The 910,169-nt window shown below is 61.6% G+C and carries 823 protein-coding genes, 8 tRNA genes, 15 pseudogenes and 1 riboswitch (1 of these 847 running past the window's edge); of the genes and pseudogenes, 449 read left to right on the forward strand and 397 right to left on the reverse strand.

Translation table 11 applies throughout. The annotated features are described in order from the left end of the window. Position 1 precedes the first annotated feature (1 nt). From ccoP to ccoN, 4 genes are read right to left on the reverse strand one after another with little or no spacing between them, the layout of a single operon-like run. Complete coding sequence (gene ccoP / locus DM813_RS16425; RefSeq protein ID WP_128324445.1) at positions 2-949, reverse strand: cytochrome-c oxidase, cbb3-type subunit III; 948 nt, start codon at positions 947-949, stop codon at positions 2-4. Next, positions 946-1,143, reverse strand: coding sequence for a cbb3-type cytochrome oxidase subunit 3 (locus DM813_RS16430; RefSeq protein ID WP_128324446.1), 198 nt, complete (start codon positions 1,141-1,143; stop codon positions 946-948). The genes ccoP and DM813_RS16430 overlap by 4 nt, the downstream gene beginning before the upstream one ends. Positions 1,144-1,148: 5 nt before the next feature. Then, positions 1,149-1,757 carry a cytochrome-c oxidase, cbb3-type subunit II gene (gene ccoO, locus DM813_RS16435; RefSeq protein WP_128324447.1) on the reverse strand — a complete coding sequence of 203 codons (609 nt, stop codon included), beginning with the start codon at positions 1,755-1,757 and terminating at the stop codon, positions 1,149-1,151. Between the two features lie 10 nt (positions 1,758-1,767). Beyond that, positions 1,768-3,192, reverse strand: coding sequence for a cytochrome-c oxidase, cbb3-type subunit I (gene ccoN / locus DM813_RS16440; RefSeq protein WP_128324448.1), 1,425 nt, complete (start codon positions 3,190-3,192; stop codon positions 1,768-1,770). 49 nt (positions 3,193-3,241) lie between these two features. On the opposite strand from ccoN, the gene DM813_RS16445 reads away from it, so the two are divergent. Continuing rightward, positions 3,242-3,934 carry an alpha/beta family hydrolase gene (locus tag DM813_RS16445; protein WP_128324449.1) on the forward strand — a complete coding sequence of 231 codons (693 nt, stop codon included), beginning with the start codon at positions 3,242-3,244 and terminating at the stop codon, positions 3,932-3,934. A gap of 106 nt (positions 3,935-4,040) precedes the next feature. Here the strand turns inward: DM813_RS16445 and DM813_RS16450 are convergent, their stop codons facing one another. Then, positions 4,041-4,325 (reverse strand): pyrimidine/purine nucleoside phosphorylase, encoded by a 285-nt coding sequence (locus DM813_RS16450; RefSeq protein WP_010225980.1) that lies wholly within the window; start codon positions 4,323-4,325, stop codon positions 4,041-4,043. Between the two features lie 70 nt (positions 4,326-4,395). Continuing rightward, the gene (locus DM813_RS16455; RefSeq protein WP_128324450.1) at positions 4,396-4,947 is read right to left on the reverse strand and encodes an exonuclease domain-containing protein; all 552 of its coding nucleotides are present in this window, start codon (positions 4,945-4,947) and stop codon (positions 4,396-4,398) included. Positions 4,948-5,159: 212 nt separating this feature from the next. Between DM813_RS16455 and DM813_RS16460 the strand changes: the two genes are divergently transcribed. Then, on the forward strand, positions 5,160-5,921 hold the full coding sequence (locus DM813_RS16460; RefSeq protein WP_128325245.1) for a substrate-binding periplasmic protein: 762 nt from the start codon (positions 5,160-5,162) through the stop codon (positions 5,919-5,921). A gap of 59 nt (positions 5,922-5,980) precedes the next feature. Beyond that, positions 5,981-6,994 carry a GNAT family N-acetyltransferase gene (locus DM813_RS16465; RefSeq protein WP_128324451.1) on the forward strand — a complete coding sequence of 338 codons (1,014 nt, stop codon included), beginning with the start codon at positions 5,981-5,983 and terminating at the stop codon, positions 6,992-6,994. Between the two features lie 74 nt (positions 6,995-7,068). On the opposite strand, the gene DM813_RS16470 is transcribed toward DM813_RS16465, so the two are convergent. Next, entirely contained in the window at positions 7,069-7,599 is a 531-nt protein-coding gene (locus tag DM813_RS16470; RefSeq protein ID WP_128324452.1) for an RNA polymerase factor sigma-70, read from the reverse strand. 337 nt (positions 7,600-7,936) lie between these two features. On the opposite strand from DM813_RS16470, the gene DM813_RS16475 reads away from it, so the two are divergent. Continuing rightward, complete coding sequence (locus tag DM813_RS16475) at positions 7,937-20,899, forward strand: non-ribosomal peptide synthetase (RefSeq protein ID WP_128324453.1); 12,963 nt, start codon at positions 7,937-7,939, stop codon at positions 20,897-20,899. Between the two features lie 66 nt (positions 20,900-20,965). On the opposite strand, the gene dsbG is transcribed toward DM813_RS16475, so the two are convergent. Genes dsbG through dsbD form a run of 3 tightly spaced genes read right to left on the reverse strand, consistent with a single transcriptional unit; the run spans position 20,966 to position 24,275 of the window. Next, positions 20,966-21,730, reverse strand: a complete 765-nt coding sequence (gene dsbG, locus DM813_RS16480) for a thiol:disulfide interchange protein DsbG (protein ID WP_128324454.1) — start codon at positions 21,728-21,730, stop codon at positions 20,966-20,968. Next, a complete protein-coding gene (locus DM813_RS16485) occupies positions 21,715-22,572 on the reverse strand; it encodes a TlpA family protein disulfide reductase (protein WP_128324455.1) in 858 nt (285 codons plus the stop codon). Before DM813_RS16485 ends, dsbG begins: the two co-directional genes overlap by 16 nt. Further along, positions 22,572-24,275 (reverse strand): protein-disulfide reductase DsbD, encoded by a 1,704-nt coding sequence (dsbD, locus tag DM813_RS16490; RefSeq protein ID WP_128324456.1) that lies wholly within the window; start codon positions 24,273-24,275, stop codon positions 22,572-22,574. Before dsbD ends, DM813_RS16485 begins: the two co-directional genes overlap by 1 nt. A gap of 173 nt (positions 24,276-24,448) precedes the next feature. Here dsbD and DM813_RS16495 point away from each other — a divergent pair, with 173 nt between their 5' ends. The 3 genes from DM813_RS16495 (at position 24,449) to DM813_RS16505 (ending at position 28,020) form a co-directional block, all read left to right on the forward strand. Continuing rightward, positions 24,449-25,132, forward strand: coding sequence for a response regulator (locus tag DM813_RS16495; protein ID WP_128324457.1), 684 nt, complete (start codon positions 24,449-24,451; stop codon positions 25,130-25,132). Continuing rightward, a complete protein-coding gene (locus tag DM813_RS16500) occupies positions 25,129-26,466 on the forward strand; it encodes an ATP-binding protein (RefSeq protein WP_128324458.1) in 1,338 nt (445 codons plus the stop codon). Before DM813_RS16495 ends, DM813_RS16500 begins: the two co-directional genes overlap by 4 nt. Positions 26,467-26,607: 141 nt before the next feature. Continuing rightward, positions 26,608-28,020 carry an aspartate aminotransferase family protein gene (locus tag DM813_RS16505; RefSeq protein WP_128324459.1) on the forward strand — a complete coding sequence of 471 codons (1,413 nt, stop codon included), beginning with the start codon at positions 26,608-26,610 and terminating at the stop codon, positions 28,018-28,020. Between the two features lie 53 nt (positions 28,021-28,073). Here DM813_RS16505 and DM813_RS16510 read toward each other — a convergent pair whose 3' ends face one another. Continuing rightward, positions 28,074-29,045 carry a siderophore-interacting protein gene (locus DM813_RS16510; protein WP_128324460.1) on the reverse strand — a complete coding sequence of 324 codons (972 nt, stop codon included), beginning with the start codon at positions 29,043-29,045 and terminating at the stop codon, positions 28,074-28,076. 143 nt (positions 29,046-29,188) lie between these two features. On the opposite strand from DM813_RS16510, the gene DM813_RS16515 reads away from it, so the two are divergent. After that, a complete protein-coding gene (locus DM813_RS16515) occupies positions 29,189-30,811 on the forward strand; it encodes a twin-arginine translocation signal domain-containing protein (protein ID WP_128324461.1) in 1,623 nt (540 codons plus the stop codon). On the opposite strand, the gene DM813_RS16520 is transcribed toward DM813_RS16515, so the two are convergent. Genes DM813_RS16520 through DM813_RS16530 form a run of 3 tightly spaced genes read right to left on the reverse strand, consistent with a single transcriptional unit; the run spans position 30,788 to position 35,371 of the window. Continuing rightward, positions 30,788-32,224 carry an efflux transporter outer membrane subunit gene (locus tag DM813_RS16520; protein ID WP_128324462.1) on the reverse strand — a complete coding sequence of 479 codons (1,437 nt, stop codon included), beginning with the start codon at positions 32,222-32,224 and terminating at the stop codon, positions 30,788-30,790. The two genes, DM813_RS16515 and DM813_RS16520, sit on opposite strands and share 24 nt — an antisense overlap. Before the next feature lie 3 nt (positions 32,225-32,227). Then, a complete protein-coding gene (locus tag DM813_RS16525) occupies positions 32,228-34,195 on the reverse strand; it encodes a MacB family efflux pump subunit (RefSeq protein WP_128324463.1) in 1,968 nt (655 codons plus the stop codon). Further along, complete coding sequence (locus DM813_RS16530) at positions 34,196-35,371, reverse strand: efflux RND transporter periplasmic adaptor subunit (protein ID WP_128324464.1); 1,176 nt, start codon at positions 35,369-35,371, stop codon at positions 34,196-34,198. A 257-nt stretch (positions 35,372-35,628) separates the two neighbouring features. Between DM813_RS16530 and DM813_RS16535 the strand changes: the two genes are divergently transcribed. The 3 genes from DM813_RS16535 to DM813_RS16545 all read left to right on the forward strand — a co-directional run bounded on the left by DM813_RS16535 (position 35,629) and on the right by DM813_RS16545 (position 38,191). Beyond that, positions 35,629-36,105: a sigma-70 family RNA polymerase sigma factor gene (locus DM813_RS16535; RefSeq protein ID WP_128324465.1), complete on the forward strand. Its 477-nt coding sequence runs from the start codon at positions 35,629-35,631 to the stop codon at positions 36,103-36,105. A gap of 178 nt (positions 36,106-36,283) precedes the next feature. Further along, entirely contained in the window at positions 36,284-36,760 is a 477-nt protein-coding gene (locus tag DM813_RS16540) for a histidine kinase (RefSeq protein ID WP_128324466.1), read from the forward strand. Positions 36,761-36,865: 105 nt separating this feature from the next. Then, positions 36,866-38,191: an MFS transporter gene (locus DM813_RS16545; RefSeq protein ID WP_128324467.1), complete on the forward strand. Its 1,326-nt coding sequence runs from the start codon at positions 36,866-36,868 to the stop codon at positions 38,189-38,191. 168 nt (positions 38,192-38,359) lie between these two features. Here the strand turns inward: DM813_RS16545 and DM813_RS16550 are convergent, their stop codons facing one another. Further along, complete coding sequence (locus tag DM813_RS16550) at positions 38,360-40,024, reverse strand: electron transfer flavoprotein-ubiquinone oxidoreductase (protein ID WP_128324468.1); 1,665 nt, start codon at positions 40,022-40,024, stop codon at positions 38,360-38,362. A gap of 543 nt (positions 40,025-40,567) precedes the next feature. Between DM813_RS16550 and DM813_RS16555 the strand changes: the two genes are divergently transcribed. From DM813_RS16555 to DM813_RS16595, 9 genes are all read left to right on the forward strand, one after another. Continuing rightward, positions 40,568-41,317: an electron transfer flavoprotein subunit beta/FixA family protein gene (locus DM813_RS16555; RefSeq protein WP_128324469.1), complete on the forward strand. Its 750-nt coding sequence runs from the start codon at positions 40,568-40,570 to the stop codon at positions 41,315-41,317. Further along, the gene (locus DM813_RS16560; protein ID WP_128324470.1) at positions 41,318-42,247 is read left to right on the forward strand and encodes an electron transfer flavoprotein subunit alpha/FixB family protein; all 930 of its coding nucleotides are present in this window, start codon (positions 41,318-41,320) and stop codon (positions 42,245-42,247) included. 130 nt (positions 42,248-42,377) lie between these two features. Continuing rightward, a complete protein-coding gene (locus DM813_RS16565) occupies positions 42,378-43,184 on the forward strand; it encodes a substrate-binding periplasmic protein (RefSeq protein WP_241653185.1) in 807 nt (268 codons plus the stop codon). A 9-nt stretch (positions 43,185-43,193) separates the two neighbouring features. Beyond that, on the forward strand, positions 43,194-43,547 hold the full coding sequence (locus DM813_RS16570; protein WP_128324471.1) for a DUF4398 domain-containing protein: 354 nt from the start codon (positions 43,194-43,196) through the stop codon (positions 43,545-43,547). Continuing rightward, positions 43,544-44,353, forward strand: a complete 810-nt coding sequence (locus tag DM813_RS16575; RefSeq protein WP_128324472.1) for an OmpA family protein — start codon at positions 43,544-43,546, stop codon at positions 44,351-44,353. The genes DM813_RS16570 and DM813_RS16575 overlap by 4 nt, the downstream gene beginning before the upstream one ends. Positions 44,354-44,563: 210 nt before the next feature. After that, positions 44,564-46,009: a PLP-dependent aminotransferase family protein gene (locus DM813_RS16580; protein ID WP_128324473.1), complete on the forward strand. Its 1,446-nt coding sequence runs from the start codon at positions 44,564-44,566 to the stop codon at positions 46,007-46,009. Between the two features lie 129 nt (positions 46,010-46,138). Then, positions 46,139-46,540, forward strand: coding sequence for a translation initiation factor 2 (locus DM813_RS16585; protein WP_241653186.1), 402 nt, complete (start codon positions 46,139-46,141; stop codon positions 46,538-46,540). Positions 46,541-46,668: 128 nt separating this feature from the next. Next, positions 46,669-46,923 (forward strand): YkgJ family cysteine cluster protein, encoded by a 255-nt coding sequence (locus tag DM813_RS16590; RefSeq protein ID WP_128324475.1) that lies wholly within the window; start codon positions 46,669-46,671, stop codon positions 46,921-46,923. Positions 46,924-46,955: 32 nt separating this feature from the next. Further along, positions 46,956-47,558 carry an START domain-containing protein gene (locus DM813_RS16595; RefSeq protein WP_128324476.1) on the forward strand — a complete coding sequence of 201 codons (603 nt, stop codon included), beginning with the start codon at positions 46,956-46,958 and terminating at the stop codon, positions 47,556-47,558. 99 nt (positions 47,559-47,657) lie between these two features. On the opposite strand, the gene gltA is transcribed toward DM813_RS16595, so the two are convergent. Next, entirely contained in the window at positions 47,658-48,947 is a 1,290-nt protein-coding gene (gene gltA, locus DM813_RS16600; protein WP_128324477.1) for a citrate synthase, read from the reverse strand. A gap of 350 nt (positions 48,948-49,297) precedes the next feature. Between gltA and sdhC the strand changes: the two genes are divergently transcribed. The 11 genes from sdhC (at position 49,298) to DM813_RS16655 (ending at position 63,179) form a co-directional block, all read left to right on the forward strand. Then, positions 49,298-49,684: a succinate dehydrogenase, cytochrome b556 subunit gene (sdhC, locus tag DM813_RS16605; RefSeq protein WP_197876969.1), complete on the forward strand. Its 387-nt coding sequence runs from the start codon at positions 49,298-49,300 to the stop codon at positions 49,682-49,684. Then, positions 49,678-50,046, forward strand: coding sequence for a succinate dehydrogenase, hydrophobic membrane anchor protein (gene sdhD / locus DM813_RS16610; RefSeq protein ID WP_128324478.1), 369 nt, complete (start codon positions 49,678-49,680; stop codon positions 50,044-50,046). The genes sdhC and sdhD overlap by 7 nt, the downstream gene beginning before the upstream one ends. A 3-nt stretch (positions 50,047-50,049) precedes the next feature. Next, a complete protein-coding gene (gene sdhA / locus DM813_RS16615) occupies positions 50,050-51,822 on the forward strand; it encodes a succinate dehydrogenase flavoprotein subunit (protein WP_045188782.1) in 1,773 nt (590 codons plus the stop codon). Between the two features lie 12 nt (positions 51,823-51,834). After that, on the forward strand, positions 51,835-52,539 hold the full coding sequence (locus tag DM813_RS16620; RefSeq protein ID WP_045188779.1) for a succinate dehydrogenase iron-sulfur subunit: 705 nt from the start codon (positions 51,835-51,837) through the stop codon (positions 52,537-52,539). Between the two features lie 244 nt (positions 52,540-52,783). Further along, entirely contained in the window at positions 52,784-55,615 is a 2,832-nt protein-coding gene (locus DM813_RS16625; protein WP_128324479.1) for a 2-oxoglutarate dehydrogenase E1 component, read from the forward strand. Between the two features lie 42 nt (positions 55,616-55,657). Further along, positions 55,658-56,878 carry a 2-oxoglutarate dehydrogenase complex dihydrolipoyllysine-residue succinyltransferase gene (odhB, locus tag DM813_RS16630; protein WP_128324480.1) on the forward strand — a complete coding sequence of 407 codons (1,221 nt, stop codon included), beginning with the start codon at positions 55,658-55,660 and terminating at the stop codon, positions 56,876-56,878. A 94-nt stretch (positions 56,879-56,972) separates the two neighbouring features. Continuing rightward, positions 56,973-58,409, forward strand: coding sequence for a dihydrolipoyl dehydrogenase (gene lpdA / locus DM813_RS16635; protein ID WP_128324481.1), 1,437 nt, complete (start codon positions 56,973-56,975; stop codon positions 58,407-58,409). Positions 58,410-58,584: 175 nt separating this feature from the next. Continuing rightward, a complete protein-coding gene (sucC, locus tag DM813_RS16640) occupies positions 58,585-59,751 on the forward strand; it encodes an ADP-forming succinate--CoA ligase subunit beta (protein WP_038613110.1) in 1,167 nt (388 codons plus the stop codon). Further along, positions 59,751-60,635 (forward strand): succinate--CoA ligase subunit alpha, encoded by an 885-nt coding sequence (sucD, locus tag DM813_RS16645; RefSeq protein ID WP_038613108.1) that lies wholly within the window; start codon positions 59,751-59,753, stop codon positions 60,633-60,635. The genes sucC and sucD overlap by 1 nt, the downstream gene beginning before the upstream one ends. Positions 60,636-60,932: 297 nt before the next feature. Further along, positions 60,933-62,246 (forward strand): branched-chain amino acid transport system II carrier protein, encoded by a 1,314-nt coding sequence (gene brnQ / locus DM813_RS16650; protein WP_128324482.1) that lies wholly within the window; start codon positions 60,933-60,935, stop codon positions 62,244-62,246. A gap of 189 nt (positions 62,247-62,435) precedes the next feature. After that, positions 62,436-63,179 carry a DUF599 domain-containing protein gene (locus DM813_RS16655; protein ID WP_128324483.1) on the forward strand — a complete coding sequence of 248 codons (744 nt, stop codon included), beginning with the start codon at positions 62,436-62,438 and terminating at the stop codon, positions 63,177-63,179. Positions 63,180-63,252: 73 nt separating this feature from the next. Here the strand turns inward: DM813_RS16655 and DM813_RS16660 are convergent, their stop codons facing one another. Further along, the gene (locus DM813_RS16660; protein WP_128324484.1) at positions 63,253-63,537 is read right to left on the reverse strand and encodes a hypothetical protein; all 285 of its coding nucleotides are present in this window, start codon (positions 63,535-63,537) and stop codon (positions 63,253-63,255) included. Between the two features lie 155 nt (positions 63,538-63,692). Between DM813_RS16660 and DM813_RS16665 the strand changes: the two genes are divergently transcribed. From DM813_RS16665 to DM813_RS16680, 4 genes are all read left to right on the forward strand, one after another. Then, positions 63,693-64,169 (forward strand): PaaI family thioesterase, encoded by a 477-nt coding sequence (locus tag DM813_RS16665; protein ID WP_128324485.1) that lies wholly within the window; start codon positions 63,693-63,695, stop codon positions 64,167-64,169. Further along, positions 64,166-64,627 carry a PaaI family thioesterase gene (locus DM813_RS16670; protein WP_128324486.1) on the forward strand — a complete coding sequence of 154 codons (462 nt, stop codon included), beginning with the start codon at positions 64,166-64,168 and terminating at the stop codon, positions 64,625-64,627. Before DM813_RS16665 ends, DM813_RS16670 begins: the two co-directional genes overlap by 4 nt. 103 nt (positions 64,628-64,730) lie before the next feature. Continuing rightward, entirely contained in the window at positions 64,731-66,635 is a 1,905-nt protein-coding gene (gene htpG, locus DM813_RS16675) for a molecular chaperone HtpG (protein ID WP_128324487.1), read from the forward strand. Between the two features lie 58 nt (positions 66,636-66,693). Beyond that, positions 66,694-67,419 (forward strand): dienelactone hydrolase family protein, encoded by a 726-nt coding sequence (locus tag DM813_RS16680; protein ID WP_128324488.1) that lies wholly within the window; start codon positions 66,694-66,696, stop codon positions 67,417-67,419. A 33-nt stretch (positions 67,420-67,452) separates the two neighbouring features. On the opposite strand, the gene DM813_RS16685 is transcribed toward DM813_RS16680, so the two are convergent. Beyond that, positions 67,453-68,313 carry a pirin family protein gene (locus DM813_RS16685; protein ID WP_128324489.1) on the reverse strand — a complete coding sequence of 287 codons (861 nt, stop codon included), beginning with the start codon at positions 68,311-68,313 and terminating at the stop codon, positions 67,453-67,455. Positions 68,314-68,428: 115 nt separating this feature from the next. On the opposite strand from DM813_RS16685, the gene DM813_RS16690 reads away from it, so the two are divergent. Continuing rightward, positions 68,429-69,436 (forward strand): amidohydrolase family protein, encoded by a 1,008-nt coding sequence (locus tag DM813_RS16690; protein ID WP_128324490.1) that lies wholly within the window; start codon positions 68,429-68,431, stop codon positions 69,434-69,436. A gap of 67 nt (positions 69,437-69,503) precedes the next feature. Continuing rightward, positions 69,504-69,968 (forward strand): DUF3859 domain-containing protein, encoded by a 465-nt coding sequence (locus DM813_RS16695; RefSeq protein WP_128324491.1) that lies wholly within the window; start codon positions 69,504-69,506, stop codon positions 69,966-69,968. A 71-nt stretch (positions 69,969-70,039) separates the two neighbouring features. Here the strand turns inward: DM813_RS16695 and fabB are convergent, their stop codons facing one another. From fabB to DM813_RS16720, 5 genes are all read right to left on the reverse strand, one after another. Continuing rightward, positions 70,040-71,260: a beta-ketoacyl-ACP synthase I gene (fabB, locus tag DM813_RS16700; protein WP_128324492.1), complete on the reverse strand. Its 1,221-nt coding sequence runs from the start codon at positions 71,258-71,260 to the stop codon at positions 70,040-70,042. Between the two features lie 11 nt (positions 71,261-71,271). Then, positions 71,272-71,787: a 3-hydroxyacyl-[acyl-carrier-protein] dehydratase FabA gene (gene fabA / locus DM813_RS16705; protein ID WP_128324493.1), complete on the reverse strand. Its 516-nt coding sequence runs from the start codon at positions 71,785-71,787 to the stop codon at positions 71,272-71,274. A gap of 210 nt (positions 71,788-71,997) precedes the next feature. Beyond that, the gene (locus tag DM813_RS16710) at positions 71,998-73,923 is read right to left on the reverse strand and encodes an ATP-binding protein (protein WP_128324494.1); all 1,926 of its coding nucleotides are present in this window, start codon (positions 73,921-73,923) and stop codon (positions 71,998-72,000) included. Then, positions 73,920-74,813, reverse strand: a complete 894-nt coding sequence (locus DM813_RS16715) for an ABC transporter substrate-binding protein (protein ID WP_128324495.1) — start codon at positions 74,811-74,813, stop codon at positions 73,920-73,922. Before DM813_RS16715 ends, DM813_RS16710 begins: the two co-directional genes overlap by 4 nt. Then, on the reverse strand, positions 74,813-76,921 hold the full coding sequence (locus DM813_RS16720; RefSeq protein WP_128324496.1) for a TonB-dependent receptor plug domain-containing protein: 2,109 nt from the start codon (positions 76,919-76,921) through the stop codon (positions 74,813-74,815). Before DM813_RS16720 ends, DM813_RS16715 begins: the two co-directional genes overlap by 1 nt. 181 nt (positions 76,922-77,102) lie before the next feature. Here DM813_RS16720 and DM813_RS16725 point away from each other — a divergent pair, with 181 nt between their 5' ends. The 8 genes from DM813_RS16725 to DM813_RS16760 all read left to right on the forward strand — a co-directional run bounded on the left by DM813_RS16725 (position 77,103) and on the right by DM813_RS16760 (position 83,140). Next, positions 77,103-78,128, forward strand: a complete 1,026-nt coding sequence (locus tag DM813_RS16725; RefSeq protein ID WP_128324497.1) for an NAD(P)H-dependent glycerol-3-phosphate dehydrogenase — start codon at positions 77,103-77,105, stop codon at positions 78,126-78,128. 15 nt (positions 78,129-78,143) lie between these two features. Beyond that, complete coding sequence (locus DM813_RS16730) at positions 78,144-78,491, forward strand: DUF4389 domain-containing protein (RefSeq protein ID WP_128324498.1); 348 nt, start codon at positions 78,144-78,146, stop codon at positions 78,489-78,491. Continuing rightward, positions 78,488-78,940 carry a phosphohistidine phosphatase SixA gene (gene sixA / locus DM813_RS16735; RefSeq protein ID WP_128324499.1) on the forward strand — a complete coding sequence of 151 codons (453 nt, stop codon included), beginning with the start codon at positions 78,488-78,490 and terminating at the stop codon, positions 78,938-78,940. Before DM813_RS16730 ends, sixA begins: the two co-directional genes overlap by 4 nt. 124 nt (positions 78,941-79,064) lie before the next feature. After that, positions 79,065-79,412 carry a hypothetical protein gene (locus DM813_RS16740; protein ID WP_128324500.1) on the forward strand — a complete coding sequence of 116 codons (348 nt, stop codon included), beginning with the start codon at positions 79,065-79,067 and terminating at the stop codon, positions 79,410-79,412. Between the two features lie 92 nt (positions 79,413-79,504). After that, complete coding sequence (locus DM813_RS16745; RefSeq protein WP_128324501.1) at positions 79,505-80,296, forward strand: alpha/beta fold hydrolase; 792 nt, start codon at positions 79,505-79,507, stop codon at positions 80,294-80,296. Further along, positions 80,296-81,150 carry an alpha/beta hydrolase gene (locus tag DM813_RS16750; protein ID WP_128324502.1) on the forward strand — a complete coding sequence of 285 codons (855 nt, stop codon included), beginning with the start codon at positions 80,296-80,298 and terminating at the stop codon, positions 81,148-81,150. Before DM813_RS16745 ends, DM813_RS16750 begins: the two co-directional genes overlap by 1 nt. A 115-nt stretch (positions 81,151-81,265) precedes the next feature. Beyond that, positions 81,266-82,063 (forward strand): DUF4892 domain-containing protein, encoded by a 798-nt coding sequence (locus DM813_RS16755; protein ID WP_128324503.1) that lies wholly within the window; start codon positions 81,266-81,268, stop codon positions 82,061-82,063. 12 nt (positions 82,064-82,075) lie between these two features. Continuing rightward, positions 82,076-83,140, forward strand: a complete 1,065-nt coding sequence (locus DM813_RS16760; protein WP_128324504.1) for an AI-2E family transporter — start codon at positions 82,076-82,078, stop codon at positions 83,138-83,140. 1 nt (position 83,141) lies between these two features. Here the strand turns inward: DM813_RS16760 and DM813_RS16765 are convergent, their stop codons facing one another. From DM813_RS16765 to DM813_RS16775, 3 genes are all read right to left on the reverse strand, one after another. Continuing rightward, positions 83,142-83,636, reverse strand: coding sequence for an Lrp/AsnC family transcriptional regulator (locus DM813_RS16765; protein WP_128324505.1), 495 nt, complete (start codon positions 83,634-83,636; stop codon positions 83,142-83,144). 182 nt (positions 83,637-83,818) lie between these two features. After that, the gene (locus DM813_RS16770; RefSeq protein WP_128324506.1) at positions 83,819-84,865 is read right to left on the reverse strand and encodes an ornithine cyclodeaminase; all 1,047 of its coding nucleotides are present in this window, start codon (positions 84,863-84,865) and stop codon (positions 83,819-83,821) included. A 167-nt stretch (positions 84,866-85,032) separates the two neighbouring features. Further along, the gene (locus DM813_RS16775) at positions 85,033-86,817 is read right to left on the reverse strand and encodes a sigma-54-dependent Fis family transcriptional regulator (RefSeq protein ID WP_128324507.1); all 1,785 of its coding nucleotides are present in this window, start codon (positions 86,815-86,817) and stop codon (positions 85,033-85,035) included. A gap of 248 nt (positions 86,818-87,065) precedes the next feature. Between DM813_RS16775 and DM813_RS16780 the strand changes: the two genes are divergently transcribed. From DM813_RS16780 to DM813_RS16805, 6 genes are read left to right on the forward strand one after another with little or no spacing between them, the layout of a single operon-like run. Further along, a complete protein-coding gene (locus tag DM813_RS16780; protein WP_128324508.1) occupies positions 87,066-88,160 on the forward strand; it encodes an ABC transporter ATP-binding protein in 1,095 nt (364 codons plus the stop codon). Next, positions 88,160-89,257: an ABC transporter ATP-binding protein gene (locus tag DM813_RS16785; RefSeq protein ID WP_128324509.1), complete on the forward strand. Its 1,098-nt coding sequence runs from the start codon at positions 88,160-88,162 to the stop codon at positions 89,255-89,257. The genes DM813_RS16780 and DM813_RS16785 overlap by 1 nt, the downstream gene beginning before the upstream one ends. After that, positions 89,254-90,117 carry a carbohydrate ABC transporter permease gene (locus DM813_RS16790; RefSeq protein WP_128324510.1) on the forward strand — a complete coding sequence of 288 codons (864 nt, stop codon included), beginning with the start codon at positions 89,254-89,256 and terminating at the stop codon, positions 90,115-90,117. Before DM813_RS16785 ends, DM813_RS16790 begins: the two co-directional genes overlap by 4 nt. Before the next feature lie 10 nt (positions 90,118-90,127). Beyond that, positions 90,128-90,928, forward strand: a complete 801-nt coding sequence (locus DM813_RS16795) for a carbohydrate ABC transporter permease (protein WP_128324511.1) — start codon at positions 90,128-90,130, stop codon at positions 90,926-90,928. An 11-nt stretch (positions 90,929-90,939) separates the two neighbouring features. Next, positions 90,940-91,212 (forward strand): DUF2160 domain-containing protein, encoded by a 273-nt coding sequence (locus DM813_RS16800; protein WP_128324512.1) that lies wholly within the window; start codon positions 90,940-90,942, stop codon positions 91,210-91,212. 50 nt (positions 91,213-91,262) lie between these two features. Next, complete coding sequence (locus DM813_RS16805) at positions 91,263-93,002, forward strand: ABC transporter substrate-binding protein (RefSeq protein WP_128324513.1); 1,740 nt, start codon at positions 91,263-91,265, stop codon at positions 93,000-93,002. A gap of 111 nt (positions 93,003-93,113) precedes the next feature. On the opposite strand, the gene folD is transcribed toward DM813_RS16805, so the two are convergent. Beyond that, on the reverse strand, positions 93,114-93,968 hold the full coding sequence (gene folD / locus DM813_RS16810; RefSeq protein ID WP_128324514.1) for a bifunctional methylenetetrahydrofolate dehydrogenase/methenyltetrahydrofolate cyclohydrolase FolD: 855 nt from the start codon (positions 93,966-93,968) through the stop codon (positions 93,114-93,116). A 285-nt stretch (positions 93,969-94,253) separates the two neighbouring features. Between folD and DM813_RS16815 the strand changes: the two genes are divergently transcribed. The 3 genes from DM813_RS16815 to DM813_RS16825 all read left to right on the forward strand — a co-directional run bounded on the left by DM813_RS16815 (position 94,254) and on the right by DM813_RS16825 (position 94,585). Further along, positions 94,254-94,330: transfer RNA gene (locus DM813_RS16815), tRNA-Arg, on the forward strand. Positions 94,331-94,371: 41 nt separating this feature from the next. After that, positions 94,372-94,447 (forward strand) — tRNA-His (locus tag DM813_RS16820). Between the two features lie 53 nt (positions 94,448-94,500). Continuing rightward, positions 94,501-94,585 (forward strand) — tRNA-Leu (locus DM813_RS16825). Between the two features lie 226 nt (positions 94,586-94,811). Here the strand turns inward: DM813_RS16825 and DM813_RS16830 are convergent. The 6 genes from DM813_RS16830 to DM813_RS16855 all read right to left on the reverse strand — a co-directional run bounded on the left by DM813_RS16830 (position 94,812) and on the right by DM813_RS16855 (position 100,902). Further along, on the reverse strand, positions 94,812-95,114 hold the full coding sequence (locus DM813_RS16830) for a hypothetical protein (protein ID WP_128324515.1): 303 nt from the start codon (positions 95,112-95,114) through the stop codon (positions 94,812-94,814). A 91-nt stretch (positions 95,115-95,205) separates the two neighbouring features. Next, positions 95,206-95,526, reverse strand: a complete 321-nt coding sequence (locus DM813_RS16835; protein WP_128324516.1) for a YceK/YidQ family lipoprotein — start codon at positions 95,524-95,526, stop codon at positions 95,206-95,208. 69 nt (positions 95,527-95,595) lie between these two features. After that, entirely contained in the window at positions 95,596-96,489 is an 894-nt protein-coding gene (locus tag DM813_RS16840; protein ID WP_128324517.1) for an alpha/beta hydrolase, read from the reverse strand. A gap of 67 nt (positions 96,490-96,556) precedes the next feature. Beyond that, the gene (locus DM813_RS16845; RefSeq protein WP_128324518.1) at positions 96,557-98,788 is read right to left on the reverse strand and encodes a TonB-dependent siderophore receptor; all 2,232 of its coding nucleotides are present in this window, start codon (positions 98,786-98,788) and stop codon (positions 96,557-96,559) included. Positions 98,789-98,863: 75 nt separating this feature from the next. Further along, on the reverse strand, positions 98,864-100,210 hold the full coding sequence (locus DM813_RS16850; protein WP_128324519.1) for a HAMP domain-containing sensor histidine kinase: 1,347 nt from the start codon (positions 100,208-100,210) through the stop codon (positions 98,864-98,866). Continuing rightward, entirely contained in the window at positions 100,210-100,902 is a 693-nt protein-coding gene (locus DM813_RS16855; protein WP_128324520.1) for a response regulator transcription factor, read from the reverse strand. The genes DM813_RS16850 and DM813_RS16855 overlap by 1 nt, the downstream gene beginning before the upstream one ends. 234 nt (positions 100,903-101,136) lie before the next feature. On the opposite strand from DM813_RS16855, the gene DM813_RS16860 reads away from it, so the two are divergent. The 7 genes from DM813_RS16860 to DM813_RS16890 all read left to right on the forward strand — a co-directional run bounded on the left by DM813_RS16860 (position 101,137) and on the right by DM813_RS16890 (position 110,182). Then, positions 101,137-101,439 carry a DUF6388 family protein gene (locus DM813_RS16860; protein ID WP_128324521.1) on the forward strand — a complete coding sequence of 101 codons (303 nt, stop codon included), beginning with the start codon at positions 101,137-101,139 and terminating at the stop codon, positions 101,437-101,439. 273 nt (positions 101,440-101,712) lie between these two features. Next, complete coding sequence (gene tig, locus DM813_RS16865; protein ID WP_128324522.1) at positions 101,713-103,023, forward strand: trigger factor; 1,311 nt, start codon at positions 101,713-101,715, stop codon at positions 103,021-103,023. 91 nt (positions 103,024-103,114) lie between these two features. Further along, entirely contained in the window at positions 103,115-103,756 is a 642-nt protein-coding gene (clpP, locus tag DM813_RS16870) for an ATP-dependent Clp endopeptidase proteolytic subunit ClpP (RefSeq protein WP_128324523.1), read from the forward strand. Positions 103,757-103,863: 107 nt separating this feature from the next. Further along, positions 103,864-105,147: an ATP-dependent Clp protease ATP-binding subunit ClpX gene (gene clpX, locus DM813_RS16875; protein WP_128324524.1), complete on the forward strand. Its 1,284-nt coding sequence runs from the start codon at positions 103,864-103,866 to the stop codon at positions 105,145-105,147. Between the two features lie 150 nt (positions 105,148-105,297). Next, entirely contained in the window at positions 105,298-107,694 is a 2,397-nt protein-coding gene (gene lon, locus DM813_RS16880) for an endopeptidase La (RefSeq protein ID WP_128324525.1), read from the forward strand. Positions 107,695-107,842: 148 nt separating this feature from the next. Continuing rightward, positions 107,843-108,115: an HU family DNA-binding protein gene (locus DM813_RS16885; RefSeq protein ID WP_128324526.1), complete on the forward strand. Its 273-nt coding sequence runs from the start codon at positions 107,843-107,845 to the stop codon at positions 108,113-108,115. Between the two features lie 195 nt (positions 108,116-108,310). Then, entirely contained in the window at positions 108,311-110,182 is a 1,872-nt protein-coding gene (locus tag DM813_RS16890) for a SurA N-terminal domain-containing protein (RefSeq protein ID WP_128324527.1), read from the forward strand. 67 nt (positions 110,183-110,249) lie between these two features. On the opposite strand, the gene DM813_RS16895 is transcribed toward DM813_RS16890, so the two are convergent. From DM813_RS16895 to DM813_RS16910, 4 genes are all read right to left on the reverse strand, one after another. Continuing rightward, positions 110,250-110,936 carry a GntR family transcriptional regulator gene (locus DM813_RS16895; protein ID WP_128324528.1) on the reverse strand — a complete coding sequence of 229 codons (687 nt, stop codon included), beginning with the start codon at positions 110,934-110,936 and terminating at the stop codon, positions 110,250-110,252. Between the two features lie 15 nt (positions 110,937-110,951). After that, on the reverse strand, positions 110,952-111,656 hold the full coding sequence (locus tag DM813_RS16900) for a FadR/GntR family transcriptional regulator (RefSeq protein ID WP_128324529.1): 705 nt from the start codon (positions 111,654-111,656) through the stop codon (positions 110,952-110,954). A 69-nt stretch (positions 111,657-111,725) separates the two neighbouring features. After that, positions 111,726-113,036 (reverse strand): C4-dicarboxylate transporter DctA, encoded by a 1,311-nt coding sequence (locus tag DM813_RS16905; protein ID WP_128324530.1) that lies wholly within the window; start codon positions 113,034-113,036, stop codon positions 111,726-111,728. A 377-nt stretch (positions 113,037-113,413) separates the two neighbouring features. Beyond that, the gene (locus tag DM813_RS16910; protein ID WP_128324531.1) at positions 113,414-114,289 is read right to left on the reverse strand and encodes a universal stress protein; all 876 of its coding nucleotides are present in this window, start codon (positions 114,287-114,289) and stop codon (positions 113,414-113,416) included. A gap of 199 nt (positions 114,290-114,488) precedes the next feature. On the opposite strand from DM813_RS16910, the gene DM813_RS16915 reads away from it, so the two are divergent. The 11 genes and pseudogenes from DM813_RS16915 (at position 114,489) to DM813_RS16960 (ending at position 127,775) form a co-directional block, all read left to right on the forward strand. After that, the gene (locus DM813_RS16915) at positions 114,489-115,262 is read left to right on the forward strand and encodes an ABC transporter ATP-binding protein (protein ID WP_128324532.1); all 774 of its coding nucleotides are present in this window, start codon (positions 114,489-114,491) and stop codon (positions 115,260-115,262) included. Positions 115,263-115,300: 38 nt separating this feature from the next. Next, the gene (locus DM813_RS16920) at positions 115,301-116,260 is read left to right on the forward strand and encodes a quinone oxidoreductase family protein (RefSeq protein WP_128324533.1); all 960 of its coding nucleotides are present in this window, start codon (positions 115,301-115,303) and stop codon (positions 116,258-116,260) included. Positions 116,261-116,700: 440 nt separating this feature from the next. Then, positions 116,701-116,865 (forward strand): annotated as a pseudogene (locus DM813_RS29035) (PAS domain-containing protein); the annotation flags it as partial. A gap of 249 nt (positions 116,866-117,114) precedes the next feature. Then, positions 117,115-118,149 carry a methyl-accepting chemotaxis protein gene (locus DM813_RS16925; RefSeq protein ID WP_431311995.1) on the forward strand — a complete coding sequence of 345 codons (1,035 nt, stop codon included), beginning with the start codon at positions 117,115-117,117 and terminating at the stop codon, positions 118,147-118,149. A 21-nt stretch (positions 118,150-118,170) separates the two neighbouring features. After that, positions 118,171-119,865 (forward strand): putative bifunctional diguanylate cyclase/phosphodiesterase, encoded by a 1,695-nt coding sequence (locus DM813_RS16930; RefSeq protein WP_128324535.1) that lies wholly within the window; start codon positions 118,171-118,173, stop codon positions 119,863-119,865. A gap of 116 nt (positions 119,866-119,981) precedes the next feature. After that, positions 119,982-120,071: a K(+)-transporting ATPase subunit F gene (kdpF, locus tag DM813_RS16935; RefSeq protein ID WP_105642480.1), complete on the forward strand. Its 90-nt coding sequence runs from the start codon at positions 119,982-119,984 to the stop codon at positions 120,069-120,071. An 8-nt stretch (positions 120,072-120,079) separates the two neighbouring features. Continuing rightward, positions 120,080-121,774: a potassium-transporting ATPase subunit KdpA gene (gene kdpA, locus DM813_RS16940; RefSeq protein ID WP_128324536.1), complete on the forward strand. Its 1,695-nt coding sequence runs from the start codon at positions 120,080-120,082 to the stop codon at positions 121,772-121,774. A 10-nt stretch (positions 121,775-121,784) separates the two neighbouring features. Further along, positions 121,785-123,839: a potassium-transporting ATPase subunit KdpB gene (kdpB, locus tag DM813_RS16945; protein WP_128324537.1), complete on the forward strand. Its 2,055-nt coding sequence runs from the start codon at positions 121,785-121,787 to the stop codon at positions 123,837-123,839. A gap of 16 nt (positions 123,840-123,855) precedes the next feature. Beyond that, positions 123,856-124,416 (forward strand): potassium-transporting ATPase subunit KdpC, encoded by a 561-nt coding sequence (gene kdpC / locus DM813_RS16950; RefSeq protein ID WP_128324538.1) that lies wholly within the window; start codon positions 123,856-123,858, stop codon positions 124,414-124,416. Between the two features lie 9 nt (positions 124,417-124,425). Then, on the forward strand, positions 124,426-127,086 hold the full coding sequence (locus tag DM813_RS16955) for a sensor histidine kinase (RefSeq protein WP_128324539.1): 2,661 nt from the start codon (positions 124,426-124,428) through the stop codon (positions 127,084-127,086). Beyond that, positions 127,083-127,775, forward strand: a complete 693-nt coding sequence (locus tag DM813_RS16960) for a response regulator (RefSeq protein ID WP_128324540.1) — start codon at positions 127,083-127,085, stop codon at positions 127,773-127,775. Before DM813_RS16955 ends, DM813_RS16960 begins: the two co-directional genes overlap by 4 nt. Positions 127,776-127,862: 87 nt before the next feature. Here the strand turns inward: DM813_RS16960 and DM813_RS16965 are convergent, their stop codons facing one another. Beyond that, positions 127,863-128,903, reverse strand: a complete 1,041-nt coding sequence (locus DM813_RS16965) for a patatin-like phospholipase family protein (RefSeq protein WP_128324541.1) — start codon at positions 128,901-128,903, stop codon at positions 127,863-127,865. A 156-nt stretch (positions 128,904-129,059) separates the two neighbouring features. On the opposite strand from DM813_RS16965, the gene DM813_RS16970 reads away from it, so the two are divergent. The 3 genes from DM813_RS16970 to DM813_RS16980 all read left to right on the forward strand — a co-directional run bounded on the left by DM813_RS16970 (position 129,060) and on the right by DM813_RS16980 (position 131,002). Then, on the forward strand, positions 129,060-129,338 hold the full coding sequence (locus tag DM813_RS16970) for a hypothetical protein (protein ID WP_128324542.1): 279 nt from the start codon (positions 129,060-129,062) through the stop codon (positions 129,336-129,338). 14 nt (positions 129,339-129,352) lie between these two features. Then, positions 129,353-130,120, forward strand: a complete 768-nt coding sequence (locus DM813_RS16975; RefSeq protein WP_128324543.1) for a CHAD domain-containing protein — start codon at positions 129,353-129,355, stop codon at positions 130,118-130,120. Between the two features lie 81 nt (positions 130,121-130,201). Then, positions 130,202-131,002: an acyl-CoA thioesterase gene (locus DM813_RS16980; protein WP_128324544.1), complete on the forward strand. Its 801-nt coding sequence runs from the start codon at positions 130,202-130,204 to the stop codon at positions 131,000-131,002. Here the strand turns inward: DM813_RS16980 and DM813_RS16985 are convergent. The 3 genes from DM813_RS16985 to DM813_RS16995 form a co-directional block, all read right to left on the reverse strand. Beyond that, positions 130,999-131,361, reverse strand: a complete 363-nt coding sequence (locus DM813_RS16985) for an Mpo1-like protein (RefSeq protein WP_128324545.1) — start codon at positions 131,359-131,361, stop codon at positions 130,999-131,001. The genes DM813_RS16980 and DM813_RS16985 overlap by 4 nt on opposite strands. A gap of 75 nt (positions 131,362-131,436) precedes the next feature. After that, positions 131,437-132,915 carry a methyl-accepting chemotaxis protein gene (locus DM813_RS16990; protein WP_128324546.1) on the reverse strand — a complete coding sequence of 493 codons (1,479 nt, stop codon included), beginning with the start codon at positions 132,913-132,915 and terminating at the stop codon, positions 131,437-131,439. An 86-nt stretch (positions 132,916-133,001) separates the two neighbouring features. Further along, positions 133,002-133,808, reverse strand: coding sequence for a TatD family hydrolase (locus tag DM813_RS16995; RefSeq protein WP_128324547.1), 807 nt, complete (start codon positions 133,806-133,808; stop codon positions 133,002-133,004). Between the two features lie 158 nt (positions 133,809-133,966). Here DM813_RS16995 and DM813_RS17000 point away from each other — a divergent pair, with 158 nt between their 5' ends. The 3 genes from DM813_RS17000 to DM813_RS17010 all read left to right on the forward strand — a co-directional run bounded on the left by DM813_RS17000 (position 133,967) and on the right by DM813_RS17010 (position 136,464). After that, on the forward strand, positions 133,967-135,391 hold the full coding sequence (locus DM813_RS17000; RefSeq protein WP_128324548.1) for a transglycosylase SLT domain-containing protein: 1,425 nt from the start codon (positions 133,967-133,969) through the stop codon (positions 135,389-135,391). A gap of 101 nt (positions 135,392-135,492) precedes the next feature. Beyond that, the gene (locus tag DM813_RS17005) at positions 135,493-135,930 is read left to right on the forward strand and encodes a DoxX family protein (RefSeq protein ID WP_128324549.1); all 438 of its coding nucleotides are present in this window, start codon (positions 135,493-135,495) and stop codon (positions 135,928-135,930) included. Positions 135,931-136,155: 225 nt separating this feature from the next. Continuing rightward, positions 136,156-136,464 (forward strand): hypothetical protein, encoded by a 309-nt coding sequence (locus tag DM813_RS17010; protein ID WP_128324550.1) that lies wholly within the window; start codon positions 136,156-136,158, stop codon positions 136,462-136,464. 22 nt (positions 136,465-136,486) lie between these two features. Here DM813_RS17010 and greB read toward each other — a convergent pair whose 3' ends face one another. From greB to DM813_RS17025, 3 genes are all read right to left on the reverse strand, one after another. Further along, a complete protein-coding gene (gene greB, locus DM813_RS17015; RefSeq protein WP_128324551.1) occupies positions 136,487-136,981 on the reverse strand; it encodes a transcription elongation factor GreB in 495 nt (164 codons plus the stop codon). A gap of 72 nt (positions 136,982-137,053) precedes the next feature. Further along, complete coding sequence (locus DM813_RS17020) at positions 137,054-139,564, reverse strand: ABC transporter permease (RefSeq protein ID WP_128324552.1); 2,511 nt, start codon at positions 139,562-139,564, stop codon at positions 137,054-137,056. Then, complete coding sequence (locus DM813_RS17025) at positions 139,564-140,247, reverse strand: ABC transporter ATP-binding protein (RefSeq protein WP_128324553.1); 684 nt, start codon at positions 140,245-140,247, stop codon at positions 139,564-139,566. Before DM813_RS17025 ends, DM813_RS17020 begins: the two co-directional genes overlap by 1 nt. Before the next feature lie 10 nt (positions 140,248-140,257). Between DM813_RS17025 and DM813_RS17030 the strand changes: the two genes are divergently transcribed. The 3 genes from DM813_RS17030 (at position 140,258) to DM813_RS17040 (ending at position 142,294) form a co-directional block, all read left to right on the forward strand. Next, positions 140,258-140,863, forward strand: coding sequence for an arylesterase (locus tag DM813_RS17030; protein ID WP_128324554.1), 606 nt, complete (start codon positions 140,258-140,260; stop codon positions 140,861-140,863). Positions 140,864-140,919: 56 nt separating this feature from the next. Continuing rightward, entirely contained in the window at positions 140,920-141,201 is a 282-nt protein-coding gene (locus tag DM813_RS17035) for a hypothetical protein (protein WP_128324555.1), read from the forward strand. Between the two features lie 121 nt (positions 141,202-141,322). Further along, on the forward strand, positions 141,323-142,294 hold the full coding sequence (locus DM813_RS17040; protein WP_128324556.1) for a L,D-transpeptidase family protein: 972 nt from the start codon (positions 141,323-141,325) through the stop codon (positions 142,292-142,294). A 135-nt stretch (positions 142,295-142,429) separates the two neighbouring features. On the opposite strand, the gene oprI is transcribed toward DM813_RS17040, so the two are convergent. Continuing rightward, positions 142,430-142,681 (reverse strand): outer membrane lipoprotei OprI, encoded by a 252-nt coding sequence (oprI, locus tag DM813_RS17045; RefSeq protein WP_003259780.1) that lies wholly within the window; start codon positions 142,679-142,681, stop codon positions 142,430-142,432. Between the two features lie 507 nt (positions 142,682-143,188). Between oprI and DM813_RS17050 the strand changes: the two genes are divergently transcribed. Next, positions 143,189-143,470, forward strand: a complete 282-nt coding sequence (locus tag DM813_RS17050) for a GNAT family N-acetyltransferase (protein WP_028941432.1) — start codon at positions 143,189-143,191, stop codon at positions 143,468-143,470. A gap of 86 nt (positions 143,471-143,556) precedes the next feature. Here DM813_RS17050 and DM813_RS17055 read toward each other — a convergent pair whose 3' ends face one another. Then, entirely contained in the window at positions 143,557-144,633 is a 1,077-nt protein-coding gene (locus DM813_RS17055; RefSeq protein WP_128324557.1) for a 3-deoxy-7-phosphoheptulonate synthase, read from the reverse strand. Between the two features lie 169 nt (positions 144,634-144,802). Continuing rightward, positions 144,803-145,249, reverse strand: a complete 447-nt coding sequence (locus DM813_RS17060) for a PilZ domain-containing protein (RefSeq protein WP_128324558.1) — start codon at positions 145,247-145,249, stop codon at positions 144,803-144,805. A gap of 116 nt (positions 145,250-145,365) precedes the next feature. Here DM813_RS17060 and DM813_RS17065 point away from each other — a divergent pair, with 116 nt between their 5' ends. From DM813_RS17065 to cysB, 4 genes are all read left to right on the forward strand, one after another. Next, positions 145,366-146,325: a putative 2-dehydropantoate 2-reductase gene (locus DM813_RS17065; protein ID WP_128324559.1), complete on the forward strand. Its 960-nt coding sequence runs from the start codon at positions 145,366-145,368 to the stop codon at positions 146,323-146,325. 46 nt (positions 146,326-146,371) lie between these two features. After that, the gene (locus DM813_RS17070) at positions 146,372-147,280 is read left to right on the forward strand and encodes a 5'-nucleotidase (protein ID WP_128324560.1); all 909 of its coding nucleotides are present in this window, start codon (positions 146,372-146,374) and stop codon (positions 147,278-147,280) included. A gap of 94 nt (positions 147,281-147,374) precedes the next feature. Next, on the forward strand, positions 147,375-147,872 hold the full coding sequence (locus tag DM813_RS17075; protein WP_128324561.1) for a universal stress protein: 498 nt from the start codon (positions 147,375-147,377) through the stop codon (positions 147,870-147,872). 124 nt (positions 147,873-147,996) lie between these two features. Further along, a complete protein-coding gene (cysB, locus tag DM813_RS17080; RefSeq protein ID WP_128324562.1) occupies positions 147,997-148,971 on the forward strand; it encodes an HTH-type transcriptional regulator CysB in 975 nt (324 codons plus the stop codon). 62 nt (positions 148,972-149,033) lie between these two features. Here cysB and DM813_RS17085 read toward each other — a convergent pair whose 3' ends face one another. Both DM813_RS17085 and DM813_RS17090 read right to left on the reverse strand, forming a co-directional pair. Further along, positions 149,034-149,633, reverse strand: coding sequence for a hypothetical protein (locus tag DM813_RS17085; protein ID WP_128324563.1), 600 nt, complete (start codon positions 149,631-149,633; stop codon positions 149,034-149,036). 60 nt (positions 149,634-149,693) lie between these two features. Further along, positions 149,694-150,428, reverse strand: a complete 735-nt coding sequence (locus tag DM813_RS17090; RefSeq protein WP_128324564.1) for a phosphoadenylyl-sulfate reductase — start codon at positions 150,426-150,428, stop codon at positions 149,694-149,696. Positions 150,429-150,555: 127 nt separating this feature from the next. Between DM813_RS17090 and thrH the strand changes: the two genes are divergently transcribed. Beyond that, a complete protein-coding gene (thrH, locus tag DM813_RS17095; protein WP_128324565.1) occupies positions 150,556-151,173 on the forward strand; it encodes a bifunctional phosphoserine phosphatase/homoserine phosphotransferase ThrH in 618 nt (205 codons plus the stop codon). 75 nt (positions 151,174-151,248) lie between these two features. Here thrH and pabB read toward each other — a convergent pair whose 3' ends face one another. The 4 genes from pabB to DM813_RS17115 all read right to left on the reverse strand — a co-directional run bounded on the left by pabB (position 151,249) and on the right by DM813_RS17115 (position 155,774). After that, positions 151,249-152,592, reverse strand: coding sequence for an aminodeoxychorismate synthase component I (gene pabB, locus DM813_RS17100; protein WP_128324566.1), 1,344 nt, complete (start codon positions 152,590-152,592; stop codon positions 151,249-151,251). A 127-nt stretch (positions 152,593-152,719) separates the two neighbouring features. Further along, complete coding sequence (locus tag DM813_RS17105) at positions 152,720-153,700, reverse strand: alpha-L-glutamate ligase-like protein (RefSeq protein WP_128324567.1); 981 nt, start codon at positions 153,698-153,700, stop codon at positions 152,720-152,722. Beyond that, positions 153,700-155,232: an inactive transglutaminase family protein gene (locus tag DM813_RS17110; protein WP_128324568.1), complete on the reverse strand. Its 1,533-nt coding sequence runs from the start codon at positions 155,230-155,232 to the stop codon at positions 153,700-153,702. The genes DM813_RS17105 and DM813_RS17110 overlap by 1 nt, the downstream gene beginning before the upstream one ends. A 5-nt stretch (positions 155,233-155,237) precedes the next feature. After that, positions 155,238-155,774, reverse strand: coding sequence for an ATP-dependent zinc protease family protein (locus DM813_RS17115; protein WP_128324569.1), 537 nt, complete (start codon positions 155,772-155,774; stop codon positions 155,238-155,240). A 294-nt stretch (positions 155,775-156,068) separates the two neighbouring features. Between DM813_RS17115 and DM813_RS17120 the strand changes: the two genes are divergently transcribed. From DM813_RS17120 to DM813_RS17145, 6 genes are all read left to right on the forward strand, one after another. Further along, positions 156,069-156,779, forward strand: coding sequence for a GntR family transcriptional regulator (locus DM813_RS17120; protein ID WP_128324570.1), 711 nt, complete (start codon positions 156,069-156,071; stop codon positions 156,777-156,779). Continuing rightward, positions 156,776-157,663: a methylisocitrate lyase gene (gene prpB, locus DM813_RS17125; RefSeq protein ID WP_128324571.1), complete on the forward strand. Its 888-nt coding sequence runs from the start codon at positions 156,776-156,778 to the stop codon at positions 157,661-157,663. Before DM813_RS17120 ends, prpB begins: the two co-directional genes overlap by 4 nt. 63 nt (positions 157,664-157,726) lie before the next feature. Continuing rightward, positions 157,727-158,854: a bifunctional 2-methylcitrate synthase/citrate synthase gene (gene prpC / locus DM813_RS17130; protein WP_128324572.1), complete on the forward strand. Its 1,128-nt coding sequence runs from the start codon at positions 157,727-157,729 to the stop codon at positions 158,852-158,854. A gap of 79 nt (positions 158,855-158,933) precedes the next feature. Beyond that, positions 158,934-161,522: a Fe/S-dependent 2-methylisocitrate dehydratase AcnD gene (acnD, locus tag DM813_RS17135; RefSeq protein WP_128324573.1), complete on the forward strand. Its 2,589-nt coding sequence runs from the start codon at positions 158,934-158,936 to the stop codon at positions 161,520-161,522. Positions 161,523-161,619: 97 nt separating this feature from the next. Beyond that, on the forward strand, positions 161,620-162,810 hold the full coding sequence (gene prpF / locus DM813_RS17140) for a 2-methylaconitate cis-trans isomerase PrpF (protein ID WP_128324574.1): 1,191 nt from the start codon (positions 161,620-161,622) through the stop codon (positions 162,808-162,810). Positions 162,811-163,072: 262 nt separating this feature from the next. Beyond that, positions 163,073-163,906, forward strand: coding sequence for a lipid II-degrading bacteriocin (locus DM813_RS17145; RefSeq protein ID WP_128324575.1), 834 nt, complete (start codon positions 163,073-163,075; stop codon positions 163,904-163,906). Between the two features lie 219 nt (positions 163,907-164,125). Here the strand turns inward: DM813_RS17145 and acnB are convergent, their stop codons facing one another. Then, positions 164,126-166,735: a bifunctional aconitate hydratase 2/2-methylisocitrate dehydratase gene (gene acnB / locus DM813_RS17150; RefSeq protein ID WP_128325248.1), complete on the reverse strand. Its 2,610-nt coding sequence runs from the start codon at positions 166,733-166,735 to the stop codon at positions 164,126-164,128. Between the two features lie 407 nt (positions 166,736-167,142). On the opposite strand from acnB, the gene DM813_RS17155 reads away from it, so the two are divergent. Beyond that, complete coding sequence (locus tag DM813_RS17155; RefSeq protein ID WP_128324576.1) at positions 167,143-167,610, forward strand: DUF1289 domain-containing protein; 468 nt, start codon at positions 167,143-167,145, stop codon at positions 167,608-167,610. A gap of 90 nt (positions 167,611-167,700) precedes the next feature. Here DM813_RS17155 and DM813_RS17160 read toward each other — a convergent pair whose 3' ends face one another. Next, positions 167,701-168,564, reverse strand: coding sequence for a universal stress protein (locus DM813_RS17160; protein WP_128324577.1), 864 nt, complete (start codon positions 168,562-168,564; stop codon positions 167,701-167,703). 158 nt (positions 168,565-168,722) lie between these two features. Between DM813_RS17160 and DM813_RS17165 the strand changes: the two genes are divergently transcribed. The 4 genes from DM813_RS17165 (at position 168,723) to DM813_RS17180 (ending at position 172,727) form a co-directional block, all read left to right on the forward strand. After that, positions 168,723-169,328, forward strand: a complete 606-nt coding sequence (locus tag DM813_RS17165) for a tRNA-(ms[2]io[6]A)-hydroxylase (protein WP_128324578.1) — start codon at positions 168,723-168,725, stop codon at positions 169,326-169,328. 136 nt (positions 169,329-169,464) lie between these two features. Beyond that, positions 169,465-169,983: a MarR family winged helix-turn-helix transcriptional regulator gene (locus tag DM813_RS17170; RefSeq protein WP_128324579.1), complete on the forward strand. Its 519-nt coding sequence runs from the start codon at positions 169,465-169,467 to the stop codon at positions 169,981-169,983. Between the two features lie 15 nt (positions 169,984-169,998). Further along, complete coding sequence (locus DM813_RS17175) at positions 169,999-171,201, forward strand: HlyD family efflux transporter periplasmic adaptor subunit (RefSeq protein ID WP_128324580.1); 1,203 nt, start codon at positions 169,999-170,001, stop codon at positions 171,199-171,201. Beyond that, positions 171,198-172,727 carry a DHA2 family efflux MFS transporter permease subunit gene (locus DM813_RS17180; RefSeq protein WP_128324581.1) on the forward strand — a complete coding sequence of 510 codons (1,530 nt, stop codon included), beginning with the start codon at positions 171,198-171,200 and terminating at the stop codon, positions 172,725-172,727. The genes DM813_RS17175 and DM813_RS17180 overlap by 4 nt, the downstream gene beginning before the upstream one ends. Before the next feature lie 86 nt (positions 172,728-172,813). On the opposite strand, the gene DM813_RS17185 is transcribed toward DM813_RS17180, so the two are convergent. Together DM813_RS17185 and DM813_RS17190 are read right to left on the reverse strand one after the other, a co-directional pair. Continuing rightward, positions 172,814-173,536 carry a UDP-2,3-diacylglucosamine diphosphatase gene (locus DM813_RS17185; RefSeq protein WP_128324582.1) on the reverse strand — a complete coding sequence of 241 codons (723 nt, stop codon included), beginning with the start codon at positions 173,534-173,536 and terminating at the stop codon, positions 172,814-172,816. Next, on the reverse strand, positions 173,533-174,036 hold the full coding sequence (locus DM813_RS17190) for a peptidylprolyl isomerase (RefSeq protein WP_128324583.1): 504 nt from the start codon (positions 174,034-174,036) through the stop codon (positions 173,533-173,535). Before DM813_RS17190 ends, DM813_RS17185 begins: the two co-directional genes overlap by 4 nt. A 236-nt stretch (positions 174,037-174,272) precedes the next feature. On the opposite strand from DM813_RS17190, the gene DM813_RS17195 reads away from it, so the two are divergent. Together DM813_RS17195 and cysS are read left to right on the forward strand one after the other, a co-directional pair. Then, positions 174,273-175,976 (forward strand): glutamine--tRNA ligase/YqeY domain fusion protein, encoded by a 1,704-nt coding sequence (locus DM813_RS17195; protein WP_128324584.1) that lies wholly within the window; start codon positions 174,273-174,275, stop codon positions 175,974-175,976. Positions 175,977-175,985: 9 nt separating this feature from the next. Beyond that, positions 175,986-177,368, forward strand: a complete 1,383-nt coding sequence (gene cysS / locus DM813_RS17200; RefSeq protein WP_128324585.1) for a cysteine--tRNA ligase — start codon at positions 175,986-175,988, stop codon at positions 177,366-177,368. A gap of 85 nt (positions 177,369-177,453) precedes the next feature. Here the strand turns inward: cysS and DM813_RS17205 are convergent, their stop codons facing one another. Beyond that, a complete protein-coding gene (locus tag DM813_RS17205; protein WP_128324586.1) occupies positions 177,454-178,842 on the reverse strand; it encodes a sensor histidine kinase in 1,389 nt (462 codons plus the stop codon). Continuing rightward, a complete protein-coding gene (locus DM813_RS17210; protein ID WP_128324587.1) occupies positions 178,820-179,500 on the reverse strand; it encodes a response regulator transcription factor in 681 nt (226 codons plus the stop codon). The genes DM813_RS17205 and DM813_RS17210 overlap by 23 nt, the downstream gene beginning before the upstream one ends. A gap of 343 nt (positions 179,501-179,843) precedes the next feature. On the opposite strand from DM813_RS17210, the gene DM813_RS17215 reads away from it, so the two are divergent. Both DM813_RS17215 and DM813_RS17220 read left to right on the forward strand, forming a co-directional pair. Beyond that, on the forward strand, positions 179,844-180,821 hold the full coding sequence (locus DM813_RS17215; RefSeq protein ID WP_241653187.1) for a hypothetical protein: 978 nt from the start codon (positions 179,844-179,846) through the stop codon (positions 180,819-180,821). Positions 180,822-180,883: 62 nt separating this feature from the next. Further along, complete coding sequence (locus DM813_RS17220; RefSeq protein ID WP_128324588.1) at positions 180,884-181,651, forward strand: sulfite exporter TauE/SafE family protein; 768 nt, start codon at positions 180,884-180,886, stop codon at positions 181,649-181,651. A gap of 51 nt (positions 181,652-181,702) precedes the next feature. On the opposite strand, the gene DM813_RS17225 is transcribed toward DM813_RS17220, so the two are convergent. From DM813_RS17225 to DM813_RS17240, 4 genes are all read right to left on the reverse strand, one after another. Further along, positions 181,703-182,719, reverse strand: a complete 1,017-nt coding sequence (locus DM813_RS17225) for a branched-chain amino acid aminotransferase (RefSeq protein WP_128324589.1) — start codon at positions 182,717-182,719, stop codon at positions 181,703-181,705. A gap of 383 nt (positions 182,720-183,102) precedes the next feature. Next, on the reverse strand, positions 183,103-183,468 hold the full coding sequence (locus DM813_RS17230) for a glyoxalase superfamily protein (protein ID WP_128324590.1): 366 nt from the start codon (positions 183,466-183,468) through the stop codon (positions 183,103-183,105). 173 nt (positions 183,469-183,641) lie between these two features. Further along, positions 183,642-184,940, reverse strand: coding sequence for a carbohydrate porin (locus tag DM813_RS17235; protein WP_128324591.1), 1,299 nt, complete (start codon positions 184,938-184,940; stop codon positions 183,642-183,644). Between the two features lie 87 nt (positions 184,941-185,027). After that, complete coding sequence (locus DM813_RS17240; RefSeq protein ID WP_128324592.1) at positions 185,028-187,445, reverse strand: glucose/quinate/shikimate family membrane-bound PQQ-dependent dehydrogenase; 2,418 nt, start codon at positions 187,443-187,445, stop codon at positions 185,028-185,030. Positions 187,446-187,621: 176 nt separating this feature from the next. Between DM813_RS17240 and DM813_RS17245 the strand changes: the two genes are divergently transcribed. Beyond that, a complete protein-coding gene (locus DM813_RS17245; protein ID WP_128324593.1) occupies positions 187,622-189,334 on the forward strand; it encodes an amidase in 1,713 nt (570 codons plus the stop codon). Positions 189,335-189,465: 131 nt separating this feature from the next. On the opposite strand, the gene DM813_RS17250 is transcribed toward DM813_RS17245, so the two are convergent. Beyond that, a tRNA-Gln gene (locus DM813_RS17250) sits at positions 189,466-189,540 on the reverse strand. A 217-nt stretch (positions 189,541-189,757) separates the two neighbouring features. Between DM813_RS17250 and DM813_RS17255 the strand changes: the two genes are divergently transcribed. After that, positions 189,758-190,138, forward strand: coding sequence for a RidA family protein (locus tag DM813_RS17255; RefSeq protein WP_128324594.1), 381 nt, complete (start codon positions 189,758-189,760; stop codon positions 190,136-190,138). Positions 190,139-190,262: 124 nt separating this feature from the next. Then, positions 190,263-192,266: a peptidase U32 family protein gene (locus DM813_RS17260; protein ID WP_128324595.1), complete on the forward strand. Its 2,004-nt coding sequence runs from the start codon at positions 190,263-190,265 to the stop codon at positions 192,264-192,266. Between the two features lie 38 nt (positions 192,267-192,304). Here DM813_RS17260 and DM813_RS17265 read toward each other — a convergent pair whose 3' ends face one another. Continuing rightward, entirely contained in the window at positions 192,305-193,207 is a 903-nt protein-coding gene (locus tag DM813_RS17265) for a LysR substrate-binding domain-containing protein (protein ID WP_128324596.1), read from the reverse strand. A 153-nt stretch (positions 193,208-193,360) separates the two neighbouring features. On the opposite strand from DM813_RS17265, the gene ydiJ reads away from it, so the two are divergent. Beyond that, a complete protein-coding gene (ydiJ, locus tag DM813_RS17270; protein ID WP_128324597.1) occupies positions 193,361-196,381 on the forward strand; it encodes a D-2-hydroxyglutarate dehydrogenase YdiJ in 3,021 nt (1,006 codons plus the stop codon). 298 nt (positions 196,382-196,679) lie between these two features. Further along, positions 196,680-205,580 carry an autotransporter-associated beta strand repeat-containing protein gene (locus DM813_RS17275; protein ID WP_164897260.1) on the forward strand — a complete coding sequence of 2,967 codons (8,901 nt, stop codon included), beginning with the start codon at positions 196,680-196,682 and terminating at the stop codon, positions 205,578-205,580. A gap of 57 nt (positions 205,581-205,637) precedes the next feature. On the opposite strand, the gene DM813_RS17280 is transcribed toward DM813_RS17275, so the two are convergent. Together DM813_RS17280 and DM813_RS17285 are read right to left on the reverse strand one after the other, a co-directional pair. Then, positions 205,638-206,627, reverse strand: coding sequence for an aldo/keto reductase (locus DM813_RS17280; protein WP_128324599.1), 990 nt, complete (start codon positions 206,625-206,627; stop codon positions 205,638-205,640). 91 nt (positions 206,628-206,718) lie between these two features. Next, positions 206,719-207,399, reverse strand: coding sequence for a class I SAM-dependent methyltransferase (locus DM813_RS17285; RefSeq protein WP_128324600.1), 681 nt, complete (start codon positions 207,397-207,399; stop codon positions 206,719-206,721). A 93-nt stretch (positions 207,400-207,492) separates the two neighbouring features. On the opposite strand from DM813_RS17285, the gene zapE reads away from it, so the two are divergent. Both zapE and DM813_RS17295 read left to right on the forward strand, forming a co-directional pair. Continuing rightward, positions 207,493-208,611 (forward strand): cell division protein ZapE, encoded by a 1,119-nt coding sequence (gene zapE / locus DM813_RS17290; protein ID WP_128324601.1) that lies wholly within the window; start codon positions 207,493-207,495, stop codon positions 208,609-208,611. An 11-nt stretch (positions 208,612-208,622) separates the two neighbouring features. Then, positions 208,623-209,204 (forward strand): DinB family protein, encoded by a 582-nt coding sequence (locus DM813_RS17295; protein WP_128324602.1) that lies wholly within the window; start codon positions 208,623-208,625, stop codon positions 209,202-209,204. Here the strand turns inward: DM813_RS17295 and DM813_RS17300 are convergent. The 5 genes from DM813_RS17300 to DM813_RS17320 are packed head-to-tail and all read right to left on the reverse strand — an operon-like array spanning position 209,201 to position 213,732. Beyond that, a complete protein-coding gene (locus tag DM813_RS17300; protein WP_128324603.1) occupies positions 209,201-210,199 on the reverse strand; it encodes an alpha/beta fold hydrolase in 999 nt (332 codons plus the stop codon). The genes DM813_RS17295 and DM813_RS17300 overlap by 4 nt on opposite strands. Before the next feature lie 58 nt (positions 210,200-210,257). After that, positions 210,258-210,692 (reverse strand): YqaA family protein, encoded by a 435-nt coding sequence (locus DM813_RS17305; protein WP_128324604.1) that lies wholly within the window; start codon positions 210,690-210,692, stop codon positions 210,258-210,260. Between the two features lie 10 nt (positions 210,693-210,702). After that, on the reverse strand, positions 210,703-211,131 hold the full coding sequence (locus DM813_RS17310; RefSeq protein ID WP_128324605.1) for a DUF411 domain-containing protein: 429 nt from the start codon (positions 211,129-211,131) through the stop codon (positions 210,703-210,705). A 14-nt stretch (positions 211,132-211,145) separates the two neighbouring features. Further along, on the reverse strand, positions 211,146-212,012 hold the full coding sequence (locus DM813_RS17315) for a copper resistance protein B (protein ID WP_128324606.1): 867 nt from the start codon (positions 212,010-212,012) through the stop codon (positions 211,146-211,148). Then, positions 212,005-213,732: a copper resistance system multicopper oxidase gene (locus DM813_RS17320; RefSeq protein WP_128324607.1), complete on the reverse strand. Its 1,728-nt coding sequence runs from the start codon at positions 213,730-213,732 to the stop codon at positions 212,005-212,007. The genes DM813_RS17315 and DM813_RS17320 overlap by 8 nt, the downstream gene beginning before the upstream one ends. Before the next feature lie 172 nt (positions 213,733-213,904). Here DM813_RS17320 and DM813_RS17325 point away from each other — a divergent pair, with 172 nt between their 5' ends. Continuing rightward, positions 213,905-214,651 (forward strand): SDR family oxidoreductase, encoded by a 747-nt coding sequence (locus tag DM813_RS17325; protein WP_128324608.1) that lies wholly within the window; start codon positions 213,905-213,907, stop codon positions 214,649-214,651. 19 nt (positions 214,652-214,670) lie between these two features. On the opposite strand, the gene DM813_RS17330 is transcribed toward DM813_RS17325, so the two are convergent. From DM813_RS17330 to ccoG, 3 genes are all read right to left on the reverse strand, one after another. Beyond that, positions 214,671-216,767 carry a hybrid sensor histidine kinase/response regulator gene (locus DM813_RS17330; protein ID WP_128324609.1) on the reverse strand — a complete coding sequence of 699 codons (2,097 nt, stop codon included), beginning with the start codon at positions 216,765-216,767 and terminating at the stop codon, positions 214,671-214,673. Positions 216,768-216,835: 68 nt separating this feature from the next. Then, the gene (mapR, locus tag DM813_RS17335) at positions 216,836-218,245 is read right to left on the reverse strand and encodes a GntR family transcriptional regulator MpaR (RefSeq protein ID WP_128324610.1); all 1,410 of its coding nucleotides are present in this window, start codon (positions 218,243-218,245) and stop codon (positions 216,836-216,838) included. A gap of 40 nt (positions 218,246-218,285) precedes the next feature. Further along, on the reverse strand, positions 218,286-219,698 hold the full coding sequence (ccoG, locus tag DM813_RS17340; RefSeq protein ID WP_128324611.1) for a cytochrome c oxidase accessory protein CcoG: 1,413 nt from the start codon (positions 219,696-219,698) through the stop codon (positions 218,286-218,288). A gap of 296 nt (positions 219,699-219,994) precedes the next feature. On the opposite strand from ccoG, the gene DM813_RS17345 reads away from it, so the two are divergent. Beyond that, entirely contained in the window at positions 219,995-220,519 is a 525-nt protein-coding gene (locus DM813_RS17345; protein WP_128324612.1) for an MgtC/SapB family protein, read from the forward strand. Between the two features lie 539 nt (positions 220,520-221,058). Here DM813_RS17345 and DM813_RS17350 read toward each other — a convergent pair. From DM813_RS17350 to DM813_RS17360, 3 genes are all read right to left on the reverse strand, one after another. Next, complete coding sequence (locus DM813_RS17350) at positions 221,059-221,958, reverse strand: hydroxymethylglutaryl-CoA lyase (RefSeq protein ID WP_128324613.1); 900 nt, start codon at positions 221,956-221,958, stop codon at positions 221,059-221,061. A gap of 18 nt (positions 221,959-221,976) precedes the next feature. After that, positions 221,977-222,378: a MerR family transcriptional regulator gene (locus DM813_RS17355; RefSeq protein ID WP_128324614.1), complete on the reverse strand. Its 402-nt coding sequence runs from the start codon at positions 222,376-222,378 to the stop codon at positions 221,977-221,979. Between the two features lie 113 nt (positions 222,379-222,491). After that, the gene (locus tag DM813_RS17360; RefSeq protein ID WP_128324615.1) at positions 222,492-223,424 is read right to left on the reverse strand and encodes a LysR family transcriptional regulator; all 933 of its coding nucleotides are present in this window, start codon (positions 223,422-223,424) and stop codon (positions 222,492-222,494) included. A gap of 138 nt (positions 223,425-223,562) precedes the next feature. Here DM813_RS17360 and DM813_RS17365 point away from each other — a divergent pair, with 138 nt between their 5' ends. Beyond that, positions 223,563-224,792 carry an acyl-CoA dehydrogenase gene (locus DM813_RS17365; RefSeq protein ID WP_128324616.1) on the forward strand — a complete coding sequence of 410 codons (1,230 nt, stop codon included), beginning with the start codon at positions 223,563-223,565 and terminating at the stop codon, positions 224,790-224,792. A gap of 42 nt (positions 224,793-224,834) precedes the next feature. Here the strand turns inward: DM813_RS17365 and DM813_RS17370 are convergent, their stop codons facing one another. The 3 genes from DM813_RS17370 to xthA form a co-directional block, all read right to left on the reverse strand. Further along, positions 224,835-225,842, reverse strand: a complete 1,008-nt coding sequence (locus tag DM813_RS17370; protein WP_128324617.1) for a TerC family protein — start codon at positions 225,840-225,842, stop codon at positions 224,835-224,837. Positions 225,843-225,995: 153 nt separating this feature from the next. Continuing rightward, on the reverse strand, positions 225,996-227,318 hold the full coding sequence (locus DM813_RS17375) for a substrate-binding domain-containing protein (RefSeq protein ID WP_128324618.1): 1,323 nt from the start codon (positions 227,316-227,318) through the stop codon (positions 225,996-225,998). 102 nt (positions 227,319-227,420) lie between these two features. After that, positions 227,421-228,233: an exodeoxyribonuclease III gene (gene xthA / locus DM813_RS17380; RefSeq protein ID WP_128324619.1), complete on the reverse strand. Its 813-nt coding sequence runs from the start codon at positions 228,231-228,233 to the stop codon at positions 227,421-227,423. 161 nt (positions 228,234-228,394) lie between these two features. Here xthA and DM813_RS17385 point away from each other — a divergent pair, with 161 nt between their 5' ends. The 3 genes from DM813_RS17385 to DM813_RS17395 are packed head-to-tail and all read left to right on the forward strand — an operon-like array spanning position 228,395 to position 234,522. After that, positions 228,395-229,054, forward strand: a complete 660-nt coding sequence (locus DM813_RS17385) for a GNAT family N-acetyltransferase (protein ID WP_128324620.1) — start codon at positions 228,395-228,397, stop codon at positions 229,052-229,054. A 57-nt stretch (positions 229,055-229,111) separates the two neighbouring features. Continuing rightward, on the forward strand, positions 229,112-230,851 hold the full coding sequence (locus DM813_RS17390) for an autotransporter assembly complex protein TamA (RefSeq protein ID WP_128324621.1): 1,740 nt from the start codon (positions 229,112-229,114) through the stop codon (positions 230,849-230,851). Beyond that, entirely contained in the window at positions 230,848-234,522 is a 3,675-nt protein-coding gene (locus DM813_RS17395) for a translocation/assembly module TamB domain-containing protein (RefSeq protein WP_128324622.1), read from the forward strand. The genes DM813_RS17390 and DM813_RS17395 overlap by 4 nt, the downstream gene beginning before the upstream one ends. A gap of 133 nt (positions 234,523-234,655) precedes the next feature. Here DM813_RS17395 and DM813_RS17400 read toward each other — a convergent pair whose 3' ends face one another. Further along, positions 234,656-235,054: a Mor transcription activator family protein gene (locus DM813_RS17400; RefSeq protein ID WP_128324623.1), complete on the reverse strand. Its 399-nt coding sequence runs from the start codon at positions 235,052-235,054 to the stop codon at positions 234,656-234,658. A gap of 469 nt (positions 235,055-235,523) precedes the next feature. Here DM813_RS17400 and DM813_RS17405 point away from each other — a divergent pair, with 469 nt between their 5' ends. Next, positions 235,524-235,712: a hypothetical protein gene (locus DM813_RS17405; RefSeq protein ID WP_128324624.1), complete on the forward strand. Its 189-nt coding sequence runs from the start codon at positions 235,524-235,526 to the stop codon at positions 235,710-235,712. Between the two features lie 36 nt (positions 235,713-235,748). On the opposite strand, the gene DM813_RS17410 is transcribed toward DM813_RS17405, so the two are convergent. After that, complete coding sequence (locus DM813_RS17410) at positions 235,749-236,135, reverse strand: fe2+ zn2+ uptake regulation protein (protein WP_164897261.1); 387 nt, start codon at positions 236,133-236,135, stop codon at positions 235,749-235,751. A 209-nt stretch (positions 236,136-236,344) separates the two neighbouring features. Between DM813_RS17410 and DM813_RS17415 the strand changes: the two genes are divergently transcribed. Next, positions 236,345-238,654 (forward strand): acylase, encoded by a 2,310-nt coding sequence (locus DM813_RS17415; protein ID WP_128324625.1) that lies wholly within the window; start codon positions 236,345-236,347, stop codon positions 238,652-238,654. Between the two features lie 35 nt (positions 238,655-238,689). Here the strand turns inward: DM813_RS17415 and yegQ are convergent, their stop codons facing one another. Further along, complete coding sequence (gene yegQ / locus DM813_RS17420) at positions 238,690-240,009, reverse strand: tRNA 5-hydroxyuridine modification protein YegQ (protein ID WP_128324626.1); 1,320 nt, start codon at positions 240,007-240,009, stop codon at positions 238,690-238,692. 271 nt (positions 240,010-240,280) lie between these two features. On the opposite strand from yegQ, the gene DM813_RS17425 reads away from it, so the two are divergent. From DM813_RS17425 to DM813_RS17435, 3 genes are all read left to right on the forward strand, one after another. Next, positions 240,281-241,024 carry a helix-turn-helix domain-containing protein gene (locus DM813_RS17425; protein WP_128324627.1) on the forward strand — a complete coding sequence of 248 codons (744 nt, stop codon included), beginning with the start codon at positions 240,281-240,283 and terminating at the stop codon, positions 241,022-241,024. Positions 241,025-241,033: 9 nt separating this feature from the next. Continuing rightward, positions 241,034-241,420 (forward strand): hypothetical protein, encoded by a 387-nt coding sequence (locus DM813_RS17430; protein ID WP_128324628.1) that lies wholly within the window; start codon positions 241,034-241,036, stop codon positions 241,418-241,420. A gap of 85 nt (positions 241,421-241,505) precedes the next feature. Next, complete coding sequence (locus DM813_RS17435; RefSeq protein WP_128324629.1) at positions 241,506-242,570, forward strand: AI-2E family transporter; 1,065 nt, start codon at positions 241,506-241,508, stop codon at positions 242,568-242,570. Here DM813_RS17435 and DM813_RS17440 read toward each other — a convergent pair. Next, positions 242,567-244,630 carry a TonB-dependent receptor family protein gene (locus tag DM813_RS17440; RefSeq protein ID WP_128324630.1) on the reverse strand — a complete coding sequence of 688 codons (2,064 nt, stop codon included), beginning with the start codon at positions 244,628-244,630 and terminating at the stop codon, positions 242,567-242,569. The two genes, DM813_RS17435 and DM813_RS17440, sit on opposite strands and share 4 nt — an antisense overlap. 225 nt (positions 244,631-244,855) lie before the next feature. On the opposite strand from DM813_RS17440, the gene DM813_RS17445 reads away from it, so the two are divergent. Genes DM813_RS17445 through DM813_RS17455 form a run of 3 tightly spaced genes read left to right on the forward strand, consistent with a single transcriptional unit; the run spans position 244,856 to position 245,869 of the window. Further along, positions 244,856-245,119: a helix-turn-helix domain-containing protein gene (locus tag DM813_RS17445; protein WP_128324631.1), complete on the forward strand. Its 264-nt coding sequence runs from the start codon at positions 244,856-244,858 to the stop codon at positions 245,117-245,119. 35 nt (positions 245,120-245,154) lie between these two features. Then, positions 245,155-245,523: a head completion/stabilization protein gene (locus tag DM813_RS17450; protein WP_128324632.1), complete on the forward strand. Its 369-nt coding sequence runs from the start codon at positions 245,155-245,157 to the stop codon at positions 245,521-245,523. After that, positions 245,516-245,869 (forward strand): putative holin, encoded by a 354-nt coding sequence (locus DM813_RS17455; RefSeq protein WP_128324633.1) that lies wholly within the window; start codon positions 245,516-245,518, stop codon positions 245,867-245,869. Before DM813_RS17450 ends, DM813_RS17455 begins: the two co-directional genes overlap by 8 nt. A 12-nt stretch (positions 245,870-245,881) precedes the next feature. Here the strand turns inward: DM813_RS17455 and DM813_RS17460 are convergent, their stop codons facing one another. Further along, positions 245,882-246,295: a helix-turn-helix domain-containing protein gene (locus tag DM813_RS17460; protein WP_128324634.1), complete on the reverse strand. Its 414-nt coding sequence runs from the start codon at positions 246,293-246,295 to the stop codon at positions 245,882-245,884. A 269-nt stretch (positions 246,296-246,564) separates the two neighbouring features. Here DM813_RS17460 and DM813_RS17465 point away from each other — a divergent pair, with 269 nt between their 5' ends. Next, positions 246,565-246,900 carry an ogr/Delta-like zinc finger family protein gene (locus DM813_RS17465; protein WP_128324635.1) on the forward strand — a complete coding sequence of 112 codons (336 nt, stop codon included), beginning with the start codon at positions 246,565-246,567 and terminating at the stop codon, positions 246,898-246,900. Between the two features lie 61 nt (positions 246,901-246,961). Here the strand turns inward: DM813_RS17465 and nuoN are convergent, their stop codons facing one another. The 23 genes from nuoN to DM813_RS17580 form a co-directional block, all read right to left on the reverse strand. Continuing rightward, positions 246,962-248,431 (reverse strand): NADH-quinone oxidoreductase subunit NuoN, encoded by a 1,470-nt coding sequence (nuoN, locus tag DM813_RS17470; RefSeq protein WP_128324636.1) that lies wholly within the window; start codon positions 248,429-248,431, stop codon positions 246,962-246,964. Between the two features lie 7 nt (positions 248,432-248,438). Next, positions 248,439-249,971 (reverse strand): NADH-quinone oxidoreductase subunit M, encoded by a 1,533-nt coding sequence (gene nuoM, locus DM813_RS17475; protein ID WP_128324637.1) that lies wholly within the window; start codon positions 249,969-249,971, stop codon positions 248,439-248,441. Positions 249,972-250,010: 39 nt separating this feature from the next. After that, on the reverse strand, positions 250,011-251,864 hold the full coding sequence (gene nuoL / locus DM813_RS17480) for an NADH-quinone oxidoreductase subunit L (protein WP_128324638.1): 1,854 nt from the start codon (positions 251,862-251,864) through the stop codon (positions 250,011-250,013). After that, the gene (gene nuoK, locus DM813_RS17485) at positions 251,861-252,169 is read right to left on the reverse strand and encodes an NADH-quinone oxidoreductase subunit NuoK (RefSeq protein ID WP_028944232.1); all 309 of its coding nucleotides are present in this window, start codon (positions 252,167-252,169) and stop codon (positions 251,861-251,863) included. Before nuoK ends, nuoL begins: the two co-directional genes overlap by 4 nt. Before the next feature lie 4 nt (positions 252,170-252,173). After that, the gene (gene nuoJ / locus DM813_RS17490; RefSeq protein ID WP_128324639.1) at positions 252,174-252,674 is read right to left on the reverse strand and encodes an NADH-quinone oxidoreductase subunit J; all 501 of its coding nucleotides are present in this window, start codon (positions 252,672-252,674) and stop codon (positions 252,174-252,176) included. A 9-nt stretch (positions 252,675-252,683) separates the two neighbouring features. Then, positions 252,684-253,232 (reverse strand): NADH-quinone oxidoreductase subunit NuoI, encoded by a 549-nt coding sequence (nuoI, locus tag DM813_RS17495; protein WP_009400993.1) that lies wholly within the window; start codon positions 253,230-253,232, stop codon positions 252,684-252,686. 11 nt (positions 253,233-253,243) lie between these two features. Then, positions 253,244-254,251 (reverse strand): NADH-quinone oxidoreductase subunit NuoH, encoded by a 1,008-nt coding sequence (gene nuoH, locus DM813_RS17500; RefSeq protein ID WP_128324640.1) that lies wholly within the window; start codon positions 254,249-254,251, stop codon positions 253,244-253,246. Beyond that, positions 254,248-256,962, reverse strand: a complete 2,715-nt coding sequence (gene nuoG / locus DM813_RS17505; RefSeq protein ID WP_128324641.1) for an NADH-quinone oxidoreductase subunit NuoG — start codon at positions 256,960-256,962, stop codon at positions 254,248-254,250. Before nuoG ends, nuoH begins: the two co-directional genes overlap by 4 nt. Before the next feature lie 130 nt (positions 256,963-257,092). Continuing rightward, entirely contained in the window at positions 257,093-258,457 is a 1,365-nt protein-coding gene (gene nuoF / locus DM813_RS17510) for an NADH-quinone oxidoreductase subunit NuoF (protein WP_128324642.1), read from the reverse strand. Continuing rightward, positions 258,454-258,951 carry an NADH-quinone oxidoreductase subunit NuoE gene (nuoE, locus tag DM813_RS17515; protein ID WP_012313767.1) on the reverse strand — a complete coding sequence of 166 codons (498 nt, stop codon included), beginning with the start codon at positions 258,949-258,951 and terminating at the stop codon, positions 258,454-258,456. Before nuoE ends, nuoF begins: the two co-directional genes overlap by 4 nt. A 2-nt stretch (positions 258,952-258,953) precedes the next feature. Further along, on the reverse strand, positions 258,954-260,735 hold the full coding sequence (gene nuoC, locus DM813_RS17520) for an NADH-quinone oxidoreductase subunit C/D (RefSeq protein WP_128324643.1): 1,782 nt from the start codon (positions 260,733-260,735) through the stop codon (positions 258,954-258,956). Between the two features lie 78 nt (positions 260,736-260,813). Next, positions 260,814-261,491 carry an NADH-quinone oxidoreductase subunit B gene (locus tag DM813_RS17525; RefSeq protein ID WP_010220398.1) on the reverse strand — a complete coding sequence of 226 codons (678 nt, stop codon included), beginning with the start codon at positions 261,489-261,491 and terminating at the stop codon, positions 260,814-260,816. A gap of 10 nt (positions 261,492-261,501) precedes the next feature. After that, a complete protein-coding gene (locus tag DM813_RS17530) occupies positions 261,502-261,915 on the reverse strand; it encodes an NADH-quinone oxidoreductase subunit A (RefSeq protein WP_128324644.1) in 414 nt (137 codons plus the stop codon). A gap of 358 nt (positions 261,916-262,273) precedes the next feature. Continuing rightward, complete coding sequence (locus DM813_RS17535; RefSeq protein ID WP_128324645.1) at positions 262,274-262,936, reverse strand: lysoplasmalogenase; 663 nt, start codon at positions 262,934-262,936, stop codon at positions 262,274-262,276. A gap of 178 nt (positions 262,937-263,114) precedes the next feature. Continuing rightward, positions 263,115-264,440 (reverse strand): isocitrate lyase, encoded by a 1,326-nt coding sequence (gene aceA / locus DM813_RS17540; protein WP_128324647.1) that lies wholly within the window; start codon positions 264,438-264,440, stop codon positions 263,115-263,117. 487 nt (positions 264,441-264,927) lie between these two features. Continuing rightward, entirely contained in the window at positions 264,928-265,662 is a 735-nt protein-coding gene (locus DM813_RS17545) for a secretin N-terminal domain-containing protein (protein WP_241653188.1), read from the reverse strand. A 92-nt stretch (positions 265,663-265,754) separates the two neighbouring features. Further along, positions 265,755-266,189, reverse strand: coding sequence for a GNAT family N-acetyltransferase (locus DM813_RS17550; protein ID WP_128324648.1), 435 nt, complete (start codon positions 266,187-266,189; stop codon positions 265,755-265,757). Beyond that, the gene (locus DM813_RS17555) at positions 266,182-267,348 is read right to left on the reverse strand and encodes a cupin domain-containing protein (protein ID WP_128324649.1); all 1,167 of its coding nucleotides are present in this window, start codon (positions 267,346-267,348) and stop codon (positions 266,182-266,184) included. The genes DM813_RS17550 and DM813_RS17555 overlap by 8 nt, the downstream gene beginning before the upstream one ends. Before the next feature lie 82 nt (positions 267,349-267,430). Next, positions 267,431-268,801 carry an adenylosuccinate lyase gene (gene purB / locus DM813_RS17560; RefSeq protein WP_128324650.1) on the reverse strand — a complete coding sequence of 457 codons (1,371 nt, stop codon included), beginning with the start codon at positions 268,799-268,801 and terminating at the stop codon, positions 267,431-267,433. Positions 268,802-268,980: 179 nt separating this feature from the next. Beyond that, complete coding sequence (gene hflD, locus DM813_RS17565; protein ID WP_128324651.1) at positions 268,981-269,601, reverse strand: high frequency lysogenization protein HflD; 621 nt, start codon at positions 269,599-269,601, stop codon at positions 268,981-268,983. After that, positions 269,601-270,722: a tRNA 2-thiouridine(34) synthase MnmA gene (mnmA, locus tag DM813_RS17570; protein ID WP_128324652.1), complete on the reverse strand. Its 1,122-nt coding sequence runs from the start codon at positions 270,720-270,722 to the stop codon at positions 269,601-269,603. The genes hflD and mnmA overlap by 1 nt, the downstream gene beginning before the upstream one ends. A gap of 70 nt (positions 270,723-270,792) precedes the next feature. Beyond that, positions 270,793-271,233 carry an NUDIX hydrolase gene (locus DM813_RS17575; RefSeq protein WP_128324653.1) on the reverse strand — a complete coding sequence of 147 codons (441 nt, stop codon included), beginning with the start codon at positions 271,231-271,233 and terminating at the stop codon, positions 270,793-270,795. A gap of 76 nt (positions 271,234-271,309) precedes the next feature. Further along, entirely contained in the window at positions 271,310-273,535 is a 2,226-nt protein-coding gene (locus DM813_RS17580) for an NADP-dependent isocitrate dehydrogenase (protein WP_128324654.1), read from the reverse strand. Positions 273,536-273,941: 406 nt separating this feature from the next. Between DM813_RS17580 and icd the strand changes: the two genes are divergently transcribed. Beyond that, a complete protein-coding gene (gene icd / locus DM813_RS17585) occupies positions 273,942-275,198 on the forward strand; it encodes an NADP-dependent isocitrate dehydrogenase (protein ID WP_128324655.1) in 1,257 nt (418 codons plus the stop codon). Between the two features lie 79 nt (positions 275,199-275,277). On the opposite strand, the gene cspD is transcribed toward icd, so the two are convergent. Then, entirely contained in the window at positions 275,278-275,535 is a 258-nt protein-coding gene (gene cspD / locus DM813_RS17590; protein ID WP_128324656.1) for a cold shock domain-containing protein CspD, read from the reverse strand. A gap of 224 nt (positions 275,536-275,759) precedes the next feature. On the opposite strand from cspD, the gene clpS reads away from it, so the two are divergent. Together clpS and clpA are read left to right on the forward strand one after the other, a co-directional pair. Further along, complete coding sequence (gene clpS / locus DM813_RS17595) at positions 275,760-276,122, forward strand: ATP-dependent Clp protease adapter ClpS (protein ID WP_009400967.1); 363 nt, start codon at positions 275,760-275,762, stop codon at positions 276,120-276,122. Positions 276,123-276,152: 30 nt separating this feature from the next. Next, the gene (gene clpA / locus DM813_RS17600; protein ID WP_128324657.1) at positions 276,153-278,423 is read left to right on the forward strand and encodes an ATP-dependent Clp protease ATP-binding subunit ClpA; all 2,271 of its coding nucleotides are present in this window, start codon (positions 276,153-276,155) and stop codon (positions 278,421-278,423) included. A gap of 95 nt (positions 278,424-278,518) precedes the next feature. Here clpA and infA read toward each other — a convergent pair whose 3' ends face one another. The 3 genes from infA to aat all read right to left on the reverse strand — a co-directional run bounded on the left by infA (position 278,519) and on the right by aat (position 280,287). Next, complete coding sequence (gene infA, locus DM813_RS17605; protein WP_002553999.1) at positions 278,519-278,737, reverse strand: translation initiation factor IF-1; 219 nt, start codon at positions 278,735-278,737, stop codon at positions 278,519-278,521. 104 nt (positions 278,738-278,841) lie between these two features. Continuing rightward, complete coding sequence (locus DM813_RS17610; protein WP_128324659.1) at positions 278,842-279,549, reverse strand: arginyltransferase; 708 nt, start codon at positions 279,547-279,549, stop codon at positions 278,842-278,844. Positions 279,550-279,606: 57 nt separating this feature from the next. Continuing rightward, complete coding sequence (gene aat / locus DM813_RS17615) at positions 279,607-280,287, reverse strand: leucyl/phenylalanyl-tRNA--protein transferase (protein ID WP_128324661.1); 681 nt, start codon at positions 280,285-280,287, stop codon at positions 279,607-279,609. A gap of 268 nt (positions 280,288-280,555) precedes the next feature. Here aat and ftsK point away from each other — a divergent pair, with 268 nt between their 5' ends. The 6 genes from ftsK (at position 280,556) to cysG (ending at position 288,080) form a co-directional block, all read left to right on the forward strand. Further along, positions 280,556-282,991, forward strand: a complete 2,436-nt coding sequence (gene ftsK / locus DM813_RS17620) for a DNA translocase FtsK (RefSeq protein WP_431311996.1) — start codon at positions 280,556-280,558, stop codon at positions 282,989-282,991. 63 nt (positions 282,992-283,054) lie between these two features. After that, complete coding sequence (gene lolA / locus DM813_RS17625) at positions 283,055-283,678, forward strand: outer membrane lipoprotein chaperone LolA (RefSeq protein WP_128324663.1); 624 nt, start codon at positions 283,055-283,057, stop codon at positions 283,676-283,678. 18 nt (positions 283,679-283,696) lie between these two features. Beyond that, the gene (locus DM813_RS17630; protein WP_128324664.1) at positions 283,697-285,022 is read left to right on the forward strand and encodes a replication-associated recombination protein A; all 1,326 of its coding nucleotides are present in this window, start codon (positions 283,697-283,699) and stop codon (positions 285,020-285,022) included. Next, positions 285,019-285,393, forward strand: a complete 375-nt coding sequence (crcB, locus tag DM813_RS17635) for a fluoride efflux transporter CrcB (protein WP_038612780.1) — start codon at positions 285,019-285,021, stop codon at positions 285,391-285,393. Before DM813_RS17630 ends, crcB begins: the two co-directional genes overlap by 4 nt. Positions 285,394-285,410: 17 nt before the next feature. Next, positions 285,411-286,691, forward strand: coding sequence for a serine--tRNA ligase (gene serS / locus DM813_RS17640; protein WP_128324665.1), 1,281 nt, complete (start codon positions 285,411-285,413; stop codon positions 286,689-286,691). Beyond that, a complete protein-coding gene (gene cysG / locus DM813_RS17645; protein ID WP_128324666.1) occupies positions 286,692-288,080 on the forward strand; it encodes a siroheme synthase CysG in 1,389 nt (462 codons plus the stop codon). Between the two features lie 98 nt (positions 288,081-288,178). Here the strand turns inward: cysG and DM813_RS17650 are convergent, their stop codons facing one another. The 8 genes from DM813_RS17650 to DM813_RS17685 form a co-directional block, all read right to left on the reverse strand. Further along, positions 288,179-289,147, reverse strand: a complete 969-nt coding sequence (locus DM813_RS17650) for a glutathione S-transferase family protein (protein WP_128324667.1) — start codon at positions 289,145-289,147, stop codon at positions 288,179-288,181. Positions 289,148-289,257: 110 nt separating this feature from the next. Continuing rightward, complete coding sequence (locus tag DM813_RS17655; protein ID WP_128324668.1) at positions 289,258-290,253, reverse strand: glycosyl transferase family protein; 996 nt, start codon at positions 290,251-290,253, stop codon at positions 289,258-289,260. Further along, positions 290,250-290,585 carry a TusE/DsrC/DsvC family sulfur relay protein gene (locus DM813_RS17660; protein WP_128324669.1) on the reverse strand — a complete coding sequence of 112 codons (336 nt, stop codon included), beginning with the start codon at positions 290,583-290,585 and terminating at the stop codon, positions 290,250-290,252. The genes DM813_RS17655 and DM813_RS17660 overlap by 4 nt, the downstream gene beginning before the upstream one ends. After that, entirely contained in the window at positions 290,582-290,881 is a 300-nt protein-coding gene (gene tusB / locus DM813_RS17665; RefSeq protein WP_128324671.1) for a sulfurtransferase complex subunit TusB, read from the reverse strand. Before tusB ends, DM813_RS17660 begins: the two co-directional genes overlap by 4 nt. Then, complete coding sequence (gene tusC / locus DM813_RS17670; RefSeq protein WP_128324672.1) at positions 290,881-291,240, reverse strand: sulfurtransferase complex subunit TusC; 360 nt, start codon at positions 291,238-291,240, stop codon at positions 290,881-290,883. Before tusC ends, tusB begins: the two co-directional genes overlap by 1 nt. Position 291,241: 1 nt before the next feature. Then, a complete protein-coding gene (gene tusD, locus DM813_RS17675; protein ID WP_128324673.1) occupies positions 291,242-291,634 on the reverse strand; it encodes a sulfurtransferase complex subunit TusD in 393 nt (130 codons plus the stop codon). A 139-nt stretch (positions 291,635-291,773) separates the two neighbouring features. After that, positions 291,774-293,150, reverse strand: coding sequence for a nucleobase:cation symporter-2 family protein (locus tag DM813_RS17680; RefSeq protein WP_128324674.1), 1,377 nt, complete (start codon positions 293,148-293,150; stop codon positions 291,774-291,776). 258 nt (positions 293,151-293,408) lie between these two features. Then, on the reverse strand, positions 293,409-294,080 hold the full coding sequence (locus tag DM813_RS17685) for a Bax inhibitor-1/YccA family protein (protein ID WP_107025601.1): 672 nt from the start codon (positions 294,078-294,080) through the stop codon (positions 293,409-293,411). Between the two features lie 121 nt (positions 294,081-294,201). Between DM813_RS17685 and DM813_RS17690 the strand changes: the two genes are divergently transcribed. Further along, positions 294,202-294,289 (forward strand) — tRNA-Ser (locus DM813_RS17690). A 111-nt stretch (positions 294,290-294,400) separates the two neighbouring features. Here the strand turns inward: DM813_RS17690 and DM813_RS17695 are convergent. Continuing rightward, a pseudogene (locus DM813_RS17695) lies at positions 294,401-295,462 on the reverse strand (tyrosine-type recombinase/integrase). 1 nt (position 295,463) lies between these two features. Further along, positions 295,464-295,705: pseudogene (locus DM813_RS17700) on the reverse strand (DUF4224 domain-containing protein). Positions 295,706-296,167: 462 nt separating this feature from the next. Between DM813_RS17700 and DM813_RS17705 the strand changes: the two are divergent. Then, the gene (locus DM813_RS17705) at positions 296,168-296,461 is read left to right on the forward strand and encodes a hypothetical protein (protein ID WP_128324676.1); all 294 of its coding nucleotides are present in this window, start codon (positions 296,168-296,170) and stop codon (positions 296,459-296,461) included. 175 nt (positions 296,462-296,636) lie between these two features. Here DM813_RS17705 and DM813_RS17710 read toward each other — a convergent pair whose 3' ends face one another. Both DM813_RS17710 and DM813_RS17715 read right to left on the reverse strand, forming a co-directional pair. After that, positions 296,637-296,957 carry a hypothetical protein gene (locus tag DM813_RS17710; protein WP_241653189.1) on the reverse strand — a complete coding sequence of 107 codons (321 nt, stop codon included), beginning with the start codon at positions 296,955-296,957 and terminating at the stop codon, positions 296,637-296,639. Between the two features lie 74 nt (positions 296,958-297,031). Next, complete coding sequence (locus DM813_RS17715) at positions 297,032-297,598, reverse strand: hypothetical protein (RefSeq protein ID WP_206617398.1); 567 nt, start codon at positions 297,596-297,598, stop codon at positions 297,032-297,034. A 223-nt stretch (positions 297,599-297,821) separates the two neighbouring features. On the opposite strand from DM813_RS17715, the gene DM813_RS17720 reads away from it, so the two are divergent. Further along, positions 297,822-298,856, forward strand: a complete 1,035-nt coding sequence (locus DM813_RS17720; RefSeq protein WP_128324679.1) for a hypothetical protein — start codon at positions 297,822-297,824, stop codon at positions 298,854-298,856. Positions 298,857-298,943: 87 nt separating this feature from the next. Here DM813_RS17720 and DM813_RS17725 read toward each other — a convergent pair. After that, positions 298,944-299,102: pseudogene (locus tag DM813_RS17725) on the reverse strand (DNA cytosine methyltransferase); the annotation flags it as partial. Between the two features lie 319 nt (positions 299,103-299,421). Between DM813_RS17725 and DM813_RS17730 the strand changes: the two are divergent. Next, positions 299,422-299,682 (forward strand): hypothetical protein, encoded by a 261-nt coding sequence (locus tag DM813_RS17730; protein ID WP_128324680.1) that lies wholly within the window; start codon positions 299,422-299,424, stop codon positions 299,680-299,682. 30 nt (positions 299,683-299,712) lie between these two features. Here the strand turns inward: DM813_RS17730 and DM813_RS17735 are convergent, their stop codons facing one another. Beyond that, positions 299,713-300,309, reverse strand: coding sequence for a hypothetical protein (locus DM813_RS17735; RefSeq protein WP_128324681.1), 597 nt, complete (start codon positions 300,307-300,309; stop codon positions 299,713-299,715). A 103-nt stretch (positions 300,310-300,412) separates the two neighbouring features. On the opposite strand from DM813_RS17735, the gene DM813_RS17740 reads away from it, so the two are divergent. Next, positions 300,413-300,790: a hypothetical protein gene (locus DM813_RS17740; protein WP_128324682.1), complete on the forward strand. Its 378-nt coding sequence runs from the start codon at positions 300,413-300,415 to the stop codon at positions 300,788-300,790. Between the two features lie 111 nt (positions 300,791-300,901). Here DM813_RS17740 and DM813_RS17745 read toward each other — a convergent pair whose 3' ends face one another. The 6 genes and pseudogenes from DM813_RS17745 to DM813_RS28675 form a co-directional block, all read right to left on the reverse strand. Continuing rightward, positions 300,902-301,342: a single-stranded DNA-binding protein gene (locus DM813_RS17745; protein WP_128324683.1), complete on the reverse strand. Its 441-nt coding sequence runs from the start codon at positions 301,340-301,342 to the stop codon at positions 300,902-300,904. Positions 301,343-301,355: 13 nt separating this feature from the next. Beyond that, positions 301,356-301,973 carry a lambda exonuclease family protein gene (locus tag DM813_RS17750; RefSeq protein ID WP_128324684.1) on the reverse strand — a complete coding sequence of 206 codons (618 nt, stop codon included), beginning with the start codon at positions 301,971-301,973 and terminating at the stop codon, positions 301,356-301,358. Next, positions 301,957-302,148, reverse strand: a complete 192-nt coding sequence (locus DM813_RS28660) for a hypothetical protein (protein WP_241653190.1) — start codon at positions 302,146-302,148, stop codon at positions 301,957-301,959. The genes DM813_RS17750 and DM813_RS28660 overlap by 17 nt, the downstream gene beginning before the upstream one ends. Beyond that, on the reverse strand, positions 302,149-302,445 hold the full coding sequence (locus DM813_RS28665; RefSeq protein WP_347233029.1) for an ERF family protein: 297 nt from the start codon (positions 302,443-302,445) through the stop codon (positions 302,149-302,151). A gap of 6 nt (positions 302,446-302,451) precedes the next feature. Further along, the gene (locus DM813_RS28670; RefSeq protein ID WP_241653192.1) at positions 302,452-302,730 is read right to left on the reverse strand and encodes a hypothetical protein; all 279 of its coding nucleotides are present in this window, start codon (positions 302,728-302,730) and stop codon (positions 302,452-302,454) included. 7 nt (positions 302,731-302,737) lie between these two features. Continuing rightward, positions 302,738-302,962, reverse strand: a pseudogene (locus tag DM813_RS28675) (hypothetical protein); the annotation flags it as partial. Between the two features lie 62 nt (positions 302,963-303,024). Here DM813_RS28675 and DM813_RS17765 point away from each other — a divergent pair. From DM813_RS17765 to DM813_RS17780, 4 genes and pseudogenes are all read left to right on the forward strand, one after another. Continuing rightward, positions 303,025-303,462 (forward strand): annotated as a pseudogene (locus DM813_RS17765) (5'-nucleotidase). 31 nt (positions 303,463-303,493) lie between these two features. Beyond that, positions 303,494-305,290: a GmrSD restriction endonuclease domain-containing protein gene (locus DM813_RS17770; RefSeq protein WP_128324685.1), complete on the forward strand. Its 1,797-nt coding sequence runs from the start codon at positions 303,494-303,496 to the stop codon at positions 305,288-305,290. A 104-nt stretch (positions 305,291-305,394) separates the two neighbouring features. Continuing rightward, the gene (locus DM813_RS17775) at positions 305,395-308,730 is read left to right on the forward strand and encodes an STY4851/ECs_5259 family protein (protein WP_128324686.1); all 3,336 of its coding nucleotides are present in this window, start codon (positions 305,395-305,397) and stop codon (positions 308,728-308,730) included. Beyond that, positions 308,723-315,058 carry a DEAD/DEAH box helicase gene (locus DM813_RS17780; protein WP_128324687.1) on the forward strand — a complete coding sequence of 2,112 codons (6,336 nt, stop codon included), beginning with the start codon at positions 308,723-308,725 and terminating at the stop codon, positions 315,056-315,058. The genes DM813_RS17775 and DM813_RS17780 overlap by 8 nt, the downstream gene beginning before the upstream one ends. A 305-nt stretch (positions 315,059-315,363) precedes the next feature. Here the strand turns inward: DM813_RS17780 and DM813_RS28680 are convergent, their stop codons facing one another. Next, the gene (locus tag DM813_RS28680; protein ID WP_241653212.1) at positions 315,364-315,444 is read right to left on the reverse strand and encodes a hypothetical protein; all 81 of its coding nucleotides are present in this window, start codon (positions 315,442-315,444) and stop codon (positions 315,364-315,366) included. Between the two features lie 133 nt (positions 315,445-315,577). Further along, positions 315,578-315,868 (reverse strand): annotated as a pseudogene (locus tag DM813_RS17795) (murein L,D-transpeptidase catalytic domain-containing protein); the annotation flags it as partial. Between DM813_RS17795 and DM813_RS17800 the strand changes: the two are divergent. From DM813_RS17800 to DM813_RS28470, 8 genes are all read left to right on the forward strand, one after another. Further along, on the forward strand, positions 315,853-317,604 hold the full coding sequence (locus tag DM813_RS17800) for a L,D-transpeptidase family protein (RefSeq protein WP_128324689.1): 1,752 nt from the start codon (positions 315,853-315,855) through the stop codon (positions 317,602-317,604). The pseudogene DM813_RS17795 and the gene DM813_RS17800 overlap by 16 nt on opposite strands. Before the next feature lie 295 nt (positions 317,605-317,899). Further along, complete coding sequence (locus DM813_RS17805) at positions 317,900-318,127, forward strand: hypothetical protein (RefSeq protein ID WP_128324690.1); 228 nt, start codon at positions 317,900-317,902, stop codon at positions 318,125-318,127. A 68-nt stretch (positions 318,128-318,195) separates the two neighbouring features. Beyond that, positions 318,196-318,417: a hypothetical protein gene (locus DM813_RS17810; RefSeq protein WP_128324691.1), complete on the forward strand. Its 222-nt coding sequence runs from the start codon at positions 318,196-318,198 to the stop codon at positions 318,415-318,417. 379 nt (positions 318,418-318,796) lie between these two features. Further along, positions 318,797-319,540, forward strand: a complete 744-nt coding sequence (locus DM813_RS17815) for an IclR family transcriptional regulator (RefSeq protein ID WP_128324692.1) — start codon at positions 318,797-318,799, stop codon at positions 319,538-319,540. Between the two features lie 135 nt (positions 319,541-319,675). Next, entirely contained in the window at positions 319,676-321,001 is a 1,326-nt protein-coding gene (locus DM813_RS17820; protein ID WP_128324694.1) for a short-chain fatty acid transporter, read from the forward strand. Between the two features lie 27 nt (positions 321,002-321,028). Next, positions 321,029-321,313, forward strand: coding sequence for a muconolactone Delta-isomerase (catC, locus tag DM813_RS17825; protein WP_128324695.1), 285 nt, complete (start codon positions 321,029-321,031; stop codon positions 321,311-321,313). 12 nt (positions 321,314-321,325) lie between these two features. Continuing rightward, positions 321,326-321,628: a YciI family protein gene (locus tag DM813_RS17830; protein ID WP_128324697.1), complete on the forward strand. Its 303-nt coding sequence runs from the start codon at positions 321,326-321,328 to the stop codon at positions 321,626-321,628. 122 nt (positions 321,629-321,750) lie between these two features. After that, on the forward strand, positions 321,751-321,891 hold the full coding sequence (locus DM813_RS28470) for a hypothetical protein (RefSeq protein ID WP_164897262.1): 141 nt from the start codon (positions 321,751-321,753) through the stop codon (positions 321,889-321,891). A gap of 21 nt (positions 321,892-321,912) precedes the next feature. Here the strand turns inward: DM813_RS28470 and DM813_RS17835 are convergent, their stop codons facing one another. The 3 genes from DM813_RS17835 to DM813_RS17845 all read right to left on the reverse strand — a co-directional run bounded on the left by DM813_RS17835 (position 321,913) and on the right by DM813_RS17845 (position 324,818). Further along, positions 321,913-322,296 (reverse strand): hypothetical protein, encoded by a 384-nt coding sequence (locus DM813_RS17835; protein ID WP_128324698.1) that lies wholly within the window; start codon positions 322,294-322,296, stop codon positions 321,913-321,915. A gap of 72 nt (positions 322,297-322,368) precedes the next feature. Beyond that, positions 322,369-323,346 carry a carbon-nitrogen hydrolase family protein gene (locus DM813_RS17840; protein ID WP_128324700.1) on the reverse strand — a complete coding sequence of 326 codons (978 nt, stop codon included), beginning with the start codon at positions 323,344-323,346 and terminating at the stop codon, positions 322,369-322,371. Between the two features lie 35 nt (positions 323,347-323,381). After that, positions 323,382-324,818 carry a purine-cytosine permease family protein gene (locus tag DM813_RS17845; protein WP_128324701.1) on the reverse strand — a complete coding sequence of 479 codons (1,437 nt, stop codon included), beginning with the start codon at positions 324,816-324,818 and terminating at the stop codon, positions 323,382-323,384. 186 nt (positions 324,819-325,004) lie between these two features. Here DM813_RS17845 and DM813_RS17850 point away from each other — a divergent pair, with 186 nt between their 5' ends. Next, entirely contained in the window at positions 325,005-325,925 is a 921-nt protein-coding gene (locus DM813_RS17850) for a LysR family transcriptional regulator (RefSeq protein WP_128324703.1), read from the forward strand. Positions 325,926-326,018: 93 nt separating this feature from the next. Further along, positions 326,019-326,330, forward strand: coding sequence for a DUF2513 domain-containing protein (locus tag DM813_RS17855; protein ID WP_128324704.1), 312 nt, complete (start codon positions 326,019-326,021; stop codon positions 326,328-326,330). 94 nt (positions 326,331-326,424) lie between these two features. On the opposite strand, the gene DM813_RS17860 is transcribed toward DM813_RS17855, so the two are convergent. Continuing rightward, positions 326,425-328,047 (reverse strand): methyl-accepting chemotaxis protein, encoded by a 1,623-nt coding sequence (locus DM813_RS17860; RefSeq protein ID WP_128324705.1) that lies wholly within the window; start codon positions 328,045-328,047, stop codon positions 326,425-326,427. Positions 328,048-328,279: 232 nt separating this feature from the next. Here DM813_RS17860 and DM813_RS17865 point away from each other — a divergent pair, with 232 nt between their 5' ends. Next, the gene (locus DM813_RS17865) at positions 328,280-328,471 is read left to right on the forward strand and encodes a hypothetical protein (protein ID WP_128324706.1); all 192 of its coding nucleotides are present in this window, start codon (positions 328,280-328,282) and stop codon (positions 328,469-328,471) included. Positions 328,472-328,498: 27 nt separating this feature from the next. Here the strand turns inward: DM813_RS17865 and DM813_RS17870 are convergent, their stop codons facing one another. Genes DM813_RS17870 through DM813_RS17885 form a run of 4 tightly spaced genes read right to left on the reverse strand, consistent with a single transcriptional unit; the run spans position 328,499 to position 332,740 of the window. Then, positions 328,499-329,095, reverse strand: coding sequence for a TetR/AcrR family transcriptional regulator (locus DM813_RS17870; RefSeq protein WP_128324707.1), 597 nt, complete (start codon positions 329,093-329,095; stop codon positions 328,499-328,501). After that, on the reverse strand, positions 329,088-330,407 hold the full coding sequence (locus tag DM813_RS17875) for a spinster family MFS transporter (RefSeq protein WP_128324708.1): 1,320 nt from the start codon (positions 330,405-330,407) through the stop codon (positions 329,088-329,090). The genes DM813_RS17870 and DM813_RS17875 overlap by 8 nt, the downstream gene beginning before the upstream one ends. Before the next feature lie 12 nt (positions 330,408-330,419). Next, positions 330,420-331,760, reverse strand: coding sequence for a spinster family MFS transporter (locus DM813_RS17880; protein ID WP_206617399.1), 1,341 nt, complete (start codon positions 331,758-331,760; stop codon positions 330,420-330,422). Then, a complete protein-coding gene (locus tag DM813_RS17885; RefSeq protein ID WP_128324709.1) occupies positions 331,757-332,740 on the reverse strand; it encodes a flavin reductase family protein in 984 nt (327 codons plus the stop codon). Before DM813_RS17885 ends, DM813_RS17880 begins: the two co-directional genes overlap by 4 nt. 198 nt (positions 332,741-332,938) lie before the next feature. Between DM813_RS17885 and DM813_RS17890 the strand changes: the two genes are divergently transcribed. The 5 genes from DM813_RS17890 to DM813_RS17910 all read left to right on the forward strand — a co-directional run bounded on the left by DM813_RS17890 (position 332,939) and on the right by DM813_RS17910 (position 340,554). Then, positions 332,939-334,375, forward strand: a complete 1,437-nt coding sequence (locus DM813_RS17890; protein ID WP_128324710.1) for a coniferyl aldehyde dehydrogenase — start codon at positions 332,939-332,941, stop codon at positions 334,373-334,375. 55 nt (positions 334,376-334,430) lie between these two features. Then, the gene (locus tag DM813_RS17895) at positions 334,431-336,083 is read left to right on the forward strand and encodes a methyl-accepting chemotaxis protein (RefSeq protein ID WP_128324711.1); all 1,653 of its coding nucleotides are present in this window, start codon (positions 334,431-334,433) and stop codon (positions 336,081-336,083) included. 108 nt (positions 336,084-336,191) lie between these two features. Continuing rightward, a complete protein-coding gene (locus DM813_RS17900) occupies positions 336,192-337,763 on the forward strand; it encodes an amidase (RefSeq protein ID WP_128325253.1) in 1,572 nt (523 codons plus the stop codon). Between the two features lie 186 nt (positions 337,764-337,949). Further along, entirely contained in the window at positions 337,950-339,659 is a 1,710-nt protein-coding gene (locus DM813_RS17905) for an FAD-dependent oxidoreductase (RefSeq protein ID WP_128324712.1), read from the forward strand. Positions 339,660-339,780: 121 nt separating this feature from the next. Then, entirely contained in the window at positions 339,781-340,554 is a 774-nt protein-coding gene (locus DM813_RS17910; protein ID WP_128324713.1) for an SDR family oxidoreductase, read from the forward strand. Positions 340,555-340,773: 219 nt separating this feature from the next. On the opposite strand, the gene DM813_RS17915 is transcribed toward DM813_RS17910, so the two are convergent. Further along, entirely contained in the window at positions 340,774-341,559 is a 786-nt protein-coding gene (locus DM813_RS17915; protein ID WP_128324714.1) for an enoyl-CoA hydratase, read from the reverse strand. 141 nt (positions 341,560-341,700) lie between these two features. Here DM813_RS17915 and DM813_RS17920 point away from each other — a divergent pair, with 141 nt between their 5' ends. The 10 genes from DM813_RS17920 (at position 341,701) to DM813_RS17965 (ending at position 353,136) form a co-directional block, all read left to right on the forward strand. Then, positions 341,701-342,489 (forward strand): SDR family oxidoreductase, encoded by a 789-nt coding sequence (locus DM813_RS17920; protein WP_128324715.1) that lies wholly within the window; start codon positions 341,701-341,703, stop codon positions 342,487-342,489. A gap of 56 nt (positions 342,490-342,545) precedes the next feature. Next, entirely contained in the window at positions 342,546-343,514 is a 969-nt protein-coding gene (locus DM813_RS17925) for a bifunctional MaoC family dehydratase N-terminal/OB-fold nucleic acid binding domain-containing protein (RefSeq protein WP_128324716.1), read from the forward strand. A gap of 12 nt (positions 343,515-343,526) precedes the next feature. Then, the gene (locus DM813_RS17930) at positions 343,527-344,660 is read left to right on the forward strand and encodes an acyl-CoA dehydrogenase family protein (RefSeq protein WP_128324717.1); all 1,134 of its coding nucleotides are present in this window, start codon (positions 343,527-343,529) and stop codon (positions 344,658-344,660) included. Then, entirely contained in the window at positions 344,632-345,051 is a 420-nt protein-coding gene (locus DM813_RS17935) for a MaoC family dehydratase (RefSeq protein WP_128324718.1), read from the forward strand. The genes DM813_RS17930 and DM813_RS17935 overlap by 29 nt, the downstream gene beginning before the upstream one ends. A 17-nt stretch (positions 345,052-345,068) precedes the next feature. After that, entirely contained in the window at positions 345,069-346,247 is a 1,179-nt protein-coding gene (locus DM813_RS17940; RefSeq protein ID WP_128324719.1) for a lipid-transfer protein, read from the forward strand. 10 nt (positions 346,248-346,257) lie between these two features. Further along, positions 346,258-347,427: an acyl-CoA dehydrogenase family protein gene (locus tag DM813_RS17945; RefSeq protein WP_128324720.1), complete on the forward strand. Its 1,170-nt coding sequence runs from the start codon at positions 346,258-346,260 to the stop codon at positions 347,425-347,427. A gap of 65 nt (positions 347,428-347,492) precedes the next feature. Continuing rightward, positions 347,493-348,713, forward strand: a complete 1,221-nt coding sequence (locus tag DM813_RS17950; protein ID WP_128324721.1) for an acyl-CoA dehydrogenase family protein — start codon at positions 347,493-347,495, stop codon at positions 348,711-348,713. Then, positions 348,710-349,852, forward strand: a complete 1,143-nt coding sequence (locus DM813_RS17955; protein WP_128324722.1) for an acyl-CoA dehydrogenase family protein — start codon at positions 348,710-348,712, stop codon at positions 349,850-349,852. The genes DM813_RS17950 and DM813_RS17955 overlap by 4 nt, the downstream gene beginning before the upstream one ends. Positions 349,853-349,980: 128 nt before the next feature. Next, positions 349,981-351,660 carry a class I adenylate-forming enzyme family protein gene (locus tag DM813_RS17960; protein WP_128324723.1) on the forward strand — a complete coding sequence of 560 codons (1,680 nt, stop codon included), beginning with the start codon at positions 349,981-349,983 and terminating at the stop codon, positions 351,658-351,660. A 117-nt stretch (positions 351,661-351,777) separates the two neighbouring features. After that, on the forward strand, positions 351,778-353,136 hold the full coding sequence (locus DM813_RS17965) for a DUF1329 domain-containing protein (RefSeq protein WP_128324724.1): 1,359 nt from the start codon (positions 351,778-351,780) through the stop codon (positions 353,134-353,136). A gap of 74 nt (positions 353,137-353,210) precedes the next feature. On the opposite strand, the gene DM813_RS17970 is transcribed toward DM813_RS17965, so the two are convergent. The 4 genes from DM813_RS17970 to DM813_RS17985 all read right to left on the reverse strand — a co-directional run bounded on the left by DM813_RS17970 (position 353,211) and on the right by DM813_RS17985 (position 356,625). Continuing rightward, the gene (locus DM813_RS17970; protein ID WP_128324725.1) at positions 353,211-354,488 is read right to left on the reverse strand and encodes a flavohemoglobin expression-modulating QEGLA motif protein; all 1,278 of its coding nucleotides are present in this window, start codon (positions 354,486-354,488) and stop codon (positions 353,211-353,213) included. A gap of 108 nt (positions 354,489-354,596) precedes the next feature. Beyond that, on the reverse strand, positions 354,597-355,502 hold the full coding sequence (locus tag DM813_RS17975; protein WP_128324726.1) for a hypothetical protein: 906 nt from the start codon (positions 355,500-355,502) through the stop codon (positions 354,597-354,599). Between the two features lie 59 nt (positions 355,503-355,561). Beyond that, entirely contained in the window at positions 355,562-355,828 is a 267-nt protein-coding gene (locus DM813_RS17980) for a hypothetical protein (RefSeq protein ID WP_128324727.1), read from the reverse strand. A 23-nt stretch (positions 355,829-355,851) separates the two neighbouring features. Then, positions 355,852-356,625: a hypothetical protein gene (locus DM813_RS17985; RefSeq protein ID WP_128324728.1), complete on the reverse strand. Its 774-nt coding sequence runs from the start codon at positions 356,623-356,625 to the stop codon at positions 355,852-355,854. Positions 356,626-357,083: 458 nt separating this feature from the next. On the opposite strand from DM813_RS17985, the gene DM813_RS17990 reads away from it, so the two are divergent. Beyond that, on the forward strand, positions 357,084-357,485 hold the full coding sequence (locus DM813_RS17990) for a hypothetical protein (RefSeq protein WP_128324729.1): 402 nt from the start codon (positions 357,084-357,086) through the stop codon (positions 357,483-357,485). A 57-nt stretch (positions 357,486-357,542) separates the two neighbouring features. On the opposite strand, the gene DM813_RS17995 is transcribed toward DM813_RS17990, so the two are convergent. Both DM813_RS17995 and DM813_RS18000 read right to left on the reverse strand, forming a co-directional pair. Then, positions 357,543-357,962: a glycine zipper domain-containing protein gene (locus DM813_RS17995; RefSeq protein WP_128324730.1), complete on the reverse strand. Its 420-nt coding sequence runs from the start codon at positions 357,960-357,962 to the stop codon at positions 357,543-357,545. 171 nt (positions 357,963-358,133) lie between these two features. Next, positions 358,134-359,111: a LysR family transcriptional regulator gene (locus tag DM813_RS18000; RefSeq protein ID WP_128324731.1), complete on the reverse strand. Its 978-nt coding sequence runs from the start codon at positions 359,109-359,111 to the stop codon at positions 358,134-358,136. Between the two features lie 157 nt (positions 359,112-359,268). Here DM813_RS18000 and DM813_RS18005 point away from each other — a divergent pair, with 157 nt between their 5' ends. The 5 genes from DM813_RS18005 to DM813_RS18025 all read left to right on the forward strand — a co-directional run bounded on the left by DM813_RS18005 (position 359,269) and on the right by DM813_RS18025 (position 364,924). Next, entirely contained in the window at positions 359,269-360,582 is a 1,314-nt protein-coding gene (locus tag DM813_RS18005; RefSeq protein WP_128324732.1) for an MFS transporter, read from the forward strand. Next, positions 360,579-361,334 carry a class II aldolase/adducin family protein gene (locus DM813_RS18010; protein ID WP_128324733.1) on the forward strand — a complete coding sequence of 252 codons (756 nt, stop codon included), beginning with the start codon at positions 360,579-360,581 and terminating at the stop codon, positions 361,332-361,334. Before DM813_RS18005 ends, DM813_RS18010 begins: the two co-directional genes overlap by 4 nt. Positions 361,335-361,336: 2 nt before the next feature. Beyond that, positions 361,337-362,269, forward strand: a complete 933-nt coding sequence (locus DM813_RS18015; RefSeq protein ID WP_128324734.1) for a 2-hydroxyacid dehydrogenase — start codon at positions 361,337-361,339, stop codon at positions 362,267-362,269. An 85-nt stretch (positions 362,270-362,354) separates the two neighbouring features. Next, a complete protein-coding gene (locus tag DM813_RS18020) occupies positions 362,355-363,371 on the forward strand; it encodes a histone deacetylase family protein (protein ID WP_128324735.1) in 1,017 nt (338 codons plus the stop codon). A 206-nt stretch (positions 363,372-363,577) separates the two neighbouring features. Continuing rightward, positions 363,578-364,924, forward strand: a complete 1,347-nt coding sequence (locus DM813_RS18025) for an OprD family porin (protein ID WP_128324736.1) — start codon at positions 363,578-363,580, stop codon at positions 364,922-364,924. A gap of 60 nt (positions 364,925-364,984) precedes the next feature. Here DM813_RS18025 and DM813_RS18030 read toward each other — a convergent pair whose 3' ends face one another. Next, positions 364,985-365,203 carry a YMGG-like glycine zipper-containing protein gene (locus DM813_RS18030; protein WP_128324737.1) on the reverse strand — a complete coding sequence of 73 codons (219 nt, stop codon included), beginning with the start codon at positions 365,201-365,203 and terminating at the stop codon, positions 364,985-364,987. Between the two features lie 11 nt (positions 365,204-365,214). After that, positions 365,215-365,601, reverse strand: a complete 387-nt coding sequence (locus DM813_RS18035) for a hypothetical protein (protein WP_206617401.1) — start codon at positions 365,599-365,601, stop codon at positions 365,215-365,217. 245 nt (positions 365,602-365,846) lie between these two features. On the opposite strand from DM813_RS18035, the gene DM813_RS18040 reads away from it, so the two are divergent. Both DM813_RS18040 and DM813_RS18045 read left to right on the forward strand, forming a co-directional pair. Then, positions 365,847-366,200: a DUF1428 domain-containing protein gene (locus DM813_RS18040; protein WP_128324738.1), complete on the forward strand. Its 354-nt coding sequence runs from the start codon at positions 365,847-365,849 to the stop codon at positions 366,198-366,200. Between the two features lie 155 nt (positions 366,201-366,355). Further along, the gene (locus tag DM813_RS18045; protein WP_128324739.1) at positions 366,356-367,168 is read left to right on the forward strand and encodes a class I SAM-dependent methyltransferase; all 813 of its coding nucleotides are present in this window, start codon (positions 366,356-366,358) and stop codon (positions 367,166-367,168) included. A 28-nt stretch (positions 367,169-367,196) separates the two neighbouring features. Here DM813_RS18045 and DM813_RS18050 read toward each other — a convergent pair whose 3' ends face one another. Beyond that, complete coding sequence (locus tag DM813_RS18050) at positions 367,197-368,123, reverse strand: LysR substrate-binding domain-containing protein (RefSeq protein WP_128324740.1); 927 nt, start codon at positions 368,121-368,123, stop codon at positions 367,197-367,199. Positions 368,124-368,296: 173 nt separating this feature from the next. Between DM813_RS18050 and DM813_RS18055 the strand changes: the two genes are divergently transcribed. From DM813_RS18055 to DM813_RS18075, 5 genes are all read left to right on the forward strand, one after another. Further along, a complete protein-coding gene (locus tag DM813_RS18055; protein WP_241653193.1) occupies positions 368,297-369,628 on the forward strand; it encodes a dicarboxylate/amino acid:cation symporter in 1,332 nt (443 codons plus the stop codon). 19 nt (positions 369,629-369,647) lie between these two features. Continuing rightward, complete coding sequence (gene ttdA, locus DM813_RS18060) at positions 369,648-370,547, forward strand: L(+)-tartrate dehydratase subunit alpha (RefSeq protein WP_206617402.1); 900 nt, start codon at positions 369,648-369,650, stop codon at positions 370,545-370,547. Continuing rightward, complete coding sequence (gene ttdB, locus DM813_RS18065) at positions 370,544-371,152, forward strand: L(+)-tartrate dehydratase subunit beta (protein WP_128324742.1); 609 nt, start codon at positions 370,544-370,546, stop codon at positions 371,150-371,152. Before ttdA ends, ttdB begins: the two co-directional genes overlap by 4 nt. A 60-nt stretch (positions 371,153-371,212) precedes the next feature. Continuing rightward, positions 371,213-372,079 (forward strand): isocitrate lyase/PEP mutase family protein, encoded by an 867-nt coding sequence (locus DM813_RS18070; RefSeq protein ID WP_128324743.1) that lies wholly within the window; start codon positions 371,213-371,215, stop codon positions 372,077-372,079. 149 nt (positions 372,080-372,228) lie between these two features. Continuing rightward, on the forward strand, positions 372,229-374,472 hold the full coding sequence (locus DM813_RS18075) for a TonB-dependent siderophore receptor (RefSeq protein WP_128324744.1): 2,244 nt from the start codon (positions 372,229-372,231) through the stop codon (positions 374,470-374,472). Between the two features lie 9 nt (positions 374,473-374,481). Here the strand turns inward: DM813_RS18075 and DM813_RS18080 are convergent, their stop codons facing one another. The 5 genes from DM813_RS18080 to DM813_RS18100 form a co-directional block, all read right to left on the reverse strand. Next, entirely contained in the window at positions 374,482-374,769 is a 288-nt protein-coding gene (locus DM813_RS18080) for a hypothetical protein (protein WP_128324745.1), read from the reverse strand. Next, positions 374,769-376,373 (reverse strand): MFS transporter, encoded by a 1,605-nt coding sequence (locus DM813_RS18085; protein WP_128324746.1) that lies wholly within the window; start codon positions 376,371-376,373, stop codon positions 374,769-374,771. Before DM813_RS18085 ends, DM813_RS18080 begins: the two co-directional genes overlap by 1 nt. Further along, positions 376,370-377,467: an HlyD family secretion protein gene (locus DM813_RS18090; RefSeq protein ID WP_128324747.1), complete on the reverse strand. Its 1,098-nt coding sequence runs from the start codon at positions 377,465-377,467 to the stop codon at positions 376,370-376,372. The genes DM813_RS18085 and DM813_RS18090 overlap by 4 nt, the downstream gene beginning before the upstream one ends. 78 nt (positions 377,468-377,545) lie before the next feature. Beyond that, positions 377,546-377,959 carry a cupin domain-containing protein gene (locus tag DM813_RS18095; RefSeq protein WP_128324748.1) on the reverse strand — a complete coding sequence of 138 codons (414 nt, stop codon included), beginning with the start codon at positions 377,957-377,959 and terminating at the stop codon, positions 377,546-377,548. Positions 377,960-377,987: 28 nt separating this feature from the next. Beyond that, the gene (locus DM813_RS18100; protein ID WP_128324749.1) at positions 377,988-378,737 is read right to left on the reverse strand and encodes an SDR family oxidoreductase; all 750 of its coding nucleotides are present in this window, start codon (positions 378,735-378,737) and stop codon (positions 377,988-377,990) included. A gap of 203 nt (positions 378,738-378,940) precedes the next feature. On the opposite strand from DM813_RS18100, the gene DM813_RS18105 reads away from it, so the two are divergent. Continuing rightward, positions 378,941-380,521: a winged helix-turn-helix domain-containing protein gene (locus tag DM813_RS18105; RefSeq protein WP_128324750.1), complete on the forward strand. Its 1,581-nt coding sequence runs from the start codon at positions 378,941-378,943 to the stop codon at positions 380,519-380,521. Between the two features lie 30 nt (positions 380,522-380,551). Here the strand turns inward: DM813_RS18105 and DM813_RS18110 are convergent, their stop codons facing one another. From DM813_RS18110 to DM813_RS18155, 10 genes are all read right to left on the reverse strand, one after another. Further along, entirely contained in the window at positions 380,552-381,487 is a 936-nt protein-coding gene (locus tag DM813_RS18110; RefSeq protein ID WP_128324751.1) for a universal stress protein, read from the reverse strand. 369 nt (positions 381,488-381,856) lie between these two features. Further along, positions 381,857-383,500, reverse strand: coding sequence for a BCCT family transporter (locus DM813_RS18115; RefSeq protein WP_128324752.1), 1,644 nt, complete (start codon positions 383,498-383,500; stop codon positions 381,857-381,859). Positions 383,501-383,621: 121 nt separating this feature from the next. Next, positions 383,622-384,758: a M20 family metallopeptidase gene (locus DM813_RS18120; protein WP_128324753.1), complete on the reverse strand. Its 1,137-nt coding sequence runs from the start codon at positions 384,756-384,758 to the stop codon at positions 383,622-383,624. Continuing rightward, the gene (locus DM813_RS18125) at positions 384,755-385,972 is read right to left on the reverse strand and encodes a RidA family protein (protein WP_128324754.1); all 1,218 of its coding nucleotides are present in this window, start codon (positions 385,970-385,972) and stop codon (positions 384,755-384,757) included. The genes DM813_RS18120 and DM813_RS18125 overlap by 4 nt, the downstream gene beginning before the upstream one ends. A 170-nt stretch (positions 385,973-386,142) precedes the next feature. Further along, positions 386,143-387,048, reverse strand: coding sequence for a LysR family transcriptional regulator (locus DM813_RS18130; protein WP_128324755.1), 906 nt, complete (start codon positions 387,046-387,048; stop codon positions 386,143-386,145). Positions 387,049-387,130: 82 nt separating this feature from the next. Continuing rightward, a complete protein-coding gene (locus DM813_RS18135; RefSeq protein ID WP_128324756.1) occupies positions 387,131-387,460 on the reverse strand; it encodes a DUF202 domain-containing protein in 330 nt (109 codons plus the stop codon). Continuing rightward, a complete protein-coding gene (locus tag DM813_RS18140) occupies positions 387,457-387,813 on the reverse strand; it encodes a YidH family protein (protein WP_128324757.1) in 357 nt (118 codons plus the stop codon). The genes DM813_RS18135 and DM813_RS18140 overlap by 4 nt, the downstream gene beginning before the upstream one ends. A 56-nt stretch (positions 387,814-387,869) precedes the next feature. Beyond that, complete coding sequence (locus tag DM813_RS18145; RefSeq protein WP_128324758.1) at positions 387,870-389,186, reverse strand: MFS transporter; 1,317 nt, start codon at positions 389,184-389,186, stop codon at positions 387,870-387,872. An 84-nt stretch (positions 389,187-389,270) separates the two neighbouring features. Beyond that, the gene (locus tag DM813_RS18150; RefSeq protein WP_128324759.1) at positions 389,271-391,436 is read right to left on the reverse strand and encodes an acetate--CoA ligase family protein; all 2,166 of its coding nucleotides are present in this window, start codon (positions 391,434-391,436) and stop codon (positions 389,271-389,273) included. 42 nt (positions 391,437-391,478) lie between these two features. Then, positions 391,479-392,633, reverse strand: a complete 1,155-nt coding sequence (locus tag DM813_RS18155; protein ID WP_128324760.1) for an acyl-CoA dehydrogenase family protein — start codon at positions 392,631-392,633, stop codon at positions 391,479-391,481. Positions 392,634-392,788: 155 nt separating this feature from the next. Here DM813_RS18155 and DM813_RS18160 point away from each other — a divergent pair, with 155 nt between their 5' ends. Then, entirely contained in the window at positions 392,789-393,631 is an 843-nt protein-coding gene (locus tag DM813_RS18160; protein ID WP_128324761.1) for an IclR family transcriptional regulator, read from the forward strand. 63 nt (positions 393,632-393,694) lie between these two features. On the opposite strand, the gene DM813_RS18165 is transcribed toward DM813_RS18160, so the two are convergent. Together DM813_RS18165 and DM813_RS18170 are read right to left on the reverse strand one after the other, a co-directional pair. Next, positions 393,695-395,320 carry a methyl-accepting chemotaxis protein gene (locus DM813_RS18165; protein ID WP_128324762.1) on the reverse strand — a complete coding sequence of 542 codons (1,626 nt, stop codon included), beginning with the start codon at positions 395,318-395,320 and terminating at the stop codon, positions 393,695-393,697. A gap of 138 nt (positions 395,321-395,458) precedes the next feature. Further along, positions 395,459-396,370, reverse strand: a complete 912-nt coding sequence (locus tag DM813_RS18170; RefSeq protein ID WP_128324763.1) for an AraC family transcriptional regulator — start codon at positions 396,368-396,370, stop codon at positions 395,459-395,461. A gap of 105 nt (positions 396,371-396,475) precedes the next feature. Between DM813_RS18170 and DM813_RS18175 the strand changes: the two genes are divergently transcribed. From DM813_RS18175 to DM813_RS18205, 7 genes are all read left to right on the forward strand, one after another. Next, on the forward strand, positions 396,476-397,033 hold the full coding sequence (locus DM813_RS18175) for a carboxymuconolactone decarboxylase family protein (protein WP_128324764.1): 558 nt from the start codon (positions 396,476-396,478) through the stop codon (positions 397,031-397,033). A 50-nt stretch (positions 397,034-397,083) separates the two neighbouring features. Beyond that, entirely contained in the window at positions 397,084-398,145 is a 1,062-nt protein-coding gene (locus DM813_RS18180; RefSeq protein ID WP_128324765.1) for an acyl-CoA dehydrogenase family protein, read from the forward strand. After that, on the forward strand, positions 398,142-398,990 hold the full coding sequence (locus DM813_RS18185) for an ABC transporter ATP-binding protein (RefSeq protein WP_128324766.1): 849 nt from the start codon (positions 398,142-398,144) through the stop codon (positions 398,988-398,990). The genes DM813_RS18180 and DM813_RS18185 overlap by 4 nt, the downstream gene beginning before the upstream one ends. After that, positions 398,956-400,155, forward strand: a complete 1,200-nt coding sequence (locus DM813_RS18190) for an ABC transporter substrate-binding protein (protein WP_128324767.1) — start codon at positions 398,956-398,958, stop codon at positions 400,153-400,155. The genes DM813_RS18185 and DM813_RS18190 overlap by 35 nt, the downstream gene beginning before the upstream one ends. Further along, entirely contained in the window at positions 400,155-400,910 is a 756-nt protein-coding gene (locus DM813_RS18195) for an ABC transporter permease (RefSeq protein ID WP_128324768.1), read from the forward strand. The genes DM813_RS18190 and DM813_RS18195 overlap by 1 nt, the downstream gene beginning before the upstream one ends. 122 nt (positions 400,911-401,032) lie before the next feature. Then, on the forward strand, positions 401,033-403,126 hold the full coding sequence (locus tag DM813_RS18200) for a TonB-dependent siderophore receptor (RefSeq protein WP_128324769.1): 2,094 nt from the start codon (positions 401,033-401,035) through the stop codon (positions 403,124-403,126). A 45-nt stretch (positions 403,127-403,171) separates the two neighbouring features. Further along, entirely contained in the window at positions 403,172-403,996 is an 825-nt protein-coding gene (locus tag DM813_RS18205) for a class I SAM-dependent methyltransferase (RefSeq protein WP_128324770.1), read from the forward strand. A gap of 18 nt (positions 403,997-404,014) precedes the next feature. Here DM813_RS18205 and DM813_RS18210 read toward each other — a convergent pair whose 3' ends face one another. The 4 genes from DM813_RS18210 to DM813_RS18225 form a co-directional block, all read right to left on the reverse strand. Continuing rightward, positions 404,015-404,578 carry a nucleotidyltransferase family protein gene (locus DM813_RS18210; RefSeq protein ID WP_128325255.1) on the reverse strand — a complete coding sequence of 188 codons (564 nt, stop codon included), beginning with the start codon at positions 404,576-404,578 and terminating at the stop codon, positions 404,015-404,017. Positions 404,579-404,674: 96 nt separating this feature from the next. After that, positions 404,675-405,154 (reverse strand): VOC family protein, encoded by a 480-nt coding sequence (locus DM813_RS18215; RefSeq protein WP_128324771.1) that lies wholly within the window; start codon positions 405,152-405,154, stop codon positions 404,675-404,677. Between the two features lie 74 nt (positions 405,155-405,228). Then, entirely contained in the window at positions 405,229-405,981 is a 753-nt protein-coding gene (locus DM813_RS18220; protein ID WP_128324772.1) for a carbonic anhydrase, read from the reverse strand. 95 nt (positions 405,982-406,076) lie between these two features. Then, a complete protein-coding gene (locus DM813_RS18225) occupies positions 406,077-407,048 on the reverse strand; it encodes a DMT family transporter (RefSeq protein ID WP_128324773.1) in 972 nt (323 codons plus the stop codon). 104 nt (positions 407,049-407,152) lie between these two features. Between DM813_RS18225 and DM813_RS18230 the strand changes: the two genes are divergently transcribed. The 4 genes from DM813_RS18230 (at position 407,153) to DM813_RS18245 (ending at position 411,659) form a co-directional block, all read left to right on the forward strand. Next, a complete protein-coding gene (locus tag DM813_RS18230) occupies positions 407,153-408,043 on the forward strand; it encodes a LysR family transcriptional regulator (protein ID WP_128324774.1) in 891 nt (296 codons plus the stop codon). Positions 408,044-408,207: 164 nt separating this feature from the next. Further along, the gene (locus tag DM813_RS18235; protein ID WP_128324775.1) at positions 408,208-409,725 is read left to right on the forward strand and encodes an amino acid permease; all 1,518 of its coding nucleotides are present in this window, start codon (positions 408,208-408,210) and stop codon (positions 409,723-409,725) included. A gap of 64 nt (positions 409,726-409,789) precedes the next feature. After that, on the forward strand, positions 409,790-410,566 hold the full coding sequence (locus DM813_RS18240; RefSeq protein WP_128324776.1) for an SDR family NAD(P)-dependent oxidoreductase: 777 nt from the start codon (positions 409,790-409,792) through the stop codon (positions 410,564-410,566). 181 nt (positions 410,567-410,747) lie between these two features. Further along, the gene (locus DM813_RS18245; RefSeq protein ID WP_128324777.1) at positions 410,748-411,659 is read left to right on the forward strand and encodes a helix-turn-helix transcriptional regulator; all 912 of its coding nucleotides are present in this window, start codon (positions 410,748-410,750) and stop codon (positions 411,657-411,659) included. Between the two features lie 15 nt (positions 411,660-411,674). Here the strand turns inward: DM813_RS18245 and hpaI are convergent, their stop codons facing one another. The 7 genes from hpaI to DM813_RS18280 all read right to left on the reverse strand — a co-directional run bounded on the left by hpaI (position 411,675) and on the right by DM813_RS18280 (position 417,739). Continuing rightward, positions 411,675-412,478 (reverse strand): 4-hydroxy-2-oxoheptanedioate aldolase, encoded by an 804-nt coding sequence (gene hpaI, locus DM813_RS18250; RefSeq protein ID WP_128324778.1) that lies wholly within the window; start codon positions 412,476-412,478, stop codon positions 411,675-411,677. An 11-nt stretch (positions 412,479-412,489) separates the two neighbouring features. Beyond that, positions 412,490-413,293 carry a 2-oxo-hept-4-ene-1,7-dioate hydratase gene (gene hpaH / locus DM813_RS18255; protein WP_128324779.1) on the reverse strand — a complete coding sequence of 268 codons (804 nt, stop codon included), beginning with the start codon at positions 413,291-413,293 and terminating at the stop codon, positions 412,490-412,492. 8 nt (positions 413,294-413,301) lie between these two features. Next, positions 413,302-413,712, reverse strand: a complete 411-nt coding sequence (locus DM813_RS18260; RefSeq protein WP_128324780.1) for a 5-carboxymethyl-2-hydroxymuconate Delta-isomerase — start codon at positions 413,710-413,712, stop codon at positions 413,302-413,304. Positions 413,713-413,785: 73 nt separating this feature from the next. Continuing rightward, positions 413,786-414,709 carry a 3,4-dihydroxyphenylacetate 2,3-dioxygenase gene (gene hpaD / locus DM813_RS18265; RefSeq protein ID WP_128324781.1) on the reverse strand — a complete coding sequence of 308 codons (924 nt, stop codon included), beginning with the start codon at positions 414,707-414,709 and terminating at the stop codon, positions 413,786-413,788. Positions 414,710-414,826: 117 nt separating this feature from the next. Then, on the reverse strand, positions 414,827-416,287 hold the full coding sequence (hpaE, locus tag DM813_RS18270; protein ID WP_128324782.1) for a 5-carboxymethyl-2-hydroxymuconate semialdehyde dehydrogenase: 1,461 nt from the start codon (positions 416,285-416,287) through the stop codon (positions 414,827-414,829). Between the two features lie 20 nt (positions 416,288-416,307). Next, entirely contained in the window at positions 416,308-417,072 is a 765-nt protein-coding gene (locus DM813_RS18275) for a fumarylacetoacetate hydrolase family protein (RefSeq protein ID WP_128324783.1), read from the reverse strand. Between the two features lie 10 nt (positions 417,073-417,082). Continuing rightward, a complete protein-coding gene (locus DM813_RS18280; protein ID WP_128324784.1) occupies positions 417,083-417,739 on the reverse strand; it encodes a fumarylacetoacetate hydrolase family protein in 657 nt (218 codons plus the stop codon). A gap of 234 nt (positions 417,740-417,973) precedes the next feature. On the opposite strand from DM813_RS18280, the gene hpaR reads away from it, so the two are divergent. Both hpaR and hpaA read left to right on the forward strand, forming a co-directional pair. After that, positions 417,974-418,396: a homoprotocatechuate degradation operon regulator HpaR gene (gene hpaR / locus DM813_RS18285; protein ID WP_128324785.1), complete on the forward strand. Its 423-nt coding sequence runs from the start codon at positions 417,974-417,976 to the stop codon at positions 418,394-418,396. 46 nt (positions 418,397-418,442) lie between these two features. Further along, the gene (gene hpaA / locus DM813_RS18290; RefSeq protein ID WP_128324786.1) at positions 418,443-419,354 is read left to right on the forward strand and encodes a 4-hydroxyphenylacetate catabolism regulatory protein HpaA; all 912 of its coding nucleotides are present in this window, start codon (positions 418,443-418,445) and stop codon (positions 419,352-419,354) included. A gap of 30 nt (positions 419,355-419,384) precedes the next feature. Here the strand turns inward: hpaA and DM813_RS18295 are convergent, their stop codons facing one another. Then, positions 419,385-420,650 (reverse strand): OprD family porin, encoded by a 1,266-nt coding sequence (locus tag DM813_RS18295; protein ID WP_128324787.1) that lies wholly within the window; start codon positions 420,648-420,650, stop codon positions 419,385-419,387. Positions 420,651-420,986: 336 nt separating this feature from the next. On the opposite strand from DM813_RS18295, the gene DM813_RS18300 reads away from it, so the two are divergent. From DM813_RS18300 to DM813_RS18310, 3 genes are read left to right on the forward strand one after another with little or no spacing between them, the layout of a single operon-like run. Further along, on the forward strand, positions 420,987-422,006 hold the full coding sequence (locus DM813_RS18300; RefSeq protein ID WP_128324788.1) for a TRAP transporter substrate-binding protein: 1,020 nt from the start codon (positions 420,987-420,989) through the stop codon (positions 422,004-422,006). Positions 422,007-422,011: 5 nt separating this feature from the next. Continuing rightward, complete coding sequence (locus tag DM813_RS18305; RefSeq protein ID WP_128324789.1) at positions 422,012-422,545, forward strand: TRAP transporter small permease; 534 nt, start codon at positions 422,012-422,014, stop codon at positions 422,543-422,545. Further along, positions 422,542-423,864: a TRAP transporter large permease gene (locus DM813_RS18310; RefSeq protein WP_128324790.1), complete on the forward strand. Its 1,323-nt coding sequence runs from the start codon at positions 422,542-422,544 to the stop codon at positions 423,862-423,864. The genes DM813_RS18305 and DM813_RS18310 overlap by 4 nt, the downstream gene beginning before the upstream one ends. A gap of 58 nt (positions 423,865-423,922) precedes the next feature. Here DM813_RS18310 and DM813_RS18315 read toward each other — a convergent pair whose 3' ends face one another. From DM813_RS18315 to pvdM, 7 genes are all read right to left on the reverse strand, one after another. Then, entirely contained in the window at positions 423,923-425,131 is a 1,209-nt protein-coding gene (locus tag DM813_RS18315) for an MFS transporter (protein WP_128324791.1), read from the reverse strand. A gap of 192 nt (positions 425,132-425,323) precedes the next feature. Beyond that, positions 425,324-427,819 (reverse strand): TonB-dependent siderophore receptor, encoded by a 2,496-nt coding sequence (locus tag DM813_RS18320; protein WP_241653194.1) that lies wholly within the window; start codon positions 427,817-427,819, stop codon positions 425,324-425,326. A gap of 123 nt (positions 427,820-427,942) precedes the next feature. Further along, complete coding sequence (locus DM813_RS18325) at positions 427,943-429,592, reverse strand: cyclic peptide export ABC transporter (protein ID WP_128324792.1); 1,650 nt, start codon at positions 429,590-429,592, stop codon at positions 427,943-427,945. Positions 429,593-429,606: 14 nt separating this feature from the next. After that, the gene (locus DM813_RS18330) at positions 429,607-430,947 is read right to left on the reverse strand and encodes a lysine N(6)-hydroxylase/L-ornithine N(5)-oxygenase family protein (protein WP_128324793.1); all 1,341 of its coding nucleotides are present in this window, start codon (positions 430,945-430,947) and stop codon (positions 429,607-429,609) included. Between the two features lie 150 nt (positions 430,948-431,097). After that, positions 431,098-431,967 (reverse strand): formylglycine-generating enzyme family protein, encoded by an 870-nt coding sequence (locus DM813_RS18335; protein WP_128324794.1) that lies wholly within the window; start codon positions 431,965-431,967, stop codon positions 431,098-431,100. 12 nt (positions 431,968-431,979) lie between these two features. After that, positions 431,980-433,251 (reverse strand): aminotransferase class V-fold PLP-dependent enzyme, encoded by a 1,272-nt coding sequence (locus DM813_RS18340; protein WP_128324795.1) that lies wholly within the window; start codon positions 433,249-433,251, stop codon positions 431,980-431,982. Positions 433,252-433,267: 16 nt separating this feature from the next. Continuing rightward, positions 433,268-434,623, reverse strand: a complete 1,356-nt coding sequence (gene pvdM, locus DM813_RS18345) for a pyoverdine-tailoring dipeptidase-like protein PvdM (RefSeq protein ID WP_128324796.1) — start codon at positions 434,621-434,623, stop codon at positions 433,268-433,270. A gap of 184 nt (positions 434,624-434,807) precedes the next feature. Here pvdM and DM813_RS18350 point away from each other — a divergent pair, with 184 nt between their 5' ends. After that, the gene (locus DM813_RS18350; protein ID WP_128324797.1) at positions 434,808-435,257 is read left to right on the forward strand and encodes a hypothetical protein; all 450 of its coding nucleotides are present in this window, start codon (positions 434,808-434,810) and stop codon (positions 435,255-435,257) included. 44 nt (positions 435,258-435,301) lie between these two features. Here the strand turns inward: DM813_RS18350 and pbpG are convergent, their stop codons facing one another. The 3 genes from pbpG to DM813_RS18365 form a co-directional block, all read right to left on the reverse strand. After that, entirely contained in the window at positions 435,302-436,222 is a 921-nt protein-coding gene (gene pbpG / locus DM813_RS18355) for a D-alanyl-D-alanine endopeptidase (RefSeq protein ID WP_128324798.1), read from the reverse strand. A gap of 227 nt (positions 436,223-436,449) precedes the next feature. After that, positions 436,450-436,632, reverse strand: coding sequence for a hypothetical protein (locus DM813_RS18360; RefSeq protein ID WP_128324799.1), 183 nt, complete (start codon positions 436,630-436,632; stop codon positions 436,450-436,452). 92 nt (positions 436,633-436,724) lie between these two features. After that, the gene (locus DM813_RS18365) at positions 436,725-437,093 is read right to left on the reverse strand and encodes a hypothetical protein (protein ID WP_128324800.1); all 369 of its coding nucleotides are present in this window, start codon (positions 437,091-437,093) and stop codon (positions 436,725-436,727) included. A gap of 159 nt (positions 437,094-437,252) precedes the next feature. Here DM813_RS18365 and DM813_RS18370 point away from each other — a divergent pair, with 159 nt between their 5' ends. Then, complete coding sequence (locus tag DM813_RS18370; protein WP_128324801.1) at positions 437,253-438,113, forward strand: shikimate 5-dehydrogenase; 861 nt, start codon at positions 437,253-437,255, stop codon at positions 438,111-438,113. Positions 438,114-438,141: 28 nt separating this feature from the next. On the opposite strand, the gene DM813_RS18375 is transcribed toward DM813_RS18370, so the two are convergent. Together DM813_RS18375 and sstT are read right to left on the reverse strand one after the other, a co-directional pair. Beyond that, a complete protein-coding gene (locus DM813_RS18375; RefSeq protein WP_128324802.1) occupies positions 438,142-438,783 on the reverse strand; it encodes a YceH family protein in 642 nt (213 codons plus the stop codon). Positions 438,784-438,878: 95 nt separating this feature from the next. Further along, the gene (gene sstT / locus DM813_RS18380) at positions 438,879-440,090 is read right to left on the reverse strand and encodes a serine/threonine transporter SstT (RefSeq protein WP_128324803.1); all 1,212 of its coding nucleotides are present in this window, start codon (positions 440,088-440,090) and stop codon (positions 438,879-438,881) included. Positions 440,091-440,303: 213 nt separating this feature from the next. Between sstT and DM813_RS18385 the strand changes: the two genes are divergently transcribed. Continuing rightward, complete coding sequence (locus tag DM813_RS18385) at positions 440,304-441,458, forward strand: MFS transporter (protein ID WP_128324804.1); 1,155 nt, start codon at positions 440,304-440,306, stop codon at positions 441,456-441,458. Here the strand turns inward: DM813_RS18385 and nhaR are convergent. Further along, positions 441,448-442,344: a transcriptional activator NhaR gene (gene nhaR, locus DM813_RS18390; RefSeq protein WP_128324805.1), complete on the reverse strand. Its 897-nt coding sequence runs from the start codon at positions 442,342-442,344 to the stop codon at positions 441,448-441,450. The genes DM813_RS18385 and nhaR overlap by 11 nt on opposite strands. A 134-nt stretch (positions 442,345-442,478) precedes the next feature. Here nhaR and DM813_RS18395 point away from each other — a divergent pair, with 134 nt between their 5' ends. Both DM813_RS18395 and DM813_RS18400 read left to right on the forward strand, forming a co-directional pair. Next, entirely contained in the window at positions 442,479-442,718 is a 240-nt protein-coding gene (locus DM813_RS18395) for a hypothetical protein (RefSeq protein WP_128324806.1), read from the forward strand. A gap of 31 nt (positions 442,719-442,749) precedes the next feature. Beyond that, positions 442,750-443,499, forward strand: a complete 750-nt coding sequence (locus DM813_RS18400) for a TerC family protein (protein WP_128324807.1) — start codon at positions 442,750-442,752, stop codon at positions 443,497-443,499. 47 nt (positions 443,500-443,546) lie between these two features. Here the strand turns inward: DM813_RS18400 and DM813_RS28475 are convergent, their stop codons facing one another. Next, on the reverse strand, positions 443,547-443,723 hold the full coding sequence (locus tag DM813_RS28475; protein ID WP_164897263.1) for a hypothetical protein: 177 nt from the start codon (positions 443,721-443,723) through the stop codon (positions 443,547-443,549). 162 nt (positions 443,724-443,885) lie between these two features. On the opposite strand from DM813_RS28475, the gene DM813_RS18405 reads away from it, so the two are divergent. Further along, positions 443,886-444,629: a PA2778 family cysteine peptidase gene (locus tag DM813_RS18405; RefSeq protein WP_128324808.1), complete on the forward strand. Its 744-nt coding sequence runs from the start codon at positions 443,886-443,888 to the stop codon at positions 444,627-444,629. A gap of 21 nt (positions 444,630-444,650) precedes the next feature. On the opposite strand, the gene DM813_RS18410 is transcribed toward DM813_RS18405, so the two are convergent. Beyond that, positions 444,651-445,934, reverse strand: coding sequence for an NAD(P)/FAD-dependent oxidoreductase (locus DM813_RS18410; RefSeq protein WP_128324809.1), 1,284 nt, complete (start codon positions 445,932-445,934; stop codon positions 444,651-444,653). A 187-nt stretch (positions 445,935-446,121) separates the two neighbouring features. Between DM813_RS18410 and DM813_RS18415 the strand changes: the two genes are divergently transcribed. The 3 genes from DM813_RS18415 to DM813_RS18420 all read left to right on the forward strand — a co-directional run bounded on the left by DM813_RS18415 (position 446,122) and on the right by DM813_RS18420 (position 446,805). Continuing rightward, positions 446,122-446,198 (forward strand) — tRNA-Val (locus DM813_RS18415). 178 nt (positions 446,199-446,376) lie between these two features. Beyond that, positions 446,377-446,514 carry a YgdI/YgdR family lipoprotein gene (locus tag DM813_RS28685; RefSeq protein ID WP_241653195.1) on the forward strand — a complete coding sequence of 46 codons (138 nt, stop codon included), beginning with the start codon at positions 446,377-446,379 and terminating at the stop codon, positions 446,512-446,514. Then, the gene (locus DM813_RS18420) at positions 446,515-446,805 is read left to right on the forward strand and encodes a hypothetical protein (protein ID WP_241653196.1); all 291 of its coding nucleotides are present in this window, start codon (positions 446,515-446,517) and stop codon (positions 446,803-446,805) included. It begins immediately after the preceding gene. 227 nt (positions 446,806-447,032) lie between these two features. Here the strand turns inward: DM813_RS18420 and paaZ are convergent, their stop codons facing one another. From paaZ to paaF, 15 genes are all read right to left on the reverse strand, one after another. Further along, positions 447,033-449,087, reverse strand: coding sequence for a phenylacetic acid degradation bifunctional protein PaaZ (gene paaZ / locus DM813_RS18425; RefSeq protein WP_128324810.1), 2,055 nt, complete (start codon positions 449,085-449,087; stop codon positions 447,033-447,035). Between the two features lie 56 nt (positions 449,088-449,143). Then, complete coding sequence (locus tag DM813_RS18430) at positions 449,144-450,379, reverse strand: OprD family porin (RefSeq protein ID WP_128324811.1); 1,236 nt, start codon at positions 450,377-450,379, stop codon at positions 449,144-449,146. 21 nt (positions 450,380-450,400) lie between these two features. Next, on the reverse strand, positions 450,401-452,047 hold the full coding sequence (locus DM813_RS18435; protein WP_128324812.1) for a cation acetate symporter: 1,647 nt from the start codon (positions 452,045-452,047) through the stop codon (positions 450,401-450,403). Next, the gene (locus DM813_RS18440) at positions 452,044-452,352 is read right to left on the reverse strand and encodes a DUF485 domain-containing protein (RefSeq protein ID WP_128324813.1); all 309 of its coding nucleotides are present in this window, start codon (positions 452,350-452,352) and stop codon (positions 452,044-452,046) included. Before DM813_RS18440 ends, DM813_RS18435 begins: the two co-directional genes overlap by 4 nt. A gap of 115 nt (positions 452,353-452,467) precedes the next feature. Next, a complete protein-coding gene (gene paaE / locus DM813_RS18445) occupies positions 452,468-453,544 on the reverse strand; it encodes a 1,2-phenylacetyl-CoA epoxidase subunit PaaE (protein ID WP_128324814.1) in 1,077 nt (358 codons plus the stop codon). A 26-nt stretch (positions 453,545-453,570) separates the two neighbouring features. Next, positions 453,571-454,104: a 1,2-phenylacetyl-CoA epoxidase subunit PaaD gene (gene paaD / locus DM813_RS18450; RefSeq protein ID WP_128324815.1), complete on the reverse strand. Its 534-nt coding sequence runs from the start codon at positions 454,102-454,104 to the stop codon at positions 453,571-453,573. Next, positions 454,091-454,852: a 1,2-phenylacetyl-CoA epoxidase subunit PaaC gene (paaC, locus tag DM813_RS18455; RefSeq protein WP_128324816.1), complete on the reverse strand. Its 762-nt coding sequence runs from the start codon at positions 454,850-454,852 to the stop codon at positions 454,091-454,093. Before paaC ends, paaD begins: the two co-directional genes overlap by 14 nt. 10 nt (positions 454,853-454,862) lie before the next feature. Then, a complete protein-coding gene (gene paaB / locus DM813_RS18460) occupies positions 454,863-455,144 on the reverse strand; it encodes a 1,2-phenylacetyl-CoA epoxidase subunit PaaB (RefSeq protein WP_128324817.1) in 282 nt (93 codons plus the stop codon). 27 nt (positions 455,145-455,171) lie between these two features. Then, entirely contained in the window at positions 455,172-456,164 is a 993-nt protein-coding gene (gene paaA, locus DM813_RS18465; protein ID WP_128324818.1) for a 1,2-phenylacetyl-CoA epoxidase subunit PaaA, read from the reverse strand. Between the two features lie 221 nt (positions 456,165-456,385). Continuing rightward, the gene (gene paaK, locus DM813_RS18470) at positions 456,386-457,699 is read right to left on the reverse strand and encodes a phenylacetate--CoA ligase PaaK (RefSeq protein ID WP_128324819.1); all 1,314 of its coding nucleotides are present in this window, start codon (positions 457,697-457,699) and stop codon (positions 456,386-456,388) included. Between the two features lie 86 nt (positions 457,700-457,785). Continuing rightward, positions 457,786-458,991, reverse strand: a complete 1,206-nt coding sequence (pcaF, locus tag DM813_RS18475) for a 3-oxoadipyl-CoA thiolase (RefSeq protein WP_128324820.1) — start codon at positions 458,989-458,991, stop codon at positions 457,786-457,788. Further along, a complete protein-coding gene (gene paaI, locus DM813_RS18480) occupies positions 458,984-459,433 on the reverse strand; it encodes a hydroxyphenylacetyl-CoA thioesterase PaaI (protein ID WP_128324821.1) in 450 nt (149 codons plus the stop codon). Before paaI ends, pcaF begins: the two co-directional genes overlap by 8 nt. Next, entirely contained in the window at positions 459,426-460,943 is a 1,518-nt protein-coding gene (gene paaH / locus DM813_RS18485; RefSeq protein WP_128324822.1) for a 3-hydroxyacyl-CoA dehydrogenase PaaH, read from the reverse strand. Before paaH ends, paaI begins: the two co-directional genes overlap by 8 nt. A gap of 3 nt (positions 460,944-460,946) precedes the next feature. Next, positions 460,947-461,738 (reverse strand): 2-(1,2-epoxy-1,2-dihydrophenyl)acetyl-CoA isomerase PaaG, encoded by a 792-nt coding sequence (gene paaG / locus DM813_RS18490; protein WP_128324823.1) that lies wholly within the window; start codon positions 461,736-461,738, stop codon positions 460,947-460,949. Between the two features lie 43 nt (positions 461,739-461,781). Further along, complete coding sequence (gene paaF, locus DM813_RS18495; protein ID WP_128324824.1) at positions 461,782-462,555, reverse strand: 2,3-dehydroadipyl-CoA hydratase PaaF; 774 nt, start codon at positions 462,553-462,555, stop codon at positions 461,782-461,784. A 394-nt stretch (positions 462,556-462,949) separates the two neighbouring features. Here paaF and paaN point away from each other — a divergent pair, with 394 nt between their 5' ends. From paaN to DM813_RS18525, 6 genes are all read left to right on the forward strand, one after another. Beyond that, a complete protein-coding gene (gene paaN / locus DM813_RS18500; protein ID WP_128324825.1) occupies positions 462,950-464,635 on the forward strand; it encodes a phenylacetic acid degradation protein PaaN in 1,686 nt (561 codons plus the stop codon). A gap of 10 nt (positions 464,636-464,645) precedes the next feature. Continuing rightward, positions 464,646-465,242, forward strand: coding sequence for a phenylacetic acid degradation protein PaaY (paaY, locus tag DM813_RS18505; protein WP_128324826.1), 597 nt, complete (start codon positions 464,646-464,648; stop codon positions 465,240-465,242). 83 nt (positions 465,243-465,325) lie between these two features. Then, a complete protein-coding gene (paaX, locus tag DM813_RS18510; protein ID WP_128324827.1) occupies positions 465,326-466,249 on the forward strand; it encodes a phenylacetic acid degradation operon negative regulatory protein PaaX in 924 nt (307 codons plus the stop codon). 102 nt (positions 466,250-466,351) lie between these two features. Beyond that, positions 466,352-467,269: a transcriptional regulator FeaR gene (gene feaR, locus DM813_RS18515; protein WP_128324828.1), complete on the forward strand. Its 918-nt coding sequence runs from the start codon at positions 466,352-466,354 to the stop codon at positions 467,267-467,269. 250 nt (positions 467,270-467,519) lie between these two features. Then, positions 467,520-467,921: a c-type cytochrome gene (locus tag DM813_RS18520; protein ID WP_128324829.1), complete on the forward strand. Its 402-nt coding sequence runs from the start codon at positions 467,520-467,522 to the stop codon at positions 467,919-467,921. 35 nt (positions 467,922-467,956) lie between these two features. Continuing rightward, positions 467,957-469,444, forward strand: coding sequence for an aldehyde dehydrogenase family protein (locus DM813_RS18525; RefSeq protein WP_128324830.1), 1,488 nt, complete (start codon positions 467,957-467,959; stop codon positions 469,442-469,444). 255 nt (positions 469,445-469,699) lie between these two features. Here the strand turns inward: DM813_RS18525 and leuS are convergent. From leuS to DM813_RS18570, 8 genes and pseudogenes are all read right to left on the reverse strand, one after another. Then, positions 469,700-472,293 (reverse strand): annotated as a pseudogene (gene leuS / locus DM813_RS18530) (leucine--tRNA ligase). 898 nt (positions 472,294-473,191) lie between these two features. Further along, positions 473,192-473,713 (reverse strand): cytochrome C, encoded by a 522-nt coding sequence (locus DM813_RS18540; protein WP_128324831.1) that lies wholly within the window; start codon positions 473,711-473,713, stop codon positions 473,192-473,194. Positions 473,714-473,726: 13 nt separating this feature from the next. Continuing rightward, the gene (locus DM813_RS18545; RefSeq protein WP_128324832.1) at positions 473,727-474,248 is read right to left on the reverse strand and encodes a methylamine dehydrogenase light chain; all 522 of its coding nucleotides are present in this window, start codon (positions 474,246-474,248) and stop codon (positions 473,727-473,729) included. Between the two features lie 21 nt (positions 474,249-474,269). Further along, on the reverse strand, positions 474,270-474,905 hold the full coding sequence (gene mauD / locus DM813_RS18550) for a methylamine dehydrogenase accessory protein MauD (RefSeq protein WP_128324833.1): 636 nt from the start codon (positions 474,903-474,905) through the stop codon (positions 474,270-474,272). A 3-nt stretch (positions 474,906-474,908) separates the two neighbouring features. Further along, the gene (locus DM813_RS18555; RefSeq protein ID WP_128324834.1) at positions 474,909-475,448 is read right to left on the reverse strand and encodes a MauE/DoxX family redox-associated membrane protein; all 540 of its coding nucleotides are present in this window, start codon (positions 475,446-475,448) and stop codon (positions 474,909-474,911) included. Positions 475,449-475,461: 13 nt separating this feature from the next. Then, positions 475,462-476,616, reverse strand: coding sequence for an amine dehydrogenase large subunit (locus DM813_RS18560; protein ID WP_128324835.1), 1,155 nt, complete (start codon positions 476,614-476,616; stop codon positions 475,462-475,464). Between the two features lie 207 nt (positions 476,617-476,823). After that, the gene (locus DM813_RS18565) at positions 476,824-478,968 is read right to left on the reverse strand and encodes a methyl-accepting chemotaxis protein (protein ID WP_128324836.1); all 2,145 of its coding nucleotides are present in this window, start codon (positions 478,966-478,968) and stop codon (positions 476,824-476,826) included. 63 nt (positions 478,969-479,031) lie between these two features. Then, positions 479,032-480,357 (reverse strand): hypothetical protein, encoded by a 1,326-nt coding sequence (locus DM813_RS18570; RefSeq protein WP_128324837.1) that lies wholly within the window; start codon positions 480,355-480,357, stop codon positions 479,032-479,034. A gap of 265 nt (positions 480,358-480,622) precedes the next feature. Here DM813_RS18570 and DM813_RS18575 point away from each other — a divergent pair. The 4 genes from DM813_RS18575 to DM813_RS18590 all read left to right on the forward strand — a co-directional run bounded on the left by DM813_RS18575 (position 480,623) and on the right by DM813_RS18590 (position 482,088). After that, positions 480,623-480,699, forward strand: a tRNA-Val gene (locus DM813_RS18575). A gap of 129 nt (positions 480,700-480,828) precedes the next feature. Beyond that, the gene (locus tag DM813_RS18580) at positions 480,829-481,398 is read left to right on the forward strand and encodes an SPOR domain-containing protein (RefSeq protein ID WP_128324838.1); all 570 of its coding nucleotides are present in this window, start codon (positions 480,829-480,831) and stop codon (positions 481,396-481,398) included. 53 nt (positions 481,399-481,451) lie between these two features. Then, positions 481,452-481,649, forward strand: coding sequence for a hypothetical protein (locus DM813_RS18585; RefSeq protein WP_128324839.1), 198 nt, complete (start codon positions 481,452-481,454; stop codon positions 481,647-481,649). A 13-nt stretch (positions 481,650-481,662) separates the two neighbouring features. Then, positions 481,663-482,088: a bifunctional (p)ppGpp synthetase/guanosine-3',5'-bis(diphosphate) 3'-pyrophosphohydrolase gene (locus tag DM813_RS18590; RefSeq protein ID WP_128324840.1), complete on the forward strand. Its 426-nt coding sequence runs from the start codon at positions 481,663-481,665 to the stop codon at positions 482,086-482,088. Between the two features lie 58 nt (positions 482,089-482,146). Here DM813_RS18590 and DM813_RS18595 read toward each other — a convergent pair whose 3' ends face one another. Beyond that, positions 482,147-483,175 (reverse strand): ABC transporter substrate-binding protein, encoded by a 1,029-nt coding sequence (locus DM813_RS18595; RefSeq protein ID WP_128324841.1) that lies wholly within the window; start codon positions 483,173-483,175, stop codon positions 482,147-482,149. A 91-nt stretch (positions 483,176-483,266) separates the two neighbouring features. Further along, on the reverse strand, positions 483,267-484,229 hold the full coding sequence (gene speB / locus DM813_RS18600; RefSeq protein ID WP_431311997.1) for an agmatinase: 963 nt from the start codon (positions 484,227-484,229) through the stop codon (positions 483,267-483,269). A 245-nt stretch (positions 484,230-484,474) separates the two neighbouring features. Between speB and DM813_RS18605 the strand changes: the two genes are divergently transcribed. After that, a complete protein-coding gene (locus DM813_RS18605; RefSeq protein ID WP_128324843.1) occupies positions 484,475-485,386 on the forward strand; it encodes a LysR family transcriptional regulator in 912 nt (303 codons plus the stop codon). Between the two features lie 3 nt (positions 485,387-485,389). Here DM813_RS18605 and DM813_RS18610 read toward each other — a convergent pair whose 3' ends face one another. From DM813_RS18610 to DM813_RS18620, 3 genes are all read right to left on the reverse strand, one after another. Then, complete coding sequence (locus DM813_RS18610) at positions 485,390-486,079, reverse strand: endonuclease (protein ID WP_128324844.1); 690 nt, start codon at positions 486,077-486,079, stop codon at positions 485,390-485,392. Positions 486,080-486,085: 6 nt separating this feature from the next. Further along, a complete protein-coding gene (locus DM813_RS18615; protein WP_128324845.1) occupies positions 486,086-486,355 on the reverse strand; it encodes a DUF1654 domain-containing protein in 270 nt (89 codons plus the stop codon). 73 nt (positions 486,356-486,428) lie between these two features. After that, positions 486,429-487,517, reverse strand: coding sequence for an asparaginase (locus DM813_RS18620; protein ID WP_128324846.1), 1,089 nt, complete (start codon positions 487,515-487,517; stop codon positions 486,429-486,431). Between the two features lie 328 nt (positions 487,518-487,845). On the opposite strand from DM813_RS18620, the gene DM813_RS18625 reads away from it, so the two are divergent. From DM813_RS18625 to DM813_RS18655, 7 genes are read left to right on the forward strand one after another with little or no spacing between them, the layout of a single operon-like run. Further along, a complete protein-coding gene (locus DM813_RS18625) occupies positions 487,846-488,802 on the forward strand; it encodes a sugar ABC transporter substrate-binding protein (protein ID WP_128324847.1) in 957 nt (318 codons plus the stop codon). Between the two features lie 26 nt (positions 488,803-488,828). Then, a complete protein-coding gene (locus DM813_RS18630) occupies positions 488,829-490,379 on the forward strand; it encodes a sugar ABC transporter ATP-binding protein (RefSeq protein WP_128324848.1) in 1,551 nt (516 codons plus the stop codon). After that, positions 490,376-491,368, forward strand: coding sequence for an ABC transporter permease (locus tag DM813_RS18635; protein WP_128324849.1), 993 nt, complete (start codon positions 490,376-490,378; stop codon positions 491,366-491,368). The genes DM813_RS18630 and DM813_RS18635 overlap by 4 nt, the downstream gene beginning before the upstream one ends. Positions 491,369-491,371: 3 nt before the next feature. After that, positions 491,372-492,394 (forward strand): LacI family DNA-binding transcriptional regulator, encoded by a 1,023-nt coding sequence (locus DM813_RS18640; protein WP_128324850.1) that lies wholly within the window; start codon positions 491,372-491,374, stop codon positions 492,392-492,394. A 12-nt stretch (positions 492,395-492,406) separates the two neighbouring features. Next, complete coding sequence (gene rbsK / locus DM813_RS18645; RefSeq protein ID WP_128324851.1) at positions 492,407-493,315, forward strand: ribokinase; 909 nt, start codon at positions 492,407-492,409, stop codon at positions 493,313-493,315. Further along, positions 493,312-493,716, forward strand: coding sequence for a D-ribose pyranase (gene rbsD / locus DM813_RS18650; RefSeq protein WP_128324852.1), 405 nt, complete (start codon positions 493,312-493,314; stop codon positions 493,714-493,716). The genes rbsK and rbsD overlap by 4 nt, the downstream gene beginning before the upstream one ends. Further along, positions 493,716-494,666, forward strand: a complete 951-nt coding sequence (locus DM813_RS18655; RefSeq protein ID WP_241653197.1) for a nucleoside hydrolase — start codon at positions 493,716-493,718, stop codon at positions 494,664-494,666. The genes rbsD and DM813_RS18655 overlap by 1 nt, the downstream gene beginning before the upstream one ends. Here the strand turns inward: DM813_RS18655 and DM813_RS18660 are convergent. Further along, positions 494,638-494,844: a hypothetical protein gene (locus DM813_RS18660; RefSeq protein ID WP_128324854.1), complete on the reverse strand. Its 207-nt coding sequence runs from the start codon at positions 494,842-494,844 to the stop codon at positions 494,638-494,640. The genes DM813_RS18655 and DM813_RS18660 overlap by 29 nt on opposite strands. A 191-nt stretch (positions 494,845-495,035) precedes the next feature. On the opposite strand from DM813_RS18660, the gene DM813_RS18665 reads away from it, so the two are divergent. Together DM813_RS18665 and DM813_RS18670 are read left to right on the forward strand one after the other, a co-directional pair. After that, positions 495,036-495,338 carry a hypothetical protein gene (locus DM813_RS18665; RefSeq protein ID WP_128324855.1) on the forward strand — a complete coding sequence of 101 codons (303 nt, stop codon included), beginning with the start codon at positions 495,036-495,038 and terminating at the stop codon, positions 495,336-495,338. Positions 495,339-495,483: 145 nt separating this feature from the next. After that, on the forward strand, positions 495,484-495,795 hold the full coding sequence (locus DM813_RS18670; RefSeq protein ID WP_128324856.1) for an I78 family peptidase inhibitor: 312 nt from the start codon (positions 495,484-495,486) through the stop codon (positions 495,793-495,795). A gap of 132 nt (positions 495,796-495,927) precedes the next feature. Here DM813_RS18670 and DM813_RS18675 read toward each other — a convergent pair whose 3' ends face one another. Then, positions 495,928-496,140 (reverse strand): cold-shock protein, encoded by a 213-nt coding sequence (locus DM813_RS18675; RefSeq protein ID WP_007956027.1) that lies wholly within the window; start codon positions 496,138-496,140, stop codon positions 495,928-495,930. Positions 496,141-496,300: 160 nt separating this feature from the next. Next, on the reverse strand, positions 496,301-496,597 hold the full coding sequence (locus tag DM813_RS18680; protein WP_128324857.1) for a hypothetical protein: 297 nt from the start codon (positions 496,595-496,597) through the stop codon (positions 496,301-496,303). Between the two features lie 339 nt (positions 496,598-496,936). On the opposite strand from DM813_RS18680, the gene thrS reads away from it, so the two are divergent. From thrS to DM813_RS18730, 9 genes are all read left to right on the forward strand, one after another. After that, a complete protein-coding gene (gene thrS, locus DM813_RS18690) occupies positions 496,937-498,859 on the forward strand; it encodes a threonine--tRNA ligase (RefSeq protein ID WP_128324858.1) in 1,923 nt (640 codons plus the stop codon). Next, positions 498,859-499,410, forward strand: a complete 552-nt coding sequence (gene infC / locus DM813_RS18695) for a translation initiation factor IF-3 (protein ID WP_197875203.1) — start codon at positions 498,859-498,861, stop codon at positions 499,408-499,410. The genes thrS and infC overlap by 1 nt, the downstream gene beginning before the upstream one ends. 60 nt (positions 499,411-499,470) lie before the next feature. Next, positions 499,471-499,665: a 50S ribosomal protein L35 gene (gene rpmI / locus DM813_RS18700; protein ID WP_027620572.1), complete on the forward strand. Its 195-nt coding sequence runs from the start codon at positions 499,471-499,473 to the stop codon at positions 499,663-499,665. Between the two features lie 29 nt (positions 499,666-499,694). Beyond that, the gene (gene rplT / locus DM813_RS18705) at positions 499,695-500,051 is read left to right on the forward strand and encodes a 50S ribosomal protein L20 (protein ID WP_010222414.1); all 357 of its coding nucleotides are present in this window, start codon (positions 499,695-499,697) and stop codon (positions 500,049-500,051) included. A 102-nt stretch (positions 500,052-500,153) separates the two neighbouring features. Further along, positions 500,154-501,170, forward strand: coding sequence for a phenylalanine--tRNA ligase subunit alpha (gene pheS, locus DM813_RS18710; RefSeq protein WP_128324860.1), 1,017 nt, complete (start codon positions 500,154-500,156; stop codon positions 501,168-501,170). Between the two features lie 36 nt (positions 501,171-501,206). Next, a complete protein-coding gene (gene pheT / locus DM813_RS18715) occupies positions 501,207-503,582 on the forward strand; it encodes a phenylalanine--tRNA ligase subunit beta (protein WP_128324861.1) in 2,376 nt (791 codons plus the stop codon). A gap of 3 nt (positions 503,583-503,585) precedes the next feature. Further along, on the forward strand, positions 503,586-503,888 hold the full coding sequence (ihfA, locus tag DM813_RS18720) for an integration host factor subunit alpha (RefSeq protein ID WP_002553164.1): 303 nt from the start codon (positions 503,586-503,588) through the stop codon (positions 503,886-503,888). Next, complete coding sequence (locus tag DM813_RS18725) at positions 503,869-504,225, forward strand: MerR family transcriptional regulator (protein WP_010222411.1); 357 nt, start codon at positions 503,869-503,871, stop codon at positions 504,223-504,225. Before ihfA ends, DM813_RS18725 begins: the two co-directional genes overlap by 20 nt. A gap of 106 nt (positions 504,226-504,331) precedes the next feature. After that, positions 504,332-504,408 (forward strand) — tRNA-Pro (locus DM813_RS18730). Positions 504,409-504,477: 69 nt separating this feature from the next. On the opposite strand, the gene DM813_RS18735 is transcribed toward DM813_RS18730, so the two are convergent. The 3 genes from DM813_RS18735 to DM813_RS18745 are packed head-to-tail and all read right to left on the reverse strand — an operon-like array spanning position 504,478 to position 506,492. Further along, positions 504,478-505,632, reverse strand: coding sequence for a tyrosine-type recombinase/integrase (locus DM813_RS18735; protein ID WP_241653213.1), 1,155 nt, complete (start codon positions 505,630-505,632; stop codon positions 504,478-504,480). Further along, entirely contained in the window at positions 505,545-505,946 is a 402-nt protein-coding gene (locus tag DM813_RS18740; protein ID WP_241653198.1) for a hypothetical protein, read from the reverse strand. The genes DM813_RS18735 and DM813_RS18740 overlap by 88 nt, the downstream gene beginning before the upstream one ends. A gap of 42 nt (positions 505,947-505,988) precedes the next feature. Next, positions 505,989-506,492 (reverse strand): hypothetical protein, encoded by a 504-nt coding sequence (locus DM813_RS18745; protein ID WP_128324863.1) that lies wholly within the window; start codon positions 506,490-506,492, stop codon positions 505,989-505,991. 90 nt (positions 506,493-506,582) lie between these two features. Here DM813_RS18745 and DM813_RS18750 point away from each other — a divergent pair, with 90 nt between their 5' ends. Then, complete coding sequence (locus DM813_RS18750; RefSeq protein ID WP_128324864.1) at positions 506,583-506,780, forward strand: hypothetical protein; 198 nt, start codon at positions 506,583-506,585, stop codon at positions 506,778-506,780. 32 nt (positions 506,781-506,812) lie between these two features. On the opposite strand, the gene DM813_RS18755 is transcribed toward DM813_RS18750, so the two are convergent. From DM813_RS18755 to DM813_RS18775, 5 genes are all read right to left on the reverse strand, one after another. Next, on the reverse strand, positions 506,813-507,196 hold the full coding sequence (locus DM813_RS18755; RefSeq protein ID WP_128324865.1) for a phage protein NinX family protein: 384 nt from the start codon (positions 507,194-507,196) through the stop codon (positions 506,813-506,815). Then, positions 507,193-507,432: a hypothetical protein gene (locus tag DM813_RS18760; protein WP_128324866.1), complete on the reverse strand. Its 240-nt coding sequence runs from the start codon at positions 507,430-507,432 to the stop codon at positions 507,193-507,195. Before DM813_RS18760 ends, DM813_RS18755 begins: the two co-directional genes overlap by 4 nt. After that, entirely contained in the window at positions 507,429-507,695 is a 267-nt protein-coding gene (locus tag DM813_RS18765; RefSeq protein ID WP_128324867.1) for a hypothetical protein, read from the reverse strand. The genes DM813_RS18760 and DM813_RS18765 overlap by 4 nt, the downstream gene beginning before the upstream one ends. Further along, on the reverse strand, positions 507,692-508,201 hold the full coding sequence (locus DM813_RS28690) for a hypothetical protein (RefSeq protein ID WP_241653199.1): 510 nt from the start codon (positions 508,199-508,201) through the stop codon (positions 507,692-507,694). The genes DM813_RS18765 and DM813_RS28690 overlap by 4 nt, the downstream gene beginning before the upstream one ends. An 81-nt stretch (positions 508,202-508,282) precedes the next feature. Then, positions 508,283-508,993 carry a hypothetical protein gene (locus DM813_RS18775; protein ID WP_128324868.1) on the reverse strand — a complete coding sequence of 237 codons (711 nt, stop codon included), beginning with the start codon at positions 508,991-508,993 and terminating at the stop codon, positions 508,283-508,285. A 45-nt stretch (positions 508,994-509,038) separates the two neighbouring features. On the opposite strand from DM813_RS18775, the gene DM813_RS18780 reads away from it, so the two are divergent. Further along, positions 509,039-509,299, forward strand: a complete 261-nt coding sequence (locus DM813_RS18780) for a C2HC-type zinc finger protein (protein WP_128324869.1) — start codon at positions 509,039-509,041, stop codon at positions 509,297-509,299. Here the strand turns inward: DM813_RS18780 and DM813_RS18785 are convergent. After that, positions 509,296-510,219, reverse strand: coding sequence for a DNA cytosine methyltransferase (locus DM813_RS18785; protein WP_128324870.1), 924 nt, complete (start codon positions 510,217-510,219; stop codon positions 509,296-509,298). The two genes, DM813_RS18780 and DM813_RS18785, sit on opposite strands and share 4 nt — an antisense overlap. Positions 510,220-510,260: 41 nt before the next feature. Between DM813_RS18785 and DM813_RS18790 the strand changes: the two genes are divergently transcribed. Next, positions 510,261-510,824, forward strand: coding sequence for a hypothetical protein (locus DM813_RS18790; RefSeq protein ID WP_128324871.1), 564 nt, complete (start codon positions 510,261-510,263; stop codon positions 510,822-510,824). 28 nt (positions 510,825-510,852) lie between these two features. Here the strand turns inward: DM813_RS18790 and DM813_RS18795 are convergent, their stop codons facing one another. After that, the gene (locus DM813_RS18795; RefSeq protein ID WP_128324872.1) at positions 510,853-511,476 is read right to left on the reverse strand and encodes a hypothetical protein; all 624 of its coding nucleotides are present in this window, start codon (positions 511,474-511,476) and stop codon (positions 510,853-510,855) included. Positions 511,477-511,590: 114 nt separating this feature from the next. Here DM813_RS18795 and DM813_RS18800 point away from each other — a divergent pair, with 114 nt between their 5' ends. Beyond that, entirely contained in the window at positions 511,591-512,139 is a 549-nt protein-coding gene (locus tag DM813_RS18800) for a hypothetical protein (protein ID WP_128324873.1), read from the forward strand. Between the two features lie 78 nt (positions 512,140-512,217). Next, on the forward strand, positions 512,218-512,505 hold the full coding sequence (locus DM813_RS18805) for a hypothetical protein (protein ID WP_128324874.1): 288 nt from the start codon (positions 512,218-512,220) through the stop codon (positions 512,503-512,505). Between the two features lie 8 nt (positions 512,506-512,513). Here the strand turns inward: DM813_RS18805 and DM813_RS18810 are convergent, their stop codons facing one another. From DM813_RS18810 to DM813_RS28805, 15 genes are all read right to left on the reverse strand, one after another. Continuing rightward, on the reverse strand, positions 512,514-512,825 hold the full coding sequence (locus DM813_RS18810; protein ID WP_128324875.1) for a hypothetical protein: 312 nt from the start codon (positions 512,823-512,825) through the stop codon (positions 512,514-512,516). 20 nt (positions 512,826-512,845) lie between these two features. Beyond that, positions 512,846-513,064, reverse strand: coding sequence for a hypothetical protein (locus DM813_RS18815; protein WP_128324876.1), 219 nt, complete (start codon positions 513,062-513,064; stop codon positions 512,846-512,848). Positions 513,065-513,073: 9 nt separating this feature from the next. Beyond that, a complete protein-coding gene (locus DM813_RS18820) occupies positions 513,074-513,613 on the reverse strand; it encodes a hypothetical protein (RefSeq protein WP_128324877.1) in 540 nt (179 codons plus the stop codon). After that, positions 513,610-514,227 carry a lambda exonuclease family protein gene (locus DM813_RS18825; protein ID WP_128324878.1) on the reverse strand — a complete coding sequence of 206 codons (618 nt, stop codon included), beginning with the start codon at positions 514,225-514,227 and terminating at the stop codon, positions 513,610-513,612. The genes DM813_RS18820 and DM813_RS18825 overlap by 4 nt, the downstream gene beginning before the upstream one ends. After that, positions 514,211-514,972, reverse strand: a complete 762-nt coding sequence (locus DM813_RS18830) for an ERF family protein (protein WP_128324879.1) — start codon at positions 514,970-514,972, stop codon at positions 514,211-514,213. Before DM813_RS18830 ends, DM813_RS18825 begins: the two co-directional genes overlap by 17 nt. Before the next feature lie 10 nt (positions 514,973-514,982). Further along, positions 514,983-516,107: a hypothetical protein gene (locus DM813_RS18835; protein WP_128324880.1), complete on the reverse strand. Its 1,125-nt coding sequence runs from the start codon at positions 516,105-516,107 to the stop codon at positions 514,983-514,985. A 157-nt stretch (positions 516,108-516,264) separates the two neighbouring features. Beyond that, positions 516,265-516,591, reverse strand: a complete 327-nt coding sequence (locus DM813_RS18840) for a hypothetical protein (protein WP_128324881.1) — start codon at positions 516,589-516,591, stop codon at positions 516,265-516,267. Further along, positions 516,588-516,809 (reverse strand): hypothetical protein, encoded by a 222-nt coding sequence (locus tag DM813_RS18845; protein ID WP_128324882.1) that lies wholly within the window; start codon positions 516,807-516,809, stop codon positions 516,588-516,590. Before DM813_RS18845 ends, DM813_RS18840 begins: the two co-directional genes overlap by 4 nt. Continuing rightward, positions 516,806-516,997 (reverse strand): hypothetical protein, encoded by a 192-nt coding sequence (locus DM813_RS18850; RefSeq protein ID WP_128324883.1) that lies wholly within the window; start codon positions 516,995-516,997, stop codon positions 516,806-516,808. The genes DM813_RS18845 and DM813_RS18850 overlap by 4 nt, the downstream gene beginning before the upstream one ends. Then, positions 516,994-517,410, reverse strand: a complete 417-nt coding sequence (locus tag DM813_RS18855; protein WP_128324884.1) for a hypothetical protein — start codon at positions 517,408-517,410, stop codon at positions 516,994-516,996. The genes DM813_RS18850 and DM813_RS18855 overlap by 4 nt, the downstream gene beginning before the upstream one ends. A 281-nt stretch (positions 517,411-517,691) precedes the next feature. After that, a complete protein-coding gene (locus DM813_RS18865; protein WP_128324886.1) occupies positions 517,692-517,961 on the reverse strand; it encodes a DUF551 domain-containing protein in 270 nt (89 codons plus the stop codon). Further along, positions 517,958-518,308, reverse strand: a complete 351-nt coding sequence (locus tag DM813_RS18870) for a hypothetical protein (RefSeq protein WP_128324887.1) — start codon at positions 518,306-518,308, stop codon at positions 517,958-517,960. Before DM813_RS18870 ends, DM813_RS18865 begins: the two co-directional genes overlap by 4 nt. Before the next feature lie 301 nt (positions 518,309-518,609). Further along, the gene (locus DM813_RS18875) at positions 518,610-518,813 is read right to left on the reverse strand and encodes a hypothetical protein (protein WP_128324888.1); all 204 of its coding nucleotides are present in this window, start codon (positions 518,811-518,813) and stop codon (positions 518,610-518,612) included. Next, positions 518,810-519,247 carry a tellurite resistance TerB family protein gene (locus DM813_RS18880; RefSeq protein WP_128324889.1) on the reverse strand — a complete coding sequence of 146 codons (438 nt, stop codon included), beginning with the start codon at positions 519,245-519,247 and terminating at the stop codon, positions 518,810-518,812. The genes DM813_RS18875 and DM813_RS18880 overlap by 4 nt, the downstream gene beginning before the upstream one ends. Positions 519,248-519,308: 61 nt before the next feature. Then, positions 519,309-519,440: a hypothetical protein gene (locus tag DM813_RS28805; protein ID WP_277750113.1), complete on the reverse strand. Its 132-nt coding sequence runs from the start codon at positions 519,438-519,440 to the stop codon at positions 519,309-519,311. A gap of 421 nt (positions 519,441-519,861) precedes the next feature. On the opposite strand from DM813_RS28805, the gene DM813_RS18885 reads away from it, so the two are divergent. Beyond that, a complete protein-coding gene (locus tag DM813_RS18885) occupies positions 519,862-520,182 on the forward strand; it encodes a DUF1654 domain-containing protein (protein WP_128324890.1) in 321 nt (106 codons plus the stop codon). Between the two features lie 49 nt (positions 520,183-520,231). Here the strand turns inward: DM813_RS18885 and DM813_RS18890 are convergent, their stop codons facing one another. Together DM813_RS18890 and DM813_RS18895 are read right to left on the reverse strand one after the other, a co-directional pair. Then, positions 520,232-520,633 carry a hypothetical protein gene (locus DM813_RS18890; protein WP_241653200.1) on the reverse strand — a complete coding sequence of 134 codons (402 nt, stop codon included), beginning with the start codon at positions 520,631-520,633 and terminating at the stop codon, positions 520,232-520,234. Positions 520,634-520,670: 37 nt separating this feature from the next. Further along, complete coding sequence (locus DM813_RS18895; protein WP_128324891.1) at positions 520,671-521,492, reverse strand: S24 family peptidase; 822 nt, start codon at positions 521,490-521,492, stop codon at positions 520,671-520,673. Between the two features lie 89 nt (positions 521,493-521,581). On the opposite strand from DM813_RS18895, the gene DM813_RS18900 reads away from it, so the two are divergent. The 13 genes from DM813_RS18900 to DM813_RS18955 all read left to right on the forward strand — a co-directional run bounded on the left by DM813_RS18900 (position 521,582) and on the right by DM813_RS18955 (position 527,097). Next, positions 521,582-521,791 carry a hypothetical protein gene (locus DM813_RS18900; RefSeq protein ID WP_128324892.1) on the forward strand — a complete coding sequence of 70 codons (210 nt, stop codon included), beginning with the start codon at positions 521,582-521,584 and terminating at the stop codon, positions 521,789-521,791. 32 nt (positions 521,792-521,823) lie between these two features. Then, positions 521,824-522,024 (forward strand): hypothetical protein, encoded by a 201-nt coding sequence (locus DM813_RS18905; RefSeq protein ID WP_039012569.1) that lies wholly within the window; start codon positions 521,824-521,826, stop codon positions 522,022-522,024. A gap of 19 nt (positions 522,025-522,043) precedes the next feature. Further along, positions 522,044-522,256 carry a hypothetical protein gene (locus DM813_RS18910; RefSeq protein WP_128324893.1) on the forward strand — a complete coding sequence of 71 codons (213 nt, stop codon included), beginning with the start codon at positions 522,044-522,046 and terminating at the stop codon, positions 522,254-522,256. A 168-nt stretch (positions 522,257-522,424) separates the two neighbouring features. Beyond that, positions 522,425-523,099 (forward strand): phage antirepressor KilAC domain-containing protein, encoded by a 675-nt coding sequence (locus DM813_RS18915; protein ID WP_128324894.1) that lies wholly within the window; start codon positions 522,425-522,427, stop codon positions 523,097-523,099. Beyond that, positions 523,096-523,878, forward strand: a complete 783-nt coding sequence (locus tag DM813_RS18920) for a DnaT-like ssDNA-binding domain-containing protein (RefSeq protein ID WP_128324895.1) — start codon at positions 523,096-523,098, stop codon at positions 523,876-523,878. Before DM813_RS18915 ends, DM813_RS18920 begins: the two co-directional genes overlap by 4 nt. Positions 523,879-523,913: 35 nt before the next feature. Then, positions 523,914-524,639 carry a replication protein P gene (locus tag DM813_RS18925; RefSeq protein ID WP_128325258.1) on the forward strand — a complete coding sequence of 242 codons (726 nt, stop codon included), beginning with the start codon at positions 523,914-523,916 and terminating at the stop codon, positions 524,637-524,639. Beyond that, positions 524,636-524,821, forward strand: a complete 186-nt coding sequence (locus DM813_RS18930) for a DUF1382 family protein (RefSeq protein ID WP_128324896.1) — start codon at positions 524,636-524,638, stop codon at positions 524,819-524,821. The genes DM813_RS18925 and DM813_RS18930 overlap by 4 nt, the downstream gene beginning before the upstream one ends. Then, positions 524,821-525,036 carry a hypothetical protein gene (locus DM813_RS18935; protein ID WP_128324897.1) on the forward strand — a complete coding sequence of 72 codons (216 nt, stop codon included), beginning with the start codon at positions 524,821-524,823 and terminating at the stop codon, positions 525,034-525,036. The genes DM813_RS18930 and DM813_RS18935 overlap by 1 nt, the downstream gene beginning before the upstream one ends. Further along, complete coding sequence (locus tag DM813_RS18940; protein ID WP_128324898.1) at positions 525,033-525,329, forward strand: ead/Ea22-like family protein; 297 nt, start codon at positions 525,033-525,035, stop codon at positions 525,327-525,329. Before DM813_RS18935 ends, DM813_RS18940 begins: the two co-directional genes overlap by 4 nt. Next, on the forward strand, positions 525,322-525,768 hold the full coding sequence (locus DM813_RS18945; protein WP_128324899.1) for a recombination protein NinB: 447 nt from the start codon (positions 525,322-525,324) through the stop codon (positions 525,766-525,768). The genes DM813_RS18940 and DM813_RS18945 overlap by 8 nt, the downstream gene beginning before the upstream one ends. After that, positions 525,765-526,388 carry a recombination protein NinG gene (locus DM813_RS18950; RefSeq protein WP_128324900.1) on the forward strand — a complete coding sequence of 208 codons (624 nt, stop codon included), beginning with the start codon at positions 525,765-525,767 and terminating at the stop codon, positions 526,386-526,388. The genes DM813_RS18945 and DM813_RS18950 overlap by 4 nt, the downstream gene beginning before the upstream one ends. Further along, positions 526,385-526,516 carry a hypothetical protein gene (locus DM813_RS28810; protein WP_277750114.1) on the forward strand — a complete coding sequence of 44 codons (132 nt, stop codon included), beginning with the start codon at positions 526,385-526,387 and terminating at the stop codon, positions 526,514-526,516. Before DM813_RS18950 ends, DM813_RS28810 begins: the two co-directional genes overlap by 4 nt. Beyond that, entirely contained in the window at positions 526,507-527,097 is a 591-nt protein-coding gene (locus DM813_RS18955; RefSeq protein ID WP_128324901.1) for a hypothetical protein, read from the forward strand. The genes DM813_RS28810 and DM813_RS18955 overlap by 10 nt, the downstream gene beginning before the upstream one ends. 348 nt (positions 527,098-527,445) lie before the next feature. Here the strand turns inward: DM813_RS18955 and DM813_RS18960 are convergent, their stop codons facing one another. Continuing rightward, positions 527,446-527,907, reverse strand: a complete 462-nt coding sequence (locus DM813_RS18960) for a type II toxin-antitoxin system HicB family antitoxin (protein ID WP_128324902.1) — start codon at positions 527,905-527,907, stop codon at positions 527,446-527,448. 50 nt (positions 527,908-527,957) lie between these two features. Next, positions 527,958-528,140: a type II toxin-antitoxin system HicA family toxin gene (locus DM813_RS18965; protein ID WP_128324903.1), complete on the reverse strand. Its 183-nt coding sequence runs from the start codon at positions 528,138-528,140 to the stop codon at positions 527,958-527,960. 191 nt (positions 528,141-528,331) lie between these two features. Here DM813_RS18965 and DM813_RS18970 point away from each other — a divergent pair, with 191 nt between their 5' ends. Both DM813_RS18970 and DM813_RS18975 read left to right on the forward strand, forming a co-directional pair. Next, positions 528,332-528,667 carry a phage holin, lambda family gene (locus tag DM813_RS18970; protein ID WP_128324904.1) on the forward strand — a complete coding sequence of 112 codons (336 nt, stop codon included), beginning with the start codon at positions 528,332-528,334 and terminating at the stop codon, positions 528,665-528,667. Between the two features lie 48 nt (positions 528,668-528,715). Next, positions 528,716-529,141: a proteasome subunit beta gene (locus tag DM813_RS18975; protein WP_128324905.1), complete on the forward strand. Its 426-nt coding sequence runs from the start codon at positions 528,716-528,718 to the stop codon at positions 529,139-529,141. On the opposite strand, the gene DM813_RS18980 is transcribed toward DM813_RS18975, so the two are convergent. Further along, positions 529,128-529,943: a toll/interleukin-1 receptor domain-containing protein gene (locus DM813_RS18980; RefSeq protein ID WP_128324906.1), complete on the reverse strand. Its 816-nt coding sequence runs from the start codon at positions 529,941-529,943 to the stop codon at positions 529,128-529,130. The genes DM813_RS18975 and DM813_RS18980 overlap by 14 nt on opposite strands. An 86-nt stretch (positions 529,944-530,029) precedes the next feature. On the opposite strand from DM813_RS18980, the gene DM813_RS18985 reads away from it, so the two are divergent. The 27 genes from DM813_RS18985 to DM813_RS19120 all read left to right on the forward strand — a co-directional run bounded on the left by DM813_RS18985 (position 530,030) and on the right by DM813_RS19120 (position 554,276). Beyond that, entirely contained in the window at positions 530,030-530,629 is a 600-nt protein-coding gene (locus tag DM813_RS18985) for a hypothetical protein (RefSeq protein WP_128324907.1), read from the forward strand. Between the two features lie 2 nt (positions 530,630-530,631). Next, positions 530,632-532,119 (forward strand): terminase, encoded by a 1,488-nt coding sequence (locus DM813_RS18990; protein WP_128324908.1) that lies wholly within the window; start codon positions 530,632-530,634, stop codon positions 532,117-532,119. Between the two features lie 8 nt (positions 532,120-532,127). Beyond that, complete coding sequence (locus DM813_RS18995) at positions 532,128-533,534, forward strand: DUF4055 domain-containing protein (RefSeq protein ID WP_128324909.1); 1,407 nt, start codon at positions 532,128-532,130, stop codon at positions 533,532-533,534. After that, positions 533,524-534,573, forward strand: a complete 1,050-nt coding sequence (locus DM813_RS19000; RefSeq protein WP_128324910.1) for a phage head morphogenesis protein — start codon at positions 533,524-533,526, stop codon at positions 534,571-534,573. The genes DM813_RS18995 and DM813_RS19000 overlap by 11 nt, the downstream gene beginning before the upstream one ends. Positions 534,574-534,611: 38 nt before the next feature. Next, positions 534,612-534,926 carry a hypothetical protein gene (locus DM813_RS19005; protein WP_128324911.1) on the forward strand — a complete coding sequence of 105 codons (315 nt, stop codon included), beginning with the start codon at positions 534,612-534,614 and terminating at the stop codon, positions 534,924-534,926. An 84-nt stretch (positions 534,927-535,010) separates the two neighbouring features. Next, the gene (locus tag DM813_RS19010; RefSeq protein WP_128324912.1) at positions 535,011-535,721 is read left to right on the forward strand and encodes a hypothetical protein; all 711 of its coding nucleotides are present in this window, start codon (positions 535,011-535,013) and stop codon (positions 535,719-535,721) included. A gap of 12 nt (positions 535,722-535,733) precedes the next feature. Further along, entirely contained in the window at positions 535,734-536,702 is a 969-nt protein-coding gene (locus DM813_RS19015; RefSeq protein ID WP_128324913.1) for a major capsid protein, read from the forward strand. Between the two features lie 48 nt (positions 536,703-536,750). Next, positions 536,751-537,332, forward strand: a complete 582-nt coding sequence (locus DM813_RS19020) for a hypothetical protein (protein WP_128324914.1) — start codon at positions 536,751-536,753, stop codon at positions 537,330-537,332. Positions 537,333-537,371: 39 nt separating this feature from the next. Continuing rightward, positions 537,372-537,764, forward strand: a complete 393-nt coding sequence (locus DM813_RS19025) for a protein singed (protein ID WP_128324915.1) — start codon at positions 537,372-537,374, stop codon at positions 537,762-537,764. Positions 537,765-537,766: 2 nt separating this feature from the next. Further along, entirely contained in the window at positions 537,767-538,147 is a 381-nt protein-coding gene (locus tag DM813_RS19030; protein ID WP_128324916.1) for a glutamate 5-kinase, read from the forward strand. 2 nt (positions 538,148-538,149) lie between these two features. After that, the gene (locus tag DM813_RS19035) at positions 538,150-538,581 is read left to right on the forward strand and encodes an HK97 gp10 family phage protein (protein WP_128324917.1); all 432 of its coding nucleotides are present in this window, start codon (positions 538,150-538,152) and stop codon (positions 538,579-538,581) included. Next, positions 538,578-538,982 carry a phage tail terminator-like protein gene (locus DM813_RS19040; RefSeq protein ID WP_128324918.1) on the forward strand — a complete coding sequence of 135 codons (405 nt, stop codon included), beginning with the start codon at positions 538,578-538,580 and terminating at the stop codon, positions 538,980-538,982. The genes DM813_RS19035 and DM813_RS19040 overlap by 4 nt, the downstream gene beginning before the upstream one ends. 183 nt (positions 538,983-539,165) lie before the next feature. Continuing rightward, a complete protein-coding gene (locus DM813_RS19045; RefSeq protein ID WP_128324919.1) occupies positions 539,166-539,366 on the forward strand; it encodes a hypothetical protein in 201 nt (66 codons plus the stop codon). A gap of 94 nt (positions 539,367-539,460) precedes the next feature. Then, positions 539,461-540,630, forward strand: coding sequence for a phage tail tube protein (locus tag DM813_RS19050; RefSeq protein ID WP_128324920.1), 1,170 nt, complete (start codon positions 539,461-539,463; stop codon positions 540,628-540,630). A 57-nt stretch (positions 540,631-540,687) separates the two neighbouring features. Then, positions 540,688-541,200 carry a hypothetical protein gene (locus DM813_RS19055; protein ID WP_241653201.1) on the forward strand — a complete coding sequence of 171 codons (513 nt, stop codon included), beginning with the start codon at positions 540,688-540,690 and terminating at the stop codon, positions 541,198-541,200. A gap of 366 nt (positions 541,201-541,566) precedes the next feature. Beyond that, positions 541,567-541,893 (forward strand): outer membrane protein assembly factor BamE domain-containing protein, encoded by a 327-nt coding sequence (gene bamE / locus DM813_RS19065; RefSeq protein WP_128324922.1) that lies wholly within the window; start codon positions 541,567-541,569, stop codon positions 541,891-541,893. 56 nt (positions 541,894-541,949) lie between these two features. Then, positions 541,950-544,712 carry a tape measure protein gene (locus DM813_RS19070; protein WP_128324923.1) on the forward strand — a complete coding sequence of 921 codons (2,763 nt, stop codon included), beginning with the start codon at positions 541,950-541,952 and terminating at the stop codon, positions 544,710-544,712. After that, positions 544,709-545,386: a hypothetical protein gene (locus DM813_RS19075; protein WP_206617403.1), complete on the forward strand. Its 678-nt coding sequence runs from the start codon at positions 544,709-544,711 to the stop codon at positions 545,384-545,386. The genes DM813_RS19070 and DM813_RS19075 overlap by 4 nt, the downstream gene beginning before the upstream one ends. Then, positions 545,376-546,536: a phage head spike fiber domain-containing protein gene (locus tag DM813_RS19080; RefSeq protein WP_128324924.1), complete on the forward strand. Its 1,161-nt coding sequence runs from the start codon at positions 545,376-545,378 to the stop codon at positions 546,534-546,536. The genes DM813_RS19075 and DM813_RS19080 overlap by 11 nt, the downstream gene beginning before the upstream one ends. Further along, a complete protein-coding gene (locus DM813_RS19085; protein WP_128324925.1) occupies positions 546,533-547,030 on the forward strand; it encodes a DUF1833 family protein in 498 nt (165 codons plus the stop codon). Before DM813_RS19080 ends, DM813_RS19085 begins: the two co-directional genes overlap by 4 nt. A gap of 115 nt (positions 547,031-547,145) precedes the next feature. After that, positions 547,146-547,436, forward strand: a complete 291-nt coding sequence (locus tag DM813_RS19090) for a hypothetical protein (RefSeq protein WP_347233027.1) — start codon at positions 547,146-547,148, stop codon at positions 547,434-547,436. Further along, positions 547,433-550,144, forward strand: a complete 2,712-nt coding sequence (locus tag DM813_RS19095; protein ID WP_128324927.1) for a host specificity factor TipJ family phage tail protein — start codon at positions 547,433-547,435, stop codon at positions 550,142-550,144. Before DM813_RS19090 ends, DM813_RS19095 begins: the two co-directional genes overlap by 4 nt. 57 nt (positions 550,145-550,201) lie before the next feature. Then, positions 550,202-552,166, forward strand: coding sequence for a hypothetical protein (locus tag DM813_RS19100; protein WP_128324928.1), 1,965 nt, complete (start codon positions 550,202-550,204; stop codon positions 552,164-552,166). A gap of 47 nt (positions 552,167-552,213) precedes the next feature. Continuing rightward, positions 552,214-552,957, forward strand: a complete 744-nt coding sequence (locus tag DM813_RS19105; RefSeq protein ID WP_128324929.1) for an SGNH/GDSL hydrolase family protein — start codon at positions 552,214-552,216, stop codon at positions 552,955-552,957. A 58-nt stretch (positions 552,958-553,015) separates the two neighbouring features. Then, positions 553,016-553,639: a glycoside hydrolase family 19 protein gene (locus tag DM813_RS19110; RefSeq protein WP_128324930.1), complete on the forward strand. Its 624-nt coding sequence runs from the start codon at positions 553,016-553,018 to the stop codon at positions 553,637-553,639. A 65-nt stretch (positions 553,640-553,704) separates the two neighbouring features. After that, complete coding sequence (locus DM813_RS19115) at positions 553,705-554,019, forward strand: hypothetical protein (RefSeq protein WP_128325259.1); 315 nt, start codon at positions 553,705-553,707, stop codon at positions 554,017-554,019. Then, a complete protein-coding gene (locus DM813_RS19120; protein WP_128324931.1) occupies positions 554,016-554,276 on the forward strand; it encodes a hypothetical protein in 261 nt (86 codons plus the stop codon). Before DM813_RS19115 ends, DM813_RS19120 begins: the two co-directional genes overlap by 4 nt. Positions 554,277-554,313: 37 nt before the next feature. Here the strand turns inward: DM813_RS19120 and DM813_RS19125 are convergent, their stop codons facing one another. After that, positions 554,314-554,637, reverse strand: a complete 324-nt coding sequence (locus DM813_RS19125; protein ID WP_128324932.1) for a hypothetical protein — start codon at positions 554,635-554,637, stop codon at positions 554,314-554,316. Between the two features lie 464 nt (positions 554,638-555,101). On the opposite strand from DM813_RS19125, the gene DM813_RS19130 reads away from it, so the two are divergent. Both DM813_RS19130 and umuC read left to right on the forward strand, forming a co-directional pair. Then, positions 555,102-555,527: a LexA family protein gene (locus DM813_RS19130; protein ID WP_128324933.1), complete on the forward strand. Its 426-nt coding sequence runs from the start codon at positions 555,102-555,104 to the stop codon at positions 555,525-555,527. After that, positions 555,520-556,794, forward strand: coding sequence for a translesion error-prone DNA polymerase V subunit UmuC (gene umuC, locus DM813_RS19135; RefSeq protein WP_128324934.1), 1,275 nt, complete (start codon positions 555,520-555,522; stop codon positions 556,792-556,794). The genes DM813_RS19130 and umuC overlap by 8 nt, the downstream gene beginning before the upstream one ends. Positions 556,795-557,551: 757 nt before the next feature. On the opposite strand, the gene DM813_RS19140 is transcribed toward umuC, so the two are convergent. Then, complete coding sequence (locus DM813_RS19140; RefSeq protein WP_128324935.1) at positions 557,552-558,355, reverse strand: HNH endonuclease; 804 nt, start codon at positions 558,353-558,355, stop codon at positions 557,552-557,554. A 505-nt stretch (positions 558,356-558,860) separates the two neighbouring features. On the opposite strand from DM813_RS19140, the gene DM813_RS19145 reads away from it, so the two are divergent. Next, complete coding sequence (locus DM813_RS19145) at positions 558,861-559,088, forward strand: hypothetical protein (protein WP_128324936.1); 228 nt, start codon at positions 558,861-558,863, stop codon at positions 559,086-559,088. A 129-nt stretch (positions 559,089-559,217) separates the two neighbouring features. Continuing rightward, positions 559,218-559,511, forward strand: a complete 294-nt coding sequence (locus tag DM813_RS19150; protein ID WP_128324937.1) for a DUF3077 domain-containing protein — start codon at positions 559,218-559,220, stop codon at positions 559,509-559,511. Between the two features lie 36 nt (positions 559,512-559,547). Here the strand turns inward: DM813_RS19150 and DM813_RS19155 are convergent, their stop codons facing one another. Then, positions 559,548-560,048, reverse strand: coding sequence for a hypothetical protein (locus tag DM813_RS19155; RefSeq protein WP_128324938.1), 501 nt, complete (start codon positions 560,046-560,048; stop codon positions 559,548-559,550). A 369-nt stretch (positions 560,049-560,417) separates the two neighbouring features. Here DM813_RS19155 and DM813_RS19160 point away from each other — a divergent pair, with 369 nt between their 5' ends. The 5 genes from DM813_RS19160 to DM813_RS19180 all read left to right on the forward strand — a co-directional run bounded on the left by DM813_RS19160 (position 560,418) and on the right by DM813_RS19180 (position 563,342). Continuing rightward, positions 560,418-560,708: a hypothetical protein gene (locus tag DM813_RS19160; RefSeq protein ID WP_128324939.1), complete on the forward strand. Its 291-nt coding sequence runs from the start codon at positions 560,418-560,420 to the stop codon at positions 560,706-560,708. Positions 560,709-560,797: 89 nt separating this feature from the next. Continuing rightward, entirely contained in the window at positions 560,798-561,598 is an 801-nt protein-coding gene (locus DM813_RS19165; RefSeq protein WP_128324940.1) for a hypothetical protein, read from the forward strand. A gap of 63 nt (positions 561,599-561,661) precedes the next feature. Then, complete coding sequence (locus DM813_RS19170) at positions 561,662-562,039, forward strand: hypothetical protein (RefSeq protein WP_431311998.1); 378 nt, start codon at positions 561,662-561,664, stop codon at positions 562,037-562,039. 302 nt (positions 562,040-562,341) lie between these two features. Continuing rightward, positions 562,342-562,839, forward strand: coding sequence for a hypothetical protein (locus DM813_RS19175; protein WP_206617404.1), 498 nt, complete (start codon positions 562,342-562,344; stop codon positions 562,837-562,839). A gap of 278 nt (positions 562,840-563,117) precedes the next feature. Then, complete coding sequence (locus tag DM813_RS19180) at positions 563,118-563,342, forward strand: hypothetical protein (RefSeq protein WP_128324941.1); 225 nt, start codon at positions 563,118-563,120, stop codon at positions 563,340-563,342. An 81-nt stretch (positions 563,343-563,423) separates the two neighbouring features. Here DM813_RS19180 and DM813_RS19185 read toward each other — a convergent pair whose 3' ends face one another. Then, complete coding sequence (locus DM813_RS19185) at positions 563,424-564,722, reverse strand: OprD family porin (RefSeq protein WP_128324942.1); 1,299 nt, start codon at positions 564,720-564,722, stop codon at positions 563,424-563,426. A gap of 351 nt (positions 564,723-565,073) precedes the next feature. On the opposite strand from DM813_RS19185, the gene DM813_RS19190 reads away from it, so the two are divergent. Genes DM813_RS19190 through DM813_RS19220 form a run of 7 tightly spaced genes read left to right on the forward strand, consistent with a single transcriptional unit; the run spans position 565,074 to position 571,863 of the window. After that, positions 565,074-566,324 carry an ABC transporter substrate-binding protein gene (locus DM813_RS19190; RefSeq protein ID WP_206617405.1) on the forward strand — a complete coding sequence of 417 codons (1,251 nt, stop codon included), beginning with the start codon at positions 565,074-565,076 and terminating at the stop codon, positions 566,322-566,324. After that, positions 566,321-567,223, forward strand: coding sequence for a branched-chain amino acid ABC transporter permease (locus DM813_RS19195; RefSeq protein WP_128324944.1), 903 nt, complete (start codon positions 566,321-566,323; stop codon positions 567,221-567,223). Before DM813_RS19190 ends, DM813_RS19195 begins: the two co-directional genes overlap by 4 nt. Next, entirely contained in the window at positions 567,223-568,164 is a 942-nt protein-coding gene (locus DM813_RS19200; protein WP_128324945.1) for a branched-chain amino acid ABC transporter permease, read from the forward strand. Before DM813_RS19195 ends, DM813_RS19200 begins: the two co-directional genes overlap by 1 nt. After that, positions 568,161-568,901, forward strand: coding sequence for an ABC transporter ATP-binding protein (locus DM813_RS19205; RefSeq protein WP_128324946.1), 741 nt, complete (start codon positions 568,161-568,163; stop codon positions 568,899-568,901). Before DM813_RS19200 ends, DM813_RS19205 begins: the two co-directional genes overlap by 4 nt. Further along, positions 568,898-569,632 carry an ABC transporter ATP-binding protein gene (locus tag DM813_RS19210; protein ID WP_206617406.1) on the forward strand — a complete coding sequence of 245 codons (735 nt, stop codon included), beginning with the start codon at positions 568,898-568,900 and terminating at the stop codon, positions 569,630-569,632. The genes DM813_RS19205 and DM813_RS19210 overlap by 4 nt, the downstream gene beginning before the upstream one ends. Beyond that, a complete protein-coding gene (locus tag DM813_RS19215) occupies positions 569,629-571,062 on the forward strand; it encodes an aldehyde dehydrogenase family protein (RefSeq protein ID WP_128324947.1) in 1,434 nt (477 codons plus the stop codon). The genes DM813_RS19210 and DM813_RS19215 overlap by 4 nt, the downstream gene beginning before the upstream one ends. A 48-nt stretch (positions 571,063-571,110) precedes the next feature. Then, complete coding sequence (locus tag DM813_RS19220) at positions 571,111-571,863, forward strand: SDR family oxidoreductase (RefSeq protein ID WP_128324948.1); 753 nt, start codon at positions 571,111-571,113, stop codon at positions 571,861-571,863. Between the two features lie 54 nt (positions 571,864-571,917). On the opposite strand, the gene DM813_RS19225 is transcribed toward DM813_RS19220, so the two are convergent. Further along, entirely contained in the window at positions 571,918-572,808 is an 891-nt protein-coding gene (locus tag DM813_RS19225; RefSeq protein WP_128324949.1) for a LysR family transcriptional regulator, read from the reverse strand. A 126-nt stretch (positions 572,809-572,934) separates the two neighbouring features. Here DM813_RS19225 and DM813_RS19230 point away from each other — a divergent pair, with 126 nt between their 5' ends. From DM813_RS19230 to DM813_RS19255, 6 genes are all read left to right on the forward strand, one after another. Further along, positions 572,935-573,762, forward strand: a complete 828-nt coding sequence (locus tag DM813_RS19230) for an FAS1-like dehydratase domain-containing protein (RefSeq protein WP_128324950.1) — start codon at positions 572,935-572,937, stop codon at positions 573,760-573,762. Positions 573,763-573,800: 38 nt separating this feature from the next. Beyond that, entirely contained in the window at positions 573,801-574,964 is a 1,164-nt protein-coding gene (locus DM813_RS19235; RefSeq protein ID WP_128325263.1) for an acyl-CoA dehydrogenase family protein, read from the forward strand. Positions 574,965-574,974: 10 nt separating this feature from the next. Continuing rightward, positions 574,975-576,339: an MmgE/PrpD family protein gene (locus DM813_RS19240; protein WP_128324951.1), complete on the forward strand. Its 1,365-nt coding sequence runs from the start codon at positions 574,975-574,977 to the stop codon at positions 576,337-576,339. Next, positions 576,332-577,537, forward strand: coding sequence for a CaiB/BaiF CoA transferase family protein (locus DM813_RS19245; RefSeq protein WP_128324952.1), 1,206 nt, complete (start codon positions 576,332-576,334; stop codon positions 577,535-577,537). The genes DM813_RS19240 and DM813_RS19245 overlap by 8 nt, the downstream gene beginning before the upstream one ends. After that, the gene (locus tag DM813_RS19250; protein WP_206617407.1) at positions 577,534-578,355 is read left to right on the forward strand and encodes an HpcH/HpaI aldolase/citrate lyase family protein; all 822 of its coding nucleotides are present in this window, start codon (positions 577,534-577,536) and stop codon (positions 578,353-578,355) included. Before DM813_RS19245 ends, DM813_RS19250 begins: the two co-directional genes overlap by 4 nt. A gap of 124 nt (positions 578,356-578,479) precedes the next feature. Next, a complete protein-coding gene (locus DM813_RS19255) occupies positions 578,480-578,869 on the forward strand; it encodes a hypothetical protein (RefSeq protein WP_128324953.1) in 390 nt (129 codons plus the stop codon). 9 nt (positions 578,870-578,878) lie between these two features. Here DM813_RS19255 and DM813_RS19260 read toward each other — a convergent pair whose 3' ends face one another. The 4 genes from DM813_RS19260 to DM813_RS19275 form a co-directional block, all read right to left on the reverse strand. Continuing rightward, the gene (locus tag DM813_RS19260) at positions 578,879-580,219 is read right to left on the reverse strand and encodes an OprD family outer membrane porin (protein ID WP_128324954.1); all 1,341 of its coding nucleotides are present in this window, start codon (positions 580,217-580,219) and stop codon (positions 578,879-578,881) included. 144 nt (positions 580,220-580,363) lie between these two features. After that, complete coding sequence (locus DM813_RS19265; RefSeq protein ID WP_128324955.1) at positions 580,364-581,686, reverse strand: MFS transporter; 1,323 nt, start codon at positions 581,684-581,686, stop codon at positions 580,364-580,366. Between the two features lie 63 nt (positions 581,687-581,749). Then, the gene (locus tag DM813_RS19270; protein WP_128324956.1) at positions 581,750-582,823 is read right to left on the reverse strand and encodes a M14 family metallopeptidase; all 1,074 of its coding nucleotides are present in this window, start codon (positions 582,821-582,823) and stop codon (positions 581,750-581,752) included. Next, positions 582,820-583,644: a gamma-glutamyl-gamma-aminobutyrate hydrolase family protein gene (locus DM813_RS19275; protein ID WP_128324957.1), complete on the reverse strand. Its 825-nt coding sequence runs from the start codon at positions 583,642-583,644 to the stop codon at positions 582,820-582,822. The genes DM813_RS19270 and DM813_RS19275 overlap by 4 nt, the downstream gene beginning before the upstream one ends. A 109-nt stretch (positions 583,645-583,753) precedes the next feature. Between DM813_RS19275 and DM813_RS19280 the strand changes: the two genes are divergently transcribed. Beyond that, positions 583,754-584,683 carry a LysR family transcriptional regulator gene (locus DM813_RS19280; RefSeq protein WP_164897264.1) on the forward strand — a complete coding sequence of 310 codons (930 nt, stop codon included), beginning with the start codon at positions 583,754-583,756 and terminating at the stop codon, positions 584,681-584,683. Between the two features lie 135 nt (positions 584,684-584,818). Then, positions 584,819-585,067: a DUF2790 domain-containing protein gene (locus DM813_RS19285; RefSeq protein WP_128324959.1), complete on the forward strand. Its 249-nt coding sequence runs from the start codon at positions 584,819-584,821 to the stop codon at positions 585,065-585,067. Positions 585,068-585,117: 50 nt separating this feature from the next. On the opposite strand, the pseudogene DM813_RS19290 reads toward DM813_RS19285, so the two are convergent. After that, positions 585,118-585,531: pseudogene (locus DM813_RS19290) on the reverse strand (tetratricopeptide repeat protein); the annotation flags it as partial. Positions 585,532-585,663: 132 nt separating this feature from the next. Continuing rightward, positions 585,664-586,236: a LuxR C-terminal-related transcriptional regulator gene (locus DM813_RS19295; RefSeq protein WP_128324961.1), complete on the reverse strand. Its 573-nt coding sequence runs from the start codon at positions 586,234-586,236 to the stop codon at positions 585,664-585,666. A 149-nt stretch (positions 586,237-586,385) separates the two neighbouring features. Here DM813_RS19295 and DM813_RS19300 point away from each other — a divergent pair, with 149 nt between their 5' ends. From DM813_RS19300 to DM813_RS19315, 4 genes are all read left to right on the forward strand, one after another. Then, entirely contained in the window at positions 586,386-587,564 is a 1,179-nt protein-coding gene (locus DM813_RS19300) for an acetyl-CoA acetyltransferase (RefSeq protein ID WP_128324962.1), read from the forward strand. A gap of 2 nt (positions 587,565-587,566) precedes the next feature. Further along, positions 587,567-589,102 carry a class I adenylate-forming enzyme family protein gene (locus DM813_RS19305; protein ID WP_128324963.1) on the forward strand — a complete coding sequence of 512 codons (1,536 nt, stop codon included), beginning with the start codon at positions 587,567-587,569 and terminating at the stop codon, positions 589,100-589,102. A 53-nt stretch (positions 589,103-589,155) separates the two neighbouring features. Then, positions 589,156-590,496, forward strand: a complete 1,341-nt coding sequence (locus tag DM813_RS19310; protein ID WP_128324964.1) for an MFS transporter — start codon at positions 589,156-589,158, stop codon at positions 590,494-590,496. Between the two features lie 155 nt (positions 590,497-590,651). Further along, complete coding sequence (locus tag DM813_RS19315) at positions 590,652-591,116, forward strand: anti-virulence regulator CigR family protein (protein WP_128324965.1); 465 nt, start codon at positions 590,652-590,654, stop codon at positions 591,114-591,116. Between the two features lie 33 nt (positions 591,117-591,149). Here the strand turns inward: DM813_RS19315 and DM813_RS28480 are convergent, their stop codons facing one another. From DM813_RS28480 to DM813_RS19325, 3 genes are all read right to left on the reverse strand, one after another. Then, the gene (locus DM813_RS28480) at positions 591,150-591,323 is read right to left on the reverse strand and encodes a hypothetical protein (protein WP_164897265.1); all 174 of its coding nucleotides are present in this window, start codon (positions 591,321-591,323) and stop codon (positions 591,150-591,152) included. A gap of 81 nt (positions 591,324-591,404) precedes the next feature. Beyond that, positions 591,405-591,932, reverse strand: coding sequence for a GNAT family N-acetyltransferase (locus DM813_RS19320; protein WP_241653203.1), 528 nt, complete (start codon positions 591,930-591,932; stop codon positions 591,405-591,407). 172 nt (positions 591,933-592,104) lie between these two features. After that, the gene (locus DM813_RS19325; RefSeq protein ID WP_128324966.1) at positions 592,105-592,599 is read right to left on the reverse strand and encodes an SGNH hydrolase domain-containing protein; all 495 of its coding nucleotides are present in this window, start codon (positions 592,597-592,599) and stop codon (positions 592,105-592,107) included. Between the two features lie 118 nt (positions 592,600-592,717). Here DM813_RS19325 and DM813_RS19330 point away from each other — a divergent pair, with 118 nt between their 5' ends. From DM813_RS19330 to DM813_RS19360, 7 genes are all read left to right on the forward strand, one after another. Beyond that, on the forward strand, positions 592,718-594,154 hold the full coding sequence (locus DM813_RS19330) for an APC family permease (protein WP_128324967.1): 1,437 nt from the start codon (positions 592,718-592,720) through the stop codon (positions 594,152-594,154). A gap of 17 nt (positions 594,155-594,171) precedes the next feature. After that, positions 594,172-594,759 (forward strand): hypothetical protein, encoded by a 588-nt coding sequence (locus DM813_RS19335; protein WP_128324968.1) that lies wholly within the window; start codon positions 594,172-594,174, stop codon positions 594,757-594,759. 91 nt (positions 594,760-594,850) lie between these two features. Further along, entirely contained in the window at positions 594,851-595,894 is a 1,044-nt protein-coding gene (locus DM813_RS19340; RefSeq protein WP_206617408.1) for an alcohol dehydrogenase catalytic domain-containing protein, read from the forward strand. A 55-nt stretch (positions 595,895-595,949) separates the two neighbouring features. Next, positions 595,950-597,431, forward strand: coding sequence for an aldehyde dehydrogenase family protein (locus tag DM813_RS19345; RefSeq protein ID WP_128324969.1), 1,482 nt, complete (start codon positions 595,950-595,952; stop codon positions 597,429-597,431). Between the two features lie 28 nt (positions 597,432-597,459). Next, complete coding sequence (locus tag DM813_RS19350) at positions 597,460-598,296, forward strand: helix-turn-helix transcriptional regulator (protein ID WP_128324970.1); 837 nt, start codon at positions 597,460-597,462, stop codon at positions 598,294-598,296. Between the two features lie 23 nt (positions 598,297-598,319). Next, entirely contained in the window at positions 598,320-599,690 is a 1,371-nt protein-coding gene (locus DM813_RS19355) for an oligosaccharide flippase family protein (RefSeq protein ID WP_128324971.1), read from the forward strand. A 33-nt stretch (positions 599,691-599,723) separates the two neighbouring features. Further along, complete coding sequence (locus DM813_RS19360) at positions 599,724-600,440, forward strand: glycosyltransferase family 25 protein (protein ID WP_128324972.1); 717 nt, start codon at positions 599,724-599,726, stop codon at positions 600,438-600,440. A 75-nt stretch (positions 600,441-600,515) separates the two neighbouring features. On the opposite strand, the gene DM813_RS19365 is transcribed toward DM813_RS19360, so the two are convergent. The 6 genes from DM813_RS19365 to DM813_RS19390 form a co-directional block, all read right to left on the reverse strand. Next, a complete protein-coding gene (locus DM813_RS19365; RefSeq protein ID WP_128324973.1) occupies positions 600,516-601,307 on the reverse strand; it encodes an outer membrane protein OmpK in 792 nt (263 codons plus the stop codon). 92 nt (positions 601,308-601,399) lie between these two features. Further along, positions 601,400-602,365 (reverse strand): 2-oxoglutarate and iron-dependent oxygenase domain-containing protein, encoded by a 966-nt coding sequence (locus DM813_RS19370; protein ID WP_128324974.1) that lies wholly within the window; start codon positions 602,363-602,365, stop codon positions 601,400-601,402. 88 nt (positions 602,366-602,453) lie between these two features. Next, on the reverse strand, positions 602,454-603,536 hold the full coding sequence (locus DM813_RS19375) for a BMP family ABC transporter substrate-binding protein (RefSeq protein WP_128324975.1): 1,083 nt from the start codon (positions 603,534-603,536) through the stop codon (positions 602,454-602,456). A 203-nt stretch (positions 603,537-603,739) separates the two neighbouring features. After that, on the reverse strand, positions 603,740-604,666 hold the full coding sequence (locus tag DM813_RS19380; RefSeq protein ID WP_128324976.1) for an ABC transporter permease: 927 nt from the start codon (positions 604,664-604,666) through the stop codon (positions 603,740-603,742). A 28-nt stretch (positions 604,667-604,694) separates the two neighbouring features. Then, positions 604,695-605,798: an ABC transporter permease gene (locus DM813_RS19385; RefSeq protein WP_128325267.1), complete on the reverse strand. Its 1,104-nt coding sequence runs from the start codon at positions 605,796-605,798 to the stop codon at positions 604,695-604,697. A 10-nt stretch (positions 605,799-605,808) separates the two neighbouring features. After that, a complete protein-coding gene (locus DM813_RS19390; protein WP_128324977.1) occupies positions 605,809-607,347 on the reverse strand; it encodes an ABC transporter ATP-binding protein in 1,539 nt (512 codons plus the stop codon). A 365-nt stretch (positions 607,348-607,712) separates the two neighbouring features. On the opposite strand from DM813_RS19390, the gene DM813_RS19395 reads away from it, so the two are divergent. The 5 genes from DM813_RS19395 (at position 607,713) to DM813_RS19415 (ending at position 612,892) form a co-directional block, all read left to right on the forward strand. Then, the gene (locus DM813_RS19395) at positions 607,713-608,936 is read left to right on the forward strand and encodes an SfnB family sulfur acquisition oxidoreductase (protein ID WP_128324978.1); all 1,224 of its coding nucleotides are present in this window, start codon (positions 607,713-607,715) and stop codon (positions 608,934-608,936) included. Between the two features lie 9 nt (positions 608,937-608,945). Next, positions 608,946-610,319 carry an LLM class flavin-dependent oxidoreductase gene (locus tag DM813_RS19400; RefSeq protein WP_128324979.1) on the forward strand — a complete coding sequence of 458 codons (1,374 nt, stop codon included), beginning with the start codon at positions 608,946-608,948 and terminating at the stop codon, positions 610,317-610,319. After that, complete coding sequence (locus DM813_RS19405; protein WP_128324980.1) at positions 610,316-610,981, forward strand: methionine ABC transporter permease; 666 nt, start codon at positions 610,316-610,318, stop codon at positions 610,979-610,981. Before DM813_RS19400 ends, DM813_RS19405 begins: the two co-directional genes overlap by 4 nt. A 94-nt stretch (positions 610,982-611,075) precedes the next feature. Next, positions 611,076-611,852: a MetQ/NlpA family ABC transporter substrate-binding protein gene (locus DM813_RS19410; protein WP_128324981.1), complete on the forward strand. Its 777-nt coding sequence runs from the start codon at positions 611,076-611,078 to the stop codon at positions 611,850-611,852. Between the two features lie 35 nt (positions 611,853-611,887). Continuing rightward, positions 611,888-612,892, forward strand: coding sequence for a methionine ABC transporter ATP-binding protein (locus DM813_RS19415; RefSeq protein ID WP_128324982.1), 1,005 nt, complete (start codon positions 611,888-611,890; stop codon positions 612,890-612,892). 129 nt (positions 612,893-613,021) lie between these two features. Here DM813_RS19415 and DM813_RS19420 read toward each other — a convergent pair whose 3' ends face one another. From DM813_RS19420 to DM813_RS29045, 7 genes and pseudogenes are all read right to left on the reverse strand, one after another. Further along, a complete protein-coding gene (locus DM813_RS19420) occupies positions 613,022-613,870 on the reverse strand; it encodes an amidohydrolase family protein (protein ID WP_128324983.1) in 849 nt (282 codons plus the stop codon). Next, the gene (gene ssuD / locus DM813_RS19425) at positions 613,867-615,003 is read right to left on the reverse strand and encodes an FMNH2-dependent alkanesulfonate monooxygenase (protein ID WP_128324984.1); all 1,137 of its coding nucleotides are present in this window, start codon (positions 615,001-615,003) and stop codon (positions 613,867-613,869) included. Before ssuD ends, DM813_RS19420 begins: the two co-directional genes overlap by 4 nt. A 59-nt stretch (positions 615,004-615,062) precedes the next feature. Beyond that, complete coding sequence (locus DM813_RS19430) at positions 615,063-616,163, reverse strand: sigma-54 interaction domain-containing protein (RefSeq protein ID WP_128324985.1); 1,101 nt, start codon at positions 616,161-616,163, stop codon at positions 615,063-615,065. Positions 616,164-616,172: 9 nt separating this feature from the next. After that, positions 616,173-617,360 carry an acyl-CoA dehydrogenase family protein gene (locus DM813_RS19435; protein ID WP_128325268.1) on the reverse strand — a complete coding sequence of 396 codons (1,188 nt, stop codon included), beginning with the start codon at positions 617,358-617,360 and terminating at the stop codon, positions 616,173-616,175. 14 nt (positions 617,361-617,374) lie between these two features. Beyond that, positions 617,375-617,944: an FMN reductase gene (msuE, locus tag DM813_RS19440; RefSeq protein WP_128324986.1), complete on the reverse strand. Its 570-nt coding sequence runs from the start codon at positions 617,942-617,944 to the stop codon at positions 617,375-617,377. Between the two features lie 479 nt (positions 617,945-618,423). After that, entirely contained in the window at positions 618,424-619,179 is a 756-nt protein-coding gene (locus DM813_RS29040) for a methyl-accepting chemotaxis protein (protein WP_431311999.1), read from the reverse strand. Between the two features lie 102 nt (positions 619,180-619,281). After that, positions 619,282-620,565 (reverse strand): annotated as a pseudogene (locus DM813_RS29045) (HAMP domain-containing protein); the annotation flags it as partial. A gap of 306 nt (positions 620,566-620,871) precedes the next feature. Between DM813_RS29045 and DM813_RS19450 the strand changes: the two are divergent. Then, the gene (locus DM813_RS19450) at positions 620,872-622,371 is read left to right on the forward strand and encodes a DUF726 domain-containing protein (protein WP_128324988.1); all 1,500 of its coding nucleotides are present in this window, start codon (positions 620,872-620,874) and stop codon (positions 622,369-622,371) included. Positions 622,372-622,486: 115 nt separating this feature from the next. Further along, positions 622,487-623,233 carry a sulfite exporter TauE/SafE family protein gene (locus tag DM813_RS19455; RefSeq protein ID WP_128324989.1) on the forward strand — a complete coding sequence of 249 codons (747 nt, stop codon included), beginning with the start codon at positions 622,487-622,489 and terminating at the stop codon, positions 623,231-623,233. Positions 623,234-623,324: 91 nt separating this feature from the next. On the opposite strand, the gene DM813_RS19460 is transcribed toward DM813_RS19455, so the two are convergent. After that, positions 623,325-623,528, reverse strand: coding sequence for a hypothetical protein (locus DM813_RS19460; RefSeq protein WP_128324990.1), 204 nt, complete (start codon positions 623,526-623,528; stop codon positions 623,325-623,327). Between the two features lie 431 nt (positions 623,529-623,959). Between DM813_RS19460 and DM813_RS19465 the strand changes: the two genes are divergently transcribed. The 7 genes from DM813_RS19465 to DM813_RS19490 all read left to right on the forward strand — a co-directional run bounded on the left by DM813_RS19465 (position 623,960) and on the right by DM813_RS19490 (position 631,456). Continuing rightward, positions 623,960-625,126, forward strand: a complete 1,167-nt coding sequence (locus DM813_RS19465) for a hypothetical protein (protein ID WP_128324991.1) — start codon at positions 623,960-623,962, stop codon at positions 625,124-625,126. A gap of 75 nt (positions 625,127-625,201) precedes the next feature. Then, complete coding sequence (locus DM813_RS19470; protein ID WP_128324992.1) at positions 625,202-626,320, forward strand: glycosyltransferase 61 family protein; 1,119 nt, start codon at positions 625,202-625,204, stop codon at positions 626,318-626,320. 508 nt (positions 626,321-626,828) lie between these two features. Beyond that, positions 626,829-627,005: an EPS-associated small membrane protein EppA gene (gene eppA, locus DM813_RS28485; RefSeq protein ID WP_164897266.1), complete on the forward strand. Its 177-nt coding sequence runs from the start codon at positions 626,829-626,831 to the stop codon at positions 627,003-627,005. Between the two features lie 348 nt (positions 627,006-627,353). Beyond that, a complete protein-coding gene (locus DM813_RS19475) occupies positions 627,354-627,911 on the forward strand; it encodes a polysaccharide biosynthesis/export family protein (RefSeq protein ID WP_128324993.1) in 558 nt (185 codons plus the stop codon). 26 nt (positions 627,912-627,937) lie between these two features. Continuing rightward, positions 627,938-629,053 carry a hypothetical protein gene (locus DM813_RS19480; RefSeq protein WP_128324994.1) on the forward strand — a complete coding sequence of 372 codons (1,116 nt, stop codon included), beginning with the start codon at positions 627,938-627,940 and terminating at the stop codon, positions 629,051-629,053. A 19-nt stretch (positions 629,054-629,072) separates the two neighbouring features. After that, a complete protein-coding gene (locus tag DM813_RS19485) occupies positions 629,073-630,638 on the forward strand; it encodes a GumC family protein (protein ID WP_128324995.1) in 1,566 nt (521 codons plus the stop codon). Between the two features lie 11 nt (positions 630,639-630,649). Next, positions 630,650-631,456, forward strand: a complete 807-nt coding sequence (locus DM813_RS19490; RefSeq protein WP_128324996.1) for a CpsD/CapB family tyrosine-protein kinase — start codon at positions 630,650-630,652, stop codon at positions 631,454-631,456. A 43-nt stretch (positions 631,457-631,499) separates the two neighbouring features. Here the strand turns inward: DM813_RS19490 and galE are convergent, their stop codons facing one another. The 3 genes from galE to DM813_RS19505 form a co-directional block, all read right to left on the reverse strand. Then, the gene (gene galE, locus DM813_RS19495; RefSeq protein ID WP_128324997.1) at positions 631,500-632,462 is read right to left on the reverse strand and encodes a UDP-glucose 4-epimerase GalE; all 963 of its coding nucleotides are present in this window, start codon (positions 632,460-632,462) and stop codon (positions 631,500-631,502) included. 136 nt (positions 632,463-632,598) lie between these two features. Then, the gene (locus DM813_RS19500; RefSeq protein WP_128324998.1) at positions 632,599-635,205 is read right to left on the reverse strand and encodes a glycosyl hydrolase family 5; all 2,607 of its coding nucleotides are present in this window, start codon (positions 635,203-635,205) and stop codon (positions 632,599-632,601) included. Beyond that, positions 635,205-636,731 (reverse strand): O-antigen ligase family protein, encoded by a 1,527-nt coding sequence (locus DM813_RS19505; RefSeq protein WP_128324999.1) that lies wholly within the window; start codon positions 636,729-636,731, stop codon positions 635,205-635,207. The genes DM813_RS19500 and DM813_RS19505 overlap by 1 nt, the downstream gene beginning before the upstream one ends. 482 nt (positions 636,732-637,213) lie before the next feature. On the opposite strand from DM813_RS19505, the gene DM813_RS19515 reads away from it, so the two are divergent. The 10 genes from DM813_RS19515 to DM813_RS19560 all read left to right on the forward strand — a co-directional run bounded on the left by DM813_RS19515 (position 637,214) and on the right by DM813_RS19560 (position 648,110). Continuing rightward, positions 637,214-638,680 (forward strand): FAD-dependent oxidoreductase, encoded by a 1,467-nt coding sequence (locus DM813_RS19515; RefSeq protein ID WP_128325001.1) that lies wholly within the window; start codon positions 637,214-637,216, stop codon positions 638,678-638,680. Between the two features lie 143 nt (positions 638,681-638,823). Next, complete coding sequence (locus DM813_RS19520) at positions 638,824-639,441, forward strand: acyltransferase (protein ID WP_128325002.1); 618 nt, start codon at positions 638,824-638,826, stop codon at positions 639,439-639,441. Beyond that, on the forward strand, positions 639,434-640,390 hold the full coding sequence (locus DM813_RS19525) for a glycosyltransferase family 2 protein (RefSeq protein WP_128325003.1): 957 nt from the start codon (positions 639,434-639,436) through the stop codon (positions 640,388-640,390). Before DM813_RS19520 ends, DM813_RS19525 begins: the two co-directional genes overlap by 8 nt. A gap of 8 nt (positions 640,391-640,398) precedes the next feature. Continuing rightward, a complete protein-coding gene (locus tag DM813_RS19530; RefSeq protein ID WP_128325004.1) occupies positions 640,399-640,932 on the forward strand; it encodes a serine O-acetyltransferase in 534 nt (177 codons plus the stop codon). Positions 640,933-640,983: 51 nt separating this feature from the next. Beyond that, entirely contained in the window at positions 640,984-641,961 is a 978-nt protein-coding gene (locus DM813_RS19535; RefSeq protein WP_128325005.1) for a glycosyltransferase, read from the forward strand. A 7-nt stretch (positions 641,962-641,968) separates the two neighbouring features. Next, complete coding sequence (locus DM813_RS19540) at positions 641,969-642,955, forward strand: VirK/YbjX family protein (RefSeq protein WP_128325006.1); 987 nt, start codon at positions 641,969-641,971, stop codon at positions 642,953-642,955. Between the two features lie 47 nt (positions 642,956-643,002). Further along, positions 643,003-644,205: a glycosyltransferase gene (locus DM813_RS19545; RefSeq protein WP_128325007.1), complete on the forward strand. Its 1,203-nt coding sequence runs from the start codon at positions 643,003-643,005 to the stop codon at positions 644,203-644,205. Then, positions 644,202-645,389, forward strand: coding sequence for a glycosyltransferase family 2 protein (locus DM813_RS19550; RefSeq protein ID WP_128325008.1), 1,188 nt, complete (start codon positions 644,202-644,204; stop codon positions 645,387-645,389). Before DM813_RS19545 ends, DM813_RS19550 begins: the two co-directional genes overlap by 4 nt. Further along, a complete protein-coding gene (locus DM813_RS19555) occupies positions 645,389-646,159 on the forward strand; it encodes a WecB/TagA/CpsF family glycosyltransferase (protein ID WP_128325009.1) in 771 nt (256 codons plus the stop codon). The genes DM813_RS19550 and DM813_RS19555 overlap by 1 nt, the downstream gene beginning before the upstream one ends. 526 nt (positions 646,160-646,685) lie before the next feature. Next, positions 646,686-648,110, forward strand: a complete 1,425-nt coding sequence (locus DM813_RS19560; RefSeq protein WP_128325010.1) for an undecaprenyl-phosphate glucose phosphotransferase — start codon at positions 646,686-646,688, stop codon at positions 648,108-648,110. A 66-nt stretch (positions 648,111-648,176) separates the two neighbouring features. On the opposite strand, the gene DM813_RS19565 is transcribed toward DM813_RS19560, so the two are convergent. Next, complete coding sequence (locus DM813_RS19565) at positions 648,177-649,448, reverse strand: Rid family hydrolase (protein WP_128325011.1); 1,272 nt, start codon at positions 649,446-649,448, stop codon at positions 648,177-648,179. A gap of 296 nt (positions 649,449-649,744) precedes the next feature. Here DM813_RS19565 and DM813_RS19570 point away from each other — a divergent pair, with 296 nt between their 5' ends. From DM813_RS19570 to DM813_RS19580, 3 genes are all read left to right on the forward strand, one after another. Further along, positions 649,745-650,440 (forward strand): tRNA (adenine(22)-N(1))-methyltransferase, encoded by a 696-nt coding sequence (locus tag DM813_RS19570; RefSeq protein WP_347233028.1) that lies wholly within the window; start codon positions 649,745-649,747, stop codon positions 650,438-650,440. Positions 650,441-650,578: 138 nt separating this feature from the next. Further along, a complete protein-coding gene (locus tag DM813_RS19575; RefSeq protein WP_128325012.1) occupies positions 650,579-651,553 on the forward strand; it encodes a quinone oxidoreductase family protein in 975 nt (324 codons plus the stop codon). Next, entirely contained in the window at positions 651,550-652,485 is a 936-nt protein-coding gene (locus DM813_RS19580; RefSeq protein ID WP_128325013.1) for a LysR family transcriptional regulator, read from the forward strand. The genes DM813_RS19575 and DM813_RS19580 overlap by 4 nt, the downstream gene beginning before the upstream one ends. A gap of 33 nt (positions 652,486-652,518) precedes the next feature. Here DM813_RS19580 and DM813_RS19585 read toward each other — a convergent pair whose 3' ends face one another. Both DM813_RS19585 and DM813_RS19590 read right to left on the reverse strand, forming a co-directional pair. Continuing rightward, positions 652,519-652,908, reverse strand: coding sequence for a hypothetical protein (locus DM813_RS19585; RefSeq protein ID WP_128325014.1), 390 nt, complete (start codon positions 652,906-652,908; stop codon positions 652,519-652,521). 157 nt (positions 652,909-653,065) lie between these two features. Beyond that, positions 653,066-653,620, reverse strand: a complete 555-nt coding sequence (locus tag DM813_RS19590; protein WP_128325015.1) for a UPF0149 family protein — start codon at positions 653,618-653,620, stop codon at positions 653,066-653,068. Between the two features lie 137 nt (positions 653,621-653,757). Between DM813_RS19590 and DM813_RS19595 the strand changes: the two genes are divergently transcribed. The 4 genes from DM813_RS19595 to DM813_RS19610 all read left to right on the forward strand — a co-directional run bounded on the left by DM813_RS19595 (position 653,758) and on the right by DM813_RS19610 (position 656,445). Then, positions 653,758-653,982, forward strand: coding sequence for an MbtH family protein (locus tag DM813_RS19595; protein WP_128325016.1), 225 nt, complete (start codon positions 653,758-653,760; stop codon positions 653,980-653,982). Positions 653,983-653,985: 3 nt separating this feature from the next. Beyond that, complete coding sequence (locus DM813_RS19600; RefSeq protein ID WP_128325017.1) at positions 653,986-654,705, forward strand: thioesterase II family protein; 720 nt, start codon at positions 653,986-653,988, stop codon at positions 654,703-654,705. A 69-nt stretch (positions 654,706-654,774) separates the two neighbouring features. Continuing rightward, the gene (locus tag DM813_RS19605) at positions 654,775-655,326 is read left to right on the forward strand and encodes a hydrolase (protein WP_128325018.1); all 552 of its coding nucleotides are present in this window, start codon (positions 654,775-654,777) and stop codon (positions 655,324-655,326) included. 36 nt (positions 655,327-655,362) lie between these two features. Further along, complete coding sequence (locus DM813_RS19610) at positions 655,363-656,445, forward strand: DUF1615 family protein (RefSeq protein ID WP_128325019.1); 1,083 nt, start codon at positions 655,363-655,365, stop codon at positions 656,443-656,445. A 73-nt stretch (positions 656,446-656,518) separates the two neighbouring features. Here the strand turns inward: DM813_RS19610 and DM813_RS19615 are convergent, their stop codons facing one another. The 8 genes from DM813_RS19615 to DM813_RS19650 are packed head-to-tail and all read right to left on the reverse strand — an operon-like array spanning position 656,519 to position 662,619. Beyond that, on the reverse strand, positions 656,519-657,433 hold the full coding sequence (locus tag DM813_RS19615) for a metal ABC transporter substrate-binding protein (protein ID WP_128325020.1): 915 nt from the start codon (positions 657,431-657,433) through the stop codon (positions 656,519-656,521). Further along, on the reverse strand, positions 657,430-658,329 hold the full coding sequence (locus DM813_RS19620; RefSeq protein WP_128325021.1) for a metal ABC transporter permease: 900 nt from the start codon (positions 658,327-658,329) through the stop codon (positions 657,430-657,432). Before DM813_RS19620 ends, DM813_RS19615 begins: the two co-directional genes overlap by 4 nt. Next, positions 658,329-659,078 carry a metal ABC transporter ATP-binding protein gene (locus DM813_RS19625; protein ID WP_128325022.1) on the reverse strand — a complete coding sequence of 250 codons (750 nt, stop codon included), beginning with the start codon at positions 659,076-659,078 and terminating at the stop codon, positions 658,329-658,331. Before DM813_RS19625 ends, DM813_RS19620 begins: the two co-directional genes overlap by 1 nt. Further along, on the reverse strand, positions 659,075-659,995 hold the full coding sequence (locus DM813_RS19630; protein ID WP_128325023.1) for a metal ABC transporter substrate-binding protein: 921 nt from the start codon (positions 659,993-659,995) through the stop codon (positions 659,075-659,077). Before DM813_RS19630 ends, DM813_RS19625 begins: the two co-directional genes overlap by 4 nt. Before the next feature lie 14 nt (positions 659,996-660,009). Next, positions 660,010-660,579: a DUF6162 family protein gene (locus tag DM813_RS19635; protein WP_128325024.1), complete on the reverse strand. Its 570-nt coding sequence runs from the start codon at positions 660,577-660,579 to the stop codon at positions 660,010-660,012. Next, a complete protein-coding gene (locus DM813_RS19640; protein ID WP_128325025.1) occupies positions 660,576-660,899 on the reverse strand; it encodes a hypothetical protein in 324 nt (107 codons plus the stop codon). The genes DM813_RS19635 and DM813_RS19640 overlap by 4 nt, the downstream gene beginning before the upstream one ends. Next, positions 660,899-661,435 carry a thiamine pyrophosphate-binding protein gene (locus DM813_RS19645; RefSeq protein WP_128325026.1) on the reverse strand — a complete coding sequence of 179 codons (537 nt, stop codon included), beginning with the start codon at positions 661,433-661,435 and terminating at the stop codon, positions 660,899-660,901. Before DM813_RS19645 ends, DM813_RS19640 begins: the two co-directional genes overlap by 1 nt. Beyond that, positions 661,432-662,619: a PepSY-associated TM helix domain-containing protein gene (locus DM813_RS19650; protein ID WP_128325027.1), complete on the reverse strand. Its 1,188-nt coding sequence runs from the start codon at positions 662,617-662,619 to the stop codon at positions 661,432-661,434. Before DM813_RS19650 ends, DM813_RS19645 begins: the two co-directional genes overlap by 4 nt. Before the next feature lie 477 nt (positions 662,620-663,096). Here DM813_RS19650 and DM813_RS19655 point away from each other — a divergent pair, with 477 nt between their 5' ends. The 6 genes from DM813_RS19655 (at position 663,097) to DM813_RS19680 (ending at position 692,315) form a co-directional block, all read left to right on the forward strand. Then, positions 663,097-663,339: a hypothetical protein gene (locus DM813_RS19655; protein ID WP_128325028.1), complete on the forward strand. Its 243-nt coding sequence runs from the start codon at positions 663,097-663,099 to the stop codon at positions 663,337-663,339. A gap of 82 nt (positions 663,340-663,421) precedes the next feature. Beyond that, positions 663,422-663,685 carry a DUF3077 domain-containing protein gene (locus tag DM813_RS19660; protein WP_128325029.1) on the forward strand — a complete coding sequence of 88 codons (264 nt, stop codon included), beginning with the start codon at positions 663,422-663,424 and terminating at the stop codon, positions 663,683-663,685. 140 nt (positions 663,686-663,825) lie between these two features. Then, entirely contained in the window at positions 663,826-674,874 is an 11,049-nt protein-coding gene (locus DM813_RS19665) for a non-ribosomal peptide synthetase (RefSeq protein WP_128325030.1), read from the forward strand. Between the two features lies 1 nt (position 674,875). After that, positions 674,876-682,738 (forward strand): non-ribosomal peptide synthetase, encoded by a 7,863-nt coding sequence (locus DM813_RS19670; RefSeq protein WP_128325031.1) that lies wholly within the window; start codon positions 674,876-674,878, stop codon positions 682,736-682,738. A gap of 14 nt (positions 682,739-682,752) precedes the next feature. Further along, complete coding sequence (locus DM813_RS19675; RefSeq protein WP_128325032.1) at positions 682,753-691,305, forward strand: non-ribosomal peptide synthetase; 8,553 nt, start codon at positions 682,753-682,755, stop codon at positions 691,303-691,305. A 56-nt stretch (positions 691,306-691,361) separates the two neighbouring features. Beyond that, a complete protein-coding gene (locus DM813_RS19680) occupies positions 691,362-692,315 on the forward strand; it encodes an alpha/beta hydrolase (protein ID WP_128325033.1) in 954 nt (317 codons plus the stop codon). A 53-nt stretch (positions 692,316-692,368) separates the two neighbouring features. Here the strand turns inward: DM813_RS19680 and DM813_RS19685 are convergent, their stop codons facing one another. The 4 genes from DM813_RS19685 to DM813_RS19700 form a co-directional block, all read right to left on the reverse strand. Beyond that, on the reverse strand, positions 692,369-695,773 hold the full coding sequence (locus DM813_RS19685) for an Ig-like domain-containing protein (RefSeq protein WP_128325034.1): 3,405 nt from the start codon (positions 695,771-695,773) through the stop codon (positions 692,369-692,371). A 305-nt stretch (positions 695,774-696,078) separates the two neighbouring features. Beyond that, on the reverse strand, positions 696,079-698,280 hold the full coding sequence (locus tag DM813_RS19690) for an OsmC domain/YcaO domain-containing protein (protein ID WP_128325035.1): 2,202 nt from the start codon (positions 698,278-698,280) through the stop codon (positions 696,079-696,081). A gap of 145 nt (positions 698,281-698,425) precedes the next feature. Then, positions 698,426-698,641, reverse strand: coding sequence for a tautomerase family protein (locus tag DM813_RS19695; protein WP_128325036.1), 216 nt, complete (start codon positions 698,639-698,641; stop codon positions 698,426-698,428). 18 nt (positions 698,642-698,659) lie between these two features. Continuing rightward, on the reverse strand, positions 698,660-699,400 hold the full coding sequence (locus DM813_RS19700) for an SDR family NAD(P)-dependent oxidoreductase (protein WP_128325037.1): 741 nt from the start codon (positions 699,398-699,400) through the stop codon (positions 698,660-698,662). A 127-nt stretch (positions 699,401-699,527) separates the two neighbouring features. On the opposite strand from DM813_RS19700, the gene DM813_RS19705 reads away from it, so the two are divergent. Further along, complete coding sequence (locus DM813_RS19705) at positions 699,528-700,460, forward strand: LysR family transcriptional regulator (protein ID WP_128325038.1); 933 nt, start codon at positions 699,528-699,530, stop codon at positions 700,458-700,460. On the opposite strand, the gene DM813_RS19710 is transcribed toward DM813_RS19705, so the two are convergent. Further along, the gene (locus DM813_RS19710; protein ID WP_241653205.1) at positions 700,432-700,896 is read right to left on the reverse strand and encodes a GNAT family N-acetyltransferase; all 465 of its coding nucleotides are present in this window, start codon (positions 700,894-700,896) and stop codon (positions 700,432-700,434) included. The two genes, DM813_RS19705 and DM813_RS19710, sit on opposite strands and share 29 nt — an antisense overlap. 182 nt (positions 700,897-701,078) lie before the next feature. On the opposite strand from DM813_RS19710, the gene DM813_RS19715 reads away from it, so the two are divergent. Beyond that, complete coding sequence (locus DM813_RS19715; protein WP_128325039.1) at positions 701,079-703,883, forward strand: amino acid adenylation domain-containing protein; 2,805 nt, start codon at positions 701,079-701,081, stop codon at positions 703,881-703,883. A 209-nt stretch (positions 703,884-704,092) separates the two neighbouring features. Further along, the gene (locus tag DM813_RS19720) at positions 704,093-704,593 is read left to right on the forward strand and encodes a DUF4405 domain-containing protein (protein ID WP_128325040.1); all 501 of its coding nucleotides are present in this window, start codon (positions 704,093-704,095) and stop codon (positions 704,591-704,593) included. Positions 704,594-704,602: 9 nt separating this feature from the next. Here the strand turns inward: DM813_RS19720 and DM813_RS19725 are convergent, their stop codons facing one another. Next, positions 704,603-705,592, reverse strand: a complete 990-nt coding sequence (locus DM813_RS19725) for a zinc-dependent alcohol dehydrogenase family protein (RefSeq protein ID WP_128325041.1) — start codon at positions 705,590-705,592, stop codon at positions 704,603-704,605. Positions 705,593-705,700: 108 nt separating this feature from the next. On the opposite strand from DM813_RS19725, the gene DM813_RS19730 reads away from it, so the two are divergent. The 4 genes from DM813_RS19730 (at position 705,701) to DM813_RS19745 (ending at position 707,539) form a co-directional block, all read left to right on the forward strand. Further along, positions 705,701-706,591, forward strand: a complete 891-nt coding sequence (locus DM813_RS19730) for a LysR family transcriptional regulator (protein WP_128325042.1) — start codon at positions 705,701-705,703, stop codon at positions 706,589-706,591. 65 nt (positions 706,592-706,656) lie between these two features. Further along, complete coding sequence (locus DM813_RS19735) at positions 706,657-707,037, forward strand: hypothetical protein (RefSeq protein WP_431311993.1); 381 nt, start codon at positions 706,657-706,659, stop codon at positions 707,035-707,037. Continuing rightward, entirely contained in the window at positions 707,021-707,206 is a 186-nt protein-coding gene (locus DM813_RS19740; RefSeq protein WP_128325044.1) for a DUF1289 domain-containing protein, read from the forward strand. Before DM813_RS19735 ends, DM813_RS19740 begins: the two co-directional genes overlap by 17 nt. 171 nt (positions 707,207-707,377) lie before the next feature. Continuing rightward, the gene (locus DM813_RS19745; protein WP_128325045.1) at positions 707,378-707,539 is read left to right on the forward strand and encodes a DUF2986 domain-containing protein; all 162 of its coding nucleotides are present in this window, start codon (positions 707,378-707,380) and stop codon (positions 707,537-707,539) included. A 1-nt stretch (position 707,540) separates the two neighbouring features. Here DM813_RS19745 and DM813_RS19750 read toward each other — a convergent pair whose 3' ends face one another. Then, entirely contained in the window at positions 707,541-708,947 is a 1,407-nt protein-coding gene (locus DM813_RS19750) for a DUF2252 domain-containing protein (protein ID WP_128325046.1), read from the reverse strand. A gap of 236 nt (positions 708,948-709,183) precedes the next feature. Here DM813_RS19750 and DM813_RS28815 point away from each other — a divergent pair, with 236 nt between their 5' ends. Further along, positions 709,184-710,047 (forward strand): sensor domain-containing diguanylate cyclase, encoded by an 864-nt coding sequence (locus tag DM813_RS28815; protein ID WP_128325047.1) that lies wholly within the window; start codon positions 709,184-709,186, stop codon positions 710,045-710,047. A 30-nt stretch (positions 710,048-710,077) separates the two neighbouring features. Here DM813_RS28815 and DM813_RS19760 read toward each other — a convergent pair whose 3' ends face one another. Next, entirely contained in the window at positions 710,078-710,848 is a 771-nt protein-coding gene (locus DM813_RS19760; protein ID WP_128325048.1) for a FecR family protein, read from the reverse strand. A gap of 121 nt (positions 710,849-710,969) precedes the next feature. Here DM813_RS19760 and DM813_RS19765 point away from each other — a divergent pair, with 121 nt between their 5' ends. Beyond that, positions 710,970-711,188 carry a DUF4287 domain-containing protein gene (locus DM813_RS19765; protein ID WP_128325049.1) on the forward strand — a complete coding sequence of 73 codons (219 nt, stop codon included), beginning with the start codon at positions 710,970-710,972 and terminating at the stop codon, positions 711,186-711,188. Between the two features lie 28 nt (positions 711,189-711,216). Here DM813_RS19765 and DM813_RS19770 read toward each other — a convergent pair whose 3' ends face one another. Further along, positions 711,217-713,196, reverse strand: a complete 1,980-nt coding sequence (locus DM813_RS19770) for an alkyl/aryl-sulfatase (RefSeq protein WP_128325050.1) — start codon at positions 713,194-713,196, stop codon at positions 711,217-711,219. Positions 713,197-713,485: 289 nt separating this feature from the next. On the opposite strand from DM813_RS19770, the gene DM813_RS19775 reads away from it, so the two are divergent. The 4 genes and pseudogenes from DM813_RS19775 to DM813_RS29050 form a co-directional block, all read left to right on the forward strand. Next, entirely contained in the window at positions 713,486-715,402 is a 1,917-nt protein-coding gene (locus DM813_RS19775) for a DUF1302 domain-containing protein (RefSeq protein ID WP_128325051.1), read from the forward strand. A 28-nt stretch (positions 715,403-715,430) separates the two neighbouring features. After that, on the forward strand, positions 715,431-716,804 hold the full coding sequence (locus DM813_RS19780; protein ID WP_128325052.1) for a DUF1329 domain-containing protein: 1,374 nt from the start codon (positions 715,431-715,433) through the stop codon (positions 716,802-716,804). A 395-nt stretch (positions 716,805-717,199) separates the two neighbouring features. Then, positions 717,200-719,443, forward strand: a pseudogene (locus tag DM813_RS19785) (AAA family ATPase); the annotation flags it as partial. 102 nt (positions 719,444-719,545) lie between these two features. After that, positions 719,546-719,731: pseudogene (locus DM813_RS29050) on the forward strand (response regulator transcription factor); the annotation flags it as partial. Here DM813_RS29050 and DM813_RS19790 read toward each other — a convergent pair. Beyond that, complete coding sequence (locus DM813_RS19790; protein ID WP_128325054.1) at positions 719,732-720,748, reverse strand: AraC family transcriptional regulator; 1,017 nt, start codon at positions 720,746-720,748, stop codon at positions 719,732-719,734. A gap of 97 nt (positions 720,749-720,845) precedes the next feature. On the opposite strand from DM813_RS19790, the gene DM813_RS19795 reads away from it, so the two are divergent. From DM813_RS19795 to DM813_RS19810, 4 genes are all read left to right on the forward strand, one after another. Then, entirely contained in the window at positions 720,846-722,438 is a 1,593-nt protein-coding gene (locus tag DM813_RS19795) for a GMC family oxidoreductase (RefSeq protein WP_128325055.1), read from the forward strand. 97 nt (positions 722,439-722,535) lie between these two features. Then, a complete protein-coding gene (locus DM813_RS19800) occupies positions 722,536-723,090 on the forward strand; it encodes a hypothetical protein (protein WP_128325056.1) in 555 nt (184 codons plus the stop codon). Between the two features lie 134 nt (positions 723,091-723,224). After that, on the forward strand, positions 723,225-724,322 hold the full coding sequence (gene nspC, locus DM813_RS19805) for a carboxynorspermidine decarboxylase (RefSeq protein ID WP_128325271.1): 1,098 nt from the start codon (positions 723,225-723,227) through the stop codon (positions 724,320-724,322). A 27-nt stretch (positions 724,323-724,349) separates the two neighbouring features. After that, entirely contained in the window at positions 724,350-725,585 is a 1,236-nt protein-coding gene (locus DM813_RS19810) for a saccharopine dehydrogenase family protein (RefSeq protein WP_128325057.1), read from the forward strand. Between the two features lie 78 nt (positions 725,586-725,663). Here the strand turns inward: DM813_RS19810 and DM813_RS19815 are convergent, their stop codons facing one another. The 5 genes from DM813_RS19815 to lpxO form a co-directional block, all read right to left on the reverse strand. Beyond that, positions 725,664-727,340 carry an MFS transporter gene (locus DM813_RS19815; RefSeq protein WP_128325058.1) on the reverse strand — a complete coding sequence of 559 codons (1,677 nt, stop codon included), beginning with the start codon at positions 727,338-727,340 and terminating at the stop codon, positions 725,664-725,666. 242 nt (positions 727,341-727,582) lie between these two features. Beyond that, entirely contained in the window at positions 727,583-729,718 is a 2,136-nt protein-coding gene (locus tag DM813_RS19820; RefSeq protein WP_128325059.1) for a TonB-dependent receptor, read from the reverse strand. 106 nt (positions 729,719-729,824) lie between these two features. After that, a riboswitch (cobalamin riboswitch) is annotated at positions 729,825-730,031 on the reverse strand. Between the two features lie 56 nt (positions 730,032-730,087). Continuing rightward, complete coding sequence (locus tag DM813_RS19825; protein WP_128325060.1) at positions 730,088-730,645, reverse strand: GNAT family N-acetyltransferase; 558 nt, start codon at positions 730,643-730,645, stop codon at positions 730,088-730,090. Positions 730,646-730,737: 92 nt separating this feature from the next. Further along, positions 730,738-731,082: a carboxymuconolactone decarboxylase family protein gene (locus DM813_RS19830; RefSeq protein WP_128325061.1), complete on the reverse strand. Its 345-nt coding sequence runs from the start codon at positions 731,080-731,082 to the stop codon at positions 730,738-730,740. Between the two features lie 143 nt (positions 731,083-731,225). Further along, positions 731,226-732,125, reverse strand: a complete 900-nt coding sequence (gene lpxO, locus DM813_RS19835; RefSeq protein WP_128325062.1) for a lipid A hydroxylase LpxO — start codon at positions 732,123-732,125, stop codon at positions 731,226-731,228. 215 nt (positions 732,126-732,340) lie between these two features. On the opposite strand from lpxO, the gene thpR reads away from it, so the two are divergent. Continuing rightward, on the forward strand, positions 732,341-732,895 hold the full coding sequence (gene thpR, locus DM813_RS19840) for an RNA 2',3'-cyclic phosphodiesterase (RefSeq protein WP_128325063.1): 555 nt from the start codon (positions 732,341-732,343) through the stop codon (positions 732,893-732,895). Here thpR and DM813_RS19845 read toward each other — a convergent pair. Further along, positions 732,882-733,379, reverse strand: a complete 498-nt coding sequence (locus tag DM813_RS19845; RefSeq protein WP_128325064.1) for a DUF1772 domain-containing protein — start codon at positions 733,377-733,379, stop codon at positions 732,882-732,884. The genes thpR and DM813_RS19845 overlap by 14 nt on opposite strands. A 221-nt stretch (positions 733,380-733,600) precedes the next feature. Between DM813_RS19845 and DM813_RS19850 the strand changes: the two genes are divergently transcribed. Then, positions 733,601-734,176: a DUF4174 domain-containing protein gene (locus tag DM813_RS19850; protein WP_128325065.1), complete on the forward strand. Its 576-nt coding sequence runs from the start codon at positions 733,601-733,603 to the stop codon at positions 734,174-734,176. 1 nt (position 734,177) lies between these two features. Here DM813_RS19850 and DM813_RS19855 read toward each other — a convergent pair whose 3' ends face one another. Genes DM813_RS19855 through DM813_RS19870 form a run of 4 tightly spaced genes read right to left on the reverse strand, consistent with a single transcriptional unit; the run spans position 734,178 to position 738,275 of the window. Then, positions 734,178-735,344 carry a Gfo/Idh/MocA family protein gene (locus tag DM813_RS19855; RefSeq protein ID WP_206617409.1) on the reverse strand — a complete coding sequence of 389 codons (1,167 nt, stop codon included), beginning with the start codon at positions 735,342-735,344 and terminating at the stop codon, positions 734,178-734,180. Continuing rightward, the gene (gene aroQ / locus DM813_RS19860) at positions 735,344-735,787 is read right to left on the reverse strand and encodes a type II 3-dehydroquinate dehydratase (protein ID WP_128325067.1); all 444 of its coding nucleotides are present in this window, start codon (positions 735,785-735,787) and stop codon (positions 735,344-735,346) included. Before aroQ ends, DM813_RS19855 begins: the two co-directional genes overlap by 1 nt. Further along, the gene (locus tag DM813_RS19865; RefSeq protein WP_128325068.1) at positions 735,784-737,178 is read right to left on the reverse strand and encodes an MFS transporter; all 1,395 of its coding nucleotides are present in this window, start codon (positions 737,176-737,178) and stop codon (positions 735,784-735,786) included. The genes aroQ and DM813_RS19865 overlap by 4 nt, the downstream gene beginning before the upstream one ends. Before the next feature lie 44 nt (positions 737,179-737,222). Continuing rightward, the gene (locus DM813_RS19870) at positions 737,223-738,275 is read right to left on the reverse strand and encodes a Gfo/Idh/MocA family protein (protein ID WP_128325069.1); all 1,053 of its coding nucleotides are present in this window, start codon (positions 738,273-738,275) and stop codon (positions 737,223-737,225) included. Positions 738,276-738,365: 90 nt separating this feature from the next. On the opposite strand from DM813_RS19870, the gene DM813_RS19875 reads away from it, so the two are divergent. Next, positions 738,366-739,310, forward strand: coding sequence for a LysR family transcriptional regulator (locus DM813_RS19875; protein WP_128325070.1), 945 nt, complete (start codon positions 738,366-738,368; stop codon positions 739,308-739,310). A 26-nt stretch (positions 739,311-739,336) separates the two neighbouring features. Here DM813_RS19875 and DM813_RS19880 read toward each other — a convergent pair whose 3' ends face one another. Further along, positions 739,337-739,768 (reverse strand): hypothetical protein, encoded by a 432-nt coding sequence (locus DM813_RS19880; protein ID WP_128325071.1) that lies wholly within the window; start codon positions 739,766-739,768, stop codon positions 739,337-739,339. A 155-nt stretch (positions 739,769-739,923) separates the two neighbouring features. Between DM813_RS19880 and DM813_RS19885 the strand changes: the two genes are divergently transcribed. From DM813_RS19885 to DM813_RS19900, 4 genes are all read left to right on the forward strand, one after another. Beyond that, on the forward strand, positions 739,924-740,211 hold the full coding sequence (locus tag DM813_RS19885; protein WP_128325072.1) for a hypothetical protein: 288 nt from the start codon (positions 739,924-739,926) through the stop codon (positions 740,209-740,211). Positions 740,212-740,366: 155 nt separating this feature from the next. Beyond that, positions 740,367-740,849, forward strand: coding sequence for a DUF3455 domain-containing protein (locus DM813_RS19890; protein WP_128325272.1), 483 nt, complete (start codon positions 740,367-740,369; stop codon positions 740,847-740,849). Positions 740,850-740,932: 83 nt separating this feature from the next. Further along, positions 740,933-741,475, forward strand: coding sequence for a sigma-70 family RNA polymerase sigma factor (locus DM813_RS19895; protein ID WP_128325073.1), 543 nt, complete (start codon positions 740,933-740,935; stop codon positions 741,473-741,475). Beyond that, entirely contained in the window at positions 741,472-742,176 is a 705-nt protein-coding gene (locus DM813_RS19900) for an anti-sigma factor (protein ID WP_128325074.1), read from the forward strand. The genes DM813_RS19895 and DM813_RS19900 overlap by 4 nt, the downstream gene beginning before the upstream one ends. 1 nt (position 742,177) lies before the next feature. Here DM813_RS19900 and DM813_RS19905 read toward each other — a convergent pair whose 3' ends face one another. Beyond that, the gene (locus tag DM813_RS19905; RefSeq protein WP_128325075.1) at positions 742,178-743,428 is read right to left on the reverse strand and encodes a 2-aminoadipate transaminase; all 1,251 of its coding nucleotides are present in this window, start codon (positions 743,426-743,428) and stop codon (positions 742,178-742,180) included. A 92-nt stretch (positions 743,429-743,520) separates the two neighbouring features. Next, a complete protein-coding gene (locus tag DM813_RS19910; protein ID WP_128325076.1) occupies positions 743,521-744,426 on the reverse strand; it encodes a LysR substrate-binding domain-containing protein in 906 nt (301 codons plus the stop codon). A 333-nt stretch (positions 744,427-744,759) separates the two neighbouring features. On the opposite strand from DM813_RS19910, the gene DM813_RS19915 reads away from it, so the two are divergent. Both DM813_RS19915 and DM813_RS19920 read left to right on the forward strand, forming a co-directional pair. Continuing rightward, a complete protein-coding gene (locus tag DM813_RS19915) occupies positions 744,760-746,172 on the forward strand; it encodes an amino acid permease (RefSeq protein WP_128325077.1) in 1,413 nt (470 codons plus the stop codon). Between the two features lie 109 nt (positions 746,173-746,281). Continuing rightward, on the forward strand, positions 746,282-746,779 hold the full coding sequence (locus tag DM813_RS19920; protein ID WP_128325078.1) for a PaaI family thioesterase: 498 nt from the start codon (positions 746,282-746,284) through the stop codon (positions 746,777-746,779). Between the two features lie 25 nt (positions 746,780-746,804). Here DM813_RS19920 and DM813_RS19925 read toward each other — a convergent pair whose 3' ends face one another. From DM813_RS19925 to DM813_RS19935, 3 genes are all read right to left on the reverse strand, one after another. Continuing rightward, positions 746,805-747,953 (reverse strand): M14 family metallopeptidase, encoded by a 1,149-nt coding sequence (locus DM813_RS19925; RefSeq protein ID WP_128325079.1) that lies wholly within the window; start codon positions 747,951-747,953, stop codon positions 746,805-746,807. Positions 747,954-748,001: 48 nt separating this feature from the next. Next, on the reverse strand, positions 748,002-748,514 hold the full coding sequence (locus DM813_RS19930; RefSeq protein ID WP_128325080.1) for a DUF4880 domain-containing protein: 513 nt from the start codon (positions 748,512-748,514) through the stop codon (positions 748,002-748,004). 452 nt (positions 748,515-748,966) lie between these two features. Then, entirely contained in the window at positions 748,967-749,296 is a 330-nt protein-coding gene (locus DM813_RS19935; RefSeq protein WP_128325081.1) for a DUF6124 family protein, read from the reverse strand. 164 nt (positions 749,297-749,460) lie between these two features. Here DM813_RS19935 and DM813_RS19940 point away from each other — a divergent pair, with 164 nt between their 5' ends. Beyond that, on the forward strand, positions 749,461-750,087 hold the full coding sequence (locus tag DM813_RS19940) for a LexA family protein (protein ID WP_241653206.1): 627 nt from the start codon (positions 749,461-749,463) through the stop codon (positions 750,085-750,087). Between the two features lie 66 nt (positions 750,088-750,153). On the opposite strand, the gene DM813_RS19945 is transcribed toward DM813_RS19940, so the two are convergent. From DM813_RS19945 to DM813_RS19960, 4 genes are read right to left on the reverse strand one after another with little or no spacing between them, the layout of a single operon-like run. Next, complete coding sequence (locus DM813_RS19945) at positions 750,154-752,109, reverse strand: acetyl/propionyl/methylcrotonyl-CoA carboxylase subunit alpha (RefSeq protein ID WP_128325083.1); 1,956 nt, start codon at positions 752,107-752,109, stop codon at positions 750,154-750,156. Then, entirely contained in the window at positions 752,106-752,924 is an 819-nt protein-coding gene (locus DM813_RS19950) for a gamma-carboxygeranoyl-CoA hydratase (RefSeq protein ID WP_128325084.1), read from the reverse strand. Before DM813_RS19950 ends, DM813_RS19945 begins: the two co-directional genes overlap by 4 nt. Before the next feature lie 2 nt (positions 752,925-752,926). Beyond that, the gene (locus tag DM813_RS19955) at positions 752,927-754,534 is read right to left on the reverse strand and encodes a carboxyl transferase domain-containing protein (RefSeq protein WP_128325085.1); all 1,608 of its coding nucleotides are present in this window, start codon (positions 754,532-754,534) and stop codon (positions 752,927-752,929) included. A gap of 17 nt (positions 754,535-754,551) precedes the next feature. After that, entirely contained in the window at positions 754,552-755,715 is a 1,164-nt protein-coding gene (locus DM813_RS19960) for an isovaleryl-CoA dehydrogenase (protein WP_128325086.1), read from the reverse strand. Positions 755,716-755,895: 180 nt separating this feature from the next. On the opposite strand from DM813_RS19960, the gene DM813_RS19965 reads away from it, so the two are divergent. Beyond that, complete coding sequence (locus DM813_RS19965) at positions 755,896-757,569, forward strand: AMP-binding protein (RefSeq protein WP_128325087.1); 1,674 nt, start codon at positions 755,896-755,898, stop codon at positions 757,567-757,569. Positions 757,570-757,638: 69 nt separating this feature from the next. Here the strand turns inward: DM813_RS19965 and DM813_RS28490 are convergent, their stop codons facing one another. Continuing rightward, on the reverse strand, positions 757,639-757,800 hold the full coding sequence (locus tag DM813_RS28490) for a hypothetical protein (RefSeq protein WP_164897269.1): 162 nt from the start codon (positions 757,798-757,800) through the stop codon (positions 757,639-757,641). Positions 757,801-757,941: 141 nt separating this feature from the next. Here DM813_RS28490 and DM813_RS19970 point away from each other — a divergent pair, with 141 nt between their 5' ends. The 3 genes from DM813_RS19970 to glgB all read left to right on the forward strand — a co-directional run bounded on the left by DM813_RS19970 (position 757,942) and on the right by glgB (position 765,546). Continuing rightward, a complete protein-coding gene (locus DM813_RS19970) occupies positions 757,942-759,966 on the forward strand; it encodes an alpha-1,4-glucan--maltose-1-phosphate maltosyltransferase (RefSeq protein ID WP_128325088.1) in 2,025 nt (674 codons plus the stop codon). A 63-nt stretch (positions 759,967-760,029) separates the two neighbouring features. Then, positions 760,030-763,335 carry a maltose alpha-D-glucosyltransferase gene (gene treS, locus DM813_RS19975; protein ID WP_128325089.1) on the forward strand — a complete coding sequence of 1,102 codons (3,306 nt, stop codon included), beginning with the start codon at positions 760,030-760,032 and terminating at the stop codon, positions 763,333-763,335. Next, positions 763,336-765,546, forward strand: a complete 2,211-nt coding sequence (glgB, locus tag DM813_RS19980; protein WP_128325090.1) for a 1,4-alpha-glucan branching protein GlgB — start codon at positions 763,336-763,338, stop codon at positions 765,544-765,546. It begins immediately after the preceding gene. Between the two features lie 42 nt (positions 765,547-765,588). Here glgB and DM813_RS19985 read toward each other — a convergent pair whose 3' ends face one another. Then, positions 765,589-766,506 (reverse strand): LysR family transcriptional regulator, encoded by a 918-nt coding sequence (locus DM813_RS19985; protein ID WP_128325091.1) that lies wholly within the window; start codon positions 766,504-766,506, stop codon positions 765,589-765,591. A gap of 165 nt (positions 766,507-766,671) precedes the next feature. Between DM813_RS19985 and DM813_RS19990 the strand changes: the two genes are divergently transcribed. The 7 genes from DM813_RS19990 (at position 766,672) to DM813_RS20020 (ending at position 774,806) form a co-directional block, all read left to right on the forward strand. After that, on the forward strand, positions 766,672-767,976 hold the full coding sequence (locus DM813_RS19990) for an MFS transporter (RefSeq protein WP_128325092.1): 1,305 nt from the start codon (positions 766,672-766,674) through the stop codon (positions 767,974-767,976). Positions 767,977-768,003: 27 nt separating this feature from the next. After that, positions 768,004-769,233 (forward strand): Zn-dependent hydrolase, encoded by a 1,230-nt coding sequence (locus DM813_RS19995; RefSeq protein ID WP_128325093.1) that lies wholly within the window; start codon positions 768,004-768,006, stop codon positions 769,231-769,233. A gap of 253 nt (positions 769,234-769,486) precedes the next feature. Beyond that, on the forward strand, positions 769,487-771,694 hold the full coding sequence (locus tag DM813_RS20000) for a TonB-dependent siderophore receptor (protein WP_128325094.1): 2,208 nt from the start codon (positions 769,487-769,489) through the stop codon (positions 771,692-771,694). 110 nt (positions 771,695-771,804) lie between these two features. Further along, a complete protein-coding gene (locus tag DM813_RS20005; RefSeq protein WP_128325095.1) occupies positions 771,805-772,089 on the forward strand; it encodes an iron transporter in 285 nt (94 codons plus the stop codon). Position 772,090: 1 nt separating this feature from the next. Next, the gene (locus DM813_RS20010; protein WP_128325096.1) at positions 772,091-773,623 is read left to right on the forward strand and encodes a PepSY-associated TM helix domain-containing protein; all 1,533 of its coding nucleotides are present in this window, start codon (positions 772,091-772,093) and stop codon (positions 773,621-773,623) included. Position 773,624: 1 nt separating this feature from the next. Beyond that, positions 773,625-773,954 carry a DUF3325 domain-containing protein gene (locus DM813_RS20015; protein WP_206617410.1) on the forward strand — a complete coding sequence of 110 codons (330 nt, stop codon included), beginning with the start codon at positions 773,625-773,627 and terminating at the stop codon, positions 773,952-773,954. A gap of 156 nt (positions 773,955-774,110) precedes the next feature. Next, complete coding sequence (locus tag DM813_RS20020; protein WP_128325097.1) at positions 774,111-774,806, forward strand: TraX family protein; 696 nt, start codon at positions 774,111-774,113, stop codon at positions 774,804-774,806. A gap of 5 nt (positions 774,807-774,811) precedes the next feature. On the opposite strand, the gene DM813_RS20025 is transcribed toward DM813_RS20020, so the two are convergent. The 5 genes from DM813_RS20025 to DM813_RS20045 all read right to left on the reverse strand — a co-directional run bounded on the left by DM813_RS20025 (position 774,812) and on the right by DM813_RS20045 (position 780,762). Then, a complete protein-coding gene (locus tag DM813_RS20025; RefSeq protein ID WP_128325098.1) occupies positions 774,812-776,515 on the reverse strand; it encodes a diguanylate cyclase in 1,704 nt (567 codons plus the stop codon). 116 nt (positions 776,516-776,631) lie between these two features. Next, a complete protein-coding gene (locus tag DM813_RS20030; RefSeq protein WP_128325099.1) occupies positions 776,632-778,200 on the reverse strand; it encodes an FAD-binding oxidoreductase in 1,569 nt (522 codons plus the stop codon). Positions 778,201-778,211: 11 nt separating this feature from the next. Beyond that, a complete protein-coding gene (locus DM813_RS20035; RefSeq protein ID WP_128325100.1) occupies positions 778,212-778,901 on the reverse strand; it encodes a hypothetical protein in 690 nt (229 codons plus the stop codon). 13 nt (positions 778,902-778,914) lie between these two features. Beyond that, positions 778,915-779,250 carry a c-type cytochrome gene (locus tag DM813_RS20040; RefSeq protein WP_128325101.1) on the reverse strand — a complete coding sequence of 112 codons (336 nt, stop codon included), beginning with the start codon at positions 779,248-779,250 and terminating at the stop codon, positions 778,915-778,917. A 36-nt stretch (positions 779,251-779,286) separates the two neighbouring features. Then, positions 779,287-780,762: an aldehyde dehydrogenase family protein gene (locus DM813_RS20045; RefSeq protein ID WP_128325102.1), complete on the reverse strand. Its 1,476-nt coding sequence runs from the start codon at positions 780,760-780,762 to the stop codon at positions 779,287-779,289. A 125-nt stretch (positions 780,763-780,887) separates the two neighbouring features. Here DM813_RS20045 and DM813_RS20050 point away from each other — a divergent pair, with 125 nt between their 5' ends. Together DM813_RS20050 and DM813_RS20055 are read left to right on the forward strand one after the other, a co-directional pair. After that, entirely contained in the window at positions 780,888-781,136 is a 249-nt protein-coding gene (locus DM813_RS20050) for a hypothetical protein (RefSeq protein WP_128325103.1), read from the forward strand. Next, on the forward strand, positions 781,093-782,922 hold the full coding sequence (locus DM813_RS20055; protein WP_128325104.1) for a sigma-54-dependent Fis family transcriptional regulator: 1,830 nt from the start codon (positions 781,093-781,095) through the stop codon (positions 782,920-782,922). The genes DM813_RS20050 and DM813_RS20055 overlap by 44 nt, the downstream gene beginning before the upstream one ends. A 17-nt stretch (positions 782,923-782,939) precedes the next feature. On the opposite strand, the gene DM813_RS20060 is transcribed toward DM813_RS20055, so the two are convergent. After that, entirely contained in the window at positions 782,940-783,863 is a 924-nt protein-coding gene (locus DM813_RS20060; protein ID WP_128325105.1) for a SphA family protein, read from the reverse strand. Between the two features lie 185 nt (positions 783,864-784,048). Continuing rightward, positions 784,049-784,927 (reverse strand): helix-turn-helix domain-containing protein, encoded by an 879-nt coding sequence (locus tag DM813_RS20065; protein ID WP_128325106.1) that lies wholly within the window; start codon positions 784,925-784,927, stop codon positions 784,049-784,051. Positions 784,928-785,093: 166 nt separating this feature from the next. On the opposite strand from DM813_RS20065, the gene pobA reads away from it, so the two are divergent. Together pobA and tatA are read left to right on the forward strand one after the other, a co-directional pair. Further along, positions 785,094-786,281 (forward strand): 4-hydroxybenzoate 3-monooxygenase, encoded by a 1,188-nt coding sequence (gene pobA / locus DM813_RS20070; protein WP_128325107.1) that lies wholly within the window; start codon positions 785,094-785,096, stop codon positions 786,279-786,281. 17 nt (positions 786,282-786,298) lie between these two features. Then, positions 786,299-786,439, forward strand: a pseudogene (gene tatA, locus DM813_RS20075) (twin-arginine translocase TatA/TatE family subunit); the annotation flags it as partial. Between the two features lie 85 nt (positions 786,440-786,524). Here tatA and DM813_RS20080 read toward each other — a convergent pair. Continuing rightward, entirely contained in the window at positions 786,525-787,193 is a 669-nt protein-coding gene (locus tag DM813_RS20080; protein WP_128325109.1) for an ankyrin repeat domain-containing protein, read from the reverse strand. Positions 787,194-787,271: 78 nt separating this feature from the next. On the opposite strand from DM813_RS20080, the gene DM813_RS20085 reads away from it, so the two are divergent. Further along, complete coding sequence (locus DM813_RS20085; protein ID WP_128325110.1) at positions 787,272-788,153, forward strand: LysR substrate-binding domain-containing protein; 882 nt, start codon at positions 787,272-787,274, stop codon at positions 788,151-788,153. Between the two features lies 1 nt (position 788,154). Here DM813_RS20085 and DM813_RS20090 read toward each other — a convergent pair whose 3' ends face one another. From DM813_RS20090 to DM813_RS20100, 3 genes are all read right to left on the reverse strand, one after another. Then, positions 788,155-788,790: an START domain-containing protein gene (locus DM813_RS20090; RefSeq protein ID WP_128325111.1), complete on the reverse strand. Its 636-nt coding sequence runs from the start codon at positions 788,788-788,790 to the stop codon at positions 788,155-788,157. Positions 788,791-788,896: 106 nt separating this feature from the next. After that, positions 788,897-789,733, reverse strand: a complete 837-nt coding sequence (locus tag DM813_RS20095) for a bifunctional allantoicase/(S)-ureidoglycine aminohydrolase (RefSeq protein ID WP_128325112.1) — start codon at positions 789,731-789,733, stop codon at positions 788,897-788,899. Between the two features lie 183 nt (positions 789,734-789,916). Further along, a complete protein-coding gene (locus tag DM813_RS20100; protein ID WP_128325113.1) occupies positions 789,917-790,897 on the reverse strand; it encodes an aliphatic sulfonate ABC transporter substrate-binding protein in 981 nt (326 codons plus the stop codon). A gap of 187 nt (positions 790,898-791,084) precedes the next feature. On the opposite strand from DM813_RS20100, the gene DM813_RS20105 reads away from it, so the two are divergent. Then, entirely contained in the window at positions 791,085-791,558 is a 474-nt protein-coding gene (locus DM813_RS20105; RefSeq protein WP_206617411.1) for an FAD/FMN-containing dehydrogenase, read from the forward strand. A gap of 10 nt (positions 791,559-791,568) precedes the next feature. Here the strand turns inward: DM813_RS20105 and DM813_RS20110 are convergent, their stop codons facing one another. Beyond that, a complete protein-coding gene (locus DM813_RS20110; protein WP_128325115.1) occupies positions 791,569-792,039 on the reverse strand; it encodes an Lrp/AsnC family transcriptional regulator in 471 nt (156 codons plus the stop codon). A 100-nt stretch (positions 792,040-792,139) separates the two neighbouring features. Here DM813_RS20110 and rarD point away from each other — a divergent pair, with 100 nt between their 5' ends. Next, entirely contained in the window at positions 792,140-793,078 is a 939-nt protein-coding gene (rarD, locus tag DM813_RS20115; protein WP_128325116.1) for an EamA family transporter RarD, read from the forward strand. Here the strand turns inward: rarD and DM813_RS20120 are convergent. The 12 genes from DM813_RS20120 to DM813_RS20175 all read right to left on the reverse strand — a co-directional run bounded on the left by DM813_RS20120 (position 793,042) and on the right by DM813_RS20175 (position 810,506). Then, complete coding sequence (locus DM813_RS20120; RefSeq protein WP_128325117.1) at positions 793,042-794,049, reverse strand: GlxA family transcriptional regulator; 1,008 nt, start codon at positions 794,047-794,049, stop codon at positions 793,042-793,044. The genes rarD and DM813_RS20120 overlap by 37 nt on opposite strands. 73 nt (positions 794,050-794,122) lie before the next feature. After that, positions 794,123-795,187 carry an MBL fold metallo-hydrolase gene (locus DM813_RS20125; RefSeq protein ID WP_128325118.1) on the reverse strand — a complete coding sequence of 355 codons (1,065 nt, stop codon included), beginning with the start codon at positions 795,185-795,187 and terminating at the stop codon, positions 794,123-794,125. Beyond that, positions 795,187-796,515: an alkaline phosphatase D family protein gene (locus DM813_RS20130; protein ID WP_128325119.1), complete on the reverse strand. Its 1,329-nt coding sequence runs from the start codon at positions 796,513-796,515 to the stop codon at positions 795,187-795,189. The genes DM813_RS20125 and DM813_RS20130 overlap by 1 nt, the downstream gene beginning before the upstream one ends. A gap of 130 nt (positions 796,516-796,645) precedes the next feature. Beyond that, positions 796,646-797,749, reverse strand: a complete 1,104-nt coding sequence (locus DM813_RS20135) for an autotransporter domain-containing protein (protein ID WP_128325120.1) — start codon at positions 797,747-797,749, stop codon at positions 796,646-796,648. 373 nt (positions 797,750-798,122) lie between these two features. Further along, entirely contained in the window at positions 798,123-798,917 is a 795-nt protein-coding gene (locus DM813_RS20140) for an endonuclease/exonuclease/phosphatase family protein (RefSeq protein WP_128325121.1), read from the reverse strand. 63 nt (positions 798,918-798,980) lie between these two features. Continuing rightward, entirely contained in the window at positions 798,981-801,125 is a 2,145-nt protein-coding gene (glgX, locus tag DM813_RS20145) for a glycogen debranching protein GlgX (protein WP_128325122.1), read from the reverse strand. A gap of 91 nt (positions 801,126-801,216) precedes the next feature. Beyond that, positions 801,217-801,468, reverse strand: coding sequence for a DUF2934 domain-containing protein (locus DM813_RS20150; protein WP_128325123.1), 252 nt, complete (start codon positions 801,466-801,468; stop codon positions 801,217-801,219). Positions 801,469-801,486: 18 nt separating this feature from the next. Further along, positions 801,487-804,255 carry a malto-oligosyltrehalose synthase gene (locus DM813_RS20155; protein WP_128325124.1) on the reverse strand — a complete coding sequence of 923 codons (2,769 nt, stop codon included), beginning with the start codon at positions 804,253-804,255 and terminating at the stop codon, positions 801,487-801,489. Then, entirely contained in the window at positions 804,252-806,321 is a 2,070-nt protein-coding gene (malQ, locus tag DM813_RS20160) for a 4-alpha-glucanotransferase (RefSeq protein ID WP_128325125.1), read from the reverse strand. The genes DM813_RS20155 and malQ overlap by 4 nt, the downstream gene beginning before the upstream one ends. After that, complete coding sequence (gene treZ / locus DM813_RS20165) at positions 806,314-808,092, reverse strand: malto-oligosyltrehalose trehalohydrolase (protein WP_241653207.1); 1,779 nt, start codon at positions 808,090-808,092, stop codon at positions 806,314-806,316. Before treZ ends, malQ begins: the two co-directional genes overlap by 8 nt. Positions 808,093-808,107: 15 nt before the next feature. Continuing rightward, the gene (glgA, locus tag DM813_RS20170; RefSeq protein ID WP_128325126.1) at positions 808,108-809,667 is read right to left on the reverse strand and encodes a glycogen synthase GlgA; all 1,560 of its coding nucleotides are present in this window, start codon (positions 809,665-809,667) and stop codon (positions 808,108-808,110) included. A 386-nt stretch (positions 809,668-810,053) separates the two neighbouring features. Further along, complete coding sequence (locus DM813_RS20175; protein ID WP_128325127.1) at positions 810,054-810,506, reverse strand: Lrp/AsnC family transcriptional regulator; 453 nt, start codon at positions 810,504-810,506, stop codon at positions 810,054-810,056. Between the two features lie 111 nt (positions 810,507-810,617). On the opposite strand from DM813_RS20175, the gene DM813_RS20180 reads away from it, so the two are divergent. Then, a complete protein-coding gene (locus tag DM813_RS20180) occupies positions 810,618-811,232 on the forward strand; it encodes a LysE family translocator (RefSeq protein ID WP_128325128.1) in 615 nt (204 codons plus the stop codon). A 95-nt stretch (positions 811,233-811,327) separates the two neighbouring features. On the opposite strand, the gene DM813_RS28495 is transcribed toward DM813_RS20180, so the two are convergent. Next, positions 811,328-811,495, reverse strand: coding sequence for a DUF6026 family protein (locus DM813_RS28495; RefSeq protein ID WP_164897270.1), 168 nt, complete (start codon positions 811,493-811,495; stop codon positions 811,328-811,330). Positions 811,496-811,692: 197 nt separating this feature from the next. On the opposite strand from DM813_RS28495, the gene gnd reads away from it, so the two are divergent. Further along, positions 811,693-812,676: a phosphogluconate dehydrogenase (NAD(+)-dependent, decarboxylating) gene (gene gnd, locus DM813_RS20185; protein WP_128325129.1), complete on the forward strand. Its 984-nt coding sequence runs from the start codon at positions 811,693-811,695 to the stop codon at positions 812,674-812,676. Next, positions 812,673-814,172, forward strand: a complete 1,500-nt coding sequence (gene zwf / locus DM813_RS20190; protein ID WP_128325130.1) for a glucose-6-phosphate dehydrogenase — start codon at positions 812,673-812,675, stop codon at positions 814,170-814,172. Before gnd ends, zwf begins: the two co-directional genes overlap by 4 nt. Before the next feature lie 90 nt (positions 814,173-814,262). Here the strand turns inward: zwf and nhaB are convergent, their stop codons facing one another. Then, positions 814,263-815,765: a sodium/proton antiporter NhaB gene (nhaB, locus tag DM813_RS20195; RefSeq protein ID WP_128325131.1), complete on the reverse strand. Its 1,503-nt coding sequence runs from the start codon at positions 815,763-815,765 to the stop codon at positions 814,263-814,265. Between the two features lie 186 nt (positions 815,766-815,951). Between nhaB and DM813_RS20200 the strand changes: the two genes are divergently transcribed. Both DM813_RS20200 and nudC read left to right on the forward strand, forming a co-directional pair. Continuing rightward, a complete protein-coding gene (locus DM813_RS20200) occupies positions 815,952-816,764 on the forward strand; it encodes a crotonase/enoyl-CoA hydratase family protein (RefSeq protein ID WP_128325275.1) in 813 nt (270 codons plus the stop codon). A 33-nt stretch (positions 816,765-816,797) separates the two neighbouring features. Next, positions 816,798-817,628, forward strand: a complete 831-nt coding sequence (gene nudC, locus DM813_RS20205; RefSeq protein WP_128325132.1) for an NAD(+) diphosphatase — start codon at positions 816,798-816,800, stop codon at positions 817,626-817,628. On the opposite strand, the gene DM813_RS20210 is transcribed toward nudC, so the two are convergent. Further along, positions 817,596-818,375: a TSUP family transporter gene (locus DM813_RS20210; RefSeq protein ID WP_128325133.1), complete on the reverse strand. Its 780-nt coding sequence runs from the start codon at positions 818,373-818,375 to the stop codon at positions 817,596-817,598. The two genes, nudC and DM813_RS20210, sit on opposite strands and share 33 nt — an antisense overlap. Positions 818,376-818,464: 89 nt before the next feature. Next, entirely contained in the window at positions 818,465-819,151 is a 687-nt protein-coding gene (locus tag DM813_RS20215; RefSeq protein ID WP_128325134.1) for a TetR/AcrR family transcriptional regulator, read from the reverse strand. A gap of 268 nt (positions 819,152-819,419) precedes the next feature. Between DM813_RS20215 and DM813_RS20220 the strand changes: the two genes are divergently transcribed. From DM813_RS20220 to DM813_RS20230, 3 genes are all read left to right on the forward strand, one after another. Further along, on the forward strand, positions 819,420-820,031 hold the full coding sequence (locus tag DM813_RS20220) for an SCO family protein (RefSeq protein ID WP_128325135.1): 612 nt from the start codon (positions 819,420-819,422) through the stop codon (positions 820,029-820,031). Next, positions 820,031-820,513 (forward strand): copper chaperone PCu(A)C, encoded by a 483-nt coding sequence (locus tag DM813_RS20225; protein ID WP_241653208.1) that lies wholly within the window; start codon positions 820,031-820,033, stop codon positions 820,511-820,513. The genes DM813_RS20220 and DM813_RS20225 overlap by 1 nt, the downstream gene beginning before the upstream one ends. Positions 820,514-820,668: 155 nt before the next feature. After that, positions 820,669-822,783: a TonB-dependent receptor gene (locus tag DM813_RS20230; RefSeq protein ID WP_128325137.1), complete on the forward strand. Its 2,115-nt coding sequence runs from the start codon at positions 820,669-820,671 to the stop codon at positions 822,781-822,783. Here DM813_RS20230 and DM813_RS20235 read toward each other — a convergent pair. From DM813_RS20235 to DM813_RS20260, 6 genes are all read right to left on the reverse strand, one after another. Next, entirely contained in the window at positions 822,780-823,307 is a 528-nt protein-coding gene (locus DM813_RS20235; RefSeq protein WP_128325138.1) for a cytochrome b/b6 domain-containing protein, read from the reverse strand. The genes DM813_RS20230 and DM813_RS20235 overlap by 4 nt on opposite strands. 1 nt (position 823,308) lies before the next feature. Continuing rightward, a complete protein-coding gene (locus tag DM813_RS20240) occupies positions 823,309-823,575 on the reverse strand; it encodes a PepSY domain-containing protein (RefSeq protein ID WP_128325139.1) in 267 nt (88 codons plus the stop codon). 58 nt (positions 823,576-823,633) lie between these two features. Then, positions 823,634-824,869 carry a glycolate oxidase subunit GlcF gene (glcF, locus tag DM813_RS20245; RefSeq protein ID WP_128325140.1) on the reverse strand — a complete coding sequence of 412 codons (1,236 nt, stop codon included), beginning with the start codon at positions 824,867-824,869 and terminating at the stop codon, positions 823,634-823,636. Between the two features lie 3 nt (positions 824,870-824,872). Then, the gene (gene glcE / locus DM813_RS20250; protein ID WP_128325141.1) at positions 824,873-825,934 is read right to left on the reverse strand and encodes a glycolate oxidase subunit GlcE; all 1,062 of its coding nucleotides are present in this window, start codon (positions 825,932-825,934) and stop codon (positions 824,873-824,875) included. Continuing rightward, on the reverse strand, positions 825,934-827,433 hold the full coding sequence (gene glcD, locus DM813_RS20255) for a glycolate oxidase subunit GlcD (protein ID WP_128325142.1): 1,500 nt from the start codon (positions 827,431-827,433) through the stop codon (positions 825,934-825,936). The genes glcE and glcD overlap by 1 nt, the downstream gene beginning before the upstream one ends. A 99-nt stretch (positions 827,434-827,532) precedes the next feature. Continuing rightward, a complete protein-coding gene (locus DM813_RS20260) occupies positions 827,533-827,757 on the reverse strand; it encodes a hypothetical protein (RefSeq protein ID WP_128325143.1) in 225 nt (74 codons plus the stop codon). Positions 827,758-827,996: 239 nt separating this feature from the next. Here DM813_RS20260 and DM813_RS20265 point away from each other — a divergent pair, with 239 nt between their 5' ends. Further along, the gene (locus DM813_RS20265; protein WP_128325144.1) at positions 827,997-829,172 is read left to right on the forward strand and encodes a sugar transporter; all 1,176 of its coding nucleotides are present in this window, start codon (positions 827,997-827,999) and stop codon (positions 829,170-829,172) included. A gap of 10 nt (positions 829,173-829,182) precedes the next feature. On the opposite strand, the gene DM813_RS20270 is transcribed toward DM813_RS20265, so the two are convergent. Continuing rightward, positions 829,183-830,709 carry an FAD-dependent monooxygenase gene (locus DM813_RS20270; RefSeq protein ID WP_128325145.1) on the reverse strand — a complete coding sequence of 509 codons (1,527 nt, stop codon included), beginning with the start codon at positions 830,707-830,709 and terminating at the stop codon, positions 829,183-829,185. Between the two features lie 83 nt (positions 830,710-830,792). Then, positions 830,793-831,020, reverse strand: coding sequence for a hypothetical protein (locus DM813_RS20275; protein WP_128325146.1), 228 nt, complete (start codon positions 831,018-831,020; stop codon positions 830,793-830,795). 233 nt (positions 831,021-831,253) lie between these two features. Between DM813_RS20275 and DM813_RS20280 the strand changes: the two genes are divergently transcribed. Beyond that, complete coding sequence (locus tag DM813_RS20280) at positions 831,254-831,469, forward strand: TOBE domain-containing protein (protein WP_010227092.1); 216 nt, start codon at positions 831,254-831,256, stop codon at positions 831,467-831,469. Here the strand turns inward: DM813_RS20280 and DM813_RS20285 are convergent. After that, positions 831,464-832,081 carry a helix-turn-helix transcriptional regulator gene (locus DM813_RS20285; RefSeq protein ID WP_128325147.1) on the reverse strand — a complete coding sequence of 206 codons (618 nt, stop codon included), beginning with the start codon at positions 832,079-832,081 and terminating at the stop codon, positions 831,464-831,466. The genes DM813_RS20280 and DM813_RS20285 overlap by 6 nt on opposite strands. A 13-nt stretch (positions 832,082-832,094) precedes the next feature. Further along, positions 832,095-832,727: a hypothetical protein gene (locus DM813_RS20290; RefSeq protein ID WP_128325148.1), complete on the reverse strand. Its 633-nt coding sequence runs from the start codon at positions 832,725-832,727 to the stop codon at positions 832,095-832,097. A 186-nt stretch (positions 832,728-832,913) separates the two neighbouring features. Here DM813_RS20290 and DM813_RS20295 point away from each other — a divergent pair, with 186 nt between their 5' ends. From DM813_RS20295 to DM813_RS20310, 4 genes are all read left to right on the forward strand, one after another. Beyond that, the gene (locus DM813_RS20295; protein ID WP_128325149.1) at positions 832,914-833,813 is read left to right on the forward strand and encodes an EamA family transporter; all 900 of its coding nucleotides are present in this window, start codon (positions 832,914-832,916) and stop codon (positions 833,811-833,813) included. 69 nt (positions 833,814-833,882) lie between these two features. Beyond that, on the forward strand, positions 833,883-834,203 hold the full coding sequence (locus DM813_RS20300; protein ID WP_128325150.1) for a YbjQ family protein: 321 nt from the start codon (positions 833,883-833,885) through the stop codon (positions 834,201-834,203). Positions 834,204-834,365: 162 nt separating this feature from the next. Continuing rightward, positions 834,366-834,554, forward strand: a complete 189-nt coding sequence (locus DM813_RS20305) for a hypothetical protein (protein WP_128325151.1) — start codon at positions 834,366-834,368, stop codon at positions 834,552-834,554. 141 nt (positions 834,555-834,695) lie between these two features. Beyond that, complete coding sequence (locus DM813_RS20310) at positions 834,696-834,998, forward strand: hypothetical protein (RefSeq protein WP_128325152.1); 303 nt, start codon at positions 834,696-834,698, stop codon at positions 834,996-834,998. Here DM813_RS20310 and DM813_RS20315 read toward each other — a convergent pair. Together DM813_RS20315 and DM813_RS20320 are read right to left on the reverse strand one after the other, a co-directional pair. Beyond that, positions 834,989-835,411, reverse strand: coding sequence for a group II truncated hemoglobin (locus DM813_RS20315; protein WP_128325153.1), 423 nt, complete (start codon positions 835,409-835,411; stop codon positions 834,989-834,991). The two genes, DM813_RS20310 and DM813_RS20315, sit on opposite strands and share 10 nt — an antisense overlap. A 114-nt stretch (positions 835,412-835,525) precedes the next feature. Further along, entirely contained in the window at positions 835,526-835,858 is a 333-nt protein-coding gene (locus tag DM813_RS20320) for a hypothetical protein (protein WP_128325154.1), read from the reverse strand. A 361-nt stretch (positions 835,859-836,219) separates the two neighbouring features. Between DM813_RS20320 and DM813_RS20325 the strand changes: the two genes are divergently transcribed. Further along, the gene (locus tag DM813_RS20325; protein WP_128325155.1) at positions 836,220-837,710 is read left to right on the forward strand and encodes a DASS family sodium-coupled anion symporter; all 1,491 of its coding nucleotides are present in this window, start codon (positions 836,220-836,222) and stop codon (positions 837,708-837,710) included. Between the two features lie 69 nt (positions 837,711-837,779). Here DM813_RS20325 and DM813_RS20330 read toward each other — a convergent pair whose 3' ends face one another. From DM813_RS20330 to DM813_RS20340, 3 genes are all read right to left on the reverse strand, one after another. After that, complete coding sequence (locus DM813_RS20330; RefSeq protein WP_128325156.1) at positions 837,780-838,328, reverse strand: cupin domain-containing protein; 549 nt, start codon at positions 838,326-838,328, stop codon at positions 837,780-837,782. 70 nt (positions 838,329-838,398) lie between these two features. Then, positions 838,399-838,953 (reverse strand): cytochrome b, encoded by a 555-nt coding sequence (locus tag DM813_RS20335; protein ID WP_128325157.1) that lies wholly within the window; start codon positions 838,951-838,953, stop codon positions 838,399-838,401. Beyond that, a complete protein-coding gene (locus tag DM813_RS20340) occupies positions 838,950-839,996 on the reverse strand; it encodes a catalase family peroxidase (RefSeq protein WP_128325158.1) in 1,047 nt (348 codons plus the stop codon). The genes DM813_RS20335 and DM813_RS20340 overlap by 4 nt, the downstream gene beginning before the upstream one ends. A gap of 131 nt (positions 839,997-840,127) precedes the next feature. Here DM813_RS20340 and DM813_RS20345 point away from each other — a divergent pair, with 131 nt between their 5' ends. From DM813_RS20345 to DM813_RS20380, 8 genes are all read left to right on the forward strand, one after another. Beyond that, positions 840,128-840,637 (forward strand): sigma-70 family RNA polymerase sigma factor, encoded by a 510-nt coding sequence (locus DM813_RS20345; protein ID WP_128325159.1) that lies wholly within the window; start codon positions 840,128-840,130, stop codon positions 840,635-840,637. Next, positions 840,634-841,386, forward strand: a complete 753-nt coding sequence (locus tag DM813_RS20350; protein ID WP_128325160.1) for an anti-sigma factor family protein — start codon at positions 840,634-840,636, stop codon at positions 841,384-841,386. Before DM813_RS20345 ends, DM813_RS20350 begins: the two co-directional genes overlap by 4 nt. 64 nt (positions 841,387-841,450) lie before the next feature. After that, positions 841,451-841,786 carry a DUF2790 domain-containing protein gene (locus DM813_RS20355; protein WP_128325161.1) on the forward strand — a complete coding sequence of 112 codons (336 nt, stop codon included), beginning with the start codon at positions 841,451-841,453 and terminating at the stop codon, positions 841,784-841,786. 126 nt (positions 841,787-841,912) lie between these two features. Continuing rightward, positions 841,913-842,653, forward strand: a complete 741-nt coding sequence (locus tag DM813_RS20360; protein WP_128325162.1) for a FecR domain-containing protein — start codon at positions 841,913-841,915, stop codon at positions 842,651-842,653. Positions 842,654-843,026: 373 nt separating this feature from the next. Further along, on the forward strand, positions 843,027-844,628 hold the full coding sequence (gene lysA / locus DM813_RS20365) for a diaminopimelate decarboxylase (RefSeq protein WP_128325163.1): 1,602 nt from the start codon (positions 843,027-843,029) through the stop codon (positions 844,626-844,628). Further along, positions 844,615-846,192, forward strand: coding sequence for a class I adenylate-forming enzyme family protein (locus DM813_RS20370; protein ID WP_128325164.1), 1,578 nt, complete (start codon positions 844,615-844,617; stop codon positions 846,190-846,192). Before lysA ends, DM813_RS20370 begins: the two co-directional genes overlap by 14 nt. 43 nt (positions 846,193-846,235) lie before the next feature. After that, the gene (locus DM813_RS20375) at positions 846,236-847,174 is read left to right on the forward strand and encodes an alpha/beta fold hydrolase (protein WP_128325165.1); all 939 of its coding nucleotides are present in this window, start codon (positions 846,236-846,238) and stop codon (positions 847,172-847,174) included. Positions 847,175-847,459: 285 nt separating this feature from the next. Continuing rightward, positions 847,460-847,888: a MarR family winged helix-turn-helix transcriptional regulator gene (locus DM813_RS20380; protein ID WP_128325166.1), complete on the forward strand. Its 429-nt coding sequence runs from the start codon at positions 847,460-847,462 to the stop codon at positions 847,886-847,888. Between the two features lie 18 nt (positions 847,889-847,906). Here the strand turns inward: DM813_RS20380 and mobA are convergent, their stop codons facing one another. The 3 genes from mobA to DM813_RS20395 are packed head-to-tail and all read right to left on the reverse strand — an operon-like array spanning position 847,907 to position 852,856. Further along, a complete protein-coding gene (gene mobA, locus DM813_RS20385) occupies positions 847,907-848,494 on the reverse strand; it encodes a molybdenum cofactor guanylyltransferase MobA (RefSeq protein ID WP_431312000.1) in 588 nt (195 codons plus the stop codon). A gap of 43 nt (positions 848,495-848,537) precedes the next feature. Then, positions 848,538-851,666: an efflux RND transporter permease subunit gene (locus DM813_RS20390; RefSeq protein WP_128325168.1), complete on the reverse strand. Its 3,129-nt coding sequence runs from the start codon at positions 851,664-851,666 to the stop codon at positions 848,538-848,540. Between the two features lie 11 nt (positions 851,667-851,677). Beyond that, the gene (locus tag DM813_RS20395) at positions 851,678-852,856 is read right to left on the reverse strand and encodes an efflux RND transporter periplasmic adaptor subunit (RefSeq protein ID WP_128325169.1); all 1,179 of its coding nucleotides are present in this window, start codon (positions 852,854-852,856) and stop codon (positions 851,678-851,680) included. A 157-nt stretch (positions 852,857-853,013) separates the two neighbouring features. On the opposite strand from DM813_RS20395, the gene DM813_RS20400 reads away from it, so the two are divergent. Then, positions 853,014-853,715, forward strand: a complete 702-nt coding sequence (locus tag DM813_RS20400) for a response regulator transcription factor (RefSeq protein ID WP_128325170.1) — start codon at positions 853,014-853,016, stop codon at positions 853,713-853,715. 7 nt (positions 853,716-853,722) lie between these two features. Beyond that, complete coding sequence (locus DM813_RS20405) at positions 853,723-855,021, forward strand: ATP-binding protein (protein ID WP_128325171.1); 1,299 nt, start codon at positions 853,723-853,725, stop codon at positions 855,019-855,021. Between the two features lie 3 nt (positions 855,022-855,024). Here DM813_RS20405 and DM813_RS20410 read toward each other — a convergent pair whose 3' ends face one another. The 3 genes from DM813_RS20410 to DM813_RS20420 all read right to left on the reverse strand — a co-directional run bounded on the left by DM813_RS20410 (position 855,025) and on the right by DM813_RS20420 (position 858,394). Further along, positions 855,025-856,113 (reverse strand): GGDEF domain-containing protein, encoded by a 1,089-nt coding sequence (locus DM813_RS20410; protein WP_128325172.1) that lies wholly within the window; start codon positions 856,111-856,113, stop codon positions 855,025-855,027. Between the two features lie 85 nt (positions 856,114-856,198). After that, the gene (gene wecB, locus DM813_RS20415) at positions 856,199-857,353 is read right to left on the reverse strand and encodes a non-hydrolyzing UDP-N-acetylglucosamine 2-epimerase (RefSeq protein ID WP_128325173.1); all 1,155 of its coding nucleotides are present in this window, start codon (positions 857,351-857,353) and stop codon (positions 856,199-856,201) included. 150 nt (positions 857,354-857,503) lie between these two features. Further along, positions 857,504-858,394 (reverse strand): LysR substrate-binding domain-containing protein, encoded by an 891-nt coding sequence (locus DM813_RS20420; RefSeq protein ID WP_128325174.1) that lies wholly within the window; start codon positions 858,392-858,394, stop codon positions 857,504-857,506. A gap of 97 nt (positions 858,395-858,491) precedes the next feature. Between DM813_RS20420 and DM813_RS20425 the strand changes: the two genes are divergently transcribed. Beyond that, positions 858,492-858,920: a PACE efflux transporter gene (locus tag DM813_RS20425; protein ID WP_128325175.1), complete on the forward strand. Its 429-nt coding sequence runs from the start codon at positions 858,492-858,494 to the stop codon at positions 858,918-858,920. 179 nt (positions 858,921-859,099) lie between these two features. Continuing rightward, on the forward strand, positions 859,100-860,662 hold the full coding sequence (gene ilvA, locus DM813_RS20430) for a threonine ammonia-lyase, biosynthetic (protein ID WP_128325176.1): 1,563 nt from the start codon (positions 859,100-859,102) through the stop codon (positions 860,660-860,662). 93 nt (positions 860,663-860,755) lie between these two features. Here ilvA and DM813_RS20435 read toward each other — a convergent pair whose 3' ends face one another. After that, a complete protein-coding gene (locus DM813_RS20435) occupies positions 860,756-862,108 on the reverse strand; it encodes a GntP family permease (RefSeq protein WP_128325177.1) in 1,353 nt (450 codons plus the stop codon). 97 nt (positions 862,109-862,205) lie between these two features. After that, positions 862,206-862,745: a gluconokinase gene (locus DM813_RS20440; RefSeq protein WP_128325178.1), complete on the reverse strand. Its 540-nt coding sequence runs from the start codon at positions 862,743-862,745 to the stop codon at positions 862,206-862,208. 206 nt (positions 862,746-862,951) lie between these two features. On the opposite strand from DM813_RS20440, the gene DM813_RS20445 reads away from it, so the two are divergent. From DM813_RS20445 to DM813_RS29060, 3 genes and pseudogenes are all read left to right on the forward strand, one after another. Further along, positions 862,952-863,971, forward strand: coding sequence for a LacI family DNA-binding transcriptional regulator (locus tag DM813_RS20445; protein WP_128325179.1), 1,020 nt, complete (start codon positions 862,952-862,954; stop codon positions 863,969-863,971). Between the two features lie 204 nt (positions 863,972-864,175). Next, positions 864,176-864,853, forward strand: a pseudogene (locus tag DM813_RS29055) (PAS domain-containing protein); the annotation flags it as partial. 108 nt (positions 864,854-864,961) lie between these two features. Further along, a pseudogene (locus DM813_RS29060) lies at positions 864,962-865,390 on the forward strand (methyl-accepting chemotaxis protein); the annotation flags it as partial. A gap of 7 nt (positions 865,391-865,397) precedes the next feature. On the opposite strand, the gene DM813_RS20455 reads toward DM813_RS29060, so the two are convergent. The 6 genes from DM813_RS20455 to DM813_RS20480 all read right to left on the reverse strand — a co-directional run bounded on the left by DM813_RS20455 (position 865,398) and on the right by DM813_RS20480 (position 875,280). Next, positions 865,398-868,682, reverse strand: coding sequence for a transporter substrate-binding domain-containing protein (locus DM813_RS20455; RefSeq protein WP_128325181.1), 3,285 nt, complete (start codon positions 868,680-868,682; stop codon positions 865,398-865,400). 7 nt (positions 868,683-868,689) lie between these two features. Next, positions 868,690-869,307 carry a response regulator transcription factor gene (locus tag DM813_RS20460; RefSeq protein WP_128325182.1) on the reverse strand — a complete coding sequence of 206 codons (618 nt, stop codon included), beginning with the start codon at positions 869,305-869,307 and terminating at the stop codon, positions 868,690-868,692. Positions 869,308-869,709: 402 nt separating this feature from the next. Next, the gene (locus DM813_RS20465; RefSeq protein ID WP_128325183.1) at positions 869,710-871,155 is read right to left on the reverse strand and encodes a curlin; all 1,446 of its coding nucleotides are present in this window, start codon (positions 871,153-871,155) and stop codon (positions 869,710-869,712) included. Positions 871,156-871,172: 17 nt separating this feature from the next. Next, a complete protein-coding gene (locus DM813_RS20470) occupies positions 871,173-871,640 on the reverse strand; it encodes a curlin (protein ID WP_128325184.1) in 468 nt (155 codons plus the stop codon). A gap of 17 nt (positions 871,641-871,657) precedes the next feature. Next, positions 871,658-873,898, reverse strand: coding sequence for an Ig-like domain-containing protein (locus tag DM813_RS20475; RefSeq protein ID WP_128325185.1), 2,241 nt, complete (start codon positions 873,896-873,898; stop codon positions 871,658-871,660). 35 nt (positions 873,899-873,933) lie between these two features. Continuing rightward, positions 873,934-875,280 (reverse strand): hypothetical protein, encoded by a 1,347-nt coding sequence (locus tag DM813_RS20480; protein WP_128325186.1) that lies wholly within the window; start codon positions 875,278-875,280, stop codon positions 873,934-873,936. 236 nt (positions 875,281-875,516) lie between these two features. Between DM813_RS20480 and DM813_RS20485 the strand changes: the two genes are divergently transcribed. The 5 genes from DM813_RS20485 (at position 875,517) to DM813_RS20505 (ending at position 883,941) form a co-directional block, all read left to right on the forward strand. Continuing rightward, positions 875,517-876,986, forward strand: a complete 1,470-nt coding sequence (locus DM813_RS20485) for a sensor histidine kinase (RefSeq protein WP_128325187.1) — start codon at positions 875,517-875,519, stop codon at positions 876,984-876,986. Positions 876,987-877,162: 176 nt separating this feature from the next. Next, positions 877,163-879,943 (forward strand): multicopper oxidase domain-containing protein, encoded by a 2,781-nt coding sequence (locus DM813_RS20490; protein WP_128325188.1) that lies wholly within the window; start codon positions 877,163-877,165, stop codon positions 879,941-879,943. A gap of 17 nt (positions 879,944-879,960) precedes the next feature. Further along, complete coding sequence (locus tag DM813_RS20495) at positions 879,961-880,941, forward strand: SCO family protein (protein ID WP_241653209.1); 981 nt, start codon at positions 879,961-879,963, stop codon at positions 880,939-880,941. Between the two features lie 107 nt (positions 880,942-881,048). Then, positions 881,049-882,545, forward strand: a complete 1,497-nt coding sequence (locus DM813_RS20500; protein WP_128325190.1) for a sensor histidine kinase — start codon at positions 881,049-881,051, stop codon at positions 882,543-882,545. Then, positions 882,514-883,941 carry a sigma-54-dependent transcriptional regulator gene (locus DM813_RS20505; RefSeq protein ID WP_128325191.1) on the forward strand — a complete coding sequence of 476 codons (1,428 nt, stop codon included), beginning with the start codon at positions 882,514-882,516 and terminating at the stop codon, positions 883,939-883,941. The genes DM813_RS20500 and DM813_RS20505 overlap by 32 nt, the downstream gene beginning before the upstream one ends. Before the next feature lie 40 nt (positions 883,942-883,981). On the opposite strand, the gene DM813_RS20510 is transcribed toward DM813_RS20505, so the two are convergent. The 3 genes from DM813_RS20510 to DM813_RS20520 all read right to left on the reverse strand — a co-directional run bounded on the left by DM813_RS20510 (position 883,982) and on the right by DM813_RS20520 (position 887,484). Continuing rightward, positions 883,982-885,196, reverse strand: coding sequence for a hypothetical protein (locus DM813_RS20510; RefSeq protein ID WP_128325192.1), 1,215 nt, complete (start codon positions 885,194-885,196; stop codon positions 883,982-883,984). Between the two features lie 95 nt (positions 885,197-885,291). After that, on the reverse strand, positions 885,292-885,756 hold the full coding sequence (locus tag DM813_RS20515; RefSeq protein ID WP_128325193.1) for a VOC family protein: 465 nt from the start codon (positions 885,754-885,756) through the stop codon (positions 885,292-885,294). Positions 885,757-885,864: 108 nt separating this feature from the next. After that, positions 885,865-887,484 (reverse strand): NADP-dependent glyceraldehyde-3-phosphate dehydrogenase, encoded by a 1,620-nt coding sequence (locus DM813_RS20520; RefSeq protein ID WP_128325194.1) that lies wholly within the window; start codon positions 887,482-887,484, stop codon positions 885,865-885,867. A gap of 140 nt (positions 887,485-887,624) precedes the next feature. Between DM813_RS20520 and DM813_RS20525 the strand changes: the two genes are divergently transcribed. Continuing rightward, a complete protein-coding gene (locus DM813_RS20525) occupies positions 887,625-889,880 on the forward strand; it encodes a putative bifunctional diguanylate cyclase/phosphodiesterase (RefSeq protein ID WP_128325195.1) in 2,256 nt (751 codons plus the stop codon). Positions 889,881-889,886: 6 nt separating this feature from the next. Here the strand turns inward: DM813_RS20525 and DM813_RS20530 are convergent, their stop codons facing one another. Both DM813_RS20530 and DM813_RS20535 read right to left on the reverse strand, forming a co-directional pair. Next, the gene (locus DM813_RS20530; RefSeq protein WP_128325196.1) at positions 889,887-893,681 is read right to left on the reverse strand and encodes a dermonecrotic toxin domain-containing protein; all 3,795 of its coding nucleotides are present in this window, start codon (positions 893,679-893,681) and stop codon (positions 889,887-889,889) included. 74 nt (positions 893,682-893,755) lie between these two features. After that, on the reverse strand, positions 893,756-894,691 hold the full coding sequence (locus DM813_RS20535) for a LysR substrate-binding domain-containing protein (RefSeq protein ID WP_128325197.1): 936 nt from the start codon (positions 894,689-894,691) through the stop codon (positions 893,756-893,758). 146 nt (positions 894,692-894,837) lie between these two features. Between DM813_RS20535 and DM813_RS20540 the strand changes: the two genes are divergently transcribed. From DM813_RS20540 to DM813_RS20550, 3 genes are all read left to right on the forward strand, one after another. Then, positions 894,838-896,214, forward strand: a complete 1,377-nt coding sequence (locus tag DM813_RS20540) for an L-serine ammonia-lyase (RefSeq protein ID WP_128325198.1) — start codon at positions 894,838-894,840, stop codon at positions 896,212-896,214. A gap of 131 nt (positions 896,215-896,345) precedes the next feature. Further along, the gene (locus DM813_RS20545) at positions 896,346-897,644 is read left to right on the forward strand and encodes a serine/threonine transporter (protein ID WP_128325199.1); all 1,299 of its coding nucleotides are present in this window, start codon (positions 896,346-896,348) and stop codon (positions 897,642-897,644) included. A 90-nt stretch (positions 897,645-897,734) separates the two neighbouring features. Beyond that, positions 897,735-898,142 (forward strand): OsmC family protein, encoded by a 408-nt coding sequence (locus DM813_RS20550; RefSeq protein WP_128325200.1) that lies wholly within the window; start codon positions 897,735-897,737, stop codon positions 898,140-898,142. Positions 898,143-898,161: 19 nt separating this feature from the next. On the opposite strand, the gene DM813_RS20555 is transcribed toward DM813_RS20550, so the two are convergent. The 3 genes from DM813_RS20555 to DM813_RS20565 are packed head-to-tail and all read right to left on the reverse strand — an operon-like array spanning position 898,162 to position 901,551. Then, entirely contained in the window at positions 898,162-898,908 is a 747-nt protein-coding gene (locus DM813_RS20555) for an enoyl-CoA hydratase (protein WP_128325201.1), read from the reverse strand. Positions 898,909-898,937: 29 nt separating this feature from the next. Next, a complete protein-coding gene (locus tag DM813_RS20560; RefSeq protein ID WP_128325202.1) occupies positions 898,938-899,552 on the reverse strand; it encodes a cupin domain-containing protein in 615 nt (204 codons plus the stop codon). A 49-nt stretch (positions 899,553-899,601) separates the two neighbouring features. Continuing rightward, the gene (locus DM813_RS20565; RefSeq protein ID WP_128325203.1) at positions 899,602-901,551 is read right to left on the reverse strand and encodes an FAD-dependent oxidoreductase; all 1,950 of its coding nucleotides are present in this window, start codon (positions 901,549-901,551) and stop codon (positions 899,602-899,604) included. A 184-nt stretch (positions 901,552-901,735) separates the two neighbouring features. Here DM813_RS20565 and DM813_RS20570 point away from each other — a divergent pair, with 184 nt between their 5' ends. The 8 genes from DM813_RS20570 to DM813_RS20605 form a co-directional block, all read left to right on the forward strand. After that, the gene (locus DM813_RS20570; protein ID WP_128325204.1) at positions 901,736-902,773 is read left to right on the forward strand and encodes an ABC transporter substrate-binding protein; all 1,038 of its coding nucleotides are present in this window, start codon (positions 901,736-901,738) and stop codon (positions 902,771-902,773) included. Between the two features lie 72 nt (positions 902,774-902,845). After that, positions 902,846-903,607, forward strand: coding sequence for a class II aldolase/adducin family protein (locus DM813_RS20575; RefSeq protein WP_128325205.1), 762 nt, complete (start codon positions 902,846-902,848; stop codon positions 903,605-903,607). Positions 903,608-903,682: 75 nt separating this feature from the next. Further along, positions 903,683-904,327: a TetR family transcriptional regulator C-terminal domain-containing protein gene (locus DM813_RS20580; protein ID WP_128325206.1), complete on the forward strand. Its 645-nt coding sequence runs from the start codon at positions 903,683-903,685 to the stop codon at positions 904,325-904,327. A 69-nt stretch (positions 904,328-904,396) separates the two neighbouring features. Continuing rightward, the gene (locus tag DM813_RS20585) at positions 904,397-905,113 is read left to right on the forward strand and encodes a response regulator (protein WP_128325207.1); all 717 of its coding nucleotides are present in this window, start codon (positions 904,397-904,399) and stop codon (positions 905,111-905,113) included. Between the two features lie 5 nt (positions 905,114-905,118). Continuing rightward, positions 905,119-905,895, forward strand: a complete 777-nt coding sequence (locus tag DM813_RS20590) for a substrate-binding periplasmic protein (RefSeq protein WP_128325208.1) — start codon at positions 905,119-905,121, stop codon at positions 905,893-905,895. Continuing rightward, on the forward strand, positions 905,892-908,147 hold the full coding sequence (locus DM813_RS20595; RefSeq protein ID WP_128325209.1) for an ATP-binding protein: 2,256 nt from the start codon (positions 905,892-905,894) through the stop codon (positions 908,145-908,147). Before DM813_RS20590 ends, DM813_RS20595 begins: the two co-directional genes overlap by 4 nt. Before the next feature lie 204 nt (positions 908,148-908,351). Further along, positions 908,352-909,755, forward strand: coding sequence for an amino acid permease (locus tag DM813_RS20600; protein ID WP_128325210.1), 1,404 nt, complete (start codon positions 908,352-908,354; stop codon positions 909,753-909,755). Between the two features lie 279 nt (positions 909,756-910,034). Further along, positions 910,035-910,169, forward strand: partial view of an enoyl-CoA hydratase/isomerase family protein gene (locus DM813_RS20605; RefSeq protein ID WP_128325211.1) — the 5' end (the start) only. It continues 657 nt past the right edge of the window; only the first 135 of its 792 coding nucleotides appear in the window; it begins with the start codon at positions 910,035-910,037; the stop codon falls past the right edge of the window.

Raw genomic sequence — 910,169 nt, forward strand, 5'->3', positions numbered from 1 at the left:
TTTACTGGGCAGAAACGGTTTCGCCTTGCGCCGGTTCCGCCTGGGACAGGCTGTAGACGTAAGCGGCCAGCAGGTGGACCTTGTCGTTACCCTGAATGGCATCCTGCGCCGGCATCTGGCCCTGGCGACCATAACGAATGGTCTGTTGCAATTGGGCAAAGCTTGAACCGTAGATGAACGCCTGCGGGTGCGTCAGGTCCGGTGCGCCCATCGCCGGGGTGCCTTTGCCTTGCGGGCCGTGGCAGGCCACGCAGTTGGTTGCGAAGAGCTTTTCGCCATTGGCGACATCGGCCTTGGTGCCTTCCGGCAGTTTGCGGCCATCGAGGTTGGTCAGGACAAACCCGGCCACGTCGGCGACACCTTGCTCGCCAATGACTTCGGCCCAGGCGGGCATGACGCCGTGACGGCCGTTCATGATCGACTGTTTGATAGTCTCGGGCTCGCCACCCCAGCGCCAGTCCTTGTCGGTGAGGTTGGGGAAGCCGTAAGCACCTTTGGCGTCGGAACCGTGGCACACCGCGCAGTTGGAGGCGAACAGGCGGCCGCCCATTTTCAGCGCCTGTGGATCCTTGGCAACTTCTTCGACCGGCATGGCGGCGAATTTGGCAAAGATCGGACCGAATTTGGCGTCTGCCTTGTCCATCTCTTTTTGCCATTCGTTAACCTGGGTCCAGCCGTTCTGATAACCCGGCAAGATGCCTTTCCAGTTGCCCAGGCCGGGGTAGAGGATCAGGTAGCCGACGCCGAATGCCAGGGTGCACACGAACAGCCAGAACCACCACTTGGGCAGCGGGTTGTCATACTCCTCGATGCCGTCGAAGCTGTGGCCCATGGTCTGGTCGCTGGTCCCCGGCTTTTCGCCCTTGCGCGTGGCCAGCAGCAGCCAGGTCAGGCCGATCAGGCTGCCGATGGTCAGTACGCTGATGTACGTACTCCAGAAGGTGGTCATTGCCCGTTACTCCTCGATTCGGGTTCTTTGGCGGCGGGTGCCAGGCGGTCATCGGCGAACGGCAGCAGGCTTGCTTCGGCAAACTCGCGGTCACGCCGACCGTTGAACACCCACAGGGAGAGGCCGATGAACGCGATGGCCACCAGCAAGGTGCCGAGGCCGCGCAGTTGACCGATATCCAGTGTGAAATCCATGGCCCTTACCTCTTGTTCTTGATGGCGGTGCCCAGCACCTGCAGGTAGGCAACCAGCGCATCCATTTCGGTCTTGCCCTTGATCGAGGCCACTGCACCGCTGATGTCGTCGTCGGTGTAGGGCACGCCGAGGGTGCGCATGGTGCGCAGCTTGTTCTCGGTGTGGCTGCTATCTACCGGGCTGGCGACCAGCCAGGGGTAGGCGGGCATCTTCGACTCGGGTACGACGTTGCGCGGGTTGTACAGGTGGGCGCGATGCCAGTCATCGGAGTAGCGGCCACCGACACGGGCCAGGTCCGGACCGGTACGCTTGGAGCCCCACAGGAACGGGTGATCCCAGACGCTTTCACCGGCAACCGAATAGTGGCCGTAGCGTTCGGTTTCGGCACGGAACGGACGGATCATCTGCGAGTGGCACTGCACGCAGCCTTCGCGGATGTAGATGTCGCGGCCTTCCAGTTGCAGCGCGGTGTAGGGCTTCATGCCTTCGACCGGCTTATTGGTTACGTCCTGGAAGAACAGCGGGACGATCTGGGTCAGGCCGCCGATGCTGACGGCAAAGACCATCAACAGCACCAGCAGAAAGACGTTCTTCTCGATCACTTCATGTTTCATCTCGATCTCCTCAGGCCAGCTGCGCAGTGGCAGGGGCGGTCGCGACCACCGGGCCGCGCACGGTGCGCCAGGTGTTCCATGCCATCAGCAGCATACCGGTGAGGAAAATCGCCCCGCCGACGAAGCGCACGATGAAGCCTGGGTGGCTGGCCACCAAGGTTTCGACGAAGGAGTAGGTCAGGGTGCCGTCGGTGTTGACTGCACGCCACATCAGGCCCTGGGCAATGCCGTTGACCCACATCGAAGCGATGTAGAGCACGGTGCCGATGGTGGCCAGCCAGAAGTGCGCGTTGATCAGGCCGATGCTGTGCATCTGCTCGCGACCGAAGACTTTCGGGATCATGTGGTACAGGGCGCCGATCGAGATCATCGCTACCCAGCCCAGGGCACCGGCGTGTACGTGGCCGATGGTCCAGTCGGTGTAGTGCGACAGGGCGTTGACCGTCTTGATCGCCATCATCGGCCCTTCGAAGGTCGACATGCCGTAGAACGCCAGGGACACCACGAGGAAGCGCAGGATCGGGTCGCTGCGCAGCTTATGCCAGGCGCCCGAGAGGGTCATCATGCCGTTGATCATGCCGCCCCAGCTTGGCGCCAGGAGGATCAGCGACATGATCATGCCCAGCGACTGCGCCCAGTCGGGCAGGGCGGTGTAGTGCAGGTGGTGCGGACCGGCCCAGATGTACAGGGTGATCAGCGCCCAGAAGTGCACGATCGACAGGCGATAGGAATACACCGGACGCTCGGCCTGCTTGGGCACGAAGTAGTACATCATGCCAAGGAAGCCTGCGGTCAGGAAAAAGCCCACGGCGTTGTGGCCGTACCACCACTGCACCATGGCGTCGGTGGCGCCGCTGTACAGCGAGTAGGACTTGGTCAGGCTGACCGGTACTTCCAGGTTGTTGACGATATGCAGGATCGCCACGGTGATAATGAACGCACCAAAAAACCAGTTGCCCACGTAGATGTGCTTGGTGGTGCGCTTGAGCAGCGTACCGAAGAACACCACGGCATAGGCGACCCAGACAATGGTGATCAGGATGTCGATCGGCCATTCCAGTTCGGCGTATTCCTTGGAACTGGTATAACCCAGCGGCAAGGTGATGGCGGCCAGCACGATCACCAGTTGCCAGGCCCAGAAGGTAAAGGCGGCAAGGCGTGGTGAGAACAGGGTGGTCTGGCAGGTTCGCTGGACCGAATAGTAGGAGGCGGCGAACAGCGCGCAACCGCCGAAGGCGAAGATCACCGCGTTGGTGTGCAGCGGGCGCAGGCGTCCGAAGCTGGTCCAGGGGAGATCAAAGTTGAGTGAAGGCCAGACAAGTTGCGCGGCGAGAAAAACGCCGAGCCCCATCCCGACGATTCCCCACACCACCGTCATAATGGCGAATTGGCGGACCACCTTGTAGTTGTAGGCGGTACTGCTGGTTGTGTTCATGTATGGGTTCCCATCCACGGTTATAGGCAGACTAATTAGCGAGGCAAGCATGAGTAATGGGCAGACGACCGGTATTGACGGGGATCAATGGGCGCAGCTGGTCGAAAGCCACGGCTGGCTATGGAATGCCCCGCAAAATCAGGGGGATGGCGCACCTTCTGGATGTTTGATCTTGGCCCATGGTGCCGGTGCTCCCATGGACAGTCCGTTCATGGAGGACATGGCGCAAAGGCTGGCCGCACAAGGGCTGGGCGTGTTGCGTTTCGAGTTTGAGTACATGGCGCGGCGGCGCATCGACGGTGGCAAAAGGCCGCCAAATCCTCAAGCGAGGCTTCTGGAATGCTGGCGCGAGGTGTACCGGCAGGTGCGACCATTGGTCACTGGGACGCTAGCCATTGGCGGCAAGTCCATGGGCGGGCGTATGGCCAGCCTGCTGGCCGACGAGTTGGGCGCCGATGCGCTGGTGTGCCTGGGGTATCCGTTCTATGCCGCTGGCAAGCCGGAAAAGCCGCGGGTGGCGCACCTGGCCGAATTGAACACGCCGACCTTGATCATTCAGGGCGAGCGCGATGCGCTGGGCGATAGGCAGACGGTAGAGGGCTATGCATTGTCGCCGGCAATTGAACTGTGCTGGTTGCAGGCGGGGGATCATGACCTGAAGCCGCTGAAGGCGTCAGGGTTCACGCATGCCGATCATCTGGCGACGGCGGCGCAACGCATTGTGGCGTTCTTGCGTGTGTAGGAGGGATTCAGCAGATTCTTCGCGGGTAAACCCGCTCCCACAGTTATCGGGTATACCACTACCTGTGGGAGCGGGTTTACCCGCGAAGCTTACTGCAGTACCGGACTTAGCCGCGGTATTCGCACAGGTAGGCAGTGTCGACGGCGACTTTCAGCTGGAACTTGCTGTTGGCCGGTACGTTGAACTGGCTGCCGGCGCTGAAGGTTTCCCAGTTGTCGCTGTCAGGCAGTTTGACGGTCAGGGCGCCCGATACCACGTGCATGATTTCACGTTGGGCGGTGCCGAACTCGTACTCACCGGGGGCCATAACGCCGACAGTGGCCGGGCCTTCGGCGGTGCCGAACGCAATCGACTTGACCGTGCCATCAAAGTACTCGTTGACTTTAAACATGGGCGACTCCTGAAAAGGGGCTTAAAAGGCTGGCCAGTATGCCCAAGGCGTCTGGCGCCGTCATCCGCTTTCAGGTGCCGTTGGCCGGGAGCGACAGGGGCAGAAGCCGCGCAGTATTGCGCGCGTCTTCAAGGGCCCGGTGCTGCATGCCGTTGAACTGCAGGCCAGCCAGTTGCAACGCACTGTTCAGGCCCAGTGGGCGCTGCAAGTGGCGGGCTTTGGCGAAACGCTGCTTGAGGTTGATGTGCGGCAGGTCGGCCAGCAGGCTGTGCAGCTGATGCTGCTGCCATTCCTGCAGCAGTTGCTGGCGGTCATAGTCGCCCCAGCTGACCCAGGCGTTAAGGTGCGTCTGGTGATGTCCGAGCCAGCGCTCGAACTGGCCCCAGACCTCGCTGAACGGCGCAGCAGTGTCGACGCTGGCCTGGCTGATATGCGTCAGTTCACGGCAGAAGCTCGTCAGTTGCGGGCGTCGCCGCGGTTTGACGAAGCGCTGGAAGTGGTCGACTTCCCGGCCTTGACGATTGACCAGCGTTGCACCAATTTCGATGACTTCCATTTCTGTCACCGGCCAACCACCGTCGTCGGTGGTTGCTTCCAGGTCGATCACCAGCCAATGCCCCATAGTAGGCTCCCTTGCAAGACTGGCTAGAGCGTAGCCAAACTTGGACGCTTGGGGTATCCCTATGGCTTTTTGCCTTCAGCTGGCATTTTGCACAATCGCCAGTTGTGCGGCGCCAGGAAAACGCCTAGTTTAAGCAAATTCCGGTTAAAGCCCGTAAAGAGTGTGTTGCTTTGATTCCTACGCCCATGTCGCAGGTCGTGTCGTTCCTGTTCATGCTCGCAAGCCTGGGGTTTGCTTCGTCCGCCCTGGCGCTCGAGGAAATCGAGGTTAAAGTCGGCGCCACGCATTTTCCTCCTTATATAGTGCGACCCGAGCGGGGGGCCGACACCGGGCTGTTGCCGCAGTTGATCGAGGCACTGAACAATGCCCAGGCGCATTACCGTTTTGTGCTGGTGCCGACGTCGATCCCACGCCGCTTCGGCGACTTCAGGCAAGGCCGCACCGACATTGCGATTTTCGAGAACCCGCAGTGGGGCTGGCAAGAGATTGAACACGTTGCCGTCGACATGGGCCTGGAAGATGCCGAGGTGTTCGTTACCCACCTGCAACCCGACCGCGATGAAGGCTACTTTGCCGACCTCAGTAGCAAACGATTGGCGTTGTATAGCGGCTATCACTATGCGTTTGCCGACTTCAACCCGGATCCCAAATACCTCGCCGAGCGCTACAACGCGACCCTGACCTATTCGCACGACAGTAACTTGCTGATGGTCCAGCGGGGGCGTGCCGATATCGCGCTGGTGACCCGTTCCTACCTCAGCGATTTTCTCGTGCGCAACCCGAAGAGCAATGGCCAGTTGCTGACCTCTGAGCGGGTCGACCAGATCTATCACCATTACGCCCTGCTGCGCCCCGGCGCGCCGATCACTGGCCCGGCCTTTGCCCGGCTGATGCAGCAGTTGCGTGATTCAGGGGAGCTGCTGAGGATTTTTCAGCCGTATCGCATCAGCGTCAGCACGCCCCAGGAAGACTAAATTTCGCCAGATCGTTCACGTTCACCCAGGTGAGTACCTTTCCTTCGTGAGCCGATAACATGTCCTTCGACCCTGCTTCGCAAACACTGAGTTCGCCCCGCTGGCGTAGCCTTGACGCTGTAGAAAACGGCTGTCACCTGAGCCTTGTGCTGGAAGGCAAGCCGCTGATCCGGGTGCGCCTGGTACAGAGTGGGTCACTTGATGTTCACCTCGAGGACATCGCCCGCGACCGGCCGCATGAGGCGTTATGGGCCGCCTGTTACTGGCTGTTTTCCCGCGATCCGGCGTGTCAGCAGTTGATCTGGCACCTCGATTCGTTGCCCGTCGAAGCCTTGCGCAGCGGCCTGCTGCTTACTCACATGCAAGCGGGTGTGTACCGCTGTGAAAGAACCCAGTTCTGGCAGTTGCCGCAACCCTGGCTCGGTCAGGCAATGGGCGGTGTGTACCCGCAGCAAATGCACATCACCGACGGCAAGCGTCACCCACGTCGCGCGCCGAAGCCCCGTGGTGAGGTGTACCGTCGCTTTGATGTGCGTCTGGGGGCCTGGGTGTCGCTGCGCACGCTGGAAATCGACAGCGACCTCGAGCGTTTCAACCGCTGGCAGAACAACCCGCGGGTACTGAACTTCTGGCAGGAGGGCGGCAGCCTTGAACAGCACCGTGAGTACCTGAACAAACTGCAGGCCGACCCGCACAGCCTGACCTTGATTGGCAGCTTTGATGATCAGCCCTTCGCTTATTTCGAAGCCTATTGGGCCAAGGAAGACCGCATCGCGCCGTTTTATCCGGCCGATGACTATGATCGCGGCATTCACATGCTGGTCGGCGAAGAGCAGCACCGCGGGCCGCACAAGGTTGCCAGCTGGCTTTCGGCGCTGGTGCACTACCTGTTTCTCGATGACCCGCGAACCCAGCGGGTGGTGGCTGAACCACGGGCGGACAACAGCAAGATGATCGGCTACATGCACGACCAGTGCTTTCATTGCGAGAAGGAGTTCGACTTCCCGCACAAGCGGGCGGCCTTGATGATTCTGGGACGGGAGCGTTTTTTCGAGCGCTGCAGGCTCGCTTGACGCTCAAGCGGCAAGTCTCAAGCTGCAAGCTTCAAGTTGGGTGCGTGCCGCTTGCCGCTTGCAGCTTGCAACTCTCAAGCCTTCTGGCTTGAGACTTTCCGACAATGCACCAGGGCATCGCGAATCATGAAGTTGACCAGGGTCGGTGAGACGCCCAGTTCCTTGGCGATGTCTTTTTGCGGGACCCCGTGCAGGCGATACATCTCGAACGCATAGCGCGTGCGCTGGGGCAGTTCGTTCAAGGCGTCGGCAATGTGTTCAAGGGTGGCGAAGTTGATGTGCGTGGCTTCGGGCGAGGCGCCCTGGATGACCACATTAAGGCCTTCTTCTTCGCTGCCGGAGTACCTGAGCTCCATGGACTGCTTGCGATAGTGGTCGATCGCCAGGTTACGCACGATCTGAAACAGGTAGCTGAGCTGGGCCTTGAACGAGGAGGTGATTTGCGGCGCGGAATTGAGCCGGAAGAAGGCGTCCTGCACCACATCTTCAGCGCGGGAACGACAGCCGGTAATGCGTGCAGCGATTTTCACGAGAATGTTGCGGTTGTCGACGAACGCCTGGAGCAACGGTGAATCGCACTTACTTGTGGATGTTTGTTCCGCCATGGAAATCACCTTATCTCTAAGAGGGAAGGGGAGCGCTCCGGGGTAGGAGGCTGCCTGCGACGTGCGACAAACTATGCGTAATGATAATTATTGTCAAATGAGAAAGTTAATACGTTACTGGGTATTTGCGTTATAAGCCCCCGGTCTGTGACCGGATTCAAAAAACCGGCGAGAGGCCTGCTGCTCAGGCGTAGGGCGGCGCTTAATTATTTTCCCGGTCCATCCGTTCCTCTCTGTACATCCTCGGGCGCTCGACAGTCGCAACGTGCAGCCGCACCCCGGCATGCGCCGCTGTCGAGCCCTGACTTCACGTACAGACTCTGGCAGGAACCCTCCCATGACGGACGCCTTCGAACTCCCGGCTACGCTGGTCCAGGCACTGGTGCAACGTGCTGCGCACTCCCCGGATCGGGTGGCCTTGCGCTTTCTGGCCGATGATCCGCTTGACGAGGCCGTGCTGACCTACCAGGACCTGGATACCCGTGCTCGCGCCATCGCTGCAGCGTTGCAGGCGCGCACGCAAGTCGGTGACCGCGCCATCCTGTTGTTTCAGAGCGGCCCGGATTATGTGGCAGCGTTTTTTGCCTGTTTGTACGCCGGCGTCATTGCCGTGCCGGCCTATCCGCCGGAGTCGTCGCGTCGCCACCATCAGCAGCGCTTGCTGTCGATCATCGACGACGCCGAACCACGGTTGTTGCTGACCACCGGTGCCCTGCGTGCCAGCTTGCAGGCGCTGGAGGTGCTGGCCGAAGACGGGGCACCCGCGTTGCTGGCGGTCGATGAGCTGGAGGCATCATTGGCCGCAACCTGGCAGATGCCGACGTTGCAGGCAGACGACATCGCATTCCTGCAGTACACCTCAGGCTCCACGGCCTTGCCCAAAGGCGTGCAGGTCAGCCACGACAATCTGGTGGCCAACGAGGTGTTGATCCGCCATGGCTTCGGTATCGACCTGAACCCGGACGACGTGATCGTCAGCTGGTTGCCGCTGTACCACGACATGGGCCTGATCGGCGGCTTGCTGCAACCGATCTTCAGCGGCGTACCGTGCGTGTTGATGGCGCCGGCCTATTTCCTCGCCCGTCCGCAGCGCTGGCTGCAGGCGATCAGCGATCACGGCGGGACCATCAGCGGCGGTCCGGACTTTGCCTACCGGCTGTGCAGCGAGCGGGTCAGCAGCGCAGCGCTGGCCACCCTCGACCTGAGCCGCTGGCGCGTGGCCTACTCCGGCTCCGAGCCCATCCGCCAGGACAGCCTGCGCGCCTTTGCCGAAAAATTTTCCGGCTGCGGGTTCAGTGCCGAGAGTTTTTTCGCCAGTTACGGTCTGGCCGAAGCGACCCTGTTTGTCAGCGGCAGCAGCCGTGGCCAGGGCATTGGCGCCCTGACCCTGGATGCCGCTGCGCTGGCGCGCAACAGCGCCGAGCCCGGTGAAGATTCGGTGCAAATGAGTTGTGGCCGCAGCCAGCCAGGGCACGCCGTGCAGATCGTCGAGCCGCAGCAACTGACGGTGCTGGCCGACAATCAGGTCGGTGAAATATGGGCCTGTGGTCCGAGCATTGCCAAGGGCTACTGGCGCAATCCTCAAGCCAGTGCGCAGACCTTTGTCGAGCTTGGCGGGCAGACCTGGCTGCGCACCGGTGATCTGGGTTTTCTGCGTGACGGAGAGTTGTTCGTCACTGGCCGCCTCAAGGACCTGCTGATTGTGCGTGGCCACAACCTGTACCCGCAGGATCTGGAAAAGACCCTGGAGCGCGAAGTCGATGCCTTGCGCAAGGGCCGGGTGGCGGTCTTCGCTGTTGACGATCACGGCGAAGAGGGCATTGGCGTCGCCGTGGAAATCAGCCGCGCGGTGCAGAAAAACATCCCGGCGCCACAGCTGATCAAGACCGTGCGCCAGGTGATCGCCGAGGCCTGTCAGCAAGCGCCTGCGGTGGTGCTGTTGCTCAATCCCGGCGGGTTGCCGAAGACTTCCAGTGGCAAACTGCAGCGCTCCGCCTGTCGCTCGCGCATGCGTGACGGCACGCTGGATTGTTACGCGCGCTTCCCGGATGAGCAGGTTACCCACGGTGTGGAGCCAGCGCTTCAAGACGAGGTATTACACCCCCAGATTACGCGCCTGTGGTGTGAGCTATTGGAGCTTGAGCAGGTTGCTGACGACGACCATTTTTTCCTGCTGGGGGGCAACTCCATTGCCGCTACCCAGCTCGCTGCGCGCCTGAGCGATGCGCTGAACCTGCACGTGAGTATGCAGGTGCTGTTCGAGGCGCCCCTGCTGGCTGACTTCTGTGCTGCCGTGGCCGCATTGCAGCAACAGGGCGGTGCCAGCCGCAGTGCAATCGTGCGCCTGAGCCGTACCCAGGCCATGCCGCAGTCGTTGGCGCAGAATCGTTTGTGGTTGCTCTGGCAACTGGAGCCGTACAGTGCTGCGTACAACATTCCCGGCGCGCTGCGCCTGCGCGGTGAACTGGACAAGGACGCTCTGCATTCCAGCTTCCAGGCCCTGATCGAGCGCCATGAATCACTGCGCACTGTGTTTACCGAGGTCGAAAGCCAGGCGTTGCAGCAGGTGTTGCCTTCATTGCTGCTCGATGTCCAGCACCTTGACCTGAGCGCAGCTGATGCTGAAGAGGTACAGGCGCAGCGTGAAGCCGAAGCCCGGCAACCCTTCGATTTGCGCAGCGGCCCGTTGCTGCGGGTGACGCTGGTACGGCTTGCCGATGAAGAGCACCAGCTCTGGGTGACGGTGCATCACATCATCGCCGACGGCTGGTCGATGAACATTCTGATCGATGAGTTTTCACGCCTCTACGCCGGCCATTGCCAAGGGCTGCAGGTCGATCTGCCGGCCCTGGCACTGGACTACTGCGACTATGGCGATTGGCAGCGGCAGTGGCTGGCCGAGGGCGAAGCGGCGCGACAACTGGCTTACTGGAAAGCCCGTCTGGAGGATGAGCAGCCTGTCCTCGACCTGGCCACTGACCACCCGCGCTCCAGCCTGCGCCGCAAGTCGGCCGCGCGCTTCAATCTGCGCGTGCCGGCTGCATTGGGCGATGCCCTGCGCCGCACCGCCCACCAGCACGACAGCACCTTGTTCATGCTGTTGCTGGCCGGTTTCCAGAGCCTGTTGCATCGCTACACGGGGCAAAGCGATATCCGTGTCGGCGTGCCCGCTGCCAACCGCCCGCGCCTGGAGGCGCAGGGTGTGGTGGGCTTTTTCATCAACACCCAAGTGCTGCGCGCCCAGCTGCATGCGCGCCTGCCGTTTGCCGATTTGCTGGTACAGGTAAGGCAGGCCACTCTGGAGGCTCAGGCGAATCAGGACCTGCCGTTCGAGCAGTTGCTTGCCGCGTTGCCGCAGGCGCGTGAGCACGGCTTGTTCCAGGTCATGTTCAACCATCAGCAACGCGATCTGAGTGCCTTGCGCCGCCTGCCCGGGCTGCTTGCCGAAGAGTTGCCGTGGCACAGCCGCGAGGCCAAGTTCGACCTGCAGCTGCACAGTGAAGAGGATCATCAAGGGCGCCTTAGCCTGTCGTTCGACTACGCCAGCGAGCTGTTCGACGCCAGCAGTATCGAGCGCATGGCGGCGCAGTTGCTCAGTGTGCTGGAGCAGGTCTGTGCCGCACCGGCACTGGCCCTGGGTGACCTGCAATTGCTGGACGCCAAGAGCCACGAGCAACTGCTGCAGTGGGGGCAGGCGCCAGCCGCCGAGGCGCAACGCTGGGTGGTCGAACAGCTCAACGAACAGGCGCGGACAACCCCGCTGCGCACGGCGCTGGTATGGGACGGTGGCAGCTTCGATTATGCCACCCTGCACCAACACGCCAACCGCCTGGCCCATTACCTGCGCGACAAGGGGGTGGGGCCGGATGTGTGTGTGGCGATTGCTGCAGAGCGTTCGCCGCAGTTGTTGATCGGTGTGTTGGCAATTCTCAAGGCCGGGGGTGCCTACGTACCGCTGGATGTCGATTACCCGGCCGAGCGCCTGGCCTACATGCTGTCGGACTGTGGTGCGAGCCTGCTGCTCAGTCACAGCGATGTCGTGGAGCGCCTGCCACAGGTAAACGGCGTCAGCGTCATTGCCATGGACCGGCTCAAACTCGAGCGCTGGCCGTGCCAGCCGCCGGGCCTGCACCTGCACGGCGACAATCTGGCCTACGTGATTTACACCTCCGGTTCCACCGGGCAACCGAAAGGTGTGGGCAACACGCATGCCGCACTGGCCGAGCGCCTGCAGTGGATGCAGTCACGTTATGCCCTGGATGAGCACGATGTGCTGATGCAAAAGGCGCCGATCAGTTTCGATGTGTCGGTGTGGGAGTGCTTCTGGCCGTTGGTTACGGGCAGTCGCCTGGTACTTGCCGGCCCGGGTGAGCACCGTGACCCGCAACGTATCGCCGCCCTGGTCCGTGAACACGGGGTGACCACCTTGCACTTTGTACCGGCGTTGTTGCAGGTGTTCATTCAGGAGCCGCTGGCGGCGGGTTGCAGCAGCCTGCGTCGTTTGTTCTCCGGTGGCGAGGCGTTGTCTGCGGCGTTGCGGGACCGGGTGCTGCAGGTGTTGCCGCAGGTGGCGCTGCACAACCGTTACGGTCCGACTGAAACGGCGATCAACGTCACCCATTGGCAGTGCAGTGAGGCGGACGGCTCGCGCTCGCCGATCGGTAGGCCGCTGGCCAACGTGGTGTGCCAGGTACTGGATGACGAGCTGAACTTTTGTGCGCCGGGTGTTCCCGGTGAACTGTACCTGGGCGGGGCGGGCCTCGCGCGGGGTTACCTGGGGCGCCCGGGGCTGACTGCCGAGCGTTTCGTACCGCACCCGCAAGGGGTTGGCCAGCGCTTTTATCGCAGCGGCGACCGCGCGCGCTGGGCCGCCTCGATCCAGGCGCTGGAGTTTCTCGGGCGTGTTGACCAGCAAGTGAAAGTACGCGGTTTTCGTGTCGAGCCTGAAGAGGTCGAGGCTTGCCTGTTGGCTCAAGCGGGAGTCCGGCAGGCGGTGGTGTTGATTCGTCAGACGCCCACCGGGGCGCAGTTGGTGGGGTATTACAGTGGCGTTGAAAACAACACCGGCTTGCTCGCTGTGTTGACCGAACAGCTCCCGCCCTACATGGTACCCGCTCTGTTGATGCAGGTTGCGCAGATGCCGCTGGGCCCGAGCGGCAAGGTCGACCGCAAGGCGCTGCCCGAGCCGGTGTGGACCAGCGCTGAACATGTCGAACCGCAAACCGCGCTGCAGCGGAAGATCGCGGCGATCTGGCGCGAAGTCCTGGGGTTGCAACGGGTGGGCTTGCAGGACGACTTTTTCGCGCTGGGTGGGCACTCGCTGCTGGCCACCCAGATCATTGCCCGCACGCGGCAAGCCTGCGATGTCGAGCTGGCGCTGCGGGTGATATTCGACGCCAGCGACCTGGGCAGCTTTACCGCTGAAATCGAACGTATCCAACTCAGCGGTGCGCAAAACCTGCAAGGCACGATTGCCCGCGTTGACCGGCGCCAGGCCGTACCGTTGTCGTACTCGCAGCAGCGCATGTGGTTCCTCTGGCACATGGAGCCGGACAGCCCCGCCTACAACGTTGGCGGCATGGCGCGCTTGAGTGGGGTGCTGGATATCAGCCGTTTCGAACAGGCCCTGCAGGCGCTGATCGTACGCCATGAAACCTTGCGCACCACCTTCCCCAGTATCGACGGTGTGCCGTACCAGTGCGTACACAGCGACAGCACCGTGCATATGCGCTGGCTGGATTTTTCTGCCGACGATGCGGCTCAATGCGAGCAGCGTCTGCAAGCGCTCGCCGATGAACAGGCTCATGAACCGTTCGACCTTGAGCGCGGTCCGTTGCTGCGTGCGTGCCTGGTCAAGGCCGGCGAGCAGGAGCACTACTTTGTCCTGACCCTGCACCATATCGTCACCGAAGGCTGGGCCATGGACATCTTCGCTCGCGAGCTGGGCGAACTCTACGAAGCCTTTATCGATGAGCGCGAGTCGCCGCTGCCGGCGTTGCCGGTGCAATACCTCGACTACAGCGTGTGGCAGCGTCAGTGGCTGGAAGGCGGCGAAGGCCAGCGTCAACTGGACTACTGGAAAGCCCGGCTGGGGGGCGAGCACCCGGTGCTCGAACTGCCCACCGATCGCCCGCGGCCTGCACTGCAAAGCCACCGTGGCGAGCTCTACCGGTTCGACCTCAACCCGGCGCTGGCGGCGCAGGTGCGCGCCTTCAATGCCCGGCACGGCCTGACCCTGTTCATGACCATGACCGCAACCCTGGCCGTGCTGCTCTATCGCTACAGCGGCCAGCACGACCTGCGCATCGGTGCGCCGGTTGCCAACCGCATCCGTCCGGAAAGCGAAGGGCTGATCGGTGCCTTCCTCAACACCCAGGTGCTGCGTTGTCAGCTCGATGGGCAGATGCGCGTCGGTGAACTGATCGACCAGGTGCGCCAGCGCGTGATCGAAGGCCAGTCCCACCAGGACCTGCCGTTCGATCAACTGGTCGAAGCCCTGCAGCCGCCGCGCAGCACGGCCTACAACCCGTTGTTCCAGGTGATGTGCAACGTACAGCGCTGGGAGTTCCAGCAGCGTCGGCAACTGGCGGGCATGCAGGTGGACTACCTGGTCAACGATGCCCGGGCGACCAAGTTCGACCTCAACCTGGAAGTCACCGACCTGGACCGGCGCCTGGGTTGCTGCCTGACCTACAGCTGCGACCTGTTCGACGAGCCGCGCATCGCGCAAATGGCCGCGCACTGGCAGAACCTGCTGGCGGCCATGATCGACAACCCCGAGCAGCGGCTGTGTGAGCTGCCGATGCTGACCGGCGACGAACAGCAGCAACTGCGCAACAGCCTTGAAGGTGATGGTCAGGCGGACCTGAGCCAGACCATCGAAGGGTTGTTCAGCGCCCAGGCGGCGCGACAGCCGCAGGCACTGGCCTTGACCTTCGACGGCGAGCACCTGAGCTATGCCGAGCTGGAGGCCCGTGCCAACCAGTTGGCACGGGTGCTACGCCAGCGTGGTGTCGGCCCGCAGGTGCGCGTGGGCCTGGCGCTGCAGCGCTCGCTGGACATGGTGGTTGCCCTGCTGGCGATTCTCAAGGCAGGTGGTGCTTATGTGCCACTGGATCCGGAGTACCCGCTGGAGCGCTTGCACTACATGATCGAAGACAGCGGCATCAGCCTGTTGCTCGCCCAGCACAGCCTGTTCGAGGCGCTTGGTGAACTTCCAGCCCAGGTTGCCCGCTGGTGCCTGGAAAGCGATGGCCCAGCATTGGCCGAGGTCAGCCGCGAGGCGCTGCCAGTGTTGAGCGAGGCAGGCCACCAGGCCTATGTGATCTACACCTCGGGCTCCACCGGAAAGCCCAAGGGTGTGGTGGTCAGCCGCGGTGAAATCGCCATGCACTGCCAGGCCGTCATCGAACGGTTCGGCATGCGCAGCGATGACTGCGAGCTGCACTTCTATTCGATTAATTTCGACGCCGCGACCGAGCGTCTGCTGACGCCGCTGTTGTGCGGTGCGCGGGTGGTGTTGCGGGCCCAGGGTCAGTGGGATGCCGAGGCGATCTGCACGCTGATTCGCGAACAGAACGTGTCGATCCTTGGCTTTACCCCAAGCTACGGCAGCCAGTTGGCCCAATGGCTGGCGAGCCGCAACGAAAGCTTGCCGGTGCGCCTGTGCATTACCGGTGGCGAAGCGCTGACCGGCGAGCACCTGCAGCGCATTCGCCAGGCGTTTGCGCCCCGGCAGTTTTTCAATGCCTACGGGCCGACCGAAACCGTGGTCATGCCGCTGGCGTGCCTGGCGCCCGAGCAGTGGGACGTTGGCACTGGCAGTGTACCGATTGGCAGGGTGGTCGGCGCGCGCGTGGCGTACATCCTCGATGCCGATCTGGCGCTGTTGCCGCGCGGCGGCGTCGGTGAGTTGTACGTCGGTGGCGCGGGGCTGGCCCAGGGTTACCACGGGCGTCCGGGGCTCAGCGCCGAACGCTTTGTTGCCGACCCGTTCAGTGCTGAGGGCGGGCGCCTGTACCGCACCGGTGACCTGGTGCGTCAGCGTGCCGACGGGCTGGTCGAATACGTTGGCCGTATTGACCATCAGGTGAAGATTCGCGGTTTCCGGATCGAGCTCGGCGAGATCGAAGCCCGCCTGCTGGAGCATCCGGCGGTGCGCGAGGCGGTGGTGCTGGCCGTGGACATGCCCGGTGGCAAGCAGCTGGCGGCCTACCTGGTGTGCGCGCAAGCCCAGGCCGGTGCTGCCGAGCAAGCGGCGTTGCGCGATACGTTGAAAGCGCACTTGCGCCTGCACCTTCCGGACTACATGGTACCGACGCACCTGGTGCTGCTTGAGCTGATGCCCCTGACCGGCAACGGCAAGCTTGACCGTCATGCCTTGCCGGCACCCGATCCGGTGCAGGGGCATGAGCAGTATGAGGCACCGCGCTGCGCACTGGAGCAGCAGTTGGCTGACCTGTGGCGAGATGTGCTGAATGTGTCGCGGGTCGGCCTGCAGGACAACTTCTTTGAACTGGGTGGTGACTCGATCCTGTCGATCCAGCTGGTCAGCCGTGCCCGTCAGGCCGGGCTGCATTTCACCCCGCGTGACCTGTTCCAGCACCAGACCATCCAGACCTTGGCCAGCGTGGTTAGCCGCAGCGCCGACAGCCAGGTTGATCAAGGTCCGTTGCACGGTGCCGCTGCGCTGACACCGATCCAGCACTGGTTCTTCGACAGTGAAGTGCCGCAGCCGCAGCACTGGAACCAGGCGGTATTGCTGGCACCTGCGCAGCGTCTGAATGCAGCTACCCTGGAGCAGGCCCTGCAGCAACTGGTGGTGCACCACGATGCCTTGCGTTTGCGCTTCAGTACTCAGGCAGGCCAATGGCAGGGCGAGTATGTGCAGGGAGACGAGCGCGAACTGCTCTGGCAGGCATCGGTTGCCCGCTTTGCCGACTGCCAGCCCCTGTACAGCGATGTGCAGCGCAGCCTCGATCTGCGCAACGGCCCGTTGTTGCGGGCGCTGCTGGTTGACGACAGCGAAGGGCAACAACGCCTGCTGCTGGCGATCCACCACCTGGTGGTCGACGGTGTCTCCTGGCGGGTACTGCTTGAAGACCTGCAGGCGCTGTATCGAGGACAGGCGCTGGGCGCCAAAACCCGCGCCGCGAGTGATTGGGCCGCCCGCCTGCAGGCCTACGCCGGCAGTGACTCGCTGCGTGATGAACAGCACTGGTGGCAGCGTCAGTTGGCTGAGGCCCATCGCGAACTGCCGTGTGATCACCCGCAGGGCGCGAACCTGCACAAACAGGCGCACACCTTGAGCGTACGTCTGGATGCGCAACAGACCCGACAATTGCTCAAGGACGCCTCCGCGGCCTATCACACGCAAGTCAACGACCTGCTGCTGACCGCGCTGGCGCGGGTGCTGTGCCGCTGGAGCGGCGACAGCGCAGTGCTGGTGCAACTGGAAGGCCACGGCCGCGAAAACCTGTTCGACGAGATGGACCTGACCCGCAGTGTCGGCTGGTTCACCAGTGCCTATCCGCTATGCCTGCGCCCCTCGGCGGACCACGGTGAGGCCGGGCAGGGAGCATCGATCAAGGCCATCAAGGAACAGTTGCGTCAGGTGCCGCACAAAGGGCTGGGGTACGGGGTGCTGCGCTACCTTGCTGAGGCGCCGGTGCGTGAAGCCATGGCAGCGTTGCCGCAGGCGCGGATCACCTTCAACTACCTGGGCCAGTTCGACCAGCAGTTCCAGGACGATGCCCTGTTCCAGCCGGTGGATGAGCCCGCTGGCCTGGCCCATGACCTGGAGGCGCCACTGCCGAACTGGCTGAGTGTCGACGGGCAGGTGTATGGCGGTGAACTGCAGTTGCGCTGGACCTTCAGCCGTGAACGTTTTGACCTGCGTACCATTGAGCAACTGGCCCAGGCGTACCAGGCTGAACTGCTGGGCCTGCTCGAGCATTGCCTGCGCCCCGGCAGCGGCAGCTTCACGCCGTCGGACTTCCCGTTGGCGCAACTGAGCCAGGCGCAGATCGACACCTTGCCAGTGCCGGCGGCCGAGATCGAGGACGTTTACCCGCTAACGCCCATGCAGGAAGGGTTACTGCTGCATACCTTGCTCGAGCCTGGCACCGGCATCTACTACATGCAGGACCGTTACCGGATCAACAGCGCCCTGGACCCGCAGCGCTTCGCCCAGGCCTGGCAGTTGGTGATCGCGCGCCACGAGGCGCTGCGCGCATCGTTCAGCTGGAACGCAGGCGAAGCCATGCTGCAGATCATTCATAAGCCGGGTACTACGCCGCTCGATTTCCAGGACTGGTCCGACCTTGCTGAAGACGCGCAGGAAGCCCGTCTGCAGGCCTTGCATAAAGAGGAACGTGAAGCCGGTTTCGATCTGCTACAGCAGGCACCGTTTCACCTGCGCCTGATTCGCGTGGGGGCGGAGCGTTACTGGTTCATGATGAGCAACCATCACATCCTCATCGACGCCTGGTGCCGGTCGTTGCTGATGAATGATTTCTTCGAGCTGTACATGGCCCTGGGCGACGGCCGAGAGGCGCGGCTGCCGGTGCCGCCGCGCTACCGCGACTACATCGGCTGGTTGCAGCACCAGGACCTGGACGCCGCGCGTCAGTGGTGGCGCGATAACCTGCAGGGCTTTGAGCGCAGTACACCGGTGCCGAGTGACCGGCCGTTGCTGCGAGATCATGCTGCACAGAACGCCGGGATGATCGTCGGCGACTGCTACACCCGACTTGCGGTGAGTGAAGGTGCCCGCTTGCGTGAACTGGCCCAGGCCCACCAGTTGACCGTCAACACCTTCGCCCAGGCGGCCTGGGCCCTGGTGTTGAGCCGCTATAGCGGCGAGCGCGATGTGCTGTTCGGCGTGACCGTGGCCGGCCGTCCGGTGAGCATGCCGCAGATGCAGCGTACGGTCGGGCTGTTCATCAACAGCATCGCCTTGCGGGTGAAACTGCCGGCAGCCGGGGAGCGCTGCAGTGTCCGCCAGTGGCTCAAAGGCCTGTTCGAACGCAACATGGAGTTGCGTGAGTACGAGTACCTGCCACTGGTGGGCATTCAGGCGTGCAGCGAACTGCCCAAGGGACAGCCGCTGTTCGACAGCCTGTTCGTGTTCGAGAACGCCCCGGTGGACGTGTCGGTGCTGGACCGCGCGCAAACCCTGAACGCCAGCTCCGACTCGGGGCGTACCCACACCAACTTCCCGCTGACGGCGGTCTGCTACCCGGGCGATGACCTCGGGCTGCACCTGTCATTCGACCAGCGCTATTTCGACGCGCCTACCGTCGAGCGACTGCTGGCCGAATTCAAACGTCTGTTACTGGCGCTGGCCGATGGCTTTCAGGGCGACATGAGCGAGCTGCCCTTGCTGGGTGAGCAGGAGCGCCGCTTCCTGCTGGAGGACTGCAACCTTAGTGAACGCGATTACCCGCTGGAGCAGAGTTATCTGCAGTTGTTCGAAGCGCGCGTCGCTGCCCACCCGCAACGCATTGTCGCGCGCTGTCTCGAACAGTCGCTCAGCTATACAGCACTGAATCAACAGGCCAACCGCCTGGGCCATGCGTTGATCGCTGCGGGTGTGGCGGTGGACCAACCGGTGGCCCTGCTGGCCGAACGCGAGCTGTCGTTACTCGGCATGATCGTCGGCAGTTTCAAGGCCGGAGCGGGTTACCTGCCGCTTGATCCGGGCCTCCCGACTGCGCGCCTGCAGCGTATTGTCGAGCTCAGTCGTACGCCGGTGCTGGTGTGCAGCCAGGCATGCGCCGAGCAGGCGCGCGCACTGCTCGATGAGCTGGCCTGTGCAGGTAGGCCCAAGCTGCTGGTCTGGGAGCAGGTTCAGCAGGCCGGGCTGGCAGATTGCAACCCGGAGATCTACAGTGCCCCCGACAACCTTGCCTACGTGATCTATACCTCCGGCTCTACCGGCCTGCCGAAGGGGGTAATGGTCGAGCAGCGCGGCATGCTCAACAACCAGTTGAGCAAGGTGCCGTACCTGCAGCTCGATGAGCACGACGTTATTGCCCAGACCGCTTCGCAGAGCTTCGATATTTCGGTGTGGCAGTTCCTCGCCGCGCCGCTGTTCGGGGCGCAGGTGGCCATCGTGCCCAACGCCATCGCCCACGACCCGCAGGGCCTGCTGGAGCACGTTCAAGCCTGCGGCATCACCGTGCTGGAAAGCGTGCCGTCGCTGATCCAGGGCATGCTTGCCAACGAACACCAGCAACTGGACGGTCTGCGCTGGATGCTGCCTACCGGTGAGGCGATGCCGCCTGAACTGGCGTCGCAGTGGTTGCAGCGTTATCCACAGGTCGGCCTGGTGAATGCCTATGGCCCGGCGGAGTGTTCCGACGACGTGGCGTTCTTCCGCGTCGATTCTGCCTCGACCCGTGGCAGCTACCTGCCGATCGGCACGCCGACCGACAATAACCGCCTGTACTTGCTGGGCGACGACCTGACGCTGGTTCCGCTCGGCGCCATTGGCGAGCTGTGCGTGGCCGGCACTGGCGTCGGGCGCGGCTATGTCGGCGATCCGCTGCGCACGGCACAGGCGTTCATTGCCCATCCTTTCGGTGCGCCGGGTGAGCGCCTGTACCGCACGGGGGATCTGGCACGGCGACGTGCCGATGGTGTGCTCGAATATGTGGGCCGTATCGATCATCAGGTGAAGATCCGTGGCTACCGCATCGAGTTGGGCGAAATCGAATCGCGCCTGCATGAGCAGGGTGAGGTGCGCGATGCTGCCGTCGGCGTTCAGGAGGGCGCCAATGGCAAGCACCTGGTGGGCTACCTGGTGGCCCGCGATACTGCGGCAGACACCGCGCCATTGCTCGAGCTGATCAAGCAACGCCTGCGTGCGCAACTGCCGGAGTACATGGTGCCGTTGCACTGGGCCTGGCTCCAGCAGCTGCCACTCAATGCCAATGGCAAGCTCGACCGCAAGGCCCTGCCGCGCATCGACTTCGCCGCTGCGCAGCGCCAGGACTACCTCGCACCGCGCAGCGAACTGGAGCAGACCCTGGCCGCTATCTGGGCCGAGGTGCTCAAGGTTGGACAGGTGGGGGTGCACGACAACTTCTTCGAGTTGGGCGGGCACTCGTTGCTGGCCACCCAGATTGCCTCGCGGGTGCAGAAGGCGCTGCAACTGAACGTGCCGTTGCGGGCCATGTTCGAGTGCAGCACCGTCGAGGCGCTGGCGAGCTATGTGGAGGGCCTCAAGGCCAGTGAGCTGAGCGATGACAAGGTCGACCGGCTCAGTGACCTGATGGCCGAGCTCGAAGCGTTGTAGCGGTCAGGCGGGTGCCGTGCTGCTGCCAGCAGCACGGTGTCCTGGATCAGGCGCGGTGTAACTGCTTCAGCGTTTGCCGAGGATTTTCCCGAGCATTTCCGGTTGCGGAGCGCCTTGTTGCGATTGCAGTTGCTGATCGTCGTCCAGGTAGAAAATCGCCGGTGTCGCCTGCAGCCCCAGCTCTTCGAGCAAGGCCTGGTTGGCGTCGAGCTTGGCCTGAACATTGGCGGGAATGTTGTCCAGCGCTTTCAGCTTGCTGGCCTTGCCGGCTTGCTCGTGGGTTTGCAGGGCCTTGACCGGATCGCTGCTGCCCAGCAGGGCGGCCGATTTGCCCGGGCTGTCCTCACGGATGATGCCGACCATGATATGGCGCAATTGCACTTTGCCGGCCTCTACCCAGGGCCGGGCCTGTTGCCAGAACATGTTGCAGTAGGGGCAATTGGGGTCACTGAACAGGTAGACGATGCGCGGTGCATCGGCCTTGCCGTCAGCGATCCAGTTGCTCTTTTCCATCTTCGCCCAGACCTCTTTGGCCATCGGCGCGTAAACCAGCTTTTGCAGCGGGGCTTCGCTGAGGTCCTGGCCCTGTTCATCGAACAGGCTGCCGACCAGTACATGTTTGCCGTCCGGGGTCAGGTACAGGGCCATGCCGCGGCTCTGGTATTCGGCGGCGTAACCGCGCAGGCCATCGGGGGCATCGAAACTGCCTTTGATTTTCACGCCCTTGGCTTCAATTTGCTGCACCGCCTTGGGCAGCGTTTCGGCCATGGCGGCCTGGCTGGCGAGCAGGCCGAGGGTGAGGGTCAGGGGCAGTTTTAACAAAGCGTGCATGCGTCGTTCCTTGATGAGTCGGTGACAGCGGGCGCGGGTGTGCGCTCGAACGATTCCAGCGCGTGGCTGAGGCTTGCCCGTGAAAGCTCGCCCAGGTGGCTGGTGACCAGGCGGCCTTCAGCGTTGTAGAACAGGGTAGTAGGGAGGGCCATGGAGCCCACTTGTTGCGCCAGTTGCCCACCGCTGTCGAACAGTACGTGGGACAGCTCCAGGCCGGTGGTGGCAAGGAAGGTGGTGACGGTTTGCGGGGCTTCACCCTGGTTGACGAACAGGAAGGTGATGCCCGGGTAGTCATGCTGGGCCTGTTGCAGCACCGGCATCTCGCGGCGGCAAGGCGGGCACCAGGTGGCCCAGAGGTTGATCACCAGTGGCCGCCCGCGGTAAGACGTGAGTTGCACCGGCTGGCCGTTGGCTTTTTGCAGGCTCATCTCCGGCAGTTGCGTGCCTTGGTCATACAGGTGGCTGGCGAGGCTGCCGAGCAGCCACAGCAGCGCGCCACTGAACAGGCCCCAGCCCAGCGGGCGCCGTAGGGTGGTGCGGCGCCAGCCCTGCCAGAGGGCACCGACGGCGACGACCACCAGGCCCGGCCAGAGCAAGAAGCCGCCGTCGCGCAGATCGACGATCTGCATCGGGTCTTCGCGGTACATGGGCCAGTAGCTCAGTACAAACCCCACGCGTGCCCCCAGCAGCCCCAGGAGAAACAAGGTAAACAACACCGACTCGGGGTTATCGCCACCGCGCTTGGCTACCCGCCAGCCGACCAGGGTGGCCACCGTCAGGGCACTGATTAACAGCAGGTGATCGACGGCCATCGTCAGCGGCCCGAGGTTTACGGTCAGCATCAGCCTTGACTCCGGGTCTGGGCCCACTGTTCGAGGAAGTTCTTCGCATCGATTTCACCGGTAATACGCCGAGCACGACGCTCGTTACCTTCCGGGCCTATCCAGATCAGGCTGGGTGGGCCCGGCACCTGATAGCGCTGTAGCAGCTCGCGGCTCGAGGGCGCATCGGCAGTGACATCCAGGCGGATCAAGCGTACGTCGTTCAGTGCAGCCAGCACATCGGCGCGGGCGAACACCTGCTTTTCCATGACCTTGCACGACACACACCAATCGGCATAGTAGTCGAGCATGACCCACTGCCCCTGGGATTTGGCGGTGTCCAGTTCGCGCTGCAGGTCGGCGGGTTGGCTGACCGTCACGAAGGCATCGCTGTGGGCAACCGTGGCCAGCGTACCGCTCGCGGCGCGCAAAGGCTGCAAGGGTTGCCAGGGATCGTCGCCGCCCGCTGCCGCACCGATCACCAGCAGGCTGCCCCAGAACCCGAACAGCAACGGTACGGCGCGTAGCGGCCGCAGTGCATGCAAGGCCGGCCAGGCTGCCCAGGCCAGGGCAATCAGCCACGCACCGGCCAGCCCCAGCCACAGCGACGGTGCCAGCACCGCTCGCAAGGTGTACAGGGCCATGGCCAGGAAGACGAAACCGAACAGGCCTTTAATCAGATTCATCCAGGCGCCGGGGCGTGGCAGGTAGCGATTGCCCAGGGTCACCAGCAACAACAGTGGGAGCCCCATGCCGATGCCCAGGCTGAACAGCACCAGGCCACCGTGCACTGCGTTACCGCTCTGGGCGATATACAGCAGGGCACCGGCCAGCGGCGCGGTCATGCAGGGGCCCATCAGCAAGCCCGACAAACCACCCAGTAAGGCTGCACCATAAAGATTGCCGCCGCGGGTACCGTGGCCGGCGCGCTCCAGGCGATCGCGCAGCCAGACAGGTAGTTGCAGCGCGAACACGCCAAACATCGGCAGCGCCAGCAGGATAAACAGGCCCGCCAAGGTACCGAGCAACCACGGCTGTTGCAGCCAGGCTTGCAGGCTGCCGCCGAGCAATGCGGCGATCACGCCAAGGGCGGCGTACACCAGCGCCATGCTCAGCACATAGACACTGGCCAGTGCCCAACCACGACGGCCGCTTACGCCGTTGCCCATGACCAGGCCGGCGAGAATCGGCAGCATGGGCAGCGAGCACGGGGTAAAAGCCAGTAGCACGCCAAGCCCGAGAAAGGCCAGCAGGCTCCAGGCCAGGTTCGACTGTTGCAGGCCTCCGGCCAAGGCCTGATCGCTGGCTTGTTCATCGACCGTCTGGGTGCTCAGGGCGACCAGGCTGGTTTGCGGTGGATAACACAAGCCGGCATCGGCGCAACCTTGCCAACCCATGCGCAACTGGCCAGTGGCGGCGGCAGGCACGATCAGGTTCAGCTCGCCGCGGTACACCAGGGTTTCACCGAAGTACTCGTCGTGGTGGGGCAGGGCTTGCGGCAGGGCAGGTTGCTGGTCGACGGGCAAGCCGTCGAACTTCAGGCGCTTCTGGTACAGGTAGTAACCGTCGGTGATTTTCCAGTGCAGGCGCATCTCGCCGCCTTCCAGCCGTTCGCTGCTGAAGACGAAGGCCTTGTCCACCGGCAGAAAGTCGCTCTGGGCAAAGGGGTTGGCCTGGGTCAGGCCGCTGAACAGGAGCATCAGGGCAATGAGTAATGTGCGCATCGTGAAGCCTTGGCAGTGCGATTAAGGGCCCGATCCTGGCCGAGCGCGATTAACCGAGTGTTAACCCGAATGCGTCGATTGTCGCCCCGACCGCGACGATCAGGCCCTGGCGCGGCATAATCCTGGCTTAATCCGTTTGCGCTTCACTGCCTCTTTTCGTAGCGAGACCCACCATGCACGTACTGCTCTGCGAGGATGACGACCTGATTGCCAGCGGCATCGCCGCGGGGCTGACGGCCCAGGGCATGACCGTGGACAGGGTCGCCACTGCGGCGGCTGCCCAGGCGATGCTCCAGGCCGCTACCTTCGACGTGATGGTGCTGGACCTGGGCCTGCCCGACGAGGACGGGCTCAAGCTGCTGCAACGCTTGCGCCAGCAGGGTGAGAACTTGCCGGTGCTGGTGTTGACGGCGCGCGATGCGGTCACCGACCGGGTCGACGGTTTGCAGGCCGGCGCCGACGATTACCTGCTCAAACCCTTCGATTTGCGCGAGCTGGCTGCGCGGTTGCATACCCTGCTGCGCCGCTCGGCCGGGCGCGCGGTCAACATCATCGAGCACGGTCCGCTCAGCTACGACCCCAGCAGTCGCGAAACCTGCCTGGGCGGCGTGCCGGTGGACCTGTCGCGACGCGAACAGGCGCTGTTGCAGGCACTGCTGCACAACCGTGGCCGGGTTCTTTCCAGCGAGCAGCTCAAGGACAGCGTCTACGGCTTCGGCGACGAGGTGGAAAGCAACGCCCTGAACGTGCACATCCATCACCTGCGCCGCAAACTGGGCAACGGCATTGTCGAAACGGTTCGCGGTCTGGGCTATCGCCTTGGTCCTGCGCAGTTGCCTGAGGGATCGCAGTCATGAGCCTGCGCGTACGCCTGACCCTGATCCTGGGCTCGGCCTTCGTGCTGATCTGGGCGCTGGCGGCGGCCTGGATGCTGCGCGACCTGCGTTATCAGATGATGTTTTCCCTCGATCAGCGCCTGGTCGCCTCGGCCCGCATGGTCGCCGGCCTGATCGATCAGTTGCCACAACCGCTGGTGGCCCGGGGCGAAGGCACGCAACTGAGCGCCGACCAGCTCAGCGTGCCGGATGGCATGGCCTGCCAGGTCAGCTCGTTACGCGGGGAGATCATTGCCCGTAACCATAACCAGGAGCACACCCTCGAAGACGACCGCAGCGGTTTTCGCGACCAGACCATTGAAGGTGCGCGTTGGCGCACCTTCACCTATTACCGCGGTGATGTGCGTATCACCACGGCCGACCGCCACCAGGAACGGGAAGCACTGAACCGCTCGATTCTGCTGGCCGCCTCGGCACCGGTGCTGGTGGCGCTGCTGGGCAGCCTGGGGCTGTTGTGGATTGGTATTGGCAAGGGCCTGGCACCACTCAACCGTATGCGCGATGCCTTGCGCCGGCGTAGCCCCGACGCGGTCGAACCGTTGCAGGTGCGCGCCTTGCCCAGCGAGTTGCAGCCGTTGCTGGATACCCAGAACCAACTGTTTTTGCGCATAGCGCAAACTATCGAACGCGAACGCCGGCTGACCGACGACGCCGCCCATGAACTGCGTACCCCGCTCACCGCGATCAAGACCCACCTGCAAGTGGCCCAAATGACCGACGGAGTTGCCCGCGAACAGGCCCTGGCGCACGCCGAGCAGGGCGCTGACCGCATGCACCGGACCCTTGAACAGCTGCTGTTGTTGGCGCGGGTCGAAGGCAGCCTGTCGTTCGAAGACGGTGTGCAATGCAGCGCCGAGCAGGTGGCACGCCAGGCCATTCAGGACACCGGGCTCGGCAACTCGCAACGTGTCGACCTGCAGGTGGCACCGGAGGCTGCTCAGGCGTACCTGGGCATGCCTTCGCCATTGGCGGTGACCGCCTTGCGCAATCTGCTGGACAACGCCTTGCGTCATAACCAGGGCACAGCACCGGTCGAGTTGCTGGTGAAGCTGGAAAAAGGCCGTGTGGCGTTCACTGTCCGCGACCACGGGCCGGGGATTGCCGAGGAGGACCTCGAACACCTCACCGAGCGATTCTGGCGTACGGGCCAGAGCGGTGGCTGCGGATTGGGGCTGGCTATTGTCCAGGCCATCGTCCAGCGCTGCGCCGGCACGCTGCGTTTCGACAGTCGCGCCGATGGGTTGCGCGTGCTGCTGCAGATTCCTGTGCGCAGTACCTCGACTCAGTTGGGGTAATTGTGGAAAAACCACGGCCTGGTCGTTGAATCGGCTAAATCCTCGCAACGCTGAAGCGTTTTTCAAGCGATAACAACCCGTCACTCATCTGCTTGCAGGCGCGTGCCGGGCACATCCGCTTGCTTGCGAGGGTTCTCCCCGATGTCAGTCGCTATCAGCCTTGCCCAGCCGTTGCCGGCGTCTTCGGACGCGGCCGCCGCCGAAACGCTTTACCACTTTGAACAGTCGCCTTTGCTGGCCCGGCAGGCGCAGCAGGAATCGAATGCGCGCAGTTATCCGCGACGCATTCCGCTGGCACTGAAAAAAGCCCGCGGCCTGTATGTCGAAGATGTCGAAGGCCGGCAGTTCATTGACTGCCTGGCCGGGGCCGGGACCTTGGCGCTCGGGCACAATCACCCGGTGGTGATCGAGGCTATCCAGCAAGTGCTGGCCGATGAACTGCCGCTGCACACCCTCGACCTCACCACCCCGGTCAAGGACCAGTTCGTTCAGGACCTGTTCGGGATACTGCCAGCTGCCTTGCGTAACGACGCGAAGATCCAGTTTTGCGGGCCGACCGGCACCGATGCGGTGGAAGCTGCCTTGAAACTGGTGCGTACAGCCACCGGTCGCTCAACAGTGTTGTCATTCCAGGGCGGCTATCACGGCATGTCCCAGGGGGCGCTTAGCCTGATGGGCAGCCTGGCACCGAAGAAGCCGTTGGCCGCGTTGCTGGGCAATGGCGTGCAGTTTCTGCCGTACCCCTATGACTACCGCTGCCCGTTTGGGCTGGGCGGCGCGGCGGGCGTCAAGGTCAACCTGCATTACCTGGAGAACCTGCTGAATGACCCGGAAGGCGGCGTGCAACTGCCGGCGGCAGTCATCGTCGAGGCCGTGCAGGGCGAGGGCGGGGTGATTCCGGCTGATGTCGAATGGTTGCGCGGCGTGCGACGGATTACCGAGAAGGCCGGGGTGGCGTTGATTGTCGATGAGATCCAGAGCGGGTTCGCCCGCACCGGCAAAATGTTCGCCTTCGAACACGCTGGCATCGCTCCCGATGTGGTGGTGATGTCCAAGGCCATTGGCGGCAGCCTGCCGCTGGCGGTGGTGGTGTATCGGCAGTGGCTCGATAGCTGGCAGCCCGGCGCGCATGCCGGGACCTTCCGCGGCAACCAGATGGCCATGGCGGCAGGGTCGGCGGTGATCCGCTATCTGGTCGAGCACGATCTGTGCACCCATGCCCAGGCCATGGGCGAGCGTTTGAGTGACCATCTGCGCCGTTTGCAAAAGGATTTCCCGCAGTTGGGCGATATCCGTGGGCGTGGCCTGATGCTGGGTGTCGAACTGGTTGATCCGCACAGTGCCCGGGATGCTCAAGGTCATCCGGCTGCGTGCCCGCACCTGGCACCACGGGTGCAACGCGAATGCCTCAAGCGTGGTTTGATCCTGGAACTGGGCGGGCGTCAGGGGGCGGTGGTGCGCTTCCTGCCGCCGTTGGTCATCACGGCGCATCAGGTTGATGAAGTAGCGGAGCGCTTTGCCCGGGCGCTGGCGGCGGCGGTGGCAAACCGTTAAAGGCGTGACACGTTGATGCGTGAGCCCGGTGCAATGCATCGGGCCCAGCTCAGTCAGTCGAAAGTGCGTCCGGCGCGCCAATAGCCCATCAGTGTCAGCGCCTTGCGATCCAGGCCGCAGTCGCTGATCAGGTAGCGGCGAATACGCATCACCGCAGCGGATTCACCGGCAATCCAGGCATGAAACTCACCGCTGTCGGGCGCGGCGCGCTCCCAGAGAATCTGCCGCTCGATATCCACTTCCTCTAGCCCTGCGGCACTCCCCGCGTTGTGCTGAATGTGCGGTAGCCGCGCCAGTTCGCGCACGGCATGCAGCATCGCCTCGCCGTGATCGCCGTTGAGCAGATCACGGGGTAGCCAGTTCAGCTCGGTCGCTGCGCTGCAGGTCATGTCGATGCAGTCCTGTTCATCGGGCACTTCAATGAAGGCTTGAACAGGCACGTCGACATGCTCCAGTGCCATCTGTTCGAGGATGCCGGCGATGGCCGGCAGTGCCGTTTCGTCCCCCACCAGCAGCAGCGAGCGCAGGTCTTTGGGCGGTCGCCATTCGTAACCGCCGGGGTCGCCCTTGAAGGCGAGGTTGGGTGCGACGATCTGCAGGCGATCACCGATGCAGGCGCGTGTCGCCCAGGCCGAAGCCGGGCCATTGACGCCGTGCAGGACAAAGTCGACATCCACTTCCCGCGCGTCACGGCGCAGGTTGCGAAGGGTGTAGGTACGCATCGGCGGGCAGTGCTGGTCATCCAGCTCGCGCCTGGCCTGTTGCCAGGCACCGTCCTTGGGCAGGCGCGGTGGCCGGCCATCGGCACTGGGGAAAAAAATCTTGATGCGCTGGTCGGCTGCCAGGGTGTGCATCTGCGCGACATCTTCACCGGTAAACACGTAACGGGCGAGCGACGGGCTCAAGGCAATGATCGCCTTGAGCTGGACATCGAACAGGCGATAGGCGCTGGGTTTGGCCGGTTTGCCAACCAGCTTGCGCAGGCCGTGGCCCAGGGCATTGGCCAGGGAAGCGGGGGAGGACATGGGGAGACCCTTTCAAGGAATACAGCTGAGAAACGAATCCCGACGTCGCTGAATTAACCCCGCTTGCGCCGCCTTAAATTTCCCGACTCAGGATACGTCCTTGCTTGGATAAAGCCTGCTTCATGGCGGACACGGGTAGAACAATGACGATATCGCGACGAGGATTCATGGCAGGTCTGGCAGTGGCGGGTGCCGCAGTGCCGGCGGTCTATTACGCGCATAAAGAACTGACCCATGATCCTGAAGACGACATCGTCACACCGGGCGAGGCCAGTGTTGAACTGGCCGATGCCGCAGGGCAGCACCTGGCCGATCAACTGCGTGGCGTCTGGGACCTGCAGTTCAGCGGCGACCAGGGCGGGCTTGGCGGTTTGCCTGCGGCTGGCGTTCAGATGTACCTGGACGTGGCCGGCAAGGGGCGAGGGCTGCGTGGTTTCGTCGATGAGAAAAGCCGCCTCGAAGGGCCGGGGCCGGTGGCCTATCAAGTGCTCGGCGATCTGGTGGGGGCATCTACCGCCCAGGTGCGCTGGCGCTTGTTGAATACCGGGGGCGGAACCGATTACGAGTGCGTCGCCAGCCTGGATGAAGTCTGGGGCAGTTTTGGCAATGCTGGCAGCGGTACCTTGAGCGGTCGCCTGCAACCGTTGGATCGTTCGATGGCCTTGCCGCTGCTCGACAGCCACTTTGTTGCGGTCAAGCGCCTGTTCCCCGAAGCCCGCGAGCGCTTGCCCTATACGCCGCAATTGCAGGCCTGGCTGATCAGTGCCGAGCATCGCCTGTTTCACCAGCTCTGGCATGCCAGTCGTGACAAGTGGTACCGCTTGCCGGAAGCGAAGCAGGGCGCCTTGCGCGGGCTGGGCTGGCAACCCGGCCCGCGTGACCATGAGCGCGATGCCCGTGGCCCGCGCAAACACAGGAACGGCTCCGGCGAGGACTTTCTGTTCATGCACCGGCACATGCTCGGCACCGCCCGCACGATGCAGGACTTGCCCTCCTGGCGGCACTTCCCGTTGCCCAAGCCTGATGTCGACCAGGATCGCCAGGGTTTTGCGCGCTACTTCGACAATCACAGCGGCTACTGTGTACCACCGACCTGGCAGGCGCCGGGCGATGAGGCCTATGGCCTGTGGGTGTCGGCGATCAAGGCGCGGGAAACCTTCTGCAGCAACTTTCAGGTGTGGGAATCCCAGTACCGGGACCCGTTGTACCTGTCGAAGCTGACCCTTGGCGCGTTCGGCTCGGAGCTGGAGATGAACCTGCATGACTGGCTGCACATGACCTGGGCGTCGGTACCCCGCGATCCCATGAATGGCGCGCCGCTACCCTTTGCGCGCGATCCGGCTGATTTTGCGGCGCGCTGGTTCGGTGCCGAGAACGACTTTCTTGGCGATCCGTTTTCATCGCATGTGAACCCGGTGTTCTGGGGCTTCCATGGCTGGATCGACGACCGGATCGAAGACTGGTACCGCGCCCATGAACGGCACAACCCGGGGCAGGTTCGCAGGCGTGAGGTCAGCGGCGTGCAGTGGTTTGCTCCGGGGCGTTGGGTCGAGGTCGACGACCCCTGGCTGGGGCCGGTGACCCATGGCTGCAGTACGCTCCCCGGTGCCTTCCCCGGCAAGTCGGTGGAGATGGATGTCGAGACCATGAAGCTCGCGCTGCGCATTACCTTTGGCGAAGATGACAAGATCGGTGACCTGGTCCGGCGTGTGCCGCAGCGCCCGTGGTATGCGCGACACCTGTCATTGCGGGGGATCGTTTCCTGACAGCGGTGGTGCCGGCACCTGCCAACCCCCGCCCAACGCCTTGTACAACGCCACACTGCCTTGCAAGCGCGCCAGGCGCAGTTGAACCTGCTGATCCTGAGCCTGGTACAGCGTGCGTTGGGTTTCCAGCACGGTCAGCAAGGTCTCCGCACCGGCGCGGTAGCGGCTTTCGGAGAGCGTGAACGCGGTACGCGCCTGCTCGACTTCCTCATCCTGCCATTGCCGTTGATGGTCGACGCCACTGATGCTGTTGAGGGCTTTCTCGACGTCGGCAAAGCCGGCAACGATGCTGCTGCGATAGTTCTGCAACAGCTCGTCTTGCCTGCCTTGGGCCTTGTCCCGCTCGGCACTCAAGCGGCCATTGTTGAATACCGGGGCGGCCAGGCCTGCGGTCAGGGTGTAGTAGGGGCTACGCAGGATCTGCGCGAAGGTGTCGGCCCCTGATCCCAGGTCTGCACCCAGGGTCAGGCTCGGCAGCATTGCTGCGCGCGCCACTTGTACGTTGGCCTGGGCGGCGGCGAGGCGCGCCTCGGCTGCGGCGATGTCCGGGCGGCGGCTGAGCAGGTCGCTCGGCACGCCATTGCCAATCTCCGGCCAGCGCACCTGGCCTATCGATTCGCGGGTCGGTGGCAACTGCTGCACGGGTTCGCCGAGCAGGGCTGCCAAGGTAACCCGGGCTTCCTGCAGTTGCTGTTCGAACAACGGCACCTGGCGCGCCTGACCGGCTACCAGGCTGCGTTGCTGGGCCAGTTCCAGCGCGGTGGCCGACCCCGAGTCGTAACGGGTCTGCACCAGGCGCAGCACATCTTGCGCATTGGCCAGGTTGAGCCGGGCGATGCGCACTTGCTCGGCCAGCGCCAGGCTTTGCAGGTAGCTGTTGGCGACTCCGCTGAGCAGCGTCAGCGCGACGGTCTGGCGATCGTAGCGGCTGGCGCCAAGCTCTTGCTCGGCGCTGTCACGGGCGGCGGCGTTGCCACCCCAGAAGTCGATCTCGTACTTGGCGCTCAGGCGCGTGTTGAACGAGGTGCTGGTGCGCTCGCTGCTGCTCGCATCCAGCTGCTCGAAGCCGTCGCCACGCAACAGTCGTTGGCGGCTGGCATCGAGGCCGAAGGTGACCTCAGGCAGCAACGGCGCACCGGCGATCACCGCCGAGGCTTGTGCCTGACGCACCCTGGCCGTGGCGGCGGCAAGGTCGAAACTGTTGCGCTGGGCGCGCTCGATCAGCTGGTTGAGCTGAACGCTGGAAAACTGCTGCCACCAGTCCTGTTGTGGCAGTGGCTGCTGCACCGGGGCAGCCTGGCCCTGCCAGGCGCCAGGCGCCTGCAGGCCACTTTGCACGGGTGGAAGTTTGTGGCTGCAGGCGGCGATGAACAGGCTGATGGACAACACACTGAGACGGCTGGGCAAGGTCATGGATTATTCGCTGGTAAGGGCTTTGACCGGGTCGAGGCGGGCAGCTTTGCGTGCGGGCATGAAGCCGAACACCACCCCTGTAATCACTGCACAGGCAAAGGCACCGAGCACGGCCGTCAAGGAAAAGGCCACGGCGATGTTGCCGAGCAGCAAGGCACCGCCGATCAGCATCGCCAGGGCGATACCGGTCAGGCCGCCGACCATCGACAGCAGCACCGCCTCACTGAGGAACTGACGCATGATGTCGCGCTGGCGGGCACCGGTGGCCATGCGGATGCCAATTTCCCGGGTACGTTCACGCACGGTCATCAGCATGATGTTCATCACGCCGATCCCCCCGACGAGCAACGAAATCGCCGCGATGGCGCCGAGCATGAGTGACAGGGTGTTCTGCGTGCGGGCCTCGGCCTGGATCAGTGCAGCATCGTTGGTCAGCTCGAAGTCATGTTTGCCGTTGTGCAGCTTGCGCATCAGCGCATCGATGGCCGCTTCGGCTTCCGCCACCCTGCCCGAGTCGGCGGCAGCAATGGTTACGTACGCCGGGTCGTGGCTGCCGAACAGGCGAATGGCCGCAGCGGCGTAAGGCACGACGACACGTTCGTCACTGTCTTGGTCGCCGGAACTGGCACCTTTGCCTTGAAGCACGCCGACCACCTGGAACGGCACGTTCTCCACCAGGATGTACTGACCGATGGGGTCGACGTGAGGGCCCATCAGTTTTTCCCGGACTTTCTGGCCGATCACGGCGACGGCGGCAGCGCTCTGTTCGTCGGCTTCGGTGAAGAAGCTTCCCTGGACCACCGGCCAATTGAAGATCTCGCTGAAATAGGTGTTGTTGCCGCCGACATAGAATTCCTGGTTGTTGTTGCCATAGCGCACCATCAATTTGTTGCCGATCACCGGCATGATCATTTTCACCTGGGGCAGGGTGCCCACGGCGGCAACATCGTCCAGGGTGATGACCCCGGCAGGCTCGCGCAGGGTTGGCATGCTGCCATTGAGGTAGAGGACGTTGGAGCCGAAGGAGGCCAGTTGGGCCATGACCTGGCGTTTGCTACCTTCGCCGACGGCGAGCATGACTACTACCGATGCCACCCCTATGACGATGCCGAGCAAGGTCAGTGCGGTACGAAAGCGGTTGATCCACATGATTCGCCAGGCGGCCTGCAGGGCCTCGATCATTTCGCCTTTCCAGGCGCCGCGTTGCGTGGCGCCCTGGTCCAGACGCTGGCGCAGGTCGGCGGCTTGCAGGCCTGGATCGCCGGTGTGTTCAGGGGCGTGTTCACTGGCCGAGTCGCTGAGGATCAGGCCGTCGCGGATCTCGATCACCCGCTTGGCCCGTGCGGCGACTTCGCGGTCGTGAGTAATCAGGATCACTACGTGGCCCTGGCTTGCCAGCTCATCGAGCAAGGCCATGACTTCGGCGCCGCTCTGGCTGTCGAGAGCACCAGTGGGTTCATCGGCGAGGATAATGTGGCCGCCGTTCATCAGCGCCCGGGCGATCGACACCCGCTGCTGCTGACCGCCGGACAACTGGTGCGGACGGTTGCCGGTGCGGCTGGCCAAACCCAGGCGATCGAGCAGGGCGGTGGCGCGGGCGTGGCGATCGGTCGCGGGTGTGCCGGCATAGATGGCCGGCATCTCGACGTTCTCCTGGGCTGTGCCCGAGGCAATCAGGTGATAGCCCTGGAAGACGAAGCCGAACGCTTCACGGCGTAGCCAGGCCAGCTCGTCGCTGTCCAGCTCGGCGACGTTTTTTCCGGCAAACAGATAGTCGCCTGACGTCGGTCGGTCCAGGCAACCGAGAATGTTCATCAGCGTCGACTTGCCGGAGCCAGAAGCCCCTACGACAGCGACGAATTCCCCCGGGTGGATCGACAGGCTGATGCCGCGTACGACCTCGACCTTGGGCGTGTCGATGCCCCCGTAGGATTTGCGGACCTCGCGCAGTTCAATCAGCGGCGTAATCATTCAACCTCCGCTGCCTGCAGGTGCACCGATCAACAATCGTTCGCCCTCGTCCAGGCCATCAAGCACCTGCACCCGCAGGCGATCACTCAGCCCGGTGCGCACCTGGCGTTGCTCGACTTTGCCCTGGGTAGTGAGCACCTGGGCTATGCGCAGGTTGTCGCCACCACCCTCGTTCAGTGCGGCCACCGGCACGGTCAGCACCTTGCTGGCGCGGCCGGCGACGAAAAATACCTGGGTGGTCATCTCTGCCATCAAGGCGTTATCGGGGTTGTCCACATCCAGCAGCACGGTGTACAGCACTACTTTGCTGCTGGCGCTACTGCCGCTGGTGCTGGCCGGGCTCCCGCTTCCCTGGCTCGATTGGTCAAGAGGCTTGGGAGGTACCGGCAGAATCTGGCGTACAGTGCTGGTCCAGCGCCGCTTGCCGCCTGCCAGGGTGGTGAAGTACGCCGACATGCCGGGTTTGACATGACTGATATCGGCTTCCGATACCTGCGCCCAGACGGTCATCGGCGACAGTTTGGCGATGCGCAGGATCAACGGTGTCTGTTGCTGGGCATTGAGGGTCTGGCCTTCGCGGGCATCCACGGCGACGACGGTGCCGGCCATCGGTGCATAGATTCGGGTGTAACCGAGCTCGGCCTCATCGCTGCGCAGGTTGGCCTGGGCCTGGCGGATCTGGGCGCGGTACATGTCGATGCGGGCCTGGGTGACCTTGAGTTCGGCCTGGGCGCTTTGCACGTCTTCCTCGCGGGTGGCGCCACCGGCAGCCAGGTTGCGCTGACGTTTGTACTTGTGTTCGGCCAGCTGATATTGAGCCTGCTGCTCGGCGAGCTGGGCCTTGAGGTTGTCGATCGAGAAACGCCCCGCGTCGAGTTTGGCCTGCTGCGTTGATGGATCGATTTCGACCAGCAGCTGGCCTTCCTTGACCTGGTCGCCAACTTCTACATGCAGTTTGCGGATCTGCCCCGACGCCTGGGCACCGACGTCGACGTAGCGCCTGGGCTGCAGGGTGCCCAGTGCGGTGACGCTGCTCTCGATATCGTGGCGAGTGACGCTCACGGTGTTCAGCGAGTCATCGCCGGCGGGCAGGGCTTTCCAGGCGATCAGCGTGCCCAGGGTCAGCAGGCCGAAGCCGCAAAGCACTACGCGGCGAGTAAGTGAAGAACGTCTCATCTAGGGTTCCAGCCAGTGGATGGGGCCTTGCAGGCAGGACAGGCATGGGAGGCTCCCAGGTAAACGAGGGCCTTGCTGAAGAATTTACCCATACCACTGTTGGCTGGCAGTCATCTTGTTCCGAGGGTCAGGCAGGAAGGCTCCGATAAGCCCAGCTTGCTGAGAATACTTATAATTTGTATTATCGAAAACTGCCATCATCCAGACCCACTCGGCAAACTTCAGGCATGCTCCGCGTGTCGCGGCCAGGTACTGTGTTGGAAAACTACTATCGCGAACTGGTGAGTTTCCTTTGTGCCCGCCTGGGTAACCGGCAGGCCGCCGAAGACGTCGCCCATGATGCCTACACCCGGGTGCTGGAACGGTCGGGTGGGAGTGATATCGAGCATCCGCGGGCGTTTCTCTACCGTACCGCCTTGAACCTGGTGATCGATGGTCATCGCCGCGGACTGTTGCGGCAGGTCGAGCCGCTGGAGGTACTGGACACAGATGAGCGCTTCTTTTCCCCCGCGCCATCCCAGGACGTGGACCTGCGTCAGCGCCTGGCCTTGATGCAGCGCGCCCTTGATGAATTGAGCGGGCCGTGCCGCGAGAGTTTTCTGCTGCGCAAGCTTGAAGGCCTGTCCCACCAGGACATTTCCGAACGCCTGGGCATTTCCAGCAGCCTGGTGGAAAAGCACATCGTCAACGCAATGAAGCACTGCCGCACCCGCATGCGGCAATGGGAGTCATAGTGCCATCACCGGCTACATGAAAATTCTGTCATGTGGATCCTTGATTTATGCGGGTTTCCCAACAACTATCAGTAAAGACCCTGAAGCTGGCGAAGTGTCCGCCACAAGCCCGTAGTCGAGTTGTTGGCGCAGTCTGGTCGAGGAACGTCGCTAACGCTCTCTGCCCTGGTCACTGATGATGCCTAACAAATCAATGCGCATCCTGATTGCCGATGAACATCCGATGCAGTTGCTGCAACTGGAAAAAATGCTCAATGGCATGGGGTACTTCCGCATTGCCCCGGTCGAGTCGTTCGAAGACCTGCAGCGTCTGGTGCAAAGTGCGTTGCAACCGTTCAACCTGCTGGTAGGCAACATCGACCTGGCCAGCCATGTCGGCGTCGACCTGGACCGATTCTGCCGGGTCAATCCACAGATCCAGCACGCCTTGCTGTACGAGTCCCAGCACCTGAAAGTACCCACCATCCCCAGCGGCCAGCGCGAGGCGGTGAATGTCAGCCTGCCCAAGGTCCCGGACAACGAAACCCTGCAGGGCTTCATGGCAATCATCGACATGCCCAAGGTGATCGGGCAATTGCCGGACGTGTCGCGGCGCACCAGCTTTGGTGGTTACCCGCGTCGGTTGGGGTTCGCACCCACCATTTTCTCCCGTTAATACTCAAACGTGGCATCAGCCAGCAACGCCGGGACGGGTTTGCTATCCTCTTGCGCTTGTTCGCGCGCCTGCTGCGCTGCTGCCCAATGATCAACGGATGCCCCTATGACAGCCACCCTGCCGACGCCAGCCCTGCGCCTGACGCGCAGTGACCACAAGACCTTGAGCCTGGCGGCTTTGGGCGGCGCACTGGAAATCTACGATTTCATCATTTTCGTGTTCTTCGCCCTGACGCTCAGCCAGCTGTTCTTTCCGCCACAGATGCCCGAGTGGCTGCGCCTGCTGCAGAGTTTCGGGATCTTTGTCACCGGTTACCTGGCGCGGCCGCTGGGTGGCATCCTCATGGCGCATTTCGCCGATCATCTGGGGCGCAAGAAAGTCTTCAGCCTGAGCATCCTGATGATGGCCTTGCCATGCCTGCTGATCGGCATCATGCCCACGTACGCCGAGATCGGCTATTTTGCGCCGCTGATCCTGTTGGCACTGCGTATCTTCCAGGGCGCGGCAGTCGGTGGTGAAGTGCCCAGCGCCTGGGTGTTCGTTGCCGAGCATGCGCCAGCCGGTCGGCGCGGCTACGCACTGGGCTTCTTGCAGGCGGGCCTGACCTTCGGTTACCTGCTGGGCGCCTTGACGGCCACGGCGCTGGCGCAACTGTTTACGCCGCAAGAGATCCTCGATTATGCGTGGCGCTTCCCGTTCCTGCTGGGCGGCGTGTTCGGGGTGTTCGGGGTGTGGCTGCGCCGCTGGTTGAGCGAAACCCCGGTGTTTCTGGCTTTGCGTGAGCGCCGCGAACAGCCGGTGGCTTTCCCGTTGCGCACGGTGCTGACCGAGCACCGCCGGGCGTTGCTGCCGGCGGCGCTGCTGACTTGTGTGCTGACCTCGGCGGTGGTGGTGCTGGTGGTGATCACGCCGACGGTGATGCAGCAGCGCTTTGGCATGAGCGCGGGTCACACCTTCGCGTTGAGCAGCGTCGGCATTGTCTTTCTCAATATCGGCTGCGTGCTCGCCGGCCTGCTGGTCGACCGGGTGGGTGCCTGGCGTGCACTGATGCTCTACAGCCTGCTGCTGCCGCTGGGTGTTGGCGCTTTGTACGCCAGCCTGGTCTCGGGCTGGGAATGGCCCGGCTTGGCCTATGCGTTGGCCGGCCTTGCCTGCGGTGTCGTGGGGGTGGTGCCGTCGGTGATGGTCGGCTTGTTCCCGGCGCCTATCCGCGTCTCGGGCATCTCCTTTACCTACAACATCGCCTATGCGTTGTGGGCCAGTACCACGCCGTTGATGCTGATTGCACTGATGCCCTGGAGCCCGTGGGTGTGCGTGGGGTTCAGTTTCATCATGGGCGCTGTGGGGCTGTTGACGGCTGTGTATTTTGCGGCGACGGAACCTGAACACTGCGAGGATGAGGCGCCGCAGCCATCGCTTAATGTGTTGTGACATTGCACCGGAGCGCTGTTATGGACTGCGTAGCAGCCCCTTTTGGGGCTTGTGCAGTGGGCCTTCGCGGATAAATCCGCCCCTGCAAAGACAGTTGTTCCTACAGATTTCCGAGCAAAAAAAAGCCCCCTGGCCGCAAGGCGAGGGGGCTTTTTATCGGGTGCTGACTTACATGTTCGGGTAAGTCGGGCCGCCGGCACCTTCCGGAGTGACCCAGGTGATGTTCTGCGAAGGGTCCTTGATGTCACAGGTCTTGCAGTGCACGCAGTTCTGGGCGTTGATCTGGAAGCGCTTGTTGCCGTCTTCCTGGGTCACCACCTCGTACACGCCGGCCGGGCAGTAGCGCTGCGCCGGTTCGTCGTACAGCGGCAAGTTGGTACCGATCGGAATGCCGGCATCGGCCAGCTTCAAGTGGCACGGTTGCTCTTCTTCATGGTTGGTGCTGGAGAGGAACACCGAGCTGAGCTTGTCGAAGCTCAACTTGCCATCCGGCTTCGGATAATCGATTTTCTTCGAGTCGGCGGCCAGTTTCAGGCAGGCGTAATCCGGCTTGGTGTCGTGCAGGGTGAACGGCAGTTTGCCGCCGAACCAGTTCTGGTCGACATAGTTGAACGCCGCGCCGAGCATCGGGCCGAACTTGTGCATGGCCGGGCCGAAGTTACGGCTGGAGAACAGCTCTTCATACAGCCAGCTGGCTTTGAATGCGTCGACGTAGCTGTTGAGCTGATCGCCACCTTCACCACCGGCGAGCAGGGCTTCTGCCACCGCGTCGGCTGCGAGCATGCCGGACTTCATGGCGGTGTGGCTGCCCTTGATCTTGGCCACGTTCATGGTGCCCAAGTCGCAGCCAATCAGGGCGCCACCGGCGAAGACCATTTTCGGCAGCGAGTTCAGGCCGCCTTTGGCCAGGGCGCGAGCGCCGTAGCTGATGCGCTTGCCGCCTTCGAGGTACTGGCTGATCACCGGGTGGTGCTTGAGGCGCTGGAACTCGTCGAACGGCGACAGGAACGGGTTGCTGTAGGACAGGTCGACGATCAGGCCAACCACCACCTGGTTGTTCTCCAGGTGATAGAGGAACGAACCACCGGTGTTTTCCTTGGCCATGACATCCAGCGGCCAGCCAGCGGTGTGCACCACCAGGCCTTGCTCATGCTTGGCCGGATCGATTTCCCAGATTTCTTTCAGGCCGATGCCGTAATGCTGGACGTCGGATTCGCTGTCGAGGTTGAAGCGCTTGATCAGCTGCTTGCCGATGTGACCACGGCAGCCTTCGGCGAACAGGGTGTACTTGCCGCGCAGTTCCATGCCCGGGGTGTACAGGCCGTCCTTCGGGTTACCTTCACGGTCGACACCGAGGTCGCCGGTGATGATCCCGCGGACCACGCCATTTTCGTCGAACAGGGCTTCCTGGGCAGCGAAGCCCGGGTAGATTTCCACGCCCAGGTTTTCCGCTTGCTGGGCCAGCCAGCGGCACAGGTTACCCAGGGAGATGATGTAGTTGCCTTCGTTGTGCATGGTCTTGGGCACGAACAGGTCCGGGACCTTGACCGAGCTGCCAGCATCCTTGAGCACATAGATGTCGTCGCGTTTGACTGCGGTGTTGAGCGGGGCGCCCAGCTCTTTCCAGTCCGGGAACAGTTCGTTCAGGGCGCGCGGTTCGAACACCGCACCGGAGAGGATATGGGCACCGACTTCGGAGCCTTTCTCGACCACGCAGACGCTGATTTCATTACCGGCTTCGGCGGCCTTCTGCTTCAATCGGCAGGCGGCGGACAGGCCAGCCGGGCCAGCGCCGACAATGACCACGTCGAATTCCATGTATTCGCGTTCCACAGGTTCTCTCCTACTCAAGGCTCATCGGTTTTCTTTTGTTGGCGGGTGTCAGGCGGTCATTTACTGAGGCTCAAGCTGTAGCTCGAGCGATGACGGACTACACCGCTTTCTCTTGGCCGCGCATTATATCTACACCACTCGCGGGGTCCAATACAAACGTTTGTTTGAATTTGCCGCAGCCCAGTAAAATCAAAGACGCACGGCATGAATCTGGCCGGTTTGCCGTATTGACCGGATTGGGCGTTACGGTCAAGATACGAGCGGTTTTGCGCTCGCCGTAGGCTGACCGCCGGATGCAGGTGCACCCCTAAAAACCAGGCGAAAAGCAGTGCAGCAGGGCCGCAACCCGCTTTGTAGTGGAGTTTACACACCACGACAGAAAATGACTCACGGGTTTTGCTGCTGTGAGGTCGAATCGAGACTGCTGGGTCAGGGTTGAATTCTGCCGACTGCCATCGTTTTTAGAGGTGCCCTTGTACCCACGCGCAATCGCCGGGTTTGCCCCAGGCGACATTCTTTTCACCGGAGAGTAACGAGGAATCCATGAAGGTTCTTGTAGCTGTCAAACGAGTGGTCGACTATAACGTCAAGGTTCGCGTCAAGGCGGACAACTCCGGCGTCGACCTTGCTAACGTCAAGATGTCCATGAACCCCTTCTGCGAAATCGCCGTAGAAGAGGCCGTACGCCTGAAAGAAAAAGGCGTGGCGACCGAGATCGTCGTCGTTACCGTCGGCCCGGCCACTGCTCAGGAACAGTTGCGTACTGCCCTGGCACTGGGTGCTGACCGTGCCATCCTGGTCGAGTCGGCTGAAGAGCTGACCTCGCTGGCCGTGGCCAAGCTGCTCAAGGCTGTTGTCGACAAGGAACAGCCTCAGCTGGTGATCCTTGGCAAACAGGCCATCGACAGCGACAACAACCAGACTGGCCAGATGCTGGCTGCGCTGACCGGCTTCGCCCAAGGCACCTTCGCCTCCAAGGTCGAAGTGGCTGGCGACAAGGTCAATGTCACCCGTGAAATCGATGGCGGCCTGCAGACTGTAGCGCTGAACCTGCCAGCGATCGTCACCACCGACCTGCGTCTGAACGAGCCACGCTATGCGTCGCTGCCGAACATCATGAAGGCCAAGAAAAAGCCGCTGGAAACTGTTACTCCAGACGCGCTGGGCGTTTCCACCGCCTCCACCAACAAGACCCTGAAAGTCGAAGCGCCAGCTGCTCGCAGCGCGGGTATCAAGGTCAAGTCGGTTGCTGAACTGGTCGAGAAACTGAAGAACGAGGCGAAGGTAATCTAAATGACTATCCTGGTTATCGCTGAACACGAAAACGGTGCCGTTGCCCCGGCCACCCTGAACACTGTTGCTGCTGCCGCCAAGATCGGTGGTGACATCGCCGTGCTGGTCGCTGGCCAGAATGTCGGCGGTGTTGCTGAAGCTGCCGCCAAGATTGCTGGCGTTGCCAAGGTACTGGTTGCCGACAACGCCGCTTACGCGCACCAGCTGCCGGAAAACGTCGCGCCGCTGGTTGCCGAGCTGGGCAAGGGTTACAGCCACGTGCTGGCACCGGCCACCTCCAACGGCAAGAACATCCTGCCACGCGTTGCCGCGCTGCTGGACGTCGACCAGATCTCCGAGATCATCTCGGTAGAGTCGGCTGACACCTTCAAGCGTCCGATCTACGCCGGTAACGCCATTGCCACCGTGCAATCGAACGCTGCCGTCAAAGTCATCACTGTTCGTGCCACCGGCTTTGACGCCGTTGCCGCCGAAGGTGGCAGCGCTTCGGTTGAAACCGTGGCTGCTGCGCACGACGCTGGCAAGTCGTCCTTCGTCGGTGAAGAACTGGCCAAGTCCGACCGTCCTGAGCTGACCGCTGCCAAAATCGTCGTTTCCGGCGGTCGCGGCATGCAGAACGGTGACAACTTCAAGCACCTGTACGCCCTGGCCGACAAGCTCGGCGCTGCCGTCGGCGCTTCGCGCGCTGCGGTCGACGCAGGTTTCGTACCGAACGACATGCAGGTCGGTCAGACCGGCAAGATCGTTGCGCCACAACTGTACATCGCCGTCGGTATCTCCGGCGCGATCCAGCACCTGGCCGGCATGAAAGACTCCAAAGTGATCGTAGCGATCAACAAGGACGAAGAAGCGCCGATCTTCCAGGTTGCCGATTACGGTCTGGTTGCTGATCTGTTCGAAGCCGTACCTGAGCTGGAGAAGCTGGTTTAATCCCGCTGCTTCACTTATAAAGGGCCCGGTCCATGCGGGCTGTGCAAGCGAGTCTTGCACAGCCCCGGGACCGGGCTTTTTTATGTTCTGAAGAAAGGTGGGAGTGGTTTGCATGGGATGGCGGGGTCGGATGAGTGTGGCGCTGATGGCGGCTGCAGTGCTGTTGCCGTTGCAGGCCATGGCGATAGGCAAGTGCGAGCGGCTGGTGGTCACCGGCAGTCCCGACGCGCCCCCCTACCTGTGGCGTGATCCGAAAGATCCCCGGCACCTGGTTGGCGCCAATGCCGATCTGCTGCAGCAGGTTGCGGCCGAAATCGGGGTGAAAATCGAGGTGCTCTACAGCGGCAAGCGCAGTGATGCGCGGGCAGAAGTACGAAGCGGGCGCGTGGATATGCTTATTGATGCGCCGCTGCTGGTCAGCGAACTGACCAGCATGGACTATGTTCACCCGCCGCTGATGCAGAACGAGTACCTAGTGTGGACCCGCCATGATTCGCCGCTGATCTATGAAGGGCTGGCCGATCTGCACGGGCATCAGGGCAGCCTGTCGCAAAAAGCCCGCCTGACCCCGCACTTTGAAGCCTTGGCCAAGGCGCAGCTGAAGCTTTCCGAGGCGCAGAACCTGACTCAGGCATTTCAGCAATTGTTGCTGGGACAGGTGGACTATGTGCTGGCCGGGCGTTACTCCGGCATGGCCATGGTCCAGTCCCTGGGTATGGCGGATGTACTGGTGCCCCGCGGGCTGCCGCTGGATCGGCCGGGCCTGTACCTGGCGTTATCGCATAATTCAGCCTGCAATGACGCCTGGATACGCGGACAACTGGCTAAAAAGCTGACAGAATTGCCGACCTCCGGCGTGTCTCAGGCGGTGCTGCAACGCAATATAGAGCGCTGGAAAGCGCAAACGCAGGCACCGCAGGATGCCCCCAAACAGTAGGAAGATTGCGTGAGAATCCAACCTTTTTTTGCCGCGCTGGCGCTGCTGGCGTTGGCCGGATGTGCCAATGACCCGGCACCCAACGAGCAGTTCCGCCTGTCTGAACAGGCGCTGGAGCAAGCCAAGGCTGTCGGGGCGACCGATGAGGTGGCCGAGCTGAAGATGGCTGAAGACAAGATGGCGCGTGCTCAGGTCAACATGGCCAATGAGTCCTATCGCGATGCACGCATGCGCGCCGAACAGGCCGAGCTCGATGCACGCCTGGCCGAGGCGCTGGTGCTGACCAGCAAAAGCAATGAACAGCTTGACCAGCTGCAGTCGCGGGTCAATCGCCTGCGCAAACAGTTGGGGGCGCAGCCATGAGTCCGATCAAACCTATGGCGGCCTTGCTGTTGATCGGCCTCGTTGGGCTGCAGGGCTGTGCCAGCCAGCGTAGTGAGTCGGCACTGGATGAGGCAACGGCCAAGTTCCAGACCGTCAAGGATGACTCCAACGTGCTGCGCAGTGCGCCGCGGGATGTTATTCGAGCCGGCGAATCGCTCGCGCGGGCGGAGCGGCTGTCCAGCTACTTCGGTACCGGGGCAGATGTGCGCCACTATGCCTACCTGAGCCAGCGCTACAGCGACATTGCCCGCGAGCACAGCAACCTGGTGCTCAACCAGGAGCGTCTGGCCAAGCTTGAGCTGGAGCGCCAACGCCTGCAGCTGGCGCTGCGCGAGGCCAAGCTCGCCAGTGTGCAGCAGCAGGGCAAATGGCTCGAAGCGCAGATCGTCAGCCTGGCCACGACACAGAGTGATCGTGGGCTGGTCATGACCCTGGGTGACGTACTCTTCGACACCGGCCGCGCAGAGCTGAAAAATTCGGCGAGCCGTACCGTGCTCAAGCTTGTGCAGTTCCTGCAGCTCAACCCCAAGCGTGTGGTACGCATCGAAGGTTATACCGACAGCACCGGCGCCTCGGACGACAACCTGAAGTTGTCGCGCGATCGGGCTCAGTCAGTTGCCGACATGCTGGTCGACCTGGGGGTCGACGAAAAGCGAATCCAGGTTGAGGGCTACGGTGATCAGTACCCGGTCGAAGCCAACGCCTCGGAGCGGGGCAGGGCGCAGAACCGCCGCGTCGAGATTGTGTTCTCCGACGCCAAAGGCAAACTCGGCGCGGCGCGCTAAGGCGTGAAGTGCTGAAAAAAACCCGGTGAGCATCGCTCATCGGGTTTTTTTATGGGCAGTGTAGATGGCTGACAAGGGGTGCTGTCACACAACTGTATTGTCGACTATTCTGCAATCTGTCCCAGTACACTTTGCAACTGTTCCGGTATTCTGGCTCCATTATCGAGTCGTACAACAACAATTACATTGCCTGCGTGTCGAGAACCGATCATGACCAACCTGTTGCTCTACCAGCGTATCGCCCAGCAGCTGGCCGAAGACATCCGTAGGGGTGTCTATCAGCCGGGTGAGCGGGTGCCGTCGGTGCGCAAAATGAGCTCGCAGCTCAACGTAAGCCACGCCACGGTGTTGCAGGCTTATGCCAATCTGGAAGACCAGGGGCTGATCCGTGCGCGACCGCAGTCTGGCTATTATGTGCACCAGACGCCGGCATTGACCGCGCAGACCCCGGATATCGCCAGGGTAGAGCGTCCAGGTCTGGTCACCCGCAGCAGCATCATCCAGCAAGTACTCACCGAGGCCCGACGCGACGGGGTGTTTCCTTTCGGGGCTGCAGTACCGCATGTCGATTACTTGCCGGTGCGGGCGCTGCATCAGCAACTGGCCAAGGTCACCCGGTTCCATAGCCCGCGGGCCTTCAGCTATATGTTCAGCCCGGGTTTTGAGCCCTTGCGCCGGCAGATTGCCATTCGCATGCGTGATGCCGGGGTGGTGGTAGACCCCAGTGAGGTGGTGGTCACCCATGGCTGTGTGGATGCGCTGCAAATGTCGCTGCGGGTGTTGACCAAGCCGGGTGACCTGATCGCGGCCGAGTCGCCGACTTATTATGGGTTGCTGCAACTGGCCGATTTGTTGGGGCTCAAAGTCATCGAAATCCCGAGTGATCCGTCTACCGGCATCAGCCTGGAAGCCTTGCAGCTTGCGGCTAATCAGTGGCCGATCAAGGCGCTGGTACTGACTGCGCGCCTGAGCAATCCGCTGGGCGGCACCATTCCTGAAGAGCGGCAAAAGCAGTTGTTGCGCCTGGCTTCGGATTTCGACATTCAGATCGTCGAGGACGATATCTACGGCGAGTTGATGTTCGAGCAGGGTAAAACCAAGGCGCTGAAGGCGTTTGACCGCCTGGGGCGGGTAATCTACTGCTCGAGTTTTTCCAAGACCCTGTCGCCCGGGGTGCGTATCGGCTGGATGATTGCGGGTAAGTACCAGGCGGAAATCCAGCGGCTGCAGACGTTTACCACGCATTCGGCCTGCAGCGTCACGCAGATGGGCGTCGCTTCTTATCTTGAGAATGGTGGCTACGATCGGCATCTGCGTTACATCCGACAGGAGTACCGGAAAAATCTGAGTGCATATCAACTGGCCGTGCAGCAACATTTCCCTGAGGGGACGCAAATGACGCGTCCGACAGGCGGCTTCATTCTCTGGGTGAGCTTGCCTGGCCGGGTCAACACCCAGGAGCTGCACGTGCGCGCACTGCAGCAGGGCATCAGTATCGCCCCGGGGCTTATTTTCAGTAATACAGAGCAGTTCAACCACTGCATACGCCTGAACTGCGGTATTCCATGGAATCGTGAGGCGGAAAGGGCGGTGGTGACGCTGGGCATGTTGGCCAGTCAGTTATGCCAGGAGTCTGGCGCGGCCAACTTTTTTTAGGTTTTCCAGGCTTCCCGGGTACGGGGAGTCTATGTATTTTTGCGGGTGATTTTGGTGTCTATGAAAGCCATGTCTCGGGTTGGCGTGTTTCTGTGCTTGCTGGGTTTTCTGGCTGGTAGCGGGAATCTGATGGCCCAGACACCCACAGCTACACCGAGCAAGCCCGCCAGTGCCACCTCAAAAGCCAAGCCCGCGGTCCAGCAAAAGCAGGTCAAGAAGGCGCCGGTCAATAAAAAGCCGGCCGCCAAGGCGAAAAAGACCACCAAGAGTGCCCCGGCAGCGTTGCCTTCAGCCAAGCTGGATTTGCGTCTGCCGGTCGAAATGGTCAAAGACCTCAAGCCGGCCACTCAAGATCCGGTGCCTACGCCCAAGCCGCTATTGCCTTACCTGTTTGGTGAAAAACCGCCTTCGGATAGCCCATTTCAGCTTAACGGTCGCCTGCTGAGCAACGAAATGCAGCTGCAGTTGCGCAATGATGCCCGGCAAACGGATATCGAAGGCGCGGCGATCGAGTTCGAGTTCAAGCAATAGCAACTGGGCTGACTCATGGGTCACGGCGGTTGGCGTGATTTTTCATCTTTCCGGCAATTTCAAACGACCGTTTAAACGGTTACTATCCGGGTTCATTCATCATTTGCTGTGCCGAGGGTTCTGTTGTCATGAATTGCCGTGAAGGATGTGGCGCTTGCTGCATCGCGCCTTCCATAAGTTCGCCGATTCCTGGCATGCCCAATGGCAAGCCGGCGGGCGAGCGCTGTTTGCACCTGTCGGTGGTCAATCTGTGCGGCTTGTTTGGCAAGCCCGAGCGGCCTGCGGTGTGCGGTGGCTTCAAGGCTGACGTGGACGTGTGTGGCAGCAGCAGTGACGAGGCAATCAGAATTCTGGGCTGGCTGGAGCAAATGACGGCGGCTTGAAAGCTGGATCTTCAATAATAAGGAACAAGAGCATGGGATCGTTTAAGCAAGTAGCACTGGTGATGGGGTTGAGCGCGCTGGCTTGCGTAGCACACGCCGAAGAGTGGGAAGTGGCCAAGGACGAGCAGGGCGTCAAGGTGTCGCTGGCGAGCATTGCCGGTTCGGATTACAAGGCGTATCGCGGCGTAACCTTTATCAAGGCGCCGTTGGCCAAGGTGCGGGCGCTGCAGGAAGATGTTGCCGGTGCGTGTGCCTGGATTCACGAGTGCAAGTCGCAAAAGCTGCTCAAGGCCGAAGGTGATCAGAGCTGGACCTACACCCAGTTCAGTACGCCGTGGCCGGTTACCCCGCGCGACTCGATCCTGCATATCACCACCTCCCAGGATGCCGATGGCAGTGTCACCCGCAAGCTGGAGGGTGTGCCGAAGTACCTGCCCGAGGAAAAAGGCTTTGTGCGTGTGGCCCAGGTCGAAGGTTTCTGGAAGTTGCAGCCAAAGGACGGTGGCACTGAAGTGACCTATCAGGTCCATACCGAGCCAGGGGGCAGCGTGCCGTCGATGGTTGCCAACAAGTTTGTGGTGGATGCGCCGTTCAATACATTGAAGGCGTTGAAGGCGAAAGCCGAGCGACCATAAGTACAGTTGAGCAGGGGTAGAGAAAAACAGTAACTGTTCTATTTCCAATCAATAAAAAAGGCTGCCCGAGGGCAGCCTTTTTCGTGTTCAGCGCAAGGCTTACTTACGGTCTTCCAGCTTGACGATGTCGCGTGCTTCGTAGCCGGTGTACAGCTGGCGCGGACGGCCAATCTTGTACGGGCTGGAGAGCATTTCTTTCCAGTGCGAGATCCAGCCGACGGTCCGCGCCAGGGCGAAGATCACGGTGAACATGCTGGTTGGAATGCCGATCGCCTTGAGGATGATCCCCGAGTAGAAGTCGACGTTCGGGTACAGCGAGCGCTCGATGAAGTAGGGATCGGTCAGGGCGATCTCTTCCAGGCGCATGGCCAGTTCCAGCTGCGGGTCGTTCTTGATGCCCAGCTCGCGCAGGACTTCGTCGCAGGTCTGCTTCATCACGGTGGCGCGTGGGTCGCGGTTCTTGTAAACGCGGTGACCGAAGCCCATCAGCTTGAACGGATCGTTCTTGTCCTTGGCCTTGGCGATGAACTTGTCGATGTTCGAGACATCGCCGATTTCATCGAGCATGGTCAGAACGGCTTCGTTGGCGCCGCCGTGAGCCGGGCCCCACAGTGCAGCGATACCGGCAGCGATACAGGCGAACGGGTTGGCACCCGAGGAGCCTGCCAGGCGCACGGTGGAGGTCGACGCATTCTGTTCGTGGTCGGCGTGGAGGATGAAGATCCGGTCCATTGCCTTGGCCAGCGTCGGGCTGATCGGTTTGATCTCGCACGGCGTGTTGAACATCATGTGCAGGAAGTTTTCTGCGTACGACAGGTCGTTGCGCGGGTACATCATGGGTTGACCCATGGAGTACTTGTAGACCATCGCGGCCAGGGTCGGCATTTTGGCGACCAGGCGAACTGCAGAAATTTCGCGGTGTTGCGGGTTATTGATGTCCAGCGAGTCGTGATAGAACGCCGACAGGGCGCCAACCACGCCGCACATGACGGCCATCGGGTGGGCGTCGCGGCGGAAGCCGTTGAAGAAGGACTTCAACTGCTCGTGCACCATGGTGTGATTCTTCACGGTGCTGACGAACTGGGCCTTCTGCTCGGCATTCGGCAGTTCGCCGTTGAGCAGCAGGTAGCAGGTCTCGAGGTAATCGGATTTTTCAGCGAGCTGTTCGATCGGATAACCGCGGTGCAGCAGGATACCCTTGTCGCCGTCGATATAAGTGATCTTCGACTCGCAGGATGCGGTCGCCATGAAACCAGGGTCGAAAGTGAAGTGACCCGTGGCCCCCAACCCTCTAACGTCGATAACATCGGGACCAACGGTGCCGGTTAAAATGGGCAGCTCGACGGGGGCTGCGCCCTCGATGACCAACTGCGCTTTTTTGTCAGCCATGTGGCCTCCTATTAATGCTTGAAATCATCAGACAGACCCCCCACGCAGGGCCCGCACCACTATAGTGAGATAAATTCGAATGTCAATTTGCCTAAAGCACGGTTGTAAAGGGCTTTGGGCGCCGTTTTTCCTCGAAATTGCCGCCCGTTTACGCCTTTTATGCGCTAAAGGCAATGCGCTATTTGGGCTAGGGGCTTGCGTTGTCATTAGTGACCTAACTGTCTATAATCGGCACCCGACCGCCAGGGGCTTGCAAGCCCGTGTTGCTGGGGTCGTCACTCCCTGGGTGGTGGGTACCTGACCAGTACACTTACCAACAACTTTGCCCTGCTTGCTAGGGGCTCTTCAGTGTGAAAAAAGCCGTGAAAAGCCAACGACCTGTAAACCTAGACCTAAGGACCATCAAACTCCCCATTACCGGCGTTACGTCATTTCTTCACCGTGTATCCGGCATCATCCTCTTCCTGGGCCTTGGCTTCATGCTTTATGCATTGGGCAAATCCCTGGGTTCGGAGGAAGGTTTCGCCGAGGTGAAGGCATGCTTGACCAGTCCGCTGGCCAAGTTCGTGGCATGGGGCCTCCTGTCCGCCTTGCTGTATCACTTGGTAGCCGGTGTGCGCCACTTGATCATGGACATGGGCATCGGTGAGACGCTGGAAGGCGGAAGACTGGGCTCGAAAATCATCATCGCCGCTTCCGTGGTGCTGATCGTGCTGGCAGGAGTTTGGATATGGTAACTAACGTCACGAACCTCTCGCGTTCGGGCCTCTATGACTGGATGGCGCAGCGTGTTTCTGCGGTCGTTCTCGCGGCTTATTTCATTTTCCTGATCGGATACCTCGCCGCGCACCCGGGCATTGATTATGCCCAGTGGCACGGTCTGTTCTCCAACAACGCGATGCGTATCTTCAGTCTGCTGGCACTGGTTGCCCTGGGCGCTCACGCCTGGGTCGGCATGTGGACCATCGCAACTGACTACCTGACGCCAATGGCGCTGGGCAAGTCGGCGACTGCTGTACGTTTCCTGTTCCAGGCGGTATGCGGTGTTGCGATGTTCGCGTACTTCGTCTGGGGTGTGCAGATTCTCTGGGGTATCTGATTCATGGCTAACATTCCTACGATTTCATTCGACGCCATCATTGTTGGTGGTGGCGGTGCCGGCATGCGCGCTGCGCTGCAGCTGGCTCAAGGTGGTCACAAGACTGCCGTGATCACCAAGGTCTTCCCGACCCGTTCGCACACTGTATCGGCCCAGGGTGGCATCACCTGCGCCATCGCTTCGGCTGACCCGAACGATGACTGGCGCTGGCACATGTACGATACCGTCAAGGGTTCCGACTACATCGGTGACCAGGACGCTATCGAGTACATGTGTCAGGAAGGTCCTGCTGCAGTTTTCGAACTGGACCACATGGGCCTGCCGTTCTCGCGTACCGAAACCGGCCGTATCTACCAGCGTCCGTTCGGTGGTCAGTCCAAGGACTTCGGTAAAGGTGGCCAGGCCGCCCGTACCTGTGCTGCTTCCGACCGTACCGGTCACGCGCTGCTGCACACCCTGTACCAGGGCAACCTGAAGGCAGGTACCACGTTCCTGAACGAGTACTACGCTGTTGACCTGGTGAAGAACCAGGAAGGCGCGTTCGTCGGTGTGATCGCGATCTGCATCGAAACCGGCGAAACCCTGTACATCAAAGCCAAGGCCACTGTATTGGCCACTGGTGGTGCAGGTCGTATCTACTCGTCGACCACCAACGCCCTGATCAACACCGGTGACGGTATCGGCATGGCGCTGCGTGCCGGTGTTCCGGTTCAGGACATCGAAATGTGGCAGTTCCACCCGACCGGTATCGCCGGCGCCGGTGTACTGGTTACCGAAGGCTGCCGTGGTGAAGGTGGTTACCTCATCAACAAGCACGGCGAGCGTTTCATGGAGCGCTATGCGCCTAACGCCAAAGACCTTGCCGGTCGTGACGTTGTGGCCCGTTCCATGGTTAAAGAGATCATCGCCGGTAACGGCTGTGGCCCTAACGGCGACCACGTGATGCTCAAGCTTGACCACCTGGGTGAAGAAGTACTGCACAGCCGCCTGCCAGGCATCTGTGAACTGTCCAAGACCTTCGCCCACGTTGACCCTGTTGTTGCTCCGGTACCTGTTGTTCCGACCTGCCACTACATGATGGGCGGCGTTGCCACCAACATTCATGGTCAGGCGATGACTCAAGACGCCGACGGCGTTGACCAGATCATCCCGGGTCTGTTCGCTGTGGGCGAAGTCGCCTGCGTATCGGTTCACGGTGCCAACCGTCTGGGCGGCAACTCGCTGCTCGACCTGGTCGTGTTCGGCCGCGCTGCTGGCCTGCACCTGGAAAAAGCGCTGACCGACGGTATCGAATACCTCGACGCCAGCGACACCGACATCGACGTTGCCCTGAGCCGCCTGAACAAGCTCAACGAGCGCAACACCGGTGAAGACGTGGCTACCCTGCGTCGCGAGCTGCAAAGCTGCATGCAGAACTACTTCGGTGTGTTCCGTACCGGCGAATACATGCAGAAGGGTATCGAGCAACTGGCTCAGCTGCGCGAGCGTATTGCCAACGTCAAGATCAACGACAAGTCCCAGGCCTTCAACACCGCGCGTATCGAAGCGCTGGAGCTGCAGAACCTGCTGGAAGTCGCTGAAGCTACCGCAATCGCTGCAGAAGTACGTAAAGAGTCCCGCGGTGCGCACGCCCGTGAAGACTTCGAAGATCGTGACGACGAAAACTGGCTGTGCCACACCCTGTACTTCCCGGGCGAAAAGCGCGTTGCCAAGCGCGCCGTCAACTTCGCGCCGAAAACCGTACCGGCGTTCGAGCCAAAAGTCCGGACTTACTAAGGGGTGGTCGCTATGTTGCAAGTCGAAGTCTATCGTTACAACCCCGATACCGACTCTGCGCCGAAAATGCAGACGTTCCAGGTCGATACCGGTGGCAAAGACCTGATGGTGCTGGATGTATTGGCACTGATCAAAGAACAGGATGAAGGTTTCTCGTATCGTCGTTCCTGCCGTGAAGGTGTATGCGGTTCCGACGGTATGAACATCAACGGCAAAAACGGCCTGGCGTGCATCACGCCACTGTCGGCGGTGGTCAAGCGTAACAAGCTGATCATCCGTCCTTTGCCTGGGCTGCCGGTCATTCGTGACCTGGTCGTCGATATGAGCATCTTCTACAAGCAGTACGAGAAGGTGAAGCCATTCCTGCAGAACGACACGCCGGCTCCGGCCATCGAGCGTCTGCAGTCGCCGGAAGAGCGTGAAAAGCTGGACGGTCTGTACGAGTGCATCCTGTGCGCTTGCTGCTCGACTTCCTGCCCGTCGTTCTGGTGGAACCCTGACAAGTTCCTCGGTCCAGCTGCGCTGCTGCAGGCCTATCGTTTTCTGGCCGACAGCCGTGACACCAAGACCCAGGAGCGTCTGGCTTCGCTGGACGACCCGTTCAGTGTATTCCGCTGCCGCGGGATCATGAACTGCGTAAACGTTTGCCCTAAAGGTCTGAACCCGACCAAGGCAATCGGTCACGTACGTAACATGCTGCTGCAAAGCGGTACCTGATTTTAAAAGTGTTGTACCCGTAGCACGCCGAAGTGCGGGCCCTTGCCCGCACCGAGGTGAAACCAAGCGAGGGCTTACAAGGCCCGAGCTTTACCTATGAAGATATGAGACCAGCAGGGGCTTCCGGGCTGGTACCCGGAAAATCTGTGGGATCCTTGGTGGCTTGGTTCGGTCGCTGCATTAGGACTTTTCCAGGCTTGCTGTGGCTCTCGCCGATCCGTCCCCTAACCGAGGGTGACCAAGCATGCAAGAAAGCGTGATGCAGCGCATGTGGGAAAGCGCCCACCTTTCAGGTGGTAACGCTGCATATGTGGAAGAGCTCTACGAACTCTACCTGCACGACCCTAACGCTGTGCCAGAAGAGTGGCGCACTTACTTCCAGAAGTTGCCCGCCGAAGGCAGCACCGCTACCGATGTATCGCACTCGACGATCCGCGACCATTTCGTATTGCTGGCAAAGAACCAGCGCCGCGCCCAACCGGTATCTGCCGGGAGCGTGAGCAGTGAACACGAGAAGAAGCAGGTTGAAGTACTGCGACTGATCCAGGCCTACCGTATGCGCGGCCACCAAGCCGCTAAGCTCGACCCCCTGGGGTTGTGGCAGCGCCCTGCGCCAGTAGACCTGTCGATCAATCATTACGGCTTGACCAATGCCGATCTAGATACGACCTTCCGTGCCGGCGACCTGTTCATCGGCAAAGAGGAAGCGAGCCTACGCGAAATCTTCGACGCTTTGCAGCAGACATATTGCCGCACCATTGGCGCCGAGTTTACCCATATCGTCGACTCCGAGCAGCGCAGCTGGTTCCAGCAGCGTCTGGAGAGCGTTCGTGGTCGCCCGGCTTTCTCTGCGGATGTCCAGAGCCACCTGCTCGAGCGTGTGACCGCAGCAGAAGGTCTGGAAAAGTACCTGGGCACCAAGTACCCGGGCACCAAGCGTTTCGGCCTGGAAGGCGGCGAAAGCCTGATTCCTATGCTGGACGAGCTGATTCAGCGTTCCGGTTCTTACGGTACCAAGGAAGTCGTGATCGGTATGGCCCACCGTGGTCGTCTGAACGTACTGGTCAACACCTTTGGCAAGAACCCGCGCGATCTGTTCGACGAGTTCGAAGGCAAGAAGAAGGTCGAGCTGGGTTCCGGTGACGTTAAATACCACCAGGGCTTCTCGTCCAACGTGATGACCGCTGGCGGCGAAGTCCACCTGGCCATGGCGTTCAACCCTTCCCACCTGGAAATCGTCTCGCCAGTGGTAGAAGGTTCGGTGCGCGCCCGTCAGGATCGTCGCAACGACACCGTGGGTGACAAGGTTCTGCCAATTTCCATCCACGGCGACGCGGCATTTGCCGGTCAGGGCGTGGTCATGGAAACCTTCCAGATGTCGCAAACCCGCGGTTTCAAAACCGGCGGTACCGTGCACATCGTGATCAACAACCAGGTTGGTTTCACCATCAGCAACCCGCTGGACTCGCGTTCCACCGAGTACGCTACAGACGTCGCCAAGATGATTCAGGCGCCGATCCTGCACGTCAACGGTGATGACCCTGAGGCAGTGCTGTTCGTGACCCAGCTGGCCGTCGACTACCGCATGCAGTTCAAGCGTGACGTGGTTATCGACATGGTCTGCTACCGTCGTCGCGGCCACAACGAGGCCGACGAGCCGAACGGCACCCAGCCGCTGATGTACCAGCAGATCGCCAAGCAGCGCACCACCCGTGAGCTGTACGCCGAAGCGCTGACCAAGTCGGGAAGCCTCGATGCCGAGCGCGTCCAGGCCAAGGTCGACGAGTACCGCAACGCGCTGGACAACGGTCTGCACGTAGTAAAAAGCCTGGTCAAAGAGCCGAACAAAGAGCTGTTCGTTGACTGGCGTCCGTACCTGGGTCACACCTGGACCGCGCGTCACGACACGCGTTTCGACCTCAAGACCCTGCAGGAACTGTCGGCCAAACTGCTGGAACTGCCAGAAGGTTTCGTGGTTCAGCGTCAGGTTTCGAAGATCTACGAAGATCGCCAGAAGATGCAGGCCGGTGGCTTGCCGATCAACTGGGGCTACGCCGAAACCATGGCCTACGCGACCCTGCTGTTCGAAGGTCATCCTATCCGCATGACGGGTCAGGATATCGGTCGCGGCACTTTCTCGCACCGCCACGCGGTATTGCACAACCAGAAAGATGCCAGCACCTACCTGCCACTGCAGAACCTGTTCGGCGGCCAGCCGAAGTTCGACCTGTACGACTCCTTCCTCTCGGAAGAAGCGGTACTGGCTTTCGAATACGGCTACTCCACCACCACGCCAAACGCGCTGGTGATCTGGGAAGCGCAGTTCGGTGACTTCGCCAACGGTGCCCAGGTGGTTGTCGACCAGTTCATCACCAGTGGTGAGCACAAGTGGGGCCGTCTGTGCGGTCTGACCATGCTGCTGCCGCACGGTTATGAAGGGCAGGGGCCTGAGCACTCCTCGGCACGTCTGGAGCGTTACCTGCAGCTGTGCGCCGAGCACAATGTCCAGGTTTGCGTACCGACCACGCCGGCTCAGATCTACCACCTGTTGCGTCGTCAGGTCATCCGTCCGCTGCGTAAGCCGCTGATCGTACTGACGCCAAAGTCGCTGCTGCGCCACAAGCTGGCCATCTCGACCCTGGAAGAACTGGCCGAAGGCTCGTTCCAGACCGTGATCCCGGAAATCGATACCCTCGATCCGAAAAAGGTCACTCGCCTGGTCCTGTGCAGCGGCAAGGTCTACTACGATCTGCTGGAAAAACGCCGTGCCGAAGGCCGCGAAGACATCGCTGTCGTTCGTATCGAGCAACTGTATCCATTCCCTGAGGACGATCTGGTCGAGATCCTCGCGCCGTACACCAATCTCAAGGATGTGGTGTGGTGCCAGGAAGAGCCGATGAACCAGGGTGCCTGGTACAGCAGCCAACACCACATGCGTCGTATCCTGACCCGCCACAATAAAGAGCTGGTTCTGGAATACGCTGGTCGTGATGCTTCGGCAGCACCCGCTTGTGGCTACGCTTCGATGCACGCCGAGCAGCAGGAAAAACTGCTGCAAGATGCCTTCACCGTTTAATGCCATCGCGCACTAGAAACCGAATTTAAGGAACCACTGATAATGGCTATCGAGATCAAAGCCCCTACTTTCCCGGAATCGGTTGCCGATGGCACCGTTGCCACCTGGCACAAGAAACCGGGCGAAGCCGTCAAGCGTGACGAGCTGATCGTCGACATCGAGACCGACAAAGTCGTTCTGGAAGTACTGGCGACTGCCGACGGCGTACTGGGCGCTATCGTCAAGGGCGAGGGCGAAACCGTCCTGTCCGACGAAGTCCTGGGTTCGATCGAAGCCGGTGGCGTTGCTGCCGCCGCGCCTGCTGCTGCCGCTGCTGCTCCGGCTGCTGCTGCCGCGCCTGCTGCTGCCTCGGACGAAGACGCCATCGGCGCTCCGGCTGCTCGCAAGCTGGCAGAAGAGAACGGCATCGCGCTGAACAGCATCAAGGGCACCGGTAAAGACGGTCGCATCACCAAGGAAGACGTTGTAGCTGCCATCGAAGCGAAGAAATCCGCTCCGGCTGCCGCTCCAGCTGCCAAGCCTGCCGCTGCTGCCGCTGCGCCGATCGTTGCTGCCGGCGACCGCACCGAGAAGCGTGTACCGATGACTCGCGTACGTGCCACCGTTGCCAAGCGTCTGGTCGAAGCACAGTCGAACATGGCCATGCTGACCACCTTCAACGAAGTCGACATGACCGAAGTCATGGCCCTGCGTTCGAAGTACAAGGACCTGTTCGAGAAGTCCCACAACGGCGTTCGCCTGGGCTTCATGTCGTTCTTCGTCAAGGCCGCCACCGAAGCACTGAAGCGCTTCCCGGCTGTCAACGCCTCGATCGACGGTTCCGACATCGTCTACCACGGCTATGCGGACGTCGGCGTTGCCGTCTCCAGCGACCGTGGTCTGGTCGTACCGGTTCTGCGTAACGCCGAGCAAATGAGCCTGGCTGAAATCGAAAACGGCATTGCCACTTTCGGTAAAAAAGCGCGCGACGGTAAGCTGTCGATCGACGAAATGACCGGCGGTACCTTCACCATCACCAATGGTGGTACCTTCGGTTCGATGATGTCGACGCCGATCGTCAACCCACCTCAGGCCGCAATCCTGGGCATGCACAACATCATCCAGCGTCCTATGGCCGTCAATGGTCAGGTCGTGATCCGTCCGATGATGTACCTGGCGCTGTCCTACGATCACCGCCTGATCGATGGTAAAGAAGCCGTGACCTTCCTGGTGACCATCAAGAACCTGCTGGAAGACCCGGCTCGTCTGTTGCTGGACATCTAAAAAAACAGCTGCAAGGTGCAAGCGACAAGCTTCAGGTAGAAGCGGGTCGTCTTGCAGCTTGCAGCTTGTGGCTTGAAGCTAAAAGGAATCTTTTATGACCCAGAAATTCGACGTGGTAGTGATTGGCGCAGGCCCTGGCGGTTATGTAGCTGCTATTAAGGCTGCGCAACTCGGTCTGAGCACTGCCTGTATCGAGAAGTACACTGACGGCGAAGGCAAATTGGCCCTCGGCGGTACCTGCCTGAACGTGGGTTGCATTCCTTCCAAGGCACTGCTGGACAGCTCCTGGAAGTACAAGGAAGCCAAAGAAAGCTTTAACGTCCACGGTATCTCGACCGGCGAAGTCAAAATGGACGTCGCTGCGATGGTTGGCCGCAAGGCCGGCATCGTCAAGAACCTGACTGGCGGTGTTGCCACCCTGTTCAAGGCCAACGGCGTTACTTCGATCCAGGGCCACGGCAAACTGCTGGCTGGCAAGAAAGTCGAAGTCACCAAGGCTGACGGCACCACCGAAATCATCGAAGCCGAAAACGTGATCCTGGCGTCCGGTTCGCGTCCGATCGACATTCCGCCGGCTCCGGTCGACCAGAACGTCATCGTTGACTCCACCGGCGCCCTGGAATTCCAGGCCGTACCTAAGCGCCTGGGCGTTATCGGTGCTGGCGTCATCGGTCTGGAACTGGGTTCGGTCTGGGCTCGCCTGGGCGCAGAAGTGACTGTCCTGGAAGCCCTGGACACCTTCCTGATGGCTGCTGACGCTGCCGTCTCCAAGGAAGCCCTGAAGACCCTGACCAAGCAAGGTCTGGACATCAAGCTGGGCGCTCGCGTGACCGGCTCCAAGGTCAACGGCGCTGAAGTCGAAGTGACCTACACCGATGCCAACGGCGAGCAGAAGATCACCTTCGACAAGCTGATCGTTGCCGTCGGCCGTCGTCCAGTGACCACTGACCTGCTGGCTGCCGATAGCGGCGTGACCATCGACGAGCGTGGTTTCATCTTCGTCGATGATCATTGCGCGACCAGCGTTCCGGGCGTTTACGCCATTGGTGACGTGGTTCGTGGCATGATGCTGGCGCACAAAGCCTCGGAAGAGGGCATCATGGTTGTCGAGCGCATCAAAGGCCACAAAGCCCAGATGAACTACGACCTGATCCCGTCGGTTATCTACACCCATCCGGAAATTGCATGGGTCGGTAAAACCGAACAGACCTTGAAGGCTGAAGGCGTTGAGGTTAACGTGGGCACCTTCCCGTTCGCGGCCAGCGGCCGTGCGATGGCGGCCAACGACACCGGTGGTTTCGTCAAAGTCATCGCCGATGCCAAAACCGACCGCGTTCTGGGTGTACACGTGATTGGCCCATCGGCTGCCGAACTGGTGCAGCAGGGTGCAATCGCAATGGAATTCGGCACCAGCGCTGAAGACCTGGGCATGATGGTTTTCTCCCATCCGACCCTGTCCGAAGCGCTGCATGAAGCCGCACTGGCTGTGAATGGCGGTGCCATTCACGTAGCCAACCGTAAGAAGCGTTAAACAATAAGAAACCACGGCGGGTGGCCCGTCGTGAGTCTTGCGTGCATGACTCACCGCGGAAAGTCCGCCGGACTCGTACTCCCGGAGCATACCGGGGGAAAGCAGTCACAGGTGGCGCGGCACTCCCAGCGAGCGCAGCGCCGAAGCGCAGTACCTAACGAAGACGGTAAAAAGCATGAATCTTCACGAGTATCAGGGTAAGCAGCTGTTCGCTGAATACGGCCTGCCAGTTTCCAAGGGTTTCGCAGTCGACACCCCTGAAGCTGCAGCAGAAGCCTGCGAAAAAATCGGTGGCACCGAGTGGGTTGTAAAAGCTCAGGTTCACGCCGGTGGTCGCGGTAAAGCGGGCGGCGTCAAGCTGGTTCGCAGCAAAGAAGACGCCAAGGCGTTCGCTGCGCAGTGGTTGGGCAAGCGTCTGGTGACTTACCAGACTGACGCCAACGGTCAGCCAGTGACCAAGATCCTGGTCGAATCCTGCACTGACATCGCCAAAGAGCTTTACCTGGGCGCTGTAGTCGACCGTTCGAGCCGTCGTATCGTGTTCATGGCCTCCACCGAAGGTGGCGTGGACATCGAGAAAGTCGCTCACGACACTCCTGAGAAGATCATCAAGGCTACTATCGATCCACTGGTTGGCGCTCAGCCATTCCAAGGTCGTGAACTGGCGTTCCAGCTGGGTCTGGAAGGCAAGCAAGTTGCACAGTTCGCCAAGATTTTCGTCGGCCTGGCCAAGCTGTTCAAAGAACACGACCTGGCCCTGCTGGAAGTAAACCCGCTGGTCATCAAGGCCGACGGCGACCTGCACTGCCTCGATGCGAAAATCAACATCGACGCTAACGCCATGTACCGTCAGCCTAAGCTGAAAACCTTCCACGACCCGTCGCAGGACGATCCTCGTGAAGCCCACGCTGCCAGCTTCGAGCTGAACTACGTGGCCCTGGAAGGCAACATCGGCTGCATGGTCAACGGTGCTGGCCTGGCCATGGGTACCATGGACATCGTCAACCTGCACGGCGGCAAGCCAGCCAACTTCCTCGACGTAGGTGGTGGTGCTACCAAAGAGCGCGTTACCGAAGCCTTCAAGATCATTCTGTCCGACAGCAATGTCGCGGCCGTTCTGGTCAACATCTTCGGCGGCATCGTTCGCTGCGACATGATTGCCGAAGGCATCATCGGCGCTGTGAAAGAAGTCGGCGTGAAAGTGCCGGTTGTTGTTCGCCTGGAAGGTAACAACGCTGAACTGGGTGCTAAAGTTCTGGCAGAAAGCGGTTTGAACATCATTGCGGCAACCAGCCTGACCGACGCTGCTCAACAAGTTGTCAAAGCTGCGGAGGGCAAGTAATGAGCGTCCTGATCAATAAAGACACCAAAGTCATCTGCCAGGGCTTCACCGGCTCGCAAGGTACTTTCCACTCCGAACAAGCCATCGCCTACGGCACCAAGATGGTTGGCGGCGTGACTCCAGGCAAAGGCGGCACCACTCACCTGGGCCTGCCAGTGTTCAACACCGTTAAAGAAGCCGTTGCGGCTACCGGTGCTGACGCTTCGGTCATCTACGTTCCGGCTCCTTTCTGCAAAGACTCGATCCTGGAAGCTGCTTTCGGCGGCATCAAGCTGATCGTCTGCATCACCGAAGGCATTCCTACCCTGGACATGCTGGATGCCAAGGTCAAGTGCGACGAGCTGGGTGTTACCCTGATCGGCCCTAACTGCCCAGGCGTCATCACTCCGGGCGAGTGCAAGATCGGCATCATGCCAGGTCACATCCACTTGCCAGGCAAGGTCGGTATCGTTTCCCGTTCCGGCACCCTGACCTACGAAGCGGTCAAGCAGACCACTGACGCCGGTTTCGGTCAGTCCACCTGCGTTGGTATCGGCGGTGACCCGATCCCTGGCTCGAACTTCATCGACATCCTGAAGCTGTTCCAGGAAGACCCGAAGACCGAAGCGATCGTCATGATCGGTGAGATCGGCGGTTCCGCTGAAGAAGAAGCTGCTGCCTACATCAAGGCAAACGTGACCAAACCAGTTGTTTCCTACATCGCTGGTGTTACCGCTCCTGCGGGCAAGCGTATGGGTCACGCTGGCGCGATCATCTCCGGCGGCAAAGGCACTGCAGACGAGAAATTTGCTGCGCTGCAAGACGCCGGCGTGAAAACCGTGCGTTCGCTGGCAGACATCGGCAAGGCCCTGGCCGAGCTGACTGGCTGGGAAGTCAAGAAGTAATCAGCTGCCCAGTTAAAAAGAGGCCACCTTCGGGTGGCCTTTTTTTTTGCCTCGCAACAGCCAGTCGCCAATAGGTGTCACCCAGGCGACAAACTTATTTGCCGATAGGACACCTCGTCAGTCAATTGTGCGTAGCAGGTGCAACTTGGTTACACTGTGAGCACTTTTATGTCGGTGCCCCAAAAGGGCACGGGCATGCTTTAAAGGGTCTGTCTCATCCGGACGGGCTACATTTTCCCTCACCCCAGGGGAAATCCCTCTCTAAATCCCGATTTCAGAAGTGTGGTATTTCCTTAAATGAAAGTCTTGAAAGGCCAGGATGTCCTGGCGCTTGGTTTTATGACGTTCGCGTTATTCGTCGGTGCGGGCAACATTATTTTCCCGCCGATCGTCGGCCTGCAGTCCGGCCCCCACGTGTGGATGGCTGCACTGGGCTTTCTGATCACGGCCGTCGGCCTGCCGGTAATCACCGTCATCGCACTGGCCAAGGTCGGTGGTGGCATGGATGCGCTCAGCAGTCCGATCGGCAAGATTGCCGGTGGCTTGCTTGCGGCTGTCTGCTACCTGTCGGTAGGCCCGCTGTTCGCCACCCCGCGTACCGCGACGGTGTCCTTCGAAGTGGGCGTAGCGCCGCTGACCGGCGAAAGCCCGACTGCGCTGTTCATCTACAGTCTTGTGTACTTCGTGATCGTCCTGGCTGTGTCCATGTACCCGGGCAAGCTGCTGGACACCGTGGGTCGCTTCCTGGCGCCGCTGAAGATCATTGCCCTGGCGGCTTTGGGCATTGCTGCCTTCATGCTGCCAGCCGGCACCATCGGTGAAGCGCAGCCGGCCTATCAGGCTTCGGCGTTCTCGCAGGGCTTTATCAACGGTTACCTGACCATGGATACCCTGGGCGCACTGGTGTTCGGTATCGTTATCGTCAATGCGATCCGTTCCCGTGGCGTCGAGTCTCCGCGGCTGATTACCCGTTACGCCATCATTGCCGGCCTGATCGCCGGTGTGGGCCTGGCGCTGGTGTACATCAGCCTGTTCCGCCTGGGAGCGGGCAGCCATGACATCGCTGCAGGTGCAACCAATGGTGCGGCCGTTCTGCACGCTTACGTGCAGCACACCTTCGGTTCGCTGGGCAGTGGCTTCCTCGCCGTGCTCATCGCGCTGGCGTGCCTGGTGACTGCGGTGGGCCTGACCTGCGCCTGTGCCGAGTACTTCAGCCAGGTGTTGCCGTTGTCGTACCGTACCCTGGTGGTGATCCTCTGCGGTTTCTCGCTGCTGATCTCCAACCTGGGCCTGACCAAGCTGATCATGTTCTCGATTCCGGTGCTGACGGCCATCTATCCGCCGTGCATCGTGGTGGTGGGCCTGAGCTTCTGCAAAGACCTGTGGAACTCGCAGGTGCGCATCCTCGCGCCGGTCATGCTGGTATCGCTTCTGTTTGGCATGGTTGACGCCATCAAGGGCACCACCCTGGGCCACATGCTGCCAGGCTTCATGGCGCACCTGCCGCTGAGCGAGCAGGGCCTGGCGTGGCTGGTACCTTCGGTGGTCACCCTGGTCGCGGCGGTAATCTGTGACCGCATGCTGGGCAAGCCGCGCGAAGCGCTGGCGTAAGAATCAGCCCGGCACCCGGCGTCGGCCACAAGCCATAGCACGTCAGGCAGGGTAGATTCCAGGCCCCGTGTCCGAAAGGATGCGGGGCTTTTTCGTTTCTGCGGTGGCGACGTGTCTTTTTCTTCGGCAGAGCGTCGAAAGCCGGAATGCACAGGTTACTGTGCGCGAAACTCCCTATCAGGATCTTGCATGAGCTTCATTCAAAGTAATCTGATCCACCTGCTGGCGGTCTGCTGGTTTGTTATCTGCTGGGGCGGCTACACCCGCTACGCAACCTGGAAGGCACGGGACACCGCTTGCCTGGCCAGCGTGCTGCACCTGTACCGTGAAGACTGGATGCGCCGCCTGCTGATGCGCGACAACCGCATTGCCGATGCCAGCGTGGTCGGCAATCTTGAGCGCAACGCGTCGTTTTTCGCCTCCAGCACCCTGATTATCCTGGCCGGTATCCTTACGGTGCTGGGGGCGTCTGACCGTGCGGTGTCGCTGCTGGCGGACCTGCCGCTGGTTCAGCAGGCCACTCAGGGCATGTCGGAAATCAAGCTGCTGTGCCTGGCCACCGTATTTGTATATGCCTTTTTCACCTTCAGCTGGTGTATGCGCCAGTACAACTTTGCCGCCGTGCTGGTCGGTTCGGCGCCGATGGTCGGCGAGCGGCAAGTCAGTGAGCAGGAGCGCAAGGCCTTTGCCCAGCGTGCCGCGCGGGTGATTTCCATGGCCGCCAACCAGTTCAACTTCGGCTTGCGCTCTTATTACTTCGGCATGGCCATGCTGAGCTGGTTTATCAGCCCCTGGCTGTTCATGCTCATGAGTGCAGGTGTTGTCCTGGTGCTCTATCGCCGGGAGTTTCACTCCGATGTGCTGGATGTCATGGTGTATACCCAGACGGAGTCGTCGGCCGTGGATGCAAACAAAGAGACGGTTATTAACTGAATCGTTAAATCTTAAAGTTGTACGCATAAAAAAACCCGACATGTGTCGGGTTTTTTTATGCCAGTGTGCGTGCTTATTTAGCAGGCTCAGCTGGAGCGGTTTCTGGCGCCGGGGTGGCCGGTGCAGCTTCTTTAGCGGCCTCTTCAGCAGCTTTCTGTTGCGCTTCAGCACTGTCTTTGGCGGCTTCAGCGTTTTCTTTTGCAGCCTCGTTCACTTTATCCTGAGCTTCGTCCATTTTTTGTTGGGCGTTCTCGGTGTGTTGCGCGGCATCCTGAGCTTTGTCTTCGCTGGCTTTATCGCAAGCAGCGAGACCCAGGGCGGCGGCCAGCATTACGGCAAAAGCAAAAGGTTTACGCATGGGGTGTTTCTCCTTGTGGAAATAAGTTACTTGTTCCTTTGAGCTCAAGTAACGGACAGAAGTTCCGCCTACATTACAGATATATAACTGCCGGATCTATATAGACTTTTTTCTAGGCTTGTGCCTTGCCTGAACACCACAAGGGCGTTAGTGATATGAGTGAGAGTCCAATGCTGGCCATGGCCGAGCGATTTCTTGGCGCATTGCCTCATTGCCAGCTATTGCAAATGCGCGTTCATCATGCTGATGCCAAGGGTATGACCCTGGTATTGCCTTATTCGACGCAGATCATTGGTAATCCGCATACCGGTGCCATACATGGCGGCGCACTTACCACGTTGATGGACACCACCTGCGGCATGGCCACACTGTGCGCGTTGGCGGAGTTTGAAGTCTGCCCGACACTCGATCTGCGTATCGATTACATGCATTCGGCCAAGGCCGGGCTGGATATTTTTGGTTATGCCCAGTGCTACCGGGTTACCCGGGATGTGATCTTTACCCGTGGCATGGCCTATCAGGATGATCGCGAACAGCCGATTGCCCAGGTGGTCGGCACCTTCATGCGCCTGGGTAAAGGGGTCAAGGGCGGTCTGAATTTTGGCAATAGCCTCAAGGAGCGTAACCAATGATTCCGCCCGAAGTGCACCGGCAACTGCGCCAGGCCCATGCCGAAGGCAACTATCAGCCGCTCCTGCAGCTTATTCCCTATGCCGGGCTGATCGGGATTGAGTGCAAGCGTGACGGTGATGACCTGCTGTTCTCTCTCCCGGCCAGCAAGCACAATATTGGCAACCCGTTGCTGCCGGCCATACATGGCGGGGTGATTGCCGGGTTCATGGAGTTGTCGGCAGCGCTGTACCTGATGATTTTCAGTGAAAGTGCGACGGTTCCGAAAATCATCGACTTCTCCATCGATTACCTGCGTGCCGGGCACTTTCGCGACACCCATGCGCGCTGCCAGCTCTGGCGCCAGGGGCGGCGGGTGACCAACGTGGCGATTACCGCCTGGCAGGGCAGTGAGCAAGAGCCGATTGCCACGGCTCGCGCGCATTTCAAGATCGAAGAACTGCCGGTGCCCTTGAAATAGCCTCTCAAGCCCCCATCTGCTAGTCATCCCGCCGTGAAAGCAGGCTGCGTCGTAGACCCACCTGCCGAGCGAAAACTGCCATCAGATCGGAGTGTTGAAGACCATGAGTGTGGAAACTCAAAAAGAAACCCTGGGCTTCCAGACCGAGGTAAAGCAACTGCTGCACCTCATGATCCATTCCCTGTACTCGAACAAGGAAATCTTCCTTCGTGAACTGATTTCCAACGCTTCCGACGCTGTCGACAAGCTGCGTTTCGAGGCCCTGGCCAAACCTGAGTTGCTTGAAGGTGGCGCCGAGCTGAAAATTCGCGTCAGCTTCGATAAAGACGCCAACACCGTCACCCTCGAAGACAACGGCATCGGTATGAGCCGTGAGGACGTCATTACTCACCTGGGGACCATCGCCAAGTCCGGCACTGCCGACTTCATGAAGAACCTCACCGGTGACCAGAAGAAAGATTCGCACCTGATCGGCCAGTTCGGCGTGGGCTTCTACTCGGCTTTTATCGTCGCCGACAAGGTCGACGTATTCAGCCGTCGTGCCGGCGCTCCGGCTGCCGAAGGCGTGCACTGGTCGTCCAAGGGCGAAGGCGATTTCGAAGTCGCGACCGTCGACAAGGCAGACCGCGGTACCCGCATCGTTCTGCACCTGAAAAAGGGTGAAGAAGAATTTGCTGACGGTTGGCGCCTGCGCAACATCATCAAGAAATACTCCGACCATATTGCCCTGCCGATCGAGCTGCCAAAACAGGTCGAAGCTGCTGAAGGCGAAGAGAAGCCGGCCGAAGAATGGGAAACCGTCAACCGTGCCAGCGCGCTGTGGACCCGTCCGCGTACCGAAATCAAGGACGAGGAATACCAGGAGTTCTACAAGCACATCGGTCACGACTTCGAAAACCCGCTGGCCTGGAGCCACAACAAGGTCGAAGGCAAGCTTGAGTACAACTCGCTGCTGTACGTACCGGCACGTGCGCCATTCGACCTGTATCAGCGTGAAGCGCCGCGCGGCCTGAAGCTCTATGTTCAGCGCGTGTTCGTCATGGACCAGGCCGAGTCGTTCCTGCCGCTGTACCTGCGCTTTATCAAGGGTGTAGTCGACTCCAACGACCTGTCCTTGAACGTCTCTCGCGAAATTCTGCAGAAAGACCCGATCATCGATTCGATGAAGTCGGCGCTGACCAAGCGCGTACTGGACATGCTCGAGAAGCTGGCCAAGAACGAGCCTGAGCAGTACAAGGGCTTTTGGAAAAACTTCGGTCAGGTAATGAAGGAAGGCCCAGCCGAAGACTTCGCCAACAAAGAGAAGATTGCCGGTCTGCTGCGCTTTGCTTCCACCAGCGACGAAAGTGGTGAGCAGAGTGTATCCCTGGCCGACTACCTGGCGCGCGCCAAGGAAGGTCAGGACAAGATCTACTTCCTCACCGGCGAGTCGTACGCACAGGTCAAGAACAGCCCGCACCTGGAAGTCTTCCGCAAGAAAGGCATCGAAGTGCTGCTGCTGACCGACCGTATCGACGAGTGGCTGATGAGCTACCTGAGCGAATTCGACGGCAAGAACTTCGTCGACGTCGCCCGTGGTGACCTGGACCTGGGCAAGCTGGACTCTGAAGAGGACAAAAAGGCCCAGGAAGAAGTCGCCAAGGAAAAAGAAGGCCTGGTAGAGCGCCTGAAGGCCGCACTGGGTGAAAGCGTCAGCGAAGTGCGGGTATCGCACCGCCTGACCGACTCGCCAGCGATCCTCGCCATTGGTGAGCAGGACCTGGGCTTGCAGATGCGCCAGATCCTCGAAGCCAGCGGGCAGAAGGTGCCGGATTCCAAGCCGATCTTCGAGTTCAACCCTGGCCACCCACTGATCGAGAAACTGGACAACGAGCAGAGCGAAGACCGTTTCGCCGACTTCTCGCACATCCTCTTCGATCAGGCTGCACTGGCGGCAGGCGACAGCTTGAAAGACCCGGCGGCGTACGTTCGTCGCCTGAACAAGCTGCTGGTCGAATTGTCGGCTTAAGTAGAGTCAGGAAAGCCCGCTTCGGCGGGCTTTTTTCATGGTGCAAGGAGAGGACTGCATGAGCAAGGTTACCGTTGAGTCGCTGGTCTATCATGTTGCCGGCAAAGCCTATGAGAGTCGTTTGTTCTACACCCAGGGTGCCAAGGAGCAGCCAGGCTTGCTGATGGCGCCCAACTGGATGGGGGTCGGCGAAGGCGCCGAGCGTATTGCCAAGGATGTGGCCGCCCAGGGTTATGTGGTGCTGTTGGCCGATATTTACGGACAGACCCTGCGACCGTCCAACATGGACGAAGCAGGGGCTGCGATGATGCCGCTGAAGGATGACCGGGTTGAACTGCGCAAGCGCATGAAAGCTGCGCTGGACCAGTTGCTGGGGCAGTCGAAGGCAGTACTGGAGCCGGGCAAGCTGGGTGCGTTCGGCTTCTGCTTTGGTGGCTGCTGCGCCCTGGAGCTGGCGCGTGAGGACACTCGCCTGCAGGCGGCAGTGTCGTTCCACGGCACCCTTGATTCGCCGCTACCTGCCCAGGAAGGCAAGACCAAGGCGTCGATGCTGGTGTTGCATGGCGCGGCTGACCCGTTGGTGCCCAAGGAACAACTGCCGGCCTTCGAAGCCGAGATGGATGCCGCCAAGGTTGATTGGCAGTTGATCAGCTATGGCGGCGCGGTGCATTCGTTCACCGACACCGCAGCCAATATTCCCGGCAAGATGAAGTACGACGCAAAGACCGCCAAGCGCGCATTCCGGGCGATGTACAACTTGCTGGATGAAGTGTTCCAGCGCTAATCGGGCCCTATTGTAGGAGCGGAAAATCCGCTCCTACGGCAACTCGATCCGCTCGTTTTCCCCCGGTACCGTTGGCCAATCTCCAGCCGCCCAGCGCGCTCGCGCCTGGTCGATCAACGCCGGATCACTGGCAACGAAATTCCAGTTCATCCGCCGTGGCCCATCCAGTGGCGCGCCACCGAACAGTACCAGCTGGCACTCGCTGTCGGCATACAGGCTCAATTCCTCCCCGGCAGGCAGCACGACCAGGCTGTGGGGCTCGACAGCTTCGTTGTTGAGGCTGACTTCACCGTCCAGTACATAGAGCGCACGCTCGGCATGTTCGTTGGGGACGTTCAGCGTGGTGGCCGCCTGCATCCGCACCAAGGCATAAAGCGTCGGTGACAGCACCGGTACCGGCGATTGCAGGCAAAAGCCGTTGCCGGCGATCAGGCGGATGCTTACGCCGAGGTTATCGCTCACCGGCAGGCTGTCAGCCGGGTGATGGCTGTAGTGGCTGTCGCCTTGTTCGGCGTCCTTGGGTGAAGCCAGCCAGACTTGCAGCCCATGCAGCCGCGAGCCGCTGGCCAACAGGTCGGCTGGGGTTCGTTCGACATGCGCGACACCGCGTCCGGCGGTCATCCAGCTGACGTCTCCAGGCTTTACCCGTTGATCGGAACCCAGGCTGTCCTTGTGCAACAGCTCACCTTCAAGCAGGTAGGTGAGGGTGGACAGGCCGATGTGCGGGTGCTGGCGAATATTCACGCCGTTGCCGGCGGCATAGTCGGTTTCCAGCATGTGATCGAAGAACACGAATGGTCCGACACTGCGGCATTGTGCTGAGGGCAGCGGGCGCAGTATCGGTTGGCCCTCGACAGATTCTGCGCGAGGGCGGATGACCAGTGGATTGCTCACGGTGGGCTCCAGGCCTGGGATGAATGCCTTGAGCATAACCTGTTACAGGTTTGGCCTGAACTGCGTCGCCCCCTGGCCGGTCTACCCTGTCTGAATCGCCAGGAAGGAGTATCCCATGTTGGCCAGGCAGCTGGGCTGGATCGTGTTGATGGGCCTGACCCTGCAAAGCGTGCAGGCGCGTGAGTACCGCTACAGCGATGCACACCTGCACTATGTGGACTTCTTTCAGGAAAGCGAGGGCATGCAGGCGCTACTCAAGGCGATGGATGCAGCGCGCATTGACCAGTCGATGATTTCCGGCATCCCGGTCGCGAAGAAGTGGCACGAGGACGAACCCAAGCGCCCACGCTACTACGCCGGCGATGACGCCGACGCGTATTGGTACAGCGCCACTGATGTGTACATCGCGGCGGCCCTGGAAAAGCTCGAGCCTGCGCAACGCCAGCGCTTTCACCCGTTCCTGACCGGCTTCAACCCGGTCGACAAGAATGCCGTGAGCCATATCGAGCGCATGCTCGAACTGTATCCCGGGCTCTGGCAGGGCATTGGCGAGGTGTTCACCCGGCATGACGACCTCACGGCCCTGACCACTGGCGACACGCCACGGGCCAATAACGAAGCCATGACCCGCATCTATCACCTGGCTGCCGAGCAAGACCTGCCAGTGCTGATCCACTCCAACATCACCTCCAAGCGCGAGCGCAATCCGTTGTACCTGGCTGAAATCGAAACACCGCTGCGCAACCATCCGCATACGCGTTTCATCTGGGCCCATGCCGGGACCAGCATGGAAATCCACCGGCACCAGGTTCAACTGGATTTCTTGCTGCCAACGCTGACGCGCCTGCTTGAGGATTATCCCAACCTGTACATCGACCTGTCCTGGAGCGTGCTGCAGCCGTACCTGACGGACGAGCAGGGCAAACCCAGGGCGCAGTGGCTGGCCCTGATCGAACGCTTCCCCACGCGCTTCATGCTCGGTTCTGATGTGGTCGGTCGTTTCGACAATCTGGGCGAGCAGTTGCAGGGGTTCGATGCGTTTCTTGATGCCTTGCCGGCGGATGTTGCGCAGCAGGTTGCCCGCGACAACTTCCTGGCCGTTCTGCCCAAGGTGCGGCAATGACAGGACTGTCATCAGCCTGTCATGCCAACGTCATAGCCTGCCGCCATCAATCGAGATGGAGTGCGCCATGTTTTTCAGTCGTTTCAGTGCAGTGTGCGGGCTTGTGCTGGTCAGTGGCCTGGCCGGTGCCGAGGTTCGGGTCGACGGCCCGGTCGAGTACGGTCTGTTCGAGACGCGTCACGAGAACTTCCAGCCGGGCGAGCGGGTGCTGACCCAAAGCAACCAGACCCTCAAGCACACCGAGGAGATCCCGGCACGCCTGGGCAGCAAGTTCGGTATGCGCTATCGCCTGCAAGGCAAGGTGGCGGAAGACACGCCACTGACCCTGCTGTACCTCACGCCGGGCGTGCAGACGCCGGATGGCAAGCGTCATGACAAGTTCGAAGTAGTGCAGAAGCTGGTGCCTGGCGCGGCACAAGACGTGATGGCGTTCGAGTTCACCGAAAACCACGAAGTGGTGCCGGGGCAATGGCACTTCATGGTATTCCAGGGCGATCGTTTGCTCGCCGAGCAGCGCTTTACGGTGCGCTGAGCCGGGCGCATTTGCCGCATACAAAAACGCCCCGAACCAGTCGGGGCGTTTTTATTGCAAGGGCCTAGCCCTTACTTGCCAGCCCAGCGCTTGAGCACCAGGGTGGCGTTGGTGCCGCCGAAACCGAAGCTGTTGCTCATCACGGTATCGATCTTGGCGTTTTCGCGGGTTTGCAGCAGAACTGGCAGGTCGGCCACTTCCGGGTCCAGCTCGTCGATGTTGGCGGAACCGGCAATGAAGTTGCCTTCCATCATCAGCATGCAGTAGATCGCTTCGTGAACGCCGGCAGCGCCCAGGGAGTGACCCGACAGGCTCTTGGTCGAGCTGATGGCAGGTGCCTTGTCGCCGAACACTTCACGTACACCTTTCATCTCGGCAACGTCGCCGACCGGAGTCGAAGTGCCGTGGGTGTTCAGGTAGTCGATCGGGGTGTCGACGGTGGACAGCGCCTGCTGCATGCAGCGGATGGCACCTTCGCCACTTGGGGCAACCATGTCGTAGCCGTCGGAGGTCGCGCCGTAGCCGACGATTTCAGCGTAGATTTTCGCGCCACGGGCCAGAGCGTGCTCCAGCTCTTCGACCACGACCATGCCACCACCGCCAGCGATGACGAAACCGTCACGGTCGGCGTCGTAGGCACGGGAGGCTTTTTCCGGGGTGTCGTTGCGCTTGCTGGACAGGGCGCCCATGGCGTCGAACAGGAACGACTGGCTCCAGTGCTCTTCTTCACCGCCACCGGCGAAGACGATGTCCTGCTTGCCCATCTGGATCTGTTCCATCGCGGTGCCGATGCAGTGTGCGCTGGTGGCACAGGCGGAGGCGATGGAGTAGTTCAGGCCCTTGATCTTGAACGGCGTGGCCAGGCATGCAGAAACGGTGCTGCTCATGGTCCGGGTAACGCGGTACGGGCCGACGCGCTTGACGCCTTTTTCGCGCAGGATGTCCAGCGCTTCCATCTGGTTCAGGGTCGATGCGCCGCCGGAACCTGCAATCAGGCCGGTGCGCGGGTTCGACACTTGCTCTTCGGTCAGGCCCGAGTCCTTGATCGCGTCGGCCATTGCCAGGTAGGCGTAGGCAGCTGCGTGACCAACGAAACGGTAGATCTTGCGATCGATCAGTTCTTCAAGGTTGAGGTCAATGGAGCCGGAAACCTGGCTACGCAGACCCATTTCGGCATATTCCGGGTTGAATCGGATGCCAGGGCGGCTTGCACGCAGGTTGGCGGAGACGGTCTCTTTGTCATTGCCCAGGCACGAAACGATGCCCAGACCAGTGATAACGACGCGGCGCATGCGGATAACCCTTAGAAATTGTCAGTGGAGGTGAATACGCCGACCCGGAGGCCTTCGGCGGTGTAGATCTCGCGACCGTCGACACTGACCGAACCATCGGCGATAGCCATGTTCAGCTTGCCCTTCAGGACGCGCTTGATATGGATGTTGTAGGTAACTTTCTTGGCGGTCGGCAGTACCTGGCCAAAGAATTTGACCTCGCCCGAACCCAGGGCGCGACCGCGACCTGGCAGGCCTTGCCAGCCCAGGAAGAAGCCAACCAGTTGCCACATGGCGTCAAGGCCCAGGCAGCCCGGCATCACCGGATCACCCTCGAAGTGGCAAGCGAAGAACCACAGGTCCGGGGTGATATCCAGCTCGGCGACCAATTCACCTTTGCCGTACTTGCCACCCTCGGCGCTGATATGGGTGATGCGATCCACCATCAGCATGTTCGGGGCGGGCAGTTGCGCGTTACCTGGGCCGAACAGCTCACCGCGACTGCAGCGCAGCAGGTCTTCCCGAGTAAAGGCGTTTTGTTTGGTCATGCGAGCTCCTCAATAGTCCCCGTGTGGCAGGGGGCAAACTTCCCGGCCGACCCAGAGCGCGTGTGCTTGGGGCGGCAGCCTACACATAGACTATTGCGTTGTAGTGAAAGTCACAGCGCACGGGGCAAAGAAGTACACTTGTGCACTGAAATTTTATTTTCAGGCCTTTCGAGCGACCTGTCCAGCCTCTTAGACTGCCGCAATTTCAGATTAATCGCCAGTCGCAGTGGACTGATCGGGCAGCCAACGCTGCAGAATTTGCTGCAGGTCAGTGCGTTTGAACGGCTTGGCGAGGTAATCATCCATTCCGGCGTTCAGGCAGCGCTCGCGATCGCCCTGCAGGGCATTGGCCGTGAGCGCGATGATCGGCATGGCTTCGGCCTGGGGCAGTTGGCGGATACGCCGGGTGGCTTCGTAGCCGTCGATGATCGGTAAGCGGCAATCCATCAACGTGACCGCAAAGCGCTGGCGGGCGACCTGCGCGATGGCCTGGGCACCGTCCACGGCGATCTGCACTTCAAAGCCCAGGCTGCGCAGCATGGCTTCGATCACGGTCTGGTTTACCGGGTTGTCTTCGACCAGCAGGATCCGCCGGCCCTGGCCCTCTTCCTCGCGCTCGATGTGCTGGCTGGGGAGCCGGGGCGTTTGCTGCAGTGACAGCGCCAAGGGCATTTCCAGGGTGAAGGTCGAACCTTCGCCTTCACGGCTTTCGCCACGCAATGTGCCGCCCATCCGTTCCGCCAGGTTACGAGCGATCGACAGGCCCAGGCCAGTACCGCCGTAGCGCCGGGAAATGGAACTGTCCGCCTGCTGGAAGGCCACGAACATCATTTCCAGGCGCTCGTTGTCGATACCGATCCCGGTGTCGTGCACCGCACAGGTAAACCACAGCAATTGGCGATCGAGCACCTGCCAGCGCGGCTCGATACGCACGCTGCCCTGTTCGGTGAACTTCAAGGCATTGCCGACCAGGTTGAGGAGGATCTGCCGGATGCGTGTCGGGTCGCCGACCACCTGCAACTGCTCCATGCCCGGTGGCAACTGCAGCAGCAGGCTCAAGCCGCGTTGCGTAGCCAGGTGCTGGAAGGACTGTACGCAACTGCCGATCAGTTCGCCCAGGTTAAAGTCGATATGTTCCAGTTCAAGCTGGGTGCGCTCGATGCGGGAGAAGTCGAGAATGTCGTTGATGACCTTGAGCAGGTGACCGGTCGACTCGCTGGCGACCTCGGTGTATTCGGCCTGTTCCTCGCTCAAGGGTGTGGTTTCCAAAAGCTGCAGCATTCCCAGTACGCCGTTCATGGGCGTACGCAGCTCGTGGCTCATCATGGCTAGGAAGTCGGATTTGGCCCGGTTGGCCTGCTCGGCCTCTTCACGGGCCTGGATCAATTGCGACATGGCCTGTTGCTGCTCATGGCTGGCCTGGGCCAGGGCACGAGCAAGGTTGTTGATGTGGCGGGCCAGGTGCCCCAGCTCACTGTCGTCGACCACCGGTAGCGGAGCATTGAAATCCCCTTGCTGGATCGCCTTGACCGCATGGCCCATGTCACTGATCGGCTTGGCCAGGCTGCGGGCCAGGCGTCGCGCCAGTAGAAAGGTGAAGATCAGCGCGAACAGCGCGAGTATCGCCGCCTTGATCACAATTTCCTGCTGACGCTCGCTGAAGGCATCGTTGGACATGCCGACGATGACCCGACCCAGGTAATCGTCGCCGATGTTCTTCAAGGATTGGCCGCCGCTGTGCAGAAAGTCGTTGTCCAGGCGAATCTGCTGCAGGCGGATGGGCGCCTGGAAGACTTCTACCTGTTGTGCGCGGTTGTCGTGTTCATCCGGTTGTTCGACGTACACCAGAATGTGGTTGCTGCTGTCCTGAACCTCGAGAAAGCGCACATGGGGAATGCTCAAGGTAGCGCGCATCAGGCTTTCGAGTACTTCGTCGTTGCCAGCGATGACGCCGTATTCCGATGCCGGTGCCAACTGGTTGGCGATCAGTTGGCCGGTGTGATTGAGCTCCTGGCGCAGGTCCTGGATCCGCACGAAGGTAAAGAAGCTGATCAGCAGCAGCGTCAGCAGCAGGGCCGGTCCCAGGCTGATGATCTGCGTGCGGGTGTGGATGTCCCAGCTCAGACGACGCCTCATGGTCTGCGTTCTCCTTCGGCCAAGGCCAGGGCGGCGCCTTCGGTGTCGATGGCGTCGATACCCAGCGCACGGGCAACCTGCTGGTTGCCGACAACACTGAAATGCTCCGGGTACAGGGCGCGCGGCCATCTGCCGGGTGGTTGGTCAAGTAGCCGGTCGAGTACCGCCAGCCAATCCTCCTGGTTGCTCAGGGTGCTGGCCAGGGCGCCGGCACGGACAAAGCCTGCGGTGGGGCCAATCAGCGCTATCTGTTGACCATAGCTGCTGAGCAGAAGGTTTTTGGCTGTTTTGGCGTTGAACAGCTGTGGGTCGTCGAGGCCCAGCAGCACGTCGCTGTTTTGCAGCAGGGTTTGCAAGGGGCGGTTGTCGCGTAGGTCAGGCCAGGCCGCGGCAACGATTTCGAGGCCCATGGGCTTGGCGGCGCGGCGCAGGTCCTCAAGGAGAAAATGGCTGTGTTCGGCATAGAGCACGCCAACCCGGCGAGCCTCGGGCAGCAGGTAGCGGGTCAGGCGCAACTGGCGATCCAGCGGCGGATCGCTCCACAACAGGCTCAAATAGGCCGGACGCAATTTGCCCAGACGTTTTTCGGCCTGGACCCGGCTGATGCGCATCGCCAGCGCCGGGGGGCCTGCCGTTTCGCTCAGGCGCCATTCCAGGCTGCTGCTGTCGAGCAGGATCAGGCGCACAGCCGGATTCAACCGGGACGGGCGGGCCAGCTCGCTGACGGGGACGAAGTGCACCTTGTCGGCTGGCCGGCGTTCACGCAGGGCCTGGACGAACTGTTCGACGCCCGGGCTGGCGCGCTGGCCGGTGAGCAGGATCTCACTGGCCGACAGCACGCCCAGTGGCCATAAACAGACCAGCAACAACCAGCGCCGCAGCCCGCGCATCAGAATTCCAGCTCCGCACTGACGTACATGACATGACGGCTGTCGTAATTGTTGTTGGCGAAGGTGGTGGGCTCGTCGTCCAGGCGTTGCTGCACGGTGCCGGCCACTTCAAGTTGCGTGCTGTCCCAGCGAAAGCGCTTGGCCACTCGCAGGTCGACTCGCTCGAAGCGGTACTGGTTGAGCTCATCGTCGCCGTAATAGAAGAGGGCGCTTGACCAGCCGTGCCCCCAATCGCGCAGCCAGCCGGCGGAACCGCTGTTGTGTGCACTCATGCGGCGGTCATCGGGATTGCTGGCCCAGGCATTGACCAGTGCATAGGTCAGGCGCAGGCGATCGGCAGGGGTGACCCGCCAGTCCAGTTGCGCTTCGCTGCCGCTGAAGCGGGCCTTGTTGCTGTTGCTGGCGATGTACTGGTTGTTGCGCAGCGGCTCGCTGACCATGCCGGTGATTTCGTCGTAGAACAACTTGAGGTCGACGCTGAGGTCGGCGTCGGCGAAGTAACCGTTATAGCCCAGTTCGCGCGAACGCATCCGTTCTTGTTCGAGGTTGCCCGGTCCACGGGTCTTGACGAAATACTGAGCGCTGCGCTTGCCGAAAGCGCCTGGGGTCAGGTTGTTGACCCGGTAACTCCAGTTGACGTTGTTTTCAAACATGTCCGGTGAGCGCACCGCTTCAGAATACACGGCGCGCAGGCCGTGGCGCGGGGTGATCAGGTAGTTCACTGCCAGGCGTGGCGTGAGGGAGCTGCCCGAGAGGCTGGCGTCTTCGTACATCGCGCCACCCTGGACGATCCAGTGCTCGTCCACACGCCACTCAAGATGACCGAAAAGGCGCCAGGTGCTGTCGTCCAGGCTGCCGTTGAAAAATGTCTGCGAGTCGGCGCGGTCATAACGGTAGTTGGCACCGCTGACCAGGCGCAGGTTGTCGGACAGGCTCAGGGTGTCCTGTAGCTCCAGGTCGTAGCGGGTTTCCCGGGTGCTCTGGTCGATGTCGCCACAGACCTGGCGCGAGGCGCCATTGCGCCATTGCAACTGGGCCTGGCGGCCCAGTGCCTGCTCTTGGGCAGACCCCGGGGGCAGCGGCGAGAGAATGTGACGCGCGACTTGCTCGGCGTAATTCGGATTGAGCTGCCAGAGTTGCGTGAGCTCGGGGCTGAACGACAAGGCGGCGTCGCAGGCGCGCCACACTTGCTGGCGATCCCAGTGTTGGGCCGAGCCTTGCAGGTACAGTCGGTGTTCCGGGCTCAAGTCGATGTTCCAGCGCACAGAGCCTGCGTAATCCTTGGCGTTGGCGTCGGAGTTGTCGCCATTGGCGGTCACCCCATAGAACACCGGTTTGTAGGTGTAGGGGCGCTGGTCACTGCCTTCTTTGGCGGCGAACTGCCAATCCAGGCTCTGGTTGCTTGCCAGGGTGTGGCTGGCACTGAGATTCAGGCGGTTGAGGCGGCGGCTGTCGCGGTAGTCCTGGCCCAGACGGTCCTCATCGAAGCCATCATCCGCCATGCCCGAGAGCGACAGGCGCAGGTCGCCACCCTCCCAGTGACTGCTCTGGCTGGCATACCAGTCATTGATGCCGCGCTGGCCGCGGGTGAGCTTCAGGCGGGTGCCGTTGCTGTCGGCCGGCTTGCGGGTGAGGATGTTGACTACGGCCATCAGCGCGTTGGCACCGTAACTGACGGTGTTGGGGCCGCGGAACACCTCGATGCGTTCGATGTCCTCCATCGCCAGTGGAACATCGCTCCAGTCCACCGTGGCCAGCCCGGCGCGGTATATCGAGCGTCCGTCGATCAGCACTTGCATGCGCCTGGCGTCGTTGACGTTGCTGCCGTGGTAGTTGACCGAAGGCTGGTTGCCGGCGCCGTAGCCAATCATCATCCCGGGCACCAGGCGTAACAGTTCGGGGATGTCGCGGGCGCCGCTGGCGCGAATCAGTGCGCTGTCGAGCACGGTCATGCTGCCAGGCACAGCCGCAGGCGACTGCTTGAGACGGGTTGCGGTGAGCACCTGGGGCACGTCCTGGCTGTCGACGAACAGATCGTCGGCCAGCACTGGGCCGCCCAACAGGGCAGTCAATAGAACGAGAGGTCGAGGAGGAGGGCCAAATGACACGGCGCGGCCTTGGTGTGAAGTTCAATTGGGTTCAAGCCGCGCATGTTAACCGAGTGGCCAGCATTTTTCAGTCGAAGGCAACCTGACGCCCGGGTTAATTCGGTCATCTGGCGCTGGCTCTGGCACTGGCGCTCCGTATAATGCGGGAGTCGCCACTTTTATTGGTTTTAACGGATTGGATATGACTGAACAGCAGCCTGTTGCAGTGCTTGGAGGCGGAAGTTTCGGCACCGCCGTGGCGAATCTGCTGGCGGAAAATGGCGTCGGGGTCCAGCAATGGATGCGTGATCCCGAGCAGGCCGAGGCCATGCGTACCAACCGCGAAAACCCGCGTTACCTGAAAGGGGTGAAAATTCACCCCGGGGTCGACCCGGTCAATGATTTACTGGCCACGCTGCAAGCGTGCGAGCTGATCTTCGTCGCCCTGCCGTCCAGCGCCCTGCGCAGCGTGTTGGCACCCCATGCGCAATTGCTGCGAGGCAAGATGCTGGTCAGCCTGACCAAGGGCATCGAGGCGCAAAGCTTCAAGCTGATGAGCCAGATTCTTGAGGAAATCGCACCAGAGGCGCGTATTGGCGTGTTGTCGGGGCCGAACCTGGCCCGTGAAGTGGCCGAGCATGCGCTGACGGCCACGGTGGTTGCCAGCGAAGACGAAGCGCTCTGCCAGCGTGTGCAGGCCGTGTTGCACGGGCGTACCTTCCGTGTTTACGCCAGCAACGACCGCTTTGGTGTCGAGTTGGGCGGGGCGCTGAAAAACGTCTATGCAATCATTGCCGGCATGGCCGTGGCGCTAGGCATGGGCGAGAACACCAAAAGCATGTTGATCACCCGCGCACTGGCGGAGATGACTCGCTTTGCAGTCAGCCAGGGCGCCAACCCGATGACCTTTCTCGGGCTGGCCGGCGTCGGTGACCTGATCGTCACCTGCTCCTCGCCCAAGAGCCGCAACTACCAGGTCGGTCATGCCCTGGGCCAGGGGTTGAGCCTGGACGAGGCCGTCAACCGTCTGGGCGAAGTGGCCGAAGGCGTCAATACGCTCAAGGTGCTCAAGGTCAAGGCGCAGGAAGTGCAGGTTTACATGCCGTTGGTTGCCGGCTTGCATGCAATTTTGTTCGAAGGCCGGACCTTGACCCAGGTGATCGAACTGCTGATGCGCGCGGAACCGAAGACCGATGTCGATTTCATCTCCACCAGCGGTTTCAACTAACTACAGGAGTAAGACATGAACCCATCCCCGAACCCGTCCCAGCGCGAATCAATCATTTTGCGTGCGCTGTGGATGCTGGTGTTCCTGGTGGTCTGGCAACTGGCCGAGCTGCTGCTTGGCGGCCTGGTGCTGGTGCAACTGATCTATCGCCTGATCTATGGGGCGCCGAGCGCCAGCCTGATGAATTTCGGTGACAGCCTCAGCCAGTATCTTGCGCAGATCGGCCGTTTCGGCAGCTTTCACAGCGACCAGAAGCCCTGGCCGTTCGCCGACTGGCCGGCCCCGCGTGAGCCTGAAGGCGAAGCCGCGCACAGCGTGCCGCCCGCGCCGCACCCGGTGCGCGACGAAGAGCCCAAGCTGTGAAGCTCTGGGTGCTACGCCATGGCGAGGCTGAACCGCACGCCGCAAGCGATGCAGAACGTCGCCTGACTGCGCATGGCCGTGAGCAGGCTTTGCGCAGTGCCGCGGTATTGCTGGGCCAGCCCTTGCAGATGATCGTTGCCAGCCCGTACGTGCGCGCCCAGCAAACCGCCGGGCTGGTGCACGAAGCACTGGGCTTCGATAAACCGCTGCACACCGTGCCTTGGCTGACCCCGGACACCGACCCGCAGCACGTCATCGCCGAGCTCGACCGCCTGGGCCTGGACAATGTCTTGCTGGTCAGCCATCAGCCGCTGGTGAGTTGCCTGGTGGGGATGCTCGAGAAGGGGCGTCCGCAAGGGCCGCCGATGTCCACGGCCAGCCTGGCAGAGCTCGAAGGTGACTGGCCACTGGCGGGGCTGATGTCCCTGCGCTCGCTCTTCCACCCTTGAGCGGGGCTTGAACCCGGCGCCGACTGTCCGCTGATCGACCTGATGCTTATATCGGTTGTCGATCAGTGGCGAGCTTGTTAGCGTTCGCCCCTGTCGTGGGCAAGGTGGCCCTGGGGATCGAGCAATGAGCAGTAGTTGTCCGCAATTGGCCTATTCGGCGAATCTTCAACCCGCGCTAGATAAGGTGCAAGGCGGCCAGGCCCTGGATTTTGCCGAGTACCGGGTGCTCCAGGACAGTGCCGACGCCAAGCTGGATTACCTGCTACGCAAGTTTGAAGGCCAGTACGAGCTCGAGCAGCTTCGCCAGGCCAGTGTGCGCATGGCGCATTTACTGCAGTCCAGCTGCCTGGCACTGGGTCGACTTGAGCTTGACCCTGAAGACAGGCGCCGAGCCCGTGAGGCTCTGGAACAACAACTGGCCTCCATGCAGGCGTGTTTGCGCCGTTCCATGGCCAGTTTTGGCGAGTATTGACCTGATTGCCATCGGCGATGGCTTTTACGAACATTGCCGGTTCCCGGCCGCTTGCAGACAATGGCCCATCACTCCCCTCTGGACAGGCGGTCATGTCGCAGCAAATCTTCTTTGCCCATGCCAACGGATTCCCTTCGGGAACCTATGGCAAGCTGTTTGCCGCGCTGGCGCCTGATTACCAGGTGTTTCATTTGCCGCAGCATGCCCACGATCCGCGCTTTCCCGTCGATGCCAACTGGCAGAACCTGGTGGATGAGCTGATTCATCACCTGCAACAGCAACCAGAACCGGTGTGGGGCGTGGGGCATTCGCTCGGTGGCGTGTTGCACCTGCATGCGGCGCTGCGCTGTCCGCAGTACTACCGGGGTGTGGTCATGCTGGATTCACCTGTGCTGACCCGGGTTGATCAGTGGGTGCTGCAAGCGGCCAAGCGTCTGGGCTTTATCGACCGCATTACCCCGGCCGGGCGTACCTTGGGGCGTCGTGAAGCGTTCACTGACCGTGACAGTGCCCGGGCCTATTTCGCCAGCAAGTCGCTGTTCCGCCATTTTGACCCGGAATGCCTCGATGCCTACCTGGAGCATGGCCTGCAGGCGACCGAGGAAGGCTTGCGCCTGCGTTTTGATCCGGCCACCGAAATTAGCATCTACCGCAACATACCGCACACCCGGCCGGCACCGGCCAAGCGCCTTCAGCTACCGTTGGCCATGGTGCGAGGCAGCAGCAGCCGGATCGTCCGCCAGCATCACGCCCTGGCAGTACGCAGCATGCCCCGGGGGGAGTACTACAGCCTGCCGGGTGGGCATATGTTTCCGCTGGAGCGGCCAACCGATACCGCGAGCCTGATCAAGGGGTTGTTTGACCGATGGCAGCAGGAGCCGTAATGAGCGCTGAAATGGAAGAGATTCGCTTGAACCTGGGCCACATCGAGCTGGCTGCACACCTGTTCGGCCCTGCCGATGGCGAGCCGGTGATTGCCTTGCACGGCTGGCTGGACAATGCCAACAGTTTTGCCCGTCTGGCGCCGAAGTTACCGGGGCTGCGCATTCTGGCCCTGGACCTGGCCGGCCATGGCCACTCGCAACATCGTCCCGCCGGTGCCGGCTATGCCCTGTGGGACTATGCCCATGATGTGCTGCGGGTCGCCGAGCAAATGGGCTGGCAGCGTTTTGCCCTGCTGGGCCATTCATTGGGCGCGATCATCTCGGTGGTGATAGCCGGTTCACTGCCCGATCGTATTACCCGCCTGGCACTGATCGACGGCGTGATTCCACCCACCAGTGGCCCGCAGGATGCCGCCGAGCGCATGGGCATGGCCCTGCAGGCCCAACTGGACCTGGGCAACAAACAGAAGGCTGTACACCCCAGCCTCGACCAAGCGGTAACGGCGCGGATGCGAGGGCTGGTGGCGGTCAGTCGCGAAGCGGCCGAGTTGCTTGCCCAGCGCGGCCTGATGCCGGTGCCGGGTGGCTATACCTGGCGAAGCGACAGCCGTTTGACCTTGCCGTCACCGACCCGCTTGAGTGAAGCGCAGGCATTGAGCTTCGTTAAGCGCATTGCCTGCCCGGCCAAACTGATCGTCGCCGCCGACGGTATGCTGGCCCGTCACACCGGGCTGCTTGAGCAGCTACCCTTTAGCTATGAACTGTTGCCCGGCGGCCATCACTTGCATGTAAATGACGAGCAGGGCGCAACCCTTGTTGCAGACTGTTTCAATCGCTTCTTTGGCATTTCTTGACTTGCGGCGGGCAACTGTCGAGGCTTGGCGGGTTGAACAGGGAGACAACCATGAACAAGCAAGACACCGCAGCACTCGCTCACCAACCTGGCGCCTGCGATTGCGTGGCGCGCCTATGAACCTTACCTATTGCATCCGCACGCTGATTGCCGGGCTTGGCTTACTGCTCAGCGCGTCGTCGCTGGCCGAAGGATTACCGGTGCCTGTCGATGCCAAAGTCGTCGATGAGCGCCCGGCACAGGTGCAGGAGCGCGTCTATCCGTTGGGCGGCCTGCGCAAAATCAGCAACCAGCTACGGGTAGAAGGCAAGATTGAAAGCCGCGGCCAGGTCAGCTCCGTTACTTACGAGCTGCCGCGTGAGCGTAGCGCCAACGAAGCCTTCACCGCTGCGCGTGAAGCGCTGCAGAAAGACGGCGGCTATCCGCTGTTCTGGTGCCAGGCACGTGATTGCGGCGAAAACAGCCTGTGGGCCAATGAGGTGTTCAAGAACCGCCAGCTCTCGGGCTCGGACGAACAGCAGGCGTTCATTCTGTTGCGCCGCTCCGCCGAGCAAAGCAACACCCTGGTTTCGCTGTACAGCATTACCCGCGGCAACAAGCGGGCTTACCTGCATGTCGAGGAATTTGTTGCTGACGCGCCGCTCGGCGAGTTGTTGCCTACACCTGCTACGGTACTGCGCGAACTGCGGGATACCGGCAAGCTCGACTACCCTGATCTCGTAGGTGAACCGTTGCCGGCCTGGGTAACCTTGCTTGGGCGCAGCCTGAACCTGGACAGCACGTTGCGCGTGAGCCTGAGCGGTGCCCAGGCTGAGGCCTGGCGCGAGCAGCTGGGCAAAGCCGGCGTGCGCCTGGCGCGGCTTGAAGTGGGCGATGCCGAGACCGACGGTTTCCACGTCGAACTGATACGTTGATCGAGAGACATGATGCCCAACAATGACCGCCTGCTGGTTCAGATTATCCTGCTGGCGCTTCTCGGTGCCGGCCTTTGGGTGATGGCACCGTTCATGTCGGCGCTGCTCTGGGGCGCAATTCTGGCGTATGCCAGCTGGCCGTTGATGCGCCTGCTGACGCGAGTGCTGGGCGGCCGTGAAACCCTGGCTGCCGGGCTGCTGACCACCTTGTGGATACTGCTGGTGGCCTTGCCGCTGGTATGGCTGGGCTTCAACCTGGCCGATCACATTCGTGATGCAACGGCCTTCGTCCGCGACGTTCAGGTCGATGGCCTGCCAGATGCGCCGGACTGGCTGGCAGGGGTGCCGCTGGTAGGTGAACGCCTGGTGCGCATGTGGAACACCCTGGATCAGCAAGGGGCGGCAATGCTGACAACGATCAAGCCCTATCTGGGCCAGGTCGGCAACTGGTTCCTGGCCCGCAGTGCACAGATCGGCAGCGGCATGCTCGAGCTGACCTTGAGCCTGGTCTTCGTGTTCTTCTTCTACCGTGACGGCCCGCGCCTGTCGGCGTTTGTCCTGCGTTTGCTCGATCGGCTGATTGGCGAGCGCGGCGAGTATTACCTGGGGTTGGTCGCCGGTACCGTTCAGCGTGTGGTCAACGGTGTAATCGGGACAGCCGCAGCGCAAGCGATACTGGCGGTAATCGGCTTCCTGATCGCCGGTGTTCCGGGGGCCCTGGTGCTGGGTATCGTCACCTTCATGCTCAGCCTGATTCCGATGGGCCCACCGCTGGCCTGGATACCGGCCACGGCGTGGCTGGCCTGGCAGGGCGAGTACGGCATGGCGGTGTTTCTCGGCATATGGGGCACGTTCATCATCAGCGGCGTCGACAACGTGCTTAAACCCTACCTGATCAGTCGGGGCGGCAACCTGCCGCTGGTGATTGTGCTGCTGGGGGTGTTTGGTGGCTTGCTGGCCTTTGGCTTCATCGGCTTGTTCATCGGCCCGACCTTGTTGGCCGTGGCGTACAGCTTGTTGCTGGATTGGTCACGCAGCGAGCCGATGGCACCGCCGCGAACCGATTCGCGACCCTGATTCAGCGTTGCGGGGCAGCGTGCTTGACCACCGCCAGTTCCGGGTGGGCGACCAGCTTGTCGATGTGCAACTCGTCGTTGTTCATCCAGGTTTCGGTCAACACCCGGTAGTGCTCCATGTCGCGGCAACGCATGCGCAGGCTGTAGTCGAAATGCCCGCTGATCAGCTGGCAGTCCAGCACCTGCGGGCAATCGCGCACGCAGGCTTCAAAAGCCTTTTGCGATGCCCGCCCACTCTGGTTGGATAACGCCACCAGCACCAGCAGTGACAATCCTGGCGACACCCGCTGTTCGTCGATGATTGCGCTGTAGCCACGAATGATGCCGTTGCGTTCCAGCTTGCGCACCCGCTCAAGGCAGGGGCGAGGGGTGAGGTGTACCAGTGACGAGAGCTTCTCGTAGGTGATGCGGCCATCATGGCGCAGCACTTCGATGATTGCTTCGTCGATCCGGTCCAGGTGAGGCGCGGCGTGTGGGCTGTTGAACTTGGTATCCATGCAGGTTCGGCTTCACTTTGAGCGTATTCAAGGGAGACCTTGAACATGGTACGACCTTCCACGGTCAACGTCTGTATTGCCGTGAGTGCTCAGTCGGCAACCGGGCGCTGCATGATCGCCTGGCAGGGTGCGTGGGAGAGGGCTGAGGCCGCCGCGCCGAGGCGCGGCGGAGCAGGGGCTGACTAGGCGCTTTTTTTCTGGGCCTGGGCCAGCGGCTGGCGCAGCAGGGAGAACAGGTCTTTGGGGTTGTCGAGGTCTGGCACCAGGGCAGCCTCATGACCGATGTCCAGCGCCTTGGCCACGTCGAGCACGTAGCGCAGTGCCGAGTAGTCTTCCAGGGCAAAGCCGACCGAGTCGAACAGGGTGACCTGCTCAATGCTTTCACGGCCTGGCGCCTGGCCGCTGAGTACTTGCCAGAACTCGGTAGTCGGCGAGTCGGCAGGCATTTGCTGAATCTCACCTTCGATTCGGCTTTGTGGCTCGTACTCGACGATCACGCGAGCGCGCTCGACCACCTCGCGGTGCAGTTCCGTCTTGCCCGGGCAGTCACCACCGACGGCGTTGAGGTGCATGCCGGGTTCGATCATGTCTGGCGTCAGAATGGTTGCGTAGGCCTTGTCGGCCGTCACTGTGGTGACAATATCGGCGCCGCGCACGGCCTCGGCCACGGAGTGTGCGATGGTCACCTGCAACTGCGGGAACGCACTGAGGTTGGCCACAAGCTTGGCGCTGGCCCTGGGGTCCAGGTCGTACAGGCAGATTTCGTTGATGCCCAGCAGGGTGTGGAAGGCCAGGGCCTGAAACTCGCTTTGCGAGCCATTGCCAATCAGCGCCATGCGTCGGCTGTCCGGCCGGGCCAGGTAACGGGCGGCCAGGGCTGAGGTGGCAGCGGTGCGGATTGCGGTGGTCAGGGTCATTTCGCTGAGCAGTACCGGCGCGCCGGTATCCACGTCACCGAGGGCGCCGAAAGCCATCACCGTCAGCATTCCGCGCTGGGTGTTCTTCGGGTGGCCGTTGACGTACTTGAAAGCGTACAGGTTGGCGTCGGAGACCGGCATCAACTCGATCACGCCATCGGGCGAATGGTTGGCCAGGCGCGGGCATTTCTCGAAGTCGTTCCAGCGCAGGTAGTCCTCACGGATGTACTCGGCCATTTCGCTGATGCAGGTGCTTAACCCTTTGAGCGCAACCAGGCGGCTGAGGTCGGTCACATCGATATAGCGGGTCATGATGAACTCCTTTGTTATTGGCATCGAGGTAGCCTGCATCCAGTTGCAGTGTCTTTATTGTCGATGAAAGTCAGGAGCCGTCTGGGCTGAAGTAAGGTGGGATCACAGCCGGTTAAGCTGAAAAGGGCGCTATAACAGCAGAATCGGCTGTCTGGCGCGGCGATTGTTCAGCCGTTTACCGGCCCTTGCGTCTGCAGGCGTTTGTAGAGGGTGGTACGGCTGATGCCAAGGTCGCGGGCGAGGGCCGAAACGTTGCCTTTGAGCGCTTGCAGGCGCAGGTTGAGGTCCCCGGTTTCAGGTACTGCAGGTGATGTGTCCGGTGCGGGTGCCGGCAGTTCAACGAAGAAGCTTTCCGGCAAGTGCTCCAGTGCAATGGCCTGCTTTCCAGCCAGCGCCAAGGCCACCTGCAGGGTGTTGGACAGTTGGCGCAGGTTCCCCGGCCACGGATGTTGCAGCAGCTGCAGCAGTACCTTGCTGTCCAGGTGGGGTGGTGAATCGGCGTCGCGATAGTGCTGGTGGATTTGCTCGATCAGCGCGAGGCGATCATTGCGTTCGCGCAGCGGCGGCAAGTTCAGGCTGAGCCCGGCAATGCGGTAGTAAAGGTCTTCGCGAAAACGGCCCTGACGTACCAGGTCGGGCAGGTTCTGGTGGGTGGCGGAAAGCACGCGGATGTCCACCGGCACCGGCTCGGCGCTACCCAGTGGCTGGATGCTGCGTTCCTGAAGAAAGCGCAGCAGGCGTGCCTGGGTCGAGAGTGGCATGTCGCCGATCTCGTCGAGAAATAGAATGCCCTGGTCTGCCTTGCGGATCAGGCCGGGATTGCCCTTGTGGTGGGCGCCGGTGAACGCACCTTTCTCGTAGCCGAACAGCTCCGATTCCACCAGCTCGGCAGGAATCGATGCGCAGTTCACCGCAATCATCGGCTGGCTGCGACGACTGCTGGCGTCGTGCAGGGCCTTGACGAAAACCTCTTTGCCAACCCCGGTTTCACCCTGGATCAACACCGGGATGTTCTTTTCCAGCAGCAGCCCGGCCTGGCGCAGGGCCTTGGTTATCCGTGGGTCGCAGTCAGCGGACGTTCGGTTGCTCGCTGTCGATGGGCTGGTCAGCGGTTCATGCAACAAGCAGTGAAAGCGGTTGCGCCCGGTCACCTGGACGGGAAAAGGATGCCCCACGGCATGTTGCAATAACGCCGACAGCGGCATCTGGAACAGCTGCTCAAGAGTGTGGTGCAGGGCGGGCTCACCGAGCAGGCTGTCCGCCCGTCGATTGGCGGCGAGGATGCGGCCGCGGTCATCGAACATCAACAATCCAGCCCACTGGCTGTCGAGGTTGTTTGAACCGGTATTGAAACTCAATTGACGGTGTTGCCCGGCGTACCGCGCGATGATCAGGCGGTTCTCCAGGCTCTGGCTCATCATCCGCACCATGCCCAGGGTTTGCGAGGCGGGCAGGTAGCTGTCGCTGGACACGTCCAGCACGCCGATCAGGCGGCGTTCTGCGTCAAACAGTGGCGCAGCGGCGCTGGCCATGTAGCGGTTACGCTTGAGGAAGTGCTCATCCTGACCCACATGCACCGCCTCGCTACAGGCCAGGGCGGTGCCGATCGCATTAGTGCCTACTCCGTGCTCAAGCCAGCGGGCACCGGCGACGAAGCCGTGTTGCTGGCGTGGGTCGATGAAGCGGCGGGTGCCCCAGGTTTGCAGAAGCTGGCCCTGGTCATCGCTGAGCATGATCAGGAAACTGGAATTGCCCAGCAGGTGATTGAACTGCGGGATCACCTCATCACCCGTGGTGCGCATGAGTGCGTGCTGGCGCTCGAGCAGTTCACTGAGGCGGGTAGCAGGCAGCTCACCGAAGTCGGGTGCGGACTGGTGCTCGAGACCGTAGTCCCGACAGCGCGCCCAGGAGTCCTGGATCAGTTGGGCATGGGATGCAATGGAGACGGCCATGGGCGTTTCCTCTGCCAGCGTTGTCGTTTTTGTGTGATCCAGTGTTGTTCAGTCCTGTTCATTGTCAATGCCGGGGCTGTTCAGGTGTTCAGCAGTGACTGTTCATTTGTGTTCAGCAATGAACCGCTACTTGCTGCAGTAAAAGAAAAAACAGCGCTGCGACAAGCACTTGTCGATTGCGTTCAGCACTGGCACGAATCTGGCTCTACAGCGAAGGCCTGTCCGATAACAACAATCAGGGCCGCCCTATGTCGCTTACGCTGGAGCATGTCAGCCGCACCGTCGACAACCAGCGCTGGATTGTCGATGCCAGTCTCAGTTTCGAGCCGGGCTCGTTCAATGTCCTGCTCGGTCGGACCTTGTCCGGCAAAACCAGCCTGATGCGCCTGATGGCCGGGCTGGATCGTCCTGATCAAGGGCGTGTGCTGATGAACGGTGTCGATGTCACAGGCAGGCCGGTGCGACAGCGCAACGTGTCGATGGTCTATCAGCAGTTCATCAACTACCCGACGCTCAGTGTCTACGAGAACATCGCCTCACCGCTTCGTCAGGCGCGCATGGGCGAACAGGAAATTCGACACAAGGTGCATCAGACGGCGCAAATGCTCCGCATCGAGCCCTTTCTGCAGCGCCTGCCGCTGGAGCTGTCCGGCGGCCAGCAGCAGCGCACGGCCATGGCCCGGGCGCTGGTCAAGGACGCCGAACTGATCCTTTTTGATGAGCCGCTGGTCAACCTTGACTACAAGCTGCGCGAAGAACTGCGCCAGGAGATGCGCGAGCTGTTCGCGTCCCGGCATTGCATTGCCGTCTACGCCACCACCGAGCCGAACGAGGCCCTGGCGCTGGGCGGTACCACCACCATTGTTCATGAAGGCTGCATTGTGCAAAGCGGTGCGACCGCCCAGGTCTATCACCAGCCGCGCACGGTGCTGGCTGCCGAGCTGTTTTCCGAACCGCCGATCAACCTGATTGCCGGGCGTATCAGCGGTAATGAAGTGAGTTTTGCCGGGGCGGTGCACTTTGCCATGAACGCCGACCTGCGTCGCATCGGCGACGGCGAGTACCGCTTTGGCGTGCGGCCCAGCCATATCAGCCTGGTACCGTCCAACGACGATGACCTTGAGCTGGCGGTGCTGGTGGAACTCGCGGAAATCAGCGGTTCGGAAACCTTCCTGCATGTGCGCAACGAGCATTTTCGCATCATCCTGCACTTGTCCGGCGTGCACGAGTATCACGTCGATGCAGCGATCCGTGTGTTTATTCCGACCCACAAGCTGTTTGTCTTCGACAGTGCCGGCGTGCTGGTGCAGGCGCCGAGCGCGCGTGAAGCGAGGGTCGCCTGATGGCCGAGATTCGACTGCAGCAGCTGGCCCACAGTTACAGCCGCAGTCCTGGCAGCGCGGACGACTATGCCTTGCATGAGCTGGAGCATGTCTGGGCCCAGGGTGGCGCCTATGCCTTGCTCGGGCCCTCGGGGTGCGGCAAGTCGACGTTACTCAACATCATTTCCGGGCTGCTCAGCCCGTCGCAAGGCCAGGTGTTGTTCGATGGCAAGGTGGTCAACGAACTGTCGCCGCAGGCACGCAATATCGCCCAGGTTTTCCAGTTCCCGGTGGTCTACGACACCATGACGGTGTTCGACAACCTGGCCTTTCCCCTGCGCAATCAGGGAATGGACGAGACGCGGGTACGCAGCAAGGTGGAAGAGATCGCCGAGGTACTCGAGCTTGGCCCGGCGTTGAAAAAAAAGGCGCGCAATCTCAGCGCCGATGAAAAGCAGAAAGTCTCCATGGGCCGTGGACTGGTGCGCGACGACGTCTCGGCGATCCTCTTCGACGAACCGCTGACGGTGATCGACCCGCATCTGAAGTGGAAGCTGCGGCGCAAGCTCAAGCAGATTCATGAGCAGTTCAACATCACCATGATCTACGTGACTCACGATCAGTTGGAGGCCTCGACCTTCGCCGACAAGATTGCAGTGATGTACGGCGGGCAGATCGTCCAGTTCGGCACACCGCGGGAGTTGTTCGAGCGGCCGCGGCACACCTTTGTCGGCTATTTCATCGGCAGCCCGGGAATGAACCTGATCGATGTACAGCAGCAACCAGGGGGCGTCGGTTTCGGCGGGGTTCACCTGCCGCTGCCAGAGGCGCTGCAGCTGCGTGTGGCCCAGACACCGGCTGCGCGCTTGCAGGTCGGTATCCGCCCCGAGTTCGTGCAACTGCGCGAGTCGTCGTTCGATGATGCCTTCAGTGCCCGGGTGGTGGACGTCGAGGATCTCGGTACCTACCGGATCCTGACCCTGGAACTGGACGGTGTGGCCCTCAAGGTGCGCCTCGGAGAGGATCGCGTCGTCCCGCAAGGCCAGGCCTGGATCAGTTTTCCGGCGCAGTGGCTGATGCTGTATGCCGACGACGTTCTGCTGGAGGCAGCACCATGAACAAAGTGCCCAACAACAAGGCGTGGTGGCTGGTGCTGCCGGTGTTCCTGCTGGTGGCGTTCAGTGCGGTGATACCGATGATGACCGTGGTCAACTATTCGGTGCAGGACATTTTCGACCAGTCCAGCCGCTACTTCGTCGGTGCCGACTGGTATCGCCAGGTGCTGCAGGATCCTCGTCTGCATGACTCGTTGCTACGCCAGTTCGTGTATTCGGGTTGTGTGTTGCTGATCGAGATTCCGTTGGGCATTGCCATTGCCCTGACCATGCCGACCAAGGGGCGCTGGTCGTCGCTGTGCCTGATCGTCATGGCCATCCCGCTGCTGATTCCGTGGAACGTGGTCGGCACCATCTGGCAGATTTTCGGCCGTGCCGACATTGGCCTGCTCGGGGCATCGTTGAACCGGCTGGGGATCAGCTACAACTATGCGGCCAACACCATGGATGCCTGGGTCACGGTGCTGGTGATGGATGTCTGGCACTGGACTTCACTGGTGGCGCTGCTGTGTTACTCGGGTTTACGGGCGATCCCGGATGTCTATTACCAGGCTGCGCGTATCGATCGTGCTTCGGCCTGGGCGGTGTTCCGGCACATCCAGTTGCCGAAGATGAAGAATGTGCTGCTGATTGCCGTGATGTTGCGCTTCATGGACAGCTTCATGATCTACACCGAGCCCTTTGTGCTGACGGGCGGCGGGCCGGGTAACGCCACCACCTTTCTCAGTCAGACCCTGACCCAGATGGCGGTAGGGCAGTTCGACCTGGGCCCGGCCGCAGCGTTTTCGCTGGTGTATTTCCTCATCATCCTGCTGGTGTCGTGGCTGTTCTATACCGCCATGACCCATGCCGACAAAGACTAGGAGGGCAGCCATGAATCCGCGCAAAACGCTGCCCCTTTTGCTGTACATCCTGTTTTTGCTGGTGCCGATCTACTGGCTGCTGAACATGTCGTTCAAGAGCAACACGGAAATTCTCGGCGGCTTGACTCTGTGGCCGCAGAATTTCACTTTCGACAACTACCGGGTGATTTTCACCGACCCCAGCTGGTACACCGGCTATATCAACTCGTTGTATTACGTCTGCCTGAACACGGTGATTTCCCTCAGCGTGGCGCTGCCCGCGGCCTATGCGTTTTCGCGCTACCGCTTTCTGGGCGACAAGCACCTGTTCTTCTGGCTGCTGACCAACCGCATGGCGCCGCCGGCGGTGTTCCTGTTGCCGTTCTTCCAGCTGTATTCATCCATCGGCCTGTTCGACACCCACATCGCCGTGGCACTGGCGCACTGCCTGTTCAACGTGCCGTTGGCGGTGTGGATTCTGGAGGGCTTCATGTCCGGGGTGCCGAAGGAAATTGATGAAACTGCCTACATCGATGGTTACAGCTTCCCACGGTTCTTCGTGAAGATTTTTGTGCCGCTGATTGGCTCGGGCATCGGCGTCACGGCGTTTTTCTGCTTCATGTTTTCCTGGGTCGAGCTGCTGCTGGCGCGCACCCTGACCTCGGTCAATGCCAAACCCATCGCGGCGGTGATGACCCGCACGGTGTCAGCCTCGGGTATCGACTGGGGCGTGCTGGCAGCTGCCGGCGTGCTGACCATCCTGCCGGGCATGCTGGTGATCTGGTTTGTCCGTAACCATGTGGCCAAGGGCTTTGCCCTCGGCCGGGTCTGAGGAGGCGCGCAATGGACTGGATGGCCTGGACCTTGCCGACGGCCGTGTTCTTCAGCGCGATCGGCTTGCTACTGGTGGGCATGACGCTGTTCGAATTGCGCCGGCCGTGCGTGGAGCGCCGTGGCTTTCTGCCCATTGCCGCGACGCGCGGCGATCGGCTGTTCATCGGGCTTCTGGTCAGTGCCTATCTGCACCTGCTGGTGATCGGGGTCAGCGACTGGAATCTCTGGGTGGCCTCGCTGCTGTCGGTGGTGTGGCTGTTGGTGGTGATGCGCTGGGGTTAGCCGAACAGGTTCGGTCAGGCTCCATGGGAATACTCAATCGGGAGATCACGATGTTCGACAACAACAAAAACCGGCGACATTTGACCCTGGCCGCCTTGCTCGTGCTCGGCAGTTTCCACGCCAGCGCCTGGGCCGATGCCTATGAAGACGCGGCGAAGAAATGGATTGGCAGCGAGTTCAAGCCCTCAACCCTGACGCCGGAGCAGCAACTCGAAGAAATGAAGTGGTTCATCAAGGCGTCCGAGCCGTTTCGCGGGATGAAGATCAACGTGGTGTCGGAAACCATCGCCACTCACGAGTATGAATCCAAGGTGCTGGCCAAGGCCTTCAGCGAAATCACCGGGATCAAGCTGACCCACGACCTGCTGCAGGAAGGCGACGTGGTGGAGAAGCTGCAGACCCAGATGCAGTCGGACAAGAACATCTATGACGGGTGGGTCAATGACTCGGACCTGATCGGCACGCACTTTCGCTATGGCAAGACCGAGTCGATCACCGACCTGATGGCCAATGAGGGCAAGGACTACACCTCGCCGACGCTGGATATCAAGGACTTCATCGGTATCTCCTTCACCACTGCGCCAGACGGCAAGATCTACCAGTTGCCCGACCAGCAGTTCGCCAACCTGTACTGGTTCCGGGCCGACTGGTTCGACAGGCCGGAGCTGAAGGCCAAGTTCAAGGAAAAGTACGGCTACGAGCTCGGTGTGCCGGTGAACTGGTCGGCGTATGAGGACATTGCCAAATTCTTCAGTGAGGACGTCAAGGAGATCGACGGCAAGCGCGTGTACGGGCACATGGATTACGGCAAGAAAGACCCATCGCTGGGCTGGCGCTTCACCGATGCCTGGTTCTCCATGGCCGGTGGCGGCGACAAGGGTCTGCCCAACGGCTTGCCGGTGGATGAGTGGGGGATTCGTGTCGAGGACTGCCATCCGGTGGGCTCCAGCGTTACCCGTGGCGGCGACACCAACGGCCCGGCCGCTGTATTCGCCACGCAGAAATACGTGGACTGGATGAAAGCCTACGCACCGCCGGAAGCGGCGGGCATGACCTTCTCCGAATCCGGTCCGGTGCCTTCCCAGGGCAACATCGCTCAGCAGATTTTCTGGTACACCGCGTTTACCGCTGACATGACCAAGCCGGGCTTGCCAGTAATGAACGCCGATGGCACGCCGAAGTGGCGGATGGCGCCGTCGCCGAAAGGCCCGTACTGGGAGGAGGGCATGAAACTGGGGTATCAGGATGCCGGTTCCTGGACCTTCCTCAAGTCGACCCCGGAGAAACAGCGCCTGGCGGCCTGGCTGTACGCCCAGTTCGTCACGTCCAAGACGGTTTCACTGAAAAAAACCATCGTTGGCCTGACCCCGATCCGCGAGTCCGACATCAACTCCCAGGCCATGACCGATCTTGCGCCCAAGCTCGGCGGCCTGGTGGAGTTCTACCGCAGCCCGGCGCGGGTGCAATGGACGCCGACCGGTACCAACGTACCGGACTATCCGCGCCTGGCACAGTTGTGGTGGAGCCATATTGCCGAAGCGGCAAGCGGCGAGAAGACCCCCCAAGAGGCCCTGGATGGCCTGGCGCGCGACCAGGACAAGATCCTCGAGCGGCTGGAGCGTTCCAAGGCGCAGGCGACCTGTGCACCCAAGCTCAATCCGGAGCGAGATGCCCAGTACTGGTACGACCAGCCGGGGGCGCCGAAGCCGAAATTGGCCAACGAGAAGCCCAAGGGCGAGACCGTCAGCTACAGCGAGCTGCTCAAGTCCTGGGAGGCCGCACGTAAATAGAGGTGAACACAAAACCTTGTAGGAGCTGGCGTGGCCAGCGATGAGGTCCTTCAGCCGGGCACAAAAAAACGGCACCTTCGCAGGTGCCGTTTTTGATCCCGCCATCACACCTTACTTATGCAGTTCTTCCGCCGCATACAAAGTGTTTTCCAGCAGGCAAGCCCGGGTCATCGGGCCGACGCCGCCTGGCACCGGGGTGATCCAGCCGGCGCGGGGCAGGGCGGTCTCGTAGACCACGTCACCGACCAGCTTGCCATCGTCCTGACGGTTGATGCCGACGTCGATGACGATGGCGCCTTCCTTGATCCACTCGCCTTTGATCAGGCCTGGCTTGCCAGCGGCAACCACAACCAGGTCGGCGCGGCCGACATGGCCGGCCAGGTCTTTGGTGAAGCGGTGGGTGACGGTGACGGTGCAGCCGGCCAGCAGCAGTTCCATGGCCATCGGGCGACCGACGATGTTCGAGGCGCCAACCACCACGGCGTTCATGCCGTACAGGTCCTGACCGGTGCTTTCCAGCAGGGTCATGATGCCTTTGGGCGTACACGGGCGCAGCAGCGGAATACGCTGGGCCAGGCGACCGACGTTATAAGGGTGGAAACCGTCGACGTCTTTGTCCGGGCGAATGCGCTCGAGCAGCAGCGAGGCATCCAGGTGTGCCGGCAGCGGCAACTGCAGCAGGATACCGTCGATGTTCGCATCATCATTGAGGCGGTCGATCAGGTCGGTCAGGGTCTGTTGAGTGGTCTCGCTGGGCAGGTCGAAGGCCTGGGAGATAAAGCCGACCTCTTCACAGTCTTTACGCTTGTGCGAGACATAGACTTGAGACGCGGGGTCGGTGCCGACCAGGATCACCGCCAGGCCTGGAGTACGCAGGCCTTGCTGGCGACGCTCCACGACACGTTGGGCGATCTGCTGGCGCAGGCTGGCGGCGATCGCCTTGCCGTCAATAAGGTGTGCAGTCATGACGCGTGATTAACCATCGAGAGGGAATAAAAAGAGCGCGCATTCTCGCATGAAGGGGGCCGAGGGCAAAGGCGCTTGGTCCGGGTATTCCCCTAACCCCTTAAATAAAATGAATTTTTTTCAAAAAAGAGTTGACGACCTTTCCACTCGTCTATAACATTCGTCGCACTTGTCGGGCAGAGCCTAGCACTGGTTAGCAAGGTCAGGCAGAATGAGCGGATTTGTTAGCTTGTTCGGTACGGCTAAAAGTTAATTTGTAATCGTAACAGAAAGCAGATTAAATATGCGCCCGTAGCTCAGCTGGATAGAGCATCCGCCTTCTAAGCGGATGGTCGCAGGTTCGAGTCCTGCCGGGTGCGCCAATAGGCAGCTTAGGCACAAGTAAAGCGGTAAATGCAATATGGTGGGCGTAGCTCAGTTGGTAGAGCACAGGATTGTGACTCCTGTTGTCGTGGGTTCGATCCCCATCGTCCACCCCATATTCTAAAAGGCGCCCGATGAAAATCCGGCGCCTTTGCTTTAAAAGCTTCATGCGGACGTGGTGAAATTGGTAGACACACTGGATTTAGGTTCCAGCGGCGCAAGCTGTAAGAGTTCGAGTCTCTTCGTCCGCACCATCCAAGCTTTCACGGTACTTCGCTGAAGTGCATGAAAGCCTCGAAAAAGCCGCCTTGTGCGGCTTTTTTCGTTTCTGCGGTAATGGTCTTGAATTGCGAGTAGTCGAAGCCCGCAAGGCGGGATGGTGGGCGTTATGCTGGACGATCATCACGCCAGCAACGGCAGTTGTCGGCTGCGGGCTTCGACACTCAGGCAATAATCTCAACTGCTCCGAGCAGCAGGTGGTTATTCATCTCCCGTTTGCATTACTCCCTTTGCGCCATCGTCAGCGAATTGCTCGACGGGTACCGGGGCATTGGGATGCATCGAGTGTGAACCATTTCTTCCGACTGCCTGGATGTATCCAGATGCACTGTCGGCAGCGTCGTTGCCTTCCGTTGCTGAAACCGATGTCGTCATGGCCTGGAAGTCGCCAGATTCACCCGTGGTGCTGATCCGGTTTAGCTGTTCAGATGAGTCTGCAAGCGCCGACAGGCTGGCTGCGGTTAGCAGTGCTGCAGTCATCGCGCTCAGTAGGGTGGTACTCATTGTCGTACGCCTCCGTTTAGAGTCGCACGTCAAGTTTGAACCTCGGAGCAAAAAGCGTGGCTGCAGGTGACCAGCGGCCGGTAATCAGGCTTCAGTATTCCAGGCGCCGCACCGGTACATTGCCATGCTGAAACTGCTGATAGCCGGTATAAGGAATAAGGAGGGTATCGGCTATGCCCGAGGCGGCCATATCCACAAGGATCGCCCCTGAGGACCAATGGCTACCCGATCGGGGCGGTCCGTCGAAGTTGCAGAACTGATAGGCGACGCCACTGTAGGCGCGTGGTATCGAATGACAGTTCGATTCCCATCTGGCCAGATCATCCACGGCGCCCGCTTCGTTGGTCACGGTTTTGATGGTGCCGCATCCCGTCAATCCAGCCAGCAGCAGTGCTGCAATCCATGGCTTCATATATAACGCTCTCCTTTGAATGCGACGATCATAGCGCGTCGAACGCATCAATGGGTAGAGACGGCCCGGCTACCTGGACATCCCCTCGATCACCCAGTTCAGCGATGCGGGCAGCATGGGGCCATGGCCAAGCCCGTCGAAGCGTTTGAACGTGACCTGCAGCCCCGGTACCTTCGCCAGGTCCGCGGTCAGCTCGCGGGCAGGGCGCTCGGCATCGCCTTTGCTCGGCTCGCGCGGGCGTGAAGGTTCATCGCCGCCGCGCATTACCAGTAACTGGGGTCGACTGTTGCCCAGGCGTTGCTGCAATCCGGCGGCTTCGCGCACGACTGCGCCGTCATGCCACCACAGCGATGGGCTGGCGGCGGCGTAGTCGCTGAATTCTCCCGGGCGGGTGAACAGCGCGTGCAGCACGGCCAGCCCGCCGTAGGAGTGGCCCCAGAGGGTCTGTCGGCTGTTGTCGATGGGGGCGACATTGGCAACCATCGGGCGCATGCGTTGGTTGAGCAGGTCGAAGAAGGCATCTACGCCACCACTGGGTTGCCCGGTCAGCGGGTCAAGCTGCTCGCGCTGTCCGGGCAGGTTCGGGGTGTAGTCGTAAGTCCGGGCGCTGCGTTCGATGCGCTGATCGGTCTGGTAGCCGACAGCCACCAGCAGCGGCGCCTGACCCTCGGCAAGGGTGTGCAACTGGTCGTCATTCAAGGCGCTGATGGCGGCATTGCCATCGAGCATCCAGAGCACCGGATAGCCTGCGGCAGGGGCTGGCCGGTCAGGCTTGCCGACCCACAGTTGATAGTGGCGTTTGCCATCGGCAGAACTCAGCTGGAGTGTGGTAAAGAAGTAAGCCAGGTCCTGGCGCTGCAGCAGGCTGGCGTCCATCTGCTGTGCCGGTGCCGGTTGCGCCAGGGTGATGCCTGGAACTGCCAGGGCCAGTATCCACGCTAACGCTAAGGTGCAGTTTTTCATCAGGTGTTCTCTGTAGGGGTTCCGGGCATGACCGCCGCCGGCTACGAAACCGGGCGGCGGTTTGCGGTCAGAAGGACGCGGTCAGGCTGGTGTAGAGGGTGCGACCCGGTTCGTTGTACGTGGCAGCGCCAGCCCCTTCGATGCCGGCAACGCCCTGAGCGTTGCCTGCCCGGAACAGGCGCTTGTCAAACAGATTGTCCATCCCGGTGGTGAGGCTCAAATTTTTGGTTATGGTGTAGGTACCACTTATGCCGACCAAAGCATAGGGTGAAAGTTGATCGTTTGCGCTGCCCGTCACGCGATCGCCGTGGTAATCGTATTTTTTCGGCGTTTGCTTTCCGTACCAGGCAACGCTCAGTTGCAGCGAAAGATCGTCCCTGGCCTGCCAGTCGAGCATTGAGTTGAGGGTGTAGTCCGGAGTCACTGAGAGTGTTTCGCCGGTGGTCTTGTTCTTTGACTCAAGCATGTAGGTCAGGTTGTTGTTCCAGGTCAGCTGGTCGCTCAGCGGGATGGTCAGCGTTCCTTCCAGGCCTTCTACCAGCGCCTTGGGAATGTTCTCCCATTGGTAGACCGATGAGTTGACATAGCTGCCGGTGCCACCTGAAGCGTTGCCGATGGGGCTCAGGCCAGAGTCGATCTTGTTCTTGTAGTCATTGCGAAAGTACGTAATGCCTGCGACCCAGCCATTGTTCTTGAATTCGATGCCCAGCTCTTTATTGACGCTGGTCTCGGCGTCGAGGTTTTCATTGCCTTGCAGGTAACAGCTGGTGCTCTGGCCATAACAGCCCTGGCCGCGGCTGTAGAGCAGGTAGTCTGGGTTGAGTTGATACAGGTTGGGCGCTTTGTAGGCGCGGGCGATACCGGCCTTGAGAGTGATCGTGTTGCTCAGCGCATGTGACAGGTTGAGCGATGGGCTCCAGTTGTCTCCGACAATGCTGTGATGATCGAAGCGCAAGGCTGGCGTAAGCATGGTGCCGGGCAGCAGTTCGATGTTGTCTTCGGCGAACAGCGAGACGATCTGAGCCTGCGAAGTGGTGTCGCGGCCGCTGCTGCTCAGCCCGTCGACGGCACCGCCCTCGCTGGTGCTCTGGGTGTTGGCGCTGGGGTCATCGAGCTTTTGCTGGCTCCACTCGGCGCCCAGGGTCAGAGTCTGGTCACGCCAGGCGTGCAGCGGCAGGTTGAGTTCACCATGCGCGGTGAGGTCACGCAAGGTCGAGGTATAGAAGTCGACGCTGCTGAAAATACCTTCGGTGCCGCCGGCCAAGCCTTCATTGATCCGCGAGTTGCGGGTCTTTTCATATTGCAGATAGGCCATGGAGCTGCCGAAGTCCCAGTCGCCGTTGTGGGTGAGCGCATAAGTCTCGCGGTACAGGCGGTTGGTCTCTTTGCCGAGCATGCTTTTTACGTTGGCATTGGAGTTGGTGTTCTGGGTGTCGCCGGTATAGATGTTGCCCTGGCGGCTGAAGCCGGCTTCAAGCGACAGGGTCTGCTCCGGGCTCAGGCGCCAGGTCAGTTGGCCATTGAGGTCTTTGTTGCGTACGCCTTCGCGACCGGCGGGAAGGGTGCCGGCCTGGTTGCCGGTGCGCACCGACTCATGGCCCTGGTTGATATCCCAGTCGTCGGCGTCGGTCTTGGCCACATTGCCGTAGGCGCGGAAGCTGAGGGTGTCGGTAAGCGCGCCGCTGAGGCCGAAGGTCATGCGTTTGCTAGCGCCTTCGTCGCCGTGCTGGGGAAAGTTCTGGTAAACCGTAACGTTGCCGTGGGTCTCGGGGCTGGCCTGCTTGGTGATGATGTTCACCACCCCGCCCATGGCGCCCGAGCCGTAGCGCGCTGCTGCCGGGCCGCGAATGACTTCGATGCGCTCGACCTGATCGGCCGGTACCCAGTTGGTATCGCCGCGTGAGTCACGTTCGCCGCGCCAGCCGTAGCGCACCGAACTGCGGCTGCTGACGGGCTTGCCGTCGACCAGGATCAGGGTGTTCTCCGGGCCCATGCCACGAATATCGATTTGCCGATTGTTGCCGCGTTGGCCGCTGGTCGAGTTCCCCGTCAGGTTCACCCCTGGCATGGTCCGGATGATCTGCGACAGGTCGTTGGCCGGAGGGCGCTTCTTGATGTCTTCAGCGGTGATCACCGAGACGCCAGGTGCCTGTTTGGTCTCCTCCAGCGCCGTGGCTACTACCGACTGGCTTTCCAGTTCGATGGGCTCTGGTTGGGTAGTGGCAGCCTGCACGGCGCTGGCCAGCAAGCAGCTGGACAGCAGCAGGTAAGGGGCGAGGGACAGCGGGCGGGGCGACATCTTCGGTCTCCGAAACAGCGTGCGGAAGGTAAGAGGTCGTAGATGATAAGTACTCTTAATTGAGAGTAAAGCTCATTAACTTTCTAAACATTCCTCGGCCATTGGCAGCACGATATGCAGGCACAACCCTGGCTGGGCGTTGCTGGCCCACAGTCGACCTCCTTGCAGTTCGACGGCGCGACGGGCGATGGCCAGCCCCAGGCCGAAACCGGCGCCGCTTTCGGGTAAACGCTGGTAAGGCTTGAAGATGCGTTCGAGGTCGGCCTCGGGCACGCCTGGGCCCTGGTCGTGCAGGCGCAGGTGCCAGTAATCACCCTCGCGCTGCCCGTCCAGGGTTATCACGCCACCGCTTGGCGAATGGCGGATAGCGTTGCGCAGCAGGTTTTCCAGGGCTTGGGCCAGGCTGTCGAGGTGCGCGCGTACCTCGCAGTGGGTGCCTAGCAAACAGGGCAGCTGTGTCGGCGCCCAGCCGCTTTCAAAGCAAGCGTCTTCGCACAGCGCTTCCCAGACGGACAGCACCAGGACCGGTTCGGTGGGCAACTGCGGTTGCTCGGTGTCCATCCAGGCCAGGTCGAGGGTATCTACCAGCAGCTTTTGCATGTCGTCCACCTCCCGCCCCAGGCGTTCGCGCAGTTGCTCGGGTGCAAGATTGCTGTCATGGGCGATGCGCAGCCGTGCCAGCGGCGTGCGCAATTCGTGAGACAAGGTGCGCAGCAGCAGGCGCTGCTGCTCCAGGCTTTGGCGCAGGCGTCCGGCCATGTGTTCGAAAGCCTGGGCCAGCTCACCCAGTTCGTCACGTCGTTCCTGCAGGGGTAGGCCGGGGCTGTCGAGGTTGTCGGCGCGCAGGGCGTCGGCGCGGTCGCGCAAGCGGTTGAGCGGGACCACCAGCTGCCGATAGAGGGCCAGGCCCAGTGCCAAGGCAAGCAGGGTGGGGGCTACACCGTGGGTGATGATGTGGGTCCAGGGTGTCAGGCCGGTGGGCAGCAGGTGTTCGGGTAACTGCATGACAAGGCGCCCGTCCTCCGGGTGCTCGGGAAAGGCAATGCTGACGTACGGCAGCTCATCCTGCAGGCGGCGACTCATGGGCCAGTCGAGCTTGCGCATGAACGTCAGGTGGCTGGCTTCTTCGGCGCTTAGCGGTGTGCTGCCGAGGCTCTCCAGGCGCGGGCCGATCAGGGCGATCCAGGTGCTTTCGTCCGCTGCCAGCTGGCGTCGATACGCCTCGGCGCCAGCTGCGCCGCCCTTGCGCCAGGCCGCTTCAGCTTGTTGCGCGTAGCGCGCCAGGTGCAGTTGTTCGGCCTGGCTGAGGAAGTAGGTGCTGCGTTCAACGGACAGGCCCCAGGTCCAGATCAGCCAGGTCAGCAGCAGGCAAAAGCCAACTTGCAGCGCGGCCAGCTTCCACAGCAGCGGGTGACGGCGCATCAAGGGGTTTCCGTGTCGACCAGGATGTAGCCCTGGCCGCGCACAGCCTGGATCTGCAAGTGCTGCGCGCCAATGTTGGCAAGTTTGCGGCGCAAGTTGCATACATGCACGTCCAGGCCGCGATCAAGGCGGGTGAAGGCACGGTGCAGCACGGTCTGATAAAGGAAAGCCTTGCTCAGGGCTTCGCCCGGGTGAGCGCGCAAGGTGGCGAACAAGCGGTATTCGGAGCCGGTAAGGCCGGCATTGCGGCCCTGGTGAACAACATCCTGGGCATACTCGTCGAGGGTCAGGTCGTCTTCGCTGCGGGCATCGGCGTGGCGCCGGTCCAGCGCCACGCGGCGCAGCAGTGCATCGACCCGCGCATCGAGCTCGGCCAGGCTGAACGGTTTGGGTAAATAGTCGTCAGCGCCGCGGGTGAACCCGCTGATGCGGTCCTGCTCCGCACCCAGGGCCGACATCAGCATCACCGGGGCCGTTTGGTGGCGGCGCAGCGCGTCCAGCAGGCTGAGGCCGTCTACGCCTGGCAGCATGATGTCCAGCAGCAACAGGTCAAAACGGCTCTGGTGCAGGGCGCTCAGGGCTTGAGTGCCGCTTTCACAGGCTGTGACGCTGAATCCGCGGTGCTGGAAGTGGCGTTGCAGATCCTGACGCAGGTGCGGATCGTCTTCGGCGAGGAGGAGGGTGGAGGACACGGAATGGCCTTTAATGAGAATTCGTTGCAATTACGAATCATCCCATTTCCGGCGTCGAAGCAGCAATGCCTAATGCTCAAAAGCGCGTACCCCATATAATGAACGGCATTTTCCAGTACAAGTCCGGTGTTCATCGTTGACTTGCTTGCGGTGCACTGGTGACAACTACATAAAAGCTGATAGATTTCAGCCGGTTGAGGCCGTGGCCAACGGCAAGGTAGTGAGGACCGCTTGATGATTTCAAAAGAACGCCAGGCCAGCGCGTTGCAGCGCTTTGCCGCCGCCAATCCGCAGCTACTGGAAGAAATTGCCGGGCTCAGCGCCCATGAGCAGCAGCAACAGATCGAATGGGCGTTCGAGGATGCGGCGCAGGAGCAGGGGCTTGAACCTTGGGAATTGACCCTGCAACTGATTGCCAGCTCCGACGCGGAACTCCAGGCCATGCGACTTGAAGTGCATCGGCAGGTCGCTGAAGCACTGGGCATGGAATGGGAAGAATATTGCAGCATCAACGAGATCGACGGCACGGCCCCCTGAGGCTGACCTTGGGTTTTGTAGTGTTTTGACAAGTATTTCTGGCTGCCTGAGGCCGGGTTCGCCATCTTGATCGGAGGTGGCGTCCAGGCCCTGGGTGGCGGGTCTTGAGCACCCCCGGACAGGGTTTTGGCCGGGGGTTATAAATGAAATGGACCGGCGTGCTTTCCCGTCGTCTTGAACGGGGTGACTTCTGGCCTTTGAGCCACTAGAATGCTTGCCCTTGATTCTGGAGTCGGGTATCGCCGGCTAACGTCTGTGCAACGAGGAATATCCATGCAAGTTTCTGTTGAAAATACTTCTGCTCTCGAGCGTCGCATGACCATCGCCGTTCCGGCAGAGCGCGTCGAGACCGAAGTCAACAAGCGTCTGCAACAGACTGCCCGTCGCGCCAAGGTTCCAGGCTTCCGTCCTGGCAAAGTGCCGATGAGCGTGATCCGTCAGCGTTACGAAGATGCAGCCCGCCAGGAAGCCTTCGGCGATCTGGTTCAGGCTTCCTTCTACGAAGCTGTGGTTGAGCAGAAGCTGAACCCGGCTGGCGCTCCTGCCGTCGAGCCAAAGTCGTTCGAAAAAGGCAAGGACCTGGAATACGTTGCCACCTTCGAAGTATTCCCTGAGTTCACCGTTGCCGGTTTCGACTCGATCGCTGTCGAGCGCCTGAGCGCCGAAGTGGCTGATGCCGACCTGGACAACATGCTGGAAGTACTGCGCAAGCAGAACGTCCGCTTTGAAGCCGTTGAGCGCGCTGCCCAGAACGAAGACCAGCTGAACATCGATTTCGTCGGCAAGGTCGACGGTGAAGTGTTCGCCGGCGGTTCGGCCAAAGGCACCCAGCTGGTACTGGGTTCCGGCCGCATGATCCCGGGCTTCGAAGAAGGCCTGGTTGGCGCCAAAGCCGGTGAAGAGCGCGTTCTGAACCTGTCCTTCCCTGAGGACTACCAGAACCTGGACCTGGCTGGCAAAGCCGCCGAGTTCACCGTTACCGTCAACAGCGTTTCCGAGCCTAAGCTGCCTGAGCTGACCGAAGAGTTCTTCGCCCAGTTCGGCATCAAGGAAGCTTCGCTGGAAGGTTTCCGCACCGAAGTTCGCAAGAACATGGAGCGTGAACTGCGTCAGGCCATCAAGACCAAGGTCAAGAACCAGGTAATGGACGGCCTGCTGGCTGCCAACCCGATCGAAGTGCCTAAAGCACTGCTGGAAAACGAAGTGAACCGCCTGCGCGTTCAAGCTGTTCAGCAGTTCGGTGGCAACATCAAGCCTGAGCAACTGCCGGCTGAGCTGTTCGAAGAACAAGCCAAGCGCCGCGTAGTGCTGGGTCTGATCGTTGCTGAAGTGGTCAAGCAAAACGACCTGAAGCCAGACGAAGATCGCGTTCGCGAAATGATCCAGGAAATGGCTTCGGCCTACCAGGAGCCAGAGCAAGTCGTGGCTTGGTACTACAAGAACGACCAACAGCTGAACGAAGTACGTTCGGTTGTGCTGGAAGAACAAGTTGTGGATACTGTTCTGCAGAAAGCGACTGTGACCGATAAATCGGTCTCGTACGAAGAAGCCATCAAGCCAGTGCAGGCTCCTGCCGCTGACTGATTGTTTCTCTCGTAGGAAAAACACCACAAGCCAGCCTTCGAGCTGGCTTGTGCGTATTCAAGACATGACTATTTGGGAGTGAGTGCAGGACATGTCCCGCAATTCTTATTATCAGCAGAGCTCTGACATCCAGGCCGCAGGCGGCCTGGTCCCGATGGTTATCGAGCAATCCGCTCGTGGCGAACGTGCCTACGACATCTACTCGCGCCTTTTGAAGGAGCGGGTGATCTTTCTGGTCGGCCCGGTAGAGGACTACATGGCCAACCTGATCGCGGCGCAGTTGCTGTTCCTTGAAGCGGAAAACCCGGACAAGGATATCCATCTCTACATCAACTCGCCGGGTGGTTCGGTGACTGCAGGTATGTCGATCTACGACACCATGCAGTTCATCAAGCCAGACGTGTCCACCACCTGCATCGGTCAGGCGTGCTCCATGGGTGCATTCCTGCTGGCTGCCGGTGCCAAGGGCAAGCGTCACTGCCTGCCAAACTCGCGCGTGATGATTCACCAGCCGCTGGGTGGTTTCCAGGGCCAGGCGACGGACATCGAAATCCACGCCAAGGAAATTCTCTCCATCAAGTCGCGGTTGAACGAGCTGCTGGCCTACCACACTGGCCAGGACCTCGAAACCATCAAGCGCGACACCGAGCGCGACAACTTCATGAGCGCCCAGCGTGCTGCCGAGTACGGTCTGATCGACTCGGTACACGAAAAGCGTCAAATGGCTGTCTGATCAAGGTGTCAAAGCAGGTGGCGGGTTTTTCCCGCCACCTGTGGACTTGAAAAAGCCCGCATTTGCCTTCATCTTGTGTTGCAAGCCTACCGGATTGGATCGATCGAATGACTGACACCCGTAACGGCGAGGACAACGGCAAATTGCTCTATTGCTCCTTCTGCGGCAAAAGCCAGCATGAAGTGCGCAAGTTGATTGCCGGCCCCTCGGTATTTATCTGCGACGAGTGCGTCGACCTGTGCAACGACATCATCCGTGAGGAGGTGCAGGAAGCCCAGGCCGAAAGCAGCGCGCATAAACTGCCTTCGCCGAAAGAAATCAGCACCATCCTGGACCAGTATGTCATCGGTCAGGAGCGTGCGAAAAAGGTACTGGCGGTAGCGGTGTACAACCACTACAAGCGCCTGAACCAACGCGACAAGAAGAACGACGACGTCGAGCTCGGCAAGAGTAACATCCTGCTGATCGGTCCGACGGGCTCGGGTAAAACCCTGCTCGCCGAAACCCTCGCGCGTCTGTTGAATGTCCCGTTCACCATCGCCGATGCCACCACCCTGACCGAAGCCGGTTATGTGGGTGAAGACGTCGAGAACATCATTCAGAAGCTGCTGCAAAAGTGCGACTACGACGTGGAAAAGGCCCAGATGGGCATTGTCTACATCGACGAAATCGACAAGATCTCGCGCAAGTCGGACAACCCGTCCATTACCCGTGACGTTTCGGGTGAGGGCGTGCAGCAGGCGTTGCTCAAGCTGATCGAAGGCACGGTTGCCTCGGTTCCGCCGCAAGGTGGCCGCAAGCATCCGCAGCAGGAATTCCTGCAGGTCGATACGCGCAACATCCTGTTTATCTGTGGCGGTGCGTTCTCTGGCCTGGAAAAGGTCATCCAGAACCGTTCCACCCGCGGCGGCATCGGCTTTGGTGCCGAAGTACGCAGCAAGCAGGAAGGCAAGAAAGTTGGCGAATCGCTGCGTGAGGTTGAACCTGACGATCTGGTCAAGTTCGGTCTGATTCCAGAATTCGTCGGTCGTTTGCCGGTGCTCGCCACCCTCGACGAGCTCGATGAAGCTGCCTTGATGCAGATTCTCACCGAGCCGAAGAACGCGCTCACCAAGCAGTATGCCAAGCTGTTCGAAATGGAAGGCGTCGACCTCGAGTTCCGTAGCGATGCGCTCAAGTCCGTGGCCCGCAAGGCCCTGGAGCGTAAAACCGGAGCACGTGGCCTGCGTTCGATCCTCGAGGGCATCCTGCTCGACACCATGTACGAGATTCCTTCGCAGAAGGATGTCAGCAAGGTGGTGATCGACGAGAGCGTCATCGATGGCACTTCGCAGCCGCTGTTGATCTACGAAAACAGCGAGCCGCAAGCCAAAGCTGCACCTGACGTCTGAGCCTCCAAACGGCTCGAATCAGCAAGGGGCCTTCGGGCCCCTTTGCTTTTCCTGTCGTAGAGCTTGTTTTTTTGCGGGGCTGCCCCCACATTAAACCCACGCTCAAATTCCACCGGTTTCCGGCCACAAGGCCGCTGTAGAGGCGAAATCATGAAGACCACCCTCGACTTGCCTCTTTTGCCATTGCGCGATGTCGTCGTCTATCCGCACATGGTTATCCCACTGTTCGTGGGGCGCGAGAAGTCCATCGAAGCCCTCGAGGCCGCAATGACGGGCGAGAAGCAGATCCTTCTGCTTGCCCAGAAGAACCCCGCTGACGACGATCCAGGCGAAGATGCCCTGTACCGCGTCGGTACCATTGCCACTGTGCTGCAACTGCTCAAACTGCCTGATGGCACCGTCAAGGTGCTGGTCGAGGGTGAGCAACGCGGTGCGGTAGAGCGTTTCAACGAAGTCGACGGCCATATTCGCGCCGAAGTATCGTTGATCGACGAGTCGCAGACCGCCGAGCGCGAGTCTGAAGTCTTCGTTCGTAGCTTGCTGTCACAATTTGAGCAGTATGTTCAGCTGGGCAAGAAAGTCCCAGCTGAAGTCCTGTCGTCGCTCAACAGCATCGATGAGCCGGGGCGCCTGGTCGACACCATGGCCGCGCACATGGCCCTGAAGATCGAGCAGAAACAGGAAATCCTCGAGATTCTCGACCTGGCCACCCGTGTCGAGCATGTCATGGCACTGCTGGACGCCGAAATCGACCTGTTGCAGGTCGAGAAGCGCATCCGTGGTCGCGTCAAAAAACAGATGGAGCGCAGTCAGCGCGAGTACTACCTGAATGAGCAGATGAAGGCCATTCAGAAAGAGCTCGGCGACAGCGAAGAAGGTCACAACGAAGTCGAAGAGCTGAAAAAGCGTCTCGACGCCGCGGGCCTGCCCAAAGATGCCTATGCCAAGGCCCAGGCTGAGCTGAACAAGCTCAAACAGATGTCGCCGATGTCGGCTGAAGCCACTGTCGTGCGTTCTTACCTGGACTGGCTGGTGCAGGTGCCGTGGAAGGCCCAGAGCAAAGTGCGTCTGGATCTGGCCAAGGCCGAGGAAATCCTCGACGCCGACCATTACGGTCTGGAAGAGGTCAAGGAACGCATCCTCGAGTACCTCGCCGTGCAGAAGCGGGTAAAGAAAATCCGTGGCCCTGTGCTGTGCCTGGTCGGGCCTCCGGGCGTGGGTAAAACCTCCCTGGCCGAATCGATTGCCAGCGCGACCAACCGCAAGTTCGTGCGCATGGCGCTGGGTGGCGTGCGTGACGAAGCCGAGATTCGTGGTCACCGGCGTACCTACATCGGCTCGATGCCGGGTCGCCTGATTCAGAAAATGACCAAGGTGGGCGTACGCAACCCGCTGTTCCTGCTCGATGAAATCGACAAGATGGGCAGCGATATGCGTGGCGATCCGGCCTCGGCGTTGCTCGAGGTGCTCGATCCCGAGCAGAACCACAACTTCAACGATCACTATCTGGAAGTCGACTACGACCTGTCCGATGTGATGTTCCTCTGCACCTCCAACTCGATGAACATCCCGCCAGCACTGCTGGACCGGATGGAAGTCATTCGTCTGCCGGGTTACACCGAAGATGAAAAAATCAACATTGCGGTCAAGTACCTGACACCCAAGCAAATCAAGGCCAACGGCCTGAAGAAGGGTGAGCTGGACGTCGATGTCACGGCAATTCGCGACATCATCCGCTACTACACCCGCGAAGCCGGTGTACGGGGCCTGGAACGTCAGATCGCGAAGATCTGCCGCAAGGTGGTCAAGGAGCATGCCGGGCTCAAGCAGGTGGCCGTCAAGGTCACTGGCGAGCAGCTGGAGCACTTCCTCGGGGTGCGCAAGTTCCGTTACGGCCTGGCCGAGCAGCAGGATCAGGTAGGCCAGGTAACCGGCCTGGCCTGGACCCAGGTCGGTGGCGAGTTGCTGACCATCGAAGCCGCAGTGATTCCGGGCAAGGGCCAGTTGATCAAGACCGGTTCCCTGGGTGATGTGATGGTCGAGTCGATCACCGCTGCACAGACCGTCGTTCGCAGCCGTGCTAAAAGCCTGGGTATTCCGGCCGATTTCCACGAGAAACGCGACACCCACATTCACATGCCGGAAGGTGCTACGCCCAAGGATGGTCCAAGTGCCGGTATCGGCATGTGCACCGCCCTGGTGTCGGCGCTGACGCAGATTCCGGTGCGTGCCGATGTGGCCATGACGGGTGAAATTACCCTGCGTGGGCAGGTGCTGGCGATTGGTGGTTTGAAAGAGAAATTGCTCGCAGCGCACCGTGGTGGAATCAAGACGGTGATCATTCCTGAAGAGAATGTTCGCGATTTGAAGGAAATTCCTGAGAATATTAAGCAGGATCTTCAGATTAAACCGGTTAAATGGATTGACGAAGTCCTCCAAATTGCGCTGCAATACGCCCCGGAGCCCTTACCAGATGTGGCTCCAGAGATTGTCGCCAAGGATGAAAAGCGCGACAGCGATTCCAAGGAAAGAATTAGCACGCATTAGTACGTATTTGGCTGGGGGGCTTTCTTGACAGTATTTTCAGGCCCTTGTTATAAAGCGGCACTTAAGTGTCAACAGGCCACCCAGCGCTCGTTAAGCTTTTCATTACATACTTAGATACAAACTCAATAGAGATATAAGGGGACTTAGAGTGAACAAGTCGGAACTGATTGACGCTATCGCCGCATCTGCTGATATTTCGAAAGCCACCGCCGGCAAGGCGCTGGACGCAGTTATCGAGTCCGTCACCGGTGCCCTGAAGGCAGGTGATTCCGTGGTACTGGTTGGTTTCGGTACCTTCTCCGTTACCGATCGTCCTGCTCGTACCGGCCGCAACCCGCAAACCGGCAAGACTCTGGAAATCCCTGCTGCCAAGAAGCCTGGCTTCAAGGCTGGCAAGGCACTGAAAGAAGCCGTCAACTAAGTCACTTCCTTCAGGCTTACGCCTAACCGAGCCGGCTCATGCCAGGCTTGGCTACCGAAGGTCAGGGCGCGCTGAAAGGCTCCTGACCTTTGGTCGGTTACGAGAAGGCGCATCTTCGGATGCGCCTTTCTTCTATCAGGAATCTACCCACGCTCCACGGTTGGTTCATTCAGTACAACCGTTTCTGGGGGACGCATGCTGCAGAATATCAGGGACAATTCACAAGGTTGGATTGCCAAGACCATCATCGGTGTCATCGTAGCCTTGATGGCACTGACCGGCTTCGATGCCATCTTCCAGGCCACCACCCACAGCCAGGACGCTGCCAAGGTCAATGGTGAAACCATTAGCCAGAACGAGCTGAGCCAGGCCGTCGACATGCAACGTCGTCAGCTGATGCAACAGCTGGGCAAGGATTTCGATCCGTCGTTGCTCAACGAAAACATGCTGCGTGAGGCCGCACTCAAGGGCCTGATCGACCGCAAGCTGTTGCTTCAGGGCGCTGAAGACGCCAAGTTCTCCTTCTCCGAAGCCGCGCTTGACCAGGTAATCTTGCAGACGCCTGAATTCCAGCAGGATGGCAAGTTCAGCTCTGAGCGTTTCGATCAGGTGATTCGCCAGATGGGCTACAGCCGCATGCAGTTCCGCCAGATGCTGGCTCAGGAAATGCTGATCGGCCAACTGCGCGCGGGCCTCGCCGGCAGTGGTTTTGTCACCGATGACCAGGTCAATGCATTTGCCCGTCTGGAAAAGCAGACCCGTGATTTCGCTTCGCTGACTTTCAAGGCCGACCCGGCTGCGGTGAAGGTGACCGATGAGCAGATCAAGGCGCATTACGACGAGCACGCCAAAGAGTTCATGAGCCCGGAGCAGGTCGTTATCGACTACATCGAGCTGAAGAAGTCGTCGTTCTTTGACCAGGTCACTGTCAACGAAGACGAACTCAAGGCGCTGTACGAAAAAGAAATCGCCAACCTCGCCGAGCAGCGTCACGCCGCTCACATCCTCATCGAAGTCAACGACAAGGTGAACGAGGCTCAGGCCAAGGCCAAGATCGAAGAGATTTCGCAGCGTCTGGCCAAAGGTGAAGACTTTGCCGCACTGGCCAAAGAGTTCTCCCAGGACCCGGGTTCGGCCAACAATGGCGGTGACCTCGGCTTTGCCGGCCAGGGCGTCTATGACCCTACCTTCGAAGAGGCGCTGTATGCGCTGAACAAGGACCAGGTCTCGGCTCCGGTACGCACCGAATACGGTTTCCACCTGATCAAGCTGCTGGGTGTGCAGGCGCCAGAAGTGCCGAGCTTTGCCAGCCTGAAAGACAAGCTGACCCGTGAACTCAAGACCCAGCAGGTCGAGCAGCGCTTTGTCGAGGTGACCAAGCAGCTGGAAGACTCTGCGTTCGAAGCCTCCGACCTGGCCCAGCCAGCCCAGGAGCTGGGCTTGAAGGTTCAGACTGCGCCGGCATTCGGTCGTGAAGGCGGCGAAGGCATTACCGCCAACCGCGCCGTGATTCAGGCCGCGTACAGCCCTGAAGTGCTGGAAGAAGGTTCCAACAGCAGCGGTATCGAGCTGGACCCGGAAACCGTCGTTGTGTTGCGTGTGAAACAGCACCTCAAGCCTGAGCAGCTGGCGCTGGACGTGGTGTCGGACAGCATCCGCAAGCACCTGGCCCAGGAGCAGGCGACCGCCGCACTGAAAACCAAGGCCGACGCGCTGATCGCTGGCCTGCGTGACGGCAGCATCCCGCTGGCGGCTACCCAGGAAGGTCAAAGCTGGAAGGTCCAGGAAGCGGTCTCGCGCAGCCAGGAAGGCATTGATCCGGTCGAGCTGCAGGCCCTGTTCCGCATGAACAAGCCTGAAGCCAAGGACAAGCCTGTGTACAGCAGCGTTGCGCTGAACGATGGCAGCCTGGTTGTACTGCGTCTGAACGGCGTCAACGAAGGCTCGGCGGCCACCGAAGAAGAGAAAGCGGCGTACCGTCGTTTCCTCGCTTCGCGTGCCGGCCAGCAAGACTTTGCGGCCTACCGCAAACAGCTGGAAGCCAAGGCGGACATCACTCGTTACTGAGTGCCTGTCGCTGAAAACAGAAAAGGCCGCTTATGCGGCCTTTTCTGTTTTCAGGGGTGTGATTACTTCAAACATCCAACTCCAGCTTGGCTTCGATATGGTCCAGGTGCTGGTGCATCAGCGCCAGGGCAGTCTGCGCATCGCCCAGCTCCAGTGCATCGATGATCGCAGCGTGCTCCTGCCAGGCGCAGTGGCTGCAGGGGCGGGTTTCGTACTGGGCGATGATCAACGAAGTTTGCGGTACCAGGCCATTGAGAAAGCGCGTCAGCGGTGCATTGTCGGCAATCTCCGCGAGCTTGAGGTGGAACTCGCCCCCCAGGCGGATCGCGGTGCAACGCTGGCCTTGTTCGTGGTGCTGGCGCTCGCGAGCGACCAGGTCACGCAACTGCCGGATTTTGGCTGGGCGTGAGCGCTGGGCGGCCAGGGTGATCAGAGTGGTTTCTGCCAGACGCCGGGCGCTGAGGATCTGCCGTGCCTGTTGCGGGTCGGGCGCGGCCAGGCGCGCGGTGTGGCTGGGCCGCTGGACAATCACTTGCTGGTCGCACAGGCGCCCCAGCACGCGTCGGATCACCGTGCGGCTGACACCAAAAGCTTCACCCAGCGCCTGCTCGGGCAGGGCGCTGCCGGGGGCCAGGCGCTGTTCCAGAATGGCATCGAACAGGCGCGGGTAGATCTGCTCGGCGGACAAGCGTACTTCGCCGTGGACGAGCAGCGGGGGCAGGGTGGTCGCCGGGGCTTGGGCGCTGGTGTTCATCTCTGCTCTCCTGGGTCAGGCGACCGGGTGGTCGTCCGGTATGTTCAGTTCGATACCCATGCGCCGGCCTTCCTGGAGGATATGGTGGCGCATCTGGGTGCTGGCCTGGGCGCTGTTCTTGTTGCGGATGGCGCGCACCACGGCCTCGTTTTCTTCCAGGCGTGCGGCCAGGTGCTCGGGCGAGTTGCGCAGCACCGCAGCGCTTTGCTTGAGGGCGTTGCTGGTTTGTTGCACCACGCTCTGGAAGATCGGGTTGGCGGTCAGGGTGAACAGCTCTTCGTGGAAGGCGATGTAGGCGTTGACCCCGGCTTCGCTGTCCTGCGCCTCAAGGGCTTCGCGCATGTCCATCAGCGTCAGGCGTAGCTGGCCGATTTCCTTGCTGCTGATCGACTGGGCCACCAGGCCGACGATAAACGGCTCGAGGGTGTAGCGCAGCTGCAGCACGTCCTCCAGGCTGGCGTCGGCCACGCCGGTTTGCAGCGGCGTTTGCTCGGCGAGGTCGGCGTCCAGTACCAGTACCCCTTTGCCCGGCATCGAACGCACCAGGCCGAGGGTCTCCAGCACGGTCACGGCTTCGCGCAGGCTCGGGCGGCTGATGCCCAGTTGCTCGGCCAGCTCGCGCTGCCCCGGGAGCATTTCGCCGGTGCGCCACTGGCCACGGGCCAGGGCCTGGCGGAGTTTTTCCACCACTGAGTTCACTACGGTCGATGAAGTAATCACAGTTCACTCCATGAGAACACTTGCATGGTTTGCTCCTGTGGCCGGCAGGGGGGCTGCCGGCCGCATTGCTCAGAACTCTTGTTGATGGGCGGTCGGGGTTTTGCGCTGGGCAAAGCCGAAGCCCTGTTTGCCGGCCAGTACATTGTTGGCCCGCTCCATGTCGATATCGCCTTCCCAGCGGCCGATGGCGACAGTGGCCACGCAGTTGCCGATCAGGTTGGTCAGCGCCCGGCCAATGCCCATGAACCAGTCCACCGCCAGTACCAGCACCAGGCCGACCACCGGGATTGCCGGAATGGCAGTCAGGGTTGCGGCCAGAATGACCAGTGCCGATCCGGGAATACCGTGAGCCCCCTTGGAGGTGATCAACGACACCAGCAGGATGGTCAGCAGGTCGGTCATCGCCAGCGGGGTACCGGTAGCGTTGGCGATGAACACAATGGCCAGGGTCAGGTAGATCGAGAAACCGTCAAGGTTAAAGGAGTAACCGGTGGGAATCACCAGGCCAACGGTGGAATTGCCGATGCCCAGGTGCTCCAGTTTGCGCATGATCTGTGGCAGTACGGCATCGGAAGACGCGGTGCCGAGTACGATGGTCAGCTCTTCGCGCAGGTACTTGATGAACGGCAGGATGCGCAGGCCCGAGAGGCGCATGACGGTACCCAGGATCAGCAGCACGAAACCGGTGCAAGTCAGGTAGAACAGGGCGACCAGACCACCCAGGTGCTGCAGCGACTCCAGGCCGTACTTGCTGGTGGTGAAGGCGATGGCACCGAATACGCCCAGCGGTGCCAGGCGCACGATCATGCCCATGATGCGGAAGATGACGTGGCTCAGTTCGTTGATCAGTCTTGAAATGCCCGAAGCCGCTTCGCCGACCAGGTTCAGCGCGCTGCCGAACAGCACCGAGAACAGCAGCACTTGCAGGATGTTGTTGTCGGCAAAGGCACCGATGACCGAGGTCGGAATCAGATCCATGAGAAACGCGGCGGTACTGTGCATATGCTGGCCGCGTTCTGCCAGGTTGCCGGCCTCGGCACTGGCCAGTTGGTCGAGGTGAATGTTGGCGCCGCTGCCAATCCCTGAGGTAAAGGCAAACACCAGGCCGATGACCAGGGCGATGGTGGTGAGGATCTCGAAATAGATCACGGACTTGAGGCCGATCCGTCCGACCTTCTTCAGGTCACCTGCGCCGGAAATACCGCTGACCACGACGCAAAACACAATCAGCCCGATGAGCATCTTGATCAGTTTGATAAAGCCGTCGCCCAGGGGCTTTAGCTGCAGGGAAACTTCGGGAAAGCTGAGGCCGCAGGCGATGCCAAGCATCAGGCCGAGCACGACTTGGAGAAAGATCGAACGCGAGCACCATTTGAGCATGGGAGGGATCTCTGATCGGTGTCCTTGCTTCGATGCCCGGGGGCGAAAGAGCGGAGGACTTAATTATTGTGGTCTTACCGGTATGTCCAGTGCGTGCTGAGTGTAGGCGCGGGTTTTCGGCGTTGGCAAGGAATTCTTGGGACTTGACTGAGTGCGACAGGGAGGGTTTTTTAAAATCAGTGGCTTACAGCGAATAGGTCTGACGGGCGGCGTTGCGACGAGCAGCCGAGACAGCGTTCAAGCGACGTGTGAACGGCGCTTGATACTTGAAAGGGTAGGGGTGAATTTTAACTGGTCAGACCGGTTCGGCAGCGCAATTGCCGGGCGGGAAAGCGTGATGGGGGCGCGGAGTACGCCCCCTGTTGAATCAGCGCAGCTTACAGAGACACCAGCACATCACACCGGGATTCGTTAAGGACATGCTTGGTGATGCTCCCTATCAGCAGTTCTTCCAGGGCGCTTTCGCCCTGCTTGCCGATCACGATCAGGTCGCAGTCCAGTTCCAGCTCCTGCTCGACAATCCGCCAGGCGGGGTCGCCGTGTACCACGACCTGACGGGCACCGGACACCCCGGCGGCATCGCTCAATGCTGCCAGTTGTTCAATGGCGTCCTTGCGGATCACATTGCGGTAGTGGGTGAGGGTGTCCTGGTCAACATGGGCAAAGCGCATGCTGCCTTCGAAGGGCGCTTCGTACACGTGCAGGAGAATGATCTCGGCCTCTGGCGCAACCGCCTTGGCGATCTTGATCGCGCGCAGCGAAGACGGCGAAAAGTCGACCGGAACCAGCAAGCGGCGGTAGGCATCGCGGGGTGCGCTCTTGACCACCAGCATCGGGCAGAGCATGCGGCTGAGCATGCGTTGCACGGTAGAACCGAGCAGCAGGTGGCGGACCAGGCTCTGGCCCTTGGCCCCGCAGACCAGCAGGTCGCTGCGCCTGTCTTGCACGACGCGGGTGATTTCACTGACAACCGAGCCGGACGTAGCTTGAATGCCCGAGGCGATGTCGTAGCGCTGGAACAGCATGTCTGCCAGTTCGTGGGTTTTTTCCTTGGCGGTGTCCAGTGCGCGTTTGAGCAAGTCTTCATCCGGCACGACGATCTGTTTGAGGCGCTCAAAGGGTGCCGGATTGGCCACATAGAGCAGATCCAGCGATGCATCCCGCGCCTTGCTCAGCAGTGCAGCCCGCTCTGCTGCGTTGCGGGCGGGGGTGGACAGGTCGGTGGCGACCAGTACGTGGTTCAACGAGGTCATATGGGTCTCCCTATGCGGTGCTTGCACCTGAATCTATGGCGGTGCCTTGGGGCTCAAGGCGGTGGCCAGCTGTCGATCCGTTCCCTACGTTCAGTCATCGTCTCGCGTACTGAGCTTAGCGTGTTGATCTGTATCAAGGGTGTGGGGAGCGCCTTGCGGGTGCTACCTTCTGCATTTGCCCGCCGTTGACGAGTAAACCATGATCGAATTTCACAACATTACCGCCTACCAGCAAGAGACCCGGGTACTCGATGGGTTTTCCCTGCACATTGGCGCTGGCGAGAAAGTCGCCATCCTCGGCCCCAATGGTGCCGGCAAGAGCACCTTGCTCAAGCTGATCACCCGCGAGCTGTATCCGGTTGAGCGGGCAGGCAGCCACCTGAAGCTGTTCGGCAGCGACACCGTCAACCTCTGGCAATTGCGCAGCCGCCTGGGCTTTGTCTCCCAGGACCTGCAGGAAGACTACACGCCCTATACCCAGGCGCTGGATGTGGTGGTCTCCGGCTTCTTTGGCGCTATCGGCGCCCACGGTCATCTGCAGCCCAGCGACGAGCAACTGGAGCAGGCGCGGGCGCTGCTTGGCGTAGTGGAAATGGCGGGCCATGAACAGACGATGTTCCAGCGCCTGTCCACCGGCCAGAAACGACGCCTGCTGCTGGCCCGTGCACTGGTCCACCAGCCCCGCGCCCTGATCCTCGACGAGCCGGCCAATGGCCTGGACATGGGCGCGAGCCTGGGCATGCTCAAGTTGCTGCGCAGTTTCTGTGGTGACGACCATGCAATGATCATCACCACCCACCATATCGACGAGATCATCCCGGAGATCGATCGTGTGGTGCTGCTGAACCAGGGCCGTATTGTTGCCGATGGCCCCAAGGCCGACGTGCTCGACAGTGCCGCCCTGTCCGATCTCTACCAGACCAACCTGCGCATCAGCGAGCAGGATGGCTGGTACCGCTGCTGGCATGCCTGAAACACGCCGCCCCTCATACAGATCTATGGAGTAAACCCATGAAAGCCGCCATCGTTCACGACTTCGACCAGCCGCCACGCTACGGCGAGCTGGATGCACCGCAGGCGTTGCCAGGCGAAGTGCTGGTGCGCGTTCGCGCGGCGGCGCTCAGTCAGCTGGTCCGTGCCCAGGCCAGCGGCAAGCATTACAGCAGCGGCAAGACGCTACCAGTAGTGCCGGGTGCCGACGGCGTCGGTCTGCTTGCAGACGGCACCCGGGTCTACTTCGCCTTTCCCCGTGCCCCGATTGGCGCCATGGCCGAGGTGGTCGCTGTGGATGCGCGCAACGTTGTGGCCGTGCCGGATGACATCGACGACATCACGGCCGCCGCCATCGCCAACCCGGGCATGTCGTCCTGGGCGGCCTTGCAGGAGCGCGCGCACTTCAAGCCAGGCGAGCGGGTACTGATCAACGGCGCGGCCGGCACTTCCGGGCGTCTGGCGATTCAGGTGGCCAAGCACCTGGGCGCTTCACGGGTAGTGGCCACTGCCCGTAACCCCGCGGTGGAGGCGGAACTGCGTGCGTTGGGTGCGGATGACTTCATTCGTCTGGACCAGCCCGCCGAGCAGTTGACCGCTGCACTGCGCGAGGAAATTCAGGGGAGGGGAATCGACGTTGTCCTCGACTATCTGTGGGGCCAGCCGGCGGCGTGCATTCTCGATGCGCTGGTCAGCCACGGTAGCGGCAATGCCGCGCCACGCGTGCGTTTCGTCAACATCGGCGCATTGGCCGGGGCAACCCTGCCGCTCAGCCCCGGGGTGCTGCGCAGCTCCGGCCTGGAAATGCTGGGCAGCGGTCTGGGCAGCGTTTCCAACGAGGGACTGGTCAAGGTAGTGGGGCAATTACTGCAGGCAATCAAGCCGGCCAATCTCAAGGTAGAAGCCGAGGCCGTGCCGTTGAGTGAAGTCGAAGCGAGCTGGCAGCGCAGTGCAGCGGAGCGCATCGTCTTCGTGCTGTAAGCGGCTGTGAGTAGCTGAGTTCGCCCTGACGATTTTCCCTTCTCTGCTTTCGATTGAATCGATGCGGCCTTTTTCGCGGCCGCATCATTCCCCTTCCTCGGATAGTCCTTCCAACACCCATTGACGAACCGGTCAGTTAATTTTCTTTATAAATCAAATATTTATTTTAATAAATCGACATTTGGTCGCAGCGAAATAGGTCACGGCTGGTTACAAAATGTGATGTAATTCGTAGGGTTATTTGAACGACCAATCAAATCGTATTGCGCTTTCGCCAGAAACTCGCCGCTCGATTTTCAGAACGCAGTAAAGGGAGTTTCATCGTGCGTTTCAACCTGCCGGTCACCGCCATCGAGCAAACGTTTGGCGCGGATCAACGGCTCATTTCTGCCACCGATATCGCCAGTAACATCACTTATTGCAACGCCGAATTTGCCGCCATGAGTGGCTTTAGCCAGGCAGAACTGATCGGCAGCCCACACAATCTGGTACGCCACCCGGACATGCCGGCTGCGGTGTTCGAGCAAATGTGGCACTACCTCAAGGCCGGCCAGAGCTGGATGGGGATCGTCAAGAACCGCTGCAAGAACGGCAACTTCTATTGGGTCAGCGCCTATGTCACCCCGATTCTGGAAAACGGCCGGGTGGTTGGTTATGAATCGGTCCGGGTCAAGCCGACCCGTGAACAGGTGCGCCGCGCCGAAGCGTTGTATGCACGTTTGCGCGAAGGCAAAGCGCCGGTGGCTACCGGGCGGTACATGACGCAGTTCGCCCGGGCCCTGAGCGTGCCGCTGGTGGCGGGCGCTACTGCCGTCGGCGCCCAGTTTCTGCTGCCAGGCTGGCAGGGGTACGGCATGACGTTGGCGCTGTTCGGCCTGGTCGGTCTTTGGGCGCATCGGCGTCTGGGGCAGCAACTGGCACAGATCGTCGCGTGTTCGGGCAATACCTTTGCCGATCCGGTGGTGGCGCTGACCTACAGTGATGCCTTGGGCCCGGCGGCACAATTGCAGTTGATGCTGATCAGCGAAGAGGCCCGGCTGAAAACGGCACTGACGCGCCTGAGCGACCTGGCGGTGCAAATGAGTGAAGCGGCGGGTGACTCCAGTCGCCTGTCCCGGCACACCGAATCATCGTTGCTTGAACAGCGTGCCGAAACCGACATGACTGCAACAGCCATGACTGAAATGGCCGCCTCGATCACCGAGGTGGCGCGTCACGTGCAGGACACTGCGGGCGAAGCGCACACGGCCAGTCAGCTGGCCGGGCAGGGGGGCGCAGTGGTCGGTACGACCCGCGAGGCCATTCAGCTGTTGGCCAGCACTGTCAGTCAGATCAACCAGGCGGTCACCCACCTGGCAGGCCAGACCCAGGATATTTCCCTGGCCGCCGAAGTGATTCAGTCGATTGCCGACCAGACCAACCTACTGGCCCTCAATGCGGCCATCGAAGCCGCCCGCGCCGGTGAGCAGGGTCGGGGGTTTGCCGTGGTCGCCGACGAGGTGCGGGCTTTGGCCGGCAAGACCCGGCAATCGACGGTGCAGATCCAGGGCATCATCCACAGTTTGCGCGCCGGTGCCGATGAGGCGGTGAGCATCGCCAGCCTGGGAATTGACGAGGCGGAGCACGGCGTTGCCCGGGTGCTTGAGGCGCAACAGGCGCTGCAGGGTATCCGAGTGGCGGTGGAGCGCATCAGCGACATGAGCCAGCAAATGGCGGCGGCGTCCCAGGAGCAATCATGCGTGGCGGAGGAGGTCTGCGCGCAAATAAACCGCGTCGCCGGTACGGTGCAGCATACCGCGCAGAATGCCAATGCCGCGGCCAGTCGCGGGGCGGAACTGGAACACATTGCGTTGGGCCTGCGTGCCCTGGTCGAGCGCTTCAACCGCTGACCCGAAAGGTACTCAAGCTTCATGGATGATAATTACCGCGCGGCCGTCGATGCGGCCGCGATCTTTTCCGAGACCGACCTGAGTGGCCGGATCACGTACGTCAACGAACAGTTCTGCAGCATCTCCGGGTACAGCCGCGAAGAGTTGCTGGGCGCCAATCACCGCATTCTCAATTCCGGCCTGCACGATTCGGCGTTTTTCTACGGTATGTGGTGTGCGCTGGTGGCGGGCAAGGTGTGGAAAGGGGAGATCTGCAACCGCGCCAAAGACGGCTCGCTGTACTGGGTCGACAGCACCATGGTGCCACTGATCGACCCGGCCAGTGGCCGGGTGCGCAAGTACGTATCGATCCGCTTCGATGTCACCGAGAAGCGCCAGCTGTTGCACACCCTGCAATGGCGGGTGGGGCACGATGTGCTGACCGGGCTGCCCAACCGCGCCTACCTCTCCGACCTGCTGCAGCAGGCGCTGGAATTCTCGCGCAGCGAAGACAAGCCCTTGGCGGTGTGCATGCTCGACCTGGACGGCTTCAAGGCCGTCAACGATGGCTACGGTCATGCCAGCGGTGACCTGTTGCTGGTGGAGGTGGCCGCGCGCCTGAAGGGCATCTTGCGCGGTGGCGATGCCGTGGCGCGGCTCTCGGGCGACGAGTTCGTGCTGATCCTGCGTCATGTGCAGGCACCGCAAGCGTTGCACGCCGCCCTGGAGCGAGTGCTCAATGCGATCGCTGCGCCTTATGTGATCCGGGAGCGGGAGGTCAGTGTCAGTGCCAGTATCGGCGTGACCCTGTTCCCGGTCGACAACGAAGATGCCGACACTCTGGTGCGCCACGCCGATCAGGCGCTGTACGTCGCCAAGCAGAGCGGACGCAATCGTTATCACCTGTTCGACGTATCGCTGGACCGCGAAGTGAAGGCCACCCACCAGACCGTAGCGCGCGTACGCCAGGCGCTGATCAGTGGCGAGTTGTGCCTGCATTATCAGCCCAAGGTCAATATGCGCACCGGTCAGGTGCTTGGCTTTGAGGCCCTTTTGCGCTGGCAGCATCCGCTCAAGGGCCTGGTGACGCCCGCCGACTTCCTGCCGCTGGTGGAACGCACCGACCTGATCGTCGACATCGGTGAGTGGGTGATTGCCCAGGCGATGGCCCAGATGCAGCAGTGGCAGGTGGCAGGGCACGCCTGGCCGGTGAGTGTGAACATCGCCGCACGGCATTTTCAGCGGGGCGACTTTGTCGAGCGCCTTGAACGCTTGCTGGCCCGCCACCCGGCCGTGGCGCCGCACATGCTCGATCTGGAAATCGTCGAGTCGGTGGCCATCGAGAATATCCAGCGGGTCAGCCAGTGCCTGGAGGCCTGCCAGGCGTTGGGGGTGCAGTTCTCCCTGGACGATTTTGGTACTGGCTACTCGTCCCTGAGCTACCTCAAGCGTCTGCGCACGCGGACGATCAAGATCGACAAGTCGTTCGTGCGCGACATCCTCCATGACCATGACGACCTGGCGTTGACCCAGGCAGTGATCAGCCTCGCCCAGGCCTTCGGGCGCCAGGTGGTCGCCGAGGGGCTGGAGACCGTCGAGCATGGCCTGGTGATGATGGACCTGGGGTGTGACATTGCCCAAGGCTACGGAATTGCCCGGCCAATGCCGCCTGAGGCGGTCATCGAGTGGGAGGCCAACTACGTACAACCGCCGCAATGGCGAGCGGTGGCCGGGTAGGGAAGGGTCTTTACGCATTCTTTATGCCCTGGCCAGGGTCTGCGTCTCGCACCTTTACGGGCATGCTCCGGACAATAACCGTCAGCGGCAAACAGCCGTAAGGACGGAGAGTTTCGATGAGCATTCTGGACGGGGTGTCACTGCTGCTGGCAGTGGCGTTGATGATCTACCTGATGGTCGCGCTGCTGCGCGCCGACCGGGGTTAGGAGCGACCATGCACAGTTACGATTATGCGGTGCTGCTGGCGTTCTTCGCCCTGGTGTTGATCCCGGCGCCCTGGCTCGGGCGCTTCTATTACAAGGTCATGGAAGGCCAGCGCACCTGGCTGTCGCCCGTGCTGGGGCCGGTGGAGCGTGGCTGCTACCGCCTGTCCGGGGTCAATGCCGAGACCGAACAGAACTGGAAGCAGTACACCCTGGCCCTGCTGGCCTTCAACCTCGCCGGCTTCGTGCTGGTGTTTGCTGTGCTCTTGCTGCAGGGCTATCTACCGCTCAACCCGACGCACCTGCCGGGGCAGGAGTGGTCGTTGGCGCTCAATACCGCGGTGAGCTTCGTCACCAACACCAACTGGCAGGCCTACAGCGGCGAAGCGTCGGTAAGCTACCTCAGCCAGATGATCGGCTTGACGGTGCAGAACTTCGTCAGTGCTGCCACCGGCCTTGCCGTGCTGGTTGCGCTGTGCCGGGGCATTGCCCGGCGCTCGGCCAGCACGCTGGGTAACTTCTGGGTCGACATGACTCGCGCGACCCTGTACGGCCTGCTGCCGCTGTGCGTGCTGCTGGCCTTGTTCCTGGTCTGGCAGGGCGTGCCACAAACCTTTGGTGACTACGTCCATGCCGTGACCCTGCAGGGCGTCGACCAGACCCTCCCGCTGGGCCCGGCGGCCAGCCAGATCGCGATCAAGCAACTGGGTACCAATGGCGGCGGCTTCTTCGGTGTCAACTCGGCGCACCCGTTCGAGAACCCGACGGCGTGGAGCAACCTGTTCGAAATGGCCTCGATCATCCTGATTCCGGCGGCCCTGGTGTTCACCTTCGGTCACTACGTCAAGGACCTGCGTCAGAGCCGGTCGATCATTGCCTGCATGCTCGCGCTGTTCCTGATCGGTGGCGGCGCTGCGCTGTGGTCGGAGTACCAGGCCAACCCGGGCCTGAACAACCCGCAGGTCGAGCAGACCGCGCCGCTGGAAGGCAAGGAGAGCCGCTTTGGCACCACCGCCAGCGTGCTCTGGACGGTGACCACCACTGCAGCCTCGAACGGCTCGGTCAACAACATGCATGACAGCCTCAACCCCATTACCGGCATGGTTGCGCTGGTCAACATGATGGTTGGCGAGGTGATTTTCGGCGGCGTCGGGGCCGGTCTCTACGGCATGCTGCTCAACGTGCTGATTGCGGTGTTCCTGGCTGGGCTGATGATTGGCCGCACGCCGGAGTACCTGGGCAAGAAACTGCAAGCGCGGGAAGTGCAGTTGCTGGTGGCGACCCTGCTGGTGATGCCGGTAGGCGTACTGGTTCTGGGAGCCCTGGCAGCCAGCCTGCCGGGCCCGGTGGCCTCGGTTACAAACCCCGGTGCCCATGGCTTCAGTCAGGTGCTGTACGCCTATACCTCGGCCAGTGCCAATAACGGTTCGGCCTTTGCCGGCTTCGGCGCCAACACCACCTTCCACAACCTGATGCTGGGCCTGGGCATGTTGATCGGCCGCTTCGGCTACATCCTGCCGGTGCTGGCCCTGGCGGGCAGTCTGGCAATGAAGAAAAGTGCCCCGCTGGGCGAGAACAGTTTCCCCACCCACGGCCCGCTGTTCGCGACGTTGCTGGTGGTCACCATTCTGTTGATCGGTGGCTTGACCTTCCTGCCGGCCCTGGCTCTGGGCCCGATCACCGAACACCTGAGCCTGGGTTTCTGAGGAGCGAATCATGAACATGCCGATTCCTGAAGTGAAAGCAGTTCCGGCCCCGGCGGCACGGACCACCTTTGCCGCGCTCTGGCGCCCGGCGCTGGTGCAGGCTTTCGTCAAGCTCGACCCGCGTCAGCTCAAACGTTCACCGGTGATGCTGGTGGTAGAGCTGACGGCGATCTTCACCACCGTGTTGTGCTTTGTGCCCGACACTGCCGTACCCACCACAGTGGCCATGCAGATTGCCTTGTGGTTGTGGTTCACGGTGTTGTTCGCCAACTTTGCCGAAGCCCTGGCAGAAGGGCGCGGCAAGGCCCGCGCCGACAGCCTCAAGGCCGGTAGCCAGGGCCTGAGTGCGCGGCGTCGCAACGCCTCGGGTAGCTTCGAGATCGTGCCGGCGACCAACCTGCGCAAAGATGATGTGGTCAAGGTGCTGGCCGGCGAGATGATCCCCAGCGACGGTGAAGTGCTTGAAGGCATTGCTGCCGTCAACGAGGCGGCGATCACCGGTGAGTCCGCGCCGGTGATCCGTGAGTCCGGTGGTGACCGCTCGGCGGTGACCGGTAACACCCGGCTGGTTTCCGACTGGTTGCTGATCCGCATCACCAGCAACCCGGGCGAGTCGACTCTGGACCGCATGATCGCTCTGGTCGAAGGCGCCAAGCGCCAGAAGACGCCCAACGAGATCGCTCTGGACATCCTGCTGATCGGCCTGACCATGATCTTTCTGGTGGTCGTGGTGACCCTGCAACCGTTCGCGCACTTTGCCGGTGGCAGCATCCCGCTGGTGTTCCTGGTGGCGCTGCTGGTGACCTTGATTCCCACCACCATCGGTGGCCTGCTGTCGGCCATCGGCATTGCCGGCATGGATCGCCTGGTACGCCTGAACGTGATTGCCCGCTCTGGTCGCGCCGTGGAAGCGGCCGGTGATGTACATGTGCTGATGCTCGACAAGACCGGCACCATCACCTTTGGTAACCGCCGCTGCAGCGCCTTGCACGCCGCTCCCGGTATCACCTCCAAAGAACTGGGCGAGGGCGCCTTGCTGGCCTCGCTGGCCGACGACACCGCCGAGGGCAAGTCGATTGTCGAGTACCTGCGTCAATTGCACGACTTCGACGAGCCGGCGGCTGATCAACTGACCCCTGTGGCCTTCAGTGCCGAGACGCGCCTGTCCGGCGTTGATTACCAGCAACGTCGATTCCGCAAGGGCGCGGTGGATTCGGTGCTGGCATTTGTCGGTATGCAGCGGCTGGAGCTGCCGGCGCCATTGTCCCGTGAGGTGGACAAGATCGCCCAGAGCGGCGGCACCCCGTTGCTGGTCTGTGTCGACAAGCGCCTGTTGGGGGTGATTCACCTCAAGGACGTGGTCAAGCCGGGAATCCGCGAGCGCTTTGCCGAGCTGCGCAAGCTGGGCATCCGCACCGTGATGGTCACCGGTGACAACCCGCTGACCGCTGCCGCGATTGCCGCCGAAGCCGGGGTCGACGATGTGCTGGCCGAAGCCACCCCGGAGAAGAAGCTCGCGCGCATTCGTCAGGAGCAGAACGATGGGCGTCTGGTCGCCATGTGCGGCGACGGCGCCAACGATGCTCCGGCGCTGGCCCAGGCGGATGTCGGCATGGCCATGAACGACGGCACCCAGGCAGCCCGCGAGGCCGCCAACATGGTCGACCTGGACAGCGACCCGACCAAACTGCTGGACGTGGTACAGGTCGGCAAAGAGCTGCTGGTGACCCGCGGCGCCTTGACCACTTTCTCGATTGCCAACGACGTGGCCAAGTACTTCGCGATCCTGCCGGCACTGTTTGCGGCGATCTATCCACAGCTGGGTGTGCTCAACCTGATGCGCCTGAACAGTCCGCAGAGCGCGATCCTTTCGGCCATCGTCTTCAACGCGCTGATCATCGTCGTGCTGATTCCGCTGGCCCTGCGCGGCGTGCGCGTGCAGGCCGCGAGTGCTGCCCACCTATTGCGCCGCAACCTGCTGATCTACGGCGTGGGCGGGCTGCTGGTGCCGTTCGCCGGGATCAAGCTGATCGACATGTTGCTCACCGCTTTGCACCTGGTCTGATACCAAGGAGATGACCATGACAACTTATCTACGTCCGGCCACAAGCCTGATCCTGCTGATGACCCTGATCACTGGTGCGGTGTACCCGCTGGTGGTCACCGGGGTGGCGCAGGTGGCGTTCCCCGAACAGGCCAACGGCAGCTTGCTGCGCGATGACCAGGGCCAGGTACGCGGCTCGCTGCTGATCGCCCAGGCGTTCAAGGGCGATGCCTGGTTCCATTCGCGGCCCTCGGCGGCAGACTTTGCCACCGTCGCCAGTGGTGCCAGCAACCTGGCACCGAGCAACCCGGCGCTGGCCCAGCGCATCAACGACAGCGCCGCACAGCAGTACCTCGAGGCACAGGGCGCGGTGCCGCTGGACCTGCTGACCACCTCCGGCAGTGGCCTGGACCCGCACCTGTCACCTGCAGCCATTGCCTATCAGCTGCCACGCGTGGCGGCAGCGCGACAGCTTGCCACAGAGGCCTTGCAAGCGCTGGTCGAGCAGTCCACCCTGCAGCCATTGATCGGCCCGCCGGTGGTCAACGTGCTGGCTTTGAACGCCGCGCTCGAGCGGCTGGCCCCGGCTTCGAAATAAGGACACACGGTGAGCGATAGCAACTCCGAACGCGCTGATGCGTTGTTGGCCGGCCTGCCGCGCGAAGGGCGCGGCAGGCTCAAGGTGTTTCTCGGGGCAGCGCCGGGGGTGGGCAAGACCTACGCCATGCTCCAGGCTGCCCACGCCCAGGTGCGCCAGGGCGTGCAGGTACTGGCGGCGGTGGTCGAGACCCATGGCCGGGCCGAAACCGAATCGCTGCTCGGTGGCCTTGCGCAACAACCCCTGGTGCGCTCGGAATACCGGGGTGTGCAGCTCGAAGAAATGGACCTGGACGGCCTGCTCAAGGCTTCGCCGCAACTGGCCCTGGTCGACGAGCTGGCCCACAGCAATGCGCCCGGCAGTCGTCACGCCAAACGCTGGCAGGATGTGCAGGAACTGCTGGCGGCGGGTATCGATATCTACACCACGGTCAACGTCCAGCACCTGGAAAGTCTCAACGACCAGGTACGCGGCATCACCGGTGTGCAGGTACGGGAAACGCTGCCGGACTGGGTGCTGCAGGAAGCCTTCGAGCTGGTCCTGATCGACCTGCCTCCGCGTGAATTGCTGGAGCGTTTGCGTGAAGGCAAGGTGTATGTACCCGAACAGGCGCGGGCAGCAATCGATGCCTTTTTCAGCCAGACCAATCTCACCGCCTTGCGCGAGCTGGCCATGCAGACGGCGGCGGCCCGGGTTGATGCCGACCTGGCGCACGGTTACCGTCAGCTCGGCCAGGACGCCCCTTCGTTACGTGGACGGTTGCTGGTCGGGGTCGATGGCGATGCCCAGGCCGAGCGCCTGGTGCGTCACGCCAGCCGGGTGGCGCAACGCCGTCATCTGCCCTGGAGCCTGGTGCATGTGGACAACGGCAAGTTGCGCGACGAAGCCGCCCGCCAGCGTCTGCAGGCGGCTCAGCAACTGGCTGAGCGCCTGGGCGGGGAGGTGGTTGTGCTGCGTGCCGGCGAGGTGGCCAAGACGTTGATCCAGCACGCGCTGGAGCGTCGCGCCAACCTGGTACTGGTCGGCCAGTCCCGTGACCGTCTGCGTCGGCGGCTGTTTGGTGCCGGTGTGGCCACGCGCTTGTTGCGCGAGGCCCATGGCCTGGAAGTCAACGTACTTGACCGTGACGATCGGCCTGAGCCGCCGAGTGCTGCAGTGAAGAAGGTCTGGGTCTGGAGGCATTACCTGCTGGCACTCGCCGCTACCGTGCTGGCAGCGGGCATTTCCTGGGGGGTTTCCGGTGTCCTGGCGTTGCCGAACATCTCGCTGGTGTTTCTTGCCGCGGTGTTGCTGGTCGCCGTGCGCAGTAGTCTTGGCCCGGCCCTGGCTTGTGCGGCGATGTCGTTCCTGACCTATGACTTTTTGTTCATTCCGCCGAACTTCTCCTTCGCCATCCAGCGCGAGGAAGATGTGCTTACGTCATTGTTCTTCCTGTTGATGGCGGCGCTCACCGGTAACCTGGCGGCGCGCCAGCGTCGGCAATTGCAGGCACTGCGCGAAACCCAGGAACAGACCAACCAGTTGCTCGAGCTGTCGCGCAAGCTGACCGCCGCCACCGATCGCCAGGCTGTGTTCAACGCCGCCGGGCAACACCTCGATGGCTGGAATGATTTGCAGGTGTGCCTGCTTGAGCGCGATGTGGAAGGCCGCCTGCAAGTTGCCAGTGCGGGCAGCGTACAGTTCAGTGACAACGAGCGGGCTGCCGCCGACTGGGCCTGGCAGCACGGCCAGGAAGCAGGCCTTGGCAGTGATACGTTGCCCAATGGCCGTTGGTGGTGGTGGCCGTTATCAGTAGAAGAGCAACCCCTGGCGTTGTTGGGCGTGCGCCCACGTCAGGGGCAGAATCTCAGCCCGCAGCGCCGCCGCTTGCTCAAGTCCTTGAGCCAGCCACTGGCTCAGGCATTGGCCCGGGCGCGTCTGGCCGAGCAACTGGAGGCCGCGCGCCTGCATGGTGAAACCGAGCAACTGCGCAGCGCGTTGCTCGCGTCGGTGTCGCATGACCTGCGCACGCCGCTGACGGCCATGCGCGGCAGTATCGACAGCCTGTTGGCGCTGGGCGAGGCTATTCCCCAGGCGGACCGTCAGGAGCTGCTCGAAGGCACGCGCAACGAAGCCGAGCGCCTGGACCGTTACATCCAGAACCTGCTGGACATGACGCGCCTGGGCCATGGCGGGCTGAAGCTGGCCCGCGACTGGGTGGCACCCACCGATATCGTTGGCAGCGCACTCAACCGCTTGCGCGTGGTGCTGGCGCCGTTGCAGGTCACCACCGAGGTGCCCGCTGATCTGCCGCTGCTGTTCGTGCATGCCGCCTTGATCGAGCAGGCGCTGGTCAATGTACTGGAAAACGCGGCGCGCTTTTCGCCCGCCAATGGCCGCCTGCAACTACAGGTGTCGACAGGCGATGGCCAGTTGCGTTTTGCCGTCAGCGACGAGGGACCGGGTATTCCGGCGGCCGATCGCGAGAAAATCTTCGACATGTTCTACACCGCTGCGCGTGGCGATCGAGGCGGGCAGGGCACGGGCCTTGGCCTGGCGATCTGCCAGGGCATGATCGGTGCACATGGCGGGCATATTCTGGTGGACGAGGGTATCGATGGTCAGGGTACGTGCATCACATTATGCTTGCCGCTCCCGACCCAGCCCGAACCCGAAAGCGAAGCCCCATGAGCCAGATCGCAACCCTGCTGGTCATCGATGATGAACCCCAGATCCGCAAGTTCCTGCGTATCAGCCTGAGCTCCCAGGGCTACAAGGTCGTGGAGGCCGCCACGGGCGCCGAAGGCCTGGCGCAGGCCGCGCTGGCCCGGCCTGACCTGGTGGTGCTCGACCTGGGCCTGCCGGACATGGACGGGCAACAGGTGCTGCGCGAGTTGCGTGAATGGAGTGCGGTGCCGGTGCTGGTGCTGTCGGTGCGCGCCAGTGAAGTCCAGAAGGTCGAGGCGCTGGACAGTGGTGCCAACGACTACGTGACCAAGCCGTTCGGCATTCAGGAGTTTCTTGCGCGGGTGCGGGCCCTGCTGCGTCAGGCGCCTCAGGCCGCCGCCACGGATGTTGCACCGAGCTTTGGGCCGTTGACGGTCGACCTGGCCTTTCGCAAGGTCACCCTCGACGGTGTCGAGGTTGCCTTGACCCGCAAGGAGTACGCCCTGTTGGCACAGCTGGCGACGTACCCCGGGCGGGTAATCACCCAGCAGCAGTTGCTCAAGGACATCTGGGGGCCGACCCATGTCGATGACAGCCATTACCTGCGGATTGTCGTGGCGCATGTGCGCCAGAAACTGGGCGATGACCCCACGGCCCCGCGCTTCATCATCACTGAGCCCGGAGTAGGGTATCGGTTGGTAGCGCCGGAATAGGGCCCCACAATCTGTGTAGGAGCTGGCGAAGCCTGCGATCGGGCGCGAAGCGGTCGCAGGCCCATGCAACCAACACCGGGCCTGGCGTCAGCGCCGTTCCGCCTCATAGTTATCCAGCGTATCCCGGGCAATCTCCCGCCCAAGGGCGATCAGCTCCGGCGCTTTGTAAAACTCGAAGAACCGGCACACACGCTTGGGCACGTTGATCAGGATATCCGGCGGGTAACCGGCGATCTTGTACTGGGCCAGTGACGTCTGCATCACTTCAAAGCTCTGGTTGATCAGGTCGAGCAACGAGGCCGGGCCGACGTTGTCGATGATGAAGGAGCCCGCGGCCGACTTCGGTGCGCCGGCGCTTTCCGGCGCTGCGGCCGGTTGTTGTGCTTCCGGGTCGGCCGCATCGCTGAGCCAGGGGTTGGGGATCTGCGCCGCCTCCGGTTTAAGCACTTGTTCGATACGCATCAGTTGTTCGGCCTGCTTGCGCCTGAACGGCAGGTGCGAGCCAAGTGAGCTGATCAGGTTGTCAAAGCGCAACTTGAACGCGGGCGGTCGCTCGATTACCGGGAGCTGGTACTGCTTCTGGTTGGTCGAGTTGAGGTTGACTGCAATGATCAGGTCGCAGTGGCTGGACACTACCGGGATGATGGGCAAGGGGTTGAGGATGCCGCCGTCGACCAGCATGCGGTTGCCTTGCACCACGGGGGTGAACAGGCTGGGGATGGCGGCCGAGGCGCGCATGGCCTGGTGCAGGCAGCCTTCCTGAAACCAGATCTCCTGCTGGTTGGTCAGGTCGGCAGCGACAGCGGTGTACGGAATGCGCAGGGACTCGATGTTGACCTCTCCGACGATTTTACGGATCTGCCCGAAAACCTTTTCGCCGCGAATCGCGCCCAGGCGAAAACTGACATCCACCAGCCGCAACACATCGAGGTAGTCCAGGCTCTCAATCCAGTTGCGGTACTCATCCAGCTTGCCGGCGGCATAGATGCCGCCGATGACGGCCCCCATGGAACACCCGGCAACACAGGCGATGTCATAGCCACGGCGCTCAAGTTCTTCGATCACCCCGATGTGCGCATACCCTCGGGCCCCGCCCGAGCCCAGCACTAATGCCACGCGTTTGCTCATGATGGCTCCTGGTCGTTGTGCTGCATTGGTCTAACAATGCGCTCATTCAGGTCTGTGCTTCAATCGTCATGCGCACTGCGCTACGCTCTTGAGGGCACTTTTATTCTTTGTTGCCGTCGAACGCGCCACTTCGAACTTTTTTTTAAGGAATCTGTGATGAAAGCCTGGATCTGCCTGCCCTTGATTGCCTTGGCCCTGACCGGTTGTGCGGGCAAGACTGCGTTTCGCGACAGTTGCGCCAATCAACTGGATTCGGCCTGGAAAGAGCTTGACCTCGCCAAGGCTGAAGGTTTCGCCGGTACGGTAAGCTACTCCAAGGCCTTGTCGTTGCTGACCGGTGCCAAAACCCAGCAACAGTTCGAAGCTTTCGAAGGTTGCAGCAACAAGGCTGAAAAAGCCCGGTTCTACATCCGTGAATCCCGCGCCGGTCGTTGATACAGGAGACCACCATGTCGGCCATGCTCGACCATGTAATTGCGCAGGTGCTGGCCCTGCAGGTTCGCCTGCTGGCCTGTCAGGCACGCCTGGCGGCTGACACCGACAGCGAGGCCCTGCATGACTTGCGCATTGCCACACGGCGCTTGCGTAGCGTGCTGCGGCCACTGCGGGAACTGCCGGGAGTCGAGCAACTTGAACGTGCGGCACAAGCGTTGGGCAACTTGACCACCCCCCTGCGGGATCGCGAGGTGCTGGCAGCTCAATTGCTCAAGCGTAATCAGCCGCAAGCCGCGCAGGTGCGCCTGGCGAATCGTCGCCAGACCTTCGCCAGCGTCGCCGAGAGCGCGGAACTGGCTCGCCTGCTGGCGATTGTCGATGCCTTTCCGGTGTTTTTGCGTGCAGCTGAACGCGAGGGCCTGACTCGCAACTTGCACAAACGCATCGACAAGCGCCTGGAAAAACAGTGGAAGCAACTGCGTGTAGCGCTGGCTGATCCTGCCCATGATCGCCATCGCCTGCGTTTACTGATCAAGCGTGTGCGTTACGCGGCCGAGGCCTATCCGCAGCTGGAGCATGCCAGCAAGCGGCTGCAGCGTGTCCTTAAAAGCGCCCAGAGCGATCTCGGCAGCTGGCATGACCTGTTGCAATGGCTGCTGCAGGCCGAGCAACAGCCGGACCTGGCGCCTTGTGTCGAGCATTGGCAGGCGCAACTGCGTGGAGCGGAGCAACTGGCGGATGTCACCCTGGAGCGCCTGCAAGCGTTACTGGCGCAACGATAAGCCGCTGATATGGCCGAAATGCGGGCTGTCGCTTCAGGATTGGCTGGTTAAGATCAGACTTTTCCCACGGATGAAGCCGGCATGAATTTTTCGCAATTACTCAAGGAAGTCCGCCTGCATCCCCAGGCGGTGTCCATTCCTGCCAGCTGGGCCCAGGGGCGTGCCTGTTTCGGTGGCGTGATGGCTGCCCTGTTGTACGAAACCATGCGTGCCAAAACCTCGCCCGGCCGCCCGGTGCGCTCCCTGGCAATTACCTTTGTCGGGCCGGCCGAGCCGGATGTGCCGATCAGTTTTGAAGTGGAACTGCTGCGTGAAGGCAAAGCGGTCAGTTCACTATTGGGCCGCGCGGTACAAAACGGCCAGGTGGTGACGCTGATGCAGGGCAGCTTTGGTGGCGGGCGCAGCTCGGAGATCGATGTTCCGGCACTGCCTGCGCTGGAAATGAGCAGCCTGGAAGCGGCTTCGCCCGCGCTCCCGTACATCAAAGGCATCACCCCGGACTTTATGCAGCATGTGTCGCTGCGCTGGGCAATTGGCGGCATTCCGTTCAGCAACACCCCCTCGCGCAACATGGGCGGCTGGGTGCGCCTGCGTGACGAGGGCGGTGATGAAACACTGAGTGAAGCGCACTTGCTGGCACTGGTAGACGCCTGGCCATCGACATTGCTGTCGCACCTGAAAAAGCCAGCTGCGGCCAGCACCCTGACCTGGACCGTCGAGTTCATTCAGCCGGTACCCAGCCTGACTACCCTGGACTGGTGCCGGTACTGCGCGCAGACCGAGCATGCCCGCGATGGTTACGGGCATGCGGCAGCGGCCCTGTGGACCGCACAGGGCGAGTTGCTGGCGATCAGCAGGCAGACGGTGACGGTCTTTGCCTAGTGGCGATGACGGTCCCGCCAGGCGCGCCACCAGGCACCGCTGAGGACAAAGCGCGGGAAGGTAATGAACTGCTCCACCAGTAACCGGCCGATGGCGTCCTTGCGGTCGCTGAACGGTTCCGGTTGCTGCGCTTCCAGCCGGTGGCCCTGGCGCTGCATGCCCAGGCCTGCGATCAGGGCGATAACGCCGACGGCCAGTTGCCCCAGATCCAGTGAGAACAGTCCGGACAGCACCAGTAACACGCCGAGAATGAACAGCGGCACGGCGATCAGGTGCAGCACCAGGTTGGTCGGGTTGCGGTGGTTATGGTGGTAGCCACGCCATTGCCAGGCGTGCAGGTTGGGTAAGCGTTTGTTCATGAGCTGTTCCTCAGGCTACTGTCTGAAGAATAGTGCGGCCCCCGGCAGGGGGCCAATGAGCGCCAGCTATCGGGATTATAGTTTGAGCTGACCAATGGCTTTGCTCAGTTCGCCTGCCAGGGTCGCCAGTTCGCTACTGGTGGTCGCCGAGTCGACGGTCTGCTGCACAGTTTCTTCGGTGACGTCACGAATGCTCACCACGGCCCGGTTCATTTCTTCTGCCACCTGGCTTTGTTGTTCGGCGGCCACGGCGATCTGCGTATTGCTTTCACGCATCTGCGCCACGGCGCTGGTGATCTCTGCCAGGGCAGCCCCGGCTTCCTGCGCCTGCTGAACGCAATCGTCGGCCTTGAACGAGCTTTCCTGCATGAAGTCCACGGCGTCACGGGTGCCGGCTTGCAGGGCCGAGACCATGGTGGTGATCTCATCTGTCGAAGCCTGCACGCGTTTAGCCAGGTTGCGCACCTCATCGGCGACCACGGCAAAGCCGCGGCCCAGGTCGCCGGCGCGGGCGGCTTCGATGGCTGCGTTGAGGGCCAGCAGGTTGGTCTGTTCGGCAATGCTGTGAATGACGCCGACCACGCCGTTGATCTTCTGGCTGTCTTCGGCCAGCTGCCGAATCATCTCGGCGGTCTGCTGAACGCCGCTGGACAGGCCGGAAATCGAGGTCTGTACCCGGCTGACCACCGCCTGGCCGCTGCCAGCCAGGGTGTCGGCGGACTGCGACAAATCGCGTGTGGCGCCCGCATGCTGGGCGATGTGATAGACCGTGGCCGACATCTCGTTGATGGCGGTGGCGGCCTGATCGGTTTCGCTTTGCTGGCCGAGCATGCCATGGCGCACTTCGCTCATGCTCGCGGCCAGGCGGGCGGCACCGGAGTCCAGTTGCGCAGCGGTGCGGGCCACGGTGGTGACCACGCGATGGTAGGTGGTCTGCATGGCGTTGAAGGCACTGGCCATCTGGCCGACCTCGTCGCCGCAGGCCAGGGGCACTCTGGCCGACAAGTCGCCGGTCTTCTCCACATGCAGCATCACATCCTTGAGGGTGTTGAGCTGGCTGAGCAGAAAGCGGATGAGCAACTGCGAGGCACAGAGCATGGCAAGCATCAGGATCAGCACGCACACCGCGTAGTTGGTGAAGCGGTCGGTAAACACCTGGAGCAGGCTGGGGGAGGGCGCCAGCACCGCGATCTGCAGGCCGTCGCGGCTGATCACCTGAGCGCCGCTGACGGGGTCGGTGCCCGTCAGTGCCAGGCCTTGTAGCTCGACCCAGCCTTGGGCTTTAGCCAATGCCTGGAGCGAGTCGCCCGCATAAACAGGCGCCTGTCCGGCAGGGTATTTCAGCCACAAGGGATTGTTCGGCAGCGGTTGCCCGGCGGGCCAGGCTGCCAGCAGTTGCGCCTCGGCCCTGGCTTTGGCCTGCGCATCCTGTGCGCGGGCCTGTTGCTCAAGGTGCACGGCATACAGCACCAGGAACAGGGTGGTAACGAAGGCCACCGCATTGACGGCCCAAAACTTGTATTTCAGGGAGATATTGCTAAGCCAGGCACCCATAGAAGGTCTTCTCTGATTGAGCTAACGCATTGTTGGCAAGGTGCCATCATTGTGCCGGGCCGTGCAGAGAAGCTTGTTGATATGCGTCAAATAATCGCGGGCAGGTTAAAGAACGTGCGTGCGCAGGCCGTCGTATGGGCTGCCAGCTCTTCAATGCTTTCGCCCCGGTGCAGGGCGACTTCGCGCAGCACTTCCGTGAGAAATGCCGGTTCGTTGCGGCCACTTTTCGGTTTGGGTCGCAGGGTGCGTGGCAGCAGGTAAGGCGCATCGCTTTCCAGCATCAGGCGACCGCGGGGAATGCTGGCAACCAGTGGGTGCAGGTGTGTACCGCGGCGCTCGTCGCAGATCCAGCCGGTGATGCCAATGTGCAGGTCGAGGTCGAGGTAGCCGAACAGCGCCTCGCGCTCACCGGTAAAACAGTGCACCACGGCTGCGGGCAAGTGGTCACGATAATCCTTGAGGATCGCCAACAGTCGCTCGCTGGCATCGCGCTCATGCAGAAACACCGGCATTTGTAGTTCGACCGCCAGGGCCAGTTGTGCTTCCAGGGCTTTTTCCTGTAGCGGGCGCGGGGAAAAGTCACGGTTGAAATCCAGGCCGCATTCGCCCACCGCCCGCACCCGGGGCTGCTCCAGCAGCGCACGCATGTGCCGGCTGCTGTCGGCGTTCCAGTGGCTGGCGTCGTGGGGGTGTACACCCGCGGTGCTGAACAGTCGCTGGGCACTTTCATCCAGCTGAATGCACAGCTCCAGCGCCTCCTCGCTGCCCTGCAAGCTGGTGCCGGTGACCATCATTTGCAGGACGCCGGCAGCCTCGGCGCGCTCGATAATGGCCTGGTGCTTTTCGGCAAAACTTGGGTTGGTCAGATTGACGCCGATGTCGATGAGTTGCATGGTGCTACCTCAGGCCGGGGGCCGGCCAGCATAACAAAGCTCGACGAAATTCGATAAATCCAAGAACTTCAACGAGTTGTCGTGGTCTTTTGCGGTCTTTTGTCATGTATTGACTGCAAACTATGACGTCAACCACACACGCGCGGACCTTGAAACGGATGACCCGAGCGCTGTTTTTGTTGATTGTGCTGAGCCTGGGGCTGCTGTCGGCAGGGCCGGTCAGCGCGCGCCTGCCCGGGCCGCAACAGACCGTGTCCAAGACCCAGGTCCGCGACCTGGCGCAGATCCGCAGTAGCCGGGTGCTCAAGGTGCTGGTCAACCAGAGCCGTAACAGCTCCGGTGAAGTCAAGGGCGAGCCGGTGGGCGTTGAGTACCATCGCCTGCGTGCCTTTGAACACTACCTCAATGGTCGCGCCCGCGACGGCGAGGAAATCCGCCTTAAAATCATTCCCCGCGCCAAGGACCAGCTTCTGGCCGCCTTGCAGCGCGGCGAAGCCGATCTGGTCGCGCCAGGCGAGCTGCTGGACCCGACCTCCACCCGCGGCCTGGTGGCCAGCGATCCGGTGGTCGACAACGTGCCGATGGTGCTGGTGGGGCGCAAGGGTGAGCGCAGTTATCAGCGGGTGGAACAGTTGTCCGGCCGCACCCTGGCGCTGACCAGCGCCAGTGCCGCAGGCGACACCCTGCATGAAATCAACCAGAAGCTGGCCCTGCGCAAATTGCCGCCGATCAAGGTGGAATGGGTCGATCCGACGCTGGCGGTGGAAGATGTACTGGAAATGGTCCAGGCCGGTATCTTCCATTTGACCGTCGTCGAGCAGCCGATTGCCGAGCGCTGGGCGCGGGTGATGCCCAAGCTGCGGGTCGAACGCAAGGTGCAGGTGGCGGCGCCTGAGGCGATGCGCTGGTATGTGCGGCGCGATGCGGTGATGCTGCATGCCACGGTCGATCGCTTCCTGCAGGGTTATCGGCCGCCGGAAAACCAGGATGCAGCTTTCGAACGTATCTATCGACGTCTGTACCGGGTGCACAATCCGTTGGCCCGCACCGACCGTAAACGCCTGGAGGCCCTGCGTCCGGTGTTGCAACGCCATGCCGCCGAACAGAACATCGACTGGCTGAACCTGGCCGCGGTGGCCTTCAAGGAATCCTCGCTCAACCCTTCGGCCCGCGGCGCCGGGGGCACCCACGGGTTGATGCAGATTACCCCTAGCGCGGCGCAGCGGGTGGGGGTGAGCAATATCAGCAATGTCGACGGTAACGTCCAGGCCAGTGCCCGTTACATGGCGCTGATCCGGCGCAAATTCTTTTCCAGCAACCAGCTCAACGAGCGTGAGCGCATGGCCTTTACCCTGGCCGCCTACAACCTGGGCCCGGAGCGCGTCCAGGCGATGCGCGCCGAAGCCCGGCGCCGCGGCCTCAATGGCAATCAATGGTTCTTCCAGACCGAACGCATTGCCATGGAGCAGGTGGGCATGGGGCCGGTCAGCTACGTCAACAGTGTGAACAAATACTTCCTGGCCTTTGACCGCGAACGCGCGTCACTGGAGCCGCAAGGGCGTAAGGTGGCGGGTCGTAAATAATCTAATTTATTGATTGTTATCTCGCAAAAATTGCGATTTTAACATTTGTGGATTTGATTAATATGGCGCCCATACCTACTCAACACCCCTAAGGAAGCGTCATGAACACCCATTACCTGAACATCGTATTCGCCAGCCGTGCCAGCTGGGGCCTAAGCGTCATTCGGATCATCGTCGGCATCATTTTCATGGCCCATGGCGCGCAAAAGCTCTTTGGCCTGTTTGGCGGTGGCGGGCTTGCCGGAACTGCGCAGTTCATGGAGAGCCTGGGCCTGGCACCGGGACTGCTGATGGCACTGTTGTCGGGCAGTGCGGAGTTTTTTGGTGGCCTGGCACTGGTGATTGGCCTGCTGGTGCGTCCAGCCGCATTGGCCCTGACCGTGACGCTGGTGGTGGCGATCTTTTCTGCCCACATCGGTAATGGTCTTTTCATGGCCAACAATGGCTACGAGTTTGCCCTGGCGCTTATGGCGGGCACGGTGGCAGTGATGATTGAAGGTGCAGGTAAAGCCTCGCTGGATCGGCTAATCGCACGCTGAGTTCATACCCCCGACTAAAGGCGGCCTGCAGGGCCGCCTTTTTTGTATCCGCTTATGTTGACATCCGCCCCGCAGCTTCTCTAGGATGCTGACTTGCGCCGATTTAAACAGCTACTTGCGGGGCGCAGGAGAACCTCCCCCGGTTCACCGAATACCGCTAAAGCGCTGGTTCGGTGACGCCTCCCACCGCAGCCCAGCGGGATCTGCGAGGCGGAGAAATACTCCATGAGTTGTCCACGTACCAGTGTCTGTCTGACTCCCTTGCCTGCAAGCCAGGCCACTCGTGTGCCGCGCATCCTGCTGGGTGGTAGCCACCAACCTACACTCCTGCGATACCTGGATGGCTGGCCGCGCCGCAAGGGCAGCGCCACTGCATTCCTGATCCAGTTTGCCGACAACCGCACTCCGCTTGGCCAGTTCGCCAACGACCGGTTTGATCTGGCGGTGATCCAGTCCCCCAGCGCCGAAGACGCCATCGAAGTGATCGGCCACCTGACCCGGGTTGCCCGGCAAGGTCTGATTACCCGCGGCTGAGCAAAACGTCGTCGCGTTACCTTCAGGCGCCTTCCGGTTTGTCCGGCTGGCCGTAGGTAACGCTGTTGATGTACCAGGTGGCCTCGCCGCCAGGCGTCTGTACTACCACTTCGTCATCCTTGCCTTTTTTCAGCAGTGCGCGGGCCATCGGCGAATCGATCGAGATGTAGTCGTTGCGCCCGTAGATCTCGTCGTAGCCCACGATCCTGAATTTCTTCAGCTCGCCCTCGTCATTTTCGATTTCCACCCAGGCACCAAAGAACACCTTGCCTTCCTGCTCGGGGGAGTAGTCGACGACTTTCGCGTCTTCCAGGCGTTTACGCAGGTAGCGTACCCGCCTGTCGATCTCGCGAAGCAGCTTCTTGTTGTACTGGTAGTCGGCGTTTTCGCTACGGTCTCCGAGCGAAGCGGCCCAGGCGACCTTGGCGGTGATCTCCGGGCGGTAGGTACGCCACAGATGATCCAGCTCGCTTTTCAGTGCCTCGTAGCCTTCTCGGGTGATGATGTTGGTAGCCAAGCGTTGTCCTTAATAGAGCGGTGGCGAGGGCATGCTCAGGGGTGTCCACGATAGCTCATCGCGGGCAACTGTTCAGCTCTCGCGCAGCACTTTCAGCGGGCTGGCATTGAGCGCCCGGCGGGTGCCAAAGACCCCGGCACCGCCAATCAGCAGCGCACCGATTACCGGTAACAACAGCAGCCACGGGTGCGGGCTCCAGCTCAGGTCGAAGGCGTACCGGTACAGCAGCAGGGTAATCAGCTCACAACCAATGGCAGCAAGCAGGCCGCTGGCAGCACCCAGCAAGCCGAACTCGATGCGTCGGGCTTTGATCAGCAGGCTGCGCCCGGCGCCCAGGGCGCGTAGCAGGGCACCTTGGCGAATGCGTTCGTCGAGGGTGGCCTGCAAACCGGCAAACAGCACGGCCAGCCCGGCAGCCAGGACAAACAGCAGCACATACTCCACCGCCAGGGTGACCTGGGCGAGGATGCTGCGCAGTTGTGCCAGCAGTGCGTCGACCTGCAGCAGGGTCACTGCCGGGAATGCACGAGACAGCGCGACGACCTGCTGGTCGTGCCCGGGGGCGAGGAAGAAGCTGGTCAGGTAGGTGGTGGGCAGGCCCTGCAGGGTGCCCGGCTGGAAGATCATGTAGAAATTGGGCTGGAAGCTGTCCCAGTTGACGGTACGCAGGCTGCTGACCACGGCCTTGCGTTGCTCGCCGCCGATGCTGAAGGTCAGCTGATCGCCCAGCTTGAGCTTGAGGCTCTGGGCCAGCTCGGTTTCGACCGAAACGCCGGGCAGGTGGGTGTCTGCAGCCGGTTCGCGCAGCCACCACTGGCCCTCGGTCAAGGCATTGCCCTGGGGCAGGTCGGCCGCCCAGGTCAGGCTCAGGTCGCGCTGTACAGCACGGTCGCCGGTGGATTCCTTGCTGACGATCTGTTGCACCGCCTGGCCGTTGATTTCCGTCAGGCGCCCCGGGATCACCGGATACAGCGGTGCTGCTTCGGCGGAGAACTCGTTCAGGCGCTCGGCGAAGGTGTTCTTGTCGTCGGGCAGGATGTTCAGGGCGAAGTAGTTCGGCGCGTCCTTGGGCAGCTGGTTTTGCCAGGTGTCGAGCAGCTCGGCCCGCAACAGGGCGATCAGGGCCATGGCCAGCAGGATCAGGCCGAAGGCGAGGGATTGTCCGGCAGCGGCCAGCGGGTGGCGTAGCAATTGCCCCAGGCCCAGGCGCCAGGCCAGTGGCGAACCGGCCAGCAGCCGCCGCAGGCTGCGCAGGCCAAGCAGCAACAGGCCGCCGAGCAGTACCGCCGCCACCAGGCCGCCGCCGAGCAGGGCAAAGGTCAGCAGCAGATCCAGGCTCAACCGCCACATGATCAGGCCCAGCGCCAGCAGTGCGGCACCGTAGACCAGCCAACTGCTGGGCGGCACGGGTAACAGGTCGCGGCGCAGTACCCGCAAGGGGGGTACCCGGCCCAGCGCCGCCAGCGGTGGCAGGGCGAAACCGGCCAGAGCCACCAGACCGGTGGCGATGCCGGCCAGGGCCGGTGCCAAGCCGCCGGCAGGAATTTGGGTGGGCATCAGGCCTTGCAGCAGCTTGAACAAGCCAAGCTGGGCCAGCCAGCCGAGCAGGGCGCCGCCGAGTGCGGCCAGGCTGCCGAGTATGGCCAGCTGCAGGCAGAACAGGCCCAGCGCCTGACGGCGGGAAAGGCCCAGGCAACGCAACAGGGCGCTGGCATCGAAGCGGCGGGTGGCGAACCGGCTGGCTGACAGGGCCACGGCCACACCGGCCAGCAACACAGCGACAAGGCTGGCCATGTTCAGGTAGCGCTCGGCCTTGCCCAGCGCGCCGCCGATCTGCCGGTTGCCGTCACGGGAGTCCTGCAGGCGCTGATTGGGGGCCAGGTGCGTGCTGACACTGTCCCGGTAGCTGGCCAGTGCATCGGGTTCGCCCCGCCAGAGGTCACGGTAGGTCACCCGGCTTCCGGGTTGCACGACACCGGTCGCCTCAAGGTCGGCGAGGTTGATCAGCACGCGTGGCGTCAGGCTGTAGAAGTTGCCGGCACGATCGGGCTCGTAGGTCAGCACGCGACTCAGGCGCACGGTCTTCATGCCAACATCGATACTGTCGCCGATCTTCAGGTCCAGGGCGGCCAGCAGACGCGGCTCGACCCAGGCCTCGCCCGGTGCCGGCCCGCCACCGCTGGTCTCGCTGGCATAGGGTTCGGCAGCACTGCGCAGCGCTCCACGCAGCGGGTAGGCACTGTCGGCAGCCTTGATGCTCGACAACTGGATACCGTTGTCGGTGGCGATCACGCTGGAGAATTCGACCACCTGAGCGTGGACCAACCCGGCAGCCGTGCCCTTGGCAATCTGCTCGGGCTGGGCGGGAGAGCTGCCCTGCAACACCAGGTCGGCACCCAGGAACTCGGTGGCCCGCAGCAGCATCGCGCCATTGAGGCGTGCGCCGAAGTAACCGATGGCAGTACTGGCCGCCACTGCTACCAGCAGGGCGAAAAACAGCACGCGTAACTCACCGGCGCGGGCATCGCGCAGGAGCTGGCGTAACGCCAGGGCCAGCAAGCGGATAAACGGCAGACGGGCCATCAAGGCTCCAGCGGCGCGACCAGGTGGCCGGCGTCCAGGCGAATGAGACGACGGCAGCGTTGAGCCAGGCGTTCGTCATGGGTAACCAGCACCAGGGTGGTGCCGCGTTCCTTGTTCAGATCAAATAGCAGGTCGCTGATGCGTTCGCCGGTGTGGCTGTCGAGGTTTCCGGTAGGTTCATCGGCGAACAGCACCGCGGGTTCGGCGGCGAAGGCGCGGGCGATCGCTACCCGTTGCTGCTCGCCGCCGGAAAGCTGGCGCGGTGAGTGGCTCAGGCGCTGGCCCAGGCCGACGCGCTCAAGCAGGGAGCGGGCATGCTCGCGGGCATCGCGGCGACCGTCCAGCTCCAGAGGCAACATGACATTTTCGAGGGCATTGAGGCTGTCGAGCAGCTGGAACGACTGAAAGACAAAGCCGACATGCTCGGCGCGTATCCGCGCTCGCTGGTCTTCATCCAGCTGGCCGAGGTCGTGACCGGAGAGGGTCACCGAGCCGGCACTGGGCAGATCGAGGCCGGCGAGCAAACCGAGCAGGGTGGATTTCCCCGAACCCGAGGCACCGACAATGGCCAGGCTGTCACCCTGTTTCAATTCCAGCGAGAGTTCGTGCAGGATGGTCAGGTCGCCTTCCGCGCTGGGAACCACTTTGCTAAGGTTGCGCGCACTGAGAATGCTGGGGCCCATGGAGAATCCGATGCGAGTGTGGTTATTGAGTGCTGGCTTGGCCTTGATGTGCATGGCCCAGGGCGCAGCGGCAGGTACCGTGCTGATTGTTGGCGATAGTATCAGTGCCGCTTTCGGCCTGGATACCCGCCAAGGCTGGGTTGCATTGCTTGAGCAACGCCTGAAAACCGAGGGAATTGACGCCCGGGTGGTCAATGCGTCGATCAGCGGCGACACCAGTGCAGGGGGCCAGGCGCGGCTACCGGCGCTGCTTGCAGAGCATAAGCCGGCACTGGTGGTGCTGGAGCTGGGCGGCAATGACGGGCTGCGTGGGCAGCAACCCAATCAATTGCAACAAAACCTTGCGGCGATGATCGACCGCGCGCGCGAGTCAGGGGCCAAGGTGCTGTTGCTGGGCATGCGTTTGCCGCCCAATTACGGCAAGCGTTACACCGACGCTTTTGCCCAGGTCTATGCCAACCTCGAACGCGAGAAACAGGTACCGTTGGTGCCGTTTTTTCTCGAGGGGGTAGGTGGAGTGCCCGAGTTGATGCAGGCTGATGGCATTCATCCGGGGCCGGGGGCTCAGGGGCGTTTGCTGGAAAATGCCTGGCCGCAACTAAAACCGCTGCTTTGACGCTTTTATACTGACCGGCTTTCGGCTAATGTGGCGCCCCCGATTTGGAGCCCCCGATGCCGCGTCCCGCCTGGTCCCTGTATGCCTATCAATTGATCGAGCCTGACGAACAGCTTGACCTGTTCGCCTGCCAGGAGATCCGCGTCCACCTGGTAGCCCGTCAACTCGAACTGGGCGGCTCGGCCGACCGCACCCTGTGCGGCACGTTGCTGCCGGCACAGCCGCGTTGGTCCCTGGTCGAGCGTGGCATCTACCGCGATCGCCGGCTGTGCACCCTGTGCCGGGCCATTCTCGACGCCCAGCGCCGTGGAACTCGCCCGGTATGGCCGCAGCTCTGAGCGCCCGATAGCGCCTTTCATCCCCTGTAACGCCTTCGGCACCCCGGATTACTCCCGATTGTGCCGGGGGCGGTGTACAATCGTCGTCTTGACCTTACTGAATTAGCGAAGGATTTCCCGGATGTTGCCGCGCTTTCCCGCCGTCACCCGTTGCCTGTCCCTGGCCGCCCTGCTGGCGGCAGGCCCTGCTGCTGCGCTGGAGTTTCCCCTGCCACCGCCCGGCGAAGACGTCATTGGCCAGGTCCAGGTGATCAAGGCCAAGTACGAAGACACGTTTGCCGACATCGGTACGGCCAACGACCTGGGGTACCTGGAAATGATTGCCGCCAACCCCGGTGTAGACCCATGGCTGCCGGGCGCAGGTACCGAGATCGTCCTGCCGACCCGTTTCATCCTGCCGCCAGGCCCGCGTGAAGGCATTGTCATCAACCTGGCCGAGTACCGCATGTACTACTACCCGAAAGGGCAGAACGTCGTGCATACCTACCCGCTGGGTATCGGGCGTGAAGGCTGGGGTTCGCCGATCGCCAACACCAAGGTAACGGCCAAGACGCCGAATCCTACCTGGACACCGCCTGCGTCGATCCGTAAAGAGCACGCCGCAGACGGCGACATTCTGCCAGCCGTGGTGCCTGCCGGCCCGGACAACCCGCTGGGGCCGTTCAAGTTCACCCTCGGTGTGCCCGGCTATCTGATCCACGGTTCCAACAAGAAGTTCGGCATTGGCATGCGTACCAGTCACGGCTGTTTCCGCATGTTCAACAATAACGTGCTGGAGCTGGCCAAGATGGCGCCGGTGGGTGTTGCGGTACGCATCATCAACGAACCGTACAAGTTGGGTGTGAGCGCTGGCAAGGTCTACCTCGAGGCCCACACACCGCTGGACGACAAAGGTGACCCGTCAGTGGTCGATAAACACACTGCGGTCATCAATGCCTTGCTCAAGCGTGAAGACCTGGTCAACAACATGCGCATGAACTGGGACATGGTTCGCGATGTGGTGGCTGCCGAAGACGGCATGCCAGTGGAAATCGCGACGCCAACCACCGCTCAGCAACCTATGGTTTCCAGCGTTCCATTCGACATGCAGTAACGCCTGAACTGTTGCACCCGAGGCCTGCCATTGCGCAGGCCTCGTCGTTTTTGCGAGTTACCGTTACTTTCCGTCGGGCAATAAAAAAGCCGACCCACAAGTGGGTCGGCTCCAAATAAAAATCCCGAGGGATAATTACTTACGGCTGGCTTTGTCCAGCATACGCAGAGCGCGCTCGTTAGCTTCGTCAGCGGTCTGTTGTGCTTTTTGAGCAGCAGCCAGAGCGTCGTCAGCTTTGCGGTAGGCTTCGTCAGCGCGAGCTTGTGCACGAGCAGCTGCGTCTTCAGTAGCGGTCAGACGAGCTTCAGTTTCTTTGGATACGCTGCTGCAACCGGTAGCCAGAACTGCGGCCAGAGCCAGAGCAGAAAATTTCAGAACGTTGTTCATCGTGTTCCCCTTCAAGGACTTTCTATTAAATAGCCATCTCTCAGCAAAGAGAAACTAGCCGGTGTACATAGTACCCATTACTTGTAGTAAGTAAACTGACAGAGCGCAAGAACTGCAAAAAAATACGCCTGTCCCGGGACCTTCACAGCCTGTGTAGAAAAATTGTGAAGGCGCCGCCATGGCGGCTGTATTCAAGTGTAGCAAGTGTGTATTTTTGTTGAACTAATGGTGACTTAAAGTGTCATCCAACGTCTTAACACTACAACATCCGGCAACTGTTCAGGGCACTGCCCGCGGCCAGGCCCGCTGGCTGCAAGTGCGCGATTTTGCGACCAGACGCCTTGAGTATCCGGGCCCTGGGCGCCTACTATTTGTACGTGCTCTTTTGCCAGAGAACGACCATGCTGTTCTTGCTGTCCAAATGGGCACGGGGTGGCGTAGAGGTTCCTTCGCCGGACAAACATCGGTAAGGTAGGGGTCTAATCAAAAGACCCGCAAGGAGTAGTGATGAGCGAGGCGTTGTCCATCCACCATGACCAGGCCGGTCATCAATTCGAGACCAGTGTGGACGGTCATCGTGCTTACCTGACCTACATGGACCTGGGTAAACAGACCCTGGATATCTACCGCACCTTTGTTCCCAATGCGTTGCGGGGCCGGGGTATTGCTGCGGCGCTGACCGAAAAGGCGCTGCAGTATGCAGAAGACATGGGTTACACCGTGATTCCGTCATGCTCGTACGTGGAACGTTACATGGAGCGCCAGCAGCGGCACTCCACCAAGGCCTGAGAATCGCGAAGGGCAGCCAGGCGGCTGTCATTCACAGTGCAGACACAAAAACGCCGGGCAATGCCCGGCGTTTTTGTGTCTGCGTGTCAGGCGCGGTTGCGCTTGGGCAGCACGTCCTTGAGCTTGGCGTGCATGCTGCGCAGGGTTTTTTCAGTAGCGTCCCAGTCGATGCAGGCATCGGTGATCGAGACGCCGTACTGCAGGTCTTCGAGGTTTTTCGGAATCGCCTGGCAGCCCCAGTTAAGGTGGCTTTCGACCATCAGGCCGATGATCGACTGGTTGCCTTCGAGAATCTGGTTGGCGACGTTCTCCATCACCAGCGGCTGAAGGGCCGGGTCCTTGTTGGAGTTGGCGTGGCTGCAATCGACCATGATGTTTGGTTTGATCTTGGCCTTGGCCAACGCTTGTTCGCACAGTGCAACGCTGACCGAGTCATAGTTCGGCTTGCCGTTGCCGCCACGCAGTACCACGTGACCGTAGGCATTGCCTTTGGTGGTGACGATGGATACGCCACCTTCCTGGTTGATACCCAGGAAGCGGTGCGGGCTGGATACCGACTGCAGGGCATTGATGGCTACGGTCAGGCCGCCATCGGTGCCGTTCTTGAAGCCTACCGCCGACGACAGGCCGGAGGCCATTTCGCGGTGGGTCTGGGATTCGGTGGTACGTGCGCCGATGGCCGACCAGCTGATCAGGTCCTGCAGGTACTGCGGGGAGATCGGGTCGAGCGCTTCGGTGGCGGTCGGCAGGCCCATTTCCGCCAGGTCCAGCAATAGCTGACGGCCAATGTGCAGGCCGTCCTGGATCTTGAACGAGTCATCCAGGTACGGGTCGTTGATCAGGCCTTTCCAGCCCACGGTGGTGCGTGGCTTTTCGAAGTACACACGCATGACCAGGTACAGGGTGTCGGAGACTTCGGCAGCGAGGGCCTTGAGGCGCTTGGCGTATTCATGGGCCGCTTTGATGTCGTGGATCGAGCAGGGACCGATCACCACAAACAGGCGGTGATCCTTGCCATCGAGGATATTGCGCACCACTTCACGGCCCGCAGTCACGGTCTTGAGCGCGGTGGCGCTAAGGGGAATTTCCTTCTTGAGCTGATCGGGGGTGATCAAGGTCTCGTTGGAGGCAACGTTTAGGTCATCGATCGGTAAATCAGCCATCGTGTTACTCGTCAGGTCACGGGTGCCGGCCGCCAGCGATCCCCGTGCGGCGGAGCAGCAAGATTGTACGCAGCGGGGAGCCGAACCTTAGCGCGTTACACCGTGGCTCGACAATGGGTAGAGGCCGCTTTCCTGCGTCTGAAAGCCCACTGGCGCAGGGTTTTTGTCCTTAAATGAGAATCTGTCGGCTATGGCTGGCTTCAAGACTCGCCTCGGAGAATTCGCCAGCGTGCTGTTTGACCCACTGCTGGGCCAGGGCGTCGAGATCGATCAGCGGGCTTTGCTCCCGCATGTGCTGCTGGTAGAGGTGCTGGATCTGGCACACCTGCTCGCTCATCCGTGCGCCGAACAGCGCCTGTGCATCGATGAAGGCAATACCGACCCGATAGCCGTCCTGCTGTTTCTGGCACCAGGCTACATAGCCCGGGTAGCGGGCGTTTTCGCCCAGGGAGGGGATGATCATCTCCACCGCCATACCACGGCGATATGCACGGGGATGGTTGCAGGCAATTCCGCCCAGGCTGATGGTGTGCAGCCGCTGGCGGAACAGGCTGGGCGACGGGCGCAACGCCAGTTCGACCGGAACATCGTCCGGGTGAGGCAGGAAACCGCGCATTCTCGACTCCGTGTCGACTTTTTGACCTTGTTCGCCTGAGTATAGTGATGGATCGTAAGGCTGTTGATTTGCGTGTGAAAAAATTGAACAAAAATTGAACGTTCGGGGGAAGCAGTATGACGAGCAAGCGTCCGCGTATCGGCATTATTGGAACAGGCGCCATTGGTGGCTTCTATGGCGTGATGCTGGCCAGGGCCGGATTTGATGTGCATTTTCTTCTGCGTACCGAGTTTGATGCAGTCAACGCCAACGGCATAAGGATCGACAGCGCGGTGCACGGGCCGCTGCAGATGGCGGTGCAGGCCTACGCCTCTGTTGCCGACATGCCACCCTGTGACTGGCTGCTGGTGGGCGCCAAGGCTACCAGTAATGCTGAGCTGGCTTCGGTCATTGCCCAGGCTGCAGCGGCGGATGGCAAGGTCGTATTGCTGCAGAATGGCCTCGGAGTAGAAGAGCAACTGCGACCATTGCTGCCGACCAACCTGCATTTGCTCGGCGGGCTGTGCTACATCTGCGTCAACCGCGAGGCGCCGGGCGTGATTCGTCACCAGGCCTTGGGCGCGGTGAACCTGGGATACCACAGTGGGCCGACTGGCGACGCCGCCGCACGCCAGACAATTACCCAAGAGGGCGCTGAACTGTTTCGCGCTGCCGGTATCGACTCGCAAGCGATGAGCGACCTGGCCTGTGCGCGCTGGCAGAAGCTGGTCTGGAATGTGCCTTATAACGGCCTGTCGGTATTGCTTCGGGCCAGTACTACGCCATTGATGGCGGATTCGCACAGCCGGACGTTGATCCAGGCATTGATGGCTGAAGTGGTTGAAGGTGCCCGTGCCTGTGGTCATGAAATGCCGCCGGGCTATGCCGAGCAGTTATTCGCCGGCACCGAGAAAATGTCTGACTACTGGCCAAGCATGTACTACGACTTTACCCACAACCGCCCGCTTGAGCTCGAGGGGATCTACGCCGAGCCGCTGGCCAGGGCGCGTGCGACCGGTTGCAACCTGCCGCGCATGGAAGCCCTCTATCAGGCGCTGGCGTTCATCGACCGGCGTAACCAGCAGGCGGCACAGTAGCCGTCAGCGGCTACAGTGGATATTCCCGGCACAAGAGGAAGCGTGCATGAGCAAGAACCTGGGCGACAAACTGGTCGTCGCCATCTCGTCAAGGGCGTTGTTTGACCTGAGTGAAAGCCATCGGATCTACCTGGCGCAAGGCGTCGAGGCTTACCGCCAGTACCAGATCGAACACGAGGACGAAGTGCTCAAGCCCGGGGATGCGTTTTTGCTGGTGCAAAAACTGCTGGGTCTCAATGCTCACCTTGGGCATCCTCGGGTCGAGGTGGTGCTGGTGTCGCGCAACAGTGCCGACACCGGCCTGCGCGTGTTCAACTCCATCGAGCACCACGGCCTGGGTATCTATCGGGCGGCGTTTGTCGGAGGGCGCAGCCCTTATCCTTATCTCGCAGCGTTTGGTTGTCACCTGTTCCTGTCTACCGATGCCGATGATGTGCGCAGCGCGCTCGAAGCCGGTTTTGCGGCGGCGACCATTCTCTCCGGCGGTGCGCAGCGTGCGGCCAGCGACGAGCTGCGAATCGCGTTTGATGGCGACGCGGTGCTGTTTTCCGATGAGTCCGAGCGGGTGTATCAGCTGGGTGGCCTGGAGGCGTTTCAGGCCAGTGAGCGCGAGTCTGCCCGTGAGCCATTGCGGGGTGGGCCGTTCAAGCCGTTTCTGGCTGCTCTGAATCAATTGCAGAGTGAGTTTCCCGACGGTGCATGCCCCATCCGTACCGCGTTGGTCACTGCACGGTCGGCGCCTGCCCATGAGCGGGTGATTCGTACCCTGCGCGAATGGGATATCCGCCTGGACGAGTCGCTGTTCCTCGGCGGCCTGGACAAATCGGCGTTCCTCGAAGCGTTCGCCGCCGATGTGTTTTTCGACGACCAGGCGGGCCATTGCGAACGGGCGCGCAGCGTCGTCGCAACCGGCCATGTGCCGCATGGCATCAGCAATGAACCGACCCTTGGCTAGGCGCGCCAGGCCGGAGCGCCGGACGGAACGGCGCGTGATTCGGGCGCTGCTAAGCTGAAGCTTGCTCTGCCCTAGTGGCAGTCGAGGAGGTCGAATGATCCGTTCCATGCTCTATGCCACCGACCTCGGTGTGTACGCGCCTTTTGTCATGCAGCATGCGCTGGCACTGGCGCGCACATTCAATGCAGAGCTCTATGTGATTCATGCCGTGGAACCGATGGGGCAGTTCGCCGAGTCGCTGTTGCAGAGCTACCTGGATGAACAAACGCTGGACCAGTTGCACCGCCAGGGGGTCAACAACGTCATGGCCAACATCGAGCAGCGGGTGCTGGAAAATTTTCGGGACGAATTGGGCGAAGAGGCTGACCTGGCGCTGATCAAGGCAGTCCGCGTTCGCCAGGGGGATCCGGCCCAGGTGATCCTCGAGCAGGCCCAGCGTCTGAGTGTCGACCTGCTGATCTTCGGCAGCCACAGCCAGGGGGCGGGTGTCGACATTCCCCTTGGGCGTACGGCCGTGCGCCTGTTGCAGCTGTCGCCGGTGCCGGTCTACATGGTGCCGTTGGCGCAACACCTTGGGCGTCGGAAGACTTAACGCTGCGTTGTCGGGGGTTTCCTACTAGACTGCTAAAATAGTTCTAGATTTATTCTTCAAACCACTAATATAGTTATAAATCGTCACTGCTGCCGGTGACGCCCAGCTGATTTGAGGGATACCTATGAAGCTTCAACAATTGCGCTACATCTGGGAAGTGGCGCACCACGACCTCAATGTCTCTGCGACAGCGCAGAGTCTGTACACCTCCCAGCCGGGCATCAGCAAGCAGATCCGCCTGCTCGAAGACGAACTGGGCGTTGAAGTGTTCGCCCGTAGTGGCAAACACCTGACTCGTGTGACCCCGGCCGGTGAGCGAATCATCACCACCGCAGGTGAAATCCTGCGCAAGGTCGAGAGCATCAAGCAGATTGCGCAAGAGTTCTCCAACGAGAAAAAAGGCACCCTGTCGATTGCCACCACCCATACCCAGGCACGCTATGCGCTGCCGCCGGTGATCAGCAACTTCATCAAGCAGTACCCGGAAGTGGCCCTGCATATGCATCAGGGCTCGCCGATGCAGATCGCCGAGATGGCTGCGGACGGCACCGTGGATTTTGCCATTGCCACTGAAGCCCTCGAGCTGTTCGGTGACCTGGTGATGATGCCGTGCTATCGCTGGAACCGCTGCGTGGTGGTTCCACAGGGGCACCCGCTGACCAAGCTGCCGAAGCTGACGCTCGAAGCCCTGGCTGAATACCCGATTGTTACCTATGTGTTCGGTTTTACCGGTCGTTCCAAGCTCGACGAGGCTTTCAGCCATCGCGGCCTGACCCCGAAAGTGGTGTTCACCGCCGCCGACGCCGACGTCATCAAGACGTACGTACGTCTGGGTCTGGGCGTGGGTATCGTGGCCAAGATGGCCGTCGACACCAAGCTCGACAATGACCTGGTCGTTCTGGATGCCAGCGAGCTGTTTGAATCGAGCATCACCAAGATCGGTTTCCGTCGCGGCACCTTCCTGCGGGGGTTCATGTGCGACTTCATCGAGAAGTTCGCCCCGCACCTGACCCGCGAAGTGATGGCCAAGGCGATTCAGTGCCATAACAAGCAAGAGCTTGAAGAGCTGTTTGCCGACGTCGAGTTGCCTGTGCACTGACAGCGGCGGCAGGCATGAAAAAACCGGCCATCGTGCCGGTTTTTTCATGCCTTGGTTCTGGCTCAGGCGATGTTCAGCGCAGCGGTGCCAATAAACACTGAAAGCATTGCGGTGATGGTGCCGGCGCCCAGTTGGCGGTGGCTCAATACGCCGCGCCAGGCCAGTTTGGCCAAGCCCAGGCTGACCACGACCATCACGCCGCTAAAGGCAATCGCGGGCAACGGCTGGTGAAGCCCGGGGGCTTCGTTCAGCGCGCCCATCGCAATGATGATCAGCGTCATCAATACTTGCTTCTCCAGCAGGCTGTTGCGCAATTGGCGCATCACCGAAGCCTGTAACTGATCGTGTGTGGGCCGGCCCGGGATCAGCAACAGTTCGTCCAGGGTTGCCCGACCCTGGTCGCGCAGGTCAATGAGGCGGCCTATGGAACGCAGTGGCATCCAGATAAGCAGAACGGCGACCCACATGGAGAGGAACGGTCCGCCGTATTGCGGTTGCAGTGCAAAGGCCACCAGGACGAAACCCATCACGGCCAGATAGCTCAAGTACTGGCGCCGCACGCCATGTGCCTGCCGGAGGGTCTGGTAGCCAAGGAGGGTGGCGATGCGGTCCTGATACAGGCTGTCCGCAAGGGCGTTGGGCGAGGCGTCCGTGTTACTCATTGCGTTCCTTCGTGTGGCGTGAAAAAAAACCGGCCGAAGCCGGTTTTTCAAACGGCTTGATCAGCCCTTGGTGATCAGGTTGCCGGCATGCAGGCCGCATTCCTTCTGGGTCGACTCTTCCCACCACCAGCGACCTTCGCGCTCGTGCTGGTTCGGCAGCACGGGGCGGGTGCAGGGCTCGCAGCCGATGCTGATGAAGCCGCGCTCGTGCAGGCTGTTGTACGGCAGTTCGAGCATGCGGATGTAGCCCCAGACTTCTTCGCTGCTCATCTGCGCCAGCGGGTTGAATTTGTACAGGGTGCGCTCGGGGGTGGAGAAGGCGCTGTCGATTTCCAGTGCGGCTACCTGGCTGCGGGTGCCCGGGCTCTGGTCGCGGCGCTGGCCTGTGGCCCAGGCGCTGACGGTACTCAGCTTGCGGCGCAGCGGTTCGATCTTGCGGATGCCGCAGCACTCGCCGTGGCCGTCCTTGTAGAAGCTGAACAGGCCTTTTTCTTTGACAAAGGGGTCAAGCTTGCTGCGGTCAGGGGAAAGGATTTCGATAGGCAGGTTGTACTGCTCGCGCACCTGGTCGATGAAGCGATAAGTCTCGGGGTGCAAACGGCCGGTGTCGAGGCTGAACACCTTGACGTTCTTGTTCAGTTTCCAGGCCATGTCCACCAGCACCACGTCTTCGGCGCCGCTGAAGGAAATCCACAGGTCATCGCCGAAGTGCTCGAAGGCGAGTTTGAGGATGTCTTGCGGGGACTTGTTGGCGTAGGTCGCGGCCAGGGCGGCGACGTCGAAGGGTTGGCTCATCAGGCGGCTTCCGATCATTGAATGGCGCTTGGCGCTCGTAATGCGTTGATGTTACCAAAAATTGCCCGGGCAGACGCCGCCCATGTAGAGTGCGGCTTCCCATTTTTTGTCGTTCGAGGAGTGTGCTGTGGAAATTGCCTGTCTCGACCTGGAAGGCGTGCTGGTCCCTGAGATCTGGATCGCCTTTGCGGAAAAAACCGGAATCGAATCGTTGCGGGCCACCACCCGTGATGTGCCCGATTACGATGTACTGATGAAGCAGCGCCTGCGCATTCTCGATGAGCATGGCCTGAAGCTTTCCGATATCCAGGCGGTGATCGCCACGCTCAAGCCATTGGACGGCGCCATCGAATTTGTTGACTGGCTGCGTGAGCGCTTTCAGGTGGTGATTCTCTCCGACACGTTCTACGAATTTTCACAGCCGCTGATGCGACAGCTAGGTTTCCCGACCTTGCTTTGCCATCGCCTGATCACCGATGAGACCGATCGGGTGACGGGCTACCAGCTGCGCCAGAAAGACCCCAAGCGCCAGTCGGTGCTGGCTTTCAAGAGCCTGTACTACCGGGTGATTGCGGCCGGTGACTCGTACAACGACACCACTATGCTGGGCGAAGCCGATGTAGGCATTCTGTTCCATGCGCCGGAGAATGTGATTCGCGAGTTTCCACAGTTCCCGGCCGTGCATGATTTCGACGCGCTGAAGCAAGAGTTCATCAAGGCTTCCAATCGATCGTTGAGCCTCTAAGGCTTCTGTAGGAGCGGATTTATCCGCGATGGGCTGCACGCGAGGTCCATCGCGGATAAATCCGCTCCTGCGGTTTCAAAGACTCTGCAGGGTGTCGAGCAGCACCTTGACCTTGGTGATCGACTCTTCGTACTCCGCGCGCCACTCCGAGTCTGCCACCACGGCGCCTCCGCCCCAGCAGCACACCTGGCCATCCTTGACCAGCAAACTGCGGATCGCGATGGAGCTGTCCATCTCGCCGCGCACGTCCACATACAGCAAAGAGCCGCAATACAGCGCCCGCCGGCTGGGTTCCAGTTCGTCGATGATCTGCATCGCGCGAATCTTCGGCGCGCCGGTGATCGAACCGCCGGGGAAACTGCCTGCGATCAGGTCCAGGGCGTCATTGCCCTCGGCCAGTTGACCGGTGACACTGCTCACGAGGTGATGCACGTTCGGGTAGCTTTCCAGGCTGAACAGCTCCGGTACCTTGACCGAACCCGTCTTGCAGGTTCGCCCCAGGTCGTTGCGCAGCAAATCGACGATCATCAGATTTTCCGAGCGATCTTTGCTGCTTTCCAGCAGTTCTGCAGCGTTGCGTGCATCTTGGGCTGCATCGGCGCTGCGCGGGCGGGTACCTTTGATCGGTCGGGTTTCGACCTGGCCGCCACTGGCCCGGATGAATCGCTCCGGCGAGAAGCTCAGCAGTGCGCTGCCATCGTCGAGTACCTGGAAGCCCGAGAAGGGTGTTGGGCACACCTGGCGAATGGCTTGGTAAGCCTGCCAGGGGTCACCCTGGCACGGCGCGCGAAACCGTTGCGTGAGGTTGATCTGGTAACAGTCGCCGGCGTGGATGTACGCCTGCACCCGGTCAAAGGCCTGGTGGTAGTCGTCGGCGCTGATGTCGCCGCGCATCGGTGCCAGCAGGGAAAACTGCGCAGTGCAGGCGGGCGCGGGTGCCTCGAACAGGTTGATCAGGCGTTGGCGCTCGGCATCGGCAAGGCTTGGGTGAAACAGCAACTGGCTGCGTTCAAGCTGATGGTCGCTGATCAATGCCCAGGCATACAGGCCCAGGCTGGCGTCGGCCATCCCCAGATCGTTGGCAGCCAGGCTGGGTAGCGGCTCCAGGCGGCGGCCGAAATCGTAGCTGAGGTAACCGATCAGCCCGCCGGCAAAGGGCAGTTCGACGCCCTTGGGCAGCTCTGCCCGGCCCAGTTCGTCAAGGCTCGCACGCAGACGTTGCAGATAGGTTTCACCGAGTTCAGCGGCCTGGGGCGTCAAGGTCTGCAGTGGCCATGCGCTGAGCAGGTCAAAGCGGCCGCGCTCGGCGGTCGGGCGCGCGCTGTCGAGCATGACGGCGCCAGGTGCCAGGCGGATACGGGCGAAATAGGCCGCAGGGTCGGCCAGGTAGGGCAGGGGGTGAAGCGTACAGGTCGGCATGCAAGTAACAGCTATGAATGCGGGGAGGCGATTGTAGTCCTGTGTAGGAAATGCGCCTAGCGTTGGCTGCGACCTTGAGTATGCCCGGCTGCGCCAATCGGGGTGGATGGCGCAGTCGGGCGGGTGCTCACTCGGATGGCACGTGGCCGAACAGCTCCTGAGCGAAGCGCACACGTTCTTCCGGGGTTTCCTGGATGCCGTCTTTGGCGAGCTTTTCCAGGTGCGCCTCAACGGCGTGGGTGCGCAGGGTCAGGCCGCAGTCGTTGGCGATCTGGATGTTCAGGCCAGGGCGGGCGTTGAGTTCGAGGATCAACGGTCCCTTGTCCTGGTCCAGCACCATGTCGACACCGATATAGCCCAGCCCGCACAACTCATAGCAGCCGGCGGCGAGCTTCATGAAGCCGTCCCAGTTCGGCAATTGCACACCGTCCACCGCGTTGGTGGTGTCCGGGTGCTTGCTGATGATGTTGTTCAGCCAGGTGCCGCGCAGGGTCACGCCTGTCGCCAGGTCGACACCGACGCCGATGGCGCCCTGGTGCAGGTTGGCCTTGCCGCCCGACTGGCGGGTCGGCAGGCGTAGCATGGCCATCACCGGGTAGCCCATCAGCACGATGATGCGGATGTCCGGCACACCTTCATAGCTGATGCTTTTGAAGATCTGGTCGGGGGTGACCCGGTACTCGATCAGGGCGCGGTCGCGGTGACCGCCCAGTGAGTACAGGCCGGTGAGGATGCTGGAGATCTGGTGCTCGATTTCCTCGTGGCTGATGATCTTTCCCGAGACCGTGCGATAACGGTCTTCGAAACGATCGGCCACCACCAGGATGCCGTCACCGCCAGCACCCTGTGCCGGTTTGATGACGAAGTCGTTGCGCTCACCAATGATCTCGCCGAGTTTTTCGATTTCCTTCTCGGTGGAGATGATCCCGTACATCTCCGGCACATGGATGCCGGCCTGGATCGCGCGCTCCTTGGTGATGATCTTGTCATCGACGATCGGGTACAGGTGGCGCTTGTTGTACTTGAGGACATAGTCCGCATTGCGCCGGTTGATACCCATGATGCCCCGGGCCTCCAGGGCTTTCCAGGTTTTCCAGAGACCGAACATCAGGCGTCAGCCTTCACGAAAGCTTTGAAACGTACCAGCTCCGTCAGGCGGTAGCCGCGGTAGCGACCCATTGCCAGCATGAAGCCCACCAGAATCAGCAGTACTGCCGGGAAGGTGAAGACAAAGTACACCAGCTCCGGCACGCTCATCAGCAGGTGCGCAAGGGAGGCGGCGAACAGGGTGCCGATAGCGACTTTCATCGCATGGCCACCGCCACGCTCTTCCCAGGTGATCGACAGGCGTTCGATGGTCATGGTCAGAATCACCATCGGGAACAGCGCCACCGACAGGCCGCGTTCCAGGCCCAGCTTGTGGCTGAACAGGCTGATGGCGGCAATCAGTACCACGACGAAGGTCAGTACCACCGACAGGCGCGGCAACATCTGCAGCTTCAGGTGTTCAAGGTAGGAGCGCAGCGACAGGCCCAGGGCCGTGATGACCGTGAACAGCACGATGCCGAAGCCCAGCTGGGTTTCACGGAAGGCCAGGGCGATCAGCACCGGAGTGAAGGTACCCAGGGTCTGCAGGCCGATCAGGTTACGCAGCACCAGGATCACCAGTACGCCGATCGGGATCATCACCATGATCATGAAGGTTTGCTGGGTCTGCAGCGGCAGGCCGTAGAGCGAATACTCGAGGAAGTCGGCGTCGGTGTTCTCGTCCGTCAGCTTGGCCAGGCGGATGGCGTTCATTTCGCTGTTGTTCAGGCTGAAGCTGACGTTGGCTTTCTTGCCGCCATCGACGGTGATCAGGTTGTCATCGCCGGTCCACCACAGCAGGCGGTCGGCAGGCAGCCCTTGTTCGCCGGTGTCCGGGTTGAAGTACAACCAGTCGGTACCGTTGAAGCTGCGCAGCCACAGCTCAGGGGTTTGTGGCTGGTCGGCAATCAGGCGGATGGTGTGGACTTTTTCCACCGGGACATGGGCGATGGACAACAGCAGGTCAATGATCTTGGCCTTGTTCAGCGACGAGGTATCACCAGCCAGCAGCAGCTTGACGTTGTCGTCGTTGAGGTTGTTGACGCGCTTGATGGTCTCGCTGACAAAGGTCTCGACGTCGGCCGAGTGCTGGCGAATCGGGGCCATCAACGCTTCGGCGGCGATTTTTTCCGGGCCTTCCACGGCCAGGCTGTCGCGGAAGGTCGGGCCCTTGATCTTGGCTTTTTCAGTGCTGTAGCGCTTGGTCAGCACCAGGCGGTAGTAAAGCGTCTGGTTGCCGCTGGCGCGGCGGGCCGACCAGGTCACCTTGCGGTTGCCATCGACGCGGTTGACGCTGACCCCGTAGTTGTTGGAGATGAAGCTCTCGTTGAGGCTGACGTAGTCACGGCTCAGCGGTGGCACGAACATCTGGACCTTGATCGGGTCCTTGGGGTTGGCGACGAACTCGACCTTGGCGTCAATGTTCCACAGGTCATCGGTCTCGTCTTCGGTCACCGGGATGCCGAGAAAGAAGATCTGATAGGCCGTGACGATGATGCCCAGTAGCACCAGTACGGTGATCAGGACTTTCAGGTGAAGGGTAAGAGAGCGCATCGGGATTACTCTGCGGTGTGAGCGTCAGGGGCGCAGGCAGGTTTGCCGGCCGCGTATTTAAGGCTTGGGTCGACCAGGGCGTCGAAGTGCTTGAGCGCCTCGGAGCCGATCAGCAGCGGGTACTGGAATGCGCTGCGGTCTGTCAGGTTCACTTCGATCACGCGTTGGGCCGTCCCCATGCAGATGTTCAATTCGATCACCGGGCGGGCGGTGTAGGCCTTGCCTTCGTCCGGGTTGTAATCGCCGGCGCGCCGCTTGATCTTGCTGACGCGGGCCAAGGGGCGTTCTATCGGATGCGCGTGGGCGGCGTCAATTGCCAGGTAGAAGCGTACCCATGATTCGCCGTTGCGCTTGAAGCGCTTGATATCGCGGGCGCTGAGCGAGGCGGTCTTGGCGCCGGTGTCGAGCTTGGCGGCAACCTCCAGGTCGATATCGGCAAGGCGGGCGTATTCATTAAGGCCGTACACGGTCTTTTCCGCGGCCTGACCCAGGGCAGGCAACAAAAACAGGCTGAGCAACAGTGGAAGGGGTGTAAGTCTCATAAATCCTGGCGCGGTGCTGTGCGATGTTCGGGTAAAGGCCACTGGCAACTACTGCGCAAGCTTCCTCGATTTGCTGTCATCACCACAAAAGGATGACAAACACACTATTCGTGCCCTGTGTGAGGGCGCGGCATTCTATCACGCTGGTGTGATGGCGCCAGCGGCTGCACTCAGACAACACCCGCACTGATGAAGTTCGTTCTTAGACGATTGTCGACAATATTTATTTTGTCTTTGACTCTGCTTGCCAATTTGGCTAGTTTTGGCCTCATTGATTTGTGAGGTGTCGACAATATGTTGGACGCAGCCTTGGTTCCCGGTGCCATCGCGGAGGATTCCGAAACGCTTTCGGAAAACGTCTTCCGCCGCATCCAGGCCGCTATCGTCAAGGGCGAAATCGCTCCTGGCAGCAAAATCTCCGAGCCGGAGCTGGCACGCACCTACGGTATCAGCCGCGGGCCGCTGCGCGAGGCCATCCATCGCCTTGAGGGCCAGCGCCTGTTGGTGCGCGTGCCCCACGTCGGTGCGCGGGTGGTGTCGCTTAGCCATGCCGAACTGATCGAGCTGTATGAGATTCGCGAGTCGCTGGAAGGCATGGCCTGTCGCCTGGCTGCCGAGCGTATGAGCGTAGCCGAAATCGACGAGCTGCGCCGGGTGCTCGATACCCATGAGCGCGACGCTACGTTCCAGGCCGGCCTGGGTTACTACCAGCAGGAAGGTGACTACGACTTCCACTACCGGATCATTCAGGGCAGTGGCAACCGCACCCTGGTGCAGATGCTGTGTGGCGAGTTGTATCAACTGGTGCGCATGTACCGCATCCAGTTCTCCGCCACGCCCAACCGTCCACACCAGGCGTTTGCCGAACACCACCGAATTCTCGATGCCATCGCCGACCGTGACGGTGAACTGGCCGAGCTCTTGATGCGCCGTCACATCGGCGCCTCCAAACGCAACATTGAGCGTCACTATCAGGACGCGTCTAGCCCACGAGGTGATTCATGAGTCAGAAAAGTCCCGGCCAGCGTTTTCGTGATGCCGTCGCCGCCGAGCACCCGCTGCAGGTTGTCGGTGCGATCAATGCCAACCATGCACTGTTGGCCAAGCGTGCCGGCTTCAAGGCGATCTACCTGTCCGGTGGCGGTGTAGCAGCCGGCTCGCTGGGCCTGCCTGACCTGGGTATTACCGGCCTTGATGACGTACTCACCGATGTACGCCGTATCACCGACGTGTGCGACCTGCCATTGCTGGTGGACGTGGACACCGGTTTCGGCTCCTCGGCTTTCAACGTCGCCCGTACCATCAAGTCGATGATCAAGTTCGGCGCTGCCGCCATTCATATCGAAGACCAGGTCGGCGCCAAGCGTTGCGGCCACCGCCCGAACAAGGAAATCGTCTCCCAGCAGGAGATGGTCGACCGCATCAAGGCCGCAGTAGATGCCCGTACCGATGACAGCTTCGTGATCATGGCGCGTACCGATGCCCTGGCCGTAGAAGGCCTGAACGCTGCCCTGGACCGCGCTGCCGCCTGCATCGAAGCCGGTGCCGACATGATCTTCCCGGAAGCGATCACTGAACTGGCGATGTACAAGACCTTCGCAGACCGGGTGAAAGCCCCGATCCTGGCCAACATCACCGAGTTCGGCGCCACCCCGCTGTACACCACCGAAGAGCTGGCCTCGGTCGATGTGTCGCTGGCGCTGTACCCGCTGTCGGCCTTCCGCGCCATGAACAAGGCAGCCGACAACGTCTACAACGCGCTGCGCCGCGACGGTACCCAGAAGAATGTCATCGACACCATGCAGACCCGCATGGAGCTGTATGACGCCATCAACTACCACGCGTTCGAGCAAAGCCTCGATGCGCTGTTTGCCCAGAAAAAGGGCTGAAGCGCGGTTTGAACCCGTGATGCATTGCCGTTTCCCATAACAAATTCAAGAGTGGAGAAAAACATGGCCGAAGCAAAAGTACTCAGTGGTGCCGGCCTGCGTGGTCAAGTGGCCGGGCAAACCGCACTGTCGACAGTCGGACAAGCCGGTGCCGGCCTGACCTACCGTGGTTACGACGTCCGCGACCTGGCCGCGGGTGCCGAGTTCGAAGAAGTGGCCTACCTGCTGCTGTACGGCGACTTGCCGAGCGCGGCCCAGCTGGCCGAGTACAAGGGCAAGCTGAAGACCCTGCGTGACCTGCCTCAGGCGTTGAAGGAAGTGCTCGAGCGCATTCCGGCAGACGCCCACCCGATGGACGTGATGCGTACCGGTTGCTCCGTATTGGGCACCCTGGAGCCCGAGCTGACGTTCGAGCAGCAACGCGACAAGACCGACCGCCTGCTGGCACTGTTCCCGGCGGTGATGTGCTACTGGTACCGCTTCACTCACCATGGTGTGCGCATCGAGTGCACCAGCGATGAAGACACCATTGGCGGTCACTTCCTGCACCTGCTGCATGGCAAGAAGCCGAGCGAGCTGCACGTCAAAGTGATGAACGTCTCGCTGATCCTCTACGCAGAGCACGAATTCAACGCCTCGACCTTCACCGCCCGCGTGTGCGCCTCGACGCTGTCGGACCTGTACTCGTGCATCACCGCGGCCATCGGCTCGCTGCGCGGCCCGCTGCATGGCGGCGCCAACGAGGCGGCGATGGAGCTGATCGAGCGCTTCCAGAGCCCGCAGGACGCGGTGACCGAGCTGCTGCAGATGCTTGAGCGCAAAGACAAGATCATGGGCTTTGGCCATGCGATCTACAAAGAGTCCGACCCGCGTAACGAAGTGATCAAGGGCTGGTCGAAGCAGCTTGCTGACGAAGTAGGCGATACCGTGCTGTATCCGGTGTCCGAAGCCATCGACAAGACCATGTGGGAGCAGAAGAAGCTGTTCCCGAACGCCGACTTCTACCATGCCTCGGCGTACCACTTCATGGGCATTCCGACCAAGCTGTTCACGCCGATCTTTGTCTGCTCGCGCCTGACCGGCTGGGCCGCTCACGTGTTCGAGCAGCGCGCCAACAACCGCATCATCCGTCCAAGCGCCGAATACACCGGCGTTGAGCAGCGCAAGTTCGTGCCAATCGAGCAACGCTGAGACCGGCTTTGGGTGGCCAGCACTGGCCTCAGTGCTGGCCCCCACGCCACCGAACTTACCGTGATTGAGTCCCTGTGCCATGAATACTGAATTTCGCAAGAACCTGCCGGGCACCGGCCTGGATTATTTCGACGCCCGTGCGGCGGTCGACGCGATCAAGCCCGGCGCCTACGACACGCTTCCCTACACCTCGCGCGTACTGGCAGAAAACCTGGTGCGCCGTTGCGATCCGGCCAGCCTCAATGCCTCGCTGAGCCAGCTGATCGAGCGCAAGCGCGATCTCGACTTCCCCTGGTTCCCGGCCCGCGTCGTGTGCCATGACATTCTCGGCCAGACTGCGCTGGTGGACCTTGCCGGTCTGCGCGACGCCATCGCCGACAAAGGCGGCGATCCTGCCCAGGTCAACCCGGTGGTACCGGTGCAGTTGATTGTCGACCACTCGCTGGCCGTGGAGTGCGGTGGCTTTGATCCGCAGGCGTTCGAGAAGAACCGCGCCATCGAAGACCGTCGCAATGAAGACCGCTTCCATTTCATCAACTGGACCAAGAAGGCATTCAAGAATGTCGACGTGATCCAGCCCGGCAACGGCATCATGCACCAGATCAACCTGGAGAAGATGTCGCCGGTCATCCACGCCGAGCGCGGCGTGGCCTATCCGGATACCTGTGTCGGTACTGACAGCCACACGCCGCACGTTGATGCCCTGGGTGTGATCGCCATCGGTGTCGGCGGCCTGGAAGCCGAGAACGTCATGCTCGGCCGCGCTTCGTGGATGCGCCTGCCGGAAATCGTCGGCGTCGAGCTGTCCGGCAAACCGCAGCCTGGCATCACCGCCACTGACGTGGTATTGGCCCTGACCGAGTTCCTGCGCAAGGAAAAAGTCGTCGGTGCCTACCTTGAGTTCTACGGCGAAGGTGCCCGTGCGCTGACCCTGGGCGATCGTGCGACCATCTCCAACATGGCTCCGGAATACGGCGCCACTGCGGCAATGTTCTCCATCGACCAGCAGACCATCGACTACCTCAAGCTCACCGGTCGTGACGACGAGCAGGTCAAACTGGTGGAAACCTACGCCAAGGTTGCCGGCTTGTGGTCTGACAGCCTGGCCAATGCCGAGTACGAGCGTGTGCTGCGTTTCGACCTGTCCAGTGTCGTGCGCAACATGGCCGGCCCGTCGAACCCGCATGCCCGCGTTGCAACCAGTGACCTGGCCAGCAAAGGTATCGCCGGCCAGTGGGAAGAGGTGCCGGGGCAGATGCCGGATGGCGCCGTGATCATTGCTGCCATCACCAGCTGCACCAACACCAGCAACCCGCGCAACGTGATTGCCGCCGGCCTGCTGGCGCGCAACGCCAACAAGCTTGGCCTGGTCCGCAAACCATGGGTCAAGTCGTCCCTGGCGCCGGGCTCGAAGACGGTTGCCCTGTACCTGAAAGAAGCGGGCCTCGATGACGAGCTGGAGCAGCTTGGATTCGGTATCGTGGCGTTTGCCTGCACCACCTGCAACGGTATGTCCGGTGCACTGGATCCGGTCATCCAGCAGGAAATCATCGACCGTGACCTGTACGCCACTGCCGTGCTCTCGGGTAACCGCAACTTCGACGGGCGTATCCACCCGTACGCCAAGCAGGCGTTCCTGGCGTCGCCGCCGCTGGTAGTGGCTTACGCGATTGCCGGTACCATCCGCTTCGACATCGAGAAGGATGTGCTGGCGGTGGTCGACGGCAAGGAAATCCGCCTCAAGGATATCTGGCCGAGCGACGAAGAGATCGACGCCGTGGTCAAGGCAGCGGTCAAGCCGGAGCAGTTCCGCCAGGTCTACATCCCGATGTTCACCATCGAGGAAGATACCGGTCCCAAGGTGCCGCCGCTGTACGACTGGCGCGAAATGAGCACCTACATCCGCCGTCCGCCGTACTGGGAAGGCGCGCTGGCCGGGGAGCGTACGCTCAGGGGCATGCGCCCGCTGGCGGTGCTGCCGGACAACATCACCACAGACCACCTGTCGCCGTCGAACGCCATCATGCTCGACAGCGCCGCCGGTGAGTACCTGGCGAAAATGGGCCTGCCGGAGGAAGACTTCAACTCCTACGCAACGCACCGTGGTGACCACCTCACCGCGCAGCGTGCGACCTTCGCCAACCCGAAACTGTTCAACGAAATGGTTCAGGAAGGCGGCAAGGTCAAGCAGGGTTCGCTGGCGCGGATCGAGCCGGAAGGCAAGGTCACCCGTATGTGGGAAGCCATCGAGACCTATATGGACCGCAAGCAGCCGCTGATCATCGTGGCCGGTGCCGACTACGGTCAGGGCTCGTCCCGTGACTGGGCTGCCAAGGGCGTGCGTCTGGCGGGTGTCGAGGCCATCGTTGCCGAAGGCTTCGAGCGTATCCACCGCACCAACCTGGTGGGCATGGGCGTGTTGCCGCTGGAGTTCAAGCCAGGCGTCAACCGCAAGACCCTGGACATCGACGGCACCGAAACCTTCGACGTGGTCGGCCAGCGTACCCCGCGGGCAACCTTGACCCTGGTGATCACCCGTCACAACGGCGAGCGCGTCGAAGTGCCGGTTACCTGCCGCCTGGACACCGCCGAAGAAGTCTCGATCTACGAAGCGGGCGGCGTGCTGCAGCGCTTTGCCCAGGACTTCCTCGAGTCGGCGACGGTTTGATTCACTGAGGCACACGTAACACACCCCTGTGGGAGCCGGTCATGCCGGCTCCCACAATTGTTTGCAGACTGCTGAACAATTACAGGACACGCTCAATATGGCTCACGTACCCCAGATCAAAGTCCCCGCCACCTATATTCGTGGTGGCACCAGTAAAGGCGTTTTTTTCCGTCTGCAGGATCTGCCTGAGCGCGCACAGGTTCCGGGTCCGGCCCGCGATGCCCTGCTGCTGCGGGTGATCGGCAGCCCCGACCCGTATGGCAAGCAGATCGACGGCATGGGGGGCGCAACCTCCAGTACCAGCAAGACCGTGATCCTCTCGCACAGCAGCAAGGCCGATCACGACGTCGATTACCTGTTTGGCCAGGTGTCCATCGACAAAGCCTTCGTCGACTGGAGTGGCAACTGCGGCAATCTTTCGGCAGCCGTTGGCTCCTTTGCCATCAGTGCCGGCCTGGTCGACAGCAGCCGTATCCCGCAGGATGGCGTTGCCACGGTGCGTATCTGGCAGGCCAACATCGGCAAGACCATCATCGCCCATGTGCCGATCACCAATGGTGAAGTGCAGGAAACCGGCGATTTCGAACTGGATGGCGTGACCTTCCCGGCGGCCGAAGTGCAACTGGAATTCATGGACCCGGCTGCCGACGAAGACGGCGAGGGCGGTTCGATGTTCCCGACCGGCAACCTGATCGATGACCTTGAGGTGCCCGGTGTCGGCACCCTCAAGGCGACGCTGATCAACGCCGGCATCCCGACCATCTTCATTCAGGCCGAAGCCATCGGTTACACCGGTACCGAGTTGCAGGACGCGATCAACAGCGATCCTCAAGCCTTGGCCAGGTTCGAGACCATCCGTGCCTATGGCGCGGTGCGCATGGGCTTGATCGCGCACATCGATGAAGCGGCCAAGCGTCAGCACACGCCGAAAGTCGCCTTTGTTGCGCCGCCGACGGCCTACCAGTCGTCCAGCGGCAAAGCGGTGGCGGCGTCAGACGTTGACCTGCTGGTGCGTGCGCTGTCGATGGGCAAGCTGCACCACGCCATGATGGGTACCGCTGCGGTGGCCATCGGCACGGCGGCGGCAGTCCCGGGCACGCTGGTCAACCTTGCGGCCGGTGGCGGCGAGCGCAGCGCGGTGCGTTTCGGTCACCCGTCGGGCACGTTGCGCGTAGGTGCCGAGGCGCGTCAGGTGAATGGCGAGTGGACGGTTACCAAGGCCATCATGAGTCGCAGTGCGCGGATTCTGATGGAAGGCTGGGTGCGCGTGCCTGGCGACGGGTTCTGAGTCGCATGCAAACCGAGCCCGCGTAAGCGGGCTTTTGCATTTCCAGCTCTGGTTGCGCCTCAATTTTCGTTCTGGAGCACTCGGGCATGCATCAGAATAGTGCCCTGAATGCGTAAAAAAAATCGGGATTACTTTAACTATAGGTAATGTCCTTCTTGCGATGAGGCTGATTCTTTCATGCACATCGGAAGCGAACGGCTTTTGTTGCGGATGTTGTCACGTAATTTCTTCGTTCCATTTAAAGTTGTAAAAGGAACGCAGCATGGCCGGTACGGTAACACCTCCTCCAATTAATGTTAGTGCTGCAGCCCCTGGTTACGCACCTGTTAGTCCCAGTTCCCAACTCCCAGCTCCTGCTCCGGGGCTGGTCGTGAGGGCTCAACTTGAGCAGCGGTTGCAGCAATATGCGGAAGGGTACTGGCGGGAAATGCTTGTAAAGCTGATGAGAGAGCAGTCCGCGTACATGGAGGGCGGGGAGGTGAAACTCCTCAATCCTGCAGTTGGTATGGATTTTCTGGTGGTTTCACATGCAGATCAATACATGTGTCTTAATCCAGAAGTTTCCATGCAGCATGCGCTTTTTCACGCGCTGCGGAATTTGCAACCCTATGCCAAAGTTAGTGATGTAACTGAACTGTCAGCAGGGCCGCTCACCGCTGTAGCGGCGCTTTCCCACTTTCTCTTTGGTAAAGGAGAGGCTGTAGCGACAGACATCAATCGACTCTCGATAAATCTCGCCACGAAAAATATTCCAGCGTTGGAACAAGCTTTTACTTCGGCGCTTGTTGGCTCTTCTCCTATATGTGTTGGAATGTTTTCCTATGATACGGCGCAGGATTCATGGTTGACGGGCGCCTGGTTGGGGAGTATTCCCCTGCGTTTAGAAGGCATGCTGCATAAGCGGAAAGATAATGGTTTCACATTCTCTGGGGTGGTGCGTGCTTATGATAATACCTATGATGCCAATCGGAGTACTCATAGGGAGTTGATTGGTGAGGAAGCTGCTCGCGTTTTGGTCGCTATTCAAAGTTATTTGGGGGCGGTGCCATATACAATTGCCATTAAGGGTGAGATGCCGATTGTAATTGAACGATAGTGTGAGTTGCTGGCGGAAAATCGGGGCTTTATGAAAAATAACGTCTGTTCAGCTACAGGGTGTACGGTACGCCGTTCGTGCTTTCTTCTGAGGCGCTGTGGTTTTGTATTCATCGAAATGGCTGGGGCAGGTGGCTGATGTTGAATTATTTCCCAACTCATTTTAATGAGTATAAAAAGCCCCGCCAATTGGCGGGGCTTTTTTTCACGCTAAGTCAACTTACGCTTGAACGACCGGGATGTTGGCGCTCGCAGCAGCTTCACGGAACTCGGCGATCTGGTCGAAGCTCAGGTAGCGGTAAACGTCGGCAGCCATGCTGTCGATGTTTTTCGCGTATTCCATGTACTCTTCGACGGTTGGCAGCTTGCCCAGAATCGAGGCAACAGCAGCCAGCTCGGCCGAGGCCAGGTAGACGTTAGTGGCGTCGCCCAGGCGGTTCGGGAAGTTACGGGTCGAGGTGGAAACCACGGTCGAACCGGTCTGTACGCGTGCCTGGTTACCCATGCACAGCGAGCAGCCTGGCATTTCCATGCGTGCACCGGCTTTGCCGTAGATGCCGTAGTAGCCTTCTTCGGTCAGCTGGTGAGCGTCCATCTTGGTTGGCGGTGCCAGCCACAGACGGGTAGGAATGCCACCCTTGACCTTCTCCAGCAGTTTACCGGCTGCGCGGAAGTGACCGATGTTGGTCATGCACGAACCGATGAACACTTCGTCGATCTTCTCGCCCTGAACGGTCGACAGCAGACGGGCGTCGTCCGGGTCGTTCGGCGCGCAGAGCACAGGCTCTTTGACGTCGGCCAGGTCGATCTCGATGATCTCGGCGTATTCGGCGTCCTTGTCGGCTTCCAGCAGCACCGGGTTGGCCAGCCAGGCTTCCATCGCTTGCGCGCGGCGTTCCAGGGTGCGCGGGTCACCGTAGCCTTCGCTGATCATCCAGCGCAGCAGGGTGATGTTCGACTGCAGGTATTCGGCGATGGCCTTTTCTGGCAGCTTGATCGAGCAGCCGGCAGCGGAACGTTCAGCCGAGGCGTCCGACAGTTCGAACGCTTGCTCGACGGTCAGTTCGTCCAGGCCTTCGATTTCCAGGATGCGGCCGGAGAAGGCGTTGATCTTGCCTTTCTTCTCGACGGTCAGCAGGCCTTTCTGGATGGCGTAGTAAGGGATCGCATGAACCAGGTCGCGCAGGGTGATGCCCGGTTGCAGTTTGCCCTTGAAGCGCACCAGTACCGACTCCGGCATGTCCAGCGGCATGACGCCGGTGGCAGCGGCGAAGGCGACCAGGCCGGAACCGGCCGGGAACGAGATGCCGATCGGGAAGCGGGTGTGCGAGTCACCACCGGTACCGACGGTGTCCGGCAGCAGCATGCGGTTCAGCCAGCTGTGGATGATGCCGTCGCCTGGACGCAGGGACACGCCGCCACGGGTGCGGATGAAATCCGGCAGGGTGTGGTGGGTGGTGACGTCGATTGGCTTCGGATAGGCCGCGGTGTGGCAGAACGACTGCATGACCAGGTCAGCAGAGAAGCCCAGGCACGCCAGGTCTTTCAGCTCGTCACGGGTCATCGGGCCAGTGGTGTCCTGGGAGCCGACGGTGGTCATCTTCGGTTCGCAGTAGGTGCCAGGACGTACGCCTTTGCCTTCTGGCAGGCCGCACGCCTTGCCGACCATTTTCTGCGCCAGGCTGTAGCCTTTGCCGGTGTCGACCGGGGCTTCAGGCAGCTTGAACAGGTCGGTTGCGCCCAGGCCCAGTTCGGCACGGGCTTTTTCGGTCAGGCCACGGCCGACGATCAGCGGGATACGGCCACCAGCGCGGACTTCGTCGAGCAGCACCGGGGTCTTCAGTTCGAAGGTGGTGATGACGTCGTCGGTGCCGTGCTTGCAGACTTTACCGGCGTACGGGTACACGTCGATGACGTCGCCCATGCCCAGGTTGGTGCAGTCGAATTCGATCGGCAGGGCACCGGCGTCTTCCATGGTGTTGTAGAAGATCGGGGCGATCTTGGTGCCGAAGCAGAAACCGCCAGCGCGCTTGTTCGGCACGTACGGGATGTCGTCGCCGAAGAACCACAGCACCGAGTTGGTGGCGGATTTACGCGAGGAGCCGGTACCGACCACGTCACCGACGTAGGCGACCGGGAAACCTTTGGCTTTGACTTCTTCGATCTGCTTGAGCGGGCCGACAGCGCCTGGTTGCTCAGGCACGATGCCGTCACGGGCCATTTTCAGCATGGCCAGGGCGTGCAGCGGGATGTCAGGGCGCGACCAGGCGTCCGGAGCAGGGGACAGGTCGTCGGTGTTGGTTTCGCCAGGGACCTTGAAGACGGTCAGGCTGTACTTCTCTTCGATCGCAGGGCGGGCGGTGAACCACTCGCCAGCGGCCCAGGATTCCAGTACGGCTTTGGCGTGAGCATTGCCAGCCTTGGCTTTTTCGGCAACGTCGTGGAACGCATCGAACATCAGCAGGGTGTGCTTCAGTTGCTCGGCAGCAACGGCAGCCAGCTCGGCGTCGTCCAGCAGTTCAACCATGGTGGCGATGTTGTAGCCGCCCTGCATGGTGCCCAGCAGCTCTACAGCGCGCTTTTTGTCGATCAGCGGAGAAGTGGCTTCGCCCTTGGCGACAGCAGAGAGGAAACCGGCCTTGACGTAGGCGGCTTCGTCCACTCCTGGTGGAACGCGGTTGGTGATCAGGTCGACGAGGACTGCTTCTTCGCCAGCAGGGGGATTCTTCAGCAGCTCGACCAGGCCTGCGGTTTGTTCGGCGTTAAGCGGCTGGGGCACGATGCCCAGGGCGGCACGCTCTTCGATGTGTTTGCGGTAGGCTTCAAGCACAGTTATTACCCTCATCAGTGGTCCCAAATGGGTGTCCGGGACGCTCATCCAGAAAATCCGGCACCCATGCGCAATACGGCTTCTTGGGCCGCGTAGCCAGGGTTGCAGGAGATCCTCACAGAAGCTGCTTTCAAAGTTTTACGCCTGTAGAACGGAGGCTGATGAGGGCTGGCGCGGGATATGCGATGAGGCGTATATCCCGGGCCAACGCCGTTCTACCGGATCAACTGTGCTCGTGACGCTTTGAAAACAGCTTCTAACGGACATTGGCGCCTTAAAAAGGCCGGATGATTCTACGGTAAAAACTCGATAAAGGTAAGGCGCGCACGATGACTTTAACGGGTGACCCCCGTTAGACAAAGGGCTAACATGGCAGGCTGATCCACCGTTCGGTTGTTGGTTTTTTCATGTCCAATCAGTCAATTAAAACGCCTTGTGTCGGCCTCTGTTCCACGGTTTACGGGGACTTGGTGTGCCGTGGCTGCAAGCGTTTTCATCATGAAGTGATCAACTGGAACGGCTATAACGAAGACGAAAAACGTGCGGTCTGGCTGCGCCTCGAGCAATTGCTGGTGCAGGTCATGGTGGCCAAACTTGAGGTCTTTGATGCCGCGCGGCTGCGTTCGCAACTTGAGCTGCGCAAGATCCGCTTCGTGCCGCACCAGTCCGAATATTGCTGGGCGTACCAGCTGATCGCCCGTGGCGCACGGGTTATCCGTGAGATAGAGGCGTATGGCATGGTGCTGTTGCCGGAGTTTCGCGACTGGGAACTGCCCGAGTTGCGTGATGCCATTGATCGGGAGTTCTTCTTGCTGTCCGAGGCCCACTACCAGCGTTATATCGCGCCGGGGTTTCTCAAGGACGCTCTGGGCTGAGGGCCGGAGCTGCCTTGCCGCCCATCGCCGGCAAGGCCGGCTCCCACAAGTAGAGGGTATGCCACTGCTTGTGGGAGCCCGCTGGGAAAATCAGCCTTGGGCCAGTTCTGTCAGGTGCACCCGCGCTTCTTCACTTTTAAGCACCAGCACATCGCACTCCAGCGAATCGAGCACGACCTCTGCCGTATTGCCGATCAGGGCTCCGGAAATCCCGGTGCGGGCCACGGTGCCGATGACAGTGACCACCGCATCGAATTTTTTTGCCGTGTACGGGATCAGTACATCAGCGGGGCCTTCGGCAACGTGCAGGCGATCATCGCTGACATCGAATTCGGCCTGGAACGCGGCGCATTCCTCGCGGTAGCGCTGTTCGATGGTCTCCTTGAGCTGATACACCGGATCGGCGGCCGACAGCATCGGTGATGGGTGGGCGCTGATCACGTGCAGGTTGCCCTTGGCCAGGTTGGCGATCTCGTAGCCGTGGTCGATGATGTTCTTGTGCAGCAGGCGGTGCGCGTCGTCATGGTTGCCGACATCCACGGCGGCAAGGATCACGCCACCGGTCCAGGGCCGTTCGGTCTTGACCATCAGTACCGCACAAGGGCACTGGCGCAACAGTTTCCAATCAGTCGGGGTGAGCAAGGCCCGTTTCAGCGGGTTGTCCGGACGGTGCTCCTTGATCACCAGGTCGCAGCCTTCTGCCTGCTGCACATCGACAATCGACTCGTGCAGGGTGTCGTGCCAGGCCTGTTCATGGGTGACGTTGTTGTAGCCGTCATCATGCAGCTGGCTGGCGAGCAGGCTGAGCAGGGCGCTGTGGTCCTGTTTTTTGTCGCACATCAAAAGGTGCAGGCGCGCACCCGTGGCGCCTGCGATCAGTTTGGCCCGCTTGAGTGCGCGGCTGTGAGCGTGTTCAGGGTCGAGTACCACCAGGATGCTGCGTACTTCTTGCATGAGCGTGAACTCCCTTCAGAAATGGCGACCGATGCCTGACTATAGTCGGCGCCAAGTGCAATGGGCGTTGATATGTATCAAGCATAGTTCACTGGTGATCGCCGCCGCTGCCGGTATAATCGCCGGTCTTGCCGTTTGCCCTGCCAGTTTGTGAGCCTATGCACCTTATTCCCGAAATTGATGCGTTTCTTGGTTGCCGTACTCCCGATGCCTGGGTCCAGGCGGCACTTGCCGACCAGGAAACCCTGTTGATCGACCACAAGAATTGCGAGTTCAAGGCTGCCAGCACCGCGTTGAGCCTGATGGCCAAGTACAACACGCACCTGGACCTGATCAACATGATGTCGCGCCTTGCCCGTGAAGAGCTGGTGCACCACGAGCAGGTGCTGCGCTTGATGAAGCGCCGCAAGATCGCCCTGCGTCCGCTGTCCGCCGGCCGTTATGCCTCGGGCTTGCGCCGTGTGGTGCGCACTCATGAGCCGGTGAAGCTGGTCGACACGCTGGTGGTTGGCGCCTTTATCGAAGCCCGTAGCTGCGAGCGATTTGCCGCGCTGGTGCCGCACCTGGACGAAGAGCTCGGCAAGTTCTACCACGGCCTGCTCAACAGCGAGGCCCGTCACTACCAGGGTTACCTGAAGCTGGCTCATCAATATGGCGAGGCGGCGGATATCGAGCGGGTGGTGGAGAAGGTCAGGGCGGTCGAGGCCGAGCTGATCAGCACCCCGGATGAAGAGTTTCGCTTTCACAGCGGCATTCCCGCCTGAGGCCTTTCGGTTGAACAAGGGCTGCCTCGGCAGCCCTTTTTATTGGCCAAATAGAAAGCAAGCTAATTAATGCCTTGACGATAACTGTCTAAGCAGTAACATTATGTTACTAGCTGCCTAAGCAGGGATCTCGTTCATGCCGCATTACACTCCGGAAAACTTTCAGACCTGCACCCTGGGCATGCTCCTGGGGCGTGCGGCGTTGGTTAAAGACCGCATTCTCGACAGCCACCTGCAAGCGTTCGGCGTTACTGCGGCGCAATTCAAGGTGCTGATCATCGTCGCCCAGTTCGGGGTCGACACCCCGGCCGAGCTGTGCCGCTACCTGGCGCTGGACAGCGGCTCGATGACGCGCATGCTCGACCGCCTGGAACAGAAAGACCTGCTGGTTCGCCGGCGCTGCCCCGATGACCGTCGTCAGGTGCGCCTGGCGCTGAGTGAAGACGGGAACAAGCTCGCCGACCAATTGCCGCATATCGGCGCGGCGGCAATGAACGAACTGCTCGGGGCATTGGCCCCGGATGAACTGGTCAGCCTGGAACACCTGCTGACCAAAGTGCTGCTGGCCGCGGGTGACAGCCTTACGGCGTTGCGCGTGGGTGCGGCAAACGAGCACAAGGCTGCTGTGCAGCCCTGTGCGGCTGATTCTGAGTAAGACAAGGTATTCGACATGGCCACTGCCACCCCCCAAGACACTGCCGACTCCGTGCAGGCACTCGATAACACGCGCAAACGCAAGACCTGGCTGCTCGCCCTGGCCTTGCTGGTCGTGCTTGGCGCCGCTGCGGTATGGGCCTGGCATGAGCTGTACGGGCGCTGGAATGAAGAGACCGACGATGCCTATGTCAACGGCAACGTCGTGGAAATCACCCCGCTGGTGACCGGTACGGTAGTCAGTATCGGCGCCGACGACGGCGATCTGGTGCATGAAGGCCAGGTGCTGCTGGAATTTGACCCCAGCGATGCCCAGGTCGGACTGCAGGCGGCTCAGGCCCAGCTGGCCCGCGCCGTGCGTCAAGTGCGCGGCCTGTACAGCGATGTCGATGGCAAGAAAGCCCAGGTGCAGGCGCGTCAGGCCGAGCTGAGCAAAGCCCAGGAAAATTACACCCGGCGCAAAACCCTGGCGGCCGGCGGGGCGATTTCCCTGGAGGAGCTGTCCCATTCGCGCGATGACCTGACCTCGGCCCAAGGCGCTTTCGACACCGCCAAGCAGCAACTCAACACCACTTCGGCACTGGTCGATGACACCGTGGTGTCGTCCCATCCTCAAGTGATGGCTGCGGCTGCCGACTTGCGCCAGGCGTACCTGAACGCTGCACGCACCACCTTGGTGGCGCCGGTTACCGGCTACGTGGCCAAGCGCACCGTACAACTGGGTCAGCGGTTGCAGCCGGGCACCGCGACCATGGCGGTGATCCCCCTGGATCAGCTGTGGATCGACGCCAACTTCAAGGAAACACAGCTGCGCCACATGCGCATCGGTCAGCCAGTGGATATCGTCGCCGACCTGTACGGCAGCGAAATCAAATACAGCGGCACCATCGACAGCCTCGGCGCTGGTACCGGCAGCGCCTTTGCCTTGTTGCCGGCACAGAATGCCACCGGCAACTGGATCAAGATTGTCCAGCGCGTGCCGGTGCGTGTCCATATCAACCCTGAGCAACTGGCGGCGCACCCGCTGCGTATTGGGCTGTCGACGCAGGTTACGGTCGACCTGCACGACCAGAGCGGCCCGGTATTGGCCCAGTTGCCGCCGCAAAAGGCGTCGTTTGCTACCCGTGTCTACGACAGTCAGCTGGTCGAGGCCGACGCTTTGATCGCGCGGCTCATCCATGACAACAGCGCAGGCACCAGCAAGACGGCGCTGCGATGAGCAATACGGCTTCATTCAGCCCGCCGAGCCTGCTGCTGACAACCATCGGGCTGTCGCTGGCGACGTTCATGCAGGTGCTCGACACCACCATCGCCAACGTAGCCTTGCCGACCATCTCCGGCAACCTGGGGGTCAGTTCGGAGCAGGGCACCTGGGTGATCACCTCGTTTGCGGTGAGCAACGCCATTGCCTTGCCGCTGACCGGCTGGCTGAGCCGGCGCTTCGGCGAGGTCAAGCTGTTTCTCTGGGCCACGCTATTGTTCGTGCTGGCCTCGTTTCTCTGTGGCATTGCGCGGTCGATGCCCGAGCTGGTCGGTTTCCGGGTGCTGCAAGGCATTGTCGCCGGTCCGTTGTACCCGATGACCCAGACCTTGCTGATAGCCGTCTACCCGCCGGCCAAGCGCGGTATGGCGCTCGCCTTGCTGGCGATGGTCACGGTGGTGGCGCCGATTGCCGGCCCCATTCTGGGCGGCTGGATTACTGACAGCTACAGCTGGCCGTGGATCTTCTTCATCAACGTACCCATCGGCCTGTTTGCCGCCGCCGTCGTGCGTCAACAGATGCGCTCGCGGCCGGTGAGTACGCAGCGTCAGCCCATGGACTACATTGGCTTGCTGAGCCTGATCATCGGCGTCGGGGCCTTGCAGATCGTATTGGACAAGGGCAATGACCTGGACTGGTTCGAGTCCGGGTTTATCGTGATAGGCAGCCTGATTTCGGTGGTGTTCATCGCTGTGTTCATCATCTGGGAGCTGACCGACAAGCACCCGGTGGTCAACCTGCGGCTGTTCGTGCACCGTAACTTTCGCATCGGCACGATCGTGCTGGTGGGCGGCTACGCGGGCTTTTTCGGTATCAACCTGATCCTGCCGCAGTGGCTGCAAACGCAGATGGGCTACACCGCTACCTGGGCCGGCCTTGCCGTGGCGCCGATCGGTTTGCTGCCGGTGCTGATGTCGCCCTTTGTCGGCAAATATGCACACAAATTCGACCTGCGCGCGTTGGCGGGGGTGGCGTTTCTGGCCATCGGCACCAGTTGTTTCATGCGTGCCGGCTTCACCAACGAGGTGGATTTCCAGCACATCGCCCTGGTGCAGTTGTTCATGGGCATCGGCGTGGCGCTGTTCTTCATGCCCACCTTGAGCATCCTGCTGTCGGACCTGCCACCGCACCAGATCGCCGACGGCTCAGGGCTGGCTACCTTCCTGCGCACCCTGGGGGGGAGTTTCGCCGCCTCGTTGACCACCTGGATCTGGATTCGCCGCGCGGACCAGCACCATGCCTACCTGAGTGAAAGCATCAGCACCTACGAACCGGCCACCCGCGAAGCGCTGAATCACCTGGGCGGGGCGAACGGGCAGTCGTATGCGCAACTGGAGCGGATGCTCAGCAGCCAGGCCTACATGATGTCGACGGTGGATTACTTCACCCTGATGGGCTGGGTGTTTGCCGGGTTGATACTGCTGGTGTGGCTGGCCAAGCCACCGTTTGCAGCCAAAGCCGGGCCGGCGTCGGCAGGGCATTGAGCGCAAGCATCGCCGGCAAGCCGACGTCTACAAAGCAGCGAGTGTAGAAGCCGGCTTGCTGGCGAAAAGGCCCGGAGGGCCTTCATTCAGGGAAACGCAAAAGGCTGCAGCTGAAACCCTTGCTCATCCACTTCCAGCGCCCAGCCCTGGCGGTCCCAATCGCCCAGCACGATACGTCGCGCCGGCTGATCGTTGACCATCAGCTTGTGAATCGCCGGGCGGTGCGTGTGGCCGTGCACCAGCGTGAGCACGCCATGTTCGGCCATGACCCGCGGCACTTCTTCCGGGGTCACATCGACGATGTCGTTGGCCTTCATCCGTACCTGGGTGCGGCTTTCATTGCGTAGTTTGCGTGCCAGCTTCTGGCGGGTGCCGAGCGGCAGGTGCCGCAGGATCCACAAGCTCACAGGGTTGCGCAGGTAACGACGCATTTTCATGTAGCCCAGGTCCAGGGTGCACAGACTGTCGCCGTGCATCAGCAGGACCGGTTCGCCGCCCAGTGTCACCACGCTCGGATCGCGCAGCAAGGTGCAGCCCGCGGCTTTGCAAAAGGCCTCGCCGATCATGAAGTCGCGGTTGCCATGCATCAGGTAGACCTGCGTGCCGCTGTCGCTCAGGGCGCGCAGGGCTTGGCAGATCGTGGTCTGGAAGGGCGTCATGGCGTCGTCGCCGATCCATACCTCGAAAAAGTCGCCGAGGATATACAGCGCCTCGGCGTGGCGGGCACGACCGTCGAGCAGATCAAGAAACGCCCGGGTAATGTCCGGGCGTTCTTCTTGCAGGTGCAGATCAGAGATCAGCAGTATCACTCAACGATCTCGGCTTTCTCGATGATCACGTCATCAACCGGAACGTCCTGGTGGCCGGACTTGGAGCCGGTGGCAACGGCTTTGATCTTGTCGACAACGTCGGTGCCTTCGGTGACTTTACCAAATACCGCGTAGCCCCAGCCCTGGACGTTCTTGCCGCTGTGGTTGAGGAAGCTGTTGTCGGTGACGTTGATGAAGAACTGTGCCGATGCCGAATGCGGCTCCATGGTGCGAGCCATGGCGATGGTGTACTTGTCGTTGCTCAGGCCGTTGTCGGCTTCGTTCTGAATGCTTGGACGCTTGTCTTTCTTTTCTTTCATGCCTGGCTCGAAACCGCCGCCCTGGATCATGAAGTTACCGATGACGCGGTGGAACACGGTGTTGCTGTAGTGGCCAGCATTTACGTATTCGATGAAGTTGGCCGCGGTGATCGGGGCTTTTTCAGCGTTCAGTTCGATGACGATGTCGCCGAAGTTGGTGCTCAGTTTGACTTTGGACATGCTGGAATTCGCTCTTTCAAGGCATTTGAAATAGGGCCGCGCCGGGGCGCGATACACACTTGACGCACAGTCTACAGCCCGCGATACGTGATTTGCGGCAGTTTTTTCGCAATGCCTGCCGAATATCGCGGCTGTTTGTCGGCCCGACGCTGTCGGCAGCTCGACCGCTTCGGCTATGATAAGCGCTTTGATTCAGTCGGCCTACCCAGGCCGTGCACCCCGTATTCAAGGATCCTATGAGCAAGCCCACTGCCGACACCGCTCCCAACGCCGCTGCCAAAGGCGCCCCAGCCGTCCCTGCAAACTTCCTGCGCCCGATCGTGCAGGCTGACCTGGACGCGGGCAAGCACAGCAGCATCGTCACCCGTTTCCCGCCAGAGCCCAACGGTTACCTGCACATCGGTCATGCCAAGTCGATCTGTGTGAACTTCGGTCTGGCCCAGGAGTTCGGTGGAGCCTGTCACCTGCGTTTCGATGACACCAACCCGGCCAAAGAGGACCAGGAGTACATCGACGCCATCCAGAGCGATGTGAAGTGGCTGGGCTTTGAGTGGACCGGCCCGGTGCGCTACGCCTCGGAATACTTCGACCAGTTGCACCTGTGGGCGATCGACCTGATCAAGGCCGGCAAGGCCTATGTCTGCGACCTGACCCCGGAACAAGCCAAGGAATACCGCGGCAACCTGACCGAGCCAGGCAAGAACAGCCCGTTCCGCGAGCGCAGCGTCGAAGAAAACCTCGACCTGTTCGCGCGCATGAAGGCCGGCGAGTTCAAGGATGGCCAGTGCGTGCTGCGTGCCAAGATCGACATGGCATCGCCGAACATGAACATGCGCGACCCGATCCTGTACCGCATCCGTCATGCCCACCACCACCAGACCGGCGACAAGTGGTGCATCTACCCGAACTACGACTTCACCCATGGTCAGTCGGACGCCATCGAAGGTATCACTCACTCGATCTGCACCCTGGAGTTCGAAGGGCACCGTCCGCTGTACGAGTGGTTCCTGGACAACCTGCCGGTGCCGGCCAAGCCGCGTCAGTACGAGTTCAGCCGCCTGAACCTGAACTACACCATCACCAGCAAGCGCAAGCTCAAGCAGCTGGTCGACGAGCAGCACGTCAACGGCTGGGACGACCCGCGCATGTCGACCCTGTCCGGTTTCCGTCGCCGCGGCTACACCCCGGCGTCGATTCGCAACTTCTGCGAAATGATCGGCACCAACCGTTCCGACGGCGTGGTCGACATGTCGATGCTCGAGTTCAGCATCCGTGACGACCTCGACCGTACCGCGCCACGCGCCATGTGCGTGCTGCGCCCGTTGAAGGTAGTGATCACCAACTACCCGGAAGGCCAGGTCGAAAACCTTGAGCTGCCACGCCATCCGAAAGAAGACATGGGCGTGCGTGCGCTGCCGTTTGCGCGCGAGATCTACATCGATCGCGACGACTTCATGGAAGAGCCGCCAAAAGGCTACAAGCGTCTGGAGCCAGCCGGTGAAGTGCGCCTGCGTGGCAGCTATGTGATCCGCGCCGACGAGGCCATCAAGGACGCCGGCGGCAACATCGTCGAGCTGCGTTGCTCCTACGACCCGGACACCCTGGGCAAAAACCCAGAGGGCCGTAAAGTCAAGGGCGTGATCCACTGGGTGCCGGCTGCGGCCAGCGTCGAGTGCGAAGTGCGTCTGTACGACCGCCTGTTCCGCTCGGCCAACCCCGAGAAGACTGAAGACGGCGGCAGCTTCCTCGATAACATCAATCCCGATTCGCTGCAGGTACTCACCGGTTGTCGTGCGGAACCTTCGCTGGGCCAGGCCCAGGCAGAAGACCGCTTCCAGTTCGAGCGCGAAGGCTACTTCTGCGCCGACCTGAAAGACTCCCAGCCGGGTCGCCCGGTATTCAACCGGACTGTGACCCTGCGCGATTCGTGGGGCAGCTGAGGAACGCTCGTGCTTACCATCTACAACACGCTTAGCAAGACCAAAGAAGTTTTCAAACCGCTGGATGGCAACAACGTGCGGATGTACGTCTGCGGCATGACCGTGTACGACTTCTGCCACCTGGGCCACGGCCGCAGCATGGTTGCTTTCGACCTGGTCACCCGCTGGCTGCGTTACAGCGGCTACAACCTGACCTATGTGCGCAACATCACCGACATCGATGACAAGATCATCAACCGGGCCAACGAAAACGGCGAGTCGTTTGACGCGCTGACCGCCCGCATGATCGATGCGATGCACGAAGACGAGCGCCGTCTGAACATCTTGCCGCCCGATCTGGAGCCGCGTGCCACCGACCATATCCCGGGCATGCACGCGATGATCCAGACCCTGATCGACAAGGGCTACGCCTACGCGCCGGGTAACGGCGACGTGTACTACCGGGTCGGCAAGTTCGTCGGTTACGGCAAGCTGTCGCGCAAGAAGATCGAAGACCTGCGCATTGGCGCACGTATCGAGGTCGACGAGGCCAAGCAGGACCCGCTGGACTTCGTTCTATGGAAGGGCGTAAAGCCGGGTGAGCCGAGCTGGGAATCGCCGTGGGGCGCCGGTCGTCCAGGCTGGCACATCGAGTGCTCGGTGATGTCCACCTGCTGCCTGGGTGAAAGTTTCGACATCCATGGCGGCGGCAACGACCTGGAGTTCCCGCACCACGAGAACGAAATCGCCCAGAGCGAGGCCGCGACCGGCAAGCAGTACGCCAATTCGTGGATGCATTGCGGCATGATCCGCATCAATGGCGAGAAAATGTCCAAATCCTTGAACAACTTCTTCACCATTCGCGATGTGCTCGACAAGTATCACCCGGAGGTTGTTCGCTACCTGCTGGTGTCGAGTCACTACCGCAGCTCGATCAACTACTCGGAAGACAGCCTGCGCGAGTCCAAGGGGGCGCTGGAGCGTTTCTATCATGCGCTGCGTGGCTTGCCACGGGTCGAGGCCAAGGGCGGCGACAGCTATGTCGAGCGCTTTACCCTGGCGATGAACGACGACTTCGGTACTCCGGAAGCCTGCGCCGTGCTGTTTGACCTGGTGCGTGAAATCAATCGCCTGCGCGAAAGCGAGCCTGAGGTTGCTGCGGGCCTGGCGGGTCGTTTGCGTGAACTGGGCGGCCTGCTGGGTGTGCTGCAACTGGACGCGGATGACTTCCTGCGTGCCGGTGCCGAAGGCAAGGTCGATGCGGCCGAAGTCGAAGCCTTGATTCAGGCGCGCCTGCAGGCGCGTGCTGACAAGAACTGGGCAGAGTCGGACCGCATTCGCGACCAGATCACCGCCATGGGTGTGGTGCTGGAAGACAGCAAAGGCGCTACCACCTGGCGTCTGGCTGACTGATCGGCAGTGAATTCATCGCGGGTAAACCCGCTCCCACAGGTACGAATGCACGACCCTGTGGGAGCGGTTTACCCGCGATGAGGCCTTAACTGGCAACGCCAGTACGGCAATGCAGCACCAGTTTCGCCCCACCCAGCTCACTCGCTCCGACCTCAAGCGCATAGCCATGCAGGTCGACAATCGCCGCAACAACCGACAGCCCCAGCCCGAACCCCGGGTGGCGATGGCCTTCCTCGCTGCGATAAAAGCGCTTTAACACTGCCTCACGTTCATCCTCGGGAATCCCCGGTCCGCTGTCTTCCAACGCAATCCGTAACGTACTGGCCTCGCTGCTGGCGCGCATGCGCACCTGGCCGCCGGGTGGTGTGAATTTGATGGCGTTCCCCAGCAGGTTGGCCAGCGCCTCGAACAGCAGTTCGCGATCACCATGCAGTGGCGGTAGCTGCGCAGGCAGTTCAAGGCTCAGGCTGATTTCGCCGTCCTCGGCCAGCGGCAGGTAGAAGTCGTGCATCTCGATCAGCAATGTGCGTGGGTCCAGTTCGACGAAGCCGGCCCGGCGCTGGCGATCTTCCAGCTCACTGATACGCAGCAAGCCGCGAAAGCGCGCCATCAAGGTGTCGGTTTCGCCAATTGCCTGCTCAAGGGCCTCGGCCTGGGGCGACGTGTCGCCGGCTTGCTGGCGAATGCGGTAGAGCTGGGCGCGCAGACGTGTCAGCGGGGTGCGCAGGTCGTGGGCGATGTTGTCGCAGACCCCTTTGACTTCGTGCATCAGGCGCTCGATGCGGTCGAGCATGGCGTTGACGATGGCGGCGAGCATGTCCAGTTCATCGCGGCGTGGTGACAGTGGCAGGCGCCGGGTCAGGTCGCCGGCGACTATCTGTTCGGCGGTGGCCTGAATGGCGCGGATACGTTTGAGCGGCCGGCGTCGTAGCAGGTACCAGCCGGCAATTCCGGGAATGATGGTCAGCGACAGGCCCCAGAGCAGGGCATGCAGGATGATGCGGGTGACCACGAACAGCGAGCCGTTGTCGCGCACCAGTACCAGCCAGCGGCCGTCACGTACTTTCAGGGCTACCGCATCACAGCTGTCGCGGGGCAGGTGGGGATCATCGGCGTCCAGGCAGCGGCTCAGTTCATGAATCTTGCCGTCCAGGCCCAGGTCAGTCGGCAGTTGGCGGATCTGCCCGCCGAGCGGATTGAACTGCGCATCGAACAGGCCGTAGGCATCAAAGCTGCGTTCTTCGAAGGCCTGGCTGGCAATCAGCGCATCATCCAGCTGCTTGCCGCTCATGTGCGCGAACAGGTGCTGGCGCTGCATGAGTGAGTGGCGTGTCAGCTTGTTCAGGTAGCCCGAGACCTCGAAATACAGTACCCCCATGAGGATGCTGCTCCAGGCCACAAACAGAAAGCTGTACAGCGCCAACAAGCGGCTGGTGGACGAACTCCAACCCTTAGACGGGTTCGGCAATGGCATAGCCCGAGCCCCGCACGGTCCGAATCAGCGGGGTCTGGCCAGCGGCGTCGATCTTTTTGCGCAAGCGTCCGATATGCACATCGATCAGGTTGGTGCCGGGGTCGAAGTGATAGCCCCAGACCTCTTCGAAAATCATCATGCGGGTGATCACCTGGCCGGCGTGGCGCATCAGGAACTCAAGCAACTTGTACTCGGTGGGCAACAGGTTGAGGGTGTGTTCGCCACGCTTGGCTTCGTGGCTGATCAGGTCCAGCTCCAGGTCGCCCACCTGCAGGCGGGTTTGCGCCATCGGTACGCTGTTGCGGCGCAACAGCACTTCGACCCGGGCGGCCATTTCGTCGGAGGCAAAGGGCTTGGTCAGGTAGTCGTCGCCACCTGCACGCAGGCCGCGCACCCGTTCGTCGACATCGGAGAGGGCGCTGATCATCAGGATCGGCGTCGCGATCTTCAGGTTGCGCAGGGTGGTGACGATCGTCAGGCCGTCGAGCTCCGGGAGCATGCGGTCCAGGGTGATCAGGTCGTAGCCGCCGGCAATGGCTTTGGAAAGGCCTTCCCGGCCATTGTCCGCCCAGTCCACTTCCAGGCCATGGCTGGAAAGCTCGGCGACGATCTCCTGGGCGGTGACGGCGTCATCTTCAATGGTCAGTACGCGGGGCATGCTATTACCTGGGCGGCGAGTAGATAACTGATTGTGCCAAAGAATAGGCGGTGCCCGGGTTAAAGAAAAATTCATCTGCGCAGTGTTTTTTCCGCCCTGACGGGTTGCAGGGGCGTTGGGCGGGGCTGCGTACGGCAAAAAAATAAGCCTTTGGACCAAGCCTACTCGATGCCCGGATGGTTCCTACATCTTTGCACTCGGTGTTGTTGTTAGATTGCGGTTTTTACCACTTTACAAAACCTCATGAGGGTGATTTCAACATGTTTGTAAGTTTCTCGATACCTTGTGTGGTGTAGGTGGTCGACGGAGAAGCTCGCAACTAACCAATGTTGTAGGTGAAACTATGAATGAAGTTTTTTTTTGGCATAATTCAAAAGACCTGGCGAGACCGAAATCGATGCAGGAGTTTGGTGAAGCGTTCGTTGGGATGCTTCCTCGGCATCTGGATAACTTGAAAGTGCCCGGTCGATTGATGGGCGACGGTTCAAGAAATTTACCTTTGCATACCAAAGTTGAGCATGTGGCTGAACTCCAGATTGCAATGCGTGACGTGCTTTCTCACTCGATTACACGTAATGCGCAGTCATTTGCTGAAGATGCGTTTAGAGCTTTGCTTGAGCGGGATAGTGTGGACGCTGGTGTTCTGAAATTTTTCAATGGTTGGAATGAAACTCATAAAACAACCAGTCTCGTGTCTGCAAAGGTCATTATGCGGTTGTCCGCAGATTCGCGTTTTATATCAGTTGGAGGGCAAGAGGGCCATAATCGTGTTATGGCGCATATGCATGAGGTTGCAAAAGATGATTTTGGTCTGGGGCATGAAGGGCATGATGGAATGTACGCACATATGACGGCAGCCTTTGATGCCTCAGACTGGGTGAGAAATTCATATGAGGTTAATGAGTGTTGCGAATTCTCTCGGTTTTTGTATGAGGTTGGTGTGGCGCATCATAATTCTGCGGTCAATTCCCTTGAAAGTAAAAACTCCATAATGAACGCGATGATGATATCCGTTGCGTCGGAGCTCTGGAATGGAAGTGAGTACAACTTTCTTGCTCAATTCATCGAAAAAAAGTTGATTTCCATTAATGCGTCGCTGAGTAGCGATATTAAAAGTCTTCGCGATGCAAAGGGTTATGTGTTGGGGCACTCTGGCGATGTGGAAAACAAGCACGGGATGCATGCATTAGCTGCAACGCAAGCATATGGTCGCACCGTAGGTCTTGGGTTTGAGGTGAGTCGGCTCAAAGAGGTGATGCTTGACTATAATGCGCGTGTCGGAAAGGCCTTTAGCTCTTTATGTCGAGCGTTGAATGAGTGAGAAGTCGGTATTGGTAAAATTGCCTCGGGTGTAAGTTTGCTTGCCTTTACTGGGTTATTCTGATGGGCTATGAATATACACTGATCGCACTAGGTTTTTTTGCGTTTTGCGGTGGTTTAATAGATGCGGCGGTGGGTGGGGGCGGGCTAGTTCAACTGCCGGCGCTTCTGCATGCGTTACCACAATGTAGTTTGGCTACCGTCTTTGGAACCAACAAGCTTGCAGTGCTGGCCGGAAATCTCTCCTCTATTTTCAGCTATACAAAGAGAATAGAGATTGTATGGAAACTTTTGCTGCCTACGCTGATTTCAGCATTTGCATTTGCATTGTTGGGTGCTTTTTCCATCTCCCTGGTCCCGAAAGCGCTGATGGAACCGGTTGTCTTTATCGTTTTGATCGTGATGGCAGCCTATACCTTTGTAAAAAAGGACCTGGGTCGCGTTCATGCGAATATACAGTGCGGAACAAAGGAAGTGCTGCTGGGGGTGTTTTTTGGAGGGCTGATTGGTTTCTATGATGGGGTCTTTGGTCCGGGGAGTGGGAGCTTATTGCTGTTTTTGTTTGTGAGGTTTTTTGGCTTCGATTTCTTGAATGCATCGGCCTCGGCAAAATTGGTTAATTTAGGGACCTTCAGCGCGGCGTTGCTGTTTTTTATCCCTTCCGGGCATGTGTTATGGGCAATCGGTGGCGTGGTGGCCATCTGTAATATCGCAGGCTCTGTTACAGGCGTTTTCTTGGCGTTGCGATATGGCAGTGGTTTTATTCGGGTGTTCTTTTTGATTCTGCTGTTGTTTCTTATCGGTCGAATGGGCATATCCATGTTGATATGAAAAAGGGCATGCCATCTCTGGCATGCCCTTTGTGCGTTACGTAGTTGCGTTTCAGGCGACCTTGACGATCCAGCCTGCTGGCGCTTCCACATCGCCGCTCTGGATGCCGGTCAGCTCGTTGTAGAGCTTCTGGGTGACCGGGCCGACTTCGGTTTCGCTGTGGAAGACGTGCAGCTCGCCGTTGTACTGGATGCCGCCGATCGGGGTAATGACCGCTGCGGTGCCGCACGCCCCGGCTTCTTTGAAGCGCTTCAGGTCGTTGATCAGTACGTCGCCTTCGATCACTTTCAGGCCCAGGCGCGATTCGGCCAGTTCCATCAGCGACAGACGGGTGATGCCCGGCAGTACCGAGATGGATTTTGGCGTGACGAATTCGTCGTTGTTGGTGATGCCAAAGAAGTTCGCCGAACCGACTTCTTCGATCTTGGTGTGGGTCAGCGGATCGAGGTAGATGCAATCGGCAAAGCCGGCTTTCTTGGCTTCGTAGCCTGGCTGCAGGCTGGCCGCATAGTTGCCGCCAACTTTGGCGGCGCCGGTGCCCTGAGGCGCGGCACGGTCGTAATCGGAGATCAGGAACTTGTGCGGGGTCATGCCGCCCTTGAAGTACGAGCCGACCGGAATGGCGAAGATCGAGAAGATGAACTCCGGCGCGGTGCGCACGCCGATGTTGTCACCCACGCCGATGACGAAGGGACGCAGGTACAGGGCGCCCTTGCCGTACGGCGGAATGAAGCGCTCGTTGGCCTTGACCACCTGTTTGCAGGCTTCGACGAATACGTCGGTCGGTACTCGCGGCATCAGCAGGCGATCGCAGCTGCGCTGCATGCGTTCGGCGTTCTTGTCCGGGCGGAACAGGTTGATCGAGCCGTCCTTGCAGCGGTAGGCCTTCATGCCTTCGAAGCATTGCTGGCCATAATGCAGCGCGGTCGAGCCTTCGCTGATGTGCAGTACGTTGTCGTCAGTCAGGGTGCCCTGGTCCCACTCGCCATTACGGAAGTTGGACAGGTAGCGCTTGTCGGTCTTGATGTAGTCGAAGCCCAGCTTGTCCCAGTTAATTTCGTTACTCATGGCACCCTCGAATCGGTTTGCATTTGCCTGATGTTTCAGGCGTTTGTTATCGCGCACGCAGCCACGATAATACATCCCGTGCGGATCGGAAACGCCCAGTCATAGGATTGGACCATGGTCGCAGTGAAAATCTTTGAAAATTGCCCCGGCAACGCTCAGCAACGGGCTGTTGAGGCTGTTTTACGACCCGACGAAGGGCTACCTCAAAGGCGTTGACCAGTTGCAGAAGCAGGCGCACTATCAAACCATCAAGCTTTGCCTGCTGACCTCGTTCGTACTACGACCATCGCCAAACGCGAGGCGGGTACGCAAGATTCACGCCTAAGGCAGCAGGTAATCCAAGGCCCCGCCAGCAATGACGGGGCCTTGTCTTTTCTGGCTGTTCAGTCTTCGATCTGCTGACAGAACCGCAGGCGGTTACCGAACGGGTCGGCGATCTCCATCTGCAGGCCCCAACCGACGCGCACCGCTTCTGGGCGGGAGTAGCCGTAGCGCTTTTCCACCAGCTCGTGCTGCAGGGCGAGGATGTCCTCGACACGGGCAAATACCGTCGAGCCGGGGGTGGCGTCGCCGTGATGTTCGCTCAGGTGCAGTATCAGCCCGTCGCGGTGCACTTGGGCGTACAGGGGCAGGTCGGGCTCGAAGCGGTGTTCCCAGTCCAGGCTGAAACCGAGGAAGTCCAGGTAGAATTCTTTGGCTTTCTCGACACAAAAGATGCGCAGGACCGGGATGGCGGGAGCAAGGTGCATAACAAGGGCTCGTCAATTGTCAGTCGGCGGAGTTGGGCAAACCGTATCGTTACTTCACGGTCTGCAGGCGCAGATCACTGTAGTAGAAGTCGTTCCTGTCGGTCGATGCTTCAGCGAAAAAAACCGTCGTTCAGCGAAGTCGAAGCCATCGCCGCGCTGACGGGTCAGGATGCTTAGAAAGTGGCTTTGACCTGCAGGCCCAGCACCAGCGCATTGTCGATGTCCTGACCGGAGAAGGCCCCGGGCTCGATGATGTACTGCACATCCGGGCGCAGAGTCAGCCAGGGTGTAGCCTGGTAGCCGTAGCTGAGTTCCAGCAGCTGTTCGGCGCTGTCCAGGTCGGGATAGGCGATGCCTGCAGCGAGCGCGGCATCCTGCTGCACGTCGCGGCTGCGCGGGTTGGGTACCGCACGGCCATAACCCAGGGCTAGGGTGTCACGCGGGCGTCCTTCGAAGGGTTTGTACAGGACCATCCCGGCGCCGTACCACTTGCTGAAGGGCGACGCGGCACTACTGGCAGCCGAGTACTGGCCGAAGGCATGCAGGCTGCGCCCGGCTGAAACCGGGGAGTTCCACAGCGCCTGGTCGATCAGCAGGTAGTGGCCCGAGCGGCCGGCCACCTCCCTGTCGCTGCCGATGCGTTGGGCGTCGGAGCTGTCGTAGTAGTAACCCAGCTTGTACTCGCCCGGCAGTTCAGCCTGATGCTTGTAGACCAGCTCGATCGGCACCACGGTGCCGGTGGTGTGCTTGGGCCCCAGGTGCCAGGCACGGCTGGAGTTGCCGTTGCTTTGCGGGTCGACATTGAAGGCAGCCACACGCAGTTGCCAGGCCGCTGACAGGTCGTACTTCACGCGCACACCAAGGTGGGCATTGGGGTAGTTGGTCCAGCCGCTGCCGCCCGACATGTTCAACGGATGACCGCAGAAGCCGGCGTTCATAAAATTGCACAGTATGCCGCTGTCAAGGCCACCAAGGTCGTTGCCCATGGCCATGTAGCCGAGCTTGACGTTCAGTGCCGGGGTAAGCAGGGTGCGTTCGTAGCTCAACTCGGTCAGGCGGGTGTACAGGCCGCCGTAGTTTTCCTGGATGGGCAGGCGGTTGCCGACCAGGTCTTCCGAGGCGCTGTTGCCGCGGCGGTCGTTGATCGTGAGCTGGATTTTGCCGGCGTTTTCCATGCCGTAGAGCTTGCTCAGGTCGAACTGTATGCCGAGCTTGAGGTTCTGCGAATAACGCGCCGAGCGGTGCAGGCCGCCGTCGGCGTTGTAGGCCGTTTCGCCGCTGTAGTCACCGGTGAATTTGACGCCTTGTTCATCCAGCTGGTGGCGCAAGCCGCCCCAGTCACCGGTGAGGGTGCTACGGGTCAACAGGTCCGGGCTTTCATTGGCCAGCGCGGGGAGGCTGGCGCTGCAGGTCAGGCCGAGCAGCAGGCAGCTGACCAGGCGGGGAGGGGAAAAGCAAAAAACGGAAGACATGCGCAACCTTTCAAACGAATTCGCGAGCGACAGATAAAAAGAGGAGTGCGCGGTGCAAAGGCACCGCGCAGGTAGAGCGATGGTGGGTTACGGCAGCGCGTAGGCGATGACGTAGTCACCCCGGTCGGTCGACTGGCGAGCACCGCCAGCGGTAATGACGACGTACTGCTTGCCGGTTTTCGGTGACACATAGGTCATCGGGCCACCCTGGCTGCCCACGGGCAGGCGGGCTTTCCAGGCTTCTTCACCGTTGCCGCTGTTGAAGGCGCGCAGGTAGAAATCCTGGGTGCCGGCAATGAACACCAGGCCGCCCTGGGTCGACAGGGTGCCACCGAGGGTCGGCAGGCCGACCTTGATCGGCAGGTGCATGCGGATGCCCAGCGGCCCGGTATCTTCCACGGTACCGACCGGTACCTGCCAGGCGACCTTTTGGGTTTTCATGTCGATCGCAGTCAGGGTGCCGAATGGTGGTGCCTGGCAGGGAATGCCGGCCACCGACAGGAAGCGGTTCTTGTTCACCGCGTACGGGGTGCCCTTGAGCGGAACCGCGCCCATGCCGGTATTCAGCGCTTCGCCACCCGAGGCGGCCTGGGCCTTGTTTTGCGAGGGGATCATCTGGATCCACAGGCCCAGGCGCATGTCGTTGACGAAGATGAAGCCATGCACCGGGTCGGTGGACAGGCTGCCCCAGTTCATGCCGCCCAGCGAGCCCGGGAAGCTCAGCGACAGGTCAGTGCCTGGTGCCGTGTACAGGCCGTCGTAGCGCATTTTCTTGAAGTCGATGCGGCACAGCAACTGGTCGTATGGCGTGGCGCCCCACATGTCCGACTCGGTCAGCTGCTGGGCACCGATCTGCGGCATGCCGACCGACTTGGGCTGGGTAGGCGAATAGGGTTCGTTGGGGATGTTGCCCGGTTTGACCGGCACTTCATCGACCTGGGTCAGCGGTTGGCCGGTGGCGCGGTCGAGCACAAAGATCTGCCCGGCCTTGGTGCCGATCACCACCGCAGGCACTGACTGGCCGTCTGCCTTGGTGAAGTCGATCAGGCTTGGCTGCATCGGCAAGTCGAAGTCCCAGAGGTCGTTGTGCACGGTCTGGTATACCCACTTTTCGGCACCGCTGGTGGCGTCCAGCGCCAGTACCGATGCGCCGTATTTGTGGTTCAGTGCCGTACGTTCGACGCCATAGATGTCGGTGGACGAACTGCCCATGGGCAGGAACAGAGTGTTCATGGTCGGGTCATACGACATCGGCGCCCAGCTGTTGGGGGTGCTGCGTACGTAGGTGCTGTCGCCGGTCGGGGCGCTCTTGTCTTCGGGGTTGCCCGGGTCGAAGGCCCAGCGCATCTGGCCGCTGATCACATCGAAACCACGGATCACGCCGCCTGGCATGTCGGTCTGGACGTTGTCGGCAACGCGGCCACCGACGACGACGGTGGTACCGGCCATCAGCGGCGCCGAGGACAACTGGTAGTAGCTGTCCGGGACGTTGCCCAGGCCTGCCTTCAGGTCAACCTGGCCATTGTTGCCAAAGCCTTTGCAGAAGGCGCCGGTGTCGGCATCGACGGCGATCAGGCGGGCATCGATAGTGTTGGTCAGCAGGCGGCGCTGGCAGTTGGCGCCGGCCGGTACGCTGGCGGCAATGATCGCCGAACTGTTGGGTTGGGTCGGCTGCACGATGGGCGCAGTGGCGTCGAAGTAGGCCATGCCGCGGCAGCGTTGCCAGACACCCGACTTGGCGTTGATTTCGTTCTTCCACAGCTCTTTGCCGGTGTCGGCATCAAGTGCGATCAGGTTGTTGTGCGGGGTGCAGATGAACACCTTGTTGCCAACCTGCAGCGGCGTCAGCTGGTCTTCGGCGCCGTTGCCATCGCTGATGGCGACATCGCCGGTGTGATAGGTCCAGGCCACTTTCAACTGGTTGACGTTGTCGCGATTGATCTGGTCCAGCGCGGCGAAACGGCTACCACCCTCGGTGTTGCCGTAATGCGCCCAGTCTTTTTGCGCCTTGGCCGGGTCGACCGCAGTCAGTCCCGGGCCGGTGCCAGTGGGGGCTACGCTTGGGTGTGCGACAAACATGTTGCCGGCGGCAATCACCACGGCAATCGCCAGCACGCCGGCTACACCATAGGCGCCGCGACCGGGTTTGGCACCGGCGGTGCGGGCCAGCATCGGGTACACCAGTGCCAGCGCCAGGCCGATGACGGCGAACATGAACAGGCGCGAGAACAGCGGCCAGAACACCAGGCCGACATCGGCCAGGGCCCACAGCGCGGTACCGATGAGGAACGCGGCGTACAACCAGGCACCAGCGGGCTTGCGACGGGCGACCAGCAGGCCGGAAATGGCCATCACCAGGCCGCCGATCAGGAAGTACCAGGAACCACCCAGACTGACCAGTTTCACGCCACCGGCGGCCAGTGCCAGGCCGAGCAGGGCGATAATGATGCCCAGGCCTGTCAGGATGAAAGTTGAGGCGCCAGAGGTGCGCGGTGTTTGCTTCATATCGAAAAAAACTCGAAGAGGAGGGTGGCGGAATTATACCCTTAGCAAGCTAATTAACAAGTTAGTCCATTTTTCGGTGTTTAAAAAAATTGACGCCTCTGTTGCTTTAAATGCGCCGTCAGGGTTTTATGATGCGCATCGAATTGCATCAACCTTCAGCAGCAGGCAGTAACAGTATGATTGAAGTCACCGAAGTCTCCATTGCCGAACTGCGCGCGGCGCTCGAATCGGGTCAGACCACTGCGGTCGAGCTGGTTCAGGCTTATCTGGCGCGTATCGAGGCCTATGACGGTCCCAACACGGCCACCGCGCTCAATGCCGTTGTGGTCCGTAACCCCGAAGCGCTGAACGAAGCCCGGGCGTCCGACGCCCGTCGGGCCAAGGGTGAATTGTTGGGCCCACTGGATGGTATTCCTTACACCGCCAAGGACAGCTATCTGGTGAAGGGACTCACCGCTGCTTCCGGCAGCCCGGCGTTTGCCGATCTGGTTGCCTACCGTGATGCGTTCACCATCGAGCGCTTGCGCGCTGCGGGCGCCATTTGCCTGGGTAAAACCAACATGCCGCCGATGGCTAACGGTGGCATGCAGCGTGGCGTGTATGGCCGGGCCGAAAGCCCGTACAACGCCGACTACCTCACCGCACCGTTTGCGTCGGGCTCCTCCAATGGTGCCGGTACGGCCACGGCTGCCAGCTTCTCGGCATTCGGCCTGGCGGAAGAAACCTGGTCGAGCGGGCGCGGGCCTGCAACCAACAACGGCCTGTGCGCCTACACGCCTTCGCGCGGGGTGATTTCGGTGCGTGGTAACTGGCCGCTGACGCCGACCATGGACGTCGTCGTGCCGTTTGCCCGGACCATGGCCGACCTGCTGGAAGTGCTCGACGTGGTGGTTGCCGAAGACCCCGATACCCGCGGCGACTTGTGGCGCATGCAGCCCTGGGTGCCGATCCCGAGCGTTGCCGAGGTGCGCCCGGCGTCCTATCTGGACCTGGCTGCCGACCCTACGGCGCTGGCCGGCAAACGCCTGGGCGTGCCGCGTATGTACATCAATGCCGATCCTGAGGCCGGTACCAGCGAAGCGCCGGGTATCGGCGGCCCGACCGGGCAGCGCATCAACACCCGGCCATCGGTCATCAGCTTGTGGGAAGCGGCGCGCAAAGCCCTGGAAGCTGCAGGTGCCGAAGTGATCGAGGTGGATTTCCCGCTGGTGTCCAATTGCGAAGGTGACCGCCCTGGCGCGCCAACCGTGTTCAATCGCGGCCTGGTCTCCAAAGAATTCCTGCACCATGAGCTGTGGGACCTGACGGCCTGGGCTTTCGATGATTTCCTGCAGGCCAACGGTGACCCCAAGTTGAACCGCCTGGTCGACGTGGATGGCCCGAAAATCTTCCCGCACGACCCGGGCACGCTGCCTAACCGCGAAGGTGACCTGGCGGCGGGCATGGACGAGTACGTGCGCATGGCCGAGCGCGGCATTACCCCGTGGGACCAGATCAGCACCGTACCGGACGGGCTGCGCGGGCTGGAACACACCCGTCGTATCGATCTGGAAGACTGGATGGATGGCTTGCGGCTCGATGCCGTGCTGTTCCCGACCGTGGCCGACGTGGGCCCGGCCGATGCGGATGTCAATCCGGCGTCGGCGGACATTGCCTGGAGCAATGGCGTGTGGGTTGCCAACGGTAACCTCGCCATCCGTCATCTGGGTGTGCCGACCGTCACCGTACCGATGGGGATCATGGCTGACATCGGTATGCCAATCGGCTTGACCTTTGCCGGGCGCGCGTATGACGACTCGTCGTTGCTGCGCCTGGCGTCGGCCTATGAGTCGACCGGCTCCAAGCGCCAGGTGCCGCCACGCACGCCACCGCTGGTGTCGGGCAAGTAACAGAGGGTCGGGGTTGGAGCAGCGATGCTCCAATCCTGGCTGTTCAAGGCCGAGACGGGCTAAATGTTGGGTGCGTGCGAGTGCCGGGCTGTAATTGCCGGTTGGGAGAGGTTTGATACGGAAGAAGAAAATGGCAGGGGCGGCTGGATTCGAACCAACGCATGGCAGGATCAAAACCTGCTGCCTTACCGCTTGGCGACGCCCCTGTAGGTGTTGCGACGAGTGCCTGGCACCCGCTGGATGATATTCGCTGCTGTGCCGTGAGTGGCTCGTTGCAGGAATGCGCGGAAATTTACCAACTTTTTTCCCGTCTGGGAAGAGCCTGTACAGATAAATTGTTTTTAAAACAGCTGGTTAGTGTTGAGCGAGGGCAGGCGTCATAATGCCTGCGATGCGTTACCCCTCTATTTTCAGGAAATCCTCATGGCAAACCACGACCTGACCTTCACCCCTGATCCGGACCCGGAATCCATCTCCAGCGACGTCGTCGGCTTTGGTGGCGTGCTGGTTTCGACCCAGATCCCGACCCGTGCCGACGGCAGCCTGGAGCTGGGTGACATCACCCTGCAAAGCGAGTGCACCCTGCAGGCGCTGAAGGTGGCCTTGGAGCGGGCTGGCAGCTCGATGGACCGGGTGATGCACCTGACCATCTACCTGACCGACATGGCTGATCGCGCCGCGTTCAACGAGGTATACCAGCGTTTCTTCGCCAAACCCTGGCCTGTGCGCGCCGCCGTTGGCGTGGCCTCGCTGGCCGTTGAAGGCATGCGCGTGGAAGTGACGGCGATGGCGGCCAAGGCCTAGTGCAGCCATAGATCCCTTTAGGGGGGCTTGCTATCTGGCATGCAGCTCGGCAGCCGACGGGTGCCTGTCACGCGTTTCGCGCTACAATGCGCGCCTTGACCGTGACAAGCCTGACTAAAAAAACATGTCCTTACCCAAGCATCACCTGGAATTGCTGAGCCCTGCCCGCGATGTAGCCATTGCCCGCGAGGCCATCCTGCATGGCGCCGACGCTATCTACATCGGCGGCCCAAGCTTTGGCGCCCGCCACAACGCCTGCAACGAGGTGGGTGAAATCGCCCAGTTGGTGGAGTTCGCCCGTCGCTACCATGCCCGGGTGTTCACCACCATCAACACCATCCTGCACGACAACGAGCTGGAGCCGGCGCGCAAGCTGATCCACCAGCTCTACGATGCCGGTGTCGACGCGCTGATCGTCCAGGACCTGGGGGTGATGGAGCTGGACATCCCGCCGATCGAGCTGCACGCCAGTACCCAGACCGACATTCGCACCCTGGCACGGGCAAAGTTCCTCGATCAGGCCGGTTTCTCGCAGCTGGTGCTGGCCCGTGAGCTGAACCTGAAGGAAATCCGCGCCATCGCCGATGAAACCGATGCTGCCATCGAGTTTTTCATTCACGGTGCGTTGTGCGTGGCGTTTTCCGGTCAGTGCAACATTTCCCACGCCCAGACCGGCCGCAGCGCCAACCGCGGTGACTGCTCCCAGGCCTGCCGCCTGCCCTACACCCTCAAAGATGAGAAGGGTGGGGTGATCGCTTACGAAAAACACCTGTTGTCGATGAAGGACAACAACCAGAGCGCCAACATCCGCGCACTGGTCGAAGCAGGTGTGCGCTCGTTCAAGATCGAAGGGCGCTACAAGGACATGGGCTATGTGAAGAACATCACCGCCTACTACCGCCAGCGTCTGGATGCCGTGCTGGAAGACCGCCCGGACCTCGCGCGCGCCTCCAGCGGCCGCACCGCGCACTTCTTCCTGCCCGACCCGGACAAGACCTTTCACCGCGGCAGCACCGACTATTTTGTCAGTGAGCGCAAGATCGACATCGGCGCGTTTGACTCACCCACTTTCACCGGCCTGCCGGTCGGCGTAGTGGAAAAAGTCGGTAAGCGCGACATGCAGGTGGTCACCCACGAGCCGCTGTCCAACGGTGATGGCCTCAACGTGCTGGTCAAGCGTGAAGTCGTGGGTTTCCGCGCCAACATCGCCGAGCCTAAAGGCGAGTTCGAGGAAGACGGCGAGAAGCGCTACCGCTACCGCGTCGAGCCCAACGAAATGCCTGCCGGGATGTATCAGTTGCGGCCTAACCACCCGTTGAGCCGCAACCTGGACCACAACTGGCAGCAAGCCCTGCAAAAGACCTCCGCCGAGCGCCGTATCGGTCTGGGCTGGGTCGCACGCTTGCGTGAAGAACGTCTGGAACTGACTGCCACCAGCGAAGAAGGTATCAGTGCCAGCGTTGGCCTGGACGGCCCGTTCGGTGCGGCCAACAAGCCGGAGCAGGCCCTGGAGCAACTGCACGACCTGCTCGGCCAGCTGGGTACCACCCAGTACCATGCCACCACCATCAAGCTGGATGCGCCACAGGCGTTTTTCATTCCCAATTCGCAGCTCAAGGCCCTGCGCCGCGAGGTGATCGAAGCGCTGACCGCCGCACGGGTTGCCGCGCACCCACGTGGCGCGCGCAAGGCCGAGACTACGCCACCGCCGGTGTACCCCGAGTCGCACCTGTCGTTTTTGGCCAACGTCTACAACCAGAAGGCCCGTGATTTTTACCACCGTCACGGGGTCAAGCTGATCGACGCTGCCTACGAGGCGCATGAAGAGAAGGGTGAAGTGCCGGTGATGATCACCAAGCACTGCCTGCGCTTCTCCTTCAACCTGTGCCCCAAACAGGCCAAGGGCGTCACCGGTGTGCGCACCAAGGTTGCACCGATGCAGCTGATTCACGGCGATGAAGTGCTGACCCTGAAATTCGACTGCAAACCGTGCGAAATGCATGTAATCGGCAAGATGAAGGGCCATATCTTCGATCTGCCGCAACCGGGCAGCGTCGTGCAGCAACAGGTCGTTGGCCATATCAGCCCGGAAGACCTGCTCAAGACCATCCCCCGCGCTCCCCACTGAGTGCCAGCGAGCGTGACGTTGCTGCGTCGCGCTCGCCCTCAGTCACCCAGTTCCGTTCCCGCCTTGTCCAGCAGCCAGCCGCGAAACGCCTGCAGCGCCGGTAGCGCCTGGTTGCGCGGTGGATACACCAGGTAGTAACTGCGTGCGCTGGCATAGGGCAGGGCGGGGCAGCTCAGCTCGCCGCTGGCCAGTTCGTCGGCGATCAGTATGCGTGGCACCAGGCCAATGCCGATGTCGGCACGCACGGCCTGGATCAAATGCGAAGTCAATTCGAAGCTTGGCCCCAGGCGCATGACCTGATGGGGCAGGCCGTGGTGGGTGAACCATTCGCCCCAGGCATTGGCATTGTTGGCGACACTGAGCAGTACCTGCTGGCTGATGTCTTTTGCGCTCCAGGTGGTGCGGCTGGCAGCCAATGTCGGCGAGAGGATCACCATCAATTCTTCGGCATGCAGGCGATGGCAGATCAGCCCCGGCAACTCGCCGGTGGCGACGACAATGGCGGCGTCGATGCCGCTGGTAGCAAAGTCGACGGGCTCGATGCGTGAATTGATATGCACCAGCACATCCGGGTGACTGCGGTAGAACGCATGCAGGCGTGGCAGCAACCATTTCGAGCCGAAGGTCGGCAACGTCGCCAGGCGCAGGTTGCCGCCACCGGCCTGGTGGGCCACTGCATGCAAGGTGGCGCTGCGCACCCGTCCCAAGGCCTCGCTGATTTCGCGCTGATACAGGCGGCCGACGTCGGTCAGCTTGACCGTGCGCCCTTCACGCCGGAACAAGGTCACCCCCAGTTGTTGCTCCAGGGCTTGCACCTGGCGGCTGACGGCGCTCTGGGTCAACGACAGCTCGACCGCCGCGCGGGTGTAGCTTTCATGGCGCGCTGCGGCTTCAAATGCCAGCAGCAGGGACATGGACGGGGTGAGGTTGCGGTAATTCATTCGTAAAAGTCATCAAAGGCTGCGGGATTATCCGTTTGTGCCTGGCTCAAGGCTGCGGGATCATTGGCATCATCCACTACCTGGCGGTGTACTGACCATACCGTTTCAGCAAGTATTCATGATTAGCCTGACATAAATGAGGCCATCCCCCCGATGATCGCCCGACTGACCGGCACTGCACCGGCCACGTTGTACCCTGATTTCCTTGAAGCCCTGCGCACTGCCGGTTTCCGTGGCCAGCTCAGTGCCGACTACGCCACGCGTACGGTGCTGGCCACCGATAACTCGATTTACCAGCGCCTGCCCCAGGCGGCGGTGTTCCCGCAGGATGCCGACGACGTTGCACGTATTGCGGCGCTGATGGCCGAGCCGCGTTTCAAAGACGTCAAGCTGACCCCGCGCGGTGGAGGCACCGGCACTAACGGCCAGTCGCTGACCGACGGCATTGTTGTCGACCTGTCGCGGCACATGAACAGCATCCTTGAGATCAACGTCGAAGAGCGTTGGGTGCGGGTTCAGGCTGGTGTCGTCAAGGACCAGCTCAACGCTGCGCTCAAGCCTCACGGGCTGTTTTTTGCCCCGGAGCTGTCGACCTCCAACCGCGCCACTGTCGGCGGCATGATCAACACCGACGCCAGCGGTCAGGGCAGTTGCACCTACGGCAAGACCCGTGACCACGTGCTGGAGTTGCATAGCGTGCTGCTGGGTGGTCAACGCCTGCACACCCGGCCCTTGAGCAACGCCGAACTGGAGCAGGCCTGTGCCGAGCCAGGCCGTGCCGGGGAGGTATACCGTACCGCCCGGCAGATCCAGGAAACCCAGGCCGAGCTGATCGAACAGACCTTCCCCAAGCTCAACCGCTGCCTGACCGGCTACGACCTCGCGCACCTGCGTGACGAGCAGGGGCGCTTCAACCTCAACAGTGTGCTGTGCGGCGCTGAAGGTTCGCTGGGCTATGTGGTCGAAGCCAAGCTCAACGTGTTGCCGATTCCCAAGTACGCAGTGCTGGTCAACGTCCGCTACACCAGCTTCATGGACGCCTTGCGCGACGCCAACGCGCTGATGGCACACAAGCCACTGTCGATCGAAACCGTCGACTCCAAGGTGCTGATGCTGGCGATGAAAGATATCGTCTGGCATAGCGTCGCCGAGTATTTCCCTGCCGACGCCGAGCGCCCGACCCTGGGTATCAACCTGGTGGAGTTCTGCGGTGACGACCCGGCCGAGGTCAATGCGCGGGTCCAGGCTTTTGTCGGCCACCTGCAGGCTGATACCAGCGTCGAACGCCTGGGCCATACCCTGGCCGAAGGCGCCGAGGCCGTGACGCGGGTGTACACCATGCGCAAGCGCTCGGTGGGTTTGCTTGGCAACGTCGAGGGCGAAGTGCGTCCGCAGCCGTTTGTCGAAGACACCGCGGTGCCGCCGGAGCAACTGGCGGACTACATTGCCGATTTTCGTGCTTTGCTCGACAGCTACGGGCTGGCGTATGGCATGTTCGGTCACGTCGATGCCGGTGTGCTTCACGTGCGTCCGGCCCTGGACATGAAAGACCCGGCCCAGGCCGCACTGGTCAAGCCGATTTCCGATGCAGTGGCGGCCTTGACCCTGCGCTATGGCGGCCTGTTGTGGGGTGAGCACGGCAAGGGCCTGCGCTCGGAATACGTACCGGAATACTTCGGCGAACTGTACCCGTCTCTGCAAGCGCTCAAAGGCGCTTTCGACCCGCACAACCAGCTCAACCCCGGCAAGATCTGCACCCCGCCCGACAGTGCCCAGGGCCTGATCAAAGTCAACGAAGCGCCCATGCGCGGTGACTTTGACCGGCAGATCGATGAGCGCGTATGGCAAAGCTTTGGCAGCGCCGTGCACTGCAACGGCAACGGTGCCTGCTACAACTACGACCCTAACGACGCCATGTGCCCGTCGTGGAAAGCCACGCGCGAGCGCCAGCATTCGCCCAAGGGGCGCGCCTCGCTGATCCGCGAATGGCTGCGCCTGCAGGGGGCTGCCAACATCGACGTGCTGGCTGCGGCAAAAGGCAAGACCGCCTGGCTCAAGGGCCTGCCGGCGCGCCTGCGCAACAACCTCTCGCGCAGCAAGGGCGAGGCCGACTTCTCCCATGAGGTCTACGACGCCATGGCCGGTTGCCTGGCCTGTAAATCCTGTGCGGGGCAGTGCCCGATCAAGGTCAACGTGCCGGAGTTTCGCTCGCGCTTCCTTGAGCTTTATCACGGGCGCTATCAGCGGCCGCTGCGCGACTACCTGATCGGTTCGCTGGAATTCACCATCCCGTACCTGGCGCATGCGCCGGGCCTGTACAACGCGGTGATGGGCTCGAAATGGGTGAGCAAGCTGCTTGAGCGCCACGTCGGCATGCTCGACAGCCCGTTGATCAGCCGTTACAACTTCCAGGCCACCCTGACCCGTTGCAATGTACGCGTGGCCAGTATCCCGGCCCTGCGCGAACTTACCCCGGCCCAGCGTGAGCGCAGCATCGTGCTGGTTCAGGATGCGTTCACCCGCTACTTTGAAACCCCGGTGCTGGCGGCGTTTATCGACCTGGTGCATCGCCTCGGCCACCGTATCTACCTGGCGCCTTACAGTGCCAACGGCAAGCCACTGCACGTTCAGGGCTTCCTCGGGGCCTTCAACAAGGCGGCGATCCGCAACGCCCGGCAACTCAGCGCCCTGGCCGATTGCGGGGTGCCGTTGGTGGGGCTGGACCCGGCCATGACGCTGGTGTACCGCCAGGAGTATCAAAAGGTGCCGGGCCTGGGCGACTGCCCGAAAGTGGCGCTGCCTCAGGAATGGCTGATGGACGTGCTGCCCGAGCAGCCTGGCAAAGCCACTGGCACTTTCCGCCTGATGGCCCACTGCACCGAGAAAACCAACGTGCCCGCCAGCACGCGCCAGTGGGAACAGGTGTTTGCCCGCCTGGGCCTGAAGCTGGTCACCGAAGCCACCGGCTGCTGCGGCATGTCCGGCACTTACGGTCACGAAGCGCGTAACCAGGAAACCTCGAAGACCATCTTCGAACAGTCCTGGGGAACCAAGCTGGACAAAGAGGGCGAGGCCCTGGCTACTGGCTATTCTTGCCGCAGCCAAGTCAAGCGCATGGCCGACCGCAGTTTGCGCCATCCTCTGGAAGTGGTGCTGCAACAGTTGAGCCGCTGACGATCAGGCAGCGTTGTTCAGGGTTCGCCTTGGTCAACGCTGCTGTTTACGTGCTCTTGGCCGTCGCGCAGGTCAGCCGATAACTGAAATTATCAAGCGCTTTCCAACCGTCAAAAATTCAGATCGCTCTATTTCAGGGTTTTTCAGATAGCGTCAAAAAAATGGGAAAAATGCCATAAAAAATATGGCGAATTGCTATCAAATTTTCCTTTGTCTTGTTGTATCGTTCGCCGGTTTGGCTCCGTGCCCTGTGCTGTACCACCGGGAATTTCTCTTCCAAGACAAGGAAGTTACTGCAATGAATCATGTGTTTGCGTTGGTATGGAATGCGTCACAGGGCGCCTGGACTGTCACCCATGAGTACAGCAAGCGTTGCGGCAAAGGCACTCGACGCCTGAGCAAGCTTGTGCTGGCTTCACTCTTGCTGAGTACGGGTTTCAGTTCGTCGGCGTTCGCCGCTTGTGCCGTGACCAATCTGGTTGTGGACTGCTCCGGTATCGCTCATCCACTCATCGCCAACAACTTTTCCAGCCCGCTTGATGGCCTGACGGTCAATGTAATTCCGGGTTCGTTGATGACCGCGCCGATTGGCGGCACGGCGATGAACCTCACCGGTAACAACATCACCCTCAACAACTGGGGGGCCATCGACCCGTCGGCTGTTGGCCTGGTTAGCCTGCTCAGCAACGGCGCAGTGATCGGTAATGGCCTCTCGGGGGCAGTGCTAATCAACAATGAAATGACGGGAAGCCTCGTCGGCACTGTCGGCTTGATGGGCCTGGACCTCTACACCCTCCAGGGCATGGCGCTCAACGTTAACAATGGTGCTTCTGGCTCCACCACTATTGTCAATAACGGCACCATCAGCTCCAGGGCCCTGCTGGGGCTCTCCGTGTTGGGCGCCGACGCACCGGTGGTGGCCGTTCATGGCGGCTCCCAGGTCAACATGACCAATAACGGAACCGTCATTGGCCGGATCGCCTTCGAGGCCTCGCCTGACGGCAACACCTTCGTCAATGCCGGCTCCATCCAGGGCAGTGTGTCGCTCGGTGCTTACAGTACCGGCACCAACCGTTTTACAGCCATCACCGGCTCCAGCGTGTCAGCGGGTGGAGGCATTGGTTTGAGTCTGGGTGGTCCGCCAGGGAGCGACTTGACCTTCGCTGCTACCGGACAGGTCGACGGCGGTGCTGGCGGCAACGCCGAACTGATCCTGCAAAACAACCCGCTCGGTGTTGGTGGTGGTCTCGGGGGCAGCGGCACGGCGTCCAGCGCTAACTACGTCAACTTCAACCAGTTGACCGTCAACAGCGGCACCTGGATGTTGCAGGGGCCCTTGACGAGTGGCTCTACAAGACTCAATGGAGGTTTAGCCCGATTCGACAACAATGGCGCATTCGGTAGCGGGGTGTTGACCTCCAATGGCGGAGCCATCGAAGCGGTTACCAACGGCCTGACTCTTTACAATCCGATTGATGTAGGGCCGTTTGGCGGTCTGACCGTGGCCGGTGATAATTCCCTGGCGCTGGCCGGCGGGATCTATGGGGTGGGTGGCCTGACTAAAGTCGGCACGGGCAACTTGACACTAGCGGGTACTAACGCACTCTCAGGCCCGTTGAACATTCAAGCGGGTAGTGTCACGACGCTCTTCAACAACTCATGGGCATACACCCCCAGCGTCAACGTAAGCGCTGGCGCCAGCCTCAACCTCTACAGCGATTTCACTATCGGCTCCTTGGCCGGTAGTGGCAGCGTACGGACCGCTGTCGGCACCTTGACCGTGGGCGGTGACAACACGACTACCACCTTTTCCGGTGACCTCAGTGGTACCGGCAATCTGAGCAAAACCGGCTCGGGAGCCCTGAGCCTGACTGGAACCAATACCTACACCGGTACCACCTCGATCAATGCAGGCACCCTGTACCTCAGCGGTTCACTGGCCAGCTCGCAAGTCAACGTGAACTATGGCGCTGCCCTCATAGGGAATGGCACGTTGTCGGGTGCGCTGAGCATCAACAATGGCGGTTATCTGGCGCTGTCCTCGGGTAGCACCCTGACAGCCGGTTCACTGACCCTTAACGCCAACAGCAGTCTGGGAGCCATGCTGGGTGCGCCTTCGACCACTCCGCTGCTCAATGTCGGTGACCTCACGCTGGACGGTAACCTCAATGTCACTGACACCTTTGGCTTCGGCGCTGGTGTGTATCGTCTGATCAACTACACCGGTAGCCTGGTCGATAACGGCCTCGAGCTGGCCGGCCTGCCAAATGGCTTTGGTCTGAGTGATCTTGTGGTCCAGACGGCAATCGGCAACCAGGTCAACTTGCTGGTGGCGGCGCCCGACCAACACATTCGTTTCTGGGACGGCAGCCAGACTATCCCCAATGGTGTGATCGACGGTGGCAGCGGAACCTGGAATGCGCTCGGTACCAACTGGACCGACGTCAACGGCATAGTCAACCAGACCTGGGCGGGCGACTTCGCGGTGTTCCAGGGCACCGCCGGTACCGTGACCGTGAATGGCACCCAACTGCTGACCGGCATGCAATTTGTCACTGATGGCTACAACCTGGTCAGCGGTGCGGCGGGGCAGCTGACAGCGGTCAACGGCACCACGGCAGTGCGGGTCGATTCGGATGTGACTGCGACGGTTGGCGTCGCTATCAACGGTAGCGGCACCCTCAACAAAATCGACAGCGGTACCCTGGTACTCAGCGGCGCCAATACCTATACCGGCGGTACCCTGCTCAGTGGCGGTACGCTGGTGGTGGGCAGCAATAATGCGCTTGGCTCGGGACAGTTGACTGCTGCAGACGGTACGCAACTGAACAGCAGCACGAGCGTGGTTCTGGGTAACGCCCTGACCCTCGCCGGCGATCTCAACGTCAGCGGCAGCAATGCGCTGACCCTCAACGGGGTGATTGGTGGTGTCGGCAGCCTGACCAAAAACGGGGCCAGCCTGCTTACCTTGGGTGCCAACAACACCTTTGTTGGCCCGGTACTATTGAATGGCGGCGGGCTGGTGCTGGGCGCCGACTCGGCATTGAGCACGGGCATACTGTCTACGGCCGATGGCACCACGCTGGACGCCAGCACGGCGGTCGCCCTGAGCAACACGGTCCTTGTGACGGGCAACCTGGGCATTGGCGGCACTGCCGACCTGACGCTGAATGGCTTCGTTCTCGGTAATGGCGGCCTGATCAAGTATGGCGCGGCTGGCTTGACCCTGAGCAATTACAACGCTTACATCGGTGGTACCACGCTCACTGCTGGCACGCTGACTGTCGGCAGCAACGGTGCGCTGGGGATGGGCAACCTGAGGGTAGCGGGTGCGTCTAACCTGGACAGCAGCACAGCTGTCAGCTTGAACAATTATCTGGAACTCGACGCAACCCTGACTAACACCGCCAGCAATGACCTGACCCTGGGCGGTGTCATCAGTGGCGCCGGCGCCTTGAGCAAAAGCGGTAACGCCAACCTGACGCTCAACGGCCTCAATACCTACCAAGGTGGCACCACGTTGAATGCCGGTACCCTGACGCTAGGCACCGCCAGCGCACTGGGCAGCGGCGCACTGACCGCCACCGGCAATGCGACCCTGGACACCAGCGCTGCGCTGCTGCTGGCCAACAACGTCAATGTCAACGCCAACCTGAATGTGGCAGGTAGCAACCATCTGACCTTGGCCGGTGTAGTCGCCGGCGCTGGTACCTTGAGCAAAAGCGGGCAGGCCGACCTTACCCTGACAGGTAACAACACCTTCAGCGGTATGTTCGATGTAACAAGTGGCCGGCTCTTGACGCTAGGCAACAATGCACTGGGCAACGACTCCAGTGCCAACGTCGACGCCTCTGCCAGCCTCAATCTTGGCGGCAACGCCAGTCTTGTGGCGTTGACCGGGAATGGTTCAGTGCAGACCCTTGCCGGTAATACCCTGACGCTTGGCGGGATAAACCATACCGGTACCTTCGATGGTTCCATCGTTGGTGGTGGCAACTTGAGCAAAGTCGGCAGTGGCACACTGACCTTGAGCGGTATTAACGGCATTACCGGCACCACCCAGGTCAATGGCGGTACGCTGAACCTCAGCGGTTCTCTGGCCAGCACGCAGCTCACCGTTACCAGTGGCAGCACCCTTACCGGTGACGGAACGGTGCTCGGTGCGGTCAGTGTCAACAATGGCGGGCACCTGGCGCTGTCTTCGGGCAGCACCCTGGCGACCGGCTCGTTGATTCTCGGCGCCAACAGCAACTTCGATGCAACGCTGGGCGCGCCTACGCTCACGCCACTGCTCACGGTCGACGGCAACCTCTTGCTGGACGGCAACCTGAACGTCACTGATGCAGGAGGCTTTGGTGTCGGCGTGTACCGTTTGATCGACTACACCGGTGCCCTGATCGACAACGGCCTCGAGTTTGCCGGCCTGCCGAACGGTTATGGCCTGGGCGACCTCGTGCTTCAGACGGCAATCGGCAGTCAGGTCAATCTGCTGGTTTCGGCGCCTAACTACGACATTCGTTTCTGGGACGGCAGCCAGAGCATTGCCAACGGCTCGGTAGAGGGTGGCAGCGGTACCTGGGATGCGGGCGGCACCAACTGGACCAGCGTCAATGGCACGATCAACCAGACATGGGCCGGCGACTTCGCGGTGTTCCAGGGTGCCGCCGGTACAGTGACGGTGAACGGCACTCAGCTGCTGACCGGCATGCAATTTGTCACTGATGGCTACGACCTCGTCAGCGGCACGGCGGGGCAGCTGACGGCGGTCAACGGCACCAATGGCACCACGGCGGTGCGGGTCGATCCGGGCGTGACTGCGACGGTTGACGTCGCTATCAACGGTAGCGGCATCCTCAACAAACTCGACAGCGGCGCCCTGGTGCTCAACGGCGCCAACACCTATACCGGCGGTACCCTGCTCAATGGCGGCACGCTGGTAGTGGGCAGCAATAATGCGCTTGGCTCGGGACAGTTGACCGCTGCAGGCGGTACGCAACTGGACAGCAACACCGCCGTCGTTCTGGGCAACGGTGTGACCCTTGACGGCAACCTCAACGTCAGCGGCAGCAATGCGCTGTCGCTCAACGGTGTGATCGATGGTGTCGGTGGCCTGACCAAAAACGGGGTCAGCCTGCTCACCTTGGGGGCCAATAACACCTTTGTTGGCCCGGTGCTATTGAATGGCGGCGGGCTGGTGCTGGGTGCCGACTCGGCGTTGGGTTCAGGCACATTGGCTGTGGCCAACGGCACTACGCTGGACGCCAGCACGGCGGTCGCCCTGAGCAATGCAGTCAACCTGACGGGCAGCCTGGGCATTGGCGGCACTGCCGACCTGACCTTGAACGGGAACGTCAGCGGCAATGGCAGCCTGATCAAGTACGGTGTGGCGGGCTTGACCCTGACCGCTAACAACGCCTACTCCGGTGGCACCACGCTCTTTGCCGGCGCGCTGACCGTCGGTAGCAACAGCGCGTTGGGGCTGGGTAACCTCACTGTTGGCGGTGCATCGACCCTGGGCAGCAGTACGGCCGTCACCCTGGGCAATGACGTGCTGCTCAATGCCAGCCTGACGAACGTGGGTAGCCATGACCTGACCCTGGGCGGTGTCATCAGTGGCAGCGGTGGCCTGAACAAAAATGGCAACGCCAACCTGACACTCAATGGCGCCAATCTCTTCCAGGGTGGCACGCTGTTGAACGCTGGCACCCTGACGCTCGGCACTGCCAGTGCACTGGGTAGCGGCGCAATGACCGTTGCCGGCAATGCGACCCTCGCAACCGGTGCACCGCTGGTGCTGGCCAACAACGTCAACGTCAACGCCGACCTGAACATCGCCGGGGTCAACAACCTGACCCTCGGTGGCGTAATCGCCGGCGCCGGTACCTTGAGCAAAAGCGGCCTGGCTGACCTGACCCTGTCGGGTAACAACACCTTCAGCGGTACCTTCGACGTCTTGAGCGGCAGCCTCTCCACACTGGGCAACTCGGCGCTGGGCAACGACGCCAGCGTCAACCTCGGCTCGGGTGCCGCGCTGAACCTTGGCGGCTCAGCAAACATTGCCAGCCTGAGCGGCGGCGGTACTGCAAACGTTGGTGCAGGCAACACACTGAGCCTCGGCGCCAGCAACCTGAGCAACACCTTCGTGGGTACCCTTAGCGGTAGTGGTGCGCTGGCCAAGCTTGGCACGGGCACCCTGACCCTGAGCGGGAGCAACACCCTGACAGGCGGAACCACGATCGATGCCGGTACCCTGAAGGTCGACGGTTCGCTGGACAGTGCCCATGTGCAGGTCAATAGCGGTGCCACCCTTACCGGCAGTGGCGCCCTGGGAGGGGCTGTTACTGTGGCCGACGGCGGGCACCTGGCGGTGTCCAGCGGTAGCACCCTGGCGATGAACGCGCTGGTGCTGGAAAACAACGCCAACCTTGATGTCGACCTCAGCGCCCCGGTGACCGGGGGCGGCAACGGCCTGCTGGATGTGGCGGGCAACCTGACCCTCGACGGCACCCTGAATGTCAGCGACCTCGGCGGCTTCGGGACCGGTGTGTACCGCCTGATCAACTACACCGGCACCCTGACTGACAACGGTCTGGCGATCGGCAGTGTGCCGGGCAACGTGACGCTGGCTGACCTGCAGTTGCAGACCGTCATCGCCAACCAGCTCAATCTGCTGGTCGCTGCGCCTGATGTCACCGTGCAGTTCTGGGATGGTGCTCAGCAGCTGAGCAACGGCGCTGTGGACGGCGGCAGTGGCAGCTGGGGAGCTGGCAACGCCAACTGGACGTCGGTTGACGGGACCTCGAACCACGCCTGGGCCCAGAACTTTGCAGTGTTCCAAGGCACACCGGGCACGGTCACGGTAAACGGCACGCATGGCCTCACGGGCATGCAGTTTGTCTCCGATGGTTACCATCTGGTTGCCGGCACTGGCGCCGAGTTGACGTTGAACAATGGCAGCCTGGGCACGGCGTCGGTACGAGTCGACCCTGGCGCTACGGCGACAATTGATGTCGCGATCAACGGTGCCGCCACACTGGGTAAATACGACAGCGGAACCCTGGTCCTCAATGGCAGCAACGGCTACACAGGCGGCACCGCTCTGAACGGCGGTACGCTGGTAGTTGGCAATAACAATGCCCTCGGTGCTGGCGGCCTGACAGTGGCGGATGGCACCACGCTGGACAGCAACACTGCCGTGACCCTGGGCAATGCGGTGGGGCTCAACGGCAGCTTGACCCTGGCCGGTAGCCATGACCTGACCCTCAGTGGTGTGATCAGCGGTAGCGGCACCTTGAACAAGCAGGGCGGCAGTGAGTTGACCCTGAGCGGCAACAACACCTTCAGCGGAGCGCTCAATGTACTGAATGGCACCCTGAACCTGATCGGCAACACCGCGTTGGGCAACGCCAACCTGAATGTCGCTGACGCGGCATCGGTCAGCGTCGGCGGCCTCAACATTCTCAATGCACTCGGCGGCACCGGTGCGCTCGCGCTATCGGCGGGCAGCACCCTGCAGGTCGGGGCTAGCGGTGCCAGCAGTGTCTATGACGGCACCATTAACGGTTCAGGCCGTCTGGTAAAAGTGGGCGATGGCAAGCAAGTACTCAATAACAGCGTGACGCTGGGCGGCGGCACCTTGGTCGCCGACGGCAGCCTGATCGTCGGCGGTGCGGCCGGCTCCAGTGCGCTCCTGGGCAGCAATGTCGATGTCACCCAAGGGGCCATGCTTGGTGGCCACGGCCGCATTGTCGGTGATGTCGAACTGCGCAGCGGAGCAACCCTGAACCCAGGCAACTCCATCGGTACCCTGACAGTCAATGGCGACATCAGCTTCGACAGTGGCTCTACCCTGGTCATCGAGGCCGATCCTGACGGCCGTTCCGACCGGGTGGTTTCCACCGGAACCGTCTCGCTGGGCGGCTCGAACCTGAGCGTTCTGGCCGGCACCGGTAGCTGGGCGCCAAGCACGCAGTACAACATTATCCAGGCCGGCAGCTTGAACGGTACCTTCGGCAGCGTCAGCAGCAACCTGGCGTTCCTGACGCCGCAGCTGACTTACGCCAGCAATGGGGTGACGCTGAACCTGGCGCGCAACGACGTCGCCTTCACGTCGGTTGCGCAGACTTACAACCAGCGCGCCGTATCCGGTGCGCTGGATGCCGCCGATGCCGGTGGCGTGTATGACGCCATCGCTGTGCTCAGTGCCGATGAGGCGCGTGCGGCTTACGACAGCCTGTCCGGCGAAATTCACGCCAGCACCCGCGGCGCGCTATTCGACGACAGCCGTTACGTGCGTGATGCAATCGGCACGCGCTTGCGCAGTGCCCAGGGCCAGGCCCCCGGCGAAGGTATTCTGCACGTCGACGCCGACAGCGGCATGACCTTCTGGGTACAGGGCTACGGCGGCTGGGGTGACAGCAACGGCAACCACAACGTTGCCGATCTGGACCACAACAGCCAGGGCATGTTGCTGGGTGTCGACATCCCGTTGAACGACACCTGGCGTGCAGGGCTGGCGGCCGGCTATGGCAGCAGCGACCTCGACGTCGATGGCCGCAACTCGTCCGCACAGGTCGACAGCACATCGCTGACGGCCTACCTGGGCGGCCAGTGGGAGGCGCTGCATGTGCGCCTGGGCGCCTCTTATGCCTGGAATGAGGTCGACAGCAGCCGTCACGTCAAGGCCGGCAGCCTGCAGGAGCACGTCAAGGCGAACTACGACGCCAGCACCCGTCAGGTGTTTGGCGAGTTGGGCTATGCCGTACAGGCCGGTGATCTGACCCTGGAGCCGTTCGTGGGCCTGGCCCATGTTGAAGTGAGCACTGACAGCTTCAGCGAAAAAGGCGGCAGTACCGCGCTGAAAGGTGATAGCGAGAAAGACCGTGCCACCTACACCAGCCTCGGGGTGCGCGCTAGCACTCCGGCAGCCGACGTGGCCGGTGTGCCGGTCAGCGTACAGAGCAGCCTGGCCTGGCAGCGAGTGCTGGATGAGCCCGGCGAAAGCAGCCGCATGACCCTGGCGGGCTATGACAGCTTCACCGTCAAGGGTGTGCCGGTTGCTCAGGACACCGCTCTGGTACAGCTCGGGGTCAGCGCTAAAATCGCGCCGCAAGCGAGTGTCGACCTGGGCTATTCCGGGCAGCTCGGCGATGGCTATAGCGATCACGGCGTACGCCTGGGGCTCAACATCGCGTTCTAGGTACAGGAGCCTGCGCGGTGCACTACCGCGCAGGCTTTACTGCCGGCCGGCAGCCCTTTACAGGCCCGTGGTGGCGAGCAGCTGTTCGGGATAACGTTCGCCTTCAATCTGGATCGCTGCGGCGGCCTGCTCGATGCCGGCCAGTTCCTCAGTGCTCAGTTGCACGTTGGCGGCGCCGAGGTTTTCTTCCAGGCGATGCAGTTTGGTGGTGCCGGGAATCGGCACTATCCAGGGCTTTTGCATCAGCAGCCAGGCCAGCGCTATTTGCGCGGGGGTGGCGTCTTTCTCGCTGGCGATGCGCTTGAGCAGATCAATCAGGGCCTGGTTCTTGGCCATGGCCTCTGGTGTGAAGCGCGGAAGCAACTGACGGAAATCGCCTTCTCCCAGGGGGGTATCCTTGCTCATGGCGCCGGTCAGGAAGCCTTTGCCCAGCGGGCTGTACGGTACCAGGCCGATGCTCAGGTCCTCGCAGGTCTGCAGGATGCCGTTGCTTTCCACACCGCGGGTCCACAGCGAGTACTCGTTTTGCAGAACGCTGACCGGTTGCACGGCATGGGCACGGCGAACCGTATTCGCCCCTGGCTCTGACAGCCCGAAATACTTGACCTTGCCTTCGGCGATCAGGTCTTTGACCGCTCCGGCTGCTTCCTCGATTGGCACGTTGGGGTCGACGCGGTGCTGGTAGAACAGGTCGATCTGTTCAATGCCCAGGCGTTTGAGCGAGGCTTCGGCCACTTCGCGAATGTGCTCGGGACGGCTGTTCATTCCGGCCAGTTTGCCATCGACAATGTTGAAGCCGAATTTGGTCGCGATCACCACCTGGTCGCGTACCGGGCGCAGTGCTTCGCCGACCATTTCCTCATTGGTGAACGGGCCATAGGCCTCGGCGGTGTCGAAGAGGGTAACGCCGCGCTCTACGGCCTGGTGGATCAGGGTAACCCCTTGCTGTTTGCTGACAGTGTTGGCGTAGCCGAAGTCCAGCCCCATGCAGCCGTAGCCAAGGGCTGAGACGAGCGGGCCGTTGCTGCCGAGTTTTCGCAGTTGCATAAGGGGATCTCCGATAGGTGAGCCCGTCAGCGTAGGCGTGGTGGATTACCTTGATAAGTAGCTGAATGCCGATTGCAGTTATACCGGGATTTTATAAATGCCCTGAGGCGCGTTCGGCCACCAGCAGCAAGGACTGCGGCACCGGGCTTTGCGGGTGTTGCGGTTCCTGCAGCGAGACCAGCCGTAAGCCTGCCATGTCCAGCGCATTGAGCCAGCTTGAGAGGGTGCGAAAGTACCACGGCATCGGCCGCCACTGCCCTGCAAGCCCGGCGAAGGTTTCCTCGCGCCAGCCATCCTGGTAGCTGTTCTGCGCCACGCTCCAGGGATGCAGGGTCTGGATAACCAGCGCGCCGCCGGGGGCGAGCAAGGTGTTCATGGCGGCGAGCAGCGGAATGATGTCCTGGTGCAGCAAGGAGAAATTTGCGCAGATCAGGTCATAGCCGCTGCCAATGTAGACCTGGCCTTCGACCAGTGCCTCGTAGCTCGCGCAGTGCACTGGCGCATCGCCTGCGGCGCGCGCGGCAGCGGTCAAGCTGGCATCGCCGTCAACACCGACGGCCTCGATGCCCCGTTCGCTGAGCGCACGCAACAGCCAGCCTTCACCGCAGCCCAGGTCGAGCACGCGCCCGGGTTGGCGGCCCAGCACCGCCAAGAGGATCGCCTGGTTGGTGACTTGCTGACGGCTTTCAATGCTGCCCGAGCGTATGGCCTCGATCCAGGCATCGGCATTGTGCTGCCAGCTTTGCAGGAGAGCGGTTTCATCGGTAGGCATGGGCGTACCCCGGCGTGAGGGAGGGATACACAGCATAGGACAGCCGCCCAGAGTATTTGCGCGTAGAATGGCGGTTTTTTCACGGGCGTTGCCATGTCCTGCTTCACAGAGCAGTCTCCGCTTCGGCGCTACCAGCAGGCCATCGAGCGTGACGGGTTTGTCAGCGACCCCGCGCAGCTGCAGGCCGCCAACGCGCTGAATGCGTGTTTTCTCGCGCTACAGCAAGGTGAAACGCCGCAGGGCGTTTACCTCTGGGGCCCGGTCGGGCGTGGCAAGACCTGGCTGATGGACCAGTTTCATGGCTGCCTCACTGTGCCTGCCCGGCGTCAGCATTTTCACCACTTCATGCGTTGGGTTCACCAGCGCCTGTTCCAGCTCAATGGCACAGCCGACCCGTTGCATGCGTTGGCCTTGTCGTTGGCCGAAGAGATCCGGGTGCTGTGTTTCGACGAATTGTTCGTCAACGATATCGGCGACGCGATCATCCTCGGGCGGCTGTTCCAGGTACTGTTTGAAGCGGGTGTGGTGATCGTTGCCACCTCCAACCAACCGCCTGACCAGCTCTATTTCGACGGCTTCAACCGTGAGCGCTTCATGCCGGCGATTGCCGCCATCGAGCGGCACATGCAGGTGGTGGCAGTGGCCGGCGAGCAGGATCATCGCCTGCATCCGGGCGCTGCCCAGCAGCGTTACTGGGTGCGGGACACGGCGCAGCCGCAGGTGCTTGGCGAAGTCTTTGCGCGCTTGAGCGAAGACCTGCCTTGCACCGATCAGCCGTTGCAGATCGGCGCACGACAGCTGATGGTGGTGCAGCGCAGTGCCACCGTGCTCTGGTGCCGTTACGCCGACCTGTGTGAACAGCCGTTCGCCGCCATGGACTTCATGGTGCTGTGCGATCACTTCAAGGCCATTCTTGTCGGTGAAGTACCCGCCCTGGGTGCCCGTCAGCGCGAGGCCAGAATTGCCCGGGGCACCGAAGACGGTGCCAGTCGCGTAGTGGCTGGCGACCGGGAGCTGCCGCAGTTGTCGGTGCATGATGACAGCGTGCGGCGCTTCATCGCGTTGGTCGATGAATGCTACGACCGTCGGATCGCCCTGTACCTGGAAGCCGAGGTGGCGCTGGATGCGCTCTACACTCAAGGGTATCTGGAGTTCCCGTTCCGGCGCACCCTGAGCCGCCTGCGGGAGATGCAACTGCAACGCTTCTGTTGAAGGAGTCGATCATGCAGCCACTTTCGCATCATTTGCTGACCATGGCCTACCAGAACGGCTGGGCCAACCACAGGCTGTACAAGGCCTGCCTGCAATTGAGCCAGGACGAGTTCGTGGAGCCGCGCTGCAGTTTCTTTGGCTCGATCAAGGCGACCCTCAACCACATCCTGACGGTCGATTGGTTCTACCTCAATGCCCTGGAGTCCGAACAACGCGGCGAGGCACCGGAAGCCGACAGCGAACGCTTTTTCCAGCCGCAAGAACCCTATGCCACCAGTGAAGAACTGTATGCCGAGCAGGCCCAGGCCGATCACCGTCTGATTGCCTATTGCAGCCAGCTGCGCGATGACCAGCTGCAACGTTACGTGAGCGTCGTGCGCCCCGACTGGGTCCAGCGCGAACAGCGCCTGCGCCTGTTGTCACACCTGTTCGAGCACCAGATCCATCACCGTGGGCAGGTGCATACCCTGCTCAGTGAGACGTCGGTGCGGCCCCCGCAGCTGGATGAATTTTTCTGCGAGGACGAAGCACACCTGCGTGCCCAGGACTTTGCCGAGCTGGGCTGGACCGAAGCGCAGATCTGGGGGCGTTAGCGGCCCAGCCAGTCCAGCAGCGCCTTATGGAAGCGCTCCGGCTGTTCGATCTGTGGGGCATGGCCGAGACCGGGAAATTCCACCAGGCTGCCTTGGGGAATGGTCTTGGCCACCTGCTGGCCCAGTTGCTTGTAGTGGCCCAACCTGGCTTTTACTTCAGGCGCAGCGATGTCGCTGCCTATCGCAGTGGTATCGGCATCGCCAATCAACAGCAGGGTCGGCATCTGCAGGTGCTTGAACTCGTAGACCACCGGCTGGGTGAAAATCATGTCGTAGATCAGCGCCGAGTTCCATGCCACCGCCTCGTGCCCTGGGCCCTGGTTCAGGCCCACGAGCATTTGCACCCAACGCTCGTACTCGGGCTTCCAGCGCCCGTCGTAGTAGGTCTTGCGCTCGTAATTGCGCACCCCTTCGGCATCGAGCTTCAGCTCGCGCTGGTACCACTGATCCACCGTGCGGTAGGGCACACCGAGCGCTTTCCAGTCTTCCAGGCCGATCGGGTTGACCATCGCCAGGCGCTCGACCTGTTGCGGGTAAAGCAGGGCATAGCGGGTGGCAAGCATGCCGCCGGTGGAGTGGCCGAGCAGGCTGCTCTTGTTCACGCCCAGTTGCGCCAGCAGGGCATGGGTGTTGTCGGCCAGTTGCTGGAAGCTGTACTGATAATGGACGGGTTTACTGGAGGTGCAAAAGCCGATCTGGTCGGGGGCGATCACCCGGTATCCGGCCTGGCTCAAGGCGTAGATAGTGGTTTCCCAGGTCGCGGCGCAGAAGTTCTTGCCGTGCATCAGCACCACGGTCCGGCCATTGGCATTGCCACGGGCGGCAACGTCCATGTAACCCATTTGCAGGGTCTGGCCCTGGGATTGGAAGCTGAAGTGCTTGAGCGGGTGAGGGTAGTCGAAGCCTTCGAGTTGCTGGCCGTAGGTCGGGGCTTGGGCGGCAAACGAGCTGCTGGCGAACAGGCAGCTCAGGGCCAGGGCGGGCAAGCGCAGCATGGGCACACTCCGTGTCGGGCTATGGATTTGACCTCGGACTGTACCCGTTTGTGCCGGGTCAGTGGGCAATCCAGCCCAGGGTCAGCAGGGCGAGCACCGCATAACGCCCGGCTTTGGCGATGGTGACCAGGATGACGAAGCGCCAGAAGGGTTCGCGCATGATCCCGGCAATCAGGGTCAGCGGGTCGCCGATCACCGGCATCCAGCTCAGCAGCAACGACCACTGGCCATAGCGCTGGTAGCGTTGCTGGGCTTTGTCCAGTTGCGCCTGCTTGAAGGGAAACCAGCGGCGGTCACGCAAGTGTTCGATGCCTCGGCCTAGCAGCCAATTGACGATCGAGCCCAGCACATTGCCCAGTGTGGCAATCAGCAGCAGGCTGGCAACAGCTTGCGGTTCGCGCACCAGCAGGCCGACCAGCACCGCCTCCGATTGCAGCGGCAACAGGGTCGCGGCGCCAAAGGCGCTGAAGAACAGCGCCCATTCACTCAACATGCCGAGCGGATCAGTAACTGGCGACCACTTCGTCCTTGCCATCCTGGGTCAGGCCGATGACCTTGTAGGCGTCCTTGTGATCACCCATTTCCATGCCTGGCGAGCCCATCGGCATGCCCGGTACGGCCAGGCCACGCAGGTCCGGGCGCTTGGCCAACAGCTTGATCTGTTCGGCCGGTACGTGGCCTTCGACAAACTTGCCGTCGATCACCCCGGTGTGGCACGAAGCCAGGCGAGGGGCGACACCCAGGCGCTGCTTGACCGCGCTCATGTTGGCTTCTTCATGGTCGTTGACGGTGAAGCCGTTGTCGCGCAAGTGGCTGATCCAGGCCTTGCAGCAGCCACAGTTCGGGTCACGGTATACGTCGATGGTTTGCCCGGCCTGGGCCAGGGTGCTCAGGGCCAGCAGGCCAAAGGCGATGATTTTCTTGCTCAGCATGGTGATTCTCCAATTCAGAAACGCAGCCGCACACCCGCGAGCACGCGGGTCTGGCTGATATCGCCGTCATCATCTCGCAGCTGTTCGGCGGTATTGCCGTAAGTGCGGTTGAAGCTGACGCCCAGGTAGGGGGCGAAGCCGCGGGTGATCTCGTAACGCAGGCGCAGGCCGATTTCACTGTCTGCTAGACCCGCACCCTGATCGCGCGAGGCATCGTTGCGACCGTAGAGGTTAGCTTCCAGCGAGGGTTCGAGTATCCAGCGATTGGTCAGCAGGATAGCGTAACTGCTCTCCAGGCGCAGCGCGGTCTGTTGCCGCTCTCCGACATAGGCTGTGGCTTCCAGTTCCAGGCCATACAGCGGCGTACCCTGAATGCCGAACGCTGCCCAGGCCTGGCCGCTGGCCGGCTTGAAATCCTGGCGCAGGCCGCCGACCAGTTCCCACCAGGGGCTGATGGCATGACCCCAGAGCGCTTGCAGTTCGGCTTTATGGGTGACGCCCTGCTCGCGCTCGCCTTCGGTGCGCAGCCAGAGTCGGTCGATATCGCCACCGATCCAGGCATTGGCGTTCCAGTTCAGAGCGCTGCTGCTCTCGAAGTTTTGATACTCAAGCTGCTCGACGATCACCGCCCAGTTGACCTGCCGATCATGCACCTGATGACCGGGCAGGGGCGGGAAGGCGGCGCGGCGGTCGGCGTCGCTGATCGGCCGCAACGGCGTGCGCGGGGCTTCCTGCATTTGCCCGTGGCCCATGGTGCTGTGATCCATGGCACCGTGGTTCATCGCGCCATGATCCATCTCCTGCGCCCGTACGTCTTCACTGACCAGCAGGGCGAGCAGTGCCAGGCTGCCGAGCAGGGGGCGGTTGAGTGCTTCATTCATCGACGCGTACCTCGCGGAACATGCCCATTTCCATGTGGTAGAGCAGGTGGCAGTGGTAGGCCCAGCGGCCCAGGGCGTCGGCACTGACGCGGTAACTGCGTCGGCTGCCGGGTGGAATGTCGAGGGTGTGTTTGCGCACCTGAAAGCGCCCGTGCTCATCCTCAAGGTCGCTCCACAGCCCGTGCAGGTGGATCGGGTGGGCCATCATCGTGTCGTTGACCAGGGTGATGCGCAGGCGTTCGCCATAACGCAGGCGCAACGGTTCGGCGTCGGAGAATTTGATGCCATTGAACGACCAGGCAAAGCGTTCCATATGACCGGTCAGGTGCAGTTCGATCTCGCGTGAGGGTTCGCGGCCGTCGGGGTCGGCGAAGGTGCTTTTCAGGTCGGCGTAGGTCAGCACCCGGCGGCCGTTGTTGCGCAGGCCAATGCCAGGGTCGGCGAGGTTCGGTTTGGGCGACATGGTCTGCATGTCGACCAGTGGATTGCCGGTTTCACTGGCCGGGTGTTGTTGCATGCGACCCATGCCACCCATCCCGGCCATCCCGGCGTGGTCCATTGCGCCCATCTGGCTATGGTCCATGCCACCCATGGCATCCATGCCGCCGTGGCCCATATCGGCCATGGTCAGCACTGGTCGCGGGTCGGGTTGCGGCACGGGGGCTTCAAGGCCAGGGCGGCGTGCCAGGGTGCCGCGGGCGTAACCGGTGCGGTCCATGCTTTGCGCATACAGGGTGTAGGCGGGCAGATCGCCCACCTGCACCAGCACGTCGTAGGTTTCGGCCACGGCGATGCGCAGTTCATCAACGTTGACCGGCTTTACCGGCTGGCCGTCAGCGGCGATCACGGTCAGCTTCAAACCAGGAATGCGAAAATCGAAATAGCTCATGGCCGAGCCGTTGATCAGGCGCAAACGCACGGTTTCATCTGGCTGAAACAGACAAGTGAAATTGCCATCGGGTGGCTGGCCGTTGAGCAGGTAGGTGTAGGTGGCCGCGCTGATGTCGGCGAGGTCGGTAGGGCTCATGCGCATGGCGGCCCAGGCCTTGCGTTCGGCCAGGGTCTTCGACCAGCCGTGTTCGGCAACGTCGTTGATGAAGTCGCCGACGGTGCGCTTGTGGAAGTTGTAGGCGTCGGACTGCTTTTTCAGTGTGGCCATAAGCGCTTCTGGCGCCTGATCACTCCAGTCACTGAACAGCAACACATAGTCACGCTGGTAGTGATGTGGCTCGGGGGTTTTCGGATCGATGACAATCGCCCCGTACACCCCCGCCTGCTCCTGCAGGCCGGAATGACTGTGGTACCAGTAGGTGCCGCTTTGCTCGAGAGTGAAGCGATAGAGGTAGTCGCCACCGGGCTCGATGCCGGCAAAGCTCAATCCCGGTACGCCGTCCATGTTGGCCGGCAGGATAATGCCATGCCAGTGCAACGATGTCGGTTCGTCCAGGCGATTGCGCACGCGCAGCGTCACGGTATCGCCTTCGCGCCAGCGCAGCACCGGGCCGGGCAGGCTGTTGTTGATGGTCAATGCCGTGCGCGGTCGGCCGGTGATATTGACCGGGGTCTGTCCGATGAACAGTTCGAAGTCGCGCCCACTGAGTTCATGGCCCAGTGGTGACTCGGCAGCAAAGGCGGGCAGGCGCCAGAGGCCAAGGCCGGCCAGGGCGCTGCCAGCGGCAAAGCCTTTGACGAAGGTGCGGCGGGTCGGGTGTGCAAGCATGTCGGTGCCAATCCATCAGCGAGAATGGCACGACCTTAGCGAGTGCAGACTGTCAGTTATCTGAGTGCCAGATTACAGATTTGTCAGTGACCCTGATGGTTGTATGGCTTTGCGCAGCCGTTGTCCTGCGTTAGCCTTGAATGGCAATCATCACTGGGGGCAAGGAGTATCCATGGATAACGTCATCGTCATCACCGGCGCCAGCCGCGGTATTGGTGCAGCAACCGCACGGCTGGCCGCGCGTGAAGGCTATCGGATCTGTATCAACTACGTGAGCGATGATCAGGCTGCCCAACGGGTGCTGGCCGAGGTGCGTGAGCTGGGGGCCGAGGCCATCGCGGTCAAGGCCGATGTCAGTGTCGAAGACGAGATCATCCAGTTGTTCCAGCGCGTCGATGCCGAGCTGGGGCCGGTCACCGCGCTGGTCAACAATGCCGGCACCATTGGCCAGAAGAGCCCGCTCGAGCAGATGTCGGAATTTCGCCTGCTCAAGTTGATGAAAACCAATGTGGTCGGGCCGATGCTGTGCAGCAAGCATGCATTGCTGCGCATGTCGACACGCCACGGTGGCCAGGGTGGCAGCATCGTCAACGTGTCGTCGGTGGCTGCCCGGTTGGGCTCGCCCAACGAGTATGTCGACTACGCAGCGTCCAAAGGAGCATTGGACACCTTCACGTTGGGACTGGCCAAGGAGGTCGCCGATCAGGGGGTGCGTGTCAACGGCGTACGCCCCGGCTACATCTTTACCGATTTCCATGCGCTCAGCGGTGACCCGCACCGTGTCAGCAAACTTGAGTCGAGCATTCCCATGGGGCGGGGTGGTCAAGCCGAAGAGGTGGCCGAAGCCATTATCTGGCTGTTGTCCGACAAGGCTTCGTATTCCACCGGCAGCTTTATCGATCTCGGCGGAGGGCGCTGACCCGGCCCAGGCATGCCGCTCAGTCGAGCATCTGTGCGATGCGTTGGGTCAGGGTGTCGAAGCCGAAGGGTTTGGTCAGTACCCGCGTGGAGTGATCGAACAGGTTATCGCCGAACACCGAGTGTTCCGAGTACCCGGTAATGAACAGCACTTTAAGCCCGGGGCGCAGCTTGCGGGCGGCGTTGACCAACTGATGGCCATTGATGCCCGGCATGCCGACGTCGCTTATCAACAGGTCAATGACCGTTTCACTTTCAAGGACCTGCAGGGCACTGTGGCCATCGCTGAACGTCAGGACGGTATGCCCCAGGTCGCCAAGCACTTCGCTAACCAAAAGGCGCACGGCGGCCTCGTCGTCCACCAGCATCACCGTTTTGCGGCGTTGCCCGTTCGCCGGCTCGGTTACAGGTTCCAGGGGCGTTGCGTCCAGCGCCGCAGTGTGGATGCGTGGCAGATACAGATGAACATGCGTGCCATGCCCGGGGGCGGACTGCAGGCGCACCTGACCGCCGGATTGCCGTACAAACCCATACACCATCGATAAGCCGAGCCCGGTTCCCTGACCTGGCGGTTTGGTGGTGAAGAAAGGGTCGAACGCGCGGGTTTGTACGCTGGCCGACATGCCTGTGCCGGTATCGCTGACCGTCAGCCTGAGGTACTGCCCCGCTGGCAGTTCGAGGACGGCAGCCGCCTTTTCATCCAGGTCCATCGTGCTGGTTTCGACAATCATCTGCCCACCCTCTTGCAAGGCGTCGCGGGCGTTGATGCACAGGTTGAGCAGGGCGCTTTCCAGTTGCGGTGGATCAATGTTGCTCAGCCAGCGCGCCGTGCTGCCGATGACCTTGACCTCAATGTGCGGCCCGACACTGCGCCGGATCAGGTCTTCCATGCCTGTCACCAGGCGATTGATATCGGTAGGGCGTGGCTCCAGGGCCTGGCGTCGTGAAAATGCCAGCAACCGCTGGATCAATGAGGCCGCGCGAAGTGAGCTTTCTTCGGCTGCCATCAGCATTCTGCCGATTTCTGCGTGTCGACCTTTAGCGAGCAACTTTTGTGATATCTCCAGGGCGCCAAGGATACCGGTCAGCAAGTTGTTGAAGTCATGGGCGATGCCGCCGGTGAGTTGTCCTACCGCCTCCATTTTCTGTGATTGGCGCAAGGCTTCTTCAGCCTTGCGCAACCGCTGTTGCTCGCTGACGCGTTCGCTGATGTCATAGGCAAACAGATAGGCGCCGATCAGGAGCCCCTCGCTGTCATGCAGCGCACTGAAGCGAAGTTCATAGTGGTGCGGCTGATCTCCTACGTTGAAGGTGTCGATTTCGGTGAAGGTTTGGCCTTGCAGGGCACGATTCCACAACGCCATGCCGCGAGCGCTGTCTTCGGGGCGATGGCGCATGCACGCAAGAAGATCATCACCGACCTTTGGTGCCACGCCGAATATGCGCTGGAACTCGTCGCGCGCGGCGCTGTTGATTGCCATCCAGCGTCCGTCACTACCCACCACCTGAATCTGTGCCAGTGTGGCTTCCACCACATCGGTAAGCACTTTACGCTCGGCCACGGCCTTGGCGACGCGTATTTCCAGGTTTTCATTGAGCCGGTTGAGTGCTGCTTCGGCGCGTTTGCGCGCGGTGACATCCTGGAACAATACAGCGACCTGATTATGCCCGGCCGGCTCCATGCGAAACGCACAGATACTCAAAAAGTGGCCGGTGGCCACAAGCTCCTGTTCAAAGCGAACCGGCTCTCCTGTGATCAACACCGGACGGTAGCGGGCAATCCAGTCATCGGCCTCTACCGGCACCATTTTGCGCAGCGTTTGCCCCACGACATTTTCGATGCCGGCATGTTTGGCGTAGGCGGCATTGGCTTCGGTATGGATGTAATCGCTCAGCGGGCCATGGGGGCCATCGAAGAACTCGATGATGCAGAAGCCCTCGTCCATGGTGTCGAACAGAAAACGGTAGCGCTGCTGCGCTTCGAACAGCGCCTGTTCGGTATGTGCATGCAGCTGTGCCGACCCTTGCTGTTGTGCAAGCTGGGACAGGAGTTGGGTATTTTCCTGCTGCAGCAGGTCAAGTCGCTGGCGCAGGGACTGAAGTTCACTCGGCGGCATATCGGGGCGTTCCGGCCTGGGTTACGGACCAATATAGCGCTCGTGCGAAACAGAACAATGTCAGCGGGTTAAAACGAGCGCACAATCCGGCCCAGGGTTTCCATGGCTTTTTCCGATTGCTCGGTCCACGGGCTGCCGTAGTTCAGGCGGATGCAGTTGCGAAAGCGTTGGGTCGGCGAAAAGATCGGCCCGGGGGCGATGCTGATTCCTTGTGCCAGGGCCATCTGGAACAGCTTGAGCGAGTCCATCTGCTCGGGCAGTTCCAGCCACAGGAAGTAACCACCGGAGGGGTGGCTGACCCGGGTCTGCGCCGGAAAGTGCCGGGCAATCGCGGCCAGCATGGCGTTCTGTTGCTCTTCCAGGGCATAGCGCAGTTTGCGCAGATGCCGATCGTAGCCACCGTGCTGCAAGTAGTCGGCGATGGCCGCCTGCGCAGGCATCGAGGCACACAGCGAGGTCATCAGTTTCAGTCGTTCGATTTTCTGCGCATAGCGCCCGGCCGCGACCCAGCCTATGCGGTAACCCGGTGCCAGGCTCTTGGAAAACGAACCGCAGTGCATCACCAGGCCATCGGTATCGAAGGCCTTGGCCGGCTTTGGCGCCTGCGCGGCGTAGTACAGTTCGGCATAGACGTCATCTTCGATCAGCGGCACCTGATACTGGCGCAGCAGTTCGACCAGTTGCTGCTTTTTTTCCTCCGGCATGCTGGCGCCCACCGGGTTCTGGAAGTTGGTCATGCACCAGACGGCCTTGACCGGGTGCTTGGCCAGCGTTTGCCCCAGAACGCCAAGGTCGATGCCTTCACGTGGGTGCACGGGGATCTCCACCGCTTTGAGCTTGAGCCGTTCGAGCACTTGCAGGCAGGCGTAGAAGGCCGGGGCTTCGATCGCCACCAGATCACCGGGTTCGGTCACCGCCTGCAGGCACAGGTTGAGCGCCTCCAGCGCACCGTTGGTGATCAGCAATTCTTCCATCGGCAGCATCAAACCACCGACCACGTAACGCAGGGCAATCTGACGACGCAAGTGCGGGTTACCCGGCGACAGGTCGGTGACCACCATACGCGGGTCCATCTCGCGGCTGGCGCTGGCGATGGAGCGGGCCAGACGTGGCAGTGGGAACAGGTGGGGGCTGGGGAAGGCAGAGCCAAAGGCGACGGTTTGCGGGTCCTTGATCGAGTCGAGAATCGAGAACACCAGTTCGCTGACATCCACTTCAGTGGACTCGCTGGCCTGTTCGATGATCTGCGGTTCGCTGAACGGCCTGGGTACGTGGGCATTGACGAAATAGCCCGAGCGCGGTCGTGCCCGAATGAGCCCGCGGCGCTCCAGCAGGTAGTAGGCCTGGAACACCGTGGATGGGCTGACGCCGTGGGTCTGGCTGGCGTAGCGCACCGACGGTACGCGCTGGCCGGGGCCCAGGACCCCAGAGCGAATCAGTTCGGCAATGTCGTCGGCGAATTTTTCGTAGCGTTTCATCATGGCTCAAAAGGTTTCGACTGCTGCAGAGTGTATGTGATCAGCGGTTCATCGGCGCGACAAAACGGCTGTGGGCGACGCTGGAAATGCCCGGCTGGTCGCTGTCGGTGATCTCGAAGCCAATTGGCTGGGCGCTGCTTTTCGCGCGTTCCGCCAGCATCGCTACCGATACCGGGATCTCGCCCATCTCGCCGGCGGCCAGGGTAAATGACGTGTTGCCATGCAGTTCGAAGCCCTCGGCGTCCACCAGGCGCAGGCGGTAATGCTGCGCTTGCTGGGTCTTGTTGATGACTTTGAGGGTGTAGATGTTTTCGATTTGCCCCAGGTTGTTTTCGCGGAACAGGCCGCGGTCCTTGATGACGTCCATCGACACCATCGGTCGCTGCTGCAGGGCAATGACCAGGGCGCCGATCATCACCACCAGCACAGTGACGTAGCCGAGAAGGCGTGGGCGCAGCCAGTTGGTCTTGCCACCCTGCAGGTTGTGTTCGGACTTGTAGCCCACCAGGCCGCGGGCATAGCCCATTTTGTCCATGATCGAGTCGCAGGCATCGATACAGGCCGCGCAGCCAATGCATTCCATCTGCAGGCCATCGCGAATATCGATACCGGTCGGGCATACCTGCACGCACATCTGGCAGTCAATGCAGTCGCCCAAGCCGTTGGCCTGGTAGTCGCTGCCTTTTTTGCGCGGGCCGCGGGATTCGCCGCGTGCCGGGTCGTAGGCAATGGCCAGGGTGTCCTTGTCGAACATCACGCTCTGAAAGCGCGCATAGGGGCACATGTGCATGCACACCGCCTCACGCAGCCAGCCGGCATTGATGTAGGTGGCCCCGGTGAAGAACAGGATCCAGAACAGGCTGATGCCGCCCAGTTGCAAGGTGAACAGCGCTTCGGCCAGCGGCCGGATCGGGGTGAAGTAACCGACGAAGGTCAGGCCGGTGAGCACGCTGATGGCCAGCCACAGCGTGTGCTTGGCCGAACGCCGCGCCAGCTTGTTGAGGGACCAGGGCGCCGCGTCGAGTTTGATGCGCTGGTTGCGGTCACCTTCGGTGACCTTCTCGCACCACATGAAGATCCAGGTCCAGGAGCTTTGCGGGCAGGTGTAGCCGCACCACACCCGGCCGGCAAACACGGTGATGGCGAACAGGCCGAAGGCGCAGATGATCAACAGCGCTGACAGGAGAATGAAGTCCTGAGGCCAGAAGGTCGCCCCGAAAATGTGGAACTTGCTTTCAGCCAGGTCCCAGAGCACTGCCTGGCGGCCATTCCAGTCCAGCCAGACGGTGCCGAAGAACAGCAGGAACAAAAAGCCTGCGCCACCCAGGCGCAGGTTGCGAAACAACCCGGTAAAGCTGCGGGTGTGGATGTGTTTGTCACTGCTGGCGTTCTTCTTCTTGGCGTGAGAAGGCTCGGCAATTTCGACAATCTGGACAGGAATTCGATCGCTCATGGTTCGTCGCTCATCAGGCCTCGATCAGGCCAGAGCACTATGGCGTCGCATCTGTTTGCATAACAGGTTCAGGTATTTCTATAAAAACCGTATCAGATTTCACTCGATAGCGCTGAAGGCCCGGGTTTGCGGTGCTTTGCCCACGGCTATCGAGGTGGCTGCGACCATCCACCGCACCTGCTACAGCCGCTGGCACCGAGAGGCGGGCAAGCAGGTCGTCGCCGTCTGGTGCGCAATGTCGCACTTGCACCCAGGCGGGTGGTCCATCGAGAAAGGGCCGATCCTGGAGCACGTTGATGGATGCCTGGTGGCAACAAATCTGGACGACATTGATCGCCGAGTTCGCCGACCTCAAGGATATAAAACAACTGACCCAGGTCACCGTGCGCCTGCTGATGGCGGCGCTGCTGGGTGGCATCCTGGGCTTCGAACGTGAGCTCAAGGGCAAGGCCGCGGGGGTGCGTACGCACATGCTGGTGGCCATGGGGGCAGCGCTGTTCGTGCTGGTGCCGCGCATGGCCGGGGTAGACGATGCAGCGTTGAGCCGGGTGGTGCAGGGCATTGTTGCCGGTATCGGCTTTCTCGGCGCGGGCACCATTTTAAAAGGGCATCACCAGCAACTGGATCACGTCAAAGGCCTGACCACGGCTGCAGGTTTGTGGATGACGGCGGCCATCGGTATTGCCGCGGGCATGGGGCGTGAAGCCACTGCGGTGATCAGCACGCTGCTGGCATTGCTGGTGCTGGGGCTGATGCCGTGGGTGGTAAACCGGTTCGAGAAGGACGATGAGGACGAAAACGAGGAGGGCAGGAAGCACTGAGGGGAGCCTAAGCTCCCCTCAAAGATTGTTGCGTGCTCTTTTTTTGTTATTGGAGGGCGGCCTGTTGTTGTTTTTGGTGACCGTTGCCTCTGTACCACTGGCGATCCCTATCCGGGATCAAGAGCAAACGTATTTTTTTGAGCGCTGATCTACTCTTATCATTGCTGATCCAACCGTGACCTTCGCTACCTTGGGGTAGTTTTATTGTTTTTTGTCAGGTTGCGGGGGCGAACCCCGGAAAAGCACATCTTCTCCAAAAAAATCTGTTAGCTGCGTCTCTGCCGTGTTGTTCTTGTTATGTCAGAGTCGTTACGTCTTGTTTTTATTGTGTGTCGCACTTTTTATTGTTCTTGTACCAAAGATATAGCAGATGCCGTGCCAACTTTTTAAAACCTAGTAAAATCAATGGGTTGAGATTTTCAGCAGGAAAGAGGGGCGGGGATTTCTGTCGAATTGTTTCCGTGTTACCCGGTTTTTTCCGGTAAAGCGTGGGGGCGGTAACACTCAGCCGTGCAGACTGCTGTTACCGCCACCCTTTATCAGGCTGCGCTGCGGGCGCGGGCCACGCGCGAGCCGTTGGCACGCCCCAGTATGCTGCTGATGCGCTGGCCGGCCAGGATCAATTGCTCCAGGTCGATACCGGTGTTGATACCCAGGCCCTGCAGCATGTAGAGCACGTCTTCGCTGGCAACGTTGCCGCTGGCACCCTTGGCGTAAGGGCAGCCGCCCAGCCCTGCGACCGAGCTGTCGAACACGCTGATGCCCTCAAGCAAGCTGGCATAGACGTTGGCCAGGGCCTGGCCGTAGGTGTCATGGAAGTGCCCGGCCAACTGCGCCCGCGGTACATGCGCCGCCACCACCTCGAACAGGCGGCGGGTAGCGCCAGGGGTACCGGTGCCGATGGTGTCGCCCAGGGATACCTCGTAGCAGCCCATTTCGTACAGTTCGCGGGCCACCGGTGCGACCTGCTCGGCAGTCACCAGCCCTTCATACGGGCAGCCCAGTACACAGGACACGTAACCGCGCACGCGCACACCGTGCTCGCGGGCCGCCTCCATGATGGGGACGAAGCGCTGCAGGCTGTCGCTGATCGAGCAGTTGATGTTGCGCTGGGAGAAGGCTTCGGATGCCGCGGCAAATACCGCCACCTCTTTCACGCCGGCGGCCAGGGCATCCTCGAAACCGCGCAGGTTCGGTGACAGGGCCGCATAGGTGACCCCGGCTTTTTGCTGGATACGCGAGAACACCTCGGCAGATCCCGCCATCTGGGGTACCCACTTGGGTGACACGAAGCTGCCTACCTCTATATAGGACAGGCCGGCTGCCGTCAGGTCGTCGACCAGGCGAACCTTGTCCTCCACGCTGATGGGCTGGGCTTCGTTCTGCAGACCGTCGCGCGGGCCAACTTCGACCAGGCGAACGTTTTCAGGCAATGACATGGCAGGGGTCCTCAGGGCTCAGTGGCTGTTTTTCTGGTTGTTCAGGGTGGCTGCCAGGGCTTGCTCGCAACGCTCCTGGGCGGTATCCAGTTCCAGCTGCATCTGCTGGATATCGAGCAACTGCTGTTCGAGCTGGCTGCGCCGGTTGGCGATCTTGGCCAGCATGCTGTGCAATTGCTTGAGGTTACCGCTGGTAGGGTCGTAGAGCTCGATCAGCTCGCGGCATTCGGCCAGTGAAAAGCCGATGCGCTTGCCACGCAAAATCAGCTTCAGGCTGACTTTGTCGCGGGCCGAATAGACCCGCTCAAGGCCCCGACGCTCGGGGCTGAGCAAGCCTTGTTCCTCATAGAAACGGATGGCCCGGGTGGTGATGTCGAGCTCGCGGGACAGGTCGGAAATGCTGTAGGTCTGGGCGCTCATGGTCAGGCTCGGGAAAAGGGCATGAGCTAACCTACTGGCAGGTTGACGTATACGTCAAGCAAGGATTGGCCATCATAGCGCGGGCCGCCATCGGTCATCCCTCGGCAAGGCCTTTAGGCCGTGGCTTTGCTCGTGCGTTCGTCGTGCGCCACCACGGCCTGGCACAATTCGATGATTTGCTCACGCATCCAGCGGTTGGCCGGGTCCTGGTCGGTGCTTTCGTGCCAGTACAGATGGGTTTCCAGTGGCGGTACGTCGTTGACCGGCAGGTTCAGGTAGTTGAGTTGATGGCGGCGGGCGAATCGCTCCGGCACGGTCATGACCATATCGGTCTGTTGCAGCACTTGCGAGGCCATCAGGTAATGTTGCGAGCGCAGGGCGATCTTGCGTTGCACGCCCATCTTGCCCAGCGCCAGGTCGACATAGCCCAGGCCGTTGCGTCGGCTGGAGATATGGATGTGGGTCAGGCCCAGGTAGTCGTCGAGGCTGAGTTTGTCTTTGCCCAGCGGATGGCCCTGACGCATGGCACACACGTACTGGTCCCGCATCAATTTGACGTGGCGCACCTGCGGGTCGGTGTTCAGCGGTGCGTCCACGGCAAAATCCAGGCGCCCGGCCGCCAGCTCCTTGGTGGTCTCGCGGCGTTTGCACAGGAAGCTTTCGATGATCACCGCCGGTGCCAGTCGCCGCAGGCGTTGAAACAGAGGCGGGAGAATCACTGCCTCGGTGAGGTCGGTCATGCTGATGCGGAAGGTCTTGTTTGCCTGCAGCGGGTTGAAAATGCGGCTTTCCTGGACCGATACCCGTAACAGTGACAGGGCGTTGCGCACCGGGCCGATGATGTTCTGCGCCATCGGTGTTGGCACCATGCCTTGGGCGGTCCGCACGAACAGCGGGTCGTTGAAGGTTTCACGCAGCCGCGCCAGGGCGTTGGACACCGCTGGCTGGGTAATGCCGACGATCTGCCCGGCGCGCGTCAGGTTGGCTTCGGTGTAGATGGCATCGAAGACGATGAACAGATTCAGGTCGACCTTGCTCAGGTTCATGGGCGCTGCTCTTGTTGGTGTTATGGGTGGATCATATATTGGTTATGAATGTTTATACACGCCGAGAATAGACTAGGTGGATTTTGCTGGCTGATCTAGGCTCTTCATCAGATCCCCTTTCCACTGAAGGTACTGCCCATGGATTTCGCCTATTCACCCAAGGTCCAGGCGTTGCGCGAACGTGTCACGGCGTTCATGGACGCTTATGTCTACCCCGCCGAAGCGGTGTTCGAGCAGCAGGTTGCCGAGGGCGACCGTTGGCAGCCGACTGCGATCATGGAAGAGCTCAAGGCCAAGGCCAAAGCCGAAGGGCTGTGGAACCTGTTCCTGCCCGAGTCGGAGCTGGGGGCCGGGCTGAGCAACCTCGAATATGCGCCGTTGGCCGAAATCATGGGCCGTTCGCTGTTGGGCCCCGAGCCCTTCAACTGCTCGGCTCCGGACACCGGCAATATGGAAGTGCTGGTGCGCTATGGCAGCGAGGCGCAAAAGCGTCAGTGGCTGGAGCCATTGCTGCGCGGCGACATACGTTCGGCGTTTGCCATGACCGAGCCGGACGTGGCCTCTTCCGATGCAACCAACATGGCGGCCCGCGCGGTGCGCGACGGTGATGAGTGGGTGATCAACGGTCGCAAGTGGTGGACCTCCGGCGCCTGCGATCCCCGCTGCAAGATCATGATCTTCATGGGCCTGAGCAATCCGGACGGCCCGCGTCACCAGCAGCATTCGATGATCCTCGTGCCCACCGACACCCCGGGGGTGAAAATTGTTCGGCCGCTGCCGGTGTTCGGTTACGACGATGCGCCGCATGGCCATGCCGAAGTGCTGTTCGAAAACGTGCGGGTGCCCTACGAAAACGTGCTGCTTGGCGAAGGGCGTGGTTTCGAGATCGCTCAGGGACGGCTTGGCCCGGGTCGGATTCACCATTGCATGCGTTCGATCGGCATGGCTGAGCGCGCCCTGGAGCTGATGTGCAAGCGCTCGGTGGAGCGCACCGCGTTTGGTCGGCCGCTGGCGCGCCTGGGCGGGAACGTCGACAAGATCGCCGACTCGCGCATGGAAATCGACATGGCCCGACTGTTGACGCTCAAGGCGGCCTACATGATGGATACCGTGGGCAACAAGGTCGCGCGCAGCGAGATCGCGCAGATCAAGGTCGTGGCGCCGAACGTGGCGTTGAAAGTCATCGACCGGGCGATCCAGATCCATGGCGGCGCCGGCGTCAGTGGCGACTTCCCGTTGGCCTACATGTATGCCATGCAGCGGACCCTGCGCCTGGCCGACGGCCCGGACGAAGTGCACCGGGCGGCGATCGGCAAATATGAAATCGGCAAGTACGTCCCCAAGGAAATGCTGCGTAGCGGTCATTGACCGGCGCGCTTCACCGTTCAGGCCCGCTTGTGCGGGCCTGAATCATTTGTGGCTGTTGGAGTTGACCGGCTGGGGCGGCTGGTCGCGAGTCTTGAGCAGCGACAACACCACGCCGCCTGACAGCAATGCCACGGTCACGCCCAGCGACAGCAGGGCAGGCACCGCACCGATAAGGCCGTGGTAGAAGATTTTGCAGCCGATGAAAATCAGCACCAGCGCCAGTGCGTACTTGAGATAGACAAAGCGGTGCATCAGCGCCGCGAGGGCAAAATACAGCGCGCGCAGGCCAAGGATGGCAAAGATGTTCGAGGTGTAGACGATGAACGGGTCCTGGGTGATGGCGAAGATGGCCGGGACGCTGTCGACGGCGAACACCAGGTCGGCCAGCTCGATCAGCACCAGCGCCAGAAACAGCGGGGTGGCGTACAGCACCGCCTTGTGTTGCCCGGCAGCCTTGAGCCGCACAAAAAAATGCGGGCCGTGCAAATCGTCGGTAACGCGCATATGGCGGCGCACGAACTTCAGTACCGGGTTGTTGCCAAGGTCCGGATGGGCCTCTTCTCGGCTAAACAGCATCTTGATCCCGGTAACCAGCAGGAAGGCGCCGAAAACATAGAGGATCCAGGCGAACTCCTGGACCAGTGTGCTGCCGATGCCGATCATGATTGCGCGCAGTACCACCACGCCGAGGATGCCCCAGAACAGCACCCGGTGCTGGTACAGGCGGGGGATGGAGAAGTAGCTGAAGATCATTGCCATCACGAAGACGTTGTCCATGGACAACGACTGCTCGACCAGAAAGCCGGTGTAGAACTCCAGGGCGCGTTGCGTCCCCAGCTCCAGCCAGACCCAGCCGCCGAACAGGACCCCGACACTGAAGTAGCCGGCGTAAAGCAGCAGGCTTTCGCGCATTTCAATTTCGTGGGCCTTGCGGTGCAGCACACCCAGGTCCAGAAACAGCAGGAACAGGACAATGCCAATGAACGCCAGCCAGAACCAGGCGCTGGTGCCAAGAAAATCGTTTTCGAGAAATGCCTCTAGAGTCGCCATGCGCCCCTCCGTAATTGTCGTCGTTGCTGTAGCAACAGTGACTCCGACATGGCGGCTTGGCAGCCGTCAGAGGGGCCCGGCGTCACGTAAGAAAGCTTAGTTGCGATCCGGGTTGGTGTACGGACGGGGCTGTAACAAATGGTTGCGTAGCCCTCAATAGACCCAGACTTCGACCCGCCGGTTGCGGATGCGGCCTTCTTCAGCAAGATTGGTGGCCACCGGCAGTTCATCGCCCAGGCCGATGACCTCGCGCAATGTAACTCCTTCTTTAGCCAGCTCCCGGCGCACCGCCATGGCGCGCAGGCGCGAGAGCAGGGCGGCGCGCTCCTGGTCATGCTTGGCATCACCAAAGCCGACCAGCACGACACCGTGCTCAAGCTTGTCGTTGCGTCGCAGAAAGTCCGCTACGCGCTGCACATCGCGCAGCGCTTTGTTGTCCAGGCTGGCGTTGCCCTCCTGAAAGCGGAAGTTCACCGACAGGCGCTGGGCATCGCGGACCAGCGCCCGGTAAGGCTTGGGCATGCCTTCTGTCGGGGGGACTTTGAGGGCGTGTACCTGCTGCCCGACAAAGCCGCTGCCAGTCACGATTGCCTGACCCTTGGCGCTCTGGGCAAACTCCATCAGGGCGCGGGCCCACGGATTGTTCTGGCTGGGGGGCAGATAGAAGTACAAACGCCGTGACAAGGGGTAGTCTTCGCTGGCGACCAGGGCCGGGCTGGGCAGCATCGGTCGCGAGGCACCGTCGGCGATGGCCAGGACCTTGGTGCCATGCACCGAAGCCAGGCTGCTGAAACCGATGGCCTGACGGTCTGCGCGCACCTGTGCGGCCAGTTGCTCACCCGACTCGAAACGCTGCGCCGAGGTGGCCAGGTGCTGACCGGCAGCATCCAGCACCAACGCCTTGAAAGTTTCAAAGGTGCCCGAGCGATCATCCCGAGCATAGAGGTGAATGGGGCCGCTGCCCAGGCCCAGGGTTTCCCAGGTGGTTATCTGACCGGCAAAGATCTGCGCCAGCTGCTGGGTGCTCAGTTGTGGTAGCGGGTTGTCGGGGTGGACGATGACGGCGACGCCATCGAGGCCGATGATGTGTTCGGCTGCGGCACTGTTGAGGTCGCCCGATGTCCGCAGTTCGCTCAACTCACTGGCTTTGATCGGTCGTGAAGCCGCTGCCAGATCTGCCTGGCCGGACTTGAGCGCGGCAAAGCCCGTGCTCGAACCGTGAGCCGCGATGTCGACACGCAACGGGTGGCCGTCGGGGGATAGGGCGCGCACCTGGATTTCGTTGGCTGTCGCGGTGGCTTCAATCGAGATCTGGCGAGCGCCCTGGGACTCCAGCAGGCCTTTGACCAGCGCTGGCGCCAGGGCCGCACCGATGGTGTTCGAGCCCTGGATGCGCAGTTGCGCCTGATCATCAGGTGCTGCACGGGCAAGGAGGGGAAACAGGCACAGCAGGAGCAGACTGAGGGGGCGGAACATGCCGGCAGACACTCTTCAGGCAAAGGATGTGCCGCAGATTAAGACAGTTAGATGACTGCACGATGACAGTCATCCGGGGGCCGCCCTCAGTGTTATCAAGCGTTACGACAACTCCAGCCAGATCGGTGCGTGATCCGACGGTTTCTCCATGCTGCGCAGGTCATAATCGACACCCGCCGCCTTGATGCGTGGCAGCAGGGCCTGGGAAGCCATGATCAGGTCGATGCGCAGGCCACGCTTGGGCTCGTCTTCAAAGCCACGGCTGCGATAGTCGAACCAGCTGAAACGATCGGCGACCTCAGGGTGCAGGTGGCGGAAGCTGTCGACCAGGCCCCAGCTTTTAAGGCGGGCCATCCACTCGCGCTCTTCGGGCAGGAAGCTGCACTTGCCGGTCTTCAGCCAGCGTTTGGCGTTGTCGGCGCCGATGCCAATATCGCAATCTTCTGGCGAAATGTTGACATCGCCCATCACCAGCAGTGGCTGGTCGTTCTTGAACTGGGTTTCCAGCAAGGCCTGCAGATCGCTGTAGAAACGTTGCTTGGCGGGAAACTTGGTCGGGTGGTCGCGGCTTTCGCCTTGGGGGAAGTAGCCGTTCATGATGGTGATCGGGGTGCCGTTGGCATCGGCGAAGGTGCCCCAGATAAAGCGGCGCTGTGCGTCTTCTTCATCGGTGGCAAAGCCTTTGTGCAGGCTCAGCGGCGCCTGGCGCGACAGCAGGGCTACCCCATAGTGACCTTTCTGGCCATGAAAATGCACGTGATAGCCCAGGGCCTGAACTTCGGCCAGCGGAAACTGGTCGTCGCTGACTTTGGTTTCCTGCAGGCCGATGACATCCGGCTGATGCTTGTCGATCAACGCCGCCAACTGATGGGGCCGGGCGCGCAGGCCATTGATGTTGAACGAGACGATCTTCATGAGAAACACAGTCCTGGTAAAACCCAGGATGCTAGCCGACAACGGCGGCGGCGGCCAGCGTGGCGCTGCAACCGATAGGCTGCTAACGTGGTGCTCGGGGTGAACGTCGGCGCAACGTACACTTCAAAGGCAATGAATGCCCTTTTGCGGAGGTCTGCCCGATGACCGAATCACCAGCTGCTGTGGCTCAGATCCGTCTGCTCGATGGGGGGTACAGCCGCGAAGCACGCTCCCTGCTGTACCACGCCTACCGTCACGAACCTACCTATGCCTTTCTGTTCGAGGCGCAGCGCCCGGGCTTTGACCAGCGCATTCGCGCGACCGTGCGCGAGCGGGTCAAGCAGCACTTCTTCCAGGAATTGCCGGCATTGGGTCTGTTGCTCGACGACCGACTGATCGGCATCGCTCTGATCGCACCGCCGCAACGTCGCCTGGGCGTGACTGAAAGCTGGGCCTGGCGCATGCGCATGGTGCTCAGCACCGGTTTTCGCTGCACCCGGCGCTACCTCGATTACCAGGCGGCACTGATGGCCTGCCTGCCAGGTGATGCGGTGCACATCCTGCCGCTGCTGGGGGTTCACCCGCAGTTTCAGGGCAAACACTACGGGGAGCAATTGTTACAAGCTGTTCACGACTGGTGCGCTGAAGACGAGCATTCGCAAGGCGTCGTGCTCGATACCGGCAATGAACACTACCTGGCCTTCTATCAGCGCCAGGGCTACCAGGAAATTGGTGAAATTGCAGTAGGGCCTGTGCGTGAGCACGTGTTTTTTCATCCTAATCCCCAGTCTTCTCAACGTGCATCGGCCGTGCCTGCATAGCAGGCGGGAGAGCCTCGGACTCCATGCTGGCGCAAAGCTCTGGTAGCATCCGCGCCTATGACGTATTCAGGACGATTCACCTGCGGTTTGATTCTGTTGTTTGCCAGCGTTGCCGCGTATGCGCAAAGCGAGCTGGTGGTGCGGATCAAACCTGCCAATAAAGAACTCAAGGCCAATGTCGAAGGCTACATCGGCAGCCTTGGAAAACGCGATGAAGAGGCCCTGCTGCGCTTTAGCCGCGGCGCCATGGAGCAGGCGCGCAAAGCCGCCCAGGCGTTGGGTTATTACCAGGCGCAGATCGACAGCGAGGTCAAGCCGGCCAACGGCGACAAAGAGCCGCAACTGGTGCTCAGCATTGACCCTGGCGAGCCGGTGCATTTACGCGACGTGACCATTCGCATCGACGGCCCGGCCAGCGAGATGAAGGCATTTCGCCTGCCCGATAGCAAGGCGCTGCGCTCAGGGGAAGTGCTCAATCACGGTCATTACGAAGACGCCAAACGCCTGATCCAGAACCAGGCCGCGCGTTACGGCTTTTTCAGCGGACGTTTTGTGCGTCAGCGCCTGGCCGTTGATCCGCAGGCCGGTGTGGCCGACATCGAACTCGTCTATGACAGTGGCCCACGTTATCGCCTGGGCGCGGTCAGCTTTGCCGGCGATACGCCGTTCGACGAAACCCTGCTGCATCGCATGGTGCCCTTCAAGGCCGACACCCCCTACGACTCCGAACTGATCGCCGAACTCAACAACGCCCTGCAGTCCAGTGGCTACTTCGAAGGTGTACGGGTCGATGCCGCACCAACCGCTGCGGTCGATCAGCGCATTCCCGTTGCCGTGCAACTGAGCACCCGCAAACCCCGGACCATGGGCCTGGGCCTTGGCTTTTCGACCGACGTCGGCCCCCGTGGCAAGGCCAACTGGACGCGTCACTGGGTCAACCCGCAAGGCCATAGCTATGGCTGGGAAACCGAGTTGTCGGCGCCGCGCCAGAACGTCGGGCTGTGGTACGACATCCCCCTCGATCCGCCGCTGACCGACAAATTGCGCTTTGCCGGTGGCTACCAGAACGAAGAAATCGCCGGCACCGATACCTTGAGCAAGTTGCTCACCGTCGGCCCGGAGTGGCACAGCAAACTGCCCAGCGGCTGGCAGCGGGTGATTTCACTCAAGTACCAGCGAGAGGAATACCGCCTGGGTGACGACTCCGGCCTGAGCAACCTGTTGATGCCGGGTGTCAGCTACTCGTACCTGCGCAGTGATAACCGCATCGACCCGCACAACGGCTACCGTCTGCAGTTCGACGTTCAGGCGGCCAAGGAAGGGCTGGTATCGGATACCAACCTGTTGCACGGCAATGTCGTGCTCAAGGGCTTGACCACGCTGGCGCACAACCACCGCTTTCTGGGGCGAATTCAATTTGGCGGAAGCGCCACCAACGATTATCAAAGCTCCCTGCCGCCTTCGCTGCGCTTCTTTGCCGGTGGCGACCAGAGTGTGCGGGGATACGACTACCAGAGCCTGTCGCCGAAAAACTCCGACGGTGACCGCATCGGCGGCCGCTACCTGGTGGCGGGCAGTGTCGAGTATCAGTACCAGGTTGTAGACAAGTGGCGGGTGGCGACCTTTGTCGACCAAGGTAACTCGTTCAACAATCTGGAACTGCCCAGCCTCAAGACCGGTGTCGGTATTGGTGTGCGCTGGGTCTCTCCCGTAGGGCCGCTACGACTGGATCTGGCCCATGCGCTGGACGACGACGGCGGTTTCCGTTTGCACTTCTCCATGGGGCCGGAACTGTGAGTCGCGTTTTCAGAAACATCCTGCTCGGTCTGCTGGCACTGCTGCTGTTGGTACTGCTTGCGCTGGGTCTGGTGCTCGGAACCCAGGCGGGCAGTCGCTGGGCCCTGGGGCTGGTGCCAGGTTTGCAGCTTGAGCAATTTCAGGGGCGGCTGGCGGGCCAGTGGCAGGCCGAACGTGTGTTGTGGGAACAGGGCGGCGATCGGCTAGAGCTGGTCAAGCCGGTGTTTGCCTGGTCACCCGCCTGTCTGCTGGGCATGACGCTGTGTATCGACCGTTTGCAGGCCGAGCAGGTCAATCTCGCGTTTGCCTCGAGTGAGCCCACGCCTGACGCCGGCCCCTTGCAATTGCCGACATTGAACCTGCCCGTGGCGATCAAGCTGGGTGACATTCAAATCGGTCACCTGCGCCTGGATGGCAACGAGCAGCTGAGTCAGTTGCAGCTGTCGGCGCACTGGACTGCTGCGGGCATGCAAATCGACCGTCTCGCGTTGCAGCGTGATGACCTGCAGGTGAACCTGCACGGGTTGCTGCAACCACAGGGCGACTGGCCGTTGCAGGCTCAGGGGCACATACAACTGCCGAAGGTGGATGGGCAGGAGTGGCAATTGGCGCTGAAGGTCGATGGACAACTGCAGAAAAGCCTCACGCTCAGTGCCGACAGCAGCGGATACCTGAACGCCCGGCTGAACGGGGAAGTGCAAGCCTTGGCCGAACAGCTGCCGGCCACCCTGCAGATCAGTTCCAAGGCGTTCAAACCCGGTTCCGACCTGCCCGATACCCTGCAATTGAATGACCTTGAACTCAGTGCCAAGGGCGACTTGAACAACGGTTATCGAGTGCTGGGTACGGCCAGTCTGCCGGCAGAACAAGGGCCGGTAGCCCTTAACCTGCAAGGCAAGGTTGACGCCAAGGGCGCCCAGGTGAGCGCGCTTGATCTCGCGGCCGGTGCCGATCAGCACCTCAAACTGACGGCCAACGCTGATTGGCAACAAGGCTTGAGTGCCGATGCGACCCTGGACTGGCTGGATTTCCCGTGGCTGCGGCTGTACCCGCTGGAGCAAGCGCCTCAGGTGACCTTGCGCCGTTTCAATGCTCAGGTGCAGTACCGTGACGGCAGCTACAGCGGCGAATTCAAGGGCGGCCTGGATGGGCCCGCCGGCGCCTTCAGTCTGAGCAGCCCGTTCATGGGGGATTTGCAACAGGTTACCTTGCCGCAACTGTCGCTCGCAGCTGGCCAGGGCAAGCTTGCCGGCCGTGTCGGTGTGCAGTTTGCCGAAGGCGTGGCCTGGGATGCCGCGCTTGAACTGTCGGCGCTGAACCCGGCTTACTGGCTGGCCGAACTGCCGGGCACTCTGGCGGGGCCGCTGCGCAGCACGGGGCAGATGAAAAACGGCGAACTGCGCCTGGATGCCGACCTGGACCTCAAAGGACGCTTGCGTGGACAGAGTGCGGTGTTCAAGGCGGTCGCCGAGGGCGCCGGCCAGAACTGGACGCTGGGTACCCTGGATATCCGCCTCGGAGACAATCGCATCCAGGGTAGCGGCAGCGTGCAGCAACGCCTGGCGGGCAAGCTCGAACTCAATTTGCCGCGCCTGGGTCAGCTCTGGCCGCAGTTGCGTGGGCAACTCGGCGGCACGCTGGACGTTGCCGGCACCTTGAGCGCGCCGCAAGGCACGCTGATCTTGAACGGTCAGCAACTGGCCCAGGCAGACAATCACCTACAACGTCTGTCGCTGGACGCCAAGCTGGACAGTGCCCAGCGCGCCGTGATCGATCTGCAGGCAAGCGGTATTCGCCTGGGCGACACCCATCTCGGTGTGCTCAGCGCCAAGGGTCGAGGTGACATTCGTCAGCAACAGCTGGAGCTGGCGCTGGATGGACCGCAGCTCAAGCTTGACCTCGGCCTGGATGGACAGCTGGAGAAAGGCAATTGGCGTGGGCGCCTGGCCACGGGTCAGGTCCAGGCGGGCGGCCAGGACTGGCGCTTGCAGGCACCGGCCAAACTGCAGCGCCTGGCCAGCGGCCAACTGGATTTCGGCGCGCATTGCTGGCGTTCCGGCGAGGCCAGCCTGTGCGGTGAGGATCAGCGCCTGGCCCCGGAACCGCGCTTGCGTTATCACCTCAAACAGTTCCCGTTACAAAGCCTGGCCCAGTGGCTACCCAAAGACTTTGCCTGGCAAGGGTTGCTCAATGCCGATATCAATCTCGATGTGCCCGCCAGCGGCCCCAAAGGCACCATCGTGGTTGATGCCAGCGGTGGTACGTTGCGCCTGCGTGAGAAGGATCAATGGCTCGACTTCCCGTACCAGACCCTGCGCCTTGAAAGTAACCTGGCGCCACGCCGGATTGATACCCGCCTGGATTTTCGTGGCACCCGCCTGGGCGAGCTGGCGCTGGTTACCCGGCTCGATCCGGTGGCGCGCAACAAACCGCTCAGTGGTGACTTCCGCCTGAGTGGTCTGGACATCGGTATTGCCCGTCCATTTGCACCGATGGTGGAGCGCCTGTCCGGTCAATTGAACGGTAGCGGAACGTTGTCGGGTACCTTGCTGGCGCCGCAAGTCAACGGCAGCCTGAACCTCAGCGCAGGCGAAGTCGCTGGTGCGGAACTGCCGATCAGTCTTGAGGCGCTGAATGTTCAGGCGTTGATCGCCGGTGAGCACGTGCAGCTCAATGGCGCCTGGAAAAGCGGTGAAGCCGGTCAAGGTAGCTTGCGCGGCCAGATCGGCTGGGGACAGGCACTGGCGGTCGATTTGCAGTTGCAAGGGCAGCAACTCCCGGTCACGGTCGAGCCCTATGCAAACCTTGAGGTGGCGCCTGACCTGAAGATTACCCTTGAGAATGACAAGCTGGCGGTTTCGGGCAAGGTGCTGGTGCCACGGGGCAAGATCACCGTGCGTGAGTTACCGCCCTCAACGGTCAAGGTGTCGGATGACACTGTCATCGTCGGTCATCAAACCGAAGAGGGTAAGGCGCCGATGGCAATTGCCATGGACATCGATGTGGAGGTGGGGAAAGACAAGCTCTCGTTCAGCGGCTTCGGGCTGACGGCCAATTTGCTTGGGCATGTGCACATTGGCGACAACCTTGATACGCGTGGGGAGCTGAGCCTGGCCGATGGCCGATACCGGGCCTACGGTCAGCGCCTGACCATCCGCCGCGCGCGGTTGCTGTTCGCGGGGCCCATTGATCAGCCCTATCTGGATATCGAGGCCATCCGCCAGACCGACGATGTGATTGCCGGTATCCGCCTCAGCGGCAGCGCAGAGCAGCCGACCACCCAGGTGTTCTCGGAGCCGGCCATGAGCCAGGAACAGGCGCTCTCGTATTTGGTGCTGGGGCGCCCGCTGGGTACAACCGGTGAAGATAACAACATGCTCGCCGAAGCGGCCTTGGGGCTTGGCCTGGCCACCAGTGCGGGGGTAACCGGCAGCCTGGCGTCGAGCTTGGGTATCGAAGATTTCCAGCTGGATACCCAGGGCAGCGGCAACAGTACCAGCGTGGTTGCCAGCGGCAACCTGACCGAGCGGCTGAGCCTGCGCTACGGGGTTGGCGTGTTCGAGCCGGTCAATACCGTCGCACTGCGCTACAAACTGAGCAAGAAGGTCTACCTGGAGGCCGCCAGCGGTCTGGCAAGTTCGCTGGATATTTTTTACAAGCGCGATTTCTGATCGTTACAGTCCGCGCGATATCGCCGCTTCGCGGGTCTCGACTCAGGTGGGGGAGGCGAGCCAGAGGCCTCTCGTGTGCGAGAGGCCGGGTGTCTGGCAGTGCACGAAAGCGCTTGCCCGCGGTGACTGTGATTCAAACACCTGAAGCGCTTGGGCGAGCGCATGACTCCTGCCGACGGATATTGCCGATCTGGCGCAGGCTCAATCCGTATTTGTTGGCGAGCATGCTGCGCGACAGGCCCTCTGCACTTTCCTGCTGTATTTGCTGATTGCGCAGTTGGCGCAGAAAGTGATCGACCTTGGGGATCTCCAGGGCCATGCCGGCAAAGCGCTTGATCAGCGCGTCGAGGGCTGATGGTGGGAGCACGTTGGCCAGCGCGGTACGTTCACGGTGCTTGGGGATGTACTTGGGGCGCCCGCCAAAGGCGCAGGTCAGGAGGTAAGCGTTCTCAATACCCAGGCATTCGATCAACATCTGCAGCGAATGGGGCAACTGGTGAATATCGATACGGTCGAGCTCATGCAATTCCATGGAGACTTCCTTGTAGGTGTTGGCTTGACAACGTCATGGTTGAACATTCAGACCGGTTCCGACAGGCAGCAAGCGCAGCACGGATGGTGGGCATCGGGCACTCGGCGTGTAGGCTGGGCACTTTGTACAGATAGGACCGTTAGGGCTGATTCGACTTAACTCGTTGATTTTGTGTGCAAGGTGCAGGGGTAAAGGTGGGCAGGTTCGACCACCCATGTTCATTGGCAGCACGCGCCCAAAAGGGGGTGTTTCGTTCGAGAGGGGACGGTCGGTTCACCGCTTGTTCTGGCAGGGAGCGCCACGCGTCAGCATGGCGTTGGTCCTTTCGTCGGAGGGATTGCCCGGGACATCATGGTTTCAGGAGGCGGGGGGCTGCAAAAGGAGGAAATTGTCCGCCCGCGGCCAGGCAGCGTTGTATGATACGCCCGGGCTGTTGTAGCCCTTACCCCGATGTTGCAAGGAACTATCAATGACTCAAGGTCAACGCCTGAAATATTCCATTCTGATCTCCCTGCTGGTGCTGGGGATCATGCTCGGCCTGTCGTACCTGCAAAAACAGGGCATGATCAGTGAGCAAGTGTTCCAGTACGTCGCCATTGGCGTCGCCATCGTTGTCGTCGTGATCAACGGCATCATGCGTCGCAAGGTCAAGGTCTGAGTTCATCCGCACGGCCGGCTTGTGCCGGCCTGCTGCCTAGCGTGGGCAGTTGTGCGCGAGGATGCTGCGGGCCTCGGGGTTGAGGCTATAGCATTTATCACTGCCCAGGCTGATCACACCTTCAGCGCACAAGCGCTTGAGCACTTCGCGAACACTCAGGAACGATAGCGGTATGTCCAGCTGCTCAAGCTGGCTATGGACGCCGCGTACGCCGATGGTGCGGCCGTTTTTGTCGGCTGTGTGCAAGGCATCGATGACTTTCAGGCGTATCAGGCTGGTACGCAGCCCGTATGACTTGAGCAGCTCGCGAATGTGCTCGTTACCTGGGCGATCGTTGTCGACATTGTCGCTTTTCACCACCGGTGCCGACTGAGCCTTGCGCACGGGCCTGTTGATGATTGCCGTGTGTTGCTGGTTAAACATGTGAACACTCCCTTTCGTGGTCAGTCCAGATACCGATTTTTGCTGCCTACACCCTATAAGACGAATGAGCGGGTCAAAACTGCAGTACCTGGTGAAAAAAAATCCTGCCACTCAGGTAAAGACGTATTGGCGCGGTAGATTCCGTAAATTTATTCCCCGGGCTTCGTTCAATCAGGATCAACCGTTCCCTGATCAGAGCAGGAGTGTCCGTGATCAAATCCCGTCCATTGGCAAGTGTCTGTCTGGCTGGACTCCTCGTCGGCCTGAGCGGTAGCGCCCAGGCCCGCGTTGCGCCTGGCGATGCCAGTGCTGAAATCCGTCGTACCAGCTTTGGCGTTCCGCATATTCTGGCTCGTGATGAGCAAGGGCTGGGCTACGGCATTGGTTACGCCTATGGCCAGGACAACCTGTGCCTGCTGGCCAATGAAGTGGTCACGGTCAACGCCGAGCGGTCACGGTACTTCGGTCCTGATCAGCTGACGCTCGAGCAGCGCAAGAACATCGCCAGCGATCTGTTCTTCAGTTGGCTCAATACGCCCTCCGACGTCTTCGGATTCTGGCAGGCACAGCCTGAAGAGGTACGTGCATTGCTTGAGGGCTATGCCAAGGGGTTTAACCGCGCACTGGCTGAACGCACGGCACAAGGGCAAGGGGCGCAATGCCTGCAGGCGCAATGGTTGAGGCCGATTACGGCGCTTGACCTGGTCAAGCTGACCCGGCGCCTGCTGGTCGAAGGCGGTGTGGGGCAGTTTGCCGACGCGCTGGCGGCGGCCGCGCCGCCCTCAGCCGTCGCCACGCTTGAGTTCGACAGGGGCGTGGCCCAGGCACAGCAGGACAGTTTTTCCCTTGAGCGTGGCAGCAATGCGGTTGCCATTGGCCGTGATCGCTCGGCCAGCGGGCGTGGCATGTTGCTGGCAAACCCGCACTTCCCCTGGGCGGGAGGAATGCGCTTTTACCAGATGCAACTGACACTGCCAGGCAAGCTGGACGTGATGGGCGCCGCGTTGCCAGGCTTGCCGTTGATCAATATAGGTTTCAACCGCCATCTGGCCTGGACGCATACCGTGGATACCTCCAGGCATTTCACCTTGTACCGGCTTGAACTCGACCCCAAGGATCCGACCCGTTACCTGCTCGACGGAAAGTCGGTGCCGTTGACCCGTCAGCAGCTGACTGTGAAGGCCAAAGGTGAGGACGGCACACTCAAGACGGTTACCCGAGATGTATACAGCTCGGTATTCGGGCCCGTGGTGCAATGGCCGGGGCGTCTGGACTGGGACGGGCAGCATGCCTTCAGCCTGCGCGATGCCAACCTGGGCAACACCCGGGTGCTGCAGCAGTGGTACACCATGAACCGGGCCGACAGCCTGAAAGCCTTGCAGGATTCGGTTCAGCGCCTTCAGGGTATTCCCTGGGTCAATACCCTGGCCGTGGATGAGCAGGGGCAAACCCTGTACCTGAACCAGTCGGTGGTGCCCTACGTGGATGCCGCGATGCTGGCCCACTGCAGCGATCCGGCAGCAGGGCAGGAGATGGTGGTGCTCGACGGATCCCGCACCGCCTGCAACTGGAAGGTTGATAGCCGCGCCGCACAGCCGGGGATCTTCCCGACACAGTTGCAACCAAGCCTGCGCCGCAAGGACTTTGTTCAGCACTCCAACGACTCGGCGTGGATGGTGAATCCGGCGCAGCCCCTGCGCGGTTACTCGCCGCTGATCAGCCGCGAGGACCAGCCCTTGGGCGTGCGCAGCCGTTTTGCCCTGCAACGTCTTGCTGGCGGTGACAAACTGACGGGCGCTGATCTGCAGCAAATGGTCATGGGCAACCAGGTCTACCTGGCTGAGCTGCTGATGCCCGATGTGTTGCAGTGGTGCGGTGTGCAGGCACAAGACGCCTCATTGGCCGGGCTGTGCAGCAGCCTCAAGGCGTGGAACCTGCGTGCCGACCTGGACAGCGGCATCGGCTGGGTGCATTTCCAGAACATCCTGCAGAGCCTGCTCAAGCGCAGCGATATCTGGCGCGTTGCCTTTGACCCGGCCGATCCACAGCACACCCCGCGTGGGCTGGCAATCGAACGCGCCGAGGTCGCAGCTGCGTTGAACCAGGCGGCCCAGGCATCGCTGGTGGCGGTGAAACAGGCCGGGCTGGCCGACGATGTGCGCTGGGGGCAGATCCAGCAAGCATCGGATGGAACGCCCATCCATGGCGGGCCGGCAAGCCTTGGTGTCTACAACGCAATCCAGAGTGTGCCGGGCGGTGCCGGCAAGCGCCAGGTGGTCAGCGGTACCAGTTACCTGCAAGTGGTGACGTTTGATGCCAACGGGCCTCAAGCCCGCGGTCTGCTGGCGTTCTCGGAGTCCAGTGAGGCGCAGTCACCGCACGGCGGTGACCAGACGCGAGCGTTTTCAGCCAAGCAATGGCACCTGATGCCCTTCACCGAGGCGCAGATCAAGGCGGATCCGCAGTACCGCGTGCAGCTGATTCGCGAGACCGCATCGGTGGCCGACGCGGCACGATGAGGCAAAGGGGCCTGTTGCTGACAGGCCCCGCTCAGTCAGCCAACCAGTTCTCTGAGCAACAGCCCGAACGCCAGGTCTACCTGCTCAGGAATGGGCAGGTAGACCGTATGCCCATCCCCGGGCGCCACTTCGATGGCTGCACCTTGGCGATCACGCAGTTGGTGCAGGTCGAAGTGGTAGTTGCCACGCGGCGTCATCAGTTCCAGGTGATCGCCCAGGGCAAAGCGATTTTTTACCAGTACTTCGGCCAGCCCGTCGACGCGATTGCCGGTAAGTTCACCGACGAACTGCTGACGGTCCGATACCGAGTTGCCGCGTTGGTAGTTCTGATACTCATCATGCACATGTCGCCGCAAGAAACCCTCGGTGTAACCGCGTTGGGCCAGTGACTCCAGGTTGAGCATCAGGCTGCGGTCGAATTCACGGCCAGCCACGGCATCATCAATGGCCTGGCGATAGGCCTGGGTGGTGCGCGCGCAGTAGAAGTGAGATTTGGTCCGGCCTTCGATCTTCAGCGAGTGCACGCCCATTCGGGTCAGCCGTTCGACATGTTGCACCGCGCGCAGGTCCTTGGCGTTCATGATGTAGGTGCCGTGTTCATCCTCGAACGCCGGCATGTCTTCATCGGGGCGATTGCTTTCCTGCAGCAGGAACACCTGATCAGTGGGTGCGCCGATGCCCAGGGTTGGCTGCACTTCACGCACGATGTCACCGCTGGCGTCTTCAGTGGCCGGTGTGGCGCTGTACTTCCAGCGGCAGGCATTGGTGCAGCTGCCCTGGTTGGCATCGCGGCGGTTGAGGTAACCGGACAGCAGGCAGCGACCGGAATAGGCCATGCACAGCGCCCCGTGCACGAAAACTTCCAGTTCCATTGCCGGCACTTGCTGACGGATTTCCTCGATCTCTTCCAGCGACAGTTCGCGCGACAGGATCACCCGTGTCAGCCCCTGGCTGCGCCAGAACTCGACGCTGGCCCAGTTCACGGTATTGGCCTGGACGGAGAGGTGGATAGGCATCTGCGGGAAGTGCTGGCGCACCAGCATGATCAGGCCCGGGTCCGACATGATCAGGGCGTCCGGGGCCATCTCGATGACCGGGGCGAGGTCTTTGAGGAACGTCTTGAGCTTGGCGTTGTGCGGGGCGATGTTGACCACCACGTAAAAGCGTTTGCCTTGGCGTTGGGCTTCCTTGATCCCCAGCGCAAGATTGGCGTGGTCGAACTCGTTGTTGCGTACCCGCAGGCTGTAGCGTGGTTGCCCGGCATAAACGGCGTCGGCGCCATAGGCGAAGGCATAACGCATGTTCTTCAAAGTACCGGCTGGGGCAAGTAATTCAGGTTTGGCAAGCGAGGTCATGATCGGGTCGCGGCTAAAGGCGCGGATGCTATCGACAACGTACAGCGGGCTTGTTGATCTGCGTCAACTTCACGCTCCGCTGCTGGCTTTTGCGTGGAGCACCGGGCGTTCGGAGTTACTTATTTATTCAGCTAAATCAATGCTTTGATATGAAATGACGATTGTTGAGGGGTGTTGCAAGGTGGCTCGCGGGACACTGATCGGGTTGGTAAAGCGCGCCTGATTGGAACTGGTTCAGGCACATGGGGGTTATTCCATAAGGACCTGATAAATGTCGGAGCCCGTTAGATTGCACGCTCACCGCCAGACGCAATGCAAGACTTGCCGCCTGGCGCCAGTATGTTTGCCCGGCTCAGTGAGCCACGAAGAAATCGACGTACTCGATGGTCTGGTTAAACACACCCGCCCACTGAAAAAGGGTGAATTCCTGTTTCGCCAGGGCGACAGCTTCCACGCTATTTATTCGATTCGCTCCGGCGTGTTGAAGTCCGTAAGCCTGAGTGCAAATGGTGAAGAAAAGATCATCGCCCTGCATTTCCCGGGTGAACTGATCGGCTTGTCGGGCATGGATTCTGACGCCTATCTGGTAACGGTCCAGGCACTGGAGGTCACCGATGTGTGCGAGTTGCCTTTCGGTCCGCTTGATGAGCGCTTGATTCGCTTGCCGCAAGTGCGCCGACACCTGATGCGGACGATGAGCCGGGAGATTCGTAATACCCAGCAAATGTCCCGGGTACTGTCGCACAAGGCTGCTGATACTCGGGTCATCAGCTTGCTGGTCAATCTTTCGGCACGCTTTCGCAGCCTGGGCTACGCGGCCAATCAGTTAAACCTGAGCATTTCACGCAACGAGATTGGCAATTACCTGGGGCTGGCCTCGGAAACGGTCTCCCGTGTACTCACCCGTCTTCAAGAAAACGGCTTGATCGAAGTGGAGGGCAAGGAGGTCCGCATTCTTGATGTGCTACCCGGTAACAGCGGGTGCAACGCCGACAGCAGGCTGAGCCTGCATTAAGGAACCTCGATGACCTTGACTCTATCGCATGGCACCTGGTCTGTCACAATCGCCAGGCCAACCGGTCCAGCCGTTCACACGCAGTACATCCTCACTGAACATACCCACGTGGACACCACCTACCAGTGGAACCTGAAAGAGCAACGCCTGAGTGCCGTGAGCAACTGCACGTTCTCCTTTGCCAATCACAACGTGCCCAGTCCGTTTACCTGGAAACCCTCACTTGCTCAGAGCGCTTGGGAAGAAGCTGTCAGCACGCAGGCAACCGAAAGTCTCCAGGATGCGCCCGAGAATCATGGCGGTCAGCGCCATGTGCAGATTGAACTGGCCGCGCAATTCTGTTGGGAAAGTGACTTGGCAATAGGGCAAGCCAGGCCGAACTGGCACGCGGGGTAAATGCCCCCGCGGAGGAATGTGCTGTGTCGGTGGCACTTTTACCCCGGTGCTGTGCACTAATGTTGATAACGACAATGGTGCGCACATGAACGAAACCGCCCTGCAGCACAAGGCCTTGCTTCTGTTACTGGCCCTGGTGACCATCGCCTTCATCTGGATACTGTTACCGTTCTACGGTGCGGTGTTCTGGGCGGTGATCCTCGGGATCGTATTTGCACCCTTGCAACGGCGCTTGTTGTTGCGCCTGGGCTGGCGGCGCAATCTGGCGGCCGGGGTGACCCTGCTGGTGTGCCTGGTGATTGCCATCTTCCCGGTGATTGTCATCAGCACCTTGCTGGTCCAGGAAGGGGCAGCGCTGTACAGCAACATCGAAAGTGGTCAGCTGGACATTGCCAGCTACCTGGAGCGCTTCAAGGACCTGCTACCGACCTTTGCCCAGACGGGTCTGGAGCGGATGGGCATGAGCGATCTGGAAGGTCTGCGTGACAAGATCGCCAAGGGCCTGATGCAGGGCAGCCAGTTCTTTGCGACTCAGGTGTTCAGCTTCGGCCAGGGCACGTTCGAGTTTGTGGTGAGCTTCGGCATCATGCTCTATCTGCTGTTCTTCTTTCTGCGCGACGGTGCCGAGCTTGCCCGCAAGGTGCGCGCTGCAGTACCGCTGGCCGAGCACCAGAAACGTCGCCTGCAATTGAAGTTCAACCGGGTGGTGCGCGCCACGGTCAAGGGCAACCTGGTGGTGGCCGTGACCCAGGGCACGCTGGGCGGGATCATCTTCTGGGTACTCGACATCCCCAGTGCGCTGGTGTGGGGCGTCCTGATGGCGTTTCTTTCGTTGCTACCGGCCGTGGGTGCCGGCATCGTCTGGGCGCCGGTAGCGGCCTACTTCCTGCTGGCTGGGGCTTTCTGGCAGGGAATAGTGCTGACTGCATTCGGCGTACTGGTCATCGGCCTGGTGGACAACCTCCTGCGCCCAATCCTGGTGGGCAAGGACACAAAGATGCCCGACTACCTGATCCTGATCTCGACGCTTGGTGGCCTGGCGGTGTTCGGTTTGAACGGCTTCGTGATCGGGCCGTTGATCGCCGCGCTGTTCATGTCCAGCTGGGCGATCTTCGTCTCGACCAAACCCCAAGTGCAGTTGCCCGGTTAACGGAAACTGTAGGACACCCCGGCATACACCCCGAAGCCTTCGCCTGGTGTCGAGTGGGCAACATCCTTGCCGTTATCGTTGTAGCCGGGTGTGACCGTGGCGGCATAGCGCTTGTTGGTCAGGTTGCGCAGGTCAAGCCAGGTCTGCCAGTCCTGCTTCGCCGAGTTGTAGCCCAGCGTTGCACCGAGCAGGGCGTAGGCGTCGGTCGGGTAGCTATTGGCGTAGTCAACCTGAACCTTGGACGCCATCTGCGTATTGATTCCGGCGTAAAGGCCACTTGGCAAGTCGAAACGCAACTCGGCCTGGTAGTAGTGCATCGGGATACCCGGCAGGCGGTTGTCGCCGAAGGTATCGTCGTCGCGGTAGTGGAAGTCGCTGAAGGTATAGGCCTGACGCAGGGACAGTTTGCCCACATCGGCCTGTTCCCAGAGCAAGCTGTCCAGCCCGGCTTCGATGCCCTGGTGCACGGTGGGACTGGCGTTGAACTCTTTGGCCGGCAACCCCTGCACGATCTCCACCGCCAGCAGCTCATGGCGCACGTCCGAGTAGTACCAGGCCAGGTCCCAGCGACCAATGGCCGATTCGCCGCGAGCACCCAGCTCCAGGGTGGTGGCGGTCTGGTTCTGCATCTCTATCGGCTGCGTGGAGCTGGTCGAGCTCCAGATCAGCGACCAGGGGTGCGGCGGCTCAACCGAGCGGCTGAGGTTGCCATAGACCTGCAACTGAGGGTTGATGTCGTAGCGCAGGCCCAGGCGCGGGGCGTAGTCCCAGTCGTGCTGGCTGACCTTGCCACCATTGGCCGGATAGCTCACGTCGCTTTCGCGGCGGGTATAGATCATTGCCAGGCCGCTGGTCAGCCACAGGTCCGGTATCAGCTCGAGGTCGTTACCGACGTGTACCACGGTGTCCGAGCCCTGGTAGCTGAAATCACGGGTCCGGGCGCCGGTGATGTCGTTGGTACGGGCAAATTGTGAAGCACCGCTGTTGGGCAGGTGCTTGGTGGTTCGCCAGCCCACGGTTGTCTTGCTTTGGTGCCCGAACAGGGTGTCTGTCCGGAAATAATTCAGCGTTCCGCTGACGTCGGTATAGGCAACCTTGAGGCGCATAGGGCCTTCGCGCAGGTCCATCGGGTAGTCGTGATAGACCAGCCCGGTTTCCAGGCGGGAGTCGTCGTCCAGATAGAACGTGGTCTTGTTGCCCACCCAGGTACTGCCCGGTTGCGGGCGGCTGTCATCGCGGGCGACGTACGCCGGGTTGGCGTCGCGTGGGTGGTGCTTGATCTGATCCTTGGTAAGACGCCCGGCCAGGTCATTCTCGGTTTCCCGATACCGCAGGTAGAAACGGGTTTCCAGGTTCGGGTTGAAACGGTAACCGACATTGGCCGCAATGCCCTTGCTGCTGCCGCTGCTGTGGTCCTGGTACCCATCGTACTCTGAGTCGGTCAGGGCCACGTAGTAGTCCAGATCGCCCAACACCTGACCCGAACTGATCTGGCGCTTGGCATAACCGCGGCTGCCGGCCTCATAGCGTATCTGCAGGGGCGCCGCATCGTAGCCGGTGTGGGTGATGTAATCGATGGCGCCACCCAGGGCCAGCGCGCCTTTATCGAAACCATTGGCGCCGCGCAGCACTTCCGCGCGGCTCAGCCACAACGGCTCGAACAGCTCGTAGGGCGTGCCGCCGGGGCCGGTGAGCGGCAGGCCGTCGAACATCGTATAGACGCCAGAACCATGCGCGCCGGGTGCGCGGTTGATACCCGAGCCCCTGATCGACAACTTGATGCCGTCGTTGCCTGCCGATTGGGCAAATACACCTGGCTGGTAGGCGAGTACGTCCTGATTGCTGGCCACCCGACCTTGTTCTACCCGCTGCATGTCCACCAGGTTGGTGGCGCCCGGCACCTGCCGCAAGCGCTCCCGGGCTACGTCCACTTCAGATTCCTGGCGGTCTTCGATCAGCAGCTGGCCCAGCTCCAGCGGCGCAACCGTTTGTGCCTGGCTCACGGGAATGAACAACCCGAGGAAGCCAAGGGAGGAGTGGAAGAGTAAAGCGGGGCGCATCGCGGGACTCCAACGACAAAGGGACAGCAGGGATAGTGGGTCAGACGCCGGAAGGGCGGGGCAAAGCACGCGCCCGGGGCTAAAAAACGACTCAGCCGTTATTGCACTGAGTTGTCGCAGGACGCCGTACAAATCGCCTGGCTGGCGGTAGCACAGACGCTGTTCGTATCGTGGAAGCAACTCCTGAGCGGGAAACGTCCGCCGGAGAACTTCTGGAGATCAACCATGACATCGAACCCAACTGATACCCGCCCGGCTGACGCGTGTACCGACAGCAGCGAGATTCCCATCAAGCTGACAGCACGCGAACAAGAAGTGTTGTTGTGGTGCGCCCACGCGAAAAGCTCCTGGGAGATCGGGCGAATCCTTGACTGCAAGGAGTCCACGGTGAACTTCCATATCGCCAACATTCTACGCAAATTCAACGTGAGCAGCCGTATCGCCGCGGTGATCAAGGCTTTGCGCTACGGAATGCTACAGCACCTGTGACCAGAGGCGGTACAAATGAACGAGAGGAGCGTTTCATGTCTAGCACAAACGATACGGCCGAGCTGATCCATCGTCGTGACTTACTGGCGAGCGATGACCCCTTCTGGCCCAGTATCAGCCTGCTGGAATTGCGCCGGCACCTGCTACTTCCTCCTTCGGTCAGCGATGCGCGACTGGAGGTCGCCGCTCAGATGGCGACGCGTAAGGCTGCCGGGGATTTCGCCCAATGGCGTCGTGTGCTGCGGGCGCGTGGCTACAAGCGATTGCGGGACCTCTGCGCGCATGGCCGGTTGTCTTATTGCTACACACAAGCCGTTGAGGCGTACGCGTATAAAGCGCTGCAGCACAACGTGCGGGTTGTCTTGCACCAACGTGGGTTCGCGGGGAAACGTATCGATGAGTGAGCCAACCAGTACCAGTTCATTAAGCCTGCTTGTTGGTTTGGGGCTCGCTACATCCGTGCCGACGGTTGAAGGGGATGTAGTGTTCGGTGCATTGCTGGGGGCCTGGCTGGTCACCAGTACGCGAAGTTTGCTCAAGGCCTGGCAACGAATTGGAACGCTTGCTCTCTCGGCAGGTGTCGGGTACCTGTTCACGCCGCTGGTGGTGCAGATGGCGCCTTTTTTGTCGAATGGCGTCGCGGCATTCATTGCTGCAGTGGTGGTGATTCCGATCAGCATCAAGGTCATGGTCTGGCTCGATACGGCGGACCTGCGCGAGATTCTGCGGCGCCTGCGTAACGGTTCATGAAGTTGCCAGTGATCACGGATTAATGTGTAACTTTTTGCTCAACGCCTCGACTTGGCGCTCCAGTTGACGAATGTGTTGTTTTTCTTTGACTGCAATTGCAATCGCTTGTCGATCCAGCGGGCCTAATGTGCGGAGTTGGTTGAGGAGTTGAGTTTCCCAGTCTTCTGCCTGTTCGTCCGTGGCAGTAGCGTCGGGGATGCAAGTAAGCCAACACCGTGGGCCATTGCCGAGCAATAACCAGTCCAGCGACACTTCGTAGCGAACGGCAAGGTCTATGCATAACGAGTAGGGCGTGCTGTTGCGTCCTTTCCAACTGCTCAAGGTTTGCGGGCTAATCTTCAGCGCGTAAGACAATTCAGCATCCGTTGTAGTGCCAGTGATGAGTTTCATCCGACTCAGTACAGCAGCAAATCCCTTTGTACTCATTTTGAGTAATCCATTGCGATAGTCTTATAATGCCCGACAAAATAATATTCGTTTTGAGTACTCGATATTCGGAACATTCAATGCAACTCATAAGGAAGATAGCGACGCATGGCAAATTCCGGGAGAAAAAGTAAAAGGTACTCTTTTCATTTCCACTTGAGCTTACATCACGGCATGGAATGTATGAATTATTACCGAGTGATGAGTTTTTTTGCTGAGGAAAACGTGGGGCTTTTTCAATTGCTGATGTACTTCAGCGGGAGGCGGTCGTGAGCACTTACAAGTTGGTGTGCCCTCATTGCAAAAGCCGTATGCGCATTCGTACAAGTGAGGGGCGGCATATCTTCCTGCGGGTGGCCTACCTGCAATGCACGACCGAGGCATGCGGTTGGTCGGTGCGCGCCGAGTTCGAAATGACCCACGAATTGTCTCCCAGTGGCATGCCTGATCCTACTGTTCGCCTGCCCTGTGCCGGGGGCGAGTTGCGCCAGGCAGCACTGCGTGCGGAGCCTGGTCAAAGCAAAGCGCCGAGCGAAAAACGCGGTGTTCACCGCAAGGGCAAGGCGGCCTCGGTTCCGTTTGCGCCGCAACTCAGTAAGGCGTAGCCCCAAAAACAGAACACCCCGCCGAAGCGGGGTGTTCTGTATGGCACAGCTGATCAGGCAATCAGCCGATCAGTTGCAGGCCGGCATGTTGAACCATGTCCAGCAACGGCTGCGGGTAGACACCCAGGACGAAGGCCAGAATGGCAATCGCCAGCAGCATGACGCCACCGGTGCGTTGCTCCCAGTTCAACGGAGCATCGTGACGGCGCAGGTTCGGCTCGATCAGGTACAGGGTGACCATGACGCGCAGGTAGTAGAACACGCCGATGGCGCTACCGATGACCAGCGCACCGACCAACCACCACAGTTGCGACTCAACGCCGGTGGCGATGATGTAGAACTTGCCGATGAAGCCAGCGGTCAGCGGGATACCGGCCAGCGACAGCATCATCACGGTCAGTACGGCGGTCAGGTACGGACGGCGCCAGAACAGGCCGCGGTATTCGTACAGGGCGTCAGCGTCGCGGCCGTTGTATGGCGAGGACATCAGGGTGATCACACCGAACGCGCCGAGGCTGGTGATCACGTAGGTGACCAGGTAAACACCAATGGCTTCGACGGCCAGACCCTTGCTCGCCACCAGGGCAATCAGCAGGTAACCGAAGTGGGCGATGGACGAGTAACCGAGCAGGCGCTTGAGGTTGCTCTGGGTCAGCGCCAGCAGGTTACCGATCAGGATCGAGGCAACCGCAATCACCGACAGCACGGTGGTCAGCACGCCGCTGCTGGCAGCAGGGGAGAGCATGAACAGGCGTACCACGACGGCGAACACGGCGACCTTGCTGGCGGTGGCCAGGAAAGCGGCGACAGGTGCCGGAGCACCTTCGTACACGTCCGGGGTCCACAGGTGGAAGGGCACCAGCGACAGTTTGAACGCCAGGCCGACCAGCATCATGCCCAGGCCCAGTTGTGCCAGCAGGCTTGGCATGTTGGTGGCGGCCAGGGCCTTGCCGATACCGTCGAAGCTCAGGCTGCCAGCGTCAGCGTACAGCAGGGCCATACCGAACAGCAGGAAGGCGGAACCGGCAGCCGACAGCACCATGTACTTGATGCCGGCTTCCAGCGAGCGCTTGTTGAAGAAGGCATAGGCGACCAGGCCGTACACCGGTACCGAGAGCAGCTCCAGGCCGATGAACAGGCCCGCCAGGTGCTGTGCGCTGACCAGTACCAGGCCACCCAGGGCAGCCATCAGGATCAGCAGGTACAGCTCTTCGCGGTTGCCCGGGTAGCCCTTGCCGCCTTCACCCAGGTAGGCGTGGGCGAGGGTAACGCAGGCCAGCGTGGCGACCAGGATCAGTGCCATGTACAGGCAGGCGAACTTGTCGATGGTCAGCAGCGGGGTAACCGCCAGTGGTACGACTTTCAGTACCGGCAGAATCGACAGCAGGGCCAGGTTCAGGCCTACGGTCGACAGCAGGAAGGTTTGCGAGTGGTTGCGGCGCCAGGCGATTGCCAGCATCACCACGACAACGGTGATGGTGGTAATCAGCAGCGGCGCAAGCGCGATAAAGTGTTGAATCGTCAGGTCCATAGCGCTCTTACCGGGCCGAAGCGAGTTGAGTGAAAGCGGAGCCGAGCCACTGCTGCACACCACTCATGGTGGCGGCGGAAGTGTCCAGGAACGGCTGCGGGTAGACGCCCAGCAGGATCAGCAGGCCGGCCAGGCCCAGTACCATGATCATTTCGCGGGAATCCATGCCAGCCAGGACTTCGTCCGACTTCGCCGGGCCAAAGTAGGCACGGTGAATCATGATCAGCGAGTAGACCGAACCGAACACCAGACCGGTGGTGGCGATCACGGTGACCCATGGCGAGGCCACGAAGCTGCCGATCAGGATCAGGAATTCGCCGACGAAGTTACCGGTGCCCGGCAGGCCCAGCGACGCGGCGGCGAAGAACAGGCTGATGGCTGGCAGGTAGGCGATGCGATGCCACAGGCCGCCCATCTGACGCATGTCACGGGTGTGCAGGCGCTCGTACAGTTGGCCGCTAAGGATAAACAGTGCCGCTGCCGAGAGGCCGTGAGCCAGCATCTGGATCACCGCACCTTGCAGGGCTTGCTGGCTGCCGGAGTAAATGCCGATCAGCACGAAGCCCATGTGCGAAACGCTGGAGAAGGCGATCAGGCGCTTGATGTCGGTCTGCGCGAAGGCCAGGAACGCACCGTAGAAAATCCCGATCAGACCCAGGGTCATGGCGATCGGCGCGAACTCGGCCGAGGCATTCGGGAACAGCGGCAGGGCAAAGCGCAGCAAGCCGTAGGCGGCGGTTTTCAGCAAGATACCGGCCAGGTCCACAGAACCTGCGGTCGGTGCCTGGGCGTGCGCGTCAGGCAGCCAGGAATGGAACGGTACCACCGGCAGCTTGACCGCGAAGGCGATGAAGAAGCCGAGCATCAGCACGTATTCGGTGCCGGCTGGCAGTTCGGCCTTGAGCAACTGGGTGTAGTCGAAGGTGATCACACCGGTATTGCTGTAGTTGACCAGTACCAGCCCCAGGATCGCCACCAACATGATCAGGCCGCTGGCCTGGGTGAAGATGAAGAACTTGGTGGCGGCATAGATCCGGGTCTTCTTGCCGTCGGAGGAGCTGTGACCCCAGAGCGCGATGAGGAAATACATCGGCACCAGCATCATTTCCCAGAAGAAGAAGAACAGGAACAGGTCCAGGGCCAGGAACACACCGACCACGCCGCCCAGGATCCACATCAGGTTGAGGTGGAAGAAGCCGACGTGACGCTGGATCTCTTTCCAGGAGCACAGTACCGAGAGCACACCGAGCAGGCCGGTGAGCAGGATCATCAACAGCGACAGGCCGTCGAGGGCCAGGTGCAGGCTGATGCCGAAGCGCTCGATCCACAGCACTTTGAATTCGACCGCCCACTCAGGCGCAGCGCCTGGAGCAGGGGCGAGGGTGTAGTCCCCGTTGGCCCACAGCCAGAGGCCGATACCAAGCAGCAGGGACATGGTCAGCAGCGCAATCCAGCGTGGCAAGGTGGCGCCGAAGCGCTCACCCAGCCAGCACAGCAGGCCGCCGATAAAGGGGATCAGGATCAGCCAAGGCAAAATCATGACGGGCTCAATTCCTTTCGCAAAGTCGCAAGGTTCATATCAGACCGCAGCCATTACAACGGCGCCGAGTACAAGCACGGCACCTACGGCGATCGAAGCGGTGTACCAGCGCAGCTGACCGGTTTCGGTTTTGCTCATGGCGGCATGACCGCCTTTCGCCATACGCGGAATCAGGCCAATAGTGCGGTCAACCGGATCCTTGCGCAGGATGTGGGCGATCAGCAGGTAAGGTTTGACGAACAGCTTGTCGTAGATCCAGTCGAAGCCCCAGGCGGCGAACCACCAGGCCGACAGCACACGACCGATACCGCTGTTGGCAATCGCAGTCACCAGGCGACGCTTGCCGAGGAACAGCACGGCGGCGAGCAGGATGCCGGCGATGGCGATGGCGCCCGAGGCGATTTCCAGGCTGTGCTTGGCTTCACCGCCGGCATGGCCGACGCTCTGCGGCAGCACGCCTGCCAGTGGTGGATGAATCCAGGCACCGACGAAGGTCGACAGCACGATCAGCACGCCCAGTGGCAGCCAGTGAGAAATCCCGTGGCCGGCATGGGCTTCGGTCTTGGCTTCGCCGTGGAAGGCGATGAAGATCAGGCGGAAGGTGTACAGCGAGGTCATGAAGGCACCGACCAGGCCGGCGTACAGCAGACCGTTGTTGCCGCTGGCGAAGGCTTCCCAGAGGATCTCGTCCTTGGAGTAGAAGCCTGCGGTCAGCAGCGGCAGGGCAGCCAGAGCGGCACCGCCGACGATGAAGCTGGCGTAGGCCAGTGGCAGTTTCTTCCACAGACCGCCCATCTTGAAGATGTTCTGCTCGTGGTGGCAGGCAACGATCACCGCACCGGAGGCAAGGAACAGCAGGGCCTTGAAGAAGGCGTGGGTCATCAGGTGGAAGATCGCGCCTTCCCAGGCACCCACGCCCAGGGCCAGGAACATATAGCCGATCTGGCTCATGGTCGAGTAGGCGAGGATACGCTTGATGTCGGTCTGTACCAGGGCGGCGAAGCCGGCCAGTACCAGGGTCACACCGCCGACCACACCGACTAGGTGCAGCACGTCAGGGGCCAGGGCGAACAGGCCGTGGGTACGGGCGATCAGGTAGACACCGGCGGTCACCATGGTTGCGGCGTGGATCAGTGCCGAAACCGGGGTAGGGCCGGCCATCGCGTCTGCAAGCCAGGTCTGCAGCGGCAGCTGGGCGGATTTACCGACCGCGCCACCGAGCAGCATCAGGGTTGCCAGAACCATCCAGAAATCACCGGCCTGGAACTTCTGCGGCGCCAGTACCAGCAGCTCTTGCACATTGAGGGTGCCAAGCTGGGCGAACAGGATGAACAGGCCGATGGCCATGAACACGTCGCCGATACGGGTGACGATGAAGGCTTTGAGTGCGGCGTTACCGTTGTTGCGGTTGCTGTAGTAGAAACCGATCAACAGGTACGAGCACAGGCCTACGCCTTCCCAACCGAAGTAGATGAACAGCAGGTTGTCGCCCAGTACCAGGAACAGCATGCTGGCGATGAACAGGTTGGTGTAGGCGAAGAAACGCGAGTAACCGGTTTCACCGCGCATGTACCACGAAGCGAACAGGTGGATCAGGAAGCCGACACCGGTGACCACACCGAGCATGGTGACCGACAGGCCATCCACGTACAGGGTGAAGTTCGGCGCAAAGCCGTCCACCGACATCCACTGCCACAGCAGCTGGCTGTACGCACCGCCTTCAGGCGGTGCGACGTTAAACTGCCAGATCACGTAGGCAGCGGTGGCGGCCGAAAGGCCTACCGAGCCGACGCCGACCAGTGCCGACAGGTTCTCGGACCAGCGGCCGCGCGAAAACGACAGCAGCAGGAAGCCGATCAGGGGGAATACGAACGTCAGGAAGATAAGGTTCATCCGCGCATCTCACTGGCAGCATCGATGTCGAGAGTGTGGAAGCGGCGATACAGCTGCAGCAGGATCGCCAGGCCGATACTGGCCTCGGCGGCTGCCAGGCTGATCACCAGGATGAACATGATCTGTCCATCCGGCTGCGCCCAACGGCTGCCCGCGACAATGAACGCCAGAGCCGAGGCGTTCATCATGATTTCCAGGCTCATCAACACGAAAAGAATGTTGCGGCGCACCATCAGGCCGACGAGGCCGAGGCAGAACAGGATGCCGGCGACTGCCAGGCCATGCTCGAGAGGAATTGCAGGCATGTGATTACTCCTTCGCCTCGTTGCGGCCGAGGTGGAAAGCCGTCACCGCTGCAGCGAGCAGCAGCATCGAGGCCAGTTCCACCACCAGCAGGTAAGGACCATACAGGCTGATACCGACTGCCTTGGCGTCGACCGTGGTGTGGCCGATGCCAGCACCGCTTTCATTGCTGAACAACACGTACAGCAACTCGAGCAGCAGCAGCGCGGCGAGCACCACAGGACCCAGCCAGATACCCGGCTTGAGCCAGCCTCGTTCCTGGGCGACCGACGCCGGACCGAGGTTGAGCATCATCACCACGAAGACGAACAGCACCATGATGGCGCCAGCGTAGGCGATCACTTCGAGGACACCGGCGAACGGCGCGCCGAGGGCGAAGAACGTCATCGCCACGGAGATCAGCGAAATGATCAGGTAGAGCAGGGCGTGCACGGGGTTGGTGTTGGTGATCACCCGAAGGGTGGACACCACAGCGACACCGGATGCGAAATAGAAAGCGAATTCCATCTTTCTTCCTTAAGGGAGCAAGCTCTTCACGTTGATCGGCTCGGCTTCGTTCTGCGCAGCGCCTTTCGGCTTGCCGGCAACCGCCATACCTGCAACACGGTAGAAGTTGTAGTCAGGGTTCTTGCCGGGACCGGAGATCAGCAGATCTTCTTTCTCGTACACCAGATCCTGACGTTTGAACTCGGCCATTTCGAAATCCGGTGTCAGCTGGATTGCGGTGGTCGGGCAGGCTTCCTCGCAGAGGCCGCAGAAAATGCAACGGGAGAAGTTGATGCGGAAGAACTCCGGGTACCAACGACCGTCTTCTGTCTCGGCTTTCTGCAGCGAGATGCAACCGACCGGGCAGGCCACGGCACACAGGTTGCACGCTACACAGCGCTCTTCGCCATCCGGGTCACGGGTCAGGACAATGCGGCCACGGTAGCGTGGCGGCAGGTAGACCGGCTCTTCGGGGTACTGCAGGGTGTCACGTTTGCGAAACCCGTGGGAGAACACCATCACCAGGCTGCGCAGCTGGGTGCCGGTGCCTTTAACGATGTCGCCAATATACTTGAACATGGGTCAAATCCTCACTGGGCCGCAACAGCTGGCGTGTTGAGCAACACGAGCGCAGCGGTCACCAGCAAATTGATCAGGGTCAGCGGCAGGCAGAACTTCCAGCTGAAGTCCATCACCTGGTCATAGCGTGGGCGCGGAATCGAGGCGCGCAGCAAAATGAACAGCATGATGAAGAACGCGGTCTTCAGGGCGAACCACAGGAACGGTACTTGCGGCAGGATGCCGAACGGACCGTGCCAGCCACCGAAGAACAGGGTGACCAGCAGTGCCGAGATCAGGATTATGCCGATGTACTCACCGACGAAGAACATGCCCCATTTCATGCCGGCATATTCAATGTGGTAACCGTCGGCCAGTTCCTGTTCCGCTTCCGGCTGGTCGAACGGGTGACGGTGAGTCACGGCGACGCCAGCGATGAAGAAGGTGCAGAAACCGAAGAACTGCGGAATGATGAACCACAGGTTCTGGGCCTGATAGTCAACGATATCGCGCATGTTGAACGAGCCGACCTGCGCCACGATGCCCATCAGTGCCAGGCCCATGAACACTTCGTACGAGACGGTCTGCGCCGAAGCCCGCAGGCTGCCGAGCAGGGCGTACTTGTTGTTCGACGACCAGCCGGCGAACAGTACGGCGTACACCGACAGACCAGCCATGGCGAAGAAGAACAGCAGGCCGATGTTCAGGTCCGCGACACCCCAGGTCGGGGTGATCGGGATGATGGCGAAAGCGATCAGCAAGGCACTCATGGCCACGACCGGCGCCAGGGTGAAGATCATCTTGTCGACAAACGGCGGGTTCCAGTCTTCTTTGAAGAACATTTTCAGCATGTCTGCTGCGATCTGGAACATACCGAACGGGCCGACGCGGTTCGGACCGTAACGGTCCTGCCACCAGCCCAGCAGGCGCCGCTCGACGAAGCTGAGCAGCGCGCCGCAGACCACCACCGCCAGCAAGACCACGATGGCCTTGACGACAGTGATGATCACATCGATCACTTCAGGGGTGAACCAGGTCATTGTGCTGCCTCCTGCAGGCCTTCGACGGATGCACCGAAGATGGCAGGCGGGATGCCGGCCAGGCCTTTGGGCAGGGCAACCAGGCCAGCGCCCAGTTCTTCATTGATGCGCAGCGGCAGACGCAGGGTCTGGCCCGCCACGTTCAGGCTGAGCATTGCACCGTCGTTGACGCCCAGGCGATCTGCTTCGGACTTGGCCAGGCCAACGTAAGCCTGCGGAATGCGTTCTTGTACCGGTGCGGCGCGCGAGGAGTTTTCTTCGCTGCCGAACAGGTGATAGAACGGCACAACCTGCCAGGTGCCACGCGCCGGAGAGAACGCAGCCGGTACGCTGGCGAACCAGTTCAGCTTGTCGCCCTGGGTTTCGATCAGGCGGGTGCCCGGGTCGCCCGCACGCAGGTGACCGCCGACCTCGTCCTGGAACTTGTTCCAGGCTTGCGGCGAGTTCCAGCCCGGAGACCAGGCGAATGGCACTTGCGAGCGCGGTTCGGCCGAACCCGAGTAACCTTCCATGGAGAAGGCAAAGGCGGTGTCTTTGTCTTGCGGGGTACGCGGCTCGTGCACGCTGATGTTGGCGCGCATGGCGGTACGACCGGAGTAGCGCAGCGGCTCACGCGCGATCTTCATGCCCTTGATGCGGAACGAAGCGGACGGCGCGGCGTTGACGATACCGGTCAGTTGCGGTGCGGCAGTGGCGCATGCGCTCGTGACGTGGTCCAGTTGGGTCCAGTCCACCGGCTTGTTGAGCAGGGTTGCACGCAGGGCGTGCATCCAGCGCCAGCCTTCGTGAACCAGGATGCTGCTGTCCAGGTAGGTCGGATCGAATACCTGGAAGAAGCGCTGGGCTCGGCCTTCCTGGCTGACCAGGGTGCCATCGCCTTCGGCGAAGGTGGCCGCTGGCAGGACCAGGTGCGCGCGCTCGACAGTTGCGGTGCTCTGGTGATCGGCAACGATTACCACTTTGGCGGCGGCCAGGGCAGCGTCGACCTTGGCTGCAGGTACGCGGCTGTACAGGTCGTTTTCGAGCACGACGATGGCGTCGGCCTTGCCGGAAATCACGGCGTCCAGGGCGGCGTCGACGGACTCGCCACCGAGCATGGCCAGGCCGAGGCTGTTGGCCTCAGGAACGACCAGGCTCAGGGAGCCGTTTTTCTCGCGCAGCTTCAGGGCCTTGGCGATGTTGGCAGCAGCTTCGATCAGCGCGCTGGAAGCCAGCGAGGTACCGGCGACGACCAGCGGACGGTTGGCGGCAACCAGGGCGTCGGCGATGCGCTTGGCCAGGGCCAGGGCTTCGGCATCCAGGCCTTCTACGGCCGGTGCGCTCGGGTCAATGGCGTGGGCAACGGCGAAGCCGATGCGGGCCAGGTCGTCCGGTGCTGCGTGTACGCACTCTTCGGCAACGTCGTCGAGCTTGGTTTCAGCCAGGCTGGCGATGAACAGCGGGTACATGGCGTGCTGGCCGATGTTCTTCACCGCGGCATCGAGCCACGGTTGAACGCGCATGGCATCAGCCATGGCTTCGGCCTTGCCCTTGACCGACTGGCGCAGGGCCAGGGCGACGCGGGCAGCCGTCTGGGTCAGGTCTTCGCCGAGGACGAACACGGCGTCGTGGTCTTCCATCTCGCGCAGGGTCGGAACCGGCAGCGGGCTGTCGTTCAGCACTTGCAGCGCCAGGCGTACACGGGCCAGTTCACCGGCTTCCATGCCCGAGTAGAAGTGCTCGGCACCGACCAGCTCGCGCAGGCCGTAGTTGCTTTCGAGGCTGGCGCGTGGCGAACCGATACCGACGATGTTGCGACCGCGCAGCATGTCGGCGGCTTTGTCCAGGGCAGCATCCAGGCTCAGCTTGGTGCCATCGGCCAGCAACGGCTGACGTGGACGGTCGGTACGGTTGACGTAGCCATAGCCAAAACGGCCACGGTCACACAGGAAGTACTGGTTGACCGAACCGTTGAAGCGGTTTTCGATACGGCGCAGCTCGCCATAACGCTCACCCGGGCTGATGTTGCAACCGCTGGAGCAACCATGGCAGATGCTCGGGGCGAACTGCATGTCCCACTTACGGTTGTAACGCTCGGAGTGGGTCTTGTCGGTGAACACACCGGTCGGGCAGACCTCGGTGAGGTTGCCGGAGAACTCGCTTTCCAGCACGCCGTCTTCAACGCGACCGAAGTAGACGTTGTCGTGGGCGCCGTATACGCCCAGGTCGGTACCGCCGGCGTAGTCCTTGTAGTAACGCACGCAGCGGTAACAGGCGATGCAGCGGTTCATCTCGTGGGCGATGAACGGGCCGAGTTCCTGGTTCTGGTGGGTACGCTTGGTGAAACGGTAGCGGCGCTCGTTGTGGCCAGTCATTACCGTCATGTCTTGCAGGTGGCAGTGACCGCCTTCCTCGCAGACCGGGCAGTCGTGCGGGTGGTTGGTCATCAGCCATTCGACGACGCTGGCGCGAAACGCCTTGGACTCGTCGTCGTCGATGGAAATCCAGGTGCCATCGGTGGCTGGGGTCATGCAGGACATGACGATACGACCACGGGTGTCGTTCTCGTCGGTGTACTGCTTGACCGCGCACTGGCGGCAGGCGCCGACGCTACCGAGCGCCGGGTGCCAGCAAAAATAGGGGATGTCGAGGCCTAGCGACAGACACGCCTGTAACAGGTTGTCTGCACCGTTGACTTCGAGCGCTTTGCCGTCTACGTGGATAGTGGCCATGGTTCAAAGTTCTTCGTTGGCCCGCGTCTGCGGGCGTGGCTAATGGAAATCTGTGTGCCTGCGGCCCGCACAGGGACTACCTGGCGAGCTGCGTGGCAGCGGGTGGCACGGACCACCCGCATTTCATTTTTTATGCGCCGACTACGATCGGCTTGGCCAGGTTCGGGCGCAGGGCTTCGCTGCCTGTAACAGGGGCGACGCCGGCCTCGAACTCCGGACGGAAATACTTGATGGCACTGCCCAGCGGCTCGACGGCGCCCGGTGCGTGGGCGCAGAAGGTGCGGCCAGGGCCGAGGAAGTTGACCAGGCCCAGCAGGGTCTCGATGTCTTCCGCCTTGCCTTGACCTTTCTCCAGGGCGCGCAGCATCTTCACGCTCCACGGCAAGCCATCGCGACACGGGGTGCACCAGCCGCAAGATTCGCGGGCGAAGAACTCCTCCATGTTGCGCAGCAGCGAGACCATGCTGATGCTGTCGTCTACGGCCATCGCCAGGCCGGTACCCATACGGGTGCCGACCTTGGCAATGCCGCCGGCATACATCTGGGCATCCAGGTGCTCGGGCAGCAGGAAACCGGTACCGGCGCCGCCAGGCTGCCAGCACTTGAGCTTGAAGCCGTCGCGCATGCCGCCGGCGTAGTCTTCGAACAGCTCACGCGCGGTAACGCCGAATGGCAGTTCCCACAGGCCCGGGTTCTTGACCTTGCCGGAGAAGCCCATCAGCTTGGTGCCGTGGTCTTCGGAGCCTTCGCGGGCCAGGGATTTGTACCAGTCCACACCGTTGCCGACGATGGCCGGTACGTTGCACAGGGTTTCGACGTTGTTCACGCAGGTCGGCTTGCCCCAGACGCCAACGGCGGCAGGGAAGGGCGGCTTGGAGCGCGGGTTGGCGCGGCGGCCTTCGAGGGAGTTGATCAGTGCGGTTTCTTCACCGCAGATGTAACGCCCGGCGCCGGTGTGCACGAACAGTTCGAAGTCGAAGCCGCTGCCCAGGATATTCTTGCCCAGCAGGCCAGCAGCCTTGGCTTCGTCGATGGCGCGGTTGAGGTTCTTCGCTGCCGTGGTGTATTCACCGCGCAGGAAGATGTAACCGCGGTAGGCTTTCAGTGCGCGGGCACTGATCAGCATGCCTTCGACCAGCAGATGGGGCTGTTGCTCCATCAACATGCGGTCTTTCCAGGTGTTGGGTTCCATTTCGTCCGCGTTGCACAGCAGGTAGCGGATGTTCATGGATTCGTCTTTGGGCATCAGGCCCCATTTGACGCCGGTGGGGAAGCCCGCACCGCCACGGCCCTTGAGGCCGGAATCTTTAACGGTCTGGACGATATCGTCCTGGGACATCTGCGCAAAGGCCTTGCGGGCGGCAGCGTAGCCGTCCTTGGCCTGGTACTCGTCGAACCACACCGGCTCGCCGTCGTCACGCAGGCGCCAGGTCAGCGGATGGGTCTCGGCCGAACGGGCGATGCGGTTGGCAGGGCCGAAGGAAGTGATGGTCATACGTAACCCTCCAGCAACTTGGAGACGCCAGCAGGCTGGACATCGCCAAAGGTGTCGTCGTCGATCATCAGTGCCGGGGCCTTGTCGCAGTTACCCAGGCAGCACACCGGCAGCAGCGTGAAGCGGCCGTCGGCGGTGGTCTGGCCGAGGCCAATGCCCAGCTCGCTCTGAATCTGGCTGACCACGGACTCGTGGCCGCCGATGTAGCAGACCATGCTGTCGCAGACGCGGATGATGTGCCGGCCAACCGGCTGACGGAAGATCTGACTATAGAAGGTGGCCACGCCTTCGACGTCGCTGGCAGGGATGCCGAGCACTTCGCCAATGGCGTAGATGGCGCCGTCCGGCACCCAGCCACGTTCCTTCTGAACGATCTTCAGGGCTTCGATGGACGCCGCGCGCGGGTCCTCGTAGTGATGCATCTCGTGCTCGATGGCCGAGCGCTCGGTTTCGCTCAGGGCGAAACGGTCGGTTTGGATAAGCGTGCTGTTCATGCTTAGCGGTCCACGTCAGCCATAACGAAGTCGATACTGCCCAGGTACGCAATGAGGTCCGCGACCATGCTGCCGCGGATCACCGAAGGGATCTGCTGCAGGTGCGGGTAGCTCGGGGTACGAATCCGGGTGCGGTAGCTCATGGTGCCGCCGTCGCTCGTCAGGTAGTAACTGTTGATGCCCTTGGTCGCTTCAATCATCTGGAAGGATTCGTTGGCCGGCATGACCGGGCCCCACGACACTTGCAGGAAGTGAGTGATCAGGGTTTCGATGTGCTGCAGGGTGCGCTCTTTCGGTGGCGGCGTAGTCAGCGGGTGATCCGCCTTGTACGGGCCTTCCGGCATGTTGCGCAGGCACTGGTCGATGATGCGGATACTCTGGCGCATCTCTTCGACACGGACCATGCAGCGATCGTAGGCATCGCCGTTGTGGGCCAGCGGTACTTCGAACTCGAAGTTCTCGTAGCCGGAGTAAGGGCGCGCTTTGCGCAGGTCGAAGTCCAGACCGGTGGAGCGCAGGCCAGCACCGGTGACGCCCCATTCCAGGGCCTCTTTGGTGTTGTACTGGGCAACGCCGATGGTCCGGCCCTTGAGGATACTGTTCTGCAGGGCTGCCTTGGTGTACTCGTCGAGGCGCTTTGGCAGCCATTCGACGAAGTCTTTCACCAGTTTGTCCCAGCCGCGCGGCAGGTCGTGGGCAACGCCACCGATGCGGTACCAGGCCGGGTGCAGACGGAAGCCGGTGATGGCTTCGATCACGGTGTAGGCGCGCTGACGGTCGGTGAAGGTGAAGAACACCGGGGTCATGGCGCCGACGTCCTGGATGTAGGTACCCAGGAACAGCAGGTGGCTGGTAATACGGAAGAACTCGGCCAGCATGATGCGGATCACGTCGACCTTTTGCGGCACCTGGATGCCGGCCAGCTTCTCGACCGCGAGCACGTACGGCAGGTTGTTCATTACCCCGCCGAGGTAGTCGATACGGTCGGTGTAGGGAATGAAGCTGTGCCAGGACTGACGCTCGGCCATCTTCTCGGCACCACGGTGGTGGTAACCGATGTCCGGGACGCAGTCGACGATCTCTTCACCGTCCAGCTGCAGCACGATACGGAAGGCACCGTGAGCCGAAGGGTGGTTCGGGCCGAGGTTGAGGAACATGTAGTCCTCGTTGGCGCCGTGACGCTTCATGCCCCAGGCTTCCGGGTTGAAGCGCGCGGCTTCTTCCTCGAGCTGCTGCTTGGCCAGGGTCAGGCTGTACGGATCGAACTCGGTGGCGCGGGCAGGGTAGTCCTTGCGCAGCGGGTGACCTTCCCAGGTGGGCGGCATCATGATCCGGGTCAGGTGCGGGTGGCCGGCAAAGTCGATGCCGAACATGTCCCAGACTTCGCGCTCGTACCAGTTGGCGTTCGGCCAGATACCGGTCACGGTCGGCAGGTTCAGGTCGCCTTCGCTCAAGGCTACCTTGATCATCACGTCGCTGTTCCGCTCCACCGACAGCAGGTGGTAGAACACGCTGAAGTCGGCGCCTGGCAAGCCACGGCGCTGGGTACGCAGACGCTCGTCCACACCGTGCAGGTCGTAGAGCATGCTGTACGGCTTGGCGACGTTGCGCAGGAAGGTCAGCACGTCTTTGAGTTTGGCGCGGGTAACCCAAAGCACCGGCATGCCGGTGCGGGTTTCCTGGGCGACGAACGCCTCGGGGCCAAACTTGTTGTTCAGTTCGACAACCACATCCTGGTCGTCAGCCTTGTAAGGCGGGATATAAATAGCGGTGTCCGCTGTCATGGTCTCGGTCGCTTTCGGTCAACGTAGAGAATGAAGCCAGGCTGCCTGTCGCGCATGCGCAGGCAACAGGTCGCTGGATCAGACTTCGTCGGGGCTGCGCAGGTTGGTGACCTGGATGCGCTGTTCACGGCGTTGCTCTTTCTGCGACGGCATCTCGGCACGGTAAATGCCTTGATCACCGACAACCCAGGAAAGAGGACGACGCTCCTGGCCAATCGACTCCTGCAACAGCATCAGGCCTTGCAGGAAGGCTTCAGGGCGAGGCGGGCAGCCGGGTACATAGACATCCACGGGGAGGAACTTGTCGACCCCCTGAACGACCGAGTAAATGTCGTACATGCCGCCGGAGTTGGCGCACGAACCCATGGAGATGACCCACTTCGGTTCAAGCATCTGCTCATACAGGCGCTGGATGATCGGCGCCATCTTGATGAAGCAGGTGCCGGCGATGACCATGAAGTCGGCTTGACGCGGCGATGCCCGGATGACTTCGGCGCCGAAGCGGGCGATGTCGTGGGGCGCCGTGAACGCCGTGGTCATTTCCACGTAGCAGCAAGAGAGGCCGAAGTTGTACGGCCACAGGGAGTTTTTACGCCCCCAGTTGACCGCACCACTGAGCACATCTTCAAGTTTGCCCATGAAGATGTTCTTGTGGACCTGGTCCTCTAGCAGCGAATCGGAGACGGTTTCCCGCTCTCCGATTGGATATTGCTCGTTAGGCGCATCCGGGTCGATTCTGGTGAGATTGTATTGCATTGCCAAAGCCTCATTGTTTCAGCTTCGCTTGCCGCTTACGGCGGGATTCCGGCGCCCAATCAAGAGCCCCCACCCGATAAAGGTAGACAAGACCTGCCAACAGAATTGCTATGAAAACGAGAGCTTCGACGAATCCGGTCCAGCCGCTTTCGCGGACGGACACAGACCATGCAAAGAGAAAGAGGGCTTCGATATCGAAGATCACGAACAGCATCGCGACCAGATAGAATTTGGCTGACAGGCGCAAGCGGGCGCCGCCAGTAGGCAGCATGCCGGATTCGAACGGTTCGTTTTTGCTGCGGCCCCAGGCCTTGCTACCGAGCAGGGCAGACAGACCGAGCATGAAGGCACACAGGCCAACGACACCGAAAAGGAAAATGGCAAAGCCCCAGTTGTGGGCGATGAGTCCTGTCGAATCGGGCATGCTGAAAATCCTTATACAGAGACCAGTCTCTGCGGCTTGGAAAGTAGTGGAGCAGTGACGATATGTCGCAGCGGAATCTATCGTGCTGATTTTATGGGTAAACCCGGTGCAAGTAAAATTTCTGCAGCAAATTTATTCGTAGCATTAAGAACAAAAATCTTTCGTAACACGCTGCAGGCCGCATGGGACGGGCATTGTCCCGGGTTTTGTTAATTATGTTTCTTGCACGGTGTAATGAAGTTGTAAATTCGTAATGATAATTAATATCATTTGGTTCAATGCAATTCGTCCCACTGTTACGGTCAACTACAAAGTTGTGCGGCATGGGTATCTCCCGCAAGTTTCGATGCCGGGTGTTTTAACCGAATTTATCCTGGCGTGCCGCGGTCTGGGTCAAGGTTTTTGCTGATCGTTGGGTATGCGCCGAGGTGGCAATGGCCCACTGTCCCAGCCAGTAGGCGAGGATGATCAGGTAAGGCGCGGCGTGAAATTGGCCGACAAAGCGGTCGATGCCGATCAGGCTGTCGGAAAACACAAAGGCGATGGCGCCCAGCGCGGCCAGGCCGCCGCACGCCAGGGCGCGCCAAAGCATGGCGCTGATGGCCAGGGCGTATACCGTCACCGGGATCAGCAAATCACCCAGGCCATGACTGATCAGTACGCTCAGCAATACACCGCCAACCACTGCCGACACCCCCAGCGCCCAGACGGCCAAGCGGCGCGTTTCGCTCAGGTAGGCACGCAAGTAGGCCAGGTGGGCGCAGAGAAACGCCGCCAGGCCAAATACGAACAGGTCGCCTGGAACGGCCAAGAGGATGTCGCCGAGGAGTGAAAAGCCCAGGCCTACGGCAATCCAGCGTCGGTAAGCGCAAGGTGCTGCGGTCCGGAGCCAGACGATAAGGCCGATGACAGGAATCGGTTTGACGGCAAGGCCGAGCAGCGCGTTGTGGCTCGCCAGTGCATATATATAGATGGCTGCAGCTGCCAGGGCCAGGCTGAGCAGCGTAACGGGGCGGGGCATGGCCAGTCCTTGGTGTTGTTGTGCACCTAGCATAGCCACTGGGGATTTATAGGGAAGTGGTGAATCGGCCGAATCACGCGGCACTGTGGAATCCTGTGGCCACCAAAAACAAAACCCGGAGCCCCATCACAGGCCCCGGGTTTTGTCTGTTACCCGAATTTCAGCAACCGATCGATGATCAGTGGAACTGCTCTTCTTCAGTCGAACCGGTCAGTGCGGTTACCGAAGACTTGCCACCCTGAATAACGGTGGTCATGTCGTCGAAGTAGCCGGTGCCGACTTCCTGCTGGTGAGCAACGAAGGTGTAGCCTTTCGAAGCGTCAGCGAACTCTTGCTCTTGCAGTTTCACGTAGGCGGTCATGTCGTTGCGGGCGTAGTCGTGCGCCAGGTTGAACATGCCGTGCCACATGTTGTGGATACCGGCCAGGGTGATGAACTGGTGCTTGTAACCCATGGCCGACAGTTCGCGCTGGAACTTGGCAATGGTGGCGTCGTCCAGGTTCTTCTTCCAGTTGAAGGAAGGCGAGCAGTTGTACGACAGGATCTGGTCCGGGTATTCCTTTTTGATCGCTTCGGCGAAGCGACGGGCCTCTTCCAGGTCCGGCTTGGCGGTTTCGCACCAGATCAGGTCGGCGTAAGGGGCGTAGGCCAGGCCACGGGCAATGGCTTGGTCCAGGCCGGCACGCACTTTGTAGAAACCTTCCTGGGTACGCTCACCGATCACGAACGGCTGGTCGTACGGGTCGCAGTCGCTGGTCAGCAGGTCAGCGGCGTTGGCGTCGGTACGGGCCAGGATGATGGTCGGTACGCCGGCAACGTCGGCTGCCAGACGGGCAGCGGTCAGCTTCTGTACGGCTTCCTGGGTCGGTACCAGTACTTTGCCGCCCATGTGGCCGCATTTCTTCACCGAAGCCAGCTGGTCTTCGAAGTGAACGCCGGCGGCGCCTGCTTCGATCATGTTCTTCATCAGCTCGTAGGCGTTCAGTACGCCGCCGAAACCGGCTTCGGCATCAGCCACGATTGGTGCGAAGTAGTCGACGTAGCCTTCGTCACCTGGGTTCTTGCCCGCTTTCCACTGGATCTGGTCGGCGCGACGGAACGAGTTGTTGATGCGCTTGACCACGGTTGGAACCGAATCCACCGGGTACAGCGACTGGTCTGGGTACATGGACTCGGCCGAGTTGTTGTCGGCAGCCACTTGCCAGCCGGACAGGTAGATGGCCTGGATACCGGCTTTAACCTGTTGAACAGCCTGGCCGCCGGTCAGGGCGCCCATGCAGTTGACGAAATCTTTTTCCGGGCGGAAGGATGGGTGTGCACCCTGGGTGACCAGCTTCCACAGCTTCTCGGCACCCATGCGGGCCAGGGTGTGCTCAGGCTGGACCGAGCCACGCAGACGTACGACATCAGCGGCGGTGTAGGTACGGGTCACGCCTTTCCAGCGCGGGTTTTCGGCCCAGTCTTTTTCGAGGGCTGCAATTTGCTGTTCGCGTGTCAGTGCCATGGAAATAAACCTCGTCGCATCGGTCTTGGAAAAATTCTCGCTCACACAGCGCAGATCAGAAGCCTGGCGTCAGTCATGTTCAGCGATTTTGCGACGGTCGAACGATGGAGCTCGACGGGGGGAAGTGAGCAGGGGCGGGCGAGATTTTCGCTGCAGGGTGGCTCGTGGTTGCCGAACTGCAGTGAACAGTGCTGCCGGGTGCCTCTTGATGCGCTTCCGTCCCTCGGGACAACTTCGTTCCAGTCGCAATCTCGTCAAACTGCCTTGTGGGCTGTACAGACACGAGTCGGCTCAGGTGGGTAGGTTAGAGCGCGGCTCGAAGGCCCTTGCCAGGGCCTCTGATTAGCGGGAGCGGGGCCATCATGCCTTTACCCAATGTGGTCGTCAAATGTTTTGTAGTGCTTTTTTATCACCACTACATCTTTTGTCTAATACGACCCGTCAGTCAGTTCCGAGGCCGTTGGTCGAGGCCTTGATTTACCTGGGTTCAGTCCAGTGCGTCGACTTTTACACGTAGTGTCACGTTTTCACCGCGCTGGGTACTGTAATTGAGGGTTGACGCGTTGCGATCAGACTGACTCTGCTGGTTGACACCGGCGAGGGTGATCCATTCGCCCAGCTTGCCACTGACGGTTGTGTCGGTACTTTGAACCTTCACTACATCGGGACGTTCCTGGCTCATCCGGTCATTATTGGTGCTGATGCTCAGGTTGACGGTGTCGCCATTGACCCGCGCGGTGACATAAAAGCCCTGGGTGACATTGCGGTATTCGGTGTCGCTTTGCAGCCGGCCATAACCGTCGGTGCTTGTGCTGGTGATCGGAATGCTCTGGCCGGTCTGGATCAGTGCCGGGCTGCCTTCGGTGGCCTGGATCTGCTGCATGCCGCCTTCGCGGTTGGCGGTACCGTAGTGAATGATGCGGGCGTTGCCGCGGTTGTCCTGGAAATTGCTGTCGTTGTTGTCGACGCTGATCAGCAGGCGGCGCTGGGCGGTGTCGAGCTGTTGCAGCAGTGTGCGCAGGTCATCGATCCGTTCAGGGGCTGCGTTGACGATCAGTTTGTTTTCGAAGGCGCTGACGGTGCCGTCCTTGCCGAGAAAGGACTGTGCGGTGGGGAGCAGTTCGGCGCTGGTGCGGTGGTTCAGCGGCAGGACTTCGGTGGCAGCCAGGGTGCTGAGGCTGAACGACAGAAGCAGGGAGGCAAGCAGGGGGCGTAGCGGCATGTCCGTAATCTCCGCGGGTAGAGCGGACATGATGGCAAATTTGTCGGGGTTTTGCTCAAGAGCAGGAGCCGGCATGCCGGCTCCTGCATTCTTCAGGCCAGCTCGCGGGACTCGCGAACCATGTCCACGTGCGGAATTCCTGCTTCGAGGAACTCCTCGCTGACCACCTTGAAGCCAAGGCGCTCGTAGAACGGCGTGGCATGCACCTGGGCGCTGAGCATCTGCTGCTTGAGGTCGCGGTTTTGCGCTTCGACGATAACCGCCTGCATCAGTGCGTCACCGACTTTCAGGCCGCGCCAGTCCTTGAGTACCGATACACGACCGATCTGGCCGTCAGGCAGCAGGCGGGCGGTGCCGATCGGGTAATCACCCTCAAGGGCCAGAAAGTGTACGGCGCTGTCATCGTCGGCATCCCACTCCAGTTCTGGTGGTACGCTTTGCTCGGCGATGAAAACAGCTTCGCGAATGCGGCGGATGTCGGCGTTGTCTTTGTGCCAGTCGGCGAGGCGGACCCGGATCTTATTCATTGGCAAATCCCAAACTTCCCTGTTTGACCAGTTCGCAGATCAATGTAATGCCTTGATCGTTTTCAAGCCACTGTTCCAGGTTTTCGATATGCAACGCGTCGGCAGCGCAGATCAGTTTCAGCAGCTCGCGCAGGTCGCCCGGCAGCAGACGGCTCTGGCCGCTGGCGAACAGCAGCAGGTTGTCGTCGACTTCAGACCAGGCCAGGCGCGCGCTCGGGTTGCGGATCAGGATCGCGCCCTGGGCCAGGCTTTCGATCAGCTCGACTTCATCCAGCGGCTCGCCGCTGACCAGTTCCGGGTAGCGTGGCTCGGTCATGAACTGGCCGAACCAGGTCAGCAGCAGGCGCTCGTCGCCCATGTGCTCGGTGAGCAGGCTTTTCAGGCGGTCCAGCGCGTCGTGCTGGATCTGGTGCGGGTCGCTGACCGGCTGGGCATCGGCATCGCTGTAGCGCTCTTCGTCAGGCAGGAACTGGCTGAGGAAGTCAGTGAAGTGGGTCAGTACTTCTGCGGCGCTCGGGGCGCGGAAGCCTACCGAATAGGTCAGGCAGTCGTCTTCGGCGACGCCGAAGTGAGCCAGGCGTGGCGGCAGGTAGAGCATGTCGCCAGGCTCAAGGGTCCACTCGTCGCTTTGCTCGAATTCGGCGAGGATGCGCAGGTCGGCGTGCTCAAGCAGCGGGCTGTCGCTGTTGCACATCTGGCCGATCTTCCAGTTGCGTTTGCCCTGGCCTTGCAGCAGGAACACATCGTAGTTGTCGAAGTGCGGGCCAACACTGCCACCCGGGGCGGCAAAGCTGATCATCACGTCATCGACACGCCAGCTCGGCAGGAAGCGGAAATGTTCCAGCAGCTCGCCGACTTCCGGCACAAACTGGTCGACCGCCTGCACCAGCAGGGTCCAGTCACGCTCGGGCAGGGTGCTGAACGCGTCTTCCTCGAACGGGCCGCGACGCAGCTCCCACGGGCGCTCGCCGTGCTCGATGACCAGGCGCGATTCGACTTCTTCTTCCAGGGCCAGGCCGGCCAGTTCGTCGGCATCGATCGGGCTTTCGAAGTCCGGGAAGGCCTGGCGTACCAGCAGGGGTTTCTTCTGCCAGTAGTCGCGCATGAATTCACGGGCGGTGAGGCCGCCCAGCAGCTGCAGTGGAGTATCAGGATTCATGTGTAACCTATTGAAAAAAAGTAATTTTCTTTCGGTAATAAAAACGCCCGGCTAAGCCGGGCGTTTACGCGCAGGGCGTCGATCAGATGCGTTTGGCTTGAGCCGCAGCGTTACCGATGTAATTGGCTGGGGTCAGCTTCTTCAGTTCTTCACGCGCTTCGGCCGGCATATCCAGGCCGTCGATGAAAGTCTGCAGCGCTTCAGGGCTGATGCCCTTGCCACGGGTCAGCTCTTTGAGCTTCTCGTAGGGGTTTTCGATGTCGTAGCGACGCATGACCGTCTGGATCGGCTCGGCCAGTACTTCCCAGCACGCGTCCAGGTCTTCAGCGATGCGCTGGGTGTTGATTTCCAGCTTGCTGATGCCCTTGAGGCTGGCTTCGTAGGCGATCACGCTGTGAGCAAAACCAACGCCCAGGTTACGCAGGACGGTGGAGTCGGTCAGGTCACGCTGCCAGCGCGAGATCGGCAGCTTGCTGGCCAGGTGCTGGAACAGTGCGTTGGCGATACCCAGGTTGCCTTCGGAGTTTTCGAAGTCGATCGGGTTGACCTTGTGCGGCATGGTCGACGAACCGATTTCGCCAGCGATGGTGCGCTGTTTGAAGTAACCCAGGGAAATGTAGCCCCAGATATCGCGGTCGAAGTCGATCAGGATGGTGTTGAAGCGGGCGATCGCGTCGAACAGCTCGGCGATGTAGTCGTGCGGTTCGATCTGTGTGGTGTACGGGTTGAACACCAGGCCCAGCTCGTCTTCGATGAAGGCGCGGGCATTGGCTTCCCAGTCGATCTGCGGGTAGGCCGACAGGTGGGCGTTGTAGTTGCCTACGGCGCCGTTGATCTTGCCCAGCAGCGGTACGGCGGCAACCTGTGCGATCTGGCGCTCGAGGCGATAGACAACGTTGGCCAACTCTTTACCCAGGGTGGTCGGCGAAGCCGGTTGGCCGTGGGTGCGCGACAGCATCGGCACGTCGGCGAAGCGGTGGGCCAGCTCACGGATCGCCTGGGCGATCTGGCGCATCAGTGGCAGCAGTACGTCGTCACGGCCGGCGCGCAGCATCAGGGCGTGGGACAGGTTGTTGATGTCTTCACTGGTGCAGGCGAAGTGGATGAATTCACTTACCTTGGCCAGTTCCGGCAGCTTGGCAGCCTGCTCTTTGAGCAGGTACTCGATGGCCTTGACGTCATGGTTGGTGGTGCGCTCGATTTCTTTCACGCGCTCGGCGTGCTCGAGGGCGAACTCATCGGCCAGGCCATTGAGCAGGGCGTTGGCTTCGGCAGAAAACGCTGGAACTTCAGCGACTTGCGGATGAGCGGCGAGGCGTTGCAACCAACGCACCTCGACCAGGGCGCGGAAACGGATCAGGCCGTATTCGCTGAAAATAGGGCGCAGGGCCTGGGTTTTGCCGGCATAACGGCCGTCAACAGGGGAAACCGCAGTGAGCGAGGAAAGCTGCATGGGGTGTTCTCGGACAGTCAGGCTTTGAAGAGGGCGCATATCATACATGAAAAACGCGCCCGAGTCGGGTGGCTGACAAAAGGTAATGCCAGCAGATCAATCAAACAGTGGATCGGCATACACCGGGTCTAGTGGGAGCTGGTGTAGCCGGCGATGGGCTGCGCTGCAGCCCCTGAAAATCAGCCGCGCAACATCGGATACAGTTCTTTGAGCAGCTTGCGCCGGCTGACCACCAGTTGCCAGCGGTGGCCGCCCAGCTGTCGCCACAGGCGCGCGGCGCGAATGCCGGCAAGCAGCAAGGCGCGAATCTTCGAAGCGTTGCTCGGCTGCTGCAGGTGGCGCATGTCGCCATGCACCTGGATGCGCTGACGCAAGGTGCTCAAGGTGTCTTGATACAGCGCGCCACTGGAGGCGATGACATTTTCATGGACCAGGCCAAAGTGATCGGCCTGGGACTGGATCTGCGGAAGGCGGTTGCCGATCACATCGAGCATGTCGCCGCGTTTGGCCAGCTGGCGCTCAAGACCGAGCATCGACAGCGCATAGCGCAGCGGCTCGCGCTGCAGGCTGCCTGGGTCGCGCTCCAGGGCGCTGGCCAGTGCGCGGTAACCATCGCGCAGGTTGAGGTCGTCGCCACCGAACACCTCCAGGGTGTTCTGCGGGTCGCGCACCAGCAGGCTGCCCAGCATACAGCCGAGGTTGGCCTCGCTGGCCTGGCCGGTGCGGGCGATGCGATCGACCAGCACCGCCGCCTGGAACACGCCACCGAGGGCGATCAGTTGCTCCTGGATCGAGCTCATCAGCGTGCGCTCCACGGCTCGGCCGTTTCGATCACGCCACCGCCCAGGCAGATTTCGCCGTCATAGAACACCACCGACTGGCCGGGGGTCACTGCCCGTTGCGGCTCATCGAACACGGCGCGGTAGCCGTGTTCGGTACGCTCCAGGGTGCAGGTCTGGTCGCTTTGGCGATAGCGCACTTTGGCGGTCAGCTGGCGCGGGCTGGACAGGTCGATCGGGTTGACCCAGAAAATCTCCGATGCCAGCAGGGCGCGGGAGAACAGCCATGGGTGCTCGTTGCCCTGGCCGACGACCAGCACGTTGCGGCCGAGGTCTTTTTCCAGCACGTACCACGGCTCGTCACTGGCGTCCTTGAGGCCGCCGATGCCCAGGCCCTGGCGCTGGCCGATGGTGTGGTACATCAGGCCGTGATGGCGACCGATGACTTCGCCGTCGGTGGTCTGGATTTCACCAGGTTGCGCTGGCAGGTACTGCTTGAGGAAGTCGCTGAAGCGGCGTTCGCCAATAAAGCAGATGCCGGTAGAGTCTTTTTTCTTTGCCGTGGCCAGGCCGTGCTTCTCGGCGATGGCGCGAACTTCGGGCTTTTCCAGTTCGCCTACGGGGAACAGGGTGCGGGCAATTTCCTTGCCGCCGACGGCGTGCAGGAAGTAGCTCTGGTCCTTGTTCGGGTCCAGGCCCTTGAGCAGTTCGGTGCGGCCGTCGGTGTCGCGTCGGCGCACGTAGTGGCCGGTGGCGATCAGGTCGGCGCCGAGCATCATGGCGTAGTCGAGGAACGCCTTGAACTTGATTTCGCGGTTGCAGAGGATGTCCGGGTTCGGCGTGCGTCCGGCCTTGTACTCTTCCAGGAAGTGTTCGAAGACGTGGTCCCAGTACTCGGCGGCAAAGTTGGCGGTGTGCAGCTTGATGCCGATGCGGTCGCACACGGCCTGGGCGTCGGCCAGGTCTTCGCGGGCGGTGCAGTATTCGGTGCCGTCGTCTTCTTCCCAGTTCTTCATGAACAGGCCTTCCACCTGGTAGCCCTGCTCCATGAGCAGGAGGGCGGAGACGGAAGAGTCCACGCCGCCGGACATGCCGACAATAACGCGTGTCTTTTCGGGTTCGTAAAGTGCTGGACTGGTCATAGGTACCGGCTGTGTATCTGGAAAAAGACAACGATTCTATCAGGCTGCGGCCTTCTCGGCATCGTCACTGTCAGTCGCGGATCAGTGCCAGGCTGTGCAGCGGCCCGGCCAGGTAGTCGTCGATGCAGCGCGGCACCAGCTCGCTGCGCCAGCGTTCGGGGTCGGTCAGCAGCTCGTCACGGGTCAGCCACACGGCGCGCACGATGTCGCTGTCCAGCGCGCGCCCGGCGTGGTGCTTGAGCGGGCGGGCGGCGAAGCAGATGCGCTGGTAAGTCACGCCATTGCTTGGGGCGGTATACAGGTAGATGCCGACGATGCCGGTCAGCTCGACGTCCCAGCCGGTTTCTTCGAGGGTTTCGCGTCGGGCGGCGTCCAGCAGGCTCTCGTTGGCCTCCAGGTGGCCGGCGGGCTGGTTGAACACGTGTTTGCCGGCCTTGAATTCCTCGACCATGAGAAAGCGGCCCTGGTCTTCGATGATGGTGGCGACGGTAATGTGCGGTTGCCAGGTCATGCAGTGATTCCTTGAGTCCGGAAAAGCGAAAGCCCCGGTGCGTGGCCGGGGCTTTCGATGTTACGTCAAGCGAACCTTACAGGGCGGCAATCGCGCTGTTGAGGGTCTGGCTTGGGCGCATCACCTTGCTGGTCAGCTCGGCATCCGGGTAGTAGTAACCACCGATTTCTGCCGGCTTGCCCTGAACGGCGTTGAGCTCGGCGACGATGGTCGCTTCGTTCTCGGCCAAGGCTTTTGCCAGTGGGGCGAAGCGCGCTTGCAGGGCAGCGTCGTCGCTCTGGGCAGCCAGGGCCTGGGCCCAGTACAGGGTCAGGTAGAAGTGGCTACCGCGGTTGTCGATGCCGCCAACCTTACGGGCAGGGGACTTGTTGGTGTCCAGGAACTGGCCGGTGGCCTGATCCAGGGTCGCCGCCAGTACCTTGGCCTTGGGGTTTGCGTAAGCGTTGCCCAGGTGCTCCAGCGAGGCGGCCAGGGCGAGGAACTCGCCCAGCGAATCCCAGCGCAGGAAGTTTTCTTCGACCAGTTGCTGTACGTGCTTCGGTGCCGAGCCGCCGGCGCCGGTTTCGAACAGGCCGCCGTTGTTCATCAGCGGTACGATCGACAGCATCTTGGCGCTGGTGCCCAGCTCCATGATCGGGAACAGGTCGGTCAGGTAGTCGCGCAGTACGTTACCGGTGACCGAGATGGTGTCCTGGCCAGCGCGGATGCGCTGCAGGGAAACCTTCATGGCCTCGACAGGCGACAGGACACGGATGTCCAGGCCGGCGGTGTCGTGGTCTTTCAGGTACTTCTGGACCTTCTCGATCAGCACGCCGTCGTGGGCGCGTTGCGGGTCGAGCCAGAACAGCGCCGGGGTGTTGCTGGCGCGGGCGCGGTTGACGGCCAGTTTGACCCAGTCCTGGATCGGCGCGTCTTTGGTCTGGCACATGCGGAAGATGTCGCCGGCTTCGACTTCCTGCGACAGCACCAGGTTGCCTTTGCCGTCAACGATGCGAATCACGCCGTCGGCCTTGGCCTGGAAGGTCTTGTCGTGCGAGCCGTACTCTTCGGCTTTCTGCGCCATCAGGCCAACGTTCGGTACGCTGCCCATGGTGGTCGGATCGAAGGCGCCGTGTTGCTTGCAGTCTTCGATGACAGCCTGGTAGATGGTTGCGTAGCAACGATCCGGGATCACGGCCTTGGTGTCTTGCAGCTGGCCTTCGGTGTTCCACATCTTGCCCGAGTCACGGATCATCGCCGGCATCGAGGCGTCAACGATCACGTCGCTTGGTACGTGCAGGTTGGTGATGCCTTTGTCGGAGTTGACCATGGCCAGCGCTGGGCGCACGTCGTAGACGGCTTTGACGTCGGCTTCGATCTGCGCTTGCTGCTCGGCCGGCAGGGCTTTGATGCGGGCGTACAGGTCGCCGATGCCGTTGTTCAGGTTGAAACCGATTTCTGCCAGTACGTCAGCGTGCTTGTTCAGCGCGTCCTGGTAGTACTCGGCAACGATCTGGCCAAACATGATCGGGTCGGAGACTTTCATCATGGTGGCTTTGAGGTGTACCGAGAACAGTACGCCCTTGGCCTTGGCATCTTCGATTTCGGCGGCGACGAAGGCGCGCAGGGCCTTGGTGCTCATGACGGCGCAGTCGATGATCTCGCCGGCCTTGACCGCGGTCTTTTCTTTCAGAACGGTGGTGTTGCCGTTCTTGTCCAGCAGCTCGATGCGCAGGCTGTCATCGGCTTCGATCAGCGCGGCTTTTTCGCTGCCGTAGAAGTCGCCCTGGCTCATGTGAGCAACGTGGGACTTGGAGTCTGCAGCCCAGGCGCCCATTTTGTGCGGGTGCTTGCGCGCGTAGTTCTTGACCGACAGCGGGGCGCGGCGGTCGGAGTTGCCTTCACGCAGTACCGGGTTTACAGCGCTGCCCTTGATGCGGTCGTAGCGAGCCTTGGCTTCTTTCTCGGCATCGGTGCTGGCAGCTTCAGGGTAGTCAGGAACATTGAAGCCCTTGGCTTGCAGTTCCTTGATCGCGGCCTTGAGCTGCGGTACCGAGGCGCTGATGTTCGGCAGCTTGATGATGTTGGCTTCTGGCGTGGTAGCCAGTTGGCCCAGTTCTGCCAGGTGGTCGGCCACTTGCTTGTCGGCGCCGAGCTGTTCAGGGAAGGCAGAAAGGATGCGGCCGGCCAGAGAGATGTCCCGGGTTTCTACGGCGATGTCGGCGCAAGCGGTAAAGGCTTCGACGATAGGGAGCAGTGAATAGGTGGCGAGGGCAGGGGCTTCGTCGGTGAAGGTGTAGATGATCTTGGATCGGGTGGGCATATTCGGGTTAACTCTCTGTTTTGCTGAGCGTGCGCAGAATCTCGAAGTGCGCAGGGTAGGCGCTTCGCTCAGACACATCTATGAGCAGAAGGTCGAGGGTTCTGTGCGGTGATGGTGGATTGCATCAGTCGAGTGTCAAACGGCTGAACTGCGGTAACAGCCCAGTCAGGTCGGGGTCGCGTTTCAGACGGTTTGCCCCAGTGACCCTTTGGTCACCGGCGGAGTATACCAAATCCTTGGTCGGAATCATCAATCTCAACGTGCATCTGCGGGTTTTTTAGACCAAAGATGTAGGCGCAATGGCCCCAAAATGGTGCATTGGCCACCATGGTTCCCGTTGCCGTGCAACTGGGGTACGCTCTGGGGATCCAGATGACGTACCACACCAAAAAAAACGGAGTGCAGCATGGGATACCAGAAAATCAAGGTTCCGGCAGTCGGCGACAAAATCACCGTCAATGCGGACCATTCTCTCAATGTTCCTGATAATCCGATCATCCCGTTCATCGAAGGCGACGGCATTGGCGTAGACGTCAGTCCCGTCATGATCAAAGTGGTCGATGCTGCTGTAGAAAAAGCCTATGGGGGCAAGCGCAAGATTTCCTGGATGGAAGTCTATGCCGGTGAAAAAGCCACCCAGGTGTATGACCAGGATACCTGGCTGCCCCAGGAGACCCTGGATGCGGTCAAGGATTACGTCGTCTCCATCAAAGGCCCGCTGACCACGCCGGTCGGTGGCGGGATCCGCTCACTCAACGTCGCCCTGCGCCAGCAACTGGACCTGTACGTGTGCCTGCGTCCGGTGGTGTGGTTCGATGGCGTACCGAGCCCGGTGAAAAAACCGGGTGATGTCGACATGGTGATCTTCCGCGAAAACTCCGAAGACATTTATGCCGGTATCGAATGGAAAGCCGGCTCGCCTGAAGCCAACAAGGTCATCAAGTTCCTTAAGGAAGAAATGGGTGTCACCAAGATCCGTTTCGACCAGGATTGCGGCATCGGCATCAAGCCGGTTTCCAAGGAAGGCACCCAGCGCCTGGTGCGCAAGGCCCTGCAATATGTCGTGGACAACGACCGCAAGTCGCTGACCATTGTGCACAAAGGCAACATCATGAAGTTCACCGAAGGTGCCTTCAAGGACTGGGGTTACGAGGTCGCGAAGAACGAATTCGGCGCCGAGCTGCTCGACGGCGGCCCGTGGATGAAGTTCAAGAACCCGAAAACCGGTCGCGAGGTCATCGTCAAGGATGCCATTGCCGATGCCATGCTCCAGCAAATCCTGCTGCGCCCGGCCGAATACGATGTGATCGCTACCCTTAACCTCAACGGTGACTACCTCTCTGATGCCCTGGCGGCAGAAGTGGGCGGCATCGGTATTGCGCCAGGTGCCAACCTGTCCGACACCGTGGCGATGTTCGAGGCTACCCACGGCACCGCGCCTAAGTACGCGGGTAAAGACCAGGTCAACCCGGGCTCGGTGATTCTTTCGGCCGAAATGATGCTGCGTCACCTGGGCTGGACCGAGGCGGCGGACCTGATCATCAAGGGCACCAACGGCGCCATCAAGGCCAAGACCGTGACCTATGACTTCGAGCGCCTGATGGACGGCGCCACCCTGGTCAGCAGCTCCGGTTTCGGTGAGGCCCTGATCAAGCACATGTAAGCCAGGCAAACAAAAGCCGGTCCGTTCGCAAGAACGGGCCGGCTTTTTTATGTACTGTGTTGCTGTTGAGTTGCAGTGTTTAGGCGGTAGTAGTGGCGGTAGTGGATGGTGCGGCTACCGGATCGGTGGCTGCTTTGGCGCCGGTGATCTTCACCGCATGCAGTCCCTTTGGCCCCTGGATGATCTCAAAGCTGACGGCCTGTCCGGCCTTCAGGGTTTTATAACCGTCCATCTCGATAGCCGAGTAATGGGCGAAGAGGTCTTCGCTTTTCCCCTCTTCATTGATGAATCCATAGCCCTTGGCATTGTTGAACCACTTGACTTTACCGCTTGCCATCCTCATATCCCTCTGCAAAGGACTCCATCACTGGAGTATCATCCACTCCATCCGCATATGAACCTGCGAAAATTTGGTTGACTGCGCGGATCTTTATCGACCACGGTGGGTTCTTATTGGTTGTAACACCGTTTTGCCGATAGTCAAGGTGAGGTGACGGCAGTCCCGCGTCGCCTGTGCAGTCAATCCATAATCCAACCTGTCGAAATGATGAAATTCTTTCCATGCATGCACATAGCCAGATTCGACTAACATTCAATCAGGATCGCCCGCAATCGCATGAGGACGATGGTTCTGGCCTGGCGGTACAGGAGGCCAAACCGGCCCTGCAGGCACCACCGATGTACAAGGTGGTTTTGTTCAACGATGACTACACACCGATGGATTTCGTCGTCGAAGTGCTCGAGGTGTTTTTTAACCTGAATCGCGAGCTGGCGACCAAGGTCATGCTGGCCGTTCATACAGAAGGACGGGCAGTGTGCGGATTGTTTACCCGCGACATCGCCGAAACAAAGGCCATGCAGGTCAATCAATACGCGAGAGAAAGCCAGCATCCGCTACTCTGTGAAATCGAGAAGGACGGTTAATCGCCGACCACTTGGGTATGAGGTGAAGCTATGTTAAACCGCGAGCTCGAAGTCACCCTCAATCTGGCCTTCAAGGAGGCGCGCTCGAAACGTCATGAGTTCATGACCGTCGAGCACCTGCTGCTGGCACTATTGGATAATGAGGCCGCCGCGACCGTTTTGCGCGCCTGCGGCGCGAACCTCGACAAACTCAAACACGACCTGCAGGAGTTCATTGACTCCACCACGCCGTTGATCCCCGTGCACGACGAGGATCGCGAAACCCAGCCGACCCTGGGCTTTCAGCGGGTGTTGCAGCGCGCAGTATTCCATGTCCAGAGCTCGGGCAAACGTGAAGTCACCGGCGCCAATGTACTGGTAGCGATTTTCAGCGAACAGGAAAGCCAGGCTGTGTTTCTGCTCAAGCAGCAGAGCGTGGCACGTATCGATGTGGTCAATTACATCGCCCATGGCATTTCCAAGGTGCCGGGTCATGGTGAGCACTCCGACGGTGAGCAGGACATGCAGGACGAAGAGGGTGGTGAAACCTCATCCTCGGGCAATCCGCTGGATGCCTATGCCAGCAACCTCAATGAGCAGGCCCGTCAGGGGCGCATTGATCCGCTGGTCGGGCGTGAGCTTGAGGTGGAGCGCGTAGCGCAGATCCTCGCGCGTCGGCGCAAGAACAACCCGTTGCTGGTCGGTGAGGCCGGTGTCGGTAAAACTGCCATTGCCGAAGGCTTGGCCAAGCGCATCGTCGATGGTCAGGTGCCGGACCTGCTGGCACAAAGCGTGGTCTACTCCCTGGACCTGGGCGCCTTGCTGGCCGGTACCAAGTACCGTGGTGACTTCGAGAAGCGCTTCAAGGCGTTGCTCGGCGAGCTGAAAAAACGTCCGCAGGCGATTCTGTTCATTGACGAGATTCACACCATTATCGGTGCCGGTGCTGCATCCGGCGGGGTGATGGATGCGTCCAACCTGCTCAAGCCGCTGCTGTCTTCGGGTGATATCCGTTGCATCGGCTCAACCACGTTCCAGGAATTTCGCGGGATCTTCGAGAAAGACCGTGCCCTGGCGCGACGTTTCCAGAAGGTTGATGTCAGCGAGCCGTCGGTGGAAGACACCGTGGGCATCCTGCGTGGGCTCAAGGGGCGTTTCGAGTCGCATCACAACATCGAATACAGTGATGAAGCGCTGCGTGCAGCCGCTGAGCTTGCTGCGCGCTACATCAACGATCGCCACATGCCCGACAAGGCCATCGATGTGATCGACGAGGCGGGTGCCTACCAGCGCCTGCAACCGGTCGAAATGCGCGTCAAGCGTATCGACGTGCCGCAAGTCGAAGACATTGTCGCCAAAATCGCGAGGATTCCGCCGAAGCACGTCACCAGCTCCGACAAAGAGCTGCTGCGTAACCTTGAGCGTGACCTGAAGCTGACGGTGTTTGGTCAGGATGCGGCGATCGATTCGCTGGCGACCGCCATCAAGCTGTCGCGTGCAGGGCTGAAGTCGCCCGACAAGCCGGTCGGTTCGTTCCTGTTCGCAGGGCCTACCGGTGTCGGTAAAACCGAAGCGGCACGGCAACTGGCCAAGGCGCTGGGCGTCGAACTGGTGCGTTTCGACATGTCCGAGTACATGGAGCGTCATACCGTTTCGCGTCTGATCGGTGCGCCTCCGGGCTACGTCGGTTTCGACCAGGGCGGCCTGCTCACCGAAGCGATCACCAAGCAGCCGCACTGCGTACTGCTGCTCGATGAAATCGAGAAGGCGCATCCGGAAGTCTTCAACCTGCTGCTGCAGGTGATGGACCACGGCACCCTGACCGACAACAACGGGCGCAAGGCGGACTTCCGCAACGTCATCGTCATCATGACCACCAACGCCGGTGCTGAAACCGCTGCGCGAGCCTCGATCGGCTTCACCCAGCAGGATCACTCTTCCGACGCCATGGAAGTGATCAAGAAGAGCTTCACGCCAGAGTTCCGCAATCGTCTGGACACCATTATCCAGTTTGGCCGCCTCAGTCACGAGACGATCAAGAGCGTGGTGGACAAGTTCCTCATCGAACTGCAGGCGCAACTGGAAGACAAGCGCGTGTTGCTTGAGGTGAGCGATGCGGCGCGTAGCTGGCTGGCAGCTGGCGGTTATGACGCAATGATGGGCGCGCGACCTATGGCGCGGTTGATCCAGGACAAGATCAAGCGGCCTCTGGCTGAAGAGATCCTGTTTGGTGAGTTGGCCGAGCACGGCGGTGTGGTGCACATCGACATCCGCGATGGCGAGCTGGTATTCGAGTTCGAGACCACCGCTGAAATGGCCTGACGTCCTGAGGGGGCGGATAACTCCGCCCCTGACAGGTGTCTGGATGAAGCAACAAAAACGCCCGGCATATAGCCGGGCGTTTTTGTTGGTGTCGCTTAGCGGGCGCGGTAGGTGATGCGCCCCTTGCTCAGGTCATAAGGCGTCAGTTCGACGCGGACCTTGTCACCGGTCAGAATACGAATGTAGTTCTTGCGCATTTTTCCAGAGATATGCGCGGTAACGACGTGCCCATTTTCCAACTCCACACGGAACATGGTGTTGGGCAGGGTGTCGACGACAGTGCCTTCCATTTCGAAGCTGTCTTCTTTCGACATGCAGTAAAGCCCTCGGTGTCCAGTTAATGGCCCGGTGCACGACTGCGCCAGGCAAAAAAAGTGGCGTGCATTGTGCCCGAAAAATGGGCTTTAAGCCAATGATTTCAATTGAGTGTTACCCAGCGCTGATTGATCAGGAGCTCGATCGGGCGGTACTGGGTCTTGTAGTTCATTTTTTTGCAGTTTTTGATCCAGTAGCCGAGGTACACCGCGTCCAGGCCCTGGCGCAAGGCTTCGGTGATCTGCCAAAGGATGGCAAAGCGCCCGAGGCTGCGCCGCTCTTCGTCGGGGTCGTAGAAGGTATAAACCGCCGAAAGGCCATTGGGCAGCAGATCGGTGACCGCCACGGCGACCAGGCGCTCGCCCAGGCGGAACTCGTAGAAGCGTGAAAACGGCAGGTCGCGAACCAGAAAGGTGGCGAACTGGTCGCGACTCGGGGGGTACATGTCGCCATCGGCATGGCGCTGCTCGATGTAGCGCCGGTACAGGTCGAAGTATTCTTCCTTGAAGCTCGGGCGCGCAGCGCTGACCGTCAGGTCGGCATTGCGTTTGAGAATACGTTTTTGCTGGCGGTTGGGTAGAAAGCGCGCAGCCGGTATCCGCGCCGGCACGCAGGCATTGCAGTTCTGGCAGTGCGGGCGATACAGGTGGTCACCGCTACGCCGAAAACCCATCTCCGACAGGTCTGCATAGACATTCACATCCATCGGCTGGCTCGGATCGAGAAACAGCGTGGTGGCCTGTTCGTCTGGCAGGTAGCTGCAGGAATGGGGTTGAGTGGCATAAAACTTCAACCGCGCCAACTCTGTCATGATCAACCCCTCGGGAGGTGCTTTAGATTTAAGTGTAAGCCAGCTGGAAAAACTCGCCTAGCAAACCCAGGTGGCGCTATTGGGTTGATCCAGGTAACGCTGCAGATAATCAGCAAAGGTGGCCCGGGCAATCGCCCGGGCCCCGAGGCTGTGCAGGTGATCGGTCGGCATTTGGCAGTCGATCAGCACGAACCCGGCCTGCTGCAGGTGCTCAACCAGCGCCACAAAGCCGACCTTGGAGGCATTGTCGGCGCGGCTGAACATCGATTCGCCGAAAAACAACCGGCCCATGGCTAGCCCGTAGAGGCCGCCGACCAGTTCGTCGTTCTGGCGCACCTCGACTGAATGGGCAAAGCCCTGCTGGTGCAGCTTGAGGTAGGCGGCCTGCATGCTGTCGGTGATCCAGGTGCCGTCGGCGTAGTCACGGGGTGCGGCGCAGGCCTGGATCACGGCGGCAAAGTCCTGGTCGAAGCTGACCTGGTAATGGCCCTGGCGGATGAACTTGCGCAGCGAACGCGACACATGCAGCTCATCGGGAAACAGCACGGTGCGCGGGTCGGGCGACCACCAGAGGATCGGCTGGCCGTCCTGATACCAGGGGAAGCAGCCGTGGCGGTAGGCCTGCACCAGGCGCTCGGCGCTCAGGTCGCCGCCTGCGGCAAGCAGGCCGTTGGGATCGCGCATGGCTTTGTCCAGCGCAGGGAACGTCAGGGAGTCGCGGCTCAACCAGGTCAGCATTGTCATTCTGTGATGGAGAAGGGCAGGGCACCCAGCATCGCTCCATTCCAGGGCCTTAGCAACTTGCTTGGGGCTTTGTTGTCACACTTGCGTAAAAACCCCGCATAAGCCTTTGTCACAAAAGAGAATGCGTGCTCAAATTGCGATATAGGAAATTGGCCCCCGTTTACGCGTGTTTCTGGCGTGCCGCCATGGCGGTAGGCGGGCAGTAATGTTAAAAGTAATGGTTTGTTGACTGTTCAAATAGGTCAATCACTGTTGGACGCGCATTGAGCGCAGGAATAGACGCGTTTTGAAGAAATCCACCGCTACACCGAATCCCTTGCCTGTGCCGCAGTGGCGCCAGCAGCTGCATTATCGCCTCAAGGAAGGCGCGCTGATCGCCATGGGGGCGCTGTGCCTGTACTTGTGGATGGCCCTGCTGACCTATGACCAGGCCGACCCGGGCTTCAGCCACACCAGCAACGTCGAACAGGTGCAGAATGCGGCCGGGCGTGCCGGTGCCTATTTCGCCGATGTGCTGTTCATGGTGCTGGGCTACTTCGCCTACATCTTCCCGCTGTTGCTGGCGATCAAGACCTGGCAGATCTTCCGCGAGCGTCACCAGCCGTGGCAGTGGAGCGGCTGGTTGTTCTCCTGGCGCCTGATCGGCCTGGTGTTCCTGGTGCTATCCGGTGCCGCGCTGGCCCATATCCATTTCCATTCCGCCTCCAGCCTGCCGGCGTCGGCGGGCGGTGCGCTGGGCGAAAGCCTGGGCGACCTGGCCAAGAACGCGCTGAACGTGCAGGGCAGTACCCTGATGTTCATTGCCCTGTTCCTGTTTGGCCTGACGGTGTTTACCGACCTGTCGTGGTTCAAGGTCATGGATGTGACGGGCAAGATCACCCTCGACCTGTTCGAGCTGTTCCAGGGCGCGGCCAATCGCTGGTGGGCGGCGCGCAACGAGCGCAAGCGCCTGGTGGCGCAACTTCGCGAGGTCGATGACCAGGTCCAGGAGGTCGTCGCACCGGTGGTGTCCGATCGCCGCGAGCAGGCCAAGGCCAAGGAACGCATCATCGAGCGTGACCAGGCCCTGACCAAGCATGTGGCCGAGCGCGCGCAGCAGCCTGCGCCGGTGATCATGCCGGCCCCGGCCAAAGCACCTGAGCCGAGCAAGCGCGTACAGAAGGAAAAGCAGGCACCGCTGTTTGTCGACAGTGCCATCGAAGGCACCCTGCCGCCGATCTCGATCCTCGACCCTGCCGAGAAAAAGCAGGTCAATTACTCGCCCGAGTCGTTGGCCGGTGTCGGTCACCTGCTGGAAATCAAGCTCAAGGAGTTTGGTGTTGAAGTCTCGGTAGACTCCATCCACCCGGGCCCGGTGATCACCCGTTACGAAATCCAGCCGGCCGCAGGCGTCAAGGTCAGCCGCATCGCCAACCTGGCCAAGGACCTTGCCCGTTCGCTGGCAGTGACCAGCGTGCGCGTGGTTGAAGTGATTCCCGGCAAGACTACCGTCGGTATCGAGATTCCCAACGAAGACCGGCAGATCGTGCGCTTCTCCGAAGTGCTGTCGTCGCCGCAATACGACGAAGCCAAGTCGCCAGTCACCATGGCCCTGGGGCACGACATCGGCGGCAAGCCGGTGATCACCGACCTGGCGAAGATGCCGCACCTGCTGGTAGCCGGTACCACCGGTTCCGGTAAGTCGGTGGGCGTTAACGCCATGATCCTCTCGATCCTGTTCAAGTCGGGCCCGGAAGACGCCAAGCTGATCATGATCGACCCGAAAATGCTTGAACTGTCGATCTACGAAGGCATTCCGCACCTGCTTTGCCCGGTGGTCACCGACATGAAGGACGCCGCCAACGCCCTGCGCTGGAGCGTGGCCGAGATGGAGCGGCGCTACAAGCTGATGGCGGCCATGGGTGTGCGTAACCTGGCGGGCTTCAACCGCAAGGTCAAAGACGCCGAGGAAGCGGGCGAGCCGATCTACGACCCGATGTTCAAGCGCGAAAGCATGGACGACGTGCCGCCGCTGCTGAAAACCCTGCCGACCATCGTGGTGGTGGTCGACGAATTCGCCGACATGATGATGATCGTCGGCAAGAAGGTCGAAGAGCTGATCGCCCGTATTGCCCAGAAGGCCCGTGCCGCCGGTATCCACCTGATTCTCGCCACCCAGCGGCCTTCGGTGGACGTCATCACCGGCCTGATCAAGGCCAACATCCCGACCCGGATGGCCTTCCAGGTATCGAGCAAGATCGACTCGCGGACCATCATCGACCAGGGTGGCGCCGAACAGTTGCTCGGCCACGGTGACATGCTCTACATGCCGCCAGGTACCAGCCTGCCGATTCGTGTTCACGGTGCCTTCGTTTCCGATGACGAGGTTCACCGTGTGGTCGAGGCGTGGAAGCAGCGTGGCGCGCCGGACTACAACGACGACATCCTCAACGGCGTCGAAGAAGCCGGTAGCGGCTTTGAAGGCGGTGGCGGCGGTGGTGACGGCGATGATGCCGAAACCGACGCGCTGTACGATGAAGCCGTACAATTCGTTCTGGAAAGCCGCCGTGCTTCCATCTCTGCCGTGCAGCGCAAGCTGAAAATCGGCTACAACCGCGCCGCGCGGATGATCGAGGCGATGGAGATGGCCGGTGTGGTCACCGCCATGAACACCAACGGCTCGCGCGAAGTGATTGCCCCCGGGCCGTCCCGCGACTGATGAACCACCCAGCCTGTGGCCCCTGACGGCCACAGGCCCATTCATACTGCAACGAGGATTGCCATGCGCCTGATTCGCATGATGTTGGTTTCCGCTTTGGCCCTGTCCAGCGCGTCGGTATTCGCTGGCGAGCAGGATGTGGCGCGCTTGACCCAGTTGCTGGAAAAGTCCCGGACCATCGAAGCGCGCTTCTCGCAGCTGACCCTGGACGCCAGCGGCACCAGCCTGCAGGAAACCGCAGGGCAGATGTCGGTACAGCGCCCGGGCCTGTTCTACTGGCACACTGATGCGCCGCAAGAGCAGGTGGTGGTGTCGGACGGCAAGACGGTCACCCTGTGGGACCCGGACCTGGAACAGGCGACCATCAAGAAGCTCGACCAGCGCCTGACCGAAACCCCGGCACTGCTGCTGTCCGGTGACGTATCGAAGATCAGCCAGAGCTTCGACATCACCTCCAAGGAGCAGGGCGATGTCATGGACTTCACCCTCAAGCCGAAAACCAAAGACACGCTGTTCGACTCGTTGCGTCTATCGTTCCGTAAAGGTCTGGTCAATGACATGCAACTGATCGATAGCGTCGGTCAGCGTACTAACATTCTGTTCACCGGGGTGAAAGCCAACGAGGCCATTCCGGCGAGCAAATTCAAGTTTGATATCCCCAAAGGCGCGGATGTCATTTCCGAGTAAGAGGTTGTAACGCCGTCCATGGACCTGTTTCGTAGTGACCCCGTAGCCCAGCCCCTGGCCGCGCGTCTGCGCCCGGCCAACCTGGACGAGTACGTTGGCCAGGAGCACCTGCTGGCCCGCGGCAAGCCGCTGCGCGAGGCACTGGAAGCGGGCGCACTGCACTCGATGATCTTCTGGGGCCCGCCCGGGGTTGGCAAGACCACCTTGGCGCGGCTGCTGGCGCAGTTCTGTGATGCCCACTTCGAGACCGTTTCGGCGGTGCTGGCCGGGGTCAAGGAAATCCGCCACGCGGTGGAGATCGCCAAGCAACAGGCCGGTCAATACGGGCGGCGCACCATCCTGTTCGTCGACGAAGTGCACCGCTTCAACAAGTCGCAACAGGACGCCTTCCTGCCATACGTCGAGGACGGCACGCTGATCTTCATCGGTGCCACCACTGAAAACCCCTCGTTCGAGCTGAACAACGCGCTGCTGTCGCGGGCGCGGGTGTATGTGCTGAAAAGCCTCGACGAAGCGGCGCTGCGCAAGCTGGTCAACCGCGCCCTCACCGAAGAGCGCGGCCTGGGCAAGCGCCAGCTGCGCGTCGGCGACGAAGCCTTCCAGATGCTTATGGCCGCCGCTGACGGCGATGGCCGGCGTATGCTCAACTTCCTCGAAAACGCCTCGGATCTGGCTGAAGACGGCGGCGAGATCGCTGTCGAGCTGCTGCAGAGCCTGCTCGGGGACAGCCGTCGCCGCTTCGACAAGGGCGGCGAAGCCTTCTACGACCAGATCTCGGCACTGCACAAGTCGGTGCGCGGTTCCAATCCCGATGGTGCGCTGTACTGGTTTGCGCGCATGCTCGACGGCGGCTGTGACCCGTTGTACATCGCCCGGCGCGTAGTGCGCATGGCCAGCGAAGACATCGGTAACGCCGACCCGCGCGCCCTCAGCCTGTGCCTGGCGGCGTGGGACGTGCAGGAGCGCCTGGGCAGCCCCGAAGGCGAGCTGGCGGTGGCCCAGGCCATTACCTACCTGGCCTGCGCACCGAAAAGCAACGCGGTGTACATGGGCTTCAAGACTGCCCTGCGCGAAGCCGGCGAGCACGGTTCGCTGGAAGTCCCGCTGCACCTGCGCAACGCCCCGACCAAGCTGATGAAGCAACTGGGGTATGGCGACGAATACCGCTACGCTCATGATGAGCCGGATGCCTATGCTGCCGGCGAAGATTACTTCCCCGACAACCTTGAGCCGCGCCACTACTATCAACCGGTGCCGCGCGGCCTGGAGCTGAAGATCGGCGAGAAGCTCAAGCACCTGGCCGAACTCGACCGCAACAGCCCGCGGCAACGGAGAAAACCATGATTGCCGTGATCGCCGCCGTCAGCGCGGGAGGCATTGCCGGCACCTTGTTGCGCTTTGCCACGGCCAATTGGGTCAACGCCCACTGGCCACGCCACTTCTATCTCGGTACGCTGGCGGTCAATCTGATTGGCTGCCTGCTGATCGGCCTGCTCTACGGGTTGTTTCTGCATCGCCCGCTGGTGCCGGTCGAGCTGCGCGCGGGCCTGATCGTCGGGTTTCTCGGCGGTCTGACGACATTTTCATCCTTTTCACTGGATACCGTGCGCCTGCTCGAAAGCGGGCAGGCGCCGCTGGCGTTCGGCTATGCCGGCATCAGCGTATTTGGCGGGCTGCTCGCAACCTGGGCCGGCCTGTCTTTGACCAAATTCTGAACCAACGAGAGAACGACATGCTCGATTCCAAACTGTTACGCGGCCAACTTCAGGAAGTGGCGGACCGCCTGGCCTCCCGTGGCTTCAGCCTGGATGTCGCGCGCATCGAGGCACTGGAAGAACGCCGCAAGGTGGTGCAGACCCGTACCGAACAACTGCAGGCCGAGCGTAATGCCCGTTCCAAGTCCATTGGCCAGGCCAAGGCCCGCGGCGAAGACATCGCGCCGCTGATGGCCGACGTCGAGCGCATGGCCAACGAACTGGCCAGCGGTAAAGTCGAGCTGGACGGCATTCAGGCCGAGCTGGATTCGATCTTGCTGGGCATTCCGAACCTTCCGGACGAAAGCGTACCGGTCGGTGCCGACGAAGACCACAACGTTGAAGTGCGTCGCTGGGGCACCCCGCGCAGCTTCGATTTCGAAATCAAAGACCACGTCGCTCTGGGCGAGATCAGCGGTGGCCTGGACTTCGAAACCGCTGCCAAGCTGTCGGGCGCCCGTTTTGCCCTGCTGCGCGGCCCGATCGCACGCCTGCACCGCGCCCTGGCGCAGTTCATGATCAACCTGCACACCAGCGAGCACGGTTACGAAGAAGCCTACACTCCGTACTTGGTTCAGGCGCCGGCGCTGCAAGGCACCGGCCAGTTGCCCAAGTTCGAGGAAGACCTGTTCAAGATCAGCCGCGAAGGCGAAGCTGACTTCTACCTGATCCCGACTGCCGAAGTGTCGCTGACCAACATCGTTGCCGGCGAGATCCTCGATGCCAAGCAGCTGCCGATCAAGTTCGTCGCCCATACCCCGTGCTTCCGCAGTGAAGCCGGCGCATCGGGTCGTGACACCCGCGGCATGATCCGTCAGCACCAGTTCGACAAGGTCGAGATGGTCCAGATAGTCGAGCCGGGCAAGTCCATGGAAGCCCTGGAAGGCCTGACTGCCAACGCCGAGCGCGTGCTGCAGGCACTGGAGCTGCCGTACCGCGTACTGGCGCTGTGCACCGGCGACATGGGCTTCAGCGCGGTCAAAACCTACGACCTGGAAGTCTGGGTGCCGAGCCAGGACAAATACCGCGAGATTTCCTCGTGCTCCAACTGCGGTGATTTCCAGGCCCGTCGCATGCAGGCGCGCTGGCGCAACCCGGAAACCGGCAAGCCGGAGCTGGTCCACACCCTCAACGGTTCGGGCCTGGCAGTCGGGCGTACGCTGGTAGCGGTGCTGGAAAACTACCAGCAGGCCGACGGCTCGATCCGTGTACCGGAGGTGCTCAAGCCGTACATGGGTGGCCTGGAGGTCATCGCTTAAATGGAGTTTCTGCCGCTGTTTCACAAACTGCGCGGCAGCCGTGTGCTGGTCGTCGGTGGAGGCGAAATTGCCCTGCGCAAATCGCGTCTGCTGGCCGATGCCGGCGCGGTGCTGCGGGTGGTCGCGCCCGAAATTGAAGCGCAACTGGCCGAGTTGGTCCGGCACAGCGGTGGTGAAATGCTCTGCCGTGGTTATCAGCCGGGCGACCTTGACGGTTGCCAGCTGATCATTGCCGCAACCGATGACCAGGCGCTTAACGCTCAGGTCTCGGCGGATGCTCACCAGCGCTGCGTGCCGGTCAATGTGGTGGATGCGCCTGCGCTGTGCTCGGTGATCTTCCCGGCCATTGTCGACCGCTCACCATTGGTGGTGGCGGTGTCCAGCGGCGGCGATGCGCCGGTGCTGGCGCGGCTGATCCGGGCCAAGCTGGAAACCTGGATTCCGGCGGCCTATGGCGAACTGGCCGGGCTCGGTGCGCGCTTTCGCGACAAGGTCAAGGCACTCTATCCGGACGTCAATCAGCGTCGTGGCTTCTGGGAAGATGTGTTCCAGGGCCCGATTGCCGAGCGGCAACTGGCCGGGCAGGGGGCTGAAGCCGAGCGTTTGCTGCAGGCCAAGATCGACGGCGCAACCTATCAGGCACCCGGTGAGGTGTACCTGGTGGGGGCGGGCCCCGGTGATCCGGATCTGCTGACCTTCCGCGCCTTGCGCTTGATGCAGCAGGCCGATGTGGTGCTGTACGACCGTCTGGTGGCTCCGGCCATCATCGAGTTGTGCCGCCGTGATGCCGAGCGCATCTACGTCGGCAAGCGCCGCGCCGACCATGCCGTGCCGCAGGATCAGATCAACCAGCTGCTGGTGGACCTGGCACGCCAGGGCAAGCGGGTGTTGCGCCTCAAGGGCGGTGATCCGTTCATTTTCGGCCGTGGTGGCGAAGAGATCGAAGAACTGGCCGAGCAGGGCATTCCGTTCCAGGTGGTGCCGGGTATCACGGCTGCCAGTGGTTGCTCGGCGTATGCCGGGATTCCGCTGACCCATCGTGACTACGCGCAGTCTGTGCGCTTTGTCACCGGGCACCTCAAGGACGGAACCAGCAACCTGCCATGGAACGACCTGGTCGCCCCGGCGCAGACTCTGGTGTTCTACATGGGCCTGGTCGGCTTGCCGACCATCTGCGCCGAGCTGATTCGTCACGGTCGTGCTGCTGATACGCCAGCGGCGCTGGTTCAGCAGGGCACCACGCCGAACCAGCGGGTGTTCACCGGTACGCTGGCTGACCTGCCTACCTTGGTGGCTGAGCATGAAGTCCATGCACCGACGCTGGTTATCGTCGGCGAAGTGGTCCAGCTGCGTGACAAGCTGGCCTGGTTCGAAGGCTCTCAAGGCTGAAGCCAATCACCGGCTATGTCGGATCCCACAAAGGTCGTGTATCACCTTGATCATTGTGGGAGCCGGCATAGCTGGCGATGAGGCCACCGAGCACACCCTCAAACCCCAGCCTTGCTCCAGATCCCTTTCCCCGCCAGCCTTTCCCGATCATGTCCCCGCGTAAAATCCTGCAACGGCCCTTTAGGCACAATCCCGTTCGGGTTGATGGTCTTGTGGCTCATGTAATAGTGCTTCTGGATATGCTCGACGTTCACCGTCTCGGCCACTCCCGGCCACTGGTACAGCTCGCGTAGCCAGTTCGACAGGTTCGAATAATCGGCCAGGCGCCGCAGGTTGCACTTGAAGTGCCCGTGGTACACCGCGTCAAAACGAATCAGCGTGGTGAACAGTCGCCAGTCAGCCTCGGTCAGGTATTCGCCGGCCAGGTAGCGGTGCTCGCCCAGATGCTTTTCCAGGCAGTCCAGCTCGGCAAACACCTCATCAAACGCCTGCTCGTACGCCTGTTGCGAGGTGGCAAAGCCTGCGCGGTACACGCCGTTGTTGATGGCTGGGTAGATCCGCTCGTTGAGCGCATCAATCTTGCCCTGCAGGGACTCCGGATAGAGGTCCAGGCGGTTGCCGGTCAAGTCATCGAAGGCATGGTTGAAGATGCGGATGATCTCTGCCGACTCGTTGTTGACGATGCGCTGCTCCTGCTTGTCCCACAGCACCGGCACGGTGACCCGGCCGGTGTAATGCGGGTCGTCACGGGTATAGCGCTGATGGAGGAAATCCAGGTGCTCGACCTTGTCGCCGGTAGAACCCAGGTGGGTGTCGAAGGTCCAGCCGTTTTCGCCCATCAGCCAGCTGACCACCGAGACATCAATCAGGCTTTCCAGCCCTTTGAGCTTGCGAAAGATCAGGGTGCGGTGGGCCCAGGGGCAGGCCAGGGACACATACAGGTGGTAGCGCCCGGCTTCGGCCGCGGGCAATTGGTTGCGTCGCTGCGCATTTTCGCGCTGGAACGCACCGTCTTTGCTGCTTTGATACCACTGGTCATGCCAGCGTCCGTCGATCAACAGGCCCATGGTGAGCTCCTTGGCGATTCGTTCGAATATAGAACCTAGTCTACGGCGTCAGGTTCGAACGAATAGCGCAAAGTCTGCGCCTGTATGATCGACTTTATTGATGCATTGCCTTAACGCGTGCGGCTATCCCAGTAGGCTTGCGCCTGAGCAAAGGCGTCATCGCGAGCCTGACCCAGGCCACGCAAGGCCAGGGCCATGGTCGCCACCACAGCGAGTTCGCCGTAGCTGTCGCGTGCTTCGCCGCGCCACACCGTCAACAGGTGCTCGGGCTCAAGGCTTGCCGGTTTGACATGGCGCTGAGCGGCCAGGGCCGGCCATTCTTCGTCCCAGTCGATGCCGTGCGCGGTGCCGTACAGATGGCTGCTGGTGTCCGGGTTGATCTCGATCTCGCCACCGTCGCCCTTGACCACAATGGCGGTGTCGCCGAGCAGGCGGCTGGCTTCGCGGTGCACGGCCTGGTAGCCCGGGTGGAAAATGCTTTGCAGGCCGCAGCGGGCGCCCAGCGGGTTGAGTACACGGGCCAGCGAGTGGATCGGTGAGCGCAGGCCCAAGGTGTTGCGCAGGTCGATCATCCGCTGCAGGCGCGGTGCCCAGTCCTGCAAAGGAATAAAGGCCAGTTGCTGGCTGTCGAGGGCCTCGGCAACCGCGTTCCAGTCGCGACACAGCGGGATCTGCAGCAGATCGAGCACCTGCTCGGTGTACAGGCGCCCGGCGGTGTGCGCACCGCCGCCGTGCAGCAGGATGCGCACGCCGTTGGCAGCCAGGCATTTGGCCGCCAGCAGGTACCAGGGCAGGTGACGCTTCTTGCCGGCATAGGTCGGCCAGTCGATGTCCACCGCAATCGACGGCGCGTCCAGGCGCTGGCGCAGCGCCTCGGTGAAGCCGGCGAGTTCCTCCGGGCTTTCTTCCTTGTGCCGCAGCAGCATCAGGAAGGCGCCCAGCTGGGTTTCCTCGACCTTGCCGTCGAGCAGCATGCCCATGGCCTCACGGGCCTCTTCACGGCTCAGGCCGCGGGCGCCGCGCTTGCCCTTGCCAAGGATGCGTACGAACTGGGCAAAGGGGTGTTCGGCCGGGGTTTCGGTGACTAGCGGGCGAGGATCGGTCATATGCAATTGGTCGGCTTCGGCAGGCCCGCAAGCTTTGCGGCGAGTTTGGCGGGAGTGCCTTTGAACAGGCGGTTGAGGTGCATGCTGTTGCCTTTTTCCGGGCCCAGCTTGAGCGCGGTGTATTTGATCAGCGGGCGGGTGGCCGGCGACAGCTCGAACTCCTGGTAGAACGCGCGCAGCAGCGTCAGCACTTCCCAGTGTTCTGGGGTCAGCTCCAGCTCTTCGTGGGCGGCCAGGGCAGCGGCAACCTCGTCAGACCAGTCGCTGAGCTCAACCAGGTAGCCATCCTTGTCCAGAGCGATGCTGCGCTCGCCTACGGTCAGCGTATTCATAGCCAGCTGTTGACCTTGTCGTAGTTCAGCGACAGCGCGACAAAGCCCGGGTAGTCGATGGCTCGGGTGGTCTCGCCAGCGCTGATGGCGCGGGCATTCAGGTCCTCTTCAAGGGCGAACAGGCGGCCCTGCAGGTTGCTCGCCTGCAGGCTGGCCAGCGGCGCGCTACCGGGCTGCAGGGCATACACCGCATCGCCGCAGAGCAACAGGCCATCGTCGCTGCCCAGCAGGCGCAGGCAGCTGCTCAGGCGATTGTCGCCGAACGGCGAGTGGGAAATTACGTGCAAGGTGCTCATCAGAGGGTAATCACCTGGTCAAAACGGTCGATCAACGCGGCCAGGGCGGTGTCATCCAGTGCTTGAACCGGCAGGCTCAGGGTCGCTGCGCTCAGGCCGCGTTCCTGCAGGCTGCTGCTGGCGACAAACAGCTCTTCGACGCCGAACATCGGCAAGGCCTGCAGGTTGGCGGCGAGGTTCTTTTGCTGCAGCTGGGCCGGTTGCTGGTCGGGCGCAAGCTGGAACACGCCGTCATCGAGAAAGAGCATGCCCAGCGGCAGGTCAAAGGCGCCACCGGCCAGGGCAATGTCCAGCGCCTCACGGGCGGACGGCCCGGCCCAGGGGGCCTGACGGCTGATAATCAGCAAGGACTTGGCCATCTCAGTCGCCTCCAAAGCACATCAAGCGGTCGGCGCTTTGTGCGCCCTCGTGCAGCTGACCCAGGCCAGACAGCTCCCACGGCGCCGGCAGGTTGACCGCCGGGCGCTGATAGCGTTGCGCTTCTTCGGCGTTGAGCACGCCACGGCGCAGGGCGGCGGCAATGCACACCACCGCATCGAGCTGATGCTCCGTGATGAAGGATCGCCATTGGCCGGCTACATCCAGCTCATCCTGTGGTGCAACCACGTTGGCCGAGGCGCTGTGCACGCCGTCCTGATAGAAAAACAGCCGGACAATTTCGTGTCCGCCGGCCAGCGCGGCCTGGGCAAACAGCAGGGCGCGGCGCGAGGAGGGCGCGTGGGCTGGAGAAAAAACCGCGATGGCGAACTTCATGGAAGGCTCATTCAGCAAAACTGCGCCAATAATAAAGCAAAAAGCCCGCAGCAACATGCCACGGGCTCTAGAACCAACCGCTCCCTATCTGTAGGAGCTGGCGTAGCCTGCGATTGGGCCGCAACTCGGCCCCAGCACCTCAAGCCTTCTCTTTAGGCTCCGGCAAGAACCAGTTCAGCACCAGGGCACAAATGCCCCCGGTCGCCACACCCGATTCCAGCACATTGCGCAGCGCCGACGGCATATGCGCGAGGAACTCCGGCACCTGCGCAACGCCCAGCCCCAGGGCCAGCGACACCGCGATGATCAGCAGCGCACGACGGTCCAGGCTGATGCTGGCAAGAATATTGATCCCCGAAGCAGCCACTGCACCGAACATCACCATCGCCGCGCCGCCGAGCACTGGCTCAGGCACCGCCTGAATCACCCCGGCAACGCTTGGGAACAGGCCGAGAATCACCAGCATCGCGGCAATCCACACACCGATATGACGGCTGGCGATACCGGTCAGCTGAATCACGCCGTTGTTCTGGGCAAAGATCGAGCTGGGGAACGTGTTGAACACCCCGGCCAGCAGCGAGTTGGCGCCGTTCACCAGTACGCCGCCCTTGATGCGCTGCATCCACAGCGGGCCTTCGACCGGCTGGCGCGACACCTTGCTGGTAGCGGTAACGTCACCGATGGCTTCCAGCGAAGTCACCAGATAGATCACCAGCATCGGAATGAACAGTGCCCAGGAGAAGCCCAGGCCGAAATGCAGCGGCATCGGCACCTGGAACAGCTCGGCTTCGTGCATGCCGGTGAAGTCCAGACGGCCCAGGTAACCGGCCAGTGCGTAACCCACAGCCAGGGCAATGACGATGGCGCAGCTGCGCATCCACACCACCGGAATACGGTTGAGCACCACGATAATGGCCAGCACCACGCCCGACAGCAGCAGGTTTTCGCCGTTGGCGAAGGTGCCGTTGCTCATGGCGCCGAAGCCACCGCCCATGCTGATCAGGCCGACCTTGATCAAGGTCAGGCCGATCATTAGCACCACGATACCGGTCACCAGGGGAGTAATCAGGCGCTTAACAAACGGCAAAATCCGCGAAATACCCATTTCAACGAACGAGCCGGCGATCACCACGCCGAAAATCGCCGCCATCACCGCTTCAACCGGCGTGCCTTGCTTGACCATCAGCGCGCCACCGGCGATCAACGGTCCGACAAAGTTGAAACTGGTGCCCTGAACAATCAGCAACCCGGCGCCGAACGGCCCGAAGCGGCGGCACTGAACAAAGGTCGCGATCCCGGAAATCACCAGCGACATCGACACGATCAGGTTGGTATCCCGCGGCGACACCCCCAGTGCCTGGCAGATCAACAGGCCTGGCGTCACGATCGGCACGATGATCGCCAGCAGATGCTGCAGTGCGGCCAGCATCGCGATCAGCGGCCGTGGCCGGTCTTCAAGGCCAAGAACCAGCTCATTGGCCTGCGCGGGTGCGCCAGGTTGCTCGATTGAACTCATGGGAGTGCTGCCCCGGAAGAAAAAAGGAGCGCATTCTACGGGGCATTGGCCATTAGGGGTAGCCATAGATATCACCCCTACACCGTCCCCTGTAGGAGCGGATTTATCCGCGAAGGCCGCAAGCGCGACGCAGAAACGGGCCTGCTACGCAGTCCAACGCGGCGATCCGGCATCCCGATAAGCGCGCGCACGAGCCAATCGTCCTTCATAAAAAAAGCCCGCCGAAGCGGGCTTTCCTACAATCAACCAACCCTGTGATCAGTCATCCCGACCCATCAGGCCGAACAGCTGCAGCAGGCTGACGAACAGGTTGTAGATCGATACATACAGGCTGATGGTCGCCATGATGTAGTTACGCTCGCCACCGTGAATGATCGCGCTGGTCTGGAACAGGATGCACACCGACGAGAACAGCACGAAGCCGGCGCTGATTGCCAGTTGCAGGCCGCTGATCTGGAAGAACAGGCTGGCCAGCACCGCGCCCATCAGCACGAAGAAACCGGCGGTGATGAAGCCACCGAGGAAGCTCATGTCCTTGCGGGTGATCAGCACATAGGCCGACAGGCCGCCGAACACCAGTGCGGTCATGGCGAAGGCCGAGCTGACCACTTCAGCGCCACCGGCCATGCCCAGGTAACGGTTAAGGATAGGGCCGAGGATAAAGCCCATGAAACCGGTTAGGGCGAATGTAGACACCAGGCCCCAGGCCGAATCACGCAGCTTGTTGGTGAGGAAGAACAGGCCATAGAAGCCGATCAGCACCACAAAGATGTTCGGGTAGCCCACACGCATCTGCTGCGCGATGAAAGCCATGACGCCACTGAAGGCGAGGGTGATGGCCAGCAGCCCGTACGTATTGCGCAGGACCCGGCTGACCTCCTGTTGCTCGACCTGCTGGCCGTGATTGACGGCGTAATCCTGTTCGCGCATGGCGACACTCCTGTGGGTTTGTAACGTTCAGATGCAAAGATCATAACAGAGCCACGCAAACCAGCTACACAGAGAGTTTGACAGCTTGTTTCATTTCGGTATTATGGCGCCCGCAATACGAGGAAGCGTGGCCGAGTGGTTTAAGGCAACGGTCTTGAAAACCGTCGATGGGCAACTATCCTAGAGTTCGAATCTCTACGCTTCCGCCATCTTCAAAGCCCTGATTATTCAGGGCTTTTTGCGTTTCTGGGCCATGGAAAAACTACCCATGGGAACACCCTTGGGAATGGCTTATTTTGTCAGCGCTGGCAAAACTTCGGCTACTTGGTGGGTTTCGCCAGGGCTCCTACGCGCCGGTAAACCCGTTCAGTGATGTCGCTTTTAGTGTGTCCAAGCAGCAGGCTTACGTGTTCCACATCAGTGATTTCCGATGCAGCTTTGGGGCGTATGTCGCGGAACTGGAACTGACTGATGCGGCCGGCCAGGGCCGGGTCGCCAGAGGCTGTCGCTTCCTTCACCGCCTCCTCCCGAGCATCATCCCAGCGGCGCCGAAGCATCGACGCGGTCACCCGCTGGCCACCGTCCGTCAAGATCAGGTACGGTGACGAGTGCGCTTCGTTTCTCTTCAGGATCTCTTTGATGAGGACGCCAAGGCCGCTTTCCGCTCCGTCCACTTCAAGCATGATCCGCAGTTTTTTGTGGGTCTTCTTCTGCGTCACACCGAGAGCGTTGTCCTCGATGTCGTCCTTCCTCATCACCAGTACGTCCGCAGGACGCTAGCCCGTCAGATACGCCAAATCCATGGCCACCCTCAGTTCATCCACCGCTTTGGCGTACACGGCTTTCCAGACCGAATCATTTGCATAAAAGTCGCGTGGCTTCTCCTTGTTCTTCCGTACACCCTGGCACGGGTTTTCCTTGGTAGATAGGCCCCACTCGCGCGCCATGTTGTAGATGTGAGATAGGAGAGCGATTTCCCTGTTCGCCCGGACAGGGGCCGAGCGCGCATCTCTGTACTGAGCGACAAGTGACGGCGTGATGGCGTCTATGGGGGCGCCGTCGAAGAACGGCCGAAGCTGTCGAAGCTCCGCCAGGTTGTCCTTTTGCGTGCGTGGCGCCTTCTTGGGGATGATGTCTCGTTCATATCGATCGAAGACTGACTTTATTTGGAGGAGATCGCGCGGCTTCTCCTTGGCTTCCAGCTCGGCCCACTTCAGCCTGGCCAGGTTCAGATCAGTGCCGAGAGGGATTAGCTTGCCTGATTTGTCCAGGTAGATATAACTAATCCACTCCTTTTTCGGGTTCTTCTTACTTTTACTACTGCGTATGCGCCGGTACATCCCCGGCGGCAAGTCCCTGTTTTCGTAATTCCGGGGGCGCATATCACCTAACCTTAGAAATATCAGGCGTCCATGCCGGTACCGGCAGAGGCGGGGGAGTTACAGACATCACTTGAATAGTGATACCCAGTTTCATACGGGCGTACTTCCGACCAACCATGGTCGCCCACCGCGGCTTTCGACAAAGTGCCATTGACGTTCTTCAAGCCAGCTGCGCTGGTAGCCCCTGGCCTTGTAGCCGGTCAGTTCGGCCAGTTCTTTCTCCGAGAGAATTTCGGTTTCCATGGGATAGGCTCCACGCCACGCATGGCGGCAGAGGTGGGGAGGGAGTTCTTTCCGGTAATCACGTTCGCGTTAGCGTCTAGATTGACGTTCTTGCTCTACGTCGTCTGGCAGCTCCTGTTGGCAAGCTGCAGCAAAATTACGGGTGGTTGACTGGTAGATCTAACGGTGTTCACTGCATCGCAGTGCTACCATAACGTTGGCGAATTGCTTGGGGGCGTGACTTGGCTACTGCAATAGATATGAGCAACTCCACCGACTGTCACGTATTTGATGTCTGTGTCGCTGGGTTCGACGTGGCTATAAATGTGACCGGCTCAACTGGGGCTAAAGTCAATAATGTTAATGTTGAGGGGGCAGTAGCTGTTAAAGGGGCGCGCGCTACAAATCTACGTATTTCAAACATTACCCATACGTTTGTTCCAACGTATTCGTTACTGGCGTTTGCCATATGGAGGGTAGTTAATGGCTATGTTTGAATTGGAAGACTCCGACGATGTTAAGATTGTAAAATGTAGAACTGATTCGGCCGCCTTAATTAAAGGTAAAGGACTAAATGGGCTTGAGGTTGAAGAGTGTGAGGCTGATTACAATTCGGTAGATAAAGATCAGAAAAGTCAGAAGGTTGAAAATTCTGAACTACCCCCTGCTCCAAAGAATGGGCCTCGCGCCATAGGTCGCAGCACTTTTAATTGGATAATGGCGATCATAGGGGGAGTAGTTGTGGCAGGCATTGCCAGGTGGCTGGGGTTTAGTTGAGTCGGTATTTCTCTATGGCACTCTGTGCATTTAGACTCCTCTCAGGAGCCAAGCCCCGGCGGGCGGGCCGTGATTTTGAGGGTGTGGCAGGTGGCGACAGCTCGGTGCGGTGCGGCACGTCGATGACGTTCTTGGTGGCCCTGGCACCGACAGCCTGCAGGAGGCAGAGGGCGGGTCATGGCTTGTACTCGACTGCAGGTGTGATCTTGCGGGCGTAGTCCAAAAGGTCCCGCGACCAGTTCTGGCCAGAGCCATCATCGAAGGCGAACAGCATGCCTCCCAGGGCCTTCCGAAGGTCCATCAGCTCAGTCATGATTGCTGCGATCACCGCAGGGTCAGCAAGTGTCACGTATCGCTCATCAGTTCGGAGCAGGTCGGCGTCTTCGACCATTCCTTTCCAGTCGTGAGAGCGGATCACGTCATCGGCAGCGGCTTTGGCGGCGACGTGTAGGGCATCCAGGTCGGTTGAGTCGAGGGCAATCTTTTCAACAGGCACGATTGTTCCTTGGCCGCCATATAGCGGCTATTCAATAGAGGGGAGAGGAGCGGAGTACAAATGTACTCCTTTGGTCATTCGGAAGCTTTGCTGCCGGTCAGCACGCTGCAAACTGCGTCGTACAGGTCGCAAGGGTCATCGCGGAGGAACATGGCTTTCATCCGCTCCAGCAGCTCATTTTGGCGAGCAACCTGGCCGCGCAGCTGTTCGACTTCCGGGTCACGCGCAGCAAACGCCTTGGCTCCTTGGTCGGCCATATCGCCGGCGCTGAATCCGTCGGCTGCCGGAGGGTGGAGATAGACTTCAGCGCTGCCGTCTTCTTCGCACAGGTCGTTGGCATCTGGCAGCGCGAATAGCACCATGCCTGGAAATTCCATTTCAGAGATCCCGCCCTCAAGCAGCCATTCAAGGCGCAGGCCTTCATCATCGTCTTCACGGGTTACCGCCACTGCTTGAATCAACACAGGCTTACCCTGGTGCTGGGCGGTTGGCTGGGAGAACAGGGCATCGATGTCCTTGAGCGAATCCTGTGCATCCTTGCAGTAGGCCGGATCGAACCCTCCGCGTAACCAGATCACCTTCTGACAGGCGTCCAAGTCACGATGGATCTTTTTCAGCTTGCTGGCCGGCACGCTGACCATCTGTTCGGTGTTGCTGGATCGGTTTTCTGTGGGCATGGGGATACCTCGCCGCCATATCGCGGCAATGAATAGAGGGAAAGAGGGGTTACAGCAGAAAGAGTACAGATGTACTCATCAAGCTCAGTAGACAAACAGGTCATAACGAGGTTGTTATTTTCAGGGGTGATACAAAAATTTAATTGATTAAAGTAAGCTATGCGGCTATCAAAATATAGGGGCTGTCATGAATCAAAATAAAGCGCTACGGAAATATGCTGAGAGTTTGATTCTTCGCAATCCTGATTTGAATGTTGTTTCGGATAATGACAGCTATCCTTGGTTTGTTCGTGAGTTTCAACGACATTTGCAAGCAAGCGAGGGTAGAAAGGAACTTTTGCTACCTAATCTTCAGGATCGCAATGAAACTATTGCGATTTTTAGTGATTATGGTGGGGAGCATTCGGCAAGTAAATATAACACTTACAGTTTTTTGATTGTTGCTTATAGTCAATTGCAGAGATTTCAAGACAAGATGCTGGAGCTTAGGCGGCAGTTTGGCTTGGATTCGCCATTTAAAGAAATTGCATATAAGAGACTTGATCATGGCCCTACAAGAAGGATTCTTGAGCCGTATTTGGTGATGGCGCAAAACTTGATAAATGGATTGGTTTTAACGGTGGTGGTTGAAAAAGATATAGAGTCATTATTTGTTGAAGGAAAGCTGAGCCACTCGCAGGTAATGAGTGACGCGCTGGCCCAGATAGGGATGTCCTATTTGAAACCTGCTGTTGCGGAAAAGCTTTTTCGAGTCATCCATTATCTATCCTTCCTTGTCACGCTGCTTTCAAAAGAAGATCAGAAAGTATTTTGGATGACTGATCATGACTCGATTGCAGCAAATCCAGAGCGATTCGCTGATGCCTTATCGTACTTTTGTCGGGTGCTTGGACATTATTCGGATAAGAGGTATGCCTTGGTCGGAGGGGCCGTTCCTTTTGAAGAAAAGGATAGTAGCTTTCTCGATTTGCTTAGTATTCCCGACCTGGTGGGTGGGGCTATTGAAAACTATTTTACGTCTAAGTCACGATCGCTAGATGACCAATTCCTCGTAAAGTCGGGTTCGGATGTTATTTTGAAATGGCTCGTGCATCAAGGTGTTGGTTTGAAGAAGCATACTATGATGATCTGCAGGGATGATGTTGGCGTAAGGGCTTCAACTTTAAAGTTTGATCTTATGGAGCCATTGACAGATGCCAAATTTATTCCTGTATATGTGTGATTTTTACGAGTTGTTAACCGTGACGGGTGCCTCCCCACTATCTGGCCGTAGAGTAGATGCGCGGGGTAGCTAACGGAGGTAGGTACCCAGGTCCTGGAATACATGCTCAGCATGAGGATGGTTGGCTGAATACCATTTCACGGCTTCAGGCCAGTGGTTTGCCGCCCAGAGAACCTGGACGCCTGCGGCGCGTGCGCCTGTGCTCCATCCGCCGAGGTCGGCGAACAGGTCGATTGCTGTGGTCATGAGTGATCCTTCGTGGTCGATGTTGGCGAGTAGATCCGCTCGCGATTTATAGGTGTGCGTTACGCATCTCCAAGAGGGAAATTCCCCAAGACCAATGGAGATGCCGATAGTAAGACTGACTAACTGGCTGGAACTGATCGCCGCGATCACCGAGTTGATCAACCAACTACTCCAGCTCTACCAACTCCTTAGCTAACAAGGAGGGCGGAAGACGAAGGTGGCAATGGGCTCTCTGCGAAGTGTGAGGGCCCATTCCTCGCCGGGGTGGCGTGATTCGTTGAAGTGGGGTATTCCTGGCGCGCAAATGAAGGAGCGCGATATGAATTTGGTGATGCTTGCTGATTACGGGTCGGTCGCTTTTGGTGCCATCTCGGCGTTCTGCTGGCTGGCCGCTGCGATTGTGAAGGTCGACCCACCGGAAAACCTGAGGGGGAAACCGGACGGCGACTACTGGGACGGAATAGTCGTAAATGGAGCTGATCTCATTAAGACATTGCGAGCTCAAGCTCGATGGAATAGTGCTGCTGCAATTGCTGCGGCGATAGGTGCCATCCTTCTTATCGTTTCGAAAACGGCATGAGGGAAGGCGCTGGCGGGCAGCGCCGGAGGGTCAGGCAGTGACTCGCTCGCCGATCACCTTGGTACTGTAGGTGACCTCGTAGTTCAGGGTCAGCTCGAAGCCGCCGCCGCATACGTCGCACTCCATCTCCTGGTCCTTGTGGTCTTCCGACTCCAGGTGGGTGGTGGTTGCACAGTGGGGGCACTTGCACTCGTCCTGATACTCGAAGTCCGAGCCGTCGAATTCTGCTTCGGCAAACTTGGCCAGGGCCTCAGCCTTGGCGGCGGCGTCGATGCGGTCTTGGCAAGGCTTACAGGTAAAGCCTTCGGAGTGCCCCCAGGGCGTCTCGGTAAGCTTCGAACCATGGGTTCCGCAGTGGTGACAGGCGTTGTGCTTGTCGCAGACGATGTAGCTCCACTTTCCCGTTGTGCCGTTGCACTTGTTGCAGCCCGAAACCCAGTACCAGGCGCCGTCGATACGCTCGGCGTACAGGCCCTTTTCCGGCGGTTCAAGTTTCACTTCCGGAAGGCCGTTTCGGTGCGGCCGGTCGTGATTCTTGCCGTTCCAGATGTTGGTGTGGCCGGAGCGGGTGCGTTCGATCCATTCGCCAGGTATCTCAGCGATGAGGATCTTGGTGTGCTTGTCCATGGCTTTCTCCGTGCATGCGCCGCCCTCCGTTGCCGGATGCGGCATGGTGGCAATTTGGCTTTAGATCAGCTATTGATATTGGTTTTGCTAAGGATGAAGCGAATTGTCGGAAGAGTTAAACCTCGATATTTATGAGCGTCCGTTACGCAGGGCTAGGCTTGGCTTCTTAATTTGTGGGTGCCTGGCTGTCATCACCCCTATCGCCGCTATTGCCATATGTTTTTGGTACGGCACACCAGTCTCTTGGATTTCTCGATCAGGAGCAGTAAGCACTGGTTTTGCTTTCTTGGCTCTTTTTGCTACGCAGGTGATGAGCGATGTCTTCCAGCCAAACGGATACGTAGGTCAAACCTTTGGAGATTTGCTAGAAAGGTATGGAAATCAAATCAGTTTGTTCAAGAAGTTAGCGGTGCTACTAGGGCTGGTCGCGACAGGTATATGGGGCTTCGGAGATCTGATGCCTATTGGCCTGGAGGTCTGAAACCTTAATTGCCGGAACTGATTCTTAGGCTCTCTCGGACCCTGAAGTTTTCAAGCTTCCGCGCCACGACCGGTGACACCGTGATTTCGTGGCGCGGCGGTTCAAGCAGCGTTAGCGCGCCGCCCGGGCCCAGCCCATGCACGTTTGGTTCTGTTGTGGGGCCGGCCGCTGCTGCTGGGAACGTTGTTGCTGTCGTGGCTGTTGAGTTTGCTGGTTGCCTTGCGACTGCTGTGGCGGGCTGCCGGCAAACTTGATGATGATCACGCGGCCAGTGAGTTTCACGCCCTGCGAGTTGTCGCCCCTGGTGTAGGTTTCGACGTGGGCGTCGTCGATGGTGAAGTGCACTTGCTGGCCCTTGACCAGGTACTGGGCCATGGCCTCAGCCTGCTTGCCCCAGAGCGTGGCATCGACCCACTGGGTTGGGCGCTTGCCGTCCTGGCCTTTGCGGCCGTATTCGCAAGCAATTGCGAGGTTGCAGACTGCGTCGCCGTTGGGAGTGTAGCGAAGTTCAGCGTCGCGGCCAATGCGGCCGATATCGGTAAGAGTAGGCATCGTGATTCCTTGGTTAAGTGGCCAGGCCGAGCACCTTGTTCATGCGCTCGTCGAGGATTTCGTAGACGGTCTTCACCCGTTCGGTGAGCTTTCGGATCATGGCTTCGTCGCGGTAAACCCGCTTGACGAAAAGAGGCATGCCGGGCCAGTAGCTGATGAAGTCCAGCCACTCGCGCTCCGAAACCCACAGGCCACCCTGGCACTGGGCGACGTGCTCTTTCGGAACATCCCCGGCCAAGATCACGCCGACCTGAAACTTGGGCAGCTTGGTCTTGATCTCGGTGAGGCCGTCGTCGCCGACCAGTGCGTCGGGCGAGTAGCCGATGCCGTGGTTCAGGATGATCCCGACTGAACGAGTCTTGAGGCTTTCACGGTCCTCATAGAGCCCGCGTGCGACACCCTCAAGCTCATGGCCACGGATGGTTGCCTTGGTCTGGAATGGAATCTCAGCAGCCTCTTCGGTGATGCGTTCACCGATTAACAGATCGATGTAGGTGAAGGCGGCCACGCCGAAACCCGCTTCACCTTTGCCGCTGACCAGCAGGCAATCCAGCTCCGAGCAGGTGATGATGCCCAGGCGCAGGGCCAGCCACTCAGGCGTGCCTTGCTCGATGTCAGTGATGATCTGCATTGGAAGTCTCCTGGCCTGCGGCAGAGTTTTGGGTGGCTGACTTGGTGAGCATGCCGAGCACCTGGTCGAATGCGGCTTTCACAACAGCCGATGGGGTGCCGTGAATGCTGGCGAATGCGGCCTTTGCCTTCTCGCTGCAGCGCTCCAGCAGCATGGCCAGCTGGGTGGCCTGCACTTAGGTCACCCGAGGTGTTACGACTGCACCGTTGCCGTCGTCATCCTCGCCGGTGGTGGTGAAGTTGAGCAGGGCGCCGGCGGTGTACCGCTTGCCGTAGCTCACGCTGGAGGCCACGGCCTGGACACCGTTCTTGCTGCCGGAGGTATCGGCCGGCAGGACCAGGGAGGTGGTTTCTCGGTACCCGGTGCGGTGGCTCAGCACGCCCTCCACTTCAATGCCTCGCTCGTTGCGTGGCGTGCGAAAGGAGAGGGCGAATCCGTGGCGGGCGAGCACCGGCTTGATCATCTCGTTGATGTCCTCTCAGAGCGCATAGGTGCTCTGGATGCGGCCGTTCTTGTCCTTGATGCCGCCACGCTCACCAATTACCGGCAGCTCTTCTTGCATGGCGGCCAGGGCCTCGTCGAACTGCTGCTTGGTCTGCAGCGCCTGGATGTTTTGGTGCGTGACCATCAAGCGTTCCATCTTGTCGATGTCTGCGTTGGGTGTCAGGGCGACCTGCTGGATGATCTGCAGGATAGTCACCGACTCGGCGGCGATCACCGGCGCATTGGTCTGTTCGACCCGGGCTACTTGGCTCATGGCGACCTCAGTAGGAAATGGAAACGTTGGGGATCTTGCGCTGCACGATCATGGTGACCGCATGTTTGGCGCAGGCCTCAGGCATGCCGCCGGCGATGAAGGCTTTCAGCGCTGCGCGGTTGATGCTCCGGCGATGGGCCTCGTCGCGCTCGCGCTCTTGCTGCTGGCGGAGTATCTCGGCTGCAGCGACGTCCGCCCGGCGGCGTTCATCAATGCGAGCCTGTTCAGCCGCCAGCTAATGCCCCGCAAATCTCAGCGGGCCAGGTACGCATTGCCTTTGACGGTGACGCCGTACTGTTCTCCGACGCCAGCGAGCTGGTCTATAAAACGCAGGGCCTGGATGCCTTTCAGGCTCGGGAAGATGCGTTGTAACATACGCCTATGGAAGAGGGCCCCTATGCCAGCCTGCTGATAAAGCTTGCCAAGTTACAGGAGCGTCTGCCCACCGGCGGAAAGGATTCACCGATCAGAATTGCTATCGTTACCGCACGGAATTCTCCGTCGGAAATGCGAGTAATCAATACCTTGCGTGCTTGGGGCGTGTACGTTGACGAAGCTTTCTTTCTCGGCGGCGTCGGCAAACCCAAAGTGCTCACGGCTTTCAATCCGCATATCTTCTTCGATGACCAGGATGTGCACTTGGAAGCAGCAGCCAATCTGGTACCCTCAGGCAAAGTGCCATATCTCACCAGGTGCGACTCGGTAGGTCTGCTACCTGTTCCGGCTGAGTAGATTCACCGTTTATACATGCAAAGGAATGCCAATGTCAGCGCAGAAATACTCCGTTAATCAGCACCTGATCGAAACTCTGCTGAGCTGGGTCAAGTCTGGCGAGATTGCCATTCCGGAAATCCAACGCCCTTTCGTGTGGGATGCCACTAAGGTGCGTGACCTGATGGACAGTCTGTACCAGGGCTTCCCAGTCGGTTACATCATCGCGTGGCGCAATCCCACGGTTAAGCTGAAAGACGGCTCGTTGGCCGAAGGCAAGAAGGTGCTGATCGACGGCCAGCAACGCGTTACGGCATTGACAGCGGCCGTAGCCGGCCAGCAGGTGATCAACCAGGATTATCAACAGATACGGATTCGAATTGCCTTCCACCCCATCGAGCAGCGCTTCGAGGTCAGCAACCCAGCTATTGAGAAAGATAAGGCTTGGTTCGCTGATATCGCGCCCATCGTCAGCGGCGAACTGAAGTCACACAAAGCCGCCAAGGATTATCTGGCCGCAAACCCTGAGTTAAATGAGGACCTGGTATACGAGCGCTTGGACAGGCTATGCGATATCACCAAGAAGCAGATCGGCCTGATTGAGCTAGCGGCAGATCTGGACATCGAGACTGTGACCGAGATCTTCATCCGCATCAACTCAAAAGGAGTTGTTCTCAGTCAGGCGGACTTCGTGATGTCGAAGATCGCCGCCAACGAAGAGTTCGACGGTAACACCCTGCGCAAGGCCATCGACTATTTCTGCCACCTCTCCATCGCACCTGAGTTCTACGCCCATATCGAAAACAACGATAAGGCCTTCGTCCAGACTGACTACTTCAAAGCTATGCGTTGGCTGAAGGGCGAAATCGATGATCTGTACGATCCTAGCTACTCTGACATGCTACGTGTGGCCTTCACTACCAAATTCAATCGAGGTCGCCTATCGGATCTGGTCGGGCTGCTCTCGGGCCGTAACTTCGAAACCCGAAGCTACGAGAAGGAAATCGAAGAGGAATCTTTCAAGACCCTGAGCGAAGGGGTCAAGGAGTTCATTAACGAAACGCACTTCAAGCGCTTCTTGATGATAATCCGATCGGCCGGATTCGTGGACAGCTCCATGATCGGTTCGGTCAACGCGCTGAACTTCGCCTACGTCTTATACCTCAAGCTTAAACGCGACTTGGGCAACAACCCCAATATCGAAAGTTGGGTTCGCCGCTGGTTTGTGATGTCGCTGTTGACTGGGCGTTACTCGGGCTCGCCAGAGTCGCGTTTCGACAAGGACATTAAGGCAATTCATGAACGGCAGTTCGTGGATGTGCTGGGCGAGATCGAGGCTGCTGAGCTTTCCGACGCCTTCTGGGACTTCGGCCTGCCGCAGGCGTTGACTACATCTTCCGTTAACGCCCCGGCCATCAAGGTGTTCTGGGCTGCGCAGGCCAATCGAGGTGAGAAGGGCTTCCTGTCTAAAGACATCACCGTGCGGGACATGCTCACGCATCATGGTGATATCCACCACATCTTTCCGAAGAGCTTTTTGAAGCAGCAGGGCCTCCTCCGAAGCAAGTACAACCAAGTGGCCAATTACGTGTACGTACAACAGGAAGTAAATATCAAGATTGGCCACACTGCTCCAGCGACCTACATGGCCGACGTATTTGCTCAATGTGAAAGCGGCGTGGCGCGCTATGGCGCTATTACACGCCTGGATGATCTCAAAACTAACCTGGCCGTCAACTGCCTCCCGGAGAATCTTGCGGCCTATCAGTCCGAGCAATTTGAAGCCTTCCTGGTTGAACGCCGTCGGCTAATGGCCCAGAAAATTAAGCAATATTACTGGGGGTTGTGAGAGCCGACGGCAGGGTATCGCGTCCTGTCCGCCTGTACAGGGGTAAGGCAAGCGGCAAGTTTCAAAGCTTTTGTTAGGTCATGGCTCAATCAAGGAAGTAGCTAATGCCTCAATCGGTATTCAAATTCTCTAGCTGGCTCGGCACATTTCTTCTGCGCCGAGGTATTCAGGCCCCTGACTATCGTGGCTTGTACGCATATCACTGCAGTCATGAAGAGTACCTGGACCTGTTGCATCAGCTCAGGGAGTTAGAGACCTTCGACCAGGCAGTAAATGACACAGCTGCCAGCGCCTGCTTGGTTCTCTTTTGTTCAGAATGGTACCGTCGTGAATATCAGCGCGATCATGGCTGGAGCTGGGAGCCGATATGGAAGACGCTGGGGTTTAGTCTATCGCCGGGCGATCTCGGCAAAGCGATTCCAAAAGGGCTGGAGCATTACTGGAAGCGCCCGATGCACTTCTACGAATCTGAGCGTAGGAATTTTCTTGGCTCATTGTTCAGTGAAGGCGGGCTTCCCTTTCAAGTATTACGTGAAGGTGGGAGCCGTTTTCAGACGCTATTTGATCGGGTCCTCAAGCAATATGACCAGTGGCATATTCTGGGCTACAGCACTGCACAGCAAGTAGAGCAGCAGCTGGAAAAAGCGAACTTACCCCAAGTATTTACCTCGCAGACTTCAGTGGAACTGATTGCGCATATGGCCGATCAGCTGGTGTCCTTGGTGCGTGATTATGGCCTGGTGCAGGCGAACGAGCCAATTGCTCGTTTGGATGCCATGAACCCCAAATGGCGAGAGCTGTTTCCGTTACCGCTTGATAACCAAACTGGCAGTGAGTTGCTTAACGGGTTGCTGAAAACTGCCACGGTCGAGGGTGGAAAGCGTCGCAAAGGATCTGGCGGTTGGGCCTGTCGACACTTTTGGCACGAAGCAGAACCCAATGTGCTAAAGGTGCAGGTATCGCTGCCGGCAGAGGTGGTTTTTCAACTAGCAACGCAGCCCTCTACTACGCGCTTCGAGCTTACGATTTTGGAAGGCGGTGAGGCTATCGCTAACCTTGGCCCCGGTTACGCTGTTGTAGACAACGGTATCGCCCAGATCAAGTTGAGGCAGCGTGAGGTAATAGGGCGCCGTAGTGACTACTCTCTGTCACTGAGGTTGGTGGCTATGGCGGGGGGCGTGGCTATCGCTTCATTACCCATTGAGAACAGCACCGTAGCGCTAGGCGAGGTTCCTGTGGGCTTTGAACCGGTGAATGACCGCTGGCAGCTATGTGGTCAGGCTTCATTCAATACCCTAAGTGAAGAACTATTGCTCGTGCTGCCGCCCGACAGCGCATTGGTCCAGGTAGACGACACGGGCGATGTCCGCACCACCGAGATACCTTCGGTACTTGCTCTGCGTGCATTCAAAGTACAGGGTAAAGCGGAGCTCAAAGTTGATTGCGAAGGGCTCTACAGAATTCGGACAGGGCAAACAGCCGGTACGGGCCTCGGACTGGAGCTGGCGGGTAGCCAGTTAGGTTGGGTCACAAATCCCGCACTTACTTTTTTAGGTCTGCCCAGAGTGCAATGGCTTGGCGCTTCAGACGAGCTGAAAAAACAAGGTGGTGACCTGTACGTTGGAGGCAAGCAGCCAGGCAGCGGAGTTCTGCAGGAAATGCTGGGCGCCCAAAATGTGGCCGTTCGTAACCGCGGTGGCGACATCTTGTTGCGTCGCAAAATCGGTATCTTGCCAGCTGACTTCCGTCTTGAACTGCGTAGTGGTGAAAGACCAGGGCAGGGCAAAATTCTGGTGCATACCCAGCAGCGTTGCCTGCTGAAGGTTATAGCCGACGGTGTTCAAACTCAGCAGATCAAGCGGGAGGATCATATTGAGTTAAAGCTCTCTACAGAGGGTTTGCCGCCGATAACGCTGTGTCTCTCAGTCACGCCAAGCCTGTTGTCGGATCCGATTGAAGTTGAGTTACCGTTCCCCAACTCTGGCTGCCTGGCCATTGATCATAGTGGCAAGCAGCTCAAGCGTGATATCAGTATTAATGATCTGTTGGGCGCACGTATTTATTTGTTTGCCCGTCAAGGCGCACCAACCAAGTTCGGGCTTGAATTGACCCTAAAGGGGCATGCCGCCAAGAATGCTTCTTACAATTGGTCCTATACGGCTACTGGAAAGCCAATTGAAATCAGCCTGTTTAACATTAGTGAGCAGATTATTGATTTGCTTTCTTTGCAGTCTGGCATCGATCAGGTAGTGGAATTACGAGTGTTTGGTAACGGTCAAAACGCCAATTTTCGAATTCGCAAGTACGCAACGGAGATGTTGCTGGATAGTGATCGTCGGGTGCTGCACGCCTCCAATCTTCAGGATGGTGGTACCGTCTTGCCTGAGCCGATTTTGATGTTGCTGCATGAACCGATGCGCGGTGCCGTTCAACTCAGTTCACGTACTAGCGAAGGCGTCCCCACCGGTGAGTTTGAGCTGCCGGCATTAGTTGAAAAAAATGGCCCTTGGCTTGTGCTGCCCAAGCAAGGATCAGCTGTTTCATTCAGACCTCTGTTTATTGTCGGTGGATGGGAACCGATACCGCAAAGTGATGACGCTCAGAGTTTGCAGAAAGCGGTACTGACCTTTGACCATGCTTCTCCTGTCAGCTCATTTGTGCCTGTTCTGGATTCCATGGCAGTGAATCCTATGCACAGCGGATGGCAGTTCCTGAGAGCCCTATACGAAGACTACGGTTATCTGCCTTTAGCCACGTTTGAGGTCTGGAGGGCGCTTGTGGGCCATACCCGTGCGTTGTCGATGGCGCTTTTTAAATTTGAGATGGACCCAAAATTTCTGAACCGAATTGAGGCCGAATTTCCAATTTTCTGGGAGTTTATTCCTGTTACTGAAATTCAACTAGCCGCCAAGCGGTTCGGCGCTTTTCTTAAGGTCAAGGGTGTTGCTGATGAAGCCATCTCAGCGCTGATTGGCAGAATGTTCAGCAGGTTAGGTAAGGCCTTCCCAACCTACGGAGAGAGTGTACAGCACTACCTCTCTGGTAAACCTTTAGGGCCTGAACACCACATGCCTCTCGAGATATTCAGGACTGTTGTTCACAGCTGGTATCTCCAACTAATGCGAGATCGTAGTGAAGCTACATGGCCTGAATATGCTGGCAAGAGGTTGGAGCTCTGGCACAACAAGAAGAGTGATTCGGTAATTTCTTTCCGGTTGGAAATGGATTACCGCAATGCGGTGGTCTACCTTCCTGTTTTCGCTGCTGCTGTTGCCAGCGGTAAAGCACAGTTTTCAGATGTTTTTGAGAACAGTGTCGAGGCGATATTTTTCCTTCGACAAGTTCGCGATTTCGATTCGAGTTGGTTCAGCAGCATCTACCAATACTGTCTGTTGAACAACGTCATGGGCATGCATAAGGCAGTACCAGTCAATGGATAAGTATTTCTCTGCGCTTGTCGATCAAGCACTGTCTCGCACCACAGAATCAACCTTGAGTGTTTTGAGCATTACGGATCCGGGCTTGCGTGAGCACCTTGGAGGGCTCATGCGCGCCGAGTGTGGCAAGGAGGGCTCATTCCTGGCGCCGCCCTTATTTGAGCAGACCTTCGGCTGGGAGGAGTCGCCTTTTACAATGGCGCAGTTGGCGGCTCAGGAGCAGCTACTTAGCAAAGAGATCGTGGCGTCGCTTGATGGTAAAGCCAACGGGCGCTACCGCTTTGGGTCGAGCTGGAGGCCTTTCACGCACCAATTGGCCAGTTGGCGTTCCCTGCTAGATAAGAAGCATTCAGTAGTGGTCACCAGCGGTACTGGCTCGGGTAAGACAGAGTGCTTTATGGTTCCGGTGCTAGATGACCTCTACCGGGAGTACCGCGATGCCGGCAGTAAGCCGCTGGTGGGTGTGCGAGCACTCTTTCTCTATCCGCTTAACGCTCTGATCAACTCGCAGCGTGAGCGTCTGAATGCCTGGACACAGAGCTTTGGTTCCGGCATTCGCTACTGCTTATATAACGGCAATACTGAAGAGTTACAGGCCAAAAAGCGCACAGAACAAAGGGAGCGGCCAAACGAAATTCTGTCGCGTGAGCTGATGCGCGAGCAGCCGGCCCCGATTCTGGTTACCAACGGCACCATGCTTGAATACATGATGGTGCGTCAGGTCGATGCACCTATAGTGCGCAAATCGAGAGAGCAGAAGTCGCTCCGCTGGATTGTCCTAGATGAAGCTCACACCTATGTAGGCTCGCAGGCTGCTGAGCTGGCACTGCAGTTACGACGCGTAATGACATCATTCGGCGTCACACCTAAGGATGTCCGCTTTGTTGCGACCTCTGCAACTATTGCCGGCGATGATGCTGCTGAGCAACTGAAACAGTTTCTCTCTGATCTGTCAGGGGTTCCGGTCACTCAGATTGATGTCTGGGGTGGTAAGCGTGTCATTCCTGAGCTTGCATCGTGCCAGCAGCAGCCGGTCACTTTACAGACGCTTGAGTTGATGTCACCTGTAAACCAAGACGATCCGGAAATTCACCCCGACCGTTATGAAGCGCTTGTGCATTCGCCTATAGCTCACGAATTGAGAAACGTTCTGGTGAACGCTCCTAAACCGTTGAAGCTGACCGAGATGGCCAGTCATATGAGTCGAGATCAGGGGCGGTCGTTAACGCAGGACGAGATTTTGCGATGGTTGGATCTGTGCTCTGGCACTCGCCCCAATGAGTCTGAGCCTGCGTTCTTGAAACTGCGTGCCCACTTCTTCCAGCGTACTACCCACGGTCTTTGGGCTTGCTTCGATAAGCACTGTTCAGCCAAAAATGGTACGCCGTTGAAGGAGAAGTGGCCCTTTGGTTATGTGTATGTGAACCAGCGACAAGCGTGCTCGTGTGGCAGCCCTGTTTTCGAGTTGGTCTTCTGCAATGACTGCAATGAGCCCCATCTACTGGCGCGTGATCATGGCGGAAAGCTAATCCAGTGGGAGAGTTCAGCGGGGGATGAGTTTTCGCTCCAGGCTGAGACATCTGTTGAGGACGATGCAGATAGTCCTGATGGGAAACTGCTAGCTAGGACTCCTTTAGTGCTCGGTACTGTGGACGGTGACGGTCCGTCGTATATCCCTGTCGAGTTCGATAAGTATGCAGGGTCTTTTATGGATGTCTCCGGCGAGCGTGTGCCGCTGCGCATAAACGACCTCGATGTGGTTTGTAGCCGCAAGGACTGTAGCTACAGCGGATATCAAGGTGCTTTTCCGTTTCGTCGTGCTATGTTGGGTGGCCCCTTCTATGTAGCGAACGCTGTACCAACGGTTCTTGAGTATTGCCAAGACTATCAAGATGATGAGCAAAAATCGGAATTTGGCCCGCAGTCTTTGCCAGGGCGAGGACGGAGACTAATTACCTTTACAGATAGCCGTCAAGGTACGGCGCGTATGGCAGTGCGCATGCAGCAAGAGGCCGAGCGCAGTAGGTTGCGTGGGCTCGTTGTAGAGATTTTGAACTGGCATCAGAAAAGCCAAGGCAATGCTCAGGTACTATCAAGTAGTGTTGACCCAGAGGTTCTGCAGCAACTAATTGCTAAAGCGCAGGAAGATGTGGCGCTTTACCGCAGCCTAGGTATCAAGGAGGAGATCAGGGTCGCTGAGGACAAGGTCGCACGCTTTACGGCGCTGCTTGCTGCGGCTAGTGGGGTTAAGGTTAGGCCGGCGCTAGTGTCCTTAGCTTGGTCAGAGCTTGTAAATGAGCTCAAAAAACGGGCCGATCTACAAGAGAAAGGCCCTATGCTGCTTGCGAACAAGTATCAGAAGCCAGAGATATTTAAAGAAACGGATGGACCACAAAAGCTGGCTGAGATGCTGCTTTTTCGTGAGTTTATGCGTAGGCCTAAGCGTCAAAACAGTTTAGAAACTCAAGGGCTGGTGAAGGTCAGTTATCTTGGGTTGGAAAAGATTCAAGAAGCCCCAGCCTATTGGGAGCTGAAGGGCCTGACGCTGGACGATTGGCGTGACTTCTTGAAGGTCGCGCTGGATTTTTATGTGCGCGAAAGCAGCTTTATCCAGATGACTGAGGAGTGGAAGGACTGGATTGGTAGCCGTTTTTCTTCCAAAACCTTACGCAACCCCGAGTCTAAAGAAGCTGACGAAAATCGAGTAAAACGCTGGCCGCAGATTCGTAATGGCAACCACTCACACCGCCTGACTAAGCTGCTGCTGTTGGGCGCAGGTTTGACTCCCTCAAGCTCATCTGATGTTGACTTGGTCAACGCTTGGTTACGAGCCGCCTGGCAGCAATTAACAAGGCCTGGCGCGGCATTGAAATCTGATGAGAATCGGTACTATTTACCCAGGGAACACATGCTTTTTTTGTTGGTTGATCAGGCGCTCGTTTGTCCAATTACCAACAAGCTGCTGGATACGACCTTCAAAGGATTTACGCCTTACCTACCAGCGCATTTGGATTTCTCCAAGCTTACCGATGAGAAACGTAAGAGTTTTATGTGTGAGCCGGTAGAGCTACCTAGTGTTTGGGAATTTGATCGCTCACAAGAAGACTATGCTCCGGGCCTTGCGAAAATCAGAGCTCAGGTCGCGGCAGATGTTCACATCACCGACTTGCGTGCGCGTAATCTTTGGACAGATATCAATGACAGATCGGTTGAAGGCGGCTTCTATTACCGCACTGCTGAGCATTCGGCGCAGCAGTCTTCCGAGCGCCTTGGCTCATATGAAGATATGTTCAAAAAGGGCCAGATCAACGTCCTGAATTGCTCCACTACCATGGAGATGGGTGTCGATATTGGCGGTATCTCCGCCGTGGTGATGAACAACGTGCCGCCACATCCGGCCAACTATCTTCAGCGTGCTGGCCGAGCAGGCCGCAGCAAAGAGTCCCGAGCACTGGCTTATACACTTTGCAAAAACAATCCTCATGACCAGCAGGTCTTTGCCAACCCTAGCTGGCCATTTGAAACAAAAATACCTGCACCGGCTGTAGCGCTGAACTCTGCTCGGCTTGTACAGCGGCATGTGAATTCGTTGGTGCTGTCTGATTTCCTCTGCAATGTCGTTGGCCCAACTCAAACTGAGAAAACCAGTCTTAACGCGCAGTGGTTCTATGACGATACGAATGGTAGCTCGCAGTGTGACCGCTTTTTTGAACGTTTGGGGCTCGCTGTTTGCGACGTCGATGAGGCGCTGTCGCTATTGGTAAAGGGAACCGCCCTGGCAGGTATCACGCCTGATCAGCTGCGCAGGCGCTCAATGGATCAGTTGAAGGCGTTACAAGGCCGCTGGTTGGGGAGTTACCGCTATCTGCTGTCAGAAGAGCAGCAGGCAAAGCCTAACAGCCCTTACCTAAAGCGCATTCAGGTCGAGAAAGCCCGTCACTGCAATGAGTACCTGTTGCGTGATCTATCTGCTCGCACTTTCTTACCGGGCTATGGATTTCCTACTGATGTAGTCAACTTCGATAATTTCACGATTGAGGACTATATCCGCGAGGGGGGAACTGAGAGGAAGGTAAAGCACGACCGTGAGGATAATGTGTCCCGGTATAAGGGGCTTCCTTCTCGCAACCTGGCGATTGCCATTCGGGAGTATGCGCCGGGAGCCGAGATTGTTTTGGATGGACGAGTCTTCAGATCAGCTGGTGTTTCGTTGCATTGGCACAATCTCAACGCGGATACCAAAGAAGCTCAGAAGATGGACATCGCGTGGCGTTGTGACGTTTGCGGCGAGCTCGGCTATGAAGAGGGCTTGGTCAAAAGTGATGAGCTGACGTGCACCAACAATGAATGCCTCGCCATCATTAAGTCGGCAAATATCCGCAAGGTGCTGCAGCCATCTGGTTTTGTTACTGATGCCTATCAGTCAGCCTCGAACGATATTCAGCATCAAAAATTTGTACCTGTTGAAACTGCATGGGTCTTTGTGAGGGCGGCCAAAACCCCATTACCAAATCCGGCGGTAGGAGCAATGGCCTATGGCACGGAAGGCCAGGTTTTTCATCACAGCTCCGGCGAGAACGGTGCTGGTTTTGCACTATGCATGAGTTGTGGTCGTGCGGTATCAATGCTGTCAGCAGACGAGTTCCCGCCAGGCCTCTCCCCATCCGGCGAACACTTTCCACCCCGGCCTAGCAAAGCCGATAAAGACCAGAACAATAAAAGGCTGCCTTGCCAAGGCAGCGGCAGTATTGTGCCCAATGTCAGCTTGGGTGTTACCTCCTTTACTGACGTGTTCGAGTTGACGCTGCATCATCCAGTAAGTGGGGAGTACATCGCAGATAACGACCAAGGGCGTTGTATCGCCATGACCTTGGCTGTGGCCATGCGTTCAGCGCTTGCCGAGATACTAGGGATTTCGGCCTCTGAACTTGGTTACGCAACACGACCAAGCAAGCTGGAAAACGGCCAGCCCATCAGGATTTTGCAGCTTTATGACGTGATCAGTGGTGGTGCAGGCTTCGCTTCAAGTGCTCCCCTGCATGTCGAAAATCTGTTGAGCAAGATGGTTAAAACTCTGCAATGTGCTCATTGTGAGAGCGGTTGCAGTGAATGCCTATTGGACTCTCAGACGCGACATGATCATGACAAACTTGATCGAAAACAGGCCAAGGACTGGTTGGGCGATGACTTCGTCCACTACGTCGGCCTTTCCTTGGAAGACAAGCTGTCCTTGCCAGATGGGAAATATGCGCCTGGCAGTATCGAAAGCGTTTTGCGTCGTTTGATCAATGAAGGCGTAGAGAAAGTTACGCTGGTAGCTGCAGGAGATCCGAGTGAATGGGATCTACTTGCCCCGCAATTCCGTAAGGCAATCCAGCGCTATTTGAATATTGATGAAGTGGCCGTCGAGCTTCTTGTGCCAGATGACATCACCGATGAAGATCTTTTGCAGGATCTGCAGCGCCTTTCGCTCCTTGGTGTAAGCGTCGGCTGCTATTCGTCTGATTGCGAAAAGCATGTCGTCGCACAGGCAAGCAGGGCGGGCGAGATAATTACGCTCGCCTCGCGCTCTGAGCTGGCAGCTGTTCCAGGTCGTTGGTGGCATCAGAGTGATTCACTGGTGGTGACTTCCCGGTCTCAACCTGCACTCTGTTGGCGTGCACTTGACCTTGCAAGTGCAGGGAGCAAGCCAGCCGACAGTAGCGTGATAATAGACTTGCCAATTCACCAGGAACTCAACGGCCCGTTGCTGACGTTTGGCGATCGCTTCTGGTCGCTTCTCGCAGAAAACGCGCAAATTGCGGATGTACTGAAAACTGCAAATATTTGCAGAATCAGGTACTCGGATCGATATATCCAAAACCCATCCGCGATCACGATTTTGGGTACATTGTTCAGTTTTCTAAAAGGGCGTATTGCTGCCGATGCTGACGTTCGGGTTTCTACGCTGTTCAAGCCTGGAAAGCTGCAAGGCCGCAAGGCTTTTGATGATTGGTCCAGAAAGGACGACTTTGAGTTTTTCGTCAGCAAATGGTTGTCAGCTATGGCCAGCCATACCGTGCATCTCGCTGTTGAGACCTCAAATCGTGACATCCCCCATCGTCGCCGACTTGATTTGGAATTTGAGGATGGCAGAAGCCTGAAAGTCAGGTTCGATCAAGGAATTGCGTACTGGCAGGTTCGTTTTCGCTCTCATGCAGACATGTGGTTTGACTTTGATCTTGAGGCCCGGGATCAGGTGATGCACATGGCTAAAGTGGTTGAAACAGCTCAGGTGCAGAATTCAGAGCAGAAATGGTCGACGGATGTGCTCGTGGAACTCAACGACTAACTCATATTGTTCTGGCCTCCGGCGGTTGCTCCAATGACGATCGGCAGGGGCCTTTTGCTCGCCTAATCAATGGCGAGCACTCCTCCAAAGCCACCCGCTTTGCGATGTATTGGTGAGTGATGGTTGGGAGCGCTGTCAGGTGTGCAGTGAGATGCGCTCATTTGTTTTGCTGTCGCAGCGGGAACACGCATATCCATTAGCTCGCCATCAACGGCCATTTCAAGGTTGTCCGGTACTTCACAGACAATTACAGGAGTAGCGGGAACAGACCTTCCGAACTCCAGCATTGAGGGCGAGCTTAGGAGCTATATGTAACCTCGTTTGGAAAATGACACGCAACCTTCATGGCCCAGCACCACATGATCGAACATTCGGATGTTGACCATGTTCAGAGCGTTCTTGAGGGTGGTGGTGAGTATGCGATCGGCTTGGTTAGCTCCAAGTCGCCTGTGGGATGATTGTGAGCCATTATCCCGCCTGCGGCGTTGTGGACTGACCAGTGGCTGGTGGTTGGCCTGGGCCAGTGCGGTGCCAGCCAGTGACGAGTTCGTGGAACAGCAATTTGCCCTGTTTCAGATCAAATACCCACAATCGTTGTTCGGTCGAGGGCAGGGAATAATCGATCACGGCTAGCCTCTGTGCCGGAGCAGTGCCTTGAGCGCGGATACATTGGCTGGCACGAACCGCCAGGGCAATGACCTTGGCATTGGCATTCGGAGCCGCTTTGGCTAGCGCGACTTCAAGCAAATCGGCGTAGGCTGGGGGTATGAAGGCCGAGAGATTAAGGATTATCCATGGTGCAATTAACAAGGTTAATCGTCATAAGCAGTGCTTTTGTAATGGTCTTTCTGATCAACTGCACTGCGCTGGGTGAAACGTCGCAGATCGAGTCGGTATCTCCTCAAGTCAGTCCGGCCACTGCAGCGCCTGACGATATCGTTGGTCAAGCGATCCAGGCCGCGTTTGAACCCCTGGAGTCGTCATTTCCTCCCTTGATTACCTCTCGCAAGCATCAGCGTGCGGACATCAATCGCGTTGTTCTCGATTTCTATTCCCATCGTAACTATCGCGCCGCCTGGACAGACGGGCGCGATGTCACCCAGTTGCTCAAGAGCCTGAATGACACACACGCCGACGGCCTGAACCCGGCGGACTTCCGGGGCGGCGAGTTGGCCGAGGCTCAATTGTTGTTGCAGGCCTCCGCGCCGACGCCAGCGCAAACGGCGGCTTTTGATATCGCGCTGACCCGCACCTACATCACCGCGCTTCTGCAATTGCGGCGCGGCAAGGTCAACCCGTCGCGGCTGGATTTTCATTGGAACTTCGACCCGGTCGGTGTGGATCCCCGTGAAGATGTGAACAGTTTCTTTGCTGCCCTGGATGCTCACGATGTGGCCGGTGCGTTCGTCCAGGCGCCGCCGCAAGAGCCGGTTTATAGCAACATGCGTGATGCATTGGCGCAGTTGCGTCAGGTTCGTGATGCCGGCGGTTGGCCGAAAGTCGCCGAAGGACAGTCACTCAAGCCGGGGATGGACGGCGCTGTGGTCGCACAGTTGCGTGCCCGTCTGGTGGCCGGTGGTTATCTGGAACCACATAAGGGCAAGCGCAGCAATTACGACGATAAAGTCATTGCTGCGGTGAAGAAGTATCAGGCCGATCAGTATCTTGGCGTGGATGGCGTAGCTGGGGCGGCGACCCTGGCGGCGCTGAATGTGCCTGTCGAGGCACGGATTGATCAGGTCCGGGTGAACATGGAACGGGCGCGCTGGCTGCTCTACAAACTCCATGGCACTTTTGTCGTTGTCGATATCGCCGGCTACAAAGTGGCGTTTTACCGCGACGGCAAACCCATCTGGCGTTCCCGGGTGCAGGTCGGCAAGCCTGTGCGCAGCACCCCGGTGTTTCAGTCCGAGATCACCTACATTACCTTCAACCCCACCTGGACTGTGCCGCCGACGATTCTGGTCAAGGATATGCTGCCCAAGATTCAGCAGAATCCAGGTTACCTGGCGGCCAGCCGGATCAGGGTCCTTGATCGGGCTGGCAATGAACTCGATCCGGCGAACGTCGACTGGTACAACGCGCGCGGCCTCACGCTGCGCCAGGATGCCGGCCCTACCAACTCGTTAGGGCGGGTGGTCATTCGTTTCCCCAACGACTATGCGATTTTCCTGCACGACACGCCGCATCGCGAGTTGTTCGCCAAGTCCGTGCGCACCACCAGCTCCGGATGTATTCGGGTGGAGAATCCACTGCAGTTGGTCGAACTGTTGTTCAACGACCCGGTGCGCTGGAACAGCGAGGGGATTCAAAAGCAGTTGGCCAATGGCAGGACCGAGAACATCAAGCTTCCGGTCAAGATACCGGTGTTGTTGGCCTATTGGACGGTCGATTTGAGCCCCGAGGGGCGGGTGACGTTCAAGCCCGACATTTATGGCTACGACACGCCGCTATTGCGGCAGTTGAATTCGCCTTCAAAACTGCCCGCCTTGGCGTTGCCGCAGGCAGAAACGACTATGGTGGTCACAGGGCAAACCCAGTTGTAGACAGCGCGTGAGCAACCAGGAATTGCGGCGCCCAACGATTGGAGCATGTCTTGTGGGCCTTCTTCTGCGTCACGCTCAATGTCGTCCTTCCTCATCACCAGTACGTCCGCTGGACGCTGGCCCGTCAGATACGCCAAATCCATGGCTACGGTCGTCTGAAATCGGACATGGCTCATCTCGCCCGCCTACCGGCAGGCTGAAATATGTGTAGGAAATGTCGGTAACTGCCGGAACGACCGGCGAATCTGGGCTTCACGTGCTTTCCTCAAGGTTCGCCTACAGAGGAACGGACTCCATGAAAGCGCTTGAGGGGATATCGAGGGTAATGAAGCTGGTGACAATGAGGGTGCTACTGGTTGTGGCCTGCGCCAACTGGCTGCTGGAAGAGCGTGGCGTGCCATGGCACCGGGCAGTGTGGGTTGTTGTCGAGTTTGCCCTTGTGGTGCTGACGGCTGCGATCATTGCCGACCTGGTGCGGTGGTGTGCGGCGAGCAAAAAACGGCAGGCTCGAGGGGAGGCTTGAGAGACTGCCAGTACGAGTGGAACCCCACAGGGTTTCAAATTCTCACTTAACGTTAGAAGGAAACTTGGATGGCAACTCCATTTGAATCAATTCAGCAACTGATCAAAACCATGAATGGGTCTTCGTCGATCTCGACTGAGATGAAGGCCGCAGCCGCAGAAGGTCTTGGCTACGCAGGGGGAGCGGACGCAAGGGCAGCGCTGATCAGAGTAATCAATGGAAGCTCTTCAATAGCGGTTGAAGTGAAGACCGCAGCCGCCAAGGCGCTGGGGCATGCGGCTAGTCGCTGAAAAGGATTCGGCTTGATAACGTTCTGGTGAACGCCGATGGGGCCAGGGTGTTACTTACCCTGGCCCTGGTGATTACTGGTTGGCGTCGTATGGGCCATCTCCGGACGTCAATCGCCATGGCGTCGCCAAAGCACTTACCGGAATGGCAACTGCCTCGAGTCCGTCACCAGCACGGGTTGAACAAAACCTTCGATATCACCCTCCAGCCACGCCTCTGAGTCGTTTAGCTTTTTGTATTTCAACCGCATGTTGACGGATTTGGACACGTCTATGAAGGCCGCATTTCGCTCCGGCCCATACGCTCTCACCTACACCGATTCCGTGCGATTATCGGTCACCGTCCCTTCTCTTAAATTATCGATATGGTGATAATTCTGTCATGGATGTGAAAACAGCAGCCCGTGTATTCGAAGTGATCAACTTGTTTGCCGAAGTCCGGCAGCCGATGACCTACAGCGAAATTGCACGCCGAACCGAGATTCCCCTGTCCAGTTGCCATGCGCTGCTGCAGACCATGGTGGCCAAGGGTTTCCTTTATGCCCCGGGGGTCAAGGCTGGCTATTACCCGACTCAGCGCCTGTTACATGTTGCCCGCGATATCTGCAGCCAGGACCCGCTGGCCCTGGTGTTCCAGCCGCTGCTGGCGGGCCTGCGCGATGCCACTGGCGAGACCGCCGCACTGGCGACGCTGGCGGGCAATCGGGTGGTGTACCTGGAGGTGGTCGAGTCACGGCAGAAGATCCGCTACAGCGACGAGCCGGGTGGCTTTATGTACGTACACGTCAGCGCCGCTGGCAAGGCGCTGCTGGGGGCGTTGAGCGTCAAGGCGCGCCGGCGCCTGCTCGACAGCTGTGAACCCCTGCCGTTGTCGACCGACGGTTCGGCCACCGAACGTAACGCTCTGGAACAGGAGATCGAGCAGGGCCTCGAGGACGGCTGGCACCGTTCTACGGGGGAGAACGTGGAGGATGTGGCGGCAGTAGCCCGCGGCTTCCTGATCAATGGCGAGCCTTTCGCGTTGGTCATCGCCGGCCCCAAGGCCCGGCTGCTGAAACATGAACACAGCACCGTCGAGGCACTGCTGGAAACCTATAAGCAAATCCCCGCATCACTGCTTGGCTGAACGTCCCTGGTGGATGTAGGCGGGTGGAGCGGGGTTTAAAAGCAGCGTGCCTGAAGGCGCCGGTAACACCGGCGCAAAGGGTTCAATTGCAAGCATCTCGTATCCAACACCTACTACAACAACAGAGATTCATCCATGCAAAAGATCACCAACTTCTTCACCGAGCTGATGCGTCGGTATCTGCCCGATCCTTTTGTCTTTGCCATTGGCCTGACCCTGCTCACCATGCTCCTGGCTGTCGTCGTACAGAACCAGGCGATTACAGCGTTGACCACCAGTTGGGGCTCGGGATTCTGGGCATTGCTGGCGTTCACTACGCAGATGGCGGTGATTCTCGCGATGGGTTACGTGTTGGCAACTGCACCGCTGACCGAGCGCTTGCTCGATCGCCTGGTGGTGCGCGTCAGCGATCCGCGCATGGCGATCATCGTCGCCACCCTGGTAGGCGGCATCGGTAGCTACCTGAACTGGGGTTTTGGCCTGGTGGTGGGCGGCGTCGTCGCGCGCAAACTCGCGCTGCATGTCAAAGGCGTGCATTACCCGCTGATCATCGCTTCGGCCTACAGTGGCTTCACCCTGTATGGCCTGGGGCTGTCGGCAAGTATCCCGGTGCTGATCTCCACCAAGGGCCATCCGATGCAAGATCAGATGGGGGTGATTCCACTGTCGGAAACCATCTTCTCGCCGGCCATGCTGCTGACCAGCCTGGTGGTCATCGTCACCCTGCCGCTGCTCAATGCGTGGCTGCACCCCAAGGCAGGCCAGCCGGTCAAGGAACTCGAACGCAACGAATCGGTGGAGAAGCAACCCGCGCCGGTGTTGGACATCGATGAAGACAACACCTTTGCCAGCCGTTTGAACAACAGCCGTCTGCTGAGCTACCTGATCGGCCTGATCGGCATGGGTTACGTGGGGTTGCACTTCTATGAGGGCGGCTCGGTCGACCTTAACCTGATCAACTTCTTCATCCTGTTCCTGGGCATCATCCTGCTCGGCACGCCGATCCAGTACGTCGAGAAGCTCAACGAAGGTATTCGCACCATCGGCGGCATCATCCTGCAGTACCCTTTCTATGCCGGAATCATGGCGATCATGGCCGGCTCGGGACTGGTGAATACGTTCTCCCATGCGTTCACCCAGGTGGCCACGCCTGAGACCTTGCCGTTCTGGGGGCTACTGAGTTCCTTTGTAATCAACTTCTTCGCGCCCTCCGGTGGTGGCCACTGGATGGTGCAGGGGCCCTTCATGGTCGAGGCAGCCAAGACCCTGGGTGCCTCCGTCAGCCACACCTCAATGGCGGTCATGCTTGGCAACGCCTGGAACGACCTGGTCCAGCCATTCTGGATCCTGCCGGCGTTGGCGCTTTCCAAGCTCAAGCTCAAGGACATCATGGGCTACACCGTGATCATGATGATCTGGGTCGGCCTGGTTTATGCGATCGCCATTCTTGCCTGGGCCTGAGCCCGGCTTTCTTCCAAGGAGAAACTCATGCTGTTTCTGGTTCACATGCAAGTGCGGATTCCGCCTGACGCCGACAAGGCTTTCACCGATGCGCTCAAGGCCGAGGAGAAAGCGTTCTCGCAGCAGCTCCAGCGCGACGGCAAATGGCGGCACCTGTGGCGGGTGGCCGGTGAGTATGCGAACTACAGCGTGTTCGACGTCGGCTCCAACGACGAACTGCATGAGGTGCTCAGCGCGTTGCCGCTGTTCCCGTACATGCAGATCAGCGTGACGCCCCTGGCTCAGCACCCATCCGCCATCGCGACCAATTGAGGCACAGTTGTCATGCCCTTTCTGATCGAGACCTTCGACAAGCCCGGTCATGCTCAGGTGCGCGCGCGGGAGCGCGACGTGCACCTGGCGTTCCTTGAGCGGCACAAAACGTTGTTGCTGGCCTGTGGCGCCAAGCTGAGCGACGACGGCGGCGATGCTGGCGGTGGCGTGTACATCCTTGATGTGGACAGCCGCGAAGCGGCCGAACGCTTCATCTCCCTTGACCCGTTCAGCCTGGCCGGGCTGTTCGAACGCGTGACCATCATCCGCTGGCGTAAAGCCTATCTGGATGGCCAGTGCCGCCTCGGCGGTTGATGCCACCGGCGACTGCCACCCTCGATGTTGCTGATTTTCAGGCGCCATCCATCGGTTGGGGTGGCGGACTGAGGCGTGGTTCGGTAAGGTCCGCGCTTTTTTTTGATGGGCAGGAGCGCCAGATGAGCAGCAGAACACTTTCGGTAATTTTCGGTCTGGCCTTGACAGCCGCATCCACCGCCGCCGCGTACTGCGCGTACGAAACCAGCCAGATCGTGCTGAAGACGTACTACATCGGTTTTGAAGCGCCGCAGCAGATCTGATTGCAGCCGCAGGGCAGATGATCAATCACCAATAAAGACTACAGCCGCCGCAATCAACCCCGTGGTCAACGAAACAAACGAGACAAACGAAACCAGCTGAAACCCCTTGGTGCTATGCACCTTGTTGGAAAACGCCATCGGCACGAAAGTCAGTGGGTTGATCACGCCACCGAACATCACCAGCGCTGCAACCCAGCCCGGTAGCTGCGGAACGGCCAGTGCGGTGACAGCCATCATCGTCCCCATGATGATCCAGTCCAGATGCGCCTGGCGCAGCCGCATGGGGTTGATAACGCCTATGGCGCGAAGCATCGCAGGATAGTCAACAGCGGCGAGCACTGCGAAGCCGGAGAGTGCACCCAGTGCAATGGACAGCAAAGCGGTAGCCAAAAGTACATGCGTCATGCGCTAAACCTAGGTAATGCCCGGGTGGCGCCGTGCAGCGTCATCCGGCAATAGCGATTGAAAAAGGTGGGTTCAAGCGTCGCAAAGGCTCAGGCCGGTGCGCGGGCGCCGATCAACCGATAGCTCGAAGATGTCCGGGCGCAAGTAGTGCCCGGCGACATCAAGGTCATGGCGCTGGGCGTCGATCTGCGTCAGGTCGATTTTCGCCAGCACAATGCCCGGCTCACCGAATAGCGGGCCGGCTATCCAGGCACCGTCAGGCCCGATCACGCCGGAGCCACCATTGAACAGCAGCCCCGCTTCAGGCACCTCGCGCCCGACACCACGGCTGTAGGCGTGCAACAACTCAGCAGGCACATCGTCGGTTGCAAGGTACTGGCCGGCACAGAGCACAAAACAGCGGCCTTCAAAAGCGTATGAGCGGGCGGCGATATGGTGCATTTCCGGCATGTCTGGCCAGGCGGCCACGTGAATCTGCTCGTCTTGAGCGTGCAATGCCTGGCGTGCCAGTGGATGCCAGTGCTCCCAGCACACCAGTCCCCCCACGCGGCCAACGTCGGTGTCGACCACCCTCAACCCGGCGGCATCACCGCTGGCCCAGACCGTACGCTCGGTATGAGTGGGGGTGAGCTTGCGATGCACATTCAGGATGACCCCATCGGGGCCGATGGTCACCAGCGAGTTGTATAACGAGCCCGCATGCGGTCGGGCGCGTTCGTTCATGCCCATTACTACCGTAACTTCGTTGCTGCGTGCAGCTTCGCGCAACACTGCCAGGTCATCGTCCATGGCATCGGGTCGTCCGATCGCCGGGCTGTCTGCCAGCAGCTTCGCATACCAGCTTTTTGCCTGGGCATCGTCCCACCCTGCCATGCCAAATACCCAGGCGGGGTAGCAGCTGAGCCAGGTCTCAGGAAACACCACCAGTTGTGCTCCCATAAGCGCGGCGTCGCGAATGTGCTCGGCTGCGCGACGCAGTGATTCGGCACAATCGAGAACGGCCGGAGGCATTTGCACGATGGCGACAGTTTTTTCGCTATTGCTGGTCATTCCAGTACCCTGTTTTTTATGATTGTTTGATGTTGTTAGCCAGAAACTTTTTCCAGCACCCTCTGGCTTTGGCCTTGCGCGGACATTTCCGCCGAGCGCTCAAGGTTGCGTGCCAGCAGGTAGTACAAGCCGCCGGAAATCAGCAGCCCGGGAATGAATGCGATATCTGCGCCGCCGAGGGCCTCGGCCGCGGGTCCGACAAAAAACGGGATGGAGAAGAATGGAATCATCGCAACAAAACCGACGATATAAGCGAGCACGCCACGCCAGGCCCAACGGCCATACACGCCGTGCGGATTGAAAATATCGGCGATGGCGTACTCGCCCTTGCGGACCGCATAAAAGTCGACGAGGTTGACGGCTGTCCACGGGATCAGGAAGTACAGCATCAGCAGTACAAAGCCATTGAAGCTGGCCATGTAGGCAGCGGGTAATGCCAGGGCAATGCACAGCGACACTACACCGACAATGGCCAGTCCTGTCACCCGCAGGCGGATGGTTGGGCGCACTGGACGGAAGCCATCCACTGCACTGATGCCGGTCAGCATCGCGCCATAGCTATTGATCCCGGTCACCGACAGTTGCGCGATCGCCCCTACCAGTACGACAAAGGTGCCAAAGCCTTCGAACAGGTAGTTGCCGGTCTGTACCAGTGAAACAATGCCATCGGCGCCCGGTATGTAGCTGGCAAGCACCGCTCCGAGCGACATCAGCCAGGCCGCGGAGACCGCAGCGCCCAGGTAGGTCCAGCCGATCAGCTTGGCACTGGAAGCGTTCTCGGGCAGGTAGCGCGAGTAATCGGAAACATAGACGGAGTAACTGATGTTGTAGCCCGCCGCCAGCGATAGCTGCACCAGAAACGCGGTAGTACTCCAACCCGCCTCAACAGGAGTCGAGGCCGCCGCAGGCAGTGCCGTGACGGCTAGAACGCTGACGACGCCGAAGACTGCAATCAGCAGGTAAGTCAGCCAGCGCTGAACGAAGTGCAGCAGGTCATAGCCAAACACCGCGATAACGATACTTACCGTGATCAGCGTGGGGTACCAGAACCACTTCGAACCGGGCAACACCAGCTGCAGGGCCTGGGTCACCAGTATGACGCCGAAGACGATAAAGCCGACGTAAACAAAGATGGTTGCCGCAAAGGGCACAATGGCCCCACGGCTACCGAACTGTGCCCGCGACTGGATCATCTGTGGCAAGCCCATCTTCGGCCCTTGATTGGCATGCAACGCCATGAACAAAGTGCCAAATCCCGCGCCGGCGACAACGGCCAGTACACTCCACGCGATACTCAGGCTCATGCTCGGGCCGACAAAGCCGACCATCATGGTGAGAAACACAAAGTTGCCGCTGAACCAGAACGGGCCCTGGTGCCAGACCTTGCCGTGTCGTTCCTCCCGAGGCACATAGTCGATCGAGCGGGCTTCTATTGTTGGCCTGCTTGATCCGCTGCTTTCTTGAGATGCCATGCCGCACTCCGTCGAAGTTTTATTCTTTTTGTTGATGCTGCGCCGCGAGTATCGGATCAAGGAAATAGCCGGTAAATCCTCAAAGGTAGAAGCTGAGTTGCTCGAAAACGAAACTGAAACGCGTCGTTGTATTGCTGATATAAGTGCTGCCCATACAGGGGTCGTGAATGAGTATCGGAGTTCGTCATGCTGACCAATCTCGCAGAGCTGGATCTGCGCAAACTGCGCATCTTCTGTTCGATCGTCGAAGCGGGCGGCTTTACCGCCGCGCAGGTGCGCTTGAATACCAGCCTGCCACGCTTGAGCACGTTGGTCCGTGACCTGGAAATACGACTTGGCTACTCCCTGTGCCGACGCGGCAAGGGCGGCTTTCACCTCACTGAGCAAGGCACGCAGACTTACGCAGCAGCGCAAGAGCTGTTTGCCGATATCGAGCGCTTTCACCAGCGCGTGGTGATGCTTAATGAGCAGTACCCGGAGTTCTTGCAGATTGGCACGGCAGATAACCTGCTTTCACACCCTCAGGCACCCTTGCCACTTACGCTCAACAGGTTCCGCAAAGCCTCGCCCCGCACCCGGATAGACCTGCAAGTAATGCGCGCTGATGAACTTGAGCAGGCGGTGCTTGAAGGCCGTCTGCACCTGGCAATCGGTTGCTTCAACCATCACTTGTCAGGCTTGCACTACCAACCGTTGTTCGAGGAGGAACAGAACCTGTACTGCGGGCAAGGACACCCATTCTTCGAGCGTTGTGACGAGCGACTCGGCAATGAGGAAATCGCTACGGCAGATTATGTGGATCGCGGTTACATGCTCGAAAGTCGCCGGCCGCACAACTTGCGTTTTGGCAACGCCGTGAGCGCATTTTCCATGGAAGCAATTGCCACCTTGATCGCTTCCGGCACGTGTATTGGTTATCTTCCAACACACTACGCCAACATCTGGGTCGAGCGTGGAGTATTGCGCTCGATTGCGCCTCAGCGGCTCGCGTACAGCGCGGCGTTCCATTGCATCACCCGACAAGGGCAAGCGCCAACCGTTGCGCTGGCGAAGCTGCTGGAAGCTCTTGACGCTGCGCAGCGTACGCTGCTCTTGCGCACATCTTGAGCCCGAGCGAATCCAAAGCCCCTGTGGCGGTTTTTGTTGAGCGCCTGCTGGCGTAGACTCCCCCATCCTCTACTGCACAGGCTGGGACTGCCCATGAAGCGTGACAACAAACTGGTGTTTGATGTTTTGGCGTTCATCGAATCTACGGACACAACCTATGGACCTACGCTTTCAGAGGTCCTGCAAGCGATCTGTTCGCAGCGAGGCGTGCGCGAAGGCGGCGATGCGGAAGAAGTGCTGATTGACCGTATCATCTACCACCTGGACATCCTTGAAACGGGCAATCTGGTCACGCAAAGCGCCGACGACATGTGCGACAACGATCCTGAGCAGATTTACTACCAACTGACCTGGACAGGCCACGACCAACTCGATGCACTGCGCATGGCGGGCGGCTTCCGTTGAAGGATGGTTCTCGGACATCCGAGACCGTCCTCACCCTCTCATCAGGGTCAGAGAGGGTGAGCCAAGCCAGCCACATCAGTTGTGATCGTCTGCGTTAAACCACAAACCTCATCACCAGACCGTTAAGCGAAACCGCCAGGCGAGACAGGTCCTGGCTGGCCGCGCTGGTTTGTTTCGCACCGGTAGCAGTCTGCGCCGCGAGGTCGCGGATGTTGGCGAGGTTGCCATCCACTTCCCGGGCGACCTGGGCCTGCTGCTCGGCAGCGCTGGCGATCACCAGGTTGCGCTCATTGATCTGGGTGAACGACGAAGCCATCTGGTCCAGCGCCTGGCCTGCGGCGTGGGCCACTTCGAGTGTGTCGCGCGCGTGGGTGTTGCTGCCTTTCATGGCATTCACCGCCGCCACGGTGCCTTCTTCGATGGCCATGACCAGTTGCTCGATTTCCTGGGTCGAGCGCTGGGTCCGGTGGGCAAGGCTGCGCACTTCATCGGCGACCACGGCAAAGCCACGGCCTGCCTCGCCGGCCCTGGCCGCTTCGATGGCGGCGTTGAGTGCGAGCAAGTTGGTCTGCTCGGCCACCGTGCGAATGACGTCGACGACCTGACTGATGTCGCGTACCCGGTCCGCCAGGCTTTCTACTTCACCGGCCGTTGCGGTTACGCCACTGGCCAGTTCGGCAATGGCGTCGACGGTACGCAAGACCTGCTGGCGGCCTTGCTGCGCAGTCAGGTCCGAGGTGCGGGTGGCGTCGGCAGTGGAGCTCGCGTTGCGGGCGACGTCTTCGGCGGCGCTGGTCATTTCGTTGATCGCGGTGGCCGCTTGCTCGATCTCGCCATTTTGCTGGTGTAGCCCGCGGCTGGCATCTTCGGTCACGGCACTCAACTCTTCGGCTGCCGATGCCAGCTGGTTGGACGATTCGGCGATGGCCATGATGGTGCTGCGCAGGTTGCTCTGCATGGTCGCCAAGGCGTTCATCAAGCGTGCAGGCTCATCGTTGCCAATAGCCACGACAGGGGTGGTGAGGTTGCCGGTGGCCACAGTCTCGGCCAGTTGCACCGATTGGCGCAGCGGCAGGACGATGCTGCGTATCAAGCTGACCGCTACAACGCATGACGCCAGTGCGACGAGCAACAACGCGGCGATAACGCCGCTGCGCGCACTGTTGAACACGTCGACGCTGTTGGCGGCTGCCTGATTGGCGCCACGGTTGTTCAGCTCGATCAGCTCGGCGAGTGCCTTGCTCAATTCATCTGCGCGCGGGTTCATCTCGCCGTTGATAAGGTTGCGGGCTTCATCGAGCTGATTCTTGCGCGACAAGTCGATGACGTTGACTTGCAGCGCCATATAGGCAGCTTCGGCCGCCTTGAAGCGCTCGTACAGCACCCGGTCTTCATCGAGGATGATGGTTTTCTCGTACTCCGCCATCGCCTTTCGGGTGTCGGCCTTGAGCACGTCGATCTTGCTGTAGTTCTGCTCAAGGGTTGCCGGGTCACGGCTGATCATGATGCGCAGGGTCAGGGCACGGATACGTTGTACGTTCTGCGCGCCCTGGCTCAAGACCATGACGCCGGGTAGCCAGTCATCACTTATCTGTCGCGTGCTCTCTCGCATGTCCTCCAGTTTTATCAGCGCGAATATTCCCAAGACTGCGGTTAGTGCAGTAACCAGACTGAAACCAATGGATGCACGCCAGGCGATATTGATAGTTCTGAACATATTATTCTTCTTGTGGGCGAGCGGAGGTCGTTTATAGGGTTGCCTTCGATGTGGCTGGCGACTGATTTATCTACGCGTTTTTTCTGAAATCGACTTTTCTTTCGACGTCATTTGCTTTTCTTTCCGTGACAAATCGTCGCCAGCACACAGGTTGCCGACTATCCCCGCCCACACGGAACCCCCCCGATAGAGGGGTAAAATAGGCGTGCTACCTCATCAGAAGGAGCCGCACATGGACACCGCCCCGCTGAATCAACCGTTGTCGGCGCAAGCCGTCTGGGATCAGTATTTCTGCGCTGCGTTGATTGCCGAAAGCAATCTGACCGCGCCGGTGGTAGGAGGCGCCACGCATGAAGACCGGCAGAATCTGCTGATAGAGCGGGCCAAGGCGCTCGCCGACAAGATGATGGAAAACAGAAAGTAGCCTTCGCCCAGCCTTCGTGCTGGGCGTTTACGCTTTTACATCAAGCACACGCAGGCTCATCTGCAAAAAGTGCGCTTCAAGGCGGGACGCGGTCCAGCTTGGCGAGCTGCCGCGCAACGCATCGGCGGTGCCGAGCAAGGCCATGATTGCCAGGGCGGCCGACTCGACGTCGATGTTGCCCAGGGTGCTTTTTTGTTGCCCGCGGTGCAGCAGGTTGTGCAGGCGAGACTCCAGGCTGTTGGTGCGCTGGGCCAGCCAGCCTTGTTGCTGGGCGTCGAGGTGACGGTGCTCATGTTCCAGCACTTTGGCGTCATTGGGGTGCGCCACCTGCCAGGCCAGCACAAAGCGAATCAGACCCTGCAGTTCGCCAAGAAAGGTTTTCTTGCGCGGGAGCTGCCGCCAGGCACTGTCGCGCTCCTCCAGCAGGTCCTGCAGCACCAGCAACAGCAGGTCCTGCTTGCTTGCCACATGGTGGTAGAGGCTGCCTGGGAGGATCCCCGCGCGGCTGGCCAGTTGGCGCATGGACATGGCGCCATAGCCGACCTCGGCCAGCAGCTCCTTGGCGGCGGCGATGATGAACTGTGCGCTTTCGGTGTTGTGCGCCAGGGCGCCGGCTTTAGGCATAGGCAGAGCGTCTCGAGGGGGTGGTGAGGTGCTGGTAGGTGCGCCAGAGCAAAACGATCGGGATGACGATGGTCAGGTTGATCAGTAGCAGGGCGTAACGCAGCGACTCGTCGGCCAGCATCGGCATCAGCGCATCGCTGAGCAGCCCGGTCGCCAGCGGGCCGATGCCGACCCCGAGCAAGGTCGAGACGATGGTCTGCAAGGCGACGGCGGTTGCCCGGCGGTGCGCGGGCACCAGCTGGGTCAGCAACGAAAAGCACGGCCCTACCCACCACACCGAGAAGAAGCTACCCAGCGCGCACCAGAGCATCGCGCTGGGCACCGGAACGGCGCCGACATACACGAGGATGTCGCGGGGCCAGAGCAGGTAAACGATGAGCGCGCAGTTGCCGAGCACATGGCCGATCAGCGGAATACCGATCTGCCACTGCTGGCTGCGGATTGCCAGGCGGTCGGTCAGCCAGCCGCTGAACAGGGTGCCGAGCCCGGCGCAGGTGCCACCGACCAATCCGGCAAGGATGCCGGCGTATTGCAGCGGCATGGCATGCGAGCGCACCAGGAAGCTGGCATTCCACATGGCAAAGGCGTAGGCGCTGAAGGTGGTGATGCCGCAGGCCAGCACCAGGCACCGGTAGGCCGGTTGCGCCATGAGCGCGCGCGCGCTGCCCAGCAGGCTTTGCATGGGCGGTGCAGCATGGCTGGCGGGGGGCAGGTCGAAGCGCCCGCGTACCGGGTCGCGCATGACAAAGGCGAACACCGCGCTGATCAGCAGCGAGGGCAGGGCGACGGCAAAAAACGCGCTGCGCCAGCCATACTGGTCGACCACCCAGGCGCCGACACACAGGGCAATGATGGTCGAAAAGGTCGGCGCGGCGGTGTAGCAACTGATGGCAAAGGAGCGCCGGTGCGGCGGGTAGATGTCGGCGATGATCGACATCGAGGTCGAGGTGCTCGGCGACTCGAATACGGCCACCGCCATGCGCGCGATCACCAGCATCGTGAAGCTGGTGGCCAGGCCGCAGAGCACTGTGGCCAGCGCCCATAACAGGCAGGTGACAGCGAGCAGGCGTGTGCGCGGCAGGCGGTCGGCCATACGCCCGGCCGGCAGGCCCAGCAGCACATAGACCGCCGCGAAGGCCAGGCCCGAAACCAGACCCATGGCGCTATCGCTGGCACCGAACTCGCGTTTCAGCGGTTCGATCATCACCGCGATGATCTGCCGGCCGACAAAGTTGTCGGCGTACATCATCGCCAGCACAAACAGCAGGCCATGGCTGCGCCAGCCAGTAGGTTGAGGGGGCGTACTGCGCATGGGGGCTCCCGGTCAAACGGCAGAGGGGGGCAATACAATCGCCGCGTGACGGTAGTCGGTTCTGGATGCGTGGCGCGCGGTGCGTACCAGCAACAGCATTGCACCGAGCACCGGCAGGCTCATCATCATCAATGCGTAGCGCAGCGACTCCTGGCCGTAGACCGGCACCAGCAGGTCGCTGCACAGGCCGACAACCAGCGGCCCGACACCGACGCCGAGCAACGTGCTGACGATGGTCTGCAAGGCCATGGCGCTACCCCGACGACCAGGGGCCACCAGTTGGCTGACCAGGTTGTAGGACGGTGCTACCCACCACACGGTAAAAAACGCATACAGCGCGCACCAGAGCATCGCCGTGGGGATCGGCACCGCGCCGATGCGTATTAGCACCGCGTCGGACCACAGCAGGTAAGGCACCAGCGCGCAGAGTGCGGTCACATGGCCAAGCACCGGGATGGAAACCTGCCAGTGCGGGTTACGCCGGGTCAGGCGGTCGCTCAACCAGCCGCTGAACAGCCCGCCGAATCCCGCCGAGATACCGCAGATCACGCCGACCAGCAACCCGGCGTGTTGCAGCGACAAACCATGGGAGCGCACCAGAAAGCTGGTGTTCCACATGCCGATGGCATAGGAGCTGAGCGTGGTCAGCCCGCCCGCGAGGATCAGGCAGCGATAAGCCGGCTGCGCCCAGAGTTCGCCTGCCTCGGCACGCATGCCCAGCAACGGGGAGGGCGCCTGGGCGTGAGGGGTGAGGTCCCAGCGGCCGCGTTGCGGGTCGCGCACGACAAAAGCCAGCAGGGCGCTGAACAACAAAGCAGGTGCGCCCAGGGCGATAAAGCCGCTGCGCCAGCCATAGTGCTCCACCACCCAGGCGCCGATACTCAGGCCGACGATCGAGGAAAAGGTCGGTGCACTGGTGAAGCAACTGATCGCGAATGAGCGGCGCTGTGGCGGATACAGGTCAGCGATCATCGACAGCGAAGCCGAGGTGGTCGGCGATTCACTCACCGCTACCAGCATGCGCGCAATGGCCAGCGTCAGGAAGCCGCCCGCCAGGCCGCAGGCCATGGTCGCCACGGCCCAGAGCAGGCAGGCCATGGCCAGCAGCCGGGTGCGCGGCATGCGGTCCACCAGCCGACCGGCCGGCAGGCCCATGACGGCGTATACGGCAGCGAACGCCAGGCCGGAGATCAAGCCCATGGCGGTGTCGCTGACGCCGAACTCGGATTTGATCGGCTCGATCATCACCGCGAGTATCTGCCGGCCGACAAAGTTGTCGGCGAACACCGCAGCCAGCAACAACAGCACACCGTGGCTGCGCCAACCGACGCTGGCCGCTGGCAAGGTGCTCATCGTGGGGCCCAGAGGTCCGGCAGGCCTGGGTCGCTGACCACAATCAGGCGCTTGAGCAACACTTTGAGCGCCTGGGCATCGGCGGGGCCGAGCTTGGCCGTAAGGTCTTCTTCCACGGCCTTGGCCAGCGCCAGCTGATGCAGCGACACTTCCCGGCCCTGGGCCGTGAGCACAAAGCGCAGCGCGTCGGCCGAACCTTCAATCGCCACCAGGCGCTGGTGCTCGAGGAAACGCATGCTCGCCAAGGTCACTTCGCGACCGGTGTAGGTCACGAAGGTATTGATCTCTTCAAGGCTCAGGTTGTCGCGGATGCACAGGATCGACAGGATGAAGAACGCCATTTCATCCAGTTGCTGGTTACTCAGCAGCTGCTGCAGGGCGTTCAGCACCTGATAGTGGCCGCGCCCCAACAGGTAGCCGAGCAAGTCTTCGGTGTAGCTGCACTCCGGTGGCGGCGGCGTGGTGGCCAGGCGCAGTTCGCTGCGTGGCTTGCGGGTTGCCAGGGCGTATTGGCCGCTCTGGAATGCCAGCGGTGCGCGGTCGCTGTGATCGAAGGCAAGCACTTCGCCGACAAAAATCACATGGTCGCCGCCTTCGTACTGGAACGCCGTGCGGCATTGAAAGCGTGCGGTGCAGTCCTGCAGCAGCGGCGCTTCACTGACGCCGTTGTCCAGTTGCACTTCAGAGAACTTGTCTTCGCCCTGGGTGGCGAAACGCCCCGACAGGGTTTCCTGCTCGGTGGACAGCACATGCACGTTCCAGTGCTTGCCACTGGTGAACACCGGCAGGCTGCGCGCCTTCTTCGACAGGCTCCAGAGCACCAGCGGCGGGTTGAGCGAAACCGAATTGAAACTGTTGGCCGTGATCCCCACGGGCGAGCCGTCTTCAGACTGGGTGGTAATGATCGTGACCCCGGTGGTAAAGGTGCCGAGTGCGGCACGAAAAGCCTGGGGATCGAAACTGACGTTTGGCGTTGCCATGATTGGCCTCATGGAGTGGGATTTTCGTAAGGCCAGTATTGGTCGCAACACGCCGTTAAACATCGTCTCAACGGACTAACAGATTTGGCCGAACCTCGTCCGATCGGACGAGGCGACACGGGGGGTGCAGGGCTAGTGTGGCGGCAAGCGCATCGGGCGCTTCCCGGCCATGGGGCCAGTACCTGCAAGGGGCCACGAATGAGTTCTGTCACATCATCCGTCCAAGGGCTTTCCAGCCTGCTATCCCGGCAAAAAAGCGCGTTCGCCAGCGCCGGTGCGGTAAGTGCCGATACCCGCCGCCGCCGACTCCAGCAAGTGATCGACCTGCTGGTTCGTCACCATGGCGCGTTGACCGATGCCATCGACGAGGATTTTGGCGGTCGGCCTGCCGGTTTCTCGCTGATGAATGATGTGGTGGGCGCCCTGGGCTCGCTCAAGTATGCGCGGGACCATGTGCAGGGCTGGATGCAGGACGAGCAGCGCGAACCGTTCTCGCCTTACGACCAGCTTGGCGCCAAAGCGTGGGTGATGCACCAGCCCAAGGGCACGGTGGGCATTCTCGGTACCTGGAACGCGCCACTGTTTACCCTGTTCAGCCCCTTGGCCTCGGTGCTGGCGGCGGGCAACCGGGCCATTCTCAGGCCCTCGGACGTAGTACCGCGTACCGCCGAGCTGGTGGCGCAGTTGTTTGCTGAACACATCGATCCACTGGAAATTGCCGTGGTCACCGGCGACGTCGAACTGGCCGAGGCCTTCAGCGCGCAGCCGTTCGATCACCTGGTGTACACCGGCAGTACTTCGACCGGCCGCCTGGTGATGCGCAACGCTGCACTGAACCTGGTGCCGGTAACGCTGGAGCTGGGCGGCAAGTCGCCGGTCATCGTCACTGCCAGCGCCGACCTGAAAAAGGCCGCCTTCAGTATCGCTGCGGGCAAAGCCTGCAACGGCGGGCAGATCTGCATCAACCCGGATCTGGTGTATGTGCCCAAGGCACAGCTCGAAGCGTTCCTGGACGCTCTGCGCAGCAGCTACGCCGAACTCAATCCAACGGTCGCCGGCAACCCGGATGTGGTGGCGGTGGTCAACCAGCGTCACCTTGACCGTGTCGAAGGTTACGTGCTGGATGCCCAGAATCGCGGTGCACGGGTCGAGAGCGTGCCAGAGCCGCTGGCGGTGAACGCCCAGGACCGTCGTCGTCCGTTGCGCGTGGTGGTCGACCCGGCGCCGGACAGCGTGATCATGCACGAAGAAATTTTCGGCCCGGCCGTGGTGGTGCTGACCTACGAAGACCTTGACTACGTCATCGACGACATCAATGCGCGGCCACGGCCGTTGGCCCTGTACTACTTCGGCGAAGACCTGCAACAGCAGCAGTACGTTCTCGAGCGCACGCTGTCCGGCGGGGTGACCATCAACGACGTGATGATGCACCCGGCGATGCACAACGCGCCGTTCGGCGGCATCGGCGCCTCGGGCATGGGCCATTACCACGGCCGCGAGGGGTTCCTCGAATTCAGCCACCAGCGCACCGTGTTCAAGGCACCGGCGCATGACCCGCGTCGTGAATGGGGGCTGTTGCCGCCGTATGGCGAGCATTTCCTGGCGGCCATGCTGGCCAGCGTGACAGCCGACTGACCGAGCGCGGCGCGCCTCCTGCGCGCCGCCTGCCGTACGGGACAAGCCATTGTTTATGTTCAAGACAATCACTATCGCCCAGCGCCTGTGGCTGTGGGCGCTGCTGGCCACATTGCTGTTTGTGCTGGCAGTCGGTTTTGGTGCCCACGGGTTGCAGCAGGCGCGCGATAGCCTGCGTGCCATCAACGATGACAACCTGGCGACGCTGCTGATGTTTGGCGAAGTCCAGCACCGTCTCGACGAGAGCCGGCGCCAGGTGTTGCTGGCCATCCAGCAGGATCCCGAAGGGCCGTTGGTGGCAGCGTTCGATCGCCCCGTGGAAGCCACCCTCAGCGCCATCGAAGCCAACAACCAGGCGCTGGACCAGATCTGGGGCGAGTACCGTCAACGCGCTCTGAACGGTGACGAACAGCAGGCGGCCGAGGCCTTTGACGAGCACTACCGGGCCTGGCGGGAGGAGCTGCAGATCCTGTTGGAAACCTTTCGCGCCGGCGATTTTCGACTGCCGGGAATTCTTTCATTCCTGCGCATGGCCGAACCGCAAGGCAATGCCGCAGTGCTTGAGCTGGGCAAGTTGCAGGCGATCCAGCAGGCGGCGGCCGAACACGCTTATGAGGCCGCCAAGCAACGCTATCAATCGACCTTGCTGGCGTACCTGGCCCTGGCCGTAGTCGGCGTGCTGGCAGGCAGCCTTACCGCGTTTTCCACTCTGACCCGGCTCAAGCGCGCCTTTGCCCAGGCCGGCGCCAGTGTTCGTGCGATCGCCGGCGGTGACTTGTCGCAAACCATCGCGGTCAAGGGCCACGACGAGTTTGCGCAGATGCTCAGGGACATCGCGGCGATGCGTGACAGCCTGCACGGGCTGATCTCGCAAATGCGCGTGCTGGTAACTCGGGTGAGTTCCGAGGCCGCGCACATGGCCGAATCAGCTGAGCTGGCCTCGCAGGCCACTCAGCAGCAGGCCGATGCGGTGCGCGGCATTTCCAGTGCGGTCGAGCACCTGTCGGGGTCGATCGGCGAAGTCGAAAACCACGTCGGCGTGTCACGCAGCATCACCCAGCACTCGGCGGGGCGCTCGGGCAAAAGCGAAGGCTTTATCCGCGACATGGCCCAGGAAATGAACCGCATCAGCGATGTGATCAGCGATACCGCCGTGCACATTCGCGAACTGGAAGGCTTTTCCGGCGAGATCAGCCACGTACTCAAGGTGATCCGCAACATTGCCGAGCAAACCAACCTGCTGGCCCTGAACGCCGCCATCGAGGCGGCGCGGGCCGGCGAACAGGGGCGTGGCTTTGCTGTGGTTGCCGATGAAGTGCGGATGCTTGCGCAGCGCACCGCAAGCTCGATTGGCGAAATCGACCTCACGGTGCAACGCATTCAGCAAGGCACCCTGGCGGTGGTCGACGGCATGGGCCGTGTGGTCAGCCGCGTGCGCGACGGGGTTAGCCTGGCGCATGAGGCCGGCGATTCGGTGGCGCAGATCCGCAGTGGCACCGACGACGTGATCCGCAGTGTCGATACCATCGCCACGGTGATCACCGAGCAGGTTCGGGTGACCCGCGAAATGGTTGCGCGGGTCGACAGTGTCTCGGCGGGCACCGGTGCGCTTTCGGCCAGCGCTGGGCGAAGCGCGGTTGCAGCGTCGGATCTGGAACAACTGGCGCGGGCGCTGGACCAGCTGTCGGCGCGATTCAATGTGGTTTGAAGGCCCGCTCGCGATTGCGGGCATCTGCTGAGCGACAACGCTATTCCATCACGTTCATAACAATAACTGACAGGACGCGAAACCATGCCAAGCAACGAAACCTCATTGATGACCGACGCTACTCCCGCGTCTACCAGCGCTTCGCAAACCGATTGGCCGCGGCGCAGTGTGCTCAAGGCTGGCGCCGTGGCCGTGGGGGGTGGCCTGCTCGGGCGCTTTGCCGATGCTCGCGCGGCAGGGCTGTCGGACAGCGACTATCAGGGGCTTGATGCCTGGGCCATGAGCGAGGCCATTCGCAGCGGTGAATTGCAGGCGGCCGACCTGCTGGCGGCGGCGCTGGCGCGCTGCCAGGCGGTAAACCCCAAGGTCAAAGCGGTGAACATGCTGCATGAGGACTACGCCCGCGCACTGCTGGCCCAGCGCCGCGTCGCCGGCACTGAAACCCAGGGCACATTGGCCGGCGTGCCGGTGTTGATCAAAGACCTCAACACCTACCTGCAAGGCACCTCGACCAGCAACGGTTGTCGGCTGTTCAAGGACGCTCCGCCCGCAGAGCGCACCAGCACCCTGATCAGCCGCTACGAGCGTGCCGGGGCCATCCCATTCGGCAAGACCACCAGCCCCGAGTTCGGCTTGACCACCACCACCGAATCCATGCTCTGGGGGCAGACGTGCAACCCGTGGAACCTGGCCATGAGTGCCGGCGGCTCCTCCGGTGGCTCGGCAGCGGCAGTGGCGGCCGGGATCGTCCCCGTGGCCCATGCCACCGACGGCGGCGGCTCGATCCGCATTCCCGCCTCCTATTGCGGCTTGGTCGGCCTCAAGCCCAGCCGCTACCGCACGCCGAGCGGGCCGGGGCATTTCGAGGGCAGTTTTGGTGCCAGCGTCGCCAACGTCGTCTCGCGTTCGCTGCGCGATACCGCGCTGTTTCTCGATGCGGGCCAGGGCCGTGAGCTGGGCAGTGCCTATTGGAGCCCGCCGCTGCTGCGTTCGTATGTCGAAGAACTGCAGCGCGAGCCGGGGAAGTTACGCGTCGCCGTGGTCCGCCAGTCGTTGACCGGCGCGCCACTGGAGCCGGCGATTGCCGCCACCCTGGAGCAAACCATCAAGCAATTGCTGGCGCTGGGACATGAGGTCGAAGAGCTGAAGCTGAACATCGATCCGCGCCAGCTGTTTGGCGCCCACGGCACCGTGCTCGGCACCGCCTTGCGCACTGCGATTCGCGATCGCGAGCAGGTGTTGGGCCGGGCCGCCACCGCGCAGGACCTGGAAAAAGTAACCCTGGTCAACCTGCAGCGCGCCCAGGCCACCACCGGTGAGGAGTTGTACCGCGCCCGACAGTCGTTCGAAACCGTTGGCGCGACCATGGAGCAGCAATTTGAACGCTTCGACGTGATCCTCTCGCCGGTCACCGCCAGCCTGACCCCGCAGTTGGGCCTGCTGACGCTCGACCAGCCGTGGGACAGCTATGCCCACCACGCCATGGGCAGCGCCGGCTTTACCGTGCTGGCCAACGTCAGCGGGCAACCGGCGATTTCCCTGCCGCTGGGCCAGAGCGACAACGGCTTGCCGGTGGGCATGATGTTCACCGCCCGCCTGGGCGGCGAGGACGGCCTGCTGCGCCTGGCCAGCCAACTGGAACAGGATCGCCCCTGGGTCGCCCGCCGCGCGGTGCTCTGACAGCACTTCGCTGGCTTGTTCAGCCGGTTGTTCTCGCACTGTGAACAACCGGCTTCAGGCCGCCAACCTAGTCCACTTTGACGATGAGCACCGCCAGTGCAGCCCCGATCATGGGTTGCACTCCGCCGCCGTTCCCGCAGCGTCGTCGGCGGTATTTTTCTGACCTCAGCTAATGGCATAACAACAATGACGGCTCAAGTTCAGTCTCAGACCCACTACGACGTGATCGTCGTTGGTTCGGGCGCAGGTGCAATGACCTCGGCAGTGTTCCTCGCCGACCAGGGTTTCAGCGTGCTGGTCGTGGAAAAAAGCGACAAGTACGGCGGCACCTCGGCGATTTCCGGTGGCGGTATCTGGATCCCCAACAACCACTATTTCGCCCGCCTGAACGGCAACGACGACTACGACACGGCCCTGCGTTATCTGAAGGCCGCAGCAGGCGAGCATGTCGATGAAACCCGGCTGCGCACCTACCTGGACAACGCCCCGAAGATGATCGAGGAACTGGCCCGCACCAGTCGTGTGCGCTACGCAGTGGCGGCCAAGTACCCCGACTACTACCCGCACCTGCCGGGTGCCTTGCCGGGCGGCCGAACCCTGGACCCGGAGTTCTTCGACACCAGCCTGCTGGGTGACGAACTGGACAACCTGCGCAAGCCGTCGCCCTCGACCTTGCTGATGGGCTGCATTGCCTGGACCGCCCGTGATGCGCACAAGGTCATGGCGCGCAACTTTGGCTGGCGCCTGCTGATCATGGGCCTGATGCTGCGCTACAAGCTGGACTTCAAATGGCGGCGTAAAAGCAAGATCGACCGCCGCGCCTCGCTGGGCAGTTCGCTGGTGGCCTCGCTGCGCCGCTCGTTGATGGACCGCAACGTGCCGCTGTGGCTCAACACCGATTTCTCCGGGTTGCTCAGCGAAGGCGGGCGGGTCAACGGCGTCACCGTCCGCCGTGGCGGCACCGAGATGCAATTGCATGCACGCCACGGGGTGATTCTGGCCTCCGGTGGTTTTGAACAGAACCAGGCGCTGCGGGAAAAGTACCTGCCGCAACCCACCCGCATGGGCTGGAGCGCAACGCCGCCGGGGAACAACACCGGCGCGGCACTGGAAGCCGGGTTGGCGCAGGGCGCCGCCACCGCCTTGATGGATTGGGCCTGGTGGGCACCGACCATCGCCGTACCGGGCGAGGACAAACCTCGTGGGATCTTCGCCGAGCGCGCGTTCCCGGGTGCCATCGTGGTCAACAGCCTCGGTCAGCGCTTTGTCAACGAGGCAGCACCGTACCTGGAATTCGTCGATGCCATGTACCGCGACAACGGCCTCACCGCGGGCAAGTCGGTGCCGGCCTGGGTGATTTTCGACGGGCACTTTCGCTTCAACTACGCCATGGGGCCGTTGATGCCGGCGCAGATCATGCCGGACAGCCGCTTGCGCAAGGAGTGGTTGAACAGCCTGTACTGGAAGGATGACAGCCTGGCGGGGCTGGCCAAGCAGATTGGCGTCGATGCCGCCGGCCTCGAAGCTACCGTGGTCAAGGTCAACGAATATGCGCGCACCGGTGAGGATGTCGATTTCGGCCGCGGTGGCAACGTCTTCGACCGTTACTACGGCGACAGCAACATCAAGCCCAACCCGTGCCTGGCACCGTTGCGCAAGGGCCCGTACTACGCCATGCGCCTGGATGCCGGCGACATCGGCACCAAGGGCGGCTTGCTCACCAACGAACATGCGCAGGTGGTCCGTGATGACGGTGCGCCGATCGATGGCCTGTACGCGATCGGCAACTGTTCGGCCTCGGTGATGGGCACCAGCTACCCGGGCGCGGGCGGTACCTTGGGGCCGGCGATGACCTTCGGCTACATCGCCGCCAAACACCTGGGCAGCCAGCGGTAGCAGCTGCGCCCTGATGTGGGACGAACACTGCGACGTGTTGATCATCGGCAAGCGGCGGGTTTCTACGACACCCCCGCAGCCCGGTGCAACAGATGCAACTGACCTTTGCACAAGAGGCAACATGATGACGAACAATAAGAACGGCCGTGTTCATGGCAAGGTGGCGCTGGTAACGGGCGGGGCCAAGGGCATCGGGCGTGCCAGCGTCCGCTTGCTGGCGGCCGAAGGTGCCCAGGTGCTGATCAGCGATGTGGATGTCGCGGCTGGCGAGGCATTGGCCGCTGAAATCGGCCCGGCGGTGAGTTTTATCCGCCATGACGTCAGCAGTGAAAGCGAGTGGCGTCAGGTCATCGCCCACCTGCGCGAACAGCATGGCCGCCTGGATATCCTGCTGAACAACGCCGGTATCCTGTTGCCTGGTAGCATCGAGGAAGCGACCCTGGAGGACTGGCACAAGGTCATGCGGGTGAACGCCGACAGCGTGTTCATCGGTTGTCGCGAAGGCATTGCACTGATGAAGCAGACCGGTGGCTCGATCATCAACCTGTCATCGGTCGCCGCCCTTGCCGGGCGTGACGACTACATGGCCTACAGTGCCTCCAAGGGCGCGGTGGCGGCGTTGTCGCGTTCGGTGGCAGCGTTCTGCCGGCGTCGAAAGTACCGGATTCGCTGCAACACCCTGCACCCGGATGGCGTGCTTACCGACATGACCAGCGGCGGCTTCCCCAAGGGCCTCGACCCGACGCGGTTGACCATCGACAGCGACCCGATGAACCGCATGTGCCTGCCTGAGGATGTTGCCGGCAGCGTGCTGTTTCTGGCCAGTGATGAATCGCGGGCAATCAACGGTGTGGAGTTGCGCATCGACAGTGGGCAGATGGTCATGAGTATCTAGCGCACAGGCATGAAACTGTAGGAACGAGCGGGCGGCGCTCCGACTTGCTCGCGAAGAACGCTGACGTGTTGTGACTGATGCACCGTGGCGCCTGGTTCGCCGGCTAGCCGGGCTCCTGCAGATTTCGCGCGGACCTGTAGGAGCGTGGCTTGCCCGCGAAAAACGCTGACGCGTTGTGACGGATGCACCACAGCGCCCGGCTCGCAGGCAGGCCGGCGCCTATTCCCCGTTGAAGTGCGCCGGGCGCTTCTCGATGAAGGCCTGCATGCCTTCCTTCTGATCGCGTGAGGCAAACAACAGGGCATTGGCCTTGCGCTCCAGCGCCAGGCCGGCCTCAAGCGGCGCGTCCATACCGGCCAGAATCACCTCCTTGATCTGCTCGGCCGCCAACGCTGGCATCGCGGCAATCACCCGTGCCAGTTCCAGGGCATGGGCCTGCACCTGGTCATCGTCCACCAGGTCGCTGACTAGGCCGGCCACCCAGGCTTCTTCGGCGCTGATCGGCTGGCCGGTGAGCGCCATGCGCATGGCCTTGACCTTGCCCACCGCGCGCACCAGCCGCTGGGTGCCACCAATGCCGGGCATGATGCCGATGCGGATCTCCGGCTGGCAGAAGCGCGCGCTGCGCCCGGCCACGATCAGGTCGGCATGCATGGCTAGTTCGCAACCACCGCCATAGGCATAACCGCACACCGCAGCGATCACCGGCTTGGGGCAATGCTGGATTGGCCCCCAGACGCGCTCGGTGTGACGTTTGTAGATATCAATGGCGCCCACCCCGGCCATGCTGTTGATGTCGCCACCGGCAGCAAACACTTTGTCGCCGCCGGTGAGCACGATGCAGCGCACCTCGGGATCGACCGCCAGCTCACTGAAATAGCGCGACAGCAGCGCCTGCAGTTCCAGGCTCAGGGCGTTGGTTGCCTGCGGCCGGTTGAGCCGCAATACGGCCACGCCCGGCAGCGGGCGTTCGAGCAGAACCGGGGCAACGGATGAATCGGACATGGGCATCCTCAAGGACCAGACGACGGGTGAATAAGCGTCAGTGTCCTGTCCGCAAGGTTTGATTTTCATCGTCCGTTCAGACGTAGTTTGGCCCCGGGTTCGTCCCTAGAGTGATCCTTGTCAGTAGAAAAGGAGCACATGATGGAGCTGCATTCGGGTCTTGATTACAGCGGCAAGGTGGTGCTGGTCACCGGTGGCACCAAAGGCATCGGCGCCGGCATCGCACTGGGGTTTCTGGCCGCGAATGCGCGGGTGATCGTCTGTGCTCGCCGCGAGCCTGAACAGGTACCGACGCTGGGTGGCAAGCACGCGACGTTCATCGCCGCCGACGTGCGTGACCACGATTCCCTGCAACGACTGTTTGCCACCATCGAGCGCGACTTCGGCCGCCTCGATGTGGTGATCAACAACGCCGGTGGCAGCCCTGCCGCCGAAGCCGCCACGGCCTCGCCGAGGTTTCACGAAAGCATCATCGGCCTGAACCTGATCGCGCCGCTCAACGTTGCCCAGCACGCCAACCGGCTGATGCAGGCACAGGCGCAGGGCGGCTGCATCGTCTTCATCGGCAGCATCAGCGCCTTGCGCTCTTCGCCAGGTACCGCAGCTTACGGCGCAGCCAAGGCCGGGGTATTGGCGCTGGTGCAATCGCTGGCCGTGGAGTGGGGCCCGAAGGTCCGCGTGGTCACCGTCAGCCCGGGCCTGGTGCTGACCGAGCAGGCCCATCTGCATTACGGCTCCGAAGCCGGTATCGCCGCCGTTGCCGCAGGCATTCCGGCGGCACGCATGGCGGTGGCCGAAGACATTGCCAACGCCTGCCTGTACATCGCATCGCCGCTGGCCAGCTACGCCAGCGGCTGCAACCTGTTGCTGCATGGCGGTGGTGAGCGTCCGGCCTTTCTCGGGGCGGCCGCGCAGGTTCTGCCCACCTGATCGACCCGTGGCGGCGGCCGGGTTCGGCTGCTGCCTTCAATTAGAAGGAGACGACTTTGGCTGATCCACAATTGCTATCCGATGCGCGCGCCCTGGTGGGGCGCCAATACGGCCGTGTGTATGCCTGGGATGAGGTCAACGCACCGATGGTCCGCCAATGGTGCGAGATCATGGGCGTGGACAACCCCGTGTACACCGACCCCGCGTTTGCCCTCGGCACCCGTCATGAAGGGCTGATTGCCCCGCCGGGCATGTTGCAGGTGTGGACCATGGAAGGCCTGCACGCCAACAACTATCCGCCAGGCTCCACCGACGAGAACCCGTACGAGGTGCTCAAGATCATGGAGGCCCACGGTTACCTGTCGACCGTGGCGGTCAACTCCGAACTGACCTTCACCCGCCCGGTGCGCATGGGCGAAAAGCTCTACTACACGACGCGCCTGGATTCGGTCAGCGATGAAAAAGCCACGGCCCTGGGCACCGGCTTTTTTGTCACCCTGGTCATGAGTCACTTCGCTGAAAAAGCCAGCGGCGACGAGCCGGTCGGCGAGTTGTTGTTTCGCGTCTTCAAGTTCCGCCCGGCCAATGCCCAGGCCCCCGCCAAAGTCGAAGCTGCACCGGCCAAACCCAAGCGCCCGCTGCCGGGTGTGAGTGACGACACACGGTTCTTCTGGGAAGGCTGCGAGAAGGGCCAGTTACTGATCCAGCGCTGCACCGCGTGCCAGACCTTGCGTCATCCACCGGCCCCGGTGTGTATCGAATGCCACAGCTTCGACTGGGACACCGTGCAGGCCAGCGGCCGCGCCGCGCTGTATTCGTTCGTGGTCATGCATTACCCCGAGGTCCCGCCGTTCGATTACCCCAACCCGATCGGGCTGATCGAGTTGGAGGAGGGCGTGCGCCTGATCGCCGGGCTGGTTGGCGTCGACCGCGAGCAACTCCAGATCGGCCAGCGCCTGCAGGTCGAGTTCCAGACCTTCGATGACCAGCAGACCCTGCCCATGTTCCGGCCGGTGGATGCCTAGGAGCCCGACACTATGGATTTCGAATTGACCGAAGACCAGCGCGCCATTGCGCAGATGGCTGACAGCCTGTTTGTCGACCATTGCCATGACGACTACATGCGCCAGTGGGACACCAGCGGCGAGCCGATGATGGCGCCGCTGTGGTCGCTGTGCATCGAGACCGGCCTGCAAGCGCTGGCCATTCCCGAGGAGCACGGCGGCAGCGGCCTGGGCATGACCGAGCTGATGCTGGTGCTGCAGGCCCAGGGCAAAGCCCTGGCCCAGGTGCCGTTGTGGCGCCACCAGCTGGCAGCCGCGACCCTGGCGCACTTCGCTGCCGACGGCAATGCCCACTGGGTCCGCCGGGCAGCCAGCGGCGAGTCGCTGTTGAGCTTGTCGCTGGACGGTTTGAGCAGCGCCCTGGGGATCGAACTGCAGGCCAGCGCCTGCGCGGATGGCTGGTCGATCGACGGCCGGGTTGCGGGGCTGTCGCTGGGCGATCAGGCCCACGCTGCCTTGGTGGTGGTGCAGGCAGAAGGTAAACCGCGTTTGCTCCTGCTCGACCTGGCAGCGCCCGAGATCCGCAAGGTATCGGCAGTGTTGACCCACGGCGAGGCGGTGGCCGACCTGCACATCCAGGGCTTGATCGTGAACGCTGCGGCGCTGTTGCCAGCCGAAGCGGTTGACTGGCTGGAGCTGCGCAGCGTGGCGGCACTGGCGGCGTTGCAGGTGGGTGTCAGCGAAGAGCAGATCCGCCGCACCGTGGCCTATGTCAGCGAGCGCCGGCAGTTCGAGCGCGTCATCGGCAGCTTCCAGGCCGTACAGATGAGCATGGCCGACAACCACATTGCCGTCGAAGCCTTGCGCACTGCGCTGTGGCAACTGGCCTACCGCATCGATGCCGGTTTGCCGGCGCCGTCCGAAGCCCTGGCCACGGCCTGGCTGGCCTGTGAAGCGGGCCACCGTATCGGCCATGTCGCGCAGCACGTACATGGCGGGATTGGTGTCGACCTGACGTACCCGATCCACCGTTTTCTCTATTGGAGCCGTGGCCTGACCGTAGCCCTCGGCGGTTCGGCGGCAAGCCTGGAACGCCTGGGCGACTGGCTCAACGATAACGACAAGCTGGGATGGAAATATGACCTCGAAGAACACCAAGCGCTTTGAAGACGTGCGCCCCGGCGAAGCACTGCCGGAACTGGCGGTGCCGGTCACGGTGACCCTGATCAACGGCGGCGCGATTGCCACCCGCGACTATTTTCCTGGCCACCACGACGCCGACGCGGCGCGTGCCCTGGGGTCGCCCCATGTGTTCATGAACATCCTCACCACCAACGGGCTGGTGCAGCGGTTCGTCGAACAGTGGGCCGGGCCGGAGGCGGTGTTCCGCTCGCTGAAGATCAAGCTCGGTGCACCGAACTATCCCGGTGACTGCATGACCTTCAGCGGCAGCGTCACGCAACTGGACGCCGACACCCGTACGGTGGAAATCACCCTCGGCGGCAAAAATTCCATGGGCAACCACGTGACCGGCACGGTCGCGGTGGTCCTGCCCTGACAGCCGGAGAGACACAGATGACTGATTCATCGATTTCCGGGCGCGCCGCGATCGTTGGCCTGGGCGCAACCGAATTTTCCAAGAACTCCGGACGCACCGAACTGCGCCTGGCCATGGAAGCCACCTTGAGTGCACTCAAGGACGCTGGCATCGACCCGAGCGAGGTCGAGGGGTTCAGTTCGTACTCCGTGGACAAGGTTCCGGAATACGAAATTGCCCGCTTGCTCGGCTGCAAAGACGTGAAGTTTTTTTCGCAGGTACCTCACGGTGGCGGCGCGGCCTGCGGACCGGTGATGCATGCGGCCATGGCCGTGGCGACCGGGGTGGCGAAAGTGGTGGTGGTGTACCGCGCCATGAACGAACGCTCCTGGTACCGCTTCGGCACCGGCAGCTACGGGTTTGCCTCGACGCCGACCTTCGACAACGTCAACTACGGCTGGTACATGCCCCATGGCTTCCATACGCCAGCCGCCTGGGTCGGGATGTTCGCCCAGCGCTACATGCACACCTATGGCGCGACCTCCGAAGACTTCGGCCGGGTTGCGGTGGCCGCACGGGATTTTGCCGCGACCAACCCGCAGGCGTTTTTCCATGGCAAGCCGATCACCCTGGAAGAGCATCAGGCCTCGCGCTGGATCTGCGAGCCGTTGCACCTGCTCGACTGCTGCCAGGAATCCGATGGCGCCGTCGCTATGGTCATCACCTCGGCAGAGCGTGCCCGAGACTTGCGGCAGAAGCCGGTGACGATCAAGGCCGGCTCCCAGGGCATCAGCCACGGCCAGCAAAGCATGACCTCGTTCTACCGCGACGACATCACCGGGCTGCCGGAAATGGGCGTGGTGGCGCGTGAGCTGTATCGCCAGTCGGGTCTGGGCCCGGACGCGTTCCAGACCGCCATTATCTACGACCACTTCACCCCGTTCGTGTTGCCGCAGCTGGAAGAGTTCGGTTTTGTCGAGCGCGGGCAGGCCAAGGAATTCATCCGCGCCGGGCACCACGCACGTGGCGGCAAACTGCCGATCAACACCCACGGCGGGCAACTGGGCGAGGCCTACATCCATGGCATGAACGGCATTGCCGAAGCGGTGCGCCAGGTGCGCGGTACCGCGGTCAACCAGGTGGCGGATGTAGAGCACGTGCTGGTCACGGCCGGCACTGGCGTACCCACCAGCGGCCTGATTCTCGGCGCAGCCTAAGGAGCAGCACATGTTCGTCGACCTCACTCCCGAACAACATGCCCTGCGCCACAAGGTGCGGGACTATTTCCAGGCCCTGATGACCCCGGACATGCGCGACCAGTTGCGCGGCAAGGAAGGCGGCGAGCTGTTTCGCCAGACCATCCGCCAGATGGGCCGTGACGGCTGGCTGGCGGTCGGCTGGCCCAAGGCCCACGGTGGCCAGGGCTACGCCGCCACCGAACAGTTGATCTTCTTTGAAGAAGCCAACATCGCCGGTGCGCCGCTGCCGTTCGTGACCATCAGCACCGTCGGCCCGGCCTTGATGACCCACGGCAGCGCGCTGCAGAAAGAGCGCTTTCTGCCCGGTATCGCCGCGGGTGAAATCATGTTCGCCATCGGCTACTCCGAGCCCGGTGCCGGCAGCGACCTGGCGGTGCTGAAAACCAGTGCGCGTCAGGACGATGAGGGCTTCGTGGTCAACGGCAACAAGCTGTGGACCTCGGGTGCCGAGTCGGCCGACTTTGTCTGGCTGGCCGCGCGTACCGATCCTGCCGAGGCACGGCACAAAGGCATTTCGCTGCTGATCGTCGACACCACGACACCGGGCTTCTCCCACACCCTGATTCCGACCACCAGTATCCCGACCACGGCCACCTACTACGACAACGTGCGGGTGCCCAAAGAGATGCTGGTCGGCGAGTTGAACGGCGGCTGGAAGCTGATCACCTCGCAGCTCAATCACGAGCGCCTGGGCCTGGGCACCTGGTCGGACAAGGTGGTGGCGTTGTTCCGCCGCGTCTACCTGTGGGCGCGGGCTCGCGACGAGCAGGGCCGCCGGGCGATGGACAAGGCCTGGGTACGCAGCTCGCTGGCCGAGTGTTATGCGCGCCTGGAGGCCATGCGCCTGATCAACATGCGCATCGCCGCCGACCTGGAGCACGAGCGCATGAGCGTGGCACTGAGTTCGACCACCAAGGTGTTTGGTTCGGAGTCGGCCATCGAAATCCTTCGCAAGCTGGCGGCGATTGTCGGCGCCAACGGTTCGATGCGCAGTGGCTCGGCGGCAACCCTGCTGCAGGGCGAACTGGAATTCGAATTGCGTTGCGTGACGACCCTGACCTTCGGCGGTGGCACCAATGAAATCCAGCGTGAGCTGATCGCCCAGTTCGGCCTCGGCATGCCACGCACCCAACGCTGACGCTCGTCCATCAAAAACAAAAACCGTACTCGCCCCGCAACCGGGGCGGGGCGAAGGGGACTTTCATGAGCACTATCGAGCAATTCCGGCACGACACCCGTGCCTGGCTGGAGGCCAACTGTCCGCTGTCGATGCGCACGGGCATGGCCGAAGGCGATGTGGTGTGGGGCAGCCAGAATCCGCAGTTTCCCTGCGAAGACGCGCGCCTGTGGTTCGAACGCATGCGCGACAAGCGCTGGTTCTGCCCGGAGTGGCCGGTGGAGTATGGCGGCGCAGGCCTGAGCGACGAAGAACTGGCGGTGCTGGAAAGCGAAATGCGCCGGATCAAGTGTCGGCCGCCGCAAATCAACCTGGGCATCTGGATGCTCGGCCCGGTGTTGCTGGCCTTCGGCAGCGAAGAACAGAAACGCGACCTGTTGCCGCCGATTGCCCGCGGTGAAGTGCGCTGGTGCCAGGGCTTCTCCGAGCCGAACGCCGGCTCCGACCTGGCCAGCCTGAAAATGGCCGCGGTGGATGCCGGTGACCATTTCGTGGTCAACGGCAGCAAGATCTGGACCTCCTACGGCGACAAGTCCGACTGGATGTATGCGCTGGTGCGCACCGACTTCAGCGCGCCCAAGCACGAGGGCATCAGCCTGATCGTGCTGGACATGCGTAGCCCCGGAGTGAAGCCGCAACCGATTGATCTGATCAGCGGCAAGTCGGCGTTCTGCCAGGTGTTTTTCGATAGCGTGAAGGTGCCCAAGAGCCAGTTGATCGGCCCGTTGAACGGCGGCTGGAACCTGGCCAAGTACCTGTTGCAGCACGAGCGCAAGGCGATGTCGAAGTTCGGCGAGTTCAGCTTGCCGTCACACTTCGACCTGCTGGCCCTGATGCGTGAATACGTGCCCGCGCCACAGAGCCAGAGTGAGCACGCACTGCAGGCCCGCGCCGCCGCCTGTGCGATGAACGAGCAGGCCTACAACCTGACCGTGCAGCGCATGGGTGAAGAGGCGCGGGCCGGTGAAGACATCAGCGGCCTGATGTCGATCATGAAGCTGGTGCACACCGAGCAGGAACGCGACAAGTTCGAGGTGTTGCTCGATGCCATGGGCGGGCATGCCTTCGGTTGGGAATGCCCGGCGTTCAGCGAGCAGCAACTGGCGGTCACCCGCGCCTGGCTTAGCAGCTATGCGCTGACCATCTCTGGCGGCGCCTCGGAAATCCAGCTCAATGTCATCGCCAAGCGCGTGCTTGGTTTGCCTGAAGCGAAGAAGCCAGCCGTGAAAACAGGAGCACCGTCATGAGCCTGCGTTATAGCGATGAACAGCGTTTGCTGGCCGACAGCGCGCGGGACTTTCTCGCCGCCCGCAGCCCGGTCAGTGCCCAGCGCCGACTGCGTGATGAAGCGTTGGCACCAGGCTTCGATACACAGCTATGGCGCGATGCCGTCGAACTGGGCTGGAGTGCGATTCCGTTTCCGGAAGACCTCGGCGGCCTGGATTTCGGCTGCAAGGGCCTCGGGCCGATCTTCGAATCCATGGGGCGCAACCTGTCTGCCACACCGTTGCTCTCAAGCGTAGTGCTGGGTGGCTCGTTGCTGCACCTGGCGGGTAATTCGACGCAGCAGGCGCAGTGGTTGCAGGCAGTGATCGGAGGCGAGCAGCGCCTGGCCCTGGCCGTCGACGAAGGCTCGCGTCATGCACCGAGCCGCATTGCCCTTGAGGCGAAGGCAGAGGGGCAGGGCTATCGCCTGCACGGCGACAAGTTCTGGGTCGTTGATGGTCTGGGTGCCGATGCCTATGTGGTGGCGGCGCGTACCGCCGGTCAACCGGGCGAGACCCAAGGCATCAGCCTGTTCCTGGTGCCCGCCACTACGCCGGGCCTGACGGTGAGTGCCTTGTCGCTGATCGACTCGCGCAACAGCGCACGCCTGCAACTGAACGGTGTGCAACTGGGCAGCGAGGCGCTGCTGGGTACCTTGAGCCAAGGTTGGGATGCGCTGGAAATCGCGCTGGACCGAGGTCGCACTTGCCTGGCGGCGGAGCTGCTGGGCATGGCCGAGCAGCTGTTCGAGACCACGCTGGAATACATCAAGACCCGGGTGCAGTTCGACACCGCGATTGGCACTTTCCAGGTTCTGCAACATCGCGCCGCGCAAATGTACGTCGACCTGGCGCTGACTCGCAGTGCCCTGATGGCGGCACTGGCGACGCTGGATGACGCCAGCGTGGATGCCCGGGCCCGCGCCCGACTGGTCAGCCTGGCGAAATGGAAAGCGGGCGACACCGCGATCAAGGTCGCCAACGAAGCGGTGCAGATGCACGGCGGGATTGGCGTCACCGATGAACTGGATGTCGGCCTGTACCTCAAGCACGTGCGCGTTGCGCAGAGCTGCCTGGGTGACCGCGACTTCCATTGCGAGCGCTATTCGGCCCACGCGTAACTCCTCCTTGTGGGAGCGGGTTTACCCGCGAAGGCGGCATGTCTGCTCATGCAGATGGCGGATCTTGCCGCCTCTTCGCGGGCAAGCCCGCTCCCACAGGTTATTCGGCTGTTCTGGAGAACACACAGATGAGCATTGAACGTTGGCAAACCGCGTGGCGCCAACTGATCGCCCCCGGTGCGCCCTTTGAAGTGGTGACGCCGGATGACGGCACACCACGCTATTTCCGTCACGCCGCGCACGACATGTTGCAGGTGATCGACGCCGGCCGGGTGCACGGCGACCGCGAGTTTCTGGTCTGGCAATCGCAACGCCTGACCTTCAATCAGTATTACGACCAGGTTGACCGCCTCGCCGGGCAGATGATCGCCCGTTTCGGCCTGCAACCAGGCGAGCGCGTGGCAATTGCCATGCGCAACCAGCCGGCGTGGCTGGTGGCCTTCGCGGCGATCCTGCGCTGTGGTGCGGTGTGTGTGCCGCTCAACAGTTGGGGCCTGCGCAACGAGCTGCAGTACGCCCTGCAGGACAGCGGCTCGCGCCTGCTGCTGTGCGACCAGGCGCGCCTCGATACCCTGCGTGATGACCTGGGTCGTGAGCAGCTGGCAACGATCGTTGTCGACGGCCAGGGTGAGCTGCCCGAATACTGCCTGAGCTACGAAGCGTTGCTCAGCGAGTCGGCGATGTCGGTGCCGGTCCTGGACATCGACCCCGATGCCCCGGCGATGATTCTCTACACCTCCGGCACCACCAGCCGCGCCAAGGGGGCGGTGTCCAGCCATCGGGCAATCTGCCAGGCGGTGACCGCGCTGGATTTCCAGAGCGCGTTTTGCGCGATGAGTTCGCCCGAGCGCATCGGTGTTGTGATCAACAGTGGCTTTGCGCCCACGACGCTCGCGGCGGTGCCGCTGTTTCATGTCAGCGGCTTGCATGCGCAGTTCCTCTCGGCGTTACGCGGCGGTCGCCGCCTGATGCTGATGTACAAGTGGGACGTCGAGCGCGCCATCGACCTGATTCGCGATGAACGTTGCACCCAGTTCAACGGTGCGCCGGTGATGATGCAGCAGCTGCTCGCTTCGCCGCGGTTTGGCACCGAACAAACCGCCAGCCTGTTCGGGCTGGGCCTGGGCGGTAGCGCATCCTCCGCCAGCGTGCTCGACGACATGCTCAGGATCAAACCGGATGTCATCGGTGGTGCCGGTTACGGCCTGACAGAAAGCAACGGCATTGGCGCAGCGATTGGTGGCGACCAGTTTGTCTACAAACCGGCGACGGCGGGGTGGGCGTTGCCCATCGTCGACATTCGCATCGGCGACAGCCCCGAACAGCCGCAACCGGCGGGCACGAGCGGGGTGATCTGGCTGCGTTCGCCAACCTTGATGAGCGCCTACTGGAACCTGCCGCAGGCCTCGGCACAAAGCCTGCGCGACGGCTGGCTGGACACCGGTGATATCGGTTATCTCGACGATGAGGGCTTCCTCAGCATCACCGGCCGGGTCAAAGAGTTGATCAACCGCGGTGGCGAGAAGATTTCTGCCGCTGAAGTCGAGACCTGCGTCCTCGATATGCCTGGCGTTCTTGAAGCGGCGGCGTTCGCCATTGCCGACCCGGTGTTGGGTGAGGCGGTGGGCCTGGCGGTGCACGGCCAGGCCGGCAGGCTGCCTCAGGAAACACAGATCTGCGCGTTCATCGCCGAGCGTCTGGCCGCCTACAAAGTGCCGGCGCAGGTCTTCCGGGTACTCGAACCCTTGCCGCGCAATGCCACCGGCAAGGTGCTCAAGGCGCAACTGCAAGAAAGTTTGGGCGCATGACGCCTGCTTAGTCTTTCCGGACGATGTCGGGGCCGGCAGATCAGGAACAAATGGGTGCATACCAAACAGCCTTATCAGCGAAGGAGGCAACACATGAAAATAACAAGAACAGGTCTCATGCTCGCGGTCGCAGTCACAGCCAATAGCGGGCTGCTGGGTTCCGCGTTCGCCGAGGTGTCGCCGCAGGAAGCCGCCAAACTGGGCAAGGAGCTGACGTGTGTCGGTGCCGAGCAAGCCGGGAACGCCGAGGGCACCATTCCGCCGTTTACCGGTAAATACCTGGGCGAAGTGCCCAGCTGGAATCACGTCAAGTTCTCCGGCGATCAACCGGTCGATCCCTACGCTGCCGAGAAGCCGATCCTGGTGATTACCGCGCAGAACATGGGCCAGTACGAGGCGCACCTGACCGAAGGGCAGAAGGCCCTGCTGAAGAAGTACCCGACCACCTACAAGATGAACATCTACCCGGGGCACCGGGATTTCCGCTACCCCGATTATGTCTGCCGCCGGGCGATGGACAACGCACTGAACGCCAAGCTGGTCAACGACGGCGAAGGCTTCACCGGGATTGGCCAGGTGCCGTTCCCGATTCCCAAATCCGGCACTGAAGTGGTGTGGAACCACCAGTTGCCGGCGCGTGCCTACACCGAAGAAAAGACCACCGACCTGGCCTCTGTCCTGCCTAACGGCAGCATTGGCTGGGGGCGTGCCTACGCCCGTAACCTGTCGATGGCCAACTCGCCTACCACCGACCCGCGCACCGAAGACAAACTGTCGGCGATGAGCAACAACATGACCCTCAAGCCTGCCCGTGACAACGGCACGCTCAGCATTGCCCATGAACCCTACAACTACGGCACCGATGCACGTCAGGCCTGGTCCTACAGCCCATCGACCCGACGCGTACGGCAACTGCCGGGGTATGGTTTCGACCAGCCGATGATCGGTACCAACGGCACCATGACCGTGGACGAAGACCGCCTGTTCAACGGCTCGCCCGAACGCTACACCTGGAAGCTGATCGGCAAGCGCGAAATCTACAGCCCGGCCAACGCCTTCAAGGCCAACACCGGCACCGTCAAGTACGCCGACATTCTCACGCCCAACCACCCCAACCCGGAGTTCATGCGGTATGAGTTGCGCCGCGTGTGGGTTGTGGAAGCGGACCTGAAGGAAGGCTTCCGTCACGTCTATGGCAAGCGGGTGCTGTTCATTGACGAGGACACCTGGCATGCAGTGATGGCCGACAACTACGATGCCCGCGGTCAGCTGTGGAAGCACGCCATGATCAACTACTACTACCACCCGGACATGAGCGCCTGGCAGGCCGGTTCGCAGTTCTTCATGGACCTGAACTCCGGCCAGTACACCGGCTACGGCATGACCAACGAATCGAAGAAGGGCCCGATCCTCAACGAAGGTAAATTCACCACGGACCAGTACACCGCAGATGCGGCGCGGGCTATCGGGCGGTAATCAACCGGTAACACCTGCAGTACAAAGCCCTGCCGGTTACCGGTGGGGCTTTTTTATGCTTCATGGGCGCGCCTTCACAAGGTACGGCTATCGACTTCGTGCTCGTCCTCAAAGGCCATGAACTGTTGCAGATCGAGCAGGTCCAGCTTGACCCTGGCAATAAAAGCCGAGAACGCGAGAGTGGCGGCGAGCCGCCGCAGGTCGCTGGCCCAGGCCGGTATATAGGCTGGCCCCTGCAACCAGCCCGAGTCGAACAGCGGCGCCAGGTGCAACGTGTCGCCGAGGGTCAGGCGCCCGGCAAACAGATGCCCGACCAGCTCCGGACGGTTGTCGCGGATTGCCACGCGCAGCAGGGTGTGCACGCCGAGCAACCCGGTCAGGTACGCGGCGTCCTTGGTAAACGCCGAGCCACCACGCACGTCGGCGCCGCGAAAGATCCGCTGGGTTGAGCGAAAGGATTCTTCCGGCGACTGCCCGGCCTTGAGAAAGCCTTCGAACACCTGGATGAAGTCGGCGCCATCGAGCGCTTGCTGCACCGCGAGCACGCGCAAGGCGAGGCGCCGCAGGCGGTTGATGTCCATGCTGCCGGTGAGCAGCTCGGCCAATGTGGCAATGCCTTCCTGCGTCTGAGTCGTGCGTGGCGCGCCCAGGGCCAGGCACTTGAGGTTGGGCTGGCGTGCACCGTTCTGCGCGGTGGCCACATGCACAAAGGCTTCATGCTGCAGCAACTGCTGTTTGTCCAGTTCGGTGAACAAGGCGCTGGCGCGCAGGCGAATGCGGCTGACCCCGGCAATGGCCTTGGCGGCCAGGTCCGGGTCAAGCTGAATGCTGATCTGGCCTTCACCAAAAAATCGGTCCAGTTCCGGTTGCAACCAGGCGGCAAACACCTCGGCGGGAATCTCGGCGGGGCTCGGGGGAATGCAGTCGCCGCCGAGCAGGGCGTCGGTGGTCTTGAGAAAGAAGTGTGCGGCGTCAAGCATGCTCAGCTTTTGCCTGGGGTAGTAAAAGTCCGGTCGCCGATACAGCAGCGAGGAGTAGCGGGTAAACGCAGGCGTACCCATGGCTCCGAGCATGCGCCCGGCCGTGGCATAGCTGTGCGCGGTCCTGGCGAGAAAGCGGCCCGCGGGATGGCCTTGGTCACAGCGGTCGACAAAGTTGTCGAGCGCGGAAATCTCGGCGCCATGCTCGCGCGGGGTGAAGGTGACTGTGGGCAATTGTGCTTTACCGCTGCGCCATTGACCGAGGAAAACCTCCTCGACGCCATCGGGCCACGCCAGTGCATCGAGCACCCGGATTTTACGGGTTAACGCCGGTAATGCGGCATCGAGTTCAGACAGCGACATGGCACTCATGGCCTTCACCTTGAGGGACGATGATCCATGTTTTGAGCTTAGTCGTTGCCAAGGCAATGCAGCGAAGCAGGCCGAGTTGGCCTGCTTCGCCTTCACGCTACCAGCCTGTTACTGAATGGACATGATGTTCACGGTTTTGTTGGGGCCGGCAACGGCGACTACGCGCGCGGTCACTGTCAGTCCGGTGGTGACATCGTGGGTGTTATGGTTGGTGTTGAGCGCCCAGCCGGCTGCGGAACCCGTCACCCAGTTGTTGGTGTGATTGATCACGAAGGTCTGCCCGGCGGGCGTCAGGTGCAACGCATGCAGTTGCTGCAACGCGTGCGGGGTCCAGGCGACGTGGGGGAACATGAGGTTCTCTGCCGTCTGGTAATGCTCTACAGCCGCCGCGGTGCCGAACGCCAGCACCAGCACATGGACGAACGAGGCCGTTACGCCTTTTTCACGGCAGCGGGCAATCAGCTGGCCCAGGCGCTGATCAATCCCGGCATCCCCGGTGAAGGCCAGGAAACCGGCATTGTGCAGACCGTTCTGGCCTGTACTGATACCGTCCAACAGCACATCGAGGTTGCGCGGGTCGTTGTTGACCAGCAGATCGACCAGACGGAACTCGATGCCGTCCAGCTCACCGAACGCCCATTCCACTTCCGCTGTGCTCAAGCCGCTGCTGCGCAGCGACTGGCTCAAGCGATCGCGCAAATCACCCGGCTGACGGGCCTGGGCGAGAAAGTCATCGAGTGGTGTACCCAGTGTTGGCAGCAAGTCGTGGACGACGAAGCGCAGGCTGGCGACAAGGTTTTTCACCGTCGCCGCCGCCTTGGTGGCGGCCTCGGCCTCGATGGCGGCCTGGCCGGATTGAGGAGGGTGACGCAAGGCCATGATGCTGGCGACACCCTTGCCAATGGTATCGAGCCGGGTGCTGAGGTTGGCCGCATCGAGTGTGGCCGCCTGGCTGCCGAACGGCATGAGAATGGCGTGTGCCAGGTGTTCCTGGCTACTGACAGTTGCGTTCATGTCGACTTCCTTGAATGAGAGTGAAGTAGCAACGTGATGCATAAACGCGTGGGCCGGGTTCAATAGTCGGTCCAGACGGTGACGGGATTGAAGCCGATATTCGATACCGTCATTAATGCGCCGGCGCCTTCCGATACATCAATCGTCGTGGGCTGGCCCGCCTCAAGCGCAACATCATGATTGCTCTGGCAACACAACTCGATATGCCAACTTATTTTCGAATCTCCAGCATCGCTGCACTTCGCCGATAGTTGCGTGCGCAGGCCCACCGGGCGAGTAGAGTAAACAACCGAACCGCCGGGGTTTAGTGTGGTTTGTTGAGTCATGACGAATGCTCCTTGCGTTAGCGTTACAGTGAGGGCGGCGTAGCCGGTTTCATGAGTATCCGGTCGTTGTAGGTCGTGGTGGTGTTGGCGGGAACCGAACTCACAAGTTCCTTGTCATTACCGCTGGCCGATGGCACGCGATATATTTCAATGGCTTCGCAAACCTGCCAGTTCAGGTACTGGTAGTCCGCCAGAAATTCCGTCGTGGTCATCACCTCGTGCCGGTAGTCGTAGGAACTGGTGTCCTCCTGGCGGTACTCCAGGGTGCGGGACAACTCGGCGCTGAGGTTGAAGGTCGAGGCACCAAGGGGCGCGGTCTGCGCCAGGGCGCCTTGCGTGGCCATTACCGGCGGTATCGGTGGTACTTCGCCGCCGGCAAACAGGTCGCCGCCCGACAGGTCAAGGCCCAGGTCCATGCCGATGCGCGTGGTGATCGAGCGGGTCTGGCCCTCAGAATGGGTGTAGGTGGCGCCGACGACGTTGGTCACCTGTTCGGTAACGTTGTTGGCATAGGTCTTACGGCTGACGCGGTGCCAGTAGCGGGTCCTCAACACCTGGTAGTGGTCGACATTGGCCAGTTTGTCGGCCTTGGTCTGCTTCCACTTTTCCCACTCGGACGGTGAATTGTGGTTCATCGTTTGCCAGGGGTAGCGTGGGTCTGTGACCAGATCGAAGTGATCCTTGGTTATCGAATAACTGCCCACAACAAGCGCACCGGAGTTTTCGGGTGGCAAGTTATCAGGATCGGTCATCAAAGGAGGGTGCGCCGGGTTGAAGGCGCTGTCATTATCATTCATTGATAGTGATTCCTTTAACGTACGGTAAATGAGTGAGCGGCTGTTTAAGTCGTTCATAAGGTTGTTGATCGGCGCGCACAACAACAGCCTGCCTGTGGCACGCGCTAACAAGTTTTGGTGAGGTGATTCGCGAGTAGGTTAGTCTGCTTGTTGTTAGTCTCCTTAGTGTGTTTACTTGCGTTTTCCGGAGGAGATAATAAGTCAGCAGTCACCCGTTAGTTATATTCTTTTGAAGCTAAAGGGCAGGGCGTTACCGCCGATAGAGTGACGGTTTATAAAATAGTTTTGTTTATCCGCAGGGTGGTGGGTGGAGGCCATAGTGCAGATCGGCTTGTCAATTTTTTGGCTGAGGCCTTAGAACTTTTCTCTATTTCGAGGTCTATCTGGGTAGGCACATCGACCTGACAGGGACGATGGTCAGACAGATACCCATTGCCAACCAGAGGTTGACTTCGCTCATGAAATTCCATGTCCCACGGATGGTGCTCTTTAGCCTGTTCGCGTTCGCGGCGATGGGCTCGGCATCAGCAACACAAATGAAACCTTCAACCTCGATGGTTGCCACCGAAGTCGCCGCCGTTCAGGCGCCACAGCGGGCCGTGAGCAACCCGTGGCCGAGCGTGGCCAGCATTGCCGACAAGCAGGCCGGGCCGTTGCTGGCCCACGATGACGACCGCTACTGGCACGACGGTCGTTGGCATGATCGCAGAGACGATTGGCGTCGGGAGAACTGGCGCCGCGACAACTGGCGCAGGGAACAGGCCCGCCGGGAAGCGGAACGCCGCCGGGATTGGGAGCGTCGTCACGATCGGGCCATGCAGCACCGCTACGACAACGATCACCGCTACTACCGCCGCTAAGGTGGCAGCACAGCGCGCGCGGCCATCGCAGATGAGATGGCCGCACTAACACCCGGCTTAGTGTTTGTGCTTGTTTTTGTGCTTATGCTTGTGGCTGGACTTGTGGTTGTCGTGATGGTCGTCGTCCGCCAGGCTGTTGCCGACAGCGCCACCGGCCGCACCGCCCAGGCCGGCGCCGATGGTACCGCCCGTCGTGCCGCCGATACTGCGCCCGACCACCTGACCGCCTGCAGCGCCAAGGCCACCGCCAATGGCGGCTTCGGTTTTTTTGCCATCCTTCGCGCTTACCGCACCACCTGCAGCGCCACCGACGCCGGCGCCGATTGCAGCGCCGGTGCTGCCGCCAACGGCTTGCCCCACCACGCTACCGAGCGCGCCACCGAGGCCGCCGCCGACGGCGGTATTCGCCGATTCCCCGGCATAGGCCCCTTGTGCTGCAACGACAGAGAGTGCCAATACAGAGAGTATCTTTCGCATTTCGTTAACCTCATACGGTGTACAGGGTTTGAGTCTGTCAGATGCGAAAAGTGCGGACAACGCGTGTTCCGGGGTTCCTAGACATGGGTCAAGGTCCAGACCCGAAAAGCGACCGCCTGTCGCGCATCAGGGGTAATTCGTTCGCGGGTGAACCCGCTCCCACAGAGATGTCTAAAACCGCTCGGCCGGATCGGTGGTCATCAGCATCTGCTGAAAGCGCTCGAGAAACACCGACTCGGCCTGGTTCATTTTCTGCTCACGGTGCCACAGCAGGTAGACATTCACATCGATCACGCCCTCCCAGGGCGGCAGGCGCCAGACCTCTTCGGCCTGCACATCGGCAGCGACGATGTGTTCCGGCAAACAACCGATGCCGTAGCCGGCGCCCACCAACCGGCGGATTTCATCCAGGCTCGGCGAAGAGGCGACAATGCGCCCTGTGAAACCCTGCTGGTCACGAAACACTGTGAGTGGCGAGAGGTTGCCGCCAATCTGGTCGCTGGTGAAACTCACGAAGTTTTCGTCCAGCAAATCGCTCAGGCCGAGGTTCTTGCGGCCAAACAGGCGGTGGCGTTTGCCACAGAAAAACGCGTAGCGCTGCTGCAGCAACACCCGCTGTTCGAGTTTGGGCTGCGGTGTGCGGCACAGCCCCAGGCCGAACGACGCGGTTTTTTGCAACAAGGCGCTGATCACATCCGAGCTGCGCAACACATCGACTTCCAGTTCTACCTGCGGGTAGTCGAGGTGAAACTGCGCGAGGAACTCGTCGTAAGCACGGGACTGGATGCGGCTGATGGTCAGCAGGCGGACCTTGCCCACCACCGTTTCGGCCGGCTTGTCCAGGGCCGGGCCCAGGCGTGACACGGTGCCGTAAAGTTCGGCGGCAATCTGAATGACTTCCTCGCCGGTCCGGGTCAGGCTGATACGCGGCCCGCGGCGTACCACCAGGGCACAGTCCAGTTGCTCTTCGAGCCGTTTGAGGGCCTGGCTGATGGCCGGCTGACTCAGGTACAGGCGCGCTGCAGCCCGGCTGATGCTGCCTTCCTGACCGATCACCAGGAAGGTGCGCAACAGGTTCCAGTCCAGGCGATCGTTGAGGAAGCGCCTGGCTTCCGGGTTGCGCAGCGGGGAAGCCGTGGGTGTAGTCATTATTGTTAATACTTATACTTGAGTATTGAGATTAGAAGCTTTTCCTAGCATAGGTGTTGCCGCACCATCTAGCAATGCACCGCCAGAGTGCAATGGCCTTGCGCAGCGCATGACAGACCTTTCTCCTGCCTATAACAATGATTCCCAGGAGCTTCAGATGACGAGCACTACCTCCACCCCGCGGCGTGCCGCGGCGGCCGCCTTTATCGGCACGACCATCGAGTTCTACGACTTCTACATCTACGCCTTTGCCGCGGCACTGGTGCTTGGTCAACTGTTCTTTCCCAGCGAAAACCCGATGCTCAGCACCATGGCGGCCTTTGGCAGCTTTGCCGTCGGCTTTATCGCCCGGCCTTTCGCCGGCATGGTTTTCGGCCACCTGGGCGATCGCCTCGGCCGCAAGAAAATGCTGGTGGTCACCATCGTGCTGATGGGCCTGGCGACCATGTGCATCGGCCTCTTGCCGACCTATGCCCAGGCGGGCATCTGGGCACCTATCGGCCTGGTGTTCCTGCGCCTGCTGCAAGGCATCTCGGTCGGCGGCGAGTGGGGTGGGGCGGTGCTGATGGCCAGTGAGCACGCGCCCAAGCACCGTAAAGTGTTTTTTGCCTCGTTCGCCCAGTGGGGCAGCCCGGCGGGCTTGCTGCTGGCGTTGATTGCGTTTCGCTGCATCAGCGCGATGGAACAAGAGGCACTGATGACCTGGGGCTGGCGTATCCCGTTCCTGCTCAGCGGGGTGCTGATGATCGTCGGCCTGGTGATCCGTTTCGGCGTGCCGGAGTCGCCGGAGTTTGCCGAGGTCAAGGACAACGACCAGACCTCTGACAACCCGGTGCTGGAAGTCATCCGCAAGGGCTGGAAGAACATCCTTTTCGCTGCGCTGGCGGTCACCATCGGCTCGGGTGGTTTCTTCTTCACCAACACCTTCATGATCACCTACGTTACCCAGTACCAGGGCATTGCCAAGACCACGATCCTCGACTGTCTGTTCGTGGTCACCATCCTGCAATTCCTTTCGCAACCCTGTTCGGCGCTGTTGGCCGAACGCCTGGGCGAGGGGCGTTTCCTTAAGTGGGTGGCATCGCTGTGCATCCTGGTGCCGTACCCGATGTTCCTGCTGGTGCAGACCGGCAACATCTACTACATGACCGCTGGCATCGCCATGGCCGTCCTGCTGCTCGCTGCCCTGTACGCGGTAATCGCCGGCTACATGGCCGAGGCCTTTCCGGCGCGGGTACGCTATTCGGGCATCTCGATTGCCTATCAACTGGGCAGCGGCCTGACAGGGGGGCTGACGCCGATGCTGGGTACCTTCCTGGCCGGTCACTTCGCCGGGCAATGGCTGCCGCTGGCGGTGTTCTTCAGCGTGCTGGCGCTGATGTCACTGACCGGCGTGCTGGGCCTGTCGCACCTGCGTAGCAGCAACGCCCGGCCAGTCGTGCTGTCCTCATCACAAGGAGTCGTTTCATGAGCAAACCCACCGCCATGTCGGCGATCGAGTGGCAGTCACGCTGTGACCTGGCCGCGCTGTATCGCCTGATTGCCTACTACCGCATGACCGACCTGATCGACACGCACATCACCCTGCGTGTGCCGGGGCCGCAACGCCATTTTCTGATCAACCGCTACGGCGTGGCGTTCGAGAAGATGCGCGCCAGCGACCTGGTGCTGATCGACCTGGAAGGCAAACTGGTCGACAGCAGTTACAACGGTGGGCAGGTGAATACGGCCGGCTTTGTCATCCATTCGGCCATCCACGACGCGCGCCCGGACCTGCACTGCATCATTCACACCCATACGGCCGCCGGCATGGCGGTGGCAGCTCAGCGCGATGGCTTGTTGCCGCTGACCCAGCATGCCTTGAAGTTCTACGGCAACCTGGCGTATCACACCTATGAAGGTATCGCGCTGTCGCTGGAAGAGCGCGAGCGGCTGGTCGCCGACCTGGGTTCACACAAGGCGATGATCCTGCGCAACCATGGCTTGCTCGCAGCCGGTGGCAGCGTGGCGGCAGCATTCCACGAGATCTACTTCCTGGAGCGTGCCTGCCAGGCGCAGATCCAGGCGATGTCCGCCGGAGTGGCACTGAACTTCCCGAGCGAAGAAGTGTGCCTGCACACGGCTGCGCAGTTTGGCCGTGATGGCATCGACGGGATCATTGATCTGGCCTGGACGGCCGCGCTGAGTCTGATCGACGAGCAGCGCGCCGATTGGTGCAGCTGACCATGACCCGTCTCATTTTGCTGTGTCAGGACCCTGCGTTGACGGATTGGCTGGCCGCGCTGTTCGCCCGCCATACCCCGCATCTTGCCGTGCTGCGCCCTGGTGATGACGGTGCGCAGCAGGCCGAAGTCGCGGTCTGCTGGTTCCCGCCCGCGGGTAGCCTGGGCGCTTTGGCGAACCTGCGCCTGGTGTACTCGATTGGCTCGGGCGTCGACCACCTGGCGCAAGATACTTCGCGCGATACGTCGGTGCCGGTGTGCCGGGTGGTCGACCCGGATCACACCCAGGGCATGAGCGAATACGTGCACTGGGGCGTGTTGCACTTTCACCGTGGCTTCGACCAGGTGATCGCCGGTAACGCCACACAGCGCTGGCAGCGCCCGTTGCAGCGGCGGGCACAGGCATTCAAGGTCGGGGTGATGGGCCTGGGTGCGATTGGTGCACCGGTGGCCATACGGCTGGCGCAGGCCGGCTACGACGTGCGCGGTTGGGCCCGCACGCCGCGGGAGATCGACGGGGTGACGACCTTCAACGGGGCGTCTTCGCTGCCGGACTTTCTGCAGGGGCTGGACGTGCTGGTCAACCTGCTGCCGCTGACGCCTGCTACCCAGGGCGTTTTGGGCCGCGAGGTGTTCCAGCACCTGGCGCCAGGCGCTGCGCTGATCAATTGCGGTCGGGGCCAGCACCTCAACCCTGCAGACCTGAGCCAGGCCCTGGCGGACGGACAATTGCGCGGCGCCTTGCTCGATGTGTTCGAGCGCGAACCGTTGCCTGCCGATTCGCCACTGTGGCGCACGCCCGGAGTATGGGTGACGCCGCACATGGCGTCCGCTGCCTCGGATTCGTGTATTGCCCAGCAGGTGGCCGAAAACGTCTCGCGCCTGACAGCAGGGCTGGCATTGAACAACCTGGTCGATCCCGAACTGGGCTATTGAGCGGACAGCGAACTAATCACTGGGCGCCGCGATCCCCTTGGGCGGTGGCGCACAGAACATGCATTACCTTTGAACGAGGTCATCAATGAAAACGTTTTTCCACCCGGCGCAGCGCCTGCACCATCCACGTTCCTACCTGTCACGGGGGCAAATGCGCGAGCCGCAGGAAGTACCGGACCGTATCGACCCGCTGCTGGCAGTGGCCGGGAAACTGGGTTACCCGGTACTTGAACCGGCCGACCATGGCGAGACACCGCTGGCCGCCGTGCACAGTCCGGCCTACCTGGAGTACCTGCGCACCGCGTACCAGCAATGGCACGAAGTGCCGGAGGACTGGGGCGATGAGGTGATGTCCAACATCTACATTCGCGAAGGCAACCCGCTGCGCGGGGTCCTCGGCAAGACCGCCCGTTACCTGGCAGACGGCAGCTGCCCGATCGGCGCGCATACCTGGCAGGCCGCGTACTGGTCGGCGCAAAGCGCGGTGGCCGCGGCGCATGCGGTGATCGAAGGCGACAGCGCCGCCTACGCCTTGAGCCGGCCACCGGGGCACCATGCCCGCGCTGAAGCGGCCGGCGGGTTCTGCTTTCTCAACAACGCTGCGATTGCCGCCCAGGTATTGCGCGGCAAGTTCGCCAAGGTCGCCGTGCTGGATACCGACATGCACCACGGCCAGGGCATCCAGGAAATCTTCTACGACCGCGACGACGTGCTCTACGTGTCGATTCATGGCGACCCCACCAACTTCTACCCGGTGGTCGCCGGGTTCGACGATGAAACCGGCTCCGGCATCGGTGAGGGCTATAACCTGAACCTGCCGATGGCGCATGGCGCCAGCGAAGCGGATTTCTTCGCCTGCATGGACCAGGCAGAAGCAGCCCTGCGTGCCTTTGCCCCCGACGTGCTGGTGCTGTCGCTGGGTTTCGACATCTACGAAAACGACCCGCAATCCAAGGTTGCCGTCAGCCATGAAGGCTTCCGCCTGCTGGGGCAGCGCATCAAGGCGCTGGGGCTGCCGTGCGTGGTGGTGCAGGAGGGCGGCTATGACATCGCCACCCTGGATGAAAACGCCACACGGTTCTTCGACGGTATGACCGCCTAACACCGAGTTTCATCTTCCCGGGCCGGGTAGTGCGCCGTCGCACCCGGCCCGGGTATATCGATCCATACATAAAACAATAACAGTGCCACGTGCGCCCATGCGCAAGTTAGTGGTCGGGTTGAGTGCTGCCCGATCCATAGCAACCTGGTTAATAACAATAAATCTTCACGCTGCCGTTCTGATAGCTGGCAATAAGGGAGTGTATTATGTGGCTTAAATTTTTTACCTTGGGGATGGCCGGCGCAAGTGTCTGCTTGAGCAGTGCAGTGGTGTGCGCAGCAGACGCAAATAACGGTTTTATCGAAGACAGTACGACGACTGTAGGTTTCAGAAACTTTTACTGGAACGCAGATAACCGTAACGGCAGTTACACCAACTTCGATGGCGAACGGCAAAGTTACCGTCAGGAGTGGTCGCAAGGGGTACTGGCCAAGTTCAATTCCGGCTTTACCCAGGGGCTGGTCGGTTTTGGCCTTGACCTGCATTACATGGGAGCGGTCAAACTCGACGGTGGCAAAGGCCGGGTCGGCGATGGCATCGGCAATGGCGGCATCGTCTCGCGTGATAACGACGGCGACCCGAAAAGCGAGTATTCCAAGGCCGGCGGGGCCCTGAAAATGCGCATTGCCAGCACTGAGTTGGCCTATGGCGACCTGTTTCCGGATTCGCCGGTGCTCAAATACGGCGATATCCGCTTGTTGCCGCAAACCCTCAGAGGCTGGAATGTCACCGACCGTTCTTTCGCCGGCCTGACACTCAATGCCGGGCGCTTCGTCTCCAGTAGCGACCGGGCACAACCCAATCATGGCGGGCATCTGGGCACGGCCTATGGTGGGCGTCAGGCAGACAGCGACTTTGTCAGTTATTACGGTGGTGTTTACACCGGCATCAACAATGTAAAAGTCAAACTGTTCGGCTCTGAACTGGACGATATCTGGAACCAGCAATTTGCTTCCATAGAGTACCGAGTGCCATTAGCCGTAGGCGGCACGTTCAATACCGGCATCAACTATTACCGCACCCGCGATACCGGTGCGGCGCTGTTGGGTTCCATTCGCAACGATGCCTGGAGCACCCGCGCAGGTTATGCGCTGGGCGGGCATAAAGTTGAACTGGCGTTTACCCAGATTGATGGCGACCAACCGTTCGATTATGTCTGGAACAGTTTTGACATCGAACTGGATGCGGCGTCACAGGGCAGCGACTTCAACAGCCCCAACGAAAAGGCCTGGAGTGCCCGTTACGATCTGGATGCAGTGGTCTTCGGTGTGCCGGGCCTGACCTTTACTGCGCGCTACATTCGCGGTACCGACATCGACGGCCGCAATGCCTCGGGTGCTTACTCACGGTTCCAGGCGGTGCACGATGGCTCGCAGTGGGAGCGGGACCTGTGGGTCAAGTACGTGGTGCAATCGGGTCCGGCGAAGAACCTTTCGCTGCGTTTGTTGCACGCTTCCATGCGCACCGGTGGCGACTATGGCGCGATTGCCAACGACCTGGACCAGACCCGTATCATCCTTGATTACCCGTTGGACCTGAACTTCCTGAAATAACGTCCGCACCCAGGGTCGCGTGCAGCGTCGGCTTCACGCGACCCGATGTGCCTGATGGTGCTACTTACCGCCTCGGATATGCCCGACAACCCCGCCCGCAGCAGCGCCAAGTGCCGCGCCAGTCCAGCCACTGCCACCGGAAATTGCCGCAATACCGGCGCCTGCTGCGGCACCAATAGCCGCGCCGCTGAGCGTGCCTTGCTGCTGCGAGCTCATGTTGGTGCAGCCGACCAGGCTGGCGACCGTGAGGGCAGCGGTAAACGCTAGAAACCGCTTCATGTTCATCTCCGCTATGGGTTCTGCTTCAGCCCTGGTACTACCATTTCGAACCAGATGGTTTCAATGACCGGCCGTTTCAGCTGATCAGGGTGGGCGGCATACCAGGTATCGATGCCCTGGCGCACCGTATCGAGCGTCTGGCCCTTCAGGCCTCTGCCAAAACGAGGAATCAGGCTCTGCTCATCAGTCGGCTTTTTGTCGCCATGGTAGGCCGCTTCCACTTCAAAGGCATTGGCAATGCCGATCAGGTAAACCTTCTTGAACTCCGCCGTTGACTGCGTCCACTGCTCGCCAGTGACCAGCGGAACCGGCAGTTCTTTGGCCCGGGCAATGCCCGTTGCCATCACCAGGGTCATGCAGATCGCCAGTGTCAGCGAACCTGTTCGCAACGCGCTCATTTCTCGTCTCCTCGCAAGACCGAACCGCAACGGCATGGCCCGCACCGACAGCCTGGGCGCGGCTACCTTCAAGGATAGTCGGCCCGCTGCAAGCCGGGGCGATCGGCCGTCTGGAAGGGACGATTTTCGCCGCTTGAGCCGACCGCCTGTCAGCCGTTGGCAGCGCCTGTCGAATCCTTCGCCAGCCATTCGACTACTGCACAGATCACCCCGATCAGCTCAACCCTTCTGCAGGAGTCAAGGTCATGTCCTATGTCGATGGTTTTGTGCTCGCCGTACCAACGGCCAACCGCGAAAAGTTCAAGCAGCATGCCGACGCGGCGGCGGTGGTATTCAAAGAGTGTGGCGCCGAGCGTGTGGTCGAATGCTGGGGCGATGATGTGCCCGAAGGCAAGGTCACCTCGTTCCCGCTGGCGGTGAAATGCAAGCCCGATGAGACGGTGGTGTTTTCATTCATTCTCTGGCCCTCGCGGGAGGTGAGGGACGCCGGGATGAAGAAGATGATGGAAGACCCGCGCCTGCAGCCTGACCAGAACCCGATGCCGTTTGATGGGCAGCGCCTGATTTATGGTGGGTTCAGGATTTTGGTGGATGTCTAGGGGTTAATGCCCAAGCGCGCTAAGCATGTATCCAACCGGTCTGACGCCCGGCCCGGTAGCCCTTGCCGGTTTTCGGGCCTGGCGTTTAGCTATTGGTTCACGCTGGCGTTGACCGCCAGCAGATGATGACCGCGCGGATAAATCAGGTGCAGAAGATGAGCACTCCCCTGGATTTGAAAGCGTTGAAGGCCCGCCAGCAGGCGGCCTGGGCCAGCGGCGACTACGCCGTGATCGGCACCACCCTGCAATTGGTTGGCGAGCGACTGGCCGAGGCCTGCGACTTGCGCTGGGATGAAAAAGTCCTGGATGTCGCCGCCGGCAACGGCAATGCCACCCTGGCCGCGGCACGCCGCGGCTGTCAGGTCCGATCAACTGATTATGTCGCCGAGCTGTTGAAACGCGGCGAGGAACGGGCGCAGGCGGAACGGTTGAAGGTGGTGTTCGAGGTGGCCGATGTCGAGGCGTTGCCGTATGCCGACGGCGCTTACGATGCGGTGATTTCCACCTTTGGCGTGATGTTCGCCCCCGATCAGGCGCAAGCCGCTCGCGAGCTTGCCCGGGTGTGTCGCCCGGGTGGCCGGATCGGCCTGGCCAACTGGACCCCGCAAGGCTTTATCGGGCAATTGTTCAAGACCCTGGGGGGACATGTACCGCCACCCGCCGGTGCGCTGCCGCCTTCGCGCTGGGGTGACGAAGAACAATTGCGCAGCTTGTTCGCCGACAGCATCGGAGCCCTGAATGCAAGCCGCCAGCAGTTCAATTTCCGCTACCGCTCGGCGGCGCATTTCATCGAGGTGTTCCGCACCTGGTACGGGCCGGTGCACAAGGCCTTTGCCTCTCTGGACAGTGAGGCTGCCAGCGCCCTGGAACGCGACCTGACCCAGTTGATCAACGACAACAACGTGGCCGGTCCGTCGTCGTTGGTGGTGCCCAGCGAATACCTGGAAGCGGTTATCACCCGCCGCTGATGACCCCGGTGGTTCTCCGGGCGGCGGCTTACTGCCAGCCTGCCAGGCTGTCGTCCGGACCGTCGGCATTGCGGCGGAAAAACTCGCGCAGGTGCTCGATAAAAAAGGCCACTTTGGCCGACAGGTTAAGGCGCTCCAGGTACACCGCGTAAATGTCGGCCGGGGGCGTGTGATAGTCGCTGAGCACCTCGACCAGGCGACCACTGCGCAGGTGGTCGGCGAGGTTCCATTCGGCGCGCATGAGGATGCCCTGGCCATCCAGCGCCCAGTTCAATGCCACCTCGCCATCGTTGGTACTCAGGGTGCCGCGCACTTTCACCGACTCGCTCTGTTTGCCCCGGCTCAGCCGCCAGCTGCCGAACGCGGCATCGTTCTGGCGCAGCACGATGCAGTTGTGCTGCAGCAGCTCGCGGGGCGTTTGCGGGCAGCCGAAGGCCTGCAGGTACGCCGGTGCCGCACACAGGCGGCGGCGGTTGGCGGCGATTTTGCGGGCGATCAGGCGTGAATCGGGCAGCTCGCCAAAGCGGATGGCCACGTCGATGGCGTCGTCCGGCAGGTTGATCGGTCGGTCGGTGAGCTGCAGTTGCACCTCGACCTCCGGGTAGCGCCGGGCGAATGACGATATTGCCGGCCCCACATGGGTACGCCCGAACCCCAGCGGCGCGTTCACCCGCAACAGGCCCTTGGGCGCGGCCCGGCTACTGGACACCTGCTGCTCCATCTCCTCGATTTCACCCAGGATCCGCTGCGCATTGATCAGGTAAGTCTCGCCCTCGGCGGTCAGGCTGATGCTGCGCGTGGTGCGGTTGAGCAGGCGCACGCCAAGCCGTTGTTCCAGCTGTGCCAGGCGCTTGGAAACCGCCGGCGGCGTCAGGTTCAGCTCGCGGGCGGTGGCGGCGAGGCTGCCGACCTTGACCAGCTGGGTAAAAAAGGCCAGTTCCGAGACCGGGTTCATAATTAACCTGAAGTAAATAATGAAGTGAATTTCATTGTATTACAGCATTTTTGAAAAGCCATTACCTTTAGCTCCCGTGATTAACCACAAAAAACCTGGGCTATTGATTTGCCACTGCCAGTGGCCCAGCCGCCAGAAAGAATCCGACTCACAACAATAATGCGGAGCAGATAATGGCCAAACGATTGATAGGCAAGCTGTATGTCCAGGTGCTGATAGGCGTGGCCCTGGGCATCGTACTGGGGGTGTTCTGGCCCCACGTCGGTGTCGACCTCAAGCCCATTGGCGATGCCTTTATCAAACTGATCAAGATGGTCTTCGCACCGATCATTTTCGCCACCGTGGTGCTTGGCATCGCCAAGATGGAGAACATGAAGGAGCTGGGCCGGGTGGGGGTGCGCGCACTCATTTACTTTGAAGTGCTGTCGACCTTCGCCCTGGTGCTGGGCCTGATCGTGGTCAACCTGGTGCAGCCCGGCCAGGGCATGAACGTCGACCCGGCCACCCTCGATGCCAAGAGCATCGCCACCTACACCTCGGCGGCGGCGAGCGGCTCTGGCAGCTTCAGCGACTTTCTCCTGCATGTGATCCCGGCGAGTGTCACCGACGCGTTTGCCAAGAACGAGATCCTGCAGATCCTGCTGTTTTCAACCCTGTTCGGCATTGCCCTGTCGCACCTGGGGCCTCGCGGCAAACCCTTCGTCGATGTGCTCGAAGCCTTCTCCCACGGCATGTTCCATATCGTCGGCATGATCATGCGCGTTGCGCCGCTGGCTGCCTGCGGGGCGATGGCGTTCACCGTCGGCAAGTACGGCCTGGGCTCGATCGTGTCGCTCGGCAAGCTGATGGCGACCATGTACCTGACCTGCTTTCTGTTCGTGGTGGTCATCCTCGGCTCCATCGCGCGGCTGTCGGGTTTCAGCCTGTGGAAGTTCCTCAAGTATCTCAAGGAGGAGCTGTTCACCGTGCTCGGCACCAGCTCTTCGGAATCGGTGGTGCCGCAGCTGATGACCAAGCTGGAGAAGGTCGGTGTGTCCAAACCGGTGGTCGGTCTGGTGATCCCCTCGGGCCTGACCTTCAACCCGGACGGCCAGTGCATCTACTACACCATGGCCGCGATTTTCATCGCCCAGGCCACCAACACGCCGTTGACCCTGATGGATCAGCTGATCGTGCTCGGCGTACTGCTGCTGACCTCCAAAGGCTCGGCGGGGGTGACCGGCTCGGGCTTCATCACCCTGGCCGCGACCCTGGCGACCATGGACAACATTCCGGTGGCCGGCATGGTGCTGCTGCTTGGCGTCGACCGCTTCATGTCGGAGGCGCGGGCCATCACCAACACCATTGGCAATGCCGTCGGCACCATGGCCATCGCCAAGTGGGTCGGTGCGCTCGACAAACAACAAATGGACCAGGTGCTCGAAGGCGGCCCCGTGCTGGAGCAAACCCCGGCGCAGCAGGCCGCACCGCTCGCCGTGCAACGTCCTGTGAAACCTGTCTTGTGATGCAATGAGGAGAACAACCGTGGATAAAGAAGCAGCCGTATCAACATTGACCGACGTGATGGCCAAGTTCACTGCCTACATCGGCAAACGCTTGCCCAAGGACGTAAAAGAGAAGACCGCGAAATTGCGCGCAGCGGAAACCAATCCGCTGGCCATCGCTGTCTACGACTCGATGGCCGAGAACCAGGACTACGCCGACAAGCTCGACCGTCCCAGCTGCCAGGACACCGGGGTGATCCAGTATTTCATCTCGGCCGGCGCGCGCTTCCCGTTGCTCAGCGAGCTCGAAGGCATCCTCGAAAACGCCACCAGGGAGGCGACCATCAAAGGTCCGCTGCGCCATAACGCGGTGGAAACCTTCGTCGAGAAAAATACCGGCACCAACACCGGTTCGAAGATTCCCTGGCTGGACTGGGAAATCATCCCCGATGCCGATCATGCCATCGTCGATGTGTACATGGCCGGTGGTGGCTGCACTTTGCCCGGCTCGGCCAAGGTGCTGATGCCCGGCCAGGGCTACGAGGGCGTGACCGAGTTCGTCTTCGACGTGATCACCTCGCGCGGGGTCAACGCCTGTCCGCCGCTGCTGGTGGGCGTGGGCGTATCGACCTCGGTGGAGACCGCTGCGCGTCTGTCGAAACGGGCCATCCTGCGCCCGGTGGACTCCAGCCACCCCAACGAAAACGCGGCAATGATGGAGCGTCTGCTGGAAGACGGCCTCAACGAGATCGGTATCGGACCGCAAGGCTTGACCGGCAACAGCAGTGTGATGGGCGTGAACATCGAATCGTCGGCGCGCCACCCCTCAACCATCGGCGTGGCGGTGTCCACCGGCTGCTGGGCCCACCGGCGCGGCAAGATCCGCATCAATGCCGACCTGACCTACGACATCCTCTCCCACGAAGGAGTAGTACTGTGAAAAAGATCCTCAGCACCCCGATCAAGGACGAGGACCTGGCCGGCCTCAACGTTGGTGATGTGGTTTACCTGACCGGCCAGCTGGTGACCTGCCGCGACGTGGCACACCGCCGCCTGATCGAACTCAAGCGCGAACTGCCGGTGGACCTGCGTGGCGGGGCGATCTTTCACGCCGGGCCCATTGTGCGCAAGAAAGACGATGGCAGCTTCGAGATGGTTTCGATAGGGCCGACCACCAGCATGCGCATGGAAAAGTTCGAGAAGCAGTTCATTGAAGAAACCGGGGTCAAACTGATTGTCGGCAAAGGCGGCATGGGCCCGGAGACCACTACCGGCTGCCTCGAAAACAAAGCTGTGCATGCCGTGTTCCCGGGCGGCTGCGCAGTGCTTGCGGCGACCAAGGTCGAGGCGATCGAGCGCGCCGAGTGGCAGGACCTGGGCATGCCCGAAACCTTGTGGGTCAACCGCGTGCGCGAGTTTGGTCCGCTGATCATTTCCATCGATACCAAGGGCAATAACCTGTTCGAACAGAACAAGGCGCGCTTCAACGAGCGCAAGGGCTCGATCATAGAGAAGATCAACAGCCAGGTCCGCTTCATCAAGTGACACAACCGGGGCCTGCGGCAAGGACGCCGTGCGCGCCCGGTTCACCTCAAAGAGATCACCATGCCCAAAGCCACTCATGTTGAGCTGCGCAGCGCCTTGCGCGCGCAGCTTGCCAGCCCTGTCTGCCTGCGCGCCGCGTCGGTTTTTGATCCCTTGTCGGCGCGGATCGCCGCCGACCTCGGTTTTGAAGTCGGCATTCTTGGCGGCTCGGTTGTTTCCCTGCAAGTACTGGGCGCCCCCGATATCGCCCTGGTCACCCTCAGCGAGTTTGTCGAACAGGCCACCCGCATTGGCCGAGTGGCACGTCTGCCGGTAATCGCCGATGCCGATCACGGCTACGGTAATGCCCTCAACGTCATGCGCACGGTGGCTGAACTGGAGCGCGCCGGGGTCGCTGCACTGACCCTCGAAGACACCCAGTTGCCGGCCCGTTTCGACGGCCAGCCAACCGAACTGATCAGTGTCGAGGAGGGCATCGGCAAACTGTGCGCCGCGCGCCAGGCGCGTGAAGACACGGGCTTGGTTCTCATCGCTCGTACGCATGCCGGGGCGCAGCCGCTACCCGAGGTCATTCAGCGCACCCGTGCTTATCAGGACGCTGGCGCAGATGGCATTTGTCTGGTCGGCGTGCAAGACATCGATCAACTTGCCGCAATCGCCGAAGGCCTGAACGTACCCTTGATGCTGGTGACCTACGGCAACCCGGCGCTGGGTAATGAAGGTTGTCTGCCCGAGCTGGGCGTACGCATCGTGGTTGAGGGCCATGGCGCGTACTTTGCAGCCGTCAATGCCACGTACCACAGCCTGCGAGAACAGCGCGGCCGCACCTGCGCCGAGGGTTTGAGCCCGACACAGCGGGTAGCGCGTTTCAGTGCGGTTGAGGATTACCGAGGTTGGGCCAGGGATTACCTGCGGGTGCAAACATGAGGTTGTCGAATTGAAGTGATCCTTGTGTTTCGGCGATTCGCTGAAGACCGGTCAGGCATGCGCAAAATATTTTGTAAGAAATCTCTTGAAAATTATTCGCGGATATAAATAATTCGCAAACGAAAATAATTACCATTTGGATCTTGCGCATGCTCCCCCGTCATCTCTCCCGGCTTAAACCGCTGCCGCTTCACCTGTGCCTAGGATTTACCGCTGTTTTCCTGCCGGACCCGGCGAGGGCTGAAACCCTTGAGGTCGCGGCCAAAGAGTCGGTGGCCGAGGAGACGGCCGAGCAATCGCACGGCCTTGAACTGTCGGCCACCAGCGTTGAAGGCGAATTTCTTGCCGAAAACACCGAAAGCTCCGGCAGCTATGCGCCGGGGATGACCGCGATCGGTGGCAAGGGCCCGCAGAAGCTGCGCGAGATAGCCCAGTCGGTCACCGTCATCACCAACAAGCGTCTGGAGGACCAGCAACTCAAGACCATGGACCAGGTGATGAACCAGATGACCGGGGTCACCCGCAAGGAAGCCTGGGCCAAGAACACCTATGTGTCCCGTGGTTTCGAGATCACCAACGTGCGCTACGAGGGCGGCGCAACCTCGACCATTCTCGACAGCAGCCGTTACGAAGACCTGGCCCAGTTCGACAGTGTCGGCCTGTTGCGCGGTGCCGACGGGCTTTACGGTGCTGGCGAGCCGGGCGGGGTAATCAACCTGATGTACAAGCGGCCGATGGCCGAAACCCAGGTCAAGACCCTGACCTCGGCCGGCAGTTGGGACAACTACCGCGGCGAGTTCGATGTCACCGGCACGCTGGGCCTGGACGGACGCCTGCGTGGTCGCTACGTTGGCGTGCTCGAAGACAAGCATTCCTTCGTCGACTACGACCACAAGAAGCGCAACCTGAACTACGCCTCGTTCGAATTCGATGCGACCGAAGACACCTTGCTGTTCTTTGGCGTCAGCCACCAGCGCGACGACCTCAATGGTGTGCGCAACACCCTCGGGCGCTACTCGGATGGCAGCGACCTCGGCCTGCCGCGCAGCACCAACCTGACCACGCCCTGGAGCTGGAACGACATCGAGAGCACCACGGTGTTCGCGCGCCTGGATCAACAGCTCAACGACTCCTGGAAAGCCGTGGCCAACGTCCGCCACAACATCAATGAGAACGCGCAGAACGTCGTTGAGCTGGAGAACCCCATCGACCCGGTGACCGGCGAGGGCGGAGTGTGGTGGAACAACCAGCACGACTTCCGCACCACGGAAACCACCCTCGACCTGAACCTGCAGGGTGCCTTCGAACTGTTTGGCCATGTGCACGACCTGACGGTCGGCGTCGATGCCAGCAAGAAGGAAGGCAAGGGCGGTAGCTACTGGAACGAGCTGTATGCAGACTCGGTGTTCTCGCCAACCCTGCCACCCTATTACCCGACGGCGGAGAACTTCCCGGACACCTCTACCGACGTGAAGAAAGTCGGCTCGTACACTTCGTTGCGCATTCGGCCGATGGATGACCTTTCGTTGATCGTGGGCGGCCGCTACACCCTCAAGGAGGATACCGAGTACGTCGGGGCAACGGGCGAGAAGCTGTCGTCGGTCGAGGAAGACCCGCAGTTCGTGCCGTACTACGGCATCGTTTATGACCTGACGCCCACCACCAGCCTGTACGCCAGCCACGCCGAGATCTACAAGTCCCAGGCCACGTTGCTGCAGGGCCCACCACCGGGCAGCAAGGCGCTGGAGCCGTTGACCGGCACCAACTACGAGATCGGTGTAAAAAGCGAACTGGCTGACGGCAGGTTACTGGCCAGCTTTGCCCTGTACCGTATCGAGAAGAAGGGCGAGGGTCAGACCGATCCGAACTATCCGCGCGAATGGGGCGCGGTGACGTCCTGCTGCTACGTCGGTAATGGTTACCAGTTGAGTGAGGGCTTTGAACTGGAGCTCAACGGCGAAGTGTTGCCGGGCTTGCAGGTGGCACTGGGGTACACCTTCAACTCGAACGAAAACAAGCGTGACGGTGATGCCCGGTTCAGCACCCACACCCCGCGTCACCTGTTCAAACTGTGGAGTGACTACCGCTTCCAGCGCCTGCCCGCCTTGAGTCTCGGCGCCGGTGTGGTGGCCCAGAGTGAACACAGCGAATCGGGCACGGTGGTGCCGATGGGCGCGGGCGCTGGCGACTCGCTGGACTACTCGTTCGTCGAAAGCGGCTATGCGATTTACTCCGCGCGCGCAGCATACGATCTGGATGAGCACTGGACGGTCGCCCTCAACGGCAACAACCTGTTCGACAAGACGTACTACAGCACGGTCTCCTCAACCGGGTATGGCAACCTTTACGGTGAGCCGCGCAGCTTCCTGGTCAGTTTGAGTGGGCGATTCTGAAGCAGGTGATCACTTCGGTGGTTTCTGACGCCGCTCGGGCTTGTTTGCCCCGGGCGGCGTCATCAATTGCACGGTCAGGATGAAGCGTGCCGGCACCAGCGACAGCAACCCCAGCATGCCGAGCACGGCAATCAGCACGACCCCGCGTAGATCCTGGTGAAGGTCGGTGAACAGTGCCAGGCCCAGCGCCAGCAGGAACAGCGCGATGCCTATCCATTGCAGCAGCGTCGCCCAGCGAAACAGCGAGGAGCGGCGGATCTGTTGCAGGTGTCGGGTCGATTCGGTGGGTTCGTTCATCACATCCCTCGCGTGTCAGGAAGGTTGAGCCTGTGCTTGGCATGTCGCGCAAAGCCGATCTTGATCGCCACCAGCAGCGGCGCCGCCACTGCGAATAGCAGGGTCACGGCGAGGAACGCGGTGTCGAAGGCAATCACCAACGCCTGGCCCGACAGCGCCCGCGCCAGCAGGGTGGTCGCTGCGCGGCCGGCGGCCACCGCATCCATGCCTTTGTCGGCCAGTTGTGCAGTCACGGCCGACAGGCGTTCGATAACCGCGCCAGTGCCCGGGGTGAGGTGACTGCCAAGCACCACGGTACTGGCGGCTACCTGGTGCTCGATCAGGGTCTGCAAGGCCGCTACGCCCATCAGCCCGCCCAACTGGCGACCGGTGTTGAACAGGCCGATGCCACCGGCCAGGTCGCGCGGGTGCAAGTGGCTGAAGGCGATCAGGGTGATCGACAGGAACAGAAAGCCCAGGCCCAGCCCACGCAGCAGTACGCCCGCCAGCATGTCGTCTACGCCACTGTCGGCGCTGGAACCGGACAACATCCCCATCGTTACCATGATCATCAGGATGCCGAAGGGCACGGTAGCAAAGGGCGCGACGCGCCGGGCCTGCATGAGCCAGGCCGCGATCAGCAGCGCAACGATAAAGCAGCCACCACTGGGCAAGAGTAGCAGCCCGGCATCGGTCGGCCGCAAGCCGAGCACCGACAGGGCAAATGCCGGAATCAGGAAGGCACTGCCAAACAGCGCGGCACCGGCGACAAAGCTGACGATCAATGCAAAGGAAAAGTCGCTGGACTGGAACAGGCTGAAGTCCAGAAGACCTGCGCCTTTGGCCACACGTTGATGGCCAATGAAAGCGAGCAGGGTTGCACTGCCGATCAGGGTCAGCCAGACGATGCGCGGCGCGTCGAACCAGTCCCAGCGGCTGCCCTGGCTCAACACATAGGTAAAGCACATCAGGCTGGCCGCCATCAGCAGCCAGCCGACCCGGTCAAAGGGGTGGTGTGCCGTGAGGGTGGGGGCTGATGCATCGGCGATCAGCAGCAGGCCGCCGGCGGCCAGTGCCAGTGGCACCACGCAAAAGAAGATCCAGCCCCAGGAGTGGCGGTCGATCAACCAGCCTTGCAGGGCCGGGGCGAGGGTCGCCGACGCGACGACGGCGCCCATGGCGAACAGCGCTTGAATCAGCGGTTGGTGAGCGCGGGCGAAGCTGCGAAAAAGAATCGCCTGGCCGCCGACCAGCAGGGTGCCGCCGGCAAAGCCCTGGGCAATACGCAGGGTTACCAGCAGGCCGAGGCGGGCGGTAAGGGCGGTCACGGCGCAGGCCAGGCCCATGACCAGGGTGGCGACGATGACCACATGGTGTGGTTGCCAGCGGCTCAGCAGCCAGGACGCGGTCATGAAACCGATCAACTTGAAGGCGGTGTAGCCGACGTCCAACCAGGCAAACTCGTCGGGGGTGGCAGCGGTGTCGCCGAGGATGTCACTGCGCCCCAGCGCCAATACGGTGCTGGCGATAGCTTCGGTCAAGGTCGCCAGGACAACGCCGATGATCAGCAGCACGGCGCTGCTGCGCGAGAATTGTTGATGCCCGGCCAGGCTGGCGGTGTTCATGAGCCACCTCCGAGCGCCACTTCGACGCGGGCCGACAGACCGGGCACGATGCGCCCCGGCAGCGGGTTGTGGGCCAGACGGATCTTCACCGGCACCCGTTGCACCACGCGCACGAAGTTGCCCGTGGCGTTGTCGCTGGGCAGCAGGCTGAAGGCCGAGCCGCTGCCCGGGGCAAAGCTGTCGATCACCCCTTCGAGGGCGTCGTCGGGGTAGCCGTCGACGCGGATACTCACGGTCTGACCGGGGCGCAGGTGCTCAAGCTGGGTTTCCTTGAAGTTCGCCACTACCCAGACATCGTCGACAGGAACGATATCGAGAAGGGCGGCACCCGGTGTGACGAAGCGACCGACACGCACCTGACGGTTGCCGACCACACCGTCTACCGGGGCACGCACGCGGGTGCTGTCCAGGTCGATTTGTGCCAGTTCGCGCGCAGCCTGAGCCTGGGCGACGGCGGCCATGGCGGCTTCGCGCTGGGCCAGCAATACGGCAATACGTTGTTGTTGCGCCTCGACCGTGGCCGAGGCGGCCTCGACCGTGGCCTCGGCGTTCGAGCGTGCGGCGCCGGTTTCGTCGACCAGGGCCTGGCTTACGGCCTGGCTGACGATCAGCTTGCGGCTGCGTTCATGGGTTTTGGCGGCGAGGTTCATCTCGGCGCCAGCCGAGCGTTGTTGGGCTTGCGCTTGGCGTATCAGTGCGTGTTGCAGGCGCGATTCGGCATCGACATTGCTCAGGCGGGCTTCGGCCGCCTTGAGATTGGCGTCGGCCTGGGCAAGGTGGGCACGGTAATCATCATCGTGGATGCGAAACAGCACGTCGCCCGCGCGTACACGCTGGTTGTCCTGGACGTCCACGGCGGTGACATAACCGGCCACCTTGGCGGCAAGCGAGGTCACATCGCCGCGGACATAGGCATTGTCGGTGCTGGTGGTGCCGCTGGTGTAGGCCACGGCCCAACCACCGGCCAACACGACCAGGGCGCTGGCGCACAGCAGTACGCCGAGCCATTTTTTCTTGCTGCGCAACGGCTGTTCGGCACCGGTCCCGGTGCCTGCACCGCTGGCCTGGGTGGCAGTGTCCTCGAGCGCGTTCATGGCAGTTGTCCTGTACTGGGCCGTTGCCCCTTGCCAGCCGCAGGCGGCCGGCGAGGAGCGATCAGCCGGTTTGGCGAGTTATTTTTTTACCGGGGTCACCAGGTCTTTTTCGCTGCTGTCGAGCACGAACACCGCCAGCAGCCGGGCAGGCTGGGTGTCGCTGGCATTGGCGCTGACGGCGTGGAAAGAGCCGGGCTCTTCGACGAAGTTTTCCCCGGCCTTGTAGAGCTTTTCCGGCTCGTTGTTGACCTGGATGCGCACCGCGCCTTCCAGCACCGTGGCATAGATGAAGGCGGTTTTGGGGTGGGTGTGGGCTGGCGACGCGGCGCCTGGCCCGTACTCCACCAGCACACCGCGCATGCTCTTGCCGGGTACGTTCGGCAGGACGCGGTCGAACACCAGGGTGACTTTGCCGGGAACCGGGTCGGCGGCCGAAGCAGTGCCGATCGACAGCGCTGCGAAGGCAGCGGCCATCAGGATTCGAGTGAACATTGCAGTACTCCTTCGTGGAGGTTGGGGATCAGCGCGCCGAGCGGGCGAGCCAGTCTTCAAAGTGGATCGCACCCAGGCGCGGGTTATGGCCCGGGGTCAGGGACTGGTCATCGAGCACGTCACCGAAGTAGCGCGCGTGCACATCGGCCACCACTTTGCGGGTGTCGCCGGTGGCGCGGAAATAGCGCCGCACCAGTTCGTCCAGCGGCATGGCCTCTGGGCCGGCGATTTCCAGCGTGGCGTTGACCGGTGCTGCCAGTGCCACCTCGGTGAGCGCCGCGGCAACATCGTCGGAGGCCATGGGCTGGATCAGTGCTGGCGACAGGTGCACTTCGTCACCGACGCTGGCCGACTCGGCGATGCCGCCGACAAACTCGAAGAACTGTGTGGCGCGCACCAGGGTGAACGGCCGGCCCGAGGCCTTGATCAGGTTTTCCTGGGCGACCTTGGCGCGGAAGTAACCGTTGTCGGGCAGGCGCTCGCAGCCGACGATCGACAGGGCGATGTGATGACCGACACCGGCGGCGGCTTCGGCAGCAAGCAGGTTGCGGGTCGAGGTTTCAAAGAAGTCGAGTACGGCCTGGTCTTCCCACGACGGTGCGTTGGCGACATCGACCAGCACATCGGCGCCGTCCAGCGCCGCGGCCAGGCCCTCGCGGGTAATGCTGTTGACGCCGGTGTTGGGCGAGGCGGCGAACGCGTGGTGGCCGCGTTCGGTGAGGTTTTTGACAAGCTTCGAACCAATGAGGCCGGTGCCTCCGATGACGACGATCTTCATGGCATCTCTCCGCTTTGCTGACGGCAGGCATTGCCGTCGGGGTAGCTTCAGAGTGCCGTTGCGCGGGCGGGAAGTCCTTGCAGGGACCTTGGGTTTACCTCCACGCATGCCTGCTTTTTCGTCCAAAGCTGCCGTATCATCAAGGGCTCAGCACACTGCCCAGTCGCACGCAGCCCAGGGCGCTCATCCAGGGGACACTGACGGTGCCATACGCGTTTGAAGACTATGTGCTGGACCAGGAACGCCGGGAGTTGACCTGGCGCGGGCAGGTCGTGGCCATCGGGCCGCAGGTGTTCGACCTGCTGTTGCTGCTGGTCGACCAGCGTGATCGGGTGGTCAGCAAGGACGAGTTGCTCGACGCGGTATGGAGCGGCCGGGTCGTTTCCGAATCGACCATCACCAGCCATATCAATGCCGTGCGCAAGGCGGTTGGCGATACCGGTGAGGCGCAGCGCCTGGTACGCACCGTGGCGCGCAAGGGCTACCGGTTTGTCGGCCAGCTCAAAGTCAGTGACAGCCTGCAGGACCAGGCCGTTGAAGCGGACATCATCGCCCCGGTGCCAGGCGCTGCTGCGCTGGAGCTGCCCGACAAGCCGTCGATCACCGTCCTGCCGTTCCAGAACCTCAGCGGCGATGCCGGGCAGGACTACTTCGCAGACGGTATTGTCGAAGACATCATCACCGCTTTGTCGCGCATCCGCTGGCTGTTCGTCATCGCCCGCAACTCCAGTTTCACTTACAAGGGCAGGGCGGTGGACGTGCAGGGTGTCGGCCAGGAATTGGGCGTGCGCTACGTACTCGAAGGCAGCGTGCGCAAGAGTGGCAACAAGGTGCGCATCACCGGCCAGTTGATTGATGCCAGCCGGGGCACGCACCTCTGGGCGGAGCGCTTCGAAGGCCAGCTGGATGACATTTTCGATCTGCAGGACCGCATCGCCGAAAGCGTCGTGGGCGCCATCGCCCCGCAGCTGGAGCGGGCAGAGATCGAGCGGGCCAAACGCAAACCCACCGACAGTCTCGACGCCTACGACTACTACCTGCGCGGCACGGCGAAGCTGCATCAGGGCACCCAGGTTGCCATCGATGAAGCACTGGCATTGTTCTACCAGGCCATCGCACTCGACCCCGAGTATGCCTCGGCCTATGGCATGGCTGCCTGGTGCCACTTCTGGCGCAAGATCAACGGCTGGATGCGCGATCGCCAAGGCGAGATCGCCGAGGGCGCGCGCCTGGCACGGCTGGCGGTGGAACTGGGCCGTGACGATGCTGTGGCGCTGACCCGAGGCGGCCACGCCCTGGCCCATCTGGTGGGGGATGTCGACAGCGGTATTGCCTTGCTGGACCGCGCCCGCCTGCTTAATCCCAACCTGGCCCCGGCCTGGTTTCTGGGCGGCATTCTGCGTGCGCTGCGTGGTGAAACCGATGCCGCTGTCGACAACCTCAACCATGCCGTGCGCCTGAGCCCGCTGGACCCGGAGATGTTCCGCATGCAGATTGGCATGGCCCTGGCGCACTTCTTCGCGAGGCGCTTCGACACCGCCTCGGCGTGGGCGGAGAAAGCCTTGGGCAATCTGCCCCACCTGTTACCGGCAATCGCCGTGCTGACTGCCAGCTATGCCCTGGGCGGGCAGCTGCAAAGGGCCCGGCAGATGATGCAGCGCCTGCAGGCGATGGACCCCACCTTACGCGTCGGCAATCTGCAGCAATGGCTACCGCTGCAGCGCAGCGAGGACCTTGCGCTGTTCGCCGAAGGCCTGAGCCTGGCGGGCCTGCCGGCGTCCTGACTGGCGGCCCGCTGTCATCAGGCGCAATGCCTAGGCACGCTCGCGATGGCGTTGCTGATGATGGCTGTACGGCCAGGCGACAGCGTCAACCTGGGTGGCAGGGAGCGGCGGCGCGGCCAACGCTTCCAGGTGTAGGAGGATGTCCTGCGGTTTAAGCACCAGGATGTCGCTGTCCAGGGCATCGAGAATCATCTCGGCGGTGTTGCCGATCAAGGCGCCGCTCAATCCCGTACGGGCCACGCTGCCGATCACCGTCAGCGCCGCTTCGAGCTTGTGCGCCAGGTACGGAATCATCACGTCGGGTGGGCCTTCTTCGATGTGCAGGCGGTCGTCGCTGATGAGAAATTCCTGCTGCAGCCGCAGGCACTGTTCGCGGTAATACGCCTGGATGCTCTCCTTGAGCTGGAGCATGGTGTCGCTTGCCGAGAGCATGGGGTACGGGTGGGCGCTCATCATGTGCAGTGTGGCGCCGGCCAGTTGGGCGATGTCGTAGCCATGGCCGACGATGCCCGAATGCAGCACGCGATGTTCGACGTCTTCGCTGCCCACATCCACCGCCGCAAGTATGGTGCCGCCGGTCCAGGGCCGGGCGCTTTTCACCATCAGCACCGGGCAGGGGCAGTAGCGCAGCAGCTTCCAGTCCTCTGGCGCGAGCAGCGCTTTCATCAGCGGGTTGTCGGTGACGTGCTGCTTGATCACCAGGCTGCAGTCCTGCGCCTGCTGGGTGGCGATGATGGTCTTGTGCGTGCTGGCGTACCAGGCCTGCTCGGTGCTGACACTGAAACCTTGTTGTTCCAGATCGTTTCTCAGGTTGTGCAGAAAGGGTGTGTGGTGGTTGCCCTTGTTGCACACCAGCAGGTGCAAATGGGATTGCGTTATGCGGGCGATCATTGTTGCTCTGTGCAGGATCAGATCCATTGACTGCTGCGAGTTCACGACCACTAACGTGTTGCGAACAGTATGCATGAGTCTCTTCCTGTGCCTGGGTACAGTGTATTTTCAGGGCGGCACACGAGCGCAGCAGAATGTTTTATGCGCACGATGACGCCACAGCGCGAAGGCTGTTGTTTTTATGCTGTTACCTGGAGCGGGAGCAGTTGATTTGCGGCACGTTGTGCGCTCAATTCAACGGTCGGCCATTATAGGGCGGCAGGGCCCGGAACGACGGCAGTTGGTCGGCCGGGTTAGTTGATTTTCAGCTAAGTAAATTCGGCGAAAACAGCATTTCATCTGATGACCTGTTGTAGGCCCTGTAATACCCGCGATAAGTACCCTGTTTCATTCACCTTCTCTGCAGCGGGTAACTGCAGAGAAGGTGAGGAACGTTGACGGAACTTACAGCGCTGTGGCTTCTGTCAGGCGTGTGCTGTGGGCCGGCGTCAGGGGCTCTTGCTCGAACAGGCGGGATTCGGCCTCGATGTCCTGCGCACTGCGGTGGCGGTAGTCGCGGTACACCCATTTGGCGAAACCAACGGCCATCACCACCAACAGGAAGAAGAACGGGATAGAGGTGAGGATCACCGAGGTTTTCACCGTTTTCAGCGACAGGTGATTGGCGATCATGGTCAGCGGCACCAAGGCCAGCATCACGCACCAGAACAGGCGCAGGAAGGGCGACGGGTCGCGGCCTTCAGGCAGGTTGCGGGTGGTCGCGGCGGCTACGGTGTAGGCCGAGGCGTCGACGTGGGAGGCGAGGAAAATGACCATCACGAACAGGTAGAACGCGGTGGCCAGGCCCGACATCGGAAAACCGTTCAACAGCTGTGTGATTGCCACTTCGCCACCCTGGCTGGCGACGATGGCGGGAACATCCAGGGTGCCCGTGAGCAGTTGCTCGATACCATAGCCGCTGAGGCTGCCAAAAATTGCCCAGCAACTCACGCTGCCACCGAGCAGCAGCGCTGCGGCGACCTCTTTCAGCGTCCGGCCACGCGACACGCGGGCCACGAAGATCGACACCGCCGGTGTGTACGAGATCGCCCAGAACCAGTAGAACACTGTCCAGTTGCGGGTAAAGTCACCGTCGCCTGCGGGGTCGGTGAACAGGCTCATGTGCAGGAAGTTGGAGAGCATCAGGCCAACGCCGTTGACCGTGTTCTTGACGATGAACCCGGTCGGCCCCACCACCAGCACGGCCAGCGCGCAGAACAGCGCACCCCAGCAGACCATGGTGGCCAGGCGCTGCATGCCGCCTTCAAGGCCGATGTAGGAACTCAGGGAGAAGATGCTGGTGATCACCAGGACGATGCCCGCCTGCATGGCAAAGGTGTTGGGCAGGCCGGTGAGGTTGGACAGCGCGTTGGAGAAGGTCTGGGTGGTCACCACCATGGTCACCGTCAGCCCGCCGAAGGTACCGATGAGGAAGATGATATCGATCAGCCGACCGACCGGTCCGTTGGCCCTGAACCCGGTGATCGCTTCGATGATGCCGGCCAGGCTCAGCTTGTCGTGCTTGCGCACGTGGTAGTAGTAGGCCATGGCCATGCCGCCGACGGCGTAGCAGGCCCAGGTGCCAAAGCCCCAGTGGAAAAACGCGTAGGCGATGCTCATGTCCAGCGCTTCAGGGCTGCGTGGGGCAATGTTCAGCCCCGGGGTGTTGTAGTAGAAGGCCCACTCCACCAGGCCCCAGTACAGGGTCGCCGAACTGAGCCCGGCGCAGATGAACATGAACACCCACGGCAGGGTCTTGAACGCCGGCTTGCCGCTGCCCAGGCGAATGTTGCCGTACTTGCTGAAGATGATGAACAGAGACCCGGCGACGAAGGCCAGGAAGATTACCAGCACCGGCGCTGCGAGCAGGTCGGTGGCGCTCTGGAACAGCTGGCTGGCCACTTGCTCGGAGCGTGCCGGGAAAGCGGCCAGGGCAAACACGGTGAGGAAGATGGAAATCACGCTGACGACGATCAGCAGCGTGTCCTTGCTGGCCCGCACCGAGGGTGCATCCGCAGTGGCCGGCTGGGCGGTTGTGGTTATTTTCATGGCGTACCTTTCTATGTTCGGCTGTTTTGATTTTGTTGTTGTTCCGGGCGCAGGCAGCCACCCGGAACAGCCATAGAAGTGCTTGTGTAGGCGCACCGGGCCTGTGGGGGAACCGTGGGTATCAGGTGCCGGGTGTGCACCAGTCGGTGATCAAACGCCGGTACAGGCGCACCGCTTCGTCGATGCGCGCGACCTCGCAGTATTCGTCGGTCTGGTGCGCCATTTCCGGAGTTCCCGGCCCGAGGATCACGATGGGCACACCGGGGTGGGCGTGTTGCAGTGCGCAGGCATCGGTGAAATAGCTGGCGCCCCGGGGTTCGGGACGGATGCCGGTTTCTGCTTCGGTCATGTGGTACACCGCCGCGATCCACGGGTCGGCGCTGTCGCTGAATACGGCGGGCAGGTCGAGCACGGTGTGCGCTTCGCAGATGTCGGGTTGCAATGCGCTCAGCAGGGCCTCGCGGGCTTCGCTGTGAGACATGCCTGGCAAGCTGCGGATATCGACCCCCAGCTCGGCCAGGTCCGGCACGACATTGATGCTGCTGCCAGCGTGCAGGGTACCGGCACTGATGCTGGTGTTACCCAGTACCGGATGAGGCTGCGCCGTAACCCGGTAGTGCTCGATCTTGCCCAGCGCACGCGCGGCCTTGTAGAGCGCATTGTCGCCGCGCTCGGGCATGGAACCGTGGGCGCTTTTGCCGCGCGCGCTGAGTGACAGCCAGAGCGCGCCCTTGTGGCCGATCAGGGGATAGTTGGCGGTCATCTCGCCGACGATGATCGCCCCGGCACGGTGCTGGTCGACGCCATCGCGAAGCAGCGCAGCGGCGCCCTGGCAGCCGGTTTCCTCACTGGCGGTCAGCACCAGCACCACGCCCGGGCCGTCGGCAATCAGGCTGCGCACCTGCAGCGCCGCGCTGATGAAGGCTGCAATCCCGGCCTTCATGTCGCTGCTGCCCCGGCCGTACAGGCGGCCATCGCGGATCTCGCCGGCGAACGGGTCAACCGACCAGGGCGCCTTGCCGAGCGGCACGGTGTCCAGGTGGCCGGTGAAGCACAGCGGCCGCCCCTCGCCGTTGCCCAGATAGGCCACCAGGCTGGCGCGTCCCGGCGCCAGTTCGTGCAGGGTGGTGGTGAATCCGGCCTCGGCCAGCAGCGTGGCAAGAAACGCTGCGCAGGGCTGTTCGTTGCCGGGCGGGTTGGTGGTGTCGAACCGCAACAGGCGGCGGGTCAGCTCGATGGCGTGCTCGGTGGGGTTCATGCGCGGCGCGCCTCCTGCGCATCAACGGCAAGCGCATCGACCTGGACCGAGGCGCCATCCGGCAAACCGATCACCCGGACCAGGGTGAAGGGTGGCAGGTTGTCGCCGCAATAGCGCTGCAGGGCACGGGTGAACAAGGTCAGGGCCTGAAGCGGGGCGTGATCCGCCTCGGTGCCTGCGACCAGTACATGCAGATGGGCGAGCGCCTCGGGACCACAGCCGACGCTGCGCAACTGGCCGACAAGGCGTAGCAGCACGGCGTTGAACGCCGGCTCCAGTGCTGTGGTTGCAACGCTCTGGCCGGCAACATGCACGCGCGATCCGCTGCGCCGCACTTGAACATCGGTGGCCGCGTTACGGTTGCCAGCCTCAGTCACGCCATCCTCATGGGCGGCCCCGCGCTGGGCGCTGGCGTCGATCTCCAGCAGCAGCCCTTCGTACAGCAGGTTGACGCCAAAGGCGGTAACCGGCGGCAGCGGTTCGCCACAGGTCGCACGGACCACTTGCATGATGTCTTGCAGGCGCGATTCGGCCGCCTGCGCATCACCGTCGTGCAGGTAGCAGACCTTCAGCTGGGTGAGGTCGCTGAACTGCGCGCCGGCGTCCTGCAGCACATGGCGGATGTGCTCCAGCACGTTATGGGTTTGCCCCGACAAGTCACCCAGGCTGACCGCCTTGCCTGCTCTGTCGGCCGATACCTGGCCGCCCACCCAGATCTGCTCCTGCACCTGCCAGCCCTGGGACAAAGGCACCGGAATACTCCAGTCCCAGCTGTGTGCCGGCATGATCCGTTGCCGCTGTGCGCAAGGTACGGACAGCGCTTCGGCTTCCAGCTGGATCAGCGCTCCCGGGCAACCGGTGCCGTGCACGCGAACCGCCGTGGCGGCGGGGCCGGGGTCCGGGAAGTACTGCAGGCGTACCCGGGTCATCTTCTCCCAGTACACGGTGGCCTGGGCTTCTTCGCCCTCGTAGACGTAATAGGTATTGAGGCGCACCAGATCGGCCATTTCCAGGCCGGCGGCTTCCAGCGCCGCTTTCAGATTGCGGAATACGGCATGGGTCTGGGCCTCGATATCGCCAGCGCCGATCAGTTGGCCATCAGCGTCAACGGGCAGCACGCCGCCAACGAATAACTGCTGTCCAAGGCGTCGACAACGCCAGGGTTGAACCGGCAAGGATGAGGCAAGGGCAATGGCAGGGGTGAGGTCGGACATGGCGTTGCTCCCGTTGCTCGACCAGGGCCCCTGCAACAGCGGACCGGCAGAGCAATCGTCAGGTTGGCTTTATTGTCTCGACCCAGACTTTAGTTAACCCGATAGTTCGGAAGAATAGCCGGTTCATGAAGTTGACTTCGGCAATTGCCGAAGCAAACCGTGCTATGTGCTCAAACCTGCGAATGTGCGCAATCGAGCAACTGCTGGTGGAATGCCGCGACCGTGCGCGGCGGGCTGACACCGCGGTGGCGGATGATCGAGGTGAAATCCAGGGTAGGGGCATACTGCTCCGGGCACACCCTGCGCAGTTCGCCCTTGTCGACCCAGGGCTGGGCATAGTGCAGCGGCAGAAAGCCGATGTACTGGCCGGAGACGATCATCATCGCCCGCGCCTCGACGTTGTCGACGCTGCCTGCTGCCCGCTCGGCCTGCAGCTGGTCAAGGTCAAAGCGCCCGAGCCAGGTGCGGGCGGCCACCCGCGTCCGGCTCAGCAACTGCGGGGTGATGTCTGCGTCTGGCTGGCTGAACAACGGATTGCTGCGTGAACAGAACAGGCCATGGGCCTCTTCATACAGCGAGGTGTAGTCCAGGCCGGGCAACTGCACGGGAAACGGGCCGACGGCCAGGTGCAGGCGGCCATCCATGACCCGTTGTTCCAGCGCACTGGGCGTGTCGATGTGGATCTGCAGATGCACCTGCGGGGCCATTTCGCCGAAGCGGCGGATGGCCAGGGTCAACGGGCTGCCCGGGTCGGTCAGGGTGGCGTCGATGACACCGACGCGCAGCACGCCACTCAACTCCCGGCGCAGGGTGGCTGCTTCCATGGAAAAGGTCTCGACGGCGGCCAGCATGCGTTGTGCGGCTTCGTACAGCACCTCGCCCTCATCGGTCAGGCGGAACCCCGAGCGCCCGCGTTCGCACAGCCTGACACCGAGGCGGGTTTCCAGCAGGCTCATCTGCTCGCTGATGGCCGAGGCGCTGATGTTCAGGGCCGACTGCGCGGCCGAAAAGCCGCCGCATTGCACGATCGTCTCGAAGATTCGCAGTGCCTTGAGGTCTGCATCCTGTATCCGCATCGATAGAACTCCCTGTTGCCGGGGGCGCCGCGCTTGGCACCGACAGATTGGCCGCGCTGTTATTTACCACAGCGTATGGGGTTCACAAAAGTCGCGCAGCCACTACTCCCAGGTGTACCACCACAGCGCCGCAAGCCATCAGCGAGATGATGCTTGCCGTCGCGATCGCCTGGGCCGACACCGCCACTGGCGTTTTGCAGTTCAATAGTTGCTGCCGACGCCAGGCGCCATAAAACACGGCAGCGGCAGCGGCCACCAGCATGACACAGGCCAGTACGCTGACCGTCCCGTGCTGGCCGTGCCAGCCTTCGCGCAAAGCCAGTAGCGCATTGCCCAGCACCGCCAACCCGGTGCGATTCCAGGACAATGCGGTGCGTTCGGCCTGCAAGCCAGGATCACGTGGCAGGTTCATGCCCGGACCACTAACAGCAGCGCGATGGCCGCGGCTATGCCCAAGGTTGCACTGGCCAGCAAAGCGATGCCTGCTGCGCCTGGCAATCGGTGTGCATGGCGCATAGCAATCTCGTTGGCGCGCCAGCGCAGGTAGGCCATCGCGCACAGCGTGGCAGCCAAAATGCCAAACGCGATAGCGAGGCCTTCGATTATCACCGGCGGACCAAGCTTGCTGGCGAACTGATCGAGCAACAGGCCAGCGGCCAGCAGGCCAAGTGCAGTGCGAATCCAGGCCAGGAACGTGCGTTCATTGGCCAGGGAAAAACGGTAATCCGGCTCTTCACCCTTGAGCCGCCATTGCGGTTCGCGCATGGTCTGTTCCTGTACGAAGTGGCCGTAACCTCTCGGTTACGGCGGGTCGATGGAGGTTACTTGCGTGCAGGCAGGGCGATCAGTACAACCACCGCACCCAGCAAGGTGATCAGCCCCAGAATGGTCAGGCCTGCGTATATGCTGCCGGTGCTGGCTTTCATCCAGCCGACCAGGGTCGGGCTGACGAAGGCACCAATACCGCCCAGGCTGGTGATAAGGGCAATGCCACTGGCCTTGCTACTGCTGGTCAGGAAGGTTTGCGGGATGGTCCAGAACACTACAAAGCTGCCGTAGGACGCCGCTGCGGCCAGCGAGAGCAGGACGATCGCCAGTGTTACGTCGTGGGCCACCAGTGGCAGCAAGACAAAGCACGCGGCGATGACGCCACTGCAAGCCAGCAGGTGCCAGCGGCGCTCCATCCGCAGGTCCGAACTGTAGCCGACGACATAGGTACCGACCGCACCCGCCAGGAACACCGCGCTGGACAACATCCCGACCTGCAACAGGTCGCTCACCCCGACGTCGCGGATGATGGTCGGCGCCCAGAAGCCAATGGCGTTGAACGACACCAGTACGCAGAAATAGCCCAGCATCCCGATGTACAGCTTGCGGTTGCACAGTGCTTCACGCAGGCCGTGACCTGAGCCATGTTGCGCGCTGGTCTGCTCGGCGGCCAGGTCGCCCCGCAAGATCGACTTCTCCCGTTCACTGAGCCAGTTGGCATCCTCGGGGCGATCGCACAAGTAGTAGAAGGCGACAACGCCAAGACCTACCGCAGGCAGCCCTTCGAGCAGGAACAACCACTGCCAGCCATGCAGACCTTGCAGGCCAGCCATGTGGACCATGATCCAGGTAGAAACCGGCCCACCAATGATGCCGGCGGTGGCCGCACCCATCATGAAGAAACCGGTGACGCGCCCGCGGCGTGCGGCGGGAAACCAGTAAGTCAGGTAGAGGATGACCCCCGGAAAGAACCCGGCTTCGGCAGCGCCGAGCAGGAATCGCATGACGTAGAACTGTGTCGGTGTGTTGACGAACATCATGGCGCTGGAGATCAGGCCCCAGAGAATCATGATGCGCAGCAAGGTACGGCGTGCGCCGATGCGCTGCATCCACAGGTTGCTGGGTACCTCGAACAGCACGTAGCCGACGAAAAACAAGCCGGCACCCAGCCCGTAGGCCGCTTCGGAAAAGCCCAGGTCGCTCATGAACTGCAGCTTGGCGTAGCTGATGTTGGCGCGGTCCAGATAGGAAACGATGTAGCAGATAATCAGGAACGGCATGAGGCGAAGCGCGATCTTGCGGTAGGTTTGCTCAACTTCGTGAGCGGCAAACGTATCCGGGAAAGCGTTGGTCTGGTGAGAAATGTTCATAGGACCCTCGTTAACTGCAACTATAAAGTCGTTTCAAAGGTCGGCTGCCGTCAGCAGCCATCAGGGTGGCTGAAACGGCCAGCGTCATGAACCGACGAGGGCATCCTTGAGTGCAAGGTGAGGCTGTATGTTAGCGGCCCGGGGCTTGATCAGCGCATCGCCGGCCTTCACACCCTGGCCGGCACTCATCACGAACAGCGGGTTGATATCCAGCTCCTGCACGGTGTCTTTCAAGTCGACGGCCAGCGCCGACAGGCGCATCAGGGTGTCGACCAGCGCGGTCAGGTCGGCCTTGGGGCGGCCGCGGGCACCATCGAGGATCGCAAAAGCGCGTAGTTCGCGCACCATCGATTCGGCTTCCGAGCGGGTAATCGGTGCCAGGCGGAAGCTCACGTCTTTCCACACCTCAGCGAAAATACCACCAAACCCGACCATTACTGCCGGGCCGAACAGGGGGTCGTTGTTGATACCCAGGATCATCTCGATACCGCCACCGACCATTTCCTGAACCAGTACACCGTCGACAGCAGCCTGGGCATTGTGGCCTTCGGCATTGACGATGATCTGACGGTAGGCCGCAGTGATGTCCGCAGCACCTTCAACACCCACGCGCACGCCGCCAGCTTCGGTCTTGTGCGGGATATCGGCTGATTGAATTTTCAGCACCACCGGGCCGTGCAAGGCAGCGGCGATACGCACAGCCTCTTCAGCGCTGGTGGCAAGGCCTTCGCGGGTGACGCCGATGCCATAGGCGGCGAGTACTTTTTTGGCTTCGAATTCGGTCAGGTCGTTTCGGCGACCGTGCAGCGCCGCCCGTACTTCAGACCGATCAAGCACCAGCGGGTGCTCGTCCAGCACCTTGGCGATCTGCCCTCGTGCCTGTGCGAAGGCCCACAGTGCGCTGGCACCACGGGCGCAGCGAACCGGCGACTGATAGCGTGGGATGCCGGCCTTGTCGAGGATCTCGTACGCCTCTGCGACGCTGGCGGGGTCGGCGTTCCAGGCCACCAGGATGGGAACCTCGCGGGCCTTGGAGATGCGTACGATTTCCTTGGCCAGCTCGACGGCCAGCTTGCCACTGGCAGCGGCCAGTGCGAGGCCGATCATGTCGACATTCGGGTCGTCCGCCAACGTCTCCAGGGTGACCCGCAGCAGGTTCGCGTCGTTGAGCAGACTGGCGGTGACATCGAGCGGGTTGGCAATGGCGGCAAAGGACGGCAGTACCTCTTTGAGGGCAGCAACTGTATGCGTCGACAGGGCAGGCAGTTGCAGGTGACCGTCGGCAGCACCATCGGCCATGGCAATGCCGGCACCGCCTGAAATGGTGACGACGGCCAGGCGATTGCCCGCGGGTAGACGTCCTGGCAGCAAGGCTTTGCTGCAGTCGGCCAGGTCGCCGACGTCCGAGACTTCGATGATGCCACTCTGGCGGAAGGCGGCTCGATACAGCGCCATGGAACCACCGAGGTTGGCGGTATGGGAGGCGGCGGCTTTGGCCCCGGCTTCAGAGGTGCCGACTTTCCAGATTAGCAGTGGTTTACCGGCCATCAGTGCCCGACGGCCAATCGATAGCAAGCGCCCGGCGTCCTGGAAACCTTCGACGTAACCGGCGATCACGTGAGTGTCGGGGTCGTCGATCATCGCGTCCATGAAATCCAGCGAGGTAGTCACGGATTCGTTGCCGGTGGACACATAGTGACGAAAACCGATGCCTTCCTGGCTGGCCAGCATCACGATTGAATTACCAAATGCGCCGCTTTGCGAGGTGAGGCTCAGGTGGCCTTTGGGGTAGGTGAGGCCATACGGAGCGCCGAAGCCGACATGGATGCCTTCGCTGATATTCATGTAGCCCTGGCAGTTGGGGCCGGTCACCTGCATGCCATGGCAGTGGGCGATGGCGGTGATTTCCCGCTGGGCGCGAGCACCGGCTTCACCGGCTTCGGCAAAGCCTGAAGAGAGGATGACCGCAAAGCGACAACCTGCTTTCCCCAGCTCGCTGAGCACGCCAGCCACCCGTTGGGCGCCGACGGCGATTACCGCCACATCAGGGCACTCGGGGAGCGACGCTACATCGGGGTAGCACGGGTAACCCGCGACGTCTGTGTAGCGAGGGTTGACGGGCAGAATCTGTCCGCAAAAACCTTTCGCCAGCAGATGGGCGATGGGCTGCCCGCTGATCGAGGACAGGTCCTGGGAGGCACCGATCACGGCGATGGAACGAGGATTGAAAAAGGGCTCGAAACGGGACATGGGGCAATTCCTGTAGCAGAGAAAAGTAGGCGCGTACCCGACTCAGCGGTGGGCAGCGAGCACCTGCTTGGCAATGTTCAACTGGTGGATCTGGCTGGTGCCCTCGTAGAGGCGGAACAGCCTGACATCTCGATACCAGCGCTCTATTGCGCCATGGTCGGCGATATACCCGGCACCGCCGAACATCTGCACACAGCGGTCGGCGACCCGTCCGCACATTTCCGTGGCGAAGTACTTGCACATTGAGGCTTCGAGCACCACGTCCTCGCCGCGATCACGCTTGCGGGCGGTTTCGAGGATCATCGAGCGGGCCGCAAAGATCTCTGTCTGGCAGTCGGCAATCATTGCCTGGACCAACTGCATGTTCGCGACGGGCTGGCCAAACTGCACACGGGCACTGGTGTGCTCTATAGCCATCTGCAGCATGCGTATGGCGGGGCCGGTCGACAGCGCGGCGAGGTGTATCCGCTGCTTGTTCAGGGTCTTCATCACGGTCTTGAAGCCTTGGCCCTCAACGCCTCCGATCAGATTGGCCGCTGGCACCCGGCAATTGTCGAAGTAGACCGCACTAACGGGCGACCCAGCCTGGCCCATCTTGCGGTAGGGCGCGCCGGTGGTCAGGCCAGGCGTGTTACGTTCGACAATGAACGCCGAAACACCTTTTGCGCCCTGGCTGCCTGGTTCAGTGCGGGCGGTGACGGTGAACACATCGGCGAGGGGGGCGTTGGTGATGTAGCACTTCTCACCATTGAGGATGTAGCTGTCACCGTCGCGTTGCGCATGGGTGAGTACGTTGGTGGCTTCCGAACCGGCCTCGGGCTCGGTTACCGCCAGGCAGCCTGTCCATTCGCCGCTGGCAAGGCGTGGCAGAAACTGCTGCCTCTGCGCATCAGTGCCGTCGACCACGATGCCTTCCGAGCCGATGCCGGTGTTGGTGCCAACACGAGCGCGAAACGCCACAGCACATTGCGACAGTTCGAATGCCGCCAGTACCAGCTCCTCGGTGGTCAGCCCGGCCCCTCCATAGGCTTGGGGAATGCTCCAGCCAAAAAATCCGTTGTCGCGCATGCGCTGCACCAGCGCGGGAGGGATTTCATCGTGCTGCTCGACGTGGGCCTCCATCGGTATGGCCTCGGTCGTCACGAAACGGCGGATGGTGTTCAAGAACACGTCCAGCGCCTGCTGATCGCGGATCATTGTTGCCTCCAGTCTTGTTTTTATTGGGTTGCAGGAACATATGGCGCTTCATCCGATCATCAAACAAGCATCGTTCTGCTCTGCAGAACACTGTTTGAATAGTCGGAACATTGCTGGCACGCTTGCGTTGGATTGCACAGCGCTGGAGGTGGACAATGGCGACACACGACATACCGCAAAACGGCTCTGAGGATTGGCATTCACCCGAGCGGCACTACCTCGCGGAAGAGTTTGCCGATGACCGGCAATTTGCTATGACGCTGGCCCGTGGGTTGGAGATTCTGCATTGCTTCACCGCGCGCGATACCCAACTCGGCAATGCCGAATTGTCTGTGCGTACCGGGATGCCCAAAGCGACGATTTCGCGCTTCACCTACACCCTGGTGCGCATGGGTTACTTGCGTATCAACCGCCTGAACAACAAATACCAGTTGGGCGCGGCGGTGCTTTCCCTGGGTTATCCGTTGCTGGCCAGCCTCAATATCCGGCAGATTGCCCGGCCGTTCATGAAAGAGCTGGCTGATCACATCCGTGGCTCGGTGTCGCTGGGCATGCGCGACCGACTCAATGTGGTGTACCTGGAAAGCAGCCGCAGCTCTGCTCCCATGAGCCACCCACCGGATGTCGGGCTGAGCTACCCGGTGGCACGCACGGCGATGGGCCGGGCGTTCCTGGCGGCAGCCTCGCGTGAAGAACGCACGGCGTTGCTGAACCAGATCAAAGTGCGGACTCCCGAGGACTGGACGGCCTTTCAGGGGCGTATCGAAGAGAGCATCCAGGATGTTCACGCACGTGGTTTTTGTCTGTCGTACGGTGATCTGCGTCGCGAGATTCACGCCGTCGCGGTGCCGATGCGGCCCATGGCCGATGGCGAGATTCTGGTGTTCAACTGTGGTGTATCTGCATTTTTGCTGAATGAGGGGCAACTGAAAAACGATATCGGCCCGCGGCTGGTATCCATGGTGCGCAGCATTGAAGGCATGATGGGAATCTTTTAAGGGATACCTGCGCACAACCCGCGCAGGTATATACACCACGGTGCACTGTACGCGCCCCAGCGCTTACACCTTGAAGCGGGCCACCAGCGCGGTCAGCTCGCCGGCCAGCCCTGACAACGCCTGGCTGGCCTGTTGCGTCTGCTGCGCGCCGCTTGCCGAGCGGGTCGACAGCTCGCGGATGTTCAACAGGTTGCGGTCGACCTCACGGGCCACCTGGGCCTGTTCTTCGGCGGCGCTGGCAATCACCAGGTTGCGTTCGTTGATCTGGCCAATCGCGCTGTAGATGCCTTCGAGCACCTGGCCGGAAGCCTGGGTGATGCTCAGGGTCGATTGCGCACGCTGGGTGCTGGCCTGCATCGAGGCCACGGCCGATTCGGTGCCCTGTTGTACCGCAGCGATCATCTGTTCGATTTCCTGGGTTGACTGCTGGGTGCGGTAGGCGAGGGTGCGCACTTCGTCCGCCACCACCGCAAAGCCACGACCTGCCTCGCCGGCCCGTGCCGCTTCGATGGCCGCGTTGAGCGCCAGCAGGTTGGTTTGTTCAGACACCGAGCGGATCACATCCAGCACCTGGCCGATGTCGCGAATCTGCCCGGCCAGTTGTTGCAGGCGCTCGCTGCTGGTGTGCACTTCGCTGGCCATGGCACGGGTGCCGTCGAGGTTTTCACCGACCTGCCTGCGGCTTTGTTCAGCCAGTTGGTTGGAGGCGCTGGCCGCTTGCGAAGTGGTGACGGCGTTGCGCGCCACTTCTTCGACGGCAGTGGTCATTTCGGTGACGGCGGTGGCGGCCTGTTCCAGCTCCTGGTCCTGTTGGCGCAAGCTGCTGGCGCTTTGTTCGGTGACCTCATCGAGGGCGCTCGCGGCACTGGCCAGCTGACTGGCGCAGCCGGCGATCTGCCCGAGGGTGTCACGCTGGCTGTGCTGCATGCGCTGCAGCTCGCTGAACAGCTGGCCGATTTCGTTACGGCTGTGCACGGCTACCGGTACGCTCAGGTCGCCGCTGGCGATGCGCTGAAAATGCTGGCCTGCCTCACGCAGCGGGCGCAGCACGCGCTGGGCGATGAAGCTCCAGCACAAGGCGGCCAGCAGCAAGGTGACAATGCCCAGCACCGTGCTCAGTAGCTGGGCGTTGCTCAGGCGCCGGTCGGACTCGAGCATGATCTGCTGGCTGCGCTCGTTCAGCGCTGCCACCAGTTGCTGACGCAAGGCTTGCAGGCGGGCCATGGCATTGCCGGCGTCAGTGTTGACCGTGAAGTAGCGCTGCAGGTCGTTCTGGCCAGTGGCCTCGCGCTGCCCGGCCACGGCCCGGGCGTAGTCACCGAAGGTTTTTTGCAGGTCCACGGCCAAGGCTTTGAGGGCCGGATCCTGGGCATTGGCGACCAGCTCGCCGATCAAGGTGCGGCTGTTTTCAAGCAACTGTTGCGACAAGGCCAGGCGCTTGTTGGCGCTGTCGCTGTGGCCGCCGGTCTGTTCAATAAACCCGGAGGAGACATTGGCGCTGGCACGGATGGCCATCAGCAGGGCGTTGTTGAGGCGGTCGGACTGATGGGCGGTCTGGTCCAGTTCGGTGATCTGCCCGTCGCTGCCGACGGCTGCGCGCCAGGCGCTGACGGTGGAGAACAGCAGGGTCAGGCTGAACAGCGACAATACCCAGAACATCCCGGTGCGGATTTTCAGGTCGGCGAACATGCGGGCAGTACTCCTTGGTTTTTTATTAGCGCCACGCCGCGTCGAAGACTCGGCGGTGAGTGGACTGCTATCGGAGTGTGCCCGCGCAGACTTGAGGGCCCGGATGCGCTTGTGTTCGATTACCGCCCGCAGTTTGTTTCAGCGTCCTTCATGCTGGCGCCGGTAAGCCCCCGGCTGCACGCCCATGGCCTTGCTGAAGGCGCGGGTGAAGGCGGCTATGGACTGGTAGCCCACGGCCGCGCACACCTGTTCGACGGTGTTGTGCGCCTTGAGCAACTGGCAGGCATGGCGCATGCGCAGGGCCAGCAGCACTTGCCCCGGCGACTGGCCGGCCAGCTCGCTGAAACGCTTGAAAAAGGCCGAGCGCGACAGCCCGGTGCAGGCCGCCATGCTTTCCAAAGGCCAGGGCTGTTCAGGGTGCTCGATCAGTTGTTCGACCAGGGTAGCGAACTGCGGGTGGCGGGCCAGCGATACCAGGCCGCCCATGGGCAGGTCTGCCTGCACCTGCTGGCGCAGCACGTAGAGAAACAGCAGATGGCTCAGGCGCTCAAGCAAGGCCGAGGAGGGCGCAGGCTGGCGCTGGCATTCGGCGAGGATCAGTTCGAACAGCGCGGTGGCGGCACTCAGGGCCGGGTCGCCAGCCCGCAGGATCAACCAGTCAGGCAGGCCTTCGATGATCAGCGACGACAGGCCGGGCTGAAAGTGAAAGAACCCGCACACCAGGCCGACGCCGTCATTGGCGTCATGGTCCAGCGGCAACATCGCCATGCGCGGTTGCTGGCGTGCCAGTTCGCAGTCGGCGCTGCCAGACAACCGGTACTCAAGGTCACGCAGCAGGAACACCGCATCACCCGCTTCCAGGGCGACGGCCAGGGGCTGCCCAGCGATGTGCAGCCAGCAATGACCCTGCACCACCAGGTGAAAACTGGCCCGTGCCAGGCCCTGGGTACTGGCGTGCCAGCCACCGCAATAACGCCCGACATGGAACAGGCTGGCGTCTAGCTCAAGGCTTTCTAATAACCAATCGACAAGGGGGCTGGAGGAAATCATCTAATGGAAAGACTCAGGAGCAAGTAATAACGACTCTAGAATATGGAAGGTATTTCTTATAACCAACAGACTTGTGCGACACCCTAGTATGCAGGAGTCCACTCCATGTCGCGCGTTACTCTACACACGCTGCAAAGCGCCCCTGAAGCCGCTCGTCCTTTCCTGGAAAACGCCCAGAAGAACTCGGGCTTCATCCCCAACCTGCTCGGCGTGTTGGCCAATGCCCCGGCCGCGCTGGAAACCTATGTGACCGTTTCAGCCCTCAACGGCAAGGCCGACCTGAGCCTGGCCGAGCGCGAAGTGGTGCAACTGGTGGCGGCCACCAATCACGGCTGTGATTTCTGCGTGGCGGGCCACACCGCCGTGGCGCTGAACAAGGCCAAGCTGCCGCAAGAGGTGGTCGACGCCCTGCGTGCCCGTGGCGAACTGCCGCAGGAAAAGCTCGAAGCCCTGGCCGCGTTCACCCGTGAAGTGATCGCCACCCGTGGCAATGTCAGCGATGCTGGCTACAGCGCTTTCCGTGACGCCGGCTATGGCGAAGGTCACGCCCTGGAAGTGATTCTCGGGGTGAGCCTCGCCACCCTGTGCAACTTTGCTAATGTGTTCGCCCAGACGCCGCTCAATGACGAGCTGAGCAAGTACCGCTGGCAACCTTCGGCATAAGAACCCTTGGCGCCGGCGCAGGCTGGCGCTTTTTTAAAGGAGTAAACGCTATGCTTGATCCTGCATTGGTCACCTGGCTGGATGCCGAGGCTGAAGCCCTCGATCTGGGCCACTGCGACCCGCAGGCAGTGTTGGGGCAGTTGGCTGCGGCGCAGGTGTTGCGCGTCGGTATCGACGAAACCCTGGGCGGCAGTGGCGGTACAGTCGCCGACGCGGTGGAAACCGTGGCCAACGTCGCCAGTCATTCCCTGGCCGCTGCCTTCGTATTCTGGGGCCAGCGTGCCTTTATCGAATACCTGCTGCACAGTCCCAATAGCGCCTTGCGCGAGCGCTTGTTGCCGAAACTGCTCAGTGGTGAGCTGGCCGGCGCCACCGGGCTGTCCAACGCCATGAAATACCTGTCTGGCATCGAAGCGTTGCAAGTCAGAGGCCTTGCCGATGCACAGGGCTGGACCCTCGACGGACGCCTGTTCTGGGTCACCAACCTGCGCAAGGGTGGTTTTGTCGTGGCGGCAGCGATTGAAGAAGAGGGCGCTTCACCGTTCGTGCTGGCGATCCCGGATAACGCTGCCGGGCTCACCCGTTCGGACGACCTGCAACTGATGGGGCTGCAATCGAGCAACACGGCAGCGCTGAATTTCGAGCAGGTCGCACTCAGTCGTGACTGGCTGCTGCACGAGAACGCCAAGCAGTTCCTGCCGGCGGTTCGCCCTTCGTTTCTGGGGTTGCAATGTGGCATGGCCATCGGCCTGGCGCGGCGCTCGCTGGATGAAGTTGAAGGCCATCTGCAAGGCATGCGCTCGTTCCTCGGCGAGGCCTTGAGCGTGTTGCGCGAGCGCCTGGAAAACACCGTCGCCGAATTGAAAAAGGGCCTGCTTGAGGGGCGCTTTCTGACCCAGCCAGCGGCGTTGTTCAAGTTGCGCATCACCTTGGCCGAGACGGCAGCCGATGCCGTGCAACTGGAGCTACAGGCCAGCGGGGGTAAGGCCTACCTGAGCGCCTATGGCGCTGGTTTCGCGCGGCGCTGGCGCGAGTCGGCATTCGTGCCGATCGTTACCCCAAGCCTGGTGCAGTTGCGCGCCGAGCTGCAGCGCCAGGCGTCGTCAGCATGACCCAGGTGTTGCTCGAAGCCCGTGGGATCAGCCTCGGTTACCCACGGGAACAAGGGTGGCAGAGTGTGCTGGAAGACTTCGACCTGCAACTGGCTCCCGGCGAGGTGATTACCATCCTCGGACCCAGCGGCGTCGGCAAGTCGAGCCTGTTGCGGGTGTTGGCCGGCTTGCAGCAGGCGCGCAGCGGGTCTGTCAGCCTGCTCGGTGAGCCACTGCAGGGGCCGCATCCACGCCTGGCGGTGGCCTTCCAGGACCCCAGTCTGTTGCCCTGGCTGAGCCTGGAGAAAAACGTCGCCTTTGGCCTGGACTTCGCCCGTCAGCCGAAGCTTGCCGCCAGTGAGCGCCGTGCGCGGATCGACCACGCCATCGAGGCGGTCGGCTTGCAGCACGCCCGTGAGCAGTACCCGGCGCAGCTCTCCGGCGGCATGGCGCAGCGTACCGCGCTGGCCCGCTGCCTGGCGCGGCAGCCGCAGGTGCTGCTGCTTGATGAACCCTTTGGCGCCCTGGACGAAGTGACCCGCGCCGACATGCAGCAACTGCTGCTGCAACTGATCGCCCGCCACAACACGGCGGCGGTGCTGATTACCCACGATATCGACGAAGCCCTGCTGTTGTCTGATCGGGTACTGCTACTGGGCAACCACCCGGCGCGCACCCTCGGCCAATGGCACATCGACCTGCCGCAGCCTCGCGAGCAGCGGGTCGAGGAGCTGGGCGCGCTGCGTATCGACATTCTCAAAACCCTTCGGCGGGCCAGCCGCGCTTCTGAACCTGATTCTGAACCCTTGCCGCTAGCGTCGGAGACTGCCCATGTGCCTGGACGACTTCACCCACACTCGTCGTGACTTCATCAAACTCAGTGCTCTGCTGACGGCCGGTGGCGCCATGCCGCTGCTGAACAGCCTGCAGGCGCGTGCCGCCAGCGATCCGGATGCCCCGGTGCGCATCGGTTACCTGCCGATTACCGACGCCACCCCCTTGCTGGTGGCCCACAACAACGGCCTGTTCGAGGCCGAAGGCATCAAGGCCGAACGGCCGGTGCTGCTGCGCAGTTGGGCGCAGGTGATCGAGGCGTTCATCTCCGGCCAGGTCAACGTCATTCACCTGCTTTCACCGATGACGGTCTGGGCGCGCTATGGCAGCAAGGTGCCGGCCAAAGTGGTGGCGTGGAACCATGTCGGCGGTTCCGGCCTGACCGTGGCCCCGGGCATTTCCGAGGTCAAACAGCTGGGTGGCCAGAGCGTGGCGATTCCGTTCTGGTATTCGATTCACAACGTGGTGGTGCAGCAACTGTTCCGCGACCACGGCCTGACCCCGGTGTCGAAACCGACCACGGCGGCCCTGGCCGCCAACGAGGTCAACCTGGTGGTGCTACCGCCTTCGGACATGCCACCGGCGCTGGCCAGCAAGCGCATTGCCGGGTACATCGTTGCCGAGCCTTTCAATGCCCTGGCAGAAGACCTCAAGGTTGGCCGCGTGCAACGCTTTACCGGCGATATCTGGCGCAACCATGCCTGCTGCGTAGTGTTCATGCACGAGCATGACCTGAACAACCGCCCGGAGTGGTCGCAGAAGGTGGTCAATGCCATCGTCAAGGCCCAGCTGTGGACCCGCGATCACCGCGCCGAAGCGGCGGCACTGCTGTCCAAGGCCGGCCCCAACCGCTACACCCCGCATACCCCGCAAGTGCTGAGCAAAGTGTTGGCGCCTTCTGCCGAAGACCGTGCGGCTTACCTGGCCAGTGGCGCGATCCAGCATGCGCAGTGGGACGAAAAGCGCATCGACTTTCAGCCGTATCCCTTCCCTAGCTACACCGAAGAGCTGGTGCGCCGCTTGCAGAACACCCTGATCGAAGGCGACAAGGGCTTTCTCGCCGGCCTCGATCCGCAACAGACCGCGCGCGACCTGGTCGACGACCGCTTTGTACGCAACAGCATTGAAGCCGTGGGTGGGCTCAAGGCCTTCGGCTTGCCGGACAGTTTCGAGCGCAGCGAGGAGTTCGCCATCTGATGGGTAAGCATGTACTGCACGGCGCCTTGGGTATTGCCGGTTTGCTCGGGTTGTTGTTGCTGTGGTGGCTGGGCGTGCAGGTGTTTGGCGAGGCCGATGGCTTGTCGGCGCGGTTTTCGCCGCAAGCCACGCTGAGCAGCCTGGTCGAGTTGCTGGGGCAGGGCGAGGTCTATGAGCATGTGTGGGTGAGCCTCAAACGCATCCTGATCGGCTTGCTCCTGGCGTTGCTGATCGGCGTGCCACTGGGGTTGCTGGTGGGCAGCTACCGTCACCTTGAGGCGGCGACCACGCCTGCGTTCCAGTTCTTGCGGATGATTTCGCCGCTGTCGTGGATGCCGGTGGTGGTGATGCTGATGGGCGTGGGCGACCAGCCGATCTACTTCCTCCTGGCTTTTGCCGCGTTGTGGCCGATTCTGCTCAACACCGCGGCCGGCGTACGCCAGCTCGACCCGCGCTGGCTGCAGTTGAGCCGCAGCCTCAGCGCGACCCGCAGGGAAACCCTGTGCAAGGTGATCGTCCCCGGGGTGATCGGCCACGTGCTGACCGGGGTGCGCCTGGCCATCGGCATCCTCTGGATCGTGCTGGTGCCGTGCGAAATGCTCGGGGTCAGCGCCGGTCTGGGCTACTTCATCCTCGATACCCGCGATCGCCTGGCGTACTCGGAACTGATGGCCATGGTGCTGTTGATCGGGGTGCTGGGGTTCATGCTCGACGCCCTGGCGCGCGGCCTGCACCGACGCTGGGTGCACGCCTGAGGCCTGGCTCCGGCAAGCCCGTTTCTGCCTTGCAGAGCGGGCGTGCCGGCTTTTGAGGTGATCTGTCGTTTCAAAGCGCTCTATTAATTGTTATGTTATTACATATTGATTAAGGAGCTTTCATGAATTACGCCCCCGGACGCTTGTCCCTCGGTCTGTCCGCTTCGTTGTTCGCCTTGCCCGCTGCTGCCGCCGAGCCGGTGTTGCTGGAGGCGCTGAGCGTCACCGAGCGCCAGTTTGAAGAAACCGCCACCGGTCCGGTGCAGGGCTACCGCGCTACGCGCTCAAGCACCGCGACCAAAACTGATACCGACATCCGCGACACCCCGCAAAGCATTGCCGTGGTGCCCAGCCAGGTACTCGAAGACCTGAACAGCACGCGCATCGACCGCGCCCTGGACTTTGCCGGCGGGGTGAGCCGGCAGAACAATTTCGGCGGCCTGACATTCCTCAATTACAGTGTGCGCGGCTTTACCACCGGCGAGCTGTACAAGAACGGCTTTGCCGTCAATCGCGGCAGCTACAGCGCCCCGGACACGTCCAGCATCGAACGCATCGAAGTGCTCAAAGGGCCGGCCGCCAGCCTGTACGGGCGTGGCGATCCGGGTGGCCTGGTCAACATCGTCACCAAGCGCCCCGAGGCGTACGCGTTCAGCCAGTTCAAGGTCAGTGCCGGCAGCTGGGACCGTTACCGCAGCAGCCTGGACGTCAACACGCCGCTGAGCGACGACGCCAGCGTGCTGTCGCGGGTCAACATGGCGGTGGAAGACAACGGCAGTTTCCGTGATTACGTCGGCAGCGAGCGGCGCATCGTCAGCCCGTCGCTGAGCTGGCAATTGAGCCCTGAAACGCGGTTGTCGATCGACAGCGAGTTTTCCCGCACCGAATCGGTGTTCGATCGCGGCATTGCCGCCGTGAGCAACGAGTTGGGCCCGGTAAGCCGCTCGAGCTTTTTCGGTGAACCCAACGATGGGCGCATCCGCAATGACAACCAGACCCTCGATCTGACCCTGGAGCACAGCCTCAACGACAGCTGGACCCTGCGCCTGGCCAACCATTACACCCAGGGCCGCCTCAAGGGCAACAGCTCCGAGCCTCAGCAGGTGGTGGGCAGCACCCTCAGCCGTTTCTATCGCGAGCGCGATTTCGAGTGGAACGACAGCATCACCCAGGCCGAATTGCATGGCCAGTTCGACTTCGCCGGCTGGCAGCACCAGACCCTGGCGGGCCTGGAGTACGAAAACTACCGCAATAGCCAAAAGTACCCGCAGAGCGCGACGTCGCCGGACTATGGCCTGGACCTCTACAACCCGGTGTACGGCAAGCCGAAACCGGCCCTGGTCAAAGCCAACGACTTCTTCGAGCGCACAGAGAGCTATGCGCTCAACCTGCAAGACCAGATCACCTTCACCGAGCGCCTGCGCGGCTTGATCGGGGTGCGCCTGGAGCACATCGAACAGACGGCCCAGAATCGCACCAGCCAGGTCAGCAACCGTCAGGAAAAGGACGTCGCCACCCCACGTGTCGGACTGCTGTATCAGCTCACGCCTGAAGTCGGCGTGTTCGCCAACGCCTCGACCTCGTTCAAGCCCAACAGTATCGGCACCCAGGGCCAGGTGTATAAACCGGAAAAGGGCCTGGGCTATGAAACCGGGCTAAAGCTCGACCTGCTCGACAGCCGCCTGGGAGCGACCATTGCCTTGTTCCACATCGACAAGGAAAACGTCATCACCACTGACGCTTTCGGTGACAGCGTTGCCGCTGGCAAGGCACGCAGCCAGGGTGTGGACTTGCAGTTCAGCGGCCAGCTCAGCGACGCCGTGCGCCTGATCGGGGCCTACGCCTACATCGATGCCGAAGTCACCCAAGGCGACGCCAGCCTGCCCAAGGGCAGCGATCTATTGGGCATACCGCAGCACAGCGGCAGCCTGATGGCGGTGTACACCTTCCAGAATGGCCTGCTGCAAGGTTCGGATATCGGTGCGGCGGCCAACTATGTGGGCGAGCGTTCCGGCCAGGCGGGCAGCAGCTTTCGCTTGCCGGGCTATAGCACGCTCGACCTGCTCGGCCATTACCGGCTCAATGAACAGGTCACGCTCGGCCTGAACCTCAACAACCTGTTCGACCGCAAGTACTACGAGCGCGGTTACAACACCGTGTGGAACATGCCGGGCGAGCCGCGCAACCTGATGGTCAGCCTGAGTCTTGCGCATTGAGTGCGCTATAGTCGAATGCTTTAACGTATGGCAGGGAGGCCTTCCATGAGCGATTCGATGGAACTCAACCGGCGCAACTGGGATGAACGCGCGGCGCTGCATGCCGCGTCCGGTGATTATGAAGTGGAGCGGTTCGTTGCCGACCCCCGACACTTGTCTGAAGTGGTGCGTTTCGACCTGCCGCGCCTGGGCGATATTAGCGGCCTGCAGGCCGTGCACCTGCAATGCCATATCGGCACCGATACCTTGTCACTGGCGCGCCTGGGTGCGCAGGTGTGCGGGCTGGATTTTTCCGCGCAATCGCTGGCCCAGGCGCGGGCCTTGGCCGAACGCTGCGCGGCGCCGATCGAGTATCTCGAGGCGGATGTTTATCGTGCGGACCAGGTGCTGACTCCGGGTCGCTTTGATCTGGTTTACACCGGTATCGGCGCCTTGATCTGGTTGCCGGAAATCGAGCCGTGGGCGCGAACAGTGGCCGCGTTGCTCAAGCCCGGAGGCCGCCTGTTCCTGCGCGAGGGGCACCCGATGTTGCTGGCAGTGAATGAGGACTATCAGGACCGGCTGGTGATCGAGTACCCCTATTTCGAACGGCAGGCACCGACGGTGTGGGACAGCGACCAGACCTACGTGCAGACCGGCACCGCGCTTACTCAGACCATTACCCATGAATGGAACCACGGCCTGGGTGAGGTGATTGGCGCCTTGCTTGCGCATGGCTTGCAGATTACCGCGCTGACGGAGCACGACAGCATCCCCTGGGAAGCGCTGCCGGGGCAGATGAGCAAAGACGCGACGGGGGAGTGGTCGTTGAACAAGGAGCGCTGGCGCTTGCCGTTGAGTTACACCTTGCAGGCGGTGAAGCCTGGCTGAGCCAATGGCGCTATCCGCCTATGCCGGCTCGATGATCTTCAACCAGGGCCAGCGTGCCTGGTAGCTCTTCGCCTTCTGTTCGAACAGATCGGGTTGCGCATTGTTCGGATTGATTCGCAGCAGGCCTTGCTCCACATCGCTCAGGCCATAAGGGGCATAGAGTGCTGCGCTGTCGATATCCAGCCCGATGCAGGTCCCGGCAATCAGGTAACGGTCGATGCCGTCTCTGGCCGATAGCAACTGCGGATAGTGCCTGCCAAAACGCTCCTGGTACCAGAGATGAACGCGCGCCTGGTTCTTGACTTCGATATTCACCTCCAGGTCCTGAAACAGACGCTGCGCAGCTTGAATCACATCATTCTCGGCCGCCCAGGACAGGTCGTCGTCGAAGTAGAACACGTCGTAGTCCTTGATACCCCATGCGGCCGGTCGCTGCGCCTGCTGATTCCATACCGCCTGGAACAGGCAGCCGGCGGTGAGCATGCACTGTTTGAGCCCCAGTAGCGGCAGGCGTTCGGCGATCCGGGCGTTGACCGGGTTGCCCATGGCGAGGGCGATCAGGCCGTCGGCCGTCAGGTTCATGGGCGCGTGGCCCTGGAGTTCCTGTACATCCATGTGCAAGCTGTCCTTGTCGGTGAGAGGGCAACGCCCATGCTACCCGGGGTGACGCCGCGCAGGTCAACCTTTCAGTGCCGCTTCAATGCCGGCAATGTCGATCTTGACCATATTCATCATGGCTTCAAAGGCACGTTTGGCCGCGGCCGGGTCGGGATGGGTGATCGCCGCGGTCAGCGCCCGCGGCGTGATCTGCCAGGAAATGCCCCATTTGTCCTTGCACCAGCCACAGACACTTTCCTGGCCAGCATTACCGACAATCGCCTGCCAGTAGCGATCGGTTTCGGCCTGGTCGTCAGTGGCCACCTGAAAGGAGAAGGCTTCGCAGTGCTTGAACGCCGGGCCACCGTTCAGGCCCAGGCAGGGGATGCCCATTACCGTGAACTCAACCGTCAGCACATCGCCTTGCTTGCCCGAAGGGTAATCGCCAGGCGCCTTGTGTACGGCGACTACTGCACTGTCTGGAAAGGTGTTGGCATAGAAGGTGGCGGCGTCCAGCGCGTCGCCTTCAAACCACAGGCAGATCGTATTTTTGCGGGTCATGGCGGGTCTCCGAAACCGGGACTGGGACAAACAGTGTAGTCGCAGTCAACCGGGCTTCCCTGCCCGCTGGGGCGTCAGGCAATCATCTCGACTTTGCCGGTCGCCAGGCGGTAGACACCGCCGACTATTTTCAGCTTGCCCTTGGCGATTGCATCGGTGAGCAAGGGCGTGGCGCCTTTAAGGCGCTGGACCGAGTCTTTGACATTTTGTGCCGTGGCATTTTCCATCAGGTTGCCGGGTTGCTTGAGCACCTTCTCGACGGCGGGTTGCAGGGCTTGTGTCAGGGTCGGGATCTGCCCGGGGAACACGGTTTTGTCCTTCACTGCTTTGATCCCGGCCTCGATGGCGCCACAACTTTCATGGCCCAGTACCAGGATCAATGGAGCGCCCAACACGGCAACGGCGTATTCAAGGCTGCCCAAGCCTTCGCCAGTAACGAAATTGCCGGCCACGCGTACCGCGAACAGGTCACCGCGTGCGGTATCAAAGGCATATTCGGGGGCGATACGCGAGTCGGAACAACTCAGCACGGCCACGAACGGGTTCTGGCCGGACACCAGGGCTTCGCGCTCGTCCTTGAAGTCGTGTGTTTGTGAATCTCCGTTGACATAGCGGTCATTGCCGGCGATCAGGCGTTGCAGCGCCTGGTCAGGGTTTATTGCGTTCTGTGGTTTAGGGGGCGTTGAGGTTTTCTCGGCGGCCTGCAGCAACCGGGCGGGTAGCGAGCTGCCAAGCAGCAGCGCGCCGGCGCCGAGCCCGGCTATACGAAGAAAACGACGACGATCGGGCGGGTTTGCTGTTGAGGTTGAATCACATGATTTACACATGATGGTGAGCACTCGGTGGCGGTAGCTACAGGCGGGGAAGGTGGTTCGAAGAGCCTGCAGCACCAGGACCATCAAGTCTAGTTGACACTGTCACGCTATGTTTTTTCCGCCACCGCAGCGGTCGGCAATACCACCGGCGAGGTGCCTTTGGGCGGTGCCGGTTTCAACCGTGATACGCCGAACAGTACCAGCGCCAAACCGATCATCTGGTACACCGACACCTCTTCGCTGAGCACCGCCCACGACGCCAGCACGGTCAACACCGGTCCCAGGTTGCCGACTGCAGCGGTATGGGTCGCGCCCATGCGCTGGATCGCCAGTGCCACCCAATAGATCGGCAGCACCGTGGAAATCACCGCCATCAGTGCGGCATACACCCACACCGACGATGGCAGTTGCCACAGCAGCCGGGTATCGGCTGCCAGCAGGTAGTGCGCCAGCACCATCAACGACGACGCCCCGCCTGCCAGCCCGGCCAGGCGCATCGAACTCATGCGTTTGAGCATCACGCCGGTACCCGAGTAGTACAGGGCATAGGTCACCGCACTGGCGAACACCCACGCCGCGCCGAGCATCACTTGCCCACCCATGCCAGCGACGCTGACGTCATGTACGAAGGCGACGCCCAGGCCCAGGTAGCACAGGCCCATGGCCGCCAGCGTTCGCAGGGTAGGGCGCTCGCGCAGGGCGATAGCCTGAAACACCAGCACCAGCGTCGGGTAGGTGAACAGGATCAGGCGTTCAAGCCCGGCGCTGATGTATTGCAAGCCATAGAAGTCGAACAGGCTAGCCAGGTAGTAACCGAACAGCCCCAGCAACATCACCCGCACGCCGTCGCCCAGGCTCAGGCGTGTGCTCGTCGGGCCGCGGCTGGCCCACACCAGCCAGGCGAACAGCGGCAACGACAAGCCCATGCGCATTGCCAACAGGGTAATGGCATCCACCTGGCTGGCGGCATACGACAGCTTGACGAAAATCGCCTTGAGGCTGAAACCCAAGGCCGACAGCACCGCAAACAGGCTGCCGTTCTGGACGCAACGTTGGCAGAACGCACGTAATGTATTCATCGACGGCTCAAACTGGGGAAGGTGTAGGCGTTATTCTAAAGTGAAGGCAAACTCTGCAGAATCGCATTTTTCCGAAACGAGCCTTCGCCAAAAGAGAAACCCTGATGCATTTTGATCTTTCTGACCTGCGTCTGCTCAGCGCCATTACCGCCTCGGGCAGCCTGAGCAAGGCGGCGGCCAGCATCCCGGTGGCAGTTTCGGCGGCCAGCACGCGCTTGCGCCTGTTTGAAGAGCGCTGCGGCGTTAACCTGTTTATCCGCAAGGCTGACGGCATGCAGCTTACCCCGGCAGGCCGGCTGGTGCTGGATGCGGCCAGCAGCGTGCTGGGCGAGGCGCAAAAACTCCAGGACACCCTCAAGGAGCTTGCCGGCCAACGGCGCATTACCCTGCGCCTGGCGGCTACCACGGTGACTACCAGCAGCCTGTTGCCAGCGGTGCTGGGTTCGTTTCTGGCGGACTATCCGGAAGTTGACCTGCAGCTGGCCGAGTACCGCAGCGCCGATGTCATGCGTGCAGTGCTGACCGGTGAGTGCGAGATCGGTGTGTATGACGGCAGTGTCATCAGCGACGGAGTGATGTCCTTGCCCTTTCGCCGCGAGCGCCTGGTGATGCTGGTGCCGGCCGGCCACCCACTGGCCGAGCTTGATCAGACGCGCCTGCGCGATGCCCTGGGTTATCCCTTCATCGGCATGGCGGCCGAACGGGCCATGCAGCGCTTCATCGAAGAGCGTGCGCTGAAGCTGGCCATGCCCTTGCAGATCCGCGTACGCGCACCGAGCTTTGAAGCCATCGCCCAGCTGGTTGCCCAGCGTGCCGGCGTCGCCATGCTGCCGGAAACCACGGCGCGGCGAATGGAGCAGGAGCTGCCGGTACGCACGGTGTTGCTTGAAGAGGCCTGGGCGACCCTCGAGTTGCGCTTGTGCATCAAAGGCTGGGAATCGCTCAGCAGCCATGGCCGGCAACTGGTCAGCTTTCTGTCCGGACAGAGTGAGTAATTGCACTCCCGTGTGTGCGGGCTTACCCGCTAAGGGCTGCGAAGCTGCCAGCGATTTGCTGTTCAGCAGGCACCTATGTCCCTTTGGGGACATACCGTTTTTTGCCGTGAACCCGGACTATCGCAACTGGAGCACTTCATCCAGTTGATCAAGGGGCGGGCACAATGAACAAGACCACCACGCTGAACACGTCTTCATCAGGGAGTGGCGGGGTCAGCTATCAGAGCGTCACCAGCGGCTACTTCGAACAACGCACACTGCAGCGTCATGCCGGGTTCTTCACCTTGTTGGTGCTGGGCGTGGGGGCGGTGATCGCCGGACAGTACTCGGGCTGGAACCTGGGGCTGGCCCAGGGGTTTGGCAGCATGCTGCTGGCCACCGTGATCATCGCGGTGATGTACTTGCTGCTATGTTCGTCCATCGGTGAAATGTCGGCAGCCTTGCCGCACACCGGTGGCGCGTATTCGTTCGCGCGCACCACGCTCGGCCCCTGGGGCGGTTTCAGTACCGGACTGGCAGAGAACATCGAGTTCATCCTGGCGCCTGCGGGCAACATGTTCTTCATGGGTGCCTACCTCTCGGCGATCTTCGATACCGGGCCGCAATGGCAACCGCTGTGGTGGCTGGTGGGCTACGCCTGCATGCTGCTGCTCTCGGTGCGCGGCCTGGGCGTGTCGATGCGCGTGGTGGTGTGCATCACCCTGGCCGCCATCGGCGTGTTGCTGTTCTTCTTCATCACTGCCATTCCCCATGTCGACTTCGCCGGCAATGCCCTGAACCTTGCGGCAGGTGCCGACGGCGCGCCAGTTGAGGTCACTGACGGCAGTGGCCCGTGGTTGCCCTTCGGCCTGACCGGGGTGATGCTGGCATTGCCGTTTGGCGTGTACATGTTCCTCGCCATCGAGCAGTTGCCGCTCACCGCTGAAGAATGCCACGACCCCAGCCGTCATGTGCCTCGGGCGCTGGTCGCCGGCATCCTGATCCTTGCCGCGCTGGCCATGGGGGTGCTGTTTTTCAGTGCCTCGATCGGTGGCGGCAGCTTTGCCATGAGCACCTCCGGCGAACCGCTGCTGGACGGCTTTCGCGAGATCTTTGGCCACACCGCCAGCAAGGTTCTGGCCGCAGTAGCCGTACTGGGCCTGGCAGCGTCGTTCCTGGCCGGTAGCTTCGCGGCCGGGCGCAACATCTACTCGTTGTCGCGTGCCGGCTACCTGCCAACGGCGCTGTCGGTCACTCACCCCAAGCACAAGACCCCCAACCTCGCACTGCTGGCCGGTTCGATGCTGGCGCTGACCATTCTGCTGGTGTTCTGGTTCAGCTTCGGCCGTGAAAACAATGCGCTGATGGGCGGCATTATGGTCAGCATGATCGTGTTCGCCGGGATGATCTCCTACATCCTGCAGTGCATCGCCTTCATTCGCCTGCGCCGTCTGCACCCGGACCTGCCACGGCCTTATCGCAGCCCCTATGGCGTGTTCGGCGCGCTGCTGGTGATCGGCATTTCGGCGATCACCCTGATCTACCAGTTCCTCGATCCGCTGTACAAATGGGCCGCCCTCGGCGCGGCGGCCTGGTACCTGATCGGCATGGCGTACTTCGCCTTTTATCGCCGCCACCGTCTGGTGCTGTCGCCCGAAGAGGCCTTCGCGGTCAGCGGTGGCCGTGACGGTCATCCGCGCTGATTGCACAGCGGGCTCAAGGCAGAGCCCGCGCTGTTTCCTTTTTACCCGTATCCAGGAGTTACCCATGCATTCCAATCAACCACGTCTGTACGGCAAGGTGGCGATCATCAGCGGTGGTGCTGGCGGTTGCGGGGAGGCGGCCAGCCGTTTGTTTGCCCGCGAAGGTGCGCACGTGGCGATCATTGATCGCAACGTCGAGGCCGCCCAGGCACTGGCCACGCAAATTGAACGCGAAGGGGGGCGGGCTATCGGCCTGGGGGCGGATGTGTCGCAGGCTGACGAGGTGGAGGCTGCGGTGGCCGCCAGCCTTGCCGCGCTGGGCCCGACCGATGTGCTGTTCAACCATGCCGGCACGCTGATTGTTAAACCCTTTCTGGAGGTGCAGGAAGCGGAGTGGGACTGGTTGATGGCCGTCAACGTCAAGAGCATGTTCCTGATGACGCGTGCGGTGTTGCCGCAGATGCTGGCCAAGGGGAAGGGCAGCATCGTCTGTACCTCGTCGATTTCTGCGCAGTACGCCACGCCTGGCGAGGTGGTGTACAACGCCAGCAAGGGGGCCTGCCAGATGTTCGCGCGGGCCATTGCGGTGGAGTTCCGCGACCGCGGCATCCGCTGCAACGCGGTGGCCCCCGGGTTCATTCGCACCGACCACGGGATGCGTGAACTGCGCGACCTGCAGGCGATGGGCGTGAATGCCAGCGAGGCGGACATTGCTCAACAGCAAGGGCGCCTGTGCGAGCCGGAAGAGGTCGCGCGGGCCGCGTTGTTCCTGGCATCGGATGAGGCTTCGTTCGTCAGCGGCGCCCACCTGTTCGTGGACAACGGCTTCTCCTCCGTTTAAGTGATGCGCAGTTGACCAGGCCCGGTGCATACAGATGCACCGGGCTTTTTCATGGCGGTCAGCCAGAGTGTTACTGAATGTTTGGCAAGCAAAATGCTTGTATATCGGCTTTGGCGATTAGCACCCGCAGCCGATGATTTTTGCACCGGCACAGGGCCCATGAGCAAGCAGAAGGTGAAGCATGGCGCACGTAACAGGACTCTCCCATTCCCGGAGCTGGAAGGTACTTGAAACCTGGCACCTGCATACCCCGTCATTGCTCACTGCGCTTGAGACCCCCACCTTTGTCCGTTGCCTGGACGAGGTATTGCAGGCAATCGCAGGGTTCGACCAGAGCTGCATTTTTCTGTACCCGGCAAGCGGTCGGCCGATCCTGTTGCACGACAACCTTCAAGGCATTCCTGAAACGGGCGCGATGCAGCGCTACATCAACGGCGCCTACCTGCTAGACCCGGTGTACACCGCCTGTGCCCATGGGCGTGAGGCGGGCTTGTACCGCATGGCGGAGCTGGCGCCCGACGCGTTCTTCGAGGGTGAATACTTCAACTCGCCGGATGTGCACCCGTGCATTTCGCTGGCTTCGGGCAGCCTGGCGGAGGAAATCGTTTTCCTCTCGCCATTGCCTGGCGGCATGTACGCGGCCTATTCGTTGATGCGCTGCAATGGCTCGGCGGCCTTCAGCGATGAGGAAGTGGCGGCGCTACGTTTGTGCCAGCCGGCGCTGGAGGCGTTGTTTCAGCGTCACCACGGTGCGGTGGCGAAGGCGTCCACCGCAACCCGACCTGCGAGGAGCATCGCCGAACAGCTTGAAGCGGCATTTTCCGGCTTTGCCACCGAGCGCCTGACCGCGCGTGAACAGGCGATTGTCGGCCTGATCCTGCGCGGGCATTCCAGCCTGTCGATTGCGTTGCACCTGGAAATTGCCGAAGGCACGGTTAAAAACCACCGCAAGCACCTCTACAGCAAACTGGGGATCTCCAGTCAGTCCGAGCTGTTCCACTTGTTCGTCAATCACCTGCTCGGCACCGAACCTGCCGAGCCATTCGCCCGGGCGCCCGTTGCGCCGGCGCCGGGCGAGTCGATCGGGCGTTAACCTGCTGCAACCCACTCAGTAAACGCCACCACCGGCCGTGGGCGGTGGCGGTGCATCCTTGAAGTCGCTGGCCAGGCCTTGCAAGCCACGCATCAGTACGGTGGTGTCGACACCGACGGCGACGAAGCGGGCGCCCAGCTCGATGTAGCGCCGCGCCAGGGCCTGGTCGGCACTGAGGATGCCGGCGGCTTTCCCTGCCTTGTGAATGCGCACGATGGCATCTTCAATCGCCGCCTGTACGTCCGGATGGCCGGGGTTGCCGCGATGGCCCATGGACGCACTGAGGTCTGCCGGGCCAATGAATACGCCATCGACGCCTTCGACCGCAACGATCTCATCCAGCCGGGCCAGGCCGTCGAGGTTTTCGATCTGCACCAGCAGGCACATCTGCGCGTCGGCCTGGTCGAGGTAGCCGGGAATGCTGTTCCAGCGCGAGGCACGGGCCAGGGCACTGCCCACACCGCGCACGCCACTGGGCGGGTAGCGCATGGCCCGCACTAGCGCCTGCGCCTGCTGCGCGCTTTCGACCATAGGCACCAGCAAGGTCTGGGCGCCGATATCGAGCATCTGCTTGATCAGGGCGGTATCGCCGATCACCGGGCGGATCACCGGCTGCGCCGCATAGGCCGCCACCGCCTGCAATTGGCCCAGTAACCCACGCAGATCGTTAGGTGCGTGTTCACCGTCGAGCAGCAGCCAGTCGAACCCGGCGTTGGCCGCCAGTTCTGCGCAGTAGGGATCGGCCAGGCCGAGCCACAGGCCGATCTGAACCTCACCCGATTGCAGCCGTTGTTTGAAGGTGTTGACGGGCATCTTCATGGTCAGTCTCCTCAGACAAAGCGGCAGGCAATGCTGCCGAGCATGTCGTAGTCGACGTGGAAGGTATCGCCGGGGTTGGCAGCAACCGGGCGGGTGAACGAGCCGCCGAGGATGATCTGCCCGGGCTCCAGGGTCACGTCGTACGGCGCGAGTTTGTTCGCCAGCCAGGCCACGCCCTTGGCCGGGTGATTGAGCACGGCGGCGGAGACCCCGGACTCCTCGATAACGCCATTGCGATAGAGCACCGCAGGCACTTTGCGCAGGTCGATCTCGGTCGGCCGCACGGCACGGCCACCCATGACCACTCCGGCATTGGCGGCGTTGTCGGAGATGGTGTCGAACACCTTGCGGGTGGCCTTGGTGTGCGGGTCGATCTGCTGGATGCGTGCGTCGATGATTTCCAGCGCCGGGATCACCCATTCGGTGGCATCGAGCACATCGAACACCGTCACGTTCGGGCCCTTGAGCGGTTTGCCGAGGATGAACGCCAGCTCGACTTCTACCCGCGGCACGATGAAACGTTCAAACGGAATATCAGTGCCTTCGTCGAACAGCATGTCGTCGAGCAGGGCGCCGTAGTCGGGCTCGGTGATGTTCGACGACACCTGCATGGCGCGCGAAGTCAGGCCGATCTTGTGGCCGACCAGTTTGCGTCCACGCTTGATCTTCTGCGCCACCCAGGCGCGCTGAATGGCGTAGGCGTCTTCGATGGTGATCTCGGGGTGATCGAGGGAGAACTGGCGCACCTGTTCACGCGAACGTTCGGCAGCGTCGAGGCGCTCGGCGGCCTGTTGGATGAGTGTGGCGTCTAGCATGGAGAACCTCAGGAATGCTTGTTGAACAGGGGGTGCAGGCTGCTGAATTTGCCGTCGTAGACCTGGCCCGGGCTTTCATCGATCTGCAAGGTGATGCCGACCGGACGCTGCGCGAGGATCGCCTCGAAGCGCGTGCGCACTACCGCGAGCAGGTTGTCACCCACGGCTTTGTGCACCGCCGGGCTACGGCCTGCGCCCATGCGCAGGTTGGCGTAGAGGAAGCCATAGTCGCCGCGGCCGTCGGCCACCGCACAATGCGCCGCCGGGTAGGCCAGCACCCGCGTGCCGCCGGTGGGGAACACGGCTTTGCCGGTCTCGTCCTGTTGCTGCAGCATGGTGTCGGCCAGGGCCCGGCACAGGCCGGGGATGTCGGCCTGTTGTTCAAGGTCGGGGGTGTAGAGCAGTACCAGATGAGGCATGGTGGTTGTCCTGCGTAGTTACCGGCGTACGGGCCGCCCCCGCGCAGCGGCGCGGCCCGTGTGCAGGCGTTGATCAGAGTCGGCTGCTGGTGGCAACGGCGGCCGGATTGGAGGCCTGCGCTGCGGGAATGCTGGTGCCGGTTTGCGGTGTCACCGGGAAGACTGCGTTGATCTGCCCGGTGCCGGAAGCGGCGAAGTACGGAGTCAGCACTTCGACCTGGGCGTCATACTCCGACCAGCCCAAAGCCCCCAGCAGCATGGCGGTGTCATGCATGAAACCTTCACCATGACCCTTGGCCGCGTACTCTGGCAGCATGCCGCAAAAGGCCGGCCACTCGGCGTTCTGCCACATGTCGATGACGCGCTCATCAAGCTGCTCGAGGAACGGGCTCCAGATCCTGGTGGCAAACTCTGGCGCCTGGCCGTTCTGGGCGAAGCGGTGCGACAGCGAGCCGCTGGCGAGGAAGGCAACGGTGCCGTCGTAGTGTTCCTCCACGGCCTTGCGCATCGCCCAGCCGAGGCGGGCGCTGTCGTGAAGAAAGTGTGAGGTGCACAGTGAGGAGACCGAGATCACCTTGAAGTGCTGATCGGCGTTCATGTAGCGCATCGGCACCAGGGTGCCGTACTCCGGCGCCAGGGTGGTGGCATCGTGGGCCATGGTCTCGACGCCGAAACGGTTGCAGCTCTCGGCGAGGATCTTGCCCAGTAGCGGGTTGCCAGGGAACGCGTACTCCATGTTGCTGATGAAGTGCGGCAGTTCGTTACTGGTATACAGCCCCTTGAAGTGCGGGCCGCAGTTGATGTGGTAGTTGGCATTGACCAGCCAGTGGGTGTCGAACACGACAATGGTGTCCACGCCCAGCTCGCGGCAGCGCCGGCTGATCTCGATATGGCCGTCGATGGCGGCCTTGCGAAAACCCTGACGTGGGCCAGGCAGTTCGGACAGGTACATCGATGGCACGTGGGTGACTTTGGCAGCCAGGGCGAGTTTGCCCATGATCTTTCTCCTAGCGCGGCCTCAAGGGCCTGGTTCTTGTGATTGGTCTGCACGCAGGAAGCTGGCAACCCTGACCGGGTTTATAAACCCGGTCGAGTCACGCTTGCGAGCGGATTGTCACACGCCCCAACGCGGGATGTGGTGATTGCCCATGGAAATGCACACGTTCTTGATCTCGGCGAACACCTCGAAGCTGTACTCGCCGCCTTCGCGACCGGTACCCGAGCCTTTCACCCCGCCGAACGGCTGGCGCAGGTCGCGCACGTTCTGGCTGTTGATGAAGACCATGCCGGCTTCGATGCCACGGGCCAGGCGATGGGCCTTGCCGATGTCCTGGGTCCAGATGTAGGAGGCCAGACCGTAGTCGGTTTCGTTGGCCAGGCGCAGCGCTTCGGCTTCGTCCTTGAACTTGATCAGGCACACCACCGGGCCGAAGATTTCCTCCTGGGCGATGCGCATGCGGTTGTCGACGTCGGCAAATACCGTCGGTTGAATGAATTGGCCTTTGGCCAGGTGCGCCGGCAGGTTGGCCGGGCGCTCCAGGCCGCCGGCAAGCAGGTTGGCGCCTTCCTCGATGCCGATCTTGATGTAGCCGGTGACCTTGTCGTAGTGAGCCTGGGTAATCATCGAACCGACCTGGGTTTTCGGGTCGGTCGGATCGCCGACGATCAGGCGCTTGGCGCGGGCGGCAAATTCGGCGACGAACTGGTCGTAGACGGTCTCCTGGATGAAGATGCGGCTACCGGCGGTGCAGCGCTCGCCGTTGAGCGAGAAGATCGTGAACAACGCCGCATCCAGGGCGCGATCGAGATCGGCATCGTCGAAAATCAGCACCGGCGACTTGCCGCCCAGTTCCATCGAGTACTTCTTCAGGCCTGCCGTCTGCATGATCTTGCGGCCGGTGGCGGTGCCGCCGGTGAAAGAGATGGCGCGTACGTCCGGGTGGCGCACCAGGGCATCGCCAGCGGTGGCGCCGTAACCCTGCACCACGTTGAGAACACCCGGTGGAATGCCGGCTTCCAGCGCCAGGCGGCCGAGTTCGTTGGCGGTCAGCGGCGACAGCTCGCTCATCTTCAGCACCGCGGTGTTGCCCAGTGCCAGGCAGGGTGCGGTTTTCCAGGTGGCGGTCATGAACGGTACGTTCCACGGCGACACCAGGCCGCACACGCCGACCGGCTGGTACAGGGTGTAGTTGAGCATCTGGTCGTCGACCGGATAGCTGTGGCCATCCATGCGCGTGCAGACTTCGGCGAAGAAGTCGAAGTTGTGCGACGCGCGCGGTATCAGCACGTTGCGGGTCTGGTGGATCGGCAAGCCGGTATCGAGGGTTTCCAGCTCGGCCAGCTGCGGCACGTTCTGGTCGATCAGTTCGCCCAGCTTGCGCATCAGCTTGGCGCGCTCTTTGGCCGGGGTGTTGGCCCATTTCGGGAAGGCTTCCCGGGCCGCGGCGACGGCCAGGTTGATTTCATCGGCGCCGCCGCTGGCGACTTCACCGATGGCTTCGCCGGTGGCCGGGTTGTAGTTGGTGAAGGTGTCGTGGCTTTCGACTTCCTGACCGTTGATCCAGTGCTTGATCATGCTGTGTGCTCTGTTCCGGGTTAGCCGCGGGCGGCAAAGAATGCGTGTTCGCTGACGATGCGGTTGACCAGGCGGCCAACGCCTTCCACTTCCACCACCACTTCATCGCCGGGTACGACATCGGCCAGGCCCTCGGGCGTGCCGGTGGCGATCATGTCGCCCGGTTGCAGGGTCATGAAGCTGGAGAAGTATTCGATCAGGTAGGGGATGTCGAAGATCATGTCGGCGGTGCTGCCTTCCTGTTTCAACTCGCCGTTGATCCAGGTGCGCAGTGTGAGTTTCGACGGGTCGGGGACATCGGCGGCATCGACGATCCACGGACCGACCGGGGTGGTGCAGTCGCGGTTCTTCACCCGCAGGTTGGGGCGGTAGTAGTTTTCCAGGTAGTCGCGAATGGCGTAGTCGTTGCACACGGTGTAACCGGCCAGGTAGCTCAGGGCATCCTCGCGCTTGACGTTGCGTGCAGGCTTGCCGATCACCGCCACCAGCTCGCACTCGTAGTGCATGTACTTGACGTTGTCCGGGCGCCAGGTCACCTGGTTATGGCCGGTGTAGGTGCCGGGCGACTTGATGAACGCCAGTGGTTCGGTCGGGGCCTTGAAGGCCAGCTCGGCGGCATGGTCGGCGTAGTTCAGGCCAAGGGCGAACATGCTGCCTTCGGCGGGCGGCAACCATTGCACGGCGCTTTCGGCGAGCAGGCGGCCGTCTTGCAGGCGCACGGCATTGTCGGCTTCAACGGTGACGGCATGCACCTGGTCTTCATAGCGGATGCGGGCGTGTTTCATGTGGGTCTCCTTATTCCGCCACAACGGTGTTGGTCAGGCGGCCCAGGCCGCTGATTTCGACGACTACCTGGTCGCCTGGCTGAACGTCGACCCGACCTTCCGGGGTGCCGGTGATCAGGACGTCGCCGGCGTGCAGGGTCATGAACTCGCTGAGTTCGGCGATCAGCTGGCCAATGCTGCGCACGAAGTTGGCCGTGGTGTTTTCCTGGCGGACCTGGCCGTTGACCGACAAGCTCAGGGTCAGGTTGTGGGGATCGGCCACTTCCTCGACCGGCACCACTTCGCTGCTCAGCGAGCAAAAACCGTCACGGCATTTGGCCTTGACCGCCGGACGGTAGTAGCTGTCTTCCGGCAGGCTGAACTCGTTGACGATCACGTAGCCGGCAACGTGCGCGAATGCCTGTTCGGCGCTGACCCGGCTGGCGTCCTTGGCAATCACCACGCCCAATGCCGGGCCGGGTTGCAGACGCTCGCCGGTGGGGGCAACCACCGGTTGACCGTCGCCGTTACGGGTGTTCGGGGTCTTGATGAACAGCACCGGCTTGACCGGTGGCTGCTGATAGGGCGGCTGGTTGAACTCGGGCAGACGGCTGTGCAGCAAGCCGGTGTAGTTCAGGGCGATGCCGAACAGGTTGCCTGTGGCGATTTCGCTAGCGGCGCGACGCATTGCTTCACTCCTGGATCGGGCTGGGGATTCCCAGTGGATAGCGTTTGGTTGATGCCCTGAGGGGAGGGCTGTCACCGGTAAATTGTTAACATGCTAATGTTATAATTAATATGTTAACGATGGTCAAGCCGTGGTGATTCTATGCGGGGCGAAACCTGCAACAATTGCCGGTTTGCGTCGGCTCCAAGTTATTGTTTAAATCGACATTGTTTCCCTTATCTGGCCGATCCCTTTATGTCCGCACCTCGTCCTTCACTGACCCTGACCCTGCTGCAAGCGCGCGAAGCGGCCATGGGCTTTTTTCGCCCGTCGCTCAATCAGCACGGCCTGACCGAGCAGCAATGGCGGATCATCCGCATCCTGCGCCAGAGCGGTGAGCTGGAGAGTTATCAGCTGGCCGAACAGGCCTGCATCCTCAAGCCGAGCATGACCGGCGTGCTGTCGCGCATGGAGCGTGACGGCCTGGTGCGTCGCTGGCGCTCTGCGCAAGACCAGCGCCGCGTGCACGTCGGGCTGACCGAAAAAGGCCAGCAATGCTTCGTGTCCATGAGCGAGGACATGGAGCACAACTACCAGCGCATCCTCGAGCAGTTCGGTGAAGAAAAACTCCAGCAGTTGCTGGCGCTGCTCGAAGAGCTGAAGCAGATCAAGCTCTGATCCCGGGCCGGCGTCGCCCTCCTGTTTTGCTGAGTGAGACCTGCTGATGGCGATGCGGCCCCCGATTCCCAACATCCACATTGGCCAGACCTACGATCAGCGCTATGCCGATGCCCAGGTGCATTACGAGGCGCTCGGCAAGCTGGCGGATTTTTTCGGGCGCAACATGCCCGTGCACCGGCACGACCGGTTTTTCCAGGTGCACTACGTCAAGAGTGGTACCGTGCGGGTGTACCTCGACGACCAGTTGTACCTGCAGCAAGGGCCGATGTTCTTCCTCACGCCACCCACCGTTCCCCATGCGTTTGTCACCGATGCGCACAGTGACGGCCATGTGCTGACGGTCAGCCAGCAACTGGTGTGGCCGCTGCTGGAAGAAAGCGTCGGCCTGGCCGGCGGTGCGCGCATCGCGCCGATCTGTGTGGCCGTGGGTGAGGGGGATGATGTCGACGCTTGCGAAGTGGCGCGGCTTAACCTGCTGTTCGACCAGTTGCGGGGTGAGTTCGCCGGCAACCAGGCCGGACGGGCCATGAGCCTGGAAGCCCTGACCCGGCTGATTTTCATCAGCCTGTTGCGGCTGTCGGCGCGCGCCTTGACGGCGCAGCCGTCACGCAGCGAAGACCTGCACATCTTTCAGGGGTTTAACCTGCAGATTGAGGCGCACTACCTGCAGCATCTGCCGCTGAGCCGGTATGCGCAGCTGTTGGGGGTGACCGAGGCGCGGCTCAATGACGTGTGCCGGCGTATTGCCGACATGCCGTCAAAGCGCCTGGTGTTTGAGCGTTTGATGCAGGAAGCCAAGCGGCTGCTGTTGTTTACCGGCAGTACGGTGAACGAAATCTGCTACCAGCTTGGCTTCAAGGACCCGGCGTATTTCAGCCGCTTCTTCACCCGTCACGCCGGGCAGACGCCCGGCGAATACCGGGCGCGCAGCCGCGCGGGTGATGACGCGCGCTAGCGTCGGGTGCGAATCGCCAGCCAAGACGCCTCACATCAACGGTAAGGTGTAACCGATGATGATGCGGTTTTCGTCGATATCCGACGTCAAGCCTGCGCTGGAACGGAAGGTGGCATTGCGTAGCCGAACGTTAAAACCTTTGAAGGTACCCGACTGGAAGACATACACCAGGTCGGTGTCACGCTCCCATTCCTTGCCGCCGCTGACCCGCGCCGTTTCGATGTTGCGGCCGTTCACATAGCGGGTCATGAAGGCCAGGCCCGGCACGCCAAGGGCGGCAAAATCGTAGTCGTAGCGGGCTTGCCAGGCATCGGTCTCGGCCTTGGTGAAGGTGTTCACCGTCACCAGGTTGACCGAGTACGGGTCCAGGCCCGGGAAGGCGAAATCACCCTCACCGGACAGGTTCTGGTAGCCGACCCCGAACTTGTGCGCGCCGACCCCCAGCGTCAGCATGCCGTTGAAGAAGCGGTTGTCGATCCGTCCGCCGTCGACCCGGGCGGCGCTGCGAAATCGCTGGTCGCCTTGCTCGCCGGTGTCGAAATAGCGCAGGTCGGTCTTGAGTGTTACACCCTCGGCCAAGGTGGCGTTGTGGACCAGCCCGGCATAGTGCTGCTGGTAGATGTTGTCCATCTGCGCGTAGTAGTAACTCAGCGCTAGCGTCGGGCTCAACGCATAGCTGCCACCCACCAGGTCGAGGTGGGCGCTGTCGACACCGCTGTAGTTCATTTCGTCGTTGCTCGACGAATCGCGTTGGTTGATCTTTTCCAGGCGCCCGGCATTGATGGTCAGGCCGGCGATCTCCTGCGACGTCAGCAAGCTGCCGGCATAGGTGGAGGAGAGCAGGCGCGTGTCGTTGTAGGCGGCCACCGGCAGCTGCGGCTGCAACGTACCAACCTTCAGCACGGTTTTCGACAGCCGCACTTTGGCAGCCAGGCCCAGTTCGCTGTAGGTGTCTTCCGGCTCCAGGCTGTCAGCGCCATAGGCCAGCAGGCCGGTGCCGCGCCGGTCGCGGCTGGAGTCGAGCTTGATGGCGGTTTCGGCAATGGCATCCAGGCCAAAACCCAGGGTGCCCTCGGTGAACCCCGACTCGATACGTGCCGTGAAGCCTTGCGCCCATTCTTCGGCCTTGGCCTGTGGCGCGTTGCTTTGGCGAAAATCACGGTTCATGTACATGTTGCGGGCTTCGATGCTGGCTTTGGTGTCGCCGAGAAAGTCGGCGTGTGCCATGTGGCTGAAGCCACAGGCGGTTCCGAACAGGCAGGCCAGTGCCGGGGCAGTGCGTGTAATCCTGGTCATTGTTGTTGTCTCTAGGATTGCTGTTGGCGTGTTGGCACGGCGTTGGGTCCTTGCGCCGCACGTAAATCATGTAGCCATATTGTTAAGTTATTAACAATAGTCTTTTTCACTAAAAGAAAAGATTACGGGCCACCAATGGCAGCCGTTCGCTCTGTTAATTCATTGAAATAAAACGACAAAAACTCGTTTTTCAACCTGCATAAATCACCTGCGTCGACACATGATGGCGCGCGCGGTGGTTGACAATTGCTGGTAAAAAATTAACTTATTAACGTATTGCGCTTCCTTAGAGCCTTCGCGCCAGCGTGGCCACAACAACAAAACGGAGCTAACACCATGAAAATAATGACAATTACTGCCTTGTGCCTGGCCATGGCGGGCGCCGCGTCGGCACAGGCCGAAACCGTCACGCTCAAGGTTGCGCACTTCCTGCCTTCTACCTCGAACGCTCAGGTCAACATCATCGAGCCGTGGTGCGAGCAACTGCGTCAGGAATCCAACGATCGCATCAAGTGCCAGCTGTACCCGTCGATGCAATTGGGGGGAACGCCAGCCAAGCTTGCCGACATGGCGCGTAATGGTGTGGCCGACATTGTCTGGACCGCGCCGGCGTATTCGGCCGGCAAATTTCCACGGGTCGAGGCGCTGGAGTTGCCGTTCGTACTGCCCTACGGCGGCAAGGCCGGCAACGAGATCATCTGGAATTTCTACGAGCAGTACGCCAAGGACGACTTCAAGGGCTACAAGGTGCTGGTGGTGCACGGTGACGGTGGCATGAACCTGCACACCCGCGGCAAGGCCGTACAGACCCTGGCTGACCTCAAGGGCCTGAAGTTGCGGGCGTCGAGCCGCACCGCGGCGAAAACCGTCGAAGGCCTGGGCGCGACCCCGGTGAGCATGCCTCCGGCGCAGATGACCGAAGCCATATCCAAGGGCGTGGTCGACGGGGCGTTGGCGGCCTGGGAAGTGGTACCCGCGACCAAACTGGATGAAGTCACCCAGTACCACAGCGTGACCCCGGTCGGGCAGCCCGCGTTCGGTTACACGGTGCTGGCGATGTTGATGAACCAGCGCAAGTTCGACAGCCTGCCGGCAGACCTGCAGGCCATCATCGAGCGCAACAGCGGCAAGGCCCTCTCCGAACGTTTCGCCACGGCCTGGGACAAGGCCAGCGATGCCGCCTATGTCGCCACACCGGCGGCAGGCCGGGTAACCATCGAGGCGAAAGACTACAGCCTGATGCAAGCCTCAACCGCCGAAGCCGTGCAGCAGTGGATCAAAGAGGCCGATGAAAAGGGCCTGGATGGCAAGGCGCTGGTGCAGGACGTGCGTAGCCTCTCCGGCCTGGCGCAGTAACCGCCATGCAGGAATCTCTGACTATCGAGTTCGATGCCGAGCAGCATCGTGGGTGGGTGCGCCGCACCTTGTTGGCCCTTACCCAGAGTTTTGCATTGGCCGGCGGCGTGTTGCTGATCGGCCTGGTCGCCATGTCGATGGTGTCCATCGTCGGGCGCAAACTGTTTTCCATGCCGATACGCGGCGACATGGAGCTGGTGGAAGTCGGCGCCGCCATTGCCATTGCGGCGTTCCTGCCGCTGTGCGAGTTGCGCGGTACGCACATCAAGGTCGATGCGCTGACCTCGTGGTTGCCGGCGTTGGCGCGTGACACGCTGGATGGCATCGGTCATCTGCTGTGCTGTGCGGCGGCCTGGATCCTGGCCTGGCGCACCTGGTTGCAGATGCTCGACAGCCGCGAGTTTGGTGAAACCACCACGCTGCTCGCATTCCCCCTGTGGATCCCGCTGTTGTTGATTGTCCCCAGCCTGGTGCTGCTGGGGCTTTGCGCGTTGGCGCGTGTTCAGGATATCTGTCGTAAAGCCGGGAGGCGCGCATGAGCGGTTTGGCATTGGGGCTGACCGCCCTGGGTATCACCACGTTGCTGTTGCTGTTGCGGGTGCACATTGGCGTCACGATGCTGGTGGGCGGCGCCGCGTGCTTTTGGGCGATCAACGATGGCGACTTGTCTAGCCTGTTGTTCACGCTCAACTCGCTGGCCTACTCGCGGCTGTCCAACTACGACCTGGCGGTAATTCCGCTGTTCGTGATGATGGGCCAGTTCGCCACCCATGGCGGCTTGTCGAAGGCGATCTTCCGCTGCGCCGCGGCTTTCATCGGGCACTGGAAAGGCGGCATGGGGCTTTCGGCCATTGGCGCTTGCGCCGGTTTTGGCGCGATCTGCGGGTCATCGTTGGCAACGGCCGCCACCATGAGCCATGTGGCACTGCCAGAGTTGCGCCGGCACAAGTACTCGGGACGCCTGGCCACGGCCACCGTGGCGGCGGGCGGTACCCTGGGCATTCTGATTCCGCCGTCGGTGCCGTTGATCATCTATGCGGTGCTGACCCAGGAATCGATCGCCAAGCTGTTCGTCGCGGCCATCGTTCCCGGCGTACTGGCGATCATCGGCTACATGATCGTGCTGCGTGTCATGGTTGCCCGTGACGAGAGCCAGGCCACCGTATCGGAGAAGGCGTCGCCGGCCGAGCGGGCCAAGGCACTGATCAACGTCTCGCCGGTAATTGGCGTGTTCCTGGTGGTGATCGTCGGTATCTACGGCGGCTGGGCCAACCCGACCGAAGCGGCGTCCATCGGTGCTGCCGCGTGCGGCGTGCTGGCGCTGTGGCAGGGCGGCATGCGCTGGAGCGGCTTTCGCGCGAGCATGCTGGGTACCGCCGAAACCACGGCAATGATCTTTCTCGTGCTGCTCGGTGCCGACCTGCTCAACTCAGGTCTGGCGCTGACCCAGATGCCGGGTGAACTGGCGGCCTGGGTGATCGGCAGCGGCATGGCACCGATGCTGGTACTGCTGGTGATTCTTGGCCTGTACCTGCTGCTGGGCTGTGTGATGGATTCGTTGGCGATGATCCTGCTGACCATTCCGATTTTCTACCCAATGATCATGGGCCTGGATTTCTTCGGCATGAGCGAAACCGACAAGTCGATCTGGTTCGGCATCCTCGCCCTGATGGTGGTGGAGATCGGATTGATCCACCCACCGCTGGGCATGAACCTGTTCATCGTCCAGCGCAGTGCCGGCGATGTTCCCTATGGCGAAACCGCCAAGGGCATTGTGCCGTTCCTGTGTTCGGACCTGGTGCGCATTGCCTTGCTGGTCGCCTTCCCGGGGCTGAGCTTGTGGTTGCTCACCTTCTGATTACTGCGTGCTCCTTTGGGCCGCCTTCGGGCGGCCTTTTTCGTTGCGGCGTGCCGATTCAGCCGTGTTTGAGCTTCAGCTGCCGTGTCGCCCAGGCACAGTAAAGCAACAGCAGGGCACCGGCTCCCAGCTGCACGGCGGGCGCCCCCAGGTGGGCGGCGAGCATCCCGGCGAGCAAGCCGCCGATGGCATCGAAGCCGAAGCGCGTCGAGGTGTACAGCGAAACGACCCGCCCCCGCAGCGCCTCCGGTGCATCGCTTTGCAGCAGAATGTTGGTGCCGACATTGCACACGGTGATACCGAACCCGAGCAGGGCCATGGCACCCAGCGACAAGCCGATCTGCGTGCTGGCGGCGAACAGCAGCATGGCCAATGCACTGGCAACAGCGCAGGCCAGGATCAAACGCTGCAGGGCCACGGCGCTGCGATTGCCGGCCAGCATCACGCTGGCGCTCAGCGAACCCAGCCCGGCAGCGCCCCACAACCAGCCCAGGGTGGTGGCATCACCGCCGAAGATATCGCGGGCAAATACCGGCAACAGCACCACGTAACTCGATGCAGTGAGGTTGACCACCATGACGCTGAGCATCATCTGCTTGATTTGCGGGGTGTCCAGGGCATAGCGCAGCCCTTCGCCGAGGATATTGCGAAACGAACCGCTGGCCCGCAGAGAAGGTGCCAGGCGTATGCATGCAAGGCCAATGACCAGCGCCAGGTACGACACCGCGTTCAAGGTAAAGCACACCGCTTCGCTGACCACCGCCAGCAACAGGCCGGCCAGGGGCGGGCCGATGAAGCGCGACAGGGTAAACAGCATGGCGTTGAGTGCCAGGGCGTTGGCCAGGTCCTGGCGGTCGTCGACGAACTGGCTGAGCAGCGATTGGCGCAGCGGCGTGTCCACGGCATTCAGCACGCCCAGCAGGGCAGCCATGGCCACGATCAGGGTCGGGCCGATCTGCTCGCTGGCGGTCAGCCCGGCGAGAACCAGGGCCTGCAGGGCCAGTGCCGATTCGACCACTATCAACAGCCGGCGTTTGTCATGGCGATCGATCCAGGCGCCGGCAAAGGGCCCTACCAGCAGTTGCGGTATCAGTGCGGCGAACGTGGTCAGGCCGAGGAGGGCCACGGAATCGGTCAGCCGGTAGATCAACCATGACAAGGCGACTTGCTGGATCCAGGTACCCAGCGTGGAAATCGAGTGGCCGATGAAGTACAGGCGGAAATTGCGATGGCGCAGGGCGCGCAGGGAACTGGGCCAGTGGCGCATGACTGAGTACGGCTCCGGTACCGGGTGGGGGCGCCATGTTAAAGGTTTCGTTGCGTTGTTAACAATTTTTTCGGCAAACAAACCTGCCGGAAATTCGACCCGCTCGCACTTCCGCACATAAAAAAGCCGACCCGGCAAAGACCACACTCCATCACGTGGCCTGCACCGGGTCGGCATTCACTCGTCGTGCAATCAGAACTCGTACTTGGTGCTCAGCAGAAAGCTGCGAGGCTCACCGTAGGAGCCGCTGTAAAAGTTGTCATCCAGGGAGCTGATGTACTTCTCGTCGAACAGGTTGTTCACCGTGGCAGTCGTCGACCATTGCGGTGTCAGCTGATAGCGCGCCATCAGGTTGACCGTCGCGTAGTCACCCTGTTTGGCCTTGGCCGGTGCGTTCAACTGCCACGAGTCCACGGTGAAGTGAATACCGCTCTGCCAGTTCACCCCACCGCCAATGGTCAGGCGGTCCAGCTCGCCAGGCAGGCGATAGGTGGTCCAGAACTTGACCATGTCAGCCGGGATGATGGTCTTTACCCGTTCGCCGTCATGGTCCTTGACCACCGCATGGGTGTAGCTGGCCGCGACGTTCCAGTCCGGCATGAGCTCGCCGTTGACTTCCATGTCGATGCCTTTGGTTTTGGTTTTCTCCGCTTTATAGGCAGTGATGAGGTCGTTGCCCTCCACCGTGCCGTCGGCGACGGCATCGTTGTCCTGCTTGACCTCGAACAAGGCGATGGCGCTGTTCATGCGACCGCCAAAGTACTCACTCTTCAGGCCGATTTCGTAGTTGTCGCCTTCACGCGGGTCGAGCAGCTTGCCGTCGCGAGCACGATAGGGCTGCGGCTTGAAGATGCTGGTGTAACTGGCATAGACCGAGTGCACGTCGTTGAGGTCGTAGACGATGCCGGCATAGGGGGTGACTTCGCCGCTGACCTTGACCGAGTCGTCGGTGTTGAAGCGCACCATGCTCGGTACGTTGTAGTGCAGCGAGGCATCGTATTTGTAGTTGCTGACCCGCGCGCCGAGGATCACCGACACGTCGTCGGTGGGCTTTAGGCGGGTGGCCAGGTAGGCGCCGTTCTGCCACTGGTTGATGTCATCGTCTTCACGGTTCATGGTGTAAACCGGCGTCGGGCCATAGTTGTCCCAGGTCCAGATGTTCACCGGCTTGCCGCTGACGCCGTTGTCGCTGCCGCCACTGGCGGTCAGGTTGCCGAAGCCGTTGCGGCGGTTTTCGTAGTCCTGGTAGTTGAAACCGACCACCAGCTCGTGGGTGCGACCGCCCAGTTCGAACGGCCCCGACAGCATGATGTCGACGCCGCGCTGTTCCTGGGTGTTGTCACCCTTGGTGGCGGTGTAGCGCAGGCCGGTGCCGGTCGCGGGATTGACGAAACCGGTAGTGGTACCAACGATCACCGAGTCGTAGTCACGGGTGCCATACAGCGAGTTGGCGGCCACTTTCAGGGTCCAGTCGTGGGCCAGTTTCTGCTCGATCGAGGCAAAGGCGTTGACCGACTCCTGACGGTTGGTGCTGTCGCGGCTGGCGCCGTTATCGGAGCGTTTCATCTGCACGCGGTTGCCTTTGTTGTCGATGATCGGCAGGCCGGTGGTGGAAAATCCGCGTGGGTCGCTGTTGAGGTATTCGACGCCAACGCTGAGCAGGGTGGTGTCGGTCAGGTCGGCTTCGACGATGCCGTAGAGCACCGTTTTTTCCTGCTGCAGATGATCGGTGAAGCTGTTGCCTTGCTGATACGCGGCCACCGCGCGACCGCGCAGGTTGCCGGTTTCGGTCAACGGCCCGGACACATCGACTTCGCCGCGGTACAGGTCCCATGAACCCAGGCCGCCACTGACGTAGCCCTTGAAGTTGTCGGTGGGGCGCTTGCGCACCAGGTTGATGGTGCCGGAGGGATCGCCCGCGCCCGACATCAGGCCGGTGGCGCCACGCACCACTTCGACCCGGTCGTAGATGGCCATGTCCGACAGCGCTTGCGGCAGGGCCTGGCTGAAGGCGAAGGAGGTGGAAGGCACGCCATCGTACTGGTAGTTGTCGATCGCCAGGCCACGGGAAAACACATACAGGCGGTCGCTGCCCGGGCTCTGCACGTTGATGCCGGGGGTTTGCTCCAGTACCTGGCCGATGCTGCGCAGGTTCTGGTCGTCGATGCGCTGGCGGGTCACGACACTGACCGATTGCGGCGTTTCGCGCAGGCTCAGGTTGAGCTTGGTAGCGGTGTTGGTGGAACCGGTGGTGTACGAACCCGTGCCTTCGGTGGTGCTCCCCAGCCCCGACGCGGCAATGGTGGTAGTGCCCAGTTCGACCGAGCTGGATGAACGGCGACCGGTCACCGTCAGGGTATCGCCCTGCAGGCTGTACGCCAGGCCCGTGCTCCCGAGCAGGATGCGGATTGCGGCCTCTGGTTGCAGGCGCCCGCGCACTGCTGTAGCGCGCAGGTTCATGACGTCGTCAGGGCTGAACAGCAGCTGCACGTCGGCTTGCTGGCCGAAGCTCTGCAGGGCACTGGACAGCGGCTGCGCCGGAATGTCGAAGACCACTTCGCGTGCTTGAACCTGGGCGCTCAATGGCAGGGCCAGGGCAATGCCCAGGGTCGTGGATAAAACGCGAGGCTTGAGCAGACCGCGCATCATCAGCGCTTTTGCTAGGGGTGAAAGGGCGTGTGCTGACATGTTGTGCTCTTGGAATATTGGCTATTTATTGATAATGATTTTGATTACTGATGATGAGACGTTTGCAGGCCCGCATTCCGGAAAAAAAACTTCGCGGCGGGCCATTTTTTTAAAAGAGAAGGTTCAGGCGGGATGTAACTGGGTGACCACGTTGCCGGCTTTCATGCGCAGCAACTGATCGGCGGCATCGAAGTAGCGATCGTCGTGGGAGATGACGATGATGGTTTTGCCCAGGCGCTTGAGGTCGGGCAACAGCTCTGTGTAGAAGATGCGCCGGAAGGTCGGGTCCTGGTCGGCGGCCCATTCGTCGAATACCAGTACCGGGCGCTCTTCCAGCCAGGCGTTGAGCAGTGCCAGGCGTTTGCGTTGGCCGGTCGACAGGTCGGTGGTGCTGAATACACCGTTTTGCACGCGGACTTTGTGGTCGATCTCCAGGCGTCGCAGGTAGCGGTCGGCATCGGCCGGGATCTGCGTGTCGCCCTGAACCACATCGTCGAACAGGTAGTAGTCGGCAAAAATGGTGGTGAACAACTGTCGGTAGTCGTCGCGGTTCTCGGCGCTGACCGCTGCGCCGTTGAGGGTGATGCTGCCCCCCTGAGGCGCATAGAGGCCGAGCAACAGCTTGATCAGCGTGGTTTTGCCACAGCCGTTTTCACCGACGATGAAAATGATCTCGCCTTGCTCGATGCGCACATTGACCGGGCCCAGGCAAAACGGTTCGACACCTTCTACCCGCGGGAAGCTGTAGGTGACATCGACAAGCTCCAGGCTGTGCACCTGCGCCGGTGCTTTTTTGCTGTCGCTGAGCAGCAAATGCGGCTCGGGCGAAGAGAACTGCTGCGACAGTTCGGCGATGCGGCGAAAGGCGATCTGCGCCCGGCTCACAATCGGCAAAGTGCTGATCAGGTGATCGAGCGGGCCTTTCATGTACAGCAGCACCAGTACAAAGCCGCTCATCGCGGTTTTGTTGTCGCTGGGCCACAGCGATTGCATGGCCAGGGCCAGGCCGATCACTACGAAGAACAGCATCGAGCCAAAGCTCTTGGCAATCACGAAGGTGTTGATCGAACGGATCTGCGTGCTGCAGATGCGCTCGGCCGTGGCCTGGATACCTTGCTGGAACATGCGCTGGCGCCGAGGCCGGTGAATGCGCAGTTCCTTGGCGCCTTCGGCAATCGCGTGGTAGTGCTTTTGCAGTTCGTCTTCCGCTTCACGAGCGGCTTCAAAACCTTGCAGGCCACGGGAACGGGCGATGAACTGCACGGCAGTACCGAGGGCGATCGCCACCAGTATCAGCAGGAACATCGGCCACGACAGCATCGCCAGGTAGCCCAGACAGCCGAGTACCACGGTCAGCGAAATCGCCAGGGGGGCAAAGGCGAAGGCGAAGTCGCTGATGGTATCGACGTCGTGGGTCAGTACCGGGATCAGGCGGTGGCTGCGGTAGCGTTCGATCTGCTCGATGGGTGCCGACAGCACTTTTTCGCCGAGCTGTTTGCGCAGGGTGGCGATGATGTGCTGGCCGACGTGGTTGGTGCCGATGTCAGAGCCGATCGAACTGAGCAAGGCCAGCACGCACAAGCCGGCAAAGCCCAGGACAACGCCCTGGGTCAGGCCGCTGTCGTTGTGCAAGGCGCCGTTGATGGTGGCCAGCAGCGTGGTCACGCTGAGGCCACCGATCATGCCCAAAGCGATAGACAGCGCCACCAGCGGCCAGAACGGTTTGAGCAGGCCGAACAGGTCACGCACAGCGCTGCGGGATGGACGGGTCATGGACGTCACTCGCTTCAGGCGTTGATCAGGTCGGCAGCCAGGGCGCGTGTGCGCGTGGCCAGTGGAGTGTTCAGGGCGCGGTACAGCGACTGGCTGATTTCATCGGCGCGCGCCGGCAGCACTGACAGCAGGGTGTCGCTCAGGCCGTGAGAGGCTTCGCAGAAACCCTGCAGGTAAACACTGGCGGTGAGGCGTTCATCGCTCAGGGCGCGGTAGTGGCGGTCTACCTGGTAGTCCTGCAGGTAGTCCTGCAGCGGCGCCAGCAATTCGCGGTGCGAACGCCGCTCGTAGCCGGTGGCGAGGATCACCGCGTCATAGCGATGGGTCTGGTCTTTGCCGGTGGCATGGTCGCGCAAGGTCAATTCGATCCCCTGATCGCGGGCGCTGACGGCTTCCACTTCGCGGCGGCACAGCACCGAGTGGCGGAACTGATGGGCAACCTTCTGGCGGTAGAGGATGCCGTAGATGCGCTCGATCAGGTCGATGTCGACCACCGAGTAGTTGGTGTTGTGGTACTGCTCGATCAGCTTCTCGCGGTCCTGGGGTTGCTGGTCGAATACCAGGTCGGTGTAGGCCGGGGCGAAGATTTCGTTGACGAAGGGGCTGTCGTCGGCGGGTTTCAGCGCCGATGAGCGCAGGATCATGTCGACCTTCACCGACGGGAAGCTGTCGTTGAGGTCGATGAAGGCTTCGGCCGCACTCTGGCCGGAGCCGATAATGGCGATGCGCATGGCCTGGCCTTGAGCACACGGCAGCTGTTCCAGAGCAGCCAGGTAACGGGAGTGGTGGAACACGCGTTTGTCGTGCTTGAACGGTGCAAAGGCCGCCGGAATGCGCGGCGAGCCGCCGCTGCCGACCACCACCGAGCGGGTCAGGCGCGTGTGTTCGCGGCCCTGGCTGTCGCGCGATACCAGCTTGAGCAGGTCAACGGTATCGCCGCCCAGGTGCGGTTCGATACGCACCACTTCTTCACCGTAAACGGCCTGGTCGCTGAAGTGCTCGGCCACCCAGCGCAGGTAGTCGTTGAACTCCAGGCGGCACGGGTAAAAGGTGCCCAGGTTGATGAAGTCGACCAGGCGGCCTTGCTTGTGCAGGTAGTTGACGAAGCTGTAGGGGCTGGTGGGGTTGCGCAGTGAGACCAGGTCTTTGAGAAACGAAATCTGCAGCTCGCTCTGGGTCGCCAGGGTGTTGCCGTGCCAGCGGTAGTCCTGCTGTTTGTCGATGAACAGCGACTTCAGCGACTGGCCGCTGCTTTGTGCGCGTTCTTGCAGGGCAATGGCCAATGCCAGGTTGGAAGGGCCGAAGCCCACGCTGATCATGTCGTGGAGCGTGTCGTGCGAAGTCGTCTGGCTCATGGGCGTGAATTCCTTGAATGAAGGCTGGGCGAGTGCATGAGAAAGCAGGCCCTGCGGCGGCGAGTCGCAGCAGGGGATCTAGCTTGAAAACGAGTGGGCAGTGGGGGAATTTAGCGCGCGGCCCGGATTTGCCCGGCCGTGCGCCGGGCGTCAGAGTTCGCGCACTACGCGCAGGCCGAGCCAGTCGCCACGGGTGTCGGCAGGGCGGTCGTTACGGTTGCCGGAGCGTGAAAAGATCGGTGCTTCGCCCCAGTCGTTGCCACGGATATGCCGCGTGGTACAGCCCGGTTCGACCCAGGCACTGCCATCGGTGGGAGCGCCGACATAGTTCTCGTGCCAGCAGTCGGCGACCCATTCGTAGACGTTGCCATGCATGTCGTAAACGCCGAAGGCATTCGCCGGGTAACTGCCTACCGGCGAGCTGAAGCTGTAGCCGTCCCGCGGGCCGTAGGTGTTGGCATTGCGGGTGATCTGGTAGTCGCCGTCGGGGTCCATGGCGAACGGGAAGGGGCCAGTACTGCCCGCGCGGGCGGCGTATTCGCGCTGCGCCTCGCTGACCATGCGGTAGTGCTTGCCGGTCTTCTTCGACAGCCACTGGGTGTAGGCCTGGACATCGTGGTAACTCATGCACACGGCGGGCTGGCGCGGGTCCTGTTTGTAACGTGGCTTGCTGGCTTTGCATTCGCGGCCGGGACGGGTATCGCCATCGGCAATGGTCACACCCGCTTCGCGCAGGTAGGCATCCCATTCACCGGCGGTGACCTGGAAGCGGCTGATCGCAAACGGCCTGGCAAAGGTCACTGTGTGCAGGGGGCCTTCGTCGGGCTGGCGACCGACTTCGTCATCCGGGGTGCCCATCGGGTAGCTGCCGGCAGGCAGCACGACCATTTCCGGGCAGGCCGCGGTGCAGTCACGGAACACGCTGCCGGGTGCGCCGGGGGTAGCGGCCTGGGCGCTGGACAGTCCCAGGAGGGCCACCGCAGCGGCCAGCGAACGGTAGAAGGGGAGCGATAAAGACATGAGTGCGCCTATTCAGGTTTTTTTGATCAGGAGGTCCACTGCCCGGTCGATTTCCTGCTCGTTGTTGAGCAGGCCGGGCGCCATGCGCAGCACCGGGCCGACGTCGCGGTCCACGGCATCGACGACGATGCGGTGGTGGTTGAGGTAGGCGGCCAGCGCGTCGGAGTCCTGGTCCTTGACGCGCATGAAGGTGAAGCCCGCCGAGTACTCGGCGCTCAGCGGTGTCACCAGTTCGATGGCCCGGTGTTCGAGCAGGCGTTGTTTGAGGTAGTTGTTGAGCTGGTGAATGCGTGCCTGGACATCGGCCTTGCCCAGTTGCAGGTGCAGCTCGAACGCCTTGCCCAATGCCCAGCGGTGCTCGAAGGCGTGGTAGCCACCGGGGGTCATGATGGTGGCGAAGTCCTTGTCTTCGGAGAAGGTGGCAAAGGTCGGTACCAGGTTGCGCATCGACTCGCTGGCAGCGCAGATGATCCCGGTGCCGCGCGGGCCGAACATCCACTTGTGCGTTCCGGAGATGAAATAGTCGCAGTTGAAGTCGGCAAAGTTGGCATTCTCGACGCCAAAGCCATGCACGCCGTCGACCACGTAGAGAATGCGTTGGTCTTCGTCACGGTCGCGGTTGTGCGCGCGCACCAGTTCGCCGATCTCGCCGATGGGCAGCTTGACCCCGCTGCCTGAATGCACCCAGGTCATGCCCAGTACCCGGGTGTTGGCGTTAATGGCCTTGTCGAGCGTGCTCAGTACCTGATCGCTGGAGATCTCTCGCGGGTGCTGGAACAGGCGCAGCTTGCGCACCGTCGTGCCTTCGTTGCGCTGGCGGAATTCGAGGGTTTTGCGCGTGGCGTAATGCTCGTGTTCGGTGGTGAGAATTTCCTGCCCGGGGGCGACCTTGAGGCGGCCATAGATCATGCCCAGGCCCTCGGTGGTGCTACCGGTCAGGGCAATCTGCCGCGGGCGCACGGCCAGGTAGCGGGCGGCCCAGCCGCGCACCTCGCCCTCGCGCTGCCATTCGATTTCGCTTTCCCAGTCGACCCAGCGCGCCGGGTGGCGGTCGATCTGGGCGCGGTAGTAATCGATGGCGTCCTGTACCGGCTCAGGATGAGCGGTGACCAGGAAGTTGGCGAAATGCGCGTAGTTCGGGTCCAGGGGAAACAGCTGGCGCAACTGCTGCCATTTGTCTTTGCCGCTCAATGCCGGTGCCGCGCCGGCCAGCGCCTCGGGCAGCAGCGGCAGGCTGGCGGCGAGCAGGCCTGCCTGCTTGAGGAAGGTTCGACGGTCAGTCATCTCGAAGGCTGCCTGTTCAAGGAGTGGAGAGGCTGGCGACAGGGCGTGCGGCCTTTTGCACATCGGCCCACACGCGCAGGAAGTTGCCGCCCCACAGCTTGGCAATATCGGCCTCCGAATAGCCGCGGCTGAGCAGCTCGGCGGTGACGTTGCGGATCTCGCTGACATCCTTCCAGCCTTCAAGGCCGCCCCCGTCGTTGAAGTCCGAGCTGATGCCAACGTGGTCGATGCCCATCTTCTTCACGGCATAGTCGATGGCGTCGCCATAGGCCTTGAGGTCGGCCTTGGGCTCTTGCTCGACGATGTCGTAGAGCGTGCCGGCGTACTCGCCAAAGCGCTTTTCCGGCCAGATGGCGATCACCGCATCACCCGGTATCAGGGCGTTGGCCAGGCCTTGCAGCGGTTGCAGGTCGAAGCGCGCACGCAGGGCTTCGAGTTTCTCCAGGCTCGGCTTGCTCAACGGTTTGAGGTAGGTGCCGAAGGCCACCACCTGCAGCACGCCGCCGCTGTTTTTGATCAGCTGCATTTCCTTGTCGCTGAGGTTGCGCGGGATATCCACCAGGGCCCGTGGCGCCGAGTGCGATGCCACCATCGGCGTGCGGCTCAGGCGGGCGACGTCTTCCAGGGCCAGGGTCGACATCTGCGACACATCGATGATCACCCCCAGGTCATTCAAGCGCGCCACCGCCTGTTCACCCAATGGCGAAAGGCCCCCCAGCGCGTCCGGGGTGTCGTTGAAAAACGGCAGCGGGCGTGACGAGTCGGCCCAGTCATTGTTGGCCACATAGCTGAAACCGAACATGCGCATGCCGCGTGCGGCCCACAGGTCCAGCTGGGACAGGTCACGCCCTAGCGGGTAGGCATTGAGCATGCTGATGAAGATGGCGAACTTGCCTTCGCCATTCAGGCGCCGAAAGTCTTCCGGGGTGTAGGCAATGCCGACCTGGTTGGGAAACTCGCGCACCATGTTGCTGATGATCTTGTAGCGTACTTCCTGCTGGTGCCTGGCCTCGTCGACAAAACCCGGAGTAGGGCGATGCGGGGCATTGGGGCCGTTCCACAGTTCGGGCCAGCCGAATATGGTCAGCGCCGCACCCGACAGGCGGCCTTTGCCTGCCTTGATCAGGTCGAACTGGCCACGCCCGTCCTTGTCCGCCTCGTTGCCTTCGGCGCCAAACGTCAATGGCACGGTGATATGGCTGTCGAACGACAGCATGTGCTCATGCAGGGCATTGGCCTGTTCGACGATCTTGCGCGGGTAGCCAGCGCTTTGCTGCAGGTAGAAGTAACCGGCAGCACTAGCGCCCAAGGCCACCACCAGGGCAAGGGGCAGGCCGATGTACAGAGCTTTGCGGGAGCGGGTCGTGGTCATTGCCATCTCGTTGCTGGGCTGATCGGAACGCCTTGCCCTGGCACGCAGGCGGGCCACGGGGCAAAACGCGGGTATCAGGAGGGACGAGCGGCAGGAGGGTAAATTTATGCCTGGCGGCTGTGCTCAAGTTTCTCGGCTAACGGCCGATACCCAAGTCAACCCAAACACCATCAGGATGATAAGCATGATTGGCATCAATGCCGTATCGATCAGCCAGAGCCCGTCGAGCAGCGCAGCCGTTGGCGTGGGCAGTGTCGACGCTGGTACCCAGGCGACGGCGGCCAAGGCAGAAGAGGGCACGCTGAAAGTCGACCTCTCCGGCGCTACCCAAAGCGCTGCTGCAGACAAGAGCAGCAAGGCCGAATCCAGCGAAAGCAGCGAACCGGCGCACATCAAACAGCTGCGCGAAATGATCAAGCAACTGCAAAAGCAGTTGGCCGAAGCGCAGAAGCAGCTGCAACAGGTGATGGCCAGCAATATGGAAGAGACCGCCAAGGCCTCGGCGGTTGCCGGTGCTCAGGCGGCGGTGAGTACCATTTCCGGCTCAATCCAGTCGGCCACCGCGCAGTTGCTCAAAGCCTTGCTGGACAGTGGCGGCAGCACCTCCGGCACCATGGTCAGTACCACCGCCTGAATAAAACAACGGGCCTGGCGCGCAAGGCGCACAGGCCCGGTGGGTCAGTCCGCCGGACGGTTCTGGCTGCGGTCTGACTTGTAGCGCATGGCCACAGCCGGAGCCGGTTTGGTGCTGCCAGTCTCCAGCCACTGGCGCATGCGGCTGGCGTCGGCGAAATGGGTGTACTTGCCAAAGGCGTCAAGAATCACCATCGCCACCGGTCGGTTGTCCATCTTGGTCAACAGCACCAGGCAGTGGCCGGCATCGTTGGTGAAGCCGGTCTTGGTCAGGTTGATGTCCCAGTTGCTCTTGTTGACCAGGTGGTCGGTGTTGCGAAAGCCCAGGGTGTAGTTGGGCTTGCTGAACGCCACGGTCTTCTCGCGGGTGGTGCTCAACTGGCTCAGCATCGGGTAGTTGCGCGCCGCCAGCAGCAGCTTGCCCAGGTCGCGGGCGGTCGACACGTTGCTAGGCGATAACCCGGTGGGTTCTACGTAGCGCGTTTTGGTCATGCCCAACGCCTTGGCCTTGGCGTTCATGGCTTTGATAAACGCGTTGTAGCCGCCTGGATAGTTGTGAGCCAGGGTCGAAGCCGCACGGTTCTCCGATGACATCAGGGTAATCAGCAGCGTCTCCCGACGGCTGAGCTGGCTGCCCAGGCGCACGCGCGAATAGACCCCTTTCATCTCCTTGTTCTGGGCGATGGTCATGGTGAGCATCTCGTCCATGTTCTGCTTGGCATCAAGCACCACCATGCCGGTCATCAGCTTGGTCACCGAGGCGATAGGCACCACCCGGTCTGCGTTGTTGGCGTATAGCACCTTGTTGGTCTGCAGATCGATCAGCAGAGCGGCGCCGGAAGCCAGGTGCAGCTTGGAAGGATCGCGTTGTTCCTGGACAGGGGGTTGCGCAGCGGCGACCGGAGTGACAGTCGCGGTACCCGTGAGCAACAGCAGCAGGCTTAGGATGGATAGGGAGGTTTTCACGTCGAGGCTCACTAATAGTTGGTATGTTGTTGGCTGTGCAAGGGTTTTCCCCCAAAAAACCGCTGCATTTTGGAGTATGGCTCAATTGCTGTCGATTGCCTGTGCGACGTTAGGGTGCAGATGAAAAAAACTTAATCCAAGTCCCGTTCGTCCGCCCATAAAAAGCCCCGCCATAAGGCGGGGCAAGGGGGTGTGCGGAGCAACGCACGATAAAAGGATCCAACGTTTCAGGCTTGCCAGCGAGTACTCTCGAGCTGGCTGGCCAGGGCCTGGGCGGCAGGCAGCGAGGTCATTGGCCCGGAGACTGCTTCGCCATCGCGAACCAGGTACCAGCACGCCAGCAGGCCCAGCTTCCTGAGCGGGGCGGGGACGGCGCTGCCGATGACAGACATGATACTGATGCGGGCCATGGGGGTTCTCCTGCGAAACATGACCCTACCTTACGTGGCGTGAGCAGCCGGTTGAAATCAACCGGCTTGATAGTGCTCATCATCGGCATCGCTTACCAGCGCGGCGGCCCGTAATAGACAGGGGGTGGACCGTAGTAGCGCTCCTGGTAATAGGGCGGCGGCGGGTAGCGCTCGATCACCACCGGATACGGCCGGGGCTGGTAAAACACGTGCGGTGGTGACTGGTAATACACCGGTGGCGGGCCGTAGTAGACCGGTTGGGGCTGGACATACACCGTGCGGTCACGTGCGCCATAGAGTGCCGAGCCGACAACTGCGCCGACCACCGCAGCACCTACCACTGCGCCCGGGCCGTACCAGCCATGGTCGCCGTGGCCCCCGTGGCCGCCACCGGCGGCTGCCTGCCCGCTGGCAGCCAGAGCGCCGACCAGCAGGGTGATTGTTGCAACATGACGGTTCATGGTGACGCCTCACAGTGCGACCCTGATGCCAGGGATACTCTATGAGACAGCGGGAACCGGGCGTTGCACAGGGGGTCTGAGTAAAGGTTTTGTAAGCGCCGATCAGCGGTAGGGGTGGTCGCTGTGCATAATGTCCACTTGATTCCAAAGGAGCGGCAAATGGCCCATATTCCCGGTAAAGATACAGTGCTGTGCATCTCGCTGGCGGGGCGTCCCGGCACCTTTGGCGTGCGCTTTCACAATCACCTGTATGAGCTGCTGGGCCTCGACTACTACTACAAGGCGATGACCACCCAGGACCTGCCTGCGGCAGTGGGCGGCATTCGCGCGCTGGGCATTCGCGGTTGCGGGGTATCGATGCCCTACAAAGAAGCCTGCATGGCCCTGGTCGACGAAATCGACCCCTCGGCGGCGGCCATCGAGTCGATCAACACCCTGGTCAACGACGGTGGGCGACTCAAGGCGTACAACACCGATTACCTGGCCGTGCGCCAGCTGCTTGAGCAGCATAATGTCGACCCGGACACCGCTTTTGCCTTGCGCGGCAGCGGCGGCATGGCCAAGGCCGTGGCCAGCGCCCTGCGCGATGCCGGATTCGAGCAAGGCATCATCGTTGCCCGTAATGAGCAGGCCGGGCGACAGTTGGCGGACAGCTGTGGTTACCGCTGGCAGAGGGAGCTGGGCGATCTGTGCCCGCCGATGCTGGTCAATGTCACGCCGGTCGGTATGGCCGGTGGTGTCGAGGCTGACCAGCTGGCGTTCAGTCGTGACGCGATTGCTGCGGCGCAACGGGTCTTTGATGTAGTGGCGATGCCGGCGCGCACGCCGTTGATTATCGAAGCCGAACGCCAGGGCAAGGCGGTGATTACCGGGTTGGAGGTGATTGCCTTGCAGGCGCTGGAGCAGTTTGTGCTGTACACCGGCGTGCGGCCAACAGCGGAGCAGGTGGCGCAGGCCGTAGCCTACGCACAGACCCCTGCGATACCTGTGGGAGCGGGGCTTGCCCGCGAAGAACGATGACGCGGTAGGGCAGGCGCACCGCAGAGGGTTACTCCAGCGCCGCCAGCCGCTCTTCCAGCGCGGCAATCCGCGCCTCCAGCGCCTCGATGCGCTCCAGCGACACCGCGCCGCCGCTGCGCTCCGGCCCTTGCTGGCGGGCAGCAAGAATGGCCTCGATCTCCGCCGGGTCGCCCAGTGCATGGGTGTAACGGTCTTCACGCTGGCCGGCCTGGCGCGGCAGGTGCAAGGCAAAGCCACGGGCAATCAGGCGTTCAAGCTGATGCACGACCTGCTCGCTGTCCTCGAAATCATGCATGCGGTTGCTGCGGGTCAGCAGTTCGTTGACCGTCTGCGGGCCGCGCAAAAACATCAGGCCCAGCAGAGTGACCTGCGCCGGCACCAGTTCCAGTGCTTTGTCGACGCGCTGTTCCCAGCGGTCGGCGCGGCTACCCATCTGCAGGCGGGTCAGGCCCTGGCCTTCAAGGGCACGCAAGGCCTGGCCAACCTGGCCCTGGCTGAGGTTCATCACCGGCTCGCGGCTGGTCTTCTGGTTGCAGGCCAGTACCAGGGCATTCAAGGTCAGTGGGTAGGTTTCCGGGCTGGTGGCCTGCTTTTCGATCAGCGAACCGAGCACACGGACCTCGATGGGGGTGAAGCGGGCTTCGGAAGGGGAGTGGAGTTCGTCGGACATGGCCCTGTCTCTGTGCGAAGTAAGGCCACTAGCCTAGGTGCGGGACAGGGTAAAACACAAGCTGCCGGTGCAGTGCGCACCGGCAGCGGTCGGGCTCAGGAGGCGCGACGTTCTTCGGCCATGCACGCCGCAGCGGTGAACAGCACGTCGGTGGAGGAGTTCAGCGCGGTTTCCGCCGAGTCTTGCAAAACCCCGATAATGAAGCCTACAGCCACTACCTGCATGGCGATCTCGCTGGGAATGCCGAACAGGCTGCAGGCCAGCGGGATCAGCAGCAGCGAGCCACCGGCGACACCCGAAGCGCCACAGGCGCAGACGGCGGCGACAACGCTGAGCAGGATGGCCGTAGGAATGTCGACCGCGATGCCCAGGGTGTGCACGGCGGCCAGGGTCAGCACGGTAATGGTGATGGCGGCACCGGCCATGTTGATGGTCGCGCCCAGCGGGATCGACACCGAGTAGGTGTCTTCATGCAGCCCCAGGCGCTCGCTCAAGGCCAGGTTGACCGGGATGTTGGCGGCCGAGCTGCGGGTGAAGAAGGCCGTAATGCCGCTTTCACGCAGGCACAGCAGTACCAGTGGGTAAGGGTTGCGACGGATTTTCCAGAACACGATCAGCGGGTTCATCACCAGTGCGACAAACAGCATGCAGCCAATCAGCACGGCCAGCAGGTGCAGGTAGCCGAGCAGTGCATTCAGGCCCGACTGCGCCAGGGTCGAGGCCACCAGGCCGAAAATGCCCAGCGGGGCAAAGCGAATGACCACACGAACGATCAGGGTAACGCCGTTGGACAGGTCTTCAACCACGGTGCGGGTGGTCTGGCCGGCATGACGAATCGCCACGCCGAGGCCGATGGCCCAGGCCAGGATGCCGATGAAGTTGGCGTTCATCAGTGCGCTCACCGGGTTGTCGACCACGCTCAGCAGCAGGCTTTGCAGCACTTCAGTGATGCCGCCCGGGGCGCTCAGGGCCACCTCGGAGGTGCTCAGGGCCAGGTGTGACGGGAAGGCCATGCTGGCGACCACCGCAACCACCGCTGCGGCAAAGGTACCGAACAGGTACAGCACCAGGATCGGGCGGATGTGGGTTTCGGTACCGTGTTTGTGGTTGGCGATGGAGGCCATCACCAGAATGAACACCAGCACCGGCGCCACGGCCTTCAGGGCGGAGACGAACACCTTGCCGATGAAGCCGAGGTTCATCGCAACCTCAGGCGCGATCAGGGCCAGGGCAATGCCGGCCACCAGGCCGATCATGATCTGCACTACCAGGCTGGTACGGTTCAACAGCTTTAGAACGGGTGTCATGTCGGGTGTTTCTCAGCGGTAAAGAGGGGCAGCCAGCCCGGGGTGACGCCGGAAAGGAGGTGGCGTCGGGCAATCGGGCCACGAAAGGGGCGCGACTTTAGCACAGCGCGCCAGAAGGGTGATTGCCCTGTGTCAGTCAGCTGGGCTGGGGTGTAGTATGCGCGCCCCTCAAAACGCCACAGCGCCGTGGATGTTTAAACCGCTGGAGTGTAGATGTTATTGCCGATTCTGTTGCTGGCTGCGGCCGGTTTCACTGTGTTGACCACCGAGTTCGTAATTGTCGGCCTGTTGCCGGGGATCGCCCGCGACCTGGCGGTCAGCGTGCCCCAGGCCGGGCTGCTGGTGACCCTGTTTGCCTTTACCGTGGCCTGCTTTGGGCCGTTTCTGACGGCCTGGTGCGCCCGCTTTGATCGCAAGCGCCTGTTTGTCGGCACCTTGCTGTTGTTTGCCGCCTGCAATGCCTTGGCGGCGCTGGCCCCGAATATCTACGTCATGGGCCTGGCGCGACTGTTGCCGGCCTTGGGCTTGCCAGTGTTCTGGGCGTTGGCCAGTGAAACGGCGGTAGACATTGTCGGGCCGGCCTATGCCGGGCGGGCGATTTCCAAGATCAGCTTTGGCGTAGTCTGCGCCACGGTGTTCGGTATTCCGGTCGGCACCCTGGTGGGCGACGCGCTGGGCTGGCGGGCGGCGTTTGCCATGCTGGCCGGGCTGGCGCTGGTAAAGGCGCTGCTGCTTCACCTGTATCTGCCGCGTACGCCCCGGCACAACCAGGCCACTTCGTTGCGTGGTCAGTTCGGCATTTTGCGCAGCCGCTTGCTGCAGGGCCATGTGCTGCTGTCGGTGCTGGTGTTCAGCGGTATGTTCACCGCCTACACCTACCTCGCCGATATCCTCGAACGCCTGGCCGGGTTTGATGGCGCGCGGGTGGGCTGGTACCTGATGGGCTTCGGTGCGGTGGGGCTGATCGGCAACAGCCTCGGCGGACGCGCAGTGGATCGCCATCCGCTGCTGGCCTCCGGCGGCTTTTGCGCGTTGATGCTGGTGGGCCTGATTGCCCTGGTGCCAAGCATTCACTCCACCTACGGCCTGATCGCTGCCCTGGCCATCTGGGGCGCGACCCAGGCGGCGCTGTTTCTGGTCAGCCATGTGCGCTTGATCAAGGCCGCGCCCCAGGCACCTGCTTTTGCCGCATCGTTGAACATTGCCGGCGGCAACCTGGGGATTGGCCTGGGGGCGATCATTGGTGGTCGGGTGATCGACAGCGTCGGGCTGGCCAGCCTCGGCTATGCCGCTGCCGTGCTGATCGGCCTCTCCGTGCTGCTGGCCCTGGGGCTGATGCGCATGGACGCCACCCGCACTACCAGTTGAACAACTGGCGGCGTGCGCCCTCGGTGATGGCAACGATGCCGGGGTGCTTGACCTTGCGTTCCACCGAAATGGCATAGAACGATTCGATGACCGCGTCGGTCTGGCCAATCAGCTCGACGCCGTATTGCCGGCAGACCTCGTCGGCAATCACGCTGGGGCCGATGAAAATCCCGCTGCCGGACTGACCGAAGGCCTGCATCAAGGCGCTGTCGTCGAACTCACCGACAATGCGCGGTTGAATCTGCTGCTCGGCCAGCCAGCGCAGCAAGCGGCTGCGCACCACGGTTTCCTGGCCGGGGATCAGCATCGGCGCGTGCTGCAGGCAAGCCGGAAAATCCGTGCCCACCTGAGCGGCCAGGGCCGGGGTGGCGAAAAAGCTGATGCCGCATTCCCCCAGGCGCTGGCTCACGCCCTTGATGTCCAGGTGGCTGGGCATGGGGCTGTCGGAGATCACCAGGTCCAGGCGCTGGATCGCAAGGTCGGCCAGCAAGCGTTCCAGTTTGTCTTCCCGGCAACTCAGGCGCAGGGCGTCTTCCATCTCCATGGTGGGCGCCAACAGGCGGTAGACGATGGACTTGGGCACCACATCGGCAACCCCGACCCGGAACAGGATCTGCTGTTCGTCCGGGCGGGTGCGCAGCATGGCCTCCAGCTCACCGCCAATCTGGAACATCTGCTCGGCGTAGGTCAGGGCCTGGCGGCCGCTTTCGGTCAGTTCCAGTTGCCGCCCGACCCGTCGAAACAGCTCGATACCATAGGTTTGCTCGAGCAGGCTGATCTGCCCGCTGATGGTCTGCGGGGTCAGGTTCAGCTGCTCGCCGGCCCGCACAATGCTGCCGGTGCGGGCCACCACCCAGAAGTAATGCAGCTGTCGGTAGTTGAGCATGGATGTTCCCGATTCGTAAAAACCGAAGTATAACCGCTGAAAATACGAATTTTCCTGATGTATTAAGGTATTTAGAATTCCCGCCATTACGGTGCCACCGAGTGGGCGCTGATCATCGACACGGAGAACCACAGATGTTGAACCTCAAATCCATCGGAACACCCCTGGTGTTGCTGCTGGCCCTGTTTGCCATGAGCGGTTGCGAGCAGGCCGAGAAATCCGCCCAGCAAATGCTCAACCAGGCCGCGGAATCAGCCAAGGAAGCCATCGACAAGACCAACGAAGCCGCGCAACAGGCCCTCAGCGAAGCCACCGGCTCCGAGGGCGCGAAGGCTGAAAAAATTGAGCGCGACGACAGCGCCAAAGAAATCTGAACCACCCCTAACCTCGATGCAGGAATGATTCATGGAATACTTGTTGGAACTCGCTGCAAGCCCGACCGCCTGGGTAGCCCTGGCCACCCTGGTGGCCATGGAGATCGTGCTGGGCATCGACAACCTGATTTTCATCTCCATCCTTACCAACAAGTTGCCTGAGGAATTCCGTTCCAAGGCGCGCCGTATCGGTATCAGCATGGCGCTGGTGATGCGCCTGGGCCTGCTCAGTACCATTGCCTGGATCGTGCAGCTGACCGAGCCTGTCATTGACGTGTTCGGCCATACCTTCTCCTGGAAGGACATGATCCTCATCGCCGGTGGTCTGTTCCTGCTGTGGAAGGCGACCACCGAGATCCATGAGAGCGTCGATCCGCGGGCCAAGGAAGAAAGCAAAGCGTCTTCGACCATCACTCTGGGCTTTGCCGCCGCTATCGGTCAGATCCTGCTGCTGGACATCGTCTTCTCGATCGACAGCATCATCACCGCCGTGGGCATGACCGAGCACCTGCCGATCATGATCATCGCCGTGATCAGTGCCGTGATCGTGATGTTGGTGGCTGCCGATCCGCTGGCCAAGTTCATCAACGACAACCCGACCGTGGTGATGCTGGCCCTGGGCTTCCTGATCATGATCGGTATGACCCTGATCGCCGAAGGCTTTGGCGCCCACGTACCGAAAGGCTATGTGTATGCAGCGATGGCGTTCTCTACCGCGATCGAAGCGCTGAACATCCTGTCGCGTCGGGCACGCCTCAAGCGTGAAGCCGCCGAGGGCTGATCGCAGTAGTAAAAGTAAGGGCCAGCATCTGCTGGCCCTTTTTGTTTTCAGTGCGCGTTGGCGTGCCGGCGGCTGCGCCGGGTGGGGATCGGTTCGCCGGTCTGTTTTGGCAAGGTGTGGTGCGGGTGATGGCGGCGGGCAATGCGCAGCACGCCCCAGAGCATCGCCGCAGCTACGCTCAACCAGGCGCCAACCAGCAGGAAGATTGCCATCGTCAGGCTCATGTGTGCCTCCTCAGGTCCCTGGCCAGCCCATGATGCTTGCCACGAGGACACGACTACAGTCTAGCCCAGGCCATGTTGCAGGCTATTGACCGATGGTCTAGCGCCTTGGGCCACTTTGTTCTAAGCCACCGTCGGACTATACCCGCGCGGCCCGCCGGCCTTATGATCGCTCCCCAAGGCCGGGCGCTGTCTGCCGGGCATCAGCACAAGCGAGTGTTCATGCTGCCACTGTCTGCTTCATCCTTTTGCGTCGCCCCGCGTCGTTTGCTGGCCACTTGTGCGCTGGCCCTGGCTTTGGTCGGCTGTGCCAGCCAGCCGCCGGCGCCGATCAAGGGCCTGCCGCAGCGGGTAGAAATCGGATCGGTACCGTTCTACCGCGGCAATGCCAACCAGAGTGCGCCGATGGCGCTGGCGGCGATCCTGTCGCAACAGGGCGTGCGCATTACCCCGGGGCTGCTGGAGCAACCGCTGGGCTTGCCGCAAGGCATCGACAAGCTGCAGGAGTCGATGCAGACCGTGGCCCGTCAATACGGCATGGTGGTTTATCCGCTGGAGCCGAAACTGGACGCGCTGTTGACGCAGGTGGCCGCCGGTAATCCGGTGCTGCTGCACTATGAGGAAGGCTCGGCGTTCTGGGGCGAGCGGCGCTACGCCTTGCTGGTCGGCTACGACCGCTACAAGCAGCGGGTGCTGCTGCGTACCGGCATGCACCGGCGCATGCTGATGGACTTCGACGATTTCACGTCGGCCTGGAACAAGGAGGGGAGTTGGGCGGTGCTGGTCCAGCAACCGAATCAGTTGCCGGCTCAGGTTGACCGTCAGCGCTGGCTGAAAGCGGCCAATGACCTGGCCCAGGCGGGCCAGGAACAAGCGGCGCGCCAGGCCGTCAGCACCCTGGGGCAGTGACGGCACTGGCCGGGCCCGGGCTTAGAAGCCCAGGCGGTCGCGCAGGCTGTAGTACCAGGCGCCGAGGGCGCTGAACGGTACGCGCAGCAACTGGCCACCCGGGAACGGGTAGTGCGGCAGCTCGGCGAAGGCATCGAAACGCTCGGCCTGACCACGCAGGGCTTCGGCCAGTACCTTGCCCGCCAGGTGGGTGTAGGTGACGCCGTGGCCACTGCAACCCTGGGAGTAGTAGATGTTGTCGCCCAGGCGGCCAACCTGTGGCAGGCGCGACAGGGTCAGCAGGAAGTTACCGGTCCAGGCGTAGTCGATCTTCACGTCTTTGAGTTGCGGGAAGGCCTTGAGCATCTTCGGACGAATGATCGCCTCGATGTTGGCCGGGTCGCGTGCACCATAAACCACGCCACCGCCGAAGATCAGGCGCTTGTCGCCGGTCAGCCGGTAGTAGTCGAGCAGGTAGTTGCAGTCTTCGACGCAGTAGTCTTGCGGCAGCAGGCTGCGCGCCAGGTCTTCGCCCAGTGGCTCGGTGGTGATCACCTGAGTGCCGCATGGCATGGACTTGGCCGCCAGTTCCGGCACCAGGTTGCCCAGGTAGGCGTTACCGGCAACGATGACGAACTTGGCGCGTACTTTACCCTGCGGGGTATGGATGACCGGGTTGGCGCCACGCTCGATGCGTACAGCCGGGGACTGCTCGTAGATCTTGCCGCCCAGCGACTCGACTGCGGCAGCTTCGCCCAGGGCCAGGTTCAGCGGGTGGATGTGGCCGCCGCTCATGTCGAGCATGCCGCCCAGGTATTGGTCGCAGTCGACCACTTCACGAATGCGCTTCTGGTCCATCAGTTCCAGCTGGGTATGGCCGAAGCGTTCCCACAGGCGCTTTTGCGATTCCAGGTGACCCATTTGCTTGGCGGTCAGGGCAGCGAATACACCGCCGTCTTTCAGGTCGCACTGGATGTTGTACTTGGCCACGCGCTCACGGATGATGCGCCCGCCTTCGAATGCCATGTGCCCGAGCAGTTGCGCCTGCTTGGGGCCAACGGTGCGCTCGATGACGTCGATGTCACGGCTGTAGCTGTTGACGATCTGGCCGCCGTTGCGGCCCGATGCGCCGAAACCGACCTTGGCGGCTTCCAGCACGGTCACACTGAAGCCCGCCTCCAGCAGGAACAAGGCGCTGGACAAACCGGTATAGCCGGCGCCGATCACGCAGACATCGGTCTGTACCTCTTCCTGCAGCGCCGGGCGCGGCGGAACCGGATTGGCCGATGCGGCGTAGTAGGACTGTGGGTAGGGGGTGTTGGCCATGCTGCGAAACCTCTGTGTTATATTTTTTACGACTGTACCGATGCTATCAATAATAATAAACACCCGCTAGTCGTGTGTTGAAAATCCTTTACTCGGGGTTTTCACAAATACTTTTGTTATTCAGTGGTTTAGCTAGAAAAAAAGAGTTGACACGGTCGTCCGATTCCGTAGAATGCCGCCTCACAGCAGGCACATAGCTCAGTTGGTTAGAGCACCACCTTGACATGGTGGGGGTCGTTGGTTCGAGTCCAATTGTGCCTACCAAATCAAATCCGCCCCTGCTGGCGGTACAGAAAAGGCGATCCGAAAGGGTCGCCTTTTTTGGTTTCTGCACCTGCGTCTCCCCGCAGACCGGTCATCTGAAGAACAGCTCGCACAGGCAGCCCCGCTAGAATTAACAGGGGGATAACTTTCATGCGTACTGCTTGTAAGGAGTCCTACGATGAAGATTCTATCTTCGCTAGCACTGCTGATGGCGGCCGGATGGCTGTCAGGGTGTGCTGATCATCAGGTCGTCAACGTCCCGCTGAATGCAACCCAGGACAACGCCGGGCATATCGCCCTGGCCAGCCTGGTATGAATGGGCAGCGAGACGCAAATCCGCATCGCTGTCAGTGGTGTGCCGGATTCAACCAGCCTTCCTGCGCGGCTCTACACCTACCTCTATGCAGGTGGGTGCGGCGCCCTGAGTGGCAAGCCGGCTTACTCGATGAATGACACCGTGCGTTCAGACCTGCATGGCCCGGGTATGGAGCTGGTGAAGGTCGCCCCCTTGCCGCTCGACAACCTGCGCTCGGGCAACTATGCCCTGGTGGTGCGCAGCAGTGCTGCAGACGGCAATCAGGACCTGTTCTGCGCCAAGGTCATCTAGCCAAGTCGGGGCTGCCGCCTGCTCCTACAGGTCCTGCGGGAATTCTGAAACCTGCGATGTACCTGTTGGAGCGGGCTTGCCCGCGAAGAGGCCGGTACAGGCAGCGCAGATGTCAGGAAGATCGAACAAAGGTCACTGCCGGCAAGACCTCTGCATCGCGTTGAATGCTTCGCGGGTAAACCCGCTCCCACTGCGATGGGGCTGCATGGCAGCCCCTCTGGGCTACATCAGGCGTTGCGCTTCACCACCAGGGTGAGGATGTCGTAGCTGGCGCACAGCTCGCCGTTCTGGTTGGTCACCTCGACGTCCCACGCCACTACACCTTGCGGCTCGCCTTTCGGGCTGACCTTGCCCTGGTCGATCTTGCGCTTGCAGGTCAGGCGCGCCTGGATGGTGTCGCCGATGCCCACCGGCGTAATGAAGCGCAGGGTGTCCAGGCCGTAGTTGGCCAGTACCGGGCCCACACCTGGGGAGACGAACAGGCCGGCGGCAGCCGACAGCACGAAGTAGCCGTGGGCGATGCGCTTGCCGAACTGCGAGTCCTTGGCGGCGATGTCGTCGAAGTGCATGTAGAAGTGATCGCCCGACAGGCAGCCGAAGTTGACCAGATCCGACTCGGTGACGGTGCGGCGGTGAGTCAGCAGCGACTCGCCGATCTGCAGGTCTTCGAAGTGGCGACGGAACGGGTGCACTTCGGTCTCGTAGACCTTGGCGCCACGGACGTACTCACCGGTGACCGCCATGAGCATGCTCGGCGAGCCTTGTACCGCGGTGCGTTGCAGGTAGTGCTTGACCGCGCGCAGGCCGCCGAGCTCTTCGCCACCACCGGCGCGACCCGGGCCACCGTGCTTGAGTTGCGGCAGCGGCGAGCCGTGGCCGGTGGATTCGGCCGCCGATTCGCGGTCGAGGATGTGCAGGCGACCGTGCAGCGCAGCGGCAGCAGGTACCACCTTGGCGGCCACGCGTGGGTCCTTGGTGATCAGGCTGGCGACCAGGCTGCCTTTGCCGCGGGCGGCCAGGGCAATGGCTTCGTCGAGATCGTCGTAGGCCATCAGGGTGCTGACCGGGCCGAACGCCTCGATGTCGTGGGCGCCGCCTTCGGCATGCGGGTCGCGGCTGCGCAGCAGGGTCGGGGCGAAGAAGGCACCTTCGTTGACGCCCTCGCCACGCGGGGCAAAGCCGTCTTTGGCGCCGAACAGCAGGTCGCTCGACTCCAGCAGTGCGGCAACGCGCTCGGCAACGTCGGCCTGTTGGGCGTGCGACGCCAGTGCGCCCATTTTCACGCCTTCTACCGACGGGTCACCGACCACTACCTTGGCCAGGCGCTCACGCAGGCGCTCGGCCACCGCGTCGATGTGCTTGGCCGGAACGATGGCACGGCGAATCGCGGTGCACTTCTGGCCGGCCTTGGTGGTCATCTCGCGGGCGATTTCCCTGACGAACAGGTCGAACTCTTCGTCGTCCGGGGTGACTTCCGGGGCGAGGATCGCGCAGTTCAGCGAGTCGGCCTCGGCGTTGAACGGAATCGAATTGCGCACCAGATTGGCGTTGACGCGCAGCTTGGCGGCGGTGTCGGCGGAGCCGGTGAAGGTCACCACGTCCTGGCCCTGCAGGCGGTCGAGCAGGTCGCCGGTGCCGCCGACGATCAGCTGCAGGCTGCCGGCTGGCAGCAGGCCGGACTCATCCATCAGGCGCACGGTGGCTTCGGTCAGGTAGCTGGTGGCGGTGGCCGGCTTGACGATGCACGGCATGCCGGCGAGGAAGCTTGGGGCGAACTTTTCGAGCATGCCCCAGATCGGGAAGTTGAAGGCGTTGATGTGCACGGCGACGCCGCCGCGCGGTACCAGAATGTGGCTGCCGGCGAAGGTGTTGTTCTTGCCCAGCGGGATGACCGGGCCTTCATGCACTACATTGCCGGACGGCAGCTCGCGGCTGCCCATGCTGGCGTAGGCGAACAGGGTGCCGGCGCCGCCTTCGATGTCGATCCAGCTGTCGGCGCGGGTCGCACCGCTGTGGTGAGACAGCGCGTACAACTGCTCTTTACGCTCGAGCAAGAACTTGCCGAGGGCCTTGAGGCGTGCGGCGCGCTGCTGGAAATCCATCGCCATCAGTTCGGCGATGCCGCGCTGGCGGGCATGGGCGACGGCTTCAGCGAAGTCCAGCACCTCTTCATGGGTGCACGCCAGTGGCTGGCCATTGATCGCGCTACGCAGGGTCTGGGCGCCGTGCTGGCCGATCCAGCGGCCGCCGATGAAACTCTGCAGGGTAGGGTTGTTGCTCATCAAACATTCTCCAGGGTGTCGGGGGCGGCCGGCGCCCGTGGGGCCGGCCGCAAGTCTTACCAGAGGGCCAGGGTGTAGCCGAGGATCAGGCGGTTCTCATCGACGTCGGTGGTCAGGCCGTTACCGGAGCGGAAGGTCACGTTGCGCCAGCGCAGGCTCAGGTTCTTCAGTGGGCCGCTTTGCACCACGTAGACGAGGTCGCTGTCGCGTTCCCACTCTTCACCGTGGTCACCGGTGGCGGTGCGGGCGTTGCGGCCATCCACGTAGCGGGTCATGAAACTCAGGCCGGGGATGCCGAGGGCGACGAAGTCGTAGTCGTAGCGCAGTTGCCAGGCGTCTTCCTCGGCGCGGGTGAAGGTGTTGAAGGTCACCAGGTTCACCGAGTAAGGGTCACCACCGTTGAGGAAGGGAAAGGCGCTGTCGCCAGACATGCTCTGCCAGCCCGTGCTGAGCCGGTGGCCGCCATGGCTGAGGCTGAGCATGCCGTTGAAGTTGCGGTTGTCGATCACCCCCGCGCGGCGCTGGCCGTCTTCGCGGCTGTCGAAGTAGCGCAGGTCGCTGCGCAGGCTGAAGCCACCACCCAGCGGCAGGCTGTGCACCAGGCCGACGAACTGCTGGCGGTAGATGTCTTCCAGCTTGCCGTAGTAGTAGCTGACGGCCAGTTGCGGGTTGATCGCGTAGCTGCCGCCGGCGAAGTCGAAGGCGTCGCTGGTGGCTGCGCTGTAACCGATATCGTCGCGGCTGGACGAATCGCGCAGGTTGGCGCGGGTCAGGCGGCCGCCGTTGAAGGTCAGGCCGTCGATCTCCTGGGAGGTCAGCATGCCACCCTGAAAGGTCGCCGACAGCAGGCGGGTGTCGTTATAGGTGACTACCGGCAGCGTCGGCTGCAGGGTGCCCAGGCGCAGGGTGCTTTTCGAAGCGCGCAGCTTGGCGGTCAGGCCCAGTTCGCTGTAGTCGTCCACCGGTTCGTGACTGGTCGGGCCAAACGGCAGCAGGCCGGTGCCGCGCCGGTCGCGGCTGGAGTCGAGCTTGATACCCAGCTCGCCGATGGCGTCGAGGCCAACGCCGACAGTGCCTTCGGTGAAACCTGATTCCAGGCGCGCGGTAAAGCCCTGGCCCCATTCCTCGGCCTTGGCCTGCGGCGCGCCGCTCTGGCGGAAGTCGCGGTTGAGGTAGTGGTTGCGCAGCTCCAGGCTGCCTTTGCTGTCTTCAATGAAGCCCGCCATGGCCACCGGGGAGATGGCCAGGCCGAGCGCCGCCAGCAGCGGCGCGTTAGAACGGAAATAAGTCATTGTTATTATGCTTCCGTTGAGTCAGTGGCGATTGGCGGCGGCTGCGCCGATGCCGGTCATGGAGCGGATGAATTGGGCCAGGTAACGGCCACGCTCGGTTTGCGCACGCTCCGAGCGATCGGTTACCGAGAACACCCAGGCACCGAGGAACGCCAGCGTCATCGAGAACAGCGCCGGGTTCGAGTAAGGGAACAGCGCCTTCTCGTGGTGCAGCACGCCGACCCAGACCACCGGGCTCAGCACCAGCAGGATGACGGCGGAAGCCAGGCCGACCAGGCTGCCGGCGACGGCGCCACGGGTGGTCAGGCCTTTCCAGAACATCGAGAGGAACAGCACCGGGAAGTTGACCGAGGCGGCAATGGCCAGCACCAGGCCCGACAGGAAGGCAATGTTCTGCGACTCGAACAGCAGGCCGAGAATCACCGCCAGTGCGCCGATTACCAGCGTCGCCAGGCGCGACATGCGCATTTCTTCGCGTTCGCTGGCCTGGCCCTTGCGGATCACGCAGGCATACAGGTCGTGGGCCACTGCCGAGGCGCCGGACAACGCCAGGCCAGCGACCACTGCCAGGATGGTGGCGAAAGCCACGGCCGAGATGAAGCCGAGGAACAGGCTGCCACCGACTGCCTGAGCCAGGTGTACCGCAACCATGTTGCCGCCGCCGACAATCGCGCCGCTGGCATCGCGGAACGAGGCGTCAGTGCCGACGATAACGATGGCGCCGAAGCCGATGGCAATCAGCAGCACATAGAAGTAGCCGATGAAACCGGTGGCATAGAGCACGCTCTTGCGCGCTTCGCGGGCGTCCTTGACGGTGAAGAAGCGCATCAGGATATGCGGCAGGCCGGCGGTGCCGAACATCATGCCGACGGCGAGCGACAGGGTGTCGATGGGGTTGCTCAGCAAGCCGCCCGGCGACATGATCGCCTGGCCCTTGGCATGCACGGCGGCTGCGCCGGCGAACATTTCCTCGGTGCTGAAGTTGAAGTGCTTGAGCACTGCGTACGCCATGAAGGTGGCGCCGCACAGCAGCATCACCGCCTTGATGATCTGTACCCAGGTGGTGGCGAGCATGCCGCCGAAGGTCACGTAGAACACGATCAGCACGCCCACCAGCAGCACTGCCTGCAGGTAGCTGATGCCGAACAGCAGTTCGATCAGCTTGCCGGCGCCGACCATCTGCGCCATCAGGTACATCAGTGCCACGATCAGGGTGCCCACGGCCGCGACGATGCGGATCGGGGTTTGCTCCAGACGGTACGAGACCACGTCGGCGAAGGTGTACTTGCCGAGGTTGCGCAGGCGTTCGGCGATCAGGAACAGGATGATCGGCCAGGCGGCTACTACGCCCAGGGAGTACAACAGGCCGTCGTAACCGGCCATGAAGATCATCGCCGAGATGCCCAGGAATGAAGCGGCGCTGATCATGTCGCCGGCAATTGCCAGGCCGTTCTGCAGGCCGCTGATGCCGCCGCCGGCGGTGTAGAAGTCGCTGGCCGAACGGGTACGCAATGCGGCCCAGCGGGTGATGCCGAGGGTGAACAGCACGAACACCAGGAACATGCCGATGGCGTGCCAGTTCAGTGGCCGCGCGGCGGTTTCACCGGCGATGGCTGCGCCACTCGCCAGCAGGCCTGCACCGAGCAACAGCAAATGCGAGGCTTTCATTGCTGAGCCTCCTGCTGCAGTTTTGCCACGAGCGGGTCGAGCACCTGGTTGGTCTGGCGCACATAGAAAGCGGTAAGAAGGAACGAGAGCAGAATGACCGTTACCGCCACAGGAATGCCGATACTGGTGGCGCCGCCGTTGAGCGGCTGGCCAAGCAGCCCGGGGGCGAATGCCATCGTCAGCACGAAGCCGTAGTAAATCGCCAGCATCGTCAGGGTCAGCGACCAGGTCAGGCGCTGCTTGCGGCGCACCAGCTGGATGAAGTCCGGGTGCTGCCGGAGACGTTCGGGGTCTTGTGGGGTCATGGTTTCACGCTCTCTTGTTGTGATTGTCGAGTCAGTGTTTTCGCGGTACGGCAAAACCCGGGCGTTGCCGGAGCCACTGCGCTAACGCGGTGGCTCTGGCAGCGGACCGGGCGGGTCAGAGCTGGTCGAAGTCGAGTACGACCTTGTCGCTGATCGGGAAGGCCTGGCACGACAGCACGTAGCCGGCCGCGACCTCGTAGTCTTCAAGGGCGAAGTTGCTGTCCATTTCCACTTCGCCTTCGATCACCTTGCACTTGCAGGTCGAGCACACCCCGGCCTTGCACGAGTAGGGCAGTTCGGCGCCGTGTTCGTTGCCGGCGTCCAGCACGCTGGCGCTGTTGCGTGCCAGCTCGAACGACAGCTCGCGACCGTCGCTGATCACGGTGATCTGGCTCTTGGCGCTGTCGGCCTGGGCCGCGGCCTGGCGTGCTTCGCGCTTCTGCGTGCTGCCGACGGCGGCGAACAGTTCGAAGTGGATGCGCTCGGCCGGCATGCCGTTGGCCTTGAGCTGGTCGCGCACGGTTTCGGTCATGGCCTGCGGGCCACAGATAAAGGCGGCGTCCAGGGCCTTGACGTCGAGCCAGCGGCTGAACAGCTGGGCGCATTTTTCGGCATCGATGCGGCCGTTGTAGAGGTCGACGTCCTGTTGCTCGCGGCTGAACACGAAGATCAGGTTGAGGCGCTGCAGGTAGCGGTTTTTCAGGTCTTCGAGCTGTTCGCGAAACAGTGCGGAGTTGCTCGAACGGTTGCCGTAGAGCAAGGTGAAACTGCTGTGCGGTTCGCGTTCCAGGGTGGTCTTGATGATCGACAGGATCGGCGTGATGCCGCTGCCGGCGGCCACGGCCAGGTAGTGGCCGTGGCGCGTGGCGTCGAGCGGCACGTAGAAGTGCCCGGACGGCGGCATCACTTCCAGTTGCTGGCCGGCCTTGAGGCTGTCGTTGGCGTAGGCGGAGAACAGCCCGCCGGGTACGCGCTTGATCGCCACGCGCAGCTCACCGTCGTTGACCCCGGTGCAGATCGAGTAGGAACGGCGCACTTCCTGACCTTCAAGGTGCGTGCGCATCACCAGGTGCTGGCCCTGGGTGAAGGTGAAATCGTTGGCCAGCTCGGCCGGTACGTCGAAGGCGATCGACACCGCGTCGCGGGTCTCCGGGCGCACTTCTTTAATCTTCAGGCTGTGGAACTTGCTCATTTTTTTTGTCTCCGGCAGCGCGCTGCTCAGATGCACTTGAAGTAGTCGAAAGGCTCACGGCACTCGATGCAGCGGTACAGCGCCTTGCAGGCGGTCGAACCGAACTCGCTGAGGCGCTCGGTGTGGGCGCTGCCGCATTGCGGACAGCACACCTCGTCACCCTCGCCGAGCAGGCTGCGCTTGCTGGTGCTGCCAGCAGGCGGGGCGATGCCGTAGGTGCGCAGGCGCTCGCGGCCGCTGTCGCTGATCCAGTCGGTGGTCCACGCCGGGGTCAGCCGGCGCTCCAGTTGCGGTGCGGCGAAGCCGGCCTGTTGCAGGGCGTCGGCGATGTCCTGCTCGATCACCTCGGTGGCCGGGCAGCCCGAATAGGTCGGGGTGACCACCACGTGCAGGTGGCCCCCTTGCCAGTCGAGGCCGCGGACGATACCCAGATCAACCACGCTGACCACCGGGACCTCCGGGTCCATCACCTCGCCGAGCACGGCCCAGGCCTGTTCCAGGTCATTGGCCTGGAGCGGGCGGGCGCCGCGGTCGCTGGCGATCAGCTCACCAGGTCGCATCGGGATAGGCTCGCGGCAGGAACTGCATTTCGGCCAGCAGCGCACCCAGGTGCTCGCTGTGTACGCCACGGCGCCCGCTCAGGTAGAAGTAGCTGGCTGCTGCCGGTACCGGCAGGGTGGCGCGGGTGAACACTTCGTCTACCTTGGCACGCCAGGCGCTGGCGATTGCCTCTGGCTGGGCGATCACGCCGGCGTCGGCCAGGCGTTGCTCGACCTCGTCGCCATCGGCCAGCTCGACGGTGAAGCGCCAAACCTGCTCGATCGCCGCCAGCATGCGCCGGTGGCTTTCCTCGGTGCCGTCGCCAAGGCGCTCGACCCACTCGCCGGAGCGGCGCAGGTGGTAGGTGACTTCTTTCAGGGCCTTGGCGGCGATGCCGGCGACACGCTCATCGCTGGAGCTGCTCAGGGCGCTCAACACCTGGAAGTGCCAGGCGTCGAAGAGAAACTGTTTGACGATGGTGACCGCGTAATCGCCGTTGGGCTGTTCGACCAGCAGCAGGTTGCGGTAGGCACGCTCGTCGCGGCGGAACGCCAGGTGGTCGGCGTCACGGCCGTCGGCCAGCAGCTCGGCGGCGTAGTCCAGCCAGTTGCGTGCCTGGCCGACCAGGTCGAGGCCGACGTTCATCAGCGCCAGCTCTTCTTCCAGTGCCGGGGCCTTGCCGCACCATTCGCACAGGCGCTGGCCCTGGATCAGGGCGCTGTCGCCGAGGCGCAGCAGGTATTGGATGAGGTCTTGTTGTTGGGTCATGGCAGTGGCCTCACATGTGACCGACTTCGGCCGGCAGCTCGTAGAAGCTGGCATGGCGATAAACCTTGTCTTCCGACGGCACGAACAGCGGGTCTTTCTCGTCTGGCGAGGAGGCAGTGATCAGCGCCGATGGCACGACCCACAGGCTCACGCCCTCGTTGCGGCGGGTGTACAGCTCGCGGGCGTTCTCGATCGCCATGGCGGCGTCGGCGGCATGCACGCTGCCGACGTGCTTGTGGTTGAGGCCGTGCTTGCTGCGTACGAAAACTTCGAACAGGGTCCATTCGGACATGGCGGGGTTCTCCAGATCAGGGGCTTGTCAGGCGGCGTTGCGCTTGGCTTGTTGTTTTTTGGCGTGGGCGACCGCGGCCTGGCGCACCCAGGCGCCGTCCTCGATGGCCTTGCGGCGGGTGGCGACGCGTTCGGTGTTGCACGGGCCGTTGCCCTTGAGCACGTCGTAGAACTCGTCCCACTGGATGTCGCCGAAGTCGTAGTGGCCGCGTTCTTCGTTCCACTTCAGGTCCGGGTCCGGCACGGTGCAGCCGAGCAGCTCCAGTTGCGGAATGGTCTGGTCGACGAAGCGCTGGCGCAGCTCGTCGTTACCCTGGCGCTTGATCTTCCAGGCCATCGACTGGGCGCTGTTCGGCGAATGCTCGTCGCTTGGGCCGAACATCATCAGGGCTGGCCACCACAGGCGGTTGATTGCGTCCTGGACCATGTCCTTCTGCGCCTGGGTGCCTTCTTTCATCATGGTCAGCAGCAGTTGGTAGCCCTGGCGCTGGTGGAAGCTCTCTTCCTTGCAGATACGGATCATCGCCCGCGAATAAGGGCCGTAGGAGGTGCGCTGCAGCACCACCTGGTTGACGATTGCCGCGCCGTCGACCAGCCAGCCCACTGCGCCCATGTCGGCCCAGCTCAGGGTCGGGTAGTTGAAGATGCTCGAGTACTTGGCCTTGCCGCTGTGCAGCTTGGCGATTTCTTCGTCGCGGTCGGCGCCCAGGGTTTCCATCGCGCTGTACAGGTACAGGCCGTGACCGGCTTCGTCCTGGATCTTGGCCATCAGCTGCAGCTTGCGCTTGAGGGTCGGTGCGCGGGTTACCCAGTTGCCTTCGGGCAGCATGCCGACGATTTCCGAGTGCGCGTGCTGGGAGATCTGGCGGATCAGGGTCTGCCGGTAGGCGTCGGGCATCCAGTTCTTGGCTTCGATCTTGATCTCGGCGTCGATCTTCTCTTGGAAGGCGCGCTCTTCCGGGGACATTTCGTCCAGCGCCTTGACCCGCTTAACGCCGGTCTCAACCAGTTGTGCGTACATGCTGCGTCTCCAGCCTTGTAATTGTTTGTCGGGAGGCCTTGGCCATGGGTGTATTTTTAAATGATACAAAAATAAATATCAAACATTAATTTGTGTGTCGCATGCGATTATTGTATCACTTCGTCGGATCGCGGCAGGGGTGGTTTGTGCCGGTGTGGGCTGCGGGGCTTTTCGCGGGCAAAAAAAAGCCCCGCCGAAGCGGGGCTGGGGGCAGGCTGCAATCAGCTCTGGCTACGTTTGTCGTAAACGTGGCAGGCCTTGCCTTCAGAGCGTTTCAGACTATGCGAAGGCTGGATCAGCACACGTGCGCTGATGCCGATGTAGGTCTTGATCTGCTTGCTCAGTTCGTTGCCGATCAGTTTCTGCTGGTCGGCGTCCAGGCCCTGCAGTTCATGCTTGAGCTCCACGTGCACATCCATGCCGTCGAGGTTGCCGTTGCGATACAGATGTATCTCGTAGCACTCGGAAAGTTGTTTTATTTTCAGTACCTGCTCTTCGATCTGCGTCGGGAACACGTTGACCCCGCGGATGATCAGCATGTCGTCGCTGCGCCCGGTGATCTTGTCGATGCGTCGCATCGGCCGTGCGGTGCCCGGCAGCAGGCGCGTGAGGTCGCGGGTACGGTAGCGGATCATCGGCAGCGCTTCTTTGCTCAGCGAGGTGAACACCAGCTCGCCGTATTCGCCGTCGGGCAGCACCGCGCCGGTCACCGGGTCGATGATTTCCGGGTAGAAGTGGTCTTCCCAGACGGTCGGGCCGTCCTTGGTCTCGGCGCATTCCATGGCCACGCCCGGGCCCATGATTTCCGACAGGCCGTAGATGTCCAGAGCGGTGATGCCCATGCGCTCCTCGACCGCGCGGCGCAGCTCGGCGGTCCAGGGTTCGGCGCCAAAGATGCCCAGGCGCAGCGCCAGCTTGTGCGGGTCGAGGCCCTGGCGTTCGATCTCGTCAGCGATGTTGAGCATGTACGAGGGGGTGACCATGATGATGTCCGGCTGGAAATCACGGATCAGCTGCACCTGCTTCTCGGTCTGCCCGCCCGACATCGGAATCACCGTGCAGCCCAGGCGCTCGGCACCGTAGTGGGCGCCCAGGCCGCCGGTGAACAGGCCGTAGCCGTAGGAAATCTGCACCTTGTCGCCACGACGGCCACCGGCTGCGCGGATCGAGCGGGCGACGACGTTGGCCCAGGTGTTGATGTCGTTTTGCGTGTAACCGACCACGGTCGGCTTGCCGGTGGTGCCGCTGGAGGCGTGCAGGCGCACGACGTCATGCATCGGCACGGCGAACATGCCGTAAGGGTAGTTGTCGCGCAGGTCGTTCTTGCCGGTGAACGGGAATTTGGCCAGGTCGTCCAGCGACTTCAGGTCGTCCGGGTGCACGCCCAGGCTGTCGAAGCGCTGCTTGTACAGCGGCACGTTCTGGTAGGCGTGGTTCAGGCTCCAGCGCAGGCGGTCCAGCTGGTGCTGACGCAATTGATCGATGCTGGCGGTTTCCATCGGATCAAGCGGGGATGTGTTTACAGACATATTCATGGCTTCACTCGAATTGTTTTTGTGCATTGGCCCGCACGCGGGCCTTTGAGTGCTGTTGATCAGAATAACCTTCGGCGGCCGGCGTGTCAGAGCCGCTCGATGATCAGTGCGATGCCCTGGCCGACGCCGATGCACATGGTGCAAAGGGCGTAGCGACCCTGGCGCGCTTCCAGTTCGTGCAGGGCAGTGGTGACCAGGCGTGCGCCGCTCATGCCCAGCGGGTGGCCGAGGGCGATGGCACCGCCGTTCGGGTTGACCCGCGCGTCGTCGTCATCCAGGCCGAGCTCGCGCAGTACCGCCAGGCCCTGAGCGGCGAAGGCTTCGTTGAGTTCGATGACGTCCATATCAGCCAGGCTCAGGCCGGCCAGGTCCAGAACTTTACGGGTGGCCGGCACCGGGCCGATGCCCATCAGGCGCGGCTCGACGCCGGCGGTGGCCATCGCCACCACCCGGCCACGGGCTTTAAGGCCGTGACGTGCGGCGGCTTGTGGGCTGGCCAGCAGCAGCGCACAGGCGCCATCGTTGACGCCCGAGGCGTTGCCGGCGGTGACGCTGCCGCCTTGGCGGAACGGCGTACCGAGCCTGGCCAGTTGCTCCAGAGTGGTGTCGCCGCGTGGGTGTTCGTCGTGCTCGACGCGCTTGGCCGGGCCTTTGCGCTGCGGGATCTCCACCGCGACGATTTCCTGGGCCAGGCGGCCGTTGGCCTGGGCGGCGGCGGCTTTATGCTGGCTGCGCAGGGCGAAGGCGTCCTGGTCGGCGCGCGAGACATTGAAGTGGGCGGCGACGTTTTCAGCGGTTTCCGGCATCGAGTCGGTGCCGAACTGTTCCTGCATCAGCGGGTTGATGAAGCGCCAGCCGATGGTGGTGTCGAAGATTTCCGCGCTACGGCCGAAGGCCTGCTCGGACTTGCCCATGACGAACGGCGCGCGCGACATCGACTCGACGCCGCCGGCAATCATCAGCCCGGCTTCGCCGCAGCGGATCGCGCGGGCGGCGCTGCCGATGGCGTCCAGGCCGGAACCGCACAGACGGTTGAGCGTGGTGCCTGGCACGCTGACCGGCAGGCCGGCGAGCAGCGAGGCCATGTGCGCGACGTTGCGGTTGTCTTCGCCGGCCTGGTTGGCGCAGCCGTAGATCACATCGTCAATGGCGCTCCAGTCCAGTTGCGGGTGGCGCGCTTGCAGGGCCTTCAGCGGAACCGCACCGAGGTCGTCGGCGCGCACGCTGGAAAGAGCGCCGGCGTAACGGCCGATAGGGGTGCGGATGGCGTCGATAATCAGGGCGTCATTCATTCGGGGTCTCCTGCGCCAGCACGGTGCCGCGCACTTTATAGGACTTGCCACGGAACAGGGCGATCAGCTGGCCGTGCTGGTTTTCGATGCGCACGTCATAGTTGCCGGTACGGCCACTGCGGCTCAGCTCGCTGGCGTGTGCGGTGAGGGTGTCGCCCAGGTGTGCCGGGGCGACGTAGTCAATGCTGCAGCCGATCGCCACGCAGGCATCGTTGTAGCTGTTGCAGGCGAACGCGAACGCCGAGTCGGCGAGGGCGAACAGGTAGCCGCCATGGCAGGTGCCATGGCCCTGGATCATGTCTTCGCGCACGCTCATGCCGATCATGGTGCGGCCCGGGGCGACCGACAGCAGGCGCATGCCCAGGCGCTGGCTGGCGTTATCGCGTTCGAACATGGTCTCGGCGCAGCGGGTGGCCAGTGACAAGGCTTCGTGGTTAGTCATGAAAGCGCCTCCCTTCGGCGACCAGGCGGCGCAGCAGCAGGGATGGGCGATAGCGCTCTTCGCCGTAGCTGGTCTGCAGATTTTCCAGAATGCGCAGCACGCCTGGCAGGCCGATGGCGTCGGCCCAGGCCAGCGGGCCTTGCGGGTAATTCACCCCGGCGCGCATCGCCAGGTCGATATCGGCGGCACTGCCGACACCCTGCAGCACCGCGTCGGCACCTTCGTTGGCAAGCATCGCCACGCTGCGCAGCACGGCCAGGCCGGGCAGGTCGGCCAGCTGGCTAACCTTGATCCCGGCACGTTGCAGCAGGGCCACGGCCTGGTCGCGGGCATCGATGGTGGTATCGGCGGCGCAGGCGATCGCCACGCGGCCGGCCTTGGCGTAGTCCAGTGCCAGGTCGATCAGTACCAGGTTGCGCAGGCCGTCTTCCTGGGCGCGCTGGCTGGCCAGGCGCCCGTCGGACAGGGCCAACAGCGCATCACCGACGCGCAGCAGGCCGCTGCCGTCGCGGCGTACCACCTGCACACCAGCGTCCTGCAGGCGCTGGACCAGTGGCTCGGCCACACCCAGGTGACCTTCCACCACGCAGCAGTCGACGCTGGCAGCGCTGGTCAGTTCGACCGGCTGCGCGCGCTCGACACCGTCGGCGTAGTTATAGAAGCCGTGGCCGCTTTTGCGTCCGAGGCGGCCGGCGTCAACCAGCTCTTTCTGGATCAGCGACGGCTGGAAGCGCATGTCGTTGTAATAGGCGGCGAACACCGAGCAGGTCACGGCGTAGTTGACGTCGTGGCCGATCAGGTCGGTGAGTTCGAAGGCGCCCATGCGAAAGCCACCGGCGTCACGCAGCAGGGCGTCGAGGGTGGCGCAATCGGCGGCGCCTTCCTGCAGCAGGCGCAGGCTTTCGGCATAGAACGGCCGGGCCACGCGGTTGACGATGAAGCCGGGGGTGGATTTGGTGTGTACCGGCTGTTTGCCCCAGGCGCGTGCGGTGGCGTACAGCTGTTCGGCCAGGGCGCGTGGTGTGGCCAGGCCGGAGACGATCTCGACCAGCGCCATCAGCGGAGCCGGGTTGAAAAAGTGCATGCCGATCACCCGCTCAGGGTGGGCGAGACCAGCGGCCAGGCTGGTGATCGACAGCGACGACGTGTTGCTGGCGAAGATGCACTCGGCACTGCACAGCGCTTCCAGCTGACGCAGCAGGCCGCGTTTGACCTCAAGGTTCTCGACGATCGCCTCGATCACCAGGCCGGCATCGGCCAGGGCTTCGATGGCGTCGGCCGGCTGCAGGCGGGCCACGGTGGCGGCGCGTGCCTCGGCGCTGAGGCGGCCTTTTTCCACCAGCTTGCCGAGCTGCCGGTCGATGCCGTCGATGGCCTGGGCGGCAGCGCCGGGGCGGGCGTCATGGAGCTTCACCGGGTGACCGGCCTGCGCTGCCACCTGGGCGATACCGGCGCCCATGGCGCCAGCGCCGATCACGGCAACGACAGTGCTGTTATCAAGTGCGCTCATCGCTTAGCGTCCCTGGAAGGTTGGGGTGCGTTTGGCCATGAAGGCGCTGACGCCTTCGCGGTAATCCTCGCTGCGCCCGGCCAGGCGTTGCAGGTCGCGTTCGAGCTCGAGCTGTTCGTCGAAGCTGTTGTTCAGGCTGGCGTTCAGGCTGCGCTTGATCAGTGCCAGGCCATAGGTCGGCTGGGTGGCCAGGTGGCGCGCCAGCTTGAGCGCTTCGCTGCGCAGTTCGGCGTCGTCGACCACGCGGTAGATCAACCCCCACTGCTCGGCCTGTTCGGCGCTCAGGCGATCGCCGAGCAGCATCAAGGCCTTGGCACGGGCGGTGCCGACCAGGCGTGGCAAGGTCCAGGTGCCACCGGAGTCGGGGATCAGGCCGATCTTGCAGAAGGCCTGGATGAAGCTGGCCGAGCGCGCCGCCAGCACCAGGTCGCAGGCCAGCGGAATGTTTGCCCCGGCACCGGCGGCGACGCCGTTGACCGCGCAGATCACCGGCAACGGCAGGTCGCGCAGGGCGCGGATCAACGGGTTGTAGAACTGCTCGATGGACTCGCCCAGATCCGGCGCGGCGGCACCCGGGGCAACGTTGCGGTCGCCCAGGTCCTGGCCGGCACAGAAACCACGGCCTTCGCCGCTGAGCAACAGCACGCGCACTTCGGGGTTCTGCCGCACCTGTTTGAGGGCTTCGCGCACTTCAGCGTGCATCTGCGCGTTGAAGCTGTTGAGTTGCTCCGGGCGATTGAGACTGAGGGTGGCAACGCCTTCCTCGATGGCAAACAGGATGTGCTGGAAATTCATGGCAGGGGGGCTCTAGGGATAACCAGGGAAGGGGCGGCCAGGCTTACTGACCGGTGAATTCGGGGCGGCGCTTGGCCTGGAAGGCGGCGATACCTTCATTGCGGTCGGCCGTACCGGCCAGCACGGTGAAAGCATGGCGCTCGAAGCGCAGGCCGCTGGCCAGGTCCGTGTCCTGGGCCTTGAGCAGAGCTTCCTTGGCCAGGCGTACCGCCAGCGGTGCTTTCTGCGCGATCACGCGGGCGATGGCGATGGCGCGATCGACGGTGAACTCGGGCTGGGTCACTTCGCTGATCAGGCCGGCGCGCTGGGCGAAGCGCGCATCGATGGCTTCGCCGGTGAGCACCATCTGCATGGCCAGCGACTTGCCGACCGCGCGCAGCAGGCGTTGGGTACCGCCGGCGCCGGGCATGATGCCGAGATTGATTTCCGGTTGGCCGAAGCGTGCGTCTTCGCCGGCAACAAGAATGTCGGCGTGCATGGCCAGCTCGCAGCCGCCGCCCAGGCAGAAGCCGTTGACTGCGGCGATCAGTGGTTTGGAGAACGCGGCAATGCGCTGCCAGTAGCCGACACGTGGGTCGTTGAGGATGCCGACCAGATCGCGCTCGGCCATTTCCTTGATGTCGGCACCGGCGGCGAAGGCCTTGCGGCTGCCGGTGATGACCACGGCGCGGGTCTCGGGATCACGTTCGGCGAGTTCCAGTTCGGCCGCCAGCTCACCGAGCAGCTCGGTGTTCAGGGCGTTCAGCGCTTCCGGGCGCTGCAGGGTGATCAGGCGTACGCCCGCTTCGGGGGCAAGAACGGCAAGGGTGCGAGGCATCAAACGCTCCTCAGGCTGCGCGCGCGGCTTGGTTAGCCGGCTAGTTATTGGGTGTTGCGGCCATGTGGTGAGTACCTGCGAGGGCACCTGCCGGGCCGGCTTTTTTCGAGTATACGCACAAAGCGATACAAAACAACAACGCAAAAATACAATTTCGTGTCCTATGTTTGGGTGCTGGAGTGCTGGCGGATAGTGGGTTGGTGCGGCTTACAGCTGCATGAATGCGGGTTTTAGCAGCACTGAAGGGCATGAAACATCGCGACGAACGGATAATATTCCGATACAGATGTCTTTACTTATCTGTCAAAAAGCGTTGTGATACAGAAAATCTCATCAAGCGCATCGCTTTCTGTAGCTTTGTGCTGAAGCCGCCAGTTTTTCGAGGATTTACGCGATGCCGTCCACTGCCACCCGTGCTGCCCTGGAACTGTTCGACCATCACCGCCCCATGCTTGACCGCGCGCTGCAGGCCATTGCCGAGCGCAGCTACTGGTCGCCCTACAGCGAACAGCTCAAGCAGTATCCGCAAGCGGCGGTAGAGGGCGCGCAAGCAGCATTCGAGGCGCTGCTCAACCAGTCGTTCGCTTTGCACGGCCCGGCAGCCGTGGCGCAAGTGGGGGCCGAGCGTTCGCCTTACGGCTTCGAGCTTGGCGTTCATTACGATCAATATGACGCCGAGCAGCTGCTGGCGCGCCAGCAGCAGGCACTGCCGGCCTGGCGCGATGCCGGCCCGCAGGCGCGGGTCGGTGCATGCCTGGAAATCCTCCAGCGCCTCAACGCGCTGAGCCCGACCCTGGCCCATGCGGTAATGCACACCACCGGGCAGGGCTTCATGATGGCCTTCCAGGCCGGCGGCGCACATGCCCAGGACCGTGGCCTGGAAGCGCTGGCCTACGCCTGGCGGGCGATGGCCGAGGTACCGCAGGCGGCGCAGTGGATCAAGCCGCAGGGCAAATTCGACCCGCTGCAACTGGACAAGCGCTGGCACATCGTGCCGCGCGGCCTGTCGCTGGTAGTCGCCTGTTCAACCTTCCCGACCTGGAACACTTACCCGGGCCTGTTCGCTAGCCTGGCCACCGGTAACCCGGTGCTGGTCAAGGCGCACCCGGGGGCGATCCTGCCGGTGGCGATGAGCGTCAAGGTGGCCCAGGACGCGCTCGCCGAGCTGGGCTTCGACCCGGCGCTGGTCAGCCTGGTGGTCGACACCCCGGAAGCACCGGTGGCGCAGCAGCTGGCGCTCGACCCACGGGTCAAGCTGGTCGACTTCACCGGCTCCAATGCCTTCGGCGAGTGGCTGGAACACAACGCACTGCAGGCCCAGGTGTTCACCGAAAAGGCCGGCATCAACAGCGTGATCATCGACAGCACCCACGACCTCAAGGCGGTGGCGAAGAACCTGGCGTTCTCCCTGAGCCTGTACTCCGGGCAGATGTGCACCACCACCCAGGCTATCTATGTGCCACGCGGCGGTATCCGCAATGGTGACGAGCAGCTCAGCTTCGATCAGGTCGCCGAGGCACTGGCCGCTGCCGTCAAAGGATTTCTTGCCGACAACGACCGCGCGTGTGCGGTGCTTGGCGCCATTCAGTCGCCGGCCACCGTGGCGCGCATCGACGCCTGCCGCGAACTCGGCGAGGTACTGCTCGACAGCGAAGTGCGCGAGCATCCGCAGTTCCCCGGCGCGCGGGTACACACGCCACTGCTGCTCAAGGTCGACGCCGCGCAGCGCGATGCCTACACGCAAGAGCGCTTCGGCCCGATCGCCTTCATCATTGCCACGGACGACAGCGCCCACAGCCTGCAGGTCGCCCGCGAAGTGATCGCCGCCAAAGGCGCCATGACCCTGGGCGTGTATTCCACTGACGAGGCGTTCCTCGAGCAGGCTGAAGCCTTGGCCCAGGATGTTGCCGTGGCGCTGTCGGTGAACCTCGACGGCGGTGTGTTCGTCAACCAGTCGGCGGCCTTCAGTGACTTCCATGCCACTGGCGGCAACCCGGCAGCGAATGCCTCGATCAGTGACGGCGCCTTCGTCAGCCGACGCTTTGTCATCGTCCAGAGCCGCCGCCACGCGGCCCAATGAGGACATCGTCATGACCTGCTACAGCCTTGACGGCCTGACTCCGGTGGTTCACCCCAGCGCCTATGTGCACCCCACGGCGGTGCTGATCGGTGACGTGATCATCGGTGCCGGCTGCTATGTCGGCCCGTTGGCCAGCCTGCGCGGCGACTTCGGGCGCATCGTCCTGGAGGAGGGCGCCAATATCCAGGACACCTGCGTGATGCACGGCTTCCCTGAAAGCGACACAGTGGTCGGGCGCAACGGCCACATCGGCCATGGCGCCGTGCTGCACGGCTGCCGCATCGGCGAAGACGTACTGGTCGGCATGAATGCAGTGGTGATGGACAACGCCGAGATTGGCCCGCGTTCGTTTGTGGCGGCGACCACTTTCGTGAAGGCGGGCTTTCGTTGCGACGAGCAGTCGCTGGTGCTCGGAGCACCGGCGCAGGTCAAGCGCCGCCTCAGTGACGAGGAAGTGGCCTGGAAGCGGGCAGGCACCGAGGAATACCAGCGCCTTGCCCAGCGCTGCCTGCAGGGCATGGTCGCCTGCGAGCCGCTGCGCGAGGTCGAGACGGACCGTCCGCGAATCTCTGCCAGCACCTTGCGGCCCAAAGGGGAGGGGCAATGAGCAGTGCGGCGAAGGTCAGTGGCAATGGCCAGGACTGGCGTGCAGCGGGTATATTTCGCAGTACTTTAATGCCCGGTTCTCCCATGACGTCCCTTGCCCCCTTAAATCAGTTGATTACCCGTTTCCAGCAGCAGACGCCGCTGCGTGCCAGTTCGCTGATCATCACCCTCTACGGTGATGCCATCGAACCGCACGGTGGAACGGTGTGGCTCGGTAGCCTGATCCAGTTGCTCGAACCCATCGGCATCAACGAACGGCTGATCCGTACCTCGATCTTCCGCCTGACCAAGGAAGGCTGGTTGAGCGCCGAGAAAGTCGGGCGGCGCAGCTACTACAGCCTGACCGGAACCGGTCGGCGGCGATTCGAGAAGGCGTTCAAGCGGGTCTACAGTTCGGCGCTGCCGGCCTGGGACGGTTCGTGGACCCTGGCGCTGCTGTCGCAATTGCCGCAGGACAAGCGCAAACAGGTGCGCGAAGAGCTGGAGTGGCAAGGTTTTGGTGCGATTTCGCCGGTGATGCTGGCCTGCCCGCGCTGCGAGCGTTCCGACGTCGTCGCGACCCTGCAGGACCTTGAGGTGCTCGAAGACACCATTCTGTTCGAGACCACTGCGCAAGACGTGCTGGCCTCCAAGGCCCTGCGCATGCAGGTGCGCGAGAGCTGGAACATCGAGGCCCTGGCCGCGCAGTACAGCGAGTTCATCCAGTTGTTCCGCCCCTTGTGGCAGGCGCTGCGCGAGCAGGACCAATTGCAGCCGATGGACTGCTTTCTGGCGCGAACCTTGCTCATTCACGAATACCGCAAATTGCTGCTGCGTGATCCGCAGCTGCCTGACGAGTTGCTCCCCGGTGACTGGGAAGGGCGTGCGGCGCGGCAGCTGTGTCGCAACATCTACCGCCTGGTCCAGGCCAAAGGTGAGGAGTTCCTGAGCAGCGCGCTGGAAACCGCCGACGGCCCGTTGCCGGAAGTGGGCGAAAGTTTTTATCTGCGTTTCGGTGGGCTTAAATAAGCGCGCCGGAGCGTGCGAGCGTTGCCAGATGATGAGGTAACCCAGGCGCGATGAGGTCGGCGCCTGGCCAATAATAAAAATATCAGCGAGGCCTGTAACATCATGATGACTGCAAGTGCACTCAGGGCAGACCGTTTTGATGAATGGCTGCAAAAAATCAACCAGGCCTGTGGTCGTTTTTGCGCGACCACCCTGGGGCCCGAATTTTCCGGCTCGGTCAAGGAGCACAAGGTCGGCGCGATCAAGCTGAGCCTGGTGGATGTGGCCCAGGCCCGTCTGTATCGCACCGGGCGCGAGGTGGAACAAAGCGAGGGCAAGCACTTTTTCGCCGCGTTTCAGCTGCAGGGCCAGGCCGGCATGGAGCAGGACGGCAAGCGTGTAACGCTGCGTCCTGGCGACATCACCCTGATCGATGCCACCTTGCCCAGCGACTTCACCTACAGCGACAACTCACGTCAGTTGTCGTTGATTCTGCCGCGACACCTGGTCGAGCACAGCCAGCGCTTCAGCAGCATTCGCTGCGCCCAGCGTATCGATGCCAGCTCGCCGATTGCGTTACTGGCCAACCGGCTGGTGCTGGAGGCGAGCAACATGGACACGCTCAGCCTGCAGGAGAGCGAAGCCACCCTGGAGGCGATCATCAGTTTGCTGCGCCCGGTCATCGGCAGCAACGAGGCGGATCCGGATGCCCATGAGCGGCTGTTCCGCAAAACCATCGCCTTCATCGATGAGCACATTCGCAGCGAAGAACTGTGCCCGGAGCTGCTTGCACGCGAGGTCGGGGTGTCGGTACGCGGTTTGTACCGGATGTTCTCGAAGAAGGGCCTGGTGGTTGCCCAGTACATCAAGAGCCGGCGCCTGGACTTCTGCGCCGAGTCGCTGCGCCACGGCGGCGCGGAACAGAAGCTGTCGGCCTTGGGTTATTCCTGGGGCTTTTCCGACGCCAGCTATTTCTCCACCGCTTTCAAAGCCCGCTTTGGCGTATCGCCGGGTGAATACCGCAAGCGTTACCAGCACTGATCTCCCGCCTACCGCAACCCTGCACCGACGTGCAGGGTTGCGTCCCCTGAGCCGCTATTGGCGCGCTGTCCTCATCACCGTCAGGTTGGCACTGCAGCCAATACGACTGGCATGCAGAAAAAAACCTTGTTTGGCCACTGCGGTTTAAATCGACAGGTCAAAGACCATCGTCCGCCTGAACGGCCGATGGCTTCCCCATGGCAGGAGTTTTAACGGGCAGTCGGATGCTCAGGTCAGAGGTTTCAGATTCATGCATAACAACAAGATTCGCCGGTGCCTGGCCGGCCTCACCGTGCTGGCGCTGTTTCAGGTTTCTCAAGTGCAGGCGGCTGCTGCCTGCGCACCCGCCGCGGTGCAGAAGGGTAGCCAGCTGTTCGCCCAGGAGTGCTCGGTGTGCCACGCCGTGCAAAAGGGCGTGACCGGCATGATGGGGGTCAACCTCAATGGCGTCGCTGGCCGCACCTCGGGCACGTTCCCGGGCTTCAGCTATTCCCAGGCGATGAAAGACAAGGCCGTGGACTGGAAAGCCGAGAGCCTGCAGGCCTTCATTACCCAGCCGCAGGCCTTCGTGCCTGGCACCTACATGCCCTACACGGGGATGGCGGCTGCAGAAGACAGCGCCGCGGTTGCCTGTTTCCTGACCCAGCAGTGAGCCTGGGTCGACTCGATCAATGATGAGGAATGCGAATGAGCAAGGTTGATGTACTGCCACAGGTAGCCGCTTTTCTGCAGCGTCGGCACGGCTGCTTCATCGATGGCCAGTGGGTGGTGCCGGAAGGCGCTGCGTCGCCGGTGTTGAACCCGGCCACCGGTGAAACCATTGCCGAGGTGGCGGACGCCAGCCTGGAGCTGGTCGAGCGTGCCGTACTTTCGTCGCGCAAGGCGCACGAAGCGCGGGTGTGGTCGGGGCTGCGCCCGGCCGATCGCGAGCGCATCCTGCTGCGCTTTACTGCGCTGGTAGAAGAGCACGGCGAAGAACTGGCGCAGTTGGAAACCCTGTGCCAGGGCAAGTCGATCAACATGGCGCGGATGCTTGATGTCAACGCCACGGTCGAGTTCATGCGCTACATGTCCGGCTGGGCGACGAAGATTGAAGGGCAGGCCCTCGACGTCTCCATCCCGCTGCCGGAAGGCGCGCGTTACACCGCGTTTGCCCGCCGCGAGCCGGTGGGTGTGGTGGCCGGTATCGTGCCGTGGAACTTCCCGCTGATGATCACCACCTGGAAGGTGATGCCGGCACTGGCCACCGGTTGCACGGTGGTGATCAAACCGTCGCCGGAAACCCCGCTGACGGCCCTGCGCCTGGCCGAGCTGGCGATCGAGGCGGGCATTCCTGCTGGCGTCTTCAACCTGGTGACTGGCGGCGGCAATGTCGGCCAGGCGCTGGCCTCGCACCAGAAGATCGACAAGGTGTCGTTCACCGGCTCGACCGCCGTCGGCAAGATCGTCGGCAGCGTCGCCGTGCAGAACATGACCCGCTTCGCGCTGGAGCTGGGCGGCAAGAACCCGATGATCATCCTCGCCGATGCCGACATCGACAAAGCCGTGCAGGGCGCGCTGCTGGGCGGCCTGCTCAACAACGGCCAGGTGTGTGCCGCGGCCTCGCGCTTCTATGTGCACCGCTCGCGCTACGACGACTTCGTTGCCGGCCTGGCGGCAGCGGTATCCGGCATGCCGATCGGTGCCGGCATGGACACTACCGCCGCGGTCAACCCGCTGGTGTCGCGCAAGCAGCAGCAGAGCGTGCTCCAGCACATCGAGACGGCCAAGCAGGAAGGTGCCCGCGTGGTCACCGGTGGCGAGCTGATCGACAGCGCTGGCTTCTACGTGCAGCCGACCGTGCTTGCCGACGTCAACCATGAGATGGCGGTGGCCCGCGCTGAAGTGTTCGGCCCGGTGCTGTCGGTGATTCCGTTCGACGACGAAGAGCAGGCCATTGCCATGGCCAACGACAGTGTTTACGGCCTTGCGGCGAGCTTGTGGACCAATGACCTGACCAAGGCGATGAACCTGGTGCCGCGCATCGAGGCCGGTACCGTGTGGGTCAACGCCCACGTGTTGCTCGACCCGAACATGCCGTTTGGTGGGCTCAAGCAATCGGGCATGGGCCGTGAGTTTGGCCGTGCGGTGGTTGAGGCCTATACCGAGATCAAATCGGTGTGCATCGCACACTGATCGTTTCGTGCTCCTTTCAGGTAGGCCTCAGGCCTGCCTTTTTTTTGGGGGTTCTTCACAAGGTCTTGGGTTGGGTGATGCGACTGTGGCATGTCCATTACCTATGGGGTTGCTGCTGGCCGCTTCCGCCCTTACGGCGGCACCCTGTTGTCTTGGTGTATGGACAGGAAACTTAGTGGGCACCTTCGGCGCGATCTCCAGCCGGTATTTCGTGAGAACGCCGGTTTTCTGGTGTTCAGAGCTCAACCTGAATGGTCAGACGATGAAGTTCACCAATCGATTAGGCACCACGATCATCCTTCCAGTGCCCACCAGATATTTGCTCAACTCCGAATCGGACAGCGCCTGGGCTCGAATTGTGTCCTGATCGGCATCAGCCGGCACCATTATTTCTCCGCGCAATCTGCCATTGATCTGCACCATCAACTTCACTTCGTCCTGCCTCAAAGCGTCGCAGTCTGGGGTCGGCCAGGGACTGTCGTAGATCTCGCCGGGGAACTCCAATGCCTCCCAGAGTATCTGGGAGATATGCGGTGTCACAGGATGCAGCACCTGCAAGAGAATGGACATGCTTTCCCGGCAAACCTGGCGACCAGCGCTGTGGGCACTCTCCAGCACTTTGAGCAGCTTCATCGCACCCGATACGACGGTGTTGTACCGCAGCCGATCATAATCGTTATTGATTTGCTTCAACACGTTATGGGTCATGAAACGCACACGGCTGGCTTCTGCGGCGTCTATCGCCTGGTCCTCACTTTCGCTCCAGCGTTTCTGCTCATTAGCGGCAAAACTCCAGAGACGGCGCAGGAAGCGAGAAGCGCCTTCCACACCGCTGTCGCTCCAGATCGTGCTCTGATCAGGTGGGCCGGCAAAAATGGTGAATAGCCGAGCGGTATCCGCTCCATACCGGTTGATGATGTCCTTGGGCTCGACGACGTTGTTCTTCGACTTGGACATCTTCTCCACTCCTCCCAGGGTGACGGGCAAGCCATCTTCGATCGCTGTGGCGCTGATCGGGCGGCCTTTTTCATCGTATTGAACCGATACTTCGGAGGGGTAGAACCACCGTCGGCTGCCGTCCTGTGCCTTGCGGTAATAGCTTTCCCGCAGCAGCATGCCCTGAGTGAACAGGTTCTTGAATGGTTCACTAAAGTCCACCAACTCTTCGTCGCGCATCGCTCTGGTCCAGAATCTGGCGTAGAGCAAGTGCAGCACCGCATGCTCGATGCCGCCGATGTACTGGTCGATGGGCATCCAGTATCGGTTGCCATGCCCTACCATTGAGGTGTGGCAGTCGGGATCGCAGTAGCGCATGAAATACCAGCTCGAGTCGACAAAGGTGTCCATTGTGTCCGTTTCCCGCAGCGCGGGTGCGGCACAACGAGGGCACGCGACATGGCGGAACGATTCATGCTGCTGCAAAGGATTGCCGCTTCCGTCGGGAATGCAATCGGTCGGCAGGATTACTGGCAGATCTGCGTAAGGCACCGGCATCTCACCACAGTGTTTGCAGTGAATGATCGGAATCGGAGTTCCCCAGTATCGTTGTCGGGAGATTCCCCAGTCTCGCAGTCGCCACGTGGTGGCTTGCTCGCCACGCCCACACTCGGTCAGGGCATCGACGATTGCTTGGGTCGCCTGCTCCACCGTGAGACCGTCGTAGGCGCCCGAGTTGATCAAGTGACCTTCCCGGCTGCCATATCGATCTGACCAGGTTGTAGGGTCATGAGAAACGCCATCGAACGCGATTACGGGCTTTATGGGCAAGTCGTACTGACAGGCAAAATCGAAGTCGCGTTCATCGTGGGCCGGTACTCCATCAGGGCGCCTTCCCCATGCTCACCCACCACATGGTTGGTGATCCACACGGGGACTGGCTCACCAGTCAACGGGTGCTCTACGTGCAAGCCGCCCGGGACGCCGAGTTTCGCCTGGGCGTCGGCGGCGGGGCCGGCCAGCGTCGCCTGTCGACATGCCTGCACCAGTGGTTCGAGCCCAGGATTGAGCTCCGTGGCACGCTTGGCCAGTGGATGGTCAGGAGAAACGGCGCAGAACGTCACGCCCATCAGCGTATCGACGCGTGAGGTGAACACCCACAGCTTGCCTGCGCCTATCAGCTGGCCGTTGGCGTCTTCGATTGTGTGGGTAAAGGCCAGGCGAACCCCATTGGCCTTGCCGATCCAGTTGCGCTGCATGCTGCGGACCATGTCCGGCCAACCCTCCAGGGTATCGATGGCCGACAGCAGCTCCTCGCCATACTGGGTGATGCGTAGGTAGTAGCCAGGAATTTCGCGTTTCTCTACGAGCGCTCCGGATCGCCAGCCCCGACCGTCCACCACTTGCTCGTTGGCCAGCACGGTCTGGTCGAGGGGGTCCCAGTTGACGATTTGGGTCTTCTTGTAGGCCAAGCCCTTTTCCAGCAACTTCAAGAAGAACCACTGGTTCCATTTGTAGTACTCGGGATCGCAGGTGGCGATTTCCCGTGACCAGTCGAACGCCAGTCCCAATGGCTGCATCTGCGACTTCATGTCGGCAATGTTCATCCGTGTCCAATGAGCGGGCGACACGCCTGACTGCATCGCGGCGTTCTCTGCCGGTAGGCCGAACGCATCCCACCCCATCGGCATCAGAACGTTGTAGCCCTTCATTCGCAAGTGGCGGGCCAACATGTCGTTGATCGTATAGTTGCGCACATGCCCCATGTGCAACTTTCCGGAAGGGTAGGGCAGCATCGAACAGGCATAGAATTTAGGCCGGCTTTCGTCTTCGATAGCCTTGAATGCTTCATCGCGAAGCCATTTGGCCTGAGCCGTACTTTCAACCCAGGCAGGATCATATTGCTGTCGCATAGGGGGCCTCAATGTTACAGGAGCTGAATGACGATCAATCGCCCGGCGCGTACGTTATTGTTAGTCGGACACAATCCTTCCATTTGCTTGGATCAAGCTTGATAAAAGATGTCTTTACGAGTGGGTAGATCGTTGTCGAATGCCCGTGTAGAGGCACGGTGAAGAAGTTGCCGAAAGTTTAATTCGTTGACCGAATTTGCAGTAGGTAAGAGCTCTGCTGGTCAGTGCGATAAAATATGGTTGCCACCTGGCGTCGGTGTCAAGCGGTTATTTAAAATAATTAAGTCGGACTGTAGGTAGCCACACAGGAGGTGGCGAAACAACGTGTTTAATAGTGTCGAGTGATTTGCAGGAAATGTCTCTGGGGTGTGTTGATTATCTTGGCGGAATGTTTATTGGATATCTTGTGTGCAGTATTCCTGTGTTGAGCATCTCAAGATGTAAATGATGGATATTCTTTAGTTCGTGTGGCTATTTAATAGATATTCGCCAGCTTCCTACATGTAGTTCAGTAATGTCTGTCATTGATGTGACTTGCTTTCAGGAATGACTAGTTCTGTGGTTGTTGTTATTGGAATTCCAGCTTAAATCTGAAGCGGCCACCTAAAAAGTAGGGGGGTGGCTGGCAGCGGTCGAGATCGAGTCCAGGGCCGGAAGAAGCAAGGCGAAAATTCCACCGGCGCGTGCCGAAGGCTCCATGCAAGCGGAACGTACTCGGCGAAGATGCACAGGGCAGAGAAGTTGAATAGGTCGCCGAGGTCGAGCAATTGCTGCTGAATGGGTTTAAAAAATCCGATACCAAGGGGTTGGTATCGGATTCACTAGAAACCCTGGCTTTGACTCGAATGCATTAGTGAAAAGCATTAAGCCACTAGGCGGGCTCGGGCTGATCGCATACTCAATAACTCATGCCATCTTCTATCGCGATGCCCTTGTCCCGCATCTGGCTGATCAACCCGGCACGGGCATTCGGTACATTGAGCACCGACCTGTGCCTGACCGCCGACACTTCCTCGCCGGTATAGGGCTGGTAGTGCTCCGGCAGACTGGTACCGGCAATGCCGTCCTTGCGCATCAGCCAGTTGATCAGGTCGGCCAGTTGCTCGTCGTTGAGCGCCGACTGGGCCATGCCCGGTACCCGCACGAGGAACTCGCGGCCACCCTCGACCTTGAGGAAGTTGCCGACGAAGTCCTTCATGCGCGGTACGTCGTTGGCCTTGGAGCCACTGCCGTCGCCAAGGTGGCAACCCGCGCACTGCAACTGGTAATTCACCGCGGTGCTGTAGCCGGCCTGGGCGATCGGGGTTTGCACCGCCTCGTTGCCGGGGGCGTGTTTCTGGTGCGGGTCGGGGATGGCCCGCGCCATGGCCAGCGGAGCGGCCAGGGCGCAGGTCAGGCCGATGATCAGCAGAGGGCGCATGATCGTGGCCACCTCAGATCGCGACGCCGCGGATGACCGACACGGTGCAGTGGTAGATGTGCGATTTCGCCGCCAGGCACCAGTTCACGTCGTTGTTGTTGAACGGACGATACGCGGGTTCCTCGCTGTCGTTACGGGTACAGGCGCACTGGTTGCAGCTGTGCTTACCGCAGCAGTCGTTGTAGGAAATGATGTAGTCCTTGCCGTCGGCCGGGTTGCGGCAGGTGCCGATCCAGGTGACCTGCGAGGCCTCGGTGCCGGGTGGGCAGGCATTCACGCTACCGCCGCAGCACGAGCAGAGGAAGCCGTCGACCGAGCAGTAGCGCCAGTAGTCGCAGCTGTTCGGGTCACCCGGGTCGCCAGCCATTGGCTTGTCGGCGGCCAGCGCCTTGCTGGTGCGGTCGATCGGCAGCAGTACAGGCAGCGCCGCGCCGGCGATCATCAGCGAACCGAGACGGCCGAGTAGCTTGCGTCGCGAGGTGGTGTCGGCGACGTGGCGGGCGGAGCGCTCGAACAGGAGGTCGAGGAGTTTCATGGGCCTGTCCTTTCGTTTTTGTTAGGCGTGGGAGTGTGGGGTGCTGTGGTCGTGCGCATGCTCATGCGCAGCGCTGTTGCCGTGCAGGTACTGCTGCAGGGTGGCGCTGCCCAGGTGCTCGGCTTCGAACAGGCTGTCGAGGTGTTCGCGCGAGTTGACCAGGCCCTTGGCACGCAACACGCCGTTCTGGTCGATCAGCGCGGCGTAGGGCAGCTTGCCGATCTGGTAGGTCATGCCGACTTGCGGGCCGACCACGTAGGTGGCGTCTTCGAGCTTGTGCTCCTGGATCAGCTTCTGCTGGGCGTCCATGTCGCCGTCGCTGACGAACACCACGTCGAGGCGGTTGGCCTGTTCCTTGGCGATCGACTTGATCGCCGGCAGCAGCGATTTGCAGATCGGGCAGGTCGGCGAGAGAAAGAACAGCAGCTGGGCTTTTTCACCGGCATAGCCGAAGCTGACCGGGCGGCCGTTGCGGTCGGCAGCGGTGACTTGTGGCGCCGGCTCGTTGACCGCAACGCCTTTGTCGACCATCAGGGCACCGGCAGGAGCCAGGCGCGAATGCAGTACGCCGATCTGGCGAACCAGACCCATCACGGCGAAGGCGAGGGCGATCAGCAGCGCCCAGAGCAGGATGTTGGAGACGATCAAGCCTTCCATAATTTACCTTCCAATCAGTTTGAACAGACGAGGACCGTTGGCCAGCAGGCCTTCGGCAGCGGCGTAGATGAGCAGCGCAACGGCGCTCGCGGCGATCACCACGAAACCGTCGAAAAAGCCGAGTTCGCGTGCCTGCGGGGCAATGCCGGCGGCCAGCGCCAGCGCCACCAGCACGCCGTTGCGGGCAAGCAGTACCGGGCGCAGCGGTTGCGCCTGGTCGGGGCCCGAGCAGCCGCAGTCGATGTCGGCGCGGCCGCGCCACAGGTTGATGCCGATGGCCGCCGCGTACAGCGCCAGCAGGGCCGCAGCCAGCAGCGCTGCGGTCGGCCGGCTGGCGGGTACCAGCAGGGCGAAGGCCACGCCGATTTCCAGCCACGGCAGGCCGCGGGCAACCAGTTTCAGCAGCGCCTGTGGCAGCAGCTGATAATCCTCCAGCTGCTTGGTGAAGCGTGCCGGCGCGCGAAGCTTGTGCGTCGCGGCGCTGGCGAGGATCACCGCAATGGTGATCGCGCCGGCAATGATGAAGATCGGATCGGTATGCATGAACTCACCTCGCTCAGTGGCTGAGAATCTGCGTGGCGGTTTTATGCAGCTTTTCCATGGTGCCGGTGTACTTGCCGCTCTTCAGGTCGAAGATGTCCATGCCGCCGCCAACGTTGATGCCGAGCAGCAGCGGGTTGTCGTCGCTGGTGGCCTGCAGGCTCCAGATCGGCGCGCCTTCGGTGCTCAGGGTGCCGACCTTCTTCTGGGTCTTCAGGTCGAACGCCCAGATGGTGTTGCTAGGGTCTTCCCACTTCATCGCTTCGTGGGCGTCGTGCATCAGCACGTACAGGCGGTTGAGCTTCGGTGCCACAGCCAGCAGCTGCCAGCCGCCCGGTGCCCAGCCGGCCTTTTTCTCTTCGTCGTTGACCAGCGACCAGGTCGGCAGGATCTTCGCTTCCTTCCCGGACAGGTCCAGGGTGTACACGGTGCCGGTGGTGGTGGTGAAGTAGAAGGTGTCGCCGACGTTTACGCCGCGCTCAACCAGCTTCTCTGCGTTGGGGTCGAAGAACTTGGTCTGGGTGCGCGCGGTTTCCTTGCCGTCGTCGCCCAGGGTCAGCAGCTGGATGCTGCCATCACCGCACAGCGAGGCGATGCGGCGCTTGCCCACCGGGTAACTGAGCACGCAGCCGGGAATGGCGATTTCGCTGGTGACAGCCTTGGCCTGGGTATCGACCACGGTGATCGAGGTCGACGGGGTGAAGTTGTAGACGTAGACAAAACGGTCGTCGGCGCTGGTGGACAGGCCAAAGCGCTGGGTCAGCGACTCGGCACGCTTGGAAGGAATGACCACTTCCCACTCGGGCGCGAGCTTGGAGGTGTCCCAGGCGGTCAGCACGTCGGTACGGGTGCCGCGGGTGCCGCGCGAATAAAACAGGTCGGCGGTGTACAGCAGCTTGCCGTCACGGCTCAGGGTCGAAGGCGCGGCGAAGCCGGTGCTGACCATGCCGAGGAAGCGCTTCTGGTCCGGGTCGACCACGACCACGCGGCCGGTGACAAAGTTGTCGAATTCCACATCAACCATATAGGCGCGGTGCGGCGAAGGCGGGAACGGCAACACCGTCTGGCCGATACCGGTGTCGGCGGGCAGCTCGGCGAGGGCGGAGTGCGCGCCGGCTAGCGACACGCCAAGTGCCAGGGTGGTTTGAGCAAGGATCCTGGTTATTCGCATCAGGGGGGCTCCCTTAATTATTGGATTTAGCGGATCGCGAAGGCATCGGCAGGGTTGTGCAGGTCTAGTCTGCCTTGAGGGCGGCGCGGGAATATTGTTGTGCCTGCCAACCCGTTGTGTACCTGTGCCAGTCCGCGCCTCTGCCAGGCCCCCGCGGTTCGACAGGGCCTGGCAAGGCGCTTTTACTGAGGTGGTTGGCGCGGTGAATCAGATGCGGAAGCTGTCCACCAGTTGTTTCAGGCGGGCCGCTTGCTGCTCCAGGTCACCGCAGGCGCGCAGGGTGGCGTTAAGGTTCTCCACGCCCTGCTGGTTGAGGGTGTTGATCTCGGTGATGTCCATGTTCAGCGCTTCGATCACCGAGGTCTGTTCTTCAGTGGCGGTGGCCACCGACTGGTTCATGCCGTCGATTTCGCCGATACGCTGGGTGACGCTGCCCAGGCGCTGGCCGGCCTGATTGGCGATGGTCACGCTTTCTGCGCTGTGGCACTGGCTTTCGCTCATGGTCGTGACCGAGTCGCGGGCGTCCACTTGCAGGCCTTCGATCATGCGCTGGATCTCTTGCGCCGAGACCTGGGTGCGGTGGGCCAGGTTGCGTACCTCGTCGGCGACCACGGCAAAGCCGCGCCCGGCTTCCCCGGCGCGCGCCGCTTCGATGGCAGCGTTAAGCGCCAGCAGGTTGGTCTGCTCGGAGATGCTTTTGATCACTTCGAGGATCTGGCCGATATCCACCGTTTTGCTGTTGAGCGTCTCGATGTTGCTGCTCGAAGCACTGATCTTGCCCGATAGCTGGTGCATCGCGGCGATGGTCTTCTCCAGGACCTGGCTGCCTTCTTCGGCCAGGTGGCGCACGTCTGTAGCCTGCTGCGAAGCATCGGCAGCATTGCGCGCGATTTCCTGGGCGGCGGCACCCAGCTGGTTGATCGCGGCGGCCACGCTGCTGGTGCGGCTGGCCTGTTCGTCGGAGTTGCTCATGGACGAGTTGGAGGCGTTGACCACCCGTGTCGCCACCTCGTTGAGCTGACGGGTGGTCGACGACACTTCGCTGATCGAGGTGTGGATACGTTCGACGAAGCGGTTGAAGGCTTTGGCCAGCTGGCCGATCTCGTCGCGCGATTGCACGGTCAGGCGGCGGGTGAGGTCGCCTTCACCCTCGGCAATGTCTTCGAGCATGTGCGTCAGGCTCTGCAGCGGGCGGGTGATGCGCAGCGCTGCCAGCCAGATCAACAGCACACCGAGCAGGGCCGCGCCGCCACCAAGCAGCAGCTCCAGGGTGGTGGTCTGTTCGCGTTGCTGGTCGAGCTCCTGTTGCAGGGCTTCTGCCGGTGCCAGCAGGACGTTCTGCGGCACCCCCACCAGCACGCCCCAGGGCTTGGCGCCGGCGATCGGTGCCAGCGGTTCGAGGACATTGATCTGTTGCTGGTCGGCAAACACCTTGGCCTGCTGTTGCTGCAATGCGCCCAGCACGCCGTCGGCCTCGTGCTCCAGCACCTGGTTCAGGCGCTGGCCGAGGCGCTTGGCATCCTGGCTGTGCGCGGCGATCACACCGCTGGGGCTGATGATGCTGATGCTGCCGTTGCCGTCGAACAAGCCCCGGCTGCTGGCCTCGCTGCTCTGTTGCAGGGCGGCGAGGTTGATATCGAGACCGATCACGGCGATGACCTTGCCCTTTTCCATCAGCGGGAAGGCGATGCTGGTCACCAGTTTGCGCGTGCCGGAGGCCTCGTCGAAATAAGGCTCGAGTACGCAGGCCGCCAGGCTGTCGCGGGCGCAGGTGTAGAACGCGTTGTACGGGCTGCCGCTGGGGCCGGGCTGGGTGTTGGCCAGCAAGCCCTCGTCGCCGATGACCGGTTGCAGCTCGCCCGGCGTGCCCTGCACCCAGTACAGGGCAAAGCGGCCGGCTTCGTTGCTGCCCAGCTCGGCCTGGCCGGCAAAGTTGCTGTCCACACCGTCGAGGGCGTTGGCTTCGAAAATGACAAAAAGCCCGAGCAGGTCGGGTTTGTCGGTCAAGGCCTGGCGCAGCTGCCGGGTCAGTTCCTGACGCAATTGCTGTGGCGTCAGTTCGCCTTGTTGCGCACGTTGGCGCAGGTACATGAGGTAACGGGACAGGCCCTGGCCGTATTCATGGGTTTGCATGAACGTGCGTTGCACCTGCAAGGCCTGCACCTGGGCCAGGGCCTGCATGTGGCGTTCGGCGGCGCTGGCCAGCATGGTGCTGCTGGAATGCTTGACCTGCTCGCTGCTTTGCCCGGCCTGGTACAGCGACAGCCCCACCAACAGGGCGACAATCAACAGGAGGCAGAGGCTGGCGAGGAGGGTGATCTTGCTTTGGATCGTCAAAAGGCTTGCGCGCATGACAGAGACTCAGATCAGGGTGAAACCTGTGCGGGTGACGGCGATGCCGCCACCCGCAGGGCTTCAGAAGAAAGTGGCGAACACCAGTTGGCTGTACAGGTTGTTGCTGTTGCTGCCCAACTGGGTGCCACCTTGTTCTGCGCTCTTGTCCGGCTGGTACAGGCCAACCAGCGGCATCACCATCAGGTGCTCGTTGACGGCCCACTCGGCATACAGGTCGAATTCCTTGCCGTCGGTGTTGCCCAGGTTGCGGTCGATGGTGTCGTAGTTGAACGCCAGCAGGCCGATGTTCAGGTTCTCCAGCGGCGACACCTTGAACTCGACTTTCTGGATGCGCGAGTTGCTGTTGAACGGCCCGGCATAGTTACCGGCGACCTCGCCCTGGAACCAGGTGCCATAGCCGCGGCTGAGGCCGTAGAACAGCGGGTCGAAGGCTTCCGAGAAGCGGCTGTAACGGTAGCTGACGTTTGGCGACCAGGCGACGTCGGCGAAGGTCCAGCCGGCTTCCAGGTACCAGGCGTTTTCGGTGCTGGTGTGAGGCTTGTCCTGGGTCGCGTATTCGCCGGAAAGGAACAGGTTTTCTACCCCGGCGTTGCCGGCGGCGCGCAGGCTGTAGGTCTTCATGCCGTCGCGTTCGAGCTGTGCCGGCGAGGCGTATTGCTCATCCACATCGGTGGTGTCGATGTAGGTCAGGCCAACGGTGCCGGCATCGGCCACGTGCTCCAGGGTCGCCACGTACATTTCGGTCTTGGCCTGGGCGCGGTTGTCAGACTTCAGCCACATCAGGTCACTGCGCCAGCCTTCCTTGCCACCCAGGCGCAGCACGGCGGTCTGGTCAAACGCCTTGCGTGCGGCCAGGTAGTAGGCGCCGCCGCGGTTGAACTCGCCATCGGCCAGGCCCTTGCCGACGTTGAGCGAGTCGCCCTGAATCAGGAAACCGTCGCCTACGGCGATGTTCTGGCGGCCGAACGACAGGTCGATGCCGTCTTCGCCCAGGGCCTCGATCAGTTTGCCCGAGCGCCAGCCCAGGTAGGCGTCTTCGAACTTGGTGGTGCGCTCGGAGCCATCGCTGAAACCGGCGGCGTCGCCGTCCCCCCAGGTGCCGGAGCTGAGCAGCGAGAAAGCGCCGTAGGCCGTGCCGACGCCGGCCAGGCCCTGGTCGCCGCTCAGGCCATATTTGATGTAGCCCTCGCGCCAGGAAGACGAACCCTGTTGCAGGCGGCCGCTGATGGCGTAGTTTTCCTCGCTGTGGAACACACCGAACACCGCTTCGAGGTTGGCGTTCAGGTGGCTGTCGTCATCGGCGTACAGCTCGTAGGCGTTGGCCTGGGCGGTAGCGGCGACCAGCAGGGCGAGCGTGGAGAGGCGAAGCAAGGGCGACTTGAGCATGGACGGGGTTCCGTTCTTATTAGTGTCGGCGAGTAACTCGTTTGAGCTGGTCGGGATACTAAGTCGTCGCTTCAGGCCGCCCTTGTGCCTGCTTGCCATCCGTTTGTGTGTGGCTGCCAGATTGTTGTGCCAGGGCGGGAGCCGTGAGTGCCCAACGCTCAGGCCCGATGGTTTCAGCGCAGACTAAAGCTGCTGATTTTTTTGGTTTTTTTATAAAATTTCGCTTTACGAGTAGTGCATACCTGCGTAATATGCGCCCCACAGCAGGCACATAGCTCAGTTGGTTAGAGCACCACCTTGACATGGTGGGGGTCGTTGGTTCGAGTCCAATTGTGCCTACCAAATCTCGACAGAAAGGGCGATCCGAAAGGATCGCCCTTTTTGCATTCTGCTGTTCAGTCATCGCCGTTTGTAACCTTTGACCTCGCCACCAATGCTAAAATCCTGCGCTTGTATTCAGGAGATAGACGCGTGCGCAAAGTGGCGATGGTAATGGCGGTACTGGCTCTGGCCGGCTGCGAAAATGAAGTCGAAGGCGTGCACAAGCAAATTGCCGAGCAGTTGCCCAACCCCAAGACGGCCAAGTTCGGCAACGTACGAATTGACAAGCAGGGCGCTATCTGTGGCCAGGTCCGCAGCAAGGACGACGCCGGGAAGTTCCTGCCGTACCGCAGCTACGTCGCGATCAAGCAGGCCGACGGTTACCAGATCATCCTCGCCGACAAGGGCAGCAACCTGCAGATCCGCGAGATTTGCGGTGGCGCCGACCTGCAGCGCCGCGCCGACGCCCTGGCCGACCAGCCGGCGCCTGAAGGTTGGGACGTTGAAATTGTCCAGGGCCCGAACATGGGCGCGCTCAGCGACATGACCGCGCGCCTGATCGAGAAGCAGATCCCTTCGTCGGTGGAGTATCGCGACGGCAAGCCGGTGGTGTTGCTGGGCCCGTTCCCGAGCAAGGCCGACGCCGAAGCCCGGCAGGCGGATGTCATGGCGGCATTGGGCACCGACTCGGTCGTCATCCAGCATGGCGTAACGCGCTAGCCAGCACGGTTCCCGGCCCCGTACACTCACGGCTCAACGCAAGGAGAGCCGTGATGAAGGAATCATCCCCCGCCATTTGCCTGCAGCCTGCGCTGCACGGTCATTCGCCAGTAACCCGTCGGGCGTTACAAATATCTGCATACAAGCGCCATGGCGTTGAAGTCGAAGGACAATTGCTTGGCTATGCTGTGCATGACGGCCGGTTGACAGACGTATGCAGCATGGCGCGTCTGACACAGCGCGAACGTTGAGCAGGAGGGCCTTATGTCTACGCTGGAGCGGGCCATTGCGGTGGCGGCCAGGGCACACGAAGGGCAGCGGGACAAGGGCGGTGCCGCCTACATCCTGCACCCGTTGCGGGTGATGCTGCGGGTTTCGACCGTTGAACAACGCATCGTCGCAGTGCTGCACGATGTACTTGAAGATTCCCCCATGACCCTGTCGGACCTGGCGCGCGAAGGCTTTGCGCTGAAGATCCTGGCGGCGGTACAGGCCCTCAGCCGGCGTGACAAGGAAAGCTATGAGGCTTTTGTCATCCGCCTGGGCGACGATCCGCTGGCGCGGGTGGTCAAGCTGGCAGATCTTGCCGACAACAGCGACCTGTCGCGCATCGCGATGCCCGGCCCTGACGACATGGCGCGCCTGGCGCGTTACCAGCAGGCCAGCGCCTACTTGCAGGCACTGGCCTGAATCTGCCTGCCCTCGATTGATCGCGCCAGTGGTATCGAGGGCAGTGGTTGCGGTGGAGTTATTTGGCTGCCCAGGCGTTGAAGCGCTGCTCAAGCTCTTCGCCGTGATCGACCCAGAAGCTGTTGTCGATGGGCATTGCCTGCTTCAGATTGTCCGGCGAGGTGTTCAGCCGTTCAGCCACTGCAGGGTCCAGCAGCGATTCAGTGCGCAGGTTGGTTGAGCCGTAGCCAAGCTTTTCGGTATGCACCTTTTGCTGTTCCGGGCGCAGGGAAAAGGCGATGAATTGTTCAGCGGCCGCCTTGTTCTTGCTGCCTTTGGGAATGGCCCACGAGTCTATATCGTAGATGCTGCCCTGCCAGATGGCGTGTACGTTGGTGCCCGCCGCCTGGGCGGCGAACACGCGGCCATTGAAGGCGCTGGTCATGGTGACATCGCCGCTGGCGAGAAACTGCATGGGTTGCGCGCCAGCTTCCCACCACTGCAGGTTGCCCTTGATCTGGTCAAGCTTGCGAAAGGCCCGGTCGACGCCTTCCTTGCTCGACAGCACGGTGTAGATGTCTGTGTAGGGCACCCCGTCGGCCATCAAGGCGATTTCCAGCGTGTATTTGGCGCCTTTGTGCAAGCTGCGCTTGCCGGGAAACTTCTGCGTATCCCAAAAATCGGCCCAGCCGGTAGGTGCAGTGGTGAGTTTGTCGGCGTTGTACGCCATGGCTGTCGACCATACCAGTACACCGGCACCGCAATCTGACAGTGTGCCCGGCATAAAGTCACCGGGCTGGCCTATCTTTGCCGTGTCCAGTTGTTCGAACAAGCCTTCCTCGCAGCCGGTCTTCAGTTCAGCGCCACCTACCTGAACGACGTCCCAGTTGACACTTTGGGTGTCTACCATGACTTTGATGCGACCCATTTCGCCGTTGTATTCGCCGGCCAGAATTTTATTGCCCGTGATTTTTTCGAAGGGTTTGTAAAACGCGGTGGTCTGGACATCCTTGCCCGCACCGCCAAACGAAACAACGGTAATTTCGTTCGCCGTGGCAATTGAAGCGGCAGTGCTAAGGAGCAGTGCGCTGATTACGTGAGTGTTCATGTCTACCTCTGGAATTGTTGGTTTGGCAGAGTAGAAGTCGGAATCATTTCGGCTGCGGTGGGTGCCTGGGTGTGGTATTGGCAGAGAGCTGTTATCTCGCGTGTTGAGTGCGGGCTTCAGCAAGAATGCATAGCATGTCAAACATCAAGGTTGCCGCGTTGAGCGCTGTAATTCCCGAGGGGTCGAGATCGGGCGCGACTTCAACCACGTCGCCGCCGATCAGGTTAAGGCCGCGCAGGCCCCTGATCATTCTCAGTGCCTCGCGCATGGTGATGCCCCCCGACTCTGGCGTTCCGGTACCTGGCGCGTAGGCGGGGTCCAGGCCATCTACGTCAAACGAAATGTAGGTTTTGCCATCGCCCACTACGCGCCTGATCTCTTTCAGTACACCGTCAACGCCCAGTTCATCAAACTCATCGATGAAAATCACGCGCATGCCGGATTCAATGCTGAAGTTAGGGGTTCCTGCATGTTCCGATCCGCGGATACCGATCTGGATGGTGCGATGCGGGTCCAGCAAGCCGTCTTCAACTGCGCGTCTGAAGGGCGCGCCGTGGAAGAACTTGGAACCGTACAGGCTATCCCAGGTGTCGGTGTGGGCGTCGAAGTGCACCATGCCGATGGGGCCGTCTTTGGCCAGGGCCTTGAATATCGGGTAGGTAATGGAGTGATCGCCGCCTACGGTCAGGGGCATGATGTTGTGCGCGCAGATCTCCTGGTAGTAACGCTCGATACAGGCGTGGGCGTCTTCGATGTTGTACATGTGGTCAATGAACACATCACCAAGGTCCCTGACCTGGCACAGCTCAAAGGGTGCAACTTCAGAAAAATGGCTTTTGGTGCGCATCAGGCATGACTGCTGGCGCACGCCGCGTGGCCCAAGGCGGGCGCCGGGTTTGAACGAGGTCCCGCCATCAAAGGGGACACCGATCAGGCCGATGTCGACACCGTTCAGCGACTCCGCGACGGGGGCACGCATAAAGGAGGCAATCTCATTGAAGCGTGGTCGCTTTTGCGGGTCGTAGAGCGAACCGTCGATAGCGTTTTTCTTCATGGTTGTCTCAGGCATGTGCTTCCCCTTGGTGTTGTTTCGACCGATTCAAACCCAAGTGGGTGAGCTGTAAAATCCTGTGTATTCAATCTGATTGTTCAAGGTTTCTTTAACTATGCCTGTTCACGCATGGCTAGTGCATGCTGCTGTACCCGGGGAACGTTGCTCGACTATAGTGACGGGCTTTTAGTGTGCGCGTGAGCACATGGTTTTGCATTTGCCCTAAAACAATGAAAACGGGGGAGCTGATGAAAGAGTCGCAATATAATCTCCGTCTGCTGAGGATATTTCTCACGGTTGTAGATAATCAGGGGTTCTCCGCGGCGCAACAAGATTTGAATATGTCGACCTCGGCCATCAGCACCCATATGAATCAACTTGAAACCCAGCTGGGTATGCAGTTGTGTAATCGCGGGCGGGCAGGGTTCGGGCTGACAAGTAAAGGCGCGCTTGTCTATGAGGAAGCTAAAAAGCTAATTGGCCAGATTGATGGTTTTGAATATTATGTTGCAGAGTTAAAAGGCGAACTGCGAGGTACGATAACGTTCGGAATTCTCGACTCGATGCTGACCGATGAAAAGTTCAATATTCCAGACCTGCTGGGTCGCTTCAGCAAGCGCAGCGATAAAATTCATGTGAACCTGAAGATCTTGAGCCCCTTTGAGCTTCAGAAAGAAGTGCTTGAAGGCAAAATCGATCTTGCTATTGGCTCGCTGCCCACGAAGATGAGCGGGTTGAAATATATTCCGTTGTACATTGAGCAGCACTGGCTTTACTGCAGTGATCACCATCCGCTTTACGCGCTGGCCGATCGTACGGTGGAGTCTGTCACCGCCCATGCCTTGATCAAGCGCGGCTACTGGTCCAACGCAGAGGGCCTGCGTCACGGCTTTACGCGTTATTCGGCCACCATCGACAGCATGGAGGCTGAACTCATACTGATACTGTCCGGCAATTATATTGGCTATTTGCCCGATCACCTCGCCAGGCGTTGGGAGGAAGAGGGGCGGTTGCTTCGGATCTTGCCGGAGGAGTTTGGTTATTCGGCGGAATTTTCACTGATTGTCAAAAATGGCCGGTCAAGAGAGCCGTTGATTCAAGCGTTCAGGGAAGAAATCGATACCGTGTTTGGCTTGCCCGGGAAAGTCGCTAAAACCTGACCCTCAACCACAGGCGCTGAGGTTCACCGGGCCGACAAACGGGTTGCCGTGGCCCATCACACAGGCTACCCGCTGATTGCGCTGGCGTTCCCAGGGCTGCGGCGGGTAGGTCTTGTTCCAGGCTTCGTATAGCTGGCGGTCCTGCCTGGAGAGCTTGAGGTTGTACTGCTTGCTCATATAGAAGTAGGTGCGCGCGATCATGCCGCGTATCGACGGGCGCGGCATGACCTTCTTGGCTTTGAAATCCACTTGCGTCAGGCACGAACCATACTGCCCGCGCTGCTCGGGCAGCCAGCCGAAACTGAAATTGCTGCGGTCGCCATTCACCTCGCCAATGCTCGGCACCAGGTTGTGCAGGTCGGCTTCGGCGCGCTGGTAGATCGCGTCGTTGCGCGAGCAGTTCTTGCGCCCACCGTTCTGCCAGCACTGGCGCTGATGACCGATCTGCCAGGCCGGAACAATGTGCTCCCATTCAATACGCTTGGCGCGGCTGGCATTCTTGCGCGGCACGTAACCGCACCCGGCAAGGTCCACCTTGTTGCCGTTGTACTTGCAGCCGCAGTAAAACTCGGTGGATTGCGGCGCATACAGGCGCCAGGCAACTTTCTTGGCTTCACTGAACGTGCGCGGTGCATCGGCGTGGGCGCTGACACTGAGCAGCAGGCAGGCGACTGCAAAAAACGGAACTCTCATGCGCAGTCAGTCTTCCTTCGGCACCACCCAGAAAATCTGCACGCCACCGTCGTCGCGATAGGCGAGGGTGACGTTGTCGTTCTCGGCAATTTCCTCAAGCAGGGTCGCCCAGTCGTCAGGGGATTCATGCTCAAGGCGGAAGATCAGCGCAGCCCGGGCTTTTTGTGCGGTAGGGGCGTTGATGATCTTCTGGATGCGAATGCCCAGTTGCTCGTAACTGCTGGCAGGGGCGGAAGTGGTGGCCACGATGCGTTCCTTTGTTAGCTGTATGCGCATACAGTATTTTACTGTAGGGATTTTCGCAACAGCTCGTCGGTGAAAGAACGCATGTGACCGTAAGCGCCGGGAATCAGTATTCCCAGAAGATCCGCTGCAGCTCTTTGCTGTCCTGGGTCTTGGTCAGGGCGACCATGGCCAGGATGCGGGCTTTTTGCGGGTTCAGGTCGTGGGCGACCACCCAGTCGTTCTTGTCGTCAGGCTGCTCGGCGTTGCGCAGCACAAAGCCGCCGGCATTGACGTGGGACGAGCGAATGATCTGCACGCCTTCCTTGCGCAGTTCCTGCAGGGCAGGCACTACCCGCGACGACACTGAGCCATTGCCGGTACCGGCGTGGATGATCGCCTTGGCGCCGCCCTGGGCCAGTGCTTTGTAGGCGGTGTCGGTGACGTTGCCATAGCCGTAGGCGATGTCCACCTGGGGCAGGCTGCTGATCTGCTTGATGTCGAATTCCGAATCCACGGTGTGGCGCTTGGCAGGCAGGCGGAACCAGTAGGATTTGCCCTCGACCACCATGCCCAGCGCGCCCCATGGGCTCTTGAAGGCTTCGGTCTTGATGTTGATGGTTTTGCTCACGTCGCGACCCGACTGGATCTCGTCGTTCATGGTCACCAGCACGCCTTTGCCACGCGCTGACTTGTCGCCGGCCACCGCCACGGCGTTGTACAGGTTGAGCATGCCATCAGCCGACATGGCGGTGCCTGGGCGCATCGAGCCTACCACCACGATCGGCTTGTCGGTTTTTTCCACCAGGTTGAGGAAGTAGGCGGTCTCTTCCAGGGTGTCGGTGCCATGGGTGATGACGATACCGTCGACGTCCTTGCTGTCGGCCAGTTCGGCGACACGTTTGCCCAGTTGCAGCAGGTTGTCGTTGCTGATGCTTTCGGAGGCGATCTGCATCACCTGCTCACCGCGGACATTGGCAATGCTTGCCAGCTCCGGCACGCCCGCGATCAGCTTGTCGACGCCGACCTTGGCCGCCTGGTAGGTGGCACTGTTGGCAGCGCTGGCACCCGCGCCGGCAATGGTGCCGCCAGTGGCGAGGATCACCACGTTGGCGAGTTTCTGTTGGGTCTCGGCTTCTTTGGCGTTGACGCCGACAGGCAGCAACAGCAGCAGGGCCAAAGTGCCCGGAACGAAGGAAGTAAACGCAGCTTTCATTGTTTTCTCTCTTATTGGTGGACTTCGCTGTGTAGCGTCCATGTAGGAGCAGAAAACGGGCCAGCATGACCGTTCGTCGTATTTTATTTTAAGCCACTGATTTGTAAGGTCTTTTTATTCTGTTAAACCTACTGCCCAAGGGCTGGGCTCGGAATCCCGATTATTATTAGTTGGGTTGTTCGGTTTTCCGGTGATTTTGAGGATAATTCCTGAGTGCAACTTACACTGGTGCTTAGGGCTGTATTTGACAAAGCCGGGTTGCATTAGCATAGTTGCTTAACGCAAACGTTTGCGATCCGACAAAAATCACAAAAACCGGAGTAAATCGATGAAGCTGCCGTTCGCAGGACGCCTTTTGGCGGTCGCCGTACTTTCCTCCCTGTCCCTCGCAATGCCCCTGTCCCAGGCCCAGGCTGATGAGAAGCCCAAAGTTGCCCTGGTGATGAAGTCCCTCGCCAACGAATTCTTCCTGACCATGGAAGACGGCGCCAAGGCCTACCAGAAAGAACACGCCAGCGAATTCGACCTGGTTTCCAACGGCATCAAGGACGAAACCGATTCCAGTAATCAGATCCGCATCGTCGAGCAGATGATCGTCTCCGGGGTCAACGCCCTGGTGATCGCGCCCGCCGATTCCAAGGCCCTGGTTCCGGTGGTGAAGAAAGCCGTGGACGCGGGCATCACCGTGATCAACATCGACAACCGCTTGGACCCAGAGGTGCTCAAGAGCAAAAACCTCAGCGTGCCGTTCGTAGGCCCCGACAACCGCAAAGGCGCACGCCTGGTGGGCGAATACCTGGCCAAGGAGAAGCTCAAGGCCGGTGACGAAGTCGGCATCATCGAAGGCGTGTCGACCACCACCAACGCCCAGCAGCGTACCGCCGGCTTCAAGGATGCGATGGACGCGGCGCAGATGAAGGTGGTTTCGGTGCAGTCCGGCGACTGGGAAATTGCCAAGGGCAACGCCGTCGCTGCCTCCATGCTCAACGCCAACCCCGGCATCAAGGCGCTGTTGGCCGGCAACGACAGCATGGCCCTGGGCGCGGTGTCGGCGGTGCGTGCGGCGGGCAAGGCCGGCCAGGTGCAGGTGGTGGGTTACGACAACATCAACGCCATCAAACCGATGCTCAAGGACGGTCGCGTGCTCGCCACCGCCGACCAGTACGCCGCCAAGCAGGCGGTGTTCGGTATCGAAGCGGCACTGAAGGTGCTCAAGGGTGAGAAGCCCGCTGTGGATGCCGACAACGTCATCCAGACCCCGGTCGAACTGGTCACCCAGCCCTAAGTGTACACGCGCCAGGAGAACAGGCAATGACCGCGACCAGCGAAGGCGTGCTCACCGTCAGCGCAATCGGCAAGACCTACGCCCAGCCGGTGCTCGGCGATATCAGCCTGAGCCTGCACGCGGGCGAGGTGCTGGCCCTGACCGGTGAGAACGGCGCGGGCAAAAGCACCTTGTCGAAGATCATCGGCGGCCTTGAAGTGGCGACCACCGGGCACATGCACTTTCAGGGGCAGCCGTACCAGCCCGGCAGCCGTGCGGCGGCCGAGCGCCTGGGCGTGCGCATGGTCATGCAGGAACTCAACCTGTTGCCGACCCTGACCGTGGCCGAAAACCTGTTTCTCGACAATTTGCCCAGCCGTGCCGGCTGGATCAACCGCAAACGCCTGCGCCAACTGGCACAGGCTGCCATGGCCCAGGTGGGCCTGGACACCATCGACCCGGACACCCCGGTCGGCGAGCTGGGCATCGGCCATCAGCAGATGGTGGAAATCGCCCGCAACCTGATCGGCGACTGCCGGGTACTGATCTTCGATGAGCCCACGGCCATGCTCACCGCGCGCGAGGTCGAGTTGCTGTTCACCCAGATCGAGCGTTTGCAGCAGCGCGGCGTGGCCATCGTCTACATCTCCCATCGCCTGGAAGAGCTCAAACGCATTGCCCAGCGCATTGCCGTGCTGCGTGACGGTAAGCTGGTGTGTGTCGAGCCCATGGCGCGCTACACCAGCACGCAGCTGGTCAACCTGATGGTGGGGCGCGAGCTGGCCGAACACATCGACCTGGGCCAGCGCGAGATCGGTGCGTCGATCCTCAAGGTCAGTGGCCTGAGCCGTGGTGACAAAGTGCGCGACGTCTCGTTCGAGGTACGCAGCGGGGAAATCTTCGGCCTGTCCGGGCTGATCGGCGCCGGGCGCACCGAATTGCTCCGTTTGATCTATGGCGCCGACCGCGCCGAGCGTGGCACCGTCGAACTGGGCAGCCCGCTGCGTAGCGTGCAGGTCGATTCGCCCGTGGCCGCCGTGCGTGAAGGCATTGCCTTGATCACCGAAGACCGCAAAGGCGAGGGCCTGCTGCTGTCGCAATCGATCAGCGCCAACATCGCCCTGGGCAATTTGCCGGCGATTTCCCGCGCCGGGGTGCTCGATCGCGGCGCCGAACGGGCCCTGGCCCAGCGCCAGATCGGTGCCATGCGCATTCGCAGTTCAGGCCCCGAGCAGGTGGTCGGCGAGCTGTCGGGTGGCAACCAGCAGAAGGTGGTGATCGGTCGCTGGCTGGAGCGCGACTGCAGCGTGCTGCTGTTCGATGAGCCCACCCGTGGCATCGACGTTGGCGCCAAGTTCGACATCTACGGCCTGCTCGCCGACCTGGCGCGCCAGGGCAAGGCGCTGGTGGTGGTGTCCAGCGACCTGCGCGAACTGATGCTGATCTGCGACCGTATCGGTGTGCTCAGCGCCGGGCAATTGATCGACACCTTCGAGCGTGAAACCTGGTCCCAGGACCAGCTACTGGCCGCGGCCTTCGCCGGCTATCAGAACCGTGACGCGATGCTGCATGAGGCAGCTTCCAGGACACTCCCATGAAAACCTCACCGCTGGACACCACCTCGCCAAGCGCGAAACGCGGCGCAAGCTATTACGGCCTGGGCACCTACCTCGGCCTTGCCGGGGCCTTGCTGGCGATGATCGTGCTGTTCTCGTTGCTGAGCAGTCACTTCTGGTCGTACGCGACCTTCAGCACCCTGGCCAACCAGATCCCCGATTTGATGGTGCTGGCGGTGGGCATGACCTTCGTCCTGATCATCGGCGGTATCGACCTGTCGGTAGGCTCGGTGCTGGCCCTGGCGGCGTCGGCGGTCAGCGTGGCGATTCTCGGCTGGGGCTGGAGCGTATTGCCGGCTGCCTTGCTCGGCATGGGCGTGGCGGCGCTGGCCGGCAGCGTCACCGGCGCGATCACCGTGGCCTGGCGCATTCCGTCGTTCATCGTCTCGCTCGGTGTGCTGGAAATGGCCCGGGGCCTTGCTTACCAGCTCACCGATTCGCGCACGGCCTACATCGGCGACGCTTTTGCGTGGCTCTCGGACCCGTTGGCATTCGGCGTATCACCCTCGTTCATCATCGCCTTGCTGGTGATCATCCTCGCCCAGCTGGTGCTCACTCGCACCGTGTTCGGCCGCTACCTGATCGGCATCGGCACCAACGAAGAAGCGGTGCGCCTGGCCGGTATCGACCCGCGCCCCTACAAGATTCTGGTGTTCACCCTGATGGGGCTGCTGGCCGGCCTTGCCGCGCTGTTCCAGATTTCCCGCCTGGAAGCGGCCGACCCCAATGCCGGTTCCGGGCTTGAGCTGCAGGTGATTGCCGCCGTGGTGATCGGTGGCACCAGCCTGATGGGCGGGCGCGGCTCGGTGATCAGCACCTTCTTCGGCGTATTGATTATTTCCGTGCTGGCTGCAGGCCTGGCACAGATCGGCGCTTCCGAGCCGACCAAACGCATTATTACCGGGGCGGTCATTGTGATCGCCGTGGTTCTTGACACCTACCGTAGCCGACGTGCGAGTCGGCGGAACTGAATAATGGCAACCATTAAAGACGTCGCAGCACTGGCGGGAATTTCCTACACCACCGTGTCCCATGTATTGAACAAGACCCGACCGGTCAGCGAGCAGGTGCGCATCAAGGTCGAGGCGGCGATTGCCGAACTCGACTACGTACCCAGCGCCGTGGCCCGCTCGCTGAAGGCGCGCAGCACCGCCACCATCGGCCTGCTGGTGCCCAATAGCGTCAACCCGTATTTCGCCGAGCTGGCCCGTGGCATCGAGGATGGCTGCGAGCGCAAGGGCTACTGCGTGATCCTGTGCAACTCCGACGACGATCCACAAAAGCAGCGCAGCTACCTGCGCGTGTTGCTGGAAAAGCGCATCGACGGCCTGATCGTCGCCTCGGTGGGTGAAGACGCCGACCTGCGGGGCAGCCTGGCCAGCGTGCGCACGCCGATGGTCATCGTTGACCGCGCGCTGGAGGGCGTAGAGGCCGATCTGGTGCGCATCGACCACGAGCTGGGCGCCTACCTCGCTACCCAGCACCTGCTCCAGCTGGGCCATCAGGCCATCGCCTACATTGGCGGCCCGGCCAGCACCAGCGTGGCCCAGTTGCGCGAGGCCGGTTACCGGCGTGCGCTGGGCGAAGCGGGGGTGCCGGTCGCCAGTGAGTGGATCGTCAACAGCGACTTCACCAGCCTGGGCGGTTATGCCGCCGCTGCCAAGCTGCTCGAAGGGAATCGACCCACGGCAATTTTCGCCGGCAACGACATGATCGGCATCGGTGTGCTGCGAGCAGCCGCCGAGCGCAACATCTGCGTGCCGAGCGAGCTGTCGGTGATTGGCTTTGACGACATTCAATTGAGCCGCTACGTGTTCCCGGCGCTGACCACTGTTGGCCAGTCGATTCGCGAACTGGGCGAAAGTGCTGCGGCGCTGTTGCTGTCGCGTATCGCCCAACCGCTGCAAGGTGCGCCGGAGCAGCGCATCGTCGCGCCGAAAATCGTGTTGCGCGAATCCACCGCGCCGCGCCCGGACCTTTTCAATGATTACCGCTGAGAGCCGACGACCATGAGCGCCAAGGTGATAGTGGTAGGTAGCCTGAACATGGACCTGGTGGCCCGCGCCCAGCGGTTGCCGCGTGCCGGCGAAACCCTGGCCGGCGAATCGTTTGCCACCGTGCCGGGTGGCAAAGGCGCCAACCAGGCTGTGGCGGTAGCACGCCTCGGGGCGTCTGTGGCAATGATCGGCAATGTCGGCGACGACGCCTACGGCCAGCAGCTGCGTCAGGCCTTGCTCGACGAGCAGATCGACTGCCAGGGCGTGGCGGTGTGCCCTGGCGTATCAAGTGGCCTGGCCCTGATTGTCGTAGATGCCAGCAGCCAGAACGCGATCGTGATCATCCCCGGCGGCAACGGTCTGTTGCGGCCCGCATCGGTACAGGCCTTCGATACCTTGCTGCAAGGCGCCGAAGTGATCATCTGCCAGCTCGAAGTGCCCCACGAAACCGTGGCCTACACCCTGGCCCGTGGCCGTGCCCTGGGCAAGACGGTGATCCTCAACCCGGCGCCTTGCACCGGCCCGTTGCCGGCCGACTGGTACAGCGCCATCGACTACCTGATCCCCAACGAAAGCGAAGCCCAGGCCCTCACCGGGCAGCCGGTAACCGACCTGACCAGCGCCGAAGTGGCGGCCAGCCAGCTGCGCCAGCTTGGCGCCAACAACGTGATCATCACCCTTGGTGCCCAGGGCGCCTTGCTGGCCGGCCCGCAGGGCATGCGCCACTTTGCAGCGCCCGTGGTGCAGCCGCTGGACACCACCGCCGCCGGCGACACCTTTGTCGGCGGGTTCGCCGCGGCCTTGGCGCGCGGTGAGTCGCAAGAGCAGGCCATGGCCTTTGGTCAGCGTGCGGCGGCCTTGTCGGTCACCCGTGCCGGGGCCCAGCCTTCGATTCCCTACCTGGCCGAGTTGCAGCCATGAAAAAGACCCCATTGCTCAATATTGCCCTGTCGCGGGTCATTGCCTCGCTGGGGCACGGCGACATCCTCGTCATTGGCGATGCGGGCCTGCCCGTGCCGCCGGGCGTCGAGCTGATCGACCTGGCACTGACCCCGGGCGTGCCCGACTTTGCCAGCACCTTGCGCGCCGTGCTCAGCGAAATGCAGGTGGAAAGCCATGTGCTCGCCGACGAAATGTTCAAGGCCAACCCGCCGGCCTTGACTGTGGTCGAGCAATGCTTCGCCCATGGCCAGCTGGGCAAGCGCAACCTGCTCAGCCATGCCGAATTCAAGCAACTGAGCCGCGGCGCCCGTGCCGTGGTGCGTACCGGTGAATGCCAGCCCTACAGCAACATCGTGCTGATCGCCGGGGTTACTTTCTGATGCTGCGGCCTTCGTTCGACCTGATCATCGACACCGACCCCGGCGCTGATGACGTAGTGGCTTTGCTGCTCGCCATGGCATCGCCGGAAACCCTGAATATCCTTGCTATCACCACGGTGGCCGGCAACGTACGCTTGGACAAGACCTCGCGTAACGCGCGGCTGGCGAGGGAGTGGGGCGGGCGTGAAGACATTCCGGTGTATGCCGGCGCATCGCGGCCGCTGTTGCGCGCGCCAGTTTATGCGCCCGATATTCACGGCGAAGAGGGCTTGCCTGGTGTCACGGTGCACGAGCCCCGCCAGGGCTTGGCCCCCGGCAGTGCGGTCGGCTATCTGATCGACACCTTGAGCGCGGCACCGCCCCACAGCATCACCGTCGCCATGCTGGGCCCGCAAACCAACCTGGCCCTGGCACTGATCCAGGCGCCGCACATAGCCCTCGGCATCAAGGAGGTGGTGGTCATGGGTGGTGCGCACTTCAACGGTGGCAACATCACCCCGGTGGCCGAGTTCAACCTGTTTGCCGACCCGGAAGCCGCCGAGGTGGTGCTCAGCAGCGGGGTCAAGCTGACTTACCTGCCGCTGGACCTTACCCACACGCTGCTGACCAGTGACGCGCGCATGCAGCAATTGGCGGCGTTGGGCAACCAGGCGGGCAGGGTGGTGGTGGATATTCTCAACGCCTACGTCGCCACCGACATGCAGCGCTATGGCCTGCCAGGCGGCCCGGTGCACGATGCCAGCGTGATCGCCTACTTGCTCAAGCCGGAACTGTTCGCAGGGCGGCAGATTTACCTGCAGGTGGACAGCCGCGAAGGGCCGACTTACGGCCAGACCATTGCCGATTGGCACAATGCCCTCGGGCAGCCGAATAACGTGACGTGGATCGCCAGCGCAGACGCCCAGGGCTTTTTTGACCTGCTCAGTACGCGGCTTGCGCGTCTGCAGTAGTGTGCGAGTAGCGTTCAAAAACCTGTTCGACGAAGCTTCTGGCAGCCACGTGGCCGAGGTCTTTGACCAGCAGGTCGACCGCAATCAGCATCAGTTCTTCAGCGCTGGCAGGGCTGTAGGCGCTTTGGCCTTCGGGCCATTTGACTTTGATGTCGGCATCGATGATGTGGCTTGTCATGAGCTATTCCGAATGAAAACTGTCTGCGTTGTGGGGTTCAAATGCCGGGCCCTGGCGTTTGACGGGGCAGGGGAGAACACACTGCGCCCAGGCTGAAGTAAATCATGCCGGAGGCCTTCAAGGCACTGCGACTTAGGCATAAGCGCAAGGGCGTGGCAAACTAACGGTTTCCAGCGTGTCGGAACAGTGCTGTGCAGATCGATTTGAACAACCCCGAACAGTTCACCCTTGAGGCCGTGCGCAACCTGCTTGCCGCTGGCAACAACGCGGTGCACAACCAGCTGCGCGTCAATCGCAGCGGTATTGCCTGGTTGTCCCAGGTGGTGGGCGGGCGAGAGTTGGAGGGCTTGGCCTTTCGTCTGGAAACCTGGTCGGCGGGCTCTGGCTGCGTGGGTGAACTGGCTGCGCAGGACGAGCGCTGGGTCATGCAGGTGTTCAACGTGCTCAAGACCAACTGGCCGAAACCGGTCAGTGATTATATCGACCTGTACTGAGTGCCCGCGCGCATTGTGCAAAATCCCGTGACGATTGCGTTTTTACCTGAGTACGCTGGCTCAGGCAGACTTGACGGGTTTTGCAACGAAAAACCAGCGACGCTGTCACATGGACAGCAGTTTTTGTGTATTCAAAGGAGGATTCATGTTCCGTGCATCATTGATGAGCCTGTTGGCGGTTGCCGTTCTGGCGGGTTGCAGCACCGGTGGTTCGTCGTCGAAGGCGCCCGAGGCCGGAGCGGCCAACACTGACGGTCGTTGCGAGGCCAGCGGCGCCCAGTTCGCCATCGGCAAGCAGGCTACCCCGGCACTGGTCGAGCAGGCGCGCAAGGCCAGTGGTTCGCAGATGGCCCATGCCCTCGGGCCAAATGATGTCATGACCATGGACTACCGCTCCGAGCGCCTGAACCTGCACACCGATGCCCAGGGCATCGTCAAAAGCGTCAACTGCGGCTAATCCCGCCCCGGGCCCTGGCCTTGCCCCTGTGGGAGCGGGTTCACCCGCGAAGCCTTCAGGGCCAATGCAAAGTCCAAACCGCAGGCACAAAAAAACCCGCCACATGGACGGGTTTTTTTATTCGGTCAGAGCTTACTCTGGACGAACTTGTGCAGCCTGCATGCCCTTCTGGCCTTTTTCGGCAACGAAGGAAACGGTCTGGCCTTCCTTCAGGCTTTTGAAACCGTCGGTTTCGATAGCCTTGAAGTGAACGAACAGGTCGTCGCCGCCACCTTGTGGAGTGATGAAGCCGAAGCCTTTCTCATCGTTGAACCATTTTACGGTGCCGGTTTGGCGATTAGACATGGGTGTATCTCCAAGAAACATGATTTTCAGTAGTGCGGTGTTGCCGAGGCCAACAGGGTGCACGCCGACCATCATAGTCTAATTATGGGCTTGTAGCCCCTATTACCTTCGCAGATTGCTGATCTGGAGCAAAATAGCGATGGATTACCGGCCCAAAGGCCTATTTTTTCGGGGCGCAGGCGGCTGCAACCTTTTCTTGCGCGCTCTTCATTACCGCCGCATCCACGCCATCCTCAAGGGTATTGAGGTCTTTGATCTGCGCCTCGGTCAGGTTTTTTTCCAGCACCTTGCCGGCGCAGCTGCAATAGCCCTCGGCTTTATCCTTGGTCAGGCCGTGCTTTTGCGCCTGCGTCATGCAAGACATCTGATAGTCGGCAGGCAGCGTGGCGGCCGTGGCACTGAGCGGGAGCAACAGGGCAGAAGCAGCCGCCAGGGCCAGTAAAGACTGAAGTCGCATAACCAAACACTCCTTGGGTTGTCGGTTTCTCATCAAGAGTAGGACGCTTCACACACTCTGATGGGGAAATTTCCACTCAAGTTCCCCGCAATCGCCACAACGCTTTGTGCTAGCATGCCCAGCTTGAGCTCGCCGCAGCGTTTTTCTTGCTGCTCGCGGCTTGTAGCTCCCAACACTATTCATCTATTCCAGTCACTCTGGTTCGTTCCCTGGCAGGCTTTCGGGCTTCTGCCACTGTGAGGCAGGCTTTGCGCAGGCAAAGACAGGGGCGGATCGCGTACTGGCTCATCCCAACCCACGTGACCTTTGGTAGGGGTCACCACTAGGAGAGGAGGCGCCATGCCCATCATTACTCTTCCCGATGGCAGTCAACGTTCGTTCGATGACGCCGTAACCGTTGCCCAGGTCGCTGCATCCATTGGTGCAGGCCTGGCCAAGGCCACCGTGGCCGGCAAGGTCGACGGCAAGCTGGTTGACGCCAGCGACCTGATCGATCACGACGCCCGCCTGCAAATCATCACGCCAAAGGACGAAGAGGGGCTGGAGATCATCCGTCACTCGTGCGCTCACTTGGTGGGTCATGCCGTCAAGCAGCTGTACCCGACCGCCAAAATGGTTATCGGTCCGGTCATCGACGAAGGCTTTTACTACGACATCGCCTACGAGCGTCCTTTCACGCCGGACGACATGGCTGCCATCGAGCAGCGCATGCACCAGCTGATCGAGACCGAGTACGACGTGATCAAAAAGGTTACCCCGCGCGCCGAGGTAATCGAAGTGTTCAAGGCCCGTGGCGAAGACTACAAGCTGCGCCTGGTCGAAGACATGCCGGATGAACAGGCCATGGGCCTGTACTACCACGAAGAATACGTCGACATGTGCCGCGGTCCGCACGTGCCGAACACCCGTTTCCTGAAATCCTTCAAGCTGACCAAGCTCTCCGGCGCCTACTGGCGCGGTGATGCCAAGAATGAGCAGCTGCAGCGCGTCTACGGCACCGCCTGGGCCGACAAGAAGCAGCTGGCTGCCTACATTCAGCGCATTGAAGAAGCAGAAAAACGCGATCACCGTAAAATCGGCAAGCGCCTGGGCCTGTTCCACCTCCAGGAAGAAGCGCCGGGCATGGTGTTCTGGCACCCGAACGGCTGGACCCTGTACCAGGTACTCGAGCAGTACATGCGCAAGGTGCAGCGTGAGAACGGCTACCTCGAGATCAAGACGCCGCAGGTTGTTGACCGTTCGCTGTGGGAAAAGTCTGGCCACTGGGCCAACTATGCCGACAACATGTTCACCACCCAGTCGGAAAACCGCGACTACGCCATCAAGCCGATGAACTGCCCGTGCCACGTGCAGGTGTTCAACCAGGGCCTGAAGAGCTACCGCGAGCTGCCGCTGCGTCTGGCCGAGTTCGGTGCCTGCCACCGTAACGAGCCGTCGGGCGCGCTGCACGGCATCATGCGTGTACGTGGCTTTACCCAGGACGACGCGCACATCTTCTGCACCGAAGAGCAGATGCAGTCCGAATCGGCCGCGTTCATCAAGCTGACCATGGATGTCTACGCCGACTTCGGCTTCAAAGACATCGAAATGAAGCTGTCGACCCGTCCTGAAAAGCGCGTGGGCTCCGATGAGCTGTGGGATCGCGCCGAAGCCGCACTGGCTTCCGCACTCGACAGCGCCGGCCTGCCGTACGACCTGCAGCCGGGCGAGGGCGCGTTCTACGGTCCGAAGATCGAATTCTCCCTGAAAGATTGCCTGGGTCGTGTGTGGCAGTGTGGTACCCTGCAGCTCGACTTCAACCTGCCGATCCGTCTGGGCGCAGAATTTGTGTCCGAAGACAACGGCCGCAAGCACCCGGTCATGCTGCACCGCGCGATCCTCGGATCGTTCGAGCGTTTCGTCGGAATCCTGATCGAGCACTACGAAGGTGCGTTCCCGGCCTGGCTGGCGCCTACTCAGGCTGTGGTGATGAACATCACCGACAAACAGGCCGAATTTGCTCAACAAGTGGAAAAAACTCTGGCCGAAAGCGGTTTCCGTGCCAAGTCCGACTTGAGAAATGAGAAAATTGGCTTTAAGATCCGCGAGCATACCTTGCTCAAGGTTCCTTATCTCCTGGTTATCGGGGATCGGGAAGTCGAAACGCAAACTGTCGCTGTGCGTACCCGTGAAGGTGCTGACCTGGGCTCGATGCCCGTCGCCCAGTTCGCGGAGCTGCTCGCGCAAGCGGTTTCCCGGCGTGGTCGCCAAGATTCGGAGTAATTACTATTAAGCGTGATATGAGAAACGATAAACGAGCTGTACCGAAAGCCCCGATCAACGAGAATATCTCGGCACGCGAGGTTCGGTTAATTGGCGCTGACGGTGAGCAGTTGGGCATCGTCTCGATCGAAGAAGCGCTTCGTATCGCTGAAGAAGCGAAGCTGGATCTGGTAGAGATCTCTGCTGACGCCGTTCCACCGGTCTGTAAAGTACTGGACTACGGCAAGAGCCTGTTCGAGAAGAAAAAGCAGCAGGCTGCAGCTAAGAAGAACCAGAAAGTAATCCAGATTAAAGAAATCAAGTTTCGTCCAGGGACGGAGGAAGGGGATTACCAGGTAAAACTACGCAACCTGGTACGTTTCCTTACAGATGGGGACAAGACCAAAATCTCTCTGAGATTCCGTGGTCGTGAGATGGCCCACCAGGAGCTGGGTATGGAACTGTTGAAGCGGATCGAAGCTGATCTCGCCGAATACGGGACCGTTGAACAGCATCCGAAGATGGAAGGACGCCAGCTTTTGATGGTCATCGCCCCCAAGAAAAAGAAATAACCACCAGGGCACGGCAGGCCTTGCGGTTATGTTTATCAACTGAATGCGGAGTATCCGAACATGCCAAAAATGAAAACCAAAAGCGGTGCAGCCAAGCGTTTCTTGAAAACGGCTAACGGCATCAAGCACAAGCACGCTTTCAAGAGCCACATCCTGACCAAAATGTCGACCAAGCGTAAGCGTCAACTTCGCGGTAGCAGCCTGCTGCACGCGTCGGACGTTGCAAAAGTCGAGCGCATGCTGCGCCTTCGTTAATTTTTGGTTCTAGATAGAGGAAGTTACTCATGGCTCGTGTAAAGCGTGGCGTCATCGCTCGTAAGCGTCACAAGAAAATTCTGAAACTGGCTAAAGGTTACTACGGCGCTCGCTCGCGCGTTTTCCGTGTTGCCAAGCAAGCGGTCATCAAGGCAGGCCAATACGCCTACCGCGACCGTCGTCAGAAAAAACGTCAGTTCCGCGCTCTGTGGATCGCTCGTATCAACGCTGGTGCGCGTATCAACGGTCTGTCCTACAGCCGCCTGATCGCTGGCCTGAAAAAAGCGTCGATCGAAATCGACCGTAAGGTTCTGGCTGATCTGGCAGTGAACGAAAAAGCGGCGTTTGCTGCGATTGTCGAGAAAGCTAAAGCCTCGCTGGCTTAAGTACCCCGACAATCACCCGGCGTCATTTCCGGCGCCAGGTGTTAACGTCTTAATAGGGGAAGAGCCTGCGCTCTTCCCCTATTTTGTATCTGGAGTCTGTACATGGAAAACCTGGACGCGCTGGTCTCCCAAGCCCTGGAGGCCGTGGAACGCGCTGAAGACATCAATGCCCTGGAACAGATCCGGGTTCAATTCCTTGGCAAGAAAGGCGAACTGACCCAGGTGATGAAGACCCTGGGCAACATGCCTGCCGAAGAGCGGCCAAAAGTTGGCGCGCTGATCAACGACGCCAAGGAGCGCGTCACCGAGGTGCTCAACGCGCGCAAGGCGGCCTTCGAAGAAGCCGAACTCAGCGCCCGTCTGGCGGCCGAGTGCATTGATGTGACCCTGCCGGGCCGTGGCCAGACCTCCGGTGGTCTGCATCCGATCACCCGCACCCTGGAGCGCATCGAGCAGTTCTTCACCCACATCGGCTACGGCATCGCCGAAGGCCCAGAGGTCGAAGACGACTACCACAACTTCGAAGCCCTCAACATTCCCGGCCACCACCCGGCCCGGGCAATGCATGACACCTTCTACTTCAATGCCAACATGCTGCTGCGTACCCACACCTCGCCGGTGCAGGTGCGGACCATGGAGTCCAGCCAGCCGCCCATCCGCATTGTCTGCCCGGGCCGCGTATACCGCTGCGACTCGGACCTGACCCACTCGCCGATGTTCCACCAGGTCGAAGGCCTGCTGATCGATCGCGACATCAATTTTGCCGACCTCAAAGGCACCATCGAAGAATTCCTGCGGGTGTTCTTCGAAAAGGAACTGGCGGTGCGTTTCCGTCCGTCCTTCTTCCCCTTCACCGAGCCTTCGGCTGAAGTCGACATCCAGTGCGTCATCTGCACCGGCAAAGGTTGCCGTGTGTGCAAGCAGACCGGCTGGCTGGAAGTCATGGGCTGCGGCATGGTTCACCCGAACGTGCTGCGCATGTCGGGCATCGACCCTGAAGAGTTCCAGGGCTTCGCCTTCGGCATGGGTGCCGAGCGCCTGGCCATGCTGCGTTACGGCGTCAACGATTTGCGCCTGTTCTTCGACAACGACTTGCGGTTCCTTGCGCAATTTCGCTAGGTCGCGCACCCGTAACGAATCTTTCAGGAGAGCAGGATGAAATTCAGTGAAAATTGGCTGCGCGGTTGGGTCAACCCGCAGGTATCCCGAGACGAGCTGGTTGCCCGTCTTTCGATGGCCGGCCTTGAAGTCGACAGCGTAACGCCAGCTGCCGGCCAGTTCAGCGGCATCGTCGTCGGTGAGGTGCTGAGCACCGAACAGCACCCGGACGCCGACAAACTGCGCGTGTGCCAGGTCAGCAACGGCAGCGAGACCTTCCAGGTAGTGTGCGGCGCGCCCAACGTGCGCCCCGGCCTGAAGATCCCGTTCGCGATGATCGGCGCCGAACTGCCAGGCGACTTCAAAATCAAGAAAGCCAAGCTGCGCGGCGTTGAGTCCAACGGCATGCTGTGCTCGGCTGCAGAACTGCAGATCAGCGAAGAGAACGACGGCCTGCTGGAACTGGCAGCCGACGCGCCGGTGGGTGAAGACGTTCGCGTCTACCTCGACCTGGACGACGCCAGCATCGAAATCGGCCTGACCCCGAACCGTGGCGACTGCCTGTCGGTGGCCGGTCTGGCGCGCGACGTAGGCGCCCTGTACGACGTACCGGTCACTCGCGTGCAAGTGCCGGCCGTTGCTGCCGCCCACGACGAAGTGCGCCCGGTAGAAGTACTGGCCCCGGCCGCTTGCCCGCGTTACCTGGGCCGCGTTATCCGTAACGTCGACCTGTCGCGCCCGACCCCGCTGTGGATGGTCGAGCGCCTGCGTCGCTCCGACGTGCGCAGCATCGACGCTGCCGTCGACATCACCAACTACGTGATGCTCGAACTGGGCCAGCCGATGCACGCCTTCGACCTCGCCGAGATCAACGGTGGCGTCCGTGTGCGTATGGCCGAGGAGGGCGAGAAGCTCGTCCTGCTCGACGGTCAGGAAGTCGCCCTGCGTAGCGACACCCTGGTCATCGCCGACCACGCCCGCGCCCTGGCCATTGCCGGCGTCATGGGTGGCGAGCACAGCGGTGTTTCCGCCACCACCCGCGACATCTTCCTTGAAAGCGCCTTCTTCGAGCCGATTTCCGTCGCTGGCAAGGCCCGTTCCTACGGCCTGCACACCGATGCCTCGCACCGCTACGAGCGCGGCGTCGACTCGCAGCTGGCCCGTGAAGCCATCGAGCGCGCTACCGGCCTGCTGCTGGACATCGTCGGCGGCGAAGCCGGCCCGGTCATCGACGTCACCAGCGAGGCAGACCTGCCGCAGGTCGCGCCGATCACCCTGCGTGCCGAGCGCCTGACCCAGATGCTGGGCATGGAAATGGCCAGCGCCGAAGTCGAGCAGCTGCTCAACGGCCTGGGCCTGAAAACCACCGCCGGTGAAGGCCAGTGGCAGGTTGAAGTGCCAAGCCATCGTTTCGATATCAGCCTGGAAGTCGACCTGATCGAAGAACTGGCGCGCCTGTACGGCTACAACCGCCTGCCAGTGCGTTACCCGCAAGCGCGCCTGGCCCCGCAGGCCAAGGCTGAAGCCCGTGGCGAACTGCCGGCCCTGCGCCGTCTGCTGGTTGCCCGTGGCTACCAGGAAGCGATCACCTACAGCTTCATCGACCCGAAACTGTTCGAGCTGTTCAGCCCCGGCGTAGAGCCGCTGCTGCTGGCCAACCCGATCTCCAGCGACATGGCGGCCATGCGTGCCTCCCTGTGGCCGGGCCTGGTCAAGTCGCTGCAGCACAACCTCAACCGTCAGCAAGACCGCGTGCGCCTGTTCGAAAGCGGCCTGCGCTTTGTCGGCCAGCTGGGCGACCTCAAGCAAGAGCCGATGCTTGCCGGTGTCGTGTGCGGCAGCCGCCTGCCGGAAGGCTGGGCCAACGGCCGTGACACCATCGACTTCTTCGACGTGAAAGCCGACGTAGAGGCCGTACTGGGCTTCTCCGGCTCGCTGGCCGAGTTCAGCTTCGTACCGGGCAAACACCCGGCGCTGCACCCGGGCCAAACCGCCCGCATCGAGCGTGACGGTCGCGAAGTCGGCTACCTGGGCGCCATTCACCCGGAGCTGTCCAAAGCCCTCGGCCTGGACCGTCCGGTGTTCGTCTTCGAGCTGGTACTGGGCGAAGTGGCCGATGGCCGCCTGCCGAAGTTCAGCGAGCTGTCGAAATTCCCTGAAGTGCGTCGTGACCTGGCCTTGGTGGCAGGACGTGATGTTGCTTCGAGCTCGGTGCTTGAAGTAATTCGTGACAATGCAGGCGAATGGCTGACAGACCTCAGGCTGTTTGATGTTTATCAGGGTAAAGGCATTGATCCTGATAGAAAAAGCCTCGCCGTAGGCTTGACCTGGCAGCATCCGTCGCGCACTCTTAATGATGAAGAGGTGAATACCGCGACACAAAACATCCTCACCTCGCTCGAACAAAGGTTGAACACCACGTTAAGGAAATAGCGTATGGGTGCTCTGACGAAAGCTGAGATGGCCGAACGGCTGTACGAGGAGCTGGGCCTGAACAAGCGTGAAGCCAAGGAATTGGTTGAGCTGTTCTTTGAGGAAATCAGGCACGCTCTAGAAGACAACGAGCAGGTCAAATTGTCCGGATTCGGCAATTTTGACCTGCGGGACAAACGCCAGCGGCCGGGCCGCAACCCCAAGACGGGGGAAGAGATCCCGATCACGGCGCGTCGAGTCGTCACCTTTCGTCCAGGGCAGAAGTTGAAAGCCCGAGTTGAGGCCTATGCTGGAACCAAGTCATAACGACGAGCTTCCGCCGATTCCAGGCAAGCGCTACTTCACCATTGGTGAAGTGAGCGAGCTTTGTGCGGTAAAACCGCATGTGCTCCGCTACTGGGAGCAGGAATTCCCCCAACTCAACCCGGTTAAGCGCCGCGGTAACCGACGGTACTATCAGCGCCAGGACGTGCTGATGATCCGCCAGATCCGCGCGCTGCTGTACGACCAGGGCTTCACCATCGGCGGGGCGCGTTTGCGCCTCTCTGGCGATGAAGCCAAGGACGACACCACCCAGTACAAACAGCTGATCCGGCAGATGATTGTCGAGTTGGAAGACGTGTTGGTGGTGCTGAAGAAGTAGCCGTTATCAGGCCCGGAATTTTGGAAAAAATGCTTCCATAATTCAAAAGGTTAGGGTACATTCTTCAACGTTCTCAGCAACTAGGGGAACATGCTTCAAGCCCAGTCGGGGCGTAGCGCAGCCCGGTAGCGCACTTGCATGGGGTGCAAGGGGTCGAGTGTTCGAATCACTCCGTCCCGACCATATATTTCAACGACTTAGCCACCTTCGGGTGGCTTTGTTGTTTCTGGGGTCAGGGACTTTTGCGGGGGTTCATCCCGTTTTCCTCCTCAGTATCGTCAGCGCCGGCCCGCGCGAATCTGTCGCTGACACCTTGTTGGCTGCTTCAATCAGCTGCCCGAGTTCTGCACTTGAATAGTGGCTGGTGATGCTGCCATTCTTGTGCCCGAGCAACGCCTTCCGATCTTCCTCTGTGATACCCGCCGCCCGAAGCCGCCGTCCGAAGGAGTGCTTCAGGTCGTGAACCCTGATTGATCGGAACCCGGGGTGCGCCTGCGACTGGTGTTTTTCTTCCCACTTCGCCGCCGCGCGCACCCGGGCCTTCTTCCATGCCGTGTCATTCATTCGGTGAACGGCTGTTGCCCCATGCTGATCTGACTGTCCGTAAGGAAAGACCAGGTCTGCGTGTAGCCCTCGCTGCCCATCAACTACTGACATCGCCACGCTGTTCAGTACCACCAGGCGCTCGTCGCCATTCTTCACGCCTGACTTTTCATGGCGCCCGCCAAACCCAGCAGGAATCAAGAACACGCTTGTTCCCAGTTCTGGAACCCTGATCTCCCATTCCCACCGCAATTTGCAGACCTCTTGCTCCCGGCACCCCGTGTTCACCTTGTAGAGCGCCATCCTCAGGAGGTGGTCGGGGAGCTCGGCGAACAGGATTGACTGCTCCTCCCACGACAACGGGTAAGGCTTCCTGCTCGATCGCTTTTCCTCAAGCATCGTGATCATAGGGACAGTATCCAGCCAGGGCCTTTTCTCGGCATCCCGCCATTTCCGCGCACACAGATTCAAGATCCGAACCACCCTCTGAAGAGCGATGTTGATGGTTCGGTTCGACGCTGGCGGCTTTGGCTTCCCTGTTGAAGTTTGCCCAGGCCTCAATTTGTGCTTGATGAAAGGCGCCAAGGTCCCGTCATCTATATGCGTGATAGGCAGATCCCCAATGAATGGGTCGAGCTGCTCAAGGTAGATGGCCGATAGGCCAATCGATGCCTGGTGCCCGAACTCGACGAGAAACCTGGTAGCTGCTTCGCGCCAAGTCCTGATCTGCCGTACCCCGTATATCTTCGCCTGTCTCAGTTTTTCCAATCGGTGCGCTAAGTACTGCTCTGCTTCGTGCCTTTCGCTTGTTCCAGTGCTTTCTTGAAGTCGTGTACCTCTGACGACCTTGTCGATGTGCCAGATCCCGTTCCTCTCGTAGAGGCCCGGGGTTCTTTTTTGCGCCATGTGTCTCCTCCTCGGCGCTCGCTGCGGGGCCGATTGTTGTCCTGATTGGCTGCTTTTTCAATCGCCATGGACTCGATGTAGGCATCGGCCCAGGCGTCCAGTTCCAGGCGGTCGAATCCAACGCCCTGTTTCCCTATGGGAAATTCTCGGACGTGAGGCCTGACGGTGTTCTTGAATTCGTCCTTGCACATGCCGAGGTAGCCAGGCGCGTCTTTCGCACGCAGGAACCTTGGCTGCAGGGCGGTTTGCGCTGCTGCGGTGGCATTCGCCATGTAGGTCTCCACGCCGCGCATGGCGGCATAGGTAGGAATGGGTTAGACGACAGCTTTCTTGATGGCTGCTGCGAGGCGCACCTGGGTTCCGTTTCCATGGCCCGTTGGCTTGATTCGATCAATCACTCTAAGGGCCTCTTGCGCAGCGACGAGCAGGGCATCCCGCTGTTCGCGCGCCTGGACTAGGGCTTCGCCCAGATCCTCCTGCATCGCGCCCTCGGCCCGGCCGATGTCCCAGAACTCCCGACACCAGTGACCCTGGGGTGGCGGGTTGATGTTCTGCTTTCCGAAAGCCAAGGCGCCGAGGATCGAGTCGTACAGGTCGCGCTTGTATGCATTCTCGCCATCCAGACTCAGGCCGCCGCGGCGCCGGAGCCTGCTCACTACCTCGTCGACGTTCAGGCCTCTGTCCTTCAGAACAATGTCCCTCTCTGGTTCACCTGGCGTGTAAATCACCAGAGCCAGCTTGGCGCCAGGCATCAGATGCTTATTGATCGCCTCGAGCGCGTCGTTGGCGATTTCATGGAATCGGTTTATTACGGACATCGGTCATCCTCGCCCGGCCAATGCTGGGTGTTGAAAAGAGGGGTGGCAGGTCTACGATTAAGGTAATAACCCAAGGAGCCCTAATCGATTATGAACGACTACTTGGAGGTAAATTTCGAAGGGAATACCTACAAAGTTAGGTACTCAGTGAAAGGAAAGATCATCGATGTGAGCTTTGGTTTTATTTCAAGAACAACTCAGGTTGGTGGCTCGTCGATTCTGATGATCGCTGAAATTCTGGCGCACGAAGTGCTCGAAGAGGCTAAAGCAACAGGGCAGTTAAGGTGATTTTGGGAGCAGGGCGGCGATGGGTAGGAAGATCATGGCTGCAGCTCACTTGGTACCTGAACAGTTTCGCCGAGCTTTGCAGCGACGATCGCACGGCAGGCTGCGCACAGAGCGAATTCCCCTGCCTGCACAAACTCACCCTTGTCAGTGATGACCCAGGCAGCCCAGACATCGTCCGTTGATTGTGGGCAGTGCAGACTGATGTTGTGCTTCTCGATCAGCGGACCGCCCACCAGCCAATCAGCAGAAGGCTTGTATCGCACCGGGAACATCCCTTCTTGCTGGATGAATACCCGAGCAGGGACGCCGTACTGTGCCGGCACGACTGACGGGCTCAGGCCCATGGCAATTGCCACCGACCAGTTCAGCGGCTCGCCGGCCAGGTCGGCTGTTTTCACTTCGATCAGGTCGGTCATGGCTGCACCGCCTTTGGTTCAATCCTGGTAAGGCGATCGCGCAGCGAGTTGATTTCGTCCTGATATTCATCAGCGAGCTTGGCTAGGTCATCGAAGTTGACCCAGTTGCCATGCTTTTCTGGCACGCGGATGACGCTTCCTTTCTCGTCTTCGCCGCCGCGCCAGAAGTTGAACCTGGGAAGTTGGTGCGCCTTGTCCCAGAGGTCATAGCCCTCTCGAGTTTTGATGTTCCTCACAGCTGATACCTCTCATCAATCCAGCGCCTAGGCGCCAGAGCAGGTGTAGGTTCGGGTTGGGTTTCGTGCGGGGAGAGCTGTCGCTCGTTGCCGGCCTGGAGCTGGCTGTCGGGGATGCAGCTGATGCCTATCCCCATGCCTGCGCTGGCGACCCAGCAGGTAACGGCACGCTCACTGTCGTGGATGCGCTCGACGTACCGCGGTAATGGATCTGCACTGGCGCCGGTGGCCAGCAGCAGGAGGCAGAGGGTGAGGCGGGTCATTTGCGCAGGCCCTCGTCCGGGTCTAGCCCGTAACGCCGGCACAGCGCTTGGGCTACGCCTGAGCCGCAGACAAAGGCGTCCATCATGAGCACCCAGCGCGGGGTCTTCTGCCTACTGGTTCCGCTGACGCACCGGACCGCTGTGCCGATGAGGTCATCTTCCGTGTATTCGCACCCCGCCAGCGTGATGGTCCGGCTCCGACCCTTGAGCCGTTCAATTTCCGCCTGCAGCTCGGCAACCTGGCCGTGCTCGCATTCGTCGCTTTGGTCGTCGATCAGCTTGAGGCCCACCATTTCGTCGTCGCGCCAACCACCGTAATCGTGGTCGTACCGCTCGCAGCAGAAGCCCTCGTCGCCGTCGCGGGTCGGGATCGTGAAGCTGTCGAAAGGACCGCCATAGGTCGGAACCATCCCGCCATCGGGGTGCTCGATCCACATGAAGAACTTGCGGCCTGTTATCGGGCATTCGTCCGGGCACCACCGTGCCGCCGTTTGTGCGCTGGGCATACGGATTCCTTGGCCGCCATATAGCGGCTATTCAATAGAGGGGAGAGGGGCGGAGTACAAATGTACTCCAAGGGTCAAAAGCTACTGCGGCAGCGGCAAATCGCGGATGGCTTGGGCCAGTTCCGGATAGTCAGCGGCAAGCTCGGCTGCAGCCTTGATCCCGTTCCGGTAGCCGTCGGCGCCCTGAGCTGTCATCTGCTCGGCGCTGAAGCCGTCCGAGGATGGTGCAGGCTCTGCGTTGGTGGACAGGGCTGCCCGTGCAATAGAGCCGTCTTCGACGAACCACGCCTCATCTTCATGCCACAGAATGTTTGCAGGCTCGCCGCTGACGTTATCCCAGTCGCTGCCCATGTCTTCCGAGAAGTGATCTCGGTCTGCGTAGAACTTGAGAGCGACGCGTAGCCGTTCAACCTCGCCCGTGTCGGCGTGGGTGTAGAGAGGTGTTTCGACCTTGCAGCAGGTATCAAAAGCGTGTCCGCAATCCGCCTTTGTCAGCACGGATCCATCGCCATATAGAACTGCCACCGGCTCGCCCTGGTGCTGCGCGGCTGGCTGGTCGCCGAACACTTCGGCCTGGATCGTCTGCAAGTTACCGATCAGGAAGGCCAGCGATTGCAGACCGACCAACTTGGAACGCTTTCCGTTCAAGTGGACCCAGACAGCGCCGTCGTGGTGTTCCAGTTTGTCCAACGTACCGACTGGCTCGGGATAGGCGTTTTGGGCGTCTACCGGGTAGAACTTCGGCACGCTGACCATCTGTTCGGTGTTGATGGATCGGTTTTCTGTGGGCATGGGGATACCTCGCGGTTATGCTCGTGGCTTCGATGGAGGGAAGCCATGACAGTTGAAGTGGATTCGAAGGGGCGACCGATTGATCAGGTCTGCAAGCATTGCGGCAAGCTGTTTACGGCTAAGAGGCTGCGCAAGCACATCGACCGCTGCAAAGGCCCGGAAGGTGTCAGGGTTTGCGATCTGACAGGAGCAGCCCGAGCACGCCGAGTGCGCTTGTTGTTCAGTTCGAAGAAGAAAAAGAAAGGGAGGAGTGTGTTTACCGTGGGCGGTGGTGCATACGGCCTGGGTAAGAGTCGCAAGCACTAAGCCGCCTTTAGCAATGCCTCAATCACACGCTGTCCAGCCAGTGGCGGTACCGCATTGCCGGCCATGTGCATGGTTAGCCGGTGGTTGTTCGGGCGCAGGGTGTCGGCTGGGAATGACTGTGCGGCCAGTGCCTCGTTGGCGCTGAGCATTCGCATGCGATCACCGTCGACCAGGGCCCAGCGATCCAGGGTGGTGATGGTGCCGATTGGTCGGTTTATGTCGCGGCCGGTGGTGCCAGAGCCTTTGCCGTAGTAGGGCATGATGAACCGGTCACCGAAGCGCGCCCGACCATTGCGCACTCGGTCAAGTGTGGCCTGGGCCCGGCCTGGCTTCTCGATGGAAGTCCACTTACCTGCGTCGAAGTCGAGGAAGCTGGCCGCCGGTACGTGCTGGCGCCGGTGCAGCTCGAGCATCAGTGGCGCCTTGCTGCGGGTCAGGACCAGGAACAGTCGCACGCGGTGCTGCGGCACGCCCAGATCGGCGCAGTCCACAACGTGCGGCGCGACCTGGTAGCCGAGCGCTTGAACCGCTGACACCCAGGCCGGGTACAGCGCCCAGTCGGTGAACTCCTCGACATTCTCCACCAGCGCCGCTTCCGGCCTGTGAAACTCCAAGGCGGATACCACGGCCCAGGCTGTCGAGCGGGATGAGTCGTGCTGCGGGTTGCCCGATGCCTTGCCGCGGGCTTTTGAATGACCCTGGCAGCACGGAGAGGCCAGAAGCAGATCATGCTTTGGCACCTGCTCCCATCGGGCTTGGTGTAGGTCTTGGCAGACGTGCTCGGTGTCTTTGTGATTGGCGGCGTGCCATTTCACGGCCTCAGGCCAATGGTTTGCCGCCCAGAGAACCTGGACGCCTGCGGCGCGGGCGCCGGTGCTCCATCCGCCGAGGCCGGCGAACAGGTCGATTGCTGTGGTCATGGAAATATCTCGCAGATATAGTTCAGAAAAAGGAGCCTTGGATGAAAGAGCGAGTAGAAAGAAAGGACCTGTTGAGATACTTGAGAAGTCTGGCCGCTGCATCGATGTTCGTGGTCTCGATTACAAGTCCAGTGTTCGAAATAGGTTCAACGATAAAATCTGCCTACGAAGTAGCGCACATCGCAGAGAATCACTCTGATTTCTTCGGTGAAGGTCCGTTTTGGATCGAGAGCCGCGCGGGTGATCAGTGGAAAGAAAAGTCGCCTCCAGACGCTGTCATCGCCAATTACGCAGCTGTATGGACTGTTCATGCGCGGGTGGCTCGAAACGGTGCAGTTATTGGAGGTTACGAAAGCCTGATGGCGAATTTGGCAGGCTATGAGGTGCTCATAAGAAGCAACCCAAAATCAGAGGAGGGTGCCGGTGCAGGAACGCTTCTGGTGAAGCAACCTTCTGATCCGTCAGAATTAGAGAAACTCCGCGAAATATTGCTGAAGTACTCCGTGGCGTTCGCGATTGATGACGGGAGCGGATCCCTTCACTCTGGAAACGTGGTCATGGGGAACGGAATCCATTCCGAACTAGCGGACTCCTTCAAGGCGTAGGTCTTAGGTGACCAGCAGCGCCGGAGTATCAGGAGCAATTGTTGGCGCCACAGTTTGGGCAGTCGTTGAGGAATCGGCCGTCCCAGCTGATGAAGCGTCCGCAGCCGTGGCAGTTGAGCGGCCTCTGCCAGGGCTTGCGCTGCTCCCACGGCGCTGCCATTGCGATACCGGTACCGCGCAGGGCCTCTTTGATGTTCACGTCCCGCTTGTGCACCAGGCGCCTTGCCTTGGCCTCGAGGTAAGACAAGGGCCAGATCACCGCTTCCTCTGGGGTGTTGCCGATCGCTTCGGCAGCCTCGAAGGTGAGGTGGTGTGCCTTCTCGAATCGGAAGGTGTGGCCTATTGGCCACTTGGCCAGGGCGATGTCGTTCCCGTTCCAGTGTCCCGGGATCTGCAGGACAACAGTGCATTCCGGGCTCAGCTGGTCGCGGGCTTCGTCCAGGCTGATGTATTGGTGGTCGACGCCGAGATGTGCGCGGGCATCAACGTAGTCCTTCGGCCATGGGATGTCGGTATCGCGGTGGCTGCAGGCCTGCTCCTGGGTGAACAGCTCGGCCTTGTCGAGGCTGGTGGTGTACCCTCCGCCCAGAGCCCAGAACATCAGTCCATCACCGACATCGGTACGACTGTCCTGCAGGTAGAACAGAGTCATGGCTTTCTCCATGCATGCGCCGCCCTCCGAGGCCGGATGCGGCATGGTGGCAAATTAGTTAGAAGTTTCACTCTTGGTGCCTCATGATTTACCCAACTTGTATTGGGTGACTTCATGATCAAAGAAGACTTGCTTGTCCCGCTCGTAGGCGTGGTGGTAGCGGCCGTAATCGCCGGAGTGGTTTCATTGGTCGTGGCCATCCTGGCGAAAGACCAGAAAACATCGGAGTTTCGGCAGTCTTGGATCGATGCGCTCAGGGAGGATGTCGCCAAACTGGCAGGTCACTGGTTTATTGTAACCAGTGCGGCCTCCGATCACAGGGAGGTCCGAGGCGACGCAACCGATTTCCTAATGTCGCAGCACGACTACCTCATCCAGATTGAGATATGCATCAACCGAATAATCCTTAGGTTGAATCCGAAGGAGCACGTTGTACTGTTGACAATGCTCAACCAGCTTGGATCTGTGATGCTTTTGCCTCAAAAGCAAAAGGACTCTGCAATGCACGAAATCGTGATTGAGTCTCAAGGAATTCTTAAAGCCGAATGGACAAGAGTTAAGCGTGGCGAGTGGTCATTCCGGTTACTTAAGTGGGGGTCTAGTGCGGCTGTCCTCATTGCCGCTGTCGCTGGTTACTGTATCTATCGCACCATGCCAGCTTGAGCCCGAGAGTCCGAGTAATGGCAATTTGGTTTGGGATGGGGTATTACGGGTGGGTTACGGACATAGAGCGCAGAGTTTATGAGGCAATTGATTGCATTGGTGAAGCGAAAGCCGCACTGGCTACCCAGCGAAGGTTACTGGCGCATCCTGCAAATTCTTCGAATGGTAGCCTTTGCCCCGCTGGCGTTGGCGGGAGTCGTCTGCATCGGCGCAGCGATTATCGAGCATGACAGGTACTTCAAGGAAATTGCCGGTATGGGACTGTTATGGGTGGCTCTCGGTGTGGCGGGCTTTGTGGCAGTGCATGGCGCCGCATGGATGATCGTGTGGGTCTTGGATGGTTTTTCAGAGTCGAAGAACAGCTAATTATTTACCTAAAGGTCTGCGGAAATCCTGAGCGCCTCACGCGCCCGGAAATTCTCCAGCTTCCGCGCCACAGCCGGTGATACCGTGATTTCGTGGCGCGGAGGTATCAGCAGCGGCAGCGCGCCGCCCGGGCCAAGCCTGTGCAGGTGATGAATCATCAGCGTCATCACCTCGCCCTGTTCCTCGATACCGGCCCACTCCATCAGATCCAGCAGGGCCTGTTTAGTCCCTGGTCGAACCTTCAAGCGCAAGTCTTCCTCTTTCAGCTTGGCGGCCTTGGCGCGGCGCTTCTCGTCGCGCTCCTGCTGCGTCATCGCCATTTATCACCCCCTTTAGACCGCTAGGCGGCAAGTGAACCTGAACCCGGCGCTGGTGGCGCTGCAGGGCCATTCGTTTGAGTTTCATGGGTGAGTTCCATGTCCATGTCGTTGAAGCCTGCAAGCCACCAGGCGCCTTTGATGCTGATGGCGCTGAATGGGTTGGCCAGCTTGTTGCTGCCGCGCTGGCGGCATTCCCGGCCGTCGTAATAGGTCTGCGGGATATCGTCGCGTTTGGTCATGACTCATCCTCAGATCGGCCCGTCGCAGCGCTTGCCTTTCGCCTTTGGGAAGTCGAGGTCGAAGGCCTTTATGATCCGCAGGAGCGTCCGGTTGCAGATGGTCATTTGCTTCTGCACCTGGTACCGGCTCAGGCCTACGTCACGTAGCGCGGTGATGCGCTCGGCCAGCTTGGCGTCTTCCGAGGCGTCGGTGTAGGGCGAATCACGGCCGCCTTGCACGCCCGGTACGAACTTGAAGTCGCATCGCTGCGACATTGTCCAGAGCGTGTTCTGTGGAATTCCCAGTTCCTGCGAGATCTCCCGGCAGGTCATCGTTTTTGCCATCTCGGCAATCAGCGCGGTGCGTTCGGCGTTGCGCTGCTGCCTGGCGCTTTCCTTGACCGGCTTCGGAATTTTTGGCTTCGGTTCGGGGTGGCGGCGGAATGGAGGCGGCTTGTACGAGAAGCCGGCCAGAACCGTTGGCTGACCTCCAGACGCGAAGAAGGCAGCTTTCGCTGCCTCCAGTTCTGCCTGGCGCTGTGCGCCGACGAGGATTTGGTTGTCTATCATGCGGCTATTCCCAGAACGCGGTTCATGCGCTCGTCGAGGATTTCGTAGAACGTCTTCACCCGTTCGGTGAGCTTGCGGATCATGGCTTCATCGCGGTACACCCGCTTGACGAAAAGAGGCATGCCGGGCCAGTAGCTGATGAAGTCCAGCCACTCGCGCTCCGACACCCACAGGCCGCCTTGGCACTGGGCGACGTGCTCTTTCGGTATTTCACCGCCCAGGATCACGTCGACTTGCAGCTTCGGCAGTTTGGTCTTGATCTCGGTCAGGCCTTTTTCGCCGACCAGGGCGTCTGGCGAGTAGCCGATGCCGTGGTTGAGGATTATCCCCACCTGGTGGGTCTCAACTTCTTCTCTGTCGCGATACAGGTCGCGGGCGACGCCTTCCAACTCATGGCCACGTTCGGTGTGCCGGTTGCCGGTGAACGGATCGGCAGCTTCGCCGGTAATGCGCTCGCCGATCAGCGTATTCATGTAGGTGAAGGCACCGGCGCCGAACCCGGCCTCGCCCTTGCCGTTCACAAGCAGGCAGTCCAGTTCGCTGCAGGTGATGATTCCCAGGCGCAGATCCAGCCAGGCCTGAGTGCCTTGTTCGACGTCACTGATGATCTGCATTTGCAGCCTCCGCAGCTTTGATTGCCTTGTTCAGTTGGGCGACCAGGATGTCGTGGCGTCCTTTCGGTACGCACTCGGCTGACCCGTATTCGCCGGTGAACCAGTCGCGGGTTTTCTCGGTGCACCGATCGAGCAGCGCGCTGATGCCAGCAGCCTGCACACTGGTGACGTTGGTCGTCGGCACGGCTGCATGGCCGTCGTCATCCTCGCCGCGGGTGGTGAGGTTGAGGAGGGCGCTCATCACGTAACGCTTGCCGTAGCTGGTGGACGAACCGACCGCCTGGACGGCGTTCTTGCTGCCGCTGGTGTCGAGCGGTAGCAGCATGGTGGTGCTTTCCCGGTGACCGGCCCTGTGCATCAAGATTCCGGTTACGCTTAGGCCGGCTGGCACGTTTTCGACCTTGAAAGTGATCGCGAAGCCGTGGGCCTGCATGATCGGCTTGATGACGTCGTTGATGTCCTCGAAGGTGGCGTAGTAGCTGCGTTTCTGGCCATTCACAACGATGGCGCCGCGCTCGGCGATGCTTGGGATGTCGCTCTGCATGGCAGCCATGGCCGCGTTAAATTCAGCCTCTGCATCACGGGCCTGCATGCGTTCGTGCATCGCCATGAGGCGTTCCAGCTTGTCGATATCGCAAGTTGGGTCGGTGGCGGCCCGGCTGATTACGGCAAGGATGCTGCTGTCTGGCTGGACTTGCGCGGCCAAGTGGCGGCGCTGCTCCGGCACGATGATTGGACTGGTCATATTCGGTCCCTCAGTAGGAAATGGCGACGTTCGGGATCTTGCGCTGGGCGATCAGGGTGACCGCCTGTTTCGCGCAGGCCTCAGGCATGCCGCCGGCGATGAAGGCTTCCAGCGCTGCGCGGTTGATGCTCCGCCGATGGGCTTCATCGCGCTCGCGGGCTTGCTGCTGGCGGAGAATCTCGGCCGCAGCGGCGTCTGCCCGGCGGCGTTCATCAATGCGAGCCTGTTCGGCTGCATGCTCGGCGCGTTGTGCCGCTGCCTGGCGCTCTTGCTCAGCACGCTGCTCTGCAGCAACACGGTCGGCCTCGGCCTGAACACGGGCGCGCTCGGCTTGTTCGGCCTGCAATTTGAGTTGCAGGCGCTGGTTCTCGGCTTCTCGCTCCTGTGCAGCGGCCTGGTCTTTCAGGTCCTGTTCGCGCTTGGCGGCCGCGTCCCGCTCGGCCTGCTGTTCCTGGGCCACGCGCTGGCGCTCCAGCTCGACCGCAGCTTCCTGTGCCAACCGGATGCGGTCTTGCTCGGCGCGTTCTTCTGCTTCGCGGCGCAGGCGGCCAAGTTCGGCTTGTTCCGCTTCGTACTGCTGGCGGGCGGCCAGAGCCGCGCGGAGTACCTTCAGAGAATCGTCCTTGGCCCGGGCCGCTTCGGATTCGAATTCCTCCCACTGCTTGCCTAGGGCGACACCTTCGACCTTCTCGATCCGATCGGCCAGATCCTCAGCGGTGATGCCCTCAAGCGATTCGGCGTTCAACTTGAGGTGGGCAATGGCGTTGTTGTGCCGGTCAACCCGGGCATCCTCAGCGGCCTGCCAGTCGGTCAGCGGCTGGCGCACCTGGTCGCGGAGGTTATCCATTGCCGTCACGAAGTCGCGCAGCTCGGCCTCGACAACCTTCGGCATCTCCTTCAGGCGGCGCAGGTAGTCGCGGCCCGGCTTCTCGACGGCGGTCTTCGACTTGCTGACCTTGGCGGCCAGGCTGGCGATGCGCTCCCGGCCCTTGCGGGTGGTCAGGTCTGGAACTTCGCCTTCGACTTCAGCCTTCACCGCGTCGATGAACTGGTGCAGGCCGCCGGCGACGTAGATAACCGGCGCGTTCTCCTCGCTGATCTCGTCGATCGCGATCAGTTGCTGTTGTGCGGACATACGAATCTCCCGCGCCATCCCTGCGGTGGGCGCTGATGAAGGGGTTACTGAGTGATGGTGCCGGCCAGTGAGCTGGCAAGCATGAAGGCGGTGCAGACGAGAAAGGTGAGGGCTGATCCACGCCAGTAGGCGATGCGCTTGGCGCGCTGGTAGCTGGTCATGGGTCGTGCCTGCCTTCGCCGTTGCACTTGTGACAGTTGGTGGTCGAGCCGTGATAGGGGCCGGAGAAGTGCAATGTGCCTGATCCCTTGCACGTCCTGCAGGCGACCTTGTTGCGCTCGCGCTGTAGTTGCTTACGCAGGGTTTCCAGCTCGCTTTCACGCGGGTCGCTATCTGGCGCGTGGAACGCCATGCCGATGTTCTCCGCCCAGCCGACAACATCTTCGGCGACAGCACGGATCTGCTCAGGCGTCGCGGTTACGCCGTGTTCATCGAAGGCTTCAGAGAGCCCTTCGGCGTAGTAGTCGGTCCGTGAGTAGCTCATGCCCGCACCTCATACCCGACCGTCCACTCTCCGCAGATGCAGGCCCGGCATTTCCAGGCGGCCGGGTTTTCGATGCTGGCCAGCTCGGCCTCGTGCACTGCCGCGGCGAAGGTCGGGCCCTTGAACAGCAACAGTACGCGGTCAGGCGGCAGGCACTGGCTGGATGGAAGTTCGGCAACCTGTTCGTCTATCAGGGATTTGACCAGTGCAGCGCTCATGCAACCTCCTTGCGCCCATCAACGATCTTGTTGAGGCGCCCGCAGTAGTGGTTGAACTCTTCGATGGTGATTCGCTCATCGGCCAGCATTTCGGTAATGAGCTTTTGAACCATGACGCTCCAGCTCAGGTCCGTGCCGGGGTGCGCCATGGCGTCGAGCTCGTTGTCGAGCAGGACGTGCGGGCTCATAGCTCGGCGTCCTCGGCCTGGGCAATCAGGCCGTCCCGTGCGAGTGGGCGGAGCAGCGTGCGGGCTATCTCCTGCAGCGCTTCGGTTGGGTCAGCACTGGCAATGGCCTCATCGGCCGCGCTGGACGCCTCGGACGAGTCTTTGCGCTTGGCTGCGAGGACCAGCCGGCCGAGCACTGAAGGACTCATGCCGGAGCCACTGAGCTGGCCCATCAAGAACTCATCAACCGCCACGGCGAACTGGTCGAAGGTCACGCCCTGCGAACTGCGCAGGCGGCGCTTGAACGTCACGTCGCGGCCTTCGAGCAAGTCGGCTGCGGCGTTATCGATCCAGGCACGCTCGGCCACATCATCCGGATGTTCTCCGGGGAGCCGGTTGTCGTACTCAAACTGAGCCTTGCGAAGTGCGCCCATTGTCGCCTCCAGTTACGGTTGGGATGCTCGATAGCGCCGCATGAGGCCTTTCGTCAGGCGCTTCATGATTCGCGGGTATCGGTCAGGGTGGTGAAGGTTGCAGGGCAGGTCGCAGTGTTGACCCTGCCCATCTTCGAAGTGATCGCACTGGCAGTGCTTATTGAGCAGCACCCTTGCCTCAGCTGCGCATGCAGCGCGCAGGGTGAACCAGCGACGACCGCCGCCACGGAAGACTGCGGCCGTTTCGACTGTGACGGCCATGGTCGCCTCCAGGTAGCGGGTTACTCGGCGGGAATAGGTGGGCAGGGCATCCAGTGCGTGTAAGGTGCCTGCTCCGATGGGCCGACGCTTCCCTCCGGCAGCGCTACACAGCAGAAGTGCTCGTAGTGCTCGCCATGCACCAGCCAGCGCGGATCGTCCGCGTCGGGGTCCAGCGCGTCGAAGCTGATGCGAATGTCGTCCGGCCAGTCATCTGGCTGTGGCGGGGCGTAGACCAAGACGGTCACACCAACCTCGGGCAGCCTGTCGCTGCACTTGATCCAGCCGCTCATGGCTTCACACGGGCGGCGAGCATGGCGTCAGCCATTGCGTAGGAGATTTCTGCGACGATGCGCATCTGCTCGCCCGAACTGTCGCCAGTGTCGTCGAGCTCCTTCGCCTGCCAAGGGTTGGCGAGGTAGCCGTTCATTGCCTTGGCTGCGAAGTAATCGCGGATGGTCAAACCGAAGCAGGTGCCGTGGCCACCGTAGTCGCTGGCCTGGACTGGAAACGCTGGCTGCTCGCCTTGCGTTGAAGGCTGGCACTCGTAGCAGATGCCGCCGACCTGTTCAGATTCGTCGATGCAGCTTTTGCAGCGCAGGCAATGGCCTACTCCAGACGGTTCTGGTGGCTGGTACATGGCTTGTCCTCTGGACCGCATTGGTCAGATGCCAGGCGCAGTGACCAAACTGGGCGTGAAAAGCCAGCCTGGCACCTGCCAATGCGGTCGATGTGAAGGGAAGGGGATGCGGGATGCATCGGAAGTCACACATAGCCGGGGTCAGTGCCTTACTCGCGCGGCGGATCACTCTGCAAGCTGATCGGCCCCTTTCTCCCAGGTGCCGGCTGGCGCTTTCGCGGTACCGTGTGACTTCCGATGAACCCTGCGATGGGGAGCAGGGCATCGGGCAGTTAACGTCAGGCTGACGAGGCGCTGGTTGTTACTGCTGGGTGCGTAATTCGCTGCGCGGCACCCAGGCGGTGCCGGTTTTCACCATGCAGCCGACGTAGGGAGCGAATCGGGTTTGGCGCTCGGTCTGGTAGCCGTACCAGGCACAGGACGACCAGTTGAATGCGGCGCTGACGGCGACGACCAGAAGGCCAATGCCCGCGACGGCCACCAGGCCTATGCGCTTCTTCCTCAAGCGTCGATACCGAAGTCTTTGAGGCGCAGGCCCAGCTGGGTGCCGATCTCGGCCAGGACCTTCAGTTCTTCAGGGCTGATGCTGCCGTCGCCTTCAGCCACGGTGATCATGTTGACGAACACCTCTTCAGCATCGAGCGGGTTGTTTTTGATGTCCGCGATCTCGCGCATGATGTTCATGCGGCCCAAGCGGAAGCCGGCCTGCAACTGCTCGGTGAACAGGTTCACCGTGGTGGTGATCTCCTGGCCGAAATGCTCCAGGTTCTTGTTGGCGCGGATCTGGATGTCGATCTGCGCCGCTTCGTTCTTGCTGATCTCGCCGTCAGCTGCTGCGACCAGCAGGCAGCCACCGACGATGGCCTGCATCAGGTCGCGATTTTCCAGTTTCTTGACTGCGCGCTTGGCGCCGAACAGCTTCTTTCCGATACCGAACATGGGGTGTTCCTCTGGTTGATTTCCCGTCTGGCCCTGTCGCCAAGGCCAGCCAGTGAAATCTTCAGGCGCGATCCCGGTGCATCAGCTCAAGGATCAGCGCCTTCTCGTAGCCAGGCACGTCGCAGGTGGCGGTGTTGCTGATACGGTCGAGCTTCACGGCAACGCGGGCTTTGCGGAATTGCTTGCGGTTCATGTCGTGTTCCTCCAGTGGATTCCCAAAGCACCCGGTCGCCCAGGTGCTTCAGTGAATCTCGTGGTCCGTACGCCTCAGCCCGCTACTGGCGGCAGCATCGGCGCGATATCTGTCAAAGAACTTGGTTCCAGTCGGTCCCGCTTTCCGGGGCTGGGAGATCACTTCGCTGATCCCGTGCTATCTGGCGGCTTCACCAGTCGTGTGGCGGGTCTCTTGAGGCCCTGTGCAGGACCGGGTAGGTCGCTGTGTTAAGGCAAATTTAGAAAACTAAACAGAAGTCGTCAAGGATTATTTTAGAAAACTTAACAGGCGAAGCGGCCGAACACCTCCATGAGGACGCAAAGTCAAGACTTACGGTTTTGTAAGAGATCGGATAATCTGGCGTCAGAACTGTACGGATATACAGTTACCGGAGAGGCAAATGGCAAAGCCGAAGAAACAGAATCAGCAGGAAAAAGTAGTCATGTCTGGGGTGGAGCGCCTCGGCCTTCGTGTCTCATCAATGATCAATCACCCAATCGCCCAGCAGCAGCGCTGGGTCACCATTCACCGATTGGACAGTGACGGAGATCGGGAGTGGGATGAGGTGATGGGCTTGCTTTCGGAGACCGATGGAATCGACATGACGTTTAACGATGAGGACGAATCTGTGACGTTGCGATGGGAGGCCTCCTCAGAAAATGACCCCCAAGTAGAAGTCCATGACGAGTTTCTGATGGTAGAGGAGCCGGCGCCTTTCTAATCCCAACAAAAAGCCCGCTCGATGGCGGGCTTTCTAGATTGCGTGACGCTTAGAACAGCGGCATATGCACACCGCTCGGGCTCAGCTTCAGCCCTTTCACCAGGGCGCCGTTTTGAAACAGGAACTGATAGCCTTGATTTCCTGTGTATCCGCCGTAGCTGTTCTTGGCGTTCACGTTCGTGGAAACGATGTACCCAGCGAACAAAGGCTTTCCTTCGACTGCGCTGCCGATGATGTATCCCTTCTCGACTTTCGAGAACTGGTACTGGGCAGAGGAGGGGTCTTTGAGGGTGCCGTTGAAGTACTGCCTGATGCGCTCTTCGGCCTGTTCCTGGGCAATCGGCTTACCGTAGTCAGCGCGCTCAATGTCTTGAGGCGTAGGTCCGGACGCGCAACCAGCAAGCACGGCCAGAGCCAGGATTATGAAGAGGCGTTGCAGCTGCATCGGCATATGGATCCCTCCAATCGGAAAGACCGCATTCTAGCACTCAGGCCTTCTTGGCATTCCAGATGAGAAGCACCTTTGCATGGATGGTGACGTCATCAATCCGCGCGGTCTGGTTTTCATAATGCTGATTGTCTGAGATCAGTCGGTAATGATCCTCATCCAGGCGCATGATCCGCTTGATGTACAGTTCTTGATGCCAGGTCACCACGTAGATGCCTTCACCAATAAACTCGTTGATGCCCCTATCAACAATGACAAGATCCTTGTCATTGATCGTGCCTTCCATGCTTTGCCCCCACCCGGTGATCATTGCCAGGGCAGTGGGGGAGGTATAGGTAACACCCTTCTCGCGGAGGATCTCCTCTCGCACAACCAGGTTGCGGACGGCCTCGTTGTAGTCGGCTGGCACTTGCCCGTGGCCCATCGCTCCGCGCACGTCGTACTGAGGAATCAGGATTTCTTCTTGGCGCGGACGGAGGTTTCCAAAGCTGGCGGGAAGATAGTCCGGATTAATCGCGTCGGGATTATCGGCTTCAACCGCTGCCGCAAGCATCATTTCCCGAGCCTTCTCAGAGAGGTTCTTCCCAGCTTTGGATGCCAGCATCTGAGCCACAAGGTCAGCAGTAGAAGTGCCGGGCGCTGAATCTTCTCCCGATCCCGCAGAACCTGTCCCATCCGAAAGCCAGTCCGGAGAGCACTCAAGTGCTTTCGCAAGCGCGAGCAGGTTTTTGCCCTTCGCGCCGTTGGTCCCGTTCACCCAAAAGCTCACGGTGGCCTTCGATACGCCAGTCAGTTTGCTGATGTCTGTAGCGCTGAGGTTCAGCTGCCTCATGCGCGCGATGACACGATCTTTGAATTCCATATTTAGGATTCTAAACATAACGATGTTTAGATAACTTGCCTTGTGCTGTTAAGAACTCTAAACTCGCTGTAGACATCGGAGAAACACCCATGACCTACGACGAAGCCCTGAAACATTTCGGCACCGGCCGCGCAATCGGAGACGCCCTTGGCGTAACCGGAAGCCGCGTTTCTCAGTGCCGTACGACAGGCGGGTTCTCCTACCCAATGCAATGCGTGCTGGAGAAAGAGTCGAGCGGGGTGTTGATCGCCAAGCGCGAAGACGATCCGGCTCACTCGCTCAAGAAATCCGCCGCCTAACCATTTCACCAGCCACAAAGGAAAAACCCCGTATGTACATGGATCCCAATCAGAAGCGCGCCATTCCGGTGAAGGTTCGGTTTGAACCTGTGCTGGATCGGATCTTGCGCAAAGCAGCAACCAAAACCCGCATGCAGCACGCCACCTACCTCTACGAAATCATCGAGTGGGCAGTAGCCAACGGTGTCATCGAAGAGCTGATGCAGGACAAGCAAGAAGATATCGCGGGCTGAAGGGCCTATGGAGGCCTAAATGACCGTTGAACTTGAGAAGTTGCCGCCTGATACGCGGCGAAAGGTGGAGGGGTTGATGTGCCAGAACGGCTGGAGTTTCAGCCAGGCCATCAACGCGATGATGGAAACAGCCATTGCGAGTGGGGCTGTTTCCGAAGTCGGCAGGAAGAAGGCCAAGGTCCTTCGATTGGTGACCCCAATGAGGGCCTCCGGCAGGGACTCTTCAGGGTAACCGAGAGGGCCTCTGCCAAATCACAGGCACAAAAAAGCCGGGATTGCGCCCCGGCTCTCTGCAACACACAAAACTCTGAGGTGAATTATGCATATGCAGAACCACAGTGTACAGCCCATAACAGCGCTCGCGCCACAAGGCGTGAAGCACGATTCTGTGGCGCGCACGATGAGCAGTTTCGATCTGCTCGTCCTGGTCAATGAGGCCAGGATGCAACATGGCGAAAGTGAGGTTCGGCGCGCCGACTTCAACGCCCGCTGCAGGGATGAGCTTGAGGGGGAATACTACGAAACCTTCGTAGTAAGGAATTCCCGTGGGCCCGCGTCCGAAGGCCTGATGCTTACCAAGGATCAGTGCATGCTGATCTCGATGCGTGAGTCGAAAGCCGTCCGCCGCAACGTTCTGAACCGCCTCAATGCGGCCGAGGCGCCGCGCGTAATCGCCACGCTGCCGAACTTCGCCGACCCGGTAGCCGCCGCCCGCGCCTGGGCCGACGAAATGGAACAGAAGCAGGTTGCGCAGCAGGCCCTTGCCATAGCCGCCCCGAAAGTCGAGTTCGTCGACAAGTACGTGGAATCGACCGGACTCAAGGGCTTCCGGCAGACCGCCAAGCTGCTGAGGGCCAATGAGGCCCGCTTCCGCGAGTTCCTGCTCGACAAGAAAATCATGTACCGAATGGGTGGTGAGTGGCAGGCCTACCAGCAGCACATTGATGCCGGGCGCCTCGACATCAAGACCGGTACCACTGACGGCGGCCACGCATTCAACCAGACCAAATTTACCCCGAAGGGCGTCACCTGGGTGGCCGGCCTGTGGGCACAGTACAACCTGGAGGCCCAATGATGGCCCGTATCCGCACTGTCAAACCCGAGTTCTGGTCGAGCGAGCAAGTGATGTCCTGCCGCCCGTTGGCCAGGCTCCTGTTCATCGGCATCTGGAACTTCTGCGACGACGGCGGCAATCACCCGCTGGCGCCTCGCACCATCAAGGCCCTGGTCTTTCCTGGCGACGACATTACTGCCGAGGAGGTGAGCGAACTATTGGGCGAACTGGAGGGGGCACACCTAATTCTCAGCTACTGGTCCGAGGGTAAGAACTACCTCCACGTCTGCGGCTGGAAGCACCAGAAGATCGAGAAAAAGAACTTCAAATACCCTGCGCCTCCATCAGAATTCGACGACGAGTCTGAGAGTGGTCGCCGACAATTCGCCGAGGAGTCGTCGACTGGTAGTCGACTGGTAGACCCCGGAAGGGAAGGGAAGGGAATAGGAGAAGATCAACACAACACTCAACGCGCGTGGCAGGAAAATTCCGTCGACCCAAAGGCGCCAACCGAGATGACCCTTGAGTGGGTCCCTGACCAGAAGCTCCTGAAGGCCTACGCGCACCGCATGGGCATCCCTGTTGACCACTTCACCGCGGACGCCACAGCCGCGTTTGTTTGCCACTACTCGGCATGCGGTCGCCTGGAGACTCAAGCGTCATGGGTGAGCCTGCTGGTGAAGTGGGTGAAGCGCGATGAGGCTGCCGGAAGCAATGTTCGCCAGTTCCCGCTGAAGCGCCAGGCCAACGGCCCAGACTTCAACGACACCACCTGGGCTGATGAACTGGGTGCCTTGTGAGCAAGCCGAAGGCGCCGCAGAGCGCAAGCCAACTAATGGCCAAGGCCACCAACCTACCGCCAGTGATCCCGGTCACTGCCAAGCAGTTGCCGCCCGGCACCGCCGAAGTGGTCAATGCCCTGTTCAAGGAGCTGCAGGCCATTTTCCCGGCCTGGAAGCAGGCGTGGCCAGATGACGACGCCCTGAAGGCAGCTAAGCGCAGCTGGATCAAGGCCTTCGTCGCCGCCGAGATCAACACCCTGGAGCAAATCCGCTACGGCCTGCTGAACTGCCGCCAGTTCGGTGGCGACTTCGCTCCAAGCGTGGGCAAGTTCATCAAGTGGTGTCAGCCGACACCGGAGATGCTGGGCATCCCGTCGCACGACAAGGCGTTCCGTGAAGCGCTGGAGAACTCGCACCCGAGCCGGGCAGGCAGTCGCACCTGGTCGCACCCAGCAGTGCGCCACGCCGCGTTGCAGTGCGAGCTGCACAACCTGGCTGACCAGGTATCGGAGAAGGCCAGCAAGATTTTCGACCGGGCCTACGACATCACCATCCGCATGCTGGTGCAGGGCAAGCCGCTGGAAGACATTGCCATTGGTATCAGCCACGACGGGCAGAAGTCCGAGGTTGAGAGGGCAGAAGAGTTGGCCCGGCACCGCCAAGCACGTCTGTTGGAGGTGCCGCAGATCCCGTCTGGCGCCTCTGCGTGCCGCGCCCATCTCCTGGCCAAGTTGAACATCAAGCGCGCCGGGCAGCCGGCCGGGGGAGGGCTGTCATGAATCGCGCAAGCCCAGTTGAAATGCGGAAAGCCATGGAGGTCGCCAACACCCTGGCCAAGGCTGGCCTGCTCTTTGTCTGCGTGCCGGTGATGAGCGAGAGCGACCACGACGACCTGGTGCACCTTGCTAAGCAGCGCCTTGGCGAGTTGGTGGAAAAGGCTGAAGCCGAGGAGAAACACTGATGGACACCAACAAGATGCGCGAGGAGCGTGCAGAGGCCGAGGCTCGAGTGCTAAAGCACCTGCAGGGCTGCTTGGGGTCAACCGCCTGGGCGATGTCCGGCGCTGTCCGGCTCAGGAGGGAAGAGGTTTCCAAGGCCTGCCAGCGCCTGAAGCGCAAAGGGCTGGTTGCTACCTCTCCAAACCAGGCGACCTACTGGCAGGCGGTGAAGCCATGATCATCGACAGAGTGATGCTGAAGGCGCTGGCAGAGGCCGCAACGCCAGGCGAGTGGGTGACTGATGGTGAGTACGTCAACGAACACGGAAACGTCCTGTACGCCTACGTGGCGCACGAGAAGGGTGGGCGGATCGCCGAGGCTTTCGCCAACTGCCTGGTAAAGACCGATGAGCAGTGCCGCGCCAACGCTGCGTATATCGCTGCGGCGAGCCCGGTCGTGGTCCTGGCCCTGCTCGCGGAGATCGATCGCCTTAGTGGCGGCGAAGCGGCCAAGGAGGCATCCCGTGGCTGACCTGATGCTCCGCACTGAGCAAGACCGTGCTCGCCTGATCGGTTACCTCACCGGTCTGGACCTGGCCAAGCCACGCCGCCTGACCATCGTCGAGGTGCGGAACAAGCGCAGCGACGCGCAGAACCGGCTGCTGTGGATGTGGAATGGCTTGATCCAGGAGCACCTGCGCGATTCGTTCGGCCAGACCGCCAGCTCGGAAGAGTGGCACGACATCTTGGTGGCCAAGCTCTGGCCGGCCGAGGTTCACCCGGTCGAGCTGCCCGACGGCACCCGGTACCGCGTTGGCCGGGCCAAGACCCGCAAGTTCAACACCCAGCAGATGACCACTTACCTGGAGCTGCTGGATGCCTACTGCGCCGAGAGCCTGCAGCTGCTCCTGCCGCATCCAGAGGACCTGATGATGGCGATTTACGGCGAGCGCCGGGGGAGGGCCTCATGAGGGCTTCGATCAAGGAAGTGAAGCAGAAGACCTGCAAGGGTTGCGGCGGCAGGTTTCGGCCATCGCTTTCGACGCAGAAGGCCTGCAGCGTGCAGTGCGCGCTGGACCTGGCAAAGAAGCCGGAAGGCCAGAAGGTTGCCCGCAAGGCCATTGCCCAGCGCGAGCGCCGCGAACTCAAGGTCCGCAAGGAGAAGCTCAAGAGCCGGGCGGATTACATCAAGGAGGCCCAGATCCAGTTCAACATCTTCATCCGTCTGCGTGACAAGGACGAGCCCTGCATCTGCTGTGGCAGCTACGGGGCAGGCGAAGACTGGCTGACTGGTGGCAAGTGGGACGCGGGTCATTTCCTCAGTCGTGGTGCATACCCGGAGCTGAGATTCGATGAGGACAACTGCCACAAGCAGCTCAAGTCCTGCAATGGCGGATCGGACAAGTACGCCGCCAAAGGCCGGACCGTTGCTCAGGGCTACCGCGAGCGGTTGATCCAAAAGATTGGCCAAGATCGAGTCGACCGGCTCGAAGGGCCTCATGAGCCCCAGCGCTACACCATCGAAGACTTGAAGGCCATCAAGGCCGAATACCGGGCAAAGATCAAACAGCTGAAGGAGCAAGCAGCATGACTTGGACACCACTCGACACTGCGCAGCTGTTTCTCATGGGCATGGTCATTCTCGGGGGTTACTGCGTTGTGCGCGGCATCGCTGTTGCGGCCAAGCGAAAGCGTGAGGAGGGCGGCCCATGCAACTGAATAGCGCTCGCCAAGCGTGGCATGACTGCCTGTACACGGCCTGGGATAGCCAAGGCTCCTTCATCGAGCAGCTGGGCTTGCTGGGCGCCATGGTGCAGACCACGGATCGCCAGCGCACTGCCAGCCACGCCGCGCACCAGGCATTGGCCGGCCAGGTGCAGTCGGCAATCGGCAAGCTGCACAGCCAAGTCCGTGCCTTCGGCAATTTCATGTACAGCCCACGGCTGGACGACGACACCCGCGAGATTGCAGAAGAGGTGATCTTCAACCTGGTGCAGCGCAAGTCGCCGCGCATGACTGCCGCCAAGCGTGAAAAGCTCGAGTATGTGGTGAAGGGGGTAATGACCCGGTACCGATACATGCACCAGGGCGGGCAGTCGGCCAATGACGATCCGCTGGAGTCGCCAGAGGGATTCAGGGCCTGGCTGCACGCTCACTACGGGGTGAGGCTCGACTCAGTGCGCTGGGACCGCGAGTGGGGTGGATACGTGCGCCTTGCGTTCGACTGCTGCGAGGACGTGGACAAGATGGCGCTGGGTCCGGTGGCGACTGCAATCTACCAAATGAAGAGTGCCGCTTGAGGGCCTATTGCGTTCCCGCTCGGCTGATGGCATAGTTTCCCCATCGTGATAATTTCGCCTTTGGCGAAGATCGCAAAAAGAACCCGGCCATAGCGTCGGGTTTTTTATTGCCCGCAGAAAAGTTCACTGCAGCCAGGGCAGCCTTCGGGAGGCCTGGACACTGATAAGCCGGTAGTACAGTGCTACGGAAAAACACCGGCAGCCCGCGCACCCATGCCTCGTACGTGCTTCATGGGTGGCGCGAGACCGGATCAGCGAGACCGATGCATTAGGGCGTCGGCGCTGTGATCGTCTTTGGCGGGCGGCGTGGGAAGACACGCAAACCCTGGAGCATGTGCGAGCCTTTCGTTACGGCTCCATGCCCGGATAAACGATCTTCGGAGTGCCCACGGCATACGACTCGACGCCGGTGATCTGCAAGCGCAGACCAAACAGGGCCAAGGCATTTTCGATGCTCTCCAGCTTCGAGGAGTGCTCGAAGTCAACCAGTCGGCCGGCGGCGACAGGCGAGATGCTCAGCATTTCAGCCAGGTCGGCCCGGGTCTTATTGGTCTTAACAAGCATGTTCCACAGCAGTGCCTTGGCTACGGTAACGCCAGGTAGCCGCACATGGTGATCACCCCGATCAGTCGAATACGGGATTGGCTGTCGCCGTTCAACGTAGATCGACATCGCCAAGGTGATCCCCTCGACAGCATTTTCCAGCAGCTCTTCCAGGGTATCCCCGGCGCTGTGAGCCTCTGGAATGTCCGGGCAGGACGACCAGAAATGCCCGTTCTCTTCGTGGGCAACGATTTTGTAGTCGAACATGGTTCCTCGCTTAGGGAGCTGACTTGTTGCGTGTTCAGTTGGTAGGGGCCTCATTTGAGGCCCAGTTGCTTGATGATTTCCTTCCTAAGCCCTTCACCAATCTCTTTTGATCCGTGGCTTGGGAAGATCGTCTGGCGGTCCTTGTATCGAATCTTGAAGTGGCTACCGCTTGCTGACTTCGAGAACTCGACCCCTCGGGCCTCCAACCATCTCCTGAACTCGCTGTACTTCATCAACTCTCCTTTGTTGTGTTGATGGGCTCAGTATATAAACACAAGTGTTCAGTGTAAACACTTATGTTTATATATTTTGGCTCGGGCATTCGTCTGGGCTTTTCGCTTTCGGCTCCTCCACACCCATTGCTCCGAGCTGGGAGTGCCGCAGGAGCCGAACCTAACTCGCTCCCCGAAAGGGAGGAACCGGAATGAACCATATGCCAGACAAACCAGACACCTGGCTTATCGTGTTTGCGTGGCTCAGTCAGCATGCTCCAGCTTTCTATGCAGCCGGCCTGGCCGTGTCGATCTCGGCACTGCGGATCATTTATGGTGGTGGCACCAAGAAGGCGGCCTTCCTCGAAAGCCTGCTTTGCGGCTGTATCACTCTCGCGATGCTTTCCGGACTTGAGCTGCTGGGGATTCCACAGTCTGCCGCCGGAATTGTTGGCGGGATGATCGGCTTGCTTGGAGTGGACAAAATCCGCGCCTACGCCGATCGTTTCACAGGGTTCAAGTTGCCCGGGCGAAACCCCGAGGCGTAGCCCGCGCCACAAATTCAAGGTGCGCCGTTTCGTGGCGCGGAGAACTGAATGACCACTATCGCCTACAAAGACGGAGTGATCGCCTACGACTCCAGAACAACCCGTGGGACAGTCATATCCGATGATGACTGCGAGAAGTTGAAGGTGGTTAAGGGTGTTGGCTTTATCTGCACCGGCGCGGTTTGTGACTACGACGCGTTGATAGCAGCCTACTTTGGTACCCCGGCTTCATCCCAGGTCGAGGCCTCTGGCTATGCAGTCGCCGACGGTGAGTTGTGGCTCGTTGGGCACGATGACAACACGGGCATCTGGAAGACCAGGATCGACCTGCGCCGTGCTGATGCCATTGGCAGCGGTTCACCATTCGCACTCACTGCCATGGATATGGGCGCAAGCGTAGAAGATGCGATACGCGCCGCAATAAAGCGTGATATCTACACCGGCGGTGCGATTCGCACCCTTAGGGTGTATTAGGCCTAGCGGTCTTTTTTTCGAACGGTAGCTGTTTCCATTCGTTCTGAGCCACCTCATGACGGAACCCAACGATGACTACGCGAGCTTCTGTTAGGGACTTGATACGTATTTGCAGCGGATGGGTGGGTGTTATCGCGCCACCCATGGTCTTGTAGTGGAATGAATGGATCGTCGTGCCAGCGGTATCGCTAGGGCTGTTGATCCGATATCCACCAAAGAATGGGGTGCCGTTCACCGACTCGCATGAAAATTCATTCTCATTGTTTGTAGTTTCGATCAGGAAACTACCATTCGGCTCCATGAAATGAGATGCGCTGACTGTGACAACTACTGATTCTTCACCATCCAGATCGGCTGAATAGCTTAGGTTAGAAAACTCCCCATGCTGAGGAGCAAAGGATGTATTGCCTTGGGTGACGTTGACTATCTGGGCGATGGCTGCTTCTAGGCCTGCTGAATACATATCGATGTACAGAGTTTGCGTGAGAAGCGGTGGCATTGAGCTTCCATCGACTCTTACTGGAATGATGCGTGTCTTGCCGCGAGATGCAGAAAATAGGGCATTTTGCCATTCAAGTTTCACCATCTGACTTGCAAGACTATTTGCCGAAACAAAGAAGAACACAAATTCTGGTGCCTCAAGCCCTTTGTTCATTTGATCGATGATTCCATCGCCTGGGCGTATAGACCATGAGTCATAGAACACGGCGGACTCCCCGAAGATTCCTGCGAGCCGTAACGCCACTGGCTCGACCACTGGCTTATCTGCGTGGTTGTGGCTGAGGAAAATCTTGTGACCCATGGAATTCCCTATCACTCTGGATTGATGAAGTGGCCATCATCTCGTGATGGCCAAGCAATCTCAATCTCCTATCGGTACGTTTCCTCATGACAACCAAGCAACCCGACTGGGAGGCGATCGAACGAGCCTACCGGGCCGGGGCGCTTTCCATCCGCACCATCGCTGACCGGCATGGTGTGAGTGACACCGCAATCCGCAAGAAGGCAAAGGCCCAGGGCTGGGCGCGTGACCTCTCGGAGCAAGTTCGAAAAGAGGTTCGCAACAAGCTGGTTCGCGGCGAGGTTCGCGAAGACCAATGTGCGAACCCTGAGCGTGACGCAGAAATCATCGAAGAGGCGGCAGAAGAAGGCGCGACGGTTGTTCGCAGTCATCGCCGCGATATTCGCAAGGCCACGAACCTTGCGAACCTGCTGATGGATGATCTGCTCACTACGATCAAGAAGCGCGAAGAGATCGAAGACGCCATTGCTGATGAGACTGCCGCCGATGAAAGCGGCTTCCGTCGCAGCTCGATGCTTGCAGCTGTCGCCCTGCCCAGCAACGCCAAGACCCTTTTCCAGTTGTCCTCGGCCATGAAGAACCTGCAGGTGCTCGAGCGCACTGCATTCGGCCTGGACGACAAGGAACAGTCGAAAGACTCCGACGAACTCTCGCAGCTGATGGATGAACTCTCGAAGGACGCCTGATCATGAAGCCCGAGCACCTGAAACTGCTCCGGGATCGGTTCTGGCGGCTGAATAACCTGTACTTCATCACGGACAAACAGGGCAAGAAGGTCCGCTTCCGCATGACGCAGGAGCAGATCGACTACTTCCAGGGGATGCACACTCGCAACATCATCCTCAAGGCCCGGCAGCTTGGGTTCACCACTCTGGTCTGCATCGTCCAGCTGGATGCCGCGCTGTTCGAAGCGGCGAAGTGCGCGCTTATCGCTCACACCCTGAACGACGCCAAGCGCTTGTTCCGTGAGAAGGTGAAGTACGCCTACGACAACTTGCCGAAAGAGATCAAGGCGGCCAACCCGGCGCGCAACGACGCCGCGGGCGAGCTGGTTTTCAGCAAGGGTGGATCGCTCTACGTTTCGACCTCATTCCGGGGCGGCACACTGCGTTACCTGCATGTGTCCGAGTTCGGGAAGATCTGCGCCAAGTTCCCGCACAAGGCACGGGAGATCGTCACCGGTGCGTTTGAGGCTGTGGCCGCTGAGTGTTTCGTTACCATCGAGTCTACGGCCGAGGGGCGGGCGGGCTACTTCTTCGACTACAGCCAGTCTGCCGAGAAGCAGCAACTGGCCGGCGTGCCCCTGGGCCTGCTGGACTGGAAGTTCTTCTTCTTCAGCTGGTGGCGGAACCCGCTGTACTGGCTGGAGCCGACCGATGTTGTCATCCCCGACCGGCTGACAAAGTATTTCGACGAGCTGAGAGTCAAGCACGGCATCGTCACCAACCCAGGCCAGCGCGCCTGGTACAGCGCCAAGGAAAAGACCCTCGGCGACGACATGAAGCGGGAGTACCCGTCGATCCCTGCCGAGGCATTCCAGCAGACGATCGAAGGCGCTTACTACGCCAAGCAGTTCACCAAGCTCTACGCCGCCCAGCGCATCGGCAAGCTACCTGACAACAGCCACCTGCCGGTGCACACGTTCTGGGACATCGGCGTGGGCGACTCCACGGCCATCTGGTTCGTCCGGATCGTCGGCGAGGAGTACCACGTTGTCGACTTCTACCAGAACAGCGGTGAAGGCCTGCGGCACTACATGAAGGTGCTGAAGGATCGCGGCTACGAGTATGGCGAGCACTGGGGCCCCCACGACATCGATAACCGGGAATTTGGTAGCGACGGCAAGACTCGGCGAGAACTCGCCCGAGAGGGCTACGAGATCGACGGCCAGGTCTACCGCATGACGTTCCAGGTGGTGCCGAAGCTGGGCATCGATGAAGGCATCGAGCAGGCCCGGGAGATTCTCCCGAACTGCGCCTTCGACGAAGCCAAGTGCGAGGAGGGCATCACCGCTTTGGAGAGCTACCGCAAGGAATGGGATGACAAGCGCGGGTGCTGGAAAGACAAGCCTCTGCACGACTGGTCATCCCACCCGGCCGACGCCTTCCGCTACTTCGCTGTGGCCAAGACCAAGCGCTCCGTGGTCAAGCACGTTCCAATCTCGTTCACTTTCTGAGGCCACCCATGCCGAATTTCAGTCCCCGGGCAGAGTACTCGGAAGCCTTGCCCGGCTGGCAGCTGGTCAAGCGCTGCGTGGCCGGTGCCCGCGAGGTGCGCAAGCACGATATCTACCTGCCGATGCCAGACCCTGAGAACAAATCCAAGGAGAACCTGGCGCGGTACAAGCAGTACAAGAAGCGGGCGATGTTCCTGAACATCACCGGGCGAACGCGCACTGGCTTGCTGGGCGCGGTGTTCCGCAAGACTGCCGAGCTGCAGCTCCCCACCGGTGTCGAGTACCTGAAGGAGAACGCCAGCGGCGATGGCACGAGCCTGGAGCAGCTTTCGAAGGACTCTGTAGGGGAGTGCCTAGATAGCGGCCGTGGCGGCTTCCTGGTGGACTTCCCGGCGGTTGAAGGGGTGTCCTCGATGGCTGACATGCAGGGGCGTCGCGCGCTTATCCAGCACTACGGCGCCGAGTCGATCGTCGACTGGGATGAGCAGGTGGTGGACGGGGTAAAGCGCCTGGTCTATGTCAGTCTGCGGGAGTGCACATCGGAGTTCAGCCCAGACAGCCTGGAACGGACCACGGGCACCCAGTACCGTGTACTGCTGTTGGTTGACGGCCGTTATGTTCAGCGTGTCTACGCAGAGGACGGCAAGACTTTCACGGAGGTCGCGCCCCTCGACAAGAACGGCCGACCCTTCGACCACATCCTGTTCAGCTTCTACGGCGCCCAGAACAACGACGCCAGCGTCGACAAGTCGCCGCTCGAGGACCTGGCCGATGTGAACATCCTGCACTACGGCAACAGCGCAACGGTGGAGGAGAGCGGGTTTATCAGCAGCCAGCCGACTCTGTTCATCACTACGGATATCAGCGCCGACGAGTTCGCCAAGGTGAACCCGAATGGCATGCACATCGGCTCGACCCGAGGCTACAACCTTGGCAAGAGCGGCACCGCAACCCTGGTCCAGGCGACCGAGAGCCAACTGGCCCGCACGCTGCTGAAGGACAAGGAAGAGCAGATGCTGATGATCGGCGCTCGCATCGTCCAGAAGGCGGGCGGCGCCGAGACAGCTGAAGCGGTGCGCATACGGTACAGCTCCGACAACAGCGTGCTGGGCACCATCGCCGGCAACGTGTCCGAGGCCCTGAAACGGGCCATTCTCGACGCCGAGCGCTTCATGATGGGCGAGCCGGACGAGAAGGGCACGGTCTTCTGGCTCAATCAGTCGTTCTTCGACGAGACCATGACGGCTCAGGACATCCTCGCTCAGGTCCAGCTCTGGCAGCAGGGCCTGATCGCCAAGTCCGACCTTCGCACCAACCTGCGGCAGGGCGGTGTGCTTGAGGCCGATCGCACTGACGAGAAGATCGACGCAGAAATCGAGACCGAACCACCAGTAGGCGGAAGCGATGAGCAATGAAGGCTACCTGGAGGACGCCGCCACTCGGCATCAGATCTACGTCCAGCGGTATGCAGGCGGAAACCTGAAGCGTGTAGCGTCGTTTATCAGCAAAGCCATCAGGACCGCCAAGCAGCGCGTATCGGACGGTTTGAGCGCATATGGCACCAAGCGCTACACCGCCCAGATGGAAACGCTTCAGGGCGATTTGCGGGGCATATACGACGACCTCAAGGGACGCGCTCAGCTGGATCTTGGTGAGTTCGCCGAGTATGAGGCTGAATTCAACGCCACGATGCTGGGTAAGGTCGTCCGCGCGGTGGTTCAGCTCAATGTGCCGTCCGCCGAGCTGGTTTCGGCTGCTGCCCTGGCCGACCCCATGCTGCTGGAGGCTCGCAAGGGTGTTCAGCGGATCAGCATCAGCGGTGCGCTTGACCAGTTCGGCACCAAGAAGACTGCCGAGATCATCGGTGAAATCCAGATCGGCTCATCCCTGGGCGAAACCAGCCAGCAGATCAGCCGGCGCCTGAGCAGCATCCACCAGATGCAGAAGGATCAGGCGTCGGCCTTGGTCAGCACCATGACCAATCACATCGCCGCCACAGCGCGTGCCGAAGTTATGAAGCAGAACGACGACATTCTTCTGGGGATGCGCCGGGTCGCCACCCTGGACAGCCGCACCACGCTGTTCTGCATGAGCATTGACCAGACGATCATCCCGCTGGATGGCCCAAAACCGCCTTATCACTGGCGGTGCCGCACGACGCTGATTCCGGTGCTCAAGCCTGAGTATGCCCGGGAGATACCAGGCTCCACGCGGCCATCAGTCGGCCCGGATGGAGTTAAGCAGGTCAGCAGCAAGACCAGCTACCCCGAGTGGTTGGCACGGCAGCCTGCTTCGTTCCAGCGCGATGTGCTTGGCCCGGCTCGCTACGAGCTTTTCAGCAAAGGCGAGTTGCCCATCGATCGGTTTGTTGACGACAACGGCAAGACACTGACCCTTCAGCAGCTGCGCGAGCGAGAGCCGATGGCATTTGAGCGGGCTGCTATGCCGCTGTAATGTGCTCCTCGAATATCGGGTGTGAGGAGAAATGCGGCATGTATGGAAGCCTGTCAGCTGCAGAGCTTGGGAATTTATTTCTAGCGTTCAAGGTTGTTTTGCAATACCCCGACCACGCCAAGCAGAAATGCGTAATGGCCAAATGGGTTCTGGAATTGATTTCAGAAGCGTTTGCGGCGGGCCGCTTGGAAGATTTAAGGCTTTGGACGGTATTCAGCAGGGTCTATCTGTTGCCGGGAAAATACCCAGAAGATTTGCATCATAACGTCGGTGCATTTCTTTCCACTGAGCTCGCAATGGCTCAAGGCACGCCGTGCCAATACTTCGACCTCAGTGACATGTTCACCATCTGAACAAACATTCTTCTCGTAACCGCCTCAATGGCGGTTTTTTTATGCCCGCAGGCAGGGCCTGCACAACGTCTCTGGGAGACAGCAATGACCTTGAAATTCCAACTGGACAGCCTCGACGGCGTCGACGAATCCATTCAGGCCCTGTACGTCGAGAAGGACGGCAAGTTCGTTCTCGGAATCGATGGTCTCCCGCAGCAGGAAGACGTCAGCGGCTTGAAGGCCAAGGTTGACGAACTGCTCGGCGAGAAGAAGGCGGCCGAGAAGGCGCGCAAAGAGGCCGAGGAAACTGCTCGACTCGAGCGTGAAGAGGCAGCCCGCAAGTCTGGCAACGTCGAAGAGCTCGAAAAGTCCTGGTCGGAGAAGTACGCGCGCCGCGAAGCAGAGCTGACCGGCCAACTCGAAAGCACCAACAGCACCCTGCAAGGCCAGATCCGGGATCTGACCGTGGGCCGCACCGCTACCGAGATCGCGACCACTCTGGCCATTCCAGGCAGCGCCAAGGCATTGCTTCCCCACATCGAACGCCGGCTGAGCGTCGAGCAGCGCGACGGTAAACCCACCGTTGTCGTGCTGGACGCGGCCGGCAAGCTCTCAGCGGCAACGCTCGATGAGCTGAAAGCAGAATTCACCAACGATCCGGCCTTTGGCCCGCTGATCGCTGGCAGCAAGGCATCAGGCGGCGGGGCCGGTGGTGCTGGAAAGGGCGGCGGGGCCGCAAAAGGAAACATCGGCGGTACCAAAGAGGAGCGCACGGCGGCGATCGCCAGCCGGTTCCCAGACCTCCCTCAGAAATAAGGATCGACAACCATGTCCCTGACGCAAATGCAGGTTTTCAACGAATACATTATGCCGGCGACCATCGAGACGCTGGATCAGATGCTCGTTGCGTTCAATGCCGCCAGCCGCGGCGCCATCGTGCTGTCCCCGGACGGCTTCACCGGCGACTTCCTACAAGAGTCGTTCTTCCAGACCCTGGCCGCTGCTCAGCGCCGCGTGGATCGCTACGCCGCCAACGGCGCCGCGCCGATCACCGACCTGACCGAGCTGAAAAATACCTCGGTCAAGGTTGCTGGCGGCTTCGGCCCGATCCGCTATGAGCCGTCGCAGATGACCTGGCTGGAGCGTCCGACCGCCCAAGGCATCGAGGTCGCTTCCCGCGCATTCGCTGAAATCCTGCTGAAGGACCAGTTGAACACCGCCATCGCCGCTCTGGTGGCCGCAATCACCGCCCAGGCCTCAGCGGTCAACGACGTATCCGCGACTGCCGGTATCACTTATGCCGGCCTGAACAACGCTCACGCGAAGTTCGGTGATGCCAGCCAGAACCTGGTCACTCAGGTGATGCAGGGCACCAGCTATCACAAGCTGGTTGGTCAAAACCTGGCAAACCAGCAGCAACTGTTCCAGGCCGGCAACGTTCGCGTGATCGACATCCTGGGCAAGGTATCGGTTGTGACCGATGCCCCTGCACTGATGCAGGACGGCACCCCGGACAAGGAAATCATCCTGTCCCTGGTGCAAGGCGCAGCGCTGGTGCACGACGGTCGCGACATCATCAGCAACGTCCAGACCACAAACGGCAAGGAGCGGATCGAAACCACGCTGCAGACCGACTACACCTTCGGTCTGGGTCTCAAGGGCTACACCTGGGATGTAACCGCCGGCGGCAAGTCCCCGACCGATGCCGAACTGGCCACCGGCACCAACTGGGACAAGACCGCCACCAGCATCAAGCACACCGCCGGTGTTGCTCTGATCGGTGACGCTTCCAAGTAACCCTGACGGTGGGCTGGGCCTTTGGCCTGGCCTGCTGAGGACATTCGCATGAGCAAGAACAACATCTGGTACCTGGCGGGCCCATTCCACCAGTACCAGGAAGATGTGAAGGCACTGGCCAAGGAACACGGCCTAGTGATCATCGACGCCAATGCAGCCGAGAGTCGCAAGGGGGAAGCCAAGGATGTCCCTGAGGTTTCCATCCGCCCTGAGCTGCGCCAGGTCGCGGTGCTGGTCGAAGCAGGCGGCCTGAGTGACGACGTGCTGGATCGCCTGACAGTCGAGCTGGCATCGATCGGCGTGATCGTCGAGTCGTTCGCCGAGCAGCGCCTGACGAAGCCGGAAGGCGAATTGGGCGAAACCGCGTCCCGCCTTGTCGAAGTGCTGGCGGCGGTTAATGCCGGCGTCGCCAGCCTGCAGCGTGAGCGTGATGGCGAGGCTGCAAAGGTGGTCGCGCTGGAGGGGGAGAAGGCCGAACTGCTCAAGCAGTTGGAGGCGCTCAAGCCTTCGAACGTAGATCCAGAGGTCGAGGCGCTCAAGGCCCGGCTCGACGCTGCCAGCGTCACCTACCGCGCCAACGCCTCGAAAGAAGCGTTGCAGAAGGCCGTCGACGACCTGCCCAAGGCGTAAAACCGGGGCTGCGGCCCCATTCATTCAAGCGGAGGCCTGATGGCTACTTACATCACTGTGGCCGACGTGGATAGCATCCTCGGGGCTGATTGGGCGCCTGATGAGGCCAAGGAAGAGGCGGTCTTCGAGGCGAACGCCTACCTGACCGCGCTGAACCTATTCGGCATCGACATGGATGACATCCCCGACGATGTGAAGCAGGCCGGCGCCCGCCTGGCCAAGTGCGCGTCGCAGGGCAAGCTCTACCAGCAGCAGACCGAGGGATCGCTTGAAGCCAAGACGGTCAAGGCTGGCTCGGTATCGACCAGCAAAACCTTCGGCTCGATCGACAAGACTTCCACGGCGGCCCAGCCAGCGTGCGTGCAATTGGCCCTGGCCCTGCTCACGCCTTGGCGCAGCAACCCGTTCGCCTTTGCAGTTAAACGGGGGTAGGCATGGGCATTCGCGACGAAATCCAGGCCGACCTGGCCGAGGCCTTCGACGAAGACCTGGCCGATGCGGTCGTGCCGTTCTCCGGTACCTACATGGGCCCGGGTGTGTGGGACCCAGTAAACGAGACGACCACGGCCCAGCCGGTGATCTACACCGGGCGCGGAGTGCTCGACAGCTACGACAGCCGGCGCATCGACGGGGTGAACATCCTAGTGGGCGACGTACTGCTGATCTGTCTGGCCAACGAGGTCACCGACAAACCAGCTGTGGGGCACAAAATCACCGCTGAAGACCTGCTGACTGGTGAGCAAGCGACATACACGGTCGTCAGCCCCGGCATCGATCCGGCCAAGGCCCACTACGAGATCCAGCTGAGGAAGTGACCATGGCCAAAGGGAGAGGGTGGAGTACGCCTCCGAGCGCGTTTGCTGAGGTGGTTGAAGAGGATCTCACGAAGCGTGTCCGAGTAATCGCGATGGCAATGCTCAATGAGATCGTGCTGCGATCACCGGTAGGTAATCCTGATCTCTGGAAGCGCCCGCCGCCACCCGGGTATGTCGGAGGTAGATTCAGGGGTAGCCACATCGTGAGCATTGGCGAGCCCGTATACACGGTGACGACAAAAGCCGACGCGGCCGGCAGCGAGACGATCAGCCGCGGTGCCAGCCAGCTTTCGGGGCTGGAGCCGTTCACCACGGTCTTTATCCAGACGAACCTGCCATACGCAGAGCGCTTGGAGGATGGCCATTCCACTCAGGCGCCAGGCGGTGTGTATGCCGTCTCTTTTCACGGCGTTTCCCAGGCCTACAGCTCATGACCTTCGAACAGATTCGCGCCATTGTCATTGGGCGCATGCAGCAGTGGGCCGGGATTTCGGCGGCGGACGTGGACTACCCGAACAACGCTCAGCCATTCAGCCCGGCTGGCAAGACCATATGGGCGCGACTGGCCGACATCCCCGGTCTGTCATCGACGCCAGAAATCGGCATCGGGCCGTGCGTGCGCCGCACCGGGATCATCGTCATCCAACTGTTCGTGCCGACCTACAAGGGCTCGCTGGCGATCACCCGGGCGGCCGACACCCTGGTCGAGCAGTTCGAGTTCTACAGCGACCCAACAGGGCCATTTGAGTGCCACGCGGCATCCGCCCAGGTCATCGGTGATGATGGCAACAACTGGTACCAGGTGAACGTGCGGATTCCATACAGGGCCTACTGACCATGGTGAAAAGCATGTCCAGCGGAGCAAAAGTTGTTTTCACCTGGCCTCGTCCAGTTGATCCAAAGAATTGAGAGGCGCTTATGTCAAAAACATCACTGGAGCTGCACCGCAGCTTGATCCGCGCGGCTAAGGCTGCGCTTGCCGCCTGGGAGCGCTGGCTTTCTTCGAAGGAGAAAGGCGATGAGTGAAAGCATGACCATTGACCAGGTGCGCGAAGAGCGCCGCATCCTGGCCGAGCAGATTCATGGCGCGGTCAAGGCCTTCAACGAGAAGACCGGGCTCAGCGTCGAATACGTCAACCTCCAGTATGTCGACCTAAACGCTTTCGGCGAGATTAGCCGGCAAGTCCTGACCTCTGTCGAGGTAGAGCTGAACATCTGAACAACCTGAACCACCGGGCACGCTGACCAGACACGCCGCTAGGCCCCTCTGGTCGCCACGCCTCCCCGGATCACTACGATCTAAGGAGGCTCCGATGAGTTCGGGCGCTAAAGTTTCGACCGCGTGGAAGCGCGAAGTCACCCCAGGTGTAACACCGGCAGGCAACTGGAACGTGCTGACCCGTGTCAGTTTCGGTCTTTTGCCGACCTATAACAGCGAAGAGAACAACGAAATCGGTGCCGACCGGATGGCCCAGGGCACAGCCCAGACCACCGTGGATGTCGGGGGCGATGTAGAAACCAAGCTGCGCTACGGGGCGCTTGATGAGTTCATGGCCTCCTGCTTCGGCAAGGACTGGGCCGGCAACGTCCTGACCATGGGCAACGACCGCATCACGTTCTCGATCGGTTCCTACGCCAGTGACATTGGGGTTGCGGCCGTTGCCCGCGGCGCCCAGGTCGCGACGATGAACTTCGAAGTCCCGAGCGACAACGAAATCACCGTCACGACCACGTTTGCTGCTACCTCGTGGGAAGACAAGGCCGATAACACCTCGTTCATCGTCAACCCGCAGGTGGAGGCCAAGCAGCGCCGGTACGGCTTCAAGGACGTGAGCGGTCTCAAGATCAATGGTGAGCAGCTCGGCGAGGACAACGCCTGCGTTGACAGCTTCAACCTGCAGTTCGACAACGGCGTGCAAACCCAGCGGTGTATCGGCAACGGTAACCCGTTCCCGGGCAACATCATTCCCACCATCTTCACCCCGTCCGGCTCCATCACTATCAGCTGGTCGAAGAAGGCCTATGAGTTCTGGAAGGCCCAGCAGACCAGCAGCGCATTGAGCTTCGAGTTCACCCTGAACAACGCAGATGGGGGTTACACCTTCCTGCTTCCTGAAATGGAAGTCAGCGGCGATTGGCCTGATGGTGGCTCGACCGACATCATCCAGGTCGAGTTGAGCTACACCGGCCGCCGGGTTCCGCCCACCATTACCCGTACCCCGGCGCCAATTGCCGTCACGGGTGTGACTGTGGCGCCAACCACTGCGAGCATTCAGGTGGCCAAGACTCGCGATCTGGAGGCCTTGGTGGCGCCGGTGGGCGCGAGCCAGCAAGTCACCTGGTCGACGTCCGATGCGACCAAAGCCACCGTCAGCCAGACCGGTCTGGTGACCGCTGTAGCCGTGGGCACAGCCACCGTCACCGCTACCAGCGCGGCCGACCCGACCAAAAACGGCACCGCGACCATCACCATCACCGCGTAACCCTTTGCCTGGCGCGCCCTGCGGTGCGCGTCGGGCCTTTTACCGCAGAGGAACATCATGGGCATCACCATCAAGAAGCCTGAGCTTGATCTCAATGGCGAGCGTTGGGTTGAGTTCGCCAAGGGCGCCAAGATCCTGGTCGCATCATTCGGCAACTCAGCGTTCAAGTCGCACAAAGCGCTCGTGCAGCGGCACCTTGACGCTATCGATGCCCAAACCAAGGCAGGAACGGCAAGTTTCAGTTTGGAGCCGGTTGCAGACATCGAATTCGAATCCGGCGACGACCTGTTCTACGAGCTTGCCGCCCGCTACCTTATCAGGGACTGGCAAGGAGTGGATGTCGCAGAGAACCCTGGGGTGCCAGCCGAATACACCCCTGAACTGTGTATTCAGCTCATGGGGATGATGCCTGATGTCTATTGGCTCGCGATCCGCACTGCGTTAGACATTTTGACTCGCGCTGAAGAGCGAGCAAAGGAGACCGCAAAAAAGCGGTCGCCGCCTACGTCTGGGGGCGCGACTGGGCGGGCGAAGCAAACGAGAAAGCCCGCTGGAAGCGTGAAAGGCTGAAAGATGTAGCGCCTGTTCCTCCACAGCCAGAGATCGACGGCGTCATAGCCGAGATTCTTGAGGCCTACTGCTCAATCAGTCGCACTCGGCAGTATGTCGGCATGATAGGCGCTCCGGCTCCAATCCCTCCAACGTCGATCACAGAGCATCTGTCCCGTTACCCATCATCGATATGCCGCGAAGAGTTCGATGCCGCAATATTCTCCCTGGATGACGAGTTCCGCCGACACTGGGGCGAGCAGCAGGAGAAGGACAAGCCGAAGGGACCGCCTAAAAGCAGGTAGGGCGCGTTTATTGCGAAGCTCTGTTTTGGTGGCAAATGATGGAGGTGGTAGATTCTCAACCACACAAAATGGAGAGCTGGTGATGCTGAAACTCGTGGCTGTTTTATTTATGTCGTTGTTGCTTGGAGCATGCGCCAGTAGCGGACAGAAGATCACTCCTGACCTCATCACTCAGATTGAGCCGGGGAAAACCACTGTCTCCCAAATGAATGACTTGTTTGGCGCGCCAGCCAGCCAGTCGTACAGCTCCGACGGGAAGCTGGCTATGACGTGGATGTACGTATTCGTTGGTCCATTCGGCACAGGCATGAAGCAGCAATCCTTGGCTGTGCTGTTCAACACTGACAGCACAGTAGAAAAGTACAACGTAATCGATGCCGCCCCTGGTGGCGTAAGGCTCGGTCAATGAGCGCAAGAATCAGTTGAGACCCGCTACGGCGGGTTTTTTTACGCCTGGAGGAAGCTATGTCGCAGGAATCCCGCCTTGCGGTGACCATCGACTCGAGGGACGCGCAGCGAGACGCAAAGTCGATGACCAAGGATCTCAACGCCATGGAGGCGGCGGGAAATAAGGTCGATCCAGCTATGCGCAAGGCCGGATCCTCCATGGAAGACATGGGGCAGAAGGCATCCAGCAGTGGGGCAAAGGTCAGAAGTCTTGAGGGCCAGACAGGTCGGTTAATATCGACGGTATCTGGCCTGGCGGCCCCATTGGCCGCAGCATTCAGTGCGGCAAAAATCGCCGCTGCGGCTGAGCAGTACACAAACCTGACAAACCGCTTGAGGCTTGTTACTGAGGGATCGGAGCAGCTTGCATATGCCCAGCAGTCGGTTTACGACATCGCTCAGAACTCTAGGCAGTCGCTAGAAACAACCGCTCAGGTGTACCAGCGTATCGCTCAGAACGGCCGGCAACTGGGCCTAAGCTTCGAGGATGTTGCCAGCGTAACTGAGACAGTAGCCAAAACGGTTGCTTTGAGTGGAGCAAGCGCCCAGGCCGCAGATGCTGCAATGGTTCAGTTTGGCCAGGCGCTAGCTTCCGGAACCCTTCGCGGGGATGAGCTGAACTCAATCCTCGAGCAGACACCGGCACTTGCCCAAGCCATCGCCCGGGGGCTGGGTGTAACAATTGGTCAGCTCCGGTCGCTTGGGTCAGAGGGGAAGCTGACGTCGGCTGCAATTGTGGAAGCGCTCCAGAACCAGAAGGACCAGGTCGACCAGCTCAGCGCTAGCTTGAACCTGACCGTCAGCCAGGCCATGACCGCATTCAACAATGCGCTCGTTGCCACTGTTGGACGCCTGGACGAAGCGACCGGCGCTAGCAGCAGGCTCGCGAGCGGTATTGCTTCCCTTGCCAAGGCAATGGATGGATTCAACTCTGGTGAGTTCCTGGACTTCTTCCGTGCCGACAAGCAGACCGTTGCGGGCCTGAATAACGAACTGAGCGTCACCCTGGCCGGCATTCGTGATTTGCAGAATGCGAGATCGAGACTCAAGAAGGGTGACGAGAAGGACAGCGTATTCTTCAAGTTTGAGCTCTATAACCGTGCGGAGATTGATGCAGAAATTGCTGAGCTTGAGGGGAAGGCCGGGACCATCAGGACGATGGTTTCTCGTATGGGAAAAGCATCTGCTGGGATAGGCGCGCAAAAGCCTCAGGGTGAAAGCCCGGTAACCCCAGTAAACGCTGAGTACGAGAAGCTACTGGCCAATCTCAAGAAACAGGCAACCTTGCAGGGTCAGAACACCGAAGCGGCAAAGGTTCGGTACGCAATCGAGACCGGCGAACTGGGCAAACTGCTTCCGGAGCAAGAAAAGCTGCTTCTAAAGTACGCCGAGGAGAAGGACGCAAAGGTTGCAGCAGAGAAGGCTACGAAGTCGGCTGCTGCAGCGACGGCCAAAGCGCAGGCCGCAGCGGGAAAGGGCATTCCGGAGGCGATGAATACATTCGCCAGGCTGTATGCCCAGTATGACCCCGCAGCAGAAGCCGCCCGAGCTTTGACCAAGGAGCAACTACAGCTTGACCTGGCCCTGAGCAAGGGAAAGATCAGCCAGGACGAATACGGCAAGGCTCTGGCACAAGCCTCGACCAACTACGCAGCCGCAATCAAGGGGGCGCAAGGCCTTACCCAGGCCGAGGAGTACCGGGCGCAGCTTGAGAAACAGCTGAGCAACCAGCGCACGCAATACAGCCTCGAGGCTCAGGGCGTAGGAATGGGCGACCTGCAATCGTCCCGCTTACAGCAACGTGTGCAGCTCGAGCAACAGACCAACGACCGTATCTTGCAGTTGCGTACCGAGCTGGCTAACGCCACGACCGAAAAGCAGCGGCAGGATCTGCAGGCGCAGATTGACCTAACCAACGAGTACTTGCCGAAGCAGCTTGAAGCTCTTCAAGCAGGCCAAGCTCAGATGGATCAGGCCATGCTAAACCCCATCAATGGGTGGACAGCGGCCGTGCAGAACTTCGGCAGCCAAGCGATGGATGTTGCCGGCCAGACTCAATCGATGTTCTCGAGTGCCTTCGGGTCTATCACGACCGGACTTAGTGACCAGATCATGAATCTGAACCTGTCGTTTCAGTCTTTGGGAGAGCTCGGCAAGAACGTTCTGAGGGAAATAGTCGCTGGTTTCGTGAAGATGGGTGTTCAGATGGGGCTGAACGCGGCGCTTGCGGCAACGCTTGGAACTGCGACCGCTGGCACCTCCATCGCTTTGGCTGGTACTACCGCTGCGGCCTGGGCGCCAGCTGCGGCATTGGCATCGCTCGCAAGTTTCGGCGGTAACTCCATCCCAGCAGCAGCTGCACTGACCTCGACAACAGCACTCGCAACCACGCTGGCCGCAGTTCCTGCTTTCGCCACTGGTGGTTACTTCTCTGGGGCTGGTACCGGCACATCGGACAGCAATTTGGCCAAGCTCAGCGACGGCGAGTTTATCGTCAATGCGGCGGCAACCAGGAAGAACCGCGCTCTACTGGAGGCCATCAACTCTGGTGAGCGAGTAGCGACGACGGGCACGGCTGCAGCTGGATCCGGATCGGGTTATGGCCAAATGGCGCTGACGGTGAACCTCATCGAGGACAAATCCAATCCTGGACAGGTCACCCAGACTACCAATGACGACGGTGAAAACATCCTCCAGATCACCGTGGCCAGCATCATGGGTGACACACAAGTCTACCAAGCCATAAGCACGAAATTCGGACTTCAAGGGGTTGGTTCATGATCGAATACCCAGCAGAGCTGCCTGTGCCGTTGCAGGACGGGTACGCTCTCGACACCCCTGTCGACCCTATGCTGCGCACCAAGATGGAGTCAGGCCGAGCTCGTCAAAGGCTCAACTTCGATGAGGTGCCATACCTGATCAACGCCAAATGGAATTGCGATCGCAACCAGATGGCGTTTTTCCAGGGGTGGTACGCCCGCGAGCTGATTCAAGGGGTGGAGTGGTTTAAGGCCACCCTCCTGACACCAATTGGCTTCAAGGAGTACGAATGCCGGTTCGCCGGCCACTACACCGGGCCTTCCCTGGTCCAGGTCAGCCGCTGGGAAATCTCGGCGACCCTTGAGCTGCGCGAGCCACCGCTGATGAACCCGGGGTGGGAAGACTTCCCGCAGTATTGGTTCATGATGAACATCATCGACCTGGCACTCAATCGCGAGTGGCCTGAAATGGTGTTCGACTACCCGACCTATGCCGCGGCGATTGCGGCAATTCGTACGTTGCGCCCTGGACTCACGATTACGATCGAGAGAGACGAGACGCATGGTGGCAAACAAGGCGTTTACCAGGTTGTGCGTGCGGATAGCCCGTCACTCAGCATTGATTTCCTAAGCCAGACCTACTTGGTAGGTCAAACCAATGATTATCTGCTGCTGGTGAGGTCGTATGGAGGCTAAGTCATTTGGTGATCTGATCACCTTCTCGCGGGCCAGTGTTGCCCGGTACTTCAACTCATCTGGCCTGCTGGTTCAAGCCGCAGCAGATGTACCACGTTTTGAGTTTGATCCCACCACCCTGGCGCCGCGCGGGCTGAAAATGGAGCCGCCTCGCACCAATAGCCTCACCTTTTCGCAAGACTTCACAAACGCCGCATGGGGTAAGGTCAACTGTTCGATTGCTGGCGCGGCAGGTGTGGCGCCGGACGGATCAAATACCGCAGGCCTGATGTCGGTTACCGCTGTTGGCGGCGGTGTGTACCTGTGGCGCGCTGCGCAGGCGTGGGCGAACGCAACTCCATACAGCTTTGGGTTTTTCGCCAAAGCAGCGGGCACAACCGGCGTGACGATATCACTGCCAGCAATTGCGTTTGGAGTCGGTCAGCAAGTCAACTTTAGCTTGACGGGAACCGGGGCGTTTGTGGTGGTTGCTGGTACCGTTCGCGCTCGTATCCAGCAGTGTTCGAACGGTTGGTATCATTGCAGCGTGACCATGACGACAACTGCCGCAGGCACGCAGGATTGGGCAGCTATCCAATTGGGTCAGGCGATCGGCAACAGTGTGCAAATTTGGGGTGTGCAACTTGAGGTTGGTGAAGACGCAACGTCATACATTCCAACCACAACAGCGGCGGCGTCCCGCGCTCAAGACCTGGCATACGTGGACAATGTCAGCCCGTGGCTGAAGCAGAAGGAAGGAACCCTGCTTGCCGAGATGGTGTACCTGTCATCAAGCTTGGGGTTCGCGGCAAACCTGCAGCCAGACGGTGTGGCAGGGGCTGCTGTGCGTATCTCGCTGTATACAAACGTGCAATTGATTACACAGGTTTATGACGACTCCGCAGTTGCCATATTCGGCTATGGGTGGCCAGGAGAGACAGCGCGCGGGCAAGTGTACAAGCACGCTGTGGCCTACAAAGAGAATGACATCAGGGCCGTACTGAATGGCACGCTGAGCAACATTCAGGGGCCAGGTTCCCCGCCAACAGTAGACCGACTGACGATTGGCGCACGCGGCGTCTCAACCAACCCCATCAACGGATACATCCGCAACCTGAAGTACTACCCAAGCCGCCTATCTATCCCTGAGCTCCAAGCGATCACCACATGACAATTCTCGAAGATACCTACCGCGAGGCAATAGCTTCAGGCGGTAAGGAAGCGTTCGTCCGCACGTTGGAGATCACTTGCCCATCGTGGAGTGAGCCAGTGCTGATCTGCAACGGGTTCAAGGATCGCATTTGCGGCACAGAGGACGGGCGGTTGCTCACCTTTACTGCCGCGAACATCGGCATCGCGCTGCCCCAGAAGAACAACAAGGGAAATCAGGCGCTGGCCTTCGCCGTGGACAACACGACGGGAGAGGTGCAGCAGAAGGCTGATCTGGCTCTGGATGGGAATGCGCGGGTGACCGCAGTCTATCGCGTGTTCCTGGCCAGCGACACGTCGGCGCCGTGCGAGAAGCCTTACCGGATGTCTGTGAGCAGTGATTCCTTTGAGCAGAACCTAGGAACCCTGCAGTGCGGTTTCTTTGATCTGATCGGCACTGGTTGGCCGCGCGCCCTCTACACCACGAACTTCACCCCAGGCCTCAAATACCTCTGAGGGTTTCCCTATGGAATGGATCAACACGTACCTGTCCTGCAGGTATGAGGACGGCGCTCGCGGTCCAGAAAGGTTCGACTGCTGGGGGTTAGTAAGGGATGCACGCCATCGGTACATGGGCAAGCGCCTGCTGCCCAGCTGGGGGCATGTGCGCAACACAGAGCCGAAAGAGTTCACCCGGGCTTATCGATCTGAGGCCGAGCACATGGAGGTGTGCTCGCCTGAGCCTGGAGCCATCGCGGCCGTGATGCGCGGGCACATTTGCATTCACGTTGCGCTGGTCGTTGAAGTGGGTAACCGGCTCAAAGTCCTTGAAATCAACCCCACCCGTGGCGCCCGCTGCCTGCCTTTGCCGCAGTTCGAGCGTGACCACAACGCCGTCATTTATTACCGGGACCGAGAATGATTGAAGTCTTCCCCAACAAGCTTGCCCTGGGACCGGCTGAGACCTATCCGGTCACTGCCAGGCAGACGCTGCTGAACTGGTTTAGAGCTGACGGCCTGCCTGATGACGTTGAGCCGGCCGCTCTGCCTTTGAGCGTATTCGTGAATGGCGATCGCGCCTTGCCAACTCAGTGGGCCTCCATCGAGTTCGGCCCCGAGGACCGAGTCGAGATCTACCGCGAGCCGAAGGGGACAGACCCGTTTTCTATTACTTTGGCGCTGGTTTTCGGCGCCAAGGCAGTGCTCGGCGCGTTGATGCCGAAGATGCCGTCATTGAACAGCGGCGGAAACACCAAGCGGGGCAATGACCTCGGCCTGGCGACCGTCAAGGGCAACCAGGTCAAGCTTAACTCGGTGATTCGCGAAATTGCGGGTCGGCAACGTCCATACCCCGATTACGCTTTGCCCCCCAACCGCTACTTTGGCGATCCACGCTCGCAGTGGATTGAAATGCTGCTGGTTGTTGGTCGGGGCCGCTACGACATTTCGCTGAGCAACATTCTGATCGGCGACACCCCCGTGATCTCGCTGGGTGCCGATGCAGAGCTCGTTGTCTACCAGCCCGGTGATGACCTGTCATTCGAGACTGCCGCCAAGTGGTGGCACTCCGCACCTGAAGTCGGCGCCACCTCGACCGGGACCGCTGGTATCGAGCTGAAAGCCACTTACGCTGTGAATCCGGTACCTACGGCTCAGTCCTTTCAGTTTGCCGGTTACACCGTGACCGTGCCGACCGGGGCCGGGCAATTTCCAGTTGGCTGGGCTGCCGGCATGCTTGTTCGCATCGAGGCGCCATATCCGTATGACGTTATCGATGGCGGGGCAGGGCGCGACATCATCCGCGGCAATCTCGACCAGGTGGCGCCATATGTCGGCATGCCTATTGAAATTGTTGGCGCAAACGCTGGCAACTATACGGTCGCCAGCTACACGCCAGGCGTTGGCAGCGCTCCGGACCAGATGACGCTGGACTGGCAAGAAGGCGGACCGGCCACCGGGCTGCAGATTGGTACCGGGCTGCAGATGGGTATCGGCTTTCGTGGTCTGCGGTACCGAATCACAGCTGCAAGTACCGCGGCTATCAGCGTCGAGCGCATCAACGCTGCCGGTGCTTCTGACACAACGTGGCCAGGATTCGATGCTCTAATCACATCGGCTGCCGCTATTCGTCTTGACGGGTCGACACAGGAGGGCGATTGGTCCGGCCCATTCCCTGCGTGCCCACCAGGAACCACTACCAAGCGTATTGCGTGGGATATCTTCTTCCCGCAAGGCCTTGTGCATGTGGGCAGCAAAGGGGAGATGATCCCTTTTGAGGTGACTGTAGAGATGCAGTATCGCGACATCACGACAGCCGGGGGCTGGACATCGGAGACCAAGATTTACTCCGCTGCAACCCTGGATCAAATGGGCTTCACCAACTACACCACCATTCCCGAGGCGATCAGACCTGAAGTCCGGATCCGCCGCATCGGCGCAAAGTCGACCAGTACTCAGGATGCGAACACCGTGCAGTGGTATGGGCTCCGGTCAAACCTGGATGCCCCGCTCAAATACGAAGGTGTGACGATGATCGCCCTGCGAGTAAAGGGCGGGAACCGCATTGCCTCCCAGTCCGAAAGCCAGGTGTCGGTGATCGCCACCAGGAAGCTGAAGACCCGCAGGAATGGCGCCTGGACGGAGGAAGAACCGACCAGAGACATTTCGGCGTGGATCGGCTACATCGCCGAAAGCGTCGGCTACTCGATTCAGGATGGGAATTCCGACATTGACCTGGCCGAGCTTGACCGCCTGCAAGCCATCTGGACGGCACGGGGTGACTTTTACGACAGGACTATCGAATCTGTCAGCACGGTTAAAGCCTGCATGATCGAGGCGCTACAGGCGGGATTTTCAGAGCTGACCATCGATAGAGGGCTGATCCGCCCGGTTCGCGATGAGCCGCGCGGCCCGGATTTCGACCACATCTACAACCCCCAGGTAATGACCAAGCCGCTCAAACGAGAGGCCGAACATGTAACGGCCGACGACTTCGACGGCGTGGATGTTGAGTACCTGAGTGGCGGTACCTGGCAGATCGAAACAGTGGAGTGCCGTTTACCTGGTGACCTTGGGGTGCGCGCTGAAAAAATCAAAATCGAAGGCGTGTGTGATGAGCATAGGGCCTGGCGTATCGGCATGCGCCGTCGCCGCCAGCAGGTCTACCAGCGCAAGCGCTACACCTTCTCCACGGAACTGGACGCCCTTAACAGCAAGTATCTGGACTATGCGCTGCTTGGCGACTCAACCCCTGGCTACGGCCAGAGCGCAATGCTGAAAGGGTACGCCCCCCTCGGTGGTCAACACATGCTGGTGTCATCCGAGCGGCTGAACTGGTCAGCAGGGGGCGAGCACTGGGTGGCACTGCGCCGCCGCGATGGCAGCGCATCCGGGCCTTATGTGGCCACCCGGATTGACGACTATCGGCTGACGATTCCCGCGCTGGACTTCGCGCCGGTCCTGAACAGTGCCATGGATGCGCCTGTTCTCCAGTTTGGGCCGAAGGCTAAGTTCTGCTATCCGGCACTCATCAAGGAAGTGAACCCCAGTGGAACAGTGAGCTGCAATGTCACGGCCGTGAACTATGACGACCGCGTCTACCTGGACGACAACAACTTCCCGCCGGCCTGACCGGACTTAATCGAGCATGCCCGCCATTGAGCGGGCTTTTTTTTGCCCGGAGATTCTATGCGCTACAACACCGGCAACCCAGTTGAGCCCAACGGATCAGACGATCCACGCGACGCGTATGACAACTTTGCCAACATGGACTTGGGTGTAAACAGTAAAAACCCATCATGGATCGACAGGGAAGGAGAATTCAGGAAGACCTGGTGGGGAATGGAGCAACAGGTATCGAATTACCTGTTCGCGTCCGGCTACGAATCTGTGTATGTCACCTATGGCGCAGGAATGATTGTCCAGCGCCAAACCCAGCTGGTTCAACGAAACGGTGAACTGTACCGGGTCATCAATTCTGCGGACCTTCCACTGACTTTGACGGGGACGTGGGCAACTGATGCCCCGAAGCTCCAAGCGGTTGGCGACCAAGCTCTACGGCAACAGCTAGGGGAAGGTTTCCGGCAAAAGCTGGATGCGAGTTGGTACCAGCCCAACGACCTGGATATGAGCGGCGGCACTGACGAAAGTGCCAAAGTGACGGCATATCTCAACCTGTATAAGCGTGTGCGGCTGCCGGCTGGCACGATCAAGATGAACATTGTCGTGCCCAGTTGGTGTGCCCTTACCGGTGCTGGACGCACGCTGCTGAACCGCACATCCAAGGTGTGGCTGCCAGGTGGTACAACCGTCTTTGGAAGCATCTTCTTCACGGGGTCCCAGGGCTGTACGCTGAGTCGCATGAACGTTGACGGATACGTCAATGGCAATGCTGTCGGCGGTGTGAGCTCCACCACGCGCTTCATTCGCCTGGATGAAGTAAACACCCGGGCCAGCGACCACAACCAACTCTGGGAGCAGAACGGAACCACCACCACCGGCGATGCTGGCGGTGATATTCACGTCGAGAACTGCTACGCATACGACGGCCCCAATGGCTTTGTAACCAAGATGCTGCGCGCAACTTTCGTGAATTGCCTCGCCTTCGATACCACTGTGCAGGCTTTTGTGGCGGTCTCCGACAACATCAACGGCCCCACAACCTACAGCCGCGCGCAGCAATCCAGGTTCATCAACTGCGGCGGCGACGGCAACCATCAGGGCCTGACTGTTTATAGCCGTGATGCCTTCAGCACGAACAACGCCAACAACGTGAACGGCACCAAAGGCACCTACTGGGGCGGCAATGGCAAGTTCACCAACATCGGGAACTGCAACATCCACGTTGGGCACTACCGGCCGGTGAGCGGTTTCACCCCTCTGTTCAACGAAGAGGTTGTGATTGATGGTGGGGACTTCTCCGGATCTCCGCTATTCGGCATTCGCTTTGATGACGCTGCCCGACCACGGGTTCTAAGTGGTCACTTCGCAAACTGCCCGAATCACATCGTCTTCGGCGTGAACTGCGTAGATCCGTACGTCAGTGATGAGGTTTCGTACTTCGGTGCGGTCAACGGGATACTCCGCCCGCAGGCGATTGAAAGTAGCGGGGCCTCTGCGATCAACGTGGATGACATCCGAAAAATTCTGATTTTCAGGAACACAGTTTCAACTCAAGTTAACGTGTTGGTGAGTTCCGCTGCTCAGCGCGTACTCAAGGTCCTGATTGACGATGCTTTCACCACGCTCACTATCGATAGCAAGGTCTACACCGGTAGGGGTGTCTGCCTGGACCTCAGCTACAACGGGTCCGCATGGACAGTGGTCGGCGCGTCGTCGAAGGTTTCGCCTGGAGAGGTGACGCTGCCTTTCGCTACAACGATTTCCTTTACTTGGCCATCCGCAGCCGTCTATATCGCTGCTTCTGGGAATATTGCATCGATCTCGCCGAGCGGCTCTAACTTGCCGATTGGGCAGCGCCTGGCTGTTCGAATCCGAAATATCTCGGCTGTTGCTGTGACCATTGGCAGTTGGCCTGGGCTTATCTGGGGCGGGGTCGCGCCGGTAACCTCGTTGGCCGCGAGCCAGACGGTGGTGGTGGAGATCTATTTCGACGGCACGAATCACCTCGTCGTTGCCGGCAATCGGTTCTAACCCAAAGGGTGATCTTGTATCATGTCGCATCTAGGAAGGAGATTTAGATGCAAGTTTCGCGCTTACTCTTCGCGCTGATGTTTTTTGCCGCTTCAAGCTTTGCTGACCAGTCGCAACTCGACAAACATGCAGTCTGCCCGGCGTCATCCGAAAAGACCTACCGGGTCCTTTTCATTGGTGACAGCATCACCAGGCATGCGGTTAACGAGGCCACAATCAAAGAGCTCGGTTGGACACACGTTTCCGGTATGGGGGCGTCAAGCTCGAAAACCGATTACGCCAGCCTGCTCACCAAGTTGATCAGCCAGGACCGCAAGCAATGGGTTGTGAAGTGCTTCCACACCTATGGTGGTGGCGGATCGGTCCCTGACCGTATTTCTGGACTGCCAATGGTTGCGGATACAAACCCCAATCTTGTGGTGATTCAGCTCGGCGAGCACGACAACGCTACTATTGATCCTCTGACATTCCACCGGCAGTACGCGACTCTCATCCGGTCTGTGCGGGCCATGAAGAGCAAGCCAAAGGTCATTGCTGTTGGCCCGTGGTCTCTCGCCGGCTTGAATGACAAGGGTGAATATGCCGACGAATCGGCGGATGTCGATCGGGTCATGTACAACGTGGCGATTGAAGAAAGTCTGCAGTATCTGTCGGTCAAGGATTTCGCTTCGCTGCCCGAGGCGAGCGGCTGGGGCAAGTCGGAAGGGGTCAAATGGCACCCCAATGACGTAGGTCATCGACTGTACGCGGAACGCCTTTTCAGGCTGTACAAGGCAGTCGAAAAGCAGTAATTCGAACTTATTAAATCTACCCGCCTTTTGGCGGGTATTTTTTTGCCTGGAGAATCACATGCCACCTTTGATCGAGCAGCAGTTGCTGCAGATCCTCCCCAATGCCCGCCCTGTTGCGGGTATTTTTTTGCCTGCGCTGAACCGGGCCATGGCGCGCTACAAAATCGACAGCCCGGTGCGCGTGGCTGCTTTCCTGGCACAGGTCGGTCACGAGTCCGGCCAGCTGCGCAACCTGGTGGAGAACCTGAACTACAGTGCCGATGCGTTGGTTCGCACCTGGCCCAGCCGGTTCACCGCAGAGTCGGCGGCCGCCTGCGCTCGGCAGCCGGAGAAGATCGCCAGCATCGTCTACAGCGGGCGCATGGGAAACACTCGCCCTGGTGATGGCTGGCGATTCCGTGGGCGCGGCGTGCTGCAGGTCACCGGCCGGGCAAACTATGCCGCCGCCGGCGCGGGCCTGGACCTGCCGCTGGAAGACCAGCCGCAGCTGCTCGAGCAGCCTGAGCATGCTGCGATGTCGGCCGCCTGGTGGTGGGCGAAGCACGGCCTAAGCGAACTGGCTGATGCTGGTCGCTTCCAGGACATCGGCAGCGTGATCAACACCGGCAAGCCCGGCCGGGTGCCGCACGGTGCGGCTGAGCGCAAAGCGCTGTACGACCGTGCGCTGAAGGTGCTGGCGTGATCCCGGTGTCTGCCGGTGGCGGCCGGGCGCTGGTGTATCTGCTCGCGGCTCTGCTGCTTATCGGGATGGGAGCGGCCCTCGGCGTATGGCAGGCGGAGAAGCACTACCGGCCGAAACTCGACGACGCCAATGCTCAACTGGCCAGCTGCAAGGGCGCCCGGGGCAACCTCGAGTCACTCGCCACTGAGCAAGGCCTCAAACTCGGTGAACTGGTACTGGCCGGAAACGAGCGCCAGGCCAGGGCAGAGCAGGCGCTGAAGGAAGCCGCTGCCCGTGCACAGGATGACTTCGCCGCGGCAAATCGCCTGCAGCAGGAGAGAACCGGCGGCGACCAGTGCGCCGCAGCCACCGCGATCATTGATCAGGAGCTTGGCCTATGAGGCGCGTGCTTTTAATAGCTGTCCTGGTGCTCGCCGGGTGTGCCGGCCAGGTTGAGCCCGAGACCCGCACTGTACGTGTCGAGGTGCCAGTGCAGGTGCCGTGCCGGGCGCCGGATGTCGAGGTTCCTCCGTGGGCCGCCGTCGGATTGCAGAAGGGCGACAGCCTAGAGGTGAAGGTGCGAGTGTTGCTGGCTGAGCGTCGACAGCGGATCGGCTACGAGAAACAGCTCATTGCTGCTAATGTGGCGTGTCAGTGATGAAGCCTCTTGGCCCATCACTGTCTGTATCCAAGTGTTATGAGACAGCTTTGACTGTGGCTGTGCTCAAGGCAATGATGGCTGCAGCTTGCGCTTCAGAGCTCAGTCGCAGGGCTGCGGCTGGGTCAGCTTCTACTAAAGCCTTAAGCCAATTTCTCAGCTCTTCTTCCTCGAAGGTGAAGTCCACGAGGAATGCTCCGTTGAGAGAAAGCTTTTCAACTTTTCCGCTTGCGCTCATGGGGCCGTGCCATTCCACAACCCCTTTTTGTTCATGATACAGCCCGCCCTTTCTTACTACTTTTGCGACGTCATGCTGATGCACGGTTACTTCTCGATTCCATCCCCGAAACTGCAGCTTCATTTCCGCTCCTCATACAACAGTTTTGATGGCTGTATGCTACTACGTTGTCCATGCAGCATCCACTTCGACATCATTTGAAAAAGCACGAGACAGTAGTCAACGATTACGCTCGGCTGGCCTCGGCGACGTAGCGCACGGGCGATGATCGGTACCGCAGGATCTTTGTCCCAGCGCCGCCGCCGCCCCCCCCTGCGTACAAAGTCGGAATGAAGCACATTATTCTCCAGGCGTAGCAAAGTTAACCGGGTCGGCAGTGCTACGTTGTAACGCTCTAGCGTCGGGGCGCCGACGCTATTTGCCTGTGGATAGGGCATGGGCGTCTACAAAGTCGTGGGTGGCGTGTACTGCCTTTAAATTCCACGCATTTGTCCTGCCCACCTGTCAGAAATTTCTCACCAACAAATTGACCGCAAGGCTTTCAGAATATTAACTGTACATTCGTACAGTATAGGAAGTCGTGCGTCATGAGCTATTCCATCATCGGTCCCGTGGCAGAGGGCGGCCTGAAGGTACCCTTGTGCTTGTTCCATGTGCCGGCGGGGTTTCCCTCACCGGCAGCGGACCACATTGAGGCCCACATATCGCTGGATGAGGTCCTGAACATCCGGGCTCCGCACGTCTACCTGGTGTCTATCACCGGCGAGAGCATGCAGGGCGCCGGCATTTTTGAGGGTGATCTGGCGATTGTCGATCGCTCAATTGAGCCCGCACACGGCCACATTGTGGTGGCATTGCTGAATAACGACCCTGTGTGCAAGCGGCTTTGCATTCGCGGCAAAGACGTCATCCTGTTGTCGGAGAACCCGAAGTATCCACCCAGATACGTGCTTGAAGGGGATGAGCTTTCCATTTGGGGAGTAATCACCGGCAGCGTGCGCAGCCATGTCTAAGCCGCCAGTCTTCGCGCTGATCGACTGCAACTCGTTCTATGCCTCCTGCGAGCGGGTGTTCCGGCCCGACCTGGCCAAGGTCCCGATCGTGGTCCTGTCGAACAATGATGGCTGTGTCATCGCCAGGAGCTACGACGCGAAGCCGTTCGTGAAAATGGGCGAGCCGTATTTCCAGATCAAGCAGAAGCTGAACCAGCACGGCATCGTCGCGTTCTCGTCCAACTATGCACTGTATGGAGACATGAGCGAGCGGGTCATGAGTCTGATCGAGTCGCTGGTCCCAGGCGTTGAGGTCTACAGCATCGACGAAGCCTTCGCTGATCTGACCGGCATAGACGGATTAGACGAGCTGGGGCGCCGGATTCGTAGCCAGGTGCTGCGCTGCACGGGCATCCCAGTTGGTGTGGGCATTGCAGGGACCAAGACCCTGGCCAAGCTGGCGAACCATACTGCCAAGCGGCTGCAGGCGCAGACCGGCGGGGTGGTCAACATCTGCGATCCTTTCAAGCGCGACTGGGTACTGCGCAACACGGCGGTGTCGGAAGTCTGGGGCGTCGGTCGGCGGATGAGCGCGCACTTTGAAGGCATGGGCATCAAAACGGCAATGGACCTGGCCAAGACTGATCCCTGGACGCTGCGGAAGAAGTTCAGCGTTGTGGTCGAGAAGACCGCCCGGGAGCTGGCCGGCACACCTTGTCTTGAGCTGGATGAGCCGAACCCGCCGAAGCAGGAGATTTGCTGCAGCCGCATGTTCGGCAAGCGCCTCCAGGAGCTGCCCCCGATAAAGGAAGCGGTGGCCACCTACATGATGCGTGCATCGGAGAAGCTGCGGGCCCAGGGCTCGGTGTGCAAGAAGCTGCGGGTAAGTATCCGTACGGGCATGTTCAACCCGGACGAAGCCAAGTATGCCAACGGAGTGATTGTTGACCTGCCGTACCCGACCGATGATGTGCGGCTGCTGACGAAGGCCGCGGTCGATGCGCTCGACCGGGTGTTTCGGCCGGGCTTCAACTACAGCAAGGCCGAGGTGCTGCTGCTCAACCTTTGCCAGCGCGGCGAATACACCGACGACCTGTTTGCCGCAGCGCAGCCTGCCGAGGCTACGAGGGTGATGGCAGTGCTGGACCAGATCAACGAACGATGGGGCAGGGGAACGCTGCGGGCTGCGAGCGTGCCGGTGAACCCCGATTGGGGGATGCGTCGCGAGATGATGAGCCAGAGCTTCACCACCAGGCTCGATCAGTTGTGGAAGGTGTCGTGCAATTGAATGACCGGCTTGCAGAACGCCGCAGATGGTTCCGGGCGGAGGAGGGTGCAGTGGGGTGCTATATAAAGGAAGGGAATCGGTCGGCAGAACGCCGGAGGCAGGAAGCGCAGGGATCGTTTCTGCGGCTCAGGGATTTTTGCGGGGATCTGTAATTCTCGGTCCGGCTTCGTTGGGCATCGTTGCAGCGAGCGCCCTGTTGAATGGCTCGAAAAACCTGTGTGTCCTGCGGCCCTGCTTGCATGGGGTGCAAGGGGTCGAGTGTTCGAATCACTCCGTCCCGACCATTATTTAGAACGACTAAGCCACCTTCGGGTGGCTTTGTTGTTTCTGGGTTTGGGGGATTTTTCGGGATGTCTTCCGATATCCGTCCTCAATACCGCCTCGCGCGAGTCCTTAGTAGTAAGCATGTGCTGCAATCGGCTTGTCTGGCTCAGCGCCGGAATAGTGGCTGAGGATGCTGCCGTTCTTGTGACCAAGCACAGGGTGTGGGTTTTTCTCCAGCCAGAGATTCGCTATGACGAGCCTTTATGAACGGCTTAGGCGTGTGCTTATCAATGTGCGTCGATGTGCCGGGGGGATTTGAACCGCCGTCTTACATTTGTTCAATATTGGTTTCCCTAAGGTTCCTGTCGCTGCTATTGCGGGCGATATCGTACGCCAATGTGGGTGGACATTCTCCACCAGCTGTAAACCCGGTCAAATATGTGTTCAAAGCACATACATGCAGGCCACAAGTCAAAATCTGTTCCGCAGGTAACTAAGGTTCGATTACCCACCGACCACGCAACATTCCTTTCAACTCATCAACGCTTAGGGTCATATCCCGCTTGCGATGGACCATTCCGTGACAGTTGGCGCACAACGTCACAAGGTCAGTCTCTGGATTCACGGTTTTCTCTTCCCCAAGGTCCGAAATCGGTACCACATGGTGAACGTGAATGAAGCCTTTCGCGTGAGCGCCGTAAGCCTCTTCAAAATTAAACCCACATGCCTTGCAGTCAAGCCCGTGGATAGCGATGGCCTTCACCCTTAAATCTTTCCGGCGTTCGTAACGGGTACCAAAGTAGCTTGTCTTGCTGCCCTCATTGGCTGACTCAAAGATCCATGGATCGTCTTCGGTCTTCGGCACAACCGCGTCAGCTTGCGAAGGCAGGAGTTTTGCGTGGCTTAGGATTACATCGTAATCGTTCTGAGAGATGGGCCGAACCCCGTCGCGCCAATAGTTACTCACTCGGGTGGCCGGGATAGTCTCCAGATAGGCTCCGTCAATTTTCAACGGAACAGCACTTTCAAACGGAATGAAATTCTCGATCAGTGCAAAAAAGTGCCCCTTATCACTCCTGCTGTCCGCGTAGACCTTGCCGATGCGCGCCATGCCAAAATAATGTGGCTTGTCGCTAAGACGGGCGGAAGCAAAGGCTTTGTCCTTAATCCGGCCGTTGTAGTAGATCACTTCGGTTCCCTGAGTGAGCCAGGTTTGGTAACGCTTGGGGAAATGGTAGACAGCACCTGTTTCGTCCTCCCACTGCGATGTGTCGTTTTCAACGATGACGACGGGCATTTCATTTCCTCTCGAATGGTGGCAAAAAGCCTACCAAAAATGAGGAAAATTCCTACTGGATATTGATGCGTGCCCATCAATGCTGAATGTCAGCTTCGCTCCTAACTCATAGATATCGGGCTGGAGGTTGGCTACCGGTATTCGCGCGCAGTATTACTTTTTAGTCCTAGTCATCGATGGATTTGCAACTCGAGACAGACAGAATCATCAGAATTTCCCGATACCCTGTAGTCCATTTCCGAATCATAATCCCGCGGCTTTCAAGCCATTGCGGTGCTTCCGATAGCGCTCTAGTCTCCCCCAGTCGTTGCTAATGCAGCGACCGGTTGTGACAGGCCGAATTCAAAGCTAACTCCGCATGTGCTCGCGTTATGGCGGCTGTACATGGGGCACCTTCGTGTGCGCCGGGTTTCCTTTGCTTTCTCGGTCTGTCAACCCATGTATGGCCGCCACCTTTTGTTTGACAGCAGGTGTGTGGTGGCTCCCTAAAGCAAAGGAGCTCGCTATGTTAAAAATCGTCCCAGACCCACCGCACAACCCCAACCAATCCCTCGAAGACATCCTCATCCAGATCTCCGAATACCTGGTCTGCGCCATGACCGTGGCACAGCAGACCGTGCTGCTTCATTCCTCCTCCTCAGGCCAGGTGCTGACCATGTCGACGATGCATGAAATCGACAATGCGCGGGCGTTGGTGGAGGTGGCGTTGAGTAAGGTGCAGGCGTTGCACTGATTCGGTGGAAAGTTATGGCGGGTTGTTCGTGAGTAAGCGTTCGGCGATGGCTGTGTGCTCGATCGCGGATGAATCCGCTCCTACAGGATTGGAGGCGGCCGTAGTTGTTGTGGTGGCCGGGAGGTTGGGATGGGTGAGGATTTTCGGTTGGGTGGTGTTTCAGGGTTTAAGACGTCTGGCGTCGGCACCTTCGGTGAAGGCGAGGGCGGGGCGGGTGCGGTGCGGTTGTTTCGGGTTGAGGCCGGGCACAGTGCGGGTTATGCGCTGGAGCAGGCGTCAGTGCTGATGGGCTGTGCGCACAAGTTGACCCTGCAAGCCGGCATCGAGCAGGACGGTACGTCCGCTTGGGCCGCACACTACCTGGTTGGGATGGCCAAGGCGCTGATAGAAGATCTGGCGTTTGGCATGCCTGCTTCGCCGTAAGGTCAGTACGGCAACCGGCCCGGTGCAGGGCCGGTTTTAACGCTTGTTTGACGGCTGCCCGGTTTTTGGAGCATTTGATCCATTAACCTGTTTGTGTTTGATGAACGCTTTTTCCAATAGATAGTAAGTAGGTATGATCAATAGCAGATAGATCGGTGAGCCGGTGCCTTCAGATGAAACGCCAAGTACGGCGCTTACGATTCTTAATAAGAGAATTGAGCAGAAAAATATACCGAACTCTGCTCGTAACGAGACTTTGTTCTTTCTGGGAGGGACCTCGTCATAGAATGTATTTCCAGAAAGCTTCGAGACAAATACAAAAAAGAAGTACAGGGCGGCGTACGCAAAGAACATGCTCGGCCTGTTGCGGTCTGTGGTCTCCATGTGATGAGTCCACGAAAGGACGCAGGCTATGAGTATTGTGCCGCTGAAGTCCTCGATAAAATGCACTAGTTGGGGAAGCTTCTTTCCTGCCCAACTGATGCAGAAATGTATCATCGCTGATACAACCAGAATTCCGAAAACGGCGCCGATCATGCTTTATTTCCTGGCTATTCGATAAGGCTGCATGCTTTATCGGCTAGTACCGCAATGGCTTTAGAATCAATCTGATCATTTTTTCTTTGCATCTGGATCACCCATCAGCCCCACGCTGCAGTGCTGTGGGATCCTGGGGATCAACCTCGGCCTGTTTGCGTACACGCTGGCCATCGTGCTGGTCTGTATCGCTGTTGCCCTTGATTGGTGCAATCAACCTGCACCCGCAGGGTCCTGATCATCAATAGGCCCGGCTGTAGCGCCCAATTTTCATATGCAGATTTCGAAGTGGTTCAAAGAACCGGAGGAGCGGTGTGGCCGTTCCCCCGGCCGTGTGCCTTACTCAATGCAAATAAGAGGAGGCCGATAATGAGAATCAGAGGCAGAATGTACTGTGATTGGGATGATCCGGAGCTCGATTACATCACCCATGAAGAAACGGCTGACGGCGGCAGCATGATCGAAGTTAAAGCTCGACGCTCCTCTGCGGGTGTCACTCAGCTGTTCATTGGTGTGTATTCACCCGATGGCGTCGGCGTCTTTGAAATTGCCTATGACACACGGCCTGAAACCGTAACCCAGGCGCTGGCATGGGGCGTTGCCCAGGCCCGAAGGTTCGTGTCGATGGAGGCAACGCTGCAGCCGCACATGCGCGCCTAGGCAGTAACGCAGAGGCACTCCCGGCCTGGCGCCAGAAAAACTGACTATGATCAGACGAAGGGTCCACGCCTTTCATGTGAGTGATGAGAATGGTCAAAAAAGCCTTCGGTCTGCTGCTCGCTACTGCAATCCCGCTGCTAAGTACAAACGCCTTCTCGGCGGTTTACTGTGGCGTAGTCAATGGCATTCAGGTGTGGGACGAGCTGGTGCCCAGTGACTGCACCAAAGCACTACGGCAGATGCAGTTGTCGAAGGAACATATTCAAAGCGCACAAACAGGCCAGCGTATCGAGCGCACTTACGGCGCCCCTTCCAGTATGGCGATCGAAAGCGCAATAACCTCTGCAGGCGACTATATGCAGCAACGGGCCGACGAGCAGGCAGATGCAGAACGTGCTGCCCGCGAGAAAATGTACGCCGAGGAGGATGAGCAAAAACGCATACTGATCGCCAAATTATCCAACCATATTCTGGCGGACTACCCTACAGAGCGCATCAAAAACGCCGACTGCAAAAGCACAGCGCCAGGGTTCGGTGTGCTGGATATGCCGAAGTTCGACTCGGTAAAGCTGAAAAAGGCGTTTGACAAGGTCTACGGCATGACTTTGCCCCAGCTCTATGCTGAAGTGGATAAGGTCGGCAAGAAAAACTTTTTGCTGGAAATGAACACGATGCTGGCGCAGGCGCAAAGCAGTGCCTATGACGCGTTCAAAGAGGCGGTCGCCATCAGCAGTGAGGTCAGGGTCAAATATATTCAGGAAGGTGATCAGTCGCCGATAGATTGCGACGCCGGTATGAATAATGCCAATACCTGTAAATATATTATCAACCGCTACGGCGCGGACTACATGACAACGGTTATCGCCTTGACTGAAAAGTGCATCAAGTAGCGTTTGCCAAGCGCTGGGTTGCCTGCTTTGGTTGAATAGTGCGCGTTGGTGATGATTGCTAACATCAGCTCAGTCCACATCGGTCAATTCTCTATGCCTAACTACCGGATTCTGCTCTGTTCTACCTTGGCCGCAGCCCTCGCCGCGTGCGCCACACCTGGCAACCCCACCGGCAGCAAGGAAACGGCCAAAACCCCTGAGGAGTACGCCGCGTGCGTGCTGCCGAGGTGGCAGGCCATCGCCCCGCAAACCACGCAAAAATCCATCAGCAAGGGCTACCGGATCATTGCGCCCAGCGCCGTGGCGTCTGATGAGGTGCTGGAGGTGGTTGAGTACAAAGAGGGCAGCCGCGCGACGTTTTACAAAGGCAGCTTTCTGTCCGGCGACAAGCTTCGCCAGGTGGCGAGGGATTGTTTGGGTGACGTGAGCGAATCTAAATGAAAACACCCGCACTTGGCGGGTGTTTTTGCAGATGGGGCCAAGTCCCTTTGGCTTGATCATAGTCCGCCAGCGCTGTGACAGGTGCATGACAGGGCAACAAAAAGTCCGCTCCTAGCTTGCACTCCATCCAGATCGAGAATCTCGAACTCACTTTCGTGCGACCCGAATCGCTACCTGCGTGTGGGCGTTATTACGTATTTTCGTGAAGTGCGAAATAGTAGTGGCGTTTTGACATTGCTTGGGTAGAATCGCTGCCGGCCGATGCCCGGCCAGGCCAATGAAGGCGCTATGGAGCGGTAGTGATGACGTTTCGGAAGATGGTTGGAGCGGTAGCAGTTGCAGCATGTGTAGGAATCCAGGGCTGTGCCAGCATCGTTGGCGAGTCGCGTTATCCCGTTTCTGTATCGAGCGCACCGACAGGCGCTTCGTTTGAAATCACCGATAAAAATGGCGAACTGGTGCACTCGGGGAACACGCCAAGCACCGTTACCCTGAAGTCGGGCAAGGGCTACTTCTCTGGCCAGACGTATACCCTGCACTTCAAGAAGGAAGGGTATCCCGATAAAAAAATCGAACTCGATTCCAGCCTGAGCGGCTGGTATTGGGGCAACATCCTGATCGGTGGGCTGATCGGTATGTTGATCGTCGACCCGCTCACGGGGGCGATGTACAAGTTGCCTGAGCAGGCCTCGGCAGACATGGGCAAGCCTGTGGCGGATGCCGCTACCCGTACGCTGAGCATTGCATTGATCGATGATCTGAGTGCGGCCCAGCGCGAGCGGCTTGTGCCTGTCAATTGATTCAGGATGGCCTGCGCAGCAGGCCCACTTTGATGGTGCATGAGAACTGGAATGGATATTGCTCCGGTCCCCAGACTTGATCGCACTGGGGGCGGGCTCATGGTTGATATGGAGATCTACGTCGATACAGCCGCCGTGGTGATCGCCCTGGCGGTGGACCTGGTGGCCATCTACCTGTATCGCGGCGGCGGGTGACCCGGGTGGCTTGACCCATGTCACCCCGAATCGGGGGCACAGTGGCAATTGTGGGTGGGATGGAGTATTACGGAGGTACCGGCATGGTGCCGGATCAGGAGGTCGTAGTGAGCTTGAATCAAGCGCAAGTTGACGCAGTAGAACACCTGCTAATGGCTTTCCTGAAACGGTCCGAGAGCGCACAAATCGTTGCGAAGGTCTACGAGGATGCATACGCCTCGATCATGGGCAGCGAAGGCCCGCCCGACAACGCAGAAAAGGAAGCGGCACTTGAGCACCTGAACAACCTGCGGTTGCAGCTCAAGTAAGCCATTCCCTGGCATGCTCAAGCGCTCGCGCCACAGTCGGTACTGCCGTGCTTTCGTGGCGCGCAAGCGTGAGCAAAGGGTTTAAAAAATCGAGATCGGGTATTGGACGATGATCCGCGTCTCGTTGAAGCTGTTGGTGTTGCCGTAGTCGCGCCGCAGTGTGGACTGGCGTAGCCGCACGTTGAACGCCTTCAGGGCGCCACTCTGCACCACATAACCCACTTCCGTTTCCCGCCCGCGGTCTTCGCCGTCGGTAATCGCACCAGCGTGCACGTCTGTGCCCTTGATGAACCTGTTCATCATGGTTAACCCCGGAATGCCCAGGCCCGCAAAGTTATAGTCGTAGCGCACCTGCCACGACTTCTCATGCTTGCCGTCATAGCTCCAGGCAAAACTGTCGTTGGCAAGGCTGGTGCCACTGGTGCCATTGATCCGTTGCACACCGGCATCACCGGCTACTTTCTGCAGCCCGACATAAAAGGTATGGGCGCCGGTTTTCAGCGAAAACAGCCCGGAGAAGGTTTTGTTGTCTTGCGTGCCGGCAAGTGCCTGGCCATCTTCATTGCCGAAGAAGTAGCCGATGTTGGCACCCAGGCTCAGGTTATCCGTGACCGGTTGGGTGTGGTTGAGTTGCAGGTAAGTCTGGGTATAGATGTCTTCCAGTTGCCCGTACCAGGCGCCAACCAGAGTGTTTTGCTGGTTGAAGGTGTACTCGGCGCCGCCAAAGTTGAAACGATCCGATTCAATGGTATTGCGCCCATGCACAACAGTGCCGGCGTTGTTGAACGACAGTTTTTGCATGCTCGCATCGTTGCGCTGGCTATTGCCGGTAAAGCGCCCTGCATACAGGGTGGTATTGGTGATTTCTTTCGAGGTGATCATGCCACCCTCGAACGTTTGCGGCAGTGAGCGCGCATCATCCGATCGCAGCAGCGGAATGATCGGCGCCCACTCACCGATTTTAAGTTCGGTATTGGAAAACCTGGCCTTGCCGGCCACGGCCAGGCGCCCGAAGTCATCGGCAGGGCGGTTGTCATCGTGGGTTGGCAGCAGCTGCGTACCGTAGGTGCCGCGCCCGCCGTCCAGCTTGATCGCCAGCATGCCGATGGCGTCGACACCAAAGCCGACCAAGCCAGGGGTGTAGCCCGACTTCACGTCGAGAATAAAACTCTGCGTCCATTCCTCGGCCATACCGCGATTCGTCGGCCCTGGCACAGCAACCGAGCGGCCGTTGTCGACAAAGTCGCGGTTCATATAGAAGTTACGCAAGTTGAGATTAACTTTTGCGTCGTCAAAAAAGCCTTCGGCATAAACGGTATGGGTGGCACTGGCCGCGCACAGTAAAAACGCGACGCGTCCTGTAAAGAAGGAATGCTTCATTGATGTTTCCTGTTTTGTTTTTGTTGTGCTTAGGAATCAAGTTGCTGGCGGTGCGGGCTCACAGTACCGAGGCACGAAAAATTATCGAATCAACATTTGTGTAAGCCACCCTTAAGCCCAGGCGAATGCAAAAGCCCATTCGCCTGATCAGTAGCCTGGTGTATTCGGTGTTCCGCTTTGCTTAACGCCGGGTTACAGAAATGCAAATTCCATAAACGGGGCCTCGGGGGCATTCTCGGCACACAGCGTCATAACAAAAACAAAAGCCGAGAGAACTTCCTAATGGTCAAATCCAAGCTTTTCCCCCTGTGCGCGCGGCTCCTCACCACGGCAGCAATCGGGTTATCGACCTTGCCAGCCTATGCAGACGCCGCTAAGCCCGACACCCTGAAAATTGGCATCACCACCTTTATGTCCGGTTCGGCCTCGGTGTTCGGGATGCCGGCCAAGGCCGCTGCCGAAATCTACATCGAGGAGCTGAACGCCGCGGGCGGTATCGACGGCGTCAAGGTCGAGCCGATCTATGTCGATGAAGGCGTGGGCGGTGACCGGCTGCTCTCCGAGTACCGCCGTGTGGTGCAGGAGCAGGGCGCCAAGGTGATGGTCGCGTCTATCTCTAGCGGCAACTGCAACACCCTGGCGCCGGTCGCCGAAGACTTGAAGGTGGTGAACATCCTTTGGGACTGCGGCACCGAAAAGGCGCTGGAAGGGCACACCTACAACTATGTGTTCCGCACCCAGGCCAACGCCGTCACCGAGATGGTCGCCAGTGTTCTTTATCTGTTGAAGGTCAACCCGGATTTCAAAACCCTCGCCGTGGTCAACCAGGACTACGCCTGGGGCCGTGACTCGTGGGACATCTTCAGTGCGGTGCTCAAGCAGCTCAAGCCGGATGTAAAAATCGTTGCCGAGCTGTTCCCCAAATTCGGCGCGTCGGATTTCTCCGCAGAAGTCAGCCGCCTGCAGGTGCTGCGTCCTGATGTGGTGCTCTCCACCTCGTGGGGCGGCGACCTCGATACCTTTGTACGCCAGGCCAGCCAGCGTGGCCTGCTGAAGAACTCGCAGTTCTTCCTCGCGCTCGGCGAAACCTCGCTGGAGCGGCTCGGCAACACCTTGCCAGAGGGCGTGCTGATCGGTGCCCGCGGCGACCATTACTTCCTCAGCCCGCAATACGCCAACGACCCCCGGCACAAAGCCTTCGTCACCAAGTTCCATGAGCGTACCGGCAGCTACCCGATCTACTCGGTGTATCACATGGTCCAGGCGCTCGATGGCATGACGGCGGCGTACAAAAAGGCCATTCAGGCCAACGGCGGCCAGTGGCCGAACGAAGAGCAACTGGCTGGCGCCTTCAAGGGCCTGGATTTCCGTGGCCTGACCAGCCCGGTGCACATCCGTCCTGAAGACGGGCAGGGCCTTGAAACCCAGCTGTTCGGGATCACCACCGCCAGCCCGGATTACAAGTTCAAAGTGCTCAAAGACATCATGCTGGTGCAAGCCGACCAGGTCACCACACCGCCCGGCGAGAAGTCGCACGAGTGGGTGAAGACCGTAACCCCGGCGCTGCTTGATCAGGTTCAGCCGCTGAGTGCAGCTCAATGAGCAGCGATATCCTGATCCTGGCGATGCTCGACGGTATTTCCTACGCCGGGCTGTTGTTCCTCGTCGCCTTGGGGCTCACCTTCATTTTCGGCGTGGTGAAGATTCTGAACGTGGCGCATGGCAGCCTCTACGCGTTCGGCGGCTATGGCGCCGCCTCGCTGGGGTTGTGGTGGGGCCAGGGCTCGGATTCTGCGCTGGTGTCGGTGGCGCTGTTGATCAGCGGCGCCATCGCCATGGGGGTGGTGCTGGGTACGGTGCTGATGTTGCTGCTGAAAAAGTTCCAGGACCGCGATCCGATCCTGCAGCTGCTGGTGACCTTCGGTGCGTTCATGATCTTTGAAGACCTGCAGCGCATGATCTGGGGCACGCAGCCTTACTTTGTCGCCGATGTGGTCAACCAGCTGGGCACCTCCGAGTTGATGGGGGTGGTGTACATGAACTACCAGCTGCTGTTCGTACCGGGTGCGGCGCTGGCGGTGTACTTCCTGTTGAAGTGGTTCCTCAACAGTACCCTGGCGGGCCGGCAGATTGTCGCCGTCACCCATGACCGCGAAGTGGCGACGGCGCTCGGTATCAACGCCCGGCGCATCGGCTACCTGACGTTCGTGGTAGGGGCGGTGCTGGGGTCGCTGGGCGGCGCGCTGGCGTCACCGACGACCTCGCTGGTGCCCGGCATCGGTGCCGACATGATCGTGCTGTCGTTCGCGGTGGTGGCCAGTGCCGGCCTTGGGCAAATCACCGGGGCGCTGATCACCGCGCTGCTGATCGGCCTGTCGCGATCCTTCTGTGTGTACCTGGCGCCCGAGTTCGAAGTGGTGATGCCGTACCTGATCATGGTGCTGGTGTTGCTGATTCGCCCGCAGGGCCTGTTCACTGTCGTCCAGGCGAGGAAAATCTGATGCGCTCACTGTTGCTTGCCCTTGCGGCCGCTGTTGTCATCCTGGGCGTCGCGCTGACGTTCCCCTGGCTGAAAATTCCGCTGATCCTCTCGCTCTGCTATGGCCTTGCCGCACTCGGTATCGTGGTACTGCTCAAGGCCGGGCAAATCTCCTTCGGCCATGCGATGTATGCCTGTATCTCCGGCTATGTGGTGGCCTTCGTGGGCAAACACTACCCGGCGCTGGACGGCATCGTCCTTATCGCCCTTGGCACCCTGGCCAGCGTTGTCGCCGGCATGCTGATCGGGGCGTTTGTGGTGCGCTACCGGGAGATCTTCTTTGGCATGCTCAACCTGGCCATCTCCATGGTGCTGTTCACCGTGCTCGGCAAGTTCTACGAGCTGACCGGGGGCACCGATGGCGTGCGCATCAACCGGCCGACCCTGTTCGGGTTCGAGCTGACCCGCGACCCGTACGAAATCGGCCTGCTGCTGGTGGTGCTCGCGCTGTCGCTGATCGCCACCTTCGGTGTGCAGCGCTATTTTCGCTCCAGCGGCGGGCAGGCGCTGGCCGCGATCAAAACCAACGAAACCCGCCTGGAATACCTCGGCATTTCGGCGAAGAAAGTGCTGTGGAAGGGCTATGTGCTGTCGGCCTCGCTGTGTGGTTTGTCCGGTGCGCTGTTCGGCCTGTCCCAAGGGCTGGTCACGCCGGAAATGGGCTACTGGCTGCGCTCCGGCGAGTTTGTCTTCATCGCCATCCTGGGCGGTGCCGGGCATGCGGTCGGCGCCTTCGTCGGGGCACTGCTGTATGAGTTCCTGAAGATGTACGCGGCGGTGCTGGTCAGCGGCTCGTGGCAGCTGATCCTCGGGGCGATTCTTATCGTGATCATCTACTTCCTGCCCAAGGGCCTCACCGGCCTGTTTGGCAAGCGCAAGGGCGCTGAAGGAGGTGCCGCATGACCGCGCTGTTGCAAACCACTGACCTGACCCTGGCCTTCGGCGGCCTGGTCGTCGCCAACGGCATCAACTTCAGCCTCGAGCAGGGCGAGCGCCTGGCAGTCATCGGCCAGAACGGTGCCGGTAAAACCACCTTCATCAACATCTGCACCGGTTTGCTCAAACCGAGCAGGGGCACGGTGAGCTTTGCCGGCAACGACATCACCGGGCGGTCGCCGCGCAACATCGTGCGCCGGGGCATGGCCCGCTCGTTCCAGCTGCCGCAGCTGTTCCTCGAGCAAACGGTGCGCGAGTGCCTGGAGCTGTCGGCGGTGGCGCGCGGCGGCAAGCTGTCGTCCTGGAACCCCTTGGCGGCCGGCAGTACCCGTCAGGAGATCGACCGCATGCTCGACCTGATCAGCTTGCGCGAGCGCCAGCACGAGCTGTGCATCAACCTCCCCGAGGGCCAGCGCAAGCTGCTGGACGTGGGCATGTCGCTGATGCTCGAACCCAAGCTGCTGATCCTCGATGAGCCCACCAGTGGGGTGTCCACCGAAGAGAAGCATGGCGTCATGGAGATCCTCATGCGTGCGCTCGACGAGCAACAGGTCACGGCGATTTTCGTCGAGCACGACGTCGACATCGTCAAGCGTTATGCCACCCGCGTGGCGGCCTGGATCAGCGGCGCCATCGCCGCCGATGGCACGCCGGCGCAGGTGCTGGCCAACCCGCTGATCCAGCGTGAGGTACTCGGCGAATGAACAACGACATTTTGCTCCAGCTGGACCACGTCAGCGTCGACATCGTCCGCGCGCCCATCCTGCGCCGGGTGCATGCCGAGCTGCGCAGCGGCCACATCATTGCCGTTGTCGGGCGCAATGGCGCCGGCAAGACCACGCTGCTGCGCACCATCATGGGCCTGGTCAAACTCAAGGAGGGCCAGATCCTGTTCGAAGGCCGCGACCTGCTGCGGGTGGCCGCACACAGCCGGGCACGCCTGGGCATCGGTTACGCGCCGCAAGAGCGGGTGATGTTTCCCACCCTGTCGATTGAAGAGAACCTGCGTCTGCCGTGCCAGGTGGCCGGCATGTCGAAGGCGCAGGTGGATGAGCGCCTGGAAATGACCCTCGATGTCGTCGCCCAGCTCAAGCCGATGCTGGGCCGCTCCGGTGCGGCGCTGTCCGGTGGCCAGGGCAAGATGGCGGCCTTGGGGCGTGCGCTGATGATCGGCAGCAAGCTGATCCTGCTCGACGAGCCGTTCCAGGGCCTGGCCCCGGCGCTGGCCACCGAATACAGCAACGCCCTGAAGAACCTGCAGCTACGCATGCCCGACCTGTGCATCGTGGTCACTGAGTCGAACGGCAGCCTGCTCAAGGACGTGCCCGACCACGTGCTGCACATCGAGCGCGGTGAGCTTTCAGCGGTGACCAGGTTCGCCACTGCGGTGGGTCCCGACACCCCTTCATACCTGCCTTTGGAGGCACATTCATGAGTACGCTTTACATCGACGGCCAGCACGTACCCGCGTCTGGCGGGCAAAGCATTCCCGTGTATTCGCCGGTAACGGGCGAAGCCTACGCCGAAATTGCCCGGGGTACGCCTGAAGACATCGATCGCGCAGTAAAGGCCGCCCGCGCGGCAGTGAATGGCCCCTGGGGCAAATTCAGCGCCACCGAGCGCGGGCGTGTCCTGGTGCGCATCGGTAACGGCGTGCTGGCACACATCGACGAGCTTGCCGCCATCGAGGCACAAGACACCGGCAAGCCGATTGCCCTGGCGCGCAAAGACATCGAAGCGCTGGCGCGCTACTTCGAGTTCTACGGCGGTGCTGCCGACAAGGTGCATGGCGAGGTCATCCCGTACCTCTCCGGTTACAGCGTCAGCGTCGTGCGCGAAGCCTGCGGCGTGGTCGGCCACATCATCCCCTGGAACTACCCCGCGCAGATGCTCGGCCGCACCCTGGCGCCGGCCCTGGCGATGGGCAATGCCTCGATCGTCAAGCCGGCCGAAGATGCCTGCATGACCTCGTTGCGCTTCGCCGAAATTGCCGCCGAGGCCGGGCTGCCCGCTGGCGCATTGAACATCGTCACCGGCTACGGTCGCGAGGCCGGCGCGGCGCTGGCAGGCCACCCGGGAATCAACCTCATCACCTTTACTGGCTCGCCCGAGGTGGGCGTTGCCATCCAGACGGCGGCCGCCGCCAACCATGTCAAATGCGTGCTGGAACTGGGCGGCAAATGCCCGCAGGTGGTCTTCGCCGATGCCGACCTCGACAAGGCCGTGCCGGTGATCGTTGGCGCGATCATTCAGAACGCCGGGCAGACCTGTTCGGCAGGCAGCCGTGTGCTGATCCAGCGTGAAGTGTTTGACGAGGTGATCGCCCGTGTCGCGGCCAAGTTCCGTGAGGTGCGCGTCGGGCTGCCGGAAAGTTCACCCGATTGCGGACCGATCATCACCAAGGCCCAGTTCGGCCGGGTCAAGCAGTTCATCAAGGACTGCATCGATTCCGACCTGCCGGTGATCGCCGAAGGCAAGATGGACAGCGACCTGCCGCCGACCGGCTATTACGTGCGGCCGACGCTGTTCGGCCCGGTGCCACGGGATCACAAGCTGGCGCTGGATGAGGTGTTCGGCCCGGTGCTGGCAGCGTTGCCGTTCGATGATGAGGACGATGCGGTAGCCCTGGCCAACGGTACCGATTATGGTCTGGTAGCGTCGATCTGGAGCGAGAACGGTGCGCGCCAGCAGCGCATGGCCAAGCGCCTTGAAGGCGGCCAGGTGTTCATCAACTGCTATGGCGCAGGCGGCGGCGTCGAGCTGCCCTTCGGCGGTATCCGCAAGAGCGGCCATGGCCGGGAGAAAGGCCTGCTGGCACTCGAAGAATTCAGCATCACCAAAACGGTCGTCAGCCATCACGGCTAGGCCCGGCATTTTCAACACACGACGGTTTTACCCACAACGGAGAGAAAAATGGCACAGCTCAATAATAAAGTCGCCATCGTCACCGGCGCCGCCAGCGGATTCGGCGCTTGTATTGCTCGTCGCTACGTGGAGGAGGGCGCGAAAGTCGTGCTCGCCGATATCAATTTTGAAGCGGCCGCCAGGCTTGCCGATGAACTCGGTGCCAACGCCATCGCCGCGGCCTGCGATGTCACCCAGGCCGACCAGGTCCAGGCGGCAGTAGACCTGTGCGTCAGCAAGTTCGGCGTGCCGGACGTGGTGGTCAACAACGCCGGTACCACCCACCGTAACCAGCCGCTGATGGACGTTGACGAAAAGACCTTCGACCGCGTGTTTGCGGTGAACGTCAAATCCATCTTCCACATGACCAAGTCCGTAGTGCCGCTGATGCGCGCACGCAAAAGCGGCTCGATCATCAACGTCGGTTCGGTGGCGGGTATTCGTCCGCGTCCGGGGCTGACCTGGTACAACGGCTCGAAAGGTGCGGTCAACCTGCTGTCCAAATCCCTGGCGGTGGAGCTTGGCCCGGATGGCATCCGGGTCAACAACATCTGCCCGGTGATGGGCGAGACGGCCCTGCTGGAAGACTTCATGGGGATGCCGGACACCCCGGAAAACCGCAAGAAGTTCCTCGCCACCATTCCCCTGGGGCGCCTGGCCAAGCCGGATGACATCGCTGCGGTTGCGGTGTTCCTGGCCACTGACGCCGCAGCATTCCTGAACGGCGTGGAACTGCCGGTCGACGGCGGTCGCGTGGTGTAACACACCGACACCCCAAGGCGCCTACCCACGACAGGGCGCCTTGGGGTACTCGCTTTATTGTTCGCCGGGCTTCATCAGCGCGATCAGCGCCCGGATGCAGCCAGGCAATGCATCCAGTTGCCGTACCAGGATGCTGCGCTCGCGCACGGCCCAGGCTTCGTCTAGCTGGACGATGGCCAGCTCCATCGTTTTGCTGTGGCGGATGGCAGCCGACTCGGGGATCACCCCGATGCCCACCCCGACTTCAACCATGCGGCAAATGGACTCGAAGCTTGAAACCTGAATGCGCCACGACAGCTGCACGCCGAGTTTTTCGGCCTGCTCCTGCATGAACGCCTGCAGGGTACTGCCTTGCTGCAGGCCCACGTGGTGGTAGCCAAGGGCAGCACTGAGCTTCAGCGCCTTGCCGGTATCCAGCGGGTGCCCCTTGGGCACGACCAGCACCAGCCTGTCGGTGCTGAAGTGCAGCACCTGCAGATCCTTGGCGACGACCGGCCCGGCAATGATGCCCATGTCGGTTGAACCTTCCAGCACGCCACGCACGATGTCCCTGGACAGCTTCTCTTGCAGGTCGACGGTCACGCCCGGGTTTTGCGCGAGAAAACCGGCAAGCACTTCCGGCAAAAACTCGGTCACCGCCGTGGTGTTGGCAAAGATGCGGATGTGGCCGGAGGCGTCGGTGCCGTACTCGGCGAATTCGGTTTTCAGGTAGCCAAACTGCCGCATGATCAGGCGCGCGTGCTTGAGCAGGCGCTGCCCGGCATCGGTGAGTTCCACGCCGCGGCTGTCGCGGTACAGCAGGTGGCAGTTGAGCTGGGTTTCCATGGCCTTGATGCGCACGCTGGCAGCGGCAGGCGAGATGAATGCGCGCTTGGCGCCTTGCGTCAGGCTGGGGGCCTCGGCGATGTGAATGAACAGGCGAAGGTCGGTGAGATCCAGGTGCATGAGGTCATTCCAACGTGGCGCTAGCGTTAATCAAAGCAGAACGCCGGGTTTAAGAAACGCTACTTCTCAGAACGATACAAGGCTCTCATGATCGACACATAACAACAACCGTCAGGAAGAGATTTGATGTCCCACTCGAATTTCACTGCATGGATCGGGCGCACCGAAACGGTCGCCGATCTGCTGGACGAGGCGCAGCTCAAACGCATCGCCGCGACCCTGGGTGAAGTGCCCCCGGCACCAGGCGAGCCGCTGCCCGCGCTGTGGCATTGGTGCTTCTTTCAGGCGCCGGTCGATGAGGCCGTGCTGGGCGCCGATGGTCACCCGGCCAGAGGTGGTTTCCTGCCCCCGGCCGAGGACCGTGTGCGCATGTGGGCGGGCGGCCGGGTGGAGTTCTTCGCGCCGCTCGTCGCGGGTGAGCCGGCCAGCCGTAACTCCACCATCCTGCGCATCGAAGAAAAGACCGGCCAGGCCGGAAAGCTGCTGTTCGTGACGGTCTGCCACGAGTACGTCCAGCACGGCGATGTGCGCGTGCGTGAAGAGCAGGACATCGTCTTCCGCGAGCCCGCAGCGCCAAAGCTGCGTTCCTCCGAAGCATTGCCCGCAGGGCATTGGGCCGAGCAGGTGACAGCCTCGGCAACGATGCTGTTTCGCTACTCCGCCGTGACCTTCAACGGCCACCGCATTCATTACGACTTTCCCTACGCCACCGAGGTGGAAGGCTACCCCGGGCTGGTGGTGCACGGCCCGCTGATTGCCACGCTGAACCTGCGCGCGTTTCTGCGCGCCAACCCCACGCGTTCAGTGCGCAAGTTTGCCTACCGCGGCGTCCGTCCGCTGTTTTCGCCCGAGCCTTTCGAGGTCGGCGGGCGTATCGATGCGCCCGGCACTGCGCAGCTGTGGGCCGGCAATCAGGCGGGCATGGCGCAGGTCGCCGACGTGGAATTTGAATGAGCCGCACCTTCGGGTCGAACACACGAGAGCCGTTACCGATGAACTACAAGAACAACGAAGAAATCAATGCGATCCGTGAAGGCGTCAGAAGCCTGTGTGCAGGTTTTGATGCCGCGTACTGGCGCAAAATCGACGAAGACAAAGGCTTTCCCGAGGCGTTCGTCACCGCGCTCACCGAGGCCGGCTGGCTGGCGGCGATGATCCCCGCCGAGTACGGCGGCTCGGGCCTGGGCCTCACCGAAGCGTCGGTGATCCTCGAAGAGGTCAATGCCTGCGGGGGCAACTCCGGCACCGTCCACGGGCAGATGTACAACATGTTCACCTTGCTGCGTCATGGCAGCGAAGCGCAGAAGCGCTACTACCTGCCGAAACTCGCCAGCGGTGAACTGCGCCTGCAGTCGATGGGGGTGACGGAGCCAACCACGGGAACCGACACCACCAAGATCAAAACCACCGCGGTCAAGCGCGGCGACAAATACGTCATCAATGGCCAGAAGGTGTGGATTTCGCGTATCCAGCATTCCGACCTGATGATTCTGCTGGCCCGCACCACACCGCTGGCCGAGGTGCAGAAGAAGTCGGACGGCATGTCGATTTTCCTCGTCGACCTGCGCGAGGCCATCGGCAATGGCCTGTCGGTTCAGCCGATCGCCAACATGGTCAACCACGAGACCAACGAGCTGTTCTTCGACAATCTTGAGTTGCATGAATCCACCCTGATCGGCGAAGAGGGCAAGGGCTTTCGCTACATCCTCGATGGCCTGAACGCCGAGCGCACTTTGATCGCTGCCGAGTGCATCGGCGATGGCCGCTGGTTCATCGAAAAGGCCCGTAACTACGCCAAGGAACGTGTGGTGTTCGGCCGGCCGATCGGCCAGAACCAGGGCATTCAGTTTCCCATTGCCGAGGTGCACATCGAGGTCGAAGCGGCCGACCTGATGCGTTGGCGTGCCTGCGAAGAATACGACAGCGGCCAGGCGGCGGGCGCCAGTGCCAACATGGCCAAGTACCTGGCGGCGAAGGCCTCGTGGGAGGCGGCGAACGCCTGCCTGCAAACCCATGGCGGCTTCGGCTTTGCCTGCGAATACGACGTTGAGCGCAAGTTCCGCGAAACCCGCCTGTACCAGGTCGCACCGATCTCCACCAACCTCATTCTTGCCTACGTAGCCGAGCACCTGCTTGAGCTGCCCCGCAGCTTCTAAGGAGACGGCCATGAACAATACCCACGCATTGGCTGGCTTTCTCGCAGACCTGCAATTCGAGGCCATCCCGCCTTCGGTGATGCGCCGCGCCGAGGACCTGTTTCTCGACTGGCTCGGCTCTGCGCTGGCCAGCAAAGGCTCGCACCCGGTGCCGCTGTTCGAGCGCTACGCAGCACTCATGGGCCCTGATCGCGGCGCCTCGACGATTATCGTCAGCGGCAAGACAACCTCGTCGTACTTCGCGGCGCTGGTGAACGGTGCGTCCTCGCACCTGGTAGAGCAGGACGACCTGCACAACAGCTCGGTGCTGCACCCGGCGACGGTGGTGTTTCCGGCGGTGCTGGCGGCGGCCCAGGAGCTGAACAAATCCGGACGGGAGCTGCTGGTGGCCTCGGTGGCAGGCTACGAAGCGGGCATTCGCATCGGCGAATTCCTCGGGCGCTCGCACTACCGGATCTTCCACACCACGGCGACGGTGGGCACCCTGGCCGCCGCCGTCGCGGTCGGCAAGCTGCTGGGCTTCAACAAGGAACAGTTCATCAACCTGTTCGGCAACGCCGGCACGCAAGCCGCCGGCCTCTGGGAGTTCCTCCGCGATGCCGCGGATTCCAAGCAACTGCACACCGCCAAAGCGGCGGCCGACGGTTTGCTCGCCGCGTACCTGACCGAAGACGGCCTGACAGGGGCGAGGAATATCCTTGAGGGCGAGCAGGGCATGGCGGCCGGGATGTCCAGTGACGCCGACCCATCGAAGCTCGCCGATCGCCTCGGCGAGCGCTGGGCCCTGGCCGAGACCTCCTTCAAGTTCCACGCCTCGTGCCGCCATACCCACCCGGCCGCCGATGCGCTGCTGGCGGTGATGCAAAAGGAAAACCTCAAAGCGTCCGACATCGCCTCGGTGGTAACCCATGTGCACCAGGGCGCAATCGATGTGCTGGGGCGGGTGACGGTGCCGCAGACCGTGCACCAGGCCAAGTTCTCCATGGGCACCGTGCTGGCGCTGATTGCGGTGCATGGCAAAGCCGGGCTGACCGAGTTTCAGTCGCTGGCGCTCACCGACCCCGAGGTCGTCGCATTTCGCCAGCGGGTCAGCATGCAACTGGACCCGGAGGTCGACGGCGCCTACCCCGAGCGCTGGCTCGGGCGCGTCAGCATCACCACTACTGAGGGCCGGGTAGTCGCCGGTGCCATCGACGAACCCAAGGGCGATCCGGGCAACACCCTGAGCCGGCCAGAACTGGAAGACAAGTTCGCGCGCCTGGTGCGCTTCTCGAAGGCGCTGGACCCGGTGCAGTCAAACACCCTGATCAATCGCGTGTGGTCCCTGGACGACACGCGCAACCTGGCGGCGCTGACGGAGTTCGACCATGAGTGAGCAAAACGCTTCCCCACGCCCGTTGGACGGCATCACCGTGGTGAGCCTTGAACATGCCATTGCGGCGCCTTTCTGCACCCGCCAGCTGGCGGACCTGGGTGCCCGCGTGATCAAGATCGAACGGCCGGCGGGCGGTGATTTCGCCCGGGCCTACGACACCCGCACCAAGGGCCTGGCGTCGCATTTCGTGTGGACCAACCGCTCCAAGGAAAGCCTCACCCTCGATGTGAAGAAAGACGGCGCCGACACGATTCTCGAAGCGCTGCTGGCCAAGGCCGACGTCCTCGTGCAGAACCTCGCACCCGGAGCGGCGGCACGCATGGGGCTATCGTTCGAAGCGCTGCGCGAGCGCTTCCCTCGGCTCGTCGTCTGTGACATCTCCGGGTACGGCGAGGGCGGGCCGTATGAGCAGAAGAAGGCCTATGACTTGCTGATCCAGAGCGAGGGCGGGTTTCTTTCGGTGACCGGTGGTGTAGGGGAGAACGAACTGGCCAAGGCGGGGTGCTCGATTGCCGATATCGCTGCTGGCATGTACGCCTATACCGGTATTTTGTCGGCACTGATGCTGCGCGAAAAAACCGGGGTGGGCAGCCGCGTGGATGTCAGCATGCTCGAAAGCCTGGTCGAGTGGATGGGCTATCCGATGTACTACGCGTTCGACGGTGCAGAGCCGCCGGCGCGGGCCGGTGCCGCGCATGCCACCATTTATCCCTATGGCCCGTTTCCCGTCGGCGACGGCGATACGATCATGCTTGGGCTACAGAACGAGCGCGAGTGGGCGTTGTTCTGTGAACGCGTGCTGCGCCAACCGCAGCTGCTGGCGGATGAGCGCTTCAGTTCCAACGCCAAGCGCTCCGCCAACCGGCAGGCGCTGCGTGCGATTATCGTCAGCGCGTTTGCCGACCTCGGCATTCAGGAAGTGGTCAGCCGCCTCGATCAGGCGCCTATCGCCAACGCCAAGGTCAACGACATGCACGGCGTGTGGAAGCACCCGCAACTGCAGGCGCGCAAGCGCTGGGTGGATGTCAGCAGCCCCAAGGGCGAGTTGCCGGCGCTGTTGCCGCCGGGTGCCAACAGCGCATTTACGCCACGCATGGATGCCATCCCCGCGCTGGGTGAGCACAGTGAAGCGGTACTTGCCGAGCTGGGGTATTCCTTGAGCGACGTAGAGCAATTGAAATCGGCGGGTGTGATATGAGCATGGCGCTGGAACCCTCGGTCAAGACCGCGCTGTTCGTGCCGGGCAGTCGCCCGGACCGGTTCGCCAAAGCACTCGCCACGGGTGCGGACCGGGTCATCGTTGACTTTGAAGATGCCGTTGAAGAGCCGCTGAAGCAGCAGGCGCGGGCGAACCTTGCAGCGTTTTTTTCCGCCAACCCCACGGTGTCAGTGGTGGTCAGGGTCAATGCCTATGGCCATCCGGAGCATGAGGCAGACCTGGCGTTCTGCAGCGGCTTCGCTCAGGTATCGGCGATACTGTTGCCAAAGGCAGAGTCGGCCGCACAGGTGAACCATGCCGCCCTGAGTGGCAAGCGCATCTGGCCCTTGATCGAAAGTGCAGAGGGCCTGCGCAACCTCGCTGAAATAGCCTGCGCCAACGGTGTTGAACGCCTGGCGTTCGGCGCGCTGGACCTTGGCCTGGATCTGGGGGTGCAGGCGACCAGCACGGCTGCCGTGCGGATCTTTGACCAGGTGCGCTACAGCATCCTGCTGAACACCCGGCTTGCCAGATTGGCCAGGCCGCTTGATACGGTGTTCCCCGACTTTTCCGATAGCGAGGGTTTGGCTGATTTTGCCCGCGATGCGCTGCACATGGGCTTTGGCGGCATGCTGTGCATCCATCCCGCTCAGGTGCCGGTGGCGGCGGCGGTGTTTCAACCGTCGGTGCAGGAGATCGAGTGGGCGCGCAAGGTGCTGCAGGCGGCGGAGGGTGCGCCGGGTGCATTCAGGCTTGAAGGCAAAATGATCGATGCTCCCGTCATTGCTGCCGCTCGCCAGGTACTCAAGCGCGGCTAGGCCGGTGAGCGCTTCGCGCTCAATCGCCGGCAAGCCTGGCTCGTGCAGTGCCGCTGTTGGCGACGGGCTGGCATGATTCCTTGAAGTGCGGTATTGGTGTCGCGCCAATTTCAAGGAGATCGATGTGGAGTGGTATGAATCGTTGTTTTTGCAGGCTTGTGGCCATGTCCTCACGCAGTCGCGCGTGGCCAACCTGCGCCGGGTCAGCGGAGTCCTGAACCTGGATACCGAGCCTACCCGTGACCTTGTCGCCGCCTACCAGCGCGGCGTCGGGTTGGTGTTCAGCGTTGCCGAAATGCAGCAGAAGCTGGCCGCGGGCGCCGAGTGCGTGTTGCTCCTGCTCGTGCATGAGCATCAGTTCTCCAGCACCCTGGAGCAACTGCAAATCAAGCACGACGTGGTCCTGAGCGCCACCTTGCGCACCGACGCAAGGTCGAGTGACTTCTCCAATTACCATATCGACGTAGCGCTGATCCGCAAGACCTCGGCTGGCGCGATGGGGGTCGCACACTAGACCCCAGCGTTACAGAATCTTGAACGGAACGTTGATGATCAGGCGAAACTCTTCAATGTTGTTCTCCAGCTGAAACTGGCTGGAGCGGTGCCAGACATAGCCACCGGTGACGCTGGCGCCCTTGAAGTCGCCGGATTGCACGGCGTAACTGGCGAGGGTGCCCACTTCATAGTGGTTTTCGTCATCCTGGTTCTTGAATGTCGAATACATACCGTTCGGGCCACCGTTGTAATGGATGGCATCGATACCCCAACCCTTGATGTACCAGACGGACGTTCGCAGGCCGGGTAGGCCGTAAGCGGCAAAGTCGTTCATGTAATTGACCTGGAACGATTTTTCGTTCGGCCCGTTATAGTTCGACAGCGCAATGTTGGGCAGGTTGATCGCGTTGGACTCACCGACGAAGTCGAAGAACTCATCGCCATCGATTTTCTGCAGGCCAAGTTTGAGCGTGTGGTTTTTCCAGGTTGGCGCGACGCTCAGGCCATAGGCCTGCTGGTCGATATAGCCACCTTTCTCGGCGCCACTGGACTGGGTGTTGTAGGCATCCAGCTGCACGTCGGTGCTGATCGGGCCCCATTGGCATTTCTTGCCCAGGCCAAGGTACTCACGGTCCCAGATATCCTCGAAGCGCGACAGGTAAGCGCTGCTGCGCCATCCGCTCTTGGAAACATAGTCAGCGCCGCCATAGGCAATGAAGTCGCTGGTCACGGGTTTCAGTGTGTAGGTCGGAGTCAGGTCCTGGGTACCGGCGCCGGTTCTCGGCGAGGCCTTGTCGAAGTAGCCGGACTTGATTGTCAGGCCCTCGATGTCATGGCTTTCAAGCGAGATGCCGTCGAACGAGGCGGGCAGTGTGCGGGTATCGGCATAGCTCATGACCGGGCTTTTCATCTGGTGCCGGCCCACTTTGAGCGTAGTTTCGGCCAGTTTGAGCTTGAGCGCTGCGACACCGACCTTGCTCCAGTCGTCGACGACATTGCCGTCCTTGTCTACCAGGATGCGGTTGCTGCCGCCCGCCGTTGCCAGCTTGCTGCGCTCCAGGGCCACGGCCGAGTAGACCGAGAAGTCGAAGCCAACGCCCAGCGCACCCTGGGTGAAGCCGGAGAGGTAATCGAGCTTGGCGCCTTGCACCCAGGCCGTACGGTCGCGTACGGCACGCGGGCCCTCGGAGGTCTGGGCCCGGAAGCGTACAGCCTTGCTGCCGATTTCATGCGAATACCACTGGCGGGTATTCAATGTAAGGGTGCTGTCTTCAACAAATCCGTGATCTTGTGCATAAACCGGACATACTGAAATGACGGCCGCAAGCGTGCCGATTGAGCCTATTGCCAATTTTAGGGTGCGGTACATTGACTGTGCCTATAACTGTTGTGTTAACAGACAGATGCCTGAAGTTATTGTTGTTGTTTTTAAACCGGAAAGTTACAGGGCGATGTTTAAACGCACGGATAACGTTCCCTTACAGTTGCTCAACCGTGCATGGCCAAACGGAGGTTATTGTTGAACATTGGCGTTGCGTGATTCTGGCAGCAGGCGCATGGCAATCAGGCTGATCACGCTGATGCCGACCAGGTACCATGCCGGGGCCATGGCGCTGCCGGTGGCAGCAATAAGCCAGGTGACGATGAATTGGGTGCTGCCGCCAAAAATCGCTGCGCCAAAGGCATATGAAATCGACAGGCCGGTGCTGCGAATGGCGATAGGCAGCAGTTCTGGTACCTGGGCGATGCCTGCCGCGCCAAACAGGGCTGTCAGGGCAGCGATCACGGCGTTGACGGTAAGCAGGGTGACGAGGCTGGGAGAGCCGGTCAGCCACAAAAACAGCGGCACGATGAGGATGGCCAGTGCAACGCGCGGCAGAATGTTGGTCACGCGCCGGCCATAACGGTCACTCAGGTGCCCGCCGAGCAACGAGAAGGCAAAGGTCACGATGCCACCGATCAGCACACTGCTCTGGGCGACTGCCGCCGGGAGCTTCAGCACCTGCACCGCGTAGCTCACCATGTAGTTGCCGATTTGCGAGGCCACGGCGATCGAGGCGAACAGCAATACGCCAATAATCAGGATCTTTTTATGGTTGCGCAGTACTTCGCCGACGATGGCACTGCCGCTGCGCTCCTTCTCGCCTTCGTGGGTTTCGGGCAGCGACTTGCGCATGTAGACAACCAGCGGGATCAGTACCAGGCTCACCAGGAAGGGTATCCGCCAGCCCCAGCTCGCCAGTTGTTCGGCGCTCAGGCTTAGCGACAGCAACACGCCAAGCAGCCCGCCGACGGCGACTGCAAGGCCCTGGCTTGCGACTTGCCAGCTGGCGTAGAAGGCACGGCGTCCGGGTGGTGCGGCTTCGATCAGCAATGACGTCGCAGGGCCGATCTCGCCGCCTAGGGCCAGGCCTTGCAACAAGCGGCAGATCACGACGATGGTCGGCGCGGCGATGCCGATGGCTTCATAGCTTGGCGTGATCGCCACGCCGACGGTGCCGAGGGTAATCAGGGCTGCCGTCAGGATCATTGCCGGCTTGCGTCCGGCCTTGTCGGCAAACGCTCCGATCAGCACACCACCCAATGGCCGGGCGAGAAAGCCGACCCCAAAGGTGGCGGCTGCCGCCATCAGGCTGCCGTATTCACCTGCCACCGGGAAAAAAGCTTTACCGATATAAATGGCGAAATACGCGTATATGACGAAGTCATAGAATTCGAGCGCATTTCCGGCCACGGCAGCAGCGACGGATTTTCGACTGATCGATGGAGCTGCGGTCGCACTTTTCGGGTGTTCCACAAGCGGCTGCTCAGTGATCGGTAATATTGAATCGTTCATAGTCAAGATATCTGTATTTATAATAATTGATCTTAAACAAGTCCCTGTTTCTCGCTGAGGCGCTTACCAGCGCTCCAGCCCCTGCAATGCCTGGTTTATTACCGTGCTGGCTTGCGTCCACACCGGTGTCTTCCAGTTCGTGTGCTCGGGGTAGAACAGTGCTTTTAGTTGCTGGGTGATTTCACAACTTTGCGCCGTGTGCTGCTGGTGGTGGCGGAATACCCAATGATCGGCCCTGAGTGTGGTGATCATGTTCTCGATCGGGTACGTACCAAACTCAAGGCAGATGCCGATGTGCCTGGCAGCCGTGCATTCTTCCGAAATGGCCACCTGAATCGGGCCGCTCATCGGCACGCTGGTCGAACTGCCGGCATGCACATCGGTGATATCGCCCCACCAGTGCCGGGCTTTCTCCAGTGTGTCGATGTCGTGGCTGGCGAAAATCTTTTCACCGTAACCATAAGGGCCAAGGCCGGTATGCACGTCCACTGAGGCAATGACGTTGGCGTTGGCAGCATAGGTGCGCAAAATCTGGCGAAAGGTGTTGTTGCTCCAGGTGGGGGCCTGGCCGCCGAAGAACATGCCGTCCGGGTACTGGTACTGGCCAAGGGAAACGGCGCACTGGAACTTCTTGTTGCCATGGGTCTGGCGGTATTGCTCAAGCGCCTGGTCATCCTGCGGTGGCCACTGGGCAGGCAGAAGGGCTTCATGAATTTCATGGTAGCCATCGTTCTGCGGCAGCGGTGCGTCGAAGCGGATGAAGTTGCGGTTCAGGTCGACGTTCTCCTGGGTCACCCGGCGCAGGTGAGAAAACCCGTGCGGGTTGATCGCATGAACGTAAAGGATCGCCGTGTCGTCGGGTTTGCGCGCATCGAGCGCAAGCGCACCGGTCTGCACGGCTGAACCCGGAAAGCCTTCCACGCCGTGCACGCCACTGAGCACGATGAGCAGTTTCGACGCATCCCGTGGGCCGTCGAACACCACGTCGGTGGCCAGCGTTTCATTCTCGGCGCCCTTGAGACCCAGTTCAAAGGTGTCGACAGCCAGGCCTCTGGCGCTGGCAGCGGCCATGAATTTTTCGCGTGCCTGGGCATACGATGGGCTGAAGAGCCCGTCGATGTGATCAACGTTCGTCATGGGGTTACAGTCTCGGCGGTGGCTGTTGCTACGATCGAACGCAGGCGGCTTTCCTGCCGGCATCGGCAGGCCTCACCAAAGGCCTCGAAAATTTCACGGGACAGCGGGTCGTCGTGCACGCGCATCTCGGGATGCCACTGCACCGCCAGTGCGAAGCTGGGTGCATTCTTCACCGAGAAGGCTTCGATCAACCCGTCCGGGGCTGTGGCTTCGACCATGAGGCCGCTGCCCAGGCGCTCGATGCCCTGATGGTGAAGGGAGTTTACCGGTGCCGTTGCACCGCGATGGAGCCTGGACAGCACGCCGTGGGCAACGATCTCGATGTCGTGGCGGTATTGGTACCACTCGACAATGGGCCGGGCATGGTCGCCCTCGCGATGGTCGATCGCCCCGGGGCGCTCATGCACCGCAGCGTCCAGCGTGCCGCCCCAGGCGACGTTCATCTCCTGGAAACCACGGCAGATCCCCAGTACCGGTATCCCGGCGCTGACCAGGCGTTTGACCAGCGGCAGTACGGTGGCGTCGCGGGCCAGGTCCAGGGTCGCCACGTCAGGCGTCGCCGAGCTGCCGTAGCGTTGCGGCGAAATATTGGACGGGCTGCCGGTGAGCACGACACCGTCGACATGGGCCACCAGGCTGTCGAAGTCGATAGCGTCGGGATCGGCGGGCAGGGCCAGCGGCAGCGCCCCGGCGATGCTCGAAACAGCGTCCACGTAGCCGTGAAGCAGGGTATGCGCAGGATGGCCATAGCGGTCCACGCGATCGGTTGCGATGGCTACAAGCGGTTTCGCGCCGTCTGCAAAAAGCGGGAGTCTGGTCATGAAAAGGTACTGACAGATTGAACGAGATCTCCAGTCTATGAGAGGCCTTTATCGTGGTAAATTGCATAATAAATTCAGATGTCATGCACAAACTGCAAGTGGGACGCACATGAACACCCGGCAGCTGCAACACTTCCTCGCCCTGATGGAAACCGGCTCGCTCAGCGCCGCCGCTGACGCGGTGCACCTGAGCCAGCCTGCGCTGTCCAGAAGCATCAAGGCATTGGAGGACGAGTTGAGGGTGTCGTTGTTTGACCGCACCAATCGTCGGCTACACCCCACGCCCTATGCCATGGAATACCTGGGGCGGGCGAAGCGGATCGTGTTCGACGAGCGTGAGGGCGCAAGAACCTTGAACCTGATGAAAAACGGTGCGTATGGGCCGTTGTCGTTCGGGTTGGGGTCGTCGGTGGCCATCGATTTTCTCGGGGCGTTGATCCAGCAACTGCTCGCCGTTGGTCCTGGTTTGAAAATCCAGGCGCAGGTGCACAGCACGGATGTGTTGCTCGATGCCCTGCAAAAGGAAAAGCTCGATTTCTTCATCGGCGATGTTGGCGCGGCGGCCACCTACCCGGAGCTGGCGGTCGAACCGTTGTACAAGTGCAGCTTTGGCTGGTTCGCCCGGGCCGATCATCCGCTGGCCGGGCGCAAGGGCGTGACGATCGAGGACTTGCGCGAGCATCCGCTGATCGGCTCGGGGTACATCAGCGAAATGCTGACGCTGAAGATGGCTCATCTCTATGGCATGCAGCTGCCCATCGAGAACAACTTTGCCGCGAGCATCAACAACATCGAGACGGTTCACAACCTGGTCGTGAACACCAACGCCATTGTCCCAACCACCTTTCTGGCCATGCTCAAACTGCTCAGGGAGGGCCGCGTGGCAATCATTGACGTGCAGCCGCCCTTCGAGCTTGACCTCACCCTGGGTATCGTCACGATCCGGCACCGCACGCAGGTCCCGGCAGCGGAGCAATCGTTCGCCATCATCCGCGCGTATTTCGAGGCCGTGCAGCAGGAGATCGAAACCTACCGATAGCCGCACCGATGCAGGCGTATTTCATGGTGCGGGTCCATACTGGCTGTTGCAGCAGGCAGCACAGTGACCCAGACGGTCACCCGATTGCACGACCAGGGAATGAAGAACGCAGTAGATGCATCGAGGCAACGAGCAATGAACAAATCCTTCACTTTCGTCATGCTGATGTTGGCCGCGAGCCCAGTTCTGGCTGTTGACTCACAGGCTGTCGCCGACACGCAGTACCAGTGCGGCATGCACCTTGATATCGCCGAGGTGGTGTCGATCACCACAACCCCCAGCGACGACGCGGTCTACCCGGCCACCCTGGAGTACATCGACCCTCAGGGCCAAACTAACCGGCTTGTGTACAGCGTGACGGATACCAGCTGGGGCGGTCAGTAAGCCAGGCCAGGGCGCGCATGCACGCCATCACTCAGTCGCCTGGCAAGGCTCTGAACGGCCGCCCGGTCCCTTTCGGCATTGGCTGTGGCGTTCGCCGTCTCGGCCTTTTGCGCGGCCTGGATCAGCTGGAAGTTGCGGTTGCGTAATTGAACATTACGACCCACCCGCAGGTTGGAACGCGCGGCCAGGGTTTGCGCCTGCTCGTACTGGCCCTGCTGAAGGCGCAACACACCCAGATAGTGCAGCGTCGCGGGGTTGTTCGGCTGGATCTGCAGCGCCCGCTCCAGTGTGGCCGCGGCCTGGTCCAGTTGCCCATCGGCATACTGCTGCGACGCGGTTTCAATCAGGGTGGTAGAGGCGGTGTTGCTGCGTGACGCACTGCCACGCTCCGCAGACACCGCGTACAGCGACGTGGCGGCGCAGCACACCAGGATCAGGCCTGGAAAAAAATTCAGGGTGGGCATCGGGGGCGGACTCGGCTGATCTCGGGCGGCACCGTTGCGCTACGGGCCTTAAGCATTGCTCGGCTGGGCCCAATAGACTGGATCGGCAACCTGAAGTTCCCGCTGCACAGCCGCCGAATCGTCGGGGTGTGGTCAGTTCAACACGATGATCTTTGACACCAGCTCCGCGCTGTTTTTCGCCTGCAGTTTTTTCATCAACCGCGCCCGGTGAACCTCCACCGTGCGGTGCGAAATCGCCAGCTTGCGGCCGATCTCCTTGCAGGTCAGGCCGTTGACGATGTGCGCCGAGATCTCCCGCTCCCGCGGGGTAAGGTTGACCGTGGGCCGGAACACCCGGTCCATGCGCTCGAAGTGCCACACCATCAGCTGGAACGGGTCGTCCGGGGTCAGGGTGTAGCCGTTGGCCCGCGCCCAGAACACTTCGCCGCTGCGGTGCTGCATGAAGCGCTCATCCGAGTAGGCACCGTTTTTGGCATGGCGCAGCCAGCTCAGGCTGCGCTCGCCAATGATGTTGAAGTCGGCCTGTGAGGGATAGAGCTTGAGGATCAGTTCGCCCAGCAGATCGTCGCGCTCGTAGCCGAACAGGGTCTGGAAGGCTTCGTTGAGGTCCAGCATGCGGCGGTTGCCGGTGATCACTTGCGGCGCAGGCGATACCTGGAAGGCCAGGCGTTCAAGGTCTTGCAGTTGTCGGGCTGGGTCGGTCATGGCGCAGGCCTCCCTCGTTCTTGTGAGTTTTCGCCCTGCAGTATCCACCAGTCGGGCTACTCATCCCTATACGTAGTTGCACGAATAGCGAGGGCTTCGGGGTTGGGGCCATTGTAAGGAACGCCTGTTCAACCAGAAGGATAAAAACCATGGCTAGCAATTGCGTCAGCATCGTCGCCGCCGCGCATTCGCGCTTTGGCCGCTTGACCGATGCCACCCTCGAAGACCTGATTGTCGATGTCACCCGTGCCGCGTTGGCGGATGCTCAGGTGGACGCGTCGGAAATCGACGCGCTGTTTCTCGGCCACTTCAATTCCGGGCTGGTGCCGGACGGCTTTGCGGCGTCGCTGATGTTGCAGGCCGACCCGGCGCTGCGCTTCAAGCCTGCCACCCGCTGCGAGAATGCCTGTGCCTCGGGCTCGGCGGCGATTCAGGTGGGGATCAATGCGATCTTGTCCGGCAGCGCGGAGCTGGTGCTGGTGGTGGGCGCAGAGAAGATGACCTCCAATTCCACCGCACAAGTCACCACGGCCCTGGCCGGGGCGGGCTATCAGCACGACGCGGAAGAAGCCGGGCTGAGTTTCCCGCAGCTGTTCGGGCTGGCGGCGGCGCGCTACGAGCAGCAGTACCAGAGCCCGTTGTCGGCCATGGCCGCGATTGCCGCAAAGAACCACGCCAATGCCATGAGCAACCCCCTGGCGCAAATGCACAAGGCAATGAGCTTCGAGCACTGCAACACGGTGTCCGAAAGCAATCCCTACATCGCCAGGCCGCTGCGCTTGACCGACTGTTCGCTGGTCACCGATGGCGCGGCGGCGATTGTGCTGGCCTCGCCGGCGCGTGCCCGGCAGTTCCGCCGTGAAGTGGCAATCAGGAGCCTGGTGCAGGTCAATGATTTCCTGCCGTTGTCGCAGCGCAACCTGCTGGCCTTTGAAGGGCCGCAGCGGGCGATTCAATCCGCTTTGGGCAAGGTGCAGGTGACCCTGAACGACCTGGATTTCGCCGAGGTGCACGACTGTTTCACCATCGCCGAACTGCTGATCTACGAAGCCATGGGCCTTGCCCCGCAGGGGCAGGGCCATCGGGCGCTTGAGGAGGGCATCGTCCAGCACGGCGGCACGCTGCCGGTGAACCTTTCCGGTGGGCTCAAGGCCAAAGGGCACCCGGTGGGCGCAACGGGCGTATCGATGCATGCCCTGGCGTTCGGGCAACTGACTGGCAACCCGATCGGGCTGGCGGCGCCGGATGCCGAGTTCGGGTTGCTGTTCAACATGGGCGGTATGGCGGTGGCCAACTACGCCTCGGTGCTTCAGGCACGGAGGGCGTGAGTGTGAATATTGCCAATTGGTTGCACAGCGCCGCCCAGCGTTGGCCCGAACGCCCGGCGCTGTTTGAGGGGCAGAAGCAGCTTGCCGATTACCAGATGTTTGCCGCCAACGTGCGCGGCCTGGCGTATCAGCTGATTCACGAGCACGGGGTAGGGCCAGGCGATCGCGTTGCCCTGTTCATGAAGAACTGCTGCGAGTACCTGGAACTGATGTACGCCGTGTGGTGGATCGGCGCGGTGACAGTGCCGATCAACTGCAAGCTGCACCGCAGCGAGGCCGGCTGGATCGCCGACAACGCCCAGGCGCGGGTGATCTTCACCGACGACGGGCAAGTGTTTGCCCCCGGTGAACTTTCGGACGACTGCCGCGAGCAGGCCGGCCGCGGACGCGTCGTCGAGCACGTCGGTGCCGCACTGGCAATGCCCTACACCTGCGATGCCGACCGCCTGGCCTGGCTGTTCTACACCTCGGGCACCACCGGGCGCTCGAAAGGGGTGATGCTCTCGCACGGCAACCTGGTGGCGATGTCGTTGTGTTATCCGCTGGATGTCGATGCCGTCAGCGGCAGCGAGGCGGTGGTGTATGCCGCGCCGATGTCCCACGGTGCCGGCTTGTACAACTTCATTCATGTGCGTTGCGGCGCCCGGCATGTGGTGCCGGATTCCCGTGGCTTCAAAGCCGAGGAAGTGTTCGAGCTCGCCAGCGGGCTCGGTGAGGTTTCATTGTTCGCTGCGCCGACCATGGTCAAGCGCATGGTCGAGCAGGCGCGGCTGACCGGGTACGGCGGGGAAGGGATCAAGACCATCGTTTACGGTGGCGCACCGATGTACCTGGCGGACCTGCAGGACGCTGTCGCCACCTTCGGCCCGCGGCTGGTGCAGATCTACGGCCAGGGTGAAAGCCCGATGACCATCAGCGCCTTGCCCCGCGAGGTGATTGCCGATCGCCAGCACCCTGACTGGACGCGTATCGCTTCGTCCGTGGGGCTGGTGCATGCCTGCGTGGATGTGCGCATTGTCGACGCCGACCTGCGTCCGCTGGCCGCCGGGCAACCCGGGCAGATCGTGGTGCGCGGCCCAACCGTGATGCACGGCTACTGGCGCAACCAGGCCGCCAGCCGCGAGACGCTGGTCGATGGCTGGCTGCTGACCGGCGACATCGGCTACTTCGACGCGCACGGCTACCTGACCCTCACCGACCGCTGCAAGGACGTGATCATTTCCGGCGGCAGCAACGTGTACCCGCGCGAGGTGGAAGAGGTGCTGGCCTTGCACCCCGACGTATTCGAGGTGTGTGTGGTGGGTGAAGCCGATGCCGAGTGGGGCGAGTCGGTGGTGGCCTTTGTGGTTGCCCGCGATGAGCGCCTGCTGGATGAGCAGGCACTCACGGCGTGGTTCACCGCCCGCATGGCCTCGTTCAAGAAACCGAAGAAATACGTGTTTCGCACCGAGTTGCCCAAGAACAGCTACGGCAAGGTGCTCAAGACCGAACTGCGACACTGGCTCAAGGAGGCCACAAGCACTGCCGCGATCGTGTGAAAGGCTCCTTCACACCTGGTTTCCATCAATAAGAACAAGACAGGAATACAGCTATGGCAACGCAACAGCACAACCCGGCCCGGCAACGGCGGCGCGCCTTTATCGGTGCGACCTCGGGGCACCTTATCGAGTGGTACGACTACGGCGTGTACGGCTTTCTGGCGGTGTACATCGGCCAGGCGTTTTTCGTTTCCGATGACCCGACCACCAGTCTGCTCAGCAGTTTTGCCGCCTTTGCCTTGAGCTTCTTCATCCGGCCATTGGGCGGGCTGTTCTTCGGGCCGCTGGCCGACAAGATCGGCCGGCGCAAAACCCTGATCACCGTGCTGGTGATGATGGCGGGCTCCACCTGCCTGCTGGGCATGCTGCCCACCTATGCCTCCATCGGCATCGCCGCACCGATCCTGCTGGTGCTGATCCGCTGTGTGCAGGGCTTCTCTGCCGGTGGCGAGATCGGCACCATCACCAGCTTTATTTCCGAGTACGCGGGGCCGGGGCGCCGGGGCTTTTCCACTTGCTGGCTGATGGTTACGGCAGTGTTGGGGTTGGTGCTCGGTGGTGTGGTCGCCAACGGCATGACCTGGGCACTGGGTGCCGAGCTGATGCAGGACTGGGGTTGGCGCATTCCGTTCCTGGTTGCCGGACCGATGGGGCTGATCTCCATGTACATCCGCCTCAAGCTGGAAGACAGCCCGGAGTTTCTCGCCCTGCAAAAAGCCGGGGAAACCTCCAAGGCGCCACTGCGCGAAGTGTGGCAGTGGAAGCGGGCGATCACTTTGGTGTTTTTCATCATCACCCTGCACAGCTCGATCTTCTACCTGGTGCTGACCTTTGCCTCGACCTACATGTCGCGCATCCTCAAATTCGACAGTGGTACCACGCTGCTCTACGTATTCATTGCCAGCCTGACGGCAGCGTTCGTCATGCCGTTTGGCGGCATGTTCACCGACCGTTACGGGCGCAAGCCGTTCCTGATGGTGGTAGGCGTGCTGGCGACGCTGGCGATGTACTGGTTCTTCAAGGCCGCCCCCACGGCCACGCCGGGCTCGTTCTTCTTCCCGCTGATGGCGGTGGCGATCCTGTTCGGGCTGTATGCGTCGTCCACCTACGCGACCATGAGCGAACTGCTGCCGACGCGGATTCGCTCCACAGGGATCGCGGTGGCGTACAACATTCCGGTGGCGGTGTTTGGCGGTAGTGCGCCGTTGATTTCGACCTGGCTGATACAGCAGACCGGGGATATCTCTTCGCCCTGGTACTTCTATATCGGTACCGGCGTGGTGTCGCTGATTGCCCTGGTGGTGTTGCGCAAGGAGGACTTTGTTGCCTGCCACAGTGCTACCGAGCCGCAGCCGGCACCGGTGGATTTGAAACTGGCGGGTAACGTGTTGTAGTAACGGCGACCGCTTCGCGCTCGATCGCAGGCTGTCGCCAGCTCCTACAGGTAGGCGCTGGCGAAGCCTGCGCTGCAGCCCGTTAAGTGGCGCGTGAACTTTTCAATCTGCAGCCGTCTACATTGGAGGGAATTCCCTTTTCCGAGAGAGCGGACATGTTCAAATCAAAAGCATTGATTTCAGCGCTGACCAGTATTGCGTTGGTTGTAACCTCCGCTGCGGCTTTGGCTGATCCGGGCAATGGCAAAGGGCAGGGCAACGACAAAGGTAAGGCACAGCATGTTCAAGATCACGGCAACCCGGGTGGTGGCAAGGATAAAGGCGCCGATCACAAGGACTGGAGTCACGGTCCGACCGTTGATCGAGGCAGCGTGCACTCGACGCTAAGCCGTTATCACAGCTATTGGAACCCGGGGCCTGCGCTTCCTCCTGGCATCCAGAAGAACCTCGCACGTGGCAAACCGCTTCCCCCCGGTATCGCGAAAAAGCTCGACGGGCGACTGGTGGGGCATCTGCCACACTACGAAGGCTATGAGTGGCAGCAGGCCGGAACCGATCTGATTCTGGTGGCGATTGCCACGGGCATCATCTACGAAGTACTCAGTGGTGCACTGGACTAGATCGCGACCGGCAGCGGCCAGCACATTCGTCCATTAGTGCCAGCTGCCTGACCGGCTTTGCTGGCAGGGCGTGGTGATCTTTGCATAGACCTTACGCTGAGCCAGGCACGCTCTGACATGGTTGCTGCTGTCCAGCATGAGTATTTCAGCCACGTCCTCTGGCATGGCGTTGTTGGACGCTACGGCGCCACGAACGATCTCGGACACATGCGTTGCCAGCTGGCGAAGCTCACTTGAGGGCGTGTCAGGTGAGCTGGCCCTTCTGAAGTCTCTGTGCATTCAGAGCACTCAGTTGCTCAGTAATTTCGAGAGTCGAGCCTTTGAGGCCTCGACCGACTCCTGAAGAATTTCGAAGTATTTGTAGGTTGGGTCTTCGCCAACTTCGATAGCACCCATCTTTTCGTGAAAAGAAACGACTTTGTCATTGCCTTTCATGACTTCGAAGTGCGACTTTTTGAAGTTCAAGTGTTTGAAACCAAACTCGTACACCAAAAACGCACTTTCAATGGCGGAATACTTGGTCTTGTCTTCATTCAGGATCCAGCTTCCCCAGGAAAAGGAGTCTTCTCTCAGGTCGTAAATCCTGACGGTGCCGCAGGGAGTACCGTCCAGTTTCTCGATAATGAAATAGAACTGCTTGCCAGCTTTTTCATCTTCTTTGTAAGTTCTGATCCAGCGCCGCTGCGCTTCGATGTCATCACCTACAGAGGACAGGTATTTATTGTATTTCTCATCGGTTCTGAGGCCGACGACAAATGCGGCATCATCTTCTGTTATCAGTCGGATGCCGATGGTTTTGGAGGCTAGCTTAATCAAACCCTGGGTTTCCTTGTGTCAGTATGACTGACACGAATTCCTGTGATCGGGTCAGCTGGGCGGTCATTATAAGCGTCATGCCGGTCGATCCGCCATGTGCCTAGCCGGTATGCGCAGCTTCACACCCGCCTGATCGCGCAAGCGTTCAGGTGGGTGTGAAGCTGCGCCGTCATTACAGCCCTGAAAGTGGATTGCCGAATTTTTTTAGGTAGGCCTCTCCAAGCTTTTCGGCACCTACCGCATTCAGGTGCGACCCGTCGTTGCGGAAAATGATCTTCCCGTCCAGGGAAGCCTTGCACTTATCCGCGGCACACAAAACGTCGTTCGGATCGATCAGGATGACCTCGGGAAATTTCGCCTTGATCTTGTACTCTGGCCGCTCGGCATTTGCCTGAACGGGCTTGTAGGTTTCATCCAGCGAGGCATGCCGAAGCTTTTCTTCGCGCATGCGGTTGACCTCGGTTTTGCCGATTTCGGCAAACGGCTGAACCAGAATCACTACTTTGACGCCGGCATCCAGGTAGCGTTTCACTGTCTGGTATTGGAGTTCTTCAATCTGGTCGTTTACGTCCACCAGGTTGCCCGCGTAACGCAGGTTTTCTGCACCCGGACGAATGCGATGACATCGCTTCGTGGCGGCAGCATCGGCTGTCACGGGGCGGCTCATTCCCATCTACCCCCAGCGGTGTATGTACAGCCGCAATGCCGCGTTGATAGCGTTACCCCCACGTACTGTTTACGTCACACCGCTTTTCATTAAAAAAACAACAGTGGAGGGGTGCGTTATGAGTAGTTTGAAGTTGAGCCGAAGCCTGGGGTTCTGGGCGGCCTACTCCACGTCGGTGGGCCTGGTGGTTTCAGGGACGGCCATGGTAGCGCTGGGTAACGGCTACGGGGTTTCCGGGCCGGCCTTCAGTGTCGTGGCGCTGCTGGCGCTGGTGGTGATCCTGTGCATCGCCATGTCCTATTCCGAGCTGGCCGCGATGCTGCCGGGCGCCGGCATGGTGGGGGAGTACACGCTGCCGGCACTGGGCAAGCTGCCGGCGCTGTTTGCGGTACTTGCCGGCTACATCGTGCTGGTTGGCACCGACGGCGGCACCAACATGATCATCGGCGGCCAGTCGCTGGAGCGTTTGACCGGCTGGCCGTGGTACCTGTTTTCGCTGGGCATCCTTGCGGTGCTGGTGGCCATCAACCTGAAGGGGGTGGACCTGTTCGGGCGGGTGCAAACCACGCTGGCCATCGCCATGATGCTGATGCTGGGACTGGTGGGCGTCTGGGGCTTGTCCGGCTTTCAAACGGCACCGCAACTGGCAGAACAACCGGCGTTTTCGGTGCTCTCCTGGCAAGACCAGCTCGGCCACCTGAGTCTGGCGATCTGGCTGTTCATCGGCATGGAGTTCGTCGCGCCCCTGGCTGAAGAGGTCAAGAACCCGGGGCGAACCATTCCCCTGGCAATGATTTTTGGCTGCGCCAGCATCTGGCTGGTCGACCTGCTGTTCGGCTTGAGCATTACCCGCTACCTGTCGCTGGAAGAGCTGGCCGCTTCGACCATCCCGCATGTCGACGGCGCAGCAGCAATGCTCGGGCAACCAGGCCTGATCCTGATGGGCAGTATTTCGATTCTGGCGGCGGTGACTACCTGCGACACCTACCTGATCGCAGTGCCGCGCATGCTCTACGGCCTGTCGCGTGAAGGCATGCTGCCGAAGATTTTCTCCTGGCTGCACCCCACGGCCAGAACACCCTGGTTCAGCATCTTCTTCGTGGTGGCGCTGATCCTCATCGTGTTGCTGTATGCGATGGCCAACCATGCCGACATTGCCCTGATCACCATGATGATCAGCGTTGCCTGCACCACCTGGCTGATGTCGTACCTGATTGCGCAGGTGAACGTGCTGGTGCTGCGCGCCAGATACCCCAATGCCCACCGTCCGTTCAAAACGCCGCTTTACCCGCTGCCGCAACTGGTCGGTATCGCCGCGTGCCTGTACATGATCGGCTCGCTGGTGGCAGACGCCCAGGTTCTCGGCATCGCCGTGGTGTGCTCGGCGTTGATCCTGGCGTTTGGTGTCATTTACCTGAAGAAGACCGGGCAGGCCCTGTTCCAGCCGGTGCCGCTGGAAGAAGTGCTGCGCCGCATTGTGCATCGCTCGGAGTCGATCGACGAACCGGCCGAGGGCGTCGAGAGCGCCTTGCTTGCCCAGTTGAAACGCCAGTAAGCCGACCCGGAGCGCACATGGATCTCTATTCGATCATCGACCGCCGCGCGCAACAGATGCTGCGCGATACGGTTTCACGCTTTGACGCGTACATCGGGCCCGACGCTAACGAGGGTGAGCGCGAGGTGGCGGGCCTGGATCATCGCCTGGCAGCGGATGACCTGGTGCTTGAGCATCGCTTGTCCAGCAAGCTGATTGGCCGCATCTACACCTGCCGTTGGCGCTGGAAGGTGGCGGTGGACCTGGGCACCACGTCGACGGTGATCCGCCTGCGTTACCGTGGCTGGAAGCCGTCGAACCGAACCGCCGGGTTTGTCGGGCCGGCGCACAGCAGCGCCTTGTGCGAGCAGTTGAACGCCAGTGCGGTACTGCTGCCACTGTGCATGGCCATGGAACTGGGGGAGTTGAGTATCCATTACCACGCCACCGAGCGCTCCTGCGAAGTGGTGCTGCGCCCCAACTACGGCGACTTCGTGTGGATGCTCATTCCGCCGGTTAAATACGGGCGTCAGCCGACCCCCGCAGAGGTGGACAGCACGGTGCTGCTGATTCACGAAATTTCTTTGATTCTCCAGGCCAACGGTGCGTTAGCACTCGCAAGCTGAGCGTTGCAATCAATCGGTCAACCGTGCACAGGCTGTGGCCTGTGCGTGAGGGACCCGTGTTGCCCAAAAATGACTTCATGAGGATGTCGCCATGCTGGAATCGAACAAGCAAACCATGACCGCCGCTGTACTTCGTGAACTGGGCGGGCCGCTGAACCTTGAGCAGGTGCCGGTCCCGGTGCCGGGTATCGGCGAGATTCTCATCAAGGTCGTGGCCTGCGGTGTGTGCCACAGCGATGTGCATGCCTGCGACGGCGACTGGCCGAGCCCGCCGAACCTGCCGCTGATTCCCGGTCATGAAGTCACCGGGCACATCGCCGCGTTGGGCGAAGGGGTGAGCGGCTACGCCGTCGGCGACACCGTCGGTGTGCCGTGGATGTACAGCGCCTGTGGCGCTTGCGAGTACTGCCGCGCAGGGATGGAAACCATCTGCAAGCAAGGCGAGGCCACTGGTTACACCAAACCCGGAGGCTATGCCGAGTACATGATCGCGCCGGCGGCGTTTGTCGCTAAGGTGCCGGAAGGGGCCGATCTGTACGCGTTGGCACCGATCCTCTGCGCCGGGGTTACCACCTACCGGGGGCTGAAGCGTTCCGGGGCGCGTCCGGGGCAGTGGATGGCCGTAATCGGCATCGGTGGCCTGGGCCACGTTGCCGTGCAGTACGCCAAGGCCATGGGGCTGCGGGTGGTTGCCGTGGATGTCAGCGACGAGAAACTGGAGCTGGCCCATCGCCTGGGTGCCGAGCGTGTGTACAACGTACTGAAAGACCCGGAAAGTGCCATTCACGCCGAGCTGGGCGGGGTGCACGGCGTGCTGGTGACAGCCACTTCGAACAAGGCCTTCGAGCTGGCAGTGAAATTGCTGCGTCCTGGCGGCACGGCGATCTACATTGGTCAGCCGGGCGGTGCGGCCGATGAGGTGCGCAGTTCCATCGACCGTATCGTCAACTGGGAACTGTCGATCCGCGGCTCCAACGTCGGCACCCGCCAAGACCTGCATGAAGCCGTGGAGTTCGCTGCCAATGGCCTGGTCAAGGTTGAGGCGAGCCTGACCACCCTGGACGAAATCGGCGAAATCTTCGACCGGATTCGCCAAGGGACGGTGGTAGGCCGCAAAGTGTTGAAAATTTCCTGACCCCGGCGCGGTGGGGGCATAAAGGTCCACCGCGTTGTTTTTCTGGAGCGCAAGCATGAATGCCGATACTCAGCTTTACATCAATGGCCACTGGGTGGACCCGATCAAGGGCGGGACCTTCGACACCCTCGACCCGAGCAATGAAACGCTGATCGCCAGGGTCGCCGCTGCCAGCGCCGCCGACGTTGACCTGGCCGTGCAGGCTGCCCGTGAGGCCTTTGATGAAGGGCCCTGGCCGCAGATGAGCGGTTCGGCCCGTGCCGCGGTGTTGCGCCGTATGGCGCAAGGCATCCGCGACCGGCAGCAAGAACTGGCCGAACTTGAAGTCCGCGACAATGGCAAGCCACTGCCCGAGGCGCTGTGGGACATCGGCGATACTGCAGGCTGCTTTGATTTCTATGCCGACCTTGCCGAAGGCCTGGACAGCGACCAGGAGCATGCTGTCGCGCTGGCCGATGAACGTTTCAGTGCGGTAGTGCGCAAAGAACCCGTTGGCGTCGCCGGCGCCATCATCCCGTGGAACTTCCCCATGCTCATGGCGGCCTGGAAAGTCGCGCCGGCCCTGGCGGCGGGTTGCTGCATGGTGCTCAAACCGTCCGAGCTGACGCCGATGAGCGCGCTGGAGCTGGCGCGTATCGCCGATGCCGCCGGGTTGCCGGCCGGGGTGTTGAACGTGTTGCCGGGCCTGGGCCAGGACGCCGGCGCGGCGCTGGCCGAGCACCCGGGGATCGACAAGCTGGCGTTCACCGGCAGCGTACCCACCGGCAGCCGTATCATGCAGGCGGCCGCCCGCGACATCAAAAACATCAGCCTGGAGCTGGGCGGCAAGTCGCCGTTCATCATCTTTGCCGACAGCGATATCGAAGCGGCCGTCGAATGGATCATGTTCGGCATTTTCTGGAACCAGGGCCAGGTGTGTTCCGCCACCTCGCGCGTGCTGGTCCAGCGCGAGCTGTATGCGCCGTTGCTTGAACGGCTTGAAGAAGAGGCTGCCAAGGTTCGCATCGGTCACGGCATGGACGAGGGCGTGCTGCTCGGGCCGCTGGTCAGCAAGGGGCAGTACGACAAGGTACTCACCGCAATTACCGCCGGGCAGGAGGAGGGCGCTCGCCTGGTGTACGGTGGCGCGCGTCCGGCAGGCTTTGACAAGGGCTTCTACCTGCAGCCGACCATCTTTGCCGATGTGCCGCAAGACAGCTGGATCTGGCGTGAAGAAATCTTCGGCCCGGTGGTGTGCATCCGCGCGTTCGACGATGAGCTGGAGGCCGTGCGTTCTGCCAACAATTCGCGTTTCGGCCTGGCAGCGGCGGTGATGTCCAAGGACCTGACGCGCGCCGAGCGGGTCGCCCGCAAGCTGCGTGCCGGCATCGTCTGGATCAATTGCTCGCAACCCACCTTCACCGAAGTGCCCTGGGGCGGTTATAAGCAGAGCGGTATCGGCCGCGAGCTGGGCGAGTGGGGCTTGAACAACTACCTGGAGGTCAAGCAGATTACCCGCTATGACAGTGACCAGGCCTGGGGCTGGTACCTGAAATAAGCACTGGGGCGCAAGGAGGCTTGTCGACATGCAAATGCACCTGACTGACTGGACCCGCAGCGTCGTCGATGTGCTCGCGCACCCGCCCGGGCGCCAGCAACTGCAGGCGCTTGCCGCCTGGTTGCGGCGCCTGAGCATTACCGATCACTTCGTCCTGTTCGTCTACGAAGGCAGTTACCGCCCGTTGTCGCTGTTCGACACCTTCACCGACGAGCAGCGCTGCATCTTCATCGACGAGTACCAGACCGGCCCCTATCTGCTCGACCCGTTCTACCTGGCGGGTCATCCGGCGCAGTCGGAGGGGGTGTACAGCATGCGCCAGCTGGCGCCGGACCAGTTCTACAACAGCGAATACTTCCTGACCTATTACCACCACCTCGGCTTGTGCGAAGAGGTCGGGTTTTTCATCACCCTGAGGGCCGATACCCATGCCGTGCTGTCGCTGATGCGCCGCCGCGGGCGCACGCGCTTTCATGAAGACGAGATCAGGCAGCTGGAAAGTGCCATGCCGGTGGTCAGCGCCGCCGTGCGCGCCGCCTGGGAGGCAAACAGCCTGGCGGCCGAGCGGCCCGTGGATGAACACGACCACCTGGTCCAGGAGGCGTTTGCCAACTTCGGTCGCGGTTTATTGACCGAGCGCGAGTGTGAAGTGGTCAGGCTGTTGCTGCAGGGACACTCCAGCCAATCGATTGCGCAGAAGCTGCGGATCAGCCCGGCGACAGTCAAGGTTCACCGCAAGAATCTTTATGAAAAACTGGAGATCGGCAGCCAGTCGGAGTTGCTGGCACTTTTTATCCAGGCGATCAAGGGGGAATCGTCCAGACGCCCTAGCAGCATGGCAGATCGAGACTATAGTAACGTCTAAAAAACGGGGTCAGGGATGCTGCTATGTCTACGATAGAGTTGTCGTCACCGCAGAGCCTTCGCAGGCGTGTTATCTGGGCCGGGGCGTTGAATATCGGGTCTATCCTGGCTTCTCAGGTGATACGCCTGGGCGGTAACCTGGTCATCACCCGTTTGCTGATACCGGAAATGTTTGGCCTGATGGCCATCGCCACCGCTGTGTCGGTGTTGTTGTTATTGCTATCCGATGTCGGTTTGCGACAGAACGTCATCCAGAGTGCGCGTGGCGACGATCCGGTGTTCCTCAACACCATCTGGACCGTGCAGATCATTCGCGGCTTTACCCTGTTTATCGTGATGCAGCTGGTGGCACTCGGCTCCTGGGTCACCCAGCAGATGGAGCTGTGGCCCGCCCATTCCACCTATGCCGACCCGCAGCTGCCGCTGGTGCTGGCGGTCACCGGGTTCTTTGCCATTCTGTACGCCTTTCAGTCGACGAATATCGACGTGGCCATCCGTCTGTTCCAGCAGAAGCGGGTGGTGCTCGCCGAGCTGATTTCGCAAATTGCCGGGCTGGTGGTGATGCTGGTGGCCGGCTACCTGACCCGCTCCATCTGGTCGATGGTGGCCTCGGGGCTGGTCAGCACCCTGGTGCTTACCGTGCTCAGCCACACCATGTTCCAGGGCCCGAGAAACCGCGTGCAGTGGGACCGGGAAGCCTTTCGCGAGATTTTCAACTACGGCCGCTGGATCCTGCTGTCGTCGGCGGTAGGGGTGCTGGCCATGCAGGGCGACCGGATCTGGTTCGGCGGCACCATGACCGTGGCCGAGCTTGGCGTGTACTCCATCGCCGTGGGCATTCTGCTGGCGATCCAGACCAGCCTGCTGCGCCTGGCCGGGGCCGTCGCGTTGCCTGCTTTCAGTGAAGCGGCGCGCAGCGGCGACATGGACCGGCTGCGCAACCTGTACTTTCGCTTCCGCTTGCTGTTCGACTTCGTCTCGCTGTTCGCCTGCGGCTTTTTGCTCACCGCCAGCCCGTTGATCATCAGTTGGCTGTACGACGCGCGGTATGCCGGCGCCGGTGAGATGATGGCGATCCTCTCGTTGTCGTTCTTTACCTTGCGCTACAGCCTCACCCAGCAGATCTGGATGGCCCTCGGGCTGACCAAGTACATGGCCATGGACAACATCATCCGCGTGGTGGCGTTGTTCACCCTGTTGCCGTTGTTGCTGGCCATCGGCGGCGTGACCTGGGGGCTTTGGGGCGTGGCCCTGCATACCTACTTCACGCTGTTCCTGATCTTCAAGGTCAGTCACCAGTTGGGCATGCTGAGCATCAAACGTGAACTGGTGGTGCTGCCCTTTATGGTGCTCGGTGCCTTGGCCGGGGAGTTTGTAACCCGACTTTTTGCCTGAATGTGGGCTAATGGGCGTCAGAGGACCTGGCACATGAATGTGATCGATTATTTTGATCGGGCAAGAATCATCAACATGGCGTCACGCAAGGACCGCCGGTTGGAAACCGAAGAAGAGTTCGCACGCAACGGCTTTCGCATTGACGATGAAAAAACCGGCTTCTTCAAGGCGATTACGGTCAGTGAAGGCAAAGGCTTCCCGAGCATCGGCGTTCGTGGCTGCTTTTTAAGCCACTTGGGGGTGCTGGAAGAAGCCATGCGCGTGAACGCGAAAAACGTCCTGGTCATGGAGGACGATATCCAGTTCTCCAAGGCCATCGCCGAACATGGCCGCAAGGCTGTCGAGTCGTTGCAAGGGATGGAGTGGGACGTCCTGTATTTCGGGCATCCGTTTGATGTCGACTCAAATTCACCCGGCTGGAAGCAAGTCGACCGGCCGATTCACCTTACGCATTTCTATGCGATCAATGCCCGGTGCTTCGAGACCCTGAGGGATTTCCTGGTGCTGGTGAAGGAGCGTCCACCTGGGCATCCTGACGGGGGTTCGATGCATTTTGACGCTGCGCTCAATACCTTGATTCACAAGAACAAGGATATTGCGGCGTATTACTTCACCTGGAACCTGGGCTACCAGCGCCCGTCGCGCACCGACCTGCACGACCTGTCCATCCTCGACCGGCTGATGTTCCTGCGCCCGCTCATGGACATGCTCAGAAGGGTAAAAGCCAAACGCCTGAGAGTGACGCGATAATCGCTTTCGCGGGTAAACCCGCTCCCACAGGGGACAAATGCAATCCTTGTGGGAGCGGGTTTACCCGCGAAAGGGTCAGAAGTGGGCCTTGATCAGCAAGCTGATGGCGCTCTGGTCGGTGCCGCCGAGAATTTCCGAGCCCACGAAGCCGTCGTCATCGATCCCGTACTTGTTACTCCAGTAGTCGTACTCGACCCCGACATATACCTTCTTGCCGTAGCCGAACGCCTTGGCCACGTCGTACTTGATCTGCGGGTTGAAGTGCAGGTTGGCGTGGTAGCTCTTGTCATTGTCCACCACCCAGTCCATGAAACCGTCGATCACCAGGTCCGAGTTGCCGACCGGGATGGTGTAGCTCCACACCGGGGTAATCTGCCAGACATTGTTGCCGTCACGTTTGCCGTCTGGCGTGCGCAGGTAGGTGTTGAGCTGGAAGTAGTCGAAACCCGGAATGTTCAGGTCAACCGCCGGGCCGATCAGGTACGCCTCGACATCGTCCTCGCCAAACTCATAGGTGGTGGACAGCAGCACGTCCTTGATCGGCCCATAGGAGAAATTGGTGCCGGTCAGCTTGCTCAGGGAAAACCGCGGGCTGAACTCGCCGTAAAAGGTGTGGCCATCGCCAGCGCCGTTGGTGGCGTCGGTGTTGTACTTGATGCCGTCCACGAACATGAACAGGTCACCAAAGCTCCAGCCGCTGGCGTGCTCGAACGTCACGGTTTGCTGCTTGGGAGGATCGACGGTGAAGTCGATGCCGTTCAGGTAGGTCAGGCTGTTGTCCTGCCATTGCAGCAGGTCGCCGGCTTGGCTGTGCTGGGCGGCAAACAGGCTGCCGAGCAGCAGTAGCGAGGGGGTGGTGCACTTCATTAACGCGCTCCTGATCATGGGGGTAGGTTTCTCTGAACCTGTCGTGTTGGTCAATTGGTGCAGTGCTGCGCCAATCTGTGGTGTGCCTTGACTCAGGCATCTACTTCTTCGCGGCGGTAGGCGTAGGTCTCGGCAAAGCGTGAGAGCATGTAGTCGCTGCAGGAGATCGGCGCGTACTTGGCGGGGTATTCAGGGCTCTGGCAGCCGGGCAGGCAGCTGATCTCGGTGTCCGGGTGCGGTTCGGCAAAAAACGGCATGGAATAGCGGTCGATCCCCAACGGGCTGACCACCCGGTGCGGGGTGGACTTGTAGCGATCGTTGCTCCAGCGCGCCATCATGTCGCCGATGTTCACCACATAGGTGTCGGCAATCGGCGGCGCGTCGATCCATTCACCACGCACATCCTGCACCTGCAGGCCGCCGGTGGCGTCCTGGTACAGCAGGGTGATGCAGCCGTAGTCGGTGTGCGCGCCAGCACCCTGTTGCTCGGCGCTGCTGGCGGTCTGGCGGGGCGGGTAATGGATCATGCGCAGCACGCTGATCGGGTCGGCAAAACGCCGGTCGAAGAAGTCTTCTTCAATCCCCAGGGCCAGGGCCATTGCGCGCAGCAGGGTCAACGACAGCGCGTGCATATCCTCGTAGTGGCGTTGCATCAGCGCCTCCCAGCCGGGAATGTCCGGGTGCAGGTTAGGCCCGCGCAAGGGTTTGCCGGCCTGGACGTCGGGGTGCTCGCCGGCCAGGTGAAAACCCATGTCGAAGGTTTCTTTCAGGTCGCTCGGTTTGCTCGGGTCAAGTTGCTCGGTGGCGATGGCGCCGTAGCCGCGGTGGTGGGCCGTGCGGGTAATGTCGATGCGCAGTTTTTCTTCGGCCGGGCGGGCGAAGAAGTCCTCGGCGGCGGCCTTCAATTCGGCGATGCGCGAGGGCGCAATCGGGTGGCCCTTGATGTAGTAAAACCCCCACTCACGGCAGGCATGGTCAATCTGCTGGGCAACGACCATCCAGGCGTCGGGGTCGTTGGCGTAGAGCGGGGCGATATCGATGATCGGCAGTGTCTTCATGGTTGCTCCTGGTGGGGGCAGGTGCTGCGAGTCTTCTCGTACCCAGGGCAGCGGAAAGGGCGCCGACGGGGCGCCCGGATAACAGGGTTTACTGCGGCAGTTGGGCGCTGATGCCTTTGACGTAGTAGTTCATGCCGGCCAGTTCGGCGTTGCTGGCCACGCTGCCGGCGGCAATGCGCACATCGCCTTTCTGGTCGAGGATCGGGCCGGCGAAGGGATGGAACGAGCCGTCCTTGATGCCCGCGATGATCTGCTCGGCCTCGGTCTTGACCTCGGCCGGTACCAGCGGGCTGATCGGCAGTTCGATCGTGCCTTCGGCCAGCCCGCCCCAGTAATCCTGGGATTTCCAGTTGCCATCGATCACTGCCTGGGTACTGCGGATGTAGTGCGGGCCCCAGTTATTGACGATGGACGTCAGCACGGCCTTCGGACCGAAGTGCGCCATGTCCGAGGCATAGCCGATGGCATAGACGCCACGACGTTCGGCTGTCTGGATCGGTGCCGGGCTGTCGGTGTGCTGGAACACCACGTCGACGCCCTGGTCGATCAGGGCGTTGGCGGCGTCGGCTTCTTTGCCCGGGTCGAACCAGGAGTTGACCCACACCACCTTGATTTCAGTACCCGGGTTGTACTTGTCCAGGGCCAGCTGGATGGCGTTGATGTCGCGGATCACTTCCGGGATCGGGAAGGAGGCGATGTAGCCGATCTTCTTGCTCTTGGTCATCTTGGCGGCAAGAAAGCCACCCACGTAGCGCCCTTCATACGAGGTCGACAGGTAGGTGCCGAGGTTCTTGTCCTGCTTGTAGCCGGTGGCGTGCTCGAAGGTGGCCTTGGGGAATTGCTTGGCGACCTTGGCGGTCGGGTTCATGTAGCCGAACGAGGTGGTGAACACCAGGTCGTAGCCGCCCTTGGCCATGTTGCGGATCACCCGTTCGGCGTCGGCGCCCTCGGCCACGTTCTCGACGAAGCTGGTCTGGACCTTGTCACCGAACTGCTTGATCAGCGCCTGGCGGCCTTGCTCGTGCTGGTAGGTCCAGCCGTGGTCACCGATCGGGCCGATGTAGACGAAACCGACCTTGAGCGGGTCGGCGGCGTGGGCGCCAAGGGTGGCGGTGAGGCCAATGGCCGCGGCGACACCGAGTACCAGACGCTTGAGGGAAGGGATGGACATAAGGGTGGGGCTCCGTGTGGGTCGTGTTGTTCTTCTGGGCCGAAGGTGGCGATAGCCGTGTTGCAAAAAATTGACCAACAGGACAACAAGTCGAAAAATTGCGGCAACCCGCATGAAACCTGCGGGTTGCCGGGGCAATAAGTTGTCGAGGTGGTCAATAAACGCGCACGCAACGCGCTGCGCGGATGAAACTGGTGCAGGCCTCAGTGTCCGCCGCGCCATGGCTGGCCGAGGGACACCGGCGCGTACAGGCGGGTGCGCACGGCATCGCGCGACAGCAGCACCAGCACCACGATGGTTGCCACATACGGCAGCATGGCCAGCAGGTTGGCCGGAATGCTGATGCCGATACCCTGGGCCACCAGGTGGAGGATGCTGGCCAGGCCGAACAGGTAAGCGCCGAGCAGCACGCGCAGCACTCGCCAGCTGGCGAATACCACCAGGGCCAGGGCGATCCAGCCGCGTCCGGCGCTCATGTTTTGCGCCCACATCGGCGTGTAGGCCAGCGACAGGTAAGCCCCGGCCATGCCGGCCATGGCGCCGCCGAACAGCACCGCCAGGGTGCGCACGCGCATCACCGGCAGGCCCATGGCGCTGGCGGCGTTCGGGTTCTCGCCGACTGCTTGCAGGATCAGACCGAGGCGGCTTTTGAGCAGCGCCCAGGTGATCAGCGCGAACAGCGCGAACGACAGGTAGACCAGCACATCCTGGTTGAACAGCATGTGGCCGATCAACGGAATGTCGCTGAGCAACGGGATGGCCAGCGGTTCAAAGCCGGTCAGCGGCTTGCCGACCCAGGCCGAACCGACGAAGGCCGAGAGACCGATGCCGAAGATCGTCAGGGCCAGGCCCGTGGCCACCTGGTTGGCCTGGCAGCCGAGAGCGACCAGAGCGAACAGCGCGGCCAGCAGGATGCCCGCCAGGCACGCCAGCAGCACGCCGAGCCACAGGCTGCCGGTAGAGAAGGCGACGATGAAACCAATCACCGCGCCGAACAGCATCATGCCCTCCTGGCCGAGGTTGAGTACGCCGGTTTTTTCGCACACCAGCTCACCGAGGGCGACCAGCAACAGCGGTGTGCCGCAGCGCACCATGGCGTAGAGGATGTTACTGATCAGATCGAGGTCCATGGGATGACTCCAAGTAAGGCGGGCGCGCTCAGGCCGGGGCGTGTTCAGTGTGTTTGCGGGTGGCCGGCCTGAACCAGCTGCCAAGGCGCACGCGGTAGAGGATCAGCAGGTCGCAGGCAAGCAGGAAGAACAGCATCATTCCCTGGAACAGCTCGGTCAGTGACTGCGGCAGGTTGAGGGTCATCTGGGCGTTCTCGCCACCGAGGTACAGCAGTGCCATCAGCAGCCCGGCGACGATGATGCCGAGCGGGTTGAGGCGGCCGAGAAAGGCCACGGTGATGGCCGCATAGCCGTAGCCCGGCGACACCTGCGGCACCAGCTGACCAATCGGCCCGGTGACTTCGCTGACCCCGGCGAGCCCGGCCAGGCCACCGCTGATCAGCAGCGCCAGCCACACCAGGCGTTTTTCGCGAAAGCCCATCAGCCCGGCGGCGCGGCTGTCGAGCCCGAGCACGCGCACCTGAAAGCCGAGAAAGCTGCGTGACAGCAAAACCCAGACGGCTACCGCCGCCAGCAGCACCAGATAGAAGCCGGCGTGCAGGCGCACATCGTCGAACAGGGTCGGCAGGCGGCTGGCATCGGCGAACATCGCCGATTGTGGAAAGCTGAAACCCTCGGGGTCTTTCAGCGGCCCGTGGACGAAGTACAGCAGCAGGTTCAGGGCGATGTAATTGAGCATGATCGTGGTGAGGATTTCGTTGGCATTGAAGTGCGTGCGTAGCCACGCTGCCAGCGCTGCCCACAACGCACCGGCGAGCACGCCGGTGAGGATCACCGCCGGCAGTGCCAGCACTGAGTCCCAGTCGAGGAGGTTGATCGCCAGCGCACTGCCCGCCAGGGCGCCGATCAGCAGCTGGCCTTCGGCGCCGATGTTCCAGATGCGCGCCTGGTAGGCCACCGCCAGGCCCAGTGCGCAAAGCAGGATGGGGATGGCCTTGATCAACAGCTCCGAGACGCCGTAGAAGTCCTGTACCGGCTCGATCAGCAGTGTGTGGAAGGTCGCCAGCGGATCGTGGCCGAGGGCGGCAAACAGCAGGGCGCCGCACAGCAATGTCAGCAGCGCGGCCAGCAGGGGTGACAGCAGCAGATGACGACGTGACTGCTGCAGGCGGGGTTCGAGGGTCAGTAGCATGGGATTCTCTTCAGGCAGCAGCAGGGTTGTCGAACTCACCGGCCATCCAGCGGCCGACTTCGGTGAGGGTGGTGTGCGCGGTGGCCTTCAGCGGCGACAGGCGACCGCTGCACAGGGCGCCGAGGCGGTCGCTGATCTGGAACAGTTCATCGAGGTCTTCGGAGATCACCAGGATTGCCGCGCCCGCATCGCGCAGGGCGATCAGCTCGCGGTGAATGGTCGCCGCCGCACCGACGTCCACGCCCCAGGTCGGGTGCGCCGCGACCAGCAGCGTCGGTTGCTGCATCACTTCGCGGCCGAGGATGAACTTCTGCAGGTTGCCGCCGGACAGGCTGCGGGCCAGGGTATGGATGTCCGGGGTCTTCACCCCGAAGCGGCGCACGATGTTCTCGGCCAGGGCCTCGACACGGCCACGACGGACCATGCCGTGGCCGACCAGGCCCTGGTGAAACGATGACAGCAGGGCGTTGTCGGCCAGGCTCATGTCCGGCACCGCACCGTGGCCCAGGCGCTCGGCGGGTACGAAGGCCATGCCCAGGCGCCGACGCACATCCGGGTGCAGGTTGGCAATGGGCTGCTGGTCGAGGGTGATGCGCTCGCGCTCGCCACGCGGCAGGCGGGTTTCGCCAGACAGCAAGGCCAGCAACTCGTCCTGGCCGTTGCCCGCCACACCGGCAATACCGACGATCTCGCCACTGCGCACTTCAAGGCGCAGGCGATCGAGCGAGGTACCGAACGGGTCGAGGTTGTGCCAGCTGAGGTCGTCTACGCGCAGACGTGTCAGCCCGCCGCTGGCTTTGGGGTAGCTGGCTTCCAGGCCCTCGGCATCGCCGACCATCAGGCGTGCCAGCTGCAGGTCGCTGCATTCGCGCGGCACGCAGGCACCGGCAACGCGTCCGCCACGCAGCACCGTGGCGCTGTCGCACAGGGCACGTACTTCGCCGAGCTTGTGGCTGATGAAGAGAATGCTGCAGCCCTCGGCGGCCAACGCACGCAGGGTGACAAACAGCTCGTCGACCTCCTGCGGGGTGAGTACCGAGGTCGGTTCATCAAGGATCAGCAGGCGGATGTCCTGCATCAGGCAGCGGACGATCTCCACCCGCTGGCGCTCGCCAATCGACAAGCTATGCACCAGGCGTTCCGGCTCCAGGCCCATGCCGTAGCGCTGCGACACCTCGCGGATTTTTGGCTCCAGCTGCTTCGGTGTGCCGGCGTCGCGGCCCAGTGCCAGGGCGATGTTCTCGGCCACGGTGAGGGTTTCGAATAACGAAAAATGCTGGAAGACCATGCCGATGCCCAGCGCCCGGGCCTGGGCCGGGTCACGGACCTGCACGCGCTGGCCTTGCCAGACGACTTCGCCGCTGTCCGGGGCGGTGACGCCGTAAATGATCTTCATCAGGGTACTTTTGCCGGCACCGTTTTCACCCAGCAGGGCGTGAATTTCACCCGCCGAGATGCGCAGGTCGATACGGTCGTTGGCCAGGGTGCCCGGGTAGCGCTTGGTGATGGCGCGTAGTTCCAGGCGCAGCGAAGAGGCGGAATGGGGCATGAGGTGGCTCGGTAATGGATTGCGGTACTGGGCTGTAAGCAAAAACATGGCCAATTGGTCAGATTATTGGCCGGGCCACAGGCCAGAGCCGCGCAGCCCAGGCATTGAGGTGTCGAAGTTGATCATCGCGACCGATCGTGCAGCGTCATGGAGCGGGCGGATGCGCTGCAATGGTGCGCGCCACCTGACGGGCTGTTGAACATGGAACTGTTTGTCCAGCAACAGCAGGGCAACACTTTGCTGTTCTGCAGCGCTGTCCGATTGTTGATGATTGTTCTCAACCAATTGAAATTAAAGGGTTTATTCTTTGGCATGGCTTGTGCCTTAGTCCCTGGTATCTCTGTACTCAGATCCAAGGAACGTGCATGTCTACGCCCGCTGTCAGTGCCCATTACGATATCCGCCAACCGGATGCCCATATCATTCGCGATGATGCCGAAGCCATCGCCGTTGCCCACCGCGTCGCCGCGCTGTTGCGCGAAGGCGCCAGCGAACGTGACCGCAATCGCCAGGTGCCGGCGGATGTCGTCGATGCCTATTCCAACAGCGGCCTGTGGGGGATCACCGTGCCGCGCAGCTACGGTGGCGCCGAGGTGTCTTTCGCTACCCTGGCCAAGGTCATTGCCATTGTCTCTGCCGCCGACCCGTCGCTGGGGCAGATCCCGCAAAACCATTACTGCCTGCTGGAGGATATTCGTCTGCAAGGCAGCGAAGCGCAGCAACGGTTTTTTTTCGATCTGGTGCTCAAAGGTCATCGCTTCGCCAATGCACTGTCAGAAACCGGCGGCAAGACCGTGCAGGACATCAGCACCCGCCTGGTGGCCGACGGTGATGGCTACCGCATCGACGGACGCAAGGGTTATTGCACCGGTTCGCTGTACGCTCACTGGATCGGCGTGTTGGCGCTGGACGAGCAGGGCCGTGGGCAACTGGCCTTCGTCCAGCGCGGTACGCCGGGGCTGGTAGTGGTGGACGACTGGGACAGCATCGGCCAGCGCACCACCTCCAGTGGCACGGTCATCGCCGACGGCTTGCGCGTGCCGGCCTTCCATCTGTTCGCCAGCTACCGCTCCTATGAAAGCCCGACCCTGGCCGGGCCATTCGCCCAGCTGACCACTGCGGCCATCGATGCCGGCATCGGTCGCGCGGCGCTGGACGACACCATTGCCTTTGTTCGCGAGTACGCCCGGCCGTGGGTGGATGCCAAGGTCGACAAGGCCGGCGATGACCCGCTGACGATTATCCAGATCGGCTCCCTGGAGATCCGCCAGGAAGCCGCCGAAGCGCTGCTTGAGCGTGCGGGCCTTGTGCTGGACGCGGCCAAGCCGGCACCGGATGAAGACAACGTTGCCGCAGCGTCGGTCGCCGTGGCCAAGGCCAAGGTGCTGACCACTGAAGCGGCCATTGAAGCCACCAACCGTCTGTTCGAGCTGGGCGGCACCCGCTCGTCCCAGGCCCGGCACAACTTCGACCGTCACTGGCGCAACGCCCGGGTGCACACCCTGCACGACCCGGTGCGCTGGAAGTATCACCTGGTCGGCAACTGGGCGCTGAACGGCATCAAACCTGCGCGTCACGACTGGAACTGAGGGATGGCCATGTCCAAGCACATTCGCCTCAACGCCTTCGCCATGAACACCGTCGGGCACCTGTCGCCCGGCCTGTGGCGGCACCCGCGCGACCAGTCGCGGCGTTACACCGACATTCACTACTGGGTCGAGCTGGCCAAAACCCTGGAGCGCGGCCGTATCGACGGCCTGTTCATTGCCGACGTGCTGGGGGTGTATGACGTGTATGGCGGCAACGCCGACGCGGCCCTGAGCAATGGCACCCAGGTGCCGGTCAATGACCCGTTGCAGCTGGTGCCGGCCATGGCCGCCGCTACCGAACACCTGGGGTTTGGCGTCACCGCCTCGGTGTCGTTCGAGCACCCGTTCCCGTTCGCCCGGCGCATGTCGACCCTCGATCACCTGACCCAGGGGCGTGCTGGCTGGAACATCGTCACCTCATACCTGAGCAGCGGTGCGCGCAACCTCGGGCAGCGCGAACAGTTGTCCCACGACCAGCGCTATGCCCTGGCCGAGGAATACCTGCAGGTGTGCTACAAACTCTGGGAAAGCAGCTGGGACGAAGACGCGGTGCGCGCCGACCGCGACAGCGGCGTCTACGCCGATCCGGCCAAGGTGCACGGCATCGAACATGAGGGCACTTACTTCAAAGTGCCGGGTTTTCACCTGTGCGAGCCGTCGCCGCAGCGCACCCCGGTGCTGTATCAGGCGGGCGCCTCCAGCCGTGGCCGGGCGTTCGCCGCCGCCAATGCGGAGTGCGTGTTCGTTGCCGCGCCGAGCAAGGCCGTACTGAAAAAGCAGGTGGACGAGTTCCGCGCTGCTGCCGTCGCCGCCGGACGTGCGGCGGACGATATCGTCATCCTCGAACAGCTGACGGTGATCGTCGCTGAAACCGATGAGGCCGCCCTGACCCGGCTGCGCGAGTACCGCGAATACGCCAGCGCCAGTGGCGCGCTGACCCTGATGTCGGGCTGGACCGGTATCGACTTCTCCCGTTACGACCCGGACCAGGTGCTGCGCGAAGTGCCGAGCGATGCCATCCAGTCGGCGGTGGACGCCTTCACCCGCGCCGACCCCACCCGTACCTGGACCACCGCCGAAATCGCCGACTACTGCGCGATTGGCGGCGATGGCCCGGTGCTGGTGGGCTCGGCGAAAACGGTGGCCGACCAGTTGCAGGAATGGGTCGAAGAAACCGGCGTCGATGGCTTCAACCTGGCCAGCGTGGTGGCGCCGGAGACCTTCGTCGCCGTGGTTGACCTGCTGGTGCCGGAGTTGCAGGCGCGCGGCCTGTTCAAGCGCGAGTACACCGAGGGCACCTTGCGCCACAAGCTGTTCGGCCAGGGAGACCGCCTGCGCGCACCGCACCCTGTGTCGGCCCTGCGACGGAGGGCCGGCGAATGAACGAATGGCTGGTCAACCTGGACTGGTTCGAAGTCGGCCAGGCCAGCCTCGAGACCCTGAGCATGCTCGGCGCGGCGCTGGCGTTCACCGTGCTGCTCGGGCTGCCGCTGGGGGTACTGCTGTACCTCACCGGGCAGCGTCAGCTGTTGTCCAGCCCGGTGCTGTACCGCTGCCTGTCGGTGGTGGCCAACGTCCTGCGTTCGCTGCCGTTCATCATCCTGCTGATCGTGCTGATTCCAGTGACGACGTTGCTCACCGGCACATCGCTGGGGGTGCGCGGCACCATTCCACCGTTGGTGGTGGGCTGTACGCCGTTCTTCGCCCGGCTGGTGGAAGCCGCGTTGCGTGAAGTCGACCGCGGACTGGTCGAGGCCAGCCAGGCCATGGGCGGCAGCACCTGGCAGATCATCCGCTACACGCTGTTGCCGGAGTCGCGTACCGGGCTGATTGCCGCCGTTACCGTGACGGCCATCGTGCTGGTGGATTACACCGCCATGGCCGGGGTGATCGGTGGTGGTGGCCTGGGCGACCTGGCAATCCGCTTTGGTTACCAGCGCTTCCAGACCGATGTGATGGTGGTCACCGTGCTGCTGCTGATCGTGCTGGTGCAGGCCTTGCAAATGAGCGGCGACCGCCTGGTGCGGTACTTCACCCGCCGCTGAATGTTCCGTTACCCGCCTGCGGCAGCCGGGATTCGCTGCCGCGCCGGCCCCACGTTCGCCAGACGACGGCCAACCCTTATTCAGGAGTCAGACCATGTTCAAGCAGTCTCTGGCGGTATTGGCCGCCGCGATCATCAGCCTCTCGGCGCATGCCAACGAAAAGCTCACCGTCGGCGCCACCCCGGTGCCCCACGCGGAAATCCTCGAGTTCGTCAAACCGGTACTGGCCAAGGAGGGCGTGGACCTCGACATCAAAGTCTTCACCGACTTCATCCAGCCCAACCAGCAACTGGCAGAGAAAAACCTCGACGCCAACTACTATCAGTACCGGCCGTTCCTCGATGACTACAACAAGACCCGCCACACCGACCTGGTGCCGGTGGTCGGCGTGCACATCGAGCCGTTCGGTGCGTACTCCACCAGGATCAAAAACCTCAAGGACCTGCCTGACGGTGCCAGTGTTGCCATTCCCAATGACCCGGTGAACACCGGTCGTGCCCTGGTGCTGCTGCACGAAGCCGGGCTGATCAAACTCAAGGACCCGAGCAACACCCTGGCGACCCAGCGCGACATCGCCGAAAACCCCAAGCGCCTGAAAATCCGTGAACTGGAAGGTGCGCTGCTGGCCCGCGCGGTGAATCAGGTGGACCTGGCCTTCGTCTTCGCCAACTACGCGCTGGAAGCCGGTATCGATACCAACAGCGCGCTGATCGTCGAGAAGGGCAAAGACCTCTACGTAGAGTACCTCGTGGCCCGTCCCGACAACCTCCAGGACCCGGGCATCCAGAAGCTGGCCAAAGCGTTGAATACGCCTGAAGTGCGCAACTTCATCCTGACCCGTTACAAAGGGCAGATTGCGCCAGGGTTCTGATCATTGTTGTTTCTACCTGACGGGGCATTGCCAACGTGACGCACTTTTCCCAGGAACTCCTTGCCAGTGCCGTGCCCCTGCAACTGCGCGGCATTGGCAAACGCTACGGCGAACTCACCGCACTGCAGGGCATCGACCTGCAGGTTCAGCGCGGCGAAATCTTCGGCATCATCGGTCGCAGCGGCGCTGGCAAGTCGTCGCTATTGCGCCTGATCAACCGCCTGGAAACCCCCACTGAAGGGCAGGTGCTGATCAACGGCGCGGACATCGGCGAGCTTACCGGGGCGCAACTGCAACCGTTGCGTCGCCAGGTGGCGATGATCTTCCAGCACTTCAACCTGATGGTCACCCGTACGGTGGCCGAAAACATCGAACTGCCGCTGCGCATGGCCGGTGTGCCGGCAGCGGAGCGGGCGCGGCGGGTGGATGAACTGCTGCAACTGGTGGGACTGGTAGAGCGCCGTGCGGCGTATCCGGCGCAGTTGTCCGGCGGGCAGAAGCAGCGGGTCGGCATTGCCCGCGCGCTGGTGCTGGAACCGCAGATTCTGCTGTGCGACGAAGCTACCTCGGCGCTGGACCCGGAAAGCACCCAGTCGATCCTGCAATTGCTGCGCGACATCAACCGCCGGCTGGGCCTGACCATTGTCTTGATCACCCATGAGATGGAAGTGATCCGCGACCTTTGCCACCGCGTGGCGGTGCTCGAGCGTGGGCGGGTGGTCGAGCAGGGCGAGGTGTGGCGGGTGTTTGGTGATCCACGTCACGAGGTGAGCCGGATTTTGCTGGCGGGCTCGGAGCATGTGCAGGAAGCAGGGCCTGCGGCTGAGGATGAAGTGCTGGTGGATTTGCACTTTACCGGTGAGCGCGGCCTGGAACCGGATTTGGCAGCGCTGTCAGCTCTGCTGCCGGGGTTGCGCCTGGTGCAAGGCGGGGTCGAACGGATTCAAGGCCGCGCCCTGGGGCGCTTGCGCGTGGCGGTGCGAGGTGGGGATTTGCAACGGGTAGAAGGCCTGGCTGACCGGGTGGCGCGGGTTCGCTAGTCTGACGTGACTCTGCATCGCGGCGGTCCGGCGTCCCGGTAAATCCGCTCCTACACGATCACACCGGCCTGTAGGAGCGGATTTATCCGCGAAGAGTTGCGCAGCAGGGCTGGCCTGCCACCAAGGGCATCACTCGATGTTCAAGATCCGCGCCGCATTGCCGTAAAAGAATTTCTCCAGCACCTCATCGCGCAGTCCCAACCGCTGTGCATCTTCAATGCTCTGGCGGATCGGCCTGAAGGTGTACGACGAGCCGAATAGCAACTGGTCGGCGAGAAAGCCGTTGGCCGCCTGCACGTAGGCTTCACTGCCGGCCTGGAACAGATACATGTCCGGCAGCAGGTGAATGTTCTCGTAACGGAAGGCCACGCCAATCGCCTGCTGCACATTCGGCCAGTAGCCATGGCTGACGACGATCTTCAGCTCAGGAAACGCGCGGGCCACAGCGGCCAGGCGCCCCGGATCGTTATAGGCCGGGTCCGGGGTGGTCGGGCCGCTCATGACGAACAGCGCCACACCACGTGCTTGCAGGTGTGCGTAGATCGGCCAGTACAGCGGATCGTCGGCATGTCGCGCCGGTTCGGCGAAGCCGGGTTCAAGGTCGATGGCGGCCAGGCCGAGCACATCAATCGCCCGGTCAATTTCCGCCAGTGCACCTTCCACACCCTGCATCACCGGCTCCACCGCACCGACGCCAACCAGCTCGGCATGGCCGTTCACCACACTGTGGATCAGGTCGTTGGGCAGGTGCTGGGCAGGCGTATGGCGGCCTACCACCACCGCCTTGTACAGGCCCGCCTCGCGAACTTCGCCAAGAAAGCCTTCCTGGGTCAGTGAGCGTTCGAAATGGTTGTCCGCGCCGCGGGTGCCGACACGGCGGTTGAGCCAACGGGTGGTGGCATGCTCGGGCGAACCCGGCACCCCGCCGAAGAACGGATGGAGAAATGCCGGGCGGCAGCGCAGGTCGATGATTTTCATGCCGCCTGCTCCTTGCCCTTGTTGGCACGCACATCAAATGCGCCGCCAGTGAAGGCACCGTCGACGGTGACCTTGCCTTTGCCTGGCAGCAGCGGAAACACCAGCTCGGCAAAACGGTAGGCTTCTTCCAGGTGCGGGTAGCCGGACAGCACAAAGCTGTCGACGCCCAGGTCAGCGTATTCGAGCAGGCGTGCGGCCACGGTCTGCGGATCACCCACCAGCGCCGTACCGGCACCGCCGCGCACCAGGCCGACACCGGCCCAGAGGTTCGGCGCCACTTCCAGTTTGTTGCGATCGCCGCCATGCAGCGCGGCCATGCGCCGCTGGCCTTCGGAGTCCATCTTGGCGTAGTTGGCCTGGGCCGCGGCGATGGTGTCTTCGTCCAGGTGGCTGATCAGTTCGTCGGCAGCGGCCCAGGCCGCTTCGTTGGTCTCGCGCACGATCACGTGCAGGCGCACACCAAAACGTACGCTGCGGCCATGGCGCTCGGCGCGGGCACGCACGTCGGCAATTTTCTCGGCGACGGCGGCAGGCGGCTCGCCCCAGGTCAGGTAGGCATCCACGTGTTTGGCTGCCAGTTCATGCGCCGCCGGCGACGAGCCGCCGAAGTACAGCGGTGGGTACGGCTGTTGCACTGGCGGGAAGAAGTTCTGTGCACCCTCGACTTTCAGGTGCTTGCCCTCGAAGTCGACGGTCTCGCCGGTCAGCAGGCGGCGCCAGATGGTGAGGAATTCGTCCGACGCTTCATAGCGTTCGTCATGCTTGAGGAACACGCCATCGGCGGCCAGTTCGGTTGCGTCGCCGCCGGGCACTACGTTGAGCAGCAGGCGTCCGTTGCTGGCCTGGTCGAGCGTGGCGGCCTGACGTGCCGAGGCGGTGGGGTTGCCCAGCGAGGTACGCAGGGCCACCAGCAGTTTGATCCGCTGGGTAACCGGCACCAGGCTGGCGGCAGTGACCCACGGGTCCAGGCAACTGGCGCCGGTAGGAATCAGCAGGCCATCATAGCCAAGCTGGTCGGCCGCTACGGCGATCTGGCGCATGTAGGCGTTGGTCGCCGGTCGGCCACTGGCCGAATGGCCCAGGTAGCGGGTGTCGCCGGAAGTCGGCAGGAACCAGAAAATATCGAGACTCATAAAAGCATCCTCATTGCCATCGTCAAAAGGGGCACGCGCGGCAGTGGTTTTCTAAATGTTCAGATCGACAGGTTGATCACCCGGCCATCAAAACCGCCAGGGGCGGCACGGCGCTTGTTGACCACCAGTTCGCCGATGCGGATCAGGTGAGTGCGGGTGATGTTGCGTGACAGGCCCAGCAGCTGCGCGGTGTGGACCTGGTTGTGGTGACAGAAGCGGTACGCCGCGCGCAGCAGGGCGTCCTCTACCTTTTCGTGCAGCCCTTCGCCTTGTTCTTCGAACAGGCGCAGCAGGGCGCGCTGCAACAGTTCGTCTGCGCTTTCCTCGCGCGCCCGGCTGCTGGCTTCGCGGCCGATACGCAGGTTGGACAGGTGCAGGTCTTCGGCGCGGATGACCTGGTTGCGGCAGATCAGCAGGGTGTGGTGAATGACGTTTTCCAGCTCACGGATATTGCCCGGCCAGTCGTAGCCCGCCAGGCGCTGGCGCGCTTCTTCGCTAAGGCTGACGTCGGCATAGCCCAGGCGCCGGCTGTACTCGGCAATGAAATGCCGGGCCAGCGGCAGGATGTCGCCCGGGCGTTCGCGCAGCGGGTGCAACTGCAAACTGACCACGTTGAGGCGGTAGTACAGGTCTTCGCGAAAATGCCCGGCGTTGATGGCTTTTTCCAGATGAACGTTGGTTGCCGCCAGCACCCGCACATTGATCGGGATGCTTTTGCGCGAACCGAGGCGCACCACTTCGCGTTCCTGCAGCACCCGCAGCAGCTTGACCTGGATCGGCATCGGCAGGTCACCGATTTCGTCGAGGAACAGCGTGCCGCCGTTGGCTTCTTCAAACCAGCCAGCCTTGGCCGCCAGGGCACCGGTAAAAGCGCCTTTCTCGTGACCGAACAGCTCGGCCTCCACCAGCGACTCGGAGAACGCGCCGCAGTTGACCGCCATGAACGGGCCATTGCGCCGGTCACTGAGGTTGTGGATGTGCCGTGCCACCAGCTCCTTGCCGGTCCCGGTCTCGCCGATGATCAGCACACTGGCCTCGCTCGGCGCGACCTGTTGCAGGTGGGCCAGCAGCGCCTGCGAGTGCGGGTCTTCGAAGACCTGGGCAGTGGCGCGGATCGAGGTGGCCAGGGACGGGGACGGGGGCAGGGTCAGCAGTTGCATGGACGGGCCTTATGAGTAGAAGGTCGGGGTAGGGCGCGTACCGTTCAGCGCCCATTCGCCCAGTTCGTGGATGCGGTAATCCACCGGGTCGTGCAGGGTCTGGGTGCGCAAGTTGCGCCAGTGCCGGTCGAAGCGCAGTGAAGCATGGGTGGCGCGCGCGCCGGTGACTTCGAACAGGCGGTTGCAGATATCCAGGCCATGGCGGCTGGCGGCGACTTTTGCGGTGCCGATGGCCAGCGCCAGTTGCGCGCGTTCCTCGGCGCCCAGGGCCTGCTCCTTGGCCCAGGCACGGTCGAGCAGTTCGGCCGCGCGCTCGACCAGCAGGCGCACGCTTTCCAGGCCCACCCAGAACTCGCCGTAGTGACGCAGCACGTGGGGGTCTTCGCCGCTGTGCCGGGCCGTGGAACGGAACCAGGGGCGGCTTTCGTTGAGGGTGTACTGGCGCGCCTCTTCGAACGCGCCTTCGGTGATGCCGAGGAACATGTTGGCGAAATGCAGCTGCGCAATCAGTGGCCGCAGGCAGGCGAACGGTGTACTCAACGGGCCGGGATCGAGCAGCAGCTCGCTGTGTTCGACCCGCACCCGTTCGAAGGTGGCGCTGCCACTGTCGGTCTGGCGCTGGCCAATGTTGTTCCAGTCGCCGTGCAGGGTGATGCCGGTGCGTCCGCTGGGGATGGCGGCGATCAGCAGTTTGCCGCCGGCACTTTCATCGACCGCAGAGGCGATCAGCATTTCTGAATCGCTGGCGCCGGAGCAGAAGCTCTTTTTACCCGAGAACTCGCACCAGCCATCGAAGTGCTTGACCACGGTGCGGGTGTCCAGCGGGTTGAGGGCGTTGCCCCAGAACCAGTGTTTGCGCGCCGTCAGTTCGTACCAGGGCTGCCATTGCTCGGGGCGGGAGAACAGGCGCACGGTGGCCAGCATCAGGTGCTGGAAGCCAAAGACATGGGCGATGGAACTGTCGACCCGTGCGAACTGGCGCACCACCTCGAAGGTTTCGCTCCAGCTGGCACCCAGGCCGCCGTACTGCGTCGGGATCATCAGGCCGAGCAGCCCACTGGCGCGCAGGGCATCACGTTCGGCCTTGGGCGTACCGCCACGGGCGTCGCGCTCGATGGCGGTTTCGGCGAACTGGGCGGCCAGTTCACGCGCGATTTGCAGTGGGGTTTGCACGGTGTTGCGCGAAGGCAGGCTCATGTTCATGGTCTGCCTCAGGCGATCTTGCGCAGCGGGCTGGCGCTGGTGACACCCGACAGCGTTGCGGCGGCGCGTTCGGCGGCCAGGGCTATGCGTGCCTTCAGCGCCGGACTGGTGATCTGGTAGTCCTCGAAATCGGCCTGGGCACCGTACACGCCGATGGGCAGGGTCAGGGCCTGGAAGAAACTGAACAGCGGGCGCAGTTGATGATCGATGACCAGCGCGTGGCGCTCGCTGCCACCGGTGGCGGCCAGCAGCACCGGTGTATCGATCAGCGCGTCCTGGCCGATCAGGTCGAACAGGTGCTTGAACTGCCCGGGGTACGAACCGCGGTAGACCGGTGCGGCGACGATCAGCAGGTCGGCCTGTTCGATTGCCAGCAGCTCGGCTTCCACCTCGGCAGGCAGCTCGCTGCGCGACAGGGCGCCGCCCACCGGCCGGGCAATGTCGCCCAGTTCGATGACCCGGACACTGAAGTCCAGATGCTGGCCGAGGGCAGTGATCAGCGCCTCGGTCAGGACCAGGGTACGGGAAGGGCGCCAGGCCCCACCGGAAACAGCGACGATGTTGAAAGCAGTGCTCATGATTCAAGTTCCTTGGCGCAGTGGTTTGCCTGAGTGGAGCAAGAGCCGTTCCAGTTTTTAAATTACTTTAAAAACAATGGTTTACTGATTTTTAGCGACAGTTGTCGTGTTGCCTGAGCGCCGCAAGTGTTGGTCTGTTGTTGCCTGGCAAACAGTTGTTCGGGTGTTGGCCGGTGAACAGCGCGAGGCGATGGGTGCTTTTTAAGGGGAGAGGGTATATTCCGTCAAATTATTAATAACGATATATTAATAATTGAACGGAATATAAGGATGGTGGGTGCAGGAGCGGATTCATCCGCGATGGGGTCACCCACTATCGGGGAAATACACCCGCTCAAAGAATGGTGGTGAATGCCCACAAATCAATCACAACCACAAACGCCGCTACACAAGCCAGGAAATAAGTCTCTGAACGTGTCATGGCCAAGCCCCCATCGTGATGGTGTGTTGGGGGCTCCGTGCAAATACCGCTCCACCGGCTAAACGCGAAATTGCTGCATCAACCCCTGCTGATGATTGGCCAGTCGGTTCAGTGCCTGGCTCACCTGGGCTGACTCTTCGGCCTGCCCCGAGAGGGATTCGGTGACATCGCGGATGGTTGCCACGTTGCTGTTGATCTCTTCGGCCACCGCACTTTGCTCTTCGGCAGCACTGGCAATCTGCAGGTTCATGTCGGTGATGACCGACACCGATTCACCGATCTGGCGCAAGGCGGCAACTGCCTGCTCGACCTGCTCGACGCTGCCTTGTGCCTGCTGGTAACTGTTGTTCATCGAGCTGACCACGTCGCGGGTACCGCGTTGCAGGCCTTCGATGACCTGACGGATTTCCTCTACCGAGTCCTGGGTGCGCCTGGCCAGGTTGCGCACCTCGTCGGCGACCACGGCAAAGCCACGTCCGGCTTCACCGGCCCGCGCCGCCTCGATGGCGGCATTGAGGGCGAGCAGGTTGGTCTGCTCGGCAATGCTGCGGATCACTTCCAGCACCGAGCCGATCTGTTCGCTGTTGGCCGCCAGGCCTTCGACCTGGGTCATGGCGCTGCTCATGTCGAGCGCCAGGGCATCGATGGCGCTGGTGGTACGGCCAATTACCGTAAGGCCTTCACGGGTGGCGAGGTCGGCACCACGGGCGGCATCGGCGGCCTGTGCTGCGCTGCGCGCGACATCCTGAGCAGTGGCGCTCATTTCGTTGGAAGCGGTGGCCACCTGGTCCACTTCACGGTATTGCTGGTGCATGCCGGCGCTGGTCTGGCTGGCAATGGCCGCAGCCTGGTCGGCGGTGCCGCGGGCATCCTGTACCGAGCGTTTGACGTCGGCGATCACCGGTTGCAGCTTGTCGAGGAAACGGTTGAACCAGCCGGCCAGCTCACCCAGTTCGTCCTTGCGCGCGTAGTCCAGGCGCCGGGTCAGGTCGCCTTCACCGCTGGCGATGTCCTTGAGCATGCTGGCCACCCCGAGGATCGGCCGGGTTACGCCGCGCGCGGTCAACCACACCAGCAGCAGGCCAACGATTGCGGCGGCGACACCGAGCAGCAGTTCCAGCCAGGTGCCCTGGGCATTGCGCTGGTCAAGATCGCTTTGCAAGGCCATGGCTGGCGCCAGCAGAGTGGTCATCGGTACGTTCAGTAGCACGCCCCAGGGCTGGGCGTCGGCAATTGGTTGCAGCGCTGTCAGCACCTGCAGGTAACCGTTGGCCTGGCCTTCATGGTCCTTGCCCTGACGTTGCAGTTCCAGCAGCTGTTCAGCGTTGGCGGCGTACGCTTTGGACAGGCTTTGCCCAAGCAGGCCGGCATCGCTGCTGTGGCCGGCCAGCAACCCGGCCGGGCTGATAATGCTGATTGCGCCTTGGCCTTGATAAAGGCCCTGGCTGCCGGAGGTTGCCAATTGCTGGAGGTTGCTGAGGCTGATGTCCATGCCGACCACCGCGATCAGGCGACCGTTGTCGATGACCGGAAAGGTCAGGGTAGTGATCAGGGTTTTCTGCCCCGAGGCGTCATCGAAGTACGGGTTCAGCAAGCACGGCTTGAGGCGTTGTTTCGGGCAGTTGAACCAGGTGTTGAACGGGCTGCCGTCGAGCATCGGCGTGGCGTCGCTGATCATGTCCTCGGTCACCGCCAGGGTGCTCAGGCTGCCACCACGCTGCGCCCAGTAGGTGGCAAAGCGGCCACGTTCGTTGCTGCCCGATTCGGCGCGCCCGACAAAACTGGCATCGTCGCCGCTCAATTGATCGGGCTCGAACACCAGGTACAGGCTGAGCAGTTGCGGGTTGGCCTGCAGCGTCTCTTTGACCTGCTGGTTGAGTGCGTCCCGCAGCGCTTGCCCGCCCGCATTGAGCTTGTGCAGCTGGCTGCGCTGGCGCAGCACTTCGCGGGACAGGTTCAGGCCGTCCTGGTAGGCCGCCATGAAGTAGCGCTGGATGGTCAATGCCTGCACCTTGCCTTCCCCTTGCATGCGTTCGCGCGCCGAGGCCTCAAGCATCTGCGCACTGCTTGCCTTGACCAGCGTGGTACCCACCCCCATGCGGTAGAGCGAGATGCAGATGAGCATGGCAACGATGGCCAACAGGCAGAGGCCGGTCAGCAGGGTGATTTTCCACTGGATGGAAAGCCGGTTGAGAGGCATTGAAGCGGTCCTTGTGCGGAAGAGAGCGGGTTGAGGTCCGACGATGTGCGCATGTTAAGGAAGTCGACAGGACCCGGCGGCTAGGTGAATCGGGTGGCACAGACAGGGCTGCTGGCTACCTGATATCATTTTCCAGCACATTTCACGCCACACCGACCAAAGCGCTTAAGTTTCAATGGGTTAATTAAAACCTATGGGCCTTTTGGGGCGTAGGCGGGTAGGTTAAGCGTCAAATTTTGCGACAAACTGTCTCGTACTGAATCATTAACCGGCTAATGACCGTTGTAGAACGTAGGGAGCGTCAGCGTGGCAAAGCAGCAACAATCGAGGGGCGAAGCCAGTAACCGGCGATTCAAGTTTTCCACTCAACGAGCTGTTCAAGCCACAGAAGCCAACCTGTTCATTCATGGATATTCGGCAGGGCACGACCTGGATGATCGCCAGGCATTGTCTTGCAGTATTCCCCACGAGCTACATGCCCAGTTGAATATCTTCGCCTTCTGGGAGTCCAGCCATTTCACCCGTATTAACGCCACCACCAAGAAGCTCATTCTTGCCGCCACGCGTGTGCATATTGCGGCCTCGTTAGTTGCGTTGGCTGCAGACCGCGTCGTCCACTTCGCAGCGATCCGTAACAGGGCCGAAGAAATGGGCGGGGTGCTGTTCGAGCAACTTCGCGACTACCTCAGCCAGCACCATCCCGACGTTACCCGGGTCAATCTGATTGGCCATTCACTTGGCGGGCGAGTCGTGGTGACGGCGCTGCGAAACCAGCCATTGATGCAGGCCGGCTTGTCGCCGCAAATCGACAACGTACTGCTGATGGCTGCTGCTGTTGAAGTTTCATCGACCGATGCCGCCGCCATGTTGCATCGGATCGACGGGCGCTTGATCAATGCCTATTCCAAGGCCGACGGCGTTCTGCTGTTGAACGCTGACGAAACCTGCCTGGGGCGCAATGAGGTCAAGTTCTTCGATAATGTGCACATGGAGAAGTTTGATCACTCTGACTATTGGCCCAAGTTGCGGGACGTCATGCAGAAGGCTGAGTTCTCTGTGCTGGCCGACCCAGGCACGAGCCTCGGGTTGCGCCCGGAGAATGATTTCGCCAAGAAGGATATCCATCTTTACGAGGTGCTTTCGTCATCCAATAGCGGTTTGCTCGAGGCGGCAATCACGCACCTTAAAAGCAGCAGCTGGACATCGATAAACGATGGCGAAGCTGACCGTGCGTTGGCGTTCACCCGCGAATTGCAGTCGGTGTCCGGGCATTTCCTGGCAAATTTTGCCAGGGGCAATGGCCTGCGTTATTCGAAAGTCCTCATGATGCTGGCCGAACATTATGGCCTCGGCTCAACGCTGCACCACTGCGCCAAGGTGCACGAGTACGAAGCCGTGCTGCTCAACCATGTGTTCCAGCATGCATTTCCCGAGGGGCATCCCTTGGCGAGCGCGACCCTCGAGGAGGTCAAGGCGTTGTCGCAAAGTGACTACCTTGCTGCCGTTGACGCACTGGCCAAGCGTCTTACCCTTGGCCAGTGCTTTCAGTTGGCGGGGGAAGCAGACAAGGCACTTGAGTCGCTGCCGGTGGAGCAGGGCGCGATAGCGTCCGACATCGCTTTTGCCGATACCCTGCACACTTACTGGCAAAGCGCTGTCGAGCGGCTCCGTAGCCTGGAAAAGCAGGCCTCGCGGGTGCTGACCAACCTCGGCACGGCGATCAAACCGGGGTACTCGGCGTTGATTCCCGCTATCGCCGTGGTGCATTACGCGCGCCTGCAACTGGGTGACGAGTACCTGATCTAGACAGTCCGCGGCCTCTCGCTTGCCAATAGCAAGAAACGGGGCGGCACAGTGACGCGCGATATCGTACGATTCGGCTGTCTGTCCCCACGCCTCTTTCCGTAAGGATGCTGTACCGATGGAGCCTCTCTACCTCATCGCCCTGGGCGCCATTGTCGCGGGCTTCGTCCAGGGCCTTTCCGGTTTTGCCTTTGGCATGGTTGCGATGTCGTTCTGGGCCTGGAGCCTCGAACCTCAGGTCGCCGCGACATTGACGGTATTCGGCGGCCTGACCGGGCAGTTGATTGCGGCGTTCAGCATGCGTCGCGGTTTTCGTTGGCCGTTGCTGTGGCCTTTTGTACTGGGCGGCCTGGCGGGTATTCCGATGGGGGTCTGGGTGCTGCCTTACCTGGACATGCTCTGGTTCAAGGCGGTGTTCGGCACATTGCTGGTGCTCTGGTGCCCGTTGATGTTGATGGCGCCACGCTTGCCTCGGTTGCAGGGCGGGCGTCTGGCCGATGGGGCGGTGGGGCTGGCCGGTGGCGTACTGGGCGGGATAGGCGGGTTTACCGGGACGGTGCCGACGCTGTGGTGCACCTTGCGCGGCTTCGATCGTGACACCCAGCGCGCAGTCATTCAGAACTTCAACCTGTCGATGCTGATGGTGACGATGCTCACCTACCTGGGCGCAGGGCTGGTGACGCGGGAGATGCTGCCGATGTTCGGCGTGGTGGCGCCAGCGATGCTGCTGCCAACCTTGCTCGGCACGCGGGTGTATGTGGGGATCAGCGAACTGGCGTTCCGGCGGATCGTGCTCGGTTTGTTGACGCTGTCGGGTGTGGCGATGCTGATCGCATCGGTGCCGACGCTGGTGGGCGTGCGATAACCGCAACAGGGCGTTTACTGGCATGACGGTCGCGCCACCTACCGTCATGCCCCCAGGCAAACGCCCAAGGCGATGCAACGCAGCGGTGTTATCAGGCCGTTGCGCCGATCAGCTCAACGCTTCTGTCTGGTACATCGATGAGGAACGGCAGCGGCAGTGGCTGAGGCGACTCCAGCGATGAAACCTCGAAACCACCCACGACAAGCGGCTGGCGTTGTTCCAGTGTGATCGATTCCTGCGCCAGCCTGTTGACCATTTTCGCGTGGTTCATGGCGATTTCGTTGAGCGTTGACACGTTACATCTCCGATAACTGATCAGGCGCCTCATCGGCTCCCGCAAACAATAATAATGACCGCTGCCGCGTCAGAATTACGTCTTTACGGGGCTGCTGAGGCCGCATGTGCAAGCGCCAAGCCAGACATTAAGGTAATTGTCTGGCGAAGCTTTATTTGCGACGAGTGGTAATAAAACGGGTATTACGTTATAGCGCGTGGTACTTCAGGATTGTCAGTGCGGGTGGAAAATTGGCGCCATAAAACCTACAGTGGGTGCCATCAACTTGCCCTTGCAAAGACGCTACCTTGCATCTTTAATTGTTACTGAATGTGAAGGTGCCACTGTATCAGCTATATCTTATCTATCAAGGCTTTAGACGCGCTTTAAGGTTTCATCAGGGTCTTTTTCTGCTCTGCCCACAGACAACATCAAAGGACGTCGAAGAAGAAATGAAAGAGAACTTGGCAGTGGTGGTCCGCAAACTCATATCGCCGTCCATGCGTTACGAGATAAGAAACGTTTCAAGCAAGTTACGCGACTTCCTCGCACGGGCGTGTTTCTGGCGGTGGGAGGTCGCCCGTTTCAAGCTGCAGCAGGAAAGCCCCTACGAATTTCTCTACATTGGCCGCAAGCAGCAGCGGGAGATGGCCAAGCTGCTCATTGGCGGCAAATCACAGGACAAGCTCCAGGCGCAAATCCCGGTGGTCGACCGGCAGGCAAAACCTGACGCGGCGAGCCAGGTGGTGGTGATCAGCGAAATGCCCACCTCGGGGTCGCTGAATGTGCCCCATTACCTCAGTGCGGTGGTGCCGCTGGGACGCTCCCTCGAGGACATCACCGCGCGCTACGACAGCGAGTTGCGCCGCAGTATCCGCAAGAACCGGCCGCTGTACAGCATGCGACGGACGTTGTCGGACGAAGAGATTGCAATGGCCGACAAGGACCTGTTGCGGCCATACGCCACGGCACGGCAGGGCATCCATGCGGCGCAGTTTCCCAGCGACGAAGTGTTTCGAATCGCCAAGACGGTCGGCCGCCTCGACCTGATCATGCTTGGCGACGAAGTGGTTGCCTGCCACCTGGGGTGCGAAATAACCCGCGGCGAAAAGCGTTACTGGAGCACGCTGCGTTTCGGCTATTGCGAGGCGGTGTTCTCGGATGCCAAGAAGTTGCGCGAAGTAAACTCGATCACCACGTTCATGGCACTTGAATGGGCGTTGGAAAACGGCTTTGACTATTACGATATCGGCCTGTGTCTGGCGCGCCCGGATGACGGCTTGTTGAAGTGGAAGAGAAGGCGCGGCGGCGATGTCGATTCGCTGGGTAATCACTCTTATATGTTTGTTCGCTTGCCGAAAAGAGGGGTTGCCAAGTTTCTCTGGGATACGCCGTTGTTTGCAGTTGAGGGTGATAAGTTAACACTTCATCTGGGCCTGCCAGAGGGGCCGAGTGATGAGGAGCTCGCCAGTCGTTATCATGAAATGGTATTTGGTGGGTTACACAAGATATACCTGTATGGTGCTAAAAGTTCGGGCGAGGCATTTCTCGAAAACTTGCGCGGTCGTTATGCAAGTTTGCAGTCCCCACCTGCAATGGAAAGAATCTTATCCAACTGAGCAGCAGCTCATCGCGCTGAACTGAGTGTGGCGCGGTAACTGGCTTTTCACCCTGCCACAAAGGGAGGACGCTTCATGGGAAGCGATATGTCAAACTTCAGCACTTCAGGTGCGGGCAGCCGTAATAAGTGGACACTTGCCGCTTATAAACACATGGCCCGAAAACGGCTTGTGCGCCAGGCCGAGATCAATGTTAAAAGTCTTGCGGTCAAAACCTGGGATATTGCCCCGGGTGAAACGACGATCACCCCGCCGGCGTTCTTTCTACCCCATCAACTGGAGCGGGTGACGGGCTGGGAGGCGAAGCGCTTTTATCCTTACGTGCACCCCGCACGTACCATGGAAGGGCACCTGAGCGTTGAGCAGGGGCCTACACGCGGTTACCTGATCAAGGACGTGTGGCTGGTCGATGGGGCGCTGTACAAGGGCAATGCCAGCCACTGGTTATCGTCGAAGCCCAGTGCGTTTCCACGCATTGCCGTGGAGAATGAAATCGGGCGTGCAGCGGTGTATTGCACACAAAATGGCAATTCATGGTTTGGCACCTGGTTGATGGAAGATTGCGTGACCTACGCCCTGGCCTGCAACGAAGGGGTGCCGGTAACCACGGCGCCTTCGGCCAGGTTTCCCCTGTTTACCCAGGCACCTGCCTATGAAGACTGGCTCGATATGCACCCGTACCGTTTGCGCAGTGCATTTTTCCGTGAGCTGGTGCTGTTCGATGATTTGAGCAACAACCGCAGCCGGCATTTACGTTATCGCGCCATGGGTGAAAAGCTGCTGTCGCATGTGAACTATGCAGCGCATCCCGGTGTGTTCCTGCTTCGTGGCGGGGATGGCGATCTGCGTTTTTTGCGCAACGAACTGGAACTGGCCGAGCACCTGCACAAAACCCGGGGCTTTCGCATTGTCGACCCGCTGCGCACCGATGTGCCCTCGATTGTGGCGGCCTGTGCCGGGGCCAGGACGGTGATAGGCGTGGAAGGCAGCCAACTGGTCCACGGCATGAATGTGCTGCAGACAGGGGGCTCATTGCTGACGCTGCAGCCACCCAACCGCTTTGTCAGTTACTACAAGTACCTGACCGATCGCGACCACCAGCATTTTGGTTTCGTAGTCGGCATACCCGAGGGCGATGGTTTCAGGATCGACATCGAAGAGGTTGAGCGCACGCTCGACTTGTTTCCTGGGTGATAAGTGGTGTCAATAAGTGGTTTGCGAAGCAGAACGAGTCGCATTTAGTATCTCAACCATGAAACACATTTACGGATCCAATCGTCGAAACTGCATCGCCAGAGTACACCGCTGCATGCCCGTTGGTCTGAAAAAAGTGCATGCAGCGGTCGTCATTGGCGTGTTTGTTAAAGCCCGCAACGTTGTGCACCCGCGACCTCGGTCATGGCTACAGCTTAACCCGGTGCAAAATGTAAGCGGTTGGAACAACAAGAGATTTTCTCGAGTCGTGGCAAGTTGCCGAACCACGGCTCAGGCTGCATCCTGGCGATATTGAGTGCCTGGGGAAGCCGTTGAAAGCAGTGTGAACAGTGGCTGACGATATTTTGACTGAGGCGACCGCCTCCGATTGATTTTTATTATGGTGTCGGATCATTGACGTAGTGTCACTGTGCCCATAAGCTCAAATCAGAAACGACAAAAACCTTCCGCCTTCCAACGCTGTTTATCCTCTTTGCTGGAGGGGATCATGCGCTCGACACTGTTCATAAAGTCCATTTTTCTGTTTGTGCTCATGAGCGGTGCGGCGGGGGCTGCCGACTCGTTTGTAAATAAGACAAGTGTGGTGCCTAACGCCACGGCGGGTTGGCTGCTGGCGTTTGCAGTAGTAGGTTTCATGGCGGTTGCCAATCGCCGCAAAGTGTAATCAAGGTTTTTGAGTTCTTCGAAAACCTTATTGTTCAAAGATGCTGTTGAAGATGCCCGGCGCACGCTCTATTGTTTGTCAGTGCCTGGCGTGTGCTACATCTGTATTGATTTCCGCGTCGCTGGCGCTGGCAGTGCCTTGTGAATTTTCAGGCCATTGCTATATTCCAGTGGACCCCGCCACAGGGCAACAACGTTGCCAGGGCGGCGGGGTTGCGTCGCGGTAATCGGGCCCCCGGGACGGTCGGGGCCATCGCAGCCGGTTGGAGTGGCTGCGAAGCGGAGCGAGAGGTTGTGTGTTGTTCTCATTTAGTGCTCTTTGCATGGCTACTAGGCCGGAGGGAACCTCATGAAGCGTTCAATATTTTCTGCGCTCTGCATGCTGTTGGTCTGGTCCGCCACGAGCAGCGCCAATGAAAGTAGCGCGTCTTACGTGCTCAGCCCTGGCGACAGGGTGCTGGTTTCCGTCTGGCAAGAAGACAGCCTGCGCCAGGAAACCACTGTACTCCCCGATGGCACTATTACCTTCCCGCTGGCGGGTTCGATCGATGTGCGCGGCCTTGATGCCGCTGCCGTTGCCCAGAAAGTTGCCACCAAACTTGAAAAATTCCTTCCCGATCCGAACGTCAGTGTGGTTATCACCAGCACGGCCGGTAATCTCGTCTATGTACAGGGCAAAGTGATCAAGCCCGGCCCGGTACCGATGGCGGGCCCGACCGCTGTGCTGCAGGCATTGAGCATGTCCGGCGGCCTGGACAAGTTTGCGGACGAGGGCGCTATCAAAGTGGTTCGCCAAAAAGGTGCCCGTCAGGAGATACTGCCCGTGCATTACAAGGATCTGGTCTCCGGGCGTGATATGTCCACCAACATCCAACTTCAGGCCGGCGATACGCTGGTCGTACCTTAAATCTACTTTAACTATTAAGTCTTCTAGTGCCTCTAATAAGAACTACCGGTGTTGTAACGGCAATTCTGTGTTTGCCGTATCCGATCATGGCCCAGGCCGCCGTTTGGCAGTCTTCGGCTGTTGTACCCACGACCGTTGAGTACGACAGCAACCCACTGCTGTTGACGTCGCAAGAGAAGGGGGTGACGCGCACGATCATCGCCCCCGACTTCAGTCTGGTGGGTACCTATGGACGTGACGAATTGCGAATGGGGCTGGGGGTGCAGGTGATGCGCTCATCCGACACGTCAATTGTTGACGACCGAGAAGACCCTAGTGTGTTGCTGGGCTGGCAGCGCGAGACGGATCGCGGGCGTTTTGGCCTCAAGGGCCAGTACATCGAAAGCTCGACCTTGTCCGGTGCCGTCCAGGATACCGGGGTGGTCGCCACCGATGGCACGCAAAAGATGTCGATGCTCACGGCCAACTGGAGTAGCGCCATCACCGAGCGCAGCACGTTGGAGAACGAGACCACGTACAGCCATGCACGTTACGACATCAATACCCTGACCGGCTACGACGAGCTGGGTACGGTCCTGACCTGGAACTACGCCTGGAGTGAGCGTACGACGCTTTACACCGGCGTCGGTGCCCGGCGTTATGAACCGCAGGACGACACCACCGCCTCGGCATCCAACAGCTACACACCGCTTGTGGGGGTGAAGTACCAACTCTCCGAGCGCTGGGAAACCGACGTGCATGCGGGCGTGAACAAAGTCTCTGGCGACGATGGCGGCCAACGCGGCGAAGGCGGGGTCTCCCTGCGCTATACCGGTGAGCTCGCGGATGCGCGCCTGAGCGCCGAGCGTAGCACCGTCGCCAGCGCAGAGGGCGGGTTCGCCGAGATCGACACGGTACGCGGTATCTGGAGTTACGCCGCCACCGAGCTCACCCGTGTCGGCCTCGATGCGGCATGGCAAGACAGCAAGGGGCAAACGCCGAATACCTTGCAAACCTACGGTGCCTGGGCCAGTCGAGAATTTTCGCCTTTTTGCGATCTGCGCCTATCGTTGCAGTACAAGGAACGCCAGCAGGATGACCTGCCGGATGCTGAAGGCACAATCGTTGGACTGACCCTGACCTATAGATTCCCCGACCTCTGACTTTCGGCATGGTGGCCCCATGAAATCTGAATACGAGCTGTCCCTCAAGGATTACATCGCGATCATCAAGGACCGGGCCCTGCTGTTGGGGATCAGTATCGTGGTGATACTCGCGGTGACGGTAGCGGTGGCAGTGACGGTGCCGCCGCTGTATCAGTCCACGGGGACCATTCTTGTCGAGTCGCAGCAGATTTCTCCGGACCTGGTGTCAGCCAACAACAACAGCTTCGCCGATGAGCGCATCGAGGTGATCCGGCAGCGGGTCATGACCCGCGACAACCTGTTGCGCATCATCGACAAGTACGGTTTGTATGCCGACAAGGGCAGGCGCTTCAGCGAGTCCGACAAGATCGACCAGATGCGCAATGCCATCGTGGTTGCCACCCTCAGCACCTATGTCAAAGGGCGCGGGGAGGCAACCGTTGCCTTCAATGTGTCCTTTGAGCACAAGCGTGCCGATGTGGCCAAGGACGTCGCCAACGAACTGGTCACCTTGTTTCTCAACGAGAACCTCAAGCAGCGTACCGAGCGGGCCAGCGAAACCACCGAGTTTCTCACCCAGGAGGCCAACAAGCTCGGCGCCGAACTGGCCAGCCTGGAAAACCAGCTGGCCGACTTCAAGCAAGCCCATGCCAATGCCTTGCCTGAACACCAGGCGTTGCGCATGAGCATGCTGTCGCGCTCGGAGCTGGAGTTCAGGGAAGTCGACCGTGACTACAAGGCGGCCCAGGAAGAGCTGCGCTACATGGAGCTGGAATTGTCGGCAGCCAATGCCGGCCTGGCCACCAAAGCGGACGGCAGCCGGCCAACGCCAGCAGAGCAGCAGCAAGACCTGCCCAGCCTCAAGGCCGAGTACGCACAGCTGTTGACCCGCTATAAAGAAGCACACCCGGATGTGGTGGCGGTCAAGCGCAAGATCCAGGCCCTTGAGGCCACCGGTGGCAAAGGCGCAACCACCTCGACGGTGAGCCTGGATGTAGCGCGGGTTCGCACCCGCATCAGTGCTGCGCAGGAACGTATTGCTTCACTGGCCGAGCAGAAGCGCCAGCTGGTGAAGAAGATGGAAGGCTACGAGGCCGAGATTCTCGAGGCGCCGCAAGTCGAGCGTGGCCTGGTGACCTTGATGCGTGACCATGACAACGCGCGCAAGAAATATGAAGAAATTCGGGCCAAGGAAATGGGCGCGAAAATTACCGAAAGCCTGGAGCAGGAAAACAAGGCAGAGCGGTTTGTGCTGCTGGAGCCTCCGCTGATGCCGGAGAAACCGGTCAAACCCAATCGCAAGAAAATCGTCGCACTGGGCATGGTGCTGGCACCGGCAGGTGGCGCTGCATTGGTGATGCTGCTTGAAATGCTCAACCAGCGGGTGCGCGGTGTGGGTGCCCTGGAGAGCGTGGTGGGTAAACGGGTACTGGTAGCCATTCCGTTTATTACAACGCAAGCGGAACTGGCACAGCGCAAGAAGTGGCGAAAGCTGCTGATTGTCGCAGGTGTGGTACTGGCGGCTATCCTGTTGGTACTGGTACACCTGCTTTACATGCCTTTGGACCTTCTGCTGTTTAAAGCTATGGCTCGGTTTGAATAGGGAAAGTAGCGATGGACAGGATAACGCCGGCTGTTGGAAAAAATGTTCACCAGGTTACGCCCGGCTCTGCGGAGGCTCCGCTTGTAGCGCCCTCGGTTGAGCCGACCGAAGCACTGGGGCAATTCGACTATGTGCGCACCCGGGTCGTGCCGTTACGGGCAGAGCACCTTGAGCGCCACCGTATCGTGGCGTACAACAAAAACTCGAACATGAGTTGGGCCTTTGACTTGCTGCGCACCCAGGTGCTGCAGACCATGGAAGAGAACGGCTGGCGCACACTGGCGATCACCTCGCCGACGCCCGAGGCGGGCAAAACGGTGTTGGCGATCAACCTGGCGATGAGTATTGCCCACCACACGACCAAGACGGCGCTGCTGGTGGACTTTGACTTGCGTCGGCCGCGGGTCGGCAGCAGCCTTGGGCTGCCGATGGACAAGTCGCTCAATGAACTGCTCGCCAACAAGGCCGGGCTGGAGGAGGTCCTGGTCAACCCGACACTGCCGCGCTTTGTCGTGCTGCCCACGCGCGAGCCGATTGCGCTGTCCACCGAGATGCTGTCATCGCCCAAGGTCAACAACCTGATCAGCGATCTGCGCGAGCGCTATGACTCGCGGATCTGCATCTTCGACTTGCCGCCGCTGCTGAGCTCCGACGACGCGATCACCGTACTGCCCAAGTTCGACTGCGTGTTGTTGGTGGTGGCCAACGGAGTGAACAGCAAGAAAGAGATCGAAGACTGCCTGTACCACCTGGCGACCGCCAACCTGATCGGTTCGGTGTTGAACAAGGCGGAGCCGCAGACGCGCTCCTACTACTGAATGCGAATGCAGTACCCCTGGTGCCTGGGCTTGGCAGCAAGCCTTAGTGCCAGGGGTATTGCTGTTCCCACTGCCAGGCGTGGGTGACGATTTCTTCCAGTGATGCGTGCTGCGGTTGCCAGCCCAGAACGGCTTTGGCCTTGCTGGCGTCTGCTACCAGCGTTGGCGGGTCTCCCGCACGACGTGGCGCGAGGCTGATATTGATCTGACGCCCGGTGACGGCGCAGGCGGTGTCGATCACCTGCTGCACGGAAAAGCCCTGGCCGTTGCCGAGGTTGAACACCGTGCTGGCCCCGCCGGCCTGCAGGTAGTTCACCGCCAGCGAATGTGCCGACACCAGGTCCGCAACGTGGACATAGTCACGAATGCAGGTGCCATCGGGCGTGCTGTAGTCATGACCAAATACGGTGATGGCGGCCCGGCGGCCCGCCGCGGCTTGCAGGATCAGCGGCAGCAGGTGGGTTTCCGGCTCGTGGCATTCGCCCAGTTGCCCGTCAGGGTCGGCACCGGCGGCGTTGAAGTAGCGTAAGCACACCGACTTCAGCCCGTAGGCACGGTCAAAATCCTCGAGTATCTGCTCCACCATCCACTTGCTGCGCCCATAGGGGTTGATCGGTACCTTGGGGTGCGCTTCGTCGATAGGCACATACTGCGGGTCGCCGTACACGGCCGCACTGGATGAGAAGATCAGGTGTTGGATGCCGGCACGGACCATGGCCTGCAGCAGTGTCAGGGTCGCCGCTACGTTGTTCTGGTAGTACTTGCCCGGGTCGCTGACCGACTCGCTCACCTGGATGTACGAGGCGAAGTGGAACACCGCATCAAACTGACACTCGGCAAACAACGCATCCAGGGCGCGCACATCGGCGATGTCGAGCCCCACCCATTTGATCCTGGGTGCCGTAGGTTCAATGTCTGCCACCACTACATCGTGACCTTCACCGAGCAGGTGCTTGACCATGTGCGAACCGATGTAGCCTGCACCGCCGACAACCAGAAACTTCATCCAAACCTCCTGGAATCTGTTGTTGTACAGGCGCAGCCTCGAGGACTGCGCAATCGTCCCTAAAAAGCGGGTTGCCGTGCGATGTAGTCAGGCGTTAAGGACACAGGCCTCCAGTGACTGTAGATGGCGTAATGCCCTATTTCAAGAACAGCCAATTGGTCATCTGCTGGCCGTCAAAGGTGATGAGATAGCGCCCGTCCTGATAGGTCGTCGGCAGTTCTTTGGGGGGCGAAGCAGCGTTGTGGCCGAACAGCTTCAAGCCTTTGGCGGCCTTGATGCTGAGGGTGCCTTCAAGGGGCTCGACGTTGAAGGGCGTCTTGTCGTTTTCCTTTGGAACCGCCCGGGTACCGAGCGAAATCAGCAGTTCCCGCGACTGGCCGAGCGGCTTGGCATCAAGGCTTTGCACCACGACACTGGCGTAGGCGGTTTTAACCTTGACCTCGATATTGCCCAGGTTGACTGACTGGCCGCCCAGCCAGCCCGTGGCGGCCTGGGTCAGCGGTGTGTCGATGGTGTAGAGGCCCTGTTGCCAGTTGCGCCTGAGTTCGCCGGTGTCGGAGGTGGCCTCGCTGGCACCTGCGTCCAGCAGCGACTGGTCAGGGTCCTGCAGCACCTTGGCGTCCGCGGGAATCACGCTTGGCTGCAGCCATGGCAGCGCGGGCGTTTGCGGCATGGCGATCTGCAGCTTGCCTTTCTCCATGGCGGTGCGCAGCAGCACCGACTCACTCGGTGAGATCGAACGGTTGAACAGAGTGTCGGCGGTAGGCGCGAAAACGTAGCGGCTGTTGGCTTCATGGACATCGCCGCGGCGATAGAGCAAGGCGGCGGCGGGCAGGGTGGCCAGCAACGCCGGGTCATTGTAGGCGTGCCAGTTGTCCGCCGACTGCCAGGCTTTGTTGAACGCTTGCTGGCTGTAGGCGTATTGCATCAGCGCATCCCAGCCCTGATAGCTGGCGGTGCCGGCCACGTACAGTGGCAGCGAGTGGCGGTCCGGCACGGGGAAGGGCTCGGCGTTCCACTCGGTGACGGTGAGCGGCGTGTTGACCACCTGGGCGGCGCCCAGCCAGTTGATCATGCCGTCGCTGGTCAGCGGGTTTTTCTCCAGCTGGCCGAGGCCACCATAACTGTGGGCATCGATCACGTCGCCGGTGGTCAGGGCCGGTAACGAGCTCAAACCGTTGCCGCCCCAGGTACTGGTGGTGGCGATCGGAACCTTGACCCCGAGGCTGCGCAGGTGCTCGATCATGTCGACGTTGAAGCGGTGTTCCAGGTCGTTCAGAAACAGCTTGGACGGGCCGTGCTCCCAGCTGCGCCAGGTCTTGTCTTCGGGCAGGTCGTGGCGCGCGGCAAAGGCTTTGGCCTCGTCCATGAACAGCCGGCTGTGCTTGGGCACCTCTTTGTCGGGCAGCAGGGCGTTGCCGAAATGGTGGGTGATGTCGTTCTCGTTGGTGATCAGCACTGCGGCAATTGCCGGGTCATCTTTGTAGGCCAGGCCGGTGTAGGCGTTCACATGGGTCAGGTAGTCCTGGGCAAAGCGTTTCATTGCCTGCTGGATGCTCAGGTTCACGTAGGCATAGCCTTTGAGTTCGGTGCTGCGCTCACCCTTGGCCAGTTCGTCGAAAGCGTAGATGTTGTCCTTGGCCACGAGGGGGCGCTGCACGTGCAGGTCGAGCCAGACATAAATGCCTTCGTCCTTGAGGCATTTGATCCACAAGTCGATCTTGCGCTGCGACTCGGCACTCAGGTGCTGGGTGTCTTCAATGAGTGGGCCGTCGCCATAGGTATTGCCAAAGATGTTCGGGCTGACCCAGGCCGAGTCATGGTGGTGCAGGCGGACCAGGTTGAAGCCCAGGGCCGACAGGCGTTTGGCCTGCAGCCTGATCTCCTCGTCAGGGGATTTGAAGATCGCGAATGCCGAGAGGTTGGTGCCCCAGAAGCGGGCGGGTGTGTTGTCGGCAAACTGCAGCTGTTCGCCGGCGGCCTTGACGAAGCCGCGTTTGCCGGCGGGCTTTTCCTTGGCGTTGAGAAACGACAGGTCGACCGGTGACGTGCCCCAGTCAAGTTGGTCGTCAGGCCATTTGCTGGTGTCTGCCAGGCCAAAGCGTTCGGTGGTGGTGGGGCCCAGGGCAATATCGCCGGTCAGGCTCAACCGGGCTTTGATCTGCTGGCGGCCGGGGGTGATGGTGTCTTTGTAAAAAAACGCACGGATTTCGTCGCTGTTGCCGCGCTCGAAGTACACCGTCGTCAGCGGCGGCTCGAAACGCATCTCGATCCGGCGTGCCTGCGTACCCCAGGCCCAGCCGCGGTTGTCGGGTAGCAATACCGGCTCACCCATTTCCCCGGCAATCAGGGCCGGGTCGAACTGGAACATGATGCCGCCGCCTTTCACCCTTGCTTGCTTGCTGTGGGCGTCGAGGTCGAACGTCCAGGTCAATGTCTGTGGGTTTTCCTTGCGCACGTCTGCCGCCAGGTCGAAATCCAGGTCCTTGTTCTTGCCTGCCAGGGAATAGCTGTAGGGACCGTTGACCTTGAGCCCGCCGTAAAAGCCGGTCCAGTTCCAGTTAGCGGCCCAGAAGTTGAATTTCGACAGCATCGCCGGGCCACCGCCGCGGGTGATGCCGGGCAGGCCGGTCTGTTCATTGACGCTGACGACCCAGTCCGAGGCCACGCTTGCAAGCGGCAATACGAACAGGCCAACGAGCGCCGAAGCCCGCATGAAGGGGCGCATTGTGGTCATGGGCATTACCTGGGTTGAAGGCTGGCGTTGGCAAGGGGTACGGTCTGGGTATGCTTGAGCCTGCGCACCATCTGGATATAGGCCGCGCCCAATCCACCCAGTGACCAATACACCACGGGAATCACAGTGATGCTGCTGACGGTGAAGATGATCACCAGAATCCCGATCAAGGTAGCCAGCAGTGAGCGCCCGAGCAGGCGTCGCTCGTCATCCTTGTCGGGAAACTGGCGCAGGGCCTTGCGGATACCCAGCAACACGCTGGCAAAGAACGTCACGAACAGCCCCAGGCCTACCAGGCCGATGCGCAGGGCCAGGTTCACGTAGGTGTTGACGATGTCGATGATGCCTTCACCCTGGATCATCGATTGCATTTCCGGGGTATTGCGGAAGTCGAATGAGCCGAACAACGGGTTGCGCTGGATGACGATCCACGAGTTGTCGAGCAGGCGCTCGCGGTAGGTGATGTTCTCTTTTTCCAGGTTGCCGATGTAGGGCAGCATGTCGAGCACCTTGTCGCCGCCGGGCACGATGGTCAGCAGGGGAATGCTCAGCACGCCGGCGATGGCCAGCAGCGACAGACGCTTTACCGCGCCCCGGCCCGTAGCGATAAAGGCGGCGACAATGATCACCGCACCGATCCAGGGGCCACGCGACAGCGGCACAAACAGCCCGGCGCCCAGCAGCAGGGCGCCCAGTACACGGTTGAGCTTGCTGCGTACAAACGCCTGCACGAAGAGGAACAGGCCGATCGCCACACTCATCACATAGCCCAGCGCGATGGCCTGGCCTGCAGTGGCGCTGGCGCGCAACGAGCCGCCGCGGCTCAGGTAGCCGGACATGCTCCACTCCATGCCCATGGCATTGGTCAAGGCGCTGTACAACAACCAGTGGCGGACGGTTTCGGCGACGCCGATCAGCGCCAGTACAAAGGCGGCAAGGACAAACGCCAGGAGCGCGTCCTTGAAGTCGGCGAGGTTTTTCAGTGCGCGGCTGGCGACGTAGTACGGCAGGAACACGTCGACATACAGGTACAGCGCCTGGCGCAAGGTGTCGGTAATGGAGGTTTCGCGCAGGTACAACAGGCCCATGAGGGCAATGCTGGCGCCAAGAAATTTGTCTGGCCAGGTGCGGCCAAAGGCCACGGTATCGGGCTGCTTGCTCAACGCCAGTGCTGCCGGTAGCAGCACGCACAGGGTCAGCAGGCGAATGCTGTTGAGGTCGATCACGTAGTTGATCACGCCGAAGCCCGGCACCGGCACCGAGGCCGTCGGAATCAGGAACAGCAGCATGAAAAACAATGCCATGGGGTTGCGTTCGCGCTTTCGTGCCAGGGTCAGCACGACAACGGCGACGGCCGCATACACCCAGAAGCTATGGGAGAAAAAAGCCACCAGGGTCAGGCCGAACCACAGGTTGCGCCGGCGCTTGAAGTCGGCGTAGGGAATCAGGTCTGTGGCGGGGCGGCGCGCAAGGGTGAACACGATGCCAGCCACCAACAGAATGACGATCAGAGCACGAAAATGTTCAGGCATTGGCTACGGGCACCTATCCGTTGGTGGACGACGGCTAGCATCATGGCTAATTGAAACTATAGTTACTTCTAGCCATTCAGTCAGAGATGATTTTCTGCCGAAAAACTGACGCGTGGAGCTGATTTCGTTGCCGGGGGTGGCCGGCCTGTTGGAAACCCTGACCTATACTGCGTATGGCGTACATGGCGCAACGCTGTGTGAACTGTGGGGTAAAAAAGGCGATTGAGGTGTTTCTGGCGTAGTTAAGTCACTAAGTCTCTATAAAACTTATATGGCATAGGTCCAGGGATCATGGGGAAACTTCAGTTTAGTACGCTGCAGTTGGGTCGCAGGGGATTTCTTCACGGTTGTGTGGTGCTTGGCCTAGGGGGCGCAACGTTCGGTTTTTCTGCGAGCGCGGCAAGCCTGCCTGCCGCTAAAACCGAGTTTGTTGTCATCAACGGATGGGTATTGCCTTCCCAGTACTTCCGGAAAGACCCAGCATGATCAAGGATTATCAGTCGCAGAAAGCCCTGCGTGACGGTTACGATTTCTGCATTGTCGGGGCGGGTCCGGCCGGTATCACCCTGGCGTTGCAACTGGCCAAGGCAGGGTGGAGCGTGGTGTTGCTTGAAGGCGGCGGGCACGAATATGCGCCGCGTTCGCAAACACTGTACCAGTGCCCCTCCACCGGGCTTGAGCTGTACGCCGAAGAAACACGCTTGCGCTACCTTGGCGGCACTTCCAATCACTGGATGGGCCGTTGCCGGCCGTTCGAGCCGTCTGATTTTTCGGTTACCCCACCAGGCACCATGCCCGGTTGGCCCATCGCCTACTCGGATGTCGAACCTTACCTGGCCGGGGCCATGGAAATTGTCGACCTGCCCAAAGGGCAGGACTTCAAGACGGTCAACCCGGGTTTGGGCGGTGGCGACTTCGACGCCGACCGCTTTCTGCTCAGCCCGCCGACGCGCTTTGCGCAGAAATACGCCACCGCCCTTGAAGAGACGCCCGGCCTTGAGGTGTTCATCAACTGCAATTGTGTCGACCTTGAATTCGACCCGGCATCGGGACGACTCGCGGCCGTGCAGGTGTCCGACTATGACTTGCACCGCGAGCGCCTGGTGGCGCGCAACTTCATTCTTGCCAGCGGTGCCATCGAAAACGCCCGGCAACTGCTCAACAGCCAATCGCTGGCGGCGGCGGGCGTGGTGAAAAAGGACGGATTGGTCGGGCGCTGTTTCATGGAGCACCTGAACATCGACATGGGCACCTTCATATTGAATGAGGGGCAGGACCCGGAACCGCGCCAGTACTACACCACCGATGCCTTCGTCGCCGAATACCACGCGGGCAAAGGCAATGTATCGGCTGCGCTGCTGTCGGAGGTGAAGACTTACGGCCGAACGGCAGAGGTGAAAGACTTTCTGGAAAACCTCAGCTGTGAAATGGGCATCGCCCACAAGATCGATTTCATCGCCAAGTTCAGCTGTCCTGGTGACGGCGTCATCGGCACGATGATCGAGCAGTTCCCCAACGCGCAAAGCGGTATTTCACTGCTTGAGGAAAAAGACGCGCTGGGCATGGCCAAGGCCCATGTTCACTGGGAGCTGAGCGCTGACGACCGGCGCACCATCAAGTGCATCGGCACTGAGTTGGCCAAGCAATTTGCCGAGACGCAGCTTGGCTTCGTCAAGTTGAACCCCTTTGTGTATGACGCCTCGGTGCCACTGAAGATGTCCCCCCATGCTCACCACATGGGCACCACGCGGATGGCGGCCTCAGCTGAGTTCGGCGTGGTCGACCGTGACTGCAAGGTGTTTGGTACCGAGAACCTCTATGTTGCAGGAAGCAGCATTTTTGCCACGGGCGGGGCCTCCAACCCGACGATGCCGCTGTTGCAATTCGCTTTAAGGCTGGCCGATCACCTTAACGACAAGATGAAGTCGACGGGTGCCAGCGCTGTTTGAATCGATAACGCAAGTGCTACAGATTGAAGTCGCAGCAAAGTGGTTGAAACGGGTTGAGTGCGAAGCGGTCAGCAACAAGAAAAACGAGACCGCATTTGCCTCAGGGTCAGTCAAGGAACGCATTACGCGCGAGGCTACTAATCATGCTTGGATGGATTCGCAGGGCAGTACGGCATTACGCCAACACCACCGGGCGCGGCGCCTCGACCTGGAAAAAACTCTGCCACCCCACGCCGCGTGAGTGGGGCGAGTATCAAACGCATTGGGGCAAGTTTCATTCGATCGGCAATAACTTCCACATGAACATCGGTTGCAACGTGACCGACCCGGCACTGGTGCGCATCGGTACCAATGTCGGCTTATCGGACTGCACCCTGATCGGCCACGATGGTGTGGTTGCACTGATTGAGCTGTGCTATGGCAAGCAGCTGGATTCGGTCGGCTATATCGATATCAAGGACAACTGCTTTATCGGACACGGCTCGATCATCATGCCGCGCGTGACCATCGGCCCCGACTCGATCGTTGCCGCCGGTGCGGTGGTCACCAAGGACGTTCCGCCGGGCACGGTGGTGGGAGGCAACCCCGCCAAGGTCATCTGTAGCACCGAGGATCTGATTCGACGGGTCGAGGAACGCTGCAATGCGTACCCGTGGATCCACCTGGTCAAGGACCGCAAAGGCTCTTTTGATCCGGCACTGGAACCCGAGCTGGCGGCGGCGAGGAGGCAGTACTTTTACGGGGACGGCACCAATGGATAAAAAGCCCGTCGATGTGCTGGTGGTCAACTTCAACACGGCCACACTGCTGCAGCCGATGTTCGATGCGCTGCGCCAGGCCGACAGCGAAACGCTGGCCAGTTACCTGGTAGTGGACAATGCCTCGGTCGACGATTCGCTCGACCGTCTGGCCAAGGTCTGTCCCGAGGCGTTGGTGGTCAGCAATGCAAAGAATGTCGGCTTTGGCCGGGCCAATAATCAATTGCTTGAGCATCTGCAGGGCAAGTATGCGCTGCTGCTCAATACCGATGCCTTTGTATCCGAAGACACTCTGGAAAAAACCATCGCCTACATGGACGCCCACCCGCAATGTGGCGTGCTTGGTGTTCGGCTGGTGGGGCGCGACGGTGATCTGCAACCCAGTTGCCGCTATTTCCCGACGCCATTGAATGTCTTCGTTTCACGGACCGGGCTGGGGCGCTTTTTCCCCGGGCTGAAAATGGTCGACGAAATGGACTGGGGGCACGACGCGGTGCGCGAGTGTGACTGGTTGCCCGGTTGCTTCTACCTGGTGCGCCGTGAAGTGCTCGACCAGGTGGGGTTGTTCGACCCGCGGTATTTTCTCTATTACGAAGAAGTGGATCACTGCAAGCGGGTCAAGGAAGCGGGCTGGAAAGTGGTGTTTTACCCGCACACCACCGTCGTGCATATCGGCGGTGAAAGCTCCAAGTCGGTCGCTGAACTGGAGGCAGCCAGCCGGCAAATATCGTCCTACCAGATTGAAAGCGAACTCCTGTACTTCCGAAAGCATCACGGCGTGCCGGGCCTGGCCTTGCATATGTTTCTGGTCAATCTGGGCGATCTGGTGCTGGCACTCAAGGCACTGCTCAAAGGCCGTGGATGGGGTGCCATCCAGGCGTGCTGGCGTCATAGCCGAGCCACCTGGACATCGCTGCTCGGCACCCAGTTTGCGCGTCAACCCACACGGTAGGTGAAACCATGTTCGACAACATCAAGGCGGACTTGCGGGCGCACGGTGGTGACTGGGGGGCGCAGGGATTCTGGGCATTGCTGGTGTACCGCTTCGGGCGCTGGCGCTACGGCGTGCGCCCGGCCTTGCTGCGCAAGCTGCTGTCGTTTGTCTACAAGGTGTTGTTCAAATTCGTGCAGATCCTCACGGGGATCGAGTTGCCGTGCGAAGTGGAAATCGGCAAGAACTTTGTCATCGACCACTTCGGCGGCATTGTCATCAGTGGCTATGCGCGATTCGGCGATGACTGCCGTATCCGCAACGGCGTGGTGGTGGGCCTGAAGAACGTGAGCGAGCCCATAGCGCCGGTGTTCGGCAACAACGTTGACATCGGCACCGGGGCGAAGGTGCTGGGCAACATTCGGATTGGCAACAATGTCGTGATCGGTGCAAACGCGGTGGTGTTGATCGATGTGCCGGACGACTCGGTGGCGGTCGGCGTGCCGGCGACAGTCAAGGCGCGAAAGCACAACGAACAGCTGCAATACCCTGAGTCAGCCTGAAGGTTGTCGCGGTGAACCGGATGCTCCGTTGAATGCAGGTGGGTGAGGCACATGGTGACTGGGATCGGCGTTGTGGTGATCGGTCGAAACGAAGGCCAGCGGCTGGAGCGATGCCTGGCGTCTGTGGTCGGTGCGGCGGATGTGGTGGTGTATGTCGACTCGGGCTCCACTGACGGTTCTGCACAGCGTGCCCGCGAACGCGGGGTGCAGGTGCTGGCGCTGGACATGACCCGACCCTTCACCGCAGCGCGGGCGCGCAATGAAGGGTTTGCCTGTTTGCAGCGCGCGTTGCCCGATTTGCGTTACGTGCAGTTTGTCGACGGTGACTGCGAGGTGGTCGACGGATGGCTGGCCACGGCGCAGGCATTCCTGGCGGCACACCCTGAAGTGGCGGTGGTGTGTGGGCGGCGCCGCGAGCGCTTTCCGCATCGCTCGGTCTACAACCTCTTGTGTGACCTGGAGTGGGACACGCCGGTCGGCGAGGCCAAGGCCTGCGGCGGCGATGCATTGATGCGCGCGGACGCTTTCGCGGCGGTGTCGGGTTTTCGCCCGGGCCTGATTGCCGGTGAAGAGCCCGAGCTGTGCGTGCGCCTGCGTGCCGGTGGCTGGAAAGTGTGGCGACTGGCACAAGAAATGACCTTGCACGATGCCGCGATCACCCGCTTCAGCCAGTGGTGGCAACGCAGCCTGCGCGCAGGCTATGCCTTCGCCGAAGGTGCTGCGCTGCACGGCGCAGCCCCCGAGCATCATTGGCAGCGGGAGTCGCGTCGGGCCTGGACCTGGGGCCTGGGTGTGCCGTTGGCGATAGTGCTGGCCAGCACCCTGCTGGGGGGCTGGGCGCTGTTACTGCTGTTGATCTACCCGTTGCAGGCCATTCGCCTGGCCCGTCGTGGCGCCAGGTCGGCGCGGGAGAACTGGCTGCAAGCGGTGTTCCTGGTGCTGGGCAAGTTTCCCGAAATGCTTGGGCAGGTGAAGTTCCTGTTGAACAGATTCGGTGCCGGCAAAACGGCATTGATCGAGTACAAGTGAGATCCCTATGGCGTTTCGAACGGTAGTGACCAGCGTGCTCACCCTGCAACCCGGCTACTCATTGCGGGCGCTGAACAACAAGTTCAAGTTGGCGGTATCGATCGCCAGGGAGTGGCCCGACCTGCGCGCATTCATGCAGCGTATGTCGACGGCGCTGGGGCAAGAGCGGGTTGCCCGGCTTGGCGTCGACAGTATCGGCATGGTGCAGTGGCCCTACATCAGTAAAGGCTGGCAGGCCCGTGAGCGTCTCGAGACAGTGGCGTCGCACTATGAAATCGTCGCCAGTCGTTTTCCACTGCTGTTGTTGCTGGGGCGCGAAGAGCACCTGACCCTCTGTGACCTGTCGCACTACTCCAGTGGCTGCAGCCTGGTCCTGGACCGGCCGATCTGGTTCAAGCGCGAAGGGGAACTGGTGCTCAATGTGTTCCAGGGTGATTTGCGCGTGGCATCGCTGGCGTTCACATTGAGCCAGTCGCAGGGTGAACTGTGCCTGTTCATTGGCGCCGTCCAGGGCATCCACAAAGGCATCGACAGTGAGCGGTCGCTGGAGATCTACCGTGACCTGACCAAGGATTTTGAAGGCCTGCGTCCCAGAAGTTTTCTGCTCGAAGCGCTCAAGTGCGTGGCGCGCAGGGTGGGGGCGGCGCGGATCTACGCCGTCGGTGATGAATTTCGCCATCACCGCCATGCGTATTTCGGCGTGGACAAGGGCCAGGACCTTGCCGCCAATTACGACACCATCTGGCTGGAGCATGGCGCTACAGCGTCGCCGCGCGAAGGCTTCTTCGCCATTCCCCTGGAATCGTCCCGGCGCGCGGCCGACGACATTGCCGCGAAGAAACGCGCGATGTACCGACGCCGTCACGCACTGCTCGATGACGTGTTTGCGCATATCGAGGCGGCTTTACCTGGCGCGGATGGCGACAAGCCGTTGCCGATGCCCCTTCAGCAGCTGGAAAGCAGCCTGCAACTGCAACAGGACACCTCGTCATAGCTGCCCACGTCAGGGCTTGAATAACGCTGGTAACAAGTTGGGACGCCATGCGCATAGCTTATTTCATCAATCAGTACCCGAAGGTCAGCCACAGCTTTATCCGCCGCGAGATTCTGGCGTTGGAGCGTCAGGGCATCGAGGTTCAACGCATTGCCTTGCGCGGCTGGGATGCCGAGTTGCAAGACGCTGAGGATATCGCTGAACAGGGGAAAACCCGTTACGTGCTGCAAGGCGGCGTCAAAGGCCTGTTAACGCCGACGTTGCAGGTGCTGCGCGCGCAGCCACGGCGGTTCTTTTCGACCCTGTGGCTGGCGCTGCGCATGGGCCGGCGCGCTGATCGTCCCTGGCCCTACCACCTGGTGTATCTGGCCGAAGCGTGCCGGGTGGTGCAGTGGTTGCAGGCGTCTGAGGTCAAACATGTGCATGCACACTTCGGCACCAACTCGACCGAAGTGGTGATGCTTGCCAATGCGCTCGGTGGGCCTGCCTTCAGTTTTACCGTGCATGGCCCGGAAGAGTTCGACAAACCGCAGTTTCTGCATGTAGGGGAAAAGGTCCGGCGCGCAGCCTTTGTCGCGGCGGTCAGTTCCTACGGGCGTAGCCAGCTGTTTCGCTGGGTGGCGCATAGACACTGGGCCAAGGTGAAAGTGGTGCATTGCGGCCTGGAGCGCGCCTTTCACGAGGTGCCCGCGGTGCCGGCACCGGCAGCGCCGCGCCTGGTGTGCGTGGGACGTTTGTGCGAGCAGAAGGGGCAGTTGCTGCTGATTGAAGCGGCGCGGATACTCGCAGCCCAGGCGTTGACGTTCGAGCTGGTGCTGGCGGGTGATGGCGAGATGCGCGAAGAAATCCAGGCACTGATCGTGCGCTACGGTTTGCAGGCTCATGTGCGCATCACCGGCTGGATCAGCAGTGGGCAGGTGCGCGAAGAGATCCTTGCCGCCCGTGCCTTGGTGCTGCCGAGCTTTGCCGAAGGCCTGCCGGTGGTGATCATGGAGGCCATGGCCTTGCGCCGTCCGGTACTGACGACCTATGTCGCCGGTATTCCCGAACTGGTGCACCCGGGTGAAAACGGCTGGCTGTTCCCGGCCGGTGCCGTGGAGGAACTGGCGGCGGCAATGGCTGACTGCCTGGCGCAGCCGGTCGAGGCGTTGCAGCGCATGGGCGAGGCGGCGTATCAGCGCGTGTTGCAACGGCACGATATCGATACCGAAGCGGCCAAGCTGGCCAGCTACTTCAAGGCATCGGCATGATTACCTTACTGGCTTGGCTGCTGGGCGCAGTGGCAGTGCTCCTGCTGCTGCCGGTACTGGTGCTGTTTGCGCAGGTGCTGCTGGCCTGTCTGCCTGCGCGCGCCCAGGCTCCGCTGCAAGGTCCGCGTGGGCGGGTGGCGGTGTTGGTACCTGCACATAACGAGGCCTCGATCATCGGCGCGACACTTGCCAGTGTTGGCGCGCAGTTGCACGAAGGCGACCGGCTGTTGGTGGTCGCCGACAACTGTTCCGACGACACCGCTGCATTGGCTCGCGCAGCGGGTGCCGAGGTGGTGGAGCGCAGCAATGATCAACAGCGAGGCAAGGGGTATGCGCTGGACTTTGGCGTAAGGCATCTGGCAGCGGATGCACCGGATGTCGTCATCATCGTCGATGCCGACTGCCAGCTGGGCGAGGGGGCCATTGACCACCTGGCGCGCCGCTGCAGTCAGGTTGCGCGGCCAGTGCAAGCTCTCTACCTGATGCGTGCGCCTGCCGGTGCCGGGTTGAAAGTACAGATTGCCGAGTTTGCCTGGCGGGTGAAAAACCTCGTGCGGCCACGCGGTTGGGCACGGCTGGGTTGGCCTTGCCAGTTGATGGGGTCGGGCATGGCATTTGCCTGGCGTGACCTGGCGCGGGTCAATCTGGCCACGGGGCACCTGGTCGAAGACCTGAAACTGGGCCTGGACTTCTGCGCCAACGGCAAGCCGCCGCTGTTCTGCCCGCAGGCACAGGTGGTCAGTTATTTCCCTGGCAGCGACGAAGGCCTGAAGAGTCAGCGCACGCGCTGGGAGCATGGTCATCTGGGGGTCCTGTTGGCCGATGCGCCGGCGCTGATCGTGGCATCGATTGCCCGGCGCCAATGGCACCTGTTGGCCATGACCATTGACCTGATGGTGCCGCCGCTGGCGCTGCTGGTGTTGGCGTTGGTAGGCATCTTCAGCCTTGCATGGCTGGCGTGTCTGCTGTTCGAGGTAATGGTGCCCGCATTGATAGCCACCGTTGCAATGGCGCTGCTGGGCACTGCGGTGTTACTGGCGTGGAGCCGGTTCTCCCGCGACGTGATCGCATTTTCGGTGCTGATGTATGCACCGTTCTACGCGCTGAAAAAAATTCCGTTGTACCTGGGCTTCCTGATCAAACGCCAGGTTGAATGGGTGCGCTCGAAAAGGGATGAAAGCTAATGAGCACGATGACAGCGCAACAAAGCTGGAAAGCCATCATCGGTAAGCTCCGCGTGATCGGCGACAGCGCTGAAGAGCGACGCTTGCTGGAAACATTGGCCACGCCTGAACGGGCCACCGTGCTGGGCTTCGTCAATGCCCACGCCATGAACCTGGTGGCCAGCAACAGGCAATACGGCGAGGCGTTGTTGGCGGCCGACGTGTTGTTACGCGACGGTGCCGGTATGAAGATCCTGTATCGCCGACTGGGGCTGGCGCCGGGCCTGAACATGAACGGCACAGACCTGATTCCCAAATTGCTGGCGGCGTTCAAGGGACGGCGCGTCGCATTCTGGGGTACTGAAGAGCCCTACCTGAGTCAGGCGGCAGAGCGCAGCGAAGCCTTGTTCGGCGTGCAGGTGGTCTCGGTGCATCACGGATTTGCCGAGGCGCAGACCTACCTCGACCTTGCCCGGCAGTGGCAGCCGGAACTGATCGTACTCGGCATGGGCATGCCCAAGCAGGAGGACGTTGCGGCCAGGCTGGCCAGCACTGATACGCCATGCCTGATCATCTGCGGCGGGGCGATCCTGGATTTTCTCGGCGGCAAGGTCACGCGGGCGCCACAGTGGTTGCGCCAACTGGGGGGCGAGTGGGTCTACCGGTTGATCAGAGAGCCGAAGCGCTTGTTCATGCGCTATGTCGTCGGCAACCCGGTGTTCCTGGCACGCACCTTGTTGTGCTCCAAAGCCACGGCGCAGGACACCCCCGGTACACCACGAGGTCGCTGACAGCGACGGCTGTTTCAGACCAAGGGTACGTCCGAATCCGCCAAATGCTAGGGCAGGGGTGAATCCGTCCGCGCGGGTTGTCCGGTACTGCTACAGTGATATCAACCGCGCCTGTACGTTGGGTAGATCCCCGAACTGGCGGCGGCATCAGTCTTTTGAGCGCGTGCCCGGTGCCGGGATGTGCGTCTCGAGTCGTTGATAGATCAGGGGAGGATCTTGCTCTATGCATGGATTATCACTCCATTGTCGACATCGACATGGCTTGACTGCGCGCCTGGCAGTGCTGGCTTCGCCACGTGCGTTTCGAACAAGCCGGCGCGGTATCACCCAGGTCCGGCGCGGTATCGGGCCCCTATCTCTACTCATTTCATCGAGGCACACGCCGGGCCGGTGCATTGGCGTGCGCTCAGGGTATTGCGCGGGTCGGTAGGCGTTTGTTGAAGGGGTTTGCGTACGTTAGCGGTTGGTTTTTGGCGTATCTGTCTGATGGGAAGCGTTTGGTATCTCAAATTGATGAGGTCTGACAATGGTGTTCGAACCCCGAAGCAGCCGTTCCTTGCTCCAGCGCAGAAGCAGCGTGAGTAACGCCATTCAGGCGGGCCTCGACGGGATTGCTGTGATCGGTGTGGCCTGGTACCTGATCTATGACCAGATCGGCTACATCACTTCCGATTACGTGATCATGCTGCTGTTGCTGATTGGTGCGCTGGCGGTTATTTACGACCATTACGCGATTTACCGCAGCAATGTCGGGCTTTCCATCAAGGCGTTCCGGCTGTTCAAGGCCTGGTCGGCGACGTTCTGTTTCCTGGTGGTCATGGCGTTTCTGACCAAACAGAGCGAGAAGTACTCGCGACTGCTGGTGGGGGAACTGTTTGTCATCGGCTACTTCGTGCAGCTGTTCCTGCACTTTGCCGTGCGTGAGGTGCAGAAGCGCTTCATGGCGCACGCCTACCGACTGGAAAACGCACTGATCATTGGCGCCGGGGATCTGGCCAACTTCCTTCAGCAAAAAATCAGCAACAACCCCTGGTTTGGTGAGCGTATCGTCGGCTGTGTGCTGATCGGCGACGGCGAGGAAAACGGCCGCGACAACCCCGATGGCAAGCAGCGCCTGTCGGTGTTGGGGCATATCGCCGACCTTGACGAAATTGTCGCGCAGCACGCCATTCGTACCGTGTACCTGGTCACGCCGCTCAGCGGCTCCGAGGTGATCAACGAGGTGTACCTGAAACTTCTCGACAAGTGCATTTCCGTTAACTGGGTGCCCGACATCTTTTCCCTGCGGCTGATCAACCACAGTGTGCGTGAAATCGCCGGCATTCCCGTGCTCACCTTGTCGGAAACGCCGCTGACCGGCATGAGCCTGTTTCTCAAGAACCTCGAAGACCGGGTGCTGGCCGCGCTGATCCTGCTGTGTGCATCGCCGGTACTGCTGACGATCGCCCTCATCATCAAGCTCGACAGCCCCGGGCCGGTGTTCTTCCGCCAGGAACGCATGGGCTGGACAGGCGAGGCTTTTCGCATCTGGAAGTTTCGCAGCATGCACGTCCATCAACCCGAAGGCGGGGTGGTCAGACAGGCGCAGAAGCATGATCCGCGCCTGACCCGGGTCGGCGCCTTCATTCGCCGCACCAGCCTCGACGAACTGCCTCAGCTGTTCAATGTGTTGACGGGCGAGATGTCGCTGGTAGGGCCGCGTCCGCATGCGCTGCAGCACGACACCCAGTACTCGCAGGAGATCGTTGATTACTTCGCCCGCCACAACATCAAGCCGGGCATGACCGGCCTGGCCCAGGTGCGGGGCTTCCGGGGCGAAACCAAGGACATCGAGCAGATGATCCAGCGGGTTGATTCCGATATCGAGTACATCAACAACTGGTCGCTGTGGCTCGACTTCGTCATTCTGGTGCGCACGTTGAATGCGTTCACCGGCAAGCATGCTTATTGAATGACACGCCTTGGAATCCCGGGACACCAGACCCCGGGATTCCATGACGGACGTTTTTGCCCAGGGTTATGCCGACGGTGGCGTACCTTCGGCATTCGAGACAACAGCATCAATCTGCACTAGTGCACCCTCTGGCAGCGCCGCCACACCTACGGTCCGCCGTGCCGGCACACCGCCCGGGAAGTAGCTTGCGTACGCCTCGTCTACCGCTGCAGCGTCTTCGATGTTCTTGAGGAAGATATTGACCTTGACCACATCGTCCAGGGCGTGGCCGATGCTCTCGACAATGGCCTTGATGTTCTTCAGGCATTGGCCGGCTTGCTCCTTTACGCCGCCCGCCACCAGCTTGCCGGTTTTCGGGTCCAGCGGTAATTGCGCGGACAGGTGATTGTAGTGAGAGAACGCCACCGTCTGCGTCGACAGTGTGCTTTTCGGGGCGTTATCGGTGTTGTTGGCCTTGATCACGATGCCGTGGCGGTCTTCCACGGCCTGCGGCGGCGTGCCATCGCCATGCGAGACAACGGCTTCGATCTGCACCAGTGCATCCAGCGGCAGCGCTGACACGGCAACGTTGGTGCGGGCGGGCAGGTAGCCCACGGTCCGGGCGATGGCCGAGTCGGGGAAAAAGGTGGTGTACACCCCGTTGACGGCGTCGAGGTCGCTCAGGTTTTTGACAAACACCGTTATCCTGACAATGTCATCAAACGGCACGTCGATGCCTTCGAGAATCGCCTTGATGTTTTTCAGGCATTGTCTGGTCTGTTCTTTTATACCGCCTGCCACCAGTTTCCCGGTTGCCGGGTCGATCGGTAATTGCGCGGACAGGTTGTTGTAATGAGAAAACGCCACGCTCTGCGTCGACAGCGGGCTTAGCGGTGCGCGCTCGGTGTTCTTGGCAACTTTTACCAGGTCGCCGGCTTGCGGGGCATTCGGAATGGTCCCTTCGCCGTGGGAAACCAGGGCTTCGACCTGTACCAGGGCATCCAGCGGCAAGGCGCCGACTACCACGGTGGTGAGTGCCGGGACATAGTCCGGAAAAAAGCGGGCGTGCACGGCGTGGACAGCGTCTATGTCCGAACTGTGTTTGACGAACAGGCTGATCCTGACGATGTCGGTCAGCTTGTGGTTGATGCTCTCGACAATCGCTTTTATGTTCTTGAAGCACTGTTCGGCCTGCGCGGTGATACCGCCTGCCACTACCGCGCCCGAGGCCGGGTCGATGGGCAGTTGCGCCGAAATATTGTTGTAGTGAGAGAAGGCAACCGTTTGTGAATAAGGGCCTGTACCTTGTGGCGCGCGTTCCGTGTTGCGTGCTGACACTGCGTTATAGCCAGTCATACGAGTACTCCCCTGTGTTGCTGGATTTGAGTGGGTGGCGTGGCAAACGCGGGTTCCACTTCACGATCGGCGGTTGCCAACGCATTTCCGGACAACGGACACTGAGTCCACGCGGGGGGCAGGCAGCGTGGCTGCCTGAGGGTTGCTGATGGATCGGGTGCAAGTGTAGTGGGCTCTGCGCTTTGCGCCATTCGGGGTTCTGGTCGCATAAATTTGAAATCTTGCGCATTGCTCGACAGAATCGCGCCCGGATCCGGCTAGCGGTGCCGGACGTGTGTGCGCAAAAGGGGCTGCAGTTGAACGAACAGACATTGTCCATGCGCCTGGAGCGTGTGGCGGCGCAGGTGCCAGCCGGTGCGCGCCTGGCCGATATTGGCTCGGACCACGGCTACCTGCCGGTGGCCTTGATGCGTCGTGGCGCTATCACTGCGGCGGTGGCGGGCGAAGTGGCAGTGACGCCGTTTCATGCCGCCGAACGCACCGTGCGCGATAATGGCCTGGATCTGCAGATCACCGTGCGCCTGGCCTGCGGGCTGGCGGCGATCGAGCCACAAGATCGCATTTCGGCGATCACGCTCTGTGGCATGGGCGGCGAGACCATCCGCGACATCCTTGACGCCGGCAAGGCGCGGCTGAATGGCGAGGAGCGCCTGATCCTGCAGCCCAACGGTGGCGAGCAGCCCCTGCGCCAATGGCTGATGGAAAACGGCTACCGCATCCTCCACGAGGAAGTGCTGCGGGAAAACCGCTTCGACTACGAAATCATCGTCGCCGAGCGCAGCGGGCCGGTGACCTACAGCGCCCAGGAACTGTACTTCGGGCCGGTGCACCTGCAAGCCCGCAGCGCTGCTTTCCTCGGAAAATGGCAGCGTCGGTTGCGCCTCAAGCAAAAGACCCTGAGCCATTTCGCCCGCGCGCGGCAGGCCGTGCCCGCCGAAAAGGTACACGCCATCACCCGGCAGGTGGGCTGGATCGCCGAGCTCCTGGGCTGAGCTTCAAAGGCAGCGCTTGCCATGCGTCTCGATTGCTGCACACTGTGCAGTAATGATCTGCAAACAGCCTGTCTTGTTGCGTATGCAGTCAGTTTTCATACTTCAGCCCTCTGAATAACCGACTGAAGGGGAAAAACCATGGTTGCTGCGATCCGTTTTAGCCACGTAGGCGAACCTGACGTGCTGGCCGTGCAAACGCTGGTCGAACAAGTGCCTGGGCACGGTGAAGTCTGGCTTGAGCAAGCGGCCATTGGCGTCAACTTTCTCGACGTCACCCAACGCAAGGGCGCGGTCCCCGTTGCATTGCCCTCCGGCCTTGGCCTGGAAGGTGCCGGGCGTGTCGCCGCGGTGGGGGAAGGGGTCAGCAACGTGCAGGTGGGCGATCGCGTTGCCTATGCCACTGGCCCCGTTGGCGCGTATGCATCGGCCCGGCTGTTTCCTGCCCAGCGCCTGGTCAGGATCCCGGATGCGCTGTCATTTGATGATGCCGCCGCTGTGCTGTTCAAGGGCATAACTGCCCAGTACCTGTTGAAGTCCACCTATCCGGTTGGGCCGGGCACCACCGTGCTGCTTTACGGTGTGGCAGGCGGGGTAGGGGCGATCATGGCGACGTGGGCCAAGCACCTCGGGGCAACGGTGATCGGTGTGGTGTCCAGGCAGGCCAGCGTTGCCAAGGCCAAGGCCCTGGGCTGCGACGAGGTGCTGGTGTTTGATCCGGACACTCTTGCATCGCAGGTTGCCGATGTCACGAACGGTCGCAAGGTCGACGTCGTCTATGACCCGATCGGGCGCGTGTCTTTCCAGGCCTCGCTGGACAGCTTGCGACCACGAGGTGTCATGGTGTCGTTCGGCGCTTCCTCCGGCGCGCCGGCACCGGTAGAAATCGCCACGCTCAATGCCAAAGGCTCACTGTTCCTCACCCGTCCGTCCTTGGCGGCGCATACCGCCAGCGACGCCGAATATCAGGAGCGGGCGCAGGATGTGCTGGCGGCTGTCGAGGCGGGCATCATCACGCCGCACATCTGGGCACGCTATCCGCTGGCGGAAGCGGCGTTGGCGCATGCCGACCTGGAGTCAGGACGTTCATCGGGGGCGATCATTCTAAAGCCATGAATCTTGATGTTCTGGATAACCAGCAGAGTGACGAAGTCGCGGCGTTTCTGGCCGTTGTCTCGCAAGGCTCGTTTGTCGCCGCCGGCCGCTTGCTGCAACGCCATCCTACGGTCATTTCCAAGCGCCTGGCGGCGATGGAAAAGCGTCTGGGGGTGCGGCTCATCGAGCGCTCCACCCGCCAGCTGCGCATCACGGACGTGGGGGCCCAGCTGGAGCAGCGACTGCGCGCTGCGGTCGAGTTGATCAACGAGGCGCAGCAGCAAGCCGCCCGCGGTGCCAGTGACGTGCGTGGCACCTTGCGGCTGGCATTGCCGGCCGCCATGGGGCGGCGCTGGCTTGGCCCGCTGCTGCCGGAGTTTCTCGCGGCCTGTCCGCAGGTTTCGATCGTTGCAGACTACAGCGAGCGGTTGGTCGACATTATTGAGGAGGGTTTTGACCTGGCCATCCGTATTGGCGATCTGCAAGACAGCCGCCTGGTCGCGCGCAAACTTGCGGATCATCGCCGGATACTCTGTGCCTCGCCGGCTTACATCGCCACGTATGGTATGCCGCAGACCCCGCAGGACCTTGTCGGGCACAACTGCCTGCGCTTCAGCGGGCTGGCGTCGTTTCCGCAATGGCGGCTGCATCGCGGTGCCGAGCTGCAGACGATCACACCCAAAGGCAACCTGACGGCCAACGACAGCGAATCACTGCTCGCCGCCGTCCGCGCCGGTGCGGGAATACTGGGGGCCGGTGACTGGCTGATGAGCCGGGACATTGCTGCCGGCCGGCTGGTGCAGGTGCTACCCGACTGGCAACTGGACAGCGCCGGTGGGGTTTACCTGGTCAGGCCCTCGGCCAAATTTCCGAGTGCGGTGGTTGTCGCGTTCAAGCAATGGATCGAGTCGAAGTTCGAGCCGGTGGCGCCATGGGGCGTTGCGACAGACTGATCTCCGATTATTTGTAGTGTTGCAAGCGACGGCTTATTCGTCGCTATCACCCTGCGGGTTGTAATACTTGCTCTGGTCCGGGGTAAAGGTGACGACCATACCGGTGCGGCTGCAGTTGAGGGTCAGCTCTGCCGTGGTGTCGATTTGCAGGTCTTCGCCGCGCAGGCCTTGCCACTGAGCCAGGTATTTGAGCGAGCCGAATTTTTCGCGCTTTTTCAGGGTGCGCTCCACGCCACCTTTCCAGCCCAGCACCGGCAGTTCGCCGGCCAGGCAGCGCTGGGCGAGTTCGGGCTGTTTGACGGCGCGCTCACGGCCGATTTCCCAACAACGGATCAGGCCATTGTCCGGCCCTTGCCAGGTGTCGATCCAGGTGAGGGTAGGGCGCAGTTCGAGGTGGATCGGGCGGTGGACAATGCTGCTCATTCAGCCTCCCTGGCTGTTTGTTCTTGTCAATGAGGGTGGTGCGTGCAGTCGATGCTACTAATTAGCCATCATCCGTGTCTAGCTATAGTCAGATGGGCAAGGTTCACTGAACCAGCCATTGACTATAGCTACCCCTGTTCCAGCCGCCGTCGCTTGCTTAGCGCTGCGACACCCAGAAGTCGTGCAAGGCCCGCGCCGCCGGCTCGATCGCGGCCACGCGCTGGCGGTGCAGGACGACATCGAGGTCTACCGGCAGTTCGTAATTGTCCTGCTCGGCACAGTCGGTGATGACCTGCAGGCGACCGGCCTGGGGCTGTGGCAGTTCCGGCCAGTTGCCGATGGCAACGCCGCGCACATAGCCAAAGCACCATTCTTCGGCCAGGGTCAACGGCTGGCCGTTGTGCTCGGTCTGCTCGAAGCGCGCTTTGAACGCCTGCGGGTCGGTGGCCAGTTGGCTGGCCAGGGTGTTGAGGTGGCGTACGCACAGGTCGATGAACTGGCGGCATTCCTGCGGGGTTTCCCACTCCGGGTTCTGCCCGCCCCAGATGGCCGGGAACCATTCGCTGATGTCGATCTGCGCCGGGCTGGAAACCAGGGCGGTGAAGTAGCCGTCAAGCTCCGACGGGTTGAGCACGGAATGGTCGTCGCCGTACTTGAGCAAGGTGTCTTCGATGAGCTCGAACTCGCTGGGGTTGAGGGGCTGGATGTTCATGACTGCGGTTCCTTGGCGAGGTCTGGATAAAAAAAGGGGGGGATGATGCCACTAATTTTCAGTTGCTGTCGTTCGTTCTCTTGGTAGCCACCTTGCGCCCGGTGTGCGGTGGGCCCATTCAATCCAGGAGACAGGCAATGACATCCGTATTCGACCGCGACGATATCGTGTTCCAGGTAGTGGTCAACCACGAAGAGCAGTACTCGATCTGGCCTGACTACAAAGACGTGCCGGCGGGCTGGCGCACGGTCGGCAAGAGCGGCCTGAAGAAGGAATGCCTGGCCTATATAGATGAAGTATGGACCGACATGCGCCCCTTGAGCCTGCGCCAGAAAATGGCCGAAGCCGTAGCGGTGCAGTAAGCGGTGTCGTCAGTGACGCTGTTGTGCCTGCCGTACTCCGGAGCCAGCGCCATGGTCTACAGCCGCTGGCGGCGCAAGCTGCCGGCCTGGCTTGACGTGCGCCCGGTAGAGTTGCCCGGGCGCGGGACGCGGATGGGCGAGCCGGCGCAAACCGACCTGCTGGCCCTGGCGCGCCAGCTGGCCAGCGAACAGCGTCTGGCCGCCAGCCAACCCTATGCCTTGCTTGGCCATAGCCTGGGGGCGCTGCTGGCGTTCGAGCTGGCCCATGAGCTGCAGGCGCTGGGTTGCCCGTCACCGCTGGCGCTGTTTGCCAGTGGCACGGCCGCGCCGTCACGCCGCGAAGACTACGATGGCGGCGAATGGCGTGAGCCAAAAAGCGATGCGGTGTTGATCGAGGAGCTGCGCGCGCTCAACGGCACACCCGAAGAGGTGCTGGCCAACCGGGAGTTGATGAGCCTGACCTTGCCGGTGCTGCGCGCCGATTTTCTTTTATGTGGGCGTTATGTCTACCGCCAGCGCCCGCCATTGCATTGCCCGCTGCATGTGCTGGGCGGTGAAGACGATCGCGCTACCGACGCGCAGTTGTTGGCGTGGCGCCAGGAAAGCCTGGGTGACTTTTCGCTGGAGATGTTCCCCGGAGGGCACTTCTTCATCCATGCACACGAAGACCGTGTGCTGGGTACATTGAGTGCTGCCATGGCACCTTATCGGCTATCGGCCTGACATAGCCATTGACGTCGCTGCCAGCGCTGGGGGAGCCTTACCGCTTCAACCACGACGCAGGTGCAAGGAATGTTGATCAAGGCGAACCAGGCCAGCTTGCTGGTCATCGACGTGCAGGAAAAACTCATCGGTGCCGTCAGCGACCCCGAAGGTACGCTGGCCCGCACCCGCTGGCTGATGGCTGCCACCGCCGAACTGGGGCTGCCGACGGTGATTTCCGAGCAGTACCCCAAGGGACTTGGCCATACCGTCGCCGCCCTCAAGACGGCATCGCCAGATGCCCAGGTGGTAGAAAAACTGCACTTTTCCTGCGTCGCCGCCGAGTGCCTGCCGACGTCGTTGCTCGCTCGCGAGCAGGTGATCGTCTGCGGCATGGAAACCCACATCTGCGTCCTGCAAACCGTGCTTGGCCTGCGGGCGCTGGGCAAGCAGGTGTTCGTGGTCGAGGATGCCTGTGACAGCCGAACAGTGGCCAGCAAGGCTGCCGGTATCGCCCGTATGAGGGACGCCGGTGCGCAGATCGTAACCCGCGAGATGGTGTTGTTCGAGCTGATGGAAAGCTCAAGCCACGCGCAGTTCCGGCACATCAGCAAAACCTACATGGTGGGTGAGCAGCCCTGAGTGTTGGGTTGCCATTGGACAGGGCGAGGGGGTTGCATGCGGGTCAGAGGGTTGTTGTTGGCCATGGCGGTGCTGCTGACCGTACAGGGTTGTGTCAGCCAGCGCGGCGAGGAGTCTGAAACCGACCCGGCCAAGGTGCGGGCGCAGGTCTTGCGTTTGTTGCCTGCCGCCACTAAAGACCGTGAAGGCTGGGCGCGCGACATTCAGACGGCCTTTACCACGCAGAAGATCGCCGCCAGCCGCTCCAACCTGTGCGCGGTGTTGGCAGTGACCGAACAGGAGTCCACCTTCCAGGCCGACCCCCAGGTGCCGGGCCTGGGCCGCATTGCCCGTCAGGAGATCGATCGCCGCGCTGCCAGCCTGCATATTCCGCAGATGCTGGTTAATGCAGCGTTGCAGACACGCTCGCCCAATGGCAAGAGCTACAGCGAGCGGCTCGATGCGGTGCGCAGCGAAAAACAGCTCAGTGCGATTTTCGATGACTTGATCGGTAGCGTACCGCTAGGCCGCACCTTGCTCGGTGATTTGAATCCGGTGCGCACCGGTGGGCCAATGCAGGTCAGCATCGCCTTTGCCGAGCGTCATGCGCGCGGCTACCCCTACAGCCATGAGGGCACGATTCGGCAGGAGGTGTTCAGCCGACGCGGCGGCATGTACTTCGGCATCGCCCACCTGTTGGGCTACCCCAGCCATTACGAGCGCCAGGTGTACCGCTTTGCCGACTTCAACGCGGGTTGGTATGCCAGCCGCAATGCGGCGTTTCAAAGCGCCCTGAGCCGCGCCAGTGGGGTGACGTTGGCGCTGGACGGTGACTTGATCGCACCGGGCGCGATCATGCCGGGCAACACCGAGAAGGCTGCGCGGCGTTTGGGGGAGCAATTGGGGCTGCGTAATCCGGCTATTCGCAGTCAGCTGGAAAAGGGCGACAACCTGGGGTTTGAAGAGACCCGGCTGTACAGCGGGGTGTATGCGCTGGCAGATGCCAAGGCCGGCAAGCCACTGCCCCGTGCGCAGTTGCCGGGAATCGAACTGAAGAGCCCGAAGATCACCCGCAAACTGACCACAGCCTGGTTTGCCAACCGGGTGGATGAGCGCTACCAGCGCTGCATGAAACGCTGAGGTCAATGCCGCAAAACGGTCATTGTAGGAGCTGGCGCTGCCGGCTCCCACAGTGGGTTGTGGTGTGCCTGTATCAGCTGCTAGCCGCTAGCGCCCCGACCACCTGCTCGATACTGGCCTTCAACCCCTCCAGGGTATCTTGCGGGTCGGTATCGACCACCACCAGCTTGGCACCGGAGGCAGCGATGACCTCGGCCACTTCCTTGCCCGGCTGTTTGTGGTGCAGTACCAGTGCCACATCCTGCCCCTTGAGTTCATCGCCCAGGCGTTTGAGCGCCACCGCATCCCATTGGTCGTCCGCCACCTGCGGGTGGTCGATCAGGTCCAGGTTCAGGCCACCGATCAGGTAACCCAGGCGGTCCGAGAGGTTGACCACACTGAGGTTGTCGGCGTCGGCCAGGCGCGTTTCGCTGCCGGCACTGAGCTCCAGCAACTGGCGCTTGAGGCTGGCCAGGTTGTTCTGGATGTTTGCCTGGTCGCTCGGGCTCAGGCGCCCCAGGTCGTTGGCCAGCACATCGGCCATGCGCCCCAGGTTGGTCGGGTTGAGCCACGGGTAGGCAGCAAAGGCATCGTTACCCTGTACGGCAATCCCCGGCAAGGCGCCGTCAACCGGGCGTGCAGCATCGATTTCAACGATACGGATGTTGCTGCGTCGTGCCACCGGGTAGAGCGGGTCGTCACGCCAGATCGAGCGCAGGCCGATCACCGCGTCCGCCTGGCTCGCGGCTTTCTGCAGGCTCGCACCGCCCCGGCCGCTGAAATAGGACGGCTGGCGCGATGCCGGAATGTTCGCCGGTGCCGCACGGGTCAGGGTGACGGACGTCCCGTCGAGCAGGGCGCTGGCCAGGGCGTAGGTAACCGGCAACGATGCCAGTACGCTGACGCCTGCGTGTTGCTGGGTTGCCGCCGGGGCCGTTTGCGCCTGGCTCAGGGTGGGCAGGCCCGCCAGTGCCAAGGCCAGACACAGGTGCTTGAGGTCGAAGGTCATGCCGGGTTTCCTTGCAGGCGTGGAACAAGGCCGCGGGCCAGGGCGGCGAGGGCGAAGCAGCAGCCGGCGACGAGAATGATCGCCGCGCCTGACGGCACCGGCAGGTCGAAGACGATGGGCAGCAGGATGCCCACCAGGGTACTGAGGGTGGCAATCACCACCGAGGCCCAGAAAAAGCCTTTGAGCGACTGGCTGATCAAGCGCGCCGCCGCTGCCGGAATCACCAGCAAGGCACCGACGAGAATGGCGCCGATCACCTTCACTGCTGCCACCGTAACCAACGTCACCAGCACCACGAACAGGTAGTCCAGGCTCTTCACCGCCACACCGCGCACCGCCGCCAGTTGCGGGTTGAAGCTGGCCAGCATGATGCGGTTGTACAGCGGCAGGGCCAGGGCCAGCACCAGCGTGCCGACAATCCCCAGCACCAGCAGGTCCTGGCCGCTGACGGTGAGCACCGAACCGAACAGCACGTTCTCGAGGATGTGCACGTTGATCTTCCCGGCCAGCATCAGCAGCAGGCTGGCGCCCAGGGCCAGGGACACCGAAAGGAACACGCCGATCAGGGTGTCGGGCGAAAGCCCGGTGCGGTTGCGCAAAAAGTTGAGGAGGATGCCGAACAGCAGGCAGTAACCAAACAGGCTGCCATACGGGCCGGTGTAGGGTTCGCCAAGCAGGATGCCAATGGCTACGCCGGTCAGCGCCGCGTGGCCAACCGCTTCGGAAAAGAACGCAAAGCGCTTGACCACCACCAGGGTGCCCAGCCCGCCCAGTACCGGGCCGATCATCAGGCCGGCGAGCAGGGCGTTGACCACAAAGCCGTAGGCCAGGGCCTCGGGCAGGTAGCCGGAACTGGCCCAGCCCTGAATCAGCAGGCGAAATTCTTCGTAGTTCATCAGGCGGTGCTCTCGCTGCGCGGGTGAATGGAGAACAGGCTGAGCAGGCGCTCCGGGGTCAGCGCTTGCTTCGGCGGGGCGTCGAACAGCACGCGGCGGCTGAGGCCGGTGACCTTGTCGGCCAGGCGCGCCACCGCTTGCAGGTCGTGCTCGATCCACAGCACGGTGGTGCCGGCTGCGCGCCAGTCCAGCAGCAGGCGTTCGAACACCTGGATACCGGCTTCGTCCAGCGCCGACATCGGTTCATCCAGCACCAGCAGGTGCGGCGCCGGGATCAGGCCCTGGGCCAGCAGCACGCGCTGGCGCTCGCCGCCGGAGAGGGCGCCCATGCGCCGCTTGCGTTTGTCGAGCATGCCGACCCGCTCCAGCGCCGCGTCGATGGCCGGCGCGACTTTGCGCGACAGGCCAAGAAAGGCCGGGCGCCGCTGGCACATGGCAGCCATGAAGTCGTCGACCGTCATCGGCAGGCCACGGTCGAATTCCAGGGCCTGGGGCACGTAACCAATCACCTGGGCATCGCCTGGCCAGGTCAGGGTCAGCTGGCCCTGGTGGGGCATCTGCCCGAGCAGGGTTTTCACCAGCGAGCTTTTGCCGCCGCCGTTGGGGCCGACCAGGGCGTGCACGCTGCCGGCCGCGACCTTGAAACTGACCTGGTCGAGGATGCGTGTGCGCCCCAGGGTAAGGTCGATGGCGGCAAACTCGATGTCCGGCCCACAGGGCGGGCTGATAACGGTTTCAGCGACAGTCATGCCTTGGACTCCTTGATCGCCCGCACCACGGTGTCGAGGTTGCGCTTCATCTCAACCTCGTACTTCTCCTTGCTGTAGTCGCCGTAGGAGATATGGGTCAGCGGGTAGATCTTCACCCCGGACTCGCGCTGGATGGTCTCGACATAGGCCGACGGGAAGTCCATCTCCGAGAAAATCACTTTGACGTCCAGCGCCTTGAGCTGGTCGATGGTTTTCTTCAGCTGGCTCGGGCTGGGTTCGATGCCATGGGCCGGTTCGACCACTGCGGTGACTTCCAGGCCGAACTCGCGCACCAGGTAGTCGTAGGCGGCATGGATGGTGGCGACACGAAACTCGGCGCCCGGCGCTTCGGTGACCTGGGCCAGGGCGTCGGCGCGCAGCTTGCGCAGGCGCTTGGCGTAGGCGCGGGCGTTCTGGCTGTAGTACTTGGCGTTGTCCGGGTCGAGCTTGCCCAGCTCGCGGGCGATGTTATTGACCTGGGCGATGCTGGCGCTGATCGAGAGGAAGGTGTGCGGGTTGACCACCTTGCCCGCGCCGCGCGCGGCAACGCCGGTGGCGGCCAGCAGCGGTACGTTGGTGTTGGACTCGATCACGGTGATCTGCGGCTTTTCGCTGGCGGCGATCATGCGGTCGGCAAAGTCATCGTGGCCGATGCCGTTGAGCACCACCACGTCGAGGCTGCCGATGCGCCTGATGTCCTCGGCCCGTGGCTCGTAGGCGTGGGGGTTGAATCCGGCCGGAATCAGCGGCACCACCTCGGCCTTGTCGCCGACAATGTTGGTCACGTAGCTGTAGTACGGGTGCAGGGTGATGCCGATTCGCAACGGTTTGCCATTGACCTCGGCGACGGCCACGGCAGGCAGGGCAACAGCAATGAGCACACTCAAGAGGCGACGGGCGAGGGCGGAGCGAAACATGGGGCGTCCTTGTATCAGTGACGATGCTGGCGGGTGACGCCGGCGTCATAGTGGGCGGCGATCTGCTGCCAGCCCGCGGCGATCAGCGCGGCGGGCGACAGGTCGGCAGGGACAGTGGCGTCAGCCTTGCGCAGCAGCCAGATATCGGCGGCGCCGTCATGGGCAGTGGGAATCAGCATCAGAAAGCTGCCGGCCACGCTCGCCGACTGGCTCAGGCCCAGGTAGGCCTGCTGGCCCAGCCGTTGCCATTGATGCTCGCCACGGCTGGCGCTGCTGGCGTCCTGGGCGAAGGGTGGGAAGCCTTCTTCGGCCAGGGTGGCGACCTCGACCAGCTCCGGGGCCTCTTCGCGGCGCAGCTGGATTTCTTCGAATGCCACCCGCAGGTCGGCATACACCCCTTGCTCGGTGGCATACAGGTCGCGGCGGGCATCGAGTTGATGGGCTTCGATACTGACTTCGTCGTGACGTTCGCCGCGCAGGGCGACAATTCCCGCCGCCACCGCCAGGATGCACAGGCTCACCAGCAGCACGTAGAGGGTTTCGTGCCCGGCGCCGGCCGGGCGTACCACCTGGACCCGGCTCATGGCTCACCAATGTCGGCGTAGTCGATTTCGACCACATGACCAGGGCCTGCGTCGAACAACACGTAGAACTCACCGTCCGGACGCTTGAACGTCAGTTTCGAATTCTCGCCCAGCTTGCCCGGCACGAGGATCTCTTCGTTGTAGCCGATCACGTCTAGGGTCACCCCCGGTGCGCCGCTACCGTCGGAAAAACCGCCGGTGCACTCGATCTGCCCGCCGTCGACCGGCTTGCATTCGCACATCGGGTTATGTGCCAGGGCCGGGCTGGCGGCGCCAAGCAAGAGCAGGGGCACGAGCAGCCTGCGGGGGGTGGGCTTCATCATTTGCCTCCTTGTTTGTTCAGCCAGGCGAGGGTGGCCGGCGAGGCCTTGGCCAGGGGGATGGACGCTTGGTGCATGCTGCCGTCCCAGCCTTCGAGGGTGATCCAGATCTCGGCATCGGCCTTGGTTTTGCTCGGGATCGGCAGGTTGGTGGCCATGCGGTAGGGCGGTCCGAAGAAGATCGTGCCGGCGGCGCGCAGGCTGCGCGGTTTGCCGATGCGCAGGTAAGCGGCCTTGACCTCGTTGATGCAGGTGTTGCACAGCGCTGCGTTGAAGGCCTTGAAATGACCTGCCGGGCCGTCGGCGCGCGGTGCCTCGTCGCGCAGCTCGGCCAGTTGCACCTGCCACGGGCCGACCTGGATAGTGCCCAGGTCGCGTTCACCCAGGCCGCTGTCGCCGCGGAACATTGCGGCATCGGCAAAGTACTTGGGCATGAAGCCTAGCGGGATCAGCAACAGCAGGATGTTGAGGTGAAAGCGCCATTTGTGCCACCAGCGGCTCAAGGGGCTGGCGGGCGCGACTGCTGCCTTGCTCATAGGCTGGCCTCCGTGGCGGTTTCAGGGGTGGTGCGGGCTTGCTTGCGTTCGCCGCGCTTGAGGGCCGCGGCCGTGGCCTGGGCGGTGCGTTTGGTCCAGATCAGCAGGCCGCTCAAGACCATCATCGACAGCAGCAGGCCGAAGAACGCCCAGATCAGCTTGATCGCCAGGCCGCCGAAGTCGCCGGTGTGCAGCGGGCGCATCGATTCGGTGACAAACTCCAGGGCCGAGCGGTCCTGGATCAGGAACTGCGACTCGATCTTGCTGTTGTAGGGGTTGACGTTGACCGTCTGGAACATCAGCGGGTACCAGCCACGGCCGCCCAGGTACAGGTGGGAGTAGGCGTTACCGGGCATCGACACAAAACTCACCTCAAGCCCAGGAATCTGCTCGCGGGCAATGCGCGTGGCCTCATCGACGCTGATGCGCGCTGCTGGCGCGCCGGAATCGGTGCGTGGCACGTCTTCACGGGCAATCACCGGTACCACCGGCTCCGTAGACACACTGATGTGGTTGTCGCCCAGGATCGCCTGGATCAGGAACCAGGTGCCGGTGATGGAAATCACCGCAATGAACCAGATCGACCAGATGCCGCTCAGGCGGTGAAAGTCGCCCCAGAAAATCCGTGCGCCGTGGTTGAAGCGCAAGGTTGGCTTGAAGAAGCCTTTCCAGAACTTCTTGTAGACCACAAGGCCGGTGACCAGCGAGGCCAGCATCGGCAGGCCGAGCAGCGACACCAGGTACCAGCCCCAGCTGTAGCCGTTGGTGAACGGCACCAGCCACCAGCCGTGCAGCGCGCGGGTAAAGGCCTCGAAGTTGAAGTCCGGGCTCTTGCCCTGGATCGCCCCGGTGTACGGGTTGACGTACAGCGTCGGTGCGCTGCCATCGGCAAAGGTCACGGCGGCGGTTACGGCAAAGTGCGAGCCGTCGGGCTGGCTGAGAGAGCGTACCGCCATGTCCGGCTCGGCTTTGTGCAGGGCGTCGAGAATCTGCTGGTAGCTCAGGCGCTCGGCGGCGCCGTCGGGTTGGCTGGCGCGCACGTCCGGGTTGGCCAGCCAGACGATTTCCTGGCTGACCACGGCGAGGGTGCCAGTAACGCACACGATCAGCACAAAGAACCAGATCGGCAGGGCGAGCCAGCTGTGCACCAGAAACCAGAGTCTGGATTTGGATTTTTTTGACATGGAACCCGGTCTTTTCAAGGAATTGAGGTCGCGACAAAGCACAGCTTTCGCAACTGTTACTTATAGGACGAATGAGAATTGAAAAACCGTCTTTGCAAATGAAAGAAAATGTTTCAGGGCGACGAAATGCAGGGAGGCACCAACCTTTTCACTCTGAGGGGGTGGAGTTGCGGTGCAAAAAATCAGTTTTTACCTATACCTCGTAGGACATTTCCCAAACATACTTCTGCCGCTTTTTATCCGTTGCGGTCGCGTTGGCAGCGCACTAGTCTCGGCGGGTCGTTGCCTTTTGACGACACGGCTTTGACAGGCCGCTTCGGGTTGATCGCATGGCTTAAGCCTTCAATGGCGGCTGTGCGTAGGGCACGCCCGCGTGCGCCGGTTACTGATCAACTCCGCCGGTCTGTCAACCTACGTATAGCTGCCACCCACCTGTTTGACGGCAGGTTGATGGGAGCCCCGTCAAGGAGTTGATTCATGCTGAAAATCGTCCCCGACCCACCGCACAACCCCCACTTCCTCGAAGACACCCTCATCCAGGCCTCGGACTATGCCCTGTGTGCGCAGACCGTGATCCATCAGGCACTCCTGTTGCAGCCCAAGTCACCCGCTTCGATCCTGATGATGGCGTCGATGCATGAAATGGAGGCGCTGCGGGTGATGCTCGAGTCCATGTTGATTCAGGTACAGATGCCGGCCGGGCTGCAGAATTTGCACTAGGCCCTCAGTGATGTGTTGCTTTCACTGGCCTATTCGCGGGTAAACCCGCGAAGAGGCCGCTACATTTCAGGGACACTCAACAATGACCACAGACGACTCCCATTTCACCGTCGGCAAGACAACATTCTGTCAGGGTGAAAACCACACCCTCCCGCTGTTTCGCATCGAGCCCGGCATTCCTTCCCAGCATGCCCGTGAGCAGGCCTCGGAATTGATGGGCTACGTGCGCGAGCTGACTCTCATCGGAGTGTTGGATGAGAAGCCGGCACTGATCTGGGCTTCGCATTACCTGAGTGCCATGGCCAAGGCCCTGATTGATGATGCTGAGCTGGGCATGATGCATTGAAGCCTTCCTGGGTCTCGTTGGATCGGATTTACCGGGACGCCGGGTCACCGTGAATCACCTTAATTTTCCACCGTAGTCATCCGTTTTCTTTGGACTGACGAGCGCCCAGGCTCGTGGCCCAATTGGATGGATGAACACAGATGAATGCAGATGACGCCCGTAAACTCGCCCGCCGCTTCCTCGAGTTGCCGCGGGAGAAGCGCAGCCTGTTCCTGGCGGCGCTGGCGCGTGAGGGGGTCGATTTTTCCGTCTTGCCGATTCCGGCCGGGGTCGCGGGCAGCGAGCAGGTGCTGTCGTTTGCCCAGCAGCGCATGTGGTTGTTGTGGCAGCTGGACCCGCACTCGGCTGCCTACAACCTGCCCAGTGCGGTGCGCCTGACCGGCGCACTGGACACTGCAGCGCTGGAAGCAGCCTTTACCCAGCTGCAGGCCCGCCACCAGACCTTGCGCAGTGCCTTTGTCCAGGGCGCAGACGACCTGCCGCAACGCGTGCCGCTCACCCAGCCCCTGCAGATCATTCACCACGACATCAGCGTCGAACCTGTCGCGCAGCGTGAAGCCTGGGTGCGTGCCGAGGCCGAGCGCCAGGCCCGGCTGCCCTTCGACCTGGCCTGCGGGCCGTTGCTGCGGGTCAGCCTGGTGCGCCTGGCCGAGCAGGAGCATGTGCTGGTGCTGGTGATGCACCACATCGTTGCCGATGGCTGGTCGATGAATGTGCTGATTGACGAATTCATTCGTCTGTATGACGCCGCCGAGCGCGGCCAGGACGCGGGCCTGCCGGCGCTGGCGATTCAGTACGAAGATTACGCACTGTGGCAGCGGCGCTGGCTGGAAGCCGGCGAGCAGGCGCGCCAGCTCGACTACTGGCGCAACCAGCTGGGCGATGAGCATCCGCTGCTGGACTTGCCGCTGGACCATCCGCGCCCGGCACGCCCCAGTTCGCTCGGCAGCCGCCATACCTTCGAGGTGCCGCAGGCGCTGGCCGATCAGCTTCGGGCCAGTGCCCGGCAGCATAACGTGACCCTGTTCATGCTGTTGCTGGGCGCCTTTGGCACCTTGTTGCACCGCTACAGCGGGCAGGCCGACATTCGTATCGGGGTGCCGATCGCCAACCGTAATCGCAATGAAGTCGAAGGGCTGATCGGTTTTTTCGTCAATACCCAGGTACTGCGCCTGCAGTTCGACGGGGCGGCCGGCGTCGATGCCTTGTTGCAGCAGATCAAGGCCACGGCGCTGGGCGCGCAAGCACATCAGGAGCTGCCGTTCGAGCAGTTGGCCGAAGGCCTGCAGGTGCAGCGCAACACCGCGCACACGCCGCTGTTCCAGGTGATGTACAACCACCAGCCGCAGGTCGCCGACCTGAGTGCGCTGCACACGGCAGGCGGCCTGCAGTTGCAGGCGCTGGAGTGGGATGTACGCACCACCCGTTTTGACCTCAGCCTGGACACCTACGAGCGCGGTGGGCAGCTGCACGCCGCCTTTACCTACCGCACCGACCTGTTCGAGCCGGCGACCATCGCGCGCATGGCCGGCCACTGGTTGAACCTGTTGAACGCCATGGTCCAGTCGCCTGACGGACGTATCGGGGAGTTGGTGATGTTGCACGTGCGGGAGCACCAGCAACTCGTCCACGACTGGAACCAGACCCGGGTCGAGCACGCTGCCGTGACCTGCATCCACCACCTGATCGAACAGCAGGCCGCAGCCCACCCGCAGCGCACGGCCGTGGTGTTTGGCGGGCAACGCCTGAGCTACGCCCAGCTCAACGCCCGCGCCAACCAGCTGGCCCGTCACCTGCAAGCCATGGGTGTTGGTCCGCAGGCGCTGGTGGGTATGGCGGTGGAACGCTCAGTGGAGATGATCGTCGGCCTGCTGGCGGTGCTCAAGGCGGGCGCGGCCTATGTGCCGTTCGACCCGCAGTACCCGCGCGAACGCCTTGCGTATCTGCTTGAAGACAGCGGGGTCAAGGTGCTGTTGACCCAGTCCGTGTTGCTTGAGCGCCTGCCGACCCCAGAGGGGCTCGAAGTAATGCTGCTCGACGCCGGGCAGGATCACCTGAGCCGTTACAGCGCCGAGAACCTGGCGCTGCAACAGGACCCGGAACACCTCGCCTACCTGATTTACACCTCCGGCTCCACCGGCAACGCCAAGGGCGTGAGCCTGACCCACCGCGGCCTGGTCAATTATGTCCAGGGCATTGTGCAGGCCCTGCCGCTGGAAGGGGCAAGCAGCATGGCCGTGGTCTCGACGATTGCCGCCGACCTCGGCCACACCACGCTGTTCGGGGCACTGTGCACGGGCTGCGCCTTGCATGTGCTGGACCTTGACCTGACCCTGGATGCCGAACGCTTTGCCGCCTACATGGCTGACCGGCAGATCGATGTGCTGAAGATAGTCCCGTCGCACATCGAAGCCTTGCTCAGCGAGCACCATCGCGGCGCGGGGCTGCCGCGCCGGTGCCTGGTGCTGGGCGGGGAGGCGGCCTCGGCGACGTTGTTGCAGCGCATCGCGGACTGGGCACCGCAGTGCCAGGTCATCAACCACTACGGCCCTACCGAAACCACTGTTGGCGTACTGACGGCAGCGGTCGACCTCGCTGCGCCCGCCAACCTGGCGCTGGGACGACCCTTGCCGAATGTGCGCGCATTGATTGTCGATGCTGACCTGCAGCCGGTACCGGTCGGCGTCAGCGGCGAACTGCTGCTGGGCGGGGCGGGGCTGGCGCGCGGTTACCACCGGCGGCCGGGGCTCACGGCCGAACGCTTTGTGCCCGACCCGCATGGCGCGCCCGGCCAGCGCCTGTACCGCAGCGGCGACCTGTGCCGTCATGACGATCAGGGCCAAGTGCGCTTCCAGGGCCGTATCGACCATCAGGTGAAAATCCGCGGCTACCGCATCGAGCTTGAGGAGATCAGCGCGTGCCTGCGCCGGCAAGCCTCGGTCAAGGAAGCAGTAACGCGAGTCGCCGAAGTCGGTGGCCACGCGCAGATCGTGGCGTACCTGGTGCTTGCCGACAACGCCCCGGTGCAGGGCGAGCAGGCGCTGACCGCGCAGCTGCGTGAAGGGCTGGCCCAAGTGCTGCCGGAATACATGCTGCCCACGCAGGTGGTGGTGCTGGCTGCGCTGCCGTTGACCCTCAACGGAAAACTCGACCAGCGTGCCCTGGCGGCCATCGAGTTACACGCCACCCAGGCGCCGTTTCAGGCACCTGTTTCGGCCCTTGAGGTGCAACTGGCGCAGATCTGGGCGCAGGTGCTGGAGGTCGGGCAGGTCGGCCGGAACGACAACTTCTTCAACCTCGGTGGCCATTCGTTGCTGGCGACCCAGATCATTTCGCGGGTGCGCCGCTTACTGCAGGTCGAGGTGCCGCTGCGCAGCCTGTTCGAAACTGCCACCTTCGGCGCGTTCGCTGAACGGGTCGCTCAGGCGGGCACTGACGGAGGGCGCGCACCGCTGCAGGCACTGGATCGCCAACAGCCGCTGCCGGCCTCGTTTGCCCAGCAGCGCCAGTGGCTGTTGTGGACCCTGGAGCCGCACAGCCGCGCCTACCACACCCCGATTGTGGTCAAGTTGCAAGGGCAGCTGGACCGCATTGCGCTGGAGCAGACCTTCGCCGCGCTGGTGGCGCGGCATGAGGCGTTCCGCACGCACTTCAGCCAGCAGGACGGCCAGCTGTACCAGGTCATCGAACCTCAAAGGCAGGTGACGGTGCGCTGGGAGCGACTGCAACAGGCCGACAAACCTGTGATCGAGGCGCGTATCGCGCAAGAGATTGCCGTGCTGTTCGACCTGGAGCGCGGCCCGTTGCTGCGGGTCAAGGTGTTCGAGGTGGCGCCCGAGCAGCACCTGTTGGTGGTCACCCTGCACCACATCATCTCCGACGGTTGGTCGATGGGCGTGCTGGGGCGTGAGTTCGCCGCGTTGTATGGCGCCTTCCAGCGCCAGCAGCCGCTGAGCCTTGCGCCCTTGGCGGTGCAGTACGCCGACTATGCCCACTGGCAGCGCTACTGGCTTGAGGAAGGCGAACTGGCGCGCCAGCTCGACTACTGGCGTGGTCAGCTGGGCACCGAGCATCCGGTGCTGGAGCTGGCCAGCGACCATCCTCGCCGTGCGGGGGAGGGCTACAGCGAAGGCCGGGTCGACCTGCGCCTGCCGATCACGCTTGAGCAGCGCGTGCGGCAACTGGCGCAGCGCAACAGCCTGACCCTGTTCCAGGTCTTCGTCGCCTCGTTTGCCGTGTTGCTGCACCGCTACAGCGGTCAGGACGACATCCGCATCGGCATGCCGGTCAGCAACCGCAACGCCCAGGAACTGGAGGGCGTGGTGGGCTTTTTCGTCAACACCCTGGTGCTGCGCCTGCCAGTGCACGCCCAGGACGCAGTGAACACACTGCTGGCCCAAGTGCGTGACACCGCGCTTGCCGCGCAGGCCCACCAGGACCTGCCGTTCGACAAACTGGTCGAAGCGCTCAACCCGCAACGCTCGCTGACGCACAACCCGCTGTTCCAGGTGATGTACAACCACCTCAACACCGTGGGCGCTGCCGCTGCCGGTAACAGCCTGCCCGGGCTGGTGGCCGAGGAGTGGGTGTTGCCCGGTGGCATGGCGCAGTTCGAGCTGACCCTGGAAACCCTGGAGACCGACAACGGCATCAGCGCCTCCTTTATTTACGCGGCCGAGCTGTTCAATGCCGCCACGATCGAAGGCATGGCAGCGCATTGGCTGAACCTGTTGCGGGCGATGGTCGAGCAGCCCCAACAGCCGGTTGGGCAGTTGCGCCTGCTGGGTCCTGCGCAATGGCAAACCCTGCTGGAAAACGCCCGTGGCCAGGCCCCGGTACGCGCGGTCGAGTCGGTACTGGAGCTGTTCGCCGAGCGCGTGCGCCAGACGCCCGATGCGATTGCCCTGATCGAGGGTGAACAGCGCCTGAGCTACGGCGCCCTGGACCGGCGCAGCAATCGTCTGGCGCGGCGCTTGCGCGCAGCCGGTGTGAAGGCGGATGTACTGGTGGCGATGGTTGCCGAGCGCGGCATGGACCTGGTCACTGGCCTGCTGGCGATCTTCAAGGCCGGTGGAGCGTACCTGCCGCTGGACCCGCAGTACCCGGCCGAGCGCCTGGCGTACATGCTCGACGACAGTCAGGCAGCGGTGCTGTTCGGTCATGAGCACTTGCTCAACCGGATGGCGCTGGACACCTCACGGCCAAAGGTTCTGCTCAATGAGCAAGCGGAGCCATTCAGCGATGCGCCGCTTGAGCATGCACCGTGCTCCGCTCAACACCTCGCCTACGTGATCTACACCTCCGGTTCCACCGGCCTGCCCAAGGGCGTGGCGGTCGAGCACGGGGCGCTGGCCATGCATTGCCAGGCGGCCGGTGCACGCTACCAATTGAGCGCTAATGATTGCCTGCTGCAGTTTGCCTCGGTCAGTTTCGACGCCGCTGCCGAACAGATTTTCATGACCCTGGCGCACGGTGCGGCGCTGGTGGTCGGTGAGGTCAGCCAGTGGTCCTACCAGACCCTGCAAACGGCTGTGAGTGAGCACGGCATCAGCGTGCTGGACTTGCCGCCAAGCTACCTCGCCCGGCTGCTCGCCGACGCCGACCCGGGCAGCCCGGCACTGACCGTGCGCGCCTGCATCCTCGGTGGTGAGGCCTGGAACCAGCAACAGCTGACCAGCCTGCCGCAGTTGCAGGCGCGGCAACTGTTCAATGCCTACGGCCCCACGGAAGCGGTGATCAGTCCGCTGGTCTGGGCGTGCGAGCCGTCGGGCGAACAGGCGTTGTACAGCCCGATAGGACGCGCGGTGGGCGCGCGTTCGGCGCTGCTGCTGGACGGTCAGCTCAACCCGACCCCGGGCAACGCCGTGGGTGAACTGCACCTGGGCGGCGAGGGCCTGGCCCGCGGCTACCTGCGCCGGCCGGGGCTGACTGCGCAGCAGTTCGTGCCGGACCCGTTTGGCGCCCCCGGTGCGCGTATGTACCGCACCGGTGACCTTGGTCGCCAGCGTGCCGACGGGGTGATCGAGTACCTCGGGCGTGTCGACCATCAGGTGAAGATTCGCGGCCTGCGCATCGAGCTGGGTGAGATCGAGGCACGCTTGCACGAATGCGAGCAGGTTGTTGCGGTGGCGGTACTGGCGCAGCCGGTGGGCCAGTGCACCCAGTTGGTGGCCTACGTGGTGCCGCAAGCCGCTGCCGGGGATGTACTTGAAACACTCAAGGCCCACCTGCGCAACAGCCTGCCTGCGCACATGGTGCCGCAGCACTGGCTACTGCTGGAGCAACTGCCACTGAACGCCAACGGCAAGCTCGATCGCTCGGCCTTGCCGGTGCCGCAGGCGGCCTCGCCGCTAGCCTTCCAGGCGCCGCAAAATGCCCTTCAAGCGCAGCTGGCGGCGATCTGGGCGCAGGTGCTGAACCTGGAACAGGTGGGCATCACCGACAACTTCTTCGAGCTGGGCGGCGACTCGATCGTCTCCATCCAGGTGGTCAGCCGCGCCCGCGAGGCCGGTATTCACTTCAAGAGCAAAGACCTGTTCCAGCACCAGACCGTGCAAGGTCTTGCGACAGTTGCCCGTTTGGGTAGCGCCCCGGCGGCGATAGATCAGGGCGAAGTCAGCGGCACGCAGGTGCTGCTGCCGATTCAGCACGCTTTCTTCGACGAGGCCATTGTCGAGCGTCAGCACTGGAACCAGTCGGTGCTGCTGCAATCACCGCTTGTGTTGGAACCCGTGTTGCTCGAGCAGGCCCTGCAGGCGCTGGTCAGGCATCACGATGCCTTGCGCCTGAGATTTGTTGAAGGCGCGGGACGATGGTCGGCGCAGTATCACTCGGCGGTCAGTGAACAATTGCTGTGGCAAGCCGAGGCTGCAGACGCCGCGCAGCTGACGGCGGTGTGCGATCAGGTCCAGCGCAGTCTCGACCTGGGTGCCGGGCCACTGTTGCGCGGTGCGCTGATGACACTGGCCGACGGCAGCCAGCGGCTGTTCCTTGCCGTTCACCACCTGGTGGTCGATGGCGTGTCCTGGCGCATTCTGTTTGAAGACCTGCAAGCGCTTTATCACCAATTGCAGCAGGGCCAGGCACTGCAGTTACCGGCCCGAACCAGTGCCTACCAGCGCTGGGCCGAGCACTTGCAGGGCCTGGCTGGCAGTGCCGCGCTGGCCGCTGAGCTGGACTTCTGGCAGGCCCAGTGCAGCGGCGCTTCGGTGACGCTGCCGGGTGCCCGGCAGACAGGCCCGTCGCTGAACCGTCATGCCCGTACCCTGTACAGCCGCCTGGATGCCCAGGCTACCCGGCAGCTGTTGCAACAGGCGCCCCAGGCCTATCGTACCCAGGTCAACGACCTGTTGCTGACGGCGCTTGCCCAGGTGTTGTGCCGCTGGACGGGGGAAGCCAGCGCGCTGATCCGCCTGGAAGGGCACGGTCGTCAAGACCTGTTCGAGGGCGTCGACCTCAGCCGCACGGTGGGCTGGTTCACCAGCCTGTTCCCGCTGCGCCTGACGCCTCACGCGCAGCCAGGCGAAGCGCTGAAGGCGATCAAGGAGCAATTGCGCGCCGTGCCGAACAAAGGCATCGGTTACGGCCTGCTGCGTTATCTGGGCGACAGCGCCGCGCAACAGACACTGGCGGCGCTGCCAACGGCGCCAGTGATTTTCAACTACCTGGGGCAGTTTGACGGCAGCTTCGCCGACCCGCAGGCGCTGCTGCGCCCGGCAGGGGAAAGCGGTAGTCGCGACCAGCACCCGGATGCACCGCTGGGCGCCGCCCTGACCCTGAACGGTCAGGTCTACGAGGGCCAGTTGAGCCTGGGCTGGACGTTCAGTGAAGCCGTGTTCGATGAGGCGCTGATCGCCGACCTGGCGGCGGATTACAGCAGCACCCTGCAAGCGCTGATCGAGCACTGCTGCGATCCGCAGCAGGGCGGCCTGACGACGTCGGATGTAGCGCTGTCCGGCCTGGACCAGCGCCAGCTGGAAGGGCTGGGCCTCGACTTGCGCGCGCTCGATGACCTCTATCCCTTGTCGCCGATGCAACAGGGCATGCTCTTCCATGCCTTGTATTCCCAGGGCAGCGGAGACTACGTCAACCAGATGCAGGTGCAGGTACGCGGGCTGGACGTCGCGCGCTTCCGCGAGGCTTGGGCACACACCCTGCAAGCACACGACAGCCTGCGCAGCGGTTTCATCTGGCAAGGCGATTTGCCCCAGCCGCTGCAGTTCGTGCGCCGGCAGGTCGAGTTGCCGTTCGCCGAGCTGGACTGGCGCGAGCACGCCGACCTTGATGCTGCATTACACGCCCTGGCAGACAGCGAACGCGCCCGTGGCTTCGATCTGCAGCAGGCGCCCTTGCTGCGCTTGTGTCTGGTGCGCACCGATGCCGACACCTACCAGTTCATCTACACCAACCACCACATCCTCATGGACGGCTGGAGCTATGCGCAGTTGCTCGGTGAAGTGCTGGAGCGCTATCACGGTCAGGTGCCTGTGGCCCCGGCCGGACGCTATCGCGACTACATCGCCTGGCTGCAGGCGCAGGATGCGCAGGTGGGTGAAACCTTCTGGCGCACGCAACTGGCCCAGCTTGAGGCGCCGACCCAGCTGGCACCGGTATTGGCGGCCGTGGCTGCACCTTCCAGCAACGACGGCCCGGCCCGCGCGACTCATGCGCTGACGCTGACGCCGGCCCACAGCGCTGGGCTGGTGGCCTTTGCCCGGCGCAGTAAAGTCACCGTCAACACCCTGGTGCAGGCCGCCTGGCTGCTGCTGTTGCAGCGCTACACCGGGCAGTCGAGTGTCGCCTTCGGGGCCACGGTGGCCGGACGCCCGGCGCAGGTGGCCGGCGCCGAGCGACAGATCGGCCTGTTCATCAACACCTTGCCGGTGATGGGTCATCCGCAACCGGCACTTACGGTCGGCCAGTGGCTGGCACAGGTGCAAGCCCAGCACTTGGCCATGGGCGAACATGAAGCGACGCCGCTGTTCGAAGTCCAGCGTTGGGCGGGGCTCGGCGGTGAGGCGCTGTTCGATACGCTGCTGGTGTTCGAGAACTACCCGGTGGGCGAGGCGTTGCAGCGCCAGGCCGACAGCGGTCTGCATTTTGGCCCGGTGCGCAGCCATGAACAGACCCACTATCCGCTGGCGCTGGCGGTGGAACTGGGCGAGTCGCTGTACCTGGGCTTCGACTATGCCGCCCGCCAGTTCAGCCATGAGGCGGTGGCGCGCCTGGCCGCGCACCTGGTGCACGTGCTTGAGCAGTTTGCCGCTGACCCGAGCCGCTGCCTGGGCGCCATTGCCTTGCCGCTGGCCAGCGAAGTCGCCGAGGTCGCCCGGCGTAATACGTCGTCAGGGCAGGGCGATGGCCTGCTGGTGCACCAGCGTATCGCCCAGTGGGCCCGGCAGACGCCGGAACAGGTTGCCGTGGTGCAGGGCGAGCACAGCCTGAGCTTTGCCGAACTGGATCGGCGTGCCAATCAACTGGCGCATGCCCTGGTGGCCCGCGGCATCGGGCCGGAAGTGCGGGTGGCGGTGGGTGTGCGGCGTGACGCACAGTTGCTGGTGGCGTTGCTGGCGGTGCTCAAGGCCGGCGGCGCGTATGTACCGCTGGACGTCAACTACCCGGCCGAGCGCTTGAGCTATTTGCTTGAAGACAGCAATGCAGCGCTGCTGATCACCGATTCAAGCCTGGCCGCGGCGGTGCAGTTGCCTGCCCGGTTGCAGGTGCTGCAGCTGAAGCAACTGAACCTCGACGGTCTGCCCACCGTGCCGCCGGCCGAGCGTGTGCTGGCGGACAACCTTGCCTACATCATCTACACCTCCGGCTCCACCGGCCTGCCCAAGGGCGTGGCGGTGGCCCATGGTCCCCTGGCCATGCACTGCGAGCGCATTGGCCAGCGTTACGGCATGAGTAGCACCGACTGTGAACTGCTGTTCATGTCGTTTGCCTTCGACGGAGCCCACGAACGCTGGCTGACGGCGCTGACCCATGGCGGGCGTCTGTTGTTGCGTGACGACAGTTTGTGGACCCCGGAACAGACCTTCGACGCCCTGCATCGCCATGGGGTAACCGTGGCGGCCTTCCCGCCGGTGTACCTGCAGCAGCTGGCGCAGGTGGCCGAACAGCGCGGCAATCCGCCGCCGCTGCGCATCTACTGCTTTGGCGGCGATGCCGTGCCGCAGGCCAGCTTCGAACTGGCGCGCCGGGCGCTCAAACCGCAGTTCATCATCAACGGCTATGGCCCGACGGAAACCGTGGTCACCCCGCTGATCTGGAAGGCGGCCGCCAGCGACACCTGCGGCGCGGCTTATGCGCCGATTGGCGACCGGGTCGGGGAGCGCAGCGTGCAGGTGCTCGACGCGGCCCTGAACCTGCTGCCCGATGGCCTGGCGGGTGAGTTGTACCTGGGTGGCTATGGCGTGGCCCGTGGCTACCTGAACCGTCCGGGGCTGACTGCCGAGCGCTTTGTGCCCGATCCCACCGGCACTGTCGGCGGGCGCCTGTACCGCTCCGGTGACCTGGTGCGCCAACGCGCCAGCGGCATCGTCGACTGCCTGGGGCGCATTGACCATCAGGTGAAGATCCGCGGCTTTCGCATCGAACTGGGCGAGGTCGAAGCCTGCCTGCAGGCCCAGGCCGGTGTGCGCGATGCGGTGGTGGTGGCGCATGACGGTGCCCATGGCAAGGCATTGATCGGCTACCTGGTGGCTGACAGTGCAACGGCAGCCGAAGCGCCGCTGCTCAAGGCGATCAAGGCACAGCTGCAGGTGCAGCTCCCGGCCTACATGGTGCCGGCGCAATTGATGCTGCTCGACCAGCTGCCGCTGAACCCCAACGGCAAGGTCGATCGCAAGGCCCTGCCATTGCCGCAGGCTCACCAGGGCAACGAAGACTACCAGGCACCGGTGACCGAGCTGCAGCGCAGCCTGGCGGGCATCTGGCAGCAGGTACTCAAGGTTGCGCAGGTCGGCCTTGGCGACAACTTCTTCGAACTCGGCGGCCACTCGTTGTTGGCCACCCAGGCCACGGCCCAGGCTCAGCTTGAGCTGGGTGTCGAGCTGGCGCTGGAAACCCTTTTCAGCGCCCGCACGCTGGCGGATTACGCCGAAGCGGTAGGCGCGTGCATGACATCGAATCGAGAGGAAGACCTGAGCGACATGTTTGACTTTCTCAACGAACTGGAGGCGAACTGACATGGCTGGAATCGACAACACGCAGCTGGTGCAGCGCTTCATTCAACTGCCTGCCGAGCAACGTCAGCTGTTCCTGCAAAAGCTCGCCAGCAAAGGCATGAGTCTGGCCCAGCTGCCGATCCCGGTAAGCCGCGATCAGGCCCGGAACCTACCGCTGTCCTATGCCCAGCAGCGTCAGTGGTTCCTCTGGCAGCTGGACCGGCACAGCAGCGCCTACCATATTCCCGCCGCCTTGCACCTGCACGGCCAGCTCGACCGCGACGCCTTGCAGCGCAGCCTCAGTGCGCTGGTAGAGCGGCATGAAAGCCTGCGCACCACCTTTGCAGACGAGGGCGAGGCGATCCAGCGTGTGCACCCGGCGGCAGCGGTCGAATTGCAGCTGCATCAACTGGATGCAACGGACGATGCCCAGGCCCGTAACGCGCTGATCGAACGCTTTGTCGACAGTACCTTGCAAGTGCCTTTCGACCTGTCCCGGGGGCCGTTGTTGCGTGCCCGCTTGTTGTGCCTGGGCGCGCAGGAACATGTGCTGGTGCTGGCCCTGCACCACATCGTTGCCGATGGCTGGTCGATGCAGGTGCTGGTGCGTGAACTGGTGGCATTGTACCTGGGCTTCTGCCAGGGGCGGCCGGCTATGCTGGCGGCGTTACCGATCCAGTATGGCGACTACGCCATCTGGCAGCGTTGCTGGATGGACGCAGGTGAGCGCGAGCGCCAGCTGGCGTACTGGACCGCCCACCTGGGCGATGAGCATCCGCTGCTTGAGCTTCCGCACGACCATGCTCGCCCGGCAGTCAGCAGCTACCGTGGCGGGCGTTGCCAGATCGACCTGCCGCCGGGGTTGCTCGACGGTTTGCGCCTGACCTGCCAGCGCGAAGGGACCACCCTGTTCATGTTGCTGCTGGCGTCGTTCCAGCTGCTGTTGCACCGCTACAGCGGCCAGGCGCAGATCCGCGTCGGCGTGCCGGTCGCCAACCGCAACCGCGCCGAAACCGAAGGCCTGATCGGCTTTTTCGTCAACACCCAGGTGCTCAAGGCTGACATTGACGGGCAGGCCAGCCTGTCGAGCTTCCTGCAGCAGGTAAAACACACCGCGCTGCAGGCCCAGGTGTATCAGGACTTGCCCTATGAACAGCTGGTCGACGCCTTGCAACCGGAACGCAGCTTGAGTTTCAACCCGCTGTTCCAGGTGATGTTCAACCATCAGGTGCAGGGGCCAGAAGCACAGGGCAGCAGTGCATTGGGTGAGCACCTGCGGATCGAGGCCTTGAACTGGGAACGCCATGCATCGCCATTCGACCTGAACCTCGACACCTTCGAGGAAGACGGGCGTCTCTGGGCCTCGATGACCTACGCCCTGGACCTGTTCGAGGGCAGCACCATTGCCGCCATGGGCGTGCACTGGCAGGCCGTGTTGCAGGCACTCGTCGGTGACCTGAACCTGCGCATCGACGACCTGGCGCTGGAACCCGCCGTGTCCACGACACTGGAGGCTGCGGTATACACGCCCCCTGAGTTGCTGCTGCCGATGCTGCAGGCCCAGGTGCTGCGCCAGCCGCAAGCCGTGGCGCTGGAGGTCGGCGGCCAGTCTTACAGTTACGTCGAACTCGACGCCCGCGCCAACCGCCTGGCCTGGCAACTGGTCGGTGCCGGGGTCGGGCCGCAGGTGCTGGTGGGGCTGGCGCTGCAGCGCAGCCTGGACATGGTTGTGGCCCAGCTCGCCGTGCTCAAGGCCGGTGGCGCCTATGTGCCGCTGGACCCCGAATACCCGCTGGCGCGCCTGCACTACATGATCAACGACAGCGGCCTGGCCCTGTTGCTGACCCAGGCCGAGGTCAGCGCGCGCCTGGGCGCGCTGCCGGCACCGTGCACGCTGCACCTCGATGAACGCGCGCAACCGGCCCCCGTGCAGAACCCCGGTGCGCCACAGGTGGCCCTGCACCCGGACAACCTCGCCTATGTGATCTACACCTCCGGCTCCACCGGTCAGCCCAAAGGCGTGGCCATCCGTCACGGCGGCCTGGCCAACCACATGGCCTGGATGCGCAGCGCCTATGGGCTGACCGGCGACGACCGGGTGCTGCAGAAAACCGCGTTCAGTTTCGATGCCTCGGTATGGGAGTTCTGGTTGCCGCTGCTGTGTGGCGCGCGCCTGGTGCTGGCACCTGCCGACCTGAACCAGGATCTGGGCCAGCTCTGGCCGCTGGTGGCCGAACAGCGCATCACCGTGCTGCAACTGGCACCGTCGCTGTTGCAGGGCTTGTTGCCCCAGCTGCAAACCGGGCAACTGGCGACCTTGCGCCTGCTGTTCGCCGGTGGCGAAGCCTTGAAGGGCAGCCTGGCCCGGCAGCTCGCCGAGCAATGGCCGGGGCAGTTGGTCAACCTCTACGGCCCCACCGAATCGACCATCGACGCCACCAGCCATGCGCTGGGCGCCGATAACGGCGATGCGGTCATAGCAATCGGTCAGCCCATCAGCAACGTTCAGGCGCATGTTCTTAACCCGGGCCTGCAGCCGTGTGTGCAAGGCGCCCTGGGTGAGCTGTACCTGGGAGGTGCATCACTGGCGGCCGGTTATTACCGCCGCCCTGGGCTTACCGCTGAACGCTTTGTTCCCGACCCCTTCGGTGCACCGGGTGCGCGCCTGTACCGCACCGGTGACCTGGTGCGCCGCCGTGCCCACGGCCAGTTGCACTATGTAGGGCGCATCGACCATCAACTGAAACTGCGTGGCCTGCGCATCGAATTGGGCGAGATCGAAGCTTGCCTGCTGGCCCAACCGGGTGTACGCGAAGCCGTGGTGCTGGCTCAGCCCGGGCCGCGCGGTGAGCAACTGGTGGGCTATGTGGTCGGCCATGCGGCTCAGGTGCCGGCGCAGCACGTCGATCAGTGGCGTGAGGCGCTACAGGCTGATTTGCCTGGCTATATGGTGCCGGCGCAGCTGCTGGTACTGAAGCGCTTGCCGCTGACGGTCAACGGCAAGCTCGACCGCAAAGCGTTGGCGGCGCCCGGCGCGCCGCTTGCCGACAGTGCTTTCAACGCCCCGCAGGGCGCGCTGGAGCAAGGCCTGGCCGACATCTGGCAAGCTGTGCTGAAGGTTGAACGGGTAGGGCGTCAAGACAACTTCTTTGAACTGGGTGGCGACTCGATCGTGTCGATCCAGGTGGTCAGCCGCGCGCGTCAGGCCGGTTTGCACTTCAGCCCCAAGGACCTGTTCCAGCACCAGACCGTGCAGCGCCTGGCAGCGGTGACCCGCCTTGGTGATGAAGCGCAGCAGGTAGACCAGGGGCCGGTACGGGGCGAGCTGGCGTTGCTGCCGATCCAGCAAGGCTTTTTCGGCACACCGATGCAGGCACGTCACCACTGGAACCAGTCGGTGCTGCTTGAGGCGCGCCAGCGGCTGGATGCGCATCACCTTGAACAGGCGCTGCAGGTGTTGGTGCAGCACCACGATGCGTTGCGTCAGCGCTTTGCAGAAACCGCACAAGGTTGGCGTGCCGAGCATCGGGACGTCACCGGGCAAACCTTGCTATGGCAGCGTTCGGCCGACTCGGCCGAGGCCCTGCTGGCCCTGTGTGAGCAAACCCAGCGCAGCCTCGACCTGGGTGCGGGGCCGTTGCTGCGCGCGTTGCTGGTCGACCTCGCCGACGGCACGCAGCGCTTGCTGCTGGTGGTCCATCACCTGGTGGTGGACGGTGTGTCCTGGCGCATCCTCTTTGACGACCTGCATACCCTCTACGGGCAGTTGGCGTCGGGCCAGCGGACGCTGTTGCCGGCCAAAACCGGCTCGGCAAAACGTTGGGCCGAGCGCTTGCAGGCCTATGCCGCCAGCGGCGAGATCGAAGCCGCAGCGCGCTACTGGGCCGGGCAGGGCAGCACCCCGGCGAGCGAGCTGCCGTGTGACCATCCAGGCGGCAGCCTGAGCAAGGCCCACGCCGCCAGCGCGCGCACCCGCCTCGATGCGGACCTGACCCGTGCCCTGTTACAGCAAGCCCCGGCAGCGTACCGCACCCAGGTCAACGACCTGCTGCTGGCGGCGTTGGCGCGGGTGATCTGCCAGTGGAGCGGTCAGCCCAGCACCTGGGTCGAGTTAGAAGGCCATGGCCGCGAAGCGCTGTGGGCCGATATCGACCTGACCCGTACCGTGGGCTGGTTCACCAGTGCCTTCCCGGCCTGCCTGAGCCCGGCGCGGTCGCTGCCGGCGTCGATCAAGTCGATCAAGGAGCAACTGCGCGCGATTCCCAACAAGGGCCTGGATTATGGCGTGCTGCGCCACCTCGGCAGCCCGGCGCAGCAACAGGCGCTGGCGCAGTTGCCGACACCGCGCATCACCTTCAACTACCTGGGCCAGTTCGATGGCAGCTTCGACGACCCGGCGGCCTTGTTTGCCCCGGCCCGCGAACCAGGCGGTGCAGAGCAGGGCGAAGACGCGCCGCTGGGCAACTGGCTGAGCATCAATGGTCAGGTGTACCGCGGTGAGCTGACCCTGGACTGGACCTTCAGTCGCGACCTGTACGCGCCGGCAACGGTGCAACGCCTGGCCGATGCCCTGGGCCAGGAACTGGCCGCGCTGGTCGCGCATTGCCTGGCGGCGGGCGAAGGCGGCGTGACGCCGTCGGACTTCCCCCTGGCCGGGCTCGACCAGGCACAACTCGACCGCCTGCCGCTGAGCGCCGCGCAAATCGCTGACCTCTATCCGTTGTCGCCGATGCAGCAGGGCATGCTGTTCCATGCGCGCATGGCGGCGACCACGGCTGACTATATCAACCAGCTGCGCGTGCCCGTGGAGGGTCTTGACTCAGAACGCCTGCGCGCCGCGTGGCAGGCCACCGTCGACGCTCATGACAGCCTGCGCAGCCAGTTCCACTGGGAGGCAGACTTTGCCGCGCCGCTGCAACTGGTGGTGCGCGAGGTGGTTGTGCCGTTTGCCTGTACAGACCTGCGCGGTGTTGACGACCAGACCCAGTCGCTGGCGAAACTGGCGACGCAGGTGCGTGAGGCCGGCTTTGCCCTGGACCGTGCGCCACTGCTGCGCCTGGACCTGGCCCGTACGGGCGAGCGGCAGTACCAGATGATCTTTACCAGCCACCACATCCTCATGGACGGCTGGAGCAACGCCCAGCTGCTGGGGGAGGTGCTGCAGCGCTATGCCGGTGAAGCCGCACCGGCGCCAGCGGGGCGCTACCGCGACTACATTGAATGGCTGCAACGCCGCGACGGCGCGGCAAACGAAGCGTTCTGGCGCGAGCAACTGCAGGCCTTCGAAGGGCCGACCCTGCTCGGCCAGGCCATCGTCGGCGACGCCGAAAGCCCTGAGGCAGGCGATCACTGCCAGCGCCTGAGCGCGACGCAGACCGAGGCGCTGCAACGCTTTGCGCGTTCGCACAAGGTCACCCTCAACACCCTGGTGCAGGGCGCCTGGCAGTTGCTGCTGCAACGCTATAGCGGGCAGCGCACGGTCACCTTTGGCGCCACGGTGTCCGGCCGGCCGGCCGAACTCCCCGGTATTGAAGGGCAGGTCGGGCTGTTCATCAACAGCTTGCCGGTGATCGGCGGCGCCCGGCCGGAGCAGTCGCTGCAGGCATGGCTGCACGCCTTGCAGGCGCACAACCTGAACCTGCGCGAGCACGAGCACACCCCGCTGTACGAGATTCAGCGTTGGGCGGGCCGTAGCGGCGAGGCGCTGTTCGATACCCTGCTGGTGTTCGAAAACTACCCGGTGGCACAGGCGCTGGCACAAAGCGCCCCGACCGGGTTGCGCTTTGGTGAGGTGACCGGTCACGAGCAGAGCGGTTTGCCGCTGACCGTGCTGGTGGACGCCGGTGCGCAACTGGCGTTTACCTTCAAGTACCGCGACTTCAGCCGCGCGGCAGTGCAGCGCCTGGCCGGGCAGTTGCAGCAGCTGTTGCTGCACATCAGCACCTGCACCGGTGACGAGCCGGTGGGTTGCCTGGGGCTGAGCACGGCCGGGCAACGTTGCAGCCTGCTTGCCCAGGGCCAGGGTGCGACAGTGGCGTACCCGCTGCAGCAGAGCACCCAGCAATTGATCGAGGCGCAGGTCGAACGCACGCCACAGGCGCCGGCGCTGGTGTTTGCCGGGCAAACCCTCAGTTACCGGGAACTCAATGCCCGGGCCAACGCCTTGGCGCATCGCTTGATCGCGCAGGGCGTCGGCCCTGATGTGCTGGTGGGGATTGCCGCCGAGCGTTCGCTGGAAATGGTCATTGGGTTGCTGGCCATCCTCAAGGCCGGTGGTGCCTACGTGCCGCTCGACCCGGAATACCCGGCCGAGCGCCTGGCCTACCTGTTCGACGACAGCGGTATCGAACTGCTGCTGACCCAGTCGTGGTTGCTGCCGCGCCTGCCGCAGCACGCGGGCCTGCGCACCGTGCTGCTCGATTCGGCGCAGCCGGGTGAGGAGCATATTGATAACCCGGACGTCAGTGTGCAGCCTGAGCACCTGGCCTACGTGATCTACACCTCCGGCTCCACCGGCAAGCCCAAGGGCGCCGGCAACGCCCACAGTGCCCTGGTCAACCGTTTGTGCTGGATGCAGGCGGCCTATGGTCTGGACGCCAGTGACACGGTGCTGCAGAAAACCCCGTTCAGCTTTGACGTGTCGGTCTGGGAGTTCTTCTGGCCGTTGATGACCGGGGCGCGCTTGCTCATGGCTGCCCCCGGTGATCACCGTGACCCGGCGCGCCTGGTCGAATTGATCGAGCAGGGCGCAGTGAGCACCTTGCACTTCGTTCCGTCGATGCTCCAGGTGTTCCTGCAGGCGCGCGATATCGGTCGTTGCGCTTCGCTGCGGCGGATCATCTGCAGCGGCGAGGCCCTGCCGCCCGATGCCCAGCAGCAGGTGTTCGCCAGGCTGCCGCAGGCCGGCCTGTTCAACCTGTACGGGCCGACCGAAGCGGCCATCGACGTCACGCACTGGACCTGTGTCGATGACGGGCGCCACAGCGTGCCGATCGGCCGCGCCATCGACAACCTGCGCACCTACATCCTCGATGCCAACCTGGAACCGGTGGTGCCCGGCGTCTTGGGTGAGCTGTACCTGGCAGGCGCCGGGCTGGCGCGCGGTTACCATCGCCGCCCCGGCCTGACGGCCGAACGTTTCCCGGCCGATCCCTTCGTCCCGGGCCAACGCATGTATCGCACCGGTGACCTGGCGCGCTACGCCGCCGGCGGCGAAATCGAGTACGCCGGACGCCTCGATCACCAGGTGAAGATCCGCGGCCTGCGCGTCGAGCTGGGTGAAATCGAATCGCGCCTGATGGAGCACCCAGGGGTGCGCGAGGCGGTGGTAGTGGCCCACGAATCGGCGGGCGCTACCCAGTTGATTGCCTACCTGGTGCCCGAGGGCGAGGCCGATGCCGAGGCGCAGCTTCAGCTGCGCCAGTTCCTGCGCCAGACGCTGCCGGAGCACATGGTGCCAAGCCACCTGCTGGCCGTGGCGCATATGCCACTGAGCCCCAACGGCAAGCTTGACCGTCGGCAGCTGCCGGCCCCCGCGTCGCTGATCGCGCCGCGCACCTGCCGGGTACCGCACAGTGCCTTGCAGCAACAGGTGGCCGAGGCCTGGCAGCAGGTGCTCAACGTGGAGCAGGTGGGCCTTGATGACAACTTCTTCCAGCTCGGCGGCCACTCGTTGATGGCCACGCAGGTGGTGATGCGCTTGCGTGAACAGCTGGCCGTGGAGGTGCCGTTGAAACTGTTGTTCGAAAGCGCCGACCTTGAGGACTTCTGCGCTGCGGTGCAGGGCCTGCAGGAGGATCTGGTACCGGTACAGGACGAGCTGACTAAATCCCTGGAGGCCCTCAAACGTCTATCTGCCGAAGAGCTTGAGAATCTGCTTTCCTGACAAGGGGTCGTGGCGTGCAAAAGTTAATAGAGTCTGTGGGGGCGCTTGACCCGAAGCAGCGCAAGGCGCTGGCCGTGCTGTTGAAACAGAAAGGGATCAACCTGTTCGGGATTGCGCCGGTGTTCAAGCGCTCCGAGCAAGAGCCGCTGCTGCTGTCCTATGCACAACAACGTCAGTGGTTTCTCTGGCAGCTGGAGCCGGACAGCCCGGCCTACAACATCCCCCTGGCCATCCGCCTGCAGGGGGCGCTGGATGTAAAGGCGCTGCAGCGCAGCCTGGATGTCCTGGTTGCGCGTCACGAAAGCTTGCGCACGGTGTTTGTCGAGGAACCGGAGGGCGTTCGCCAACAGATTCTACCGCCAGGCAATCTGGCGCTGTCGGTGCAGCGCCTGGCGCCTGGCGTGGGCCGCGAGACGGGGATCGAATCGTTCCTCACCGAACAAACCGGCGCCGGCTTTGACCTGGCCCATGGGCCGTTGCTGCGGGCGGCGTTGCTGCAGGTGGACAACGATGAGCATGTGCTCAGCCTGGTCCAGCACCACATCGTGTCCGATGCCTGGTCGCTGCAGGTCATGGTTCGCGAACTGATGCACGGCTACGGCGCCTTTCGCCAGGGCGAACAGCCGCAGTTGCCGGCCCTGCCGGTGCAGTACGCCGACTATGCGCTGTGGCAACGCCAATGGATGGACAACGGTGAGCGCGAGCGCCAACTGGCTTACTGGAGCGAGCAGTTGCAAGGCCCCCTGGAGGTGCTGGCATTGCCCACCGACCGCCCGCGCCCGGCCGAGCGCAGCCTGGCCGGGGCCAGCCTCGACGCTTCGCCCGACGCGCACCTGGCGGCGCAACTCAAGGCCCTTGCCGCACGCCAGGGCGTCACCGTTTTCGTGTTGATGCTGGCGGCGTTCCAGACGTTGCTGCACCGCCTGGCCGGGCAGGAAGCAATTCGCGTCGGCGTGCCCAACGCCAACCGCGGCCGCCCGGAAACCGAAGGCCTGATCGGCTTTTTCGTCAACACCCAGGTGATGCAGGCCCAGGTGCGGGGCGAGCTGCGCTTTAGCGATCTGCTCGAACAGGTGAAAGCCGCTGCACTGCAGGCCCAGGCCTATCAGGACCTGCCCTTTGAACAACTGCTGGAGGTGCTGCACACCGAGCGTAGCCTCAGCCATTCCGCGCTGTTCCAGGTGATGTTCAACCACCAGCGGGAAGAGGCCGGGCAGGCCAGTGCACCGGCCTTGGGGCTGACCCTGGAACCGCTGGTGCAAGCCGTCAGCACCAGCAAGTTCGACCTGACCCTGAACACCCTTGAGCACCCGGGAGGCATCGACGCCACCTTGATTTATGCCTGTGACCTGTTCGACGCCGCCACGGTCGAGCGCATCGCCGGGCAGTGGCGACGCGTATTGCAGGCGATTGTCGACGATGCCCAGGTGCGCATCGAAGCCCTGCCGCTGCTGGCAGGCGAAGACCAGCAGCAACTGGCGCAATGGGGGCAGGGACCAACCCAGGCGTTTGCCTGCGACAACGTCCTGGCCCTGTTCGAGCAACAGGTTGCCGCCCACCCTGAACGTCTGGCGGCGGTGTGCAACGCACGGGAGTTGAGCTACGCCGAACTGGACCGGCTTGCCGGCCAGCGTGCGGCGCAGTTGCGGGCACTGGGGGTACGCCCCGAGTCGCGGGTGGCGCTGGTGCTGGAACGCAGCAGTGAACTGCTGGTGGCGATTCTGGCGGTGTTCAAGGCGGGTGCCTGCTACCTGCCGCTGGACCCGCAGGCAGGCAGTGAACGCTTGCGCAGCCTGATTCTGGACAGTGCTGCCCAGGTCGTGCTGACCACCTGTGAACAGGCGGCCAGCCTGCCAGCGATGGTGGGGCCTGCGCTGATCTGCCTCGACCAGCCTCTGGCGGCAGAGGCTCCCGTTCACAGTCAACAGCCTTTGGCGCCCAGCTGTGCTTACGTCATCTACACCTCGGGTTCTACCGGCCAGCCCAAGGGCGTGATGGTCAGTCATGGCGCCCTGGCCAACTATGTTCAGGGACTGCAGCAACGCCTGCCGCTCGATGATGTGCAGAGCATGGCGATGATTTCCACGGTCGCGGCTGACTTGGGCCACACCGTGTTGTTCGGTGCGTTGTGCGGCGGGCAGACCTTGCACCTGCTCGACCGTCACGTCGCCATGGATGCCCAAGCCCTGGCCGCGACGATGACGGCGCATCAGGTCGATGTGCTGAAAATCGTGCCGTCGCACCTGGCTGCGCTGCTGGCATCGACCCAGGGTGCCCAGTTACTGCCACGCCGGCTGCTGGTGCTGGGCGGCGAAGCGTGCCCGCCGGCGCTGCTTGAGCACGTGCGGCAGCTGGCGCCGCAGTGCCGGGTGTTCAACCACTATGGCCCGACCGAGTCGACCGTCGGGGTACTGGCCGGGGAGTTGGCCGAAACAGGCATCGCCCTCGGTCAGCCGTTGGCCAACAGCCGGCTGCGGGTACTCGACAGCAGCCTGCAGGCGGTCGCCAATGGCGGGCGCGGTGAACTCTACATCGGCGGCGCGGGGCTCGCGCGCGGTTACCTCGGGCAACCGGGGCTGACCGCCGAACGCTTCGTGCCCGATCCGTCGGGGCAGGGCGCGCGGCTGTACCGCAGCGGCGATGGTGTGCAGTTGCAGGACGGGCATTTCCGCTATCAGGGGCGCATTGACGATCAGCTGAAGATCCGTGGCTTTCGTGTCGAGCCGGGCGAGGTAGCGGCGTGCTTGCGCAGCCTGGCGGGTGTGCAGCAGGCCGTGGTGGTGGGGCAGGCAGGCGAGCGTGGCCAGCAACTGCTGGGCTATGTGGTCAGTAGTGCCGGTACCGGCAGCCAGGTTGCAACGACGTTGCTGGCCGCGCTGCGCGAGCGCTTGCCCGAGTACATGGTGCCCGCGCACTTGATGCTGCTGGAGCAGTTGCCGTTGACGGCCAATGGCAAGCTTGACCGCAAGGCGTTGCCGAACCCCGGGCAACAGGCGGCGAGCACGGCTTACCAGGCGCCGCAAGGCGAACTGGAACAGCGCCTTGCCTGTGTCTGGCAAGACGTACTCAAGGTGTCGCAGGTAGGACGCCACGACAATTTCTTCGAACTGGGCGGCGATTCGATCATCTCCATCCAGGTGGTCAGCCGCGCGCGCGAAGCCGGCATTCACTTCACCCCCAAGCAGCTCTTTCAACACCAGAGCGTGCAGGAACTGGCCACGGTGGCGCGCCTGGGCGAGATGCGCGCGGTGATCGATCAGGGACCGGTACGCGGCGCGGCGCTGCTGTTGCCGATCCAGCAGATGTTCTTCGACACCGAGGTGCCCGAGCGTCATCACTGGAACCAGTCGGTATTGCTCGCCCCGCGCAGCCCCTTGTCGGCAACCGCCCTGGAGGCGGCGTTGCAGGCGTTGTGGGCGCATCACGATGCCTTGCGCCTGCGCTTTACCCAGGGCGCCCAAGGCTGGCAGGCCGAGCACCATGAAGCGACGCCCGCCACGCCATTGCTCTGGCAACGCGACACCACACTGACGGGCTTGTCGGCGCTGTGCGAACAGGCACAATGCAGCTTCGACCTGAGCCAGGGCCCTTTGCTGCGGGCAGTGCTGTTCAACCTGGCCGACGGCGAGCAACGCCTGTTGCTGGTGGTCCATCACCTGGTGGTCGACGGTGTGTCCTGGCGCATTCTGCTTGAAGACCTGCAGAGTGCTTACACCCGATTGAGCAATGGCCAGACGCCGATGTTGCCGGCCAAGACCTGCTCGGCCAAACACTGGGCCGAGCAGTTGCAGCGCCTGGCACTCAGCGCACCCTTGCAGGCCGAACTGGCGTATTGGCAAGCGCAGTCGATGGCACCCGACCTGCCTGCGCGCGATCCCCAGTGCCAGCCATTGCAACGCGATGCGCGCACGGTCTACACCCGGCTGGATGCCGCCACCACCCAGCGCTTGCTGCAACACGCACCGGCGGCCTACCGCACGCGGATCAATGAACTGCTGCTGGCGGCCCTGACCCAGGTGATCGGCCGCTGGACCGGGCTTGATACGACGCAGGTGGTGCTCGAAGGGCATGGTCGCGACGCGCCGTTTGCCGACGCCGACCTGACCCGCAGCGTGGGTTGGTTCACCAGCAAGTACCCGCTGGAGCTGCACAACCGGGCGGCAGTTGCCGACGCCATCAAAACCGTCAAGGAACAGCTGCGCGCGGTGCCCGGCAACGGCATGGGCTACGGCGTACTGCGTTACCTGGGGGCGACGCCGGCGCGCCAGGCCCTGGGCGCTCGCACCTTGCCACGGATCACCTTCAATTACCTCGGCCAGTTCGACAACAGCTTTGACCCGCAGGCGCCGACGGCGCTGTTCAGCATCGCCCGCGAAAACGGTGGCAGCGAGCGTGGTGACAGCGCGCCGCTGGGCAACTGGCTGACGCTCAATGGTCAGGTGTATGAGGGCCGTTTAAGCATGGGCTGGGTGTTCAGCCCGCAGATGTTCGATGAGGCGGTCATTCAGGGTTTGGCCGATGACTATGCGCATACCTTGCGGACGCTGGTCGAGCACTGCTGCGATGAGCAGAGCGGCGGCCTGACCCCCGCGGACTTCCCGCTGGCACGCCTGCAGCAAGCGCAGCTGGACAGCGTGCCGCTGGCGCCGCGTGAAGTGGCGGATATCTATCCGCTGTCGCCGATGCAGCAGGGCATGTTGTTCCACTCGCTGGAAGCCGACGAGGCCGCGCTGTACATCAACCAGACCAGCGTGGCGGTCGAGGGCCTTGAAATCGAGCGCTTCATTGCTGCCTGGGACCAGGCGGTGGCCAATCATGATGTGCTGCGCAGCGGCTTCTGGAACGCCAGCCACCTGAGCCAGCCGTTGCAGGTGGTGAGCAAGCGGGCCCCTTCGGTGGTGCGCGTGCTCGACTGGCGCGGCCAGGCAGTGGCCGCCAATGCTATAGAGACGCTGGTGGCGGCCGACTGCCGGGAAGGCTTCGACCTGCTGCAGCCACCGTTGATGCGCGTGACTTTGGTGCGTCTGGATGAGCAACGCTGCCACCTGATCTGGACCCGACACCATATCCTCATGGATGGCTGGAGCAGCTCGCGCCTGCTCGGCGAAGTGTTCCAGGCTTACCATGGCCAGGCGGTCAGCGTTGAAGGCCGTTACCGCGACTACATTGCCTGGCTGCAGGCGCAGGACGATGCCAGGACCCTGGAACAGTTCTGGATCAGGCAGCTGCAGGGGCTGGACGAGGTCACCGAGCTGGCGGCCAGCACCTGGCCGCGACCCGCTGCCGAGCTCAGCGGGCATGCGGCGATCTACCTGGAGTGGGATGCTCAGCGTACCGCCCGCTTGCGCAGTGGGGCCCGGCAGTTGCGCGTCACCCCCAACACCCTGGTGCAGGCCGCCTGGCTGCTGCTGTTGCAGCGCTACACCGGCCAGCAGCGCGTGTGCTTTGGTGCAACGGTGGCCGGCCGCCCGGCGAGTTTGCCGCAAGCGGGGAACATGCTCGGCCTGTTCATCAACACCTTGCCGATACTGCAGAGCCCGCAGCCGCAGCAGCGCGTCGGCCAGTGGCTGGAGCAACTGCAAGCCTACAACCTGGAAGTGCGTGACCACGAGCACGCCTCGCTGGCCGACATCCAGCGCTGGGCCGGGCACAGCGGTCGCAGCCTGTTCGACAGCATCATCGTGTTCGAAAACTACCCGGTGGACGAGCGCCTGGAGGAAGTCGGCCAGGGCCGGTTGCAGTTTGGCGCCGCGCAGGGGCGCGACGTCACCAACTACCCGATGGACCTGGCGGTCAACCTCGGCGAGACCTTGAGCATCGAGTTCCTATACCTGCGCAACCGCTTCGATGCCGCCAGTGTGGTGCAGATCCGCGCGGCGTTCGAGACCTTGCTCGACGCCTTGCTGGCCAATCCCCAGGCAACCCTGGGCAGCCTTGCGCTGCTGGACGCACCGGCGCGGCAACGGCTGGCCGATGCCAATCCGCTGCACCCGGTGGTGCACGATGCGCCGTCGTTGCTGGAGCAGATTCAGGTGCAGTGCACCGCACAACCCGAGGCCACCGCTGTGCTCTGCGGCGCGCAGGCCCTGAGCTACGGCGAGCTGGAACAGTGCGCCAACCAGCTGGCGCACTACCTGCGCGCGCAAGGGGTAGGGCCGGAGGTGTGCGTGGGCGTAGCCCTGAATCGCTCGGTCGAGATGATTGTGGCGCTGTACGCCGTGCACAAGACTGGCGCGGCCTACGTACCGCTGGACATCGACTACCCGCAGGACCGCTTGCAATGGATTGTCGAAGATTCGGCCATGACCGTGCTGCTCACCCATGGCCAGGTACGTGCGCGTTTGCCCCAGGCAACAACGGCGCAAGTGCTCGACCTCGATAGCCTGGTCTTGAGCGACCAGCCGTCGACGCCGCTGCCGATCGCGATCGATGCGGATCACCTGGCCTACCTGATCTATACGTCGGGCTCCACCGGCAAACCCAAGGGCGTTGCCGTGCCCCGTGGCCCGCTGACCATGCACTGCCAGGCTATCGTCGGGCTGTACCAGATGGACTGCACCACGCGTGAGCTGCTGTTCATGTCCTTTGCCTTCGACGGTGCTCAGGAGCGCTGGCTGTCCACCTTGCTGGCCGGTGGTTGCCTGGTGCTGCGCGACGACAGCCTGTGGACCGCGGAAGAAACCTGGGCCGTATTGCATGCGCAGCGCATCAGCATTGCCTGCTTCCCGCCGGCCTACCTCCAGCAGATTGCCGAGTACGGCCAGACGCAACCAAGTCCGCCAGCGGTGCGCATCTACTGTTTTGGTGGCGATGCCGTGGCCGAGGCCAACTTCGAACGGGTCAGGCGCACCTTGCGCCCGCAGTGGATCACCAACGGCTATGGGCCGACCGAAACCGTGGTCACCCCGATGCTGTGGAAGGCCGATGCCGACAGTCGCTGCGAGGCGGCCTATGCTCCCATCGGCCAGCGCGTCGGCAACCGTAGCCTGTATGTGCTGGATGCCCAGCTAAACCCGCTGCCCGATGGCGTCGCCGGTGAGCTGTATATCGGCGGTGAAGGCTTGGCCCGCGGCTACCACCAGCGCCCGGGGCTGACCGCCGAACGCTTTGTGGCCAGCCCGTTCGAGGCCGGTGGCCGTCTGTACCGTTCCGGCGACCTGGTGCGCCGCCGCCCCGATGGGGTGATGGATTACCTCGGGCGGCTGGACCATCAAGTCAAGGTCCGCGGGTTCCGCATCGAACTGGGCGAGATCGAAGCGCGCCTGCGTGCGCTTGGCGGCGTGCGCGAGGCACTGGTGGTAGCCCGTGACAGTGCGGCGGGCAAACGTCTGATTGGCTATGTGGTGGGCAACACGCCAAGCGTGTCGGCCGAGACGCTGCGCAGTGCCTTGCAGGCCCAGTTGCCGGACTACATGGTGCCGGCGCAGATCCTGTTGCTCGACGCCATGCCGCTCAACCCCAGCGGCAAGCTTGACCGTCTGGCCTTGCCCGACCCGGACTTCCAGGCCAAGGCCTACGTGGCCCCGCGCAATGCCCTGGAGCAGATGCTCGCGGGCGTCTGGCAGGAGGTGCTGGAGCTTGATCAGGTGGGGGTCACGGACAACTTCTTCGAGTTGGGCGGCGATTCATTGCGCACCCTGAAAGTGCTGAGCAAGGTGCGCCAACAGGCGGTGGCCGGCTTCGAGCTGAAACTGCGCGACATGCTCGCCAAACCGACCATTGCCCAGTTGTCGGGCTTTGCCGAACAGCCCGGCGAGCTCGACCCGCTGTTGGCCCTCAATGGTGCTGACGGCACCGGCCCTGTGCTGTTCTGCCTGCATGCAGGCTTCGGCACGGTATTCGACTACGAGCCGCTGGCCCGTCGGCTACAGGGCCACTGCAACGTTTACGGCGTGCAGTGCCGGATGCTGCTGGACCGCCAGTGGGACGATGACAGCCTGGAGGCCATGGCCATCGACTACGCCCAGTACATTCGCCAGAAACAGGCGCAAGGGCCTTACCGCCTGCTGGGCTGGTCACTGGGCGGTACCCTGGCGGTGCTGGTGGCGGCAGAGCTTGAAAAGCAGGGGCAGGCGGTGAGCTTCCTCGGGCTGGTAGACAGCTTCATTCCGTTGAGCGTGGAGGCGGCGCAGACGGATGAGTGGCGCGACGACCTGCCGGCGTTTCTCGCGCAGACCTCATCGCTGACGGTGACGCATGCGCAACTGCCGGCTGACGAGCCTGACCTTGCGCAACTCAGCGCGCTACTGGCAACGCTGCAGAGCGCAGGGGAGCCTGCGCGGGCGAGTGATTTCGACGCCGATGAGCTGGCGCGGGCCTTCCAGGTCGGGCTCAGGCTCAAGGCGCTGTCGCGCCGGGCACCGTTGCTGCCGCGCACGCTGTGCGCCGTACAGCGTTGGTGGCGCAGTGATTTGCCCGGCGCCGCGGTCCAGGCGTTTGAGGCGAACCTGACGGTTGCCGTCCCCAATGCGCGCATCGATGCTGGTCACTACGACATCCTGGCCAACACGGCATTGCTTGAACAGCTGCAGGCCCACCTGTTGTACCGCGAAGCCGTAGAAGGCTGACGCATGGGCAGGGTCTTCGGGCCCTGCTTTTTTCTTACCTTTTTCCGGATGTGTTCATGTCCTTGCACCCTGATCTGTCTGCCTTTCTGGAACTTGCCGAACTCGGTCGCCTGACCGGCAAGAGCCAGCCGATGCACACCTTGCCACCCGCATTGGCGCGCACTGAATTCGACGCTACGTCGCAAATTCTCGACCCCAACCCGCCGGGAAATGTGCAGGTCTGCGTGCTGCAGCTGCCGACCCGCGATGGCGCGGAGATAGACGCGCGGCTGTATCGCAGTGCTGCCAGCGCAGGCAAGCAGCTGCCGGTGATTGTGTATTTCCATGGCGGCGGCTATGTGGTCGGCAGCCTCGACTCTCATGATTCGGTGTGCCGACGCCTGGCCTTGAGCGGCGATTTCGCTGTGCTGGCGCCGGCGTATCGCCTGGCCCCGGAGTTCCCGTTTCCGACGGCGGTGGAGGATGCCCAGGACAGTCTCGAGGCACTGGCCGAGCACGCGCAGGTTTGGCAACTTGATCGCCAGCGGGTGGTGCTCGCCGGCGACAGCGCCGGGGCGACGCTGGCCACGGTGCTGGCGGCAATGGCCGCGACCGCGCCTGCGCAGCTCGCGCTGCAGCCACTGGCGCAGGTGCTGTTTTATCCGGTGGCGGACATCAGCCAGGTACGGGCCTCGCATACGCGGTTTGGTGAAGGCTATCTGCTCGAAAGCGCCACGCTGGAATGGTTCTACCAGCATTACGCGAGTGATCCGGCGCAGCGGCTGGACGTGCGTGCCTCGCCGTTGCTGGGCGCTGCCGTGGCCCAGGTGCCGGCCTATGTGGCGCTGGCCGGGTACGATCCGCTGTACGACGAGGGGCTGGCGTATGCGCACTGGCTGGAGACGGCGGGAACAAGGGTGACCTTGAGTGTCGAAACCGGGCTGACCCATGATTTTCTGCGCATGGGCGGGATCGTGGCGCAGGTCGACGAGGTGTACGCGCGGCTACAGACGTGGCTCGCCAGCCTGTAAGACAAGGGCCCCAAGTTTCCTTGAGGCCCTTGTAATGCAGGCGCTGGTGCGGCTTAACGCGAAGTGATCGGCGCGGTTACGGTCTTCCCTGACGTCGAGCTGATCGTCACCGTCGGGTTGGCGCTCGGGCCACTGCCTGTGGTGGTCACCGACACCCGCCAGCGGCCACCGCTGCCGCTCGGCGAGATCACTGCAGTGCCTAGGCTAAGCGGTCCTGTGGTGGTCGAAGCGCTAACCGTCAGCGTGGTACCGGTCGCTTGCGAGGTGGTCCCGGCCAGGTCCCAGGTGTAGCGATTGTTGCTGCGGGAAGTGACCGAGGCGCTGGTGACGGTGATGTCTTCGTTGATGGTCGGCGGGGCGCTGACGGCGACAGTCACGGTTGCCGCGTTATCCGAAACCGCGTTCTTGGTGTCACTGGCGTTGTAGGTGAACGTCGCCGTGAACGGGGCGGGGATAGTGGCCGGCGGGGTGTAGGTCACGCGCACGCCGTCGGTGCTGGTCGTGCCCTGGCCGGAATCCGGCTGGGTCAGGCCCACCACTTTCAGCGGCAGGTTGCCGTCGGGGTCGCTGTCGTTGGCCAGTACATTGATCACCAGCGGCTGGCCGTTGTTGCTGGTGGCGCTGTCGTTATTGGCGATCGGCTTTTTGTTTTCGCCCTGGTTGTCGTTGTCCTTTTCACCGGTGCGGAAGGTTGGCAGTGCCGCCGAGTTCACGTAGGTGACGCCGTCCCAGCCGGGCAGCGGGGTGGGCATCAACTGGAACTGGCCGGGGTGCTCGATATCCCAACGCAGCAGCATCGAGGTGTCTTCGTGCTGGGTGTTGTGGCAGTGCTCCATGTAGGTCCCGGCGAACTCACGGAAATGGATGGCCATTTCCACGTCCACCGAACTGTCGATGCCGTCGCCGATACGGTAGACATCCTTGCGTGCCCATTTCTCCCATTCTGGCGGCGCCTTGCCGTCGCGACTGAGGACGATCCCTTCTTCAAAATGCACATGCACCGGGTGAGTCCAGCCGTTGCCACCGTTCTTGATTTTCCACACTTCAAGCGTACCGTCGCCCGAGTACCCGGCATCGGTCGGACCCGTCGCCAGTTGCGGGGCCGCACTGATTCTGCGGGAGTCCATGTCATAGCCGAAGCCGCCATCGGTCTTGATCGTCCAGGGCGCTTCGTCAGTGCCGTCGGAGCGGCCGAAGATAAACTCGCGGTGGCGCGCCGCCTTGAGTTTGGCCTGGTCGGCGACGGCGTTGCGGTCAAGGGTCAGGGGAATCATGGTTTTACCGGCAGGTTTGCCCGGTTTGGCCGGCTCGTAGTCCGCCGGGTTCATGCTCACGTCCTGGCCGCTGTAAGGCTGCACCAGCAGTTGCAGGAACTTGCCTACGGTTGGATCGCCCTTGTCCCATTGCGGGCCTTTGCTGGTTTGCTTGATCACCGCCTTGTACTTCTCTGACAGCACGTCGGCCAGGCTCAGCGGGTCTTTCTCCGGACCCTTGCCGGTCTTGTGTTCCATCAGGTTGACGAAGTAGATCTTGTCGCCGGTCTTGATCCCGTTTTTGGCGAAGTTGATGATGATGTCGAAGCGTTCGGCAATGCCTTGTACGGGCAGGATGGCATTGTGGTTTTGCCGGTCGCCATCGCCGTCCAGGTCCATGCTGCCGTCGAACGGTATGGCGTGCTCCATGATGTTGCCGTCATTGGCGATCAAGTGAAACGGCACGCGGGTGTACGACACGCCGGAGCCGGACGGCCCGGGGAACTCGCCGCCATTGCCGGCCACCTCACGTACCACGGCCAGGCGTAGATAGCGCGATACCGAACCGTTGAGAATACGGAAGCGGTAGCTGCGTGCGCGTACTTTCAGGCGCGGCTCGTACTGCCAGTTGACCAGGATCTGGTCGCCCAGGAAGCCGTCGGTGTTGAACGGGTTGAACCACAGCTGGCCGTTTTCATCCCAGGCCTTGTCGGCCACCAGGAGGTTGACGTCGTAGTCGCGGTTGCCCCAAGGCAAAGCCGAGCCGCTGGGCAGGCGCAGGTTGACGCCATCCTCCATGGCCTCGTTACCCCGGTCCAGGGCGCTGTAGTAGTTCATCATCACCGCATTGCCCTTGTAGACGTTCTGCGCGGTGAAATCGAGCATATGGTCGTGGAACCAGTGGGTACTCATGGTTTCACGCCAGTCGCCGCGAATCTTGATGCTGCCGTTGTTGCAGGTTTTCAGGCCGGGGCTGGTGTCGTTGACGAACAGGGTTTCGCCCGGCGCGCAGGGGAAGGCCGCGCGCGGATCGTGGGCGTCGGTGTTGATGCTGTCGTAGCCGGCCAGTTGCAGCGGCCAGCGGTAATCGTAGTACTGCCCGGGAAAAAAGTACGCATTGGTGTAGCCGTCGCTTTCGGCCGGCGAGTGACCATTGTGCTCATGGGTGCTGATGGTGTGCAGGCCAAAGCCGGCGTTGGCAGCCGGGTCGATGGGCAAGCCGTTGTAGTGGCGCATCAACAGCGGCTGGCCGTAGCGGGCCATCAGCAGCTTGGCAGGGAAGGTGCCATCGAAGGTCCACAGCGCGTTGTGGTTCTGCAGCGGCATGTTCGGGTGGAAGCGCGTGTCGATGCCGCGGGTGGTGCCGGTGGTGGTTGGGATGTCCGAGGTCTGGTAGTAGAGGCCACCCGGGCCGAACTCACCGACGGCGTAATTGTGCAGTTGCTTGCGGTCGCGCAGGCCGGTGTTGATGCGCGCGCCGGTCTGCACGGTCTTGAACTGCGCCTGCGGGTAGAACTCGTTCCAGCGCTGATGCGACCAGCCCTTTCCTGGTGGCCGGCCCTCGGCGGGCGAGCCCACCGGCTGGCGGTTGAGGAAGGCCTCGATCTGCGCTTTCCAGGGGTTGCGGTCCAGCACGTTGGAGAACTGCGACGGGAACGGGTAGAGCCCGGGCTGGCGCATGAATGCATCCAGCGCCGAGGGTGACGGCGCACTGCGCGCGACGTTGTCGGGGTCCTGTTGCGGTGCAGGGCCAACGGTGGGCACCGGAAAGGTCAGTGGTGGTGCCGGCAGTGTGGGGTCGAGCTTCTCCGTGCCGAATTCTTCGAACAGCAGCAATTGCTGAGTGAAGGGCAGGGCACCGAACAACGGGCTGGGTTTGCCGTTGGTGGGGTAATTGAACGAGGTTTGCAGGCTGGGCGGCAACACGTTGTCGGCACGCGGTGTGTCGCGGTTGCCATACACGCCATTGGGCAACGCCAACGCGCCCTGGTTGGTCTCCGGCATCGTTTTCAAAGCTTCAAGTGCGGCCGCTGGGTCGTCTGCTTGATTGGTATAGGCCGATGGATCAGTCGGCGGCGGCGGGTCAAAGTCATCCAGCGGTGCCGCGCTGGCGGAGGTCAGGCTGGCGGTGATCAACATCGCGGAGGCCACACGCGGCCCCCATAAATAGCTGCGTGAATGAAGCCCTAGCGTTGCGCGTTTCATTGCTTTCCCCTCGCGTCATGCCAAATGGCGAAACCTGTCGTCTCCAGCGAGCGACAGCTGCTGCGGTCAGAGAGGCTTTAGCAACCGCCAGGCCAAGTGCAGAAGGGGTGATGCAAGTTGAGGATTATTAATGACTTGTTTCTAATTGTTTCGGTGGGTGGTCAATCAAGCGCCGGGCGATTCCCCAAACAGTGGGGGCAATAAGCCACTAACCACGGGGATAAGTCCCCAATTCTGGCGGTAGGAGCGGGGTTTGAGTGGTGAAGGGATGTGCCAGGGGCGGCCCTGGCACATCGGTTCAGCGATTAACGCGAGGCCGCGGCATTCGCCCGTGCGCTGTGCAGCTTTTTATAGCTGTCGATCAAGCGCAGATGACGGTCGAGCCCTTCGAGCTTCATGCTTGTCGGCGTCAGGCCATAGAAGCGCACACTGCCATCCACCGAGCCCAGCACCGCATCCATGCGTGCGTCGCCAAACATACGACGGAAATTGACCTGGTAATCGTCCAGTTCCAGCTCGTCGTCCAGCTCCACCTCGAGCACCACGTTCAAGGCCTGGTAAAACAGGCCGCGTTCGACGGTGTTGTCGTTGAACTGCAGGAAGGTTTCCACCAGCTCCTTGGCTTCTTCAAACTGCTGCAAGGCCACGTAGATCAGCAGCTTCAGTTCCAGGATGGTCAGCTGGCCCCAGGCGGTGTTCTCGTCAAACTCGACGCCGATCAGGGTTTTGATGTCGGTGTAATCGTCCAGCTCGCTTTCTACCAGGCGCTCGACCAGGTCGGCCAGGGCGTCTTCGTCCAGGCTGTGCAGGTTGAGGATGTCGGCACGGAAGAACAGCGCTTTGTTGGTGTTGTCCCAGATCAGGTCGTCGATCGGGTAGATCTCGGAGTAGTCCGGCACCAGGATACGGCAGGCGGTAGCACCGAGGTCGTCGTACACCGCCATGTAGACTTCCTTGCCCATGCCTTCGAGGATGCCGAACAGGGTTGCTGCTTCTTCGGCATTGGAGTTTTCACCCTGGCCGGAGAAGTCCCATTCGACGAATTCGAAGTCGGCCTTGGCACTGAAGAAACGCCACGACACCACGCCGCTGGAATCGATGAAGTGCTCGACGAAGTTGTTCGGTTCAGTCAGCGCGTGGCTTTCAAAGGTCGGCTGAGGCAAGTCGTTGAGGCCTTCGAAGCTGCGGCCTTGCAGCAGTTCGGTGAGGCTGCGCTCCAGCGCCACTTCAAAGCTTGGGTGCGCGCCGAACGAGGCGAATACACCACCGGTGCGCGGGTTCATCAAGGTCACGCACATCACCGGGAATTCCCCGCCCAGCGAGGCATCCTTGACCAGTACCGGGAAACCTTGCTCTTCCAGGCCCTGAATGCCCGCGAGAATGCCGGGGTATTTCGCCAGCACTTCCTGCGGTACATCCGGCAGGGCGATTTCACCTTCGAGAATTTCGCGTTTGACCGCGCGCTCGAAGATTTCCGACAGGCATTGCACCTGTGCTTCGGCCAGTGTGTTGCCGGCGCTCATGCCGTTACTCAGGTACAGGTTTTCAATCAGGTTGGACGGGAAGTACACCACCTCGCCGTCCGACTGGCGCACAAACGGCAGCGAGCAGATGCCGCGTTCGATATTGCCAGAGTTGGTGTCGTACAGGTGCGAGCCGAGCAGTTCACCGTCGGGGTTGTAGATCTTGCGGCAGTAGGCATCGAGGATTTCAGCGGGCAGCGCATCTTTGCGGCCGGGCTGGAACCAGCGCTCGTTGGGGTAATGCACGAACGCCGCGTTGGCGATGTCTTCACCCCAGAATTGATCGTTGTAGAAGAAGTTGCAGTTCAGGCGCTCGATGAATTCACCCAGTGCCGAGGCCAGTGCGGCTTCTTTGGTCGCGCCCTTGCCGTTGGTGAAACACATCGGCGAGTGGGCGTCGCGGATATGCAGCGACCACACGTTGGGCACGATGTTGCGCCACGAGGCGATTTCGATCTTCATGCCCAGGCCGGCCAGCAGCTCGGACATGTTGGCAATGGTCTGCTCCAGCGGCAGGTCCTTGCCCAGTACATAGGTGCTGGCGTCTGAAGCCGGGCTGAGCATCAGCAGGGCCTGGGCATCGGCGTCGAGGTTGTCGACTTCTTCGATGACGAACTCGGGGCCGGTTTGCACCACCTTCTTGACCGTGCAGCGGTCGATGGAGCGCAGGATGCCCTGGCGGTCTTTTTCGGAAATATCGGCAGGCAGTTCGACCTGAATCTTGAAAATCTGCTGGTAGCGGTTTTCCGGGTCGACAATGTTGTTTTGCGACAGGCGAATATTGTCGGTAGGGATATTGCGGGTGTTGCAGTACAGCTTCACAAAGTAAGCCGCACACAACGCCGAGGACGCCAGGAAATAGTCGAACGGACCCGGTGCCGAACCGTCGCCTTTGTAGCGGATCGGTTGGTCGGCAACCACCGTGAAGTCATCGAACTTGGCTTCAAGACGAAGGTTGTCGAGAAAATTAACCTTGATTTCCATGCGGGATACCATAACGAGCAATACGATTTGGCCGCCATTATCCGGTTTTTCAGCGGGAAGTCTTGTGCTTTGCGCGATGGCCGCCGGCCGGTCTCTGCGGATTCAGTGCAGTAATCCACACCGCAGGGCACCGGCCCTTGTTCATTCAGCCACTACCTGACTGTTGCCTGGCTCGCAGTGCCGTCACGGTCTCGCCACCCACGCCCCAGTTATCGGTTGAAACCTCCTCGATCACCACGAAGGTGGTGGCGGGCGGCTTGTTCAGCACTTGTTCCAGCAAGGCCGTGGCGCCTTCGATCAACTGGCGTTTTTGCTCGGCGGTCACGCCTTCACGGGTGACCTGAATGTTTACATAGGGCATGACACACTCCTCGTCGGGTTACCAGGTACCGCTGCTGGCGCCGCCGTCCACGGCGATGACCACGCCGGTGACGAAGGTCGAATCGGTCAGGTACAGCACGGCGTCGACCACATCCTGCGGTGCACCGACCTGGCCGGTAGGCGCCAGGGTTTTCAAGGCGGCCTGGGTCTGCGGGTCATTGGCGTGCAACGGCGTATCGATAATGCCCGGCGCCACGCCGTTGACCTGGACGTGAGCGGCGGCCAGTTCCAGCGACAGTGCCCGAACCGCCTGGTTGAGCCCGCCCTTGACGAGCACGGGCAGCAATGCCGGCACCTTGAGGTTGGGCTGCAGGGCAATCGAGGCGGTGATCGCGACGATATGCCCGCTGCCATTGGCGGCCATGTGCCTGGCGGCTGCTTGCGCCGGGTAGAAAAAACCTTTGAGGTTGGTGTCGACGATGGCGTTGACATCGCCCTCGGTGTAGTCAGCCACCGGCTTGGGAATGAAGATGCCGGCGTTGTTGATCAGGATGTCGACCTTGCCGAAGGCCGCCACGGCCTCTTCGAACAGGCGCTGGGCAGTTTGCGGTTGGGCGATATCGCCGGGCACCAGCAGAAAGTTCGCCGGGTTGCCCAGTTGCGCCGCGGCCTCCTGCAAGCGCGCCAGGGTGCGTGCATTGCCGACCACATTGTCGCCCCGCTCAAGGTAGGCCTTGGCAATGGCAAAGCCCAGGCCGCTCGAGGCGCCGGTAACGATAACGGTTTTTTTAGTGCTCATGCTCGATGCTCCAGTCAGTCAGGCAAGGTGCCTGGGGTGTGGAGCACACTTTAAGTTGCAACCAGTCATTGAAAAATGTGCTGAATGTCATTTCAATTGATACATCACGTAATCAATGGCGGCACCGATGACGCGGCACTTTGACGACCTTCAACTGGGCAGTATCGAGCTGTTCTGCCTTGCGGCCGAAACTGGCAGCTTCACCCGCGCGGCCTCCCTGGCCGGGGTCACCCCGGCAGCGGTGAGCCGCTCTGTGGCCCGGCTGGAAGAGCGCCTGGGGGTGCGGTTGTTCGTGCGTACTACGCGTCAGATGCGCCTGACTGATGGCGGGCACAACTATTACGAGCAATGCCGCCAGGCACTGACGCAACTGCTCGATGCCGAGCGCGAGGTGACGGGCGGGCAGCGCGTGCCGTCCGGCCTGCTGCGTATCAGCGTGCCCACGCCCTATGCGCACTACAAACTGCTGCCGCTGCTGCCCGCGTTTCGCCAGCGCTACCCCGAAGTGCACCTGGACATCCATGCCAGCAATCGCAATATCGATTTCGTCGAAGAAGGCTACGACCTGGCCATTCGCGGCCGTGAACCTGCGGACTCACGTCTGATCGCCCGGCGCCTGGAAGAGGCCGAGCTGGTAGTGGTGGCGACGCCAGCCTACCTGGCGCGTGCCGGTACGCCGCTGACCCTTGAGGCGCTGGCCGGGCACGAATGCATCCAGTTCGAGATGCCCAGTACCGGGCGCACGGCGCCCTGGTCGTTCAACGTTGCAGGCAAGCGGCTGGAGCTGGAAACCACAGGCACCTACACCTGCCTGGATGATTACCTGGCGACCGTTACCCTGGTGAAAAGCGGGGCAGGGGTGATGCAGGCCTACCGGTTCACCGTGCAAAAGGAGCTCGACAACGGTGAACTGGTGGAGGTACTGGCCACCTTTGGCGGGACGTCGCGCCCGTTCATGCTCATCTACCCGCATGCCCGGCATGTGCCACTGCGGGTCAGGGTGTTTATCGATTACCTGATTCAGGCAGGCGTCAGCCCTCCTGCAGCGCCTTGCGCATGAACACTCGCGCAAAGCCGTTCTCTGTTGCCCGGTGGGTTTCCTGGTACCCCAGTTTTTTGTAGATCGCGATGTTCTCGCTCATCAGCTCGTGGGTGTACAGCCGAATGGCTGTGCATCGGGCGCGCCGGGCATAGTCTTCGCAGTACTGCATCAGCACCTTGCCAAAGCCCTTGCCCTTGCAACGCGCTGATACGGCGACGTTGACCAGCAGCAGCTCATTGCCTTCCTGGTTCATCACCAGCACCCCGACAGTGCCCGCTTCCTGGGTGAGGACGAACACTTCGGCTTCACTGATGACCTGCCGGTAGTCGTCGAGCATTGGCGCCGGTTGTTTGCCGATTCTGGCGATATACGGCGTGTAGGCCTCATTGACCAGTGCTGCGATGGCATCGGCATCGTTCAGATTGGCCTGGCGAATAGACGTTGCGGCGTGCACTGCGCGTCTCCTGATAGGGCATTCGTGTGGTCTGGCGAGTATAAGGGGGCTCGGGGCTGCTGCGCAGCCTGCGATCGAGCGCGCAGCGGCCGCCATCCATTGGCGCTGATGGCCAGTGTGCACTAGCGTTCAGCTATCGCTGATGTTCGATACGTACTGATCATGCGGAGTAAGCAGACACCATGGTGGATTTGCGCCCAAACCCGACGCTGAGCCTGGATTACTGCGTCGAGCGCCCGATATTCCAGGATTTTGTACGGCAGGCAAGACGCTCACCCGACGCAACAGCCATCATCGCCCACGACGCTACCTGCAGTTATGGCCAGCTGGAACAGATCAGCCAGGGCATCGCGGCGTTCCTGCTGGCAAACGGTGCCACCGCCTGCGACCGTGTGGTGATTGTTTCTAGCCGCTGTGCGGGCCTGGTCTACGCCATGCTCGGCGCCGCGCGTGCCGGCCTGACCTTCACCATTGCTGACGTGGCCTATCCTGCGGCGCGTGTCGGGCAGATCATCCGTACCCTTGAGCCCGCCTTCGTATTGCTGTGTGGCGATGCCATCACGGCGCAGTTCAATCTGCAGCGTGCAGGCCATTCATCGCAGGTTGTCCAGGTGCCGGAAACGCCTGATAGGGCGTTGCAGCAATTTGCCTGCGATCGGGCGCAATTGCCTGAAGTTGATCCCGCACAACCGGCCTATATCACCTTCACCTCAGGCAGTACCGGCGAGCCCAAGGGTATCGTCACCCACCACGCGCCACTGGTGCACTTCGTCGAGTGGCATGTGCGCGAGCACGGATTTACTCGCGATGACAACTTTTCACTGCTGTCGGGGCTTGGCCACGACCCGGTGTATCGCGACGTGTTCACGCCGCTGTCGATTGGCGCGACGATCATCTGTCCGGTCCAGTCGACCCTGGTCAACCCGTCAGCACTGGCCGAGTGGATACACCGCCATCATGTGTCGGTGATGCACCTGACCCCGCCACTGGGCAAGCTGATCGAGACCGGGGCGCGGATGAGTGCGCTGACCCTCGATCGCCTGCGCTACTGGTTCTGGGGCGGCGATGCACTGAGTGTTGCGCTGTACCAACAGCTGCGCGCGATTGCGCCTCAAGCCATCAGTGTGAACTTCTACGGCACCACGGAAACCCCGCAGGCGATGGCCTTTCATCGCGTCGACCCACACGCTGACTACACCAGGATCCCGCTGGGCAAGGGCATTGAAGGGGCGCAACTGCTGGTGGTCAATGAGGCCAGCCAGTTGGTCGACGAAGGCGAAGTGGGCGAAATTCTGATCCGCAGCCCGTATTTGTCCCTGGGCTACTGGGGTGACACCGCCCTGACCGGGGAAAAGTTCGTGATCAACCCGTTCACCGCTGACCCGGCGGACATCTGTTACCGCACCGGCGACCTGGGCACGTACCTCGCCGATGGCAGTGTCACGTTTCTGGGGCGCGCCGACAGTCAGGTGAAGATCCGCGGCCATCGCATCGAACTGGTCGAAATCGAAAATGCCATCGCCCGCCATCCGCGGGTCAAACAGTGTGTGGTGCTGGCCAATAATGACAGCGCGATGCTCCGGCTGGTGGCCTATTGCGTTGCCGCTGAGCCGGTGACGCCGGTTGAACTGCGTGAAGCGCTCAGCGGCGAGTTACCGGACTACATGGTGCCGGCGTTGTTCGTGTTTCTCGACGCCATCCCGCTGACGCCCAACGGCAAGATCGACAAGCGCGCATTGCCCGCACCCGTCGACACCACGGCAGGACATGCCGCCAGTGCCGGTCTGGCGCTGAAGCTGAGCGAGGCCTGGGCACAAATACTCCAGGTACCGAGCGTCGATGCCAACCTGACCTTTGTGGAGCTGGGTGGCGATTCACTGTCGTTCGTCCAGGCCTCGATGGTGCTGGAGCAACTGATCGGCCATTTGCCCAACCGCTGGGAACAGATCCCGGTGTGGGAGCTGGCCGAGCGGGCCAACCAGGCCAAGGCTTCAAAACTGTCGTGGTGGGCCATGGAAACACCGGTGCTGCTGCGGGTCGTGTGCATCGTGCTGATTGTCGTCGGGCATTTTCGCCAATTCCCGACCTGGATGTTCGGCGGCGAGACCAGCGTACTGTTCATGATTTCCGGCCTCAGCCTGGCAAGGTTCCAGCTCAAGGCCATCGATGAACGCGGCGACGCGCGCATGCTGATCAAGTCGGTTACCGCCATTGTCGTGCCGACCCTCTTGTACACCGCGCTGACCCAGGCTGTGTTCGATACCGTGCATTGGCAATCGCTGCTGCTGATTTCCAACTGGTTCACCCAGGATCTGGTCGGCCATTTCAACTACTGGTACATCGAAGTGCTGGTTCAGATGCTGGTGATCACCGGGCTGGTGCTGTCGTTCAAGCGCGTGCGCGCAGTGATCATGGCCAATCCGTTTCGTTGCCTGATGGTCGCTTCCTGCGCACTGGTGGTGCTGGATGTGCTGCTCAATCGCTGGGTATTCGACGCCTCGGCGCTGTACAACCGGGTACCCCAGCACTACCTGGCGATCATGGTGCTGGGCATGGCGGTGCACTTTGCCGATTCCACTGCGCAAAAGTGGGGTGCCAGTGCCATGGCCTTGCTGGTGATCGGCGAGCAGGACGCTTTCGCCATGGCGGGCCTTGGCTGGGAGGCATTTGCCAGTGGCAAGTACATTGACATTGCCTTGCCGGCGGTGCTCGCGCTGATCTGGTTCAAGGCCGTTTCGGTGCCTCGCCTGCTGGCGCGGGCGGGGGCACTGGTCGCCTCGTCAACCCTGTACATCTACCTGACGCACTTCCAGTTCCAGTCGGTGGCCCGGCGCATCTTCGATCAGCCCGCCTTCTCGGTGGTGCTGGCCGTCGTCGGTGGGGTGGTGGTGGGGTATTGCTGGAACAAGGGCGTGCGGCTGGTCATGTTGAGCTGGAACAAGGGCCGCAACAAGCGCCTGGCTGATTCGCTCGAGCGGGTGGCCTGACGGGGAGGGGGTGGCGTCAGAGGCTGATGTGCAAGGCATCAGCCTTTCGCTAATTTGTTTCAAAACTTTACCCTGGCTTACACACTCTTTACACCGATCAGCGCTACCATTTGCCGCCTCACCATACCGAACAATTGCCCCTCGTGAACAGGCCGGCGCGCCTGCTTGCACGCCGCTGCCTGGGCCACGAAACCACGGACGTCTCTGCCTTGAAAAACCTGATCAACCGTTACGCCACGCCACTGACCACCGGCTTCTTCATCGTCTCCATGGTGTCGGGTGTGGCGCTGTTCTTCCATTGGGCGCCGGGGCTGTTTCATGGCATGCATGAATGGCTGAGCATGGTGTTGCTGGTGCCGTTTGTGCTGCACCTGTGGAAGAACTGGGGGCCGATGATGGGCTATGTCAAACGCAAGTCGCTGTTCGCACCAGTGCTGCTTTCGCTGTTGGTAGCGGTGCCTTTCGCGATTCCGTCTGGCGGCGGTCGGCAGGGCGGCAATCCTGCGTTTGCAGTCGTCCAGCTGGTGACCAACGCACCGCTGGCTGACAGCGCGGCACTGTTCAAGAGCACCCCTGACGAGTTGATTACCCGCCTGCGTCGCCAGGGGCTTTCGGTGAACTCGTCCAGCGACACCCTGAACCAGATCGCGCAGTCGGCGCAGCTGCAACCTGCGCAACTGATCGCGCAATTGATGAATGAGCGGCGCTAACGGGGTCGGTCAGACGGTCACCACCACCTTGCCGATCTGCTGGTTGGCTTCAAGGAAGCGGTGGGCATCCTGAATGTCTGCCAAGGCAAAGGTCTTGGCAATGATCGGTCGCAACGCACCTGACTCCAGCCCCTGCAGAATGAATGCTTTGGCCCGCGCCAGGGCGGCAGGGTCAGAAACGATCTCGGCATAGAGATAGCCCTTGAGGGTCAGGCTCTTGCCCAGCACGGTGAACAGCGGAAACGGGGTAGGTTCGGGGCTGAGCGCACCGTACTCAAGCAGAATGCCACCGCGCGCCATGCTGCGGGTGAGGGGCTCGAAGGACGGCCCACCGACGGGGTCGAATACCACCCGAGCACCCTGGCCATCGGTCAGCGCCATGACCCGCTCGACGATGTCTTCCTCGTCACTGACGATGACATGGGCGGCGCCGGCATCGAGCAGTGCCTGTTGTTTGGCCCGGGTGCGGGTGATGGCGATCGCCGTGGCACCGACACTACGCGCCATCTGAAAGGCGGCCAGCCCGACGCTGCTCGACGCGGCCGTCACCAGCACGAAATCGCCCTGGCGCAGTTTCGCCTGATCGATCAGTGCGCCCCACGCGGTCACATACTGCATCCACGATGCAGCGACCTCCTCGAACGACAGATTCGCCGGGCTTTTCACCACCAGGTGCGCCGGCACATTCGCCAGCTCCCCATAGGTGCCCCAGCGGGCGATATCCAGCGGTGGGATCAGACCGACAGCATCGCCGACGTTAACCTCGTTAACCGCGCTGCCCACTGCAACCACAACGCCAGCCGCCTCGTAGCCCAGACGGCTGGGGAACTCGGCTTCCTGCAAGTAGGCGTGATTGCGGAACATCACTTCAGCGCGGTTCAGGCCGATGGCCTTGACGCTGATTTGCACTTCGTCTGCCGCCGGTGCCTGTACCTGCAGGTCTTCCAGCTTGAGAACGTTGGCGTCGCCGTATTCATGGATTCTGACAATGCGTGCCATGGTAGATGCCTCTTCGTAAGTGGGGGTGAACGTGGGTAGAAATTTAGGCGTTGGTTCCACCCGGATAAAGGCCTACGATGGCTCAATACTAGAAACAAAAGGTTTGTAATGGATCGCCTGACGCAAATGGCTACCTTCGTCAAAGCGGTGGAGACGGGCTCGTTTAGCGCCGCCGCAGACGACCTCAACCTGTCACCGCAACTGGTGGGCAAGCAGGTGAAAATGCTTGAACAGCACCTGGGCGTGTCGCTGCTCAACCGCACCACACGCCGCCAGAGCCTGACCGACTTCGGCCAGGCATTCTATCAGCGCGCCAAGGTCATCCTCGCCGACATGCAGGCGGCGGAAAGCCTGGCCGCAGTGACCCGTGGTGTACCCAGCGGACGCCTGCGCATCAACGCCCCCGTGACCTTTGGCATGCATACCCTGTCGCCACGCCTGCTGGAGTACATGCTCAAGTACCCGCAGGTATCGGTCGACCTGACGCTGTCGAACGAACTGGTCGACGTGGTTGATGACGGTTACGACGTGGTGTTTCGCATTGGCGAGCTGTCCAGCAGCGGGCTCAAGGCGCTGACGTTGGCGCCTTACCGGCTGGTGCTGTGTGCTGCACCGTCCTACCTTGCACAACGCCCGCCGATTACCAATCCGTGGCAGTTGCAGCAGCACGAGTGCCTGGGCTTCGCGTATTCCGATGGCAGGTCGTGGTGGAGCTTTGACGGACCTGAAGGACGAATTGATGTGCCGATTACAAGCAGATTGACGATTAATCAGGGGGACCCATTGCTGGCTGCGGCCGTCGCGGGGCTGGGGATCGTGCTGCAACCGCTGGAGCTGGTCAGGAATGCCCTGCAAGCCGGCACGCTGGTGACGCTGCTGCCGCAGTACCCTGTACCGACGTCCCCGATGCACGCCCTGTATGCGCCCGATAAGCGCCTGACGCCCAAACTGCGCAGTTTCCTCGACTTTGCCATTGAAGCATTTGCACACAGGTCTTGATTATCGGGCTTGCATCAGCGATAAGCCCTCGCTTCATTAGCGTGGGGTAACACCGGGTGGCATCAATGAAACGCAAACACGCGGGTATGGAACGAGAATTGGCGCGAGCGCTGACCCATGCCTGTGAAGTGGCCAAAGGTGAACTTGTCGGCTTTGAGTGGCTTACCCACCGGGTCGACTATGAGCGCTTTCCAGAGAGCTTGATGGTTACCTGGGTGTTCGATACCGACAGCAACATGAACGCCGCTGCCGCCAGCCCAGGTGCTGTGAGGATGCAGGCACTGACGCTGGAAGCCTTTGCGGACATCGGCATTACCGTGTCCGCGATCGCCACCCACCTGGAGATGGACTCCGAGGAGCGCTGCGCCGCGACACACGGGGGGAACTGGGCCGCACGATTGAACGCACGGCAACGTTCAGGGGGCAAGCATGGCCAAAGACATTGAAAACCCCTGTGTATCGCTGTGCCAGTTGAACAGCGAAATGTGCGTGAGCTGTGGGCGCACCCGCGAAGAAATTCGCAAGTGGCGAGGGATGAAACGGCCGGAAAAAATGGCCACGGTGCAGAAAGCCAGCGCGCGGATGAAGAGCATCAACAAAAAGAAAAGAAACTGAGTAGAAGCGGATTTCCCGGGACGCCGGACCGCCGCGATGGTATGTGCAACAGGCCCGTTTCCGAGTTGCACTTCCGGCCGCCTTCGCGGCGGTCCGGCGTCCCGGTAAACCCGCTCCCACATGGCGCGCAGCTGATATCATCTGCGCATTCACAATGCTGAGTAAGAAAGCATGAACCGCCGCAAGAAAATCAAGCAGCTACTGACTGCGCACGCGAAAAAGGCCAGCGCCAAGCTGGCGCCGAAAAACAAACCCAAATACATCAGCAAAGCCGATCGGGCAAAGCTGGAGGCTGAAGCCAGCCAGGCCCCCGAGACGCCGCAGGAGAACTGAGCTACGGCTGATGGTCAGCGGCAAAATCGGCCTCCGAACGCGCCAGCAAACGCCCCTGACGGCAGGCCAGCTGAAAGCGTTCGTAGTCGCGCTCGTTCTGCTCGGCATAGGTGAGCGCGAACTCGTACATGGCCTCGGCCAGCGCATCGCTTTTGCCGATATAGCCACTGATTTGCGGCGCACAACCTGACGCTTTGGCGTGGGCGCGTGCCAGGGCACGGCCACAGACCCTGCCGTAAGCCGCAAAGGTGTCGGCATCGAACATTTCAAGTTCGGCTGAAATTTTCATGTCGCGCAACTGCCGGACGTAAAAGTGACGCCCCAAAGGGCCGGTGGTCCAGCCGAGGAACAGGTCGCTTGCCGACTGCATCACCCGCTGGCCTTCGACAACCCGTTGGCCCTGATGCTTCACCCGGTACCGCGCCTTGACGTAGTTGGCGATCACCGAACGTCGTGCTTCCTTGAACTGCAGGAACAGCGGCGATCCTTGATCGTCGTTCAACAGGGCTACCAGGCAGCGCGTACCGACGCTACCGACACCCACCACTTTGAACGCCAGGTCCTGGACCTTGAAGCGCGCCAGCAGATGGCGCCGGTCAGGCTGCAGGGTGGCGCGGTATTCGCGCAGGGCTTTCTCCAGGTGCTTGCGCCAGTCCGAGTCGTGCAGCCAGTCATCGTCGGCGTCCAGCAGGGTAGTGCTGCCATGCAGGTGGAATATTTCCGGTAGATCGTCGCGAATGATCAGGCGGCCCTGGGCATCCCGTTCTGTGATTCTCGGCAACAGCTCGGCATGGGTGCGCCGTTCGGCTTTGGCGATGGCCCGTTCGACATGTTCGAGGGCCGTCTTGCTTGCCTGCTTGCGCAGATCTTCGTAAGTGATTGCGCCGTACCAGGTCTCCAGCGCGCTTTGTTCGGCGCACTCAAGCATGGTCTGCTGATACGAACGCATCACTTCAAGGCACACCGCTTCGCCCACCGAGTCGCCATGGCGCAGGTCGCGGGCGGCTACCAGAAAGCTCGCCACCAGGCGTTTGAGGTCCCATTCCCAGGGCCCGGGGTGGGTTTCGTCAAAGTCGTTGACGCTGAACACCAGGTTGCGTTCCGGGGTGGCGAAGCCGCCAAAGTTCATCAGATGGCAATCACCGCAGATCGGTGACACCAGGCCCATGGTCGGCGTGCCGGCGAGGTCGTGCGCCTGCAGCAAGGCGTTACCGCGGTAGAAGGTGAACGGCGACACTAGCATGCGCCCGTAGCGCAGGGCGACCAGCGACTTGACGCGCCCTTCGCTGGAGGCCTTGATCAGCGGGATCGGGTTGCGGCTGACGTTGCCGACGATCGCCTGGGTACTGCGCGGACAGTGTTTGCGTGCATCGCGGCCTTCCTTGAAGCGATCTTTGAGCGTAGCCATGGGGGAACTCTGCGGACGGGTAATGTGACTGAGTGTAGAAGGGGAATGCAGGACAAACGGTGGGCCGGCGAAGCTGGCGGTGCACGTCAGTGCGTGAATGTTGTCGCCGGGGCTCGAAAAAGGCGCGCGCTCAGGGTACAAATAAGCGCTTCAATCGGTTCGGGAACAGGAAGTCCTCGCCGCCGCCATGGATGATCGGGCATTGATCAATACACATGAACCGGACTTCCTGACCTATGCCTGTGGACCTGCAAGCACTCTTCCCGAAGCTGATTCATCTGATGCTGGACACGGTTTTCGTGGTCGACAGGGACAATCAGATCGTATTTGTCAGCGATGCCTGCGAGGCATTGCTCGGGTACCGCGCCGACGAACTGACGGGCACGCCGATTACCAACTACATTCACCCCGACGACCTGTCGGCCACTCAGGCCTCGATTGTCCGCGTGATGAATGGCCAGTCCCACGTCGACTTCCGCAATCGTTACCTGCGCAAGGATGGAGCAGTCGTGCATATTCTGTGGGCGGCGCACTGGTCTGACGAGGTGGGCGCGCGGATCGGTGTCGCCCGTAACGTCACGGCCCTCCGGCAAGCCGAGGAGGAGCTGCATTTTCTCGCACACCATGATCCGCTCACCCACCTGACCAACCGCTCGCTGTTCACGGACCGGCTGGACTCGGCCCTGCGTTCGGCCCACCGTCACCAGAACACCCTGGCGTTGCTGTTTCTCGATATCGACGACTTCAAGGGCATCAATGATGCCCATGGGCATGTCATCGGCGACCGGGTGTTGCGCACCGTTGCCCGGCGTCTGGAAGGCTGCGTACGCGAAACCGACACGGTGGCGCGCATGGGCGGTGATGAGTTCACGCTGCTGCTGACCGACATCCAGTCGCCGGATGCCGTGTACGAGAAGATCAGGCAGATTCTCGCGGTCTTGTCCGAGCCGCTCGGTGCTGAATTCGAGGGCATGGACATGCCGTCCTGCAGTATCGGCGTGGCGTTTTACCCCGCCGACGGGGAAGATGCCGATACCTTGCTGCGTCATGCCGATGGCGATATGTACCGGATCAAACGCCACCGTTCAGTGACGGGGTGATGCTGTCGGCATCACGTCATAGCAAACAGGTCAATTCTCGGCACGCCGCGGCTTGAGCGAAACCACCGTCAGCCACGGGCTGTACTGCCGGACCTGAATGGGCAGGGTGCCTGCCAACTGGCGCAGGGCGCCGTCGCTGTCATCGGTGGGCAGCATCGCCGTCACCTGCAGCGTCGACAACGCGTGTTTGTCGAACCACATAAGGCCTTCCCGGTGACGCGCCAGGCGCTCGAGCACCTCGGAAAGTGGCTGGTCATCGGCCGCCAGATGATGGGAGTTCCAGGCGTTTTCCAGGGCTAGGCTGTCTACCTGTTGTGTTGCCCCGGGGCCCGACGCGTCGAAACGCAGGCGCTGGCCGGCGTTTAATGTCCTGCTGTGCCCGGCGCTGTCGACCCGGGCGGCGGATTCGAGCAGGGTGACAATCGTGGCATCTTCCAGGCGCTCGACAATCAGGCGTGTGCCTAGCGCATGGATGTGCCCTTGCGGGGTGACGACATTGAACGGGCGTAGTGGGTCGTTGGCGACTTGCACCCGTACCGCGCCGCGCAGCAGGTTTACCCTGCGTTGCTGGGGGTCGAACTGCAGATCGACGGCGGAGCTCGCGTCCATATCGATCTGGCTGCCATCGGCCAGCCGTTCGCTGCGTCGCTCGTCACTGGTCGTGCTCAGGTCGGCCAGCGCAAAGCCCTGCTGCAGGTACGGGCTGGCCAACAGGGTGGAGGCGCTGATCAAGGCCAATAAGGCAAAAATGGCGAGGTGACGGCCCTGGCGGCGCACCTGTGCGGGTACTGCAGGCTTCATGGGAATCTACGCTTACAGGTCTTGGCTTGAGTGTAACCCACGGCGTGCCGCCTATACTCTAGGGCTGACCGAAACATGACCGGGCTCCGGCCCTCAACCAGGCAGATAGGGAGTTTGCAGCGTGAGCGAAGAACCAAAAGCCAAAGGACCCGCGTCTTATTTTCCTTCCATCGAGAAGAAGTACGGGCAGCCGGTTGCCCACTGGCTGAGCTTGCTGGAAAGCCTGAGCGGCAAGAAGCACATGGAAATGGTGGCGTGGCTCAAGGCCGAGCACGGCATGGGCCATGGTCACGCCAATGCGCTGGTGGCGCATTTCCTGGCGGGCAGCAAAGGCAAATGAGCAATGCCGCCCAGCCAGCTGCCTGGCGTTACGGGGTAACGATGTTGAACCAGAACTTGAACGTGTCCAGCAGACCCATGAACGTTGAGAACGCCTGCGCCTGTCCCTCCAGTTTGACCTCGCCGTCCTTGATTTTCTCTGCCAGCGATCCCTGGCCCATCTGGATGTCCAGCAAGGTGCTCATCTTCAGGGTCAGGCCGGCGTCGGCGTCTGCTGCTGGCGTGTCCCGGTAGTTGAGCACGCCGTTTTCCACCCGCAGGTTGTACTGTTTGCCCAGGTCGGTGAAGTCCAGGTTCAGGGAGATTTTCTTGCCGGCAGCTGCCGGGCCATTGAGGCGCACGGCCAGGTAGTCGAAGAGCATCTCCGGTGACATGGCGCGGATCATGTCGGCGCTGGCGGTTTTCAGGCCACCGCTCTGCGGCACGCCGTTGCGCAGTTCATAGGCGCCTTGCAGGTACACCGAACGCCACGGGCCGGATTCGGCCTGGTAGCCCAGCTGCTCGTAGGTGTCGGCGAGCAGGTTCTTTGCCTGCGGGTTGTCCGGTTCGGCAAACACTGCATGTTTGAGCGCTTCGGCCACCCAGCGGTACTCGCCCTTGTCGAAGTCGGCGCGAGCCTTGCGTAACAGCTCGGCCGAACCGCCCATGTATTCGACGTACTTTTTCGCCGCCGGTACCGGTGGCAGGTTGTCGAGGTTGGACGGGTTGGCGTCGTACCAGCCCATGTAGCGTTGGTACACGGCGCGGGCATTGTGCTTCAGGGTGCCGTAGTAGCCCCGGTTGAACCATTCCTGATCCAGTTCCGGTGGCAGGGTGATGGCGTCGGCAATTTCCTCGCCGTTGTAGCCTTCGTTCATCAGGCGCACGGTCTGGTCGTGAACGTATTTGTACAGGTCGCGCTGTTTGCCGAGAAAACGCGCAATGCGTGCCTGGCCCCAGGTCGGCCAGTGGTGGCTCTGGAACTCGACGTCGACCTTGTCGCCGTACAGCGCCAGGCTTTGCTCGATGAAGTGTGACCATTGCAGGGCGTCACGCACTTCGGCGCCGCGCAAGGTGTAGATGTTGTGCATCTGGCGGGTGACGTTCTCGGCCATCCACAAGGCTTTGAACTGCGGGAAATAGGTGTTCATCTCGGTCGGTGCTTCGGATCCCGGTGTCAGCTGGAAGACCATTTTCACACCGTCGACGGTGAGCTCCTGGCCGGTTCTGGTGACCTCCTCGGTGGGGTGGATCATTGAGATCTGGCCGGTCGAAATCGTCTGGCCCAGGCCTGCAGAGACGCCGCCTTGCGGGCCACGCGGCAGCATCGCACCGTACATGTACACCGCGCGACGCGACATGGCGTTGCCGGCAACGATGTTTTCGCTAACCGCATGTTCGCTGAAGTCCGGCGGGGCGATCAGCCGCACCTTGCCGTCTTTTACATCCTGCTCGTTGATGATGCCCCGGGTGCCGCCGAAATGGTCGGCATGCGAGTGGCTGTAAACCACGGCTACGATCGGTTTTTTGCCCAGGTGCTCATTCACCAGCTCCAGCGCGGCCTTGGCCGTTTCCACCGACAGCAGCGGGTCGAAGACGATCCAGCCGGTCTCACCCTCGATGAAAGTGATGTTGGACAGGTCATAGCCGCGCACCTGGTAGATCTTGTCGGTGACCTTGAACAGGCCGTATTGCATGTTCAGCTGGGCAATGCGCCACAGGCTCGGGTTCACGGTGTCGGGTGCCGCCTTGTCGATACCGATGTAGCGCTGGTACGTCGCCATGTCCCAGACCACCTTGCCACTGGCATCGCGAATGCTCAGTTCCTTGGGCTGGGCGATCAGGCCGCGCTGGGCATCTTCGAAGTCCTGGCGGTCGTTGAAGGGCAGGGCCTTGAGGACGGCGGCGTTGGCCTGGCGGGTGACCTCGGTGGCGGGCTTCGGCGCTTCGGGTTCGGCATGCGCCGACAGGGCCAACCAGGGCAGGGCGGCTGCCATCGCGAAGGCGCGGGACGATCGGGTAGAGAGCATGAATCACCTGTAAGTGAGGGGCGAAAGACGTCTACCCCGCACCTTAGGGGCACGGTCGCGGCCATCCAATACTGAAAAGGAGTGACTGCGGGGATGAATCTCGGCCTGGCGCTGCGCGCTGCCGCCAGCCCAGCCCCCGCGTGCAGGCGGACCGTTGGCCGGCGGCAAAAATCCTCATCCTTTCGGATGATTTTCAATATCACTCCTTCGCCTGTTACCTCGGCATCCCTGAATCATTAGCGTTGGCCACCGATTCAACGCCGATTGGTAAACAGCAGGGATTAGTCGCATGACTACAACAACAAAACGCGTACGGTTCCAACGCAGTGCTTTGGCCAGCACCATCGCCTTGTGCATCGCCGGGCAGGCTCAGGCCGTGGATTTCACCCTCGGAGAAATCGAAGGGCAGTTCGACTCCTCCTTGTCGGTGGGGGCCAGCTGGTCAACGCAAAGCCCGCACCAGGGCTATATCGGCGGCAACAATGGCGGTTCGGGGCTATCGCAAACCAGCGATGACGGTCACCTCAATTTCAAGAAAGGCGAAACCTTCTCGAAGATCTTCAAGGGCATCCACGACCTTGAGCTCAAGTACGGCGACAGCGGCGTGTTCGTGCGTGGCAAGTACTGGTATGACTTCGAACTCAAGGACGAAAGCCGGCCGTTCAAGGACATCGACGATCACGGTCGCAAAGAGGGCGCCAAGGCGTCCGGGGCGCAGTTGCTCGATGCCTTCGTCTATCACAACTACACCATCGCCGAGCAACCGGGCTCGGTGCGCCTGGGCAAGCAAGTGGTGAGCTGGGGTGAGAGCACCTTCATCCAGAACAGCATCAACTCGATCAACCCGATCGATGTTTCGGCGTTCCGCCGCCCGGGGGCGGAAATCAAGGAAGGGCTGATTCCGGTCAACATGTTCTACGTGTCGCAGAGCCTGACCGAGAGCCTGTCTGCCGAAGCCTTCTACCAACTGGAATGGGACCAGACCGTCGTCGATAACTGCGGCACCTTCTTCTCGCAAGCCGACGTGGTCGCCGATGGTTGCACCGGCAATCTCAATGTCCTGCGGCCACAACTCGGCGCGTTCGGGCCGTTGCTGGGTTACCAGACCACCTCCGAAGGCGTGGTGATCCCCCGTGGCGGCGACCGTGACGCCCGTGACAGCGGCCAGTGGGGCGCTGCGCTGCGCTATATGTTCGAGCCGCTGAACACCGAGTTTGGCGCTTACTTCATGAACTATCACAGCCGCGCGCCGTTCTTCAGCACCCAGGCCGCCAGCCGTGCCGACTACCAGCAATCGGCTGCGGTGCTGGCCGGTGGGGTGCCGGCGATTCCGGCCGCCGCCCGCTCGGGGGCGGCGATTGCCAACGTGGCGGGCGGCAGCCAGTACTTTATCGAGTACCCGGAAGACATCCGCCTGTACGGCCTGAGTTTTTCCACCACCTTGCCCACCGGCACGGCATGGTCGGGCGAAATCAGCTACCGCCCCAACGCGCCGGTGCAGTTGAATACCACCGACGTGCTGTACGCCGGGGTACGCGGGATTGCCGGCATGAACCCGGCATTCGCACCGTTCAGCCAGTATTCGGTACTGGGCGGCGACCCGGCATCCATCCCGGACAGCACCCTGCATGGTTACAACCGCAAGGAAATCACCCAGTTCCAGACTACGTTCACGCACTTCTTCGACCAGATCATGGGGGCCGAGCGCCTGACCCTGATCGGTGAAGTCGGGGTCGCGCACATCGGTGGCCTGGAGAAAACCTCCGAAGCGCGTTACGGCCGTGACCCGGTGTACGGTCCGGGTGCTTTGCCCGGTGTGCTGACCGGCGGCTTGCCGTCGTGCGAGGCGATCAACGCCGGGACCTTCTCTGGAACCCCGGCTGCCGCCAATTCCAGCAAGTACTGCAACAGCAAGGGCTACGCCACGACCACCTCCTGGGGTTATCGCGCCCGCGCCATCTGGGATTACCCCAACGTATTCGCCGGGGTCAACCTCAAACCGAGCGTGGCCTGGTCGCACGATGTCGACGGCTATGGTCCCAACGGCCTGTTCAATGAAGGCGCCAAGGCCGTCAGCCTCGGGCTGGATGCCGATTACCGAAATGCCTACACCGCCGGGATTTCGTTCACCAACTTCTTTGGGGGTGATTACAACCCCACCACCGACCGCGATTTCCTGGCGCTGAGCCTGGGCATGAGCTTCTAAGCACAGACACCGAACGAGGACTCCTGTGATGAGTAAAAACAATAGCTACCTGATGTACACCGGTGCCGTGGTGCTTAGCCTGCTGGCCGGTACGGCGATGGCCAAGGTCTCGCCGCAGGAAGCGGAAAAACTCGGTACCAGCCTGACTCCGCTGGGTGCAGAAAAGGCCGGTAACGCCGACGGCAGCATCCCGGCCTGGACCGGCGGTTTGCCGACCAACGCCGGTGCGGTGGACAGCAAGGGGTTTCTAGCCGACCCGTTTGCTGACGAGAAGCCGCTGTTCACCATCACGGCCCAGAACGCAGCGCAGTACAAGGACAAGCTGTCGGCCGGGCAGATGGCCATGCTGGCGCGCTACCCGGACACCTACAAGATCCCGGTGTACAGGACCCACCGTACCGCTGCCGTGCCGCAGAACATTTATGCACTGGCCAAGGTCAGCGCCCTCAACACCGAAGGGGTCGATGGCGGCAACGGCCTCAAGGGCTTCAACGACAGCCGTTACTACGCCTTCCCGCAGCCCAAGACGGGCGTCGAAGTGGTGTGGAACCACACCACCCGTTACCGCGGCGGTAACATCAAGCGCCTGATGACCCGTGTGCAGCCGCAGGCCAACGGCGCGTTCAGCATGGTCGAGTTCGAGGACGAGATCTCCTACCCGGCGGAATTGGGGGAGGGCGCCGACAAGGGCGGTAACATCCTCTTCTACTTCATTCAGCGGGTAACGGCGCCGTCACGCCTGGCCGGTAGCGTGCTGCTGGTCCACGAGACCATCGACCAGGTCAAGGAACCGCGCCTGGCCTGGCTCTACAACGCCGGCCAGCGCCGTGTGCGCCGCGCCCCGCAGGTAGCGTATGACGGCCCGGCGACGGCCGCCGATGGCCTGGCGACGTCGGACAACTACGACATGTTCAACGGTGCACCGGATCGCTACGAGTGGGAACTGGTCGGCAAGAAGGAGATGTACATCCCCTACAACAGCTACAAGCTGGACTCGCCGAACCTCAAGTACGAAGACATCCTCAAGGCCGGTCACATCAATCAGGACCTGACCCGCTACGAATTGCACCGGGTGTGGGAGGTGGTGGCCAAACTCAAGCCCAACGAACGCCATATCTACGCCACGCGCCACATGTATTTCGATGAAGACAGCTGGGAACTGGCCGAGGTGGATCACTACGATGGCCGTGGGCAGCTGTGGCGTGTGGGGGAAGGGCATATCCAGCAGTACTACCACAAGCAGGTGCCGGGCTATACCGCTGAAACGCTGTATGACCTGGTGGCCGGGCGCTATTCGGTGGTGGGTTTGAAGAACGAGGAAAAACGCAGTATCGAGTTTGGGTTCAAGAGTGTGGCGGCGAACTATACGCCTGCTGCATTGCGCCAGGCGGGTGTGCGCTAGGCGGGCAAGGGATCGACGCTGGTCTTTATGGCAACCCTCGGGTTGCCTTTTTTTAGACCCTTGCGGAGTTTTGGGTCTGGGTCTTGATCTGGGGGCTTATCCAATCCATGTGGCGCAGCTGCCGGCCCCTTCCGCCCTTACGGCGGCCTACTTTTTTCCTGGAAAAAGTAGGCAAAACCGCTCGCTCCTGCATACGGCCCTACGCTACGCTCCGGGTCCCCTCCCTCCGGCACCTTCCGGGGCCACGCGGCCTCCGACTTGCTTCGCCAAGTCTGCATCTCGCGTCTTCGGCTTCGCCGAAGGTGCTGCGCACTGCCCCTTTCTGCAGTGTTGTTTGCCTTGAAGCCCATCGAGTTGCAACATGCTGCTACAAAGAACAACAAGCTGATGTGCCAATGTCCCAACTGAACACTCGCCACACCTTACCCGCCGGCCTGGCACGACTCGCGCCCGGCCATGTGCCGCGCCCACGCCTGAGCGAGGCATTGCTCAACGCCCATTGTCGGTTGCGCTTGCTCTGTGCCCCGGTCGGTAGCGGTAAAAGTGCGCTGTTGAGCGAGTGTGTCCAGCATTGCCCGGCCGCGACCCGCGTCGTCTACCTCAACCTGCGTGGCAAAGCTATAAGCGGTGATACTTTTCTGCAGCAACTGGCCAATGCCCTGGGCGTAGCGGGGCACGCCGCCGCGCAGATCCGAGAGCACCTGGATGCCACGCAGTCCGAACTGTGGCTGATGATCGACGACTACCCGCGCCTGCCCGACGCAGCGCTGGATGCGTTGCTCAATGACCTGATCCTCAGCACTTCGGCGCAGGTCAACTGGTGGCTGGCGTGCCGGCGGCGACCCGCCTTGCAGCTTACCCGTCTGTTGCTCGACGCCGATCTGTTCGAACTGGGCAGTGCCGAACTTGGCTTCAACGAGCAGGAACTGGGCGAGCTGTTGCAACGCATAGACCGGCATTGGCCATGGCCGGCGATCAGCGACCTGCGCACCGACTCTCAGGGTTGGTGCGCCGGCATTCGCCTGTACCTGCTGGCGTTGAAGTCCACGACCGAACCGCAGCCTTTCAATTCGGCGGAGGGGTTGATGTTCCAATACCTGCGCCGGGAGCTGCTTGACGAGTTACCGGAGCAATGGCGTCAGGCGCTGTTCACCCTTGCGCAGCTGCCGTATTTCGATGCCGGTTTGTGCGAGCACCTGCTCGGGGTCGGCGAAGGCGCAGGTTTGCTTGAGCAGTTGAGCACCTGCGGGCTGTTTATCGAGCCGGTCGGCAGTGACGGGCAGGTGTACCAGGTGTGCGTGGCGGTCAGGGGTGCGTTGGCCGGCGAGTTGCCGGAAAACCTCGCCAAGGCAGTGTTTCGCAAGGCCTGCCAGTGGTACGTGAGTCAGGGCAATGTGCGCTTGGCACTGGAGTATGCGGTGCGCGCCGATCAGCCGGAGATGGCCGCCAGCCTGATGCAGCGCTTCACCGGTGATGCCCTGTTGCAAGGGCGAAGCCTGGCGCAATTGATGCAGTGGCGTCGTGAGCTGCCGGGCGAGTTGCTCGTCAGCACCCCGCGTTTGTTGATACTCAATGCCTGGGCGTTGTTGCTCAGTGGCAGGCTCGATGAAGCTCAGGTTTACACCGAACAGCTGGCCCGCTTTCTGCCGCAGCCCGATGCCCTGCGACAGTTTGAACTGATCGCACAATGGAAGGCGCTGCGCGGCAATATTGCGTTTCATCGTGGGCAAGGCGAGCAAGCGCTGCACTGGTTGACAGAGGCTGTCGAGGAGTTGCCCGAACGTTCCTGGAGCCAACGCCTGTTCAGCACCGCCTTGCTGGTTGAAATGGCTTTGATCGACGGGCGTCTGGACGAAGCACTGGAACTCAATCGTGACGCCACCAAGCAGGCCCGACAGCACGCCAGCCTGGCGATGGAAAGTGTCATGGCCCTGGGGCATGTCAAGCTGCTGGAGCTGCGCGGTGAACTGCTGCGTGCCGAGACGTTGCTCAAGCGTCTGTACACCGAATTGTCTGCAGCCTGGGGTGCCGAAGCCAGCCCGATGCGTGGCCGGGTGCAGCTACGTCAGGCGTCCATCCTGGTGCAGTTGGGGCGCTATCAGGAAGCGGAGACCGTGTTTCAGGCAGGGATGCAGGAATGCCAGTTCTGTGGTGATCTGGCGGCGTTTTGGGGATTGTTGGGCCTGGCTGAGCTGGACGGTGTGCAGGGCGATCTGACCAGTGCCTTTACACGTATTTCAGATGCCGAGCGGGCGATGCAGTACAACCTGATCAGCGAATCGATCTATCAAGGCCAGGTGCTGCGGGCCAAGGCGCGGCTGTGGCTGCGCCAGGGACGCACGGCGCAGGTGGAGAAGGCGTTGAATGCGCTGCCTGCGGCGGCGCTGGAATACGCGCCGTATGGCGCCCCCGACCTGCACCTGCGCCTGTACCTTCTGCAACTGCAGGCAAGCCTGGCCGGCGGTGCGGTCGAGGCGCCCCTGGACAAACTCACGCAGTTGCACGAACGGGCGCGCAGCGAGGGGCGCCGGGCCCTGGCGTGCGAAGCAGGGTTCAGCCTGGCCGAGGCGCTGCACGCCGACAACAAGCCGGCGCAGGCCAAGCAGATGCTGCTGGAGACGCTCGCCCAGGCCCGGCAGATGGGCCTGGTGAGTGCCGAACGGGCATTTGCCTTGCGCAATCCGGCGCTGGCCCGCTGGGCGGGGGAAGCCAACAGCAACGAGGGCGAGCCGGCAGCGCTGTTGAGCCGCCGCGAAATGGACGTGCTCAAACTGATCGCTCAGGGCTTCTCCAACCAGCAAATCGCCGAAAGCCTGTTTATCTCCCTGCACACCGTCAAAACCCATGCCCAGCGGATCAACTTCAAGCTGGGCGTGGAGCGGCGCACCCAGGCCGTGGCCAGGGCCAAGGAGCTGGGCCTCAACTGATCAGTCGGCCGCTGCCGCCAGCAGTAGCTGGCGCCGCGCTTTCGGAGTGGTGCCGTACCAGCGTCGGCACGCACGGTTGAACACGCTTTGCTCGCTGAAACCGAGCAAGCCGGCCACTTGCGACATCGGCATGTTGCGTTCGGCCAGGTAGAGCTCGGCGCGGTCCCGGCGCAAGGCCTCCAGCAGCGTTTCAAATCCGCTGCCTAGCTCGGCCAGACGCCGCTGCAATACACGCTCATGCAACCCCAGTTGCTCGGCGACCAATGCCAGGCGACAACGCTGGGTGGGCAGCAAACGCAGGATCAGGCGCTCGACCTGTTGCTTGAGGTCAGCGGGCTCCTTGGCGCCGAAGTGGCTCAGGTAGTGGGCCAGGGTCTTGTGCATCAGCGGGTCTTGCTGTTCGATCGGTTGCTGCAGTTGTTCGGCACTGAGTACCAGTGCGTTGCAGGCCTGGCCGAGGTAGGGGGTGGCCTTGAACAAACGCCGGTAGCGCGACACCGGCAGCGATGAGGCGCCGCTGAGCAAAATCGCCTGGGCATTGAAGTGCGCGCCACACAGCAGCTTCATGGTGTTGTAGCCCACGCCCATCGCCAGTTCGACCATTTGCCGCTTTTGCACCAGGCCCGGCAGGCGGATATCGATCACCAGCTTCGGCGCATCTTCCTGACGGGTGTCCAGGTCCAGGTGAATGCCCGGGCTGTGATAGCCGATAAAGCGCACGATATCGGCCAGCGCCAGGCCGACCGTTGCCGAGCTGCGCGCGATCAGGGCTATCGGGCCGAGTACCTGCAGGTCCTGATAGGCGGCCATACGCAGGCCAAAATCGGGGCAGTCCAGCGTTTGCGCAGCGTACTCGAGCAGCCCTACCAACGCGCGCAACGGCATGCGCGCATCCTCTTCGAGAATTAACCCCGGGTCGATCCGGAAGCGTTTGAGCAAGGCATCGGGATCGCCGCCCACTTGCTGGGCAACCTCACGAAAACCGGTCAGGGAGCTGATGCGGATGAGTGCGCTCATAGTCGTCAAAAATCAAAAATAAGTCGGCAAAGATCAATTAATTTGCGCTACGCCAGCCAACAATGCCAGTCCATTCCGCTGCGTGAGAACAATAACAATGGAATTCGACTACATCATCGTCGGCGCAGGCTCGGCAGGCTGTGTGCTGGCCAACCGCTTGAGTGCCGACCCGGCAGTGCGCGTCTGCCTGCTGGAGGCGGGCCCGCAGGACCGCTCGCCACTGATCCACGCCCCCATCGGTGTTGCCGCCATCTTGCCGACCCGGCATGTCAACTGGGCGTTCAACACCGTGCCGCAGCCGGGGCTGGGCGGGCGCGTGGGCTATCAGCCGCGTGGCAAGGTGCTGGGCGGCAGCAGCTCGATCAACGGCATGATCTATATCCGCGGCCATCGCAGCGATTTTGACGATTGGCAGGCGCTGGGCAATCCCGGCTGGTCGTATGCCGATGTGTTGCCGTATTTTCGCAAAAGCGAAAGCCACCACCGTGGTGGCTGCGCGCACCATGGAGGCAGCGGCGAGCTGTATGTCGGCAAGGCGCAGTCGCATCCGGCCAGCCAGGCCTTCATAAAGGCCGCGCAAATGGCCGGGCATCGTTACAACCCGGACTTCAACGGCGCCGACCAGGAAGGCGTAGGGCCCTACGAGGTGACGATCCGGGACGGCCGGCGCTGGAGCACCGCCACCGCGTTCCTCAAACCGGTACGTGAGCAGCGCAGCAACCTTACGGTCATTACCCATGCCCATGCCGAGCGCATCCTGTTGCAAGGCAAGCAGGCGGTCGGGGTGAAGGTGCGCGTCAAAGGCAAGCCAGTCGAACTCAAGGCGCGCAAAGAGGTGCTGGTCAGCGCCGGTGCTTTTGGCAGCCCGCAGTTGCTGATGCTGTCGGGGATCGGCGCCGAGGCCGAGCTCAAGCCGCACGGCATTGCCGTGCAGCATGAGCTGCCGGGCGTCGGCCAGAACCTGCAGGACCACCCGGACGTGGTGCTGTGCTACCGCAGCAGCGACAACTCGCTGCCAGGCTTTTCTGTCGGTGGCGGGGTGAAAATGGGCAAGGCCTTGCTCGACTATGCGCGCAACAAGACCGGCCCCTTTGCCAGCAACTTCGCTGAAGCCGGGGCGTTCCTGAAAACCGATGCGAGCCTGGCGCGCCCGGACATTCAGCTGCACTCGGTGATCAGCATGGTCGACAACCACAACCGCAGCCTGCACTGGGGCCATGGTTTCAGTTGCCACGTGTGCGTGTTGCGACCGAAAAGCATCGGCACGGTGGGCCTGTATTCGGCCGATCCGGCGGCGGCGCCGCGCATCGACCCGAAACTGCTCAGCCATGACGACGATGTGCATACCTTGCTCAAAGGCTACCGCATGGCCCGCACCATTCTCGAGCAGGCGCCCATGGCCCCGTTCGGGCTCAAAGACATGTACAGCCAGGGGCTGTATGGCGACGAGCAACTGATCGAAGTGCTGCGCAAGCGCACCGACACCATTTACCACCCGGTGGGCACCTGCAAAATGGGCAACGACGAGCTGGCTGTCGTCGACTGCCAGCTGCGCGTACAGGGCATCGAGGGCTTGCGGGTGGTTGATGCCTCGATCATGCCGACCCTGGTCGGTGGCAATACCAATGCTGCTGCAATCATGATTGCGGAGCGGGCCGCGCAGTGGCTGGGGGCCGGCTCAAGGGGGTGACGCACGCCGCAGGGTATCGTCAAAGCCTGTGAAACCATGGTATTCCGTGAAGGGCCGGTGCCGGTGCACCGGCTGATGCGCCCGAACGGAAGGCCACATGAGCAGCAGACACCTCGATCCTTTGCGTCAAACCATCCAGCACCAGCCGGTGACGGCGCCGCCCGCACCCTGGACGCAGACGGCCCGCGTCACCGTCGCCGGGCTGCTGGAAGTCGGTTTTGACCGTGACAGCGAACTGCTGTTGATTGCCTCAAGCTCCGGGCGCAGCGTGCTCGATTGCCAGCGCGGCGAAAAAGTCGCCCGCGACCGTACCGACAACCTTGGCAGTGACCGCTACCTGGACGCCCATGGCATTGGCCCGCTGAGCGGACGGGTGATCCGCATGGCCGGTATCAGCGGCGGCGGCTTGCCCCTGGCCACCGCCGATGGCTGGATGGTCGAAGACATTATCCTGGCCTGGCCGGAGCAGCACCTGCTGCTGGTACAGCCGGGTTCCTGGCTGCACGGCGAGCGCTATGGCCGGCCCGCCGTGTTTCACAAGCTGGGGGTGGAACTTGAAGTGCGCGCTTTCGGCTTTTCCTACAGCGGGCTGAGTCTGGTGCTCGCCACCGCCGGGGAAGTGCTGGTGTGGGGGCGCAAATTGCCGGTCTGAGCCCCTGAACACGGGGGATGCACGGGCAATCTGACCACTGACTGAAGGAAAAGCGCTTTTCTCCCTTTCGATATGTATCGAGTGAAGGCACAATGCGTGTCCTTTTTTTGGCCGGCCTGGCCGGGGGCCTCGAAATGATCAAAACGCCGTACTACCTCATCGACAAAACCAAGCTGCTGCGCAACATGGAGAAGATCGCCTACGTGCGCGAAAACTCCGGCGCCAAGGCCCTGCTGGCCCTCAAGTGCTTTGCCACCTGGTCGGTGTTCGACCTGATGCAGCAGTACATGGACGGCACCACCTCGTCGTCGCTGTACGAGCTCAAGCTGGGCCGCCAGAAGTTTGCCGGTGAAACCCACGCCTACAGCGTGGCCTGGGCCGACGACGAGATCGGCGAGATGGTCGAGAACTGCGACAAGATCATCTTCAACTCCATCGGCCAGCTGCAGCGCTTTGCCGAGCAGACCGAAGGCACCGTGCGTGGCCTGCGCGTCAACCCGCAGGTGAGCAGCTCCGATTACCTGCTGGCCGACCCGGCGCGTCCGTTCAGCCGCCTGGGCGAGTGGGACCCGGTGAAGGTCGAAGGCGTCATCGATCAGATCTCCGGCTTCATGTTCCACAACAACTGCGAGAACGGCGACTTCGACCTGTTCGACAAGATGCTGGGCGTGATCGAAGAGCGCTTTGGCCATTTGCTGCACAAAGTCGAGTGGGTAAGCCTGGGTGGCGGCATCCACTTTACCGGTGAAGACTACGCGCTGGACGCGTTCTGCGCGCGCCTGAAGGCCTTCTCCGAGCAGTACGGCGTGCAGGTTTACCTGGAACCGGGCGAAGCCGCCATCACCCAGAGCGCCTCGCTGGAAGTCACCGTGCTCGACACCCTGTACAACGGCAAGCACCTGGCCGTGGTCGACAGTTCGATCGAAGCGCACATGCTCGACCTGCTGATCTACCGCCTCAACGCCAAGCTGGCGCCAAGCAGCGGCGAGCACACCTACATGGTCTGCGGCAAGTCGTGCCTGGCCGGCGACATCTTCGGCGAATACCAATTTGATCGGCCGCTGGCCATCGGCGATCGGCTGTCGTTTGTTGACGCAGCAGGTTACACCATGGTCAAGAAAAACTGGTTCAACGGCCTGAAAATGCCGTCCATCGTAGTGAAACAACTCGACGGTAGTGTTGAGGTGGTTCGCGAATTTGGTTTCGAAGACTACTTGTCCAGCCTGTCTTGAGCTGGCAGTAAAGGAGAGATAGATAAATTGAAGAAGAACGTTCTTATCATTGGTGCAGGAGGTGTCGCCAAGGTGGTGGCCCACAAGTGCGCGCAGCACAACGACGAACTCGGTCGTATTGCCATCGCGTCGCGCAACATCTCCAAATGCCAGGCCATCATCGACAGCGTCATTGCCAAGGGCAGCCTCAAGCAGCCCGCTGAAATCAAGGCATTTGCGCTGAACGCCCTGGACGTCGAAGCGACCAAGGCGCTGATTCGTGAAACCGAATCGCAAATCGTCATCAACGTCGGCTCCGCGTTCCTCAACATGTCGGTGCTGCGTGCCTGCATCGATACCGGTGTGGCCTATCTGGACACCGCGATTCACGAAGAACCGGGCAAAATCTGCGAGACCCCGCCGTGGTACGGCAACTACGAGTGGAAACACCTCGAAGAGTGCCAGCAGAAGAACATCACCGCCATTCTGGGCGTCGGCTTTGACCCGGGTGTGGTCAATGCCTATGCAGCCCTGGCGCAACAACAGTATTTCGACCGCATTGATTCGATCGACATTCTCGACGTCAATGCCGGCTCCCATGGCAAATACTTTGCCACCAACTTTGACCCGGAAATCAACTTCCGTGAATTCACCGGACAGGTGTGGAGCTGGCAGAACAGCCAGTGGACCAGCAACACCATGTTCGAGGTCAAACGTACGGACGACCTGCCTGTGGTCGGTTCGCAGAACCTGTACCTGACCGGCCACGACGAAGTGCACTCGCTGTCGAAGAACCTCGACGTGCCCAACGTGCGTTTCTGGATGAGCTTTGGTGAGCACTACATCAATGTCTTCACGGTGCTGAAAAACCTCGGCCTGCTCTCCGAGCAGCCGGTCAAGACCGCTGAAGGCCTGGAAGTGGTGCCGCTCAAGGTGGTCAAGGCCGTGCTGCCTGATCCGTCCTCGCTGGCACCGGGCTACACCGGCAAGACCTGCATCGGTGATCTGGTCAAGGGCAGCAAGGATGGCCAGCCACGTGAGATCTTCATCTACAACGTGGCCGACCACGAAGAGGCCTACGCCGAAACCGACAGCCAGGGTATCTCCTACACGGCCGGTGTTCCGCCAGTCGCGGCCGCCTTGCTGGTAGCCCGTGGCGAGTGGGACGTGCAGCGCATGGCCAACGTCGAGGAGCTGCCGGCTGAGCCGTTCCTCAAGGCGCTGGACGTGATGGGCCTGCCGACCCGCATCAAAGACGAGAACGGCGACCGTCCCTGGAATTGATGGCTTGAGGTAAAAAAAACAGGGTGCGCCGCGCAGGCGCACCCTGTCAGTTGTGTTGACGCCGTCCTGGCCTCGGCACTAGGTGTGACTGATATCCCGGTCCTTGGTTTCCGGCATGAAGAAAATGCCGAGGACGGCGGTCATCACCGCAATAACGATCGGGTACCACAGCCCGTAATAGATATCCCCCGTTGCCGCCACCATGGCGAACGCCACCGTTGGCAGGAAACCGCCAAACCAGCCATTGCCTATGTGATACGGCAGTGACATCGAGGTATAGCGGATGCGCGCCGGAAACAACTCCACCAGCCACGCGGCAATCGGCCCGTAGACCATGGTCACGTAGATCACCAGGATGGTTAGCAGTAGCAATACCATCGGGTAATTGGTCTTCGCCGGGTCGGCTTTCTCCGGATAACCGGCTTCTTTCAATGCGCTGGTGAGGGTGAGGGCGAAGGCATCGTTCTTCGTCTTGAAGTCGGCAGCCGGCATCGTAGAGCCTTCGAAGCTCTGGATCACTTTGTCACCGATGTGGATCTGCGCCACGGTTCCGGGCTCGGCCTTCACGTTCTCGTACGGAATGGCGCGCTTGGCCAGCACGCTTTTCGCCAGGTCGCAGGAGCTGGTGAATTTGGCTTTGCCCACCGGGTCGAACTGGAACGAACACTGATCGGGATCGGCGACCACGGTGACCGGGTTCATCTCCTGTGCCAGGAACACATCGGGGTTACCGTACTGGGTCAGGGCCTTGAAGATCGGGAAGTAGGTCAGCGCCGCGATGATGCAGCCGGCCATGATGATGCCCTTGCGTCCGATGCGGTCGGAGAGGCTGCCGAACAGGATGAAGAACGGTGTGCCGATCAGCAGAGAGCCGGCAATCAGCAGGTTGGCCGTTTGCGGGTCGATCTTGAGCATCTGCAGCAGGAAGAACAGCGCGTAGAACTGCCCGGTGTACCAGACCACGGCCTGGCCGGCGGTGCCGCCGAGCAGGGCCATGATCACTATCTTGAGGTTATCCCAGCGCGCGAACGACTCGGTCAGCGGCGCTTTGGAAGCCTTGCCTTCGGCTTTCATCTTCTGGAACACCGGCGACTCGCTCAGTTGCAGGCGAATGTACACCGAGACGATCAGCAACAGGATCGAGAGCAGGAACGGAATCCGCCAGCCCCAGGCCTCAAAGGCTTCGGTGCCCAGCGCAGTGCGGCAGGCCAGAATGACCAGCAGGGAAAGGAACAGCCCCAGGGTGGCAGTGGTTTGAATCCACGAGGTGAAGTAGCCGCGACGGCCTTTGGGAGCGTGCTCGGCGACATAGGTCGCCGCGCCGCCGTATTCACCGCCCAGTGCCAGCCCCTGCAACAGGCGCAGGGTGATCAGGATGATCGGCGCCGCTACTCCGATGCTGGCGTAGCTGGGCAGCAGGCCGACGATCGCGGTGGACACGCCCATGATCACAATGGTGATCAGGAAGGTGTGCTTGCGCCCGATCATGTCGCCGAGGCGGCCGAACACAATCGCGCCGAAGGGGCGTACGGCAAAGCCGGCGGCAAAGGCGAGGAGGGCGAAGATGAATGCGGTGGTTTCGTTGACGCCGGCAAAGAAATGCTTGGCGATGATCGCTGCGAGCGAGCCGTAGAGGTAGAAGTCGTACCATTCGAACACGGTGCCCAGGGAGGAGGCGAAGATGACTTTGCGCTCCTCCTTGGTAATGCTGTGCTTGGGCGCACTGCCAGAGGAGGTGCTGTCGATTGCCGCCATGAGTGTTCTCCGCTTTTGTTTTTATAGGCCGGAGTACCCACGCCTTACCGCACCCTGGCCCTGGGGGTGACGGTCAGGCACTGCAGCAAGGCTTCTTCAAGCATAATCATGTTTTTGCGGATATCCACTTTGGGGCCCTTGGGGCTGCTGTGCAGCCCTACAGGTATACGGTGTTCTGGGTAGGAGCGGATTTATCCGCGATGGCTATCTCAGGCTCAGCCGAGCCTGCGATCGAGCTACGTTTAGAAGCTGTAGTCCAGCGTCGCAAAATATGAGCGTGGCTCACCCATCAACCACTGCTCGCCGCTGTGCGCGGTCGCCGCGTAGCGACGGTCCAGCAGGTTGTTCAACTGCAGGCCCAGGCGCACATCGGGCAGCACTTGCCAGCCCAGGTTGGCATCGACCACAGTAAAGCCGGGCACGCTCCGGGTGTTGGCGGTGTCGGCATAACGTTGGTCGACATAACGCAGCCCCATGCCGGCCTCCACGTCATGCCCCAGTCCCTTGTTAACCCATAGGTTCGCGGTGCGCCGCGGCACGTTGGTGGGGCGGTTGCCCGCACGCGATACCGTCTCGCCGCCCACGGTCTGGTCAAAGTCGTCGTACTTGGCGCGCACCACCGAGGCGTTGGCCGACACCTGCCACTGGTTGGCGAGGGCCAGTTCCAGGGTGGCCTCCAGGCCGTCGGAAGTCTGTTGCCCGGCTTGCTCCTTCTCATGGGTGTCCGGGTTGTCGACCAGCAGCTTGTTTTTGACGATGTGGTAAGCGGCCAGGGTCCACTCGCCACGACCGTCCCAGAACAGTTGCTTGAGGCCCAGTTCGGTCTGCTTGGCTTCGGTCAGGTCAAATTTTTGCTGGCTCGGGCTCAAGGTGAGCAGGCTGTTCACCCCGTCTTCGCTGGTGGAGTACTGGCCATACAGCGACAGCTCATCGGTTACGGCAAACACCAGCCCGGCCCGCCAGTTGCCACCGTTGAGGCTGCGGTCCGTTCGGTTGCCGTCGACCAGGTTGTCGCGGTCGATGTGGTTCTGGTCACGGCGTACACCGGTAACCAGCGACCAGCGCTCGGACAACTGCGTGCGGTTTTCGGCAAACAGGGCAAAGGTGCGCGTGGTGCTGTGGGTCTGTGGCCGGGTCGGGTCCTGGCTGTGGAAGTAGCCCGGTGCCGGGTGCCAGGGGTCGATGTAATCGCCGCCGACGTCGGTGTAAGGCGAGTTGCTGTCGACGCCGAAGCGGATGCGGTTGTACTCGGCGCCGACCACGGTCTTGCTGCTCAGGCCAAAGAGCGAGTGATCGAAGGTAACGCTTTGACGGTCACCAATCTGTTCCTGGTCGTGCTTGATCTCCAGGAAGCTGCCACGCTCAAGCGCGCCCAGGCCGCTGTTCCAGGTGTAGTCCTCGGCGTTGCGCCAGTGCCGGCGGCTCTTGATGTAGTAGAGCTGGTTGCTGGCACTGATCGCGTCACTGAGGTTCCAGTCGGTGTTCAGGCGCGTCCACTCATCGTGGTAGCGCTGTACGTCGTTGCGCACGTTGTAGTTTTTCGTGCTCAGGCTGTCGCGCTGATGGCCGTCGATCAGCGGTGTGCCGAAGTAGTTCATCGGCTCGGCATCGCCGCGCTCGTGGGCCAGGGTGAAGCTCAAGTCGTCGGTGGCGTCGAAGCGCAGGGCTGCGCTCATGGCCAGGCTCCTGGAGTCGCCGCGATCAACCCAGCCATTGCCGGTCTGTTGATTGAGGGTAAGCCGGTAGCTCAGGCGCTCGCTCAGCGAGCCGCCGCTGTCCAGGCCCAGTTGTTGGCGGTCATAACTGCCGTAGCCCAGGCGCAGGTGATTGCGGATCTCGCCGGCGAACGGCTTTTTCGGGATAACGTTGATCACCGCACCGGTAGCACCCTCGCCGTAGAGAACCGAGGCCGGGCCACGGATCACATCGATGCGCTCGACCATCCACGGGTCGACGGGGAAGGTCTGGGTACCTGCACCAGTGTACAGGCGCGAACCGTCGAACAGGGTCATCACCGAACCGTGGCCGGTAAAGCCGCGGGCCGATAAGCCGGTGTTGCCATCACCGGGCGTGGCGATCGAGGTGATGCCCGGCGAGCGGCTTACGGCGTCTTGCACCGTGCGGTTGTTGCGCTGCTCGATGACTTCGGCGCTGAGGCTGCTGGTGCTGGCCGGGGTGTCCATGGCGCTGAGGTTCAGGCGCGAACCCGCGGGCAACGGCGTTGCCAGGCTGATCGGGTCGTTATCTCTGTTGCTGGTGATGGCCGTCGAGGGCAGGGCCAGGATGCCGGGTTCGGCAGCGAAGGTCGGCAGGGAGAATGCCAGGCAGGGCGCCAGGGCATTGGCCGCCAGGGTGTGAAGCTTGGAGTAACGGGACATGTCGTTCCAAAATGACAGGAATGAATGAATCCCGGAGGGAACAACGCATGAAGGAATTGCGCGCGCAGGCGCCCGCAAACCGGCCTGCGCCCGCCCACCGCGGGGTTGCCAAACGAAGCTTCAGGCCGGTCTCCGGGCTTGCGAGGGTCATGAAGGCCTTCACCTTCCCATGCCGTAGCACAGTGGTGTTTCGAAGGCTTCGCTCGCTTACCGTTGCGGGGGCAGCGCCGGACTAGTCACACGATGTGACGCACCGGCTTCCCGTTTCACCCTGCGCACGGCGGCGCAGGACACCTGAAACTGGCGCGCATCTGACCATTGAATGCCTTTGCCGTCAATGACTTGCGCGAATGTGTGGGGCAGTGCGGCTCAGCGCCCGCGTTTGCGCGAGACGATCGCCTCGATGTTTTTGCGGCCGATCAGCAGCGGTTGTCGGGGTTGTTCCAGCCACTTGTACATCACCAGGCAATCAACCAGGCCCAGGCGTGCATGCCGGTAGGCGTGGGGCAGGCGGCCGACGGTTTCAAAGCCCAGCGCGTGCCACAAGGCGACGGCGACCTCGTTGCTGGCCACCACCGAATTGAACTGCATGGCCAGAAAACCCTGCTCGCGGGCCAGGCGCTGCGAGTGTTCGCACATCAAGCGCGCCACCCCGCGACCGCGTGCGCCTTCGCAGACCATGTAGGCGCAATTGCTCACATGGCTGCCGGGGCCAGCGGCATTGGCTTTGAGGTAGTAGGAGCCGAGCAGTTGCCCGTCTTCTTCTGCCACCAGGGTGTGCAGCGGTAACTCCAGCCACAGCTGACGGGCCTGCTCCTGGCTCATGGCCGGGTCGAAGGCATAGGTTTCGCGGGCAGCGACAATGGCCTGGAAGGTCGGCCAGAAATGCTCGAAGTCAGCGGGGGTCATGGGGCGGATGTGAATCATGGCGGTTCCTTGCAACGTGAACCGCGAGTCTGAAAGCCTTGCTGCCGGCATGCAACTGTTTGTGCATGCCGGCTGGGTGCCGGGGTAATCAACTAGCTGCCGGCTTTGCCGACGGCATCCATCGCACGCGCCGAGTAAACCAGTGCCGCCCCGGCATTCATGGCCACGGCGACACCCAGGGCTTCGGCAATTTCCTCACGGCTGGCACCGTGTTTGACCGCCTGGGCCGAGTGCACGGCGATGCAGCCGTCGCAGCGGGTGGTCACTGCCACTGCCAGAGAGATCAGCTCGCGGGTCTTGGCGTCCAGGTGGTTGGTCTTGGCCCCGGCGCCGCTGGCGGTCATGTAGCCGTTGACCGTGTCGGGGGAGAGTTGCTTGAGGTCGCCGATACCGGCCATCAACTGCTTCCGGTAGGCGTCCCAGTCCATCATGCTCATCGTCTTCACCTCATGCTGTTGGCAACATGAACAGTGAAGCCAGTTTTTCAACGGACGGGGCGCCGTTGGTCGATGATCGGGGCAAGGGGCACGTCGAGAGGCGGCTGTGGCGGGTGACCCGCCACAATCAACGGCCTGGCCCTTCAGATATAGATAAACGCCAGCACCAGTGCGGCCACTACGGCCCATTTTTCCAGGTAGTAGCGGGTGCGGTTACGTTTTTTCAGGGCTTTGCCGCGTGCACGAACCTTGTAGATGCGGGTGAACAGGCGGTTGATACCGCCGGTTTTATCGCCGGCATCGTTCGGCGCCGCAGCGGCGGCCATCACGTTGCGGCTGAACCAGCGGTTGAAGGCAGTGGCCCAGCGGTACTTGAGCGGGCGTTCGACGTCACAGAACAGAATGATGCGGTTGTGATCGGTCTGGTTGGCGGCGTAGTGAATGTAGGTTTCATCGAAGATCACCCCTTCACCGTCGCGCCAGGCGTAATTCTCACCGTCTACGCAGATGTAGCAGTCGTCACTGTTGGGCGTATCCAGGCCCAGGTGGTAACGGTAGGACCCTGCATAGGGATCACGGTGGCGAACCAGTTTGGAGCCCGGCGGCAGGGTGGCGAACATCGCGGCCTTGACCGTGCCGATGCTCTGCAACAGCTCCGTGGTGCGCGGGCAGAGCTTCATTGCCGAAGGGTGGCTCTCGCCGTACCACTTCAGGTAGAAGCGCTTCCAGCCGCTCTTGAAGAACGAGTTGAAGCCGACGTCGTCATAGTTTTGCGAGCTTTTGATTTCACCTACCTGCAGCAGTTGCTGGGCTTCGGCGCGAATGGCCTGCCAGTTGTCCTGCAACGGCTTGAGCTCGGGAAAGTTGTCGACCGGCAGGTAAGGTTTGGCCGGCAGCTTGGAGAACAGGTAGAGGAACACATTGACCGGGGCCAGGAAGCTCGAATGGTCCCCCAGTTGGCGTGTGATCTTGTGCCTGACCCGGCCACGCAAGTGGACGTAGGCAATCGAGAACACAAACAATAAAACGAGGAATATTTTCATGGGCGGGTTCGGTTCAGAGTGGCGATGCGCCATGGCATGAGCCCGCCAGCATAAACAATCGGCAGCGTTGTTTGTACAAAATGTTACGGCATTGACGCCAGACATTAGTCACAGACGCAAAGGTTTGCCAGCCCGCTTGCGACCCGGCTTGCAGGTGCGTTACAGGTGGCGTTATGGATAATGAACAGCAGGCGTTGAGCAGGAGATCCACCGCAATGACTGAAGCCTTGCTGCAGGGCGAACCCTTCAACCGACTGTTTTTTGCCCTGGCGTGCGAAGCCCCGCAACGCCGTGCGATTGCCCGTTGGCGTAACGAACTCGGGTCGCCGCTGGGCCGCGCGGTGCCATCGGCCAACTTTCACCTCACGCTGTTGTTTCTCGGGGCGGTGCCCAGCGCGCAGTTGCCGGCGATTTGTGCGGCGGCCTCGGCGGTGCCGGTACCCGGCAAATCCTTGAGCGTGCAACTGGACCGGCTGGAAGCCTGGCGTGCGGCCAGGGCGCTGGTGCTGACCCCCACGCAAACTCCGGCGGCCTTGCGCCAACTGGTGTATGACCTGCAACAGGCCATGCTGCCCATGGGCTTTGCCGAAGCGCCGAGGGAGTACCGTGCGCACTTGACCCTGGCGCGCAACTATCACGGCGCGGTGCCCGAAGCGCACGTTGCTGCCGACTTTTACCTGCGAGCGCGGCATTTCACCTTGTTCGAGTCGCGCAAGGGTCGTTACTGGCCGCTGGCGCAGTGGCCGTTGATGACCGCTACAGGCGAATGAAGCCCAGCGCCAGCATCAGCCACACCGCCGCGGCAAGGGCAGTGATGGTGCGTACGTGGTTCCAGCGGCTCCAGCTGGGTACATAGCGGTGCCAGGCGCTGACGGCCTCGGTGCTGGCCGGGTCGAGACGGGCCAGCCCCTGATTTTTGGGCACGTGGATCACCACCGTCACCAGGATGTTGCCGACCAGGTACAGGCCGCTGCCGATGGCCATGCACACGCTGCCCGGCAGCGGAAAACGCTGATAGGCCCAGATCAGCAAGGCAATGCTGGTCAGGGCGGTGCCAAAGAACAAGGCGAAGAACACCCGGTTGAGCACCACCTGATTGATGGACTGCATGGCCGTCACGGCGCTTTGCTCGGGGATGCGTTCAAGCGCTTTCATGACAAAGTTGGAAAAGGCAAAAAACAGCCCGCCCATCAGGCCGCAGCCCAGGGTAGTGGCAACAATCAGAAATAACAGCAGGGCATCGGCAATGCTCATGGTCCAGTCCTTCGGCAGGGGGAGTGGCAGGCGTGGCTGTCAGCCATCAGCTATCCTCAGATTCAGGTGTCAGCCTGTTCTGGACATATTCGAGGCGCTACACGGAAACCGGAAGTTACCTTTGAACTGTCCACGGATTTCGTCCTGTAGTTTAGGCTCGCACCCCGGATCTTTCGTCGCGATCCGTAGTCTTTGATGCATGGAAACTGAAGGAGATGCGCATGCTCATACGGTCACTGACCCTTGCCACTGTGTTGGCCATTGCAGGCCCCGTCCTGGCGGCCAACAGTGATCCCTCCCCCCTGGAGCAGGATCTGTACAAGGCCCGGCCGTTGATCGTGATTGCGCCGAGTACCGCCGACCCGACCCTCAGAAATCTGGACCAGGCGTTGAAGGACCCGGCCACCAAGGGTGAGTTCGAAAAGCGCAACCTGGTGCTGTACAGCATCGCCGGCATGATGGGTAAGCGCGAAGACAAGTACCTCGATCAACAGGCCACGATGGCCTTGATCCGCGAGTTCAAGTTCAGTGCCGCCGACACCGTGGTGACCCAGGTGGTACTGGTGGGCAAAGATGGTGAAAAACACCGCATCGAGCACACCGGTACCGTTGAACCCAGCGCTATTTTTGCTGCCGTCGATGCCTTGCCCGAGGCAGAAAAGGCCATCGTCGCGCCGACCGTGGCGGAACAGAAGCAGGCTGCCGGCAAGCCTGCAGCCGATGGCAAACCGGGCAAGGCCGAAAAACCGGCCAAACCCGCCAAGCCCGCTGCACCGCCCAAGCCGCTGGAAGACTGAATCAGTCCAGCGAAGTCCAGCGCCCCTGAGCCTCGTTGGAGCGTACGCAGGCATCAATGAACACCATCCCCAGCAGACCGTCTTCGGCTGTCGCGCACAGGCGTGCCAGTGGTGCGCTGGGGCGTTGTTCGCGGCGCGCCCTGATCAGCTCGGCGGCATCGCTGTAGACGTTGGCAAATGCTTCCAGCAGGCCTTCGGGCTGGCCTGCCTTGATCCGCGTAGCCTGTTTTGCCGCGTCACTGAGCCAGGCTTCGCCACGGCGCAGAATCTGGTGCGGCTGATCCTGATGACGCAGTTCCAGGCGCTCCGGTTCTTCCTGATGCCAGTACAGCGAGCCGGTTGAGCCGAACACCCGGATCTGCAGGCCATGACGATGCCCGGCGGCGACAAAACTGGCCCAGAGCATGCCGCGCCCGCCACCGCTGAGGCGCAATTTTACGTGGGCGTTGTCGTCAGAACGGCGGCCCGGTACCAGGGTGCTGAGCTCTGCCGAGACTTCGCTGACTTCCTGGCCGGTGACAAAGCGCAGCAACTGATGGGCATGCACGCCCACGTCGCCCAGTACCGATGACGTACCCGCCTGGCCCGGATCGGTGCGCCAGGCCAGCGCCTTGCTGCCTTGCTGCTCCAGCGGGTGCGTGCCGAAGGCACTGGCATGTTCGACTTGAACCAGGCGCACGTCGCCGATAGCACCCCGGGCGATCAGGTCGCGGGCTTCGCGAATCATCGGGTAGCCGCTGTAGTTGTGGGTCAGCAGGTGCAGGGCCGGGCCATGGCGTGATTCGGCAAGCAGGCTGCGGGCTTCATTAAGGTCAGTGGCCAGGGGCTTGTCGCAGATCACATCGATGCCCTGTTGCAGAAAGGCCAGGCTCGCCGGTACGTGCACGGCGTTGGGGGCCATGATCGCCACCGCCTGGATGCCATCGGCGCGCTCGGCTTCGGCGCGCGCCATCGCCTGGAAGTCGGCATACACCCGGTCCGGATCAACCCCGTAGGCCTGGGCGGCGGCCTGGTTGCGTTGCTGATCGCGGGCGAACACGCCGGCCACCAGTTCGAAGTGCCCATCCAGGTGCGCGGCGTAGCGGTGGGTGGCGCCAATCGACGACTCCAGGCCGCCGCCGATAAATCCCAGGCGCAGGCGCTGTGTGGGGTTAGCCAGTGTTTTCATCATTCAGCTCCTTGCAGCAGACGGGCGAAGTGCTCGATCGCCAATACGTAGCCGTGAGTGCCAAAGCCTGCCAGCACGGCCTTGGCCACCAACGACACGTAGGAGTGATGACGGAACGCTTCGCGGCGGTGGACGTTGGAGATGTGCACTTCGATCACCGGCACTTCGGCGGCGATCAACGCGTCATGGATGGCTACCGAGGTGTGGGTCCAGGCACCGGGGTTGATGACAATGCCGGCAACCCGGCCACGGGCCTGATGAATCCAGTCGATCATCTGCCCTTCATGGTTGGTTTGCTGAAACTCCAGGGCAAGGTCCCGGCGGCTGGCAGCCTGCTCGCACAGGTGCTGCACATCGGCAAGTGTTTCCCGGCCGTAGACCTCGGGCTGACGCAGCCCGAGCATGTTCAGGTTAGGGCCGTTGAGTACGAGCAAGGTGGTCATGGGCGTAGGCTTCCTGTCAGTGAGGTGGCGCGAATAGCGTCATAGGTGGGTTTGTCCAGGGCCACGGCGTCGTGGCGGCCGAGCTGGTCCAGCGGCGTGCGGTAGGTTTCCGGTGCACTCCAGGCAGCAATCGCCGAGATGGCGGTCACCAGGCAGGTGATGCTGCCGATCAGCAAAGGCACGTTGTCTGAGCCGGGTGGCGCGACAGCGGTGAACAGGGCCGGGAGCAGGGCGGTGAACATGTAGCCGACGTTCTGGGCGATGGCCATGGCCGACACCCGGTAGTGGGTCTGGAACTGTTCAGGGAAGAAGCTCGGGAAGATCGCGTTGTAGCCCTGGTAGATCGTGCCCCACATCAGCAGCGAGGCGGCAAAGGCCAGCGGCAGGTTGTGCAGGCTGATGGCGTACAGGTACAGGAACGACATCAGGCCGCATCCCAGTGCACTGCCGATGATCAGCGGGCGCCGGCCGATGCGGTCGGAAAGGTTGCCGACAAAAGGAATCACCAGCACCGCGACAATGTTGCCCACCACCGGAATCCACAGATACACGCTCTTGTCGAAGCCCACGCCATAGGCGGGCTGCACGGCGTAGGCGGCACCAAACACGGTGGTCACCACCGGGATCACGTTCATCAGCGACACCCCGAGCACCACCAGCATGCCGCGCCAGCTGTACTTGAATGCATCGCGGATCGGCGAGCGTTGTGGCAGCTGCGGGTTGACCTTGCGGGTGAAGGCTTCGGGTTCTTCGACTTCGCGACGAATGATGAACGCGGCGATCAGCACGGCGGCGCTGAGCAGGAACGGAATGCGCCAGCCCCAGCTGTTGAAAGCGTCTTCGGGCATAAAGTAGGCCAGGGGCAGGAAAATCGCCGCAGCCAGTACTTGACCGGCCTGCACGCCCTGCAGGGTGAAACTGGCAAAAAAGCCGCGCCGCCCTGGTGGCGCATGCTCTAGGATCATCGAGCTGGCCCCGGCGATTTCACCGGCCACGGCAAAGCCCTGGATCAGGCGCAGCACTACCAGCAACGCCGGTGCCCAGTAGCCGATCTGGTTGTAGGTAGGCAGCAGGCCGACTGCTACCGTGGCCAGGCCCATGAGGAACATGCACAGCAGCAAGACATTCTTGCGACCCCGGGTATCGCCCCAGTGACCGAGGAAAAACGCCCCGACCGGACGCGCCAGATAGCCCACGCCATAGGTCGCCAGCGAGGCGATGATCGCCACCTTGGGGTCGCTTGAAGGGAAGAACACCTGCGGAAAAATCAGCGCCGCCGCCTGGGCGTAGATGAAAAAGTCGTAGTACTCCAGGGCCGAACCGACCCAGCCACTGGCAGTGGCCTTTTTGGTTTGCTTTGCAGCGTGCAGCCCATCGGCATGATTGGCCATTGGCGTGTCTCCGTTTGTTGTTGTTATGGAGGTGCAACAGGGGGTTACAGCGATGTGGTATCGACGAGCCGACCGCTGTGCGCCGCCTGGCTGATGGCCTCGACGATCTGCAGGTTGCGCAGGCCGTCGCGCACCGTCACCAGCGGTTTGGCCTCGCCGCGAATCACCTGGCAGAAGTGCGTCAGCTGGCGCTGCAGCGGGTCGGCCTGCTCCAGCGGCGCGATGGCGGTGTTGAAGGGTTTCCACCAGGAGCGGTGTTCGCGCTGCTCGTAGTACTTCAGGCGCATGGTCGGGATCGACAGCGAGCCACGGGTGCCGGCGATCACGTAGCAGTCCTCGTCGTCGTAGCTTGGGTAATCGAGGTTCTCGCGCGCGGTCTGCTCCCAGCTGCGGGCGCAGGCGGCGGTGTCCGAGAGCATGAAGGTGCCCAGGGCACCGCTGGCAAAGCGCAGGCTGATGGCCACGCTGTCTTCCACGGCAAAGCCGCGGGTGGCGTTTGAGGCCTGGGCCTGCACGGCGGTGATTTCACCGCATAGCGAACGCAAATTGCCGATCTCGTGGATCAGGTTGATAAGCACCGGGCCGCCACCAGCCTGGCGGCGCCAGGGCGCGGCGTTGAAATAGTCGTCGGGCTTGTAGAACAGGGCACTGCCCATGACCGCCACCAGGTCGCCCAGCAGCCCTTCGGCGATCACTTCGCGGGCTTTGGCGAGGATCGCACTGTGGGCCCGGTGATGGCCGACCAGCAGGCGTGCGTCGCCTTGCTCGGCAACGGCCAGCAAACGCTTGCCCTGTTCCTGGGTGTGCGCCACCGGCTTCTCGATCAAGGCCGCCACCCCCTGTTCGACACAGGCCAACGCACCCTCGACATGCAGGTGGTTGGGCGTGGCAAGGATCACCCCGTCCGGACGCTGCTCGGCGAACAGCTGCTGCAGCGACGTATACAGCGGCACACCAGCAGCCTGGGCCAGTTCGGCCGCGCCCGGCGCCGGGTCGACCAGGGCACACAGGCGGCAGGCATTGCTGGCCTGAATCAGTTCGATGTGGCGGCGGCCGATCAGGCCGGCACCGGCAACGGCGATGCGCAGTGGGTTCATGGGACTCTCATTGTTCTTGTGGGTAAAAGCAGACCGCGAAGACGGTTTATGAGAGGCTAATAAAAAACACTGGGGAGATAATCGGGGCGAATGAAGATTCAGAATGCGCTGATAGCGAATAATGAGCCGCTGCTGCGTGACCTGCAGCTGTTCTGCGAGGTGGCCCGGCGTTCGAGTTTTATCGCCGCGGCGACCGAAACGGGCCTGTCACCGGCCCATGTCAGCAAGCGCATCGCCACCCTGGAGACGCTGCTTGGGGTCAAGCTGTTCAACCGCACCACCCGGCGGGTGAACATCACCAGTGATGGCGAGGCGGCGTTTGCCTGGGCGCAGAAAATTCTCGAGAACGTCGAGTCGATGCTGGAGTCGTTGTCCGGGGCGCTCAGCGAGCCGCGCGGCACCTTGCGCATCAGCACCAGCCTGCGCCTGGGCCGCGAGCACGTGGCGCCGATTCTGTCGATGCTGCGCAAGCGCCATCCTGATCTGGACATCTGGCTGGAACTGATGGACCGCCGCGTCGACCTGATCGGTGAGAATTTCGACATCGATGTCCGCGTGGGCGAAGTTCAGGAAAAGCACCTGATTGCCCATCGCATGGTCGAAAACAAGCGCGTGCTGGCCGCCGCCCCCGATTATCTGGCGCGGCGCGGGCCGGTGCGGGTGGCGGCAGAGCTGGCGCAGCACGATTGCCTGTTGTTTCGCAGCCGCGACGACCGCTTCGGGGTGTGGCGCCTGACCGGCCCCGGCGGCGCCGAAACGGTCAAGGTCACCGGCCCCATGGCCGCCAACCACAGCGACATTGTTCGCCAGTGGGCGCTGGATGGCCACGGCATCATCATGGCGTCGTACTGGGACGTGGTCGGCAACCTCGTGGACGGTTCACTGGTGCGGGTGCTGCCCAGCCATTACCAGCCCGCCGATGTCTGGGCGGTGACGGCCGCACGTTCGAGCAGCTCGGCGAAAGTGCGCAGCTGTGTGGCATTTCTGCGCGAGCAATTGGCGCAGGGGCCCTATGCGTTGGCCGTCGACAACTAAGGGCGCAAACCGTTGGTTAGCGCTTGTCAGTCGCCCGCTTGCGCTTGCAACAACCACTGTCCATCTACTTCCTTGACCAGCCCGCTGGCCAGCAGCAGCGGCAGCAGGCGCTTGTGCAGGGCCGGTTCGACGAAGGCGAGCAGGGTATCGCGGTCGAGGCTGCCAAGGGCCGGCAGGTCGTTTTTTGTGTACGACAACCAGGCTTTTTTCAGCACCAGCAGTACGTCGCTGCCTGCGGTGGTGGCGAAGCGTCGATGCACGACCTGGCCGGCGAAGTCGAAGCTGTGCGCGTGGGTGTAGCCGGCCTCGTCACCTGCAGTGGCCAGGCAGCGGCTGCAGCGGCAGGGACCGGCACCGAAGGCCTTTTCCAGGTAGGCGTTGAAATCCACCACAGGCTTGAGGCCCAGGCGTTTGTCGACTTCGAATAGGTCCGAGGTCAGGTGTTGTTCAGCGGTCAATGTATATTCCCTGAATAGTCTTGGCGGGGGCGCACAATACCAGTGTTTGCCGCTGCCGGATGTCGAAGCAGACGGGATTTTTCCGTGACACTCCATTACCCTAGGCGCCCGCGTGCGTCAGCAGACGCCGATTTACCCGTCGTTGGAGTTCAAGCATGTACAACTACACAGCCACCGTGACCGTCAGCGACGACCTGCACGAAGACGTCGAAGCGGTGGAGAACGTCGCGATCCGGGTCGGTCTTGAGGCAGTCACCGAGACCCTGAAAAAGGTCCACTTTGTCGGCACCCTGGCGGCGCCCGACAAGGCCACGCACATCTGCGTGACCCTGGACAACGGCTTGAGCTACTACGGCCCGATCGTCAATGGCCATGCCGAGCTCGAAGGTGGCTGGATCGCATTTGAGTGCGACATGCTCACCCCACAGGAGCTGGGCCTGTAATTTATTTTGATTGGCCTGCATCCGTTTTCCGTTCTGGCGGGTAGTACCGGTAGCAGCACCTGTTGCTGCCATCCCCTTGCCTGTTACGGAGCAATGCCATGAGCCGCCAGAACCGCTTCAACCTGACCTGTGCCGCCTTTGCCTGTGCCTGCCTGATGCCGCTGTCGGCGGTTCAGGCTGCCACAGCCTTGCCTGACAGTATCAATGTGCCCGACGGCCACAAAGTCGCCCTGGAAACCGTCGGTGTTGGTGAAATCACCTACGAATGCCGTGACAAGGCCGACATGCCCGGTCAGACCGAGTGGGTATTCGTTGGCCCCAAGGCGCAGCTTCGAGACCGCAGCGGCAAGGCCGTGGGTAGCTATTTCGGCCCGCCTGCCACCTGGCAGGCCAAGGACGGGTCGAAAGTCACTGGCACGCAACTGGCGGTGGCGCCTTCAAGCCCGGGCAACCTGCCATATCAACTGGTCAAGGCCAATCCGGCTGAAGGGCAGGGGGCGATGACGGGCGTTACCTATATCCAGCGCGTGGCCCTCAAAGGCGGGGTGGCACCGAGCAGTGCTTGCGGGGTGGCACAAAAGGGCCAGCGCGAGCAAGTCGACTACCAGGCCGACTATATCTTCTGGGCGGCCCAGTAGGGCCGTGCGGGCAGCGAAAGTCGACTACGCTGCAACTGCCAAGCACCCCCTCGTTGAGGGGGACAACCACCCTGTGACGGCGGATGCCTGTGTCATTACCCGAGCCCCCTTTCGATTATGAGGCGCAGCTGGCCGCGTGCGCACGTGGCGAGCGTCAGGCCCTGCGTCGGTTGTATCAACAGGAAGGGGCGCGGCTCTACGGTGTGTTGTTGCGCCTGGTGCGTGAACCTGCCGTGGCTGAAGACCTGTTGCATGATGCCTTCTTGCGCATCTGGACGGGCGCTGCAGGTTTTGATGCGCAACGCGGCAGCGGTCGGGGCTGGATGTACAGTGTCACCCGACACCTGGCGCTCAACGCGCTGCGTCAGCAGCAGCGTGAAGTCAGTGATGATGCGGCGCTGGAACAGCCGTGCGCAGAGGCTGCCGAATGTGCGCAACACCTGCCGTCGTCACGTCTGCAGCAGTGCCTGGAAAAACTCCCGGCTGAGCGGCGTGCCTGCATTGTGCATGCTTACGTCGACGGCTTTTCCCACGCCCAGATCGCCCGGCACCTCGACGCGCCGCTGGGTACGGTGAAAGCCTGGATCAAGCGCAGCCTGGCTGCTTTGCGCGAGTGCCTGCAATGAAAGACGACCTGGACAACGCCACTCAGGATGAAAGGGACCTGCTGGCCGCCGAGTATGTGCTGGGCACGCTGGCCGCCGGGCCGCGGGCGGAAATAGAGCAGCGCCTGGACCATGATCCCGCGTTGCAGGCAGCAGTCGACGCCTGGGAACAACGCTTGTTGCCGTTGACCGAACTGGCAGCACCCACGCCGCCGCCTGCCGGCGTCTGGCCGCGAATCGTCGATAGTGTGGAGGGCCTGCAACTGGTTGAGCGCATCAACTGGTGGGATCGGCTGGCGTTGTGGCGTGGGTTGACTGCGCTAGCGGTGAGCGCTTGCCTGGTGCTTGGCGTATTGCTGCTGCGCGCACCACCGGTCAGCGCACCGACTTACCTCGTGGTGCTGGTGGCGCCTCAGAGCAACGCCCCCGGCTGGGTGATTCAGGCCGGCGAGCGGCAGAACATGCAACTGATTCCCTTGGGTGTGGTTGAGGTGCCGCCTGACAAGTCCCTGCAGTTCTGGACCAAAGGCGAGCAGTGGCAGGCGCCTGTGTCCCTGGGCCTGGTCAAGCCTGGCCAGACCCTGCAGATCCCTCTGGACACGCTGCCGCCACTGGAGCCTAACCAACTGTTCGAGTTGACCCTCGAAGGGCGCGGTGGCTCGCCAACCGGCAAACCGACCGGGCCGATCCAGTTCATTGGCCGGGCGGTGAAGGTGATCTGATTCAGACCAGCTGCGCCAGGCACCGCTCGAGAATGTCCAGGCCTTCTTCGAGCACCGCCGGTTCAATGGTCAGCGGTGCGAGCAGGCGGATGATGTGCCGCGCCTTGCCGCTGGGCATCAGTAGCAGCCCGGCGTTCCTGGCTGCCGCCAGCAGTTGTGCAAGCTGTGCAGGGGCGGGGGCGCCCTTGGCATCGACCAGCTCGATACCGCGCATGGCGCCGGTGCCTGTCAGGCGTCCCAGGTAAGGCGAGAGATTTTTCGCCTGCCAGCGTTGGTAGCGACTGACAATCGCCGTTTCCTGCTGCTCACCCCAGGTGGCGAGGTTGGCGTCGGTCATGGCCTCCAGGGTTGCCAGTGCAGCGGCGCAGGCCATCGGGTTACCCGAGTAGGTGCCGCCTAGGCCGCCTTTGGGCAGGCTGTCGAGCAGGGCCTTGCGCCCGACCACGGCGCCCAGCGGCATGCCGCCAGCGATGCTTTTGGCCAGCAACAACAGGTCCGGTTCGATGCCCAGGCGCGGGAAAGCAAAGCGCTGGCCGGTGCGGCCGAAGCCGGACTGGATTTCATCGACAATCATCAGGATCCCGTGGGCATCGCAGAGACGGCGCAGCGCCTGGGCAAACGCCGGCTCCATGGCCAGAAAGCCGCCTTCGCCCTGCACCGGTTCAAAGATCACCGCGGCCACTTCGTTCACGTCGATTTCCACACTGAACAAGCGTTCCAGCGCCTGCAGGGCCTGATCGCTGGTTACCCCGGTGTCTGCGCTCGGGTAGGGCAGGTGATACACCGGCCCTGGCAACAGGCCGACGCGCTGCTTGTACGGCGCCACTTTGCCGTTGAGGTTCAGGGTGGCCAGGGTACGCCCATGAAAGCCGCCGTCAAAAGCGATGATTGCCGATTTACCGGTAGCACCGCGGACGATCTTCAGCGCGTTTTCGGCGGCTTCGGCGCCGCTGTTGGTGAGCATTCCACTTAGCGGGTAAGACAGCGGCACGAAGTCGGCCAGGCGACGCATCAGTTCGATGTAGGGCTCATGCCCTGCGGCATTGAAGGCGTAGTGGGTAAGGCGAGTCGCTTGATGTTGTATGGCGGCAACAATACCGGGGTGACAATGCCCCAGGTTCAATACGCCAATACCCCCGACAAAATCAATGTAGCGTTTACCCGCAGTATCCCAGACTTGCGCATTATTACCGTGGCTCAGGGTTATCGGGTGAACGACTGAAATCGATTGGCTGATAAAATCGTGATTCATATGCACGCGCGCTCCGGCAAGTTATGCCGGTATCTAAGCGAGCGCAGCGGCCCTGGTGCAAACGAATTAAATGATTGCAGTCATTCCTGAAATTATGAATGTAGTGCCTGTTGTTGCACCCGTTGCCTGATCCATTGCACGAACGCACGCACCTTGGGTACTTCGGCGGCATGTTCGGCGTGAGCGATGAAGTGTGAGCCTTCGCTGGGCTTGGCATGCTGCCAGGCAATCACCAGTTTGCCTTCGGCCAGTTCCTCGGCCACCAGGTAATGCGGGATCAGGGCAATGCCGCAGCCGGCTTGTGCGGCGCGTATGCACATGGAAAAGGTGTCGAAGCGCGGGCCGTGGTAGCTGTTCTCGCTGTGCAGGCCCTGGCCCTGGAACCATTCGTGCCACGCCTCGGGGCGCGAGGTGCACTGCAGCAGGCGGTGCTCAACCAGGGCGCCGGCGCTGTCGAAACGGTGCTGGCTCAGCAACTGCGGTGAGCACACCGGCACCACGGTCTCGTTGAACAGTTCGATGCAGGTGGCGCCGGGCCAGGTGCCCTGGCCGAAGAAAAACGCGATATCGGCCTTGGCCTGGATCAGGTCGAAGGGTTCCAGGGCATTGCGTATGTCCAGGTGAATGCGTGGGTGGCAGTCGCCAAAGCCCTTGAGGTTGGGCACCAGCCAGCGCTCGCCAAAGGTCGGCTGGGTGGCGATGCGCAACACTTCGGTCTCGCCGCCATAGCTGAGGATGTAGCGGCTCGACATGTCCAGTTGCACCAGGATCTTGTTCACTTCGGCCAGGTACAGGCCGCCGGCCGGTGTCAGGTGCAGGCGCCGCCGAATGCGCTGGAACAGCGGATGGCTGAGCATGTCCTCGAGCTGGGCGACCTGCTTGCTCACGGCGCTCTGGGTCAGGTGCAGCTCCTGGGCGGCGCGGGTAAAGCTCAAGTGCCGGGCGGCAGCTTCAAAGCACTGCAGGGCGGTGGTGGAAGGCATCAGGCGTTTGGACATGGCGGGTAATCCAGCGGAAAAGGCGTGAGGTCATTCCGTAAGGGAATCATGTGCTTCTAAAAGGTCGTTTGTAGCCGTCACTCCTCTAGATTAATACTGATCCGCATCAAGGATTTCAACTGAAATTCGCAGTAACCAGGTCGCCATTGTCAGTGCAACTAACTGGCCGTTATGTGCTGCTTGAAAGTTAATTAACTATGCACCGGAGGACTATTTTATTCGGTTGGGTACGGGCCACTTAAAATAACAACCGTTACCACGTCCAATAATAATTTCTGCTCTATTTCTGTCGGTGAGGCATTCGTCGCCGACCTACCCAGTTGAGGGTTGAACATGGCATCGCTAGAACAAAAGAAACAGCGCTCGCTGCAGCACGGCCTGACCTCGCGTCAGGTGTCGATGATCTCCATTGCCGGCATCATCGGCGCAGGACTTTTCATCGGGTCATCCACAGCCATTGCCACCGCCGGTCCGGCCATTCTCATTTCCTACACCATGACCGGCCTGCTGGTGCTGCTGGTGATGCGCATGCTCGGTGAAATGGCGATTGCCAATCCCGACAGCGGCTCGTTTTCCACCTACGCCAGCCAGGCCATCGGCCCCTGGGCCGGCTTCACCATTGGCTGGCTGTACTGGTGGTTCTGGGTGCTGATCATTCCGGTCGAGGCCATCGCCGGCGCTGACATCCTTCATGCCTATTTCCCGGCTGTGCCGTCCTGGTTGTTCGCCTTTCTGATCATGGTCGTGCTGTCGGGCACCAACCTGATCAGCGTGAAGAACTTTGGTGCATTCGAATACTGGTTCGCCCTGATCAAGGTCTTGGCGATCCTGGCGTTCATTGTCGTCTGTACCCTGGCGGTGTTCGGGGTGTGGCCGCTGGCGCAACAGACCTCCGGCGTCAGCCAGCTGTGGGCCAACGGTGGCTTCATGCCCAATGGCTTTGGCGCGGTGCTGGGCGGCGTGCTGGTGACCATCTTTTCGTTTTTCGGTGCCGAGATCGTCACCATCGCGGCCGACGAAACCGCCAACCCGAAAGACAAGATCCGCAAGGCCACCAACCTTGTGGTCTACCGCATCGCGATTTTCTACATCGTGTCGATCTTCTTTATCGTGTCGCTGGTGGCCTGGAACGATCCGGGGCTCAAATCGGTGGGCTCGTTCCAGCGCGTGCTGGAGGTACTGAATGTACCGGGGGCCAAGTTGCTGGTCGATCTGGTGGTCTTGGTGGCAGTGACCAGTTGCATGAACTCGGGCTTGTACACCGCATCGCGGATGCTCTACTCGCTGGGCTCGCGGGGTGAAGCGCTGCCGATGACCAAGCGTATTTCCGGCAATGGCGTGCCGACGGTGGCGGTGATCCTCTCGACTTTCGCCGGGTTCGCCGGTTGCCTGGTCAACTATGTATTCCCGGGCAAGGTCTTCGGTTTTCTGCTCTCGACCACCGGTGCAATCGCGCTGCTGGTGTACCTGGTGATTGCCGTGTCGCAGCTGCGCATGCGCGCCATCACCGACCGTGCCGGCACCGAACTGGCCTTCAAGATGTGGCTGTTCCCCTGGCTCACCTGGCTGGTGATCGGCGTGATTGTCATGGTGCTGGGCTACATGCTGATCAGCCCGGCCTACCGCTACGAAACCCTGATGACCGCAGGCGTCACCCTGGCCATCCTGCTGATCTCACTGACCCGGCGCAAATCCGCGACCAGCGCCCTGGCAGGGCACCCGGCAGTAACGGGCAAAGGCGCCTAGCCTGCACCTTTGCGCATGAAAAAGCCCATGACCTGTTCATGGGCTTTTGCGTTACATGGCGTTACTATCGGCCTGCGCTTTCCCTCCAAAACAGACAATCAGGAAGCTTATGAGTAACCACCTGTTATCCCTCCAGGAACTGGCCGCGCCCGAAGGCGTTTGCTATGGCTGCGGTTGTTCCCATCCCAGTGGCCTGCATGTGAAAAGTCATTGGGACGAAGACGGTGTTCATCTGGTTTGCCGGCATTCGCCGGACAGCACCTTTCTCGGTTGGCCGGGGCTGGTGTACGGCGGCCTGCTGGCGATGCTGGTCGATTGCCACTCCAACTGGACGGCCATGGCCTACCACTACCGTGCCGAAGGCCGCGAACCCGGTAGCCTGCCGCGGTTGGACTGCGTGACCGGGCAATTGAACCTGACTTACCTCAAGCCAACCCCAATGGGCGTCGAGCTGCTGCTCAAGGCCCGGGTCGAAGGCGAAGTAGGGCGCAAGAGCCGGGTGATCTGCGAGGTGTGGGCGGGCGATGTCCTGACCGTGACTGCCGACTCGGTGTTCGTGCGGGTCGACACCGAGAAGCTCAAGCACAAGGCCCACGGTCAGGCTTGAAGCAAGCCAGGGCGGTCGATGCCGCTTAGCGCAAGGTATCGACCATCTGCTCCAGCACATCCACCACGGCGTCAGCCAGGTCCTTCGAACGACGACCATTCCATCCGGTCTGCGGGTTGGGCGCGTCGTCGTGGTCCTTGAACGGCATTTCCAGGGTCAGCGACAGGCACTCATAGGCCTGGCCGACGCTGTTGGCGCCCAGGGTCAGGTTGGCCTGCCCCGGTGCCGAGCGCGGGTAGCCGTGCACCTGCTGGAAGTCTTCCGTGCGTGCGCACAGCTTGTCACGGAAGGCTTTTTCCAGGCCGGCCAGGCGCTCGGTGTAACCCGGGTTGCCTTCGCAGCCGGCGGTGAACACATGGGGGATTTCTTCGTCGCCATGGATGTCGAGGAACAGGTCGACACCGTGTTGCTTCATTTGCGACTGAGCGAAGAACACTTCCGGGCTCTTGTCGATGCTTGCGTTCTGCCACGCACGGTTGAGGTCCTGGCCGGCGAAGTTGGTGCGCAGGTGACCGCGGAAGGCGCCATCAGGGTTCATGTTGGGGATCAGGTAGAGGTCGGCGCGCTGCAGCAACGCCTGCAGCGTCGGGTCGTTGTGCGCCAGGCGGTCGATCACGCCTTCCATGAACCATTCAGCCATGTGCTCACCCGGATGCTGCTGGGCGATGATCCAGAGCTTGCGATTGCCCGCTGCGCCGTCGCCTGCGCGCAGCAAGGGGATGTCACGGCCTTCGACGCTGCGGCCGGTGGCGATCAGTTCGACACCGGGCAGGGAACGGGCGCGTTCGATCAACTGGTTGTGGCGGGCGCGCGAGTAGGGCTCGAAATAGGCGAACCATGCCTGGGGTTGCGTGGCATCGAGGGTAAAGGTCAGGGCGTTGCCTTCGAAGCGGGTAGGCACCCGGAACCAGGCTTGCTGATCGTAGGAGGCCACTGCCTGATAACCCTGCCAGGCCTGGTTATAGGAAGACTGGCCGGCGTTTTCCAGCACGAAGCTGTGCTGCTGGCCCGGGGTCAGGCCACTGGCCTTGAAGTGGAACCACTGGAAGTGATCGCTGTGGGTGTCCGGGCGAATGGCCAGGCGTGTCTGGCGCGGGTCACTGGCGTCGTTGATCAGGATATTGCCGGAATCAAAATCGCAGTCGATATGCAAAGGGGGCAGCGTCACAGTCATCACCAGGCACCTGTAGAGTTGTTGTGTTGCCCACTCTACACGCCTGGCTCACGACCAGAAACCGATCGCTGCCACTGCGGCCAGGGCCAGGCCGATGGCCATCGAGCAACCGCCCACTGACAAGGCCGCGCGTGGCTGGCGATACCAGGCGTCAACGCCCAGTTGCCGGGCCGGGCCCAACAGGGTGCGCCAGCGCAGTTCGGTGGCGTGGAAAGCCTCACGGTGTGCCGGGGCAGCGTCGAGCCAGCGGCGAAAGTCGATACGCTCACTGGCGGTGACCTGCGGACTCTGCAAGCGCACGTACCACTGGCCGGCCTTGCTGGCCAGTGCATCGGCGCCTGGGCACACGCTCTGCAGCGCCTGATTCATGTGGCGCTCGACAGTCAGTGCCGGAAGGTCCAGACGTTTGGCGATGGCGGCGAAACTCAGCTGGTCGAGGCGACTCAGAAGAAACACTTGCTGAACACGACGTGGCAGCTTTTTTAGCTGGAGCAGCAGGCTGTCGTCCGTCAGGTCGTGGGAATGAGGATGGTGCTCAAGGGGCAGCAACAGACGGGTCATGTACAAGCTCCTTGCTGGGTGGGGGAAGGGGGGCGTCTTCCATGACGCGACAACAGCTTAGTAGTAACGAGATTGATTCTCAAGTGCTAATTCTGCAAAGCATTGTTACATGCTTCACCGTGCGACATTCCTTTGCTATCATCGCGGCCATTCAAGCAACACCCGCCTTCATTAGCCTGAAGAGCCAAAAAAAAGACCCGGCAAAAAGCCGGGTCAAAAACCGTGATTAGCCTGATGAGGAGATAATCTGAGAGTCCGACCTAAGGGCTTTCAGTTATCCAACCAGTCTCGCGACCAGTTGTGAGCAATAATAATCGTTATCATTTGCAAGTCAAATGAATTTTCCCTCATTCCGTAAAAAAGTTTTACCGAATGGGCCTCCCTCCCGCAATGACCCGCCCTAGCGCCGGCATTGCCGCGACTTCCCACGTTTTGCCTACCTTCTATTTGTTTCAGGATCGCTGCTGCGCCGGCAGGTGATCGAGCACTGTCTTGGCCATGTTGATCATGTGCACCACCGTGAGCGCCAGGTCGCGCTGCATGCCCTGCAGGCCGTTGGCTGACTCATACGCGGTGGCAGCGGCGCAGCGCAGCAACTGGGTGGCATGTTCAGTGGCCTGAAGTTGACTCAGGTCGTCGCGTGGCACCAGCCAAGAGGCGTTGGCAGGGTCGGTTGCCGGTGTGGGATTCAAGTAGAAGTCCAGCGCTCGGCGCGCGGCGTCGCAGTTGCTGAGTGACTCGTTATCCAGTGCAAGATCCTTGTCAGAATATGTCTGCTTCATATGGCTACCTGCCTTGAAAGTAAGCAATCAAACGTCGCCGACATTATTAATACGTTTTGTAGTTGATGTGTGAGGAACAATACTACAATTTGTGTATTGAGTGTCGAAGGGCAGTCCGTATCGTGCCAACGATGGATAAGTGGACTGATGCAGTTAAAGAAAGGATGCGTGAAATCGACTTCACGCAGGAAAAACTCGCCGAGCGAATGGGTGTAACCCAAGGCGCTGTGGGTCACTGGTTGCGTGCCGAGCGCGAGCCCAAGCTGCACATGATCAATCAGATTCTGGTTGAGGTCGGATTCGGCCCGCTGCAGATAGGGGCCGCGGTGCAGATGCGTGAAAACAGCGCCGTGTATGGCGATACCGTGCACCCCACGGCAATGACCGGCGCCGACGGTCACACGCACGAACTGTACTATTGCTACCCGATTGTGAGCTGGGCGCTTATCGACGAGCTCCCGGTGGCAACGACCTGGCCACGCCAGTCGAGCGACTATGCAACGCAGGCGCGTGGTTTCTGGTTGCGTGTCGAAGGCGATGCCATGACCGCACCGGTGGGCTTGAGTGTGCCCGAGGGCATGTTGATCCTGATCGACACCGGACTTGCGGCCGAGCCTGGAAAGTTGCTGATCGTGCGCGAGGCGCCGAACGCGGTGGCAATTTTCCGGCAGTTGATCGAGGAGGGTGGTCAGCGCTACCTGAAACCCTTGAACCCGACTTATCCGAAGACATTGTTCACCGAGCAGACACAGGTGCTGGGTGTGGTGGTGCAGGCGTTGATGAAGTTCTGATAGCGCCGGCAGCCAACGACGACCGCTACACCCACACGGTCGTCGTTCGCTTCAGGCAATACGCTGTCAGGCCTCTTCCAGCTCCACCAGCACGGTACCTTCACTGACCATCTCGCCTTCCTGGCAGAACAGCGCCTTGACCGTACCGGCCTGGGCGGCGCGGATGCTGTGTTCCATCTTCATGGCTTCGAGCACCACCAGTTGTGCACCGGCTTCAACCGCCTGACCGACTTCGACCAACACCCGCACGATGCTGCCGTTCATGGGCGCGCTGAGGCCGCCCTGGTGGCTGTGGCTGGCATCGGCTTCGGCAATCGGGTCGAAACGGGTGATCGCGTGCAGCTCGCCGTCCCAGTGCAGGTACAGCGTGTCGTCCCGGCGAATAGCCAGATGGCGGCGGCGCAGGCCGTCATGTTCAACGGTCAGGTGCTCGCCCTGCAGCGTCAGGGAAGGCGCGCTGGCGTGACTGAGGTTGACCGCCTGGTCCTGGCCATCGGCACGCAGGTGCAGGCTGATGTGCGCCGGCAGGCCGGCACGCAGGCCGCTGTTGGACGCCCAGGGCGAGTTGCGGTCATCTGCACGCTGCAGCACGGGTTGGCTCTGGATATAGGCTTCACCCGCCGCTTGCCAGAACAGTGGCGGCAACGGTTGCGCTGCCGGTAACAGTTGCTCCTGGTAACGCGGGATGAAACCGGTATCCAGTTCGGCCTCGGCGAAGGCCGGGTGGGCGAGGATACGGCGCAGGAAGGCGATGTTGGTCTTCAAACCGCCGATGGCAAATTCATCGAGCATGGCCAGCAGGCGCAGACGTGCCTGTTCGCGGGTCTGGCCCCAGGCGATCAGTTTGCCCAGCATCGGGTCGTAGAACGGCGAGATGCTGTCACCTTCACAGACGCCGCTGTCGACGCGCCGCCCTTCGCCCGCTGCCGACTCGCGGTACAGCGCCAGGCGGCCGGTGGCCGGAAGGAAGTCATTGCCAGGGTCTTCGGCGTACAGGCGCACTTCAATGGCATGACCGTTGAGCGGTACCTGCGCCTGGGTGATCGGCAGGGGTTCACCGCAGGCCACGCGAATCTGCCAGGCCACCAGGTCCAGGCCGGTGATGGCCTCGGTCACCGGATGCTCGACCTGCAGGCGGGTGTTCATCTCCATGAAGAAGAACTCGCCACGGGCATCGAGCAGGAACTCGACGGTGCCGGCGCCGACGTAGCCGATGGCCTGGGCTGCCTTGACCGCAGCTTCGCCCATGGCCTGGCGCTGCGCGGCACTGAGGCCTGGCGCTGGCGCTTCTTCAACGACTTTCTGGTGGCGGCGCTGGATCGAGCAGTCACGTTCGTTGAGGTACAGGCAGTTGCCGTGCTGGTCGGCAAACACCTGGATCTCCACGTGGCGCGGCTTGAGGACGTATTTCTCCACGAGCATGCGCGCGTCGCCAAACGACGACTGGGCTTCGCGCTGCGCCGAGGCCAGGGCTTCGGCCAGCTGGCTTTCGCTCTCGACCACTTTCATGCCCTTGCCACCCCCGCCAGCGGTGGCCTTGAGCAGTACCGGGTAGCCGATTTTCTCGGACGCGGCGCGGAAGGTTTCCAGGTCCTGGGCGGCGCCGTGGTAGCCCGGTACCAGCGGCACGCCGGCTTCTTCCATCAGCGCTTTGGCGGCCGATTTGCTGCCCATCGCGTCGATGGCGCTGGCCGGTGGGCCGAGGAAGATCAGCCCGGCTGCTTCGATGGCGCGAGCGAAACCGGCGTTTTCGGAGAGAAAGCCGTAACCGGGGTGAATGGCCTGGGCGCCACTGGCCTTGGCTGCCGCCAGCAGTTTGTCGATGTCCAGGTAGCTCTCGGCGGCCTTGGCACCCCCGAGGTCGACACGAATGTCGGCTTCGCGGCTGTGCCGGGCGTCGCGGTCGATGGCGCTGTGCACGGCCACCGTGGTCAGGCCCAGGGCTTTGGCGGTGCGCATGACCCGGCAGGCAATCTCGCCGCGGTTGGCAACCAGCAGGGTGGTCAACGGGGTGCGGCTCATGGGCGCGGCTCCTTGTTCGACGGTGCGGGCTGCCAGTTCGGGGCACGTTTCTCCAGGAAGGCGCGCAGGCCTTCCTGCCCCTCGGGGCTGACGCGGATGCGGGCAATGGCGTTTTCGCAGTAACGGCGCAGGGCCGGGGTCAGTTCACCGTGGCCGACTTCACGCATCAGGTCCTTGCTGGCACGCATGGCCTGCGGGCTGTTCTGCAGCAGGTTGTCGATCCATTGCTCGACGTGTTGTTCAAGATCTGCTGCCGGGTAGGCTTCGGCGAGCAAGCCCAGTTCACGGGCACGTTCACCACTGAAACGCTCGGCGGTGAGGGCGTAGCGGCGCGCGGCGCGCTCGCCCATGGCCTGGACCACGAACGGGCTGATCACCGCCGGTGCCAGGCCGATGCGTACTTCCGACAGGCACAGCTGCGCTTCCTGGGTGCCGATGGCCATGTCACAGCAGCTGATCAGGCCCAGCGCTCCGCCAAAGGCGGCGCCTTGCACCACGGCCAGGCTCGGTACCTTGAGCTTGGCCAGGTTGTACATCAGCTCGGCCAGTTCGCGGGCATCGTCGAGGTTGCTGTTGTAGTCGAGCGCCGCCGATTGCTGCATCCAGGCCAGGTCAGCACCGGCGCTGAAGTGACGGCCACGGCCGCGCAGCAGGACAAAGCGCAGGCTGTTGTCGGCAGCGATCTGGTCGATGGCCAGGATCAGCTCGCGGATCATCTGCGCGTTGAAGGCGTTGTTCTTGTCTTCGCGGCTCAGCCACAGGGTGGCGAAACCACGGGGGTCCTTGATCAGTTCAAGGGTAGTGAAGTCGCTCATGGTCACATCCGGAAAATGCCGAAACGGCTCTGTTCAATCGGTGCGTTGAGGGCGGCAGACAGCGCCAGGCCGAGAACGTCGCGGGTTTGCGCCGGATCAATGACGCCGTCGTCCCACAAGCGGGCGCTGGAGTAGTAGGGGTGGCCCTGGTGCTCGTACTGGTCGAGGATCGGCTGCTTGAGCCGGGCTTCGTCCTCGGCGCTGAACGGGTGACCGCTACGCTCGCTTTGTTCGCGCTTGACCTGGGCCAGCACGCCGGCAGCCTGTTCGGCGCCCATCACGCCGATGCGCGCGTTGGGCCACATCCACAGGAAGCGCGGGTCGTAGGCACGGCCGCACATGCCGTAGTTGCCGGCACCGAAGCTGCCGCCGATGATCACGGTGAACTTCGGCACCTGAGCGCAGGCTACTGCGGTCACCAGCTTGGCGCCGTGCTTGGCGATACCGCCGGCCTCGTATTTCTGGCCGACCATGAAGCCTGTGATGTTTTGCAGGAACAGCAGCGGGATGCCGCGCTGGCAGGCCAGTTCGATGAAGTGCGCGCCTTTTTGCGCGGCTTCGGCGAAGAGGATGCCGTTGTTGGCCAGGATCGCGATCGGGTAGCCGTGCAGGTGGGCAAAGCCACACACCAGGGTAGTGCCGAACAGGGCTTTGAACTCGTCGAACACCGAGCCGTCGACCAGGCGCGCGATCACTTCACGGACATCGAAAGGTTGCTTGGCGTCGGCCGGTACGATGCCGTACAGCTCCTCGGCGTCGTACAGCGGTGCAATCGGGGCCTTTTGCGCCAGCGTGCCGAGTTTGTGCCAGTTGAGGTTGGCCACGCAGCGACGGGCGATCGCCAGGGCGTGCTCGTCGTTGTCGGCATAGTGGTCGGCGACGCCGCTGGTTTTGCAGTGCACATCGGCACCGCCGAGGTCTTCGGCGCTGACCACTTCACCGGTGGCGGCTTTGACCAGGGGCGGGCCGGCAAGGAAGATGGTCGCTTGCTGACGTACCATGATCGCCTCGTCGGCCATGGCCGGCACGTAAGCACCGCCGGCGGTGCATGAGCCCATGACCACGGCAATCTGCGGAATGCCCAGCGCGCTCATGTTGGCCTGGTTGAAGAAGATCCGCCCGAAGTGCTCGCGGTCCGGAAACACCTCATCCTGACGCGGCAGGTTGGCGCCACCGGAGTCCACCAGGTACAGGCACGGCAGGCGGTTTTGCAGGGCAATGGCCTGGGCGCGCAGGTGCTTTTTCACCGTCAACGGGTAGTAGGAGCCGCCTTTGACCGTGGCGTCGTTGGCCACAATCATGCACTCCACACCTTCGACGCGGCCGATACCGGCGATCACACCGGCAGCCGGTACGTCTTCGCCATAGACGGCATGGGCGGCCAGCTGGCCGATCTCAAGGAAGGGTGAACCGGGGTCGAGCAGGCGGTCGATGCGATCGCGCGGCAGCAGTTTGCCCCGCGAGGTATGCCGCTCCTGGGCCTTGTGGCCGCCGCCTTGCTGGACCTGGGCCAGCAAGGTACGCAGGGCCTGGACCTGTTCGAGCATGGCCGCGCTGTTGCCGGCGAACTCGGCCGAGCGCGGGTTGATCTGGGTATGCAGGGTTGCCATGGGCGTTGTCCTTGTGCTCAGCGGGTTTCGTTGAACAGTTCGCGCCCGATCAGCATCCGGCGGATTTCGCTGGTGCCGGCGCCGATTTCGTAGAGCTTGGCGTCGCGCAGCAGGCGGCCGGCCGGGAACTCGTTGATGTAACCGTTGCCGCCGAGGATCTGGATGGCTTCCAGGGCCATCTGGGTCGCGCGTTCGGCGGTATACAGGATCACCCCGGCAGCGTCCTTGCGGGTAGTTTCGGCGCGATCACAGGCCTGGGCCACGGCGTACAGGTAGGCGCGGCTGGCGTTGAGCTGGGTGTACATGTCGGCGATCTTGCCCTGGATCAGCTGGAACTCACCGATGCTCTGGCCGAACTGCTTGCGGTCGTGGATATAAGGCACCACCAGGTCCATGCACGCCTGCATGATCCCGGTCGGGCCGCCGGAGAGCACCACGCGCTCGTAGTCCAGGCCGCTCATCAGTACTTTCACACCGCCGTTGAGTACGCCGAGGATGTTTTCCTTCGGCACTTCGACGTTGTCGAAGAACAGTTCGCAGGTGTTGGAGCCGCGCATGCCCAGTTTGTCGAACTTGTTGCTGCGGCTGAAGCCTTTCCAGTCACGTTCGACGATGAACGCGGTGATGCCGTGCGGGCCTTTTTCCAGGTCGGTCTTGGCGTAGATCACGTAGGTGTTGGCGTCGGGGCCGTTGGTGATCCAGGTTTTGCTGCCGTTGAGGACAAAATGGTCACCGCGCTGTTCGGCGCGCAGCTTCATCGACACGACGTCGGAGCCGGCGTTGGGTTCGCTCATGGCCAGGGCGCCGATGTGCTCGCCGCTGATCAGCTTGGGCAGGTACTTGGCTTTCTGTTCGGCGTTGCCGTTGCGGTTGATCTGGTTGACGCAGAGGTTGGAGTGCGCGCCGTAGGAGAGGGCGACCGACGCCGAGCCGCGGCTGATTTCTTCCATGGCCACCACGTGCGCCAGGTAGCCCAGGCCGGCACCGCCGTATTCCTCGCTGACGGTGATGCCCAGCAGGCCCATGTCACCGAATTTGCGCCACATGTCGGCGGGGAACAGGTTGTCCTGGTCGATCTGCGCGGCGCGGGGTGCCAGCTCGGTAGCGACGAAGGACTGCACCTGGTCGCGGAGCATATCGATGGTCTCGCCGAGGGCAAAGTTCAGGGTTGGATAATGCATGCGGGCACCTTCTACATTGTTCTTGGATTTGGGTCGGTATTGCTTCATCACCTTTACGTTAACGTAAACCTGTGTTCGATGACTGTCAATCGCACCATGACCTTTACGTTAACGTAAATATGCGCCAGAGTAGGAACCGCTTGAATCAGCTCCCAGAACAAACACAAACAAGGGACCGCCATGAATCAACCGAGTTATACCCAGGGGCGTCAGGACAAGCCCTTGCTGGCCACCACCATCGGCCAGGCCTTTGACCACACCGTCGCGCGTTTTGCCCAGCGTGACGCCTTGGTGGTGCGTCATCAGCAGCAGCGATACACCTGGCAGCAGCTGGCTGACAGCGTCGATCATCACGCCCGGGCGTTGATGGCCCTGGGTCTCAAGACCGGCGACCGCCTGGGCATCTGGGCACCCAACTGCGCGCAGTGGGCCATCGCTCAGTTCGCCTCGGCCAAGATCGGCGTGATCCTGGTCAACATCAACCCGGCCTACCGCACCAGCGAACTTGAGTATGTACTCAAGCAGTCCGGTTGCCACTGGCTGGTTTGCGCCGGCAACTTCAAGACCTCCGACTACCACGCCATGCTCGGCGAACTGCTGCCTGAGCTCGGCCAGCAGGTGCCCGGCCAGTTCAACTGCGAGCGCCTGCCGGAACTGCGCGGGTTGATCAGCCTTGACAGCGCTCCACCGCCGGGCTTTCTGCCCTGGGACACGCTGGGGCAGTGGGCGGGGCAAACCGAACCGGGCGACTACCTGGCCCGCCAGCACAGCCTGCAGTTCGACCAGCCGATCAACATCCAGTACACCTCCGGCACCACCGGTTTTCCCAAGGGGGCCACGCTCAGCCACTACAACATCCTCAACAACGGCTACATGGTCGGCCAGAGCCTGGGCCTGACCGAGCTGGATCGCATGGTGATCCCGGTGCCGTTGTACCACTGCTTCGGCATGGTCATGGGCAACCTGGGCTGCATGGTCCACGGCAGTGCGATGATCTACCCCAACGATGCCTTCGACCCGTTGCTGACCCTGGACACCGTCGCGCAGGAACGGGCCACGGTGCTTTACGGGGTGCCGACGATGTTCATTGCCATGCTCGACCAGCCGCAGCGCAGCGCCTTTGACCTCTCCAGCCTGCGCACCGGCATCATGGCCGGGGCAACCTGCCCGATCGACGTGATGCGTCGGGTGATCGAGCACATGCACATGAGTGAAGTGCAGATTGCCTACGGGATGACCGAAACCAGCCCGGTGTCGCTGCAGACCGGCCCCGACGATGAGCTGGAACTGCGGGTGACCACGGTCGGCCGCACCCAGCCGCAGCTGGAGACGAAGATCATCGACGAGCACGGCTGCATCGTGCCGCGTGGCCAGCTGGGTGAACTGTGTACCCGTGGCTACAGCGTAATGCTCGGCTACTGGGGCAACCCGGAAGCCACCCGTGAAGCCATCGACCCGGCCGGCTGGATGCACAGCGGCGACCTGGCGACCATGGATGAAGCGGGCTATGTGTGCATCACCGGGCGCAACAAGGACATGATCATCCGTGGTGGCGAGAACATCTATCCGCGGGAGCTGGAAGAGTTCTTCTTCACCCACCCGGCGGTGGCCGATGTGCAGGTGATCGGCATTCCGTGCAGCCGCTATGGCGAGGAAATCGTGGCCTGGATCAAGTTTCACCCCGGCCACAGTGCCAGCGAGATCGAACTGCAACAGTGGTGCAAGAACCGCATTGCCCACTTCAAGACGCCGCGCCACTTCCGCTTCGTCGATGAGTTCCCGATGACGGTGACCGGCAAGGTGCAGAAGTTCAAGATGCGCGAGATCAGCATCGAGGAACTCGCCGCGCGTTAGTCCACTGTAGTTGTTCGCCGGCAAGCCTGGCTCCTGCGGTAGGAACCAGGCTTACCGGCGAACCCGGGGCTACGCTTTCACCGCCGGTTCCTCACTCGGCGGGTCCCCCACGGTGGGTGGCACGGTCGGCTTGACCGGCATTTCATCGGGCTCTTCCTCCGGCACTGCAGGTGGCAGGGTCGGGTCGTCTATATTCGGATCGGGTGTTTCAGCCGGAATGGGAATGTTCATGGCCTGACCTCACACTGGGTTCTGGATCAATGGGCTCAGTTTTTTTCGACCGCACACCACGCCAATCAGTCATTTTTTTTGAACCCCACGCTGCTCGCCCGCTCTGAACCCTTACTGCACCCCGTAACGGAGCAAGGATCGATGACCCGCGATGAGCCCTTCGAAACTGACCGTACAGCCCCGGCAAACGACCATCCCGACCAGGCCATCAGCCTGTCCCAGGCCTTGCTGGCGCCGCGGATCGTGATCGAAGATACCCAGCCCTTGCTCGATGGCGGGGTGTTTGCGGTCAAGGCGGTGGCCGGTGAAACCGTTCAGGTCAGCAGCAAGGTATACATCGACGGTCACGACACCCTGGCGGTCATGCTCAACTGGCGCCAGGCGCACAGCCGGCGCTGGCATTGCGAGCCGATGACCTTTGCCGGCAATGACCTGTGGCAGGGCGCGTTCACGGTGTCGGAGCTGGGGCGCTACCTGTTCAGTATCGAAGCCTGGGTCGACCCGTTCGCCACGTATTGCCACGACTTGCTCAAGAACGTCTCCGCCGGCGTGGACGTGACACTGGAGCTCAAAGAAGGGCTGCTGCTGCTTCAGCAGAGCGTGGAGCGCAGCCAGGGGCCATTACGTGAACAGTTGCAGGCAGTGTGCAATCGGCTGCCGACGTTGCCGGCGGAGCAGCAGGTGGCCCGGTTGCTGGACGCCGACACGGCGTTGCTGATGCGTGAGGCCGATCACCGCGCCCACCTGAGCCGCAGCCCGGAATACCCGCTGGACGTCGAGCGCCAACAGGCGCTGTTCGCTAGTTGGTATGAGCTGTTTCCCCGCTCGGTCACCGACGATCCCACTCGGCACGGCACCTTCGACACGGTGCAGGAACGCTTGCCGATGATCCGTGACATGGGCTTTGACGTGCTTTATTTCCCGCCTATCCACCCCATCGGCAAACGCTACCGCAAAGGGCGCAACAATGCCTTGCAGGCCGAGCCCGGTGACCCGGGCAGCCCGTACGCCATCGGTAGCGAAGACGGTGGCCACGAGGCGATTCACCCGCAACTGGGCAGCCGCGAGGATTTTCGTCGCCTGGTCGCCGCCGCCGCCGCGCATGGCCTGGAGATCGCCCTGGACTTCGCCATCCAGTGTTCCCAGGACCACCCCTGGCTCAGGGAGCACCCCGGGTGGTTCTCGTGGCGCCCGGACGGCAGCATTCGCTACGCGCAGAACCCGCCGAAAAAGTACCAGGACATCGTCAACGTCGAGTTCTATGCTGCCGAGGCCGTGCCGTCGCTGTGGCTGGCCTTGCGCGATGTGGTGGTGGGCTGGGTGGAAGAGGGGGTGAAGATGTTCCGGGTTGATAACCCGCACACCAAACCGCTGCCGTTCTGGCAATGGCTGATCGCCAATGTGCGCAGCCAGTACCCGGAGGTGATCTTCCTCGCCGAGGCCTTCACCAAGCCGGCAATGATGGCGCGGCTGGGCAAGGTCGGTTATTCGCAGAGCTACACCTATTTCACCTGGCGCAACACCAAGGCCGAGCTGCAAAGCTATTTCGAAGAACTCAACCAGCCGCCGTGGCGCTACTGCTACCGGCCGAACTTCTTCGTCAACACACCCGACATCAACCCGTTTTTCCTGCATGAGTCCGGTCGCGCCGGTTTTCTCATCCGCGCGGCGCTGGCGACCATGGGCTCGGGGTTGTGGGGCATGTATTCAGGCTTTGAACTGTGCGAGGCAACGCCCATTCCAGGCAAAGAGGAATACCTGGACTCGGAGAAATACGAAATCCGCCCGCGCGACTTCAGCCAGCCGGGCAACATCATTGCCGAGATCGCCCAGCTCAATCGCATCCGCCGGCAGAACCCCGCCTTGCAGACCCACCTGGGCGTGACTTTCTACAACGCCTGGAATGACAACATCCTGTATTTCGGCAAGCGCAGCAGCGACGGCGAAAACTTCATCCTCGTCGCCATCAGCCTCGACCCGCATAACGCCCAGGAGGCGCACTTCGAATTGCCGTTGTGGGAGCTGGGCCTGGATGACCAGGCCGACACCCTCGGCGAAGACCTGATGACCGGCCACCGCTGGACATGGCACGGCAAGACGCAATGGATGCGAATCGAACCGTCAGTCTTGCCGTTTGGCATCTGGCGTATCGCGACGCCCCGCTGATCGCCGGCTAGCCGCTGGAGGGCTGCTCAGCAGCCCCACCTCAGACACACAAAGGAGATGCACATGGCCAAGCGCAGCCGCCAGGCAGCCTTCATCGACGACCCGCTCTGGTACAAGGACGCGATCATTTACCAGGTGCACATCAAGTCCTTTTTCGACTCCAACAATGACGGTATCGGTGATTTTCCCGGCTTGATCGCCAAACTCGACTACATCGCCGAGTTGGGGGTCAACACCCTGTGGCTGCTGCCGTTCTACCCCTCGCCGCGGCGTGACGACGGCTACGATATTGCCGAGTACAAGGCCGTTCATCCTGACTATGGCACCCTGGCCGATGTGAAGCGCTTTATCGCCCAGGCGCACCAGCGCGGCTTGCGGGTGATTACTGAACTGGTCATCAACCACACTTCCGACCAGCACCCGTGGTTCCAGAAGGCGCGTCATGCCAAGCGGGGCAGCAAGGCCCGGGATTTTTACGTGTGGTCCGACAGCGATCAGAAGTACGACGGTACGCGGATCATCTTTCTCGACACAGAGAAGTCCAACTGGACCTGGGACCCGGTGGCCGGTCAGTACTTCTGGCATCGCTTCTATTCGCACCAGCCCGACCTGAACTTCGACAACCCGCAGGTGATGAAGGCGGTGATCGATGTGATGCGTTACTGGCTCGACCTGGGCGTGGACGGCCTGCGCCTGGATGCCATTCCGTACCTGATCGAGCGTGACGGCACCCATAACGAGAACCTGCCCGAGACCCATCAGGTGCTCAAGCAGATCCGCGCCGAAATCGATGCCAACTACCCCGACCGCATGCTCCTGGCCGAAGCCAACCAGTGGCCGGAAGACACCCAGCTGTATTTTGGCGAAGGGCAGGGCGACGAATGTCACATGGCCTTTCATTTTCCGCTGATGCCGCGCATGTACATGGCCGTGGCCCAGGAAGACCGCTTTCCGATCACCGACATCCTGCGCCAGACCCCGGACATTCCCGCCAACTGCCAGTGGGCGATCTTTCTGCGCAACCACGATGAGCTGACCCTGGAAATGGTCACCGACCGCGAGCGCGACTACTTGTGGAACTACTACGCCGAAGACCGCCGGGCGCGCATCAACCTCGGCATTCGCCGCCGCCTGGCGCCGTTGCTGCAACGCGACCGGCGCCGGGTTGAACTGCTGACCAGCATGCTCCTGTCGATGCCGGGGACGCCGACCCTGTATTACGGCGACGAGATCGGCATGGGTGACAACATTTACCTGGGCGACCGCGATGGCGTGCGCACGCCCATGCAGTGGTCGATTGACCGCAACGGCGGCTTCTCCCGCGCCGACCCGGCGCGCCTGGTGCTGCCGCCGATCATGGACCCGCTGTACGGCTATACCGCCGTGAACGTCGAAGCCCAGGCCCATGACCCGCATTCGCTGCTGAACTGGAACAGGCGCCTGTTGGCGGTGCGCAAGCAGCAGAAGGCTTTCGGCCGGGGCACATTGAAAATGCTGTCGCCGAGCAACCGGCGGATTCTGGCCTACGTGCGCGAGTACAGCGACGGCAACGGCAACAGCGAGACCATCCTCTGCGTGGCCAACGTCTCCCGTGCCGCGCAAGCTGCCGAGCTTGACCTGTCCCAGTACGCCGACTGCGTGCCCGTAGAAATGCTTGGCGGCAGTGCCTTTCCGCCCATCGGCCAACTGCCGTTCTTGCTGACCCTGGCGCCGTATGGGTTCTACTGGTTCTTGCTGGCGCCCAAGGACCAGATGCCCAGCTGGCACGTGGAACCGGCGCAGAGCCTGCCGGAGTTCACCACGCTGGTGCTGAAAAAACGCATGGAGGAGCTGCTCGATGTGCCGTCCCGCGATGCCCTGCAAGACAGCATCCTGCCCCAATACCTGCCCAAACGGCGCTGGTTTGCCAGCAAGGACTCGGTGATCGAGCAGGTGCGGATTGCCTACGGCGTACGCCTGACCACTGCCGCCAACCCGGTACTGTTCAGTGAGATCGAGGTTGGCGCCGCTGGCCAGAGCACACGCTATCTGTTGCCGTTCGGCCTGATCGCCGAAGAGCAGATCAACAGCGCGCCGCCCCAGCAACTGGCCTTGGCGCGGGTGCGGCGGGGGCGGCAGGTGGGCCTGATCACCGATGCGTTCGTGCTGGAAAGCTTTGTGCGCGCGGTGCTGCTGGCCTGCCAGAACGGCAGCCGCCTGCCGTGTAGCGAAGGTGAGGTGCAGTTCAACGCGACGCCGCAACTGGCTGACCTGAACCTGGGCGAAGAGGCCGCAGTGCGATACCTCTCGGCCGAGCAATCGAACAGTTCGGTGGTGGTCGGTGGCAGCCTGGTGCTGAAGATGATCCGCCGGGTCAATGCCGGGGTGCATCCGGAGCTGGAAATGAGTGCTTACCTGACCGCCGCCGGGTTCAACAACATTTCGCCCTTGCTGGCCTGGGTAAGCCGGGTCGATGACGAAGGCGAGCCGCATTTGCTGATGATCGCCCAGGGTTACCTGAACAATCAGGGCGATGCCTGGGACTGGACCCAGAACAACCTTGAACGGGCGATTCGCGACGAGCTGGAGCCCGGCACTGCAGATGGGCACACCGATGCCTTGCACGACCTGGCGGCCTTCGCGGCGTTACTGGGCCAGCGCCTGGGTGAACTGCACCTGGTGCTGGCCGCGCCGACAAAAGACCCTGCGTTCCAGTCACGCACCAGCAGCGCGCACGATTGCGTCGCCTGGAGCGAGCAGATCGTTCAGCAACTGACGTGTGCGCTGGACTTGCTCGATGCGCACCGCGGCGAACTGGACAGCGACAGCCAGCGGTTGGTCGATGACCTGCTGCACCAGCGGCAGGCACTGCTGGAGCACATCAAGGCCTTGAGTGCACAGGTACAGGGCGGCCTGCTCATGCGTGTGCACGGTGACCTGCACCTGGGCCAGGTACTGGTGGTGCAGGGCGATGCCTACCTGATCGACTTCGAGGGTGAACCGGCCCGCCCGCTTGAGGCGCGTCGCGCCCGGCACAGCCCCTATAAAGACGTAAGCGGCATATTGCGATCCTTCGACTATGCTGCTGCCATGGTGCTGCGCAGTGCCTCCAGTGTCGACCTCTCGGACAGTGCCCGCCAGGCCCGTCAGCGAGTCGCAAGGCGTTATCTGCACCAGGCCCGACATGCCTTTGTCGAGGCCTACGGGCTGGCCACCGCTGCCATGCCCCATGCCTGGGAACATGCCGACGGCGAGCGTGCGGCACTGGAACTGTTCAGCCTGGAAAAGGCTGCCTACGAAATTCTGTATGAAGCCGAGAACCGCCCAAGTTGGCTGGCCGTGCCTTTGCATGGCCTCCATGGCCTGACAAGTACCTGGGGAGAAATGTGAATGAATCAACGCAAGCGCGAGGACGGCGGGCTGGATCAACGAGACATCGACGCGCTGGTGCGGGCGGAACATGCAGACCCGTTCGCGGTGCTCGGTCCGCACCCGGACGGGGCCGGCGGTCTGTTTGTCCGCGCCTTCCTGCCCGGTGCGCTGTCGGTACAGGCCCTGGCCGCAGACGACAACCGACCGTTGGCCGAACTGCAACAGCAGGCAGCTCCGGGGCTGTTCATTGGCCGCTTGAGTGAGCAGCAGGCGTATGTGCTGCGCATTCAGTGGGCCAGTGGTGAGCAAATCACCGAAGACCCTTACAGCATTGGCCCGCAACTGGGCGACATGGACCTGTACCTGTTTGCCGAAGGCAACCACCGTGACCTGTCGTCGAGCATGGGCGCCCAGCCGGTGCAGGTCGCGGGTGTCGACGGTGTGCGCTTTTCAGTGTGGGCACCGAATGCCAGACGGGTGTCGGTGGTGGGTGACTTCAACAACTGGGACGGTCGCCGCCACCCCATGCGCCTGCGCCACAGTGCCGGCGTGTGGGAGCTGTTCGTGCCGCGCCTGAAAGCGGGCGAAGCGTACAAGTACGAAGTACTGGGGCGCGAGGGCATCCTGCCGCTCAAAGCCGACCCCCTGGCCCGTGCCACCGAACTGCCGCCCAGCACCGCCTCGAAAGTGGCCGGCCCCTTGGCCCATGACTGGCAGGACCAGCACTGGATGCAGGTGCGCGCAGAGCGTCAGGCGACAAACGCACCGCTGTCGATCTACGAACTGCATGCCGGCTCCTGGCAATGTGAGCTGGACGATGCCGGGGAAGTGACGCGCTTTTACAACTGGCGGGAACTGGCCGACCGCCTGGTGCCCTATATCCAGCAGATGGGCTTCACCCACATCGAGCTGATGCCGATCATGGAGCACCCCTTTGGTGGCTCCTGGGGCTACCAGCCCCTGTCAATGTTCGCGCCCACGGCCCGCTATGGTTCGGCGGAAGATTTTGCGGCGTTCATCGATGCCTGCCACCAGGCCTCGATCGGCGTGATCCTCGATTGGGTGCCTGCGCATTTTCCTACCGACAGCCATGGCCTGGCACGTTTCGACGGCACCGCGCTGTACGAATACGAAAACCCGCTGGAAGGCTTTCACCAGGATTGGGACACCCTGATCTACAACCTGGGCCGCAACGAAGTGCACGGCTTCATGCTGGCTTCGGCGCTGCACTGGCTGAAGCATTTTCATATCGACGGCTTACGGGTCGATGCGGTGGCGTCGATGCTCTACCGCGACTACTCGCGCAAGGCCGGGGAGTGGGTACCGAACCGCCATGGCGGGCGGGAAAACCTTGAAGCCATCGACTTTCTCCGTCACCTCAACGACGTCGTTGCGCTTGAAACGCCCGGCGTGCTGGTGATCGCCGAAGAGTCCACGGCCTGGCCTGGAGTCAGCCAGCCCACCCAGCAAGGCGGGCTGGGCTTTGCCTACAAGTGGAACATGGGCTGGATGCACGACACCCTGCACTACATCCAGAACGACCCTATCCACCGCACCTACCACCATAACGAGATGAGTTTTGGCCTGATCTACGCCTACACCGAGCATTTCATCCTGCCGATTTCCCATGACGAGGTGGTGCATGGCAAGCACTCGCTGATCGACAAGATGCCCGGTGACCGCTGGCAGAAGTTTGCCAACCTGCGTGCCTACCTCACGTTCATGTGGACCCACCCGGGCAAGAAGCTGCTGTTCATGGGCTGCGAATTCGGCCAGTGGCGGGAGTGGAACCATGACAGCGAGCTGGACTGGTACCTGCTCAAATACCCCGAGCACCTGGGGGTGCAACGCCTGGTCAGCGATCTCAACCGGCTGTACCGTGACGAGCGCGCCCTGCACCAGCAGGACTGCGTGCCCCAGGGCTTCCAGTGGCTGATCGGCGATGACGCACACAACAGCGTCTATGCCTGGCTACGCTGGAGTGCCAGCGGTGAGCCGTTGCTGGTGGTGGCCAACTTCACCCCCGTACCGCGGGAGGGCTATCGCATTGGCGTGCCGTTCGGCGAGCGTTGGGTGGAAGTGCTCAACAGCGATGCCGAGGGGTATGCCGGGTCCAACTACGGCAACCTCGGGGCGGTGACCAGCAAGGCATTGCCCAGCCACGGCCAGCCGTTGTCGCTGGGGTTGAACCTGCCGCCGTTGGGCGTGTTGATTCTACGGCCGCAGTAAAGGCGTCGCGCCGCGGTCGGTATGCAGGCTGCGGCGCGAGGCTTACACCAGCGTGGCTTGCAACGACTCGAGAAACACCGCCTCGGCGCGGCTCATGCGTTGCTCGCGGTTCCACAGCAGGTGAATGTCGACATCGGCGATGCCTTCGCGTGGTGGCAGGGGCCAGAGCAAACCGGCCTCGACGTCCGCCGCGACGACATGCGCGGGCAGGCAGCCAATGCCAAAGCCGGCAACCACTAGCCGGCGGACTTCTTCCAGGCTTGGCGAAGAGGCGACGATACGCCCGCTAAACCCCTGCTGGTCGCGAAAAATCGTCAGCGGCGAAAGCATTCCACCGATCTGGTCACTGGCGAAGCTGACAAAATTTTCCCGTTGCAGGTCACCTTCGGCAACGTCCTGCTTGCCGAACAACGCATGGTGCTTGCCACAGAAAAAACCATAGCGCTGGCGCAGGAACAGGCGTTGCTCCAGGCGCGGTTGCGGGCGGCGGTTCAGGCTCAGGCCGAGGGTGGCGGTTTTCTCCTGCAGGGCGGCGACGATGTCGGTGCTGCGCATCACGTCGATTTCGACATCCACCCGTGGGTGCTGACGGTGAAACCCGGCCAGAAAGCTGTCGAAGCGATCGCAGGACACCCGGCTGATGATCAGTATCCGCACCTTGCCGATGACTTCATCCACCGGCTCGTCCAGCACGCTGCTGACCTGGGACATCTGCCCGTAGATTTCCCCGGCGAGATGGAAAATCTGCTCGCCCACTTCGGTCAGTGCAAAGCGCGGGCCGCGGCGTGCGATCAGTTGGCGTCCGAGCTGTTCTTCCAGGCGCTTGAGCGCCTGACTGACCGCTGGTTGGGTCAGGTGCAGGCGTGCCGCCGCGCGGCTGATACTGAGTTCCTGGCCAATCACCCGGAAGGTCCGCAGCAGGTTCCAGTCCAGACGGTCGTTGAGCAGGCGTTCGGACATGACGGGGCCTCGATCAATAAATATAACTGTGATTAATAGTTCGAATAATAAATAGAAAATTGACTAATCATAGCCCCGGGACGAAAAATCGGTTCTACACAGGCGCCGTAGAGCGCCTTCGACAACCGTTCTCCTGCCAGAAAAATAATCATAGGAGCCTGACCCATGAAGCCTTCCGCTTCGCCCCAGCCACGCCGGGCTGCGGCCGCCGCCTTTATCGGCACCATGATCGAGTGGTACGACTTCTACATATACGCCACCGCCGCCGCCCTGGTGTTTGGCGCCTTGTTCTTCCCCTCCGACGACCCGCTGTTCAGCACCATGGCCGCGTTCGGCACCTTTGCCGTGGGCTTTTTCGCCCGTCCGTTGGGCGGCATCGTGTTTGGTCATATCGGTGACCGCATCGGCCGGAAAAAATCGCTGGTGATCACCTTGCTGATGATGGGTGTGGTCACTGTGTGCATCGGCTTGCTGCCGACCTACGCGCAGATCGGCGCCGGCGCGCCGGTGCTGTTGATTATCCTGCGCATCGTTCAAGGCATTGCCGTGGGCGGGGAGTGGGGTGGTGCGGTATTGATGGCCGGTGAGCATGCGCCCAAGGGCCGGCGCAATTTCTTTGCCTCTTTTGCCCAGCTGGGTAGCCCGGCGGGCCTGATCCTGTCGCTGCTGGCCTTCAGTGCGGTGACTCGCCTGCCTGAAGAAGACCTGATGAGCTGGGGCTGGCGCCTGCCGTTTCTGGCCAGCGCATTGCTGTTGCTGGTAGGTCTGGCGATTCGTCTCGGGGTCAATGAGTCGCCGGAGTTTCTTGCCAGCCGCGAGGAGGCCGGCAAGGCCAAGCGCAAAGAGCAGGCACCGGTGATGGAGGTGCTGCGCACTGCCTGGCGGCCGCTGCTGTTGTGCATCGGCGCCAATACCCTGGGCATTGCCGGGGTGTATTTCACCAACACCTTCATGATCGCCTACAGCACGCAGCAACTGGGCTTGCCGCGCTCGTTGATCCTCGAGTGCCTGTTCGTGGTGGCGATCGTGCAGTTCTGCATCCAGCCGATGGCGGCCTGGATCGCGGAGAAGATCGGTGCCACGCGCTTCCTCTGCCTGGTTTCGCTGCTGGCCATGGCCTCGCCGTACCCGATGTTCGTGCTGGTCAGCTCGGGCCAGGCGCCGCTGATCATTGTCGGCATCGCCCTGGCGGTGGTGTGTATGGCGTCGTTCTACGCGGTGATCGCCGGCTATGTCAGCGGCATGTTCGAAACCCGTGTGCGCTACACCGCGATTTCCATGGCCTACCAGGTATGTGGCGCGATCGCCGGTGGGCTGACGCCACTGGTAGGCACCTGGCTTGCGCACAAATTTGCTGGCCAGTGGTGGCCGATGGCGCTGTTCTACAGCGTGATCGCCGCGATCTCCCTGCTGTGCGTACTGGCCCTGGCGCGCCGTCATGCCGCCGCCCATCGCCTGGAAATGGCCTGATTACTGATGATTGCTGGAGTACCTGAGATGTTGAAATCCAACGGCGAACGCCTGTGGGCAAGCCTGATGGCCATGGCCGAAATCGGTGCCACCGCCCGTGGCGGCAGTTGCCGCCTGGCGTTGAGCGCAGAAGACAAAGCCGGGCGTGAACTGTTCGCGCACTGGTGCCGCGAAGCGGGCATGACCTTGAGCGTTGACCCCATCGGCAACCTGTTTGCCCGTCGCCCCGGCAGCGACCCGGAGGCCGCGCCGGTGATGATGGGCAGCCACCTCGATACGCAGCCTGAAGGCGGGCGTTTCGATGGCGTGTATGGCGTGCTCGCCGGGCTTGAGGTGGTACGCCGTCTTAACGACCTGCAGATCCAGACGCGCAACCCGCTGGAAATCGCGGTGTGGACCAACGAAGAGGGCGCCCGGTTTACCCCGGCGATGTTCGGCTCGGCGGTGTTCACCGGCGTCATGCAACTTGAGGATGCACTGGCGGTGCGTGATGCCGATGGCATTAGTGTCGCCGACGCCTTGCAACAGACCGGATTCGCCGGCAAGCGCCCGCTGGGCGGTGCGGTGGATGCGTATTTCGAGGCGCATATCGAGCAGGGCCCGATCCTTGAGGACAACGCCAAGAGCATTGGTGTGGTCAGCGGTGGCCAGGCCATTCGCTGGCTCGATGTGCAGGTCGAAGGCATGGCCGCCCACGCGGGCACCACGCCGATGCCGCTGCGCAAAGACGCCCTCTACGGCGCGGCGCCGATGATTCAGGCGATTGAGCAGCTGGCCGGCGATTTTGCCCCCCAGGGCCTGACTACCGTCGGCGAGCTGAGCATCAGCAAGTCGTCGCGCAACACCATTCCCGGGCTGTTGCAGTTTACCGTCGACCTGCGTCATCACCTCGACAGTGCCATCAACGACATGGAAGAGCAGGTCACCAAACGCCTGCAGGCCATCGCCGCCCAGCGCGGCTTGAAAGTCAGCATCAGCCGCCATTGGGTCAGCCCGGCGACCCCGTTCGATGCCGAGTGTGTTGCCGCAGTACAGGCGGCGGTGGACGGCCTGGGCTATGCCCAGCAGGCCATCGTCAGCGGCGCCGGCCATGATGCCATCCTGCTCGCGCGCTATTGCCCGACCGCGATGATCTTCATTCCGTGTGTCGGTGGCCTGAGCCATAACGAGGCTGAGGACGTACTGCCTGACGACGTGCGTCAAGGCGCCGATGTGCTGCTCAACGCGGTGCTGGCTCGAGCCGGTCGGGTCGGCTAAAGAGATGTTCATGCCCTTTCTGAAGGCTTCTCTTCTGTAAGGGCATGAGCCTTAGATACGGCCGCAACACGTCTAGAACGGGCTAAAGCAAAACGTAAGTTTCGTAAATAATATTTAATCTCATTTGTAAATCATTATATTTGGCGCCCTCAGTAGCTACCTAAGCATTTTTTGCCGGTAGCAACGGGCGCAGGTCTGCGGCGCTTCAGGCCAGCATTTGCCCGGTCGTTCTTGAAGTGTCCGGAGACGTCACATGCAGCCCAGAAATGCCCCTCACCGTTTGACCCTGGCCTTTGTCGCGCTGTCATCACCCGCACTGATGGCCCAGTCGGCGCAGGCTGAGGAAGCGAGCAGCGCCATGGTGATCGAGAACACCATGGTCACCGCCGAGGAGGAAGCCAAGCAGGCACTGGGTTCGTCGATCATCACCGCTGAAGACATCAAGCGTCACCCGCCCGCCAACGACTTGTCGGATATCATCCGCCGCGAGCCGGGGGTCAACCTGTCCGGCAACAGCGCCAGCGGCGCCCGTGGCAACAACCGGCAGATCGACCTGCGCGGCATGGGCCCGGAAAACACCCTGATCCTGATCGACGGCAAACCGTCCAGCGCCCGTAACGCCGTGCGCTATGGCTGGAACGGCGACCGCGACACCCGTGGCGAGACCAACTGGGTGCCGGCCGAAGCCGTGGAGCGCATTGAAATCCTGCGCGGCCCGGCGGCGGCGCGTTACGGCTCCGGTGCCATGGGCGGGGTGGTCAACATCATCACCAAACGCCCGACCCAGGAACTCAAAGGTAACGTCAGCCTGTACACCCTGCTGCCCGAAGACAAGGCCGAAGGCGCCAGCAAGCGCACCAACTTCAACCTCAGCGGCGGCCTGACTGACGCCTTGGCGTTTCGCGTATACGGCGGCCTGGCCAAGACCGACGCCGACGATGCCGACATCAACGCCGACCACGCCAACAGTGCACTGGCAGCAGGGCGCGAAGGGGTGCGCAACAAGGACATCAACGGTCTGCTCAGCTGGCAGCTCAATGATGCCCACCGCCTGGAACTGAGCAGCGGCTACAGCCGCCAGGGCAACATCTATGCCGGCGACACCATGAACAGCAACGGTGGCGGCGACATCGAACTGATCAACAGCCTGTACGGCCATGAAACCAATGTCATGCAGCGCAGTACCTACGACATCACCCACCTGGGCGACTTCGACTGGGGCACCAGCAAGTCGTCGCTGACTTACGAATACGTGCGCAACTGGCGCATGAACGAAGGCCTGGCCGGCGGCCCGGAAGGCGCCATCAACGGCAGTGGTGCCGACGTGTCGCGCTTGCGCAACACGCGCCTGTCCAGCGAGGTCAACCTGCCGATGAGCCTGGGCAGCACCGAGCATGTGCTGACCCTGGGCGGCGAGTACCTGTACGAGAGCCTCAACGATCAGGGTTCGTTCCGGCCACAGAGCTTTGACCCGTCCGGCGGCAACGGTGACCAGATCAGTGGTTTTGACCGCAGTGAAACCAAGATGACGGCGAAAAGCTTTGCCCTGTTCAGCGAAGACAACATCGTCATCGGCGACACCACCATCACCCCCGGCCTGCGCCTGGACCACCACGAAGAATTCGGCGACAACCTCAGCCCGAGCCTGAACGTGGCCCATAAACTCACCGACGACCTGACCCTCAAGGGCGGTATTGCGCGCGCCTACAAAACGCCGAACCTGTACCAGTCCAACCCCAACTACCTGCTCTACAGTCGCGGCAATGGCTGCAGCAGCGCCCAGACCAACAACGGGGGGTGCTACCTGCAGGGCAATGCCGACCTCGACCCGGAAACCAGCGTCAACAAGGAAATCGGTCTGCTGTATGACCGTGGCACCTGGCGTACCAGCGCTACCTACTTCCGTAATGACTACAAGAACAAGATCATCGGTGGCACCGATGTCATGTATGACGTCAACGGCGGTCGCCGCGTGACCCAGTGGGAAAACGCCGGCAAGGCCCTGGTCGAAGGTGTTGAGGGCAACCTGTTTGTCGAGCTGACGCCGTCGCTGGACTGGAACACCAACTTCACCCTGATGCTGGAAAACGACAACCGCGACACCGGCGAGCCGCTGAGCGTGGTACCCAAGTACACGGTCAACAGCACCCTGGACTGGCGCGCAACCGAGAAGCTGTCGTTCCAGGTGGCCGGCACCTATTACGGCAAGCAAGAGTCGCCGACCTACAACTACCGCACCCTCGAGAACTACGACGAAGCGGCCCAGCAGGATGTCGAGGCCTACGGCCTGGTCGATGTCAGCACCGGCTACACCTTCAACAAGAACTACGACGTGCGCGTAGGGGTGAACAACGTGTTCGACAAGCAAATCTACCGCGGCGGCAACGCCAGCAGCTCCGGCGCCAATACTTACAACCAGCCGGGCCGGGCGCTCTTTGCGGCGTTGAACATTTCGTTCTGACGCCAACCAGGCATCGCAAGGCTGCTGTTGACCGGTTGCGCATCGACCGTTCACGGCAGCCTTGTGGCGCTTTACCGTGATGTGACATGCCGCTAGCGGAGGACTCCCTGATGAGCAAGACCCGACCCGCCTGGGTGACCATTGTTTCGCGTTGCGCGGCGGGGTTGCTGGGCGGTTATGCCTTTACCTATGCGATCACCGCCTTGCTTGCCCGCGTGCTGCCGATGGCAGCGACGGACGCGGTAATCGTCGCCACCTTGCCCGCGTTTGTGTTCTACACCCTGGCCGTGCTCTGGGCCTTCGCCTGTCGCAGCGAGCGCCGGGCGTGGGCTTTGGTCGGTGTCTCGGGCCCGCTGGCGCTGGTCGCCTTCTGGCCGCAGCTGTGGAGCAGTTGAGATGAAAAAGACCTTCACTCAATCGATGGCATGGCTGCACACCTGGGCTGGGCTGATTGTCGGCTGGTTGCTGTTTGCGATTTTCGCCACCGGCACTTTGGCGGTATTCGATAAGGAAATCGATCACTGGATGCGGCCGGAAATCCCGCGTGTGCAACTGACCCCGTTCGAAGCCACCCAGCGTGCCTTGGGCTACCTGCAGAGTCACCATGCCGACGCCAGCAGCTGGAACATCAGCCTGCCTACCGAGCGTAACCCGGGCATGCAGGTGTCCGCCGGCGAGCGGCGGCGCGGCGGTGGCGTGCAGCTTGATCCGGCGACCGGTGAACCCATAGCAGTGCGCGACAGTGTCGGCGGCACTTTTTTCTTTCGCTTTCATTTCACCCTGAACCTGCCACGCCTGTGGGGCATCTTCACCGTGGGCGCGTTGGGGCTGATGATGCTGGTCGCGCTGGTCAGCGGTGTGGTCATTCACAAGAAGATCTTCAAGGAGTTCTTCACCTTCAGGCCGAACAAGGGCCAGCGTTCCTGGCTGGATTTTCACAACGCCAGTGCCGTGCTGTTGTTGCCGTTTCATTTGATGATCACCTATACCGGGCTGGTGATCTTCATGCTCATCTACGTGCCTGCAGCCGTGGACACCCTGTTTGCCGGCAACAACCAGGCCTACTTCAAGGCGCAGCAGGGCGGTGCGCGTATCGAGCAACCTCGCAATGCACTCAAACAGCCTGCAGTGCTGACGGACCTGCAGCCACTGCTGATACAGGCCGAGCAGCGTCTGGGCAGCCTCGGCGGATTGAGCATTCAGCATCCCGGTACGGCGGCGGCGCGGGTCGAGATCCGCCCGGAGCTGGGCAACCGGATTGCCTTGAGCAAAGGCCAGGCGATGGTCTTCGATGGTGTCAGCGGGGCGCTGCTGCGTGATGTCCCCGAAATGCCCGCCAGCGTCCTGACACAGCGGGTGATGGTCGGTTTGCACTTTGCCCAGTTTGGTGGTTACCCGATGCGCTGGCTGTACTTCATTTGTGCGCTGGTCAGCAGCGCCATGATCGCCAGCGGCCTGGTACTGTTCTGCGTCAAGCGCCAGCGCAAGTACGCGGGTATGTCGAGTTCAGCCGCGCGCTGGTACCGGTTGGCTGAGGTATTGAACGTTGCCTTTGTTGCCGGGTTGCTGCTGGCCTGTGTCGGCTTGTTCTGGGCCAACCGGCTGTTGCCGGCGGAGCTGGCCCAGCGCGGCGGCTGGGAGCTGCGCGCGTTCTTTGGCGTATGGTTGCTGAGTGCGCTGCATGCGGCGTTGCGTCCGGCGCGGCGAGCCTGGAGTGAACAGCTGGGCGCGACGGCACTGTTGTGCATGGCGCTGCCGTTGCTTGGGCCACTGACGGCGGTGTTGCCGCTGGATGCCTCACGCCAGGCGCTGGAAACGACCAGCCTGATGCTGGGGTTGGCTCTGGCCTTTGCCGCCTGGCGCAGCAGCCGGCCACAGGTGCAAGCCCGTGCGGAAAAGTCGCGTGCCGCGGTGCTGGAGAGTGAATGACATGATGATTATCGGCGCGGTGTTGTTCGCCTATGGCGGGATGCTTGGCTTGTGCCTGGGGTTGGAGCGGCACTACAAGCAGGTCTGGGGCAGGCCTGGGCCGTTGTGGTTGTTGCGGGTGTTGAGGTGCTCCGGCTGGACAGCCCTGGCCGCAAGCTTGTTGTCGTGTGTGGCGGCCTGGGGATGGGCCATGGGGCCGGTGGGATGGTTCGGGGCGCTGTCGCTGGCCGCTGTGGTACTGGTGATGGGGCTGCCTTACGCGCCCCGTTCGGCGGTGCTGGTAGTGGCAGCGTTGCCGTGCTGGGGGCTATGGGGCTGGCTGGGCCTGTAGGAGCGAGGCTTGCCCGCGAACAACGATGACGCGGTGATACTGACATACCGCGGCGTCCGCTTCGCCGGCAAGCCTGGCTCCTACGCGTTGAATGCGTAGCGCTCGCGATCTTCGTTTAGTCTGTGAGTCGGTTTTCACTTTTTCACAAGGACGCCCATGAGTCCCTCGCGTTCGCCAGGCCTCGATCTGGTCAAGTGGCTGGCCATGCTCAGCATGGTGATCGACCATCTGCGGTTTATCTGGCCGGCAGCCGAGTGGCTGTTCGTCATCGGCCGCCTGGCGTTTCCGCTGTTCTGCCTGGGCATTGCGGCCAATGTTGCACGCTCGGTGCAGGGTCAGCTGTTCACCCGAGCCAATGGCCGTTACCTGGGCTGGATGCTGGCCTTCTCGGTGCTGTCCGAGTGGCCCTACCACGCCCTGGATGTCGGCACCGGGACGTTCAGTATCATGCCCACGCTGACCCTCGGGTTGCTGCTGGCGTGGGGGGTACATCACCACCGCTGGAGCCTGTTGAGCGTACTGCTGGTGTCGCTGCTGGTCAGCGACGTACTGATGTATGGCTGGCCCGGGGTGGTGTTGCCGTCGGCGTTTCTGCTGGCGCTACGCGGTGGCGCAGGCACCTGGCTGGTGCCGGGATTCATCGCCGTCGCAGCAAACCTGACTAATCGCTGGCTGCAGCTCAATCCGGCCGAGCCGATTACCTTGATGGCGCTGTGCGCTGCGCTGTTGTCGGCGCCGCTTGGGCTGTGGGTGCTGCACAGGCAGTACCGCCTGCCTGTCTGGCGGGTAGGGCGGTGGGGGTACTGGTTCTACCCGCTGCACCTGGTGGTGATCCGCTTGCTGGCGCGGTAGGCCGCTCAGTCGTGATTGACCACCCGGTTCCGGCCACCTTGCTTGCCCGCATACAGCCGCCGGTCCGCGGTGGCGACGAGCTCTTCAAGGCCCTCGCAGCCATCGACACGTAACTCGGCGACACCAATCGATACGGTCAGGCGAATGTCCAGCGATGGCGCCCCGGCCAGCAGGGTGCCCGCGTCGGGCACGCACACCGATTGCTCGGTGGCCGTGCGCAGGTGCTCGGCGATCTGCGTTGCGTCTTCAAGTGTGGTGTCGGGCATCAGCACACAGAACTCCTCACCGCCATAACGCACCACCAGATCCTGCGGCCGTACCAGGGCGCGCAGCAGCGTCGCCAGGTGCTTGATCACCTCATCACCGGCGCTGTGGCCCCAGGTGTCGTTGATACGCTTGAAGCGATCGATGTCGAGCATCCACAAGGCTACGGGCTGCTCCGGCTGCAGGCGTTTGAGCAGCCCGCCAAAGTCCGACTGCAGGCGTCGGCGGTTGGCCAGCTGGGTCAGGCCGTCGACCAGCCCCAGTTCGCGCAATTGGCGATTCAGGCGCAACTGGCCCTTGAACAGGCGGTCGACGATGTACAGGGTCAGCACCATCAGCAATGCCAGCAGCGCCCAGGTGCCAAGGAACAAGGCGCTCATCTGCGCGTTGGCCGCTGCACGCAAATCGCTGCTGCTGATGTAGCTGGCAAGCATCAGGTCGATCCCTTGCAACTCGCGATATTGCAGGTAGCCATCACCCAGGTCGAGGGTGCCGGCGTCACGCTGGAACAGCATCGGTATGGAAACGCGGGTACCTGAGACTGGCAAGCTGTTCAGCCAGTTGCCCTTGACCGGTTTCAGCGCCGGGTCGCTGCTGGCGACCAGGTTGCCATCGTCGTCGATGAGCGCGGTGTGCTCATCGGCCTGGGTGGTTTGATAGAGGTAGTTTTGCAACCTGACTTGCGGCACGTCGTAGATCAGTGCCCCGCGCATCACCGCATTCAGGTACACCGGAGTACTCAGCAGCAGGTGCGGCATGGTCCCCAGCTCGGTGCCCGGCAGGGGGTAGAAGGTGATGTCCAGGCCTTCGTTGTTGGCACGGCTGGTGTGCATCAACGGGGTGCTGGAGAATTTGCGCAGCACCGGCTCCAGCTGCGTGTCGCGCAGCGGCGGGTAGGCGATGACGACCCCCGAAGTGCTCAGGTACAGGATGCGTGTCAGTTGGGTCTCGCCCTGGAACTGCGCAGGGAACAGCTGGCTGATGGCGCGAGAGAGGTGGAGGTCTTCGGCCAGTTGCTCCGGCTCGCGGCCCAGCCCCGGAATGTTCGCTACCTGGGCATCGCTGATCGCCCGTACCGGTGCATCGGACCTGGGTACCGGCATGCCCCAGACGGGCTGGCGGGCATTGGCCATGGCTGCATCGATGGCCTGGTTATGACGCAGGTCGGGTTGGGTGTGTGCTTCGATCAGCTGCCGCTCGGCAATATGGCGCAAGAACTTAAGCTGGCTTTTACCACCGCTGATGACGGCTTCGATGGCCAGCGCCTGCACGTGCAACTGGTGCTGGCGGTCTTGCAGTTCGCGCTGCTGAAGCTGGTAGTACTGATGGCCGGCGAGCACCAGGGTGATGATGAAGGCAATGAGAAAGCACAGGATGACGGTACGTCGAGGGTGTGTGCAGGCTCGGGGCAGAAATCGTCGGAAGGTCGGCGACTGTCGCGTCATCAGGGCTTTCCACGGGTAAGGAAGCCGTGATTATAGATGCTGCTGGCAGGGGCGTTTTTGATGTGCGGCGGTTACAAGGGTAATCCCCGCCAGGTGGGGCCTGGCGGGGACGCTGGTCAGAACGGGTTGTTCAGGTCGATCCCGGACTTGCCCGGGGCGAGGATGTTGTTGGGGTCAAGGGCGCGTTTGATCGCGTGTTCGACCTTGCGTTTGACCGGCCCGTAGCTTTGCGCAACGCGTTCCTGGAACGCTGTATTGACGCGGTAAACGGCGTAACCCTGTTGCTCGAAGACATCCAGCAGTTCGGTGAAACAGGCGTTGGCGCGCTGGGTTTCCTCGGGGTTGGTGCGGTCGTACAGCACGTCGATGACATGGTGCATGTCGCGCCAGCCGACGATGAACTCGCCGACGTAGTCCAGGCCATGTTTGTTGAGAATCTTCTTGGCCAGGGCTTGCTGTTTGTCGCACTCGCTGCCCCGCGCCTGGCTGACCGGGGCGAACCACATCGAACCACCACCGCCGCGCCAGTTGTACAGACCAAATTCCTGCAGGTTGGGCACGCCGGACATCAGTTGTGCGCGGTACTTGAAGGGCTGTGTATCGCCAGCTTGCTCCTCGGTGACGATCCGGCCCTTGCCCAGTTGCTTGAGCGCGCCGGTGACGATCTGCCAGTTCACATCGACCTGCTCCTGGGTGCCGTAGAGTGCGGCATAGACGTTCCAGGCGCCGAGGTTCTTGTCTTTCTGGATCTGCTTGAGGATGGCGTCCGGGGTCGCGCCAGGTTCGCTGGTGTAGTCGCTGCGCTTGGTGTTGCAGGTCGACGCTTCCCACAGCACGCCGGCAATCACCACCGAATTGGGAATGACCTGGGCGATGCGTAACGGGCGGATGAATTCGACGATCTCGGCGATGTCCGACTCGTTATCGAACTTGATTTCAAACGGTTTGAACACCGGTGGCTTGGGCATCAACCAGAAGCCCATCTTGGTGCAGATGCCGTAGTTGGCCTGGGTGAACATGCCGTCGAGGGTCGGGCCGTAGCCCCACTTGAACACCTGCCAGGCATTGTCGCCTTTGACCCCGCCCATGCCGGTGCGATAGACGTCGCCGTTGGCCAGCACCACTTCCATGCCGCATTGCATGAGGAAGTGTTCGCCATAGGGCGTGTAGCCGACGCCGCGGTCCATCGTGTTGCCCAGCGGCCCGGCGATGGCCGAAGGCGCGGAAAACGACAACATCAGCGGCAGCTTGTGTTCCTGGATGTAGTCGTAGAGCTGCTGGTAGGTGACCCCGGGTTCGACCAGTGCGGTGCATAGCTCGGGGTCGACGTGAAGGATCCTGTTCATTTTCTTCAGGTCGAGGATCACCTGCCCGCGCTGTCCGGGGGCGGCCGAACCGTAACCGAAGTTGCGGCCTGTGGAGATGGTCCACACCGGAATCTTGAACTGGTTGCAGATCTTCACCACCCCCTGCACCTGTTCGACCGAGGTGGCGGTGATGGCAGCCGATGGTGCGTGGCCGGCGTTGTCCACCGCCATCATGATCTTGTTGTAGGGGATCAGTTGCTCGTCCTTGACCAGGACGTTTTCATCGCCCAGCAGTGCGCGGAACTGGGTCAGTGCCTGCTCGAAGTGGCTGGCATCGACACCGCGAGGCAGCAGGGTATTGGCAGTTGTTTGGCTCATCGTGGAATCCTTCAGACTTCGATCGAGAACGACACGTAGGTGCCGGTCAGTGTCGAGGGACGGCTGGCGACCAGGGGCGCCTGACCGGTGTCGGTGCTGCCCAGCACGCTCAAGGCGTAACCCAGTGTGGCGGCCCATTGGTCGCTGGCCTGGCCGTGACGGGCGCTGGCCAGTTGCAAGGTTGGCGTCAGGGTATGCAGGCGTTGTTCGTGCAGGCTGAACCCTTGGCCGCAGGTGTGCAGCTGCTGGCCGAGTTGCAGGGCGCAACCGTGTGCGGTCTGGGCGCTGAGCAGGCGGTGGTGCGTTCGGCCGGCGCCGCTGCTGTGCTGGCCGAGCCATTGCACTCGAGCGCCTGCGCTGCGGGCCAGGTCGATGAGTAGCGCGGCGCTGGCATCGTCGAGCAGGCCGATCAGGCGCTGTGGCTGGCCACTGCCAAGGCGTTGCTGCAGCGCCTGCAGGGTCATCAGGTCCAGCGCTGCCGGCATTATCTGCAGCGGTGGCGCCGCCGGGCCTGCCTGCAAGCCTTGAACAAACGCGGAGCTGGCGACTTCAGCGCTGACCAGTGCCAGGCTCGCGGCCTGGGCCGGAACATGGCGGCCCAGCACGCTGTTGGCCAGGCTCAGGCCGGAGCTGCTCAGGGCGACCCCGGCGATGCCGCCGAGGGCCATGCCCTTGAGCAGCGAACGACGTTCGACGTTCATCATCGCAGTGCCCTCACGGTTTGGCCGACGGTGCAGGGGAGGTAGCGATGTAATCGCCTACCTGTTGCAGTGCGTGGTCGTCGATGAAGGATGCGGGGAAGGCAGGCATGGCGCGAAAGCCGTTGCGCACCACGGCGCTGATGTAGGCCGCAGGCAGTTGCCGGCCTTTGAGTTGCGGGCCGACCTGGCCTTCATGGCAGTGGCCGCAGACTTTCGCATAGACATTTTCGCCGCTCTTCCACACCCCGTCGCCATCGGCGGCGGCAATGCCGGAGAGCAGGGCCAGGGGCAAGACAAGGCAACGGGTGACGGCCCGTCGTACAGCCGGACGGTTGGGCAGTAGGGACATTGCGGACTCCTTATTGTTATGGGGTCGATCAGGCAATCAGAACGGGTAGTGACGCGGTTGGTGTTGCACGGTGATCCAGTGGTCGGTAGTGAATTCCTCAATGGCCCAGTCGCCGTTGAAGCGGCCCAGCCCGGAGTTTTTCTCGCCGCCAAACGGCGCGTTGGGCTCATCGTTGACCGGGATGTCGTTGATGTGAGTCATGCCCGCGTGCAGGCGCTGGGCGAACTGCACACCCCGCTCGACGCTGGCGCTGAACACGGCACTGGACAGTCCGTATTCACTGCGGTTTGCAAGTTCCAGGGCATGCTCGGCATCGCGGGCAACCTGAATACCTACCAAAGGGCCGAAGATCTCTTCATGGGCAATGCTCATGTCGGCCGTAACGTTGCCGAACACATGCGGTGGCAGTACATTGCCCTGGGCCTGGCCACCGAGCAGCAGCTCGGCGCCTTCACCGAGTGCCATGGCAATCTTGTCGTGCAGGCCCGACAGCTGGCGGGCATTGATCACCGGGCCGATCACCGTACCGGGCAGGCTCGGGTCGCCGCAGGGCAGGGCCTTGACCCGTTCGACGAAGCGTTGGGTGAACGCTTCGAGCAACGGCTGCTCGACGATGATGCGGTTGACCGCCATGCAGATTTGCCCCTGATGCAGGAACTTGCCCACCACGGCCGCATTGACCGCTTGTTCCAGGTCGGCGTCGGCCAGCACCACGAACGGGCTGTTGCCACCCAGTTCCAGCGCCAGGTGCTTGAGGTGTTCACCGCCGCTGGCGATGCGGCCGATGCTGCGCCCGACCTGGGTCGAACCGGTGAACGAAATGAAGGCCGGAACCGGGTGCTCGACAAAGGCATCACCAATCTCGGCGCCGGCCCCGACCACGACACTCAAAGCGCCTGCAGGCAGACCGGCCTCTTCGAAGATACGCGCCAGCAGCAGGCCGCCGCTGACCGGGGTGTCGCTGGCCGGCTTGACCACCACGGTGTTGCCCAGTGCCAGGGCGGGTGCCAGGGACCGGGCGGTCAGGTGCAGGGGGAAGTTCCACGGGCTGATGACGCCAATCACACCAAGCGGTTTGCGGTATACCCGGCTTTCCTTGCCCGGGATGTTGGAGCTGACGATGCGCCCGTGGACACGGCTGGGCAGGCTCGCCGACTCCAGGGTAATGGCGCGGGCGGCGCCCCACTCGATCTGCGCTTTTATCCGCGTGCTGCCGGACTCGCGGATGATCCAGTCGATGATCTCTTCGCGGCGCTCATCAAAAATGCGCACCGCCTGCAACAGCACCTGGCTGCGTGCGGCCGGCGACTGCTCGGCCCAGGCCGGCTGTACCTCGCGGGCGCAGCGGTAGGCGGCATCGAGGTCATCGCGGTTGGCCAGGGGGATGTCCAGCAGGGTTTGCTGGTTGAACGGGTCGAGTACCGTCAACGCGCGTTCGGCGCTGCCGACACGCCAGCGTCCGGCCAGCGGTTGCAGGTGAAGGTTCTGGTAGGCAGGGCGGGTATGAGTCATCGGCTTCTCTCTTGTTGTGTCGAAAAGGATTCGATGAACAGCCCATAACAACTATCGTGCCATGTCGTTTAATTGGTAAATAATCGATATAAAACAAATAGATAGAATTGATAGGTGAAGATTGGATGAACAAGCAGCAGGCATCTGGTGCGAAATTTTATGCAGAGAAGTCGCCGGGTGCAGAAAGCTCGACGCGGGTGCTCCGGGACAAAATCCGGGCGGTAATCGGCCATTTGTGCAGCCTGAAGGTGCCCTTTGCTGTCTGGCCAATTGACCCGGCCGGGGCGGGCGGCATACTGCAAGGCTTACCTTCTGCCTTTGGTATTGCCTATGACACCTACAACACCTGGCAAGCCTGGCCGTACCGTGGATGAAGCGTTTTTCAGACAGGTACTGGGCCGCCAGAAAAGCCTGATTGTCGACCGCACCAACCAGTTCGGCAGCAGTGGCTTGCCGTCCGCCGAGCAACTGGCACAGTCTGTCGCTTTTGCCCCGCAAGACGGCAGCATCTGGCTGTGTGGCCAGCGCATGATGTTGCTGCAGGGCTCGGCCTTCGGCGCTATCCGCCGTGAACTGGTCGACGCCCTGGGCCTGGACAAGGCTCGCGGCCTGCTCACGCGCATTGGTTGGCAAGCCGGCGCACGGGACGCGGCCCAGGTCAGCGAACAGTGGCCGGAAGGCGATCATGCCAGCCTGTATAGCGCCGGCCCTCGTCTGCACATGCTCGAAGGCATGGTCAATGTCGAAGTGGTGCGCTTTGAAATCGACTCGGGCATCGGCCACTTCTATTCGGAATTCCTCTGGCACAACTCCCTGGAGGTAGACGAGCACATTGCCGCCTATGGCCTGGGCGGGGAGCCGGCGTGCTGGATGGAAATCGGCTATGCCAGTGGCTACGCCTCGTCACTGCTCGGGCGTCTGGTGGTGTTTCGCGAGATGCAGTGCCGGGCCATGGGACATCCGGCGTGTCGCATTGTCGGCAAACCCGCCGAACAGTGGGAGGACATCGATGTCGACCTGGCCTATCTGGACCCTGGCGATTTTCTCAGCCGCAGTACCTACACCTCAGCGGTCGACACGCGAGTTGCCGAGATTGAAGTACCGGCTGACGGCAAGCAACTGGTGGGTATCTCGGCCAGTTTCGTGGCCGCCAGCCAGTTGCTGCAGCGCGTGGCACCGACCCAGGCCACCGTGCTGCTGACCGGCGAGTCCGGGGTGGGCAAGGAGTTGTTCGCGCATACCCTGCATCAAGCCAGCCGCCGCCAGCACACGCCGATGGTTGCGTTGAACTGTGCAACCCTGCCGGAGAACCTGGTCGAGGCCGAACTGTTCGGTGTCGAACGCGGTGCCTTTACCGGTGCCGAGCGTTCGCGGCCAGGGCGATTCGAGCGGGCCAATGGCGGTACGCTGTTCCTCGATGAAATCGGCACGTTGAGCCTGCACGCCCAGAGCAAGATCCTGCGGGCCCTGCAGGAGGGCGAGATCGAGCGGGTGGGCGGCACGACGCCCATTCAGGTCGATGTGCGGGTGATCGCCGCGACCAACCTCGACCTGCGTCAGGAGGTTGCGGCGGGGCGCTTTCGCGAAGACCTGTTCTATCGTCTGAACGTGTTCCCCATTCACTTGCCACCCTTGCGCGAGCGACGCGAAGACATACCGCTGCTGATGAGTTATTTCCTCCGCCGCTTCAGCCAGCGCCATGGCCGTCAGCTGGCGGGCTTCAGCATGCGCCTGGTGAATGCGTTGTTGACCTACCGTTTCCCCGGCAATATCCGCGAGCTGCAGAACCTGGTGGAGCGCGGGGTAATTGCTGCCAGCGATGGTGAGGTGATCGACGTGGTGCACCTGGCAGAGGCCGGAGCCCCGCTGATCGACTCGGCCATCGGCCTGACCGCCGAGGGCCGGCTGGCCCTGGATACGGCGCCGTTGCGGGCGGCAACTGAAGCCGACCCAGGCGAGGCCGCTGGCAGCGCCCCGGAACTGGCCAGCCTGCAGGCATTTTTCACCGGGCAGGAGCGGGTATTGGGCACGTCCCTTGAGGAGATCGAACGGCGCCTGGTGCGTTTGGCGCTGGAGCGTTCGGGCGGCAACGTCACCGCTGCAGCGCAGATGCTCGGCATGAGCCGCGCCCAGGTCAGCTACCGGCTCAAGGGCAGCTGATCGGGCGCGACCAGGGCTTACAATGGCGTGGTGAACTTGAGCCAGTAGGCCTGGCCTTCGGCGCGGTTGCGTACACCGGACTCGTCCTGCCATTTGGCGCTGAACATCCAGCCTTGCTTGCTGCTGTACTGCACGGCAGGGCCGATGGAGAACGAGCGGCCGCGGTTGCCGTCACTGGCCTGCACCAGGGCGGCGGCCGAGCAGTCGCCAGCGCTGCATTTGTCATCGCTGACCTGCTGGTACGCATGCCCGCCAACCCCCAGCACCCAACCGTTACCCAGGCCCCAGCCAAGGGTGTAGTCGGCGTGCAGCTCGCGGCCGGACTGATAGTTGGTGGCTGTGTTCTCGAAGTTGTAGTCGTACATCAGGCGCACATCGGCATTCAGCCCGTTGGGGTCGAGGTAGGTCATCGCCAGCACGCCTTGCACGGTGTAGTAGTGGTTGCCGAGGTTGATCAGGTCATCCTTGTCGTAATCACTGGCGGTGGGCAGAACGAAGTCGACACCGGTGGCGATGTGCAGTTTGTCACTGGGGTGAAAGCCGATCACCGGGCCCAGGTGAGCGTCACCGATGCCGCGCTTGTGATCGTGTGGGCCGCCCTTGACGTTCAGGCGCATGTCATTGAGGGGCAGCAGGGCATGAAAGCCCAGGTCACCGCCGAGTATTTTCTGCTCGGTAACCCAGACAAAGCGCGGGACCAGGGTGGTCACGCGCAGGTCGATGTCGGCAGCCTTGGCGCCACTGTTGTCACGCAGGCTGTCGGCCAGGTAGTTGCCGACGAACAGTTGGCCGTAGGTGCCCGGTGGCGGCAGGATGCCCATGCCATACAGTTCGATGCCCATGGGCCAGGAGGAGATACCGCCTTCGGTGGCCTGGGCCTGCCAGGCGCAGGTGGACAGCAACAGGCTGGTGGCGAGGTGCAGCGGGGCGCGTTTGAACATGAGAGGGTCAACCTTATTGTTATGGGTGTGGCGCCGTCCGGCGGCGCCTTTCACAGCCCTCTCAAATTGCGTGCCATATTTATTTACTTTATTTATCAACAAGTTGCTGTTTTGCTTCAGCGTTTCTCACACGCTACTGGCAGGCTTTGTTAAGAAATTTCGGCGGTCTGCATAAAAAACCGCGATCAGGACACGCCCGCCTGACGAAACGCATTCGGCGTTTGCCCGCACAGCCGGCGGAAAAAACGTGAGAAGTAGGTGGGGTCGCTGAAGCCCAGGCTGTCTGACAGCTGGCTGATGCTCATGTTGGTGTAGATCAGGTTGCGCCGCGCCTCGAGCAACAGGCGCTGGTGGACGATCTGCAATGCCGTCTGCCCGGCCAGTTCGCGGCAAAGGTTGTTCAGGTGCACGCTGGAGATACCCAGGCGATGCGCAAACAACTCGACCGACAAGTGTTCGCGGTAGTGCTGTTCGACCAGTTTGATAAAGCGTGCCAGCAATTGCTGGTTGCGTTCGTCGCGGTTGTTCGACGGATTGATCTGCAGGCTGCGGCGGCTGATCCAGACCATCAGCGAAGTCACCAGCGAATGCAGCAGCAGGTCGCGTGCCGGGGCGCTGCCTTCGTATTCCTCATGCAATACACGGATCAAGGTGTGCAATGCCGCGCGATCAGCGCCCAGCCGATAGCAGCCGGCAGAGGCCAGTACCGTCAAGGGTGCGCCCAGTTGCGCTTCCAGCTGGGCCACCAGCGGTGCGCCGAGGGTCAGCACGTAGCCATCGATGTCTTCGGAAAACTGAAACCCGTGCACGGTCATTGGCGGGATCACCTGGATCGCTGCTTCCTGCACGGTGCTGCGTCGGCCTTCGAGTTCGATCAGGGCCTGGCCGCGGCGCACGTACAACAGCTGGAACAGGTCGGCATGACGATGCGCTTTGATTTCCCAGTGGTGCAGGCTGCTGCGTTTGGGGATCGATTCGCAGTGCAGCAAATCGGGTGTCGGCCAGGCCTGGCTTTCGCCGTAAAGCTTGAACACGGGGATTTTTGGGAGGCTGGATCTTGTCATTATGGGCCTGTCCGATAATCGAACTGTATTTGTAAAAGTGCAATTTGTTGGATGAATATCACCTTTTTCTACGGTTTTTGTCAGCAAAAATGCAGGGGCACACAACAACAATAGCTACCAGACGGTCGCAGCCAGGCGTCTGGAGCCCCACAGCGAGACAAGAACAATGAAAACCCAGGTAGCCATTATCGGTGCCGGCCCTTCGGGCCTTTTGCTCGGCCAACTGCTGCAAAACGCCGGTATCGATACGGTGATCGTCGAGCGCCAGACCCCCGAGTACGTACTGGGCCGCATCCGCGCCGGCGTGCTTGAGCAAGGTACTGTCGATCTGCTGCGCGAAGCTGGTGTGTCCGAGCGTATGGACGCTGAAGGTCTGGTACACGATGGCGTCGAGCTGCTGGTGGGTGGCAAGCGCATCCGTGTCGACCTCAAGGCGCTGACCGGCGGCAAGACGGTGATGGTCTACGGCCAGACCGAAGTTACCCGCGACCTGATGCAAGCGCGTACCGCCAGCGAAGCGCCGATCATCTATTCGGCCGACAATGTGCAGCCGCACGAGATGAAAGGCGAGCAGCCTTATGTCACCTACGAAAAAGACGGCAAGACCCACCGTATCGATTGCGACTACATCGCCGGCTGTGACGGCTTTCATGGTGTGGCGCGCAAGAGTATCCCCGAAGCGGTGCTGACTCACTATGAGCGCGTCTATCCGTTCGGCTGGCTGGGTATGTTGTCCGATACGCCACCGGTCAACCATGAGCTGATCTACGCCCACCACGACCGTGGTTTTGTACTGTGCAGCCAGCGTTCGTTGACCCGCAGCCGCTACTACCTGCAGGTGCCGTTGACCGATCACGTCGATGACTGGTCCGACGAGCGCTTCTGGACCGAGCTCAAGGCCCGTCTGCCCGAGGACGTTGGTGCGCGCCTGGTCACCGGGCCTGCACTGGAGAAGAGCATCGCGCCGCTGCGCAGCTACGTGGTCGAGCCGATGCAGTACGGCAAGATGTTCCTGGTTGGCGATGCCGCTCACATCGTGCCGCCGACCGGCGCCAAAGGCCTGAACCTGGCGGCTTCGGATGTTTGCTACCTGTACCGCATTCTGGTCAAGGTATACCGCGAAGGGCGTACCGACCTGCTCGACAAATACTCGGAGCTGGCCTTGCGGCGGGTGTGGAAAGGCGAGCGCTTCAGCTGGTTCATGACCAACCTGCTGCATGACTTTGGCGAGCACAAGGATGCCTGGGACCAGAAGATGCAGCAGGCTGATCGCGAGTATTTCTTCACCTCCCACGCCGGCCTGGTGAACATCGCCGAAAACTATGTAGGCCTGCCGTTCGAAGCCATCGAATAAGCGAAGGAGGGGGCGGCATGGGTGTGTTCGACTGGAAACACTGGGCGGTACTGCTGGTTGTGGTGGTACTGGTGTTCGGTAGCAAGCGGCTCAAGACTCTGGGCAGTGACCTGGGGGAGACGATCAAGGGCTTTCGGCGGTCGGTGAACGACGTTGAGACGCTGCCTGAGAAAACCGACAAAGTGTAAAGGGGCGACCGCTTTGCGGTTAATGGTGGGTGCCGACATCTGTGCTGCCTGTACCCTACCGGGCCGTTTCGAGGATTTTCACCATCTCGGCATAGCCGCGCTGGCGCGCGTGGGCCAGTGGCGTCACGCCGTCCTTGTCGGCAATGTTCACGTCGGCGCCGGCCTTCACCAGCATCTCGACGATCTGTACATGACGCGGGCCGCCGTCGCTGAGCACGATGGCTTCCATCAACGCCGTCCAGTGCAGGCGGTTCAAGTGGTTCACATCGACGCCTGCTTCAATCAACGTACGCACGGTGTCGACATGACCGCGCTCGGCGGCCGGGATCAATGCCGTGCCGCCGTAGCGGTTGGTGCTCTTCAGGTCGGCGCCGTGGGCCAGGGTCAGTCGCAGGATCTGCTCGTGGCCACGGGCACCGGCATACAGGTAAGGGCTGTCGTCGATGTTGTCCTTGGCATTGACGTTGGCACCGGCCTCGATCAGCACCCGGGCCGCATCGACCTGGTTGCGGTGGGTGGCCAGCAGCAACGGCGTACGCCCCTGTTTGTCGCGGGCTTCGCGGTCGGCACCCTGTTCGAGCAGGCTGCGCACGCGTGCGGCATCGCCGATTTCAGCCGCTTCGCGCAGCTGGCTTTCCAGCACGCCACCTTCGGCACTGGCGGTGATCGAGGTCATCATGGCTAGCAGGAATGCGAAAAAGACGCTGAGGTGTTCCATACGCATCCGCTTGTCTCCGTGTGTTGTCCTGTAAGAGGGGGCATGATAAAAATCCCGCTTTGCATTTAGAAGTTAAATATCCGCATGGACATCAGTGTAAAGCCAAATAGGTCATTGTTTGATCTCGACCTGCTCCGGGCCATTGTCGTGGTGGCCGACTGCGGCAGCTTTACCACCGCCGCCGCGCGCCTGCACTCGACCCAGTCCACGGTGAGCCAGAAGGTCAAGCGCCTGGAAGACATGGTTGGCCACCGCCTGTTGGTGCGCGGCAACCGTGATGTACTGCCCACCGATGCCGGCCAGACCTTGCTTGGTTATGCCCGGCACATGCTAGCGCTCAATGACCAGATGCTCGAAGCCCTGGCGGGCGCCACAGTCGGTGTGACGGTGCGCCTGGGCGTGCCGGAAGATTTTGTAGGTGGGCGTACGACCAATGCCTTGTCGGCCTTCAACCGCAAGTACCAGCAGGTCAAACTGGAAGTCACCAGCGGCCTGTGCCGCGACCTGAGCCAGAGCTACGACAACGGCGAACTCGACCTGGTGCTGCTCAAGCAGCGGCGCAACAGCCGTGAGGGCGTGGCGTGCTGGCCGGAAGAGTTGCAATGGATCGACAGCGCCCGCACGCCCTCGATCGAACTCGACCCGATCCCGCTGGTGACCTTCCCGCCACGCGGCCTGTACCGCGACGACATGATCAACGCGATCGAAAGCATGGGGCGGCGCTGGCGTATCAGTTTTACCAGCTCCAGCCTCAGCGGTATTCAGGCGGCGGTGGCCGACGGCATGGGCATCAGCCTGCTGCCGCCGCGTGCGGCGACCCGTGACCACGCCGTGCTTGGCGAGCAGAACGGCCTGCCGGTGATCGACAGCTATGAGATCGTCATCGTCCATCGGCCGACGGCCGATCCGATGGTCAAGGAGTTGGCCGGGGTACTGGCTGGCCTGCTGGAGGCCCACGCGGTGTAGCTCAGGGTTGCGTGGTGTCGTCGCTCGGGCGCAGGCCCTGGCGCTCGGCCACTGCGCGCAAGGTGCGCAGCGACACCATCGGCGCATCGATCACAAACTGATTGGCCAGCCATGAAGGAATGTCGCCCGCAGGATCGGCCTCCAATTGATAGGTGACTTCGGTCAGGTGATCGCTTTTTGGGGTCAGGGTCCACAGGCCTTCGAGTCTGGTGACCCGGACGAACCCCGGTTGGCGTGCCATTTTGCCGCTGACGGCGCTCAAATGACGGATCAGCCCGCCATCGTCGGCGCGCTCGGTACGCACCTGGATCACCATGTCACGCGGGTTGGTCGGCCAGGGCAGCTCGGTGGTCATGTAGACCCATGTGGTGTCGCCCTCGACATCCAGCAGGCGCATGCTGGCGCAGCCATACAGCCATTTGCAGGCCACCCGCAGGTTCTCCTGCAGGTCGCTCAAGGTACGCACATCGGCCTTGATCTGGGTGACGCCGCGAAAGCGCTGGTACTTCGAACCGGGCACGTCACTGAGGTACACCTGGATACCACTGCGGTCCTGGGCCAATGCCCAGTCCTGAGCCTGCGCGCCGCCACACAGGAGCAAGACCAGAAGCGTGCTGCAGGCAGCGCGAAGGTTCATCAGCCAGGCTCCATAAGGCAATGGGTCGAACTCAAGCATAGGCCAGTGGTGCCATAACGAAAAAACCCGCCTGTGAGGGCGGGTTTTTTGTACATCGAGCCTGGGCTTAACGCTGTGGGTTGAGCACCAGGTTCATGTGACGGTTCACATCCTTGTACAGCAGGTAGCTGAACGGGCCCGGGCCGCCGGCGTAGCAGGCCTGCGGGCAGAAAGCGCGCAGCCACATGAAGTCGCCGGCCTCGACCTCGACCCAGTCCTGGTTCAGGCGGTACACCGCTTTACCTTCCAGGACGTACAGGCCGTGTTCCATGACGTGGGTTTCGGCGAACGGAATCACGCCGCCCGGCAGGAAGGTCACGATGTTGACGTGCATGTCGTGGCGCATGTCAGCCATGTCGACGAAGCGGGTGGTGACCCAGCGGCCTTCGGTGCCCGGCATCTCGATGACGGTGGCGTTGTCGCGGTGGGTAACGAACGACTCAGGGACCGCCACACCTTCGACTTTCTGGTAGTGCTTGCGGAGCCAGTGGAAGGTGACGTTGGATTTGCTGTTGTTGCGCAGGCTCCACTCGGCGCCTGGTGCCAGGAAGGCGTAGCCGCCCGGTGCCAGGGTGTGGTGCTTGCCTTCGACGGTGACGTCGATCTCGCCTTCAACCACGAACAGCACCGCTTCGGCGTTCGGGTCCAGCTCCGGGCGTTCGCTGCCGCCTTCAGGAGCAACTTCGACGATGTACTGGGAGAAGGTTTCGGCGAAACCGGTCAGCGGGCGGGCGATGACCCACATGCGCATCTTGTCCCAGAACGGCAGGTGGCTGGTGACGATGTCACGCATCACGCCTTTAGGGATGACGGCATAGGCTTCGGTGAACATGGCACGGTCTGTCAGCAGCTCGGTTTGAGCCGGGTGCCCACCGTGAGGGGCGTAGTAAGAAGATTTCGACATGGACAGTCTCGACTTGTTGTTGTGTCCCCGTGCCTGGCAGCGCCAGCTGGCGTTGCTTGGGGATGCATCAACACGATATAGACAAGCCCGTGCCATCCACAAATTAAATGTTGAAATACCCGGTATTTGATTGGTGAATGCCGACCGGGTATGTCCGCGTGTCGGCATCGACCACTCAGCGAATCACGGCAAGACCGATACCGGGTACACCGCATCGGCTACGCGCAGCGTCTTGGGAATCAGGCCCAGGCCCTGAAAAGTATCGGCCAGTTTCTGCTGTTCGGCGGTGATGCTGCTGTCGATCGGCACGGCATTGTAGTTGCGGCGTTCACTGGCCACTTGCAGTACGTCGGCGCTGATGCCCAGTTGCGGGGCGAGCAGGGCGGCGACCTCATCCGGCTTTTGATTGGCCCAGGCACTGACCTTGGCCAGTTCGCTGAAGAAGGTTTTCAGCAGGGCACGGTTGTTGTCGGCAAAGGCGGCTGACGACAGGTAGAAGGTACGGTTGTTGGACAGGCCACTGCCGTCGCGCAGGTTCTTCAAGCCGGGCTGTTTCTCAGCGGCGGCCAGGAACGGGTCCCACAGGGTAACGGCCTGGACGCTGCCTGATTGCAGGGCGGCCACGGCATCGGCGGCGTTGTTGACGTAGGCCGGGGTGATGTCCTTGTAGCTCAGGCCGGCGTCCTGCAGCGCCACTGCCAGCAGGTACTGGGCATTCCAGCCACGGCCGGTGGCCACGCGCTGACCCTTGAGCGCCTGGACGTTGGCAATCTTGTCCTGTTCGCGGACCACCAGGCCGATACCGTGAGGGTAAGGCTGCTCGGCCGCCAGGTAGACCACCGGCTTGCCGGCGGCCTGGGCGAACACCGACGGTGCATCGGCAGCATGACCGAGGTCGATGGCGCCGGTGCTCAAGGCTTCGAGCAGCTGCGGGCCGGCAGCGAACTCATACCAGCTGACACTCACCCCTTGCGGTGCCAGGGCTTTTTCCAGGGCGCCGCTGCCTTTGAGAATGTTGATGCTGTTGAATTTCTGGTAGCCGATGCGCAGGGTCTTGCTGGGCTCGGCCAGTGCGCTTTGGCCGGGCAGCCACAGGGCGGCGAAGGCAGCGATCAGGCCGCCGGTCAGCAGGCGGCGCAGCGGGGAATGGGGCGTGTGCGACATGGGCGAACTCCTGGGATGCACGGTCAGTTGATGACCGAAAATATAAGGAGGCGCCGTGGGCGTATCAATTTGTTTATTCCGTTTTGTTAGATTGTTTTGTTATTTTTATATCCTTTTGTTTGCTGTGTGCTTTGGCCGGTATCCGCGATAGGATCTGCGTCTGATCTGATTACCAATGAGGTTGCCTGTGAAATTCGCCATCGCCCTGTTCCTGAGCCTGTCGCCCTTGCTGGCCCACGCCGTCGAGGTCGGCGAGCGCCTGGCGCCCTGGACCCTGCTGGATCAGCATGACCAGGCTTACAGCCTGAATCCGCAGACACAGATCCTGCTGGTGGCACGCAACATGGACGGCGCCAAGCTGGTCAAAGCTGCCCTGGCCGAGCGCGCCAAAGGCTACCTGGAGGCCCGCGACGCGGTGTTCGTTGCTGATATCCAGCGCATGCCGGCATTGATTTCAAAGCTGTTCGCCATTCCGGCGATGCGTGACTACAGCTACCGCGTGTTGCTCGACCGCGAAGGTACCGTCGCCACCCGTTATGCCGGCGCCGAAGACAAGGTGCTGTGGCTGCAACTGGACCAGGGGCGGGTAGTGGCCGAGCGCGAATTTTCAAATGCCGATGAACTGCGCCAGGCGCTTGAGCAGGTGCCAGCGAAGCCCTGAATGACCGCGCTCAGGTGCCGGCAATCGGCACCTGTAGTGTCGACTTCACCCGCTCCAGCACCACGATGGTCCGAAACCACTTCACGTTCGGGTTGTCATGGAACAGCCGCTGGGTCAGGGCCTGGAACTCGCTCATGCTCGCCACCGTCAGCACCAGCATGAAATCGGCGTCGCCGGTGACGTAATAGCACTGCTGGATCTCGGGGCCGGAGAAGGTCTGTTTCATCAGCTCAAGGTCGGCCGACTGGGTGCGTTCGGCATGCACTTCGACCATCAGGGTAATGACCTGGCCGACCTTTTCCGGGTCGATCACTGCCACGTTGGCCTGGATGAAGCCATTGCTTTTGAGGCGCTGGATGCGCCGTTGTACCGAGGCGCTGGACAGGTGCACACGCTCGGCCAGTTCGCGCAGGGGCAGGCTGTTGTCCTGCTGCAAGGCTGTGAGCAGGGCCAGGTCGAAATCATCGAGGTCAGGCTTCATGTGCAAAAATTTCTCATATTGGTGCTGAAAAACGAGGCCACTTCTCAGCCGCTACGCAATAAATTATCACGCTCTGAAACCCATCGTGAAGGACCCTGTCATGCACCGGCCTGCTACCGCCAACGTTGCGTTGGGCGTATTGCTGAACGTTCTGGCTTCGGTGTTGTTTGCCGTGATGTATGCCTATACCCACCTGCTCAAACCATTGGACGGTGAAGAGATTTACGGCTGGCGCATGCTCCTGACCGCGCCGTGCCTGACGCTGATGCTGCTGGTCAGCGGTCGTTGGCACGAAGTGCGCCGGTTGTTCCAGCGGCTGCGCCACGAGCATGGGTTCTGGCTGGTGCGTGTGCTGTCGTCGGCGTTGCTGGGGGCGCAATTGTGGTTGTTCATGTGGGCGCCGATCAACGGCTACGGGCTGGATGTGTCGCTGGGCTATTTCCTCATGCCATTGACCATGGCGATCTTCGGCCGCCTGGCCTTCAAGGACACCATCAGTCGTTTGCAGTTATTGGCCTGTGCGGTGGCTGCAGTGGGGGTGATCAACCAGATCGCTATCGCCAAGGCCATCACCTGGCCGGTACTGGCGGTCAGCCTGGGCTACCCGGTGTACTTCTGGTTGCGGCGGGTCAGTGACAGCAACACCATGGGCGGACTGTGGTTCGACATGACCTTGAGCCTGCCCGTGAGTCTGTATTTTGTACTCAAGGGTGGGGTGGTGCTGGGTGTGGCCGGCAGTGGTTCGGCGTTGCCCTGGCTGGTGGCAGGGCTTGGCGCGATCAGTGCGTCGGCGCTGGCCCTGCAGGCGCTGTCCGGGCCGCGGCTGAACCTGACCCTGTTTGGCCTGCTGATTTACGTCGAGCCGGTGTTGCTGGTGCTGGCCTCGATCCTGCTGGGTGAAACCATTGCCCCGGCGCAGTGGCCGACCTACATCGCCATCTGGCTGGCGATGCTGGTGTTGATGGTCGAAGGCGGCCTGAGTCTGAACGGTGCCCGGCGCGGTTACTCACCCAGTCGTTGTTCCCGCGAAGGCGGATAACCAAAGTAGGCGCTGTAGCATTTACTGAAATGCGAAATCGAGACAAAGCCGCAGGCAATCGCCACGTCCATCAGGGCAAGGTCAGAGTATTGCAGCAGGCGGCGGCTCTTGGTGATGCGCAGTTCCATGTAGTAGCGGCTGGGCGAGGTGCCCAGCTGCGCCTGGAACAGGCGGTCGATCTGCCGGCGGGAGCGCCCGCAGTAGGCGGCCAACTGATCCAGGCTGAGGGTTTCTTCGAGGTTGTTTTCCATCAGCTCGACGATGGTGCGCAGTGGTGCGCTCATGGACTTTTTCGAGTGGCTGTCGACCCTTCGAAAGCGTGCCCCGGAGAACGCCAGGATTTCCTCGACGCCGCCGGCCAGCGCTTCGCCGCGTTGCTGCCTGAGCAGCGCCAGCATCAGTTCCAGCGCGCCGTTGGGGCTGGCGGCGGTCAGGCGGTCGCGGTCCAGCACATGGCTTGCCGGGGTGATGGTGCTTTGTGTACTGAGCTCGGCAAGGCTCGCCCGTTGCTCGGGGTGAATGGTGCATTGATAGTCCACCAGTACCCCGGCGCGACCAAGAAAATAGGCACCGTTCCATAACCCGCCGAGCGCCAGGCCATGGTGCGCCGCGTCGCTCAGCAGGCGATCCAGCTCCGGGTACTTGAGCGGGGTGCGCAAGCCCCCGCAGACCACCAGCATGTCCAGTGACGCCAGCTGCGTCCGCTCAAACACAGCGGCATAAATCTCCAGGCCAAGGTCGCTCATCACCCGTTCACCGCCCAGTGACAGCGGGGTAATGGTGAACAGATTGTTTTGCAGCAGGTTCGCGGTGACGAGCACATCCATGGCCACGGTGAAGCTGGCCATTGAGAAATTCTCCAGCAACAGAAAGCCTACCCGGTAGGCGGGTGATGTGGCGGCTTCGGGCTGTTTGCGGTTGAGCATGTTGCTGCTGCTGGATTTCTGGCTGAACTGGCGAGGGGTGGGCAATGGCGGCTCCGCTGGGCATGGCTTGGCGCCGCCGAGTGTGCGTTCAGTGCAGGGGAAAAACAATACGGCGGTGTCACTGTGCCGGGGGGAGCTGCACAAAGGAGAACGGTTCCGGTACCAGCGGTTTGTGGACGAGCAGGCGCTCGAGCAGCCCTTTGTAGTCCTGCAACGGAATGGTTCGTGCCGGCTGGCCGGGGTCGTTGCCGAAGAAGTTCTCCCAGTGCCCGAGTATCAGCGTTCGCGGCCGGGTAACGCGCAGCAGCGCAGCGGGGTAGGCATGCACCTGATCCCAGCTGGCGGCACAGAGTATTTCTACATCAATGCCTTTGCCATCGGCGATCAACGGCGGAAAACCCAGCGGCGGCGTAGCGGCACTGTCCTGGTAGTGGAGTCGGTAAACTGGTTTACCTTGCGCGTCCAGCAGGTCAATCAGCCAGGCCACGGTCACCTCGCCTAAGCGCCAGCCAAACAGGGTTTTAGGCAACGTTTCAAGGTTGTCGTCGTACTGGCCCTGGATAAAATTGATGCCAAACGCATGGCCCGCATGTTCGCTTTGTATCGGCATCGCGCGGATCACGCCAGCTGGGCGGGCGCCTGTGCTGTCACCATCTTTGCGGGTTTCCCTGCCGGAGTAAAACCAGGTGCCCGGCGCCGATGGCTTGCGTGGGTTGGCGATTTCCGAAGGTTGCAGCGCACGTACGCGGGCGGGGTCGATGTGTGCGGCATGCAGGATATGGGCGACGGTGTGCGAACCATAGACGATCGCGTTGGGTGCCTGTATCTGCAACACCCGGGGCACATCCAGCAGGTGGTCGTAATGAGCGTGACCGACCAGCAGCATGCTGACGTCGGAGGCCGCTGGCATGAAGGTGTCAATTCGCTGCGGGTTGGCCTTGACCCACAGGGGCGGTATGCCGCGTGCGCCGAACCCGCCGGGGTTGGAGAGCGACGGGGCCAGCAATACGCCTTCACCTCGCCAGTGAATCAGCCAGCCGCCTGCGCCCAGGTATTGCAGCTTCGGCTCGGCCACTACGGTCTTGTTGGTCACCGTCAGCCCCCGGCTGGCGGGCAGGTAGGTACAAGCGCCGATCAACAGAACCAGGGCGAGCAAGAGCCAGCGTAGGGTGTTATCTCGCATCACGGCTCGAAACTACCGGTAGGCCCCGCTTCCGAGCGGGTAGTACGATGGATCTGATACCCGACCTTCGGTGTTTGATGAGTGGTGTCGACATTCACCACCATGACGTTGGAGTGTTTGCCATAAAAGCTTTCCGGGGTAATGCGCGAGCGCACCTGAATGCCATTGCCCAGTTCGGTGACGGTCTCACGGGTGTCATAGACCGCCTGCAGTTTGAGGTTGGGCGTGATCTGGTTGATCGGGCTGGACATCAGTTCGTGTAGCACCATGCGACGCTCGCCGCGACTGACATCAAGGGTGGCGTGATAGGAGGTGTGCATGTCGCCGGTGAGGAAGACAATCCGGGTCACCTGGTTGTCGAGGATATGCGCAAGAATCTGTGCGCGCTGGTTGCGGTAGGCAACATCGCACCATTTGTCGCCTTCCGGATTCAGCGGCACCCCGACAAAGGGCACGCTGGTGACAATGAACTTGAGGTCGTTCTTGAACCGCACCAGCCACTTCAGCAGATCGTCGAATTGCACCTCGTCAATCATCCGGCCTTGCGCACTGTTGCGGTAGAAGCGCGTGTCCATGACAAAGAACCGCGCAGCGGCGTAATTGAACTCGTAGTGGTAGTGGTGCTCGGGATGGCGGTTGGCGGGGTTGTGGGAATGCTGGAATTCCCAGTAGGCGGTAATGGCGGCCAGCGCCAACTGGTTGTTGGTGTCCGGGTTGCCGCGATCGAAGTCATTGATCAGTTCGTGGTCGTCCAGAATCATGTAGTGCGGCATTTCGGTAAGGGTTTTGCGCGCCGGTACACAGTCCTCCCAGGCGTCCAGGTACTTGTCGCGAAAATGCTGGATGTCGATGGAGGGGCGTAGCGGAATGTCCGCATAGATCTGATCACCGCAATGCATCATGAAGCGCGCTTGCACCGCTTTGCCGAGGCTGGATATTTCCAGCCAGGCCCGGTCGGGGCGTTCCAGCAGCCCCAGGCTGTGCAGGTTGCATGAGCCGAGGATGAAACTGAATGCGGCCGGGGAATCTGCGGGTGGGAATGTGGTGAAGCGACCTTCGGAGTACTCCTGGCGGATTCTTGAGGGCAACGGATCGGATACGGCCTTGCCCAGGGCCAGTTTGACCCGATAGCGGGTGTTGGGTGTGAGCTTTTTGAACTCGACCACGGCGGTGTAGAAGTTCGCCGCCGGCGTCATCAGCTTTTTCGACTCCACCACGCTTTCGTTTTCATCGGCCAGATCAATGAACGCCGCCGGCCAGCGATGGCTCCCACGTACCCACACCTTGATCGAAGTATCGGTGGTGTGGCCCAGTATCAGGCATGGCATGGTGCGTGCTCCGGTAGGACCCTTTGAATGCTGCGCATTGAAGTTCCCGGCCTGGGGCGAAGCGGATGGGGCGCCTCGCCCTGACCGGCAGCGCACGGCTCAGTGTACGTGCGCCATTGCCATTGGCCCTTTACCACCTGACCCGTACCCCGAGGTTGCCAACCATTCCGCTGAGATCGGCGTCATCGACATCGCTGCTGTAGTCGGCACTGACAAACAGCGCGACGGTGGGGCTGACCCGGGCAACCAGGCCCATACCCAACTCCACGGTGGTGGCGCTGCGGCCGCTGTTGAGCTTGTCGACGTTGTCCACCCTGACGATGTCGGTCTTGGCGTAGTCGTACCAGACGTTGGTACGCACGAAGGGCTCGATCGGCATGCCATTGAAGTTGTAGCGTGCAGACAGTTTGGCGCCGATACGGCCGGTCCAGTTTGGCTGTTGGTCGAATGCCTGGCGGGTATCGGTCTGGGTCTGGCTGCCGGGGAAGTACTGCTGGTTGATCAACTGTGCCTGTGGCTCGAGGGTCCAGGTGTTGCCCAGGGCGATCGGGTAGCCACCTTCTACCGACAGGGTAAAGGCATGACCGTCGCCATCCAGGCGTTCGCCGTTCTCACTGCGGCCATTGACGTCGAAGCGGGTACCCATGGCCACGGCGTCCACATGCCAGCCTTGTTCGTGGGTCATGCTCCAGTACATCCCCAGGCTTTCGCCTTCCAGGCTTACGCTGTTTTTGCGATCGCCCACCTGCGGCTTGCGCATGCCGTCGAAGCCGCTCTGCAGGTTGCTGTGACCCACGAAGAAACCGATGCGGTGAGTATTGCCGTCTGCGGTTTCGCGCACGAACAGGTCCGGACTGATCTGCAGGCTCTGGTTGCTTGCCTCCAGCCGCAAGGTTGCCGGTGCACCCGTGGCAATCGGGGCTGGGTAGAACGGGCCCCAGTGACTGGCAATGGCGTCGGTATCGGCAGCGGCGTTGCGCTCGGCCATGCGCTCGGAAAACGCGTTCAAGGTGCTCAGGCCCAGGCCGCTGGCACTGACCGGGATCAGTGACGGCGTTTGCTGCAGCGTCACTGGCACTTGATTGAACGCGTTCGGCGCCTGGATGAACGCGTGGAGCGGGTCGTTATCCTCCAGGCTCCATGCACGGGTTTCCAACGGGGTTGCCAAAAGCAGCGACGTGGAAACCGCATAGAAAACATACTCAAAGCCTGACGGATTCGGAGCTTTTTTCATGGCGGATCTCCTCTGGTTGTTGCAGCCAATGTTTCTGGCCTGATGTCACGGGCTGTAATGCAAAACCAGAGGGCGACTCAAACCAGCAATACCGCTCCCGTCGCGCGCTGAAAGGCGCGAGCTAGAGGCTCGGAATGGGGTCTGCATTGCTGCATTACATGTAGCTAAGGAGAGGAGAGGTCGTGCGTCAAGAAAGCGTTAAATAACCGTTGTCAAGCTATTCACTCGGTCAATTCGCTGAAATTAAACAAAAATTTACATTCAATAGCGTCGACGGCTCTTTCGACCCAGGCGGCTATGCCGAATCGTTGCTAAGCCAGGCGCCAAAAGGCGCCGAGCGGTGGCAAGAGCGTGTGACTTTTTTGTACTAAGCCTATAACTGCACTTCTACCGCCAGGGGCAAATGATCGGAGAGATGGCTCCAGGGTTTGCTCCCAAGAATACGCGGCGCGTGGCTGTTGGCATTGCGCAGGTAGATGCGATCCAGGCGCAGCAGCGGCAAGCGTGCAGGGTAGGTGCGGGCCAGCAGCCCGTGGTGACGTTCAAAGGCTTCATGCAGACCGCGGTGCAGGCCCAGGGCGCGGTTGCCATGCAGCTTCCAGTCGTTGAAGTCGCCGGCAATGATCACGGGCGCATCTGCGGGCAGCGAGTCGAGTAACCGGCGCAACAACTGCAGTTGCTTCTGGCGATGGCTTTCCAGCAACGACAGGTGCACACAGATGGCATGTACCTGATGCTGGCCGGGCACATCCAGTACGCAATGGAGCAGGCCGCGTCGCTCGGGGCCGGTGATCGACACATCGAGGTTGCGGTGTTCGATGATCGGGTATTTGGACAGCAACGCATTGCCGTGGTGGCCATCGGGGTAGACGGCATTGCGCCCGTAGGCAAAGTCGCTCCACATGCTGTCGGCCAGAAACTCGTACTGCGAGGTTTGCGGCCAGCCGGCATAGCGCGCGGCATGGCGGTCATGGCTGCCGAGCACTTCCTGGAGAAAGACGATATCGGCCTGTGTGCTGCGCACCGCCTCGCGCAATTCCGGAAGGATGAAGCGGCGGTTGAAGGCGGTAAAGCCTTTGTGGGTGTTGACGGTGAGCACCCGCAGACGCTGTACGGCGGGCGACGCCTGGGGGGATGGTGGCAGCTTCGGATCCGGGTCGAAATTCACGCTGACTCCTGGTCTTCAAACCTACTGCATGAGACGGGGCCGGGGGCAATGAGTTCCCGTGCTTCAACTGTCGTCTTCGTGTTGCAACTCCAACAGCACCAATGATCGTCCGCTGACGTTCAGCCCACTGCCAAATGCATGCTGTTCGCCCTTGCGCAACAGCGGCCGGTCGGTGTCGATCAGGCTGTGCCAGTACTCGCCCTCAGGTACCTGCGGCAGGGTGAAGGTCACGGTGTCGTGATGGGCGTTGACGATCAGCAGCAAGGTGGCGTCTGCGCCCGGCCGCGGGATGCCGCTGACCTGCGCCCGGCCATCCATCAACATCCCCAGGCAGCGGCCATGACTGTCGTGCCACTGCTCGATACTCATCTCCTCACCAGCGGGTGTCAGCCAGGTAACGTCCTTGACCCCGATGGCTTCATTGTAGTCACCGACCAGAAAGCGCGAACGGCGCAGCACCGGGTAGGCCAGGCGCAGCTTGGTCAGCTTCTTGACGAACTTGAGCAGCGCAGTGCCCTCGTCATCGAGGGTCCAGTTGACCCAGCCAATCTCGCTGTCCTGGCAGTAGGCGTTGTTGTTGCCATGCTGGGTGCGGCTGAACTCGTCGCCGGCGACGATCATCGGCGTGCCCTGGGCGAGTAGCAGTGTGGCAAAGAAGTTGCGCATCTGGCGCAGGCGCAGGGCCTTGATTTCAGGGTCGTCGGTGGGCCCTTCGACACCGTGGTTCCACGACAGGTTGTTGTTGCTGCCATCCTGGTTGTTTTCGTCGTTGTCCTCGTTGTGTTTGTCGTTGTACGAGACCAGGTCGCGCAGGGTAAAACCGTCGTGCGCAGTGACGAAATTGATCGAGGCCCAGGCCCGGCGCCCGCGTCGGTTGAACAGCTCACCCGAGGCGGTCATGCGCGAAGCAAAGTCGGCCAGCTGGCCTTCGTCGCCTTTCCAGAAGGCCCTGACCGTGTCGCGAAAGCGGTCGTTCCACTCGGCCCAGCCGGGTGCAAAATTACCCACCTGATAACCACCGGGGCCGCAGTCCCAGGGTTCGGCGATCAGCTTGACCTGGCTCAGCAGCGGGTCTTGCCGGCAGGCGACGAGGAAGCTGTGACGCTCGTCGAAGCCTTCATGGTAGCGGCCAAGAATGGTTGCCAGGTCGAAGCGAAAGCCGTCCACATGCATCTCGCCTGCCCAGTAACGCAGCGAGTCGGTGACCAGCTGCAACACGCACGGGTGGCTCAGGTCGAGGGTGTTGCCGGTACCGGAATCGTTGATGTAGAGACGTTTGTCGTCGGGCATCAAGCGGTAGTAGGAGGCGTTGTCGATGCCGCGCATCGACAGCGTCGGGCCCAGCTCGTTGCCCTCGGCGGTGTGGTTGTAGACCACGTCGAGAATCACCTCCAGGCCGGCATCGTGCAGGTGCGCGACCATCTCCTTGAACTCGGCGATCTTGCCGTTGGCCAGGTAGTGCGGGTGGGGGGCAAAGAAGGCGATGCTGTTGTAGCCCCAATAATTGTTCAGGCCTTTTTGCAACAGATGCTGGTCGTTGACAAAGGCATGAATTGGCAGCAGTTCAATGGACGACACGCCGAGCTGTTTGATGTGATCAAGCAGTTCGTCGCACATCAAGCCGGCAAAGGTGCCGCGGTTCCCCTCGGGCACAGCCGGGTGGGTCATGCTGATGCCACGTACATGGGCTTCGTAAAGGATCGTGCGCTCCCAGGGCACGCCAACCCGCTGGTCCCGACCCCAGGTGTAGGCCGGGTCGATCACCTTGCATTTAGGCACGAACGGGGCGCTGTCGCGTTCGTCAAAACTGAGGTCGCCGTCCGCGTGGCCGATGGTGTAGCCGAACAGGGCTTCGGACCATTTCAGGCTGCCGACCAATTGCTTGGCATAGGGGTCGATCAACAGTTTGTTGGGGTTGAAGCGATGGCCATCCTGCGGCGCATAAGGGCCGTGAACCCGGTAGCCATAGATTTGCCCCGGGTGGGCGTCGGGCAGGTAGCCATGGAAAATTTCATCGGTGTACTCCGGCAGTTCGATACGCTCCAGCTCCACCTCGCCGCTGGCATCGAACAGGCAAAGTTCCACCTTGGTGGCATGAGCCGAGAACAGCGCGAAATTGACCCCAAGACCGTCCCAGGTGGCGCCCAGCGGAAATGGCAGGCCTTCGCGGATACGCGAGGGTTCGACAGTGGGCGTGGGCTTTTTCATGGGGTTCCTTTACCGGTCGGATAGCGTGTGGGCAAGCCCGTGTCCACAGCCCTGAGGGGGCTGTGGAAGCGAGACTGTCCTGCGTCAGGGGTCAGGCAACAGGTGGCTTCTTTGTCGTGCGCGGCTTTTTCACCGTCACCGGTTTGCTCGCCGGTTGAGCCGGTTGAGCGAGTGTTGGCGACTTGGTTTTGGCCTTGCGCGGTGTGGCTTTCGGCGCCAGGGATTCGGCTTCGGCAAGTTTGCGGGCCATGTCCCAGTGTCGGGATTCCTGGCCTTCAGGCTTACCTTCCGATTCCCAGATCTGGTAGGCGAATTCGCGGATACGTTTTTCTTCGATACTCATCTCGACGCTCCTGATGGTTTAGGCATGATCAATCAACAGGTTGACTGGGAACTCCTTGAGGACGGCGCTGAGCAACATCTCCTTTGAGGCTGTGACTACAGCGCTGGCAAAAAGTCCCGAGCAATTGGCAGGTGACAAGGCAAACGGCAATAGCAGCCGGGTATCGTCCCAGTTCTGTGCCGGGATCAGGGGAATCGGGGAATCTCCAAGCAAGCCACAGGCCAGGCGCGGCACAATCACGATCGCCCGTTCGGCGTCGCCCAGGCGGGCGAATGCCAACACCTTGTCGGCGTGTCTGCCCAGCACCTGCAACGATAGGTAGCGGCCCTCGCTGAACAAGGAGGGGTAGGCCTGGCGGCGCTCCAGCACCTGGTTGACCAGCGCCTGCTTGATTCGCCCGCTGCGCCAGTCCTGGAGCAATTGCGCCGTGTTGGTGCCGGTATCCAGGCCCTGGCGGCGCGCGGCGTAATCCACCTCGCGGCGATTGTCCGGGTCGACCAGGCTCAAGTCCCAGAACTCGGTGCCCTGGTACAGGTCAGGCACGCCGGGAACGCTCATGCGCAGCAGGCACTGGCTCAAACTGTTCAGCGCACCGGGGCAGGCGATGGCGCGTGCCGCCTGGGCCAGTGAATGACGCAGTTGCTGGCTTTGCGGGTCGGTCAGTATCCCGTGGGTATAGGCCAGGCAGGCGTGTTCGTAGGCGTCGTTCGGTGCACTCCAGCTGCTATGCAACTTGGCTTCACGCAAGGCTTTGCGCTGCCACTGCTGCAGGCGTTCGGCATAGTCCTGCAGCGCCAGCGGGTCACCCTCGTCGAATGCCATCGGCCAACTGCCCAGCAGGGTCTGGTACAGCAGCCACTCATCGGCGGGGGTCGGTGCCACACCCTCGGCCAGGCGACTGCGCAGCGGCGAAGCCAGTTCGCGCCAATGTTCGATCCGGCCAACCAGCCAGGCGCTGCGTTCACTCAATACTGCCAGCCTGGCGCGGCTGTCTTCGCCGCGCTTGTGGTCGTGGGTGGCGGTGCACAGCAGGTTGTGCGGGAACTGTTGCAAGCGCTGCTGGTTGGCGTGGTGAAAAGCCTCGGCCGGAGCACTGAACTGCTCGGCATCAAAGCCCACGTCATTGCGCGACAGCAGCAGGGCCGAGCGGTAGAACGCGGTGTCTTCGACGGCCTTGGCGGCTGTAGGCGCGGTCAACTGCTGGAAGCGGATACAGGCATGGCGCAGGTGCTTGCGCGCACGGCCAGGGGGTACGCTACGCCAGGGTTGGCCGCCGAGCCAACGCTGAAGGGCATCGAGTACCGGCCAGTCGCCTTCGCCCAACTGCTGACGGGCAGCCGATACGGCGTGCTGAAAGAACGGCTCGTCCTCGGCGCAACGTCCACCGGCGTGCAGGTAGGTGCGGTACACCGGGTAATGCTCGACCAGCGCCTGTAGTGCCCGACGGATAGCGCCCAGCGTCAGGTCACGGCTCATCAGGTCGTTGCGGGCCACCTGCAGGAGTGCCTGGGCGACCGATTCAAAATCCCCGGCCAGGCTGGTGTTGAGGACCTGTTGGCGCGCCAGGCGTACCTCGTCGGCAAACGCCGGGCGTTCGCTGAGGTCGCTCCAGGCTTCGGCCAGTACGGCCTCACCGGCGGGGTCATGCTGCAGCAGGCTGACCTGGTTCATGAACTCGTATCCCGTGGTGCCATCCACACCCCAATCGCGGTGCAATTGCTCGCTGGCGCCGAGAATTTTTTCAACGTAGATCGGCAGGTGTTCCAGTGCCGCATTCAGCGGGCGGCGGGCCAGCAGGGCGTCGACCCGGCGCCGCAGCTTGCGGCAGTAACCGCGCGGATCGGCCAGCCCGTCAATGTGGTCAATACGCAAGCCGTCGACCAGGCCATTGGCGATCAGCTCGAAGATCTTTTCATGGGTGGCTTCGAACACCGCATGGCGCTCTACCCGCAGCCCGCCGAGTTCATTGATATCGAAAAAGCGCCGCCAGTTGATGTCATCGGCGGCGGTTCGCCAACTGGCCAGGCGATAGGCCTGGCGTTCGAGCAGATCGTGCAGGCGGGTAAAGCCTGCCGGGGTACGGCCGTCAAAATCCGTCAGCATCTGATCGAACGGTATTTGTCTGGCCAGGGTGATCAACGCCTGTTGCGGTTGAGCGGCGAGTTCACTGGCTTGCCGGGTGTTCGGCAAGGCGCTGAAGCGCCCGGCCAGGGCTTGCACCGACGTGTGCTCACTGCGGCTCAGGATCAGCCCGTAGTCGCGTGGGCAGATCGGAAAGCGGTGTTCGTGTTGGCGGACAAAAAAGCTGCCGTCACGGTCCTGGAAGCACAGCTGCAAATCCCCCGCCTGCAATGACACTCCGTAGTCGCTGGCCAGAAAAGGCACCAGCAACTGGCCTTCGAGCAAGGGATCGGTGGAGTGCCACTGGATGTCGAAGAATTCGGCATAGCGGCTGTCCCGTCCCCAGGCCAGCAGGTCTTGCCACCAGGGGTTGTCGCTGCCGACGGCCATGTGATTGGAAACGATGTCGAGGATCAGCCCCATGTTGTGCAGGCGCAGCGCTGCAACCAGCCGTTCCAGTGCCGGCTCGCCGCCAAGTTCCGGGTTGATCCGGGTCGGGTCGATGACGTCGTAGCCATGCCGCGAACCCGGGCGGGCGCAAAGCAAGGGCGAGGCATACAGATGACTGATGCCCAGGCGGGCGAAATAAGGTACCAGCGGCAGGGCATCGTCCAGGGTGAAATCTGCATGGAACTGCAAGCGCAGGGTGGCGGTGAGGGCATTCACCGGTCGCGCTCCCACGCCTGTTCCCGGGCCTGGGCCAACAGCTCAAGGCGGCGCGCGGCATCGCTGTCGTCGAGCAGTGTGGTGGCGGGCAGGGCAAAACGGCGGCGCCAGTTGGGATGGCTGTCGATGGTGCCTGGCAGGTTGGGTTGTTCATCGACGCCCAGCAGGTCCTCAAGGGGAACCAGGACCAACGGCGCACGGGTATGGCCCAGGTAGCGTATGCACGCATCGATGGCGTGGTCACTGTCGGGCTGCGGGCCGTAGTTGCGCTCAAGCGCATGCAGCAGGCCCTGGCGCTCTTGCTGGCGGGTGTCACGCCAGTGCCGTTCGACCAGGGTGTCGATCAAGCCCAGGCGCTGGTTCCAGTCGATGTCGCGGGCTTGCAACCAGCCGGCCAGGGTTGGCGTGTCGTGGGTGCTGGGTGTGGCCAGGGCGTTGTCGGGCCAGTCGAGGATGGCTTTGAAGTGTCCCGTCGGGCTTTGTTCGAACTGCAGCACACGCATGCCCAGAATGGCCCGCCGGGCCAGTTGTTCGCGCAGGCCTTCAGGCACGGTGCCGAGGTCTTCGCCGAGGACAATCGCCTGGTGGCGAACCGACTCCAGGCACAGCAGGCGCAGTAGGTCATCCAGCGGGTAGCGCAGGTAGGCGCCCTCACTGGCGTGCCCGCCCAGCGGGATCAACCACAGACGCTGCAGGCCCATTACGTGGTCGATGCGCAGCCCGCCGGCATGGGCAAAGTTGGCCCGCAGCATCTCGATGAAGGCGCGGTAGCCGTTGCGTCGCAAACCTTCTGGCGAGAAGGCGCAGATGCCCCAATTCTGTCCCGTGCGGTTGAGGACATCGGGCGGGGCACCTACATTGAGCCCGGCCAGCAGCTCATCCTGGCGACTCCACGCCTGGCTGCCGGCACCGTCGGCGCCCACCGCCAGATCGGCGATCAAGCCGACCGCCATGCCATGGCTGCGGGCGGCGTCCTGAGCACGCTGCAGGCTGCGCTCGATCAGCCATTGGCAGAAGGCATGGAACTGGATCTGTGTGCTGTGCTGGGCGGCAAATTCCGCCACTTGCGGGCTGTGCGGGTCGTGCCAGGCGCTGGGCCATTGCCGCCAGTCCTGGCTCAAGCCGCGTGCCTGAGCCGCTTCCTGCAGGGCTTCAAAGCGGCAGTGTTGCTCCAGTGCTTCACCGGCTTGCTGGCGGTAGCTGTCAAAGTCGACGCGTAACGGATGGTCGCCATCGATGAAGTCATCGAACAGGCACTGCAGTAGTTGATAGCGTGCACTTGCGGCTGCTGGCCAGTCGATCAGGGGCAGTTGTTCGAGCTGTGCCAGCTTGTCTTCCAGGCCCAGAGTGTCAATGGCCATGCGTACGATGCGCTCGCCGAGCAACGTCGAAGGGCTGGCATACAGGCTGTTGAGGAACAAGCGACTGGACGGCGAATACGGGCTGTAGCGCTGTGGGTCGCTGGCAAACATGGCGTGCACAGGGCTGATGGCCAGGGCATCGGCGCCGCGCTCGGCGGCACTGCGTGCCAGGTGCTCAAGGGCCTGGCAGTCGCCGTAGCCACCGCCGTTGTCACGTCGCAGGCTGTAGAGCTGGGCGCTGATGCCCCAGCAACGCGGGGTGGTTGTGTTCAGGGCGTCGCTCAGGCTGAAGCAGCGCGCCGGGGCTACCGCCAGGGTGAATTGCCGCCCGCCTATGTCCAGTTGGTGGTAGCCCAGTGGCAGGCCCGGGGTGAGTGCCGCGTGGGCATCCAGTTGCAGCTGTTGCGTGCTGCCGTCTTCGAGTTGCACCCGACAGGGGCTCTGCGCGGCAAAATAGCCCGACAGGTCCAGTGGCTGGTCCACCTCGACGGTCATCAGCGGCGGCAGGTGGCGGGCATCATGAGCGGTCTTCAGTACTTGCAGGCTGGCGGCGATCTGCGCCGGGTCATCGGCGCCCAGGCCAAGCCCGGCCAGCACGCGGCGCAAGGCCTGGTCAGTCACCCGGCGCGGCTGGCCGTTGGCATCGATCCAGTCCACGGCGATGCCTGCCAGGTCCGCCAGTTGCTGCAGCTTTGGGTCAGTCATGGGCAGGCTCCGTTGCGTGAGGGGGGAGTAGACTGACCAGGGTGCAGTAAGGCGGTAGCCGATCCTGGCCTAAGGGTTCATCTGCGCAATAGTGTAGGTGGCTTGCCGTGTCAGGCAGGCTACAGCGCACCGGTTCTGCACCGAGGTTCAGATCGATGCGCAGCACGCCGCCGTCGGCCAGACGCCAGCGGGCGGTCAGGGCTTTTTCGGCCAGCACTTCAGCGCCCAAGGCACGACAGCCAGGTAGTCGCGCAATGATGTGCTGGTGACGTAGCGCCAGCAGCTGCTGGTACAGCGCTTGCCACGGCGCAGCGCCCCCGTCGGGCACCTGTGGGCGCGAGGCAGTGAACGTGGCCGGTGCGTTCGGGTCTGGAATCGCCGCGCGATGCACGGGGTCTGCAAACGCACTGAAACAGGCAAACTCGGCCCGGCGCCCCTCGCGCACGGCCTCGGCCAACACCGGGTGATGGTCGGTAAAAAACAGGAAGGGCTGCTCGCTGCCCCATTCCTCGCCCATGAACAGCAATGGAATCATCGGTGACAACAGCAACAGGGTGACGGCTGCGCGCAGCGCCTGGGGTGGGCACAGCTGCGTCAGGCGCTCGCCTTGGGCACGGTTGCCGACCTGATCGTGGTTCTGCAGGAACAACACGAACGCGCTCGGCGGCAAGTGTGCGCTGGGTTCGCCGCGCGGTGTTCCGTTGCAGTCGGGTTCGCCCTGAAAGACGAAGCCTTCGCCCAGGCACCTGGCCAGTTTGTGGATGGACGCCTCGCGGTAGTTGGCGTAATAGGCTTCATGCTCGTCAGTCAGCAACACATGCAAGGCATTGTGGCCATCGTCGTTCCATTGAGCGTCGAACGCACTTTCCAGCAGGTTCGCCTGATTGTGCTCGTTCTCAAGCACCAGCCACACCTGCCGCCCCGGAGCCACAGTGCGGCGAACCCGCTGGCTGAATACGCGCAGAAACTCCGGGTCGTCGATGGCATGCACCGCATCCAGGCGCAAGCCGTCGAAGCGATAGTCGTGCAGCCACATCAGGGCATTCTCGATAAAGAACTCACGCACCTGGCGGCGGCGAAAGTCGATGGCGGCGCCCCACGGGGTTTGCCGGTCCTGGCGAAAGAAGTCGTCGGCGTACTGGCCCAGGTAATTGCCGTCGGGACCGAAGTGGTTGTAGACCACGTCCAGCAGCACCATCAGGCCATGGCCATGGGCGGCATCGATCAACTGGCACAGCTGTTCGGGGGTGCCATAGCTGTGGTGAGGGGCAAACGGCAGCACGCCGTCATAGCCCCAGTTGCGTTCGCCGGGAAACTGCCCGAGGGGCATCAGTTCGAGTGCTGTCACGCCCTGTGCCGCCAGGCGTGGCAAGTGCTCGATGAGTTTCAGGTAGCCGCCCAGCACGCCGACGTGTACCTCGTAGATCACCGCCTCATGCCAGGGTCGGCCCTGCCAGTGCTTGTGCTGCCAGGAATAAGCGGCCGGGTCGACAACCTGGCTGGGCCCGTGCACGCCCTGGGGCTGAAAACGCGATGCCGGGTCGGGCACCTGCACTTCGCCGTCGATGCAATAGTGGTAGTCACTGCCCGCCACAGCAGGCCAGCGCGCGCGAAACCAGCCGTCGGCACCGCGCTGCAGAGGCAGGCGCCGGTCGGGCGCCAGGCACACTTCGACGCTGCGGGCAGCGGGTGCCCACAGCGCGAAACGCACAGTGTTGCTGTCCAGCATCACGGCCCCGTGGGTCGCGAACTGATCTGACCTCAAGGGCATACCCGCACCTCGCGTTTAGCGGGCCGCTACCCGTGCCCGCTCGACCAGCTCTTCATACAGGCGCGCATAGGGTTCCACCGCCTGGCACCAGTTGAATGGCTGGGTCATGGCCAGGCAGCGCATGGCGCCCAGCAGGTCCTTTTTGCCGTACACATAGAAGGCCCTGCTCAAGGCCTCGCGATAACTGTCGACAGTGGACTCGTCGAACAGGAACCCGGTGACGCCATTTTCAATGGTGTCGGCCAGCCCGCCGGTATTGCGTGCCACCGGCAATGAACCGAAGCGTTGCGCGTACATCTGGCTCAGGCCGCACGGCTCGTACCGCGACGGCATCAGCAGGAAGTCACTGCCGGCGAACATGCGCCGGGCGTCGGTTTCGTTGAAACCGATACGCACACCGATCCGGCCGGGGTGGCGCTGGGCCAATTCGCGCATGGCCTGTTCTTCTTCCGGTTCACCACGGCCAATGATCGCAATCTGTCCGCCCTGGCTGACGATGTAGTCGGCCACGCCCAGGGTCAGGTCCAGGCCCTTCTGGTAGACCAGTCGCGAGACCACGGCGAACAGCGGGCCGGTCGACGGCTCGAGTTCGAACAGTTCACGGACCTGGCGGCTGTTGGCAGCCTTGCCGTCCCAGTCGTTGAGGCTGAAAGGGTGTGCCAGGTGAGGGTCGCTGGCCGAGTCCCAGCTTTCGTCGATGCCGTTGGGAATGCCACTGAGCAGGCCCTGCTGGGCCTTGCTGCCAAGAAAACCATCCAGCCCGCAGCCAAACGCCGGGGTGGTGATTTCGCGGGCATAGGTGGCGCTGACCGTGGTGATGTGGCTGGCGTAGGCCAGCCCCGCCTTGAGGAACGACAGTTTGCCGTAGAACTCCATGCCTTCCTGTTGCAGGGCGTGGTGGGGAATGGCGAGTTCCGGGCAGCAGGCGCGGCTGACCACCCCTTGGTAGGCCAGGTTGTGGATGGTGAACAGCGTGGGTGTCTGCAGGCCGCGCCAGTGCATGTAGGCCGGAGCCAGCCCGGCAGGCCAGTCATGGGCGTGGACCAGGTCGGGCTTCCAGTGAACCATGCCTTCACCGGCAGCGATCTCGGCGGCAGCCAGGCCCAGGCGAGCAAAGCGGATGTGATTGTCCGGCCAGTCGCGGCCGTTGTTGGCACCATAGGGTGTGCCTTCACGCTGATACAGTTCCGGGCAGATCAATACATAGATGACCAGGCCGTCGGCCAGATCCATGCGCCCGATCTTGCACGGTGGCAGGGCCGCATGCCCGCCCAGTTCACCCACCAGGTGAATGGGGTTGTCGCTCTCCAGCACCTGTGGGTAGCCAGGGATCAGTACCCGTACATCATGCAGGTGGCGCATCGCCCGAGGCAGGGCGGCGGAGACGTCGCCCAGGCCGCCGGTCTTGACCAGGTCGGCAATTTCAGAAGTCACGAACAGCACTTTGCGCTTGTTCGGGTTGTGCCGGGAGTCTGCGCCAGGTGCCATGGCTGTCGTATTGAAGTCCGTGGCCAACGGCGCACGGTTGTCCGGGTTGAAATGCTCTACGTTCGGTTCGACAGCGGCACTGATCATACTTCTTCCGTCCCTATGTGGCGGGTGTGGGCACCCGTTGTTGTGTATGCAGAAGTTGTCTCTCTGTGTGTGGTAGTGCGTTGCGTCCTTGCCCCTTATCCGTGCGTGCAAGCGCTATGCCACGCGGCATGGCTGCCGAGGGCGTGGTAACTGACCGGGGTGAGTGGCCGCGTCTGGATGACCAGAAACGATGACCGTCTTAACGTGTGGACCGATTGCTATGTCAGGGAGTTCGACTTTTTTTTTGTCGAGTTTTCCAGACAATCTCGTGGCCGCTACTGAGTGTAGGAGAGAAAAGTGAAGATTTGTGACCCGCTGGTCATTTTACTTTCGTTGTTATGCGTTCCGTGCAATCGCTCGCTTGCACGGAGCCTGTCAGCCGGGGGCTACATCGGCAGTAGTCGATCCTGAATCACTTCTTTCATCACCAGGGTAGAGCTCAGCCGTTGCACATTCGGCAGGCTGGTGAGCTGCTCGTCGTATAGCTTCTGGAATGCCGGCAAGTCGCGCGCCACCACATGCAGCAGGTAGTCCGGGTCGCCGAACAGGCGCTGGGCCTCGACGATCTGTGCCACCGCACCCAGTGCTGCTTCGAAATCCGCCACCGGCTGGCGGGTGACCTCGCGCAGCGTGACGAATACCAGCGCCGCGAAGTTCAGCCCCAGCGCAGCAGGTGCCAAGCGAGCGTGGTAGCCGAGGATGGCGCCGGATTCCTCCAGCGCCTTGAGACGCCGATGGCAGGGCGACAGGCTCAAACCCACGCGATCGGCCAGTTCGGTCACGGACAGGCGCCCGTCTTTTTGCAGTTCGGCAAGAATCTTTCGGTCTGTTCTGTCCATTGAGAAGGATCTTCCAGTGTTTGGCTTGTAAGAGGGAATATACGAAAGAAAATCCCCGGGCGGAATCCGTACGCTGTGTTCATCTCAAAACAGTGTGGAAGGAAGACTGAAGTGGCAATCAGCATGCTGACGGCGTTCTGGGCCGTGTCGTTGTTATTCGTGATCACCCCGGGTGCGGACTGGGCCTATGCCATTTCCGCGGGCCTGCGCGGGCGCTGGGTAATGCCCGCCGTGGCGGGCATGCTCTCGGGGCATTTCCTCGCAACGCTGGTGGTAGCCGCCGGGGTTGGCAGCCTGATAGCGGGGCACCCGCTTGCCCTGACGCTGCTCACCCTCGCCGGGTGCACGTACCTGATGTGGCTGGGCGGCAATCTGTTGCTCAGCCCGGCAGTGCCAGGCGCCGAACGCGCCGGCGTGGAGGAGAGCGGCAAGCGTTGGGCGTTCAAAGGCTTTTGCGTGAGCGGGCTCAACCCCAAGGTGTTCCTGTTGTTCCTGGCCTTGCTGCCGCAGTTCACCGATCCGCAATCGGCATGGCCGCTGCCACTGCAGATCATGGTGCTGGGCTTGGTGCACCTGTGCAGTTCATTGGTGGTGTACCTGGCGGTCGGCTATGGCGCCAAAGCGGTGCTCAGCACGCGACCGGGCGTCGCCAAGGCGGTGGGACGAGCGTCCGGAGTGGTAATGATTGGGGTAGCGCTGGGACTGATTGTCGGGCAGTTGCGCTGAAGCCTGGGGGCACGGCGCAATCAGTCCCTGTTTTGGTCCGCTACATGGCGCTGCGCACTACGATGGTGCAAGGCGCCATGGGCCCGCGCAGGTGCTCAGGCGTGGGAGGCGGGATTGCCGGCCTGGGCTTGCTGCAATTGCAGGCTCAGTTTTGCCACTTGCTGCATGAGTTGCTCGCGTTCTTCGCGCAAACGCCGCAGTTCATCACGGTGAACGGACACGTAGAGGGTCTGGGGCGGCATTTTCGGTAGAAGGGTTCCCATTGCACACCTCGCAAATGGCGGGTCGTTGTTACAAGCGTAGCCGCTCGATCGGACGCGATTCTGAATTCTTTTTCAGCGCTTGGGAACTTTTTTGTTTGTTGCTGTCTGGCCGCCTGTCGATGAACCAAGCACGCCGGCTCTGGACTAACCTTGAAGGCCTGAACGGTCAGTTTTCATCTTTAGGGGAGCATCGGCACATGCAACTGGGAATCGTCGGGCTGGGCCGCATGGGCGGTAATATCGCAAGGCGCTTGATGCGTAACGGCCATCGCATGGTGGTGCATGACCGTGATCGCCAGGCGGTGGCAACCCTGGTAGCTGAAGGCGCCAATGGCGCGCACGACCTGGGCGCGTTGGTGGGCAAGCTGGAAAAGCCGCGCGCGGTCTGGGTGATGTTGCCCGCCGGCGAACCCACCGAACAGACCATCGCGCAACTGGCCGACCTGCTGGACGCCGACGATGTCATCATCGATGGCGGCAATACCTTCTACAAGGACGATATCCGTCGCGCGACTGAACTCGCCGGGCGCCAGCTGCATTATGTCGATGTCGGCACCTCGGGCGGCGTCTGGGGCCTGGAGCGCGGCTACTGCATGATGATCGGCGGCGAAAAAACGGTAGTTGAGCGTCTTGATCCGCTGTTCGCCGCCCTGGCACCCGGTGTCGGCAGCATTCCTCGCACGCGGGGCCGCCAGGGCCCGGCCGGGCGCGCCGAACAGGGCTACATTCATGCAGGCCCGGCAGGCGCCGGGCATTACGTGAAGATGATCCACAACGGCATCGAATACGGCTTGATGCAGGCCTATGCCGAAGGCTTCGACATCCTCAAGAGCAAAGGCAGCGAGGCCTTGCCGGCGGAGCAACGCTTTGACCTCGACCTGGCCGAGATCGCCGAGGTGTGGCGCCGTGGCAGTGTGGTGACCTCCTGGCTGCTGGACCTGACGGCCGATGCGCTGGTGGCCGATCCGCACCTGGGCGGCTACAGCGGTTCGGTCGCCGACAGTGGCGAAGGGCGCTGGACCATCGATGCCGCCGTCGAACAGGCAGTGCCGGTGCCGGTGTTGTCGAGTGCGCTGTTTGCCCGTTTCCGTTCGCGCCAGCAACAGGGCACGTACGCCGACCGGATGCTCTCGGCCATGCGTTTCGGCTTTGGTGGCCACGTCGAGAAGAAAGCCGAATGAGTAAACCTGCGATCGAAACCACACCCCCGTGCACCCTGTTCCTGTTTGGCGGCAGTGGCGACCTGGTCAAGCGCCTGTTGATGCCGGCCCTGTATAACCTCAGCCGCGATGGCCTGCTGGACAAGGGCTTGCGCATCGTCGGGGTGGACCACAACCCGCTCAGCGATGCCGACTTTGCCGGGCGCCTGGAAGCCTTCATGCGTGAACGCGACAAGGCCAGCCAGGGCGCCAACTGCCTGGATGACAAGCTGTGGGGGCGACTGGCAAAGCGCGTCGGCTACCTGACCGGTGACTTTCTCAGCGAGGCGACCTATCAGGCCATTGCCCGGCGCATCGAAAAGAACCCCAGTGAAAACGCGGTGTTCTACCTGGCCACCTCACCCGGTTTTTTCGGCGAAGTGGTACAGCGACTGGGCGCTGCTGGCCTGCTCGATGAATCCAGAGGCTTTCGCCGGGTGGTGGTGGAAAAGCCGTTTGGCTCCGACCTGGCCAGCGCTGAAGCGCTCAATGCCTGCCTGCTAAAGGTCATGAGCGAAAAGCAGATCTACCGCATCGATCACTACCTGGGTAAAGAGACGGTGCAGAACATTCTGGTCAGCCGCTTTTCCAACGGCCTGTTCGAAGCGTTCTGGAACAACCACTACATCGATCACGTGCAGATCACCGCGGCCGAGACCGTCGGCGTCGAAACCCGTGGTGCGTTCTATGACCACACCGGCGCCTTGCGTGACATGGTCCCCAACCACCTGTTCCAGTTGTTGGCGATGGTCGCCATGGAGCCGCCGGCGGCATTCGGTGCCGATGCCGTGCGCAGTGAAAAAGCCAAGGTGATCGGTGCCATCCGGCCCTGGTCAAAGACCATGGCCCTTAAGAACTCGGTGCGTGGGCAGTACGTGGCGGGCAAGCAGGGGCGCAAACAGCTGCCGGGCTACCGGGATGAGCCGCGGGTCGACCCGCACAGCCAGACGGAAACCTTCGTGGCCTTGAAGGTCATGATCGATAACTGGCGCTGGGTCGGGGTGCCGTTTTACTTGCGCACCGGCAAGCGCATGAGTGTGCGTGACACCGAAATCGCCATCTGCTTCAAGCCGGCACCTTCAGCGCAGTTTCGTGACACTGAAGTCGACAAGATCAAACCCAACTACCTGAGGATCCAGATCCAGCCCAATGAAGGCATGTGGTTCGACTTGCAGGCCAAACGCCCGGGGCCGGCGCTGGTGATGGAGAACATCGAACTGGGGTTTGCCTACAAGGACTTCTTCACGATGCTGCCGTACACCGGCTACGAGACCCTGATCTATGACTGCCTGACCGGCGACCAGACGTTGTTTCAGCGCGCCGACAACATCGAGAACGGCTGGCGTGCGGTGCAGCCGTTTCTCGATGCCTGGAAGGAAGGTGGCGAGGTGCACACTTATGCAGCAGGAGAGGATGGCCCGGAGGCCGCCACCGAATTGATGAGTCGCGACCGGCGGGTGTGGCACTCGATCGGTTGAACTGCATAAAGCTTCGCGGGTGAACCCGCTCCCACAGGGAATCGCGCAGTTCCTGTGGGAGCGGGTTCACCCGCGATCAGCCAACGACGCTTAAAGCCAGTAGGTCACCGCCCACCAACCCAGCCCACCCATCACCACGGTGTACGGCAGCGCCATCCACACCATCCGCCCGTACGACAGGCGCACCAGCGGTGCAATTGCCGAGGTCAGCAGAAACAGGAAGGCCGCCTGACCATTGGGCGTGGCGACGCTGGGCAGGTTGGTGCCGGTGTTGATCGCCACCGCCAGCGTTTCGAAATGCTCACGGCTCATGTGGCCGTCGAGGAACGCCTGTTTGACTTCGGTGATGTAGATCGTGGCAACGAAGACATTGTCGCTGATCGCCGAGAGCAGGCCGTTGGCGATGAACAGCATGCCCGGTTGTTGCTCGGCCGGCAGGGCCAGTACCCACTGGATCAGCGGCGTGAACAATTGCTGGTCGTGAATCACCGCGACAATCGCAAAGAACACCACCAGCAGCGCCGTAAACGGCATCGCATCCTGGAAGGCACGGCCCAGGCGGTGCTCGTCGGTGATGCCGGTAAAGGCGGTGATCAGCACGATCACCAGCAGGCCGATCAGACCGACTTCGGCAATGTGCAGGCCCAGGCCGATGATCAGGATCAGTGCCGCCAGGCCTTGCACCAGCAAGGCAGCACGTTGATACACGGTACGCTGGGCGTCGTCTTCGGCGGCATAGGCGGCCAGCACCTGGCGTACGTTGTCTGGCAGCAGGGTGCCGTAGCCGAACAGGCGCAGCTTCTCCAGCAGCACACAGGTCACCAGGCCGGCAGCCAGCACCGGCAGCGATACCGGCGCGACCTTGGAGAAGAAATCGCCGAAGTGCCAGCCCATCTCATGGCCGATCAACAGGTTCTGCGGCTCTCCCACCAGTGTGCACACGCCACCCAGCGCAGTACCCACCGCGCCATGCATCAGCAGGCTGCGCAGGAAGGCGCGGAACTGTTGCAGGTCGTCGCGTTGCAGTTGGGCGATGTCATGGTCGCTGTCCAGGTTCGACTCTTCCCGCGGGTTGGCACCCGAGGCAACCCGGTGGTAGACCGAGTAGAAGCCGACAGCGGCGCTGATGATCACCGCCGTCACGGTCAGGGCATCGAGAAACGCCGAGAGGAAGGCCGAGAGAAAGCAGAACAGCAGCGACAGAACGGCCTTGGAGCGAACCCCCAGCAGAATCCGCGAGAACACGAACAGCAGCAGGTCCTTCATGAAGTAGATGCCGGCGACCATGAACATCAGCAGCAGGATCACCGGGAAGTTGTGCTGCAATTCGTCATACAGCGCCTGTGGCGTGGTCATGCCCAGCACCAGGGCCTCGACGACCAGCAGGCCACCGGGCATCAGCGGGTAGCACTTGAGCGCCATGCCCAGGGTGAAAATGAACTGGACCACCAGCACCCAGCCGGTGACGACCGGCCCGAGGGTGAACAGCAACACCGGGTTGAGCACCAGGAACAGGCACAGGGTGGCCTTGTACCAAAGGGGTGACTGCCCGAGGAAGTTGTGGGCCAGAGCGCCGGCCAGGGAGCGGGACATGAATATGTATCCTTATAATTCAACAGGCGCGCAAAGTGCCGGATGTCGCCTTCGAGATCAAGGTAAAAGTCCGGGTTTTGGCACAAGCGCAGTCTTGGCCTTGGCCGGTGCCTTGATATAGTCCGCTGATTCCCGCCCCACCCAAGGAAACCACCCGTGAGCGACTTTCAGGCACTCGACATCGAACTGACCGAATTTCAAGCGTTCAAGGTCGAATTGAAGCACAACATTGCCCACGTCCAGATCAATCGCCCGGAAAAGGTCAACGCGATGAACGCGCCGTTCTGGAGCGAGATCGTCGACATCTTCAAGTGGATTGACGACACGGACGCGGTGCGTGCAGTGGTCATCAGTGGTGCCGGCAAGCATTTTTCGTCCGGCATCGACCTGATGCTGCTGGCCTCGGTGGCCAACGAGCTGGGCAAGGACGTGGGGCGCAATGCGCGCCTGTTGCGCCGTACCATCCTGCGCATGCAAGCGTCCTTCAATGCCGTCGACAATTGCCGCAAGCCGGTGCTCGCGGCGATCCAGGGCTACTGCATCGGTGGTGCCATTGACCTGGTCTCGGCGTGCGACATGCGCTATTGCAGCAGCGATGCCCAGTTCTCGATCAAGGAAATCGACATGGGCATGGCGGCCGATGTAGGTACCTTGCAGCGTCTGCCGCGGATCATCGGCGATGGCATCATGCGCGAACTGGCCTACACCGGGCGCAATGTAGCGGCCGACGAAGCGCTGCGCATCGGCCTGGTCAACCGGGTATACGACAGCCATGAGGCATTGCTCGAGGGAGTCTTTGCCATTGCCACCGAAATTGCGGGAAAATCCCCCATTGCTGTGGCCGGCACCAAGGAAATGCTCAGCTATATGCGCGATCACCGTATCGACGATGGCCTGGAGTACATTGCCACCTGGAACGCCGCCATGTTGCAATCCAACGATCTGCGGGTGGCCGTGGCTGCCCACATGAGCAAACAGAAACCCGAGTTCGCCGACTGATTGCAGCGGCGGGCCCGCGCAAGGAACCGGAACATGGCGTCGCGTTGGACCACCGCAGTACTGGACACGAACCTCGCTGGCGGCTGGGCAGTCGCCCGTTGCAGCGAGGGTTTCCTGGTTGATGACAACGGCGCGCTGTTCCCGCGTGACTGGCTCAAGCGTCAGGACCTCGACGTGCTGTGCGAGCACGGCATCGGCCATTACGATGGCCAGCCGGTGTTCCTGCTGGAACTCAAGGCGCCGCAAGCGGTAGCTGGCTGCCAGTGGCGCGGCCTGCGCCAGTTCATGCTTGACGGTGACTTCGACACCTACAAGATCCTTGGCTACGCCGCCCAGATCGGCACCTGGGCCCGCGAGCACCGCTTTTGCGGCAACTGTGGCCAGCCCATGCAGCAGATTCACTGGGAGCGGGCGATGTATTGCGCGCCGTGCGACCTGCGCAGCTACCCGCGCATCTCACCGAGCATGATTGTGCTGATCACCCGCGGTGACGAGATTCTGCTGGCACGTTCGCCGCGCTTTGTCACCGGTGTCTATAGCACCCTGGCAGGCTTTGCCGAGCCCGGCGAGTCGGCCGAGGATTGCCTGGTGCGCGAGGTGCGTGAAGAGGTGGCCATCGAGGTGCAGAACATCCAGTACGTCGGCAGCCAGTGCTGGCCATTCCCGCACTCGATGATGCTGGGCTTTCATGCCGAGTACGCGGGGGGTGAAATCGTCATGCAGCCTGACGAGATCGAAGATGCCCAGTGGTTCCGGGTCGATGCGCTGCCGCCGTTGCCGGCGGGGCGCTCGATTGCCCGGTACCTGATCGACCTGTATGTGGCGCGGCGCTTAGGCCTGGCCGAACCAGTGCTGCCACGCTAGGCGCACGGTCAACGCCAGCACCACGGTGATGAACACCGGGCGAATGAACTTGCTGCCACCGCTGATGGCGGTGCGCGCACCGAAGAAGGCGCCGACCATCAGTGCCGAGCCCATCGACAGGCCCACCAGCCAGTCGACCTGGCCGGAGAAGATAAACACCGACAGCGCTGCAGCGTTACTGACGAAGTTCATGCTGCGCGCCACGCCGCTGGCCTTGACCAGGTCGATGGGGTAGAGCAGCAGGGTGCTGACGGTCCAGAATGCGCCGGTGCCCGGGCCCGCCACGCCATCGTAGAAACCCAGGGTCAGGCCCTGAGGCAGTTGCCATTTCTTTTTGACCGGCACATCGGCGTCCAGCGGCGCCTTGGGCGTACCGCCAAACAGCAAGTAGACCCCGCATAGAAAGACGATCACCGGCAGCATCTTGTTCAGCCATTCTGCTGGCAGGTAATGCGCAACCACAGCACCGATCAGGGCGCCGACAAAGGTGCCGAACAGGGCGTGGCGCCATTGTGCCGGGTGGAACAGCTTGCGCCGGTAATAGGTGAAACCGGCCGTGGCCGAGCCAAAGGTCGAGCTGAGTTTGTTGGTGCCCAGCACCAGGTGCGGCGGCATGCCGGCAGTCAGCAGGGCGGGGGTGGTCAGCAACCCGCCGCCACCAGCGATGGCATCGATGAATCCGGCAACAAAAGCGACGGCGGCGAGAATGGCGAGGGTGGTCAGATCTACGCTGAGTTCGAAAGGCATGGCATGAGCTTAATCGCGTGGGCGCAGAAGGGGCTGCGCCCTAAGGTCGCTATGGTAAAGGAGTTGCAGGCCTTCTGTCAGGACCCGGTTCAGCCCGCTAACACCCCGTGCAGCACCAGCCGGGTGATGTGCGCCACCGCCTCATTCAGTTCTTCTTCTCTACGTGTGCGCTTGTGGTTATCGGTGCGCAGCTGTGCGCCTGCGTTGGCATACGCCTGGGTGGTCGCCCATAGGCTGATCAGCAGGTGCCGGGCGTCGACGGCGACCAACTGCCCGCGCGCTATCCACCGTTCAAGGCACGCCACCCCCCGTTTGATCGCGTCTTGCAGGCGTTGGGCGTGGACGGCGGGCAGGCGACGGGCGCCATGCATCATTTCGGTGACAAATACCCTGGCGGCCCAGGGTTGCTTGCGGATGATCTCGAGCTTGGCGCGAATCAGCTGTTCCACCGCCTGCAGGGGCGGGCTTTCAGGGTTGAGCAGGGCAAACGCGTCCAGGTAGCGCTGGGCGACGCTGTCGAGTACCTGCTGATAAAGGTTGTCCTTGGAGTGGAAGTAATAATTGACGTTGGCCTTGGGCAGGCCACTGAGTTCGGCAATTTCACTCAGGGTGGCGGCGGCAAAACCCTTGCTGGCAAAGGATTTCGCGGCAACGCGCAGAATCAGCGCGCGGTTGCGGCGACCGGGCTCATTGGGCTTCTTTTCTGTCGGCGTGTCGCATTCGTAGGGTGAATCATCTGCCGTGCACGCAGGGACCTGATACAGCATGTGTTCCATTCGCGGTTTCGCTCAACCTGAAGACCTTTGCGCAATATACAAAAATATATAGCGGTAGAGGTAAGCTTTCCGAAGACCACAGGTCCCCTGGGCGCGAACAAGGGTTCTTGTCACATTCTGCGACAACGGGCCGCACCCCGAAAATAAAGGGCTACAGCGGTATGGGACGATAGGCGCTGGAACCTTGGCAGAGCGCCATGACAAAATGTCGCGCTTTTTCGACAGGCCTCGCATCCGAGGCACAACACCTTCCCAAAAGGATGGTTACATGACTGATTTACTGACCCGGCGCCAGATCATGGCCGGGATCAGCCTGCTGGGCCTTGGTGCCCTGGTAGGTTGCGACCCACGCTCCGGTGGCAAGCTCGACTTCAAATACGGTAAAGACATGAGCAACCAGATCCTCGGTCGCTCGTTCAAACTCAAAGACACCGAGGGCAACCCGCGCACCCTGTCGAGCTTCTGGGGCACGATGCCGATGGTGTTCTTCGGCTTCACGCAGTGCCCGGCAGTGTGCCCGACCACCCTGGCGCGCGCGGCACAAATCAAGAAATTGATGGGCCGCGATGGCGGCTTCCTGAAGGTGGTATTCATCAGCCTGGACCCGGAGCGCGATACCCCCGAAGTGCTCGATGCCTACGTCAAGGCATTCGACCCGTCGTTCGTGGCGTTGTCCGGCACCCTTGAAGAAACGGCCGCCGCCGCCCGCGAATTTGGCGTGTTTTACGAGAAGGTGCCCGCTGGCGATTCCTATACCATCTCGCACACCTCGACCAGTTACGTCTTCGATTCCCGTGGCCAGTTGCGCCTGGGACTGTCCCATTCACTGACCGCCAAAGAGTGCACGGAAGATCTGCTCACGGTCATGGAGGTATGTTGATGCGTCATTTTGCCCAACCGTTCAAACGCACGCTGGCCGCGCTGGCCTTGCTTGGCCTGGCGCTGCCGGCCATGGCCGACACCACCGTCAGTGATGCCTGGGTGCGCGCTACCGTGCCGCACCAGCAGTCCACCGGTGCGTTCATGACCCTGACCGCCAGCACCGACAGCACCCTGGTCGGCGTCAAGTCGGATGTCGCCGAGATCGTCCAGGTACACCAGATGACCATGGACAACGACGTCATGGGCATGAAGCAGGTTCAGCGCGTTGCACTGCCAGCCGGCAAGGCGGTCACCCTGGACCCGAATGGCTATCACGTGATGCTGATGAAGCTCAAACAGCAGGTCAAGGAAGGCGAGGTGGTACCGCTGACCCTGGAGATCGAAGACGCCAGGGGCCAGAAGCAGACCGTTGAAGTCAAAGCACCGGTAAAAGCACTCACCACTGAAATGCCGATGCACGATCACCAGCACATGCATTGATCGCGTGACTGCTGTACCCAAGCCAGGCTGCCGTCAATACCGGCAGCCTGGCTTTTTTGTGCGCGAAACAAAATAACTCCGATTAGTATTTATTTCGCATTTACAAATCGTTACCATTTGCGTTCTTTACAATCTTTACACATTACAAGGAACACATGGTGGCATTCTTGCGTATTCACCCGGCTTCCCTTTCCGTGTTTACCGCGTTGGTAGCGCCCGCGCTGCAGGCCGAAACCCTGGCCATTCCGGCCACTTCGGTCAACAGCAGCTACGAAGAACAAAGCTACAACCCCCGCGAAAGCAAGAGTGCGCTGAAAATCGACGCGCCGTTGCGTGATATTCCGCAGACGGTCAACGTCGTGCCGCAAAGTGTGATCAAAGACCAGGGCGCACAGTCCATGGAGGATGTGCTCAAGAACGTGCCCGGCATCGGCCTGTCTTCGGGCGACGGCCAGCGCGACCAGGTCACCATTCGCGGGTTCAGTGCCATTGGCGATATGTATGTCGATGGCCTGCGCGACGATGCGCTGTACTACCGTGACCTGTCCAACGTCGAGCGGGTAGAGGTCATCAAGGGCCCGGCGGCGGTGCTGTACGGGCGTGGATCCTCGGGTGGCCTGATCAACAGCATCAGCAAGAAGCCTACCTTCAGCCCGGTGCAGGAAGCAGGCGTGACCTTCGACAGTGAAGGCAAGCGCCGCACCCAGTTCGACGCCGGTTGGGCCGACGAGCAGCAGGGCGACAAGGCGTTTCGCATTACCGGTGCGCTGGAAGACAGCGACACCTTCCGCGACGACGGCTACATCGACCGCAAAGCCATCGCGCCGACAGCCTATTTCAAGCTGTCCGACGACCTCGACCTGACGGTCGGGGCTACCTACCTGTACGACAAGCGCCTGATTGACTTCGGCATCCCGGCCCTGGGCGATCGCCCGGTGGATGTCGACCGCGACAAGCGCTTTGGCGCCGGCGATCCCGACGATGACTACACGCGCAGCGAGGTGTTCTCGTTCACGGCAGGTGTTGATTACCGCCTCAATGACGACTTCACCCTGAGCAACACCAGCCGCTATTACCACTACGACCTGGACCGCAACAACACCCTGGCCGACACCAGCCCGACGCGCTTTGTCACGTCGCCCAGCGGCGAACTGCTGGTCAAGCTCAACCGTGGCAACGTGCAGCGTACCGAAGACGGCTGGTTCAACCAGACCGAGCTCAAGCATCAGGCGCTGCTGGCCGGGATGAACCACAACCTGCTGTACGGCGTCGAGCTTGGGCGCCAGGTCAAGGACCAGTCGGTATTCAGCCAGAACAACGTTGCCCAGGTACCGGTATTTCGCGACGGGCTGGTCGACGTGCCGTTCCAGGCCAATCGCCAGACCGCCAAAGGCACCACCACCCAGGACACCGCCGGGTTCTACGTACAGGACCTGATCGAACTGGCGCCGCAGTGGAAAGCGTTGGTCGGCGTACGTTACGACGTGTTCGACCAGGAATATGACGATGACCTGAGCGGTGCCAATCTGTCGCGTACCGACACCACCTGGAGCCCGCGTGTCGGTCTGGTGTTCCAACCTGACCAGATCCAGTCTTACTACATCTCGGTGAGCCGTTCTTATCAGCCGTCTTCGGAAGTGTTTGCCTTGAGCACGGGCAACCAGGGCCTGGAGCCGGAAGAAACCACCAACTATGAAGTGGGTGCCAAGTGGGACCTGCTCGACAGCCGTCTGGCGGTGACCGCAGCGCTGTTCCGACTGGAACGCACCAACATGAAAACCGCCGATCCGGCCAACCCGGCCAACCTGGTGTTGTCGGGCGAGCAACGTACCGATGGTTTCGAAGCCACGGTCAGCGGCCAGCTGACTGACAAGTGGCAGGTGTACGGTGGCTTTGCGTTCCTGGACGCGGAAATCACCAAGTCCAACAGCAAGACCAACGGCGTACCCAACGAAGGTCAGACCCCGACCCTGACCCCGCGCACCAGTGCCAACCTGTGGCTGGTGCGTTCGCTGACAGAAACCTGGCGCGTGGGCATGGGCGCCAACTACGTCGATGAACGTTACACCGCGCTGGACAACGTGGTGGTGATGCCGTCGTACACCACTGTCGATGCGGCGTTGCTCTACAACCAGCCGAAATGGGACATGGCCCTGCGCCTGCGCAACGTCTTCGACCGTGACTACTATGCTTCGGCCCACGGTTCGGTTGACCTGATCATGCCGGGTGCCCCGCGTACCCTGGAGCTGAGCACCAACTACCGCTTCTAACGCCGGCGACGCCTGCCGGTGATCATTGACAGCGGCAGGTTTTCCTTAAGGCGCAGGCTTTCCAGCAGCGCCGCGGCGATATGCACACAAACCAGCGCCAGCAAGGTGTTGGCCATGTATTCATGGATATCCCGCGGCAGCTGTTCGCCCCAGAAGTAGTCCACTTCTTCCATCAGAAAGCCGCTCAGGCCCAGCCCGAACATCAATGCCAGCATCAACACCATCACCAGCGCGCCAATCGGCGAATGACCCAGGCGGTGGTAATCCTCGCCGCTGGCCAGGGCACGCACGTGCCATTTCAGTCGGGTGAACGTCGGCCAGAAATCCTTCCAGCGCGCCGCCGGGGTGCCGACAAACCCCCACACCAGGCGGATCAGCACGATGGCCACCGCGTAATAACCAAGCCAGCGGTGCGGGCCGTCACCTTCCTCGGTGAAAAAGTAGTCGCCGACAAACGCAACGACCAGCGACCAGTGACAGAGCCGGATCAGGGGGTCCCAGAGGCGCAGGGTGTTGTTGCTCACCTCAGTCCTCGATCTCTGACTTCACCACCTTGCCATCGACCGGGTTGAAGTAGATCTCGACTTTTTTCTTGTCCTTGTCCCAGCCGTAGATTTCGTAGCAGTTGCCGTCGGTGACCTTGAACTTCTTGATGTCGTAGCCCTGGGCCTTGAGGTTTTCCTGAAACTTGGCGTGATCCTGCCACTGGCCTTTGTCGGCCGTGGTGCATTCGGTTTTGGCCAGCGCCAGTGGGCTGGCGACAAGCAGTGCAACAAGCAGAAGGTTACGCATGACGAGTCCTCGTGATTGGGAATACACGTGGCAGCACAGCCATGAAGCCAGATTGAGCTTATGCCAGAGACGGCGACTTCGCGAGTGCGGCATCCACCAGCTCGATCCAGTGCCGAACCGGGGTGCGCCCGGCGCTGTCGAGGTGCGCCTGACAGCCGATGTTGGCGGTGACGATCAGGTCTGGATGGCCGTCTTCCAGGGCGTCCAGGCGATTGTCGCGCAGTTGCCGGGCGAGTGCCGGCTGGGTCAGCGAGTAGGTGCCCGCGGAGCCGCAGCACAGGTGGCTGTCGGCGACATGGCTAAGGTTGAAACCCAGGCGTTTGAGCACAGTTTCCAGCGCGCCGCCCAGGCGCAGGGCGTGCTGCAAGGTGCAGGGGCAGTGGACGGCCAGCAGTTGGTCGGCGTGACAGGCCAGCCGCTCAAGGGGTTCGGCGCTGACCAATTGCACCAGGTCCTTGCTCAATTCGCTGACGCGCCGGGCCTTGGCGGCGTAGTGCGGGTCGTGCTGCAGCAGTTTGCCGTAGTCCGCCACAAACGCGCCGCAACCACTGGCAGTGTGCACGATGGCTTCCGCTCCGGCTTCAATTGCCGGCCACCAGGCGTCGATCAACTGCCGGGCGCGTTCGATGCCGGCTGCTTGCGCGTCCAGGTGGTAGTCGATGGCACCGCAGCAACCGGCGGCGCGGGTGGAGATGGCGCTGATGCCGAGGCGGTCCAGTACCCTTGCCGCCGCTGCATTGGTGTTCGGCGACAACCCCGGCTGCACGCATCCCTCAAGCATCAGCACTTGCCGTGTGTGGCGTAGCGGAGGGCGAGAGGTGTCGACCGGCGAGTGTCTGGGCAGCTTGGCCTTTACTGCGGCAGGAAGCAGGGCTTCAACGCTGCGCCCTGCATAGACCAAGTGTTTGAAGGTCTCGGGGTGCGCAGCCAGTTGTCGCAAGCTGCTGCGCACCAAGCGTTGCAGGGCAGGGCGGGGCACGGCCTGATCCACCACCGCGCGGCCGATGTCCAGCAGGTTGTGATAATCGACACCCGACGGGCAGGTGGTTTCACAGTTGCGGCACGACAGGCAGCGGTCCAGGTGCAGCTGGGTCTTGGCGCTGGCCGGGTGGCCTTCCAGCACTTGTTTGATCAGGTAGATACGCCCGCGCGGTCCATCGAGTTCATCACCGAGCAACTGATAGGTCGGGCAGGTGGCATTGCAGAACCCGCAGTGCACGCAGGTGCGCAGGATGTGCTCGGCTTCTTCTGCGCGGGCGAGTCGCTTGGCGTTGTCACTGAGGGTGGTTTGCATGGTTCAGACCTCCGCGTACATCCGTCCGGGGTTGAAGATGCCTTGCGGATCGAGCCGCTGCTTGAGCTGCCGGTGGTAGTGCATCAACGCAGCGGGCAGGGGCTGGAAGGGACTGTCGGTGAGACCGGGGCTGTAGCAGGTGGCGTGTCCCCCCTGTGCGCTGGCCACCTTGCGCAGGTGCTCGGGGTCGGCATCGGACTTCAACCAGCGCTGCGCCCCGGCCCAGTCGAGCAATTGATCACCCGCCAGCTCCAGGTATGCAGTGTTGTTGGGCAGGGAAAGGCGCCACAGCGGGCGCGGGTCCTGGAAGAAGTCCAGGCGCTGGTGGTTCAGTGCCTGCCACCACGACGGCGCGAACGGCTCACCGCCGAGGCGCTCGCAGGCCGCGCGAACCGAGCCATCACCGCCTTCCAGGCGCACGCGCAGTACCTGCCCGTCATGACAGGCGGCACTGATCGGCAGCGGTTGCTGGCCCCATTGCCCGAGCTTGAGCAGGGCGCTGTGCGCATCCAGTTCCAGAGCGATATGCGCCTGGCAGCGGGGGATGGGCAAGACCTTGAGCGACACCTCGCTGATCAGGCCCAGGCAGCCAAAACTGCCGGCCATCAGACGTGACAGGTCATAGCCTGCGACATTCTTCATGACCTCGCCGCCGAAGCGCAGGTGCAGTCCCAGGCCGGTGATGACCCGGGTGCCCAGTACCGCATCACGTACCGCCCCGGCCCAGGGACGGCGTGGGCCAGACAAGCCGGCAGCGAGCATGCCGCCGAGGGTGGCGCCGTCGTCAGTGTAGGGCGGTTCGCAGGCGAGCATTTGCCCGTTGTCCTGCAACACCCGCGTCAGGTCGGCAAGGCGCGTTCCGGCGCGCGCGGTAATCACCAGCTCGGTGGGGTCGTAGTTGACGATGCCGCAGTGGCTGCGTGTGTCGATCACCGTTCCGCGCAGCGACCGGCCCAGCCAGGCCTTGCTGGCGCCGCCGCGAATCTGCAGCGGTGTATTTATGGCGCGGGCTTGATTGACCTGTTCCAGCAGCGCGGTGCTTTCATCCTGTTCGGCCACGGCCATCAAAAGCGCTCCAGTTCCGGAAAAGGCAATTGCCCGGCATGCACATGCAGGGCACCAAACTCGGCGCAGCGGTGCAAGGTGGGGATGTTCTTGCCGGGATTGAGCAGGCCTTTGGGGTCAAAGGCGGCTTTGACCGCATGGAACAGGGTCAGCTCGTCGCTGTTGAACTGCGCGCACATCTGGTTGATTTTCTCCCGTCCCACGCCGTGCTCGCCGGTGATGCTGCCGCCGACCTTCACACACAGCTCAAGGATTTCGCCGCCAAAGGCTTCGGCACGCTCAAGCTCGCCAGGCTGGTTGGCGTCGAAGAGAATCAACGGGTGCATATTGCCGTCGCCGGCATGAAACACGTTGGCAACACGCAGGTTGTACTTGCCGGACAGTTCGGCGATGGCGTGCAGTACACGGGACAGCTCCCGGCGCGGGATGGTGCCGTCCATGCAGTAGTAATCGGCCGAAATGCGTCCGACTGCGGGAAAGGCGTTCTTGCGCCCGGCCCAGAACCGGACTCTTTCATCTTCATCACGGGCCTGACGCACTTCGCTTGCACCGGCTTGCTCCAGCAAGTCCCGCACCCGCTGGCAGTCGTCGTGCACATCGGCTTCAACGCCATCGAGCTCGCAGAGCAAAATGGCCTGGGCCTCGACCGGGTAACCCGCATGAATAAAATCTTCAGCGGCGCGAATGGCCAGGTTGTCCATCATTTCCAGCCCACCAGGAATGATCCCAGCACCGATGATCCGGGCCACCGCAGAGCCGGCTTTTTCCACCGCATCAAAGCTGGCCAGCAACACCTTGGCGACCTGGGGACGGGGCAGCAGCTTGACCGTGACTTCGGTGATCACCCCGAGCATGCCCTCGGAGCCGTTGAACAGTGCGAGCACGTCGAAACCCGGTGCGTCGAGGCTGTCGGCACCGAGGGTCAGGCACTCGCCTTCGACCGTGAGTACCTCCAGTTTCAGTACGTTATGCACGGTCAGGCCGTACTTGAGGCAGTGCACACCGCCGGCGTTCTCGGCGACGTTGCCGCCAATCGAGCAGGCAATTTGCGATGAGGGATCGGGCGCGTAGTACAGGTTATAGGGCGCTGCGGCCTGGGAGATCGCCAGGTTGCGCACACCGGGCTGAACGCGGGCGGTGCGCGCGCTCGGGTCGATCTCAAGGATCTTGTTGAAGCGTGCCATCACCAGCAACACGCCCTGGGCCAGCGGCAAGGCGCCACCGGACAGGCCGGTGCCAGCGCCGCGTGCCACCACGGGTACGCCCCGTTGGTGACACACCGCCAGAATCGCCCGGACCTGTTCGACACGCTGTGGCAACACCACCAGCATCGGCGTGGTGCGGTAGGCCGACAGACCGTCGCACTCATAGGGCTTGAGGTCTTCGTCGTCGGCGAGGATTTCCAGATCGGGCAGCTCCGTACGCAGTGCGAGTAGCAGCGCCTGCTTGTCGACGCGTGGCAACGCACCGTCGAGACGTTCGTCATGGAGGATGTTCATGATTGCCCCCGATCCTTCGGTACGGCTGAGACCCGCACGTGTGGCGGGTACGGTCGACGCCGGATGTTCAGTGAGGGCACGCCGGCCTGCTGGCGCAGATCAACGGAAGCGCGGCAGGGGGCGCTCGACCTTCAGCGAGGTCAGGGTTTTCTTGACCAGTGCTTCATCGGCTTCCACTGCTTTGAGGCGATCGCGGATCTTGCCGGCAACCGGCATGTCGCCCTGGCGATCGATCCAGTTGGCAATTTCCTTGCAGGCAGTGGTCAGCTCGCTTTGCCGGTGGTCGATGAGCGTCAGCAGCCGGGTGATTTCTTTGTCGGACATGGGGTAATCCTCCATTCAGCGAATTCAGTGTAGCAGCGCCCGTTGAATCTGCAGGCACGCTGCGGTTGTGACCCACCGGTCGCTGACGTACTATCCTTGCCAGCAAGCGATACTCCGCAGACTAATAATCCATTCCTCAGCGCACACGCTTCCACTCGGGCCCCGCAGCCTGGGTGCTTAATGCTGGGCGCTGTTATGCACCTGGTGACTGCAATCGATTTGGAGCAACACCTCCACTCATGAATACTCCTGTGGATACGCGAGCCGGTAGCTGGCTCAGTGTGATCGCCCTGGCGTTGGCCGCATTTATCTTCAATACCACCGAGTTTGTGCCGGTGGCCCTGCTCAGCGATATCGGCGCAAGCTTCGATATGTCGACCGCCCAGGTCGGCCTGATGCTGACCATCTATGCCTGGGTGGTTGCCCTGGCATCGCTGCCGATGATGCTGCTGACGCGCAACGTTGAGCGGCGCAAATTGCTGATCATTGTGTTTGTCCTGTTTATTGGCAGCCATCTGGTGTCGTGGATGGCGCAGAGCTTTGCCATGCTGCTGCTGAGCCGGATCGGTATCGCCCTGGCCCATGCGGTGTTCTGGGCGATCACTGCGTCCCTGGCCGTTCGCGTAGCGCCGCCGGGGCAGCAGGCCAAGGCGCTGGGCTTGCTGGCAACCGGTACTACCCTGGCAATGGTGATGGGCATTCCCCTGGGGCGGGTGGTCGGCGAGGCACTGGGCTGGCGCGTGACCTTCCTGGCGATTGCCGGGGTGGCGCTGGCGACCTTGCTGTGCCTGGTCAAGTCGCTGCCACTGTTGCCCAGCCAGAACTCCGGCTCGCTGCGCAGTGTGCCGGTGCTGTTCAAGCGCCCGGCCTTGGTGACGGTGTATGTGCTGGTGGCGTTGGTGATCGCCGCGCAGTTCACTGCTTACAGCTACATTGAACCGTTTGCCTTGCACGTTGCACAGGTGGGCGGGGAGCGCACGACGTTGCTGCTGTTGCTGTTCGGCGGCGCCGGGGTGTTCGGCTCGGTGTTGTTCAGTCGCTACAGCGAACGCTTCCCCAGCGGTTTTCTGATCGCTGCCATTACCCTGTTGGCCGCGTGTTTGCTGCTGTTACTGCCGCTGTCGCGGAGTTTTGCCCTGCTGGGTACGTTGAGCGTGTTCTGGGGCGTTGCGATCATGTGCTTCAGCCTGGCACTGCAATCGAAAGTCTTGATTCTGGCCAAGGATGCCACGGACGTCGCCATGGCGATGTTCTCCGGCATCTATAACATCGGCATCGGTGCCGGTGCCTTGATCGGCAGTGTGGTCAGCGTGCAGATGGGGCAGGCCAACATCGGCTTTGTCGGCGGATCGCTGGCGTTGCTGGGGCTGTTGCTGTGCGCGGTCACCACCTACCGTTTTGCCCGCCGGGCCTGATGCCGGGACGCTAGTGGATGCTCATGCCGCGTTCTTCGAAATAGGCATCCAGTTCGCCCGGCCCGGCATTGTTCCAGACCATGGCAATGTAGGTGTCCGGGCGTATCAGGTAGACGGCGTCGCGTACCAGTCCGGCCTCCTGATGCGCTTCGCTCCACATGAACACGTCCACCGGCACGCCGTGACCGCTGCACCATTGCACCAGCGCGGCGCTGACCGCACCGTAGACTTGAACCTGCCAGCAGATGCGCGACAGGCCGCTGTAGTTGTCGCGGCCACCGTCGGCGACCCAGGGCAGTCGGTCACCACCCTGAAGTCCGCCTGCGTTACCAGCGCTCAGGGGCATGTAGCGGTAATTGAGATTGATCTGCGAGACCGTCCTGAAGAGAAACTCGCGAGCCGACCTGAAGGCCACCAGCCGCGGTATCACCCGGGGTGCCAGGCGGGTGCGCAGCAAGGTGGCCAGACGGCTGTCGGCCGTGACGAAACTGAACACCTGATCGGTGCTCGACACCAGACGATGAGCAAAGGCACTGCGTTCGATTTCGTAGGTGTCGAGCAGGCTGTCGGTGGCCATGCGATGCAGGACGCTGGCGAGCTTCCAGGCGAGATTGATCGCGTCGCCGATACCGGTGTTCATGCCCTGTCCGCCGGCAGGGCTGTGCACATGTGCCGCGTCGCCGAGCAGGAAAGCCCGCTGCTGGCGAAACTGCGCGGCAACCCGGTGGTGCACGCGGTAGGTGGAAAACCAGTTGACCTGCTGCACCTGTACCTTGAGGTGGTCGATCGCCCGTCGGCTGACATCCTCGAAGCGTAGTTTGTCGGGGTGTTCGGCACGTTCGTCGCGCACGGTGCCGATCAGCCGCGCACGGCCACCGGCATCCAGTGGGAAAACGGCAAGAAAGTCCGCTTCGTCCAGGTCGACATGCAGCTCGCCATTGAGCGCGGGCCCCGTGGCGACGACGTCGGCCACATAGAACACTTGCTGGTAGGTGCCGCCGGGAAAGCCGACGTTCAGGGCTTTGCGCACCGTCGAACGGGCGCCGTCGCAACCGGCCAGGTACGCCGCTTCGCAGCGGTCTTCCAGGCCGTCGGCATGGCGCAACTGAGCGCTGATGCCCTGGGCGTCCTGGTTGAATCCGAGCAATTCGGTTTCACGCTCCACTTCGACGCCGAAGGTTTTCAGGCGTTCGATCAGCAGCTGTTCGTGTTCATCCTGGGCAAAGATATGCAGAAAGGGGTAGGGGGTAAAACCGCCGCCGATATCGCCGAAGGGCAGGCGCGCTGCGGTGTGGCCCTTGACCCAGAGGTTGGCGGCGGGCACCCGGTGGCCGCGTTTGACGACTGCGGCGGTGAGGTCCAGCTGGCGGTACAGCTCCAGGGTCCGCGCCTGCACAGCCAGGGCGCGAGAAGTGGTGCCAGGGCCCGAGGTGCGGTCGATGATGCGGACCTTCACCCCCAGTTTGCTCAGCCACAGCGCCAGCACCAGCCCTGTAGGGCCGGCGCCGATGATCAGTACCTCACAGCGGCTCGGCATTGTGAATCGCTCCGTGAATCCGCAGTGACACGTACTAAGTGTATGCCTGATACCGGGATTTGCGCGTTGATCGGAGCAAGTGATTACTCGGCTTTGGCGCGCACGATTCGCCCGCTTTTGATTTCGTCGGCGTAGGCGTGAAGCTTGTCGGAGTCTTTGTACAGGCGGTTCATCAGGTGCAGCACCGCGACCACATCGACACCGTCGATACGCTCGGCCAGTCGGCTGATCTCGCCAGCAGTACGTTCAAGGTTGGAAGCAACGCTTTTAAGGTCGCGTTTGAGCTCTGCGGAAGATTTTTTCAGGGCCATGGGCACCTCGTGAGGGAGTGGGCGGCAGCACGTTGCAGGTCGCAGTCCGTTCAGGCCCGAAGGTTTTCAGGTCGCTGTGACAATCGATGCGGTGCTGGGCAAAAAGGCGATTTTCTCATATCTCTTTCGGTTCTATTAAAATTATTATTTATTCTTTTTAATTTTATTGGCTTGGGTGCACTCTGCACCTCAAGCACTGCGCGGCAGTGCACCACGAAATGAGGAAGCAGAGTATGACTATCAAGGCGATCAACGTACGCAACCAGTTCAAGGGCACGGTCAAGGAGATCATCGAAGGGCCAGTGGTATCGGAAATCGATGTGCAGACCTCGGCGGGTATCGTCACCTCGGTCATCACCACCCGTTCGGTGCACGAGCTGGAGCTGCGCGTGGGTAGCGAAGTGATTGCGTTCGTGAAGTCCACCGAGGTGTCGATCGCCAAGCTATGAGGTGTTGCGCGTCAATTGAAAGCGACACACCTGTCCACCGCGCAACATGCATTCCTGATGTTGTACCTGCCCACCGCCAAGGCTGCCAATCAGCGCCAGGTCGAGCTCACAGACTTCAGGGTGAGCCTCGGCCAGCTGATGGAACACGCAGTTGTGAGCGACGATTTGCGCTGTACTTCCTGAGCGAAAAAACACCTCGGCTTCGTAGCCGACATCCTTCATGAGCCCCGCAATGTGCGATTCATCGAGCACGCTGGCACTCAGGTCGGCCGCCATTTTCTGGCCCAGGCTGCGCATCAGGGCTACCAGTGCCTCATGCCCGATCAGGCTGGCGACTTCATCGATCAGCAGGTTGGCCAGCATCTGGTAATGGCGTGGGAACAATTCCCGGCCACGTGGGCTGAGCCGGTGCAACTGCTCGGGGCGCCGGCCGGTGGCACGCAACTCACCGCGCACCACCAGGCCATCCCGTTCAAGCGCCGCCAGGTGCTGACGCACGGCTGTTCGCGTGACCGACAGCTGCCTGGCCAGCTCTTCGATGCTCATACCCGCAGCCGTGTGCAGCAGGGCTGACAACAGCTCCTGTTGGGTGCGCCCCAAGCCTTCGAACATCGGTTGGCTCCGTTCAGAACTTGTCTGGAAACTGTTTGACCAGGGCCGCCGTCAGCGCGTCGGCCAGGCCAAGAATATGTTCGCGCATCTGTTTCCAGGTGGCTGCTTCTGCCTTGTAGTCCTTTTTCCCGAGTTCGTCGATCTGGGCAATGTGGTGCCCACCGTGGGCGGCAAGCAGGGTGGTGAGCGTCGCTTCTGGCAAATAAGGGTTGGCCGTGGCCAGAAACTTGGCCAGGGCCTTGGCGTTGCTGGTCAGGTCGTTGACGGCGGCCTGTTTGCCCGAGGCGGACTGGCTGACACTGGCATCACTGTAGTGCTTGACCGCACCCCAGTGACCGGCCAGCAACTTGAGCAACTGGTCAGCGGCTGGCTGGCCATAAAGCGGGGCAATGCTGTTGGCAATGGCGGTGGCGTTGCTGACTACCTCCTGGCTGGCGACCTCGGCTTGTTGATGATTGCCGGCCTGATTGGCAATGGCGTAGTTGCGAATCCAGAAAATATGCTCCACCCACAGATCGCGCAGCGCCAGGCGGGTACTCAGCGCTGCAGATTCGGCGGGCGGCGGCGGGGTTTGCGCCGCGGAGCTCAGGGAAGGGAGCACACACAAGGCTGCAAGCAGCAGCATGACTGACAGTCTGGTTTTCATGGCAGTACCCTCGACGGGTGAAGTGGCCTACAAAATCAATTACAGCATGAAAATATGCCGTAATTGATTCTGGCGCCGAACGGTCATGGCGGCGTGATGATTGATACACACGTCGCTGGCAAGGATGCGATCCCCCCTCTGTGTCATTATGCTGTTGCGAAATATTACAAGGGTGGGTGAGGGATAATGCCGTTAAAGGATTTGCTGTTGGCGCTCGTAGTGATCATTGCGTGGGGGCTCAATTTCGTCGTCATCAAGGTCGGCCTCGATGGCTTGCCGCCCATGCTCCTGGGCGCCCTGCGTTTTGCCCTGGTGGCGCTGCCGGCGGTATTCCTGATCAAGCGCCCGCAGTTGCCGTGGCGTTGGCTGATTGCCTATGGCGCGACCATTTCCCTGGGCCAGTTCGCCTTTCTCTTCGAAGCCATGCACAACGGCATGCCACCGGGATTGGCGTCGCTGGTGCTGCAATCACAGGCGTTCTTTACCCTGTTCTTTGCCGCGCTGTTTCTCGGTGAGCGGCTACGGGCCGCCAGTGTCTCGGGGTTGCTGGTAGCAGCGCTGGGCCTTGCCCTGATCGGCAGCGAAAACAGTGCCCATGTACCGTTATTCGCCTTGATTTTGACCTTGTGTGCGGCGTCGATGTGGGCCATGGGCAACATCATCACCCGGCGTTTTGGCTCGGTTGACCTGGTGGCGCTGGTGATCTGGGGCGCGCTGATTCCGCCGCTGCCGTTTTTTGCCCTGTCCTGGTGGCTGGAGGGGCCGGCACTGATCGAAAGCTCACTGCGCGGCATTGGCTGGAACTCGATCCTGGCGTTGGCTTACCTGGCGTTTATCGCCACCTTGCTCGGCTACAGCCTGTGGGGCTCGTTGCTGTCACGCTACCCGGCGGGCAAGGTCGCGCCGTTCTCGCTGCTAGTCCCGGTAGTGGGTTTGAGCTCTGCAGCCGTGCTGCTCGATGAGCGCTTGACCGCGCTGCAGGGGTGGGGAGCGTTGCTGGTGATGGCCGGGCTGTTGATCAATGTGTTTGGTTCGCGCCTGGTCCGTTATTTACGCCCGCAGGCGGCGGATCAGGGCAATGCCTGATTTGCTACCATTGGCGCCTTTGTCCGTCAGCTTTCATGGCGGCGGACGTCAATTGCGCGGGAGAGCACGATGATCATCACCACCACAGGCACCATCGAAGGCCGACAGATTGCGGCCTATCTGGATGTGGTCAGCGCCGAATCCGTTCAGGGTATCAACGTGGTGCGCGACGTGTTTACCCGCTTTCGCGATGTGTTTGGCGGCCGTTCGCAAACCTTGGAAAGCGCCCTGAAAGAAGCCCGCAGCCAGGCCACCGAAGAGATCAAGGCGCGGGCACGCAGCCTGCAGGCGGATGCGATCGTCGGGCTGGATTTTGAAATCAGCATGCCGTCTGCCGCTGGCGGGATGGTAGTGGTGTTCGTCACAGGTACAGCGGTGAAGCTCAGGTAAGCACCGAGGTGCGACAAAATAGCCCGGCCATTGGTCGGGCTTTTTTGTTTTCGTCTGATTGGTCCGTAAATGACCGGCTAGTCTGAAAATCACTTGGTCGGTGCTTGTCTGGGCAATCCAGCTGATTGCCGGTACCGACCTGACATCAGCAGGAGCCAGGACATGAGTGAAGGTTACGTTGAGGACAACGGCGACGAATTTCCCATCAACAATCAGGTACGCTGTGGTCAGGCAGCGTTTCGCCTGGGCTTTGCCCACATGACCCTGGACGACTCCGACCAGGCCAGGCCAAGCCATTTGCAACGCGTGAAGAAGGGACGATTCATGCCCAGGATTCCTGTGAAAAAGTGAACCCGTTCTCATCACCCCGCCACAAAAAGCGGGGTTTTTTATGCATTGCTTGACCTTGCTCAACGCTTGCGACGCGGGCGCTCGCCTGAATCGCACTTGTATGCGTTACTTGTCCGGCTGCTATCAACTCAGGGGGTAAAGATGCGCATCAGGGAAGAGACATATTGGCAATGGGCGGACGCGCAACTGCACAGCCGCAGCCACGACGAACAACTCAGTGACGGTACCAGCATCGATGTGCAGGTCAGGCTGTCACGCACAGGCGCCACGCAACTGTTCCTGGGGGTGTATTCAGGCGCAGGCAAGGCGATGGTGGAGGAGTATTACCAGAACCGTCCAGGTGAAACCATGACCCGGGCGATGGTCTGGGGCGTCGACCGCGCCAGGGCGCTGCTGACTGGCGAGTTTCCCCTGACCGAGGCCCCGCTACGGCGTCAGGCCTGAGCGTGGCGGTTGCGGCTGGCCTGGACAATGCGCTGGGCCGGTACGCGCAACTGGCGCAACAGGTACTCGGCAAACGCCGGCGCGTAGCCTTGTAGGGCAATGGCCTGTGCCATGCAGTTCAGCCAGATCTCGCTGTGGGATTCATCGATTGGCCAGCGTGCATGGAAGGCCGGAATGGCAATCGAACCGTAGCGCTCGCTGAACAGCGACGGGCCGCCAAGCCAACCACTGAGAAAGCACGCCAGCTTGTCCCGCGAGAGGTCCAGATTGGCCGGGTGCATTTGACGCACCGCGCGCGCGTCTTCGGACTGATCCATCAACCGGTAGAAATCATCGACCAGACGACGCAGGCCGTCGATGCCGCCGGCTGCCTGGTAGGAAGCATCGCCAGTGCCGAAAGCGGGACTGTTCATGGCTTGACCCTTGACTGAAAGCGCTAGTGTAAACGGGCAGGGCAGAAATGAAAAAACCCGATCCTTGCGGATCGGGTTTTGTCGTTGCTACTGACTGGCTTGCCTTTCAGGCACTCAGCAGAGGCGGTCGATTACCGCAACGCCGGGCTTGTTTTGCAGCATTGCCCACTCGTGTTGCAGGGTTTGCAGTACACGCTCGACGTACTGGGTGTCGGCGGCGGCTTTCTTGCCGACATAGCCCTGGCCACGACGGTACATCTTCAACCGGGCACGCATGTTCGGGGTATGTTGCTCGAACTGCGCTTCATCGGTGAGTGGCCCCAGGCTGTCCAGGCGAACTTCGCCCGCTTCGCAAACCCAGAGGATATGGCTGTCGAGTGTGTCGCGGCGCGCGGCGAACAGCCGGGCCAGTTCGTCAACAGTCGGTTGATTGTTCAGATTCATCATAAAGCCCCCTTGACCATTCGTAGTTGAGTAAAACTCGGCGCACGTCATGTAGCGTTGAAATACAGCTGCTACAGCAGCGTCACAACTGGGGGCTTTTACCTGCTGCCTTTTGGGCAGTACCCATCCGCATACAGCTCCTGGATCCTTCGAGCTGCCTGGAACACCCTTGCCAGTGCCTCCGATCGGGGAGACAGCCTCATCATGCAAGGACCGATGAACGGCGTCAACAGGTTTTGTAGTGATTTTTTTATGGCACTACATATTGTCTGACAATGCGTGCTTTGCTTGTGTTGATGCGTATCAGTTCTTGCACCCGGGAAGTGGTCGATCATCATTCCACATGCACCGCAGGGAGATGTTCATGAGCTCATCGGTAAACGCACCGGAAGCGCAAACCAACCGCGTGAAAATTCCACTGGGGCTATGGGTGGGTGTCGCCGTCATGATCGGCGTATTGCTGTTGCCGCTACCGCCCGACCTGCCGGTGGCCGGGCATCGGGTGCTGGCGATCCTGGCGTTCGCGGTGGTGGTATGGATCACCGAGGCGGTGTCGTACGAAGCGAGTGCGATCATGATCACCTCGCTGATGGCCTTTCTGCTCGGCACCGCGCCGACGGTGGCCGACCCCTCGGTGACCTATGGTTCGTCGGCAGCCATCAGCCTGGCCCTGACCGGGTTCTCCAACAGTGCCCTGGCGCTGGTGGTTGGCGCCTTGTTCATCGCAGCGGCCATGACCCATACCGGGCTGGACCGACGTATCGCCCTGGTTACCCTGTCGAGTATCGGCGTCAGCACCCGGCGTATCTTGCTCGGCGCCGTGGCGGTAACCATCCTGCTCAGCCTCGTGGTACCCAGTGCCACGGCCCGCAGTGCCTGTGTCGTGCCGATCATGATGGGGGTGATTGCCGCCTTCGGGGTCGACAAGCGTTCCAACATCGCTGCCGGGATCATGATCATCGTTGCGCAAGGCACCAGTATCTGGAACATCGGTATCCAGACTGCGGCCGCGCAGAACCTGCTGACTGTAGGCTTCATGGACAAGATGCTGGGCGCGCGGGTGTCGTGGATCGACTGGCTGATTGCCGGGGCGCCCTGGGCAGTGATCATGTCGGCGGTGCTGATTTTCATCGTGCTCAAGCTGCTACCGCCTGAAAGCGACAGCATTCCCGGGGGCAAGGCGGCCGTGAGTGCGACGCTGGCAGAGCTCGGGCCCATGAGCGGGGCGCAGAAGCGCCTGCTGGCTGTTTCGGTGCTGTTGCTGCTGGCCTGGGCCACCGAGGGCAAATTGCATCGCTTCGACACCACCACGACCACCTATGCCGGGCTGGTGATCCTGTTGATGCCACGCATCGGAGTGATGACCTGGAAAGACGTACAGGCCAGGATTCCCTGGGGCACGGTGATTGTATTCGGGGTGGGTATCAGCCTGGGTACCACCTTGCTGACCACACAGGCCGGGCAATGGCTGGGTGCGCAGGTGGTGGCCCATACCGGGCTGGACCAGCTGGGCACGCTGGGGGTGTTCTCGATCCTGGCGGCGTTTCTGATCCTGATCCACCTGGGTTTTGCCAGTGCCACGGCACTGACCTCGGCGCTGTTGCCGATCCTGATCGCCGTGTTGCAGACCTTGCCGGGTGACTTCAGTCGCCTGGGCATGACCATGGCCTTGGGCTTTGTAGTCAGCTATGGCTTCATACTGCCAATCAACGCGCCGCAGAACATGGTGTGCCTGGGCACGGAAACCTTCAATGCCAAGCAGTTTGCCCGCGTGGGCATTCTGGTAACCGTGGTGGGCTACCTGCTGATGTTGGTGTTTGCGGCAACCTGGTGGCACTGGCTGGGCTGGATGTAGCGCCAACGCAAACAAACGCGCCTGCAGAGGCAGGCGCGTTTGTCGTGAAGCGCGTATCGAGGGTTGGCGTCAGAAGTTCGCCGGGGTGTTGGCGCTAATGATTTCCGCTTCATCCTGGCCAATGTTCTTGAAGCTGTGGGGCAGGGTAGTAGGAAAGTAGTAGCCGTCACCCGAGTTGAGGATGCTGACCTGGCCGTCAACCCGCAATTCGATGGTGCCGCGGGTGACAAGGCCGCACTCTTCGCCTTCGGAATGCACGATCGGCTCGTCGCCCGAGTCGGCGCCGGGGGCATAAAGTTCGCGCAGCATACGCATCTGCCGCCCTTCGACGCTGGCACCTACCAGAAGCATGCGCAGGCCGCTGTTACCGAGGTCCGGTTGCTCGGTGGAGCGGAACACGAAGCGCTCTTCGCGGATCGGCTCGTCAAAGCTGAAGAACTCCGCCAGGGACATGGGAATGCCTTCGAGCAGCTTTTTCAGGGAACTGACCGAGGGGCTGACGCGATTCTGCTCGATCTGGGAAATCGTCGAGTTAGTCAGCCCGCTACGGCGGGCCAGCTCCCGCTGGGAGAGTTTGTTGCGTTCACGCACCAGTTTGAGTCGTGTCCCCGTGTCCATAGCCGCCTTATAAGTCAAAAATTTTTGGCGAAGCATTAAAGCACATTCTACAACGCTTTAGCGGTCTGCCTTACTCTTTGGCTTCTAAGGGTTGGCGCCGGATTGGGCCTGGCCACATGCTGCGTAACACGCCATCACGGCGGATTAGCGCATGCACCAGCGCGGCCCCCAGGTGTACCAGCACCGTTGCGAACAGCAGATAGGCCAACCAGCCATGAGCCCGGCGCAACACGGCATACAGCTGCAAATCATGAGGCAGCAGCGCGGGCAGTTGCAGTGGCAAGGGGTAGCCACCGGCCGAGAGCATGCCCCAACCAATCAGCGGCATGGCCAGCATCAAAGCATACAGCAGCAGGTGCGAGGCGCCGGCGGCCAGGCGTTGCAGGGGTGGCAGGTCGGTGGGCACGGGTGGGTGAGGTAAGGTCAGGCGCAGGATGATGCGGATCACCACCAGTACCAGCAAGGCCAGGCCGATCGCCTTGTGCACACTGATCAGCAGGGTATGACGCGGCGACAGGTCGGCGATCATGCTCACCCCGACAAACAGCATGGCGATGATCAGCACCGCCATTGACCAGTGCAGCAGGCGCGCCAGGGGATGAAAGGCAACAGGTGCAGGTTTCATGGGCGTGCTCCCAGTTGGGCCGCTTCGCGGCTGCGGCGGTTGAACGATTCCGAATAGGCTGCCGAGCGGGCGGCCAGGATCGGATCGGCGGAGGGCTCGATGCCGCTGGGCAGGATCAGCGGGTCGAAGTTGAGGTCGCGGCAAGCACCTTGCTCGGGAGGATCGACATGGTTGATGACCAGGGTGCCAGCATCAACCGTGCGGCGCTCTGCAGGCCAGGGCTGGCTCGGGTCGTCGACCGGGTCGCCAGCGGCTGCCAGGGTCAGGCGCAGGTTCCAGCGCAGTGGGCCCTGGCTCAAGCGTTGCTGCAGGTCGTGCTGCAGGTATTGCGGGTCGTCCACCGGCCCCGGCAGGGCAACGAACGGCGTTTCCGGCATCAGGCTCCAGCGCACGTACTGGCGGTTGCCGGCTTTATTGACCAAGGCAAAGGCATTGATGCTGTTGAAGCTGGAATTGGCAAAGCTGTCCGGCGCTTTGTAGTCCTTGGCCCATTGGCGAAAGGCGGCGCTTTCCGGGTGTGCGGCGAAGAACGCCTGCATGCGCGCGGGGTCGGGCTTGCCGGTGGCCGGGTCCGGGGTCATCGCCAGTACTTGCTGGTAAAAGGCTTCCGGGGTGCTGACTGCCAGTACCGGCGGGGTGTTCATGCCGGTGCGCCAGACTTCGCCGTCATCGCTGCTCAGTTGCAGCGCCAGGCTGCGCACCGGCACGCTGGTGTCGGCGCTGTGGGGGTTGGCACCGCCGATGGCGAAGCGGCCGATCACCGGCACCTGTGCCTGACTGAACACGCGCGCTCGGGACAGTGACTCGGCCTGGCGGTTGCTGAGGAAGTAGCCGCTCACACACAGCCCTTTGGCATGATTCTTACGGTAACCGGGAAAATGTCCGGCCTGATCTTCGAAGGTGTCGATGATGCGTTTGGGGCTGAGGGCGGCGCTGCCGATCCAGCCTGCGGCATAGGCGAAGCCCGCCGCCAGCGTGGCCAGGACCAGGCCGATTGCAGCCAGGCGCAGGGCGCGGGGTAGACCGTGTAACGGAGTGCTCATGGCGACGATCCAGGTCAGTGAATGAGCCGGTATGACGCTGCAGCGGAAATTTTATTCCCGTGCGCTGGAATAAATTTTTGTCTGCAGCGTCTGCCTCGTACACTGATCGCCTGAAGGCCAAGAACCTGGCAATGAACGAACTCGATGACGACCAATTGCGCGAGCTGATCGAGCGCCTGCGCCGCTTTGCCCTGTCGCTCACGCGTGAGGCCAGCAGTGCCGATGACCTGGTCCAGGCCACCATCGAGCGTGCCCTCAGCCGTCGCGCGCAGCAGCGCGAGCAGGACAGCCTGCGGGCCTGGCTGTTTTCCATCCTCTATCGGCAGTTTATCGATGGCAAGCGCCGCGATCGTCGCCATGCCCGCTGGTTGGCCTGGTTCGGCAGGGGTGAGGAGGCAGGCAATGCCACCGAAGATATCGTCATGGCCCAGTCGGGCCTGGCGGCCTTCGACCGCCTGCCCGCTGAGCAGCGGGCGTTGTTGCTGTTGATCAGTGTCGAGGGGTTGAGTTATCAGGAAGCCGCCCAGGCGTTGGGGGTGCCGACAGGCACGGTGATGTCGCGTTTGTCACGGGCGCGTACGGCGTTGCGTGCGCTGGCCGAGGGTACTGCTGCGTCGCCGGTGTTGCGGAGGTTGAAATGAGTGAGTTGATCCCGTCTGAAGATGAGTTACATGCCTACGTCGACGAGCGTCTGGACCCCGAGCGCCGACGAGCTGTCGCCCGGTACCTGGCGGCCAACCCGGATCAGGCCCTGCGGGTGGAGGGCTGGCAGCACGACGCCAGACAGCTGCGTGCGGCGTTGTCCGGCCTTGCCGGGCAGGCGGCCAACCCGCGACTGGACCCGGCCCGTCTGCGCCGGGAGTTGCGTCGACGCCGGCAGCGCCAGTGGGCCAATGCCGCAGTACTGTTGATTACCTTGGGGATCGGCGGTGTGGGTGGCTGGCAGGTGCGCGAGGCGAGCCTGCTGGCCAACAACCTGCCGATGGCCGATGCCGTCCAGGCCCATCGACTGTTCGCCGACGCCAATACACTTGACCTCAGCGCACGCGATCCGCAGCGTCTGCAAGCCTGGCTGGGCCAGCATTTTCGGCATGTCGGCAACGTGCCGGACTTGTCGGCCTACGGCTTCACGCCGCTGGGGGCGCGTTTGCTGAGCAATGAACAGGGGCCGGCTGCCTTGCTGGTGTTTGAGGATGCCCAAGGGCAACGGGTCAGCCTGTTTCTACGCTCACCGGGCGAGCACTTTGCGCGCATGCCCAGCGGCGAGCGGGTGGATGGGCAATTGCAGGCGCGTTATTGGTCGCGGGGCGACTACAACTACGCCTTGGTCAGCGCGGCATCCGACAGCCGTGGTGCAGACCTGCGCAAGGCGCTGGATATTGCCTTGTAGCCGGTTGGCAGGCCCGGGCGTAAGCTCTTACCTGTTCAGTCCATTGCCCGCGAGGTAAGGCGAAATGAAGAGCACGCACGGTTTGCTGGTGGCAGCTCAGGTGCTGCTGGCTACCCCGGGCGCACTGGCCGCTGCACCGTCGATGACGGACCCACGTCTGCTTGCCCATGCGCAGGCCGTGCAGGCCTATGCGGCCCGTAACGGCACTGCTGTCCCGACTATTGAAGACTACCACTACGGCGCAGCGCCCGACGTCGCCCGCCTGGTTGCGCAGACGCCGATGGCGCCGGGCTGCGAGGCGGCGCCTATGTTGATGACTTACGAGAGCTCAAGCGGGCAACTGGTGACCCTGCGCTACGCGCTTGAAGGGCAGTGCCCAAGGCTTCAGTCCGCGCGTTAGCGTCGTTTATTGATCCTGCGCACTTGGTTTGTGCATGTCGATTAAATAGAATCACTCTCGTTTGATTCCTTTGCCCGTGCAGGTGCGTTGAGATGACCACAGCCCTATCGCTTTCAGCCCTTACCTGTGGCTAACCCGGATCGCCCCCGAACCAGCCGCCGCCACCTGCTGCAAGGCAGTCTGGCACTGGCTGCCCTGGTACCGGCCGGCTGGCTGTTCAACCAACATTCGCCTCTGGCCGCCTGGCAAGCGGACCTCAACACGGCGGTGGGGGAGCGGCGTGGCATACGCCTGGCTGATGGCAGTGTGTTGCAGCTCAACACCGACACGGCGGCCGACCTGAACATGGCCGGCCATCAACTGACACTGATCCAGGGAGAAGTCGCCCTGAGTGTCAGTCGCGCCCAGCCGATCGAAGCGGATTTCGGCCTGGGGCAGGTGACCATCGGCCAGGCTCACGTGTGCCTTCGCCGTGATGCCGATGCCTGTCGTATCTCCGTGCTGTATGGCTCGGTGCAGGTGCGGCCCGAGCAGGGCATGGCGCTGACGTTGCAGTACGGCGACCAGTTGACGCTGTACCCCGATGGCAGCGGTGCCATGGGGCGCTTCGATCCCCACCGGCCGGACTGGCGCGATGGTGTGCTGAGTGTCGATAACCAGCCGCTGGCTGAGTTTCTGCGTGAAATCGCTCGTTATCGCCCTGGCGTGCTGCGTTGGGCTCCGGCAGTCGAGTCGCTGGCGGTGACCGGCACGTTTGCGCTGGGCGACACCGACCGGATCCTCGCTGCGCTGGTCGCCAGTCTGCCGGTAGCGGTGCAATCGCGCAGCCGCTACTGGGTCACCCTGGTTCCGCGACAAATCGTTTGAGGCCTGCGTCAGGATTAGGTTACCTGCGGTGCCCTCGTTCCGGATCAGATAACGCCCTGTATTGATTGGGAATACTCCTCACTGATACGGCAAACATGTGCCGATAATGCGCTGTTTTTCTCGAAAATGGCCAATTCGTCTTGTTTTTTGCCACTGTTTTGTCCATGGAATTGCCTTGACATCACCTTGGCCACGCTAGCAAAATTCGCATAAACTTTGCGCACAAAGTAATAGGTGAAAGCGCAAAGCTCATGTCAGTGATGTGCAACCAACGTTGAAGCCAATCCGCTAAGGCGCACGTACGAAAGCGCTTACACGCCGGGGCCCGGAGCACTGGCAGGGCGGGCCACTATAAGAATCAGGGGAGCAATAGATGAAGCTTTCTAAAGCGCTGGTCCTCCAGGCAAAGGCGACGTTCGGGACACCGACTTACCTCTACGATGAAACCGTGCTGCGCAGCAGTTTCAATGAGTTGCGCGATGCATTACCGGACTGCGTGGACATCTTCTATGCACTGAAGGTCAACCCCAATCTGTCGCTGGTGAAGTTGATCCGTTCCTACGGTGGCAACACTGAAGTCTGTTCGCTGGGCGAGCTGGAAATTGCCCTCAAGGCTGGAGTACCAGCGCAGGACATCATCTTTCTGGGCCCCTACAAAAAGCCCGAAGAGCACCGTCGAGCACTGGAAGTCGGTGTATTCGCCATTGTCGTCGAGTCTGAAACCGAGTTGCGCAAGTTGTCTGCCCTGGCTGGGGAGCTGGGCTGCGACGCACCTGTGGCGATTCGCATCAACCCGAACTTCTCGGCGGCAGGCTCGCCCTGGAAGATGGGCGGCCGGCCAACGCACTTCGGTATCCAGGAAGATACCGCTGTCGAGCATTTCGCCGAGTACCTGGCGCTACCCAACATCAAGGTCAAAGGCATCCACGTTTATAACGGCACCAAGATCCTCGATGCCCAGTCGGTCTACGACAACGCGGCGTACATTCTCGACCTGTTCCGCAGCTTGTCCCAGCGCTATCAGCTGGACATGCGCATGGTCGATGTCGGCGGCGGCCTGGGCATCAAGTATTACGAGAACGAAAAAGAACTGGATACCGCCCAGCTCAAAGCGCTGCTGACGCCGCTGTTCAACGCGTTTCATCAGCAGTTTCCGCGGACCCGCATCATCCTCGAATCCGGACGATTCATTGCCGGCAAGTGCGGCTCGCTGCTGGTCACCGTCGACACGATCAAGGACAACCACGGCAAGACCTTTGCCGTCACCGACGGCGGTACCCATTGCCATGGCGCTGCAGCGGGTAGCGGCCAGGTGCTCAAGCGCAACTTTCGTATCGTCAAGGTGACCGGTACCAGCGATGCGCCATTGCGCGAATACCACATCTCCGGGCCACTCTGTACCCCGGATGACCTGCTGGGGCGCGATGTGCAGATCGAAACCCTGGAAGAAGGTGACCTGCTGGCGGTGACGGCATCGGGGGCTTATGGCCCTTCGGCTTCACCGACGCTGTTTCACAGCCACGGGCACCCGGCCGAAGTGCTGGTCAGCCATGACCAGCTGTTTCTCGTGAGGGCGCGGCAGACGGCGCTGGAGATCCGCGACAGTCACGCTGACGTTCCCCTTGAAGCCATGCTCGGCGCTGGCACTGTCGCCGGGTCGGTAGCGGCTGCGCAGGTAGCCACCCAGCGTCAGCTGAGTGACATCCTGCGAGTAGTGCTGAATCTGTCGGCAGACACGCTGATCGATGCCGATTCGCGCCTGCGCGACGACCTGGGGCTGGATTCGCTGACCTCGATGGAATTGCTGATCAGCCTGGAAGATGAGCTGGAAGGTTTTTTTGTAAACCCGGACACCATTACCCCGGGCCACTTCAACACGGTTGCAAGCCTGGCCGGCTATATCGATGCACATCGCCAGACCCAGGCAGTGCGCCACTCCACGGAGGCTGTAGAGGTGCATCATGAACGCGTCTGAAGTGCTGTTGCAGGATGTGCTGGAGACCCGCAATGGTTTGCATCCAGACAAGGCCGCTGTCATCTACGCCGATGAAACCTACACCTACGCACAGCTGGACGACGCCAGTTCGCGGCTGGCGGCAGGTTTGCAGGTCAACGGCCTGCTGCGTCAGGAGCGGGTGGTGGTGTGCCTGGGCAACCGGGTCGAAACGGTCTGTGCGTTCTGGGGCATCCTCAAGGCGGGCGGGGTGGTGGTCAATGTCGGGCTGGACACACCGCCCGACACGCTCGACTACATCGTGCGCGACGCCGAGGCGTCGGTGCTGATTACCACCAGTGAGAAAATCGCCACCCTGTCGGTCAGTGCTGACGAAGTGGATCACCTCAGGCTGATCGTGTTGCTCGATGGCGAGGCCGGGTCGCCCGCTGCGCAAACCTTCGAAAGCCTGCTCGGGCAAGGCGCCGGGGTGCCATTGCCGTGCGGCAATCTCGACCTCGACCTGGCGGCGATCGTCTACACCTCAGGCTCCACCGGCTCGCCGAAGGGCGTGATGCTGACGCACCGCAACATGCTCGCAGCGCTGGGTTCGCTGCATACCTACCTGCAATACAACGATGCCGACAACGTGCTCTGTTCGCTGCCGTTGTCGTTCGACTACGGCCTGTACCAGATGATCATGGCAATCAACGCGGGGGCCACGCTGGTACTGGAAAAAGAGTTCACCTGGCCGCTGTTCCTGATTCGCAAGATTCGTCAGTACCAGATCACGGTGATCCCGTTCGTGCCCACCATGCTGATGTTGCTGCATGAATATGCGCACAAGCGTGGCGCGGTGTTCGCCGATGTGCGTATGGTCACCAACACCGGGGCATCGCTCAAGCCCGCCCACATTGGCCAGATGAAGGCGTTGTTCCCGCAGGCGCAGATTTTTTCCATGTACGGCCTGACCGAGTGCAAGCGCTGCACCTATCTGCCGCCGGAGGACATCGACAACAAGCCCGGCAGCGTCGGCATCGCCATTCCCAATACGGAACTCTGGCTGGTGGACGAACAGGACCAGCGCATCGATCAGCCTCACCACGTGGGTCAGTTGGTGATTCGCGGTGCCACGGTCATGGCGGGCTACTGGCGCAACCCGACCGCCACCGCGCTGGCGCTCAAGCCGGGGCGCTACCCGGGCGAAAGTGTGCTTTATACCGGTGATTACTGCAGCCTTGACGAAGATGGCTACCTGTATTTTCGCGGCCGCATGGACCACATGATCAAGTCACGTGGAATGAAAGTCAGCCCCAGCGAGGTGGAGAGCTTTCTCTACAGCATTGACGGTGTCGAAGCTGCTGCCGTGGTGGGTGTTGAGCATGCGACCGTGGGTGAGGGGTTGTGCGCATTCATTTCTCTGGGGCAGGGCGCCTCGTTGAGCACCGAGCAACTGCTTGAGCGTTGCCGCCAGGGGCTGGAGGCGCACAAAGTGCCACTGTCGATCAGTATCGAAAACAGTTTGCCGCGTACTGCCAACGGCAAGGTCGACCTGCAGCGCTTGCAGCAGTTGGCGCGTAACGCACAGGTAGCGCTGGTCGGATGAATGCCAAGGCCAGGTCAGGATGGTGGTACAGGGAGGTATCGGAATGAACCCGGGACACAAGGGACGTGACCAGTCACTGGACGTAAACGGCATTCACTTCGCATTGCGTACGTGGGGGAATGAAGGTGGTTACCCGGTGCTGGCCTTGCATGGCTGGCTCGACAATGCGGCGTCATTCGAGCGCGTTGCACCATTGCTGAAGGATTGCTTTGTGGTAGCCCCGGACCTTGCCGGGCATGGGCGCTCGGACCACCGTCGCGCCGACAGTGGCTACTACCTGTGGGAGCATGCCGACGACATGAATGCCCTGGTCGAATGCCTGGGCTGGAAACGCTTTGCAGTACTGGCCCATTCGATGGGAACCGGGGTGGCCTCGATTCTGGCCGCGATGAACCGCAACATCGACCGCATGGTGTTCCTCGACGGCATGGGCGCCCCCTTTACTCTGGCGCAAGGCAGCACTGTAGAGCACCTGCGCAAATCCCAGCGTTTGCTGCGCCTGGCGTTGCGCACGCGGATGCATGGCTTCAGCGGGCCTGAGCACGTCCAGTTCAGCAGCCTGGAAGCAGCCATCAACGAGCGACGCAACGGCATCGGTGGCAGCCTGAGTGAAGAAGGTGCTCGCTTGCTGGCCCAGCGTGACCTGATCAACCTGGGTCATGGCTATCGCTGGCGCCATGACCCGCGCCTGGTGCTGCCCGAGTTGCTGCCACTGACCGAACAGCAGGCTTGTGAGTTCCTGCAGCAGATCACCTGCCCGTTGTATCTGTTGCTCGGGCTGCAAGGGCTGTTTGCCGGCCCCGGGTTCGATAAAAGAAAAGCCGCCTTGCCGCTGGAGGCACGCGTGCGTTGGTACGACGGCGGTCATCATTTTCATCTGGATGCCCCTGTGCCCGGGTTGATCGACCAACTCAACGCGGCGCTTGGGGCAAGCGCGGGACGCGCGAATGTTCAGTCACTGAGTAAAGGAGTACACAGGTGAGTACGTTCTGCTGCGATACGTCAGACCTGGTACCTGCGGAGTACCACCGGTCAGCTGCTGACCTTGGACACCGCGATGTGCATCGCCGGCCTGCGTATTTGTGCCCAGAATAAACAGCACCACGGGATGAACTGCGTAGTTTGAGCGCGCACGGCACTGTGGCCAACCGCTATTGACCGGCGGTGATTACAACGACAATTGCGAATTCAAAAATGAGTTACCTGCCCTTGCACACGATTAACCAAACAATGTTGCCGCTGATGAGTCGGATCAGGGGAGGCGGGCATGCTTGACCCGACCTTCGATTTCGACAAGATGCTGTGTTTTTCGCTGTATGCGACCGCCAACGCCATGGTTCGCGACTATGCCGAACCCTTGAAGCAGCGGGGCATCACTTATCCTCAATTGTTGGTGATGGCCGGCCTATGGAACAAGGATGATGTGTCGATCAGTGCCTTGAGCGAACTGACGCTGTTCGACCTGGGTACCCTGACTCCGATCGTCAGGCGCCTGGCCAATAACGGCTTTATCACCGTTTACCTTGACCCGGACGACCGCCGTCGGCGCAACGTGCTGCTGACCGACAAAGGGCGCGCACTCAAAGCGGAAGCCGCCAAAGTGTTCAACAACATGGCCTGCAAAATTGAGCTTGAGGAGAATCAGGTGCAGCAGGTGCTGGATGTGTGCCAGCGGATTCGTTCGCGGTTGCGTTGATCGTCGCTGGGGCGCGCCTTAGCCTTCAAGGAACGCCGGTGTGTTGAAGTTGCTCAAGCGCCGGTCGTCGTCGGCGAAGTCCAGTGCCCGCACCGGGTGCTTGAGCAAAACGTGCTGAAGGCTACGGTCGCCTTGTTGCCAGGCCTGTTCAATCGGGTTGCGCAGGGTGCACGGAACAAGGCTGAACATCGGCTGCCAGTAACCGGCCTGGCGGGCCATCACCGGATGGTTGTGCGCATTGGTCTGGGCCATAAGCGCAAGGATCAGCTCGCGGTCGATCAGCGGTGCATCGCAGGCCAGCACCACCAGCCACGGGTGGCGCGCCACGCCAAGTCCGGCCAGCACGCCGGCCAGCGGTCCGGGGAAATCGGCTTCAGTATCACTGACCAATTGATCCGCATACGGCCGGTAGCGGTCCTGGTTGCGGTTGCAGGAAATGATCAGGTCATCGGTCAATGGCCGCACCACCGCCTGCACATGAGCAATCAGCGGCGTGCCGTGCCAGCTCACCAGGCCTTTGTCCTGACCGCCCATGCGCTGGCCGCGACCACCGGCGAGCAGAAGAATGGAACAAGCGGCGGCGGGCATCGGTACGGCTCCAGGCAGTGTCAGCTGCTCACGATCCCATGCACGCCGGCGCCTGTCCAGATCAGTGCTCCTGCGCGGTGGCCTGAGCGTCTTGCGCTTGTGCGCGGCGCTTGCCGGTCAGGCGCATGACCACGACGAAGAACACCGGTACGAACACCACCGCGAGGGTGGCACTGAGCATGCCGCCGATCACGCCGGTACCAATCGCCTGCTGGCTGGCCGAGCTGGCGCCACTGGCTATGGCCAGGGGCACCACGCCGAGGATGAATGCCAGCGAAGTCATGACGATCGGGCGCAAACGCAGGCGTGCCGCCTGTACCGTGGCGTCGACCAGGTCATGGCCTTCATCGACCAGGTGCTTGGCGAACTCGATGATCAGGATGGCGTTCTTCGCCGACAGGCCGATCAGGGTGATCAGGCCGACCTTGAAGAATACATCGTTGGGCATGCCACGCAGGCTCACCGCGATCACCGCGCCAAGTACCCCCAAGGGAACGACCAGCAACACTGAGGTCGGGATCGACCAGCTCTCATACAGCGCGGCCAGGCACAGGAATACCACCAGCAGCGACAGCGCCATGAGCATCGGTGCCTGCGAGCCGGACAGTCGCTCTTGCAGCGACAGCCCGGTCCACTCCAGGCCCATCCCCAGCGGCAGCTGGTCTACCAGGCGCTGAACTTCTTCCATGGCCTGGCCCGAGCTGTAGCCCGGTGCCGGCTCGCCCGACACGGCAATCGCCGGGTAACCGTTGTAGCGCGTCAGTTGTACCGGGCCGGTGACCCACTTGGCCTGGACGAATGCAGACAGCGGGACCATTTTGCCACTGCTGTTGCGCACGTGGATCTTCAGCAGGTCTTCGACCTGGGCGCGCTGGTCTCCTTCGGCCTGCACCACGACGCGTTGCATGCGACCCTGGTTGGGGAAGTCGTTGACGTAGTTGGAACCCACCGCAGTGTTGAGCACATTACCGATATCGGCAAAGGACACGCCCAGGGCGTTGGCTTGCTTGCGATCAACCTCGAGCTGTACTTGCGGGCTTTCTGCCAGGGCACTTTCGCGCACGTTGGCCAGAATCGGGCTCTTTTCGGCGTTGGCCAGCAACTGGTCGCGGGCTGCCATCAAGGCCGCATGCCCCAGGCCGCCGCGGTCTTGCAGGCGGAACTCGAAGCCGCTGGAGGTACCGAGGCCGTCTACGGGCGGCGGCAGGACGGAATAGGCGATGGCATCCTTGAGCTGGCTGAAGGCGGCGTTGGCGCGGTCGGCAATCGACTGGGCGCTGTCGTCGGCGCCGCGCTCGGACCAGTCCTTGAGGGTGGTGAATGCCAATGCAGCGTTCTGGCCGTTGCCGGAAAAACTGAAGCCCAGAATCAGCGTGCTGTTGCCAACGCCCGGCTCTGTGGTGTTGTGCGCTTCGATCTGCGCCGCCACCGCCTCGGTCCGCGCGCGGCTGGCGCCTGGCGGCAACTGGATGTCGGTGATGGTGTAGCCCTGGTCTTCAGTGGGCAGGAACGAGGAGGGCAGCTGGCTGAAGCCATAGACCAGGCCGGCAACCAGCACCAGGTAGACCATCAGGTAACGGCCGCTGCGCTTGAGCGCCTGGATGACCCAGCGCTGGTAGCCGTTGGTCAGGCGCTCGAAGCGGCGGTTGAACCAGCCGAAGAACCCGCGCTTTGCATGGTGTTCACCTTTGGCAACCGGCTTGAGCAAGGTGGCGCACAGCGCCGGGGTCAGGCTCAAGGCCAGGAATGCCGAGAACAGGATCGACACCGCCATGGACAGCGAAAACTGCTGATAGATGACCCCCACCGAACCCTTCATGAAGGCCATGGGCAGGAACACCGCGACCAGCACCAGGGTGATACCGACGATGGCACCGCTGATCTGGGTCATGGCCTTTTTAGTCGCGTCGCGAGGCGACAGGCCTTCTTCACTCATGATCCGCTCGACGTTCTCCACCACCACGATGGCGTCGTCGACCAGGATACCGATGGCCAGGACCATGCCGAACAGGGTCAGCACGTTGACCGAGAAACCCATCGCCAGCATGACGGCAAAGGTGCCCATCAGCGCCACCGGCACCACCAGGGTCGGAATCAGGGTGTAGCGGATGTTCTGCAGGAACAGGAACATCACCGCGAACACCAGGGCCATGGCTTCCAGCAGGGTGGTGATCACCTGCTGGATCGAGACCTTGACGAACGGCGAGGTGTCGTAAGGGATGGCAAACTTGGCGCCGGCAGGCAGGTAGCGCGACAGTTCGTCAAGCTTGTCCTGCACCAGGGTCGCCGTTTCCATGGCGTTGGCACCCGGTGACAGCTGCACGCTGAAGGCACTGGTAGGCTTGCCGTTGAGGCGGGTGCCGTACTGGTATTCCTGGCTACCGATCTCGACCCGGGCAACGTCACCGATGGTCAGGCGCGAGCCGTCCGGGTTTGCGCGCAAGACAATGTCGGCGAACTCCTGGGCGGTGCTCAGCTGGCCCTTGATCACTACGTTGGCAGTAATTTCCTGGCTGCCGGTGGTGGGCAGGTCGCCGATGCTGCCAGGTGCAACCTGGGCATTCTGTGCGGCGATGGCCGTGTTGACGTCATCGGGGGTGAGGTTGAAGCCGATCAGCTTCTGCGGGTCGAGCCAGATGCGCATCGCCCGTTCCGAGCCATACAGTTGCGCCTTGCCGACGCCCTTGAGGCGGCGGATCTCGTTCATCACGTTGCGCGCAAGAAAATCGCTCAAGGTGACTTCGTCGAGGTTGCCGTCTTCAGCGGTCAGGGTTACCAGCAGCAGAAAGCCGGTGGAGACTTTTTCCACTTGCAGGCCTTGCTGGGTGACCGGTCGCGGCAGGCGCGACTCGACCACCTTGAGCCGGTTCTGGACATCGACCTGAGCCAGGTCCGGGTTGGTGCCGGGCTCGAAGGTGGCCGTGATGGTGGCGCTGCCCAGGCTGCTCTGGGAACTGAAGTAGAGCAGGTTGTCGGCGCCGTTGAGCTCCTCTTCGATCAGGCTGACCACGCTTTCGTCGATGGTCTGCGCCGAAGCGCCGGGGTAAACGGCATAGATCTCGACCTGAGGCGGCGCGACGTCGGGGTACTGGGCCACGGGCAGTTGCGGAATCGCCAGGGCACCGGCGAGCAGGATGAACAGCGCGACGACCCAGGCAAAGACCGGGCGATCAATAAAAAACTGCGGCATGAATCAGGCCCTCACTGGCCGTTGTGCTGAACGATGGCGGGGGCGTCTTTGCCCGCGTTATCGATCCGTACCTGGTCGCCGGGGTTGACGTGTTGCAGGCCTTCGACCACCACTTGGTCACCCGGGGCCAAACCCTGGATGACAATCCAGCGGTCGTTCTGCACGGCCCCAAGTACCAGTGTGCGCTCGGTGATGCGCTGCTGGGCGTCGACCAGCAGTACCCGCGGGTTGCCGGCGCTGTCGCGCAAGATGGCGCGCTGCGGCACACTGATCGCTTGCTGCTTGACGGCCTGCTCCAGGCGCAGGCGAATGAAGCTGCCTGGCAGCAGGTCGAGGTCGGGGTTCGGGAACTCGCTGCGCAAGGTGATCTGCCCGGTGCTCTGGTCGACACTGATGTCGGAGAACAGCAGCTTGCCTGGCAAGGGGTAAGGCGTACCGTCGTCCTGGATCAGCGTGGCACTGGCCTGGTTCTGCCCGACCTGCTGCAATTCGCCGGAACGCAAGGCGCGGCGCAGGGCATTGAGTTCACGGGTCGACTGGGTGACATCGGCGTGAATCGGGTCAAGCTGCTGAATGGTTGCCAGCGGCGTGCTTTCGTTCTGGCCAACCAATGCACCTTCGGTTACCAGGGCGCGACCGATGCGCCCGGAGATCGGTGCGGTGACCGTTGCATAGCCCAGGTTCAGTTGCGCGCGCTCCAGTGCCGCCTTGGCCTCGGCGACAGCGGCATCGGCCTGCATCAGCGCGGCGCGGGCGTTGTCGTGGTCCTGGCGGCTGACGGCGTTGATGGTGATCAGCTCGCGGTAGCGGTCATTCTGCAGACGCGCCTGGTAGCGGGTCGCCTCGGCCTTGGCCAGGATGGCGCGGGCGCTGTCGACGTCGGCTTTGAACGGTGCCGGATCGATGCGGAACAGCACGTCGCCTTGCTTGACGTCGCTGCCTTCACGGTACACGCGCTTGAGCACCACACCGGCCACCCGCGCGCGCACTTCGGCGGTGCGCGGGGCCAGGATGCGGCCATTGAGTTCGGTGCTGATGGCCAGTGGCTGGGCGTGTACGGTTTCGATGCTCACGGCGCTTGGCGGTGCTTGCTCTTCACCTGGGTTGCTGTCATTGCAGGCACTGAGCGACAGCGGAATGACGAACAGCGCGAGCAGGGCGCGCAGACGGGCAGGGCTTGGAATGGGCATGCGGATCTTCCATAAATGACCCGGCAATGCTAAGGCAGGAGGCCAACGTCCAACTGTTAAGCTGTGTAGGCCGAGTGTGAAAAAGTGTGAAGGGTTGCACAGGCCGTGCATAAGGTCCTATATCCTTGCCTGACTTTTCCTGTCTGTCAAACTGCCCATGCCCAACATCCTCCTGGTCGAAGACGACTGCGCCTTGTCTGAACTGATTGCCAGCTACCTGCAGCGCAATGATTTTTGCGTGAGCGTGATTGCCCGGGGTGACCACGTGCTGGCGGAGGCCCGACGCAACAAACCGGACCTGGTGATCCTCGACCTGATGCTGCCTGGCCTCGACGGCTTGCAGGTGTGCCGGTTGCTACGTGCCGAGTCGCAGTCGCTGCCGATCCTCATGCTCACCGCACGCGACGACAGCCATGACCAGGTGCTGGGCCTGGAGATGGGCGCCGACGATTACGTCACCAAACCCTGCGAGCCTCGGGTATTGCTGGCCAGGGTGCGCACCCTGCTGCGTCGTAGCAGCATCAACGAGCCGCGTCTGGAGAGCGACCTGATCGTCGTCGGCGGCCTGCGAATCGACCTGGCCGAGCGCACGGTGTTCTGGCGTGAACAGGAGGTGGAGCTGTCCAGCGGCGAGTACAACCTGCTGGTGGTGCTGGCGCGCAATGCCGGGGTGGTGCTCAGCCGTGACCGCATCCTGCAGCAGCTGCGCGGTATCGAATTCAATGGCACCGACCGTTCGGTGGACGTGGCCATTTCCAAGCTGCGCCGCAAGTTCGACGACAGTGCCGGCGAAGCGCGCAAGATCAAGACCGTGTGGGGCAAGGGCTACCTGTTCAGCCGCCTGGAATGGGAGTTCTGAGGCGGCCATGCTGAAGATCCTGGTTCGCCTGTACCTGGTGATCATCGTTGCTTACGCCGGCGCCTTGCTGCTGATTCCCGACGCCATTGTCGGTGCGTTTCATGATCGCTTCATTGCCTACAACCTGAACCAGGCCAAAGGCGTGCAGAAGCTGATCGTCGAGCGCTTTCGCCAGGTACCCGCAGACCAGTGGCCTGCAGTCGAGCGGGAATTGGCGGCGGATTTCGCACCCCTGCAGATAGAGCTGCGCCGTCAGGACCAGATCGGTCTGTCGCCCGATGAGCGTGCGCGTCTGGCGGGCGGGGAGAATGTCGTGCGCCTGGGCGATTGGGGTTATTACAAATCGGCCCTGGCGCCACTGGACCCGACCTGGGCGGTGGAACTGCGCAACCCGCCGGACCCGTTGGACATCAACCTGATCTCCTGGGGCGTGACGGTGCTGATCGTTGCTGCGCTGCTGGGCTGTTTGTTGCTCTGGGTGTGGCCGCACTGGCGCGACCTTGAACGGCTCAAGGAAACCGCGCGCAGCCTGGGCCAGGGGCGTTTGTCGGAACGTACGCAGATTCCGGCGCGTTCAAACATTGGCGAGCTGGCCGAGGTGTTTGACACCATGGCCCAGGACGTTGAACGCTTGCTGACCCAGCAACGTGAACTGCTCAATGCCGTCTCCCATGAACTGCGCACGCCATTGACCCGGCTCGATTTCGGCCTGGTGCTGTTGTTCGACGAAGTCCCACCGCATTGCCGCAAGCGTTTGCTGGAACTGGTCGGGCACGTACGCGAACTGGACGAACTGGTACTCGAGTTGCTGTCTTACAGCCGTCTGCAGAATGCCGATCAGGCCCGCGAGCGGGTCGAAGTTTCGTTGCTCGAACTGGTCGACAGCATTCTGGGCAGTTTTGCCGAAGAGCTCGATGGCCGGGGTATTGAATGGCAGGTGCGGGCCGACGATAGCTTGCCGCGCTTTGTCCTCGACCCGCGCCTGACCGCCAGAGCCTTGCAGAACCTGGTGCGCAACGCCATGCGCTACTGCGACCGGCAACTGATGCTGCGCCTGAACCTGGATGCCGAAGGGCACTGCCTGCTGACCGTGGAGGATGACGGCATCGGCATTCCGCCGGACCAGCGGGATCTGATTTTCCAGCCGTTCTATCGACTGGACCGCAGCCGCGACCGGGCGACCGGTGGTTTCGGCCTGGGCCTGGCGATCAGCCGACGGGCCATCGAAAGCCAGGGTGGAACCCTGACCGTTGGCCAGTCGGCGCTGGGCGGGGCCAAGTTCACGATTCGCCTGCCGCGCGTGTAGCGGCTAGACGCTGACCTCTTCCCGCCACAGCACATAGCGGTCCTTGCCTGCGTGCTTGGCCTGGTACAAGGCCTCGTCGGCCTTGACCAGGGCATTGGTCAGGCTGTCGTCCTGCAGGATGCGGGTCAGGCCGATGCTGATGGTCACCGGGTGCGCGACGGTGTCTTCCCGCACTTGCGTACACAATGCCGCTACGCGCTGCTCGGCATCGGCCTGGTTGAGGCCCCAGAGGTAGATGACGAATTCCTCGCCGCCCAGCCGCGCATACTCGAACTCGGTCATCGACGCTTTGATGTTCGCTGCAGTGCGCTTGAGCACCACATCGCCAATATCATGGCCGAACTGATCGTTGACCTTCTTGAAGTTGTCGATGTCGATCATTGCCAGGTAGCGGCTTTGCGCGTCGTCTTCCTTCAGGTGGGTTTGCGCCTTGGCCATGAACGAACGGCGGTTGGGGATTTCCGTCAGGGCGTCGATGTACGCCTGGTCCAGCAACACTTTCGACAGGTAGAAGTTGTACAGCTTGGCGCGGCGCATCTTCAGGTAGGTGTAGACGATCAGGCCGTTGATGAACACCAGGTAGCACACGAACATCAGGCCGCGCAGCTCGAGCAGGTGCATATCGGCGACCTGGAACGGCTGCAGGTTGAGCCAGGTGACCACCAACACGGCAAAAAACGCCCAGCGCCGAACCGGCAGCACCGAGACGCTGTACAGCACACTGGAGCCGCCCAGTACCAGCCAGGCCGGGCGCAAGCCGATCGGCAGGCCTTCGATCACCAGGCGCATGGCCAGGGTTATCACCGCAATGAACACTAGGTTGAGCAGGTCAAAATGCGCGGCCTTGCGGGTGAAGGCGAGGATGATGGTGAGGGTCACCATCACCGTTATGAAGGCCATGGAAATCCAGGTGAAATCCTGTTGGCCGAGGTAGCTGACGATCAGGTCGAACAGGGTCCAGATGCCGATGCTGACACAGAAGATCAGGATGCAGAACGAATGCAGGCTTTCGAAATCATGTTGGCGAAATTCCTGGCGAAGCTCGGGTGGTGCGACGTTCCTGCGCACCTGTTGCTCTATGGTCTTGTACATGCTGGCCTTGCGAATTCGATAAATGCTGGATGAAGGCAGTGGCGGGTGCAGGGAAGACAGGTTAGCGCAAATTTGCACGTTCCATTCATGCCTCAGGCACCTCACGCCGATGCTCCTCGAGCCAGCGGCTTAACCGTTCGGCGATTCGCCCGCTGGCGTTTCCGTCGCCATAGGGAGTGAACACCCGGCTCATTTGCTTATAGACGGCCGGGTCGTCCAGCAGGGCGCTGGTTTCCTTGACGATCCGTTCGGTGAGGGTGCCGACCAGCTTCACTGTGCCGCCTTCCAGCACCGAGGGGCGGTCGGTGACTTTGCGCAATACCAGCAACGGTTTGCCCAGGGCCGGCGCTTCCTCCTGAATGCCGCCGGAGTCGGTGAGGATCAGGTAGGCACGGTCCATCAGCCAGACGAAATGCCGGTAGTCCTGGGGCGGTATCAACACAATGTTCGGTTGGTGCGAGAGCAGGGCGTAAACGGCTGTCTGCACGTTGGGATTGAGGTGCACCGGGTAGACGAACTGTACATCCGGGTAACGCAGGGCCAGTTCCGCCAGGGCCAGGCAGATGCGTTCAAAGCCCTGGCCGAAATTTTCCCGGCGGTGGCCGGTGATCAGCACCAGGCGCTGGTCATCGCGCAGGTGTGCCAGTGGCGAGTCGGTGCCGGGTCGCCACTGGCTGTTTTTCAGGTAATCACGCATCCAGAACAAGGCATCGATCACCGTGTTGCCGGTGACTTCGATCTGCTCCAGTGCCACGCCTTCACGTAGTAAATTGTCGCGAGACTTGGTGGTGGGCGGAAAGTGCAGGTCGGCGATCACCCCGGTCAGGCGCCGGTTGGCTTCTTCCGGCCAGGGCGCCTTGATGTTGCCGGAACGCAGGCCGGCCTCGACATGCCCGATCGGGATCTGACGGTTGAAGGCGGCGAGGGCGGCAATGAAACTGGTGGTGGTGTTGCCGTGGACCAGAACGATTTCCGGCTTGATCCGCGCATAGGTTGCATCCAGTTGTTCCATCAACTGTTGTGACAGGCTGTTGAGGCTCTGGTTCTGGGTCATCACGTGCAGGTCTTCATCGACACTCAGGCCAAAATCGTTGAGCACCTGCTGGAGCATTTCCCGATGCTGGCCAGTCGAGCAGATGTTCAGGTCGATGTCTGGCCATTCGCGTAATACGCGGGCCAGGGGCGCCATCTTGATTGCTTCGGGGCGTGTGCCAAAAACCATCATGACTGTGTAGGCCATCGTCGCGATCCTCGTCCCGGCCAGTGTGCAAAAGTGTGCGATTCGAAGGGATTCAACTGTTAGATACAAGCAGCAGAACGGGGGGTTGTCCACTGGCAGAGACAGATTTCCGGCGCCAGCGGGGCTGGTTTTAGAGCGGTTGCAACGCGGTCAGCGGGTGGTGCTGACCTGCGCCTGCAGCCAGTCCATAAATGCCCTGACAGCCGGGCGTCGCTCGTGTCCGGGGACACACACGGCACAGTACTGCGCAGCCGGCAGGCGAATGTTTTCGCACCAGGGCTGCAGCAATCCTTTGGCGACGCTTTCGGCCACCAGCACGTTACTGGCCAGTACCGGACCATGGCCGGCCAGGGCGGCCTGCAAGGCATGGTGTTCGTCATCGTAATGGTGCAGGCGCGCGCGTTGCAGCCAGTGCGCTTTACCGGCCTGGGCGCACCAGCGCGGCCAGTCGATTGCTGCACCGCTGGCTGAAACCCAGGGTGCTTCGATCAGCGTCAGCGGTTGGTCGGTTGCAGGTTCCTGCCAGCCGGGCGGGGTATAGACCGCAAAGTACTCAGGCAGCAGCGGCAGGCGGTACAGTCTTGGGTCAGCATTGAATTCGGCGCGCAGAGCCAGGTCGAGGTCACGGTCACGGTGCAGATCGATCACCTCGTTACCGGTGAGCACCCGTACCTGGATGTCAGGGTGACGCTGATAAAAATCGCCCAGGCGCGGAATCAGCCAGAGGCTGGCAAAGGCCGCCGTGGTGGTCAGGTTCAGTTGCTGTTGATCGCACGGGGGGAGCAAGGCAGTCAGTGCCTGCTGCAGATCGACCAGGCCGGCGTGGACCTGCTGATAGAGTTGCGCGCCTGTAGACGTCAGCGTCACCCGCTGCGCGCTGCGTTCAAACAGCATCAAACCGAGGTGGGTTTCCAGGCGTTTGATCTGGTGGGAAATGGCTGCCGGGGTCACCGCCAGTTCGTCGGCTGCAGCCTTGAAGCTACCCAGACGGGCCGCCGATTCGAAGGCGCGCAGGGCGGTCAGTGGCAGCTTGGCGAACATGACGCTCAACCTGATTGAGGGAGCCTCAATCTAGCTCAATTGAAGGGGCCCCTCAACGCCATTACGGTGGGGCTACATTCATTGCCCGGAGCTAATCATGCAAGGCAAGGCGCGCAAGGTGGTTCAGGCCATCCTGTATGAAACCATCGCGGTGCTCTGCGTGACTCCGGTGTTGTCCTGGGCGTTTGATGCCGGTATGGCCCATTCGGCGGCGTTGTCGCTGATCCTGTCGGCCGTGGCCCTGGCCTGGAACATGTTATACAACTGGCTCTTTGAGTATTGGGAAGCTCGCCAGGCGCAACGGCGCCGTACGTTGTGGCGACGGTTTATGCATGCGTTCGGTTTTGAAGGCGGGCTGGTGTTGATCCTGCTGCCGGTGGTGGCCGGCTGGATGCAGATCAGCCTGTGGGCGGCGTTGCTGACCAACCTTGCACTGTTCCTGTTCTTCTTTGTGTACGCCTTTGTCTTTCAGTGGGCGTTCGATCAGCTGTTCGATGTGCCTGAATCCGCGCGCGAGACTGCTTGACAGTGCCTGCGGGCCTGGGCTAGTTTCCCCGGCATGAACACATTCCTGCAGTTGCCTCAGCACAGCATTATTACCGCCATTATCAGTTTGGCGGGCTAGCTGGCACTTGCACAGAACCCGCCCTGGAGGCGGGTTCTTTCTCTCACTCCTGGGCACTTTTAAAAAACCAGGAGTCATCGATGACCAGCCTTGCCGTTAGCCCCCGCACACCGTCCGCGCCGCTGAACCTGCTGTCCGACTATGTGCGGCGCATTCTTGCTGCGCCGGTGTACGACCTGGCCATCGAAACTCCTCTGCAACTTGCACCGGCACTGTCCGAGTCGCTGGGCAACCAGGTGCTGCTCAAGCGCGAAGACCTGCAACCGACGTTCTCGTTCAAGATCCGCGGTGCCTACAATCGCCTCAGCCGCCTGAGCCCTGCCCAGCGCGCACGCGGGGTAATCACCGCGTCGGCCGGCAACCATGCCCAGGGCGTGGCCCTGGCCGCGCGTGAGCTGGGCATGCGCGCCACCATCGTCATGCCAACCACTACCCCGGAGTTGAAAGTGGCCGGAGTGCGTTCGCGTGGGGGCAATGTGGTACTGCACGGCGACAGCTTTCCGCACGCCCTGGCCTACGCCCTCAAACTGGCCGACAGCGAGGGTGCAACTTTTGTCCCACCGTTTGACGATCCCGATGTGATTGCAGGCCAAGGCACCGTGGCTATGGAGATCCTGCGTCAGCAACCCGGTGCGCTGGACGCGATCTTTGTACCGGTGGGCGGTGGCGGTTTGATCGCCGGGATCGCAGCTTACGTGAAATACCTGCGGCCCGAGGTGAAAGTGATCGGTGTCGAACCGCACGACTCCAACTGCCTGCAGGCAGCCATGCTTGCGGGCGAGCGCGTGGTGCTGGCGCAGGTCGGCAGTTTTGCCGAAGGCGTGGCCGTGGCGCAGATCGGCGCGCATTGCTTCGAGCTGTGCCGCCATTACGTCGACGAAGTCATCACCGTCAGCAGCGACGAACTGTGCGCGGCGATCAAGGACATCTACGATGACACCCGCTCGATCACCGAACCGTCCGGTGCCCTGGCAGTGGCGGGCATCAAGAAGTACGTGGCCCGCGAGAATGTCAGCGGCCAGACGCTGGTGGCAATCGACTCCGGTGCCAACGTCAACTTCGACCGTTTGCGCCATGTTGCCGAACGTGCCGAACTGGGCGAGCAGCGTGAAGCCATCATCGCCGTGACTATCCCCGAGCAGCCCGGCAGTTTTCGCGCCTTTTGCCAGGCACTGGGTAAACGTCAGATCACCGAGTTCAACTACCGCTGCCAGCCCGGCAAGGAAGCGCGGTTGTTTGTCGGCGTACAGACCCATCCGCAGCACGACCCGCGCGAGCGCTTGCTGGCCAGCCTGAGCGAACAGGGCTACAGCGTGCTCGACCTGACCGACAACGAGCTGGCCAAGTTGCATGTGCGCCATACCGTGGGCGGGCATGCAGAGCCGGGTAGCGACGAGCGCGTGTTGCGCTTTGAGTTCCCCGAGCGCCCGGGGGCGTTGCTCGGCTTTCTCGAACGCCTGGGCAAGCGCTGGAACATCAGCCTGTTTCATTATCGCAACCACGGTGCGGCGCAAGCGCGGGTGTTTGCTGCCCTGCAGGTGCCGCAGGCGGAGCAGGCCGGCTTGCCGGCGGCGCTGGATGCGATGGGCTATTGCTACTGGGATGAGACCGATAATCCGGCCTATAAGCTGTTTCTTGGTTGAGCATTACCAGGTGAGCGCTATGCGCTCAATCGCAGGCTTCGCCAGCTCCTACAGGTTTGCGGTGCACCTGTAGGGGCGGGTTCTGCAGCGAAATCAGACCACCAGCGACAACAGCATGATGAAGATGATGCCGACCACCGAAAGGATGGTTTCCATCATGCTCCAGGTCTTGAAGGTCTCGGCCACGGTCATGTTGAAGTACTGCTTGACCAGCCAGAAACCGGCATCGTTGACGTGGGAAAGAATCAGCGAACCGGCGCCGGTCGCCAGCACCAGCAACTCGCGGTTGACCCCGGGAATCATGCCGATCACCGGTGCAACGATGCCGGCGCCGGTGATGGTGGCGACCGTCGCCGAACCGGTGGCGATGCGAATCACCGCCGCTACCAGCCAGGCCAGCATGATCGGCGAGATCTGCGCATGCACGGCCATCTGACCGATGACGTTGCCCACCCCCGTATCCACCAGCATCTGCTTGAAGCCACCGCCGGCACCGACGATCAGGATGATCGCCGCTGTCGGCGCCAGGCTCTGGTCGAGCAGTTTCATGATCTGCTGACGGGAGAAACCGCGGGCTGCGCCAAAGGTATAAAAGGCCAGCAACAGCGCAGCCAGCAGGGCAGTGATCGGGTGGCCGATCAGGTCCATCCACTGGCGCACAATGTGTTCGGCCGGCAGTACGACATCGGCGAAGGTCTTCAGCAGCATCAGGAACACCGGCAACAGCACGGTGATCAGGGTAATGCTGAAGCTGGGCAGGTTCTGATGTTCTGACTCACGGGCGATCTGGTCCATCAGCTCCTGTGACGGCGAACCGGGAATGTAGCGGGAGATGAAGTTGCCATACAGCGGGCCGGCGATGATTGCCGTGGGCAGCGCAACGATCAGGCCGTAGAAAATGGTTTTGCCGATGTCTGCGTTGAAAATGCCGATGGCCAGCAGCGGGCCCGGATGCGGCGGCACCAGCCCGTGGACCACCGACAGGCCGGCCAGCAGCGGAATACCGATCTTGATCAGCGACACCCCGGAGCGGCGGGCGACGATGAATACCAGCGGGATCAACAACACGAAGCCGATCTCGAAAAACAGCGGAATGCCCACCAGGAACGCGGAAAACATCATGGCCCAGTGCACTTTCTGCTTGCCGAAGGCGCGGATCAGGGTCTGGGCGATCTGGTCGGCACCGCCGGAGTCGGCCATCAGCTTGCCCAGCATGGTACCCAGGGCCAGGACGATACCGACAAAACCAAGCACGCCACCAAAGCCGTCCTGGAAAGATTTCATCACTTTCGCCACCGGCATGCCCGAGGTCAGGCCAAGAAAGCCGGCCGCCAACGTCAGCGCAACGAACGGGTGAACCTTGAAGTGGGTGATCAACAGCACGAGGCCGATGATGGTGACGATTGCGTCAAGCAGCAAGTAGGTGTCGTTTGCCAAACCAAACATGGTTCAGTGCCTCATTTTGTCATTGTTGTGGGCGTAGCAGGTGCAACGTTTCAAACTAAAGATAGCGCTATCTTTGGTGAGCTGGGAAACCGCCGGGTCAGGCCGTTCGCGCCAGCACCGGCTCACCGCAGGGCTTTAGCCACAGGTCAACCTGTACTGCCAGCTGCGCAACCGGCAAGGTGGCATCCAGTGGCAGGGTCAGGGCTTCGCCGTTGGGGCGTTCGAGCGCGGCGAACTGACTGTCGATCAGGCTGGCCGGCATGAAGTGCCCAGGGCGCGCGAGCACGCGGCGGCTGGCTTCTTCAGGGGTGAGGTCGAGAAACACAAAGCCCAGGTCTGGTACGGCATGACGCAAGGCGTCACGGTAGCGCTTCTTCAGCGCCGAGCAGGTGAGGATAGGGCGTTCACCGGTTTTCAGGGTGGCTTGCATTTCTTCACCCAGACGGATCAGCCAACCGGCGCGGTCGTCGTCGTCCAGGGGAATGCCGGCACTCATCTTGTCGATATTGGCGGCAGGGTGGAAATCATCGCCTTCGATCAGGCGGCCGCCGCTCAGGCCGGCAATGGCGGCACCGACGTAGCTCTTGCCGCAGCCTGCTACGCCCATGACCACGATCGCGGATAGGGGTGGGTTCATCGGTACCTCCTGCAGGGCAAGATAGCGCTATCTTTTACCGCGGCGACAGACGCCTCGGGCGCTTCCCACCCAGATGTTATTGATCTTGTAGAAGCAGTCTGGATGCTCATTTCAGGCCACCTGCAGTAATGCATTGCCTGCGTTCTGAGACAGCGCTACCTTAGTGCCCGTTCCCTATTCTTTGCAAGTCGAAAATAAAATTCCCCATGACCCGCATCGGCTCCCGTACTACCGGTCGTCCCACCCTGGCTGAAGTCGCCAGGCTTTCCGGGGTTTCCCCGATCACCGCCTCTCGTGCCTTGCGCGGGATCAGCACGGTTGCCCCGGAGCTGGTCGAGAAGGTCAAGCTGGCTGCAGCCACCCTGGGCTATGTTGCCAACCCGGCCGCCCGGGCACTGGCGTCGGCGCAGAGCGAGTCGATCGTGGTGTTGATTCCGTCGCTGTCCAACCAGCTGTTCATCGAAACCCTGGAGGCCGTGCACGAAGTCATGCGTCCCCGGGGGCTTGAGGTGTTGATCGGTAACTATCACTACGATATCGCCGAAGAAGAGAACCTGATCCGCAACTATCTGGCGTACCAGCCGCGTGGCATTCTGCTGACGGGCTTTGACCGCAGCGATGCGGCCAAGCAGATGCTCACTGCCAGCGGTGTACCCTGTGTGCACATGATGGAGCTGGGTGATGCCGAACAAGGCATGTCGGTGGGTTTTTCCCAGCAGCAAGCCGGTGCGGCGGCTGCGCGGCACCTGCTTGAGCGCGGGTGTCAGCGTCCGGGCTTCATTGCCGCGCAGCTCGACCCACGGGTGATGCAGCGTGCCGAAGGGTTTCGTCAGGCGCTGATGGCCGCCGGTCGTTATGCCAAGGAGCTGGAACTGTTGTCGCCGCAGCCCTCGTCGATTGGCCTGGGTGGTGAATTGTTCGGCCAGCTGCTGGGCCGGCATCCGGACGTCGACGGCATCTTTTTTTGCAACGACGACCTGGCTCAGGGCGCGACACTGGAGGCCTTGCGCCTCGGGATCAAGGTGCCGCAACAGGTCGCCATGGTCGGTTTTAACGACTTGCCGGCCTCGGCGCACATGGTGCCGAGGTTGACCTCGATCCGCACCCCGCGTGCGGCCATTGGCCGGTGCGCGGCGCAGGCCTTATTGGGCATGCTCGATGGCAAACGCGCCATGGTTACCAACCAGGACCTGGGCTTTGAACTGGTGGTGCGAGAAAGCAGCTAAGCCCGCGAAAAGTCAAGCGATAGGCGGTGATGTCAGACTGCTTGCACGGTGCCAACGCCCATCTATGCTCAGCAAATCCTGAACACAGAGGGCGGTACGATGTTTGACTTTCATCGCAAGTCCGATTTGGTAGCTATCGAGCAGTGCAACCGTGTTCTGGCCGGCATCAATGCCAAAATGGCCGCGATCAGCCGTTCCATGGCCATGATCGAGTTCAGTCCGGACGGCATCATTCTCGATGCCAATGAAAACTTCTGTAAGGCCATGGGCTATAGCATCGAAGCGATTCGCGGCAAGCACCATCGAATGTTCTGCGACCAGGAATACGCCAGCAGCGACGAGTACCGGCGTCTATGGCGCGACCTGGCGCGGGGCGAGCCGCAAAGCGGTACGTTTTCCCGGGTGAACCAGCAAGGCCGGGAAATCTGGCTCGAAGCCAGTTACATGCCGGTATTCGGCCCCCAGCAGCAAGTCACCAGCGTGATCAAAGTGGCCTCGGACATTACCGAGCGGGTGCAACAGGCGCACGAAAGCGCCAGCCAGATCAACGCCATCAGCCGTTCCATGGCCATGATCGAATTCACCCCAGAAGGGAAAGTGATCAAGGCCAACCAGAACTTTCTCGACACCATGCGTTATCGTCATGAAGAGATTGTTGGCCAGCATCACAGCCTTTTCTGCCACAGGAGCGAAAGCGAGTCAGCTGCCTACAAGGCGTTCTGGGCATCGCTCAACCGTGGCGAATACCACTCGCACCGGTTCGAACGGGTGAACAAACTGGGACAGATGGTTTACCTCGAAGCGTCCTACAACCCGATCTTTGACACCAAGGGCCGCCTGTACAAGGTGGTCAAGTTCGCCAGCGACATCACTTCACAGGTCAGTACCCAGCAAACGGCCGCAGAAGCTGCTCATGCCACCTCGGTGCAGAACGATGCCTGCGCCCGCAAAGGCTCCCAGGTCGTACAGCAGACCGTTCAGGTGATCGAGGAAATCTCGTTGAACCTCAATGCCGCTGCGCGCAGCATCGACGCGGTGAGCAAACAGTCAGAGCTGATCGGACAGATTGTGCAGACCATCCGCGGCATTGCCGACCAGACCAACTTGCTGGCCCTGAACGCCGCGATCGAGGCGGCGCGCGCCGGCGAGCATGGCCGCGGTTTTGCGGTGGTGGCCGACGAGGTGCGCACCCTGGCGGCCCGTACCAGCAAGGCCACCCTGGAAATTGTCGAGGTGGTGCGGCAGAACCATGACCTGTCGTTGACGGCGGTGGCCAGTATGCAGTCAAGCCTGAGTCGAACCGGCATTGGTGTCGAGTTGGCCAATGAAGCCGGGGAGGTGATCATGGAGATCCAGCAGGGCTCCCAGCATGTGGTCGATGCAATCAGCCAGATCAATTCGACCCTGCAACTGCATTGACCCGCTGTCAGCGCGAGGTGGTGGTGTGGGCCAGCTGGCTCAGCAGGGCCAGCAGGCTGTGTTCCAGTGCGGTCGACAGCGTCGTGAGCTGATCAGTTGAGGCATCGCCGAGGCTGGCCTGTTCCAGCGCCTCGCAATGACGGACCACGCCACGCGCCTTGAGCATTTTCGCGCCGCCCTTGATGCGGTGGGCGAGGGCTTTGAGGTGTTCGCGGGCAGGCGCAGGGCCAAGCGCGCGCAAGGCTTCGAGGTCTTCCTGGGTGCTGCGGGACAGTTCATGGATCAACCGCTGGGTCAGGTCGGGATCGCCCAGGGTCAGGTATTGCAGTTCATTGATGTCGAAGTCGCTTTCAGGGACATCGGCCGTCACGGTTTGCGTCGTGACGGTCGTGCTCATGGCCTGTAAATGGTGGCGCAACTCAGCCAGCCCGATGGGTTTGAACAGGCAGTCATTCATGCCGCTGGCCAGGCAGCGCTCCCGCTCTTCTGCCTGGGCGTTGGCCGTCAGGCCGAGAATCATGCAGGCCGGTCGCTGTAGTTGGGGTTCCAGTTGGCGGATCTGGCGCGCCAACTGATGACCATCGAGACCGGGCATGTGGCAATCGGTGATGACCACATCGAACATCTGCTGTTGCCACAACAGCAAGGCCTGCTGCCCATCGTCAGCCTGCCGGACCTCGTGGCCGAGGACATTCAACTGACGTTCAAGCAGCATCAGGTTGGCGGGGTAGTCGTCCACGACCAATATCGACAGTTGGGGCATGCTGCTGTCGGTTGGCACCGGCGGGGGGGCTGCAACGGCAGCAGCAGGTTCGGCCAAGGGCAAGGTCAGCAAGACCTGCAATTGAGTGCCCCGGTTGAGCGCGCTTTGCAGTGTCAGGCTTCCGCCCATCAGCTCACACAGCGTGCGGCAGATCACCAGGCCCAGGCCGGTGCCCTGGTGATCGGTAGATCCGACCTGAGTAAAGTGGTGGAACAGCCGTTGTTGGTCTTCGGTGCTGATGCCGATGCCGGTGTCCTCGACACACAGTTGTATGCGTACCTGGCCGGCCTGCGGTTCATCAAGTCGGAGCCTGACGATGACCTGGCCCTGCTCGGTAAACTTGATCGCGTTGCTGATCAGGTTGGAGAGGATCTGCTTCAGCCGAAGCGGGTCGACGGATACCAGTCGCTCAATGGGCTGCAGATCGGTTGCCAGCTTCAGGCCCTTGAGCCGGGCATTGCCCTCGAAAACCCGCACGGTGGCCGCGACCAGCGCATTGAGGTTGGTTGGCCGGGGTTCGAGGTGCATGTGCCCGGACTCGATGCGGGCGATGTCGAGAATGTCGCCGATCAAGGCCAGCAGGCCGTTGGCCGAATCAAACGCCACTTGCAGCGAGGCGCGGTCGGCGCGTCCTTGTCCGGCATCTTTGATCGCCAGTTCAAGCAGGCCGATGACCGCATTCATCGGCGTGCGAATTTCATGGCTCATGGTCGCCAGGAACGTGCTTTTCGCCCGGTTGGCATCTTCAGCCTGATCCTTGGCCAGGCGCAACTCTTCGAGCAGGTGCTTGCTGAAACCGAGCTCGGTGTGCAGTGCCTGTTCGGCTTCGGTGCGTTGCCTGATCAATTTGCGCAAGTAACGGTTCCAGGCAATCACGGCAACGATCAACGCACTCGCACCGAGGAGAATCTGCAGGATCAGATCGCGGTAGTTGTACCAGAGGCTGTCGCTGACCAGTGCGTTGGTGCGCCAGCGCCCGGTCAGCTCGGTCATTTCTTCTGGCGGGATGCTGAGCAGGGCCTTGTCGAGAATGGTATGCAAAAGCGTGGCGTCACGGGCGACGGCAAAGGCCGCCAGACCAGGCTGATCGCCAAAGTTGGAGGCAATTCGCAAGCGGTCCTTGAACATCCGGTTAACAAAGTACGCGGCATTGATCTGGGAACTCAGCGCCACATCGGCGTTGCCTTGTACCACCTGCTCCATGAGCGCCAGAGGGTTGTCGACTTCAATCAGTGTGGTCGTGGGGAAGCGCTGGCGCAGCTCCGCCGCCACCGGAATGTTGCCGATCAAGGCCAGGCGCTTGCCATCAAGTTGATCGGGGCGTTGCAAGGCGAGGTTGTCCGCGCGGGTGACCAGCACCCGCGGGCTGACCAGGTAGGGGCGGGTAAAGCGCAATGTCGCCTCACGTACCTGGCTTGGCGCCAGCAGCCCGGCGACGTCCACACGGCCTTGTTCAATTTCTTTGATCATGTCGCCGATCGAGTCGACCACTTGAATATCGAACTTCAGCCCGGTGCGCAGGCTGATCTGTTCGAGCACATCGGCGGTGATGCCGCGAAACCGATGGTCCTGGTCATAAAAGCTGATCGGGGCGAAGTATTTGTTGATTGCCACCCGCACGTGGGGATGTTGCTTGATCCAGGTGCGTTCTGCAGCGCTCAGGCTCAAGGTGCCGCGATTGAGCAATACCCGTGTGCTGCCGCTGGTCCAGCGCCGAAGGATGTTCAGGCGATCGTTGTCACCGATGCGATCCAGGGCCTCATCGACCAGGCGCAGCAACGTGGGGTTGTCGCGCGACACGGCAAACCCGAAGACCCCGCGCAGATTCTTGATGAAATGGTTGATCTGCACGCTGCCCAGATAGATGCGGGTGATCAGGTAGTCGCTGCTGACGGCATCGCCGAGAAACGCATCGGCTTGCCCCAACGAAACGGCGGAAAGGCCGGCCAGATTGGAGCTGTAAAGTTGCAGGTCGGCCTGCGGATACAGCGCGGTGACGACGGACCGGGGCAGGTAATGATCGACCATGGCCAGGCGCTTGCCTTCAAGTTTGTCGTTGAGTGGCAGGGATTTACCGAAGCCCGTGACGATCACCGGTTGATCGTCGGCATAGGGGTGGCTGAGCACCAGGTGCGCATCGTCGGCTTCGAAGGCATTGGAGCTGCCGAGTAAGTCGATTTTGCCGGCATGCAGTGCGGCGAGGGCCTGGGAGCGGTCGGCAAAGCGCCGGACCTGGACAGGAATGCCCAACAACTCACTTACCAGGCCGGCGTAGTCGGCGGTCAGGCCTTCATACTCCTGGCTGCTGGCGTTAATATCGAAAGGCGGGTAGTCGGGGACGCTGGTGCCCAGTAGCAAGAACTGCTTGCGTTTGAGCCACGCAGCGTCTTCGTTCGACAAGGCCAGCGCAGCACTGCTGCTCATGGAGCGTGCCAGTAACTGGCGGGGCTCGCCGACGTCTACGGCGAGGGCATTGAACGCCAGCAGTGCCAGCATGCAGCCAACCACCAGGACCTTGGGCACGGTCATGATCGACTCAGGACAGGTGGCGCTTGGACAGTTCGAACAGCTCGACCAGTGACTTCAACTCAAGCTTTTCAAGGATTCGGGTCTTGTAGGTGCTGACGGTTTTCGCGCTCAGGTGCATATGCTCGGCGATGGCATTGTTCGACCGCCCCTCTGTCAAAAGACGCAGCACCGCCAGCTCTTGGTCTGACAGTTTGCTCAGGCGCTGTTGTTCGGTTAAGGCCGGGCCTTTCTGCGTCGACAGGTCGGGGAAGGTTGAATAGCCCCTGACCATGGCCTTGAGTGCAGACAGCAGTACCTCGAGGTCTTCGTCTTTGTGCACGAAGGCACTGGCGCCGGCCTCGATGCAACGACGGGCAATAAGGTCAGCCGGTTGACCGGTCAGCACCATGATGCGTGGCACAGGCTCAAGCCCATGCAGACGTTTGATCACATTGAGGCCGTCAATGCCTGGCAGGCCGATATCGAGTATCACCACATCAGGTTTGAGGTCGCGGGCCATTTGCGTCGCGCTGGAGCCGTCAGTGGCTTCGCCGACCACAGTGAAATGCTGGCTTTCGCGGTGCAGCAGCGTGCGCAAGGCAAGGCGGGTGGTGGGGTGATCGTCGACGATCAAAACAGTGGTCAATGCGCAACTCCTTGTCGAGTTTGTGGGCGATTTCCCGAATCATTCAGGAGGGCGGGTCTGGCCGGGGCCGGAACGGCGCCAACAATACGTCGAATCAGGGAGTTTGAGTACGGGGAGTATAGTCTTGTTGAAAAATACCGGTGTCGTTTGGGGAAATTCCTACAGGTGATTTGTTAATGCCTGTCAGTCAACGCTTAGGGCTCAGCAGCCTGCAGGCGTTATGGGCCCTCAGTAGAGCGCTTGAACTCTGTAGGTTGCATTTTTGGCGAGCGGTAAAAAAAGGCCGTAACCACCCCCATCGGTGGTTACGGCCAAAGCGGGGAGAGGAACACGTTCGTCAGCTTCGGCTGACCAGGTTGTGGGAAAGGCCGTAGCCGCTCCCGCAACCGTTAAACAACAACCTTACTGCTGCAGTACGGTGGCCTTGTTGCCCGTACCAAACTGATCGACGGTTGCGGTCATGCTTGCACCGCTCTGTTCGACTGTGGCCTGGTTGAAGGAGCCGCCCTGGGTGACATAGGCGACGTTGACACCGTCGGTTTGCTTGATGATGGCGCTGTTGTTGTCGCCATACAGCTGCCAGGTGGAGCTCTGGTTACCGTTACCCGACTGATCGAGCTTGATGCTGTTGCTCTCGCCGACGCTGGAACCGGTGGCGTAGTTGTTGCTACCACGCTGATCGGCAATCAGCAGGTTGTCGGTACCGTTCTGTTCAAAGTACAGCTCGTTGTTGGTGTCGGCCTGGATGAGTTCGGCGGTGTTGGTGGTACCGGTCTGGCTCAACCGCGCAATCTGGCCGACATCATTCTGGGTCAGGTTGGCGCTGTTGCCACTGCCGTTCTGGTCGATCTGGGCGCGTTGTCCGCTGCCAAACTGGCCACCAGGCTTGTCGCCTTTCCAGTTGCTCGCCAGCACCTTGTTGCCGTCACCGCTGGAGGTGACTTCAAGCACATGGTTGTCGCCATTCTGGTAGGTAAAGCTGATGTTGCCGCTACCGGACTGGGTCAAGGTGGTCTGCGACTGCAGCGACTCGAACTGGTCGGCGTAGATGGCGTTGAGGTCACCCACCTGAACAATGCTGGCGTAGTTGTTTTCACCGAAGCTCTGGTCGATGACACCTTCGTTGGTCTGGCCGTTCTGGTTGGCCGACGCTTCACTGGCTTTCTGGGTGTCCTGCCAGATCTCGATGGAGTTGGACTTGCCGTTCTGGTCAACCACGGCGGTGCCGCCCTGGCCTTCGCGCTGATCGGCATAGGCCCAGTTACTTTCACCGGCCTGATAGATGCCGATCTGGCCGTTGGAGTGGTTGATGTGTTCGGCGGCGCTGTAGTTGTCGGTACCGCTCTGGGTGGATTGCGCGTTGTTGCCACCGCCACTGAACAATTGCTCGACGAAGGCACGGTTGTCATTACCGTATTGCTCGGTGACACCCTGGCTGCCGTTCTGGCTGTCCTGGTAGACAAACGAGAAGTTGCCGATGCCTTCCTGCGTTTGCTGGGCAGTGTTTTCAGTGCCCAGCGACTGGCTGGCATGGGTGTTGTTCAGCGAGCCTTGCTGTTGCTGGTTGATCTGGCTGCCAAACTCGTACAGCTGCTCGGCGTAGCCGGCGTTATAGTCACCGGTCGCGTGTTGCAGGATGGCACTGTTGCCGCCTTCCTGCAGGGACGCGTGGTTGTTGCCTTCACCGTTCTGGGTCTGGCTTACGGTGCTTTGCGGGGCCGCTCTCTGTTTGACTTCGGCGATATTCTCTTTGCCGTCCTGACTCTGGGTGGACTGGCTGTTGTCGGCCATTACCTGGCCGGCCAGGGCCAGGACAATGGCGGCGCTTAAGGGGGCGAGCTTGTTCATGGTGGAGCCTCCAGGGTTTAGCGGTATTGGTTGACCTGCACGCGCTGCCCGTTACCGGCCTGGATCACGGAACTCTGCAGTCCCGAGCCGGCCTGGACGATGCTGGCGCTGTTGCTGTTTCCGTACTGCTCGATTTGTGCGCGGTTGTTGCTGCCGCTTTGGGCGATCGATGCGCTGTTGCCGTAGCCTTGCTGGTTAATGGTTGCCATCAGGTCACTGCCTTGCTGCAGGATGTACGCCTCCTGAGCACCACCCGATTGCACGATCCGGCCCAGCAGGGCCTGACCGTCCTGGCCGATGGCAGCGCGATTGGAGTCACCGTTCTGTGCGATCTGCGCCTGTTGCCCGGCCGGCAGAGGCTGCAGCGACAGCGGTTCCCCCAGATCGCCGCCGGGGCCGAGGTCGGCGTTGTCCATCAGGTCGTCGGCCAGGGCGGCCTGACCGATCAGGGTCAGGCACATCAGCAAGGTGGTCAGGCGCGCCATGGTCGAATCTCCCGGGTTTACTGCACGACAACCGGCACGGTACGGACAGTGCCCTGGCTGCTACGGATCGTCGCCGACGGTGTTGCTGTCGGGATCACCGTGGTGGTGTTGCTTACCGTCAACCGCCAGCGTCCGGTCAGCGGAACGGTGGTGGTGCCGAGGGTGACCAGCCCGGTCGGGGTGGTGACCTGGACGGTGATGGTGTTACCGGTGGTCACCGACGAGGTGCCGGAGAAGTCCCAGTTGAAGCGGTTGTTGGAACGCGCCGCGACGGTGGCGGTGGTGACCGCAAACGTCTCTGCCGCTGGCCGTGGCGAGACCTGTACGGTGACCGTTGCCGGTGCCGACAGGGCGCCGAGGCTGTCCCGGGCGATGTAGCTGAAGGTGGCGGCAAAGGCTGCCGTGACGGTGGCCGGTGGGGTGTAAGTGACCTGGGTGCCGTCGGTGGTCACCGTGCCGCGTCCAGGGGCGGGTTGGGTGACACTGTTGACTGCCAGGGGCACGTTGCCTTCCGGATCGGTGTCGTTGGCCAGCACGTTGATCGGCAGTGCGACACCGAGGGTGGCGGCAGTGTCGCCAACGGCGGTTGGGGCCTGGTTAGGTGCGACGTTGACCGTCACGGTGGTGACCGCAGACTTCAGTCCTTTGTTGTCCTGGGCACGGTAGGTGAAGGTCGCGACCATCGGCGCGTTGACCACCGCTGGCGGGGTGTAGACCACGGCAGCGCTGCCGCTGAGGGCGACCGTGCCCTGGCCGGTTGCCGGCTGGGTAAGGTCGGTGATGGTCAGCGGCACGTTGGCGTCCGGGTCGCTGTCGTTGGCCAGCAGGTTCAGGGTCAGCGGTACACCAAAGCTGGTGCTGCCCACGTCTGCTTGCGCGACCGGTGCCTTGTTTTCCGCTTCGGCCGGGGCGTTGCCGACGATCACCACCGCCTCGGTGTCACTGCCACCGGCAGCCGACTTGATGGTGACAGTGGCGGGTGGCTGCGGCAGGTCATTGACGGTCAGTGTTTGCAGGTTGCCCGACCTGGACATGCGGCCATAGCCTTGGGCGACCATGTCCGGCGGTTGCACTTCGTCACTGGAGCGGGCTTCGATGTGCAGGCGTTTGTGGGCCCAGTCGTACTGTGCGGTCTCCACTTTGACCACGTCGGTAAGCTTGCGTGACAAGGCGGTAGGGCGCAGTGCGGAAGTCGGGTCGGTCGCCGTCACGACAATCACTGGCGGTGGCGCGGCGCTGCTTAAATGGTTGGCGAAGAACAGGCCATTTTCGTCGGACCGCAAGTCGAACTTGCACGGCGTAGGCGGGGTGCCAGGGACCAGTGCCAGGGTGTCACGGAAACACAGGGTGGCGGTGCTCGGCGCCTTGGCATACACCTCGACCCGGGTGCCGAGCGAGTTGCGCCGGTAGGTGGCACGTTCCAGTTCGGCAGCAATCTGTTTGCGATTGTCATAGATCTTGCCGGACACGGTAAAGAGGTTGGTCTCGATTTTCCCGGGGGGGCCCTCGATACGTACAAAGTTTGTATTGTACGGGCTGCCGGTCACCGCTTCGGTCAGGTTCGGATCGCCGACAAAACGTTCGACCTCACCCGTATCCGGGTTGACCGCCGTGTAGGGGGTGTTAACGGCGTTGACGCTTTGCAGGAACGGGCCGAGTGCGCCATTGAGTACGCCGCCAAAGTTGCCCGGTGCACCGATACCGACGTCGCGGGTGATGTTGATGGCGCGCCGTCCGGGGGTGGTGACGTTAACCGTCTCGACGCCATAGGGGTGGGTGATTTTGTAGGTACCGGCCTGCGGTACCGAGACGCGAATACGGATGCGGGCGAAACTTTGCTGGTCACCATCGACCGGGTTCTCGGAAGCGAACGCGGCTTCGATACCCGCCACGTACACATCCATTTCATAGCCGCTGTTGCCGACGGCCGGGATCGAGGTTTCCGCCAGGTACCAGAACATTTCCGGTGGCCAGTTATCCGGAAACACCAGAGGCAGTGCATCGTCATAGATGCCGGGTTCGGGCAGCAACGTACACATATAGGCCGGGGGAACCGAAGCGGGTACCCGGGTACTGACAGCCCTCGACTGGCACAGCTCCATGGCCAGGTCATTGCTGTCCTGGTACCACATTGGATAGCGCCCCGTGGCGAGGGTGTAAGGGCCAGGGTCGACAGCCTTGAGCGCGGCCCAGGCGCTGCCGGTCAGCGTAAGGGAAAGCCCGGCGGCGCACAGGGCCAGGCGTGGCCAGTTGTTCATGTTGCCTCCTGCTACGGAACGTGGCGTGATGATGTTCATGGCACGAGCTCCACTTCTTCGCTGTCGCTACCACCTTTGGTACTGCTCACCGTGACCGTGGCCGGAGGAATCGGCGTGTGTCGGGTGGTGAACGACTTGACTGCGCCATCGCCGCTCAGGTCGCTGATCGGCACACCATTGCCGGTGGTGGCTGTGAGGTCGGTGGCACTGGTTTCATCACTGGTTGAAGCAACCACGGTCAGCTCGCCGGAAGACAAGCTGTACTCGGCACGCTGGATGACGACCAGGTCGGTCAGTGGCAGGGTCAGGGTGGTCGGGGTGTTACTGGCGATTGCCAACTGGTTGTCGGCGGTCACCTGCAGGTTCACCGGCAGGGTGGGATTGAGCGCCGACTGGCCATACCAGGCACCGGTGCCGTTGGCTTCGGTGAGGCTCAGGGTCGGGGTCTGGCTGATCAGCGTGGCTGTACCCGGTGGTGGCGGCGCCTGCACGAAGACGTCTTGCTGGGCATGCAGGACGCCGTCCTCTTCGTGGCGTGAATAGGTGCTGCGCTGGGCAATGACCGGGGTAGGGCGTACGGTCTCGGAGAGTTTCCCGGAGATCGAGAACAGCGTGGTGCGCAAGTCCAGGCCGTTGGGGCCTTCGATGCGTACGAAGTTGGTGTTGAACGGACTGCCGGTGACCGCTTCGTTGAGGTTCGGGTCGCCGATAAAGCGCTCACTGACACCGGTTTCCGGGTTGCGTTCGGTATAGGGGCCACCCACACCACGCAGGAACGGGCCGACATCACCTTTCAGGGCACCGGTGTAGGTTTTCGGCGAGCCGATGCCGATGTCGCGGGTCATGTTGATCGCGCGACGTCCGCCGGCGGGCACATCGAACACTTCAACGCCGTAGGGGTGGGTGACGATGTAGGTGCCTGCAGTTGGCACATCCACGCGAATACGTACGCGGGCAAAACTGACCTGGTCGCCATCATGCACATCTTCAGCAGCGAAGGCCGCCTCGATCGCGGTACCGTAGCTCAGGTCTATGCCACGTGCAGCGTCGACAATCGCCGCATCGGCGGTGAACCAGAAGGTTTCGTCGGGATAGTTATCAGGGAATGCGATGGGTTGGGTGTCGTCGAAGACACCCGGTGCCGGATTCAGTACGCACATGTACGAAGGCGCACCGGGGGCGCCGGCCACCCGTGAGCTGACTGCCTTGGTCAGACACAGGTCGAGTACCCGGCCATGAGTGTCTTGGTACCAGGCCGCAAAACCACCGGTAGCCGGTGTGTAAGGCCCGGGGTCAACGTCGTACAGCGCGGCCTGGGCCGGTGCCTGGGTCAGGCTGGCCAGTACCAGCAAGGCCAGTGGGTGGGGCGTTGGACGGTGCATGAGTGTTCCCTCTCGCGTGTGGGCCCATGGACTTGGGTCGTCTGCTGAGGGTTTGGCAACATCCGTACCAACATGCTCAAAGCCTTGTGTGGCCTGGCTTGCAGCAAAAATCCGGGGTGCTGGAATGCGCGCCTATCGGGGCCGGAGCCCCAGGGTTGGGGGCAAACGGGGGAGCGTGCGGGGCAATCGGAATTAACTGCGCTATAAGATAAGAAGTCATCTGCCTGGAGTTTGCGATGGACCTGCAATCACGCCTGGAGTCGTCATCCCTGCCAGCAAGCGAGCACCGTCCGGTAGCCAGCAAACGGCCGTTCAACCTGCTGCGCTGGTATGCCTTTGTCAGCCTGGCGATCATCCTGTCGGTGGCAGTAGGCTTGGGCCTGATTTCCAGTCGCTTCGTGATCAACGAGAGCATCGAGCGCGACGCCTTGCTGACGGCCCAGTTCATTCAGTCCATCGCCCTGGCGGAAGTGCGTCATGTGTCCATTCCCAATGTGCGGACCATGGGTGAACTGCTCGACCCACGCCTCGATGAAAGCTTCCCCGACGTCAACCCGGAGGCGCGCCGCGCTGCCCGCGGCGAGTTTCTCGATCACATCGCTCATTTGCCCGACATGTTGCTGGCCAATATCTATGCGCCGGACCGGATCGTGATCTGGTCGAGTAACCCGGCGCTGGTAGGGCGCATGATCGAATCCGACGAAGACCTGGAGCGCGCATTCAACGACAAGATCCGGGTGTCGGCCAGTTACCACAGCGTTGATCAGGCGCGGGCCGAGCAAAAATTCATTACCCCGCCCGAGCACCTGTTCATCGAGAACTACATTCCGCTGTTCGATGCCGATGGCGTGAATGTCACCGCGATGGTCGAGATCTACAAAGAGCCGCGCGACCTGATCGGGCGTATCGAACGTGGCTTGATCCTGATCTGGATGGCCGTCGCGCTGGGGGCGACGCTGGTGTACAGCGGTCTGTACTGGCTGATGTACCGGGCCAACCGGCAATTGGCAGCGCAACAAAAGCGCTTGATCAACAATGAAACCTTCGTTGCCTTGGGTGAGATGTCGTCGGCGGTGGCGCACAGTCTGCGTAACCCGTTGGCGAGTATTCGTTCCAGTGCAGAGCTGGCCCAGGAAATCGAAGAGGGGCCGGCGCAGAAGAACATTGGTGACATCATCAGCCAGGTCGACCGCATGTCGCACTGGGTGCGGCAGTTGCTGCAATCCTTGCGGCCACTCAATGACGCCGCAGAAGTCGTGGAACTTGATCGCGTGTTGCAGGACAGCCTTCAGGCGTTCAGCTTGCAGCTCAAGCGTCAGGGTATCGAGGTTCGGCGCGATGACCTGGCCAACGTCAAGGTGCTGAGCCAGCCAGTGTTGCTGGGTCAGATTTTCAACAGCCTGATCGCCAATGCGCTGGAAGCCATGGGTGACGGCGGCACCTTGCGCGTCGAGCAGGTTCACCAAGGCCGCAAAACCCTGGTGTTGCGCCTGTGTGACAATGGCAAGGGCATGAGCGTCGAGCAGATGCGCATGGCCTTCAAGCCTTTTTACACCACCAAGCAGGGCGGATTAGGGGTCGGTCTGGTCCTGGTCAAGCGGATCATGGAGCGCTTTGGCGGGTCGGCGCGCCTGCACAGTCGTGAAGGCAAGGGTACCTGTATGCAACTGACTTTCCGGGTGGCGCGTGAGCCGGCGCCCAACTGATCGAACCCCTGTAGCAAGACCCGAAGCTGGGGGATGTTTTCCCCACTTTGTGCGGACATGGGGTGATAAGAGATTAAGTTAAGTAGCTGATATTTAACGACTACACATTTTGAAACATCTTTGGCCAAGTAATTGCAAATCGACATTAGCGGTTCGCAATCACTGGGTGAAAGATCATGATCAAACGCCTGCATTACCCCTTGGGCCTGAGTGCCGCTCTGGCCCTGTTGCTGGTAGCCGAAGTACCTGCCAGCCCGATTGACGACGTCGATCCGCCGGAGCCCGGCGACCCGTCGGCCTACACCGATGTTCCCGCTGACCCTGCGGCAGCCCTGATCAATTTACTGACGCTCCCCGAGGCCAACGTGGGTGCCTTTGATCTGCCTGAGGGTGAAGGCACGCGTGACACCCCACGCCAGGAAAACGAGCGACCGCCCGCGTTGCAAACGTCGTTCAACTACCCCACCAACGGTGCCCCGAGCCCGATGTTTGGCGCGCAGCCCTTCAGCCAGCAATTGCTGTTGTTCGAAGAGTTCGGCCCGACGCGCCTCGACCCGACCACGCCCTCCGGGTTACTGGTGTTCCCGGCCCCGACCACGGGCCCGGCGCCGCAACAAGACCCTGTCAGCGTGACGCGCAGCGCACCCAATGGGCCGCAGCTGGACGCCTTTCTCAAACAGCCTGGCCTGACGCCATTCCCCAGCCAGTTTGCCAACGTGGTCGACCGTAACCCCTGGCAGGCGCAGATCGAGCAGTTTCTCAACCGGCACATCGGCGCGCCAGCCGAAGGGCGCCCACCGGGAAAAGGCTGGTCGCACCAGCGCTGGAACGAGTTCTACCCGCAGGCGGCCTACAAGACGGCCCAGGCCGGGGCGCGTATCAATGGTGGCCTGCGTGACGCCATGCAGATGCACCGCTACAGCGTGGGTGAGTTCGGCCCTGGCGGGCTGTACTACAACACCGCCGGACAACCCAATACCCAAGGCACCACCAAGGGCATCGATACCCGCTTTCATCCCAACATGCCACTGCAGGATCACAAGTCGGTGTGGACGTTTGACGGCACCCTGCCGCCCAAGCTGTTGATGGTGCGCTATGGCCAACCGTTGTTGATGCGTCATTACAATGCCTTGCCGATCGACCCGGCAGCCAACCACGGCTTTGGCCTGCATACCATCAGCACCCATGAGCACAACGGTCACTCGCCGGCAGAGAGCGACGGTTACGCCAATGCGTTTTTCTTCCCCGGGCAGTACTACGACTATCGCTGGCCGCTGCAACTGGCCGGTTACGACAGCATCAACACCCGTGCTGAAGACCCGCGTGCCGCGTTCCCTTGCACACCAGGGGAAAAACTCTGGGTCAACGATGCCCAGCCCGGGCTCAAGACCTGCGACAACGGCAGCATCAAAATACGTGGCGACTGGCGCGAGACCATGAGTACCCACTGGTTCCACGACCACATGCTCGATTTCACCGCGCAGAATGTCTACAAGGGCAATGCGGCGATGATGAACTACTACAGCGCCCTGGATCGCGGCAATGAAGCCTTCGACGATGGCGTCAACCTGCGCTTGCCAAGCGGCTCGGCGCTGTCGTGGGGCAACCGCGACTATGACGTCAACCTGGTGATTGCCGACAAGGCCTGGGGCGCGAACGGGCAGTTGTGGTTCAACCCGTTCAACACCGATGGTTTTCTCGGCGACCAGGTGCTGGTCAACTGGCAGTACAAGCCTTACCTCGACGTACGCGCCCGCAGTTACCGTTTCCGCATCCTCAACGGTTCGGTGTCGCGCTATTTCAAACTGGCACTGGTGCGTGAGATCAAAGGCAGCGGCGGTGAGTTTCCCGGGCCCAAAGGTTCGGGGCTGTCGTACGCACGGGTGCCGTTCCACATGATCGCCAACGACGGCAACATCATGGAGCATGCCGTGCCGTTTGACGGCAGCATGGACCTGGACGCTGACGGTGACCGCCAGAACCACAACGCGATCCTGCCGACGCAGGGCATCGCCGAGCGCTTCGACATCATCGTCAACTTTGCCAAGAGCGGGATCAAAGCGGGCGACAAACTGTTCTTCGTCAACCTCAAGGCGCACGACACTGGCAAGGGGCCCAAGGAAGACATCGAACTGGCCGACGTGCTGTCGGAGAAATACCTGGCGGTGATCAAGCAGACCAGCAAAGGCCCGCAATGGGACAGGGGCGACCCGGCGGTGGGCAAGGTGCTGCAGCTCAATGTCAAAGCCTATACCGGCCAGGACCTGGCCATGGACCCGGCAGCGTATGAACCGGCCAAACCGGGCAAGGCGGTAGGCAAGGTGATGATTCCGCTCAAGCTGCACCGTGACAACCCGGCTGATCAGGCGCTGCTGGCACAAGCCCGGCACCGCACGTTCATCTTCGGTCGTTCCGACGGTACCGACAAAGTGCCATGGACGATCAAGACCGATGGCAACCTGGGCTACAGCATGGACCCTCGCCGGCTCAGTGCGGCAACCAAGCTGGCCACCGGGCCGACCGATGCCGGCGCCAGCAACTTCGGCACCCTGGAAGTGTGGAAAATCCAGAATGGCGGCAATGGCTGGAGCCACCCGGTGCATGTGCACTTCGAGGAGGGCATCATCCTCAGCCGCGGCGGCAAGGCCCCGCCGGAATGGGAAAAATGGGCACGCAAGGATGTGTACCGCATCGGCACCGAAAAAGACGGCCTGGACAACGTCGAACTGGCGATCAACTTCCGCGAATTCGCCGGCACCTACATGGAGCACTGCCACAACACCCAGCATGAGGACAACTCGATGCTGCTGCGTTGGGACATCGAGCACCCGGGCCAGTTGCAGATGATGCCTACGCCGTTGCCGAGCTGGGATGGCGTGCAGTACATCAACTCAGCCGCACTGCCGACCTGGCGCGTGGGGGATGGCTTCGGTCCACAGGTCAAGGTCACCCAATAAGCCAAGGAGCGTGCATGATGAAGCGATTGTCACTGTGGTTCGGCACCGTATTGCTGTGCTGGGCCCTCCAGGGGCTGGCGGAGGAGGCCACCCCCTGGGGCGCGGGGTATTTCCCCAATACCGTGCTGACCGATCAGGACGGGCAGCAACTGCGTTTTTTTGATGACCTGATCAAGGACAAAGTAGTGGTCATCAATTTCGTCTTCACCGGGTGTGGCGATTCCTGCCCGCTGGAAACCGCACGCTTGCGCCAGGTCCAGCAACTGCTGGGGGATCGGGTCGGCCACGATGTGTTTTTCTACTCGATCAGCATTGATCCGCTAAGCGATACGCCCGAGGTGCTCAAAGCCTATGCCGCGCGTTTCAAGGTAGGGCCGGGCTGGCGCTTCCTGACCGGTGACATCGACCAGATCAACGAACTGCGCCGGCGCCTGGGGTTGTTTATCGAGGGCGTGGACAATGGCCGTAGCCGCGATCACAACCTGAGCCTGATCGTGGGTAACCAGGCAACCGGTCGCTGGATGAAGGCCTCACCCTTTGAAAACCCGTGGATTCTTGCCGATCAACTGGCGAACAGCCTGCAGAACTGGAAGCAGGCCAGCGAAGGCGAAAGCTATGCCGACGCACCGCAGATTCGCCCGCCCAGCAGTGGCGAGGAGTTGTTCCGTACCCGTTGTGCGGCGTGCCACAGTGTCGGCCCGCAAGACGGGCAGGGCATCGGCATGCGCGCGGTCGGGCCGGATCTGCTCGGGGTAACTCAACGGCGCGACCGGGCCTGGTTAAGCCGCTGGATTCGCGAACCGGACCGTATGCTGGCCGAGCGTGAAGCGTTGGCGGTATCGCTGTTTGAGCAGTACAACCGGGTGGCGATGCCCAACCTGCGGTTGAACCAGCAAGATACCGACAATCTGCTTGAATTTCTGGACAAGGAAACCCAGCGCCAAGGCGCCTTGGAACAGGCCAACGCTGCGGAAACCGGGGCTGCCAGCGCGCAGTAGAGGCAAAACACTATCACTTTGGCAGTAATCATTAGTATTGATGTAAAACAGCCGGCGCTGGCTGGGCTATAAATTGTAAGAAAAAACAGCCCGCCAGGAAGAACCCGATGCAGGTGCTGAATAAGAAACTGGCCGATGAGGGCCGTGATCCAAATGCAGTCTCCGATCCTGTACCGCGCGAGTTCAATCTGCTGCGCTGGTTTTCAGTGGTCAGCCTGTTGATCATTGCCACGGTGGCGGTGGGCCTGGGTTATGTCTCGACGCGCTTCGTGGTCAACGACAGCGTCGAGCGTGATGCCATGCTCACCGCCGAGTTCATCCAGGCCATGGCCAAGGCAGAGGTGCGCCATTCGCGAATTCCGCCGGGCACCACCATGGCCCAGTTGCTCGACCCGCGCATGGACAATCAGCATCCGGGGATCAGTGCCGATCTGGCGGCCTCGACCCGTATCGAGTTTCTCGATCATGTCGAGCACCTGCCCGACACCCTCCTTTCCAATGTCTATGCCCTGGACCGTACCATTGTCTGGTCCACCAACCCTGAGCTGGTAGGCAAGAAAATCGAGGCCGACGACGACCTCGACGAGTCTTTCAATTCGCAGAAGCCGGTATCGGCCAGTTACCACAAGGCGGATGAAGACCGCGATGAGCAGAAGTTTTTGCGCGAGCCGGAATACCTGTTCATCGAAAACTACATTCCCATGTTTGATGAGACGGGCACCCGGGTGTTGTCGATGGTGGAGGTGTACAAAGAGCCACAGGACCTGGTACGCCGCATCCAGCGCGGCTACGTGCTGATCTGGGCCTCGACCCTGATTGGCGGCGCGCTGATCTACTTTGGCCTGTTCTGGATTGTGCGTCGCGCTGCCAGCCTTTTACGCACCCAGCAGACCCAGCTGGTGGCCAGCGAGACCTTCGTCGCCCTGGGCGAGATGTCGTCGGCGGTGGCCCACAGTTTGCGCAACCCGCTGGCTACCATCCGCTCCAGCGCCGAGCTGGCTCAGGAAGTTGCCAGTGACCGCTCGCAAAAGAATATCGGCGACATCATCAGCCAGGTCGACCGTATGTCGCGCTGGGTGCGTGAGCTACTGGTGTCGTTGCGGCCGTTGAAGGACGATGCGGAAGCCGTTGACCTGGTGGCGGCGCTTGAGGATACCTGCAGTGCGTTCGCCCAGCAGACCGAGCGCACCAAGGTACAACTGAGCGTCAGCGCTCCGCCGGTTGCCCTGGTGGTGAGCCAGCCGGTGTTGCTCACGCAGATTCTCAACAGTTTGTTTTCCAATGCCCTGGAGGCTATGCCCAACGGCGGCCGGCTGACACTCGAGGTGCTGGAGCTGGAGAGCGAACGCAAGGTCCAGCTAACCTTCAGTGATACCGGCAAGGGCATGAGCCAGCAGCAGGAGCGCATGGTCTTCAAACCGTTTTTTACCACCAAGCAAGGCGGCCTGGGTGTCGGGCTGGTGCTGGTCAAACGAATAATGGAGCGGTTTGGCGGTGCGGTCACTCTGACCAGTCGCGAGGAGGAAGGAACCCGTGTTTGCCTAACGTTTAATGTTGCAACGGGAGGGGACCATGGAGCAGAGCATCCTGGTAGTGGAGGATGATGAAATCCTCGCGGAAAATATTCAGACCTATCTGGAGCGCAAGGGGTTTGAGGTCACGGTGTGTCACAGTGCCGAACAGGCTCTGGAGCAATTGCAGCAGTGCCAACCTGATGCGGTGCTGACCGACAACTCGTTGCCGGGAATGAGCGGCCATGAGCTGATCAAGGCCCTGGCCGTGCGCGCGCCGGAGCTCAAGGTGATCATGATGACCGGCTACGGCAACGTCGAAGATGCCGTGCTGGCGATGAAGGAGGGGGCGTTTCATTACCTCACCAAACCGGTGGTGCTGGCCGAGCTCAAGCTGACGCTCGAGAAGGCGCTGGCCACCGAGCGTCTGGAGCGTACGCTGTCGTTCTATCAGGAGCGTGAAGCGCAGAAGTCTGGCGGCCAGTCGTTGATTGGCGAGTCGCCTGCAATGCTTGGGCTCAAGCACACGCTCAGGCAATTGCTCGATGCCGAGCGGCGCATGGCCAGCGGTGACTTGCCTCCGGTGTTGGTCGAAGGCGAAACCGGTACTGGCAAGGAGCTGGTGGCCCGTGCCCTGCATTTTGACGGTGCGCGTGCGAAGGGGCCTTTTATCGAATTCAACTGCGCCTCGATTCCCGCCAATTTGCTGGAGGCCGAACTCTTCGGTCATGAGAAGGGCGCCTTTACCGATGCCAAAGACCGTCGTGTGGGGCTGGTCGAAGCGGCCGATGGCGGTACGCTGTTTCTAGACGAAATCGGTGAAATGGACCTGATACTCCAGGCCAAATTGCTGAAGTTGCTGGAAGACCGCACCATTCGCCGCATTGGTGCGGTGAAAGAGCGCAAAGTCGACCTGCGCATTATCAGCGCGACGAACTGCAACCTTGAACAGATGGTGCAACAGGGCAAGTTCCGTCGCGATCTGTTCTTTCGTTTGCGCATTATCTCGATCAAGGTTCCCAGGCTGTATGCCCGTGGTGAAGACATCCTGCTGCTGGCGCGGCACTTCCTTGCCTTGCATGGCAAGCGCTACGGCAAATCGCACCTTTACTTCAGCCCCGAAGCCGAGGAGTTGCTGCTCAATTACAGCTGGCCGGGCAACGTCCGCGAACTGCGCAACATGCTCGAGCAAACCGTGTTGCTCGCACCGGTGGAGGAAATCGGCCCGCACCAGCTCAATGTCTGCATGAGCCTTGTCGATGAGCCCTTCGATCCGCCCATACCGATGCCCCATGAACATCACAGCATGGGCGAGGTACCGGGTACTACCAGCCTGCCAGAGGTGGAGCGCGACATGGTGCGCAAGATGCTGGATCGCACCGACTGGAATGTCACCAAATCGGCCCGGTTGCTGGGGCTCAGCCGTGACATGCTGCGCTACCGCATCGAGAAACTCGGGCTGACCCGGCCCGACAAGCGGCAGTGGTGACTGCGACCGCTGCGCGCTCGATCGCAGGCTTCGCCAGCTCCTACAGGATGTCAGTGGGGGAGTTGGCGCGACCGCGCATGAAGAAACCGGCGACGTATTTGCGGAAGGTGTCCAGGCTCTTGAAGTCGGCATAGCGCTTGAAAGTTTCGCCTTCGGGTTCCGGCCCTACTGGCCGGTCGGTCAGCGAAACTGACAGCACTCGATCCTGATCGGAGCTCAGTACCAATGCATCCATGCCCTGGCCGCCGATGACCGGGCGGCGCAGAATTACCCGCACGCCCTTACTGGCCATCCAGTCGATCAACGAGACCAGCATCTTCAATGGCTCGCGTTCCTCATCACGGAATACCGGAAACAGCTGCCCACGCGACAGCACCGGCACGCTGGCAACATGAATCAACTCGTAAAAATGGCTGCCCGCGCTGGTGGGGGAGTAGATGGCCAACGCCAGCAACGGCCCCGGCGTCTTGCTGCCGCCCCACAACAAATGATGGCCCTGGAAGTCGAAGCCATCTTCGTTGCGCTCGTTGTACACCTTGCGCGTTTTGATCTGGCTGACGCAATCGAGCATCAAGCCGTAACGGCGGTGGTTGCCAAAGGCACTGGAATCGCGCAGCCGGGCCTTGAGCATCATCATGTGCTTCATGTCCAGGCGGGTTTCCAGGTAATTGCTGGCCGGCACCCGCTCGATCAAGGGGTAGCGGCTGGCGACACTGCGCAGTTCGGCAAACTGCCCGGTGAGGTCTTTTTTCAGGTGAGTGGCGTAAACATTGAGGCCACTGGCTTCAATCAGCGTCAGCAGCAAAGACAACAAGCGGTGCTGATCCCGCGTGTCGCCGCTGACGTTTCGCGCTTCCTCGTCGCCGGTCGCGGCGCGGCGGAAATCACTGATCAGGCGCAGTGGCGTATCCGGTGCCAGCCATGCTGCCGGCAGGGTGTCGGCATCATCGGGCCGACCGGCCTCACGCTCATCCTTGATGAAGGCGCAATCCGGGGCGTGCTCGGCTGTGCCGGGGTTGTTCTTGAGGAACAGCGTACCGGTGTTGCCATTGAGGTTGACGTTGAGAATCGGCAGTGCCCGCGCCTGGCAGTCGCAGGCCAGCCAGTGCCCGGCAGCGCGGATCTTGATCAGTAGCTGATTGGCCTGCAGCAGGCGCGGGCCGGCCAGCGAGCCTTGCACAAATCCGCGCAGCAACTCGTCTTCGCCCGGAGTGAGGGTACGCACCAGCGCGGTATTCTTCTCGATGATTCGCATGACAATCCTTGGCAGCAGCACGTTACAAGCTGCAAGTAAAAGCGCTACCCGCTCTTGCTTGCAGCTTATCGCTGATAGCTTGCAGCTTGTGCGGCCTACGAGGCAAACATCTTGGCGGCGCGGGCGCGGATTTCTTCCACCGACACATCTTCTACATGGGAGGAGACGAACCAGAGGTTGCCGAAGGGGTCCTTAAGGGTCCCGCTACGGTCACCGTAAAACTGGTTTTCGACAGCCCGCAACGGCGTTCCTCCAGCCTTGATTGCCTGGGCATAAACCGCATCGACATCCTCGACATACAGGTGCAGGCCAATGGCGGCGGCGTTCAGCGACTGGCTGCTGACCAGGCCGCCTTCCATGTCGCACGGGTCGGCCAGCATGATGGATGAGTTGCCAATCTTGAGTTCGGCGTGGCCAATACGGCCATCCGGGCTTTCCAGGCGGAACATCTCGACCGCACCGAAGGCGGCCTTGTAGAAGTCGATGGCTTTGCCGGCATCCTTGATGCCGAGGTAGGGGGTAATGCTGTGTTGTCCTTCGGGGATTGGTTTGACGGCCATTTTGTAGATCCTCCTTAGCGCGCCGCAGGGTGAATGGCGCGAAACTGTATATTTGTACAGTTTCGGCCATTGGGCAAATCAAAATCGGCGGCGCTGGACGGACGGCGGTCAGAAGATGTAGTCGGTCGTCAGGAAGCTCGAATCGCGATTGCGGATGATGTCGCTGATCAACTGCTTGTTGCTGTCCTGGAACTTGGTTGCGACCAGGGTGCGGATTGAAAACACCCGCAAGGCGTCATGCACCGACAAGGTGCCTTCGGCAGAGTTCTTGCGGCCGTTGAACGGGTAGGTGTCCGGGCCGCGCTGGCACTGGGCGTTGAGGTTGATGCGGCCGACCTGGTTGGCAAACGTGTCGACCAGGCGCCCGACCTCGGCCGGGTTGGTACCGAAGATGCTCAGTTGCTGGCCAAAGTCGGAGTCGAGCACGTAATCGATCACGGTCTGCAGGTCTGAATACGGCACCACCGGCACCACCGGGCCAAACTGCTCCTCCTGGTACACCCGCATCTGTGCGTTGACCGGGTACAGCAGCGCCGGGTAGAAAAACGAACCGCGACTGCTGCCGCCACCTTCGTTGAGCACCTGCGTGCCTTTTTCCACGGCGTCGGCCACCAGGCCATTGAGGTAATCGATTTTGCCGGCCTCCGGTAGCGGGGTCAGGCTCACACCCGGTTCCCAAGGCATGCCTGGCTTGAGGGCGGCCAGCTTACGCTGGAATCTGTCGAGAAAACTGTCCACCACATCGGTATGCACAAAGAGGATCTTCAGTGCGGTGCAGCGCTGACCGTTGAATGACAGCGCCCCGGTGACCGCCTCGTTGACGGCATTGTCCAGGTCGACTTCCGGTAGCACGATCCCGGGGTTCTTGGCATCCAGGCCCAGGGCTGCGCGCAGGCGGTGCGGGCGAGGGTGGAGCTTTTTCAGGTCGCTGGCGGCCTTGTTGGTGCCGATAAAGGCAAACACGTCGATCTTGCCGCTGGCCATCAATGCGCTGACGGTCTCGCGGCCGCGGCCATAGATGACGTTGATCACGCCGGCCGGGAAGCTGTCGCGGAAGGCTTCGAGCAACGGACGAATCAGCAGTACGCCGAACTTGGCCGGTTTGAACACCACCGTGTTGCCCATGATCAGTGCCGGAATGAGGGTGGTGAAGGTCTCGTTCAGCGGGTAGTTGTAAGGGCCCATGCACAAGGCCACACCCAGTGGTGCACGGCGGATCTGGCCGAGGGTGTCCTGTTCCAGTTCGAAGCGGCTGGAGCGCCGGTCGAGTTCCTTGAGGGCATTGATGGTGTCGACGATGTAGTCACAGGTGCGGTCGAACTCCTTTTCCGAGTCCTTGAGGTTTTTGCCGATTTCCCACATCAGCAGCTTGACCACAGCCTCACGCTGCTCGCGCATCTTGCCCAGAAAGGTCTCGACATGGCGGATGCGTTCGGCCACGCGCATCGTGGGCCAGGCACCGCGGCCTTTGTCGTAGGCGTGCACGGCCGCATCCAGGGCGGTCAGGGCGGTGTCGGCATCCAGCAACGGGGTACTGCCGAGAATGACCTGGCGCTCCTCGTCGTCCTCTTTGAGCCACACCGGGCTACGGACAGTAGCCAACGGGCCATCCCAATGCTGCAACTGGCCGTTTACCAGGTACTCGCGTTGCACCAGCGGCTCGCCCAGGCGATAGGCCTGGGGGATCTCGGCGGCAGAGGGAAACAGCGTATCGAGCAGACGGTCCATGGGCGCAGCACCTCTTGTAACGAGAGTGGGTGAAACGTTTCAGTTCGAGAATAACGCCAGTGCATTAAAAAAATCCAGCGTCGCTCAACATTGCGCCGATGGCGCCGATAAAACATTAATTCGATGTGAATAACGGACCCATGAGCACAAGAATCCTCGCACTCGATGACAAACGGGTTTTGCCAACCGCCTTGGGTAATACCCTCAATCGCCTGTTGCCCATCGGTTTTGCGTTGATCGGTATCAGTTTGTCGGTGGTCCTTGGGCGTATGGATGTCCAGCGCCAGGAGAGCGAGCTGGTGGCCAATGCCGGGGTACGTTTGTCTGGCGTGCGTGCCGCACTCGAAGCCCAGTTGCGCTCGGCCTTTGGCGAGACCGAGGGCATTGCCCAGTTGATCAGTGCCGACGGTCACATCAGCGTCGAGCACTTTCATGACATGGCCCGCCAGGCCATCGCTTCGGTGCCGCATATCCGCCATATCTCCGTGGCCCCGGGCGATGTGATCGCCGATGTCTATCCACTGCGGGGCAATCAAAGCGTAGTCGGTATCGACTACCGCCATCTGCCCGACCAGTACCCGATGCTGCAGCGTGCCCGCGACAGCCACCGAGCGGTACTGGCCGGTCCGGTTGAGCTGTATCAGGGCGGTCGTGCACTGGTCTATCGGCGCCCGGTGTTTCTCAAGGGACACAAGGGGGTGAGGCTGTACTGGGGTAATGTCTCGATCGTCGCGGACATCGATCGCCTGCTCGGCACCGCGGGCCTGGACCTGGACCCGGGGTTTGAATTCGCCTTGCGCGGTGCTGACGGTCAAGGCTCGGCCGGGGCGATGATCTGGGGTGATCCCAAGCTCTTCGAGCAGCAACCGGCGACCATCAACGTCGATGTGCCCGGTGGGCTCTGGCAATTGGCCGCTAGCCCCCTGGGCGGCTGGCCGAACCTGAGCCTGTTCACCTCGCCGCTGTTCCTGTTTGCCCTGACCTGTACCGGGTTGTTCAGTGTGTTCGTGGCGCAACTCAATCGCAGCAACCATTTGATCAAACTGCGCAACCGCGAGCTCAAACAGTCGCAGACCCAGTTGCAGCGCCTGGCGCATTATGACGCGATCACCGGCCTGCCGAACCGCTTGTTGTTCGCCCAGCACCTGCACACCGCCATTGGCCGCGGAGAGCGTCTGGCAGTGCTGGTGCTGGATATCGACGGGTTCAAACAGGTCAACGACAGCCTCGGGCACCCGATGGGGGACCTGCTGCTGCAACAGGCGACGGCGCGCTTCATGCAGATCGTTGATGGCCAGGACAGCCTGTGCCGGTTGGGTGGTGACGAGTTTGCGTTTTTGCTCAGCGGCACCGAGCAGGGCTGTATCGAGCGGGTTCAAGGCCTGTTGCAAACACTGCAGCAGCCGTTTGACCTTAAAGGCAACGCTGTACTGGTCACCGGTAGCATCGGCCTGGCCTGGTACCCTGAACACGGTGACAGCGGTGATCGTCTGTTGCGCCACGCCGACACGGCCATGTACGCGGCCAAGGAAAGCGGGCGCAACGCCTGGCGGCTGTATCACCCGGATATGACCCAGCGCCTGCAGGAGCGTCTGGGCCTCGAGCTGAACCTGCGCCGGGCTTTGAAACACAACGAGTTCGAGCTCTGGTACCAGCCCAAGATCGACCTGTTCAGTGGTCGCCTGGAAGGAGCCGAGGCACTGTTGCGCTGGCGCGACCCCGAACATGGGCTGGTGTCCCCGGCACAGTTCATCCCGTTGGCCGAACGTACCGGGCTGATCATTCCTCTGGGTGAAAAGGTGCTGGAACTGGCCTGCGCCCAGGTTGCCGCCTGGCGTGCGGCCGACTGCCTGCCCGGGCCGGTGGCAATCAACGTTGCAGCGTTGCAGATCGAGCGTAGCGATTATGTTGCCAGCCTGTCGCGCAGCCTCAAGCGCTACGATTTGCCACCGACCTTGCTTGAGGTGGAGATCACCGAAAGCCTGCTGATGGAAAGTCAGCAACAGGCTTGCGCCGTGCTGGCCCAGTTGCAGGCCATGGGCGTTGTAACGGCGGTGGATGACTTCGGTACCGGCTATTCCTCGCTGGCCTACCTGAAGTCGTTACCCATCGACCACCTGAAAATCGACCGAGCCTTCATCAAGGATTTGCCCGAGGATGATGACGCCATGGCCATTACCCGGGCGATTATCGACCTGGGCCACGCCTTGGGTTTCCGGATCACGGCCGAAGGCATCGAGACCCAGGCCCAGTACGACTACCTGCGCAATGCCGGATGTGATCAGGGCCAGGGTTTCCTGATGGCGCGGCCGATGCCGGCGGCCGAGTTGCAGCAGTGGATGGCGCAGAACCCTCAACGGCACCGCTTGCCTGTGCCTTGGCAAGTGGTGCCGTAAGCGTACTCAGAACGGGAGTTCGAACAGGTCTTCAGCAGGTTGGGACAGGGCCAGTTCGCGGAACACGGGGTCGTTGACGAACAGGTCGATGCGCGGCCAGAAATCAGCTCTCGCTTGCTGCGGGTTGGTGAGGAAGCGCTCGTCATTAGGCAGTTCACGCAGCGCCCGACGGTACGCTAAGGGGAGCTGTTGCCATAGGTCGAGTTGTTCGGGGGTGGCCTCTTCGAGCAGCTCGTCATAGTCGGCGTCGTCAATCATCAGGTCGACGCCAAACCTGCGGTGGTAGTCCACTATTTGCTCGGTGACCCGAGTGCTGAGCCAGTCGCTTTCAAGGCGCATCGCTTGAGCGTTCACGGTGGGCAAGACGAGATCTGCTGGAAGGTGGGTGAACTGGTTGTCCGACAGGTCCAGCGCGATGGGCGCCCGAATGTCTGCCAGCCCTTGCGGCAGTTCGGTCAGGCTGCAGCCGCGCAAGAACAGGGCGCGTAGTTGTGGCACGGCAGGCAGGGAAAAATTGGGCGAGCGCAGCAGGGGATTGTTGGAAAGGTCCAGAATGCGCAGATCACGGAAGCGTTCCAGGGTCGCCTGGGCGTTGTCATCCCAGGTAATGCGGTTGCCGTCCATATCCAGCCATTGCAATGTCTGTGGATCATCAAGCTGGGGCAAACGGTCGAAGCGGCAATCACTAAGGCGCAAGCTTTCCAGTTCTGCAAAGCGTGCAAAAAAGGCGTCGGGGCAGTCGCTCAACTCGCTGTTGCCATCGAGGACGATGCGTCTGACAGACGGCAGATCGTTTAGCTGGGCGAGCGTGCTCAGGTCTTCGTTCTCCAGGTCGAGGTTGGACAAGTCGAGGCCCCGTACCCGTTCGCCGTTTTCCAGTAACACCGAGGGTACTTCGCGCCAGGCGTTGATGACGCGCTGGACGGCCCGCGCGCGGCGTGGCACACCGTAGGCCCACCCGTTGAGCTGTTCACGCTGGCTTTGAAGGGCCTGTTCACGCGCCCGGATTTCAGCCTCTGGACTGGACATGCGCCTGCGCCAGTTGGCCAGGGTGTCCTCGATCTGTTCGTCATTCATGTACGGGTAAAGCCGTCGCAGGCGAGCGGCCAGCGACGTGCGAAACGGCGAGGGGGGCGCAAGGGGTTCCAGCGGTGCGCCGCCGCGCAGGCCGGGTGTACTGGAAAAGGCGTGAGACTTCATACCCCAAAGCGTGCGAGGCCAGGCCTGTCGATTGCTTTCAGCTTCGGTCTGGAGCTGGCTGCGCAACGTCTCTACGCCCTCATCACCTGGCCAGTTGGGCAAGGCGTCAACGATCGCCGGCAAAGGATCAGCAGCCTGACGGCCCGCAACGGATAGATCAGCGCGAAAAACTGCGTAACCGTCGCCGGACTTCAGCACAATCTGGCGCGTTTGCGCCTGGGTGTCTCCCGCTGTTGCCAGCAGCGGGCCATCGGGGCGGGCGCCGCGCAGCTCCAGGCGCAGGCCGGCTGGCCAGTCCGGAAGGCGCTCAAGGCAGGCGAACAGCAGGCGATCACTGTCGGCATTGGCGAATTGTGGCAGGTACAGCCCTTCCAATGCGCGCACCAGCGGCAGATCGGCATTCACCTGCTCGGCTTGCACGCGCAACCAGGTGGGCAGGGTGCCTTGGTCGCTCCACGCAGCCAGTTCTTCAGGTGCCAGACGCCCGAGTAATCGTCGGGCCAGTGGCGTGGTGAGCCGAGGGAAGTCGGCACATAAGCGCTGTTCGCCAGCATTGGGCGCAGTGCCGGCATACTCGTGCTCCAGTGTCGGGCCTCTCAGGTCGGGCAGGCGGCGCGCCAATGCCAGGCGCTCCAGGGTATCGAGGAGCAACGGCGGTGTCGCCTCGCCGCTCAAGTACACCGCCTGCAACTGTGTCCGGGTAACGCCGCTGATGGTCATGGCCTGGTGCAGCGTGGTGTCGTCCAGATTGCTCTGCTGCGGGCTCAGGCGGCGTAGCAGTTGGCCGTCGTCCCAGCGCTGCGGCTCTTCGACTTGCAGTCGCCAGGCGCCGTCGCCGTTGTGCTCGAGTAGTGGTTGGTAGGCGTCTGGCTGATTTGGGTGGACGATGCGCCAGCGCTTGAGCGCAACGTCAAGCCGCTGTTCGTAAAGAGCGCCATCCAGGCGGATGAGAAAACGGCCGTGATGGATGAACTGGCCTTGGGTGTTGGGTTCAAGCGTGATAGGCAATGCCTGCGAACTGCGGTAAGGCGCCAGCTCGGGTCGCCATAAGCGCTGGCTGCCATCGGCCCGGGTGATGGGCTCCAGTTCCTCCATCAGCACGCTGCTGGCGAGTTTGCCGATACCCTTGCCGACGACATGCAAACCAGCGATCAGTGCCAGGTTAAGGCCCACATTCCTGGCATGTGCCAACGCCTCATGGCGATCGCCGATACTCCAGGCTTCGTAGCCCTCGTACACCTCGTCGAGCAGTTGATAGGCGGTGACGGCCAGCATCAATGCACCGATCTGCGGCACGAACAATCCGGCCACCATCAATGTGTTGAAGCCAGCACTTTCCCAGTGTGCAAGGCGTCGACGGCGCGCCTTTTCGTCGGCGTCGGCCGTGGGTACAGCCAGCAGGCGTGCCTCGGCTTTTAGCCGCGCCACCTGTTGGTCGTGGTGAAAGCTGAACAGCGGTGCGTCAATCGCCAGCAATTCCAGATGCAGGTCGGCACCCTTGCGCAGTGGCCAGTGCTGGTCGGTTGGGGTGACGCCTGTGGCATCGAGGTTTTGCTGCAGGCGGGAGAGAAAAGCAGGTCGCAGGTCGTGCGCCAGGTAGCTGCTCACGCGTTGACGCGAGGTCGGGTCGAGCAAGTCCTGGCACAACTGCTGGTGCAACTGGTTCAGGTCGGGAAACTGGCGCAGCGCCGCCGTATGTCCCGGCAGGTGCAGCAACAGGCCGGCAGTACCGGTGTCGATGATGACTGCCTCCTGCAGTGTAAGGCCGAACAGGCTCAGTTGCTGGCAAGGCAGAGTGCCCGGGCCTTCGGCAAGGACAAGCAGCGCATCCATCGCCGCGCCATCGAGGTGATGACGCAGGAAGGCGAGGTCTGCGTCCAGCTGCAGTTGCGCCCGATACATAGTCATGGCAAGTGGGGCTACCTCCGTGCGGGCGTACAGGGTAGTCAGGTGTTGCTGATAACGTTGGCCAATGTCCAGGTCGCGGCAGGTCCGGGCGAATTCATCCGGAGTAAGGGGCAAGGCCTTTACGGCATAGGCCTCGGAATCCATGGCGTAGTCGACCAGGGTGTCGTTGTCACCCAGGGGCGCCTTGCCGATGACCTGGGTCTTGCTGACCTGGATGTCGCCCGCCAGGGCGAGTGCACTGTCCGGGCTGAAGCTGATGTCGTCGGCAAAATTCTGCAGCGCAGCCTCCAGCAGGCTGTGTCGCTCATGCTGACTGACGTAGGTTTGCCAGGTGTAGAGGTGGCGAATCCGGATCAGCTCGGTGGTGCGCACGGGGGCGTCCAGTTGATGGTCGCTGAGCAGGCGATCGGTCAGTAGCGGCTCGGCAAATTCAGCGATCTGCTTGAGGCCCTTGAGTGCCCGTGCCAGCGCCTGCTGAGCAGCATCAAGGCGAGCGCTGCTGGCCAGGACGGCTTCACGCAGGTCGGGAGCGGCATTGGCAAACCAGGGGGTGAGGTTATCGGCAAAACCCTGGGCGGGCGTCAGCGCTTGGCCCAGCGCGCGCCAGTTGTCCTCCGTTGCGTGGCAACTCCAGTACGGGAGCTGCTGCTTGATCAGTAGCAGGTGCGGATTGAGCGGTGGTGTCGTGTTCATGCTGATGCTCCTTGGTCAAAGGACGGCATCAGGCCGCAGTGCCTGCCCGCGCAGGTGGTAAATCTATAAAGCCTTTACGCCACCGCATGCTGGGCGCGAAAGACCTGCGCTTCTTCTACCAGCCAGTCGTGCACGGCGCGGGCGCTCGGGTGGGCCAGGCCGCCGGGCGGATACAGCAACACGTAGCGTTTGTGGTTGGCGATCGGCAGGCCGAACGGCACGATCAGGGTGCCACGCTCCAGTTCATCGTTCAGCAGCGTGCGTCGGGCGATGGCCACACCGATGCCGGCAATTGCCGCTTCGATGGTCAGGTGGTTGCGGTTGAAGGTGTGTCCGCGGCGCACATCGAGCCCAGCGGCACCGATGCCGTCGAGGTAGAACTCCCATTCGGCATATTCGGAGCTACCGCGCCAGGCGGTGATGTCGTGCAACAGCGGGTAGTGGGCAAGGTCGGCCGGGCCGTGCAATGGCGGGCGGCCACGTAACAAGGTTGGCGAACACACCGGGAAAATCAGCTCGTCGAGCAATGGCGTCGAATGCATGCCCGGGTAGCTGCCGTCGTTGAGGTCGATGGCCAGGTCGAAATCGCCTTCATGCAGTGCCTGGCTACTGTCTTCGGCCACCAGGCGCAGCTGGATGTCCGGGTAGCGCTGTTGCAGGCGCGGCAGGCGCGGAGTCAGCCACTTGGCCAGGAACGAAGGAATCGAGCGCAAGCGCAGCGTGCCGCGAATCTCGCCGGCGTCCAGGCGGCGCAGTTCGGCATCGATGCTGCCGTAGGCTTCGCTGACTGTCTGTGCCAGACGCTGGCCCTCGGCGGTCAGCTCGACACCCCGCGCGCGGCGCAGGAACAAGCGAAACCCCAGGCGCTCTTCCAGTTGTCGGATTTGTTGGCTGACTGCCCCGGGGGTGATGTGCAGTTCTTCGGCGCAACGGGTGAACGACAAATGCCGCGCCGCGCAGGAAAACACGTGCAGCCAGACATAGGTCTGGCCATTCATTTGTCGTCTCATCGTTTAGTTCTGCTAAAGGCTTGCTTAGAAAGATTCGTTGGTCAACGTCCCAGTGACCGGGCAGTATCGCGCAACTTCGCGACACCCATCAATTTTTTCACAACGCCGCAGCGCGACAACCGTTGCCTGAGCGTGCAGGCATTAGCATGGCTATCAGTGTTTTCGACCTTTTCAAAATTGGTATCGGGCCGTCAAGCTCCCATACCGTAGGCCCGATGCGGGCGGCTGCGACCTTTGCCCAGGCCCTGCGTGAGGGCGGACTCTTGGCGCAGGTCAGCCGGGTAGAGGTTCGCCTGTATGGCTCGCTGTCGGCCACCGGGGTCGGTCATGCCACCGATCGCGCCTGCCTGTTGGGGTTGATGGGCGAGTGGCCCGACCAGGTTGACCCGCAGCGCATTGAACCGCTCATCAGTCAGCTACAGGAGAGCCGGGTGTTGTCGCTGGACGGACGTCATGCCATCGATTTCGACTGCAGCCGTGACCTGTTGCTGCTCGACGAGAACCTGCCGTATCACCCCAATGCCATGACCCTGGAGGCGTTCGCCGGGAGCACTTCGCTGCTGCATCAAACCTACTACTCGGTGGGGGGAGGCTTCATTGTCGAAGCGGCGCAACTTGACGCCGCGGACGACAGCGCCGAGCAGGTCAAGCTGCCCTATGACTTCGACAGTGGCGCCGAGTTGCTGGCGTTGTGCAAACAGCACGACTTGCGTGTCAGCCAATTGATGATGGCCAACGAATGCGCCTGGCGCCCCGAGGCCGAAGTGCGCAGCGGTCTGCTCAAACTCTGGGATGCGATGCGTGAGTGCGTCGACAACGGGTTGCGCAACGAGGGCATTTTGCCGGGTGGCCTCAAGGTCAAGCGCCGCGCAGCCAAATTGCACCGCAGCCTGCAGGTGCTGAGCAAACCCAACGTGATCGGTTCGACCCTGAGCGCCATGGAGTGGGTCAACCTGTTTGCCCTGGCGGTCAACGAAGAGAACGCCGCCGGTGGCCGCATGGTCACCGCGCCCACCAACGGAGCGGCGGGCATCATCCCGGCGGTGCTGCACTACTACATGAAGTTCAACCCGGACGCCTGCGACAGCGACGTGGTCGATTTTCTGCTCAGCGCTGCCGCCGTTGGCATCCTGTGCAAGAAGAACGCGTCGATCTCCGGTGCCGAAGTGGGTTGCCAGGGTGAAGTCGGCTCGGCCTGCTCGATGGCTGCCGCCGGCTTGGCCGACGTGCTGGGGGCAACGCCCATGCAACTGGAGAACGCAGCCGAAATTGCCCTCGAACACAACCTCGGCCTGACCTGCGACCCGGTCGGCGGCCTGGTGCAGGTGCCGTGCATCGAGCGCAATGCCATTGCCGCAGTCAAGGCCATCAATGCCGTGCAAATGGCCCTGCGCGGTGACGGCGAGCACTTCATCTCGCTGGACCGGGTGATCCGCACCATGCGCGACACCGGTGCCGACATGCATGCCAACTACAAGGAGACTTCGCGCGGCGGCCTGGCGGTCGCCTTCGTCGAGTGCTGAATCTGTAAAGGCCGCGCCGTTCCTGTCGAATGGTGCGCCCCCATCGCGGATAAATCCGCTCCTACAGCTGTACCCCTTTGCAACAACGCAGTTCGTTCATAAGCAACAAAAACAACTACAAGGCAATATCGATGACTGATGTAAACACCACCACGAACCTCGGTGTGGGTGCTGCTGCGCCTGCACAAAGCACGACCTGGAACCGCCACGACACCACTTGGGTGTTGGGCCTGTACGGTACCGCCATCGGCGCCGGCACCCTGTTCCTGCCGATCAACGCCGGGGTAGGGGGCTTCTGGCCGCTGCTGGTCCTGGCGTTGCTGGCGTTCCCCATGACCTACTACGCGCACCGCGGCCTGACCCGCTTTGTGCTGTCCGGCAAGCGCGGCGCCAGCGAAGACATTACCGAAGTGGTTGAAGAACACTTCGGTGTCGGCGCGGGCAAGCTGATCACCTTGCTGTACTTCCTGGCCATCTTCCCGATCCTGCTGGTGTACAGCGTCGCGCTGACCAACACCCTGGGCAACTTCATGGAGCACCAGCTGCACATGACCCCGCCACCGCGGGCGCTGCTGTCGTTGCTGCTGATCTGCGGCCTGATGGTGGTGGTGCGCAGTGGTCAGGGCATCATCGTCAAGGTCATGAGCTTGCTGGTTTACCCGTTTGTCGCCGCCTTGCTGCTGTTGGCCCTGAGCCTGATTCCCAACTGGAACGGCGCCTTCTTCGCCCAGGCTGCCGACGGCATGCCGATGGATGCGTTCATCAAGACCCTGTGGCTGGCCATCCCGGTGATGGTGTTTTCGTTCAACCATTCGCCGATCATCTCGGCCTTTGCCGTGGACCAGAAGCATCGCTACGGCGAGCAGGCCGACCACAAGAGCGGCCGTATTCTGGCCTTCGCCCATGTGATGATGGTGCTGACGGTGATGTTCTTCTGTTTCAGCTGTGTGCTGGCCCTGAGCCCGGCCGACCTGGCAGCTGCCAAGCAGCAGAACATTTCCATCCTGTCGTACCTGGCCAACCACTTCCAGACTCCGGTGATTGCCTTTGTCGCACCGCTGATTGCGCTGGTGGCAATCACCAAATCGTTCCTCGGCCACTACATCGGCGCCAGTGAAGGCTTTCAGGGCATGATCGTGAAAAGCTTGCGCAGCCGTGGCAAGCAGCTGTCGGCCAAGCGCCTGGAGCAGATGACCGCGCTGTTCATGGTGCTGGCCTGCTGGGCGGTGGCAACCCTGAACCCGAGCATCCTCGGCATGATCGAGAACCTCGGTGGGCCGATCATCGCCTGCCTGCTGTTCCTGATGCCGATGTATGCGATCAACAAAGTGCCGTCGCTGCGCAAGTACTCGGGTCGCGCGTCCAATGTGTTCGTGGTGCTGATCGGCCTGATCACCCTGTCGGCGATTCTGTACGGCCTGTTTGCCTGACCGGCTTTCCTTGGGCCGGGACTGGCGCTAGTGTTAGCACACTCGCGCCAGGCCCCGTTGGCCTGGCCATCGCCAAGGAAGCCACCACCGATGTCCGATTCGACTGTCCACGCCGAGCTGGGTGAGATCCCTTACACCGTCAACCTGTCTGCTGGCGTCAACCAGTGGCTGGCCGATGAAAGCGAAACGCTCGGTGGCCATGATCGCGGCCCCGATCCGCACCAGCTGTTGCTGTCGGCCCTGGGCGCCTGTACGGCGATCACCCTGTCGATGTACGCCAAGCGCAAGGAATGGCCGTTGCAGCACGTGCATGTGCTGCTCGACATCGTCAAGGAAGAGAAAACCCAGCCGCAGCGCACCGAGATCAAGCGCGTCATCGAATTGCACGGCGAACTGGATGACGCCCAGCGCGAACGCTTGCTGGGCGTGGCCAACGCCTGTCCGGTACACAAACTGCTCAGCGGCACCATCGTCATTGACAGCCAGCTGAGCGAGTAGCGCACCTGCCTGCGGGGCGTCAGTCCTTGACCAGCGCCCGCAATGCCGCTTTCGCCTCGGGAGTATGCAGGCGTTCGATGAACAGCAGGCCTTCACGTTCAACGCAGGCCTCAAGTTCTGCACGATGAGTGTCCTTCAGCAAGCGCTTACTCACCCGCAGCGCTGCCTGCGGCAAGCGTTGCAGGCGCTGCGCCAGTTGCCGGGCAGCGTCCAGGCACTGCTCGCCGTCTTCATGCAGTTCGTTGGCCAGCCCCCACTGCACGGCCTGTTCACCGTTGAGCAACTCATTGCACAACAGCAAGCGGGCAGCACGTGCATGCCCGAGCATGCGCGGCAGCAACAGGCTGGAGCCAAACTCCGGGCACAGGCCCAACGGCACGAACGGCATGCGCAACTTGGCCGAGCGGCTGACCAGTACCTGGTCGCAATGCAGCAGCAAGGTGGTGCCGATGCCGATGGCTGCGCCGCTGACAGCCGCAATCAATGGCTTGTCCAGCGCCATGACGATGCGCATGAGGCGAAACACCGGGCTGTCCATGTCGCTGGGCGGGTTGTCGAGAAAGTCCTTGAGGTCGTTGCCGGCGCTGAAGCACTGCGCGCCACCAGTGAGGATGATGACGTCCACCTGCGGGTCTTCACTGGCGCTCAGCAACTGGTCGCCCAGCTGGCTGTACATGGCGTTGTTCATGGCGTTGAGCTTGTCGGGCCGGTTGAAGGTCAAGGTCAACAAGCCGTTGTTCAGGTCGCGGGTGATCAGGTCGTTCATGGCAAGCCTTTATTGTTGTTGTCTGGGGGTTAGAAGGTGGGTGGCGTAATGACCCAGATCACCACGGCATCCACGTCGCCAGGGTTGCCGTAGCGGTGCGGCTCCTGGCTGGAAAAACTGAAACTGTCGCCTTCACTCAATTGAAAGTAACGATCGCCCACCCACAGTTCGAAACTGCCGGACAACAGGTAACCGGCTTCTTCGCCCTCGTGGCTATAGCTTTGCTGGCTGTAGGTGCCGGGCGGGAAACGCGAGTGGAGCATCTCCAGTTCGCGGTTGGGCTGCGGGGTCAGCAGCTGGTCGACGATGCCGTCTTCGTAATGCACGCTCAGGCGACTGCTTTTGCGCACCACATAACCGTTGTCTTCAGGGGCGGTACTGGCTTCGCTGGCGAAGAACCATTGAATGGTGACGCCAAGGCTACGGGCAATATTGAACAGCGCCGGAATCGACGGGTAAGACAGGTTGCGCTCCAGCTGGCTGATGTAGCCGGCGGTCAGCTCGCTCTGCCGGGCAAGCTCGGCCAGGGTCATGCCCCGGCGCTTGCGCAGGCCACGGATGCGGGTGCCGAGGAACTGCGGTGCTGCGGCGCCTTCCTGGCCGGGAACGGCGCCGGCGGGCGGCGTCTTGCTGCTGTTGCTCATTGGGGGCTCCATACCGCGCACGCTGCAAAGCCCCGGAGTATAAACAGGCTCAGAGCGTCCAGGCGACCTTCAATCCTTCGTAAATGGCTTCTTCGGCGGTGCGTGGGGCCAGGCAGTCGCCGATCCGTTTCACCTCGACCACACCGTTGAGCTCGCCAGCCAGGCTGTCGACCGGTTGATGGCCCTGGCACAACACCAGGGTGTCGATGCCTTCGACGATCATCGGCTCACCGCTGGCCGTGTGCTGCAGGTACACGGTGTTGTCGTCGCAGCCATAAAGGCGGGCATAGGGAGTGATCGGGATGCCCAGCTTGTGCAGCTCGCCGGCCATCTGGTCGCGGACGTACAGCGGCAGGCTCTCGCCGCAATGGGTACCGTTGACCGCCAGTTGCACCTGGTGGCCAGCGCGCACCAGGCGTTCGGCGATACCCGGGCCGATCCAGTCGCAGCGCCAATCCACCACCATCACCGAGCGGCCCAGCGTGACTTCCTCGCGCAGTACCTGCCAGGCATCGACAACCTGCAGCTCACCGCCGCGCTCGAATGCTGGCCAGTAGGGTTCGGCGCCAGTGGCAACGATCACCAGGTCCGGCTGTTCACGCTCCACCAGCGCCCGGTCGACGCGGGTGTTGCGCACCACCTCGACCCCGGCCAGCTGCATCTCACGCTGCAGGTTGGTACTGGCGCCGCCAAACTCGGCGCGCCGTGGCAGCAGTTGCGCCAGCAGTACCTGGCCGCCCAGCTGCGCACTGGCTTCGTACAGCGTGACTTGATGCCCGCGCGCTGCCGCCACGGCGGCGGCCTTCATGCCGGCCGGCCCGCCACCGGCAACCAGGATGCGTTTGCGCACCGGGGCAGGGTGCAGCTGGCCAAACTGCTGTTCACGTCCGGTCTCCGGGTGCTGGATGCAGGAAATCGGCAGGCCGCGATGGAAATGACCAATGCAGGCCTGGTTGCAGGCGATGCAGGCGCGTACATCTTCGGCGTGGCCGCTGTCGGTCTTGTTCGGCATTTGCGGGTCGCAGATCAGCGCGCGGGTCATGCCGCAGACATCGGCCTGGCCACGGGCCAGGATCAGTTCGGCTTCCTGCGGCTGGTTGATGCGTCCGGTAACGAACAGCGGAATCGACAGGCTGGCTTTGAAGGTACCGGCCTCGCGCGCCAGGTAGGCCGCCTCGATGGCCATCGGCGGGACGATATGCACTGCGCCACCGAGGGAGGCCGAGGTGCCAGCAACGATGTGCACGTAGTCCAGCGTCGATTGCAGTGCCTGTACCGCAGCCAGCGATTCGCTTTCGGTCAGGCCCTCGGCATCGCGCTCATCGGCGCTGATGCGCAAGCCGATGATGAAGTCTGCCGAGGTGGCGGCGCGCACGGCGGCGATCACTTCACGAACAAAGCGCAAGCGCTGCTCCAGCTCGCCATTGTAGGCGTCGCTGCGGCGGTTGACTCGCGGGTTGATGAATTGCGCCGGCAGGTAGCCGTGGCTGGCAACCACTTCGACGCCATCCAGCCCCGCCTGGTGCAGGCGTCGGGCGGCGTCGGCATACCCTTGCACGATCTCGTCGATCATGCCCTGGTCCAGCGCCCGCGGCATCACCCGAAAGCGTTCATTGGGCACCGCCGATGCCGAATAGGCCACCGCCAGCAGGCCATCGCTGGACTCCATGATTTCCCGGCCCGGGTGAAAGATCTGCGACAGCACCACGGTGCCATGGGCATGGCAGGTCTCGGCGAGCTGGCGGTAGCCTTCGATGCAGGCGTCATCGGTGGCCATCAGCACATGGGAGGTGTAGCGCGCACTGTCGTGGACCCCGGCGACCTGCAGCACGATCAGGCCGACACCGCCTTCGGCGCGGGCCTTGTGGTAGGCGATCAGGCGGTCGTTGACCAGGTTGTCGGTGGGAATCGAGGTGTCGTGGCCGCTGGACATGATGCGGTTCTTCAGGCGTTTGCCACGGATGTGCAGCGGTTCGAACAGGTGCGTGAAGGTCGTCATGCGGTTCAGGCTCCAGCGGGTTGTAGTTTTTATTTTTCTATAAAAGTGTAGCGCTAGTAAAAAATCAACTTGTTTTTTTACTGGCCTTTGACTAGTTTTCGATTCACCCCGCGTCCTGGGGCACACCTCACAACAACAAGAAAACGGACCGCGTCTGACGCGGTACCAGCATGAGGATCCACCAATGACATTGAACCTGCTCAAACTGTCGCCCTGGTTACTCGCCCTTGGTCTTGGCAGCGCTCAGGCGGCACCGGACATGGTGGTGGTCGCCTACGGCGGCGCCGGCCAGAAAGCCCAGGATGCGGCGATCTTCCAGCCGTTCAGCGCCCAGGACGGCAGCAAACTGATCCAGAGCGAATACAACGGTGAAATGGCGCGGATCAAGGTGATGGTCGACACCGGCAACGTTGACTGGGACCTGGTCATGATCGAGGCCCCGGACCTGATGCGCGGCTGTGAAGAGGGCATGTATGAACGCCTCGACTGGGCCCAGCTCGGGCGTGCCGACCAGTTGATCCCGGACGCTGCGCAGGAGTGCGGGTCAGCGGTGCTGGTGTGGAGCGTGGCGATTGCCTACGACCGGAACAAGCTGGCCCAGGCGCCAGCGTCGTGGGCCGATTTCTGGGACGTGCAGAGGATTCCCGGCAAGCGTGGGTTGCGCAAGCGCGCGGTGTACAACCTGGAATTCGCGCTGATGGCTGACGGCGTCAAGGCCGAAGACGTTTACAAGGTGCTGGCCACCCCGCAGGGTGTCGACCGCGCCTTTGCCAAACTCACCGAACTCAAGCCCTATATCCAGTGGTGGGAAGCCGGTGCGCAACCGGCGCAATGGCTGAGCGCCGGCGACGTGGTGATGACCTCGACCTACAGCGGCCGCATCGCAGTCGCAGCCCAAGAGGGCAGTTCGCTGGACGTGGTCTGGCCGGGCAGCCTGTACGGCATGGACTACTGGGCAATCATCAAGGGCTCGCGGCATGCCGACCAGGCCAAGCGCCTGATCGCCTTCGCCAACCAGCCCGACACTCAGGTGCGCTACGTCAACGCGATCCCGTACGGGCCAACCAATACCGTGGCTGCCGCAGAGCTCGATCCGAAGCTGGCCAACTGGGTACCGACCTCGAAACAGAACCTTGAAGGCGCCCTGGCGATGAACGTCGAGTTCTGGGTCGACCATGGTGATGAGCTCGAAGAGCGATTCAACGCCTGGGCCAGCAAGTAAATTGCCATGGCTGGACACCGCCGGGTGTCCAGCCCTATTGTCTGGCCAGCCTTTTGCCTGAGAACAACAACTATGCATCCGACTGACACCGAAGTGCGCCTGCGCCAGGAACTGGCCGCCTGCTACCGGCTGATCGCGCACTTTCGCATGACCGACCTGATCTTTACTCACATCTCGGTGCGCATTCCGGGCCCCGAGCATCACTTTCTGATCAACCCCTACGGGTTGATGTTCGATGAAATTACCGCCTCCAACCTGGTCAAGATCGACCTCGACGGCAACGCCGTGGAGCCGTCGCCGTACCCGGTCAACCCGGCAGGCTTCGTGATTCACAGCGCCATTCACGGTGCCCGCGAAGACGCCCAGTGCGTGTTGCATACCCACACCAAGGCCGGCTGTGCGGTGGCCGCGCTCAAGTGCGGGCTGCTGCCGGTCAACCAGATCTCCATGGAGTTCTACGGCAAGGTGGCCTACCACGACTACGAAGGCGTGGCACTGGACATGGACGAGCAGCAGCGCCTGGTGCGCGACCTGGGCGACCAGCCGGTGCTGATGCTGCGTAACCATGGGTTGCTGACGGTGGGCGAGAGCGTAAGCCAGGCGTTCCTGCGCATGTATTACCTGGAAAAAGCCTGTGAAATTCAGCTGGCAGCCCAGGCGGCTGGTGAAATTGTGCTGCCGCCTGATGCTGTCTGCGCCCATACCGAACGGCAATTCAACGAGCCTGCGCGGCCTCTGAAGGAAGGCGAGCTGAGTGACCCGGACGGCATGCAGCTGGCCTGGAAAGCCTTGCTGCGGTTGCTGGAACGGGTGGCACCGGACTATCGCGACTGAGCACGACTTGTTGTACAGTCGTTCAACTGTGAGTGGGAGGCCGCTGATCTCCCCCAGTTCCGATGAGAGCCGCCGATGAGCCAGGAAGCCCGTTATAGCCGTATGGTCCCGGAGTTGCGCAAGGCCAACCTGGTCGAAGCAACGCTGGTGTGTCTGAAGCGTCACGGCTTTCAGGGCGCCTCGATTCGCAAGATATCGGCCGAGGCCGGGGTGTCGGTGGGGCTGATCAGCCACCACTATTCAGGCAAGGACGAACTGGTGGCCGAAGCCTACATGGCGGTCACCGGCCGGGTCATGGGCCTGATTCGCGAAGCCATGGCCCGGGCCGCACCGAATGCCCGCGAGCGACTGTCGGCGTTTTTTCGCGCCTCGTTCTGCGCCGAACTGCTCGACCCGCAACTGCTGGACGCCTGGCTGGCGTTCTGGGGCGCGGTCAAAACCGCCGAAGCGATCAACCAGGTGCACGACCACTCCTACGGCGAGTACCGCAATGAACTGGGCAGGCTGCTGCGTGACCTGGCGGCCGATGAGGGCTGGCAGGCGTTTGACGCCGACCTTGCGGCCATCAGCCTGAGCGCCTTGCTTGACGGCTTGTGGCTGGAGTCCGGACTCAACCCCGGCACCTTTACCCCGGAGCAGGGCGTGCAGATCTGCGAGGCCTGGGTCGACGGACTGCAAGCAGGCGGGCGTCGGCGTTTCACCCTGTCCGAGGGCTGTTGATCGATTGTTCAACAATGGGTAGTCTGCGGTCGCGAGTTACAAAACAATTCCTATAAGAGACAACACGCAATGACGCCTCGGGTACTGATCGTCGATGACGATCCGCTTATTCGCGACTTGCTGCACGCCTACCTGTCTCAGGAAGGCTACGACGTCCACTGTGCCGACACCGCCGAGCAGGCCGAGCAGTTCCTGGCCAGCCACAATGTCGACCTGGTGATGCTCGACATCCGCCTGCCAGGCAAAGACGGCCTGACCCTGACCCGCGAATTGCGCGTGCGCTCGGAGGTCGGGATCATCCTCATCACCGGTCGCAACGACGACATTGATCGCATCGTCGGCCTTGAGTGCGGCGCCGATGACTACGTGATCAAACCCCTCAACCCCCGTGAGCTGGTGTCTCGCGCCAAGAACCTGGTGCGTCGCGTGCGTCATGCCCAGGCTTCGCGGCCCGTTGCCGCCAATACCCATGTGCTCAAACAGTTCGCCGACTGGGCGCTGGATGTCGACCGCCGTCGCCTGATCGACGCCCAGGGTGCGGAAACCTTGCTGACCCACGGCGAATACCAGTTGCTCAGCGTGTTCCTGCGCAACAGCGGCCATACCTTGAGCCGTGACCAGTTGATGGACCAGATCCGCAACCGCGAGTGGGTGCCCAACGACCGCTCCATCGACGTGCTGGTCGGCCGCTTGCGGCGCAAGCTGCACGATGATCCGGCCGAGCCGCAGTTGATCATCACCATCCATGGCGCCGGTTACCTGTTTACTGCCAGCGTGGCGGCCTGACACCCATGTGGCGCCTGGCCGGGCTGCTGTTGTCGCTGCTGCTGGCCTTGCCGGCGCAGGCCGCCGAACGCATTCGCTATTGCGACTACCCGGTGTATCCGCCAGTGTCCTGGAGCGATGGCAGGCAGGTACGCGGCCTGGCGCCAACCGTGGTGCGCGAGCTGTTCGGGCGGCTGGGCTACGAAGTGGAGATCGTGGTGCTGGGGAACTGGAAGCGCTGCCTGCTCGATGCTGCCGAGGGGCGGGTGGATGTAGTTCTGGCTTACGACAGTGACCAGCGTAACCAGAGCATGCGCTTCTCCAGCGTGCCGGTGCTGCGCGAAGAAGTCGCGGTGTTTTTCAATCGTCAGCGCCCGGTGAAGTTCGACCACCTCGATGACCTGGCCAACTACCGCGGCGGCCTGTTGTTCGGCGAGAGCTACGGCACCGAGTTCGACCGCCTGGTGGCCAAACACCAGAACATCGAATGGGTGTCTTCCAGCCAGCAGAACTTCGGCAAACTGATCCGCGGGCGTATCGATTTCGTCATTCAGGAACGGCGCACTGGCCAGCTGTACATCGAGCGTCTGCCGGGTGCCGAAGACATCCGCGTGCTGCCTACGGCGCTGAGCGTGGACTATCTGCGTGTCGCGGTATCTCGCCACAGTGAGCTGAGCCAGCGCATGACGCAGATCGACGAACAGCTGCAGCGCATGGCCGACGCTGGTGAAATCGAGCGTTGGTTGCGCGAAAGCGAGGTCACTTACCGCGACATGGTCAACCTGCCGGCGGATGCCCGATGAAGCGCGTACCGACCGGCGGGTTGCTGCGGCGCCTGCTGCTGTTCATCCTGCTGTTCAGCCTGTGCTTTACCGTGCTGGCGAGCAGCGTGCAGCTGTATTTCGAGTACCGACGCGAGATGCGCGACATCGACGCGCGCATGGCGCTGATTCGCGGCGGCTACCTGGCGAGCCTGGAGCGCAGCCTGTGGGACCTCGACCAGGAGCAGCTCAATGTGCAACTGCGCGGGCTGGTGGACTTTTCCGATGTCGCCCGAGTGCGCCTGAGCAGCACCGATTTCAACCTCCTGCAGGGTGAGGCGAACCCGCCGGGGCCGTTGCGCATCGAGCGCTTTGCCTTGGACTTTCAACCACCTTCGGGGCCGCTGCGGCACCTGGGTGAACTGGAAGTGAGCATTGATCTGGGCGCCGTGCATCGACGCCTGTTCGCCACCGGGCTGGCCAGCCTGTTGTGGATGAGTGTGTTCCTGTGCGGCCTGGCGGTGGCGTTATCGGGGTTGTTCTACCGCCTGGTAACGCGCCACCTGCAGGTGATGGCCGAATTTGCCCGGCGCATTGGTGCCGGCGACTGGCAAGAGCCGCTGCGCCTGGGCAAGCGGCGTTCGGCGCGCGCCGACGAAATCGATACCGTGGCCACTGCGCTGGAAGACATGCGTGGGGCGATTCTCAGTGATATCGAGCGGCGTGAACAAGATCGCCTGGCCTTGCAGGACAAGCGCGACGAGCTGCAGAGAATGGTCGAGCGCCGCACCGCCAGCCTGATGCGTGCCAAAGACGATGCTGAAGCGGCGAACCTGGCCAAATCACGCTTTCTGGCCACCATGAGCCATGAACTGCGCACTCCACTGAATGGCATTCTCGGCATGGCCGAGCTGTTGCGCGGTGCCGGACTGCACGGACAGGACAGCAAGCGCCTGGACGCCTTGTACAAAGCAGGTGAAGGCCTGCTGACCATCCTCAACGAAGTGCTGTATTTCGCCCGCCTGGAAGAGGGCGAAAGCCACCCGGAAGCCGTCGGTTTTTCCCTGCGCCAGTTGTGCGACGAAGTAATGACCCTGCTTGAGCCCCGGGCGCTGGGCAACCGCACAGCACTGTCGTGTGAAATCGATCCGCAGCTGGCGGCGCGTCAGCAAGGCGCGGAGCAATACCTGCGTCAGGTGCTGAGCAACCTGCTGGCCAACGCGATCAAGTTCACCAGTGCCGGGCAGGTAATGCTCAAGGTTCAGGTGCTGGGCGAGCAGAGCGACCGTCAGCAACTGCGGGTAAGCGTCAGTGACAACGGTATCGGCATCGCCCCGGCGATGCAGGCAAAGATCTTCGATCGTTTTGTCCAGGCCAGCGAGGCGGTAGCCCGGCAGTACGGCGGCACGGGTCTGGGCCTGGCGATCTGTAAACACCTGGTTGAGAAGCTGGGTGGGCGGATCGGGCTTGAAAGTGTCGAGGGGCAGGGTAGTTGTTTCTGGTTTGAGCTGGCATTGCAACGTTCAGGCCCAAGTGACATCGCGCAGCCTGTGGTGCCAGTGGTCCCTGCCCTGGACATTCTGGTGGTCGAGGACGTCGAGTTGAACCGCGAAGTGGTGCAGGGCCTGCTGCGCCGTGACGGCCATCGGGTGTGGCTGGCCGAGGAAGCCGAACAGGGGCGGGTGCTGTGCAGTCAACGGCGCTTCGACCTGATTCTGCTCGATGTGCATCTGCCGGGCATCAGCGGTGTCGAGCTGTGCCGGCAGATTCGCGCAACACCCGGGCCCAATCGCGATAGCCGCATATTGGCGCTTACCGCCAGCGTCCAGCCGGCGCTGGTCCGCAGCTACCTGGATGCTGGCATGCAAGGCATTCTGGCCAAGCCGCTGAAGCTGGACAGTTTGCGCGAGGCGCTGGCGCAGGAGGCGCCGCTGGTCGAGGCGGTGCAGCTTGATCAGGTCATGGACTGGTCTTTGCTGGGCACCCATCGCAACCTGCTTGGCGAACAGAAGGTGCAGGGGCTGCTGTCGGTGTTACGCGAAGCCATCGAACAACACCAGGAGGCGCTCGGCGAAGCATTCAAAGCCAGTGACTGCACCGAGGTTGCCCACCTGGCACATCGCCTGGCCGGTAGCAGCGACTCGCTCGGCTTTCGCGGGCTGGCCAGCGCGTTGCGTGAGCTTGAAGAGGCGGCACTGTGCAACGACGCGGGCGCGATACAGCGCCTGGTGACGCCGATGACCCTGCAGATGCAGCAGGCACTGCAGACCCTCGAACGCCTGTTGCAGGGCTGATGTACAAAAAACTTACGACTTTTTACATCTTCGATCTTTACGTACAACAGCACCTTACATCGCTTTCCAATAATCGACGCTAACCGCACTGCACGCGGTCTTCGACGCTTATTGGAGATAATAATAATGAACCATCGTCAAGCTGATCGACCCTCGCGTTTTCGTATTTCCCCTTCGCACGTCAACCACTGTTGAGGTGCCGACATGACTGATTCGACCGAACGTAAAGGCATCCACCTGACACGGGCACTGAAAAGCCGGCATATCTTCATGCTGTCGCTGGGCGGCGTGATCGGTACCGGGCTGTTCATGGGCTCGGGGGTCACCATCAACCAGGGCGGGCCGGTGGGCGCGATCCTGGCCTACCTGGTAGCAGGTTTCCTGATGTACCTGGTGATGGTCTGCCTGGGTGAGCTGTCGGTGCAGATGCCGGTATCCGGCTCGTTCCAGGCCCACGCCACCAAGTACATCGGGCCAGCCACCGGTTTCATGATCGGCTGGGTGTACTGGATGAGCTGGGCGACCACGGTGGGGCTGGAGTTCACCGCCGCCGGCATGCTGATGGTGCGCTGGTTCCCCGAGGTGCCGATCTGGTACTGGTCGGCGCTGTTCGTGGTGGTGCTGTTCGGCCTCAACGCCCTGGCGACCCGGGCCTTTGGTGAGGCCGAGTACTGGTTCTCGGGGATCAAGGTGGCGGCGATCCTCGGCTTCATCATTGTTGGCGTGCTGGTGATCTTCGGTGCCATTCCGCTGACCAGCGGGGCGCCGGCGCCGATGATGAACAACCTGATCGGTGATTCGCTGTTCCCCAACGGCCTGTCGGCGGTGTTCGCGGTGATGATGACCGTGGTGTATGCCTTCCAGGGCTGCGAGATCATGGGCGTGGCAGCGGGCGAGACCGATCAGCCGGAGAAGAGCATTCCGCGTGCTGTGCGCAACGTGGTGTTCCGCGTGTTGATCTTCTATGTGCTGGCGATTGTGGTGCTTTCGGCCATTGTTCCGTGGCAGCAGGCTGGGCTGATGGAAAGCCCGTTCGTGCAGGTGTTCGACATGGTCGGCATTCCCTACGCGGCCGACCTGATGAACTTTGTGATCCTCACGGCGATTCTGTCGGTGGGCAACTCGGGGCTGTATGCGTCGACGCGGATTCTCTGGGCAATGTCCAAGACCGGCATGGCGCCCAAGAGCCTGTCGCCGCTGAGCAGCCGCGGTGTACCGTTGCGGGCGCTGAGCATCACCCTGTGCTTTGCGCTGGTGTCGCTGATGACCAGCTTTGTCGCTGCCGACACCCTGTTCATGGTGCTGATGGCGGTGAGCGGGATGTCCGGCACGGTGACCTGGATCGTGATTGCTCTGGCTCAGTACCGCTTTCGCAAGGCGTTCCTGCGCGACGGCGGCAAATTGAGCGACCTCAAGTACCGGGCACCGTTGTATCCACTGGTGCCGCTGCTGTGCATCACCCTGTGCAGCTCGCTGTTCGTGTTCCTGGCGCTGGATGAGACACAGCGGCCTTCGTTGTACTGGGGCTTTGGTTTTATCGCAGTGTGTTACGCGGCGTACTTCATGATTCACCGCAAGCGCCAGGTGGTGTTGGCGCCTTCGGTTTAACAGCAACCCCGGGTGAGCGCTTCGCGCTCGTAATCCACCCGAGAACGCGACAGACGCCTGTCGCGTTTTTTTATGCCTGTGGCAGTTGTGCGAAGTTGTAACAGCTGTTCTTGGGAAACAACTTAAATCTCTATAAAAATTATATAAAAACAGTTACTTGCACGATGTTTTTAATCTGTTACATCAAAGATTTTGCCCGATTGTTTCCTTGTTGAACACTCGTTTAGTATGGCCTCAAGTCCTACCCCTCACGCCAACCACAATAATTCGAGGCCTCCCATGACTACTTCCCCGTCACTGTTGAGCACTGTCGAAGCAGATGTCGCCTGGATCACCCTCAACCGTCCCGATCAGCGCAACGCGCTGGACATCCCCAGCCTGAAGAAGCTGCATGCCTTGCTCGATGACTGCAAC

The organism is Pseudomonas alkylphenolica, assembly GCF_004025535.1.
Taxonomy (GTDB): domain Bacteria; phylum Pseudomonadota; class Gammaproteobacteria; order Pseudomonadales; family Pseudomonadaceae; genus Aquipseudomonas; species Aquipseudomonas alkylphenolica_A.

What these genes read in the sequence shown, in the direction of transcription:
- DM813_RS19640 (WP_128325025.1), bottom strand. Translation starts at nt 660,899, where the DNA reads ATGAAGCCCACCCCCCGCAGGCTGCTCGTGCCCCTGCTCTTGCTTGGC.
- DM813_RS18165 (WP_128324762.1), bottom strand. Translation starts at nt 395,320, where the DNA reads ATGTTCGCCGACCTGAAAATCCGCACCGGGATGTTCTGGGTATTGTCG.
- DM813_RS20025 (WP_128325098.1), bottom strand. Translation starts at nt 776,515, where the DNA reads ATGACGCGACAGTCGCCGACCTTCCGACGATTTCTGCCCCGAGCCTGC.
- DM813_RS18100 (WP_128324749.1), bottom strand. Translation starts at nt 378,737, where the DNA reads ATGAAGATCGTCGTCATCGGAGGCACCGGCCTCATTGGTTCGAAGCTT.
- nuoJ (WP_128324639.1), bottom strand. Translation starts at nt 252,674, where the DNA reads ATGGAATTCGCTTTCTATTTCGCATCCGGTGTCGCTGTGGTGTCCACC.
- DM813_RS19475 (WP_128324993.1), top strand. Translation starts at nt 627,354, where the DNA reads ATGAAGCGTTCAATATTTTCTGCGCTCTGCATGCTGTTGGTCTGGTCC.
- DM813_RS18045 (WP_128324739.1), top strand. Translation starts at nt 366,356, where the DNA reads ATGAGCACTCCCCTGGATTTGAAAGCGTTGAAGGCCCGCCAGCAGGCG.
- DM813_RS18145 (WP_128324758.1), bottom strand. Translation starts at nt 389,186, where the DNA reads ATGAACATTTCTCACCAGACCAACGCTTTCCCGGATACGTTTGCCGCT.
- DM813_RS20125 (WP_128325118.1), bottom strand. Translation starts at nt 795,187, where the DNA reads ATGCGAGATAACACCCTACGCTGGCTCTTGCTCGCCCTGGTTCTGTTG.
- DM813_RS17990 (WP_128324729.1), top strand. Translation starts at nt 357,084, where the DNA reads ATGAAATTCCATGTCCCACGGATGGTGCTCTTTAGCCTGTTCGCGTTC.
- DM813_RS17400 (WP_128324623.1), bottom strand. Translation starts at nt 235,054, where the DNA reads ATGGAATTGCATGAGCTCGACCGTATCGATATTCACCAGTTGCCCCAT.
- DM813_RS19310 (WP_128324964.1), top strand. Translation starts at nt 589,156, where the DNA reads ATGGCAACGCAACAGCACAACCCGGCCCGGCAACGGCGGCGCGCCTTT.
- DM813_RS20390 (WP_128325168.1), bottom strand. Translation starts at nt 851,666, where the DNA reads ATGCCGCAGTTTTTTATTGATCGCCCGGTCTTTGCCTGGGTCGTCGCG.
- DM813_RS16790 (WP_128324510.1), top strand. Translation starts at nt 89,254, where the DNA reads ATGAACAAAGTGCCCAACAACAAGGCGTGGTGGCTGGTGCTGCCGGTG.
- DM813_RS17920 (WP_128324715.1), top strand. Translation starts at nt 341,701, where the DNA reads ATGGAGCTGCATTCGGGTCTTGATTACAGCGGCAAGGTGGTGCTGGTC.
- DM813_RS18585 (WP_128324839.1), top strand. Translation starts at nt 481,452, where the DNA reads ATGAAGGAATCATCCCCCGCCATTTGCCTGCAGCCTGCGCTGCACGGT.
- DM813_RS19920 (WP_128325078.1), top strand. Translation starts at nt 746,282, where the DNA reads ATGAGTAACCACCTGTTATCCCTCCAGGAACTGGCCGCGCCCGAAGGC.
- DM813_RS17030 (WP_128324554.1), top strand. Translation starts at nt 140,258, where the DNA reads ATGCGAGTGTGGTTATTGAGTGCTGGCTTGGCCTTGATGTGCATGGCC.
- DM813_RS20560 (WP_128325202.1), bottom strand. Translation starts at nt 899,552, where the DNA reads ATGAGCAACAGCAGCAAGACGCCGCCCGCCGGCGCCGTTCCCGGCCAG.
- DM813_RS19725 (WP_128325041.1), bottom strand. Translation starts at nt 705,592, where the DNA reads ATGGCACGCATTGTCAGAATCCATGAATACGGCGACGCCAACGTTCTC.
- hpaE (WP_128324782.1), bottom strand. Translation starts at nt 416,287, where the DNA reads ATGATCAAGCACTGGATCAACGGTCAGGAAGTCGAAAGCCACGACACC.
- DM813_RS19340 (WP_206617408.1), top strand. Translation starts at nt 594,851, where the DNA reads ATGCTGGAATCGAACAAGCAAACCATGACCGCCGCTGTACTTCGTGAA.
- pheS (WP_128324860.1), top strand. Translation starts at nt 500,154, where the DNA reads ATGGAAAACCTGGACGCGCTGGTCTCCCAAGCCCTGGAGGCCGTGGAA.
- DM813_RS19950 (WP_128325084.1), bottom strand. Translation starts at nt 752,924, where the DNA reads ATGAGCGACTTCACTACCCTTGAACTGATCAAGGACCCCCGTGGTTTC.
- DM813_RS16625 (WP_128324479.1), top strand. Translation starts at nt 52,784, where the DNA reads ATGCAAGAAAGCGTGATGCAGCGCATGTGGGAAAGCGCCCACCTTTCA.
- DM813_RS19635 (WP_128325024.1), bottom strand. Translation starts at nt 660,579, where the DNA reads ATGAGCCGGGTCCAGGTGGTACGCCCGGCCGGCGCCGGGCACGAAACC.
- DM813_RS18135 (WP_128324756.1), bottom strand. Translation starts at nt 387,460, where the DNA reads ATGAACCTGCCACGTGATCCTGGCTTGCAGGCCGAACGCACCGCATTG.
- DM813_RS19075 (WP_206617403.1), top strand. Translation starts at nt 544,709, where the DNA reads ATGATCGAATACCCAGCAGAGCTGCCTGTGCCGTTGCAGGACGGGTAC.
- DM813_RS17010 (WP_128324550.1), top strand. Translation starts at nt 136,156, where the DNA reads ATGAGTTGTCCACGTACCAGTGTCTGTCTGACTCCCTTGCCTGCAAGC.
- DM813_RS17955 (WP_128324722.1), top strand. Translation starts at nt 348,710, where the DNA reads ATGAGCCTGCGTTATAGCGATGAACAGCGTTTGCTGGCCGACAGCGCG.
- DM813_RS20530 (WP_128325196.1), bottom strand. Translation starts at nt 893,681, where the DNA reads ATGAACACGACACCACCGCTCAATCCGCACCTGCTACTGATCAAGCAG.
- DM813_RS20565 (WP_128325203.1), bottom strand. Translation starts at nt 901,551, where the DNA reads ATGACGACCTTCACGCACCTGTTCGAACCGCTGCACATCCGTGGCAAA.
- eppA (WP_164897266.1), top strand. Translation starts at nt 626,829, where the DNA reads ATGCGCTCGACACTGTTCATAAAGTCCATTTTTCTGTTTGTGCTCATG.
- DM813_RS19590 (WP_128325015.1), bottom strand. Translation starts at nt 653,620, where the DNA reads ATGAACATCCAGCCCCTCAACCCCAGCGAGTTCGAGCTCATCGAAGAC.
- galE (WP_128324997.1), bottom strand. Translation starts at nt 632,462, where the DNA reads ATGAAGTTTCTGGTTGTCGGCGGTGCAGGCTACATCGGTTCGCACATG.
- oprI (WP_003259780.1), bottom strand. Translation starts at nt 142,681, where the DNA reads ATGAACAACGTTCTGAAATTTTCTGCTCTGGCTCTGGCCGCAGTTCTG.
- DM813_RS18940 (WP_128324898.1), top strand. Translation starts at nt 525,033, where the DNA reads ATGATCATCGACAGAGTGATGCTGAAGGCGCTGGCAGAGGCCGCAACG.
- DM813_RS20300 (WP_128325150.1), top strand. Translation starts at nt 833,883, where the DNA reads ATGATCATCACCACCACAGGCACCATCGAAGGCCGACAGATTGCGGCC.
- DM813_RS17175 (WP_128324580.1), top strand. Translation starts at nt 169,999, where the DNA reads ATGGCCACTGCCACCCCCCAAGACACTGCCGACTCCGTGCAGGCACTC.
- DM813_RS20005 (WP_128325095.1), top strand. Translation starts at nt 771,805, where the DNA reads ATGAGCAAGACCCGACCCGCCTGGGTGACCATTGTTTCGCGTTGCGCG.
- DM813_RS28490 (WP_164897269.1), bottom strand. Translation starts at nt 757,800, where the DNA reads ATGAACATTCCCATTCCGGCTGAAACACCCGATCCGAATATAGACGAC.
- DM813_RS16580 (WP_128324473.1), top strand. Translation starts at nt 44,564, where the DNA reads ATGACCAACCTGTTGCTCTACCAGCGTATCGCCCAGCAGCTGGCCGAA.
- umuC (WP_128324934.1), top strand. Translation starts at nt 555,520, where the DNA reads ATGTCTAAGCCGCCAGTCTTCGCGCTGATCGACTGCAACTCGTTCTAT.
- DM813_RS17330 (WP_128324609.1), bottom strand. Translation starts at nt 216,767, where the DNA reads ATGCCGCCGAGTGAACTTCAGTCCCTGCGCCAGCGACTTGACCTGCTG.
- DM813_RS17805 (WP_128324690.1), top strand. Translation starts at nt 317,900, where the DNA reads ATGAAAGCGCTTGAGGGGATATCGAGGGTAATGAAGCTGGTGACAATG.
- DM813_RS16890 (WP_128324527.1), top strand. Translation starts at nt 108,311, where the DNA reads ATGCTGCAGAATATCAGGGACAATTCACAAGGTTGGATTGCCAAGACC.
- DM813_RS19215 (WP_128324947.1), top strand. Translation starts at nt 569,629, where the DNA reads ATGAGTACGCTTTACATCGACGGCCAGCACGTACCCGCGTCTGGCGGG.
- DM813_RS17735 (WP_128324681.1), bottom strand. Translation starts at nt 300,309, where the DNA reads ATGGACAAGCACACCAAGATCCTCATCGCTGAGATACCTGGCGAATGG.
- wecB (WP_128325173.1), bottom strand. Translation starts at nt 857,353, where the DNA reads ATGGCCTACACAGTCATGATGGTTTTTGGCACACGCCCCGAAGCAATC.
- paaK (WP_128324819.1), bottom strand. Translation starts at nt 457,699, where the DNA reads ATGAATATGTCTGTAAACACATCCCCGCTTGATCCGATGGAAACCGCC.
- DM813_RS19760 (WP_128325048.1), bottom strand. Translation starts at nt 710,848, where the DNA reads ATGAAGCCTGCAGTACCCGCACAGGTGCGCCGCCAGGGCCGTCACCTC.
- DM813_RS19150 (WP_128324937.1), top strand. Translation starts at nt 559,218, where the DNA reads ATGGGTGAGGATTTTCGGTTGGGTGGTGTTTCAGGGTTTAAGACGTCT.
- DM813_RS19250 (WP_206617407.1), top strand. Translation starts at nt 577,534, where the DNA reads ATGAGCATGGCGCTGGAACCCTCGGTCAAGACCGCGCTGTTCGTGCCG.
- DM813_RS18540 (WP_128324831.1), bottom strand. Translation starts at nt 473,713, where the DNA reads ATGCGCCCTCTGCTGATCATCGGCCTGACCTGCGCCCTGGCCGCTCCG.
- DM813_RS16850 (WP_128324519.1), bottom strand. Translation starts at nt 100,210, where the DNA reads ATGCGCCGTCACCCGCTGCTGTGGAAGCTGGCCGCGCTGCAAGTTGGC.
- DM813_RS18225 (WP_128324773.1), bottom strand. Translation starts at nt 407,048, where the DNA reads ATGAATACATTACGTGCGTTCTGCCAACGTTGCGTCCAGAACGGCAGC.
- DM813_RS18625 (WP_128324847.1), top strand. Translation starts at nt 487,846, where the DNA reads ATGAAGCTGCCGTTCGCAGGACGCCTTTTGGCGGTCGCCGTACTTTCC.
- ccoO (WP_128324447.1), bottom strand. Translation starts at nt 1,757, where the DNA reads ATGAAACATGAAGTGATCGAGAAGAACGTCTTTCTGCTGGTGCTGTTG.
- DM813_RS17310 (WP_128324605.1), bottom strand. Translation starts at nt 211,131, where the DNA reads ATGCTGAGCAAGAAAATCATCGCCTTTGGCCTGCTGGCCCTGAGCACC.
- DM813_RS18855 (WP_128324884.1), bottom strand. Translation starts at nt 517,410, where the DNA reads ATGGGCGCACTTCGCAAGGCTCAGTTTGAGTACGACAACCGGCTCCCC.
- DM813_RS18965 (WP_128324903.1), bottom strand. Translation starts at nt 528,140, where the DNA reads ATGAAGTACAGCGAGTTCAGGAGATGGTTGGAGGCCCGAGGGGTCGAG.
- DM813_RS19940 (WP_241653206.1), top strand. Translation starts at nt 749,461, where the DNA reads ATGCGTGAAATCGACTTCACGCAGGAAAAACTCGCCGAGCGAATGGGT.
- DM813_RS18835 (WP_128324880.1), bottom strand. Translation starts at nt 516,107, where the DNA reads ATGTCCGCACAACAGCAACTGATCGCGATCGACGAGATCAGCGAGGAG.
- DM813_RS20350 (WP_128325160.1), top strand. Translation starts at nt 840,634, where the DNA reads ATGAGTGAGTTGATCCCGTCTGAAGATGAGTTACATGCCTACGTCGAC.
- DM813_RS17325 (WP_128324608.1), top strand. Translation starts at nt 213,905, where the DNA reads ATGGATAACGTCATCGTCATCACCGGCGCCAGCCGCGGTATTGGTGCA.
- DM813_RS20535 (WP_128325197.1), bottom strand. Translation starts at nt 894,691, where the DNA reads ATGAGACGACAAATGAATGGCCAGACCTATGTCTGGCTGCACGTGTTT.
- DM813_RS18520 (WP_128324829.1), top strand. Translation starts at nt 467,520, where the DNA reads ATGCATAACAACAAGATTCGCCGGTGCCTGGCCGGCCTCACCGTGCTG.
- prpF (WP_128324574.1), top strand. Translation starts at nt 161,620, where the DNA reads ATGGCTCACGTACCCCAGATCAAAGTCCCCGCCACCTATATTCGTGGT.
- DM813_RS17000 (WP_128324548.1), top strand. Translation starts at nt 133,967, where the DNA reads ATGACCCGAGCGCTGTTTTTGTTGATTGTGCTGAGCCTGGGGCTGCTG.
- DM813_RS17105 (WP_128324567.1), bottom strand. Translation starts at nt 153,700, where the DNA reads ATGTTCGGTCTCTGGAAAACCTGGAAAGCCCTGGAGGCCCGGGGCATC.
- DM813_RS19925 (WP_128325079.1), bottom strand. Translation starts at nt 747,953, where the DNA reads ATGACTGTGACGCTGCCCCCTTTGCATATCGACTGCGATTTTGATTCC.
- sdhD (WP_128324478.1), top strand. Translation starts at nt 49,678, where the DNA reads ATGGTAACTAACGTCACGAACCTCTCGCGTTCGGGCCTCTATGACTGG.
- DM813_RS18740 (WP_241653198.1), bottom strand. Translation starts at nt 505,946, where the DNA reads ATGGCGAATGCCACCGCAGCAGCGCAAACCGCCCTGCAGCCAAGGTTC.
- DM813_RS16515 (WP_128324461.1), top strand. Translation starts at nt 29,189, where the DNA reads ATGACGATATCGCGACGAGGATTCATGGCAGGTCTGGCAGTGGCGGGT.
- nuoF (WP_128324642.1), bottom strand. Translation starts at nt 258,457, where the DNA reads ATGACCATCACTTCCTTCGGCCCTGCCAACCGCATCGCCCGTTCGGCC.
- DM813_RS19125 (WP_128324932.1), bottom strand. Translation starts at nt 554,637, where the DNA reads ATGAAGCTGCAGTTTCGGGGATGGAATCGAGAAGTAACCGTGCATCAG.
- DM813_RS19285 (WP_128324959.1), top strand. Translation starts at nt 584,819, where the DNA reads ATGAACAAATCCTTCACTTTCGTCATGCTGATGTTGGCCGCGAGCCCA.
- DM813_RS19910 (WP_128325076.1), bottom strand. Translation starts at nt 744,426, where the DNA reads ATGTCCAAACGCCTGATGCCTTCCACCACCGCCCTGCAGTGCTTTGAA.
- DM813_RS20550 (WP_128325200.1), top strand. Translation starts at nt 897,735, where the DNA reads ATGTCCGATTCGACTGTCCACGCCGAGCTGGGTGAGATCCCTTACACC.
- paaY (WP_128324826.1), top strand. Translation starts at nt 464,646, where the DNA reads ATGACCTGCTACAGCCTTGACGGCCTGACTCCGGTGGTTCACCCCAGC.
- DM813_RS17775 (WP_128324686.1), top strand. Translation starts at nt 305,395, where the DNA reads ATGCCTCAATCGGTATTCAAATTCTCTAGCTGGCTCGGCACATTTCTT.
- DM813_RS18200 (WP_128324769.1), top strand. Translation starts at nt 401,033, where the DNA reads ATGAATTACGCCCCCGGACGCTTGTCCCTCGGTCTGTCCGCTTCGTTG.
- DM813_RS19485 (WP_128324995.1), top strand. Translation starts at nt 629,073, where the DNA reads ATGAAATCTGAATACGAGCTGTCCCTCAAGGATTACATCGCGATCATC.
- DM813_RS19370 (WP_128324974.1), bottom strand. Translation starts at nt 602,365, where the DNA reads ATGAAGACACTGCCGATCATCGATATCGCCCCGCTCTACGCCAACGAC.
- nuoN (WP_128324636.1), bottom strand. Translation starts at nt 248,431, where the DNA reads ATGGACCTGACGATTCAACACTTTATCGCGCTTGCGCCGCTGCTGATT.
- DM813_RS16485 (WP_128324455.1), bottom strand. Translation starts at nt 22,572, where the DNA reads ATGCTGACCGTAAACCTCGGGCCGCTGACGATGGCCGTCGATCACCTG.
- DM813_RS17390 (WP_128324621.1), top strand. Translation starts at nt 229,112, where the DNA reads ATGACGTATTCAGGACGATTCACCTGCGGTTTGATTCTGTTGTTTGCC.
- DM813_RS16930 (WP_128324535.1), top strand. Translation starts at nt 118,171, where the DNA reads ATGGATGATAATTACCGCGCGGCCGTCGATGCGGCCGCGATCTTTTCC.
- zwf (WP_128325130.1), top strand. Translation starts at nt 812,673, where the DNA reads ATGAGTAAACCTGCGATCGAAACCACACCCCCGTGCACCCTGTTCCTG.
- DM813_RS19615 (WP_128325020.1), bottom strand. Translation starts at nt 657,433, where the DNA reads ATGACCTTCGACCTCAAGCACCTGTGTCTGGCCTTGGCACTGGCGGGC.
- DM813_RS19945 (WP_128325083.1), bottom strand. Translation starts at nt 752,109, where the DNA reads ATGAGCCGCACCCCGTTGACCACCCTGCTGGTTGCCAACCGCGGCGAG.
- DM813_RS17235 (WP_128324591.1), bottom strand. Translation starts at nt 184,940, where the DNA reads ATGTCTTCCGTTTTTTGCTTTTCCCCTCCCCGCCTGGTCAGCTGCCTG.
- DM813_RS19180 (WP_128324941.1), top strand. Translation starts at nt 563,118, where the DNA reads ATGGTGCCGGATCAGGAGGTCGTAGTGAGCTTGAATCAAGCGCAAGTT.
- glgB (WP_128325090.1), top strand. Translation starts at nt 763,336, where the DNA reads ATGAATCAACGCAAGCGCGAGGACGGCGGGCTGGATCAACGAGACATC.
- DM813_RS20015 (WP_206617410.1), top strand. Translation starts at nt 773,625, where the DNA reads ATGATGATTATCGGCGCGGTGTTGTTCGCCTATGGCGGGATGCTTGGC.
- DM813_RS18020 (WP_128324735.1), top strand. Translation starts at nt 362,355, where the DNA reads ATGAAAACGTTTTTCCACCCGGCGCAGCGCCTGCACCATCCACGTTCC.
- DM813_RS20265 (WP_128325144.1), top strand. Translation starts at nt 827,997, where the DNA reads ATGAATACTCCTGTGGATACGCGAGCCGGTAGCTGGCTCAGTGTGATC.
- DM813_RS16660 (WP_128324484.1), bottom strand. Translation starts at nt 63,537, where the DNA reads ATGCGTAAACCTTTTGCTTTTGCCGTAATGCTGGCCGCCGCCCTGGGT.
- DM813_RS19465 (WP_128324991.1), top strand. Translation starts at nt 623,960, where the DNA reads ATGAAAGAGAACTTGGCAGTGGTGGTCCGCAAACTCATATCGCCGTCC.
- DM813_RS18115 (WP_128324752.1), bottom strand. Translation starts at nt 383,500, where the DNA reads ATGAAAATAACCACAACCGCCCAGCCGGCCACTGCGGATGCACCCTCG.
- DM813_RS19025 (WP_128324915.1), top strand. Translation starts at nt 537,372, where the DNA reads ATGGCTACTTACATCACTGTGGCCGACGTGGATAGCATCCTCGGGGCT.
- kdpA (WP_128324536.1), top strand. Translation starts at nt 120,080, where the DNA reads ATGCACAGTTACGATTATGCGGTGCTGCTGGCGTTCTTCGCCCTGGTG.
- DM813_RS18795 (WP_128324872.1), bottom strand. Translation starts at nt 511,476, where the DNA reads ATGACTCTGTTCTACCTGCAGGACAGTCGTACCGATGTCGGTGATGGA.
- DM813_RS18880 (WP_128324889.1), bottom strand. Translation starts at nt 519,247, where the DNA reads ATGTTCGGTATCGGAAAGAAGCTGTTCGGCGCCAAGCGCGCAGTCAAG.
- DM813_RS19915 (WP_128325077.1), top strand. Translation starts at nt 744,760, where the DNA reads ATGGCATCGCTAGAACAAAAGAAACAGCGCTCGCTGCAGCACGGCCTG.
- DM813_RS16895 (WP_128324528.1), bottom strand. Translation starts at nt 110,936, where the DNA reads ATGAACACCAGCGCCCAAGCCCCGGCGACCACCCTGCCCCCGCTGCTC.
- DM813_RS18890 (WP_241653200.1), bottom strand. Translation starts at nt 520,633, where the DNA reads ATGCCGATGCAGCTGCAACGCCTCTTCATAATCCTGGCTCTGGCCGTG.
- DM813_RS16710 (WP_128324494.1), bottom strand. Translation starts at nt 73,923, where the DNA reads ATGAGGCGTCGTCTGAGCTGGGACATCCACACCCGCACGCAGATCATC.
- DM813_RS18910 (WP_128324893.1), top strand. Translation starts at nt 522,044, where the DNA reads ATGACCGTTGAACTTGAGAAGTTGCCGCCTGATACGCGGCGAAAGGTG.
- DM813_RS28810 (WP_277750114.1), top strand. Translation starts at nt 526,385, where the DNA reads ATGACTTGGACACCACTCGACACTGCGCAGCTGTTTCTCATGGGCATG.
- DM813_RS19230 (WP_128324950.1), top strand. Translation starts at nt 572,935, where the DNA reads ATGTCCCACTCGAATTTCACTGCATGGATCGGGCGCACCGAAACGGTC.
- DM813_RS17315 (WP_128324606.1), bottom strand. Translation starts at nt 212,012, where the DNA reads ATGAATGAAGCACTCAACCGCCCCCTGCTCGGCAGCCTGGCACTGCTC.
- DM813_RS18190 (WP_128324767.1), top strand. Translation starts at nt 398,956, where the DNA reads ATGTGCCTGGACGACTTCACCCACACTCGTCGTGACTTCATCAAACTC.
- pcaF (WP_128324820.1), bottom strand. Translation starts at nt 458,991, where the DNA reads ATGAATGACGCCCTGATTATCGACGCCATCCGCACCCCTATCGGCCGT.
- DM813_RS17660 (WP_128324669.1), bottom strand. Translation starts at nt 290,585, where the DNA reads ATGAATACGCTGACCGTAGGCGAGCGCAGCATCGCTCTGGACAAGGAT.
- DM813_RS17300 (WP_128324603.1), bottom strand. Translation starts at nt 210,199, where the DNA reads ATGCTGCGCTTGCCCGCCCTGGCCCTGAGCTGCCTGTTCGCCAGCAGC.
- DM813_RS20080 (WP_128325109.1), bottom strand. Translation starts at nt 787,193, where the DNA reads ATGCGTATGGAACACCTCAGCGTCTTTTTCGCATTCCTGCTAGCCATG.
- nudC (WP_128325132.1), top strand. Translation starts at nt 816,798, where the DNA reads ATGGCGTCGCGTTGGACCACCGCAGTACTGGACACGAACCTCGCTGGC.
- DM813_RS20085 (WP_128325110.1), top strand. Translation starts at nt 787,272, where the DNA reads ATGGACATCAGTGTAAAGCCAAATAGGTCATTGTTTGATCTCGACCTG.
- infA (WP_002553999.1), bottom strand. Translation starts at nt 278,737, where the DNA reads ATGTCGAAAGAAGACAGCTTCGAAATGGAAGGCACTGTCGTCGACACC.
- nuoK (WP_028944232.1), bottom strand. Translation starts at nt 252,169, where the DNA reads ATGCCTGCAATTCCTCTCGAGCATGGCCTGGCAGTCGCCGGCATCCTG.
- DM813_RS17680 (WP_128324674.1), bottom strand. Translation starts at nt 293,150, where the DNA reads ATGAGTTCAATCGAGCAACCTGGCGCACCCGCGCAGGCCAATGAGCTG.
- DM813_RS18635 (WP_128324849.1), top strand. Translation starts at nt 490,376, where the DNA reads ATGAAAACCTCACCGCTGGACACCACCTCGCCAAGCGCGAAACGCGGC.
- DM813_RS17840 (WP_128324700.1), bottom strand. Translation starts at nt 323,346, where the DNA reads ATGACCAGCAATAGCGAAAAAACTGTCGCCATCGTGCAAATGCCTCCG.
- DM813_RS18655 (WP_241653197.1), top strand. Translation starts at nt 493,716, where the DNA reads ATGCTGCGGCCTTCGTTCGACCTGATCATCGACACCGACCCCGGCGCT.
- DM813_RS17165 (WP_128324578.1), top strand. Translation starts at nt 168,723, where the DNA reads ATGCACCTTATTCCCGAAATTGATGCGTTTCTTGGTTGCCGTACTCCC.
- DM813_RS20100 (WP_128325113.1), bottom strand. Translation starts at nt 790,897, where the DNA reads ATGTCGCACACGCCCCATTCCCCGCTGCGCCGCCTGCTGACCGGCGGC.
- DM813_RS20395 (WP_128325169.1), bottom strand. Translation starts at nt 852,856, where the DNA reads ATGCCCATTCCAAGCCCTGCCCGTCTGCGCGCCCTGCTCGCGCTGTTC.
- DM813_RS17155 (WP_128324576.1), top strand. Translation starts at nt 167,143, where the DNA reads ATGTCCAATCAGTCAATTAAAACGCCTTGTGTCGGCCTCTGTTCCACG.
- glcD (WP_128325142.1), bottom strand. Translation starts at nt 827,433, where the DNA reads ATGAACATCCTCCATGACGAACGTCTCGACGGTGCGTTGCCACGCGTC.
- DM813_RS17815 (WP_128324692.1), top strand. Translation starts at nt 318,797, where the DNA reads ATGGATGTGAAAACAGCAGCCCGTGTATTCGAAGTGATCAACTTGTTT.
- DM813_RS20065 (WP_128325106.1), bottom strand. Translation starts at nt 784,927, where the DNA reads ATGACAAGATCCAGCCTCCCAAAAATCCCCGTGTTCAAGCTTTACGGC.
- mauD (WP_128324833.1), bottom strand. Translation starts at nt 474,905, where the DNA reads ATGGAAGGCTTGATCGTCTCCAACATCCTGCTCTGGGCGCTGCTGATC.
- DM813_RS19800 (WP_128325056.1), top strand. Translation starts at nt 722,536, where the DNA reads ATGAGCAGCAGACACCTCGATCCTTTGCGTCAAACCATCCAGCACCAG.
- DM813_RS18790 (WP_128324871.1), top strand. Translation starts at nt 510,261, where the DNA reads ATGAAAGAGCGAGTAGAAAGAAAGGACCTGTTGAGATACTTGAGAAGT.
- DM813_RS19195 (WP_128324944.1), top strand. Translation starts at nt 566,321, where the DNA reads ATGAGCAGCGATATCCTGATCCTGGCGATGCTCGACGGTATTTCCTAC.
- DM813_RS16985 (WP_128324545.1), bottom strand. Translation starts at nt 131,361, where the DNA reads ATGAACAAACGCTTACCCAACCTGCACGCCTGGCAATGGCGTGGCTAC.
- DM813_RS18240 (WP_128324776.1), top strand. Translation starts at nt 409,790, where the DNA reads ATGCATTCCAATCAACCACGTCTGTACGGCAAGGTGGCGATCATCAGC.
- DM813_RS17780 (WP_128324687.1), top strand. Translation starts at nt 308,723, where the DNA reads ATGGATAAGTATTTCTCTGCGCTTGTCGATCAAGCACTGTCTCGCACC.
- prpC (WP_128324572.1), top strand. Translation starts at nt 157,727, where the DNA reads ATGGCCGAAGCAAAAGTACTCAGTGGTGCCGGCCTGCGTGGTCAAGTG.
- DM813_RS18085 (WP_128324746.1), bottom strand. Translation starts at nt 376,373, where the DNA reads ATGAACACCGCCAGCCTGGCCGGGCATCAACAATTCTCGCGCAGCAGC.
- DM813_RS16680 (WP_128324488.1), top strand. Translation starts at nt 66,694, where the DNA reads ATGAGCAAGGTTACCGTTGAGTCGCTGGTCTATCATGTTGCCGGCAAA.
- DM813_RS19410 (WP_128324981.1), top strand. Translation starts at nt 611,076, where the DNA reads ATGTTCAAGCAGTCTCTGGCGGTATTGGCCGCCGCGATCATCAGCCTC.
- nspC (WP_128325271.1), top strand. Translation starts at nt 723,225, where the DNA reads ATGATCAAAACGCCGTACTACCTCATCGACAAAACCAAGCTGCTGCGC.
- DM813_RS16665 (WP_128324485.1), top strand. Translation starts at nt 63,693, where the DNA reads ATGAGTGAGAGTCCAATGCTGGCCATGGCCGAGCGATTTCTTGGCGCA.
- serS (WP_128324665.1), top strand. Translation starts at nt 285,411, where the DNA reads ATGCTCGATTCCAAACTGTTACGCGGCCAACTTCAGGAAGTGGCGGAC.
- DM813_RS19585 (WP_128325014.1), bottom strand. Translation starts at nt 652,908, where the DNA reads ATGAGCAGCATTGTCCACCGCCCGATCCACCTCGAACTGCGCCCTACC.
- DM813_RS18235 (WP_128324775.1), top strand. Translation starts at nt 408,208, where the DNA reads ATGAACAAGACCACCACGCTGAACACGTCTTCATCAGGGAGTGGCGGG.
- pabB (WP_128324566.1), bottom strand. Translation starts at nt 152,592, where the DNA reads ATGCCGACCTGTACGCTTCACCCCCTGCCCTACCTGGCCGACCCTGCG.
- DM813_RS17050 (WP_028941432.1), top strand. Translation starts at nt 143,189, where the DNA reads ATGAGCGAGGCGTTGTCCATCCACCATGACCAGGCCGGTCATCAATTC.
- DM813_RS19500 (WP_128324998.1), bottom strand. Translation starts at nt 635,205, where the DNA reads ATGCCCATGACCACAATGCGCCCCTTCATGCGGGCTTCGGCGCTCGTT.
- DM813_RS18960 (WP_128324902.1), bottom strand. Translation starts at nt 527,907, where the DNA reads ATGTTCGACTACAAAATCGTTGCCCACGAAGAGAACGGGCATTTCTGG.
- DM813_RS19055 (WP_241653201.1), top strand. Translation starts at nt 540,688, where the DNA reads ATGGGCATCACCATCAAGAAGCCTGAGCTTGATCTCAATGGCGAGCGT.
- gnd (WP_128325129.1), top strand. Translation starts at nt 811,693, where the DNA reads ATGCAACTGGGAATCGTCGGGCTGGGCCGCATGGGCGGTAATATCGCA.
- acnD (WP_128324573.1), top strand. Translation starts at nt 158,934, where the DNA reads ATGAATACTGAATTTCGCAAGAACCTGCCGGGCACCGGCCTGGATTAT.
- DM813_RS18365 (WP_128324800.1), bottom strand. Translation starts at nt 437,093, where the DNA reads ATGAACCGTCATGTTGCAACAATCACCCTGCTGGTCGGCGCTCTGGCT.
- DM813_RS19625 (WP_128325022.1), bottom strand. Translation starts at nt 659,078, where the DNA reads ATGACTGTCGCTGAAACCGTTATCAGCCCGCCCTGTGGGCCGGACATC.
- DM813_RS20010 (WP_128325096.1), top strand. Translation starts at nt 772,091, where the DNA reads ATGAAAAAGACCTTCACTCAATCGATGGCATGGCTGCACACCTGGGCT.
- DM813_RS20310 (WP_128325152.1), top strand. Translation starts at nt 834,696, where the DNA reads ATGCGCATCAGGGAAGAGACATATTGGCAATGGGCGGACGCGCAACTG.
- clpA (WP_128324657.1), top strand. Translation starts at nt 276,153, where the DNA reads ATGTTAAACCGCGAGCTCGAAGTCACCCTCAATCTGGCCTTCAAGGAG.
- DM813_RS18670 (WP_128324856.1), top strand. Translation starts at nt 495,484, where the DNA reads ATGTTCCGTGCATCATTGATGAGCCTGTTGGCGGTTGCCGTTCTGGCG.
- DM813_RS19050 (WP_128324920.1), top strand. Translation starts at nt 539,461, where the DNA reads ATGAGTTCGGGCGCTAAAGTTTCGACCGCGTGGAAGCGCGAAGTCACC.
- DM813_RS19020 (WP_128324914.1), top strand. Translation starts at nt 536,751, where the DNA reads ATGAGCAAGAACAACATCTGGTACCTGGCGGGCCCATTCCACCAGTAC.
- DM813_RS17810 (WP_128324691.1), top strand. Translation starts at nt 318,196, where the DNA reads ATGGCAACTCCATTTGAATCAATTCAGCAACTGATCAAAACCATGAAT.
- DM813_RS20345 (WP_128325159.1), top strand. Translation starts at nt 840,128, where the DNA reads ATGAACGAACTCGATGACGACCAATTGCGCGAGCTGATCGAGCGCCTG.
- DM813_RS16800 (WP_128324512.1), top strand. Translation starts at nt 90,940, where the DNA reads ATGGACTGGATGGCCTGGACCTTGCCGACGGCCGTGTTCTTCAGCGCG.
- DM813_RS20225 (WP_241653208.1), top strand. Translation starts at nt 820,031, where the DNA reads ATGCGTCATTTTGCCCAACCGTTCAAACGCACGCTGGCCGCGCTGGCC.
- DM813_RS19175 (WP_206617404.1), top strand. Translation starts at nt 562,342, where the DNA reads ATGACGTTTCGGAAGATGGTTGGAGCGGTAGCAGTTGCAGCATGTGTA.
- DM813_RS18075 (WP_128324744.1), top strand. Translation starts at nt 372,229, where the DNA reads ATGCTCCCCCGTCATCTCTCCCGGCTTAAACCGCTGCCGCTTCACCTG.
- DM813_RS17210 (WP_128324587.1), bottom strand. Translation starts at nt 179,500, where the DNA reads ATGCCCCGCGTACTGACCATTGAAGATGACGCCGTCACCGCCCAGGAG.
- DM813_RS18350 (WP_128324797.1), top strand. Translation starts at nt 434,808, where the DNA reads ATGATTGGCATCAATGCCGTATCGATCAGCCAGAGCCCGTCGAGCAGC.
- DM813_RS19985 (WP_128325091.1), bottom strand. Translation starts at nt 766,506, where the DNA reads ATGTCCGAACGCCTGCTCAACGACCGTCTGGACTGGAACCTGCTGCGG.
- DM813_RS20110 (WP_128325115.1), bottom strand. Translation starts at nt 792,039, where the DNA reads ATGAAGCCTGACCTCGATGATTTCGACCTGGCCCTGCTCACAGCCTTG.
- DM813_RS17855 (WP_128324704.1), top strand. Translation starts at nt 326,019, where the DNA reads ATGAAGCGTGACAACAAACTGGTGTTTGATGTTTTGGCGTTCATCGAA.
- DM813_RS17850 (WP_128324703.1), top strand. Translation starts at nt 325,005, where the DNA reads ATGCTGACCAATCTCGCAGAGCTGGATCTGCGCAAACTGCGCATCTTC.
- DM813_RS17450 (WP_128324632.1), top strand. Translation starts at nt 245,155, where the DNA reads ATGTCTAGCACAAACGATACGGCCGAGCTGATCCATCGTCGTGACTTA.
- DM813_RS19815 (WP_128325058.1), bottom strand. Translation starts at nt 727,340, where the DNA reads ATGGCGGCAATCGACAGCACCTCCTCTGGCAGTGCGCCCAAGCACAGC.
- DM813_RS18030 (WP_128324737.1), bottom strand. Translation starts at nt 365,203, where the DNA reads ATGAAGCGGTTTCTAGCGTTTACCGCTGCCCTCACGGTCGCCAGCCTG.
- DM813_RS18025 (WP_128324736.1), top strand. Translation starts at nt 363,578, where the DNA reads ATGTGGCTTAAATTTTTTACCTTGGGGATGGCCGGCGCAAGTGTCTGC.
- DM813_RS20260 (WP_128325143.1), bottom strand. Translation starts at nt 827,757, where the DNA reads ATGTCCGACAAAGAAATCACCCGGCTGCTGACGCTCATCGACCACCGG.
- DM813_RS17820 (WP_128324694.1), top strand. Translation starts at nt 319,676, where the DNA reads ATGCAAAAGATCACCAACTTCTTCACCGAGCTGATGCGTCGGTATCTG.
- DM813_RS16920 (WP_128324533.1), top strand. Translation starts at nt 115,301, where the DNA reads ATGAAAGCCGCCATCGTTCACGACTTCGACCAGCCGCCACGCTACGGC.
- DM813_RS19855 (WP_206617409.1), bottom strand. Translation starts at nt 735,344, where the DNA reads ATGAAAACACTGGCTAACCCCACACAGCGCCTGCGCCTGGGATTTATC.
- DM813_RS19240 (WP_128324951.1), top strand. Translation starts at nt 574,975, where the DNA reads ATGAACAATACCCACGCATTGGCTGGCTTTCTCGCAGACCTGCAATTC.
- DM813_RS20440 (WP_128325178.1), bottom strand. Translation starts at nt 862,745, where the DNA reads ATGAACCCACCCCTATCCGCGATCGTGGTCATGGGCGTAGCAGGCTGC.
- DM813_RS19330 (WP_128324967.1), top strand. Translation starts at nt 592,718, where the DNA reads ATGAGTAGTTTGAAGTTGAGCCGAAGCCTGGGGTTCTGGGCGGCCTAC.
- nhaR (WP_128324805.1), bottom strand. Translation starts at nt 442,344, where the DNA reads ATGCTCAACTACCGACAGCTGCATTACTTCTGGGTGGTGGCCCGCACC.
- DM813_RS18400 (WP_128324807.1), top strand. Translation starts at nt 442,750, where the DNA reads ATGGAATACTTGTTGGAACTCGCTGCAAGCCCGACCGCCTGGGTAGCC.
- DM813_RS19120 (WP_128324931.1), top strand. Translation starts at nt 554,016, where the DNA reads ATGAGGCGCGTGCTTTTAATAGCTGTCCTGGTGCTCGCCGGGTGTGCC.
- DM813_RS18895 (WP_128324891.1), bottom strand. Translation starts at nt 521,492, where the DNA reads ATGGAATTCAAAGATCGTGTCATCGCGCGCATGAGGCAGCTGAACCTC.
- ccoP (WP_128324445.1), bottom strand. Translation starts at nt 949, where the DNA reads ATGACCACCTTCTGGAGTACGTACATCAGCGTACTGACCATCGGCAGC.
- DM813_RS16740 (WP_128324500.1), top strand. Translation starts at nt 79,065, where the DNA reads ATGAGCAGTAGTTGTCCGCAATTGGCCTATTCGGCGAATCTTCAACCC.
- DM813_RS20495 (WP_241653209.1), top strand. Translation starts at nt 879,961, where the DNA reads ATGAAGCGATTGTCACTGTGGTTCGGCACCGTATTGCTGTGCTGGGCC.
- ccoN (WP_128324448.1), bottom strand. Translation starts at nt 3,192, where the DNA reads ATGAACACAACCAGCAGTACCGCCTACAACTACAAGGTGGTCCGCCAA.
- DM813_RS18280 (WP_128324784.1), bottom strand. Translation starts at nt 417,739, where the DNA reads ATGCGTCGCGCCGCTAGCGAAATCGCCACAGGCAACCTGTTCGGCATC.
- DM813_RS20510 (WP_128325192.1), bottom strand. Translation starts at nt 885,196, where the DNA reads ATGCGAATCATCGAGAAGAATACCGCGCTGGTGCGTACCCTCACTCCG.
- DM813_RS16860 (WP_128324521.1), top strand. Translation starts at nt 101,137, where the DNA reads ATGATTTCAAAAGAACGCCAGGCCAGCGCGTTGCAGCGCTTTGCCGCC.
- DM813_RS16595 (WP_128324476.1), top strand. Translation starts at nt 46,956, where the DNA reads ATGGGATCGTTTAAGCAAGTAGCACTGGTGATGGGGTTGAGCGCGCTG.
- DM813_RS17365 (WP_128324616.1), top strand. Translation starts at nt 223,563, where the DNA reads ATGGATTTCGCCTATTCACCCAAGGTCCAGGCGTTGCGCGAACGTGTC.
- DM813_RS17930 (WP_128324717.1), top strand. Translation starts at nt 343,527, where the DNA reads ATGGATTTCGAATTGACCGAAGACCAGCGCGCCATTGCGCAGATGGCT.
- DM813_RS16915 (WP_128324532.1), top strand. Translation starts at nt 114,489, where the DNA reads ATGATCGAATTTCACAACATTACCGCCTACCAGCAAGAGACCCGGGTA.
- DM813_RS17580 (WP_128324654.1), bottom strand. Translation starts at nt 273,535, where the DNA reads ATGCCCACCCGATCCAAGATCATCTACACCTTCACCGACGAAGCCCCT.
- DM813_RS17985 (WP_128324728.1), bottom strand. Translation starts at nt 356,625, where the DNA reads ATGAATGATAATGACAGCGCCTTCAACCCGGCGCACCCTCCTTTGATG.
- DM813_RS17240 (WP_128324592.1), bottom strand. Translation starts at nt 187,445, where the DNA reads ATGAAGCAAACACCGCGCACCTCTGGCGCCTCAACTTTCATCCTGACA.
- DM813_RS20325 (WP_128325155.1), top strand. Translation starts at nt 836,220, where the DNA reads ATGAGCTCATCGGTAAACGCACCGGAAGCGCAAACCAACCGCGTGAAA.
- glgA (WP_128325126.1), bottom strand. Translation starts at nt 809,667, where the DNA reads ATGATCAGTGCCGCTGTCGAACCGAACGTAGAGCATTTCAACCCGGAC.
- DM813_RS18970 (WP_128324904.1), top strand. Translation starts at nt 528,332, where the DNA reads ATGAACCATATGCCAGACAAACCAGACACCTGGCTTATCGTGTTTGCG.
- DM813_RS17355 (WP_128324614.1), bottom strand. Translation starts at nt 222,378, where the DNA reads ATGAGCGCCCAGACCTACAGCATTTCCGACCTGTCCCGCGAGCTCGAC.
- icd (WP_128324655.1), top strand. Translation starts at nt 273,942, where the DNA reads ATGGGATACCAGAAAATCAAGGTTCCGGCAGTCGGCGACAAAATCACC.
- DM813_RS16450 (WP_010225980.1), bottom strand. Translation starts at nt 4,325, where the DNA reads ATGTTTAAAGTCAACGAGTACTTTGATGGCACGGTCAAGTCGATTGCG.
- DM813_RS17650 (WP_128324667.1), bottom strand. Translation starts at nt 289,147, where the DNA reads ATGGGCCTGTTGATCGACGGACGCTGGCATGACCAGTGGTATCAAAGC.
- DM813_RS20580 (WP_128325206.1), top strand. Translation starts at nt 903,683, where the DNA reads ATGAGCCAGGAAGCCCGTTATAGCCGTATGGTCCCGGAGTTGCGCAAG.
- DM813_RS16960 (WP_128324540.1), top strand. Translation starts at nt 127,083, where the DNA reads ATGAGCCAGATCGCAACCCTGCTGGTCATCGATGATGAACCCCAGATC.
- sucC (WP_038613110.1), top strand. Translation starts at nt 58,585, where the DNA reads ATGAATCTTCACGAGTATCAGGGTAAGCAGCTGTTCGCTGAATACGGC.
- DM813_RS19705 (WP_128325038.1), top strand. Translation starts at nt 699,528, where the DNA reads ATGACGCGGCACTTTGACGACCTTCAACTGGGCAGTATCGAGCTGTTC.
- DM813_RS18840 (WP_128324881.1), bottom strand. Translation starts at nt 516,591, where the DNA reads ATGAGCTACTCACGGACCGACTACTACGCCGAAGGGCTCTCTGAAGCC.
- DM813_RS20040 (WP_128325101.1), bottom strand. Translation starts at nt 779,250, where the DNA reads ATGTCCCTACTGCCCAACCGTCCGGCTGTACGACGGGCCGTCACCCGT.
- DM813_RS18150 (WP_128324759.1), bottom strand. Translation starts at nt 391,436, where the DNA reads ATGTCCCGTTTCGAGCCCTTTTTCAATCCTCGTTCCATCGCCGTGATC.
- nuoG (WP_128324641.1), bottom strand. Translation starts at nt 256,962, where the DNA reads ATGGCCACTATCCACGTAGACGGCAAAGCGCTCGAAGTCAACGGTGCA.
- DM813_RS20305 (WP_128325151.1), top strand. Translation starts at nt 834,366, where the DNA reads ATGAGTGAAGGTTACGTTGAGGACAACGGCGACGAATTTCCCATCAAC.
- DM813_RS17435 (WP_128324629.1), top strand. Translation starts at nt 241,506, where the DNA reads ATGAACGAAACCGCCCTGCAGCACAAGGCCTTGCTTCTGTTACTGGCC.
- DM813_RS18915 (WP_128324894.1), top strand. Translation starts at nt 522,425, where the DNA reads ATGAGCAGTTTCGATCTGCTCGTCCTGGTCAATGAGGCCAGGATGCAA.
- DM813_RS19905 (WP_128325075.1), bottom strand. Translation starts at nt 743,428, where the DNA reads ATGAATCACGATTTTATCAGCCAATCGATTTCAGTCGTTCACCCGATA.
- DM813_RS20410 (WP_128325172.1), bottom strand. Translation starts at nt 856,113, where the DNA reads ATGTACAAGACCATAGAGCAACAGGTGCGCAGGAACGTCGCACCACCC.
- DM813_RS18985 (WP_128324907.1), top strand. Translation starts at nt 530,030, where the DNA reads ATGACAACCAAGCAACCCGACTGGGAGGCGATCGAACGAGCCTACCGG.
- DM813_RS17065 (WP_128324559.1), top strand. Translation starts at nt 145,366, where the DNA reads ATGACGAGCAAGCGTCCGCGTATCGGCATTATTGGAACAGGCGCCATT.
- speB (WP_431311997.1), bottom strand. Translation starts at nt 484,229, where the DNA reads ATGAAGAAAAACGCTATCGACGGTTCGCTCTACGACCCGCAAAAGCGA.
- DM813_RS19345 (WP_128324969.1), top strand. Translation starts at nt 595,950, where the DNA reads ATGAATGCCGATACTCAGCTTTACATCAATGGCCACTGGGTGGACCCG.
- DM813_RS16980 (WP_128324544.1), top strand. Translation starts at nt 130,202, where the DNA reads ATGAATTTTTCGCAATTACTCAAGGAAGTCCGCCTGCATCCCCAGGCG.
- DM813_RS28680 (WP_241653212.1), bottom strand. Translation starts at nt 315,444, where the DNA reads ATGGTCAACATCCGAATGTTCGATCATGTGGTGCTGGGCCATGAAGGT.
- ihfA (WP_002553164.1), top strand. Translation starts at nt 503,586, where the DNA reads ATGGGTGCTCTGACGAAAGCTGAGATGGCCGAACGGCTGTACGAGGAG.
- DM813_RS18110 (WP_128324751.1), bottom strand. Translation starts at nt 381,487, where the DNA reads ATGCATACTGTTCGCAACACGTTAGTGGTCGTGAACTCGCAGCAGTCA.
- dsbG (WP_128324454.1), bottom strand. Translation starts at nt 21,730, where the DNA reads ATGCACGCTTTGTTAAAACTGCCCCTGACCCTCACCCTCGGCCTGCTC.
- DM813_RS17280 (WP_128324599.1), bottom strand. Translation starts at nt 206,627, where the DNA reads ATGCAACTGCGAAAACTCGGCAGCAACGGCCCGCTCGTCTCAGCCCTT.
- DM813_RS16805 (WP_128324513.1), top strand. Translation starts at nt 91,263, where the DNA reads ATGTTCGACAACAACAAAAACCGGCGACATTTGACCCTGGCCGCCTTG.
- DM813_RS18040 (WP_128324738.1), top strand. Translation starts at nt 365,847, where the DNA reads ATGTCCTATGTCGATGGTTTTGTGCTCGCCGTACCAACGGCCAACCGC.
- DM813_RS16995 (WP_128324547.1), bottom strand. Translation starts at nt 133,808, where the DNA reads ATGCAACTCATCGACATCGGCGTCAATCTGACCAACCCAAGTTTTGCC.
- DM813_RS19095 (WP_128324927.1), top strand. Translation starts at nt 547,433, where the DNA reads ATGATTGAAGTCTTCCCCAACAAGCTTGCCCTGGGACCGGCTGAGACC.
- DM813_RS19775 (WP_128325051.1), top strand. Translation starts at nt 713,486, where the DNA reads ATGACTACAACAACAAAACGCGTACGGTTCCAACGCAGTGCTTTGGCC.
- hflD (WP_128324651.1), bottom strand. Translation starts at nt 269,601, where the DNA reads ATGAGCTCGATCCAGGAGCAACTGATCGCCCTCGGTGGCGTGTTCCAG.
- DM813_RS19380 (WP_128324976.1), bottom strand. Translation starts at nt 604,666, where the DNA reads ATGGACCTCGATCTGATCAGTAACATCCTCTACGCCATGGTGCGCTGC.
- DM813_RS20240 (WP_128325139.1), bottom strand. Translation starts at nt 823,575, where the DNA reads ATGCGTAACCTTCTGCTTGTTGCACTGCTTGTCGCCAGCCCACTGGCG.
- DM813_RS16470 (WP_128324452.1), bottom strand. Translation starts at nt 7,599, where the DNA reads ATGGCGGAACAAACATCCACAAGTAAGTGCGATTCACCGTTGCTCCAG.
- DM813_RS16670 (WP_128324486.1), top strand. Translation starts at nt 64,166, where the DNA reads ATGATTCCGCCCGAAGTGCACCGGCAACTGCGCCAGGCCCATGCCGAA.
- DM813_RS19260 (WP_128324954.1), bottom strand. Translation starts at nt 580,219, where the DNA reads ATGTACCGCACCCTAAAATTGGCAATAGGCTCAATCGGCACGCTTGCG.
- DM813_RS18780 (WP_128324869.1), top strand. Translation starts at nt 509,039, where the DNA reads ATGACAGTTGAAGTGGATTCGAAGGGGCGACCGATTGATCAGGTCTGC.
- DM813_RS17535 (WP_128324645.1), bottom strand. Translation starts at nt 262,936, where the DNA reads ATGCCCCGCCCCGTTACGCTGCTCAGCCTGGCCCTGGCAGCTGCAGCC.
- DM813_RS18080 (WP_128324745.1), bottom strand. Translation starts at nt 374,769, where the DNA reads ATGAACGAACCCACCGAATCGACCCGACACCTGCAACAGATCCGCCGC.
- DM813_RS19405 (WP_128324980.1), top strand. Translation starts at nt 610,316, where the DNA reads ATGAACGAATGGCTGGTCAACCTGGACTGGTTCGAAGTCGGCCAGGCC.
- DM813_RS17610 (WP_128324659.1), bottom strand. Translation starts at nt 279,549, where the DNA reads ATGACAGAGTTGGCGCGGTTGAAGTTTTATGCCACTCAACCCCATTCC.
- DM813_RS20020 (WP_128325097.1), top strand. Translation starts at nt 774,111, where the DNA reads ATGAGTCCCTCGCGTTCGCCAGGCCTCGATCTGGTCAAGTGGCTGGCC.
- msuE (WP_128324986.1), bottom strand. Translation starts at nt 617,944, where the DNA reads ATGAGCACTGCTTTCAACATCGTCGCTGTTTCCGGTGGGGCCTGGCGC.
- DM813_RS18005 (WP_128324732.1), top strand. Translation starts at nt 359,269, where the DNA reads ATGACGAGCACTACCTCCACCCCGCGGCGTGCCGCGGCGGCCGCCTTT.
- DM813_RS18010 (WP_128324733.1), top strand. Translation starts at nt 360,579, where the DNA reads ATGAGCAAACCCACCGCCATGTCGGCGATCGAGTGGCAGTCACGCTGT.
- DM813_RS18410 (WP_128324809.1), bottom strand. Translation starts at nt 445,934, where the DNA reads ATGGCCAACACCCCCTACCCACAGTCCTACTACGCCGCATCGGCCAAT.
- kdpB (WP_128324537.1), top strand. Translation starts at nt 121,785, where the DNA reads ATGAACATGCCGATTCCTGAAGTGAAAGCAGTTCCGGCCCCGGCGGCA.
- DM813_RS18785 (WP_128324870.1), bottom strand. Translation starts at nt 510,219, where the DNA reads ATGACCACAGCAATCGACCTGTTCGCCGGCCTCGGCGGATGGAGCACC.
- mnmA (WP_128324652.1), bottom strand. Translation starts at nt 270,722, where the DNA reads ATGACCAGTCCAGCACTTTACGAACCCGAAAAGACACGCGTTATTGTC.
- hpaD (WP_128324781.1), bottom strand. Translation starts at nt 414,709, where the DNA reads ATGGGCAAACTCGCCCTGGCTGCCAAAGTCACCCACGTGCCATCGATG.
- DM813_RS18155 (WP_128324760.1), bottom strand. Translation starts at nt 392,633, where the DNA reads ATGATCCGCGATCAGCAGGCGCTGGACGTGTTCTTGAACACCATCCGC.
- hpaR (WP_128324785.1), top strand. Translation starts at nt 417,974, where the DNA reads ATGTCCGCACCTCGTCCTTCACTGACCCTGACCCTGCTGCAAGCGCGC.
- DM813_RS19665 (WP_128325030.1), top strand. Translation starts at nt 663,826, where the DNA reads ATGAATGCAGATGACGCCCGTAAACTCGCCCGCCGCTTCCTCGAGTTG.
- DM813_RS17960 (WP_128324723.1), top strand. Translation starts at nt 349,981, where the DNA reads ATGAGCATTGAACGTTGGCAAACCGCGTGGCGCCAACTGATCGCCCCC.
- DM813_RS19530 (WP_128325004.1), top strand. Translation starts at nt 640,399, where the DNA reads ATGTTCGACAACATCAAGGCGGACTTGCGGGCGCACGGTGGTGACTGG.
- DM813_RS17885 (WP_128324709.1), bottom strand. Translation starts at nt 332,740, where the DNA reads ATGGCAACGCCAAACGTCAGTTTCGATCCCCAGGCTTTTCGTGCCGCA.
- DM813_RS17215 (WP_241653187.1), top strand. Translation starts at nt 179,844, where the DNA reads ATGAATGAAGTTTTTTTTTGGCATAATTCAAAAGACCTGGCGAGACCG.
- aroQ (WP_128325067.1), bottom strand. Translation starts at nt 735,787, where the DNA reads ATGACCACCTTGCTCGTACTCAACGGCCCTAACCTGAACATGCTCGGG.
- lpxO (WP_128325062.1), bottom strand. Translation starts at nt 732,125, where the DNA reads ATGAAAATATTCCTCGTTTTATTGTTTGTGTTCTCGATTGCCTACGTC.
- DM813_RS19335 (WP_128324968.1), top strand. Translation starts at nt 594,172, where the DNA reads ATGGATCTCTATTCGATCATCGACCGCCGCGCGCAACAGATGCTGCGC.
- DM813_RS19070 (WP_128324923.1), top strand. Translation starts at nt 541,950, where the DNA reads ATGTCGCAGGAATCCCGCCTTGCGGTGACCATCGACTCGAGGGACGCG.
- DM813_RS17895 (WP_128324711.1), top strand. Translation starts at nt 334,431, where the DNA reads ATGTTCAAGACAATCACTATCGCCCAGCGCCTGTGGCTGTGGGCGCTG.
- DM813_RS20400 (WP_128325170.1), top strand. Translation starts at nt 853,014, where the DNA reads ATGCCCAACATCCTCCTGGTCGAAGACGACTGCGCCTTGTCTGAACTG.
- DM813_RS16795 (WP_128324511.1), top strand. Translation starts at nt 90,128, where the DNA reads ATGAATCCGCGCAAAACGCTGCCCCTTTTGCTGTACATCCTGTTTTTG.
- ilvA (WP_128325176.1), top strand. Translation starts at nt 859,100, where the DNA reads ATGACCAGCCTTGCCGTTAGCCCCCGCACACCGTCCGCGCCGCTGAAC.
- DM813_RS17225 (WP_128324589.1), bottom strand. Translation starts at nt 182,719, where the DNA reads ATGAGTAACGAAATTAACTGGGACAAGCTGGGCTTCGACTACATCAAG.
- DM813_RS16990 (WP_128324546.1), bottom strand. Translation starts at nt 132,915, where the DNA reads ATGGGTGCCTGGCTTAGCAATATCTCCCTGAAATACAAGTTTTGGGCC.
- DM813_RS19795 (WP_128325055.1), top strand. Translation starts at nt 720,846, where the DNA reads ATGGAATTCGACTACATCATCGTCGGCGCAGGCTCGGCAGGCTGTGTG.
- paaG (WP_128324823.1), bottom strand. Translation starts at nt 461,738, where the DNA reads ATGAATTTCCAGCACATCCTGTTTGCCATCGAGGAAGGCGTTGCCACC.
- DM813_RS17195 (WP_128324584.1), top strand. Translation starts at nt 174,273, where the DNA reads ATGAGCAAGCCCACTGCCGACACCGCTCCCAACGCCGCTGCCAAAGGC.
- DM813_RS20150 (WP_128325123.1), bottom strand. Translation starts at nt 801,468, where the DNA reads ATGAGTATCGAAGAAAAACGTATCCGCGAATTCGCCTACCAGATCTGG.
- DM813_RS18440 (WP_128324813.1), bottom strand. Translation starts at nt 452,352, where the DNA reads ATGACCCCACAAGACCCCGAACGTCTCCGGCAGCACCCGGACTTCATC.
- DM813_RS20060 (WP_128325105.1), bottom strand. Translation starts at nt 783,863, where the DNA reads ATGTTCAAACGCGCCCCGCTGCACCTCGCCACCAGCCTGTTGCTGTCC.
- DM813_RS19390 (WP_128324977.1), bottom strand. Translation starts at nt 607,347, where the DNA reads ATGCCCCATTCCGCCTCTTCGCTGCGCCTGGAACTACGCGCCATCACC.
- DM813_RS18830 (WP_128324879.1), bottom strand. Translation starts at nt 514,972, where the DNA reads ATGACCAGTCCAATCATCGTGCCGGAGCAGCGCCGCCACTTGGCCGCG.
- DM813_RS17525 (WP_010220398.1), bottom strand. Translation starts at nt 261,491, where the DNA reads ATGCAATACAATCTCACCAGAATCGACCCGGATGCGCCTAACGAGCAA.
- cysG (WP_128324666.1), top strand. Translation starts at nt 286,692, where the DNA reads ATGGAGTTTCTGCCGCTGTTTCACAAACTGCGCGGCAGCCGTGTGCTG.
- DM813_RS17545 (WP_241653188.1), bottom strand. Translation starts at nt 265,662, where the DNA reads ATGCCGCTACGCCCCCTGCTTGCCTCCCTGCTTCTGTCGTTCAGCCTC.
- dsbD (WP_128324456.1), bottom strand. Translation starts at nt 24,275, where the DNA reads ATGCGCACATTACTCATTGCCCTGATGCTCCTGTTCAGCGGCCTGACC.
- DM813_RS20435 (WP_128325177.1), bottom strand. Translation starts at nt 862,108, where the DNA reads ATGTTTGGTTTGGCAAACGACACCTACTTGCTGCTTGACGCAATCGTC.
- DM813_RS19000 (WP_128324910.1), top strand. Translation starts at nt 533,524, where the DNA reads ATGAGCAATGAAGGCTACCTGGAGGACGCCGCCACTCGGCATCAGATC.
- DM813_RS18820 (WP_128324877.1), bottom strand. Translation starts at nt 513,613, where the DNA reads ATGATAGACAACCAAATCCTCGTCGGCGCACAGCGCCAGGCAGAACTG.
- tusD (WP_128324673.1), bottom strand. Translation starts at nt 291,634, where the DNA reads ATGAAGTTCGCCATCGCGGTTTTTTCTCCAGCCCACGCGCCCTCCTCG.
- DM813_RS19560 (WP_128325010.1), top strand. Translation starts at nt 646,686, where the DNA reads ATGGTGTTCGAACCCCGAAGCAGCCGTTCCTTGCTCCAGCGCAGAAGC.
- nhaB (WP_128325131.1), bottom strand. Translation starts at nt 815,765, where the DNA reads ATGTCCCGCTCCCTGGCCGGCGCTCTGGCCCACAACTTCCTCGGGCAG.
- DM813_RS17440 (WP_128324630.1), bottom strand. Translation starts at nt 244,630, where the DNA reads ATGCGCCCCGCTTTACTCTTCCACTCCTCCCTTGGCTTCCTCGGGTTG.
- DM813_RS19935 (WP_128325081.1), bottom strand. Translation starts at nt 749,296, where the DNA reads ATGAAGCAGACATATTCTGACAAGGATCTTGCACTGGATAACGAGTCA.
- DM813_RS16905 (WP_128324530.1), bottom strand. Translation starts at nt 113,036, where the DNA reads ATGCTCAAATGGTGCTCGCGTTCGATCTTTCTCCAAGTCGTGCTCGGC.
- DM813_RS19325 (WP_128324966.1), bottom strand. Translation starts at nt 592,599, where the DNA reads ATGAGCCGCCCCGTGACAGCCGATGCTGCCGCCACGAAGCGATGTCAT.
- DM813_RS20585 (WP_128325207.1), top strand. Translation starts at nt 904,397, where the DNA reads ATGACGCCTCGGGTACTGATCGTCGATGACGATCCGCTTATTCGCGAC.
- DM813_RS20505 (WP_128325191.1), top strand. Translation starts at nt 882,514, where the DNA reads ATGGAGCAGAGCATCCTGGTAGTGGAGGATGATGAAATCCTCGCGGAA.
- DM813_RS18870 (WP_128324887.1), bottom strand. Translation starts at nt 518,308, where the DNA reads ATGTACCAGCCACCAGAACCGTCTGGAGTAGGCCATTGCCTGCGCTGC.
- DM813_RS16775 (WP_128324507.1), bottom strand. Translation starts at nt 86,817, where the DNA reads ATGGCCGTCTCCATTGCATCCCATGCCCAACTGATCCAGGACTCCTGG.
- bamE (WP_128324922.1), top strand. Translation starts at nt 541,567, where the DNA reads ATGCTGAAACTCGTGGCTGTTTTATTTATGTCGTTGTTGCTTGGAGCA.
- crcB (WP_038612780.1), top strand. Translation starts at nt 285,019, where the DNA reads ATGATTGCCGTGATCGCCGCCGTCAGCGCGGGAGGCATTGCCGGCACC.
- DM813_RS19605 (WP_128325018.1), top strand. Translation starts at nt 654,775, where the DNA reads ATGTTGATCAAGGCGAACCAGGCCAGCTTGCTGGTCATCGACGTGCAG.
- glgX (WP_128325122.1), bottom strand. Translation starts at nt 801,125, where the DNA reads ATGAAAAAGCCCACGCCCACTGTCGAACCCTCGCGTATCCGCGAAGGC.
- DM813_RS16690 (WP_128324490.1), top strand. Translation starts at nt 68,429, where the DNA reads ATGTTGGCCAGGCAGCTGGGCTGGATCGTGTTGATGGGCCTGACCCTG.
- zapE (WP_128324601.1), top strand. Translation starts at nt 207,493, where the DNA reads ATGTCCTGCTTCACAGAGCAGTCTCCGCTTCGGCGCTACCAGCAGGCC.
- DM813_RS28815 (WP_128325047.1), top strand. Translation starts at nt 709,184, where the DNA reads ATGCCTGTGGACCTGCAAGCACTCTTCCCGAAGCTGATTCATCTGATG.
- DM813_RS19100 (WP_128324928.1), top strand. Translation starts at nt 550,202, where the DNA reads ATGCGCTACAACACCGGCAACCCAGTTGAGCCCAACGGATCAGACGAT.
- DM813_RS16830 (WP_128324515.1), bottom strand. Translation starts at nt 95,114, where the DNA reads ATGAGTACCACCCTACTGAGCGCGATGACTGCAGCACTGCTAACCGCA.
- DM813_RS17705 (WP_128324676.1), top strand. Translation starts at nt 296,168, where the DNA reads ATGGCTATGTTTGAATTGGAAGACTCCGACGATGTTAAGATTGTAAAA.
- DM813_RS19955 (WP_128325085.1), bottom strand. Translation starts at nt 754,534, where the DNA reads ATGGCAACCCTGCATACCCAGATCAACCCGCGCTCGGCCGAGTTCGCC.
- nuoE (WP_012313767.1), bottom strand. Translation starts at nt 258,951, where the DNA reads ATGAACAGCACGCTTATCCAAACCGACCGTTTCGCCCTGAGCGAAACC.
- DM813_RS18370 (WP_128324801.1), top strand. Translation starts at nt 437,253, where the DNA reads ATGGCCCATATTCCCGGTAAAGATACAGTGCTGTGCATCTCGCTGGCG.
- DM813_RS18420 (WP_241653196.1), top strand. Translation starts at nt 446,515, where the DNA reads ATGGGCAGCGAGACGCAAATCCGCATCGCTGTCAGTGGTGTGCCGGAT.
- aat (WP_128324661.1), bottom strand. Translation starts at nt 280,287, where the DNA reads ATGCTGACCTGGTTGAGCCGCGACTCCCTGACGTTCCCTGCGCTGGAC.
- DM813_RS28805 (WP_277750113.1), bottom strand. Translation starts at nt 519,440, where the DNA reads ATGAACCGCAAGCAATTCCGCAAAGCCCGCGTTGCCGTGAAGCTCGAC.
- DM813_RS19105 (WP_128324929.1), top strand. Translation starts at nt 552,214, where the DNA reads ATGCAAGTTTCGCGCTTACTCTTCGCGCTGATGTTTTTTGCCGCTTCA.
- clpX (WP_128324524.1), top strand. Translation starts at nt 103,864, where the DNA reads ATGACTGACACCCGTAACGGCGAGGACAACGGCAAATTGCTCTATTGC.
- DM813_RS20275 (WP_128325146.1), bottom strand. Translation starts at nt 831,020, where the DNA reads ATGGCCCTGAAAAAATCTTCCGCAGAGCTCAAACGCGACCTTAAAAGC.
- DM813_RS18995 (WP_128324909.1), top strand. Translation starts at nt 532,128, where the DNA reads ATGCCGAATTTCAGTCCCCGGGCAGAGTACTCGGAAGCCTTGCCCGGC.
- DM813_RS20175 (WP_128325127.1), bottom strand. Translation starts at nt 810,506, where the DNA reads ATGGACAGAACAGACCGAAAGATTCTTGCCGAACTGCAAAAAGACGGG.
- DM813_RS20290 (WP_128325148.1), bottom strand. Translation starts at nt 832,727, where the DNA reads ATGAAAACCAGACTGTCAGTCATGCTGCTGCTTGCAGCCTTGTGTGTG.
- DM813_RS17345 (WP_128324612.1), top strand. Translation starts at nt 219,995, where the DNA reads ATGGATGCCTGGTGGCAACAAATCTGGACGACATTGATCGCCGAGTTC.
- DM813_RS20515 (WP_128325193.1), bottom strand. Translation starts at nt 885,756, where the DNA reads ATGGCCGTCAAACCAATCCCCGAAGGACAACACAGCATTACCCCCTAC.
- feaR (WP_128324828.1), top strand. Translation starts at nt 466,352, where the DNA reads ATGATGACTGCAAGTGCACTCAGGGCAGACCGTTTTGATGAATGGCTG.
- DM813_RS19145 (WP_128324936.1), top strand. Translation starts at nt 558,861, where the DNA reads ATGTTAAAAATCGTCCCAGACCCACCGCACAACCCCAACCAATCCCTC.
- DM813_RS17285 (WP_128324600.1), bottom strand. Translation starts at nt 207,399, where the DNA reads ATGCCTACCGATGAAACCGCTCTCCTGCAAAGCTGGCAGCACAATGCC.
- DM813_RS18385 (WP_128324804.1), top strand. Translation starts at nt 440,304, where the DNA reads ATGTTATTGCCGATTCTGTTGCTGGCTGCGGCCGGTTTCACTGTGTTG.
- DM813_RS19660 (WP_128325029.1), top strand. Translation starts at nt 663,422, where the DNA reads ATGACCACAGACGACTCCCATTTCACCGTCGGCAAGACAACATTCTGT.
- clpP (WP_128324523.1), top strand. Translation starts at nt 103,115, where the DNA reads ATGTCCCGCAATTCTTATTATCAGCAGAGCTCTGACATCCAGGCCGCA.
- DM813_RS18205 (WP_128324770.1), top strand. Translation starts at nt 403,172, where the DNA reads ATGAGCGATTCGATGGAACTCAACCGGCGCAACTGGGATGAACGCGCG.
- DM813_RS17865 (WP_128324706.1), top strand. Translation starts at nt 328,280, where the DNA reads ATGGACACCGCCCCGCTGAATCAACCGTTGTCGGCGCAAGCCGTCTGG.
- DM813_RS18825 (WP_128324878.1), bottom strand. Translation starts at nt 514,227, where the DNA reads ATGCAGATCATCAGTGACGTCGAACAAGGCACTCAGGCCTGGCTGGAT.
- DM813_RS19185 (WP_128324942.1), bottom strand. Translation starts at nt 564,722, where the DNA reads ATGAAGCATTCCTTCTTTACAGGACGCGTCGCGTTTTTACTGTGCGCG.
- DM813_RS19740 (WP_128325044.1), top strand. Translation starts at nt 707,021, where the DNA reads ATGGCCAAAGACATTGAAAACCCCTGTGTATCGCTGTGCCAGTTGAAC.
- DM813_RS19520 (WP_128325002.1), top strand. Translation starts at nt 638,824, where the DNA reads ATGCTTGGATGGATTCGCAGGGCAGTACGGCATTACGCCAACACCACC.
- DM813_RS16965 (WP_128324541.1), bottom strand. Translation starts at nt 128,903, where the DNA reads ATGAGCAAACGCGTGGCATTAGTGCTGGGCTCGGGCGGGGCCCGAGGG.
- DM813_RS20490 (WP_128325188.1), top strand. Translation starts at nt 877,163, where the DNA reads ATGATCAAACGCCTGCATTACCCCTTGGGCCTGAGTGCCGCTCTGGCC.
- DM813_RS19930 (WP_128325080.1), bottom strand. Translation starts at nt 748,514, where the DNA reads ATGACCCGTCTGTTGCTGCCCCTTGAGCACCATCCTCATTCCCACGAC.
- DM813_RS17715 (WP_206617398.1), bottom strand. Translation starts at nt 297,598, where the DNA reads ATGGTCAGCGTGCCGGCCAGCAAGCTGAAAAAGATCCATCGTGACTTG.
- DM813_RS19770 (WP_128325050.1), bottom strand. Translation starts at nt 713,196, where the DNA reads ATGCTCTCTACCCGATCGTCCCGCGCCTTCGCGATGGCAGCCGCCCTG.
- DM813_RS16455 (WP_128324450.1), bottom strand. Translation starts at nt 4,947, where the DNA reads ATGGGGCATTGGCTGGTGATCGACCTGGAAGCAACCACCGACGACGGT.
- DM813_RS18230 (WP_128324774.1), top strand. Translation starts at nt 407,153, where the DNA reads ATGCATTTTGATCTTTCTGACCTGCGTCTGCTCAGCGCCATTACCGCC.
- DM813_RS18090 (WP_128324747.1), bottom strand. Translation starts at nt 377,467, where the DNA reads ATGAACGCGCTCGAGGACACTGCCACCCAGGCCAGCGGTGCAGGCACC.
- rpmI (WP_027620572.1), top strand. Translation starts at nt 499,471, where the DNA reads ATGCCAAAAATGAAAACCAAAAGCGGTGCAGCCAAGCGTTTCTTGAAA.
- DM813_RS18430 (WP_128324811.1), bottom strand. Translation starts at nt 450,379, where the DNA reads ATGACTTATTTCCGTTCTAACGCGCCGCTGCTGGCGGCGCTCGGCCTG.
- DM813_RS18525 (WP_128324830.1), top strand. Translation starts at nt 467,957, where the DNA reads ATGAGCAAGGTTGATGTACTGCCACAGGTAGCCGCTTTTCTGCAGCGT.
- paaA (WP_128324818.1), bottom strand. Translation starts at nt 456,164, where the DNA reads ATGTACGCACAACTGGTTGAGACCGGCGTTAAGCGGGTCAAGGCGCTG.
- glcF (WP_128325140.1), bottom strand. Translation starts at nt 824,869, where the DNA reads ATGCAAACCACCCTCAGTGACAACGCCAAGCGACTCGCCCGCGCAGAA.
- ssuD (WP_128324984.1), bottom strand. Translation starts at nt 615,003, where the DNA reads ATGAGTCTCGATATTTTCTGGTTCCTGCCGACTTCCGGCGACACCCGC.
- DM813_RS16745 (WP_128324501.1), top strand. Translation starts at nt 79,505, where the DNA reads ATGTCGCAGCAAATCTTCTTTGCCCATGCCAACGGATTCCCTTCGGGA.
- DM813_RS19695 (WP_128325036.1), bottom strand. Translation starts at nt 698,641, where the DNA reads ATGCCCTATGTAAACATTCAGGTCACCCGTGAAGGCGTGACCGCCGAG.
- DM813_RS18950 (WP_128324900.1), top strand. Translation starts at nt 525,765, where the DNA reads ATGAGGGCTTCGATCAAGGAAGTGAAGCAGAAGACCTGCAAGGGTTGC.
- DM813_RS20045 (WP_128325102.1), bottom strand. Translation starts at nt 780,762, where the DNA reads ATGACTCATACCCGCCCTGCCTACCAGAACCTTCACCTGCAACCGCTG.
- DM813_RS18435 (WP_128324812.1), bottom strand. Translation starts at nt 452,047, where the DNA reads ATGAAAGCCTCGCATTTGCTGTTGCTCGGTGCAGGCCTGCTGGCGAGT.
- DM813_RS18555 (WP_128324834.1), bottom strand. Translation starts at nt 475,448, where the DNA reads ATGCATACCGATCCGATCTTCATCATTGCCGGCGCGATCACCATTGCG.
- paaI (WP_128324821.1), bottom strand. Translation starts at nt 459,433, where the DNA reads ATGACTAACCACGAAGCCTTGTCACTGGCCACCCGCTGCGCCGAGACC.
- DM813_RS16760 (WP_128324504.1), top strand. Translation starts at nt 82,076, where the DNA reads ATGCCCAACAATGACCGCCTGCTGGTTCAGATTATCCTGCTGGCGCTT.
- DM813_RS20485 (WP_128325187.1), top strand. Translation starts at nt 875,517, where the DNA reads ATGGACCTGCAATCACGCCTGGAGTCGTCATCCCTGCCAGCAAGCGAG.
- DM813_RS19620 (WP_128325021.1), bottom strand. Translation starts at nt 658,329, where the DNA reads ATGAACTACGAAGAATTTCGCCTGCTGATTCAGGGCTGGGCCAGTTCC.
- DM813_RS16555 (WP_128324469.1), top strand. Translation starts at nt 40,568, where the DNA reads ATGAAGGTTCTTGTAGCTGTCAAACGAGTGGTCGACTATAACGTCAAG.
- DM813_RS19545 (WP_128325007.1), top strand. Translation starts at nt 643,003, where the DNA reads ATGCGCATAGCTTATTTCATCAATCAGTACCCGAAGGTCAGCCACAGC.
- DM813_RS20320 (WP_128325154.1), bottom strand. Translation starts at nt 835,858, where the DNA reads ATGATGAATCTGAACAATCAACCGACTGTTGACGAACTGGCCCGGCTG.
- DM813_RS17720 (WP_128324679.1), top strand. Translation starts at nt 297,822, where the DNA reads ATGAATCAAAATAAAGCGCTACGGAAATATGCTGAGAGTTTGATTCTT.
- DM813_RS18275 (WP_128324783.1), bottom strand. Translation starts at nt 417,072, where the DNA reads ATGAAACACGCCCGCATCCGCTATGAAGACCAGGTGCATGCCGTCACC.
- DM813_RS16575 (WP_128324472.1), top strand. Translation starts at nt 43,544, where the DNA reads ATGAGTCCGATCAAACCTATGGCGGCCTTGCTGTTGATCGGCCTCGTT.
- DM813_RS17455 (WP_128324633.1), top strand. Translation starts at nt 245,516, where the DNA reads ATGAGTGAGCCAACCAGTACCAGTTCATTAAGCCTGCTTGTTGGTTTG.
- DM813_RS19645 (WP_128325026.1), bottom strand. Translation starts at nt 661,435, where the DNA reads ATGAGCAAGGCAGCAGTCGCGCCCGCCAGCCCCTTGAGCCGCTGGTGG.
- DM813_RS19375 (WP_128324975.1), bottom strand. Translation starts at nt 603,536, where the DNA reads ATGTCCATCCCTTCCCTCAAGCGTCTGGTACTCGGTGTCGCCGCGGCC.
- DM813_RS17255 (WP_128324594.1), top strand. Translation starts at nt 189,758, where the DNA reads ATGGCAAACCACGACCTGACCTTCACCCCTGATCCGGACCCGGAATCC.
- DM813_RS17205 (WP_128324586.1), bottom strand. Translation starts at nt 178,842, where the DNA reads ATGCCATTGCCGAACCCGTCTAAGGGTTGGAGTTCGTCCACCAGCCGC.
- DM813_RS19090 (WP_347233027.1), top strand. Translation starts at nt 547,146, where the DNA reads ATGGGCAAGCGCCTGCTGCCCAGCTGGGGGCATGTGCGCAACACAGAG.
- DM813_RS17035 (WP_128324555.1), top strand. Translation starts at nt 140,920, where the DNA reads ATGCCGCGTCCCGCCTGGTCCCTGTATGCCTATCAATTGATCGAGCCT.
- DM813_RS17975 (WP_128324726.1), bottom strand. Translation starts at nt 355,502, where the DNA reads ATGAACGCAACTGTCAGTAGCCAGGAACACCTGGCACACGCCATTCTC.
- DM813_RS17295 (WP_128324602.1), top strand. Translation starts at nt 208,623, where the DNA reads ATGCAGCCACTTTCGCATCATTTGCTGACCATGGCCTACCAGAACGGC.
- DM813_RS19990 (WP_128325092.1), top strand. Translation starts at nt 766,672, where the DNA reads ATGAAGCCTTCCGCTTCGCCCCAGCCACGCCGGGCTGCGGCCGCCGCC.
- DM813_RS17835 (WP_128324698.1), bottom strand. Translation starts at nt 322,296, where the DNA reads ATGACGCATGTACTTTTGGCTACCGCTTTGCTGTCCATTGCACTGGGT.
- DM813_RS19225 (WP_128324949.1), bottom strand. Translation starts at nt 572,808, where the DNA reads ATGCACCTGGATCTCACCGACCTTCGCCTGTTCATTCACATCGCCGAG.
- DM813_RS18300 (WP_128324788.1), top strand. Translation starts at nt 420,987, where the DNA reads ATGAAAATAATGACAATTACTGCCTTGTGCCTGGCCATGGCGGGCGCC.
- DM813_RS19470 (WP_128324992.1), top strand. Translation starts at nt 625,202, where the DNA reads ATGGGAAGCGATATGTCAAACTTCAGCACTTCAGGTGCGGGCAGCCGT.
- DM813_RS17110 (WP_128324568.1), bottom strand. Translation starts at nt 155,232, where the DNA reads ATGCGCTCTCTTACCCTTCACCTGAAAGTCCTGATCACCGTACTGGTG.
- DM813_RS18570 (WP_128324837.1), bottom strand. Translation starts at nt 480,357, where the DNA reads ATGCTCAAGTCGCCCTTGCTTCGCCTCTCCACGCTCGCCCTGCTGGTC.
- DM813_RS18220 (WP_128324772.1), bottom strand. Translation starts at nt 405,981, where the DNA reads ATGTGTAAATCATGTGATTCAACCTCAACAGCAAACCCGCCCGATCGT.
- ydiJ (WP_128324597.1), top strand. Translation starts at nt 193,361, where the DNA reads ATGATCGCCCGACTGACCGGCACTGCACCGGCCACGTTGTACCCTGAT.
- nuoM (WP_128324637.1), bottom strand. Translation starts at nt 249,971, where the DNA reads ATGATTTTGCCTTGGCTGATCCTGATCCCCTTTATCGGCGGCCTGCTG.
- DM813_RS18245 (WP_128324777.1), top strand. Translation starts at nt 410,748, where the DNA reads ATGGCGCACGTAACAGGACTCTCCCATTCCCGGAGCTGGAAGGTACTT.
- DM813_RS20130 (WP_128325119.1), bottom strand. Translation starts at nt 796,515, where the DNA reads ATGCCATGCCTGATACTGGGCCACACCACCGATACTTCGATCAAGGTG.
- DM813_RS19505 (WP_128324999.1), bottom strand. Translation starts at nt 636,731, where the DNA reads ATGCCTGAACATTTTCGTGCTCTGATCGTCATTCTGTTGGTGGCTGGC.
- lolA (WP_128324663.1), top strand. Translation starts at nt 283,055, where the DNA reads ATGCGCCTGATTCGCATGATGTTGGTTTCCGCTTTGGCCCTGTCCAGC.
- DM813_RS19730 (WP_128325042.1), top strand. Translation starts at nt 705,701, where the DNA reads ATGGATCGCCTGACGCAAATGGCTACCTTCGTCAAAGCGGTGGAGACG.
- hpaH (WP_128324779.1), bottom strand. Translation starts at nt 413,293, where the DNA reads ATGCTAGACGCCACACTCATCCAACAGGCCGCCGAGCGCCTCGACGCT.
- DM813_RS18035 (WP_206617401.1), bottom strand. Translation starts at nt 365,601, where the DNA reads ATGAGCGCGTTGCGAACAGGTTCGCTGACACTGGCGATCTGCATGACC.
- DM813_RS16910 (WP_128324531.1), bottom strand. Translation starts at nt 114,289, where the DNA reads ATGACCTCGTTGAACCACGTACTGGTCGCCACCGACCTGTCCACCCCC.
- DM813_RS18815 (WP_128324876.1), bottom strand. Translation starts at nt 513,064, where the DNA reads ATGACCAAACGCGACGATATCCCGCAGACCTATTACGACGGCCGGGAA.
- tusC (WP_128324672.1), bottom strand. Translation starts at nt 291,240, where the DNA reads ATGGCCAAGTCCTTGCTGATTATCAGCCGTCAGGCCCCCTGGGCCGGG.
- nuoL (WP_128324638.1), bottom strand. Translation starts at nt 251,864, where the DNA reads ATGAACCTTATCTTCCTGACGTTCGTATTCCCCCTGATCGGCTTCCTG.
- DM813_RS16505 (WP_128324459.1), top strand. Translation starts at nt 26,608, where the DNA reads ATGTCAGTCGCTATCAGCCTTGCCCAGCCGTTGCCGGCGTCTTCGGAC.
- DM813_RS17880 (WP_206617399.1), bottom strand. Translation starts at nt 331,760, where the DNA reads ATGAGCACCTTGCCAGCGGCCAGCGTCGGTTGGCGCAGCCACGGTGTG.
- rbsD (WP_128324852.1), top strand. Translation starts at nt 493,312, where the DNA reads ATGAAAAAGACCCCATTGCTCAATATTGCCCTGTCGCGGGTCATTGCC.
- DM813_RS17950 (WP_128324721.1), top strand. Translation starts at nt 347,493, where the DNA reads ATGAGCACTATCGAGCAATTCCGGCACGACACCCGTGCCTGGCTGGAG.
- DM813_RS19515 (WP_128325001.1), top strand. Translation starts at nt 637,214, where the DNA reads ATGATCAAGGATTATCAGTCGCAGAAAGCCCTGCGTGACGGTTACGAT.
- DM813_RS16840 (WP_128324517.1), bottom strand. Translation starts at nt 96,489, where the DNA reads ATGAAAAACTGCACCTTAGCGTTAGCGTGGATACTGGCCCTGGCAGTT.
- pheT (WP_128324861.1), top strand. Translation starts at nt 501,207, where the DNA reads ATGAAATTCAGTGAAAATTGGCTGCGCGGTTGGGTCAACCCGCAGGTA.
- DM813_RS16500 (WP_128324458.1), top strand. Translation starts at nt 25,129, where the DNA reads ATGAGCCTGCGCGTACGCCTGACCCTGATCCTGGGCTCGGCCTTCGTG.
- DM813_RS16835 (WP_128324516.1), bottom strand. Translation starts at nt 95,526, where the DNA reads ATGAAGCCATGGATTGCAGCACTGCTGCTGGCTGGATTGACGGGATGC.
- DM813_RS19580 (WP_128325013.1), top strand. Translation starts at nt 651,550, where the DNA reads ATGAATCTTGATGTTCTGGATAACCAGCAGAGTGACGAAGTCGCGGCG.
- DM813_RS17040 (WP_128324556.1), top strand. Translation starts at nt 141,323, where the DNA reads ATGTTGCCGCGCTTTCCCGCCGTCACCCGTTGCCTGTCCCTGGCCGCC.
- DM813_RS18725 (WP_010222411.1), top strand. Translation starts at nt 503,869, where the DNA reads ATGCTGGAACCAAGTCATAACGACGAGCTTCCGCCGATTCCAGGCAAG.
- DM813_RS18750 (WP_128324864.1), top strand. Translation starts at nt 506,583, where the DNA reads ATGAACGACTACTTGGAGGTAAATTTCGAAGGGAATACCTACAAAGTT.
- DM813_RS16715 (WP_128324495.1), bottom strand. Translation starts at nt 74,813, where the DNA reads ATGCGCGGGCTGCGGCGCTGGTTGTTGCTGGTCTGTTTATGGCCACTG.
- DM813_RS20545 (WP_128325199.1), top strand. Translation starts at nt 896,346, where the DNA reads ATGACTGATGTAAACACCACCACGAACCTCGGTGTGGGTGCTGCTGCG.
- DM813_RS19015 (WP_128324913.1), top strand. Translation starts at nt 535,734, where the DNA reads ATGTCCCTGACGCAAATGCAGGTTTTCAACGAATACATTATGCCGGCG.
- fabA (WP_128324493.1), bottom strand. Translation starts at nt 71,787, where the DNA reads ATGACCAAACAAAACGCCTTTACTCGGGAAGACCTGCTGCGCTGCAGT.
- DM813_RS20355 (WP_128325161.1), top strand. Translation starts at nt 841,451, where the DNA reads ATGAAGAGCACGCACGGTTTGCTGGTGGCAGCTCAGGTGCTGCTGGCT.
- DM813_RS17425 (WP_128324627.1), top strand. Translation starts at nt 240,281, where the DNA reads ATGTCGGAGCCCGTTAGATTGCACGCTCACCGCCAGACGCAATGCAAG.
- DM813_RS19850 (WP_128325065.1), top strand. Translation starts at nt 733,601, where the DNA reads ATGCTCATACGGTCACTGACCCTTGCCACTGTGTTGGCCATTGCAGGC.
- hpaI (WP_128324778.1), bottom strand. Translation starts at nt 412,478, where the DNA reads ATGAAGATGCCCGTCAACACCTTCAAACAACGGCTGCAATCGGGTGAG.
- cysB (WP_128324562.1), top strand. Translation starts at nt 147,997, where the DNA reads ATGAAGCTTCAACAATTGCGCTACATCTGGGAAGTGGCGCACCACGAC.
- DM813_RS19385 (WP_128325267.1), bottom strand. Translation starts at nt 605,798, where the DNA reads ATGCTACTGACCCTCGAACCCCGCCTGCAGCAGTCACGTCGTCATCTG.
- DM813_RS17965 (WP_128324724.1), top strand. Translation starts at nt 351,778, where the DNA reads ATGCTCGCGGTCGCAGTCACAGCCAATAGCGGGCTGCTGGGTTCCGCG.
- treS (WP_128325089.1), top strand. Translation starts at nt 760,030, where the DNA reads ATGGCCAAGCGCAGCCGCCAGGCAGCCTTCATCGACGACCCGCTCTGG.
- DM813_RS18560 (WP_128324835.1), bottom strand. Translation starts at nt 476,616, where the DNA reads ATGCGAATAACCAGGATCCTTGCTCAAACCACCCTGGCACTTGGCGTG.
- DM813_RS18675 (WP_007956027.1), bottom strand. Translation starts at nt 496,140, where the DNA reads ATGTCTAATCGCCAAACCGGCACCGTAAAATGGTTCAACGATGAGAAA.
- prpB (WP_128324571.1), top strand. Translation starts at nt 156,776, where the DNA reads ATGAGTCAGAAAAGTCCCGGCCAGCGTTTTCGTGATGCCGTCGCCGCC.
- DM813_RS18920 (WP_128324895.1), top strand. Translation starts at nt 523,096, where the DNA reads ATGATGGCCCGTATCCGCACTGTCAAACCCGAGTTCTGGTCGAGCGAG.
- ccoG (WP_128324611.1), bottom strand. Translation starts at nt 219,698, where the DNA reads ATGAGCGATCGAATTCCTGTCCAGATTGTCGAAATTGCCGAGCCTTCT.
- paaZ (WP_128324810.1), bottom strand. Translation starts at nt 449,087, where the DNA reads ATGAGCAACAACCCTACCCTGCAGAGTTTCATCGGCGGCCGCTGGATC.
- DM813_RS16970 (WP_128324542.1), top strand. Translation starts at nt 129,060, where the DNA reads ATGAAAGCCTGGATCTGCCTGCCCTTGATTGCCTTGGCCCTGACCGGT.
- DM813_RS20470 (WP_128325184.1), bottom strand. Translation starts at nt 871,640, where the DNA reads ATGGCGCGCCTGACCACCTTGCTGATGTGCCTGACCCTGATCGGTCAG.
- paaH (WP_128324822.1), bottom strand. Translation starts at nt 460,943, where the DNA reads ATGAGCGCACTTGATAACAGCACTGTCGTTGCCGTGATCGGCGCTGGC.
- DM813_RS20340 (WP_128325158.1), bottom strand. Translation starts at nt 839,996, where the DNA reads ATGAGCACTCCGTTACACGGTCTACCCCGCGCCCTGCGCCTGGCTGCA.
- rplT (WP_010222414.1), top strand. Translation starts at nt 499,695, where the DNA reads ATGGCTCGTGTAAAGCGTGGCGTCATCGCTCGTAAGCGTCACAAGAAA.
- DM813_RS19820 (WP_128325059.1), bottom strand. Translation starts at nt 729,718, where the DNA reads ATGTCCCGTTACTCCAAGCTTCACACCCTGGCGGCCAATGCCCTGGCG.
- DM813_RS16770 (WP_128324506.1), bottom strand. Translation starts at nt 84,865, where the DNA reads ATGACCCGCTATATCGATGTGACCGACCTCAGCCGCCTGGTTGCGCTC.
- DM813_RS17945 (WP_128324720.1), top strand. Translation starts at nt 346,258, where the DNA reads ATGTTCGTCGACCTCACTCCCGAACAACATGCCCTGCGCCACAAGGTG.
- DM813_RS16495 (WP_128324457.1), top strand. Translation starts at nt 24,449, where the DNA reads ATGCACGTACTGCTCTGCGAGGATGACGACCTGATTGCCAGCGGCATC.
- DM813_RS18775 (WP_128324868.1), bottom strand. Translation starts at nt 508,993, where the DNA reads ATGCCCACAGAAAACCGATCCATCAACACCGAACAGATGGTCAGCGTG.
- DM813_RS20425 (WP_128325175.1), top strand. Translation starts at nt 858,492, where the DNA reads ATGCAAGGCAAGGCGCGCAAGGTGGTTCAGGCCATCCTGTATGAAACC.
- DM813_RS20210 (WP_128325133.1), bottom strand. Translation starts at nt 818,375, where the DNA reads ATGCCTTTCGAACTCAGCGTAGATCTGACCACCCTCGCCATTCTCGCC.
- sdhA (WP_045188782.1), top strand. Translation starts at nt 50,050, where the DNA reads ATGGCTAACATTCCTACGATTTCATTCGACGCCATCATTGTTGGTGGT.
- rarD (WP_128325116.1), top strand. Translation starts at nt 792,140, where the DNA reads ATGCACCGGCCTGCTACCGCCAACGTTGCGTTGGGCGTATTGCTGAAC.
- DM813_RS17220 (WP_128324588.1), top strand. Translation starts at nt 180,884, where the DNA reads ATGGGCTATGAATATACACTGATCGCACTAGGTTTTTTTGCGTTTTGC.
- DM813_RS17910 (WP_128324713.1), top strand. Translation starts at nt 339,781, where the DNA reads ATGATGACGAACAATAAGAACGGCCGTGTTCATGGCAAGGTGGCGCTG.
- DM813_RS19005 (WP_128324911.1), top strand. Translation starts at nt 534,612, where the DNA reads ATGTATGGAAGCCTGTCAGCTGCAGAGCTTGGGAATTTATTTCTAGCG.
- DM813_RS19995 (WP_128325093.1), top strand. Translation starts at nt 768,004, where the DNA reads ATGTTGAAATCCAACGGCGAACGCCTGTGGGCAAGCCTGATGGCCATG.
- DM813_RS18195 (WP_128324768.1), top strand. Translation starts at nt 400,155, where the DNA reads ATGGGTAAGCATGTACTGCACGGCGCCTTGGGTATTGCCGGTTTGCTC.
- DM813_RS19875 (WP_128325070.1), top strand. Translation starts at nt 738,366, where the DNA reads ATGAAGATTCAGAATGCGCTGATAGCGAATAATGAGCCGCTGCTGCGT.
- DM813_RS20445 (WP_128325179.1), top strand. Translation starts at nt 862,952, where the DNA reads ATGACCCGCATCGGCTCCCGTACTACCGGTCGTCCCACCCTGGCTGAA.
- DM813_RS17980 (WP_128324727.1), bottom strand. Translation starts at nt 355,828, where the DNA reads ATGACTCAACAAACCACACTAAACCCCGGCGGTTCGGTTGTTTACTCT.
- DM813_RS17940 (WP_128324719.1), top strand. Translation starts at nt 345,069, where the DNA reads ATGACTGATTCATCGATTTCCGGGCGCGCCGCGATCGTTGGCCTGGGC.
- DM813_RS18015 (WP_128324734.1), top strand. Translation starts at nt 361,337, where the DNA reads ATGACCCGTCTCATTTTGCTGTGTCAGGACCCTGCGTTGACGGATTGG.
- DM813_RS18360 (WP_128324799.1), bottom strand. Translation starts at nt 436,632, where the DNA reads ATGGCCCGCATCAGTATCATGTCTGTCATCGGCAGCGCCGTCCCCGCC.
- DM813_RS19400 (WP_128324979.1), top strand. Translation starts at nt 608,946, where the DNA reads ATGTCCAAGCACATTCGCCTCAACGCCTTCGCCATGAACACCGTCGGG.
- DM813_RS19245 (WP_128324952.1), top strand. Translation starts at nt 576,332, where the DNA reads ATGAGTGAGCAAAACGCTTCCCCACGCCCGTTGGACGGCATCACCGTG.
- DM813_RS18620 (WP_128324846.1), bottom strand. Translation starts at nt 487,517, where the DNA reads ATGAAAGCTGCGTTTACTTCCTTCGTTCCGGGCACTTTGGCCCTGCTG.
- DM813_RS19550 (WP_128325008.1), top strand. Translation starts at nt 644,202, where the DNA reads ATGATTACCTTACTGGCTTGGCTGCTGGGCGCAGTGGCAGTGCTCCTG.
- DM813_RS18990 (WP_128324908.1), top strand. Translation starts at nt 530,632, where the DNA reads ATGAAGCCCGAGCACCTGAAACTGCTCCGGGATCGGTTCTGGCGGCTG.
- DM813_RS19455 (WP_128324989.1), top strand. Translation starts at nt 622,487, where the DNA reads ATGGAGCCTCTCTACCTCATCGCCCTGGGCGCCATTGTCGCGGGCTTC.
- DM813_RS19365 (WP_128324973.1), bottom strand. Translation starts at nt 601,307, where the DNA reads ATGAAGTGCACCACCCCCTCGCTACTGCTGCTCGGCAGCCTGTTTGCC.
- paaE (WP_128324814.1), bottom strand. Translation starts at nt 453,544, where the DNA reads ATGAGCAAGTTCCACAGCCTGAAGATTAAAGAAGTGCGCCCGGAGACC.
- DM813_RS19870 (WP_128325069.1), bottom strand. Translation starts at nt 738,275, where the DNA reads ATGAACCCACTGCGCATCGCCGTTGCCGGTGCCGGCCTGATCGGCCGC.
- DM813_RS20555 (WP_128325201.1), bottom strand. Translation starts at nt 898,908, where the DNA reads ATGAACGACCTGATCACCCGCGACCTGAACAACGGCTTGTTGACCTTG.
- DM813_RS19030 (WP_128324916.1), top strand. Translation starts at nt 537,767, where the DNA reads ATGGGCATTCGCGACGAAATCCAGGCCGACCTGGCCGAGGCCTTCGAC.
- DM813_RS20500 (WP_128325190.1), top strand. Translation starts at nt 881,049, where the DNA reads ATGCAGGTGCTGAATAAGAAACTGGCCGATGAGGGCCGTGATCCAAAT.
- DM813_RS17430 (WP_128324628.1), top strand. Translation starts at nt 241,034, where the DNA reads ATGACCTTGACTCTATCGCATGGCACCTGGTCTGTCACAATCGCCAGG.
- DM813_RS28475 (WP_164897263.1), bottom strand. Translation starts at nt 443,723, where the DNA reads ATGAGCCTGACGATGGCAATCTTCCTGCTGGTTGGCGCCTGGTTGAGC.
- DM813_RS17005 (WP_128324549.1), top strand. Translation starts at nt 135,493, where the DNA reads ATGAACACCCATTACCTGAACATCGTATTCGCCAGCCGTGCCAGCTGG.
- DM813_RS20055 (WP_128325104.1), top strand. Translation starts at nt 781,093, where the DNA reads ATGACACCTACAACACCTGGCAAGCCTGGCCGTACCGTGGATGAAGCG.
- brnQ (WP_128324482.1), top strand. Translation starts at nt 60,933, where the DNA reads ATGAAAGTCTTGAAAGGCCAGGATGTCCTGGCGCTTGGTTTTATGACG.
- DM813_RS17550 (WP_128324648.1), bottom strand. Translation starts at nt 266,189, where the DNA reads ATGAATAAGATCCGGGTCCGCCTCGCCGACTGGCACAAAGACAACGCC.
- glcE (WP_128325141.1), bottom strand. Translation starts at nt 825,934, where the DNA reads ATGGCCGTGGCCGAACAGGATGAAAGCACCGCGCTGCTGGAACAGGTC.
- DM813_RS16530 (WP_128324464.1), bottom strand. Translation starts at nt 35,371, where the DNA reads ATGAGACGTTCTTCACTTACTCGCCGCGTAGTGCTTTGCGGCTTCGGC.
- cspD (WP_128324656.1), bottom strand. Translation starts at nt 275,535, where the DNA reads ATGGCAAGCGGTAAAGTCAAGTGGTTCAACAATGCCAAGGGCTATGGA.
- DM813_RS17770 (WP_128324685.1), top strand. Translation starts at nt 303,494, where the DNA reads ATGTCAGCGCAGAAATACTCCGTTAATCAGCACCTGATCGAAACTCTG.
- DM813_RS19830 (WP_128325061.1), bottom strand. Translation starts at nt 731,082, where the DNA reads ATGAGCATGATGGACTGGGACGCCTACCGGAAGCAGTTGATGGCCGGT.
- DM813_RS16430 (WP_128324446.1), bottom strand. Translation starts at nt 1,143, where the DNA reads ATGGATTTCACACTGGATATCGGTCAACTGCGCGGCCTCGGCACCTTG.
- DM813_RS18865 (WP_128324886.1), bottom strand. Translation starts at nt 517,961, where the DNA reads ATGAGCGGCTGGATCAAGTGCAGCGACAGGCTGCCCGAGGTTGGTGTG.
- DM813_RS20600 (WP_128325210.1), top strand. Translation starts at nt 908,352, where the DNA reads ATGACTGATTCGACCGAACGTAAAGGCATCCACCTGACACGGGCACTG.
- DM813_RS20540 (WP_128325198.1), top strand. Translation starts at nt 894,838, where the DNA reads ATGGCTATCAGTGTTTTCGACCTTTTCAAAATTGGTATCGGGCCGTCA.
- DM813_RS17405 (WP_128324624.1), top strand. Translation starts at nt 235,524, where the DNA reads ATGACTCAAGGTCAACGCCTGAAATATTCCATTCTGATCTCCCTGCTG.
- DM813_RS19575 (WP_128325012.1), top strand. Translation starts at nt 650,579, where the DNA reads ATGGTTGCTGCGATCCGTTTTAGCCACGTAGGCGAACCTGACGTGCTG.
- DM813_RS16925 (WP_431311995.1), top strand. Translation starts at nt 117,115, where the DNA reads ATGACGTTGGCGCTGTTCGGCCTGGTCGGTCTTTGGGCGCATCGGCGT.
- DM813_RS20095 (WP_128325112.1), bottom strand. Translation starts at nt 789,733, where the DNA reads ATGTCGAAATCTTCTTACTACGCCCCTCACGGTGGGCACCCGGCTCAA.
- DM813_RS19220 (WP_128324948.1), top strand. Translation starts at nt 571,111, where the DNA reads ATGGCACAGCTCAATAATAAAGTCGCCATCGTCACCGGCGCCGCCAGC.
- DM813_RS17025 (WP_128324553.1), bottom strand. Translation starts at nt 140,247, where the DNA reads ATGGGCCCCAGCATTCTCAGTGCGCGCAACCTTAGCAAAGTGGTTCCC.
- DM813_RS18330 (WP_128324793.1), bottom strand. Translation starts at nt 430,947, where the DNA reads ATGAGCCAGACGACTTCGCACGACACGCTCCACGACATGATCAGCGTG.
- DM813_RS18130 (WP_128324755.1), bottom strand. Translation starts at nt 387,048, where the DNA reads ATGCGGATACAGGATGCAGACCTCAAGGCACTGCGAATCTTCGAGACG.
- DM813_RS16475 (WP_128324453.1), top strand. Translation starts at nt 7,937, where the DNA reads ATGACGGACGCCTTCGAACTCCCGGCTACGCTGGTCCAGGCACTGGTG.
- DM813_RS20375 (WP_128325165.1), top strand. Translation starts at nt 846,236, where the DNA reads ATGAACCCGGGACACAAGGGACGTGACCAGTCACTGGACGTAAACGGC.
- DM813_RS19690 (WP_128325035.1), bottom strand. Translation starts at nt 698,280, where the DNA reads ATGGAAATCAAGGTTAATTTTCTCGACAACCTTCGTCTTGAAGCCAAG.
- rbsK (WP_128324851.1), top strand. Translation starts at nt 492,407, where the DNA reads ATGAGCGCCAAGGTGATAGTGGTAGGTAGCCTGAACATGGACCTGGTG.
- DM813_RS20575 (WP_128325205.1), top strand. Translation starts at nt 902,846, where the DNA reads ATGCATCCGACTGACACCGAAGTGCGCCTGCGCCAGGAACTGGCCGCC.
- DM813_RS20455 (WP_128325181.1), bottom strand. Translation starts at nt 868,682, where the DNA reads ATGACCGTGCCCAAGGTCCTGGTGGTTGGCTGCATGCTGGCACTGCTG.
- DM813_RS19085 (WP_128324925.1), top strand. Translation starts at nt 546,533, where the DNA reads ATGACAATTCTCGAAGATACCTACCGCGAGGCAATAGCTTCAGGCGGT.
- DM813_RS18375 (WP_128324802.1), bottom strand. Translation starts at nt 438,783, where the DNA reads ATGTCCGACGAACTCCACTCCCCTTCCGAAGCCCGCTTCACCCCCATC.
- DM813_RS28470 (WP_164897262.1), top strand. Translation starts at nt 321,751, where the DNA reads ATGAGCAGCAGAACACTTTCGGTAATTTTCGGTCTGGCCTTGACAGCC.
- DM813_RS18070 (WP_128324743.1), top strand. Translation starts at nt 371,213, where the DNA reads ATGCCCAAAGCCACTCATGTTGAGCTGCGCAGCGCCTTGCGCGCGCAG.
- paaB (WP_128324817.1), bottom strand. Translation starts at nt 455,144, where the DNA reads ATGTCCGAATGGACCCTGTTCGAAGTTTTCGTACGCAGCAAGCACGGC.
- DM813_RS20315 (WP_128325153.1), bottom strand. Translation starts at nt 835,411, where the DNA reads ATGAACAGTCCCGCTTTCGGCACTGGCGATGCTTCCTACCAGGCAGCC.
- DM813_RS18335 (WP_128324794.1), bottom strand. Translation starts at nt 431,967, where the DNA reads ATGTCTTTATCGCTCCCCTTCTACCGTTCGCTGGCCGCTGCGGTGGCC.
- DM813_RS17845 (WP_128324701.1), bottom strand. Translation starts at nt 324,818, where the DNA reads ATGGCATCTCAAGAAAGCAGCGGATCAAGCAGGCCAACAATAGAAGCC.
- DM813_RS18805 (WP_128324874.1), top strand. Translation starts at nt 512,218, where the DNA reads ATGAGGCAATTGATTGCATTGGTGAAGCGAAAGCCGCACTGGCTACCC.
- DM813_RS19155 (WP_128324938.1), bottom strand. Translation starts at nt 560,048, where the DNA reads ATGATCGGCGCCGTTTTCGGAATTCTGGTTGTATCAGCGATGATACAT.
- DM813_RS17120 (WP_128324570.1), top strand. Translation starts at nt 156,069, where the DNA reads ATGTTGGACGCAGCCTTGGTTCCCGGTGCCATCGCGGAGGATTCCGAA.
- DM813_RS16590 (WP_128324475.1), top strand. Translation starts at nt 46,669, where the DNA reads ATGAATTGCCGTGAAGGATGTGGCGCTTGCTGCATCGCGCCTTCCATA.
- DM813_RS17160 (WP_128324577.1), bottom strand. Translation starts at nt 168,564, where the DNA reads ATGCAAGAAGTACGCAGCATCCTGGTGGTACTCGACCCTGAACACGCT.
- DM813_RS20335 (WP_128325157.1), bottom strand. Translation starts at nt 838,953, where the DNA reads ATGAAACCTGCACCTGTTGCCTTTCATCCCCTGGCGCGCCTGCTGCAC.
- DM813_RS17275 (WP_164897260.1), top strand. Translation starts at nt 196,680, where the DNA reads ATGAATCATGTGTTTGCGTTGGTATGGAATGCGTCACAGGGCGCCTGG.
- DM813_RS19790 (WP_128325054.1), bottom strand. Translation starts at nt 720,748, where the DNA reads ATGAGCGCACTCATCCGCATCAGCTCCCTGACCGGTTTTCGTGAGGTT.
- DM813_RS16520 (WP_128324462.1), bottom strand. Translation starts at nt 32,224, where the DNA reads ATGACCTTGCCCAGCCGTCTCAGTGTGTTGTCCATCAGCCTGTTCATC.
- DM813_RS16655 (WP_128324483.1), top strand. Translation starts at nt 62,436, where the DNA reads ATGAGCTTCATTCAAAGTAATCTGATCCACCTGCTGGCGGTCTGCTGG.
- DM813_RS16585 (WP_241653186.1), top strand. Translation starts at nt 46,139, where the DNA reads ATGGCCCAGACACCCACAGCTACACCGAGCAAGCCCGCCAGTGCCACC.
- DM813_RS17190 (WP_128324583.1), bottom strand. Translation starts at nt 174,036, where the DNA reads ATGTCCAAAGTCAAACTGAGCACCAACTTCGGCGACATCGTCATCGAA.
- DM813_RS18305 (WP_128324789.1), top strand. Translation starts at nt 422,012, where the DNA reads ATGCAGGAATCTCTGACTATCGAGTTCGATGCCGAGCAGCATCGTGGG.
- DM813_RS19040 (WP_128324918.1), top strand. Translation starts at nt 538,578, where the DNA reads ATGACCTTCGAACAGATTCGCGCCATTGTCATTGGGCGCATGCAGCAG.
- DM813_RS19965 (WP_128325087.1), top strand. Translation starts at nt 755,896, where the DNA reads ATGAATCAACCGAGTTATACCCAGGGGCGTCAGGACAAGCCCTTGCTG.
- DM813_RS20090 (WP_128325111.1), bottom strand. Translation starts at nt 788,790, where the DNA reads ATGAACCTTCGCGCTGCCTGCAGCACGCTTCTGGTCTTGCTCCTGTGT.
- DM813_RS18955 (WP_128324901.1), top strand. Translation starts at nt 526,507, where the DNA reads ATGCAACTGAATAGCGCTCGCCAAGCGTGGCATGACTGCCTGTACACG.
- DM813_RS19280 (WP_164897264.1), top strand. Translation starts at nt 583,754, where the DNA reads ATGAACACCCGGCAGCTGCAACACTTCCTCGCCCTGATGGAAACCGGC.
- DM813_RS17075 (WP_128324561.1), top strand. Translation starts at nt 147,375, where the DNA reads ATGATCCGTTCCATGCTCTATGCCACCGACCTCGGTGTGTACGCGCCT.
- DM813_RS18925 (WP_128325258.1), top strand. Translation starts at nt 523,914, where the DNA reads ATGGCCAAGGCCACCAACCTACCGCCAGTGATCCCGGTCACTGCCAAG.
- DM813_RS16465 (WP_128324451.1), top strand. Translation starts at nt 5,981, where the DNA reads ATGTCCTTCGACCCTGCTTCGCAAACACTGAGTTCGCCCCGCTGGCGT.
- DM813_RS18215 (WP_128324771.1), bottom strand. Translation starts at nt 405,154, where the DNA reads ATGACCCGCAAAAATACGATCTGCCTGTGGTTTGAAGGCGACGCGCTG.
- DM813_RS18975 (WP_128324905.1), top strand. Translation starts at nt 528,716, where the DNA reads ATGACCACTATCGCCTACAAAGACGGAGTGATCGCCTACGACTCCAGA.
- DM813_RS18120 (WP_128324753.1), bottom strand. Translation starts at nt 384,758, where the DNA reads ATGAACCCCACCGAGCACGCCATCGAGCTGACCCGCCGCCTGTTGCGG.
- nuoH (WP_128324640.1), bottom strand. Translation starts at nt 254,251, where the DNA reads ATGACCTGGTTCACCCCTGAAGTGATCGATGTGATCATCACTGTCGTC.
- DM813_RS18810 (WP_128324875.1), bottom strand. Translation starts at nt 512,825, where the DNA reads ATGGCGATGACGCAGCAGGAGCGCGACGAGAAGCGCCGCGCCAAGGCC.
- DM813_RS17730 (WP_128324680.1), top strand. Translation starts at nt 299,422, where the DNA reads ATGAATTTGGTGATGCTTGCTGATTACGGGTCGGTCGCTTTTGGTGCC.
- DM813_RS17350 (WP_128324613.1), bottom strand. Translation starts at nt 221,958, where the DNA reads ATGTCATTGCCTGAAAACGTTCGCCTGGTCGAAGTTGGCCCGCGCGAC.
- DM813_RS19270 (WP_128324956.1), bottom strand. Translation starts at nt 582,823, where the DNA reads ATGACGAACGTTGATCACATCGACGGGCTCTTCAGCCCATCGTATGCC.
- DM813_RS20135 (WP_128325120.1), bottom strand. Translation starts at nt 797,749, where the DNA reads ATGAAAAAAGCTCCGAATCCGTCAGGCTTTGAGTATGTTTTCTATGCG.
- DM813_RS16560 (WP_128324470.1), top strand. Translation starts at nt 41,318, where the DNA reads ATGACTATCCTGGTTATCGCTGAACACGAAAACGGTGCCGTTGCCCCG.
- DM813_RS19540 (WP_128325006.1), top strand. Translation starts at nt 641,969, where the DNA reads ATGGCGTTTCGAACGGTAGTGACCAGCGTGCTCACCCTGCAACCCGGC.
- DM813_RS17530 (WP_128324644.1), bottom strand. Translation starts at nt 261,915, where the DNA reads ATGCCCGATTCGACAGGACTCATCGCCCACAACTGGGGCTTTGCCATT.
- malQ (WP_128325125.1), bottom strand. Translation starts at nt 806,321, where the DNA reads ATGACTGACCCAAAGCTGCAGCAACTGGCGGACCTGGCAGGCATCGCC.
- DM813_RS20050 (WP_128325103.1), top strand. Translation starts at nt 780,888, where the DNA reads ATGAACAAGCAGCAGGCATCTGGTGCGAAATTTTATGCAGAGAAGTCG.
- DM813_RS19010 (WP_128324912.1), top strand. Translation starts at nt 535,011, where the DNA reads ATGACCTTGAAATTCCAACTGGACAGCCTCGACGGCGTCGACGAATCC.
- DM813_RS17995 (WP_128324730.1), bottom strand. Translation starts at nt 357,962, where the DNA reads ATGCGAAAGATACTCTCTGTATTGGCACTCTCTGTCGTTGCAGCACAA.
- DM813_RS17055 (WP_128324557.1), bottom strand. Translation starts at nt 144,633, where the DNA reads ATGGCTGATTTACCGATCGATGACCTAAACGTTGCCTCCAACGAGACC.
- DM813_RS17320 (WP_128324607.1), bottom strand. Translation starts at nt 213,732, where the DNA reads ATGCTTGCACACCCGACCCGCCGCACCTTCGTCAAAGGCTTTGCCGCT.
- DM813_RS16545 (WP_128324467.1), top strand. Translation starts at nt 36,866, where the DNA reads ATGACAGCCACCCTGCCGACGCCAGCCCTGCGCCTGACGCGCAGTGAC.
- DM813_RS18340 (WP_128324795.1), bottom strand. Translation starts at nt 433,251, where the DNA reads ATGACTGACCGTCGAACCTTCCTCAAGCAGGCAGGCCTGCTCGCCGCC.
- DM813_RS19350 (WP_128324970.1), top strand. Translation starts at nt 597,460, where the DNA reads ATGCAAATGCACCTGACTGACTGGACCCGCAGCGTCGTCGATGTGCTC.
- DM813_RS18640 (WP_128324850.1), top strand. Translation starts at nt 491,372, where the DNA reads ATGGCAACCATTAAAGACGTCGCAGCACTGGCGGGAATTTCCTACACC.
- DM813_RS20230 (WP_128325137.1), top strand. Translation starts at nt 820,669, where the DNA reads ATGGTGGCATTCTTGCGTATTCACCCGGCTTCCCTTTCCGTGTTTACC.
- aceA (WP_128324647.1), bottom strand. Translation starts at nt 264,440, where the DNA reads ATGGCACTGACACGCGAACAGCAAATTGCAGCCCTCGAAAAAGACTGG.
- DM813_RS18160 (WP_128324761.1), top strand. Translation starts at nt 392,789, where the DNA reads ATGGCGACACACGACATACCGCAAAACGGCTCTGAGGATTGGCATTCA.
- DM813_RS19895 (WP_128325073.1), top strand. Translation starts at nt 740,933, where the DNA reads ATGCCTGTGTCATTACCCGAGCCCCCTTTCGATTATGAGGCGCAGCTG.
- DM813_RS16695 (WP_128324491.1), top strand. Translation starts at nt 69,504, where the DNA reads ATGTTTTTCAGTCGTTTCAGTGCAGTGTGCGGGCTTGTGCTGGTCAGT.
- DM813_RS19420 (WP_128324983.1), bottom strand. Translation starts at nt 613,870, where the DNA reads ATGAAAATCATCGACCTGCGCTGCCGCCCGGCATTTCTCCATCCGTTC.
- DM813_RS18745 (WP_128324863.1), bottom strand. Translation starts at nt 506,492, where the DNA reads ATGTCCGTAATAAACCGATTCCATGAAATCGCCAACGACGCGCTCGAG.
- DM813_RS20590 (WP_128325208.1), top strand. Translation starts at nt 905,119, where the DNA reads ATGTGGCGCCTGGCCGGGCTGCTGTTGTCGCTGCTGCTGGCCTTGCCG.
- fabB (WP_128324492.1), bottom strand. Translation starts at nt 71,260, where the DNA reads ATGCGCCGCGTCGTTATCACTGGTCTGGGCATCGTTTCGTGCCTGGGC.
- kdpC (WP_128324538.1), top strand. Translation starts at nt 123,856, where the DNA reads ATGACAACTTATCTACGTCCGGCCACAAGCCTGATCCTGCTGATGACC.
- paaD (WP_128324815.1), bottom strand. Translation starts at nt 454,104, where the DNA reads ATGCGACCTGGTGAGCTGATCGCCAGCGACCGCGGCGCCCGCCCGCTC.
- DM813_RS19885 (WP_128325072.1), top strand. Translation starts at nt 739,924, where the DNA reads ATGTACAACTACACAGCCACCGTGACCGTCAGCGACGACCTGCACGAA.
- DM813_RS20295 (WP_128325149.1), top strand. Translation starts at nt 832,914, where the DNA reads ATGCCGTTAAAGGATTTGCTGTTGGCGCTCGTAGTGATCATTGCGTGG.
- yegQ (WP_128324626.1), bottom strand. Translation starts at nt 240,009, where the DNA reads ATGACCTCGCTTGCCAAACCTGAATTACTTGCCCCAGCCGGTACTTTG.
- DM813_RS17145 (WP_128324575.1), top strand. Translation starts at nt 163,073, where the DNA reads ATGGCCGGTACGGTAACACCTCCTCCAATTAATGTTAGTGCTGCAGCC.
- odhB (WP_128324480.1), top strand. Translation starts at nt 55,658, where the DNA reads ATGGCTATCGAGATCAAAGCCCCTACTTTCCCGGAATCGGTTGCCGAT.
- DM813_RS17375 (WP_128324618.1), bottom strand. Translation starts at nt 227,318, where the DNA reads ATGTTCCGCCCCCTCAGTCTGCTCCTGCTGTGCCTGTTTCCCCTCCTT.
- DM813_RS20525 (WP_128325195.1), top strand. Translation starts at nt 887,625, where the DNA reads ATGAGCACAAGAATCCTCGCACTCGATGACAAACGGGTTTTGCCAACC.
- DM813_RS19210 (WP_206617406.1), top strand. Translation starts at nt 568,898, where the DNA reads ATGAACAACGACATTTTGCTCCAGCTGGACCACGTCAGCGTCGACATC.
- DM813_RS17445 (WP_128324631.1), top strand. Translation starts at nt 244,856, where the DNA reads ATGACATCGAACCCAACTGATACCCGCCCGGCTGACGCGTGTACCGAC.
- paaC (WP_128324816.1), bottom strand. Translation starts at nt 454,852, where the DNA reads ATGACCCAACAACAAGACCTCATCCAATACCTGCTGCGCCTCGGCGAC.
- clpS (WP_009400967.1), top strand. Translation starts at nt 275,760, where the DNA reads ATGCATGCACATAGCCAGATTCGACTAACATTCAATCAGGATCGCCCG.
- DM813_RS19630 (WP_128325023.1), bottom strand. Translation starts at nt 659,995, where the DNA reads ATGTTTCGCTCCGCCCTCGCCCGTCGCCTCTTGAGTGTGCTCATTGCT.
- DM813_RS19300 (WP_128324962.1), top strand. Translation starts at nt 586,386, where the DNA reads ATGGCTAGCAATTGCGTCAGCATCGTCGCCGCCGCGCATTCGCGCTTT.
- DM813_RS28690 (WP_241653199.1), bottom strand. Translation starts at nt 508,201, where the DNA reads ATGCCCAGCGCACAAACGGCGGCACGGTGGTGCCCGGACGAATGCCCG.
- DM813_RS18605 (WP_128324843.1), top strand. Translation starts at nt 484,475, where the DNA reads ATGAAAGAGTCGCAATATAATCTCCGTCTGCTGAGGATATTTCTCACG.
- folD (WP_128324514.1), bottom strand. Translation starts at nt 93,968, where the DNA reads ATGACTGCACACCTTATTGACGGCAAGGCGATCGCCGCCAGCCTGCGC.
- DM813_RS19745 (WP_128325045.1), top strand. Translation starts at nt 707,378, where the DNA reads ATGAACCGCCGCAAGAAAATCAAGCAGCTACTGACTGCGCACGCGAAA.
- DM813_RS20520 (WP_128325194.1), bottom strand. Translation starts at nt 887,484, where the DNA reads ATGGACCGTCTGCTCGATACGCTGTTTCCCTCTGCCGCCGAGATCCCC.
- DM813_RS18260 (WP_128324780.1), bottom strand. Translation starts at nt 413,712, where the DNA reads ATGCCTCATCTGGTACTGCTCTACACCCCCGACCTTGAACAACAGGCC.
- DM813_RS19865 (WP_128325068.1), bottom strand. Translation starts at nt 737,178, where the DNA reads ATGGCCAATCATGCCGATGGGCTGCACGCTGCAAAGCAAACCAAAAAG.
- DM813_RS19130 (WP_128324933.1), top strand. Translation starts at nt 555,102, where the DNA reads ATGAGCTATTCCATCATCGGTCCCGTGGCAGAGGGCGGCCTGAAGGTA.
- purB (WP_128324650.1), bottom strand. Translation starts at nt 268,801, where the DNA reads ATGCAGCTTTCCTCGCTCACTGCGGTTTCCCCTGTTGACGGCCGTTAT.
- DM813_RS19525 (WP_128325003.1), top strand. Translation starts at nt 639,434, where the DNA reads ATGGATAAAAAGCCCGTCGATGTGCTGGTGGTCAACTTCAACACGGCC.
- DM813_RS19045 (WP_128324919.1), top strand. Translation starts at nt 539,166, where the DNA reads ATGAGTGAAAGCATGACCATTGACCAGGTGCGCGAAGAGCGCCGCATC.
- DM813_RS20000 (WP_128325094.1), top strand. Translation starts at nt 769,487, where the DNA reads ATGCAGCCCAGAAATGCCCCTCACCGTTTGACCCTGGCCTTTGTCGCG.
- DM813_RS20030 (WP_128325099.1), bottom strand. Translation starts at nt 778,200, where the DNA reads ATGAGCCAAACAACTGCCAATACCCTGCTGCCTCGCGGTGTCGATGCC.
- DM813_RS16975 (WP_128324543.1), top strand. Translation starts at nt 129,353, where the DNA reads ATGTCGGCCATGCTCGACCATGTAATTGCGCAGGTGCTGGCCCTGCAG.
- DM813_RS17245 (WP_128324593.1), top strand. Translation starts at nt 187,622, where the DNA reads ATGATTGAAGTCACCGAAGTCTCCATTGCCGAACTGCGCGCGGCGCTC.
- DM813_RS18800 (WP_128324873.1), top strand. Translation starts at nt 511,591, where the DNA reads ATGATCAAAGAAGACTTGCTTGTCCCGCTCGTAGGCGTGGTGGTAGCG.
- DM813_RS19355 (WP_128324971.1), top strand. Translation starts at nt 598,320, where the DNA reads ATGTCTACGATAGAGTTGTCGTCACCGCAGAGCCTTCGCAGGCGTGTT.
- htpG (WP_128324487.1), top strand. Translation starts at nt 64,731, where the DNA reads ATGAGTGTGGAAACTCAAAAAGAAACCCTGGGCTTCCAGACCGAGGTA.
- DM813_RS16765 (WP_128324505.1), bottom strand. Translation starts at nt 83,636, where the DNA reads ATGGATACCAAGTTCAACAGCCCACACGCCGCGCCTCACCTGGACCGG.
- DM813_RS17575 (WP_128324653.1), bottom strand. Translation starts at nt 271,233, where the DNA reads ATGACCTGGCAACCGCACATTACCGTCGCCACCATCATCGAAGACCAG.
- DM813_RS20220 (WP_128325135.1), top strand. Translation starts at nt 819,420, where the DNA reads ATGACTGATTTACTGACCCGGCGCCAGATCATGGCCGGGATCAGCCTG.
- paaX (WP_128324827.1), top strand. Translation starts at nt 465,326, where the DNA reads ATGACGTCCCTTGCCCCCTTAAATCAGTTGATTACCCGTTTCCAGCAG.
- gltA (WP_128324477.1), bottom strand. Translation starts at nt 48,947, where the DNA reads ATGGCTGACAAAAAAGCGCAGTTGGTCATCGAGGGCGCAGCCCCCGTC.
- DM813_RS18395 (WP_128324806.1), top strand. Translation starts at nt 442,479, where the DNA reads ATGTTGAACCTCAAATCCATCGGAACACCCCTGGTGTTGCTGCTGGCC.
- DM813_RS16460 (WP_128325245.1), top strand. Translation starts at nt 5,160, where the DNA reads ATGCTCGCAAGCCTGGGGTTTGCTTCGTCCGCCCTGGCGCTCGAGGAA.
- DM813_RS19890 (WP_128325272.1), top strand. Translation starts at nt 740,367, where the DNA reads ATGCCGCTGTCGGCGGTTCAGGCTGCCACAGCCTTGCCTGACAGTATC.
- DM813_RS19110 (WP_128324930.1), top strand. Translation starts at nt 553,016, where the DNA reads ATGCCACCTTTGATCGAGCAGCAGTTGCTGCAGATCCTCCCCAATGCC.
- DM813_RS18175 (WP_128324764.1), top strand. Translation starts at nt 396,476, where the DNA reads ATGTCGCGCGTTACTCTACACACGCTGCAAAGCGCCCCTGAAGCCGCT.
- DM813_RS19160 (WP_128324939.1), top strand. Translation starts at nt 560,418, where the DNA reads ATGAGAATCAGAGGCAGAATGTACTGTGATTGGGATGATCCGGAGCTC.
- DM813_RS17305 (WP_128324604.1), bottom strand. Translation starts at nt 210,692, where the DNA reads ATGTTGAGTGAATGGGCGCTGTTCTTCAGCGCCTTTGGCGCCGCGACC.
- DM813_RS19565 (WP_128325011.1), bottom strand. Translation starts at nt 649,448, where the DNA reads ATGACTGGCTATAACGCAGTGTCAGCACGCAACACGGAACGCGCGCCA.
- DM813_RS18000 (WP_128324731.1), bottom strand. Translation starts at nt 359,111, where the DNA reads ATGACTACACCCACGGCTTCCCCGCTGCGCAACCCGGAAGCCAGGCGC.
- DM813_RS16730 (WP_128324498.1), top strand. Translation starts at nt 78,144, where the DNA reads ATGAACCCATCCCCGAACCCGTCCCAGCGCGAATCAATCATTTTGCGT.
- paaF (WP_128324824.1), bottom strand. Translation starts at nt 462,555, where the DNA reads ATGCCTCGCACCCTTGCCGTTCTTGCCCCCGAAGCGGGCGTACGCCTG.
- DM813_RS17410 (WP_164897261.1), bottom strand. Translation starts at nt 236,135, where the DNA reads ATGTTTAACCAGCAACACACGGCAATCATCAACAGGCCCGTGCGCAAG.
- DM813_RS17260 (WP_128324595.1), top strand. Translation starts at nt 190,263, where the DNA reads ATGTCCTTACCCAAGCATCACCTGGAATTGCTGAGCCCTGCCCGCGAT.
- DM813_RS19845 (WP_128325064.1), bottom strand. Translation starts at nt 733,379, where the DNA reads ATGAGCATTGCCGATGCCCTGCTGTTATTTCTGATTGTTGCCACTACC.
- DM813_RS19595 (WP_128325016.1), top strand. Translation starts at nt 653,758, where the DNA reads ATGACATCCGTATTCGACCGCGACGATATCGTGTTCCAGGTAGTGGTC.
- DM813_RS18050 (WP_128324740.1), bottom strand. Translation starts at nt 368,123, where the DNA reads ATGAACCCGGTCTCGGAACTGGCCTTTTTTACCCAGCTGGTCAAGGTC.
- DM813_RS18545 (WP_128324832.1), bottom strand. Translation starts at nt 474,248, where the DNA reads ATGAAACTCCTCGACCTCCTGTTCGAGCGCTCCGCCCGCCACGTCGCC.
- DM813_RS19205 (WP_128324946.1), top strand. Translation starts at nt 568,161, where the DNA reads ATGACCGCGCTGTTGCAAACCACTGACCTGACCCTGGCCTTCGGCGGC.
- DM813_RS19735 (WP_431311993.1), top strand. Translation starts at nt 706,657, where the DNA reads ATGAAACGCAAACACGCGGGTATGGAACGAGAATTGGCGCGAGCGCTG.
- tig (WP_128324522.1), top strand. Translation starts at nt 101,713, where the DNA reads ATGCAAGTTTCTGTTGAAAATACTTCTGCTCTCGAGCGTCGCATGACC.
- DM813_RS20280 (WP_010227092.1), top strand. Translation starts at nt 831,254, where the DNA reads ATGACTATCAAGGCGATCAACGTACGCAACCAGTTCAAGGGCACGGTC.
- DM813_RS19035 (WP_128324917.1), top strand. Translation starts at nt 538,150, where the DNA reads ATGGCCAAAGGGAGAGGGTGGAGTACGCCTCCGAGCGCGTTTGCTGAG.
- DM813_RS17090 (WP_128324564.1), bottom strand. Translation starts at nt 150,428, where the DNA reads ATGAGCCAACCCTTCGACGTCGCCGCCCTGGCCGCGACCTACGCCAAC.
- pobA (WP_128325107.1), top strand. Translation starts at nt 785,094, where the DNA reads ATGAAAACCCAGGTAGCCATTATCGGTGCCGGCCCTTCGGGCCTTTTG.
- paaN (WP_128324825.1), top strand. Translation starts at nt 462,950, where the DNA reads ATGCCGTCCACTGCCACCCGTGCTGCCCTGGAACTGTTCGACCATCAC.
- catC (WP_128324695.1), top strand. Translation starts at nt 321,029, where the DNA reads ATGCTGTTTCTGGTTCACATGCAAGTGCGGATTCCGCCTGACGCCGAC.
- DM813_RS16725 (WP_128324497.1), top strand. Translation starts at nt 77,103, where the DNA reads ATGACTGAACAGCAGCCTGTTGCAGTGCTTGGAGGCGGAAGTTTCGGC.
- pvdM (WP_128324796.1), bottom strand. Translation starts at nt 434,623, where the DNA reads ATGACCACGACCCGCTCCCGCAAAGCTCTGTACATCGGCCTGCCCCTT.
- DM813_RS17555 (WP_128324649.1), bottom strand. Translation starts at nt 267,348, where the DNA reads ATGAATCCTGATACTCCACTGCAGCTGCTGGGCGGCCTCACCGCCCGT.
- nuoC (WP_128324643.1), bottom strand. Translation starts at nt 260,735, where the DNA reads ATGACAGCGGACACCGCTATTTATATCCCGCCTTACAAGGCTGACGAC.
- DM813_RS29040 (WP_431311999.1), bottom strand. Translation starts at nt 619,179, where the DNA reads ATGCACCAGCAATACCGTGAAGTGGACCAGGTGGCCACCGCTTCCAAC.
- kdpF (WP_105642480.1), top strand. Translation starts at nt 119,982, where the DNA reads ATGAGCATTCTGGACGGGGTGTCACTGCTGCTGGCAGTGGCGTTGATG.
- DM813_RS19265 (WP_128324955.1), bottom strand. Translation starts at nt 581,686, where the DNA reads ATGAACGATTCAATATTACCGATCACTGAGCAGCCGCTTGTGGAACAC.
- DM813_RS17170 (WP_128324579.1), top strand. Translation starts at nt 169,465, where the DNA reads ATGCCGCATTACACTCCGGAAAACTTTCAGACCTGCACCCTGGGCATG.
- DM813_RS17915 (WP_128324714.1), bottom strand. Translation starts at nt 341,559, where the DNA reads ATGTCCGATTCATCCGTTGCCCCGGTTCTGCTCGAACGCCCGCTGCCG.
- DM813_RS19165 (WP_128324940.1), top strand. Translation starts at nt 560,798, where the DNA reads ATGGTCAAAAAAGCCTTCGGTCTGCTGCTCGCTACTGCAATCCCGCTG.
- DM813_RS16565 (WP_241653185.1), top strand. Translation starts at nt 42,378, where the DNA reads ATGAGTGTGGCGCTGATGGCGGCTGCAGTGCTGTTGCCGTTGCAGGCC.
- DM813_RS17360 (WP_128324615.1), bottom strand. Translation starts at nt 223,424, where the DNA reads ATGAACCTGAGCAAGGTCGACCTGAATCTGTTCATCGTCTTCGATGCC.
- DM813_RS17750 (WP_128324684.1), bottom strand. Translation starts at nt 301,973, where the DNA reads ATGCAGATCATCACTGACATCGAGCAAGGCACGCCTGAGTGGCTGGCC.
- DM813_RS20480 (WP_128325186.1), bottom strand. Translation starts at nt 875,280, where the DNA reads ATGCACCGTCCAACGCCCCACCCACTGGCCTTGCTGGTACTGGCCAGC.
- thpR (WP_128325063.1), top strand. Translation starts at nt 732,341, where the DNA reads ATGACTGAAGCCTTGCTGCAGGGCGAACCCTTCAACCGACTGTTTTTT.
- sucD (WP_038613108.1), top strand. Translation starts at nt 59,751, where the DNA reads ATGAGCGTCCTGATCAATAAAGACACCAAAGTCATCTGCCAGGGCTTC.
- DM813_RS16620 (WP_045188779.1), top strand. Translation starts at nt 51,835, where the DNA reads ATGTTGCAAGTCGAAGTCTATCGTTACAACCCCGATACCGACTCTGCG.
- DM813_RS16750 (WP_128324502.1), top strand. Translation starts at nt 80,296, where the DNA reads ATGAGCGCTGAAATGGAAGAGATTCGCTTGAACCTGGGCCACATCGAG.
- DM813_RS16785 (WP_128324509.1), top strand. Translation starts at nt 88,160, where the DNA reads ATGGCCGAGATTCGACTGCAGCAGCTGGCCCACAGTTACAGCCGCAGT.
- treZ (WP_241653207.1), bottom strand. Translation starts at nt 808,092, where the DNA reads ATGCCCTTGAGGTCAGATCAGTTCGCGACCCACGGGGCCGTGATGCTG.
- DM813_RS18845 (WP_128324882.1), bottom strand. Translation starts at nt 516,809, where the DNA reads ATGAGCGCTGCACTGGTCAAATCCCTGATAGACGAACAGGTTGCCGAA.
- DM813_RS16780 (WP_128324508.1), top strand. Translation starts at nt 87,066, where the DNA reads ATGTCGCTTACGCTGGAGCATGTCAGCCGCACCGTCGACAACCAGCGC.
- DM813_RS17900 (WP_128325253.1), top strand. Translation starts at nt 336,192, where the DNA reads ATGACCGACGCTACTCCCGCGTCTACCAGCGCTTCGCAAACCGATTGG.
- DM813_RS20035 (WP_128325100.1), bottom strand. Translation starts at nt 778,901, where the DNA reads ATGAACGTCGAACGTCGTTCGCTGCTCAAGGGCATGGCCCTCGGCGGC.
- DM813_RS18140 (WP_128324757.1), bottom strand. Translation starts at nt 387,813, where the DNA reads ATGCGCGAACCGCAATGGCGGCTCAAGGGTGAAGAGCCGGATTACCGT.
- DM813_RS18565 (WP_128324836.1), bottom strand. Translation starts at nt 478,968, where the DNA reads ATGCGCGCAAGCCTTTTGACGATCCAAAGCAAGATCACCCTCCTCGCC.
- DM813_RS20570 (WP_128325204.1), top strand. Translation starts at nt 901,736, where the DNA reads ATGACATTGAACCTGCTCAAACTGTCGCCCTGGTTACTCGCCCTTGGT.
- DM813_RS19650 (WP_128325027.1), bottom strand. Translation starts at nt 662,619, where the DNA reads ATGTCAAAAAAATCCAAATCCAGACTCTGGTTTCTGGTGCACAGCTGG.
- tusB (WP_128324671.1), bottom strand. Translation starts at nt 290,881, where the DNA reads ATGAGCACCTTGCACGTAATTTCCCACTCGCCGTTCGGCGACAATCGC.
- DM813_RS18295 (WP_128324787.1), bottom strand. Translation starts at nt 420,650, where the DNA reads ATGACCAGGATTACACGCACTGCCCCGGCACTGGCCTGCCTGTTCGGA.
- DM813_RS17800 (WP_128324689.1), top strand. Translation starts at nt 315,853, where the DNA reads ATGGTGCAATTAACAAGGTTAATCGTCATAAGCAGTGCTTTTGTAATG.
- nuoI (WP_009400993.1), bottom strand. Translation starts at nt 253,232, where the DNA reads ATGTTCAAGTATATTGGCGACATCGTTAAAGGCACCGGCACCCAGCTG.
- DM813_RS17875 (WP_128324708.1), bottom strand. Translation starts at nt 330,407, where the DNA reads ATGCGCAGTACGCCCCCTCAACCTACTGGCTGGCGCAGCCATGGCCTG.
- DM813_RS18170 (WP_128324763.1), bottom strand. Translation starts at nt 396,370, where the DNA reads ATGATTTCCTCCAGCCCCCTTGTCGATTGGTTATTAGAAAGCCTTGAG.
- DM813_RS19715 (WP_128325039.1), top strand. Translation starts at nt 701,079, where the DNA reads ATGGTGGATTTGCGCCCAAACCCGACGCTGAGCCTGGATTACTGCGTC.
- DM813_RS19610 (WP_128325019.1), top strand. Translation starts at nt 655,363, where the DNA reads ATGCGGGTCAGAGGGTTGTTGTTGGCCATGGCGGTGCTGCTGACCGTA.
- DM813_RS20380 (WP_128325166.1), top strand. Translation starts at nt 847,460, where the DNA reads ATGCTTGACCCGACCTTCGATTTCGACAAGATGCTGTGTTTTTCGCTG.
- DM813_RS18680 (WP_128324857.1), bottom strand. Translation starts at nt 496,597, where the DNA reads ATGCGACTTCAGTCTTTACTGGCCCTGGCGGCTGCTTCTGCCCTGTTG.
- DM813_RS17020 (WP_128324552.1), bottom strand. Translation starts at nt 139,564, where the DNA reads ATGGCCCGTCTGCCGTTTATCCGCTTGCTGGCCCTGGCGTTACGCCAG.
- DM813_RS16540 (WP_128324466.1), top strand. Translation starts at nt 36,284, where the DNA reads ATGCCTAACAAATCAATGCGCATCCTGATTGCCGATGAACATCCGATG.
- thrS (WP_128324858.1), top strand. Translation starts at nt 496,937, where the DNA reads ATGCCCATCATTACTCTTCCCGATGGCAGTCAACGTTCGTTCGATGAC.
- DM813_RS18850 (WP_128324883.1), bottom strand. Translation starts at nt 516,997, where the DNA reads ATGAGCCCGCACGTCCTGCTCGACAACGAGCTCGACGCCATGGCGCAC.
- DM813_RS20465 (WP_128325183.1), bottom strand. Translation starts at nt 871,155, where the DNA reads ATGAACAAGCTCGCCCCCTTAAGCGCCGCCATTGTCCTGGCCCTGGCC.
- DM813_RS18310 (WP_128324790.1), top strand. Translation starts at nt 422,542, where the DNA reads ATGAGCGGTTTGGCATTGGGGCTGACCGCCCTGGGTATCACCACGTTG.
- DM813_RS18185 (WP_128324766.1), top strand. Translation starts at nt 398,142, where the DNA reads ATGACCCAGGTGTTGCTCGAAGCCCGTGGGATCAGCCTCGGTTACCCA.
- DM813_RS19360 (WP_128324972.1), top strand. Translation starts at nt 599,724, where the DNA reads ATGAATGTGATCGATTATTTTGATCGGGCAAGAATCATCAACATGGCG.
- DM813_RS19315 (WP_128324965.1), top strand. Translation starts at nt 590,652, where the DNA reads ATGTTCAAATCAAAAGCATTGATTTCAGCGCTGACCAGTATTGCGTTG.
- DM813_RS19235 (WP_128325263.1), top strand. Translation starts at nt 573,801, where the DNA reads ATGAACTACAAGAACAACGAAGAAATCAATGCGATCCGTGAAGGCGTC.
- DM813_RS17085 (WP_128324563.1), bottom strand. Translation starts at nt 149,633, where the DNA reads ATGAGTAACACGGACGCCTCGCCCAACGCCCTTGCGGACAGCCTGTAT.
- DM813_RS19680 (WP_128325033.1), top strand. Translation starts at nt 691,362, where the DNA reads ATGTCCTTGCACCCTGATCTGTCTGCCTTTCTGGAACTTGCCGAACTC.
- DM813_RS19970 (WP_128325088.1), top strand. Translation starts at nt 757,942, where the DNA reads ATGACCCGCGATGAGCCCTTCGAAACTGACCGTACAGCCCCGGCAAAC.
- lysA (WP_128325163.1), top strand. Translation starts at nt 843,027, where the DNA reads ATGAAGCTTTCTAAAGCGCTGGTCCTCCAGGCAAAGGCGACGTTCGGG.
- DM813_RS17655 (WP_128324668.1), bottom strand. Translation starts at nt 290,253, where the DNA reads ATGACCGATCCTCGCCCGCTAGTCACCGAAACCCCGGCCGAACACCCC.
- DM813_RS17460 (WP_128324634.1), bottom strand. Translation starts at nt 246,295, where the DNA reads ATGAGTACAAAGGGATTTGCTGCTGTACTGAGTCGGATGAAACTCATC.
- xthA (WP_128324619.1), bottom strand. Translation starts at nt 228,233, where the DNA reads ATGAAGATCGTCTCGTTCAACATCAATGGCCTGCGCGCCCGGCCCCAT.
- DM813_RS28670 (WP_241653192.1), bottom strand. Translation starts at nt 302,730, where the DNA reads ATGAGCCAAGTAGCCCGGGTCGAACAGACCAATGCGCCGGTGATCGCC.
- DM813_RS28495 (WP_164897270.1), bottom strand. Translation starts at nt 811,495, where the DNA reads ATGGGAACCCTTCTACCGAAAATGCCGCCCCAGACCCTCTACGTGTCC.
- DM813_RS18055 (WP_241653193.1), top strand. Translation starts at nt 368,297, where the DNA reads ATGGCCAAACGATTGATAGGCAAGCTGTATGTCCAGGTGCTGATAGGC.
- DM813_RS19750 (WP_128325046.1), bottom strand. Translation starts at nt 708,947, where the DNA reads ATGGCTACGCTCAAAGATCGCTTCAAGGAAGGCCGCGATGCACGCAAA.
- DM813_RS28685 (WP_241653195.1), top strand. Translation starts at nt 446,377, where the DNA reads ATGAAGATTCTATCTTCGCTAGCACTGCTGATGGCGGCCGGATGGCTG.
- DM813_RS17230 (WP_128324590.1), bottom strand. Translation starts at nt 183,468, where the DNA reads ATGCACCTTGCTCCCGCCATCCCGGTCCTGCGCATCTTTTGTGTCGAG.
- lpdA (WP_128324481.1), top strand. Translation starts at nt 56,973, where the DNA reads ATGACCCAGAAATTCGACGTGGTAGTGATTGGCGCAGGCCCTGGCGGT.
- DM813_RS18630 (WP_128324848.1), top strand. Translation starts at nt 488,829, where the DNA reads ATGACCGCGACCAGCGAAGGCGTGCTCACCGTCAGCGCAATCGGCAAG.
- DM813_RS17060 (WP_128324558.1), bottom strand. Translation starts at nt 145,249, where the DNA reads ATGCGCGGTTTCCTGCCTCACCCGGACGATGTTCCGGTCGAACTGGCG.
- DM813_RS18595 (WP_128324841.1), bottom strand. Translation starts at nt 483,175, where the DNA reads ATGAACACTCACGTAATCAGCGCACTGCTCCTTAGCACTGCCGCTTCA.
- hpaA (WP_128324786.1), top strand. Translation starts at nt 418,443, where the DNA reads ATGGCGATGCGGCCCCCGATTCCCAACATCCACATTGGCCAGACCTAC.
- DM813_RS18610 (WP_128324844.1), bottom strand. Translation starts at nt 486,079, where the DNA reads ATGAGAGTTCCGTTTTTTGCAGTCGCCTGCCTGCTGCTCAGTGTCAGC.
- DM813_RS17265 (WP_128324596.1), bottom strand. Translation starts at nt 193,207, where the DNA reads ATGAATTACCGCAACCTCACCCCGTCCATGTCCCTGCTGCTGGCATTT.
- DM813_RS18905 (WP_039012569.1), top strand. Translation starts at nt 521,824, where the DNA reads ATGTACATGGATCCCAATCAGAAGCGCGCCATTCCGGTGAAGGTTCGG.
- DM813_RS18755 (WP_128324865.1), bottom strand. Translation starts at nt 507,196, where the DNA reads ATGACCGACCTGATCGAAGTGAAAACAGCCGACCTGGCCGGCGAGCCG.
- DM813_RS20215 (WP_128325134.1), bottom strand. Translation starts at nt 819,151, where the DNA reads ATGGAACACATGCTGTATCAGGTCCCTGCGTGCACGGCAGATGATTCA.
- DM813_RS19780 (WP_128325052.1), top strand. Translation starts at nt 715,431, where the DNA reads ATGAGTAAAAACAATAGCTACCTGATGTACACCGGTGCCGTGGTGCTT.
- DM813_RS18180 (WP_128324765.1), top strand. Translation starts at nt 397,084, where the DNA reads ATGCTTGATCCTGCATTGGTCACCTGGCTGGATGCCGAGGCTGAAGCC.
- DM813_RS20370 (WP_128325164.1), top strand. Translation starts at nt 844,615, where the DNA reads ATGAACGCGTCTGAAGTGCTGTTGCAGGATGTGCTGGAGACCCGCAAT.
- DM813_RS16510 (WP_128324460.1), bottom strand. Translation starts at nt 29,045, where the DNA reads ATGTCCTCCCCCGCTTCCCTGGCCAATGCCCTGGGCCACGGCCTGCGC.
- DM813_RS18660 (WP_128324854.1), bottom strand. Translation starts at nt 494,844, where the DNA reads ATGACAAGCCACATCATCGATGCCGACATCAAAGTCAAATGGCCCGAA.
- DM813_RS18590 (WP_128324840.1), top strand. Translation starts at nt 481,663, where the DNA reads ATGTCTACGCTGGAGCGGGCCATTGCGGTGGCGGCCAGGGCACACGAA.
- DM813_RS20475 (WP_128325185.1), bottom strand. Translation starts at nt 873,898, where the DNA reads ATGAACAACTGGCCACGCCTGGCCCTGTGCGCCGCCGGGCTTTCCCTT.
- DM813_RS16845 (WP_128324518.1), bottom strand. Translation starts at nt 98,788, where the DNA reads ATGTCGCCCCGCCCGCTGTCCCTCGCCCCTTACCTGCTGCTGTCCAGC.
- DM813_RS17870 (WP_128324707.1), bottom strand. Translation starts at nt 329,095, where the DNA reads ATGCCTAAAGCCGGCGCCCTGGCGCACAACACCGAAAGCGCACAGTTC.
- DM813_RS19555 (WP_128325009.1), top strand. Translation starts at nt 645,389, where the DNA reads ATGAGCACGATGACAGCGCAACAAAGCTGGAAAGCCATCATCGGTAAG.
- DM813_RS17970 (WP_128324725.1), bottom strand. Translation starts at nt 354,488, where the DNA reads ATGAGTGCCATGTCGCTGTCTGAACTCGATGCCGCATTACCGGCGTTA.
- DM813_RS19080 (WP_128324924.1), top strand. Translation starts at nt 545,376, where the DNA reads ATGGAGGCTAAGTCATTTGGTGATCTGATCACCTTCTCGCGGGCCAGT.
- DM813_RS17115 (WP_128324569.1), bottom strand. Translation starts at nt 155,774, where the DNA reads ATGAGACTTACACCCCTTCCACTGTTGCTCAGCCTGTTTTTGTTGCCT.
- DM813_RS17860 (WP_128324705.1), bottom strand. Translation starts at nt 328,047, where the DNA reads ATGTTCAGAACTATCAATATCGCCTGGCGTGCATCCATTGGTTTCAGT.
- sstT (WP_128324803.1), bottom strand. Translation starts at nt 440,090, where the DNA reads ATGACACCCGTTCTAAAGCTGTTGAACCGTACCAGCCTGGTAGTGCAG.
- DM813_RS19435 (WP_128325268.1), bottom strand. Translation starts at nt 617,360, where the DNA reads ATGAGCCTGCCTTCGCGCAACACCGTGCAAACCCCACTGCAAATCGCG.
- DM813_RS17830 (WP_128324697.1), top strand. Translation starts at nt 321,326, where the DNA reads ATGCCCTTTCTGATCGAGACCTTCGACAAGCCCGGTCATGCTCAGGTG.
- DM813_RS19700 (WP_128325037.1), bottom strand. Translation starts at nt 699,400, where the DNA reads ATGAGCACTAAAAAAACCGTTATCGTTACCGGCGCCTCGAGCGGCCTG.
- DM813_RS19900 (WP_128325074.1), top strand. Translation starts at nt 741,472, where the DNA reads ATGAAAGACGACCTGGACAACGCCACTCAGGATGAAAGGGACCTGCTG.
- DM813_RS18615 (WP_128324845.1), bottom strand. Translation starts at nt 486,355, where the DNA reads ATGCGCATACAGCTAACAAAGGAACGCATCGTGGCCACCACTTCCGCC.
- DM813_RS18930 (WP_128324896.1), top strand. Translation starts at nt 524,636, where the DNA reads ATGAATCGCGCAAGCCCAGTTGAAATGCGGAAAGCCATGGAGGTCGCC.
- DM813_RS17385 (WP_128324620.1), top strand. Translation starts at nt 228,395, where the DNA reads ATGACCGAATCACCAGCTGCTGTGGCTCAGATCCGTCTGCTCGATGGG.
- DM813_RS20420 (WP_128325174.1), bottom strand. Translation starts at nt 858,394, where the DNA reads ATGTTCGCCAAGCTGCCACTGACCGCCCTGCGCGCCTTCGAATCGGCG.
- DM813_RS19685 (WP_128325034.1), bottom strand. Translation starts at nt 695,773, where the DNA reads ATGAAACGCGCAACGCTAGGGCTTCATTCACGCAGCTATTTATGGGGG.
- DM813_RS19655 (WP_128325028.1), top strand. Translation starts at nt 663,097, where the DNA reads ATGCTGAAAATCGTCCCCGACCCACCGCACAACCCCCACTTCCTCGAA.
- DM813_RS20595 (WP_128325209.1), top strand. Translation starts at nt 905,892, where the DNA reads ATGAAGCGCGTACCGACCGGCGGGTTGCTGCGGCGCCTGCTGCTGTTC.
- DM813_RS18980 (WP_128324906.1), bottom strand. Translation starts at nt 529,943, where the DNA reads ATGGGTCACAAGATTTTCCTCAGCCACAACCACGCAGATAAGCCAGTG.
- DM813_RS17890 (WP_128324710.1), top strand. Translation starts at nt 332,939, where the DNA reads ATGAGTTCTGTCACATCATCCGTCCAAGGGCTTTCCAGCCTGCTATCC.
- DM813_RS19275 (WP_128324957.1), bottom strand. Translation starts at nt 583,644, where the DNA reads ATGACCAGACTCCCGCTTTTTGCAGACGGCGCGAAACCGCTTGTAGCC.
- mapR (WP_128324610.1), bottom strand. Translation starts at nt 218,245, where the DNA reads ATGAAACGCTACGAAAAATTCGCCGACGACATTGCCGAACTGATTCGC.
- DM813_RS18095 (WP_128324748.1), bottom strand. Translation starts at nt 377,959, where the DNA reads ATGTTCACTCGAATCCTGATGGCCGCTGCCTTCGCAGCGCTGTCGATC.
- DM813_RS18900 (WP_128324892.1), top strand. Translation starts at nt 521,582, where the DNA reads ATGACCTACGACGAAGCCCTGAAACATTTCGGCACCGGCCGCGCAATC.
- DM813_RS19490 (WP_128324996.1), top strand. Translation starts at nt 630,650, where the DNA reads ATGGACAGGATAACGCCGGCTGTTGGAAAAAATGTTCACCAGGTTACG.
- DM813_RS17370 (WP_128324617.1), bottom strand. Translation starts at nt 225,842, where the DNA reads ATGGCGACTCTAGAGGCATTTCTCGAAAACGATTTTCTTGGCACCAGC.
- DM813_RS17935 (WP_128324718.1), top strand. Translation starts at nt 344,632, where the DNA reads ATGACCTCGAAGAACACCAAGCGCTTTGAAGACGTGCGCCCCGGCGAA.
- DM813_RS17685 (WP_107025601.1), bottom strand. Translation starts at nt 294,080, where the DNA reads ATGCGCGAACAGGATTACGCCGTCAATCACGGCCAGCAGGTCGAGCAA.
- DM813_RS19295 (WP_128324961.1), bottom strand. Translation starts at nt 586,236, where the DNA reads ATGACCGACCCAGCCCGACAACTGCAAGACCTTGAACGCCTGGCCTTC.
- DM813_RS16445 (WP_128324449.1), top strand. Translation starts at nt 3,242, where the DNA reads ATGAGTAATGGGCAGACGACCGGTATTGACGGGGATCAATGGGCGCAG.
- DM813_RS20405 (WP_128325171.1), top strand. Translation starts at nt 853,723, where the DNA reads ATGCTGAAGATCCTGGTTCGCCTGTACCTGGTGATCATCGTTGCTTAC.
- DM813_RS16525 (WP_128324463.1), bottom strand. Translation starts at nt 34,195, where the DNA reads ATGATTACGCCGCTGATTGAACTGCGCGAGGTCCGCAAATCCTACGGG.
- DM813_RS19430 (WP_128324985.1), bottom strand. Translation starts at nt 616,163, where the DNA reads ATGCAACTGCTGACCCTGCCCCCGTCCCCGTCCCTGGCCACCTCGATC.
- DM813_RS16755 (WP_128324503.1), top strand. Translation starts at nt 81,266, where the DNA reads ATGAACCTTACCTATTGCATCCGCACGCTGATTGCCGGGCTTGGCTTA.
- DM813_RS18210 (WP_128325255.1), bottom strand. Translation starts at nt 404,578, where the DNA reads ATGAACCTGACGGCCGACGGCCTGATCGCCCTCGCCATGGGCAACCCG.
- DM813_RS18935 (WP_128324897.1), top strand. Translation starts at nt 524,821, where the DNA reads ATGGACACCAACAAGATGCGCGAGGAGCGTGCAGAGGCCGAGGCTCGA.
- DM813_RS20285 (WP_128325147.1), bottom strand. Translation starts at nt 832,081, where the DNA reads ATGTTCGAAGGCTTGGGGCGCACCCAACAGGAGCTGTTGTCAGCCCTG.
- DM813_RS19960 (WP_128325086.1), bottom strand. Translation starts at nt 755,715, where the DNA reads ATGCATTATCCAACCCTGAACTTTGCCCTCGGCGAGACCATCGATATG.
- DM813_RS18405 (WP_128324808.1), top strand. Translation starts at nt 443,886, where the DNA reads ATGATCGCTCCCCAAGGCCGGGCGCTGTCTGCCGGGCATCAGCACAAG.
- DM813_RS17070 (WP_128324560.1), top strand. Translation starts at nt 146,372, where the DNA reads ATGAGCAAGAACCTGGGCGACAAACTGGTCGTCGCCATCTCGTCAAGG.
- DM813_RS17630 (WP_128324664.1), top strand. Translation starts at nt 283,697, where the DNA reads ATGGACCTGTTTCGTAGTGACCCCGTAGCCCAGCCCCTGGCCGCGCGT.
- DM813_RS17905 (WP_128324712.1), top strand. Translation starts at nt 337,950, where the DNA reads ATGACGGCTCAAGTTCAGTCTCAGACCCACTACGACGTGATCGTCGTT.
- DM813_RS18320 (WP_241653194.1), bottom strand. Translation starts at nt 427,819, where the DNA reads ATGTCAGCACACGCCCTTTCACCCCTAGCAAAAGCGCTGATGATGCGC.
- DM813_RS19200 (WP_128324945.1), top strand. Translation starts at nt 567,223, where the DNA reads ATGCGCTCACTGTTGCTTGCCCTTGCGGCCGCTGTTGTCATCCTGGGC.
- DM813_RS19115 (WP_128325259.1), top strand. Translation starts at nt 553,705, where the DNA reads ATGGGAGCGGCCCTCGGCGTATGGCAGGCGGAGAAGCACTACCGGCCG.
- DM813_RS19535 (WP_128325005.1), top strand. Translation starts at nt 640,984, where the DNA reads ATGGTGACTGGGATCGGCGTTGTGGTGATCGGTCGAAACGAAGGCCAG.
- DM813_RS18765 (WP_128324867.1), bottom strand. Translation starts at nt 507,695, where the DNA reads ATGACCCGCCTCACCCTCTGCCTCCTGCTGCTGGCCACCGGCGCCAGT.
- DM813_RS19395 (WP_128324978.1), top strand. Translation starts at nt 607,713, where the DNA reads ATGTCTACGCCCGCTGTCAGTGCCCATTACGATATCCGCCAACCGGAT.
- lon (WP_128324525.1), top strand. Translation starts at nt 105,298, where the DNA reads ATGAAGACCACCCTCGACTTGCCTCTTTTGCCATTGCGCGATGTCGTC.
- DM813_RS20270 (WP_128325145.1), bottom strand. Translation starts at nt 830,709, where the DNA reads ATGCCGAGCCGCTGTGAGGTACTGATCATCGGCGCCGGCCCTACAGGG.
- DM813_RS17180 (WP_128324581.1), top strand. Translation starts at nt 171,198, where the DNA reads ATGAGCAATACGGCTTCATTCAGCCCGCCGAGCCTGCTGCTGACAACC.
- DM813_RS17745 (WP_128324683.1), bottom strand. Translation starts at nt 301,342, where the DNA reads ATGCCTACTCTTACCGATATCGGCCGCATTGGCCGCGACGCTGAACTT.
- DM813_RS19670 (WP_128325031.1), top strand. Translation starts at nt 674,876, where the DNA reads ATGGCTGGAATCGACAACACGCAGCTGGTGCAGCGCTTCATTCAACTG.
- DM813_RS18315 (WP_128324791.1), bottom strand. Translation starts at nt 425,131, where the DNA reads ATGCGCCACTGGCCCAGTTCCCTGCGCGCCCTGCGCCATCGCAATTTC.
- DM813_RS18325 (WP_128324792.1), bottom strand. Translation starts at nt 429,592, where the DNA reads ATGACCCGTCCATCCCGCAGCGCTGTGCGTGACCTGTTCGGCCTGCTC.
- DM813_RS19825 (WP_128325060.1), bottom strand. Translation starts at nt 730,645, where the DNA reads ATGATTCACATCCGCCCCATGACCCCCGCTGACTTCGAGCATTTCTGG.
- DM813_RS18125 (WP_128324754.1), bottom strand. Translation starts at nt 385,972, where the DNA reads ATGTCCGACCTCACCCCTGCCATTGCCCTTGCCTCATCCTTGCCGGTT.
- DM813_RS19140 (WP_128324935.1), bottom strand. Translation starts at nt 558,355, where the DNA reads ATGCCCGTCGTCATCGTTGAAAACGACACATCGCAGTGGGAGGACGAA.
- DM813_RS20330 (WP_128325156.1), bottom strand. Translation starts at nt 838,328, where the DNA reads ATGGACACGGGGACACGACTCAAACTGGTGCGTGAACGCAACAAACTC.
- DM813_RS18885 (WP_128324890.1), top strand. Translation starts at nt 519,862, where the DNA reads ATGGCAAAGCCGAAGAAACAGAATCAGCAGGAAAAAGTAGTCATGTCT.